The 819,049-nt window shown below is 62.3% G+C and carries 779 protein-coding genes, 15 tRNA genes, 1 rRNA gene, 1 other RNA gene and 3 pseudogenes (2 of these 799 only partly in view); 450 read left to right on the plus strand and 349 right to left on the minus strand.

Translation table 11 applies throughout. The annotated features are described in order from the left end of the window. A protein-coding gene (gene puuE, locus PSEST_RS05850; protein WP_015276083.1) for an allantoinase PuuE crosses the window boundary here: on the minus strand, window positions 1–721 show its 5' portion. The gene continues 212 nt to the left of window position 1, outside the view; the window shows 721 of its 933 coding nt (coding positions 1–721); the start codon lies at window positions 719–721; the stop codon falls past the left edge of the window. Window positions 722–1,001: 280 nt separating this feature from the next. Here puuE and uraH point away from each other — a divergent pair, with 280 nt between their 5' ends. Continuing rightward, on the plus strand, window positions 1,002–1,355 hold the full coding sequence (uraH, locus tag PSEST_RS05855; protein WP_015276084.1) for a hydroxyisourate hydrolase: 354 nt from the start codon (window positions 1,002–1,004) through the stop codon (window positions 1,353–1,355). Between the two features lie 200 nt (window positions 1,356–1,555). On the opposite strand, the gene PSEST_RS05860 is transcribed toward uraH, so the two are convergent. After that, a complete protein-coding gene (locus tag PSEST_RS05860; protein WP_015276085.1) occupies window positions 1,556–2,182 on the minus strand; it encodes a LysE family translocator in 627 nt (208 codons plus the stop codon). An 80-nt stretch (window positions 2,183–2,262) separates the two neighbouring features. After that, window positions 2,263–3,609 (minus strand): NCS2 family permease, encoded by a 1,347-nt coding sequence (locus PSEST_RS05865; protein ID WP_015276086.1) that lies wholly within the window; start codon window positions 3,607–3,609, stop codon window positions 2,263–2,265. A 347-nt stretch (window positions 3,610–3,956) separates the two neighbouring features. Here PSEST_RS05865 and PSEST_RS05870 point away from each other — a divergent pair, with 347 nt between their 5' ends. The 4 genes from PSEST_RS05870 (at window position 3,957) to PSEST_RS05885 (ending at window position 7,432) form a co-directional block, all read left to right on the plus strand. After that, window positions 3,957–4,712 (plus strand): GntR family transcriptional regulator, encoded by a 756-nt coding sequence (locus tag PSEST_RS05870; RefSeq protein WP_015276087.1) that lies wholly within the window; start codon window positions 3,957–3,959, stop codon window positions 4,710–4,712. A 306-nt stretch (window positions 4,713–5,018) separates the two neighbouring features. Next, entirely contained in the window at window positions 5,019–5,690 is a 672-nt protein-coding gene (locus PSEST_RS05875) for a metal ABC transporter ATP-binding protein (RefSeq protein WP_015276088.1), read from the plus strand. Window positions 5,691–5,731: 41 nt separating this feature from the next. Continuing rightward, the gene (locus tag PSEST_RS05880) at window positions 5,732–6,550 is read left to right on the plus strand and encodes a metal ABC transporter permease (RefSeq protein ID WP_198286406.1); all 819 of its coding nucleotides are present in this window, start codon (window positions 5,732–5,734) and stop codon (window positions 6,548–6,550) included. 9 nt (window positions 6,551–6,559) lie between these two features. After that, the gene (locus PSEST_RS05885) at window positions 6,560–7,432 is read left to right on the plus strand and encodes a metal ABC transporter substrate-binding protein (RefSeq protein WP_015276090.1); all 873 of its coding nucleotides are present in this window, start codon (window positions 6,560–6,562) and stop codon (window positions 7,430–7,432) included. 191 nt (window positions 7,433–7,623) lie between these two features. Here PSEST_RS05885 and guaD read toward each other — a convergent pair whose 3' ends face one another. From guaD to PSEST_RS05925, 8 genes and pseudogenes are all read right to left on the minus strand, one after another. Beyond that, a complete protein-coding gene (guaD, locus tag PSEST_RS05890) occupies window positions 7,624–8,931 on the minus strand; it encodes a guanine deaminase (RefSeq protein ID WP_015276091.1) in 1,308 nt (435 codons plus the stop codon). An 86-nt stretch (window positions 8,932–9,017) separates the two neighbouring features. Further along, complete coding sequence (gene xdhC / locus PSEST_RS05895; RefSeq protein WP_015276092.1) at window positions 9,018–9,866, minus strand: xanthine dehydrogenase accessory protein XdhC; 849 nt, start codon at window positions 9,864–9,866, stop codon at window positions 9,018–9,020. A gap of 101 nt (window positions 9,867–9,967) precedes the next feature. Then, complete coding sequence (gene xdhB, locus PSEST_RS05900) at window positions 9,968–12,364, minus strand: xanthine dehydrogenase molybdopterin binding subunit (protein WP_015276093.1); 2,397 nt, start codon at window positions 12,362–12,364, stop codon at window positions 9,968–9,970. Further along, window positions 12,357–13,805 (minus strand): xanthine dehydrogenase small subunit, encoded by a 1,449-nt coding sequence (gene xdhA / locus PSEST_RS05905; RefSeq protein WP_015276094.1) that lies wholly within the window; start codon window positions 13,803–13,805, stop codon window positions 12,357–12,359. The genes xdhB and xdhA overlap by 8 nt, the downstream gene beginning before the upstream one ends. A 161-nt stretch (window positions 13,806–13,966) precedes the next feature. After that, window positions 13,967–14,941, minus strand: a complete 975-nt coding sequence (locus PSEST_RS05910) for a 2-oxoglutarate and iron-dependent oxygenase domain-containing protein (protein WP_015276095.1) — start codon at window positions 14,939–14,941, stop codon at window positions 13,967–13,969. A 137-nt stretch (window positions 14,942–15,078) separates the two neighbouring features. Beyond that, a complete protein-coding gene (locus tag PSEST_RS05915; protein ID WP_015276096.1) occupies window positions 15,079–16,170 on the minus strand; it encodes a BMP family ABC transporter substrate-binding protein in 1,092 nt (363 codons plus the stop codon). Window positions 16,171–16,372: 202 nt separating this feature from the next. Further along, window positions 16,373–17,728, minus strand: coding sequence for an 8-oxoguanine deaminase (locus tag PSEST_RS05920; RefSeq protein ID WP_015276097.1), 1,356 nt, complete (start codon window positions 17,726–17,728; stop codon window positions 16,373–16,375). Between the two features lie 183 nt (window positions 17,729–17,911). After that, window positions 17,912–18,292 (minus strand): annotated as a pseudogene (locus PSEST_RS05925) (SDR family NAD(P)-dependent oxidoreductase); the annotation flags it as partial. A gap of 205 nt (window positions 18,293–18,497) precedes the next feature. Here PSEST_RS05925 and PSEST_RS05930 point away from each other — a divergent pair. Beyond that, window positions 18,498–21,212 (plus strand): cation-transporting P-type ATPase, encoded by a 2,715-nt coding sequence (locus PSEST_RS05930; RefSeq protein WP_015276099.1) that lies wholly within the window; start codon window positions 18,498–18,500, stop codon window positions 21,210–21,212. Window positions 21,213–21,233: 21 nt separating this feature from the next. Here PSEST_RS05930 and mltF read toward each other — a convergent pair whose 3' ends face one another. Continuing rightward, window positions 21,234–22,694, minus strand: a complete 1,461-nt coding sequence (mltF, locus tag PSEST_RS05935) for a membrane-bound lytic murein transglycosylase MltF (protein ID WP_015276100.1) — start codon at window positions 22,692–22,694, stop codon at window positions 21,234–21,236. Between the two features lie 170 nt (window positions 22,695–22,864). On the opposite strand from mltF, the gene PSEST_RS05940 reads away from it, so the two are divergent. Then, window positions 22,865–23,140 (plus strand): GIY-YIG nuclease family protein, encoded by a 276-nt coding sequence (locus tag PSEST_RS05940; RefSeq protein ID WP_015276101.1) that lies wholly within the window; start codon window positions 22,865–22,867, stop codon window positions 23,138–23,140. A gap of 88 nt (window positions 23,141–23,228) precedes the next feature. Beyond that, complete coding sequence (locus PSEST_RS05945) at window positions 23,229–24,167, plus strand: glutathione S-transferase family protein (protein ID WP_015276102.1); 939 nt, start codon at window positions 23,229–23,231, stop codon at window positions 24,165–24,167. Between the two features lie 3 nt (window positions 24,168–24,170). Here the strand turns inward: PSEST_RS05945 and PSEST_RS05950 are convergent, their stop codons facing one another. From PSEST_RS05950 to yejK, 3 genes are read right to left on the minus strand one after another with little or no spacing between them, the layout of a single operon-like run. After that, window positions 24,171–25,013, minus strand: a complete 843-nt coding sequence (locus PSEST_RS05950) for a DUF4344 domain-containing metallopeptidase (RefSeq protein WP_015276103.1) — start codon at window positions 25,011–25,013, stop codon at window positions 24,171–24,173. Beyond that, a complete protein-coding gene (locus PSEST_RS05955; RefSeq protein WP_015276104.1) occupies window positions 25,010–25,828 on the minus strand; it encodes a hypothetical protein in 819 nt (272 codons plus the stop codon). The genes PSEST_RS05950 and PSEST_RS05955 overlap by 4 nt, the downstream gene beginning before the upstream one ends. A 7-nt stretch (window positions 25,829–25,835) precedes the next feature. After that, complete coding sequence (yejK, locus tag PSEST_RS05960; RefSeq protein WP_015276105.1) at window positions 25,836–26,843, minus strand: nucleoid-associated protein YejK; 1,008 nt, start codon at window positions 26,841–26,843, stop codon at window positions 25,836–25,838. A 163-nt stretch (window positions 26,844–27,006) separates the two neighbouring features. On the opposite strand from yejK, the gene PSEST_RS05965 reads away from it, so the two are divergent. The 3 genes from PSEST_RS05965 (at window position 27,007) to PSEST_RS05975 (ending at window position 29,866) form a co-directional block, all read left to right on the plus strand. Next, on the plus strand, window positions 27,007–27,906 hold the full coding sequence (locus PSEST_RS05965) for a prenyltransferase (protein WP_015276106.1): 900 nt from the start codon (window positions 27,007–27,009) through the stop codon (window positions 27,904–27,906). 100 nt (window positions 27,907–28,006) lie between these two features. After that, window positions 28,007–29,218 carry an MFS transporter gene (locus tag PSEST_RS05970; protein ID WP_015276107.1) on the plus strand — a complete coding sequence of 404 codons (1,212 nt, stop codon included), beginning with the start codon at window positions 28,007–28,009 and terminating at the stop codon, window positions 29,216–29,218. A 456-nt stretch (window positions 29,219–29,674) separates the two neighbouring features. Next, window positions 29,675–29,866, plus strand: a complete 192-nt coding sequence (locus tag PSEST_RS05975; protein WP_003298204.1) for a hypothetical protein — start codon at window positions 29,675–29,677, stop codon at window positions 29,864–29,866. Window positions 29,867–29,893: 27 nt separating this feature from the next. Here the strand turns inward: PSEST_RS05975 and rlmF are convergent, their stop codons facing one another. From rlmF to PSEST_RS06020, 9 genes are all read right to left on the minus strand, one after another. Next, on the minus strand, window positions 29,894–30,886 hold the full coding sequence (rlmF, locus tag PSEST_RS05980) for a 23S rRNA (adenine(1618)-N(6))-methyltransferase RlmF (RefSeq protein WP_015276109.1): 993 nt from the start codon (window positions 30,884–30,886) through the stop codon (window positions 29,894–29,896). A gap of 69 nt (window positions 30,887–30,955) precedes the next feature. Then, entirely contained in the window at window positions 30,956–32,125 is a 1,170-nt protein-coding gene (locus tag PSEST_RS05985) for a YbfB/YjiJ family MFS transporter (RefSeq protein WP_015276110.1), read from the minus strand. Between the two features lie 109 nt (window positions 32,126–32,234). Then, window positions 32,235–34,061 (minus strand): SLC13 family permease, encoded by a 1,827-nt coding sequence (locus tag PSEST_RS05990; RefSeq protein ID WP_015276111.1) that lies wholly within the window; start codon window positions 34,059–34,061, stop codon window positions 32,235–32,237. Window positions 34,062–34,067: 6 nt separating this feature from the next. Continuing rightward, window positions 34,068–34,364 (minus strand): winged helix-turn-helix domain-containing protein, encoded by a 297-nt coding sequence (locus PSEST_RS05995; protein ID WP_015276112.1) that lies wholly within the window; start codon window positions 34,362–34,364, stop codon window positions 34,068–34,070. Window positions 34,365–34,428: 64 nt separating this feature from the next. After that, window positions 34,429–35,811, minus strand: coding sequence for a sodium:proton antiporter NhaD (nhaD, locus tag PSEST_RS06000; RefSeq protein WP_015276113.1), 1,383 nt, complete (start codon window positions 35,809–35,811; stop codon window positions 34,429–34,431). Window positions 35,812–36,178: 367 nt separating this feature from the next. Beyond that, a complete protein-coding gene (locus tag PSEST_RS06005) occupies window positions 36,179–39,013 on the minus strand; it encodes a valine--tRNA ligase (protein ID WP_015276114.1) in 2,835 nt (944 codons plus the stop codon). A 125-nt stretch (window positions 39,014–39,138) separates the two neighbouring features. Then, window positions 39,139–39,519 (minus strand): hypothetical protein, encoded by a 381-nt coding sequence (locus PSEST_RS06010; protein ID WP_015276115.1) that lies wholly within the window; start codon window positions 39,517–39,519, stop codon window positions 39,139–39,141. A 71-nt stretch (window positions 39,520–39,590) separates the two neighbouring features. Continuing rightward, window positions 39,591–40,010: a DNA polymerase III subunit chi gene (locus PSEST_RS06015; RefSeq protein WP_015276116.1), complete on the minus strand. Its 420-nt coding sequence runs from the start codon at window positions 40,008–40,010 to the stop codon at window positions 39,591–39,593. A 73-nt stretch (window positions 40,011–40,083) separates the two neighbouring features. Beyond that, on the minus strand, window positions 40,084–41,571 hold the full coding sequence (locus PSEST_RS06020; RefSeq protein ID WP_015276117.1) for a leucyl aminopeptidase: 1,488 nt from the start codon (window positions 41,569–41,571) through the stop codon (window positions 40,084–40,086). Between the two features lie 266 nt (window positions 41,572–41,837). Here PSEST_RS06020 and lptF point away from each other — a divergent pair, with 266 nt between their 5' ends. Further along, complete coding sequence (lptF, locus tag PSEST_RS06025; RefSeq protein ID WP_015276118.1) at window positions 41,838–42,959, plus strand: LPS export ABC transporter permease LptF; 1,122 nt, start codon at window positions 41,838–41,840, stop codon at window positions 42,957–42,959. Beyond that, window positions 42,952–44,013 (plus strand): LPS export ABC transporter permease LptG, encoded by a 1,062-nt coding sequence (gene lptG, locus PSEST_RS06030; protein WP_015276119.1) that lies wholly within the window; start codon window positions 42,952–42,954, stop codon window positions 44,011–44,013. The genes lptF and lptG overlap by 8 nt, the downstream gene beginning before the upstream one ends. A 68-nt stretch (window positions 44,014–44,081) precedes the next feature. Here the strand turns inward: lptG and PSEST_RS06035 are convergent, their stop codons facing one another. The 3 genes from PSEST_RS06035 to PSEST_RS06045 form a co-directional block, all read right to left on the minus strand. Further along, window positions 44,082–44,579 carry an RDD family protein gene (locus PSEST_RS06035; RefSeq protein ID WP_015276120.1) on the minus strand — a complete coding sequence of 166 codons (498 nt, stop codon included), beginning with the start codon at window positions 44,577–44,579 and terminating at the stop codon, window positions 44,082–44,084. Window positions 44,580–44,676: 97 nt separating this feature from the next. Then, window positions 44,677–44,889 (minus strand): cold-shock protein, encoded by a 213-nt coding sequence (locus PSEST_RS06040; RefSeq protein ID WP_003298189.1) that lies wholly within the window; start codon window positions 44,887–44,889, stop codon window positions 44,677–44,679. A gap of 496 nt (window positions 44,890–45,385) precedes the next feature. After that, window positions 45,386–45,472: transfer RNA gene (locus tag PSEST_RS06045), tRNA-Leu, on the minus strand. 113 nt (window positions 45,473–45,585) lie between these two features. On the opposite strand from PSEST_RS06045, the gene queA reads away from it, so the two are divergent. The 6 genes from queA (at window position 45,586) to PSEST_RS06075 (ending at window position 51,605) form a co-directional block, all read left to right on the plus strand. After that, entirely contained in the window at window positions 45,586–46,635 is a 1,050-nt protein-coding gene (gene queA / locus PSEST_RS06050; RefSeq protein WP_015276121.1) for a tRNA preQ1(34) S-adenosylmethionine ribosyltransferase-isomerase QueA, read from the plus strand. Between the two features lie 14 nt (window positions 46,636–46,649). Beyond that, complete coding sequence (gene tgt, locus PSEST_RS06055) at window positions 46,650–47,765, plus strand: tRNA guanosine(34) transglycosylase Tgt (protein ID WP_085990607.1); 1,116 nt, start codon at window positions 46,650–46,652, stop codon at window positions 47,763–47,765. A gap of 42 nt (window positions 47,766–47,807) precedes the next feature. Beyond that, window positions 47,808–48,137: a preprotein translocase subunit YajC gene (gene yajC, locus PSEST_RS06060; RefSeq protein WP_003296020.1), complete on the plus strand. Its 330-nt coding sequence runs from the start codon at window positions 47,808–47,810 to the stop codon at window positions 48,135–48,137. 64 nt (window positions 48,138–48,201) lie between these two features. Continuing rightward, the gene (gene secD / locus PSEST_RS06065; protein ID WP_015276123.1) at window positions 48,202–50,070 is read left to right on the plus strand and encodes a protein translocase subunit SecD; all 1,869 of its coding nucleotides are present in this window, start codon (window positions 48,202–48,204) and stop codon (window positions 50,068–50,070) included. A gap of 12 nt (window positions 50,071–50,082) precedes the next feature. Then, window positions 50,083–50,994 carry a protein translocase subunit SecF gene (gene secF / locus PSEST_RS06070; protein WP_015276124.1) on the plus strand — a complete coding sequence of 304 codons (912 nt, stop codon included), beginning with the start codon at window positions 50,083–50,085 and terminating at the stop codon, window positions 50,992–50,994. Window positions 50,995–51,071: 77 nt separating this feature from the next. Beyond that, entirely contained in the window at window positions 51,072–51,605 is a 534-nt protein-coding gene (locus PSEST_RS06075) for a glycine zipper 2TM domain-containing protein (RefSeq protein ID WP_015276125.1), read from the plus strand. A gap of 59 nt (window positions 51,606–51,664) precedes the next feature. On the opposite strand, the gene suhB is transcribed toward PSEST_RS06075, so the two are convergent. Then, the gene (suhB, locus tag PSEST_RS06080) at window positions 51,665–52,480 is read right to left on the minus strand and encodes an inositol-phosphate phosphatase (RefSeq protein ID WP_015276126.1); all 816 of its coding nucleotides are present in this window, start codon (window positions 52,478–52,480) and stop codon (window positions 51,665–51,667) included. 94 nt (window positions 52,481–52,574) lie between these two features. On the opposite strand from suhB, the gene trmJ reads away from it, so the two are divergent. The 19 genes from trmJ (at window position 52,575) to der (ending at window position 69,224) form a co-directional block, all read left to right on the plus strand. Next, entirely contained in the window at window positions 52,575–53,411 is an 837-nt protein-coding gene (trmJ, locus tag PSEST_RS06085; RefSeq protein ID WP_232422570.1) for a tRNA (cytosine(32)/uridine(32)-2'-O)-methyltransferase TrmJ, read from the plus strand. Then, window positions 53,411–54,187, plus strand: a complete 777-nt coding sequence (cysE, locus tag PSEST_RS06090; RefSeq protein ID WP_015276128.1) for a serine O-acetyltransferase — start codon at window positions 53,411–53,413, stop codon at window positions 54,185–54,187. The genes trmJ and cysE (PSEST_RS06090) overlap by 1 nt, the downstream gene beginning before the upstream one ends. A 159-nt stretch (window positions 54,188–54,346) precedes the next feature. Beyond that, window positions 54,347–54,838: a Fe-S cluster assembly transcriptional regulator IscR gene (iscR, locus tag PSEST_RS06095; protein ID WP_015276129.1), complete on the plus strand. Its 492-nt coding sequence runs from the start codon at window positions 54,347–54,349 to the stop codon at window positions 54,836–54,838. 31 nt (window positions 54,839–54,869) lie between these two features. Beyond that, window positions 54,870–56,084 carry an IscS subfamily cysteine desulfurase gene (locus tag PSEST_RS06100; RefSeq protein ID WP_015276130.1) on the plus strand — a complete coding sequence of 405 codons (1,215 nt, stop codon included), beginning with the start codon at window positions 54,870–54,872 and terminating at the stop codon, window positions 56,082–56,084. 43 nt (window positions 56,085–56,127) lie between these two features. Beyond that, window positions 56,128–56,514: a Fe-S cluster assembly scaffold IscU gene (gene iscU, locus PSEST_RS06105; RefSeq protein ID WP_003284664.1), complete on the plus strand. Its 387-nt coding sequence runs from the start codon at window positions 56,128–56,130 to the stop codon at window positions 56,512–56,514. An 11-nt stretch (window positions 56,515–56,525) separates the two neighbouring features. Beyond that, window positions 56,526–56,849, plus strand: coding sequence for an iron-sulfur cluster assembly protein IscA (iscA, locus tag PSEST_RS06110; protein ID WP_003298170.1), 324 nt, complete (start codon window positions 56,526–56,528; stop codon window positions 56,847–56,849). Window positions 56,850–56,856: 7 nt separating this feature from the next. After that, window positions 56,857–57,378, plus strand: a complete 522-nt coding sequence (gene hscB, locus PSEST_RS06115; protein WP_015276131.1) for a co-chaperone HscB — start codon at window positions 56,857–56,859, stop codon at window positions 57,376–57,378. A gap of 41 nt (window positions 57,379–57,419) precedes the next feature. Next, the gene (gene hscA, locus PSEST_RS06120; RefSeq protein WP_015276132.1) at window positions 57,420–59,282 is read left to right on the plus strand and encodes a Fe-S protein assembly chaperone HscA; all 1,863 of its coding nucleotides are present in this window, start codon (window positions 57,420–57,422) and stop codon (window positions 59,280–59,282) included. A gap of 5 nt (window positions 59,283–59,287) precedes the next feature. Beyond that, window positions 59,288–59,626: an ISC system 2Fe-2S type ferredoxin gene (gene fdx / locus PSEST_RS06125; protein ID WP_015276133.1), complete on the plus strand. Its 339-nt coding sequence runs from the start codon at window positions 59,288–59,290 to the stop codon at window positions 59,624–59,626. A 12-nt stretch (window positions 59,627–59,638) separates the two neighbouring features. Continuing rightward, window positions 59,639–59,839, plus strand: a complete 201-nt coding sequence (gene iscX, locus PSEST_RS06130; protein ID WP_015276134.1) for a Fe-S cluster assembly protein IscX — start codon at window positions 59,639–59,641, stop codon at window positions 59,837–59,839. Window positions 59,840–60,004: 165 nt separating this feature from the next. Beyond that, on the plus strand, window positions 60,005–60,436 hold the full coding sequence (gene ndk / locus PSEST_RS06135) for a nucleoside-diphosphate kinase (RefSeq protein ID WP_003284654.1): 432 nt from the start codon (window positions 60,005–60,007) through the stop codon (window positions 60,434–60,436). A gap of 19 nt (window positions 60,437–60,455) precedes the next feature. After that, window positions 60,456–61,604, plus strand: a complete 1,149-nt coding sequence (gene rlmN, locus PSEST_RS06140) for a 23S rRNA (adenine(2503)-C(2))-methyltransferase RlmN (protein WP_015276135.1) — start codon at window positions 60,456–60,458, stop codon at window positions 61,602–61,604. 11 nt (window positions 61,605–61,615) lie between these two features. After that, window positions 61,616–62,374, plus strand: coding sequence for a type IV pilus biogenesis/stability protein PilW (gene pilW, locus PSEST_RS06145; RefSeq protein WP_015276136.1), 759 nt, complete (start codon window positions 61,616–61,618; stop codon window positions 62,372–62,374). After that, window positions 62,371–63,381: a RodZ domain-containing protein gene (locus PSEST_RS06150; RefSeq protein ID WP_015276137.1), complete on the plus strand. Its 1,011-nt coding sequence runs from the start codon at window positions 62,371–62,373 to the stop codon at window positions 63,379–63,381. The genes pilW and PSEST_RS06150 overlap by 4 nt, the downstream gene beginning before the upstream one ends. 7 nt (window positions 63,382–63,388) lie before the next feature. Continuing rightward, entirely contained in the window at window positions 63,389–64,501 is a 1,113-nt protein-coding gene (ispG, locus tag PSEST_RS06155) for a flavodoxin-dependent (E)-4-hydroxy-3-methylbut-2-enyl-diphosphate synthase (RefSeq protein ID WP_015276138.1), read from the plus strand. Window positions 64,502–64,517: 16 nt separating this feature from the next. After that, window positions 64,518–65,807: a histidine--tRNA ligase gene (gene hisS / locus PSEST_RS06160; protein ID WP_015276139.1), complete on the plus strand. Its 1,290-nt coding sequence runs from the start codon at window positions 64,518–64,520 to the stop codon at window positions 65,805–65,807. 27 nt (window positions 65,808–65,834) lie between these two features. Continuing rightward, a complete protein-coding gene (locus PSEST_RS06165) occupies window positions 65,835–66,476 on the plus strand; it encodes a YfgM family protein (protein WP_015276140.1) in 642 nt (213 codons plus the stop codon). 3 nt (window positions 66,477–66,479) lie between these two features. Further along, window positions 66,480–67,628: an outer membrane protein assembly factor BamB gene (gene bamB / locus PSEST_RS06170; RefSeq protein WP_041756925.1), complete on the plus strand. Its 1,149-nt coding sequence runs from the start codon at window positions 66,480–66,482 to the stop codon at window positions 67,626–67,628. Between the two features lie 102 nt (window positions 67,629–67,730). Continuing rightward, a complete protein-coding gene (gene der, locus PSEST_RS06175; RefSeq protein WP_015276142.1) occupies window positions 67,731–69,224 on the plus strand; it encodes a ribosome biogenesis GTPase Der in 1,494 nt (497 codons plus the stop codon). 4 nt (window positions 69,225–69,228) lie between these two features. On the opposite strand, the gene cysE (PSEST_RS06180) is transcribed toward der, so the two are convergent. Then, complete coding sequence (gene cysE, locus PSEST_RS06180; RefSeq protein WP_015276143.1) at window positions 69,229–70,023, minus strand: serine O-acetyltransferase; 795 nt, start codon at window positions 70,021–70,023, stop codon at window positions 69,229–69,231. Window positions 70,024–70,181: 158 nt separating this feature from the next. On the opposite strand from cysE (PSEST_RS06180), the gene PSEST_RS06185 reads away from it, so the two are divergent. Next, complete coding sequence (locus PSEST_RS06185) at window positions 70,182–71,330, plus strand: pyridoxal phosphate-dependent aminotransferase (protein WP_015276144.1); 1,149 nt, start codon at window positions 70,182–70,184, stop codon at window positions 71,328–71,330. After that, a complete protein-coding gene (locus PSEST_RS06190) occupies window positions 71,318–72,112 on the plus strand; it encodes an amidohydrolase (RefSeq protein WP_015276145.1) in 795 nt (264 codons plus the stop codon). The genes PSEST_RS06185 and PSEST_RS06190 overlap by 13 nt, the downstream gene beginning before the upstream one ends. An 11-nt stretch (window positions 72,113–72,123) precedes the next feature. On the opposite strand, the gene PSEST_RS06195 is transcribed toward PSEST_RS06190, so the two are convergent. Next, a complete protein-coding gene (locus tag PSEST_RS06195) occupies window positions 72,124–72,315 on the minus strand; it encodes a hypothetical protein (RefSeq protein WP_015276146.1) in 192 nt (63 codons plus the stop codon). 55 nt (window positions 72,316–72,370) lie between these two features. On the opposite strand from PSEST_RS06195, the gene PSEST_RS06200 reads away from it, so the two are divergent. Further along, window positions 72,371–72,904 carry a flavin reductase family protein gene (locus PSEST_RS06200; RefSeq protein WP_015276147.1) on the plus strand — a complete coding sequence of 178 codons (534 nt, stop codon included), beginning with the start codon at window positions 72,371–72,373 and terminating at the stop codon, window positions 72,902–72,904. Here PSEST_RS06200 and PSEST_RS06205 read toward each other — a convergent pair. The 7 genes from PSEST_RS06205 to PSEST_RS22085 all read right to left on the minus strand — a co-directional run bounded on the left by PSEST_RS06205 (window position 72,890) and on the right by PSEST_RS22085 (window position 78,987). After that, window positions 72,890–73,261 carry a DUF2784 domain-containing protein gene (locus tag PSEST_RS06205; RefSeq protein WP_015276148.1) on the minus strand — a complete coding sequence of 124 codons (372 nt, stop codon included), beginning with the start codon at window positions 73,259–73,261 and terminating at the stop codon, window positions 72,890–72,892. The genes PSEST_RS06200 and PSEST_RS06205 overlap by 15 nt on opposite strands. Next, window positions 73,258–73,893, minus strand: a complete 636-nt coding sequence (locus PSEST_RS06210; protein WP_015276149.1) for a DUF2238 domain-containing protein — start codon at window positions 73,891–73,893, stop codon at window positions 73,258–73,260. The genes PSEST_RS06205 and PSEST_RS06210 overlap by 4 nt, the downstream gene beginning before the upstream one ends. A gap of 74 nt (window positions 73,894–73,967) precedes the next feature. Then, window positions 73,968–74,681 (minus strand): endonuclease, encoded by a 714-nt coding sequence (locus PSEST_RS06215; protein ID WP_015276150.1) that lies wholly within the window; start codon window positions 74,679–74,681, stop codon window positions 73,968–73,970. Between the two features lie 100 nt (window positions 74,682–74,781). Beyond that, the gene (locus PSEST_RS06220) at window positions 74,782–75,639 is read right to left on the minus strand and encodes a carboxylate/amino acid/amine transporter (protein ID WP_015276151.1); all 858 of its coding nucleotides are present in this window, start codon (window positions 75,637–75,639) and stop codon (window positions 74,782–74,784) included. 89 nt (window positions 75,640–75,728) lie between these two features. Continuing rightward, window positions 75,729–76,784, minus strand: a complete 1,056-nt coding sequence (locus tag PSEST_RS06225; RefSeq protein ID WP_015276152.1) for an NAD(P)-dependent alcohol dehydrogenase — start codon at window positions 76,782–76,784, stop codon at window positions 75,729–75,731. Between the two features lie 287 nt (window positions 76,785–77,071). Then, window positions 77,072–78,742, minus strand: a complete 1,671-nt coding sequence (gene leuA, locus PSEST_RS06230; protein ID WP_015276153.1) for a 2-isopropylmalate synthase — start codon at window positions 78,740–78,742, stop codon at window positions 77,072–77,074. A 71-nt stretch (window positions 78,743–78,813) separates the two neighbouring features. After that, entirely contained in the window at window positions 78,814–78,987 is a 174-nt protein-coding gene (locus PSEST_RS22085) for a hypothetical protein (protein WP_015276154.1), read from the minus strand. 73 nt (window positions 78,988–79,060) lie between these two features. Here PSEST_RS22085 and PSEST_RS21700 point away from each other — a divergent pair, with 73 nt between their 5' ends. Further along, a complete protein-coding gene (locus PSEST_RS21700; protein WP_080602166.1) occupies window positions 79,061–79,420 on the plus strand; it encodes a DUF2946 domain-containing protein in 360 nt (119 codons plus the stop codon). A gap of 51 nt (window positions 79,421–79,471) precedes the next feature. Next, on the plus strand, window positions 79,472–81,679 hold the full coding sequence (locus PSEST_RS06240) for a TonB-dependent copper receptor (RefSeq protein WP_015276156.1): 2,208 nt from the start codon (window positions 79,472–79,474) through the stop codon (window positions 81,677–81,679). 219 nt (window positions 81,680–81,898) lie between these two features. On the opposite strand, the gene PSEST_RS06245 is transcribed toward PSEST_RS06240, so the two are convergent. The 4 genes from PSEST_RS06245 to xseA form a co-directional block, all read right to left on the minus strand. Beyond that, window positions 81,899–83,218: a mechanosensitive ion channel family protein gene (locus PSEST_RS06245; protein ID WP_015276157.1), complete on the minus strand. Its 1,320-nt coding sequence runs from the start codon at window positions 83,216–83,218 to the stop codon at window positions 81,899–81,901. An 83-nt stretch (window positions 83,219–83,301) separates the two neighbouring features. Then, window positions 83,302–83,844 carry a hydrolase gene (locus PSEST_RS06250; RefSeq protein ID WP_015276158.1) on the minus strand — a complete coding sequence of 181 codons (543 nt, stop codon included), beginning with the start codon at window positions 83,842–83,844 and terminating at the stop codon, window positions 83,302–83,304. 23 nt (window positions 83,845–83,867) lie between these two features. After that, a complete protein-coding gene (locus PSEST_RS06255) occupies window positions 83,868–84,692 on the minus strand; it encodes a M23 family metallopeptidase (RefSeq protein ID WP_015276159.1) in 825 nt (274 codons plus the stop codon). A gap of 103 nt (window positions 84,693–84,795) precedes the next feature. Beyond that, window positions 84,796–86,172: an exodeoxyribonuclease VII large subunit gene (gene xseA / locus PSEST_RS06260; RefSeq protein ID WP_015276160.1), complete on the minus strand. Its 1,377-nt coding sequence runs from the start codon at window positions 86,170–86,172 to the stop codon at window positions 84,796–84,798. Window positions 86,173–86,300: 128 nt separating this feature from the next. Here xseA and PSEST_RS06265 point away from each other — a divergent pair, with 128 nt between their 5' ends. From PSEST_RS06265 to tadA, 5 genes are all read left to right on the plus strand, one after another. Continuing rightward, window positions 86,301–86,852, plus strand: a complete 552-nt coding sequence (locus tag PSEST_RS06265) for a hypothetical protein (RefSeq protein ID WP_015276161.1) — start codon at window positions 86,301–86,303, stop codon at window positions 86,850–86,852. Between the two features lie 126 nt (window positions 86,853–86,978). Beyond that, complete coding sequence (gene guaB / locus PSEST_RS06270; RefSeq protein ID WP_015276162.1) at window positions 86,979–88,448, plus strand: IMP dehydrogenase; 1,470 nt, start codon at window positions 86,979–86,981, stop codon at window positions 88,446–88,448. Between the two features lie 143 nt (window positions 88,449–88,591). Next, window positions 88,592–90,172: a glutamine-hydrolyzing GMP synthase gene (gene guaA, locus PSEST_RS06275; RefSeq protein ID WP_015276163.1), complete on the plus strand. Its 1,581-nt coding sequence runs from the start codon at window positions 88,592–88,594 to the stop codon at window positions 90,170–90,172. Between the two features lie 109 nt (window positions 90,173–90,281). Then, window positions 90,282–91,652, plus strand: coding sequence for a multicopper oxidase family protein (locus PSEST_RS06280; RefSeq protein WP_015276164.1), 1,371 nt, complete (start codon window positions 90,282–90,284; stop codon window positions 91,650–91,652). A gap of 19 nt (window positions 91,653–91,671) precedes the next feature. Further along, complete coding sequence (tadA, locus tag PSEST_RS06285; RefSeq protein WP_015276165.1) at window positions 91,672–92,154, plus strand: tRNA adenosine(34) deaminase TadA; 483 nt, start codon at window positions 91,672–91,674, stop codon at window positions 92,152–92,154. On the opposite strand, the gene PSEST_RS06290 is transcribed toward tadA, so the two are convergent. After that, a complete protein-coding gene (locus tag PSEST_RS06290) occupies window positions 92,151–93,248 on the minus strand; it encodes an ABC transporter ATP-binding protein (protein ID WP_015276166.1) in 1,098 nt (365 codons plus the stop codon). The genes tadA and PSEST_RS06290 overlap by 4 nt on opposite strands. Beyond that, window positions 93,245–94,165 (minus strand): ornithine carbamoyltransferase, encoded by a 921-nt coding sequence (gene argF / locus PSEST_RS06295; RefSeq protein ID WP_015276167.1) that lies wholly within the window; start codon window positions 94,163–94,165, stop codon window positions 93,245–93,247. Before argF ends, PSEST_RS06290 begins: the two co-directional genes overlap by 4 nt. Before the next feature lie 272 nt (window positions 94,166–94,437). On the opposite strand from argF, the gene grxD reads away from it, so the two are divergent. After that, complete coding sequence (gene grxD, locus PSEST_RS06300; RefSeq protein WP_015276168.1) at window positions 94,438–94,764, plus strand: Grx4 family monothiol glutaredoxin; 327 nt, start codon at window positions 94,438–94,440, stop codon at window positions 94,762–94,764. Window positions 94,765–94,953: 189 nt separating this feature from the next. Then, window positions 94,954–95,316: a VanZ family protein gene (locus PSEST_RS06305; protein ID WP_015276169.1), complete on the plus strand. Its 363-nt coding sequence runs from the start codon at window positions 94,954–94,956 to the stop codon at window positions 95,314–95,316. A 130-nt stretch (window positions 95,317–95,446) separates the two neighbouring features. Here PSEST_RS06305 and PSEST_RS06310 read toward each other — a convergent pair. Both PSEST_RS06310 and PSEST_RS06315 read right to left on the minus strand, forming a co-directional pair. After that, window positions 95,447–95,522, minus strand: a tRNA-Asn gene (locus PSEST_RS06310). Between the two features lie 101 nt (window positions 95,523–95,623). Continuing rightward, window positions 95,624–96,820, minus strand: a complete 1,197-nt coding sequence (locus PSEST_RS06315; RefSeq protein WP_015276170.1) for an amino acid aminotransferase — start codon at window positions 96,818–96,820, stop codon at window positions 95,624–95,626. A gap of 297 nt (window positions 96,821–97,117) precedes the next feature. Here PSEST_RS06315 and uvrB point away from each other — a divergent pair, with 297 nt between their 5' ends. From uvrB to PSEST_RS06350, 7 genes are all read left to right on the plus strand, one after another. Further along, window positions 97,118–99,133: an excinuclease ABC subunit UvrB gene (uvrB, locus tag PSEST_RS06320; protein ID WP_015276171.1), complete on the plus strand. Its 2,016-nt coding sequence runs from the start codon at window positions 97,118–97,120 to the stop codon at window positions 99,131–99,133. 177 nt (window positions 99,134–99,310) lie between these two features. Then, window positions 99,311–100,792: a glutamate--tRNA ligase gene (gltX, locus tag PSEST_RS06325; RefSeq protein ID WP_015276172.1), complete on the plus strand. Its 1,482-nt coding sequence runs from the start codon at window positions 99,311–99,313 to the stop codon at window positions 100,790–100,792. 147 nt (window positions 100,793–100,939) lie between these two features. Beyond that, a tRNA-Ala gene (locus PSEST_RS06330) sits at window positions 100,940–101,015 on the plus strand. A gap of 75 nt (window positions 101,016–101,090) precedes the next feature. Beyond that, a tRNA-Glu gene (locus tag PSEST_RS06335) sits at window positions 101,091–101,166 on the plus strand. 44 nt (window positions 101,167–101,210) lie between these two features. Then, window positions 101,211–101,286 (plus strand) — tRNA-Ala (locus PSEST_RS06340). Window positions 101,287–101,334: 48 nt separating this feature from the next. Next, window positions 101,335–101,410 (plus strand) — tRNA-Glu (locus tag PSEST_RS06345). Between the two features lie 192 nt (window positions 101,411–101,602). Beyond that, window positions 101,603–102,052, plus strand: coding sequence for an acyl-CoA thioesterase (locus tag PSEST_RS06350; protein ID WP_015276173.1), 450 nt, complete (start codon window positions 101,603–101,605; stop codon window positions 102,050–102,052). A gap of 15 nt (window positions 102,053–102,067) precedes the next feature. Here PSEST_RS06350 and PSEST_RS06355 read toward each other — a convergent pair whose 3' ends face one another. After that, the gene (locus PSEST_RS06355; RefSeq protein WP_015276174.1) at window positions 102,068–102,319 is read right to left on the minus strand and encodes a hypothetical protein; all 252 of its coding nucleotides are present in this window, start codon (window positions 102,317–102,319) and stop codon (window positions 102,068–102,070) included. A 99-nt stretch (window positions 102,320–102,418) separates the two neighbouring features. Between PSEST_RS06355 and dinB the strand changes: the two genes are divergently transcribed. Next, entirely contained in the window at window positions 102,419–103,483 is a 1,065-nt protein-coding gene (dinB, locus tag PSEST_RS06360) for a DNA polymerase IV (RefSeq protein WP_015276175.1), read from the plus strand. A gap of 320 nt (window positions 103,484–103,803) precedes the next feature. On the opposite strand, the gene PSEST_RS06365 is transcribed toward dinB, so the two are convergent. From PSEST_RS06365 to PSEST_RS06400, 8 genes are all read right to left on the minus strand, one after another. Further along, window positions 103,804–104,205 (minus strand): META domain-containing protein, encoded by a 402-nt coding sequence (locus tag PSEST_RS06365; RefSeq protein ID WP_015276176.1) that lies wholly within the window; start codon window positions 104,203–104,205, stop codon window positions 103,804–103,806. Further along, on the minus strand, window positions 104,202–104,642 hold the full coding sequence (locus PSEST_RS06370; protein ID WP_015276177.1) for a hypothetical protein: 441 nt from the start codon (window positions 104,640–104,642) through the stop codon (window positions 104,202–104,204). The genes PSEST_RS06365 and PSEST_RS06370 overlap by 4 nt, the downstream gene beginning before the upstream one ends. A 95-nt stretch (window positions 104,643–104,737) precedes the next feature. Further along, window positions 104,738–105,544, minus strand: a complete 807-nt coding sequence (locus PSEST_RS06375; RefSeq protein ID WP_015276178.1) for a dienelactone hydrolase family protein — start codon at window positions 105,542–105,544, stop codon at window positions 104,738–104,740. 164 nt (window positions 105,545–105,708) lie between these two features. Then, window positions 105,709–106,410, minus strand: coding sequence for an ABC transporter ATP-binding protein (locus tag PSEST_RS06380; RefSeq protein ID WP_015276179.1), 702 nt, complete (start codon window positions 106,408–106,410; stop codon window positions 105,709–105,711). Window positions 106,411–106,412: 2 nt separating this feature from the next. Beyond that, window positions 106,413–107,180: a high-affinity branched-chain amino acid ABC transporter ATP-binding protein LivG gene (livG, locus tag PSEST_RS06385; RefSeq protein ID WP_014821209.1), complete on the minus strand. Its 768-nt coding sequence runs from the start codon at window positions 107,178–107,180 to the stop codon at window positions 106,413–106,415. Continuing rightward, window positions 107,177–108,433 carry a high-affinity branched-chain amino acid ABC transporter permease LivM gene (locus PSEST_RS06390; RefSeq protein WP_015276180.1) on the minus strand — a complete coding sequence of 419 codons (1,257 nt, stop codon included), beginning with the start codon at window positions 108,431–108,433 and terminating at the stop codon, window positions 107,177–107,179. The genes livG and PSEST_RS06390 overlap by 4 nt, the downstream gene beginning before the upstream one ends. After that, complete coding sequence (gene livH, locus PSEST_RS06395; RefSeq protein ID WP_015276181.1) at window positions 108,430–109,353, minus strand: high-affinity branched-chain amino acid ABC transporter permease LivH; 924 nt, start codon at window positions 109,351–109,353, stop codon at window positions 108,430–108,432. Before livH ends, PSEST_RS06390 begins: the two co-directional genes overlap by 4 nt. A 256-nt stretch (window positions 109,354–109,609) precedes the next feature. After that, the gene (locus PSEST_RS06400; protein ID WP_015276182.1) at window positions 109,610–110,728 is read right to left on the minus strand and encodes a branched-chain amino acid ABC transporter substrate-binding protein; all 1,119 of its coding nucleotides are present in this window, start codon (window positions 110,726–110,728) and stop codon (window positions 109,610–109,612) included. Between the two features lie 199 nt (window positions 110,729–110,927). Between PSEST_RS06400 and PSEST_RS06405 the strand changes: the two genes are divergently transcribed. Then, on the plus strand, window positions 110,928–111,245 hold the full coding sequence (locus PSEST_RS06405; protein ID WP_015276183.1) for a DUF2288 domain-containing protein: 318 nt from the start codon (window positions 110,928–110,930) through the stop codon (window positions 111,243–111,245). Between the two features lie 59 nt (window positions 111,246–111,304). Here PSEST_RS06405 and PSEST_RS06410 read toward each other — a convergent pair whose 3' ends face one another. The 8 genes from PSEST_RS06410 to PSEST_RS06450 all read right to left on the minus strand — a co-directional run bounded on the left by PSEST_RS06410 (window position 111,305) and on the right by PSEST_RS06450 (window position 119,246). Further along, a complete protein-coding gene (locus PSEST_RS06410) occupies window positions 111,305–112,888 on the minus strand; it encodes a M48 family metallopeptidase (protein ID WP_015276184.1) in 1,584 nt (527 codons plus the stop codon). Continuing rightward, on the minus strand, window positions 112,875–113,240 hold the full coding sequence (locus PSEST_RS06415; protein ID WP_041756511.1) for a hypothetical protein: 366 nt from the start codon (window positions 113,238–113,240) through the stop codon (window positions 112,875–112,877). Before PSEST_RS06415 ends, PSEST_RS06410 begins: the two co-directional genes overlap by 14 nt. Then, window positions 113,174–114,532: a CHASE2 domain-containing protein gene (locus tag PSEST_RS06420; RefSeq protein ID WP_015276186.1), complete on the minus strand. Its 1,359-nt coding sequence runs from the start codon at window positions 114,530–114,532 to the stop codon at window positions 113,174–113,176. Before PSEST_RS06420 ends, PSEST_RS06415 begins: the two co-directional genes overlap by 67 nt. An 84-nt stretch (window positions 114,533–114,616) precedes the next feature. Next, window positions 114,617–115,384, minus strand: coding sequence for a phosphonate ABC transporter, permease protein PhnE (gene phnE, locus PSEST_RS06425; RefSeq protein WP_015276187.1), 768 nt, complete (start codon window positions 115,382–115,384; stop codon window positions 114,617–114,619). Beyond that, window positions 115,381–116,214: a PhnE/PtxC family ABC transporter permease gene (locus PSEST_RS06430; RefSeq protein ID WP_015276188.1), complete on the minus strand. Its 834-nt coding sequence runs from the start codon at window positions 116,212–116,214 to the stop codon at window positions 115,381–115,383. Before PSEST_RS06430 ends, phnE begins: the two co-directional genes overlap by 4 nt. Then, window positions 116,208–117,038, minus strand: coding sequence for a phosphonate ABC transporter ATP-binding protein (locus PSEST_RS06435; RefSeq protein ID WP_015276189.1), 831 nt, complete (start codon window positions 117,036–117,038; stop codon window positions 116,208–116,210). Before PSEST_RS06435 ends, PSEST_RS06430 begins: the two co-directional genes overlap by 7 nt. Before the next feature lie 43 nt (window positions 117,039–117,081). Beyond that, window positions 117,082–117,933 carry a putative selenate ABC transporter substrate-binding protein gene (locus PSEST_RS06440; protein ID WP_015276190.1) on the minus strand — a complete coding sequence of 284 codons (852 nt, stop codon included), beginning with the start codon at window positions 117,931–117,933 and terminating at the stop codon, window positions 117,082–117,084. A 500-nt stretch (window positions 117,934–118,433) separates the two neighbouring features. Continuing rightward, a complete protein-coding gene (locus PSEST_RS06450) occupies window positions 118,434–119,246 on the minus strand; it encodes an undecaprenyl-diphosphate phosphatase (protein ID WP_015276191.1) in 813 nt (270 codons plus the stop codon). A 278-nt stretch (window positions 119,247–119,524) separates the two neighbouring features. Here PSEST_RS06450 and PSEST_RS06455 point away from each other — a divergent pair, with 278 nt between their 5' ends. From PSEST_RS06455 to PSEST_RS06475, 5 genes are all read left to right on the plus strand, one after another. Further along, window positions 119,525–120,412: an NAD(P)-dependent oxidoreductase gene (locus tag PSEST_RS06455; protein WP_015276192.1), complete on the plus strand. Its 888-nt coding sequence runs from the start codon at window positions 119,525–119,527 to the stop codon at window positions 120,410–120,412. Beyond that, the gene (locus PSEST_RS06460; RefSeq protein WP_015276193.1) at window positions 120,409–121,191 is read left to right on the plus strand and encodes a hydroxypyruvate isomerase family protein; all 783 of its coding nucleotides are present in this window, start codon (window positions 120,409–120,411) and stop codon (window positions 121,189–121,191) included. The genes PSEST_RS06455 and PSEST_RS06460 overlap by 4 nt, the downstream gene beginning before the upstream one ends. A 121-nt stretch (window positions 121,192–121,312) precedes the next feature. Continuing rightward, window positions 121,313–122,659, plus strand: a complete 1,347-nt coding sequence (locus tag PSEST_RS06465; protein WP_015276194.1) for a spinster family MFS transporter — start codon at window positions 121,313–121,315, stop codon at window positions 122,657–122,659. Between the two features lie 149 nt (window positions 122,660–122,808). Continuing rightward, window positions 122,809–124,074, plus strand: a complete 1,266-nt coding sequence (locus PSEST_RS06470; protein ID WP_015276195.1) for an Hsp70 family protein — start codon at window positions 122,809–122,811, stop codon at window positions 124,072–124,074. A 118-nt stretch (window positions 124,075–124,192) separates the two neighbouring features. After that, window positions 124,193–125,101 (plus strand): CHAD domain-containing protein, encoded by a 909-nt coding sequence (locus PSEST_RS06475; RefSeq protein ID WP_015276196.1) that lies wholly within the window; start codon window positions 124,193–124,195, stop codon window positions 125,099–125,101. A gap of 146 nt (window positions 125,102–125,247) precedes the next feature. Here PSEST_RS06475 and rapA read toward each other — a convergent pair whose 3' ends face one another. Then, window positions 125,248–128,097: an RNA polymerase-associated protein RapA gene (gene rapA, locus PSEST_RS06480; protein WP_015276197.1), complete on the minus strand. Its 2,850-nt coding sequence runs from the start codon at window positions 128,095–128,097 to the stop codon at window positions 125,248–125,250. Between the two features lie 151 nt (window positions 128,098–128,248). On the opposite strand from rapA, the gene PSEST_RS06485 reads away from it, so the two are divergent. The 4 genes from PSEST_RS06485 to ccoM all read left to right on the plus strand — a co-directional run bounded on the left by PSEST_RS06485 (window position 128,249) and on the right by ccoM (window position 129,674). Continuing rightward, window positions 128,249–128,545: a hypothetical protein gene (locus PSEST_RS06485; RefSeq protein WP_015276198.1), complete on the plus strand. Its 297-nt coding sequence runs from the start codon at window positions 128,249–128,251 to the stop codon at window positions 128,543–128,545. Continuing rightward, entirely contained in the window at window positions 128,532–129,164 is a 633-nt protein-coding gene (locus PSEST_RS06490; RefSeq protein ID WP_051035497.1) for an alpha-ketoglutarate-dependent dioxygenase AlkB family protein, read from the plus strand. Before PSEST_RS06485 ends, PSEST_RS06490 begins: the two co-directional genes overlap by 14 nt. Beyond that, window positions 129,161–129,322 carry a hypothetical protein gene (locus PSEST_RS22270; protein ID WP_015276200.1) on the plus strand — a complete coding sequence of 54 codons (162 nt, stop codon included), beginning with the start codon at window positions 129,161–129,163 and terminating at the stop codon, window positions 129,320–129,322. The genes PSEST_RS06490 and PSEST_RS22270 overlap by 4 nt, the downstream gene beginning before the upstream one ends. Before the next feature lie 241 nt (window positions 129,323–129,563). After that, complete coding sequence (gene ccoM / locus PSEST_RS22510) at window positions 129,564–129,674, plus strand: cytochrome c oxidase subunit CcoM (RefSeq protein WP_003281374.1); 111 nt, start codon at window positions 129,564–129,566, stop codon at window positions 129,672–129,674. A 69-nt stretch (window positions 129,675–129,743) separates the two neighbouring features. Here ccoM and pulA read toward each other — a convergent pair whose 3' ends face one another. Continuing rightward, entirely contained in the window at window positions 129,744–132,863 is a 3,120-nt protein-coding gene (pulA, locus tag PSEST_RS06500; protein ID WP_015276201.1) for a pullulanase-type alpha-1,6-glucosidase, read from the minus strand. Between the two features lie 220 nt (window positions 132,864–133,083). Beyond that, entirely contained in the window at window positions 133,084–133,554 is a 471-nt protein-coding gene (locus PSEST_RS06505) for a MaoC family dehydratase (protein ID WP_015276202.1), read from the minus strand. 275 nt (window positions 133,555–133,829) lie between these two features. On the opposite strand from PSEST_RS06505, the gene fadD2 reads away from it, so the two are divergent. From fadD2 to rarD, 7 genes are all read left to right on the plus strand, one after another. Next, entirely contained in the window at window positions 133,830–135,518 is a 1,689-nt protein-coding gene (gene fadD2 / locus PSEST_RS06510) for a long-chain-fatty-acid--CoA ligase FadD2 (RefSeq protein WP_015276203.1), read from the plus strand. A 224-nt stretch (window positions 135,519–135,742) separates the two neighbouring features. Next, window positions 135,743–137,434, plus strand: a complete 1,692-nt coding sequence (gene fadD1 / locus PSEST_RS06515; protein WP_015276204.1) for a long-chain-fatty-acid--CoA ligase FadD1 — start codon at window positions 135,743–135,745, stop codon at window positions 137,432–137,434. Window positions 137,435–137,606: 172 nt separating this feature from the next. Beyond that, complete coding sequence (locus PSEST_RS06520; RefSeq protein ID WP_015276205.1) at window positions 137,607–139,292, plus strand: methyl-accepting chemotaxis protein; 1,686 nt, start codon at window positions 137,607–137,609, stop codon at window positions 139,290–139,292. A gap of 175 nt (window positions 139,293–139,467) precedes the next feature. Next, complete coding sequence (locus PSEST_RS06525) at window positions 139,468–141,153, plus strand: methyl-accepting chemotaxis protein (RefSeq protein ID WP_041756515.1); 1,686 nt, start codon at window positions 139,468–139,470, stop codon at window positions 141,151–141,153. A gap of 243 nt (window positions 141,154–141,396) precedes the next feature. Further along, entirely contained in the window at window positions 141,397–143,001 is a 1,605-nt protein-coding gene (locus tag PSEST_RS06530) for a M28 family metallopeptidase (protein WP_015276207.1), read from the plus strand. Window positions 143,002–143,118: 117 nt separating this feature from the next. Beyond that, window positions 143,119–147,201, plus strand: coding sequence for an ATP-dependent RNA helicase HrpA (gene hrpA / locus PSEST_RS06535; protein ID WP_015276208.1), 4,083 nt, complete (start codon window positions 143,119–143,121; stop codon window positions 147,199–147,201). A gap of 38 nt (window positions 147,202–147,239) precedes the next feature. Continuing rightward, on the plus strand, window positions 147,240–148,169 hold the full coding sequence (gene rarD, locus PSEST_RS06540; protein ID WP_015276209.1) for an EamA family transporter RarD: 930 nt from the start codon (window positions 147,240–147,242) through the stop codon (window positions 148,167–148,169). A gap of 37 nt (window positions 148,170–148,206) precedes the next feature. Here the strand turns inward: rarD and PSEST_RS06545 are convergent, their stop codons facing one another. The 5 genes from PSEST_RS06545 to PSEST_RS06565 all read right to left on the minus strand — a co-directional run bounded on the left by PSEST_RS06545 (window position 148,207) and on the right by PSEST_RS06565 (window position 154,079). Next, the gene (locus tag PSEST_RS06545; protein WP_015276210.1) at window positions 148,207–149,061 is read right to left on the minus strand and encodes an FHA domain-containing protein; all 855 of its coding nucleotides are present in this window, start codon (window positions 149,059–149,061) and stop codon (window positions 148,207–148,209) included. 60 nt (window positions 149,062–149,121) lie between these two features. Continuing rightward, window positions 149,122–150,675, minus strand: coding sequence for a serine/threonine-protein kinase (locus tag PSEST_RS06550; RefSeq protein WP_015276211.1), 1,554 nt, complete (start codon window positions 150,673–150,675; stop codon window positions 149,122–149,124). A gap of 16 nt (window positions 150,676–150,691) precedes the next feature. Continuing rightward, window positions 150,692–151,468 (minus strand): PP2C family protein-serine/threonine phosphatase, encoded by a 777-nt coding sequence (locus PSEST_RS06555; protein ID WP_015276212.1) that lies wholly within the window; start codon window positions 151,466–151,468, stop codon window positions 150,692–150,694. A 230-nt stretch (window positions 151,469–151,698) separates the two neighbouring features. Next, window positions 151,699–152,430 (minus strand): TrmH family RNA methyltransferase, encoded by a 732-nt coding sequence (locus tag PSEST_RS06560; protein ID WP_015276213.1) that lies wholly within the window; start codon window positions 152,428–152,430, stop codon window positions 151,699–151,701. An 11-nt stretch (window positions 152,431–152,441) separates the two neighbouring features. Continuing rightward, window positions 152,442–154,079 (minus strand): NAD(P)/FAD-dependent oxidoreductase, encoded by a 1,638-nt coding sequence (locus tag PSEST_RS06565; RefSeq protein WP_015276214.1) that lies wholly within the window; start codon window positions 154,077–154,079, stop codon window positions 152,442–152,444. Between the two features lie 246 nt (window positions 154,080–154,325). Here PSEST_RS06565 and rlmE point away from each other — a divergent pair, with 246 nt between their 5' ends. Continuing rightward, window positions 154,326–154,946, plus strand: a complete 621-nt coding sequence (rlmE, locus tag PSEST_RS06570) for a 23S rRNA (uridine(2552)-2'-O)-methyltransferase RlmE (RefSeq protein ID WP_015276215.1) — start codon at window positions 154,326–154,328, stop codon at window positions 154,944–154,946. A 454-nt stretch (window positions 154,947–155,400) separates the two neighbouring features. After that, window positions 155,401–156,240: a bifunctional allantoicase/(S)-ureidoglycine aminohydrolase gene (locus PSEST_RS06575; protein WP_015276216.1), complete on the plus strand. Its 840-nt coding sequence runs from the start codon at window positions 155,401–155,403 to the stop codon at window positions 156,238–156,240. Between the two features lie 86 nt (window positions 156,241–156,326). On the opposite strand, the gene PSEST_RS06580 is transcribed toward PSEST_RS06575, so the two are convergent. From PSEST_RS06580 to PSEST_RS06625, 10 genes are all read right to left on the minus strand, one after another. Then, the gene (locus PSEST_RS06580; protein ID WP_015276217.1) at window positions 156,327–157,142 is read right to left on the minus strand and encodes an alpha/beta fold hydrolase; all 816 of its coding nucleotides are present in this window, start codon (window positions 157,140–157,142) and stop codon (window positions 156,327–156,329) included. A 186-nt stretch (window positions 157,143–157,328) separates the two neighbouring features. After that, window positions 157,329–158,321 carry a ribonuclease Z gene (locus PSEST_RS06585; protein ID WP_015276218.1) on the minus strand — a complete coding sequence of 331 codons (993 nt, stop codon included), beginning with the start codon at window positions 158,319–158,321 and terminating at the stop codon, window positions 157,329–157,331. 131 nt (window positions 158,322–158,452) lie between these two features. Continuing rightward, entirely contained in the window at window positions 158,453–160,054 is a 1,602-nt protein-coding gene (locus PSEST_RS06590) for a FimV family protein (RefSeq protein ID WP_015276219.1), read from the minus strand. Window positions 160,055–160,307: 253 nt separating this feature from the next. Next, on the minus strand, window positions 160,308–161,471 hold the full coding sequence (locus PSEST_RS06595) for a DUF1624 domain-containing protein (RefSeq protein ID WP_015276220.1): 1,164 nt from the start codon (window positions 161,469–161,471) through the stop codon (window positions 160,308–160,310). A 144-nt stretch (window positions 161,472–161,615) separates the two neighbouring features. Continuing rightward, window positions 161,616–162,035 (minus strand): VOC family protein, encoded by a 420-nt coding sequence (locus PSEST_RS06600; RefSeq protein WP_015276221.1) that lies wholly within the window; start codon window positions 162,033–162,035, stop codon window positions 161,616–161,618. A gap of 16 nt (window positions 162,036–162,051) precedes the next feature. Then, entirely contained in the window at window positions 162,052–162,471 is a 420-nt protein-coding gene (locus PSEST_RS06605) for a YciI family protein (RefSeq protein ID WP_015276222.1), read from the minus strand. A 119-nt stretch (window positions 162,472–162,590) separates the two neighbouring features. Further along, complete coding sequence (locus PSEST_RS06610) at window positions 162,591–163,340, minus strand: CPBP family intramembrane glutamic endopeptidase (RefSeq protein ID WP_015276223.1); 750 nt, start codon at window positions 163,338–163,340, stop codon at window positions 162,591–162,593. Window position 163,341: 1 nt separating this feature from the next. Then, on the minus strand, window positions 163,342–163,896 hold the full coding sequence (locus PSEST_RS06615) for a hypothetical protein (RefSeq protein WP_015276224.1): 555 nt from the start codon (window positions 163,894–163,896) through the stop codon (window positions 163,342–163,344). 114 nt (window positions 163,897–164,010) lie between these two features. Beyond that, window positions 164,011–164,703, minus strand: a complete 693-nt coding sequence (locus tag PSEST_RS06620) for an MOSC domain-containing protein (protein WP_015276225.1) — start codon at window positions 164,701–164,703, stop codon at window positions 164,011–164,013. A gap of 87 nt (window positions 164,704–164,790) precedes the next feature. Then, the gene (locus PSEST_RS06625; RefSeq protein WP_015276226.1) at window positions 164,791–166,038 is read right to left on the minus strand and encodes a M20/M25/M40 family metallo-hydrolase; all 1,248 of its coding nucleotides are present in this window, start codon (window positions 166,036–166,038) and stop codon (window positions 164,791–164,793) included. Between the two features lie 134 nt (window positions 166,039–166,172). Between PSEST_RS06625 and PSEST_RS06630 the strand changes: the two genes are divergently transcribed. From PSEST_RS06630 to PSEST_RS06645, 4 genes are all read left to right on the plus strand, one after another. Next, window positions 166,173–166,616, plus strand: coding sequence for an HIT family protein (locus PSEST_RS06630; protein ID WP_015276227.1), 444 nt, complete (start codon window positions 166,173–166,175; stop codon window positions 166,614–166,616). Window positions 166,617–166,724: 108 nt separating this feature from the next. Then, window positions 166,725–167,702: an ABC transporter substrate-binding protein gene (locus PSEST_RS06635; RefSeq protein ID WP_015276228.1), complete on the plus strand. Its 978-nt coding sequence runs from the start codon at window positions 166,725–166,727 to the stop codon at window positions 167,700–167,702. After that, entirely contained in the window at window positions 167,699–168,460 is a 762-nt protein-coding gene (locus PSEST_RS06640; protein ID WP_015276229.1) for an ABC transporter permease, read from the plus strand. The genes PSEST_RS06635 and PSEST_RS06640 overlap by 4 nt, the downstream gene beginning before the upstream one ends. Continuing rightward, complete coding sequence (locus PSEST_RS06645) at window positions 168,453–169,097, plus strand: ABC transporter ATP-binding protein (RefSeq protein ID WP_015276230.1); 645 nt, start codon at window positions 168,453–168,455, stop codon at window positions 169,095–169,097. The genes PSEST_RS06640 and PSEST_RS06645 overlap by 8 nt, the downstream gene beginning before the upstream one ends. Window positions 169,098–169,104: 7 nt before the next feature. Here PSEST_RS06645 and PSEST_RS06650 read toward each other — a convergent pair whose 3' ends face one another. From PSEST_RS06650 to PSEST_RS06660, 3 genes are all read right to left on the minus strand, one after another. Continuing rightward, on the minus strand, window positions 169,105–170,370 hold the full coding sequence (locus tag PSEST_RS06650) for a DUF445 domain-containing protein (protein WP_015276231.1): 1,266 nt from the start codon (window positions 170,368–170,370) through the stop codon (window positions 169,105–169,107). A 281-nt stretch (window positions 170,371–170,651) separates the two neighbouring features. Further along, the gene (locus PSEST_RS06655; protein ID WP_015276232.1) at window positions 170,652–171,053 is read right to left on the minus strand and encodes a hypothetical protein; all 402 of its coding nucleotides are present in this window, start codon (window positions 171,051–171,053) and stop codon (window positions 170,652–170,654) included. A gap of 144 nt (window positions 171,054–171,197) precedes the next feature. Continuing rightward, window positions 171,198–173,177 (minus strand): methyl-accepting chemotaxis protein, encoded by a 1,980-nt coding sequence (locus PSEST_RS06660; RefSeq protein WP_015276233.1) that lies wholly within the window; start codon window positions 173,175–173,177, stop codon window positions 171,198–171,200. 221 nt (window positions 173,178–173,398) lie between these two features. Here PSEST_RS06660 and PSEST_RS06665 point away from each other — a divergent pair, with 221 nt between their 5' ends. The 3 genes from PSEST_RS06665 (at window position 173,399) to PSEST_RS06675 (ending at window position 174,540) form a co-directional block, all read left to right on the plus strand. Further along, entirely contained in the window at window positions 173,399–173,608 is a 210-nt protein-coding gene (locus tag PSEST_RS06665) for a hypothetical protein (RefSeq protein ID WP_015276234.1), read from the plus strand. 55 nt (window positions 173,609–173,663) lie between these two features. Beyond that, complete coding sequence (locus PSEST_RS06670) at window positions 173,664–173,873, plus strand: hypothetical protein (RefSeq protein ID WP_015276235.1); 210 nt, start codon at window positions 173,664–173,666, stop codon at window positions 173,871–173,873. Between the two features lie 79 nt (window positions 173,874–173,952). Continuing rightward, window positions 173,953–174,540: a LysE family translocator gene (locus tag PSEST_RS06675; RefSeq protein WP_015276236.1), complete on the plus strand. Its 588-nt coding sequence runs from the start codon at window positions 173,953–173,955 to the stop codon at window positions 174,538–174,540. On the opposite strand, the gene PSEST_RS06680 is transcribed toward PSEST_RS06675, so the two are convergent. Beyond that, window positions 174,537–175,376, minus strand: a complete 840-nt coding sequence (locus tag PSEST_RS06680) for an AraC family transcriptional regulator (RefSeq protein WP_015276237.1) — start codon at window positions 175,374–175,376, stop codon at window positions 174,537–174,539. The two genes, PSEST_RS06675 and PSEST_RS06680, sit on opposite strands and share 4 nt — an antisense overlap. 109 nt (window positions 175,377–175,485) lie before the next feature. On the opposite strand from PSEST_RS06680, the gene PSEST_RS06685 reads away from it, so the two are divergent. After that, a complete protein-coding gene (locus PSEST_RS06685) occupies window positions 175,486–175,911 on the plus strand; it encodes a hypothetical protein (RefSeq protein ID WP_015276238.1) in 426 nt (141 codons plus the stop codon). Between the two features lie 12 nt (window positions 175,912–175,923). On the opposite strand, the gene PSEST_RS06690 is transcribed toward PSEST_RS06685, so the two are convergent. Continuing rightward, window positions 175,924–176,274 (minus strand): DUF6746 family protein, encoded by a 351-nt coding sequence (locus PSEST_RS06690; RefSeq protein ID WP_015276239.1) that lies wholly within the window; start codon window positions 176,272–176,274, stop codon window positions 175,924–175,926. Window positions 176,275–176,747: 473 nt separating this feature from the next. Here PSEST_RS06690 and PSEST_RS06695 point away from each other — a divergent pair, with 473 nt between their 5' ends. Beyond that, the gene (locus PSEST_RS06695; RefSeq protein WP_015276240.1) at window positions 176,748–178,367 is read left to right on the plus strand and encodes a methyl-accepting chemotaxis protein; all 1,620 of its coding nucleotides are present in this window, start codon (window positions 176,748–176,750) and stop codon (window positions 178,365–178,367) included. Between the two features lie 109 nt (window positions 178,368–178,476). Here PSEST_RS06695 and PSEST_RS06700 read toward each other — a convergent pair whose 3' ends face one another. Next, window positions 178,477–179,424, minus strand: coding sequence for an alpha/beta hydrolase (locus PSEST_RS06700; protein ID WP_015276241.1), 948 nt, complete (start codon window positions 179,422–179,424; stop codon window positions 178,477–178,479). A 130-nt stretch (window positions 179,425–179,554) separates the two neighbouring features. Next, a complete protein-coding gene (locus PSEST_RS06705) occupies window positions 179,555–180,781 on the minus strand; it encodes an MFS transporter (RefSeq protein ID WP_015276242.1) in 1,227 nt (408 codons plus the stop codon). A gap of 352 nt (window positions 180,782–181,133) precedes the next feature. On the opposite strand from PSEST_RS06705, the gene PSEST_RS06710 reads away from it, so the two are divergent. Further along, on the plus strand, window positions 181,134–183,155 hold the full coding sequence (locus PSEST_RS06710; RefSeq protein ID WP_015276243.1) for a methyl-accepting chemotaxis protein: 2,022 nt from the start codon (window positions 181,134–181,136) through the stop codon (window positions 183,153–183,155). A gap of 51 nt (window positions 183,156–183,206) precedes the next feature. Here the strand turns inward: PSEST_RS06710 and PSEST_RS06715 are convergent, their stop codons facing one another. The 5 genes from PSEST_RS06715 to PSEST_RS06735 form a co-directional block, all read right to left on the minus strand. Further along, window positions 183,207–183,557, minus strand: coding sequence for a DUF3147 family protein (locus PSEST_RS06715; RefSeq protein ID WP_015276244.1), 351 nt, complete (start codon window positions 183,555–183,557; stop codon window positions 183,207–183,209). 68 nt (window positions 183,558–183,625) lie between these two features. Beyond that, window positions 183,626–184,306: a hypothetical protein gene (locus PSEST_RS06720; RefSeq protein ID WP_015276245.1), complete on the minus strand. Its 681-nt coding sequence runs from the start codon at window positions 184,304–184,306 to the stop codon at window positions 183,626–183,628. A gap of 12 nt (window positions 184,307–184,318) precedes the next feature. Further along, the gene (locus PSEST_RS06725; RefSeq protein WP_015276246.1) at window positions 184,319–185,050 is read right to left on the minus strand and encodes a HupE/UreJ family protein; all 732 of its coding nucleotides are present in this window, start codon (window positions 185,048–185,050) and stop codon (window positions 184,319–184,321) included. A 58-nt stretch (window positions 185,051–185,108) separates the two neighbouring features. Further along, window positions 185,109–185,465: a hypothetical protein gene (locus PSEST_RS06730; RefSeq protein ID WP_015276247.1), complete on the minus strand. Its 357-nt coding sequence runs from the start codon at window positions 185,463–185,465 to the stop codon at window positions 185,109–185,111. Window positions 185,466–185,679: 214 nt separating this feature from the next. Then, on the minus strand, window positions 185,680–187,527 hold the full coding sequence (locus PSEST_RS06735) for an SLC13 family permease (protein WP_015276248.1): 1,848 nt from the start codon (window positions 187,525–187,527) through the stop codon (window positions 185,680–185,682). A gap of 228 nt (window positions 187,528–187,755) precedes the next feature. On the opposite strand from PSEST_RS06735, the gene PSEST_RS06740 reads away from it, so the two are divergent. Together PSEST_RS06740 and PSEST_RS06745 are read left to right on the plus strand one after the other, a co-directional pair. After that, window positions 187,756–188,712, plus strand: a complete 957-nt coding sequence (locus tag PSEST_RS06740; protein ID WP_015276249.1) for an alpha/beta fold hydrolase — start codon at window positions 187,756–187,758, stop codon at window positions 188,710–188,712. Continuing rightward, window positions 188,709–189,185 carry a GreA/GreB family elongation factor gene (locus tag PSEST_RS06745; protein WP_015276250.1) on the plus strand — a complete coding sequence of 159 codons (477 nt, stop codon included), beginning with the start codon at window positions 188,709–188,711 and terminating at the stop codon, window positions 189,183–189,185. The genes PSEST_RS06740 and PSEST_RS06745 overlap by 4 nt, the downstream gene beginning before the upstream one ends. A 104-nt stretch (window positions 189,186–189,289) precedes the next feature. Here PSEST_RS06745 and PSEST_RS06750 read toward each other — a convergent pair whose 3' ends face one another. Beyond that, window positions 189,290–191,230 (minus strand): DNA topoisomerase III, encoded by a 1,941-nt coding sequence (locus tag PSEST_RS06750; protein WP_015276251.1) that lies wholly within the window; start codon window positions 191,228–191,230, stop codon window positions 189,290–189,292. A gap of 188 nt (window positions 191,231–191,418) precedes the next feature. Here PSEST_RS06750 and PSEST_RS06755 point away from each other — a divergent pair, with 188 nt between their 5' ends. Continuing rightward, the gene (locus PSEST_RS06755; protein ID WP_003283903.1) at window positions 191,419–191,631 is read left to right on the plus strand and encodes a DUF3079 domain-containing protein; all 213 of its coding nucleotides are present in this window, start codon (window positions 191,419–191,421) and stop codon (window positions 191,629–191,631) included. A gap of 164 nt (window positions 191,632–191,795) precedes the next feature. On the opposite strand, the gene PSEST_RS06760 is transcribed toward PSEST_RS06755, so the two are convergent. Then, the gene (locus tag PSEST_RS06760) at window positions 191,796–193,025 is read right to left on the minus strand and encodes a dicarboxylate/amino acid:cation symporter (protein ID WP_015276252.1); all 1,230 of its coding nucleotides are present in this window, start codon (window positions 193,023–193,025) and stop codon (window positions 191,796–191,798) included. A gap of 194 nt (window positions 193,026–193,219) precedes the next feature. Between PSEST_RS06760 and PSEST_RS06765 the strand changes: the two genes are divergently transcribed. Then, window positions 193,220–193,543 carry a hypothetical protein gene (locus tag PSEST_RS06765; RefSeq protein WP_015276253.1) on the plus strand — a complete coding sequence of 108 codons (324 nt, stop codon included), beginning with the start codon at window positions 193,220–193,222 and terminating at the stop codon, window positions 193,541–193,543. A 70-nt stretch (window positions 193,544–193,613) separates the two neighbouring features. Beyond that, the gene (locus PSEST_RS06770) at window positions 193,614–194,339 is read left to right on the plus strand and encodes an SIMPL domain-containing protein (RefSeq protein WP_015276254.1); all 726 of its coding nucleotides are present in this window, start codon (window positions 193,614–193,616) and stop codon (window positions 194,337–194,339) included. Between the two features lie 733 nt (window positions 194,340–195,072). On the opposite strand, the gene PSEST_RS06775 is transcribed toward PSEST_RS06770, so the two are convergent. The 3 genes from PSEST_RS06775 to PSEST_RS06785 all read right to left on the minus strand — a co-directional run bounded on the left by PSEST_RS06775 (window position 195,073) and on the right by PSEST_RS06785 (window position 198,740). Then, a complete protein-coding gene (locus PSEST_RS06775) occupies window positions 195,073–195,999 on the minus strand; it encodes an ABC transporter permease (RefSeq protein WP_015276256.1) in 927 nt (308 codons plus the stop codon). A 65-nt stretch (window positions 196,000–196,064) separates the two neighbouring features. Continuing rightward, a complete protein-coding gene (locus PSEST_RS06780) occupies window positions 196,065–197,171 on the minus strand; it encodes an ABC transporter permease (RefSeq protein ID WP_015276257.1) in 1,107 nt (368 codons plus the stop codon). A gap of 12 nt (window positions 197,172–197,183) precedes the next feature. Next, the gene (locus tag PSEST_RS06785) at window positions 197,184–198,740 is read right to left on the minus strand and encodes an ABC transporter ATP-binding protein (protein ID WP_015276258.1); all 1,557 of its coding nucleotides are present in this window, start codon (window positions 198,738–198,740) and stop codon (window positions 197,184–197,186) included. A gap of 250 nt (window positions 198,741–198,990) precedes the next feature. Between PSEST_RS06785 and PSEST_RS06790 the strand changes: the two genes are divergently transcribed. After that, window positions 198,991–199,911, plus strand: coding sequence for an AraC family transcriptional regulator (locus tag PSEST_RS06790; protein ID WP_015276259.1), 921 nt, complete (start codon window positions 198,991–198,993; stop codon window positions 199,909–199,911). 1 nt (window position 199,912) lies between these two features. On the opposite strand, the gene PSEST_RS06795 is transcribed toward PSEST_RS06790, so the two are convergent. The 9 genes from PSEST_RS06795 to PSEST_RS06835 form a co-directional block, all read right to left on the minus strand. Further along, window positions 199,913–200,353 carry a carboxymuconolactone decarboxylase family protein gene (locus tag PSEST_RS06795; RefSeq protein ID WP_015276260.1) on the minus strand — a complete coding sequence of 147 codons (441 nt, stop codon included), beginning with the start codon at window positions 200,351–200,353 and terminating at the stop codon, window positions 199,913–199,915. Window positions 200,354–200,363: 10 nt separating this feature from the next. Continuing rightward, entirely contained in the window at window positions 200,364–201,101 is a 738-nt protein-coding gene (locus tag PSEST_RS06800) for an SDR family oxidoreductase (RefSeq protein WP_015276261.1), read from the minus strand. 122 nt (window positions 201,102–201,223) lie between these two features. Then, entirely contained in the window at window positions 201,224–201,694 is a 471-nt protein-coding gene (locus PSEST_RS06805) for a nucleoside deaminase (RefSeq protein WP_015276262.1), read from the minus strand. A 36-nt stretch (window positions 201,695–201,730) separates the two neighbouring features. Then, window positions 201,731–202,525, minus strand: coding sequence for an ABC transporter permease (locus PSEST_RS06810; RefSeq protein WP_041756522.1), 795 nt, complete (start codon window positions 202,523–202,525; stop codon window positions 201,731–201,733). Next, window positions 202,512–203,315, minus strand: coding sequence for an ABC transporter ATP-binding protein (locus tag PSEST_RS06815; protein WP_015276264.1), 804 nt, complete (start codon window positions 203,313–203,315; stop codon window positions 202,512–202,514). The genes PSEST_RS06810 and PSEST_RS06815 overlap by 14 nt, the downstream gene beginning before the upstream one ends. A gap of 4 nt (window positions 203,316–203,319) precedes the next feature. After that, window positions 203,320–204,297, minus strand: coding sequence for an ABC transporter substrate-binding protein (locus tag PSEST_RS06820; RefSeq protein WP_015276265.1), 978 nt, complete (start codon window positions 204,295–204,297; stop codon window positions 203,320–203,322). A 50-nt stretch (window positions 204,298–204,347) separates the two neighbouring features. Further along, complete coding sequence (locus PSEST_RS06825) at window positions 204,348–205,097, minus strand: alpha/beta fold hydrolase (RefSeq protein WP_015276266.1); 750 nt, start codon at window positions 205,095–205,097, stop codon at window positions 204,348–204,350. Further along, entirely contained in the window at window positions 205,090–206,070 is a 981-nt protein-coding gene (locus tag PSEST_RS06830) for an isopenicillin N synthase family dioxygenase (protein WP_015276267.1), read from the minus strand. Before PSEST_RS06830 ends, PSEST_RS06825 begins: the two co-directional genes overlap by 8 nt. A 302-nt stretch (window positions 206,071–206,372) precedes the next feature. After that, window positions 206,373–206,981, minus strand: a complete 609-nt coding sequence (locus PSEST_RS06835; protein ID WP_015276268.1) for a LysE family translocator — start codon at window positions 206,979–206,981, stop codon at window positions 206,373–206,375. 100 nt (window positions 206,982–207,081) lie between these two features. On the opposite strand from PSEST_RS06835, the gene PSEST_RS06840 reads away from it, so the two are divergent. Then, on the plus strand, window positions 207,082–207,534 hold the full coding sequence (locus PSEST_RS06840) for an Lrp/AsnC family transcriptional regulator (RefSeq protein WP_015276269.1): 453 nt from the start codon (window positions 207,082–207,084) through the stop codon (window positions 207,532–207,534). 206 nt (window positions 207,535–207,740) lie between these two features. On the opposite strand, the gene PSEST_RS06845 is transcribed toward PSEST_RS06840, so the two are convergent. Continuing rightward, window positions 207,741–208,361, minus strand: a complete 621-nt coding sequence (locus tag PSEST_RS06845) for a class I SAM-dependent methyltransferase (RefSeq protein ID WP_015276270.1) — start codon at window positions 208,359–208,361, stop codon at window positions 207,741–207,743. 66 nt (window positions 208,362–208,427) lie between these two features. Between PSEST_RS06845 and PSEST_RS06850 the strand changes: the two genes are divergently transcribed. After that, window positions 208,428–208,979 carry a hypothetical protein gene (locus PSEST_RS06850; protein WP_198286395.1) on the plus strand — a complete coding sequence of 184 codons (552 nt, stop codon included), beginning with the start codon at window positions 208,428–208,430 and terminating at the stop codon, window positions 208,977–208,979. Between the two features lie 9 nt (window positions 208,980–208,988). Here PSEST_RS06850 and PSEST_RS06855 read toward each other — a convergent pair whose 3' ends face one another. Together PSEST_RS06855 and PSEST_RS06860 are read right to left on the minus strand one after the other, a co-directional pair. After that, the gene (locus tag PSEST_RS06855; protein ID WP_015276272.1) at window positions 208,989–210,692 is read right to left on the minus strand and encodes a response regulator; all 1,704 of its coding nucleotides are present in this window, start codon (window positions 210,690–210,692) and stop codon (window positions 208,989–208,991) included. Then, window positions 210,676–212,202 carry an ATPase domain-containing protein gene (locus tag PSEST_RS06860; protein ID WP_015276273.1) on the minus strand — a complete coding sequence of 509 codons (1,527 nt, stop codon included), beginning with the start codon at window positions 212,200–212,202 and terminating at the stop codon, window positions 210,676–210,678. The genes PSEST_RS06855 and PSEST_RS06860 overlap by 17 nt, the downstream gene beginning before the upstream one ends. A 434-nt stretch (window positions 212,203–212,636) precedes the next feature. Between PSEST_RS06860 and PSEST_RS06865 the strand changes: the two genes are divergently transcribed. Together PSEST_RS06865 and PSEST_RS06870 are read left to right on the plus strand one after the other, a co-directional pair. Beyond that, entirely contained in the window at window positions 212,637–213,944 is a 1,308-nt protein-coding gene (locus tag PSEST_RS06865; RefSeq protein WP_015276274.1) for an ABC1 kinase family protein, read from the plus strand. A 14-nt stretch (window positions 213,945–213,958) separates the two neighbouring features. After that, window positions 213,959–214,660 (plus strand): SDR family NAD(P)-dependent oxidoreductase, encoded by a 702-nt coding sequence (locus PSEST_RS06870; protein ID WP_015276275.1) that lies wholly within the window; start codon window positions 213,959–213,961, stop codon window positions 214,658–214,660. Window positions 214,661–214,666: 6 nt separating this feature from the next. Here the strand turns inward: PSEST_RS06870 and PSEST_RS22275 are convergent, their stop codons facing one another. Then, window positions 214,667–214,804 (minus strand): hypothetical protein, encoded by a 138-nt coding sequence (locus PSEST_RS22275; protein ID WP_226930432.1) that lies wholly within the window; start codon window positions 214,802–214,804, stop codon window positions 214,667–214,669. Window positions 214,805–214,852: 48 nt separating this feature from the next. After that, window positions 214,853–215,596, minus strand: coding sequence for a helix-turn-helix domain-containing protein (locus tag PSEST_RS06875; protein ID WP_015276276.1), 744 nt, complete (start codon window positions 215,594–215,596; stop codon window positions 214,853–214,855). A gap of 127 nt (window positions 215,597–215,723) precedes the next feature. Here PSEST_RS06875 and PSEST_RS06880 point away from each other — a divergent pair, with 127 nt between their 5' ends. Both PSEST_RS06880 and ggt read left to right on the plus strand, forming a co-directional pair. Further along, window positions 215,724–216,881, plus strand: a complete 1,158-nt coding sequence (locus PSEST_RS06880) for a DUF3047 domain-containing protein (protein ID WP_015276277.1) — start codon at window positions 215,724–215,726, stop codon at window positions 216,879–216,881. A gap of 305 nt (window positions 216,882–217,186) precedes the next feature. Then, window positions 217,187–218,860 carry a gamma-glutamyltransferase gene (gene ggt / locus PSEST_RS06885; RefSeq protein ID WP_015276278.1) on the plus strand — a complete coding sequence of 558 codons (1,674 nt, stop codon included), beginning with the start codon at window positions 217,187–217,189 and terminating at the stop codon, window positions 218,858–218,860. Window positions 218,861–218,991: 131 nt separating this feature from the next. On the opposite strand, the gene PSEST_RS06890 is transcribed toward ggt, so the two are convergent. Beyond that, window positions 218,992–219,384: a VOC family protein gene (locus tag PSEST_RS06890; protein ID WP_015276279.1), complete on the minus strand. Its 393-nt coding sequence runs from the start codon at window positions 219,382–219,384 to the stop codon at window positions 218,992–218,994. Window positions 219,385–219,841: 457 nt separating this feature from the next. On the opposite strand from PSEST_RS06890, the gene PSEST_RS06895 reads away from it, so the two are divergent. Further along, window positions 219,842–221,596: a restriction endonuclease gene (locus PSEST_RS06895; protein WP_015276280.1), complete on the plus strand. Its 1,755-nt coding sequence runs from the start codon at window positions 219,842–219,844 to the stop codon at window positions 221,594–221,596. A 42-nt stretch (window positions 221,597–221,638) separates the two neighbouring features. Here PSEST_RS06895 and PSEST_RS06900 read toward each other — a convergent pair. Beyond that, window positions 221,639–221,815: pseudogene (locus PSEST_RS06900) on the minus strand (tyrosine-type recombinase/integrase); the annotation flags it as partial. 420 nt (window positions 221,816–222,235) lie between these two features. Here PSEST_RS06900 and PSEST_RS06905 point away from each other — a divergent pair. Then, complete coding sequence (locus PSEST_RS06905) at window positions 222,236–222,898, plus strand: hypothetical protein (protein WP_041756526.1); 663 nt, start codon at window positions 222,236–222,238, stop codon at window positions 222,896–222,898. Window positions 222,899–223,162: 264 nt separating this feature from the next. On the opposite strand, the gene PSEST_RS06910 is transcribed toward PSEST_RS06905, so the two are convergent. Further along, window positions 223,163–224,533 (minus strand): IS1182 family transposase, encoded by a 1,371-nt coding sequence (locus PSEST_RS06910; protein ID WP_015276282.1) that lies wholly within the window; start codon window positions 224,531–224,533, stop codon window positions 223,163–223,165. 96 nt (window positions 224,534–224,629) lie between these two features. Next, window positions 224,630–225,526, minus strand: a complete 897-nt coding sequence (locus tag PSEST_RS06915) for a LysR family transcriptional regulator (RefSeq protein ID WP_015276283.1) — start codon at window positions 225,524–225,526, stop codon at window positions 224,630–224,632. A gap of 113 nt (window positions 225,527–225,639) precedes the next feature. On the opposite strand from PSEST_RS06915, the gene PSEST_RS06920 reads away from it, so the two are divergent. Together PSEST_RS06920 and PSEST_RS06925 are read left to right on the plus strand one after the other, a co-directional pair. Next, complete coding sequence (locus tag PSEST_RS06920) at window positions 225,640–226,068, plus strand: VOC family protein (RefSeq protein WP_015276284.1); 429 nt, start codon at window positions 225,640–225,642, stop codon at window positions 226,066–226,068. Next, the gene (locus PSEST_RS06925; protein WP_015276285.1) at window positions 226,065–226,652 is read left to right on the plus strand and encodes a glutathione S-transferase family protein; all 588 of its coding nucleotides are present in this window, start codon (window positions 226,065–226,067) and stop codon (window positions 226,650–226,652) included. The genes PSEST_RS06920 and PSEST_RS06925 overlap by 4 nt, the downstream gene beginning before the upstream one ends. 60 nt (window positions 226,653–226,712) lie before the next feature. Here PSEST_RS06925 and PSEST_RS06930 read toward each other — a convergent pair whose 3' ends face one another. The 10 genes from PSEST_RS06930 to PSEST_RS06975 form a co-directional block, all read right to left on the minus strand. Next, window positions 226,713–227,981, minus strand: coding sequence for a carbohydrate porin (locus PSEST_RS06930; RefSeq protein WP_015276286.1), 1,269 nt, complete (start codon window positions 227,979–227,981; stop codon window positions 226,713–226,715). A gap of 163 nt (window positions 227,982–228,144) precedes the next feature. Beyond that, window positions 228,145–230,277, minus strand: coding sequence for a PQQ-dependent dehydrogenase, methanol/ethanol family (locus tag PSEST_RS06935; protein WP_015276287.1), 2,133 nt, complete (start codon window positions 230,275–230,277; stop codon window positions 228,145–228,147). 381 nt (window positions 230,278–230,658) lie between these two features. Beyond that, on the minus strand, window positions 230,659–231,426 hold the full coding sequence (locus tag PSEST_RS06940; RefSeq protein WP_015276288.1) for a lipoate--protein ligase family protein: 768 nt from the start codon (window positions 231,424–231,426) through the stop codon (window positions 230,659–230,661). Continuing rightward, window positions 231,423–232,124 (minus strand): 2-oxo acid dehydrogenase subunit E2, encoded by a 702-nt coding sequence (locus PSEST_RS06945; RefSeq protein ID WP_015276289.1) that lies wholly within the window; start codon window positions 232,122–232,124, stop codon window positions 231,423–231,425. The genes PSEST_RS06940 and PSEST_RS06945 overlap by 4 nt, the downstream gene beginning before the upstream one ends. Window positions 232,125–232,126: 2 nt before the next feature. Beyond that, window positions 232,127–232,360: a lipoyl domain-containing protein gene (locus PSEST_RS06950; RefSeq protein WP_015276290.1), complete on the minus strand. Its 234-nt coding sequence runs from the start codon at window positions 232,358–232,360 to the stop codon at window positions 232,127–232,129. A 5-nt stretch (window positions 232,361–232,365) separates the two neighbouring features. Beyond that, on the minus strand, window positions 232,366–233,388 hold the full coding sequence (locus PSEST_RS06955; protein ID WP_015276291.1) for an alpha-ketoacid dehydrogenase subunit beta: 1,023 nt from the start codon (window positions 233,386–233,388) through the stop codon (window positions 232,366–232,368). Window positions 233,389–233,401: 13 nt separating this feature from the next. Continuing rightward, on the minus strand, window positions 233,402–234,472 hold the full coding sequence (locus PSEST_RS06960) for a 2,3-butanediol dehydrogenase (RefSeq protein WP_041756930.1): 1,071 nt from the start codon (window positions 234,470–234,472) through the stop codon (window positions 233,402–233,404). A 98-nt stretch (window positions 234,473–234,570) separates the two neighbouring features. Further along, on the minus strand, window positions 234,571–235,560 hold the full coding sequence (locus PSEST_RS06965; protein ID WP_015276293.1) for a thiamine pyrophosphate-dependent dehydrogenase E1 component subunit alpha: 990 nt from the start codon (window positions 235,558–235,560) through the stop codon (window positions 234,571–234,573). A gap of 25 nt (window positions 235,561–235,585) precedes the next feature. Further along, window positions 235,586–237,163 (minus strand): GMC family oxidoreductase, encoded by a 1,578-nt coding sequence (locus PSEST_RS06970; RefSeq protein ID WP_015276294.1) that lies wholly within the window; start codon window positions 237,161–237,163, stop codon window positions 235,586–235,588. A 49-nt stretch (window positions 237,164–237,212) separates the two neighbouring features. Then, a complete protein-coding gene (locus tag PSEST_RS06975) occupies window positions 237,213–237,716 on the minus strand; it encodes a gluconate 2-dehydrogenase subunit 3 family protein (RefSeq protein ID WP_015276295.1) in 504 nt (167 codons plus the stop codon). A 395-nt stretch (window positions 237,717–238,111) separates the two neighbouring features. Here PSEST_RS06975 and PSEST_RS06980 point away from each other — a divergent pair, with 395 nt between their 5' ends. Beyond that, entirely contained in the window at window positions 238,112–240,043 is a 1,932-nt protein-coding gene (locus PSEST_RS06980) for a sigma-54-dependent Fis family transcriptional regulator (RefSeq protein ID WP_015276296.1), read from the plus strand. Window positions 240,044–240,057: 14 nt separating this feature from the next. Here the strand turns inward: PSEST_RS06980 and PSEST_RS06985 are convergent, their stop codons facing one another. Next, window positions 240,058–241,578 (minus strand): hypothetical protein, encoded by a 1,521-nt coding sequence (locus tag PSEST_RS06985; protein ID WP_015276297.1) that lies wholly within the window; start codon window positions 241,576–241,578, stop codon window positions 240,058–240,060. A gap of 248 nt (window positions 241,579–241,826) precedes the next feature. On the opposite strand from PSEST_RS06985, the gene PSEST_RS06990 reads away from it, so the two are divergent. Together PSEST_RS06990 and PSEST_RS06995 are read left to right on the plus strand one after the other, a co-directional pair. Then, window positions 241,827–242,837, plus strand: a complete 1,011-nt coding sequence (locus PSEST_RS06990; RefSeq protein ID WP_015276298.1) for a zinc-dependent alcohol dehydrogenase family protein — start codon at window positions 241,827–241,829, stop codon at window positions 242,835–242,837. A gap of 62 nt (window positions 242,838–242,899) precedes the next feature. Next, window positions 242,900–243,838 (plus strand): class I SAM-dependent methyltransferase, encoded by a 939-nt coding sequence (locus PSEST_RS06995; protein ID WP_015276299.1) that lies wholly within the window; start codon window positions 242,900–242,902, stop codon window positions 243,836–243,838. Window positions 243,839–243,841: 3 nt separating this feature from the next. On the opposite strand, the gene PSEST_RS07000 is transcribed toward PSEST_RS06995, so the two are convergent. From PSEST_RS07000 to PSEST_RS07050, 11 genes are all read right to left on the minus strand, one after another. Next, the gene (locus tag PSEST_RS07000) at window positions 243,842–244,294 is read right to left on the minus strand and encodes a DUF305 domain-containing protein (protein ID WP_015276300.1); all 453 of its coding nucleotides are present in this window, start codon (window positions 244,292–244,294) and stop codon (window positions 243,842–243,844) included. 135 nt (window positions 244,295–244,429) lie between these two features. Then, window positions 244,430–244,948 carry an ATP-dependent zinc protease gene (locus PSEST_RS07005; RefSeq protein ID WP_015276301.1) on the minus strand — a complete coding sequence of 173 codons (519 nt, stop codon included), beginning with the start codon at window positions 244,946–244,948 and terminating at the stop codon, window positions 244,430–244,432. A 56-nt stretch (window positions 244,949–245,004) separates the two neighbouring features. Beyond that, window positions 245,005–245,964: a LysR family transcriptional regulator gene (locus PSEST_RS07010; protein WP_015276302.1), complete on the minus strand. Its 960-nt coding sequence runs from the start codon at window positions 245,962–245,964 to the stop codon at window positions 245,005–245,007. 4 nt (window positions 245,965–245,968) lie between these two features. Next, entirely contained in the window at window positions 245,969–246,640 is a 672-nt protein-coding gene (locus tag PSEST_RS07015; RefSeq protein WP_015276303.1) for a TetR/AcrR family transcriptional regulator, read from the minus strand. Window positions 246,641–246,901: 261 nt separating this feature from the next. Continuing rightward, a complete protein-coding gene (locus PSEST_RS07020; protein WP_015276304.1) occupies window positions 246,902–247,717 on the minus strand; it encodes an outer membrane protein OmpK in 816 nt (271 codons plus the stop codon). Window positions 247,718–248,084: 367 nt separating this feature from the next. Continuing rightward, window positions 248,085–249,371 (minus strand): curlin associated repeat-containing protein, encoded by a 1,287-nt coding sequence (locus tag PSEST_RS07025; RefSeq protein WP_015276305.1) that lies wholly within the window; start codon window positions 249,369–249,371, stop codon window positions 248,085–248,087. A 47-nt stretch (window positions 249,372–249,418) separates the two neighbouring features. Beyond that, window positions 249,419–249,916, minus strand: a complete 498-nt coding sequence (locus PSEST_RS07030; protein ID WP_015276306.1) for a curlin associated repeat-containing protein — start codon at window positions 249,914–249,916, stop codon at window positions 249,419–249,421. A 230-nt stretch (window positions 249,917–250,146) separates the two neighbouring features. Then, entirely contained in the window at window positions 250,147–250,977 is an 831-nt protein-coding gene (locus PSEST_RS07035) for a CsgG/HfaB family protein (RefSeq protein ID WP_015276307.1), read from the minus strand. A gap of 21 nt (window positions 250,978–250,998) precedes the next feature. After that, the gene (locus PSEST_RS07040; protein WP_015276308.1) at window positions 250,999–251,412 is read right to left on the minus strand and encodes a curli assembly protein CsgF; all 414 of its coding nucleotides are present in this window, start codon (window positions 251,410–251,412) and stop codon (window positions 250,999–251,001) included. Next, complete coding sequence (csgE, locus tag PSEST_RS07045) at window positions 251,409–251,792, minus strand: curli production assembly/transport protein CsgE (protein WP_015276309.1); 384 nt, start codon at window positions 251,790–251,792, stop codon at window positions 251,409–251,411. The genes PSEST_RS07040 and csgE overlap by 4 nt, the downstream gene beginning before the upstream one ends. Continuing rightward, window positions 251,789–252,439: a helix-turn-helix transcriptional regulator gene (locus PSEST_RS07050; RefSeq protein WP_015276310.1), complete on the minus strand. Its 651-nt coding sequence runs from the start codon at window positions 252,437–252,439 to the stop codon at window positions 251,789–251,791. Before PSEST_RS07050 ends, csgE begins: the two co-directional genes overlap by 4 nt. Window positions 252,440–252,685: 246 nt before the next feature. Between PSEST_RS07050 and PSEST_RS07055 the strand changes: the two genes are divergently transcribed. From PSEST_RS07055 to PSEST_RS07065, 3 genes are all read left to right on the plus strand, one after another. After that, window positions 252,686–253,321, plus strand: a complete 636-nt coding sequence (locus PSEST_RS07055) for a LysE family translocator (protein ID WP_015276311.1) — start codon at window positions 252,686–252,688, stop codon at window positions 253,319–253,321. A gap of 75 nt (window positions 253,322–253,396) precedes the next feature. Then, window positions 253,397–253,852: a VOC family protein gene (locus PSEST_RS07060; RefSeq protein WP_015276312.1), complete on the plus strand. Its 456-nt coding sequence runs from the start codon at window positions 253,397–253,399 to the stop codon at window positions 253,850–253,852. 80 nt (window positions 253,853–253,932) lie between these two features. Further along, entirely contained in the window at window positions 253,933–254,907 is a 975-nt protein-coding gene (locus PSEST_RS07065) for an SDR family oxidoreductase (RefSeq protein ID WP_015276313.1), read from the plus strand. An 8-nt stretch (window positions 254,908–254,915) separates the two neighbouring features. On the opposite strand, the gene metR is transcribed toward PSEST_RS07065, so the two are convergent. Further along, window positions 254,916–255,842, minus strand: coding sequence for a transcriptional regulator MetR (gene metR / locus PSEST_RS07070; RefSeq protein WP_015276314.1), 927 nt, complete (start codon window positions 255,840–255,842; stop codon window positions 254,916–254,918). A 157-nt stretch (window positions 255,843–255,999) separates the two neighbouring features. Next, window positions 256,000–256,590 (minus strand): exopolysaccharide biosynthesis protein, encoded by a 591-nt coding sequence (locus PSEST_RS07075; protein ID WP_015276315.1) that lies wholly within the window; start codon window positions 256,588–256,590, stop codon window positions 256,000–256,002. 160 nt (window positions 256,591–256,750) lie between these two features. Here PSEST_RS07075 and metE point away from each other — a divergent pair, with 160 nt between their 5' ends. Beyond that, entirely contained in the window at window positions 256,751–259,060 is a 2,310-nt protein-coding gene (gene metE, locus PSEST_RS07080; RefSeq protein ID WP_015276316.1) for a 5-methyltetrahydropteroyltriglutamate--homocysteine S-methyltransferase, read from the plus strand. Window positions 259,061–259,108: 48 nt separating this feature from the next. Here the strand turns inward: metE and glpD are convergent, their stop codons facing one another. Then, a complete protein-coding gene (glpD, locus tag PSEST_RS07085) occupies window positions 259,109–260,653 on the minus strand; it encodes a glycerol-3-phosphate dehydrogenase (protein WP_015276317.1) in 1,545 nt (514 codons plus the stop codon). A gap of 72 nt (window positions 260,654–260,725) precedes the next feature. On the opposite strand from glpD, the gene ybaK reads away from it, so the two are divergent. Both ybaK and PSEST_RS07095 read left to right on the plus strand, forming a co-directional pair. After that, on the plus strand, window positions 260,726–261,196 hold the full coding sequence (gene ybaK, locus PSEST_RS07090) for a Cys-tRNA(Pro) deacylase (RefSeq protein ID WP_015276318.1): 471 nt from the start codon (window positions 260,726–260,728) through the stop codon (window positions 261,194–261,196). A gap of 126 nt (window positions 261,197–261,322) precedes the next feature. Beyond that, on the plus strand, window positions 261,323–262,411 hold the full coding sequence (locus PSEST_RS07095; protein ID WP_015276319.1) for a diguanylate cyclase: 1,089 nt from the start codon (window positions 261,323–261,325) through the stop codon (window positions 262,409–262,411). A gap of 39 nt (window positions 262,412–262,450) precedes the next feature. On the opposite strand, the gene PSEST_RS07100 is transcribed toward PSEST_RS07095, so the two are convergent. Both PSEST_RS07100 and PSEST_RS07105 read right to left on the minus strand, forming a co-directional pair. After that, window positions 262,451–262,843 (minus strand): YgaP family membrane protein, encoded by a 393-nt coding sequence (locus PSEST_RS07100; protein ID WP_015276320.1) that lies wholly within the window; start codon window positions 262,841–262,843, stop codon window positions 262,451–262,453. Between the two features lie 81 nt (window positions 262,844–262,924). After that, window positions 262,925–263,449, minus strand: coding sequence for an ankyrin repeat domain-containing protein (locus PSEST_RS07105; protein WP_015276321.1), 525 nt, complete (start codon window positions 263,447–263,449; stop codon window positions 262,925–262,927). A 303-nt stretch (window positions 263,450–263,752) separates the two neighbouring features. Between PSEST_RS07105 and PSEST_RS07110 the strand changes: the two genes are divergently transcribed. Further along, entirely contained in the window at window positions 263,753–263,971 is a 219-nt protein-coding gene (locus PSEST_RS07110) for a DUF3820 family protein (RefSeq protein ID WP_015276322.1), read from the plus strand. A 25-nt stretch (window positions 263,972–263,996) separates the two neighbouring features. Here PSEST_RS07110 and PSEST_RS07115 read toward each other — a convergent pair whose 3' ends face one another. Beyond that, window positions 263,997–264,527: a hypothetical protein gene (locus tag PSEST_RS07115; RefSeq protein WP_015276323.1), complete on the minus strand. Its 531-nt coding sequence runs from the start codon at window positions 264,525–264,527 to the stop codon at window positions 263,997–263,999. Between the two features lie 247 nt (window positions 264,528–264,774). Here PSEST_RS07115 and PSEST_RS07120 point away from each other — a divergent pair, with 247 nt between their 5' ends. From PSEST_RS07120 to PSEST_RS07130, 3 genes are all read left to right on the plus strand, one after another. After that, entirely contained in the window at window positions 264,775–265,425 is a 651-nt protein-coding gene (locus PSEST_RS07120) for a c-type cytochrome (protein WP_015276324.1), read from the plus strand. Next, window positions 265,422–266,345, plus strand: a complete 924-nt coding sequence (locus tag PSEST_RS07125) for a c-type cytochrome (protein ID WP_015276325.1) — start codon at window positions 265,422–265,424, stop codon at window positions 266,343–266,345. The genes PSEST_RS07120 and PSEST_RS07125 overlap by 4 nt, the downstream gene beginning before the upstream one ends. A gap of 254 nt (window positions 266,346–266,599) precedes the next feature. Next, window positions 266,600–267,721 carry a beta-ketoacyl-ACP synthase III gene (locus tag PSEST_RS07130; RefSeq protein ID WP_015276326.1) on the plus strand — a complete coding sequence of 374 codons (1,122 nt, stop codon included), beginning with the start codon at window positions 266,600–266,602 and terminating at the stop codon, window positions 267,719–267,721. A 3-nt stretch (window positions 267,722–267,724) separates the two neighbouring features. On the opposite strand, the gene PSEST_RS07135 is transcribed toward PSEST_RS07130, so the two are convergent. From PSEST_RS07135 to PSEST_RS07155, 5 genes are all read right to left on the minus strand, one after another. Beyond that, a complete protein-coding gene (locus PSEST_RS07135) occupies window positions 267,725–268,147 on the minus strand; it encodes a SufE family protein (protein WP_015276327.1) in 423 nt (140 codons plus the stop codon). Further along, window positions 268,144–269,349 carry an aminotransferase class V-fold PLP-dependent enzyme gene (locus PSEST_RS07140; protein ID WP_015276328.1) on the minus strand — a complete coding sequence of 402 codons (1,206 nt, stop codon included), beginning with the start codon at window positions 269,347–269,349 and terminating at the stop codon, window positions 268,144–268,146. The genes PSEST_RS07135 and PSEST_RS07140 overlap by 4 nt, the downstream gene beginning before the upstream one ends. A 75-nt stretch (window positions 269,350–269,424) precedes the next feature. Continuing rightward, window positions 269,425–270,459, minus strand: a complete 1,035-nt coding sequence (gene dapD, locus PSEST_RS07145) for a 2,3,4,5-tetrahydropyridine-2,6-dicarboxylate N-succinyltransferase (RefSeq protein WP_015276329.1) — start codon at window positions 270,457–270,459, stop codon at window positions 269,425–269,427. Between the two features lie 43 nt (window positions 270,460–270,502). Then, window positions 270,503–270,874 carry an ArsC family reductase gene (locus PSEST_RS07150; protein ID WP_015276330.1) on the minus strand — a complete coding sequence of 124 codons (372 nt, stop codon included), beginning with the start codon at window positions 270,872–270,874 and terminating at the stop codon, window positions 270,503–270,505. A gap of 130 nt (window positions 270,875–271,004) precedes the next feature. After that, window positions 271,005–271,334, minus strand: a complete 330-nt coding sequence (locus tag PSEST_RS07155; protein WP_041756937.1) for a thioredoxin family protein — start codon at window positions 271,332–271,334, stop codon at window positions 271,005–271,007. Between the two features lie 128 nt (window positions 271,335–271,462). Here PSEST_RS07155 and PSEST_RS07160 point away from each other — a divergent pair, with 128 nt between their 5' ends. Together PSEST_RS07160 and PSEST_RS22280 are read left to right on the plus strand one after the other, a co-directional pair. After that, window positions 271,463–271,708, plus strand: coding sequence for a hypothetical protein (locus PSEST_RS07160; protein ID WP_015276332.1), 246 nt, complete (start codon window positions 271,463–271,465; stop codon window positions 271,706–271,708). 14 nt (window positions 271,709–271,722) lie between these two features. After that, complete coding sequence (locus PSEST_RS22280; protein ID WP_015276333.1) at window positions 271,723–271,884, plus strand: hypothetical protein; 162 nt, start codon at window positions 271,723–271,725, stop codon at window positions 271,882–271,884. Window positions 271,885–271,922: 38 nt separating this feature from the next. Here the strand turns inward: PSEST_RS22280 and dapC are convergent, their stop codons facing one another. From dapC to purM, 5 genes are read right to left on the minus strand one after another with little or no spacing between them, the layout of a single operon-like run. Continuing rightward, entirely contained in the window at window positions 271,923–273,119 is a 1,197-nt protein-coding gene (gene dapC, locus PSEST_RS07165) for a succinyldiaminopimelate transaminase (protein ID WP_015276334.1), read from the minus strand. 50 nt (window positions 273,120–273,169) lie between these two features. Further along, entirely contained in the window at window positions 273,170–273,835 is a 666-nt protein-coding gene (locus PSEST_RS07170; protein ID WP_015276335.1) for a COG3650 family protein, read from the minus strand. A 58-nt stretch (window positions 273,836–273,893) separates the two neighbouring features. Further along, window positions 273,894–274,604: a DUF3108 domain-containing protein gene (locus PSEST_RS07175; RefSeq protein ID WP_015276336.1), complete on the minus strand. Its 711-nt coding sequence runs from the start codon at window positions 274,602–274,604 to the stop codon at window positions 273,894–273,896. An 8-nt stretch (window positions 274,605–274,612) separates the two neighbouring features. Further along, a complete protein-coding gene (gene purN, locus PSEST_RS07180; protein WP_015276337.1) occupies window positions 274,613–275,260 on the minus strand; it encodes a phosphoribosylglycinamide formyltransferase in 648 nt (215 codons plus the stop codon). Continuing rightward, entirely contained in the window at window positions 275,260–276,318 is a 1,059-nt protein-coding gene (gene purM, locus PSEST_RS07185; RefSeq protein WP_015276338.1) for a phosphoribosylformylglycinamidine cyclo-ligase, read from the minus strand. Before purM ends, purN begins: the two co-directional genes overlap by 1 nt. Before the next feature lie 371 nt (window positions 276,319–276,689). On the opposite strand from purM, the gene PSEST_RS07190 reads away from it, so the two are divergent. From PSEST_RS07190 to hda, 3 genes are read left to right on the plus strand one after another with little or no spacing between them, the layout of a single operon-like run. Then, window positions 276,690–277,739, plus strand: coding sequence for a DUF2066 domain-containing protein (locus PSEST_RS07190; RefSeq protein ID WP_015276339.1), 1,050 nt, complete (start codon window positions 276,690–276,692; stop codon window positions 277,737–277,739). A gap of 53 nt (window positions 277,740–277,792) precedes the next feature. After that, window positions 277,793–278,890 carry an AI-2E family transporter gene (locus tag PSEST_RS07195; RefSeq protein WP_015276340.1) on the plus strand — a complete coding sequence of 366 codons (1,098 nt, stop codon included), beginning with the start codon at window positions 277,793–277,795 and terminating at the stop codon, window positions 278,888–278,890. Next, window positions 278,887–279,591 carry a DnaA regulatory inactivator Hda gene (gene hda, locus PSEST_RS07200; RefSeq protein WP_015276341.1) on the plus strand — a complete coding sequence of 235 codons (705 nt, stop codon included), beginning with the start codon at window positions 278,887–278,889 and terminating at the stop codon, window positions 279,589–279,591. Before PSEST_RS07195 ends, hda begins: the two co-directional genes overlap by 4 nt. Window positions 279,592–279,641: 50 nt before the next feature. On the opposite strand, the gene PSEST_RS07205 is transcribed toward hda, so the two are convergent. From PSEST_RS07205 to arsC, 3 genes are read right to left on the minus strand one after another with little or no spacing between them, the layout of a single operon-like run. Next, complete coding sequence (locus tag PSEST_RS07205) at window positions 279,642–280,052, minus strand: DUF2069 domain-containing protein (RefSeq protein ID WP_015276342.1); 411 nt, start codon at window positions 280,050–280,052, stop codon at window positions 279,642–279,644. After that, entirely contained in the window at window positions 280,045–280,650 is a 606-nt protein-coding gene (gene wrbA, locus PSEST_RS07210) for an NAD(P)H:quinone oxidoreductase (protein ID WP_015276343.1), read from the minus strand. The genes PSEST_RS07205 and wrbA (PSEST_RS07210) overlap by 8 nt, the downstream gene beginning before the upstream one ends. Then, window positions 280,647–281,000, minus strand: coding sequence for an arsenate reductase (glutaredoxin) (arsC, locus tag PSEST_RS07215; protein ID WP_041756940.1), 354 nt, complete (start codon window positions 280,998–281,000; stop codon window positions 280,647–280,649). Before arsC ends, wrbA (PSEST_RS07210) begins: the two co-directional genes overlap by 4 nt. Window positions 281,001–281,159: 159 nt before the next feature. Between arsC and PSEST_RS07220 the strand changes: the two genes are divergently transcribed. Both PSEST_RS07220 and PSEST_RS07225 read left to right on the plus strand, forming a co-directional pair. Continuing rightward, window positions 281,160–282,392: a virulence factor BrkB family protein gene (locus tag PSEST_RS07220; protein WP_015276345.1), complete on the plus strand. Its 1,233-nt coding sequence runs from the start codon at window positions 281,160–281,162 to the stop codon at window positions 282,390–282,392. 139 nt (window positions 282,393–282,531) lie between these two features. After that, a complete protein-coding gene (locus tag PSEST_RS07225; protein WP_015276346.1) occupies window positions 282,532–282,729 on the plus strand; it encodes a hypothetical protein in 198 nt (65 codons plus the stop codon). A gap of 2 nt (window positions 282,730–282,731) precedes the next feature. Here the strand turns inward: PSEST_RS07225 and PSEST_RS07230 are convergent, their stop codons facing one another. After that, window positions 282,732–283,124: a hypothetical protein gene (locus PSEST_RS07230; RefSeq protein ID WP_015276347.1), complete on the minus strand. Its 393-nt coding sequence runs from the start codon at window positions 283,122–283,124 to the stop codon at window positions 282,732–282,734. A gap of 223 nt (window positions 283,125–283,347) precedes the next feature. Between PSEST_RS07230 and PSEST_RS07235 the strand changes: the two genes are divergently transcribed. Continuing rightward, entirely contained in the window at window positions 283,348–283,806 is a 459-nt protein-coding gene (locus tag PSEST_RS07235) for a TlpA family protein disulfide reductase (RefSeq protein ID WP_015276348.1), read from the plus strand. 10 nt (window positions 283,807–283,816) lie between these two features. Here the strand turns inward: PSEST_RS07235 and PSEST_RS07240 are convergent, their stop codons facing one another. The 4 genes from PSEST_RS07240 to PSEST_RS07255 all read right to left on the minus strand — a co-directional run bounded on the left by PSEST_RS07240 (window position 283,817) and on the right by PSEST_RS07255 (window position 288,469). Continuing rightward, complete coding sequence (locus PSEST_RS07240) at window positions 283,817–284,389, minus strand: lytic transglycosylase domain-containing protein (protein ID WP_015276349.1); 573 nt, start codon at window positions 284,387–284,389, stop codon at window positions 283,817–283,819. A 5-nt stretch (window positions 284,390–284,394) separates the two neighbouring features. Then, window positions 284,395–285,327, minus strand: coding sequence for a hypothetical protein (locus tag PSEST_RS07245; protein ID WP_015276350.1), 933 nt, complete (start codon window positions 285,325–285,327; stop codon window positions 284,395–284,397). A gap of 9 nt (window positions 285,328–285,336) precedes the next feature. Continuing rightward, window positions 285,337–287,052 carry a proline--tRNA ligase gene (locus PSEST_RS07250; RefSeq protein ID WP_015276351.1) on the minus strand — a complete coding sequence of 572 codons (1,716 nt, stop codon included), beginning with the start codon at window positions 287,050–287,052 and terminating at the stop codon, window positions 285,337–285,339. Window positions 287,053–287,212: 160 nt separating this feature from the next. Beyond that, the gene (locus PSEST_RS07255) at window positions 287,213–288,469 is read right to left on the minus strand and encodes an OprD family porin (protein WP_015276352.1); all 1,257 of its coding nucleotides are present in this window, start codon (window positions 288,467–288,469) and stop codon (window positions 287,213–287,215) included. 431 nt (window positions 288,470–288,900) lie between these two features. Here PSEST_RS07255 and PSEST_RS07260 point away from each other — a divergent pair, with 431 nt between their 5' ends. Together PSEST_RS07260 and PSEST_RS07265 are read left to right on the plus strand one after the other, a co-directional pair. Continuing rightward, entirely contained in the window at window positions 288,901–289,326 is a 426-nt protein-coding gene (locus tag PSEST_RS07260; RefSeq protein WP_015276353.1) for an HIT family protein, read from the plus strand. Further along, entirely contained in the window at window positions 289,326–289,532 is a 207-nt protein-coding gene (locus PSEST_RS07265) for a SlyX family protein (RefSeq protein ID WP_015276354.1), read from the plus strand. Before PSEST_RS07260 ends, PSEST_RS07265 begins: the two co-directional genes overlap by 1 nt. Before the next feature lie 48 nt (window positions 289,533–289,580). Here PSEST_RS07265 and PSEST_RS22515 read toward each other — a convergent pair whose 3' ends face one another. Both PSEST_RS22515 and PSEST_RS07275 read right to left on the minus strand, forming a co-directional pair. After that, window positions 289,581–290,195 carry a cold-shock protein gene (locus PSEST_RS22515; RefSeq protein ID WP_015276355.1) on the minus strand — a complete coding sequence of 205 codons (615 nt, stop codon included), beginning with the start codon at window positions 290,193–290,195 and terminating at the stop codon, window positions 289,581–289,583. Between the two features lie 265 nt (window positions 290,196–290,460). Beyond that, window positions 290,461–290,931, minus strand: coding sequence for a Dps family protein (locus PSEST_RS07275; protein WP_015276356.1), 471 nt, complete (start codon window positions 290,929–290,931; stop codon window positions 290,461–290,463). A gap of 345 nt (window positions 290,932–291,276) precedes the next feature. Here PSEST_RS07275 and aspS point away from each other — a divergent pair, with 345 nt between their 5' ends. The 17 genes from aspS (at window position 291,277) to nadA (ending at window position 306,344) form a co-directional block, all read left to right on the plus strand. Beyond that, complete coding sequence (gene aspS, locus PSEST_RS07280) at window positions 291,277–293,052, plus strand: aspartate--tRNA ligase (protein WP_015276357.1); 1,776 nt, start codon at window positions 291,277–291,279, stop codon at window positions 293,050–293,052. 150 nt (window positions 293,053–293,202) lie between these two features. Next, on the plus strand, window positions 293,203–293,952 hold the full coding sequence (locus PSEST_RS07285; protein ID WP_015276358.1) for a YebC/PmpR family DNA-binding transcriptional regulator: 750 nt from the start codon (window positions 293,203–293,205) through the stop codon (window positions 293,950–293,952). A 155-nt stretch (window positions 293,953–294,107) separates the two neighbouring features. Next, on the plus strand, window positions 294,108–294,632 hold the full coding sequence (ruvC, locus tag PSEST_RS07290) for a crossover junction endodeoxyribonuclease RuvC (protein WP_015276359.1): 525 nt from the start codon (window positions 294,108–294,110) through the stop codon (window positions 294,630–294,632). Between the two features lie 73 nt (window positions 294,633–294,705). Beyond that, window positions 294,706–295,311, plus strand: coding sequence for a Holliday junction branch migration protein RuvA (gene ruvA, locus PSEST_RS07295; RefSeq protein ID WP_015276360.1), 606 nt, complete (start codon window positions 294,706–294,708; stop codon window positions 295,309–295,311). Between the two features lie 3 nt (window positions 295,312–295,314). Further along, window positions 295,315–296,367: a Holliday junction branch migration DNA helicase RuvB gene (gene ruvB / locus PSEST_RS07300; RefSeq protein ID WP_015276361.1), complete on the plus strand. Its 1,053-nt coding sequence runs from the start codon at window positions 295,315–295,317 to the stop codon at window positions 296,365–296,367. A gap of 51 nt (window positions 296,368–296,418) precedes the next feature. Further along, a complete protein-coding gene (ybgC, locus tag PSEST_RS07305; protein ID WP_015276362.1) occupies window positions 296,419–296,862 on the plus strand; it encodes a tol-pal system-associated acyl-CoA thioesterase in 444 nt (147 codons plus the stop codon). Window positions 296,863–296,864: 2 nt separating this feature from the next. Continuing rightward, on the plus strand, window positions 296,865–297,557 hold the full coding sequence (gene tolQ, locus PSEST_RS07310; protein ID WP_015276363.1) for a protein TolQ: 693 nt from the start codon (window positions 296,865–296,867) through the stop codon (window positions 297,555–297,557). Window positions 297,558–297,568: 11 nt separating this feature from the next. Then, window positions 297,569–298,009: a protein TolR gene (gene tolR, locus PSEST_RS07315; RefSeq protein ID WP_015276364.1), complete on the plus strand. Its 441-nt coding sequence runs from the start codon at window positions 297,569–297,571 to the stop codon at window positions 298,007–298,009. Continuing rightward, on the plus strand, window positions 298,009–299,010 hold the full coding sequence (tolA, locus tag PSEST_RS07320; RefSeq protein ID WP_015276365.1) for a cell envelope integrity protein TolA: 1,002 nt from the start codon (window positions 298,009–298,011) through the stop codon (window positions 299,008–299,010). The genes tolR and tolA overlap by 1 nt, the downstream gene beginning before the upstream one ends. Beyond that, window positions 299,007–300,308 carry a Tol-Pal system beta propeller repeat protein TolB gene (gene tolB, locus PSEST_RS07325; protein WP_015276366.1) on the plus strand — a complete coding sequence of 434 codons (1,302 nt, stop codon included), beginning with the start codon at window positions 299,007–299,009 and terminating at the stop codon, window positions 300,306–300,308. The genes tolA and tolB overlap by 4 nt, the downstream gene beginning before the upstream one ends. A gap of 48 nt (window positions 300,309–300,356) precedes the next feature. Then, entirely contained in the window at window positions 300,357–300,860 is a 504-nt protein-coding gene (pal, locus tag PSEST_RS07330) for a peptidoglycan-associated lipoprotein Pal (RefSeq protein WP_011913905.1), read from the plus strand. A gap of 6 nt (window positions 300,861–300,866) precedes the next feature. Beyond that, a complete protein-coding gene (gene ybgF, locus PSEST_RS07335; protein WP_015276367.1) occupies window positions 300,867–301,682 on the plus strand; it encodes a tol-pal system protein YbgF in 816 nt (271 codons plus the stop codon). Between the two features lie 122 nt (window positions 301,683–301,804). Next, a complete protein-coding gene (gene queE / locus PSEST_RS07340; protein ID WP_041756942.1) occupies window positions 301,805–302,446 on the plus strand; it encodes a 7-carboxy-7-deazaguanine synthase QueE in 642 nt (213 codons plus the stop codon). A 51-nt stretch (window positions 302,447–302,497) separates the two neighbouring features. Continuing rightward, window positions 302,498–303,172 (plus strand): 7-cyano-7-deazaguanine synthase QueC, encoded by a 675-nt coding sequence (gene queC / locus PSEST_RS07345; RefSeq protein WP_015276369.1) that lies wholly within the window; start codon window positions 302,498–302,500, stop codon window positions 303,170–303,172. A 96-nt stretch (window positions 303,173–303,268) separates the two neighbouring features. Beyond that, a tRNA-Lys gene (locus tag PSEST_RS07350) sits at window positions 303,269–303,344 on the plus strand. A 200-nt stretch (window positions 303,345–303,544) separates the two neighbouring features. Beyond that, entirely contained in the window at window positions 303,545–305,041 is a 1,497-nt protein-coding gene (locus PSEST_RS07355; RefSeq protein ID WP_015276370.1) for an acetyl-CoA hydrolase/transferase family protein, read from the plus strand. A gap of 244 nt (window positions 305,042–305,285) precedes the next feature. After that, on the plus strand, window positions 305,286–306,344 hold the full coding sequence (gene nadA / locus PSEST_RS07360; RefSeq protein ID WP_015276371.1) for a quinolinate synthase NadA: 1,059 nt from the start codon (window positions 305,286–305,288) through the stop codon (window positions 306,342–306,344). A gap of 41 nt (window positions 306,345–306,385) precedes the next feature. Here nadA and PSEST_RS07365 read toward each other — a convergent pair whose 3' ends face one another. After that, on the minus strand, window positions 306,386–307,816 hold the full coding sequence (locus tag PSEST_RS07365; protein WP_015276372.1) for a M48 family metalloprotease: 1,431 nt from the start codon (window positions 307,814–307,816) through the stop codon (window positions 306,386–306,388). A gap of 110 nt (window positions 307,817–307,926) precedes the next feature. Here PSEST_RS07365 and PSEST_RS07370 point away from each other — a divergent pair, with 110 nt between their 5' ends. After that, window positions 307,927–308,178: a sulfurtransferase TusA family protein gene (locus PSEST_RS07370; protein WP_015276373.1), complete on the plus strand. Its 252-nt coding sequence runs from the start codon at window positions 307,927–307,929 to the stop codon at window positions 308,176–308,178. Window positions 308,179–308,199: 21 nt separating this feature from the next. Beyond that, a complete protein-coding gene (locus PSEST_RS07375) occupies window positions 308,200–309,276 on the plus strand; it encodes an AI-2E family transporter (protein WP_015276374.1) in 1,077 nt (358 codons plus the stop codon). 33 nt (window positions 309,277–309,309) lie between these two features. Here PSEST_RS07375 and PSEST_RS07380 read toward each other — a convergent pair whose 3' ends face one another. Both PSEST_RS07380 and PSEST_RS07385 read right to left on the minus strand, forming a co-directional pair. Next, window positions 309,310–309,783, minus strand: a complete 474-nt coding sequence (locus PSEST_RS07380) for a peroxiredoxin (protein WP_015276375.1) — start codon at window positions 309,781–309,783, stop codon at window positions 309,310–309,312. Between the two features lie 21 nt (window positions 309,784–309,804). Then, the gene (locus tag PSEST_RS07385) at window positions 309,805–310,365 is read right to left on the minus strand and encodes a glycine cleavage system protein R (RefSeq protein ID WP_015276376.1); all 561 of its coding nucleotides are present in this window, start codon (window positions 310,363–310,365) and stop codon (window positions 309,805–309,807) included. Window positions 310,366–310,592: 227 nt separating this feature from the next. On the opposite strand from PSEST_RS07385, the gene dapA reads away from it, so the two are divergent. The 6 genes from dapA to PSEST_RS07415 all read left to right on the plus strand — a co-directional run bounded on the left by dapA (window position 310,593) and on the right by PSEST_RS07415 (window position 316,693). Beyond that, on the plus strand, window positions 310,593–311,471 hold the full coding sequence (dapA, locus tag PSEST_RS07390) for a 4-hydroxy-tetrahydrodipicolinate synthase (RefSeq protein WP_015276377.1): 879 nt from the start codon (window positions 310,593–310,595) through the stop codon (window positions 311,469–311,471). Between the two features lie 16 nt (window positions 311,472–311,487). After that, on the plus strand, window positions 311,488–312,585 hold the full coding sequence (bamC, locus tag PSEST_RS07395; RefSeq protein WP_015276378.1) for an outer membrane protein assembly factor BamC: 1,098 nt from the start codon (window positions 311,488–311,490) through the stop codon (window positions 312,583–312,585). Between the two features lie 95 nt (window positions 312,586–312,680). Next, the gene (locus PSEST_RS07400; RefSeq protein WP_015276379.1) at window positions 312,681–313,550 is read left to right on the plus strand and encodes a phosphoribosylaminoimidazolesuccinocarboxamide synthase; all 870 of its coding nucleotides are present in this window, start codon (window positions 312,681–312,683) and stop codon (window positions 313,548–313,550) included. A 132-nt stretch (window positions 313,551–313,682) separates the two neighbouring features. Beyond that, window positions 313,683–313,772, plus strand: a tRNA-Ser gene (locus PSEST_RS07405). A gap of 178 nt (window positions 313,773–313,950) precedes the next feature. After that, on the plus strand, window positions 313,951–316,314 hold the full coding sequence (locus tag PSEST_RS07410) for a DNA polymerase II (protein ID WP_041756533.1): 2,364 nt from the start codon (window positions 313,951–313,953) through the stop codon (window positions 316,312–316,314). 70 nt (window positions 316,315–316,384) lie between these two features. Beyond that, window positions 316,385–316,693 (plus strand): hypothetical protein, encoded by a 309-nt coding sequence (locus tag PSEST_RS07415; protein WP_015276381.1) that lies wholly within the window; start codon window positions 316,385–316,387, stop codon window positions 316,691–316,693. A gap of 56 nt (window positions 316,694–316,749) precedes the next feature. On the opposite strand, the gene PSEST_RS07420 is transcribed toward PSEST_RS07415, so the two are convergent. The 3 genes from PSEST_RS07420 to PSEST_RS07430 are packed head-to-tail and all read right to left on the minus strand — an operon-like array spanning window position 316,750 to window position 319,893. Next, the gene (locus PSEST_RS07420) at window positions 316,750–317,094 is read right to left on the minus strand and encodes a YdbL family protein (RefSeq protein ID WP_015276382.1); all 345 of its coding nucleotides are present in this window, start codon (window positions 317,092–317,094) and stop codon (window positions 316,750–316,752) included. Window positions 317,095–317,102: 8 nt separating this feature from the next. Then, on the minus strand, window positions 317,103–317,294 hold the full coding sequence (locus PSEST_RS07425; protein WP_003282484.1) for a YnbE family lipoprotein: 192 nt from the start codon (window positions 317,292–317,294) through the stop codon (window positions 317,103–317,105). A gap of 37 nt (window positions 317,295–317,331) precedes the next feature. Continuing rightward, window positions 317,332–319,893 carry a YdbH domain-containing protein gene (locus PSEST_RS07430; RefSeq protein WP_015276383.1) on the minus strand — a complete coding sequence of 854 codons (2,562 nt, stop codon included), beginning with the start codon at window positions 319,891–319,893 and terminating at the stop codon, window positions 317,332–317,334. Between the two features lie 547 nt (window positions 319,894–320,440). Between PSEST_RS07430 and PSEST_RS07435 the strand changes: the two genes are divergently transcribed. Both PSEST_RS07435 and rmuC read left to right on the plus strand, forming a co-directional pair. After that, window positions 320,441–320,788, plus strand: coding sequence for a tetratricopeptide repeat protein (locus PSEST_RS07435; protein ID WP_041756536.1), 348 nt, complete (start codon window positions 320,441–320,443; stop codon window positions 320,786–320,788). Window positions 320,789–320,850: 62 nt separating this feature from the next. After that, window positions 320,851–322,323, plus strand: coding sequence for a DNA recombination protein RmuC (gene rmuC / locus PSEST_RS07440; protein ID WP_015276385.1), 1,473 nt, complete (start codon window positions 320,851–320,853; stop codon window positions 322,321–322,323). A 9-nt stretch (window positions 322,324–322,332) separates the two neighbouring features. Here the strand turns inward: rmuC and PSEST_RS07445 are convergent, their stop codons facing one another. Next, a complete protein-coding gene (locus PSEST_RS07445) occupies window positions 322,333–323,580 on the minus strand; it encodes an MgtC/SapB family protein (protein WP_015276386.1) in 1,248 nt (415 codons plus the stop codon). Between the two features lie 106 nt (window positions 323,581–323,686). Next, window positions 323,687–327,154 carry a PAS domain-containing hybrid sensor histidine kinase/response regulator gene (locus PSEST_RS07450; protein ID WP_015276387.1) on the minus strand — a complete coding sequence of 1,156 codons (3,468 nt, stop codon included), beginning with the start codon at window positions 327,152–327,154 and terminating at the stop codon, window positions 323,687–323,689. Between the two features lie 270 nt (window positions 327,155–327,424). Here PSEST_RS07450 and PSEST_RS07455 point away from each other — a divergent pair, with 270 nt between their 5' ends. The 4 genes from PSEST_RS07455 to PSEST_RS07470 all read left to right on the plus strand — a co-directional run bounded on the left by PSEST_RS07455 (window position 327,425) and on the right by PSEST_RS07470 (window position 330,591). Further along, window positions 327,425–327,985: a GNAT family N-acetyltransferase gene (locus PSEST_RS07455; protein WP_015276388.1), complete on the plus strand. Its 561-nt coding sequence runs from the start codon at window positions 327,425–327,427 to the stop codon at window positions 327,983–327,985. Window positions 327,986–328,142: 157 nt separating this feature from the next. Further along, complete coding sequence (locus PSEST_RS07460) at window positions 328,143–328,859, plus strand: AzlC family ABC transporter permease (RefSeq protein ID WP_015276389.1); 717 nt, start codon at window positions 328,143–328,145, stop codon at window positions 328,857–328,859. Next, window positions 328,856–329,182: an AzlD domain-containing protein gene (locus PSEST_RS07465; RefSeq protein WP_015276390.1), complete on the plus strand. Its 327-nt coding sequence runs from the start codon at window positions 328,856–328,858 to the stop codon at window positions 329,180–329,182. The genes PSEST_RS07460 and PSEST_RS07465 overlap by 4 nt, the downstream gene beginning before the upstream one ends. Next, window positions 329,179–330,591, plus strand: a complete 1,413-nt coding sequence (locus PSEST_RS07470) for an MFS transporter (protein ID WP_015276391.1) — start codon at window positions 329,179–329,181, stop codon at window positions 330,589–330,591. Before PSEST_RS07465 ends, PSEST_RS07470 begins: the two co-directional genes overlap by 4 nt. A gap of 43 nt (window positions 330,592–330,634) precedes the next feature. Here PSEST_RS07470 and rdgC read toward each other — a convergent pair whose 3' ends face one another. Next, on the minus strand, window positions 330,635–331,555 hold the full coding sequence (gene rdgC / locus PSEST_RS07475; protein ID WP_015276392.1) for a recombination-associated protein RdgC: 921 nt from the start codon (window positions 331,553–331,555) through the stop codon (window positions 330,635–330,637). 214 nt (window positions 331,556–331,769) lie between these two features. Between rdgC and PSEST_RS07480 the strand changes: the two genes are divergently transcribed. From PSEST_RS07480 to PSEST_RS07490, 3 genes are all read left to right on the plus strand, one after another. Further along, window positions 331,770–331,845: transfer RNA gene (locus PSEST_RS07480), tRNA-Val, on the plus strand. A 13-nt stretch (window positions 331,846–331,858) separates the two neighbouring features. Further along, a tRNA-Asp gene (locus tag PSEST_RS07485) sits at window positions 331,859–331,935 on the plus strand. Between the two features lie 257 nt (window positions 331,936–332,192). Continuing rightward, window positions 332,193–332,936, plus strand: coding sequence for an FKBP-type peptidyl-prolyl cis-trans isomerase (locus PSEST_RS07490; RefSeq protein WP_015276393.1), 744 nt, complete (start codon window positions 332,193–332,195; stop codon window positions 332,934–332,936). Between the two features lie 71 nt (window positions 332,937–333,007). Here PSEST_RS07490 and bfr read toward each other — a convergent pair whose 3' ends face one another. Next, window positions 333,008–333,478, minus strand: coding sequence for a bacterioferritin (gene bfr, locus PSEST_RS07495; RefSeq protein ID WP_015276394.1), 471 nt, complete (start codon window positions 333,476–333,478; stop codon window positions 333,008–333,010). A 191-nt stretch (window positions 333,479–333,669) separates the two neighbouring features. After that, window positions 333,670–333,888, minus strand: coding sequence for a bacterioferritin-associated ferredoxin (locus tag PSEST_RS07500; RefSeq protein ID WP_015276395.1), 219 nt, complete (start codon window positions 333,886–333,888; stop codon window positions 333,670–333,672). A 204-nt stretch (window positions 333,889–334,092) separates the two neighbouring features. On the opposite strand from PSEST_RS07500, the gene PSEST_RS07505 reads away from it, so the two are divergent. Next, complete coding sequence (locus tag PSEST_RS07505) at window positions 334,093–334,635, plus strand: YaeQ family protein (protein ID WP_015276396.1); 543 nt, start codon at window positions 334,093–334,095, stop codon at window positions 334,633–334,635. Window positions 334,636–334,677: 42 nt separating this feature from the next. Here the strand turns inward: PSEST_RS07505 and PSEST_RS07510 are convergent, their stop codons facing one another. From PSEST_RS07510 to PSEST_RS07525, 4 genes are all read right to left on the minus strand, one after another. Further along, window positions 334,678–335,898, minus strand: coding sequence for an NRAMP family divalent metal transporter (locus tag PSEST_RS07510; protein WP_015276397.1), 1,221 nt, complete (start codon window positions 335,896–335,898; stop codon window positions 334,678–334,680). Between the two features lie 120 nt (window positions 335,899–336,018). Next, a complete protein-coding gene (locus PSEST_RS07515; RefSeq protein ID WP_015276398.1) occupies window positions 336,019–336,930 on the minus strand; it encodes a biotin-dependent carboxyltransferase family protein in 912 nt (303 codons plus the stop codon). Further along, window positions 336,927–337,634 carry a 5-oxoprolinase subunit PxpB gene (pxpB, locus tag PSEST_RS07520; RefSeq protein ID WP_015276399.1) on the minus strand — a complete coding sequence of 236 codons (708 nt, stop codon included), beginning with the start codon at window positions 337,632–337,634 and terminating at the stop codon, window positions 336,927–336,929. Before pxpB ends, PSEST_RS07515 begins: the two co-directional genes overlap by 4 nt. Beyond that, entirely contained in the window at window positions 337,631–338,380 is a 750-nt protein-coding gene (locus PSEST_RS07525; protein WP_015276400.1) for a 5-oxoprolinase subunit PxpA, read from the minus strand. Before PSEST_RS07525 ends, pxpB begins: the two co-directional genes overlap by 4 nt. Before the next feature lie 179 nt (window positions 338,381–338,559). On the opposite strand from PSEST_RS07525, the gene PSEST_RS07530 reads away from it, so the two are divergent. The 11 genes from PSEST_RS07530 (at window position 338,560) to PSEST_RS07580 (ending at window position 351,075) form a co-directional block, all read left to right on the plus strand. Continuing rightward, entirely contained in the window at window positions 338,560–339,087 is a 528-nt protein-coding gene (locus tag PSEST_RS07530; protein ID WP_015276401.1) for a winged helix DNA-binding protein, read from the plus strand. A gap of 26 nt (window positions 339,088–339,113) precedes the next feature. Continuing rightward, complete coding sequence (recJ, locus tag PSEST_RS07535; protein WP_015276402.1) at window positions 339,114–340,829, plus strand: single-stranded-DNA-specific exonuclease RecJ; 1,716 nt, start codon at window positions 339,114–339,116, stop codon at window positions 340,827–340,829. A gap of 128 nt (window positions 340,830–340,957) precedes the next feature. Next, a complete protein-coding gene (locus tag PSEST_RS07540) occupies window positions 340,958–343,051 on the plus strand; it encodes a molybdopterin oxidoreductase family protein (RefSeq protein WP_015276403.1) in 2,094 nt (697 codons plus the stop codon). A 95-nt stretch (window positions 343,052–343,146) separates the two neighbouring features. After that, window positions 343,147–344,256 (plus strand): NADH:flavin oxidoreductase/NADH oxidase, encoded by a 1,110-nt coding sequence (locus tag PSEST_RS07545; protein ID WP_015276404.1) that lies wholly within the window; start codon window positions 343,147–343,149, stop codon window positions 344,254–344,256. Between the two features lie 32 nt (window positions 344,257–344,288). Then, complete coding sequence (locus tag PSEST_RS07550; RefSeq protein ID WP_015276405.1) at window positions 344,289–345,005, plus strand: tellurite resistance TerB family protein; 717 nt, start codon at window positions 344,289–344,291, stop codon at window positions 345,003–345,005. 125 nt (window positions 345,006–345,130) lie between these two features. Further along, window positions 345,131–346,226, plus strand: a protein-coding gene (prfB, locus tag PSEST_RS21985) for a peptide chain release factor 2 (RefSeq protein ID WP_015276406.1) whose coding sequence is annotated in 2 segments (ribosomal slippage) — window positions 345,131–345,202 and window positions 345,204–346,226 — 1,095 coding nt in all. Because the reading frame shifts where the segments join, the coding sequence is not laid out codon by codon here. A gap of 64 nt (window positions 346,227–346,290) precedes the next feature. Next, the gene (lysS, locus tag PSEST_RS07560; RefSeq protein ID WP_015276407.1) at window positions 346,291–347,793 is read left to right on the plus strand and encodes a lysine--tRNA ligase; all 1,503 of its coding nucleotides are present in this window, start codon (window positions 346,291–346,293) and stop codon (window positions 347,791–347,793) included. A 95-nt stretch (window positions 347,794–347,888) separates the two neighbouring features. Then, on the plus strand, window positions 347,889–349,184 hold the full coding sequence (locus PSEST_RS07565; RefSeq protein WP_015276408.1) for a flavohemoglobin expression-modulating QEGLA motif protein: 1,296 nt from the start codon (window positions 347,889–347,891) through the stop codon (window positions 349,182–349,184). A 42-nt stretch (window positions 349,185–349,226) separates the two neighbouring features. Then, window positions 349,227–349,886: a Bax inhibitor-1 family protein gene (locus PSEST_RS07570; protein WP_015276409.1), complete on the plus strand. Its 660-nt coding sequence runs from the start codon at window positions 349,227–349,229 to the stop codon at window positions 349,884–349,886. Window positions 349,887–349,942: 56 nt separating this feature from the next. Next, entirely contained in the window at window positions 349,943–350,689 is a 747-nt protein-coding gene (locus tag PSEST_RS07575; protein ID WP_015276410.1) for a TIGR00266 family protein, read from the plus strand. Between the two features lie 59 nt (window positions 350,690–350,748). After that, window positions 350,749–351,075: a hypothetical protein gene (locus PSEST_RS07580; protein ID WP_015276411.1), complete on the plus strand. Its 327-nt coding sequence runs from the start codon at window positions 350,749–350,751 to the stop codon at window positions 351,073–351,075. A gap of 88 nt (window positions 351,076–351,163) precedes the next feature. Here the strand turns inward: PSEST_RS07580 and PSEST_RS07585 are convergent, their stop codons facing one another. The 3 genes from PSEST_RS07585 to PSEST_RS07595 form a co-directional block, all read right to left on the minus strand. After that, window positions 351,164–351,946 (minus strand): OmpA family protein, encoded by a 783-nt coding sequence (locus PSEST_RS07585; protein ID WP_015276412.1) that lies wholly within the window; start codon window positions 351,944–351,946, stop codon window positions 351,164–351,166. Window positions 351,947–351,992: 46 nt separating this feature from the next. Further along, window positions 351,993–352,385: a DUF4398 domain-containing protein gene (locus PSEST_RS07590; protein ID WP_015276413.1), complete on the minus strand. Its 393-nt coding sequence runs from the start codon at window positions 352,383–352,385 to the stop codon at window positions 351,993–351,995. Window positions 352,386–352,660: 275 nt separating this feature from the next. Further along, entirely contained in the window at window positions 352,661–353,011 is a 351-nt protein-coding gene (locus tag PSEST_RS07595) for a hypothetical protein (RefSeq protein ID WP_015276414.1), read from the minus strand. Between the two features lie 250 nt (window positions 353,012–353,261). Between PSEST_RS07595 and ppc the strand changes: the two genes are divergently transcribed. The 7 genes from ppc (at window position 353,262) to PSEST_RS07630 (ending at window position 360,502) form a co-directional block, all read left to right on the plus strand. Beyond that, window positions 353,262–355,901 carry a phosphoenolpyruvate carboxylase gene (gene ppc / locus PSEST_RS07600; protein WP_015276415.1) on the plus strand — a complete coding sequence of 880 codons (2,640 nt, stop codon included), beginning with the start codon at window positions 353,262–353,264 and terminating at the stop codon, window positions 355,899–355,901. A gap of 244 nt (window positions 355,902–356,145) precedes the next feature. Beyond that, window positions 356,146–356,793, plus strand: a complete 648-nt coding sequence (gene adk / locus PSEST_RS07605; RefSeq protein WP_015276416.1) for an adenylate kinase — start codon at window positions 356,146–356,148, stop codon at window positions 356,791–356,793. 144 nt (window positions 356,794–356,937) lie between these two features. Further along, entirely contained in the window at window positions 356,938–357,615 is a 678-nt protein-coding gene (gene tsaB / locus PSEST_RS07610; RefSeq protein WP_015276417.1) for a tRNA (adenosine(37)-N6)-threonylcarbamoyltransferase complex dimerization subunit type 1 TsaB, read from the plus strand. 64 nt (window positions 357,616–357,679) lie between these two features. Beyond that, on the plus strand, window positions 357,680–358,024 hold the full coding sequence (locus tag PSEST_RS07615) for a hypothetical protein (protein ID WP_015276418.1): 345 nt from the start codon (window positions 357,680–357,682) through the stop codon (window positions 358,022–358,024). 65 nt (window positions 358,025–358,089) lie between these two features. After that, complete coding sequence (locus PSEST_RS07620) at window positions 358,090–358,896, plus strand: DUF72 domain-containing protein (RefSeq protein WP_232422572.1); 807 nt, start codon at window positions 358,090–358,092, stop codon at window positions 358,894–358,896. A 73-nt stretch (window positions 358,897–358,969) separates the two neighbouring features. Beyond that, a complete protein-coding gene (locus tag PSEST_RS07625) occupies window positions 358,970–359,662 on the plus strand; it encodes an extensin family protein (protein WP_015276420.1) in 693 nt (230 codons plus the stop codon). A gap of 63 nt (window positions 359,663–359,725) precedes the next feature. After that, window positions 359,726–360,502, plus strand: coding sequence for a class I SAM-dependent methyltransferase (locus PSEST_RS07630; RefSeq protein ID WP_015276421.1), 777 nt, complete (start codon window positions 359,726–359,728; stop codon window positions 360,500–360,502). A 33-nt stretch (window positions 360,503–360,535) separates the two neighbouring features. On the opposite strand, the gene PSEST_RS07635 is transcribed toward PSEST_RS07630, so the two are convergent. Then, entirely contained in the window at window positions 360,536–361,171 is a 636-nt protein-coding gene (locus PSEST_RS07635) for a TetR/AcrR family transcriptional regulator (RefSeq protein WP_015276422.1), read from the minus strand. A gap of 93 nt (window positions 361,172–361,264) precedes the next feature. On the opposite strand from PSEST_RS07635, the gene PSEST_RS07640 reads away from it, so the two are divergent. Together PSEST_RS07640 and PSEST_RS07645 are read left to right on the plus strand one after the other, a co-directional pair. Then, window positions 361,265–362,365, plus strand: coding sequence for an efflux RND transporter periplasmic adaptor subunit (locus PSEST_RS07640; RefSeq protein ID WP_015276423.1), 1,101 nt, complete (start codon window positions 361,265–361,267; stop codon window positions 362,363–362,365). Window positions 362,366–362,370: 5 nt separating this feature from the next. Continuing rightward, window positions 362,371–365,451 carry an efflux RND transporter permease subunit gene (locus PSEST_RS07645; protein WP_015276424.1) on the plus strand — a complete coding sequence of 1,027 codons (3,081 nt, stop codon included), beginning with the start codon at window positions 362,371–362,373 and terminating at the stop codon, window positions 365,449–365,451. A gap of 33 nt (window positions 365,452–365,484) precedes the next feature. Here the strand turns inward: PSEST_RS07645 and PSEST_RS07650 are convergent, their stop codons facing one another. Beyond that, the gene (locus PSEST_RS07650; protein ID WP_015276425.1) at window positions 365,485–366,045 is read right to left on the minus strand and encodes a TetR/AcrR family transcriptional regulator; all 561 of its coding nucleotides are present in this window, start codon (window positions 366,043–366,045) and stop codon (window positions 365,485–365,487) included. 237 nt (window positions 366,046–366,282) lie between these two features. Here PSEST_RS07650 and PSEST_RS07655 point away from each other — a divergent pair, with 237 nt between their 5' ends. Further along, entirely contained in the window at window positions 366,283–367,092 is an 810-nt protein-coding gene (locus PSEST_RS07655; protein WP_051035518.1) for a Zn-dependent hydrolase, read from the plus strand. Window positions 367,093–367,238: 146 nt separating this feature from the next. Then, on the plus strand, window positions 367,239–368,579 hold the full coding sequence (locus tag PSEST_RS07660; protein WP_015276427.1) for a bifunctional diguanylate cyclase/phosphodiesterase: 1,341 nt from the start codon (window positions 367,239–367,241) through the stop codon (window positions 368,577–368,579). A gap of 13 nt (window positions 368,580–368,592) precedes the next feature. Here the strand turns inward: PSEST_RS07660 and mapR are convergent, their stop codons facing one another. Together mapR and ccoG are read right to left on the minus strand one after the other, a co-directional pair. Further along, window positions 368,593–370,002, minus strand: a complete 1,410-nt coding sequence (gene mapR / locus PSEST_RS07665) for a GntR family transcriptional regulator MpaR (protein WP_041756950.1) — start codon at window positions 370,000–370,002, stop codon at window positions 368,593–368,595. Window positions 370,003–370,036: 34 nt separating this feature from the next. Further along, window positions 370,037–371,455 (minus strand): cytochrome c oxidase accessory protein CcoG, encoded by a 1,419-nt coding sequence (gene ccoG / locus PSEST_RS07670; RefSeq protein ID WP_015276429.1) that lies wholly within the window; start codon window positions 371,453–371,455, stop codon window positions 370,037–370,039. 301 nt (window positions 371,456–371,756) lie between these two features. Between ccoG and PSEST_RS07675 the strand changes: the two genes are divergently transcribed. From PSEST_RS07675 to mdoH, 6 genes are all read left to right on the plus strand, one after another. After that, the gene (locus PSEST_RS07675) at window positions 371,757–372,122 is read left to right on the plus strand and encodes a CidA/LrgA family protein (protein ID WP_015276430.1); all 366 of its coding nucleotides are present in this window, start codon (window positions 371,757–371,759) and stop codon (window positions 372,120–372,122) included. Continuing rightward, a complete protein-coding gene (locus PSEST_RS07680) occupies window positions 372,119–372,829 on the plus strand; it encodes an LrgB family protein (protein ID WP_015276431.1) in 711 nt (236 codons plus the stop codon). The genes PSEST_RS07675 and PSEST_RS07680 overlap by 4 nt, the downstream gene beginning before the upstream one ends. Before the next feature lie 144 nt (window positions 372,830–372,973). Further along, window positions 372,974–373,753 (plus strand): PhzF family phenazine biosynthesis protein, encoded by a 780-nt coding sequence (locus PSEST_RS07685; protein WP_080602169.1) that lies wholly within the window; start codon window positions 372,974–372,976, stop codon window positions 373,751–373,753. A 100-nt stretch (window positions 373,754–373,853) separates the two neighbouring features. Continuing rightward, window positions 373,854–376,145, plus strand: coding sequence for a beta-glucosidase BglX (gene bglX / locus PSEST_RS07690; RefSeq protein WP_015276433.1), 2,292 nt, complete (start codon window positions 373,854–373,856; stop codon window positions 376,143–376,145). 174 nt (window positions 376,146–376,319) lie between these two features. Continuing rightward, the gene (locus tag PSEST_RS07695; RefSeq protein WP_041756540.1) at window positions 376,320–377,846 is read left to right on the plus strand and encodes a glucan biosynthesis protein G; all 1,527 of its coding nucleotides are present in this window, start codon (window positions 376,320–376,322) and stop codon (window positions 377,844–377,846) included. A 10-nt stretch (window positions 377,847–377,856) separates the two neighbouring features. Further along, complete coding sequence (gene mdoH / locus PSEST_RS07700; RefSeq protein ID WP_015276435.1) at window positions 377,857–380,415, plus strand: glucans biosynthesis glucosyltransferase MdoH; 2,559 nt, start codon at window positions 377,857–377,859, stop codon at window positions 380,413–380,415. Window positions 380,416–380,460: 45 nt separating this feature from the next. Here mdoH and PSEST_RS07705 read toward each other — a convergent pair whose 3' ends face one another. Beyond that, window positions 380,461–380,802, minus strand: a complete 342-nt coding sequence (locus tag PSEST_RS07705; protein ID WP_015276436.1) for an FKBP-type peptidyl-prolyl cis-trans isomerase — start codon at window positions 380,800–380,802, stop codon at window positions 380,461–380,463. A 241-nt stretch (window positions 380,803–381,043) separates the two neighbouring features. Between PSEST_RS07705 and PSEST_RS07710 the strand changes: the two genes are divergently transcribed. Both PSEST_RS07710 and wrbA (PSEST_RS07715) read left to right on the plus strand, forming a co-directional pair. Beyond that, entirely contained in the window at window positions 381,044–381,742 is a 699-nt protein-coding gene (locus PSEST_RS07710) for a pirin family protein (RefSeq protein ID WP_015276437.1), read from the plus strand. Between the two features lie 82 nt (window positions 381,743–381,824). Further along, complete coding sequence (gene wrbA, locus PSEST_RS07715) at window positions 381,825–382,424, plus strand: NAD(P)H:quinone oxidoreductase (RefSeq protein ID WP_015276438.1); 600 nt, start codon at window positions 381,825–381,827, stop codon at window positions 382,422–382,424. Between the two features lie 15 nt (window positions 382,425–382,439). Here the strand turns inward: wrbA (PSEST_RS07715) and PSEST_RS07720 are convergent, their stop codons facing one another. Continuing rightward, on the minus strand, window positions 382,440–382,940 hold the full coding sequence (locus PSEST_RS07720) for a GNAT family N-acetyltransferase (protein ID WP_015276439.1): 501 nt from the start codon (window positions 382,938–382,940) through the stop codon (window positions 382,440–382,442). A 131-nt stretch (window positions 382,941–383,071) separates the two neighbouring features. On the opposite strand from PSEST_RS07720, the gene PSEST_RS07725 reads away from it, so the two are divergent. Beyond that, window positions 383,072–383,611, plus strand: a complete 540-nt coding sequence (locus tag PSEST_RS07725) for a DUF3087 domain-containing protein (RefSeq protein ID WP_015276440.1) — start codon at window positions 383,072–383,074, stop codon at window positions 383,609–383,611. Window positions 383,612–383,708: 97 nt separating this feature from the next. On the opposite strand, the gene PSEST_RS07730 is transcribed toward PSEST_RS07725, so the two are convergent. The 3 genes from PSEST_RS07730 to PSEST_RS07740 all read right to left on the minus strand — a co-directional run bounded on the left by PSEST_RS07730 (window position 383,709) and on the right by PSEST_RS07740 (window position 387,695). Next, window positions 383,709–384,959 (minus strand): OprD family porin, encoded by a 1,251-nt coding sequence (locus PSEST_RS07730; protein WP_015276441.1) that lies wholly within the window; start codon window positions 384,957–384,959, stop codon window positions 383,709–383,711. Between the two features lie 163 nt (window positions 384,960–385,122). Next, a complete protein-coding gene (locus tag PSEST_RS07735; RefSeq protein WP_015276442.1) occupies window positions 385,123–386,481 on the minus strand; it encodes an MFS transporter in 1,359 nt (452 codons plus the stop codon). Between the two features lie 44 nt (window positions 386,482–386,525). Continuing rightward, a complete protein-coding gene (locus tag PSEST_RS07740) occupies window positions 386,526–387,695 on the minus strand; it encodes a M20 aminoacylase family protein (RefSeq protein WP_157372381.1) in 1,170 nt (389 codons plus the stop codon). Window positions 387,696–387,814: 119 nt separating this feature from the next. On the opposite strand from PSEST_RS07740, the gene PSEST_RS07745 reads away from it, so the two are divergent. Continuing rightward, window positions 387,815–388,705, plus strand: a complete 891-nt coding sequence (locus PSEST_RS07745) for a LysR substrate-binding domain-containing protein (RefSeq protein ID WP_015276444.1) — start codon at window positions 387,815–387,817, stop codon at window positions 388,703–388,705. Between the two features lie 30 nt (window positions 388,706–388,735). Here the strand turns inward: PSEST_RS07745 and PSEST_RS07750 are convergent, their stop codons facing one another. The 4 genes from PSEST_RS07750 to PSEST_RS07765 are packed head-to-tail and all read right to left on the minus strand — an operon-like array spanning window position 388,736 to window position 392,524. Then, window positions 388,736–389,434: a c-type cytochrome gene (locus PSEST_RS07750; protein WP_015276445.1), complete on the minus strand. Its 699-nt coding sequence runs from the start codon at window positions 389,432–389,434 to the stop codon at window positions 388,736–388,738. A 12-nt stretch (window positions 389,435–389,446) separates the two neighbouring features. Continuing rightward, window positions 389,447–390,427, minus strand: coding sequence for a copper resistance protein B (locus tag PSEST_RS07755; RefSeq protein WP_015276446.1), 981 nt, complete (start codon window positions 390,425–390,427; stop codon window positions 389,447–389,449). Further along, entirely contained in the window at window positions 390,417–390,734 is a 318-nt protein-coding gene (locus PSEST_RS07760; RefSeq protein WP_015276447.1) for a hypothetical protein, read from the minus strand. Before PSEST_RS07760 ends, PSEST_RS07755 begins: the two co-directional genes overlap by 11 nt. Window positions 390,735–390,745: 11 nt before the next feature. After that, on the minus strand, window positions 390,746–392,524 hold the full coding sequence (locus tag PSEST_RS07765) for a copper resistance system multicopper oxidase (protein WP_015276448.1): 1,779 nt from the start codon (window positions 392,522–392,524) through the stop codon (window positions 390,746–390,748). 196 nt (window positions 392,525–392,720) lie between these two features. On the opposite strand from PSEST_RS07765, the gene PSEST_RS07770 reads away from it, so the two are divergent. Both PSEST_RS07770 and PSEST_RS07775 read left to right on the plus strand, forming a co-directional pair. Next, window positions 392,721–393,377: a hypothetical protein gene (locus PSEST_RS07770; protein WP_015276449.1), complete on the plus strand. Its 657-nt coding sequence runs from the start codon at window positions 392,721–392,723 to the stop codon at window positions 393,375–393,377. Window positions 393,378–393,406: 29 nt separating this feature from the next. Further along, entirely contained in the window at window positions 393,407–393,928 is a 522-nt protein-coding gene (locus PSEST_RS07775; protein ID WP_041756544.1) for a hypothetical protein, read from the plus strand. Between the two features lie 10 nt (window positions 393,929–393,938). Here the strand turns inward: PSEST_RS07775 and PSEST_RS07780 are convergent, their stop codons facing one another. The 3 genes from PSEST_RS07780 to PSEST_RS07790 are packed head-to-tail and all read right to left on the minus strand — an operon-like array spanning window position 393,939 to window position 395,045. Then, the gene (locus tag PSEST_RS07780; RefSeq protein ID WP_015276451.1) at window positions 393,939–394,289 is read right to left on the minus strand and encodes a DUF3147 family protein; all 351 of its coding nucleotides are present in this window, start codon (window positions 394,287–394,289) and stop codon (window positions 393,939–393,941) included. Between the two features lie 31 nt (window positions 394,290–394,320). After that, window positions 394,321–394,767, minus strand: a complete 447-nt coding sequence (locus tag PSEST_RS07785; protein ID WP_015276452.1) for a DUF411 domain-containing protein — start codon at window positions 394,765–394,767, stop codon at window positions 394,321–394,323. A gap of 20 nt (window positions 394,768–394,787) precedes the next feature. Next, window positions 394,788–395,045: a heavy-metal-associated domain-containing protein gene (locus PSEST_RS07790; protein WP_015276453.1), complete on the minus strand. Its 258-nt coding sequence runs from the start codon at window positions 395,043–395,045 to the stop codon at window positions 394,788–394,790. 484 nt (window positions 395,046–395,529) lie between these two features. On the opposite strand from PSEST_RS07790, the gene PSEST_RS07795 reads away from it, so the two are divergent. Next, window positions 395,530–398,049 carry a heavy metal translocating P-type ATPase gene (locus PSEST_RS07795; protein ID WP_015276454.1) on the plus strand — a complete coding sequence of 840 codons (2,520 nt, stop codon included), beginning with the start codon at window positions 395,530–395,532 and terminating at the stop codon, window positions 398,047–398,049. 29 nt (window positions 398,050–398,078) lie between these two features. Here the strand turns inward: PSEST_RS07795 and PSEST_RS07800 are convergent, their stop codons facing one another. Continuing rightward, window positions 398,079–398,309, minus strand: a complete 231-nt coding sequence (locus PSEST_RS07800) for a DUF2933 domain-containing protein (RefSeq protein WP_015276455.1) — start codon at window positions 398,307–398,309, stop codon at window positions 398,079–398,081. A gap of 155 nt (window positions 398,310–398,464) precedes the next feature. Between PSEST_RS07800 and PSEST_RS07805 the strand changes: the two genes are divergently transcribed. Beyond that, complete coding sequence (locus PSEST_RS07805; protein WP_015276456.1) at window positions 398,465–399,148, plus strand: heavy metal response regulator transcription factor; 684 nt, start codon at window positions 398,465–398,467, stop codon at window positions 399,146–399,148. Beyond that, on the plus strand, window positions 399,145–400,509 hold the full coding sequence (locus PSEST_RS07810; RefSeq protein WP_015276457.1) for a heavy metal sensor histidine kinase: 1,365 nt from the start codon (window positions 399,145–399,147) through the stop codon (window positions 400,507–400,509). Before PSEST_RS07805 ends, PSEST_RS07810 begins: the two co-directional genes overlap by 4 nt. 8 nt (window positions 400,510–400,517) lie before the next feature. Here PSEST_RS07810 and PSEST_RS07815 read toward each other — a convergent pair whose 3' ends face one another. From PSEST_RS07815 to PSEST_RS07825, 3 genes are all read right to left on the minus strand, one after another. Further along, entirely contained in the window at window positions 400,518–400,970 is a 453-nt protein-coding gene (locus PSEST_RS07815) for a hypothetical protein (protein WP_015276458.1), read from the minus strand. Between the two features lie 81 nt (window positions 400,971–401,051). Beyond that, the gene (locus PSEST_RS07820) at window positions 401,052–402,374 is read right to left on the minus strand and encodes an ATP-binding protein (RefSeq protein ID WP_015276459.1); all 1,323 of its coding nucleotides are present in this window, start codon (window positions 402,372–402,374) and stop codon (window positions 401,052–401,054) included. Continuing rightward, on the minus strand, window positions 402,371–403,048 hold the full coding sequence (locus PSEST_RS07825) for a response regulator (RefSeq protein ID WP_015276460.1): 678 nt from the start codon (window positions 403,046–403,048) through the stop codon (window positions 402,371–402,373). Before PSEST_RS07825 ends, PSEST_RS07820 begins: the two co-directional genes overlap by 4 nt. Before the next feature lie 139 nt (window positions 403,049–403,187). Between PSEST_RS07825 and dsbD the strand changes: the two genes are divergently transcribed. The 3 genes from dsbD to dsbG are packed head-to-tail and all read left to right on the plus strand — an operon-like array spanning window position 403,188 to window position 406,503. Further along, window positions 403,188–404,924, plus strand: a complete 1,737-nt coding sequence (gene dsbD, locus PSEST_RS07830; RefSeq protein WP_015276461.1) for a protein-disulfide reductase DsbD — start codon at window positions 403,188–403,190, stop codon at window positions 404,922–404,924. Next, window positions 404,924–405,739 (plus strand): TlpA family protein disulfide reductase, encoded by an 816-nt coding sequence (locus tag PSEST_RS07835; protein ID WP_015276462.1) that lies wholly within the window; start codon window positions 404,924–404,926, stop codon window positions 405,737–405,739. The genes dsbD and PSEST_RS07835 overlap by 1 nt, the downstream gene beginning before the upstream one ends. Further along, the gene (dsbG, locus tag PSEST_RS07840; protein ID WP_015276463.1) at window positions 405,736–406,503 is read left to right on the plus strand and encodes a thiol:disulfide interchange protein DsbG; all 768 of its coding nucleotides are present in this window, start codon (window positions 405,736–405,738) and stop codon (window positions 406,501–406,503) included. Before PSEST_RS07835 ends, dsbG begins: the two co-directional genes overlap by 4 nt. An 81-nt stretch (window positions 406,504–406,584) precedes the next feature. Here dsbG and PSEST_RS07845 read toward each other — a convergent pair whose 3' ends face one another. Continuing rightward, window positions 406,585–407,256 (minus strand): DUF4197 domain-containing protein, encoded by a 672-nt coding sequence (locus PSEST_RS07845; RefSeq protein WP_015276464.1) that lies wholly within the window; start codon window positions 407,254–407,256, stop codon window positions 406,585–406,587. A gap of 147 nt (window positions 407,257–407,403) precedes the next feature. Here PSEST_RS07845 and PSEST_RS07850 point away from each other — a divergent pair, with 147 nt between their 5' ends. Then, a complete protein-coding gene (locus PSEST_RS07850) occupies window positions 407,404–407,871 on the plus strand; it encodes an N-acetyltransferase (protein ID WP_015276465.1) in 468 nt (155 codons plus the stop codon). On the opposite strand, the gene plsB is transcribed toward PSEST_RS07850, so the two are convergent. The 4 genes from plsB to blaOXA form a co-directional block, all read right to left on the minus strand. After that, a complete protein-coding gene (gene plsB / locus PSEST_RS07855) occupies window positions 407,826–410,327 on the minus strand; it encodes a glycerol-3-phosphate 1-O-acyltransferase PlsB (RefSeq protein ID WP_015276466.1) in 2,502 nt (833 codons plus the stop codon). The genes PSEST_RS07850 and plsB overlap by 46 nt on opposite strands. Window positions 410,328–410,507: 180 nt before the next feature. Next, on the minus strand, window positions 410,508–410,873 hold the full coding sequence (locus PSEST_RS21555) for a hypothetical protein (RefSeq protein ID WP_015276467.1): 366 nt from the start codon (window positions 410,871–410,873) through the stop codon (window positions 410,508–410,510). A 136-nt stretch (window positions 410,874–411,009) separates the two neighbouring features. Beyond that, complete coding sequence (locus tag PSEST_RS07865; RefSeq protein WP_015276468.1) at window positions 411,010–411,558, minus strand: hypothetical protein; 549 nt, start codon at window positions 411,556–411,558, stop codon at window positions 411,010–411,012. 137 nt (window positions 411,559–411,695) lie between these two features. Continuing rightward, window positions 411,696–412,466: a class D beta-lactamase gene (gene blaOXA / locus PSEST_RS07870; protein ID WP_375708243.1), complete on the minus strand. Its 771-nt coding sequence runs from the start codon at window positions 412,464–412,466 to the stop codon at window positions 411,696–411,698. A 295-nt stretch (window positions 412,467–412,761) separates the two neighbouring features. Between blaOXA and PSEST_RS07875 the strand changes: the two genes are divergently transcribed. From PSEST_RS07875 to PSEST_RS07890, 4 genes are all read left to right on the plus strand, one after another. Beyond that, window positions 412,762–413,685, plus strand: coding sequence for an ABC transporter ATP-binding protein (locus PSEST_RS07875; protein WP_015276470.1), 924 nt, complete (start codon window positions 412,762–412,764; stop codon window positions 413,683–413,685). Further along, window positions 413,682–414,413, plus strand: coding sequence for an ABC transporter permease subunit (locus PSEST_RS07880; RefSeq protein WP_015276471.1), 732 nt, complete (start codon window positions 413,682–413,684; stop codon window positions 414,411–414,413). The genes PSEST_RS07875 and PSEST_RS07880 overlap by 4 nt, the downstream gene beginning before the upstream one ends. A gap of 10 nt (window positions 414,414–414,423) precedes the next feature. Beyond that, on the plus strand, window positions 414,424–416,259 hold the full coding sequence (locus tag PSEST_RS07885) for a GldG family protein (protein WP_015276472.1): 1,836 nt from the start codon (window positions 414,424–414,426) through the stop codon (window positions 416,257–416,259). A 203-nt stretch (window positions 416,260–416,462) separates the two neighbouring features. Further along, a complete protein-coding gene (locus tag PSEST_RS07890; protein WP_003283763.1) occupies window positions 416,463–416,672 on the plus strand; it encodes a cold-shock protein in 210 nt (69 codons plus the stop codon). Window positions 416,673–416,773: 101 nt separating this feature from the next. On the opposite strand, the gene PSEST_RS07895 is transcribed toward PSEST_RS07890, so the two are convergent. Genes PSEST_RS07895 through dapE form a run of 3 tightly spaced genes read right to left on the minus strand, consistent with a single transcriptional unit; the run spans window position 416,774 to window position 419,152 of the window. Continuing rightward, window positions 416,774–417,145, minus strand: a complete 372-nt coding sequence (locus PSEST_RS07895; protein WP_015276473.1) for a hypothetical protein — start codon at window positions 417,143–417,145, stop codon at window positions 416,774–416,776. A gap of 58 nt (window positions 417,146–417,203) precedes the next feature. Continuing rightward, window positions 417,204–418,010, minus strand: a complete 807-nt coding sequence (locus PSEST_RS07900; protein ID WP_015276474.1) for a putative RNA methyltransferase — start codon at window positions 418,008–418,010, stop codon at window positions 417,204–417,206. Further along, window positions 418,004–419,152: a succinyl-diaminopimelate desuccinylase gene (dapE, locus tag PSEST_RS07905; protein ID WP_015276475.1), complete on the minus strand. Its 1,149-nt coding sequence runs from the start codon at window positions 419,150–419,152 to the stop codon at window positions 418,004–418,006. The genes PSEST_RS07900 and dapE overlap by 7 nt, the downstream gene beginning before the upstream one ends. Window positions 419,153–419,279: 127 nt before the next feature. Between dapE and tcdA the strand changes: the two genes are divergently transcribed. The 3 genes from tcdA to PSEST_RS07920 all read left to right on the plus strand — a co-directional run bounded on the left by tcdA (window position 419,280) and on the right by PSEST_RS07920 (window position 422,763). Beyond that, entirely contained in the window at window positions 419,280–420,089 is an 810-nt protein-coding gene (gene tcdA, locus PSEST_RS07910; protein WP_015276476.1) for a tRNA cyclic N6-threonylcarbamoyladenosine(37) synthase TcdA, read from the plus strand. Between the two features lie 168 nt (window positions 420,090–420,257). Beyond that, window positions 420,258–421,547 (plus strand): OprO/OprP family phosphate-selective porin, encoded by a 1,290-nt coding sequence (locus PSEST_RS07915; RefSeq protein WP_015276477.1) that lies wholly within the window; start codon window positions 420,258–420,260, stop codon window positions 421,545–421,547. Between the two features lie 85 nt (window positions 421,548–421,632). Beyond that, the gene (locus PSEST_RS07920) at window positions 421,633–422,763 is read left to right on the plus strand and encodes a GNAT family N-acetyltransferase (RefSeq protein ID WP_015276478.1); all 1,131 of its coding nucleotides are present in this window, start codon (window positions 421,633–421,635) and stop codon (window positions 422,761–422,763) included. A 9-nt stretch (window positions 422,764–422,772) separates the two neighbouring features. Here the strand turns inward: PSEST_RS07920 and PSEST_RS07925 are convergent, their stop codons facing one another. The 3 genes from PSEST_RS07925 to PSEST_RS07935 form a co-directional block, all read right to left on the minus strand. Then, window positions 422,773–423,195 (minus strand): DUF6306 domain-containing protein, encoded by a 423-nt coding sequence (locus PSEST_RS07925; RefSeq protein ID WP_015276479.1) that lies wholly within the window; start codon window positions 423,193–423,195, stop codon window positions 422,773–422,775. A gap of 94 nt (window positions 423,196–423,289) precedes the next feature. Next, window positions 423,290–423,844 carry a peptidylprolyl isomerase A gene (locus tag PSEST_RS07930; RefSeq protein WP_015276480.1) on the minus strand — a complete coding sequence of 185 codons (555 nt, stop codon included), beginning with the start codon at window positions 423,842–423,844 and terminating at the stop codon, window positions 423,290–423,292. A 28-nt stretch (window positions 423,845–423,872) separates the two neighbouring features. Further along, on the minus strand, window positions 423,873–424,781 hold the full coding sequence (locus tag PSEST_RS07935; protein ID WP_015276481.1) for a LysR family transcriptional regulator: 909 nt from the start codon (window positions 424,779–424,781) through the stop codon (window positions 423,873–423,875). 57 nt (window positions 424,782–424,838) lie between these two features. Between PSEST_RS07935 and PSEST_RS07940 the strand changes: the two genes are divergently transcribed. Next, the gene (locus PSEST_RS07940; protein WP_015276482.1) at window positions 424,839–425,159 is read left to right on the plus strand and encodes a hypothetical protein; all 321 of its coding nucleotides are present in this window, start codon (window positions 424,839–424,841) and stop codon (window positions 425,157–425,159) included. 45 nt (window positions 425,160–425,204) lie between these two features. Here the strand turns inward: PSEST_RS07940 and PSEST_RS07945 are convergent, their stop codons facing one another. Beyond that, window positions 425,205–425,642 (minus strand): anti-virulence regulator CigR family protein, encoded by a 438-nt coding sequence (locus PSEST_RS07945; RefSeq protein ID WP_015276483.1) that lies wholly within the window; start codon window positions 425,640–425,642, stop codon window positions 425,205–425,207. Window positions 425,643–425,792: 150 nt separating this feature from the next. Between PSEST_RS07945 and PSEST_RS07950 the strand changes: the two genes are divergently transcribed. Further along, entirely contained in the window at window positions 425,793–427,124 is a 1,332-nt protein-coding gene (locus tag PSEST_RS07950; protein WP_015276484.1) for a DEAD/DEAH box helicase, read from the plus strand. Window positions 427,125–427,140: 16 nt separating this feature from the next. On the opposite strand, the gene PSEST_RS07955 is transcribed toward PSEST_RS07950, so the two are convergent. After that, window positions 427,141–427,437, minus strand: coding sequence for a hypothetical protein (locus PSEST_RS07955; RefSeq protein ID WP_015276485.1), 297 nt, complete (start codon window positions 427,435–427,437; stop codon window positions 427,141–427,143). 141 nt (window positions 427,438–427,578) lie between these two features. On the opposite strand from PSEST_RS07955, the gene PSEST_RS07960 reads away from it, so the two are divergent. Continuing rightward, a complete protein-coding gene (locus tag PSEST_RS07960) occupies window positions 427,579–427,959 on the plus strand; it encodes a hypothetical protein (RefSeq protein ID WP_015276486.1) in 381 nt (126 codons plus the stop codon). A 6-nt stretch (window positions 427,960–427,965) separates the two neighbouring features. Here PSEST_RS07960 and PSEST_RS07965 read toward each other — a convergent pair whose 3' ends face one another. Next, a complete protein-coding gene (locus PSEST_RS07965; RefSeq protein ID WP_015276487.1) occupies window positions 427,966–428,820 on the minus strand; it encodes a LysR substrate-binding domain-containing protein in 855 nt (284 codons plus the stop codon). Between the two features lie 96 nt (window positions 428,821–428,916). On the opposite strand from PSEST_RS07965, the gene PSEST_RS07970 reads away from it, so the two are divergent. Beyond that, window positions 428,917–429,153 (plus strand): DUF1127 domain-containing protein, encoded by a 237-nt coding sequence (locus PSEST_RS07970; protein WP_015276488.1) that lies wholly within the window; start codon window positions 428,917–428,919, stop codon window positions 429,151–429,153. Here the strand turns inward: PSEST_RS07970 and PSEST_RS07975 are convergent, their stop codons facing one another. From PSEST_RS07975 to PSEST_RS07995, 5 genes are all read right to left on the minus strand, one after another. Next, window positions 429,154–429,909 (minus strand): sulfite exporter TauE/SafE family protein, encoded by a 756-nt coding sequence (locus PSEST_RS07975; protein WP_015276489.1) that lies wholly within the window; start codon window positions 429,907–429,909, stop codon window positions 429,154–429,156. A 179-nt stretch (window positions 429,910–430,088) separates the two neighbouring features. Further along, entirely contained in the window at window positions 430,089–430,646 is a 558-nt protein-coding gene (locus tag PSEST_RS07980; RefSeq protein ID WP_015276490.1) for a Tll0287-like domain-containing protein, read from the minus strand. A gap of 103 nt (window positions 430,647–430,749) precedes the next feature. Next, entirely contained in the window at window positions 430,750–432,732 is a 1,983-nt protein-coding gene (mnmC, locus tag PSEST_RS07985; RefSeq protein ID WP_015276491.1) for a bifunctional tRNA (5-methylaminomethyl-2-thiouridine)(34)-methyltransferase MnmD/FAD-dependent 5-carboxymethylaminomethyl-2-thiouridine(34) oxidoreductase MnmC, read from the minus strand. A gap of 68 nt (window positions 432,733–432,800) precedes the next feature. Then, entirely contained in the window at window positions 432,801–435,554 is a 2,754-nt protein-coding gene (locus PSEST_RS07990; protein WP_015276492.1) for a response regulator, read from the minus strand. A gap of 93 nt (window positions 435,555–435,647) precedes the next feature. Continuing rightward, window positions 435,648–436,274 carry a trimeric intracellular cation channel family protein gene (locus PSEST_RS07995; RefSeq protein WP_003283735.1) on the minus strand — a complete coding sequence of 209 codons (627 nt, stop codon included), beginning with the start codon at window positions 436,272–436,274 and terminating at the stop codon, window positions 435,648–435,650. Between the two features lie 140 nt (window positions 436,275–436,414). Here PSEST_RS07995 and PSEST_RS08000 point away from each other — a divergent pair, with 140 nt between their 5' ends. From PSEST_RS08000 to PSEST_RS22290, 7 genes are all read left to right on the plus strand, one after another. After that, on the plus strand, window positions 436,415–437,308 hold the full coding sequence (locus PSEST_RS08000; protein WP_015276493.1) for an HTH-type transcriptional regulator ArgP: 894 nt from the start codon (window positions 436,415–436,417) through the stop codon (window positions 437,306–437,308). A gap of 111 nt (window positions 437,309–437,419) precedes the next feature. Further along, a complete protein-coding gene (gene cysM, locus PSEST_RS08005; RefSeq protein ID WP_015276494.1) occupies window positions 437,420–438,322 on the plus strand; it encodes a cysteine synthase CysM in 903 nt (300 codons plus the stop codon). Window positions 438,323–438,405: 83 nt separating this feature from the next. Then, window positions 438,406–439,758: a 23S rRNA (uracil(1939)-C(5))-methyltransferase RlmD gene (rlmD, locus tag PSEST_RS08010; RefSeq protein ID WP_015276495.1), complete on the plus strand. Its 1,353-nt coding sequence runs from the start codon at window positions 438,406–438,408 to the stop codon at window positions 439,756–439,758. A gap of 105 nt (window positions 439,759–439,863) precedes the next feature. Then, window positions 439,864–442,107 (plus strand): GTP diphosphokinase, encoded by a 2,244-nt coding sequence (gene relA, locus PSEST_RS08015; protein ID WP_015276496.1) that lies wholly within the window; start codon window positions 439,864–439,866, stop codon window positions 442,105–442,107. Between the two features lie 160 nt (window positions 442,108–442,267). Then, entirely contained in the window at window positions 442,268–443,098 is an 831-nt protein-coding gene (gene mazG / locus PSEST_RS08020; protein ID WP_015276497.1) for a nucleoside triphosphate pyrophosphohydrolase, read from the plus strand. 114 nt (window positions 443,099–443,212) lie between these two features. Beyond that, complete coding sequence (locus PSEST_RS08025) at window positions 443,213–443,752, plus strand: DUF2058 domain-containing protein (RefSeq protein ID WP_015276498.1); 540 nt, start codon at window positions 443,213–443,215, stop codon at window positions 443,750–443,752. 108 nt (window positions 443,753–443,860) lie between these two features. Further along, window positions 443,861–444,022, plus strand: a complete 162-nt coding sequence (locus PSEST_RS22290) for a hypothetical protein (protein WP_015276499.1) — start codon at window positions 443,861–443,863, stop codon at window positions 444,020–444,022. Window positions 444,023–444,109: 87 nt separating this feature from the next. Here the strand turns inward: PSEST_RS22290 and PSEST_RS08030 are convergent, their stop codons facing one another. Then, the gene (locus PSEST_RS08030; protein ID WP_015276500.1) at window positions 444,110–445,444 is read right to left on the minus strand and encodes an erythromycin esterase family protein; all 1,335 of its coding nucleotides are present in this window, start codon (window positions 445,442–445,444) and stop codon (window positions 444,110–444,112) included. Window positions 445,445–445,638: 194 nt separating this feature from the next. Here PSEST_RS08030 and PSEST_RS08035 point away from each other — a divergent pair, with 194 nt between their 5' ends. Then, a complete protein-coding gene (locus PSEST_RS08035) occupies window positions 445,639–445,872 on the plus strand; it encodes a hypothetical protein (protein WP_015276501.1) in 234 nt (77 codons plus the stop codon). Here PSEST_RS08035 and pdeM read toward each other — a convergent pair. The 8 genes from pdeM to mfd form a co-directional block, all read right to left on the minus strand. Further along, window positions 445,850–446,539 (minus strand): ligase-associated DNA damage response endonuclease PdeM, encoded by a 690-nt coding sequence (gene pdeM, locus PSEST_RS08040; RefSeq protein ID WP_015276502.1) that lies wholly within the window; start codon window positions 446,537–446,539, stop codon window positions 445,850–445,852. The two genes, PSEST_RS08035 and pdeM, sit on opposite strands and share 23 nt — an antisense overlap. Window positions 446,540–446,716: 177 nt before the next feature. Then, a complete protein-coding gene (locus PSEST_RS08045; protein WP_015276503.1) occupies window positions 446,717–449,308 on the minus strand; it encodes a ligase-associated DNA damage response DEXH box helicase in 2,592 nt (863 codons plus the stop codon). Between the two features lie 99 nt (window positions 449,309–449,407). Continuing rightward, window positions 449,408–451,117 (minus strand): ATP-dependent DNA ligase, encoded by a 1,710-nt coding sequence (locus PSEST_RS08050; RefSeq protein WP_015276504.1) that lies wholly within the window; start codon window positions 451,115–451,117, stop codon window positions 449,408–449,410. 79 nt (window positions 451,118–451,196) lie between these two features. Beyond that, window positions 451,197–452,210 (minus strand): ligase-associated DNA damage response exonuclease, encoded by a 1,014-nt coding sequence (locus PSEST_RS08055; RefSeq protein ID WP_015276505.1) that lies wholly within the window; start codon window positions 452,208–452,210, stop codon window positions 451,197–451,199. Between the two features lie 186 nt (window positions 452,211–452,396). Then, window positions 452,397–452,966, minus strand: a complete 570-nt coding sequence (locus tag PSEST_RS08060) for a hypothetical protein (protein WP_015276506.1) — start codon at window positions 452,964–452,966, stop codon at window positions 452,397–452,399. A gap of 142 nt (window positions 452,967–453,108) precedes the next feature. Continuing rightward, on the minus strand, window positions 453,109–455,439 hold the full coding sequence (locus PSEST_RS08065) for a DEAD/DEAH box helicase (protein ID WP_015276507.1): 2,331 nt from the start codon (window positions 455,437–455,439) through the stop codon (window positions 453,109–453,111). Window positions 455,440–455,510: 71 nt separating this feature from the next. Next, complete coding sequence (locus PSEST_RS08070) at window positions 455,511–456,029, minus strand: CsiV family protein (RefSeq protein WP_015276508.1); 519 nt, start codon at window positions 456,027–456,029, stop codon at window positions 455,511–455,513. Beyond that, on the minus strand, window positions 456,030–459,476 hold the full coding sequence (mfd, locus tag PSEST_RS08075; RefSeq protein WP_015276509.1) for a transcription-repair coupling factor: 3,447 nt from the start codon (window positions 459,474–459,476) through the stop codon (window positions 456,030–456,032). It lies immediately after the preceding gene. Between the two features lie 158 nt (window positions 459,477–459,634). Here mfd and PSEST_RS08080 point away from each other — a divergent pair, with 158 nt between their 5' ends. The 10 genes from PSEST_RS08080 (at window position 459,635) to sthA (ending at window position 470,097) form a co-directional block, all read left to right on the plus strand. Continuing rightward, window positions 459,635–461,086, plus strand: coding sequence for a glyceraldehyde-3-phosphate dehydrogenase (locus PSEST_RS08080; RefSeq protein ID WP_015276510.1), 1,452 nt, complete (start codon window positions 459,635–459,637; stop codon window positions 461,084–461,086). Window positions 461,087–461,420: 334 nt separating this feature from the next. Continuing rightward, window positions 461,421–462,758 carry a Na(+)-translocating NADH-quinone reductase subunit A gene (locus PSEST_RS08085; protein ID WP_015276511.1) on the plus strand — a complete coding sequence of 446 codons (1,338 nt, stop codon included), beginning with the start codon at window positions 461,421–461,423 and terminating at the stop codon, window positions 462,756–462,758. Window positions 462,759–462,761: 3 nt separating this feature from the next. After that, window positions 462,762–463,973 (plus strand): NADH:ubiquinone reductase (Na(+)-transporting) subunit B, encoded by a 1,212-nt coding sequence (locus PSEST_RS08090; protein WP_015276512.1) that lies wholly within the window; start codon window positions 462,762–462,764, stop codon window positions 463,971–463,973. Beyond that, on the plus strand, window positions 463,966–464,760 hold the full coding sequence (locus tag PSEST_RS08095; protein WP_015276513.1) for a Na(+)-translocating NADH-quinone reductase subunit C: 795 nt from the start codon (window positions 463,966–463,968) through the stop codon (window positions 464,758–464,760). The genes PSEST_RS08090 and PSEST_RS08095 overlap by 8 nt, the downstream gene beginning before the upstream one ends. Next, window positions 464,757–465,431, plus strand: coding sequence for an NADH:ubiquinone reductase (Na(+)-transporting) subunit D (locus PSEST_RS08100; protein WP_177412648.1), 675 nt, complete (start codon window positions 464,757–464,759; stop codon window positions 465,429–465,431). The genes PSEST_RS08095 and PSEST_RS08100 overlap by 4 nt, the downstream gene beginning before the upstream one ends. Continuing rightward, a complete protein-coding gene (nqrE, locus tag PSEST_RS08105) occupies window positions 465,431–466,039 on the plus strand; it encodes an NADH:ubiquinone reductase (Na(+)-transporting) subunit E (protein ID WP_015276515.1) in 609 nt (202 codons plus the stop codon). The genes PSEST_RS08100 and nqrE overlap by 1 nt, the downstream gene beginning before the upstream one ends. Before the next feature lie 12 nt (window positions 466,040–466,051). Then, window positions 466,052–467,278 (plus strand): NADH:ubiquinone reductase (Na(+)-transporting) subunit F, encoded by a 1,227-nt coding sequence (gene nqrF, locus PSEST_RS08110; protein WP_177412656.1) that lies wholly within the window; start codon window positions 466,052–466,054, stop codon window positions 467,276–467,278. Between the two features lie 130 nt (window positions 467,279–467,408). Next, window positions 467,409–468,332: an FAD:protein FMN transferase gene (locus tag PSEST_RS08115; RefSeq protein ID WP_041756954.1), complete on the plus strand. Its 924-nt coding sequence runs from the start codon at window positions 467,409–467,411 to the stop codon at window positions 468,330–468,332. Then, the gene (nqrM, locus tag PSEST_RS08120) at window positions 468,329–468,556 is read left to right on the plus strand and encodes a (Na+)-NQR maturation NqrM (protein WP_015276518.1); all 228 of its coding nucleotides are present in this window, start codon (window positions 468,329–468,331) and stop codon (window positions 468,554–468,556) included. The genes PSEST_RS08115 and nqrM overlap by 4 nt, the downstream gene beginning before the upstream one ends. 146 nt (window positions 468,557–468,702) lie before the next feature. Next, window positions 468,703–470,097: a Si-specific NAD(P)(+) transhydrogenase gene (sthA, locus tag PSEST_RS08125; protein WP_015276519.1), complete on the plus strand. Its 1,395-nt coding sequence runs from the start codon at window positions 468,703–468,705 to the stop codon at window positions 470,095–470,097. Window positions 470,098–470,243: 146 nt separating this feature from the next. Here sthA and PSEST_RS08130 read toward each other — a convergent pair whose 3' ends face one another. The 3 genes from PSEST_RS08130 to PSEST_RS08140 are packed head-to-tail and all read right to left on the minus strand — an operon-like array spanning window position 470,244 to window position 471,910. Beyond that, entirely contained in the window at window positions 470,244–470,966 is a 723-nt protein-coding gene (locus tag PSEST_RS08130; RefSeq protein ID WP_015276520.1) for a glycerophosphodiester phosphodiesterase, read from the minus strand. Next, window positions 470,963–471,271, minus strand: coding sequence for a hypothetical protein (locus PSEST_RS08135; protein WP_015276521.1), 309 nt, complete (start codon window positions 471,269–471,271; stop codon window positions 470,963–470,965). Before PSEST_RS08135 ends, PSEST_RS08130 begins: the two co-directional genes overlap by 4 nt. Window positions 471,272–471,274: 3 nt before the next feature. Next, complete coding sequence (locus PSEST_RS08140) at window positions 471,275–471,910, minus strand: PilZ domain-containing protein (RefSeq protein ID WP_015276522.1); 636 nt, start codon at window positions 471,908–471,910, stop codon at window positions 471,275–471,277. Window positions 471,911–471,942: 32 nt separating this feature from the next. On the opposite strand from PSEST_RS08140, the gene PSEST_RS08145 reads away from it, so the two are divergent. The 3 genes from PSEST_RS08145 to PSEST_RS08155 are packed head-to-tail and all read left to right on the plus strand — an operon-like array spanning window position 471,943 to window position 475,137. After that, window positions 471,943–473,190 carry a lipoprotein-releasing ABC transporter permease subunit gene (locus PSEST_RS08145; protein WP_015276523.1) on the plus strand — a complete coding sequence of 416 codons (1,248 nt, stop codon included), beginning with the start codon at window positions 471,943–471,945 and terminating at the stop codon, window positions 473,188–473,190. A 7-nt stretch (window positions 473,191–473,197) separates the two neighbouring features. Further along, the gene (gene lolD / locus PSEST_RS08150; protein WP_041756548.1) at window positions 473,198–473,893 is read left to right on the plus strand and encodes a lipoprotein-releasing ABC transporter ATP-binding protein LolD; all 696 of its coding nucleotides are present in this window, start codon (window positions 473,198–473,200) and stop codon (window positions 473,891–473,893) included. Then, complete coding sequence (locus tag PSEST_RS08155; protein WP_041756550.1) at window positions 473,893–475,137, plus strand: lipoprotein-releasing ABC transporter permease subunit; 1,245 nt, start codon at window positions 473,893–473,895, stop codon at window positions 475,135–475,137. Before lolD ends, PSEST_RS08155 begins: the two co-directional genes overlap by 1 nt. 5 nt (window positions 475,138–475,142) lie before the next feature. On the opposite strand, the gene PSEST_RS08160 is transcribed toward PSEST_RS08155, so the two are convergent. Further along, window positions 475,143–475,658 (minus strand): DUF2062 domain-containing protein, encoded by a 516-nt coding sequence (locus PSEST_RS08160; RefSeq protein ID WP_015276526.1) that lies wholly within the window; start codon window positions 475,656–475,658, stop codon window positions 475,143–475,145. Window positions 475,659–475,806: 148 nt separating this feature from the next. Between PSEST_RS08160 and PSEST_RS08165 the strand changes: the two genes are divergently transcribed. The 8 genes from PSEST_RS08165 to murB all read left to right on the plus strand — a co-directional run bounded on the left by PSEST_RS08165 (window position 475,807) and on the right by murB (window position 482,642). After that, window positions 475,807–478,032, plus strand: a complete 2,226-nt coding sequence (locus PSEST_RS08165; protein WP_015276527.1) for a DNA internalization-related competence protein ComEC/Rec2 — start codon at window positions 475,807–475,809, stop codon at window positions 478,030–478,032. A gap of 71 nt (window positions 478,033–478,103) precedes the next feature. After that, the gene (locus tag PSEST_RS08170) at window positions 478,104–478,736 is read left to right on the plus strand and encodes a MotA/TolQ/ExbB proton channel family protein (protein WP_015276528.1); all 633 of its coding nucleotides are present in this window, start codon (window positions 478,104–478,106) and stop codon (window positions 478,734–478,736) included. Further along, entirely contained in the window at window positions 478,733–479,161 is a 429-nt protein-coding gene (locus tag PSEST_RS08175) for an ExbD/TolR family protein (RefSeq protein ID WP_015276529.1), read from the plus strand. The genes PSEST_RS08170 and PSEST_RS08175 overlap by 4 nt, the downstream gene beginning before the upstream one ends. Then, a complete protein-coding gene (lpxK, locus tag PSEST_RS08180) occupies window positions 479,161–480,165 on the plus strand; it encodes a tetraacyldisaccharide 4'-kinase (RefSeq protein WP_015276530.1) in 1,005 nt (334 codons plus the stop codon). Before PSEST_RS08175 ends, lpxK begins: the two co-directional genes overlap by 1 nt. Window positions 480,166–480,210: 45 nt before the next feature. Then, on the plus strand, window positions 480,211–480,396 hold the full coding sequence (locus PSEST_RS08185) for a Trm112 family protein (RefSeq protein ID WP_003299639.1): 186 nt from the start codon (window positions 480,211–480,213) through the stop codon (window positions 480,394–480,396). Next, window positions 480,393–481,157, plus strand: coding sequence for a 3-deoxy-manno-octulosonate cytidylyltransferase (kdsB, locus tag PSEST_RS08190; RefSeq protein WP_015276531.1), 765 nt, complete (start codon window positions 480,393–480,395; stop codon window positions 481,155–481,157). The genes PSEST_RS08185 and kdsB overlap by 4 nt, the downstream gene beginning before the upstream one ends. A 1-nt stretch (window position 481,158) precedes the next feature. Further along, window positions 481,159–481,626, plus strand: coding sequence for a low molecular weight protein-tyrosine-phosphatase (locus tag PSEST_RS08195; RefSeq protein WP_015276532.1), 468 nt, complete (start codon window positions 481,159–481,161; stop codon window positions 481,624–481,626). Then, window positions 481,623–482,642, plus strand: a complete 1,020-nt coding sequence (gene murB / locus PSEST_RS08200; RefSeq protein ID WP_015276533.1) for a UDP-N-acetylmuramate dehydrogenase — start codon at window positions 481,623–481,625, stop codon at window positions 482,640–482,642. The genes PSEST_RS08195 and murB overlap by 4 nt, the downstream gene beginning before the upstream one ends. A 390-nt stretch (window positions 482,643–483,032) precedes the next feature. On the opposite strand, the gene rne is transcribed toward murB, so the two are convergent. Beyond that, complete coding sequence (rne, locus tag PSEST_RS08205; RefSeq protein ID WP_015276534.1) at window positions 483,033–486,215, minus strand: ribonuclease E; 3,183 nt, start codon at window positions 486,213–486,215, stop codon at window positions 483,033–483,035. 559 nt (window positions 486,216–486,774) lie between these two features. Here rne and rluC point away from each other — a divergent pair. The 3 genes from rluC to PSEST_RS08220 are packed head-to-tail and all read left to right on the plus strand — an operon-like array spanning window position 486,775 to window position 489,380. Continuing rightward, a complete protein-coding gene (rluC, locus tag PSEST_RS08210; protein WP_015276535.1) occupies window positions 486,775–487,728 on the plus strand; it encodes a 23S rRNA pseudouridine(955/2504/2580) synthase RluC in 954 nt (317 codons plus the stop codon). Beyond that, window positions 487,721–488,407, plus strand: a complete 687-nt coding sequence (locus PSEST_RS08215) for an HAD-IA family hydrolase (protein WP_015276536.1) — start codon at window positions 487,721–487,723, stop codon at window positions 488,405–488,407. The genes rluC and PSEST_RS08215 overlap by 8 nt, the downstream gene beginning before the upstream one ends. Then, complete coding sequence (locus PSEST_RS08220) at window positions 488,397–489,380, plus strand: S49 family peptidase (RefSeq protein ID WP_015276537.1); 984 nt, start codon at window positions 488,397–488,399, stop codon at window positions 489,378–489,380. Before PSEST_RS08215 ends, PSEST_RS08220 begins: the two co-directional genes overlap by 11 nt. A 10-nt stretch (window positions 489,381–489,390) precedes the next feature. Here the strand turns inward: PSEST_RS08220 and PSEST_RS08225 are convergent, their stop codons facing one another. Continuing rightward, entirely contained in the window at window positions 489,391–489,969 is a 579-nt protein-coding gene (locus PSEST_RS08225; protein WP_015276538.1) for a Maf family protein, read from the minus strand. 103 nt (window positions 489,970–490,072) lie between these two features. Here PSEST_RS08225 and PSEST_RS21710 point away from each other — a divergent pair, with 103 nt between their 5' ends. From PSEST_RS21710 to PSEST_RS08295, 14 genes are all read left to right on the plus strand, one after another. Beyond that, the gene (locus PSEST_RS21710) at window positions 490,073–490,600 is read left to right on the plus strand and encodes a YceD family protein (RefSeq protein ID WP_015276539.1); all 528 of its coding nucleotides are present in this window, start codon (window positions 490,073–490,075) and stop codon (window positions 490,598–490,600) included. A 12-nt stretch (window positions 490,601–490,612) separates the two neighbouring features. After that, entirely contained in the window at window positions 490,613–490,795 is a 183-nt protein-coding gene (rpmF, locus tag PSEST_RS08235) for a 50S ribosomal protein L32 (RefSeq protein WP_003283674.1), read from the plus strand. Between the two features lie 3 nt (window positions 490,796–490,798). Beyond that, window positions 490,799–491,869 carry a phosphate acyltransferase PlsX gene (gene plsX, locus PSEST_RS08240; RefSeq protein ID WP_041756556.1) on the plus strand — a complete coding sequence of 357 codons (1,071 nt, stop codon included), beginning with the start codon at window positions 490,799–490,801 and terminating at the stop codon, window positions 491,867–491,869. A gap of 63 nt (window positions 491,870–491,932) precedes the next feature. Next, window positions 491,933–492,871 carry an ACP S-malonyltransferase gene (fabD, locus tag PSEST_RS08245; protein WP_015276541.1) on the plus strand — a complete coding sequence of 313 codons (939 nt, stop codon included), beginning with the start codon at window positions 491,933–491,935 and terminating at the stop codon, window positions 492,869–492,871. A gap of 14 nt (window positions 492,872–492,885) precedes the next feature. Beyond that, window positions 492,886–493,629 (plus strand): 3-oxoacyl-ACP reductase FabG, encoded by a 744-nt coding sequence (fabG, locus tag PSEST_RS08250; protein WP_015276542.1) that lies wholly within the window; start codon window positions 492,886–492,888, stop codon window positions 493,627–493,629. Between the two features lie 192 nt (window positions 493,630–493,821). Then, on the plus strand, window positions 493,822–494,058 hold the full coding sequence (gene acpP / locus PSEST_RS08255; protein WP_003283670.1) for an acyl carrier protein: 237 nt from the start codon (window positions 493,822–493,824) through the stop codon (window positions 494,056–494,058). Window positions 494,059–494,230: 172 nt separating this feature from the next. Beyond that, window positions 494,231–495,475 carry a beta-ketoacyl-ACP synthase II gene (gene fabF / locus PSEST_RS08260; RefSeq protein ID WP_015276543.1) on the plus strand — a complete coding sequence of 415 codons (1,245 nt, stop codon included), beginning with the start codon at window positions 494,231–494,233 and terminating at the stop codon, window positions 495,473–495,475. Further along, window positions 495,472–496,293 (plus strand): aminodeoxychorismate lyase, encoded by an 822-nt coding sequence (gene pabC / locus PSEST_RS08265; RefSeq protein ID WP_015276544.1) that lies wholly within the window; start codon window positions 495,472–495,474, stop codon window positions 496,291–496,293. Before fabF ends, pabC begins: the two co-directional genes overlap by 4 nt. After that, complete coding sequence (gene mltG, locus PSEST_RS08270; RefSeq protein ID WP_015276545.1) at window positions 496,290–497,360, plus strand: endolytic transglycosylase MltG; 1,071 nt, start codon at window positions 496,290–496,292, stop codon at window positions 497,358–497,360. The genes pabC and mltG overlap by 4 nt, the downstream gene beginning before the upstream one ends. Beyond that, the gene (gene tmk / locus PSEST_RS08275; protein ID WP_015276546.1) at window positions 497,357–497,989 is read left to right on the plus strand and encodes a dTMP kinase; all 633 of its coding nucleotides are present in this window, start codon (window positions 497,357–497,359) and stop codon (window positions 497,987–497,989) included. The genes mltG and tmk overlap by 4 nt, the downstream gene beginning before the upstream one ends. Next, a complete protein-coding gene (locus tag PSEST_RS08280; RefSeq protein WP_015276547.1) occupies window positions 497,982–498,968 on the plus strand; it encodes a DNA polymerase III subunit delta' in 987 nt (328 codons plus the stop codon). The genes tmk and PSEST_RS08280 overlap by 8 nt, the downstream gene beginning before the upstream one ends. A 31-nt stretch (window positions 498,969–498,999) precedes the next feature. Then, entirely contained in the window at window positions 499,000–499,356 is a 357-nt protein-coding gene (locus tag PSEST_RS08285) for a PilZ domain-containing protein (protein ID WP_003283656.1), read from the plus strand. 103 nt (window positions 499,357–499,459) lie between these two features. Then, window positions 499,460–500,245 (plus strand): TatD family hydrolase, encoded by a 786-nt coding sequence (locus PSEST_RS08290; RefSeq protein WP_015276548.1) that lies wholly within the window; start codon window positions 499,460–499,462, stop codon window positions 500,243–500,245. Window positions 500,246–500,355: 110 nt separating this feature from the next. After that, window positions 500,356–501,750, plus strand: coding sequence for an amino acid permease (locus tag PSEST_RS08295; protein WP_015276549.1), 1,395 nt, complete (start codon window positions 500,356–500,358; stop codon window positions 501,748–501,750). Window positions 501,751–501,970: 220 nt separating this feature from the next. On the opposite strand, the gene PSEST_RS08300 is transcribed toward PSEST_RS08295, so the two are convergent. Next, complete coding sequence (locus tag PSEST_RS08300; RefSeq protein ID WP_015276550.1) at window positions 501,971–503,104, minus strand: aminotransferase class V-fold PLP-dependent enzyme; 1,134 nt, start codon at window positions 503,102–503,104, stop codon at window positions 501,971–501,973. A gap of 75 nt (window positions 503,105–503,179) precedes the next feature. Here PSEST_RS08300 and PSEST_RS08305 point away from each other — a divergent pair, with 75 nt between their 5' ends. The 4 genes from PSEST_RS08305 to PSEST_RS08320 all read left to right on the plus strand — a co-directional run bounded on the left by PSEST_RS08305 (window position 503,180) and on the right by PSEST_RS08320 (window position 506,080). Beyond that, entirely contained in the window at window positions 503,180–503,800 is a 621-nt protein-coding gene (locus PSEST_RS08305) for a TetR/AcrR family transcriptional regulator (RefSeq protein ID WP_015276551.1), read from the plus strand. A gap of 31 nt (window positions 503,801–503,831) precedes the next feature. Then, the gene (locus PSEST_RS08310; protein WP_015276552.1) at window positions 503,832–504,728 is read left to right on the plus strand and encodes a radical SAM protein; all 897 of its coding nucleotides are present in this window, start codon (window positions 503,832–503,834) and stop codon (window positions 504,726–504,728) included. Window positions 504,729–504,848: 120 nt separating this feature from the next. Beyond that, entirely contained in the window at window positions 504,849–505,460 is a 612-nt protein-coding gene (locus tag PSEST_RS08315) for a DUF4823 domain-containing protein (protein ID WP_015276553.1), read from the plus strand. Between the two features lie 53 nt (window positions 505,461–505,513). Continuing rightward, window positions 505,514–506,080, plus strand: coding sequence for a DUF1285 domain-containing protein (locus PSEST_RS08320; protein WP_015276554.1), 567 nt, complete (start codon window positions 505,514–505,516; stop codon window positions 506,078–506,080). Window positions 506,081–506,143: 63 nt separating this feature from the next. Here the strand turns inward: PSEST_RS08320 and PSEST_RS08325 are convergent, their stop codons facing one another. Next, on the minus strand, window positions 506,144–507,799 hold the full coding sequence (locus PSEST_RS08325; protein WP_015276555.1) for an electron transfer flavoprotein-ubiquinone oxidoreductase: 1,656 nt from the start codon (window positions 507,797–507,799) through the stop codon (window positions 506,144–506,146). A 330-nt stretch (window positions 507,800–508,129) separates the two neighbouring features. Between PSEST_RS08325 and PSEST_RS08330 the strand changes: the two genes are divergently transcribed. The 7 genes from PSEST_RS08330 (at window position 508,130) to PSEST_RS08360 (ending at window position 513,999) form a co-directional block, all read left to right on the plus strand. Beyond that, the gene (locus tag PSEST_RS08330; RefSeq protein ID WP_015276556.1) at window positions 508,130–508,879 is read left to right on the plus strand and encodes an electron transfer flavoprotein subunit beta/FixA family protein; all 750 of its coding nucleotides are present in this window, start codon (window positions 508,130–508,132) and stop codon (window positions 508,877–508,879) included. Then, complete coding sequence (locus PSEST_RS08335) at window positions 508,880–509,809, plus strand: electron transfer flavoprotein subunit alpha/FixB family protein (protein ID WP_015276557.1); 930 nt, start codon at window positions 508,880–508,882, stop codon at window positions 509,807–509,809. A 125-nt stretch (window positions 509,810–509,934) separates the two neighbouring features. After that, a complete protein-coding gene (locus PSEST_RS08340) occupies window positions 509,935–510,756 on the plus strand; it encodes a substrate-binding periplasmic protein (protein ID WP_015276558.1) in 822 nt (273 codons plus the stop codon). 8 nt (window positions 510,757–510,764) lie between these two features. Further along, complete coding sequence (locus tag PSEST_RS08345; protein WP_015276559.1) at window positions 510,765–511,121, plus strand: DUF4398 domain-containing protein; 357 nt, start codon at window positions 510,765–510,767, stop codon at window positions 511,119–511,121. Between the two features lie 14 nt (window positions 511,122–511,135). Then, window positions 511,136–511,915, plus strand: coding sequence for an OmpA family protein (locus tag PSEST_RS08350; protein ID WP_041756559.1), 780 nt, complete (start codon window positions 511,136–511,138; stop codon window positions 511,913–511,915). Between the two features lie 103 nt (window positions 511,916–512,018). Next, window positions 512,019–513,449, plus strand: coding sequence for a PLP-dependent aminotransferase family protein (locus PSEST_RS08355; protein WP_015276561.1), 1,431 nt, complete (start codon window positions 512,019–512,021; stop codon window positions 513,447–513,449). Between the two features lie 34 nt (window positions 513,450–513,483). Beyond that, entirely contained in the window at window positions 513,484–513,999 is a 516-nt protein-coding gene (locus tag PSEST_RS08360) for a hypothetical protein (RefSeq protein WP_015276562.1), read from the plus strand. 42 nt (window positions 514,000–514,041) lie between these two features. Here the strand turns inward: PSEST_RS08360 and PSEST_RS08365 are convergent, their stop codons facing one another. Then, entirely contained in the window at window positions 514,042–516,600 is a 2,559-nt protein-coding gene (locus tag PSEST_RS08365; protein WP_015276563.1) for an EAL domain-containing protein, read from the minus strand. A 95-nt stretch (window positions 516,601–516,695) separates the two neighbouring features. Beyond that, complete coding sequence (locus PSEST_RS21715) at window positions 516,696–516,863, minus strand: DUF2897 family protein (RefSeq protein WP_015276564.1); 168 nt, start codon at window positions 516,861–516,863, stop codon at window positions 516,696–516,698. Between the two features lie 187 nt (window positions 516,864–517,050). On the opposite strand from PSEST_RS21715, the gene pyrF reads away from it, so the two are divergent. Then, window positions 517,051–517,746, plus strand: coding sequence for an orotidine-5'-phosphate decarboxylase (gene pyrF, locus PSEST_RS08370; RefSeq protein ID WP_015276565.1), 696 nt, complete (start codon window positions 517,051–517,053; stop codon window positions 517,744–517,746). A 53-nt stretch (window positions 517,747–517,799) separates the two neighbouring features. Here pyrF and PSEST_RS08375 read toward each other — a convergent pair whose 3' ends face one another. After that, entirely contained in the window at window positions 517,800–518,804 is a 1,005-nt protein-coding gene (locus PSEST_RS08375; RefSeq protein WP_015276566.1) for an NADP-dependent oxidoreductase, read from the minus strand. Window positions 518,805–519,021: 217 nt separating this feature from the next. Between PSEST_RS08375 and PSEST_RS08380 the strand changes: the two genes are divergently transcribed. Further along, window positions 519,022–519,783, plus strand: a complete 762-nt coding sequence (locus PSEST_RS08380; protein ID WP_015276567.1) for an SDR family oxidoreductase — start codon at window positions 519,022–519,024, stop codon at window positions 519,781–519,783. 48 nt (window positions 519,784–519,831) lie between these two features. Here PSEST_RS08380 and PSEST_RS08385 read toward each other — a convergent pair whose 3' ends face one another. After that, window positions 519,832–521,019: a benzoate/H(+) symporter BenE family transporter gene (locus tag PSEST_RS08385; protein ID WP_015276568.1), complete on the minus strand. Its 1,188-nt coding sequence runs from the start codon at window positions 521,017–521,019 to the stop codon at window positions 519,832–519,834. 239 nt (window positions 521,020–521,258) lie between these two features. On the opposite strand from PSEST_RS08385, the gene fliE reads away from it, so the two are divergent. The 18 genes from fliE to flhB all read left to right on the plus strand — a co-directional run bounded on the left by fliE (window position 521,259) and on the right by flhB (window position 536,717). Further along, window positions 521,259–521,588 (plus strand): flagellar hook-basal body complex protein FliE, encoded by a 330-nt coding sequence (gene fliE, locus PSEST_RS08390; protein WP_015276569.1) that lies wholly within the window; start codon window positions 521,259–521,261, stop codon window positions 521,586–521,588. A gap of 13 nt (window positions 521,589–521,601) precedes the next feature. Next, window positions 521,602–523,386 carry a flagellar basal-body MS-ring/collar protein FliF gene (gene fliF / locus PSEST_RS08395; protein WP_015276570.1) on the plus strand — a complete coding sequence of 595 codons (1,785 nt, stop codon included), beginning with the start codon at window positions 521,602–521,604 and terminating at the stop codon, window positions 523,384–523,386. Then, window positions 523,379–524,395, plus strand: a complete 1,017-nt coding sequence (gene fliG, locus PSEST_RS08400) for a flagellar motor switch protein FliG (protein ID WP_015276571.1) — start codon at window positions 523,379–523,381, stop codon at window positions 524,393–524,395. Before fliF ends, fliG begins: the two co-directional genes overlap by 8 nt. A 19-nt stretch (window positions 524,396–524,414) precedes the next feature. Then, a complete protein-coding gene (fliH, locus tag PSEST_RS08405; RefSeq protein WP_015276572.1) occupies window positions 524,415–525,191 on the plus strand; it encodes a flagellar assembly protein FliH in 777 nt (258 codons plus the stop codon). Further along, window positions 525,181–526,539 (plus strand): flagellar protein export ATPase FliI, encoded by a 1,359-nt coding sequence (fliI, locus tag PSEST_RS08410; RefSeq protein ID WP_015276573.1) that lies wholly within the window; start codon window positions 525,181–525,183, stop codon window positions 526,537–526,539. The genes fliH and fliI overlap by 11 nt, the downstream gene beginning before the upstream one ends. 3 nt (window positions 526,540–526,542) lie before the next feature. Further along, window positions 526,543–526,995: a flagellar export protein FliJ gene (gene fliJ / locus PSEST_RS08415; RefSeq protein ID WP_015276574.1), complete on the plus strand. Its 453-nt coding sequence runs from the start codon at window positions 526,543–526,545 to the stop codon at window positions 526,993–526,995. Window positions 526,996–527,225: 230 nt separating this feature from the next. Beyond that, window positions 527,226–527,531: an STAS domain-containing protein gene (locus PSEST_RS08420; RefSeq protein WP_015276575.1), complete on the plus strand. Its 306-nt coding sequence runs from the start codon at window positions 527,226–527,228 to the stop codon at window positions 527,529–527,531. A 1-nt stretch (window position 527,532) separates the two neighbouring features. Beyond that, complete coding sequence (locus tag PSEST_RS08425) at window positions 527,533–529,224, plus strand: fused response regulator/phosphatase (RefSeq protein WP_015276576.1); 1,692 nt, start codon at window positions 527,533–527,535, stop codon at window positions 529,222–529,224. A 28-nt stretch (window positions 529,225–529,252) separates the two neighbouring features. Beyond that, window positions 529,253–529,603 (plus strand): Hpt domain-containing protein, encoded by a 351-nt coding sequence (locus tag PSEST_RS08430; RefSeq protein ID WP_015276577.1) that lies wholly within the window; start codon window positions 529,253–529,255, stop codon window positions 529,601–529,603. Window positions 529,604–529,769: 166 nt separating this feature from the next. Further along, window positions 529,770–531,011 (plus strand): flagellar hook-length control protein FliK, encoded by a 1,242-nt coding sequence (locus PSEST_RS08435; RefSeq protein WP_015276578.1) that lies wholly within the window; start codon window positions 529,770–529,772, stop codon window positions 531,009–531,011. A 242-nt stretch (window positions 531,012–531,253) separates the two neighbouring features. Further along, the gene (gene fliL, locus PSEST_RS08440; protein ID WP_015276579.1) at window positions 531,254–531,787 is read left to right on the plus strand and encodes a flagellar basal body-associated protein FliL; all 534 of its coding nucleotides are present in this window, start codon (window positions 531,254–531,256) and stop codon (window positions 531,785–531,787) included. A 12-nt stretch (window positions 531,788–531,799) separates the two neighbouring features. Then, on the plus strand, window positions 531,800–532,771 hold the full coding sequence (fliM, locus tag PSEST_RS08445) for a flagellar motor switch protein FliM (protein WP_013983226.1): 972 nt from the start codon (window positions 531,800–531,802) through the stop codon (window positions 532,769–532,771). 40 nt (window positions 532,772–532,811) lie between these two features. Next, entirely contained in the window at window positions 532,812–533,285 is a 474-nt protein-coding gene (fliN, locus tag PSEST_RS08450; RefSeq protein ID WP_015276580.1) for a flagellar motor switch protein FliN, read from the plus strand. A 1-nt stretch (window position 533,286) separates the two neighbouring features. Next, the gene (gene fliO / locus PSEST_RS08455; RefSeq protein ID WP_015276581.1) at window positions 533,287–533,706 is read left to right on the plus strand and encodes a flagellar biosynthetic protein FliO; all 420 of its coding nucleotides are present in this window, start codon (window positions 533,287–533,289) and stop codon (window positions 533,704–533,706) included. Continuing rightward, window positions 533,706–534,482 (plus strand): flagellar type III secretion system pore protein FliP, encoded by a 777-nt coding sequence (gene fliP / locus PSEST_RS08460; protein ID WP_015276582.1) that lies wholly within the window; start codon window positions 533,706–533,708, stop codon window positions 534,480–534,482. Before fliO ends, fliP begins: the two co-directional genes overlap by 1 nt. 12 nt (window positions 534,483–534,494) lie before the next feature. After that, window positions 534,495–534,764 (plus strand): flagellar biosynthesis protein FliQ, encoded by a 270-nt coding sequence (gene fliQ / locus PSEST_RS08465; RefSeq protein WP_003296594.1) that lies wholly within the window; start codon window positions 534,495–534,497, stop codon window positions 534,762–534,764. A 6-nt stretch (window positions 534,765–534,770) separates the two neighbouring features. Beyond that, window positions 534,771–535,547: a flagellar biosynthetic protein FliR gene (gene fliR / locus PSEST_RS08470; protein WP_015276583.1), complete on the plus strand. Its 777-nt coding sequence runs from the start codon at window positions 534,771–534,773 to the stop codon at window positions 535,545–535,547. 33 nt (window positions 535,548–535,580) lie between these two features. After that, a complete protein-coding gene (gene flhB, locus PSEST_RS08475; protein WP_015276584.1) occupies window positions 535,581–536,717 on the plus strand; it encodes a flagellar biosynthesis protein FlhB in 1,137 nt (378 codons plus the stop codon). Window positions 536,718–536,764: 47 nt separating this feature from the next. On the opposite strand, the gene sodC is transcribed toward flhB, so the two are convergent. Further along, the gene (sodC, locus tag PSEST_RS08480) at window positions 536,765–537,286 is read right to left on the minus strand and encodes a superoxide dismutase family protein (RefSeq protein ID WP_015276585.1); all 522 of its coding nucleotides are present in this window, start codon (window positions 537,284–537,286) and stop codon (window positions 536,765–536,767) included. 219 nt (window positions 537,287–537,505) lie between these two features. Here sodC and flhA point away from each other — a divergent pair, with 219 nt between their 5' ends. The 15 genes from flhA (at window position 537,506) to PSEST_RS08555 (ending at window position 552,128) form a co-directional block, all read left to right on the plus strand. Further along, the gene (gene flhA / locus PSEST_RS08485; RefSeq protein ID WP_015276586.1) at window positions 537,506–539,626 is read left to right on the plus strand and encodes a flagellar biosynthesis protein FlhA; all 2,121 of its coding nucleotides are present in this window, start codon (window positions 537,506–537,508) and stop codon (window positions 539,624–539,626) included. A gap of 15 nt (window positions 539,627–539,641) precedes the next feature. Further along, the gene (gene flhF, locus PSEST_RS08490; protein ID WP_015276587.1) at window positions 539,642–540,931 is read left to right on the plus strand and encodes a flagellar biosynthesis protein FlhF; all 1,290 of its coding nucleotides are present in this window, start codon (window positions 539,642–539,644) and stop codon (window positions 540,929–540,931) included. A 91-nt stretch (window positions 540,932–541,022) separates the two neighbouring features. After that, complete coding sequence (gene fleN, locus PSEST_RS08495) at window positions 541,023–541,850, plus strand: flagellar synthesis regulator FleN (RefSeq protein WP_015276588.1); 828 nt, start codon at window positions 541,023–541,025, stop codon at window positions 541,848–541,850. A gap of 17 nt (window positions 541,851–541,867) precedes the next feature. After that, the gene (gene fliA / locus PSEST_RS08500; protein WP_015276589.1) at window positions 541,868–542,593 is read left to right on the plus strand and encodes an RNA polymerase sigma factor FliA; all 726 of its coding nucleotides are present in this window, start codon (window positions 541,868–541,870) and stop codon (window positions 542,591–542,593) included. A 74-nt stretch (window positions 542,594–542,667) separates the two neighbouring features. After that, window positions 542,668–543,042 carry a chemotaxis response regulator CheY gene (locus tag PSEST_RS08505; protein WP_011913679.1) on the plus strand — a complete coding sequence of 125 codons (375 nt, stop codon included), beginning with the start codon at window positions 542,668–542,670 and terminating at the stop codon, window positions 543,040–543,042. A 23-nt stretch (window positions 543,043–543,065) separates the two neighbouring features. Next, complete coding sequence (locus PSEST_RS08510) at window positions 543,066–543,860, plus strand: protein phosphatase CheZ (protein ID WP_015276590.1); 795 nt, start codon at window positions 543,066–543,068, stop codon at window positions 543,858–543,860. A gap of 11 nt (window positions 543,861–543,871) precedes the next feature. Beyond that, entirely contained in the window at window positions 543,872–546,043 is a 2,172-nt protein-coding gene (locus tag PSEST_RS08515; protein ID WP_015276591.1) for a chemotaxis protein CheA, read from the plus strand. Window positions 546,044–546,096: 53 nt separating this feature from the next. After that, complete coding sequence (locus PSEST_RS08520; RefSeq protein WP_015276592.1) at window positions 546,097–547,206, plus strand: protein-glutamate methylesterase/protein-glutamine glutaminase; 1,110 nt, start codon at window positions 546,097–546,099, stop codon at window positions 547,204–547,206. Then, window positions 547,206–547,946, plus strand: coding sequence for a flagellar motor protein (locus tag PSEST_RS08525; protein WP_015276593.1), 741 nt, complete (start codon window positions 547,206–547,208; stop codon window positions 547,944–547,946). The genes PSEST_RS08520 and PSEST_RS08525 overlap by 1 nt, the downstream gene beginning before the upstream one ends. A gap of 5 nt (window positions 547,947–547,951) precedes the next feature. Further along, a complete protein-coding gene (gene motD / locus PSEST_RS08530; RefSeq protein WP_015276594.1) occupies window positions 547,952–548,794 on the plus strand; it encodes a flagellar motor protein MotD in 843 nt (280 codons plus the stop codon). Window positions 548,795–548,885: 91 nt separating this feature from the next. Further along, on the plus strand, window positions 548,886–549,674 hold the full coding sequence (locus PSEST_RS08535) for a ParA family protein (protein WP_015276595.1): 789 nt from the start codon (window positions 548,886–548,888) through the stop codon (window positions 549,672–549,674). Window positions 549,675–549,761: 87 nt separating this feature from the next. Further along, window positions 549,762–550,571, plus strand: coding sequence for a CheW domain-containing protein (locus tag PSEST_RS08540; RefSeq protein WP_015276596.1), 810 nt, complete (start codon window positions 549,762–549,764; stop codon window positions 550,569–550,571). Window positions 550,572–550,653: 82 nt separating this feature from the next. Next, on the plus strand, window positions 550,654–551,133 hold the full coding sequence (locus PSEST_RS08545; protein ID WP_015276597.1) for a chemotaxis protein CheW: 480 nt from the start codon (window positions 550,654–550,656) through the stop codon (window positions 551,131–551,133). Between the two features lie 3 nt (window positions 551,134–551,136). Then, window positions 551,137–551,550 carry a DUF2802 domain-containing protein gene (locus PSEST_RS08550; RefSeq protein WP_015276598.1) on the plus strand — a complete coding sequence of 138 codons (414 nt, stop codon included), beginning with the start codon at window positions 551,137–551,139 and terminating at the stop codon, window positions 551,548–551,550. 134 nt (window positions 551,551–551,684) lie between these two features. Continuing rightward, on the plus strand, window positions 551,685–552,128 hold the full coding sequence (locus PSEST_RS08555; RefSeq protein ID WP_015276599.1) for a rhodanese-like domain-containing protein: 444 nt from the start codon (window positions 551,685–551,687) through the stop codon (window positions 552,126–552,128). On the opposite strand, the gene PSEST_RS08560 is transcribed toward PSEST_RS08555, so the two are convergent. Both PSEST_RS08560 and PSEST_RS08565 read right to left on the minus strand, forming a co-directional pair. Next, window positions 552,109–552,441 (minus strand): EscU/YscU/HrcU family type III secretion system export apparatus switch protein, encoded by a 333-nt coding sequence (locus PSEST_RS08560; RefSeq protein WP_015276600.1) that lies wholly within the window; start codon window positions 552,439–552,441, stop codon window positions 552,109–552,111. The two genes, PSEST_RS08555 and PSEST_RS08560, sit on opposite strands and share 20 nt — an antisense overlap. Next, entirely contained in the window at window positions 552,438–553,967 is a 1,530-nt protein-coding gene (locus PSEST_RS08565) for a flagellar hook-length control protein FliK (RefSeq protein ID WP_015276601.1), read from the minus strand. The genes PSEST_RS08560 and PSEST_RS08565 overlap by 4 nt, the downstream gene beginning before the upstream one ends. Window positions 553,968–554,102: 135 nt before the next feature. On the opposite strand from PSEST_RS08565, the gene ccmA reads away from it, so the two are divergent. From ccmA to PSEST_RS08635, 15 genes are all read left to right on the plus strand, one after another. Next, window positions 554,103–554,738 (plus strand): cytochrome c biogenesis heme-transporting ATPase CcmA, encoded by a 636-nt coding sequence (gene ccmA, locus PSEST_RS08570; protein WP_015276602.1) that lies wholly within the window; start codon window positions 554,103–554,105, stop codon window positions 554,736–554,738. Further along, entirely contained in the window at window positions 554,735–555,406 is a 672-nt protein-coding gene (ccmB, locus tag PSEST_RS08575; protein WP_015276603.1) for a heme exporter protein CcmB, read from the plus strand. Before ccmA ends, ccmB begins: the two co-directional genes overlap by 4 nt. A 92-nt stretch (window positions 555,407–555,498) precedes the next feature. Further along, on the plus strand, window positions 555,499–556,254 hold the full coding sequence (locus PSEST_RS08580; protein WP_015276604.1) for a heme ABC transporter permease: 756 nt from the start codon (window positions 555,499–555,501) through the stop codon (window positions 556,252–556,254). Then, the gene (gene ccmD, locus PSEST_RS08585) at window positions 556,251–556,427 is read left to right on the plus strand and encodes a heme exporter protein CcmD (protein ID WP_015276605.1); all 177 of its coding nucleotides are present in this window, start codon (window positions 556,251–556,253) and stop codon (window positions 556,425–556,427) included. The genes PSEST_RS08580 and ccmD overlap by 4 nt, the downstream gene beginning before the upstream one ends. Further along, on the plus strand, window positions 556,424–556,891 hold the full coding sequence (gene ccmE, locus PSEST_RS08590) for a cytochrome c maturation protein CcmE (RefSeq protein ID WP_015276606.1): 468 nt from the start codon (window positions 556,424–556,426) through the stop codon (window positions 556,889–556,891). The genes ccmD and ccmE overlap by 4 nt, the downstream gene beginning before the upstream one ends. After that, window positions 556,888–558,861, plus strand: a complete 1,974-nt coding sequence (locus tag PSEST_RS08595) for a heme lyase CcmF/NrfE family subunit (RefSeq protein ID WP_015276607.1) — start codon at window positions 556,888–556,890, stop codon at window positions 558,859–558,861. Before ccmE ends, PSEST_RS08595 begins: the two co-directional genes overlap by 4 nt. Before the next feature lies 1 nt (window position 558,862). Further along, entirely contained in the window at window positions 558,863–559,393 is a 531-nt protein-coding gene (locus PSEST_RS08600; protein WP_015276608.1) for a DsbE family thiol:disulfide interchange protein, read from the plus strand. Then, on the plus strand, window positions 559,390–559,863 hold the full coding sequence (locus PSEST_RS08605) for a cytochrome c-type biogenesis protein (RefSeq protein WP_015276609.1): 474 nt from the start codon (window positions 559,390–559,392) through the stop codon (window positions 559,861–559,863). Before PSEST_RS08600 ends, PSEST_RS08605 begins: the two co-directional genes overlap by 4 nt. Beyond that, entirely contained in the window at window positions 559,860–561,068 is a 1,209-nt protein-coding gene (gene ccmI / locus PSEST_RS08610; protein WP_015276610.1) for a c-type cytochrome biogenesis protein CcmI, read from the plus strand. Before PSEST_RS08605 ends, ccmI begins: the two co-directional genes overlap by 4 nt. A gap of 18 nt (window positions 561,069–561,086) precedes the next feature. After that, a complete protein-coding gene (locus PSEST_RS22370; protein ID WP_015276611.1) occupies window positions 561,087–561,527 on the plus strand; it encodes a hypothetical protein in 441 nt (146 codons plus the stop codon). 143 nt (window positions 561,528–561,670) lie between these two features. After that, window positions 561,671–561,967, plus strand: a complete 297-nt coding sequence (locus PSEST_RS08615; RefSeq protein WP_015276612.1) for a hypothetical protein — start codon at window positions 561,671–561,673, stop codon at window positions 561,965–561,967. Window positions 561,968–562,371: 404 nt separating this feature from the next. Then, the gene (locus tag PSEST_RS08620; RefSeq protein ID WP_015276613.1) at window positions 562,372–563,841 is read left to right on the plus strand and encodes a sigma-54 dependent transcriptional regulator; all 1,470 of its coding nucleotides are present in this window, start codon (window positions 562,372–562,374) and stop codon (window positions 563,839–563,841) included. 154 nt (window positions 563,842–563,995) lie between these two features. Continuing rightward, a complete protein-coding gene (locus PSEST_RS08625) occupies window positions 563,996–565,189 on the plus strand; it encodes a sensor histidine kinase (RefSeq protein ID WP_015276614.1) in 1,194 nt (397 codons plus the stop codon). After that, window positions 565,189–566,586, plus strand: a complete 1,398-nt coding sequence (locus PSEST_RS08630; protein WP_015276615.1) for a sigma-54-dependent transcriptional regulator — start codon at window positions 565,189–565,191, stop codon at window positions 566,584–566,586. The genes PSEST_RS08625 and PSEST_RS08630 overlap by 1 nt, the downstream gene beginning before the upstream one ends. Before the next feature lie 57 nt (window positions 566,587–566,643). Continuing rightward, window positions 566,644–567,303 carry a thiopurine S-methyltransferase gene (locus PSEST_RS08635; protein ID WP_015276616.1) on the plus strand — a complete coding sequence of 220 codons (660 nt, stop codon included), beginning with the start codon at window positions 566,644–566,646 and terminating at the stop codon, window positions 567,301–567,303. 16 nt (window positions 567,304–567,319) lie between these two features. On the opposite strand, the gene PSEST_RS08640 is transcribed toward PSEST_RS08635, so the two are convergent. From PSEST_RS08640 to PSEST_RS08655, 4 genes are all read right to left on the minus strand, one after another. After that, on the minus strand, window positions 567,320–567,970 hold the full coding sequence (locus PSEST_RS08640) for a DUF2959 domain-containing protein (protein ID WP_015276617.1): 651 nt from the start codon (window positions 567,968–567,970) through the stop codon (window positions 567,320–567,322). Window positions 567,971–568,052: 82 nt separating this feature from the next. Next, window positions 568,053–568,925: a protease HtpX gene (gene htpX / locus PSEST_RS08645; protein ID WP_015276618.1), complete on the minus strand. Its 873-nt coding sequence runs from the start codon at window positions 568,923–568,925 to the stop codon at window positions 568,053–568,055. A gap of 88 nt (window positions 568,926–569,013) precedes the next feature. Further along, on the minus strand, window positions 569,014–569,484 hold the full coding sequence (locus tag PSEST_RS08650; RefSeq protein ID WP_015276619.1) for a hypothetical protein: 471 nt from the start codon (window positions 569,482–569,484) through the stop codon (window positions 569,014–569,016). Window positions 569,485–569,488: 4 nt separating this feature from the next. Continuing rightward, window positions 569,489–570,700, minus strand: a complete 1,212-nt coding sequence (locus PSEST_RS08655; protein ID WP_015276620.1) for a pyridoxal phosphate-dependent aminotransferase — start codon at window positions 570,698–570,700, stop codon at window positions 569,489–569,491. Between the two features lie 190 nt (window positions 570,701–570,890). Here PSEST_RS08655 and msrB point away from each other — a divergent pair, with 190 nt between their 5' ends. The 3 genes from msrB (at window position 570,891) to PSEST_RS08670 (ending at window position 572,776) form a co-directional block, all read left to right on the plus strand. Then, window positions 570,891–571,289 carry a peptide-methionine (R)-S-oxide reductase MsrB gene (gene msrB / locus PSEST_RS08660; protein WP_015276621.1) on the plus strand — a complete coding sequence of 133 codons (399 nt, stop codon included), beginning with the start codon at window positions 570,891–570,893 and terminating at the stop codon, window positions 571,287–571,289. A 28-nt stretch (window positions 571,290–571,317) separates the two neighbouring features. After that, a complete protein-coding gene (locus PSEST_RS08665; protein WP_015276622.1) occupies window positions 571,318–571,800 on the plus strand; it encodes a glutathione peroxidase in 483 nt (160 codons plus the stop codon). Between the two features lie 85 nt (window positions 571,801–571,885). Next, a complete protein-coding gene (locus tag PSEST_RS08670) occupies window positions 571,886–572,776 on the plus strand; it encodes an ATP-binding protein (protein ID WP_015276623.1) in 891 nt (296 codons plus the stop codon). A 52-nt stretch (window positions 572,777–572,828) separates the two neighbouring features. Here PSEST_RS08670 and PSEST_RS08675 read toward each other — a convergent pair whose 3' ends face one another. Both PSEST_RS08675 and PSEST_RS08680 read right to left on the minus strand, forming a co-directional pair. Continuing rightward, window positions 572,829–573,506, minus strand: coding sequence for a glutathione S-transferase family protein (locus tag PSEST_RS08675; protein WP_015276624.1), 678 nt, complete (start codon window positions 573,504–573,506; stop codon window positions 572,829–572,831). A 57-nt stretch (window positions 573,507–573,563) separates the two neighbouring features. After that, entirely contained in the window at window positions 573,564–574,319 is a 756-nt protein-coding gene (locus tag PSEST_RS08680; protein WP_041756567.1) for a hypothetical protein, read from the minus strand. A 225-nt stretch (window positions 574,320–574,544) separates the two neighbouring features. Between PSEST_RS08680 and PSEST_RS08685 the strand changes: the two genes are divergently transcribed. The 3 genes from PSEST_RS08685 to PSEST_RS08695 all read left to right on the plus strand — a co-directional run bounded on the left by PSEST_RS08685 (window position 574,545) and on the right by PSEST_RS08695 (window position 574,920). Continuing rightward, window positions 574,545–574,620 (plus strand) — tRNA-Glu (locus PSEST_RS08685). A 17-nt stretch (window positions 574,621–574,637) separates the two neighbouring features. Continuing rightward, window positions 574,638–574,713, plus strand: a tRNA-Gly gene (locus PSEST_RS08690). A 27-nt stretch (window positions 574,714–574,740) separates the two neighbouring features. Further along, complete coding sequence (locus tag PSEST_RS08695; RefSeq protein ID WP_015276626.1) at window positions 574,741–574,920, plus strand: hypothetical protein; 180 nt, start codon at window positions 574,741–574,743, stop codon at window positions 574,918–574,920. Between the two features lie 2 nt (window positions 574,921–574,922). On the opposite strand, the gene PSEST_RS08700 is transcribed toward PSEST_RS08695, so the two are convergent. After that, the gene (locus PSEST_RS08700) at window positions 574,923–575,213 is read right to left on the minus strand and encodes a metal-sensing transcriptional repressor (protein WP_015276627.1); all 291 of its coding nucleotides are present in this window, start codon (window positions 575,211–575,213) and stop codon (window positions 574,923–574,925) included. Window positions 575,214–575,395: 182 nt separating this feature from the next. On the opposite strand from PSEST_RS08700, the gene PSEST_RS08705 reads away from it, so the two are divergent. The 4 genes from PSEST_RS08705 to PSEST_RS08720 are packed head-to-tail and all read left to right on the plus strand — an operon-like array spanning window position 575,396 to window position 576,777. Beyond that, complete coding sequence (locus PSEST_RS08705; protein ID WP_015276628.1) at window positions 575,396–575,713, plus strand: ArsR/SmtB family transcription factor; 318 nt, start codon at window positions 575,396–575,398, stop codon at window positions 575,711–575,713. Beyond that, a complete protein-coding gene (locus tag PSEST_RS08710; RefSeq protein ID WP_015276629.1) occupies window positions 575,710–576,144 on the plus strand; it encodes a YeeE/YedE family protein in 435 nt (144 codons plus the stop codon). The genes PSEST_RS08705 and PSEST_RS08710 overlap by 4 nt, the downstream gene beginning before the upstream one ends. Before the next feature lie 2 nt (window positions 576,145–576,146). Next, window positions 576,147–576,566 (plus strand): YeeE/YedE family protein, encoded by a 420-nt coding sequence (locus PSEST_RS08715; RefSeq protein ID WP_015276630.1) that lies wholly within the window; start codon window positions 576,147–576,149, stop codon window positions 576,564–576,566. A 13-nt stretch (window positions 576,567–576,579) separates the two neighbouring features. Continuing rightward, window positions 576,580–576,777 (plus strand): YgaP family membrane protein, encoded by a 198-nt coding sequence (locus tag PSEST_RS08720; RefSeq protein WP_015276631.1) that lies wholly within the window; start codon window positions 576,580–576,582, stop codon window positions 576,775–576,777. A gap of 82 nt (window positions 576,778–576,859) precedes the next feature. On the opposite strand, the gene PSEST_RS08725 is transcribed toward PSEST_RS08720, so the two are convergent. The 7 genes from PSEST_RS08725 to PSEST_RS08755 form a co-directional block, all read right to left on the minus strand. Further along, window positions 576,860–577,240, minus strand: coding sequence for a rhodanese-like domain-containing protein (locus PSEST_RS08725; protein ID WP_015276632.1), 381 nt, complete (start codon window positions 577,238–577,240; stop codon window positions 576,860–576,862). Beyond that, the gene (locus PSEST_RS08730; protein WP_015276633.1) at window positions 577,237–579,015 is read right to left on the minus strand and encodes a SulP family inorganic anion transporter; all 1,779 of its coding nucleotides are present in this window, start codon (window positions 579,013–579,015) and stop codon (window positions 577,237–577,239) included. The genes PSEST_RS08725 and PSEST_RS08730 overlap by 4 nt, the downstream gene beginning before the upstream one ends. Continuing rightward, complete coding sequence (locus PSEST_RS08735; protein WP_015276634.1) at window positions 579,012–580,760, minus strand: bifunctional protein tyrosine phosphatase family protein/NAD(P)/FAD-dependent oxidoreductase; 1,749 nt, start codon at window positions 580,758–580,760, stop codon at window positions 579,012–579,014. The genes PSEST_RS08730 and PSEST_RS08735 overlap by 4 nt, the downstream gene beginning before the upstream one ends. Window positions 580,761–580,781: 21 nt before the next feature. Continuing rightward, a complete protein-coding gene (locus PSEST_RS08740; RefSeq protein WP_015276635.1) occupies window positions 580,782–581,645 on the minus strand; it encodes an MBL fold metallo-hydrolase in 864 nt (287 codons plus the stop codon). Between the two features lie 174 nt (window positions 581,646–581,819). Then, window positions 581,820–582,551 (minus strand): ABC transporter ATP-binding protein, encoded by a 732-nt coding sequence (locus tag PSEST_RS08745; RefSeq protein ID WP_015276636.1) that lies wholly within the window; start codon window positions 582,549–582,551, stop codon window positions 581,820–581,822. Next, window positions 582,544–583,764, minus strand: coding sequence for an ABC transporter permease (locus PSEST_RS08750; RefSeq protein ID WP_015276637.1), 1,221 nt, complete (start codon window positions 583,762–583,764; stop codon window positions 582,544–582,546). The genes PSEST_RS08745 and PSEST_RS08750 overlap by 8 nt, the downstream gene beginning before the upstream one ends. A 4-nt stretch (window positions 583,765–583,768) precedes the next feature. Next, entirely contained in the window at window positions 583,769–584,953 is a 1,185-nt protein-coding gene (locus PSEST_RS08755) for an efflux RND transporter periplasmic adaptor subunit (RefSeq protein WP_041756963.1), read from the minus strand. Window positions 584,954–585,123: 170 nt separating this feature from the next. Between PSEST_RS08755 and PSEST_RS08760 the strand changes: the two genes are divergently transcribed. Continuing rightward, the gene (locus tag PSEST_RS08760) at window positions 585,124–586,056 is read left to right on the plus strand and encodes a ZIP family metal transporter (protein WP_015276639.1); all 933 of its coding nucleotides are present in this window, start codon (window positions 585,124–585,126) and stop codon (window positions 586,054–586,056) included. 14 nt (window positions 586,057–586,070) lie between these two features. Here the strand turns inward: PSEST_RS08760 and PSEST_RS08765 are convergent, their stop codons facing one another. The 3 genes from PSEST_RS08765 to PSEST_RS08775 all read right to left on the minus strand — a co-directional run bounded on the left by PSEST_RS08765 (window position 586,071) and on the right by PSEST_RS08775 (window position 588,722). Continuing rightward, window positions 586,071–586,811: an OmpA/MotB family protein gene (locus PSEST_RS08765; RefSeq protein ID WP_015276640.1), complete on the minus strand. Its 741-nt coding sequence runs from the start codon at window positions 586,809–586,811 to the stop codon at window positions 586,071–586,073. A gap of 2 nt (window positions 586,812–586,813) precedes the next feature. Beyond that, complete coding sequence (locus PSEST_RS08770) at window positions 586,814–587,623, minus strand: motility protein A (protein WP_015276641.1); 810 nt, start codon at window positions 587,621–587,623, stop codon at window positions 586,814–586,816. A gap of 112 nt (window positions 587,624–587,735) precedes the next feature. Then, entirely contained in the window at window positions 587,736–588,722 is a 987-nt protein-coding gene (locus PSEST_RS08775) for an NAD(P)/FAD-dependent oxidoreductase (protein WP_015276642.1), read from the minus strand. A gap of 307 nt (window positions 588,723–589,029) precedes the next feature. On the opposite strand from PSEST_RS08775, the gene ffs reads away from it, so the two are divergent. From ffs to efp, 3 genes are all read left to right on the plus strand, one after another. Beyond that, window positions 589,030–589,126: signal recognition particle sRNA small type (ffs, locus tag PSEST_RS21575), an RNA gene on the plus strand. Window positions 589,127–589,349: 223 nt separating this feature from the next. Next, complete coding sequence (gene earP, locus PSEST_RS08780; protein WP_015276643.1) at window positions 589,350–590,504, plus strand: elongation factor P maturation arginine rhamnosyltransferase EarP; 1,155 nt, start codon at window positions 589,350–589,352, stop codon at window positions 590,502–590,504. Window positions 590,505–590,653: 149 nt separating this feature from the next. Continuing rightward, complete coding sequence (gene efp / locus PSEST_RS08785) at window positions 590,654–591,220, plus strand: elongation factor P (protein WP_015276644.1); 567 nt, start codon at window positions 590,654–590,656, stop codon at window positions 591,218–591,220. 104 nt (window positions 591,221–591,324) lie between these two features. On the opposite strand, the gene PSEST_RS08790 is transcribed toward efp, so the two are convergent. Together PSEST_RS08790 and PSEST_RS08795 are read right to left on the minus strand one after the other, a co-directional pair. Next, window positions 591,325–592,773, minus strand: coding sequence for an SLC13 family permease (locus PSEST_RS08790; RefSeq protein ID WP_015276645.1), 1,449 nt, complete (start codon window positions 592,771–592,773; stop codon window positions 591,325–591,327). Window positions 592,774–592,972: 199 nt separating this feature from the next. Next, the gene (locus PSEST_RS08795) at window positions 592,973–594,322 is read right to left on the minus strand and encodes a class II 3-deoxy-7-phosphoheptulonate synthase (RefSeq protein WP_015276646.1); all 1,350 of its coding nucleotides are present in this window, start codon (window positions 594,320–594,322) and stop codon (window positions 592,973–592,975) included. Window positions 594,323–594,454: 132 nt separating this feature from the next. Here PSEST_RS08795 and PSEST_RS08800 point away from each other — a divergent pair, with 132 nt between their 5' ends. The 24 genes from PSEST_RS08800 to PSEST_RS08910 all read left to right on the plus strand — a co-directional run bounded on the left by PSEST_RS08800 (window position 594,455) and on the right by PSEST_RS08910 (window position 622,322). After that, window positions 594,455–595,204 carry a spermidine synthase gene (locus tag PSEST_RS08800; protein ID WP_015276647.1) on the plus strand — a complete coding sequence of 250 codons (750 nt, stop codon included), beginning with the start codon at window positions 594,455–594,457 and terminating at the stop codon, window positions 595,202–595,204. A gap of 248 nt (window positions 595,205–595,452) precedes the next feature. Continuing rightward, window positions 595,453–597,615 carry a methyl-accepting chemotaxis protein gene (locus PSEST_RS08805; protein ID WP_015276648.1) on the plus strand — a complete coding sequence of 721 codons (2,163 nt, stop codon included), beginning with the start codon at window positions 595,453–595,455 and terminating at the stop codon, window positions 597,613–597,615. Window positions 597,616–597,999: 384 nt separating this feature from the next. Next, on the plus strand, window positions 598,000–599,670 hold the full coding sequence (locus tag PSEST_RS08810; RefSeq protein ID WP_015276649.1) for a DEAD/DEAH box helicase: 1,671 nt from the start codon (window positions 598,000–598,002) through the stop codon (window positions 599,668–599,670). 259 nt (window positions 599,671–599,929) lie between these two features. After that, complete coding sequence (gene ihfB / locus PSEST_RS08815) at window positions 599,930–600,214, plus strand: integration host factor subunit beta (protein ID WP_015276650.1); 285 nt, start codon at window positions 599,930–599,932, stop codon at window positions 600,212–600,214. 152 nt (window positions 600,215–600,366) lie between these two features. After that, entirely contained in the window at window positions 600,367–601,647 is a 1,281-nt protein-coding gene (locus PSEST_RS08820) for a Wzz/FepE/Etk N-terminal domain-containing protein (RefSeq protein ID WP_015276651.1), read from the plus strand. A 259-nt stretch (window positions 601,648–601,906) separates the two neighbouring features. Then, window positions 601,907–603,187, plus strand: a complete 1,281-nt coding sequence (locus tag PSEST_RS08825) for a Wzz/FepE/Etk N-terminal domain-containing protein (RefSeq protein WP_015276652.1) — start codon at window positions 601,907–601,909, stop codon at window positions 603,185–603,187. Between the two features lie 131 nt (window positions 603,188–603,318). Continuing rightward, window positions 603,319–604,872 carry an MBL fold metallo-hydrolase gene (locus PSEST_RS08830; RefSeq protein ID WP_015276653.1) on the plus strand — a complete coding sequence of 518 codons (1,554 nt, stop codon included), beginning with the start codon at window positions 603,319–603,321 and terminating at the stop codon, window positions 604,870–604,872. A gap of 102 nt (window positions 604,873–604,974) precedes the next feature. After that, window positions 604,975–606,252: a lipopolysaccharide biosynthesis protein gene (locus PSEST_RS08835; RefSeq protein ID WP_015276654.1), complete on the plus strand. Its 1,278-nt coding sequence runs from the start codon at window positions 604,975–604,977 to the stop codon at window positions 606,250–606,252. 18 nt (window positions 606,253–606,270) lie between these two features. Beyond that, window positions 606,271–607,269, plus strand: coding sequence for a UDP-N-acetylglucosamine 4,6-dehydratase (inverting) (gene pseB / locus PSEST_RS08840; protein ID WP_015276655.1), 999 nt, complete (start codon window positions 606,271–606,273; stop codon window positions 607,267–607,269). Between the two features lie 2 nt (window positions 607,270–607,271). After that, a complete protein-coding gene (pseC, locus tag PSEST_RS08845; RefSeq protein WP_015276656.1) occupies window positions 607,272–608,432 on the plus strand; it encodes a UDP-4-amino-4,6-dideoxy-N-acetyl-beta-L-altrosamine transaminase in 1,161 nt (386 codons plus the stop codon). Next, window positions 608,429–609,121: a pseudaminic acid cytidylyltransferase gene (gene pseF / locus PSEST_RS08850; protein ID WP_015276657.1), complete on the plus strand. Its 693-nt coding sequence runs from the start codon at window positions 608,429–608,431 to the stop codon at window positions 609,119–609,121. Before pseC ends, pseF begins: the two co-directional genes overlap by 4 nt. 10 nt (window positions 609,122–609,131) lie before the next feature. Next, window positions 609,132–610,253 carry a UDP-2,4-diacetamido-2,4,6-trideoxy-beta-L-altropyranose hydrolase gene (gene pseG / locus PSEST_RS08855; RefSeq protein WP_015276658.1) on the plus strand — a complete coding sequence of 374 codons (1,122 nt, stop codon included), beginning with the start codon at window positions 609,132–609,134 and terminating at the stop codon, window positions 610,251–610,253. Between the two features lie 2 nt (window positions 610,254–610,255). Further along, the gene (gene pseH, locus PSEST_RS08860) at window positions 610,256–610,765 is read left to right on the plus strand and encodes a UDP-4-amino-4,6-dideoxy-N-acetyl-beta-L-altrosamine N-acetyltransferase (protein WP_015276659.1); all 510 of its coding nucleotides are present in this window, start codon (window positions 610,256–610,258) and stop codon (window positions 610,763–610,765) included. Between the two features lie 11 nt (window positions 610,766–610,776). Continuing rightward, the gene (gene pseI / locus PSEST_RS08865) at window positions 610,777–611,832 is read left to right on the plus strand and encodes a pseudaminic acid synthase (protein WP_015276660.1); all 1,056 of its coding nucleotides are present in this window, start codon (window positions 610,777–610,779) and stop codon (window positions 611,830–611,832) included. A gap of 33 nt (window positions 611,833–611,865) precedes the next feature. Next, window positions 611,866–612,741: a hypothetical protein gene (locus PSEST_RS22090; RefSeq protein WP_157372384.1), complete on the plus strand. Its 876-nt coding sequence runs from the start codon at window positions 611,866–611,868 to the stop codon at window positions 612,739–612,741. Continuing rightward, window positions 612,734–613,876 carry a hypothetical protein gene (locus PSEST_RS08870; protein WP_015276662.1) on the plus strand — a complete coding sequence of 381 codons (1,143 nt, stop codon included), beginning with the start codon at window positions 612,734–612,736 and terminating at the stop codon, window positions 613,874–613,876. Before PSEST_RS22090 ends, PSEST_RS08870 begins: the two co-directional genes overlap by 8 nt. After that, a complete protein-coding gene (gene gmd, locus PSEST_RS08875; protein WP_015276663.1) occupies window positions 613,873–614,991 on the plus strand; it encodes a GDP-mannose 4,6-dehydratase in 1,119 nt (372 codons plus the stop codon). Before PSEST_RS08870 ends, gmd begins: the two co-directional genes overlap by 4 nt. A gap of 2 nt (window positions 614,992–614,993) precedes the next feature. After that, entirely contained in the window at window positions 614,994–615,971 is a 978-nt protein-coding gene (fcl, locus tag PSEST_RS08880) for a GDP-L-fucose synthase (protein WP_015276664.1), read from the plus strand. 16 nt (window positions 615,972–615,987) lie between these two features. After that, window positions 615,988–616,479, plus strand: coding sequence for a GDP-mannose mannosyl hydrolase (locus PSEST_RS21725; RefSeq protein WP_015276665.1), 492 nt, complete (start codon window positions 615,988–615,990; stop codon window positions 616,477–616,479). 1 nt (window position 616,480) lies between these two features. Beyond that, window positions 616,481–617,890 carry a mannose-1-phosphate guanylyltransferase/mannose-6-phosphate isomerase gene (locus tag PSEST_RS08890; RefSeq protein ID WP_015276666.1) on the plus strand — a complete coding sequence of 470 codons (1,410 nt, stop codon included), beginning with the start codon at window positions 616,481–616,483 and terminating at the stop codon, window positions 617,888–617,890. Between the two features lie 9 nt (window positions 617,891–617,899). Next, window positions 617,900–618,652 (plus strand): glycosyltransferase family 2 protein, encoded by a 753-nt coding sequence (locus PSEST_RS08895; RefSeq protein WP_015276667.1) that lies wholly within the window; start codon window positions 617,900–617,902, stop codon window positions 618,650–618,652. Further along, window positions 618,649–619,590 carry a UDP-glucose 4-epimerase family protein gene (locus tag PSEST_RS08900; protein ID WP_015276668.1) on the plus strand — a complete coding sequence of 314 codons (942 nt, stop codon included), beginning with the start codon at window positions 618,649–618,651 and terminating at the stop codon, window positions 619,588–619,590. Before PSEST_RS08895 ends, PSEST_RS08900 begins: the two co-directional genes overlap by 4 nt. Before the next feature lie 19 nt (window positions 619,591–619,609). Then, window positions 619,610–620,161, plus strand: coding sequence for a sugar transferase (locus PSEST_RS08905; RefSeq protein ID WP_015276669.1), 552 nt, complete (start codon window positions 619,610–619,612; stop codon window positions 620,159–620,161). A 160-nt stretch (window positions 620,162–620,321) separates the two neighbouring features. Beyond that, complete coding sequence (locus tag PSEST_RS08910; RefSeq protein ID WP_085990611.1) at window positions 620,322–622,322, plus strand: polysaccharide biosynthesis protein; 2,001 nt, start codon at window positions 620,322–620,324, stop codon at window positions 622,320–622,322. A gap of 213 nt (window positions 622,323–622,535) precedes the next feature. Here PSEST_RS08910 and PSEST_RS08915 read toward each other — a convergent pair whose 3' ends face one another. Continuing rightward, window positions 622,536–622,943 carry a PA2817 family protein gene (locus PSEST_RS08915; protein ID WP_015276671.1) on the minus strand — a complete coding sequence of 136 codons (408 nt, stop codon included), beginning with the start codon at window positions 622,941–622,943 and terminating at the stop codon, window positions 622,536–622,538. Here PSEST_RS08915 and PSEST_RS22095 point away from each other — a divergent pair. Further along, window positions 622,931–623,197 (plus strand): hypothetical protein, encoded by a 267-nt coding sequence (locus tag PSEST_RS22095; protein WP_157372387.1) that lies wholly within the window; start codon window positions 622,931–622,933, stop codon window positions 623,195–623,197. The genes PSEST_RS08915 and PSEST_RS22095 overlap by 13 nt on opposite strands. A gap of 29 nt (window positions 623,198–623,226) precedes the next feature. Here the strand turns inward: PSEST_RS22095 and PSEST_RS08920 are convergent, their stop codons facing one another. After that, on the minus strand, window positions 623,227–623,964 hold the full coding sequence (locus tag PSEST_RS08920) for a 4'-phosphopantetheinyl transferase family protein (RefSeq protein WP_015276672.1): 738 nt from the start codon (window positions 623,962–623,964) through the stop codon (window positions 623,227–623,229). Between the two features lie 285 nt (window positions 623,965–624,249). Between PSEST_RS08920 and pap the strand changes: the two genes are divergently transcribed. Both pap and PSEST_RS08930 read left to right on the plus strand, forming a co-directional pair. Next, entirely contained in the window at window positions 624,250–625,749 is a 1,500-nt protein-coding gene (gene pap / locus PSEST_RS08925; RefSeq protein WP_015276673.1) for a polyphosphate:AMP phosphotransferase, read from the plus strand. 465 nt (window positions 625,750–626,214) lie between these two features. Then, the gene (locus PSEST_RS08930) at window positions 626,215–627,399 is read left to right on the plus strand and encodes a thiolase family protein (protein ID WP_015276674.1); all 1,185 of its coding nucleotides are present in this window, start codon (window positions 626,215–626,217) and stop codon (window positions 627,397–627,399) included. Window positions 627,400–627,670: 271 nt separating this feature from the next. On the opposite strand, the gene PSEST_RS08935 is transcribed toward PSEST_RS08930, so the two are convergent. From PSEST_RS08935 to PSEST_RS08985, 11 genes are all read right to left on the minus strand, one after another. Further along, on the minus strand, window positions 627,671–628,771 hold the full coding sequence (locus PSEST_RS08935) for a polysaccharide biosynthesis/export family protein (RefSeq protein ID WP_015276675.1): 1,101 nt from the start codon (window positions 628,769–628,771) through the stop codon (window positions 627,671–627,673). A 446-nt stretch (window positions 628,772–629,217) separates the two neighbouring features. Next, on the minus strand, window positions 629,218–629,985 hold the full coding sequence (locus PSEST_RS08940) for a WecB/TagA/CpsF family glycosyltransferase (RefSeq protein ID WP_015276676.1): 768 nt from the start codon (window positions 629,983–629,985) through the stop codon (window positions 629,218–629,220). Then, complete coding sequence (locus PSEST_RS08945) at window positions 629,978–630,853, minus strand: glycosyltransferase family 2 protein (RefSeq protein ID WP_015276677.1); 876 nt, start codon at window positions 630,851–630,853, stop codon at window positions 629,978–629,980. The genes PSEST_RS08940 and PSEST_RS08945 overlap by 8 nt, the downstream gene beginning before the upstream one ends. Then, the gene (locus PSEST_RS08950; RefSeq protein ID WP_015276678.1) at window positions 630,813–632,066 is read right to left on the minus strand and encodes a hypothetical protein; all 1,254 of its coding nucleotides are present in this window, start codon (window positions 632,064–632,066) and stop codon (window positions 630,813–630,815) included. Before PSEST_RS08950 ends, PSEST_RS08945 begins: the two co-directional genes overlap by 41 nt. 44 nt (window positions 632,067–632,110) lie before the next feature. Beyond that, window positions 632,111–633,361 (minus strand): Coenzyme F420 hydrogenase/dehydrogenase, beta subunit C-terminal domain, encoded by a 1,251-nt coding sequence (locus tag PSEST_RS08955; RefSeq protein WP_015276679.1) that lies wholly within the window; start codon window positions 633,359–633,361, stop codon window positions 632,111–632,113. 64 nt (window positions 633,362–633,425) lie between these two features. Then, window positions 633,426–634,658 carry an oligosaccharide flippase family protein gene (locus tag PSEST_RS08960; RefSeq protein ID WP_015276680.1) on the minus strand — a complete coding sequence of 411 codons (1,233 nt, stop codon included), beginning with the start codon at window positions 634,656–634,658 and terminating at the stop codon, window positions 633,426–633,428. 2 nt (window positions 634,659–634,660) lie between these two features. Further along, window positions 634,661–635,848, minus strand: a complete 1,188-nt coding sequence (locus PSEST_RS08965) for a polysaccharide pyruvyl transferase family protein (RefSeq protein WP_015276681.1) — start codon at window positions 635,846–635,848, stop codon at window positions 634,661–634,663. Window positions 635,849–635,867: 19 nt separating this feature from the next. Then, on the minus strand, window positions 635,868–636,947 hold the full coding sequence (locus PSEST_RS08970) for a glycoside hydrolase family 5 protein (protein ID WP_015276682.1): 1,080 nt from the start codon (window positions 636,945–636,947) through the stop codon (window positions 635,868–635,870). 131 nt (window positions 636,948–637,078) lie between these two features. Further along, window positions 637,079–639,295 (minus strand): polysaccharide biosynthesis tyrosine autokinase, encoded by a 2,217-nt coding sequence (locus PSEST_RS08975; RefSeq protein ID WP_015276683.1) that lies wholly within the window; start codon window positions 639,293–639,295, stop codon window positions 637,079–637,081. A 13-nt stretch (window positions 639,296–639,308) separates the two neighbouring features. Continuing rightward, window positions 639,309–639,746 carry a low molecular weight protein-tyrosine-phosphatase gene (locus PSEST_RS08980; RefSeq protein WP_014820788.1) on the minus strand — a complete coding sequence of 146 codons (438 nt, stop codon included), beginning with the start codon at window positions 639,744–639,746 and terminating at the stop codon, window positions 639,309–639,311. Window positions 639,747–639,903: 157 nt separating this feature from the next. Then, on the minus strand, window positions 639,904–641,331 hold the full coding sequence (locus PSEST_RS08985; protein ID WP_015276684.1) for an undecaprenyl-phosphate glucose phosphotransferase: 1,428 nt from the start codon (window positions 641,329–641,331) through the stop codon (window positions 639,904–639,906). Window positions 641,332–641,706: 375 nt separating this feature from the next. Here PSEST_RS08985 and yegS point away from each other — a divergent pair, with 375 nt between their 5' ends. The 3 genes from yegS to PSEST_RS09000 all read left to right on the plus strand — a co-directional run bounded on the left by yegS (window position 641,707) and on the right by PSEST_RS09000 (window position 644,542). Then, entirely contained in the window at window positions 641,707–642,618 is a 912-nt protein-coding gene (yegS, locus tag PSEST_RS08990) for a lipid kinase YegS (RefSeq protein WP_015276685.1), read from the plus strand. A 110-nt stretch (window positions 642,619–642,728) separates the two neighbouring features. Further along, entirely contained in the window at window positions 642,729–643,661 is a 933-nt protein-coding gene (locus PSEST_RS08995; RefSeq protein ID WP_015276686.1) for a chemotaxis protein CheV, read from the plus strand. An 80-nt stretch (window positions 643,662–643,741) separates the two neighbouring features. Further along, window positions 643,742–644,542: an MOSC domain-containing protein gene (locus tag PSEST_RS09000; protein WP_015276687.1), complete on the plus strand. Its 801-nt coding sequence runs from the start codon at window positions 643,742–643,744 to the stop codon at window positions 644,540–644,542. 52 nt (window positions 644,543–644,594) lie between these two features. Here the strand turns inward: PSEST_RS09000 and PSEST_RS09005 are convergent, their stop codons facing one another. After that, the gene (locus tag PSEST_RS09005) at window positions 644,595–646,517 is read right to left on the minus strand and encodes a transglycosylase SLT domain-containing protein (RefSeq protein WP_015276688.1); all 1,923 of its coding nucleotides are present in this window, start codon (window positions 646,515–646,517) and stop codon (window positions 644,595–644,597) included. A 292-nt stretch (window positions 646,518–646,809) separates the two neighbouring features. Here PSEST_RS09005 and PSEST_RS09010 point away from each other — a divergent pair, with 292 nt between their 5' ends. Both PSEST_RS09010 and PSEST_RS09015 read left to right on the plus strand, forming a co-directional pair. After that, entirely contained in the window at window positions 646,810–648,711 is a 1,902-nt protein-coding gene (locus PSEST_RS09010) for an ATP-binding cassette domain-containing protein (RefSeq protein WP_015276689.1), read from the plus strand. 161 nt (window positions 648,712–648,872) lie between these two features. Further along, on the plus strand, window positions 648,873–649,565 hold the full coding sequence (locus PSEST_RS09015; protein ID WP_015276690.1) for a DUF6901 family protein: 693 nt from the start codon (window positions 648,873–648,875) through the stop codon (window positions 649,563–649,565). Window positions 649,566–649,614: 49 nt separating this feature from the next. Here the strand turns inward: PSEST_RS09015 and PSEST_RS09020 are convergent, their stop codons facing one another. Next, complete coding sequence (locus PSEST_RS09020; protein WP_015276691.1) at window positions 649,615–650,055, minus strand: universal stress protein; 441 nt, start codon at window positions 650,053–650,055, stop codon at window positions 649,615–649,617. A 199-nt stretch (window positions 650,056–650,254) separates the two neighbouring features. On the opposite strand from PSEST_RS09020, the gene PSEST_RS09025 reads away from it, so the two are divergent. From PSEST_RS09025 to PSEST_RS09035, 3 genes are read left to right on the plus strand one after another with little or no spacing between them, the layout of a single operon-like run. Further along, on the plus strand, window positions 650,255–650,731 hold the full coding sequence (locus PSEST_RS09025) for a hypothetical protein (RefSeq protein WP_015276692.1): 477 nt from the start codon (window positions 650,255–650,257) through the stop codon (window positions 650,729–650,731). A gap of 39 nt (window positions 650,732–650,770) precedes the next feature. Next, on the plus strand, window positions 650,771–651,553 hold the full coding sequence (locus PSEST_RS09030; RefSeq protein WP_015276693.1) for a class II glutamine amidotransferase: 783 nt from the start codon (window positions 650,771–650,773) through the stop codon (window positions 651,551–651,553). Beyond that, on the plus strand, window positions 651,547–652,062 hold the full coding sequence (locus tag PSEST_RS09035; protein ID WP_015276694.1) for a DUF2937 family protein: 516 nt from the start codon (window positions 651,547–651,549) through the stop codon (window positions 652,060–652,062). Before PSEST_RS09030 ends, PSEST_RS09035 begins: the two co-directional genes overlap by 7 nt. 60 nt (window positions 652,063–652,122) lie before the next feature. Here PSEST_RS09035 and PSEST_RS09040 read toward each other — a convergent pair whose 3' ends face one another. The 4 genes from PSEST_RS09040 to PSEST_RS09055 all read right to left on the minus strand — a co-directional run bounded on the left by PSEST_RS09040 (window position 652,123) and on the right by PSEST_RS09055 (window position 655,869). Beyond that, entirely contained in the window at window positions 652,123–653,301 is a 1,179-nt protein-coding gene (locus tag PSEST_RS09040; protein ID WP_015276695.1) for a vWA domain-containing protein, read from the minus strand. A 48-nt stretch (window positions 653,302–653,349) separates the two neighbouring features. Then, window positions 653,350–653,754, minus strand: a complete 405-nt coding sequence (locus PSEST_RS09045) for a GFA family protein (RefSeq protein WP_015276696.1) — start codon at window positions 653,752–653,754, stop codon at window positions 653,350–653,352. Between the two features lie 50 nt (window positions 653,755–653,804). After that, complete coding sequence (locus PSEST_RS09050; RefSeq protein WP_015276697.1) at window positions 653,805–654,653, minus strand: AAA family ATPase; 849 nt, start codon at window positions 654,651–654,653, stop codon at window positions 653,805–653,807. 145 nt (window positions 654,654–654,798) lie between these two features. Then, complete coding sequence (locus PSEST_RS09055; protein ID WP_015276698.1) at window positions 654,799–655,869, minus strand: DUF748 domain-containing protein; 1,071 nt, start codon at window positions 655,867–655,869, stop codon at window positions 654,799–654,801. 124 nt (window positions 655,870–655,993) lie between these two features. On the opposite strand from PSEST_RS09055, the gene cysK reads away from it, so the two are divergent. Next, a complete protein-coding gene (cysK, locus tag PSEST_RS09060; RefSeq protein ID WP_015276699.1) occupies window positions 655,994–656,968 on the plus strand; it encodes a cysteine synthase A in 975 nt (324 codons plus the stop codon). Between the two features lie 24 nt (window positions 656,969–656,992). Here the strand turns inward: cysK and PSEST_RS09065 are convergent, their stop codons facing one another. Further along, window positions 656,993–657,907 (minus strand): DMT family transporter, encoded by a 915-nt coding sequence (locus PSEST_RS09065; RefSeq protein ID WP_041756972.1) that lies wholly within the window; start codon window positions 657,905–657,907, stop codon window positions 656,993–656,995. Between the two features lie 128 nt (window positions 657,908–658,035). Here PSEST_RS09065 and aceK point away from each other — a divergent pair, with 128 nt between their 5' ends. Both aceK and PSEST_RS22460 read left to right on the plus strand, forming a co-directional pair. Beyond that, window positions 658,036–659,757: a bifunctional isocitrate dehydrogenase kinase/phosphatase gene (gene aceK, locus PSEST_RS09070; RefSeq protein WP_015276701.1), complete on the plus strand. Its 1,722-nt coding sequence runs from the start codon at window positions 658,036–658,038 to the stop codon at window positions 659,755–659,757. A gap of 216 nt (window positions 659,758–659,973) precedes the next feature. Next, window positions 659,974–660,099 (plus strand): PA1414 family protein, encoded by a 126-nt coding sequence (locus tag PSEST_RS22460; RefSeq protein WP_015276702.1) that lies wholly within the window; start codon window positions 659,974–659,976, stop codon window positions 660,097–660,099. A 13-nt stretch (window positions 660,100–660,112) separates the two neighbouring features. On the opposite strand, the gene PSEST_RS09075 is transcribed toward PSEST_RS22460, so the two are convergent. Beyond that, complete coding sequence (locus tag PSEST_RS09075; RefSeq protein WP_015276703.1) at window positions 660,113–660,784, minus strand: glutathione S-transferase; 672 nt, start codon at window positions 660,782–660,784, stop codon at window positions 660,113–660,115. An 87-nt stretch (window positions 660,785–660,871) separates the two neighbouring features. Between PSEST_RS09075 and PSEST_RS09080 the strand changes: the two genes are divergently transcribed. Beyond that, window positions 660,872–661,459, plus strand: coding sequence for a tRNA-uridine aminocarboxypropyltransferase (locus PSEST_RS09080; protein ID WP_015276704.1), 588 nt, complete (start codon window positions 660,872–660,874; stop codon window positions 661,457–661,459). A gap of 34 nt (window positions 661,460–661,493) precedes the next feature. Here PSEST_RS09080 and PSEST_RS09085 read toward each other — a convergent pair whose 3' ends face one another. Together PSEST_RS09085 and PSEST_RS09090 are read right to left on the minus strand one after the other, a co-directional pair. Further along, entirely contained in the window at window positions 661,494–662,846 is a 1,353-nt protein-coding gene (locus tag PSEST_RS09085; RefSeq protein WP_015276705.1) for an HlyD family type I secretion periplasmic adaptor subunit, read from the minus strand. 64 nt (window positions 662,847–662,910) lie between these two features. Further along, window positions 662,911–663,576: pseudogene (locus PSEST_RS09090) on the minus strand (ATP-binding cassette domain-containing protein); the annotation flags it as partial. Here PSEST_RS09090 and PSEST_RS09095 point away from each other — a divergent pair. Both PSEST_RS09095 and PSEST_RS09100 read left to right on the plus strand, forming a co-directional pair. Then, complete coding sequence (locus PSEST_RS09095) at window positions 663,481–670,107, plus strand: VCBS domain-containing protein (protein WP_419184896.1); 6,627 nt, start codon at window positions 663,481–663,483, stop codon at window positions 670,105–670,107. The pseudogene PSEST_RS09090 and the gene PSEST_RS09095 sit on opposite strands and share 96 nt — an antisense overlap. Before the next feature lie 60 nt (window positions 670,108–670,167). Beyond that, complete coding sequence (locus PSEST_RS09100; RefSeq protein WP_015276707.1) at window positions 670,168–670,509, plus strand: hypothetical protein; 342 nt, start codon at window positions 670,168–670,170, stop codon at window positions 670,507–670,509. A gap of 158 nt (window positions 670,510–670,667) precedes the next feature. Here the strand turns inward: PSEST_RS09100 and lapD are convergent, their stop codons facing one another. From lapD to PSEST_RS09120, 4 genes are all read right to left on the minus strand, one after another. After that, the gene (lapD, locus tag PSEST_RS09105; RefSeq protein WP_015276708.1) at window positions 670,668–672,641 is read right to left on the minus strand and encodes a cyclic di-GMP receptor LapD; all 1,974 of its coding nucleotides are present in this window, start codon (window positions 672,639–672,641) and stop codon (window positions 670,668–670,670) included. 57 nt (window positions 672,642–672,698) lie between these two features. Next, window positions 672,699–673,415 (minus strand): cysteine protease LapG, encoded by a 717-nt coding sequence (gene lapG, locus PSEST_RS09110; RefSeq protein WP_015276709.1) that lies wholly within the window; start codon window positions 673,413–673,415, stop codon window positions 672,699–672,701. 49 nt (window positions 673,416–673,464) lie between these two features. Beyond that, window positions 673,465–673,884 carry a YbaN family protein gene (locus tag PSEST_RS09115; RefSeq protein WP_015276710.1) on the minus strand — a complete coding sequence of 140 codons (420 nt, stop codon included), beginning with the start codon at window positions 673,882–673,884 and terminating at the stop codon, window positions 673,465–673,467. Between the two features lie 185 nt (window positions 673,885–674,069). Beyond that, window positions 674,070–674,657: a YecA family protein gene (locus PSEST_RS09120; RefSeq protein WP_015276712.1), complete on the minus strand. Its 588-nt coding sequence runs from the start codon at window positions 674,655–674,657 to the stop codon at window positions 674,070–674,072. Between the two features lie 173 nt (window positions 674,658–674,830). On the opposite strand from PSEST_RS09120, the gene recQ reads away from it, so the two are divergent. Both recQ and PSEST_RS09130 read left to right on the plus strand, forming a co-directional pair. Continuing rightward, window positions 674,831–676,954 carry a DNA helicase RecQ gene (gene recQ, locus PSEST_RS09125; RefSeq protein WP_015276713.1) on the plus strand — a complete coding sequence of 708 codons (2,124 nt, stop codon included), beginning with the start codon at window positions 674,831–674,833 and terminating at the stop codon, window positions 676,952–676,954. Between the two features lie 183 nt (window positions 676,955–677,137). Beyond that, window positions 677,138–677,569 carry a MarR family transcriptional regulator gene (locus PSEST_RS09130; RefSeq protein ID WP_015276714.1) on the plus strand — a complete coding sequence of 144 codons (432 nt, stop codon included), beginning with the start codon at window positions 677,138–677,140 and terminating at the stop codon, window positions 677,567–677,569. A gap of 162 nt (window positions 677,570–677,731) precedes the next feature. On the opposite strand, the gene PSEST_RS09135 is transcribed toward PSEST_RS09130, so the two are convergent. Continuing rightward, the gene (locus PSEST_RS09135) at window positions 677,732–679,918 is read right to left on the minus strand and encodes a patatin-like phospholipase family protein (RefSeq protein ID WP_041756976.1); all 2,187 of its coding nucleotides are present in this window, start codon (window positions 679,916–679,918) and stop codon (window positions 677,732–677,734) included. 67 nt (window positions 679,919–679,985) lie between these two features. On the opposite strand from PSEST_RS09135, the gene PSEST_RS09140 reads away from it, so the two are divergent. Then, the gene (locus tag PSEST_RS09140; protein ID WP_015276716.1) at window positions 679,986–680,267 is read left to right on the plus strand and encodes a SelT/SelW/SelH family protein; all 282 of its coding nucleotides are present in this window, start codon (window positions 679,986–679,988) and stop codon (window positions 680,265–680,267) included. Window positions 680,268–680,270: 3 nt separating this feature from the next. Here the strand turns inward: PSEST_RS09140 and PSEST_RS09145 are convergent, their stop codons facing one another. From PSEST_RS09145 to PSEST_RS09160, 4 genes are all read right to left on the minus strand, one after another. Continuing rightward, window positions 680,271–681,149, minus strand: a complete 879-nt coding sequence (locus PSEST_RS09145; protein ID WP_015276717.1) for a DMT family transporter — start codon at window positions 681,147–681,149, stop codon at window positions 680,271–680,273. Between the two features lie 131 nt (window positions 681,150–681,280). Next, window positions 681,281–682,039 carry an AraC family transcriptional regulator gene (locus tag PSEST_RS09150; RefSeq protein ID WP_015276718.1) on the minus strand — a complete coding sequence of 253 codons (759 nt, stop codon included), beginning with the start codon at window positions 682,037–682,039 and terminating at the stop codon, window positions 681,281–681,283. 74 nt (window positions 682,040–682,113) lie between these two features. Beyond that, window positions 682,114–683,502 (minus strand): adenylate/guanylate cyclase domain-containing protein, encoded by a 1,389-nt coding sequence (locus PSEST_RS09155; RefSeq protein WP_041756583.1) that lies wholly within the window; start codon window positions 683,500–683,502, stop codon window positions 682,114–682,116. A gap of 249 nt (window positions 683,503–683,751) precedes the next feature. Then, entirely contained in the window at window positions 683,752–684,069 is a 318-nt protein-coding gene (locus PSEST_RS09160; RefSeq protein WP_015276720.1) for an Mpo1-like protein, read from the minus strand. 123 nt (window positions 684,070–684,192) lie between these two features. Between PSEST_RS09160 and PSEST_RS09165 the strand changes: the two genes are divergently transcribed. Both PSEST_RS09165 and PSEST_RS09170 read left to right on the plus strand, forming a co-directional pair. Next, window positions 684,193–685,206 carry an AraC family transcriptional regulator gene (locus PSEST_RS09165; protein WP_041756978.1) on the plus strand — a complete coding sequence of 338 codons (1,014 nt, stop codon included), beginning with the start codon at window positions 684,193–684,195 and terminating at the stop codon, window positions 685,204–685,206. An 81-nt stretch (window positions 685,207–685,287) separates the two neighbouring features. Next, the gene (locus tag PSEST_RS09170) at window positions 685,288–686,220 is read left to right on the plus strand and encodes a DUF808 domain-containing protein (protein ID WP_015276722.1); all 933 of its coding nucleotides are present in this window, start codon (window positions 685,288–685,290) and stop codon (window positions 686,218–686,220) included. On the opposite strand, the gene PSEST_RS09175 is transcribed toward PSEST_RS09170, so the two are convergent. After that, entirely contained in the window at window positions 686,221–687,672 is a 1,452-nt protein-coding gene (locus PSEST_RS09175) for a TrkH family potassium uptake protein (RefSeq protein WP_015276723.1), read from the minus strand. Window positions 687,673–687,859: 187 nt separating this feature from the next. Between PSEST_RS09175 and PSEST_RS09180 the strand changes: the two genes are divergently transcribed. Both PSEST_RS09180 and PSEST_RS09185 read left to right on the plus strand, forming a co-directional pair. Next, the gene (locus PSEST_RS09180; RefSeq protein WP_015276724.1) at window positions 687,860–688,231 is read left to right on the plus strand and encodes a YkgJ family cysteine cluster protein; all 372 of its coding nucleotides are present in this window, start codon (window positions 687,860–687,862) and stop codon (window positions 688,229–688,231) included. Window positions 688,232–688,317: 86 nt separating this feature from the next. Next, a complete protein-coding gene (locus PSEST_RS09185) occupies window positions 688,318–688,890 on the plus strand; it encodes an NAD(P)H nitroreductase (RefSeq protein ID WP_015276725.1) in 573 nt (190 codons plus the stop codon). Here PSEST_RS09185 and PSEST_RS09190 read toward each other — a convergent pair. From PSEST_RS09190 to PSEST_RS09210, 5 genes are all read right to left on the minus strand, one after another. After that, a complete protein-coding gene (locus PSEST_RS09190) occupies window positions 688,887–690,233 on the minus strand; it encodes a sensor histidine kinase (RefSeq protein WP_015276726.1) in 1,347 nt (448 codons plus the stop codon). The genes PSEST_RS09185 and PSEST_RS09190 overlap by 4 nt on opposite strands. A gap of 91 nt (window positions 690,234–690,324) precedes the next feature. After that, on the minus strand, window positions 690,325–690,738 hold the full coding sequence (locus PSEST_RS09195) for a Spy/CpxP family protein refolding chaperone (RefSeq protein ID WP_015276727.1): 414 nt from the start codon (window positions 690,736–690,738) through the stop codon (window positions 690,325–690,327). A 142-nt stretch (window positions 690,739–690,880) separates the two neighbouring features. Next, window positions 690,881–691,558, minus strand: coding sequence for a response regulator transcription factor (locus tag PSEST_RS09200; protein WP_015276728.1), 678 nt, complete (start codon window positions 691,556–691,558; stop codon window positions 690,881–690,883). 14 nt (window positions 691,559–691,572) lie between these two features. Next, a complete protein-coding gene (locus PSEST_RS09205) occupies window positions 691,573–691,950 on the minus strand; it encodes a hypothetical protein (protein WP_015276729.1) in 378 nt (125 codons plus the stop codon). A gap of 75 nt (window positions 691,951–692,025) precedes the next feature. After that, a complete protein-coding gene (locus tag PSEST_RS09210) occupies window positions 692,026–692,325 on the minus strand; it encodes a YciI family protein (RefSeq protein WP_015276730.1) in 300 nt (99 codons plus the stop codon). A gap of 404 nt (window positions 692,326–692,729) precedes the next feature. On the opposite strand from PSEST_RS09210, the gene PSEST_RS09215 reads away from it, so the two are divergent. The 14 genes from PSEST_RS09215 (at window position 692,730) to PSEST_RS09280 (ending at window position 708,107) form a co-directional block, all read left to right on the plus strand. Continuing rightward, the gene (locus tag PSEST_RS09215; RefSeq protein ID WP_015276731.1) at window positions 692,730–693,596 is read left to right on the plus strand and encodes a PHP domain-containing protein; all 867 of its coding nucleotides are present in this window, start codon (window positions 692,730–692,732) and stop codon (window positions 693,594–693,596) included. 13 nt (window positions 693,597–693,609) lie between these two features. After that, window positions 693,610–694,233 (plus strand): L-threonylcarbamoyladenylate synthase, encoded by a 624-nt coding sequence (locus tag PSEST_RS09220; protein ID WP_015276732.1) that lies wholly within the window; start codon window positions 693,610–693,612, stop codon window positions 694,231–694,233. A gap of 55 nt (window positions 694,234–694,288) precedes the next feature. Continuing rightward, window positions 694,289–695,494, plus strand: coding sequence for a tryptophan--tRNA ligase (locus PSEST_RS09225; RefSeq protein ID WP_198286410.1), 1,206 nt, complete (start codon window positions 694,289–694,291; stop codon window positions 695,492–695,494). A 28-nt stretch (window positions 695,495–695,522) separates the two neighbouring features. Next, window positions 695,523–696,344: a segregation and condensation protein A gene (locus PSEST_RS09230; protein WP_015276734.1), complete on the plus strand. Its 822-nt coding sequence runs from the start codon at window positions 695,523–695,525 to the stop codon at window positions 696,342–696,344. 19 nt (window positions 696,345–696,363) lie between these two features. After that, window positions 696,364–697,134, plus strand: coding sequence for an SMC-Scp complex subunit ScpB (gene scpB, locus PSEST_RS09235; RefSeq protein WP_015276735.1), 771 nt, complete (start codon window positions 696,364–696,366; stop codon window positions 697,132–697,134). Window positions 697,135–697,308: 174 nt separating this feature from the next. Next, entirely contained in the window at window positions 697,309–699,138 is a 1,830-nt protein-coding gene (gene edd, locus PSEST_RS09240; RefSeq protein ID WP_015276736.1) for a phosphogluconate dehydratase, read from the plus strand. Next, window positions 699,135–700,097 (plus strand): glucokinase, encoded by a 963-nt coding sequence (locus PSEST_RS09245; protein ID WP_015276737.1) that lies wholly within the window; start codon window positions 699,135–699,137, stop codon window positions 700,095–700,097. Before edd ends, PSEST_RS09245 begins: the two co-directional genes overlap by 4 nt. A gap of 56 nt (window positions 700,098–700,153) precedes the next feature. Further along, window positions 700,154–700,888 (plus strand): response regulator, encoded by a 735-nt coding sequence (locus PSEST_RS09250; protein ID WP_015276738.1) that lies wholly within the window; start codon window positions 700,154–700,156, stop codon window positions 700,886–700,888. Then, window positions 700,872–702,323, plus strand: a complete 1,452-nt coding sequence (locus tag PSEST_RS09255) for an ATP-binding protein (RefSeq protein WP_015276739.1) — start codon at window positions 700,872–700,874, stop codon at window positions 702,321–702,323. Before PSEST_RS09250 ends, PSEST_RS09255 begins: the two co-directional genes overlap by 17 nt. Window positions 702,324–702,481: 158 nt before the next feature. Beyond that, window positions 702,482–703,729: an ABC transporter substrate-binding protein gene (locus tag PSEST_RS09260; RefSeq protein WP_015276740.1), complete on the plus strand. Its 1,248-nt coding sequence runs from the start codon at window positions 702,482–702,484 to the stop codon at window positions 703,727–703,729. 109 nt (window positions 703,730–703,838) lie between these two features. After that, a complete protein-coding gene (locus PSEST_RS09265; protein ID WP_015276741.1) occupies window positions 703,839–704,756 on the plus strand; it encodes a carbohydrate ABC transporter permease in 918 nt (305 codons plus the stop codon). Then, complete coding sequence (locus PSEST_RS09270) at window positions 704,749–705,591, plus strand: carbohydrate ABC transporter permease (RefSeq protein ID WP_015276742.1); 843 nt, start codon at window positions 704,749–704,751, stop codon at window positions 705,589–705,591. The genes PSEST_RS09265 and PSEST_RS09270 overlap by 8 nt, the downstream gene beginning before the upstream one ends. Before the next feature lie 11 nt (window positions 705,592–705,602). Then, entirely contained in the window at window positions 705,603–706,775 is a 1,173-nt protein-coding gene (locus PSEST_RS09275; RefSeq protein WP_015276743.1) for an ABC transporter ATP-binding protein, read from the plus strand. Window positions 706,776–706,883: 108 nt separating this feature from the next. Then, window positions 706,884–708,107 (plus strand): maltoporin, encoded by a 1,224-nt coding sequence (locus PSEST_RS09280; protein ID WP_015276744.1) that lies wholly within the window; start codon window positions 706,884–706,886, stop codon window positions 708,105–708,107. Window positions 708,108–708,117: 10 nt separating this feature from the next. Here PSEST_RS09280 and PSEST_RS09285 read toward each other — a convergent pair whose 3' ends face one another. Beyond that, complete coding sequence (locus tag PSEST_RS09285) at window positions 708,118–708,897, minus strand: hypothetical protein (protein ID WP_015276745.1); 780 nt, start codon at window positions 708,895–708,897, stop codon at window positions 708,118–708,120. An 80-nt stretch (window positions 708,898–708,977) separates the two neighbouring features. After that, window positions 708,978–709,937, minus strand: a complete 960-nt coding sequence (locus tag PSEST_RS09290) for an alpha/beta hydrolase (protein ID WP_015276746.1) — start codon at window positions 709,935–709,937, stop codon at window positions 708,978–708,980. Between the two features lie 145 nt (window positions 709,938–710,082). Here PSEST_RS09290 and aroC point away from each other — a divergent pair, with 145 nt between their 5' ends. From aroC to PSEST_RS09320, 6 genes are all read left to right on the plus strand, one after another. Then, window positions 710,083–711,174 (plus strand): chorismate synthase, encoded by a 1,092-nt coding sequence (gene aroC / locus PSEST_RS09295; RefSeq protein ID WP_015276747.1) that lies wholly within the window; start codon window positions 710,083–710,085, stop codon window positions 711,172–711,174. 74 nt (window positions 711,175–711,248) lie between these two features. After that, the gene (locus tag PSEST_RS09300; protein ID WP_015276748.1) at window positions 711,249–712,400 is read left to right on the plus strand and encodes an MFS transporter; all 1,152 of its coding nucleotides are present in this window, start codon (window positions 711,249–711,251) and stop codon (window positions 712,398–712,400) included. Between the two features lie 116 nt (window positions 712,401–712,516). After that, window positions 712,517–713,062, plus strand: coding sequence for a 1,2-dihydroxy-3-keto-5-methylthiopentene dioxygenase (locus PSEST_RS09305; RefSeq protein ID WP_015276749.1), 546 nt, complete (start codon window positions 712,517–712,519; stop codon window positions 713,060–713,062). 284 nt (window positions 713,063–713,346) lie between these two features. Then, window positions 713,347–713,556 carry a PLDc N-terminal domain-containing protein gene (locus tag PSEST_RS09310; RefSeq protein WP_015276750.1) on the plus strand — a complete coding sequence of 70 codons (210 nt, stop codon included), beginning with the start codon at window positions 713,347–713,349 and terminating at the stop codon, window positions 713,554–713,556. A gap of 6 nt (window positions 713,557–713,562) precedes the next feature. After that, a complete protein-coding gene (locus PSEST_RS09315; RefSeq protein ID WP_041756586.1) occupies window positions 713,563–713,754 on the plus strand; it encodes a PLDc N-terminal domain-containing protein in 192 nt (63 codons plus the stop codon). Window positions 713,755–713,757: 3 nt separating this feature from the next. Then, window positions 713,758–714,315 carry a histidine phosphatase family protein gene (locus PSEST_RS09320; protein WP_015276752.1) on the plus strand — a complete coding sequence of 186 codons (558 nt, stop codon included), beginning with the start codon at window positions 713,758–713,760 and terminating at the stop codon, window positions 714,313–714,315. On the opposite strand, the gene PSEST_RS09325 is transcribed toward PSEST_RS09320, so the two are convergent. Further along, window positions 714,312–715,196: a DNA-3-methyladenine glycosylase family protein gene (locus PSEST_RS09325; protein WP_015276753.1), complete on the minus strand. Its 885-nt coding sequence runs from the start codon at window positions 715,194–715,196 to the stop codon at window positions 714,312–714,314. The genes PSEST_RS09320 and PSEST_RS09325 overlap by 4 nt on opposite strands. A gap of 187 nt (window positions 715,197–715,383) precedes the next feature. On the opposite strand from PSEST_RS09325, the gene speE reads away from it, so the two are divergent. Together speE and PSEST_RS09335 are read left to right on the plus strand one after the other, a co-directional pair. Next, window positions 715,384–716,244, plus strand: coding sequence for a polyamine aminopropyltransferase (gene speE / locus PSEST_RS09330; RefSeq protein ID WP_015276754.1), 861 nt, complete (start codon window positions 715,384–715,386; stop codon window positions 716,242–716,244). Between the two features lie 327 nt (window positions 716,245–716,571). After that, a complete protein-coding gene (locus PSEST_RS09335; protein WP_015276755.1) occupies window positions 716,572–716,913 on the plus strand; it encodes a ribonuclease E inhibitor RraB in 342 nt (113 codons plus the stop codon). A gap of 6 nt (window positions 716,914–716,919) precedes the next feature. Here PSEST_RS09335 and PSEST_RS09340 read toward each other — a convergent pair whose 3' ends face one another. Next, on the minus strand, window positions 716,920–717,876 hold the full coding sequence (locus tag PSEST_RS09340; RefSeq protein WP_015276756.1) for a LysR family transcriptional regulator: 957 nt from the start codon (window positions 717,874–717,876) through the stop codon (window positions 716,920–716,922). A gap of 108 nt (window positions 717,877–717,984) precedes the next feature. Here PSEST_RS09340 and PSEST_RS09345 point away from each other — a divergent pair, with 108 nt between their 5' ends. After that, a complete protein-coding gene (locus PSEST_RS09345) occupies window positions 717,985–718,737 on the plus strand; it encodes a sulfite exporter TauE/SafE family protein (protein ID WP_015276757.1) in 753 nt (250 codons plus the stop codon). Between the two features lie 4 nt (window positions 718,738–718,741). On the opposite strand, the gene chrA is transcribed toward PSEST_RS09345, so the two are convergent. Further along, window positions 718,742–719,962, minus strand: coding sequence for a chromate efflux transporter (gene chrA, locus PSEST_RS09350; protein ID WP_015276758.1), 1,221 nt, complete (start codon window positions 719,960–719,962; stop codon window positions 718,742–718,744). A gap of 39 nt (window positions 719,963–720,001) precedes the next feature. Next, a complete protein-coding gene (locus PSEST_RS09355; RefSeq protein WP_015276759.1) occupies window positions 720,002–720,982 on the minus strand; it encodes a DUF1853 family protein in 981 nt (326 codons plus the stop codon). 215 nt (window positions 720,983–721,197) lie between these two features. Here PSEST_RS09355 and PSEST_RS09360 point away from each other — a divergent pair, with 215 nt between their 5' ends. From PSEST_RS09360 to PSEST_RS09395, 8 genes are all read left to right on the plus strand, one after another. Further along, the gene (locus PSEST_RS09360; RefSeq protein ID WP_003280695.1) at window positions 721,198–722,085 is read left to right on the plus strand and encodes an NAD(+) kinase; all 888 of its coding nucleotides are present in this window, start codon (window positions 721,198–721,200) and stop codon (window positions 722,083–722,085) included. Beyond that, window positions 722,085–723,056 carry a metallophosphoesterase gene (locus PSEST_RS09365; RefSeq protein WP_015276760.1) on the plus strand — a complete coding sequence of 324 codons (972 nt, stop codon included), beginning with the start codon at window positions 722,085–722,087 and terminating at the stop codon, window positions 723,054–723,056. The genes PSEST_RS09360 and PSEST_RS09365 overlap by 1 nt, the downstream gene beginning before the upstream one ends. Further along, a complete protein-coding gene (locus PSEST_RS09370; RefSeq protein ID WP_015276761.1) occupies window positions 723,053–723,913 on the plus strand; it encodes a rhomboid family intramembrane serine protease in 861 nt (286 codons plus the stop codon). The genes PSEST_RS09365 and PSEST_RS09370 overlap by 4 nt, the downstream gene beginning before the upstream one ends. A 68-nt stretch (window positions 723,914–723,981) precedes the next feature. Then, entirely contained in the window at window positions 723,982–724,260 is a 279-nt protein-coding gene (locus tag PSEST_RS09375) for a YeaC family protein (protein WP_003280698.1), read from the plus strand. After that, window positions 724,260–725,093, plus strand: a complete 834-nt coding sequence (locus tag PSEST_RS09380) for a DUF2797 domain-containing protein (RefSeq protein ID WP_015276762.1) — start codon at window positions 724,260–724,262, stop codon at window positions 725,091–725,093. The genes PSEST_RS09375 and PSEST_RS09380 overlap by 1 nt, the downstream gene beginning before the upstream one ends. Window positions 725,094–725,369: 276 nt before the next feature. Continuing rightward, window positions 725,370–728,030: an aminopeptidase N gene (pepN, locus tag PSEST_RS09385; protein ID WP_015276763.1), complete on the plus strand. Its 2,661-nt coding sequence runs from the start codon at window positions 725,370–725,372 to the stop codon at window positions 728,028–728,030. 408 nt (window positions 728,031–728,438) lie between these two features. After that, the gene (locus PSEST_RS09390; RefSeq protein WP_041756588.1) at window positions 728,439–729,437 is read left to right on the plus strand and encodes a WD40/YVTN/BNR-like repeat-containing protein; all 999 of its coding nucleotides are present in this window, start codon (window positions 728,439–728,441) and stop codon (window positions 729,435–729,437) included. A 16-nt stretch (window positions 729,438–729,453) separates the two neighbouring features. Then, the gene (locus PSEST_RS09395; protein WP_015276765.1) at window positions 729,454–731,808 is read left to right on the plus strand and encodes an efflux RND transporter permease subunit; all 2,355 of its coding nucleotides are present in this window, start codon (window positions 729,454–729,456) and stop codon (window positions 731,806–731,808) included. A 73-nt stretch (window positions 731,809–731,881) separates the two neighbouring features. On the opposite strand, the gene cobA is transcribed toward PSEST_RS09395, so the two are convergent. Genes cobA through nirB form a run of 4 tightly spaced genes read right to left on the minus strand, consistent with a single transcriptional unit; the run spans window position 731,882 to window position 738,197 of the window. Next, window positions 731,882–732,619: a uroporphyrinogen-III C-methyltransferase gene (cobA, locus tag PSEST_RS09400; RefSeq protein ID WP_015276766.1), complete on the minus strand. Its 738-nt coding sequence runs from the start codon at window positions 732,617–732,619 to the stop codon at window positions 731,882–731,884. Between the two features lie 25 nt (window positions 732,620–732,644). Then, entirely contained in the window at window positions 732,645–735,350 is a 2,706-nt protein-coding gene (locus tag PSEST_RS09405) for a nitrate reductase (protein ID WP_015276767.1), read from the minus strand. Window positions 735,351–735,392: 42 nt separating this feature from the next. Beyond that, a complete protein-coding gene (nirD, locus tag PSEST_RS09410; protein ID WP_015276768.1) occupies window positions 735,393–735,722 on the minus strand; it encodes a nitrite reductase small subunit NirD in 330 nt (109 codons plus the stop codon). 24 nt (window positions 735,723–735,746) lie between these two features. Further along, entirely contained in the window at window positions 735,747–738,197 is a 2,451-nt protein-coding gene (gene nirB / locus PSEST_RS09415; RefSeq protein ID WP_015276769.1) for a nitrite reductase large subunit NirB, read from the minus strand. A gap of 492 nt (window positions 738,198–738,689) precedes the next feature. On the opposite strand from nirB, the gene PSEST_RS09420 reads away from it, so the two are divergent. After that, complete coding sequence (locus tag PSEST_RS09420) at window positions 738,690–738,998, plus strand: hypothetical protein (RefSeq protein ID WP_015276770.1); 309 nt, start codon at window positions 738,690–738,692, stop codon at window positions 738,996–738,998. A gap of 3 nt (window positions 738,999–739,001) precedes the next feature. Here PSEST_RS09420 and PSEST_RS09425 read toward each other — a convergent pair whose 3' ends face one another. Together PSEST_RS09425 and PSEST_RS09430 are read right to left on the minus strand one after the other, a co-directional pair. Then, complete coding sequence (locus tag PSEST_RS09425; RefSeq protein WP_015276771.1) at window positions 739,002–740,675, minus strand: bifunctional protein-serine/threonine kinase/phosphatase; 1,674 nt, start codon at window positions 740,673–740,675, stop codon at window positions 739,002–739,004. 67 nt (window positions 740,676–740,742) lie between these two features. Continuing rightward, a complete protein-coding gene (locus PSEST_RS09430) occupies window positions 740,743–741,954 on the minus strand; it encodes a nitrate/nitrite transporter (RefSeq protein WP_015276772.1) in 1,212 nt (403 codons plus the stop codon). Between the two features lie 363 nt (window positions 741,955–742,317). Between PSEST_RS09430 and PSEST_RS09435 the strand changes: the two genes are divergently transcribed. Beyond that, window positions 742,318–743,256: a 1-phosphofructokinase family hexose kinase gene (locus PSEST_RS09435; protein WP_015276773.1), complete on the plus strand. Its 939-nt coding sequence runs from the start codon at window positions 742,318–742,320 to the stop codon at window positions 743,254–743,256. On the opposite strand, the gene PSEST_RS09440 is transcribed toward PSEST_RS09435, so the two are convergent. The 10 genes from PSEST_RS09440 to PSEST_RS09485 all read right to left on the minus strand — a co-directional run bounded on the left by PSEST_RS09440 (window position 743,253) and on the right by PSEST_RS09485 (window position 753,636). Continuing rightward, on the minus strand, window positions 743,253–743,696 hold the full coding sequence (locus tag PSEST_RS09440; protein ID WP_015276774.1) for a thioesterase family protein: 444 nt from the start codon (window positions 743,694–743,696) through the stop codon (window positions 743,253–743,255). The two genes, PSEST_RS09435 and PSEST_RS09440, sit on opposite strands and share 4 nt — an antisense overlap. A 163-nt stretch (window positions 743,697–743,859) precedes the next feature. Continuing rightward, window positions 743,860–744,579 (minus strand): hypothetical protein, encoded by a 720-nt coding sequence (locus PSEST_RS09445; protein WP_015276775.1) that lies wholly within the window; start codon window positions 744,577–744,579, stop codon window positions 743,860–743,862. A 303-nt stretch (window positions 744,580–744,882) separates the two neighbouring features. Beyond that, complete coding sequence (locus tag PSEST_RS09450) at window positions 744,883–745,461, minus strand: ANTAR domain-containing response regulator (RefSeq protein ID WP_015276776.1); 579 nt, start codon at window positions 745,459–745,461, stop codon at window positions 744,883–744,885. A 14-nt stretch (window positions 745,462–745,475) separates the two neighbouring features. Then, window positions 745,476–746,696: a CmpA/NrtA family ABC transporter substrate-binding protein gene (locus PSEST_RS09455; protein ID WP_015276777.1), complete on the minus strand. Its 1,221-nt coding sequence runs from the start codon at window positions 746,694–746,696 to the stop codon at window positions 745,476–745,478. A 172-nt stretch (window positions 746,697–746,868) separates the two neighbouring features. After that, window positions 746,869–748,497, minus strand: coding sequence for a BatD family protein (locus tag PSEST_RS09460; RefSeq protein ID WP_015276778.1), 1,629 nt, complete (start codon window positions 748,495–748,497; stop codon window positions 746,869–746,871). Continuing rightward, window positions 748,494–750,215, minus strand: a complete 1,722-nt coding sequence (locus PSEST_RS09465) for a VWA domain-containing protein (RefSeq protein WP_015276779.1) — start codon at window positions 750,213–750,215, stop codon at window positions 748,494–748,496. The genes PSEST_RS09460 and PSEST_RS09465 overlap by 4 nt, the downstream gene beginning before the upstream one ends. Then, entirely contained in the window at window positions 750,212–751,231 is a 1,020-nt protein-coding gene (locus PSEST_RS09470) for a vWA domain-containing protein (RefSeq protein WP_015276780.1), read from the minus strand. Before PSEST_RS09470 ends, PSEST_RS09465 begins: the two co-directional genes overlap by 4 nt. Further along, complete coding sequence (locus PSEST_RS09475; RefSeq protein WP_015276781.1) at window positions 751,224–751,718, minus strand: DUF4381 domain-containing protein; 495 nt, start codon at window positions 751,716–751,718, stop codon at window positions 751,224–751,226. The genes PSEST_RS09470 and PSEST_RS09475 overlap by 8 nt, the downstream gene beginning before the upstream one ends. After that, window positions 751,715–752,677, minus strand: a complete 963-nt coding sequence (locus PSEST_RS09480; RefSeq protein WP_015276782.1) for a DUF58 domain-containing protein — start codon at window positions 752,675–752,677, stop codon at window positions 751,715–751,717. The genes PSEST_RS09475 and PSEST_RS09480 overlap by 4 nt, the downstream gene beginning before the upstream one ends. Next, the gene (locus PSEST_RS09485) at window positions 752,677–753,636 is read right to left on the minus strand and encodes an AAA family ATPase (RefSeq protein WP_003298329.1); all 960 of its coding nucleotides are present in this window, start codon (window positions 753,634–753,636) and stop codon (window positions 752,677–752,679) included. Before PSEST_RS09485 ends, PSEST_RS09480 begins: the two co-directional genes overlap by 1 nt. A 211-nt stretch (window positions 753,637–753,847) precedes the next feature. On the opposite strand from PSEST_RS09485, the gene PSEST_RS09490 reads away from it, so the two are divergent. Then, window positions 753,848–758,698: an NAD-glutamate dehydrogenase gene (locus tag PSEST_RS09490; RefSeq protein WP_015276783.1), complete on the plus strand. Its 4,851-nt coding sequence runs from the start codon at window positions 753,848–753,850 to the stop codon at window positions 758,696–758,698. 138 nt (window positions 758,699–758,836) lie between these two features. Here PSEST_RS09490 and PSEST_RS09495 read toward each other — a convergent pair whose 3' ends face one another. Beyond that, entirely contained in the window at window positions 758,837–759,751 is a 915-nt protein-coding gene (locus PSEST_RS09495) for a DUF6685 family protein (RefSeq protein WP_015276784.1), read from the minus strand. Between the two features lie 158 nt (window positions 759,752–759,909). Between PSEST_RS09495 and PSEST_RS09500 the strand changes: the two genes are divergently transcribed. Together PSEST_RS09500 and PSEST_RS09505 are read left to right on the plus strand one after the other, a co-directional pair. Continuing rightward, window positions 759,910–760,131 (plus strand): DUF2835 domain-containing protein, encoded by a 222-nt coding sequence (locus tag PSEST_RS09500; RefSeq protein ID WP_015276785.1) that lies wholly within the window; start codon window positions 759,910–759,912, stop codon window positions 760,129–760,131. A 111-nt stretch (window positions 760,132–760,242) separates the two neighbouring features. Then, window positions 760,243–761,274, plus strand: a complete 1,032-nt coding sequence (locus PSEST_RS09505; RefSeq protein ID WP_015276786.1) for a quinone-dependent dihydroorotate dehydrogenase — start codon at window positions 760,243–760,245, stop codon at window positions 761,272–761,274. 92 nt (window positions 761,275–761,366) lie between these two features. Here PSEST_RS09505 and rmf read toward each other — a convergent pair whose 3' ends face one another. Beyond that, on the minus strand, window positions 761,367–761,582 hold the full coding sequence (rmf, locus tag PSEST_RS21730; RefSeq protein WP_003280740.1) for a ribosome modulation factor: 216 nt from the start codon (window positions 761,580–761,582) through the stop codon (window positions 761,367–761,369). A 356-nt stretch (window positions 761,583–761,938) separates the two neighbouring features. Between rmf and rlmKL the strand changes: the two genes are divergently transcribed. After that, window positions 761,939–764,119: a bifunctional 23S rRNA (guanine(2069)-N(7))-methyltransferase RlmK/23S rRNA (guanine(2445)-N(2))-methyltransferase RlmL gene (gene rlmKL, locus PSEST_RS09510; RefSeq protein ID WP_015276787.1), complete on the plus strand. Its 2,181-nt coding sequence runs from the start codon at window positions 761,939–761,941 to the stop codon at window positions 764,117–764,119. A gap of 39 nt (window positions 764,120–764,158) precedes the next feature. Here rlmKL and dacB read toward each other — a convergent pair whose 3' ends face one another. Continuing rightward, window positions 764,159–765,616 carry a D-alanyl-D-alanine carboxypeptidase/D-alanyl-D-alanine-endopeptidase gene (gene dacB / locus PSEST_RS09515; RefSeq protein WP_015276788.1) on the minus strand — a complete coding sequence of 486 codons (1,458 nt, stop codon included), beginning with the start codon at window positions 765,614–765,616 and terminating at the stop codon, window positions 764,159–764,161. 272 nt (window positions 765,617–765,888) lie between these two features. Here dacB and PSEST_RS09520 point away from each other — a divergent pair, with 272 nt between their 5' ends. Beyond that, on the plus strand, window positions 765,889–766,233 hold the full coding sequence (locus PSEST_RS09520) for a YggL family protein (RefSeq protein ID WP_015276789.1): 345 nt from the start codon (window positions 765,889–765,891) through the stop codon (window positions 766,231–766,233). On the opposite strand, the gene PSEST_RS09525 is transcribed toward PSEST_RS09520, so the two are convergent. From PSEST_RS09525 to PSEST_RS09550, 6 genes are all read right to left on the minus strand, one after another. Further along, entirely contained in the window at window positions 766,217–767,308 is a 1,092-nt protein-coding gene (locus tag PSEST_RS09525; protein ID WP_015276790.1) for an FUSC family protein, read from the minus strand. The genes PSEST_RS09520 and PSEST_RS09525 overlap by 17 nt on opposite strands. A gap of 5 nt (window positions 767,309–767,313) precedes the next feature. After that, the gene (locus PSEST_RS09530; protein ID WP_015276791.1) at window positions 767,314–768,645 is read right to left on the minus strand and encodes a deoxyguanosinetriphosphate triphosphohydrolase; all 1,332 of its coding nucleotides are present in this window, start codon (window positions 768,643–768,645) and stop codon (window positions 767,314–767,316) included. 163 nt (window positions 768,646–768,808) lie between these two features. Further along, window positions 768,809–769,129 carry a hypothetical protein gene (locus PSEST_RS09535; RefSeq protein WP_015276792.1) on the minus strand — a complete coding sequence of 107 codons (321 nt, stop codon included), beginning with the start codon at window positions 769,127–769,129 and terminating at the stop codon, window positions 768,809–768,811. Continuing rightward, window positions 769,126–769,506: a phage holin family protein gene (locus PSEST_RS09540; RefSeq protein WP_015276793.1), complete on the minus strand. Its 381-nt coding sequence runs from the start codon at window positions 769,504–769,506 to the stop codon at window positions 769,126–769,128. The genes PSEST_RS09535 and PSEST_RS09540 overlap by 4 nt, the downstream gene beginning before the upstream one ends. 14 nt (window positions 769,507–769,520) lie before the next feature. After that, window positions 769,521–769,922: a DUF883 family protein gene (locus PSEST_RS09545; protein WP_015276794.1), complete on the minus strand. Its 402-nt coding sequence runs from the start codon at window positions 769,920–769,922 to the stop codon at window positions 769,521–769,523. A gap of 226 nt (window positions 769,923–770,148) precedes the next feature. Beyond that, on the minus strand, window positions 770,149–771,426 hold the full coding sequence (locus PSEST_RS09550; RefSeq protein ID WP_015276795.1) for an OprD family porin: 1,278 nt from the start codon (window positions 771,424–771,426) through the stop codon (window positions 770,149–770,151). Window positions 771,427–771,836: 410 nt separating this feature from the next. On the opposite strand from PSEST_RS09550, the gene PSEST_RS09555 reads away from it, so the two are divergent. Further along, window positions 771,837–772,085 carry a glutaredoxin family protein gene (locus tag PSEST_RS09555; protein WP_015276796.1) on the plus strand — a complete coding sequence of 83 codons (249 nt, stop codon included), beginning with the start codon at window positions 771,837–771,839 and terminating at the stop codon, window positions 772,083–772,085. A 75-nt stretch (window positions 772,086–772,160) separates the two neighbouring features. Here the strand turns inward: PSEST_RS09555 and PSEST_RS09560 are convergent. The 3 genes from PSEST_RS09560 to mobA form a co-directional block, all read right to left on the minus strand. After that, window positions 772,161–772,237, minus strand: a tRNA-Pro gene (locus tag PSEST_RS09560). A gap of 150 nt (window positions 772,238–772,387) precedes the next feature. After that, window positions 772,388–772,609 (minus strand): YgdI/YgdR family lipoprotein, encoded by a 222-nt coding sequence (locus tag PSEST_RS09565; protein ID WP_015276797.1) that lies wholly within the window; start codon window positions 772,607–772,609, stop codon window positions 772,388–772,390. Window positions 772,610–772,655: 46 nt separating this feature from the next. Then, a complete protein-coding gene (gene mobA / locus PSEST_RS09570; RefSeq protein ID WP_015276798.1) occupies window positions 772,656–773,264 on the minus strand; it encodes a molybdenum cofactor guanylyltransferase MobA in 609 nt (202 codons plus the stop codon). Between the two features lie 211 nt (window positions 773,265–773,475). Here mobA and PSEST_RS09575 point away from each other — a divergent pair, with 211 nt between their 5' ends. Continuing rightward, a complete protein-coding gene (locus PSEST_RS09575) occupies window positions 773,476–774,504 on the plus strand; it encodes an acyltransferase family protein (RefSeq protein ID WP_015276799.1) in 1,029 nt (342 codons plus the stop codon). 73 nt (window positions 774,505–774,577) lie between these two features. Here PSEST_RS09575 and PSEST_RS21735 read toward each other — a convergent pair whose 3' ends face one another. Further along, complete coding sequence (locus tag PSEST_RS21735) at window positions 774,578–774,886, minus strand: I78 family peptidase inhibitor (protein ID WP_015276800.1); 309 nt, start codon at window positions 774,884–774,886, stop codon at window positions 774,578–774,580. Between the two features lie 206 nt (window positions 774,887–775,092). Between PSEST_RS21735 and PSEST_RS09580 the strand changes: the two genes are divergently transcribed. Next, a complete protein-coding gene (locus PSEST_RS09580) occupies window positions 775,093–775,494 on the plus strand; it encodes a PA2779 family protein (RefSeq protein WP_015276801.1) in 402 nt (133 codons plus the stop codon). Next, complete coding sequence (locus tag PSEST_RS09585; protein ID WP_015276802.1) at window positions 775,491–776,444, plus strand: PA2778 family cysteine peptidase; 954 nt, start codon at window positions 775,491–775,493, stop codon at window positions 776,442–776,444. Before PSEST_RS09580 ends, PSEST_RS09585 begins: the two co-directional genes overlap by 4 nt. Window positions 776,445–776,447: 3 nt before the next feature. Here the strand turns inward: PSEST_RS09585 and PSEST_RS09590 are convergent, their stop codons facing one another. Beyond that, complete coding sequence (locus PSEST_RS09590) at window positions 776,448–777,731, minus strand: NAD(P)/FAD-dependent oxidoreductase (protein ID WP_015276803.1); 1,284 nt, start codon at window positions 777,729–777,731, stop codon at window positions 776,448–776,450. Window positions 777,732–777,899: 168 nt separating this feature from the next. Here PSEST_RS09590 and PSEST_RS09595 point away from each other — a divergent pair. The 10 genes from PSEST_RS09595 (at window position 777,900) to PSEST_RS09640 (ending at window position 785,723) form a co-directional block, all read left to right on the plus strand. After that, window positions 777,900–777,976 (plus strand) — tRNA-Val (locus PSEST_RS09595). A 230-nt stretch (window positions 777,977–778,206) separates the two neighbouring features. Continuing rightward, on the plus strand, window positions 778,207–780,129 hold the full coding sequence (thrS, locus tag PSEST_RS09600; RefSeq protein WP_015276804.1) for a threonine--tRNA ligase: 1,923 nt from the start codon (window positions 778,207–778,209) through the stop codon (window positions 780,127–780,129). Then, window positions 780,129–780,680: a translation initiation factor IF-3 gene (gene infC / locus PSEST_RS09605; RefSeq protein WP_015276805.1), complete on the plus strand. Its 552-nt coding sequence runs from the start codon at window positions 780,129–780,131 to the stop codon at window positions 780,678–780,680. Before thrS ends, infC begins: the two co-directional genes overlap by 1 nt. A 62-nt stretch (window positions 780,681–780,742) precedes the next feature. Beyond that, window positions 780,743–780,937 carry a 50S ribosomal protein L35 gene (gene rpmI, locus PSEST_RS09610; RefSeq protein WP_003298367.1) on the plus strand — a complete coding sequence of 65 codons (195 nt, stop codon included), beginning with the start codon at window positions 780,743–780,745 and terminating at the stop codon, window positions 780,935–780,937. 27 nt (window positions 780,938–780,964) lie between these two features. Continuing rightward, window positions 780,965–781,321, plus strand: a complete 357-nt coding sequence (gene rplT / locus PSEST_RS09615; RefSeq protein WP_003282569.1) for a 50S ribosomal protein L20 — start codon at window positions 780,965–780,967, stop codon at window positions 781,319–781,321. Window positions 781,322–781,486: 165 nt separating this feature from the next. Next, window positions 781,487–782,503, plus strand: coding sequence for a phenylalanine--tRNA ligase subunit alpha (gene pheS / locus PSEST_RS09620; RefSeq protein WP_015276806.1), 1,017 nt, complete (start codon window positions 781,487–781,489; stop codon window positions 782,501–782,503). Window positions 782,504–782,539: 36 nt separating this feature from the next. After that, window positions 782,540–784,918 (plus strand): phenylalanine--tRNA ligase subunit beta, encoded by a 2,379-nt coding sequence (gene pheT, locus PSEST_RS09625; protein ID WP_015276807.1) that lies wholly within the window; start codon window positions 782,540–782,542, stop codon window positions 784,916–784,918. A 3-nt stretch (window positions 784,919–784,921) separates the two neighbouring features. Beyond that, window positions 784,922–785,224: an integration host factor subunit alpha gene (ihfA, locus tag PSEST_RS09630; protein WP_003282572.1), complete on the plus strand. Its 303-nt coding sequence runs from the start codon at window positions 784,922–784,924 to the stop codon at window positions 785,222–785,224. Beyond that, window positions 785,205–785,561, plus strand: a complete 357-nt coding sequence (locus PSEST_RS09635) for a MerR family transcriptional regulator (RefSeq protein WP_015276808.1) — start codon at window positions 785,205–785,207, stop codon at window positions 785,559–785,561. Before ihfA ends, PSEST_RS09635 begins: the two co-directional genes overlap by 20 nt. Window positions 785,562–785,646: 85 nt before the next feature. After that, window positions 785,647–785,723 (plus strand) — tRNA-Pro (locus PSEST_RS09640). A 442-nt stretch (window positions 785,724–786,165) separates the two neighbouring features. Here the strand turns inward: PSEST_RS09640 and PSEST_RS09645 are convergent. From PSEST_RS09645 to imuA, 3 genes are read right to left on the minus strand one after another with little or no spacing between them, the layout of a single operon-like run. Then, the gene (locus tag PSEST_RS09645) at window positions 786,166–789,246 is read right to left on the minus strand and encodes an error-prone DNA polymerase (RefSeq protein ID WP_015276809.1); all 3,081 of its coding nucleotides are present in this window, start codon (window positions 789,244–789,246) and stop codon (window positions 786,166–786,168) included. Further along, window positions 789,243–790,655: a Y-family DNA polymerase gene (locus PSEST_RS09650; protein WP_015276810.1), complete on the minus strand. Its 1,413-nt coding sequence runs from the start codon at window positions 790,653–790,655 to the stop codon at window positions 789,243–789,245. The genes PSEST_RS09645 and PSEST_RS09650 overlap by 4 nt, the downstream gene beginning before the upstream one ends. An 8-nt stretch (window positions 790,656–790,663) precedes the next feature. After that, window positions 790,664–791,281, minus strand: a complete 618-nt coding sequence (imuA, locus tag PSEST_RS09655) for a translesion DNA synthesis-associated protein ImuA (protein WP_015276811.1) — start codon at window positions 791,279–791,281, stop codon at window positions 790,664–790,666. A gap of 339 nt (window positions 791,282–791,620) precedes the next feature. On the opposite strand from imuA, the gene mtnA reads away from it, so the two are divergent. The 8 genes from mtnA to rpsA all read left to right on the plus strand — a co-directional run bounded on the left by mtnA (window position 791,621) and on the right by rpsA (window position 803,920). Next, window positions 791,621–792,697, plus strand: a complete 1,077-nt coding sequence (mtnA, locus tag PSEST_RS09660) for an S-methyl-5-thioribose-1-phosphate isomerase (protein ID WP_015276812.1) — start codon at window positions 791,621–791,623, stop codon at window positions 792,695–792,697. Between the two features lie 134 nt (window positions 792,698–792,831). Further along, complete coding sequence (gene gyrA, locus PSEST_RS09665; protein WP_015276813.1) at window positions 792,832–795,642, plus strand: DNA gyrase subunit A; 2,811 nt, start codon at window positions 792,832–792,834, stop codon at window positions 795,640–795,642. A gap of 102 nt (window positions 795,643–795,744) precedes the next feature. Next, window positions 795,745–796,830: a 3-phosphoserine/phosphohydroxythreonine transaminase gene (serC, locus tag PSEST_RS09670; protein WP_015276814.1), complete on the plus strand. Its 1,086-nt coding sequence runs from the start codon at window positions 795,745–795,747 to the stop codon at window positions 796,828–796,830. Beyond that, window positions 796,830–797,927, plus strand: coding sequence for a prephenate dehydratase (pheA, locus tag PSEST_RS09675; RefSeq protein ID WP_015276815.1), 1,098 nt, complete (start codon window positions 796,830–796,832; stop codon window positions 797,925–797,927). Before serC ends, pheA begins: the two co-directional genes overlap by 1 nt. 83 nt (window positions 797,928–798,010) lie before the next feature. Continuing rightward, window positions 798,011–799,120 carry a histidinol-phosphate transaminase gene (hisC, locus tag PSEST_RS09680; protein ID WP_015276816.1) on the plus strand — a complete coding sequence of 370 codons (1,110 nt, stop codon included), beginning with the start codon at window positions 798,011–798,013 and terminating at the stop codon, window positions 799,118–799,120. After that, the gene (locus tag PSEST_RS09685; protein WP_015276817.1) at window positions 799,117–801,360 is read left to right on the plus strand and encodes a bifunctional prephenate dehydrogenase/3-phosphoshikimate 1-carboxyvinyltransferase; all 2,244 of its coding nucleotides are present in this window, start codon (window positions 799,117–799,119) and stop codon (window positions 801,358–801,360) included. The genes hisC and PSEST_RS09685 overlap by 4 nt, the downstream gene beginning before the upstream one ends. Next, on the plus strand, window positions 801,357–802,046 hold the full coding sequence (gene cmk / locus PSEST_RS09690) for a (d)CMP kinase (RefSeq protein WP_015276818.1): 690 nt from the start codon (window positions 801,357–801,359) through the stop codon (window positions 802,044–802,046). Before PSEST_RS09685 ends, cmk begins: the two co-directional genes overlap by 4 nt. 191 nt (window positions 802,047–802,237) lie before the next feature. Next, the gene (gene rpsA, locus PSEST_RS09695) at window positions 802,238–803,920 is read left to right on the plus strand and encodes a 30S ribosomal protein S1 (protein ID WP_003302488.1); all 1,683 of its coding nucleotides are present in this window, start codon (window positions 802,238–802,240) and stop codon (window positions 803,918–803,920) included. Between the two features lie 93 nt (window positions 803,921–804,013). On the opposite strand, the gene PSEST_RS09700 is transcribed toward rpsA, so the two are convergent. Next, the gene (locus PSEST_RS09700; protein ID WP_015276819.1) at window positions 804,014–804,457 is read right to left on the minus strand and encodes a MarR family winged helix-turn-helix transcriptional regulator; all 444 of its coding nucleotides are present in this window, start codon (window positions 804,455–804,457) and stop codon (window positions 804,014–804,016) included. Window positions 804,458–804,537: 80 nt separating this feature from the next. Here PSEST_RS09700 and PSEST_RS09705 point away from each other — a divergent pair, with 80 nt between their 5' ends. After that, window positions 804,538–805,704: a PLP-dependent aminotransferase family protein gene (locus tag PSEST_RS09705; RefSeq protein ID WP_041756981.1), complete on the plus strand. Its 1,167-nt coding sequence runs from the start codon at window positions 804,538–804,540 to the stop codon at window positions 805,702–805,704. A 46-nt stretch (window positions 805,705–805,750) separates the two neighbouring features. Continuing rightward, window positions 805,751–806,353 (plus strand): glutathione S-transferase family protein, encoded by a 603-nt coding sequence (locus tag PSEST_RS09710; RefSeq protein WP_015276821.1) that lies wholly within the window; start codon window positions 805,751–805,753, stop codon window positions 806,351–806,353. Between the two features lie 46 nt (window positions 806,354–806,399). Here PSEST_RS09710 and folE read toward each other — a convergent pair whose 3' ends face one another. From folE to PSEST_RS09725, 3 genes are all read right to left on the minus strand, one after another. Further along, window positions 806,400–806,945 (minus strand): GTP cyclohydrolase I FolE, encoded by a 546-nt coding sequence (gene folE / locus PSEST_RS09715; RefSeq protein WP_015276822.1) that lies wholly within the window; start codon window positions 806,943–806,945, stop codon window positions 806,400–806,402. A 94-nt stretch (window positions 806,946–807,039) separates the two neighbouring features. Then, entirely contained in the window at window positions 807,040–807,597 is a 558-nt protein-coding gene (locus tag PSEST_RS09720) for a Smr/MutS family protein (RefSeq protein WP_015276823.1), read from the minus strand. A 140-nt stretch (window positions 807,598–807,737) separates the two neighbouring features. Further along, window positions 807,738–808,334: a cysteine hydrolase family protein gene (locus PSEST_RS09725; protein WP_015276824.1), complete on the minus strand. Its 597-nt coding sequence runs from the start codon at window positions 808,332–808,334 to the stop codon at window positions 807,738–807,740. Window positions 808,335–808,634: 300 nt separating this feature from the next. On the opposite strand from PSEST_RS09725, the gene prmB reads away from it, so the two are divergent. From prmB to rluB, 5 genes are all read left to right on the plus strand, one after another. Next, entirely contained in the window at window positions 808,635–809,558 is a 924-nt protein-coding gene (gene prmB / locus PSEST_RS09730) for a 50S ribosomal protein L3 N(5)-glutamine methyltransferase (RefSeq protein ID WP_015276825.1), read from the plus strand. A gap of 214 nt (window positions 809,559–809,772) precedes the next feature. After that, window positions 809,773–811,242 carry a glucose-6-phosphate dehydrogenase gene (zwf, locus tag PSEST_RS09735; protein ID WP_015276826.1) on the plus strand — a complete coding sequence of 490 codons (1,470 nt, stop codon included), beginning with the start codon at window positions 809,773–809,775 and terminating at the stop codon, window positions 811,240–811,242. Further along, window positions 811,229–811,942 (plus strand): 6-phosphogluconolactonase, encoded by a 714-nt coding sequence (gene pgl, locus PSEST_RS09740; RefSeq protein WP_015276827.1) that lies wholly within the window; start codon window positions 811,229–811,231, stop codon window positions 811,940–811,942. The genes zwf and pgl overlap by 14 nt, the downstream gene beginning before the upstream one ends. A 17-nt stretch (window positions 811,943–811,959) precedes the next feature. Continuing rightward, window positions 811,960–812,604 (plus strand): bifunctional 4-hydroxy-2-oxoglutarate aldolase/2-dehydro-3-deoxy-phosphogluconate aldolase, encoded by a 645-nt coding sequence (locus PSEST_RS09745; protein WP_015276828.1) that lies wholly within the window; start codon window positions 811,960–811,962, stop codon window positions 812,602–812,604. 113 nt (window positions 812,605–812,717) lie between these two features. After that, the gene (gene rluB, locus PSEST_RS09750; RefSeq protein ID WP_015276829.1) at window positions 812,718–813,851 is read left to right on the plus strand and encodes a 23S rRNA pseudouridine(2605) synthase RluB; all 1,134 of its coding nucleotides are present in this window, start codon (window positions 812,718–812,720) and stop codon (window positions 813,849–813,851) included. Between the two features lie 68 nt (window positions 813,852–813,919). Here rluB and PSEST_RS09755 read toward each other — a convergent pair whose 3' ends face one another. The 5 genes from PSEST_RS09755 to PSEST_RS09775 all read right to left on the minus strand — a co-directional run bounded on the left by PSEST_RS09755 (window position 813,920) and on the right by PSEST_RS09775 (window position 818,232). After that, window positions 813,920–814,660, minus strand: a complete 741-nt coding sequence (locus PSEST_RS09755; protein ID WP_015276830.1) for a YciK family oxidoreductase — start codon at window positions 814,658–814,660, stop codon at window positions 813,920–813,922. Window positions 814,661–814,740: 80 nt separating this feature from the next. After that, the gene (mupP, locus tag PSEST_RS09760; RefSeq protein WP_015276831.1) at window positions 814,741–815,412 is read right to left on the minus strand and encodes an N-acetylmuramic acid 6-phosphate phosphatase MupP; all 672 of its coding nucleotides are present in this window, start codon (window positions 815,410–815,412) and stop codon (window positions 814,741–814,743) included. Further along, window positions 815,412–816,110 carry a bifunctional 2-polyprenyl-6-hydroxyphenol methylase/3-demethylubiquinol 3-O-methyltransferase UbiG gene (gene ubiG / locus PSEST_RS09765; RefSeq protein ID WP_015276832.1) on the minus strand — a complete coding sequence of 233 codons (699 nt, stop codon included), beginning with the start codon at window positions 816,108–816,110 and terminating at the stop codon, window positions 815,412–815,414. Before ubiG ends, mupP begins: the two co-directional genes overlap by 1 nt. A 143-nt stretch (window positions 816,111–816,253) precedes the next feature. After that, window positions 816,254–817,597 carry a TRZ/ATZ family hydrolase gene (locus PSEST_RS09770; protein WP_015276833.1) on the minus strand — a complete coding sequence of 448 codons (1,344 nt, stop codon included), beginning with the start codon at window positions 817,595–817,597 and terminating at the stop codon, window positions 816,254–816,256. Between the two features lie 194 nt (window positions 817,598–817,791). Beyond that, window positions 817,792–818,232: a hypothetical protein gene (locus PSEST_RS09775; protein ID WP_015275940.1), complete on the minus strand. Its 441-nt coding sequence runs from the start codon at window positions 818,230–818,232 to the stop codon at window positions 817,792–817,794. Between the two features lie 101 nt (window positions 818,233–818,333). Between PSEST_RS09775 and PSEST_RS09780 the strand changes: the two genes are divergently transcribed. Beyond that, window positions 818,334–819,049: ribosomal RNA gene (locus tag PSEST_RS09780) — 16S ribosomal RNA — on the plus strand; it runs 821 nt beyond the window's last position.

Consider the following 819,049-nt stretch of genomic DNA (forward strand, 5'->3'; position numbering starts at 1 on the left):
CGAAGGCGTCCTTGAGGTAGGTGAAGAAATCGTCGCCGGTGTTGAAGCCCTGGACCTGGGTAAAGCGCATGTCGTTGGTGTCCAGCGTGTAAGGAATCACCAGATGCGGTTTTTCCGGGGTTGATTCCGGGTCCCAGTAGGGCAGGTCATCGTCGTAGGTGTCGGAGTCGTAGAGAAAGCCGCCCTCTTCGCGCACCAGACGCCGGGTGTTCGGGCCGGTGCGACCGGTATACCAGCCCAGCGGCCGTTCGCCGGTGAGCTCGGTGAGGATGCGGATGGCCTCCTGCATGTGCTCGCGTTCTTCGCTTTCATCCATGTGTTGGTAGTCGATCCAGCGATAGCCATGGCTGCAGATTTCGTGACCGGCACTGGCCATCGCCTGGATCAGCTCCGGATGGCGCTGGGCGGCCATGGCCACGGCGAAGATGGTCAGCGGAATGGCGTGCTGGTCGAACAGCTTGAGCAGGCGCCAGACACCGGCGCGGCTGCCGTACTCATAGAGCGATTCCATGCTCATGTGACGCACGCCCTGCAACGGTTGCGCTGCCACCATTTCGGAAAGGAAGGCTTCGGACTCCTTGTCACCGTGCAGCACACAACGCTCGCCGCCTTCCTCGTAATTGAGTACGAAAGACAATGCGATACGGGCATCGCCTGGCCAGTGCGGGTGCGGTGGGTTGCTGGCGTAACCGATCAGGTCGCGTGGGTAGTCGGCGGTCACTGAGGTGCTTCCTGTATGGCGGGTCGTCTTGGCTCGACCGGATGAATCGATTGTATACAAATTGATGTGTCGTTTGTAAATAGCAAATTACTTCAAGTATCAGCTGAACCGCCCGGAGGCATCGCTACGCGCGCAGCGTGGGTGCGAGTAGAGACCTGCAGAGTTCGGGCCAACTGCCATCAGATAAATTGTGTACAAAATAATCATCAAATTGTCTTGAGTGGCTTGGTCGGCATGGTTATGCTCGGGTCAGTTTCCTTTCAACGAAGCGGAGGTGCCCGTGGGCCGATTGACCACACACGTACTCGATGCCGCCCATGGTTGCCCGGGCAGCGGAATCAAGGTGTCGCTGTATCGCGTCGATGACCAGGCGTTAACCCTGGTTGCCAGCCGAGAAACCAATTCCGATGGCCGCTGCGACAGCCCGTTGCTGGAGGGCGATGACTATCTGTCCGGTGTCTATCAGCTGCATTTTCACGCTGGCGACTACTACCGTAGTCGCGGCGTAAAGCTGGGCGCGCCGGCGTTCCTCGACGAGGTGGTGCTGCGCTTCGGGATCGATGCCGGGCAGGATCACTACCACGTGCCGCTGCTGATTTCGCCGTACAGCTATTCGACCTATCGGGGTAGCTGAGGCGGTTCTTGTTCGTGCTGACTCTATGGAGTCCCTTTTGCCCGCCGTAATGGCGGGTTTTTTATGGGGTGAGTTTGCTAGCCCTGTGGTGTTCGGCGCAGGCTACAGGGGACGACGCGTTGCGCGGTGGCTCACATTCGCCAGTGCCGGCGAAACGCCCCACATCACGCCGCGAGCCGGTGCTACCAGCGCCGACCAAGTCAGCGGCTCAGCAAAGACGCCGCTCCCGCGCCCCCAAACAGCGCCGCACTGGTCCGGTTGAACCATACATGCCCCTTGCCGGTGCGCAGATAGCGCGCCGCTCCCTGCGCGCCAAGCCCATAGGCCAGCTTGCAGCACAGATCCAGCACTGCCCAGGTGACGACCATTACCAGCAGCTGCGGCAGCAACGGCTGCCCCGCGCTGAGAAACTGCGGCAGGAAGGCGGCGAAGAAGAGAATGTCCTTGGGATTGCTACCACCTAGAATGAACGCTCTGCCGAACAGCCGGCTGAAGCGCGGGGCGAGGGCAGGGCTTTCGATCTCGCGGGCAGCGGGCGCCTGGCGCGCCTCCTGCCAGCTCTGCCAGGCCAGATAGAACAGGTACAGCGCGCCGACCAGCTTGAGCGCACTGAACAGTCGCTCCGAGGCCATCAACAACGCGCCAAGGCCAAGAGCGGATGCGCTGAGCAGGGCGATGGAGGCGGTCACGCCGCCGACAAAGGCTGGCCAGGAACGGCGTAGTCCGTAGTTCAGGCTGTTGCTGATCATCAACAGCGACAGCGGTCCGGGGATCAGGATCACCACCAGCGCCGCTCCGGCGAACAACAGCCATATCTCAAGGGTCATGTGGGCCTCCTTGGCCTATGCAAAAGCCCCACTGCCAGGCAGTGGGGCTATCGGTGGAGTCGGACGCTATCCGGCGCGGTTCAGAGAAACGCGAACTTGGCGATGAAGATCACGCACAACACATACAGGCTGAGCGAAACCTTGTCACGCTGGCCGGTCAGCAGTTTGAGCGTCGCATAGGTCAGAAAGCCGAGCGCGATGCCGTTGGCGATGGAAAAGGTCAGCGGCATCATCACCACGGTGACGATGGCCGGGATGGTGTCGGTGTGGTCCTTCCAGTCGATGTTGGCCAGGCCGCTCATCATCAGCATCGCCACATAGATCAGCGCGCCGGCGGTGGCATACGCCGGAATCATGCCAGCCAGCGGGGCGAAGAACATGGCGATCAGGAACAGCACGCCGACGGTCACTGCGGTCAGCCCGGTGCGGCCGCCGGCGGCGACGCCCGAGGCGCTTTCCACGTAGCTGGTCACCGGCGGGCAGCCGACGAAGGCGCCAACCACGCTGGAACTGCTGTCGGCCTTCAGCGCGCGGGAGAGGTTCTCGATCTTGCCATCCTCGTTCACCAGGTTGGCGCGATGGGCGACGCCCATCAGGGTGCCGGCAGTGTCGAACATGTTCACGAAGAGGAAGGCGAGGATCACGCTGACCATCGCCAGGTTAAGCGCGCCGGCGATGTCCATGGCCAGCCAGGTCGGCGCCAGACTCGGTGGCATCGACACCAGTCCCTTGTACTCGACCAGGCCGAACGCCCAGCCAATGGCGGTGACCGCCAGCATGCTGACCAGGATCGCGCCGAATACGTTGCGGTGGCTGAGCACCGCGATCATCAGAAAGCACACCGCGGCAAGCAGGGCGGTCGGCTCGCCGAACGAACCCATGGTCAGCAGAGTGGCCGGGCTATCGACGACGATGCCGGCGGTCTTCAGGCCGATCAGCCCGAGGAACAGGCCGACCCCGGCGCCCATGGCGAAGCGCAGGCTCATGGGGATGCTGTTGAGCAACCATTCGCGGATGCGCGACAGGCTCATGATCATGAACAGCACGCCGGAGATGAACACGGCGCCGAGGGCTATCTGCCAGCTGTAGCCCATCTCGCCGACCACCGTATAAGTGAAGAAGGCGTTAAGGCCCATGCCGGGCGCCAGGCCCACCGGCCAGTTGGCGTACAGGCCCATCAACAGGCAGCCGAGCGCCGCGCCGATGCAGGTGGCGACGAACGCGGCGCCGTGATCGATGCCGGCGTCGGCCATGATGTTCGGGTTGACGAAGATGATGTAGGCCATGGTGACGAAGGTCGTCAGGCCGGCGAGCAGTTCGGTACGGATGCTGGTGCGGTGTTCGCTGAGCTTGAACAGGCGGTCCAGCCAAACGGGGGCGGTGCGCTGCAAGGGTGCAGCCTGGGGCTTGCGCTTGATGCTTTCCACTGGGCGTTCCTCATCGTTCTTGTTGTCGATCACCCGGAGCGCTAGAACTCCCGAGGGGCGGGTGATGGTGGGCCGTCTGTCTCGGTAGTTGACCGAAAGGTCAGAAAGGCTGTCTGGATTATGCTTTTGTATACAAGAATTGCAAACACTAAATCGAGCGGTGACCTGGGTGGATTGGCCTGGCGAATAGTTAACAGACGTAATCTGCCTATGGCAGTGACTTGGTGGCGTCATTTTTGTGCACAAGCGAAACGGACTTTTCGCGATTTATTTGCCCGACGAGCTGCCCGTCACGCCGTGAACCCAGTAAAGTTCGGCCTTGCCGACACCTCATTTGCGAGCCATCGATGAACGAACAATTGCAGCCCCTGAAGAAGCCGAACAAAACCGGCAAGATTCGCACCGGGACGCAGGACGATATCGTTTATGCCCACATCTTCGATGCCATTCTCGAGCAGCGCCTCGCTCCGGGAACCAAGCTCAGCGAAGAGGCGCTGGGGGAGATATTCGGCGTCAGCCGCACGATCATCCGTCGCGCGCTTTCGCGACTGGCCCATGAGGGCGTGGTATTGCTGCGACCCAATCGCGGCGCGGTGGTGGCCAGCCCGAGTGTCGAGGAGGCGCGGCAGATCTTCTTCGCCCGCCGCCTGGTGGAGCGCGCCATTACCGAACTGGCCGTGCAGCATGCCAGCGAAGCGCAACTGGCCGAGTTGCGCCAGATGGTGATCGACGAGCGCGACTGCTTCGCTCGCGGTGATCGCGGCGCCGGCATCCGCCTTTCCGGCGAGTTCCACCTCAAGCTTGCTGAAGCGGCGAAGAACGCGCCGCTGGTGAGCTTCCAGCGCAGCCTGGTTTCACAGACTTCGCTGATCATCGCGCAGTACGAAAGCGGCAGCCGTTCGCACTGTTCCTACGACGAGCACAACGAGCTGATCGACGCCATCGCCGCCCGCGACAGCGACAAGGCGGTGCGCCTGATGATGCACCACATGGACCACATCGACAGCAAGCTCAATCTCGAAGAAGACAGCGCCTCGGGCGACCTGCACGCAGTCTTCTCGCATCTGACGCTGGCAAAGAAGAAGCCTCGCACGGCTCGCTAGCGCTACCCCGCGCGCTGGCTCGTCCTGAGTCGGCGCCGTCAGTTATCACCTGCTGCGGTGACTGAGCCATTACCGGCTCGCCATCGCCGAGAAGCAGTCACTACCGTCCTCAACAACCAGGCATAGCCCTGATCGCGTGCGCTCCCGATCCGATCGGTACGTCATGCTGCTCAGAGCAATACCTCGAGTTGTTTCTGTAATTGTTATGTTATAACTATTACATGCTGCGTGCGGATATCGCCTTTTTGCTGTTTAGCGGAGGCGTGATCGGCGCGCTTGGTCTGGAAGGCTGAACACGAGGTAACCATGATCGAATGCCACAGCCTGCAATGGGGCGCGGGTAGGCACCCGCTTACGCCGCCATTGGATTTGCGGTTGGCTGCTGGCAGCCTGACAGCTGTCATTGGCAGCAACGGATCGGGCAAAAGCAGTCTGCTCAAGGTAATCGCCGGATTGAGTCGCCCCTTAGCGGGACGTATAGAGCTGGGCGTACCGCTGCTGGGCGGTGTTTCCTATCTGCCGCAGCAGCAACATGTGGACAGGCAGTTTCCAATCCGAGTCGCCGAACTGGTGAGCGCCGGTTTCTGGCGTAGCCGGCTCGGGCGCGACGAGCGTCGGGCAAGACTGCGCCAAGCGTTGGCGGACTGGGGCCTGCTCGATCTGCAAACCCAGGGGCTGCATGCGTTGTCCGGCGGAGAGCTGCAGCGCGCCCTGTTGGCGCGCTTGAGCTTGACCGATGCCCAGGTGTTGTTGCTCGACGAGCCCGAGGCGGCGCTGGACGATGTCGGCCTGCGTCTGCTCTGGCAACACATCGAGCGCTGGCGGCACGAGGGCAGGACACTGGTACTGGTCAGCCATAACCTTGCCGGGCTGAGTCATCACCACTGTGATGGGTTGTTGATCGCCCGCAGCGGTTGCGTCAAGGCACCGATCCGCCAGTTCATGGCCGAGCGGCAACGGCTTGGGCAGGTCGCGTGACACCGGATCTGCTCTGGGCGCCGTTCGGTGAGTTCGCCTTCATGCGCCGGGCACTGTTTGGTGGCGTTGCGCTGGCCTGCAGCGCGGGGCCGCTGGGCGTGTTTCTGATCCTGCGGCGGATGAGCCTGATCGGCGATGCGATCGCCCATGGCATCCTGCCCGGTGCCGCGCTGGCGTTCTGGCTGTTTGGCTTGAGCCTGCCGGCGTTGACCGCCGGCGGGCTGGTAGCTGGCCTTGGCATGGCCGGCGCCGCCGCCTGGGTCACACGGCGCACCGGGCTGCGCGAGGATGCCAGCCTGGCCGCGCTCTATCCGATTTCGCTGGCCAGCGGCGTACTGCTCCTTGGCCTGGCCGGGCGCAAGCTGGATCTGCTGCATCTTCTGTTCGGCTCGGCGTTGGCAGTCGATACCCCGACCCTGTACGGCATGCTTGGCACCGCCCTGTTCAGCCTGGTGGTGCTTGCGCTGAGCTATCGCGCCCTGACGCTGGACAGCCTCGATCCGCTGTTTCTGCGCAGCATCAGCCGCTTCGGCCCATTGGCACACGCGGCGTTTCTGACGTTGGTGGTGCTCAATCTGGTGATCGGCTTCCAGGCCATCGGCGCGTTGATGGTGGTGGGGCTGATGATGCTGCCCGCGGCGGCCGCGCGTTTCTGGAGCCGGCGGCTGTTGATCCTGTTACCGCTTGCCGCGCTGATCGGCGCGCTCTGCGTGTGGCTCGGGCTCGTTCTTTCCTTCTACGCCAGCTTGCCCAGCGGGCCGTGCATCGTGCTCCTGGCCGGCGTTTTCTATCTGTTCTCGCTGGTAGCAGGCCCGGTAAATGGCCTGTTGCGCTCGACTACTTTCCCCATCACTGTTTGAGGTATTCACATGCGTTACCTGCTTTTAGCGCTGGCCCTGTGGCTCCCGCTCTCACTTCAAGCCGCTGAAAAACTGCAGGTGGTGACGAGCTTCAGCATCCTCGCCGACCTGACCCGCGAAGTGGGCGGCGACCATATCGAACTCACCAACCTGGTCGGCGCCGATGCCGATGCGCATGTCTACGAGCCCAGCCCGGACGATGCCAAGGCGCTGCTGCGTGCCGCCCTGATCGTCGCCAATGGGCTGGGCTTTGAACCCTGGCTGGAGCGCGTGCTGGCCAGCAGCCAACCCGAGGGAAAACGCATCAATGCCAGCGCGGGCGTCGTTCCGCTGATGTTGGATGAAGATGGCGAGCGGGTGCCCGATCCGCATGCCTGGCAGAGCCTGACCAATGCCGAGATCTACGTGCGCAACATCGCCAAGGCCCTCGGCGAACTGGACCCCGTCAACCGGGATGTCTACAACGAGCGCCGCGACGCTTACCTGACCCGCCTGCACGCATTGCTGAAGAAGGCCGACGCGCAGATCGCCGGTTTGCCGGCCAGCCAGCGCAAGGTGGTGACCAGTCATGATGCATTCGGCTATCTGGGGCAGGCCTGGCAGCTCGAATTCATCGCGCCGCAAGGATTGTCCACCCACGACGAGCCTTCGGCGGCCGAAGTCGCGGCTCTGATCCGGCAGATTCGCAGCGAAGGGGGACGGGCGGTTTTCGTCGAGAACATTCGCGATCCGCGACTGATCCGGCAGATCGCCGACGAGGCCGGCGCAACGGTCGGCGGTACGCTGTATTCGGATGCGCTGGCCAGCGAAGGCCCGGCCAGCACCTACATCGGCATGTTCGAGCACAACCTCGACACCTTGATGGCCGCATTGAAGCCGTAGGGTGGATCACGCTTCATCGATCCACGCGTTCAGTGAGCTCCGTGCGAACCGGTGGTGGATGTGAAAAGCGACATCCACCCTACGGGCCGCGGTTTTGGCTCCGAGCCGTGGGGTGGATCACGCTTCCCCGATCCACGCGTTCAACAGGCATGCATCAACTACTGTTGATGATTACGTTCGCGATCGGCTGTTCAGCAAACCTTGCGATGCACTGAGGCCCCGGCGGCGTAGGTTTCCTTCACCGCGCGATCGTCGCCGAGGATCATCAGGGCGAAGAGCTTTTCCTGCAGGGTCGTCGCCTGGCTCAGGCGATAGTCGATCAGCGGCGTCGCCTTGTAGTCGAGTACGACGAAGTCGGCGTCCTTGCCCGGTTGCAGGTTGCCGATCCTGTCGTCCAGATAGAGCGCCCGTGCGCCGCCGAGGGTGGCGAGATAGAGTGCCTTGAACGCATCGAGCTTCTGGCCCTGCAGCTGCAGCACCTTGTACGCCTCGTTGAGGCTGGCGAGCTGCGAGAAGCTGGTGCCGCCGCCGACATCCGTGCCCAGGCCGACACGCACGCCAAAGCCTTCCACTTTGGCCAGATCGAACAGGCCGCTGCCGAGGAACAGGTTGGAGGTGGGGCAGAACGATACCGCCGAGCCGGTCTCGCCGAGGCGTTTGCACTCGTCGTCGCACAGGTGCACACCGTGGGCGAAGACCGAGCGCGGGCCGATCAGGCCGTGGTGGTCGTAAACGTCCAGGTACCCCGTGCGTTCGGGGAACAGCTCCTTCACCCACTCGACCTCCTGTTTGTTCTCGGAGATGTGGGTGTGCATGTACAGGTCGGGGAATTCGGCGAACAGCTTGCCCGCCAGGGTCAGCTGCTCCGGGGTGCTGGTCGGGGCGAAACGCGGGGTGACGGCGTAATGCAGGCGGCCCTTGCCGTGCCAGCGCTCGATCAGCTCGCGGCTGTCGGCGTAGCCGGACTCGGCGGTGTCGGTGAGGAACTCCGGGGCGTTGCGGTCCATCAGCACCTTGCCGGCGATCATCCGCAGATTGCGCTTCTCGCAGGCCTCGAAGAAGGCGTCCACCGACTGCTTGTGCACCGTGCCGAACACCAGCGCGGTGGTGGTGCCATTGCGCAGCAGCTCGCCGAGAAACAGCTCGGCCTGCTCGCGGGCATGAGCCATGTCGCTGAAACGGCTCTCGTTGGGGAAGGTGTAGGTTTCCAGCCAGTCGAGCAGCTGCGCGCCGTAGGAGCCGATGACGCCGACCTGCGGGTAGTGGATATGGGTATCGACGAAGCCAGGGGTAATCAGCGCATCCGGGTATTCGACCACTTCGGTGCCGGCCGCCAGGGTCGGCAGCAGCTCGGTGGCGTGGCCGATGCGCGCGACCTTGCCGTCCTCGACGACCAGCAGGCCGTCCTCGAAGTACTCATGGGATTGCTCGATGCCCACTTCGCGCGGGTCGGCGAGGCAGTGGAGCAGGGCGGCACGGTAGGCTTTGGTGCTGGGCATGGTGACTCTCGAAAATCGTTGTGTGAGGTGATGCGTTGACATGGGCAGGCCGCCGCCGAAGGCGTGCCTGCCACAAGGTCGGGTGGTCAGTTTGTCCGGGCGCGGCGCGAAGCGGGGACCAGCATCGGCAGCGGTTTTTCACCGTCGGCTGCTTTGTCACCGAAGCTCGCGTTGTAGGTGGCGATCACTTCGCCGGCGATGGACACGGCGATTTCCACCGGCAGCTTGCCCTTCACCTCGGCGATGCCCATCGGGCAGCGCATGCGTTGCACCGTTTCGGCCTGGAAGCCACGCTCCCGCAGGCGGTGTTCGAACCTGGCGCGCTTGCTCTTCGAGCCGATCAGCCCGTAGTAGGTGAAATCGTTGCGCGAAAGGATCGCGGCGGTCAGCTCCAGATCCAGCTGATGATTGTGGGTCATGACGATGAAGTAGCTGCCGGCGGGCATGTCAGCCACTTCCTCGACCACATCGTCGTTGACCACCTTTTCCACGCCGCGCGGAATCTCGGCGGGAAATTCGTTATCGCGCGAATCGATCCAGCGCACCTTGCACGGCAGGCTGGCCAGCAGCGGCACCAGCGCGCGCCCGACATGCCCGGCGCCGAACACGGCGATATGCGCCTGCGGCTGGCCCATGGGCTCGAACAGCAGCACCGTGGCGCCACCGCAGCACTGTCCGAGGCTGGCGCCGAGGGAGAAGCGCTCGAGGCGGGTGTCACGGCTGCGCTTTTCCAGCATTTCGCGGGCGATCTCTTGCGCCTTGTATTCCAGATGGCCACCGCCGATGGTGTCGTACAGGCGTTCGCGGCTGACCACCATCTTCGAGCCGGCATTGCGCGGCGTGGAGCCGCGCTCCTCGATGATGGTCACCAGCACGCAGGGTTCGCCTTGTTGTTGCAGGTCGGCGAGTGCGTCGATCCAGACCGTGTTGCTCATGGTTCTGTCCTTGGTATCGCCCGGTGGCGCGTGCAAAGCGCCGCCACCGGGACATTCGTGTTGCGCTAACGGTGGACAAGCAAAGCGTTGTCCACCCTACGTCAGGCCGGAGTCGTCTGCGTTGCCGCAGACTTGCTCGCTGCCTGCTTCAACTTGCGCATCTGCTCCACGCCCCAGAGCACGCGCTCGGGCGTCGCCGGTGCGTCGATCTGCGGTTGCGCCCGGTAGTCGGCCAGGCTCGCCACCGCATCCTTGATCGCGCACCAGACCGAGATGCCGAGCATGAACGGCGGCTCGCCAACGGCCTTGGAGTGGAACACGGTGTCCTCGGGGTTCTTGCGGTTCTCCACCAGCTTGACCCGCAGATCCAGCGGCATGTCCGCCACCGCCGGGATCTTGTAGCTGGCCGGGCCGTTGGTCATCAGCTTGCCCTTGTCGTTCCACACCAGCTCTTCCATGGTCAGCCAGCCCAGACCCTGGACGAAGCCACCCTCGACCTGGCCGATGTCGATGGCCGGGTTCAGCGAGGCGCCGACGTCATGCAGGATGTCGCTGCGCAGCATCTTGTATTCGCCGGTCAGGGTATCGACGATCACTTCCGAACAGGCCGCGCCATAGGCGAAGTAGTAGAACGGCCGCCCGCGCGCCTGGCTGCGGTCGTAGTAGATCTTCGGCGTGCGGTAGAAGCCGGTGGAGGACAGCGAGACCTGGCCGAAGTAGGCCTGCTGGATCAGCTCATCGAAGCTGATGTACTGGTCGCGCAGGCGCACCTGGCCGTTCTTGAACTCGATGTCTTCCTCGAAGATCTGCCACTTGCGCGCGGCGAACTCCACCAGCCGTTGCTTGATGGTCTGCGCCGCGTTTTGCGCCGCCTTGCCGTTGAGGTCGGCACCGCTGGAGGCTGCCGTCGGCGAGGTGTTGGGCACCTTGTCGGTGTTGGTGGCGGTGATCTGGATGCGCTCGATATCCACTTGGAACACCTCGGCCACCACCTGCGCGACCTTGGTATTGAGGCCTTGGCCCATCTCGGTGCCACCGTGGTTCAGGTGGATGCTGCCGTCGGTGTAGACGTGCACCAGTGCGCCGGCCTGGTTGAGGAAGCTCGCGGTGAAGCTGATACCGAACTTCACCGGCGTGAGCGCCAAGCCCTTCTTCAGGATCGGGTTCGCGGCATTGAACGCGCGGATTTCCTCGCGGCGGCGTGCGTACTCGCTACTAGCCTCAAGCTCGGCGGTCATCTCCTCGAGCATGTTGTGCTCGACGGTCTGGTAGTAGTGGGTGACGTTGCGCTCGGTCTTGCCGTAGTAGTTGCGCTTGCGCACGTCGAGCGGGTCCTTGCCCAGCTCGCGCGCCACGGCGTCCATGATCTCCTCGATGGCGACCATGCCCTGCGGGCCGCCGAAGCCGCGGTAGGCGGTGTTCGACGCCAGGTTGGTCTTGCAGCGATGGCCGTTGATGGTGGCGTCGCCCAAGTAGTAGGCGTTGTCGGAGTGGAACATGGCGCGGTCGACGATGGAGCCGGAGAGGTCCGGCGAGTAGCCGCAGTTACCGGCGAGATCGATCTCGATACCGTGCAGCAGGCCGTCATCGTCGAAGCCTACGTCGTATTCGACGTAGAACGGGTGGCGCTTGCCGGTCATGGTCATGTCTTCCATGCGCGGCAGGCGCATCTTGGTCGGCCGACCGGTGAGGTGCGCGATCACCGCGCACAGGCACGCAGGTCCCGCGGCCTGGGTTTCCTTGCCGCCGAAGCCGCCGCCCATGCGACGCATGTCGATGACGATCTTGTTCATCGGCACGCCGAGCACTTCGGCGACCAGCTTCTGCACCTCGGTGGGGTTCTGCGTCGAGGTGTAGACGATCATGCCGCCGTCTTCGGTGGGCATGACCGAGGACACCTGGGTTTCCAGATAGAAATGCTCCTGCCCACCGATGTGCAGCGAGCCCTGCAGCCGACGCGGCGCGCTGGCCAAGGCCGTCGCCGAGTCGCCGCGCTGGTGGGTGTGGCTGTCGAGCACGAAGTGTTTCTTGTGCAGCGCATCGACCACATCGAGCACCGGCTCCAGGTCTTCGTATTCGATGATCGCGGCCATTGCCGCCTTGCGCGCGGTTTCCAGACTGTCGGCAGCGACGGCGATAACCGGCTGGCCGATGTACTCGACCTTGCCGTCGGCCAGCAGTGGATCTCCGGGCAATACGGCGCCGATATCCAACTGGCCCGGCACGTCCTTCGACGTGATGGCGATGGCCACGCCCGGAATCTGGTAGCAGGGTGCGGTGTCGATGCGCACGATGCGGGCATGGGCACGCTCGCTCATGCGCGCATAGATATGCAGCTGGTTGGGGAATTCCAGGCGGTCGTCGACGTATACCGCCTCGCCGGAGACGTGCTTGGGCGCGCTGTCGTGCTTGACGCTGCGACCTACGCCGGTGACCAGGTCCTGGGTAAACAGCGCCGCGATTTCTTCCTGAGTGCGGGTGGTTACGTGGTTAGACATAAGCGGTCACCCTCGTCTCGGTCTTCGGAGCATGTTGTTCGAGGAAGCATTTGCGCAGCAGGTTCTGTGCGACCAGCAAGCGGTATTCGCGGCTGGCGCGGAAGTCGGTCAGCGGCGTGAAGTCCTCGGCCAGTGCCTCACAGGCCGCCTCCACGGTTTGCTGGTTCCACGGCGCGCCATTCAGGGTCGCCTCGCAGGCCGCTGCACGTTTGGGGATCGCCGCCATGCCGCCAAAGGCAACGCGGGCATCGGCAACCACACCGTCGGTGATCTGCAGGTCGAAGGCGGCGCAGACGGCGGAGATATCGTCGTCCAGGCGCTTGGAAACCTTGTAGGCGCGGAACAGGCGATCCGATGTGGCGCGCGGCACGATGATCTTCTCGATGAACTCGCCAGGCTGACGTGCGGTGACCTTGTAGTCGATGAAGTAATCCTCGAGCGGCAGGGCGCGGCTGCTGGCGCCGTGGCGCAGGACGACTTCGGCGCCCAGGGCGATCAGCAGCGGCGGCGAGTCGCCGATCGGCGAGGCGTTGCCGATGTTGCCGCCCAGCGTGCCCTGGTTGCGGATCTGCAGCGAGGCGAAGCGCTGCAGCAGCTCGCCGAAATCCGGGTACTCGGCGGCCAGCGCGGCATAGCAGTCGGTCAGCGGCGCGGCCGCGCCGATCTCGATGCTGCTGTCCGTTATCTCGACCTTTTTCATCTCGGCGATATGGCCGACGTAGATCATTACCGGCAGTTCGCGGTGGAACTGGGTGACGTCCAGGGCCAGGTCAGTGCCGCCGGCCAGCAGGCGGGCGTCCGGGTTGGCGCTGTAGATGTCGGCCAGATCGTCCACCGTCAGCGGGGAGAGGCAGCGCTTGTCGCCGCTGTTCAGCTCGGCGGTCTCACGCGGCTCGATGGCTTTCAGCTGGGCAATGGTTTCCGCTTCGCGGGCGTCGAACTGGTCCGGCTGCTTACCGCAGCAGGCCTGTTCGGCGGCTTCAAGAATGGGGCGGTAGCCGGTGCAGCGGCAGAGGTTCCCGGCCAGCGCTTCGTGAGTCTGGTGCGGATCGTATTCGTTCACCGCGCCGGCGTTCTTCTGTAGGGCAAACAGGCTCATGACGAAGCCGGGGGTGCAGAAGCCGCATTGCGAGCCGTGGCAGTCGACCATGGCCTGCTGGACGCTGTGCAGCCGGCCCTGGTCCTTGAGGTCTTCGACGCTGATCAGCTGCTTGCCATGCAGCGCGGAAACGAAGGTCAGGCAGGAGTTGAGGGTGCGATAGCGCAGGCGGTCATCCACCAGCTCGCCGACCACCACGGTGCAGGCACCACAATCACCGGAGGCGCAGCCCTCCTTGGTTCCGGTCTTGCCACGATGCTCGCGCAGGTACTGCAGCACCGTGGTGTTGGGATCGAGCGCGCGCTCGCTGCGCAATTCTCGATTGAGGAGAAACTGGATCAAGGCGATGCCTCCGCTGTTGTTGTTCTGACGCGCAAACTATCGCTATCTGACTTTTCGGTCAACTAATTCCTGACTCAAAAGTCAATGCGGCAGGTGCGCGCAGTTCGGGCGAGATGTATCGATGCGCTCGCCCAGGTTTTCATACTGCAATTAAAGCCCGCTCAGACGGGTTCGGCCTCACCCTGCCGTCGGTAGGCGTAGGTCTCGGCGAAGCGCGAGAGCATGTAGCGGCTGCACGTCGTGCTCGGGTATTTCGGTGGGTTTTCGTCGCTGTAGCAGCCAGGCAGGCAGCTGATTTCGGTGTCCGGGTGCGGCTCGGCGAAGAACGGCATCGAGTAACGATCCACGCCCAGCGGGCTGATCACGCGATGCGGCGTCGACTTGTAACGGTCGTTGCTCCAGCGCGCCATCATGTCGCCGATGTTGACCACATAGGTGCCTTCGATGGGTGGCGCATCGATCCATTCGCCCGTGACGTTCTGCACCTGCAGGCCGCCGGCCTGATCTTGATAGAGCAGGGTGACGCAGCCGTAGTCGGTGTGCGCGCCGGCACCCTGTTGTTCGGCGCTGGTGGCCGTCTGCCGGGGCGGGTAGTGGATCATGCGAAACACACTGATGGGCTCGACGAAACGCTTGTCGAAGAAGTCGCGCTCGATGCCAAGGGCGAGCGCGATGGCACGCAGCAGTGTGCAGGCGAGATCCTGCATGTCGCGGTAGTGGCCTTCCATCAGCTCGGTCCAGCCTTCGAGCTGTAGCGGATGACGGTTGGGCCCGCGCAGCGGTTTGCCGGCCAGTACCTCGGGATGATCGGCAGGCATATGGAAACCCATGTCGAAGGTTTCCTTGAGGTCGCACGGCTGGCTCGGGTCGAGCTGCTCGGTGGCGACGGCACCATAGCCGCGGTGGTGCTGGCTCCTGGTGATGTCGATCTCGAGCTTCTGCTCGGCCGGCAGCGCGAAGAAGCGGCGGGCATGCTCGCTCAGCGTGGCGATGCGCTCGGCGCTGATCGGATAACCCTTGATGTAGAAGAAGCCCCACTCGCGGCAGGCGCGGTCGATTGCCTCGGCGACGGCCAGATGGCCGGCCTCGTCGGCGTTATAGAGCGGGGAAATATCGATGATGGGCAGTGAATTCATGGCTGACTCCGGTACGGCGCCGCCGGTCTTCTCGTACCGGCGGCTTTCGAGGGCAATGCCCCCTGCGTGCGGTTCGCCAAGTGGCGGGACGGCACGCAGATTCCGCAGTGCGCCGGCCGGACCGGCGCGGGTAACGCTTACTTCGGCATTTCAGCCTTGACGCCTTCGACGTAGTAATTCATCGAAGCGAGGTCCTTGATGCTGGCGGTCTCGCCCTCGGCGATGCGCACTTCGCCAGCCTGGTCCTTGATCGGGCCGGTGAACGGGTGGAAATCACCGCTCTTGATGCTGGCGATGATCGCTTCGGCTTCGGTCTTCACATCGGCCGGCACCAGATCGCTGATCGGCAGGCTGATGCTGTCCTGGGCCAGACCACCCCAGAAGTCTTCGGATTTCCAGGTGCCGGCCATGACCGCTTCGGCGGACTTGGTGTAGTGCGGGCCCCAGTCGTTGACGATGGAGGTCAGCACGGCCTTGGGCCCGAAGTGCTGCATGTCCGAGGCGTAACCGACGGAGTAGACGCCACGACGCTCGGCGGCCTGGATCGGCGCCGGGCTGTCGGTGTGCTGGAAGATCACGTCGACGCCCTGGTCGATCAGCGCGTTGGCGGCATCGGCTTCCTTGCCCGGATCGAACCAGGTGTTGACCCACACCACCTTGATCTCGGTGCCGGGGTTGTACTTGTCCAGAGCCAGCTGGATCGAGTTGATGTCGCGGATCACTTCCGGAATCGGGAAGGAGGCGATGTAGCCGATCTTCTTGGTTTTGGTCATCTTCGCCGCGAGGAAACCACCGACGTAGCGGCCTTCATAGGAACGGGTCAGGTAGGTGCCGACGTTCTTCGCCTGCTTGTAACCGGTGGCGTGCTCGAAGGTGACCTTGGGAAACTGCTTGGCGACTTTCAGCGTGGGGTTCATGTAGCCGAAGGAGGTGGTGAAGATCAGGTCGTAGTCGCTCTTGGCCATGTTGCGGATGACCCGCTCGGCATCGGCGCCTTCCGGCACGTTCTCGACGAAGCTGGTCTTCACCTTGTCGCCCAGTTTTTCTTCCATGTACTTGCGGCCCTGCTCATGCTGGTAGGTCCAGCCGTGGTCGCCGATCGGGCCGATGTAGACGAAGCCGACCTTCAACGGATCGGCGGCCGACGCCGCGGCGGTCGTCAGTGCGGCGCTGAAGCCGATCGCTGCGGCAAGTGCACGCAGCAGGGTTTTCCGAGTGTTGTTCTGCATGGCGGGTGACGCTCCTGTTTGTCTAGCTACAGAGCCTGTGTTGGCTGATAGCTGGTTAGCAAAAAGCTGACCAACTGGACAGATACCTTGGTTGTACCGGATTGCGGCCGCTTCGACTCGACTGGGGGGCCAGTCGAGGCTTGCGCTGGTGCGCCAGTAATCCACGGCGCCCAGCTTTGGTGCAAGCTTGGATCATTACCAGTCAGCCGTTTACCAGCTGCCGGGCTGCCTGCTGGTGATCGGCGATCAGTCCCTGCACGTCGAGGCCTTCGACCTGGCCGTCGATGACGCGCCACTTGCCGCCGACCATCACCCGGTCGGCACGGTCGGCGGCGCACAGCAGCAGCGCGGCGACAGGGTCGTGGCTGCCGGAGAAGCGCAGTTCGTCGAGCTTGAACAGGGCGAGGTCGGCCTGCTTGCCGACCGCCAGTTCGCCGATGTCGCTGCGCCCGAGCAGGCGTGCGGAGCCGCGGGTGGCCCAGCCGAGCACCTTCTGCGGGGTGATCTTCTCGGCGCCGTAGCGCAGGCGCTGGATGAACAGCGCCTGGCGCGCCTCGAGCATCATGTTGGAAGCATCGTTGGAGGCCGAACCGTCGACGCCCAGGCCGATGATGGCGCCCTTCTCCTCGAGTTCCAGGGTATGACAGATGCCCGAGGCCAGGCGCATGTTGGAACTCGGGCAATGGCAGATGCCGACGCCAGCCGCGCCCAGGCGATGAATCTCCACCTGGTTGAAGTGAATGCCATGAGCCAGCCAGGTCCGCGGGCCGAGCCAGCCGACACTCTGCAGGTAGTCCACGGTGCGCATGCCGAAGCGCTGCGCGCAGAACTCCTGTTCGTCCAGTGTCTCGGCCAGATGCGTATGCAGGCGTACGTCGCGCGCTTCGGCCAGCTCTGCGCAGGTACGCATGATGTCGGTGGTGACCGAGAACGGCGAGCAGGGCGCCAGGGCGATCTGGATCTGCGCGCCGTCGCCGCGCTGGTGGTAGCGATCGATCAGCCGCTCGCTGTCGGCAAGAATCGTCTCGGCGTCCTGCACCACGCTCTTGCAGGGCAGACCGCCGTTCTCCTTGGACAGGTTCATCGACCCGCGGGTGAGCATGGCGCGCATGCCCAGTTCGCGGACGGCCTCGACCTGAATGTCGATGGCATCCTCGAGCCCGCCCGGAAACAGGTAGTGGTGATCCGCTGCCGTGGTGCAGCCGGACAGCAGCAATTCGGCCAGCGCCACCTTGCTCGCCAGCTGCAATGCCTCTGGCGTGAGTCGCGCCCAGACCGGGTAGAGGGTCAGCAGCCAGTTGAACAGTGGCTCGTTGACCACCGGCCCCCAGGCGCGGGTGAGGGTCTGGTAGAAGTGGTGATGGGTGTTGACCAGCCCCGGCAGCACCACGTGCTCGCGGGCGTCGAAGGTCTCGTCCACCGGCAGCGCGGGCGAGGCCCCGGTGGCGAGCATTTCGACAATGACGCCGTTCTCGACCACCAGTCCGCCGGGGGCCTGATGGTCGTTTGCGGTGAACAGAGCGAGGGGATTCTTGATCCAGATACGGTCAGCGGGCATGGCCGGCTTTCTCCTGAAGGGTTGAGTTCAGAGTAGCCAGCTCAGTTATGCCCTGTCTGCTGATCCAGGGGGGCGGAGGGGCTGCCTCTGCCGCGGGCCAAAAGATAAGGGATGTCACAGGGGCTGCCAAGGCCTGGCTAGTGGCAACAGTCTTGAATCCGGCACCGAATTCAGCCTGTCGCAGACAAAGCCCTGGTCAGTCTCCACCAGTGGCAGCAGTTGCTCGGCCAGGCGCAGCGGTGCGACCGCGTTGGTGTAGAACAGCTGGCCGACTTCCGCTTGCGTGGCTTGTGTGGCCGGTTTGTTCTGCGGGCCTGCGACGCCTGCGTTGACGAACAGCACATCCAGCCTCGTACCCGCCAGGCGTCCGGCGAGCTGATCGACACTGGCCGCATCGTCCATATCCAGCGTTTCGACGCGCAGCTGCGGTATCTGGCGCAGCGTGTCGGCGTGCTGCGGATCGCGTACCGTGGCGATCACCTGCCAGCCTGCGCTGGAAAACTGCTTCGCCAGGCCAAGGCCCAGGCCGCGGGAAGCGCCGACGATGAGTACGGTTTTTTGCATGGTGCGTCCTCGGTAGTCATGACTGGCCGGCAAGAATAGCGCGACAGTGACGTCTGCGGGATGCTCGCGCGGCCTGCGGCATTCGACCGCTGCCTGAGTGTTGCAAGCCGTTTCCCGGCGATGGCATCGAAGGCTCTATTTCGGCTCTTATGAACTAACTTTGGCGGTGCGCTCGACCGCGTCGAATCAATGAGCAGGGGGATCCATGCCCGAACAGCAAACCCGATCGAACCGTTGGCATGCATGCCAGACCGATGAGGCGTTGCGAGCGCTGGATTCTTCGAGTGCCGGCCTCACTCATGAGCAGGCCCAGCAGCGGCTGCTCCAGTACGGCGCCAATCGGCTCGACGAAGCCAAGCCGGCGAGCATCTGGCAGCGTCTGCTGCGCCATGTAAACAACGTGCTGCTTTACGTGCTGATCGCCGCTGCGCTGGTCACCGCGCTGATGGGCCACTGGGTCGATACCTTCGTGATCCTGGTGGTGGTAGTGCTCAATGTGGTCATCGGCTTCGTCCAGGAAGGCAAGGCAGAAAAGGCATTGCAGGCCATCCGCCATCTGCTGGCGCCCCACGCGGTGGTGCTGCGCGATGGTCGCCAGCAGGATATCGATGCGGCCGATCTGGTGCCTGGCGATGTCGTGCTGCTGGCTTCGGGCGACAGCCTGCCGGCCGATGTGCGTTTGCTGCAGGCGCGCAATCTGCGGGTCGACGAGGCGGCGCTGACCGGTGAGTCGGTCCCCGTCGACAAGCAGGTCGATGCCGTGGCCGCTGATGCTTCGATTGGTGATCGCCTCTGCATGGGCTATGCCGGCACGCTGGTGACCCAGGGCCAGGCTCGCGCCGTAGTGGTCGCCACCGGGGCGGCCACCGAGATCGGCCGGATCGGTCGCATGCTGGAATCGGTAGAGCAGGGCACCACGCCGCTGCTGCGCAAGATGGAAGAGTTCGGTCGCATTCTGACCATGGTCATTCTGGCTACCGGTGCGCTGCTGTTTCTCTTTGGCACGTTGGTGCGCGGCATGGGCGCCGGCGAAATGTTCATGGCCGCGGTGGGACTGTCGGTGGCGGCTATTCCGGAGGGGCTGCCGGCGATCATGACCATCACCCTGGCTATCGGCGTACAGCGCATGGCCACCCGCAACGCGGTGATTCGCCGTCTGCCGGCGGTGGAGACCCTCGGTTCGGTGACGGTGATCTGCTCGGACAAGACCGGCACGCTGACCCGCAATGAGATGACCGTGCAGCAGGTGATTTGCGCCGGCCAGTCAGTGGAAGTCGAAGGTGCCGGTTACGCGCCGCAGGGTGCATTGCTGTTCGAAGGCTCAACAGTCGAGCCGGCCTTGCTGCAGAAGCGCTCGCCGGCCGCCCGCGCTCTGGTCGAAGCCGCCGCGCTGTGCAACGACGCCAGCCTGCACGAGAAGGACCAGGCCTGGATGCTGGCCGGCGACCCCACCGAAGGCGCGTTGCTGACCCTGGCGATGAAGGCCGGGTTGTCGCCGACGGTGCTGCAGGTCGATCGGCCGCGGCTGGATGTGATCCCTTTCGAGTCCGAGCATCGCTTCATGGCAACGTTGCATGACTGCGAAGGCGCGCGCGAAGTGCTGCTCAAGGGCGCGCCGGAGCGAGTGCTGGCGATGTGTTCCTACCAGCTCGAAGCCGATGGCGATGAGCGCCCACTGAACGAAGCGCATTGGCACGAGCAGATCGAGGCGCAGGCGCGTGCCGGGCGGCGCGTGCTGGCGCTGGCCCGGCGCAGGCTGGCCGCCGACAAGGAGGATCTCGACCATGCCGATGTCGCCAGTGGCCTTACGCTGCTCGGCCTGGTGGGCATCATCGACCCGCCGCGTGACGAGGCGATAACCGCAGTCGCGCAGTGCCGCGCGGCCGGCATTCGCGTGGTGATGATCACTGGCGACCACGGCGTCACTGCCAGTGCCATTGCCAGACAGCTGGGCATGGGCGATGACATCAAGGCGATCACCGGGCCGGAGCTGGAGCTGATGGATGAAGCGGCCATGCGCCAGGCCGTTGCCGAGGCCCGCGTGTTCGCCCGCGCCAGCCCGGAACACAAGCTGCGTCTGGTGCGCGCGCTGCAGGCCAACGGCGAGGTGGTCGCCATGACCGGTGACGGCGTCAACGATGCGCCGGCGCTGAAGCAGGCGGACGTCGGCGTGGCCATGGGCATGAAAGGCACCGAGGCAGCCAAACAGGCTGGCGCGATCGTGCTGGCGGACGACAATTTCGCCTCCATCGCCCATGCGGTGGAAGAAGGGCGGACGGTCTACGACAACCTGCGCAAGACCGTGACCTTCCTGCTGCCGATCAACGGGGGTGAATCGCTGTCGCTGTTGCTTGCCGTGCTGCTCGGCATCGCCTTGCCGATCACCCCGGTGCAGGTGCTCTGGGTCAACATGGTCAGCTCGGTGGCACTGGCGCTGGTGCTGGCCTTCGAGCCGACCGAGGCGGATGTGATGCAGCGTCCGCCGCGGCGGCCGGACGAACCGATGCTCTCGCGCTTCGTCATCTGGCGGATCTTCTTCGTCTCGGCGCTGTTTCTTGCCGGCATCTTCGGTATGTATCAGTGGATGCTGTCCCAGGGCGCGACGGTCGAGGCGGCGCGCACGGTAGCGGTGAATACACTGGTGTGCATGGAGGTGTTCTATCTGTTCAGCGTGCGCTATCTGAAGGCACCGTCCTTCACCGTGCAAGGCGTGAAGGGCACGCCACGGGTGCTGGTGGCGGTGTTCGGCGTGTTCGCGCTGCAGCTGCTGTTCACCTACGCGCCATTCATGCAGTCGCTGTTCGCCTCCGAGGCGCTGTCACTGACTACCGGCGTACTGGTGGTGCTCGCCGGGGTGGCGGTGCTGCTGATTCTGGAAATTGAGAAGGCGTTGCTGCGTCGCGTCGGGGCTGGGCCGTGAGGCGGTCGGGCCGCCTGGCAGTCAGAGCGGCGGCAGTTCTTCCATCAGGTCGGTGGCATAGATGCCAGGGATGTGCAGGTCGCTCTTGGCGAGCTGCTGGCCTTCCATCTGCGGCTGGGTCACCCAGGTAAGGATGTCGTAATAGCGGCGGATGTTGGCCACGAAGTGCACGGGCTCGCCGCCGCGGGCGTAACCATAACGGGTTTTGCTGTACCACTGCTTCTGCGACAGACGCGGCAGCATCTGTTTCACGTCCAGCCACTTGTTGGGGTCGAGCCCTTCGGCTTCGGCCAGCTTGCGCGCATCTTCCAGATGACCACCACCGACGTTGTAGGCGGCGAGGGCGAACCAGGTGCGATCCGGCTCCTCGATGCTCTCCGGCAGGCCCGTATGAATCTTGACCAGGTACTTGCCGCCGCCCTGGATGCTCTGCACCGGGTCGAGGCGGTTGGTCACGCCCATGGCGTTAGCGGTGCGCAGGGTCAGCATCATCAGGCCGCGCACGCCGGTCTTGGAGGTGGCCTCCGGTTGCCAGTGGGATTCCTGATAGCCGATCGCGGCGAGCAGACGCCAGTCGATGCCGTGTTGCTTGGCCGTTTCGCGGAAGGCCTTTTCGTAGCGCGGCAGTCGTTGCTGCAGGTGTTTGGCGAAGGCGTAGGCGCCGACGTAACCGAGCACGTCGACATGGCCGTAGTAGCGCTCGCGCAGGCGCTGCAGTGTGCCGTTCTGCTGCGCCTGTTCGAGGAAGGCGTCGGCCGCCTTGAGCAGGCTGTCGTCCTCGCCCTTGGCGACGATCCAGGCCAGGCTGTTCTGCTCGCCCACATCGAAACCGGCGCGGATGTTGGTGAAGTACACCTGGTTCATGGACATCTCGTTCGATTCGACCAGGGTCAGGTCGATCTGCCCCTCATCGACCATGCGCAACAGGTCGACCACTTCCACCGCATCGGATTCCTCGTAGCGCAGCTCCGGGTACTCGGCCTGCAGCGAGGCGAGTTTTTCCGCCTGGCTGCTGCCCTTGAGCACCAGGATGCGCTTGCCGATCAGGTCCTGCGGATTAGTCGGCCGGCGCTGGCCGCTGCGGTAGACCACCTGAGTGGTGACGTCGAGATAGGAACGGGTAAAACGGGCGAGCTCCATCCGCCCTTCGCTGGCGACCAGACCCGCAGCAGCGAGAGCCGGACCGCCGGGGCGGTTCAGGCGGCTGAAGATTTCTTCGATGTTGTCGGCAGTTTCAATCTGCAGTTCGACGCCGAGATTGCTGGCGAAACGCTTGACCAGCTCGTACTCGAAGCCGGCCTCGCCGTTGCGATCCTGGAAATAGGTAGAAGGGCTGTTGCGGGTGATCACGCGCAGTACGCCTTCCTCCTGTATACGCTCCAGCTCGCTGGGCTTCTCGGCGCAGCTGCTGAGCATCAGGAAGAGTCCGGTCGCCAACAGCCAGATGGCGCAGCGCTTGCGGAACACGGTTTGGGCAAACATCGGCGCAGTATACGCAAAGGCGAACCGCCACCATATCTGGACAGCAAACCGGCTCTCTGCTAAGCGAGCAGCGTTGGCGATGTACGGTAGAGCTGTTGGCGACTGGCTGTGGCGCGGGAGTTGGGCATAATGCCGACCCGATCTGCCGCTGTATCGAGGCTTTCCTTTCCATGACCGAGGTGATGCCCAAACCCTGGTTCGTCTATCTGGTCCGCGCCGCCAATGGTGCGCTGTACTGCGGCATCAGCGACGACGCGCAACGGCGCTTTGCCGAGCATCAGCGAGGGCGCGGCGCGCGCTTCTTCCATTCCAGTCCGGCACAGGCGCTGGTCTACGTCGAGGCTTGCGCCAGCAAGGGCGATGCGCTGCGGCGGGAGATCGCCATCAAGCGATTGGACAAGCGTGCCAAGGAGCGCCTGGTGGCCCTCGCCGCTCCGCTTGCGTGAATGATGCGTTAATCAGCCGGTAGGCTCGCTTGGGCAGAGCGTCTAAGCTGACGGTCCCGTTCTCACCTAACACCCGGCGGAGCCTGCCATGCACGAGCTGATCCTGCACCACTATCCCACCTCGCCCTTTGCCGAAAAGGCGCGTCTGATGCTGGGTTTCAAGCAGTTGTCCTGGCGCTCGGTGATGATCCCTCCGGTCATGCCCAAGCCCGATCTCACCGCGCTGACCGGGGGCTATCGGCGCACACCGGTACTGCAGGTCGGTGCCGATATCTATTGCGATACCGCGTTGATTGCCCGTCGCCTCGAAGCCGAGAAGGCTACGCCGGCGCTGTTTCCCGAAGGGCAGGAATTTGCCGCCGCGACGCTGGCCAAGTGGGCCGACTCGGTGTTGTTCCTGAATGCGGTGAGCCTGGTGTTCCAGCCGGAATCCATGGCGGTGCGCTTTGCCCAGGTGCCGAAGGAGTTCGTTCAGACCTTCAGCAAGGACCGCGCGCAGCTGTTCGCCAATGGCTCGGTCAGTCGCGTTCCGCTGGAGCAGGCGAAGAACGACTGGCCGACCTTTATGGGGCGCCTGCAGCAGCAGCTGGCGCGCGAGGAGGGCGAGTTCCTGCTCGGTGCGGCGCCATCGATCGCCGACTTCGCCGTCGCGCATTGCCTCTGGTTCCTGCGTGCCACGCCCGTTACGGCGCCGCTGGTGGATGCCTATCCGGAGGTCAGTGCCTGGCTCGCCAAGGTCCTCGGCGTCGGGCATGGCTCGAGCAGTGAGCTGTCCGCTGAAGACGCCCTGCGCATGGCTCTGGAGGCTGAGCCGGCCGCGCTGCCGGATGATGCTTTTGCCGAGCCAAACGGTTTCCACGAAGGCCAGCAGGTCGCGATCGCCGCAGTGGATTACGGCGCCGATCCGGTCGAGGGCGAGCTGGTATTTGCCGGTCTCGAGGAGCTGATCCTGCGCCGTAGCGATGATCGAGTTGGGGTCGCGCATGTGCACTTCCCGCGCGTGGGCTACCGGATCGATGCGCGCTGAAAGCTAGTGCGGCGGGGCTGACCCGCGGCGTAGCCGCGGCAGTTCCGCAGCGAGGTCGCGGAAGTAGGCGATGCGCTCGTAGCACAGGGTGAGCTCGCCGCTGATGCGGTTGAACCAGGCATCCGGAGCGCCGCAGGTGCTCATGCGCAAGGTCAGGTCGCGGGGTAGCTCGAAGGCCTCGCTGGCCTTGGCCGCGACCGCCTCCAGTTCGCCGCTGGCGCGAATCTTTTCCAGCAATTCGGTACCGCCCGGCAGATGCCCGGGTGGCGTGTCGTAGATCACCCGAATGCGGTGCCGTGCCGGTCGCTCGTTGCTGCGGCCGAAATGCTCACGAAACCACTGCACCGCGTGGGCCGCCTGTGCGTATTCCTCGGGGCAGTACAGCGCGCGCTCCACCGGCAACCCGCTGACCTCCAGTACCCAGTCGAGCCGATCCGGATCGCTGCCATAGGCTAGGCAGGCGATGTTGTAGAAGCGCTGGGCATCCAGTGCGTGACTGTCCCAGACTGGAATTTCGGTGCCGCTGCGTTCGGCGCTCTGCCATTCCAGACGCCAGTAATCGGCGACGTCCATCAGCTTGGCGTAGAAGTCGTCGCGGTGCTGTTCCTGCTGCAACAGGAACAGGCCCATGAAACCCAGCTGGTCGGCAGCGTCTTCCTCACGGCCAAGCACCGGCAGCTGCAGTTCGCTGATCAGCAGGTGCCCCATCTCGTGCATCAGGGTGAATTCGGAATTGGCGACCGTGAAGCGGACCTCGTCCACCGACAGCTCCGCTGCCGGGTCGCCTTGCTGCGCCTGCGCCAGCAACGGCAGAAGTAGCAGCGGCAGCAGCGCGAGGCACTTCATGGCGTGCTGTCCAGATCGGCATGGGTGAATGGCGCCGGGCGTGTCGGCCAGGTGAGCGCCATGCGCTCGAATTCGCGGGCGAGCAGGCTGGCCACGAGCAGGTCGCGCAGCCAGCGGTGATCGGCCGGTATGACGTACCAGGGTGTTTCGAGGCTGTGGCTGTTGCTCAGCACCTCGGCCCATTGCGCCTGTTGCTGGGCGAAGTTGCGGTGGTCTCGAAGATCGCCGAGGGTCAGCTTCCAGCGTTTTTCCGGCTGCTCCAGGCGGCGATGCAAACGCTGCTTCTGCTCGCTGGCCGAAAGTTGCAGGTAACACTTGAGCGGCTGGATGCCTGTGGCCGGCAGCTCGTGCTCGAAAGCCTGGATTGCGGACTGACGCTGCGGGATGTCGGCGGGCGTGCACAGGCCATCACGCAGATCGCTGACCAGCGCTTCGTAGTAGCTGCGATTGAATACGCCGAGCATGCCGGGCGCCGGCAGTCGCTCCCGGTAGCGCCTGAGGAAGTCCTGGCGACGTTCTTCTGCGCTCGGCGCCTGGAAGCTGTGTGGCGACAGCCCGATTGGGTCGAGGCCACCGAGCACGCGGCGGATCACGCCGTTCTTGCCGGAGCAGTCCGGCCCTTGCAGTACCAGCAGCAACGCATCCCTGCGGTTGGCCCAGAGCATGGTCTGCTGCACCCGCAGCCAGTCCTTCAGGCTCGCCAGCTGTGCCTGAGCCTGTGCTTTGTCGAGGCTGTAACAGTGGGCCGGATCACGCGCCAGCGGTGCCGCCGGGTCGCACAGGCAGTCATCGAGAATGGCGTCCGCCAGGCGCATGGCGTGGTCAGTCCTTGCGCCGCTTGAGCTGGTCCTTCAGTTGGGTCGGCAGCTGGCGGATGATCAGCATGTCGCGCGCCTCGTCGTACTCGACCTTCGAGCCCAGCAGATGCGACTCGAAGCTGATCGACAGCCCTTCGGCGCGCCCGGTAAAGCGTTGAAACTGGTTGAGCGTGCGCTTGTCGGCCGGAATCTCTGGCGACAGGCCGTAGTCCTTGTTGCGGATGTGCTCGTAGAACGCGCGTGGGTTTTCCTCGTCGATCACCCCGGACAGCTCCTCCAGCGACATCGGCTCGCCGATCTTCGCCTGGCTGCTGGCATAGCCGACCAGCGCGCTGGTCTTCTCCCGCGCTTTTTCCTCGGGCAGGTCCTCGCTTTCGACGTAGTCGCTGAAGGCCTTGAGCAGCGTGCGCGTCTCGCCCGGGCCATCGACGCCTTCCTGGCAGCCGATGAAGTCGCGGAAGTACTCGGACACCTTCTTGCCGTTCTTGCCCTTGATGAAGGAGATGTACTGCTTGGACTGCTTGTTGTTCTGCCACTCGGAGATGTTGATCCGCGTCGCCAGGTGCAGCTGGCCGAGGTCGAGGTGCCGGGCTTCGGTCACGTCCAGCGAGTCGGTAACGGTGACGCCGTTGCTGTGGTGCAGCAGGGCGATGGCCAGGTAATCGGTCATGCCCTGCTGGTAGTGGGCGAACAGCACGTGGCCGCCGGTGGACAGGTTGGATTCCTCCATCAGCTTCTGCAGGTGCTCGACTGCCTGGCGGCTGAATGCGGTGAAGTCCTGATTGCCTTCCATGTACTGCGCGAGCCAGCCGCTGAACGGATAGGCGCCGGACTCCTCGTGAAAGAAGCCCCAGGCCTTGCCCTGCTTGGCGTTGTAGCTCTCGTTGAGATCGGCCAGCAGGTTCTCGATAGCCTGGGAGTTGCCCAGCTCCGAGTCACGGGCGTGGAGCACGGCGGGGGTGCCGTCCGGCTTTTTCTCGATCAGATGGACGATGCAGTGGCGGATGGGCATGGTGGTCTCACGGCTGGAATGCAACAGGTTGGGCAGTTTACCCGAGAGCGGGTGGTGCGTGCCTGCAGCCGAAGCTGCGGTCTGGCGGAGTCGATCTGTGTCAAGGACGCCTGGCGGCGTTGGGGTTAGCCTGCCGTACACCAGACGATAGCGGGAGGCGTAGATGAGCGGAACCTTGGACTGGCTGGGTGTGGCGCGCGGTCGTTTCCTGCTGCTGACGCTGAGCTGCGTGGCGCTCGGGCTGGCCTTGGCAGCGCGCGGGAGCGCGGAAGCGATGTCCTACAGTGATGCACTGCTGGTGATGCTCGGCGCCCTGGCGGCCCATGTGGCTGTCAATGCGCTCAACGAATGGGGTGATTACCGCAGTGGGCTAGACTTGCAGACCCGCCGCACGGCATTCAGCGGTGGCAGCGGTACCTTGGTGACCCATCCGCATCTACTGGGTCGCACATTGCTGCTCGGTCTCGGCAGCCTGCTGACCTGCGCGCTGATCGGCCTGTTCTTCCTGCTGCGCCAGCCGCCGCTGTTGCTCAGTCTGGCGCCGATCGGTCTGGCGGGACTGTTGCTGGTGCTGCTTTACACGCCTTGGCTGACCCGCCACCCCTGGCTGTGCCTGTTCGCGCCGGGCTTGGGCTTCGCGCTGATGGTGCTGGGTACGCGCATCGTTCTCGGCGGCGCGCCGGATCTCGGCGATCTGTGGTTGATCCTTCCCCCTCTGCTGCTCTGCAACAACCTGCTTTTGCTCGGCCAGTTTCCGGACATTGATGCCGACCGCGCTGTCGGCCGGCGAACCCTGCCGATGCATATCGGCTGCGCCAACGCCGTGTGCGTGGCGCTTGCGCAATGGCTGCTGGCCTACGGCGTACTCCTGGCTGTGCTGGCGCAGCCAGGCCTGGCCGGTGGCGCACTCGGCTTGTTGACCTTGCCGTTGGCCCTGCGAGCGGCATGGTTGCTGCGTCGCGAACCGCTGCAGGCGCAACGCCTGCTGCCGGCATTGGGGCTGAACGCTGCGGTCAGCGTAGCGACGCCGTTGTTGATGGCCGTAGGGTTGCTGGCGCTATAGCGTTCCGCGAGAGCGGAGGGCTCCCGCTCGGACAAATGGGGTGACGAAAGAAAGGCTTAACTGAGTAAACTGGTCGCCTTTTCTTCGAGGAATGACACCCATGACCGCTGCATGGCGCAACTCAGCCTGGATTCTCGCTGGTGGCTCGCTGATCCTTGCGATATCCCTTGGCGTGCGCCACGGCTTCGGTCTGTTCCTGCCGCCTATGAGTGCCGAGTTCGGCTGGGGCCGTGAGGTGTTCGCTTTCGCCATTGCGATACAGAACCTGATCTGGGGGCTGGTGCAACCGGTGACCGGCGCGTTGGCGGATCGCTTCGGCGTGGCCCGTGCGGTGCTGATCGGCGGCATTCTCTACGCCGTGGGCCTGGCGTTGATGGCGCTTTCCGATTCACCGGCGACCCTGACACTCAGTGCTGGCCTGCTGATCGGGCTGGGGCTTTCGGGCACTTCGTTCTCGGTGATCCTCGGTGCAGTGGGGCGGGCGGTGCCGCCGGAGAAGCGCAGCATGGCGATGGGCATCGCCAGTGCCGCCGGCTCCTTCGGCCAGTTCATCATGCTGCCGGGCAGCCTCGGCCTGATTGAATGGCTGGGCTGGTCGTCGGCACTGCTGGCGCTTGGCTTGCTGGTCGCGCTGATCGTGCCGCTTGCCGGGATGATGCGCAGCCCGGCGCAGGCGCCCGCGGCACCCGGCACGCAGCAGTCACTGGGCGAGGCGCTACGCGAAGCGGCCGGGCATTCCGGATTCCGTCTGCTGGCCCTGGGCTTCTTCGTCTGCGGCTTCCAGGTGGTCTTCATCGGTCTGCACCTGCCGGCCTATCTGGTCGATAAGCACCTGCCGGCGCAGGTCGGCACCACTGTGCTGGCACTGGTCGGGCTGTTCAATGTGGTCGGCACCTATACCGCCGGTTGGCTGGGCAGCTGCTATTCGAAACCGAAGCTGCTGGCCGGGTTGTACCTGATTCGCGGTGTGGTGATCAGTATCTTCCTGCTGGCACCATTGAGTGTCTGGAGCGCCTATGCCTTCGGTATCGCCATGGGCTTGCTCTGGCTGTCTACGGTGCCGCTGACCAACGGCACCGTGGCGACCATGTTCGGCGTGCGCAACCTGTCGATGCTCGGCGGCATCGCCTTTCTCTTCCATCAGCTGGGATCGTTCTTCGGCGGCTGGCTTGGCGGCTGGCTGTACGACCGCACTGGTAGCTACGACCTGGTCTGGCAGATCGCAATCGCGCTGAGCCTGATGGCAGCGGTGCTCAACTGGCCGATCCGTGAGCAGCCAGTCGAGCGACTGCGCGAGGCGCAGGTCAACTGATGAAGCCGCTCTGGCTTGGTATTGCCGGCGCGGCGCTGCTGGGTCTGCTGGCACTTGCCTGGTGGGGCTGGCAGCGTGGCGGCCTGGCGCTTTTGCAGATGGGCCTTGGCACCTGCTGAAGCCGATTCTTCCGCGACCTCCAGATTCCTTCTTTTTAGCGTGACCGGCTTGTCTGGTCGCGCCGCCGGCGGTTACCGCTGCGATGCCCACCTCTGTAGCCGGCGAACTGCGACGAACGTGACGGAATCAATTCGAAATTCGTTGCTCCAAAGCGAAGCGGCGTAGAAGAAGTTAAGAACAAATCGCTGGTTCTTAGCAGCACGCTATCGGCTTTTGTGCGTGTACGCCCGTGAACAAGCGGCAGCCTGGGAGTCCTGTTCTACGACTCAGCTGTCGCATAACCGTCATCAACAGTTGGTAAATACCTGCGGCACGCAGTCAATGGAGCAACAAGCAATGTCCACCCTTACCGAACTCGCCCAACAAATCGCCAAGCTCTATCCGTTGAAGGACAAGCGTGTAGGCAAGCGTTATCGCGTGGTAGGCGAGCTGGCCGGGATGACGGAACTGGAAGAGATCAACGGCGAACCGCGCTATATCCAGACCATGGCGCTGAAGAACAAGCAGCTCTGGGACGTGGCGGTCTAACGCCCTCCGTTGGCGCCTGCCTGAATCTCACCCTTTCGGCCAGCGCTCGGCGCGCCAGGTCGCCTGCTCAGCTTCGGTCAGAAACGTCCAGGCAACGAAGCGGCTCTTCTTCTGCCCCTGCGCCATGTCCAAGGTATGCACCTGGCGGGCACCGAGGCGTTTCAGCCGTGCCTCCAGCGGCGCCACGTTGGCGCCCTTCGATACCAATGTGCTGAACCAGTAGACCTGTCCGGCGAACAGGGCGCTTTCCTCCGCCATGCGCGCGACAAAGGCCGCTTCGCCACCCTCGCACCAGAGCTCTGCCGCCTGACCGCCGAAGTTGAGCGCGGGCAGCTTGCGGCTGGGGTCGAGCTTGCCCAGGTTGCGCCACTTGCGCTGGCTGCCACTGCTGGCTTCGGCTTGCGAAGCATGGAAGGGCGGATTGCACAGCGTCAGGTCGAACCGATCCTCCGGCAACACCATGCCCTTGAAGATGTGCTTCGGCGCTGCCTGCTGCCTCAATTCGATGGCCTTGGCGAGGCCGTTGGCCGAGACGATGGTGTGCGCCGAGGCCAGAGCCGTAGCGTCGATATCACTGCCGGTGAAGCGCCAGCCGTATTCCCGGTGGCCGATCAGCGGGTAGATGCAGTTGGCGCCGGTGCCGATGTCCAGCGCGTGAATGGCGGTGCCGCGGGGAATGGCGCTGGCATCGTTCTGCGCGAGCAGATCGGCCAGTCCGTGCAGGTAATCAGCGCGCCCTGGCACCGGCGGGCACAGGTAGCCAGGCGGAATGTCCCAGTGCTGGATTCCGTAGAACTGCCTGAGCAGCGCGCGATTGAACACCCGCACCGCATCCGGATTGGCGAAGTCGATGCTCTGCTTGCCGTAGGGGTTGATGATCACATGCTCGGCGAGCTCAGGGCAGCCGGCGATCAGCGCGGGGAAGTCGTAGCGGCCGGTGTGGCGGTTGCGTGGATGCAGCACCGCCTTGGCTTCGGCGCGGGCAGGCTGCGGGGTTGGGCTCGGGGATTTGCGCGGCATTTGATCGGCGGAGGTTGGCGGCTGGGGCGGGCATTGTCCCACAACCGCTGCTGACGGATAGGCTTGATGCTAGCGCCGACGCGGCACCATCAGCATCCAGAACAGCCCCCAGAGCAGCGCCCCCGCGCCGAGCCAGAAGGCACTGTGCAGGCTGCCGCCCATCCCCATCCAGATACTGGTCAGCCAGGGTGCGGCGAGTTGGGTCAGGCCGTAGAGTGCGATCAGCGCCGCCGACAGCCGCGGTCCTTGATGTGGATGCAGTGTCCGCGCCAGACGCTGGGTCAGCAGCACGGTGCCGAGAAAGGTGCCGCCGACCAGTACCGCACAGAGCAGGATGCCGACCGCGCCCGGCAGCAGCAGCGCGGCCAGCACGCCGAGCAGCTGGGTGAGATAGCTCAGGCGCAAGGCGATGTCGTCACCCATGCGCACGCCGAGACGATTCCACAGCCAGGGCGATGGCAGGGTCGCCAGCGCTACCACCAGCCAGCTACCACCGATCAGGAAGTCACCGGGCTCCACCTGCAGGCGCGCGACCATCGGCAGAAACGTCATCGGCAGGATGTAGCCCATCCCGGCACCGGCGTAAGAAAGAAACAGTGGTGTGCTGGAGCGATCGAGCAGCTTGCCGCTGGGTGGCTCCGCGGAAGGATGAGCCTTTTCCTCGTCAGGCACGTCCAGCCGCGACAGCTGGCGCCAGCCCCACCAGGCCAGCGGTATCGACAGCAGCGCCGCCGGCCACCAGCGCTCGGCACCGAGCAGATACCCATCGCTCAGGCTGACCAGCAGGCTGGAGAGAATCAGGCCGACGCAGACGCCGAGATAGACCAGGCCGCTGGAGGACACGCGCTGCTGGCGTGCCAGCCATTCGAGGATCAGCGAGGGCGCCTGGACGAACACCAGGCCGTTGCTGATGCCGTTGGCCAGGCGCAAGGCAGCCAGCGCATCGGCGGATTCGGCCTGGGTCTGCAGCAGGCTGCTCAACACGTGCAGCCCTAGCGCCCAGGGCAGGGTGCGGCGGATCTGCGCGACGCGATGCCAGCGCACCGCGAGCAGCGCGCCGATCAGATAGCCGAGGTAGTTCCAGCTGGCGATGCTGGCGCCTTCCTGCACGCTGAGCAAGCCGTCCTCCACCAGCCAGGGCAGCAGCGGGGTATAGACGAAGCGGCCAAGGCCGTGGACGACCAACAATAGGACGGCACCGGCCAGCAGGACCGGAAACAGGGCGACACGCTGAGGCATGGAATCTGTTCTTTTTAGAATGAGAGCTGGAGCTTAACGGCTGGACCTTACCGCCGCCATGCCACTTTTCGACAGCGGCAGACGAGCCGGCGATCCGCTGCCAGCTAGATCAAAGCGGGAACAGCAGCGGAACCAGCGCCACGGAAACCGCCATCACCAACAGTGTGAAGGGCACACCGATGCGTACGAAATCAGCGAAACGGTATTGTCCTGGGCCGAGTACCAGGGTGTTCACCGGCAAGGAAATCGGTGTCATGAACGCGGCCGAGGCGGCCAGGGCGACGATCATGGCGAACGGGTAGGGCGAGGCGCCCAGCTGTTCGGCGGTGGAAAGCGCGACGGGCGCCATCAGCACGGCCGTCGCCGTATTGGAGATGAACAGGCCGATCAGCGCGGTGAGCAGGAACAGGCAGGCAAGCAGGGCATGCGGGCCGGCGTCGCCGAGCAGGCCGACCAGCCCGGAGGTAGCCAGGGCGATGCCGCCGGTCTTCTGCAGCGCCAGCGCGAACGGCAGCATGCCGACGATCAGTATCAGGCTTTGCCAGTGGATCGCCTTGTAGGCGCTGTCCATGTCGATACAGCGGAACAGGCCCATGACCAGGCAACCGATCAGCGCGGCAAGCACATTGGGCACCACGCCGCTGACCATCAGCACGATCATCACCGCCAACCCGAGCAGTGCGAAGGGGGCCTGGTTGGCGGCCGGAGCGACGTCGTCCACTTCCGCCGGCAGGCTCAACACCAGGAAATCGCGGCTCAGCCCCTGCAGCCGGTGGATGTGCTTCCAGCTGCCGGCGACCAGCAGGGTGTCGGCCGGCTTGAGCTTCTCATCCACCAGCAGCCCTTGCAGCGCCTCGCGGTTGCGCCTCAGGCCGACAACGTTGAGCTTGTGGCGGCTGCGAAACCCGAGCTGCTGGATGGTCTTGCCCGGCAGGCGCGAATCCGGCGGCAGTGCGACCTCCGCCAGGCCCAGCTCGCGTGCATGGTCGGCGTAGTAGGACGTGCTGAGCTGCAACGGTTCCAGGCCGAGTTCCTGGTAGGCGCCGAGCAGGCCGATGGCCGGGCTGGCGAGATCGACCAGCAGCACATCACCGACAAACAGTTCGGTGTTGCCGGTGGCCATCAGTAGCAGGTTGCGCAGGCGCTCGTGGCGCTCCACGGCGATCACGTTGATGCCGTATTGGCTGCGTAGTTGCAGCGCATCGAGTGCCTGGTTGGCCAGGACCGACCCCGGCAAGATCCGCAGGCGCCGCTCGCGTTCGTCGAGCCGGTAGCTCTGCGCAAGGTCGGCCAGGGTATGCCGTGGCTCCAGCGTTTCGCTGTGCTTGTCGGTGCCTAACCATCGACGTGCAACGAGCATGTATCCGATGCCCAGCAGCAGAATGGCCAGGCCGATCGGGGTGAAATCAAAGAAGGCAAAGCCCTCAAGGCCGGCGCGACGCAGCTCGCTGTTGACCACAAGGTTTGGCGGCGTCGCCACCAGGGTCAGCATGCCGCTGATCAGCCCGGCAAATGCCAGCGGCATCATCAACCGCCGCGGCGATACCTTCATGCGATTGGCGATGCCGAGCACTACGGGGATGAATATCGCCACCACGCCGGTGGAACTCATAACCGAGCCGAGCCCGGCGACCGCCAGCATCAGCAGGATCAGCAGGCGGGTTTCACTGCTGCCAGCGGCGCGCATCAGCCAGTCGCCCAGGCGATAGGCGATGCCGGTACGCACCAGGCCGTCGCCGATGACGAACAGTGTGGCGATCAGCACCACGCTCGGATCACTGAAGCCGGCGAGAGACTCCTGCACGCTGAGCACGCCGGTGAGGGGCAGGGCGACCATTGCCAGCACGGCTACCACATCCATGCGTGGCTTGTTCAGCGCGAACAGACCAATGCAGCCCGCCAGCAGCGCGAGAACCAGCAGCAGGTCGGTGTTCATGGACGATCAGGGATAATCAAGGACGGATTTGATGTGCTTCAGGTTTCGCTCGATCCAGCCTTTGTCGATCGCGCCCCAGTTGCGGATGGCATAGTGGCCGGCGTTATGCCGCTCACCATCGTCCTGCTCGAACGTGCAATCGATGTCCAGGTCCGCGAGCGCGGCAAGGGTGTCCTGGGCGGTGCGGCGCGGCATGCCGGTGGCTTCCATCAGCGTCGGAACGCTGGTGGCGCTGCCGCTGTCGATCAGCCAGGCGACGTAGAGTCGACGGTAGAAACTGGTTTTGGTCTTGCTGACGGTCATGCGTGGTCCCTGGCCAGGTCGTTGATGGCGCCTTTCGGCGGCAACGACCTGGCAGGGCGATGGCTCAGCGCAGGGCGAGCATGCCGATGTAGGTCGCGGCGCCCGCAGTGTAACCGAGGAAGGCCAGCAGGCTGACGCGCTTGATGTACCAGGTGAAGCTGATCTTCTCCATGCCCATGGCGGCGACGCCTGCGGCAGAACCAATGATCAGCGTGCTACCGCCGGTACCGGCGCATAAGGCGAGCATTTCCCAAAAGTTGCCGTCGACGACGAACTGCGACAACCAGCTGGTCTCCTCGGGGCTGGATGCAGCCAGTACGGCAGGGCTAACCAACGGATACATCTTCATCGCACCTGCCACCAGCGGCACGTTGTCGACCACCGCCGAGAGCAGACCAATGGCGTAGGTGATCGGGTAGATGTGGCCGAGCGATTCGCGCAGGGCGGTCGCGACCTGAGTCAGATGGCCGGCGGTAGCGAGGCTGGAAACGGCCAGCAGGATGCCAAGGAAGAACAGCACGCTGGGGGTGTCCACCTTGCGCAGAACGCCTACCACCGAAAGCGGGTGCTTGTCTTCGGCATTCTTGTTGCGGTGGATGAACTCGGTGGTCACCCAGAGCACACCGAGGCCGAAGAGGATGCCCATGTACGGCGGCAGGTGGGTCACGGTCTTGAATACCGGCACGAACAGCAGGGCAGCGAGGCCAAGACCGAGTACCAGATTGCGTTCGAATACCGTGGTGGTCGGCGGGTGTTTCTCGGCCAGGTGAGCACGGGCGCGCGGGCGTGGTGCCTCGCCGCGCAGACGAAAGCTGAGGATGATCAGCGGTACTAACAGGCACACCAGGCTTGGCAGGAACAGGCCGGTAATCACTCCGGAAGCGCTGATCTGGCTACCGATCCAGAGCATGGTGGTGGTCACGTCACCGATCGGCGACCAGGCACCTCCGGCGTTAGCGGCGATCACCACGACACCGACGAACAACCAGCGCTCGGGACGGCCGCGGATCAGCTTGCGCAGCAGGGAGACCATGACGATGGTGGTGGTCAGGTTATCCAGCGCTGCAGAGAGGAAGAAGGTCAGGAAACCGATGATCCACAGCAGGTGCACGCGCTTGCGTGTCTGGATGCGGTCGGTGATTACTTTGAACCCTTCATGGGAGTCGATCAGCTCGACGATAGTCATCGCCCCGAGCAGGAAGAAGAGGATCTCCGAGACTTCTCCCAAATGATGACGCAGCGATTCAACCACCACCGCCGAGGAGTCCGCCGGGTCATGGCTGCCAGGTTGCAGCAGCGGAAGAATCTGGTCGGCGCCCAGCACCAGAATGGTCCAGGTCAACACCGCGGTGAGGATCGCCGCGGCAGCCTTGTCTATTTTCAGTGGATGTTCAAAGGCTATGCATAGATAGCCTATGACGAACACGACAGCCATTAGCGCATACATCGGAGGGACTCCATCTTGAGGAACCTTGCCGGGCATGCGGGCGTGGCGACGCAGCCTCAGCGGCTGGCAGGGGAACGATACGCTAGCGAGGTGAAACAATTCGGGGCGGTGGACTGCCCTGGGAGACGGTTGCGCGTTCGGCGAAATACATGGGGCATTGCGCTTCGCAGCAGGGGACTCATTTCACATCGTCGAGCTGTTCGTCTTGGCTTTAACGGCCTGCCAGTTTGTAAAGGGGTGTTTCATGTGCGGCATAGTGTATCAGCGTTACCGGTAATAACTTGTCATCAATCAAGATGACCTTCTTAAGCAAAAAGGCCAGCACCTTTCGGGCTGGCCTTCTCGTTTAACGCTTTCGAGTGGTTGATCAGAGCGTTGCGATACGGTCGCGCTGCTCCTGCAACCGGGCTTTGGCCTGTTCGGCCTCGGCCAGTTTGGCGCGTTCCTTGTCGATCACCTCGGCCGGTGCCTTGTCGACGAAGCCGGCGTTGGACAGCTTGCCGCCGACGCGCTTGACCTCGCCGTCCAGACGCGCGATCTCCTTGTCCAGGCGTGCCAGTTCGGCGTCCTTGTCGATCAGGCCGGCCATCGGCACCAGCACCTGCATGTCGCCGACCAGAGCGATCGCCGACAGCGGCGCTTCCTCGCCGGCGCCGAGCAGGCGCACGCTTTCCAGCTTGGCCAGCTTCTTCAGCAGCGGCTCGTTGTCGGCCAGACGGCGCTGGTCCTCGGCCGAGGCATTGCCCAGCACCACGTCGATGCGCTTGGCCATGGAGATGTTCATCTCGCCGCGGATCTGGCGGATGCCCAGCATGAAGGCCTTGACCCACTCGATATCGCCTTCGGCCGCTTCATCGATGCGCTCGGGGTTGAACTCCGGCCAGGGCTGCAGCATCAGCGTCGGACCGGATTTGCCGGCCAGCGGCGCGACGCGCTGCCAGATTTCCTCGGTGATGAACGGCATGAACGGATGTGCCAGGCGCAGCGCGGTTTCCAGCACGCGCACCAGGGCGCGGCGGGTGCCGCGCTGGCGTTCGGCGCTGGCGGTTTCGTCCCACAACAGCGGTTTGACCAACTCCAGATACCAGGCGCAGTACTCGTCCCAGATGAATTCGTAGAGCGCCTGAGCAGCCAGATCGAAGCGGAAGGCTTCCAGCTGGCGGGTCACTTCGGCTTCGGTACGCTGCAGTGCGGAAATGATCCAGCGGTCCACCGAGGACAGCTCCACCGGCTCATCATTGGCGCCGGTGTCCTTGCCTTCGGTGTTCTCGAAGACGAAGTTGGCGGCGTTCCAGATCTTGTTGCAGAAGTTGCGGTAACCCTCGACGCGGCCCATGTCGAACTTGATGTCGCGGCCGGTGGAGGCCAGCGAGCAGAAGGTGAAACGCAGGGCGTCGGTGCCGTAGCTGGCGATGCCTTCGGGAAATTCGGCGCGGGTCTGCTTGGCGATCTTCTCGGCCAGCTTGGGCTGCATCATGCCGCTGGTGCGCTTGGTCAGCAGTTCATCAAGGGTGATGCCGTCGACGATGTCCAGCGGGTCGAGCACGTTGCCCTTGGACTTGGACATCTTCTGCCCCTGGCCATCGCGCACCAGACCGTGCACATAGACGGTCTTGAACGGGATCTGCCCGGTCAGGTGGGTGGACAGCATGATCATCCGGGCGACCCAGAAGAAAATGATGTCGAAGCCGGTGACCAGCACGTCGGTTGGGTGGAAGGTCTTGAGGAAATCGGTCTGCTGCGGCCAGCCGAGGGTGGAGAAGGTCCACAGGCCGGAGCTGAACCAGGTGTCCAGCACGTCCTCGTCCTGACGCAGCTCGACGTTGTTGCAGAGGTTGTACTTGCTGCGCACTTCCACTTCATCGCGGCCAACGTAGACGTTGCCGGCTTCGTCGTACCAGGCTGGAATGCGGTGGCCCCACCAGAGCTGACGGCTGATGCACCAGTCCTGGATATCGCGCATCCAGCTGAAGTACATGTTCTCGTACTGCTTGGGTACGAATTCGATCTCACCGCTCTCCACCGCAGCGATGGCTTTTTCGGCCAGCGGCTTGGTTGAGACGTACCACTGGTCGGTCAGCCAGGGCTCGATGATGGTGCCTGAGCGATCACCGCGCGGCACTTTCAGCGCATGGTCGTCGATCTTTTCCAAGAGGCTCATGGCTTCGAACTCGGCGACGATGGCCTTGCGCGCATCGAAACGGTCCATGTGCGCGTAGCCGTCTGGCAGGCTGCCGTCGAGCTTGTCGTTCACCGAACCATCGATGTTGAATACCTGGGCGCGGGCCAGGACGCAGGCGTTCTGGTCGAAGATGTTGATCAGCGGCAGATGATGGCGCTTGCCGACTTCGTAGTCGTTGAAGTCATGCGCCGGGGTGATCTTCACGCAGCCGGTACCGAATTCGAGGTCGACATAGTCATCGGCGACGATGGGGATCAGGCGGTTGACCAGCGGCAGCATGACGTGGCGGCCGATCAGACTCTTGTAGCGCTCGTCTTCAGGGTGCACTGCAATGGCGGCGTCACCGAGCATGGTTTCCGGGCGGGTAGTGGCGACCACCAGATAATCCAGGCCGTCAGCGGTCTTGCAGCCGTCCGCCAGCGGGTAGCGCAGGTGCCAGAGGTAACCCTTCTCGTCGTGGTTCTCCACTTCCAGGTCGGAAATGGCGGTGTGCAGCTTGGTATCCCAGTTGACCAGACGCTTGCCGCGGTAGATCAGGCCGTCCTCGTGCAGACGGACGAAGGCTTCCTTGACCGCTTCGGAGAGGCCATCGTCCATGGTGAAGCGCTCGCGCGACCAGTCCACCGAGGAGCCCAGGCGACGGATCTGCCGGGTGATGGTGCCGCCGGATTCTTCCTTCCACTGCCAGACCTTCTCGAGAAACTTCTCGCGTCCAAGGTCATGACGCGAAACGCCCTGCGCGCCGAGCTGGCGCTCGACGACCATCTGCGTGGCGATACCCGCGTGGTCGGTGCCAGGCTGCCACAGGGTGTTGCGGCCCTGCATGCGGCGCCAGCGGATCAGTGCATCCATGATCGCGTTGTTGAAGCCGTGGCCCATGTGCAGGCTGCCGGTTACGTTCGGCGGCGGGATCATGATGGTGTAGGGCTCGCCGGAACCTTTCGGGGCGAAATAGTTGTTCGATTCCCAGGTCTGGTACCAGGAAGTCTCGATGGCGTGCGGCTGGTAGGTCTTGTCCATGCGGCGGGACCCTTAAAACGGCTGGTCGGAAAAACGCGCAAGTATAAAGGCAAACGGCCGCGAGGTTTTGCGGCCGTGCGGGATTAACTGCGGATTAGCGCGGAGAACGCGCGGTTGGCGACGCTTCAGGGGCGCGGTGTACGAACCAGGCGCTCGAGGCGTGTTTCCAGGCGGCGTTTGAGCTCGGCTTCGATCTGCGGCACGAAGTCGTCGATGACTTCCTGCAGGATCAGGTTAGCGGCTGTGCGTAGCTCGTGATCGACATGTCTCTCGGCCAAGGAGCGGAACGCACTGCGGACACTGGTTTCCCTTGGCTCATCGTCGCTGGCGCCGCCGGCGGCTACGGCCGGTGCGGGCTCGACGATGTCGGACAGCAGCGGGATGCTGTCCGGATCAAGCGTGGCGCTGTTCGGCGGTTCGTCAGGAAAATCGTCACCGAGCAGGGCACGAATGGACTCTAGATCGCTCAGCAGCTCGGCGGGTTTGTTCGGGGCTTTCGGTGTCATCTCAGAGGTTCCGGAGGCTGCAGCATCCCGGCTGCTGCCAGGGGTTGTCCCTTGCTGTCGTATGGAGGGTTCTAAAGCTCGACCCGTTGCGGATCATAGCCCTGACGGCGATACAGGCGGAAATTCTCCCGGCAGGCGGTCAGCAGCTGCGGCTCCTGATTGACGATCTCGATGATCCGGCTGAACTGGTCAAGGTGCGATGAAAGCGTCGACGCCAGGTTGATCAGCAGCCCCTGGGCGAACGGCGGCGCCTGGTCGATACCGATGACCACAGGGGTCTGAGGCTCATCGGCATCCTGCTCGTGGGGAATGAAGCGCTCGGCGCGGAAGCTCCAGAGCAGCTCGTCCAGCTGGTTGGACTGCGCTTCGTCTACGCAACGGATGAAGACCTGCATACCATGCTGCCAGCCCTTGGCGGCCAGCTGACAGGCCGCCCGCAGGCGGCCGAGTGGGCTGTCGTCCGGCAGTACGTAGAACTCGACCCGGGTCATGAACGTGCTCCGCTCGAGCCGGCCGGCGTGAGGCGGCTCCGGCCCGAGGGTGCGTGCGCGGCGGCCGGCATCGTCAGCTGGCCCGATCCAGCAGGTATTGGGTCAGCAGCGGCACCGGACGGCCAGTGGCGCCTTTTTCCTTGCCGCCGCTGGTCCAGGCCGTGCCGGCAATGTCCAGATGCGCCCAGGCGTATTTCTTGGTGAAGCGTGAGAGGAAACAGGCCGCGGTGATGGTGCCAGCCTTGGGTCCACCGATGTTGGCGATGTCGGCGAAGGGGCTGTCCAGCTGCTCCTGATACTCATCGAACAGCGGCAGCTGCCAGGCGCGATCAGCGGCGCTTTCGCCTGCCAGCAGCAGCTGCTGCACCAGTTCGTCATTATTGCCCAGCAGCCCCGAGGTGTTGCTGCCCAGTGCGACGATACAGGCGCCGGTCAGGGTGGCCACGTCGATCACGGCGCGCGGCTCGAAGCGCTCGGCATAGGTGAGGGTGTCGCACAGCACCAGACGGCCTTCGGCGTCGGTGTTGAGAATCTCCACGGTCTGGCCGCTCATAGTGGTGACGATGTCACCTGGGCGGGTGGCGCCGCCGCTGGGCATGTTCTCGGCGCAGGCCAGCAAGCAGACCAGGTTGATCGGCAGCTGCAGCTCCAGCACCGCCTTGAGCGTGCCAAGTACGCTGGCGGCGCCGCCCATGTCGTACTTCATTTCGTCCATGCCCTGGCCCGGCTTGAGGCTGATGCCGCCGGTGTCGAAGGTGATGCCTTTGCCCACCAGCGCGTAGGGCTTGTCGCCTTTCTTGCCGCCGTTGTACTGCATGACGATGATGCAGCCGGGCTGATCGCTACCCTGAGACACGGCAAGGAATGCACCGGCGCCCAGGTCCCGCAGCTTCTTCTCATCCAGCACGTCGACCTTCAGGCCCTTGTAAGCCTTGCTCAGCTGCTTGGCCTGCTCGGCGATGTAGATCGGGTGGCAGACATTCGGCGGTAGATTGCCAAGGTCGCGGGTGAAGGCCATGCCGCTGGCGATCGCCGCTGCCTCGCGCGCGGCGCGCTCCAGCGCCGGCTGTTCGGCCTTGTCGCAGAGCAGGATGATCTTCTGCAGCGCACGCGGTTCGGCTTTCTTGCTCTTGAAGCTGTCGAACACGTACTGGCCGTCGGCGACGATCTCCACCAGCAGGCGAGTGCGCGCGTAGCTGTCGCGGCCCTTGACCTGCACGTCCTGCATGGCGAAAGCCGCGTCGCCGCCGCCGAGGTTCTTGATCACCGCCAATGCCGCGTTGACCACCTTGCGCCATTGACGACTGTCGAGGTCGTCCGCCTTGCCGATGCCGACCAGCAATACGCGTTCGGCCTTGAGTCCTGGCAGGCTGTGCAGCAGCAGTGTCTGCCCCGACTTGCCCTGAATGTCACCACGCTTGAGCGCGGCACTGAGCGCGCCGCCGCTGGCGCTGTCCACGCTCTGCGCGACGCTGCCGAGGACGCAATCCTCGCCCAGCGGCAGAATCAGGGTGGCGGTCTTCTGGGTGGAGGCTTTGGCGCTTTTGACAACAAATTCCATGACGTGGTGTCCCCAAGACAAAGAGTCGGGTTTGCAGGATAATGCCGGGCTTATTTTTCCGGTGGTTCGCCTGTACGGTCGTTGCTAACGACTGCGCTAGGCTAGAAACGTTGCAATCGACCGTGCTTCGGCGATTGCCTCGGCGCGGCGATCCGCGTCCGGTCGGTGTGCCATTACCTATTTCCATCGGTCTGCTGCGGCGGGCCGGCAACTGGCGGCTAGTTTGAGCGTTGCCGCCAGAGCCTGACAACCCTGGAGTGTCTGGTTTGATCGTCTTTCGTTACCTGTCCCGAGAGCTGCTGGTCACCATGAGCGCGGTCAGCGCCGTGCTGCTGGTGATCATCATGAGCGGCCGCTTCATCAAGTATCTGGCGCAGGCTGCGCAGGGGGTGCTCGATCCCGGCGTGCTGTTGCTGATCATGGGCTTTCGTCTGCCCGGCTTCCTTCAACTGATCCTTCCTCTTGGGCTGTTTCTCGGCATTCTGCTGGCCTACGGCCGCCTCTACCTTGAAAGCGAGATGACCGTGCTGTCGGCAACCGGTATGAGCCAGCGCCGCTTGCTGGCCTACAGCATGGCGCCGGCCGCGCTGGTTGCGGCAATGGTGGGTTGGCTGAGCCTGGGTCTGGCGCCGCAAGGTATCGCCGAGGTGGATCGCATCCTCAATCAGCAGGATTCGCTGACCGAGTTCGACACGCTGGTCCCGGGGCGCTTTCAGACGCTGCGTGGGGGCTCGCGCGTGACCTACACCCGTGAGCTCTCGGCTGACCGCAGTGAGCTGGGCGGGGTGTTCATTTCCGAAACCAACGTATCGCGCCAGACCGGCAAGGAAAGCGGGCTGTCGGTGTTGGTTGCCGAAAGCGGCCGGCAGGAGATCCAGCCTGACGGCAGTCGCTACCTGATTCTGGAAAACGGTTATCGCTACGACGGCAATCCGGGGCAGGCCGACTATCGTGCGATCCAGTACGACACCTACGGTGTGCTGCTTCCCAAGCCTGAGGTGAGCATGGAGCTGAGCGAGCGCGAGGCCATGCCGACCCGCGAGCTGGTGGGCAGCGATAACGTGCGCCATCAGACCGAGTTGCAGTGGCGGCTATCTCTGCCGCTGCTGGTGTTCGTGGTCACGGTGCTGGCTGTGCCGTTGGCGAAGGTCAACCCTCGGCAGGGACGCTTCCTCAAGCTGCTGCCGGCCATCCTGCTTTACATGACCTATCTCGCACTGTTGATCGCCGTACGTGGCGCGCTGGACAAGGGGCGTCTGCCAATGGCGTTGGGGCTGTGGTGGGTGCATGGACTGTTCCTGGCGATCGGTCTGCTGATGCTGTTCTGGGAGCCGATCCGGCTGCGGATGAGCAAGCGCCGGATGCAGCGGGAGGTGGCCCATGGTTAAGCTCGATCGCTACATCGGTATTCATGTCTTTCTCGCGATTCTGACCGTCCTCGGCATCATCGTCGGGTTGGCATTGCTGTTCGCTTTCATCGATGAGCTGGGTGATGTCCAGGGCGGCTATGGCCTGGGCGACGCCCTGCAGTACGTGCTGCTTACCTCGCCGCGTCGGCTGTATGAAATGCTGCCGATGGCTGCCCTGATCGGATGCCTTATCGGTCTCGGTACCCTGGCCAGCAGCAGTGAGCTGACCATCATGCGCGCCGCCGGCGTCTCGTTGGGTCGTATCGTGATGGCGGTGATGAAGCCGATGCTGGTGCTGCTCGTCGCAGGCATCCTGATTGGCGAGTATGTCGCACCCGCCACCGAGGATATCGCCCAGGCACGACGTTCCCTGGCGCAAGGTGCGGGCGAGGCGCAGAGCAGCAAGCGCGGGTTGTGGCATCGGCAGGAAAACGAATTCGTGCACGTCAACGCCGTGCAGCCCGGTGGCGTTCTGGTCGGCGTGACGCGCTATCGCTTCGACGATGAACGCCGCCTGCAGGCCTCCAGCTTTGCCCGGCGTGCCACTTATCAGGGGGATCACTGGAAGCTCGAAAATATCTCGACGACGCATTTTCGCGGCGACCACACCGAAGTGCTGCGCGCGCCGGAAGAGCGTTGGGATGTTCAGCTGACCCCTCAGCTGCTTGGCACCGTGGTGATGGAACCGGAAGCGCTGTCGATCACTGGGTTGTGGCGTTATATCCACTATCTCGGCGAGCAGGGTTTGAACAATGGGCGTTACTGGCTGGCCTTCTGGACAAAGGTCCTACAGCCGGCAGTGACCGTTGCGCTGGTTCTGCTGGCGATCTCGTTCATCTTCGGGCCACTGCGTTCGGTCACGCTCGGTCAGCGCATCTTCACTGGGGTGGTGGTCGGCTTCGTGTTCCGCATCATCCAGGATCTGCTCGGCCCGGCAAGCCAGGTGTTCGGCTTTTCGCCATTGCTGGCGGTGGTGTTGCCGGCGAGTGTCTGTGCGCTGATCGGTGCCTGGCTGCTGCGTCGGGCGGGCTAGTGGCTGGCCTTCGCTGTATGCTGCTGAAGGCCATGTTTGTGGGCGAAGGATCGCTCGGTTAGCGACGCCTATTTCTTGTGGATGTTCTTCGGCAGCTGAACGGCCTGGCTGTCGGAGTAGATGTCGTGCCAGGTGCGCTTTTGCTTGTCGATCAGCATCCACCAGTAGCCCATGCCCAGGCACAGCAAGGAAACCAGCGCGATCAGGAAGCGCAGCAACGCTTGCCATAGATCGATGGCGCGTCCGTCCGCGTTCTGGATTCGAATGCCCCACACCTGCATGCCCAGTGTCTGGCCGTTGTGGGTCCAGAATTTGGCAAAGAAGCCGAACAGACTGAACAGCAGCAGGGTCGAGAGCAGTGGGTCGATATCCAGACGACCGGCATCGGCGAGCGTCTGCAGCTGTTCACTGCCATAGATCAGTCGCAGTAGCACCTGCTGGTAGAGCAGGGTGACCACCATCATCAGTGCGATGCACAGCAGGCTGTCATAGAACATCGCTGCAAGTCGGCGCAGCAGGCCGGCGGCGGGGAATTGGCCCTGCGGGCTGAGCAGGTGTCTGCGCATTGCATGTCTCGATCTAAGGAACGGTGGCGCATTCTACGGAATTGCACGCATAAAAAAGCCCCTGATGTTGCCATCAGGGGCTTTTCGGAGAGAAGGCTTAGCCCAGGATCTGAACCTGGTCTGCCTGCATGCCCTTTTGACCTTGCACGGCGACGAAGCTGACTTTCTGGCCTTCTTTCAGGCTCTTGAAGCCGTTGCCTTCGATCGCGCGGAAGTGCACGAACAGATCCGGACCGCTCTCAGGAGTGATGAAACCAAAACCTTTCTCGTCGTTAAACCACTTGACGGTACCGTTCTGACGATTCGACATGTCTTTGTATCCTTGAAACTCAAAAGTAGAATTGCCCCCGCATAGCAGGAAGCTGGAACTGGTTGCAAGGAGTAAGAGAGTCGAGCGGAGTAGCGGATCTGAAGATCTACTGCACCAGGTCACGATTCAACAGCGACCCATGCAAACACAGTGGGCACACTCTACGATAACTCGCCAGGGAATGCCAACCCCTCGGAGCCATAGAATTTGCCTGTCCAGGCGGCGCCGTTCGGCGCTTTTGAGGTGGGCCTGACCCGCCGTATCCACTAGCGTGGGGAGTCATGCCGCGTGCCGACCGACTCGCTAAGGATGTCAGTCTGCGGGAGAATCGATGTTGCCGTTTTGCTTGCTGTACTGCAGATCCATGCTGAGTGCGAGATGGTTGCGTACTGCCTGATGCTCTTTGAAGCTTCGCTACCGCGAGTAGCCCTCTGTGGCATTCCGCTTTGTCGGCGCCGAGTGGCTTGCAGCGTAGCTGCGTGTAGCGATTCACTGATGGTGCCTCGAGAGAGACTCGAACTCTCACGTTGTTACCAACGGCGGATTTTGAATCCGCTGCGTCTACCGATTCCGCCATCGAGGCACAGTGGGCGCGCAGTATAGGGATGTGAAGTGCGGTGGTCAATCGTTTGGCATGGTCAGATAGGCGCCTTTCGGATAAGATTTGCGCCCTTTTCCGCGTCCTGAATCCTGTCCATGCAAGTCGCTGATTTTTTCTTCCAGCTGCCCGACGCCCTCATCGCGCGACATCCCCTGGCGGAGCGGCGTGCAAGTCGTCTGCTGGTGCTTGATGGTGAAACCGGCAAGCTTTCGCACCGTCATTTCGCGGATCTGCTGGAGTACGTGCGCCCCGGCGACCTGATGGTATTCAACAATACTCGAGTCATCCCGGCGCGCCTGTTTGGACAGAAGGCTACTGGCGGCAAGCTGGAAATCCTCGTCGAGAGGGTGCTTGGCAGTCGCAGCGTTCTGGCGCACATCCGTTCGAGCAAGTCGCCCAAGGCCGGTTCGCGGATTTTGCTGGATGGCGGCGGAGAGGCAGAAATGGTCGCTCGGCATGATGCCTTGTTCGAGCTGCAATTCGACGAGGATGTCCTGTCGCTGCTCGAGCGTATCGGGCACATGCCTTTGCCTTCTTATATAGATAGGCCCGATGACGCCGAAGATCGCGAGCGTTATCAGACCGTTTACGCTCAGCGTGCGGGGGCTGTGGCAGCACCTACAGCAGGGTTGCACTTCGATGAGGCTTTGCTCGACTCGCTGCGGGAGGCCGGCGTGGAAACCGCCTATGTCACCCTTCACGTTGGCGCCGGAACCTTCCAGCCTGTACGTGTCGAGCGTATCGAAGAGCACCACATGCACCGTGAATGGCTCGAGGTGACGCAAGAGGTGGTCGATGCTGTGGCAGCCTGTCGCGCCCGCGGCGGTAGGGTGATTGCTGTCGGAACCACTAGCGTCCGTTCGCTGGAGACCGCCGCTCGCGGTGGCGAACTCAAACCATTCAGTGGCGATACCGATATCTTTATTTATCCGGGCAAAACCTTTCATGTGGTCGATGCTCTGGTGACCAATTTTCACTTGCCCGAATCCACGCTGCTGATGCTGGTTTCCGCTTTTGCCGGCTACCCGGAAACCATGGCTGCCTACGCCGAGGCCGTAGCGCAGCGCTATCGCTTCTTTAGTTACGGTGATGCCATGTTCATTACCCGCAATCCCGTGCCGCGCGGTCCCGAGGAAAGCCAATGACCCGTTCCTGCCATATGTCCTTCGAGCTGCTTGCTACCGACGGCAAGGCGCGTCGCGGGCGTCTGACCTTTCCCCGAGGCACCGTCGAGACGCCGGCGTTCATGCCGGTGGGCACCTACGGCACCGTCAAGGGCATGTTGCCTCGCGACATCGAGGCGATCGGTGCGCAGATCATCCTCGGCAATACCTTCCACCTGTGGCTGCGTCCGGGAACGGAAGTGATCAAGCGTCACGGCGACCTGCACGACTTCATGCAGTGGCAAGGACCGATCCTGACTGATTCCGGTGGCTTTCAGGTGTTCAGTCTCGGGGCGATGCGCAAGATCAAGGAAGAGGGCGTTTACTTTGCCTCCCCGGTCGACGGTGCGAAGGTGTTCATGGGGCCGGAGGAGTCAATGCAGGTCCAGCGTGACCTCGGTTCGGATATCGTGATGATCTTTGACGAATGCACGCCCTATCCGGCTGACGAAGATGTCGCACGGCGCTCGATGGAGCTGTCGTTGCGCTGGGCTAAGCGCTCGAAAGTTGCCCATGGTGATAGTCCGGCTGCGCTATTCGGCATCGTCCAGGGTGGTATGCACGAGTCGTTGCGTATGCGTTCGCTGGAAGGGTTGTGCGAGATCGGTTTCGATGGCCTGGCTATCGGTGGGCTTTCAGTAGGCGAGCCGAAGGAAGAGATGATTCGCGTGCTGGATTTCCTGCCGCCGCAAATGCCGGCCGAGAAGCCCCGCTATTTGATGGGCGTGGGCAAGCCGGAGGATCTGGTCGAAGGTGTGCGGCGTGGAGTCGACATGTTCGATTGCGTGATGCCGACCCGCAATGCGCGCAATGGTCATCTGTTTACCGATACCGGCGTGATCAAAATTCGTAACGCGGTGCACAAACACGACGATTCGCCACTGGATCCGAGCTGTGACTGTTACACCTGCAAACATTTCTCCCGTGCGTATCTGCATCATCTGGATAAATGCGGCGAAATGCTGGGTAGCATGTTGAATACCATACATAACCTGCGACATTACCAGCGGGTTATGGCTGGTTTACGCGACGCCATTCAACAGGGTACATTGGCGGCCTTTGTCGACGCCTTTTATGCCAAGCGCGGTCTGCCAACGCCGCCGCTTGCGTGACGTGCCAGAGCAAAACAATCCTTTCTGCAACAGGAGTGCTACATGAGCTTTCTGATTCCCGCCGCCTATGCCCAGGAGGCTGCCGCTGGTCCTGCTGGTACTGGTTTCGAGTGGGTATTTCTGGTCGGTTTTCTGGTCATCTTCTACCTGATGATCTGGCGCCCCCAGTCCAAGCGTGCCAAGGAACACAAGAACCTGATCGCCGGCCTGCAGAAGGGCGACGAAGTGGTTACCTCTGGCGGAATCGCTGGCAAGGTCACCAAGGTCGCCGATGACTTCGTGGTCATCGAAGTGTCCGACAACGTTGAGCTGAAGTTCCAGAAAGTGGCAATCGCCGCAACGTTGCCCAAGGGCACACTGAAAGCCATCTGAGCTGACTTCATTCAACACCGACGGGGCGCGCAAGGCGCCCCGCGTTCATTAAACGGGCTGCGTCATGCTCAATAGATTCCCTCTCTGGAAATACCTGCTGATTCTGGCAGTGCTCGCGATCGCCTTTGTTTATTCGGCGCCCAATCTCTATCCGGACGATCCGGCGATTCAGGTCACCGGTGCCAGCACGGCGCAGGAAATCGGAACCGAAGATCTCGAGCGCATCAGCAAGGCGCTCGTGGATGGCGGTATCGCTGTCAAGTCTGCATCGCTCGACGAGCAGGGGCGCGGCGGCCTGGTGCGCCTGGAACGGCAAGATGACCAGTTGCCGGCGAAAGACATCGTTCGGCGCACGCTCGGCGACGCCTACGTCGTTGCCCTCAATCTGGCACCTACGACGCCCGACTGGTTGCGCAGTCTTGGTGCGAGTCCGATGAAACTGGGGCTCGACCTTTCCGGCGGTGTGCACTTCCTGTTGGAAGTCGACATGGAAAAGGCCATCGAGACGCGGCTCAACGTTTCCGAGGGCGAGGTCAAGAGCCTGCTGCGCAAGGAGCGTGTGCGCTATCGCAGCCTGCCGAATCTGAAAGATGCCGTGCAGCTGGGCTTCGCCGATGAGGCCACGCTTGGCAATGCGCAGTCGCTGATCCGCAAGAACTTCACGGACTTCGAGCTGACCTCCTCCGAGCGCAACGGTCAATTCGTGCTGCGCCTGACGCTAACTGAGGCCAAGCTGGCAGAGATTCGTGAGTACTCGATCAAGCAGAACCTGACCACGGTGCGTAATCGCGTCAACGAGCTCGGTGTGGCCGAGCCGCTGGTGCAGCGTCAGGGGGCCAATCGGATCGTGGTCGAGCTGCCGGGCGTTCAGGACACCGCCGAAGCCAAGCGTATTCTCGGCAAGACGGCGAACCTGGAGTTCCGTCTGGCGGCTGACGCTGACGCATCGCGCGCTTCCACCGAGGCGTTCGAGTTCCGTCAGGAAGGCCGTCCTCCGGTCCAGTTGGAGCGTACCTTGATCATCACCGGTGATCAGGTGACCGATGCCCAGGCCAGCTACGACGAGAACGGTCGCCCGCAGGTCAACATCCGTCTCGATGGTCACGGCGGCGATCTGATGAATCGCGCGACGCGTAACAATGTCGGTCGCAGCATGGCGGTGATCTTCATCGAGCAGCGGCCGATGACCCGCTATGTGCGGCAGATGGTTGACGGCGTGGAGCAGGAAGTACGGGTCGAAACCTTCCAGGAAGAGAAGAAGATCATCAGCCTGGCGACCATCCAGTCGCCGCTCGGCAGCCAGTTCCGCATCACCGGTCTCGACGGTCAGGGTGAGTCGTCCGAGCTGGCGCTGCTGCTACGCGCCGGCGGCCTGGCTGCGCCGATGTATTTCGCCGAAGAACGCACCATTGGGCCAAGCCTGGGAGCCGAGAACATCAAGCTGGGTGTTCAGGCCGCCATGTGGGGCTTCCTTTTCGTCGCCATCTTCATGGTGCTGATCTACAAGTTCTTCGGCGTGCTGGCGACCATCGCGTTGCTCTTCAATATGGTGGTACTGACCGCCATGATGTCGATGCTCAACGCCACGCTCACCCTGCCGGGTATTGCCGGTATCGTGCTTACCATGGGTATGGCGGTCGACGCCAACGTGCTGATCTTCTCGCGAATTCGTGAGGAAATTGCCAATGGCATGTCGATTCAGCGCGCCATTCATGAAGGTTTCGATCGGGCGTTCTCGGCGATCGTCGACGGCAACCTGACCACCTTGCTGGTGGGCGGCATTCTGTTCGCCATGGGTACCGGCCCGATCAAGGGCTTTGCGGTGACTCTGTCGATCGGCATCCTGACGTCGATGTTTACCGCAATCATCGTGACGCGCGGCATGGTCAACCTGATCTACGGTGGCCGCGATCTCAAGAAGCTGTGGATTTAAGGGGCTAGCACGATGAAACGCGTAATCAATTTCATGGGCGTCCGTCATGTGGCCTTCGCACTCACCGTGCTGCTTACGGTTGCTTCGCTGGCCAGCCTGGTAGTCAAGGGGCTCAATTTCGGCCTGGACTTCACCGGCGGCACATTGATCGAGCTGGGCTACGAGCGTCCGGTCGAGCTCGAGCAGGTTCGTGGGCAGTTGGTCCAGGCCGGTTTCGCCGATGCAGTGGTTCAGAGCTTCGGGGCGACCACCGATGTGCTGGTGCGCATGCCAGGTGATGACCCGCAGCTTGGGGAGCGTGTCGCCAGTGCGCTGCGTAACGCTGACAGCGGCAATTCGGTGAGCGTAAAGCGCGTCGAGTTCGTCGGGCCGGCGGTGGGCGAGGAGCTGCGCGATCAAGGTGGGCTGGGCATGCTGCTCGCGTTGGGCGGCATCCTGGTTTATGTGGCTTTCCGCTTTCAGTGGAAGTTTGGCCTGGGCGCTGTGCTGTCGTTGTTCCACGATGTGATCCTGGTGCTCGGGGTGTTCTCGTTTTTCCAGATATCGTTCGACCTTACGGTGCTGGCCGCGGTGCTGGCGGTGATCGGCTATTCGCTGAACGACACCATCGTGATCTTTGACCGGATTCGCGAGAACTTCCGCATGCTGCGCAAGGCGGAGCTGCTGGAAAACATCAATATCTCCACCACGCAGACCCTGCTGCGAACCGTGGCGACTTCCGTATCCACCTTGCTTGCCGTAGGCGCGCTGATGGTGTTCGGTGGCGAGAACCTTTGGGGCTTCTCGCTGGCGCTGTTGATCGGCGTCGGCGCTGGCACCTACTCGTCGGTCTACGTGGCAGGCATGTTGCTGGTCTGGCTCAAGCTCACCCGCGATGACCTGATTCCGCCAGTGGTAGAAGAGGAAGTCGACGAGCGCCCCTGATCCTCTCTTGAACTTCCGCAGCCTGGCGAGGTCCAAGGCTGCGGAACGGGCGCAGCCCGAAGGAAGAGGATGTCACTGTGAACAAGTCCATGTTGGTCGGTACGGCACTCGGTGTGGTGGTCGCCACCGCTGGCGGCGCTTTCGCTACTTATACCCTGGTCGATAGAGGGCCGAAGTTCGCCGAGGTGTTGGCGGTCGAGCCAATCAAAGAGACCATCCGAACGCCCCGTGAGGTGTGCAAGGATGTCACGGTGACGAGGCAGAAGCCTGTGCAGGACGAGCATCGCATCGCGGGTACGGCGGTAGGTGCCGTGGTCGGCGGTCTGCTCGGCAATCAGGTCGGTGGCGGCAACGGCAAGAAAATCGCGACCGTCGCCGGTGCGGTCGGCGGGGGCTACGCTGGTAACCAGGTGCAGGGGCGGATGCAGGCCAACAGTACCTATACCACCACTGAAACGCGTTGCAGCACGGTTACCGATACGCACGACAAGGTCGTCGGCTACGACGTCAAGTACGACCTTGATGGAAAGGTTGGTCGTGTACGCATGGATCGTGATCCGGGAAGTCAGATTCCGGTGCAGGACGGTCAACTATTGCTGTCGCAGCAATGATCTGAGCGAAGCTGCAGATGAAAAAAACGCCCCGACGGGGCGTTTTTTTTGCGTCAAACTCAGCGCTTGAGTGACGGCGTCAGGTGCGGCTGGATGGCGGTCAGTACGGCCTTGAAGCATTTGGTATTGCCGGCGACGATCTGTCCTTTCTCGAGGAAGTCGTGTCCACCGCTGAAGTCGCTGACCAGGCCGCCTGCTTCCTGAATCAGCAGGGCGCCTGCCGCCATGTCCCATTCGGAGAGGCCAAACTCCCAGAACGCATCGAAGCGGCCAGCGGCGACATAAGCAAGGTCCAGGCTCGCGGCGCCGGCACGGCGCAGGCCGGACGTCTGGCCGACCAGGCTGCGGAACATGTTCAGGTAGGCGTCCAGGTTGTCCATGTCGCCGTCCTTGAACGGAAAGCCGGTGCCGAGCAGGGCGCCGTCCAGGCTTTTGCGTGCGCTGACTCGCAGGCGGCGACCGTTTACTGCTGCGCCGCGACCGCGGCTTGCGGTGAACTCTTCCTGGCGGACAGGATCCAGAACGACGGCGTGTTCCAGGCGACCGCGGTATTTGCACGCAATGCTGACAGCATAGTGTGGAATGCCGCGGACGAAGTTGGTGGTGCCGTCCAGTGGGTCGATGATCCACAGGTAATCGGTGCCGTCACCGGATCCTTCGAGCAGCCCGCCTTCCTCGCCGAGGATGCCGTGATTCGGGTAAGCCTTGCGCAGAGCGGCAACGATGCTTTGCTCGGCGGCCTTGTCGATCTCGGTGACGTAGTCCTTTGCTTCTTTCTCGTTGACCGAGATTGCATCCAGGCGATCGGTGGAGCGGACAATCAGTTCGCCGGCGCTGCGGGCGGCGCGCAGCGCGATATTCAGCATGGGCTGCATGGATCAATTACCTGGTCGTTAAAGAAAGCGCGAAATTCTATCAGGAAAGCGTCAGCGCATGTAGCGTCACCGGTGCTGTCACTGGGTCTCGCCGATGGCGGATCAAGAGGCGCTTCCTGTAAGCTTTCCGCTCGCTTTCACGCAGAGAATCATCGTGTCGCTGCAGAACATTCGTGTCGTGCTGGTCAACACCAGTCACGCTGGCAACATCGGTGGCGCAGCCCGCGCCATGAAGAACATGGGTCTTTCCCGGCTGGTTCTGGTGGATCCGGAAGACTTTCCAAGCCCCAATGCGGTGGCCAGGGCGTCCGGCGCGACCGATATTCTCGATGCTGCGCAGGTGGTCGGTACGCTGGAAGAGGCTTTGGTCGGTTGTAGTCTGGTGCTCGGGACCAGTGCGCGTGATCGGCGCATTCCTTGGCCGTTGCTGGATCCGCGAGAGTGCGCGGCGGTCTCCGTGGAGCAAGCGAGTGGTGGCGGTGAGGTGGCGTTAGTGTTCGGTCGGGAGTACGCCGGGCTGACCAACGAGGAGCTGCAGCGCTGCCAGTATCACGTCCATATTCCGTCTGATCCGCAGTTCAGTTCGTTGAATCTCGCGGCGGCGGTGCAGGTGCTGACCTATGAGGTGCGCATGGCCTGGCTAGCGGCCGAGGGGCGGCCGACGAAGGTTGAGAAACTGGAAACCACGGCAATGCTGGATGCCCAGCCGGTGACGGTGGATGAGCTGGAGAACTACTTCGGTCATCTCGAGCAGACGCTGGTTGATATTGGTTTTCTTGATCCGGCCAAGCCCAGGCATCTGATGCCGCGGTTGCGCCGCCTCTACGGGCGTAGCGGCATCAGCAAGCTGGAAATGAACATCCTGCGCGGTATTCTCACCGAGACACAGAAGGCTGCGCGCGGCGAGCCTCACAAGCGGAGAAGTGATTGATGTTCGAACGCATGCGCGAAGACATTCAGAGCGTTTTCCATCGTGATCCGGCAGCACGCAATGCGTTTGAAGTCCTGACCTGCTATCCGGGCCTGCACGCCATCTGGATCCACCGTCTTTCCCATTGGTTGTGGATGCATGAGTGGAAATGGCTGGCACGCATGTCATCGAACCTGGGGCGCTGGCTGACTGGTGTCGAGATCCATCCGGGGGCCAGGATCGGGCGTCGTTTCTTTATCGATCATGGCATGGGTATCGTCATTGGCGAGACCGCGGAAATCGGTGATGACGTGACGCTATATCACGGCGTGACACTCGGTGGCACCAGCTGGAACAAGGGCAAGCGCCATCCGACGCTCGAGGATGGTGTAATCGTTGGGGCGGGCGCGAAGATTCTCGGTCCGTTCACCGTCGGCGCGGGCGCGAAGATCGGCTCCAATGCGGTGGTCACGCGGGAAGTGCCGCCGGGTGCGACCGCGGTTGGAATTCCGGGTCGGGTGATCGTCAAGTCCAGCGATGAGCAGGAAGCCAAGCGCAAAGCCATTGCCGAAAAGATCGGTTTCGATGCTTACGGCGTCAGCGAGGATATGCCTGATCCTGTCGCGCGAGCCATCGGGCAGCTGCTGGATCATGTTCAGGCGGTAGAAGAGCGCCTGGAGGGTATGTGTGGCGCTTTGAAGGCGCTGGGTAGCGATTATTGCGCCAAGGACCTGCCGGAGCTGCGAGAAGAGGACTTCGTCGAAGTGAAGTCCGACGCTGGCGATGCCCGCACCTGAAGTGCGCAGGCTGGCAGCAGCTGATATCATGGAGGCCCGCTGCATCTGGCCAGATATGGCTTCCTGACTAAAGACCTACTGAATTGATAGGTCTTATAGTTGACTCAAATACTCGGGAATAGCATAATTGCGCCAAACCGTAATGCTTGGTGCAGACCGATGCGATTAACCACCAAAGGCCGTTATGCCGTTACCGCCATGCTTGACTTGGCGCTACATGCGCAGCATGGGCCGGTCTCCCTGGCCGATATTTCCGAGCGGCAGGGTATTTCCCTTTCCTATCTCGAGCAGCTCTTTGCCAAGCTGCGCCGCAGTAGTCTGGTGACCAGCGTGCGCGGCCCTGGCGGAGGCTATCAGTTGTCGCGTGACATGGCTGGTATCCAGGTGGCTCAGGTTATCGATGCTGTCAACGAGTCGGTCGATGCCACGCGCTGCCAAGGCCTCGGTGGTTGTCATTCCGGCGATACCTGCCTGACCCACCACCTGTGGTGCGACTTGAGCCAGCAGATTCATGAATTCCTCAGCGGTATCAGCCTGGCTGACCTGGTGAAGCGCCAGGATGTGCAGCAGGTCGCGCTGCGCCAGGATATGCGTAAAGCTGGCGGCACTTCACCGCAGATGGACAAGATAGAAACGTCCGCCATCGAATGAGCAGGGCGACCGCCTGATAGGAGATACCTGAATGAAATTGCCGATTTACCTGGACTACTCTGCGACCACTCCCGTGGATCCGCGTGTTGCCGCCAAGATGATCGAGTGCCTGACGAACGAAGGCAACTTCGGCAATCCGGCGTCGCGCTCTCACGCTTTTGGCTGGAAGGCTGAGGAAGCTGTAGAGAATGCTCGTCGCCAGGTCGCCGAACTGGTCAATGCTGACCCGCGCGAAATTGTCTGGACCTCGGGTGCTACCGAATCCGACAACCTGGCGATCAAGGGTGTTGCGCATTTCTACGCATCCAAGGGCAAGCACATCGTCACCACGAAGATCGAACACAAGGCGGTGCTGGATACCACTCGCCAGCTAGAGCGCGAAGGCTTCGAAGTCACCTATATCGAACCCGGTGAGGATGGCATCGTCACTCCTGCCATGGTCGAGGCTGCGTTGCGTGACGACACCATTCTGGTGTCTGTGATGCACGTGAACAACGAGATCGGCACCATCAATGACATCACTGCCATCGGTGAGCTGACCCGTTCTCGCGGCATTCTTTTCCATGTCGATGCGGCGCAATCCACCGGTAAGGTCGAGATCGATCTGGAGAAGATGAAGGTCGACCTGATGTCCTTCTCTGCGCACAAGACCTATGGTCCGAAAGGCGTTGGTGCGCTGTACGTCCGCCGCAAGCCGCGCGTACGCCTCGAGGCGCAGATGCATGGCGGTGGTCACGAGCGTGGCATGCGCTCCGGCACCCTGGCTACCCATCAGCTGGTGGGGATGGGTGAGGCCTTCCGTATCGCCAAGCAAGAGATGGTCCAGGAAAACGAGCATATCCGCGCGCTGCGTGATCGCTTCTACAAGCAGGTCGAGCATCTCGAGGAGCTCTACGTCAACGGCAGCATGACTGCTCGTGTGCCGCACAACCTGAACCTCAGTTTCAACTATGTTGAGGGTGAGTCGCTGATCATGGCGCTCAAGGACCTGGCGGTATCTTCCGGTTCCGCCTGTACGTCCGCTTCGCTGGAGCCTTCCTACGTGCTGCGTGCCCTGGGTCGTAACGATGAGCTGGCGCACAGCTCCATCCGTTTCACCTTCGGTCGCTTCACTACCGAAGAGGAAATCGACTACGCAGCTCAGAAGGTATGTGAGGCCGTGACCAAGCTGCGTGAACTCTCGCCCCTGTGGGACATGTTCAAAGACGGCGTCGACATCTCCAAGGTCGAGTGGCAAGCCCACTGACCGGTGTCAAACGCCGCACAGCCTGATCTAAGAGGATTGCACCATGGCATACAGCGATAAGGTCATCGACCACTACGAAAATCCGCGCAACGTCGGCAAGTTCGACGCTGAAGACCCGAGCATCGGTACCGGCATGGTTGGCGCGCCGGCCTGCGGCGACGTGATGCGCCTGCAAATCAAGGTCAACGAACAGGGCGTCATCGAAGATGCCAAGTTCAAGACTTACGGTTGCGGTTCAGCCATTGCCTCCAGCTCCCTCGCAACTGAGTGGATGAAGGGCAAGACGCTGGAAGAGGCGGAAACTATCAAGAACACCCAGCTGGCAGAAGAGCTGGCGCTGCCGCCGGTGAAGATCCACTGCTCCGTGCTCGCCGAAGATGCGATCAAGGCGGCGGTACGCGATTACCGCGAGAAGAAAGGTCTGCTCTAAGGGAGGTTGCAATGGCTATCACCATGACGCCCGCGGCCGCCCAGCATGTTCGCCGCTCGCTGGACGGGCGGGGCAAGGGTGTAGGTGTGAGGCTTGGGGTTCGTACGACCGGCTGTTCCGGGTTGGCCTACGTCCTCGAGTTCGTCGACGAGACGGCAGCCGAGGACTCGGTGTTCGAAAGCCATGGGGTCAAGGTGATCATTGATCCCAAGAGCCTGGTTTACCTTGATGGCACCGAGCTCGACTTCGTTCGCGAAGGGCTCAACGAGGGCTTCAAGTTCAACAATCCGAACGTTCGTGGCGAATGCGGCTGCGGCGAGAGCTTCAATATCTGAGGACGCCGTGGGTACTCCCTGTCATTTTGCACTGTTCGAGTTGAAGCCCGAGTTCGAGCTGGATCTCGCGCATCTCGCCGACCGTTATCGAGAGCTGGCTCGCCAGGTTCATCCGGATCGCTTCGCCGATGCTGGTGAAAGCGAGCAGCGCCAAGCGCTGGAGCGGTCCGCCAACCTCAATGAGGCTTACCAGACACTCAAGAGCCCCAGCCGACGCGCGCGCTATCTGCTGGCGATCGAAGGGCATGAAGTGCCGCTGGAAGCTACTGTGCAGGACCCTGCTTTCCTGATGCAGCAGATGCATTGGCGCGAGGAGCTCGAGGAGCTTCACGAGCAGGCCGACCTCGCCGGCGTGGCGGCATTCAAGTCACGGTTGAAGCAGGCGCAGCAAGGTCTTAATGATGACTTTGCTCAGATCTGGCGAGACCCGGCGCGGCGCGCCGACGCAGAACGCTTGGTTCGACGCATGCAGTTTCTCGACAAGCTGACCCAGGAAGTGCGCCAACTCGAAGAGCGCCTCGACGATTAACCCCGCGCAGCGCCGAGCGTTGCGCCCGATATCAGACAGACATGGCCTTACTTCAGATTGCTGAGCCCGGACAAAGCCCACAGCCTCATCAGCGGCGCCTGGCTGTCGGAATAGACCTGGGTACCACAAATTCTCTTGTGGCTGCCCTGCGCAGTGGCGTTACTGCGCCCCTGGCGGATGCCGATGGGCAGGTGATCCTGCCATCGGTGGTGCGTTACCACGCGGATCACGTTGAGGTTGGTGCACAAGCCAAGCTTGCTGCGGCGACCGATCCGTTCAATACCATCAGTTCCGTTAAGCGGTTGATGGGGCGCGGGCTCGCCGATGTGAAGCAGATGGGCGAGCAGTTGCCGTACCGCTTCCGTCAGGCTGAATCGCAGATGCCTTTCATCGAGACGGTTCAGGGTGCCAAGAGCCCGGTGGAAGTCTCTGCTGAAATTCTTCGCGCACTACGTCTGCGTGCCGAGGAGAGCCTGGGTGGCGAGCTGGTCGGGGCGGTGATCACCGTTCCTGCCTATTTTGACGATGCGCAGCGTCAGGCAACCAAGGATGCCGCACGGCTTGCGGGGCTCAACGTCCTTCGTCTGCTCAACGAACCCACCGCGGCGGCCGTTGCTTATGGCCTGGATCGTCAGGCCGAAGGCGTCGTTGCTATTTACGATCTGGGTGGCGGAACCTTCGATATTTCAATTCTTCGCCTGACCAAAGGCGTGTTCGAAGTGCTGGCCACTGGCGGCGATACTGCGTTGGGCGGCGACGACTTCGACCATACCGTGGCTGACTGGATTCTCGAGTGTGCCGGCGTGTCCGGCGACCTCGAGCCGGGTGCGCAGCGGGAATTGCTGAAGATTGCCTGTGATGCCAAAGAGCGTCTCACTGACGTCGACGTAGTGACTGTTGCCTATGCCGGCTGGTCCGGTGAACTGCATCGAGAGACCTTCGACGCGCTGATCGAACCGATGATTGCGCGCAGTCTGAAATCCTGCCGGCGTGCCGTGCGCGACTCCGGCGTGGAGCTGGAGGAGATCACCGCGGTGGTGATGGTCGGTGGCTCGACTCGCGTGCCGAAAGTGCGTTCTGCAGTCGGACAGTTATTTGGTCGTGAGCCGCTGACTGATATCGATCCTGACGAGGTCGTGGCGATCGGTGCAGCGATTCAGGCCGAAACGCTGGCCGGAAACAATCGCGACGGAGAAGAGCTGCTGTTGCTCGATGTGATTCCGTTGTCGCTCGGTCTGGAGACCATGGGTGGGCTGATGGAGAAGATCATCCCGCGCAATACGACGATTCCGGTCGCCCGGGCGCAGGACTTCACCACCTATAAAGATGGCCAGTCGGCCATGATGATTCATGTCCTCCAAGGCGAGCGTGAACTGATTTCCGATTGCCGCTCTCTGGCGCGCTTCGAGCTGCGCGGCATTCCGCCGATGGTCGCGGGGGCGGCGAAGATTCGCGTTACCTTCCAGGTCGATGCAGACGGTTTGCTCAGCGTATCGGCGCGCGAACTGGCATCCGGCGTCGAGGCCAGTATCCAGGTCAAGCCGTCTTACGGCCTCACTGATGGCGAGATCGCGCGCATGCTCGAGGACTCCTTCCGCAAGGCGGACGAGGATCGCGATGCGCGCGCGCTGCGTGAGCAGCTGGTCGATGCGCAGCGTTTGCTGGAAGCGGTCGAGGCAGCGTTGGCGGCTGATGGCGAGCGCCTGCTGTCTGCCGAAGAGCGGCTTGCTATTGACTCCCAGATGGCCGGATTGCGCGGGCTGCTGGACAGCCAGGATGCGGTCGCCATCGAGCGGCAGACCAAACGCCTTAGCCAGATTACCGACGCCTTTGCCGCGCGTCGCCTGGACTCCACCGTCAAGGCCGCGCTGGCCGGGCGGCGGCTCAACGATATCGAGGATTGACCCAGATGCCGCAGATCATTTTCCTGCCTAACGCCGATCATTGCCCGGAAGGTGCCGTTATCGAGGCGCAGACGGGTGAGACGGTACTGGATGCCGCGCTGCGTAACGGCATCGACATCGAGCATGCTTGCGAAAAGTCCTGTGCGTGCACAACCTGTCACGTGGTGGTGCGCGAAGGCTTCCAGTCGCTTGAGGTCTCTGACGAGCTGGAGGACGACATGCTCGACAAGGCTTGGGGGCTGGAGCCTAATTCGCGCTTGTCCTGCCAAGCGGTGGTGGCTGATGCCGATCTCGTCGTCGAAATACCGAAGTACACCATCAATCAGGTTTCCGAAGGGCATTAAGGGGCGAGCGTGATGCAGCTTAAATGGAGTGATGTGCTGGAGATCGCCATCGAGCTGGCCGAGCGCAAGCCCGGTGTCGATCCGCGCTATGTGAATTTCGTCGATCTGCACCGTTGGGTGATCGAATTGCCTGACTTTTCTGACGAACCCAATCGCGGCGGAGAAAAGGTCCTCGAGGCCATTCAGGCCGCCTGGATCGAAGAGGCGGAATGATAGCGGGGCGGCTTGCGTCTCTGCCCTGAGAGCATTGAAGCAACCGTTTGGCAGTTGATCGCCTCTTCGACAGTCCACCCCTCTACCCTTATGTTTTCACGCTGAACCCGCGTATAATCCGCGGGTTTACTCGTTCGCTTTAACCCATCAGTTTTGGAGTCCTACATGGCCCTGCAACGCACCTTCTCCATCATCAAGCCTGACGCTGTCGCCAAGAACGTCATCGGCGAAATCACCACCCGTTTCGAGAAGGCCGGCCTGCGCGTCGTCGCTTCCAAGATGGTTCAGCTGTCCGAGCGCGAAGCTGCTGGTTTCTATGCCGAGCACAGCGAGCGCGGTTTCTTCAAGGACCTGGTTGCCTTCATGACTTCCGGCCCGGTTATCGTTCAGGTGCTGGAAGGCGAGGACGCCATTGCCAAGAACCGTGAGCTGATGGGTGCTACCAACCCGAAAGAAGCTGCTGCTGGCACCATTCGCGCCGACTTCGCCGTTTCCATCGACGAGAACGCCGTACACGGTTCCGATTCGGAAGCTTCCGCTGCTCGTGAAATCGCTTACTTCTTCGCTGCCACCGAAGTGTGTGCACGCATTCGCTGATTGAGCGAAGGTGAATCCAATGATTGCCACCACCGGTAAAGTGAATCTGCTCGGGCTTACCCAGTCGCAACTGGAGAGCTTCTTCGAGTCCATCGGGGAAAAGCGTTTTCGCGCCGGTCAGGTGATGAAGTGGATTCACCACTTTGGCGTCGATGACTTCGATGCCATGAGCAATCTCGGCAAGGCCTTGCGCGAAAAGCTCAAGGCCTGCGCCGAGATTCGCGGTCCGGAGATCGTCAGCGAAGACATCTCCAGCGACGGCACCCGCAAGTGGGTTGTACGTGTCGCTTCGGGCAGTTGCGTGGAAACGGTGTATATCCCGCAGGGCGGGCGCGGAACACTATGCGTGTCCTCGCAGGCTGGCTGCGCGCTGGACTGCAGCTTCTGCTCCACCGGCAAACAAGGTTTCAATAGCAATCTCACCGCTGCCGAAGTTATCGGGCAGGTGTGGATTGCCAACAAGTCATTCGGCTCCATCCCGGCGAAAATCGATCGCGCTATCACCAACGTGGTGATGATGGGGATGGGCGAGCCGCTGCTGAACTTCGATAACGTAGTCGCCGCCATGCATATCATGATGGATGACCTCGGCTACGGTATTTCCAAGCGCAAGGTGACGTTGTCGACCTCGGGCGTCGTGCCGATGATTGACGAGCTGGCCAAGGTCATCGACGTGTCCCTGGCGCTGTCGCTGCACGCGCCTAATAATGCGCTGCGTGATCAGCTGGTGCCGATCAACAAGAAGTATCCGCTGGATATGTTGCTGTCGGCCTGCAAGCGCTATATCTCGCAGCTTGGCGAGAAGCGCGTGCTGACCATCGAGTACACGCTGCTCAAGGGCATCAATGACCAGCCCGAGCATGCCGAGCAGATGATCACGCTGTTGGCGGATATTCCCTGCAAGATCAATCTGATTCCGTTCAATCCGTTCCCTCATTCCGGATATGAGCGGCCGAGCAACAATGCCATCCGGCGTTTTCAGGACATCCTGCACAAAGGCGGGCACAATGTGACGGTGCGTACCACCCGCGGCGAAGACATCGACGCGGCTTGCGGTCAGCTCGTCGGCCAGGTTCTGGACCGGACGCGTCGAAGCGAGAGATACATCGCTGTGCGTGAGCTACAGAGCGAGCCAGGTACGGCGCAAATTGCTTCGAACCGATCCTGAGGGGGATGCTGATGACTCTGCGCGCTGCGCTGCTGCTTCTACTGACCGGCCTGTTGGCCGGTTGTGTGTCTTCTGGAACCGTCGATCCGCTGAGAACCGACGAAGGTCGCCAGCAGGCGCGCGACGCCTATATTCAACTGGGCATCGGTTATCTGCAGCAGGGCGCGGCAGCTCGCGCGAAGACACCTTTGCGCAAGGCGCTGGAGATGGATCCGCGCAGTGCCGATGCACATGCTGCGTTGGCCTTGGTATTCCAGACCGAGATGGAAAACGATCTCGCCGACAAGCACTACCGCGAGGCGCTGTCCAGCCGCAAGGATGCCCGCATCCTCAACAACTACGGCAGTTTTCTATTCGAGCAGAAGCGCTATCCGGAAGCCATGGAGCGCTTTCGTCAGGCGGCTGAAGACAACATGTACCCGGAGCGCGCACGGGTGTTTCAGAACCTCGGCATGACCGCGCTGCAGCTGGGGCAGCGCGAAGAGGCCGAGCTTCACTTTACTCGCTCGCTGCGCCTCGACGGTCGCCAGCCTCGCGCGCTGCTCGAGCTTGCCCTCATGGCCTTCGAGGACAAGCAGTACGTTCCAGCCAAGCGTTACTACGATAGCTTCAGCCAGGTAGCTGAGCAGAACGCACGCAGTTTGCTGCTCGGTATTCGTCTGGCCAACATCCATCAGGACCGCGACACGGCTGCCAGCCTCGGGCTGCAGCTGAGGCGGTTGTATCCCGGTACGGATGAGTACAAGCAATATCTTTCGGAGCAACGATGACCGCGCCGCACCAAGAATCCGCTGCACCGACGGGCAACAATCCAGGCGAGACGCTGCGTAAAGCCCGCGAAGACAAGGGCTGGACGCTGTCTGCAGTTGCGCAACAGCTCAATCTCACCGAGCGTTCGCTAGGCCGTATCGAAGCGGGTGACTTCAGTCAGTTGCCGGGACATACCTTTGCCCGTGGTTATGTTCGCGCCTATGCCAAGTTGCTGGGTCTGGACCAGACCCGCCTGGTCCAGGAGTTCGATCAGCACACCGGAACCAACGCATCCGGTAGCAACGTCAACAGCCTCGGACGCATCGAGGAACCGGGCCGTCTGTCGCGAACCTTCATGCGTTTCTTCGGCTTCGCTTTATTGCTGCTGCTGGCCGCCGTTGCCTGGTACTGGTGGCAGGAGCGCGCAGAGCGAGAGGCCACGCGATCTCCTGTCTCGGTGTTGGAGCGGATTGAAGTGGAAGGTGCTGACGGCACCACTGAGATCCATCTGCTCGATCGTACTGACGAAGTTGCCGAACCAGCGATTGAGGCGCAGCCCGAACAGGGCGCGCCGATTGCCGAATCGGATGCAAGCGAGACTGACGAGACACTGGAAGGCAACGCTGAGCCTTCTGATTCGAGCTCACCTGCTGCCGAGTCTCAGCAATCGCAGCCGTTGGCACTTCCCGAAACCGCCAGCGAAAGCGCGGTAGTTTCCGCTCAGGCGCCTGCGTTGGCGACCCCAGCCCCAGCGAGTGATTCCGTGGCGCCGGCACCAGTACCCGGCGAGGCCCAGCTGGAGCTGCGTTTTACCGCCGATTGTTGGACCCGTGTGTCGGATGCCGACGGCCGTGTGCTGTTCAGTGCACTGGCCAAGGCCGGGACCAGCAGGACGGTCAGTGGCAAGGCGCCGCTGGACGTACATCTGGGGTTCGCTCGCGGTGCCCAGCTCAGTTACAACGGCGAAGCTGTAAACCTCGCCTCTCACATGCGCGGCGAGACAGCGCGCCTCAAGCTTGGACAGTAAATTGACCATGCATTCCGAATCTCCTATCAAGCGCCGTCAGTCCCGTAAGATCTGGGTAGGCAGCGTTCCGGTCGGTGGCGATGCGCCGATTTCCGTACAGAGCATGACCAATACCGAAACCTGCGACGTCGAGGCGACGGTTGCGCAGATCCAGCGCCTGGCCAATGCCGGTGCGGACATCGTCAGGGTTTCGGTGCCTTCCATGGAGGCTGCCGAGGCGTTCGGGCGCATCAAGCGGCTCGTCCAGTTGCCCCTGGTGGCCGACATTCATTTCGATTACCAGATCGCGTTGCGCGTGGCGGAGCTTGGCGTTGATTGCCTGCGCATCAATCCAGGCAACATCGGCCGCGAGGACCGCGTGCGCGCCGTGGTCGACGCCGCGCGCGACAAGGGCATCCCGATTCGCATCGGCGTCAATGCCGGTTCGCTGGAAAAGGACCTGCAGAAAAAATACGGTGAGCCGACGCCGCAGGCGTTGGTGGAGTCGGCGCTGCGCCACGTCGATCATCTGGATCGACTGGATTTCCAGGATTTCAAGGTCAGCGTCAAAGCGTCCGACGTGTTCATGGCGGTGGAGGCCTATCGGCTGCTTGCCGGTCAGATCGAGCAGCCGCTGCACCTGGGCATCACCGAGGCGGGCGGTCTGCGTTCCGGTACGGTGAAATCCGCTGTGGGGCTGGGCATGCTGCTCGCGGACGGCATCGGCGACACCATCCGTGTGTCACTGGCAGCTGACCCGGTCGAGGAAATCAAGGTCGGCTTCGACATCCTCAAGTCCCTGCGTTTGCGCTCGCGTGGCATCAACTTCATCGCCTGCCCGAGCTGCTCGCGACAGAACTTCGATGTGGTCAAGACCATGAACGAGCTGGAAGCCCGCGTTGAAGACCTGCTGGTACCGATGGACGTTGCGGTGATCGGTTGCGTGGTCAATGGTCCGGGAGAAGCCAAGGAAGCCCATGTCGGCTTGACCGGTGGCAGCCCGAACAACCTCGTCTACATCGATGGCAAGCCGGCACAGAAACTGAACAACGAAAACCTCGTCGATGAGCTGGAGCAGCTCATCCGGCGCAAGGCCGCCGAAAAGCTCGCGTCCGACGCGGCGGTCATCGCGCGCAGCTGATCTTTAAGGAAATCCATTGAGCAAGTCCCTGCAAGCCATTCGTGGCATGAACGACATCCTGCCTGCGCAGACCCCGATCTGGCGTTACCTGGAAAGCACCTTCGCGCAATTGCTCGATAGCTATGGCTACAGCGAGATTCGCTTGCCGATCTTGGAGTTCACCGACCTGTTCGCCCGTGGTATCGGTGAAGGCACCGACGTGGTCGACAAGGAGATGTACACCTTCCTCGACCGTAACGAGGAGTCGCTGACCCTGCGTCCGGAAGGGACTGCCGGGTGCGTGCGTGCCGTGCTCGAGCACGGGCTGACTGGTGGTGGTCAAGTGCAGAAGCTCTGGTACACCGGGCCGATGTTCCGCTACGAGAAACCGCAGAAGGGCCGCTATCGCCAGTTTCACCAGATCGGCGTGGAAGTCTTCAACCAGCCCGGGCCGGACATCGATGCCGAGTTGATCGTGCTGACCGCGCGTCTGTGGAAGCAGCTAGGTCTCGCCAGCGCCGTGACGCTGCAGCTCAACAGCCTGGGTTCCAGCGAAGCCCGTGCCCGCTATCGCGATGCACTGGTGGCTTACATGCAGCAGCGTTTCGATCAGCTCGACGAGGACAGCCAGCGCCGTCTGACGACCAATCCCCTGCGTATCCTCGACAGCAAGAACGCCCAGACACAGTCGCTGCTGGCCGATGCGCCGACGTTGCATGACTACCTCGACGACGAGTCGAGAGCGCACTTCGACGGGTTGAAAGCCCGTCTCGATGCGGTAGGCATCGCCTACGAAATCAATCCAAAGCTGGTGCGTGGTCTGGATTACTACGGCCGCACCGTGTTCGAGTGGGTGACCGACAAGCTGGGCGCCCAGGGGACCGTTTGTGCAGGTGGTCGCTACGACGGCCTGATCAGCCAGTTCGGCGGCAAGCCTACACCTGGTGTCGGTTTCGCTATGGGCGTCGAGCGTCTGGTATTGCTGCTGGAGACCCTCGAGCTGGTTCCGGATGCATTGAGTCCGGCGCCGCACGCCTATATTTGCGCATTCGGCGAGGCTGCAGAGCTGGCGGCGCTGGCCCTGGCCGAGCGCCTGCGCGATACGCTTCCTGGCCTGCGCCTGCTGGTCAACGCCGGTGGCGGCAGTTTCAAGAGCCAGTTCAAGAAGGCTGACAAGAGCGGCGCTCGCTTTGCACTGATTCTGGGTGAGGACGAACTGGCAGGGCGCGTGGTAGGTTGCAAGCCGCTTCGCGACGACAGCGAACAACAAAGCATTGCCTGGGATGCTCTGCCCGAGCGTCTGGCTGCCTGCCTCGAGCAGGTCTGAGACTAAGCGAATGAAAGGAGTGACAGCGTGACCTCGGGTACCGAAGAAGAACAACTGGCGCAGATCAAAGACTGGTGGCAGCGCAACGGCAAGCCGCTGGTGCTGGGTGCAGTGCTCGCACTGGTATTGGTGTTTGGCTGGCAGTTCTGGCAGAAGCATCAGATCACCCAGGCGCAGAACGCCTCGATCGTTTATCAGCAATTGCTGGGTGCGGCGCTGGAAGCTGGCGAAGCCGATGCCGCTGAAGTATCGCGGCTGGGTAATCTGTTGAAGAAGGACTTTGCCGGCACGCATTACGCCCAGTACGGCAGCCTCTTCGTGGCGAAGGTTGCGGTGGAGTCCGGTCGTCTGGACGAGGCAGCCAGCGAGCTGCGCTCGGTTGTCGACAAGCCGGCCGACAAGACCCTGGACGAGCTGGCACGTCAGCGTCTGGCGCGCGTTCTGGCGGCGCAGGACAAGGCAGAGGAAGCGATCAAGCTGCTGGACGGCAAGGTAGATCAGGCCTTTGCTGCCAGTCGCGAAGAACTCAAGGGCGATCTCCTGGTGCAGCTTGGCCGTAATGACGAGGCGCATGCCGCCTACACCAAGGCCAAGGAGTCGTTGTCCCAGGACGCGGCCATCGGCGGTCTGCAAATGAAGCTGGATGATCTGGCCCGAGGGGAGGCGTAAATGATGCGCTGGAAGACCGCAGCATTGCTGACCTTGGCCGTACTGGCCGCAGGTTGCAGCAGCAAGGACACCAAAGAGGCAGAGCCGGCAGAACTGGTGAAGTTCAAGGCCGAGGTTTCGCTGAAGAAAGAGTGGAGCCGCTCGATCGGCGATGGTCAGGGCAAGACCTACAATCTGTTGACGCCGGTGGTTTATGGCGACCAGATCTATGCCGCCGATGTCGAAGGGCTGGTGGTTTCCATGGACCGCCTGACCGGTAAGGTCAACTGGAAGAAGAAGCTCGACAAGCCGGTTTCCGGTGCAGTTGGCGCCGGCTACGGCCTCGTACTGGTTGGCACCTTGCGTGGCGAGGTGTTGGCGCTGGACGTCAGCACCGGTGAGGAGCGTTGGCGCAGCCAGGTCAGCAGTGAAGTGCTGGCCGCTCCGGCAGTGAACGGCGATATCGTGCTGGTCCAGACCCAGGATGACCGACTGATCGCTCTGGAAATCGACACCGGCGCGCAGCGCTGGAGCTATGAAAGTTCGCCTGCCGTGCTGACGCTGCGCGGCACCGGTGCGCCGCTGCTGACCAATCAGCTGGCTGTTGCCGGGCTGTCGAGCGGTAAGGTCGTTGCGCTGGATACCCGTCGCGGCCTTCCGGTATGGGAGCAGCGCGTTGCCATTCCGCAAGGTCGTTCGGAGCTCGAGCGTGTCGTCGATATCGACGGTGGCCTGTTGCTGTCCGGCGGTACGCTCTATGTCGCAAGCTACCAGGGCCGCGCCGCAGCGCTGGAACTGGAGAGTGGCCGTATCCTCTGGCAGCGCGATGCGTCCAGTTATTCGGGCGCCGCGCTGGGTTATGGCAGTGTTTATCTGAGCCTTGCCGACGGTACGGTCGAAGGCATAGACGAGCGCTCCACCACTGCCTTGTGGCGTAACGATTCCCTGGCTCGTCGCCAGCTTTCGGCTCCCGCGGTGTTTTCCAGCTATGTTGTGGTGGGCGACATCGAAGGCTATCTGCACCTGCTGAGCCAGGTCGACGGCCGTTTCGTCGCCCGCGAGCGTATCGACAGCTCCGGCGTACGTGCACGGCCAGTAGTCGAAGGTGACTGGCTGTACGCATTCGGCAACGACGGCAAGCTGGTGGCGCTGACGATTCGTCAGGCCGACTGACCGCAGGTTGTGCCTACGGCTCCGCCTGGCGGAGCCATGAATATTCGGCCGCTGCCTTGCAGCGGCCTTCGTGTTTTCTGAAATATCGCAGTGGAGAGCCGCATGGTTCCCGTAATCGCCCTGGTGGGCCGCCCGAACGTCGGCAAGTCCACCCTGTTCAACCGCCTGACCAAGAGCCGCGACGCCATCGTTGCCGAATACGCCGGGCTGACCCGTGATCGCCAGTACGGCGAGGCCAAGTGGCAGGGACGGACCTACATCGTGATCGACACTGGTGGCATTTCCGGTGACGAAGAGGGCATCGACGCCAAGATGGCGGAGCAGTCGCTGCAGGCCATCGAAGAGGCTGACGCCGTACTGTTCATGGTTGATGCCCGTGCCGGAATGACGGCGGCGGACCAGATGATCGGCGAGCATCTGCGCAAGCGGAACAAGCGCTGCTTCCTGGTGGCGAACAAGGTCGACAGCGTCGACCCCGATATCGCCCGCGCCGAATTCAGTCCGCTGGGGCTGGGTGATGCACTGCCGATCGCAGCCGCCCACGGCCGCGGCATCAGTCACATGCTCGAAGAAGCGCTGGGCATCTTCCCCAAGGACAATGCCGAGGACGCAGAAGGCGATGACGCTGCCGAGCTGATTGACGGTGAGGAAGTCGTCGCCGAGGGCCAGGAGCCCAAGCGCATCCCCGGTCCGAGCGAAAAGGACGGAATCAAGATCGCCATCATCGGTCGCCCCAACGTCGGCAAGTCGACGCTGGTCAACCGTATGCTCGGCGAAGAGCGGGTCATCGTCTACGACCAGGCCGGCACCACCCGGGACAGCATCTACATTCCCTTCGAGCGTGACGACGAGAAATACACCCTGATCGACACCGCAGGCGTACGTCGTCGCGGCAAGATCTTCGAGGCGGTGGAAAAGTTCTCGGTAGTCAAGACGCTGCAGGCGATCCAGGATGCCAACGTGGTCATCTTCGTCATGGATGCCCGCGAAGGTGTCGTCGAGCACGACCTGAACCTGCTGGGCTTCGTGCTGGAAACTGGCCGTGCGCTGGTCATCGCACTGAACAAGTGGGACGGCATGGAACCGGGTGAGCGCGACTATGTGAAGACCGAGTTGGAGCGCCGGCTGTTCTTTGTCGATTTCGCCGATATCCACTTCATCTCAGCCAAGCACGGCACCGGCGTGGGCCATCTGTACAAGTCGGTACAGGCCGCATTCAAGTCGGCCATTACCCGCTGGCCGACCAGCCGTCTGACGCAGATCCTTGAAGATGCGGTGCGCGAGCATGCGCCGCCGATGGTTGCCAGCCGCCGGATCAAACTTCGTTACGCGCACTTGGGCGGCGCCAACCCGCCGCTGATCGTTATCCATGGCAATCAGGTCGACTCGATTCCAAAGTCCTACACCCGTTATCTGGAAAACACCTATCGGCGCGTTTTGAAGCTGGTCGGTACGCCCATCCGGATCGAGTACAAGGGCGGAGAAAACCCTTACGAGGGCAAGAAAAACACGCTTACCGACCGCCAGGTCAACAAGAAGCGCCGTCTCATGTCGCACCACAAGAAGGCCGAGAAGAAGCGCCGCGACAAGCGCTGACTGGTCAGCGATCTCCGTCGAACGACTGGTCCATATCCAGGGCCGGTCGTGCGTGGCGCGGCGTGCCGACCTGGCGTGCCGGATTGCCGACCACCGTGGTGTGTGGCGCTACGGGGTGCAGCACGATGCTGCCGGCACCCACCTTGGCCCCCTCGCCAATCTCGATGTTGCCGAGAATCTTCGCGCCCGCGCCGATCATCACCCCGCTGCGAACCTTCGGATGACGGTCGCCGCCTTCCTTGCCGGTGCCGCCCAGGGTAACGCCCTGCAAAATCGACACGTCATCACCTACCACCGCGGTCTCGCCAATGACGATACCGGTGCCGTGGTCGAGCATGATGCCATTACCGATCCGGCTGGCCGGGTTGATATCGATGCCGAGGCGTTCGTTGCAGCGCGCTTGGATGAACATCGCCAGCAGACGCTCGCCCCGGGCTTGCAGGTCGTGCCCGACGCGATAGGCCTGCAGGGCGAGAAAGCCCTTGGAGAATAGAAAGACTTCCAGTGCCGTATCGAACGCCGGGTCGCGGCTGACGATTGCCTGCAAGTCGCTGCACGCCGCCTCGGCGAGCCGTGGGGCGTGATGGTGTATGCCGGCGAAGCGATCGGCCAACGTGTGGCTCTGGTCGGCGTTTTCGGCCAGCGCATGGCCGATGCGGTACGCCAGCGCACAGCCGAAGTCGGGACGATCGAGGATGGCCTGGCGAAACACCGTGGCCAGGGTCGGCTCCGTATCCAGTGCATGTTGCGCCTGATTGCGCAGGTCGTTCCACAAGGCGCTGACGGAATGGCTCGGCATGGGAAATTCCTTATGTTCGATACGAGTGATGCCCGTTGCCTGCAACTGTAGCAGTCCGACAGCGGCTGCTGTGGCGGCCTCGTATCGGGCAGTCGTCATCGGCTATTCTGTTCGCCTTCCTGCCGTCCCACATGCGGCAGGCTTGTCGGAAGGCCGTCATGCTCATCAGTAAACTGCCCAACGTTGGCACCACCATTTTCACTACCATGTCGCAACTGGCTGCGGACACGGGTGCGTTGAACCTGTCCCAGGGCTTTCCCGATTTCGACGGCCCCGAAGCGTTACGCGAAGCCGTCGCAGGTCACGTCATGGCGGGGCACAACCAGTACGCCCCGATGACCGGCTTGCCGGCGTTGCGTGAGCAGGTCGCGGCGAAGGTCGCCGGCTTGTATGGGCGCGATGTGGATGCCGCCGCCGAGGTCACGATCACCCCAGGCGCTACCCAGGCCATTTTCTGCGCGATCCAGGCGGTGATCCGGCCCGGCGACGAGGTCATCGTATTCGACCCCTGCTACGACAGTTACGAGCCGTCGGTACAGCTAGCCGGTGGCGTCTGCATCCACCAGCAGCTGAGCCTGCCGGATTTCCGCATCGACTGGCAGCGCCTGGCTGACGCCATCACACCGCGCACGCGGATGATCGTGCTGAACACGCCACACAATCCCAGCGGCGCGCTGATCGATGCCGATGATCTCGATCGGCTGGCTGCGCTGATTCGCGAGCGCGATATCTATCTGCTCAGCGACGAGGTCTATGAACACCTGGTGTTCGACGGCCGCGAGCATGCCAGCGTGCTGCGCCACGATGAGCTCTACCAGCGTGCGTTCGTCATCAGTTCCTTTGGCAAGACGTACCACGTCACCGGCTGGAAAACCGGATACGTCGTTGCGCCGCCGATGCTCAGCGTCGAGCTGCGCAAGGTGCATCAGTACGTCAGTTTCACCGGCGTGACGCCGCTGCAGTGGGCCTTGGCCGATTTCATGGCCGCTCATCCCGAACACCTGGCCGAATTGCCGGCGTTCTACCAGGCCAAGCGCGATCTGTTCTGCGATCTGTTGGCTGGTTCCCGCTTCAGCTTTACCCGTGCTGCCGGCACCTACTTCCAGCTCGCCGATTATTCGGCGATCCGCCCCGACCTCGACGACGTCGCCATGGCCGAGTGGCTGACCCGCGAGCACGGCGTTGCATGCATTCCGATATCGGTTTTCTATCAGCACCCGCCGGCCAATCTCAGGCTGGTGCGCTTCTGCTTTGCCAAACGAGAGGAGACGCTGCGACAAGCGGCGGAACGACTATGCGCGATTTGAACAATCTGCCCGACCTCGAACTGGCGCTGGTGCAGACCAGCCTGATCTGGCAGGACGCTGCCGCCAATCACGAACGCTTCGCCACGCTGCTGGATCAGGCCAGCGGCGCGGATCTGATCGTGCTGCCGGAAATGTTCACCACCGGCTTCTCCATGGAATCTTCCGCTCTCGCCGAGCCGGAGGAGGGCGCGACCTATGCCTGGTTGCGCACCCAGGCCGCGCGGCTGGAAGCAGTAATCACCGGCAGCGTGATCATCGAGGCGGCCGACGGCAGCCATCGCAACCGCCTGCTCTGGGCGCGCCCGGATGGTGAGGTGCTGCACTATGACAAGCGCCACCTGTTCCGCATGGCTGGAGAGCACAAGCACTACACCCCCGGGCAGCAGCAGGCGTTGTTCGAGCTGAACGGCTGGCGCGTGCGCCCACTGATCTGCTACGACCTGCGCTTCCCGGTGTGGAGTCGCGACCCGCACGGCACCGACCTGCTGCTCTACACGGCAAACTGGCCCGCCGCGCGTCGCGATGCCTGGAATCGCCTGCTGCCGGCGCGTGCCATCGAAAATCTGTGCTACGTGGCCGCGGTCAACCGGGTCGGCGAGGACGGCAAGGGCTACCCGTACAGTGGCGACAGCCAGGTGCTCGACTTCAAGGGCGACACGCTGCTGAACGGCGAAGATCGCGATGCGGTATTGCGTTGCACATTGCGCGCGCGCGACCTGGCGGCGTTCCGCGAGCGTTTCCCGGCCTATCACGATGGCGACGAGTTCGAGCTGAAATTCTGACGGTATGCCGATCAGCGCGCGGGCTGTTCAGCGGTCCGCGTGACCAGATAGGTCTGCTTGTGTCCGCGTCGCTGGTAGGCCTCCATCCACCGCTCGGCGCTGGCGCGATCATGGAAACGCTGCATTTCCACTTCGTTGCCGTTATCGTCGATCCGGTAAAGCACCCAGCTGGGTCGCTCGGCCGCTGATCGCTGCGTATTCATTGGCTTCCCCTGAGCAGCAAGCCATTCGGAAGTCCAGCCACTTGGGAGGTGTCCGGTGAAGAGCCTTCTTCAGCTCAGCGAAGTCTATGCCATTCTCGAGCCGGGCCCCGTGGTGTTGCTTGGCACCTCACTGGGCGGGCGGGCCAATCTCATGCCGCTGTCATGGCATTGCATGATGGAGTTCGAGCCACCGCTGGTCGGCTGTGTGGTCAGCGCTGGAAACCATTCGTTCAGCGCCTTGCAGGCCACCGGCGAATGCGTGATCAACGTCCCGACCGAGTCACTCGCTCGACAACTGGTTGGTTGCGGCAATTGCCATGGCGATCAGTGCGACAAGTTCGCCTGTTTCGGACTTACCCCGCTGCCCTCGGCAGAGGTGGCGGTGCCGCGAGTGGAGGAGTGTTTTGCGAATCTGGAATGCCGCGTGGTGGATCGGCAGCTGGTGGATCGCTACAACTTCTTCATCCTGCAGGTGGTGCAGGCGTGGATCGATCCTTCCGTCACTGCGCCACGTACGCTGCATCATCGAGGCTACGGCAAGTTCATGCTTGCCGGAAAGGAAATCCAGCTCGCTTCAAAGATGCGTTGAGCGACGGCGTAGCCATACCCAGCCATAGATACCCACATTGACCAGCAGCACCACCGCGGCCAGCACGTATTGCGCCGGCAGGGTCAGCCAGTCCGGGTAGATCAGCGGCATCAGATAGTGCTCGACGAAGCCTTCGCTGTAGCCAGCGTCGCCCGCACGCAGACGCAGCAGCTGCTCCCAACGTGTCAGTGGGCATCCACGGTCGGCTATTTCGACGAATATCGCCCAGGCCGCCGCCGGCAAATGCCATAGCATCATGCTTGGGCGCCACAGGCAGAGGAGGCCGCCCAGCAGAGCGAACAGCACGAAGGCAAGGTGCAGAAGCAGCAACCCGTCCGCTGCAACGCGGTAGATCATGGCGATGACCTGGCGGGACGGGCACCGGGCAGCTCGGTAAGCTGGCGGTCCTGCAGCTTTGCGAACAGCAGCAGGCCGCCCAGCGCGCCGATCAATGCCAGGAGCATGTCCGACTGGGTATCCCACGGGTCTCCCTGGGTACCGAGGAAATCTACTGCGCCTTGACCAGCCAGGAGTGCGACCCACCATTCGATCAGCTCATAAAAAGCACTGATGGCGAGAGCCACGCAAACCGCCAGCAAATTGAGCATTCTGCTTCTAACCAGATAGCCACCGCGGAGCAGGATTTCCCTGGCGATCAGCGCTGGCACCAGCCCCTGCATGAAATGCCCCAGCTTGTCATATGGATTACGACTGAGTTCGAAGAAGTCTTGCACCCAGAAGCCCAATGGCACGCGCGCGTAGGTATAGGCGCCGCCGAGAATGAGTACCAGCGCATGGGCGGCGATCAGTACGTACAGCAGCTGTGTAAGCGGCGTCCGCTGGTAGGTACAGAGCAGTATCGGCGCCGCGATCAGCACTGGTGCGACCTCCAGTAGCCAGGTCGGCCTATCGTAGGGAGCTATCCCGGAAACGATCAGCGCCAGCAGGACGGCGCTCGCCAGCGCAACATTGACGGAGGTTCGCTGCATAGGGTCTGCCTTGGGCGAATACTGGCGCTAGCATGGCGCTGCGTTGCAACTACGGCAAGCGGTCGCTTGGAGCGTCAGCGCGCAGCGACCGACGGGGCCTTGCTGCAACTTCGCCGGTCAACGCTGCCGACATGGTCGTTGGCGTTGCCCTGTACGCAGGCGATGCGCTGGTTGCGCCAGCGCTCCCATTCGCTGACCGGGTACTGGCGGTTCCAGATGTCGTACAGACGCCGGTCCTGCTTCGACAGGCGCAGCTTGTAGCGCTCGCTCATGTACAGATAGGTGCGGGCAATGGCGCCGCGGCTGTATTCGGGCGGCATCGCCGTGCGCTGCTTGAAGTTGACCACGAAGGGACAAGCACCGTACTGGCTGGGCTTTTCGCTGAGCATGCCGAAGCCGAAGTTGCTGCGGTCGCCGTTCACCTCGCCGACCACCGGGACCAGGTTGTGCAGGTCGGCTTCCGCCCGGCTGAACACCGGATCGTTGGCCGTGCAGTGCTTGCGTCCGCCTTGTTGCCAGCATTGGCGCTGATGGCCGATCACCCAGGCCGGCACGATATGCTCCCATTCGACCCGCTCGGCACGTTTGGGCTGCTTGCGCGGAATGTAACCACAACTGGCGAGATCGATGCGGTTGCCCTTGAACTCGCAGCCGCAATAGAAATCCACCGGGCGGTCGGCATAGATGGTCCAGGCTACCTTCTTGGCCTCGCGGAAGGTGCGAGGCGCGTCGGCGTAGCTGCTGGAGGACACCAGCAGGGCGAGCAGGAAAAAGCTGAAGCGGCGCATGGAAATCTCGACGACTGAACGAGTTCCGCATCCATGCGAAGGGCCGGCATTCTACCGTCCTTGCTATTAAAAGCCATATAAAACAATAACTTGTATGATGTCACCTGGCCTTCATCTGCCCCAGGCGATTGATCCACAGCGAGGCGAGGATGATCGTCCCGCCCACCGCGAGCAGTAGCAGATTGGTCGTGGTGCCCCAGAACAACAGGTTGAGCATCAGGCCCACCGGCACCGCCATGTTGTTCATTACCGCCAGGGTACCGGCATCCACCAGTGTCGCGCCCTTGTTCCAGCAGAACTGGCCGACAGCGGTGGCCAGCACGCCCATCCAGATCAGCACCGCCCATTGCGTCGTGGTGGTCGGCAGTTTTTCCGCATTACCGAACAGCAGCCACGCCGGCAGCACGATCACCAGTGCGCCGAGAAAGAAGTAGCCGAAGCGGCGATGCAATGGCACGTCGGAGGGGTAACGCTGCGCCAGATGCTTGTAGAACACCTGACCGGCGGCGAAGGTGAAGTTCGCCAGCTGCATGAGCAGGAAGCCGCCGAGAAAATCGCCGGAAACCCCGTCGTAACGGATAAGTCCGGCGCCGAACACCGCGACGGCTGCCGCGACCAGTGCCCAGGGGTTGAAGCGGCGGTTGAGCGCATCGTCGATCAGCGTCACGTGCAGCGGCGTGAGCACGGTGAACAGCAGCACCTCGGCGACCGTCAGCACGTTGAAACTCATGTACAGGCACAGGTAGGTGACGCCGAATTGCAACGCGCCGACCAGGGTCACGCCAGCAATAAAGCCGGGGGCGACGCCGCGCCAACGGGTCAGCGGCAGAAACACCAACCCGGCGAGGATCACTCGCGTGAGCACGGCGAAATAGCTGTCCACCTGGCCGGCCAGGTAAACGCCGATCAGGTTGAAGGAAAAGGCCCAGAGTAGGGTGACGAAGATCAGATAGCGCATGCCGGCTCCTCGACTAAGGCCGGCGACGTTAGCGGTTGCGCATGAAAGAGGGAAGGGCTGGCGAGCCTGCAGGCCCGCCAGCCGAACGATCAGGCCGACTTCAGGGTGGCCATGTCGATGACGAAGCGATACTTCACGTCGCTCTTGAGCATGCGCTCGTAGGCGTCGTTGATGTCCTGCATGCGGATCATCTCGATGTCCGAGACGATGCCGTGCTCGGCGCAGAAGTCGAGCATCTCCTGGGTTTCGGCGATACCGCCGATCAGCGAGCCGGCAATGCGGCGGCGCTTGAAGATCAGGCCGAACACGCTCGGCGACGGGTGCGGCGAAGCCGGTGCGCCAACCAGGGTCATGGTGGCGTCGCGCTTGAGCAGATTGACGAAGGCGTCGAGGTTGTGCGGCGCGGCAACGGTGTTGAGGATGAAGTCGAAGCTGTTGGCGTGCGCCGCCATCTCGTCCTTGTTCTTCGACACCACCACTTCGGCAGCGCCGAGGCGCAGGGCATCTTCACGCTTGTCTGGCGAGGTGGTGAACAGCACGACCTTCGCGCCCATGGCATTGGCGATCTTCACGGCCATGTGGCCAAGACCGCCGAGGCCGACCACACCGACCTTCTGCCCCGGGCCGACCTTCCACTGGCGCAGCGGCGAGTAGGTGGTGATGCCCGCGCAAAGCAGCGGCGCGACGGCGGCGAGGTTGTCGGTGTGGTTGATGCGCAACACGTACTTTTCATCCACCACGATGTTGTCGGAATAGCCGCCGAGGGTGTTCTCGCCACCGCCGAAGGCCGGACCGTTGTAGGTGCCGACGAAACCGTTCTCGCAATACTGCTCCAGCCCTTCGCCACAGGACGAGCAGGTGCGGCAGCTATCGACCAGGCAGCCAACGCCGGCGATATCGCCCGCCTTGAACTTGCTGACGTTCGCGCCGACCGCGCTTACACGGCCGACGATCTCGTGGCCGGGCACCGAGGGATACAGGGTGTTGTTCCACTCGTTGCGCGCGGTATGCAGGTCCGAATGACAGACGCCGCAGAACAAAATCTCGATCCGCACGTCGTTCGGTCCTACTTCGCGGCGCGAGAAGGAGTAGGGGGCGAGCGGGGTGCTTGGATCGAGGGCGGCGTAACCGATGCTGTTGCTCATGACGGCTCCTTTGTGTGTTCGGAATTTGCAGAGGCCAAGCCTAATGGCGGCGAAGTCGGCTGCGTTTGCACAATCCTGCCGAAGGCTGGTGCGTTTCTGCCGCAATGGTCGCCAGGGCTGATAGCGCAGACTGAGTTGGGAGGCGTTCAGTGACGAACAGTTCAGTCGCTCATCGCTGTTTGGAGGTTTGCCGTCACTGCTGGCGGATAGCGGGAGGGGAAGGCGGGCCGTGCGGTAGGTCGCAGGACTAACGAAGGCGGGCCCGGATGCGGGCCCGCCGTTCAGGCTCAGGCTGCCTTGTCCTGGGCCTCGCGCAGGGCGCGGTTCATGGCGCTGAACAGGGCGCGGATGCTGGCAGTGGTGATGTTCTCGTCGATGCCGATACCGTGCAGCGGCCGCTCACCGTCCAGACGCACCTCGATATAGGCTGCGGCCTTGGCGTTGCTGCCGGCACCGATGGAGTGCTCGTGGTAATCCATGATCTCCAGCTTGACCGGCAGCGCAGCGACCAAGGCCTCCAGCGGGCCTTTGCCGATGCCGCGCCAGTGGACGACTTCGCCATCAGCGGCCACTTCCACGTCCACCGCGCTGGTGCCGTTCTCTTCCTGCAGGCGATGACCTTTGAGCGTATAGGGCGCGGTTGCCTGCAGGTACTCGGCTTCCAGCAGCGCGTAGATCTGCTTGGCACTCATCTCCAGGCCGAGGCGGTCGGTTTCCTTCTGCACCACCTGGCTGAACTCGATCTGCATGCGGCGCGGCAGGCTGATGCCATATTCCTGCTCGAGCAGGAAGGTGATGCCGCCCTTGCCGGACTGGCTGTTGACGCGAATCACCGCCTCGTAGCTGCGGCCGATGTCGGCCGGGTCGATCGGCAGATAAGGCACTTCCCAGATGCTGTCCGGGTCCTGCTGGCTGAAACCCTTGCGAATCGCATCCTGGTGCGAGCCGGAGAATGCGGTGTGCACCAGGTCGCCCACGTAAGGGTGGCGCGGATGCACCGGCAGCTGATTGCATTCCTCGACCACCTTGCGCACCGCGTCGATGTCGGAGAAGTCCAGTTGCGGGTCGATGCCCTGGGTGTACATGTTCAGTGCCACGGTCACCAGGTCGACGTTGCCGGTGCGCTCGCCATTGCCGAACAGGCAGCCTTCGACGCGATCGGCGCCGGCCATCAGGCCCAGTTCGGTGGCGGCCACGCCGGTGCCGCGGTCGTTATGGGTGTGCAGGCTGACCAGTACGCTGTCGCGCCGGTCGACGTGACGGCAGAACCACTCGATCTGGTCGGCGTAGATATTGGGTGTGGCGGCTTCGACCGTGGCTGGCAGGTTGAGGATCAGCTTCTGTTCCGGCGTTGGCTGGAACACCTCGATCACGGCATTGCACACCTCGACAGCGAATTCCGGCTCGGTGGAGCTGAAGATCTCCGGCGAGTACTCGAAACGCCAGGCGGTTTCCGGGTTCTGTGCGGCCAGGCGCTTGATGATCTGCGCTGCATTGACCGCGATGTTCACCACGCCGGCCTTGTCCTGATTGAAAACGATGCGGCGGAAGCTTGGCGCGGTGGCGTTGTAGTAGTGGACGATGGCCTGCTTGGCGCCCTTCAGCGATTCGAAGGTGCGGGTGATCAGATCCTCGCGCGCCTGGGTCAGCACCTGGATGGTGACGTCGTCGGGGATGTGGCCGCCTTCGATCAGCTCCCGGACGAAGTCGAAATCGGTCTGCGAAGCAGAGGGGAAGCCGACCTCGATTTCCTTGATGCCGACCTGAACCAGCGTCTTGAAGAAACGCATCTTCTTCGCTGCATCCATCGGCTCGATCAGCGACTGGTTGCCATCGCGCAGATCCGAACTCAGCCAGATCGGTGCCTGGGTGATCGTCTTCGACGGCCAGGTGCGATCCGGAATGTCGATGGCCGGGAAGGCGCGATATTTTTTCGACGGGTTCTTGAGCATGGTCATGGCGTTTCCCCAGGTGAAGCTTGAGCAAGCAACTTGTTTGCCTGTTACAGGCGGTGGTTTATGGTGCAAAGCTATTGCTTGATGGTCGGTGCGTGCAAGCTTCTGACAAAAATTGATGTTTTGTTCCAATAAATGATCAGTTGTGGTTTTTTCTGCTGATTCCTGAAGAAAAGCTCGAGCTTGATTGCTCCCGCTTCTTGCGGCCTCATGTCGCAGCAGCATCCATGCGGGCTGCGTGCGATCATCGGGCTACCTCCCGCTGGGTTACGTCACGGTCAACTGAAGGACATGCCGGTGACACGCAAACGGCTTACGACATTGAGTATCTGGCTTGGCCTGTTCGCCATGCTGATGATTCATGTCGGCCCGTTGTACTCTGCGGTTCAAGCCGCTCAGGCCGCCCAGCTCAGCGAGCACCATCACCATGCCGAACATGAGCCCTCCGCTCACGGCCACCATGGCCAGGCACGCGCGGGGGAGCCGGCCTGGCTCGCGGCGCTGGACCTCTGCGGTTACTGCGAGCTGCTGACGGTCAATCCACCGCTCAGTCTTTCCGTCCAACTGGTTCTGCCTCACCACGAACCGGGTTATTTCCAGCCCCTTCCCGAACAGCCGCTGCCGCCTGCGCTGCGTCGCAGCAGTGGCCATCCCCGTGCCCCTCCGCTTCTGCCCTGCTGACGTTCATCGACCGCTAATGGCGGTTCAATCACATGCAGAAGTGGAAATTCTATGTCCAGCATTACTCATGGCTGTACGGCGCGCGTGCGCCTGTCTGAGCGTTTTTCGATTCAACCGTCCCGCCTGCGTTGGCAGTTCGCCCATGCCGCGTTGCTGGGGATGCTCGCCAGCGGTGTGCTGGCGGCCGACGCCGATCACTCCGGTCACGCCGAGCATGCTGACGCGGTCGAGCTGGCGCCGATGGTTATTACCGGCGTCGGCCAGCAATCCCCGCTGACGGTCGTCACCGACCCGAAGATCCCACGCCAGCCGATGCCGGCCAGCGATGGCGCCGACTACCTGAAGACCATTCCCGGTTTTTCGGCGGTACGTAACGGCGGGGTGAACGGCGATCCGGTGTTCCGCGGCATGTTCGGCTCGCGGCTGAAGCTGCTCTCCAATGGCGGTGAAATGCTCGGCGCGTGCCCCAACCGCATGGATTCGCCCAGCTCGTACATCAGCCCGGACACCTTCGACAAGCTGACCGTCATCAAGGGCCCGCAAACAGTGCTCTGGGGGCCAGGAGCGTCGGCCGCCACGGTGCTCTTCGAACGCGAGCCGGAGCAGTTCAGCGAGCCGGATTACCGCATCAACGGCAGTCTGCTGACCGCCTCCAACGGTCGCTTCGACCGCAACCTGGATGCCGCCGCGGGCAACAGCCAGGGCTATGCCCGGCTGATGGCCAACAGCTCCCAGGCCGATGATTACGCCGATGGCAACGGTGATACCGTGCCGTCGCGTTACGACAAGTGGAATACCGATGTGGCACTGGGCTGGACGCCGGATGAAGACACGCTGATCGAGCTGACCGCCGGGCGCGGCGATGGCTACGCACGCTATGCCGGGCGCGGCATGGATGGCAGCCAGTTCCAGCGCGAAAGCCTGGGGCTGCGCTTCGAGAAGAGCAATATCGGCGAGACGTTCTATGGGTTGGAGGCGCAGGTCTACTACAACTACGCCGACCACATCATGGACAACTACAGTCTGCGTGACTTCGTGCCGACCTCGATGATGAAGGTGCCGACACTGTCGCGGGTCGATCGCCGTACCCTCGGCGGCCGGCTGGTCGGTACCTGGCAATGGACCGACGTCGAACTCAAGGCCGGTGTCGATGCACAGCGCAGCGAACACCGCAAGGTGATGAACCCGAATCTGCACGTGAACCAGATGGTCGCCGCGGCTGGCAGCGATGCATTGCCCTGGGTGCCGGACGCGATGCTGCACAGCTACGGCGTCTTCGGCGAGCTGACCTGGCAGCTCAGCGAACGCGAGAAGCTGATCAGCGGTCTGCGTCTGGATCTGCATGAGGCGACCGATGAGCGCGACTACTTCAACAGCCACCATCCGACGCTCAAGAACGGGATGGGTATGCCCGTCAGTCAGGATTGGGACAACCCCACCGCCGGCGAAACCCGCCGCGATACGCTCTACAGCGGCTTCGTGCGCTACGAGGAAGAGCTGACCAGTGTGCCTGCCACCTGGTACGCCGGCCTCGGTCATGCGCAGCGCTTCCCTGACTACTGGGAGCTATTCGTCTCCAACCCCGGTCCGGTCGGCACGGTGCAGTCGTTCGATTCGGTACGGCCGGAGAAGACCACCCAGCTGGACGTCGGCTTGCAGTACGCGAAAGGACCGCTGGAAGCCTGGGTTTCAGCTTATGCCGGCGTGGTCGAGGACTACATCCTGTTCAGCTACGTGCCAGGCGTGATGCCCGGCATGCTGCGCGCCGAAGTCAGCAATATCGACGCGACCATTGCCGGCGCTGAAATGGGTGCGAGCTATCGTTTCACCAGTAACTGGAAGGGTGACGCGAGCCTGGCTTACGCCTGGGGCAAAAACCGCAGCGATGACCGCGCCATGCCGCAGATTCCGCCATTGGAAGGGCGTCTTGGGTTGACCTATGAGCGCGACAACTGGAGCACCAGTGGCTTATGGCGGGTCGTCGCTGCGCAGAGCCGCGTTGCCGAGAACCAGGGCACCGTGGTCGGCAAGGACTTCGACGAGAGCGCCGGCTTCGGCGTGCTGGCGGTCAATGGCGCCTACCGGCTGAACAAGAACTTCAAGCTCAGTGCGGGCGTCGACAACCTGCTGGACAAGGCCTACAGCGAGCACCTCAATCTCGCCGGCAGTGCGGGCTTCGCCGATTACGGACTGGAACCCACCAGTCGGGTCAACGAGCCGGGCCGCACCTATTGGGCGCGAGTCGACATGAGCTTCTGAAGGAAATAACGGTGGTAAAGGAGCGAGGCGTTCCCTCGCTCCGGACGTAGGTTGGCGCTGAGGCGCGGGGTTTGAAGGTGTGGCCCGCGGCGCTGGCGTCAGGGAGGACGCAATGGGCAGTGCTCAAGGCTGCGCTATCTGCTTCGTGCCTCAGCGCCAACCTACGATTAATCGATGCCGCATGCCTGGCTGCTCGGTCAGCATCGTCACCGTTCTTGTCTATCTTTGCTGGGATGCGCCCGGCAAGTCCTCGCCATCATCTTCGGTCGAATGTTCCTCACGCGCCGCCAGTACTGCTGCGCCGCGGGGCATCAGCGACTCGCCCCAGTTGCGGATGTCTGCACCGCTAGGATGCTGGAACACGCGCAAGCCGAATTCCGGCAGGATCGCCAGCAAGTGATCGAAGATGTCCGACTGGATCGCCTCGTACTGCGTCCACGCCACCGTATTGGTGAAACAGTAGATCTCCAGCGGCAGGCCGTCGGCGGTGGGGCTCAGCTGGCGCACGATCAACGTCATGTTCTGATGAATGCCGCCGTGGCTGCGCAGGTAGCGCTCCACATACGCACGAAAGCTGCCGATATTGGTGATGCGTCGGGTATTCACCGGCTCCTTGCCACGCTCTTCGAGCTTGGCATTCCATGCCTCTATTTCCCTGGTTTTCTCGGTCAGGTACTCGTCCAGCAGATTGAAGCGATGCAGACGCTCGCATTCTTCACGGCTGAGAAAATGCACGCTCTGCTGATCCAGATACAGGCTGCGCTTGATGCGCCGGCCGCCGCTTTCCTGCATGCCGCGCCAGTTCTTGAACGAGTCGGAAATGAAGCGCTTGGTCGGGATGCTGGTGATCGTCTTGTCCCAGTTCTGAATCTTGACGGTATGCAGGGCGATATCGATCACGTCGCCGTCGGCATTGAGCTGCGGCATTTCCACCCAGTCGCCGACGCGGATCAGGTCATTGGAGGTGATCTGCACGCTGGCCACCAGCGAGAGCAGGGTGTCCTGAAAAATCAGCATCAGCACCGCCGCCATGGCACCAAGGCCGGACAGCAGGATCAACGGCGAACGATCGATCAGCGTGGCGATGATCAGAATCGTCGCGATGGCGTAGACGACGATCTTCACCACCTGCAGATAACCCTTGATCGGGTGCAGGCGGGAATCCGGACGGCGCTGGTAGATGAGGTTGACGATGTCCAGCACGGCGCCCAGGGCCAGCGCGATGGTCAGCACGATGAAGCCGCCGCAGACGTTCTGTACCACCGTGACCGCGGCTTCCGGCAGGCCCGGCACGGTCGTCACGCCGATGGACAGCACCAGTGCCGGGACGATGTTCGACAGCCGCTTGATGACGCCGAAATCCTGCAGCTTGTTCTCTCGGGTGTGTTGCAGCAGGCGGTAAAGGCCGCGCACCAGAATGCGTTTGACGACCCAGTTGGACAGCCAGGCGGCGAAGATCAGCGTGGCGCTGGCGAGCAGCGTTTGCAGTTCGGCGTGGGCTCTGAGCCAGTCCAGCCAGCCGGCCAGATCGTCAGACATGGTCTACTCCATCCAGTGTGTTCAGGCGCGACCTGGACAAAGCGCATCGGTCGCGGCGCGATTTGTTCGTACGGCGGCTTTGCTCAGCGGATGAATTCGCGGCCGATGCTCTTGAACAGCTCGGTGCCGGCGCGTTCCATCCATTCGAAGGCAACCATCTCCCGCGAGACGATCACCGCACCGGCTTGGCGCATGCGCGCCAGCGCGAGCGCCTTGTCGCTGGCCCGCCGCGAGCCGACGCCTTCTTCGACAACGAAGACCTCGTTACCGCGGGCGAGCAGGTCGAGCACCGTCTGCAGCACGCACACGTGAGTTTCGCAGCCGCAGACGACGAACTGCCGGCGTTCGCCACCCGGGCGCTGGAACAGCTCGCCGTCGCTTGCCGCGGAAAAGTGCAGCTTCTCCAGAATGGCGGCTTCGTCGACGCCGTCACGCAGGGCGGCGATCGTCCTGCCCAGCCCCTTGCTGTACTGCTCGGTCAGCAGCACCGGCACGCCTACGCGCTGTGCTACCTGCTGCAGCCAGGCAGTGTGCTCGGCCATGGCTTCACTTTCGAGGATTACCGGGAACAGGCGTTCCTGGATGTCGATGATCAGCAGGGTGGAGTCCGTCGCTTTGATGCGCATTGCTGTCGTTCCTTTTGCTGTGTTCAAGGCTTGTAGGCGCCGATGAAGATGGCTGGGTCGACACGGGCATCGTTCAGGCTCACGTTCCAGTGCAGGTGCGGGCCCGTGGCACGCCCGGTCGCGCCGACCTTGCCCAGCACCTGACCCCGCGCCAGTTGCTCGCCGACCTTCACGCCGATCTCGGAAAGATGGCAGAACATGCTGATCAGCCCCTGGCCGTGATCGACGAATACCGTCTTGCCATTGAAGAAGTAGTCACCGGTGAGTATCACCTTGCCGACTGCCGGTGCCTTGATTGGCGTGCCGGTCTTCGCCGCGAAATCCAGGCCGGAATGCGGGTTGCGTTCCTCGCCATTGAAGAAACGGCGCAGGCCGAAGGGCGAGGACAGCGGGCCAGCCACCGGGCGGTCGAACAGCAGATTGCTTGGCTGGTTGGCGCTGAACTGGCGATAGGCACGGTTCTGCTCGTCCAGTTCGCGCTCGATGCGCTTGAGGTCGGCCGGGTTCGGATTGACCTGGCGCTGGTTGTTCAGGGTGATGTGTTGCGCGCGATAGTCGCGACTCTCGACCTGGAAGGTCTGGGTGCGGCCATCGATCTCCAACTGCTGCGCGCCCGGCTTCACAGAAAGCGGGATACCGACGATGGCGATCCAGCGCTGGCCGTCCTCGCGCACCACCAGCGTCGGTTTGCCCTGGTAGCGGGCCTGCGGCGCACTCGGGCCGTTGCCGAGTTCGATCACGGCAACGCCGCCGGGTACGGGTTTATTCAGCAGGCGGGTGATGAATCCCTCGGCATGGGCCGGCAGGGCAATGGCGAGGGCGAACAGCAGGGCGAAGACACGAGGCATGGGTGGGTCCGGTGCAGGAAACGGCCCATCCTCGCGTAAACGCTGGAATAGAGAAAGACCCAGGGATGTCAGAACGTTTCCGGCCAAGCGGCTGCCGCAGGGTCTACAGCAACGGCAGCGTTACTGGCTCCAGATGATTGTCTTCCACGCGCACCTCGAGCTCGCCCTCGCCGAGCCGGGCCTTCAGCCGCTGCCCGGGCTGGGTCTGGCTGGCGCTGCGGATCGCCTGGCCGCGCTCGTCGAGCAGGATGCTGTAGCCGCGACTGAGCGTGGCCAGCGGGCTGACCACGTTGAGCGTCTGGGCGAGGCTTTGTAGCTGCTGGCGCCGGCCTTTCAGGTTGGCCTGCATCGCCCGCGGCAGTCGTGAGGAGAGGTGTTCGAGGCGCTGGCGCAACAGATTCAGAGAACGCCCCGGATGTTGCGCGGCCAGGCGCGTTTCCAGCCGGGCCAGGCGCTCCTGGCCGCTGCACAGGCGGCGGTCGACGGCGCGCAGCAGGCGCTGCTCGAGGTCGTCGATGCGCTGGGCCTGCTGCTGCAGACGTTCGCCCGGATGGCGCAGGCGGCGGGTCAGGCCTTCCAGACGCATGGCGTCACGGTGCAGACGGTCGCGCATGCGCAGCACCAGGCGCTGTTGCAGCCCGCTCAGCCGGTGTTGCAGGTCGGCGCTGCTGGGGGCCAGCAGCTCGGCGGCCGCGGATGGCGTCGGCGCGCGAACATCGGCGACGAAATCGGCGATCGAGACATCGGTTTCGTGGCCCACCGCGCTGACGATCGGCGTGACGCAGGCGTCCACCGCGCGTGCCACGGCTTCTTCGTTGAAGCACCAGAGGTCTTCGAGCGAACCGCCGCCGCGGGCCAGGATCAGCGCATCGAAGCCCTGAGCGTCGGCTAGCTGCAGCGCGCGGACGATCTGTCCGGTGGCTTCGCGGCCCTGCACTGCGGTCGGGATCAGCGTCAGCTCGACCTGCGGCGCGCGGCGTTTGAACACCGAGATGATGTCGCGGATCACCGCGCCGGTCGGCGAGCTGACGATGCCAATGCGCCGCGGGTGGGCGGGCAAAGCAGCCTTGCGTTCGGCAGCGAACAGGCCTTCGGCGCTGAGCTTTTCCTTCAGTGCCTCGAAGGCCAGGCGCAACGCGCCGTCGCCGGCTGGCTCCAGCGTATCGAGAATCAGCTGGTAATCACCGCGCCCCTCGAACAGCGAGACCTTGCCGCGCACCCGCACCGCCAGGCCGTCGCGTAGCGCCTGGCGTACCCGCGCCGCGTTCTGCCGGAACAACGCGCAACGCACCTGGGCGTTCTTGTCCTTGAGGGTGAAATAGATGTGGCCGGACGCCGGGCGGGCGAGGTTGGAAATCTCGCCTTCGACCCAGACCTGAGCGAACACGTCCTCGAGCAGCAGGCGGGCGCGGCCGTTGAGCTGGCTGACGGTGAGGACTTCGCGATCGAGATTCAGACGCTGGAAGGGATCTTTGAGCATGGCGGCGATGATATGCCGGGCGCGGCCATGCGCAAACCGAAACTGCACGCACTGGTCTGCCCGCTCTTGACCGGATCGGGCGTGGCGCTAAGCTGCGCGGCCTTTCTTCATCTCCGTTTCGAGCCGTTATGAGCCATAGCCAAGCGATCATCGTGCCGCGCGTTTCCACGTTCCCGGGGCACGAAGCCAAGGCGCGGATGATCCTGCGCTGGCTGGCCGAGCGGCGCATCGTCGAGGCGCTGCCGACCACCTGCGGTCGCGGTGTTGGCGGCATGGGCTACGCGATTGCTCCAGGCGCGCGAAACGTCGTGATGCATCCGGAGCGCTTGCCCTATGGCGAGGCGATCAATGGCCTTGAGGTGGTGACCAGACGCTGCATCTATACACCGACGCAGGATTTCGCCGAAGAAGCAGGCTGCCCCGAGTGCCGCCGCGAGATCGGCGAGGCGCTGTTCGAAAGCCTGGATGAATGGACGCCTCGACAGACCGACAATTTCACCTGCCCGGAGTGCGGCTTCGAGGACGACATCAACGGTTTCCTCTTCATCCCGCCCTGCGCCTTTTCCAATCTGGGTTTCATCTTCAATGGCTGGGGTGAGGCTGGCTTTCGCCAGGCGTTTCTCGACGAGTTCGCCGAGCGCCTGGGTTTCAAGGTGGCGCTGATTATTGATCGGGCGTGACCGGCTGGTCATTTCGGAAATGCCGTGCATTTAGCTGTGCGCGACGTACCTCACATCCGCATTGAGCGTGACGGGGTGCGTGGGTATAATGCCGCGCTTCCTTTTTCCCGCCTGGGAGCCCCCGCCATGCTGCGTATCAGCCAAGAAGCCCTGACTTTCGATGATGTTCTCCTGATCCCGGGATATTCCGAGGTTTTGCCGAAGGATGTCAGCCTGAAGACCCGTCTGACCCGCGAAATCGAGCTGAACATTCCGCTGGTTTCCGCGGCCATGGACACCGTCACCGAAGCGCGCCTGGCCATTGCCATGGCTCAGGAAGGCGGCATCGGCATCATCCACAAGAACATGAGCATCGAGCAGCAGGCTGCCGAGGTGCGCAAGGTCAAGCGTCACGAGACCGCCATCGTTCACGATCCGGTCACCGTCACGCCGGAAACCAAGATCAGCGAGCTGCTGCGCAAGGCGCATGAACTGGGCTTCTCCGGCTTCCCGGTGGTTTCCGGCAAGGAGCTGGTCGGCATCGTCACCGGGCGTGACCTGCGCTTCACGCCCAATGCCGGCGACTCCGTCGCGGCGATCATGACGCCCAAGGACAAGCTGGTCACCGTGCTCGAAGGCACTGGCCTGGAAGAGATCAAGACCGAACTCTACAAGCACCGCATCGAGAAGATGCTGGTGGTGGACGGCAACTTCCACCTGCGCGGTCTGGTGACCTTCCGCGACATCGAGAAAGCCAAGACCTACCCGCTGGCCTCCAAGGACAGCCAGGGCCGTCTGCGCGTCGGCGCCGCGGTCGGTACCGGCGCCGATACCGGTGAGCGCGTCGAAGCGCTGGCCGCTGCGGGTGTCGACGTGGTGGTGGTCGACACCGCTCACGGTCATTCCCGCGGCGTGATCGACCGCGTGCGCTGGGTCAAGGAGAACTTCCCGCAGGTGCAGGTGATCGGCGGCAACATAGCCACCGCCGAAGCCGCGCTGGACCTGGTCAAGGCCGGCGCTGACGCGGTCAAGGTCGGCATCGGCCCAGGCTCGATCTGCACCACGCGCATCGTCGCCGGTGTCGGCGTACCGCAGATCTCCGCCATCGCCAACGTCGCTACCGCCCTCGAAGGCACCGGCGTGCCGATGATCGCCGACGGTGGCATCCGCTTCTCTGGAGACCTGTCCAAAGCCATCGTCGCTGGCGCCAACGCGGTGATGATGGGTTCGATGTTCGCCGGTACCGAAGAGGCGCCGGGCGAGATCGAGCTGTTCCAGGGCCGCTCCTATAAGGCCTACCGCGGCATGGGTTCGCTGGGTGCCATGTCCCAGGCACAGGGCTCCTCGGATCGCTATTTCCAGGATTCCGCCGCTGGCGCCGAGAAGCTGGTGCCGGAAGGCATCGAGGGCCGTGTGCCGTACAAGGGCTCGCTGGCAGCGATCATCCATCAGCTGATGGGCGGCCTGCGTGCTTCCATGGGCTACACCGGCAGCGCCACTGTCGACGAAATGCGCAGCAAGCCGCAGTTCGTGCGCATCACCGGCGCCGGCATGGCTGAGTCACACGTGCATGACGTGCAGATCACCAAGGAAGCGCCGAACTACCGGGTCGGCTGAAAAATCGATCTGACGCTGCTGCGCTAGGTCATGCTGCGTTGCCTGCCGTCGCTCGCGACGCGGCAAATCGATTTTAAAAGTATGAAGAAGGGGGCTGTTCGATCAGCCCCGTTTCATTTGTGACTACCACGAGAGATGCCCATATGGCTCATCCTGACATTCACGCTCACCGCATCCTGATTCTGGACTTCGGTTCCCAGTACACCCAGCTCATCGCCCGCCGCGTGCGTGAGATCGGCGTCTACTGCGAGCTGCATCCGTGGGACATGAGCGAGGACGACATCCGTGCCTTCGCGCCGCGCGGCATCATTCTCGCCGGTGGCCCGGAGTCGGTTCACGAGGAAGGCAGCCCGCGCGCGCCGCAGGCCGTGTTCGATCTCGGTGTGCCGCTGTTCGGCATCTGCTACGGCATGCAGACCATGTCCGAGCAGCTGGGTGGCAAGGTGCAGGGCTCGGACGTTCGCGAGTTCGGTTATGCCCGCGTCGATCTGGTCGGCAAATCGAAGCTGTTCGACGGCATCGAAGACCACATGGACGACGACGGCGTCTTTGGCCTCGATGTCTGGATGAGTCACGGCGACAAGGTCACCGAGATTCCGGCCGGCTTCCATATCCTGGCCAGCACCCCCAGCTGCCCGATCGCTGCCATGGGCGACGATGTCCGTGGTTACTACGGCGTGCAGTTCCACCCGGAAGTGACTCATACCCGTCAGGGCGGGCGCATCCTTTCCCGTTTCATCCTCGACATCTGCGGCTGCGAAGCGCTGTGGACGCCGTCCAACATCGTCGAAGATGCCATCGCCCAGGTGCGTGCCCAGGTCGGTGATGCCAACGTGCTGCTCGGCCTCTCCGGTGGCGTCGATTCGTCGGTGGTTGCGGCGCTGCTGCACAGGGCGATCGGCGACCAGCTGACCTGTGTCTTCGTCGACAATGGCCTGCTGCGCCTGCACGAGGGCGACCAGGTAATGGCCATGTTCGCCGAGAACATGGGCGTCAAGGTGATCCGTGCCGACGCCGAAGCGCAGTTCCTTGGCAACCTCGAAGGCGAGGCGGACCCGGAGAAGAAGCGCAAGATCATCGGCCGTACTTTTATCGACGTGTTCGATGCCGAAGCCAGCAAGCTGGACAACATCCAGTTCCTTGCCCAGGGCACCATCTACCCCGACGTGATCGAGTCGGCCGGCGCCAAGAGCGGCAAGGCCCATGTGATCAAGTCGCACCACAACGTCGGCGGCCTGCCGGAGGAAATGAACCTCAAGCTGGTCGAGCCGCTGCGTGAGCTGTTCAAGGACGAGGTACGCAAGATCGGCCTGGAGCTCGGCCTGCCCTACGACATGGTCTACCGTCACCCGTTCCCGGGCCCGGGTCTGGGTGTGCGCATCCTTGGCGAAGTGAAGAAGGAGTATGCCGACCTGCTGCGTCGCGCGGATCACATCTTCATCGAAGAGCTGCGCAACTTCGACTGGTACCACAAGACCAGTCAGGCGTTCGTGGTGTTCCAGCCGGTCAAGTCGGTCGGTGTGGTCGGCGACGGCCGTCGCTACGCCTGGGTCGTTGCGCTGCGCGCGGTGGAAACCATCGACTTCATGACTGCACGTTGGGCGCACCTGCCTTACGAGCTGCTGGAGAAGGTATCCAACCGCATCATCAACGAAATCGAAGGCATCTCCCGCGTCACCTACGATGTGTCGAGCAAGCCGCCCGCCACCATCGAGTGGGAGTGATCTGAAGCAATGAGGGCAGCCCAGGCTGCCCTCATGCTATGCGCAGCCTCCGCAGAGAGGCGCGTCGAGCCTGATGGGCCCATCAATTCGGACTGGCTGGAGCCCATGCATGTCCTTTACTCGCAGACAGATTCTCACCGGCCTGGCCGGTCTTGGTGTCGTCGGCCTCGCCGGCAGTGGTGCGCGCTACTGGCTCGGCCGCCCGGCCGACATCACCACCCATGACTATGAGCTGATCGCCGCCCCGCTGGACGTGGAGTTGGTGCCCGGTCACGTCACGCCCGCCTGGGCCTATGGCGGGCAGGCGCCTGGCCTGGAGCTGCGTGGCCGTCAGGGCGACTGGCTGCGGGTGCGCTTCATCAACAATCTGCCTGAGCCCACCACCATCCACTGGCATGGCATTCGTCTGCCGCTGGAGATGGATGGCGTTCCCTACGTATCGCAGTTGCCGGTATTGCCCGGCGAGTTCTTCGACTACCGCTTCCAGCTGCATGATGCTGGCAGCTTCTGGTATCACCCGCACACCAGCAGTGCCGCCCAGCTGGGTCGTGGACTGGTCGGCCCGCTGATCGTCGAGGAGCGCGAACCGAGCGGTTTCCGCCACGAGCGCACGCTCAGCCTGAAGAGCTGGCATATCGACAAACAGGGTGCGTTCACCGAGTTCAGTGTGCCGCGCGAGGCTGCTCGAGGTGGCACGCCGGGCGTGCTGTCGACGGTGAATGGCACACATGCGCCCACGCTTGATCTGCCGGCCGGGCAGGTCGTGCGGCTACGCGTACTCAACCTCGACAATACGCTGACCTACCGACTGAACCTGCCGGACGGCGAGGCGCGCATCTATGCGCTCGAAGGCCATCCAATCGCGCCGATGCCGCTGGGCAAGGAGTACTGGCTCGGTCCGGGCATGCGTATCGACCTGGCGCTGAAGGTGCCGGAGGTCGGCACGGAGCTGTCCTTGCGCAACGGTCCGTTGCGGCTGGCGACGCTGCGTTCGGTGGCCCATGACGAAACCGCCGGCGACTGGCCGCCGGCGCTGCCGACCAATCCGGTGGCGGAGCCGGATCTGCAGCGCGCGGAAACCCTGCGCTTCAACTTCGAATGGGCCGGTACCCTGTCGACCGACGCCGAGCAGGGCGGAGCCTATACCTTCTGGCAGATCAACGGCCAGGCCTGGGATATCAATGACAAGAGTTGTGCGGAACGGCCGATTGCAACGCTGAAGAGGGATGGCCATTACATCTTCGAGCTGCGTAACCTCAGCCAGTACCAGCATCCGATCCATCTGCATGGCATGACTTTCAAGGTGATTTCCTCCAACCGCCGCAAGATCGATCCCTGGTTTACCGATACCTACCTGCTGGGCAAGAACGAAACGGCGCGTATCGCATTGGTCGCCGATAATCCCGGCGTGTGGATGTTCCATTGCCACGTCATCGACCATATGGAAACCGGTCTGATGGCGGCGATCGAGGTGGTATGAGCAAGGGCAGGGCGCAGCAGTGAGAAAACCGTTGATCATCGACCGCAGCCAGGACGAGCGCTTCATGCGTGAAGCCCTGGCACTGGCGGCGCTGGGCGCGGCGCTGGGCGAGGTGCCGGTGGGTGCGGTGCTGGTGCAGGATGGGCAGATCATCGGACGCGGCTTCAACTGCCCGATTTCTCGGCACGACCCCAGTGCCCATGCGGAAATGGTCGCCGTGCGTGACGCGGCGCAGGCAGTGGAAAATTATAGGCTACCCGGTAGCACGCTCTACGTGACGCTGGAGCCCTGCAGCATGTGCGCCGGGTTGATCGTGCACTCGCGCGTCCAGCGAGTCGTCTATGGCGCCACCGAGCCGAAGGCCGGCGTGGTTGTCAGTCGCGGCCAGTTCTTCGAGCAGGGCTTTCTCAACCACCGGGTGCTGGTCGAGGGTGGCGTGCTGGCCGAGGAGTGCGGGACGGTGCTCAGCGAGTTCTTCCGCCAGCGCCGGCAGAAGGGTTAGCGCGCCGCTGTTGTCGGCTGCAGCGTTTCATGGGCGGCGACGCTGCCCTGGGCCGGGAAGACCACCAGATGATCGGCAGCAATGGCGATGCCCACCTCCTGCCCAGTCGGGTAGTCGGCGTGGCTGGTGAAGATCGCAACCAGTTGGTTGCCGGTAGGCAGTTGCAGCCGGTACAGCGTCGACGCACCGAGAAATGTCTTGCCAACGATCAGCGCGCGCAGCGGACTGTCCGGCCTGTAGACGATGTCGTCCGGGCGCAGCAGCACATCCACCGAACTGCCTGCTGGCCAGGTGTAGGCGCGGTTGCCGCGGATCATGCCGAGCTCGGTCTGCACGGTCTCCGGATCGAGCAATTGCCCGCGGATGAAGTAGCCCTGGCCAATGAAGCTGGCGACGAAGGGCGTCAGCGGTTCGTGATAGAGATTGAACGGGGTGTCCCATTGCTCAAGCCGACCATCCTTGAACACGCCCACCTGATCGCTCACGGCGAAGGCTTCTTCCTGATCATGGGTGACCAGAATTGCGCTGGTGTTGCGCGCCTTGAGGATTTCGCGCACCTCATGGCTGAGGCGCCGACGCAACTCCACGTCCAGGTTGGAGAATGGCTCGTCGAGCAGCAGCAGCGCGGGTTCCGGCGCCAATGCTCGGGCCAGTGCCACGCGTTGCTGCTGACCGCCGGAGAGCTCATGGGGGTAGCGTTTGCCGAGTGCTGACAGGTGCACCAGTTCGAGCATCTCGGAGACGATGCGCGAGCAGTCCGGCTGCCTGCGGATGCCGAAGGCGATGTTCTCCGCCACGGTCAGATGGGGAAACAGCGCGTAGTCCTGAAAGACCATGCCGATGCGGCGCTTCTCCGGCGCCAGGGTAAGACCGGCACGGGAAATGACCGCATCTGCCAGTTGGATTTCACCCTGGTGTACCGGTTCGAACCCGGCGATAGCCCGCAAGGTAGTGGTCTTGCCGCAGCCGGAGGGGCCCAGCAGGCAGCCAATGTCGCCGCGGTTCAGATGCAGGTTGAGGTGCTGGACGATGCTCTGCTCGCCGTAGCCGCAGGCCAGATCACGCAGTTGCAGCAGTGGCGGCTCGGTCTTCATGCGTGGTGATAGGCCGGCTCGACGAGGAACTCAAGCAGCGCCTTCTGTACATGCAGGCGGTTCTCGGCCTGGTCCCAGGCTACCGAGCGCGGGTCGTCGAGCAGATCGTGGCTGATTTCCTCACCGCGGTGGGCAGGCAGGCAGTGCATGAACAGCACGTCCGCGGCGGCGCAGTCGAGCAGGGCGCGGTCCACCTGATAAGGGCGGAACGTCGCCAGGCGCGCGGCGGCTTCGTCTTCCTGGCCCATGGAGGCCCAGACGTCGGTGCTGATCAGGTGTGCGCCTGCGGCCGCTTCGCGCGGGTCGCGCAGTATCTGCACGCGATCACCGGCGCGGCCCATCAGCTCGGCGTTGGGCTCGTAGCCCTCGGGGCAGGCGACCTTGAGTTGGAAGTCGAACTGGATGGCCGCTTCTATATAGGTATTGCACATGTTGTTGCCGTCGCCGATCCAGGCCACCGTTTTGCCGGCGATGCTGCCGCGGTGCTCATGGAAGGTCTGCATATCGGCCATCAGCTGGCAGGGGTGCAGATCGTCGGACAGGCCGTTGATGACCGGTACGCTGGAGTTGGCGGCGAAGTCGGTCAGTGTCGAATGCGCGAAGGTGCGGATCATCACCGCGTCGAGCATGCGCGACATGACGATGGCTGAGTCGCTGATGGGTTCACCGCGACCTAGCTGGGTATCCCGCGGAGAGAGGAAGATAGCCTGGCCGCCAAGCTGGATCATGCCGGCCTCGAAGGACAGTCGGGTGCGGGTCGAGGCCTTCTCGAAGATCATGCCCAGCACGCGGTTCTTCAATGGCTCGAACAGGACGCCGCGCTTGCGCAGATCCTTCAACTCGATGCCGCGGCGAACCAGGCTGTTCAGCTCCTGGGGCGTGCAGTCCATCAGTGAGAGAAAGTGCCTTGCGCTCATATCAACTACCTTTATTGCCGCAGCGCGATCCATTGCTTTTCGACAGAAAAAGGGGACCGACGACTGGGGGTCGCACGGGGAGCGACGAAACGGGAAAGGCGCGATCTTATCCAGAAAGCAAGCGCAGGCGCAAATCCGGCCTATGCCAGCCATATCGGGCTGAATCGCAGTATTGGCGGCCCCTGCGCCATGATAAAGCCGAGTCCTCCGCTCGGCTTTCGCTAACGTTTTCCGTTACAATGCGCGGCAACCGTGTCTAGCCGAGGTACTCCATGGATATCATCGAAACCATCAAAGAACAGATCGCCAACAACCCGGTACTGCTATACATGAAGGGCTCGCCCAATGCTCCGCAGTGCGGCTTTTCCGCTCGTGCGACTCAGGCTGTAATGGGTTGTGGTGAGAAGTTCGCTTACGTCGACATCCTGCAGAACCCCGAGATTCGCGCCAACCTGCCGACCTACGCCAACTGGCCGACCTTCCCGCAGCTGTGGGTGAACGGTGAGCTGGTCGGTGGTAGCGACATCATCCTCGAGATGTTCGAGAAGGGTGAGCTGCAGACGCTGATCAAGTCCGCTGTGGGCAAGACCGAGGCCTGAGTCTCAACCGCCACAACAGCGTTTTTGCGAATGCCCGCATCGAACGATGCGGGCATTTTTGTTGGTGGTTGAGATATCCAGTAAAGGATGGCGTTCGAGCTCACCGATCTTTATCGCAATTTGCCGGTCAGAGCACGCGTCGAGACCGAGTCTGCCTCGACCAATCATCGAACGAGAGTCCCCTGCCGTATGCCTTATTTGCGAATGTTGCCCTTTCTGATCGTGCTGGCGGTCGTTCTCTTTGCCGGTCTCAAGCCAGACCCGGTGCCGCAGCTTTTCAGTCAGCAGGACAAGCTTCATCACATGATGGGGTTTGCGGCGCTTGTCTTTACGCTGCGACTTGCGTTTCCACGTCTGCCGATATTCTGGGGCGTTGGCCTGACGCTCGCGGCGGCGTTCGGGATCGAAATGGCACAGGGCATGCTGCCGCATCGAACGGCATCGCGTTGGGACATGGTCGCGAACGTGTTGGGCGTCCTGTCCGGTTGGTGTGGCTGGATGTTGGCACAAGCCTGGTGGCGCCAGCGGACAGGCGAGCCGGTGCCTGAGTAAGCGCTAGCCAGTTGGGCGCGTTTTCAGCGTGGCCCGAAGGGGTGGGCGAAGCGAATAACCTGGGACGCAGTCCCTGGTGAGAGTCCAGAGGCAATAAAAAAGCCCCGGTATCAACCGAGGCTTTCAGATTTGGCTCCGCGACCTGGACTCGAACCAGGGACCCAATGATTAACAGTCATTTGCTCTACCGACTGAGCTATCGCGGAACAACGGTGCGTATCCTACTGTTTGCAAAAGAGAAGTCAACCCTCTGCGCGATAGGAGCGGCGCCACTTCGGGGCCTGAAAAGGCCCCGAAGTGGGATCAATCAGAGCACCTGAACGATGGCGTCAGTGACGTGCCCGATGTTGCTGCGGTTCAGTGCGGCGGCGCAGATGCGGCCGGTGCTGATGGCGTAAACACCAAACTCGACGCGCAGTCGCTCGACCTGTTCAGCCGTGAGGCCTGAGTAGGAGAACATGCCGCGTTGGGCTGCAACGAAACTGAAATCCGTCTTCGCACCTTTGGCCGTCAATTGCTCCACCATGCTCAGCCGCAGTTCGCGGATGCGGCTGCGCATCTCGCCCAGCTCGGCTTCCCACATGGCGCGCAGTTCCGGGCTGTTGAGTACCGAAGCGACAATGGTGGCGCCATGGGTCGGCGGGTTCGAGTAGTTGGTGCGAATGACGCGCTTGACCTGCGAGAGCACCCGCGCGGACTCCTCGCGGCTCTGGGTGACCATCGAAAGCGCGCCAACGCGCTCGCCGTACAGCGAGAACGACTTGGAAAACGAGCTGGAAACGAAGAAGGTCATGCCCGACTCGGCGAACAGGCGCACGGCGGCGGCGTCTTCCTCGATGCTGTCGCCGAAGCCCTGGTAGGCGATGTCGATGAACGGGACGTGATCCTGAGCGCGTAGCACTTCGAGGATCTGTTTCCAGTCTTCCAGGTTCAGATCGACACCGGTCGGGTTGTGGCAGCACGCGTGCAGTACGACGATGGAGCGGGGCGGCAGGTTTTTCAGATCCTGCAGCAGACCGGCGCGATCGATGCCATGGTTGCTTGCGTCGTAATAGCTGTAGTTCTGTACCGGGAAACCGGCCGACTCGAACAGTGCGCGATGGTTTTCCCAGCTTGGGTTGCTGATGGCAACCACGGCATCGGGCAGCAGTCGCTTGAGGAAGTCCGCGCCGACCTTGAGTGCCCCGGTGCCGCCAAGCGCCTGGGTAGTCACGACCCGGCCTTCGGCGATCAGCGAAGAATCGTTGCCGAACAGCAGCTTTTGTACGGCAGCATCGTAAGCGGCGATGCCTTCGATCGGCAGGTAGCCGCGCGGCGCATTGGCAGCGATGCGGGCATGCTCCGCCTCGACTACGGCGCGCAACAGCGGAATGCGACCTTCTTCGTTGTAATAGACACCGACACCGAGGTTGACCTTGTTCGGCCGCGTGTCGGCGTTAAAGGCTTCATTGAGGCCGAGAATAGGATCACGCGGCGCCATTTCGACAGCAGAGAACAAACTCATGGTGAGGGGGCTCGAAAGAGAAGAGTGACTAGATTTACCACCCTCGCGTCGGCGCGCAGGGTGATGCGCAAACGGGGCGGTAGTATAGCGGTCATGCCTGTTGCCTGCGATATGCTACCGAGGTTTTCTGATCACTTTCGGTGCGTTTTGCGTACTGGAAAGATGGACGGTTTTCCGGCTTTGCGCGCTCATGCCAGGCGGTTGATTCGAAGTCGGCTCGCCGTCGCGCTAAACCTCGCTGGACGGCTGCGCAAGGTCCGGTTTTTGAAATTCGCACACGTTACCTAGAGAGGCGAAATGTCCAAGTTCGAACTGGTCACCCGTTTCAAGCCGGCCGGCGATCAGCCGGAGGCCATTCGGCAGATGATCGAAGGCATCGAGGCGGGCCTGTCGCACCAGACGCTGCTGGGCGTCACCGGCTCGGGCAAGACTTTCAGCATCGCCAATGTCATTGCCCACGTGCAGCGGCCCACGCTGGTGCTGGCGCCGAACAAGACGTTGGCCGCGCAGCTCTATGGCGAGTTCAAGGCGTTCTTCCCGAACAACGCGGTGGAGTATTTCGTTTCCTACTACGACTACTACCAGCCGGAAGCCTACGTGCCGTCGTCGGATACCTTCATCGAGAAGGACGCCTCGATCAACGACCACATCGAGCAGATGCGTCTGTCGGCGACCAAGGCGCTGCTGGAGCGCCCGGACGCGATCATCGTGACCACGGTGTCCTGCATCTACGGCCTGGGTGATCCGCAGTCGTATCTGAAGATGGTCCTGCATGTGGACCGCGGCGACCGCCTCGATCAGCGCGAGCTGCTACGCAGGCTGACTGGCCTGCAGTACACGCGCAACGACATGGATTTCGCTCGCGCGACGTTCCGCGTACGTGGCGATGTGATCGACATCTTTCCGGCGGAGTCGGATCTGGAAGCGGTGCGCATCGAGCTGTTCGACGACGAGGTGGAAAGCCTGTCCGCCTTCGATCCGCTGACCGGCGAGGTGATTCGCAAGCTGCCGCGCTTCACCTTCTACCCCAAGAGCCACTACGTGACGCCGCGCGAGACGCTGCTCGATGCCATCGAGAAGATCAAGGACGAGCTGCGCGAGCGGCTCGATTACCTGCGTAGTCAGAACAAGCTGGTGGAGGCGCAGCGGCTCGAGCAGCGTACCCGCTTCGATCTGGAAATGATCATGGAGCTGGGCTACTGCAACGGCATCGAGAACTACTCGCGCTATCTGTCCGGGCGCGATGCCGGTGAACCGCCGCCCACCCTGTTCGACTACCTGCCTGCCGACGCGCTACTAGTGATCGACGAGTCCCACGTTTCGGTGCCGCAGGTCGGCGCGATGTACAAGGGCGATCGTTCGCGCAAGGAAACCCTGGTGGAGTACGGCTTTCGTCTGCCATCGGCGCTGGACAACCGGCCGATGCGCTTCGATGAATGGGAGGCGATCTGCCCGCAGACCATCTTCGTCTCCGCGACGCCCGGCCCTTACGAGGCCGAGCATGCTGGCCGCGTGGTCGAGCAGGTCGTGCGTCCGACCGGCCTGGTCGATCCGCAGATCGAGGTGCGTCCGGCGCTGACGCAGGTCGACGACCTGCTGTCGGAGATCCGCAAGTGCGTGGTCAAGGAGGAGCGGGTGCTGGTTACCACGCTGACCAAACGCATGGCCGAAGACCTGACCGACTACCTCAGCGATCACGATGTGCGGGTGCGCTACCTGCATTCGGACATCGATACCGTGGAGCGGGTCGAGATCATCCGCGACCTGCGGCTGGGCACTTTCGACGTGCTGGTGGGCATCAACCTGCTGCGCGAAGGCCTGGACATGCCCGAGGTGTCGCTGGTGGCGATCCTCGATGCGGACAAGGAAGGCTTCCTGCGCTCGGAGCGTTCGCTGATCCAGACCATCGGCCGCGCGGCGCGCAACCTCAATGGCCGCGCCATCCTCTACGCCGACAACGTAACCGGCTCGATGCAGCGCGCCATGGATGAAACCGAACGGCGGCGCAACAAGCAGATTGCCTTCAACGAGGCCAACGGCATCGTGCCGAAGGGTGTCACCAAAGATGTGCGGGATATCCTCGAAGGCGCCACGGTGCCCGGTTCGCGCAGCAAGAAGCGGCGTGGTGAGGCGAAAGCGGCTGAGGAGAGTGCGCGTTACGAGAACGAACTGCGCTCGCCGAGCGAGATCACCAAGCGCATCCGCCAGCTGGAAGAGAAGATGCTCAGCCTGGCGCGCGACCTGGAGTTCGAGGCGGCTGCCGAGGCGCGCGACGAGATCCACAAGCTGCGCGAGCGCCTGCTGCAGGTCTGAGGCTCCTCTGCCTGTTTAGCCTCAGGGCCATCGTTTACGGTGGCGCCGAAGCCGCTCTCTGTTCCGCTGTGCGTAGCAAAGTGCTCCAGTCGGTGTCCGGCTGGAGCCGGCTGCACCTCGCCTGTTAACATTCGGCCCTTCTGTTTTTCTGTTCGTCCTATTCGTTCGAGATCATTCATGACCACCGTCCGCACCCGTATCGCGCCGTCTCCCACCGGTGATCCTCACGTTGGAACTGCCTATATCGCGCTGTTCAATCTGTGCTTCGCCCGTCAGCACGGCGGTCAGTTCATTCTGCGCATCGAGGACACCGATCAGCTGCGCTCGACTCGTGAGTCCGAGCAGCAGATCTATGATGCGCTGCGTTGGCTGGGCATCGAATGGGACGAGGGTCCGGATGTGGGCGGTCCTCACGGCCCGTACCGGCAGAGCGAGCGCGGCGAGATCTACAAGAAGTACTCGGACGAGCTGGTTGCCAAGGGGCATGCCTTCCCCTGCTTCTGCAGCAGCGAGCGCCTGGATCAGGTGCGTGCCGAGCAGATGGCGAACAAGGAAACACCGCGTTACGACGGCCATTGCATGCACCTCGAGCCGGCCGAAGCACAGCGTCGCATCGCTGCTGGCGAATCCCATGTGATCCGGATGAAGGTGCCGAGCGAAGGCGTGTGTCAGGTGCAGGACATGCTGCGCGGCACCGTCGAGATCGGCTGGGACCGCATGGACATGCAGGTGCTGATGAAGGCCGACGGCCTGCCGACCTATTTCCTTGCCAACGTGGTCGATGATCACCTGATGGGTATCACCCATGTGCTGCGTGGCGAGGAGTGGCTGCCATCGGCACCCAAGCTGATCAAACTCTACGAATACTTCGGCTGGGAGCAACCGCAGCTGTGCTACATGCCTCTGCTGCGCAATCCGGACAAGAGCAAGCTGTCCAAGCGCAAGAACCCGACCTCGGTGACCTTCTACGAGCGCATGGGTTTTCTGCCGCAGGCGATGCTCAACTATCTCGGGCGCATGGGCTGGTCGATGCCTGACGAGCGTGAGAAGTTCACCCTGGACGAGATGATCGAGCATTTCGATATCCAGCGCGTGTCGCTCGGCGGGCCGATCTTCGATCTGGAGAAGCTGTCCTGGCTCAACGGCCAGTGGCTGCGCGAGCTGTCGGTCGAACAGTTCGCTACCGAAGTGCAGAAGTGGGCGTTTAATCTCCAGTACATGATGCAGATCGCTCCGCACGTGCAGCAGCGCGTGGAAACCTTCAGCCAGATCGCGCCGCTGGCGGGCTTCTTCTTCTCAGGTGCATTGCCGCTCGATCCAGCGCTGTTTGCGCACAAGAAGCTGGATGCCGCTCAGGTGCGCCAGGTGATGCAGCTGATCCTGTGGAAGCTCGAGGCGCTGCGCCAGTGGGAAAAGGAGCGCATCACCGCTTGCATCACGCAGGTAGCCGAACACCTCGGCTTCAAGCTGCGCGATGTGATGCCGCTGATGTTCGCTGCCATAACCGGGCAGGCCAGTTCGGTGTCGGTGCTGGATGCGATGGAAATCCTTGGTCCGGATCTGACGCGTTTCCGTCTGCGCAATGCGCTCGAGCTGCTCGGTGGGGCCTCGAAGAAGGAAGCCAAGGAGTGGGAAAAGCTGCTGGTGTCTATCGTCTGACCGCTTCGAGCAGGGGCGACCCTGCTGGTCAGTCCCGCCGATGGACGGTAAGTAGTTGTTCCTAATGCCAAAAAATCTGCGGGTCGGTCGAAATTTGTTGTTGACACTGCCTGGGGGCGCCCCTAATATGCGCCCCGTCCTCGAGATGGGGCTATAGCTCAGCTGGGAGAGCGCTTGCATGGCATGCAAGAGGTCGACGGTTCGATCCCGTCTAGCTCCACCAATCTCGAAGAGCAGAATTTGCCACCAACCTGTATTCACCAGATATGGAAATACGGGTTGCGCTTGAAGGGTTTGCGTCCCCTTCGTCTAGTGGCCTAGGACACCGCCCTTTCACGGCGGTAACAGGGGTTCGAGTCCCCTAGGGGACGCCATTATTCAGCGATGCTTGCATCGCGCGTCGAGAGACGATAAATCCGGGGCTATAGCTCAGCTGGGAGAGCGCTTGCATGGCATGCAAGAGGTCGACGGTTCGATCCCGTCTAGCTCCACCAATCACGGCTTGTCGATAAGCGGTTCATCGGCAGGTTTGCGAAGGTTTCGTCCCCTTCGTCTAGTGGCCTAGGACACCGCCCTTTCACGGCGGTAACAGGGGTTCGAGTCCCCTAGGGGACGCCATTTTTATTGCCCGTTTTGGGCTTCAAGGGGTCATCTTTCATGAGATGGCCCTTTTTGTTTTGTGCGGTGAAAAACAGGGCAGGGCGGCTGGCTTCTGAATGTCGCGTCATCGCGTACGACAACCTGCGTGACTCGCCGGCGTTGCTGCGCTTTCATAGGCCCATCGCAATCAGCTATCGAGGCATCTGACGAATGAGCTGGGACCAGCCACAAGCATTCATCATCGATCTGCAGGTGCAGCCCGAGCACATCGACGAACTTGGGCATGCCAATAATGCGGTCTACGTGACCTGGCTTGAGCGCTGTGCCTGGCAGCACTCGCAAAGTCTCGGGCTTGGCATCGAAGACTACCATCGTCTTGATCGCGCCATGGCGGTGCTACGGCATGAGATCGATTATCTGGCTGCTGCCTATGAGCGTGACGTTTTGCAGCTCGGAACCTGGATATCCGAGTCGGATCAGCGATTGAAGATGAAACGTAATTTTCAGCTGATCAGACCTGCCGACGGCGCCACCCTGTTGCGAGCGCAGACCACCTTCGTCTGTATCGAGCTCTCCAGCGGGAAACCCAAGCGCATGCCGCCGGAGTTCGTCGACGGCTACGGCAAGGCGCTGTTGCAGCCGTACCCGCTGGAGCTGTAACTGGCTGGTAGTTGGCTAGCCGCGCTGCTCGGGCTTCATCACGTCGCTATCGCGACGTTTTTCAGCATCCTCGCGCCAATCGTCCTGTACTTCTTTTTTCATTTTCGGATCGACGTCATCCTTGTTGTCGCGAACCTGATCATCGCCGTGTTTTTCTTGCTGAATATTGGTGCCTTGCGGCAGGGTGTTCATCATGTCCTGGTCAGCCATCGCGGTTGCGGAAAAAAGACCGCTTAGGACGATCGCGCCTGCATACAAGATTTTCATCTGAACCTCCGACTATCGGGGCGGTAAAAGGACTTACCATCTGAATAACCGACCCGTCGCGCTGAAGATTCGTTCACTCCTGCCCGGTGCACTGTTTTCGTGAGTCAGCCCAACCTGCGCAAGATCATCCACATCGATTGCGACTGCTTCTATGCCGCCATCGAGATGCGCGACGACCCCAGCCTGGCTCGGCGGCCCATTGCAGTGGGTGGCGCTGCGGATCGGCGCGGGGTCATTGCTACCTGCAATTACGAAGCGCGCGCGTACGGAGTGCGCTCGGCCATGGCCTCGGGGCACGCGTTGAAGCTATGCCCAGATCTGCTGATTCTGCGTCCGCGAATGGAGGCTTACCGCGAAGCGTCGCGCGAGATTCAGAACATCTTTCGCACCTATACCGAGCTGATCGAGCCGCTGTCGCTGGATGAGGCCTACCTGGATGTGACCGCCTGCGAGCACTTCTCCGGCAGCGCCACGCGTATCGCTGAGGACATCCGTCGACGAGTCTGGCAACAGCTGCGGATCACGGTCTCGGCCGGTGTCGCGCCGAACAAGTTTCTCGCCAAAATCGCCAGTGAATGGAACAAGCCTGATGGCCTGTTCGTTATCACGCCGGCTCAGGTCGACGAGTTCGTGCAGGAGCTTGAGGTCAAGCGTCTGCACGGTGTGGGACGCGTCACGGCGGAGAAGCTCGCGCGGCTGGGTATCCACACCTGCAACGACCTGCGCGAGTGGGGCAGGCTGGCGTTGGTTCGCGAGTTTGGTGCATTCGGCGAGCGGCTATGGGGGCTCGCGCGGGGAATTGACGAGCGCCCGGTGCAGGTCGAGAACCGCCGCCAGTCGGTCAGTGTCGAGCAGACCTATGATCGTGATCTGCCCGACCTGGCCGCTTGCCTGGAGCGACTACCGGAGCTGCTTCAACAGCTTGCAACACGCATGGCCCGGCTCGACGGTAGTTACCGACCCGGCAAGCCGTTCGTGAAGCTGAAATTCCATGACTTCACCCAGACGACCCTGGAGCAGGCTGGTGCCGGGCTTGAGCTGGATGACTATTCGGACCTGCTCGCCATCGCTTTCTCCCGGGGCGCCAGACCGGTTCGGTTGATCGGGGTCGGGGTGCGGTTGATCGATCTGCGTGGCGGTTTCGAGCAGTTGCGGCTGTTCTGACGACTACGTCGCCGCTGCTGTTCGCAGAGGGCACGCAGCCGCTCTGCGGGAGCGGCTGCGTGGGGTTGCGGATAAAAGAGGGGAATCCCTGGCCTGCCTGTACCAGGGTCCCCGAAACTGGGTTAATCCAGTCTATGCACTGGATATGCCAGTTTCGTTAAAAGCGGATGCGCTGCGACGCTGCAAACGGTGGTGCCCCGGAAAAACAAGGGGTTTGTTTGTAGCCTGACAGCCTGGCGCTTGAACGTAGGAATTGCGGGGGCGCAGCGGCCGCCTGATAGCAGTGCGCAATGTCTGTTGCTTGCGCACATTTGGCGCAACTATTCCTGTTCGGGCCAGAGTCGTAGGGCGCTGCCCTCGGCAGGCCATAGGCGCAGCTGGTCGATATTGGAAACGTCCCAGCGCTCGACCCGGTTGAGCAGGTCAAGGAACGCATGCTCCTGTTCCATGATCTCTTCCGGGCAGAGCTTGCGTGTGCTGCCCAGGTTGCTGAAGCGGATCTGCTGACCGCTCTGCTCGTAGCTGGCAAACCAGTGATTGCAGCCGGCATTGCCGTAGGCGCGTCCCTCACTGAGCGTGAGCGATACTGCAGTGCGGCCGATCACCGGCTCGTCACCGATCCACTCGGCGATGTAGGTGACGTCTCGCTGAAGCTCCAATGGCTCTGTCGCACAACCGGCCAGGCCGACGGCTACGACCAAGGGCAACAAACGCAAAGTCATGCCTGTTTCTCCTTCTGACAGCTAGGGCAGCGGTGTTGGCCATCAGCGCCAGACCAGCCCAATTCGGCGATACGGGCCTGCGCGGCAGGCTTGCGGGCGGCTTCGCCCAGCTTGGCGTCGACCGCAAATTCGAAGTCCAGCTGCTTGCCGCAGCTATCGCAAGCGACCTGCCAGTTGAGGATTTCAAGTTCGCGGAATACCGGTCCGCTTGCCACGGCCATCCACTGTCCCGGTGGATTGATGAGGTGGCGTACCTTTTCGACGGTGAGACGTTGCGATAGATCGCGGCTGCCCTTGAGCGTGACGATCAGCACGTCGCCGCTGCGAATCGATCCGCCATTGCCGGTGACCTGATAGCGACCTGGCGCCAAAGCGCGGCATTCGGTAAGGGTGTGGGCGGGGTTGAGCAGGGTGTAGCGGAAATCGTGTTCGGCCATGACTCGTGATCGACGATGAATATGCGCGCAATGCTAGCACGCGTCCCGGCGGCAGGCGCGCCGCCGGGCGAATCACGGACGAGAAGGCGAGGCCTTCACTGTGCCCGAGCGGTTGCTGGTGCGCCGAACGTCTCTTCGAAGAAGCGTCGCATATCGCCCCAGGAGCGCTCGTCCGCCGTTTTCTGATAGGCCACGTCGAGACCGTTTTTCTGGTGGGCGTCGGCGCCCGGATTGGTGAAGCCATGCTTGGCACCGGGCAGGCTGACGAACTGGTAATCGGCGCCGGCCTTGACCATCTCGACGTTCAGCGCGGCGATATCGTCGCTGCTGATCATGCTGTCTTCGCTGCCATGCTCGACCAGCACGCGTGCCTTGACGCTGCCCGGGGCGGCGCGTGTCTCGGTGGCCAGTGCGCCATGAAAGCTGACCACACCATCCAGCGGGACGCCCTGGCGGGCCATATCCAGCACGACCTTACCGCCGAAACAGTAGCCTACCGCGCCGAGTTTGGCGGTATCGGTCTGCGCCTGTTCCTTGAGCAGATCGAGGCCAGCGTTGAAGCGACCCTTGGCAGCATCGGCGTCCTTCAGGGCCGCCTGCATGAAGCTCATGGCATCTTTTGGATGCTCGGTGTTCTTGCCTTCGCCGTACATGTCGATGGCCAGGGCGCTGTAGCCCAGCTCGGCGAGGTCGCGGGCGCGCTGCTTGGCGTAGTCGTTCAGCCCCCACCATTCGTGGACCACGACGATGCCGGGGCGTTTGCCTTCGATGGCGTCGTCGTAGGCGTAGTAGCCGATCATCTCGGTGCCGTCGGCAGCGGTGTAGGGGATTTCCTGCGTCTGAATCGCGGCATTCGCAGTGACGCTGGCAGCCATGAGCAGGCCGAACAGGCAGTGGCGCATCGTGAGGTCTCCTTGACGGGCATTAGGGGATAGAGGCATCGAGCAAGCATAGCGGCTGTTCGACCGTACGCGCAGCGTGCGGGTTCGTCTGGCGGCATGTCGGGATCGGAGAACGAAAAAGCCCCGCCAGGACGGCAGGGCTTTCGTCGACCATGGTTGCGGTGTCAGCCGCCCAGGTAAGCGTCACGGACCTTCGGATCAGTCAGCAGGTCCTCGCCGCTGCCCTGCATGACGATGTGACCGTTCTCCAGTACATAGCCACGGTCGGCCAGCTTGAGCGCCTGGTTGGCGTTCTGCTCGACCAGGAACACCGTCACGCCATCCTCGCGCAGCTGTTCGATGATCTCGAAGATCTGCTGGATGATGATCGGCGCCAGACCTAGCGACGGCTCGTCGAGCAACAGCAGCTTGGGCTTGCTCATCAGTGCGCGGGCGATGGCGAGCATCTGCTGCTCGCCACCGGACATCGTGCCGCCGCGCTGCTGATAGCGTTCCTTGAGCCGCGGGAACAGGCCGAGCACCTTGTCCAGCTGCTCCTGGAAGTCCGTCTTGCCAGTGAAGAAGCCACCCATGGACAGGTTCTCTTCAACTGTCAGGCGAGCGAAGATCCGCCGCCCTTCAGGCACCACGGCGATGGCCTTGCGCATGATGTCGCAGGTCTGCCGGCCGACCAGCTCCTCGCCCTGGAAGCGAATGCTGCCGCTGGCCGCCTGCGGCGAGCCGCAAAGGGTCATCAGCAACGTCGACTTGCCGGCACCGTTGGCGCCGATCAGGGTGACGATCTCGCCTTGCTCCACCTGCACATTGATGTCGTGCAGCGCTTGGATCTTGCCGTAAAAGGTCGAGACGTTTTCGAAAGTCAGCATGCTTACGCCTCCCCCAGGTAGGCTTTGATCACGTCCGGATTGTTGCGCACCTGTTCGGGCGAACCATCGGCCAGCGGCGTGCCCTGGTTGATCACGTAGATGTGGTCGGAAATGCTCATGACCAGCTTCATGTCGTGTTCGATCAGCAGCACGGTGACCCCATGTTCGTCACGCAGCATGGCGATCAACGCCTTGAGATCCTCGGTTTCCTTCGGGTTGAGGCCCGCCGCCGGCTCGTCGAGCATGAGGATGCGCGGACGCGTCATCATGCAGCGGGCAATCTCCAGGCGGCGCTGTTGGCCGTAGGCGAGGGTCCCAGCCGGGCGGTTGGCTACGTCGGTCAGATTCACCTGCTCCAGCCAGTGCGCAGCAAAGTCCATCGCCGCGCGCTCGCTCTTGCGAAAACCCGGAGTCTTCAGAAGGCCGGCGAGGAAGTTGGTATTCAGATGACGATGCTGCGCCACCAGCAGGTTTTCCACCGCCGTCATGTCCTTGAACAAACGGACATTCTGGAAGGTGCGTACCACCCCCTGACGAGCGATCTTGTGGCCGGGCAGACCGTGGATCGGCGTGCCGTCGAGCAGGATTTCCCCGGCGGTCGGCTGGTAGAAGCCGGTCAGGCAGTTGAACACGGTGGTCTTGCCGGCACCGTTGGGGCCGATCATCGAGACCACTTGCTTGTCATGTACCGTCAGCCCCACCTCGTTGACGGCCAGCAGGCCGCCAAAACGCATCATCAGGCCGCGTACTTCTAGAATCGGGCGGCTCATTGCTTCAGCTCCAGGTGTGGGCGCTGCATCGGCAGCAGACCTTGCGGGCGCCAGATCATCATCAGCACCATCAGGGCGCCAAACATCAACATGCGGTACTCACTGAATTCGCGCATCAGCTCGGGCAGCAGGATCATCACGATCGCCGCGAGGATCACCCCGAGCTGCGAGCCCATACCGCCCAGCACCACGATGGCGAGGATGATCGCCGACTCGATGAAGGTGAAGGATTCCGGTGATACCAGCCCCTGACGGGCGGCGAAGAAGCTGCCGGCGAAACCGGCGAAGGTCGCGCCCAGGGTGAACGCCGAAAGCTTGATCACGGTGGGGTTCATGCCCAATGCGCGGCAGGCGATCTCGTCTTCGCGCAAGGCTTCCCAGGCGCGACCGATCGGCATGCGCAGTAGACGATTGATCACGAACAGGGTCAGCAGTACCAGCAGCAGGGCGATCAGGTAGAGGAAGATCACCTTGTTCACCGAGTTGTAGGCCACCCCGAAATATTCATGGAACGTCTGCATGCCTTCGGCGGCACGGCGGTCGAAGGACAGGCCGAACAGCGTCGGTTTGTCGATGCCGCTGATGCCATTCGGGCCGCCGGTCACGCTGGTCATGTTGCGCAGCAGGATGCGAATGATCTCGCCAAAGCCGAGCGTCACGATCGCCAGGTAATCACCGCGCAAACGCAACACCGGGAAGCCCAGCAGGAAGCCGAACAGCGCCGCCATCGCGCCGGCGATGGGCAAGGCGGTCCAGAACCCGACCCCGTAGTAATGCGAGAGCAGCGCATAGGTGTAGGCACCGACGGCGTAGAAGCCGACGTAACCCAGATCGAGCAGGCCGGCCAGACCCACAACGATGTTCAGGCCGAGGCCGAGCATCACGTAGATCAGGATCAGCGTGGCGATGTCCACCGCGCCACGCGAGCCATAGAACGGCCAGACCAGCGCAACCAGTACCAGCGCCAGGATGATCCAGCGTTGCGTCGAGGGCAGCGTGAGGAAGTTGCCGGCGCCAGCAGGCACGGTTGGCAAGCTGGGGCTCGCGGCCCAGCCAGCGGCCAAGTGCGTGCGGAACAGCTGCCAGACGAACATGGCAACGGCGCAGGCGGCGATGATCCAGAAGGTACCGATTTCGGCGCCATGCACTTCGACGCGGATACCGACGGTGGTGAGCTTCAGGCCGAACACCGGCACCGCCACGGCGATGACCAGCAGGGCACTGAAGAAGGCTGTACGGAGATTGCCGCTCATACCTTTTCCACCTCCGGACGACCGAGGATGCCGGTGGGGCGGAACAGCAGCACGAGGATCAGTAGGCTGAACGCCACCACGTCCTTGTACTGGTCACCGAAGATGTCCGCACCGAAGGCTTCCGCGACGCCAAGTACCAGCCCGCCGAGCATGGCTCCTGGGATACTGCCGATACCGCCGAGCACAGCCGCGGTGAAGGCCTTGATACCGGCAAGGAAGCCGATGTGCGGGTTGATCACCCCGTACTGCATGCTGATCAGCACCGCCGCGACGGCAGCCAGTGCAGCACCGATGACGAAGGTCAAGGCGATGATGCTGTTGGTGTTGATGCCCAGCAGGTTGGCCATCTTCAGGTCTTCGGCGCAGGCGCGGCAGGCGCGGCCCAGACGTGACCGCGAGATGAACAGCGTCAGGCCGTACATCGCGACGAAGGTCACCACGAAGATCAGGATCTGCATGTAGGAAATCACCACGCCGTTCATGGCGCTCTCGCCGATGACCAGGTTGCCTGGCATCAGGTTGGGGATCGCCTTGTCCTTGGAGTCCTGGGCCAGCAGCACGACGTTCTGCAGGAAGATCGACATGCCGATCGCGGAGATCAGCGGGATCAGCCGGTTACTGCCGCGAAGCGGGCGATAGGCGACCCGTTCGATGCTGTAACCGTAGGCGCTGGTGACGATCATGGCGGCCACGAATGCGCCGATCATCAGGATCGGCAGTGCGTCCAGGCCCATCATGGACAGGCCGACGATCGCGATGAAGGTGACATACGAACCGATCATGTACACCTCGCCGTGGGCGAAGTTGATCATGCCGATGATGCCGTAGACCATCGTGTAACCGATGGCGATCAGCGCGTAGGTGCTGCCAACGGTAAGCCCGTTGATCAGCTGTTGTAGGTAGTGGTAAAGCTCAGGCATCACTGCTCTCCCGAAGTCCCTGCAATTCCATTCCGCTCCGGCTGCGCTGCCCACTTCGAACACACCGCCCCTCCTGGCGCGGTGCCACTGCGGTACGGTGCCTTGCGGATCACACACGGCGCCGGTTCGAGGCGGGCCTGCTGTTCAGGCCGCTCGTCGGATTACAGGTACGGCAAGGCGGCCCGATGCTTGTGGCGGGGCCGCCCGCTAAAACAAAGCCCACAAGCGAGTGTGGGCTTCGTCAGGCTGATGGAAATTACTTGGCTTCGGTCTTGGTGCCGTCCTGGTGCCATTCGTAGACGACGAAATTGAAGTCCTTCAGGTCGCCTTTCTCGTCGAACGAGAGCATGCCTGTCGGGGTGTCGAAGGTATTGCTGCGCAGCGCTTCGGCGACCTTGTCGGTGTCGGTGCTGCCGGCCTTTTCGATGCCTTCGGCGATGACCTGAACCGCCGCGTAGGCCGGGAACACGAACGGGCCGCTCGGGTCCTGTTTCTTGGCCTTGAAGCCGTCTACCAGTTCCTTGTTGCGCGGGTCCTGGTCGAAGGATTTCGGCAGCGTCACGTACATGCCTTCGGAGGCCGGGCCGGCGATGGCGGAGATTTCCGAGTTGCCGACGCCTTCCGGGCCCATGAAGCGCACGTTCAGGCCTTTTTCCTTGGACTGACGCAGCAGCAGACCCAGTTCCGGGTGGTAGCCGCCGTAATAGACGAAGTCCACGCCTTCACGCTTGAGCTTGGCGATCAGCGAGGAGAAGTCCTTGTCGCCGGCATTGATGCCTTCGAACAGGCCGACCTTGATGTTCTTGCCTTCCAGGGTCTGCTTGACCGCGGTGGCGATGCCTTCGCCGTACTGCTGCTTGTCGTGGATGACGGCAACGTTCTTCGGTTTGACGTGGTCGGCGATGAAGTTGCCGGCGGTCGGGCCCTGCAAGCTGTCGAGGCCGATGGTGCGGAAGATCAGTTCATAACCGCGGGAGGTGATGTCCGGGCTGGTGGAAGCCGCGGTGATCATCAGGATGCCTTCGTCCTCGTAGATGTCGGACGCGGGTTGCGTGGAGCTGGAGCAGAGATGGCCGACCACGAACTTGACGTTGTCGTTGACGATCTTGTTGGCAACCGCCACGGCCTGTTTCGGATCGCAGGCGTCGTCGTAGCGAACACCCTTCAGTTGCGCGCCGTTCACCCCGCCGGCCTTGTTGATCTGCTCGATGGCCATTTCGGCCCCGATGAACTGCATGTCCCCGTACTGCGCCACCGGCCCGGTTACCGGCCCTGCCAATCCGATGCGGATGGTATCGGCGGCCAGGGTATAGCTGGCTGCGCCGGTCAGTGCCATTGCCAGGAAAATTTTCGAAAGACGCTGCTTGGTCTTCATAAGTGCTCCACTTGCATCGTTATTGTTTGAATCCTGCGGGCCGGAGCGCCGTTAAGAGGCGAACATCCCGAAACGCTCCGGCAACTGTACCGGCACAGTGTAGAAGTGTCTCCTGCGTTTGCACAGCCGGCAGATTCAACCGTTTGATGGGAATCGGGGCGCGGGTATCATTGCGCCTTTTTCGTATCTGGTGAGTCCCATGGCCGACGACGCAAGCACTCTTTATGCCAAGCTGCTGGGCGAAACTGCAGCGATAACCTGGCAGGAACTGCAGCCGTTCTTCGCTCGCGGAGCGCTGTTACAGGTGGCGGGGGATGCCGATCTGGTCGCAGTGGCGCAGGCCGTCGCCGAGGACGATCAGGCCAGGGTGGCCGCATGGCTGAATGCTGGACAGCTGGCGAAAATGCAGGCCGAGCAGGCGCAGGACTGGCAGCAGCGCGACCCCACCTTGTGGGCCGTGGTGGTGGCCCCCTGGGTGTTGGTGCAGGAGCGTGAACAGCAGCCCGTGGTGCACTGAAACTGGGCGAGGCGCGCAGCCGGGTAATCGACTGCGCAACCAGCGTCGCCCTCTCAAGGTCAGCCGATCTTCTTGCAGACATCCTTTCGATTTGGCATCTGCTTGCATTTTTCGCCGAGCATGCGCAGTTCGCTCTCATCTTTCTTGAGCTTATGAGCGAGCATCTTTTCGACAATGAACTGTTCCTGTGAACCCAGGTGGCGTTCAGCCCGTTCAATGGTTGCAAGGGCCGCAACTGCATCGCCATTGTTCAGATGATAGTGAACCAGTTGTTCGTAGACCTCCGGTCCCGCTAGCGACCAGTCCTTGATTGCGTTGAGCTGCGCCAGTGCACGACGTTTGTCACCAGTTGCCATGTGGACGTTGAAGAGGCTACGACGAATGCCTGGCTGGTTAGCCACCGGAGACTTCAGGGCTCGCTCGGCCAAGGTTCGGGCATCCTTCAGATTCTTCTGAGCCAGGGCCTCGTTGGCTCCGTAGGCGTTCTTGTAAGCGTCCAGTGAGGCTTTCACGCTTGGGGTGTTGCGGACTGTAAGCCAGTTCCGTTTATTCACCCGGTGATAACGCTCGGCATCGTACTCGCGCTGCAGATATTGGCGCAGGTCGTCATCGCGACGCTGGGCTGACATGTGTGAGCGGGTGAGGTGCTGGCCGACTGCGCTGACGGTCGTCATCAGGCCTTGATTGACGAACGTGTTGATCTCCTGGGTAAAGCCGTTCAGGTCGAGGCGCTGCAGCGAATCTTGCATCGCGCCCCGTCGCGCCTGGATAAAACCGGCCAGGAGGGGTTCCTGCTTTCCCTGGAAATCGCTAAGCCGCTGCAGACTGTGGCTGGCACCGCGCGGCGCGTAACGCGCTTTGATCAGTAGATCGGTACCCAGCAGATCTGCCTGGTCTTCCTGAGCACGACCCCAGGCGGTGTTCCATACGTTGTCTGAAAAGGTGTTGGCGAGTGAGGTGTAGAGCACCGTCTCACCGACGGCCTTCTGCGTGGCTTGCGGATTTTTGCTGACCACCTTCCATTTCGACGCTCCACGATCCAGGCGAGAGTCGGCGACCATCGTCGCGATTACCGCAGTGGTGGCAATGTTGGTCAGCAGTTCCCGCTGCTCGTTGAAGGCTTGGCGGCGATCATGGTGGCGCAGCAGCACATGGCTCATTTCATGGGCCAGCATCGCCGCGATTTCGTCCTCGCTTTCTACGCTTTCCAGCATGCCGAGCGGCACGTAGAGATTGCCGTACGGGTCGGCTGATGGCCCGAACGAATAACTGTCGGTGACCGTTACCCGCAATTGCGGCTGCTCGCCAGGCCAACCCTTGGCGAGACGTTCGACGATGCCTTGCAGATAGTTCTGCAGCGCAGGTATCAGCACCACGTTCTGTTGGCGGATTTCATTGGCTGGCAGGCTACGGCCGTCATAGCTCAGCCGCAGGTTGTGGTTGTGCTGCGGATCGAGGCGGAAGTAACTGCGAACCTCCTCCTGCTCCAGGTACTTGCCCTGAAACCCGCTTTGCGTGCTTTGTCCTGCAAGATTGATCAGCGCGTCAGGTGCTCCTTTGAGCGTGCTGCACCCGCCCAGACAAGTCAGCAGTAAAGCCGCCGCCAATGCGGCACGCTTACGCAGTAGGTCAGTTCTTCGCACAGCCAGCCCCGTAACCAATGGTGGAGAGATTGGTCGCGCTATCTGCGCGGGCCTTGGGCAGTGCTGCGCACGGCATGGGAACGGTCTTGCCTTGACTCAGGCGGACATCGACACCATCCAGCCAGACCAGCTGTCCGGCTACCTCGACCTGCACCAGTTCGAGATCGTCATTCCACTGCTGTGCGGCCAGTGGTGTGGCGGGTAACTCGGAGCGTGCAATCTTCTTCAGCAAACGACCCTCTGCATCAAGCAGGGCGATCGGATCGTTGGTGTATTGCTCTACGGTCAATCCGGCTGCGTAGCTGGTACTGCTGAGCAACAGGGCGCAGAGCAGTGTGAGGGGTTTGCGCATGATGACTCCTTTCGTGTGCTGGTCGAGGGGAGGGAGGGGGATTCCGGTTCTTCTGGCAGTAACACGCCAATCAGCAGCAACAAGCCGAGGATGTTCACTGGAGTGACGCGCAACTGATAAAGCAGCACGCTGATTAGCAGCAGGCAGAGCGTTGCGCCGATCGCGAACGCCAGGCGATGCCCAGGCAAAAGGCCTGAACGGGCCGAGTGAAACCAGAGAATGACCAAAGCGAAGATGAACTCGAGCAGGTCCAGGACATCGATTTCGGTGTTGAACAGTTGCGGTGGTGCGGCGATGTAGTCCTGGCCATATTCGATCAAGTTATCCAGCGCCATGGCGTGGGCGTAGACGCCCGGCAACTTGCCGTGAACCGGCGAGCTGGTGAGATCCTCGGCGGAACTGATGGAGGCGCCGACCATTACCAGGCGATCGCCAAGCAGCTCACGTAACACGGCGCGCTCCTCCGGTACGGTCGTAGCCAGGGCACTCGCGGTGATTGTCAGGTGAAATGGGCAGCGTGTTTCGGTAGGAGCACTGAGACGCCAGAAGACCGACTGGGCGAGCTGGCTGAAAATCCGGCTCCAAAGTCCAGATGATGAAGCGCACTGGTTGACGTCGCTGACCAGACGCTGCTCACGCGCCGGGTCACCGCCCCATTGCAGAGCGATCGGCGGTTGCTCTCCGGCGAGCTGTGCCGTTGCTGGTAGCGGCTGGCAGGCATGGCGCGTGCAGTAGCTTCTGTATAAGGCGAAGGCTGCGCTGTCCATCCAGCCGTATGCGGTCTCGGCTGCCAGCGGGTACTGATCTTCATAACCGCTCCAGCTCACCAGTGCCGGCTCGCTAACTTCGGTAAAGATCGGCAAGGCATTGGATTCAGTGCTGCCGGAGTTGGCGAGATACAGCGGCACGCCGGCAGCTCGATAGCGTTCGAACACGTTGGACAGGAATCGACTACTGTCGCCGTTGCGTCCGCGGGAGTGGTCGTAGCTGTACATCAGGTCAACCATGACCGCGGCTGGTCGATAGGCCAGTAGCTGGCGGAACAGTTTGCTCTGTTCGTTGTAGGGCAGTGGCCAATGGCTTTCGCGCTGGCGCAGAAAAGCGTCATCGATGATCACAACTGCGATCTGCTGTCTGGCGCCGGCATCGCCGTAGGCGTTGGCTTGCAGCTGATTGAGCAGGCGGGACGATGCACCATCGGTGGCCGTAGTCAGGCCGAAGGGATCCAGCAGGATTGCCAGCAATGCCAGTACGGTTCGTAGCGTAGACAACTGGCGCGGTAGGGCCGGCACTTCATCATCCTTGATGATCTCAAAACGACATCACGGATATTCGGTGAATTAGTTCACAAAAGTCAACGGAGTCGGCCGCGGCGATTAGCCTCGCACCCAGCGCTGCCGCGCCCACGCGCTGAGACTGTCAACCGCTAGCACCATCGCCAGCATGGCCAGGATCACCGTCGAGGCCTGGGCTTCCTGGAACAGGCTGAGGCTCATGTAAAGCATCTGACCCAGCCCTCCGGCGCCGACGAAACCGAGCACGCTGGCCATGCGGATATTGTTTTCCCAGCGATACAGGGTGTAGGCCACCAGTTGCGGCCAGAGCGAGGGCAGGGTGCCGTAACAGAATGCCGCGATGCGGCCGCTACCGGTTAGGCGCAACGCATCGCCGGGCTGTGGCGGGGTGTTCTCCAGCGCCTCGGCGAAAAGCCGGCCCAGCACGCCCGCGGTGTGCAGCGCCAGCGCCAGCGTCCCGGCATTCGGCCCGAGCCCGGCGGCCAGCACCATCAGCGCCGCCCACACCAGTTCCGGTATCGCCCGCAGCGCATTGAGCAGCAGGCGCGACGATGCCTGCGCGAGCAGCCCGAAGCGCCCCGCCGCCGGCAGTGCCAACAGCAAGCCGAGCATGGCCGCGAGCAAGGTGCCGATGGCGGACATCGCCAGGGTTTCCAGGGTGCCGTGGACGATCGCCTGCAGATGATCGGCCGACAGGTCCGGAGCCATGAAGCCCGACGCATAGGCGGCCATCTGCGCGAGGCCATCGCGACTCAGCAGTGCCGCGCTCTCCAGCTGCAGGTAGGCGAACGCCGCTACGACGGCGGCGACCAGCCCGGCCGGGATCAGCAGGCGCGACAGCAGTCTCATGCGAACCTCCAGCGCAGCAGGCGGCTGAGCAGATCGGCCAGCAGCACCAGCATGAGAAACGTCAGCAGCATGCTGGCGACTTCACCGCCGGCAAACATGCGCATCGACAGATCCATTTGCTGGCCCAGCCCGCCGGCGCCGACGAAGCCCATCACCACCGAGGCGCGGATCGCGCACTCCCAGCGGTAAACGCTGTACGAGAGCATCTCGCCCGTGGCTTGCGGCAGTACTCCATAGAGGAACGCCTGCAGTCGCGAAGCACCGGCGCCCAGCAGGGCACGGGCGGGCAGCGGGTCGACCGACTCGAAGATTTCCGCGTAGACCTTGCCGAGCATGCCGGCGTAGGTGATGGCGATGGCCAGCACGCCGGCGGTCGGGCCCAGCCCCACGGCGCGAACGAACAGCAAGGCCCAGACGATTTCCGGGACGCTGCGCAAAACGATCAGCAATCCGCGCACCGGCCAGCGCAAGGCCTGTGCCCACCAGGCCGGACGGCCGCCGCGGCTGAGCGCGGACAGGGACATTGCGCGGGTCGCAAGCAGAGCGCAGGGGAGGGCGACACCCAACGCCAGGGCCATGCCGGCGGTGGCGATGGCCAGGGTCTCCAGCGTGGCCTGCCAGAGTAGCTCGAGAAACTCGCCGCTGTGCTCAGGCGGCCAGAACGCCGAGACGAAGGTGCCCATGGTGTCGGCATTGCTGCCGTCGAACAGCACGCCAAGGTCCAGCTCGCTCAGTTTCAGCCCGGGCCACAGCAACGCCACCACCAGCAATGTCAGCATCAGGCGTGAAGCGGTAGCGGGGTCTTGGCGGACCAGCGCGGGGTTCAGCATCGCGGAATGTTCAGCAGCGGGGGCGGCGCAGCGGGTGGCGACGGGGCATGCTCGAGCTGCTCGTTGGCGTACAACGCGGTCAGCTCGTCATGACCGATTGCAGTGGCGGGTTTGTCGAACAGGATGCAACCGTCACGCACGCCGACGATGCGCGGGAAGTGCTCCAGCGCCAACTCCACTGCGTGCAGGCTGGCCAGCAGTGTGGCGTTGCGGCGCTGCGCTTCGCGGCTGAGCACGTCCAGCGTGTGGCTGGCGAGCACCGGATCCATGGCCGACACCGGTTCATCGGCGAGAATTAGATCCGGGGCCTGATAAAGCACGCGGGCGATTCCGACCCGCTGCAGCTGACCGCCCGATAGCTGGTCACAGCGCATGTACAGCTTGTCGGCAAGATCGAGACGCCCGAGCGCATCGGCGGCGCCCTGACGGTCCAGTGGAAAGATCAGGCTGAACAGGCTCTTGAACAGAGACCACTGACCAAGCCGGCCGGCCAGCACCGCAGTGACCACGCGCTGCCTTGGAGGTAGCGGCGGCGCCTGGTGAATCAGGCCGATCCGTGTACGCAGTCGTTGCCGGGCGGTGGCGGCAAGCGTCCAGGGCTGCTTGCCGAGCAAATCGAGCTCGCCTTGGTCGGGCTTGAGCGAGGTGGCCAGAAGACGCAGCAGCGTGGTCTTGCCAGCCCCGGATGGCCCGATGATCGCGACGCGTTCACCTTGGGCGATCTGCAGATCGATTCCGCGCAAGGCAACCTGGCCGCCCGCGTGGGTATGCCCCACGCTGGCCAGCTTCACCATTGGTTCGGGTTCGGCCGCGCAGTCTGGCATTGGCGGCGCCTGCAAGGTGCTCATGTGCGTGAAACGCGCAACGTCACTTCAGCAGTCCGGCCGCCCGCGCGGCTTCTTCGATGCCGGCGTAGTTTTCCGGCTTGGTCTCGATGAAGCGGCTGGCGGCCTGCAGGTCAAGGATCGCCTTGTGCTCGGGGTTGGCCGGGTCGAGGGCGAGGAACGCTGCCTTGATCTTCTCGACCAGAGCCGGGTCGAGATTGCCACGCACTGTCCAGTTGTAGTCGTAGTAGGGCGGCGTGGTGGAGATCACGCGGACCTTGGCGGTGTCGACCTTGCCGGCCGCGACCAGCTTGTCCCATACCGAGGCATTGAGCACCCCGGCGTCGGCCTTGCCGGCTTCGACCCAGGCGGCGGTGGCGTCGTGGGCGCCGGAGTAGGCGATGCGCTTGAAGTATTTCTCGGGCTCGATGCCGTCCTTGAGCATGAAGTAGCGCGGCATCAGGCTGCCGGAGGTCGACGATACCGAGCCGAAGGCGAAGGTCTTGCCCTGGAGGTCGGCCAGTGATTTCACCGCAGGATCGGCGGTGATGAACTTGCTGGTGAACTGCTCGTCCTGCTCACGCTGTACCAGCGGGATCGCATTGCCAGTCTTCAGACGGGTCTGGACGAAGGTGAAGCCGCCCAGCCAGGCGAGATCAAGGCGGTCGGAGGCCAGGGATTCGACGACAGCGGCATAGTCCGATACCGGGGTGAACTTCACCGGCATGCCCAGTTGCTGTTCCAGGTATTCGCCCAGCGGCTTGAACTTGCGGATCAGCTCGGTCGGTGCTTCGTCGGGGATGGCAGAAACCCGCAGGGCTTCAGCGGCGTGGGTGGTGGCAATAGACAGGGACAGGGCAAAGCCGGCAACGGCTGCCAGGGAGCGCTTCAGCATTGAGGGTTCTCCGGTTCAATAGCGGAAAAAGCGCGCGGATTATAGAGCGCGGGAGGCGTGCGACGCCAAGCGAAAGCTGAGCAGGGACGCTCGGAGCATTCGTCGTGCAGTTCAGTGCAGAAATATCGTGTAACACGACGAACTTTTTTCAGACCCCAAACCTAAGTGATCTGTAGTGGCCGAATAAATGCAATGTGCCACCCCGCAGGCAAAGGAAGCGAATGTGAAGTGCGATAAGAAGGGTCGGTCCACCATGGTCTGGGCAGATGGTCACTCATTCAGAGAGGTAGCGAGAATTCAGGCGCAACCTGTTGGCAGCGCCGAAGTACGTAGCGTGCCTCTGACCGAGAAAATGTTCACCGAAGCACGTATCGCAGCTGTCCTGCTTGGCCCATTGCTGATCGATCTGCCCCAGGGTTGATAGCGCATGGAGCTCCGGCCGGCGCCGCGGAAGCGAGGGATCGCGAAGCGCGGCAAGGTGTTCACCGTATCAGTCGTGCTCAGGCGCCGCTGAATAGAACCAGCAGCACCACGCCAAGGATCAAACGGTAGATCACGAACGGCAGCATGCCGACGCGCTCCAACAGCTTCAGGAAGAAGTGGATGCACAGGTAGGCGCTCACCGCCGACAACACCACGCCAAGGCCCATCGCCGTCCAGTCCACGGCTACGCCGCCTTCCGCCAGATCGAGCATGCTCAAGGCGCTGGCCAGCACGATGATCGGGATCGACAGCAGGAAGGAGAAGCGCGCGGCGCCTGAGCGCGACAGCCCCAGTAGCAAGCCGGCGGTCATGGTCACGCCCGAGCGCGAGGTCCCGGGGATCAGCGCCAGGGCCTGAGCGCAGCCGATCAACAAGATGTCTTTCCAGCTGAGGCTGTGTTCATCACGTGGCTGCGGTGTTTTCCGGCTGACCACATCCGACCACCACAGCAACAGGCCGAAGCCGATGGTCGCCCAGGCGATTACCAGTGGCGAGCGCATCTGCTCTTCGATGAAGCCCTTGAACAGCAGCCCGGCGATGCCAGCCGGAATCGTTCCGAGGATCACGGCCCACGCCAGTCGGCTGTCGCCCACGCGTTCACGCTTCGCCAGCGAAGCGAACCAGTCGCGGGTCATGCCGAACACTTCCTGGCGGAAGTACCAGACCACGGCGAACAGCGTGCCGAGATGTACGGCGACATCGAATGCCAATCCCTGGTCTTCCCAGCCCGCCAGATGCGGGAAGAGGATCAGATGAGCCGAGCTCGATACCGGCAAGAACTCGGTAAGCCCCTGCACAATGGCCAGGACGATGATCTGAAGTAAATCCATTGCGTTTTCCTGCGATGTCTTCTGATGCACGCGCATTGTCGAGACGGGCGTGCGTTGAGCGGATGGTCTGCGCGAGGTGATGCCTCGAGGCCTCCTTCAGAGGCGCTCAAAGGCGGATCGTTCCGGTTGGTCGGGCAATTTGCTGGATATGGCGTTGTGACATTGTGGCATCAAGTTGCAGGCGGACGTCAGCTTCGGCTTGCCAGCAGGCACGGCGCATGGCTGCCGAGGTCGCTGCGGCGCTAGAATCAGCGCCTCGTTCGCCAAGGAGTCGCCCCATGTCCGACCTGCCAACTCTCGCCTTTGCCGGTATCGGCCTGATGGGCCTGCCAATGTGCCGGCGCCTGCTCGCCGCGGGGTATCGTCTGGTCGTGTGGAATCGATCGCCCGAGAAGTGCGAGCCGCTGGTCGCGCTGGGCGCTAGGGCAGTAGCCACGCCTGCCGAACTCTGCGCGGAGGCGGACATCGTCCTGCTTTGCCTGGCTGACACCGCGGCTGTGCGCGAGGTGCTGTTCGGCAAGGGCGGCATTGCCGAAGGTGGCAAGGCCGGCAAGCTGCTGGTCGATCACTCCAGTCTCGAACCGGCCGCTACCCGTGACATGGCCGCTGAGCTGGAGTTTCGCAGTGGCATGCGCTGGGTGGACGCGCCGGTGTCCGGTGGTACTCCGGGGGCGGAAGCCGGCAGCCTGGTGATCATGGCGGGCGGGCGCGTCGAGGATGTCGAGCGGGTGCGGCCGGTGCTGATGAATCTCGGTCAGCGCCTGACCCATATGGGCGAGGTCGGGGCCGGCCAGGTGACGAAAGTCTGCAATCAGATGATTGTCGCCTGCAATGCGCTGGTGATCGCCGAGGTGGTGGCCTTGGCCGAACGAGCCGGGGTCGACGCCAGCCTGCTGGCACCGGCACTGGCTGGAGGCTTCGCCGATTCCAGGCCGCTGCAGATCCTCGCTCCACAGATGGCCGCGAGTGAATTCGAACCGGTGAAATGGCATGTGCGCACCTTGCTCAAGGACCTCGACACCGCAGTGAAACTGTCCCGCGAGCAGGGTTCGGCGACGCCATTGAGCGGACTGGCGGCACAGCTGATGCGTCTGCACGGCAGCCAGGGCAATCTGGAGCGCGATCCCGCCACGCTGGTGCAGATGTACTGGGAGGACGAGCAATGAAGATCGCCGCCAATCTGTCGCTGCTGTTCACCGAACTGCCGCTAACCGAACGCATCCTGGCCGCCCGCGTCGCCGGTTTCGATGGGGTGGAGATCCAGTTTCCCTATGAAGTGCCGGCCATGCGCCTGAAAGAACAGCTCGAGCGCGCCGGCATGCCGCTGGTGCTGATCAATCTGCCCGCTGGCGATTTGCTGCAGGGCGGGCCAGGTCTGGCGGCGGTGCCGGATCGGCAGGAGGCCTTCGACGCGGCGCTACAGGAGGCACTGACCTATGCGTTGATGGTTCGCCCGGCCAGCGTCAACGTGCTGCCGGGTCGCCTCGCCGAGGGCGTCGACCGAGAGCTGGCGCTGGAGACCCTGGAGCACAATCTGTGGAAAACCGCCGACGCCTTCGACATGCTCGGCATCCGCGTGCTCTGCGAAGCGATCAATCCACTCGACATGCGGGGCTTTCTGATCAACAGCGCGGCGGATCTCGAGGCGCTGCTGGAGCGGGTCGATCACCCCAACTGCATGGCGCAGCTGGATTTCTACCATATGGCCCGCCAACAGCTGGACCTGCCCAACTGCATCGCCCAGTTGGGTGAGCGCATCGGTCATGTGCAATTCGCCGATTGCCCGGGCCGCGGCGCGCCCGGTAGCGGTGAGCTGGACTTCAGCGCAGCGCTGCAAGCCTTGCAGGCCGCCGGCTACCAGGGCTGGCTGAGCGCCGAGTACAAACCGGGCGAGCAGGGCACCGATGCCAGCCTGGGCTGGCTGGCCGATTGGCGCGAGCGGTGAGCCATCGCGCGGCATAAGCGAAGGTGATGTTCGGAGACAGGAGCAGGCACAGACTCTAGAGTCATCGTCGAGTCCCGGCTGGTCTGCGGCCGGAAATATAAGAACAATCGAGACCGACGTCATGCAGCCTTCCACCCAAGCATCCAACGCCTGGCGCGTGCTGTTTCTGCTGTTTCTGGCGAACCTGTTCAACTTCTTCGATCGCACCATTCCGGCGATCATCGCCGAGCCGATCCGCCTGGAGTGGAGCCTCAACGACTTCCAGCTCGGCCTGATCGGCACCGCTTTCACCATCGTCTATGCCATTGCCGGTCTGCCCCTGGGGCGCATGGCCGATCTCGGTTCGCGGCGCAAGATCATGGGCTGGGGGCTGACTGCCTGGAGCGGCCTGACGGCGGTCAACGGGCTGGCCTGGAACTTCTGGAGCTTCCTCCTGGTGCGCATGGGCATCGGCATCGGCGAAGCCAGTTACGCGCCGGCCGCCAACTCGCTGATCGGCGACCTGTTTCCGGCGCACAAACGCGCGCGGGCGATGGGCATCTTCATGCTCGGCCTGCCGCTGGGGCTGCTGCTGGCTTTTTTCACCATCGGCTCGATGGTCGAGGCGTTCGGCAGCTGGCGTGCGCCGTTCTTTATCGCTGCCGTGCCAGGCCTGGTGCTGGCGCTGTTCATCTTCTTCATCAAGGAGCCCAAGCGTGGCGCCGCCGAGACCGTCAAGGTATCCCAGGAACCGGTGAAGCAGCCGATGCGCAAGGTGCTGTCTATCCGCACTTTCTGGTGGCTGGTGCTGGCCGGGCTGGCGTTCAACTTCGCGACCTATGCCTGTAATGCCTTCATGGTGCCGCTGCTGATGCGCTATCACGGGGTCTCGCTGGTCCAAGCCTCGGTGGCCACCGGCGTGATCGTCGGCTTGACCGGTCTGTTCGGGCTGACGCTGGGTGGCTGGGTTGCCGATCGCATTCACCAGCGCTTCGCCCGCGGTCGCCTGATCTTCGCGGCGGTGAGCATGTTGATCGCGACCATCGCGACCGGCTATGCGCTGCTGGCCGGGCGTATCGAGGTCGGCATGTTCGTCGCGGTGTTCAGCATCGGCTGGCTGTTCTCCTACAACTTCTATACCTGCGTCTACACGGCAATTCAGGACGTGGTCGAGCCGCGTCTGCGGGCCACGGCCATGGCGCTGTTCTTCGCCGGGCTGTATCTGCTCGGTGGCGGTATGGGGACGGTAGTGGTCGGCCTGCTCTCGGACCATTTCGCCGAAGCAGCAATGCTGGCGGCGGGCGCCAGCGAGATGGCCGAGGCCTTCCGCGCCGAGGGGCTGCACGGGGCGATGTACCTGATACCCGCCTCGTTGCTGCTGACCATGGTGTTCCTCTTCCAGGCGTCGCGGACGTTCTGTGCCGATGCCAAGCGCATGACTGCCGGGATGACGGCGGATGCGCCTGGCGCGGAGGCAGTGCCTGCCTGATACGGCGTAGCGTTATGGGGTTTGTGCCCGGACCAGCGATGGCCGGGCATTTTTTTGGCCTCAAGTAACGCGGCTGACGATAGGCCTGCAACCGAGGGCGGCCTCCTTTACACTGCGCGGCCGTTTTTCAGTACCCGCGGAAAAAGACCATGCCCAACGTCCTACCTGCCCGCGCCTGCGGCATCGACTTCGGTACTTCCAACTCCACGGTTGGTTGGTGGCGCCCGGACATGGACCCGCTGATCGTGCTCGAGGGCGAGCAGCCGACATTGCCATCGGTGGTGTTCTTCAACCTCGAGGAGCGCCGGCCGGTCTATGGTCGCCAGGCGTTGAGCGAATACCTCGAAGGCTACGAGGGACGCCTGATGCGCTCGCTCAAGAGCCTGCTCGGCTCCAAGTTGCTGAAAAGCGAAACCACGGTGCTGGGCAGCGCGATGCCGTTCAAGGAAATCCTCGGCCTGTTTCTCGGCACCCTCAAGCAGCGCGCCGAAACGGCTGCGGGTCGGCCATTCGAGCAGGTCGTGCTGGGGCGACCGGTGTTTTTCGTCGATGACGACCCGCAAGCCGACCGCGAGGCGGCGGACACCCTCGCCGCTGCCGCCCGCAAGATCGGCTTCAAGGACGTGTCCTTCCAGTACGAGCCGATCGCCGCGGCGTTCGACTACGAGTCGCGTATCGAACGCGAAGAGCGCGTGCTGATCGTCGATATCGGCGGTGGTACCTCCGACTTCTCGCTGGTGCGGCTATCGCCCGAGCGCCGGGCTGTCGATGATCGTCAGGCGGACATTCTCGCTACCGGCGGCGTGCATATCGGCGGTACCGACTTCGACAAGCAGCTCAGCCTGAGCGGGGTGATGCCGCTGTTCGGCTATGGCAGCCGGATGAAGAGCGATGCGCCGATGCCGACCAGTACGCACCTCAACCTGGCCACCTGGCACACCATCAACGCCGTTTACGCGCCGGCCTCGCTACGAGCGCTGCAGAGCATGCGCTACGACATCGTCGATCCTACCGGCATTGATCGGTTGTACCGCCTGATCGAACAGCGTGCCGGGCACTGGCTGGCCATGCAGGTGGAGCAGGGCAAGATCGAGCTGACCGAGGCGGAGCGTTTCGCCATCGACTTCCAGCGCATTGAACCGCACTTGCAGGCCGAGTTGACGCGTCAGGGTTTCGAAAGCGCCATCGCCGCACTGCTTGACCGTATCGGTGGCAGCATCAATCAGCTGCTGGCGGATGCCGGCGTGCGCCATGATGAGGTCGATACGGTGTTCTTCACCGGTGGCTCGAGCGCTATTCCTGCACTGCGCGACAGCGTTGCCGGGCTGCTCCCCCGTGCACGGCATGTCGAAGGCAATCGCTTCGGCAGCATCGGCAGCGGATTGGCCATCGAGGCGCGCAAGCGCTACGGTTGAGTCGGGAACGACGTCACGCGCTGACACATAAACTTCACACTCGCGTGTCAACGCCGGGCTTGGCGTACGGGTCCCAGTACTGGTGCTCAAACGGAGCGTCCTTATCGAGGAGAACCTGATGGCCTATCGCATACGCCCTGCACGCAACGCCGCCAAGGAGGTGCGCAAGGTCGCCCTGCAGCGCATCGAAAAGGCGATCCAGGCGCTTTGCGTCGAGCCGGCCGAGCGTGCGGAAGGGGTGCACCAGGCGCGCAAGCGCTTCAAGGAGCTGCGTGCGCTGTTGCGCTTGGTGCGCGAGCCTCTCGGTGCGCGATTCAAGCTCGACAATCGCCGGCTGCGCGACATGGGACGCTCCCTGGCGGAATCGCGTGATGCAGCGGCCATGCTGGAAAGCTGGGATGCCCTGGCGCGCACCGACCAGTCGCTGTTCGTTGGCGATGCGTTTCGGCAGATCCGCCTGCACTTGCAGCAGCGCGCCGCGCCGGAGGGCGACGTGCATAGCGGTTTCGAGGCGGACGTGGCGCAAGTGCTGGGCGAGCTGCGCGCACTGATCCAGGATGTGCAGCATTGGAAGCTCCCGGGCAAGGGCTTCGGCCTGCTGGCCGACGGCATCCGTCGGACCTACACCGACGGCGTGCGGGATCTGGCGCGTGCGGAGAAGGATGGCTCTGACGAGCTGCTGCATGAGTGGCGCAAGCGGGTGAAAGACCACTGGTATCACTGCCAGCTGCTGTCGCCGTGCTGGCCGGATGCGCTGGAAAGCCGTGCCGAGCAGCTCAAGCAGGTGGCCGATGCACTGGGGGACGATCACGACCTGGCGGTGATGACGCAGCTGATGCAGGACGAGCCGGAGCTGTTCGGTCCGCCGGAAACCCGCGACGTGTTGCAGCGCTGCATCGAGCAGCGGCGCGCGCAGTTGCAGCAGCGTGCATTGCGCCTCGGTCGCAGGCTGTATGCCGAGCCGCCGAAGGCCCTGGTTGGGCGAATTGGCGCCTACTGGGGTATCGCGCGGAAAGAGCAGGGGTAGGCACCCTTTGCTCCATCATAAGTGCTGCGGCTGAGGGGCGGTTGGATTCGCTCCGGTCGCGAGCGCTGCGGTCTGACCGCTAGCGCTCAACCAAACGCAGCAGGATGGGCTTCAGCCCATCCGCAGCACACTGGCAAGCTGCCAATTCAACCAGCCACCAGCACTCGAATCGCCTCCAGGCGCAGTGCAGCCTTGTCCAGTGCCGCCAGGCCTTCTTCGCGCTGCTGACGCAGTGCCTCGATTTCGCTGTCGCGCACGCTCGGGTTGACCGCCTGCAGCGCCACCAGACGCGCCAATTCCTCGTCCAGTCCGGCCTTGAGCTTGCGCTTGGCTTCGGCAACACGTTCGGTGTGGCGTGGGGCGATCTTGGCTTCGGCAGCGGCGATCTGCATGGCCAGCACGTCGCGTTGGGCCTGGACGAACTTGTTGGCGCTGGCGCGCGGCACGCTTTCCAGCTGATCGTTGAGCGTATCGAAGGCCACCTTCGAGGCCAGGTCGTTGCCATTGCCGTCGAGCAGACAGCGCAGCGCCAGCGGCGGCAGGAAGCGACTCAGCTGCAGCGCGCGCGGCGCCACCACTTCGCTGACGAACAGCAGTTCGAGCAGCACGGTACCCGGCTTGAGCGCCTTGTTCTTGATCAGCGCGACCGCGGTGTTGCCCATGGAGCCCGACAGCACCAGGTCCATGCCGCCCTGCACCATGGGATGTTCCCAGGTGAGGAACTGCATGTCTTCGCGGGCCAGGGCCTGTTCGCGGTCGTAGGTGATGGTCACGGCCTCGTCGTCGCCCAGCGGGAAGCTGGCATCCAGCATCTTTTCGCTGGGGCGCAGTACCAGGGCGTTTTCCGAGTGGTCTTCGCTGTCGATGCCGAACGCGTCGAACAACTGCTCCATATAGATCGGCAGGGCGAACTGGTCGTCCTGCTCCTCGATGGCTTCGACCAGTGCCTTGCCCTGTTCGCCGCCGCCGGAATTGAGCTCCAGCAGGCGGTCGCGGCCGCTGTGCAGTTCGGCTTCCAGGCGTTCGCGCTCGGCGCGGGCCTCGTCGATCAGCAGCTGATAGGCGTCATCGTCGCCTTCTTCCAGCTGCGCCAGCAGCTGCGGACCGAAGCGGTGCTGCAGTGCGTTACCGGTCGGGCAGGTATTGAGGAAGGCATTCAGCGCCTGGTGATACCAGGTGAACAGGCGCTCCTGCGGACTGGTTTCCAGATAGGGCACGTGCAGCTGGATGGTGTGCTGCTGGCCGATGCGGTCGAGACGGCCGATGCGCTGCTCGAGCAGGTCCGGATGCGCCGGCAGATCGAACAGTACCAGATGGTGACTGAACTGGAAGTTGCGGCCCTCACTGCCGATCTCCGAGCAGATCAGTACCTGCGCGCCGAAGTCCTCGTCGGCGAAGTAGGCCGCGGCGCGGTCGCGCTCAAGGATGCTCATGCCTTCGTGGAACACTGTGGCCGGGATGCCGGAGCGCACGCGCAGTGCGTCTTCCAAGTCGAGGGCGGTCTCGGCATGGGCGCAGATGACCAGTACCTTGAACTTCTTCAGCATTTTCAGCGTGTCGATCAGCCACTCGACACGCGGATCGAACTGCCACCAGCGGTTGCTCGCTTCGCCATCATCCTGCTGGCTCTGGAAGGCCACTTCCGGATACAGCTCGGCGTGCTCGCCCAGCGGCAGTTCGAGGTATTCGGCCGGGCAGGGCAGCGGATACGGATGCAGCTGGCGCTCCGGAAAACCCTGCACGGCGGCGCGGGTGTTGCGGAACAGCAGGCGGCCAGTGCCGTGACGGTCGAGCAGTTCGCGGATCAGGCGGCTGCTGGCCTCGATGTCGCCATCGGTGGCGGCGGCGAGCAGGGCTTCGCCTTCGGCGCCGAGGAAGTCATGGATGGTCTGGTGCGCCTGCTGCGAAAGGCGGCCCTCGTCGAGCAGTTCCTGCACGGCTTCGGCCACCGGCTGATAGCTGGAGCTTTCGGCGCGGAAGGCTTCGAGATCATGGAAGCGATTCGGGTCGAGCAGGCGCAGACGGGCGAAGTGGCTGTCCAGACCGAGCTGCTCCGGGGTCGCGGTGAGCAGCAGCACGCCGGGAATCACTTCGGCCAGCTGTTCGACCAGCTTGTATTCGGCGCTGGCACCTTCCGGGTGCCAGACCAGATGGTGCGCTTCGTCCACCACCAGCACGTCCCAGCCGGCGGCAAAGGCAGCATCCTGGGCGCGTTCGTCTTCCTTAAGCCATTCCAGCGATACCAGTGCCAGCTGGGTGTCTTCGAACGGGTTGCTGGCATCGCTCTCGATGAAACGCTCGGCATCGAACAGGGCGACTTCCAGGTTGAAGCGGCGGCGCATTTCCACCAGCCACTGGTGCTGGAGGTTTTCCGGAACCAGGATCAACACCCGGCTGGCGCGGCCGGAGAGCAGCTGACGATGGATGATCAGGCCGGCTTCGATGGTCTTGCCCAGGCCCACTTCGTCGGCCAGCAGTACGCGCGGAGCGATGCGGTCGGCGACTTCCTTGGCGATATGCAGCTGGTGCGCGATGGGTTGCGCACGCACGCCGCCGAGGCCCCACAGCGAAGACTGCAACTGGGCGCTCTGGTGTTGCAGGGTGTGGTAGCGCAGGCTGAACCAGGCCAGCGGGTCGATCTGCCCGGCGAACAGGCGGTCGCTGGCCAGGCGGAACTGGATGAAGTTCGACAGTTGGGTTTCCGGCAGGGTGCGAGCTTCGTTCTGCGCCGTCAGGCCGTGGTAGACCAGCAGGCCGTCGACGTCGTCGACCTCGCGCACGGTCATCTTCCAGCCTTCGAAATGGGTGATCTCGTCACCGGGAACGAAGCGCACCCGCGTCAGTGGGGCGCTGCGTGTCGCGTACTGGCGCGTTTCGCCGGTCGCCGGGTAGAGCACGGTGAGCATCCGTCCATCCTGGGTCAGGATGGTTCCGAGGCCGAGTTCTGCCTCGCTGTCGCTGATCCAGCGTTGCCCCGGTAGATACTGCTGCGCCATGCTGCCTCCCGCTGTGAAAAAGCCGGCTATGGTAACGGAACGTCGCCATCAGAGCGACGGCCGATGGCGACTGCGTGACGCATGAAGTGTAGCGGTCCTGTTAAAGTTGGCTGGTGCCACGCCGATTCATCGGTATAGAGGGGTAACGAGCATGCTGCCACCCATCCCATCAGGCGTATTTCCGGTCAACGCCCAGCAGGACGTGGTCAAGCCGCGCCCGGAGATCGCACCGGTTACGCCCGTGCAGCCGAGCTCCAGCGAAAGCGCAGTCAGCCTCGACCGCCGGCACCCTCAAGAGAGTGAGCAGATGTTGCGCGACGAGCAGCGGCGGCGTCAGCGCCGGGGTTACACCCCGGAGGAGCTGGCGACCGGCGAGACCGATGAGCAGGACCAGGCCGAGCTTGAGGAGCTGCCGCGACAGGGGCTCTGGGTTGATGTCGAGGTCTGAGGTGTTCACGACCGACCCGAGCCACGCTTCATCGATCGAGTTGCCGGATGCCGCACTGGACTACCAACCGGGGTGGGCCGACAGCGAAACCGCCGATGCCTGGCTGGAGGAACTCATCAGCGCCACGCCCTGGTCGCAACCCGAAATTCGCATCTATGGCCGCCAGGTTGCAGTACCACGCATGGTCGCCTGGTACGGCGACGCGGACGCCGGGTATCGCTATTCCGGCCAGCGCCATGATCCGCTGGCCTGGACGCCGCTGTTGCAGGAAATCCGTGAGCGTCTGCAGAAGGACACCGGCCAGCGCTTCAACGGCGTGTTGCTGAACCTGTATCGCGATGGACGCGACGCCATGGGTTGGCACAGTGACGATGAGCCCGAGCTGGGCGATTGCCCCACCGTCGCTTCGCTGAGCCTGGGCGCCGAGCGGCGCTTCGACCTGCGACGCAAGGGCAGCGGGCGGATCCAGCATTCACTTGTACTGGGCCATGGCTCGCTGCTGGTCATGGGGGGCGTAACGCAGCATCATTGGCAGCACCAGATCGCGCGGACCAGCAAAGTGCTGGAACCGCGTCTCAACCTGACTTTCCGCCTGATCCAGCCGAGACCGACGCGATGAGTACCGACGAGAAACTGATCGACTTCAGCGCCGAGCGCGCCAAGCGTGTGCATGACCTCAATGACAAACGCCTCGAAGAGATGCGCAAGGTCTTCGAGCAGGTGCTGCCGCTGGGCAAGGCAAAGAAGAAAGGCAAACGCACTTCGAAGAAGCGTTAGTTGCGGTCCCTCTTCATATCGCACATATCGATTCGCTATTAGCTGCCTGTACTTCCCCGCGCATTTGCGCTTTCCCTGCTGTTTTTCGACTCCTATACCCCTGTTTTCTTGACTTGGATCAGTCGTTGCGCGCGCCTGTGCCCGCCATTTTGCGGCCATTGATCCGGGTCAATTTTTCTCTGCGGCAGCGGGTTTAACTTGAACCCATCGAACAGCGAATCAAGTGTCGGAGGTAGGTCTCATGTTTGTCGATAATGTGGTGCTCGCAGGGGTGGTCACGGTCGGCCTGATGGTCGCCTTCCTCGCAGGTTTCGGATATTTCATCTGGCGGGACGCTCACAAGAAGAGCTGATCCCGACAGATTCAAAGAGCACGCAAGGCATTTAGGCGACCCATGGTCGCCTTTTTTTTTGCGCGCGATTTATCGACGGGTCTGGGGTTGGACGAACACGCTCGTCGTGAACGCCGGCACCTGGAACTCCCCATCGACGACCTTGGCCTGGCGACTGATCGGATCGATCGAACTCTTCAACGCCGGATGCAGCTGGTAGCCGTCGGCGCCCGGCAGCCGAGCCCGTTGGGCCGATGCATTGATCACCACCTTCAATGAGCTGTACCGGCGGTCCAGATCGCGACCGTCGTGCGGTGCATCCGCCAGGCTGAAGGCGATCACCCCAGGCTGCTGTTCGGGCCCGGTGTTGTGAAACTGCAGGCGTCGCTGCACTTCGTGGGCGCTGTCGAGCTGGAACAGCTGGCTGTCGCTACGGATTTTCAGCAGCTCAAGAAAACGCCGCTTCGCCGTGACGATCTCGGTAGGGCCGGGTTTGGCCTGTGGGTCGACGATGATTCTGCGAATCAGCGGCCAGTTGTCGCCGTCCTTGTCCGCACGCGGCAAGCCTTTGTTCCAGTTGTTGTCCTGGTAGCTGAAATCCACCGCATTGAACCAGTCTCCCGAGTCGTAGCTGTCACGCTGCATGGACTTGGAGCGCAGAATGTCGGAGCCGAGATGGATGAAGGGCACGCCTTGGCTGAACAGCGGCACCGACAGCGCCACCAGGTGCAGGCGGACCCGGTCGGCAACCGACAGGCTGCTGGCGAACTTGTACTGGTTGTTGTCCCATAGCGTCTGGTTGTCGTGCTTTGAGACGTAATTGACGGTCTCCTGCGGGTCCAGCGTATAGCCGGCGGGCTGGCCGTTGTAGTCGATCTCGCTGCCCTTGCGCATGCTGCCGTCGGCGGTGACGAACTGGAAATCGCGCAGGCCACCGGCGATGCCAACGCGGATCAGATCGGCGGCGTGCAGCAGTTGCGCCTTCTCCTGCGCCCCGGCGGCGCTCAGCTCGTTGGGCCGCAGATAGAGGCCGTTGGCGAAGCCCTGGTTGCGACGAATGCTGTCGCCGCTGTCGAAGGGGCTGCCGCCACGGACCGCATCACGTTGCCGGTCGTTGAAAGTGCCGACACCGGTACCGGCCATGTTCGCCTGGTTGGCATTGATGCCGCGTGCGTTGCCGGCGACCTCGCCGAATTCCCAGCCTTCGCCGTAGAAATAGGTGTCGCGGTCGATACGGCGAACGGCGCGATACGCATCGATGATCTGCTCGCGCATATGGTGACCCATCAGATCGAAGCGAAAGCCGGCGATCTTGTAGTCGCGTGCCCAGACCTTCAGCGAGTCGGTCATCAGCTTGGCCATCATGCGGTGCTCGCTGGCGGTGTTCTCGCAGCAGGTCGAGGTTTCCACCGCGCCGGTGGTGGGGTTGCGGCGGTGGTAGTAACCGGGCACGACCTTGTCCAGGACGGATTTTTCGGCCAGGCCGGAGGCGTTGGTGTGGTTGTAGACCACGTCCATCACCGTGGCCAGGTCGTTGCCGGCCAAGGCCTGCACCATCTGGCGGAACTCGATGATCCGCTGCACGCCTTCGGCGTCGCTGGCGTAGCTGCCCTCGGGCGCAGTGAAGTGGAAGGGGTCGTAGCCCCAGTTGAAGTCGTCCAGCCCGCGCAAGTCGTTGTACAGCGATTGCGCCTGACCGCTGGCCGGGTCGAAGCCCGCTAGCACCTGACGGATGCTCGCTGCGCCACAGTACTGCGCCCAGCGCTCCCGGGCGGCATCCGACAGGTCGCAGAGCTTGGCGAAAGGGTCGTCCAGATTGATCCGCCGGGCAGGGTCTTCGTCGATGGTGGCGATGTCGAACACCGGCAGCAGCTGCACATGGGTGAGCCCGGCTTTCTGCAGATCGCGCAGGTGCCGCATGCTGTCGCTGTGCTGATGGGTAAACGCTGCGTAGGTGCCGCGCAGCGCCGCTGGCAGGCTGGTGTCGCTGGCGCTGAAGTCGCGCAGATGGGTTTCGTAGATCACGTTCGCCTCGGGACGCTGCGGGCGTGGCGGACGCACGGCATCCCAGCCGGCGGGCTTGAGATCATCGGCGTTCAGATCGACCACCTGGGCGTACTGGCTGTTGCGTGACAGGCTCAGGGCGTAGGGATCGCTGACCAGTGTTGTCTCGATCGTGCCGGTGCTTGGCCGGTAAGCGGTGACTTCGTACTGGTAATACTGCCGATCCAGTGAGCGCGGGCCTTCCAGGCTCCAGACGCCGAGCCGCTCCTGCATAAGTTTGGGATAACCGGGTAGCAGCCGTTTGGCGGCATCGAACACGTGCAGGCGAACCCGCTGCGCGGTCGGCGCCCAGAGCTTGAAGGAGACGCCTTTGGCAGCGAGCGTCGCACCCAGCTCGCCGTTGTATGCAAACAGCATGTCGAGGATGCCGGCAGTCTGCACCTCGGTGGCATCGATGACCCGGTCATCGGCGTCATAGGCGACCACCACCAGTTGGCTCATCACGGCGCGGCGAATGTCTCTTGCACCTGCGGTGATCCGATAAGCAGGGGCGTTCGCCAAATGCGGGTGTTGGCGCTTGAGGCCATTGCGCAGGGCAGACGGCTGCAACACCAGGCTTTGCCCGCCGCTGACGGTACGTGCCTCGCCGTCGATGCGGATGCTGGCGTCGCTGGCATAGCGCAGTTCCAGCCGGCTGGCGCCCGGCGCGCCGTTCACCAGTGCGAGTGTGAACGGATCGAGCCAATGCGCCCGCGCGCCCTTGATCGCCACTGCGCTGCCGCTCAGCGGCGTGCTGGACAGCTGTGGGTTGCCGCTGACCGTGAAGACGCGACGGCCCAGCTCGTCGAAGCGCCAGGTCAGGTCGCCACCGCCGAGATCCTTCTCGTCGCCCTTGTGCATGATCAGGTTCAGGCAGCTGGCGTCGACGCTCAGTGGGATGCGGTAGAACGCGCCGTACTCCGGATCGGTCCCGGCTGCTGTGAGCGGTTGCGCCCAGCTGGTTTCAGTCGCACTGCCATTGCAGTCGGGGGTATTCCACAGGTGTGGGCCCCAGCCGTTGTAGTCGCCGTCGGCGCGCTGGTAGTAGAGCAGGGCTTCGTCGGAGCCATGGTCGAGCGGGGCAGCCGAAGCGGGTTGCATGGCCAGCGACAAGCCGCCGAGGACGAGCGCCGCCAGGCGCCGGTAAGCGATCGAGCGAATGAGCATGGAAAGGTCCCATTGTTGTTCTTGTTGTACTGCTCGCTCGATGGTCAGCCCGAGGTATCCGACACGCATCCTCCGCTAGGGCTCTGCCCGGGGCGTAGGCCCAGGCCGTAATGGCGTTCTGCTTGTCCCCCGGTCGGGCATTGCTGGAAATGCTGAGGGCGCCAACCAGGCGCCCTCAGATTGCCCCCGTCACGCGACGGGGTAGTGAACCTGGTAATGCTCAGCCGATGGTGATCGGCGGCAGTTCCTTCAGCTCGACGGTTTCCTGCTTGCGCGGCGCGAGCACTTCGGCTTCGCCGTCGACCACCTGTTCCTCGTTCTGGTTGAACACGCGGGTGGCGATGCGCACGCGGTTCTTCGGCAGCTTTTCGAGGATTTCCAGGCGCACGGTCAGGGTGTCGCCGATCTTCACCGGGCGGGTGAATTTCATGGTCTGGCCGAGATAGATGGTGCCAGGGCCAGGCATGGTGCAGGCGACGGCAGCGCTGATCAGCGCGCCGCTGAACATGCCATGGGCGATGCGCTCCTTGAACAGCGTACCGGCGGCGAAATCCGCGTCCAGGTGGACCGGGTTGCGGTCGCCGGACATGGCAGCGAACAGCTGGATGTCCCTTTCCTCAACGTGTTTTTCGAAGCTCGCTTGCTGGCCAACTTCCAGTTCGGCGTAGGGCGTATTGCTGATAGTGCTCATGGAGTGTCCTCAGGCTGGTCGGCGCGCCAGATGCTGCGCCCGATGGATCGAAGCGTGTCGCGCGATCCGCTACAGCCGGTGTCCGCGCGCTGGGGCAGCATTCTAGAGGCATGTGCCCCGGTTGTCCCGGGCCCGGACGCGTTCGGCAGCGTGACGGAAGATTCACATCAGTGATTTGTGCGGCTTGAGCTGTTGCGTCGCGACGTCGACCTGCTAAGTTCGCCAGAGCCCACCATGCGTGGGCCAGACACTCTCAGGTAAAGAGGCCAATAACAATGCAGCCTGAATTCTGGAATGACAAACGCCCTGCCGGCGTGCCCAACGACATCGATATGGGGGTTTATCGCTCGGTCGTCGAAGTGTTCGAGCGCGCCTGCAAGACCCATGCGGACCGCCCTGCATTCAGCAATATGGGTGTCACCCTCAGCTACTCCGATCTGGAGCGCCACTCCGCCGCTTTTACCGCCTGGTTGCAGCACCATACCGATCTGCAGCCTGGCGACCGCATCGCCATTCAGATGCCCAACCTTTTGCAGTATCCCATCGCGGTATTCGGTGCTCTGCGCGCCGGTCTTATCGTGGTCAATACCAACCCGCTTTACACCTCGCGGGAGATGCGCCACCAGTTCCAGGATTCCGGTGCGCGGGCGCTGGTGTACCTCAATACCTTCGGCCATAACGTGCAGGAGGTGCTGCCCGATACGGCCATCGAACACCTGATTGAAGTGCGCATCGGCGACATGCTGCCGCCGCTCAAGGGCGTGCTGGTCAACGCGGCGGTCAAGCACCTGAAGAAGATGGTGCCGGATTACAGCCTGCCGCAAGCCATTTCCTTCAAGGACGTGCTGCGTGACGGGGCCCGCCACAACCACAAACCGGCGCCGCTGGAGCTCGATCACGTCGCCGTGCTGCAGTACACCGGCGGCACGACCGGCGTGGCCAAGGGCGCCATGCTGACCCATGGCAACCTGGTGGCGAACATGCAGCAGGTGCGAGCCAACATGCAGCAGCTGGACGAGCACGGCCACCCGATTATCCGTGAAGGCCAGGAAGTGATGATCGCGCCGCTGCCGCTCTACCATATCTATGCATTCACGGTGAATTGCATGTGCATGGTGGTCACTGGCAACCACAACGTGCTGATCACCAATCCGCGGGATATCAACGGCTTCGTCAAGGAGCTGCAGCGCTGGCAGTTTTCCGCTTTCCTCGGGCTCAACACGCTGTTCGTCGCGCTGATGGCTCACCCGCAGTTCAAAAAGATCGACTTCTCCCGTCTCAAAGGCACCAATTCGGGTGGTACCGCTTTGGTGTCGGCAGTCGCCGAGCGCTGGAAGAGCATGACCGGCTGCACGGTTGTCGAGGGCTACGGCCTGACCGAGACGTCGCCGGTGGTCTGCGCGAACCCGCACGGCGAGCACTCGCGCCTCGGCACCGTCGGGCTGCCGGTGCCCGGCACCACGGTCAAGGTCATCGATGACGAAGGCAACGCCTTGCCGCTCGGCGAGCGCGGCGAGCTGTGCGTCAAGGGCCCGCAGGTGATGAAGGGCTACTGGCAGCGCCCCGACGCCACGGCCGAAGTGCTGGACGAGGAGGGCTGGCTGAAGACTGGCGACATCGCGGTGATCGACGAGGACGGTTTCGTCAGCATCGTCGATCGCAAGAAGGATCTGATCATCGTTTCTGGCTTCAACGTCTACCCCAACGAGATCGAGGACGTGGTGATGGCCCATCCGAAGGTAGCGGCATGCGCTGCCATTGGCGTGGCGGACGAGAAGTCCGGCGAGGCGGTCAAACTGTTCGTCGTACCGAGCGATCCGACGCTTGATCAGGACGAGCTTCATGCCTACTGCCGGGAGAATTTCACCGGCTACAAGATGCCGCGGCACTACGTATTCCGCGATGCACTGCCGATGACGCCAGTAGGCAAGATATTGCGGCGTGAACTGCGCGATATCGCCTGACGACTCTGCCTGAAGGTGGTTTCAGGGAAACCCACGAAAGTGACCGGGATATTTGTTTCGGTCACTTTATGTCGAATAGACCCGTCTCGGGCTCTATTCGCTCCAATGCAAAGCTGCTAACCTCGGGAACGCTTTTTGCCCGATACGCGGTACAAAAGTTAACAAATCACAACAAAACAGCTGCCATCGCGCAGTGATAAAGCTGTTGCTTAGGAGTGGGGTTCATGACCGATAACTTCTGGAAGGATAAATATCCTGTTGGGGTCTCCAGCGAGATCAACCCTGACGAATACCAGAACATCCAGGCTGTGCTTAAACAGTCATGCGAGCGCTTCGCGGACAAGCCGGCGTTCAGCAATCTCGGCAAGACCCTGACCTACGGTGAGCTGTACAAGCTCTCTGGTGACTTCGCCGCCTACCTGCAGCAGAACACCGATCTTCAGCCCGGCGACCGCATCGCCGTGCAGCTGCCCAACCTGATTCAGTACCCCATCGTCGTGTTCGGCGCCATGCGTGCCGGCCTCATCGTGGTCAACACCAACCCGCTGTACACCGCGCGGGAGATGGAACACCAGTTCAACGACGCTGGCGCCAAGGCGCTGGTATGCCTGGCCAACATGGCGCATCTGGCCGAGGAAGTATTGCCCAAGACCGGCATCAAGCACGTGGTCATCACCGAAGTCGCCGACATGCTGCCGCCGCTCAAGCGCATGCTGGTCAACGCGGTGGTCAAGCACGTGAAGAAGATGGTGCCGGCCTACAGCCTGCCGAAAGCCGTCAAGCTCAACGATGCGCTGGCGCTGGGCCGTGGCAAGCCTGTGCGCGAGGCGTTGCCGAAGAGCGATGACGTGGCCGTGCTGCAATACACCGGCGGCACCACCGGCGTGGCCAAGGGCGCCATGCTGACCCACCGCAACATCGTCGCCAACATGCTGCAGTGCAAGGCGCTGATGGGCTCGAACCTCAATGACGGCAGCGAAGTATTGATCGCGCCATTGCCGCTCTATCACATCTACGCCTTCACCTTTCACTGCATGGCGATGATGCTCAGCGGCAACCACAACATCCTGATCTCAAACCCGCGCGACCTGCCGGCGATGATCAAGGATCTCGGCAAGTACCGCTTCAGCGGCTTCGTTGGCCTCAATACCCTGTTCGTTGCACTGTGCAACAGCGAAGACTTCCGCAAGCTCGATTTCTCCGCGCTCAAGGTCACCCTGTCTGGCGGCATGGCGCTGCAGCTGGCCACGGCCGAACGCTGGAAGCAGGTCACTGGTTGCCCGATCTGCGAAGGCTACGGCCTGACCGAAACCAGCCCGGTGGCCTCGGTCAATCCCATCGAGCACATTCAGCTCGGCTCCATCGGCATCCCGGTTCCCTCTACACAGTTCAAGGTCATCAACGATGACGGCCAGGACCTGGCGCAGGGCGAGATCGGCGAGCTGTGCATCAAGGGTCCCCAGGTGATGAAGGGCTACTGGCAGCGGCCGGAGGCCACCGACGAAGTAATCGATGCGCAGGGCTGGTTCAAGACGGGCGACATCGGCGTCATCCAGGAAGATGGCTACATCCGCATCGTTGACCGCAAGAAGGACATGATTCTGGTGTCCGGCTTCAACGTGTATCCCAACGAGCTGGAAGACGTGCTCGCCAGCCTGCCGGGCGTGCTGCAGAGCGCTGCCATCGGCGTGCCGGACGAGAAGTCGGGCGAGGCGATCAAGCTGTTCGTGGTGGTCAAGCCGGGCGAGAGCCTGACCAAGGAGCAGGTCATGCAGCACATGCATGACAACCTGACCGGTTACAAGCGGCCGAAAGCCGTGGAATTCCGCGACAGCCTGCCGACCACCAATGTCGGCAAGATCCTGCGTCGCGAGCTGCGCGACGAGGAACTGCGCAAGCTGGGGCATAAGAAGTAAGCACCGCAACGCAAAAAATAACCCCGCCTCGGCGGGGTTTTTTATTTATGCGAACGGCGTTCATCGGCAGCGTCGGCAATTCCCTTAATTGGCATTTGGTCGCGTTCTCCTGGTTCTGTAGTCGGTGGCACAATGGCACTACTTAACCATGTTTTTTTTGGGGATTTACCAGATGTTGTCGTCCTTACGCCTGCGGGCGAAGCTGCTTTTGCTTGCGCTTGGCCCGATTCTGCTGCTTGCGGTAGTGCTCAGTGGAGTTTCGGTAGTACAGCTAAAGGATCTGGCTGACCAGCAGGAGGCACAGACCCGGGCGAGCCTGATCCGTGATCGCCGTGCCGAACTCAAGCACTACGTCGAACTGGCAAAGAACGCCATCGGGCCGATCTATGAACGCTCCGCCGAAGGTGACATGCAGGCACGAAGCCAGGCGGTGGCCATCTTCGAGCGCCTGAGCTATGGCAGTGAAGGCTATTTCTGGGGCTATGACGGCCAGTCGCGGCGGGTGTTTCAGGGTGCCACGCGTGAGCGCATTGGCGAGAGCTTTGCTGATTACCGCGACCCGAATGGCGTCTTTGCCATTCGCGAGCTGGTCAAGGCGGGACAGGATTCGAGCCACTATGTCGACTACAGCTTTGCCGTTCCCGGCAGCAATGCGCTGGTGCCCAAGGTCGGCTACGCGGAATACCTGCCGAAGTGGAACCTGGTATTCGGCACTTCGCTGAATCTGGATGACGTGGAGCGCGACGTTGTCGAAGCTCGCGCTGTCTTCCAGGCGCGCATCGACAGCCTCACGCTGATCATGCTTGGCTCGGCATTGCTGCTGCTGATTCTGATGGCTGGCCTCGCGGTCCTGATGAGCAACGCCATCCTGCGCCCACTGCTGCAGATCAAGCAGAACCTTGACGACATGGCCCAGGGTGACGGTGACCTGACTCATCGGCTACCGATCACCAGCCGCGATGAGCTAGGCGAACTGTCGACCTCCTTCAATCGCTTCGTCGAGAAGATTCACGCTCTCGTGCGTCAGGTCGCCGGCACCACCACCCAGCTCAGCGGTCTGGTCGGCGCGGTAGCCAGTCAGGCGCAGCGCTCCGAGCAGGCGATGGCCGATCAGCGCAGCGAGACCGATCAGGTCGCCACGGCCATCAACGAGATGTCCGCCGCGGCGCATGAAGTGGCAATGAGCGCGCAGCGTGCCGCCGAGGCGGCACGGGAGACCGATCAGCAGGGCGTTGCCGCCAAGCAGGTGGTTGATCAGAGCATCCGTCAGATCCATGAACTGGTTGGCGAGCTGCGCGGCAGTGGCGAGTCGCTGGAAGGCTTGCAGCAGGACGTGAAGGGCATCGTCGGCGTGCTCGATGTGATCCGCGCGATTGCCGAGCAGACCAATTTGCTTGCACTCAACGCGGCCATCGAGGCGGCGCGTGCCGGTGAGGCCGGCCGTGGTTTCGCCGTGGTTGCCGATGAAGTCCGTGCGCTGGCCAGTCGTACGCAGCAGAGCACCGGGGAGATCCAGGGCATGATCGATCGGCTGCAGAATGCGACTTCACACACCGTCGGTACCATGCTGCGCGCCGGAGAGAAGGGCGAAAGCACGCGGAATCACGCCAACCAGGCTGGCGAATCGCTGGATGCCATCTCCGCATTGATTGGCACGATCAACTCGATGAACGCGCAAATCGCCGCCGCCGCCGAGGAACAGACCGCAGTGGCTGAGGAGATCAACCGCAGCGTGCATCACATCGCCGATGCGGTGGATGGGGTGGCCAGCGATGCCGCGCAGGGTGCGCAGACGGCCCGGGAGCTCAATGGCCTGGCCGAGCAGCTGCAGCGTCTGGTTGGCCAGTTCCGAATCTGATAACCGCTCTAGCCAGCGGCTTAGCGAAACCCTGCCTGGCAGGGTTTCGCTGCTTTCGAGGTAAAGAAAAGATCACCGAGGTCGACAACGAAAGAGTACTGCGGTCATGGCGTTTAAGTGGCGCCTGTTTTCTGTCGCATTTATTCCGCTCAACGTACCTACGGGATCGAACCATATGCTTTCCAATCTTCGTCTACGAATGAAGTTGCTGCTGCTCGCGCTGGGCCCGATTCTGCTGCTTGCGATCCTGCTCAGCGGGATTGCGGTGTATGAGTTGCAGAGCCTTGCCGAACAGCAGGAAGCGCACACCCGTGACAGCCTCATCCAGGACCGCCGCGCCGAACTCAAGCATTACGTCGAGCTGGCGCGCAATGCCATCGGCCCGATCTACGAGCGCTCCGCCGAGGGCGACATGCAGGCCCGTGATCAGGCCGTGGCCATTCTCGAACGGCTTTCTTACGGCAAGGACGGCTATTTCTGGGGTTACGACACCCAGGCCGTACGCATTCTGCAAGGCAATACCAAGGACAAGATCGGCCAAAGCTTCTATGACTACCGCGATCCCAACGGCGTCTACGCCATCCGTGAGCTGGTGCGGGCGGGGCAGGACGGTAGCCGCTATGTCGATTACAGCTTCGTGCTGGGCAACAGCAGCGAGCTGGTGCCGAAGGTGGGGTATGCCGAGTTCCTGCCGAAGTGGAAGATGGTCTTCGGTACCTCGTTGAACCTCGACGGTGTCGAGCGCGACGTGCAGGCCGCGCGGGCAGAATTTCAGAAGCGCATCGACGGCCTGGTGACCATCATGCTCGTGTCGGCATTCGCGCTGCTGGTGCTGATGGCACTGTTGGCCATTTTCATGAGCAACGCACTTTTGAGCCCGCTGCTGCTGATCAAGCGCAACCTGGACGATATGGCTCAGGGCGACGGCGACCTGACCCAGCGCCTGCCGATCACCAGCCAGGACGAGCTGGGTGAGCTGGCGATGTCGTTCAATCGTTTCGTCGAGAAGATCCATTCGCTGGTACAGCAGGTCGCCGGCACCACCACCCAGCTCAGCGGTCTGGTCGGCGCGGTAGCCAGTCAGGCACAGCGCTCCGAGCAGGCGATGGCCGATCAGCGCAGCGAGACCGATCAGGTCGCCACGGCCATCAACGAGATGTCCGCCGCGGCGCATGAAGTGGCAATGAGCGCCCAGCGTGCCGCCGAAGCGGCGCGGGAGACCGATCAGCAGGGCGTTGCAGCCAAGCAGGTGGTGGATCAGAGCATCCGTCAGATCCATGAACTGGTTGGCGAGCTGCGTGGCAGTGGCGAGTCGCTGGAAGGCTTGCAGCAGGACGTGAAGGGCATCGTCGGCGTGCTCGATGTGATCCGCGCGATTGCCGAGCAGACCAATCTGCTCGCACTCAACGCGGCCATCGAGGCGGCACGTGCCGGTGAGGCCGGCCGTGGTTTCGCCGTGGTTGCCGATGAGGTCCGTGCCCTGGCCAGTCGCACGCAGCAGAGCACCGGGGAGATCCAGGGCATGATCGACCGCCTGCAGAGCGCGACCTCGAACACTGTCTCCACCATGTTGCGCGCCGGCGAGAAAGGCGAGAGCACCCGTGATCAGGCCAACCAGGCGGGTGAGTCGCTGGATGCGATCTCTGCATTGATCGGCACGATCAACTCGATGAACGCGCAGATCGCTGCCGCCGCCGAGGAGCAGACCGCGGTGGCCGAGGAGATCAACCGCAGCGTGCATCACATCGCCGATGCGGTGGATGGGGTGGCCAGCGATGCCGCGCAGGGTGCGCAGACATCGCGCGAGCTCAATGGGCTAGCCGAGCGCTTGCAGAAGCTGGTGGGTCAGTTCCGCATCTGATGCAGCTGGGCGGCAGGTGCAATGCCTGCCGCCAAGGCACGGAATTCCTTTCCGAACGCCGGTGATCTCCAGCGAAGTTCCCTCATCCCGATAAACGGTGCTACCGGCGGGCGGCTGTCTCAGAACCGAGACGGCAACCGTTCGGTCTAGCTCCCTATGGCCGCGTCCGCTTAATGCTGTAGGGGACGATGGCGCAAGCCACAGGCGGCCTGCCCATCAATCCGTTGCAAGGATGAGTTACCCATGCACAAGAAAAACAATGCTGTTCGGGTAGTTGCTTCTCTCGCATTACTTACCGGCAGTGCCGCTTTCGCGGCGCCGCAGGTAGACACCGCTCAATTCAATGACTTCTGGTCGCCGGACAAGCCGAACGCCGCGCTTTGCCGTTCGCCACTGCTGGTCGGCACGCCGGTCGGTCTGCCGCGCTGCATGCAGGCGAGCAACGTCATGAAGCATCTGGAGGCGCTGCAGGATATCGCCACGATGAATGACGGCAATCGTGCGTCCGGTCAGCCTGGCTATCAGGCCTCGATCGACTATGTCCGCAGCCGCCTGCAGCGGGCAGGCTATCGGGTCGAGGTACAGGCCTTTCCCTTCCTCGCCTTCTATCCGGTCAGCCCTGGCACGCTGAGCGCCGTGGCGCCACAGCCGGTGCAGTACGTTTGGGAAGAGGATTTCTCCTATGCCGATCAGACCGACCCTGGCAACGTCACCGCACCGGTGGTGCCGGTTGACCTGGCGCTCGGTGCCGGCAACACGTCTACCAGCGGTTGCGAACCGGAGGACTTCGCCGGGTTCCCGGCCGGTGCCATCGCGCTGATGCAGCGCGGCACCTGCCCGTTCGGGCAGAAGGCGACCAATGCCGCGGCGGCCGGTGCGGCGGGGGCAATCATCTTCAATCAGGGCGACACCGAGGACCGCAAGGGGCTGCTGGTCGCGACCTTGGGCGAGGACTATAGCGGCGGCATCCCGGTGATGTTCTCCACCTACGACAACGGCGTGGCCTGGTCGCAGACCGCGGGCCTGCAGCTGAGCATGAACGTCGATGTGGTGCGCGAGCAGACCGAGACCTACAACCTGCTGGCCGAAACCCGCCGCGGCGATCCGAGCAACGTGATCATGGTCGGCGCGCACCTGGATTCGGTATTCGAGGGTGCCGGCATCAACGACAACGGTTCCGGCAGCGCCGCGCTGCTGGAAATGGCACTGCTGATGAGCAAGGCCCGGCCGGAGAACAAGGTGCGTTTCGCCTGGTGGGGCGCCGAGGAGTCCGGGCTGGTCGGCTCGACTTACTACGTCACGCAATTGCCGGATGAGCAGAAGCGGCGCATCAAGGCCTACCTGAACGTCGATATGATCGGTTCGCCGAACTACGCCAACTTCATCTATGACGGCGACGGCTCCGACTTCGGCCTGCAGGGTCCACCCGGCTCGGCCGCCATCGAACGCCTGTTGCGCACCTACTTCCAGCTGCGCAATGCGCCGTCTGAAGGCACCGAGATCGACTTCCGCTCCGACTACGCGCAGTTCTTCGAAGACGGCATCGCCTTCGGCGGACTGTTCACCGGGGCCGAGGACATCAAGACCGAGGAGCAGGCGCAGCGTTATGGCGGCATCGCCGGGGAGTCGTTCGATCAGTGCTATCACACGCCGTGCGACAACCTGGGCAACATCTCCACCGAAGCCCTGGAGCTGCATGGCGATGCGCTGGCCTTCGCCACCAGCTGGCTCTCGCTGTCGACCAAGATGATCGATGACGAGATCGCCGCAGCGGCCGAGCAGAGCATCGGCACCATGCGCATCCAGCAAGTGCAGGAGAAGTCGCGCTGGGGTCACTGGATCCGTTGATCGCCTGAATACCGCGCCGGCCAGCCGGCGCGGTTCCCTCCAAACACCCCTTTCCCTTCGGCCGGCCGTTCAAATCTGCGACAATCGCGCCCTTCTCGAATTGCCCCACGGCTGTCCATGACCGACGCAACGCCCGCTATCGATACCCTGCTGAAGAATCTCGACCAGGCCCTGTTCGCTGATCGCCATCGCCTGCGCCGGCAGCTGCATGAGCTGAGAAAGCAACCGGACGAGGCCAAGCTCGCCCAATGGCTGGAACGTTTTCAGGCCTCCGTAGCCAAGGTCGAGGCGCGCCGTCGGAGTGTTCCGAGCATTCGCTACGACGACAGCCTGCCGATCGCGGCCAAGCGCGACGAGATCAAGGCCGCGCTGGAAAAGCATCAGGTGCTGGTGATCGCCGGTGAGACCGGCTCGGGCAAGACCACCCAGCTGCCGAAGATCTGTCTGGAGATCGGCCGTGGTGTACACGGGCTGATCGGCCATACCCAGCCGCGCCGGCTCGCGGCACGCAGCGTCGCCACGCGGGTGGCCGAGGAAATCGGCACGCCACTCGGCGAGCTGGTGGGTTATCAGGTGCGCTTCGAGGATCAGAGCAAGGACAGCTCGCTGATCAAGCTGATGACCGACGGCATCCTGCTGGCCGAGACGCAGCACGATCGCTTCCTCGAGCGTTACGACACCATCATCGTCGACGAGGCGCACGAGCGTTCGCTGAACATCGATTTCCTGCTCGGCTTCCTCAAGACCCTGCTGCCGCGGCGGCCGGACCTGAAGGTCATCATCACTTCGGCGACTATCGACCTGCAGCGCTTTTCCGAGCACTTCGACGGTGCACCCATCGTCGAGGTATCCGGGCGTACCTACCCGGTGGAGACCTGGTATCGGCCACTGGCGGCCGAGATCGACGAGGATGGCAACCGGGTCGAGGATGATCTGACCGTCGACCAGGGTATCCTCGCCGCGCTGGACGAAATTACGGCCCACGAGCAGAGCGTGGGCAAGCGCCCCGGCGACGTGCTGGTGTTCCTGCCCGGCGAGCGCGAGATTCGCGACGCCGCCGAGGTGCTGCGCAAGGCCAATCTGAAGTTCACCGAGGTGCTGCCGCTGTATGCGCGGCTGACGCCGGCCGAGCAACAGAAAATCTTCCAGCCGCGACCGGGGCGCAAGATCGTGCTGGCCACCAACGTCGCCGAGACGTCGCTGACCGTGCCCGGTATTCGCTACGTGATCGATTCCGGCACCGCGCGCATCAGCCGCTACAGCTACCGCGCCAAGGTTCAGCGCCTGCCGATCGAGGCGGTGTCACAGGCCAGCGCCAACCAGCGCAAGGGTCGCTGCGGACGGGTCGAACCGGGTATCTGCATTCGGCTGTACAGCGAGGAAGACTTCCTCGGCCGGCCGGAATTCACCGATCCGGAGATCCTGCGCACCAACCTCGCCGCGGTGATCCTGCAGATGCTGCATCTGCGCCTGGGGGATATCCAGGATTTCCCCTTTATCGAGCCGCCGGATGGCAAGGCCATCAGCGACGGCTTCAACCTGTTGCAGGAACTCTCGGCGGTCAATCGCGAAAACCAGCTGACCCCAATGGGTCGCCAGCTGGCGCGCCTGCCGATCGACCCGCGGCTTGGTCGCATGCTCCTCGAAGCTGCACAGCAGGGCAGCCTCGCCGAAGTCCTGATCGTTGCCAGCGCACTCTCGGTGCAGGACGTGCGCGAGCGTCCGGCCGACCGTCAGCAGGCAGCCGACCAGGCCCATGCGCAGTGGAAGGACCCGGACTCGGACTTTGCCGCGCTGATCAATCTCTGGCGCGGTTTCGAGGAAAAGCGCCAGGAGCTGGGCTCCAACCCTCTGCGCACCTGGTGCCGGAAGAACTTCCTCAACTACCTGCGTCTGCGTGAGTGGCGCGACGCCCATCGCCAGCTGACGCTCATCGCCCGGGAGCTCAAGCTTGGTTCGGGCAGGTCGGCGGATGGCTCCGGGCAAGCAGCGCACGCCGATAAGGCACGTAGGGTGGAAGACGGCGAAGCCTCTTCCGCGCTTTCGGCGGGGGTCAGCACTCAACCCGCACCGACCAAGGACACCAAGGTCAACGTCATCCTCCGCCAGCAGGCCGAAGCCAGCGAGGCCGCGCAGAAGGCCAAGAGCTACGCCTCGGTGCACAAGGCCATCCTCGCCGGCCTGCTCAGCCAGATCGGCAACAAGACCGAGGAGGGCGACTTCCTCGGCGCCCGCCAGCGGCGCTTCTGGGTGCATCCCTCCAGCGTGATCGGCCGCAAGAAGCCCAACTGGCTGATGGCCGCGGAACTGGTGGAAACCACCAAGCTGTTCGCGCGCATGGTCGCCAAGATCGAGCCGGACTGGATCGAGCCGCTGGCCGGGCATCTGATCAAGAAGAATCACTTCGAGCCGCACTGGGAGAAGAAGCGCGGCCAAGTGGTGGCCTACGAGCAGGTAACGCTTTACGGCATGATCGTCGTCGGCCGTCGACCGGTGCATTACGGCCCCATCGACCCGCCCGCTGCCCGCGAGCTGTTCATCCGCGAAGGGCTGGTGCGCGGCGAGATCAACAGCCGCGCCCGCGCGCTCAGCGCCAATCGCGAGCTGCTCGAACGTCTCGACGAGCTGGAAGCCAAGGCGCGGCGCCGCGACATCCTCGCCGACGAGGAAACCCTGTTCGACTACTACGATGCGCGCCTGCCGGCGGACATCTACCAGACCGCCAGCTTCGAGAACTGGTACAAGCGCGAAAGTGCGAAGAACCCGCAGCTGCTGATCATGCGTGAGGAAGACGTGCTCGCCCGCGAGGCCAGCGAGGTCACCGCCGCGCAGTACCCGGATTACCTGCGCATCGGCGAGCTGCAGTTGCCGCTGGAATACCATTTCGAGCCCAACCACCCGCGCGACGGCGTGACCCTGCGCGTACCGGCGCCGCTGCTGCCGCAATTGCGCAGCGAGCGGCTCGACTGGCTGGTGCCCGGCTTGCTGGAAACCAAGGCGGTGGCCCTGGTGCGCAACCTGCCCAAGGCCCTGCGCAAGAACTTCGTGCCGGTGCCGGATTTCGTTGGCGCTGCGCTGGCCAGGATCGCTTTTGGTGAAGGCTCGCTGCCCGAGGCGCTGGGTCGCGAGCTGCTGCGCATGACCGGCGCGCGCGTATCGGATGATGCGTGGGCCGAAGCGGCAGCCGGGCTGGAGAGCCACCTGAAGATGAACATCGAGGTGGTCGACGCCCGTGGCAAGTTTCTTGGTGAAGGCCGCGACCTGGCCGAGCTGACCGCACGCTTCGCCGAGGCCAGCCAGGCCGCCCTGGCGCCGCCGCAGCAGAAGGCCGAACAGAAGCCGGTCGAAGCCAAGGGTTTTGCCCAGGTCGCAGAAAAGGCCCAGGCGAAGATGGCCGGGCTGTCGATGACGGTCTACCCGGCGCTGGTGGAAGAGGCAGGGGTGGTCAAGGAAGGGCGCTTTCCAACCCAGGCCGAGGCCGAGTGGCAACACCGCCGCGCGCTGCAGCGCCTGTTGCTGCAGCAGCTGGCGGAGCCGGCCAAGTACCTGCGCAACAAGCTGCCGGGCCTTACCGAGCTGGGCCTGCTCTACCGCGACATGGGCAAGGTCGATGCGCTGGTCGAGGACATCCTGCTGGCCAGCCTCGACAGCTGCATCCTTGACGGCGAAGCCCAGCTGCCGCGTGATGGCGCCGCGCTGGCGTCGCTCGCCGAGCGCAAACGCGGCGACTGGACTGCACATGCCGAGCGCCTGGCACGTCTGACACTGGAAATCCTCAAGCACTGGCACGGCCTGCAGAAGCGCTTCAAGGGCAAGATCGACCTGGCCCAGGCGGTGGCGCTCAACGACATCAAGGCGCAGCTGGGCAATCTGGTCTATCCGGGCTTTGTTCGCGAGACACCTGCCGAGTGGCTGAAGGAGTATCCCCGCTACCTCAAGGCCATCGAGCAACGCTTCGAGAAGATCGGCGCGCAGCTGCAGCGTGATCGGGTCTGGTCCGGCGAGCTGGCCGGCTACTGGGAGCAGTACCAGACGCGCCTGAACAAGCACCTGCAGGAAGGCAAGCGCGATGCCGAGCTGGCACTGTATCGCTGGATGCTCGAGGAGTATCGCGTCTCGCTCTGGGCGCAGCAGCTCGGCACCAGGATGGCGGTTTCGGACAAGCGTCTAAACAAGCAGTGGAGCCAGGTCGAGCCCTGAGGTCGGGGCTGGCACGAATCGTCAATCGCAGGAAGCCCATGGAAACTCGCAACAGGCTGGCGGGCGTCGCCGGCTCGCTCGCCGCATCGACGCTCTTCGCCACGCTGTACTACTACACCTCGCTGCTCGAACCGTTGAGCGGTCAGCAGATCTACGGCTGGCGCATTCTGCTGACTGCGCCTTGCCTGGCGTTGCTGCTGCTCGCCATCGGCCGCTGGGGTGAGGTCCGCGAGATCCTCCTGCGTGTACCGGTCGAACCGCGACTGTGGCTCGCGCTGCCGCTGTCCTCGGCGCTGGTCGGTCTGCAGCTCTGGCTATTCATGTGGGCGCCGATCAACGGCCACGGCCTGGACGTCTCGCTCGGCTACTTCCTGCTGCCGCTGACGCTGGTACTCACCGGCCGCCTGGTCTTCGGTGAGGCGATCAGTCGATTGCAGCGCCTGGCCTGTTTGCTGGCGGCTGTGGGTGTCGGCAACCAGCTGCTGCTGGCTTCGTCACTGTCATGGCCGGTACTCGCCGTTGCCCTCGGTTATCCCTGCTACTTCGTCCTGCGCCGCTGGATTGGCACCGCCAGTCTCGGCGGGCTCTGGGTCGACCTGATCATCAGCCTGCCGGTCGCCGCGCTGTTTGCCTTCTCCGACCGAGAGACCCTGCAACAGCTCGCAGCGAGCCCGGCGCTGCTGCTTCTGATCATCGGCCTGGGTGCGCTCAGTGCCCTGGCCCTGGCGCTGATGATCGTCGCCAGCAAACATCTGGATCTCGCACTGTTCGGCCTGCTCAGCTATGTCGAACCGGTGCTGCTGGTCGCCGTGGCGCTGCTGCTTGGCGAAAGCATCGCTTCGGATCAATGGCTGACCTATGTGGCGATCTGGACGGCGATAGCGCTGCTGATTGTGGAAGGAGCGAAAGCCTTGCGGGCTGCCCGAGCGGGAGTGCCGCAAAAACGCTCCCGTCGAGTCCTGAAATGAGGCGAAAACCCCTCCCGTGAAAACAGGCTGGCAGCCGCTAGACCAACCGCTGCGCGACAATTCCGGCGACAACTGCCAGCGCCAGCGCGCCGAGCAGCCAGCCCAGGCGCGAGCCGGATCTGCCGGGATTCTCCGTGCGCGCTGCCGCTTCTGCCGGAGTCATTGCCGCGGCGTGCAGCGGATTGGGCGTCGCCGGACGTGGTCGTGCCGGCTTGGGCTGGGAGGGGACGGGCAGGTCCGCCGCGCGGACGAACACGGTGGCGTCTTCATCGACGATTTCCGGCGCACTCACCTTGGGGCCGATCACCAAAAGCGTGGTGTTGCCCAGCTGTATCTGATCGCCCGGCTGCAGGACGGCCGTGGTGACCTTTTCACGGTTGACCAGCAAACCGTTGGCTGAGGCCAGGTCCTTCACTTCCAGCACGTCGCCCTTGAGATAGAACTCCGCATGGCGGCGGGACAGCTCGGCATCGCTGAAGCAGAGCTCGCATTTGACCGAGCGGCCAAAGGTCATCGAACCGGTGATGTGGTACTTGTGTCCCTGGTTTTCGCCCTTGACCACCTGCAGCAGCCAGCGAGGCGCCGCCGCCACCTTGGCGCCGACCTTGGCCGGATCGACGATCTCCAGCTCCAGCGCTCCGAGTCGTACGCGGTCGCCAGAGCGGATCTGATAGCGCTCGCCGATCTTTTCGTCATTGACGTAGGTGCCGCCTGGCGTGCCGAGGTCGGTCAGGTAGTAGAAGCGGTTTTCCAGTATCAGCTCGGCGTGAAAGGGCGCTACGCCGGCATCGCTTATCACCAGCCTGTTGGCGCGGTCCGAACCGAGGGTGAAGCGTTCATCGGCAAGCCAGACAGGGCTCTGACGATTGTCTGCGAAGTGGATTCTGAGCATGTCTGCGTTACCTTGAGCGGGAGCGATCGCAGGCATGAGCCAGGCGATCGGGCGTGATCATCAGTTGAATATCCGATTCCACAGGCGCTTGACCGGATTGGCCGGCGCCTGCGAGGTCTGCGTGGTGGCGGGTGGGGTGCGCGAGCTACTGGCAGCGGTACGCGGCACCGGTCGCGGTGCTCTTGCCTTGGCGACACGCTGGGCATGCGCGTCGTGCAGCGCCAGCAGCGGTGCGTACGCCGGTGAGGCTTCCAGTCCCTGCTCAATGTATTCCAGAGCCAATGCGTATTCGCGTCTGCCATATGCCGCTTCGGCGAGCTCGACATAGCGTTCGCTGACCCGGGCCAATCCGTCGCGCGCCACCTGATGCTCCGGCAGCCAGCCAAGCACCTGCTGGTAGTAATGCACGGCGCTGTCCTCGGCCGGTTCCAGCAGTTGATCATCTGCCAGTCGCTGCGCCGCCAGTTTCAGGGCCTGGGCGATGCGGGCATCGAGGACACGGCGCAAGCCGTCGAGGGCCTCTGCATTGTCCGCGTCCAGGCGCAGGGCCTGGCGGAAGTAGTAGTCGGCATTGTCGTACGCCGGTGCGGTCAGCTGTCCTTCGCCCAGGCGCGACTCGGCGCGGGTGAGGAACTCACTGATCTGGCTGTACTGAAACCATTGATAGCCGCCCACGCCCAGTGCGCCTATTGCCAACGCAAGCACCGCAGCCACCGTCGCCCAGCGGCCAATAGCACGACGCTGTCGCCGGCGTCGGGGCTGTGCTTGGGGTTCCATGAGCAGTGCCGGCGCGATGCGCGTCTGGTCCATGTCCGGCTCGGTGAGGGTGTCGATGGCGGCCAGCAGTTCGCGACAGCTGGCGAAGCGCTCGGCCGGCTGCTTGGCCAGCATGCGGTCGAGCAGCGGCTGATAGGGTGCCAGCGCTGGCGGCAGCAACGGGATGGGCATCTGCAGGTGGTTGAGCACGGTTTGCGGATAGCTGCTGGCGCGGAACGGATTGGTCCCGGTGAGCATCTCGGCGAGGATCACCCCGAGGCTGTAGATGTCGCTGCGTGCGTCCAACGGTTGGCACTGGGCCTGTTCCGGGCTGCTGTAAGCCGGGCTGCCGACGGCAATGCCGAAATGCGTGAGTTCGTTGTCCAGTTCGACCGACTTGGCCACGCCGAAATCGGTGAGCACGACGCTGCCATCGTCGCGGAAGAGGATATTGGCCGGCTTCACGTCGCGATGAACCAGTCCGCCGTCGTGCACCACTGCCAGGCCACCGGCCAGCTGGCGGATGATGTCCAACGCCCGGGACGGTGAGAAAACGATGCCGCGGTGCTGCGCCAGATCGCCACCACCGATGTACTCCATGGCCAGGTAATGCCGGCCATCGGCGATCTGGCCGATATCGTGAATGGTGATGATGGCCGGATGGCGCAGCGAGGCGACGATATGGCCTTCCTGGATAAAGCGTTCGGTGAACGCTGCGTCCTCGGTGCGCAGCAGTACCTTGACGGCTACCTCGCGATCCAGCGATAGCTGGGTGGCCAGGTAGACTTCGGCCATCCCGCCTTTCCCGAGTCGCTTGTGCAGGCGATAGCCCGGTATTTCCAGCATCCGATGCGTCATAGAAACTCGTGCCTGGTTACGACTTGAGGGGTTTGAGCAGCATGTTGATGAAGCGGCGCCCGCGGGACTCGGCTGCAGGTGGCGGGCTGGTTCGGCCGATCACGATGCAGCTGATGTTGTCGCGACCGCCATGAGCGTTCGCCTGGTCGATCAGCTGTTCGACCAGATTTTCCAGCGTGTCGGCAAAGGTGCAGGTGGCGTGGATCTGCGCGTCGGTCAGCTCGTTGGTCAGGCCATCGCTGCACAGCAGAAGCAGTTCGTCGGGCTTCAAGGTGCCGCTGCCGGTGCCGATCTCCAGCGGTGCTTCCCGTCCCAGGCAACGCAGGATGATGTTGCGCCAGGCGTGGCCCTCGGCTTCGGCGGGTTTCAGCTCGCCCGCATCGATCATCATCTGCACCCAGCTGTGGTCCCGGGTCAGCTGTTCGATGCCGTTGGCGCTGACCAGATAGGCCCGGCTGTCACCGACCCAGGTGAGCTCGAAATCCGCGCCATTGAACTGCGCAGCCACCAGCGTGGTACCCATGCCATCGTCTACGGCTTCTTCCAGTACCGCCTGGTTGGCCTGCTGGACCGCAGTCTGCAGCGACTCGCCATCTTCAATCGCTTTGTGCAATGCAGACAGTGCCAGGCTGCTTGCGATCTCTCCGCACTGGTGCCCGCCCATGCCGTCGGCGATTGCCCAAAGCCCGAGCTGCGGCGCGCAGAGCAGCGCATCTTCATTATGGTTGCGCCTGCGCCCGGGCGAGCTTTGCCCGGCGTAGTCCAGCAATGAGTCAGAAAGGGTCGGTTGCATGCGTGGGCCCTGCGGCACGGCGTCGAGCGGGCATGATGCGTTGGGCGTGTGCGACTGTCATCGATTGGCGCCGGAGCAAGCGCAAAACTGTTAACTCGTGCAAACGGGTGGAATTATTCCGAGTCTCGTACTCCAAGCGCGATGACTCGCGGGCTCGCAATCGCACTGCCAGATCGCTGCGGGATGCCATGAAGGCGTTTCCGGGAGCAGGCATTCAACGCCTGGGAGGGCTATCTGCTGAGTTCGTACGCACACATGTTGACCGTGGCGGCCAGATTCAGCGACTCGATGGCGCCGCAACCGGGGATGGTGAATGGCTGAGCGTCGAGTGCGTTCAGCTGATCACGGGGCACGCCGCGGGCTTCATTGCCGAACAGGTAGCAATCGAAAGCCCTGAAACCCGCCGATCGCACGGGCTCGCCGTGCATATCCAGGCAGGCGATGCGCTCGAAGCGCGTGCGCAAGGAGTCCAACTCCACATCTAGCTCCATCGGCGCATGAAAGATCGCGCCCATGCTCGAACGCACGACTTTCGGGTTGTACGGGTCGACGCTGCCGGGGCTGAGCAGGCAGCGAAAATTGCCGAACCAGGCCAGGGTGCGCAGGATGGTACCGAGGTTGCCCGGGTCCTGTATTTCATGCAGGTAGATGGCGCGCTCGCCTGCGACGGGCGCAGCAAGCGACGCGCCTGTCGCCGGCATCGGTACCAGCGCAACGATGCCCTGCGGGGTCTTGGTGTCGGCGATCTGCGCCATCTGGCGATCGCTGATCAGGTGGGTCTTGAACGGGCTTTGCCAGTGTTCGTAGGCATTGGTCACATACAGTTCGCTGCGTGCAAGCTGCGGGTTGTGCAGGGCGGCTTTCTGCAGCTCCAGCGCCAGATGTTCGCCCTCCACCAGAAAATGTCCGAACTCGGCCCGGTACTTTTTCTGGTGCAGCTTTTTGATGTCGTCGAATTTCATCAAGGCGGCGCTCAGTTGCTCTGCACTTCGGACTGGCCCGCGTCAGCCATCATCGCCTTGGCCAGGGCTTCGGCGACCTTGATGCCATCCACGCCCGCCGAGAGAATGCCGCCGGCGTAACCCGCACCTTCACCGGCCGGATACAGCCCGCGCAGGTTGAGGCTTTGCAGCGTCTCGTTATCGCGGGTGATGCGCACCGGCGAGGAGGTGCGGGTTTCGATGCCGGTGAGCACTGCGTCAGCGCGATCGAAACCGCGGATCTGCTTGCCGAATGCCGGCAGCGCCTCGCGGATGGCCTCGATCGCATACTCCGGCAGCGACGGCGCCAGATCGCCCAGGCATACGCCCGGCTTGTAGGAGGGCTCGACCTCGCCGAACGCGGTCGACGGCACGCCGCGGATGAAGTCGCCGACCAGTTGCGCCGGTGCGCAGTAATCGCTGCCGCCCAGCGCATAAGCGCGTGATTCCAGACGCTCCTGCAGCTCCACGCCGGCCAGTGCGTCGCCGGGGAAGTCCTGCTCGGGGTTGATGCCAACCACGATGCCGGCGTTGGCATTGCGCTCGTTACGCGAGTACTGGCTCATGCCGTTGGTCACCACGCGCCCCGGCTCGGATGTTGCGGCCACCACGGTGCCGCCGGGGCACATGCAGAAGCTGTAGACCGCACGGCCGTTCTTGGCGTGGTAGACCAGTTTGTAGTCTGCAGCGCCGAGCTCCGGATGGCCGGCGTACTTGCCCAGACGGGCCTGGTCGATCATGCCCTGCGGGTGCTCGATACGGAAACCGATGGCAAATGGCTTGGCCTCGATATACACGCCCTGGCGGTGCAGCATACGGAAGGTGTCGCGCGAGCTGTGGCCCAGCGCCAGCACTACGTGGCGGCTGCGCAGTGTCTCGCCACTGGCCAGCACCACGCCTTCGAGCTGACCATCGTCGATCACGAGATCCGTGACCTTGCTTTCGAAGCGCACCTCGCCACCGAGGGCGATGATTTCCTCGCGCATCGCCGCAACCACGCCGGTAAGGCGGAAGGTACCGATGTGCGGCTTGCTGACATACATGATCTCTTCCGGCGCGCCGGCGCGGACGAACTCGTGCATCACTTTGCGGGCGTAGAACTTGGGGTCCTTGATCTGGCTGTAGAGCTTGCCGTCCGAGAACAGCCCGGCGCCGCCTTCGCCGAACTGCACGTTGGATTCCGGCGTGAGGGTCTTCTTGCGCCACAGGGCCCAGGTGTCCTTGGTGCGGCTGCGCACATCCTTGCCGCGCTCGAGCACGATGGGCTTGAAGCCCATCTGTGCGAGCAGCAGCGCGGCGAACAGCCCACAGGGGCCGAAGCCCACCACCAGCGGCCGCTCGGTCAGATTGGCCGGGGCCTGACCGACCGGGTAGTAGCGTGTGTCGGGCGCCGGACGCACGTGGTTGTCGTCGGCGAAGCGCGCCAGGACCGCCGCCTCGTCACGAACCTCAACGTCGACGATGTAGATGAACAGGATGACGCTGTTCTTCTTGCGCGCATCGTAGCTGCGCTTGAACACGGTGAAGTCCAGCAGGTCGGCGTCGCTGATGTTCAGACGCTTGACGATGGCCTCGCGCAGCGCATCGGCGGGATGCTCGAGGGGCAGGGACAGTTCGGTGATGCGAATCATGGCGGTAATCCTGGCCGGTGACTCCGGCAGAGGAAGCAACTTGAGAGGGGAGAATGAGGCGCGGATTGTACCGGCGACGCGCACGCCTGTCAGGCGGCGCTGGCTGCCCTTCAGGGGCAGGTGCTGCGCCCGGCGCCCGCGGGCCGGCATTATCGGCTTATAATCGCCGCCAATTTGCCCGACAGTTGCGCAGGGTCCTGCCTGTTGGCGCACGTCTTACCTTGATTCTCCGTGGTTGGCTCTAACATGAAACGATCCAAAAGCAGCCGTCGTTGGCTGGATGAACACGTCAACGATCCCTTCGTCAAACGCGCGCAGAAGGATGGCTTGCGCTCGCGCTCCAGCTACAAGCTGATCGAGCTGAACGAGAAGGACAAACTGATACGCCCCGGCATGCTGGTCATGGACCTGGGTTCCGCCCCCGGTGGCTGGTCGCAGGTGGCCGGCGGCATCGTCGGTGAAAAGGGCAAGGTGCTGGCCACCGACATCCTGCCGATGGGCGGGTTGGACAACGTCGATTTCGTGCAGGGCGATTTCACCGAGGATGCCGTGTTCCAGCAGATCCTCGACATGCTCGACGGCCGGCAGCCCGACCTGATCGTCTCCGACATCGCGCCGAACATCAGCGGCGTCGCCGCCGCCGACCAGGCTGCCTCGATGTATCTGGTGGAACTCACCCTCGACATGGTTCGCCAGGTGCTCAAACCCGGTGGTAACTATGTGGTCAAGGTGTTCCAGGGCGAAGGCTCGGACGAGTTCCTCAAGGACGTGCGCAGCTCGTTCGAGAAGGTGGTGATCCGCAAGCCGGAAGCCTCGCGCCCGCGTTCGCGTGAGGTCTATCTGGTGGCGAAGGGCTTCAAGGGCTAGCGATTCGGTGCGGCAGGAAGGCTGGCCCGAAGGCCAGCCCGTACATGTTCAGAGTTCTAGCGATGCACCGTCTTCAGGCATGCGGACGCGCTCGCTGATTCCCTTCTCATCGACATACTTCTTCAGCTCCTCGCGTGTCAGCGCCACAGGGCCGATGGCGTCGAATCGCGCCCGGCATGCGGCGCAGCTTTATTACCTCCTGACACGTCTTCCTCGACCATGATGCCAGCAACTTCGAAGCCGCTCAGTTGGCTTTCCCATCCAGCCAGATGACTTCCCTACCAGCGCCGCGGTGAGCTCTGCGCGCCCGTCCGCCATGCCGCGCTGCTCGCGGGCATAGTGTGGAAAAGATTGTATACAATCTTTGACGATTCACATCTCCATTGTATACAGTTGCCTCTCCATCCACCTGGCTTGCGGCTGTTCGGCAAGCCCTCCATGCACCTGGAGAACCATGGCAAGCACAACGTACTACGTCCCCAAGGGCGGACATCCCGAGCAGACTCAACTGCTGACCGACCGTGCAATGTTCACCGAAGCCTACGCAGTCATTCCCAAGGGGGTGCTGCGCGACATCGTCACCAGCCATTTGCCCTTCTGGGACAACATGCGCATGTGGGTGCTGTCCCGTCCGCTCTCGGGCTTTGCCGAAACCTTTTCCCAGTACATCGTGGAGCTTGGTGCCGGCGGCGGCAGTGAACGGCCCGAGCAGGACCCGAACGCCGAGGGCGTACTGTTCGTCGTCGATGGCGAGTTCTCGCTGACGATCGAGGGAACCCTCTATGCCATGCGTCCCGGCAGCTATGCGTTCATACCGCCAGCGGCGAAATGGAGCGTGCGCAACACCGGGGCGACGCCGGTACGTTTCCACTGGATCCGCAAGGGCTATCAGGCCGTCGAGGGCTTGCCCTACCCGGAGGCCTTCGTGACCAACGAGAACGATATCGAGCCGATCCCCATGCCGGGTACCGATGGCAAATGGGTGACCACGCGCTTCGTCGACATGAGCGACATGCGCCACGACATGCACGTCAACATCGTCACCTTCGAGCCAGGTGCGGTCATTCCCTTTGCCGAAACCCACGTGATGGAACACGGCCTCTACGTCCTGGAAGGCAAGGCGGTGTATCGCCTGAATCAGGATTGGGTCGAGGTCGAGGCGGGCGACTACATGTGGCTGCGCGCGTTCTGTCCGCAGGCCTGCTATTCCGGCGGCCCGGGCAAGTTCCGCTACCTGCTGTACAAGGACGTGAACCGTCACATGGACCTGGGCCGGTTCAACCAGCGGGCCTGACTTTCAAGAAGTGCCTTCGCTAGCTGCGAAGGCACTGCGTCCAGAGCAGGCATGAGCTGCTCTGCAGCGTCTGTCCGCGCAGCGAGTTAGTCGATCCGCTGCAGGAACCGGCCGATCCGCTCCAGCACCTGTTCCGGTTCCTCGCGATGCGGTACATGCCCCACACCGGGGAGCAGCGCCTGTTCGACCTTGCCGCTGGCGTGTTCGGCGATCAGCTGGGGGTGGCGTTCGGAGCCGAACTCATCGTCACCGCCATGGATGGCAAGACTCGGGCAGCCGACTGCGGGCAGGGCATGGGCAAGCGTCCATGCGGCGAAATCCGGCGCCAGCCAGGTATCGATCCACGCGCTCAGCACCCAGTCACTGCGATCGCCGTGATAGCGGCGCAGGCGCTCGCGTTGCGCCGGGTCGGCGAACCAGGCTTTGGCCTCGCGGATTCCCGCGAGGGTACGCGCCTCGACGAAGGTGACGGCCGACATCGTGATCATCGCCTGACAGGCCTCGGGATATTGCGCAGCACAATGCACGGCCATGCTGCCGCCGACGCTGTGTCCAAGTACCACGAAGCGCTCGATCCCCAGGTGTGCCAGCACTCGGGCGAAGCCTTGCGCAGCTTCGTCTTCGACGAAGGTCGGTGCCGGCGGAGTGGTCAACCGGTCGGAGCGGCCGAAACCCAGCCGGTCATAGGCGACCACCGTTCGGCCGGTGGCATTGGCGAGGGCGGCGGGAAAATCTTTCCATTGCTCGACGCAACCGAGCGACTCATGCAACAGCAGTATTGGTGCCCGGTCCGGCCGAAGCGCATCGGCGTCGGGGATCCAGCTGCGGACGAAGGTCCGACCATGGGCGTCCTCTATCCAGAGATCGGCCAGGCGGTCATCGAGCGTTGCACTGAGGGTCATGGACGGAGATTCCTGAACGTTGCGAACGGCATAGCAGTACTGTTCTTTTACGTAAACGTCAACATGCAGTGGCGGATGTATCGCCGGGCGGCGCCTTGATCGAGAAGTGCCGGTCGTTGAGCGGGCTGTGAGGCGCTGGCGAACAGGAGTCAGCAGGGCCGGAAAAGCTGGGGTTGCCGACGAGCGCTATCGCGGTGAGCGCGAGGACCGTGGGTCGGATGCCTCGACAGTTATCAGCTGGCCGTCCTTGCCCAGGTGCAAACGCATGAAGTCTTCGGCCAGCAGCAGTTGGCCGGAGTAGAGCACGTTGGCTTCGGCGCGCAGGTCTTCGATTGAGTGACCCCGCCCGGGGTGCTTCTGATAGCGCGCGCTGAAGTGGGTCAACACCAGATTCGGCAGGCCGACCGCTTGCGCAAAGCGCGCCACCGAGGCCGCGGTGCTGTGGCCGAAATCGTTGCGCGCATCGTTGGCGACCGCCTCGGTGTAGGTCGCTTCGTGCACCAGCAACTGAGCACCGCGACAGGCATCGGCGAGCAGGTCGGGGCGGTCATTGTCGCCGCCGATGACGATGCGTTGCGGCGCGCGGCTGAAACTCAGGTAGTCATCGCTGCGCAGCACGCGGCCCTCGTGCTCGATGTCGAAGCCGCGCGCCAGTTGGCCCCAGAGCGGGCCGCGGGGCACGCCGTCGCGTTCGAGGCGCTCGATGTCCAGGCGCGGATCGGGCCGGGCCTCGGTGAAGCTGTAGCCATAGCAGGGTACGCGGTGGGACAGGGCGGTTGCTTCGATACGCATGTTTGGGCTGCGCCACTCATCCAGCGACTCGACAGCGCGGAAGTCGAGCTCGTAACCCAGCCAGCTCTGGCTCATGTCCAGCGTCGTGCGTACCCAGGTTTCGATGCCCTGCGGCGCGATGATCGTCAGTGTGGCCTTGCGCCCCATCATCCCGGCGCTGGCCAGCAGGCCGGGCAGGCCATAGCAGTGGTCGCCATGTACATGGGTGATGCAGATGGCGCGCAGGTCATGCAGCGACAGTGGCGTGCGCAGCAGTCGGTGCTGGGTGCCTTCGCCGCAATCGATCAGGTACCAGCTCTTGCCAGTGTCCTCCAGCAGCGCGAGAGCTGTGACATTGCGGGCCCGGGTGGGCGTGCCGGATGAGGTGCCGAGAAAGAGAAGATCCACGGGGCATGCTCTCCTGGTTGGGCTGGCTAGTATGCCGTACCCCGCCGGTGACGGCCGCCGGCCCGTCGTCGGAAGCGAATCCGCTCAGCCATCCACCGGGGGCCTGGAGGGGCGAAAAACAAGCCAGTGCATCAGGCGATGCGTGCCAGTTGCTCGCCAATGAAGCGACGGTCATCGCTGTCGCTCTGGTCGAGCAGGCGGATCAGCAGGCGAGTTGCCTGCTCGACCTCGCCGCGGTCGATGCTGGCGAGTGCTTCGTTGAGCCGCTCGCGCAGATCAGCCTCGACAGCCGCGACGGGGGGCGTGATGGTCAGTGCATCGAGATCATCCGGCAGGCTGGCGAGCATGTCATCCAGCAACTGCGCTGGCTGTGGCTGTGGCTGTGGTGCGGCTTGCGGCTGCGCTGCGACCAGCGCCACGCTAGCAGGCGCAGAAGGGGCGCGGTCGAGGTACTCGTCGAGCGACATCTCCGTTACAACCGGCACGTCTCGCTGGAAGGGGTTGATATCCGGGAAGGATGCTTCAGCCCGCTTCGCCTGAGCCTGGCGGGGCTCGCTGATGCTGGTTACAGCGACTGCGCGACGGCGATACCACAGCAAGGCGACCAGCAGGCTCAGTAACCCCAGCAGTGGAATCAGCCAGGAGCTGCCGGCGCTTGGCTCATGCATTGGCGGTGACATTACTACTGGCTGTACAGGCACCGTCTGCGGCTTCGGCTGCGCAGGCTGTTCGGCATGACCGGTTACGGCTGTAGCTTCCTCTACGGTGGCCTCTACGACGGCCGCAGCTGCCTGCCGTTGGGCGAGGGTGCTCTGCGCTTCGGCGAGCAGGCGATTCTGTTCGTCCATCTGCGCCTGCAGGCTCAGCACCTGGGCTTCGAGTTGCCTGAGCACATCGACCAGGCTCTGGTCCTGTCCAGCAGGCGTTTCGGCGAGCGCCGCGGGTAATTCGGCTTGAGACCGGGCTTGCGGCTGCTCCACGCGATCCTGCGCCGGCGCAGCGGGCTTCGCTGCGGTCGATACCACCGATGCGCCGGACTCTGCGCTATCGGGCAGAAGCAGCTCGGCACCGACACGCAGACGATTGCGGTCCCCATTGATGAACGCTGCAGGATTGAGTCGATACAGGTCGGCCATCAGTGCTTCACGGGAGGTCGACGGGGAAACCTCCACCCGTCCCGAGATGCTCCACAGGCTGTCGCCCGGCATGATCCGATAGCGTTTGCCTTGCGCGGCCGCCGGCAGTGGCTCGATGGTTTCCGCTCGGGTGGGCTGGCTACGGGTGACTCGCGGCGCTTCTGGTTGGGCTTGTGGTTGCGCCGAAAGCGCCGGCTGATACAGCGGCGGATCGAGCAGCAGCGTGTACTCGCGCAATAGCTGGCCGCCCGGTAGCGTCAGTTCGATGATGAAATTCAGGTACGGCTCTTTCACCGGGGCAGTGGAGGTTACACGGATACGGTGCCGGCCCTGCTCGAGCACCGGCAGGAAACTCAAACCTGCCAGAAAGGCTGGGCGCTCGACGCCAGCGCGAGCGAAGACATCACTCGGGGCGAGGCGTACCTTGATTTCATCACTGTTCAGGTTGCGTGCATCGAGCAGCTCGATGTCGGCCTTCAGCGGCTCGGCCAGCGCTGAATGCAGGCTGATTTCTCCCAGCCCGAGTGCGCAGGCGAATGGCGTGAAAACGGCAGCGATCAGCGCGAATGGCCAAACAGCGAGACGAAAGGGCGACATAGTGTTCTCGTGCCATCAGGTAGCTGGGGGGCGGGCCGGCCGTGCTGAACCGGGCCGGGCAGGCGGCGATGGCGTGCGGCCGACTCCCCCGAGGCGAGCGTGAGGTGGCTATGATCATGCAATGATGGCACTTTGCCAAGTCGTTCACATTTTCCCGGATCGACGGCTACCCGGCGGGGGCGCTTCTACCAGGGAAAGCTACTGGTGCCCTGCGCTGGGTCTCAATTTTGCGGGACCGGGGGCCAGGCCGGTTTCAGAGGTATTTCAGCCAGGTGATATCCCGGCGGCGAGCCTTGAGTTCGGCGAACCAGCGCACCGCCGGGAACAGCACCACCGCCAGCGCCACGGTGCACAGCCATAGCGGCCATACGGCGTCGAAGCCGAAGTGATTGCCATGGTTCAAACCCCAGATCGCCACGGCGGCGACGTAGAGCAGCTTCAGCACGTACAGATGCAGCAGGTAGAAGAACATCGGTGCGGCACCGAATACGCTGAGCGGTCGCAGCCAGGCGCGGCCCTGCTTGCGTTCGAAGTAACGCAGTAGAAGCAGGCCGCAACCCAGCGTCAGGCAGAGGAACAGCAGCGACGGCGGGTATTTGGTGACGTTGAACAGGCTCATCAGCGTACGCAGGCCGTCCTCGCCGACGACCCAGGGCTGCTCACCGTAGCTGTTGATCAGCCGCAGCAGAACGAAGGTCAGCAGGGCGCCTTGAGCCCAGCCGCCGAGGTAGCGCTGACGTCGCTCGGGGTCGGCAGTTCGGCCGAACCAGGGGCCCGCGGCATAGCCGAGCGCGATCACACCGATCCACGGCAGTAGCGGGTAGGACGTGCGCAGCCGCAGGTTTTCCGCAACCTCGATCCAGCCGCGATCGTGCAGGATCGCCCATGGCACATGCAGCGCAGAGTCTGCGGCGAACTGCAGCGAATCGAGCAGGTTATGCCCGCCGATGATCACCAGCCCCAGCATGATCAGCGCAGGACGCGGCAGCCAGAGCAGCGCCGAGAGCGCCAGCATGCTCAGACCGATCGCCCAGATCACCTGCAGATAGATCACCTGAGGCGGGAACTGGAACGTCCAGGCGAAGTTGACCAGGGTGAATTCGAGCGCCACCAGGAACAGCCCGCGCTTGAGCAGAAAGCTCGATACGGCACGGCGGTCCTGGTGCTTTTCGCCATAAAGGAATGCCGAGAGCCCGGTCAGGAAGATGAACACCGGCGCGCAGAGATGCGCCAGGGTGCGGCTGAAGAATAACGCCGGCTCGGTGACCGCCACGTCCATCGGGTCGGGCACCTGCATATGCAGCAGGAAGGTTTCGCGAACATGATCCAGCAGCATGAACAGGATCACCAGGCCGCGCAGCGCGTCGATGGATTGCAGACGCGCCGTGGCTGGCGAAGTGAGATCGGGGGAGGGCATTAACGGCTCACAGCAGGATGATCGCAATGCGGGCGCAGACTCGCTGCGCCCGCCGAAAGGTGCGATACGTTATAACAAAAGTCGCTGCCTCTCCAAATGTGAATCAACCACGATGGTCACCCTGTGTGAAAAAGGCCGATCGCTTCAGCCCTGCTCGCAGTTGACCATCCACGACACGCCGAAACGGTCGGTCAGCATGCCGAAACGCTCGGCCCAGAAGGTCTTCTCCAGCGGCATGACCACCGTGCCGCCCTCGGCCAGTGCGGCGAACAGCTTTTCGCTTTCGTCAACGCTGGTCGGATGCAGGGAAACCGAGCACCCCTTGATGCCTTCGTACGGTCCGCCGCTGCAGGTGCCGGGCAAGGTATCGGAAGCCATCAGCACGCCGTCGCCGAGATTCAGGCAGGCGTGCATGATTCGTTCGCGATACTCGGCGGGAAACTGCTCGGCATCGGGTGCCTGGGCAAAGGTCATCATTTCCAGCGTGCCGCCCAGCACGTCCTTATAAAAGGTAAACGCCTCGCCGGTGGTGCCGTCGAGGGTCAGGTAGGTGGTGATCTTCATGGCTTGCTCCTTGCGGTCAGTGGTTGAGTTGTGCGCGCAGGCGCTCTTCCTGCTCGCGCAGTTCGGGAGTGAACTCGGCGCCGAAGTCTTCGGCTTCGAATATCTGGCGAATCTCGATTTCCGCGTCGCCGATGGCTGATTGCGGGCAGCGCTTGATCCAGTCGATGGTCTCCTGCAGCGAGGCGGTCTGGAACAGCCAGTAGCCGGCAATCAGCTCGCGGGTTTCGGCGAACGGGCCGTCGACCACGCTGCACTGGCCGTCGCTGAAACGGACCCGTGCGCCTTTGCGACTGGGTTGCAGACCCTCGCCGCCGAGCAGTACGCCAGCACTGGCCAGTTCTTCGTTGTAGCGGCCCATCGCCGTGAGAACGTCCTCGCTGGGCATCTCGCCGGCTTCGGTTTGCGGGGTGGCCTTGATCATCACCATGAAACGCATCGGTGGACTCCTTCAGTGGAATGGAAAGAGCCTAGACGGGCATACGGCAATTTCCGCCGGCTCCGATCACTGGTCGAACGGGCGCGGGGGAAATCGACAGGGCGATGAAATTTTGTGTATCAGCGCAGCGGATAGGTCAGCAGAAGGATATGCAGGCTGTTGACCGCACCATGCAGCAGCACCGCCACCCACAGCCGATCACCGGCGTAGTGGAAGGCCAGGCCATAGCCGAGCCCCGCCAGTGTGGCGAGTCCGGCGAAACCCGCGCCGGCCGGCAGGTGCGCGGCGCCGAACAGCACGGACGCCAGGCCGATGCCGATGGCCGCACCGAAGCGGCGGACCAGTTCACGCTGCAGAAGGCCGCGGAAGATCAGCTCTTCGGCCAGGCAGGTGATGCCCAGGTTGATCAGCAGCCAAGGCAGGAACAGCGCCGGCCATTTCGGTTGCCAGCCCAGCACGCCGGAGACCAGCGCCAGCAGCGGGATGAGAATCAGGCAGGCGCCTGACGCAAGCAGGGTGAGTCTGATCGAGCGCCAAGCCGTTCGTGGCTGGCCCAGCCACCAGGCCAGCAGCAGCGCGGCGACCATCGCCTTGTCCGGGCTGATGCGCAATTGCCAGGGCGCTGCGCCGCCGAGGTCCTGCGGCGGCCCGATCGGCAATGGTGTGAAGCCGGGCAGCAGATGCGCAGCGAGCAACAGGGAGCCGAGCAGTGCGCCGATCAACCACAACGGTCCAGGCAAGCGCGGCTGCACTGTCAGCCACCCGGCAAATGCCAGAGTCGCCAGCGCAGCGGAGGCATCGATCAATCCTGCTGCCAGTCCCGCCAGCAGCGCGAGGAGGGGAGTGCCGTAGTGCAGTGCATGACGCACGTCAGCGCAGCCGATAGCGCGCCAGTTCTCGCTGCGTGAGCACGCGCATGCGCCACGGTTCGATCAGCTGCATGTCGTCCGCCAGCCGAGTGTTGACGCCCATGTCCCGAAAATAGATGCGCGGCGCGCGGTGTGGTCGCTGTCCGATGGACAGCGCCGACTCGCCGTTGGCGATGTAGGGTCGGTGCAGGCCGACATGGCCGCGCACCGTGCGCTGGCGGCCCGCCGCCAGTAAGTAGATGCAGCTGCCCTGGCAGACAGCCACCTCTGGTAGCAGCACGTCGAAGCCCGTCTCGCGCAGCAGATAGCCCATGCGCATGGCTTCCGCTGCGCTGCCGCCGATGTTGTCGAGGATCAGCAGCTTGCGCGCGTGTTTGCCAGGGTGGGCCATGATGCCCTTGAGCAGCGCCTCGTAGTCACCGGGCGCGATCTGTTCGGTAACCCGTGCGACCAGCACCTGCCCCTGGCCTTCATGCTCCAGCAGCAATACCTCGACCTTGGCGTGGGCGGTGCAGGCGAACAGCGCCAGTGCGCAGAGCGTGAGAAGGCGAAGCATCGAGCGGGTGGTCCTGTGATGAGAGGTGGCGAAGATACCCGCAGCACGGCGTTTCGCCTACTGCATTGCAGCCGGACGGTCGGCGATTCGGGTTGCTGATGACGTCGCTATTGCTCAGGCATCGGTCGCGCCGTACAGGCGCTTGTTCCAGTCCTCGACGGTGTTCGCTTGCAGCCGACGCTCCACCAGCGTGCGCCAGTTCGGCACCAGCGGCAGCTCGGCCAGTTCCAGCAGCGCGTCCCGCTCGAGTGTGCGCCGGTAAAGCACATCCATTACCCGCGTCAGCGGCCAGCGCGGAAACGGCCGCTGCTCCAGCACCAGCGCCTGGCCGACCTGCAACTGGCCGGGCTGCAGCACCTGGTAGTACCAGCCGGTCATGCCGCTCTGCTGCACGCGCAGGGACATGTCCGCGACGCCGAACCGATCGTTGAGCTTCCAGCACGGCTGCCGGCTCTGGGCGACTTGCAGCAACGCATCGCCGCAGCGCAGCACATCACCCAGGCACAGATCCGCCTCGACGAGTCCACGGGTGCTGATGTTTTCGCCGAAGGCGCCGGGTTGCTGCAGCAGCGGCGAGTCGCCGAGTTGTTCGCGCCAATTGCGATAGTGCTCGAACGGGTAATGGTGGACCGCCTTGTACGGGCCGCCGTGAACGCGGCGATCGCCCTGTTCGTCGCCGGCCAGCCCCTCGACGCCAACCGCGACGGCGCCTTCAACCGGCTGTTTGGCGATGGCGCTGCGGCTGCCGGGGCGGGTATAGGCTACGGCGTTGCCGACGAGCAATTGTTCGATCCTGGCCAGCTGCATGATGCTCCCTCCGGATGGCGGCTCGCGAAGGCGCGATTGTGACGCATCGGAGGGGAGGCCGTGCGTTCCGTGCATAGCACTGGTTGGTCAGGGCGCCTGCTCGGCGGACAGCGCGCGAATCATCGCCGTGGTGAGATACAACCGCGGCGCGATGCTCGACAGCTCGATGTATTCCTCTTCCGAATGCAGCCCTGCACCGACCACGCCCATGGTTTCCAGCACGGCCGGCTTGTCGCTGTCCGGCACGTAGGCGTAACCGGCATCGGTGCCGAAGCGCATGGCGATCGGCTCGATACGCTGGTCGATTTCGCTATACAGGCGCTGCGCGGTCTCGGCCAGGCGCTCCGATGCCGGGTTTTTCGCCAGCGGTGGACGGCCCTTGTCGACGCGCAGCTCGACGCGGGTGTCGTCGATCAGCTTGTTCCCGATGATCTTCTGCGCATCGGTGAGCACGCGGTCGGTTTCGCTGATATCGGAGTAGCGCATGTCCGCCTCGGCGGTCGCCTTGTTCGGGATGATGTTGCGCTTCTCGCCGCCGGCGATCATGGTCCAGTTCACCGTGGTGCCCTTGTCCGGGTCGCCCAGATCCTTGAGCTGCACCAGTTGATGCGCCAGCTCCATCACGGCGTTGCGACCGTCCTCTGGCGCGGAGCCGGCGTGGGAGGATTTGCCCTTCACCTCCAGCATCACCGCATTGATGCCATTGGTGGCGGTAGTCACCGCATCGCTGTCCGGCGGCTCGTAGGAAAAGACGTAGTCGTGCTTGCGGGCCAGCTCGGCGATGATTTTCTTCGAGCCGGCCGAACCCATTTCCTCATCCGGATTGAACAGCACGGTGATCGTGCCGTAGGCGTCGAACTGTTGCGCCTTGAGCAGCTCCAGCGCATGCAGGATCATCGCCACGCCACCCTTGGCATCGGCCACGCCGGGGCCGTAGGCGCGCTTGTCGTCCATGCGGAACGGACGCTCCGCGGCGGTGCCTTCGGCGAAGACCGTGTCGTAATGCACCATCAGCAGGAAGTCCTTGCTGCCACTGCCCTTCAGGGTGCCGACGATGTTGTCACCCGCCGATGGCGTCGCCGGACTGGTACTGACCTCGGCACCCAGCGCCTGCAGGCGTTCGACCAGCATCTGGCTGACCGTGGCCAAGCCCGCCGCCTGACCGGTGCCGGTATCCACCGCGACCAGTTGCTTGACGGTCTCGATATAGGCGCTCTGTTCGGCCTTGGCCTGCTCAAGCAACTCGGCGGGTTTGATTTCGGCAGCGATGGCAGACAGTGAAGACAGGCAAAGCGCGACTGCAGCTGCAATCGGGGCGATGGCGCGGATGGGCATCGGAACAACCTCGGCTCGGGGGTGATGAGCTTGAGAGCGCCGTCAGGCCCGCAACGTTCCGAAGCATCGCTGCACCGGTCGCAGCCGCGCGGAGAATGCTAAGGTTGCCTTTTCCACTTGCCGGAGAACTCCAGGTGTCCCTGACCACGTCCTATGACCCGCAGAACATCTTCGCCCAGATCATTCGTGGCGATGCGCCCTGCTACAAGCTCTACGAGGATGACGATGTACTGGCCTTCCTCGATCTGTTCCCGCAGTCCTTCGGCCACACGCTGGTAATCCCCAAGCGCTCGGCCGCCTGCAACATTCTCGATGTGGATACCGAGGCGCTGGCCAAGGTCATGGCCGTGGTGCAGAAGCTCACCCGCGTGATTGTTGACGAGCTGCAGCCGGATGGCGTGCAGGTCGCCCAGTTCAATGGCGCGCCGGCAGGGCAGACGGTGTTCCACATCCATGTGCATATCGTGCCGCGCTACTCGGGAGAAGGGCTCGGTATCCACGCTGCCGGCAAGGCCGATCCGGCCGATCTGGAACAGCTCCAGGCGCGCTTGCAGCAGCGGATCGCCACGCAGGGCTGAACCAGGCTGCGATGTCGTGGCGGGGTCAAGCCCGCTGCGACCATCGCAGCAACCAACAGACACCAAAGTACAATTCGTGCCCGCCTGGGGGCTTCGTACCCTGCGGGCATGATGCTTTCATTGCCCTTCCTCACCACATTCATTCTGCGCACTCGCCGTGCGCTGTTGGCGCTTGTGCTGCTGCCCCTGTGGGCGCAGGGGCAGGAGCTGCCAGTGCTGACCCTCAGCGTCCTGCAGTTCGGCACGCCGCACTGGGAGTTGGAGCATCTAAAGCGTCAAGGGCTGGACCGCGCCAACGGCTTCGAGCTGAAGGTGCGGCTGGTGGCCGATGTGCCGGCCTCGCGGCTGGCATTGACCAGTGGCAGCGTTGACGGCGCGGTGAGCGATCTGCTCTGGGCGCAGGCGCGTTACCAGGCCGGCACTGCCTACCGCTACCTGCCGTTTTCCTCGCAGATCGGCGAAGTGCTGGTGCCCGAAGGCAGCGCCATCCGCACCCTCGACGACCTGCGCGGCAAGCGCATCGGCGTCGCCGGCGGGCCGGACGGGCTGGGTTGGCTGCTGCTGCAGCATGCCGCGGCCAAGAGCGGAATCGATCTGGCCAGACAGGCGACTGTTCAATACGCCGCGCCGCCTCTGCTCAGCCAGGCCCTGCGCCGCGATCAGGTGGATGCGCTGCTGACCTTCTGGCATTTCTCCGCGCGTATGCGTGGCGAGGGTGGCGTGCAGGTGGCGTTCGGTCTCGATGATCTGCTCCGATCATTGGAGCTTGATCCGCACCTGCCGGTGCTCGGCTATCTGTTCCCCGAAACCTGGGCCGTCGAGCATGAAGAGCTGCTGCAGCGCTTCGCCACGGCGCTGGGCCAGACCAAGCACCAGCTCGCCACTGAGCCGGCGCACTGGCAGGCGCTGCGGCCGTTGATGCGTGCCGACGATGGCGTGTTCGCCGCGCTGCGTGACAGTTTCCTCGCCGGCATCCCGCAGCCGCTGGATGAGCCGCGTATCGCCGACCTGCATCGACTGCTGACCCTCACCGGTGCCGATCCGGCGAAGCTGATGCCGGCCGCGTCGTTCCAGAGCACGCCATGAACGGCTCGCGCTGGGCCTGCTGGATCGCCCTGCCATGCGCGGTGGCGCTCTGGACGCTGATTGCGCTGGTGGTGCAGACGCCGCTGCTGCCGAGCCCGGCCACCGTGCTCGACACCTTCTGGCAGGCCACGCGGAGCGGCGAGCTGCCGGAACATCTGCTGGTTACCCTGCGCCGAGTGCTGTTCGCCTTCGTGCTGGCGATGGCGCTGGGCACGTTGCTGGGCGTGTGGATGGGCCGCTCGCGGCTGGCCAATGCGGTGCTCGATCCGCTGCTGGTGCTGTTTCTCAACCTGCCGGCGCTGGTCACCATCATCCTGCTCTATGTCTGGTTCGGCCTGGTGGAAGCCGCGGCGGTGCTGGCGGTGGTGATCAACAAGGTGCCGAACGTGGCCGTCACCGTGCGCGAGGGCGCCCGCAGTATCGATCCCAAGCTGGAACAGATGGCCCTGGTGTACCGCTTCACCCGCTGGCAGCGGATCAGGCATGTCTGGCTGCCGCAGCTGTTTCCCTATTTGATGGCCGCCACCCGCGGCGGGCTGGCGCTGATCTGGAAGATCGTGCTGGTGGTCGAGCTGCTTGGGCGTTCGGATGGCATCGGCTTTCAGCTGCATATGGCCTTTCAGGTGTTCGATGTGGCGAGCATCCTCGCCTACAGCCTGGCGTTCATCGCCGTAGTCCAGCTGATCGAACTGGCGCTGTTGCAGCCGCTGGAGCGGCGCGCATCGTCCTGGCGCGAAGCGGGTGTGCGCCATGCTTGAGCTGCGCCTGGATGGCCGTCATCCCGTGCTGGGCGTGATCGATGCGCAGGTGCGCGAAGGCGATCGCATCTGTCTGCTCGGGCCGTCCGGTGTCGGCAAGACCACGCTGCTCAACGGCATCGCCGGACTCGATCCGCAGCTGCAGCCGATGATCGAGCAGCGCGCCGGCTTGCGCGTCGGCTACCTGTTTCAGGAGCATCGTCTGCTGCCGTGGCGCACGGTGTGGCAGAACCTGGCGCTGGTCGGCGCGGACGCAGCGGAGATCGAGCGGCTGCTGGCCGAGGTCGGGCTGAGTGGTGCGGCTGACAGCCTGCCGGATCAGCTCTCGCTGGGCATGGCGCGCAGAGCGGCATTGGCGCGCTGCCTGGCGATCAAGCCGGATCTGTTGCTGCTCGACGAACCCTTCGCCTCGCTGGATGCCGAGCGCGCCGCCGAGCTGCGCGGCCTGATCGCCCGCCTGCTGGATCGGCACCCGGACATGGCGATGATCTGCGTGACCCACGATCCGCGCGATGCCGACGATCTGGCCAATCGCCTGTGGTACCTGAGCGGCGCCCCGGCGACCTTGCGCGGCGATGAGCCGCTCGGCAGCGCCGTCAGTCTCAGTCAGCTGAGCGAGCGCCAGCGCAGCGCCTGAGCGGTATTCAGCCGGCCAGCAGCTGCGTCAGCGCATGCAGCGCCAAACCGACCAGCCCGCCAACCAGGGTGCCGTTGATGCGGATGTACTGCAGGTCCTTGCCGACGCTCTGTTCCAGCTGCTCGACCAGCTCGCGGCTTTCCCAGTTCTCCACGCGCTGCGCGATATAGGCGCCGATCTGCCCGCGATAGCGCTCCAGCAGGCCGGGCGCGGCGGCCAGCAATTGCTCGTTGATCCAGTTGCGCATGGATTCGTCCGCCGCCAGGCCGTCACCGAGGCCGCGGCAGAGGCTGACGATGCGTCGGCCGATGCGTGAATCGTCACTGGCCAGGTCGCTCTCCAGCCAGGCGGTGAGTTCCTGCCAGAGGTTGCCAAAATAGGCGCTGGTAGCCGGGTGCTCCAAGAGCTGCGCGAGGATGCGCTCGACCTCCAGGGCGTACTGCGGGTCCTGCTCCAGGCGCTCGATGTATTCGCTGACGTGTTCGTCGAAACGCTGGCGGATCAGATGCTCGGGGTCGGCGGCGATCTCGGCGATTAATGCGGACAGGCCATCGACGAACTTGTTCGCCGACCAGCCGCTCACCGGCCGGCTCAGGCCGAGGTAGCGCAGCGTGCGGATTTCCCGGCTGATGGCGTCGGCGACCAGCGCGCGGGTTTCCTCGTCCTGCATGATCGAATCGAGGCGGATCAGCAACTCATCGAGCATCGCCTGATGCCGGCCCTGGCTGGTCAGTACGCGCAAGGCCTGGGCCAGCGGTGCGGAGAGGTCGAACTTGCGCAGCCGCGTGGTCACCTTGGCCTCGACGAAGGCGCGCACGCGCTCGTCATGCAGCGCGGCGATGCCGAAATGCGCGACGCCGGTGAGCCGGCGGCCGACCGCCTCGGCATTGCTCGGATGGCGCAGCCAGCCGGCCAGGCGCGAGGCGATGTCGAGTTCCTGCAGCTTGGCCAGCACCAGCGGCGTGGCGAGGAAATGCGTGGTGATGAAGCTGGACAGGTTCTGCCCGATGCGCGCCTTGCTGCGCGGGATGATCGCCGTGTGTGGGATCGGCAGGCCCAGCGGGTGGCGGAACAGGGCGGTGACGGCGAACCAGTCGGCGATCGCGCCGATCATGGCGGCTTCGGCGAACGAGGCGACGTAGCTCCAGGCCGGATGGCTGGCTTCGTAGCGCGTCGCGACGATGTAGAGCAGGGCGGCCAACAGCAACAGAAGACCGGCGACCAGCTTCATGCGCGAAACCGGTGACTGCCAGGCGCTGATCATGGAACGCATGCGGGGCCTCGTCGTTGAAGGTGGGCGAGTGTTGCGTCTTTGAGGTAGACAGCGAAGCAAGGTAAAGAAGTCGATACCTGCGCGAAAGCGCGGTGCGGCGGAGAGAAGCAATCGAGCCAGCGGGGCAGGTCTGCCGAAAGGCATCGCTCGGCGACCTGGCGGCGCTGGCGGTGCAGCCCGCGTGGAAAGGACTGTGCCGTCGTCCGCCCTTGCATGTCAGATCCGACAGGGGGATTGCCACATCCACCGGACCGCCCGGTGGATGTGACAGTCGAGGCGTGTCAGACCTCGTCGTCCTCTTCCTCGCGGATCAGCACGTACTGGCCTTCGGCATCGTTCAGGCAGTCCCAGACGTAGAACATCGATACTTGGCCCGGGCTCTCCGTGACGGCGGCGTAGTCGCCGGGCACGGCAGTGAAGTAAACGCCGGAATCAGGTGCTGCCTGGCAGGCGATGCGGGCGACGACGAAGGCTTCCGGCGCGGTGCCGTCGAAGTAGTCGTCACGGTCCTTGGCGTCCCATTCGGCGGGCGCCTCGAAGGGGCCGCTGATGATGATGCGCGCGTCGCCCAGGTCCTGCTCTTCCGCTTCCTCGTCATATTCGTCGGGGCGGTACAGGGTGCATTCCAGGGCTTCCGGGTTTTCGAGAATGGCCGCGCGGGATTGTGGGGTGAGTGTCTGCATGGAATCTCCGACTGCGGTTGGGTGTGAGTGGGCAGTGTGGTGGAGCCGCCCGGGCAGTGCAATCGGAAGCGTAGTCGCAGGTCTGCGCGTCAGCTGTGGCGCCGCTCAGGGCTGGCGCCACAGGCTGAGTTGCCTGGTTCTACGTCAGGCGCGGAAGCGATCGACCTGCGTGCGCAGTTCCGCTGCCAACCTGTCCAGCTCGCTGGCGGTTCCAGCCAGGTTGGCGACCACTTCGCGCTGTTCCTGATTCGCCAGCGCGATGCTCTGCAGGTTGCTGCTCAGCAGGGTCGCGGTGCTGCTCTGCTCCTGGGTGGCGGTACTGATGGCACTGAATTGCTCGTCCGCGCTGCGACTCTGCTCGTCGATAAGTGCCAGGGCTGCGGCCACCTTGGCATTGCGCTCGAGACCGTCATCCATCAGGCGTTGGCCGAGTTCCATGGTGCTCATGGCGTTACCGGTTTCTGCCTGGATCTGGCTGATCATTCCGGTAATACGATCGGTGGCTTCGCGAGTGCGCGAAGCGAGGCTGCGAACCTCGTCGGCGACCACGGCAAAGCCACGGCCCTGCTCACCGGCGCGGGCCGCCTCGATCGCAGCATTGAGTGCGAGCAGATTGGTTTGCTCGGCAATGGCAGTGATCACGCCAACGATGCTGCCGATTTCCTGCGAGCGCTGATCGAGGCTTCCTACTACGCGGGCCGTGCCGCTCAACGCCGTAGCGATCTGTGCCAGAGCGTCGGATGCCTCGTCCATGGCGGTGCGGCCAACGCTGGTCTGCTCGGCATTGGCGCGGGCCACGCGCTGGGTGTCGCGCATGTTGTCGGCGATGTTCAGTGAAGTGGCACTGAACTCTTCGACCGCACCGGCCATGCTGGTGATTTCACCGGACTGCTGCTCCATGCCTTCGTTGGCACCGCCGGAGAGCCCGGCCAGCAGTTGCGCACGCTGGCTGACTTCGCCTGATGCATTGCGGATGCGCGCGACCATCTCCGACAGCGCTTCACCCATCCGGTTGAAGCTGGCCGCCAGCTGACCGATCTCGTCGTTGCTGCGTACCTGCGAACGCACGCTGAGATCACCGGCACCGAGCGCCTGCGCCTGCTGTACGACTGCCGCCAGGGGCTTGAGCTTATGGCGCAGCAGCCAGATGGTGGCGGCGACCGCAAGGATCATTGCCAGCAGATTGCCGATGGCCAGACGCGAACCAATGCTCCAGGTTACCTCCTGGATTTCTGCGGCAGGCATGCTGGCCAACACCGTCCACGGGCCGCCCTCGAACAGCGTCGCGACGCTGTAGATATCGGAGCTGCCATCCGTCCAGTAAGCGCCCTTGCCGCTCTGGCTGCCCAGCTCGGCGACCTGGTTGGCCGCCTGGTCCGGCTGGCTCAGGTTCGGCGGTGCCACCAGCCACTGCTTTTTCTCGTCGAGCAGGGCGAGCGAGCCGCTTTCGCCGATGCGAAAGCGTGCCAGGCCATCGAACTGCGCGCGCTGTGCCTCGGTGTAGTCGAAACCGACGAAAAGTACTGCCGTCACCCGGCCACTGGCGTCTTTGACCGGGGTGTACTGGGTCATGTAATGGCGATCGAACAGAAACGCGCGGCCGATGTATTGCTTGCCGCTCAGCAGTAGCGGATAGGCGGGGTGCTGGCGGTCCAGCAGGGTGCCGATGGCACGGCTGCCGTCCTGTTTGGTGACTGAGGTGCTGACCCGCACGAAGTCATCGTTGTCGCGTGCGAAGACGGTGGCGACACCGGCGGTCATCTCGCGAAAGTCGTCGACCACGCTGAAATCGTTGTTCAGCGGCGCGCCCTCATGCATGAGCGCTGGTGTCATGACGCCGCCGACCTCGATGCGCTGCTCGGGGTCGAGCTGCAATCCATCGGTAAAGCGCTTCTCGAAAAGCCCGCTGAGACGCTGGGTATTTTCGCGCAGCGTGCCATGGAAGGTGGCCAGCTGATCGGCCAGCAGCCGAGCTTCGCTGGCTAGATGTTGTTCGCGGGTATTGAGGTTGGCCGCGTTTAGTGAGCGAAGGGCGAAGAGCGTGCTGCCGGTGATAACCACGGCGAGGATGAGCGCAAGTGCCACGCCAAGCTGCGTGGCGATCTGAGCACGGGGCTGTTGCAAGATGATCTCCTGACCGAGCTGATAAGGACGGGACGACACTTCTCGATACATTAGGGGGTATCGGCGAACTGCCCAGGAGCTTTAGCGGCCGGCGCCAGCGTGAAGCGTCGCCGAATGACCGTTTGCAACCTTCGGACCGCCGGTGCCGCGCGATTCGAACGCTGCGTGGTTTGTCGCCTCCAATCGGTATCAGTCACCCATCCGCGACAGCCGAGGCGACCATGAAGCCAGATGATCAGCAAGCAGGCGATGAGCCTGATGTAACCATGACCGATGGCGGCGAAAAGAATGCCGGTGAAGATCCGGATTTCGACGACCAGGCCGCCGGTGACGACGATCAGTCATCGTCGCTGGATGACCCCGACGAGCCAGAAGTGCTGCCGGACGACCCGGATATCCAGGGGCGCGACGGCTCCAGCCAGCCGGGCTAGCCATCCCCATTCGGACCCGCGTCGCCAGCGGGCTACTCGCGCCATAGGAATCGCCATGAACATCTATCAAGTCAGGCCCACCGACATGGGCTGGGAGCTGGAAGACCAGCAATCGCAGGAAACCGTGCTGCGCACGCTCACCAAGGACGAGATGTACAGCGCCCTCGACGCCTTCATGGAGGGGCGTACGGCATCGGTCGAAGTCATCGGCCGCGACGGTGAGCTGGAGGAAGAGCGGCCGTACCCCGGCAGTCATCATCTGTAGCCAGGGCAATTTCCTTCAATAAGGCGACTGCCACGCGCCGCTAGTCTGCTGCCTCCTTCGACTGGCGAGCAGAGCACTTATGGAACTCTATCTGTCGATGGCCGCGTTCGCGCTGGCCTCTTCGATCACTCCGGGGCCGGTCAACCTGGTGGCGCTGAACTGCGGAGCACGCTTCGGCTTTCGTGCCAGCGGGCGGCACATAGCCGGCGCAACCATCGGTTTCACCCTGTTGCTGTTGCTCATCGGCCTCGGCTTGTACGAGCTGCTGGAGCGCGCACCGGTATTGCTGCGCGGTATCCAGTGGGGCGGGGTGGCGTTCCTGCTGTATATGGCCTGGCGGCTGGCGACCGATGACGGACGACTGCAGCCTGAAGGCGCCGCGAGTGGGCCTTCGCTGTTGCAGGGTGCGTTGATGCAATGGCTCAACCCCAAGGCGTGGCTGGCTTCCGTTGCCGGCATGGGGCTGTTCGCGGCGAACGGTGAGGTGCAGCGGGTCTGGCTGTTCGCAGCCCTGTACTTCCTGATCTGTTATGCCTCGATCGCTTGCTGGGCCGGTGCCGGCGCTTTTCTGAGTCGCTACCTGCAGGAGCCTGCGCGGGTGCGCTGGTTGAACCGGACGATGGCGTTGTTGCTGGCCGGCAGCGCGCTTTATCTCGTGCTGGGCTAGTTGCGGGCAGTCCGGTCGCGGTACTGGCCGGGCGTTGCGGCCAGCTGGCGCTTGAAGGTGCGCTGGAAGTGCGCCTGGTCGGCAAAGCCTGCAGCCAGCGCGATCTCGGCGAGGTCCAGGCCCTGGCGCAGCCAGTGCTGGCTGCGCTGGATGCGGCGGTTGAGCAGATAGGCATGCGGGGTCATGCCGTAGTGCTGCTTGAACGTGCGGATGAGGTAGGACGGCGAAAGCTCCGCAGCCTGGCAGATGTCTTCCAGGCGCAGCGCCTCGGTGCAATGTTCGGCGATGTAGTCGGCAGCGCGGCTCAGCTGCTGCAACGGTTCGGCATGTGGCTGAGTCGGGGCGGGCGCCAGCGTCTGCTGCAGTAGCGTGAAATATTCCACCGCGGCGCTCTGTTTGCGCAGCGTGTCCGCCTGCGGATCGCGCAGCGTGGCGTATAGCTGGGTCAGCCCGTTGAACAGCGCCTGGTCGAGGCTCTGGATCGGCGCGTAGGGAATGAAGTGACCGTCGCTGCTGACGCCCAGCTCATGCTGCAACGCGCCCAGCCAGCGTGCGTCGACGTAGAACATCAGGTATGACCAGGGCCGACCATCGATGGGGTTACAGGCGTGCACGGTCTGTGGGTTGATCAGCACCAGCGTGCCGCGGGCGATTCGTTCCTGAGCGTCGCCGTTGAAGTAGGTGCTGGCGCCTGCGGTGATCGCGCCGATAGAAAAGGTCTCATGGCAATGCGGCGCATAGCAGACCTTGCGTCCGTCCGCGACGGCACGTGCCTCGAGGAAGGGCAGCGCGGCATCGCGCCAGAAGCGGGGTTGGCTATCGTCCGAACCGTTCACGTTGAGAGCGCCGTGGTCAAAAACTGGAAACTGACTCTAGCAATCATCTGTCGCTCTGGCATGCTCGATCGTCCGGCTCGCCGTTTCGTCTTCCGAACAGGAGTTCCCCATGCGCCCAATCGTTGCCTTTGCCGCACTGCTTTCGCTGGCCGGCTGCTCGTCCTGGCAGCCCGATGCCGAGAATATCGTTCCGGTGCCGGCCGAGCGGGTGCTGGCCTATCAGCAGGCGCTGGAGAATGCGGGTGAGGTGGTGGTGACACGCGATTACGGCTTGCGTGGCGGCGGCTGCTATATCGCCGTGCTGATCGACCGCCAGCTGGCGGCGCGCATTCATGTCGGCGAGGTGGTGCGTTTTCAGGTGCCGGCCGGCGCGCGCATCGTCAGCATCGGCACCGATCCGCTGGATGACACGCTGTGCGGCAAGCTCAGCCTGCGCCGCGAGAAGCTGGCGCAGGTGCAGGCGGGGCAGACGCTGGAGTTTCGCGTGATCAGCGACAATCGCATCGGCTTCGACATCCTGCCAGTCGAGCCCTGATGGTCCGGCGAATTACTTGATCACTGTCCGCGCGGTCTTCAGGTATTCGCTGGTGTAGCTTTTCACTTCGTCCGCGTCCTTGGCTTCCGAGGCGATGTGAATTTCCTCGAGGGTGTCGGTCAGGCCATCCATCTCTTCGTTGATCTTCTCCAGGGCGTCCTTGAGCGTGTAGGTCAGCTCGTGGATCTGCGCCATGCTTTCGGGCGTCAGACCCTGCGCCATGGCCTGTTCGAGGCGGTTGTTGTAGTCGGAAAAGTTCTTCACCGCCTCGGCCAGGTTGCGTGATGGCTGGGCGTCGGCCAGGGCATGGCCGGCAACGATGGTGGTCAGCGCCAGAATGGCGCTCTGAATAAGCGTTTTCACGACAGGTCCCTAGCTGGAAATTGTGGGGCGCGAAGGTACCACCAGTTCGTCGGGACGCTGTGCAGCAGCGCACAGTCTGCGCTGCGCCATTAGTCGCATAGCGGCCGGGTGAACTGGTCATCGCCGAGGGTTTTCCAGCCCGTAGATCGTCTTCCAATGCGACCGCCAGACCGCTGCTACGGTCGTCCCTGTTCTGAAATAACCGCTCTGGGATAGGTGTTTCAGCACGGTTTAGTTAAAGAGACCGCTGTCACAGCCGATAGCTGAGGGGCGCTGGCATCTGGCCTTCACTGGATGACCAGGCGTTCGGGGGATTCAACAACAAAGCACCTCGTTATCTCATTGCATGCAGGTTCCGCAAAGGAACTACAGACCGGCGAGCCAACGTCGGCATGAACTGAACCATTCGAGATTGATGCCTTACTTGCCAATTTGCCGGCCCCGGGGTCGGCACGCCATATGGAAAAGAACGAATGATGCAGCAACTGACTATCCGAGCCCGGCTGTTGATTCTGGTCGGGGCGATGCTGACCGCCTGCTTGGTGATCGGCCTGACCGGGCTGAATGCACAGCAGCGCAGCGTCGCGGGCCTCAACACTGTCTATCTCGACCGTGTCGTACCGCTGCGCGACCTCAAGCTGATCGCCGATCTGTATGCGGTGAAGATCGTCGATACCACGCACAAGACGCGAAGCGGCATGCTCACCTACGGACAGGCTCGTGATGATGTGCGTAATGCGCGCGGCGAGATTCGTCGTCTCTGGGGTGACTTCATGAGCACCAAGCTGATCGAAGCCGAACGCCGGGTGGTGACGCGCCTGGAGGGTTTGATGAAAGCTGCCGACGCTCCGCTCGACGATCTTGAGCGCATTCTCGACCGTCACAGCGAGAAGCGCCTGGCCGCGTTCGTCGTCAATGATCTGTACCCGCTGATCGACCCCATCTCCGAAGGCTTCAGCGAGCTGATTCATCTGCAGCTTGGCGAAGCCAAGGCCGAATACGACGAGGCGTTGGCACTGTACGAGCGCAACCGGGTGCTGAATATCGGCCTGTTGCTGGCGCTGCTGATTGGCGGGGGGCTGTTCGCCATGGTCCTGCTGCGCAGCATCAGCCGGCCGCTGGAAGAGCTGAAGCAGGCCGCCGCATCGGTGGCCGCCGGCGATCTGAGCCGCACCATCGCGTGTCGCGGCAAGGACGAGATCACCGAAGTGCAGCAATCGATCCGCCAGATGCAGCAAACCCTGCGCGATACGCTGCAGGATATCCAGGGCTCGGCCACCCAGCTGGCGTCCGCCGCCGAAGAGCTGCACGCGGTTACCCAGCACACTGCGCAGGGCATCCATCAGCAGAACGAGGAAGTGCAGATGGCCGCTACTGCGGTCACCGAGATGTCGGCTGCGGTGGATGAAGTGGCGGGCAACGCCAACCGCACCTCGGATGCCTCGCGCGATGCCGAGACAGTCGCCGACGACGGCCGTCGGCAGGTGACCGCCACGCGGCAGACCATCGACCAGCTGAGCGAAAAGCTGCAGCAGACTGCCGGGACAGTGACCCGGCTGGCTGAGGAGGCGGCGAGCATCGGCCAGGTGGTGGATGTGATTCGTGCGATCGCCGACCAGACCAATCTGCTCGCGCTCAACGCCGCCATCGAAGCGGCGCGGGCCGGTGAGGCCGGACGTGGCTTCGCGGTGGTCGCCGACGAGGTGCGTAACCTCGCGCAGCGCACGCAGAGCTCGACCCAGGAGATCGAACGCATGATCGGCGCGATCCAGAGCGCTACCGAGCAATCGGTGCGCGACATGCAGCAGAGCAGTGAATTCGCTACGCGCAGCCAGACCATGGCCGGCGAAGCGGATCAGGCACTGGGGCTGATCGCCGAGCGCGTCGGGCAGATCAACGAGATGAACCTGGTAATCGCCAGCGCCGCCGAGGAGCAGGCGCAGGTCGCCCGGGAGGTGGATCGCAACCTGGTGGCCATCCGCGACATCTCCGAGCAGAGCGCCACCGGTGCGCAGCAGACCTCGGTGGCCAGCGACGAACTGGCGCGCCTGGCCACGCACCTCAACCAGCTGGTCGGGCGCTTCCGTCTGTAAGCGAAGAGAGGTTGGCCTTCCCCCGACCTGGGCCACTCACCCAGGTGGGGCGGCTAACGAGTTTTACGGGGCGCTGTTCGTGGGCCTGGAAGCGCAGCGCTGACGTCCGTTAACCGCGCTCGGCAATGTCCTCTCGGGCCGGTTGTGCGGCGCCCAGCTGCTGCTCGCCGGCTTCCAGCAGGGCCTGCAACGCACGGCCATAGGCGCCGAGTGCCACGCGCAGGCTGTTGTTGTGGGTGGCGCCCTCGACCAGCAGTAGCTGCTTGGGCTGGCGCGCGGCCTCATACAGCTGCTCGCTGAAACGCGGCGGCACATAGCGGTCATCGGTGCCGTGCACCACTAGCAGCGGCATGCCGATGCGGTCGATCTTCTCCAGCGAATCGAATTTCTGCGACAGCAGCCAGCGCACCGGCAGCGTGGTATCGGACAGCACCGTCGCTACGTCGGCCAGCGAGGTGAAGGTCGACTCGATGATCAGCGCGCGCGCCTCGGCCGGTGCATCGTCGCGTTCGGCCTGCTGGCCCAGCTCCGCTGCCAGGTCGACGGCCACCGCGCCACCGAGGGAATGGCCGTAGATGAAGCGCTTGCTGGCGTCCGGCTGCAATTCCTTCAGGCGTTCCCAGCCGATGCGCGCGTCGGCATACACGCTGCGTTCTGACGGCAGGTCGCCAAGGCTCTGGCCAAAGCCGCGGTAGTCGATGGCCAGCACTGAAAAGTCCAGTGCGCGCAGCTGCTCCAGGCGGAACAGATGGCCGGTGAGGTTCCAGCGCACGCCGTGCAGGTAGAGCAGGGCGGGCGCATCGGCTTCGGCGGCCGGCCACCACCAGGCGTGGATGTTCTGCTGGTCGCCGAACGCCGAGTCAGTCAGCTGCAACTCTTCGATGCCGCGCGGCAGGCCGCTGAACCAGGACGCGGTGCCCGGTTCGATGCGGAACACCAGCTCGCGTTCTTTCTGTTCGAGCACCGAGCAACCCACCGGCAGGCCAACGGCGAACAGGGCGATGAGCAACAGGCAGAGCCGGCGGGCTTTGCTGCGAAACAGGAAGAAGCGCTGCAAGGTCAGGGTCTCGAATCAGGGGCTATGAATAGGACCCGCTTGCCGAATGATCTGCAAGGCGACTCCTCGCCTCTCTGATTACCGTATGTTGCGCGCCATTGTCGCCGCCAGCGGTGGATCGGCTACGGCCTCAGGAGCAGCAGGTCGCCGGCCGGGCGTCGGCGTCCTGTACCGCGCGCTCGATCTTCCACGCCCAGGCGAACACCAGCAGGCCGCCCACGGCAGTGGCGGCACCGATATAGCCGGTGGACGTCCAGCCGAAACCGGCAGTGATCGCCAGCCCGCCGAGCCAGGGCCCAAGCGCATTGGCGACATTGAAGGCGGCGTGATTGGAGGCGGCTGCCAGGGTCTGGGCATCCGCGGCGACGTCCATCAGATGGGTCTGTAGCGCGGGCGACAACGAGACCATGGTGCCGACCGCGAACACTGCCGGAAAGATCGTCCACACCGAGTGCGCGGCCAGCGGGAATACCAATAGCACCAGCGCGCTCCACAGCAGCAGCCAGGCGACCGCCTTGAAGCGCAGCCGATCGAACAGCCAGCCGCCAACCAGGTTGCCGACGATGCCGCCAAGGCCGAACGCGGCGAGGGCAAACGGAATCCAGCCGGCGCTGACACCGGTGACGTTCAGCAACGTCGGCGCCATGTAGCTGAACACGCAGAACATCCCGGCGAAACCGATCGAGCTGATTGCCAGCGCCAGCCAGACCTGCGGCCGGTTGAAGGCGCGGATTTCGAGCAATGGGCTGTTGCGTGGCTCGTCGCGGTTCAGCGGCAGGAACAGCGCCACCAGCAGCACCGTAAGCAGGGCGATGGCGCCGACCAGGGCGAACGCATAGCGCCAGCTCGCCCATTGACCGAGCCAGGTGGCCAGCGGGTTGCCGATCAGGATTGCCACGGTCAGGCCCATCAGCACGCGGGCCACGGCCTGGGCACGCTTGTCCGGCGGCACCATGGACGCGGCCACCAGCATCGCCACGCCGAAATAGGCACCGTGGGGCAGGCCGGTGATGAAGCGGAAGATCATCAGCGTCGAGTAGTCCGGCGCCAGTGCGCTGGCGAAATTGCCCAGGGCGAAGAAGCCCATCAGCAGCAACAGCAGGTGCCGGCGAAACAGCCGTGAACCGAGGATCGCCAGCAACGGTGCGCCCACCACTACGCCCAGCGCATAGGTGCTGATGACGTTGCCGACCTGGGGCTCGCTGATGCCCAGCCCTTCGGCCACGTCGGGCATCAGGCCCATGATGGCGAACTCGCCGGTGCCGATGGCGAAGCCGCCCATGGCCAGTGCCAGTTCGAGCAACAGCACGGCGCGAGCGGAAAGGGGCGGAGTCGCTGCAGTGGCTGGCGCCGTCATGGTTACCTCATCTCGTCAAAAGGGGCGGCATTATTCACGCTTGCGGGCATTGGTAAAGCCCTACCGCAGAAGAAGGACAAACACAGGGAGGTGGGATTGCGTCGAAGCAGCGGAGTTCGTCTGCCATGAAGAAAAGCGTCGAGCGCTTCGGCAGTTGAATCGATAGGCGGCTGGGTGGCGTCGATTTATTGGCCTCCGATCTTGATTATGGTCAGGGTGACCGTCGGGTCGGATCCGTATTTTGCGCGGCACATCTCATATCGATTTGATCGCGCGCGAGCCGCCGTCCCGCATCTGGGCGCCATGAAGTCGATCGGCCTCTGCAGCACCTCGCATCATTCAGGAATGTCCGATGAAACTCCTGTTTTCCCCAGCTGAACTGCTGATGAACCGTCTCAACTATCCGAGCAAGTTCGCTTTAATCGGCTTGTTGGTGTTTCTCGCCTTCGCCAGCCTGATGTGGACCATCGCCAGTCAGCTCAACCGCACCATCGAGCGTGCCGAGAACGAGCTGGTGGCGTCCGCCCTGGCGCGGCCGCTGTCCAAGCTCGTCGAGTTGACCCAGCAGCATCGCGGCGTATCGGCGATATTGTTGGGCGGCAATGTGGCCATGGCCGATCGCCGAACCGCACTGCAAGCCAGCGTCGATGCGGCCGTCGCGGAAATGAACCGCACCTTGGCCGATGACAAGCGCGCCATGCGCGAATGGCAGGACATCAGCCGCGGCTGGGACGAGATCAAGCGCAGCGTGCAGGGTTGGTCGCAGCCGCAGAGCTATCAGGCGCATACCGCACTGATCGGCGAGCTGCTGAATTTCCAGACGCTGCTCTCCGATGCTTACGGCCTGACTTTCGATCCGGAGCCGCAGACCTATTACCTCATGACCACCGCGGTCAACCGCCTGCCATTTCTCATCGAACGCTTGGGCCGTCTGCGCGGCAGTGCGTCGGCCATGCTGGCCCGGGGCGAAATCAGCGATGAGCAGCGCACGGCGTTGATCGTCGTGACCGAGGAGATCCGTTCGGCCACGGTGGAGATGGAACGCAGCATGGAAAAGGTCATCGCCCAGCGACCGGAGCTGCAGACGCAGCTCAACCGCGCGGTGGCGACCCTGCGTGAGCGCGGCGAAGCGGTCGACCGGGTGGTGCAGGGCATGGTGGTGCGTGGCGATTTCAGCAGCACCTCGTCGGCGCAGTTCTTCGACATGACCACCGAAGCGATCGGCATCGGCTACACGCAGATGTACGACGTGCTGCTGCCGAGCCTGGACCAATTGCTGCAGCAGCGCATCGACGACGCGCGGCAGATGCTGCTCGGCAACCTCGCCATGCTGCTGGTGGTACTGGCAGTGATCGGCTATCTCTCGGTGGGCGCCTACCTGTCGGTGATGACCAGCATTCGCAGCCTGCGCGACGGCAGCGAGCGGCTCGCCGCTGGCGATCTCACTGCACACATCCAGCTGGCCGCACGGGACGAGCTGCGTTACGTGGCTGGAAGCTTCAATGACATGGCCGAGGCCATGCGCCAGTTGATCGGCAGCATCAAGAGCAACTCCGACCACGTCGCCGACTCGGCGCGCAGCCTGGCGACCGCTTCGGGGCAGATTCATGTCGCCTCGCAGTGCCAGAGCGATGCGGCATCGAGCATGGCGGCTGCAGTGGAACAGATGACCGTTGGCATCGAGAGCATCGCGCGCAACGCCGGTGAGGCCGATGCACTGGCCAATCGCTCCGGTGAACTGTCACGCCAGGGCGGCGAAATCGTTGCGGCCGTAGTCGAGGAAATCAGCCAGATCGCCATATCGGTAGGCGACTCGGCGCGCACCGTCGCCGAGCTGGGCGAGCGTTCCGGGCAGATCTCCGCCATCGTCGGGGTGATCGGCGATATCGCCGCACAGACCAACCTGCTGGCGCTGAACGCGGCGATCGAGGCCGCGCGGGCGGGCGATCAGGGGCGTGGTTTTGCCGTGGTGGCTGACGAGGTGCGCAAGCTGGCCGAGCGTACCGCCAATTCCACCAAGGAAATCGCGCAGATGGTTTCGGCCATTCAGCAGGGCACCGAGGGCGCGGTGCAGGGTATGGAGCAGGGCGTTGCCAAGGTCAACGAGGGCGTCGCCCGCGCTCAGCGCGCCGGCGAGGCCATGGGTGGCATTCGTGAGGCGGCCAACCAGGTACTGTCCACTGTCGCGGAGATTTCCAATGCGCTGCGTGAGCAGAGCGCGGCATCCGCCGAAATCGCTCAGCAGGTGACGACCATCGCGCGCATGGCCGAGGAGAATGGCGAGGCGGTGGGCACCAACCACCACACCGCCAGCCGTCTCAGTGATCTGGCCGGCACCCTGCTGGACAATGTCAGCCGCTTCAAGGCAGGTTGAGCACCAGCCTGTTCGACGGCGCCGCCTGGTGCCGTCGAGGTCACTGGGCTGTCACAGCAGCTCCACCCCAAACGGGCGCATGAGCAGCGTGAACAGACCAAAGCAGACGACGGTGATGACAGCGCTTGTCAGCAACGCCAGCCAGAAGCCCAGCCGCGGAAGCAGCAGCGGAAAAGCCAGGAACATCGGCAAGGTCGGCAGGACATACCAGAAGGTATACCGGGCGTGGTTGGCGATTTTCTCCGGCGACTGATTTTCCAGGTACAGCCAGATCAGCGTAAGAATGGTAATGAGCGGCAGGGCGGCGATGAAACCGCCGAACTTGTCGCTGCGCTTGGCCGCTTCCGAAACCAGTACCACCATGGCGGCGGTCAGCGCGTACTTGGTGATGATCCAGGACATGAGTTTCTCCCGTACAAAGCCGCAGCACCGGCCGTGTTTGGCCGGCGCTGCGCTGTTTTGCGCTGAGCTCAGAACACCTGTTCGATGGTGATGTACTCACCGTCGGTGCGCAGGGTGAGTTTCACCGTCTCATTGGTGCGGTTTCGCCAGAACCAGCCGTGCTTGCCGTCGAACGCGGCGACCAGTTCACCCTTCTGTTCCGGTGTGTTCTTGCCCTTGCCATAGCCGTGGTAGAAGCCCTTCGGCGCCTTGTAGGGATCGCCGTGGGTGTCGTAGTTGAGGCGTCCACCGTTGGCCGTCCAGTGGAAGTTCGCCTTGGCGCCTTCCTTCATCTCCAGCTTGATTTCGGTAGCCTGGTTGGGCTTCAGGGTCAGATTCACCTCATGCTGCTGGGTGGCCACTTTTGGCTGTTCCGGTTTGGCAGGTACCGGTGCTGCAGCTGGAGCCGGCTCGGCCTGTGCCACTGCGGGCGTTTCTTCGGCAGGTGTAGCCTCGGCAGATCCGGCCGGTGCCGCGACGGCCGGTGGTTGCGCTTCAGCGGCAGCCTCCTCGGCCAGGGTGTGTTTCAGCTCACCCATCTGGGTAAGGCCCAGAAGGCGGCCGGCACCGGTCGGGTCGATGGCGTACTCGGCGGGCATCACCACGGTTACCAGCAGCACGCCGGCGGCAATCAGGGCAATGATGGTGGAGCGCAACAGCTGACCGCTGCTGGGCAGTTCGGTCAGGTCGGGTCGATGGTTGTTGTACATACGAAAAATTCCTTACTGGGACACGATCAGGCCGGTGAGCTGGTAACCCATCAAGAGGAAACCGGCGCTCATCATGGCGACGTTGGCGGTATAGGCATGGCGCCAGAAGCCGGCGGTGCGCCGCCAGTAACCCATGGCAATGAGAATGGCGCTCAGCGCCAGTAGCTGGCCGACCTCGACGCCGACGTTGAAGGCGATCAGGTTCGGGATCAGGCCATCGGCGGCAATCTCGTACTCGAGAATCTTGGTCGCCAGGCCGAAGCCATGGATCAGGCCGAACACCAGCGTGGCCGCGCGTGTATCAGGCTGATAGCCGAACCAGCGCTCGAAGGCGCCAAGGTTGTCCAGGGCCTTGTAGACGACCGAAAAGCCGATGATGGCGTCGATCAGGTAGGCACTGACGCTGATCTCGGTCAGTACGCCCAACAGCAGCGTGACCGAGTGGCCGACCGCGAACAGGGTGACGTAGAGCGCGACATCCTTGAGCCGGTAGAGAAAGAAGATCACCCCGAAGAGAAACAGCAGGTGATCGTAGCCGGTGATCATGTGCTTGGCGCCCATGTAAATGAACGGCAGCAGCATCACGCCCGAGCTTTCCTGGATGAAGCCCTTGTCGCCTTCGGCCACGCCATGGGCGAGTGCGTCGGACGCGAGGAAGAACAGCGGCATGCCGAAAACCGGCAGCAGCGAGTGGCGCAGGCGTGCGTAGAACGCAGCGAGCCCGCGCAAGGATTGCGAATGCATGAAATTGTCCTGAGCTGGTGAGAACAGGTCACCGCAGGTGACCGCCATCAGAGCGAGGCTAGGCCCGAGGAGGGCGCTCGATGCGCGACACCGGGCTTTCCGGTAGCGCAGGGCGCGGCCAGGCCGGCACGTCTGCACGCTCGGGTTGCGCGGACAGGCTCAGCAACAGCATGGGATGAGGGGTTTCGTGGATGTGATCGCCCAGTACGTGCACATGCTGCAGTTGGCACAGCGTGCAGTTGCCGGGCTGCCGCTCATGGCCGGCAGTGTGATGCTGGTGATCGTCATGCCAGTGGGCCTCGGAACCATGCTGAGCCACGCTGTTGAGCCAGGACAGTGCGTGGCTGCCCCAGCCCATCAGGATGGCGATGAGCAGAGCGGATACCAGTGGGGTCTTGGGGCGTGGGCGGATCATCAGCGATCTCGTGTTGCAGACGTCGCTCGCAGAGCAGGGCATGCCGTTTCGCCTGACATCGCGCGCCGCGCATGGTCAGGACGACGCGATTCTGGCAGCCATCGTCGGGCCTGTCTGCATCTGCCGCCATTGCTCAATGGGCGAATTTCCCCTCCGCCTTGGTAGTAGTCTGAGAACCCGCCAGACGCTCGACGACCGGGATTCCCGCGGTTGCTCATAGCGGCCAGATCCAGAGGATCGTCGGCACGGCGCAGAGCACCACCAGAATCGACAGCGGCAGCCCAAGCCGCCAATAGTCACCGAAGCGATAGCCGCCCGGCGCCATCACCAGCGTGTTGGACTGATGGCCGATGGGCGTGAGAAAGGCACAGGACGCGCCGATCGCCACGGCCATCAGAAAGGGATCGACCGACACGTCCATGCCGCGCGCCAGGCTGATCGCCACGGGGGCAGCGAGCACCGCCGCTGCGGCGTTGTTGACCACATTGGAGATCAGCATTACCGCCACCATCAGCAGCGCCAGCGTCCCGGCTGGCGGCAGCGACTGGCCCAGTCCCAGCAGGGCTTCGGCGATCAGCTGCGAGCCCCCGCTGGTTTCCAGCGCCTGGCCGACCGGCAGCATGGCCGCGACCAGTACGATGACGGGCATGTCGATACTTTCGTAGATGCCGCCCAGAGGAATCAGCCCGACCAGGATCATCACCAACGCCCCGGTAACTAGCGCGGTGGCGGCGGGAACCAGGCCGAAGGCGATGGTCGCCAGGGTGATGGCGAAGATGGCGCTGGCCAGCAGTACATTGCGCGGGGTGGTGATGCTCAGTCCGCGGGAGGCCAGCGGCAGGCAGCCCAGGCTGTTCAGGCTTGATTGCAGCGCGTTTTCGCGGGCCTGCAGCAGCAGGATGTCGCCGGCGGCGAAGCGGATCTGGCCGAGCCGCTGGCGCAGCCGCTGCCCCTGGCGGGCGACGGCCAGCACGTTGACGCCGTGGCGCTCACGCAGGTCGAGGCCGCTGGCGGTCGTGCCGACCAGCATGGAGCGTGGCGAGACGATGGCTTCGGCCAGGGTCAGCTCGCCATGGCGGCTCTTGTGGCTCTTTCGGGCTCGTTCCTCCTCGACGGCCTGCTCGGTCTCCAATTGCTCGGCCTGAGTCGCCTCGTCGTGCTCGTCGACATTGGCTGCCAGCTCGACACCGGTGACGTCGAGCAGCGCCTTGAGGCTGTCCGAGTCGGCTTCCACCAGCAGGATGTCACCCTCGCGCAGCACCTCGTAGGTGGACGGCATGCGCTGGCGCTCGTCGCCGCGTACCAGAGCGATCACCTGCACATCGGCCTCGTCCTTCACCGCATTGATCAGCGCGTGCAGGGTGCGCCCGGCGTATTTGCAGCTTTCCGGCACGCGCACTTCGGTGAGGTAGGCGCTGATCTCGAACAGATCGCCGTTGCCTTCCTGTTCCTGCCGCCGCGGCACCAGCCGCCAGCCGAGCACCGCGATGAACAGCACGCCGGCGACCGTCACCGCGGCGCCCACCGGAAGAAAGGCAAACATGCCGAACGGGGCCTCGCCTGCTTCGGCGCGGTAACCGGCGATGATCAGGTTCGGCGGGGTGCCGATCAGCGTCAGAGTGCCGCCCAGCAGCGAACCGAACGCCAGCGGCATCAGCAGATACGAGGGTGAGCGGCCGCTCTGGCGCGACATCCAGATTGCCACTGGCATGAACAGCGCCAGCGCGCCGACGTTGTTCATGAAGCCCGAGCTGAGCGCGACGATTCCAGTCAGCGCGGCGACCTGCGCCCATGGCCGATCGCCGACCTGCATCAGGCGCCGCGCCACCGAGTCCACCACGCCGGCATTGAGCAGTCCGCGGCTGAGTACCAGCACCGCGGCCACCGAGATCACCGCGGGATGGCCGATCCCGGAGAACACCTCGTCAGCCGGCACCACGCCGGTCAGCGCACAGGCAAGCAGCGCGCCGAGGGCGACCAGGTCGTAGCGCCAGCGATTCCAGACGAACAGCACCAGCGTTGCTGCCAGTACGCCAAAGACGATCAGCTGTTCGCCGGTCATGCATTTTCTCCGCGCCGCCAGCGATCCTCAGCGCGTCGGCGCAGTCGTTCGGGGCGGTAATGTCAGTGGAAACCACGATGAGGTGTTGCGCTGCAGCCCACCTGGCTGCAGTGGTAATGCGGCTGTCATAAACAGACTGCGGCCGCTGCGCAAAGGTGCCGGCAGGTTATGGCAAAAAAGCGCGTTGCACGGCAAGGTGGCGGCACAACAATTCGAAAGGTCCTTGCCATGCCCGAATCCGTTTCCCTGCGTTGCCGCGACGGTTATACGCTGTCTGCGCAGCTGTGGAGTCCGCACGGTGCGGCGCGCGGCGCGGTGATCATCAGCTGCGCGACCGGCGTGCTGTCGCGCTATTACGCGCGCTACGCGAGCTTTCTCACTGAGCACGGTTTTACTGCACTGACCTACGATTTTCGCGGCATCGGTGGCTCGCGGCCGCAGCGCCTGCGCGACATGCGGATGCGTTGGCGCGACTGGGGCGAGTTCGACTTCGATGCCGCGGTGCGCTACATGCGTGAACGCGATTCGCACGGGCTGCTGGTCGCAGTGGGGCATAGCGCCGGCGGCTTCATGCCGGGCTTTGCCGAAGCCGCCAGCGAGGTGGATCGATATCTGAACGTTGCCGGGCAGTACGCCTATTGGCGCGACTACGCCGCCCAGCAGCGCCTGCGCATGTACGCCAAGTGGCATCTGTTCATGCCCGCGGTGACCCGCCTGGTTGGCTATTTTCCCGGACGCCGCTTCGGCTGGCTGGAAGACCTGCCGGCGGGTGTCGCGCTGGAATGGTCGCGGCGCGGCGCGCGGCTGGAAGACAGTTATCCATCCACCGAGCACAAGCTGCTGTTCAGCCGTTTCGCCGCGATCCGCGCGCCGATCCTCGCAGTGAGCACCAGCGATGACGAGTTCGCCACGCCAGCGGCCATGCGTCGGGGCTTGGGTTACTTTCGCAACAGCCCGCGTCAGCTGGTGCAGCTCAATCCACGCGCGATGGGCTTCGAGCGCATCGGCCATTTCGGCCTGTTCCATGACCGGCACCGCAACGGTTTCTGGCGCGACACGCTGGAGTGGATCGCCGAGGGCCGCAATCCCTGGCTCGCCGATGAGGTCATCGAGGCAGGAGCAGCGCTGAACAGCGACGCCGCCATTCCCTTCGGCGCGCCATCCGGCTATAAGCCTGGCCCATGAACAAGACCGCCCTTCAGCAGCAGATCATCGCCACCCTCGAAGCCGACCGCGAGGTCGCCAAGGCTGTGCTGGCCGCGACCCACGAGGCCGCGACCCATGCCGAGAGCAAGGCCGAGAACAAGTACGACACCCGCGGCCTGGAAGCCGCCTACCTCGCTGACGGGCAAAGACGGCGCCTGCACGAGATCGAGACGGCGCTTGCCGCCTACCGCAACCTGCAGCCGACCATGGGCTCGGACGAGTGCGTGCGGGTCGGTGCGCTGCTTTGTCTTGAGCATGATGGTGTCGAACGCTGGTTCTTCCTTGGCCCGGATGCCGCGGGGCTGAAGCTGCAGCATGAAGGCCGGGAGATTCTGGTGATCTCGCCGCGTTCGCCATTGGGTCACGGGCTGTTGGGGCGTCAGGTGGGCGATGAGGTGGAACTGCAGGTCAATGGCCAACGACAGAGCTATGAGGTGCTGGAGGTTCACTAGCGCTGCTGCTCGTATCGGTCTGGCTCGGTGAAGGCATTCGCGGTCTAAACCGCTCCCACGCCACCCCCAGCTGAGCCAGGACTGAATGACGGGCTAGCCGCTGCTCAGTCCGCAGCGGCCGGCTTGCGTCGCCGAGCCGGTTTGCGCGGCGCGGCGCTGCGTTTCTTTTTCCACGGTTTTCCCCCTCGGCCCGCGGCCACCGGCGGGCCGCTGATGGTCATGCGCAGCCCGGCGCAGCGTTCGACCAGCTTGCTCATCCACGCCGACTGTTTGGCGACGAATTCTTCCAGCGGCATCTCGCCGCTCTGCACCATGTCCAGCGCCTGTTCCCAGATCGCCGTGGTCCCGGGGTCGGCGATCGGCCGCGGCACGGCATCGATCAGGCTGAACGCCGCCGGTGTCGCCGCCAGCGCCTTGCCCTGGCGAAGCAGATAGCCGCGGTCGAGCAGGCCCTGGATGATCCCGGCGCGGGTCGCTTCGGTGCCGATGCCGGTGGTGTCCTTGAGCTTCTGCTTCAGCCGCGGGTCGTCCACCAGCTTGGCGACGTTCTTCATCGCCTTGATCAGGTCGCCTTCGGTGAAGGGTTTCGGCGGATGGGTCTGCTGGTCCTTGAGGTTGATCTCGCCCACCGCGTAATCCTGACCCTGTTGCAGGGTCGGCAGGCTTTGCGGCGCGGGCGCCTCGCGATTGCCCCGTGCCGGCGCCAGCGCTTCGGGCATGGCGCGTTTCCAGCCCGGTTCGACGATGCGCTTGCCCACCGCCCGTAGCGCCTGGCCGGCGCAGTCGAAGTCGGCCTGGGTGCGGTCGTACTCGTGGTTGGGCAGAAACTGCGCCAGATAGCGCGCGCGGATCAACTCGTACACCGCACGCGGTCGCCCGGACAGACGTTCCAGACCCCGCACTGCTGCGGTGGGAATGATGCCGTGGTGAGCGCCGACCTTGGCGTCGTTCCAGGCCCGTGAGCGGCGCGACAGGTCCAGATGCGGCTCAAGCGCGGCGAGCGTTGGATCGGATTGAGCCAGCGCTGCGACGATTGCCCGCGCTTCGCCGTGCTGGCTCAGCGGCAGGTAGCCGCAGTCGCTGCGCGGGTAGGTGATCAGCTTGTGGGTTTCGTACAACGCCTGGGCGATGTCGAGGGTTTCCTGAGCGCCGAGGCCGAGCTTCTTCGAGCAGACCTCCTGCAGCGTGCCGAGATCGAAAGGCAATGGCGCCGCCTCGCGCTGGCGTTCGGTCTTGAGCTTCAGCAGACGTGCGCAGGCGGCGTTGCGCATGGCTTCGGCAGCCTGCTGTGCACGGGCCTGATCGAGGCAGCGGCCCTGATCATCGCAATAGTCATCCGGCGCCTGCCACTGCGCGGTGAAGGCGGTGCCATCGGCGAGCAACTGCACATCGATGGCCCAGAACGGCACCGGGATGAAGTCGGCGATGCTGCGGTCGCGGTCGACTACCAGGCGCAGCGTCGGCGTCTGTACCCGGCCGACCGGCAACACACCCTGATAACCGGACTGGCGGCCGAGCAGGGTGAAGAGCCGGCTCATGTTCATGCCGATCAGCCAGTCGGCACGCGAGCGGCCAAGGGCGGCGTGGTAGAGGTTGAAGGTCTCGGCGCCGGGCTTGAGCGCGGCCAGCGCCTTGCGGATCGAGGCATCGTCCAGCGCCGACAGCCATAACCGGCGGATCGGTCCGCGATAGCGGCAATGCTCGACCAGCTCGCGGGCGATCATCTCGCCTTCGCGGTCGGCGTCGGTGGCGATCACCAGTTCGCTGCATTCGCCGAGCAGGCGCTTGACCGCCTTGAACTGGCTGGCGGTTTTCGGCTTGACCAGCATCTTCCAGCGTTCCGGCACGATCGGCAGGTCGGCCAGCACCCAGCGCTTGTAGCGCGGGTCGTAGGCGTCCGGCGGGGCGGTTTCCAGCAGATGGCCAATGCACCAGGTCACCGTCACCCCCGCGCCCTGCAGGCACCCGTCGCCACGCCGGTTGGCGCCGAGCACCTTGGCGATGTCGCGGGCCTGGGAAGGTTTTTCGCAGAGATAGAGTTGCATGGAGGCTGTGACGGCAGCGGTCGATGGCGCGAAGCATGTGCACAAAAGGCGCTTCAGGCAATCATTATCTGTATGTGCATACAGTTGTTGTGCGCCGATACCGGTCGTTCTTGAGTGTGATCAAGTCTGGCGACGGCGAGGAGGCTTAGCCTGTGGCCACTGCAACAACGCCAGAAAAGGCACCCGCAATGGCCAAGAAATTTCCCCTCGAACCTTCCCACCCCGAACGTGTGTGCTGGGGCTGCGACCGCTATTGCCCGGCAACTTCGATGGCCTGTGGCAACGGCGCGGGCCGCACCCAGCATCCGGCAGAAATGTTCGGCGAGGACTGGTACCTGGACGAATGCTGGGGCATCGACCCGGAACTGATCGCCAAGACCCGCAAGGAGTCGTCGACCTGATGCTGCGCGGGGTTCTTCTTAGGCAGGTTCTTGAAAAAACGTAGGCGAGGCAGCCACCGCAAGGCAAAAACAGGCGAAAAAGCGCAGTTTACGAGTTGTAAATGAGCATTTTTTGCCTGTTTTTAACGCCGCGATGGCAACGCAGGTAGTTTTTCAACAGCCTGCTAGGCGCGATCAGCGAAACGCTGCACTACCACACTGCCGATAATGTCGCCCTCGACGTTGACCGCCGTGCGCACTGTGTCCAGCAGGCGGTCAATGGGCAGCAGGATCGCCACCGCTTCGGCCGGTAGGCCGACCGCCTGCAACACCATCACCATGGTCACCATGCCGGCGCTGGGAATCCCCGGCGCGCCGGTGGAGGCGATCATCGCGGTGAAGAACACCACCGCCTGCTGCGCCAGGCTCAACTCGATACCCATCAGATTGGCGACGAACAGCGCAGCGGCGGCTTCGTAGAGCGCCGTGCCGTCCATGTTCATGGTCGCACCAAGCGGCAGCACGAAGCCGGCAATGCCCGGGCGCACCTTGAGGTTGTCCTCCGCGCAACGCAGGGAGATCGGCAATGTCGCCGCACTGGAGCTGGTGGCAAACGCCGTGATCAGCGCCTCGCGGGTTCCACGGAAGAACCACAGTGGCGATTTGCCCGTGGCCAGGAAGAGAATGCCCGGCAGCACCACGGTGCCGTGGAACAGCGTGGTGGCGAACACCAGCGCGATAAAGCCGCCGACGGCGCTCAGTAGCGCTACATCCTGCTCGGCCACAAGCTTGATCAGCAGGGCAAGAATGCCGAGCGGCGCCAGGCGCATGATCCAGCTGATGATGCGCATCATCAGCTCGAGAAATTCCTGCAGCACCACGAGGATATTCCGGTAGCGGTCGCCGCCGGCCACCAGGGCGATGCCGATGAACATGGCGAATACCACGACGGCCAGGATGCTGCCGTTGGCCAGCGCGGCGAAGGGGTTCTGGAACAGGTTGGCGAAGAAGTGCAGGAAGAACTCCGGCAGCGTCAGCTGACGCGCCTCGAAGTCGTTCATCGCCTCGGCGAACAGATCCAGCGACAGTCCAGCGCCCGGCTTGAACAGGTTCGCCGCGACCAGCGCCACCAGCATCGCCGCACTGGTGGTGAGGGTGAAGTAGACCAGCGCGCCGCCCCAGACCCGATGCACTTGGTGATGCGCCTGCAGGTTGGCCACGCCGACCACGATGGAGGTGAAGATCAGCGGGATCAGCACCATCTTCAGCAGACCGATGAAGATGCTCCCGGCCAGGGTGCTGGCATAGAGCACGCCCTCGCGTACCGGCGCGTCGGTCGGCAGTGTGCCGGTCAGCCAGCCGATGGCGACACCCAGGCAGGCCGCGATAAGAATCTGCAGGTTGAGACTGGGCAAAGGGGTGGCTCCTCGGATCGGTAGCGGTGGCGCTAAGCAAAAGAATGAACGCTGCGGCAAAAGTTCGCATCGCGCGGGGTGCAATCATACAGACGCGACGCAACCGACGTGCCAATGACCTGGCGTCTGCCGGCCGCTGACAAAGCCTCGCAGCTGGGTTTTCATGACGGGGCAGGTAGAAGAGGGCGCGAGTCATGAGCGATCAGGACATCGAACAACGCATAGCCCGCGATATCGCCAGATGGCAGCGCGGCGTGCAGGAAAAAGGCGAACCGCTGGTGATGGACGAAGGCTGGCTGCAGACGCCGCCGGGCTTGCGCTTGCCGTTCTCGGTGCTGAAGAGCGCCGGGGTGCCGCCACGGGAGGTGGAGTTGCTGGCGCAACGTGCCGCGTTGCGCGAACGGCTGGATGCCTGCGCCGATACCCAGCAGCGCGCGCGGCTGGCGCGCGAGCTGAGCGAACTGGAGCAGCACATCGCCTTCCGGCTGGAGGCGTTGCAGCGCCTGGGCCGCGGTTGAGCGCCTCACTGGCGTTCGCCCATGGCAGGAGTAGCATGCGCATTCGGTCTATTCCTATAGGGAGAAGCAGGTGGCTACAGCACGAATCGGATTTCTGCCGGCGGCGTTGATCGCCGCGGCAGTGGCCTTCGCCGGCTGGTCGGTGGGGCAGGGCGTTGAGCGTTTCCGCATGGCCGACCGCACGGTGACGGTCAAGGGGCTGGCGGAGATGGACGTGAAGAGCGACTTCGCGGTGTGGACGCTGGGTTTTCGCCGTGGTGGCGATCAGTTCGCCGAGGTGCAGAAGGGGCTGAGCGAGGATCGCCAGCGGGTGCTGGATTTCCTCCGCGAGCAGGGCTTCAGCGATGAGGAACTCGAGGTGCGGCCGTTGCAGGTACAGGACCTGCTGGCGCGTGAATGGGCGTCGCGCGATGTGGCGCTGCGCTTCAACGGTCAGGGCCAGGTGCTGGTCAAGTCCGAGCGCGTCGACGCGGTGGGCAAGGCGGCCAATGCCATCGATCCGCTGATCTTGGCAGGTGTTCAGCTGGATACCGAGGTGAACGGCTTCGCCGGGCCGCGTTATCAGCTGCGCGGCTTCAACGAACTGAAGCCGCAGTTGCTGGAAGCCGCCACCAGCAATGCCCGTGAGCAGGCGACGCGTTTCGCCGATGATGCTGGCGCCACGCTGGGGCGGTTGAAGAACGCCAACCAGGGGGTGATTCGGGTGATCGATGACGATGGCAGCGATATGGACAGCGGGCGGACCGTGGGAAAACGGCTGCGGGTGGTGAGTACGTTTGAGTACACCTTGGATTGAGAAGCTGCTGAGCGCTGGGTGTCGTTGCTGGCATGTCGAGCGTGGCTGCCAGTGGTTCACAGCGGATACGGGCGCTTTGACGGTTCGATTCAGGACAATTACCGAGTGTGCTGACACTTTTGGTTTCGGCCCCTCGGCCGAGTCACTTTCTCTTTGCTCGCGCGAAAGAGAAAGTAACCAAAGAGAAAGCGCGCCCGACATCCGGCCCCGGCTGCGCCGGGGTTCCCTCCTTCCGGCGTTGCTCCGCGGGCCGTCACGAAGGGGCGTCCCTGCCCCTTCGTTCCTCGCTCGGCGTCCTGCCTCGCGTCTCCCTGCGCAACGCCTCCACTCGGCCTCCTGACGGGAACGTAGACCGAGTTGCCTGGAAGATCTCGCGGTTTGTTTTGGTTCTATTTTTTTGCACAAACCATCAGGCGATACCAAACGCCCCTTTCAGGAGGCCGAATGGAATCGCTGCGCAGAGGGGCGAGCGGCATGGATGCCGCGAGAGAACTAGGCGTCCCCCCGTAAAGGGCCATAGATGGCCCTTGCGCGGCGACCCTCGGAGCGGTGATGGCATGAGGGAAGTCTCGCGTAGCGAGACCCGGATGGCTGGGGCAAGACTTTTTGGTTCCTTTTGGCGGGGCCGGCCATCCGGGCGACTGCCAAAAGGAACTCTCCCAGCAGGGCGAAACCACGCTCTCAAGCAACTCGCCAACTGGCCTGGTTCCGCGTAGTCAACCGGCCCGACAAATCAATGCCCCGGCTGCCAAGGCTGCCCCAGCGACACCGGCGCGTACAGCCGTGTACGGATCGCATCCCTCGACAGCAGCACCAGCACCAGAATGGTCGCCACATACGGCAGCATCGCCAGCAGGTTGCCGGGAATCGCCAGGCCCAGGCCCTGCGCAACCAGGTGGAGGATGCTGGCCAGGCCGAACAGGTAGGCGCCGAGCAGTACGCGGCTGACCCGCCAGCTGGCGAACACCACCAGCGCCAGGGCGATCCAGCCGCGGCCGGCAGTCATGTTTTCCGCCCACATCGGCGTGTACGCCAGCGACATGTAGCCGCCGGCGAGTCCGGCCATTGCGCCGCCGAACATCACCGCCAGGGTGCGCACGCGCAGCACCGGCAGGCCCATGGCGCTGGCGGCGTTGGGGTTTTCGCCGACGGCCTGGATGATCAGGCCGATGCGGCTTTTCAGCAGCACCCAGGCCACCAACGCAAACAGCCCGAAGGACAGGTACACCAGCAGGTCCTGGGCAAACAGCATGCGACCGATCACGGGGATTTCACTGAGCAGCGGAATGGCGATCGGCTCGAAGCCGGCCAATGGCTTGCCGACCCAGCTGGCACCGACGAACGACGACAGGCCGACGCCGAAGATGGTCAGCGCCAGGCCCGTGGCCACCTGATTGGCGTTGAAGCCCAGCGCCACCATGGCAAACAGCAGCGAGAGCAGCACGCCGGCCAGGCAGGCGAACAGCACGCCCAGCCAGAGGTTGCCGCTGGCGAAGGCGACGATGAAGCCGATCACCGCGCCGAACAGCATCATGCCTTCCTGGCCGAGGTTGAGTACGCCGCTCTTTTCGCATACCAGCTCGCCGAGGGCGACCAGCAGCAGCGGCGTGCCGGTGCGGATCATGGCGTAGAAGATATTGGTCAGCAGATCCATGTCCATCGGTCAGGCCTCGAACTTCAAGCGGCAGGCAGCGGGTGAAAGGGGTAGTAGCGCAGCGCGGGCGATCATGTGGCTGGCTCCTCTTTGGCGCTGACGAGCTGGGGCTTGCGTGCCCACAGCTTCAGGCGCGGGCGATAGAGAATCAGCACGTCGCAGGCGAGCAGGAAGAACAGCACCATGCCCTGGAACAGCTGGGTGATGGACTGCGGCAGGTTGGCCGCCATCTGCGCGTTCTCGCCGCCGAGGTAGAGCAACGCCATCAGCAGACTGGCGAAGACGATGCCGATGGGGTTGAGGCGGCCGAGGAAAGCCACGGTGATCGCCGCGTAGCCGTAACCCGGCGACACCTGTGGCACGAGCTGGCCGATCGGCCCGGTGACTTCGGCGACACCGGCTAGCCCGGCCAGGCCGCCGCTGATCAGCAGGGCGATCCACACCAGCTTCTTGTCGCGGAAACCGACGAAGCCGGCGGCGCGCTTGTCCAGGCCGAGCACCTTGATCTGGAAGCCGAGAAAGCTCTTCTGCAGCAGCACCCAGACCACCACCAGCGCCAGCAGGGCGAAGTAGAAACCGCCATGCACCCGCAGCCCTTCGATCAGCTCGGGCAGCCGGGTGGCGTCGCCGAACATCGCGGACTCGGGAAAGTTGAAGCCTTCCGGGTCCTTCAGCGGGCCGTGCACGGCGAACAGCAGCAGGTTCAGCGCGATGTAGTTGAGCATGATGCTGGTGAGAATTTCGTTGGCGTTGAACGCCGTCTTCAGCCAGGCGCAGAGCCCGGCCCAGGCGGCGCCGCCGAGTGTGCCGAGCAGCAGCGTCAGCACCAGCGCCCAGCGCGAGTCCCAGTCGATGATGTTGACTGCCAGTGCGCTGCCGGCCAGGGCGCCGATAAGCAGCTGGCCTTCGGCGCCGATGTTCCAGATGCGCGCGTTGTAGACCACCGCCAGGCCGAGGGCGCAAAGCAGGATCGGCAGCGCCTTGACCAGCAGTTCGGAGACGCCGTAGAGATCGCCGAGCGGGTCGATCAGCAGCACCTTGAGGGTTTCCAGCGGAGGGTGGCCGAGCAGGGCGAACAGCAGCGCGCCGCTCAGCAGCGTTAGCAGTGCCGCCAGCAATGGCGAGAACCAGAGCATGGCCCGTGAAGCCTCGCCGCGGGGTTGCAGGGATAACAGCATGATGAATTCTCGTCAGGCGGCAGAGGTGGAAACGGGGGTGTCGCTGGTATCGAACTGGCCGGCCATCCAGCGGCCGACTTCGACCGGACAGGTGCTGGCGGTGGCGCGCTGTGGCGACAGCCGGCCGTCGCTCAGGGCGGCGATGCGGTCACTGATCTGGAACAACTCTTCGAGGTCTTCGGAGATCACCAGAATCGCCGCGCCGGCATCGCGCAGTTCGATCAGCGCGCGATGAATCGCCGCCGCCGCGCCGACATCCACGCCCCAGGTCGGGTGTGCGGCGATCAGCAGCTTCGGCTGCTGCAGGATCTCCCGCCCGAGGATGAATTTCTGCAGGTTGCCGCCGGACAGGCTTGCTGCCGGGGTCTGTGCGTCCGGCGTCTTCACGGCGAAGCGCTGGATGACCTGTTCGGCGAAGGCGCGCACCCTGCCGCGGCGGATCAGGCCCTGCTCGACCATGCCGGTCTGCTGATAGGCGGTGAGCAGGCCGTTGTCGGCCAGGCTCATGCTCGGCACGGCGCCGTGACCGAGGCGTTCGGCCGGCACGAAGGCCATGCCGTGGCGACGGCGGGCGCCGGGGCGCAGATGGGCGACGTCGTCACCGAGAAAACGAATGCGCATGGCCTGTGCGGCCTGCAGGCGCTGTTCGCCACTGAGCAGGGCGAGCAGCTCGTCCTGGCCGTTGCCGGCGACTCCGGCGATGCCGACGATCTCGCCGGCGCGTACCTCCAGGTCCACCTCTTTCAGGGACACGCCGAACGGATCGGCGTTGTGCCAGGACAGCCGCTCTACCCGCAGGAACGGCGCGCGGCCCTCGCTCTTCGGGTATTCGGCTTCCAGCCCCTCGGCATCGCCGACCATCAGCCGCGCCAGTTCCAGGTCCGAGCACTCGGCCGGTATGCATTCACCTGACACGCGACCGGCGCGCAGTACCGTGGCGCTCTGACACAGCGCGCGCACTTCGTTGAGCTTGTGGCTGATGAACAGGATGCTGCAGCCCTCGGCCGCCAGCCGGCGCAGGGTGACGAACAGCTCGTCGGCCTCCTGCGGGGTGAGTACCGAGGTCGGTTCGTCGAGGATCAGCAGGCGGATGTCCTGCATCAGGCAACGGATGATCTCCACCCGCTGGCGCTCGCCGATGGACAGGCTGTGCACCAGCCGTTGTGGCTCCAGCGGCATGCCGTAGCGCTGTGAGACCTCGCGGATCTTCGGCTCCAGCTGCTTCGGCGTACCGGCCTTGGCGCCCAGTGCCAGGGCGATGTTCTCCGCCACCGAGAGCGTCTCGAACAGCGAGAAATGCTGGAACACCATGCCGATGCCGCGTTCGCGGGCCTGGGCCGGGTCGCGCATCGTCACCCGTTCGCCTTGCCAGTGGATTTCGCCGGCGTCGGGCTGGGTCACGCCATAGATGATCTTCATCAGGGTGCTCTTGCCGGCGCCGTTCTCGCCGAGCAGGGCGTGGATCTCGCCCGGCTGGATCGACAGGTCGATACGGTCGTTGGCCAGGCAGCCTGGGTACTGTTTGGTGATGCCGCAGAGCTGGAGGCGCGCGGTCTGGGAATCGGGCATGGAGGCGTCCGCTGGGTTTTTCATGACCAGGGTGTAGCAAAAAGCTGGCCAGGCAGTCAGGAATTGAGATGCGACGTGGCCACGGCAGCTGCGCCACCGGTTGGCCATGCGACGATGTTAGCCGGTGCATCGCTTTGGTGCTTCACTCGGTAACGCTGTCGTGCCGATGCACCGCGGTGGGGCGGGACGACCATATGCCGGGCTGGGCTGCTAAGCTGACCGTCCTTTCCGCTCCTGCCGGTTGCCTGCAATGAACCAGATGGACCTTCATTCCGCCGAGGAAACGCTTGCCCAGCGTGCCGCCCTGGCGCGGCTGATCGATGGCCTCGTGCGCGACGACGGCATGCATCCCACCGCCATCGACGATCTCTTTCTGATCCGTTGCAGTGCGCCGAGCGAGCTGGTGCACGGGCTGCACAAGCCGGCGCTGTGCATCATCGTGCAGGGCAGCAAGGAGGTGCGCCTGGGCGACGAGCTGTACACCTATGATGCGCTGCACTATCTGGTGGTCTCGGTCACCGTGCCGGTGGCTGGCCGTGTGCTGGAGGCTTCGTCCGGCGAGCCGTACCTGTGCATCCGCCTGGATATCGATCCGGCAATGGTCGCCACCCTGGTCGCCGAAAGCGCGCCGTTGAGCCAGCCCGTGGAAGGGCCGGCGCGCGGGGTCTATCTGGATCGCATCGATGCGCCTTTGCTCGACGCCACGCTACGTCTGGTGCGACTGCTCGCCAGCCCGCAGGACATTCCGGTGCTGGCGCCGCTGGCCATGCGCGAGATTTTCTACCGCCTGCTTTGCGGTCGCCAGGGCCGCCACCTGCACGAGATCGCAGTGCGCGACAGCCAGGGCCATCGCGTCACCCGCGCCATCGAATGGCTGAACCGCAACTACGTCGAGCCGCTGCGCATCGAGGAACTGGCGCAGCGGGTCAACCTCAGCAGCTCGACGCTGCACCACCGCTTCAAGGCGCTGACGGCCATGAGCCCGCTGCAATACCAGAAGCAGCTGCGCCTGCAGGAGGCGCGGCGGCTGCTGATCGCCGAGGGACTCGATGTGTCCAGCGCCGGCTACCGGGTCGGCTACGAAAGCCCCTCGCAGTTCAGCCGCGAGTACAGCCGGCTGTTCGGCGCCTCGCCGGTGAAGGATCTTGCGCGGCTGCGCAGCACGGCGTAACTCAGCGTGGCGCCGGGTCCGGCACCTCGCGCAATGCCTGAGCGGCATCGATGGCGCGGGGAAAGCCGGCGGTCACGGTGGTCAGGTAGACCACCTCCTTCAGCTCCTCACGGGTGACGCCCAGGCGCAACGCGTAGCCGGCGTGTACCTTCATGTACTGCAGATTGCCCTGGGCGGCGAAGGCGGCGATCACGGCCAGCTGACGGGTGCGATCATCCAGCTCGCTGCGCCCCCAGACATCGCCCAAGGCGTACTGGGTGATGCCCTCGGCGAGAAAGAGATAGTCCTCGCGCAACGCTTCGAGCACCGGTTGCCCGGCGCCGCCGGACAAGTGATCCATCACCTCGACGCCACGTTCGTGGCGCTCGTTGCCGGCTGCTTCCAGCGAGGCGAAGGTCAGCGAGCCGAACACGGCCAGAGTGTTGCCTGTACGAAGGGTCATGGCGGCGTCCTCAGTAGAGGCTGGCGGTGGGGCGCACCACCAACTCGCTGACGTCGACATCGGCCGGCTGGTCGATGGCATAGGCGATGGCGCGGGCGATGGCTTCGGCCGGAATGGCGATGCGGCGGAAGTCGTCCATCGCCGAGCGGGCGCTGTCATCGGAAATGCTCTCGGCCAGTTCCGATTCGGTGACGCCCGGGGATACCAGGGTCACGCGGATATCGCCGCCGACCTCCTGGCGCAGGCCTTCGGAGATGGCGCGCACCGCGTACTTGGTGGCGCAGTACACCGCTGCGGTCGGGCTCACCGCGTAGGCGCCGATGGACGCGATGTTGACGAACTGGCCGGCGCGCTGGCGCTGCATCAGCGGCAGGCCGGCGGCGATGCCGTGCAGCACGCCGCGGATGTTCACGTCGATCATGCGGTTCCACTCGTCGACCTTCAGCGCGTCCAGCGGGGACAGCGGCATCACCCCGGCATTGTTGACGATCACATCGACGCGGCCGAAGCGCTGTTCGGCGAAGTCGACGAAGGCCTGGGTGTCTTCGCGGCTGGTCACGTCCAGCGCACGGCAGGCGGCGATACCACCGCTTTCGTCGATCTCGGCGACGAGCTTTTCCAGCCGATCCAGGCGTCGCGCGCCCAGCACTACTGTTGCGCCCTGGGCCGCCAGCAGGCGCGCCGTGGCTTCGCCGATGCCGCTGCTGGCGCCGGTGATGAGTACGACTTTGCCGTTGATGTTCGACATGGGTTTGTCCTCCGCAGGTGGATTCGGGCGACGTCGGTGACGCCGTGGTTCGAATGTTGCGACGGAGGGCGGTGCCGGCGTTATGGCGATCCTGCCGGGCGCTTGCCTGATTCTGGCGTTGCCTACCAGATGCCTTCGTGCAGGGCGGCAGCCTCGTCTTCCAGCAGCGGGCCGAGCACCTCGACCTTGCGCTGGCCGGCGTCGAAGACGATGCGGCACGGCAGGTCCAGCGTCGGGTTCTCCGGATGGTTGCCGGTGATGTCCTTCAGGCTGCGCTCGGAAAGCCCATAGACCACGCGACCCAGGCCGACCCAGTAAGCGGCCCCGGCGCACATGGCGCAGGGTTCGGCGGAGGTGTACATGGTGCAGCGCGAGAGGAATTCCGGTGTGTAGCGGGTCGAGGCGCGTGTCATCAGCACGCGCTCGGCGTGGCCGGTCATGTCATGGTCGGGCATGTAGGCGTTGCCCTGTTCCAGCAGCACCTCACCGTCCGGCCCGACCAGAATGGCGCCGAACGGGTGGGTGCCGTTTTCCAGTGCGCGGCGGGCGACGTCGAAGCTTTTGCGCAGCAGCGCGAGATCGTCGAGAGGCATGGCGTTATCCAGACTGAGATTAAGAGGTGGTGGGTTTCAATGCCCACCCTTGGGCAGGCTCCAGGGAAAGCAGACCTTCTGCAGCAACCCGATCAGGTGGAACAGCACCAGGCTGATTACCACCAGCATCATCAACGCAGCGAACGCCTGGGGCACCTGGAACATCGAGGTGGAGAAGTTGATGAAATAGCCCAGCCCTTTTTCCGCCGCGACGAACTCGGCGACCACCGCACCGATCACCGCCAGGGTGATGGAGATGCGCAGCGCTGAAAACAGGTGCGGAATCGCATAGGGCAGACGGATGTTGCGGTACTCACGGGCTTTGGAAGCGCCGAGCGAGCGCGACAGCTCCACCAGCTCCTCTGGCGTCGCCAGTAGGCCGGTGACGCAGGACACCACGATGGGGAAGAAAGCGATGAGGAAGGTGATGAACACCCGCGGCAGATCACCAGCGCCCATCACCACCACGATGATCGGTGCCACCGCGACGATGGGCGTGGACTGCACGATCACCAGCAGCGGATACAGGGTGCGCGACATCACCCGTGAAGAGGCCAGAGCGATGGCCAGCGGGATGCCGATCAGGATCGACAGGCCGTAGCCCATCAGCGTCACCCGCAGGGTGGCGAAAATATGCTCGGCCCAGGTGCCGAGACCGACCTTCTGCGTCGCCGCGAATATGGCACTGGGCGAGGGCAACACGAAGCTCGGCAGTTTGAGCAGGCGGCAGGCCGCTTCCCAGACCAGCAGCAGAACGAGCAGGGCGAGCCAGGGCGCGAAGCGGTCGGCCTGCGCCTTCAGGTGCAGTGCCTTGGGCTTAATGGTCGGCATGGCGCGAGAAGACTTTGCGGCGGATATGGTTGGCGAGCTCATTGAAACGCGGCTCCGTGAGGGTTTCCATGGACCGCGGGCGCGGCAGGTCGACATCGATGATTTCCTGCACGCGGCCGGGGCGCGCCGACATCACCAGGATGCGGTCGGCCAGCAGCAGCGCTTCGGGAATCGAGTGGGTGATGAACAGCACCGTCTTCGGGCGCTGTGTCCAGATATTCAGCAGCTCCAGGCTCAGCTCGTCGCGGGTCAGGGCATCGAGGGCCGAGAACGGCTCGTCCATCAGCAGGATTTCCGGGTCGTGCAGCAACGCCCGGGCAATCGCCGCGCGCTGCTGCATGCCGCCGGAGAGTTCGTCCGGGCGCTTGTTACCGAACTCCTTGAGCCCCACCAGTTCCAGCAACTCCTCGCCGCGGGTGATTTCCTGTGCGGTGACGCGACCGTACTTGTGGCGCATTGGGAAGGTCAGGTTGTCGCGGATGTTCAACCAGGGCAGCAGGGTCGGTCGCTGGAAGACGATGCCGATCTCGTCACGCGGGCCGTCCACCGGACTGCCGTAGATGCTGACCTGGCCGTGAGTTGGCCGTACCAGCCCGGCGAGGATGCGCAGCAGCGTGGATTTGCCGCAGCCCGAGGGGCCGAGCACCGCGATGAACTCGTGGCGGCCGATATCGAAACTGGCGTTGTCCAGCGCCACCACCTCGCTGCCATCGGAGGAGGTGAAGACCTGGCTGACCCGGTCGAAGCTGATGTTGGGGCGCGGTGTGGCGGGCAGGGCGGCGGCGTTCATGGCATCACTCGCTCAGGCTGGTGTCGATGGCGCTGGCCGGGTCGAGGCTGTCGATCTGCATGCCCTGGGCCTTGGCGACCCATTCCCAGGTAGTGGCCAGGCGCTTGGCGTCGAAACCGGTGCCTTCGGCGGCGCTGATCTCGTTCTGCATCAGGGGTACCGAGGCGGCGAATTGCTCCTCGGCCTGCTGCTCGTCGACTTCGGCGACCATTTTCTTCAGCGCGGCGGCCGCTGCAGCCGGGTCGGCGATGGCGTTCTTCTGCGCCTGCTGGTAGGCCTTGACGAACTTCTTCGCGACCTCGGGATGGCGCTGCACGAAGCGCTGCGAGGCTACCAGCGACAGGCCGTAGCCCTCGAAGCCGTATTCCGACCAAGGGATAGTCTTCAGCGTCTTGTCCGCTTCACCGAGGGCACGGACGAAGCCGGGCGCGACGGTCAGCCAGTTGATGGTGGCATCCACCTTGCCGGTGGCGAGCATCGGCGCCAGTGCGCCGGGGTCGAGCTTGAGCAGCTTGACGCTGGCCGGGTCGATGCCGTTGCGCTCCAGCAGCAGCGGCCAGACCACGTTGGAGGCAGAGAAGGTCGGCGTGGCCACCGTCTTGCCGACGATGTCCTTGAAGCTCTCGATGCCCGAGCCCTCGGTGGTGAAGAAGGCGTCCGGCTGCTTGTTGTAGATCGGCGCGACGGCGACCACCGGCACCTCGCCCTGGGCCTTGGCCTGCAGCAGCGAGGCCAGGCCGGCCGAGCCGAAGTCCGCGCTGTTGGTGGCCAGCTTGGTCACCACGTCGCTACCGCCGCGGGCACTGGCGATTTCCACGTCGATGCCTTCTGCGGCGAACAGGCCCTGTTCGACACCTAGGTAGATCGCGGCCTTGTCGCCGGCTGGCAACCAGTCGTTGAGCCAGCGCACCTTGTCGGCGGCCAGGGCGGATTGGCTGAACAGCGCGAGCAGGGCGCTGGCGAGCAGGGTTTTCTTGAACATGGTGAAGCTCCTTGAAGGTTCGGCGTGATAAGCGCGATGCAATAAACGGGTCAGTGCACGGGATGAGGATGGCGAGCGAAGAAATCCAGCAGGGCAGCGAGCAGCGCGCCGGGCATGGCCAATTGCGGCGCATGGCCGCAATCGAGCACCACCCGCTCGGCGCCAGGCACCAGCTGCTGCATGCGCTGTTGCACCCGTGGCAGTACGGAGCGGTCCTGCGCGGCTTCGATGTACAAGCGCGGCAGACGACCGAAACGCGCGGTCGTCCAATGCGCGGCGATATCGCGGCCACCATCGGGCTGCACCGTCAGGCGGCGTGCGGCAGCGATGGCGGCCTGTGCCGGTGCATCGTGAAAGAACACCGCGCAGGCGGCATCGGCCGGTACGCGGCTGCCGCCGGGCGCGGCTTCGAGATAAGGGCCGATGCCGCTGACCTCGGGGAAGTCGCGGGCGAGTTCGGCGCAGAGTTCGCCGAAGCCCATGCCGCTGGGCAGCATCATGCCGGCGACATAGGCGACCCCGGCGATGCGCTCGGCATAAGCCTCGGCCACGGCAGTGGCAGTGACGCCGCCGCCGGAATGCGCCACCAGCTGAATCGGACCAGGCAGCGTCTCGATCAATGCGCCGACGTGTTCGACATAGCGCTGCAGCGAGGCTTCTGCGAGCGGCGCGGCGTCGTGGCCATTGCCCGGCAGATCGACCGCGTGGGGCCTATGCCCGGCATCGCGCAGGCCTTCGAGGAGCGAGTCCCAGACCCAGCTACCGGCCCAGGCGCCGTGGATGAGGACGATGTCAGCCATAGGTCCTCCGGTACATCTCGCGGTGGTGTTCTTCCACCGTCACCGCGGGATAGCGAGGGGCTTCACCCGGCGCGAGGCAGGTCGGCAGGCACTCGACCAGATGGTCCGGGTTGCCGCTGAAGAAGAACGGCACGCTATAGCGCTCGCGCCCGGAAATGTTGACCACCCGGTGTAGCGTCGAACGGTACTGGTCGTTGGTCCAGCGGGCGATCATGTCGCCGAGGTTGACCACATAGGTGCCGGGCACGGGCGCTGCGTGAATCCAGCTCTTGCTGTGACGATCCCAGACCTGCAGGCCGGGGTTCTCGTCCTGCAGAAGCAGCGTCAGCCCGCCGAAATCGGTATGCGCGCCACAGCCCTTCTCGCCGGGCGCGGCGTTGGTCGGCTGCGGCGGGTAATGCAGCAGGCGCAGGGTGCTCATGGAGTCGCGGCAGAAGCCGGCGAAATGTTCCTCCGGCAGTTGCAGCGAGAGCGCGATGGCGCCCATCAGCCGTGCCGCGAGGGCGTTCATCGCATCGCGATAGCGCTCCATGGTCGGGCGAAAGTCCGCAAGCTCGGTTGGCCACTGGTTGGCACCGTGGTTGAAGCGACCGGCCAGTACCCGCGGGTCGTCCTCGGCCAACTCCTCGCCGATATAGAAGCCTTCCTTGAGATCGGCCGGCGCACCGGCTTCCAGCACCTGACCGCGCAACGGCTCATAGCCGCGATTGGCCTTCGAGAACACCTTGTCCAGCGCACGCTTGCCTGCTTCCGGCTGGGAAAAGAAGGCCCGCGCCTGCTCGAACACCGCCTGTTGTAGCGCCGGGTCGACGCCGTGGTTGGCGACGCAGAAGAAGCCGACCTCGCGACAGGCCGCGCCGATGCGTTCGGCCACGGCAGTGCGCTCGGCAAGGTCGGGAGAAAACAGCCCGGCGATATCGATCAGCGGCAGCGCGGCGGCTTCGAGATGGCGGGCACAAAGGGACTGGTTCATGGCTCGATCCTGCTCTGCCGACGCGAAATGGCGGTCGGCGAGCGCAGTATCTGGCGGGTCATGCTGTGCGCAGAAGCAGAGAATATCGAGCAAGCCGATGCCGTTTCGGCATCACCGTGTAAAGCGAGAAAACGGTGCTCGCAGTGATCGTGAATGGTGCATCAGCGAACGCCCGGCATTCCTTTCTCGGGACCATATCGGCGGCGGCCAGATAGGCATGCATGCACATTGTTGGGGCATTGTTGGAGAGGTGGCGAGATGTGCAATTTTCCGCAGGCGGTCCACGCCTGCGCCCATGTTCGCTAGATCGAGAGGTTCAGAACTGCCGGCATCGTTGCAACCACCAGGATTACAGCCATGGAAACATTGAATGCCGAGGCAATCCGCGGCCTTCCCAGCCAGCGCCTGAACGTCAAGCCACCCAGCGCCCATACCCCCACACAAGGCACCGATATCGCCGCCAAGATGACAGCGGCGATGCATAAGTTGAGAAAGTGATTTTCAGGCGGGATGTAGGTTGCGGCCACGCTTATCGATAGTGCCCATGCCTTGGGATTGATCCATTGGAACGCCGCCCCACTTATGAGGCCCATTGGCGGCTTGGGATCTACCTGCATCTGCAAGGGGCCGCTGTTAGCGATTGCCCACGCGAGCCAAAGAATATAGGCCGCTCCGACAACACTCAGCGCGTTATGGAAGCCCGGGATTCTCTCGAACGCCGAGCCCAAGCCTGAGCCAACTATCGCGAGCTGCAAACCAATGCCAAGCGCGATGCCGCAAACAAGCGGCATGGTTCTCAAGACGCCGACTCGCGCACCTGACATGAGCACCATGAGGTTATTGGGGCCGGGTGTTCCAGTCATGACGATGGCAAACATCAGAAACGGCAGGAGGACTCCGAGATCGCTCATCAATACAACTCTTCGCTTTGAAATTGGTGCTGCAATTTTATTGTTTGGCTCGAGAATTGTTGTTGCATAATTTCGGCGCTGCTAGATATGGAAGCAACAAATGCTCGAAATTGATCGAATTGATAGAAAGATATTGCGTGAGCTTTCCGATGACGCTCGCCAGACCAACCTGAAACTGGCGGAACGTGTCGGTTTATCGCCTTCGGCGTGCCTCAGACGCGTGCAGGAGTTGGAGCGCAGCGGAGTTATCAAGGGCTACCGGGCGGTGATCGACAAGGCGCTGCTGGGCGCTGGCTTTGTCGTCTATGTGGCCGTTGGGCTTTCCAGCCATACCAAAGAAAGTTTGGGAGCCTTTGAGCGTGCTATCGCCGCCTCTCCCGACGTGGTCGAATTCCACACAGTCACTGGTGCGCTCGAGTATCTGTTGCGCGTAGAAGTTGCAGATATCAAAGCGTACAAGTTGTTCCACACCGAAGTGCTGGGCACCTTGCCCCACGTGTCGTCGATCACAAGCTACATCGTGATGGACACACCCAAGAGTGAGCGGGGCTAGGTCCTGCTGGTGCACAAAACTCCTGGCTACGATCACTTAGATCGGGTCCAGGACAAGTGCAGCAAAAGGCTTGGAATAGCGGACCTCTTCGCCAGTAATGGCTTCTTGAGGCTTAAGGTTTCGCCAGAAGGTACGCCTTCGGCTATGGCTAGTTGCTGCTGTGCGATTTCAGCGGAGCCGCTGCGGTCAGCTGTCAGCGCTGCCTGCTACTGGACCAGTTTGCGGCAGAAGCAGTAGACGAACTTCTGTTCGATCCCGCCGGGGGTGTGGTGCGATTCCTTTTCATGGCCGAGCAGCAGAAAGGGTTCGCCGAACTCGGCGTGCAGCTCGCTGGCGCCATAGCGCATGACCGGCAGGCCGCTGCATTTCTCCGGGCCATCCTCGGCGAAGGTGGCCACTATCACCAGCCCGCCGGGCTTGACCGCGTGGAGCACCTGGCGCACATAGGCATGCCTGTCTTCTTCGCTGGTCAGAAAGTGAAAGACTGCTCTGTCGTGCCATACATCGAAGCTGCGCTCGGGTAGCGCGGCTTCGATGACATTCGCCTCCAGCCAACGGACGCTCGCCGCGTTGGAACCGAGTCTGGTCTTGGCCGTGGCCAGCGCCGCGGCAGAAAGGTCGAGCACTGTCAGGTTTCGATAACCGTTGGCCAGAAGATCATCGACCAGTGTCGAGGCGCCGCCGCCCACGTCGATGATCGATGCCGTCGAAGGCACGTCCGCGTCGCGGATCAGTTTCAGCGACAGCTCGGCGTGTTCCTGAAACCAGCTGACCTCGTCAGCGGCCTTGGTGGAATAGACCTTTTCCCAGTGATCTTTCGGTTGCATGGCGGCATCCCTCGACACGTTTATTGTGATGCTGAGTGCGATGGACGGTAGCATGCAGGCCTAGGCGTGTGCAGCCTTGAAGCCCAAGTCGGGATTCCTGTAACGGAACGCCCATCAGGTGCGCTTGGAGCGCAGGTTTTCATCACCGAACGCCCCCATCATCAATACAAGGAAGCAAGGATGTACCTAAAAGGATCTCTATGCGTGTTGGCGCTGGTTTGGCTGGCGACACCACCCGCACAGGCGGCGACCGGACTCAATGGCGTCGTTGGCAGGGAGCTGATCGGACAGGATGTAATACCTACCGAGTACCACGGGCTCTGGGGAAGGGAAGGAAACTGCGCAGAGCTTCAGCAGCCGTTCTTCATGAATGCCGTATTCGTTACGAAAAAGAGCCTGGCGCTCGATAAACGAACCTGTCCAATAAACACCGCGCTCGCCGAGGGCGATGAGTTTGAGGCCGCGTTCAATTGCATTACGGTTGGTGAGGATACGCTTCAGACGCTGCCCATACGGCTCACGCTGCGCGAGGCCAAGCTTTACGTGAAAGTCGGTGAAGAGCGTGAAGATGGCCCCTACCTCAACTGCAATGCGCCTGGTTTTGGCTCTAAGCGCTGAGTAAACCGGCTATCCCTGCCTGACGGGGTCGGCAAATACTGCACTCTCGATCGCCTCTCGCAACGAGGTTGCCAGCTCTTCGAGGCGGTAGGGCTTGGCGAGGACGTGCACGCCTTCTGCGGCGGCAGATTGCTGCGCGGCTTCGGCGTAGCCGCTGGTGAGCAGCACGGGAACACCGAGGGCGCGGGTGCGGATCTCCCGGGCCAGTTCAACACCGTTCATGCCGCCCGGCATCATCACGTCGGAGAACACGATGTCCACCTGACAGCCGTCCTGCAGCGCGCCCAGCGCGTCTGTGGCACTGGCGGCATGGGTGACGCGATAGCCGAGATGTTCGAGCATCTCGCCGACCAGGGCCGCGACTTCTTCATCATCGTCCACCAGCAGTACGGTACCGGCCGAGGCGTCGGAGCTGTCGTCTTCGGCAGGCCGTTCGCCGTCGGGTTGCTCGGGCACACGTGCTGAGCGCGGCAGCAGCATGATCACGCTGGTGCCGCGATCGCATTCGCTTTCGATCCACACGCTGCCGCCGGACTGTCGCGCGAAGCCGTAGACCTGCGCCAGCCCGAGCCCTGAGCCTTTGCCGATCTCCTTGGTGGTGAAGAAGGGGTCGAATACGCGGGTGCGAACCTCCTCGGGAATGCCGGTGCCCGAGTCGGTCACCGTGAGGCGGACAAAATCGCCGGTGATGCCCAGCACCGCTTCGCCGGGTGCATTGCTGGCTTCGATCAGGATCGAGCCGCCGTCGGGCATGGCGTCGCGGGCATTCACGGCCAGGTTGAGGACGACCAGTTCCAGCTCACCAGGGTCCACTTCGACCGGCCAGAGATCCGGCTCGAACTGCACTTCCACGTGCACGTCGCCGCTCAGGCTGCGGTCGAGCAGCTCGCGCATGCGGCCGATGCGCAGCACCAGGTCGACCGACTCGGGTTCCAGTGACTGGCGGCGGGAGAAGGCGAGCAGTTGCCGGGTGAGGGCGGTTCCGCGCTGCGCGGCCTGGCGCATGCCGTCCATCAACCGCTCGCGGCGTGCAGGATCGGCGCGGCGGTCGAGCATGTCGAGGCCGCCGGAGATCACCATCAGCAGGTTGTTGAAGTCGTGGGCGATGCCGCCGGTGAGCTGGCCGATGGCTTCGATCTTCTGCGCCTGGCGCAGGGTTTCTTCGATCTGCGCGCGCTCGGCCATCTGTGTGCGCAATTCCTGGTTGGCCTTTTCCAGTTCGCTGGTGCGCTCGACGACCAGCGCTTCGAGCTGATTCGAGGCGCGCTCACGGGCTTCGAGCAAGGCCCTGACTTCGTACTGGCGATGCCGCCCGCGCAGGGCGGCTTTCACCGCGCTGGTCAGGGTGATGCTCTGTACCGGGCGTTCCAGCAGGGAAACGTTGCGCAGCGCCGCCACCATGCGCTGACGCCATGCGGCGACTGCCGGCTGTTGATGCTTGCTGGTGAGGACCACGAATGGAAAGTCGGACCACGCCGGTTGCTGATCGACCCAGGTGGCCAGCGCTTGGAGGTCCTGACCGAAGAGGCCTTCTTCGGCGATGAAAACGGCGTCGGCATCGGTTTCGGCGCGACGTAGCACCTCATCGACACTGTGGCAGACAACGGCGTCCATGCCGCTGCGGCTGAGCAGTTCGGCCGAGGCGGGACCGTCCCGGCCGATGGGGGCATAGACGACTACGATGGGGCCTTCTCGTTTAGTGGGCGTCGTCATGCTCGTCTGTCAGTAGCTGAGTCGCATCACCGGTGTATTCCGGTGTGCCCGATAGGATGCCGCTGAAGTGGCTGAGCGGCGGCCCGACCTCGAGGCCGGCGCTACTGAGGCGGTACTCACGGACGGTGTTTTCATGCCGTCCGCTGCGCTTTTTCACCACTGACAACGCCCGGCGAACGACGCCGGCATGCTCGAAGTAGCGCTGCATGATAACCGCATCGCTGAGATAGCTGATATCCACAGGCGTATCCATTGGGCCGACCAGGCCATGCTGGGCGAGTACCATGATGCTGATCACGCCTTTCTGGCCCAGATAACTCAACAGCTCGTGCATCTGCAGAATCAGGAATCGGCCATCAGGCATCGCGTGCAGATAGCCGTTGAGGCTGTCCAGAATCACCAGGCCGGCCCCCCGTACCTCTACGCTCTGGCGGACCGCGGCGGTGAACTCGCCGGGCGACAGCTCGGCCGGGTCGACCTGTTGCAGATGCAGCAGCCCCTGTTCGATCCACGGTTCCATGGGCAGCCCCAGCGCCCGCCCGCGCGCCAGCAGCGTGGCGATGTTTTCGTCAAAGACGAAGAAGGCGACCTGCTCGCCGCGTTTGCACGCCGCGACCGCATAGCTCAAGGCCAGCGAGGATTTGCCCACGCCGGCAGCGCCGACCAGCAGCGCGTTGGTGCCGCGTTCCAGGCCGCCACCCAGCATCTTGTCCAGTGCCGGATTACCGGACGAGGCCAGCTCACCGGAGAAGGACGAGTGGTGCTCGGCGGCGATGAGCCGGGGATAGATGCGCAGGCCGCCCTTGCGGATGGCGAAGTCGTGGTAACCGCCGCGAAACTGGATGCCACGCATCTTGATCACCCGCAGACGCCTGCGCTCGGCACCGTAGTCGATTGCCACCTGCTCCAACATGACCACGCCGTGGGAGATGGAATGCAGTTGCAGGTCGCCCACTTCGGAAGTCTGGTCGTCGAGCAGGATCACCGTGCAGTTGCGGGTGGTGAAGAAATGCTTGAGCGCCAACACCTGCCGGCGGTAGCGCAGAGGGCTTTGCGCCAGCAGGCGCATTTCCGAGAGGCTGTCGAAGATCACGCGACTCGGATTGGTTTCGGTGACCCGATCGAACACCTGCTGCGTGGTTTCACTCAGCTCCATCTCCACGGGGTGCAGCACCGTCAGTTCCAGGTCCGGGTCCAGGCTGGTTTCCGGCGTGACCAGCTCGAATACATCGATACCGTCGAGGGACCAGCCGTGCCGCTTGGCGACCAGCTCCAGTTCGTCCTTGGTTTCCGAGAGGGTCACGTAGAGAACGCGCTCGCCCTGGCGGACCCCTTCGAGCAGGAACTGCAGCGCAATGGTGGTCTTGCCCGAGCCCGGGCTACCTTCGTACAGGTACATGCGGTTGGGGTCGAGGCCGCCGCCGAGAATGTCATCCAGCCCCTCGCTGCCAGTGGAAATGCGAGGGGGTTCATCGTCTGGTTGGAAGGAAAGATTAGTGAAATCGGTCATTCCGTTCTCCTTAACGCAGGCGCCGCTGCGTGCTTCGTTCCCACTCCTGCATGTCCATATCAGGACGGAGGCGGAGGGGAACAGGCCCGTTTCTCGCCTGGTGGGCAGGTCGGGCTGAATGCCGCTCGAATCGTCGCCTGATGCGCTTCTGATGTGCCGAAAATTGCGCGTTTGGCGGTCGACGTTCGAGGGGCGCAGTCATTTAATCCGACTCGCCAGCCGCCTGCCCGTTCCGCATGAGTGTGCTCGGCACCTCCGCTGCAGCGCGCTCTTCAGGCGGCGCGACCATCTGCTGCGCGGTCCCCCCCGGCCGCTTCGCTCGTTGCCCTTGAGCTACTTCGAGCCCTCCGCTGCGCAACAGACTGCAACCATTGAACCTTGGATCATGGGCCGGGCTGCCCCATGATCAGCCTTTGCCTTCGCGGGTCGCCTGCATGTCTCGATTCTCTCGTCCGTCGGCTTCGGCACTGGGCCGCTTTCTGCAACTGGGCGGCACTGGCGCGCGCATTGCCGGCAACCTGCTGGTGCAGCGCCTCACGCCAGGCAAGGCGCGTATCGACTGGGCTCCGGTCGGCGAACTGCTCGGTGATGCGCTTGGGCAGATGAAGGGCCCGGTGCTGAAGCTCGGTCAGCAGGCCTCGCAATGGCAGGACCTGCTGCCCGAACCGATCAGCGCGGCGCTGGCGCGCTTGCAGAACCAGGTGCCCTCGCTGCCATTCGATGCGCTGCAAGCCAATCTGCAGCGCGTCTACGACGGCAAGCTGTACGAACTGTTCGAGTCCATCGAGCCGGAGCCCGCGGCGGCGGCCTCGCTGGGCCAGGTCCACCGCGCTCGGGATCGGCAGGGCAGGGCGCTGATCATGAAGGTCCAGTACCCCGGCATCCGCGCCATCTGCGATGCCGATCTGCGCCAGCTGCGCCGCTTGATGCCGCTCGGGCGACTGTTCGGCACGCCGCCCGCGCGTCTCGATGCGGTGTATGTCGAGCTGCAACGGGCCATTGCCGAGGAACTCGACTACGAGGCCGAGCGCGCCAACCTCGAAGCCTTCCGCGAGCACTTCAGCAACTGGCCGGGCATCCGCATTCCCTTTGCCGTGGGCGAACTCTGCCGGCCCGGTGTGCTGGTGCTGGAGGACCTGCCGGGCCGCTCCATGGCCGAGGTCGAACAGGCCCCGGCGGAGGTGCGCCAGCGCCTGGCCGAAACCCTCTGCGAATGGCTGGCCGAGCAGGCATTCGGTCTGCAACGGCTGCATACCGATCCGCATCCCGGCAACCTCGCCTGGACCGAGACCGGCGAGCTGGTGGTCTACGATTTCGGCAGTGTGCTGCGCCTGGAACCGCGCTTGCTGGCCGGCTACGTGCAGATATTCGAAGCACTGCGTGGCATCTCCAGCGAAGCGCTGGAACCGGGTTTTCAAGCCCTGGGCGGCCGCCAACCGGGGAGCACGCCGCCGCACGGCCTGTATCGACGCATCCACCTGATGCTGCACCCGCTGCTGCAACCCGGCGCGCAGTGGGACTTCCGCGAGGCGGCGCTGCATCAACGGCTGTCCGAGCTGTTCCCCCTGATGATGTCCGCACTCGGCAGCCTGCAACCGGCTTCCGGCACCTTGCTGATCAACCGCACGCTGGAAGGCCATTACTGGAACCTCTACCGGCTCGGCGCTTGCCTGCCCATCGCCGACCTGCTCGCTGAACATATCAAACGCTGGCGCAGCGAAGCCGACGCCCGTCGACCGTAAATCTGGAGATCGTCATGCCGTTGGATTCATTCCCCGAAGGATTTCGTGCGCTGGTCATTGGCGCATCCGGTGGCATCGGCGCCGCATTGGTCGATGCCTTGCGCAGCGATCCGCGCTGCGCGTCGGTCATTGCCCTGAGTCGCTCGTCCGAACCAGCGCTCGACCTGACCGATCCCGCCAGCATCGAACAGGCCGCGGCCAGCGTGGCGGGGCAGGGGCCGTTTCACCTGATCGTCAACGCCGCCGGCGTGCTGCACGGTGCCGACTTCATGCCGGAGAAGCGCCTGGCTGATCTCAACCAGGCGCAGCTGCTCGCCACCTTCCAGATCAACACCTTCGGCCCGGCCATGCTGCTGCGCCACTTCAGCGGCCTACTCGACCGCCAGCGCGGCGTGTTCGCCATGCTCTCGGCCAAAGTCGGCAGCATCGGCGATAACCGCCTCGGCGGCTGGTACAGCTACCGCGCCTCCAAGGCCGCGCTGAACATGCTGATCAAGACTGCTTCCATCGAGGTGCGCCGTAGCCAACCGAATGCAGTGCTGCTGGCGCTGCACCCGGGCACGGTGAACTCACGGCTGTCGCAGCCCTTTCGGGGCGAAGAGATCGGTCGTCCCGCCAGCGATGCAGCGCGGGATCTGTTGCGTGTGATCGATGGTCTGGGGCCGGAGGCGAGCGGTGGGTTCTATGCCTACAGTGGCGAAGAGTTACCCTGGTAGCGGCCCTCAGCCAGCCGGCGTGGCAAGGGCGCGGGAGACGGTCTCGGCCAGCTGCTCGAGGGTGAAGGATTTGGTCATCAGGTGCATGCCCGGGGCCAGGCGATCGACACGGGTCGCCGCCTGCTCGGCGTAGCCGGTGATCATGTTCCTAAGGGTCCTTCGACGCCAGGGCGCAGGCGTTGCAAACGGGCTTCAGCGTTCAAACCGCTGCAGGCTGCGAAAGACCTGCGCGGGGCTGGCGCCGATATAGCGCTTGTAGCAATTGCTGAAATGGCTGGCATCGGCGAAACCCGCATCCACGGCGGCCCGCGTCAGGCAGTCCGTACGCTGCATATACTCGGCCGCGAGCAGCAGGCGCTTCCAGATGCGGAAGCCGCGGTAGCTCATGCCGGTTTCGGCGCGGAACAGGTGCGCCATGCGCGAGGGAGAGAGGTGTACCAGCGAGGCTGCTTGCGCCAGCGCGTGGTTGACGTCGCCCTCCTGGCGCAACAGCTCGAATACCGGCGTCAGGCGGCCCGCGTCGGTTGCATTGTCCGCGGCGGGCATCAGCGCCAGCAGGGTCTGCCTCGTCTGCTCCTTGCTCGGCGCCTCTTCGTAGAGCGCGGTCAGCGTATCGATCAGCACGGGATCGTGCAGGGGTAGCGCACACTGCCCGGGGCGCCAGGTAAAGCGTTGCACGAAGCGCCCGTACAGCTCGCTGTCGCGCTCGACGAACAGCTTGGCCAGCACGCCACCCTGTGCATCCACGGCATGCGCCACACCGGCGGGTACCACCACGGCCCGGCAGGGCAGGGCGGTGCCCGCCAGTTGCAGCACAAGCGGGCGATAGAGGCCGACCATGAGCACCGCGGCGCCGTTGACGCGTCTGTCCAGATGCCGCAGCGGGCCGAAGTACAGCAGCATGTCCGGCCACATCAGCAGGTGCGAAGGCAGCATGCCCGGGGCTCCTCAAGTCAGCTCGTTTTTACAAGCCTCACGCTAGCAGCCGGCCCTAGCATCCAGACATCGTACTTTGGCGCCGAAAGCCCGGCTCAGGCGTCCGCACCCGCACGGAGGAAAAACAATGACAAACACCATCCCGCTCGAGCCCCTCGCCAGGACCGGCTCTGTGTCGACGCCGGCGCAATTCGAGGCCCAACTCACCGACATCGCGGCGCCGCTGGCGGGCGAGGCGGTGCTCGGGCTGCGCGCGCTGTACTTGCCCTGGCGCGTCGGGTCCTGGCTGGACACCGGCCTGCTGGTGAAGGCCGGCGATCAGCTGACCTTCGTGCTCGAGGGCGGCGTTGAGGTCTCCCGGGCGCTGGGCATCCGTTATTCGGCGGAGCTGGCGACCTGGGCGCGCATCGGCGAGCGGGGGCCGATCTTCCGCGCGTTGCACGACACTCAGAGCTTCACGGCGGAGCAGGACGGCCCCCTGCAGCTCAAGCTCTACCCGCGCGATCGCTGGCTCGATGCCAGCGGCCGCTACAGTGGCGAGCCGCCAGCGTTCAACCCCGACGAGGGCGGCGGCGTCAATGTCGGCATCATCCACTGGCGGCCCGGCACCGATATCGCCGAGGTGCTGGGCCAGGCTGCGGCCGGTCGCGACGCCGCGCACTGGGCCAGCCGCGAGCTGGCGCGCCTGCGTACACCGCGTGCGCCCTTGCCCGGTGGCTGGCAGGAACTCTGGGAACTGGGGCCGTCCACGGTGTTCTCAGCTGTCACGCCGGCCCAGGCGGGCCGGGCGCCGGCACGGGCCATCCGCCTGCATACCCGTGACGATGTCTCCATCCTGCAGAAAGAGGCCGACCTGTCGCTGAGCGCGCGCACCACGCTGAGCTGGAAGTGGAAGGTTGATCGGTTGCCCTCGTCGGTCGCCGAAGACCAGATCCACACCCATGACTACCTGAGCATCGCGGTGGAGTTCGACAACGGCCGCGACCTTACCTTCTATTGGAGCCGGGATCTCCCCGAAGGCACGCACTTCCACTGCCCGCTGCCCGGCTGGCACGACCGCGAGACGCATGTCGTGGTGCGTTCGGGCACCGCCGATCTCGGCCAATGGCTGAGCGAGGAGCAGAACATACTGGACCACTACCGCTCCGCCATCGGCGGCGAGCCCCCAGCACGCATCCGTCGAGTCTGGCTGATCGGGGTCAGCCTGTTCCAGCATGGTGAAGGGGAGGCGACCTTCGGCGATATCCTGCTCCGGGATGTCGGTATCGAAAAACGTATCTACTGAGAACCTCTCGGGCTGCGACGACGCTGAGCGAGTCCGCCCGCTCAGCGCGATCCGACGCAGCGCAGCAGCTCGTTGGGTTCCGCGCCCGGTGGTGTGCTGGTCGCGTTCGGAGTGAGGTTGGCGACTTCCACCGCCCCGTAGCGCGGCCTGAAACCGCTCGCAGCCCCACGCCGAACGCAGCTCTCGAGCCGTTCGGCAGCGCACGATCCGCTGCGCACCTACGCCTCGTCCCCATTGTCTATGTTGGTGATAACCGCCCCAGCCATCGCGGGGCGGCGGTGACCACAAGAATAAGGATGAGCACGATGCGTTTGCTTCAGATCAGCAGGTTGACCCTTGGCGTGGCGATCGTCGCCACCGGCCACATCGCCCACGGCGCGCTTCTGGAGGGCGGGGCGGTCGCAGCCCCCGATGAGTACAGCGCCAAGGTGGCCGCTCAGGTGCTCAAGGCCGGCGGCAATGCGGTGGATGCCGCGGTGGCGACCGCCTTCACCTTGGCCGTTACCTACCCCGAGGCCGGCAATATCGGCGGCGGTGGCTTCATGACGCTGTACATCGAGGGCAAGCCGTACTTTCTGGATTACCGGGAAGTCGCGCCCAAGGCCGCCAGCAAGACCATGTACCTCGACGACAAGGGCGAAGTGATCGAGAACCTGAGCCTGGTCGGCGCCAGGGCCTCCGGTGTGCCCGGCACCGTGTTGGGCATGTGGGAGGCCCATCAGCGCTTCGGCAAGCTGCCCTGGAGCGAGCTCATCACCCCGGCGGTCGGCTATGCCCGCGAAGGCTTCACCGTTGCCGACCAGCAGTTCCAGTACCGCGAGGACGCCATCGGGCTGTTCAACGGTACGACCAACTTCGAGGATTACTTCGGCGCCATGAAGGCGGGTTCCACCTTCCGCCAGCCGGAACTGGCCGAGACCCTGGAGCGCATCGCCGACAAGGGGCCTGACGACTTCTACAAAGGTAAGACCGCCGACTTGCTGGTTGCGCAGATGCAGCGTGACGACGGGCTCATCACCAAGGAGGACCTGGCCGACTACCGCGTCAAATGGCGCGAACCGATGCGTGTCGACTGGCAGGGCAACAGCCTCTACACCGCGCCACTGCCCAGCTCCGGCGGCATCGCCCTGGCGCAGCTGATCGGCATGAAGGAGCAGCGCGCCGCCGACTTCAAGGGCGTCGAGCTGAACTCGGCACGCTACATCCACCTGCTCGCGGAGATCGAGAAGCGCGTCTTTGCCGACCGTGCCGACTACCTCGGCGACCCGGACTATTCCGACGTGCCGGTCGCGAAGCTGACCTCGCCCGAGTACCTGAAGCAGCGCGCGTCCGAGATCAATCCAACGGCCATCTCGGAGACCGAGAAGGTGCGCCCGGGCCTCGAACCGCGGCAGACGACGCACTTCTCCATCGTCGATGCCGACGGCAACGCGGTCAGCAACACCTACACCCTCAACCTGGACTACGGCAGCGGCGTGGTGGTCAAGGGGGCCGGATTTTTGCTCAACGACGAGATGGACGACTTCAGTGCCAAGCCGGGCGTTGCCAATGCCTTCGGTGTGGTCGGCAGCGACGCCAACGCCATCGAGCCGGGCAAGCGCATGCTGTCCTCCATGAGTCCGAGCATCGTCACGCGCGACGGCAAGGTCAGCCTAGTGCTCGGCACGCCGGGCGGCTCGCGCATCTTCACCTCGATCTTTCAGGTGCTGAACAACGTCTACGACTTCGACATGCCGCTGGAAAAAGCCGTGGCTGCGCAACGGGTGCACCATCAGCTCTTGCCGAAGGACACCATCTATTACGACGCCCATGCACCGCTGACCGGCGAGGTTGCCGACGAGCTGAAAGCCATGGGTTACACGCTGGAGGATCAGGGCTGGCTTATGGGTGATATCCAGGCGATACGCGTCGACGGCACGCGCCTGCAGACTGGATCAGACCCGCGCGGGCGTGGCGTTGGGATGGTCGTTAAACCCTGATGGGCGAAGGGGGAGAGCAAGCGGAGGGAATCGTTGCGGTCTTGTGAAGCCTCATGCGCCGCAGCGGGCTGCGGCGCATAAGGTTCAGCTTTCAACGCCGCACATGGGCTGTGCGGCGTTGAGCGGGACGCTTACTGCGGGCGGTAGATGGCGCACAGCTTGTTGCCGTCAGGGTCGCGCACATAGCTGAGGTGCAACGCGCCGAGGCTGGTTTCGCGCAGTCCCGGCGGCTCCTCACAGGTGGTGCCGCCATGGGCGACGCCGACATCGTGAAACGCCTTGACCTGCTCGGCCGAGCTGCACTTGAAGCCAATCGTGCCGCCGTTGCCGACGGTCGCTTCCTCACCGTTGATGGGCTCGGTGACACCGAACAGGCTGCCGTCGTGGCGGTAGAACAGGCGGGTATGCCCGGATGGCCCCACGTTGCGCAACGGCTCGCCAGCGCCGAGTACGCCGAGCACGGCATCGTAGAACCGCTTTGACCGTTCAATATCATTCGAACCGACCATTACATGGTTGAGCATGGGGGCCTCGCTATGTGGTTTGGATTTGTGCGGGTATGGAGCGAGCACTCTAGCATCGGGAGGAAGAGGGTGGACAAGCGGTGGGGTGGGCAGTGAGCCCAGATGTTCGAGCCGAAGATCAGAGGCTACTTTCGGCCAATACCGAACTCAAAAAAGTGTCCGACCTAACGGGGTAGAACCCTCAGTGTGTGAAGGGTGAGGTTTCTGAAACGCTGTTTGAGCTGGTTGTTTGAATCTTTGGATTCAGATCCCCAGCCCACCACACAAGCCCATGATTTTCCTAGAGAAAGTCAGGGACTCTTTTGGTGTCTAAAAAACGTATAGCGACCGCAGCCCGCCAATCTAAAACAGCACGCTGGAAAAGATCGCAAAACACGGTATGTTTCCAATACCTTCCAGCTGGCTCAATGCCATCAGTGCGTCAGCTGTCAGTCGTCAAGCAGGGAGAGACAAGAAGATGATGACCCGATTCGGCCGAATCGAAACCGAATACAGCGTTCGTGGCATCCCCAGCTACAGCCTAGAAATCTGGCATGACGGCCTGAAAAAGCATCGTGTTATCAAGGGTGACTGCGAGTTCATCATCGACTCTAAAGCTAGGATGCAAGCTGAAGAATGGGATCAACGATGGGAGGTTGTCTCAGAACGAGAGCGGCATAAGGCAGATCGTGCTGCTTGCAAAAGAATGACAGAAGAAAGTAAAGCGCTGGCATTGAAACAAACGCAGGCAGCTCAAGCTGAGCTCAATGCATTAAGCACCATCCTCAAAGGAACGCTTGAAGTCAATGATGCGATTGACTGGGAAAGCCTTAAGAACAAGGCCCCCTTCCCCGAGAAAGGCCCAGCCCCACTAAAGCTTCCACTAGAGCCAAAAATGGCCGTTCTTCCAAGAGAACCCCAAATAGAGGACCAAAGATATAATCCTAAGCTGGGTCTTCTAGAGTGGCTTATACCTTCCCGCAAAGTCCGCCTTCTAGCGGCAGCCGAAGCTGTTTTTGCTGCCGACAAGCTAGCGTGGGAGGAACATTGCGTAGTGGCGGAGAAAGCGCACCAAGCAGCCCTAGAGAATCACGCAAAAACAGTGGATAAAGCAAAAAAAATTCATGCTGGAGAAGTTGCCGCCTGGGAAATAAGGCGAGACGAATACAGAAGGGAAAGGGCGGCAGAACATACTCAAGTAGATGCAAAACGAATGGCATATGAGGCATTAGAGCCCGAGGCAATAGTCGAGTATTGCGACCTCGTTTTATCCTCATCAAAATATCCTGAGTACTTTCCTCAAGAATTTGATCTGGATTACGACCCTGCTTCTAAGACACTGATCTTGGACTACCAACTTCCAGCACCAGAAGCTTTACCTCGTTTGAAGGCAGTCAAATATGTAGTTAGCCGGGATGAGTTCGAAGAAAACACTATCACCGAAGCCCAAGCATCAAAACTGTACGACGACGTGCTTTACCAAGTATCCCTTCGAACCTTGCACGAGTTGTTTGAAGCAGATGTGATTGATGCACTTGAAGCAGTGAATTTCAACGGAATTGTAACTGCTGTAGACAGATCAACAGGCAAGGCAGTGACTTCCTGTGTCCTATCGATCAGAGCTAGCAAAGCCGAATTCACTCAAATCAATCTTGATCAAGTGGACCCCAAGGCTTGCTTCAAATCTCTGAAAGGCGTGGGAAGTTCTAAACTGCACGGGCTGGCACCCGTAGCGCCAATTATGCAGCTCCGTAAAGAGGATGCTCGCTTTGTATCCTCATACGACGTAGCAAGCACGCTCGACGAGAGCTTCAACCTCGCGGCAATGGGGTGGGAAGACTTCGAGCACCTGATTCGAGAGCTATTCGAACAAGAATTTTCGGTGAACGGTGGCGAGGTAAAGGTCACTCAAGCAAGCCGCGATGGCGGTGTTGATGCAGTAGCTTTTGATCCAGACCCTATTCGTGGTGGAAAAATCGTGATTCAAGCTAAGCGGTATACCAACACCGTCGGGGTAAGTGCTGTACGCGACCTTTACGGTACAGTGCTTAACGAAGGCGCAACGAAAGGAATCTTGGTTACCACATCCGATTACGGCCCGGATTCATATGCCTTCGCAGCTGGAAAGCCACTTGTCCTTCTGAGTGGAGCAAACCTTTTGCATATGCTGCAGAAGCATGGACATAAGGCAAGAATCGACCTCAGAGAGGCAAAACAAATGGCATCGACCTAATGAGAGGGACGCTAGCCCCCGCGCACGAATCGATAGAGGCCCTTACCTGACGGCATCCTGTAGATGACCCAGCGCCAAGTGCGCATAGCGCACGGTCATGGCCAGGCTGGAATGGCCCAGGATCCGCTGCAGGGTGAGGATGTTCCGGCCGTTCTGGATAAAGTGGCTTGCGAAGGTGTTGCGAAGCGCATGGCCGGCCTGCCCCTTCGGTAGCTGTATCGTCGCCCTGGCCAAGGTTCAGCGAAACAAGGTGATGGCTGAGTTTGGCTGGCCATGCTCTCTCCAGTGCCGAACGATTTTGGCTTCCAGCTCGGCCGAGATCGCCCCTTCTTTTCTAAATGCCCTTACGCTTCAATGACGGCTTCAAGCTGATGCAGAATAGTTCGCTTTTGGCCGTTAGCGGCTTGCCACCAGCGCCCGCTTCCGGCAAATTTCGGGCTGTGTTTCCAACAAATAAATATTTCACCTTTTTATTCTGTTGCAGTAGTACGAAAACAAGAGACGAAAAGAGCAAGAACGAGCCATGATGCGGTATAAAAAGGCCGCAGCCAGCCTCTGATTTATTAGCCGAAGACTGCGTTGTAGAAAGCTACTAAGAAGTAGCACTAAAAACGAGGAATAATTATCACGGGTAATTTCATGAGGAAAACTTTAGTATTTATAATTTTTGTTTTTTTGGTTTTAGGTGTCTCTTATTGGAGGGGGAAAGTATTTTTGGTTGAGGCTGAGCGCGAGACTCGCTGGATCAGAGAAGAAATGTGGCCTGGAGTTTACTTCAATCCGATCAATTTAAACTTGAATGAAGATCAAAAGGTTTTCATTCGAAACGCAGGCCCTGACTTTACGACACGGTTTGGTACTGGCTATCTCAAGGACCACGTGTGCGACAAGGAAACCTATTCCTGTACCGAGAGAAGGCTAGCTCTTAGCAACATCCTCATCAACGAGGGAAATCTAGAACAGGCAAAGAATTTTGAGAACTTGGCAGCCAAATACTATGTCGAGTCTGAAACGTGTCCAATTATGTTAGAGACCACGCTGGTCAGGCATATTATAAAAGTAGGGAAAAATATGAGTTTTGACTCTGCAAAGCGAAGGGCAGCCTCTGCCTTGCAACAGATCAAAATCTCTGGCGGCATACATTCTGATCTTAAAACTGAAGCGTGCAACAGTATGATCAAAGATCACCCCATGATTTTTCACAATTATGTGATTATCATCGCCGAACTGATGGACCATGCTGGTGGCAGTTCAGCAGAGCTATCGGCCTACTTGAGAAAAGTCAATAAAGTAAACATGTAAAGGGGGGCGGACCAAGAGGCCACCTCGAGTTGCCGCCCGAGACGCGCAGCCAGAAGTCGAAAAGGGAGCAGATTTATTTACTGGGCAGCTGTCTGCTTTTGGCCGATTCTGTTGAAAAAGTAGGTTTAGCGGCAGCAAGGCGGTCGGATGTACCTGCTGTCGAAGTGGCTGCAAGCCACTTCAAGTTACCTTTCGGCGTTTCACTGAGCGTCCTTGCTCAGGTTTGAGGGTTAATTCGAGGGTTTCTGCTCGCCACAGGCGTACCTATCCCGTGAGCGGTGGCCCTTGAGGCAAAAGCTTGGCCATGCGGCGCAGGTTCTGCACCATCGCAGCCATGGTGAATTCGTCAGTGGCGCCTGTCAGGCCACGCAGTCGTAAACGGTCGAGTTTCATGATCCGTTTAAGATGGGCGAAAAGCATCTCCACCTTCTTCCGTTCGCAACGTGAGACGAGGTATTCCGGTGTCTTGGCGATGCGTCGAGCCACATCGCGGGCAGCCTCATGGATGCTGCGAACGATCTTCCGATTCGGTGTGTTGGGGCAGCATTTCGCTTTCAACGGACAGGTGACGCAGTCGGTTTGGCTGGAGCGGTAGATGATGGTGTTGGCCTTGGTTACCCGCGATCTTTTCTGGGTGAAGGCGCGCCATTCACTGCGTAGCGGTTTGCCGGTTGGGCAGCGATATTCATCGGCTTCCTGATTCCAGTGGAAGTCGTTACTGGAGAGACTGTCGTCCTTGCGCTCAGTCTTGTCCCACACCGGCACATGCGGCTCGATGTCCTTCTCTTCGACCATCCAGGCCAGCATCGGGGCAGTGCCATAGGCGGTGTCGCCGATGAGGCGTTCCGGTGTGAGGTCGAACTGCGCTTCGACACGCTCGACCATCGTCCTGGTCGAGTCGACTTCGGTGGTACGGTGCGCCGGGGTCGCTTCCACATCCATGATCACACCGTGCTCAGTGTCGATCAGGTAATTTGTGGAGTAGGCAAAGAAGGCCGGGCCGCCTGGTGCTGCTGTCCAACGGGACTGAGGATCGGTGAGCGAAATCTTCTTGGGAAGAGCCTCAGCCAACGCATCTTCATCAAGTGCTTCGAGGTACTCGCGCACGGCGCGGCTGCTGAGCTTTGGATCGCTCCAATCGACTTCATCTCCCACCACCCCACGTTGCCGGCTGGCATCCGCCTTGATGATGCTGGCGTCGACGGCGAAACCTTCGCCCTTGACTAGGCCGGCTGCCATGCAGCGCCGCAGCACTTCATTGAACAACCAGCGGAACAGATCGCTGTCACGGAAACGGCCATGGCGATTCTTCGAGAAGGTCGAGTGATTAGGTACTTCGTCTTCCAGACCCAGCCGGCAGAACCAGCGATAGGCCAGGTTCAGGTGCACCTCTTCGCACAATCGCCGCTCGGAACGAATGCCATAGCAGTAGCCGACGACCAGCATGCGCACCATCAATTCCGGGTCAATCGAGGGACGCCCGATGGGGCTATAGAAATCCGCCAGATAGGCGCGCAGATCACTGAGATCCAGGCACTGGTCGATGCTGCGCAGGAGATGTTGGGCCGGGACGTGATCTTCGAGATTGAACGAGTAGAACAGGCGCTGCTGTCCTCCCGGTAACTGTCCCATCATGCTGTTCGCCTCCACGCCCGCTGACAAAGCAATTTTGCCAACGGCATGGGGAGGTCGCTACTTTTTCAACAGAATCGGCCGTAAGCAGTCACCACCCTAACCCAACCCCGGCAAACCCCTCTCCAACCTCGGACAAACCCAATCCACAAACGCCCGCACCCTTGGCGATAGCTGCAAGGCGTGTGGGTAGACCAATTGGATCGGCAGGTCCCTCGGTTCGTAATCCCTGAGCACTCTTACCAGACGACCATCAGCCAGTTCTTCTGCCACCTGATAGTGCATCAGCCGCGTGATGCCGAGACCTTGCACGCAGGCGAGACTGGCGGCGCGGATCTGGTTGCAGGTCAGGCGTGGGGTGATTTCTTCGGCCTGTTCCTTTTCGCCGTGGCGGTAGTACCAGTGGCGGCCCTGGGCGGCGAAGGCGATGCAGGCGTGGTCCTTGAGCGCCGCCGGGGTGTCGATGGCGGGGGCGGTGCTCAGGTAGTCGGGGCTGGCGCAGGTGACCAGCCGGGTGCTGCCGATCTGCCGGGCGACCATGGCCGAGTCGGGGAGGTGGCCGATGCGCAGGGCGAGGTCGAGGCGTTCGTCGAGCAGCGGAACGATCTGGTCGCTCAGGCTCAGCTCGACCCGGATCTCTGCATGTTCCTTGAGAAATTCGTTCACCAGCGGCGCGACGTAACGTTGGCCGAACTCCATCGGTGCGGTGATACGCAGCAGGCCGCGGACGGCGCCGTCGCTGGCTTCCAGGCGCTGCTCCATGTCGGCGAAGTCCGCCAGCATGCGCCGGCTCCAGGCCAGGTATTCCGCGCCCTCGTCGGTCAGTGCCATGCGTCGGGTGCTGCGGTTCAGCAGGCGTACGCCGAGGTGCCGTTCCAGCGCCGCCAGTGAGCGCACCACCGATGCCACGGATTGCCCGGTGGCATCGGCGGCCGAGCTCAGGCTGCCGTTGTCGACGATGCGAACGAAGTTGGCCATTGCCTTGAGCTTGTCCATTGCCACCCTTGGATTTGTGCGATTGCTGCATAGATGTTGTCAGGCCCGCGGCATAGGTGAAACCCGCAGGGCGGCTGACACTACCGGGACTGAGGTCTTTTGGAGTTTCGCACATGAATCAATCAGCCAGTCCCGCCCGCATTCTCGCCTACGACCACATCGGTATTCGTGTCAGCGACCGGCCGCGGGCGATGGCCTTCTACCAGGCGCTGGGCTTCGTCGAGAGCGCGAGCTTTCCGCTGTTCGAAGCGAACGAAATGCTCAGCCCGGACGGCGTGCGCATCAACCTGATCTTCAACGGTGCGCGTGCGCCTGATGCGCACAACGTGCTGCTGGATGAGCCGGTCAAGCGGCCCGGCATGACCCATCCGGCGTTTATCGTCGATGACCTCGCGGCGCTCCAGCATTGGCTAGAGGCGCAGGGCATCGTCATCACCGAGGGGCCGCATCCCATCGGCCCGCGGCGGATCGCGCTGTTCATCCGCGACCCGGACGGCAACGTTCTGGAATTCAATCAGCTCATCAGAGGAGGTGCGCAATGAAACTGTACGACCTGGGTCCATCCGGCAACTGCTACAAGGTGCGGCTGTTCGCTGCGCTGGCAAATATCGACCTTGAACTGGTAGCCGTGGATTTCGCCAATGGCGCACACAAGAAGCCGCCGCTGTCCGAGCTGAACCCGCTGGAGCAGTTGCCGATTCTGGATGATGGCGGGCATATCGTCCGCGACTCGCAGGCCATTCTGGTCTACCTCGCCGGCGCATACGGCGGCCTGGCGTGGTGGCCGGACAACCCGCGCGGGCAGGCGGAGATCGTGCAGTGGCTGTCCTTCACCGCGAACGAGATCCAGCAGAGCCTGAATGCGGCGCGGCTGGTTCAGAAGTTCGGCTATCCGCTGGACAAGGCCGCGGCGCTGGCGAAGGCACCGGCGGTGCTCAAGCTGCTGGACGATCATCTGCAGCGCCACGACTGGCTGGCGATCGACCGGCCGACCATCGCCGATTGCGCGGTCTACCCCTACGTGGTGCTGGCGCCAGAGGGCGATGTGGATCTCACCCCGTACCGCCACGTCGCCCGCTGGATGGAGCGGCTGGAAGCGTTGCCGGGTTATCTGCCCAAGCCCTGACCTGCAGGCGCTCGCTGCCGACAGGCGACCCGGTAAGCCGGGCCGCCCCTTGTCGCGTTATCAGAAGCTGACCACCGTCTTCAGCCCTACGACCACCACGTCCTCCGCATCGTCGAAGCCGCCGGGCCGGTGGAAGTACTGGATGTTCGGCGTCAGCGAGATGGCCGGCGTCAGGGCGACGCGGTAGTAGAGTTCCGCGGGGTATTCAACGTCCGGCACCTGCCCGCCCTGTTCGCGCAGGTGCTTGCGGGCGTCGTCGTTGATTTCCAGGCGGCCAAGGCCCAGGCCGAGCTCGTCATGCGGGCGCGAGGCGAAGGGGGCGGAGAGGATGCCGCCAACCTGCCAGATGCGCTCGATATAGGTCACGTCCGGGTCGGACTGGATGAAGTTGGCGAACAGCTTCAAGCGTCGCTCGGCCACCGTGCTGCTCTGCCAGAGCTGCTGTTCGGCCATCAGGTATCCGCCAGTGGCCTTGTCGTGCTCGGCGGCTGGCGCCCCGGAAAGCGCCATCGGCCGGCCGGCGGCGTCACGGTAGATGTCCTCGAAGTCGCCGGTATTGCGCCAGAGGCCCAGGCGATAGGCGCCGGGTTGACCGGAGAAGGTTGGCGTCCAGCCCAGTTCGGCGACCGCGTGGTAGCCGGTGGTGCCGGACGGGCTACCGAAATTCAGGCCCTGCTCGCGCTCGGTGAAACGCGGGTTGACCTGATAAAGCGCAGTCTGCAGCGACCACTCTGCGTCCAGCTGGTAGCGCGCGGTGGCGCCCCACTGGCTGATCGGCCAGGTGAACCAGTTCGGTGTGATATAGCCGGGCACCGTGCCGCAGAAGCCGAGATTCTGGAACGGGCAGGCGAAGGGGAAGATCTCGCCGCTCATGGGCAAACGGCCGAGCTTGACCAGCAGGCGGTCGTCCAGCAGTGCTTGCTGGTAATAGAACTGCACCAGTCGGGTGACGCTGCCGTAGCCGTGAATTTCCTGGGGTTGCAGCAGGACGCCGAGATCGGCCTCGGCGTTGAGGTTCTCGCCGTTGCGGTTGACCACGCTGAAGCGGAATCCGGCGCCGGACCAGCCGAGCAGTTTGTCCAGGTCCAGCGCGGCATCGAACATCAGCTGATCGGAGTAGGTGCCGGTGTGGTCATCGCCGCCCTGGGTATTCCAGGCCAGCTCGTTGACGTAGGTGATCTGCAGGTCTACGCCGGCCTCATGCAGACGGGTACGGCTGCCGTTCCAGTCGCCGAAGAGGAACTGATCGGGTGAATAATCGGCCGCGTGGGCAGAAGTGAACAGGCAGGCGGCGAGAACGCCGCTGCCGAAGCGCAGGCTTGTTGTCATTGTTCTGATCCTTCGGATGTAACGATGCGGGTGCAGCGAATACCGTTAGCCGCACTGCCTGCGGGCATTCACGGTATTCGCGTGCGTTTCTGCTCAGTGGTAACGCCTGGCTATGTAGGCGTTATTGGTTCAAGTGTTTAGTTGGCGATTGAACGTGGCCGGCTTAATGTCCGCCGCCAGCCTTCACACCATCGCGCGCTTGCCGACGAACAAAATGGCGAATGCTTTCCAGCTCTGCATCTGTCAAATCTGAAAACTTGGGCATGCCGTTGGCAAGTAACGCGCCACCGCGCACAACACTCTCGAACGCTTTCTCACCGCCTTTGAGCAATATCGGCGACTCCCGCAGATCGGGTGCTTTCATACCCGCAACAGCGCCGGCGCCATGACAGCCAACACAGAGGTTCTCCGCAAAGACACCCGCGCCTGCCTCTGCCTTTTTGGCATCGACCTCGAACTTCTCATCGATGATTGGCTTGGCAAGTTGCGGTGCAGGCTGCTCTGGAATAACCGCTTTTCCGTCAAGCGAAAACGTCATGATGCGGCGCTCATGCACGCCATATTTCCAGCCATGGCTTTCAAAGCCCAGTTCACCGGAGCCGCCGAAGTTGGAGGCCAATGCACCACCAGGACCCACCAGCAGGGAAACCATCTGCTTGCCATCCAGCTTGTAAGTTATCGGTGGCGCAGAGATGCCGAGACCCACGTCATAGGACCAAAGCTCGTCACCAGTGCGGGCATCGTAGGCTTTCAACATGCCATCAGGCTGGCCCTGGAAAACCAGGTTGCCGGCTGTGGTCAAGGTTCCGCCACCCCATGGGCTCTTCTGGTTTACCTGCCACACGCGCTTGTTCTTGACCGGGTCCCAGGCCTGTAGGGAGCCGCGTGACTCGTGTGGGTCCTTGGTCAATTCCCAACCGGTCAACCCCAGGTAAAGCTTGTGGCTCGCCATCTTGTGGCCAGGCTTCGTATCCTTGCCATCGTCCTTGAAGGTGTTGCCCAGATGGTTGGTGGGGATAAAGGCAAGATTCAACTCGGGGTTATAAGACATTGCATGCCATGAGTGAGCACCGAATGCCGAAGGATAGATATTCTTCTCGCCATCAGGATACCGGGCGTCCTCAGCAACAATATGGCGCTGTTCTTTCAGGTCGTATTTGGTTGACCAGTTGGCGTCAGTGAATTTTTCAGCAGACAGGACCTTGCCGTTCGAGCGGTCGATCGTATAGAAGAAGCCGTTCTTCGGCGCATGCAATACCGCATCAACATCCTTGCCATCGATCTTGAGATCAGCCAGCACGATGTCCATGTTCGAGTTGTAGTCCCAGGTGTCGCCTGGTGCAGTCTGGACGTGCCATTTGTATTCGCCGGTATCCGCATCTACAGCCACGACAGAACACAGGAACAGGTTGTCGCCGCCGTCCGGGCTACGCACCTTGATATTCCATGGCCCACCGTTACCGGTACCGAAGATGAGCTGGTTGTATTTCTCGTCGTAAGTCCAGCCATGCCAGGCATTGCCGCCGCCGCCGTTTTCCCACCACCGGCCAGTCCAGGTCTTGGCCGCCATTTCCTGAGCGGCATCCTCGAAGCCATCGGCAGGGTTGCCAGGGACGATATAAAAGCGCCAGACCTGTTTGCCCGTCTCAGTATCGTAAGCGGTTACATAACCGCGCATCGGACCAAGTTCCGTTCCGCCATTACCTACAAATACTTTCCCATCGAAGGCCTTGGGATGGCCGGTAATGTTCAACGGCTGGTCGTGATCGAAGGTCCTGGTCTGCCAGACTTCCTTGCCGTCTTTTCGGGTGATCGCAATCAGCCGGCCGTCCCAAGTGGCAATGAATAGTTTGTCGCCATAGGTTGAAAGCCCGCGGTTATGCTTCCAGAAGACCTTCTTCATGTTGTTGTCGATGATCTCTTTGGAAACTTGTGGATCGTATTCCCAAAGCATCTTGCCCGTGCGTGCATCGAACGCACGTGTTCTGTTCATTTCACCAACGTAATACATCACGCCATCGACAACCAAAGGTGTTCCGACGATATCGGAGCGATCCGGCAGCGGCGCGTACCATTCAGGCTTTAGCCCGCTGACGTTCTCTACGTTGATGTCTTTGAGTGGGCTGAATCGCTGTTCGGAGTGTGTTCGTCCGTAAGCCAGCCAATCAGTAGTGTTCGACTCGTCAGACAATTCCTTGTCCGTAATGACTCTGTCTGATGCGTGCAGTGGCGTGATCGCAAGAAGCGAGGCTGCCATGATCATTTGAACCCTTAGATTTGACTGTTTGAAGTTCATTTTTATTATTTCCTTGTTTAGGGTTTTTTCTCGCTTCAGGCACGCCTCAAACGAGCATCCGCTGTTAAAGCTTTTCTGATATTTGTTTTATTGGCAAAGCGGCTTCCACTGCTGCGCGCTGTAATGGCGAGCAACATGGGTGTGCATATGTCACTGTTTTTTGGATTAGTTATTTAAACGTCTATAACTAGAAATCCGGTTTTTTTGCGTTTGGGTTGCCTGCGCTAATGACGGTAGCGTCGCTGCGGTAACGCTCCGCAGAGAGTCGCAGTACATCGTCCTAACAGGGTGCTGCTGCCTTGGGGCGGGGAAGGGCTGGGATGCCTCATGGTGTTTCCTCCGATGCATGGCGGGCCGGATGGCCTGCCGTGTTGTTGTTATTCAAAGCAAGGGGGAGTGCCGTCCGGCGGCGAGGCCTTCGGGCGGATAAGTGCTGGCGCGGGCGCCGAGTTCCAGGCCCTGCCAGGCGAGGACGCGCTGGTAGCACTCGGGCAGGGATGTGGCGGTGGCCCAGGCATCGGCCAGCCGCTCGGCGAGCGCCAGATGGCTTTCGGCCTGGCAGCGCAGGTCGCTGGCGCAGGCGTGATAGAAGCGGTTCACCACGTCGGCCATCGGCTCGCGCCAGTCCTCGATCAGCAGCGCGGCATGCGCCAGCACCACCGGGCGACCGTCACGGCTGCGCCGCCAGCGCTGGGCGGTGCCGGCCAGCTTGCGGCCCTCCAGGGTGAGGTTGAAGCGGCCGTCGCAAAATGCACCCGGCACCGCGCCTACACCGGCCTTGAGGCCGTTCTCCGCCAGCCACAGCGCCAGGGGTTCGAGCAGCCGTTCATAGGCGATGTCGATGCGCTTGCCGACCTCGTCGCCGCTAGGCAGCGCGCAGGCCAGGGCGATATTGAGCACGGCAGAGGATTGCGGCACCGGCTCGCCGCCAGTGTCGCGCAGCAGGATCGGCCAGCCCTGCGCCGCGCAGCGTTGGCTGGCCAGGGCGAAACCGGGCCGGCGCTCAAAGCTGCCGGGCATCACCAGCGCCTGACCGGTGGGGCGCCAGAGCAGCAGCTGGCAGTCGAACAGGCCGTCGCAGACGCGCTGCAACAAGGCCCGCTCGGCATTCAGGCCAGCGCCCACACTGAACCGGGCGATGCCGTTCATGCCGCGTACTCCTCGATACGCCGGCAGAGATCATCGAGAAACTCTGCCGCCGGCGAGCCGTTGACGGCGCGGTGATCGAAGGTCAGCGACAGGCCCATCCACTCGACTTCCACCAGTTCGCCGCTCGGCCCGAGTTCCAGCCGCCGCTGAATGCCGCCGACACCCAGGATCGCCACCTGTGGCGGATTGAGGATCGGCGTGAAGTGGTGCACCCGCGACAGCCCCAGGTTGGAGACGGTAAAGGTGGCGCCGGTCAGTTCCTTGACCGACAGCTTGCCGGCCAGGGCCTTGTCCACCAGCGCCTTGCGCGCCTGGCACAGACTTTCGCCGTCCAGCTGCTCGGCGTCGAACAGCGCCGGGGCGACCAGCAGATCGCCCGGCAGCGGAATGGCGAGACCCAGGTGCACCGCCACGTGCTGGTGAATCACCTCGTCCTCCAGCGTGGCATTGAGCCCGGGATGGGCCTTGAGCGTCTCGATCACCTTGAGAAGCAACAGGTCCTGCACGGACACCGCGCTGCCCTCGGCCTTCAGTTCGGCGCGACGGGTTTTCAGCGCATCCAGCCGGCATTCGGCGTGGTGAGTCAGCTGCGCGGTGGTCTGCAGGCTTTCGTGCATCTTCGCCGCGATCATCTTGCGCATGCCCTTGAGCGGCACCCGTTCGGGCGCGCGCTCGGGCAGGATTTCCAGTCGAGTCATGGCTATTCCACCTGGCCGATGACCGCACCCTTGGCGATCACCGCGTCTTCTTCCTCGATGATCTTCAGCACCCCGGCGACCGGCGCTTCGATCTCGAACTGGGCCTTTTCCGACATGACCTCGGCGACCAGGTCACCGGCGGCCACTTCGGCGCCGTCGCTGACCAGCCAAGAGGTGATCACCGCTTCGGCGTCACCTTCCCAGAGGTCGTCTGCAATCACGATGGGGGTACTCATAAACGTCATTCCTTATGCATGGCGTGGTAGGCGGCCACGATCTTGTCCGCGTTGGGCAAGGCCCATTGCTCCATGACCGGGGTGAAGGGGATCGGGATGTCGGGAAAGGCCACCCGCTGCGGGCGGGCCTTGAGCATGCCGATGTCGTGCTCGACGACGCTGGCGATGATTTCGCCGCTGACGCCGAAGCTGTGATAGTCCTCGTCGATCACAATCAGCCGGCCGGTCTTCCGGACCGAGGCGATGACGTGCTCGCGGTCCAGCGGCACCAGGCTGCGCAGGTCGATGACCTCGGCGCTGACGCCGTCCTTTTCCAGCTGCGCGGCGGCGCGCAGGGCGTGGTGCACGCCGGCGCCGAGGCTGACCAGGCTGACGTCGCGGCCCTCGCGCACGGTCTTCGCCTTGCCAATCTCGACGATGTAGGGCTCCTCCGGCACCGGCACCGTGGCGCCTTTCTCGGTGCCCAGCCAGCCCATGCCCTGTAGCGCCTTGTGGAAGAGGTAGACCACCGGGTTGTCGTCGCGAATCGCCGCGGTCATCAGCCCTTTGGCGTCATAGGCGTTGCTCGGCACCACCACCTTCATGCCCGGCAGGTGGGCGAAGGTGCCGTAGAGGCACTGCGAGTGCTGCCCGGCGTCCGAATAGCCGGCGCCGGTCGAGGCCATCAGCACCATCGGCACCGGCACCTTGCCGCCGGAGAAGTAGGTGTTCTTGGCCATCAGGTTGTAGATGGCATCCATGCAGACGCCGAAGAAGTCGACGAACATCAGCTCGACGATCGGCCGCATGCCGTCCGAGGCGGCGCCCACGGCGGCGCCGATGAAGGCGGTTTCGGAGATCGGCGTGTCGCGGATGCGCGTCTTGCCGAACTCCTCATACAGCCCGCGGGTGTTGCCGAACACGCCGCCGAGCTGGCCGATGTCCTCGCCCATCACGAACACCTTCGGGTCCAGGCGCATCTCCTGCGCCACGGCTTCGGCCATGGCGCGGGCGACGGTGAGCTTTCTTTCTTTTACTGCTGTGGTCATGGGGTTCTCCTGCTCAGCCGGCCAGCGCGCCGGGACTGACGATGATCTTGACGTTGCGGTCCTTGTGGTTGGCCAGCTCCTCGAAGCCCTGTTCGAGGATGTTGTCCAGGCCGATGCGGCCGGTGATCAGCGGGGTGACGTCGATGCGCCCGTCGTCGATCAGGGCGATGACATCGGCGAATTCGCCGGCATAGGCGAGCGAGCCGATCACCTGTTTTTCAGTGGCGACGATCTCGAAGAAGTTGAATTCCGAGGGTTCCTCGAAGATGCCCACCATCACGCAGCGACCAGCCTTGCGGATCACGTCGATGGCGAGCTTGGCGGTGGCCTTGTGGCCGATGCACTCGAAGGAGACGCCGGCACCGTAGCCGCCGGTGAGCGCCTTGATTTCGGCGATGGCGTCGCACTCGCTGGGGTCGATGACCCAGTTGGCACCGACTTCCAGCGCCTTGGCCTTGCGTGCGGCGGACATCTCCAGGGCGATCACCTGGCCGGCGCCAGCGGCCTTGGCGCACATGATGGTGCACAGGCCAATGGTGCCGGCGCCGACCACTACCACGGTTTCGCCGAGCAGGCTGCCGGCCTTCTTCACCGCGTGCATGCCGACTGCCAGCGGCTCGATCAGCGCGCCGGCTTCCAGCGGAAATCCTTCAGGCAAGCGGTAGAGCAACTCGGCCGGCACGTTGACGAACTCGGCGAAGGCGCCGTTGTTCATTAGGCCGGTGAAGGCGAGCTGCTCGCAAAGGTTGTACTGGCCGGTCTTGCAGAAACGGCACTGCCCGCAATGCTGGCAGGCATCGGCGGCGACCTTGTCGCCAGGCGCGTAGCCCTCGACGCCTTCACCGATGGCGACGATCTCGCCGCAGAACTCGTGGCCGAGGATGCACTGGCCTTTGATGCCGGTGAGCGGGTGCGGCGCGTCCACCGGAATGAACACCGGGCCGGCGAGGTATTCGTGCAGGTCGGAGCCACAGATGCCGCACCAGTGCACGCGAATCTGTACCCAACCCGGTTGCGGCGCGCCGGGCAGCGGCACCTGTTCCAGGCGGATGTCCTTGCGACCGTGCCAGACGGCGGCGGTCATGGTGGCTTGGCTGTTCATGGTGGTGTTCCTCTTGTTGTTCTGCTGTGTCCGCGTTTCGCGAGCAGGCTCGCTTCTGCGGTCTTCGGGACTGACCTGCGCTACACGAAGACCTTCTCCAGCGCCTCTTCCGGGCGCGGGTAGGGGCTTTCGCGGGCGAACTGCACCGCTTCGTCGATGCGCCCGCGGGCGCGCGCCGCGATGTCTTCGGCCTGCGCTTCGCTCAGCACGCCTTCGTCGATCAGGCGTTGGCGGTAGCCGGGGATCGGGTCCTTTTTTATCAGGCCGTCCTTTTCGCCTTCGGGGCGGTAGGTTTCGCCGTCACCCATGAAGTGGCCGGCCAGGCGATAGGTCTCGATCTCGATCAGGGTCGGGCCGCCACCGGCACGGGCGCGCTCGATGGCTTCACCGGCGGCGCGGAACACGCCGTCCGGGTCGTTGTTCTCGACGAACACACCGGGCATGCCGTAGGCCGCGGCGCGCACGTGGTGCTGCGCGATGCAAGTGGCGCTGGCCTTGGCCACCGAGATGCCCCAGGCGTTGTCCTCGATGACGAACACCACCGGCAGCTTCCACAGCGCCGCGAGGTTCAGCGTTTCGTGGAACGCGCCCTGGTTGGCCGCGCCCTCGCCGATGAAGGACACGGCCACGCCGGGCTTGCCCTGCATCTGCCGCGATAGCGCCGCGCCGACCGCTGGGCCCATGCCCTCGGCGATGATCCCCGAGCAGGAGAAATTCACCCGGCCATCGAACAGGTGCATATGCCCGCCGCGCCCGCCGGAAAGACCAGTGGCCTTGCCGAAGATCTCGGCCATCATCTCGTTGAGGTCGACGCCCTTGGCCACGGCGATGTGGTGCGGGCGATGGGTGGCGGTGACGATGTCCTCTGCCTCGAGGTGGGCACAAACGCCCACCGCGCAGGGCTCCTGGCCGTTGGAAAGGTGCATCTCGCCGGGGATCGGCCCCTTGGCCATGTTGAACACCGGCGTCTTGCCTTCCATGTAGATGCGCTCGATGGACTCCTCCATGTAGCGGCTGGTCAGCATCTGCTCGTACATCCACAGGCGCTGCGAGTTGTTGGGCTGGGTCATGGGTGGACTCCCTTGTAGTGGCGGGTCAGATCGCGCGTTCGTTGAGCAGCCGGCCGATCTGCTCGGCCTGGCGCAGGGCCAGCGCGACGATGGTGAGGGTGGGGTTCTGGCCGCCGCTGGTGGTGAACTGGCTGCCATCGGAGACGAACAGGTTGGGGATGTCATGGCTTTGGCCCCACTTGTTCACCACGCCGTCACGCGCCATGGCGCTCATGCGGTTGGTGCCCATGTTGTGGCTGGCCGGGTAGGGCGGCAGCTCGATGATGTCGGTGGCGCCGGCGGCCTCGTAGCACCTGGCGGTGGCGGCAACGCCGTGCTTGCGCATGGCGGCATCCATCGGGTGGTCGCTCTTGGTCACTACCGGAATCGGCAGGCCGTACTGGTCCTTCTCGCTGTCATGCAGGGTGATGCGGTTGCTCTCCAGCGGCAGGTCCTCACCACACAACCAGACGCCGGACATGTGGTTGTACTTCTCCATCCGCGAGGTGAACTGCTTGCCCCAGCCCTTGGGTGTGGGGTCAAGGAAGGCGGAGAGGAAGGGCAGGCCGAGGGCGAGGATTTCCAGCCGGTAACCGCCGACGAAACCGCGCGACGGATCGTTGTAGGACTCGTCCGAGATCACCCCGGCGCAGGTGGTGCCGCGGTGCATGTTCACCGGCTTGGGCATTACCGCGAAGATGCCGGCGGTGGTGTGGGTCATGTAGTTGCGCCCGACCTGGCCGGAGGAGTTGGCCAGCCCGTCGGGGAACATTGCCGAGGCGGAGTTGAGCAACAGGCGCGGCGACTCGATGGAGTTGCCCGCCACGCAGACCACCCGGGCCTTCTGCCGCTGGATGGTGCCGCTGGCATCGGCGTAGACCACGGCATTGGCGCGGCCCTTGGCGTCATGCTCGATGCGCAGCACCATCGACTGCGGCCGCACCTCGCAGTAGCCGCTGGCTTCGGCGCGGGGAATGTCGGTGTAGAGCGTCGACCACTTCGCGCCCATCTTGCAGCCCTGCATGCAGAATCCGAGCTGCTGGCAGGCGGCGCGATCGTCGTAGGGCTCGGTGTTGATCGCCATCGGCCCGGAGAGGATCTCCTTGTAGCCGACCCGCTTGGCGCCTGTGGCCAGCACCTTGAAGGAGTTGTGCCAGGGGTGATAGTCCATGCCGGTGCTCGGCCCGGTCACGCCCATGTGCTTCTCGGCCTTCTCGTACCAGGGCGCCATCTCCTCCAGCGTCACCGGCCAGTCGAGCAGGTTGGCGCCGGCGATGTCGCCATTGATGCTCTGCATCTTGAATTCGAAGTCGCGAAAGCGCAGGGCGATGCCGGCCCAGTGCACCGTGCTGCCGCCGACGCCCTTGACGATCCAGGCGGGCAGGGTCGGGTTGTTCTCGGTCAGGTGCCAGCCACCGGCGGCCTGGCGTTTGTCGAGCCAGGAGATCTTCTTGAACATCGCCCACTCGTCGTTCTCGATGTCCTCCAGCGTGTGGCGCTTGCCGGCTTCGAGCACCACGCTGCGAATCTTCTGTTTGGCCAGCGCGTTGGCGAGCGTCCCGCCGCCGGCACCGGAGCCGATGATCACCACGACGCCATCGTCATCCTGGGCAAAAGTTGCCATGGGGTATTCCTCGTCTTGTTCTTGTTGTTATCCCGTGTGCACGGAGTGGTCAGAGCCAGTTCAGATCGTCGAAGCCGCGGTTGACGTAGCCGCCGTATTCCCAGGACGAACCCTCGTAGCCGAACAGCGGGAACAGCGCCTTGTTGTCGTACAGGCCGAACATCAGGCTGCTGCGCACGGCCTTGAAGAAGGGGGTGTTTTCGATCTCGGTCAGCAGGGCTACCCGCTCGGCCTCGTCGAGCTGTTCGAATGGCGAGCCATGGAACTGGCGCGCCTGCTGTTGCAGGTCGTCCAGGCCGCTAGCCACCAGCGCTGGCTGTTCATCCACCAAGCCGAGCAGGGGCTGCACGTAGTGGTGGTCGCTGATGAACTCGTGGGGAAATACATCGCGGCCCATGCGCAGCAGGCCATCGGGCAGGTCTGGCAGGCGTTCCTCGGCGAGCAGGTTCACCGGGATCAGTTGCGACAGGCTGAATGCCAGCAAGGACTGGCCGGAAATGGAAAGAAAACGTCGCCGGTTTAGCGTGCCGTGCGGGCGAGCTGAATCGTGCATGACATAGCTCCTGATTATTACCGGCAGTTCCGTGGTGATCGGAATGCTGGCGATCTTGTTATGCGAAGAGTTTGTTCCGCAAAACAGTAGGAGCAGTTGTCATGCCAACTTTTAGTAAGGACTTTACCTTTGGATAAGTGATTGATACATATGGTTTTTAGGTAACTTGATGGTGTTGTTGTGTTTGATGTGTAAAGCGCTTTGAACGTTACACCTGTAAAGCGCTGTAAAGCGCTTTACAGTACGGCGACAAACAATATGAACAGAAAAAGTGCTTCTAAAGTTCAGGCTGGTCTGTGCGGTTCTATGGTTTATCCTCTGTTTATTGCAAAACAATAAAGCGTTTCGCTGGAGTGGCCCGCGTCAGTCTGGCGCGAGCGCTTCGAGGAGGAGGCATGAATCTGCTATCCGGTCCGGTCAGCCATATCGACGCGGTGCTTTCGCTGGCCAATGCGCCGCACCTGCCTGGTGATCGTGATCCGATCATCGCGCGCTCCTGGCACCGCTGCGTGCACGACTACGGCCTGGACCCGGCGCGACCTGCCGAGGCCCGATTCGTCCCGCGGCAGGTGCTGCGCGAGCATCAGGATCAGGCCGACGAGCTGATCAATGTCGCCCGCGCCGGGGTCGAGCAGCTGTACCGGCAGATCGCCGAGCTGGGTTACGTGATCCTGCTGACCGACAACCGCGGCATCGCCGTGCAATTTCTCGGTGATCCGGCCGATGAAAAGGCGCATCGCAAGACCGGGCTGTTCCTTGGTTCGGACTGGGGCGAAGACCATGCTGGCACCTGCGCAGTCGGCACCTGCATCAAGGAGCAGCAGGCGCTCACTTGTCACCAGCACGATCACTTCAGCGTCTGGCACACCAACCTCACCTGTACCGCGGTGCCCATGTTCAACCCGCACGGCCAGCTGCTGGCGGTACTGGATATTTCGGCGCTGCATTCGCCACCGACCAAGGATTCCCAGACCTTCGCCCTGCAGCTGGTCAAGCAGTACGCGCGGATGATTGAGGATGCCTACTTCATGCGCGTCTATCGCGAGCGGCCAATCCTCTGTTTTGATGGCTCGCGCGAGTTCGTCGTGATCAACCGTCGCTACCTGCTGGCGCTGGGTGACGATGGCGAGCTGCTCGCCGGCAACACCGCCGCCCGCGGTCTGCTGGCCGAGCACGGGCTATTGATGCCGGGGCCCTTTGGCACCCTGGCACAGGCGCGGATCGACCAGCTGTTCGACTGCGAGCTGAGCGATGTGCTGAGCATTCCCTACGCCAGCCATGACCAGGTTCGCGCCTTTCGCACCCATCGCCACCAGCTGTTCTTCGCCGCCTTGATGGAGCCGCGGCGCCGGGTGCCGGAACCGGTCGAACGCAGCGCGCCCGGCGGGCATTCCGCGCTCGATGCACTGGCTGACGACGACCCGGTGATGCGCAAGATGCTGGCGCGCGCCAGACGCCTGTGCAGCGAGCCGCTGAACGTGCTGCTCAATGGCGAGACCGGGACCGGCAAGGAACGGCTGGCCAAGGCGCTGCATGAGAGCGGCTGCCGGCGCAGCAAACCCTTCGTGGCGATCAACTGCGGCGCGATGCCCGAGTCGCTGATCGAAAGCGAGCTGTTCGGCTACGCCCCCGGCACCTTTACCGGGGCGCGCAGCAAGGGCATGCGCGGGCTGATCCAGCAGGCCGACGGCGGCACACTGTTCCTCGACGAAATCGGCGACATGCCGCTGCATTTGCAGACCCGGCTGTTGCGGGTGCTGGCCGAACAGGAAGTGATGCCGCTGGGTGCCGATAAACCGGTGAAGGTGGATATCCGCGTGGTGGCCGCGAGTCACCGTGACCTGCGGCAGATGGTCGAGAGTGGGGCGTTTCGCGAGGACCTGTTCTACCGCCTGAACGGCGCGTCGCTGAAGCTGCCACCGCTGCGCGAGCGCGCCGACAAGGGCTTTCTCATCGAGCGGGTGTTCGCCGAGCTCGCCGAAGGGCGGCCGGGCAATCCGCACCTGCGTGGCGATGCCATGAGTGCGCTGCTGGCCTACCCCTGGCCGGGCAACATCCGCGAGCTGCGCAATGTGCTGCAGTACGCGCTGGCGACCTGTGAGGGGGACGAGATCACCGTGCAGGATCTGCCTGACGAGTGCCTGCCACCGATTCTGGCGCGCTGTCGTCAATCGGCGACCGCGGCCGAACCCGAGTCGGCAGCAGCGCTGCGCGAGACGCTGCGTCGTCATCGCTGGAACGTCAGCGCCGCCGCGCGCGAACTTGGCGTGTCGCGCCCGACGATGTATCGCCGCATGCGCGTGCTGGGTATCGAAGCGCCGGTATGACCGGCGCCGGGGCTCTACTCGCTGACCGGCTGTTTTGCCGGCGTGCCTTTTTCAGCGGCGATATCGAACGCGATGCTCCAGTTGTGCAGCGGGTAGGGCTGGTGCACCAGCGCTTTGATGTTCGCCTCGGCGGGCATCAGGTCGGGCAGGTATTCGTAGGTGGCGTCGGCGCGCATCGGGTCGCTGTCGCGTAACTGGCCAGCGCCGCCGACCTGATGGCTGGCGTAGCTGATGCGCGGTTGACCGCTGAGGTCGCGACCAGCGCGCAGGCGCACGATGGTATCGGCGGCGATTTCGACGGCCTCGATGGGCACTTCACCCTGGTCGTCACGCAGCACGAAGCCCTTGTCCTTCACATCACTGGCCTGGTGGCCGAGGTAGGGCTGGTCGAACGCCAGCGGTGGGTGCGGTACATGGAAATCGACCAGCACATCGCGGCCGTCGACTGTGGCCTGGCGCGGCGACAGCGGCACCCAGTCTTTGCGCTCGATGACGACATGGTGGTAGACCTTGCCGAGCATCTGGCCGAACCAGCGGTAACCGTTCGCCGACAGGTGTACGCCCTTGTCGGTGTACGGGTAGACCGGGCCGACCAGATACCAGCCGGGTTCTTCCTGGGCCAGTTCCCATTGCGCCATGCCGATGGCGAGCGAGCCGTCCTTGACTGAGGATTTGGCGTCGGTCTGGTAGCTGAAGAAGGCGGGTATTTTTTCCTGCCCGGCGATGGCCTTGGCGGTGTCGGCGTAGAGGTCGTCGCGCAGTTGGCGCATTTTGGCCTTGTAGTAGTCCTTGTCGTTCTTGCCGCCGTTGGTGTGGGAATAGTCGAACTCGCCCTGCAACCAGAAGAACGCGCTGATGCTGTAACTGGCCTGCTGCGCGTCGGCCAGTGCCTTGGCTTGATCGACGGCCTGGGTCACACGGCGATACTCGTTGGTGCCGCCGCTTTTCGACAGCTGTGCGACGGAGCGGCCGGAGGTCGACGCGTTGCTGGCGACGAGCAGGTGATCGGGGTCGGTGTCACGGCCCAGGTGATGCAGATACAGCCGCCGTGCCATGTTCAGCGCGCCGACTTCCACCGACTCGCCTTCTTCCTGGGCCTTCGGGTCGAGTTTGGCGACCTTTTCTGCGTCAAGAAGCACCGCCGCATTGCTCTTTTGTTGCACCACGGCGCGCAGTGGGGTGAAAGCGGCATCGCCGACCGGCTTGAACGTTGCACCGCTGAAGGCGGCCGAACGCGGCGAATCGCCGAGCATCAGGTTGTCGTAACGCGGCGCGACGGACAGCGCCGGCCAGCCTTCAGCCGCGGAGGCGAGCGACTGGCCGTAGGTGATGACGTGGTTGTACTTGCTCTCCAGCGGCTGCGTCAGCGCGTTCGGCTTGGCCATGAGCTCAGCGGTCAGGCGCTTGTTCTCGGCGTCGCGGGCAGCCAACTGCGTCTCTGTTTCGGCTGCCAGGCTGGGCGTGGCCAGGGCGAGCAGAATTGCGGCGGCGAGGGTGCTGTGCAGGATCGTGGGTTGATCAGGGCGATGGGGCATGAGGTTGTTCCGGATGCGCGGGGCAGTTTGATGCGGCTGCCTTTGGCGAGCCGTTGACTATTGGCGAACGCGCTTTCGACGATGCTAAAGGAGGTAAGTTCGCGACCTCCATGTCGATGGCGGATTGGCTATGCTGTGGCGCATTCGAGCGGCGCGCGAGCAGCGATGCACAGGAGCCGTTGGCAGGTCGAACGATGCCGCTACCGTCCGTTCCGATACAGGTCATCCTATTCGCAGAGGAGAAGTCCATGAGCCACAAAGCCATATTCGTGCAGCCCGGCGGCGGCTACGACCGGGTCGTCGTCGGCACCAGCGAGGCCGCCAGGCCAGAGGCCGGCGAGATCACCGTGCGCCTGCGCGCCAACTCGCTCAACTACCACGACTTCGCGGTAGTGAGCGGCATGTGGGGCCCGAGCGAACCACGCATTCCCATGGCCGATGGTGCCGGTGAAGTGGTGGCGGTGGGTGCAGGCGTGACTGAATTCGCCGTTGGCGATGCGGTGGTCAGCACCTTCTTCCCCGACTGGCTGGCCGGTGAGCCGCTGATCGAAGGTTTCGCCACGGTCCCAGGCGATGGCGTCGATGGTTACGCACGGGAAATGGTCACCGCCCGCGCCACCTCGTTCACCCATGCGCCCAAGGGCTACAGCCATGCCGAGGCGTCGACCCTGACCACCGCCGGCCTCACTGCCTGGCGTGCGCTGATGGCCGACGGCAAGCTCAAACCCGGCGACAGCGTGCTGATCCAGGGCACCGGCGGTGTTTCCATCTTTGCCCTGCAGTTCGCCAAGATGGCCGGCGCCACGGTCATCGCCACCTCGTCCAGCGACGCCAAGCTCGAGCGCCTGCGCGAAATGGGCGCCGATCACCTGATCAACTACCGCAGCACGCCAGCCTGGGGCGAGACGGTGCGCCAGCTCACCGATGGCCGCGGCGTCGATCACGTGATCGAAGTCGGTGGGCCGGCAACGCTGGAGCAGTCGATGGTGGCGGCACGTATCGGCGGGCATATCTCGGTGATCGGCATCCTCACTGGCGTGGCGGGCGAACTGCCGCTGGTGCCGGCATTGGTGCGCCAGTTGCGTCTGCAGGGTGTGCTGGTCGGCAGTCGCGCGCAGCAGCAGGAGATGATCCGCGCCATCGACGCGAACGGCATCCGCCCGGTGATCGACAAGCACTTCGCCGTGGACGATATCGTCGAGGCGTTCCGCTATCAGGAAACCAACCAGCACTTCGGCAAGATCTGTCTGGATATCTGAGGCCTGGCGTCGGCGGCGGCTGCGTTTAGAATGCGCGGCCACGCTGCCGACGATGCCTGCCCATGACACCCGAACACCTCTCCACCCTGCAAAATCACCTGCTCGACGCGCTGGCCAACGTGCCCGACGAGACGCGGCGGTTGTTTCACGGTCGTGGCCGCTGCTATCCGGGGCTCGAACAACTGACCGTCGACTGGCTGCAGGGCGTGGTGCTGGTGGCGCTGTTCCGTGATCCGGGCGAGGCGGAACGGGCGGCGCTCCGGCAGATGCTCATGGCGCTGACCGAATCCCCGGCCTGGCAGCAGAGCCAGGCACAGCGTTTGCTGCTGCAGCATCGCTATCTGCCGGATGCACCGACCGAGGCGTTGCTGGGAGATGTGCCCGCCGAGTGGCAGATCAGCGAGAACGGCCTGCACTACAAGCTCGATCTCGGGCGCAAGCAGAACAACGGCCTGTTTCTCGACATGCGCTACGGCCGACGCTGGGTGCAGAAACATGCGCAGGGCAAGCGGGTGCTCAACCTGTTCGCCTACACCTGCGGCTTCTCCGTCGCGGCGATCGCTGGTGGCGCCGAGCATGTGGTGAATCTGGATATGGCCAGCGCGGCGCTGACCCGTGGGCGGGAGAACCATCGCTTGAATGGTCACGATCTCGGCAGGGTGAGCTTTCTCGGCCACGAACTGTTCAAGTCATGGGGCAAGGTGCGCAAGCTCGGGCCTTATGACCTGATCATCATCGACCCGCCGTCCTTCCAGAAGGGTAGCTTCGCCCTGACCCGCGATTACCAGAAGATCCTGCGCAAGCTGCCGGAACTGCTGAATGCCGGCGGGCAGGTGCTGGCCTGCGTGAATGACCCGGATATCGGCGCCAACTTCCTGATTCAGGGCATGGCCGCCGAGGCGCCGCAGCTGCGTTTCGAGCAGCGCCTGGACAACCCGCCGGAGTTTCCCGACATCAGCCCCGAGAGCGGGCTCAAGGCATTGCTGTTCGTGATGGGTTGACCGTTATCGGCTGGCTTCCAACTCGTTGATCAGCGCTTTCATCTCGTCGATTTCCCTGCGTTGCGCCTCAATGATGCTGTCCGCTAGCTCGCGTACCCTTGGGTCTTGGATATCGGCCCGCTCGCTGGTGAGGATGGCGATGGAGTGGTGAGGAATCATCGCCTTCATCCACGACACCTGGTCGACCGTCGCCTGGCTGCGCACCAGCCACAACGACACTACGAACATCAGCGCGCTGCCGGCGAAAATGGCGATGTTCACGCCACGTCGCGGATACATCTTCAGCATGAATACGAGCATGACGATGGCCATGCTCGCGCCCATCACCAGCGCCATGTAGGCGCGGGTTTCGCTGAACAGGATGTGGTCGATCTGGAACACGTTCAGGTACATCAGACCGAACATGACCAGCGTCGAGGTGGCAATCATTGCGCCGAATTTGGCGTAGGGCTGCATAGGCGTGCTCCTGCGGTGACATTGGGGCGACAACGGCCAACCCCTTGGTCATCTCGACCGTAGCCAGTCTTCGCGGTTTCCCAAGGACCAGGCCACCCGCAAGGCGGTTACGTCTGCCCGCCTAACCAGTGTCTTTCAGCGACTGGCCAGCTCGGAGCAGTTGGGCTCGATGGTAAAGGTGCGCGCCGAATCCACCGGGCCGAGCTTTTCCAGGGTGCGGCGGCCGAGCAGGACGGGGTAGTTCATCTCGTCGCGGTCGCGAAGCGAAAACTCCTCTTCGAGCAGGCGATCACCGACGCAGACCTTCATCAGCACCACCGGCCGGTCTTCCTTGCCGCCGGCGCCACGCACGGTCAACTCACGCTGCAGTTTGCGCTCGATGCGCGACTTGACCAGCTTGTCGTGCTCAACGTCCTTGAGGTCGAGGTCGAAGCGCACCCACTTGTCGCCATCCTTCTCGAAGTAGTCGACGTCCTCGGCGTGCATGGACGACGTCAGGGCGCCGGTGTCGAGCTTGAACTTCACCGTGACCTGTTCAGGAAGAATCAGGCCGCGCTCCACCCAGCCCAGCGGGGTGCCTTCTGCCGCAAGCGATGGGAGGGTGGTCAGTGAAAGTAGCAAGGCGGCCGGTAAGGCGAGCAGACGTGATGCCATCAATGACGCTCCTGAGCGTTGGGTTCGCTCAATAGAGCGATATCCGCGGCGGACGTTCAGCGTCGCTTCGGCATCGTGGCGGGCAGGTCGGCATCCTGCGCTGCTTCGCGGGTGGCGATTTCTTCGGCAAGCGCGCGAACGAAGGCATCCACCGCGACCGGCAGATAGCGTGAGCTGCGCACGTAGACGCCGAGGTCACTGAATACCGAGCCGCTGTCATTCAATGGCACATGCACGAGCGTACCGCTGGCCAGTTCGGCCTCGATGCCGATGCGTGTCTGGAAGGCAACGCCGGCGCCACGCTTGGCCATCTGCAGGGCCAGCTCTACCGAACTGGTTTCCAGCGGTGCCTTGTGCCGTGGACGGGTACGCGCGAGCAGCGGTGCCAGCAGGTGATGGATGGACAGGTCGCTCTTGGCGAGGATCAGCGGGTATTCGGCGCAGGTGGCGAAGCTCACCTCGCTTCGTTCGGCCAGCGGGTGTGCGGGATGCACGATGGCGCCGAGGCGGAAATGCCCGACGCCCAACTGCTGCAGATCTGCGGTGCGCGGCAGGGCAAAGGCGAGGCCGATATCCGCCTGGCCGCTGATGACAGCCTCGGGGATCGCCTGCGAGCCAAGGCTGGTGACGCCTACGGTGACCCGCGGATAGCGCTCGCGCAGCTGCTCCAGCACGCCGGGCAGCAGGTCGGTGGTGACGCCGGATACCGTGGCGATTTCCACATGGCCGGTGCGCAGGCCCTGTAGTGCGTCCAGTTCGGAGCGCACGCGCTCGGCGTCCTGCAGTACGACGATGACGTGGCGGGCGAAGATCTCGCCAGCGGCGGTCAGCCGCAGCCCGCCGGGCAGACGTTCGAACAGCGGCGTGCCGATTTCGTCCTCGAGCTTGAGGATCTGTCGGTTCACCGCCGACGAGGCGACGTTCAGCCGCCGCGAAGCCTCACGGATCGACTGGCAGCGGCGCACCATGTCGAAGTAATGGATGGCCGGCGAGTGGATGCGCAGTTTGCTGGCCAAGCGTTCAGCGCTCCACGGCAGGTGGCTTGAGCCCGCAGCCCTTGAGGATGATGGCGATCAGGTTGTCGCTGGCATGGGCGAAGTCCGCGCGGGTCATGCGCTTACCGTTGATACGGCGGATCTGGTCGGAGAAGTCGGCGTAATGCTGGGTGCCGCTCCAGATCAGAAAGATCAGATGCATCGGGTCGACCGGGTCCATCTTGCCAGCGGCGATCCAGGCGTCGAACACCGCGGCGCGGCCGCGGAACCAGTTGCGATAGTCCTGGTTGAAGTGTTCGGACAGGCATTCGCAGCCGCTGATGACCTCCATGGCGAAGATCTTCGAGGCTTGCGGATGGCGGCGCGAGAATTCCATCTTGATGCGGATGTAGCCGGCCAGGGCGATGGCCGGGTCGTCGTCGACGGTCATGTCATCGAAAGCGGTGTCCCAGAGTTCGAGGATGTGTCGCATCACCTCCACGTACAGCCCCAGCTTGCTGTTGAAGTAGTAATGCACGTTGGCCTTGGGCAGGCCGGCGCGGTTGGCGATGGCGTTCATGCTGGTGCCCTTGAAGCCGTAACGGGCGAACTCCTCGGCAGCCGCGGCGAGGATGGTTTCCTCGTTCTTCTGGCGAATGCGGCCAGCGGGTTTGCCGTGGGCGGTGTAGAGCGGCTGCGGTGCGTTGTTCTTGTCCATGGTCCCTGTCCGTTGGCGCGCTGGCGGTTGGCCTGCTCCCTGGGTGGGACAAGCCGATGCTGGGTTGATGATGGCGTCTTCGGGGTGGTCGTGCGGTGGACGCAGAGCCGGTGGCTGGGCCGTCGAGTCGCCGCAGGGTGATTGCCGAAGCAGGCTGATTCTGCACGAGATTCACTGATCGTTGCAGTCGTTGTGCTTGCATGGATGCGGTTGGTGGGCAGGTCGCGGGAAGCGCCGCCCGGCGTGCGGGCGGCGAGGGCATCAGAAATGCGCTTTGACGATGGCGCTGAAGGTGTTCTGGTCGGTCGGGCCGACGAAGTTCTTGCTAACGAAGCCACCGTCCTCGATGCCGTACTTGTTGGACCAGTAGTCGTATTCGATACCGACATAGAGCTTGCCGGGGGTGTAGTCCAGCGCCTTGCCGAGGTCGTACTTGATCTGCGGGTTGAAGTGGAAGTTCTTCTTCAGCTCGGTGTTGCTGTTCTTCTTGTCGTTGACGACCCAGTCGATATAGCCGTCGAAGAGAATATCCGACTTGCCCACCGGGAAGGTCATGGCCCAGGTCGGGGTGATCTGCCACTGGCCGCCTGGTTTGCCGGTTGTGCCATCGGGCTTGCGGTAGTAGGTGTTCAGCGCGAAGCGATCGAAGCCGGGGATGGCGAGATCCACCGCCGGGCCGAGCAGGTAGTTCTGGTTGGGCGTGCCGTCGGCCTGGCTTTCACCGCGCTCGTAGGTGGCGGAGATGAGCACGTCCTTGATCGGGCCGAAGGAGAGATCTGTGCCAGTAATCTTGCCCAGCGACAGGCGCGGGCTGAATTCACCGTAGTAGGTGTGGCCATCGCTGCCGGAAATGCCGTTGTACCACTTGTTGTCGACGAACAGGAACATGTCGCCCCAGGTCCAGCCGCTGGCATGCTCGAAGGTGATGGTCTGCTGGATTTCCCCCGCATCCACCTTGTAGTCCTTGCCATAAAGGTAGGTCAGGCTGTTGTTCTGCCAGAGCATGGGGCTGGCCATGGCTTGGCTGCTGAGGATGAACCCGGCCGCGAGGGCTGCGGTGGTCAGGCTGCGCTTCATTGAATGTGTCTCCGTATTGGCATTTGAATGAGCTTGTAAGTTGTCCAAGCGGTCAGGCTTTGGTCCCATAGCAAGCGCCGCGCCAATACGCGGGTGCGTCTGTAGCGTTAACTTAACTGATTGATTTAAGTCGAGTTATTTATCGGCTTTAGTGCTGGGGAACTGCGTTTAACGACGACGAACGCCGAAGCACAGATCTAGGGGATCTGACCGATGCGTCAGCTTGCTTCAGTTTGGGGCGCGTTGGATGGCTGATTGCCAGGCTCGCCACCGAAACGGTGCGCGGGCCGGCAACGGCCGGTAAGCAGATGGCAATGCAAAAACGCAACTGCCGGCACGTGGCCGGCAGTTGGTGGAGCGAAGAAACTTAGTGCTGGGTGACCAGGGCGCTGTTGTTCACGCCGTTCTGGGTGATGTAGGCGGCGTTGCCATAGCCTGCCTGGCTGGCGATCGCCTCGTTGCCGACGCCGTGTTGTGTCACTTTTATCAGGTGATCGGCGCCGCTCTGGCTCAGCATCACGTCGTTCAGCGAACCTTCCTGGCGGACAGTCGCCAGGTTGTCACGGCCGTTCTGTTCGATATCGCTGCTGTTGGCCCAGCCATAGCTGACCCCGATGATTTCGTTATCGGTGCCGTTCTGCACAGCGTTCAGCTCGTTGCCAGTGCCGTCCTGATGGAAGTGCAGGTGATTGCCGCGGCCCTGCTGGTCGACGGACGCAACGTTGTAGTGGCCTTCCTGAATGGTCTTGGCGGTCTGGTTGCGGCCGTTCTGGTAAACGTCGGCTTCGTTGCCAGTACCGAATTGCTCGGTGGTGGCGGTATTGTTGCCGCCGAACCAGCCATTGGTCTGCACGATGCTGGAGTCGTTACCGGTGCCGTTCTGCAGGACGAATGCGTTCTGCGCGTTGCCGGTCTGGTTCACCTCGACAGTGTTGTAGCTGCCGTCGGACATGACGTAAGCCTCGTGCTTCAGGCCGGTCTGCGAAACCATGGCGTCGTTGCGCCAGCCGAACTGTTCAACTTCGGCAATGGAACCGCTGCTGGCGAGTTGCGTGATGTGCGCGTCGTTGTCGGTGCCCTGCTGATCGATGGTTGCGCGGTCGGTCATGCTGGCGGCTTGGGTGATGCTGCCATTGTTCAGGTCGCCGTTCTGGGTCAACGTGGCCTGGCTGCCGTAGCTGGCAGTTTGGGTGATCAGGCCGTAGTTGTCCTTACCGGTCTGGTTGGTGGTGGCGTTGGTCATCGTCGTGACGGTCTGGAAGGTTTCGGCGACGTTCCGGATGCCATTCTGGGTCTGCGAGGCGCCGGTCTTGTAGGTGTTGTCCTGTTCTACCAGCGCATCGTTGCCCCAGCCGCGCTGGTTCTGCGTCGAGCCGGTCATCACGGTGGTGCTCTGGTGCGAGTTGGCGACGTTGAAGTTGCCTGCCTGAGACTGCGCTGCGGTGGTGTCCCGCGCGCCGTGCTGCTCAATCAGCGCATTGTTGGCGAAGCCGCTCTGGCCCTGCTGGGCCAGGTTGCCCGAACCGCCACTTTGCAGCACTTCTGCGACGTTGTTGATGCCCAGCTGGTTCTGCTCCGAGGTGTTGTTGGCCGCGAAAGCCTGGGCAGTGGCGACAGTCAGAATGGCTGCTACAAGAGGTTTGAACTTAAACATTTTTGTCACTCCATGGATGTTTTAAGTACAGCGGTATTTCCCTGGGATTAGCGGTACTGGCGAACCACTACCGTCAGACCTCGGCCGCTCTGGCTGACATTGCTGCTGTGCCCGCTGCCGGTCTGTTCGATGAGGGCGCGATTGCTCGAGCCCTGCTGTGCGATGGCGGCGCGGTTGTCCGCGCCGAATTGTTCGATGTGGGCGTCGTTGTCGAAGCCGTACTGGCTGATCAGCGCGGCATTGCCTAGGCCGATCTGCTCGATGGATGCGCTATTGGCGTAGCCGCTCTGGATGATGTATGCCTCCAGCTCCGCACCTCTTTGCACGATGCGGCCGGCCATGTCCTGGCCGGACTGCTGAACGACTGCCATCGCGCCCTGAGCGCTGACCGCGTTCTGGCCGAGCACGGAAAGGTCCCTGCTTATGCCGGACAATTCGGTGGGGGCGAGGTCGGAAAGGGGGGCGCTTTCGGCGTAACTGCAGGAAGCCAGTAGCAGAATTACGGGTAGCAGCAGCTCATACGCAATCCGTTGCGAGCGGGTCATGGGTCCGTTCCTGATTAAGCTCATGTGTCGACATACTTGCCCCGAATCGAGACGGCGAACATCCATCCAATGATTGAAAGTGCTGCGATCCGGTGCGATGCAGGCAAGTTCGCGACGACAGCGGTCGTGCCGGTCAGCCGCCGGCGGAATCGCCGACGGCCGTTGGACGGACCTTTGGTTGGATGGTTGTGCGGTATGAAGTCTCGTCGGCGTTGCACCGACGAGTTGGGTCAGTTCAACTTGCTCAGGTACTTGCTCAGCTCCGGGTGCTCGCTGCCGTGGCCTTCGGCTGTTTGCCAAAGGCGCCGATCGACGCCCTGAGCGATCAGGTGCGCGACGGCGGCCTCGATCGCCGAAAGCACGCAGAGCTGCGCCGGCTCGTTGGTCGTGTAACCGGCTTCGGCTTCGAGCAGCTCCTTGAACTCGATGAACTTGTAGACGTTGGCGCTACGGCCGATAGAGAAAATCGTCTTGGTGGTCATCACGTTCGACAGCACCCGGCCACTGCGCACATCGATGGCCCGCAGGTTCACCGTGACCTGATCGACGCGGTATTCCTGGGACAGGCCGATACCAAGGTAGCGCGCCCCCTGGCCGCCACTGCGCACGTTGGTCTCGTAGGCGACGATGGCGCCTTCCATGATGATGTTCGCCGCCAGCAGCGAGGGCAGCTCGGACTGGATGTTAGGCGCGACATCCGGCTTGGCCTGGGAGGCGCGGATGATCTTGCGTTCGGTCAGCACGTTCTGCAGGCCTTCGCGTTCGAGCACCACGAACCAGCCGCTGGCCTGCATGGCATCGACCAGCATGCTGGCTGCGCCCTGGGTCACGGCGGTGGAGAATGAGCTGGCCGGTGTCGGCTTGTACTGGCCGGTCTGGTCGCGAAAACCGTACACCGCGGCCACCAGCGGACCTTTCGGGCGTGGCAGCGCGAGCAGATCCTGATAGGTCGAGGTGCGCGGGGTGAGAGTTGGTGGATGCTGATCGGCAGACATGGGTTCGCGTACGGCGCAACCCTGCAGTACAGCCATCATCCCTATGGCTACGAATAGGCTTCTCATGGCCTTTGTTTCTCCTTGGGGTCATTTGCCGATGATGATTTCGGACATTTCGCCGGTGAGCCGGTCGGTGATTTCGACGATCAGCATGCCGGCGTCGCCGTTGTAGACGCGTACGAAGAAGTCGTCGGTGGTTATCGCGCCGGTCTTGCCGTCTCTTGCGTCGTTGAGCAGATCATTCAACAGGCGTGATTCGAGCTGGCTGGTGAAGCGATCCAGTGTCGACTGGTTGCCCAGCAGCGAGGAGCGATCCAGCGCGTCCGGGTCCTTCTTGCTGTTCTGCGCCTGCGCGTTGCCCAGCAGCCAGGCACCGTTGAGCGGGCTGCCGCCGAAGGATGGATTGATCGGGGTGTAGACCAGTTCGGTGGCGCTGGCGCCGGCACTGAGCAGCAGGCTGCCGAGCAGCGCGCCGAGAGTCTTGCGGGTGTGCTGTTTCATAACTCGTCCTTGGCCATGTCTATGTTGTCTTCGAACAGCGCTTCGATCTTGCGCCGATTGATCTCCTCCACCACGAAGTCGGCCGCCTCGTAGGCCGGCTCCTTCATGTCCGCCACGTTGGGCTGCAGGAAGCGCCGATACAGCGTCTGGTTCTCGTGCTCGACCCAGACCAGAACGCCCCAGCGCGCCGAGGGCCTTTCCTTGACCGCAAGGTTGAAGTCCAGGCCGCTGATGTCGTTCAGGCGTTCGCAGAAGCGCACGTAGAATTCGTGTCCGGAGCGGGAGATGGTGTTGTCGGTGATGAACCCCTGCAGCTCGGCTTCGTCGCCGTGGGCGCTCAGACCCAACAGCAGCAGAAGCAGTCCGGCGGTGCGTTTCACGACACCGCCTCGCCGACGTGGGCCAGCACCAGTGATGCCCCCTGCGCGCGATTACTGGCGCCGAGCTTGCGCAGCGCGTTGTGCACGTGGCTCTTGATGGTGTGGATGCTCAGGTGCAACTTTTCACCGATGGCTGCGTTGGACAGGCCTTGCCCGGCGAGGGCGAGGATCTGCTTTTCCCGCAGCGTCAGTTCGTCGATCACCTGATGCGAGTTGCTGAGCTGACGGTAGCGGCACAGCAGCGTTTCCATCAGCTGCCTGGGCAGCCAGTCACCCCCCGCAAGCATGGCCTGGACGCCGCGCACGAAGATGTTGCGTGGGGTTGCGCGGTAGAACACGCCACGGATCCATGGGTGCGTTTCGACCAGTCGCCGCGCCTGATCCGGCTGGGCGTTGATCAGCGCTACCGGAGCGTCGCCGACCTGCCGCAGCAGGTGGATGCATTCGTCGCGGTCGAAGCTGGCGACGTCGAGCAGGATCAACGCAGCATCCGCCTGTTCCGGTCGTGGAGCGGTCATGTGGACGAGGGTGCAGTCGGGGCCGTCGTGGAGGTGCTGACGCAGTGTGCTGTGGAGAAGCCTGCTGGCGGAAAGCAGCATTACGCGAGGTTGGGCGGGCTGGAAAGCCGACACAGCGTGATCGTTCATTCGCATGTCCTTTGCTGAATGTGGGTGGGAATCCGTGATTTGTCGTACTCGACAGTGGTGCGTTACGGAGCGCACTTGAAAGTAGTTCAGCTGTGCGACAAAAAAAAGTCAAAAGATGAATTTGGTGTCAGATTGCCGACGAAGCGTGATTGGGAAGTTCTGCTGGCCGCGCTTCAGCGTTGCTCCTACAGTCTGTGTTCTGAACGGAAGCCGCTCATGCGGCCTCATGGACAAGGAGATTCGCAAATGGGTGATCCGCTTTTCTGGCTGGTGTTCTTTTCGGCTGCGCTGGCACTGAATCTTTCGCCCGGGCCGGATCTGCTCTACGTGATTTCGCGAACGCTGAGCGGCGGCCGCCGCATCGGCATCATCTCCGCATGCGGTGTATGCAGCGGGGCGCTGGTGCACGTGGCGTTCGCCGCGCTGGGCATCTCGGCCATTCTTGCCACCTCGGCGCTCGCCTTTACGGCGGTCAAGTACGTGGGGGCCGCCTATCTGCTGTATCTCGGCTATCAGGCGCTGCGCTCGGCCGGTAGCGGGACGGCGCCGGCCCTCAAGGCAGCGCCGCGAGTGTCCGCTTGGAAGGCCTATCGCCAGGGTGTGCTGGTCGATCTGCTCAATCCCAAGGCGGCGATCTTCTTTATGGCGTTCCTCCCGCAGTTCGTTCGTCCCGAGCATGGTGCGGTGCCGCTGCAGTTGCTGGTGCTCGGTATGCTGGTGGTCGTGGTGGCGATCATTGTCGAAAGCGCGTTGGTTTTGCTGGCGGCGCGTGCCACGCAGACGCTGCGCAACAATCCGGCCGTCAGCCAGTGGCTTGACCGGGCGCTGGGCTCGGTGCTCATCGCGCTTGGCATCCGTCTGGGGTTGAGTGAGCGCATCTGAAGGGAATTTGATCCGCTCTGCGCGGCTCTCAACAGGGGAGGGCCGGCAACCGGCCGTCCATGATGGGAGCTGCGTATGTCACAGCAGAGCAAGAACACCTCGGCCAGCCTGATCCCCTGCCTGCGCTATCGCGACGTGGCCAAGGCCATCGACTGGCTTCGTCACGCCTTTGGTTTCGAGTGCCAGCGCCAGTACCGCGACGAGCAGGTCGGCATCACCCACGCGCAACTTGCCTTTGGCAACGGCATGCTGATGGTCGGGCCGGTAGCGGATTCCGAATATGGTCGTCAGCTACGCCAGCCCGATGAAATCGGTGGCGCGTCGACCCAGGGTATCTATGTGATCGTCAACAGCGCCGATGCGCTCTACGCCCAGGCCAAGGCCGCCGGGGCGCAGATCGTCGTCGAGCTCAAGGACGAAGATTACGGCGGTCGCGGTTTCACCTGCCGTGATATCGAAGGGCATCTGTGGAGCTTCGGTACCTACGATCCCTGGGCTGACGAGGCCGCCGGGACGGTCGCCCAGGCCTGAGCGCGCCGACCATCGGGGGGAATGATCTCGCCGTTGTCGCTGTCACCTTAACTACGACAGCAGACTGCGGAGGAACGACGATGGCCCACGGAAATCTCTACGGCGCCCTGGTGGTACTCACCGGCGCTTCCAGCGGCATTGGCCGCGCGGCGGCGCAGGCGTTTGCCCGTCAGGGCGCGCGGCTGGTGCTTGCCGCTCGCGACGCCGAGGCGTTGGCGGAAACCGCCGATGAATGCCGCGCGCTTGGCGGCGAGGTTCTGGTGGTGCCCACCGACGTTACCCACAGCGACGAGGTCGAAGCGCTGGCCAGCGCCGCGGCGGAGTTCGGGCAGGGGCGCATCGATGTGTGGATCAACAATGCCGGCATCGGTGCGGTCGGCGCGTTCGACGAGACGCCCCTGGACGCTCACGAGCAGGTGGTGCAGACCGATCTGCTCGGCTACCTGCGCGGCGCCCATGTCGTGCTGCCGTATTTCAAGCAGCAGCAGAGCGGTGTGTTGATCAATACGCTGTCGGTCGGCAGCTGGGTGGCGCAACCGTTCGCGGCGGCCTATTCGGCTAGCAAGTTTGGCCTGCGCGGCCTTTCCCAGGCGCTGCGTGGCGAGCTGGGTGCCTGGCCGGGCATTCATATCTGCGATGTGTACCCCGGTATTGTCGATACCCCCGGTTTTCGTGACGGTGGCAACTATGCTGGGCGCTCGCTGCAGCCACCGCCACCGTTGCTCGATCCCCGTGACGTGGCCAACGCGATGGTCAGCCTGGCGCTGCACCCGCGGCATACCACCTCGGTCGGGGCGACCGCGACATTGCTGCGGCTGGCGCATTTCCTCACGCCTGGCTTCGATCGCCTCAATGGCCTGCTGACCGGTTTTGCCCTCGGGCGTGCGCAGCGGGTGGCGCCTTCGTCAGGCAATCTCTTTCATCCGCCGCTGGGCCAGCGACGGATCGACGGTGGCTGGCGCTCTTCACCGGACGATGACAAGCGCTGGCTATTGATTGGCGGCATCGCTGTGGGACTGATCGGCCTTGGCGTGCGCCTGGCGCGGCGCCGCTGAGCGCGCTGTCAGCGCACCTTCGGCGCGGCACTGACACCTTCGAGCGTGGCGAAGGAGGTGTCCTTGGCCGTCAGCAGGAAGTCGCGCATGAAAGGTGAATCGAGCATGTCGGAGCGGATGCCGGCGTACAGTGTGGCGAACAGCCCCTTGTCGCCCAGCCGTTTGGCGGTGACGTAGCCGCGCGAGCTGTACTCGTGCAGTGCCCAGTTCGGCAGTGAGCAGACGCCGCGCCCGGATGCCACCAGCTGCATCATCATCACCGTGAGTTCCGAGGTGCGCACCTGCGCCGGCTCGATGTCGGCGGGTTCGAGGAAGCGGGTGAAGATATCCAGGCGGTCGCGTTCGATGGGATAGGTGATCAACGTTTCACTGGCCAGATCTTCCGGGCGGATATACGGCCGCGCGGCGAGTGCATGCTGGTTCGCCACCGCCAGCAGCGCCTCGTAGGTGAACAGCGGCACGTAGGTGATGCCGGGCAGCTCCAGTGGATCGGAGGTAACCACCAGATCGAGATCACCGCGCGCCAAGGCCGGCAGCGGGGCGAAGGAGAAGCCCGAGGCCAGATCCAGCTCGACCTCGGGCCAGGCATCGCGGAACTGGTCGATGGTCGGCATCAGCCACTGAAAGCAGCTGTGGCACTCGATCGCCATGTGCAGCCGCCCGGCTGTGCCGCCGGCCAGCCGTGCAAGATCACGCTCCGCGCTGCGTAGCTGCGGCAGCATCAGATCCGCCAGTTGCAGCAGACGCAGGCCCGCGCTGGTGAAGCGTACCGGGCGCGTCTTGCGCACGAACAGCTGCAAGCCCAGGCGTTCTTCCAGTTCCTTGAATTGATGCGACAGCGCCGATTGCGTCAGGTGCAGGCGTTCGGCGGCTTCGACGAGACTGTCGGTTTCCCGAAGTGCATGAAGCGTCTTCAGGTGACGAATTTCCAGCATGCCGAACTACCTTGCGAAGCGGGAGCGTTGCGCAGCTGAATGACAGACGCGGCGTCCCGGAAATGGATATGCAAATGAGCAACGCTCATCCGCCGCAAGTGTGTCCTAGCATCCCGATGCTGTCGAGTCGCCGCTATGCGTTGGCGCCGGGTACTTTTTAGAACCAGAGCCGGGTAACCATATAGGCCAGGCCAAAGAAGAACAGCAGCGCAGCGACGATCATCGCGCCGTCGCGGGCCATCATGCCCAGCCCGAGCACGCTCAATGCCGCACCGGCAGTGGAGTTGCCGAACGGGATCAGCTCCAGCGGCGGCATGGTGGCCGCGATTGCCAGGCACAGCACGGCATTCAATCGATTCGCCAGGCCGTTGGTAAGGAAGGTCAGCCGCCGCTTGAGCAGGCGGTCGACGAAGCCGGCAATGTGATGCAGAAAGGCTATGGCCTTGTCGTACTTGCTGCGCGAGGTGCTACGCCGCAGCAGCCATTTGGGTAGCCAGAAGTGCTTGCGCCCGATCAGCAGCTGAATCGCAATCAGTGAAACCATCACCGCGAACACGCTGGGCAATCCGGGAATTCCCGACAGCGGCGAGAACACCAGCAACCCTGGCACCAGCAACAGGGCACCGAAGCTGCGCTCATCGGTGGCTTGCAGCATGCACTCGATGGTCACCGGCTGGTCGGCTTCGCCGGCCTGTTCGAGACGCTGCAGCAGGCTTTCGAGATTTTGCGGTGGCTGATCCGGGTTCATGAATGGGCCTGATAAAGAAGGTCTTCGTTAGAGGCCTGCCTGACCGAAATGCTCCTGCATGAATATTTCTATATTTCAAATGTAATTACGTGAGTTTGTTTCACGTGATCATGGCGCGGACAATCAGCGCATTCATGCAGAACGACATTCGGAGTGAGAAATGGCTGTAGCGCATAACCTCGGTTTTCCACGCATTGGTGCGGACCGCGAGCTGAAGAAGGCCCTAGAGGCATACTGGAAGGGTGAGCTGGACGAGCTGGGGTTGCGCCAGGTTGGTCGCCAGCTACGTGCGCAGCATTGGCAGGCCCAGGCCGATGCCGGCATCCAGTTGCTGCCGGTGGGCGACTTCGCCTGGTATGACCAGGTTCTTACGCATTCGCTGATGTTCGGCGTGGTGCCGCAGCGCTTCCGCCCGGCCGATGGCCAACCGACGCTGGACACAGTGTTTGCCATGGCCCGGGGCGTGACCAGTAGCTGCTGCGGTGGCGGCCAGGCCCAGGAAATGACCAAGTGGTTCGATACCAACTATCACTACCTGGTGCCGGAGTTCACCGTCGATCAGCAGTTCCAGCTGTCCTGGTCGCAACTGTTCGAGGAAGTCGAGGAGGCGCAGGCGCTGGGTCACGCGATCAAGCCGGTGCTGGTCGGACCGCTGACCTATCTCTGGTTGGGTAAGCTCAAGGGCGAAGATACCGAGGGCTTCGACAAGCTGGAACTGCTCGAGCGACTGCTGCCGGTCTATGGTGAGGTGCTCGACCGGCTGGCGGCGCAGGGCATCGAGTGGGTGCAGATCGACGAGCCGATCCTCGCCCTCGACCTGCCGCAGGACTGGAAGAACGCCTTCGAGCGTGCCTACAACCTGCTGCAGCGCGCCCCGCTGAAGAAGCTGGTCGCCACCTATTTTGGCGGACTGGAGGACAACCTCAGCCTGGCCGCTGCGCTGCCGGTGGACGGCCTGCACATCGATCTGGTGCGTGCGCCGGAGCAGTACCCGCTGATTCTCGACTGGTTGCCGACCTACAAGGTGCTGTCACTGGGGTTGGTCAATGGGCGCAACGTCTGGCGCTGCGATCTGGACAAGGCCCTGGAAGTCGCGCGGCATGCCGCCGAGCGGCTGGGTGACCGCCTCTGGCTGGCGCCTTCCTGCTCGCTGCTGCACAGCCCGGTGGACCTGGAGCGCGAAGACCGGCTCGATCATGAACTGAAAGGCTGGCTGGCCTTTGCCGTGCAGAAGTGCGCCGAAGTGGCGACGCTGGCCCGTGCCATCAATGAGCCGACGAATGAGGATGTGGTGGTCGAGCTGGCGCGCAGCCGTGCGGTGCAGGCGGCACGTCAGCACTCGCCGCGCATCCACAAGCCACAGGTCCAGACACGCCTGAGTGCAATCCAGCCGCAGGACAGCCAGCGCACGTCGGTGTTCGCTGCGCGAATCGAACAGCAGCGCGCGCGGCTCGACCTGCCGGCGTTCCCAACCACGACCATTGGCTCGTTCCCGCAGACGCCGGCGATCCGCCTGGCGCGGCAGGCCTATAAGCAGGGCAGGTTGTCGCTCGGCGATTACACCGAGGCGATGCAGGCCGAGATCCGCCATGCGGTGGCGGTGCAGGAGCAGATCGGCCTCGATGTACTGGTGCATGGCGAAGCGGAGCGCAACGACATGGTCGAATACTTCGCCGAGCAGCTCGATGGCTATGCCTTCACCCGTTTCGGCTGGGTGCAGAGCTATGGCTCGCGTTGCGTGAAACCGGCGGTGATCTACGGCGACCTCAGCCGCCCGCAGCCGATGACCGTCGACTGGATTCGCTACGCCCAGCAGCAGACCGACCGCGTCATGAAGGGCATGCTCACCGGACCGGTAACCATGCTGATGTGGTCGTTCGCTCGTGAGGACGTTTCGCGTGAGGTGCAGGCACGGCAGCTGGCGCTGGCGATCCGCGACGAGGTCTGCGATCTGGAAGCCGCCGGCATCCGCATCATCCAGATCGACGAGGCGGCGTTTCGCGAGGGCTTGCCGTTGCGTCGCGCGCAGTGGCAGCACTATCTGGACTGGGCGGTCGAGGCGTTCCGTCTGTGCGCCAGTGGCGTGCGTGACGAGACGCAGATCCATACGCACATGTGCTACAGCGAGTTCAACGACGTCATCGAGTCCATCGCGGCGATGGATGCCGATGTCATCACCATCGAGACCTCGCGTTCGCAGATGGAGCTGCTCGAAGCCTTCCGCGCCTTCGACTATCCCAATGACATCGGCCCGGGGGTCTACGACATCCACTCGCCACGCGTGCCGGACACCGCAGAAATGGTGCAGCTGCTGGAGAAGGCCGCCGAGCGCATCCCCGCCGAGCGGCTCTGGGTCAATCCGGATTGCGGGTTGAAGACCCGCGCCTGGCCGGAGACCGAGGCGGCGCTGGTGAACATGGTGGCCGCGGCCCGTCAGCTGCGTGCGTTGCGCAACGCCAAGGTCGCCTGAGGTCGACGCGGGCGCAGCGCTCCAGTGCGGGCGCTGCGCCGTGGTGCGTCAGCCCTGGGCGACGTGGTCGAAGTGGGTCAGTCGCTCGGCTGTCCGGCTATCCAGATAACGCTGCACAAGTGCGACCTCCGCGGGTTGCATGAACAGGCCGAGCTTGGTGCGGCGCCAAAGGATGTCTTCTGCCGTCTGCGCCCATTCCTCGACCATCAGGTAGTCCACCTCGCGCGCATGCAGGCCGGCGCCAAAACACTCGCCAAGGTCCTGCAGTGAATCGGTGCCCTTGAGCAGCAGCCAGCTGCGGCTGCCGTAGGTGCGTGCCCAGCGCCGGGCAATCGGACCGGGCAGCCACGGATAACTGGCGCAGAGTGCGTGGGCCAGCGCCGATGGTTCGTCCAGATGCTCACCGCCAGGCAGCGCCGCGTCGTGCGTCCAGGGTCTTTTCATTTCGGGAAACAGCGGCGCCAGCTGCGCCAGTGCCGCTTCGGCGAGCTTGCGATAGGTGGTCAGCTTGCCGCCGAATACCGAGAGCAGCGGCCCCTCGCCGGCGCTGTCGCTGAGCGTCAGCGTGTAATCGCGGGTGATCGCCGAGGGCTGGTCGGACTCGTCATCGCACAGCGGTCTGACCCCGGCATAGCTGTAGCGGATGTCGGCGCGGCTCAGCTGATGCTTGAAGTGCGCGTTGACGATGGCCAGCAGGTAATCGATCTCCGCGTCGGTGATCCGCACCTGTGTCGGATCGCCGTGGTACTCGTGGTCGGTGGTGCCGATCAGACTGAACTGGCCGAGGTACGGCGTAATGAACACGATGCGCCGGTCTTCGTTCTGCAGGATGTAGGCGTGGTCACCCTCATAGAGTTTCGGCACGACGATATGGCTGCCCTGGATCAGGCGCATGCCGTGAGGCGAAGTCTGCCGCAGTTGCTCTTCGATGAACGAGGCTACCCAAGGACCCGTGGCGTTGACCAGCGCGCGGGCGCGGATCGAAAAGCGGCTGCCATCCTGGCGCTCCAGATGCAGGTGCCAGAGCGCCTTGCTGCTGCGTGCACTGACGCAGCGAGTGCGGGGGTGGATATGGGCACCCAGCTCGCGTGCGGCCATCGCGTTGAGTACAACGAGGCGCGCATCGTCGACCCAGCAATCGGCATATTCGAAGCCGTGGGTGATCTCATCCTTCAGTGGGCTATCGGCGCCGAAACGCAGGCTGCGCGAACCACCGAGCTTCTCGCGTTTGCCGAGGTGATCGTAAAGAAACAGGCCGGTGCGGATCATCCATGACGGGCGTAGATGCGGACGGTAGGGCAGCACGAAGCGTAGCGGGGTGACGATGTGCGGCGCCTTGGCCAGCAGCACTTCGCGCTCGGCCAGCGCCTCGCGGACCAGGCGCAGCTCGTAATGTTCGAGATAGCGCAGGCCCCCGTGCACCAGCTTACTGCTGGCGGAGGAGGTGTGTTCGGCCAGGTCGCCCTGTTCGCAGAGGAACACCGACAGGCCGCGCCCGGCGGCATCCGCGGCAATCCCTGCGCCATTGATGCCGCCGCCCACCACGGCCAGGTCGTAGACTTCCGCGAGCGGTGCAAGAAGAGGATGATTCATGGGCGCTTATAACTACCGATTCTTTGTTGCGTTACGTTACCGCCATTCATTAACCAATAGCACTACCAAGCCATGACACCAGCCATCGACCTGTTGAAAAAAGCCCGAGCCGAGCACGCCGTACACAGCTACGAGCACGATCCGAAATCCGCCTCCTATGGTCTGGAAGCAGCCGAAAAGCTCGGGTTGGAGCCGGCACGGGTATTCAAGACGCTGCTCGCTTGCAGCGAGAAGAACGAGCTGCTGGTCGCCGTGGTGCCTGTCGCCGGCACCCTGGATCTCAAGGCGCTGGCTCAGGCGGCCGGCGTGAAAAAGGTCGAGATGGCAGACCCTATGGCGGCCCAGCGTGCCACCGGTTACCTGGTTGGTGGTATCAGTCCGCTGGGGCAGAAGAAGCGCCTGCGCACCTTTCTCGACAGCTCTGCGCAGGCGCACGCCACCATCTATGTCAGCGCCGGTCGTCGCGGACTGGAAGTGGAGCTGGCGCCGGCTGTGCTCGCCGAGCATACGAAGGCCATGTTCGCTGCAATCGGGCGTGCCTAGAGATCCGTCACGCTGCCTTTTTTGATGTCGGTTTTTTTCTACTGAAAAAGGCAAGCGCTTTCTTTCCATAGCGTGATGGCGTCGAGCTATATTGAGTGCTCCGCTGGCTGCCAGAACGAGATCCTTTTGAATTTATCCGCCGTGGCTACGAGGCCAGGACCTTCCTTCGCGGTGCGCGCCTTCTTTCCCCGGGCCATAGGACTGGCGGTCGGTTTCATCTGTGTGGCCGTCGTCTTGCTGGACAGACAAACGCCCGGGTGGGTATGGGGGTTGCTGGTCGGCTTCTGCTTCATCTGGCCATCCTTGGCGCTGAGCCTGTCCCAGCGGGCCCGTTCGGCAACCATCAGCGAACGCCGATTCGTGCTGTTCGACTCGCTGATGGGCGGTTTCTGGGTCGCCACGATGGGATTCAACGTGCTGCCTTCGGCCATGCTGGTGTCGATGATGGCGATGAACAACACCGCCACCGGCGGTGCGCGATTCGTCTTGCAGGGTCTGTTGGCGCAGCTGATCGGCGCGGGACTTTCGGTGCTGGTACTGGGCTTTGAATTTTCCCCGTATACCAGTCAGCTGCAGATGTATGCGTGTCTGCCCATGCTGGTAGTGCATCCGCTGACCATCGGCATGGTGCTCTATCGCCTGGCATCTCAGCTCGGTGAAAACAAGCGGGCGCTGCGCAGTCTGAGCCGTACAGACAGCCTCACCGGCCTGTTCAATCGTGGCTACTGGAACGAGTTGCTGCAGCTGGAGTTTGCCCACTGCAGGGCGACCCGCGGCGTCGCCAGCCTGGCACTGATCGATCTGGACAATTTCAAGCTGGTCAATGACCGGCATGGCCATGTCATTGGGGACGAGCTGCTGCGTCAGGTCGGCCAGTGCATCCGGCGCAACCTGCGTGCCGAGGACATGCCCGGGCGTTACGGCGGGGATGAATTCTGCGTCGTGCTGCCGGGTGCGCGTGCGCAGGACGCCTGGGAAGTGCTCGAGCGGCTGCGCACCGAAATTGCTGCGCTGGACTTCCCGTTGGCGCCCATGCTGAGCGCCAGCCTGAGCATCGGCATTGCCGAGTGCGACCCGCGCATGAGTGATGTGCTCGCTTGGGTACATGCCGCCGATTCGGCGTTGTACGACGCCAAACGCCTCGGGCGAAATCGCATTTCCTTGGCGCAGCCGCTGCAGCGTGAGGATGCTGCGGTGGCACTCGCTGCCGACTGACTGATTCAGCAGAACGGCCGGCCAAGGTGGCCTCCCCGGTCAGGAGTGGCTGCGGATGGCCTCGAGCGCCGAGCGCTCGTCCTGGATTTCCGCGGCGGTTCGCAGCCCCAGGCGGCGAAATACCGGTAGCGGTGGACACCAGCCCTGCAGCGCGTGCTGCAGCAGAAAGCCGCCCACCACCAGCGGAATGCCGAGGAATTTGCGGTCGACGGTCAGGCCCAGCACAGCGCCGGCTACGACCAGTGTTGCCGCATTCGCTTCAAGAGTGCGCTCGATGTCCCATTCCCGATCCAGCTCACGCAACCGACGGCCGATCTGTTGCGGGTGTTGTCGGTAGTACTCCACTGAGCGCTCGGTGCGCCGTCGAATCTGCTGGTTGACGTGTTCTGCGGTGTGCGCCGGAACCCTGTTCACGGTTGAGGGAAGTGCCATGGGAGTCGCCTCCTGTCTGCAGTTGTCTGGGATGACTTCACTGCATTAGGTAGGCGATAGTCCCGGCAGGTTCAGTGCGAATCATGCGCCAAGGCGCTGCAGCAAAGCCTCGGTGTCGGCTGCACCCATCATGCGTGCAGCGGCCAGCACCGTTGCGCCGTTGCTATCGCTGGCCCGCGGATCGGCGCCCTGCGTCGCCAGGTACTCGACAATTGCCACACGGTTGAACATTGCCGCCATCATCAGCGCGGTCTTGCCATCCTCACAGCGGCTTTCGACGTCGGCGCCGTGCTCGAGCAACAGTTTGACCATCGCCAGGTCACCCTTGAACGCAGCGCCGGCAAGCGGTGTGTGTCCGCGACGGTTACGCAGCTGCGGATCGGCGCCGTGTTGCAGCAGTAACCGGCTGGCGTCGAGGTGGCCGTGGTAGCTGGCGAGCATCAGCAGGCTGTCGCCAGCGTGGTTGCACAGGTTGGCAGGCATGCCCTGGACGAGCAGTTCACCGAGGCGGGCGCTGTCGCCGCCGCGGGCGCTATCGAACACCTGCTCGGCAAAGGCCAGGGTGGCGTCATCCAGCTCCGGTAGCGGCTTGGGTGCTTGCGACATGACTGTTCTCCGTTCGACTGTAGGGCGGTTGCGTTTGCTGAGTTGTAGCCGATTGTCCAGCCGCCGGCCGGGCTGCGCCAGGCAAGGCTTTCTATGCGGCGGATAGGGGTGCTGTATGTCATGCAGCAACGATGCGGAGACAAGTCGGTGCGCTATCAGAACCCGGCATTCTGCGGTTCTGGTCTGATGTTCCGAGTGGGGTGGATCGGCAGCCCATCAGTCAGGTTCGCCGCCACACCCCCAGCACCAAGACGGTCCGGTTATGGCAGTATCAGGCGCCTGTGACCTCCGACTGCCTCCATCATGAAGCCTGAAGATCTCGAACGTCTGGTAACGCAGACGATGCCCTACGGTAAATACAAAGGCCGGTTGATCGCCGACCTGCCCGGCCATTATCTCAATTGGTTCGCGCGCGTTGGCTTCCCGCCCGGCAGCCTCGGCCAGCTGCTCGCGCTGATGCACGAGATCGATCACAACGGGCTCTCGGCCCTGCTCGAACCGCTACGCCGGCGCAACGCATAGTGGGTAGTCCCGGCGCGGCTGGCAGCTATTGCTCGAGTTCCTGGCGCAGCGCTTCCAATGCAGGTGCGGCATAGATGCCCACTTCCACCGCCAGCTCCATCAGCCGCGGCACGTCGCAGGTATAGACCAGCACTGCCTGCAGCTCGTCATCCAGTGGTTCGCTGAAGTCCACCAGCACGTAGCCGCCTTTCTCGGGATAGAGGCTGCTCAGCTGCACCTGAATGCGATTCAATGCCGTCAGCGGCTCGGTCTTGGCGAGCTGCTTGGGCTTGAGAATGAAGGTCACGCTGTCGCCGAAGGAGGCGACGATCTCGCTGAAGAGCGTCTGGTAATCATCGGCCTGGAACAGCACCGTTTCCGGAAGGCTACCCACTACCACCCATTCACCCAGCGGGATAGGGAAGCTGTCGTCGTAATTGATGTCGGGGTTGGCCTTCAGAAAGGCTTGCGGATCGGCGTAGGCCTGAGCGGCCTCATCGGCGACGTGGGCGATTTCCTCGTCAGTCATGCAGCCGGAGCTGATGAGGGTGATCAGTTCGGCAAGTTGTTCTTTCATGGGCAGTCCTGAGGTAGTGAGCGCGCAAGGATAACCAAGCTCATCGGTTCGTGCGCGTCCTGCCAGGCGGGAGCACCGTTGCGTTAGGCATATGCAAAGCAGTTCTAAGCTTATTCTGTTTCTGGAGGATTGCCGCTGCGCTGTGATAGCGTCCCGTCTGCGACAAGCTGCCGCACACATAAGAGAGCGTCGGGATCACGATGCCGGTGGCGCGACAGCATAACTACAACAGCTGATGAGGCCTTTCATGAAACTAACTCGCTGGCCCTTGGCCGGTGTGACTGCGTTGTTGCTGACAATGCAGGCACAGGCTGCCGACGGGCAAAAGATCTATGCGCAAGGGGGCGCCAATCCTGCCGCGATGGCATGTGGCACCTGCCACGGCGCCGATGGCATGGGAATGGCGGCTGCAGGCTTTCCGCGCCTTGCGGGAATTGATGCTGCCTACACGCGCAAGCAGCTTGCTGATTTCCGCTCGGGTAGCCGCGCCAATCCGATCATGCAGCCAATCGCTGCTGCGCTGAGCGATGACGAGATCCAGGCCATCGCTGCGACCCTGGAGGCAATGCCAGCACCGTCGTACGCCGCCATCGGCCGTGCGGAGAAAGCCGAAGGTGCCGGCGCCACGCTGGCATTGCGAGGCGCCTGGGGGCGCAATATTCCCGAGTGCGTGGCATGCCATGGGCCGGGCGGCGTGGGCGTCGGCGAGAGCTTTCCGCCGCTGGCTGGGCAGTCGGCGCAGTATCTCAGTGCGCAGCTCAACTCCTGGCGTCAGGGTACGCGCAAGAATGATCCGAATGACCTGATGGGGCATATCGCCCGCTCCATGACCGATGCCGAGGTCCAGGCGGTATCGGAATACTTCGCCAGCGTGGGACTCAAGGAGGTCAGCCAATGAGAGCGCACCTGATGCTCGGCCTGCTGGCCATGGCTGTCGGCAGCCCGCTACATGCTGCCGAAATCAAGATGGACGACCAGTCGCAGCTGACTCAGCAGACGTCGAAGGAATCCGGCGAGCAGTATTTTCAGCCTCCCAAGGAGAGCGAGCTGCCCGCCAATGCCTACGGCGAGCTTGTTCAGCAGGGACGGGCGATTTTCGTCGACACTCAGAAATATGCAGCCGAATACGTCGGCAATGGCATGAACTGCACCAATTGCCACATCGAACAAGGTCGCAAGGCCAACTCCGCTCCCCTGTGGGGCGCCTATCCGATGTATCCGGCCTACCGGAAGAAGAATGACAAGGTCAACAGCTACGCCGAGCGGGTGCAGGGCTGCTTCCAGTTCAGCATGAACGGCAAGCCGCCGGCCGCCGATAGTCACGTGATCAATGCATTGACGGCCTATTCCTACTGGCTGTCGACCGGAGCGCCGACCGGCCAGGAACTGCCGGGGCGTGCCTACCCAGAGGTTCCGCAGCCCAAGGCGGGATTCGACGTTGCCAAGGGCAAGCAGGTCTATGCCGAACAGTGTGCGATCTGCCACGGTGACAATGGCCAGGGCCAGAAGGCTGGCGACGGTTATGTCTTCCCACCGCTATGGGGCAAGGACTCGTTCAACTGGGGCGCCGGCATGCATCGGATCAATACCGCGGCGGCGTTCATCAAGGAGAGCATGCCGCTGGGCAAGGGTGGTTCGCTCAGTGACGACGACGCCTGGCATGTCGCCGCCTACATGAACAGCCATGAGCGGCCGCAGGATCCGCGCCTGGTCGAAGGCTCGGTGGAGAAGACGCGCGTGCGCTATCACGCCAACGACGGCGTCAATCTATACGGCCAGGAGGTCGGCGGAGTCGTGCTTGGGCAGGGCATAAAGTAGAACTGGCAAGTGCGTTGTGGAACCAAAGAGGGCGCCATCTGGCGCCCTCTTCATATCCGGACTACACGGTCACGCGATGATGCGTCAAATGGCTTAATTCCTGCCCCTGGAATCTGCGCAATGTTACGGATTCTTTCAGCTTTTCATGCACAATAGCCGCCATAAGAGGCGCTGGAATGATCGTGGTTGGCCAAGGCTAGCCGCCGTACCGTCCCACCGTCAGTACGATCAAGCCCTATTCGAGAGGAACGACTGTGTACAACGTCGTCATCAGCGGTACCGGCCTTTACACCCCTGCCAGCAGTATCTCCAACGACGAACTGGTGGAGTCCTTCAACATCTACGTGCAGCGCTTCAACAGCGAGAATGCCGCTGCCATCGAGGCCGGCGAGATCCAGCCGCTGCCGGAGTCCAGTTCCGCCTTTATCGAGAAAGCCTCCGGGATCAAAAGCCGCTATGTCACCGACAAGGCCGGCATCCTCGATCCTGAGCGCATGGTTCCGCGCATTCCCGAGCGCAGCAATGAGCAGTGGTCGATTCTCTGCGAGATGTCGGTCAAAGCGGCCGAAGAAGCCTTGGCCCGCGCCGGCAAGACGGCGGCCGACATCGATGGCGTGATCGTCGCCTGTTCGAATCTGCAACGCGCCTATCCAGCCATCGCCATCGAAGTGCAGGCCGCGCTCGGTATCAAGGGTTTCGGCTTCGACATGAACGTCGCCTGCTCGTCCGCGACCTTCGGTATTCAGAACGCGGTGAACAGCATCAAGCTGGGGCAGGCGCGCGCGATTCTCATGGTCAACCCGGAAATCTGCACCGGACACATGAACTTCCGCGACCGCGATAGCCACTTCATCTTTGGCGATGCCTGTACTGCGGTGATCATCGAGCGCGAAGATCTGGCTACTTCCGAGCATCAGTGGGAAGTGCTGAGCACCAAGCTGGTAACCGAATTCTCGAACAACATCCGCAACAACTTCGGCTTCCTCAACCGTGCTGCCGAAGAGCACATGAACGATCCGGACAAGCTGTTCATCCAGGAAGGTCGCAAGGTGTTCAAGGAAGTCTGCCCGATGGTGGCGGAGCTGATCGGCGAGCACCTGGGCGAGAACGGCATTGCGGTGGAATCGGTGAAGCGCTTCTGGCTGCACCAGGCCAACCTGAACATGAACCATCTGATCGTGCGCAAGCTGCTCGGCCGTGACGCTACCGAGCAAGAGGCGCCGGTGATCCTCGACACTTACGCCAACACCAGTTCGGCCGGCTCGGTGATCGCCTTCCACAAGCATCAGGACGACCTGCCCAGCGGCAGCCTTGGCGTGCTCAGCTCGTTCGGCGCCGGCTATTCGATCGGCAGCGTGATCCTGCGCAAGCGCTGATCGTCAGCGCTGGCCGCAGCAGCCGGTCAGCTCCCGCATACGACGCAGCACGGCGGTCATGCCGTTGCTGCGTGACGGCGACAGTTGCCGCGAAAGGCCGAGGCTGTTGAACCATTCAGCCATGTCCACCGCCGCCAGCTCGCCCGCATCCAGACCGTTCACCCTGGCCAGCAGTACGGCCAACAGCCCTCGGATGAGTCGGGCATCACTGGACGCGCGAAAATGCCATCGGCCCGCATGTGGCGTACCGATCAGCCACACGTGACTTTCGCAGCCTGATACCAGATTGGCTTCGCTACGCTCACTGTCGTCCAGCGGTTCCAGCCGTTCGCCCCACTGCATCAGCAGGCGTGCGCGCTGCTCCCAGCCGGCTGCCTGGGTGAAGGCGTTCAGTGCCTCGGCGGCGGTTTGCGGCAGACCAGTCATTGCAACAGCTCCAAGGACTGATCCAGCGCGCTGAAGAAGCGTTCCAGGTCGGCTTCATCGTTGTATAGCCCTAGCGAGACGCGCGTGGCGCCATCCAGGCCGAGATGCTTCATCAGCGGCATGGCGCAGTGATTGCCGCTGCGCACGGCGATGCCCTGTTCGGTGAGCAGGTGACCCAGATCGGCGTGATGCACGCCTTCGACGACGAAGCTGGCGAGGGCGAGCTGCGGCGAGCCGAGCAGGTGGATGCCGTCGCGTGCGGAAAGCCCGGCGAGCAGCTGAGCGTGCAGCGCCTGTTCATGACGGTCGACGGCGGTGAGGTCGAGCCCGGCCAGATAGTCCAGCGTGGCACCGAGGCCAATGACGCCAGAGATCGGTGGTGTTCCCGCCTCGAAACCCAGTGGCGCGGCGTGGAATTCAGCACTCTGGTAGTCGGCGATCCGCACCATCTCGCCGCCAAACTGCCAGTGACGCAGCTGCAGTAGTGATTCGCCGCGGCCATAGAGCGCACCGACGCCGTCCGGCCCGTAAAGCTTGTGGCTGGACAGCACATAGAAGTCGCAGCCCAGCGTGGTCATGTCATGGCGACCATGAACCACGCCTTGCGCACCGTCGACGACAGTCAGCGCGCCCTGTGCCTTGGCCAGGCGCATTAGCTGGTCGAGCGGCTGCCAGCAGCCGAGCACGTTGGACAGTTGACTCACCGCCAGCAAGCGCGTGCGCGGCCCGATCAGCGCAGCCGCCGCGGCGAGGTCGATACGCCCTGAGGCATCGATTGGCAGCACCTGCAACCTGGCATTGCGACGTTTGGCCAGCTGTTGCCAGGGCAGCAGATTGGCGTGATGTTCGAGGGCGCTGATGACGATTTCATCGTCGGCCTCGATCAGATGTTCCAGTCCGTAGGCGAGCAGATTCAGTGCTTCGGTCGCGCCACGGGTAAAGACGATTTCGGTCGGGCAGGCAGCATTCAGCCACTTCGCCACCTTGATGCGGGCGTCTTCGTAGGCGCGGGTGGCACGTTCGGCCGGCTGATGCTGGGCTCGATGCACATTGGCAGCGCCGCAGGTGTAATAGCCGCTGAGGGCATCGATCAGCGCCTGCGGCTTCTGAGCCGTGGCGGCGCTGTCGAGGTAGGTCTGGCCTTGTCCTTCGAGCACCGCCAGAGCGGGGAAGTCGGCACGCCAGGGAGAGAACAGGGCCATAAGCGGCAAACCTCCAGCTGCAGGGAATGCGGCAAGGCAGGCGCTTATGGCTCGCAGCTTGCCGCTGCTCCTGCGTCAGTTATGCGCGTGCAGCGCCTCGTTCAACTCGATGGCCGACTTGTGGGTCTTGCACTCCACTGCACCGGTCTGTGAGTTGCGACGGAACAGCAGGTCGCTCTGGCCGGCCAGTTCGCGGGCCTTGACCACCTTCACCAGCTGATCGTTCTCATCGAGCAGGCTGACCTTGGTTCCGGCGGTGATATACAGACCGGATTCCACGGTGTTGCGGTCGCCCAGCGGAATGCCGATACCCGCATTCGCGCCGATCAGGCAGCCCTCGCCGACGGAAATGACGATGTTGCCGCCACCGGAAAGCGTGCCCATGGTGGAGCAGCCGCCACCGAGGTCCGAGCCCTTGCCGACGAACACGCCGGCCGAGACGCGGCCTTCGATCATGCCTGGACCCTGGGTACCGGCATTGAAGTTGATGAAGCCTTCGTGCATCACGGTGGTGCCTTCACCCACATAGGCGCCGAGGCGCACACGGGCGGTGTCGGCGATACGCACGCCGGCCGGCACCACGTAGTCGGTCATCTTCGGGAACTTGTCTACCGAGAAGACTTCCAGCAGGTCGCCCTTCAGGCGCGCTTCCAATTGGCGCTCGGCAAGCTCGCCAAGGTCCACGGCGCCCTGGTTGGTCCAGGCGACGTTCGGCAGCAGCGGGAAGATGCCGGTCAGGTTCAGACCATGCGGCTTGGCCAGACGGTGGGAGAGCAGGTGCAGCTTGAGGTACGCCTCGGGCGTCGAGCTCAGCGGCGCGTCTTCGGCCAGCAGCGTCGCGACCAGCGGACGCTGGCTTTCGGCCAGGCGGGTCAGCAAGGCGTACTGCGTCGCATCGAGCGGCTTGAGTGCATCGGCCAGTTGGGCGGCCTGGCTGGTCGTGATGGTGATCGCCTGATTACCACCGGCGTAGCCGAGCAGCGGGGCAACGGCGGCTACCAGCTCGCCGGCCGGCTTCAGCAGCGGCTGCGCGTAGAAGACTTCCAGCCAGTCGCCCTGGCGGTTCTGGGTGCCGACGCCAAAGGCGAGGCTGAATAGGGTTGCGGACATAGGATTTCCTTTTTTGTCGGCCGCGCCGTCTGGTGGGCGGCTATCAGTTCGGCGCTGCCACTGCGGCAGCGTAAAGATCGGGCTTGAAGCCGATCAGGGTTCTACCGCCCAGGTCGAGTACAGGGCGTTTTATCATCGACGGTTGGGCCAACATCAGCTCGATGGCCCGGGCCTGGTCAAGATCGGCCTTTGCAGCGTCGTCCAGCTTGCGGAAGGTGGTGCCTGCACGGTTGAGAACGGTTTGCCAGCCGTGTTCGTTGCACCAGGCTTCCAGATGGGCGCGGTCTATGCCGGCGCTCTTGTAGTCATGGAAGTCGTAGCTCAGTCCGTGTTCGTCGAGCCAGGTACGGGCCTTTTTCATGGTGTCGCAGGCTTTGATTCCGTATAGGCACAAGCGCTGATCTGATCCGGACATAAACGACTCTCCAAAGGCTCCTGCAAAACTGGACGGCGGATTATGCCATGCCTGGCGGAGCGATGGATGGCGGAGCGTCAGCACACATGCCGTGCGTTCGGATCGAAGTCATGCTCGATTGTTGCGAGCCTCAGTCCTTGCCCATCTCGCCCAGCGCCTGATCGATTGCCTGGGCATTCTGCGGCCGTACCACGCGCCCCAGCTCCTGACCGTTCTCCAGCAGGATCAGGGTCGGCCAGAGTTTGACGCGAAAAGAACGCCCCAACGGTCGGCCCGGACCGTCCTCGATCTTCAGGTGATTGATGCCCTCCCGGTCGGCCAGCGCCTTGGCAATCCCCGGCTGCGCGGCACGGCAATGTCCGCACCATGCCGTGCCGAATTCCAACAGCACCGGCCCGTGCATGGCATCGACTTCGGTGCGGCTGGGTTCGGTCTGCGCATAGTGTTCAGTTATGTTCATGGCGAGGTCCTCCACATATCCATTCAGGTTCGAGCCTGCCACCAAACGGTCGTTCAGCCACCGCTCTCGACCTTTTACAGCGATGGTGTTGTCCATTGATGACAATCGCAACGGTGAGGTGACAAGTAATGGCGCGCAAGCATTTCGAGAATTTCGAAGCGATTTCTTCGGCGGTGCCTGCCGAGGATGCTTTCGAGGCGGTGATTGCCATCAAACGACGCGACAGCGACGAGCATGTGCAGGTATTCAAGATCGCCGATGGTCGTCGCTACGACTTGGCATCCGAAGCCGATGCGATTGCCGAGGCAGCGTTGACTAAAGTGATAGAGGTCAGCGACGACGGCGAGCTGATCTGGGAAGAGCACGCAATCTGAACCGGAGGCGTTGTATGAGTGATCACGACGAGCGTACCGAGCATGCGCATGAGCCGGCGGATGCCGATCGGCATGAGGAGCATCCGAAGGCGGATATTCCTGAGCACATGAAGCCGGAAAACCTGGAAAAGCTGCGCGACTACGGCAAGGACATGATCCCGCCTGGCGTGGCTTGAAGGTCGATGACCGGGCGGCTGGACCGCCCGGTGCGCTGTCAGAGCGTTTCGATGAAGTGGCGAATTCGCTGGGCTGCTTCGATGCATTCGGCTAGCGGTGCGACCAGTGCCATGCGAACGCGCCCAGCCCCTGGCGAAGCACCATCCACCTCGCGTGACAGGTACGAGCCGGGCACTACGGTGACGTGCTCGCGGGCGAAGAGCTCACAGGTGAATTGCTGGTCATCCATCGGCGTTTTCGGCCAGAGATAGAAGCCACCGTCCGGGCGTTGCACGTCCATGACCGGCGCGAGGATCTCAAGCACCGCATCGAACTTGGCGCGATACAGCTCGCGGTTTGCCCGTACGTGGATTTCGTCATTCCAGGCGGCAATGCTCGCCAGCTGGGTTTGCACCGGCATCGCGCAGCCGTGGTAGGTGCGATAGAGCAGGAAGGCCTTGAGGATTTCGGCGTCACCGGCGACGAAGCCTGAGCGCAGCCCAGGGAGGTTCGAACGCTTGGACAGGCTGTGGAAAACCACGCAGCGCTTGTAGTCGTTACGCCCGAGCGCGGCGCAGGCGGTCAGCAGGCCTGCTGGGGGATTGGCTTCGTCGAAATACAGTTCGCTGTAGCACTCATCCGCCGCGATGACGAAGTCGTACTGGTCGGCCAAGGCGATCAGCTTCTTCAGCGTTTCGAGCGGTACGAGGGCGCCGGTCGGGTTGCCCGGCGAGCAGAGAAAGAGGATCTGGCAGCGTTGCCAGACTTCTGCCGGTACTGCAGCGAAGTCCGGGTTGAAGCCGTTCTGCTCCAGGCACGGCAGATAGTGCGGCGTGGCGCCTGCCAGCAACGCTGCGCCTTCGTAGATCTGATAGAACGGGTTGGGGCTGACCACCAGGCCGTCCGTTTCGCGGTCGACCACGGCCTGCGTGAATGCAAACAAGGCTTCCCGCGTACCGTTCACCGGCAGCACATGCCGTGCAGGATCCAGGGCATCGGCTGCCAGACCGAAGCGCCGCTCGCACCACCGGGCAATGGTTTCACGTAGCGCAGGAATGCCAAGCGTGGTCGGGTATACCGCCAGCTGATCGAGATTGTCCGCCAGCGCCTGGGCAACGAAGTCCGGCGAGCGATGCTTGGGTTCACCGATCGATAGGGCGATGTGGCGCTTGTCAGTCGGGGCTTCGGCACCGGCGAGCAGGCCGCGCAGCTTTTCGAACGGGTAGGGATGCAGCAGATTCAGGGCGTTGTTCATGGGTGCAGTTCTTTCAGAGTGAGCGCGGCGAACGCCCCGCATTCGTGATGTCAGTCGTTGCGCCCGCCACCGTAGTAGGCGCAGCCACGCAAGGTCTGCCCGTCCAGGCGAAGTTCGACGCTCAGATGGCTGACGGTGCCGCTGGCACTGTCGACGCAGCGCTGCGGCGCAACCCAGAGGTCGAGCCGATGCTCGTTGGCCTCACTGGTAAAACTGAGCTGGCCGCCAGGCAACTGCTCCTCAAGATAGGGCAGAGCAATGGGCGACTCCCCTTGGCGCACCAGCAACATACCGCGCGTGGTCACTGTGACCGTCCAGCCGGGTTCATGTCCGCTGGCGCGAAGGATCAGCTGCTTGAAGTTATCCTCGTCGCAGCCGTGACCTTCTCGCTGCAGCCGGTAGATACGAGTGATAGAGAGCTGGCCTTCGACGCCCGGCTTCGCCTGGCTGAGCGTCCCACGCAGGTCGGCGAACAGTCGGTCCTGCGCATGGGTCATCAGCGCCTGCGCTTCTTCCTCAAATCCCGTATTTGCGTCCAGCAGCGTCAGCAGCCGTTGCCCCTGGCAGCTCTGCAGTTGCAGCTGACCATCGATCTGCCGAACCTCGCCTTGCAGGCGTTCGGTTGCCGGTTGTGCCGGGCTGCGATCAGCGAAAAAGGACTGGCAACCCGCCAGGGGCAGGAGCAGTACAGCCAGTAGCAGGCGGGAAGCGATCATTCAGGAGGCCCGGCATGTTTCGAAGGGACGGCAGCCCTGCGGCTGCCGCGGAGATGATTCAGTTGCCTTTGACGGCCTTACCGCCGACGCGGCCTTCTTCGAGCATGATCTGGTATTCCTTGCCATCGGTTTCGACCTGATGCAGGCGAACCAGCAGATAGTCCCAATCCTTGGCGAACCAGAGGATGGTTTCGCGCTTGCTCTGGGTCGGATCCCGCACGCGCTCGACCTTGATCGCATCGACCTGACCGGCCTTGGTGCTGACCTTCTCTTCGCCAAGTACACGGAAATCGTAGGTTTCGATCTCATCGCCATCGACGACCTGATAGCTCATGCTTTTCTTGCCGGCCGCCACTTCGTGCTGCAGAGCCAATTGATAGGTGGACTTGTCCAACAATCCGCGATGCAGCGGCAGCTTCACCGGATCGCCGCGATCACTGCCCTCGACCTGCTTGTTGTCCCAGTCGAATCGATGCTCGACGCGCTTGCCTTTACCCAGGCCGCTGCGCTTGAGGCGATAGCTCAGCGGCAGGAAGGTGTCGCCCTCGATACGGAAGGTGCTGCGTTCGTTGAGGCTGGCGACCAGCATGGATGCGTCGAAATCCAGTCGCCAGCTTTCATCATCCAGTTGCTCGAGGCTGCGCTGGGCAGTGCCGCTGACCGGCACCTGTTTCCAGTCGGCGGTATAGGTTGCGGAGAAGGGCTTGAGCTCCAGAGCTTGGACCGGTAGGGCCAGCACGGCGAGAGCAAGCAGCAAGGCGCGACGCATGTTATCTCCTAGATTCTGATCTGATAGCCGGAGGCCGGCAGGGTGACGCCATCCAGCATCGCGCCTTGTTCGGCAAGGCGCAAGCGCCCCTCGGCGAACCAGCGCATCGCCAGCGGGTAGATCTGATGCTCTGCCGTATGCACCCGCTGAGTCAGCTCGTCGACGTTTTCGCCCGCTGCGACCGACAACGCTGCCTGGATCGCTACGGGCCCGCCGTCCAGTTCCTCGGTGACGAAGTGCACGCTGCAGCCGTGTTCGCTATCGCCCGCTTCGAGTGCCCTTCGATGGGTATCCAGGCCCTTGTATTTGGGCAGCAGCGACGGGTGGATGTTCAGCAGGCGGCCCTGGTAGTGGCGGACGAAACCGGGCGTGAGGATGCGCATGAATCCGGCCAGAATCACCAGATCCGGCGCATAGCCGTCGATCATCTCCATCAGCGCGGCGTCGAACGCCTCGCGGCCACCGAACGCCTTGTGATCCAGTACGGCGGTTGGGATGCCCGCGCCCTGCGCACGGATCAGACCGAACGCATCGGCGCGGTTGGCAATCACGGCACGAATGCACGCGGGATTGCCATCGGCCTGACTGTCGATCAGGGCCTGCAGGTTGCTGCCAGACCCTGAAATCAGTACCACTACATTGCAGGTCGCGGTCATCAGTGCTGTTTCAGATTGTTCAGCACGACGCGTTCCGCGCCTTCCGCGGCGTTGGCGATCTGGCCGATGATCCATGGCGATTCGCCAGACGCGCGCAGGTTGGCCAGCGCGGATTCGACCTGGTCCTGAGCGATGCAGATAACCATGCCAACGCCACAGTTAAGCACGCGGTGCATCTCGTGCTCGTCGACGTTGCCCTTCTCCTGCAGCCAGTCGAATACCGCCGGGCGGGTCCAGCTAGCCACGTCGATGATCGCCTGGGCACCGTCCGGCAGAACGCGTGGAATGTTGTCCAGCAGACCACCGCCAGTGATATGCGCCATGGCCTTGACCGCGCCGGTGTCCTTGATCAGCTTGAGCAGCGGCTTGACATAGATACGCGTCGGGGCCATCAGCAAGTCAGCCAGCGGCTTGCCGTCGACCTGGGTGCTGTCGATGTCGGTGCCGGACACTTCGATGATCTTGCGGATCAGCGAATAGCCGTTGGAGTGCGGGCCGGAAGAGGGCAGTGCGATCAGCGCGTCGCCAGCGGCAACCTTGGAGCCGTCGATGATCTCGGCCTTCTCCACCACGCCAACGCAGAAACCGGCCAGGTCGTAGTCCTCGCCTTCGTACATCCCCGGCATTTCAGCGGTTTCGCCGCCCACCAGCGAGCAGCCAGCCAGTTCGCAACCGGCGCCGATGCCTGTGACCACGGTGGCGGCCACGTCCACGTTCAGCTTACCGGTGGCGTAGTAGTCGAGGAAGAACAGCGGCTCGGCACCACAGACCACCAGGTCGTTGACGCACATGGCGACCAGATCCTGGCCGATGCTGTCGTGCTTGTTCAGGTTCAGCGCCAGGCGCAGCTTGGTACCGACGCCGTCGGTGCCGGAAACCAGCACGGGCTGCTTGTAGCCAGCCGGAATTTCGCACAGGGCGCCGAAGCCGCCCAGGCCGCCCATAACCTCAGGTCGAGCGGTGCGCTTGGCCACGCCTTTGATGCGTTCGACCAGCGCTTCGCCTGCATCGATGTCGACGCCTGCGTCCTTGTAGCTGAGGGAGGGTTGCTTGCTCATAGAGTCCGGACCTGTAAAAGGAGTGCGGGTGTCGACCGGTCGGTTCTGCATCCAGGCCTTGCAAACGATTTCGGGCATCTGGTGTTGCCACCAGTGCGGCCGAGTGAACGCAGGGCTTGCCCCCTGCGCCGCGTTTGCCACTGGCGCTGGATACCGGGCTCGAGGAGCGCCGGAACCGGTCTGCGGAAAGCGCGCGATTTTATCAGGCTTGCCGCACAGCGGCCATCCCGATAGCGGTGACCCAATGGGGTTTGGCTGTTGTTTGCTTACGCAACTGTGCGGTCGGCGGTTGCCGCCTCTGGGACGGCTGTTTAAGGTGTAGCGTCCCGTCCCTCCTTACTTCCTGCCCTGGTGGCCTGCGAGAAACAATCATGCGCCTTATCTATCGCCTAATCGTCCTGTGCCTTGCGCTGGGCGCGGCCTTGCCCAGCCAAGCCGAACAGCTCAGAGGCCTCTATCAGGTGCGCGAGGCTGTTTCCGGCCAACAGGCCGAGGAGCGTGCCGCAGCATTGCAACGTGCCTTCGATACCCTGTTACTCAGGCTCACCGGCGATGCGCAAGTGGCCAAGCGCCAGGAAGTTGCTGCGTTACGGGAGGATCCGCAACAACTGATCCGTAAATATGGCTACGAGGGTGAGCATATCGTTGTCGACTTCGATCCGGGCACGACCGAGCGAAGCCTGCGGCGTGCCGGCGTCTCCCTCTGGGGCTCCAATCGGCCGACGCTTCTGGTTTGGTGGTTGAACGAGCGGGTCGAGGGCACCCAGCTTCTGGGCGATGGACAAGACGGTGCAGCGCCTTTGCGCGCTGCAGCGCAGCATCGTGGTCTGCCGGTGCGTCTGCCGCTGGCCGACCTGTCCGAGCAGCTGCTGGCCACGCCGGACGCGTTTGGTGCGAATAGCCGCCAGGTGTTGGGCGATGCCTCGGAGCGTTATGACGCCGATGTGCTGCTGGCCGTCCATGCTCGCGAGGCCGACCCCGCCTGGCAGGGTGACTGGAAAGTCTGGCTCGATGACGAGGCGCACGACGGCAAGGCCAAGGCCGATTCCCTCGAGGGGTTGGCTGATGCGGTGCTGCTGGCGGTCAGTCAATATCTGGCGCCGCGCTATGTGGTTGCCCCGGGCGCCGCGTCGGATATCACCCTGGAAATCATCGGAGCCGACGTTGCGCGCTTCGCCGAACTGGATCGGTTGCTGGAGCCTTTCGGTGGCAGCCTGTTGAGGGTGGAGAGCGATCGCCTGGTTTATCGGGTCAACGCCAGCCCGGAGCAGCTGCGCGCGCAGTTGTCGCTGGCACGCCTGCAAGAAGTTCCAGAGGATGAGCCGCCGCTGGATGCCAGTCAGCCCGTGGTTGAGCCCGGCGATGGGGCAGGTGCGTCTGCGGCGCCTCAGGGCGGTACAGTGCTGCGTTTTCGCTGGTAGTACAGCACTCGGTACTTCAGTGTTTTTGTGATCGTCCTGCAGGGAAGGCATTAATGACCATGAATGATTCGAACCGTTGGCTGGGGCTGGCGGGCCTGCTGCTATGCGCCTGGCTGGTCTACCTGCTTACGCCAATCCTTACGCCGTTTCTGATCGGCATTCTGCTCGCCTATCTGGGCGACCCGCTGGTCGATCGTCTGGAGCGCTGGGGGCTGTCCCGGACCTGGGGGGTGATTGCCGTATTCGCTCTGTTCAGTCTGCTGATGTTGCTGATGCTGCTGGTCCTGCTGCCCATGCTGGGCAAGCAGCTGGTGAGGCTCTATCAACTGGCGCCGCTGACCCTGGACTGGTTGCAGCACCAAGCCTTGCCGTGGGTGCAGCTGCAGTTTGGTCTGGAGGAAAACTTCTGGCGCCTCGACCAGCTCAAGGCCGCTTTCTCCGCCCATCTGGGCAGTACTACCGATGTGCTCGGCATAATCCTGAGTCGAGCTACAGCGTCCAGCCTGGCACTGCTCGCCTGGATCGGTAATCTGTTGCTCATTCCAGTGGTCAGTTTCTATCTGCTGCGCGACTGGGATCTGATCATGCTCAAGCTGCGTAGCCTGCTGCCGCGCAAGCGTGAGGGCATGGTGGTGCGGCTGATGAGTGAATGCCACGAGGTGATCGGCGCATTTCTGCGTGGTCAGCTGCTGGTGATGCTGGCGCTGGCCATCATCTATGCCTCCGGTCTTATGCTGGTAGGGCTTGAACTGGGACTGCTGATCGGCGTGCTCGCCGGGCTTGCCAGCATCGTGCCTTACATGGGCTTCGTCGTCGGGATCGGCGCGGCCGTAGTGGCTGTGCTGTTCCAGTTCGGTCTGGCGCCTTATCCACTGCTGGGCGTGGCGGCAGTATTTACCGTCGGGCAGATGCTCGAAGGCATGCTGCTGACACCGCTGCTGGTGGGCGATCGAATCGGACTGCACCCGGTCGCGGTGATTTTTGCGGTGCTCGCCGGTGGGCAGCTTTTCGGCTTTACCGGCGTTCTGCTGGCGCTCCCGGTGGCGGCCGTGATCATGGTTCTGCTGCGCCATGTTCACGATCTCTATAAACTCTCGGACCTTTACGCCGAGCCCGCCGGTGCACCGGCCGAACCACCCAGCCAGCCATGAAACCCATCCAGCTTCCCCTTGGCGTCCGCCTGCGCGACGACGCCACCTTCGCCAACTTCTATCCGGGCGCCAATGCCGCGGCGCTCGGCTATGTGGAACGGCTATGCTCGCCGGCCGCCGGCTGGTCCGATGAGCTGATCTATCTCTGGGGGCAGGCGGGTGTTGGCCGCAGCCACTTGCTGCAGGCGGCCTGCCTGCGGGTGGAGGAGCGCGGCGAGCAGGCCGTTTATCTGCCTTTGGCCGAAGTGGTCGAGTACGGTCCGGCCCTGCTGGACAATCTCGAGCAATGCGAACTGGTCTGCCTGGACGATCTCGATGCGGTAGCGGGGGATGCGGTTTGGGAGGAGGCGCTGTTCCATCTGTTCAACCGGCTGCGTGACGCCGGTAGGCGGTTGCTGCTGGCTGCGAACGGTTCGCCGAGGGAGCTGCCAGTGAAGTTGCCTGACCTCAAGTCGCGCCTGAGTCTGGCTCTGGTGTTCCAGCTGCAGCAGCTGTCCGACGAGGACAAATTGCGAGCTCTGCAACTGCGTGCTTCACGTCGGGGGCTGAACCTGCCGGATGACGTAGGCCGCTTCATCCTGACCCGCGGCTCGCGCAGCATGAATGCTCTGTTTGAGCTGCTCGACCAGTTGGATCAGGCGTCGCTGCAGGCACAGCGCAAGCTGACCATTCCCTTTCTCAAGGAAACGCTCGGCTGGTAGTCGGCCGGTTGCGATGGAAGCGCCGCTGCGCGCTCCCATCGAGTGCGTTCTCAGGCTTCGCCCATCGCCTTGCGCTCGTATTGGTAACTCCAGCGGGTATACAACAGCGCCGCAACGAACAGCGTCATGCTGATCGCTGCTTCCAGCAAGCCGTAGATCATCCGTGCCGGGTCGATAGCTGCCAGCACGCCCTGGATGAAGTACAGGTTGACGATAAAGCAGAGCCAGGCGTGCGCGCGCGGACTGCCGGTGATCATGCCGGGCGCGACCAGCAGCAGTGGGATGAGCTGGATGCTGACCACAACCCAGGTACGCGCGCCGTGCAGATCGGCGAATACGAGGTTCCACACGGTCAACAGCGCCGCAAGGCCGAAGAAACTGGCCAGGCTGATCGCACGGCTGGCTTTTACCCGGGGGGTGAGCCAGTCCAGGGATGGCAGCGGTTTACGTTTCTTAGCCACGAGATGTCTCCAGCTGCTGTGCGGTACGCGCCAGGCGCTGCCCAAGGGCGCGACACAGAGCAATTTCATGTTCGTCCAGCAAGCGCTTGCCGTCGGCGCCGGCATGATGGCTGGGGCCGTACGGCGTACCGCCGCCATGGGTTTCCAGCAGTGCGTTCTCGCTATAGGGCAGGCCGAGTACCAGCATGCCGTGATGCAATAGCGGCAGCAGCATCGACAGCAGGGTGCTTTCTTGGCCGCCGTGCAGGCTGGAGGTCGAAGTGAACACGCCGGCTGGCTTGCCGACCAACTCGCCGGTCAGCCACAGGCTGCTGGTGCCGTCGAGAAAGTACTTCATTGGCGCCGCCATGTTGCCGAAGCGAGTCGGGCTGCCAAGTGCGAGGCCGGCGCAATTCTTCAGGTCTTCGAGGGTCGCATACAGAGCACCGGAGTCCGGAATGGACGGCGCAACCGCTTCGCATTCGGCGGAAACGGTGGGGACCGTGCGCAGACGCGCTTCCAGCCCTGCCATCTCCACGCCGCGGGCGATCTGCCGGGCCATTTCCGCTGTGGCGCCGTGGCGGCTGTAATACAGCACAAGGATATAGGGCGTGCTCACGGTAGGATCTCCAGCACTTTCTCCGGTGGTCGGCCGATGATCGCCTTGTTCCCGGCGATCAGGATCGGGCGTTCGATCAAGCGTGGGTGTTCGATCATGGCGTCGATAAGCTCGGCTTCGCTGAGCTCGGGGTTGGCCAGGTTGAGGCTCTTGTACTCTTCTTCACCGGTGCGCAGCAGCTGCCTGGCGGTGAGCCCCAGCTTATCCAGCAGGGCGCAGAGTTCAGCGGCGCTTGGCGGCGTTTCCAGATAGCGCACGATTTCAGGCGACAGGCCGCGGGCTTCGAGCAATTCCAGCGCCCCGCGTGATTTCGAGCAGCGGGGATTGTGGTAAAGGGTAAGTTCGGTCATTTGTAGTTGCGTCTCGCCGGATGAGGTGGCCATTCTAACCCTCATCGGGGCACTGGCCGAAATGAGCTGCTCCGGTGATTCGTGCCTGCGCCGGTCCGGGTTCTTAGATCGTTAGAGCTGTCGAGCCAGTGGCCAAAGGCAGTGCTGAAAGGAGAGGGGATGCATCAGCGCATCGACAACATGCTTGAGTTCGGCCGCTTTCTCGTCAGGCGTTTCCTGGCGGACCAAGGGCCTCACAGCGCAGCGGCCTTGACCTACACCACGCTGTTCGCCGTGGTGCCAATGATGACCGTCACCTTCGCCATGCTGTCGGCGATTCCCGCGTTCAAGGGGGTCGGCGAGCAGATCCAGTTCTATATCTTCAACAATTTCATTCCGTCTACCGGTGCGACGATTCAGGAATATCTGCTGGCCTTTACCAGCCAGGCGCGGCAGCTCACCTGGTTCGGTGTCGGCTTTCTCATGGCCACCGCGTTGATGATGCTGCTGACCATCGAGAAGGCATTCAACACTATCTGGCGCGTTCGTCAGCCGCGCAGGGGGGTGTCGAGCTTTCTGCTGTACTGGGCAATTCTCAGTCTGGGGCCGTTGCTGCTGGGCGCGGGGTTTGCTACCAGCACCTACATCGCTTCGCTCTCGTTGATTTCAGGGCCTTACGCACTGATCGGTGTCGGCACGCTGATAAAAGTTATGCCTTTGCTGCTCAGTGTGGCAGCTTTCACGCTGATCTATGCTGCTGTGCCCAATACCCGCGTTCCTCTGCGGCATGCCATTGTCGGCGGGGTTTTCACTGCCGTGCTGTTCGAGGCCGCGAAGCAGCTGTTCGGTGTGTATGTCAGTTATTTCCCCAGTTATCAGCTGATCTACGGGGCCTTCGCTGCCGTTCCGTTGTTCCTGCTGTGGGTCTACCTGTCCTGGATGATCGTGCTCTTCGGTGCGGAACTGGTATGCGGCCTATCCTCATCTCAGCAATGGCGTAGGCGGCCGCTGCCACGTTTGTTGGTAATGCTGATGCTCCTGCGCAATCTGCATCAGCGCCAGCAGGACGGACGTGAGATGCATCTGCGCGATTTGCACAAAGCTGGCCTACGCCTGCCGGAAGATGAGTGGGACGAAATACTTGGGTTCTTCGAACAGGAGCAGCTGGTCTGTCGCACCGGATCGGGAGGCTGGGTGCTCTGCCGTGACTTGAGCCATTACAGCCTGGACCAGCTGCTGCGGTGCAATCCCTGGCCTTTGTCGGCGCGGGTCGAGTTACCCGGGCAACTCGACGAGCCCTGGTACCCAACGCTACGCCGATCGCTCGAACTGCTGCAGCAGGAACAGGGCAATCTGTTCGGTGGCAGTCTCGCGGACTGGCTGCAAGCCGGTGGTGACAAAAAACGTCAGTAAGGGAGTGATTGCGCGAGAGTCGTTCTCAACCGCTGCTTCCACTGGGGGCTCGCAAAGGCACGGATATCAGGCGCGCCGACGTCCGTTAGCGTGGTGGCACGGTTTTGGCTATTACTTCGGTGGCTGAGAGGAGCGCGTGATGAACGGCAAGCGCAGCACAATTCTATATATGCATCAGCGAGCGCCAGACGCAGCGCTCGAAGCATTGAACCGCCTGACCGGTCTGCGCTTTACGCAGTGGCCCGAGTCGCTCGTGGATCGGTCTCGCACGCAGCTGAGCCCTGCACGCGATGTGTCAGGAGCTCCACTTATCGAGGCCCAAAAGGTCAACGGTTGATGTCAGGCCTGTACGGCTTTCATTTCAGCGGCGACAGGCTCGACGGGATGGACGAACAGCTCTTCGACCGTAACCGCTGCCACTGCTGTCGCCGGTCGCAGATGTACCTGCAGGTCCTCGATCTTGTGGCGAACCGGCAGTCGCGCAACACCTGATAGCAGTATCTTTCCCGCGCCATCGGTTCGCCCGTGATCAACGGCCGCTTCTCGCTGTTGCTGGCCGTCGCGATACTTGGCGACAAGCGACACCGCCAGCCCTGCGTGCCCTTGCAGCTGCAACCAGCTCGCAACGTTGAATTCGGCGACGCGGCCGTCGTACGTGGTTAGGGCGATGGCGGCTTTTTCGACGATCCGCGAGGGAACTGTTCCGATCAGTTTGTCGTGAAGTTGGGACATGGTTTCGCTACTGGCAGACGGTGAAGGTGCGGAATTATAGGCAGTGCCAGTCGGGCAAAACTGTGCACTTGAGCGTCGGGGTGCGTGACCGGAATCGCAGAACGGCAAAAACGCGACGGTTACTTGGCGCCACCAGCTTTGGTGTCAGGTAACGGTCCTCCTGGCCTGCGCGCTGGCGGCATGGACGCTGTATCCTCCGGGTGCCTACGCAAGAGAGCCTCTTATGACCAAGCCTTTTGTCACATCCTTGCTCCTGCTTGCCTGTCTGTTGCTCTCCGCCTGCGAAAAGGATTGGGGCGTCGATCAGCACGGGCAGGAGATCACCGCTGCGCATTTGCAGGGTAAGTGGTTGTTGATCAATTACTGGGCCGAATGGTGCGGGCCCTGTCGTACCGAGATACCAGAACTTAATACCCTGGCTATGTCTGAGCACAATCTGGAGGTGCTCGGGGTCAACTTCGATGAGCTGCGTGGTGAGGAGCTTGCAGAAGCTGCCGAGGCGCTGGGGATTCGCTTTCGCGTGCTCAGCGACGATCCCGCCGAACGGCTGAAATTGTCACGCAGCGAAGTGCTGCCGGTGACCTACCTTGTTGACGATAAAGGCGCTGTTCGAGAGCGTCTGATCGGCGAGCAAAGCGCTGCCGGGATACTCGCGCATCTGGAGAGATTGAGAGGCGAGTAGCGCGGGCGCGTCATGGTTTGACGTACCAGAAGTCCTGCCAGAACCCGATCACCTTGGCGGGGTAGCGGTTCTTGCCCAAGCTTCCGTTATAGCGCGCCAGCGCTCGATTGATGTCGCCGTTTTCCTTCTTCAGGTAATAACTGAGGATGGTGCAGCCATAGCGAAGATTGGTGGCGTTGTCGGTAAGGTTATCCTGAGGTCGTCCTAGTTCGGCTTTCCAGAAAGGCATGACCTGCATCATGCCTTGGGCTCCGACACTGGAAATGGCGAAGCGGTCGAAGAGGCTTTCGGCATGGATCAACGCCAGCACCAGTTCGGGCTTCAGGCCCGCCTTGCTTGCCTCGCGATGCACCAGCCGGAGAATCGACAGCCTTTCTTCGGCATCCGGCACGTAGCGCTTGAGTCGGCCGGACATGTCTACCAGCCAGACTTCCGCATCGAAGCGATCCTGAAAGCTGTCCGCCTCGGCCACGGTCCGTTGCATGAGATCGCGCAGCTCCGGCTCTGGAGCCTGGCGGATGTTGGCGGTTGCCGGCAGGGCGCACGCAAGCAGCAGGGCGAGCAGAAGAGCGGACGTCTTCATTGGTCTCAGTTCCCGCTGCTGCCTTCGATCAGGCTCTGCAGAAACTCTTGCTGCAGCTCGGGGTCGTTGCGTGTCAGCTCGATCAGGCTCTGCTCAAGCTCGCTCGCTTCCTCTTCCAGACCCAATTCAGACAGGCGTCGAACGCGGTGCACCCATTGCGCTACATCGTCGCCCTCGAGATCGTTGAAAATCAGGTCGTGCGCTTCCTGCAACTTGCCGCGCAGCTTGTGGCTGACCAGCAGGGTCGCATCTGCTCGCGTGCCGTCCTGGCTATCTTCGACCGACAACTGCAGCTTGCCGATCTGCGCAACATCCTGATCGGCGAAAGGGCCATCCAGCAGATTGAGGCGCAGAACGCCGTGGCGATCGGTGGACAGTTCATGGGTGTCCCGTCCGGCAATGACTGTCACTGGCCGCTCGGCCCAAGGCAGGCTGGTGTATTCGAGTCGCGCATCCCGGCGCTGCTCATTGAGGCTGGCCAGGTTCTGTTGCGAGCGCCCATTCGACTCGACGTTCATGAACGGGTTGATGCCGGCGAACCCGTAGCTGATCCAGCCGCGGGTGGCGCGTTCTGGAACGTTGCCGAGCATCACCACGTTAAGCACGTTGGCACCTACGCCGGCGACTACTGCGACGATACCCATAGGGATTTCGTACAGCTCGCGCCAGGGTTGGTAGGGAGTGTATCGATCGTAACGACGCGTGACCTCGAAGTCAGTGACTTCGAAGGTCTTCTGCTCCTGCACACGGATGCGCCGTTGCGGCAGCTCCAGTACCTGAGGCTCACCAAGCTCGATGCGCAGGCTATGGTCGAGCAGCTTGCGCTCGGTGCGCGCCTCATGCTCGCTGCGTTGCGGCAAGTGGTTAGCGCAGCCACCAAGGAGCAGCGCCGCACCAATGGCGACGCTGGTTGAAACGACAACACGTCGGTTAAACATGGTTTCCGATCAGCGATTAGCACGCGAGTTGATGAAAGACAGGATTTCAGCTGCCGCGACCGGCTGAGGTTGGGCGTCACGGCGGTGTTTGTATTCCAAGGTGCCGTCAGCCAACCCGCGATCGCTGATTACGATCCGATGCGGAATGCCGATCAGCTCCATGTCGGCGAATTTGACGCCGGGACTGGTCTTTTTGTCACGGTCGTCGAGCAGCACTTCGTAGCCGGCCGCGATGAGTTCGGCGTAAAGCTTGTCAGTCGCCTCTTTCACCACCTCGTTTTCGTACTTCATCGGCACCAGGGCGATCTGGAAGGGAGCGAGTGCGTCCGGCCAGAGGATGCCGCGATCATCGTAGTTCTGCTCGATCGCAGCGGCTACCACACGGGATACGCCGATGCCGTAGCAGCCCATGATCAGCGTGGCCGGCTTGCCGTTCTCGCCCATCACCTGGCAGTTCATGGCTTCGCTGTATTTCGTGCCGAGCTGGAAGATGTGTCCGACTTCGATGCCGCGCTTGATGACCAGTTTGCCCTGACCATCCGGGCTCGGATCGCCAGCGACGACGTTGCGCAGGTCGGCGATCTGCGGCAGCGGCAGGTCGCGCTCCCAATTCAGGCCGAAGTAGTGCTTGTCGTCGATATTGGCGCCGGCGCCGAAATCGCTCATCAGTGCGGCAGAGCGATCAATCACGCAGGGGATCGGCAGATTCAGTGGGCCGAGCGAGCCGGGGCCGGCACCAATGGTCGCGCGGATTTCTGCTTCGGTGGCGAATACAAGTGGGCTGGCAACCTGCTCGAGGTTCGCGGCCTTGATTTCATTGAGCTCATGGTCGCCGCGCACGATCAGGGCGATAAGTTGGCCTTTTTCGATGCCGTGGACGACCAGCGTCTTAACGGTCTTCTCGATTGCCAGGTCAAACTGTTCAACCAGTTCGATGATTGTCTTGGCGTTAGGTGTGTCGACCAGACGCAGCTCTTCGCTGGCCGCTCCACGTTCGGTTTCGCGCGGAATGGCTTCGGCCTTCTCGATATTGGCGGCGTAGTCGGAGGTGTCGCTGAAGGCGATGTCATCCTCGCCGGACTCTGCCAATACGTGAAACTCATGGGAGCCGGTTCCGCCAATGGAGCCGGTGTCCGCCTGCACGGGACGGAAGTCGAGGCCGAGGCGAGTGAACACGTTGCAGTACGCCTGATGCATGCGGTCGTAGGTGTCCTGCAGCGACTCCTGAGTCAGATGGAAGGAGTAGGCGTCCTTCATCAGGAATTCGCGGCCACGCATCAGACCGAAACGCGGGCGTATCTCGTCACGGAATTTGGTCTGGATCTGGTAGAAGTTGATCGGCAGCTGCTTGTAGCTGTGGAGCTCATTGCGTGCCAGGTCAGTAATGACCTCTTCATGGGTTGGGCCGACGCAGAACTCGCGGTTATGGCGATCCTTCAGTCGCAGCAGCTCCGGGCCGTACTGTTCCCAGCGACCGGATTCCTGCCAAAGCTCAGCCGGCTGGATAGCGGGCATCAGCACTTCCAAGGCACCAGCTTTGTTCATTTCCTCGCGAACGATGGCCTCGGCCTTGCGCAGTGCACGCAGTCCCATCGGCATCCAGGTATACAGTCCCGAGGCCAGCTTGCGGATCATTCCGGCGCGCAGCATCAGTTGATGGCTGATAACCACTGCATCGGATGGGGTTTCTTTGAGGGTCGAGAGCAGGAACTGACTGGTGCGCATGTGGCCGTTATGTCCTTGCAGAGGCTGAAATTTAGCTCGGCATTGTACGGCGCGCGTGGTGCTGCGTATAGGATCGACATGGCCGCTGGGCTCGGCGTAGAAACGAAGAGCCCGGCTTTCGCCGGGCTCAGTTTTGCATCGAATCAACTGTGCAGCTGGGTTACAGGATGCTCAGCGGGTATTCGACGAACGCGCGGATCTCGTTCAGATCCGGGCTGTAGTACTCGCGCATATCGCTGTTGGAGCGATAGATCGAGTTACGCAGTTTCAGCGACAGGTCTTTTGCCGGGCCGCTCTGTACGACGTACTGGACCTGGTTGAAGAACTCGCGCTCCTTACCTTCGCCGGTGCCGGTGTCTACGTTGTCGCCGTAGACGTAGGCAGTTTTCCAGAACAGGCCGGGAACGCCGTAACCGCTGAAGTCCAGCTCATAGCTGGCCTGCCAGGAGCGTTCGTCCTTGGAGTTGAAGTCGGAGTAGTAGGAGTTGGCTACCCAGATGGAGCCGCCGCCGTCGCCGATGTCGTATTCGTAGTTGCCGTCGCCAGTCACGCGCTGATGGGCGAGGATGAAAGCGTGTGAGCCGACAGAATACTTGGCTGCAAGGCTCCAGATCGTGGTGTCTTGAGTCTCGCCGAAGGCTTGCTTGTCGTATTTATTGTCGTAAATGTTGAAGTCGAAAGCCAAAGACTGAGCGTCAGCGAAAGGCATGACGTAGTTGATATTGGCGTACTTCTTCTTGGCGACATCTTCGTTGTCTGCGTAATACAGGGAGGCGCTCAGGTTGTCATTGAATGCATAGGTGCCACCTATGACGTCAATGCTCTTGAGAGTCCGGTCTAGGTAGTTAAGCGAGTCGCGGCTAGAGGTTTGCATCGCGCTGTCCGCAGTGAAGCGGCCAGCATTCAGCTCCAAGCCTTCAATCTCGTTACTGGTGATCAGTGTGCCGGTGAATGACTCAGGCAGCAGGCGCGAATCGTCATATGCCAGAACTGGCATGGACGGGAACTGGTTGCCGTACTTGATCACGGTGTTGGAGAACTGTGCCTTGATGGCTGCGCCGGCCTGCGAGAGGTCGCGCTCCGGATCGCCATTGGAGTCGCGCTCGAACATTGCGCCATAGGTGTAGCCGCGGCCGCCATCAAGCCGAACGCCCAACAACCCATAGGCATCCACACCTACTCCGATTGTGCCTTGTGTGAAGCCGGACTCGAAGGTAGTGATGAAGCCTTGGCCCCAGCTGCGAACGTCGCCGGCGCCGTCCTTGTAGTCACGATTGAAATAGGTGTTGCGCAGCAACAGATCAAGGCTCGCGTCCTCGACGAAACCCTTGGATTCCGATTGCTGGCTGGCCAGCGCCATCTGGGAGGTGCCCGCCGCTACGGCCAGGGCGATTACGCTCCACTTCATCACTTTCATTGTGATTGCTCCTTTGGTTTAAAAACGGTGCTTACCTTCCGCGGTTGCGCGGAAAGGGTGCAACTTCTTAGTCCTGCATCGGGCTTTGCCAGTCATGGCCGCTGTCGCGAAATAAAGCCATCCAGAGACTTTACTGTTTAGCTCTAGTGGTGCGCTAGAGCAAGCAATGTGTGTTTCTTTGCGGTGCTTCAAGCCTCTTTCAGGTCCCCGTGCACTCTGCTAGCAAAAAGCGTACTCAAATTCGCTCTGCGCTCATTCGTTGCCTTCGCCGCCGCTTTTCCTTCGAATATGCACCAGGAGCGCGCGGTGTCACTGCAGCCAGGCACCGTTGCTGTGCGCTGTAGAGCTTGTTGTGCGGTGTGCATGGAGTATCCTTTTTCGATCGCAGTGCAGCAGTACGCACTTTCATTTTCGGTTCGCAGGGGAGTTATATGTTCGTACTCGATTCGCGTCTGGAGCAGGATACGTTGCTGCTTGGTGACTTCCCGCTCTGCCGGTTGTTGTTGATGAACGATGCGCAATATCCGTGGTTCATCCTGGTGCCGCGTCGTGAAGAGGTTAGTGAGTTGTTCCAGCTTGACACTGCGGATCAACAAGCACTGTGGCAAGAGGCCACGTCGCTGGCCGAGACGGTGAAAGACACTTTTGGGGCGGACAAGATGAACGTTGCCACTCTTGGTAATGTGGTCAGCCAGCTGCACGTTCACGTCATTGCAAGGCGTCGCGATGATCCCGCTTGGCCGGGACCGGTCTGGGGTAAGCATCCGGCACAGCCATACAGCGCCGAACAGGTTGCTGCGATCAGGAGCAAGCTCAAGCTGGTGCTAACCGATCACTTCCGATTTGGAGAAGGATGATGGATCTGGAGTCGCGTGTTACGGATCTGGAGACGCGTCTGGCATTTCAGGACGATACGATCCAGGCGCTGAATGATGTGCTCGTCGAGCAGCAGCGGGCCATGCAACGGATGCAGCTGCAGCTGCGCGCGTTGGCGAAGCGTCAGGAGGAGATGCAGGTGCCGCTGGACACTGGCGAGGATGAGGCCCCGCCACCGCACTATTGAAGATTGGTGTGGTGGGGAGGTGGGCTGACGCTCCCCGCCATTGAGCGCTTATCGATCCGATTCAACCGGGACGACGTCCTCTGCCTGAAGGCCTTTGTCGCGCATCATGATGCTGAACTCCACCCGCTGCCCTTCGACCAGGACGCGGTGCCCCTCTCCGCGAATCGCACGGAAATGCACAAACACGTCATCTCCGCTGTCTCGCGAGATAAAACCGAAACCCTTGGAAGTGTTGAACCACTTGACGGTGCCAGCCTCGCGACCTGCCGCTGACGGTGCGCTCGTGCCAGCGGGCTTGCGGGCCGGTTTGGGCTGCGCGCGCTGTGCTTGAGGCGTGGCCAGGTGCAGCAGTACTGCAATGAAGGCAAGCAGCAGGCTGGCCAGCGTAGCGGGCTGTCCTGCGATCTCGGGGAGCGATACGAGGACGATAAAGGATTGCAGTGCGATGGAGATCAGCAGCAGTACGGACGCTGCGATCAGTGTGGGGCGGGTCCGGGCGTCTATCAGTTGAGCGGATGGCGCAAATTGCACGTTCAGCAGGCCAAGCATCAGTAAGCAGAGGGCTTCAGGCTGCAGAAGCAGAGGCATGGCGCCGCGCAGGCTGGGAACAAAGGACAGTAACAGGGCAATGACACCCGCCAAAACATGGACGATCTTAAGCATTCTTGTATGACTCACGGTTGATAACACGACAGAAGAAGCCGCAAGGCCGGGAGCTCGTGAAAACGTTAGTCGGGCAGGGCTGAACACTGTTCGAAAAACCGCGCGGGTCCGGGCTGCAGCGCGGCGTATTTAACAGTAAAGAAGGAGGGTGCTCAAATGTGTGTTCCGCTGCTCTGGCTGAGTTCTATGGAATAGAGCGTGGCGGTGCTTTATTGGTCGCAAGGCTGGGCGGGGCGCGTAACGGCGCCCCGTCCAGGGGGGCAGCTTAGGCGGACAGCAGGCTGCGCAGCATCCAGGCGGTCTTTTCATGGCTTTGCATGCGCTGGGTCAGGAGGTCTGCGGTTGGTTCGTCATTGACCTTGTCCAGCAGCGGGAAGATGCCGCGAGCGGTGCGTACGACCGCCTCCTGGCCTTCAACCAGCAGTTTGATCATCTCTTCAGCCGAAGGGACGCCTTCTTCTTCCTTGATTGAGCTCAGGCGCGCATAGGCGGCGTAAGTGCCCGGTGCCGGGAAGCCCAGGGTCCGGATGCGTTCGGCAATATCGTCCACCGCGAGGGCGAGTTCGGTGTACTGGGTTTCGAACATGGTATGCAGCGTGTTGAACATCGGCCCGGTAACGTTCCAGTGGAAGTTGTGGGTCTTCAAGTACAAGGTATAGGTGTCGGCGAGCAGGCGAGACAGGCCCTCGGCGATGGCTGCCCGGTCCTGTTCAGCGATGCCAATGTTGATTTCCATGTTTTTCTCCTGATGGATGGTTCAGTTATTAGTTATGCCAGAAAACTGCATGGCTTTGTGAAGCGATGCGCCTCTGGCTCAACACTCGTGGTTTTGGAAGGCCTGGATGGATGAGGGGTTCCGTCCGCAAGAATTCGAATCCCCGGGGCAACGGCTGCGCCGAGGTAATTATGCAGATATAATCTCGCGCTTATGCCCGGCGGCCTCTGCGCAAGCCGCAGCGCCTGGTGTCATCTGCGGTAACGCTTGCGGCAAGCGCCGCTTGCTCAGAGCAGCAACGGGGCTGTCAGCCTGTCGCGGCTCTAGCGCCCCATCGAATTCAAGATACGAGAAGCGAACTCCACCATGATGCGCAGCCACTATTGCGGCCAACTGAACGAAAGCCTGGACGGCCAGGAAATCACTCTTTGCGGCTGGGTACATCGCCGTCGTGACCATGGCGGGGTGATCTTCCTCGACGTGCGTGATCGTGAGGGCCTGGCTCAGGTGGTCTTCGATCCCGATCGCGCGGAAACCTTCGCCACTGCGGACAAGGTGCGTAGCGAGTATGTGGTGAAGATCACCGGCAAGGTGCGCCTGCGCCCGGCTGGTGCGGTGAACCCGAACATCGCTTCTGGTGCCATCGAAGTCCTCGGTTACGAGCTGGACGTGCTCAACGATGCGGAGACGCCGCCGTTCCCGCTCAACGAGTACAGCGATGTTGGCGAAGAGACGCGGCTGCGCTATCGCTTCATCGACCTGCGTCGTCCGGAAATGGCCGAGAAGCTCAAGCTGCGTTCGCGTATCACCGCCAGCATTCGCCGCTACCTGGATGAAAATGGTTTCCTGGATGTGGAAACCCCGATCCTGGGCCGCCCGACGCCCGAAGGCGCCCGTGACTATCTGGTACCCAGCCGTACCCATGCTGGTAACTTCTTCGCTCTGCCGCAGTCGCCGCAGCTGTTCAAGCAGCTGCTGATGGTTGCCGGTTTCGACCGCTACTACCAGATCGCCAAGTGCTTCCGCGACGAAGACCTGCGCGCTGATCGCCAGCCCGAGTTCACCCAGATCGACATCGAGACCAGCTTCCTCGACGAAGCGGACATCATCGATATCACCGAAGGCATGATCCGTAAGCTGTTCAAGGAAGTGCTGGATCTGGAGTTTGGTGAGTTCCCGCACATGCCGTTCGAAGAGGCCATGCGTCGTTACGGCTCGGACAAGCCCGACCTGCGCATTCCGCTTGAATTGGTGGATGTGGCCGATCAGCTCAACGCCGTCGAGTTCAAGGTGTTTTCGGGTCCGGCCAATGATCCGAAGGGGCGCGTCGCTGCCCTGCGCGTTCCGGGTGCGGCGAGCATGCCGCGCAGCCAGATCGACGACTACACCAAGTTCGTCGGCATCTACGGCGCCAAGGGCCTGGCCTACATCAAGGTCAACGAGCGCGCCAAGGGTGTCGAAGGTCTGCAGTCGCCGATCGTCAAGTTCATCCCGGAAGACAACCTCAACGTGATCCTCGATCGCGTGGGTGCGGTCGATGGCGACATCGTCTTCTTCGGTGCCGACAAGGCGAAGATCGTCTCCGAGGCGCTGGGCGCGCTGCGTATCAAGATCGGTCACGACCTCAAGCTGCTGACCTGTGACTGGGCGCCGCTGTGGGTGGTCGACTTCCCGATGTTCGAGGAGAACGATGACGGCTCGCTGAGCGCGCTGCACCACCCGTTTACCGCGCCGAAGTGCACGCCGCAGGAGCTGGAGGCCAACCCGGCTGCCGCTCTGTCGCGTGCCTACGACATGGTCCTCAATGGTACCGAACTGGGTGGCGGTTCGATCCGTATTCATCGCAAGGAAATGCAGCAGACCGTGTTCCGCATTCTTGGCATCGATGAAGCCGAGCAGGAAGAGAAGTTCGGCTTCCTCCTCGATGCGCTGAAATTTGGCGCGCCGCCTCACGGTGGTCTGGCCTTCGGTCTCGATCGCCTGGTGATGCTGATGACCGGTGCGCAGTCCATTCGTGAAGTGATCGCCTTCCCGAAAACCCAGAGTGCTGCGGACGTGATGACCCAGGCACCGGGTGCGGTGGACAACAAGGCGCTACGCGATCTGCATATCCGTCTGCGCGAGCAGCCGAAGGCGGAATAAGCGCTACCCGAAGCCTGGCTCTGCCAGGCTTCTTCGTCTTGCGGCCTCGAGCCGTACAGGCGTTACGGTGATGGCCGCTTCGCCCTGATGGCTAGCAGCAGGCGGGGCGGTTATCGAGATATCCGATTCAGTCGAAGAATGGAGTGAGTTATGGCTGGTCATTCCAAATGGGCCAATATCAAGCACCGCAAAGAGCGCCAGGACGCTAAGCGAGGCAAGATTTTCACTAAGTTGATCCGTGAGCTGACCGTGGCGGCCAAGCATGGCGGCGGCGTGCCGGCGGATAACCCGCGTCTGCGTCTGGCTGTCGACAAGGCGCTGACGGCCAACATGTCGCGTGACGTCATCGATCGCGCCATCGCACGGGGCGCAGGCTCCAGCGAGGCGGACAACATGACCGAGCTGAGCTACGAGGGTTACGCGCCAAGCGGCGTGGCCATCATCATCGAGGCCATGACCGACAATCGCAACCGTACTGCGGCCGAAGTGCGCCATGCCTTCAGCAAGAACGGCGGCAACCTCGGTACTGATGGCTCAGTCGCCTATATGTTTGATCGCAAGGGTCAGATCAGCTATGCGCCTGGTGTCGATGAAGATGCATTGATGGAGGCGGCGCTGGAGGCGGGTGCGGACGATGTCGTCAGTCAGGAGGATGGCTCGGTCGAAATCTATACCAGCTTTGCCGATTTCCTCTCGGTCAACGAGGCGCTGACGCAGGCTGGCTTCAAGGGTGACGAGGCCGAAGTGGCGATGATCCCCTCCATCATGGCGCCCATCACCGATGTTGAGACGGCGCAAAAGGTTCTGCGTCTGATCGATGCGCTGGAAGATCTGGATGACGTGCAGAACGTCTACCACAACGCGGAGATCTCCGACGAGATCATGCAGCAGTTGGGGTGAGCGACAACGCCATTCGTAGCCGGGAGTCGCATAAATGTGCTCCCGGCTTTTTTACGGCTGGCGCATTTAGCGGGGTGCCGGCCTAGTGCTCGGTGGCGGATCAGGCAGCGGCTCCGTATACTCGCCACTGGATAAATAGACAGCACGGCCAAGGCATGACGCTGATTTTGGGTATCGATCCCGGCTCTCGGATTACCGGTTACGGCGTTGTGCGCGACACTGGCCGCGGGTGTGAATATGTCGCGTCCGGTTGCATTCGTACCGGCACTGGCGAATTGCCCGAGCGGCTTCGTGCCGTATTTAGTGGAGTCAGCGAGGTCATCCGAACCTACGGTCCGGTGACCATGGGCATCGAGCAGGTGTTCATGGCGCGCAATGCCGACTCAGCGCTGAAACTCGGCCAGGCCCGTGGGGCGGCGATCGTCGCCGGTGCCGAAGCGGGGCTGCAGATCGCCGAATACACCGCGACGCAGGTCAAGCAGGCGATCGCTGGAACCGGTGGCGCGGACAAGCAGCAGGTGCAGATGATGGTCATGCACCTGCTCAAGCTTCTGGAAAAACCACAGATCGATGCGTCTGATGCGCTGGCGATTGCGCTGTGTCACGCCCATCACCGGCAGAGCCTGATTCCACACGGTCTGGTCGGCGCCAAACGGCGAGGCGGGCGGTTGCGTCTGTAGTCGGCGCAAGTATTTTTGGTTGGACGAATAATCGACTGGTCGCCAGAAATGGGATGGCCATGGAGGACACAGATTGATCGGACGTTTGCGCGGCACGCTGGCGGAAAAGCAACCGCCGCATCTGATTCTCGACGTAAACGGCATTGGCTATGAGGTCGAGGTGCCGATGACGACGTTGTACCGCCTGCCAGCGGTTGGTGAGCCGTTGACGCTGCATACGCACCTCGTCGTGCGCGAAGATGCACAACTACTTTATGGCTTCGCCGAAAAGCGCGAGCGCGAACTTTTCCGCGAGCTGATCCGTTTGAACGGCGTTGGTCCCAAGCTGGCGCTGGCATTGATGTCCGGGTTGGAGGTTGATGAGCTGGTGCGTTGCGTGCAGGCGCAGGACACTTCGGTCCTGGTACGCATACCAGGCGTCGGCAAGAAAACCGCCGAGCGGCTCCTGGTCGAGCTGAAGGATCGCTTCAAAGCGTGGGAAGCCATGCCTGCGATAGCGACCTTCGTGGTTGAACCCGGGAGCAAAACGGCAGTCACAAGCGCCGAGAATGATGCGGTCAGCGCGTTGATCTCCCTGGGCTTCAAGCCGCAGGAAGCCAGCCGTGCAGTGTCCGCCATACAGGAAGATGATTTGAGCAGTGAAGAAATGATCCGTCGCGCCCTAAAGGGTATGGTGTAAACCATGATCGAAGCGGATCGTATCGTCACTGCAGGCAGTCGCGATCGCGACGAACAACTGGATCGCGCGATTCGGCCACTCAAACTGGCCGAGTACATCGGGCAGCCGGTCGTTCGCGAGCAGATGGACCTCTTCATTCGTGCCGCCAAGGGCCGCCAGGAAGCGCTCGATCACACGCTCATCTTTGGTCCGCCGGGGCTGGGCAAGACCACATTGGCGAACATCATCGCCGAAGAGATGGGAGTTTCGATCAAGAGCACATCCGGACCAGTGCTCGAGCGGCCGGGTGACCTGGCCGCATTGCTGACCAACCTGGAGGCCGGCGACGTGCTGTTCGTCGACGAAATCCACCGGCTCTCGCCCATCGTTGAGGAAGTGCTGTATCCGGCGATGGAAGATTTTCAGCTGGACATCATGATCGGCGAGGGGCCGGCGGCGCGTTCGATCAAACTGGATTTGCCGCCATTCACCCTCGTGGGTGCCACCACCCGTGCCGGCATGCTGACCAATCCGTTGCGCGATCGCTTCGGTATCGTCCAGCGGCTGGAGTTCTACTCCACCGAGGACCTGGCGACCATCGTCAGCCGCTCGGCCAGCATTCTGGGTCTGCCAACCGAGCCCGAAGGTGCGTTCGAGATCGCTCGAAGAGCGCGTGGGACTCCGCGAATCGCCAACCGACTGTTACGCCGCGTGCGCGATTTCGCCGAGGTGCGCGGTCGCGGCGAGATCACCCGGCAGATCGCCGACCTCGCGCTGAACATGCTCGATGTCGACGAGCGAGGCTTCGATCATCAGGACCGCCGGTTGCTGCTGACGCTGATCGAGAAGTTCGATGGCGGCCCGGTGGGAATCGACAGTTTGGCCGCCGCGATCAGCGAAGAACGGCATACCATCGAGGACGTCCTCGAGCCCTACCTCATCCAGCAGGGCTACATCATGCGCACGCCGCGCGGCCGGGTCGTCACTCGTCACGCCTATCTCCATTTCGGCCTCAACCTGCCTAAACGCATGGGCGACGCGCCGACCCCGGATCTGTTCGATGGCGACATAGTTTGACGAAAATATTGTTGTCTTACCCGATTGGCATTTACAGGGCCGAGCACTAGTATGCGCGCGCAAGCCGGAGCTGAAATCTTCACCCACCGCTGTCGAGTCTATTACGAGGACACCGATGCGGGCGGCATTGTCTATTACGTCAATTACCTCAAATTCATGGAGCGAGCTCGTACCGAGCGGTTGCGCAGTCTGGGATTCGCCCAGTCGCAGCTGGCCGGTGAAGACTTGCTATTCGTCGTGCATTCGGTCGAGGCGCGGTACCGCGCTCCGGCACGGCTGGACGATGAATTGCTGGTTACGGCCGAGGTGATTGAGTTGAATCGAGCCAGCCTGCGTTTTCGCCAGCAGGTCCGGCGTGCGGTAGATGATGTTCTGCTTTGTGAGGGGCAGGTGCTGGTGGCCTGCGTGCGTGCCGAAAGTTTGAAACCCCGAGCCATTCCCGAAGCGCTGCGTGCCGCCTTCGCCGGTTCGGGTCTATCCCCTGCAGGAGAGTAAGCGTGGAAGCCAACGTCGACCATATGTCCATGTGGAGCCTGATCAGCAACGCCAGCTTCGTGGTGCAGCTGGTTATGCTGATACTTGTAGGCGCTTCGGTGACCTCATGGATTCTGATTTTTCAGCGCGGCAATATGCTGCGCGCAGCGAAACGAGCGCTCGATACTTTCGAAGAGCGCTTCTGGTCGGGTATCGATCTGTCCAAGCTGTATCGTCAGGCGGGCAGCAATCCTGACCCGGACTCGGGCGTCGAGCAGATCTTTCGCGCCGGCTTCAAGGAATTTTCCCGTCTGCGCCAGCAGCAGGGCGTCGATCCTGATGCAGTGATGGACGGCGTCAACCGCGCCATGCGCGTGGCGATTTCCCGTGAAGAGGAAAAGCTCGAACAAAGCTTGCCGTTCCTGGCGACAGTTGGTTCCACCAGCCCTTACATCGGCCTGTTCGGCACCGTTTGGGGCATCATGAACTCGTTTCGTGGCCTGGCCCAGGTTCAGCAGGCCACGCTGGCAACCGTCGCGCCGGGTATCGCCGAGGCGCTGATTGCTACCGCGATCGGTCTGTTCGCAGCGATTCCTGCGGTCATCGCCTACAACCGTTTCGCTGCCCGCGGCGAGATGCTCATTGGTCGTTATTACACGTTCGCCGATGAGTTCCAGGCCATCCTCCACCGCAAAGTTCACACCACCGAAGACTGAGGCCCACGGCCATGGCCAGAATCCGCAACAGACGCAAGCCCGTCGCCGAGATGAACGTGGTGCCTTACATCGACGTGATGCTGGTACTGCTGGTCATCTTCATGGTGACGGCGCCGATGCTCAATCAGGGCGTCAAGGTCGATCTGCCCAAGGTCAGCAGTGAAGCCCTGCCGCAGGACAACGACAAGCAAGTGCTGACGATCTCCATCAAGGCAGACAAGACCTACTACTGGAACGTTGGCAGCGAGGTCGATACCGAAAGCAAGGGCAACGAGGCTGTCGCATTGGCCGACATGACGCAGGCCGTGGTCGCGATCATGCGTCAGCGCCCGGATACCCAGGTGTTCATCCGTGGCGATCGGGCCGTGGATTACGGCTCGGTCATGGCTGCCATGGGTGGTTTGCAGGAAGCCGGCGTCGGTAATGTCGGCCTGATCACCGAGGCACCTTGATGCAGCAGCGTGACTCGTCGCCTTCGCAGAGTTATTTCTGGCCGACCGTGCTGGCGGTCGGCCTGCACATCATTATCTTCGGCATGTTGTTCGTCAGCTTCTCGATGACACCCGAGCTGCCCCCTTCCAAGCCGATCGTGCAGGCAACCCTGTACCAGTTGAAGTCCCAGAGTCAGGCAACTACTCAGACCAACCAGAAGATCGCGGGCGAAGCGAAGAAGACCGCCGCCAAACAGTTCGAAAGCGAGCAGATGGAGCAGCGCAAGGTCGAGCAGGAGAAGCAGGCCGCTGCCGCTCGTGCTGCGGAACAAAAGAAGGCCGAAGAGGCTCGAAAGGCCGATGCGGCGAAAGCTGCAGCCGAGAAGGCCGCGGCGGCGAAGAAGGCGGAGGAGGCCAAGAAGGTCGAGCAACAGAAGCAGGCCGAGATCGCCAAGAAGAAGGCCGCCGAAGATCTCGCCAAGCAGAAGGCTGCAGAGGAAGCGAAGAAGAAAGCTGCCGAAGAAGCCAAGCGTAAGGCGGCGGAAGAGGCCAAGAAAAAAGCTGCAGCTGAAGCGGCAAAGAAAAAGGCGGCAGAAGACGCGAAGAAGAAAGCCGCGGCGGATGCAGCGCGCAAGGCGGCGGAAGACAAGAAGGCCCAGGCGCTTGCCGAGCTGCTGTCTGATACCACTGAGCGTCAGCAGGCGTTGGCCGACACCCACGGCGACCAGGTCGCCGGTAACTTTGACGATCTGATTCGGTTGCGTGCGGCAGAAGGTTGGACCCGTCCGCCGTCGGCGCGTAACAACATGACCGTGCAGCTTCAGGTAAACATGCTTCCAGATGGCACCATTACCAACGTCAGTGTCTCGCGCTCCAGCGGTGACGTGCCATTCGATAACTCTGCGGTTGCCGCAGTTAAGAACATCGGTCGGCTGACTGAAATGCAGGGCCTGAGCCCGCAGGACTTCCAGCCTTACCGGTCATTCAAAATGACATTTACGCCTGAGGATCTTGCGTTGTGATCAATTCCATTCGAGGTCTACTTGTCCTGCTTTGCTGCCTTGCGGGAATAGCGGTGGCGCAGGAAAAAAATATCGTAGTGACCAGTGGTGCCGATCGGGCGATCCCGATCGCCGTCGTGCCATTCGGCTGGCAGGGCGGTACCGTGTTGCCAGAAGACATGGCGGAAATCGTAGGCAACGACTTGCGCAATTCCGGCATCTTTCAGCCGATTCCGCGCCAGAACATGATCAGCATGCCGACACGCGGCAGCGAGATCATCTATCGCGACTGGAAAGCCCTTGGCGCCCAGTACGTGATGGTGGGCAGCATCGAGCCGGCCGGCGGCCGACTGCAGGTTCGTTACGAAGTATTCAACGTGACCACTGAACAGCAGGTCATGACCGGAACGGTCGGTGGCTCGCCGGACCAGCTGCGCGACATGGCCCACCATGCGGCCGACCAGTCTTTCGAGAAGCTGACCGGCATCAAGGGGGCGTTTTCCACCCGCCTGCTTTATGTCACCGTCGAGCGGCTGGGCGGTGCGAACACCCGCTACACGCTGCAGCGCTCCGACTATGACGGTGCGCGCGCCGTAACCTTGCTGCAATCGCGCGAGCCGATTCTCTCGCCGCGCTATTCGCCGGACGGTCGTCGTATTGCCTACGTTTCGTTCGAGCAAAAGCGCCCGCGGATCTTCGTTCAGCATATCGACACTGGCCGCCGCGAGCAGATCACCAACTTCGAGGGGCTGAACGGTGCTCCGGCATTCTCGCCTGATGGCAATCGCCTCGCATTCGTGCTGTCCAAAGACGGCAACCCCGAGATCTACGTCATGGACCTCGGCTCGCGTCAGTTGCAGCGCCTGACCAATCACTACGCAATCGACACCGAACCCTTCTGGGGCGCGGATGGTCAAACGATCTACTTCACCTCCGATCGCGCTGGCAAGCCGCAGGTGTACAAGCAGCGGCTGGGCAGCAACTCGGCTGAGCGAGTGACGTTCGTTGGTAACTACAACGCTAACCCGAAGCTGTCAGCTGACGAGAAAACGCTGGTGATGATTCACCGTCAGGACGGCTATACCAACTTCAAGGTCGCTGCGCAGGATCTACAGCGCGGCAACCTGCGGATACTTTCGGATACCAGTCTGGATGAGTCTCCCACTGTTGCGCCTAATGGCACCATGCTAATCTACGCCACCCGCCAGCAGGGCCGGGGAGTCTTGATGCTCGTGTCCATCAACGGACGCGTTAGGCTCCCGCTTCCAACAGCTCAAGGCGAAGTCCGAGAGCCGTCCTGGTCCCCTTACCTGAACTGATGCGGTATCAACGCTTTTTAACCAAAAACACACCTGGGGTTGTTACACATGGAAATGCTGAAATTCGGTAAGTTCACCGCTCTGGCTCTGGCCATGGCTGTTGCTGTCGGTTGTTCCTCCAAGGGCGGCGACGATTCTGGCGAAGGCTCGGGCGCGATCGATCCGAATGCCGGTTACGGTGCTGATTCGGGCGCCATCGACGGCAGCATGAGCGAAGAAGCTGCTCTGCGCGCCATCACTACCTTCTACTTCGAGTACGACAGTTCCGACCTGAAGCCGGAAGCCATGCGCGCTCTGGACGTTCATGCCAAGGACCTGAAAGGCAACGGCGCTCGCGTCGTTCTGGAAGGCCACACCGACGAGCGTGGTACTCGCGAGTACAACATGGCTCTGGGTGAGCGTCGTTCCAAGGCCGTACAGCGTTACCTGGTACTGCAGGGCGTTTCCCCGGCTCAGCTGGAGCTGGTTTCCTACGGCGAAGAGCGTCCGGTTGCCATGGGCAACGACGAGCAGTCCTGGGCTCAGAACCGTCGCGTCGAACTGCGTAAGTAATTCGATATGCGCAAGTACCGCCACGCTCTGACTTTTACAGTGCTCGGCCTGCCGCTCTATGGGGTGGCCCAAGTGCCGGTTGTGGATTATGAGCAGGGTGCCGCTAGCGGCAACTCTGGTTACTCCACGGCCGCGCCGAGCGGTGACGGTGCCTATGCCGGAGGTGGGGCTGCTGCTCCATCTTCGGCGCAGGGCATGCTCTTCATGCAGTTACAGCAGATGCAGGAAGAGATCGCGCAATTGCGCGGCATGCTTGAGGAACAACAGAATCAGATCCAGCGCCTGCAACAAGAGGGGCTGGAACGTTATCAGGATCTGGATCGACGCTTGTCGAGCGGGTCCGCGGCTGGGAGTAATCAGTCTGCGCCTTCACGGGATGAGCCATCCATAGCTGGAAACACCGGCGCGCCCGCAGCTAGCCCAGGCCGGACACAGGGCGGGTCCAGCGATCCTGCTCAAGAGAAGCTCTACTACGATGCCGCTTTCGACCTTATCAAAGCGAAAGACTTCGATAAGGCGAGCCAGGCTTTCGCGGCGTTCCTGCGAAAGTACCCTGACAGTCAGTACGCGGGTAACGCGCAGTATTGGCTTGGTGAGGTGAATTTGGCCAAAGGCGATCTGCAAGGTGCCGGTCAGGCCTTTGCTCGGGTCAGTCAGGCTTATCCGCAGCACAACAAGGTGCCGGATTCGCTCTATAAGCTGGCCGATGTCGAGATCCGCCTGGGTAACCGGGACAAGGCTCAGGGTATTTTGCGGCAGGTTATCGCCCAATACCCGAACACCTCGGCAGCACAATTGGCCCAGCGGCAGCTCAATCGCTGAGCCTCAGCTTGGCATTCACGAACTAAACCCGCCCATTGGGCGGGTTTTTTCGTTAGAATCGCCGCCCCTATTTCCCGCAACGGAGGCGGATGGCCTGTTTAGCCGTCACGCCCGTGGCTGATATGACCCTGCGAATTACTGAGATTTTCTACTCGCTGCAGGGGGAGACGCGAACCAGTGGCCTGCCTACTGTGTTCGTTCGCCTGACCGGCTGTCCCCTGCGCTGTCAATATTGCGATACCGCCTATGCCTTCAGCGGCGGCGAGCTGATGAGCATCGACGCAATCGTCGAGCGTGTTGCCGCCTACAATCCCCGTTACGTCTGCGTGACGGGTGGTGAGCCACTGGCCCAGCCCAATTGTGTGCCCTTGCTGCAGCGTTTGTGCGATGCGGGATATGAGGTGTCGCTCGAAACCAGCGGTGCGCTCGACATTTCTGTAGTGGATGAGCGAGTCAGCCGCGTGGTTGATCTGAAAACACCGGGTTCCGCCGAGGTTGCGCGCAATCGCTATGAGAATATCGCCTCTCTCACGCAAAACGATCAGGTGAAGTTCGTCATCTGCTCGCGCGAAGACTATGACTGGGCGGTCAGTAAGCTGATCGAATATGGTCTGGATCGACGCGCCGGCGAGGTTCTGTTTTCCCCAAGTCACGGTCAGGTTGATGTCCGTGCACTGGCTGACTGGATCGTCGCCGACAACCTGCCGGTACGCTTGCAGCTGCAGCTGCACAAGATCATCTGGAACGACGCACCTGGCCACTGAGCATGTTGCGTCGGAGGCGGGTTCGCCTATTCAGCTCGAGGGTATCGTGAAATGAGTGAGCAGAAAGCAGTCATCCTATTGTCGGGCGGGCTTGATTCGGCGACGGTCGTGGCGATGGCCCGTGATCAGGGTTATGCCTGCTATACGATGAGCTTCGACTACGGACAGCGTCATCGTGCCGAACTGCAGGCTGCCGAGCGAGTTGCCGCGCAGTTAGGTGTGGTCGAGCACAAGGTTATCGGGCTCAACCTCAATGGCATCGGTGGTTCAGCGCTGACCGACGATAGCATCGACGTGCCTGAGGTTCCCGGTGAGGGAATTCCTGTCACCTATGTCCCTGCACGCAATACCGTTTTCCTTTCGCTCGCGCTTGGGTGGGCGGAGGTCCTTGGCGCTCGTGATATCTTCATCGGCGTCAACGCAGTGGACTATTCCGGTTATCCGGACTGTCGGCCGGAGTTCGTGGCCGCGTTCGAGCATATGGCGAATCTGGCCACCAAGGCCGGCGTTGAAGGGCAGGGGTTTCGCATCCAGGCTCCGCTGCAGCAGCTCAGCAAAGCGAAGATCGTCCAGGAGGGGTTTCGCCTGGGTGTCGATTATGCGATGACGGTGTCGTGCTATCAGGCGGACGCTGACGGGCGCGCTTGCGGTAAGTGCGACAGCTGTCGGCTGCGTGCCGCCGGTTTTGCGGAGGCCGGAGTGGCTGATCCCACGCGCTATTTCTAACGCGACAGACTGATGGATGCGCGCAAGAACGGGCGAATTTTTTTTAAAAAAAAAGTTTGTTTTCATCAATCAAATCAGTATCATGCGCCCCGCATTGGGTCGTTAGCTCAGTTGGTAGAGCAGTTGGCTTTTAACCAATTGGTCGTAGGTTCGAATCCTACACGACCCACCAAATTGCTCCCGAGAGAGCACAAGAAGCCGGATACCCGCAAGGGCATCCGGCTTTTTTAATGGCCGCAGTTTCGCGTTGCCGCGCGCTGCTACGTTCGGTCATAAGAAGCGTTTTTCTCTACGACCTTAGTAGGTGGCTCAAGCGTTTTTAAACGTAATAGACTGCGGCCCCTTCCGATTTTCCGTTGGTTCGAGGCTCAAATGTATTCTGATCGTATCCGCTTGTCCTCTCTGCAGAACAAGGTCATGAGCGCCCACGAGGCCGCTGCCCTTATTCGCGACGGCATGACCGTTGGCATGAGTGGTTTTACCCGTGCTGGCGAAGCCAAAGCCGTGCCCCTGGCGCTTATTGATCGCGCCAAGGACGAGAAGCTACAGATCAGCCTGGTGACGGGTGCCAGCCTGGGCAACGATCTCGACGGCAAAATGGCTTCGGCCGGCTTGCTGGCGCGCCGCATGCCGTTCCAGGCAGATCCGGTACTGCGCAAGGCGATCAACGCGGGCGAGGTCATGTTCATCGACCAGCACCTGTCGCATACCGTCGAGCAGATGCGCAACCATCAGATCAAGCGTCCGGATGTCACCATCATCGAGGCGCTGTGCATTACCGAGCAGGGCCACATCGTTCCGACCACTTCCGTGGGCAACTCGGCCAACCTGGCCATGTTCGCCGACCAAGTGATTATCGAGCTGAACCTGGCACACAACCTCAACCTCGAAGGCTTGCACGACATCTACTTCCCGGGCGAGCGTCCGAATCGCGGTCCGATTCCGCTGACCCAGGTCGACGACCGTATCGGCACTGCCGCAATTCCGGTCGATCCGGCCAAGATCGCAGCGATCGTCATCACCAACCAGCCGGATTCCTACTCCACCGTCACGCCGCCGGACGAAGAAACCCAGGCCATCGCCAATCACCTGGTCGAGTTCTTCAAGAGTGAAGTGGCTGCTGGCCGCATGGCGAAGAACCTCGGTCCGATGCAGGTCGGCATCGGCAATATCGCCAACGCCGTAATGTGCGGTCTGATCGACTCGCCGTTCGAAGACCTGGTCATGTACTCCGAAGTGCTGCAGGACTGCACCTTCGAGCTGATCGACGCCGGCAAGATGAGCTTTGCTTCCGGCTGCTCGATCACTCTTTCCGAGCGTTGCAATGATCGCGTATTCGGCAACCTGGAGAAGTACAAGGACAAGCTGGTGCTGCGTCCGCAGGAGATCTCCAACCATCCGGAGCTGGTGCGTCGTCTTGGCATCATCGGCATCAACACTGCGCTCGAGTTCGACATCTACGGCAACGTCAACTCCACCCACGTGGGCGGCACCAAGATGATGAACGGTATCGGCGGTTCGGGCGATTTCGCGCGTAACGCTCACATGGCCGTCTTCGTGACCAAGTCGATCGCCAAGGGTGGCAACATCTCCAGCGTCGTGCCGATGGTTGCTCACGTTGACCACACCGAGCATGACGTCGAGATTCTGGTTACCGAGCAAGGCCTGGCTGACCTGCGTGGCCTGGCTCCGCGTGAGCGTGCGCGCGTCATCATCGACAATTGCGTGCATCCGTCCTACCGCGACGTGCTCAACAAGTACTTCGAGGACGCCTGCAAGAAGGGTGGTCAGACACCGCACCTGCTGGGTGAAGCCATGCAGTGGCACATCAATCTGGAAGAACGTGGACACATGCTCAAGGGCGAGTGATCCAACAGAACCGCCGGCTTTTCAGCCGGCGGTTTCATTTATGGGGTGCAATGCCCTGCTTCGCTCGAATCCCGCCACGCTTTCCCTTTTCCAAAGGCTTCGGCTAGTATTCCTGCCCCGTTGAACGGCAGGAGTCGTGTCTGAATCCTGCACCTTCCGTCCTTAACGACAAGTCGAGCAGGCTTGCTCAGGCCGCCATACCTTCGGCGCTTCGTGCAATCCCGTGCTGGCAGGACCCGCGACCATGACGCAGATACCCGAACGCATCCTCGTGCAGGCTCATCTGGCGGCCAAGCAACCCAAGCCGCTCACTCCTGAGCAAGAAGCGCAGTTGCGCAGTGAAATCGCTGTGGAATTGAAGCGTCAGAACGCAGTTCTGGTCGCGCATTACTACACCGATCCGGTAATCCAGGCGCTGGCGGAAGAAACCGGCGGCTGCGTATCCGATTCCCTGGAAATGGCACGCTTCGGCAATGAGCATCCGGCGCAGACGGTGCTGGTCGCCGGCGTGAAGTTCATGGGGGAGACGGCGAAGATCCTCAACCCCGAGAAGCGCGTGCTGATGCCGACGCTCGAAGCCACCTGCTCGCTCGATCTGGGCTGCCCGGTCGATGAGTTCTCGGCCTTCTGCGATCAGCATCCCGAGCGCACAGTGGTGGTCTACGCCAACACCTCGGCGGCGGTGAAGGCGCGTGCTGATTGGGTGGTGACATCCAGCTGCGCACTGGAGATCGTCGAGAGCCTGATGGATAACGGCGAGAAGATCATCTGGGCGCCGGACAAGCATCTTGGCAATTACGTGCAGCGCGAGACCGGTGCCGACATCCTGCTCTGGGATGGCGCCTGCATTGTCCACGAGGAGTTCAAGGCCAAGCAGCTGGCCGATATGAAGGCGCTGTATCCGGATGCGGCGATACTCGTGCATCCCGAGTCACCGCAAGCTGTAGTCGAGCTTGCCGACGCAGTGGGCTCGACAAGTCAGCTCATCAAGGCGGCGCAAACATTGCCGCAGCAAACGCTCATCGTCGCGACCGATCGTGGCATCTTCTACAAGATGCAGCAGCTTTGCCCGGAGAAAACGTTCATCGAGGCGCCCACCGCCGGGCAGGGTGCGAGCTGCCGTAGCTGCGCGCATTGCCCGTGGATGGCGATGAACACCCTCGAGCGAACCCTGGAGTGTCTGCGCGCGGGAAGCAACGAGATTTTCGTCGACCCGGCGCTCATACCCCGGGCCGTCAAGCCGCTCAAGCGGATGCTCGATTTCACTCAGGCTGCTCGACTCAAGCAGGCTGGCAACGCCTGAGGTTGGCACGGCGCTGATCGACCTTCAGCGCCTCCGTCGATTCAGCGCAGCATTTCCTCGACCATGCGCTTCTCGTCCATCAGCTGCTTCTGCCGTGCGTCTATTCGTGCGGAAATCTGGAAGTTGCTGGCGCGGCGTTTGGCCAGGTTGAGCTGCTCGATGCCCTGATCGTAATCGCCGACCAGTGCGAAGTACTCGGCTCGGGCCTGGTGCAGGCCGACGATATTGCCACTCAGCCCGCGCACTTCGGCGACCTGATACCAGATGTCGGGGTCTCGGCGACGCTGTTCCGCAAGCTTGTCCAGTTCGCGTTCGGCCTGCTGCGTCTCCCCTTGTTCCATCAGTAGATCGATATGCATCTGGCGCACCGGGTAATTCCCCGGATACAGCTGCAGTAGCCGCTGCAAGCGGGTCTGTGCCTGCTGCAGGCGATTGGAGGTGATGTCCAGCTCGACCTGGGCGAGGTTGTAGGTGAGGTCGTCCGGCGCCTTGGTCAGCAGCGGCGCGAGGCTGCTGCTGGCCTCAGTCAGCTGGCCTGCCTTGATCTGCGCCAGCGCCAGACCATAACGGGCTGCGTCCATTTCCGGGTTTTCGTTGAGCATTGCGCGGAAGCGTTTTGCTTCGACACCGGGGGTGCTTTCGAACTTCAGTTGCGTGCGAGCACGCATCAGCTGGTAGCGCAGGCTGTCCTGCGCGCCGCCCTGCGGGTATTGCTCCGCGCGGTTGGTGGTGTCGGCAATGCGCGACTCGCTGACGGGGTGGGTCAGCAGGAACTCTGGCGGCTTCTGATCGTAGCGATACTGGCGCATGAGTCGGCCGAACATGGATGGCATCGCGCGTGGGTCGTAACCGGCCCGCTCCAGGTTGACGATGCCGATGCGGTCTGCTTCCTGTTCATTCTGTCGGGAGAAACGGCGCTGTGCCTGAATCGCAGCGGCCTGGGTCGATACGATGGCCGCAATGCCGGCATCGCCTGCACCAGCTGCCGCGGCGACGACGCCCGCCAGCATGGCGGCCATCAGCGGCAGCTGCATGCGCTGCTGCGCTTCCAGGCCTCGGGCGAAGTGACGTTGCGAAAGGTGAGCCAGTTCGTGTGCCATGACCGAGGCGTACTCGGCCTCGGTCTGGGCGTGGATGAACAGGCCGCCGTTGACTCCGATAATGCCCCCTGGCGCGGCAAAGGCGTTCAATTGAGGGCTGTCCAGCAGAACGAATTCCAGGCGGCGGTCCTGTAGCTGGCTGGTCTCGGCCAGGCGATAAACGCTGTTCTCGACGTAATCCTTGAGCTGCGGATCGGAAAGCTGCCTGACCTGGCCGCGGAGCAGACTGAGCCAGGCGCGCCCGAGTAAATGCTCCTGTTCCGGTGAAACGATGCCCGAACTGGCATCGCCGAGCGATGGCAGATCATTGGTCAATGCCGGCTGGACAAACAGGCAGGTGAGCGTGAGCAGGGCAGGGCGCAGCAGTTTCATCCAGACAGGCTCGTTGAAGTTAGAACGGCTACTGTAGCCTTGACCTTGGCCGGCTGGCCAGAGCCCTGGTGTGCTAGGTATGCTGCGAGGCTTTTCTGTGGAGGCGAACCATGACTGACGAACAATCGCAGTCGCTCGTACACGATGCTGAAGTAGATGCCGTGGGCCTCGACTGTCCGATGCCATTGCTCAAGGCCAAGCTGGAGCTCAACCGCTTGGCCAGTGGTGCGGTGCTCAAGGTCATTGCCAGTGATCCTGGCTCGCAGCGGGACTTTCGCAGTTTTGCCAAGTTGGCCGGTCATGCGCTGCTGCGTGAGGAGACCGAGGATGGTGTTTATCGCTACTGGCTGCGCAAGGCCTGACGATTCGCTTCGAGGAAATACATGATCAAGGTACTTCGCGGTTGGATGCAGCGTTACTTCTCCGATGAGGAGGCGGTTGTTCTCGCGGTCCTGCTGTTCCTTGCCTTTGCAGCCGTACTGACCCTGGGCAAGATGCTTGCGCCGGTGTTGGCCGGGCTGGTGCTGGCGTTCCTGATGCAAGGGTTGGTCGGCACGCTGGAGCGGCTGCGCGTGCCGCATCTGGTGGCGGTCTGGCTGGTGTTCCTGATGTTCATCGGGGTCATGGTCGTGTGCACGCTGTTTATCGTGCCTTTGCTGTGGCAGCAGCTGTTGACCTTGTTCAACGAGTTGCCGCGTATGCTGGTCGAGTGGCAGTCCTTGTTGCTGCTACTGCCAGAGCGCTATCCGCAGCTGGTCACCGAAGAGCAGGTATTGCGCGGCATCGATTTCATGCGCGGCGAGATCGGACGCTATGGCCAGGTGGTACTGACATCCTCACTGTCCAGCCTGCCGTTGCTGATCGGGTTGATGATCTATCTGGTGCTGGTGCCGATCCTGGTTTTCTTCTTCCTCAAGGATCGGCAGCAGATCAGTGACTGGATCAAGGGCTACCTGCCGCGCGAGCGTGGCCTGATCACCCAGGTTTCCCAGGAAATGAATCTGCAGATCGCCAACTACATCCGTGGCAAGGTGATCGAGATCCTGATCGTGGCCGTCGTGTCCTACGCGGTCTTCGCCGCGTTGGGGCTCAACTATGCGGCGCTGATGGCGATGTTGGTGGGGATTTCCGTCGTGGTGCCGTATATCGGCGCTACCGTTGTCACCATCCCTATCGCGCTGATCGGAATATTCCAATGGGGGTTGGGCGACCAGTTCTTCTATCTGATGGTGGCCTACGCGATCATCCAGACCCTGGATGGCAACGTGCTCGTGCCGCTGCTGTTCTCCGAGGCGGTGAACCTGCATCCGGTCGCGATCATATGCGCGGTGCTGTTGTTCGGCGGTCTCTGGGGTTTCTGGGGGGTGTTCTTCGCGATCCCGTTGGCAACGCTGTTCAAAGCTGTTCTGTATGCCTGGCCGCGAGAGCCCGCCGCGGTAGTGGTTGCCCCAAGCGAATGAGCTGGGAAAGGGCTGGCATTGCCAGCCCTTCTTTCATGCGTCGTTCAATGCTTGTGCCGCTTGAAGAACAGCTTCCACGTGGCCCGGCACCTTCACCCCACGCCATTCCTGGCGCAGTACGCCGCTGCGGTCGATGAGAAAGGTGCTGCGGTCCACGCCGAGATACTCCTTGCCATACAGCTTCTTCAGCTTGATCACGTCGAACAGCTGGCACAGCTGCTCGTCCTTGTCGCTGATCAGCTCGAATGGGAAGCCTTGCTTGGTGCGGAAGTTCTCGTGGGTTTTCAGGCTGTCGCGCGAGACGCCAAAAACCAGCGTGTTGGCGGCGAGAAAGGCAGGGTGCTGATCGCGAAAACCCTGCCCCTGGGTCGTACAGCCGGGCGTGTTGTCCTTCGGGTAGAAGTACAGCACCACCTGCCTGCCGGCCAGCGACTCCAGATCGACCAGCTGGCTGCTCGTGGCCTGGGCCTGGAAGGGAGGAACGGGACGGTCGATTTCAACGGCCATGTTGATTCCTGATATCGGGTCTTAAGGATTCTGCGGGCGCCAAGGCTCGATCAGTGCGTCGAGATTGAGCGCATCGGCGAAGTCGAGGAACTGGTCGCGCAACCAGCTGATCTGCGTGCCAGCCGGCAGCGTGACGGTCAGCGTGGCGTTGAGCATGGTCCCGCCAGTCTGAGGGGCCTGATAGGTGTCGCAGGTCAGGCTCTCCAGCTCGACGCGGTGGTCGATGAAGAACTGGCACAGTTCATTGAGAATGTCCGGGCGAAAGGCCGCGCTCACATACGCCACGTAAGGCAGTGCTTGCGGACGGGTTTCCAGCGCTTCGCTGCGTACCACGTTGGACGTGAAGGCGTGCTTCTTTGCCAGGCCGGGAAGGGTGGTTTCCATCCGGGCCAATGCGTCCCAGCTGCCAGTGACTTCCAGAACCAGCGCACTGCATTCGCCGTGACGGGTCAGTCGTGTGCTGACGACTGCGCAGCGGTTCTCGTTCGCGGCCCGGCAGAGCACATTGGTCAGCTCCATCGGGTTGGCGCCGAGAGCGCTGATGACGAGAAATTGTTCGCGGGGTACAGGGGGGGTGGACATGCAGCATTCCTGGCGGTGGTGAATCGGTCGGCCAGCCAAGCCGAAAACGGCTAAGGGTAGCGAAAAGCGAGGGCGGAGGGAATGCGCGCTGCCCGATGGAGGTCGTTGTCGTGTGCGTTTCGGGCAGCGTCGGCATGCTTCGTGCGGCGTGCTTCACGCTACTCGCAAAGCGCTGGGGAGCCTTGTACCATTACGCCTCTTTTTATTTATCCGGCAGGAGTGGTTGCATGATTGCGGGCAGTATGGTGGCGCTGGTCACGCCCATGGATGCGCAGGGCGGTCTGGACTGGGACAGCCTGAGCAAGCTGGTGGATTTCCATTTGCAGGAAGGCACCAATGCAATCGTTGCTGTCGGAACCACGGGTGAGTCGGCCACGCTGAGCGTTGCCGAACACATCGAGGTGATCCGGCGCGTCGTCGATCAGGTCAACGGTCGTATCCCGGTCATCGCCGGCACGGGCGCCAACTCCACCAGCGAAGCCGTCGAACTGACCGAAAATGCCAAGACTGCTGGCGCAGATGCCTGCCTACTGGTTACCCCGTACTACAACAAGCCAACCCAGGAAGGCCTGTACCTGCACTTCAAGCATATCGCCGAGGCCGTGGCGATCCCGCAGATTCTCTACAACGTACCCGGTCGGACCGTATGCGACATGCTGCCGGATACGGTCGAGCGGCTGTCGAAGATCTCCAACATCATCGGTATCAAAGAGGCCACCGGTGACCTCAAGCGCGGCCAGGAAGTGCTGGACCGCGTCAGCGGGGATTTCCTCGTCTATTCGGGCGACGATCCCACCGCTGTCGAGCTGATGCTGATGGGTGGCAAGGGCAACATTTCCGTCACGGCGAACGTGGCGCCGCGCGCCATGAGCGACCTCTGCGCTGCGGCGATGGCCGGTGATGCTGCCACTGCCCGTGCGATCAACGAGCGTTTGATGCCGCTGCATCGCGCTCTGTTCCTGGAAGCCAACCCGATCCCGGTCAAGTGGGCATTGCACGAGATGGGCCTGATGGGCAATGGCATCCGTCTGCCGCTGACCTGGCTGAGTCAGAGCTACCAGGAACCGCTGCGCCAGGCGATGCGCCAAACCGGCGTGCTGGCTTAACAACAAAGGAATACGCATGAAGCGACTGGCCGGATTCTCGACCCTTGCCCTGATGATCTCTGCAACCAGTGGCTGCGGCTGGCTGTGGGGCGACGATGGATATTTCCGCGACCGCGGCAGTGATTACCTTTCCGCCCGCCAGACTGCACCGATGCAGGTTGCCGTCGATGGTGAGATCCGTCCGCTCGACCCGCTGCTGCCGGTCCCACGTCAGGTTGCCGACAGCAGCCACTCCGGCAAGTACGAGGTGCCACGCCCGCAGCGCCTGCAGGTGGCGGCGGATATCAGTGATTTCAGCGTGCAGTCCTCTGGCGATTCCCGCTGGCTGGTAGCGCAATACGCTCCCGCTCAGGTGTGGATCGCGGCGCGGCAGTTCTTCACCGACAAGGGCTTCAGCATCGCCGACGAGCGTCGCCAGACCGGCGAGTTCGCCACCGCATGGCAGACCGCAGCTCAGCTGGACGAAGCGCTGGTGCGCAATCTGGGTATCCAGGATGGCGAAACCCGCGTGCGGGTTCGTGTCGAGCCTGGCGTGCAGCGCAACACCAGCGAGATCTACGTCGTCAGCGTCAAGCGCCCGGCCGGCAGCAACGCCGAGGTGGCCTGGCCAGAAACCTCCAGCAACAAGGAGCTCGATCGGGTACTGCTCGACGAGCTGCAGGCCAGTCTGAACCGTAGCGCCCGTCAAGGCGGCTCCGTATCGCTGCTGGCCGAGCGCGACTTCGACGCGCCAAGCCGCGTGAATCTGACCCAGGACGGCAGTGGCAATCCGCTGTTGCAGCTCGATAGCGATTTCGACCGCGCCTGGTCGAGCGTAGGCCGGGCGCTGCAGGCCGCAGACGTCCGGGTCGACGATCTGGATCGCAGCCTGGGTGTTTACTACGTGAACCTCAGCGAGCGCGCCAACGATCCGGCTGACAAGCCCGGCTTCTTCAGTCGTCTGTTCGGCGGTGATGACAAGGATGAGATCGAGGCGCGGGCCGAGCGTTATCAGGTGCGCCTGACACGTGCCGGTAATGGCGTCCAGGTAACGCTGGACAAGAGCATCGACACTGTCGCGCCAGCGGACGTCGCCCGTCGTGTGCTCAGTCTGATCAAAGACAACCTGGGCTGACTGCGAGCTGCCCCGTTACACGAACACGGATAGGCGAAACCCATGGTTTCGCCTGTTTCGTTTCTGCCGACCTGCCAATTGCGGAAGTTTTGCGTATGACCACTCCCACTGCCCTCAGCCTGAAGAAGATCTACTCGGGCAAGGTTCGCGACCTCTACGAGATCGACGACAAACGCATGCTCATGGTCGCCACTGATCGCCTGTCGGCCTTCGATGTGATCCTTGCCGAGCCGATCCCGGAGAAGGGCAAGATCCTTACCGCCATTTCCAACTTCTGGTTCGACAAGCTCAAGGGCCTGATTCCCAATCACTTCACCGGCGACAAGGTCGAGGACGTGGTACCGGCTGACGAGCTGGCGCTGGTGGAAGGGCGTGCCGTCGTCGCCAAGCGCCTCAAGCCGGTCGCGGTAGAGGCCATCGTGCGCGGCTATATCGTCGGTTCCGGTTGGAAGGAGTACCAGAAGAGCGGCACCGTCTGTGGCATCCAGCTGCCAGCTGGCCTTAAGGAAGCTGCCAAGCTGCCGCAGCCGATCTTCACGCCCTCGACCAAGGCTGCTGTAGGCGATCACGACGAGAACATCTCATTCGAGCAATGCCAAGCCATCATCGGTAGCGAGCTGGCCGCCCAGGTGCGCGACGTTTCCATTGCGCTCTACAGCGCAGCGGTCGAATACGCAGCCACACGCGGCATCATCATCGCCGACACCAAGTTCGAATTCGGTCTGGATGAAGATGGCACGCTGACGCTGATGGACGAAGTCTTGACCCCCGACTCCAGCCGCTTCTGGCCCGCCGATAGCTACGAGGAAGGCAAGAATCCGCCGAGCTTCGACAAGCAGTTCGTTCGTGACTGGCTGGAATCCACCGGCTGGAACAAGCAGCCGCCGGCGCCAGCCGTTCCGGCAGACGTCGCGCAGAAGACCGCGGACAAGTACCGCGAGGCACTTACCCGTCTAACGGCCTGAGCGACAAGCGGCCCGGCTAGGCTGGGCTGGGCAGAGTCTGCTCAGGTTCAGCCGCAAGAGGCTGAAAACGGTAAAAAATCTGTGCAGTTGGGGTTCGACAAACCCGATCCAGCTGCTATGATGCGCGCCGCTGGAGAGATGCCGGAGTGGCCGAACGGGACGGATTCGAAATCCGTTGTACCCTCGCGGGTACCTAGGGTTCAAATCCCTATCTCTCCGCCACTACATGTAGCCTGAACCCTCGAACTCGCCAGAGTTCGGGGGTTTTTGCTTTCAGGCGTTGTCAATTGCCAGGCAATGCCCTGGCTTGCCTCAGCGCTGTGCTCGAAGAGTGCGCAAGGTGCCGGGGCTGCTGCCAGCGCTGGCGACTACGGCAGGGTGCGAAGCGATGGGGAGGGTGATGTCGCAGCAACAGCGAGGCTTCATACTGACCCGACACTGGCGCGATACGCCAGCTGGCACCGAGATCAGTTTCTGGCTTGCCACTGATGACGGGCCACGGCAGGTGTGTGTTCCGCATCAGCATTCGGTTGCGTTCGTTCCCGAGGAGCAGCACGCGCTTGCCGAGCCTTTGTTGCGTCGTGAACGTGATGCCGAGTTGAGGCCGCTGGCTCTGTGCGACTTCCGGCATCGGCCGGTGATGGGGCTTTACTGCCGTTCGTATCGTCGCTTGCTGGATTGTGCACGGCTGTTGCGAGATGCCGGGGTGGATGTCTACGAGGCAGACATTCGGCCGCCCGAGCGCTATCTGATGGAGCGCTTCATTACTGCGCCGGTGTCTTTCACTGACGCGCCTGCGGGTCGCAATCTGGTCAATACCCAGCTCAAGCCGGCGTCGGACTACCGGCCTCAGCTCAGATTGGTTTCTCTGGATATCGAAACCACTGCCCGCGGCGATCTCTATTCCATTGCTCTTGAGGGGTGTGGCCAGCGCCAGGTCTATATGCTTGGGCCGGAAAACGCGCAGGGCACGGCCGTCGATTTTGCTCTGGAGTATTGTGAAAGCCGACGCGAGCTGCTCGAGCGCCTGAACGCCTGGTTCGCCGCGCACGATCCTGACGCAATCATTGGCTGGAATCTGGTGCAGTTCGATTTGCGCGTGTTGCACGAGCATTCGCAGCGGCTGCAGGTGCCGCTGCGCCTCGGGCGCGGTGGTGAGGAGATGGAGTGGCGGGAGCACGGCGGTCGCGGCAACCATTTCTTCGCGGCGACCGCTGGGCGCTTGATCATTGATGGCATCGAGGCGCTGCGCTCGGCGACCTGGAGTTTCCCCTCGTTCAGTCTGGAGAACGTCGCCCAGACTCTGTTGGGCGAAGGCAAGGCGATCGACAATCCGTACCAGCGCATGGCGGAAATCGACCGCATGTTCGCCCAGGACAAGCCGGCCCTGGCGCGCTACAACCTCAAGGACTGCGAGCTGGTCACGCGGATCTTTGCCCATACCGAACTGCTGACCTTCCTGCTGGAGCGCGCCACGGTGACGGGACTCGCGGCTGATCGAAGCGGCGGATCGGTCGCTGCGTTCGAGCATCTGTACATGCCGTTGATGCATCGCCAAGGCTTCGTTGCGCCGAACCTCGGCGAGCGTCAGGCCGAGGCCAGCCCGGGTGGCTTCGTGATGAATTCGCAGCCGGGGTTGTACGAGTCGGTGCTGGTGCTCGATTACAAGAGCCTTTATCCGTCGATCATCCGCACCTTTCTCATCGACCCTGTGGGGCTGATCGAGGGGCTGCGTCACCCCAACGATGAGTCGTCGATTCCCGGCTTTCGCGGCGCGCGTTTCTCGCGCACCCGGCACTGCCTGCCGGCGATCGTGGAGCGTGTCTGGGAAGGGCGCGAGACAGCGAAGCGCGAGCACAACAAGCCGCTGTCACAAGCGCTGAAAATCATCATGAATGCCTTTTACGGCGTGCTGGGCTCCAGCGGTTGTCGATTCTTCGATACGCGGTTGGCCTCGTCTATCACCTTGCGTGGCCACGAAATCATGCGGCGTACGCGGGAGCTGATCGAGGCGCAAGGCCACGCCGTGATCTATGGCGATACCGACTCTACCTTCGTCTGGCTGCGCAAGGCGCACTCCGATGGCGAGGCTGCATGCATCGGTCGCGAGCTGGTGCAGCACATCAACGATTGGTGGTGTGAGCATCTGCAGGTCGAGTACGGCCTTGCCAGTGCGCTGGAGCTGCAGTACGAAACGCATTTCCGGCGTTTTCTGATGCCGACCATTCGCGGTGCTGAGGAGGGCAGCAAGAAACGTTATGCAGGCCTGGTTACCCGTCCGGACGGCAGTGACGGCATGGTCTTCAAGGGCCTGGAAACAGTGCGCACGGATTGGTCACCGTTGGCCCAGCGCTTTCAGCAGGAGCTCTACCAGCGCATTTTCCACCGCCAGCCGCACCGCGATTACGTCCGCGAGTACGTGCGGCGCACGCTGGCTGGCGAGCTGGATGACTTGCTGATCTATCGTAAACGCCTGCGTCGCAGGCTGGACGACTACCAGCGCAACGTGCCGCCGCATGTGCGTGCGGCGCGCCTGGCTGATGAGTTCAACGAGCGTCAGGGGCGGCCGAGGCAGTACCAGAACGGCGGTTGGATCAGTTACCTGATCACGGTCGCGGGGCCGGAGCCGCTGGAGACGCGGTCATCGGTTATCGATTACGACCACTACGTGACGCGGCAGCTGCAACCTGTGGCGGATGCGATCTTGCCGTTCGTGGGCGACGATTTCGCTTCGCTGGTCGACGGACAGCTCGGGTTGTTCTGACTGCCAGCCTGGCGTCATCTCTTGCGGCGAGGGGTCGAATGCTTGTTCCCTTTCGTCGCCGAGGCCTCGTATGTTCCTTGTTCAGTTGCTGTTGCCGATTTACGACAACGACCAGCGAGCGCTGCCGAAATCGCTGTTTCGTAGGGTGAGCGAGGAGCTCATCGAGCAGTTCGGAGGCCTGACCACCTATTCGCGCGCGCCGGCGAGCGGGTATTGGCTGGAGGAGGGCGACAATCCCGTCCACGATGAATCGGTGGTCTATGAGGTCATGACCGATGAGCTGGACAGGGAGTGGTGGGCAGAATATCGCGCCGAGCTAGCGTGCAGGTTTCGGCAGAAGGCGCTGGTGGTCAGGGCGCACGCCCTGACGCTGCTGTAGGTGCCTGCAGGCAGCTGTGGAAACGACGGCCGGCTGACCCGGCCATCGTGGCTCGGTCACTTGCGGACCCAGTTCCCGTTGAGCTGGATGATCTGGCCGGACGGTGTTTTCTCGATGGCTTTCTTGCCGGCGATGGCTTCGACGTCGCTGACGCTGATGCCGTTCTGCTTGGCAACACGGTGGTATTCCGCGCGGCGCGCCTGATTGATCTGGCTGGCGATCTCCTCGGCATTATTGCTGGAGCGAACCACGCCCAGGTAGCCGTCGGGCCTCTCGCCAAGCAGGCCGCTGGCCTTGGCATCTCCCAGCGCCGACATGGCTTCGTTGAGGGTCATGGCTGCTGCGGGCAGGGCGAGCATCAGGGCAAACAGCAGGCTCGTCAATTTCAGATAGGTTTTCATCGTCGTCCTCAGAACAGTCCGCTGTCTTGGTTGATGATCGAGTCGAGCTGCTTGTCTACCCGGATGTAAATCTCGTGTTCGATCTTCACGTTCAGGTTGATGTTGATCGGCTCGTTCGGCACGGCCAGTTCCACCCGCGGCGTACAGGCGCTGGCGAACAGGGCCAGCAGCAGAATGGTCAGCGATTGGCGCAACCGCATGGCGGTCTCTCCTGTGTCGGCTTGCGGTTGCATGGCCTCAGCGAAGCCGTTCCTGCACCCGCCGTTGAATGGTTTCGCTTACCCGGTCGCTTAGCTGCAAGCTGGTCAGTAGCGCCGGAATGTCCTCTTCAAGGTTGATCGAAAAATTGATTGGTCTGCCACCTTCCAGAGCCGGGTTGCGGCCATTCAGACGTAGCCCGAGGTTCAGCTTGCCGCTCTCATCATAGCGGACGTCGCTGCTTAGCAAATCATAATGAAAATCGTGCAGGGCCTCGCTGACGATTCTCATGGCCGGGTTTGCCTGGCCGAGGGCTTCGATCTTTGGTGAGCGAAAGCGCAGTACGCCGCCGGGTGCGCGTGCGGCAAGCTGCCCCTGATCCACGCTCAGGCCCGTGGCGCTGCGGTGAACCTCGAAGCTGCCGTCGATCAGTCCGCTGCCGCTGAGCCCTTCGGTTGGATAGGCCGCCAGCACCTCTCCCAGTTGCACACCTTGCACCCGGGCGTTGAGCTGCTGATGCGCAACGGCAAGGTCGAGGGTTGCGGGCTCCAGCCAGAACCGGCCGCCGAGGATGTGCGTTTCGGCAGTCAGCCAGCTCAGGCGCCCTTGTGCTGGCTGATCGAGGCTGGCGCTGTACGCACCACGCAGCAGCAGCGGGCCGAAAGTGAAGCCGGGGTTGAGCTGCGCCAGGCGCAATTCGGTGATATCCATCTGCAAACGATTGCGCTGCAGGTTTCCGGCAAGGCGCGCATCGAGGCCGGATATCTCTGTGCGGTCGTAGATGCCCGCCAGACCCCGGGCTTCCAGGGTGAGGCTGGCTGACGGCGCACTGCCATCCGCCGGCAATGAAAGCTTGCCGTCGCCCAGCAGTCGCCCACTGTTCAGCTCGAGTGCCGCCGGCCAGGCGGTGAAGCTGCGGGCCAGTGGGTTGCCAGCCCGCAGGAACACCTCTTGCAACTTGCCATTTACTTGTAGAGGACCGTTCCAGACCTTGTTCAGATTGGCTGCCAGTGCCAGGCCGGCGTCATTGCTCAGCGGTCCGGTTGCGCTCAGCCGCGTTGTGTCGATGTCCAGCTGGCTGCTCCAACGCCAGCCTTGTGCGATCAGCTGCGGATGCTCCAGTGCGCCCAGGCGCAGCTCCACGGGGCCGCGGAAGCGCCACGCGCTCGCTTTGGCCCCGCTGCGCTCGATCTGCAGACTGAGCGGCTGCGGCAGCTCGGCGCGCAGCTGACTGGCCGCAAGTTCAGCGCTGGTCAGTCGAGCGAGGGTTACACGCGAAGCCTTGTGCAGTTGCAGGTCGATCCGCTCGAGATCGGCTCGGCCGGAGAGGTTCAGCGTGGTATCCAGGCCTTGTAGCGCAAGCGAATCAAGTTGCAGCTTGCTGCTGCGTACGTGCAGGCGTGCCTGTTCGATATCCAATGCGTAAGGCGCGGTTGTCGCCAGCTGCGCGCGAGCCTGCAGCGTTGCGGGGGAATTGCCCTGGACTTCGAGCCTAAGCTGTAGTGGCAGGCGCCCTTGAACCGTTGCCCCTTCCGCAGGGCTGATGTCGATGTTCAGAAGGGTGGGGCGCAGGCTTTTTGGCAGTTCGGCGATCAGCGCTGGCTCGGGGCGCAGTTGGAGGTTGGCTTTCAGCTCGGTGGGCAGCCACAGGCCGTCCTTTCCATTTGCCGCGAGATCGATCTCACCCTGCAACTCGCCAAGGCCGATGACCGGCCAGAAGGCCGGCAGGTGGGCGGAGAGACGCAGGTCACCGGCAGCATCGCGCCAGTCGAGCGCGCCGCCCGGCCTTTGTGGCAGGGCTAATGACCAGCCAGCGCCGAGGCGCATGTCCGTAGGCATGTCCGGCAGCGCGGTGGGTTGATAGCTTGCCCAGTCCCCGAGCCATTCCAGCAGCCAGGGCGCTTCCGGCAGGTTGCCCATCAATAGGGTGCCGCTCCACAGCATCCGTTCATCGGCACGCGTCAGCTGCTGGCGGGTTTCCAGGCGCGGCTGCTCGTCGATCAGCAGCTTTGCCTCAATCAGGCTGTGCAGTTCATCGGAACGCTGAGCGTCGATCATGAGCGATAGCTGCCGCTCATTGCGTTGCAGATCAAGGCGGGCCTGAAGCGGCAGCAACGATTCGCCGGAATGTTGCAGCTGCAACGACCCCCGTTCGTCGCAACGCCCCTTGGCGCACGGCAGCTCCATCTGCAGATCGACTATGGTCAATCGCTGCGGCAGCCAGGCAGCCCATTGTTCGTATCGTTCGAGGTCTGGCGGCGAGGGTTCGTCAGAGGCTTCTGGCAGCGCAGACAATGTGACTCGGGCGCGCTCAATGGCCAAGGACTGTGGCGGCAAAGGGCGGAAAAAACTGGCTATCTGCAGATTAACTGCGCCTATCTGCGCAGCTACGTTCAGGCCGTCGGCTGTCTTTTGAACATAGTCCAGCCGGTCGATAAACACGCCTTGGCTAGAAAGACGCAAGCCCTGCCACTCGAGTCGCTCGATACCTTGCGCACGCTTGAACAGGTTCCACTGATACCAGGCGAAACCGCCAGCGAGCAGTGCCGATACCAGTAAGGCTGATAACAGCCAGAGCAGGATTCTCGACGGTTTTGTCATCGGCACTTCCAATAGGCGAGGGATACAGCATAGCTGCATAACAGGCGCAGCGGCCTGTGCGCTGGCGAGGTGCAAGACGCGACAATCGGATGTGCACGAAGTTCAGTCGGAGGCCGCGGCAGCCCTTGTGCCAAGGGCGTTTGAACGCCGTGCGCCGAACTTGTGCACATTTGCTCGCCGGCCGTGTCAAGGGCTTATGACAAACTGTCGCAAATCGGCGGAATCCATAGAACGTTAATAACCAATTGAAAAATAAGCGTTTTTTTCGTTGGCGAAAAAAACGCCAGTTTAAGCGCAGCCCCCATGACACGTGGCGTTCGACGATTTGTCTGCTGTTTGTCCACTGAGTTATCCACAGCTTCTGTGGATTAAAAACAGCTGTGATCCGGATCTAATTTTTTCGCTTTTGACAAGACTTTAACTCTCGGAAAAAAGGAGTAGAGTGCGCGACCTTATCCATCCAGCCCCCCTGATGTGCATGAGAACGCGTACCTCCGCTTCCGCTTCCTTCACTACTTCCACTCCATCGGCACGTCTGCCGCTGCGTATGGCGCTGTGGTTGCTCGACAGCCAGCACCTGGGCCGCAACCAGGGCGTCAAGCGAATCGCCGGCCGTCTGCTCAAGCAGCCCGCGCGTGAGGGCGTGGTAGAGGCGCAGAGCCGCCTCGGGCGCCTGCTCTGCTGCGAGTGCGAAAGTCAGCGTGACCGCCGCATTGGTTTCGAACTGCTGCGTCAGGCCGCACGCGCCGGTGACTGCCAGGCACAGCTGGAGCTAGGCCGTCTGTATGGCGAGCCGGACCACCCCGAGCCGGCCAAGGCGCGCCTCTGGCTCGAGCAGGCTGCAGCGCAAGGCTCGCAGGAAGCGGTGCGCTTCCTGCAACGGGTCAAGGCCTAAGCGGGTCAGCCCCGTCTCCCTGCGGGTCGCTATACTGCCCGGCAATTTCGCCGGAGCCTTTCATGTCCTTTGATCCTCTTCATCTATTGATCGGTCTGGCGCTCGGCGTGGTCGCTCTGGCCGCGTTGAGCGTTTATCTGCAGCGCCGTCTGTCGTCCAGCGAAGCCGAGCAGGCGATGCTCGACGAAAGGCTCAGGCAAGCCGCGCTGGCCCAGGAAGGGCTGGCCGCGCAGCTGGATGGCTGCCGGATCGAACTCGCCGAAGTGAATGGCATAAAGTCCGCGCAGCAGGCCGAGCTAGCCGCGTTGCGCCGGGAGACCGAGCTGCTGTGCACACAGCGTGACGGCAACATCGAAACCATCGCCGACCTGCAGGCCGAGCGTGACGCTCAGATGGGAGAGTTGCGCCGGCTGAGCGCAGCGCATGCAGCGCTCGAAGCCGAATTGCGCGAACAGCACAATGCTCATCAGCAGCGTCTGGCTGACCTGCAGGCTGCACGTGACGAGCTGCGCGCGCAGTTCGCCGAGCTGGCCGGGAAGATCTTCGATGAGCGCGAGCAGCGCTTCAGCGAATCCAGTCACGAGCGTCTCGGCCAGCTGCTCGAGCCGCTGAAAGAGCGTATCCAGTCGTTCGAGAAGCGTGTCGAGGAAAGCTACCAGAACGAGGCGCGTGAGCGATTTTCCCTGGCCCGTGAGCTGGAGCGGCTGCAGCAGCTGAATCAACGCCTGGGCGATGAGGCCACCAACCTGACCCGCGCGCTGCAAGGCCAGAAGACGCAGGGCAACTGGGGCGAGCTGGTGCTGGAGAAGGTGCTGGAACACGCCGGGCTGGAAAAGGGCCGTGAGTACCATACGCAGGTCAGCCTGAAGAGTCCGGATGGCGAGCGTTTCCAGCCGGATGTGCTCATTCATCTACCGGGTGACAAGCAGGTGGTGGTTGATGCCAAGGTCAGCCTGACCGCTTATCAGGCGCTGACCTGCGCCGAGGACGATAGCAGCAGGGCGCTGGCACTCAAGCAGCACGTTCAATCGCTGCGCAGCCATCTCAAGGGCCTCTCCCTCAAGGACTATCAGCGCCTGGACGGGTTGCAAAGCCTCGACTTCGTATTGCTCTTCGTCCCGATCGAAGCGGCCTTCGCGGCTGCGCTGCAGGCGGACCCGGATCTGTTTCAAGAGGCCTATGGGCGACACATCGTGATTGTCAGTCCGACCACGTTGCTGGCCACGCTGCGGGTAATTGACAGCCTGTGGCGCCAGGAGCGACAAAGCCAGAACGCCCGCGAGATCGCCGAGAAGGCCGGTGGGCTGTACGACAAGTTCGTCGCCTTCATTCAGGATCTCGACGAGATCGGCAGCAGGCTGCAGCAAGTGGATCGCGCCTACCTTGCTGCACGCAACAAGCTCAGCGATGGGCGCGGCAACCTCGTTGGTCGTGCCGAGCAATTGAAGTCGCTCGGTGCGCGTGCCAGCAAGCGCTTGCCGGGAGACTGGCTGGAACGCGCCGGTGCTGAAGAGCTCAGCGAGGTTGGTGACTAGGCGAGGGTCTCAGCGCAACAACAGCACCGCAAGGCCGGTCAGCAGACCGGCGAACATGATCGGCAGGGTGCGTAACGCCAGCTCGCGGCCGCCGATCAGGACGATCAGCATGGCCTTGACCAGGCTGTTGCTCAGTGCGGCGAACACAATGCCGCGTATCGCGACCTCATGGCTCAACCCGTCGTGCGCCTTGCTGGCGAGCGAGAGGGTGATTGCGTCGACATCGGTCAAACCTGCCACCAGCGACACCAGATAGATGCCGGCGTCACCCAGCCAGTGGCGGGCGCCTTCCACCAGCAAAAGAATCAGTACCAGCAGGGCGGCAAAGCGTAATGCCGGGCCCAGTTCGAACGGGTTCTTCAGCAGCGGTTCGGGATTGTCATCGGGCGTCTCGCCGGCACGCAGATAGTAGAACAGCGCGCCAGCCGCATAGATGGCGCCGGCACAGGCCAGCGGCAAGGCGAGGCCGGGCAGCAGGGCCGGATTGACCAGGCCGACTTCCAGCAACACGCGGGGAAACATCAGCGCGGAAGTCGCCAGCAGACCGGCTGCCAGCGCCGCGCGCAGTTGCGGTGCATTGAGCCGAGCCAGCGTGATGGTCATTGCGGTGGACGAGACGATGCCGCCAAGTAGCGCGGTCAACAGCAGGCCGTGCCGCGCCCCAAAGAATCGGATGGCTACGTAGGCGGCGAAGCCGATGCCGGCAATCAGCACCACCATCATCCAGGTGGTGTAGGGGTTGAGCGCCTGCCAGGGGCCATAGCCCTGGTTCGGCAGCGCGGGCAGCAGCACCACGGAGATGAACAGCATCTTCAGCGCGCCTGCCAGTTCGGCCTCGCTGAGCCGCTTCAGCGCCTGATGCAGGCGTGCCTTGAGGCTCAGCAACAGCGCCACCACGATGGCGCAGGCGGCAGCCAGCTCGCGGCTTTCAGCGACTGCCAGGCTGCCGAGAACGAAGGTCAGCAGCAGGGCGACTTCGGTGGTCATGCCGTAATCGCCACTGCGGTGCGCGTCGATGACGTAGCCGGCAATTACCAGCAGAGCGAGCATGCCGAACATCGCTACCCAGGCAAGCGCGCCCAGATGGTTGATGCTGACGGCTGCCAGCCCGCCGAACAGGCCCGCCAGGCCGAACGTGCGAATGCCGGCGACGAGCTCCTGGCCCGCATTGTCCCGACCGCTCCAGGTGCGTTCGGTCCCGATCAGCAGGCCAACGGCAAGCGCCGTAGCGAGGTTAAGAAACAACTCGAGCGTCATCGTTCGCCTCGCTGCCGGCAGTGCAGATAGCCATCAGTGTAACCGCCCGCGAATCGGGGCATCGTCACGGTTCGGCAGGAGCGGGGCGCCCGCAGGCTGCGCTCCCTTATCGCAAGGTCAGATGCCGGCTCATCAGGGCGCGCAGTGCGGCTGGCTTGACCGGCTTGGCAAGAAAATCCAGCCCGCTGGCATGAATCGCCGCGATCAGCTCCGGGCGGCCGTCGGCACTGATCACCACACCCGGCACCGGCTCGCCGAGGCGAGTGCGCAGCCAGGCCATCAGCTCGGTGCCGGTCTGGCCCTCGTCCAGGTGATAGTCGACCAACACCAGTTGCGGGCGAATATCCTCGGCCAGCAGGGCTTCGCATTCGTCGCGGTTGCTGGCGGTCCATACCTGGCAGCCCCAGCGTGTGAGCAGGCTGCTCATGCCGACCAGAATGCTGTCTTCATTGTCGATGCACAGCACCTGGGTACCGGTCAGCGCGCTGTGCTGCGGTTCCCCGCGTTTTACCACCGGCCGTGGCTGGCTGAGCGCGCGGGCAATCGGTACGGTGACACTGAACACGCTGCCCTTGCCTGGCCAGGAGCGCACCTCGAGGGGATGCTCAAGTACATGGCAGAGGCCGTCAGCGATGGCCAGTCCCAGGCCAAGCCCCTTTTCTGCGCGTGTCTGGTGGCTGTCCAGGCGTTTGAACTCTTCGAAGATCACCTTCAGCTTGTCCTGCGGAATGCCCGGTCCGCGGTCCCAAACCTCGAGCCGCAGGGAGGCGCCTTGCCGCCGCACGCCGAGCACCACCCGGCCCTTCGCGTAGCGGAACGCGTTGGTGAGGAAGTTCTGCAGCACCCGGCGAAGCAGGCGAATGTCACTGTCGACGCGCAGCTTGCTGCCGTGTACGCGGAAATTCACGCCCTGTTCACGGGCCAGTACGGTGAACTCGGTGCCGAGCGTGTCGAACAGCGTGGCCAACGGGAAGGGGTTGCGATCCGGCGTGACCCGGCCGCTTTCCAGGCGTGAGATATCCAGCAGGTCGGTGATCAGGTCCTCGGCCGAGCGGAGCGAGCTGTCCAGATGCTGTACCAGTTCCTGGGCTTCCCTGGGCAAAGCGCTTTGCTGGTGCGACAGCGCCGCGGAGAACAGGCGCGCTGCGTTGAGCGGCTGCATCAGGTCGTGGCTGACAGCGGCGAGGAAGCGCGTTTTCGACTGATTGGCGGCTTCGGCCGTGCTCTTGGCTTCGATCAACGCCTGGTTGAGCTGCGACAGTTCCTGGGTGCGCTCGCTGACCCGCTGCTCGAGACCTTCGTTGGCGTCTTTCAGCGCGCGTTCGGCCTCGCGGTAGGCGGTAATGTCACTGAAGCTCATGACGAAGCCGCCGCCCGGCATCGGGTTGCCGATCAGCTCGACCACTCGGCCATTGGGGAACAGTCGCTCGGAGGTATGCGCGCGGCCCTGGCGCATCCAGTACAGGCGCTTGGCCACATGGGTGTCGGGATCGCCCGGGCCGCACAGGCCGCGTTCGGCGTTGTAGCGAATGATGTCGGCGATCGGCCGGCCGATGTAGACCAGCCCGTCCGGGTACTCGAAGAGTTCGAGATAGCGATGGTTCCATGCCACCAGGCGCAGCGACTGGTCGACCACGCTGATGCCCTGGGTGATGTTCTCGATCGCACCTTGCAGCAGCGCGCGGTTGAACTGCAGTACTTCGGAGGCTTCGCCGACGATGCGCACCACGTCGTCGACCTGCATGTCGCGGCCTTCCAGCGCCGCTTTGACCACCGCGCGCGTGGAGGACGCGCCGAGCACGCCAGCGAGCAGGCGCTCGGTATGTGCGATCCACTGGCCGTCGGCCTGCAGTTTGGGCGTGAAGTCCTGGCCGTGGCGGCGGGCGAAGCGCTGGAAGCTCTGTTCGGCGCGTTCGGCACCGACGAAGCGCGATGCCAGGGTCAGCAGGTCCTCGACGCGCACGGCGAGCAGGCGCCGCGCGCCGGTCGGCGAGGTGATTTCCTGGCCGATGAAGCGGCTGGCCTGCCAGTGCTCGGCTACGTGAGTCTGAGTCAGGATCGATACCCAGAAGAACAGCGTGGCATTGCCGATCAGCGACAGGGTGACGCCCAGGGTCAAGCCGCTGAGGCCGAATCCGAGGCCGCCGTTGTACATCCAGCTCAGGCCCGGGAACATGTCCAGCGGCCAGCCCAGCAAGGGCAGGATCAGCGTGTAGAACCAGATCGCCGCACCGGCGGTGAGGCCGGCGAACACGCCGCGGCGGTTGGCCTGCTTCCAGTACAGCGCGCCGACCATGGCCGGCGCCAGCTGGGTAATGGCGGCGAAGGCGATCTGGCCGATGGTGGCCAGCGAGGCGGTGGAGCCGAGCAGACGGTAGCTGACATAGGCCAGCAGCAGAATCGCCACAATGGTGATGCGGCGTACCGAGAGCATCCAGTGGCGGAAGGCCTCGAAGGGGCGCTCGGCCTCCTGGCGGCGCAGCAGCCAGGGCAGCAGCATGTCGTTGGAAACCATGGTGGAAAGCGCCACGCTGGCGACGATCACCATGCCGGTGGCCGCCGAAGCGCCACCGATAAAGGCCAGCAGCGCGAGCCACGGATGCAGCTCGGCCAGCGGCAGGCTGATGACGAAGGAGTCCGGGGTGACACCGGCCGGCAGCAGCATCTGTCCGGCGAGGGCGATCGGCACGACGAACACGGCAGCCAGCACGAGGTAGAGCGGGAACACCCAGCGGGCCAGGCGGAAGTCCCGTGGTTCGATGTTTTCCACCACCGAAACGTGAAACTGCCGCGGCAGGCAGACAATCGCCATCATCGCCACGGTGGTCTGTACCAGCATCGCTGCCCAGTTGACGTTCTCGCTCCAGAAGTCGGCGAGCTCCGGTGCGTCGTGGGCCCGGTTGAACAGGTCGCCGAAGCCGTTGTACAGGCCGAAGGTGACGAACGCCCCGACCGCGAGAAAGGCCAGCAGCTTGACCAGCGACTCGAAGGCAATCGCCAGGACCATGCCACGGTGATGCTCGGTGACGTCGAGGTTGCGGGTACCGAAGAGGATGGTGAACAGAGCCAGGACGATGGAGACGATCAATGCGGTGTCGCGGGTGCCGGTGCCGGCCGCCTCGACATTGATGCCACTCAGCACATTCACGCCGAGCACGATGCCTTTGAGCTGCAGGGCGATATAGGGCAGCACGCCGACCAGGCAGATCAGGGTGACCACCACCGCGAGTACCTGTGACTTGCCGTAGCGTGCGGCGATGAAGTCGGCAATCGAGGTGATGTTCTCCTGCTTGCTGATCATGATCATCTTCTGGATCACGTGCGGTGCGAACAGCATCAGCAGGATCGGACCCAGATAGATCGGCAGGAATGCCCACAGTTGCTCGGTGGACTGTCCGACTGCTCCGAAGAACGTCCAGCTGGTGCAGTACACCGCCAGCGACAGGCTGTAAACCCAGGGCCGCAAACGCGGCGACATGGAATCGCGGTTGCGGTCACCGTAGAAGGCGATGGCAAACAGGATGGCCATATAGACGAGGGCGACCGCGGCGATCAGCCCGCCTGACAGCTTCATGCAAACTCCAGAAAGCGAGGGGTAGGCGTCAGATCGGTTTCGGCGGGCCCAGAGGTACGCCGCATTCATTCAGCCCTGACGGCCCATTTATAGGCTCAATCCGCGAAGTTTCGCAGCATTGCTGCGCCCCGTGTGCTGGGTTGCGACCAAGGTCGCATGTGTCTAGCACGGGGCTGCAGCAGCGACGCCGGTCGTCTGTGCAATGGTCTGTCGCCTTCGCCATGGGTTACTGTCTCGGCATTCACCCGTCTTTCCTAACAGGAGAATGTCATGTTCAGCCCGCATCCGGTAACCCTGCAGCGCGGAGCGCTGCGCCTGGCGCCGCTGATGGAGGCGGACATTCCGGAGCTGGTGGCCCTGGCGGAACGAAACCGTGCCGAGCTGACCTTCATGAACGGGCCGCTGCGTCCGGACTGGTATCGCCATGCACTGGCGGAGCAGCGAGACGGTCACGCGGTAGTGTTCAGCATTCGAATGGCAGAGCGGTTGATCGGTACTACCCGCTTCGCCGATTTCGTCAGTAGCCTGCCTGCCGCCGAACTCGGCTGGACCTGGCTGGATCAGGCAGAACATGGCACCGGCCTCAATGCCTCGATCAAGTTCCTGTTGCTGCGCCACGCGTTCGAGGAATGGCAGCTGGTGCGGCTGCAACTTAAAACTGCCGCCAGCAACCTGCGCTCGCAGCGGGCGATCGAGAAGCTCGGTGCGCAGCGCGAGGGTGTATTGCGCAACCACCGGAGGCTGGCGGACGGTCGACTCGACGATACCGTGCTGTACAGCATCACCGACCGGGACTGGCCGCAAGTCAGACAATGCCTCGCTGCCGAGTGACTGTCGCCGAAGCTGCGCTACGCATCGCCTGATACAACCACTTCGGTTATCGTGCGGTGCTTTGTCGCGCAGCCCGCTCGATTCATCACCGATGCTGCCAGGCCGTATGTTGGTGAGGCTGGTCCGGTCGTCGCGATGACGCTTACAAGGAGTTTCGATGTCCCGCTCGCAAGAGTTTGCCCACGGTTGCCGTGACATTCTGCCGTTGATCCTCGGTGCGATCCCCTTCGGGGTGATCTTCGGCACGCTGGCGGTCGCGGCCGGGTTGTCCGGGTGGCAGACCATGGGCATGTCATCGCTGGTGTTCGCCGGCTCCGCGCAGTTCATCGCCGTCACGCTGATCACGGGCGGGGTAGGGGCCGCGGTGGTGTTGCTGACGACCTTTGTCGTGAACCTGCGTCATGCCTTGTATAGCGCTGCGCTGCAGCCGTTCGTTCGTCATTTGCCCGGGCGCTGGCGAGTACCGTTGGCCTTCTGGCTGACCGACGAGGCTTTCGCCGTGGTACAGAACCGCTACGCCCGTGATGATGGTTCGCCCTACAAGCACTGGTTCTTCCTCGGTGCCGCGCTGACCATGTACATCAGTTGGCAGCTGGCAACCCTGGCTGGAGTCGCCTTTGGTCGGGCCGTTCCGGATCTTGCCAGCTGGGGGCTGGACTTTGCCATGATCGCCACTTTTATCGGCATTGCCGTGCCGATGATGCGCACTCGCCCGCAGGTCGCCTCCGCACTGGTGGCAGGCGCCGTCGCATTGCTGACCTGGGACTTGCCATACAAGCTCGGGCTGCTTGCCGCCGCGATGGCCGGTATCGTCGTCGGCGTCTGGCTGGAGCGCCGTGCCGAAGCCGCCGCTCGCCTGGAGGGAGCGCTATGAGTACCTGGTTGCTTATCTTTGGCATGCTGGCGATCACCTTCGTGACTCGCTACAGCTTCTTCGCCTGGCCCGACCTGCGTTTCCCCCGGGCCATCGAACAGGGGCTGCATTACGTGCCGGTGGCAGTACTCACGGCCATCGTGGTGCCGGGCATGCTGATGCCGGAGGGGGCTTGGGCGCTGCACTGGGACAACGCCTATCTGCTGGCCGGCCTGCTGGCTATCGCCATCGCCGCGCTCACCCGCAACCTGCTGGCGACGATCGCCGGCGGGCTGCTCAGTTTCTTCCTGCTGCGCTGGGCGCTCGGGCAGTTGCCGATATGAGCCGGATCTCTCGCGGTACCGGTTCGCCGCGATCGTCATCGACTGACGGGCCGGTCGCCAGGCATTCGCAATTCCGCCTGCTGGGCAAGCGGCGTTTCTTGCCGTTTTTCTGCACGCAGCTGCTCGGCGCATTCAATGACAACGTGTTCAAGCAGGCATTGATCCTGGCGATTCTGTTCAAGCTCGGCACGGCCGCGGATACGAGTTTGCTGATCAACCTCTGCGCGTTGTTGTTCATTCTGCCGTTCTTCCTGTTCTCCGCATTGGGAGGGCAATTCGGCGAGCGTTTCGAGAAGGCCTGGCTGATTCGTCGGATCAAGTTCGCCGAGATCCTGATAATGCTGGCCGGTGCGCTCGGCATGTTGCTCGGCAACCTGCCGTTGCTGCTGGTGGTGCTGTTCTGCATGGGCACGCAATCGGCACTGTTTGGGCCGGTCAAGTATTCGATCCTGCCGCAGCAGCTTGCCGAAGATGAGCTGGTCGGTGGCAACGCGCTAGTGGAAATGGGCACCTTTCTGGCGATTCTCGGCGGCACCATCGGCGCCGGCGTGCTGATGGCGAACGAAGCCTACGCCGAACTGGTGGCGGTCAGCGTGGTGCTGATCGCGCTGGCCGGGTATCTGGCAAGCCTCGCTATTCCTGGCGGAACGGCCGCCCTGCCGACCCTACATATGGATTGGCACGTGCTGCGTCAGTCATGGCGAATCCTGCGGCTCGGGTTCGGTCAGCAGCGGGCCGTGTCGCGGGCAATGCTCGGCAACTCCTGGTTCTGGTTTCTCGGTGCGACCTATCTGACGCAGATTCCGGCCTTTGCCAAGGACCACCTGGGGGGCGATGAAAGTGTGGTGACGCTGATCCTTACGCTGTTCTCGGTGGGCATCGCGCTGGGTTCACTGTTGTGCGAACGGCTGTCGCGGCACCATGTGGAGATAGGGCTGGTGCCCTTCGGGGCGATCGGCCTTAGCCTCTGTGGAGTCCTGTTGTGGTGGCATGCGGGGGACCATATGACTACCGCGGCAACCATCAGCTGGCTGGCATTGCTCGGCGAACCCTCGAACTGGTGGGTACTGGCGGACATTCTGGGGTTGGGCATTTTCGGGGGGCTGTATATCGTGCCGCTGTATGCGCTGATCCAGTCGCGCAGCGTGGTTCATGAGCGCTCGCGGGTGGTCGCGGCGAACAACATCCTCAATGCCCTGTTCATGGTCATGTCAGCCATCATCGCGATCGTGCTGCTGGTGTTGCTGAACCTGACGATTCCGCAGCTTTTCCTCGTGGTCTCGCTACTCAGTGTGCTGGTATGTGGCGCGCTGTTCATCGATGTGCCGGAGTTCATCGAGCGGTTTCTGCTTTGGTCGCTGGGGGAGCGGCTGGGCGGGGTGCTGCTGGCGCAGCTGAGGTTGCGTTGATGAGGGGGAGAGGTCGGGGCGCTGAATAGCGCCCCGAATGGCATCAGACGCCTTGCGGGGTCTCCTCGCCGCCGAACGCTTCGAACAGCGCCGGCAGAAACTCGCGGAAGGTCATCATCATCAGCAGGAAGCTGGCGTCCTGCTGAGCGAGAGCATCGTCACCGCCATCCTGTTCGGCCTGGTCCTGCAGCAGTTCCTCGAAGCGCAGGCGCTTGATGATCAGCTTGTCGTCCAGTACGAACGAGAGCTTGTCCTGCCAGGCCAGGGACAGCTGGGTGACCTGCTTGCCGGCTTCCATATGCTGCTGGATCTCATCGCTGGTCAGATCCTGGCGCTTGCAGCGCACCACGCCGCCATCTTCGTGGGTGTCACGCAGCTCGCATTCGTCGAGCACGAAGAAGTCGGCCGCAGACTTCTGCGTCTTCACCCAGTCGGTGAGGGTGGCGCTTGGGGCGATTTTCACCGTCAGCGGGCGCACCGGCAGAGAGCCGATGGCTTCGCGCAGGGTGGAGAGCAGGTCTTCGGCTTTCTTCGCACTGGCCGAATTCACCAGAATCAGCCCGCGCTCGGCGTCGATCGCGGCGAAGGTACCGGACTTGCGAATAAAGGCGCGCGGCAGGAAGGCCTGGATGATCTCGTCCTTGATCTGATCGCGTTCCTTCTTGTAGACCTTGCGCATCTGCTCCGCTTCGATCTCGTCGATCTTCTCCTTTACTGCGTCCTTGACCACGCTGCCAGGAAGGATGCGTTCTTCCTTGCGCGTGGCGATCAGCAGGAAACCCTGGCTGACATGTACCAACGGTGCGTCTTCACCCTTGCCGAAAGGTGCGACGAAGCCATAGGTGCTCAGTTCCTGGCTGGCGCAGGGACGGGCGGATTTTGCGGCCAGTGCGGCTTCGAGTGTCTCGGCATCCAGAGCGACATTTTGGGTGAGACGGTAAACGAGCAGGTTACGAAACCACATGGCGAGGTAAATCTCCGGAAAGCAAAGGGGGGCATTATTCCCGCCTGGCTACTTAAGGCCAACCCTTGATGAAGTGAACGGGCTGCGGGCAGGAAAAAACGCCGCTTTAAAGAGGGATTTCCTAAGTCTTTGGAACTTCTGCAATTTTTTTTTCGAAAGGGGGTTGCCAAGGTCAGGAACCCTCTCTAGAATGCGCCCCACTTCGAGAGCAAACGGGTGATTAGCTCAGCTGGGAGAGCATCTGCCTTACAAGCAGAGGGTCGGCGGTTCGATCCCGTCATCACCCACCACTCGAGGTTTAGCGCAGCGGTAGTTCAGTCGGTTAGAATACCGGCCTGTCACGCCGGGGGTCGCGGGTTCGAGTCCCGTCCGCTGCGCCATATTCGCTTCATGGGTCCACTGAACGCCCTGGAGCAACAGAAAAAACGGCCATTAAAGGCCGTTTTTTTTTGCCCATTTTTTTATAGGCCGATGTAACCGGTCCGCTCCGGCTTCCCTTCAGCAGAAATGCTACGCGCTTCCTTTCTTTGCCATCTCTTTACCGTGCTTGCCCGGAGGCGCGGTAGCCAGTGCCTGGATGCGCTGCTAAGCTCGGGCACTGATTTTTTGAAATGCTCACAGCGCTTAAGGAAACAGCATGAAACTGAGACACCACCGTTTGGCACCTGCGGTTGCGCTGGTTGGCCTGGTATTGGCCGGCTGCGACTCGCAGACCAGTGTCAAACTCGACACTCCGGCGCAGAAGGCGTCCTACGGCATCGGCCTGAACATGGGCAAGAGCCTCGCGCAGGAGGGTATGGACGATCTCGATTCCCAGGCTGTGGCGCAGGGCATCGAAGACGCCATCGGCAATAAAGAGCAGAAGCTCACTGATGAGCAGCTGATGGAAGCGTTCACCTTCCTGCAGACGCGAGCCGAAGAGCGCATGACCGAGATGAATGCCAAGGCGGTCGAGGCTGGCAAGAAGTTCCTTGAAGACAACGCCAAGCGTGACGGCGTGAAGACCACCGAGTCGGGCCTGCAGTACGAGGTCGTCAAGTCCGCCGAAGGTCGTCAGCCGACCGAGAACGACGTGGTGACCGTGCATTACGAGGGCAGCCTGACCGACGGCACCGTCTTCGACAGTTCCATCAAGCGCGGCAGCCCGATCGACCTGCCGGTTGGCGGCGTTATTCCGGGTTGGGTCGAGGGCCTGCAGCTGATGCACGTCGGCGAGAAGTTCAAGCTCTACATCCCGAGCGAGCTGGCTTATGGCGAGCAGAGCCCGAGCCCGCTGATCCCGGCCAATTCGGTGCTGGTGTTCGATCTCGAGCTGCTGGATATCAAGGGTGACGAGCAGTCGTCAGCCGAGCAGCCTGCCGAAGCGGCAGAACAGCAATAAGCGAGCGCTGCATTGCCCGAAACAAAAACGCCCCGATTTGATCGGGGCGTTTTTGTTAGTGCTCGAGCGGATTAGTCGTCCATCTGCGACTGCAGGTAGTTTTCCATTCCAACCTTGTCGATCAGGCTCAGCTGGGTTTCCAGCCAGTCGATGTGCTCTTCTTCGGCCTCGAGGATGTCTTCCAGCAGTTCCCGGCTGCCGTAGTCGCCGACGCTCTCGCAATAGGCAATGGCAACCTTCAGGTCCTGGACGCCACCTTGCTCCAGGCGGAGGTCGCATTCGAGCATCTCGCGCGTGTTCTCTCCGATCTGCAGCTTGCCAAGATCCTGCAGGTTCGGCAGGCCTTCGAGGAAGAGGATGCGCTTGATCAGCTTGTCCGCATGCTTCATCTCGTCGATGGATTCTTCGTACTCATGCTTGCCGAGCTTGCCGAGACCCCAGTCCTCATACATGCGCGCGTGCAGGAAGTACTGGTTGATGGCTACCAGCTCGTTGCCGAGGATCTTGTTGAGGTGCTGAATGACCAGCTTGTCGCCTTTCATGTAGTTAGCCTGCCTGGAGCGGTGGAAGTAGAACCAGTCTGGCCACGGTAAGGTGACCTGTCAAACCTAAGTCCTTGAATGCAAAAGCTAAAACCTAGCGAGAATGGTTGCGTTCCGCATCCAGGCCGGCAAGCGGCTGATTTGCAGGCAAAAAAAAGCCGGGCATGGCCCGGCTGTACGGCTTCAGTCTGTCAAGCCTGAACGAAACTCGCAGGGTAGGCGAGGGCTGTCTGGGCATTCTGTACATTGCTCAGCGTCTCGCGAACGACCTGTTTGGCCACGCAGGCACACTTGCCGCACTGGGTTGCGACGCCGGTCGCTTCGCGCACCGCACGATAGCTGCAGCAGCCTTCATAGATAGCATCGCGAATCTGGCCGTCGGTGACACCCTGGCAAAGACAGACGTACATAAAGCACTACCCGTTCATTTCGTTGATGGCTGGGATGCTAATCAGAATGAGAATAATTGTCAAAGCCCGGCTGTCGGCGATCTACAAAAGATTGCGTTTTTTCAGGGTTTAGTTGATGGGCCGCTAATTGAGCATCAGCGCAGCCCGGCCGGGTGCACTGTCGTTGCGGTAAACTGCGCCCCTTTCAGAAACTGGAGCCTACTCATGGCGCTGCAAGCCACGCCTTACAAAGTTGAAATAAATCTTACCGATCTCGATCGTCATGTTTATCAGGATCTGCGTTTCACCGTGGCTCGTCATCCGTCGGAAACCGAAGAGCGGATGGTGGCGAGGCTGATCGCTTATATCCTTTGGTACGGCGAGCAGTTGGCATTTGGCCGCGGGCTTTCGGATGTTGATGAGCCAGCGTTGTGGGAAAAGAGTCTGGACGACCGCGTGCTGCACTGGATCGAAGTGGGCCAGCCGGACGCTGAGCGGATCACCTGGTGCTCGCGCCGTGCCGAGCGCTTCAGTCTCGTGGCCTATGGCAACCTGCGCGTTTGGCAGACCAAGGTGCTCGATAGTGTCCGCAGCCTGAAGAAGATCAACGTCGTAGCGGTGGGGCAGGAGGCGCTGGAGTCAGTCTCGCGTGATCTGCCGCGGTCGATCAGCTGGAGCGTAATGATCAGCGAAGGGTCGATGTTCATCACCGATGAGCGCGGCCAGCATGAGATACCCCTGGAATGGTTGATCGGCGAACGCGGCTGAGGCGCTCGCCGATCAGCCCCGCAGGGCGCTACGATTTCTCGATCAAGACTGCCAGAACTGCACGAACGCATTGAACGACATTACCACCCCAACCGCCGTGGCCAGCATGGCCAATATGCCGAACACCAGCATCCAGGTGGGGTGACGGTAGGCGTCGCCGACGATGCTCGCTTTGCGCGAGGCGAGCAGTATGCAACCCAGCGCCAGCGGCAGTACCAGGGCATTCAGCGTGCCGGCCACCACCAGAACCTTCACGGGCTGGCCGACCAGGCTGTAGATCAGCGTCGAGCAGGCGATAAAGGCGATGACCATCCGCTGGTTGTGGCGCTGGATGCTGTCATGCAGCGAGTACATGAAGGTCACACTGGTGTAAGCGGCGCCGATCACCGATGACACCGAGGCAGCCAGCAGCACTACGCCAAAAATCTTGTAGCCGATGGTGCCCATCGAGTGGGAAAACACCGATGCAGCGGGATTGCTCGGATCGAGACTCAGCCCTTGGCTGACGACACCGAGCGCCGCGAGGAACAGGCAGATGCGCACGACTCCGGTGGTGGCGATGCCGATCACTGCGGCGCGAGACACCAGCTTGACGTTCTCGATGCCCGTAATACCAGCCTCGACCAGGCGATGGCCTCCGGAGAACGAGATGTATCCGCCGACCGTTCCGCCGACCAGTGTCACGATCGGCAACAGCAGGATCAGCGGGTCGTCGGGGTTGAAGCTGCGGCTCATGGCCTCCAGCAGTGGCGGGTTCGACTGCAGCATGGCGTAGCCGATCATGCACAGCATCACCAGCCCAAGCACCTGCATCACCGAATCCATCACGCCCTTGGCGTTGCGTAGCAGGAAGATGCCGATGATCAGCACGGCGGCGATCAGCGAACCGATCAGCGGCGGGATGCCGAAGATCACGTTCATCGCCAACCCGGCACCGCCGATGTTGCCGATATTGAAGGCAATACCGCCGAGCACGATGAGGGCCGAAATCAGGTGGCCGACGCCGGGTATTACTCGATTGGCGACGTCCTGCCCGCGCAGATTGGCGACGGTGATCACGCGCCAGATATTGAGCTGGGCACCGATGTCGATGAGCAATGAGATCAGGATCGCGAAGGCGAAACTCGCCAGATACTTCTCGGTAAACAGCGACGTCTGGGTCAGAAATGCCGGACCGATGGACGATGTCGCCATGATGAAGATGGCGCCGCGAAGGACGTTACGCTGTGCGGGTGTGCCGCGTTCGGCTTGTGTGGATTGCATTGAGTACCTTCTTTTTCTTGGCGTTAGGGCAGGTAGGAATGCGTCCGGGCGTGCCCGGCTGAGCTGTTCTTGTTGTGCGGCTGCGGAGCTTGCAGTCGTGTCCGTCGGCTCCTTCGCTAGCTATTGCCACTGACCGAGCAGCGCTTTGTGTTGACGCTGTGCAGCTTCCAGCGCAATGGGCTTGAGCCTGAGCGTAGTGCCGGGCAGGCACTGCGCCAGCTGGGCGACTGCCTGTGGCGTAAGGGCGCCAAGGCGCGGGTAACCGCCGATGGTCTGTCGGTCATTGAGCAGGACGATCGGCTGACCGTCCGCCGGAACCTGGATCGCGCCCAGCGGCACGCCTTCGGAGATCATGCTCGAGCGTGCGCAGCGCAGGGGCGGGCCCAGCAGGCGAACACCCATCCGGTCGGCGCGCTGGTCGACCGTCCAGTCGCTGTTGAACGCATCGAACAGGCTCTGCCCGGTGAAGTCGCCGATCTGCGCCCCCAGTACGACCGATAGCCCGATGCCGGGTGGCGGCACCAGCGGCAGCTCGGGCAGGGTACGCATCGTCGTGGCGTGGCCGCGCCAGTGCAGAAGGTCGCCCTTGGCCAGCGGCTGGCCGTCTCCGTTCAGCCCGCCGAGCTGCTCCCGGCGTACGGTGGCAGAGCTGCCCAGCACCTCTGGTGCGCTGAAACCGCCGGGTGCGGCGAGATAGGCGCGAACACCCTGGCGCGGTTGACTGAAGATCAGTGTCTGACCCTGCCGGATGCTGAAGGCGCGTCCGGGCATGAGGGGCTCGCCATCGAGCGTCGCGCCGAGATCGGCACCGCAGAGTGCGAGGCAGGTGTCGGCCTGAGCGCGCAGGCTGAAATTGCCCAGGGTGATCTCCACCGTGGAGGCCTGCTGCGGATTGCCCAGCAGCCAGTTGGCCCAGCCGTGGGATAGCCAGTCCACGGCACCGCCCTGGGTCACGCCGAGTTGGCGGACGCCGCTGCGGCCGGCGTCCTGCAGAGTGGCCAGGGCCCCGGCCTGTTCGATCAGCAGGCTCATGCGGCGGTCTCCTGGAATGGGCTGTCGTCGCCGCCGAGACGGATGAACTCGGCCCGCTCGATGGGCACGAAGCGCACGCGGTCGCCGGGTTGCCAGAGGCTGAAGCCGTCCAGTTCGCGGTCGAACAGGCGAACCGGGCTGCGACCTATCAGGTTCCAGCCACCTGGTGATACCAGCGGATAGATGGCGGTCTGCCGATCGGCGATGCCCAGGCTGCCGGCCGGCACCTGCTTGCGCGGCGTCGCCAGACGTGGGCTGGCGAGGCGCTCGTCGACCAGCCCGAGAAAGGCGAAGCCGGGGGCGAAGCCGAGGGCGAAGACCTGATAGATGTGCGCACTGTGTCGCTCGATGACCCCCGCGACACCGAGGCCGCTGCGCTCGCCCAGCGCTTGCAGTTCCGGGCCGATGCTCGGGTCGTACCACACCGGAATGTCGTGCTGACGGGCGCTCGCCGCCGCGGCCGGTTCCAGCCCATCGAGGGCCTGCCGCAAGTACTGGCGGGCCTGATGATCGTCCAGTTGCCTCAGGTCGTAATGCACCAGCAGGGTGGTGTAGGAGGGCACCAGATCTATTAGTGCACCGCCCAACGCATCGCGCACACGCTGGGTGGCGGCCAGCATCCACGGCATATTGTCTTCGTCGATCTGGTCGAACAGGCGCAGCAGCAGGCTATCGATACCGACCACTTCGATCCGCGGCGTCATACGGGAAGCGCCTGCAGTGCCTGACGAATGCGCTGCACGGCGGCGATGGAGCCGGCGTTGTCGCCGTGCACGCAGAGGGTATCGGCCTGCAGGATCAGCGCACTGCCATCGCTGGCCGTCAACGCTTCACCCTTGGCCAGGCGCAGGGCCTGATCGGCCACCGTTTCGGCGTCGTGATGCACGGCACCCGGCAGGTTGCGTGAGACCAGCATGCCAGCGGCGTCGTAGGCGCGGTCGGCAAATACTTCGAACCACAGGGTGATGCCGATTTCCGCCGCCAGCGCCTGGCTCGCGTTGTTGTCGCGGGTGGACATCAGCATCAGCGGCAGGCTGGGGGCGTAGGCCTTGATGGCGCTCATCACGGCTCGCAGCAGTTCCGGCTGGCGCATCATGTCGTTGTACAGCGCACCGTGAGGTTTGACGTAGCGGACCTGCGTGCCTTCGGCGCGGCAGAGGCCGTCGAGTGCGCCAATCTGGTAGAGCAGCATGTTCTCCACTTCGGCCGGGCTGCAGGCCATGGAACGGCGGCCGAAGCCGACCAGATCCGGATAGGCCGGGTGCGCACCGATAAGCACATCATGCTGCCGTGCCAGTGCGACGGTGCGACGCATGATCTGCGGGTCGGAGGCGTGGAAGCCACAGGCAATGTTGGCGCAGTCGATGAAGGGCATCACCTCGGCATCCAGGCCCATGGTCCAGGCGCCGAAGCTTTCGCCGATGTCGCAGTTGAGTAGTAAGCGACCCATTTTCTTGTCCTCGAGGGGTGGTTGGTCGATCCCGGCGGTTAGACAATGATAAAACGATGATAAATTATCAATATGTTTTTGGTGTTCTTTGTCGAAAGTATTAGCCTCGCTGGCATTGCTGTATCCTTTCCGGCCACCTCGATACGATCGACCGCCGCTTCTTCAATCAGGAATTCAGAATGGTTGACGCCAAAAGCTCCCGCCCGTTGCGATCCTCGATCGTCGCTTCGGCGCATCTCGCCGAGCAGTCCCAGGAGCTGTCCGAGCTCGAGTACGGCATCATCGTCGCCAGCGCCGCGCTGATGCGCTGGATGGAGCGCTGCATGCAGGCCTGCGGTACGGTGGAAATGAACGCGCTGGATGTCATGGTGCTGCACAACCTCACCAGCCGCGGCCGCGCCAAGCGACAGGCGGACATCTGCCTGCTGCTCAATGTGGAAGACACGCACACCGTGACCTATGCGCTGAAGAAGCTGAGCAAGCTGGGCCTGGTGGAAGGTGCCAAGCAGGGCAAGGAAATGTTCTATCGCACCACCGAAAAGGGCCGCGCGCTCTGTCAGGAATACGCCGATATCCGCCGTGAATGCCTGATCGCCTCGTTCGAGAACCTCAACATCGATCCCGATGAAATCCACCGCCTGGCCGGCATGCTGCGCGCCATGTCGGGCCTGTACGACCAGGCGGCACGCGCCGCCACCTCCCTGTAAACGACCTGCACCGAGCCCAAAATTCCATGCGTATCGAACCCCGCCCCCTGCCCGAGCAGCTGCCCGACCTTGGCGAACTGCCGCCGCTGCTGCAGCGCCTCTACGCGGCCCGTGGCGTGACCTGCGCAGAGGAGCTGGACAAGGGGCTGGCGCGGTTGATTCCTTATAAGCAGCTCAAGGGCATCGATGCGGCGGTGGAGCTGCTGGTCGAGGCGCTGGAAAAGCGCCAGCGCATCCTGTTCGTCGGCGATTTCGATGCCGATGGCGCCACGGCCAGCACCGTAGGTGTACTTGGTCTGCGTCAGCTGGGGGCGGCGCATGTCGATTACCTGGTGCCCAATCGCTTCGAATATGGCTATGGCCTGACCCCGGAAATCGTTGCGGTCGCCTTGCAGCGCGAGCCCGATCTGCTGGTGACGGTGGACAACGGCATCTCCAGTGTCGACGGCGTGGCGGCCGCCAAGGCCGCAGGGCTCAAGGTGCTGGTCACGGACCATCACCTGCCGGGTCACGAACTGCCGGCGGCGGATGCCATCGTCAATCCCAACCAGCCTGAGTGTGCCTTTCCGAGCAAGTGCATCGCCGGGGTCGGGGTCATCTTCTATGTGCTGCTGGCGTTGCGCGCGCGTCTGCGTGAGCTGGACTGGTTCGTCCGGCAGGGCTGGGCCGAGCCGAACCTCGCCGAGCTGCTCGACCTGGTAGCGCTGGGCAGCGTCGCCGACGTGGTGCCGCTGGATGCCAACAACCGCATCCTGGTCCATCAGGGTTTGGCGCGGATTCGCGCCGGGCGGGCGAGGGCAGGGCTGCGGGCGATTCTCGAGGTGGCCGGGCGCGATCATCGACGCATCACCTCCACCGATCTGGGCTTCATTCTCGGACCGCGACTCAACGCGGCCGGGCGGCTGGACGACATGTCGCTGGGCATCGAATGCCTGCTCTGCGAGGACGAGGCGCTGGCGCGCGATATGGCGGTCCAGCTCGATGAGCTGAACAAGGACCGCAAGAGCATCGAGCAGGGCATGCAGCGCGAGGCACTGGCGCAGCTGAAGGATCTGCCGCTGGAGGACCTGCCGTTCGGCCTGTGCCTGTTCGAGGCGGACTGGCACCAGGGCGTGATCGGCATCCTCGCCTCGCGCCTCAAGGAGCGCTACCACCGCCCGACCATCGCCTTCGCCGATGCTGGCGATGGGCTGCTCAAGGGCTCGGCGCGCTCGGTGCCGGGCTTTCACATCCGCGATGCGCTGGATGCGGTTGCCGCCAAGCATCCCGGCCTGATCAGCAAGTTCGGCGGGCACGCCATGGCGGCCGGGCTGTCGCTGCCACAAGCGAACTTCGGTGCCTTCGCCGCGGCCTTCGATGCCGAAGTGCGTCGCCAGCTGTGCGAGGAAGATCTCACCGGCCGGTTGCTCACCGACGGCCAGCTCAGCGTCGAGGAGTTTCACCTGGAGCTGGCCCGCGCACTACGCAACGCCGGGCCCTGGGGTCAGCATTTTCCCGAGCCGATGTTCCATGGGGTATTCCAGCTGGTGCAGCAGCGTATCGTCGGCGAGCGCCATTTGAAGCTGGTGCTGAAGAGTGAATGCGGCTCGCTGACCCTCGATGGCATCGCCTTCAACGTCGACCGCGAAATCTGGCCGAATCCGACGGTGCGCTGGGCGGAGCTGGCCTACAAGCTGGACGTCAACGAGTATCGCGGCCAGGAAAGCGTGCAACTGATGGTGGCGCATATCGCCCCGCGCTGACCGCAGCATGCCGGCCGATGATAGGCCGGCTGAATCCATCGGCATTCCCCGTCAAGACGTCTGATTGTTGCCCATGGCCGTGGCGCCTAGAGTGGCTGGACAACAACAGCGCCATGCGGGAATCCGAAATGAGCGACATCAGCGTCCATCACCGTGCCTGCCACCTGTGCGAAGCCATCTGCGGCCTGACCATCCAGACCGAAGGCGAGCGCATCCTTTCGATCAAGGGCGACCCCCTCGACAGCTTCAGCCGCGGCCATATCTGTCCCAAGGCTGTCGCCCTGCAGGACATCCAGAACGACCCCGATCGCCTGCGCCACCCGATGCGCCGCTGCGGCGATGAGTGGCAGGCGATTAGCTGGGACGAGGCTTACGAACTGGTTGCCGAGCGCCTGGCCGACATCCGCGAGCGCCACGGCGGCAATGCGGTGGCGATCTACCAGGGCAACCCGAGCGTGCACAACTACGGGCTGATGACCCACAGCAACTACTTCCTCGGCCTGCTGAAGACGCGCAACCGCTTTTCCGCGACTTCGGTCGACCAGTTGCCCCATCACCTGACCAGCCATCTGATGTACGGCCACGGCCTGCTATTGCCGGTGCCGGACATCGATCACACCGATTTCATGCTGATCCTCGGCGGCAATCCGTTGGCGTCCAACGGCAGCATCATGACCGTGCCTGACGTGGAAAAGCGGCTGAAAGCGATCCGCGCCCGCGGCGGCAAGCTGGTGGTGGTCGACCCGCGCCGCAGCGAGACCGCGGCGATCGCCGATCAGCACCTGTTCGTGCGGCCGGGACAAGACGCGGCGCTGCTGTTTGGCCTGCTCAATACCCTGTTCGAGGAAGGGCTGACGCGCGCCAGCGAGCTCCCGCTGGACGGCATCGAGGAGGTGCGCACGGCAATCGCCGCCTTCAACGCCGAGGCGATGAGCGCCCGTTGCGGGGTTCCGGCCGAGCAGATCCGCCAGCTGGCGCGGGATTTCGCAGCGGCGGACAAGGCGGTCTGCTACGGGCGCATGGGCGTCTCGACCCAGGCCTTCGGCACGCTCTGCCAGTGGCTGGTGCAGCTGATCAACCTGGTCACCGGCAACCTCGATCGAGCCGGCGGCGCGCTGTGTACCGAGCCTGCGGTGGATCTGGTGGAAACCACCTCCGGCGGCCATTTCGCCGCCTGGCGCAGCCGGGTCTCGCAGTTGCCGGAGTACGGCGGCGAACTGCCGGTCGCGGCACTGGCCGAAGAGATGCTCGAGCCCGGGGAAGGGCAGGTGCGTGCGCTGATCACCGTGGCTGGAAACCCGGTGCTCTCCACACCCAACGGGCGCAAGTTGGAGCAGGCGCTGGATGGCCTGGAGTTCATGCTCAGCGTGGACTTCTACATCAACGAAACCACTCGCTATGCCGACGTGATCCTGCCGCCGACCGCGCCGCTGGAGCACGACCATTACGATGCCACCTTCAACCTGCTCGCCGTGCGTAACGTCACCCGCTTCAACCAGCCGGTGCTGCCCAAGCCCGAGGGTGCGCTGCACGACTGGGAAATCTTCATCGGGCTGGCCAGGGCCTACGCAGCGCGGGTGGGCGTCGAGCTGAAGCCCACCATGCCGCCGCAGCAGATGATGGACCTGGCGCTGCGCCATGGGCCGTACGGTGACAAGTCCGAGCGCAAGCTGAGCCTCGCAGCGCTGGAGGATTATCCCCACGGCCTGGATCTAGGGCCGCTGAAGCCGAATCTGGCGCGGCGCCTGAAAACGCCGAACCAGCGCATCCAGGCCGCGCCGGCACTGATGCTGGACGATCTGCAGCGCTTCGCCGCCGAGCCGCAGACCAAGAGCGACGAGCTGCTGCTGATCGGCCGCCGGCATGTACGCAGCAACAATTCCTGGATGCACAACTACCAGCGCCTGGTGAAGGGCAAACCGCGTCATCAGCTGCTGATGCACCCTGCGGACATGGCTGCTCGGACTTTGCAGGATGGCCAGCGTGTGCGTGTGCATTCCCGTGTCGGCGTGGTCGAGGTAGAGGCGCTGGCCAGCGAGGAGATGATGCCCGGCGTGGTCAGCCTGCCGCATGGCTGGGGCCACGCCCGTCCTGGCGTGCAAATGGATATCGCCCGGCAGCAACCGGGCGCCAGCAGTAACGACCTGACTGACGAGCGCCAGTTGGATGTATCCGGCAATGCCGCGCTCAACGGTGTGCCGGTGCAGGTCAGCGCTGCCTGAGGCGGACAGTTCCACCGATGTCGGGCTGGGCATGAGCGGCGAAACGGTCTCTACTGACGGGTGTCAAATCCGCATTCCCGACAGTAGAGGCCGACATGTCCCAGCTTTTCCAGCCGCTTACCCTGCGCCAGCTCAAACTGCCCAACCGGATTGCCGTATCGCCCATGTGCCAGTACTCGGCGAAAGCCGGGATGGCCAACGACTGGCATCTGGTGCATCTGGGCAGTCGAGCCGTCGGTGGCGCCGGGCTGGTGATCATCGAGGCGACGGCGGTCAGCCCTGAGGGACGTATTTCGCCGGACGACCTGGGTATCTGGTCCGACGAGCATGTCGAGCCATTGCGGCGGATCACCCGCTTCATCGAGGCGCAGGGCGCATTCGCCGGCGTGCAGCTGGCCCATGCCGGGCGTAAGGCGAGCACCTGGCGGCCCTGGCTCGGTAAGCACGGCAGCGTGCCGATCGCCGCTGGCGGCTGGACCCCGGTCGGTCCTTCGACCATTGCTTTCTCGCCTGAACATGCCGTGCCGACGGCGCTGGACGACGCCGGCATCGCGGGCGTCGTGCAGGCCTTCGTCGAGGCGGCCGAGCGCTCATTGGCGGCCGGCTTCAAGGTGGCTGAGGTACATGCGGCCCACGGCTACCTGCTGCATCAGTTCCTTTCGCCGCTATCCAACCAGCGGCAGGATCGCTACGGCGGCTCGTTCGACAACCGTATCCGCTTGCTGCTGGAGGTTACGGCAGCTGTTCGTCAGGTCTGGCCCGAGGAATTGCCGCTGTTCGTCCGCCTTTCGGCTACCGACTGGGTCGATGACGGCTGGAACGCCGACGAAACGGTCGAGCTTGCACGGCGGCTCAGGGAAATTGGCGTCGACCTGATCGATGTGTCGTCGGGTGGCACCGCGGCCAACGCCGATATTCCAGTCGGGCCGGGCTACCAGACCCAGTTCGCCGAGCGCGTGCGCAAGGAGGCGGGCATCGCCACCGGCACGGTCGGCATGATTACCGAGGCGGTGCAGGCCGAGCACATCCTGCGCACCGGCCAGGCCGACCTGATTCTGCTCGCCCGCGAACTGCTGCGCGATCCGTACTGGCCACTGCATGCCGCCGAGGACCTGCGCGACAGTTCCGTGGCCTGGCCGGCGCAATACGTGCGCGCCGCCCATCGCGACACGCCGATTCGGCAGGTGCCCGAATCGTTCGACTAGCAATCCTTTACGTCATTCACGCGGAGAATCCGATGAAAACCAGTGGCCTTCTCGATCAACTGCTCAAGTCCGGGCAGGACCTGTTGCAGAAACAGCAATCCGGCATGGGCGGCAAACCCGGCGGTGGTGGTTTGAGCGACCTGCTCTCCGGTGTCGGTGGCGGTTCGCTCGGCAAGGTGCTTTCCGGCAGTGGCAACAGCGCGCTGGCCGCCGGTGCCATGGGCCTGCTGCTGGGCAACCGCAAGGTGCGCAAGATGGGCGGCAAGGCGGTGACCTATGGCGGTTTGGCGGCGCTCGGCGTGCTGGCCTACAAGGCCTACAGCAACTGGCAGGCGCAGCAGGGCGGGACGCAGCAGCAGACGCCACAGACAATCGATCGCCTGCCGCCGGCAGAGGTCGAGGTGCACAGTCAGGGCATTCTCAAGGCACTGGTGGCAGCGGCCAAGGCCGACGGCCATGTCGATGCCCGTGAGCGCCAGCTGATCGAGGCAGAGCTGGGCAAATTGGCCGATGCTGATCTGCAGCACTGGCTGGAGGCTGAGCTGAACAAGCCGCTGGACCCGGCCGATGTGGCCAGTAGCGCCAGTACGCCGGAGCTGGCTGCGGAGATGTACTTGGCCAGCGTGCTGATGGTCGACGAGGAGCATTTCATGGAGCGCGCCTACCTCGACGAACTGGCGCGCTGCCTGCAACTCGACCCAGACCTCAAAGCCGAACTGGAAAGCCAGGTACGCGGCGTGAGCGCCTGATCAAGCATTACGAGTGCAAATCCGTTTTTCTGACCGTCCGCCGGCGCGCCTGGCGGGCTGTCAGCGCGGGTTGGCTGAGTTATAATCGCCGGCTTTTGCACCGTCCGATTGAGAGCTGCCTACCTATGGAAATCAACCCGATCCTTAACAGCATCAAGGACCTGTCCGAGCGCACCCTGTCAATTCGGGGGTATCTTTGACTACGATCAGAAGCATGATCGTCTCGTCGAAGTAAACCGCGAACTCGAAGACCCCAACGTCTGGAACAAGCCCGAATACGCCCAGAGCCTGGGCCGTGAACGCGCCACCCTGGCGCAGATTGTCGAAACCATCGACGATCTGACCGGTAGCCTGGCCGATTCGCGCGACCTGCTCGACATGGCCGCCGAAGAAAACGACGAAGGCGCGGTGAACGATATCGTGGCCGAAGTCGAGCGCCTGCGCGAAATTCTCGAGAAGCTCGAGTTCCGCCGCATGTTCAGCCACGAGATGGACCCCAACAACTGCTACCTCGATATCCAGGCTGGCTCCGGCGGTACCGAGGCCCAGGACTGGGCCAACATCCTGCTGCGTATGTACCTGCGCTGGGCCGACAAGCGCGGCTTCAGCGCCGAGATCGTCGAGCTGTCCGAGGGCGAAGTTGCCGGCATCAAGGGTGCGACGGTGCACATCAAGGGCGAATACGCCTTCGGCTGGCTGCGCACCGAGATCGGCGTGCACCGCCTGGTGCGCAAGAGCCCGTTCGACTCCGGCGCCCGTCGCCACACCTCGTTCTCAGCGGTGTTCGTATCGCCCGAGATCGACGATAAGGTGGAGATCGAGATCAACCCGGCCGACCTGCGCATCGACACCTACCGCTCCTCCGGTGCCGGTGGTCAGCACGTAAACACTACCGATTCGGCCGTGCGTATCACCCACGTGCCGACCAATACCGTGGTGGCCTGTCAGAACGAGCGTTCCCAGCACGCCAACAAGGACACCGCCATGAAGATGCTACGGGCCCGGTTGTACGAGCAGGAAATGCAGAAGCGCAATGCGGCGTCCCAGGCGCTGGAAGACACCAAGTCCGATATCGGCTGGGGCCATCAGATCCGCTCGTATGTGCTTGATGACTCGCGCATCAAGGATCTGCGTACCGGTGTGGAGCGCAGCGATTGCCAGAAGGTGCTCGACGGCGACCTCGACGGGTACCTCGAAGCCAGCCTGAAACAGGGGCTCTGAGAGCAGCTGCAAGCCTCAAGCCGCAAGCACCCCCATTGAAACGATTTGACCGGGACGACCCGCAATGAGCGAACAACCGCTGAACCAGCACGCCATCCAAGAGGAAGAAAACAAGCTGATCGCCCAGCGCAAGGAAAAGCTTGCTGCCGTGCGCGAGCAGGGCAATGCCTTCCCCAATGACTTCCGTCGCGACAGCTATGCAGGCGACCTGCAGAAACAGTACGCCGAGAAGACCAAGGAGGAGCTGGAGGCGGCGGCCATTCCGGTCAAGGTCGCCGGGCGCATCATGCTCAACCGCGGGCCGTTCATGGTGCTGCAGGATATGAGCGGGCGCATCCAGGTCTATGTCGATCGCAAGACGCTGCCGGCCGAGCAGGTCGAGGCGGTCAAGCACTTCGACCTGGGCGACATCATTGCCGCCGAGGGCACACTGGCGCGCTCCGGCAAGGGCGACCTGTACGTCTACATGAACAGCGTGCGTCTGCTGACCAAGTCGCTGCGTCCGCTGCCGGACAAGTTTCACGGCCTGACCGACACCGAGCAGCGCTATCGCCAGCGCTACGTCGATCTGATGGTCAATGAGGAAGTCCGCGAAACATTCCGCGTGCGCTCCCAGGTCATCTCGCATATCCGCAAATTCCTCGCCGAGCGTCACTTCCTCGAAGTGGAAACGCCGATGCTGCAGACCATCCCCGGCGGCGCTGCGGCCAAACCGTTCGAGACCCATCATAACGCGCTGGACATGCCGATGTTCCTGCGTATCGCGCCGGAGCTGTACTTGAAGCGTCTGGTAGTGGGTGGCTTCGAACGCGTGTTCGAGATCAACCGCAACTTCCGTAACGAAGGCGTCTCGACCCGGCACAACCCCGAGTTCACCATGCTCGAGTTCTACCAGGCCTACGCCGACTACGAGGACAACATGGACCTCACCGAGGAGCTGTTCCGCGAGCTGGCCCAGGCTGTGCTCGGCAGCACCGACGTGCCCTATGGCGACAAGGTGTTCCACTTCGGCGAGCCGTTCGCGCGGCTGTCGGTGTTCGACTCGATCCTCAAGTACAACCCGGAAATCTCCGCGGATGACCTGAACGACGTCGAGAAGGCTCGTGCCATCGCCAAGAAGGCCGGCGCCAAGCTGCTCGGTCACGAAGGGCTGGGCAAGCTGCAGGTGATGATTTTCGAGGAGCTGGTCGAGCACAAGCTGGAGCAGCCGCATTTCATCACCGAGTACCCGTTCGAGGTTTCGCCGCTGGCGCGTCGTAACGACCGCAATCCCAATGTTACCGATCGCTTCGAACTGTTCATCGGTGGTCGTGAAATCGCCAACGCCTATTCCGAGCTCAACGACGCCGAGGATCAGGCCGAGCGCTTCCATGCCCAGGTGGCCGACAAGGATGCCGGCGATGACGAAGCCATGCACTTCGACGCCGACTTCGTTCGTGCACTGGAATACGGCATGCCGCCGACTGCCGGCGAGGGCATCGGTATCGACCGTCTGGTGATGCTGCTGACCAACTCGCCGTCGATCCGCGACGTGATCCTCTTCCCGCACATGCGACCGGAAGTCTGATCCACTGACTGCGAAGGTCACCGACCCGCAGTGTGCTGGCGCAGGCATCTGCGGGTATAACCTCAACGGTACGGATCATCCGTGAAGAGGTAGTGATGAACACCCGTAACAACCTGGACGAATACCAGAGCATCGTGCGTGCGCTGTCCGACCGTATCGTCGAGGCGCAAACCCCGGTGCGCGTGCTGGACGCGGTGAAGTGGGACGAGAGTACCCGCCAGGGCTTTTTCGCCACCAAGGGCCGTGAGCTGCCGAAGATCGATCGCGGCTACTACGAGGGTCGGCCACTGGCCTTCGATTCCAGCGCGAAGAAGCAGGAATTCCAGGACATCGAGCGCGACATTACCCGTCAGCTCGGCCAGTTCAACCCGGTCGGGCAGATCATGCGGCGCATGTGCAAGGAATACCGCATGGTCATCCGCATGCTCGAAGCGCGGGGCACGCCGGACTTCGGCATGATCTCCCAGGAGCTCTACGGCGCGGCATCCGATGCCTTCCACGCGGGCGATCCAACCCTGGCCGACCTCGGCCTGATGCTCTCCGACTACCTGAACAACATCGCTGATCGCGGCGACCTGCGTGACGAGCCGAAGAATCTAACCGCGCCGCAGGCCGTCGAGCTGCTGCAGAAGCGGTTGGATGTGGTGTTCGGCGAAGGCGAGGGCGTGATCCGTGTCTTCGAATCCGACGGCATCCTCGCCGATGCCGCGGCTGGCGCCGATTACATCAAGATCCGCAGCGATGCGCTGTTCAACGAGCGTGATGTGCGCGCACTGGAAGTGCACGAAGGGCTGGTGCATGTCGGCACTACACTCAACGGGCAGAACCAGCCAATCTGCACCTTCCTCGCCAAGGGGCCGCCGTCTTCCACGGTGACTCAGGAAGGTCTGGCAATCCTGATGGAGGTGATCGCCTTCGCCTCCTACCCGACGCGCCTGCGCAAGCTGACCAACCGCACCCGCGCCATTCACATGGCCGAGGAGGGTGCCGACTTTCTCGACGTGTTCGCCTTCTTCCGCGAGCAGGGCTATGGCGACGACGAGAGCTACAGCAACGCCAGCCGCGTGTTCCGTGGCTCGACGCCGGATGGCTTGCCCTTCACCAAGGACCTGTCCTACCTGAAGGGCTTCATCATGATCTACAACTACATCCAGCTCGCCGTGCGCAAGGGCCAGCTCGAGCAGATCCCGTTGCTGTTCTGCGGCAAGACCACGCTGGAGGACATGCGCACGCTGCGCCAGCTGGTGGACGAAGGCATGGTGGTGCCGCCCAAGTATCTGCCGCAGCAGTTTCAGGATCTCAACGCACTATCGGCCTGGATGTGTTTCTCCAACTTCCTCAATCACCTGAGTCTGGATCGTATCGAAGCCGACTACGCCAACATTCTCTGATCCCGAACACCGGATACACCTCACGCAAGGAAGCGTAACGACATGGAAAACCCCGTCTTTGCCCGTCGGTCCAGCCCGCTGGACCGCACCCTCTCGGCTGGCGCCTACAACCTCGTCATTGGCCTGACCCTTTGCTGGGGCTTCTGGGTCAACTGGTGGATGGTGGGCAACATCCCCGTCGAGTCCATTCGCAGCACCCATCCCTGGTTGTTCGTTGGCGGCTACTTCGCCAGCTGCCTGACCGGTGCCTGGCTGTTCCATCGTTCGAACAAGCCCTGGGTGAGCTTCCTTGGTTACAACCTGGTGGTGGTGCCGTTCGGGTTGGTCGTCAACCTGGTAGTCAGCCGCTACGACAGCGCGCTGGTGCATGAGGCGATCCGCATCACGGCACTGGTAACCCTGGGCATGATGCTGCTGGGCACGCTGTTTCCGAGGTTCTTTGCCAGCATCGCCCGTGCGCTGACAGTGGCGCTGCTGCTGGTGATCGTCGTCGAGCTGGTCGAGCTGTTCATCCTCGGTATCCACCATGGTGTGATCGACTGGATCGTCGTGCTGATCTTCTGCGGATATGTCGGCGTTGACTGGGGGCGGGCAAACCAGATTCCCAAAACCCTGGACAACGCCATCGACAGCGCTGCGGCGCTCTATATGGACATCATCAACCTGTTCCTGCGTATCCTGCGCATTCTCGGGCGCAAGTAGACAGGGGCAGCCAAGCCGCTCGCGCCGCGCTGCAATCACAGGATCAGGAGCTCGCCGTGGCCAGTCACGAACTCGAATACGAAATCCTCGGACAGTCCGCGCAGAGCGTGGAAATCATCCTCGATCCCGGCGAGACGGTGATCGCCGAGGCCGGCGCGATGAACTACATGACCGATGGCGTGCGCTTCGAGGCACGCATGGGCGACGGCTCGGCGAGCGGTGTGCTCGGCAAGCTGTGGGGCATGGGCAAGCGGATGATCACCGGCGAGTCGCTGTTCCTCACCCATTTCACCAACCAGGGCAAGGGACAGGCACGGGTTGCCTTCGCAGCGCCGTATCCGGGTACGGTGGTGCCGGTAGACCTCGCGGCGCTCGGTGGTCAATTGATCTGCCAGAAGGACGCTTTTCTCTGTGCGGCCTATGGCACGCGGATCGGCATCAGCTTCAGCAAGCGTATCGGTGCCGGCTTCTTCGGCGGCGAGGGCTTCATTCTGCAGCGCCTGGATGGCGACGGGCTGGCCTTCGTTCACGCCGGCGGTACGGTGATCCGCAAGGAGCTGAACAACGAAACCCTGCGCCTGGATACGGGTTGTCTGGTGGCTTTCACGCCGGGCATCGACTACGACATCCAGCTGGCTGGTGGGCTGCGCAGCATGCTGTTCGGTGGTGAAGGGCTGCTGCTGACTACGCTCAAGGGCACCGGCAGCGTCTGGATCCAGAGCTTGCCGTTCTCGCGGTTGGCCGAGCGGGTCTATGAGGCCACCTATCAGGCGCGTGGCGAAACCCGTGCCGGCGGCAAATGAGCTGACGCCGGAGCACTCGAATTTGCCACAATGCGCGCTTTGGCCCGCTGAGATCGTCCATGTCCGAACGCAATCCCATTCCGCTGATCCTCACCGCCATCGGCAGCGTGGTCGGCACCGTCGCCGTGCTGACCTACTACGGCTATGTGCATATCGCCAAGCCTGAAGACGCACTGCTGTTGGCGGACTACACCATGCTCAAGACCGTTCCTGGCGAAGACTACCGGGTATCGCTGAAGCCGGCCTCGCAGGTGGCGCAGTGCATCGATGGCGTGCTGGTGCTGTTCGATACCGAGCAGAAGGGCCTGACCGGTGTGCTGGTGGACAACAAAAAGCGCGCCGTGCGTTGCATGGAAGAACAGGTTCCGGCAGGCCTGCTGCGCTGAGGGTCGGCTGCCCCGCGACCTGAAACGAAAACGCTCCCGACGCGAGTGATGGCGTCGGGAGCGTTCGTTCAGCCGGTACTGTGCTGGATCAGCGCATCGACGAGCGAGGTGCCACCGGCTTGTTGTCGTCGGAGATCGTCACTTCCACGCGACGATTCATGGCACGGCCGGCCGAGTCGCTGTTGCTTGCTACCGGGTATTCCTTGCCATAACCCTGCGACACGATGCGCTGTGGGTCGACGCCCATCTTCACCAGCGCGGCGCGCACCGAGTTGGCCCGGCGTTCTGAGAGGCGCTGATTGTATTCGGCGGAACCGGTGCTGTCGGTGTAGCCCTCGACGATCACCTTGCGCTCGGCGTTGTCGTTGAGGAAATCAGCCAGTTTCTGCACGCTGCGCATGCCACCCGGCTTAAGCTCGGCGCGGTCCAGATCGAACAGCACGTCACCGAAGGTCACCAGCGTACCGCGCTCGGTCTGCTTGGCCTGCATGTCTTCCTGGAGCTTGCGGATCTGAGCATCGCGGGCTTCCAGACGCGCTTCGGCACGCTGGGCCGAGGCCTTGCCCAGATTATCTTCGGCAGCACGCAGAGCGATCGTCTGCTCGGCGAGTTCGATGCGACGCTTGGTCAGGTAGGCCAGCTGATCGACCGTTTCCCTGTCGGCATCGTTGAGATAGGCCTTGTTCGCCTTGTCCAGCATGTTGCTGGCGTCCTGGGTTTCCAGCGCGGCGACTTTGCTGGCTCGCGAGTCGCTTTGCAGTGCAGAGAAGCTGCTGCGGGCTTCTTCCAGGTTCTCGTTGGGCTGGTTGGCGCAGGCTACCAGGCCGATGCTCAGGGCCAACATGGTAGGTAGAGTTACGAGCTTGTGCATGACGAGTTCATCCTATGGCTATAAATGGAATGGCGGCTTGGCGAAATCAGCGAACGTTGCGCATACCTTCTTCGCGTAGTTCCTGGATTCCCTGCTGCGCGTCGTCGACGGCTTTCTGAGCCTTGGCCGCTTCAGCCTTGCGCTCAGCGACACGGGCATCCCATTCGGCCTGTTCGGCCAGCTTGCGGGCTTCTTCGTAGTTTTCCTTCTGCATGGCCATTTCAGCCTGCTTCCACTTCTCCTGCGCGGCACGCATTTCGACCGCTGCGTACTCGGGGCCGCCGGCACTCACGGCGCTGCGCACCGCTGATTCAGTCACGGCGAACTGCTCGGTCGGCGGGTTGCCTGCACACGCCGTCAGCAGCAGGCCGCCAAGGGCAATGGCTGCCAGCTTGGGTAGCTGAAATCTCGAAGCGTGGGTTGCGACAGCTTTGTTCATGGTCAGTCTCCAGTTCGAATGGCATACGGATAGCTACCGTCCCTGGCTGGGCAGTGCTGATTAGGTCACTACCGATGTCGGGACATATTTTTGTGAGGCCTGGCGGCGCCAATCGTTCAGTTGAAATTGCCGAGCTAGAGCGGCTGTCACGAAGACTGTCGGGACGGATGAACAGCCGGGGACCTGCCGTACGGGCGGCTGGGAATGGTTACGCAGCGGTGGGGAGGCGAGGCGCCCAGGCAGGGCGCCGGCGCGGCAAGGGCTGTGCTTACCGCTCAGCTAGACGATGTGGGCGAGGCCTCTTCGTCGAGCATGCGCTTGAGGTGCCTGCGCGAAAGCTCGAGGAAACGAGGGGTGGGGCCGACGTCCTCGTAGACCGGATCACCCTGTTCGTCAGTGGCGATCACCTGCGTGCCGCGCACGTAGGGCAGGCTGGTTTCAACGGCTTCAAGTGCCGCGCCGACCAGTTCGCCGAGCAGCGCCTCGGTACTGCGCTTGGGGTACATCTCGGCAAGCGCCGCAAGCCGCGCCGCGCTTTCGACGTCCAGCGGAATGCTGTAAGTGGTCTGACTCATGTGGCCTTTGGCGTCCCGTTCCCAATGGCTGACAAGCTCGGAAATTCTCATGATTACTCCTTTGCCCGCGCTTACGAGCGGTAATGAAACGTAGCTTTCATGCCGCTGCCCAACGTTGCCAACACTGACGTCTTGTCATGGCCCGGCGTGGTGGGCACTCTGGTTGGAGATATTTTCAGCGTAGCCGTTCAGGATCGTTTTCCCAGCGGAGCGTCTGATGCAATGCGGCGCACCGGTCGCATAGTTCGGACGAGGCTCGCGAAACTCATTTGGCCGTATTGGCGGGAGGAGCAAGAAGGTCATGGCGAAAATCATCGATGCACGCCTGCGCGACAACGTACACCTGCTCGGCGAATTGCTCGGCAACACCATCCGTGCGCAGCATGGCGACCAGTTTTTCGACAAGATCGAACGCATCCGCAAGGGTGCCAAGGCGGCACGCAAAGGGTCGGCCGATGGGGCCAAGCTGCTGGCCGAGACGCTGGACAGCCTGGACGAGAACGAACTGCTGCCGATGACTCGGGCGTTCAACCAGTTCCTCAATCTGGCCAATATCGCCGAGCAGTACCATCAGGTACGCCGCCGCAAGGCAGGTGAGCCTGCACCCTTCGAGACAGGCGTTTTTGCCGATCTTATCGAGCGCCTCAAAGCGGCTGGGCACGGCGACGAGTTCATTGCGCGACAGGTCAGTCGTCTGGAGATCGAGCTGGTGCTGACCGCACATCCCACCGAGGTGTCGCGCCGCACGCTGATTCAGAAGTATGACGCGATCGCCGAACAGCTGGCGGCGCGCGACCATACCGACCTTTCCGAAGACGAGCAGGCGAAGATCGCCTTGCAGTTGCAGCGCCTGATCGCCGAGGTCTGGCACACCGAGGAAATTCGTCGTAACCGGCCGACCCCGGTGGAAGAAGCCCGCTGGGGCTTCGCTGCGATCGAAAATTCGCTGTGGAAGGCCATACCCAATGTGCTGCGCCAGGCCGATGCGACCCTCAGGCGTTCGACGGGGCTGCATCTACCGTTGGAGGCTGCGCCAATCCGCTTCGCTTCCTGGATGGGCGGTGACCGCGATGGCAACCCGAACGTGACCGCAATGGTGTCTCGCGAGGTGCTACTGACGGCACGCTGGATGGCTGCCGACCTTTACCTGCGCGAGATCGAAGGGCTGATCACCGCGTTGTCCATGCGCGAGGCCAGCGATGAACTGCTGCGGCAGAGCGGCGATTCGGCCGAGCCATATCGGGTACTGCTCAAACCGTTGCGGCAACGCTTGCGTGCGACTCGCGAATGGGCGCGCGCAGCTATCGAACATGGTCAGCCGGCACCGATCGAGGTGCTGCAGGATTGCGCCGAGCTGCGCCGGCCGCTGGAGCTCTGCTACCGCTCGCTGCATGCCTGTGGCATGGGCATGATCGCCGATGGCGCACTGCTCGACTGTCTGCGGCGCCTGGCAGTGTTCGGGCTGTTCCTGGTGCGTCTCGATATCCGTCAGGACGCCGCGCGCCATGCCGCCGCGCTCTCCGAGATTACCGATTACCTCGGCCTCGGCGATTATCAGCAGTGGGATGAACAGAAGCGCCTGGACTGGCTTCAGCATGAGCTGAGCAATCGCCGTCCGCTGTTACCGGCGCACTATCACCCATCCGCCGATACCGCGGAGGTGCTGGCCACCTGTGCAGTGATCGCCGAAGCACCCGCGGCCTCGCTGGGCTCCTACGTCATCTCCATGGCGCATGCGGCCTCCGACGTACTCGCTGTGCAGCTGTTGCTCAAGGAAGCCGGCCTGCAGCGGCCAATGCGCGTGGTGCCGCTGTTCGAAACCCTGGATGACCTGAACCATGCCGCGCCGATCATCGATCGTCTGCTTGCCTTGCCAGGGTACCGCCAGCGTCTGCACGGGCCGCAGGAGGTGATGATCGGTTACTCGGACTCAGCGAAGGACGCCGGTACCACGGCCGCCGCCTGGGCCCAGTACCGTGCCCAGGAGCAGCTGGTGGAGGTTTGTCGGGAGCACGATGTCGAACTGCTGCTGTTCCATGGCCGTGGCGGCACCGTAGGGCGCGGTGGCGGTCCGGCGCATGCGGCAATCCTCTCGCAGCCGCCGGGTTCGGTGGCCGGGCGTTTCCGCACCACCGAACAGGGCGAGATGATCCGCTTCAAGTTCGGCTTGCCGGATATCGCCGAGCAGAACCTCAACCTCTATCTCGCGGCAGTGCTCGAAGCGACGCTGCTGCCACCGCCGATGCCCGAACCTGGCTGGCGCGAAACCATGGATCGCCTAGCCGCCGAGGGTGTGGCGGCCTATCGCGGGGTGGTGCGCGAGCATCCGCTGTTCGTCGACTACTTCCGCCAGGCGACACCGGAGCTCGAGCTCGGACGCCTGCCGTTGGGCAGCCGGCCGTCAAAACGCCGGGAGGGCGGGGTGGAAAGCTTGCGGGCCATACCTTGGATTTTCGCCTGGACCCAGACGCGACTGATGCTGCCCGCCTGGCTCGGCTGGGAACAGGCATTGCACAACGCGCTGCAGCGCGGGGAGGGCGATTGTCTGGCGGAGATGCGCGCGCGCTGGCCGTTCTTCACCACGCGCATCGACATGTTGGAAATGGTGCTGGCCAAGGCCGATGCCGATATCGCGCGGCGTTACGATGAGCGCCTGGTACAGCCGGAATTGCTTTCGCTCGGTAGCGATCTGCGTGACCGATTGTCGCAGGTGGTCGGTGCCGTACTCCGCGTGACCGGCCAGGTCGATCTGCTCGACCATAGCCCGAAGACCCAGGAGGCGTTCAGCCTGCGCAATACCTATCTCGACCCGTTGCACCTGCTGCAGATCGAACTGCTGGCCCGTTCCAGGCAGCAGCAGAACCCGGCGGAAAGCCCGCTCGAGCAGGCCTTGTTGGTCAGCGTGGCGGGCATCGCGGCAGGTTTGCGTAATACCGGTTGAGGCTGCGAGACGCACTGCCCGGCGGCGTCAGTTGGCGCCGCCGTTGGCTGCCAGTTGCGTCGAATCGTGACATTTATCAGGTTCGAGAGACGTTTTCGGGACGGCTTGTGCGGTCCCGGTGCGCTGTGTATCGTGTTCAACCTTTTGTCGCATGGCGGCAAACCAGAATTTTTGATTCGTCAGCGACGAGCCGTACCGGACCGCTGGCCGGGTCACCCCCTTCTAAGAAACTCGAGGACTCATCATGCGTGTGATTCTGCTGGGAGCGCCCGGTGCCGGAAAAGGTACTCAGGCTGGCTTCATTACCAAAAAATTCGGTATTCCGCAGATCTCCACGGGCGACATGCTGCGTGCGGCAGTCAAGGCAGGCACCGAGCTGGGTCTGAAAGCCAAGAGCGTGATGGATGCCGGTGGCCTGGTTTCCGATGATCTGATCATCAATCTGGTCAAGGAGCGCATCGCTCAACCCGATTGCGCCAACGGTTTCCTGTTCGACGGCTTCCCACGCACCATTCCTCAGGCCGAAGCGCTGAAGGAAGCCGGCGTGCGTATCGACAACGTGATCGAGATCGCCGTGGACGACGAGGAAATCGTCGGTCGCATCGCTGGTCGCCGCGTGCACCCGGCCTCGGGTCGCGTCTACCACACCGAGCACAACCCGCCGAAGGTTGCCGGTCAGGACGATGAAACCGGCGAGGAGCTGATCCAGCGCGACGACGACAAGGAAGAGACCGTGCGCCATCGCCTGTCGGTCTACCATGCGCAGACCAAGCCGCTGGTGGATTTCTACCAGAGCCTGGCCGCTGCCGAAGGCACGCCGAAGTACGCCCGTATCGAGGGTGTCGGTTCGGTAGACGAGATCACCGCCAAGGTGTTCGCCGCGCTGAGCTGATCGCACCCGCGCTGCACGGTTCGATGAAGATGCCCGTATCCAACGATACGGGCATTTTTTTGCCCGAGGCTCTGGGCAACAACGAAAGAACCGGCACTGCGAATACGCTAGAATCGGCGCCTTTTCACCGACCGGACCAACCCGATGACTACCTTGCTGGCCCTGGATACCGCCACCGAAGCCTGTTCAGTCGCCCTGCTGCATGACGGCAAGGTGCTGAGCCACTACGAGGTGATTCCGCGTCTGCATGCGCAGCGACTGCTGCCGATGGTGCAGACGCTGCTTGGCGAGGCCGGCGTTGCACTGTCCGCGGTGGATGCCATCGCCTTCGGGCGGGGCCCGGGGGCGTTCACCGGCGTGCGGATCGCCATTGGTGTGGTGCAAGGGCTGGCGTTCGCGCTGCAGCGGCCGGTGCTGCCGGTTTCGACTCTCGCGACCATTGCCCAACGCGCCTGGCGCGAGCACGGCGCTGCACAAGTCGCGGCTGCCATCGACGCGCGCATGGACGAGGTTTACTGGGGCTGTTACCGCGAGCAGGGCGGGGAGATGCAGCTACTCGGTAGCGAGGCCGTGTTGCCGCCCGAGCAGGCCGTTCTGCCACGCGCTGCTGACGGCGAATGGTTCGGCGCCGGCACCGGCTGGGGCTATGCCGAGCGGATTCCGTCAGCCGTGCGAGCAAGCGACGCGGGCATGTTGCCGCACGCCGAGGATCTCCTGCATCTGGCGACCTTCGCCTGGCAGCGCGGCGAGGCGCTGGAGGCCGACCAGGCTCAGCCGGTGTATCTGCGCGACAACGTCGCAACACCGAAAGGGATCAAATGACGAGGGGCGTTGCCAAAGTCCTGACTGCCCGTTAGAGTCGCCGGGCCTCTGATCGAGTCGAATGATGCGCGTCGAAAGCTCCTTTCCTGTTCCCTATTCAACGGATCGTTCTGCCCGTACCGGCAGGGCGGCGGATAGCTATGGGGAAACGCAGCGAGCCGCGCAGGCGCAGCGCGGGGTCGACAGCCGCTCCGGGCAGGACTACCAGCCTCAGGCTGATCGTCCGCAACAGCGGGTCAACTCCAGCGCGCTGGTCGAGCGCTACTCAGCCTTCCGCTATGACGAGCCGCAGCCGGAGCGCCCATTGTCCAGCCGGGTCGCCCAGGCGTTGGCCAGCTATACCAGCACGGCGAGTTTCCGAGTCGATTTCGACGGCACCGAAGTGCTCGGACTCGACCTGTACGCCTGAGGCGGTTCGATCTGCCAGAGCTTCCCTATTACCTCGGTTGTCCCTCCTGGAACGAGAGTGCCTGGTTGGGTGCCCTGTATCCGACGGGCACGTCCGCTTCCGATTTCCTCGCCACTTACTGTTCGGTCTTCAACTCGGTCGAGGGCAACACCACACTCTATGCCTGGCCCTCTGAGGAGAAGGTCAGGCGCTGGGCCGGCCAGATGCCAGCAGGCTTTCGCTTCTGCGCCAAGTTTCCCCGCGAAATCAGTCAAGCCAGCGATCTGCACTCGGCGCTGGAGCAGGCACGCGCGTTCCGGCAGCTGTTGCTGCCGTTGGGGCGAAGGGTAACGCCGTTCTGGCTGCAGTTGCCGGCCAGCGTGGGGCCATCCAGACTGGGCGAGCTTGCTGCATTTATCGACGGTTTCGTCGAGCCGCTGGCAATCGAGGTGCGACACCCGGCGTTCTTCGACAAGGGCGAGGGCGAACGTGCGTTGAATCGACTGCTGCGTGATCGCGGTGTCGAGCGCATCTGCCTCGATACCCGTGCGTTGTTCAGTTGCCAATCCGCTGATCCGGCGCTGTTGCATGCGCAGAGCAAGAAGCCGCGCCTGCCGGTGCGCCCGGTAGCATTCAGCGACTCGCCGCAGCTGCGCTTCGTCGGCCACCCCGAACCGGCAATGAATGATGTGTTCATGACGCCCTGGCTGGACAAGGTGGCTGGCTGGATCGAGGCGGGCAAGGCGCCGCACGTCTATCTGCATACCCCGGACAATCACCGCGCACCCGAACTGGCGATGCGTTTTCATCGGTTGCTGAGCGAGCGCTTGCCCGGCCTGCCGGCCCTGCCTTCGCTGCAGGTCGCGCCGCAACTGTCCTTGCTCGCCGATTGAGTCAACTCTGCGGCCCGACCACTTTTGTAAAACACTGCCCCCAACTTCGCGCGCCTGGCGTTGCCCATAAGGAATGACCTTTGGCCGCTTATTTGTGCTCCTCTTGCTACTGCTGGCGGGCTTCGTCCTGGCGGTCCGGCAGCAACTGATCGACATCCCGCCGCGCTGGAATCCCTGGGCGCCGCTGGACATCCGTGAGCCGCCGAATCTGTTGACTCCCCTCAAACTCAGGCGCCTGCAGCAGGATCGTTCGCTGTGCGAACAGGCGCTCGCTACGGCGCCGCTGCGCTATGTCGTCGTGCCGGACAGCACGCCGGAGCCCGGCTGTCCGGTGGAGAACAGCGTGCGGGTCCAGGGTTCGGACGTGCGCTTCAACGGACCTTTTCTCGCCACCTGCCCGCTGGCGGCGGCTTATGCGATGTTCGAGCTGCACGGTCTGCAACCGGCCGCGCAGGCGGTGTTCGGCCAGCCCGTGGTGCGCATCGATCATTTCGGCAGCTTCGCCTGCCGCAACATTGCCCGCAGCAATAGGCGCAGCCAGCACGCCAGCGCCAACGCACTGGATCTGGCCGGCTTTCACTTGAAAAACGGCACCCGTATCACCGTGGCGCGTGACTGGCAGGGCGACGGCGACAAGGCGCGCTTTCTGCGTCTGGTCCGCGACGCAGCCTGCGATGCGTTCAACGTCACGCTCGGGCCGGAGTACAACGCGGCCCATCACGACCACTTTCATGTTGACATGGGCGGTTTCGGCATGTGCCGCTGACCATTCGGGCGCTGCCGGGAATGCTCTGGCACAATGCGCCGTTTTCATCGTTGCTGGTGTCCCATGTCTGCAAGCAATCCTCTGGTTCGGGTCGAGCCGCTCGCTGCGCAATTTGCTGCCGCAGCCCATGATTGGGCGCTGCGCCTGGGGTTACCGCAGGAGCTGGAAGGGGCCGAATTTGCGCTGCAGGTAGGTGAGGCCGGTCTGCAGTTGCAGCTGCTTGAGGCACAGGCTCCGGGGCCGGTGCGTGTGGACTTCGTCGAGGGTGCTGCCGCGCATCGACGTCAGTTCGGCGGTGGCAGCGGTCAGATGATCGCCAAGGCCGTGGGTATCCAGCCCGGCGTCCGGCCACGGGTGCTGGATGCGACCGCAGGGCTGGGGCGCGATGCGTTCGTGCTGGCGACGCTGGGCTGCGAGGTTAGCCTGATCGAACGCCAGCCGCTGATCGCCGCGCTGCTGGAGGATGGCCTGAGTCGCGCGGCAGCGGACTCCGAGGTCGGCGCGATCGCCGCGCGGATGACGCTGCTCAAAGGCAATGCCATCGAGTTGATGAGCCAGTGGCAGGTCGAGCCGCCGCAGGTCATCTACCTCGACCCGATGTTCCCACACCGTGACAAGAGCGCGCTGGTGAAGAAGGAGATGCGCCTGTTTCGGCCCTTCGTGGGCGACGATATGGATGCCCCCGCGCTGCTCGCCGCCGCGCTGGAACTGGCCAGCCATCGCGTGGTGGTCAAGCGCCCGCGCAAGGCGCCGGCAATCGAAGGCGGCAAGCCCGGCTACAGCCTGGAAGGCAAATCCAGCCGCTACGACATCTATCCGAAAAAGAAGCTGCAGGGCTGAATTCACCAGCCTGCAACCTCCCGTTTGGTCAGGTCAGCGGCGATAGGCGCGCAGAAATACGCTCACCGCATCCCGTACGTGCAAGCTGCCTTCCTCATCGGTTGGCGCCTCGGCATAACCGACCAGCAGGCGGAAGTGCTGGGCACCCTTGATCAGCGAGCAGAAATGCTCAGCGGCCCGCAGCGGATCGTCGACTTCCAGCAGGCCAAGCGTGTTGGCCGTGGTGAACAGCTGTTGCAGATCGCACAGCAGCTGCTGCGGGCCGGCATCGAAGAACATCTTCACCAGTCCCGGATTGTGCGTCGCCATCGCCACCATCACCCGATGCAAGCCGATGGACTCGGGACTGTTGACCAGCTCATTGAAGGCGCCGCCGATCGCCAGCAGCACCGTCTCGATGTCGCAATCCGCTTCCACCTGAAAGAGCCGCCTCGGCAGGCGCGTTTCGCAGGTGGTCTTCACGGCTGCGCTGAATAACGCTTCCTTGTCCTTGAAGTGGCTGTACAGCGTGAGCTTGGAAACGCCGGCTTCAGCGGCGATGGCCTCCATGCTGCTGCCTTCGTAGCCGTTGCCAAGAAACAGCACCTGCGCGGCAGCGAGGATTGCCTCGCGCTTGGCTGGGTCCTTCGGGCGACCTGGGCCGGGTGATACGGAGTGGTTTTCTGTCATGAACGTTTTAATAGTGGACTGGCTGGTACGGTATTTTTACTATACCGCGCAGTATAAGTATTCCAATCCGCTTCGCGACAGAGAGACTTCATCGTGTTCCGACATGCCTTGTCCCTTGCCTCCATGTTCGGTTGTGCCCTTGCCCTGGTCGCCTGCGGCAACGGCGAACCGCCGCAGCAGCTGCCTCGTCCGGTCATGGTGGTGCAGCCGCAGCCTGCCAGCGAAGCGCGCGAAAGCTATCCCGGTGAGGTGCACGCGCGCTACGAGCCTGAACTGGCGTTTCGTATAGGCGGCAAGGTCGTCGAGCGCTTGGTGGAAGCCGGTGATCGCGTGCGCAAGGATCAGCCTCTGGCGCGGCTCGATCCGCAGGACGTGCGGCTGCAGCTGGACGGCATGCGCGCCCAAGTGGCGGCAGCGGAAGCCAATTTGCGGGTGGCCAAGGCGGAACACGACCGCTACAAGGCGTTGCTTGGTCGCCAGCTGGTCAGCCAGTCGCAGTTCGACAATGCCGACAACGCCTATCGCGCCGCGGCTGCCCGTTTGCAGCAGGCACGGGCCGAGTTCGATGTGGCCAGCAACCAGGTCGACTACGCCGTGCTGCGCGCCACCAGTGATGGTCTGATCGCGCAGCGCCGCATCGAGGTCGGTCAGGTGGTAGCCGCTGGACAGACCGCCTTCGTGCTCGCTGCCGATGGCGAGCGCGAAGTTGCCATCGATCTGCCGGAGCAGTCGCTGGAGCGCTACCGGGTTGGCCAGGATGTCGAGGTCGAACTCTGGTCGCAGCCGGGGCGCCACTATCTCGGCAAAATTCGCGAGCTCTCTCCGGCGGCCGATGCGCAGTCGCGGACCTATTCCGCCCGCGTCGCCTTCAGCGAGCAGGAGGTGCCAGCGGAGCTTGGGCAGAGCGCGCTGGTGAGCATTCGCCGTGCTGGCGAGGTTGCGCTGGCGGTGCCGCTCTCGGCGCTGAGCGCCGAGCAGGGCAGGGCGCATGTCTGGCGGCTGAAGGCCGATTCTACTGTGGAGCGGGTGGAAGTGCGGACCGGGCCGTTCGGTGAGCAACTGGTGCCGGTACTCGAGGGGCTGGAGGCCGACGACTGGATCGTCCTGGCCGGGGTGCAGATGCTCAGCGATCACCAGTCGGTTCGCCCGGTGGATCGCCACAATCGCCCCGTCGAGCTGGCCGCCCAGGAGTAATCGCGATGCGCTTCAATCTTTCCGCCTGGGCGCTGCAGAACCGGCAGATCGTCGTTTACCTGATGCTGCTGCTGGCGATCGTCGGCGCGCTGTCCTACAGCAAGCTCGGCCAGAGCGAGGACCCGCCATTCACCTTCAAGGCGATGGTCATCCAGACACAGTGGCCGGGCGCTACCGCCGAGGAAATGTCGCGCCAGGTCACCGAGCGCATCGAGAAGAAACTGATGGAAACCGGCGAGTACGAGCGCATCGTCTCGTTCTCCCGGCCGGGCGAATCCAACGTGACGTTCATGGCGCGCGACTCGATGCGCTCGAAGGACATCCCTGACCTCTGGTACCAGATTCGCAAGAAGATCGGCGACATCCAGCACACCTTTCCGCCGGGAGTGCGTGGACCGTTCTTCAACGACGAGTTCGGCACCACCTTCGGCAACATCTACGCCCTGACCGGCAGCGGTTTCGACTACGCGATCCTCAAGGACTACGCCGATCGCATCCAGTTGCAGCTGCAGCGAGTGAAAAGCGTTGGCAAGGTCGAGCTGATCGGCCTGCAGGACGAGAAGATCTGGATCGAGCTGTCCAACGTCAAACTGGCCACGCTCGGCGTTCCGCTGGAGGCTGTGCGTCAGGCGCTGGAGGCGCAGAACGCGGTGACTGCCGCCGGTTTCGTCGAGACCATCAGCGATCGGGTGCAGTTGCGCGTCACCGGCAGCTTCGAGACGGTCAAGCAGATTCGCGATTTCCCCATCCGCGTGGCCGGCCGCACCTTCCGTATCGGCGATGTTGCCGAGGTACATCGCGGCTTCAACGACCCACCCGCGCCGCGCATGCGCTTCATGGGCGAGCCGGCGCTGGGGCTGGCGGTATCGATGAAAAGCGGTGGCGACATCCTGGTACTGGGCCAGGCACTGGAGCAGGAATTCGCTCGCCTGCAGCAGGAGTTGCCGGCGGGGATGCAGCTGCGCAAGGTGTCGGATCAGCCGGCTGCGGTGAAGACCGGCGTCGGTGAGTTCGTCAAGGTGCTGATCGAAGCGCTGGTGATCGTGCTGCTGGTGAGCTTCTTCTCGCTCGGCGTGCGCACCGGTCTGGTGGTGGCGCTATCGATTCCGCTGGTGCTGGCGATGACCTTTGCCGCCATGAGCTATCTGGACATCGGCCTGCACAAGATCTCCCTCGGTGCCCTTGTACTGGCCCTCGGGCTGATGGTGGACGACGCGATCATTGCGGTGGAGATGATGGCGATCAAGATGGAACAGGGCTACGACCGCCTCAAGGCCGCCAGCTTCGCCTGGACCAGTACGGCGTTCCCGATGCTGACCGGCACACTGATTACCGCCGCCGGCTTTCTGCCCATCGCCACCGCGAACTCCAGTACCGGTGAATACACCCGTTCGATCTTCCAGGTGGTGGCCATCTCGCTGATCGCGTCCTGGATCGCCGCGGTGATGTTCGTGCCGTTGATCGGCGAGAAGCTGCTGCCCGACCTGGCCAAGAAAACCGCACACAAGCACGGCACGAGCAGCGAAGGTCACGATCCCTATGCCACGCCGTTCTACCAGCGCGTGCGTCGCCTGGTGACCTTCTGCGTGCGCCGGCGCAAGACTGTCATCCTGCTCACCCTGGCGATTTTCGCCGCCGCGGTAGTGCTGTTCCGTCTGGTGCCGCAACAGTTCTTCCCGGCGTCCGGCCGTTTGGAGCTGATGGTCGATCTCAAACTGGCTGAAGGCGCTTCGCTCAAGGCCACCGAAGCCGAGGTTCGGCGCCTGGAGGAGCTGCTCAAGGAGCGGGCCGGTATCGACAACTACGTGGCCTACGTCGGCACCGGCTCGCCGCGTTTCTACCTGCCGCTGGACCAGCAGCTGCCGGCGACCAGCTTCGCCCAGTTCGTCGTGCTGGCGGACAGCATCGAATCCCGTGAAGCCCTACGCAGCTGGCTGATCGAGCGCATGCGCGAGGATTTCCCCAGCCTGCGCGGCCGCGTGACACGACTGGAGAACGGCCCGCCGGTGGGCTATCCGGTGCAGTTCCGCGTTACCGGCGAGCACATCGACGTGGTTCGTGGGCTGGCTCGCCAGGTCGCTGCCAAGGTCAATGAGAACCCGCACGTGGCCAACGTCCATCTGGACTGGCAGGAGCCGAGCAAGATGGTTCGGCTCAACGTCGATCAGGATCGCGCCCGCGCGCTGGGCGTGACCACTGCCGAGCTGTCCGGCTTCCTGCGACGCACCTTCACCGGTAGCAGCGTCAGCCAGTTCCGCGAAGACAACGAACTGATTGAGATCCTCCTGCGCGGCACCGAGCGCGAGCGGCTTGAGCTGTCGATGCTGCCGAGCCTGGCCATTCCCACCGAGAGCGGGCGCAGCGTGCCGCTGTCGCAGGTGGCGACGCTCGAATACGGCTTCGAGGAGGGCGTGATCTGGCATCGCAACCGTCTGCCGACGGTTACCGTGCGCGCCGACGTTTACGGAGAGCAGCAGCCAGCCGCGCTGGTGCGGGAGATCGAGCCGACGCTGGCGGAAATCCGTGATCAGCTGCCCGGCGGCTATCTGCTCGAGGTGGGCGGCACTGTCGAGGATTCCGAGCGCGGTCAGCGTTCGGTTAATGCCGGCATGCCGCTGTTCGTCATCGTCGTGCTGACCTTGCTGATGGCGCAGCTCAAGAGCTTCTCGCGCTCGGCCATGGTGTTTCTCACGGCACCGCTGGGGATCATCGGTGTGGCGCTGTTCCTGCTGTTGTTCGGCCAGCCGTTCGGCTTCGTCGCCATGCTTGGCACCATCGCCTTGTCGGGGATGATCATGCGCAACTCGGTGATTCTGGTAGACCAGATCGAGCAGGACATCGGTGCAGGTCAGGCGCGTTTCAGCGCCATCGTCGAGGCCACCGTGCGGCGCTTCCGGCCCATCGTGCTCACCGCGCTGGCGTCGGTACTGGCGATGATTCCGCTGTCGCGCAGTATCTTCTTCGGGCCGATGGCGGTGGCGATCATGGGCGGGCTGATCGTCGCCACCGCGCTGACGCTGCTGTTCCTGCCGGCGCTATACGCGGCCTGGTTCCGGGTTCGCGAAGACGAGGCGAGCGCCCGCTGACGGTGCTTATAGGGGCGCGTCTGAGTGGCGCGCTCAGATGCCTGCGGCGTTCAGCAGGCATTCGGCGGCGGCCTTGGCGTCCAGCGCCTGCTCGCCTGGCCCTTCGATATGCGCCATGCTCAGCGCGCCTTCGAGCAGGTACTGCAGCTGCCGCGCCAGCTGCGTCGCGTTAGGTGCACTCATGCGCTCCAGCAGTTCGCGCAAGTAGGCCTGCAGCTCGCCTTTGTAGGCCGCCGAGCGCTGATGGATGGGGTGCTCACGGTCCTGGTACTCGGCCGCTGCATTGATGAACAGGCAGCCGCAGAACTGCTCGCCACCATGGATCATCCCGTGCAGGCCATCGAACACGCGCAGTAGCGCTTCGCGTGGCGGCATCTTGCTGGCCCGCTCGCGCAGGCGCGTCAGCATCAGCTCGTGACGCGCCTCGAGCACGGCGAGGATCAGCTCGTCCTTGGACTTGAAGTGCTTGTACAGGGTCATCTTGGCCACGCCGGATTCGGCCAGGATGCGGTCGATACCCGTGGCGTGATAACCCTCGCGATAGAACAGATCCTCTGCGGTGTTGAGCAACTGGTCGCGCTTGTTCGATGCCATGGATACCTCCTGTGGTTCGACATTATGCGGGAGCGCTCGCCGTTCGCTCCAGCTGACCATTTTCTCATTGGTGCTTGAAGTATACAGACAGGTCTGTCTATTATCCAGTCACACCCACCAGTGAGGGCAGATACCATGAAGCGCCATGAGCGGGCGTCCTATCCCGGCGCTGCACTACCGATCCAGGCTCATTCGCGCGTTGCTGGGCTGTACCGGCATTTCGGGGCTGTAGCCGTGATGACCGCACAGAACAGAGCGCTGGCCAATGGTCGCTGGTTGCCGGGCAAGCGGAGCGGAGTGTGGCTGTTGTTGGCTGTCGCTCTGTTGCTGCCGCTGTCCGGCTCTGCCGATGACACGCAGGCAGCAGAGGGGCTGCGTTTCAGCCTGGTGAAGACAGCGCAGAGCGAAAGTGGCGATTTCCTGCTCCGCAGGGGCGGTTGGCAAGAGTTGCCCCCAACTCAGCACATCGCGGTGCTTATCGAGCATCGCGGCCATCGGTTGCTGTTCGGTACCGCCCTGGGACGGCAGATCGAGACACAGTGGAATGCCGAGCTGCCGTGGCGGACCAAGCGTTACGGGACTGTACAACCGGTGCGCGATCAGCTGGAAAAGGATCGGCTGACGGTCGATCGCATCGTGCTGGGTTGCGTGCGCTGGGAGCACGCCTCGGGCCTGGCCGATTATCCCGAGGTGCCAGTACTGGCCAGTTCGGAGACGCTTGACTACCTGGAAGCGGCGACAGCGCCGGCTGTGCTTGCCAGCCAGTTTCGCCATCCGGTGCGCTGGCAGTCGCTGGACTTCCGCTCCCGGCCGTATCTGGGGCATGCACGAAGCCTGGACCTCTATGGGGATGGGAAGCTGGTCCTGGTTCCGCTCTCCGGCCATGGGGCCGTCGGCCTTTATCTGACTCTCGACGATGGGCGTCGCTTCTTCTTCCGCGGCGACCGCCCGGAGCACAGCGCGGATGGCGTGCCGGAAGGCGTCGCAACGTTGCAGGATGCCGCCACACAGACCGCGCTCGGCTATTACCCACGCTGGGTGCAGTGAGCCGACAAAGGAGGATAAAAAAATACCGCGCGGCAGGATCGGATATAGGCGATGCTAGGACGCAAGGGCTGGACAGATCGCACCGCGCGCAAGCGCCGGCCTCGATTGTCCGGCCCGTGCCCTATGGCCGAAGTAGGTCTGCCGCTGTGAAGACGGATAGCTGCGCGCCCCTGGCGAGTGTCATCGATCTGTTGCTGGATGCCATTTGCGTTGTCGATGCGCAGGGCAACATCGTCTACGTAAATGCCGCCTGTGAGCGCATCTTCGGTTATACGCCGGAGGAAATGGTGGGCAGGCGGATGCTCGAAATGGTCTATCCCGAAGACCGTGCCCGCACCGTGGCCGCCGCTCACGAAGTCATGGCCAGCCAGCCGCTGCTGCACTTCGAAAATCGTTATGTGCGCAAGGACGGCAGCGTGGCGCACATCATGTGGTCTGCCTGCTGGTCAACAGACAACAAGCTGCGTATCGGCGTGGCGCGCGACATTACCCAGCGCAAGCAGTCCGAAGCCATGCAGGCGGCGCTCTATTCGATTTCCGAAGCTGCGCACGGAGCCAAGGATCTCGCCGCTCTCTATCAGCAGATTCATCTGACCATTGCTCGTCTGCTGCCGGTGGACGATTTCATCGTCGCCATCCGCAATGCTGCCAGCGGCGAGCTGACTTATCCCTACCAGGCGCTGGCGCTCGATTCGACCGGTCTGCCAGCGGAGCCCGCGGCGTCTCTGTGCTTTTCCGTTCTGCATGGCGCACAGCCGTTGCGCTTCAATGCTGACTCGATGCGTGCTCTGGCGCTCCCGCTCGGTGACGGGGATATCCGTGCCTGGTGGCTGGGTGTGCCGCTCAACTCGAGCGAGGGCGTGATCGGCGTGCTGTTGCTCAAGAGCACAGCGGTGCCCTACACCGAAAAGGATCAGGAGCTGTTGCAGTTCGTCTCGACCCAGGTGGTCACGGCCATTGAACGCCAGCAGCTGTATGCGAGGCTGCATCGTATGGCGCAGTACGACGAACTCACCGGGCTGCCAAATCGCGCGTGCTTCCGTGACCGCCTGAGCACGGCACTTGCGCGCGTGCGGCGCAACGGCGGGCGTATCGCCTTGCTCTATGTTGACCTGGACCGTTTCAAGCAGATCAACGATACCTACGGCCACGGCGGTGGTGATCAGCTGCTGCGTGCCGTTGCCGATCGCCTGACCGCCTGCGTGCGCGACACCGATACCGTAGCGCGTCTGGGTGGCGATGAGTTCGTCGTACTGCTGGAAAGCATCGCCGAACCGGAGGATGCCCAGCGCGTGGTCGAGAAGGTGCGTAGCGCCTTTGAACAGCCACTGAGCATCACCGGGCACAGCCTGGAGATCGGCATGAGCATCGGCATCGCGTTGTACCCGGAGGACGGCGAGACTGAGACGCAGCTGCTCAAGCAGGCCGACGATCGCATGTACCTGATGAAGGCCCGTGGGGGCCAGCAATCGGTGGACTGCGACTGATATCGGGCTTTCGTCAGAACGACTTCAGCATCCTGCCCAGCAACTCCATCGCCTGCTCGCTGCGCACATCCCATGGGTGGCCGTGATTCAGCCGCGCGCAGTTGCTAAAGCGCTGAGTCGCCGAGAAGATCGGCCCTGGTGCCAGGCTGATGCCCTGGGCCAGCGCCAGTTGCAGCAGCTGCAGCGAATCCACCTGCTCGGGAAATTCGAACCAGAGAAAGTACCCACCGCTGGGCCGCGTGACCCGTGTGCTGGCCGGGAAATGGCGGGCGGCGGAGGCGAGCATTGCGCCCTGTTGCATCTCCAATGCGTGACGTAGCTTGCGCAGGTGACGGTCGTAGCCGCCATGCTGCAGATAGTCAGCGATGGCGGCCTGGGCCGGCACGGATGGCGAGATGGTGGTCATCAGCTTGAGCCGGGCGATCTGTTCGGCATAGCGACCGCCGGCGACCCAGCCGACCCGGTAACCGGGCGCCAGGCTCTTGGAGAATGAGCCGCAGTGCATCACCAGACCTTCGCGATCATGGCTTTTCACCGGCTTGGGCGGCTCGCGGGTGAAGTACAGCTCGGCGTAGACATCATCCTCGATCAGCGGCACCTGATGGCGCTGCAACAGCTCATAGAGCTGCTGCTTCTTCGCCTCGCCCATGCTCGCACCCAGCGGGTTCTGCAGGCTGCTCATGAACCAGCAGGCCTTGATCGGCAGGTGCGCGAGGCGATCGGCGAGGATGTCCAGGTCGATGCCTTCGCGCGGGTGCACCGGGATCTCCACCGCCTTGAGCTTGAGCCGTTCCAGCACCTGCAGCGTGGCATAGAACGCTGGCGCCTCGATCGCTACCAGATCGCCCGGTTCGGTCACCACCTGCAGGCACAGATTGAGTGCCTCCATCGCACCGGTGGTGATCACCAGTTCGTCCATCGGCAGCATCACGCCGCTGACCATGTAGCGCAGGGCGATCTGTCGGCGCAAATCAGGGTTCCCCGCGGTCATCTCGGCGATCACTTCGCGTGCCGGCATGTCGCGCACGCTCTGCGCCATCGAGCGCGCTAGGCGCTGCAGGGGAAACAGCTCGGGGCTGGGGAAGGCCGAACCGAAGGGCACAGTGGCTGGGTCGCGCAGCGAGGCGAGCACCGAGAACACCAGCTCGCTGACGCCGACGTCGGTGGTCTCTGCCGGGCGGCTGCTGATGTCCGGTTCGTGCAACGGGCGCTTGGCATGTTCGCGGACGAAATAGCCCGAACGCGCCCGCGCCTGGATCAGCCCGCGGTCTTCCAATAGGTAGTACGCCTGGAACACGGTGGACGGGCTGACGCCGTAGGTGCGGCTGGCGTGGCGCACCGAGGGCACCTTTTCTCCCGGCGCGAGCACGCCACTGCGGATCAGTTCGGCAATCTCATCGGCGAATTTCTCGTAGCGCTTCATCGTGTCCGGGCCGTGGCGGTTGGGCATGGCCAGTCTACTGGCGCAGCGCCGCGATGGGGGCGACGAAGGTGCTCGGTGTGCTCACCCGACTGCTCGGCTCGGCGATGTCGCTGACCTCGAAGCGCAGCTCGCGGCTGAAGTCCCGGGCGTTGTCGAGCAGCGCGACGCTGACCGGCAGATCGGCGATCTCGCCCGGGGCCAGGACGATCTCGCGCGGTCCCTGCAGCGCGAACGGCCCACCCTCAAGCCCGAGCGCATAGCGGCGCGGCTGCTGCGTCTTATTGATCAGCTTGAGGCGATACATGTTCTCGATCTGGCCCTGCATGTTCTCGCGGTACAGCGTGCGATCGCGGGTGACGTCCAGCTGCAGCTGCGGCCGCGCGTCCAGTGCCCAGACGAAGGCCGCGATCATGGCGATCAGCGCCACGGCATAGCCGACCAGCCGTGGACGGAAGAAGCGGGTGATGCCGCCCTTGAGCGCGCGTTCGGAACTGTAGCGCAGCAGGCCGCGGGCGTAACCCATCCGGTCCATGACGCTGTCGCAGACATCGATGCAGGCGCCGCAGCTGATGCAGTCCAGCTGCAGGCCGTCGCGGATGTCGATGCCGGTGGGGCAGACCTGCACGCACAGCGTGCAGTCGACGCAATCGCCAAGGCCCTGTGCCCGCGGATCGGCGCCCTTGCGCCGCGCACCGCGGTTCTCGCCACGGGCGGCATCGTAGGAAACCAGCAGGGTGTCGGCATCGAACATCACGCTCTGGAAGCGCGAGTAGGGACACATATGCAGGCACACCTGCTCGCGCAGCCAGCCGGCATTGATGTAGGTCGCGGCGGTGAAGAACAGCAGCCAGAAGGCAGTGGTGGCACCGGCGTCGAAACGGCCGAGGTCGGCCACCAGCTCGCGCACCGGCGTGAAGTAGCCGACGAAAGCCAGGGCCGTGGCCAGGCTGATCGCCAGCCACAGCGTGTGCTTGGCGGCACGGCGCAGCAGCTTGGCAGGCGACCAGGGCGCGGCGTCGAGCTTGATGCGCTGCAGGCGATCACCCTCGGTGAGCTTTTCCACCCACATGAACATCCAGGTCCAAGTGCTCTGCGGGCAGGCGTAGCCGCACCAGATGCGCCCGGCCAGCACGGTGATGAAGAACAGGCCGAACGCAGCGATGATCAGAATCGCCGAAAGCAGGATGAAATCCTGCGGCCAGAAGGTGGCGCCGAAGATATGGAACTGTTGCCGGTCCAGATCCCAGAGCACCGCCTGGCGGCCGTTCCAGTTCAGCCAGACGGTGCCGAAGTAGAGCAGCATCAGCAGGGCGCCGCCCAACAGGCGCAGGTTGCGGAAGCGGCCGCTGAAACTGCGTGTATGAATGGGCCCGCCGCTTTGCGCGGGCGTCAGGCGGATCGGTTGGCTCGGATCAACGGTTTCGATGATCTGCGCGGGTATGCGGTCGGTCATTTGGCTTCGCCCCATAGGCTTTTCAGGCGAGGCGATGATCCCTGCGAAGGGGAGCGCATAACAGACTCAGATGGACCGAGGAAATACGGATCAGATGAATGCCCTGTGTGCGCCTTCAGGCCTTGTGCTGCCACGGCTTGACCTGTGTCAGTGGACTGTGTCGCAATCAGCTGATCCGCTTTTTTTTGGGCCTATCTGCACCTGTTCTGTCGCGGCTCGGGCGGTCATAGTCGAGACCTTTTGCCAAGCAACGAGGAGCTAGCGTCATGATGTCTGACCTGCCGCCGATGGAGCACCGTCGATGATTCTCAAGGGCCTGACCTGGCTGGTACTGCTGCAACTGCTCGGAAATCTGATCAATCTGGTGCTGCTGCCGGCATTGCCGGGGCCGATCATCGGCATGCTGTTGCTGTTCGGCTTGTTGCTGCTGCGCCGCAGCATTCCCGAGTCGCTGGAGAAAACCGCGGCGCTGCTGCTGCAGTATCTGCCGCTGCTGCTGATCGTGCCCGCAGCCGGAATCATGACCAGTGGCTCCGCACTATTGGATGATCTGCCGGCGATTGCCGCCGGGCTGGTGCTGTCGTTGCTGATCACTGTGCCGTTCTGCGGCTGGCTGATGCAGCGGCTGATTCGCCGGCTCGACCTCAAGCGGGAGGATCAGGCATGACGGTTCTCGACTGGCAAACGGCCTGGGCGGCCGTCGTGGTGCACCCGCTGTTCTCCGTGGCGCTGACCCTGATCGCGTTCCAGCTGGCGCTGATGCTCTATCGGCGCAGCGGCTGGCTGGTGCTGCAGCCGGTGATGGTCGGCATGCTGCTGGTGGTCGGCACACTGACCCTGGTGGACCTCGACTATGCGCGCTACCGCGAGGGCGCTTCGCTGGTCGCCATGCTCCTCGGCCCGGCGACCGTGGCGCTGGCGGTACCGCTGCATCGTCACCTCAAGCGGATTCAGCAATTGTTCTGGCCGATTGTCATCACCCTGGCCGTCGGCGGCGTGCTCAGCGTGGTGCTGACGTTGGCGATCGCCTGGGCGCTGGGCGCACAGATGCCGGTGCTGATGAGCCTGGCGCCGAAGTCGGCGACCATGCCGATTGCCATGCTGGTGGCCGAGCAGCTCGGCGGCCTGGCGTCGCTGGCGGCGGTATTCGTCATGCTTACTGGCGTTATCGGCACGGCGCTGGGGCCGCTGTTGCTGCGCTGGGCCGGTGTCGATCATCCCGCTGCTCGGGGTCTGAGTTATGGCATCAATGCGCACGCCATCGGTACGGCACGGGCGTTGGAGGAGGGCGACGAATGCGGCGCTTTCGCGGCACTGGGGATGAGCCTGCTGGGCATTCTGATCGCATTGCTGCTGCCTTTCGCCCTGGGTTGAGTCGCTGCCATCGGTGTTGCTGACCAAGCGCGCGAAATACGGGCGCTTCAGCCCTCACGTGGCACTGGCTAGCGCCCGGTCCGACCCGTTAAAGTAGGCGGCGGTCGCTTGACCGTGCACAGGGTGCAAACCATGAAATTGCGGATGTTCCAGGTCGATGCTTTCACCGCTGAACGTTTCCGGGGCAATCCCGCGGCGGTGATCCCCCTGCAAGCCTGGCTGTCGGACGAGTTGATGCAAGCCATCGCCGCCGAAAACAACCTTTCCGAAACCGCCTTCTTCGTCCGTGAAGCGGACGGGGCGTTTCACATCCGCTGGTTTTCGCCGCTTACCGAGATCGATTTCTGCGGGCATGCCACCCTGGCCAGCGCCTTCGTGCTGCTGGAGCAAGACCTGGCACAGGCGCCGCTGGTTTTCCGCGCTGCGGCCGTGGGCGATCTGAGCGTGCAGCGGCGGGCTGACGGTCTGCTGGAAATGAGCTTCCCCAACCGCGCGCCAGATCTTGTTGCCGAACCGCCAGCGGCATTGTTGCAGGGGCTTGGATGCGAGCCAGACGCAGTGCTGCGCAACCAGCAGGCCTGGTTCGCCGTCTACCGCGACGAACAGCAGGTGCGCATGTTGACGCCTGACCTCGACGCGCTGCGCACGCTGGCGCCGCTGGATGTAGTGGTGACCGCACCAGGGCGCGAACAGGATTTCGTCTCGCGCTACTTCTGGCCAGCCAATGGTGGCGCCGAAGATCCGGTGACCGGTTCCATTCACGCCGGACTCGCGCCGTACTGGGCAGGGCAGCTGGGGCGCAATGAACTGGTGGCACTGCAGGCCTCGGCGCGTACCGGCATCCTGCACTGTCGGGTCGAGGCGGATCGTGTGATGGTGGCCGGGCAGGCCGTGCTCTTTCTCGACGGCACCATCGAACTTTAAACAACTATTTTTCATGCATTGCGGGCGGCCCGAGGCCGGCGTGATGGGTGTGCCTGTGTGTGGCTGATCGGTCCAACCTATGAGATTGCGAAACGTGATGATGAAAAGGCTGCTGCCGTTTGTCCTGCTTGCCGGTGCGATGAGTCCGTTCGCCTTTGCGGCGCCGCCGGCATTGCCGCTGGACGACCGCCAGGCGCTGATCGAAACCCTGCTCGAACGTATGACCCTGGCGGAGAAGATCGGCCAGCTGCGCCTGATCAGCATCGGTGGCGACATGCCGCGCGAACGAATCGCCGAGGAAATCGCCGCCGGACGTATCGGCGCCACCTTCAACTCCGTCACCCGCGCCGATAACCGCCCGATGCAGGATGCAGCGCTGCGCAGTCGTCTGGGCATCCCGATCTTTTTCGCCTATGACGTCATTCACGGCCACCGCACCATCTTCCCGATCAGTCTGGCCCTGGCGTCCAGCTGGGACCTCGAGGCGATTGCCCTGAGCGGTCGCGTATCGGCCATCGAAGCCAGCGCCGATGGCCTGGACCTGACTTTTGCGCCGATGGTCGACATCACCCGTGATCCACGCTGGGGGCGGACCTCGGAAGGCTTCGGCGAAGACCCCTACCTGGTCTCGCAGATCGCCGGCACGCTGGTGCGCGCCTATCAGGGCGAGCGCCTCTCCGCTGCAGACAGCGTGATGGCCAGCGTCAAGCACTTCGCCCTGTATGGCGCCGTCGAAGGCGGGCGCGACTACAACGTGGTCGATATGAGCCCGCAGCGCATGCATCAGGATTACCTGCCGCCATACCGCGCGGCGGTCGACGCTGGCGCTGGCGGCGTGATGGTGGCGCTGAATACGGTCAACGGCATGCCGGCCAGTGCCAACCGCTGGCTGTTGCGTGATCTGCTGCGGGATGACTGGGGCTTCCGCGGGCTGAACATCAGCGATCACGGCGCCATCGACGAACTGCTGCGCCACGGTGTGGCCCGCGATGGCCGCGAGGCCGCGCGCCTGGCGATCGAGGCGGGCATCGACCTGAGCATGCACGACTCGCTCTACCTGCAGGAACTGCCGGGGCTGGTCGAGCGCGGCGAGGTGCCGATCGAGCTGATCGACCAGGCCGTGGGCCGGGTGCTCGGCGCCAAGTACGACCTCGGGCTGTTCCATGATCCCTATCGCCGCATCGGCCAGGCAGCGGACGACCCGGTCGAGGTCAATGCCGAAAGCCGCCTGCATCGCCAGGCGGCGAGGCGAGTGGCGCGCGATTCGCTGGTCCTGCTGGAGAACCCCGAGCAGACGCTGCCATTGCGCAAGGACGCGACGATTGCGCTGGTCGGGCCGCTGGCCGATTCCCACGTCGACATGCTCGGCAGCTGGTCGGCCGCCGGGGTCGCGGCGCAGACGGTGACCCTGCGCCAGGGGCTGGAAGCCGCTGTCGGCAAGGGCGGCCAGATCATCCATGCCCGCGGCGCCAGCGTCACCGACGATGCCGGCATGATCAAGTACCTGAACTTCCTCAACTGGGACCGCCCGGAAGTCTCGCTGGACCCGCGTACGCCGCAGGCGATGATCGACGAGGCGGTACGCGCCGCGCGCGAGGCCGATGTCATCGTTGCCGCAGTGGGCGAGGCGCGCGGCATGTCCCACGAATCGTCCAGCCGCACCAGCCTTGCGCTGCCAGCCAGCCAGCAGGCGTTGCTCGAAGCACTGGTCGCCACCGGCAAACCCTTGGTGGTGGTGCTGATGAACGGGCGGCCGTTGCAGCTTGGCTGGGTCAAGGAGCACGCCGATGCGGTGCTGGAAACCTGGTTCGCCGGCACCGAGGGCGGCCACGCGATAGCCGATGTGCTGTTCGGCGCGCACAACCCGTCCGGCAAGCTGCCGATCTCCTTCCCGCGCTCGGTCGGCCAGATCCCGACCTATTACAACCACCCGCGGTTGGGCCGTCCCTATGTCGAAGGGCGCCCAGGCAACTACACCTCGCAGTATTTCGAGGAGCCCAACGGTGCGCTTTACCCCTTCGGTTATGGCCTGAGCTACACCGATTTCGAGCTGTCAAAACCGCAGCTTTCACGCCGCACGCTGAACCGGGGGCAGAAGCTGGAGGTCAGCGTAACGGTGAAGAACACGGGCGCGCGAGCCGGCGCAACGGTCGTGCAGCTCTATCTGCAGGATCTCGTCGGCTCCAGCGTTCGCCCGGTCAAGGAACTCAAGGGCTTCACGAAGCTCATGCTGGAGCCTGGCGAGACGCAGCTGGTGCGCTTCGTGCTCGGCGAGGAGGATCTGAAGTTCTATGACGCGCGACTCGACCATGTGGCAGAGCCAGGCGAGTTCGAAGTCCAGCTGGGGCTCGATTCACAGTCGGTGCTCAGCGAGCGTTTTGAATTGTTGTAAGAAATATCCTGTATGCAGCGAGCCTGCCGTTGCGTTTGTTGGCGCAGCGGTTTGACCGGCTAGGCTGTATGCAGCCAAACCACAGCGAAGCAGAGCGGACTCTGCACAAACCTGTAATTCGGAGGCGGTGTGTTACGCATTTTTCAGTGGAAGACGGGATCGCAGTCGGCACGCATGCTGGCGGGGCTGGCCGGCGGATTGTGCATGCTGCTGGCCGGCAACGCGCTGGCTTTCGGGCTCGATGATGTAGCCGAACGGGCACAGGCGCTGGCTGCCAGCGGTTACGAAGAGCCGGTCAGCAACCTGCCCGCTGAGCTGCGCAAGATGGCATTCGCCGATTATCAGCGGCTGCGCTTCAACCCCGAGCATGCCTACTGGAAGGATGCCGAGACGCCATTCCACCTGCAGTTCTATCACCAGGGCATGCATTTCGACACGCCGGTGCGGATCAACGAAATCACCGCCACGGACGTTCGCGAGATCCGCTACGACCCGGCAATGTTCCAGTTCGATGGCGTCGAGATCGATCCTGCCGCCCTGGAAGGGCTCGGTTTCGCCGGCTTCAAGGTGCTCTATCCGCTGAACAAGAAGGACAAGCAGGACGAGGTGATGACCCTGCTCGGCGCCAGCTACTTCCGCATCATCGGCAAGGGCCAGTGGTACGGGCTGTCCGCGCGTGGGCTGGCGATCGATACGGCACTGCCGGTGGGCGAGGAGTTCCCGCGCTTTCGTGAGTTCTGGGTCGAACGGCCGCAGGCTGATCGGCGCAATCTGGTGATCTACGCGCTGCTCGACTCGCCGCGCGCCACCGGTGCCTATCGCATGGTGCTGACGCCGGGCAAGGACAGCACGCTGGATGTGCAGGCCAAGGTGTATCTCCGCGAGCCGGTCGGCAAGCTCGGTATTGCGCCGCTGACCAGCATGTTTCTGTTCGGCGCCAATCAGCCCAGCGATTCGCTGAACTTCCGGCCACAACTGCATGATTCCGAGGGTCTGGCGATCCATGCCGGCAATGGCGAATGGCTCTGGCGTCCGCTGAACAATCCGAAGCGTCTGGCGGTGAGTGCCTTCAGCGTGGAAAACCCGCGTGGTTTTGGGCTGATGCAGCGCACTCGCGATTTCAACCGCTACGAAGATCTGGACGACCGCTATGAGCTGCGCCCGAGCGGCTGGGTCGAGACCCGTGGCGACTGGGGCAAGGGCCACGTAGAGCTGGTGGAAATCCCGACGCCTGACGAAACCAATGACAATATCGTCGCCTTCTGGTCCCCCGAGAAGCAGCCGGAGCCCGGCCAATCGCTGGATCTGGAGTATCGCCTGCACTTCTCCATGGACGAACCCAGCCTGCACGACCCGAAGCTGGCCTGGGTGCAGCAGACCCGCGTTTCGGCAGGCGACGTCAAGCAGGCCAACCTGATCCGCCAGCCGGACGGCAGTACCGCACTGATCGTGGACTTCGTCGGTCCGGTGCTTGAGCAGCTGGCCGAGGATGCGCCGGTGACCACCCGCGTCAGCATCGACGACAACGCCGAACTGGTGGAAAACAATCTGCGCTACAACACCGTCACCAAGGGCTGGCGCCTGACGTTGCGACTGAAGGTGCGCGACCCTGCGCGACCGGTGGAAATGCGCGCAGCACTGGTCGATGGTGAAAAGACCCTTTCCGAAACCTGGACCTACCAGATTCCTCCCCATGAATGAGCAGGCTGCAATGAACGGCGTGGCTGAAGGCTATTGCGATGGCCTGGCGTTGCAGGACGTCGAAGACCCCGCCAGATATCGGCGGACGGCGGAGCAGGGCGGCCTGCTTGCGCTACACGATGAGCTGTCCGAGGACGTGCGTGAGGGGCGCGGCTCTTCGCGCCGCCTGCTCGATTCGGTGGTGGCGCGGCTACGGCTGGGCTGGGGCGACCTGTTCGACCGCGCCGGGGTGATCGCCGAAGATCATCAGGGGCGCGCCTACGTGCAGTCGACCCCGCCAATCGTGCGTACGCGCATGGTGCCGGAGCCCTGGCACACCAACATCCTGCGCCGTGGCTGGCGTCGAATGCTGGGTCGCACGCCGCCTCGCCGGCAGTTCGAGCCCAGCCCGCAGCCGCTCGATGAAGCGCGCTGGCGGCGCGTGGCGGCCCTGCGTCGCTCGGCTCTGCTGTTGCTGATGCTGGGCCAGACTGCCTTCGCTACCTGGCAGATGAAGGCGGTGCTGCCTTACCAGGGCTGGTTCCTGGTGGACCTGCAGGACGTCTATGTGCAGCCGCTGGCCGAGTCGGCACGGCAGATCCTGCCGTATGTGGTGCAGACCAGCATCCTGCTGCTCTTCGCGCTGCTGTTCTGCTGGGTATCGGTAGGCTTCTGGACGGCGCTGATGGGCTTCTTCCAGCTGTTGCGCGGCAAGGATCGTTACAGCATCTCCGCCAGCAGCACCGGCACCGAAACGATTCCGGCCGAGGCGCGCACGGCGCTGGTGATGCCGATCGCCAACGAGGACGTGCCGCGGGTGTTCGCCGGCCTGCGGGCGACCTACGAGTCGCTCAAGGCGACCGGTGAGCTGGAGCACTTCGACATCTTCGTGCTCAGCGACAGCAACGACCCGGACACCTGCGTCGCCGAACAGAAAGCCTGGGTCGAGCTGTGCCGGGCGGTGGATGGCTTCGGCCACATCTTCTACCGACGCCGTCGGCGCCGGGTGAAGCGCAAGAGCGGCAATATCGACGACTTCTGCCGTCGCTGGGGCAGCAGCTACCGCTACATGGTGGTGCTGGACGCCGACAGCGTGATGAGCGGTGAATGCCTGACCAGCCTGGTGCGGCTGATGGAAGCCAACCCCAACGCCGGCATCATTCAGAGTGCGCCCAAGGCTTCCGGCATGGACACCCTCTATGCGCGGATGCAGCAGTTTGCCACGCGCGTCTACGGCCCGCTGTTCACGGCCGGGCTCAACTTCTGGCAGCTGGGCGAATCGCATTATTGGGGCCATAACGCGATCATCCGGGTCAAACCCTTCATCGAGCATTGCGCGCTGGCGCCGCTGCCGGGAACCGGCTCCTTTGCCGGTGCGATCCTTTCCCATGACTTCGTCGAAGCGGCGCTGATGCGCCGGGCCGGGTGGGGCGTGTGGATCGCCTATGACCTGCCGGGAAGCTATGAGGCGCTGCCGCCCAACCTGCTCGACGAGCTCAAGCGGGACCGGCGCTGGTGTCATGGCAACCTGATGAACTTCCGCCTGTTCATGGTTCGCGGCGTGCATACGGTGCATCGCCTGGTGTTCCTCACCGGCGTGATGTCCTACTTGTCCGCGCCGTTGTGGTTCCTCTTCCTGCTGCTATCCACCGGCCTGCTGGCGATCCATACGCTGATGGAGCCGGAGTATTTCCTGCAGCCCAACCAGCTCTATCCGTTGTGGCCACGCTGGCATCCGGAAGAAGCCATCGCGCTGTTCTCGGCGACCATGACCCTGCTGTTCCTGCCCAAACTGCTCAGCGTGCTGCTGATCTGCATCCAGGGCGCGCAAGCCTACGGTGGACGGCTGCGGCTGCTGTTGTCGATGCTGATCGAGACGCTGTTCTCGGTGCTGCTGGCGCCGGTGCGCATGCTATTCCATAGCGTGTTCGTCACCGCGGCGTTCCTCGGCTGGTCGGTGCAATGGAATTCGCCGCAGCGCGGCGATGACGCGACGCCCTGGGGCGAGGCATTGCGCCGGCACGGCTCGCAGATCGTCATCGGGGTGCTGTGGACGGCGCTGGTGGCCTGGCTGGATGCGGCCTTCCTCTGGTGGCTGGCGCCCATTGTGGTGTCGCTGATGCTCTCGGCACCGGTTTCAGTGATTACCAGCCGCACCGGTCTCGGCCTGGCGGCGCGGCGGCGCCAGCTGTTCCTGATCCCGGAGGAATACGCGCCGCCCACCGAGCTCGCCAACACCGACCTCTATCAGCAGCAGAACCAGGCCAATGCCTTGCGTGAAGGTTTCCTCGTCGCGGTAGTCGACCCGCTGTACAACGCCCTGGTTTGCGCCATGGCGCGGGCACGGCATGCCAAGGTGGTGCCGGCTGCAGATCACCTACGTGAGCAGCGTCTTGCAGAAGTGCTCGCGGCCGGACCTTCAGGCGAAAAAGCCGAAGCGGCGCGCTGGCGGCTGCTCAACGACCCGGACGGAATGGCGCTGTTGCACCAATACGCCTGGGATGATCCGGCCGGTGGGACCTGGCTTGCCCGTTACCGCAAGCAGTACCCGCACGGGGTGTCGCGTGGGGAACTGACCGAGCCTCGCTAAGCTGTCTGTCCATGCGGCTCGCTTGGGGCCGCATGGACGTTCTGCTCAATCGTCGCGGGTGAGCACTTCGAGCAGCTCGATTTCGAAATGCAGGTCGGAATTCGGTGGAATGTGTGCACCAACCTGGCGCTCGCCGTAGCCCAAGTGCGCCGGCACGAATAGCCTGCGTTTGCCGCCGACCTTCATGCCCATCAAACCGATATCCCAGCCCTTGATCACCCGGCCGGTGCCTATCACGCACTGGAAGGGCTTGCCGCGCGGATAGGAACTGTCGAACTCGGAACCATCGCTGAGTGTGCCGCGGTACTGGGTCGTGATCAGCGCACCCTTGACGATCTCTTTGCCCTCGCCGAGCTGGATATCCTCGATTTGCAGTTCTTCGCTCATTCGCACTTTCCTGTACAGGTTGCCAAGGCGCCGTTTTTGGCAGGTTCGTGCAGCGTAGGCAAGTGCTGGTGGGGCGCTGTCGGCGCGGAGCGGATATCGCGATACTCGTGGGAGCCTAAATATCGAATAGCTCGATAATTATTGGCGGAAAATTGCGCACATCATCGATCTGGGTGGATGGATCATCCGCATCACAGATTTTGGCCAGCCACTGGCGGCCACTTCCACTTCGGAGGCTCAGATGATCGAACGACGTTCCTATGCAGAGCTTGGCGCTGCTCAGCATGGCTGGCTGAACGCCCGCCACCATTTTTCCTTCGCGGGTTATCACGACGCCGAGCGTATGCGCTGGGGCCGTCTGCGCGTATGGAACGACGACAGCATCGCGCCGCAGTCGGGCTTCGAGCCGCATTCGCACCGGGACATGGAAATCATCACCTATGTCCGCCAGGGCGCCATCACCCATGAAGACAGCCTCGGCAACCGCGGCCGTACCGTCGCCGGCGATGTGCAGGTGATGAGCGCCGGCACCGGCATCGTGCATAGCGAGTACAACCTGGAGGATGTGGAAACCCGCATTTTCCAGATCTGGATTCATCCGCAGCAGACCGGCCTGCCGCCGGCCTGGGGCACTCGCCAGTTCCCCACCGGCGAGCGCGCCGGCGCCTTCGTCACGCTCGCTAGTGGCCTGCCCGGCGATGACGAGGCGCTGCCGATTCGTGCCGAGGCCAGGCTGGCAGCGGCTACGCTTGCTGCAGGGCAGAGCACCGACTACGAGATCGCTGACGGGCGCCGCGTGTATCTGGTGCCTGCCAGTGGCCGTATCGAGGTCAACGGGCTCGAAGTTGCCGCAGGCGATGGCGTTGCCGTGCGCGACGAGGCGCGGCTGACCATCAGAGCAGTGGAAAAAAGCGAAATCGTCCTGGTCGAGTCGCGCTGACGCATCGCGTCGGAACGACCCGCCTGCGGCGTTATCACAGTCAGAACCTTATTCAGACCACCCACCGAAAGAGGAAATAAAGATGGCGAAGATTCTCGTGCTCTATCACTCAATGTACGGCCACATCGAAACCATGGCCAATGCCGTAGCCGAAGGCGCCCGCCGTGTCCCAGGTGCCGAGGTGACCATCAAGCGCGTGCCGGAAACCATGCCCGAAGATGCCTTCCGCAATGCCGGCGGCAAGGTCGATCAGGCGGCTGACATCGCCGATCCGAACGAGCTGCCGAACTACGATGCGATCATCTTCGGTACCCCGACCCGCTTCGGCAACATGTCCGGGCAGATGCGCAACTTCCTCGACCGCACCGGCGGCCTGTGGGCCAAGGGCGCGCTGCACGGCAAGGTCGCCAGTGTGTTCGCCTCGACCGGCACCGGCGGCGGTCAGGAGATGACCATCACCTCGACCTGGACCACCCTGGCGCACCACGGCATGGTCATCGTGCCGACCGGTTATGGCATCAGCGAGTTCTTCGACATCTCCGCAACCAACGGCGGCACGCCCTATGGCGCCACGACCATCGCCGGCGGCGACGGCTCGCGTCAGCCTTCGGAGAAGGAACTGACCATCGCGCGCTACCAGGGCGAGCACGTGGCGAAGATCACCAGCAAACTGGTGGGCTGACCGCTTTAGCTGTGCCTACGCTGGGCCCCGTCCGGGTCCCAGCAGCAGGCCGTACATCAGTTCGTCGACGAAGCGGTTGTCGCTGCTGCGCTTGTAAGCGGCGCGCTGCGTGCCTTCGTAGACGAAACCGAAGCGCTCGTAGAAGGCAATCGCCCGCGGGTTGTCCGCTTCCACCGTCAATTCCACACGACGAATGCCGCTGGCGGCCAGCTTGCCGAGGGCTTCCTGCATCATCCGCCGCGCCAGGCCGCTGCCCCTGACCTCGGGCGCGACGGCCAGGGTGCCGAGGTATGCCACATGGGCGGCACGGCCCAGATGGCGCTGCACCTTGTAGAAACCCTGCACCACGCCGTGGTCTTCGAAGACATAGAAGCTGGCGCTTTCGAACAACGGCTCGAAAACCTTGCCGAAGTGCTCACGCGGCATGGGATCGAAGCCCAGGTAGGGCACCACGTCCGGGTGCATGTAGATGTCGTAGACCCGCTGCTGATCGGCGGGCGTGGCAAGGCGGCGCATGGGATTCTCCGGTATGGGGCGGGCCCAGCATAGCCGGGTTGCGGAAGAAACTGCCCTGCATCAGTCACCGCGCGGCGATTGAGGTGATAATGGCCGCCGTTCATCTTTTGACTCAGCCAAGGACATCGCCCGTGGTGCTATTCGAGATCGTTCCGCTCAGCCCCGAAACCTATCGCCAGCAGACCCGGCGCAGCACGCTGATCGTCGCGGCGACCTTCGCCGCTCTCGCCATGGGCCTGGCTACCCTGGCCGTGGCGCTGTTCGGTGAGCCCGGTGGCGACAACCTGCGGCTGAACATCATTGGCGTCGTGGCCGGATTGGCGCTGACGATCGGAATCGTTCGGTGGCTGTACTGGCGGCAGCCGTGGATGGCCGCGGCCGTGTACGGCTGGCAGCTCAAGCGCAGCCTGATGCGGGTGACCAACATGATGCATCAGGTCAAGGCAGGTGTGAGTGCGGACGATCCGGACGCGATGAAGCTGCTGCGCTTCTATCACATGGGACTGACGCAGATGCATCGGCTCGATGGCAACTCCCATGGCCTCAGCGAATCGGTGGCCGAGATCGATCGTCACCGCGAAACGATGGAGGCGCTGCACATGGACATCGACCAGCCACGCCTGGAGTCCGCGTGGCTGGAGCGGGTCGGGCAGATCCAGGCGAAGCGCTGAGACGCAAGGGGCGGTTGGGTGAGAGTGTGAGCGGCAGCGCTTCCCTGCGCTGCCGTCGATCGGGTAACCGTGTCGCTGCGCGATTGAGCGGGCGGCGTTACCAGAGTGCCAGGGTGTAGTTGAGGATCACCCGGTTCTCGTCGATAGCGGTCTTGAGGCCGTTCCCCGATCTGAAGCTCAGATTGCGCCACTGCACGCTCAGGCCCTTCAAGGCACCGCTCTGCACGACATAGGTGATGTCGCTGTCGCGCTCCCATTCCTCGCCGCTGCGGCTGAAGTTCGTCCTGGCGTTGCGTCCATCGACGTAGCGGGTCATGAAGGACAACCCGGGCAGGCCCAGCGCGGCAAAGTTGTAGTCATAGCGCAGCTGCCAGGAGTCCTGGTCGGCATGGGTGAAGTCATGCAGGGTGACCAGGTTGACGACATAGGCGGCGCCGCCATTGAGCGATGGGAAGCGGCTGTCGCCGGACTGGATCTGCCAGCCGGCACTGACCCTGTGCCCGCCATGGCTGAGACCAACGATGCCGTTGAAGTTGCGGTTGTCGATTTCGCCGGCACGCTCTTCGCCATCGCCGCGGCTGTCGAAGTAGCGCAGGTCGGTGCGCAGGCTGAAGCCGTTGCCCAGCGACGTATTATGGACCAGCCCGACGAACTGCTGGCGGTAGATATTTTCCAGATTGCCGTAGTAATAGCTGACTGCCAGTTGTGGGTTGATCGCGTAGCTGCCGCCGGCAAAGTCGAAGGCGTCACTGGTGGCGCTGCCGAAACCGATCTTTTCTCGCGCCGAGGAATCCCGTGGATTGGCCTGAGTGAGCCGTCCGCCATCGAACGTCAGGCCGTCCAGCGCCTGTGAGGTCAGCATGCCGCCCTGGAATGTCGAAGGCAGCAGGCGGGTGTCGTTGAAGATCACCACGGGAAGCCAGGGCTGCAGGGTGCCCAGGCGCAGCACATTCTGGTCGACGCGCAGCTTCGCCGTCAGGCCCAGTTCGCTGTAGTCATCGACCGGCTCCTTGCTGGTCGGACCGAACGGCAACAGGCCGGTACCGCGGCGATCGCTGCTGGAATCCAGCTTCACGCCCAGCTCGCCGATGGCGTCCAGCCCAAGGCCAATCGGCCCCTCGGTGAAACCGGATTCGAAGCGGGTAACGAAACCCTGCGCCCATTCGGCGGCCTTGGCCTGTTTGGCGCCATCCTGGCGAAAATCACGGTTCAGGTAGTAGTTGCGCAGCTGCAGGCTGGCCTTGCTGTCGTCGATGAAATCGGCCATCACGGCAGGTGCGGTGAGCAGGCAGGGCGCGCCCAGCAGGCAGGCGAGGGCGCGCGAGCCAACGGATTGGATGCGGTTCATTGTTGTTATTCCCGGTTGAGGTTGAAGCTGCTTGTGTGCGGGCTTGCTGGCAGCGTTGCCCGTCTGGCGACGCCGGCAGTTTCAGCGACCTGCCGGCTGTTCCCTTTGTTGCGGGCGGCTGCGACGGACGCCTCGGAATCCGCCGCGGTCTCTCTTGCTTCGATCAGGCGCCTTGAGCAACCACTCGGTTGAGCGTGCCGGTCGGTTGTGCGGCCGCTTTGAGCGGGCTGCTCTCGTCGACCACGGCGAGGTGCGCCTCGTGGGTGCGGTCGATGAGGAAGAACGAGCCGATCAGGCCCAGCGTCACCGCGAAGAGCACGTAGAACACCGGCGCGATGGCCATGCCGGTGTTCTGGATCAGCCAGGTCACGATGAACTGGGCAAAGCCGCCGAAGATCATCACTGCAAGGTTGTAGGCCAGTGCCAGGCCGGTCGAGCGCACGCCAGCAGGGAACTGTTCGGCCACGGCGGCAGAGAAGGGGCCGAAGAACACGGCGAGCAGCGAGCATAGGATCAGCTGCATGGTCAGCAGACGGCCGAACGAGGGCGCTGCATGAATCCAGCTGAACAGCGGATAGAGCGCGACCAGCAGGCCCAGCGTGGCGACGATCATCAGCAGCTTGCGGCCGACCCGGTCGGATAGCGCACCGAATACCGGCATCAGCAGCGTCAGTACCGCGACGGCGACGACCTGAGCGGTGAAGGCGTCCTTCAGTTGCATGCCCAGCTGGCGGTTGGCGAAGGTCGGCATGTAGACCAGGATCACGTAGAAGGCCACGGTGCCGCAGACCGTCAACGCCATCACGGTGACCACCTGACGCAGGTGCGAGCGCAGCATGCGGGCCAGTGACTGCTTCTCCTTCGGTGCCTGGCGGGCCTCAAGGAAGGCCTCGGTTTCCGACAGATTGCGTCGCATCCATAGACCGACCGGGCCGATGATCAGACCGATGATGAACGGAATCCGCCAGCCCCAGCTGTCCAGGTCTTCGGGCGACAGGTTGCTGGTCACCAGCGCGGTTACGCCGGCGCCGCAAAATACTGCCAGGCCCTGGCCGAACATCTGCCACGAGCCATACAGGCCACGGCGGTTGGCCGGTGCGCTCTCGATCAGGAACGACGTCGCGCTGGCGAACTCACCGCCGGTGGCGAAGCCTTGCATCAGGCGCGCCAGGACGATGAGCAACGGCGCGGCAATGCCGATCGCGGCGAACGGAGGAGCGAAGGCGATCATCGCGATGGAGAGCGTCATCAGGCTGATGATCAGCTGCAGCGCGGCCTTGCGGCCCTTGCGGTCGGCATAGATGCCGAGCAGCACGCCGCCGATCGGGCGCATGAAAAAGCCCACACCGAAGGTGGCGGTTGCCATCAGCAGGGCGCTGTATTCGCTTTCGGCGGGAAAGAACAGGCGTGAAATCACCACGGCGAGGAAGCCGAAGACGATGAAGTCGTACCATTCCAGTGCGTTGCCGATGACGGCTGCAAGAACCTGATTCTTGCGGGGTGCTGCGGTTGAATTGCTCATGCTGTCGTGTCCTGCTTGTTGTTATGCCACGTCGCGGAACGATCTCAGCAGCCGAAGAACCGGCTGCCGAGCGTCAGCCAGAAGGCTGCGCCCGGCGCCAGGCAGGCATCATTGAAATCGTAGTGAGGGTTGTGCACGCTGCAAGGCCCAAGGTGTTCTCCACCACCGAAGCCGTTGTCGCCGTTGCCGATCAGCAGGTAACAACCCGGTACCTGCTGCAAGATGAAAGCGAAGTCTTCGCTGCCGCTGATGGGCGCACCATCGACCTCCACCCGCTCATCGCCCACCAGCGCGCGCGCCGCTTCGACCGCCAGGCACGTCTCGCGCGCACTGTTGATCAGCACCGGGTAGCCGCGCTCGTAAAGCACTTCGCAGGTGACGCCAAAAGCCGCGGCCTGTCCTTCGACGAGCGCGCGGATGCGCATTTCGAGCAGGTCGCGAACGTCCGGGCGCAGGGCGCGCACGCTGAGCTCCATCTCGGCGGTTTCGGGAATCACGTTGTAGGTGTTGCCAGCAGCGATGCGTCCGACGCTGATCACTGCCGCGTCGACCGGATCGACGTTGCGCCCGACGATGCTTTGCAAGGCGAGCACGGTGGCCGCTGCGGGCAGCATCGGGTCGATTGCCATATGCGGCAGCGCACCATGCCCGCCCTTGCCGTTGAAGCGAATCACTACCCGGTCGGAGGAAGCCATGAACGGCCCTTCGCGAAAGCGGAAGTGGCCGGTCGGGATGCCCGGATAGTTGTGCATGGCGAAGACCGCATCGCAGGGGAAGCGCTCGAGCAGGCCTTCGTCGAGCATGCGTCGTGCGCCGCCGCTGCCCCCCAGTTCCTCGGCTGGCTGGAAGATCAGCGTGAGTGTGCCGCTGGCACCCAGAAGCCCTTCGCGCTGCATGAGCGCGAAGCTTTGCGCCGCGCCCAGCAGGATCGAGGTGTGTCCGTCATGGCCGCAGGCGTGCATCTGGTCGGGTGTGCGGCTTGCCCAGGGCAGGCCGGTGAGTTCCTGCACCGGCAGTGCATCCATGTCGGCGCGCAGGCCCAGTCGCGGTTGCCCGTCGCCCCAGCGCAGGATGCCGACCACCCCCGTGGTGGCGATGCCGGTATGCACCTCATAGCCCCACGTTTCGAGGCAGTCGGCGACCAGCCGGCTGGTGGCGAATTCGGCGAAACCGAGCTCGGGGTTCTGATGAATGGCGTGCCTCCACGTTTTCATGGCGGCTTCGTCGGGCTGGAAAAGGTCTGAAGTATTCATGTGCCGATCATAGGATTTGTGGTGATCGGCGGAAGGCAGTATTTTCGCCTCAGTGACAACCATGAGGAATCACCTGCCCGATGAAAGACCACCAGCTCAAAGCGCTCATACAGGTCGCCGAATCCGGTTCGATCCGTGCCGCGGCACGGGCGATGAACCTCAGTCAGAGCGCGCTGACCAAGGCGTTGCGTGAGCTGGAAGAGGATGTCGGCGCGGAGCTGCTCAGGCGCAGCTACAAGGGCATCGGCTTCACCCCGGCCGGGGATGCGCTGCTGGTGCGCGCGCGCCTGGCACAGGCGACACTGGACAAGGCCCGTGAGGAGATTCGCCAGCTGCGCGGCGGCGCTGGTGCGCGTATCGCCATCGCGCTGACGCCGCTCGTGGCCGCGACCATCCTGCCGCCGATTCTCACGGAGTTTCGCCGCGTCCAGCCCGATGCGGCGCTGAGCCTGGAAGAAGGGCTGCTGACCTATGTACTGCCGGGCCTTCTGGAAGGCCGCCTGGATTTCGCGGTTGCGCTGGCCAGCCCGAGCGATCTGCCCCACGAGATCGTTTTCGAGCCCTTGGTGCAAGCGCATGCCGTGCCGACCGGCCGTCTCGGTCATCCGCTGGCCCATGCGCGTAGCTGGGACGAACTCAAGGACGCCAGCTGGGTGCTCAATCTCACCGATGGCAGCCTGGGCAACCATCTGCTGCGCTGGCTGGCCAGCCAGGGCATCGAGGCACCGAAGAACATCGTCCGCTGTTCATCGCTGACCCTGATGCTAGAGCTGATGAGACGTACCGACTACATCGGCTTCGGGCCGACGGCACTGCTCAGCGACTCGCTGTTTGCGGTGGGTCTGCAGCAGTTCGAAGTAGCCCCGGTTCCCGGCCCGATGACGCTGGGGATTCTCAGCCTGCGAGGCGTTCCGCTGGGCAGCTCGGCGCAGGTGCTGGCCCGCCTTTTTGCGCGGCGGCTGCGCAAGTAGGGGCATTGCCGTTCGCCCGGCGGGCCCTGGTCAATGCACGTGGCGGCTGCCATCCGGGTGATGGTGCACATTGTCCTGCGCTTCCGGCTGCTTCGGGGCATGGTCGTCGTGCGCACCGTGGTGATCGTCTCCGGCTGAGGCTGATCCCTGGGGCATGCCAGGAGCGGAATGCTGGCCGCTGTGATCATGCATGTCCGACTCGCCGCCGCCGTGTTGGTGACCATCGCTGGATGCGACCAGTGACCGATACTGCGCCGCATCTAGCTGTGGCAGGCGTTCGATGAAGGCGACCATACCCCAGATGTAATCGTCGCTCATGCTCTTGCCCCAGGCCGGCATGCCGCTGGCTTTGATGCCGTGCTTGATGACCCAGAAGGTCGCGGCCGGATCACCGCCGGTGCCGCGCTCCGCCAGGTTGGGTGGGGCAGGGTAGAGGCTTTGACTGAGCTCGGTGGAGCCCATTTCCGGTGCCAGATGGCAGCCGATGCACATTGCGTGATAGTTGCCCGCACCGGAGCGGATCAGCGCGTCATCCTCAAGGCTGGGTACCTCGATGTCGCGCGCGCGTACGGCAATCGAGCGGTCCCGGGTGATCTCCAGCAGAGACTCGACCACCTGAGAGTGCGGCTCGTCGGCGGCGACGTTGATGATGCCCGAGTACAGCACCCCGGCACCGGCGACAGCCAGAACGGCGCCGGTCAGCGCCAGGGTCTTGATTGTTGTTGTCATGGGTCAGGGTACTCAGAACCAGAAGCGGATGCCGGCTACCAGGCGGGTGTCGCTGACATCCTCGTCATCGGCACGCAGCATGTCGGCGGTATTGCCGTAGGCACGGCTCCAGGTCACGCCGATGTAGGGTGCGAACTGCCGGCTGATCTCATAGCGCAGGCGCAGGCCGACGCCGGCATCGCTGAAGCCGGAACCGACACCGCGGGCCTCGTCGTTGCGCCCGTGCAGATTGATTTCCGCAGTTGGTTGCAGCACCCAGCGCTGGGTCAGCAGGATGTCATACTCGGCCTCCAGACGCAGGGCGCTCTGGCCGCCCTCGCCGAGAAAGGCCGTGGCTTCGGTTTCCAGGCCGAACAGCGGCATGCCCTGCACGCCGAAGGCGGCCCAGGTCTGCGGCGAACCGGGCTTGAAGTCCTGGCGCACACCGGCGACGGTTTCCCACCAGGGGCCGATGGCATGGCTCCAGAGCAGCTGCAGCTCGGCTTCCTCGGTGTGGCCATTGGTCCGTTCGCCCTCGGAGCGGAACGCCAGACGGTCGATGTCGCCACCGACCCAGCCGGAGATATCCCAGGCCAACGCGCTGCCTTCATCGGCGTCCTGCCATTCCACTTGGTCGGCAAGGAAGAGGAAATTGGTCCCACCCTGGTGCATGTGATGTGGCGGCAGGTTGGGAAAGGCGGCGGCGCGATCGGCGTCGCTGATCGTTGGCACCGGCGAGCGCGATTCTTCGCCTGGCGCAATGCCGCTAGCAGGCGGATGCGCCATGGAGCCATGGTCCATGCTGCCATGGTCCATGCTGCCGTGGTCCATGGCCCCGTGGTCCATCTGGCCATGGTCCATGCTCCGGTGGTCCATCTGCCCGTGGTTCATCTGGCCATGGTCTGCGGGTGCGGCGTGGCCGGCATGAGCGGAGTGGTCCATGCCCTGCTGCGCCTGGCTTGTGGTGGCGATCAGGCTCAGCGCGATGGCAATGGGCAGTGGCTTAATGATCATGCGGGTTGCCCTGCCCGGCATCCTTGTTCATCTGGCCGTTGCCCATGCTGCCGTGGTCCATCATTTTGCCGTCGCCCATGTGCTCCTTGTGCATCTGCATCATCTTGTCGTGATCCATGCCCTGCATCATGCCGCCCTGGGCTCCACCTTGCGGTGCGGGCTGCGTGGCTGGCGGTGCGGCCTGTTCGGCCGGAGCATTTTCGGGATGATGGCCGTCGTGTTCGCTTTGCTGCGCGTAGGCAGCGTTGAGGCCGAACATTGCGGCCAGGCCGAAGGTGAGCAGGGCGCTGCGCTGGATGGTTTTCATGGGTTTCTCCGTCATTCTTCTACGCGGACTTCACGGAACATTCCGAGGTCCATGTGCATCAGCATGTGGCAATGGTAGGCCCAGCGACCGAGGGCGTCGGCGCTGACCCGGTAGCTGCGTTTCGAGCCCGGCGGCATGTCGATGGTGTGCTTGCGCACTTTGAAATTGCCGTTCTCGTCCTCCAGATCGCTCCACAGCCCGTGCAGGTGGATGGGGTGGTGCATCATGGTGTCGTTGACCAGCACGAAGCGCACCCGCTCGCCGTACTTGAGACGGATCGGCTCGGCGTCGGCGAAGGGAATGCCGTCGAACGACCAGGAAAAGCGCTCCATGTGGCCGGTCAGGTGCAGCTCGATGGTGCGCGACGGCTCGCGGCCGTCCGGATCGGGGAAGGTACTGCGCAGATCGGCGTAGGTCAGTACGCGCCGGCCGTTGTCGCGCAGGCCAATACCCGGGTCGTCCAGCTTGGGTATCGGCATCATGGTCTGCATGTCCACCAGCGGATTGTTGGTCTCGCTGGCCGGATGTGCCTGCATCCCGGAGTCGGCAGCGCTGCCGTGCCCCATGGCGGTGTGATCCATCTGCCCGTGGTCCATTGCGCCATGCCCGGCATGGGCATCGTGACCCTGCGTGGGTGCCGCTGCGGCCTGGCCATGGGCAGAGTGATCGCCATGGCCCATGTCGTCCATGGTCAGTTCGGGGCGTGGATCGGGCTGGGGCACCGCGGCAGACAATCCTTCGCGCACGGCCAGAGTGCCGCGTGCGTAGCCGCTGCGGTCCATGGCCTGGGCGAACAGCGTGTAGGCGTCCTGGCTGCCATCCGGCTCGACGATCACGTCGAGGGTTTCCGCTACCGCCAGGCGCACCTCGTCGACCTGCACCGGCTCGACGTTCTGGCCGTCGGCGGCGACCACGGTGAGCTTGAGGCCGGGGATGCGGAAGTCGAAGTAGCTCATCGCCGAGCCGTTGATCAGGCGCAGGCGGATACGCTCGCCCGACTGGAACACTCCGGTCCAGTTGCCGTCAGGCGCCTGGCCGTTGAGCAGGTAGGTGTAGGTGGCGCCGCTGATGTCGGCCAGATCGGTCGGCGACATGTTCATCTTCGCCCAGGCCCAGCGGTCACTGAAGGTTTCACGCCAACCCTTGTCGGCGACATCGTTGATGAAGTCGCCAAGGGTACGGCGGCCCTGGTTGTAGTAGTCGGCCTGCTTCTTCAGCTTGGCCAGCACGCGTGCGGGGCTCTCGTCGGTCCAGTCGGAGAGGAATACCACGTAATCGCGCTCGTAACTGAACGGCTCCGGCTCCTTCGGATCGATGATCAGCGGGCCGTAGACGCCGAGCTGCTCCTGGAAGCCGGAATGGCTGTGGTACCAGTAGGTACCGCTCTGGATCACCTTGAAGCGGTACTCGTACATGCCGTCCGGGGCGATGCCGGCGAAACTGAAGCCGGGCACGCCATCCATGTTGGCGGGCAGCAGGATGCCGTGCCAGTGGATCGAGGTGTCCTGCGGCAGGCGGTTGCGCACGCGCAAGGTCACGGTGTCGCCTTCGCGCCAGCGCAGCAGCGGGCCGGGAATGCTGCCGTTGATGGCCATGGCAGTGCGGCGTTTGCCGGTGAAATCCACGCTCATGGAGTCGATGGTCAGGTCGAATTCGCTGCCGCTGAGCACCGTCGGTTGGCCAGGGCTGGTGAGCGCCCAGACGGGCTGGCGCCAGAGCCCGAGGCCGGCGAAGGCACCGCCGGCAGCCAGGCTTTTGACGAAGGTGCGCCTAGAGCTGATCAATTGCATGCTGGTCCTGTTGGTTGATGGCCATTCGGAGCGGGCGCACCGGTACGCTGAAAGGGTGCGTCACAATGTCATCTTAGTGAGACCGTGCTGACTCCAGGCTGAGCGGAAGATTACGATTTTGTAAGCTGCGTCGGCGGGCGCGGATACTGGCCAAGGGCTATGCTGGGGGTGGTCCACGTCCTCGGAGCGGTGATCAATGAGTATTTCATCGCCTGCGGGGCGAACCCTGTCCGTACTGGTTGCGCTGTCGCTGGGTGGCTGTTTCAGCACTTCCTACAATCCCGAGTTCCCGCAGCAGTGGCCGCAGCGTTCTGCCGAGCGGGTCGGCGATTGCCCACTGGTAGCGGGTCGCTACCAAAATCTCGGAACGCCGTCGTTATTGGCCGGAATCGATTGTTCGCTAGCCGAGGGTCCGGTTCCGCCGGGTGACGCCAGCCTCTGCACGCCCTGGCTGGCACAGAACTTCGGTGTCTGGCGCCAGGCGCGCGTCGTGACGCTCAGTCAGCCGGATGGCGATACCTTGCAAGTCAGCCTGGACGACTCCGGCCCCGCGGCGCCAGGCACGCGGATATATCGTCGCGGTAGCGATTTTCGCTGTGATGCCGAAGGGCTGCATTTTCACAAGGCGCAGTCCGCACTGGATCCGGGGGCGCCGACCATTGTCGGCGCGATGCTTCTGACCGGAGGGCGTGTCGCCACCCGGCGGACCTTTGTCCGTGATCGCGAGGGCGGACTGACGATGACCATGCGCCGACATGTTGCCGTGATCATGCTCTTGGTGATCGGCGGCAACAGGACAGCCACCAGCCATGTGCGCTGGCAGCCGGAGCGACCGGAAGTATCTCAGCCATGAACGGGCATAGCCTGCGATGGCCCGCTGGTATGCTGCTCGCCGGGCTGCTGGCGGGTTGCGTGCCGCCGATCTATGTCGACAAACAGGACTATCCCGCCGATTGGTCTGCGCAGTTGACAGCAGTTGCGGGCTGCCCCGAGTTGACCGGTCGATATCAGAATCAGGGTGAGGGTCGCTTTGCCGTCGGCCTGGCCAAACAGCTGATGCCGGATACCGCCGACCCGCTGAAACAGGTGCAACGTGTCGACTTCGATGGCCCCGATGGCGGCGCGGTGGTCGTACGGTTGCTCGATGCGCAAGACGTGATTCTGTTGGAGCAGCGTTGGAACGAGGGGCCTGACTTCCGTTGTGAGGATGGCTGGTTGATCAGGCAGCGTGGCTACTTCTGGGCCACGCCGGTTCTCACCGGTACCGACAGCGAGCGCTTCGCCCGCAACGCACATGGCGATCTGCTGGTGCAGAGACGGACCGAGGCGGGTGGGGTATTCCTGTTCCTGCCGGTGTATCGCGGCGAACGTTTCTGGTTTCGCTATCCGCGCATCGCGCAGTAGTCGCCAGTGCCTAGAGCAGGTCGATGCCGAAGCGGCGCAGCGCTACCGTAAGCAGGGCGAAACAGGTGACGGTCAGCAGCGCACCGCCTAGCAGGGTCAGCCAGAAGCCGAGGCGCGGCAGCAGATGGGGAAAGACCAGAAACATCGGTAGCGTTGGAAGCACGTACCAGAAGGTGTACCTGGCGTGGTTGGCGATCTTGTCCATTGGCTGCCGCTCGACATAGAGCCAGATCAGCGTCAACAGAGTGATCAGTGGCAGCGCGGCAAGGAAACCGCCCAGCTTGTCGCTGCGTTTGGCGGCTTCCGATACCAGCACCACGACGGCGGCAGTCAGCAGGTACTTGGCAACGATCCAGCTCATGCACTCACCTGCGCTCGCCGCCGCCTGTGGTTCAGCGAACCGGTTGGCTGCCGAGGTAGTCACCGAGCGCCAGATCGCGTCCCTTGTTGGTCAGGCCGATGACCTGGTAGCGCTGGTGCGGTTGCCCATAGTCCATGCCCGGCGAGCCGGCTGGCATGCCCGGTACGGCGACACCAGCGAGGTCGTCGCGCTGCTGCAGCTCGCGGATCGCTGCCACCGGCACGTGGCCTTCAACGAACTTGCCGTCGATCACGCCGGTGTGACAGGAACCCAGACGTGGCGGCACACCGAGCCCTTCCTTGACGGGCAGCATGTTGACTTCGACGTGGTCGCGTACCTCGAAACCGTTTGCTTCCAGATACTTGATCCAGTCCTTGCAGCAGCCGCAGTTGGCATCGCGATGCACGTCGATGACATCCGCCGCATGGGCCATGCCGGACACAAGCAGGGCGGCGAGTGCGGTGAGATAGAGTTTCATGGAGATCTCCAGATCGATGTTCAGTTACAGCCGCAGCCGCATCCTGTTTTGCGTACTGCAGGGGCAGGTGAGCCGGTGGCAATTTGGGCAGGGTAACCGGCTTCGTCGAGGGTTGCGATGAGCGTGGCGCTGTCGGTCGTGCCGTCTATCCGAACAAGCCCGGTGGCCAGGTCGACGTCGACCCGCTCGACGCCCGCCAGCGGCTGCAGCGCTGAGTTGACATGGCGGACGCACGCCCCGCAGGTCATGCCGGATACCTTGAGTTCGATGCTGGTCATTGGGTGATCCTCGGTTAGCCAGTTCAATGAGCTGGCCTGATGCTCAACCTTGACGCGATGGTAAGGTCAAGCCTCTTTTGCTAGGGCACACGCTATCGCTGCGAGCCTGTCAGCAGGCTGATTGGAAGATTACTTTTCTGTCAGCAATTGCAGGCGTATTTGTACGGAGCGGTTCTTCGCGAAACTTCTGCTGCGTATATAAACCCCCGTAATCCTTATCAGGCGCTGCTGCGAGCGAAACGCTGCGTCTAATCGTCGCGTGAAACAATAACCGCATGTTCGGCTAGCTGACAGAAAAGTAATTTTGAACTGCTGTTAAAACTATCTGTGGAGCGCTACTAATTATCATCAGGTGCGTTTTTCAAATTCGGTAACGCTATGGTGTTTTGCGACAAAGGCCAGGGCTGGCGTGGAGTTCATCGCTAGCAGGCTCGCTTGCTGCGATCCCTGGGGGTGTTAAACCGACATATCAAGGAGTGTATTCATGCAGCCGGACCAGATTGTGGCGTTTGATGTCGCTGAGCTGCATGTCCCAGGAATGGGCAGTGACCATTGCGCCGGAATAATTGCAACTTCATTGCGGCGCGTGCCGGGTGTATCGGATGTTCACGCCAATATCGCTTCGCACAAAGTGCGGGTTGAATACGATCCCCGTTTGACGGAAGTTCACATCGTGCGTGCCGCAGTGGAAGCGGCCGGTTATACGGTCGCCGGTTCGAATGCAGGGCTGGGTCGCACCATAAACCTGTCGGTTCCTGGCATGGGATCGGAGCATTGCGCTGCGATCATTCGCAGCACCCTGGAAAAGCTGGAGGGTGTTGCTGAGGTCAAGGCCAGCGTGCCAGCGCACCGCGTCTCGGTCAGCGTCGGCGCTGACGGCCCCTCGGCCGCCGACCTCAAGGCGGCAGTGGAGGGCGCCGGATACGAGGTTGCGCGTGTCGACACGGCACAGCAGAGCGATGACGCGGCTGATGCGGTCGTCGAAGAGGCCTACCTCAGCCAGGCCAGGCGACGGCTATGGATTGCCGGCGTGCCAACGACCTTGATCATGCTGATGATGGCGCCCCACATGTTCTGGCAGCCCATACCGGGCTATCTGGCGTTGGTGGCCCTGATGGCCTTCCCAGTGGTGTTTCTCTACGGCGGTGCGGCGACCCACAAGGCCGCCTGGCGCGCACTGTGCAACCGCACGGCGAACATGGATGTGCTGATTTCCATGGGCAGTCTGCCGCCGTACCTGATCGGCCTGCTGGGTTTCCTACATCCGATGACATCCTTCGTCGAGATGTCCGCGACCATCATGACCTTCCATCTGTTGGGCCGTTACCTGGAGGCCCGAGCGAAGGGACGGGCATCACAGGCGATCCGCAAGCTGGTAACCCTTGGCGCGAAGACGGCTCGCATCGAGCGCGATGGGGCAGAGATCGAGGTGTCGGTGAAGGCGCTGCAGCCCGGTGACATCATGATCGTCCGCCCTGGTGACAAGATCCCCACCGATGGTGAAGTGGTAGGTGGGGACAGCCATGTCGATGAATCCATCGCGACCGGGGAGTCGCTACCGGTCTACAAGGAGCCAGGGTCGACGGTACTCGGCGCGACCATCAACAAGGAGGGGCGACTGCGCGTGCGCGCAACCCGGGTCGGCGGAGACACCTTTCTGTCGCAGGTCATTCGACTGGTGGATCAGGCGCAGGGCTCGCGTGTACCGATCCAGGAGTTCGCCGACCGCATGACGGGGCGCTTCGTGCCTTTGGTGCTGCTGGTGTCGGTTGCCAGTCTGCTGGCCTGGCTGCTGCTGCCTGAACTGCTCCGACCGATTCTGCTGTGGGGCGCAGGGTTTCTCCCATGGGTCGATCCGACTGCCAGCGTGCCGGTGCTGGCGATGCTCTCGGCCGTCGCCGTGCTGGTCATCGCCTGCCCGTGCGCCTTGGGGCTGGCGACGCCGACCGCGCTGATGGTCGGTTCCGGCCTCGGGGCTGAGCGCGGCATCCTGATCCGCTCGGGTGAAGCCATTCAGACGTTCAAGGACGTGACGGTGATGGTGCTGGACAAGACCGGCACCATCACCCGCGGTGAACCGCGCCTGACCGAAGTGATAACCGCAGCGGGGACGGACGAAGATCAACTGCTGAAATGGGCCGCCAGTGTCGAGAGCGCATCTGAACACCCCATTGCCCGCGCGATCGTCGAGGGGGCGAGCGCGCGGGGTGTCGAGCCTGACGAGGTTCACGAATTCCGCTCCGCGGGTGCGCGTGGCGTGCATGGCGAGGTCGCCGGCGTGCCAATTATCATCGGAAACCGGTTGCTGCTCGAAGAGGAGGGCGTGACGGGGCTCGATGCACTGGACAGTGCTCTGGACCAGCTGGAGTCACGTGGGCGCACCGCCGTTATCGTCGGGGCAGCAGGCGTGGCCTGCGGCATCGTCGCGGTAGCCGACACCATCAAGGAAGAGTCGCGCCAGGCCATTCGCGCCATGCATGCGCTGGGCCTGAGAGTCGTGATGGTCACAGGGGACAACGAGCGCGCTGCCCGCGCGGTGGCCGATGAAGTCGGCATCGACGAGGTGCGCGCGGGCGTGCTGCCGGCCGGCAAGGTGGACGCTGTGCGTGATTTGCAGGCGCGCCACGGGGAGCACGTCGCCATGGTTGGCGATGGCATCAACGATGCCCCGGCGCTGAAGCAGGCGAACGTCGGCATCGCCATCGGAGCGGGTGCGGAGGTCGCCATCGAGGCGGCCGACGTGACGCTGGTGCGCGGCGAGCTGACCGGCGTGGTCGAAGCCATGTATCTGTCGCGGCTCACGTTTCGCAAGATCGTGCAGAACCTGATCTGGGCCAGCGCCTACAACGGTGCCGCGATTCCCATTGCCGCGTTCGGTTTGCTGCATCCGATGATCGGGGTGGTGGCGATGACCGCCAGTTCGCTCTCGGTCATCGGCAATTCGCTGCTGCTCAAGCGCAGATTCCAGGTCGCGTTGCACGGCATGCGCGGCGCGGGCGTGTAGCCAGCCGTACCGAAGGGCCGGCGACGCGCTCAGCTCTCCTTATCGTGTTCGCCGTGGCGGTGCTTCCCGTGGCCGTGGCCGAACAGGTGCATCAGCGGGCACAGCAGCAGGATCAGGTAGGGCAAGGCCTGGATGGCGTGGTCGACATGTTCCCGGACCACGTAGAACAGACCGATCACCAGCAGCATCAGCAGGACGACGCCATTTCTGCTGCGCCAGAACGGCTCATGTGAATCACGCGGGGCTGGGTGGCTTGGCATGGCGCGTCTCCGGCTGGCTCGAGCGTGGTTGCTTGTACTCACCCTAGCTCCGCCAGCCTTACGCTCGACTGATGCGAACATTACGTTTCTGTCAGCTGCTGGTCGCTGCTAACGTGCCGCTGCAAACTGGCGAGTCCCCGATGAGGATGTTCCCGATGAAATTGCTGGTCGCCGAAGACGAACCCAAAACCGGCATCTATCTGCAGCAGGGCCTTAGCGAGGCCGGCTTCACCGTCGACCGCGTCACCAGCGGCACCGACGCGCTGCAGCATGTGCTGAGCGCGCCTTATGACCTGCTGATTCTCGACGTGATGATGCCGGGTCTGGATGGTTGGGAAGTGCTGCGGCTGGTGCGGGCTTCCGGCAACGAAGTGCCGGTGCTGTTTCTCACCGCGCGCGACCGCGTCGAGGATCGGGTAAAAGGGCTGGAGCTCGGCGCCGACGACTATCTGGTCAAGCCGTTCGCCTTTTCCGAGCTGCTGGCACGGGTGCGTACCTTGCTCCGGCGCGGCAACGCGGCGGCCCTGCAGACGCAGCTGAAAGTCGCCGATCTGGAAGTCGACCTGCTCAAGCGCCGCGCGGTGCGCGCCGGTCAGCGTATCGACCTGACCGCCAAGGAATTCGCCCTGCTGGAACTGCTGCTGCGCCGGCGCGGCGAGGTGCTGCCGAAATCGCTGATCGCCTCGCAGGTGTGGGACATGAACTTCGACAGCGACACCAACGTCATCGAGGTGGCGATCCGGCGTTTGCGGGCAAAGATCGACGATGGCTTCGAGCCCAAGCTGATCCATACCGCACGGGGCATGGGCTACATGCTCGACGAGCCGGACACGCCATGAAGCGACTGTCGCTGACTGCAAGGCTGAGTCTGATGTTCATGCTGGCGGTAACCGGTGTGCTGGCGGCGGCCGGATACTTCTTCAGCCAGCTCAGCGAGCATCATTTCGACGAACTGGACCGCCATACGCTGCACGAAAAGCTCGAGGCAAGCCGACGCTTGCTGGGGGAGCTGGATGATCTGCAGGATTTCGAGCGTGTGCGCCCACAGCTGCAGGCGTTGCTCGGCGGCCACAGCGAGATGCGCGGCTTCGTCTTCGACGGGCGCGGTGCTCAGTTGTTTCCTCAGCTGGGCGTTGATGAAGCGGAGCCGGCGTTGCTTGCGCTGATCGGCCGGGAGGGCGGGGAGCTGACACTCGACGGGCACGTCTGGCGCGGTGAGGCCGGGCATGTCGCGATCGGCGCGCAGCGGCTGACCTTGCTGATCCTGCTCGATGTCACCGCGCACAAGGCCTTCTTTCACACCTTCAGCGGCTGGCTGTGGGCGGCACTGGTGCTTTGCGCCTTGCTCAGCGGGTTGCTCGGCTGGCTGCTGGTGCGTAGCGGCTTGCGACCGTTGCGCGAGGTGACGCAGGTGGCGGCTTCGGTATCGGCCAAGTCGCTGCGTGAGCGCATCCCCGACGAGTCGACACCGGCGGAACTGCAGCAGCTGGTACAGGCCTTCAACGCCATGCTGGCGCGACTGGAAGACGCCTTCGTGCGGTTGTCGAACTTCTCCGCCGACATCGCCCACGAACTGCGCACACCGCTGAGCAACCTGATGACCCACACCGAGGTGGCGCTGACCCGCGCGCGCACCCTGGACCAGTATCAGGACAATCTGCATTCGAATCTGGAGGAGCTGCAGCGCATGTCGCGGATGATCGACGACATGCTGTTTCTGGCCAAGGCGGACAACGGCCTGATCGTGCCGGATGCCAAACCCGTCGCGCTGGAGGCGTTGTGCGCGCAGCTACTGGACTACTATCAGCTCTCGGCTGACGAACGCGGGGTGCGCTTCGAACTGTCTGGTGCTGGCACGATCCAGGGCGATCTGCTGATGCTGCGCCGGGCATTGTCCAACCTGTTGTCCAATGCGCTGCGCTACACACCTGATGGCGGGGTGATTGGCGTGCGCATCGAGCAGGGCGCCACTGGCGTGGCGCTTGAGGTGAGCAATCCCGGGACGACCATTGCGCCGGAACATCTGGACCGGCTGTTCGATCGCTTCTATCGGGGTGACCCGGCGCGCCGCGAAGGCAATCCGAGTAATGCCGGCCTCGGCCTGGCGATTACCCGTTCTATCGTCCAGGCCCATCAGGGTTCTATCGGCTGTGCCTCCGAGCAAGGCTGGACGACCTTCCGGTTGCAGTTCCCGGCCTGAGTGCGCGTTCAGGAAGCAGGGTCTGCCAGCTGAACGCGCATGCTGATCGCTCCGCTGACGCTGAGTCGGGCGACGAGATAGGCAGCGCTCTGCTCACCGATGCCCAGCGCGGCGGCCAACCCGGCCGCATCCAGCTCGCCTTTCTCGCGCAGGTGCTGCAGGGCATCGCCCTGCAACTGCTCAAGCCAGTCGCTGAACAGCTGCTGCAGTTCCGGTGTGGCGAATGCAGCCATGTCAGTGGTGTGCTGAATGGCGGTCAGCATCTGCGAACACATGCCCATGCACATCTGCATCATCGGTGGGGCCGAGTTGCCGGCATCCCCGAGCATCTTCTTCATCATGCTCAGCGGGTCGGGGCCGGAGCCCCCCTTTCCCATCTGCGCCATCATCTTACGGGCCATGGCGCGGCCCATTTCCATCGGGCAGCCGCTGTGCTCTTGCTCGTGCTCGTTAGCGTTCATGGCGATTTCCTCTTCGGGACGGGTAAGTGCCCGAGATTCCGGCATTGGACGCCGAGGCGTGGTTCGCAGCCTTGATCTCGATCAGCGCTGCAGCGGCACGGTCAGCGATACGCGCAGGCCGTCGGGCTGGCTGTCGAAGGCGAGGGTGCAGTCGCAGCGTTGCGCGATCGCCTGGACGATGGCCAGACCGAGGCCACTGCCGCTGCTGCTGGTATGACGCCAGAATCGACGGGTCAGATGCTGAAGATGCTCGGCCGCAATCCCTGGCCCCTGATCGTGCACTTCGAAGCGCACCCGTGAGTCATCGCCGTGCAGCACAAGCAACACCGACGTTCCGGCAGCCGTGTGACGCTGGGCGTTTTCCAGCAGGTTGCGCAGCGCGGCGATTGCCAGCACCGGCGGCATCGCCAGTGGCGCAGCGGGCAGGTTCGCCGGCACCTGCAGCTGGATGGGTGCGCCATCGCCGCCATTGGCGTCCTGTATCGCCAGCCGTGCGACCTCGGCGGCCGAGCACTGCAGGCCGTCGTCGAAATCCAGACTGCCTTCCACCCGTGCCAGCAGCAACAGCTGCTCAAGCGTGCGTTGCAGCCGATCGGCACCGGCCTCGGCGTTGGCCAGTGCCTGCGCGGCCGCAGCGCCCTCGGTCATCCGCGCCACCTGAAGGTGGGTCTTGATCGCTGTCAGCGGGCTGCGCAGTTCATGGGCGGCATCCCCGGTCAGCCGGCGCTCGCGTTCGATGGCATCGCTGATGCGTTGGAACAGCTGATTCTGCGTTTGCACCAGCGGCAGCAACTCCGCTGGCAAACCGTCGAGCGGCAGCGGTTCCAGGGAGTCCGCGCCGCGCCGGGTCAACGCCTGGCGAATCCGTTGTAACGGCGCCAGCCCGCGGCCAAGGCCGAGCCATAGCAGGCCCAGGCTGCCGAGCAGGGCGACCGCCACTGGCAGCGCAGCGGCCAGCAACACCGAACGTTTCAGCGCGGCGCGCTCGTCAAGGCGATCGGCCGTGGTGATGCGCAGCTCGCCCTGCACCAGAGTGAAGCTGCGCCAGGGGACGCCATCGATCAGCTGGTCACGAAAGCCGTTCCCCTCCGCATCCAGCTGCTGATCGGGTGCACTGTGGCTGCGCGCGAGTACCTCGCCGCGCAGCGAGCTGACCTGGCAGGCCAGGCCGTTGGGAATGCCCAGCTGCTCGGCGCTCAGGCGTTTCGCCGAGCTGTCACCGGGCAGTGGCTGCGGCAGCTGCACCAGCAGGCCGGCAACCATGCGCGCCGAGGCCGCCAGGCGCTGGTCGAGTGAGAGCATCATCTGGCTGCGCAGGTCGACCAGCATCCAGGTCGCGGCCAGCGCCCAGAGCAGCACGAAGGCCGAGCCGAGCATCAGTGTCAGGCGCAGGCGCAGACTCATGGCGCGTCCTCGTCGCCGGCGGGGCCGAGACGATAGCCAAGCCCGCGCACGGTTTCGACGATACCGTTGCCGAGCTTGCGGCGCAGGTGGTGGATATGCACGTTCAGCGCGTTGCTCTCGACGTCATCGGCGAAGCCGTAAACGGCATCCTTGAGTTGCTCGCTGCTGAGTACCCGGCCCTGATTGTTGAGCAGCGCCTGTAAGAGCGCCTGTTCGCGGCGGGACAGATCCACCGGTTGGCCGTCCAGGCGCACCTCACATCGGTCTGGGTCGTAGCTGAGCCGGCCGTGCTCGATGATGTTGACGCTGCGCCCGGCCATGCGCCGCATCAGCGTGTGCAGGCGTGCGGCCAGCTCGCGCAGGTCGAAGGGTTTGAGCAGGTAGTCATCCGCACCTGCCTGCAGGCCGGTGACCCGATCACTGACCGCATCGCGCGCGGTGAGTACCAGCACCGGCAGCGCCATGCCCTGTTGACGCAGGCGTCGCAGCAGGCTGATGCCGTCTTCGTCGGGCAGGCCGAGGTCGAGGATGAGCACATCGAAATTGGCGGCGCGCAGCATCGCTTCGGCATTGGCGGCCGTAGTGGCATGGTCGACGGTCAGGCCCTGGGCATTGAGTCCGGCGACGATACCGCTGGCGATCAGCGCGTCGTCCTCGGCAAGCAGCACGTGCATGAAAGGGGTCCGGTGGCAAAGCTCAATAGTCGACCTTAACGATTAAGGCAGCGTTATGCAGCCCGTGCCGTTGCGTTAATGGCGCGTTAATCCCGCACCGGCATGCTGCGCGGCAGTCGTTTTACATAGAAGGTGTCCGATGCGTGCGTTGCTGCTGATGCTTCTGCTGCTCCTGCCGGGGCTGGCCCTGCCGGCCGGTGGACTGTTCGGCGGTTCTGCGCAGCAGGATTTCCTGCCGGTGGAAGAGGCGTTCGCGCTGACGGTCAGCCCGCAGGACAATGGCGCGACGCTGCTGCACTGGCGGATCGCGCCGGGCTATTACCTCTATCAGCAGCGCCTGCAATTCGACGGGCTGCCGCCGGAGCGCCAGCCACAGCTGCCGGAAGGTCAGCCCTACAGCGACGAATTCTTCGGCGACTCGCAGATCTACCGCGACAGCCTCGAACTGATCATCCCGGCGGGCGCCGAGAACAACGTGCGTCTGGGCTGGCAGGGCTGCGCCGATGCGGGACTGTGCTATCCGCCGCAGACGCGTGAAGTGTCGCTGAGCGGTGACGGCAGCGCCTCGGCAGCCTCCGGGCAGGCCAGAGATCAGGCGCTGGCCAGTGGTCTGGCGGGCCAGGCGCTGGGCTGGAGTCTGCTGGTGTTCTTCGGCCTCGGCTTGTTGCTCGCCTTCACCCCCTGTTCGTTGCCGATGCTGCCGATCCTGGCAGGCATCGTGGTGGGCAGCGGCGCCACGTCGCGTCGCGGTTTCGCCCTGGCTTCGACCTATGTGGTCAGCATGGCGCTGGTCTACGCCGGGCTCGGTGTGCTGGCGGCGCTGCTCGGCGCCAACCTGCAGGCGGCACTGCAGCAACCCTGGTTGCTGACCAGTTTCGCCGTGCTGTTCGTGCTGCTGGCGCTGCCAATGTTCGGTTTGTTCGAGCTGCAATTGCCGGTGGCGCTGCGTGATCGTCTGCAGCGTGTCGGTGATCGCCAGCGCGGCGGTAACCTCGCCGGGGCTGGCGCGCTGGGCGTGCTCTCCGGCCTGCTGGTCGGCCCCTGCATGACCGCGCCACTGGCCGCCGCGCTGCTGTTCATCGCACAGAGCGGCAGTGCGCTGCAGGGTGGCCTGGTGCTGTTCGCGTTGGGCCTGGGCATCGGCACGCCGTTGCTGTTGCTGGTGACGGTTGGCCAGCGCTTTCTGCCCAAGCCGGGCGCCTGGATGGATCGGGTCAAGGTGGTGTTCGGCTTTCTCTTCCTGGCGGCGGCGCTGTTCGTTGCCCGTCCGTTGCTGGCCGACTGGCTGTGGCTGGGCCTGTGGGGCGCACTGCTGGTGGTGCTCGCGACCGCCTTGCTGAATGTGGCGCAGGCAGTGCAACGCCAACGCGTGCTCTGTCAGGCCAGCGGCGTTCTGCTGGGGCTGTGGGGTGCGGCGATGCTGCTGGGTGCCGCCGGCGGAGCGGATGATCCGCGTCGGCCGCTGGCGATCTATGCCGGCGGTGGGGCGGATGCCATCTCCGCCGAAGTTCACGCGCTCGGTTTCAGCGATCCGGCCGTACTCGATCGTGAGCTGGCAGCGGCCAAGGCGCAGGGCCAGTGGGTGCTGATCGATTACTACGCCGACTGGTGCGTCTCCTGTAAGGTCATGGAGAAGGAGGTCTTCGGCAACGCCGAGGTACAGGCAAGCCTGGATGGCGTGCGGGTGCTGCGTCCCGACGTGACGCGCAGTGGCGCCGCCAGCCGCGAGTTGCTGGACCGTTACCAGGTACTCGGCCCGCCAACGCTGGTGTGGATCGGCCCGGACGGCGTGGAGCGCCGCGAGCGCCGTATCACTGGCGAGGTCGGTGCCGAGGGCTTTCTGCAGAACTGGAACCAGACCCGGGAGCGAGGTTGATGCTGACTGTGAATATCGGGCCGCTGGCACTGGCGGTGCCTCATGTGATCTTGCTGGGCAGCCTGCTGCTGGCGACCCTGACCGGCTGGTGGGTCGGCCGCCGGAGCGAACGCAATCCTGAGCGGCAGCTGTTTCGCCTGCTGCTGGTGGCATTGCTGGTAGCACGCCTGGCATTCGTCGCGCTGTACTGGGCGTACTACCGAGACGACTGGCTGAGCGTCATCGATATCCGCGATGGTGGCTTCATTGCCTGGCCGGGGCTGGTCGCTGCACTGGCGTTGGGTATCTGGTGGGGCTGGCGTGACCGGGAGATGCGCAAGCCATTGGGCATCGCGCTGACGGTGGGAATCCTCAGCTGGGGCTTCGGCAATCTGGCCTGGCATTCCTTCGAACAGGGCACGCGTCTGCCGGAAATGGCCCTGCGCGACAACCAGGGGCGTCCGGTGGCGCTCGAGGAGTACGCCGGTCAGCCCTTGGTGATCAATCTCTGGGCGACCTGGTGTCCACCGTGCCGGCGCGAGATGCCGGTGCTGGCCGATGCCCAGGCGCGGGAAAGCGACACGCTGTTCCTGTTCGTCAACCAGGGCGAGGGGGAAGGGGAGATCAATCGCTTTCTGGAAAAGGCCGGGCTGACGCTGGAAAACGTCCTGCTCGACAGTGGCGGGCGGCTCGGCCAGCACGTCGGCTCCACGGCGCTGCCGACCACGCTGTTCTACAACGCCGATGGCCGCCAGGTCAGCAGCCATCTCGGCGAACTCTCGCACGCCAGCCTGGCGCGCGCGCTGGAAAAACTGAAAGAGGAAGCTGCGCAGTGATTCGATTCAAGCCGTTACCCTACCTGCTGGCTGGGGTCAGCCTGCTGGTCCTGCCCACGGTCCAGGCCGAGGAACTGCCGGAGGCGATCAAGGCTGTCGAGGCGCGGGGCGCCGAGGTGGTCGGCCGCTTCGAAGCTCCCGGTGGGCTCAAGGGCTATGCCGCGCGCTACAACGGTCAGGGCATGGCGTTGTATCTCACGCCGGACGGCGAGCATGTGCTGATCGGTAGCCTGCTCGATGCGAACGGCGAGGACCTGACCCGCGGGCAGCTGGAAAAACTGGTCTATGAACCGCTGGGCAAGGAAATGTGGACGCGCATGCAAGACAGCAGCTGGATCGCTGACGGCAAGGCCGACGCACCGCGCATCGTCTACATGTTCAGTGACCCGAACTGCCCGTACTGCAACATGTTCTGGAAGCAGGCCCGGCCCTGGGTCGATTCCGGCAAGGTGCAGCTGCGGCACATCATGGTCGGCATGCTGCGCGCCGATAGCGCCGGCAAGTCTGCCGCATTGCTCAGCGCCAAGGATCCGCAGGCCGCACTCAACGAGCACGAGGCGGCGGGCAAGGCGAGCAAGCTCAAGGCGCTGGAGAAGATCCCTGCAGAACTGGAAGAACAGCTCACCGCCAACCTGATGCTGATGGGCGAACTTGGCGCCCAGGCGACCCCGGCGATCTTCTACCTCGACGACAACGGCCGCTTGCAACAACATCAGGGTGCGCCGCGGCCCGAGGCCCTGGAAGAGATCATGGGGCCACGCTGAGTCGCGTCGGCCCCAACCGGCTGGCAAAAAGCCTTGCACCCTCCGCTAGCCGGCTCGCTCGTGCGATCTGCGGAGTATTCGTCAGAGCGCGCCGAAAACTTTCTTCGCCAGGCTGGTGGCGGCAGCAGCGGGATTCTTGCGAATGCCCGCTTCCTGCTCGGCGATGACCGTGAACAGTCCGTCGAGCGCCTGTTCGGTCACGTAGCTTTCGATATTAGCGTAGCTGCCGTTCAGCCCGGCCGGAACCTTCGCTGCCACGGCGTTGTACTGCTGCGCCAGGCCGACCTGGTCGGTGGCCTGCTTGACGATGGGCAGGAACTTCGCGCGAATCTGCTCGCGGCTGGACTTGTTCAGGTACTGGGTAGCCGAATCGTCGCCGCCGGCGAGAATCGCCTTGGCGTCCTGCACGGTCATCTTGCGCACCGCATCCAGCAGCAATTGCTGGGCTTGCGGCACGGCCTTTTCGGCGGCGAGGTTCATGCTGTTTTCCAGCTGTTCAACCTGCGCGCCCATGCCGAGCATCTTCAGCATCCGCGAAGCCTTGCCGATGTTGCCCGGCAGCTCAATGCGCACGTTCGGGTCGCTGCTGAAACCACCGGGCCGGCCGAGTTGCTGCACGGCAACCTTGGTGCCTTGGCTCAAGGCATCCTTGAGGCCCGCGCTGGCGTCGCTCTGGGTCAGGTCGGCGAGGGACAGGGCGAAGGCGCTGGCGGACAGGAGCAGACCGGCGACGAGAGTGGTGATGCGATACATGGCGTTTACCTTGCTGTGCGGATGGGCGTGAGCCTGGCGACGAGCGCCGGTTGGCTTCGTTCTTTGATGCTAGTGGATTACGGGCAGCGCGACATCCTGACGATCATGGGTTACGGTCCCGCGCTTCATTGTCTGGAGATTCTTCGCATGATTCGCCCGTGTCGCCCCGCTGATCTGGAAACCGTTCTGAACATCTGGCTCGAAGCATCCAGCGGTGCCCATGATTTCGTCGCGCGCAGCTTTTGGGAGGCGCGGCTGGATGATATGCGCAACCTGTATCTGCCCGCTGCGCAGACCTGGGTTCACGAGCAGGACGGAACGGTCGTCGGTTTCGTTTCGCTAGTCGACGACACCCTGGCCGCGATCTTCGTGGCGCCAACGGAGCAGGGCTGTGGCATCGGCTCGGCGCTGCTCGAGCACGCCAAGCGTCAGCGCGAACGGCTGAGCCTGACGGTCTACGCTGCCAACGAGGCCAGCATCGCCTTCTACCTTCGCCACGGTTTCCAGGTTGCCGGCGAACAACTGGACGAGCACACCGGCCATACGGAGCTGGCGATGATCTGGCAGCCTCAGGCCCCGGTTGCCGGTGGCGCCGGCTCGCTTTCGTCCTCGTGACGTTCCAGCGCCACCTGGCGGATCGACAGGCGAATCTCGGCCGGCAGCACACGCTTGGCTGCGCCCTCGGCGAGTTCGGCGAGCTTTTCGTGATAGCCGAGCCGGCCGTTCTCGTCCGGGCTGACCACGCCCTGTTCCTGCATGCTCTGGATAAAATGACGGAACAGCGTCTTGTCGAAGAACTCCGGTGCGTTGAGCCCGTGCAGGATCGACAGGCGCTGGGCCATGACGGTGCAAAGGGTTTCCAGTTCCTCGGCGGTTAGGCTGTTCTGCCCGCTGTTGAGCAGCAGCGAGGTGGCCATGTAGAAGCGCTGCAGGGTCTGCATGACCACCCGCGCGAGCAGCGTCAGCAGCACGAACTGGCGGGAGCTTGGGGCGGGACGCACGTAGTGTTGGCCGTCCACCTTGAGCAGGCCCTGTTCGACGAACGCAGCCAGCCACTGGTCGACCACCGCTTCCAGCTCTTCGACTTCCCAGCGGATGAACAGCTCGGCACGCAGATACGGATACAGCGCCTCGGTGAAACGCTGAATCTGCTCGCGGCTGATGCGCGAACTGCTCTGGAAGAAGCTCGCCAGCAGCGCCGGCAGGGCGAAGATGTGCATCACGTTGTTGCGGTAGTAGGTCATCAGGACAGCGTTCTGCTCGTCCAGATAGAGGATGTTGCCCAGGGCATCCTTCTGTTCGGCGAGCAGGTCGAGGCTCTTCACATAGGCGATCAGCGCGTTGCCGTCGCCTTCCGGCAACGTGGTGTGCGGCGAGTAGGGCACCGCACGCAGCAGGGTCTGGTAAAGATCGAGAATGCGCGCCAGGGATTGCTGATCCAGCGCCTGGCGGCTGGTTGAGAGCATCGCCAGCGCCACCAGATTGACCGGATTGACCGCCGCCGCCTCGTTCAGGCGTTGAGCGATGCGCTCGGCCAGGCGATTGGTCGTGTCGTTCAGCCATTCGGGACGGAAGTCCGGCGTGTGGCTCTGCTGGCGCCAGCCGGGTTGCTCCTGTTCGAGGAATTCATTGAGCTTGAGCGGTTCGCCGAAGTTGACCCAGACCTGACCGAAGCGCTGCTTGAGTGCGCCGATGACCTTGAAGATGTCGAAAATTGACTCCTTTTTCTTCGCCGCGCCGCGCAGTTCGCCAAGGTAGGTGCGGCCTTCCAGCACCCTTTCGTAGCCGATGTACACCGGCACGAAGAGGATCGGCAGGCGCGACGAGCGCAGGTAGCTGCGCAGGGTCAGTGCCAGCATGCCGGTCTTGGGCTGCAGCATGCGGCCGGTACGCGAGCGGCCACCCTCGACGAAGTACTCGACCGGAAAGCCGCGGCTGAACAGGGTATGCAGGTATTCGTTGAACACCGAGGTGTACAGCGGGTTGCCCTTGAACGAGCGGCGCATGAAGAAAGCGCCGCCGCGGCGCAGCAGGCTGCCGATGACCGGCATGTTGAGATTGATACCCGCGGCGATGTGTGGCGGTGTCAGGCCGTTGCGGAACAGCAGGTAGGACAGCAGCAGGTAGTCGATATGACTGCGGTGGCAGGGCACATAGATCACCTCATAGCCACGTACGGCCTCCTGCAGAGGCTCGATATGGTTGACGCGGATACCGTCGTAGATCTTGTTCCAGAACCAGGACAGCACCACTTCCAGGAAGCGCACGGCCGTATAGGCGTAGTCGGAGGCGATCTCGTTACCGTAGCGCAGCGCCCTGGCTTCGGCCCGCTCGATGGATATGTTCTCGCGTTCGGCCTCATCGCGGATCGCCTGCCGGACCTGTGGTGCATGCACCAGACCTTTGACCAGATTGCGCCGGTGCGAAAGGTCGGGCCCGATCACCGCGGTCTTCTGGTTGCGGAAATGCACGCGCAGCATGCGGTGCACCATGCGCAGGGTACGCTCGTGACCCTTGTTCAGGGCGATCAGCTCGTTGAGCTGGATTGGTGCGGAGAACTGCACGCGGGTCTTGCGCCCCAGCACCAGAATGCTGAGCAGTTTGCGCAGGCGCCCGGTGACCGCCCAGCTGTCGGCGAACAGCAGCTTCCAGGCGCTGGTTTCACGATTTGGCGACTGCCCCCAGAACACGCTGACCGGGATGATCTGCGCGTTCTCTACCGCGTTGTGTTCCAGCGCACCGACCAGGCGCACCAGCGCCGGCGGGGCCACCAGCCGCGTACGCCGGCCGAACCAGCTCGCGGCCGGGTTGAGAAAGAAGAAAGCGGCCGGCTCCACGTGCTCGCCCACCGCAACATCAGCCACGGGGCGCGGCAGCCCGGCCTTGGTGCATTCGACGTCAAGCACGGCGAGGTCGCTCAGTGAGGACTGTTGCAGTACGTAGAACACCGGCTTGCTGCGATCGAGCTTGAGGGTGAAGGCGGACTGGTTGATGGTTTCCGAGCGCACCCAGAAATACAGAACGCGGCGCAGCACGGAGAAAATCAGACGGCGAATGGGGGAGCGGGTCATACGACAGATTCGGCTTGGGAAGGGGGCGGTGCCCTCGAAGGCGGCAAGTGTGCCGCAAGCAGAACCACACCGCAAAAGCAGCAACGGGCGTGCCGCCGGGTTTGTTTGGTCTCAACAAACCCTTCGGCGGTATTCAGCTCAGCTGGCGGCGCTCGGGTAGCGATGCCGCCGGTACATCGATTATTCGTTGCCCCAGAATCGCCACCATTTGCGTCGTTCTTCGCGTGATTCCTGTCCCTGTTCCGAACCGCGCTCCAGTTCCTTCTGGACCTGGCCCTGTTTCTTGTCCTGCTGTTTCTCCAGGCCTTTGCCGTCTGTTTGATGCTCACGCGCGCGATCGCGTTGCTGAACAGTCTCCCGCTCCTTTTGCTGGAGCGTTTCACGTCGTTCGTTTGCCTTGGATTTCTCCGCCTGTCCCTTGCCAGCTGGCTGGCTCTGCTCGTAACGATTCTTGCCTTTGCCTTCCTGCCCAGGGCCTTGCGCATGGCTTGCCGTGGCAACTGCAATCGTGGCGGCGGCCAGGGTGATAAGAACTGTTCTGTTCATGAGATAGGGCTCGTTGGTGACATGAAACGCGGATCACAGGTCACGATCCGCACCGTCCTGTGAGTATAGAGGCTGCCATTCGAGTAGTTCAGGGCGGCCTGCTGACGCAGGCGTGCTGCGGCCCAATTGTGGCAGCTCATTCGTCAGGCGTTGCGGTGGGCTTCAGCCAGGTGTGATTCCAGCCCGTCTGCTCGATCCAGCCTTGTTCCACCATCCATTCGCAATACAGCACGCGCATCCATAGGCCTGGATCTGGCGGAACCCAGGCGCACTGCCTGGTCGGTGCATCGTGCTTCTGAACGATGCGAGTCACCCGGTTGGCTGTTGCGCGGTTGCCACTCGACGGCGGGGTGCCGGCGCGTACTTCGACGATATCGAGAGGCTCGATGACAAGCGAGGCGGGTACGAAAGCGTACTGGCGCGTTGGGTATTCTGCACTGCCGCCACAGCAATAGACGCGCCCGATGATGATGTGACCGTCGCGGATATCGCTGCGAGGTATGCCGGTTCGCTCGAGCTCGGCAAGGAATATCTTGTCTTGTGCCAACGCGGCGCTGCTTGCAACGTCGACGACCTGAACCAACCGTAGCGAGCTGGGCGGTACATCATTGGGGTAGAGATGGGTCGAGCCACAACCGCTGAGCAACGATCCCAGCGCCAGCACAGCCAGAAGCGATCTGTTCATGACGGTACTCCAACTCGGTGGTTTGGATGACACGGTTGTCACAGCGTGGTTGCGGGATGACGGCCTTTTGCCAGTGTAGTGCCTTTGCGGTAGGGAGATGTGGCGATGCACGCTGCAAGCGAGCTGCCGTGCCGCCCTCAGCGTGGCGGAAGAAGCCCTTTGGCGCGCAGTGCCTGCAGAACGATCTGCTGGCGCAGCGGCAGATCCGTGGCGCCGCGGGTATCGATGTTCAAGGCGAACAGCCAGGTATTCTCGTCCAGCTCGACATAGCCGACATACCAGCCGATACCCGGCGTGCTGCGGGTAGCCCAGCCGGTCTTGGCATACAGGCGGTAAGCCGGCGTGCTGTCGACGAGCATGATGGTCTTGAGGGTGTCGTAACTGCTCGAACGGTACGGGAGGCTGCGCTCGACGATGCGCTGGAGAAATGCGACCTGCTGTTCGGCGCTGATGCTCAGCGAGCCATCCAGCCAGAACTCGGTGCCATTGAAGGGCTCGCGCAGCTGTCCGTAGTGTGCCTGGCGGATGTGGCGCGGATAGACTGCCGCGCCCACCCGCTGGGCCAGCCACTGGTAGCACCAGACGCAACTGACCCTGAATGCGCTTTTCAAGGTCTGGTCGCGGTTCCAGTCTTCGATCTCGTAGTGGGTGCCGTCCCACGCGATGACCTCGTCCGCCCTGGTAATGGCACCTTCCTCCAGCGCGATCAGGGTGTTCAGCACCTTGAAGGTGGATGCGGCGGTGAACGGCTGCTTTGCGCGGGCCTCGTTGTGCACGTAGCGCTGGCCGGTGGTGGCCGACTCGATCACCAGTGTCCCCTCGACGCCCGCACGTTCGAACAGACGGGCAATCGTCCCATCGTCCGCATAGGCGAAGCCGGGGGAAGCGAGCAGTAGCAGAGACAGCAGCAGGACAGGCACGACGGACACCGGAGTATGGAAGGCGGATGCTGCGGGCTAGCGTAGGTCGATGCAGCTGACACCGCGCAACATTGAGTCAGACAGAAGCACTTGCCGGCGGATAGTAACCTGATGGGAAGGGCGTCTAGGCTGCCAATCCTGCAACTTTCGGCAAGCTATCCATGCTGCTGGCCCGGTTGCATTCGTCCGGTAGCTGTTCTTATAGTTCCGCCGGCATTTTTGCAGGGTCTGGGCCGTGTCGCACGGGCGGCGCGCCAGGCCTTCAGCGCACTGGTGAGAGTCCATGATCGAAATAAGCAACCTGACCAAGCGTTTCGCCCAGCACACGGCGGTAGACGACCTGTCGTTCCAGGTCCAGCGTGGCGAGGTGCTGGGTTTCCTCGGCCCGAATGGCGCGGGAAAATCCACCACGATGAAGATGCTGACCGGCTTTCTCGCGCCGACCTCCGGCACTGCCAGCATTCTCGGCCACGACATCCAGACTCAGAGATTGCAGGCCCAGCGACAGATCGGCTATCTGCCCGAGGGCGCCCCCTGTTATGGCGACATGACCGTTCGCAGCTTTCTCGAGTTCATCGCCGAGGTTCGTGGCTTTCGCGGTGCGGACAAGCGCCAGCGGGTCGAAGCCGCAGTGGCGCAGGTAGAGCTGGAGAATGTGCTGGGACAGTCCATCGAGACGCTGTCCAAAGGCTTCAAGCGCCGCGTCGGCCTAGCGCAGGCAATTCTGCATGACCCCAAGGTGCTGATTCTCGACGAGCCTACCGATGGCCTCGATCCGAACCAGAAGCATCAGGTGCGGCAGCTGATCCAGGGCCTGGCGCAGGACAAGATCGTCATCATTTCCACGCACATTCTCGAAGAGGTCAGCGCGGTGTGCACCCGCGCGGTGGTGATCGCCCACGGCAGGCTGGTGGCCGACGGCACGCCGCTGGAGCTGGAAAGCCGTTCGAAGTATCACCAGGCGGTCACGCTGGTCAGCGACGGCCCCTTGGATGATGTCGCCCTGGCCGCGCTGCCGGGTGTCGCCGGGGTCGAGCGCAACGAGCGCGAGCACAGCCTGACGGTGCTGGCGCAGCCGGGGCAGGTGATCTTTCCGCAGGTCAACGCGCTGATCACTCAGCAGGGTTGGGTGGTGAGGGAGCTGGACGTCGAGCGCGGCCGGTTGGATGAGGTGTTCCGTAACCTGACCCGTGGGGAGTCGCTATGACCCAGTTGCCGGTTATCTTCAAGCGTGAGTTGGGCAGCTACTTCGCCACCCCGCTCGCCTATGTATTCATCGTCATCTTTCTGGTGCTGTCCGGGGTCTTCACCTTCTACCTGGGCGGCTTCTACGAGCGCGGCCAGGCTGATCTGACGCCATTCTTCAGCTTCCATACCTGGCTCTATCTGTTCCTGGTGCCGGCGATCGCCATGCGCCTGTGGGCAGAGGAGCGCAAGTCGGGCTCCATCGAATTGCTGATGACCTTGCCGATCACCCGTTTCGAAGCGGTTGGCGGCAAGTTCCTCGCTGCCTGGGTGTTCGCCGGGATCGCCTTGCTGCTGACGTTTCCGATGGTCATCACCGTCAACTACCTGGGCGAGCCGGACAACGGCGTGATCGTCGCCGGCTACCTCGGCAGCTGGCTGCTGGCCGGTGCCTTTCTGGCGATCGGTTCCTGCATGTCGGCGCTGGCGAAGAATCAGGTGATCGCCTTCATCCTCTCGGTAGCGGTGTGCTTCCTGTTTATCGTCAGCGGCCTGCCGATGGTGCTCGATGCGCTTGCCTGGGCCCCGCAGTGGCTGATCGATGCGGTGGCTTCGCTGAGCTTCCTGATCCGTTTCGATTCCATCAGCAAGGGTGTGATCGACCTGCGTGACCTGCTGTATTTCGTCACGCTGATCGTCGCCTGGCTGGCGGCCACTGCGGTGGTCGTCGATCTGAAGAAAGCCGCCTGAGGGAACAGATATGAAACGACTCATCTATTCCGGTGCCGGGCTGCTGCTGATCGCGCTGGCCTTCCTGGCGTTCAACGGTCTTTCCGGCACGCTTCTGACCAATGCCCGGCTCGATCTGACCGAGCAGAAGCTCTACACCATCTCCGAGGGGACCGAGCGCATTCTCGATGGCTTGCAGACGCCTATCGAACTGCACTTCTTCTATTCGGACGAGACCGCCAAGGACCTGGTAGCGCTGCGTAACTACGCGCGTCGTGTCGAGGAGATGCTCAAGGCCTATCAGCGTGCTTCCGGCGGCAAGCTCAAGCTGCACGTGATCGACCCGCAACCGTTTTCCGAGGAGGAGGACCGCGCGGCCGAGTTTGGTCTGCAGGCGGTACCGCTCAACCAGGGCGGCGACAAGGTCTACTTCGGTCTGGCTGGAACCAACGCCGAGGGCGGCACGCAGATCATCCCGTTCTTCCCGCTGGATCAGGAGGAGTTCCTCGAATACGAAATCAGCCGCTTGGTGCAGAGCCTGGCAGCCGGTGAACTGCCGGTGGTCGGTGTGCTGTCCGGATTGCAGCTGACCGGTGGCTTCGACATGCGCACACAACAGGCGACGCCGCCGTGGATGGTGCTGGAGGAGGTCCGCCAGCTGTTCCATATCGAGAGCCTGCGTCGTGATGTGGACCTGATCCCGACCAACGTATCGGTGCTGCTGCTGATTCATCCGAAGGATCTCCCGGAGCAGACGCTATACGCCATCGACCAGTTCGTCCTGCGTGGCGGCAAGCTGCTGGTGTTCCTCGATCCGCATAGCGAAGCGGACCCGGGCATGGGCATCGGCCCGGGCGAGTTCGGCGAGGAGCGTGCCTCGGACCTCGAGCCGCTGTTCAAGGCCTGGGGCGTGCGCATGGTGCCGCAGCGCGCATTGGCCGACGGGGCCTATGCCATGTCGGTGGGCATGGGCGCGGAACGCCATCCGGTGCGCCATGCGGGCTGGTTGAGCCTGCCGCGCAGCGCGCTGGACCAGGATGACGTGACCACCGCGGCGTTGGAGAACATCACCGTGGCCAGCGCCGGCATTCTCGAGCCACTGGAAGATGCGACGACGCGTTTCACGCCGCTGTTCAGCAGTTCCGAGTACAGCATGCCGGTCGAGGCCGAGCGCTTTGCCACGCTGGACAACCCGGAAACCCTGCTGCTCGGTCTGGAGCCGACCGGCGAGCGCTATACCCTGGCGGCACGCATCCAGGGCCCGGCGAAGACAGCGTTCCCTGACGGCATTGAGGGTCGGGAGAAGGGCATTCAGGAGAGCCAGAACATCAATGTCATCGCGGTGGCCGACACCGATATGTTGAGTGATCGGATGTGGGTGCAGGTGCAGGACTTCTTCGGTCAGCGCATCCCGCAGCCCTGGGCCGACAACGGGGCCTTCGTGATCAACGCGCTGGACAATCTGTCCGGCACCGATGCGCTGATCAGCGTGCGCTCTCGCGGTCGCTTCACCCGCCCGTTCGTGGTGGTGGAGGCCTTGCAGCGTCAGGCCGAGAACCGCTTCCGCGAGAAGGAAGAGGTCCTGCAGCAACGCCTGGCCGATACCGAGCAGAAGCTTGCCGAGCTGCAGAGCCCGGACCCGGAGCAGGCGCTGGAACTGACCGCTGAGCAGGAGCAGGCGTTACGCCAGTTCATGCAGGAAAAGGTGCGTATCCGCAAGGAACTGCGCGAGGTGCGCTACCAGCTCAACGCCGACATCGAGGCGCTCGGGCGTACGCTCAAGTTCGCCAATATCGCTCTGGTGCCGTTGGTGCTGACGCTGGGCGTGCTGGCGTTGTGGCTGTGGCGCCGCCGGCGCAGCGCCTGATCCAAGCGCCTGCCCCGGCGCTGATCGGGGCTGGCGCAGAGACAAGAAAGGGCCTTGGAAAAAAGAGGCTGACAGCCAAAATCGTTGTTTTATACTCCGGCAACGGCTGCGTTCGAGTCGCATTTGCGCTGAAGCAACTGCACGAGACGCGGTCGTAGACCCCTCTTCCGAGGAATAACAAAAAGCGAGTTGGAGAAGTGGTAATGGCTGAGCGCGAGACAGGAACCGTCAAATGGTTCAACGATGCAAAAGGCTACGGATTCATTCAGCGGGGTAATGGCGCCGACGTGTTCGTGCATTACCGCGCCATCCGTGGCGACGGCCACCGCTCGCTGGCCGAAGGGCAGCAGGTGGAGTTTTCGGTGACTCAGGGCCAGAAGGGCCTGCAGGCCGAAGACGTCGCCGGCGTCTGACTTCGGTTGCACAATGACAAAGCCCGTCCATGTGACGGGCTTTGTTTTCTACGCGCCGGGTAGTTCAGCCCGGCACCGATAAGCGATGAAGAAGGCCGCGGTCAGCCCGTGTGCCAGACGATCTCCTCTTCGCCGTCATCGCTGATGCGGATCCAGCGGTCGGCCACTTCGACGGCTTCCTCTTCCTGCCAGCCGCCCGGCGCGCAACGGATCTCCACGCCCAAGGCGGCGTGAGCGGCGCGGGCGCAAGCGAGGTCGTCCGCCCAAGGCGTGGCGTCGCTTTCCAGCAGCAGGCAATGCCATTTGCCCACCGCCTTCGGCAGCCAGGTCACTGGAATCCCGGCGGCGCTGCACTTGAAGGTCTGGCCTTTCTGCTGCCAGTCCGTGCACGGACCGATGGCCTGGGCCAGCCATTCACCAACCGCTTGTTGGCTGGCATCCCTGAGGTAGATCTCGATATCGGGTTGACGCATGGGCGACTGCCTTATGTGGTGAAGCAAGGTTCTTCAGTGGTCGAGCAAAAGACGAATGCTAGGACGTGCGTTCGATCCAGTCGTAGCGTATCGCAACCCGCACGCTGAGGTGACTTTCGATCACCGCCGCACGGCGTTCGGCGCTGGCGCGCCAGCCATGCGGGGTCATCGCCAGCAGGTCGGCACGGGCTTGGGCATCGTCCAGTTGCAGCTCGTAGCTGAGGGTTTCGCTATGGGCCAGGCGCATGCCTTCGGGAATCAGCGACAGGTGCTTCTCGTCATCGTAGTCGCGCACCTCGTCGTAGAGCCGCGCGCGCAGCTCCCACAGATGCTCGCGGGTCGGCCCCATGCGCAGCAGTCCGCCGCCGGGCGTGAGCAGGCGTCGCGCTTCCTGCCAGTCCAGCGGGCTGAACACGCTGGCCAGCAGATCGCAACTGGCATCGGCCAACGGCACCCGGGCCATGCTCGCGACCAGCCATTCCAGCTGTGGCGCCCGCTTGCAGGCGCGCTTGATCGCCTCGCGAGAGATGTCCAGGGCATAGCCGTCCGCGTGCGGCAATGCGTCGGCGATTTGCGCGGTGTAGTAGCCCTCGCCACAGCCGATATCCAGCCAGCGTTGCGGTGCTCGCTCGGCGGCCAGTCCGGCCAAGCGCCGGGCCAGCGGCGCGTAGTGGCCGCCGTCGAGAAAGCGTCGCCGTGCTTCGACCATGGCCTGGTTGTCGCCGGGGTCGCGGCTGTTCTTGTGCTGCACTGGGAGCAGGTTCAGGTAACCCTGGCGCGCGCGGTCGAAACGGTGGTTGGCCGGGCAGGCTACACCGTTGTCGAGCGCACTCAACGGCGCCTGGCAGATCGGGCAGATCAGCATGCGAGCAGGTTCACCAGGGTCAGATAGTAGATGTCGGTGAGCAGATCGAGATCGCTGGCGAGGATGTGCTCGTCGACCTGGTGGATGGTCGCATTCACCGGGCCGAGTTCGACCACCTGCGTACCGAGGGTGGCGATAAAGCGGCCATCCGAGGTGCCGCCGCTGGTGGATGGTGTGGTCTCACGGCCGGTAACGCTGCGGATCGCCTTGGCCACGCCGTCGAGCAGCGCGCCCGGCTCGGTGAGGAAGGGCAGGCCGGACAGGGCCCACTCGACGTTCCAGTCCAGGCCGTGCTTGTCGAGAATCGCCGCGGTGCGTTGCTTGAGCTGCTCGACGGTGGATTCGGTGGAGAAGCGGAAGTTGAATACTGCTTCCAGCGTGCCGGGAATCACGTTGGTCGTGCCGGTGCCGGCGTTCAGGTTGGAGATCTGGAAGCTGGTCGGCGGGAAGAAGGCATTACCATCGTCCCAATGCTCCGCGGCCAGTTCTGCCAGCGCCGGCGCAGCCAGGTGGATCGGATTCTTCGCCAGATGCGGATAGGCGACATGGCCCTGCTGGCCGCGCACGGTGAGTGTGCCGCCCAGCGAGCCGCGGCGACCGTTCTTCACCACGTCGCCTACCAGCGTCGTGCTTGACGGTTCGCCGACGATGCACCAGTCCAGGCGCTGGCCACGTTCGCGCAGGCGCTCGACCACGGCCTTGGTGCCGTGGTGCGCCGGACCTTCTTCGTCGCTGGTGATGAGAAAGGCGATCTGCCCCTTGTGATCCGGATGAGCAGCGGTGAAGCGCTCCACCGCGACTACCATGGCTGCCAGGCTGCCTTTCATGTCTGCCGCGCCGCGCCCGTGCAGCATCCCCTGCTCGTCGATGCGCGCACTGAACGGCGGGTTCTGCCAGGCCTGCAGCGGGCCGGTCGGGACCACGTCGGTATGGCCGGCGAAACACAGTACCGGGCCTTCGCTGCCGCGAATCGCCCAGAAATTCTCCACGTCCTCGATGTGCATCGGCTCGATGGCGAAGCCGCAGGCCGCCAGGCGCTGGGTCATCAGCTGCTGGCAGCCTTCGTCCAGCGGTGTGACCGAGGGGCGGTTGATCAGCTCGCAGGCGAGTTCGAGGGTCGGGGAAAGGGCAGGGGCGGTCATCAGGGCTCCGATGCGGCGGGGAAAGGGCGCCATATTAAAGCAAAGCCATGTCCTCGGTGACGGCCGGATGCAGTGGTCGTGGCGTCGTGAGGTCTTATAATCGCCAGGTTTTTTCCGGGGAGTCGGCATGTCTATCGATGATCAGCGTTTCGGCGGTATTGCCCGCCTGTATGGCCGCGTCGGCCTCGAGCGGCTGACGGCTGCGCATGTGGCGGTGGTCGGCATCGGTGGCGTCGGCTCGTGGGCGGCCGAGGCGCTGGCGCGCAGCGGGGTAGGCGAGATCAGCCTGTTCGACCTGGACGATGTGTGCATCACCAATACCAACCGGCAGATTCACGCCCTCGATGGCGCAGTGGGCAAAGCCAAGGTCGACGAGATGGCCGCACGTATTCGCGCCATCAACCCGGCCTGCCAGGTTCATGCAGTGGCGGATTTCGTCACCCGCGAAACCATGGCCGAGTACATCACCGAAGACATGGACTGCGTCATCGACTGCATCGACAGCGTGTCGGCCAAGGCGGCGCTGATCGCCTGGTGCAAGCGCCGCAAGATCCAGATCATCACCACCGGCGGAGCCGGCGGGCAGGTCGATCCGACACAGATCCAGGTCACTGATCTGAACAAGACCTTCAACGATCCGCTGGCGGCAAAGGTGCGCTCGCTGCTGCGTCGCGAATACAACTTCTCGCGCACGCCGGGGCGCACCTACAGCGTGCCCTGTGTGTTCTCCACGGAGCAGTTGCGCTACCCGAAGCCGGACGGCGGCGTGTGCCAGAGCAAGAGCTTCGTTGGCGAGGGGGTCAAGCTCGACTGCGCCGGAGGCTTCGGCGCGGTGACCATGGTGACCGCCAGTTTCGGCATGGTTGCAGCCGCCAGGGCCGTCGACAAGCTGGTCGCCGGAGCCCGACGCCCCAGCGAGCGCAACGTTCGCAGCTGACGAAAAAGTGCCTCAGCCGCTCTGTGATGCGGCTCCACGGAAAGTTCCGCTGTCACAAAAGCTTTACATATCAGCCATTTGGCTGACATACGCCGTCGCCAAGATTCCCCCCAACACAAAGAGCCCATCTCGTGTGTTTCCGACGCTAAACATAAAGGGGAATTTTGGATGATCCGTAAGCACTTCGCCGGTTTCGCTGCCAGCGCTCTGGCTCTGGCCGTTTCCGCCCAGGCTTTCGCCGGTACCGTCACCACCGACGGCGCCGATCTCGTTATCAAGACCAAGGGCGGCCTGGAGGTCGGAACCACCGACAAGGAGTTCTCGTTCAAGATCAATGGCCGCCTGCAGGCTGATGCCGACAGCTTCGATGGTTTCTACACCCAGAACGGCGAGCGCGCAGACGAGACCTATTTCCGTCGTGCGCGTCTGGAGATTTCCGGTGTTGCCTTCACCGATTGGGGCTACACCTTCCACCGCAACTTTGGCAACGATTCCAGCGATTGGCAAGAGCTGGCCATCCACTACAACGGCTGGGAGCCGGTCCAGGTTTCGATTGGCCGTATCATTCCGACATTCGGCCTGGAGGAGGCGGTCAGCTCGAAGTGGATCACCGCCATCGAGCGCTCTGCGATCTATGACCTGGCGCCCTGGCTGAACGACCACGAAGACGGCGAAGGCATCCGCGTGCGTACCACTGTCGGCATGTTCCACGGCGAGGCCGGTGCCTATCGTCAGGATGGTGGCGACGGCGTCGACATGCTCGAGGACGAAGATGGCGCCAACAACACCAGCTTCGTGCTGCGTGGCGTGGTAGCTCCGATCGTCGAGAAGGACCAGGTGCTGCACTTGGGCGCGAGCTTCGGTCAGCGTGACCTGGAAGAAGGTTACCTGGAACGCATTCGTCCGCGCCTGTCCGTGCGTGGCACCACCGAAGACAGTGCCAACGGCAACCGCGCCACCTTCGGCGGCACTCGCACCGACGGCACCGATCAGGCCTGGGGCCTGGAGGCGGCCTACATGATCGGCCCGTTCTCGGTGCAGGGCGAATACCTGACCCGTACCGTCGACGCCATGGAAGGTTTCGAAGACCTCGAAGCCACCGGCTACAACGTCCAGCTGGCGTACACCCTCACCGGTGAGTCGCGCTCCTACAAGCTCGATGGCGGCAAGTTCGACAAGATCAAGCCGGAGAACAAGCAGATCGGTGCCTGGGAAGTGTTCTACCGCTTCGACGACATCACCGTCGATGAAACCGGTGTTGCACCGAGCGGTTATGTCGGTGCCCTGGATAGCGCAGAAGCAGGTGCGAAGACTCACACCATCGGTCTCAACTGGTACGCCAACGAGTCGGTCAAGCTCTCGGCCAACTACCTGAAGACCAGTGTGGATGACGTGGTCAACGCCAACGGCGACGACGATGGCGATGCCATCAGCCTGCGTGCCCAGTACGTGTTCTAAACATCACCCTCATCCGTGATGCTCCATTTGAGCCCCGCCTTGGCGGGGCTTTTTTTCGTCTGCGCGACAGGCCAGACTGCGATCCATGCCTATCCAGACCCTGCACCGCCTCGCCGAACTCGATCCCGCCGAATGGGATGCCTTGCTGGCCGATACCCAGCCCTTCCTGCGCCATGCCTTCCTCTCATCGCTGGAAGACAGCGGCAGTGTGGGCGGGCGCAGTGGCTGGCAGCCCGCCCATGTCCTGTTGCGTAACGAGCTGGGTGAGTTGCAGGCGGCGTTGCCGTTGTATCGCAAGAGCCATTCCTACGGTGAGTACGTGTTCGACTGGGCCTGGGCGGATGCCTGCCAGCGCGCCGGTATCGGCTACTACCCCAAGCTGCTCTGCGCAGTGCCGTTTACTCCGGTCACTGGCGGCCGATTGCTGGGTGATGTGGAAAGCGCAGGGGCACTGCTCGATGTGCTGACCGATGGGCTGGAGCGGCACGAGCTCTCCGGGCTGCACGTGAATTTCACCGAGCCCGAGGCTGACCAGCTGCTGGCGGGCCGGGACGGCTGGTTGGAGCGCATCGGCTGTCAGTTTCATTGGCATAACCGCGGCTATCGCGACTTTCAGGATTTTCTTGACGCACTGACCTCGCGCAAGCGCAAGCAGCTACGCAAGGAACGCGAACAGGTCGCAGGGCAGGGCATCACGTTCGATTGGCGCGAAGGCCATCAGCTCTGCGAAGCGGAATGGGATTTCGTCTATGCCTGCTACGCCAACACTTATCAGGTCCGCGGGCAGACTCCGTACCTGACCCGCCAGTTTTTCAGCCTGCTGGCCGAACGCATGCCGCAGGCGATTCGTGTGGTGCTGGCCCTGCAGGGTTCGCGGCCGGTGGCGATGGCCTTCAGCCTGCGCAACGAACAAGGCCTGTATGGCCGCTACTGGGGTTGTCTGGCGGAGTTCGACCGGCTGCACTTCGAGACGTGCTTCTACCAGGGTATCGATCAGGCCATCGCGGGCGGCCTGGAGCGGTTCGATGCCGGGGCGCAGGGTGAGCACAAGCTCATTCGTGGCTTCGAGCCGGTGATCACGCGCTCCTGGCATTATCTACAGCACCCCGGCTTGCGCGCGGCAGTGGCGGATTTCCTGCAGCAGGAGCGTGCGGGCGTGCTGGCGTACGCCGAGGCGGCGCGCCAGGCGCTGCCGTACCGGCAGGCCGGCAGCTAGTCGTTTGTCTCAGGCGTGGGAGGCGGCGCTGTTCTCCTCGTGGATCAGCAGCATGCGTTGCAGTTCGCTACGCAGCAGCGGGTCCTGGCATCCCGGCAGGTACTCGCGCAGTTTGCGGATCACCCACTGCTGACCCCTGTCGATGAAGGGCAGACGCTCGTCCAGCGATTCGATAGCCATCGCCTTGCCGTAGAAGGCGCCGGTGTCCTTGTTGGGTTCCAGGCCCAGGTGCTGCAGGCAGTTGAGCAGCAGCTTGCAGCTCTCGATCTCCCCTTGGCGGACCTGCTCGAGCAGCTGCCGTTGTTCCGGTGTGCACGGCTGTTGTAGCGACTCACCGGCAACCTTGGCGCCCGCGCGTTCAGCGCTGAGTAGATCCTGCAGCAGCTGGGCTTGGCCTTCCGGTGTGTTCAGCGGGCTTTGCGGGGTGGTCATGTCGCGATCTCCTGTTGGTTGAGGGGTTCGCAAAGGCGACGCCTTGTAAGGGCCGCCATAAAAGAGAAGGGCCGGCGAGCCGGCCCCTGGGGGGTCAAAGCTTCTTCGCGGTGATGATTTTCACCGGGGTCAGCGGTACGTTTTGCATCGTGGCGCGGTTGCCCGTGGGTACCTGGGCGATCTGGTCGACCACGTCCATGCCGCGTACGACCTTGGCGAACACCGCGTAGCCGAAGTCACGGCTGCCGTGGTCGAGGAAATCGTTGTCACGATGGTTGATGAAGAACTGGCTGGTCGCCGAATTCACGTTCTGGGTCCGGGCCATCGCCACGGTACCACGCACGTTGTGCAGGCCATTGTCGGCCTCGTTCTTGATCGGGGCCTTGGTCGGTTTCTGGTTCAAGCCTTCGCCGAAGCCGCCGCCCTGGACCATGAAGCCCGGAATAACACGGTGGAAGACGGTGCCGTCATAGAAACCGCTGTCTACGTAACCGAGAAAGTTCTCGACGCTAATCGGTGCCTTTTCCGCTTCGAGCTCCAGTTCGATCTCACCCAGGCTGGTGTTCAACAGCACGCGGGGATTTTCAGCGGCAAGCAGGTTGCCGGCCAGCAGTAGGGAGCAGGCGGCGAGGGCGATGCGTTTCAACATGATTTCTTTCCTGATGTTGTGGGTGCGGTCAGCCGGCCAGTGTAGTGGCCTGCCCGGCATCGTACGTCTTGATCAGCTCGATGAGAATCCGGGTAGCCGGACCAAGTGGTCGATCATGGTTAGTGTAGAGATAGAACAGTGGCCGGCGAATGCTGCCTTGGACGAGCGGCAACGGCTTGAGAATGCCTTCGGCCAGCTCTCGCTCGATCAGGTGTTTCGGCAGCCAGGCGAAGCCCAGCCCGCTGCTGACGAAGGCCACCGACGTCGCCAGGCTGCCTACCGTCCAGCGCTGCTCAGCACCGAGCCAACCGGCATCACGGGGTTGGCGCAGACCGGTATCGCGCACCACGATCTGCATCTGGCTCTGCAGATCCTGCACGCTGAGCTTGCGCCCCAGCTGATGGAGGGGATGGTTGGCGTGCGCCACGGCGACGAACTCCACGGTGCTGAGCTCGCTGCCCAGGTAACCGGTGATGTCCAGGCCGCTGATCGCCAGGTCCGCGGTGCCGTCCTTCAACACTTCCTCGACGCCTGAGAGCACTTCCTCGCGCAGGCGGACACGGCAACCGCGGCTCTTCGGCATGAATTCGCTGAGTGCCTGGATCAGCTTGGCGCTGGGGTAGGCTGCGTCGACCACCAGCCGCACCTCGGCTTCCCAGCCTTGCTCCATGTGATGCGCGAGTTCTTCCAGCTGGCTGGCTTGGGTGACCAGCTGCCTGGAGCGTCGCAGAAGCACTTCGCCCGCTTCGGTCAGTACCGCCTTGCGGCCATCGATACGCAGCAGTGGTACGCCGAGCTGCTCCTGCATGCGCGCCACGGTATAGCTGACCGAGGACTGCGACCGATGCAGCGCTTCGGCCGCCTGGGCGAAGCCGCCGTGATCGATGACCGCCTGCAGGGTGCGCCACTGATCGAGCGTCACACGGGGCACTTTCATTCCTTCGCTTCCTATAGGGTCTGTTACGCTGGCCGCTCTATCGAGGAGCCCAGTCAAATGAAAACAATCGGTTACCTGCTCTTTGCCTTGTTACCGCTTACCGCCCATGCCGCGACCTATCCGATAGATGTCGATCAGCAACTCAATGGCGCAGACATCAATGTCACTCCGCAGGTGATCGACCGCGACCTGGCCGGGTTGCTGCTGCTCAACTACGGCGAAACGGCCGCGGTGTGCACCGCCGTGTTTCAGAATGGCCCGGAAGCGCCGCGTACCCGGCGCACGGAGCTGCAACCGGGGGAGCGCAAGGCGCTGACGTCGAAGTTCAAACGCGACGTGATCCGTCTTCGCGTCAAGCTGACCTGTGAGCCGCAATAGGCCTCGTTGCATTGCCGCGAGTACCGACCCACCGCGCCGGCTGCATCAATCCAGTATGTTTTCCAGGATTTCGTGAACGATGCCGGTCGCGATAGCCACCAGAATCACATCGCGGCCCAGCTGTTTCCACTCGTAGCCTTCATAGTGCGGCAGGCGTCCCAGCAGGCGACTGTCCATTTTCTTGGCGATACCCGGCGGTAGTGGTTTGCCACGTGCGAGGTTTTTCTGGATCCCGGGTGGCAGGGACGAGGCGGGCGCCAGCAGGTCGCGATGATCGCGCAGCGTTACCCGTACGGCGCCAAGATCGACGTTGGGTGCGCGATAGCGATAATCCTGCTGTGATCCGGGCGGGTAATCGTTGGGGCGATCCCCCCTGCCCTTGTTGCCGGGGTGGTCATTGCCTGGCTGGGCGGTGCCAGCCGTAGCGTAAAGCGCTAATGAAAGTACGCTGGCCAGCAGCGCACCCCGCTTCGTTGAGATCATGCGAACCTCCTGGGCATTAAGCCGCTTCGCTTTTGTCAGCTTAGCCTGTGTTCGCGTGGGAAAACATGCCGGCTGTTACAGAACGCGCCTTTGCCCGGCAGACGGGTTAACCTATGCCATCGTATTTTTTAGACCGTCGAGGTAGCTCCCTTGTTTGACCAATTCGCCCTGCACGAACGCCTGCTCAAGGCCGTCGCCGAACTCAAATTCGTCGAGCCGACCCCGGTGCAGGTAGCGGCGATTCCGCCGGCGCTGGAAGGGCGTGACCTACGCGTGACGGCACAGACCGGCAGCGGCAAGACCGCCGCGTTCGTCCTGCCGATGCTCAACCGCCTGATTGGCGATGCGGTGGTGCGTACCGACGTTCGCGCGCTGATTCTGCTGCCGACCCGGGAGCTGGCGCAGCAGACGCTCAAGGAGGTCGAGCGCTTTTCGCAGTTCACCTTCATCAAGTCGGCGATGATCACCGGCGGCGAGGATTTCAAGGTTCAGGCAGCGGTGCTGCGCAAGGTGCCGGACATCCTCATCGGCACGCCGGGACGGATGATCGAGCACCTGAATGCCGGCACGCTGATCCTCAAGGACGTCGAGATGCTGATCCTCGACGAAGCCGATCGCATGCTCGACATGGGATTCGCCGAGGACGTGCAACGTCTGGTGGGCGAGTGCGCCAAGCGCCAACAGACCCTGCTGTTCTCTGCAACCAGCGGCGGCTCGGCACTGCGCGAGATGACCGCCAGCGTGCTGCGCGATCCGCTGCACCTGCAGCTCAACCGCATCAGCGAGCTGAGCGAGGGCACCCGCCAGCAGATCATCACCGCCGAGGACACCGCGCACAAAGAGAAGCTGGTGCACTGGCTGCTGGCCAACGAAACCTACAAGAAGGCGGTCATCTTCACCAATACCCGCGTGCAGGCTGACCGCCTCTATGGGCGCCTGGTGGCAGAAGGCGTGAAGGCGTTCGTGCTGCACGGTGACAAGGACCAGAAGGACCGCAAGCTGGCTATCGACCGGGTCAAGGAAGGCGGCGTCAAGGTGCTGGTTGCGACCGATGTCGCGGCCCGCGGCCTGGACATCGAAGGCCTGGATCTGGTGATCAACTTCGATATGCCGCGCTCCGGCGACGAATACGTGCACCGCATCGGTCGTACCGGGCGCGCTGGCGCCGAGGGGCTGGCGATCTCGCTGATCTGCCACAACGACTGGAACCTGATGTCGAGCATCGAGCGCTACCTCAAGCAGCGCTTCGAGCATCGAGTGGTCAAGGGCCTGAAGGGCAGCTACATGGGGCCGAAGAACCTCAAGGCCTCCGGTAAGGCGGCCGGCCCGAAGAAGAAAAAGGACGACAAGAAGAAAGATGACAAGAAGAAGGCCAAGCCCACCGCCAAGCGTCCAAAGAACGCCAAGCGAGAAGCCCCATCACCGGTGGTGAGTCAGGACGGCATGGCGCCGCTCAAGCGCAAGAAGCCGACGGCCGAATGACCGTCGGCCGTTTGGCTCAGCGCTGCGTGTCGGCCGGCGGAATGTCGGCCTCACGCTCGGCTTCTTCTATCTGCTGCAGGCGTTTGTCATAGGCCTCGCACTCGTCGCCCAGCTGGTCGGCGGTGCGCTTGGCCTCCATCTGGCGAATCTCTTCGTTTATTTCCTTCGCGCGCTGTGGATTGCTCTCGGTGAGCTGGTTGATGCGCTGTGCCAGCTGCTCGGCCTTGGCATTCACCTCGTCGGTGGTGCAGGCCGCATGCACCGCAGGGCTGGCCAGCAGGGCGGCGGTCAGCGTGATCGTCAGCAGTTTCATGGCATGTTCCTCGCTCAATCGGTCTGAACGGTGGATCGCAGCGCAGCCGCTTTAGTTCAGCGGCGAACCCCCTGGCACCACAGACGGTCGGTATATACAGGCGCCTCGTTTCTGGGGCGCAACCGTCACGGGAGAATGGCCATGAGCTACAACTGGGATCTGATCCAGCGCCTGCTGCATGAAGTGCAGACCAGCGCCAACGACAGCTTCAAGCCGCGCCGCTATGCCGAGGAGCACGCCGCGCAGATGGAGAGCGAAGGCCAGCCGATGCCGAACCTGGACAGCCTGCGCGCCGAAGCGGCCGACTACGAGAGCCTGCTGTTCGAAGGTGGATTTATCGTCACTCGACCGGAGGAACAGGGCGGCAACGGCGAGAACTTCGTCCTCACCGAGCGTGGCACGCGCTTGTTGGCGCTCCTTGATAATCCGCAGGACGTCGGTCAGCGCCAGCGTCTGATCGACAAGGGGGACGCGGCGCTGGTACCGGAAGTCTTCGACGAGATGGCCGCCGGCCGCAGCTAACCTGCGTTACAGACGAAAACCGTCGACGATATAACCTGCAAGCGTTTCGCTGACCGGCGACTGCTGCTGCGGATTGCGCAGCAGCACGATGCTGGACTGCGGCAGCCGGGGCAGCCCTTCCGCTTCGCCGAGTATTTGCAGCTCCGCGGGAATCAGGCTTTGCAGCTGCGCGGTCAGCGCCAGTCCGGCACCCACCACGGCCATGATCGCCGATAGACTGGGACTGCTATAGGCGATCCGGTACTCCATCTCCCGCGCGTCCAGGGCATTGCATACCCAGGCCCGGCAGAAGCAATCGGTATTGAAGGTGGCCAGTGGCAACGGGCGGCGCTCATGCAGATCGAACCCCGGCGCAGCAGCCCAGACCACGTGTTCTTGCCGCAGTAGCTGGCCGATCTCGGTGCCTGGCTCGCGAGTCACGATACTCAGATCGAGATCGCGCCGCTGCAATAGCTGGCTCGACGGTTCGCAATGCACCTCCACCTGTACCAGCGGAAATGCCTGGGCAAACCGCGCGAGAATGCCCGGCAGAAAACGCATGACGTAGTCATCGGGCGTGCCGATGCGCACTGCGCCAACCATGTGCGGCTGGCGCAACGTGGTCATGACTTCACCATGCAACTTGAGAATCCGCCGTGCGTAGCCCAGCAGTATCTGACCTTCGGCCGTAAGCCTGACCTGGCGCCCGTTACGCTCGAACAAAGGGCGCTGCAACACGTCCTCTTCCAGGCGCTTCATCTGCATGCTCACGGCCGACTGGGTGCGGTTTACCGCAGCAGCGGCCCGTGTGAAACCGCCATGGTCGGCGATAGCGACAAAGCTGCGCAGCAGCTCGGTATCGATATTCGGGTAGTTGGCCATTCATCAATCCTCGAGATGCATGGCATCAGGAACATTCGTTGGATTGATCTTAAACCCGGCGAGAGACTGGTGCCAATCAAAGAGGAGGGTGCCGTGATGAATACGCAGAAACTGACCTCAGATAGTTTCCATCCAGCCAAGGCGGCAAACCGGCCTGCAGCGTCTCTGCTAGCGCAGGCCATGCAGACGCTGCGGCGCTGGAATCAGTTGGCGCGCCAGCGGCGACAACTTGCCAGCCTCAGCGACGAAATGCTCAAGGACATCGGTCGCAGCCGCGCCGATATCGAGCAGGAGGCCGGCAGGCCGTTCTGGGATGATCCGGACCGGCGCTGATCAGTGACCCAACAGCAGCTTCTGCACGCCCAATGACAGACTGACGATGACCAGCATCAAGGCGAACAGCCGTTGCAGCAGACTGCTGTTGAGATACTGCGCCAGGCGATTGCCGGCCAGCACGCCGATGGCGCCGCCAAGCGCCAGTCCGCCAAGCAGCGGCAGCGGTGGCTCGGCGTCGCTGAGGTAGAGCAGGAAACCGCCGCCGCTGACCACGGCGATCACCGCCATCGACGTGGCCATGGCGCTCAGCAGTGACAAGGACGTGAACCAGAGCAGCGCCGGCACGATGAGGAAACCACCGCCAACCCCCATCAGCCCGGACAGCAGGCCAACGCCGACGCCAATACCCAGCAGCGCCAGCTGATGATCCTCGACGTTCTCCTTCGCCGGCAGGCTGGCGCCACGCCACATGCGCCAGGCCGACCACAGCACCAGCAGGCAGAAGCCGATGATCAGCGCGCGTTCGGGAATGAACTGCCCCAGCCATTGGCCGGCGGCATTGCCCGGCAGGCCACAGATGGCCAGCAACATCACCGGGCGCCAGGCGACCTGGCCGAGACGTGCGCGGGGAATCGCGCCGATCAGCGCGGACATGGCGACCGCGCCGAGGCTGACGCCGATCGCATCGCGCAAAGGCAAGTGCAGGCTGAGCAGCAGCGGTAGCGCGACCAGCGAGCCGCCGGCACCGGTCAGCCCGAGCAGCAACCCGAGGATCAGGCCGATACCCAGTGCTTCCAGCAGCAATACGTCCATCAGGCGAGATGGCCCACCGGACGGGCGCGCGGGCTGTTTGGTGTCGCCGACTTCATTGGGATGCTCCGTCTGAAAACAGGGTCGTCGCTCATGACATTGGTACGTTCACGTCAACACGTGTTCCCAGCCACTAACGGCGAACCGAGACGGTATCACGTCATCCCGTATGGATCGGCAGTTCAGGGGGCCAGCGGACGGCTGAGGGTGAAGGCGCCACGCAGATCACCTTCACGGAAGCCACGTGCCTGGTCCTGCGGGTAATGCTGGTCGAGCAGGCTTAGTAGTTCTGGCTTGACCTTCTCGCCGTGGCAGCCCAGACAGGCTTCGGCAGTGCCGATCGCTTGCATGTAACGGTACTGACCATCGACCACCTCGGCGTGCCTGATCTCCTGGATTGGCTCGCCGGCCGCGGCGCGTTGGGCGAACTGCTCCAGCACGGAGCGTTCCCAGGCGTCCGGCGCGTTGTCCGGATTGCGCAACTTGAGCGCCGTGCGACCGACTTTCCACGGTGCCTGGCTGTGTTGTTCGGCGATGCTCGGTGCCAGCGATTGGCATGCTTCGACACCCTGAACCGGGCCGCCGTCGGTCATGGCCTGCTTCACCGTGCCGAGCAGCTGCTGCTGGAACGGCGGGATCAGGCTGGCTGCTTCGTTGCGCAGCTGCTCACTATCGACGGCAGGAGCTGCGTGCACCCCTAGGGTGAACAAGCCAAGGGCGAACAGGGACAGCGATTTCATGGGGACCTCCGTATGCTTGTTTATATAGGGGGGGGAGTATCCGTTGGGCGCGGGCAGTGATGCAAGCCGCCGCGGCGAAACGGAGGCTTGCGAATGCGTGTTCTCAGCTACCGCGGATCAGCTTGCGCAGCAGAAAGCGATTGGGATGGCAGGCTTCGGCCACTTCTCGTGGCAGCGGCAGCGGCTCGTCATTCAGCCAGGCCGCCAGCAACTCGCCGGATAGCGGTGCGCTGATCATGCCGCGCGAGCCATGGGCGGTGTTGACGTACAGGCCCTCCAGCCACGGGCAGGCGGCGTGCTGGGATTGCCGCGCATTCTTGGCCAGCGCGGCATAGGTGTCGGCGAAGGCCTGCGGCTCGGCCAGCGGGCCGATCAGTGGCAGGTAATCCGGACTGGTGCAGCGGAATGCAACGCGTCCTTGCAGTGCGGCGGTCTGCTGCGGGTCCGCCTGAAGTCGCTGATACAGATCGGATGAGATCTGCTCCAGCATTTCCAGATTTGCCTGATGCTCGGCGATGCTGGGTGCGTCGTCGGTTTGCTGGAAGTTGAAACTCGCGCCCAGGGTGTGCGTGCCATCGCGTGGCGGTGCGACGTAGCCCTTGGCACAGAGGACGGTACGCAGCTGGCCGCTTTCGGCGTTGGCCGGCAGGCAGGAGATCTGCCCGCGAATGCGCTTGAGCGGCAGCCAGGCGCTCTGGCTGAAACGGGCTGCGTCAGCAGCACCTGCGAGTACCACCACGGGTGCGTCGGCGAGAACCTTTTCGCCAGCGAGCACCTGCCAGGACTGGCCGTTGCGTTGCAACTCGAGCGCTTCATGATGCTGCAGCAGCTCAATGCCCGGTTGCTGCAGCAACCAGTGGCACAGGGCGGGCGGGTTGGCCCAGCCGGCATCGGGATAGAACAGGCCGCCGGCGGGCAACCTGACTCCTGCCAGTGCTTCGGCCGCTTCGTGCGATAGCGGATGGACCAGCGACGCAGGAAAGGCTTCCGCCAGTTCGGCCTGACGCTCGCGCTCCTTGTCGTCGTAACAGAGCTGCAGGACGCCGCATGCCTGCCAGTCCTGGCCCGCTTGCAGGTTGGCGAGCAGGCGGCGGGTGTAGCTGAAGCCGCTGACGACCAGCCGCGAAAGCGCGGTGCCGTGGGCGGATAACTTCAGATAGAGCACACCCTGAGGATTGCCGGAGCCTTCCTGTGCGGCCTCGGCGTGGCGCTCCAGCACGCTGACCTGCCAGCCCCGGGCAGCCAGCGATGCGGCGGTGGCGCAACCCGCCAGCCCGGCCCCGATCACGACGGCCCGGCGCTCGGTGATGCCATGGTTGGGACGGGCGAACCAGGGCTTGTCTGAAACCGGATTGGCGACCGCCAGCAGGCGCCCGCGCAGAATCTCGCGCTTGTGGCCGTAACCGGGCACCCGCTGCATGTCGAAGCCGGCCTCGACCAGGCCGCGTCGAACGAAGCCGGCGCTGGTGAACGTGCCGAGGGTTGCGCCCGGTGCGGACAGTCTGGCCAGTTCGGCGAACAACGCCGGCTGCCACATCTGCGGATTCTTAGCCGGTGCGAAGCCGTCGAGAAACCAGGCGTCGACCCGTGCATCCAGGCTGGGCAGGCAATCGAGTACATCGCCGATCAGCAGCGTCAGCACCACGCGCCCGCCGGCAAAGACGAAGCGCTGAAAGCCTGGATTCAGCGCGACGTACTGTTGCAGCAGCTGTGCCGCCTGCGGCTGGAGTTCCGGCCACAATGCCAGCGCGCGCTGCATGTCGTCGTGGTTCAGCGGGTGTTTCTCGACACTGACGAAATGCAGGTGCGCCTGCGCATCGGCGGTACGCTCGAACAATTGCCAGGCGCAGAGGAAGTTCAGACCCGTACCGAAGCCGGTTTCGCCGATCACCAGATGCTGGTTGCTCTGCAGCGCGGCGAAGCGCCGAGCCAGCTCGTTCTGCGCAAGAAACACGTGCTCGGTTTCGGCGAGTCCGCTGGCGCGCGAGAAATACACGTCGCCGTACTGGCGCGATTGCGGCAGGCCGTTCTCGTCCCAGTCGAGTTCGGCATGCTGGAAGGTGTCGGGGGCAGGGTGATCGTTCATGCGGGTTCCTGAATTGGCGGGACAACGCGACGGGCTCGGTCGAGCGCATCTGCGCCCGGGGAGGTCGATTAGTCGTCGACCTGGACTACCTGTTCCAGGCGGTCGATGGCTGCATCCAGTTCGTCCAGTGCGGTCTCGCTGTCCGGATGGTTTTGCTTGAGCAGGGTCTCGCTCTGCTGGCAGGCATTGCGCAACTGCGGAACGCCGCAATAACGGGTCGCGCCGTGCAGGCGGTGCACGCGCTCGATCAGCGCCTGGCGATCACCCGACTGCCTCGCCTCGCGAATGGTGCGGCGATCACCTTCCAGGGACTGCAGCAGCATGCCGAGCATGTCATCGGCGAGGTCTGCCTTGCCGGCAGCCAGGCGCAGACCTTCTTCCTTATCGAGCACCTTGAGGCTGAGCTCGGGTTGCGAGGAAGGCTCCGAATGCTGCGGCTGGCTGCGCAGGACCAGACCTGTCCACTTGAGTACCACTTGCGCCAACTGTCGGTCGCTGATCGGTTTGGTCAGGTAGTCATCCATGCCGCTTTGCAGCAACGAGCGCTTTTCGTTGGCCAGCGCATGGGCGGTAAGGGCAATGATCGGCAGTGGGGTGCTGCCGCTGGTGTGCTCCCAGTGCCGGATGGCTTCCGTGGTTTGGCGTCCGTCCATGCCGGGCATCTGCACGTCCATCAGGACCAGATCGAAGCTGTGCTGCTTGACCGCATCCAGTGCGGCGGGGCCATTGTCCACCGCAACGACCTCGGCACCCATGTCACCGAGCAGTGTCTTCACCAGCAGCAGGTTGGCGGGGTTGTCGTCGACGCAGAGAACCCGTGCGGCACGACTGGGAGCGGCGGCGACGGGGGCCGCGTAGGTCTGATTCGGGCGCACCAGCTCCACCAGAACCCGCTGCAACTTACGCGTGCAGGCCGGTTTGCCCTGCAGCTGCGTATAGCTGTGCACTTCCGGCAGCGTGTCGTGGTAATGCCCCTGCTCGGTGGTCGGGCAGAGCACCACGCATTTGCAGCCGAGTGCCTCGATTTCCATCAGCCGTCGGCTGAGGGCCTCGGGCTGGATTTCGCGAGCGGTGACGCCGAGCACGGCGAGGTCGATGAGCTGGCTGCTTTGGCGCTGTGCGCCGATCGCCGCCTGCATCTGATCGAGCGTATCGAAGGTATGCACTTCGAGACCGAGGCTTTCCAGCTGGTGCTGCAGGGCCTGGCGCGCCAGCGGATGCTGCTCGAGCAGGGCGATACGCCGGCCCTGCAGCGCCGGGTGAGGCAGGTCTTCGACATCATCGCGGGCTTTCGGCAGGCTCAGGCTGATCCAGAACTCGGAGCCTTCGTCGGGAATGCTGTCGACGCCGATCTCGCCGCCCATCTGCTCGATCAGGCGCTTGGAAATCACCAGTCCGAGCCCCGTGCCGCCTGGCTGGCGCGACATGGAATTGTCCGCCTGGCTGAAGGCCTGGAACAGCGCACGCAGGTCCTGATCGGTCAGGCCGATGCCGGTGTCCTGCACACTGATGCGCAGCTGGGCGCGATCGGCATTGTCGTCCTCGACCATCGCGCGCACGGCGATGGTGCCTTCGTTGGTGAACTTGATGGCGTTGCTGATCAGGTTGGTCAGCACCTGCTTGAGACGCAGCGGATCGCCTACCAGCGATAGTGGCGTGTCACGGTAGACCAGGCTGACCAGTTCGAGCTGTTTGGTGTGCGCTGCCGGTGCGAGGATGGTCAGGGTGTCCTCGATCAGGTCGCGCAGGTTGAACGGAATGCTGTCGAGCACCAGCTTGCCGGCCTCGATCTTGGAGAAGTCGAGAATCTCGTTGATGATCCCGAGCAGGCTGTCGGCGGATTTCTCGATGGTGCCCAGATAGTCCTGCTGGCGCGGCGTGAGGTCGCTTTTCTGCAGCAGCTGGGTGAAGCCGAGGATGCCGTTGAGCGGAGTACGGATCTCGTGGCTCATGTTGGCGAGGAACTCGGACTTGATCCGGCTGGCTTCGAGGGCCTCCTTGCGCGCCAGGTCCAGTTCGATGTTCTGGATCTCGATGGTTTCCAGGTTCTGCTGCACGTCCTCGGTGGCCTGGTCGATGCTCTGCTGCAGCTCCTCGCGGGCGCTGAGCAGCGCCTCTGCCATGCGGTTGATGCCGGACGCGAGTTCGTCCATTTCGTGACTGCCCAGCGGCGGCAGGCGGGTTTCCAGATGGCCGTCCTTGAGCTGGGCGACGGCGGCCTTGACTCGTTGCAGCGGCAGGCTGATGGCGCGGCTCATGCGCAGCGCCAGCAGGGCGGTGATGATCAGGCCTGCGCTGACCAGAAACAGGCTGGTCAGCAGGCTGCGATAGCCGCGCAGCAGGGTGTTGTGGTGGGACAGTTCCAGTTCCAGCCAGCCGATCAGCTTTTCGTCAGGCCCGCGGGCTTCGTCGGCGAGGTTGAGGTGGCGGCTGAGCACCGGCATCAGGATGCGCGTGTGATCCATGCTGCTGACGCGGGTCAGCCCTTCCGGATCGCCCGGTGGCGGCGGCGTCAGCATGCGTGGGCCGGCGTGCACGCGTTGTACCCGTTCCGGATCGAGGATGGTCACAGCCCGGACATCGGCCTGGTCCAGCACCTGGGTCAGGATGCGCTGCAGGCGCTTGTCGTAGCCGAGGTTCATCGCTGGCGCGGCTAGCGGCGCTAGCTGCTCGGCAATCAGTTGGCCACGCTCGTCGAGCTGGTGGCGCATTTCCGACAATTGCATCCAGGTGAAGTAGGCGCCGAGTACCACCGCCAGCAGGGTGCTGGGCAACAACGTCAGCATCAGTACGCGGCCACGAATTCCTAGGTCTTTCAGCACAGTCCGTCCACCGATCCTGGATTGCAGCGCGCTAGTGTAGCGGCTCGGACCGGTGGAATCTGCACGTCAGATCAAGCCCTGACGCCGCGCTGGTCAGTCCAGGCCGCGAATCTCCTTGCCGTTGAAGTCCGGCAGCTTCCAGTGGAAGGTCATCGCCAGCACGCGGAACAGGAAGCCACTGCCCAGCGCCGCCAGGGTGGCCAGGGTGGTATTGATCTCCAGCCACAGCATGCCGACGTAGAACACACCGGTGAACAGCGCCACGGTGGCGTAGAGCTCGCGCTGCAGCACCATCGGTACCTGGTTGCATAGCACGTCGCGCATCAGGCCGCCGAAGATGCCGGTGATCACGCCGGCCAGCACCACGATGGACGGGTGCGCACCCATGCCCATTGCCACGTCGCAGCCGATCACCGTGAAGGCCACCAGGCCGAGGCCGTCCACCAGCAGGAAGACCATGCGCAGGTGATGCAGGTGGCGAGCGATGAAGCCGGTGACGATCGCCGCGCCGATGGTGAAGGTCAGGTATTCCGGATGGGCGATCCAGCCGACCGGGTAGTGGCCGAGCAGTACGTCGCGCGCCGTGCCGCCACCCAGTGCCGTCACCGTGCCGAGCAGGCAGATGCCGAACAGGTCCATGCCGCGGCGCATGCCCATGATGGCGCCGGACATGGCTTCGGCCGTGATTGCGATCAGGTAGATGGTATGCAGCAGTTCCACGACGATTCTCCGGGCGGGCTAGGCTGCACGCCGGTGGGGCGCTACAGCTCGAGGTGCGCGATTATGGGGCAAGCATGGCTAAATTTGTCGTGGCTAAGTATTTTTAGGCCATGCAAATATTTTCTTAATCGGCAGGCCCCATGAATCTTGATCCGAAGCAGACTGAAGCGTTTCGCACGGTCATCCGCACCGGCAGCTTCGAACAGGCTGCGCAGCGCCTGCATCTGACGCCACCGGCCATTTCGCAGCGGGTGCGCGCACTGGAGAGTGCGCTGGGCAGCGCCCTGGTAGTGCGCAGCCGGCCCTGTCGGCCTACCGAAACCGGGCAGCGCCTGCTGCAGTACCTCAAGCGCGCGACCTTGCTCGAGGCCGATCTGCTGGCCGACCTCGCCGAGCGTAGCGATGCGCCGCTGGTAGTGGTGGCGGCACTCAACGCCGACAGCCTGGGGACCTGGTTTTTCCCGGCGCTGGCCGAGGTGCTGATCCGCGAGCGGGTGTTGCTGGACCTGACGGTGGAGGATCAGGACCACACCTACAGTCTGCTGGAAACGGGCCTGGCAATCGGTTGCATCAGTACCGAACCCAAGCCCATGCGCGGCTGCACGGCCAGCCCGTTGGGCAGCATGCGTTACCGACTGGTGGCGTCGAGCGAGTTCCGGCAGAAGCACTTCGCCCACGGCCTGACCCGCAACGCGGCGCGCAAGGCGCCGGTGGTCGCCTATACGCGCAAGGACACGCTGCAGTCGTCGTTCCTGCTGCGTCGCTTCGGCCTGCCGGAAGGGGCTTATCCCTGCCACTTCGTTCCCGGCGCCGAGCCGCATTTCAGCGCGATTCGCTACGGCCTGGGTTACGGCATGGTCCCGGAACTGTTGCTGCATGATGCATTGAGCGCCGGTGAGGTGGTCGACCTGGCGCCTGACGAACCGCTGGAAATCGCACTGTACTGGCATACCTGGAAGGTGCAGTCGCCGCGGATGGAGCATCTTTCGCGGCAGATCATCGATGCCGCACCGAAGATTCTTGCGCGGCCCTAGCGAGGCCGGGTTGGGCGCTGCGGTCGAAGTACTGCCGGTCAGCCGAGACGGTCTGCCCGTCGTCGAGCGTTGCCGGTATCATGGCCACCTTTTCCGATGCCGTGCGACGCCATGACTACACACTATCCGACCATTGCCGATTGCATCGGCAACACCCCGCTGGTTCGCCTGCAGCGGATGCCGGGTAAGACCAGCAACACCATTCTGGTCAAGCTCGAGGGCAACAATCCGGCCGGTTCGGTCAAGGATCGCCCGGCGCTTTCGATGATCAACCGTGCCGAGCTGCGCGGCGACATCCAGCCTGGCGATACCCTGATCGAGGCGACCTCCGGCAACACCGGCATCGCCCTCGCGATGGCGGCGGCAATCAAGGGCTACCGGATGATCCTGATCATGCCGGACAACTCCACCGCCGAGCGCAAGGCGGCGATGACTGCCTACGGCGCCGAGCTGATCCTGGTGAGCAAGGAAGAGGGCATGGAAGGTGCCCGCGACCTCGCTTTGAAGATGCAGGCCGAAGGTCGCGGCAAGGTGCTCGACCAGTTCGCCAATGGCGACAACCCCGAAGCGCATTACAACAGCACGGGGCCGGAGCTCTGGCGGCAGACTCACGGCAGCATCACCCATTTCATCAGTTCCATGGGTACCACCGGGACCATCATGGGCGTGTCGCGCTACCTCAAGGAGCAGAACCCGGCGGTGCAGATCGTCGGGCTGCAGCCGATGGAAGGCGCGGCCATCCCCGGCATCCGCCGCTGGCCGCAGGAATACCTGCCGAAGATCTACCAGGCCGAGCGCGTCGACCGCGTTGTCGACATGTCGCAGGCCGAAGCCGAGCAGGTGATGCGTCGTCTGGCCCGCGAAGAAGGCATCTTCTGCGGCGTGTCCTCCGGTGGTGCCGTGGCCGCCGCACTGCGCCTGTCGCAGGAAGTCGAGAATGCGGTGATCGTGGCGATCATCTGTGATCGCGGCGACCGTTACCTGTCGACTGGCGTGTATGACTCGCCCAATTGAGCTGCTCATCGGCGGCGCGCTCCAGCGCCGCATGGCGACCCTTTTGACATTTCCAACGAACAGAACAGCGCGGGTTTCAGCTGATGGCCAAACGTAGCGGCGCTCTGCGCTTTCAACCCAGCGGTGGCGAGCGCAAGCCCCAGGTGCCGATCGGCAAGAAGCAGCGCCTTAATATCGAGCGGCTGGCCAATGACGGGCGCGGCATCGCCTTCGTCGAAGGGCGCACCTGGTTCGTCGAAGGCGCATTGCCTGGCGAAGAGGTCGAGGCGCGTGTGCTGTCCGCACGTAGCCAGGTGGTCGAGGCGCGCTGCGAGCGCGTGCTCCAGGCCAGTGCGCAGCGACAGGTCGAACCTTGCCCGCATGCCCGTCTGTGTGGCGGCTGCAACCTGCAGCATGCCCCTATTGCCGATCAGCTGGCACTGAAACAGCACACGCTCGCCGAGCAGCTCGCGCGGGTTGCCGATCTGCAGCCAGAGGCTTGGGCCGAGCCGCTGGTGGGGCCGGCCTTCGGCTATCGCCGTCGCGCCCGACTGGCGGTGCGCTGGGACGTCAAGAGCAAGCATCTGGACATCGGTTTTCGCGCCAGTTCCAGTCAGGAAATCGTCTCCATCCGCGAGTGCCCGGTTCTGGTACAGCCCTTGCAAACGCTGCTGCCGGGTTTGCTAACGGCGTTGCGTGATCTGAGCAAGCCGCAAGCGATCGGCCATGTAGAACTGTTCAGCGGCACGGCCGAGGCCGTGCTGATTCGTCACACCGCAGCTCTGCCGGAATCGGACCTGGCGCGCCTGCGCAGCTTCGCGACTGCTCATCGAGCGCAGCTCTGGTGGCAAGGCGAAGGTGAGCCTCAGCCAGACGACTGCGCAGCTTCGCTGGGCTACCGACTGGATGCCTGGGATCTGGAGCTGGCCTGGCGTCCTGGAGATTTTGTCCAGGTCAACGCGCCAGTCAATGACGCGATGGTCGCCCAGGCTCTGGAATGGCTGGATGCGGGCAAGGATGAGGCGGTGCTTGACCTGTTCTGCGGGCTGGGTAATTTCAGCCTGCCGCTGGCGCGCAGTGGTGCACGGGTGGTGGGTGTGGAAGGTGTCGAGGCGATGGTGGCGCGTGCGCAGGAGAACGCGCAGCGCAACGCTCTGGAGCACGCGCACTTTTATCGGGCCGACTTGTCGAAGCCGCTTGCCGATGCCCCTTGGGCAGGTAGCGGGTTCGCTGCGGTACTGCTCGATCCGCCACGCGACGGCGCGCTGGAAATCGTTCGACAAATGTCGATGCTGAAGGCGCAGCGCGTGGTCTATGTTTCATGCAATCCGGCCACGCTGGCGCGCGATGCGCGCGAGCTGGCCAGCCAGGGATATCGTCTGAAGCGTGCGGGTGTGCTGGATATGTTTCCGCAAACCGCACACGTCGAGGCCATGGCGCTGTTCGAGCGGGGTTAGCGCTCGATGCTGCATTCTTGACAGGCGCTTTGCCTGTGGTTCAACCGACCGGCACACAGAATGCCGGCGTTCATGGCGCAGCTGCTGCGCAGAAGGGAAGGTTAGATGGTACAGGTCAGAGCGCTTCAGCCGATCAATACGGACGGCAGTATCAACCTGGATGGCTGGCTCGATCATGTGCTGGGGATGGACCCGGCACTCGACCGCGCGGCCTTGAAAGAAGCCTGCGAGTTCGCCCGCGAGGCAGAGCAGCAGGCCAACGCGGCGCAGAACCTCTGGAGTGAAGGCACCTCCAGCTACCAGATCGGCCTCGAGATCGCGGAAATTCTTGCCGACCTCAAGCTGGACCAGGATAGCCTGGTCGCAGCCGTCATCTATCGCGGCGTACGCGAAGGCAAGATTCAGCTGGCCGATGTGAACCAGCGCTTCGGCTCGGTGGTGGCCAAGCTGATCGAAGGCGTGCTGCGCATGGCGGCGATCAGCGCCAGTCTCAATCCCCGCGAATCGCTCGTGCTCGGCTCCCAGGCGCAGGTGGAAAACCTGCGCAAGATGCTGGTGGCCATGGTCGACGATGTGCGCGTTGCACTGATCAAGCTGGCCGAACGCACCTGTGCCATCCGTGCCGTCAAGCTGGCCGACGACGAGAAGCGCCAGCGCGTCGCCCGCGAAGTCTTCGACATCTACGCGCCGCTGGCCCATCGCCTGGGCATCGGCCATATCAAGTGGGAGCTGGAAGACCTGTCCTTCCGCTACCTCGAGCCCGAGCAGTACAAGCAGATCGCCCAGTTGCTGCACGAGCGACGCCTCGACCGCGAGCAGTACATCCAGAACGTCGTGCAGCAGCTCAAGGACGAACTGACCGCGACCGGTATCCAGCCCGACATCGATGGCCGCGCCAAACACATTTATTCCATCTGGCGAAAGATGCAGAAGAAAGGCCTGCAGTTCAGCCAGATCTACGACGTTCGCGCCGTGCGCGTGCTGGTGCCGGAAGTCCGTGACTGCTACACCGCGCTGGGGATCGTGCACACCCTCTGGCGGCACATTCCCAAGGAGTTCGACGACTACATCGCCAACCCCAAGGAAAATGGCTACCGCTCGCTGCACACCGCGGTGATCGGCCCGGAGGGCAAGGTGCTGGAGGTGCAGATCCGCACCCACGCCATGCACGAAGAGGCCGAGCTCGGCGTCTGCGCGCACTGGCGCTACAAGGGCACCGACGTCAATTCCGGCTCAGACCATTACGAGGAAAAGATCGCCTGGCTGCGCCAGGTACTCGAATGGCACGAAGAACTGGGCGACATCGGTGGCCTGGCCGACCAGCTGCGCGTGGATATCGAGCCGGATCGGGTCTACGTGTTCACCCCCGACGGCCATGCCATCGACTTGCCCAAGGGCGCCACGCCGCTGGACTTCGCCTACCGGGTGCACACCGAGATCGGCCATAACTGCCGCGGTGCCAAGGTCAACGGTCGCATCGTGCCGCTCAACTACAGCCTGCAAACCGGCGAGCAGGTGGAGATCATTACCAGCAAGCATGGCTCGCCGAGCCGCGACTGGCTGAACCCGAACCTGGGCTACATCACCACCTCACGCTCGCGGGCTAAGATCGTCCACTGGTTCAAGCTGCAGGCGCGCGACCAGAACGTCGCCGCCGGCAAGGCGCTGCTGGAACGCGAACTGGGACGGCTGGACCTGCCGCCGGTGGATTTCGACAAGCTGGCCGAAAAGGCCAACCTGAAGAACGCCGAGGACATGTTCGCCGCCCTTGGCGCCGGCGACCTGCGCCTGGCGCACCTGGTCAACATGGCGCAGCAGCTGGTCGAGCCGGAGCGCGGTTACGACCAGCTGGAACTGATTCCGCGGCGCTCGGCGCCGTACAAGCCAGGCAAGCGCGGCGACGTGCAGATCCAGGGCGTCGGCAATCTGCTGACGCAGATGGCCGGCTGCTGCCAGCCGCTGCCGGGCGATCCCATCGTCGGTTACATCACCCAGGGCCGCGGAGTCAGTATTCACCGCCAGGACTGCCCGTCAGTGCTGCAGCTGGCCGGGCGTGAGCCGGAGCGGATCATCCAGGTCAGCTGGGGTCCGGTGCCGGAGAAGACCTATCCGGTGGAAATCATGATCCGCGCCTACGACCGTGCCGGCCTGCTGCGTGATATCTCGCAGATGCTGCTCAACGAGCGCATCAACGTGCTGTCGATGAACACCCGTTCGAACAAGGAAGACAGCACCGCGCAGATGACGCTGACCATCGAGATTCCGGGGTTGAATGCCCTGGGTCGCTTGCTCAGCCGCATTTCGCAGCTGCCGAACATCATCGAAGCCAAACGCCAGAGAGCCACGTAAGGCGCAAGGCCGGCGGTGTTGCCGGTAGCGCCACGGTGGATGGGTGAAGCGTCAGCTACGCGCCCCGATCCACCCTGCAATCGGCCTGACATCCGTAGGGTGGATGTCGCTTTTTACATCCACCGGAACGCCGCTGCGATAGCCCGGCTTGAGGAATGCCATGTACCAACTCCCCGACCTTCTGCACCTGATGGCCCGGCTGCGCGATCCGCAGCATGGCTGTCCGTGGGACCTGCAGCAGAACTACGCGAGCATCGTGCCGCATACGCTGGAAGAGGCTTACGAGGTCGCGGATGCTATCGAGAGCGGCGACTTCGATCATCTGCCCGGTGAGTTGGGCGACCTGCTGTTTCAGGTCGTCTACTACAGCCAGCTGGCCCGTGAGGAAGGGCGCTTCGAGTTCGCCACGGTGGTCGATGCCATCACCCGCAAGCTGATCCGTCGCCATCCCCACGTGTTCCCTGATGGTGACCTGTATGGTTCGCCGGAGCTGCCGCGTCTCGACGAGGCGGCCATCAAGCAGCGCTGGGAAGAGATCAAGGCCGAGGAGCGTGCCGAGAAAGCCGCTGCTCCTGAACAGTTGTCGCTGCTCGATGACGTGCCCAGCGCACTGCCGGCACTCAGTCGTGCCGCCAAACTGCAGAAACGCGCCGCCCAGGTCGGTTTCGACTGGCCCGAGGCGCTGCCGGTGGTGGACAAGGTGCGCGAGGAACTCGGCGAAGTGCTGGAGGCGATGAGCGAGGACGATCCGCAAGCCATTGCCGAGGAGCTGGGCGATCTGCTTTTCGTCGTGGTCAACCTGGCGCGCCATCTCAAGGTCGATCCGGAGAACGCCTTGCGTGCCGCGAATGGCAAGTTCGAGCGGCGTTTTCGCTTCATCGAGCAGGCCTTGCGCGAAGCGGGGCGGCCCATCGAGCACTGCGATCTGGATGAACTGGATGCGCTCTGGGGCGAGGCGAAGAAGGCCGAGCAATCGCCGTCCTGCGGCTAACAGTACTCGCCGGGCTGGATGTGGCTTTTCACATCCACCACAATGCCGCTCGGTGGAGCGATTCAGCGTCGCCCACCGGCGCCCACTTGAATTCATGACGAGACGAGCCGAAACATGAGTCTTTCCCTCCGTGACCAGTTGCTCAAAGCCGGGCTGGTCAACGAAAAGCAGGCCAAGCAGGCCGTCAAGCAGAAGCAGAAGCAGCAGCGCCTGGAGAAGAAGGGCCAGGTCGAGAAGGATGATTCCCAGCGCGAAGCGGCACTGAAGGCCCAGGCGGAGAAGATCGCTCGCGACCAGGAGCTCAATCGCCAGCAGCAGCAAAAGGCCGAACAGAAGGCCCGTACGGCGCAGATCAAGCAATTGATCGAGACCAGCCGCCTGCCGAAGCTGACCACCGAGGATTACTACAACTTCGTCGACGACAAGAAGGTCAAGCGGCTGTCAGTCAACAAGCTGATGCGCGACAAGCTGGCCAGTGGCTCGTTGGCGATCGTTCGTCATGGCGGCGGCTACGAGGTGATTCCGCGTGAGGCGGCACTGAAGATCCAGGAGCGCGACCCGCAGCGTGTGGTGCAGCTCAACACCCGTACCGAAGAGCCGGATGCTGACGATCCGTACGCCGCTTATCAGGTACCGGACGACCTGATGTGGTGATGCGCCGGGGCGGGTGCGAACTCCGACGGAAGGTTGGATAGAAAAGGCCCGCCTGCATCTCTACTGCAGACCTGCCCGCCATCGCGGGCACATGCAGTGGAGAAGATCATGGCCGCGCAGACGATTCGCTATACCCCCAACGCCGATACCCTGTACTGGCGCGCCGCTGGCGTGCCGGGCGACCCGGAAGAGCCTGGTGTTCCGACGCAGCCTACCGAGCCGGGTGAGCCTACCGTGCCGGATCAGCCACCGCCCGCTCCGGTTGCCTGAGCGTCCTCGAGCCGTAACCTGCGCCGCCGTTGGCACGACGTGGCGCAGGGCATCTGGCGTCAGCGCAGCTGGTTTGCGCGGCAACGCTCATTCGCCGAACGGATAGGTGTCCGGCACCATCTCTGGATCGATCTGTTGCGGGCCGATCGGTGTCACCGCGCCCGTCTCCTCCAGCCATATCAGCGCATCGAACTGCTCCGCCAGGATGGCGCGGAAGTAGTGCGACTGGCGCTCCGTCAGTGGCCGGTAGATCACCCCGATGGCGCGCTCGAGCCGTGGCTGGGAGAGCGCCGGACGCAGTTCGCTCTGCTCGTTGCGCCAGTCGGTCAGTGATGCCGGCACGTTGGCTCGCAGGAACAGTTGTTCCCAGCTGTCCGCCCTGGACGGGATGACCTGCTTGACCTGCATAGGCTCGTCCCAGTTGTCCGCCGCCGCCACCTCACCGCGATCGGTCGCCATGCCGATCAGCACCGCGTCGCGACCGAAGGCGGTGCGGCACAGTTCGCCGATATTGAACTCGCCGCCCCAGCCCATCGAAGTTGCCGAGGCATTGCCGATGTGCGAGTTGTGCGCCCAGACCACCGCCTTGGCGTCCGGCCCGCGGTGTTCGAGCAGTGCTTTCAGGGTGTCGAACATGTGGCGGTCGCGCAGGTTCCAGGATTCGGTCGAGCCGCGATACATGGCGCGGTAGTAATGCTCGGCGGCAAGTACCACTCGCGCATTGCGCTCGGCATTGAAGAAGCGCTCGCCGTCCTGGCCAATGTACTCCAGGCGCTGCGTGAGCAGGTCTTGCAACTGCTCGACCACCGCCGTTTCGCAGGAAGGCTGGCCGAGCATGACGTTGCGGCCATAGACGGCGGGATCTTCCTGCCACGGGCTCAGGCAGCCATAACGTCGCCGCGCCGCGGCAGCCGCGTCCAGGTCGATGCGGTCCAGGTAGCGCAGTACCTCGCGGATCGAGCTGCCGAGGCTGTAGACATCCAGGCCGCGGAATTCGACCCGCTGCCCGGCCGGCAGTGCCGCGTTGTGCTCGCGCAACCAACGGACGAAGCCTTCCACTTCGCGGTTGCGCCACATCCAGGTTGGAAAGCGCTTGAACGCATCCTCCACCCAGGCGACTGGTTGCCGTTGCCGGCTGTAACAATCGATTCGTGCCGCGTCCGGCCAGTCGGCTTCGACCGCGATAATGGAAAACCCGTGCCGCTCGATCAGCCGCCGGGTGATCGCAGCGCGGGCCTGGTAGAACTCGGATGTGCCGTGGCTGGCCTCGCCAATGAGCACCACCCGGGCGTCGGCGTAGCGCTCGAAGGCGTCGGCAAAGTGCGGGTCGTCTAGCGCGGGCAAGGGTTCGGCATGCTGGCGCAGCAGAGCAATGAGCTGTTCCTCGGATAGCTCGGGCAGATGGGCACGCGAAGCGCTCATATGGTTCGGCCTCCTCATGCAAGGGCTTCACGGATGACTGGGCATCCGGTTGGTTGTTCCTCGTCCTCCAATTAAAGCTGCTAACTTTGAAGTGAGGGACCGAACTGCCGGCGCCGGATGGGTCTAAAAACTTACAAAAACCAAGATGAGCGTTATTACGCCCGCATGGGTTTATTCAAGGCGAGGGGCATTCCATGACGACCTGGATCATTGCGTACAACAAAGACGGCAACACTTCGACGCTGAAGATCGACTCCGAGCATCAGCCTGACATCGACGAGGCAGTCGATCTCGTCACGCGCAAGGCAGCAGAGCTGTATCCGGATCAGGAGATCGAGCATGAGCACGAGCCTGATCTGGAGGACACGCCAGCTACCCGGCTGGCTGAGCGTTACGGCATCACCATCACGGGCATATCCCAGGCCTGAGCGGCGCCGAGCGCTTCAGCGGCCAGACTTCTCCATCCCCCACCACATAAATCTGCCAGTGATCTTCGGCTGTCACCGTCATCGTGCCGGTGAAACTGCCGAAGGCCGGCAACAGGCTGAGCCGTTCACCGATGCAGAAGCACGGCAGGCGCAGGCTCTGCCGTCCGCGGCCGTTGAGGCGAAACGCCGGATGCAGATGGCCGGCGAGCACATGGTGGCTGGGATGCGGATCGGCTTCGTGCTGCAAGGCGAACGGGCCAAGCAGCAGCGGCTCGGAGACGACGTTCATTCCCAGGCTATTTGGCGGATCTCCGGCGCGGCGATCATGGTTGCCGCGAATCAGCGTGATCGTCAGTTCGGCGTGACTGGCACGCCAGTCGTGCAGCTGGTTGAGCGTGGCAGGCGTCTGCGATTCCGCTGCGTGCAGAAAGTCGCCGAGGAAGATCAGCTGCTTGCAAGGGTAACGGGCAAGCAGGGCATCGAGTCGTTGAAGATTGGCCTGGGTCGTACCGTGGGGCACGGGTTGACCTAGGCGACGGTAGGCGGCGGCCTTGCCGAAATGGATATCGGCTATCAGCAATGCCTGCTGCGCCGGCCAGTAGACGGCTTTCTCGGCAAGCAGCCAGAGTTCGGTTTGTTCCAGCTCTATGGGCAGGTGAGAAGTCATGCGGCAGAGTTTATCGCGTGCGGTGGCGGGTTCCCACGCGCCGGGCGGCGCTGGTTGTGCATGTGCGGTCCTCTGGGAGAGCAACCAACGGGCCAGGATGGCGCGATTGTGGGCGGACTCGGTTGAACAGCATTCCGGTCGCTTTAACCCGGCGCAAGGAGCGCTCACCTTGCTTGCCTATCGGGTCGTGCGGCGCGCCTTTTTTGGCCGTGGCGTGCCGTCCTTGGTCGCGCGGGGTTTGCGCTTCGGGCTGCTGTCGCGTTCGACAGCAATGCTCGCGTCCGCTTGCGGCTGATAACCACCAGGGCCGGCGGCCTTGTCGAGTTCGGCAACCATTCGCCGGATGCGGTCGGCAAGCTTTTCCGAGCTCATGCTTTCGCGGAAGCGTTCGACCATCAACGGAAACGCCAGCGGTGTGGTGCGTTTGACCTGATGAATGTCCAGCTGTCGTTGCTGCAGTCGCTGCAATGTCTGCTGCAGCCGCTCGACTTCCAGCTCCTGGCGCAGAACCTCTTCTTCAGCCTGGGTCAGCAACAGGTTGGCCGGGTCATATTGGCGGAAGACGTCGAAGAACAGCCCGCTAGAGGCCTGCAGCTGACGCGCGCTCTTCTGCGCACCGGGGTAGCCGGAAAACACCAAGCCGGCAATACGTGCGATCTCACGAAAGCGGCGACGCGCCAGTTCGCCAGCGTTAAGACTGGCGAGCACGTCGTGCAGCAGGTTGTCTTCGCTGAAAAGCTCCGGCGTCAGCCAGTGCATCCAGTCCACCTCGGTTGCCGAGAGCAGCTCGAAGCCGTAGTCGTTGACTGCGATCGAAAAGGTCAGCGGTCGATGCTGGCCCAGGCGCCAGGCCAGCAGACTGGCCAGCCCGAGGTGCACGTGACGCCCGGCGAACGGGTAGAGGAACAGGTGCCAGCCTTCGCGGGATTTCATCACCTCGGCCAGCAATGTGGTCTCGGTGGGCAGCGCCGACCAGTCCATCTGTACCCGCAGTAAGGGTTCGACCAGGCCCATCTCCGGGCTTTCGAAATGGCCGCGCGAGGCGGCACCGAGCTGCTCGACCACCGCATCGGCCAGCTCGCTGGAAAGGGGCATGCGCCCGCCGTTCCAGCGCGGCACCGCGGCTTTCCTGCCCGTCGCGCGGCTGACGTAGGCGGTCATGTTCTCGACGCGTACCAATTCCAGCAGACGACCACCAAAGAGAAAGTTGTCGCCCGGTCGCAGGCGCGCGATGAAGCCTTCCTCGATGGTGCCGAGCGAGCGCCCGCTGCCACCCTTGGCCCAGAATTTCACGGACAGGCTGGCATCGCTGACGATGGTGCCGATGCTCATGCGATGGCGCAGCGCCACACGGCGACTCGGCACCTTCCACAGCCCGGCCTCGTCCGGCTCGACCCGCTGGTAGTCGGGGTAGGCCGTCAGCGAATGCCCACCGTGGCGGACAAAGGCCAACGCCCATTGCCAATGGTCTTCGTTCAGGTCGCGGTAGGACCAGGCCTGGCGCACTTCGGCAAACAGTTCGTCTGGTCGAAAGCCGCCGCCCAAGGCCATGCTGACCAGGTGCTGCACCAGCACATCGAGCGGGCGGTGCGGTGCGCTGCGGGCTTCGATGCGGCGTTCGCCGATGGCCACCTGAGCGGCGGCGGCTTCTACCACTTCCACGCTATGAGTCGGCACCAGCGTGACCCGCGAGGTGCGTCCCGGCGCATGTCCGGAACGCCCGGCACGCTGCATCAGCCGCGCCACGCCCTTGGGCGAGCCGATCTGCAGAACGCGCTCGACCGGCAGGAAGTCCACACCCAGATCCAGGCTGGAGGTGCAGACCACGGCCTTGAGCGCGCCCTGCTTGAGGCCCTGCTCGACCCAGTCGCGTACTTCGCGGGCCAGCGAACCATGGTGCAGGGCAATCAAGCCTGCCCAGTCCGGCCGCGCATCGAGCAGCGCCTGATACCAGATTTCCGACTGCGAGCGGGTGTTGGTGAACACCAGGGTGGTCGCGGCCGAATCAATCTCCTCGACCACCTGCGGCAACATGCGCAGACCGAGATGCCCAGCCCAGGGGAAGCGCTCGATGCACGGCGGCAGCAGAGTGTCGACGCGCAGATCCTTGTCGACCTTGCCTTGCACCAGCCTGCCGCTGCCGGGATACAGCAGCACGTCCAGCGCGTGGGGCTGGTTGCCGAGGGTGGCGGAAAGGCCCCAGACAATCAGCTCCGGCATCCACTGGCGCAGCCGGGCCAGCGCCAGTTGCAGTTGCACGCCGCGCTTGTTGCCCAGCAGCTCGTGCCATTCGTCCACCACCAGCATGCGCAGCCCGGCGAAAGCCTGGCGTGCATCGGCGCGGGTCAGCAGCAGGGTCAGGCTTTCCGGCGTGGTGACCAGCGCGCTGGGCAGGCGCCGCCCCTGCCGCGCACGTTCGGCACCGCTGGTATCGCCGGTGCGCAAACCGATGCTCCAGTTGATGCCGAGGTCGTACAGCGGGGCCTGCAGAGCGCGAGCGGTATCGGCGGCCAATGCACGCATAGGGGTGATCCAGAGCACCGTCAACGGCGCCGGCTTGTCCGTCGTGTTAGGGCGCGGCGCCTTGGTTGCAAAGCGATTCAAAGCCCCGAGCCAGACGGCATAGGTCTTGCCAGAGCCAGTGGTGGCGTGCAGCAGTCCGGACTCGCCTCGGTCGATGGCTTGCCAGACTTCCCGCTGAAACGGAAAGGGTTGCCACTCTCGGCTGGCGAACCACTGCTCGCTCAACAGTCCGGCTGCATCATTCATGGGGCAACCTGTTGGAGCCCGAGCGCGAGGTTCGCCTCGTGGAAGCGGCCTTGGCCGCGCATATGGGCGACGGCCCGGGTAGGCGGCTGGCCTGGCGACTCATCCAAGCAGCTCCTTCAGCGTCTCCAGGGTATCGGCTTCCTGCACCGGCTTGTCGAGACGCCAGCGCAGCATGCGCGGGAAGCGCACGGCGATGCCGCTCTTGTGCCGGCTGCTGGCGGCGATGCCCTCGAAGCCGAGCTCGAACACCAGGGTCGGGGTGACGCTGCGGACCGGGCCGAACTTCTCCACGGTGGTCTTGCGTACGATGGCGTCGACCTTGCGCATCTCCTCGTCGGTCAATCCGGAATAGGCCTTGGCGAACGGCACCAGCTTGCGCTCCGGGTCGCCCGGCTCGCCGTCCCAGACGGCAAAGGTGTAGTCGGTGTATAGGCTGGCGCGGCGGCCATGACCGCGCTGGGCATAGATCAGCACGGCATCGACGGAGTAGGGGTCGATCTTCCATTTCCACCAGACGCCGACATCCTTGGTTCGGCCGACGCCGTACTGCGCGGCGCGGGCCTTGATCATCATGCCCTCGACGCCGCGCTCACGGGACGCTTCGCGTTGGCGCGCCAGATCGGCCCAGTCATCGCCGCTCACCAGCGGCGAAAGCATCAGCCGCGGGTTGGGGCATTGCCCGACCACCGCTTCGAGCTGTTGCCGGCGTTCACGATGCTCGCGTTGCCGCCAGTCGTCACCCTGCCATTCCAGCAGGTCATAGGCGAGCACCGCGACCGGGGCATCCTGCAAGACTTTCGCTGTGAGGTTTTTGCGGCCGATACGCTGTTGCAGCAGCGCGAAGGGTTGCACGCCGAAGCGTTCGGTTGTGTCGGCGTCATCGCTCTCTGGCTGCGCGAAGAGGTCTGTCGAAGGCCCGCCGGGCGCGTGCTTCCAGACCAGGATCTCGCCGTCGATCACCGTGCCGTCGGGCAGGCAGCCGGCCAGTTCGCAGAGCTCCGGAAAGCGCTCGCTGACCAGCTCTTCACCGCGCGACCAGACCCAGATCTGCCCGTCGCGCTTGACCAGCTGTGCGCGGATGCCATCCCACTTCCATTCGATGAACCAGTTCTCCGGCGCACCGAGCAGCATGTCGAACTCCTCGACCGGCGCCTGCAACGAGTGGGCGAGAAAGAACGGGTAGGGCTGGCCGCCACGCTGGGCGTGCTCATGCTCGGACTCCTCGGCGATCAGCGCGCGGTAGCCCTCGGCGCTCGGCCGATGGGACAGATCGGTGTAGCCCACCAGTCGTTGCGCGACGCGCTTGGGGTCGAGATCGACCAGCGAGGCCAGCGCGCGGGTCACCAGCAGCTTCGACACGCCGACGCGAAAGGCGCCGGTGATCAGCTTGATGCAGACCATCAGGCTCAGCCGGTCCAGCTGTGCCCAGAGCGCCGGCAAGCGTTCAGCCAGCTCCTCCGGCGGCTGCCCGCGCAGCGGCAGCAGCTTGTCCTGCATCCACACGGCCAGCCCGTCGTCGGAGCTGTGTTTGGCCTCGGGCATCAGCAGCGAAATGGTTTCGGCCATGTCGCCGACTGCCAGGTAGCTTTCCTCGAACAGCCATTCCGGCAAACCCGACGCCTGCATGGCGGTTTCGCGCAGCACGCGGGTCGGAACCAGCTGGCGTGGCCGTCCGCCGGCCAGAAAGTAGACCGCCCAGGCGGCGTCGGCCGGATCGGCGTCACGAAAATAGTCGCGCATCGCCGCGAGCTTGGCGTTGCTCGAGGTGGTGGCGTCGAGGCGGCTGTAAAGGGTGGCGAAGGCTTTCATGCGCTGCGTCCCGCTCGCCATGGCGCGGCCGGGTTGCGAGCCTGCACGGGTCTATGGGAAGCGATGTTGGTGCGCCGGCTCATTCGGCCTCCTGGGTGGCATCGTCCTCTTCGCCGTATTCGGTCGCGAAGGCCTGGGCATCGAGGCCGCGCATTTCGCGCAGGTAGCGCACCAACACCGCAACGGAACCGTGGGTCACCATCACCCGTTCGGCGCCGGTCTGCTCGATGGCCCAGAGCAGGCCTGGCCAGTCGGCATGGTCGGAGAGCACGAAGCCGCGGTCGACGCCGCGCCGGCGCCGGGTGCCGCGCAGCATCATCCAGCCACTGGCGAAGGCATCGGCGTAGTCGCCGAAACGGCGCATCCAGGTGCTGCCGCCAGCGGAGGGTGGGGCGAGGATGATGGCGTGCTTCAGGCGCGGGTCGCCTTTTTTCAGGTCTCCGGCATACACCGTCGGCGGCAGATAGATGCCACCCTCGCGGTAGACCTTGTTCAGCGGCTCGACCGCGCCATGCACGACGATGGTGCCGATGCTCTCGTCCAGGCCGTGCAGGATGCGCTGTGCCTTTCCGAAGGCGTAGCAGAACAGCACGCTGGCGCGCCCGGCTGCAGCATTGGCGCGCCACCAGTCGTTGATGTCGCTAAATACCTCGGCCTGAGACGGCCATTTGTAGATCGGCAGGCCGAAGGTCGATTCGGTGATGAAGGTATGGCAGCGCACCGGCTCGAAGGGTGCGCAGGTCCCGTCCGGCTCGACCTTGTAGTCGCCGGAAGCGACCCAGACTTCGCCTTTGTACTCCAGGCGCACCTGCGCCGAGCCGAGCACATGGCCGGCGGGATGGAAGCTGAGCTTTACGCCGTGATGCTCGATGGATTCACCATAGGCCAGCGTCTGCAGCGGCATATCGGCGGCGATCCGCGAGCGCAGAATGCCTTCGCTGTCGCTTGAGGCCAGGTAATGGCTCATGCCCCAGCGCGCATGATCGCCGTGGGCGTGGGTGATGACGGCGCGCTCCACCGGGCGCCAGGGATCGATGTAGAAATCACCGGGTGGGCAATACAGGCCTTCGGGGCGGGCAACGACGAGGTCCATGACTACAGGCACTTTGCGGGCTTGTAGGTTGGAGCGTGGCGCGGCGCTGTGAGTTCGCTGGATAACGCGCGGCCGGGTTCAGCCAACCCGACGGCGGTGTGCGCAGCAGCGTGCTGCGTCGAATATACAGCTGCGCGGGGGCGAGGCAGCGTTCTGCTTCAGCCCGGCGCCTTCGTAATGCGGCGATCAGTCCTGCAGTTTGATGTGCGAGATGTCCGGTACGGCGCCTGCCGTGTCGCGTGGCAGTTCGCCCATGTCGCTGCCCACCGGGGCCAGACTGAACTGGGACAGGTTCACCCGCGGTGCCTCGGGCTCGGGACGGGCATCCTGCAGGTCGACGCCCACCGGCGCGATGCCAAAATCGGGCGCCTCGACGTCGGCGAAGGCGGCCATGTATTCGTCTCGGGGCGTCACCTTCAGCGCAGCCGGGGCGGCGTTTGCGCTGGTGACGGCAGGTGGCGTGGGCGCGACGCTTGCCGCTGGGGTTGCGGGTGGTGGCGGCGCCAATTCGATTTCCTCGACATCCACCGGCATCGGTTTGACCTCTACCTGCGCACCGGCACGTTCCATTGCCTGCCGGTACTTCTCCACCGCAGCGAAGTCGAGGTTCTGCTTGATGACGATGCGTCGTCCGGAAAACAGCAGTGCGATGCGCTGCGCATCCGCCTGGAACAGTTTGGTCAGGTTGGCTTCGACCTGCTCGAGCCTGGCGCCGGGGAGCAGTTGGCCGGAAAAGGCGATTTCGTAGAGGCTCATGGGTGCTGCTCCTTGTGGCGCTACCGGTGACGGGGCGGCGGACCGCCGCAGGTTGGAACGTTAATCGAGATGGCGATGATCTGGCAAAGCGCAAAGTGCTGCCCTTGCCGCTGTCACAAGTTCGTCAGCTGGAGTGCCTGGTTCACGGCAACGGGGCAAACAGGGCGTCGATATCCTGCTCGCCAAGCTGCCAGCCGGCATCGCCGGAACCCTCCAGCACACCAGCGGCCAGTTCGGCCTTGCGCGCCTGCAGCTGGCGAATGCGCTCCTCGACGGTGCCGCGGGTAATCAAACGATAGACGAACACCGGTTTGTCCTGGCCGATGCGGTAGGCACGGTCGGTCGCCTGGTTCTCCGCCGCTGGATTCCACCAGGGGTCGTAGTGGATCACGGTATCCGCGGCCGTCAGGTTGAGTCCGGTGCCGCCGGCCTTCAGGCTGATCAGGAACAATGGCACTTCACCGGCCTGGAAACGCTCGACCGGCGTGCGGCGATCATCGGTTTCACCGGTCAGCTTGACGTAGGCAATGCCGCGCTTGTGCAGCGCCTGCTCGATCAGCGCCAGCATCGAGGTGAACTGGGAAAACAGCAGCACGCGACGGCCTTCGCTCATCAGTTCGTCGAGCATCTCCAGCAGGCTGTCCAGCTTGCCCGAGCTGCTGCCGCGTATGGCCCGTGTCGACTCGCCCTTGAGCAGGCGAAGATCGCAGCAGACCTGGCGCAGCTTGAGCAGCGCCTCGAGGATGACCATCTGGCTGCGCGCCAGGCCCTTGCGCTCGATCTCGTCACGCACCTTGCGATCCATTGCCAGACGCAGCGTTTCGTAGAGCTCGCGCTGGGCATCGTTGAGTTCGACCCAGTGGACGAACTCGTTCTTCGCCGGTAACTCGGTGGCCACCTGTTCCTTGGTGCGGCGCAGCAGAAACGGCCGGACGCGGGCGCGCAGGTGCGCCAGGCGAGGCTCGTCAGCATGCTTTTCGATGGGATTGCGGTAGTCCTGGGTGAAGCGTTTGGCGTCGCCGAGCCAGCCGGGCATGAGGAAGTGGTACAGCGACCAGAGCTCGCCAAGATGGTTTTCCAGCGGCGTGCCGGTCAGGCACAGGCGCTGACGCGTCTGCAGAGCCCGCGCGGCCTGGGCCGCTTTGCTGGAGGGATTCTTGATGTGCTGGGCCTCATCGAGAATCAACACATGTAGCGGCTGTTCGCGCAGCACGGCGATGTCGCGGGTCAGCAGCGCATAGCTGGTCAGCAACAGGTCGTGCTCGCCAAGTTCGCCAAAGTGCTTCTGGCGACTGGTGCCGGTCAGGGTCAGCACCCGCAGTTGCGGCGCGAAACGCCTGGCCTCGTCCTGCCAGTTGGGTATCAGGCTGGTCGGCATCACCACCAGCGCCGGTCGGTCGAGCCGGCCGGCCTGTTTTTCGACCAGGATGTGGGCGATGCTCTGCAGCGTCTTGCCGAGGCCCATGTCATCGCCAAGGATGCCGCCGGCGCCCAGCTCGCGCAGGGTCTGCATCCAGGCCAGCCCCTGCAGCTGGTAGGGGCGCAGCGTGGCGTTGAGCGCGTCCGGTGCCGGGCATGCCTGGGCGCTCGGGCTGTTCAGTCGCCCGGCGAACCGACGCAGCCGCTCGCCCCCTCGCCAGTCTGGCCTGAGCTCCTCCAGCCCGGCCAGCCGCGCGCCGTCGGCCTTGCTCAGCCGCAGCGAAGCGCCATCCATCGGCTCACGCAGGTACAGCTCGCCAAGGGTCGCCAGGATCGGCTTGATTCGCGCGAACGGTAGGGCGACCTGCAGGGTTTGCCCGTCACGCTGGCCAGGCCGATCGAGCTGGACGCGCAACTGCTCCTCGCCACTGCGCTGGGCGAGGGCGCGCGGCGTTAGCAATTGCGGGTTCTGGCGGATCAGGCGCAAGAGCACCGGCAATATGCCGATGCGCTGACCGTCCACGACGATGCCCAGATCAAGATCGAACCAGTCGTCATCGGCTGACTCATCGATTTCCGCGTACCAGCTGTCGATGGCCGCCAGGTCATAGGCGAAGCCCGGATGGATGTCGATCTGCCAGCCCTGGCGGCGCAGTTCGGGCAGCTGCTGCTGAACGAAACCGAGCCAGGCTTCTTCTCCGGGCAGCTGGAACATTTCCGCCGAGTCCTTTGGCAGCGCCAGGCTCTGGCGCAGTGCCGGGCGAAAGCCGAGCTGCTCCAGGTGCTTGCGTAGTGCCTGTTCGGCCTGGGCATGGCGGGCGATCAGCTGCAGCTCGTCGCCGGCCAGATGGCGGATGCGCTCGCCGTCGCGCTTGCCATGGACGCAGGCATCGCCGTAGATGAACGACAGCCCGGCGCGATGCTGATGTTCGCTGACCATGCGCTGGTTGCCTGGCTGGTAATTGGTTGCCAGGTGGCTGCCGAGGCTGAGCAGCGGGACTGGGCGCAGGTCGTCGATCAGTCGCTCCTTGCGGGGAGCCAGAGGAGGGGCCAAGGCTCAGCTCCTCCCTGCAAATGCGAGGTGCACCAGGCCAGTCTTGGGCTGGGAAAAGCGGTGGCGCTTGCTCATAGCCGCTTCAGTTCGATCAGCAGCCCGAGGCTGTCGTGATCGATATAGGTCAGCCGGCCAGGCACCAGGCGTACCCGCTGGGTCAGACGTTCGCTGGCGAGCAGCTGGCCATAGTCGCCGAAACGGTTTACCCAAAACGTCACATCCGTTCGCATATAGCGTCCGGGGCGTATTTTCAGTACGCCCTGAATCGGGTAGTGCTCGAAGTGGCGCGGTCCCTGATGCAGCGCAATTGCCTTGCCGCCATCGCTGATCTGCTGTCGCCAGGCCCGGTGCAGCAATAGCTGATAACCGGGCTCGGCGGAGAGTCTTTCGGCGATGGCCTCCAGCATTGGTTGACGCTCTGCGTTGCGTTCCAGCATCTGCGTGCCTTTCGCCCATCCAGAGGGCGCACGCTGACTGGCCAGCAACGGAGCGTCGTGGCGAAACAGAAGTACCTCGACCCGATACAGCGCCTCGGCAAACGCCGAAGGCACGCAGAGGACCAATAGCCAAAGCAGCCAACGAACCGGCATCTAGGATCCTTGCTCATTGGGCGCCAGCCGCTCAAGCAGCGCTTCCAGCGTATTGAAGCGTTCCTCCGGGCGTTCCATCGGCACCTGGAATTTGAACAGCGTGGCGCCTTCGAACTTGTAGCGCTTGGGCTGACTCTGGATCAGCTTGATCAGCACCATTGGATCGACCGAGGTATCGGCCGAGAACTCGATGCGCCCACCCTGCGGGCCGGCGTCGATCTTGGTGATGCCGAGCTTTTCCGCCTGCAGCTTGAGCAGCGTCAGGCGCACCAGATTCTTGGTTGGCTCGGGCAGCAGGCCGAAGCGGTCGATCATCTCCACCTGCAGCTCCTTCAAGCCATCCTCGTCGGCGGCATTGGCGATACGCTTGTAGAGGATCAGACGGGCGTGCACGTCCGGCAGATAGTCCTCCGGAATCAGTGCCGGCAGGCGCAGGTTGATCTCCGGCCCACCCCCCAGCGGCTGCTCCAGGTTCGGCTGCTCGCCCTTGCGGATGGCTTTGACCGCGCGCTCGAGCATTTCCATATAAAGAGTGAAGCCGACGGCCTGGATCTGTCCGCTCTGGCCCTCGCCGAGCAGCTCGCCGGCGCCGCGGATTTCCAGGTCGTGGGTGGCCAGGACGAAGCCTGCGCCGAGGTCCTGGGCATTGGCGATGGCCTCCAGGCGCTTCTGCGCGTCGTCGGTCATGGCCTTGCGAGTAGGGGTGAGCAGATAGGCATAGGCCTGGTGGTGACTGCGCCCGACCCGACCACGCAGCTGGTGCAGCTGGGCTAGGCCGAACTTGTCGGCGCGCTCGATGATGATGGTGTTGGCGCTCGGCACGTCGATGCCGGTTTCGATAATGGTCGAGGCCACCAGCACGTTGAAACGCTTGTGGTAGAAGTCGCTCATGACCTGTTCGAGGTCACGCTCGCGCATCTGCCCGTGGCCGATCGCGACGCGTGCCTCCGGCACCAGTGCCTGCAGGTCGGCGGCGCATTTCTCGATGGTCTTCACATCGTTGTGCAGGTAATAGACCTGGCCGCCACGCAACAGCTCGCGTAGCAGCGCCTCCTTGATCACGGTGTTCTGCTGTTCCATGACGAAGGTGCGCACCGACAGGCGGCGCGCCGGCGGCGTGGCGATGATCGACAAGTCGCGCATGCCGGCGATGGACATGTTCAGCGTGCGTGGAATCGGCGTGGCGGTCAGCGTGAGGATGTCTACCTCGCTGCGCAGCGCCTTGAGCTGTTCCTTCTGGCGTACGCCGAAGCGATGCTCCTCGTCGATGATGACCAGGCCCAGGTTGCTGAACTTGACGTCATCCTGCAGCAGCTTGTGAGTGCCGATGAGAATGTCGATCTTGCCCTCGGCAAGCTCGGCGATAGCGTTCTGCACTTCCTTGGCGGATTTGAAGCGGCTCATCACCTCGACCCGCACCGGCCAGTCGGCGAAGCGGTCGCGGAAGCTGTTGTAATGCTGCTGGGCGAGCAGGGTGGTCGGCACCAGTACGCCAACCTGCCGGCCGCCATGGACGGCGATGAAGGCGGCGCGCATGGCCACCTCGGTCTTGCCGAAGCCGACGTCACCACAGACCAGACGGTCCATCGGCTTGGCCGAGAGCAGGTCCTCGCGTACCGCGTCGATGGCGGCCTGCTGATCGGGTGTCTCCTCGAACGGAAAGCCTGCGGCGAACGTTTCGTAGTCGACCTGCGGGTCTTTGAAGGCATAACCCTCGCGTGCGGCGCGGCGGGCGTATATATCCAGCAGCTCGGCAGCGACGTCGCGCACCTGCTCGGCCGCCTTGCGCTTGGCCTTCTGCCAGGTTTCCGAACCGAGCCGGTGCAGTGGCGCGAGCGCGTCGTCGCTGCCTGTATAGCGGGCGATCAGGTGCAGGCTGGCGACCGGTACGTAGAGCTTCGCCTCCTCGGCGTACTGCAGCAGCAGGAATTCCTGCGCCTGGCCTTCGATCTCCAGCGTGGTCAGGCCCTGGTAGCGACCGACACCGTGATCGATGTGCACCACCGGCGAGCCTTCGCGCAGCTCGGTGAGGTTCTTGATGACGTTCTCGCCGCCGTCGCGACTCTTCTCGCGGCGGCGACGCTGCATGACGCGCTGGCCGAACAGCGGACTTTCCGCCACCAGTGCCACGTCGTCCAGTTGCAGGCCTTCGTCGAGCGGGGCGATGGTGATGGCCAGACGTTGGTCGCTGGCAAGGAAGTCTGTCCAGCCGTCGACTTCCTGAGGACGCAGTTTCAGCCGTGCCAGCAACTCCAGCAGCACCTCGCGGCGACCAGCGGATTCGGCAGTGAACAGCACGCGCCCGGGGTAGCTTTCGAGGAACTGCCGCAGCTTGCCCAACGGCTCGCTGGCCTTTGACTCGATGGCCAGTTCTGGCAGCGCCTGGGCATTGAAGCGTTCACGGCCGATACCTGACTCGACGTCCTGCTGGCTGGCGACCACGCGCGGCCAGAGTTTCAGACGAGCGAAGCAGTCCTCCACCGGCATGAACAGCTCGGCAGGCGGCAGCAGCGGGCGCTCGGGATCGACGCGACGTTCCTCGTAGCGATTGCGTACATCACTCCAGAACTGCTCGGCGGCCTGTTCGATGCCGGGCAGCGAGAACACTTGGCTGTCTTCGGGCAGGTAATCGAACAACGTCGCGGTTTCTTCATAGAACAGCGGCAGGTAGTACTCGATGCCCGCCGGGGTGATACCGGTGGAGAGATCCTGATAGATCGGGCAGCGGCGGAAATCGACGTCGAAACGTTCGCGAAAACGCGCGCGGAAGCCGGTGACCGCCTCCTTCTTCAGGGGGAACTCGCGTGCCGGCAACAGCCGGATCGATTCGACCTTGTCGATCGAGCGCTGATTTTCCGGATCGAAGGTGCGCAGCGTCTCGATCTCGTCATCGAACAGGTCGATGCGGTAGGGCAGGGGGCTGCCCATGGGGAACAGATCGATCAACGCACCGCGCACGGCGAACTCGCCATGTTCATAGACGGTATCCACGCAGCGGTAGCCGGCTGCTTCCAGGCGCAGGCGCATCTGTTCGACGTCCAGCTTCTGCCCGACGTCCAGCACCAGACTCGAACCCAGCAGGAAGCGCTTCGGCGCCAGCCTGTGTAGGGCGGTGGTGATCGGCACTACCAGCACGCCGTGGCTCAGTTCCGGCAGTTGGTAGAGCGCGGAAATGCGCTGGGAGACGATGTCCTGATGTGGCGAAAATATGTCGTAGGGCAGCGTTTCCCAATCGGGGAAATGCAGCACCGGCAGTCCCGGCGCGAAGAAGGCGAGCTCTTCCTGCAGGCGTTCGGCACTCTGGCTGTCGGCGGTGAGGAGCAACGTGAAGCGTTTGGCGTTGCTGGCTGCTTCGGCAATCGCCAGGCTCAGCGCGGCTCCTGGAAGATTGCCCCAGTGTTGCTTGCCGCTGGCGGCAGGCAGAGGGGGAAGGCGCAAGACGGACACGAGTGGGCGTGGCTCCGATGGAAAAATAGGCCGCCGGGATTGTAACTATCGAGGCGCTTGGCTGTCAGTGTTTCGTCCGCTGCAGATTGCCGGCGCTAGGGTGCGCCGTCATAATGTAGCCCCTTTTCTCAGCCCCTACATGTTGGAAGGAACTGCCCGTGACTCAGAAGCCCGACCAGTGTCTTGGTGAATGGATTGACCGCGAAGCCCTCGCCGAAGCGATGATTCCGCTGATTGGTCAGCTGTACCGCAACAACAACGTGGTGACTTCGATCTACGGCCGTGGCCTGATCAACCGCTCGGTGATTGCCATCCTCAAGGCGCACCGTTTTGCGCGCCACCGCATTGCCGACGAAGCCGAGTTGTCGGTGCACGACACCTTCCAGATCCTCAAGACCATGAGCGAAATGAACCTGGGCGCCGCTTCGGTGGACCTGGGCAAGCTGGTCGCCAAGTACAAGGAAGCGGGCAACGGCCGCAACCTTGAGCAGTTCGTTCGCGAAGAACTGGCCGAAGTAGCTGACAAGCGTCACGCCGCCTCCGGCCACAAAGGCACCGACGTTGTGCTGTACGGTTTCGGTCGTATCGGTCGCCTGCTGGCTCGTATCCTGATCGAGAAGACCGGCGGTGGCGACGGCCTGCGCCTGCGTGCAATCGTCGTACGCAAGGGTGCCGACAACGATCTGGTCAAGCGCGCCAGTTTGCTGCGTCGCGATTCGGTACATGGTCCGTTCGATGGCACCATCACCATCGATGAAGAAAACAACACCATCACCGCCAACGGCAACCTGATCCAGGTGATCTACTCCAACGATCCTTCCGCGGTGGATTACACCCAGTACGGTATCGAGAACGCCCTGCTGGTCGACAACACCGGCAAGTGGCGCGACGCTGAAGGCCTGGGTCAGCACCTCAAGTGCCCAGGTGTCGCTCGCGTAGTTCTGACCGCGCCGGGCAAGGGTGAGCTGAAGAACATCGTGCATGGCATCAACCATGGCGACATCACGGCCGATGACAAGATCATCTCCGCTGCGTCCTGCACGACCAACGCCATCGTGCCGGTGCTCAAGGCGGTCAACGATCAGTACGGCATCGTCAACGGTCACGTCGAAACCGTGCACTCCTACACCAACGACCAGAACCTGATCGACAACTTCCACAAAGGCAGTCGTCGTGGTCGCAGCGCAGCGCTGAACATGGTCATCACCGAGACTGGCGCCGCCACTGCTGCCGCCAAGGCGCTGCCAGTGCTCAAAGGCAAGCTGACCGGCAACGCGATCCGCGTTCCAACGCCGAACGTGTCGATGGCCATTCTCAACCTGAACCTGGAGAAGGCCACCAATCGCGAAGAAATCAACGAGTACCTGCGCCAGATGGCCATGCACTCGGATCTGCAGAAGCAGATCGACTTCGTCAACTCGCAGGAAGTTGTATCCAGTGATTTCGTCGGCTCGCGTCACGCTGGTGTAGTGGATGCTGAAGCGACCATTTGCAATGACAACCGCGTCGTCCTCTATGTCTGGTACGACAATGAGTTCGGCTACAGCTGCCAGGTCGTACGCGTTATGGAAGACATGGCTGGGGTCAACCCGCCGGCGTTCCCGCGCTAAGCGCGGCGGGCGGTAAGCAGAAACGGGAGCCTCGGCTCCCGTTTCGCGTTTCTGGGTAACGGCAACAGCGGAAGCAGCGGCGGTTAGGCGGTCGAATGCTCGAATCGATAGCGAGCCACGTTAATTTTGCTTCTCTTGTTTCGGGTCAAAAATCCGCAATGCTTGGGTGGTCAGTCAAGGTCAGTGACCTCTATAATCGGGCGGATTTTTTACCTGGGTCCGCGACATGGTGTCGCGTCAATAACGTATTGGCGCGCGCGGCGCAATCCTACTTTGCGCCATGCCGCTGGGCCTGCCAAAAAAAGCTTTCTAAAATCAGTGGTTAGGCAAACCGATGATCAATATAAAACGAGGGCTTGATTTGCCCATAGCCGGTGCGCCGGCGCAGCGTATCGAGGCCGGCAGGCCCGTGCGCAGCGTCGCCGTCGTTGGCTTCGACTATCCGACCATGAAGCCGACCATGGCTGTTCAGGTCGGTGATCGGGTTAAGCTGGGGCAGATCCTTTTTTCCGACAAGAAGTCCGACGGCGTGCACTACACCTCGCCCGGCGCCGGTGTCGTCAGCGCAGTGCATCGCGGTGAGAAGCGCGTGCTGCAGTCGGTGGTCATCGACCTCGACGGCGACGAGGAAATAACCTTTGCAAGCTACTCGCCTGCCCAGTTGGATGGGCTGAGCAGCGAGCAGGTCCGTGAGAACCTGCAGCAGTCCGGCCTGTGGACTGCGCTGCGCACGCGCCCGTTCAGCAAGGTTCCGGCCGTCGATGCCACGCCTGCGTCCATTTTTGTGACGGCGATCGACACACATCCGTTGGCCGCTGATCCAGCGGTCATCATCGCCGAGCAGGCGGAAGCTTTCGAAGCGGGCCTCAAGGTTCTCGCCAATCTGGCCAAGGTGTTCCTGTGCAAGGCTCCGAGTGCCTCGCTTTCTGGCGAGTCCCTGGCAAAGGTACAGGTCGAAAGCTTCAGCGGTCCGCATCCTGCAGGCCTGGCTGGCACTCACATCCATTTCCTCGATCCGGTGAGCGCCAGCAAAAGCGTCTGGACCATCGGTTATCAGGACGTGATTGCCGTCGGCAAGCTGTTCACCAGCGGTCGCCTGTCGGTGGAGCGTGTGGTGTCGCTGGCCGGTCCGGTGGTGGAGAAGCCGCGTCTGGTGCGTACCCGTCTCGGTGCCAATCTCGATGAGCTGACCGCCGGTGAGCTGCAGCCCGGTGCCAACCGTGTTGTCTCCGGTTCGTTGCTCGGCGGTCGCACCGCCCATGGCGCGTTCGCCTATCTCGGTCGCTACCACCAGCAGGTTTCCTGCCTGCGTGAGGGCAAAGAGCGCGAGATGCTCCATTACATGCGTCCAGGCGTCGAGAAGCACTCGATCCTCAACATCTATATCTCCAAGCTGATGGCCGGCAAGAAGTTCGCCTTCTCTACCTCCACCAACGGTAGTCCCCGTGCGATGGTCCCGGTAGGCAACTACGAAGAGGTCATGCCGCTGGATGTTCTGCCGACTCAGTTGCTGCGTGCGTTGATCGTGGGCGATACCGAGGTCGCGCAGAAGCTTGGCTGCCTGGAGCTGGACGAAGAAGATCTGGCGCTGTGCAGCTATGTCTGTGCCGGGAAATACGAATACGGCCCGATCCTGCGGGACAATCTGACTCGCATCGAGAAGGAGGGTTAAGGCATGGGCATTCGCGCATTCCTCGACAAGATCGAGCATCATTTCGAAAAAGGCGGCAAATACGAAAAGTGGTACGCGCTGTACGAAGCAGCCGATACCTTCCTTTACCGTCCCGGCAGCGTTACCAAGACCACCGCTCACGTGCGCGACGGCATTGACCTCAAGCGCATGATGATCACCGTCTGGATGTGTACCTTCCCGGCGATGTTCTTCGGCATGTGGAACACCGGCTACCAGGCCAACCTGATCTTCGCGCAGAGTCCTGACGTGCTGGCGGCCCAGGAGGGCTGGCGCTTCGGTCTGATCGGCGCGCTCGCCGGTTTCGATCCGAACAGCCTCTGGGACAACTTCATCCAGGGCGCAGCCTACTTCCTGCCGATCTATGCGGTGACCTTCATCGTCGGCGGTTTCTGGGAAGTGCTGTTCGCCTCGATCCGCAAGCATGAAGTCAACGAAGGTTTCTTCGTCACTTCCGTGCTGTTCGCGCTGATCCTGCCGCCGACCATCCCGCTGTGGCAGGTCGCTCTGGGCATCAGCTTCGGCGTCGTGATTGGCAAGGAGATTTTCGGCGGTACCGGCAAGAACTTCCTGAACCCGGCGCTGACTGCGCGGGCGTTCCTGTTCTTCGCCTACCCGGCGCAGATGTCTGGTGATGCGGTCTGGACCGCGGTCGATGGCTATGCCGGCGCAACCGCGCTGAGCCTGGGCTTCGCCGGTGGCATCGAGAATGTCATCGAGAGCGGTATCACCTGGATGGACGCTTTCGTCGGCACCATTCATGGCTCGATCGGTGAGACCAGCACGCTGGCGATCTTCATCGGTGGCGTCATTCTGATCGGCAGCAAGATCGCCTCCTGGCGCATCGTTACTGGCGTGATGCTGGGCATGATCGGTCTGAGCACACTGTTCAACCTGATCGGCTCCGAGACCAATCCGCTGTTCGGTATGCCCTGGTACTGGCATATGGTCGTTGGTGGTTTCGCCTTCGGCATGATCTTCATGGCGACCGACCCGGTATCGGCTTCCATGACCAATACCGGCAAGTGGGTGTTCGGCATCCTCATCGGTGTGATGGTCGTGCTGATCCGTGTGGTCAACCCCGCCTTCCCGGAAGGCATGATGCTGGCGATCCTGTTCGCCAACCTGTGTGCGCCGCTGATTGACCATTTCGTCATTCAGGCCAATATCAAGCGGAGGCTGGCACGTAATGTCTAGTCAGAAAGAATCCACCGTTCGCACGCTGACGGTAGCCCTGCTGGTCTGCCTGGTGTGCTCCATCTTCGTGGCTGGCGCCGCCGTGGCGCTTCGTCCGACTCAGCAGGAAAACCGCCTGCTGGACAAGCAGCGCAGCATTCTGGCCATCGCCGGTCTGGGTGAGGCGGGCATGTCCGGCAATCAGGTCAAGCAGCTGTTCAACGAGCGCATCGTGGCTCGCCTGGTCGATCTGGAAACCGGCAAGTTCAGCGACGAGTTCGATGCCAAGACCTTCGATCCGCTGGCGGCAGCAAAGGATCCGCAGCTGTCCAAGCGCCTTCCTGGTGAGCAGGATATCGCCTCGATCAAGCGTCGCGAGCGCTACAGCACTGTTTATATCGTCGAAGGTCAGGGTGAGGGCGAAATCGATACGCTGATCCTGCCGGTTCGTGGCTACGGTCTGTGGTCGACGCTCTACGGCTTCATGGCTGTACAGGGCGATCTGGATACCGTCGCCGGCTTCGGCTTCTACCAGCATGGCGAAACGCCGGGCCTGGGTGGTGAGGTCGATAATCCGAAGTGGCGCGGCCAGTGGCCGGGCAAGGAGCTGTTCGACGACAACGGCAAGCTGGCCGTGCAGATCGTCAAGGGCGGCGTCGATCCGCAAAGCCCGCGCGCCACTCACCAGGTCGACGGCCTGGCGGGCGCGACCCTGACCAGCAACGGCGTCAATTCGCTGCTGCAGTTCTGGCTGGGCGAGAACGGCTTCGGTCCATTTATCGCTAATCTGCGCGCTGGGGAGGCTTGATCATGTCGCAACCCACTGTCAAAGAAGTTCTGCTCAATCCGATCTTCAATAACAACCCTATCGGCTTGCAGATTCTCGGAATCTGCTCGGCGCTGGCGGTCACCTCCAACCTGAACACGGCGCTGGTGATGTCCGTCGCGCTGACCCTGGTGGTGGCGTTTTCCAACCTGTTCATCTCGATGATCCGCAGCCAGATCCCCAACTCGATCCGCATGATCGTGCAGATGGTGATCATCGCCTCGCTGGTGATCCTGGTGGATCAGGTGCTCAAGGCCTATGCGTTCTCGCTGTCCAAGCAGCTGTCGGTGTTCGTTGGGCTGATCATCACCAACTGTATCGTGATGGGGCGTGCGGAAGCCTTCGCCATGCAGAACCCGCCGCTGCTGTCGTTCTTCGACGGGATCGGTAACGGTCTGGGCTACAGCGCGATGCTGATTGCGCTGGGTTTCATTCGCGAGCTGACCGGTGCCGGCAAGCTTATGGGTTACACCATTCTGCCGTTGGTAAATGACGGTGGCTGGTATCAGCCCAACGGCATGATGCTGCTGCCGCCATCGGCATTCTTCCTCATCGGTCTGTTTATCTGGGGCATCCGCGCCTGGAAGAAGGAGCAGGTCGAGAAGCCTGCCTTCAAGATGGCGCCGCAAGTCTCGAACAAGGAGGCTTACTAATGGAGCATTACCTCAGCCTGTTCGTCCGCGCCGTGTTCATCGAGAACATGGCACTGGCGTTCTTCCTCGGCATGTGCACCTTTATCGCGATTTCCAAGAAAGTGGAGACAGCGATTGGTCTGGGTATCGCGGTTATCGTGGTGCAGGCCATCACCGTGCCGGCCAACAACCTGATCTACACCTACCTGCTCAAGAGCGGTGCGCTGGCCTGGGCCGGCCTGCCTGAAGTGGACCTGAGCTTCCTTGGTCTGCTGAGCTACATCGGCGTGATTGCGGCCATCGTGCAGATCCTCGAGATGACCCTCGATAAGTACGTGCCCAGTCTTTACAACGCCCTGGGTGTGTTCCTGCCGCTGATTACCGTGAACTGCGCCATCATGGGCGGCACCCTGTTCATGGTCGAGCGTGATTACAACCTGGGCGAGAGCGTGGTGTACGGCGTTGGCTCCGGCCTGTCCTGGGCGCTGGCGATCGCTTTGCTGGCCGGTATCCGTGAGAAGCTGAAATACAGCGACGTCCCGGATGGTTTGCAGGGTCTGGGTATCACCTTCATCACCATCGGACTGATGTCGCTGGGCTTCATGTCTTTCTCTGGCGTACAGCTGTAAGGACGGGACGAACTGATGAGTTACGAAATTTTCCTCGCCATCGGTATGTTCACCGCCATCGTGCTTGCGCTGGTGGTGATCATCCTGGCAGCGCGCGCCAAGCTGGTTTCCAGCGGCGACGTGTCTATTGAAATCAACGGCGAGCGGACTATCACCGTACCCGCCGGCGGCAAGCTGCTGCAGACGCTGGCCTCCAACAACATCTTCCTCTCGTCCGCCTGCGGCGGCGGCGGCACCTGCGCACAGTGCAAATGCATCGTCGAGAGCGGTGGCGGCGAGATGCTGCCCACCGAGGAGTCGCACTTCACCCGCCGCGAAGCGGGCGAGGGCTGGCGCCTGTCCTGCCAGACTCCGGTCAAGGCGGACATGAAGATCGAAGTGCCGGAAGAAGTCTTCGGCGTGAAGAAGTGGGAATGCACCGTCGAGTCCAATCCGAACGTCGCGACCTTCATCAAGGAACTGACGCTCAAGCTGCCGGAAGGCGAGAACGTCGATTTCCGCGCTGGCGGTTACGTGCAGCTGGAATGCCCGCCGCATGAGGTGCGTTACAAGGACTTCGACATCCAGGAAGAGTACCGCGGCGACTGGGACAAGTTCGATCAGTGGAAGTACGTATCGAAGTGCGACGAGACCGTCATTCGTGCCTATTCCATGGCCAACTACCCCGAAGAACGCGGTCTGGTGAAGTTCAACATCCGTATCGCGTCGCCGCCGCCAGGCCGTGACGATATCCCGCCGGGCAAGATGTCGTCCTACGTGTTCAGCCTCAAGCCGGGTGACAAGATCACCGTTTATGGACCGTTCGGTGAGTTCTTCGCCAAGGACACCGACAACGAGATGGTCTTCATCGGCGGTGGTGCCGGCATGGCGCCGATGCGTTCGCACATCTTCGACCAGCTCAAGCGTCTGAAATCCACGCGCAAGATGAGCTTCTGGTACGGTGCGCGCTCGATGCGCGAAGCGTTCTACGTCGAAGAGTACGATCAGCTGCAGGCCGAGAATCCCAACTTTCAGTGGCATCTGGCGCTATCGGACCCGCTGCCGGAAGACAACTGGGAAGGCCCGACCGGCTTCATTCACAATGTGCTGTACGAGAACTACCTGAAGGATCACCCCGCTCCGGAAGATTGTGAGTTCTACATGTGCGGTCCGCCCATGATGAATGCGTCGGTGATCAAGATGCTCACCGACCTGGGCGTCGAGCCAGAGAACATTCTGCTCGATGACTTCGGCGGCTAGCATGATCCGAGCGTCACTGCGGCCTGTCTTCGCTGTCGTGTACCTCCAGCCCGTCATCGCTGTCGCTCTTGCGACAGCCCTGACGGGCTGTCTGTTTCAGGACAAGGTCGAAGTCTTTACCGGCCCCACGATGGGCAGCACCTATGCCGTCAAGTATGTTCGCGGTGGTGATGGCCCCTCCAAGGAAGAGCTGCATGGCGAGGTCGAAGTCATTCTCGGTGACGTCGACAAACAGCTTTCCACTTATCGCAACGATTCCGACGTCGAGCGCTTCAATGCCCTGCCTGCCGGCAGTTGCGAGCCGATGCCGGAGATGGTGCGTGAATTGGTCGCAGCAGGCGATCAGCTATCAGCCGACAGCGAGGGCGCATTCGATCTTACACTCGAGCCTTTGTTGAACCTCTGGGGCTTTGGTCCCCAGGGGCGTGGCGAACGCGTTCCGTCGACAGAGGATATCGAGGCGGCGAAAGCATTAACGGGCCACCGTCATTTGCGCATCGAGGGAGATCGGTTGTGCAAGGCTGCTGCAGTGCAGTTGGACTTCAACAGCATTGCTGCCGGTTACGCCGTGGATCGCGTTGTTGATCGCTTGAAGGCCCTGGGCGTGCAGAGCTACCTGGTGGAAATCACCGGTGAACTCAAGGCGGAAGGCCGCAAACCCGATGGTTCGCCTTGGCGCATTGCCATCGAGGCGCCCAGGGACGACCAGCGCGTTGCGCAAAAAATCGTCGAACTCGATGGTCTGGGCGTGTCCACGTCTGGCGACTATCGCAACTATTTCGAACAGGACGGCCGGCGCTATTCGCATACTCTGGACCCGCAGAGCGGTCGACCGATTGAGCATCATCTGGCGGCAGTAACAGTGATCGACAGATCGACTTTGCGCGCAGATGGATTGTCTACCGCGCTGATGGTGCTAGGCCCCGAGCGGGGGCTGGCATTGGCCGAGCGCAACGCGATTGCCGCTTTCTTTGTCGTCCGTGAAGGGCAGGGCTTCGCAACAATGAGCACCAGGGCTTTTGATGAGCTGTTCGGTGCGGGAGTAGAGCAATGACTTGGTTACTGGTTTTTGTGGTGATGCTGCTTGTGGTCTTCGGCATGGCCATCGGTGTGATCATGGGTCGAAAGCCCATCGCGGGTTCCTGCGGTGGCATCGCCAACTTGGGCATCGAGAAGGAATGTTCCATCTGTGGCGGAAGTCGCGAGAAGTGCGAGGAAGTGAACGAGGCGAAGAACGCGGGGAATACCGATCTCGCCTATGACGCCACCAAGCGTTGATGCGCCGCTCCGCTCGGGCGCTTGCCGTCGCACTTTGCCAAGTGCGACGGCAAGCGGTGCTCGAGAAGCTGGCGATGCTGCTTCCTTGACCTTCGGCGAATTTGTTGACAGCAGCGGTGTATCCCGCTGCGTTTTCAGGAGTGTATATGGCGGTCTATAACTACGATTTGGTTGTACTGGGTTCCGGTCCGGCCGGGGAGGGCGCGGCGATGAACGCCGTGAAGGCGGGACGCAAGGTCGCCGTGGTGGACAATCGACCGCTGGTAGGAGGCAACTGCACGCACCTGGGCACCATTCCGTCGAAGGCTCTGCGCCATTCGGTACGGCAGATCATGCAGTACAACACCAATCCGCTGTTCCGCCAGATCGGTGAACCACGCTGGTTTTCCTTCCCCGACGTGCTGAAAAGCGCCGAGAAAGTCATCAGCAAGCAGGTTACCTCCCGCACCGGCTACTACGCGCGCAACCGCATCGACACGTTCTTCGGTACCGCCAGCTTCTCCGACGAGCAGAGTGTGGAAGTTGTCTGCCTCAACGGGATGGTGGAGAAGCTTGTTGCCAGCCAGTTCGTCATCGCCACGGGTTCGCGCCCTTATCGTCCGGCTGACGTCGACTTCAGCCACCCACGTATCTACGACAGCGATACCATTCTCACTTTGAGCCACACGCCACGTCGGATGATCATCTACGGAGCCGGTGTGATCGGCTGCGAATACGCGTCCATTTTCAGCGGCCTTGGCGTGTTGGTCGATCTGATCGATAACCGCGAGCAGTTGCTCAGCTTCCTGGATGACGAGATTTCCGACGCGCTCAGTTATCACCTGCGCAACAACAACGTGCTGATTCGTCACAACGAAGAGTACGAGCGGGTCGAGGGCTTGGAGAATGGCGTCATTCTTCATCTGAAATCCGGCAAGAAGATCAAGGCCGACGCCTTCCTCTGGAGCAACGGGCGTACCGGTAATACCGACAAGCTTGGCCTGGAGAATATCGGTCTCAAAGCCAACAGCCGCGGACAGATTCAGGTCGACGAGCATTACCGCACCGAGATCGGCAACATCTATGCCGCAGGCGACGTGATCGGCTGGCCGTCGCTCGCCAGCGCTGCTTATGATCAGGGCCGCTCAGCGGCGGGCAGCATCGTCGAGAATGACTCCTGGCGCTTCGTTGATGATGTGCCAACCGGCATCTACACCATCCCCGAGATCAGCTCGATCGGCAAGAACGAGCGGGAACTGACCCAGGCCAAGATCCCTTATGAGGTCGGCAAGGCCTTCTTCAAGAGCATGGCGCGGGCGCAGATTTCCTTCGAGCCGGTGGGCATGCTGAAGATACTGTTCCACCGCGAGACGCTCGAAGTGCTCGGCGTGCATTGCTTTGGCTATCAGGCGTCGGAGATCGTGCACATCGGCCAGGCGATCATGAATCAGAAGGGGCCGGCGAACAGCATCAAGTACTTCGTCAACACCACCTTCAACTACCCAACCATGGCCGAAGCCTACCGGGTCGCAGCGTTCGACGGCCTTAACCGGCTTTTTTGAGCGGCTCCGGCCGCCGGCCTGAGGCGGCTGGAGAGGTTGGCGACTCCCGCGACTGGCATTGGCCAAACCGGGAGAGCTTCTGATCAGGTAAGAGGAATCCGGCAGCGCTCTGGCTGCCGGGTATTCTTGATGTTCGAGGCTCGCTGTCAGGAACGCGCCAGCGTGCTGACCGCCAGGCCGGGGTAATCGGTGATCAGACTGTCGACTCCGAAGTCTGCCAGGCGGCGCATCAGCGCAGGCTCGTTTACCGTCCACACCGATACATGCAGGCCCTGTTTGCGGGCTTTTTCCAGGCGCTCCGGCGTGCACAGTGTCCACTTCAACGCCAGTAGCTCACAGCCGTACTGACGGGCCACCTTGAGTGGATCGAGCCAGCTGTATTCTGCGACCAGGCCTCGCGATATTTCCGGTGCGAGCCGGTTCAGTGCGCGCAGCACTTCGCGCGAGCTGGACGTCACGGTAATGCGGTCGAGCAACCCATGACGCGCGGCCAGTTCTTTGATGGCCATCACCGTGCGAGCAGCGCGCACTCTCGACGCGCTCTTGACCTCCAGCTGCCAATGCTCGAAATCGCACTTCTCAAATAACTCGCTCAGCCTGGGTATGGGGCAGGGCACCTTCCAGCCAGGCCCTCCCAATCTGGCGTCGTAGTTCACCAGTTCCTCGGCGTCATGCTGGGCCACTTTGCCCCGGCGACCGGTGGTGCGTTTGAGGGTCGGATCGTGAATGACCAGCAGTTCGCCGTCTTGGGACAGGTGCAGATCGAGCTCGCAGCGACGTACGCCATGCTGCAAGCACTGCTGGAAGCTCACCAGCGTGTTTTCCGGCGCTTCGCCCTTGGCGCCGCGATGGCCATAGATGAGTGTCACGGTTGTAGGTTTTCCTTGGGTGGTGATGGGATACGTTGGTGATGGCGCACGCTGTTGATGACCCGGTCGCCTTCGAAGTACACCGAAAACTCCCGGTAATCCCAGCGGCTGATCGGCGGTTGGCCGACGGCGGGACGCTCCTCATCAGCCAGGCCGAAGCGATCGAGCACCAGGTTCTTCGAGTCGCCACGGGCCGGCATCGGCATGTCGGGCAGGCCCTGCTGGCCAACCGGAATGCGAATGTCTTCGGCGAAAAGGGCGGGGCTGAATGTCAGCGCGAACAGTAGGGTTGCCAGGCGGCGCATCGATCAATCTCCTTGCAGGCTTTCCAGGGCCAGACGCCGCTCCAGCGCCTGTTTCTGCAGGATATGCCGTGCAAGCAGCTGCCGCTGTGCATCAGTCAACGCTTCGAACTCGGTACCGATGTCATAGCGTCCGTCCTCCATGGTCGTGCAGTAGATGACGCGAGCCGCAAGCAGCAGGCCGAGTCCTTGTGGTAGCAGAACCAGCTTGAGCGTAAGAACCGTTCCTTCTGCCTGTGGCTGGTCGCAGGCGAAGCTGATACCGCCTTCGGAAAGCACCACCGGTTGCGGAGCGCCTTGATCTTTCAGCAGGTCCTGCGCCAGGGCCTGGCCCAGCAGTTCGATTCGTTTGTTCTGCACCTTCAGGTAATTGGCCAGCGTTCGGTTGCTTTCGGCAATCTGACGCAACAAATGCTGTGCTTCGAAATCGAGCTGGTGCAGTTCGCCGAGCAGGCTGAAAAGCGCTGGCAGAGGCTCGTTAGCCTCGGTGTGGTCCGGGTTTGCCGGCATGATTTCCAGTGCCACACGATCCTCGATACGGTAGTATTCGCGGCGTTCTTCAGTGTCTTGTGTCGGCATGGCGGTACCCGGATAGCAGTAATGGCCAGAGTGTATCAGGCCCCGTGGTTGCGTCAGCTGCATGTTGTTTTTCCCGCCAGCGAACCCGTCGATTTATGTTCAGACCGCTGTCCGTATACATCGGTGCGCGTTACACCCGCGCCAGACGTCGTAGCCTCTTCGTCTCCTTTATCTCCCTGACGTCCATGATCGGCCTCGCGCTTGGTGTGCTGGTAATGATCGTGGTGCTGTCTGTGATGAATGGCTTCGATCACGAGATGCGCACCCGTGTGCTCGGCATGGTGCCGCACGCGACCATCGAAAGCCCGACGCCGATCAACGACTGGCAGTCGCTGGGTGCGCGCCTCGAAGGCCATCCGCAGGTCTCTGCCAGTGCGCCTTTCATTCAGAGCCAGGGGCTGCTGACGCATCAGGGGCAAGTCACCAAAATCTTGATCAATGCCGTGGACCCCAAGGCCGAACGGCAGGTCTCGATCATCGATCAGTTCTTCCGCGAAGGTTCGCTGGATGACCTGGCCGCTGGTGATTTCGGCATCGTCATCGGCGACAAGGCCGCCGCCAAGCTCGGGGTTGGTGTAGGCGACAAGATCACCTTCGTCGCGCCCGAGGTCACTGTGACTCCGGCAGGCATGTTCCCGCGCATGAAGCGTTTCACTGTGACTGGCATCTTCCATGTTGGCGCAGGTGAGATTGACGGCTATGTCGCGCTGGCGAACATAGCCGACATGGCGCGCCTGCAGCGTTGGCAGCCGGACCAGGTGCAAGGCCTGCGTCTGCGTTTCGACGACCTGTTCCAGGCGCCGCGGATTGCCTGGGAGCTGGCCGGTCAGCTCGGCGATGATTTCTATTCCCGTGACTGGACCCGTACCCACGGCAACCTTTACCAGGCGATCCGCATGGAGAAGGCCATGATCGGACTGTTGCTGCTGCTGATCGTGGCGGTGGCGGCGTTCAACATCATTTCGACGCTGGTGATGGTGGTGACCGACAAGCGTGGGGACATTGCCATCCTCCGTACGCTGGGGGCGACGCCGCAGCAGATCATGGCGATCTTCATGGTGCAGGGTACGGTGATCGGCGTCGTCGGCACCTTGGTTGGGGCGCTGCTGGGTATGTTCGCAGCGGTCAATGTCAGCAGCTGGATCGCTGCCCTGGAGCGGCTGATCGGCCACAAGTTTCTCAGTGCGGATGTCTATTTCATTGACTACCTACCTTCACAACTGATGGCTGCCGATGTCATTCAGGTCTGTGTTGCCGCGCTGGTCCTTAGCTTCCTCGCGACTCTTTATCCGGCCTGGCGCGCCGCACGCACCCAGCCGGCTGAGGCGCTACGTTATGAGTGAACAGGTTATGAACGAGTCTTCGCAAAAGCACGCGGTGCTGAGCTGCCGCAATCTCGGCAAGCGCTATGAGCAAGGCCCGGAATCGGTGGAGGTGCTGTCCGGACTTCAGCTGGAGCTGTTTCCAGGGCAGCGCGTGGCTATCGTCGGCAGCTCCGGCTCGGGCAAGAGCACGCTGCTGAATCTGCTTGGCGGCCTGGACACGCCCAGCGAGGGCAGCGTCTGGCTGGCTGGCGAAGAGCTTTCGGCCCTCAACGAGAAGGACCGGGGGCTATTGCGTAATCGGGCACTGGGTTTCGTCTATCAGTTCCACCATCTGCTCGCAGAGTTCACGGCGTTGGAAAACGTCTGCATGCCGTTGTTGATCGGCCGTACGCCGATTCCTGAAGCACGTCAGAAGGCAGCCGCCTTGCTCACTCGGGTCGGCCTCGGGCATCGCCTCGAGCACAAACCGGCCGAACTGTCCGGTGGTGAGCGTCAGCGTGTGGCCATTGCCCGGGCATTGGTAAACGAGCCCGCCCTGGTATTGCTCGACGAGCCGACCGGCAACCTCGACCACCACACCGCGCAAGGTATCCAGGACCTGATGCTCGAACTCAGCAATTCCCTGCAGACCGCCTTTCTGGTGGTTACCCATGACCGCCAACTGGCCGCACAGATGGACCAGATCCTGCGTCTGGAAGACGGACGCCTGGTGGCTGAATGATGTTCAGGCCCCTGAGTGTCTTCATCGGCAGCCGCTATACGCGGGCCAAGCGACGCAACCATTTCATCTCGTTCATCTCGCTGACTTCGCTGATCGGCCTGGCGCTGGGCGTGCTGGCAATGATCATGGTGTTGTCGGTCATGAACGGGTTCCAGCGTGAAATGAGCGCGCGGATCCTCGGCATGGTGCCGCACGCCACCGTGATCGGCGATCAGCCGCTGGATGATTGGCAGGCAGTCGCGGCGCGTCTGTCGGCGCATTCACAGATCGTCGGTATGGCGCCGGTTACGCAGCTCGAGGGCATGTTGTCATTCAAGGGCAGCATGCAGCCGATCCAGATCAGCGGCATCGACCCGCAGGCGGAAGCGCAGGTATCCATCTTGGGCGAGCGACTGGTCGGTGGCAGCCTCGATCAGCTGAAGCCAGGCGAGTTCGGTGTGATCATCGGCCTGATGACAGTCCGGCGGTTCGGGCTGAAGCTGGGCGACAAACTGACGTTGATCGTGCCGGAAGTCAGTTCGACACCCGGAGGCGTGACGCCGCGTATGCAGCGTCTGAATGTCGTCGGTGTGTTCAAGGTCGGAGCCGATCTGGACGGCAGCCTGGGGATGATCCACCGCGCCGACGCCGCACAGATCCATCGATGGGCACCGGAGCAGGTCCAGGGCGTGCGGCTCAAGTTGAGCGATCTGTATCGTGCACCGGAAGTGGCTGCGCAGGTTGGCGCCACGCTGGGCGACGGTTACCGAGTGGAAGACTGGTCGTACACCCAAGGCAGCTTGTTCAGCGCGATGAAAATGGAAAAGACCATGATCGGCTTGTTGCTGATGCTGATCGTCGCGGTGGCGGCCTTCAACATCATCGCAACGCTGATCATGGTGGTAGCCGACAAGCGCGCCGATATCGCTATCCTGCGCACCCTGGGCGCAACGCCGCGGCAGATCATGGCGATCTTCATGGTGCAGGGCAGTATCATCGGGTTCAGCGGCACCGTGATTGGCGTCGTCCTCGGCGTACTGGGTGCGTTGAATGTCAGCGAACTGGTTAACTGGCTGGAAAAAGTCTCCGGCCAGCATATCTTCAGTTCGGACGTTTATTTCATCAGCACCCTGCCATCGGAGTTGCGTCTGGAGGATGTGGTGCTGGTATCGGTAGCGGCATTGAGCCTGAGCTTTCTTGCCACCCTCTATCCGGCATGGCGTGCGGCGCAGACTCAGCCAGCCGAGGCGTTGCGCTACGAGTAATTCCTCTACCGGCGGCCGTTCTGCCGCCGGCGCCAGCTGCGACCAACCCACCAACGCCAGTAGGCTTGGGTGAAGGCGTAACCGAGAATCGCGAGAATGATCCCGGTAACGAGGGACCCGAGATACAGTGGCTGCCAGTTGTGTTCCAGCATGTGCCGTACCCAGGCCAAGCTCAACTCGGCGGGCATGTTGTTGGCCGGCGTGTCGAGCAGCCAGGTCCCGACCTTGTAGTTGCAGTAGAACACCGGTGGCATGGTCAGTGGATTGGTCAGCCAGACCAACCCCACCGCGATCGGCAGGTTCGCTCTCGCAGGCAATGCACACAAGGCTGCGGCGAGCATCTGCAGCGGCATCGGAATCATTGCCCAGAACAAACCGATCGCCATGGCGCGCGCTACCGAGTGCCGATTGAGATGCCAGAGATTGGGATCGTGAATCAGCGCGCCGAGAAAGCGCAGCGACTTGTTAGTCTTGATGCGATCAGGGTGCGGCATGTAGCGTTTGAAAAAACGACGCGGCATGAAGGTTCTCTGGCAGGCAGCAGCCCGGCGATTATGCCTCGAATCGCAGTGCGACGCTGACAGTAGTTTTGTGACATTAGGTCTACGCCTGCGACAAATTGACCATCCGCAAACAGCGGTCCCGGAATGGATTCCAGGAGTCTGAATCATGCGCACATGGATGCTGGCGCTTGCCGCCGGCCTTGTTCTCCCTCGCTTTCTGCCGGCTCTGCCTGCGAGCTGGATCTGCGCAGCATTTGCCGCGGTAGGTGCGCTGATGCTTATGCGCAGGAGCTGGGTCCCGTTTGGCTTGTTCCTCCTTGGTTTGGGCTGGGCCTGTTATCAAAGCCAGAACGCCCTTGCTGACCGCCTGCCCGTAGCGATGGATGGCCGCACGTTCTGGATCGAAGGGCGGGTGGTCGACCTGCCTGCTGCGATTGGCGACGTGGTGCGCTTCGAGCTCGCCGATATCGAGTCGCGACATGTCGGGTTGCCTTCTAAAGTTCGCCTTTCCTGGTACGGCGGCCCGCAACTGCGGGCCGGTGAGCGTTGGCGGCTGGCGGTACGGTTGAAGCGTCCGCGCGGCCTGGTCAACCCGCAATCGTTCGACTACGAAGCCTGGCTGCTGGCGCGTGGTATTGGCGCCACCGGCACCGTCAAGGCTGGGGAGCGTCTCTCGGCTTCGGTTGCCACCGACGGCTGGCGTGACCGGCTGCGGGCGCGCCTGATGGCTGTTCCGGCGTTCGATCGGCAGGGCGCGATCGCCGCGCTGGTGGTGGGGGATGACTCAGGTTTGCGTCGCAGCGATTGGCAGGTGCTGCAGGACACCGGCACCGTGCACCTGATGGTCATCTCCGGACAGCATATCGGCATGCTCGCGGGGTTACTGTACGGATTGGTCGCCTTGCTGGCGAGGTTGGGCGTCTGGCCGCGGCCCTGGCCATGGCTACCTTGCGCGTGCGGGTTGGCGCTTGCTGGCGCCCTTTCTTACGGATGGCTCGCAGGCTTTGACGTTCCGGTTCGCCGTGCCTGCTTCATGGTTGCGGTGGTGTTGCTCTGGCGCTTGCGTTTCCGGCATCTGGGCGTCTGGCAGCCGCTGCTGCTTGCGCTCAATGGTGTTCTGCTGATCGATCCGCTGGTGACGCTGCAGCCAGGGTTTTGGCTATCGTTCGGAGCGGTTGCGGTGCTGGCGCTGGCCTTCGCTGGCAGACTTGGCCGGTGGATTTGGTGGAAGACGCTGCTACGGGCCCAATGGGCCGCGACTCTAGGCCTGCTTCCTTTGTTGCTGGCGCTGGGGCTACCGGTCAGCGCCAGCAGTCCGCTGGCCAACTTGATCGCGGTGCCCTGGGTAAGCCTGACGGTTCCCTTTGCGCTGCTCGGCACGATCCTGCTGCCGCTGGGGGGCGTAGGTGAAGCGATTTTGTGGCTGGTGGGCGGCTCTCTGGCTCTGCTGTTCGAACTGCTGGGCCTCATCGCGTCCTGGCGACCAGCCTGGTTTGCCGTTGGCTTACCCTGCTGGGTGTTCTTGATGATCGCACTGGGCGTTTTGCTGTTGCTGATGCCTGCCGGCATCCCACTGCGCGCGTTGGGAGTGATGCTGCTGTTGCCCTTGGCGTTCCCGCCGCGCATGGAGGTGCCGGAGGGCCGTGCGCAGGTGTGGGTGCTGGACGTGGGGCAGGGATTGTCGGTGCTGGTGCGCACGCGAGAGCACGCGCTGCTCTACGATGCCGGTCCGCGGCAGGGCGACTTCGATGCCGGCGAACGGGTCGTCTTTCCGTCTATCCGAAGCCTGGCTGTGAGTCGGTTGGATATGCTGCTCCTCAGCCATGCCGACAATGATCATTCAGGCGGTGCCCAGGCTGTTCAGCACCTGATGCCGGTTGCGCGGATCATTAGCGGAGAGCCGCAACGACATGCGGATGGTCTGAATGCAGAGCCGTGTGAGAGTGGTGCGCAGTGGCAGTGGAACGGTGTGCGCTTCACCCTTTGGCAATGGCAGGCCGCGCGTGAGAGTAATCAGCTGTCATGTGTTCTTCTGGTCGAAGCCAACGGTGAACGCCTCTTGCTGACGGGCGACATAGATCAGGCCGCGGAGCAGGCGTTGCTACGCAGTGGGACGGAAGTGCAGGCACAATGGTTGCTGCTGCCGCATCATGGCAGTCGCAGCTCCTCGTCGGAGTCGTTTCTACGTGCGGTGGAACCGACTACGGCGTTGATCTCCCGTAGCTTTCACAATGCCTTCGGACATCCTCATCCAAGCGTGACCACGCGTCTTGCGGCTCTCGGGGTCGGTACCTACGACACAGCCCTGCATGGCGCAATTCGAATCGATCTGGGCGATTTCTCGGCGGCCGAGGCGCGGCGTGCGGGACGCCGATTCTGGCGGGAAAAATGAGAACGGCGGCCGTCGGCGACCCTGCGACCCTATGCTAGAGTGGCGCCACTTTTTCGAGGGGGATTCATCTCGTGTGGGAGCTGGTCAAAGCAGGCGGCTGGATAATGCTGCCAATCATCCTGTGTTCCATCGCAGCGGCCGGCATCATCGCCGAGCGCCTGTGGACGTTGCGCCCGAGTCGCGTCACACCTCCGCACCTGCTTGGCCAGGTCTGGAAGTGGATCAAGGACAAGAAACTCAGCAACCAGAAGCTCAAGGAGCTGCGCGCCGATTCCCCGTTGGGTGAGATTCTTGCCGCCGGCCTCAGCAACTCCAAGCGTGGTCGCGAGATCATGAAGGAGTGCATCGAGGAGGCGGCCGCGCGCGTCGTTCACGACCTGGAGCGCTACCTCAACGCCCTTGGCACCATTGCCGGCATCGCGCCCTTGCTTGGTCTGCTGGGAACGGTGCTGGGCATGATCGAGATCTTTAGCGCCTTCATGGGCTCTGGCATGGCCAACGCGCCGCTGCTCGCCGGCGGTATCGCCAAGGCGCTGATCACCACAGCCGCTGGCCTGATGGTTGGTATTCCCGCGTTGTTCTTCCATCGCTTCCTGCAGCGTCGCGTTGACGAACTGGTCGTCGGAATGGAGCAGGAGGCGATCAAGCTGGTGGAAGTGGTGCAGGGCGACCGTGATGTCGATCTGGGTGAGGACAAGGCGTGAAATTCCGTCGCAAACCTCGTGAGAACGTTGAGATAGGGCTGGCGCCGCTGATCGATGTGGTGTTCATCCTGCTGTTGTTCTTCGTGGTCACCACTACCTTCACCCGTGAAACGCAGCTCAAGGTCGATCTTCCGGAAGCAGCCAGCGGCACCCCGCCGCAGGATGCCGAGGTGCGTCAGCTGGAAGTGCTGATCGATGTGGCAGGCAATTATTCGCTCAACGGCAAGGCGCTGTTGAAAAATGACCTCAACTCCCTGATGGCAGCCTTGAGCAAGGAATCCGGCGGCGACAACCGGATGCCGATGATCATCAGTGCCGATGGCAAGACGCCGCACCAGGCGGTCATAACGGCCATGGACGCCGCTGGCAAGCTGGGTTTCGGCCAGCTGCGCATCACCACTGTCGAGGCGCAGGCGTCGCCCTGATGTCATTCGCCGATCGCCTGCAACGCGCGTGGTACCAAGGGCATCCTGCCCTGCGTTTGCTCGCTCCGCTGGAGTTGCTCTACCGCCGCGTGGTCGAGGCCAAGCGGCGGCGTTTCCTCAAGGGCGAAAGCGCTACCTATCGGGCTCCGGTGCCCGTCGTCGTGGTGGGCAACATCACGGTTGGCGGAACCGGCAAGACACCTTTGATACTTTGGCTTATTGAGCACTGCCGAAGCCGTGGTCTTCGCGTCGGCGTCGTCAGTCGGGGTTACGGTGCGACGCCACCATCGTTGCCTTGGCGGGTTCGCGCCGAAGACTCGGCGCAAGAGGCTGGCGACGAACCGCTGTTGATCGTCCAGCGTACCGGCGTGCCGCTGGTGATCGACCCGGATCGATCTCGCGCCATACGTCGCTTGTTGGAAGCGGAGCCCCTCGACCTGATTCTTTCTGACGATGGGCTGCAACACTATCGCCTGGCCCGTGACCTCGAGTTGGTACTGATCGACGCCGCGCGTGGGCTGGGCAATGGTCGCTGCCTGCCGGCCGGGCCCTTGCGTGAGCCGGCCGAGCGCCTGGAGAGCGTAGACGCGGTTCTGCTCAATGGCGCCAAGGCGGACTCGACCGCAGGTTATGGGTTCAGTCTTCAGCCTGTCGCGCTGGTCGAACTGATCTCTGACGAGCGCTGGTCCCTCGATCATTTCCCTGCCGGGCAGCAACTGCATGCAGTGGCTGGGATCGGTAACCCGCAGCGTTTCTTCACCACGCTCGAAACGCTACACTGGCGACCGATTCCACATGCCTTCTCGGATCACGCAGCCTACAGTTCAGAGCAGCTGAAATTCAGCCCTGACCTGCCACTGGTGATGACCGAAAAGGATGCGGTGAAATGCCGGGCTTTCGCCCCGCCAGGCTGGTCGTATCTGCAGGTGCAGGCTGTGCCCTCAGCTGCCTTTGTCACCTGGTTCGACGGTCAGTTGACGCGTTTACTGCCCGATCACACTTAAGCCGCTCGCACTGCCATCGCAGTCGAACGCTTTCAAGGACTGCGCATGGATACCAAATTGCTCGATATTCTGGCTTGCCCGCTATGCAAGGGGCCGCTGAAGCTGACCGATGATAAGTCGGAACTGATCTGCAAGGCCGACGCTCTGGCCTTTCCGGTGCGTGACGGCATCCCGGTGATGCTCGAGAGCGAAGCCCGCACCCTGGACGTGGACGAGCGCCTGGACAAATGAGCATTGCTTACACCGTCGTGATTCCCGCGCGCTATGCATCGACTCGTCTGCCAGGCAAGCCGTTGCAGGACATCGCTGGCAAACCGATGATCCGACATGTGTGGGAGCAGGCCAGCAAGAGCGGCGCTCAGCGTGTCGTGGTCGCCACCGATGACTCGCGCATCGTCGAGGCCTGTTCGGCATTCGGTGCGCAGGTCGTACTGACCCGTGCCGATCACAACTCCGGTACTGATCGACTCGCCGAGGTTGCTGAACAGCTCGGGCTGCCAGGCGATGCCATTGTGGTCAACGTACAGGGCGATGAGCCGCTGATACCTCCGGCTGTGATCGATCAGGTGGCGGCAAACCTGGCAGCGCACCCGGAAGCTGCCATCGCGACACTGGCTGAGCCGCTCACCGATGCCCAAGCGCTGTTCAATCCCAACGTGGTGAAAGTCCTTTCGGACGTCGACGGTCTCGCGCTGACCTTCAGTCGGGCGCCGCTTCCCTGGGCGAGAGACTCGTTCGCGGCAGATCGCAGTCAGTTGCCCGAAGGTGTGCCCTACCGCCGCCACATAGGCATCTATGCCTATCGCGCCAGCTTCCTGGCCGACTTCGTTTCCTGGGGACCCTGCTGGCTGGAGGATACGGAGTGTCTTGAGCAGCTGCGTGCGCTCTGGCACGGGCGGCGCATCCATGTCGCCGATGCCATCGAGGCGCCGCCCGCCGGGGTCGATACGGCGGAAGATTTGGAGCGGGTTCGCCGTCTGCTGGGTGGCTGAGATGAAAGTGCTGTTCGTCTGCATGGGCAATATCTGCCGTTCGCCTACGGCCGAGGGCGTGTTTCGCCAGCGGATCGAGCAGGCCGGTCTTGGCCCGCGAGTCGAGATCGACTCTGCCGGAACCGGGGACTGGCACGTTGGCAAGGCGCCAGACCGGCGTGCGTGCGAAGCGGCGAAACGGCGCGGGTACGTGCTCGACGCCTTGCGCGCCCGCCAAGTTTCCACCGCGGACTTCCAGCACTTCGATCTGATCCTGGCAATGGATCACGACAACCTGGCACGGCTGCAGGCCCTGCGCCCGATGCACGGTGCCAAGGCGGAAGTCGACCTGTTGCTGCGTCGCTACGGGCTTGGCTGCGACGTAGTGCCCGATCCTTATTACGGCGACACCGACGGCTTCGACGATGTGCTGGACCTCATCGAAGAGGCCAGCGATGCGCTGCTTGCCGAGATAAAGGGTCGACTGTGAGTCTCACCATAGAAGCCAACCGTTCGTTGAAGTCGTTCAACACCTTCGCCGTTGATCAGCGCGCGCAGTATTTCGCCGCAGCGCATGGGGACGGTGATGTGCGCGATGCGCTTGCCCGTGCTCGCCAGCTTGATGTGCCACTGCTGCCCATCGGCGGGGGTAGCAACCTCTTGTTGACGCGTGACGTACCGGCGCTGGTGCTGCACATCGCCAGCCGCGGAAAGCGCATCGTCGAGGAGGCCACAGAGCAGGTACTGGTCGAGGCTGAAGCGGGGGAGCCGTGGCATCCGTTCGTGCTCTGGACGCTGGATCAGGGCTTGGTCGGGCTGGAAAATCTCAGTCTGATACCAGGGACGGTTGGCGCTTCCCCGATTCAGAACATCGGTGCATATGGTGTCGAAATAAAGGACGTTTTCGCCGGGCTCACCGCGTTGGATAGCCACACGGGCGAGCTCTGCGAATTCGCCCTTGAAGATTGCGCCTTCGGTTACCGCGACAGCCTGTTCAAGCAGCAGCCGGGTCGCTACCTGATTTTGCGCGTGCGCTTCGCGTTGCATCGCCAAGCGGCCTTGCATCTTGAATACGGCCCGATTCGCCAGCGTCTGGCGGAGCAGGGGCTCGTCGCGCCGACCGCGCAAGATGTCAGTCGAGCGGTTTGCGCCATCCGTAGTGAAAAATTGCCGGATCCGCAGCAGCTTGGCAACGCCGGTAGCTTCTTCAAGAATCCTTTGGTCACGGCTGCCGTTGCGCGAGCGCTACGCGACCGCCATCCTGACCTGGTTGCCTATCCGCAGGGCGACGATAAGGTGAAGCTGGCGGCGGGCTGGCTGATCGAGAAATCCGGTTGGAAAGGGTTTCGTGAGGGTGATGTTGGCGTACATCGACTGCAGGCGCTGGTGCTCGTCAATTACGGTCGGGCCACTGGTGAGCAGTTGCTGCAGCTGGCGCGGCGAATCCAGGCCGACGTCCTCGAGCGTTTCGGTGTTGCGCTGGAAATCGAGCCGAACGTAATTTGAACTGCGCTCTCGGCTCGCCCTCGCGCTGGTCAGCCTCCGCAGTTTCGCTGTGTACAACGCACCCAGCTCTCGCCTGGGCTGCTGACCCCATGGCAGGGTAGGACGCTGCGTCTCTAGCCGTCCCAGCCCACCTTTATCGGTCTATCTTTGTGCTTGTCATGCCTTTAGTGAGGGTCGGTTCGGGCGTCGCTGGGACGCCGTGAAGCACCCTTCGGTTTGCATAAGGCGTATCGCGAGCTCTCTATACTCGGCCCCTTTTACCTGATGACGGCGCGCTGAGCTGCGCAGTTAGGCTCGGATGGTTTGGTTGTCTTAATAAAGTGTCGGCGTGAGGCGGAACGCGCCCATAAAAAAGGGATGCCGAAGCATCCCTTTTTTTGCCATCAGTGCTTAGCCTTGTGGCTTCTCACGATTATCTGGCTCGTCGCCTTCAGCAGCTTTTTCCTCAGGGGCAGTTTGAGGTGCCTCCTCGGATACCGGTGCTTCTGGTTTTTCCTCGACTACTTCCGCTACTGGTTCCGTTACTGGCGTTTGCGCCTGCTGAGTGGGCTCGACAGTCGGACTGACCGATGGCTCTTCGCTGGCAAGTTGTTCAGCAGCAGGGGCGGACTCTACCACCTGCTCCGGCTGGGCATCGCTGGCTACTGGCTGCGCAATAGCTTCGGTCTGCGTTTCTTCAGCCGGTTCACTAGCAACGATTTCCGGGCTGGCCAGCGGCTGCGCGGCTGCGGCCTTGGCTTCGGCTTCAGCTGCTTCCTTGGCCAGGCGCTCGGCTTCGCGCTGACGGCGACGGACTTCGCGCGGATCGTTTGGTGCGCGGCCGCTAGGCGTCAATGCGGGTGCGGCAGCCGGTGCTGCTTCGGTTTTCTCGACAACTGGCTCGGAGGCTGGTTGCGGAGTTACGTCGGTCTGCACGGCAGGCACCTCGCTTGGTGCAACTTCGCCTGCTGCAACTTCGGTCGGTTGTACCGGAGCCTCGACTGCAGCTTCGACTACTGCAGGTTCCTCGGCAGCCGTGCGCTCGTCAGTAACCTCTGCAACAGCGGCCTGCTCGACGATGGTTGCGACGCCTTCGGTGCTGGTCTGGATCACGGCGTCATCGGCAAGCTTGACCTGCGGTGCGGCTTCGGTGTCGGTAGTGTTTGCGGCTAGCGCGGCTGCGGTTGCCGCAACAGCGATCTCCTCGGTCTTGACCGGTGCGTTGCTTTCGTCGACCTCGTCGATCTCGTTGCCGTTGGCATCGCGCTGGCGCTCGCGACGGTTGCTGCGGCGACGCTGGCCACGAGAGCGGCGGCGTGGACGCTCGCCATCGTTGCCTTCGGAAGCCTCGTTTGTATCTTGTGCGTCCTCGGCTTCGTTGGCGTCTTCGGTTTGCTGCAGCAGCTCGTCGGCGGCAGCGACAGCCTGCTGTTCGGCACGCGGCTTGCGCTCTTCACGTGGCGCGCGGGGCTGGCGCTCAACCTGCTCTTCTTCTGCTGCGGTTACCGGTGCTTCATCAATCGGCGCACGCAGTTCGCGTTTACGCTCCTCGCGGGGCTTGCGCTCTTCACGCGGAGCTCGCTCGCGGCGCGGTTGGGCCTCGGTGGCTTCAACTTGCTCGCGTGGTTTGCGCTCCTCGCGCGGCGGGCGTGGCTGGCGCTCTTCCCGTGGCTGGCGGTCATCACGCGGCTGACGCTCTTCGCGGGGTTGCCGTTCTTCGCGCGGCTGACGCTCCTCACGCGGCTTGCGCTCTTCGTCACGGCCACCGCGTGAATCACGGCGGCGGTTCTGCTGCCGTCCACTGCGGCGCTCGTCGTTGCGCTGCGGCCGGGGAGAGGCAGGCTTCTTCTCCACTTCGGCAGCGGCTTGCGGCTCTTTCGCCTCGCCTGCGAACAATCCGACCAGGGATTTGATCAGGCCTTTGAACAGACTTGGCTCTTGTGCCGGGGCGGCGGCGGGTGCTTCGGCTGGAGCTGCGGCGGCTGCTGGTGCTGGTGCAGTGCGCTGCGGTGCGGTCTTGACGGCCGCTTCCTGGCGAACAAGGGTGCGAGTGGAACTGACCGGCTGCGCTTCCTCGGCTTCGGTCTGGCTCATCTCGTAGCTTGCCTGGCCGGCCAGAATCTCTGGGCTGTCGTCACGCAGACGCTGTACTTCGAAGTGCGGCGTTTCCAGATGGTCATCCGGCAGGATGAAGATGCGCGCGCGAGTGCGCAGTTCGATCTTGGTGATCGCGTTGCGCTTCTCGTTGAGCAGGAAAGCGGCGACCTGGAACGGCACGCGGGCGCGAACCTCGGCGGTACGGTCTTTCAGCGCTTCTTCTTCGATCAGGCGCAGAATAGCCAGCGACAGCGATTCCACGTCGCGGATGATGCCTTGGCCATTACAGCGCGGGCAGACGATGCCGCTGGTCTCGCCAAGGGATGGACGCAGACGCTGGCGGGACATTTCCAGCAGGCCGAAGCGTGAGATGCGACCGACCTGGATGCGTGCGCGGTCGGCTTCAAGCGCTTCGCGCATCTTTTCTTCAACGGCGCGCTGGTTCTTGGCTGGCGTCATGTCGATGAAGTCGATGACGATCAGGCCGCCGATGTCGCGCAGGCGCAGCTGACGGGCGATTTCTTCCGCCGCTTCCAGGTTGGTCTGCAGCGCGGTTTCTTCGATATCGCCGCCCTTGGTGGCGCGCGCAGAGTTGATGTCGATGGACACCAGAGCTTCGGTCGGATCGATGACGATCGAGCCGCCGGAGGGCAACTTCACTTCACGCTGGAAGGCTGTCTCAATCTGGCTTTCGATCTGGAAACGGTTGAACAGCGGAACGGAGTCTTCATACAGCTTGATCTTGCTGGCGTACTGCGGCATGACCTGCTGGATGAAGCTCAGTGCTTCGTCCTGGGCCTCCACGCTGTCGATCAGTACTTCACCGATGTCCTGGCGCAGATAGTCGCGGATTGCGCGGATGATGACGTTGGATTCCTGGTAGATCAGGAACGGTGCGGCGCGATCCTTGGACGCATCCTTGACTGCGGTCCAAAGTTGCAGCAGATAGTCGAGGTCGCATTGCAGCTCTTCGCTGGAGCGGCCCAGGCCGGCGGTGCGCACGATGAGGCCCATGTCGGCAGGGATATCGAGGCCATTCAGGGCTTCGCGCAGTTCGTTGCGTTCTTCGCCTTCGATGCGGCGCGAAATGCCGCCGGCGCGCGGATTGTTCGGCATCAGCACCAGGTAACGCCCGGCGAGGCTGATGAAGGTGGTCAGTGCGGCGCCTTTGTTACCGCGCTCTTCCTTTTCGACCTGGACGATGACTTCCTGGCCTTCGCGCAGGACGTCTTTGATGTTCACGCGGCCTTCAGGCGATTTGCTGAAGTACTCGCGGGAGATTTCCTTGAGGGGGAGGAAGCCGTGGCGCTCGGCGCCGAAATCGACAAAGGCGGCTTCGAGGCTTGGCTCTACGCGGGTGATCTTGCCTTTGTAGATATTGGCTTTCTTCTGTTCGCGGGCGCCCGATTCGATGTCCAGATCGAACAAGCGTTGGCCGTCGACCAGTGCGACACGCAACTCTTCAGGCTGAGTTGCGTTAATTAGCATTCTTTTCATGTAGTACCGTCGGTTTCCGTGGCATCCGGAAACGGCGTTCGGCACACACGACTCTCGCGGTCGGTGTCAGGTGAGTCAGGAATGGTTGTAAGGCACTCCAGTGTCCAGCGATGTGCGGCCAGATGGGCCGGCGTCGCGACGACGTCTCCTGCTTACTGTCGGAACAGAAGCAATGGTTCGGGAGGAGGAATCAGGCATCGGTAGCGGACGGAATGAAGCGTCTGTGAAAGCCTTTGCTACGCAATCCGATGCTGTGCATCTCCACCCAACACGCATACTTTGAAAATCGGGTGCCGCTCGCAGAATCCGGGGAGCGGTTGTCGATTATCGCGATTCCCCAAACGGGGGCACGCATCATGTCTTCAAGGCTTGTTTCGCAACTTCACCGCTACTTGAGGGAAGCTCCGTCGGACGGCCTCACGTCCTAGAACAGATTTTTTGCCGGCTCGGGTTGGCGATATCGCTGGCATCCCGGGGCCTGTCCGCTTTTGGCGGCGTTCGCGACTATAACAGCAATGTTTAAGTGCTTCAAATCCATGAAAATTGCTATGATGCCCCGATGACCAATACCCCCTCCCAGACCTCCGGTGTGCAAATACTTGAGGTCGCGCCGGAACTCGCCGGCCAGCGAATCGACAATTTTCTCCGTAACCAGCTCAAAGGCGTGCCCAAGACGCTGATCTACCGCATCCTGCGCAAGGGTGAAGTACGGGTGAACAAGGGCCGCATCAAGCCGGAGTACAAACTGCAAGCCGGCGATCTGGTGCGTGTGCCGCCGCTGCGGCTGGCTGAGCGTGACGAGCCTGAGCCGCTGGCTCAGGGGCTGCTGGAGAGGCTCGATAAGGCCATTGTCTATGAGGACAAGGCGCTCATCGTGCTGAACAAGCCGGCCGGCATAGCAGTACACGGCGGCAGCGGGCTCAGCTACGGCGTTATCGAAGCCTTACGGCAATTGCGACCCGATGCCAAGGAACTCGAGTTGGTGCATCGATTGGATCGCGATACGTCCGGCTTGCTGATGGTCGCCAAGAAACGCAGCATGTTGCGGCACTTGCATCAGGCTCTGCGTGGTGATGGTGTCGACAAGCGCTACATGGCACTCGTCCGCGGGCGGTGGGAGACATCCAAGAAGCAGGTCAATGCACCGCTGTTGAAGAATACGCTGCGCTCCGGTGAGCGGATGGTCGAGGTGACTGAGGATGGCAAGGAGGCGCTGACGCTGTTTCACGTACTTCGTCGCTTCGGAGAGTTCGCAACGCTGGTCGAGGCCAAACCTGTAACCGGGCGCACTCACCAGATTCGGGTGCATGCGCGCCACGCAGGGCACAGCATTGCGGGAGACAGCAAGTACGGGGACGAAGAATTCACTCGCGAAATTCGCGAGCTGGGCGGCAAGCGTTTGTTCCTCCATGCATATGCCTTGAGGGTTCCGTTGCCGGATGGGGGTGAGTTGTCGCTAGAGGCGCCGGTCGACGAAATGTGGGCGCGAACGCTGGAGCGTCTCGGTGAGTAAGTATCAGGTCCTGATATTCGATTGGGATGGCACGCTGGTCGATTCAATTGGCCGTATCGTCGAGTCCATACATGTTGCTGCTCGCAGTTGTGGGCTACCGCAAGTCGACGACGACCTGGTCAAAGGCATCATCGGGTTGGCTCTTCCCGAGGCTATTACGGAGCTGTACCCGGAACGGGGCGATATCGGGCTAATCGACGATTTTCGCCATTTCTACAGCGAACACTATCTTGCCCTGGAAGCTCAGCCTTCGGCGCTGTATCCGGGCGTTGCCAGGGCGCTGTCGGAATTTCGAGATTCAGGGTATTTGCTTGCGGTTGCGACCGGCAAAGGGCGGCGGGGTCTGGATCGCGTTTTGGCCGGGCAGGGCTGGGAGGAGTTCTTCGATATCACCCGCTGCGCGGACGAGACGGCGAGCAAGCCCGATCCCTTGATGATTCAAGAGATTCTCGCTCATTGCGGTGCTCGTCCGGAGCAGGCCCTGATGGTCGGTGATTCGATATTCGATCTACAGATGGCGCGGCGAGCCGGAGTGGACAGTGTGGCGGTCGCCTATGGTGCGCAACCGCTGCATATCCTGCGGCGGCATGAGCCTCGCGCTGTGATCAATCACTTTTCGGAGCTCGGCAGTTGGCTGCGCTCCGCGGCTGGTACTGAGGTGCATGTAAATGTCGGATGAGTGGAAGGCTCCGGTGGACGAATCCAAGGAAGATCGCAATAGCTGGAAGCTGCTGGAAAAGACGCTGCTTGCGGGGGTTCAGGAGCAGCGGCGCGCCAGGCGCTGGGGCATATTCTTCAAGCTGCTGACATTTGTATATCTGTTCGGCGCACTGGCCTTGTTTTCGCCGGCCTTGCAGTTCGGTAAAAGCAAGGGGGCGCAGGAAAGCCATACGGCTGTAATCAACGTGCGCGGAATGATCGCGGATGAAGAGTCTGCCAGTGCCGACAATATAGTCGGCGCCTTGCGGGCCGCTTTCGAAAATGCCAACACCAAGGGTGTGGTGCTGCGCATCAACAGTCCTGGCGGCAGTCCCGTCCAGTCAGGCTATATCTATGACGAGATCCGGCGTTTGCGCGGTGAGTATCCGGCGATCAAGGTTTATGCGGTGATCACCGACCTGGGTGCGTCGGGTGCTTATTATATTGCCAGCGCGGCGGATGAGATCTATGCGGACAAATCCAGTCTGGTGGGATCGATCGGCGTGACTGCTGCCACTTTCGGCTTCGTCGATACGATGGCCAAATTGGGAGTCGAGCGCCGGGTTTATACAGCTGGAGAACACAAGGCGTTCCTTGATCCTTTCCAGCCAGAAAAGCCCGAGGAGAGCCAGTTCTGGCGTGGCGTGCTCGCCACCACTCATCAGCAGTTCATTGAGGCCGTCAAGCGTGGGCGTGGTGATCGTCTCCAGGATGCTCAGCATCCCGAGCTTTTCTCCGGGCTCGTCTGGTCCGGAGAGCAGGCCTTGGAGCTGGGGCTTATCGATGGTCTGGGTAGCACTGCTCATGTGGCTCGCGAAGTGATTGGCGAGCCGGAGATGGTCGATTTCACGATCAAGGAGTCGCCGCTCGATCGCTTCACCAAGAAGCTGGGCGCTGGTGTTGCTGAGCGGCTGGCAATCCTGGTTGGATTGCAGGGGCCGGCTCTGCGGTAGTGCGCCCGCTTCACGGGACTTCGACGCCTGCGTTCAGAAGCATGTCCACCAGCTGAATCAGTGGCAGACCCACCAGGCTGGTGACGTCTTCGCCTTCGGTGGTGCGGAACAGGCTGATGCCCAGTCCCTCGGCCTTGAAGCTTCCGGCACAATCGTAGGGTTGTTCTGTTTGCAGGTAGCGCTCGATTCGCGCTTCATCCAATGACCGAAAATGCACGGTGAACGGCACGCATGCCACCTGCAATCTACCGTTCATGCTGTCCAGCAGTGCCAGGCCGGTAAGAAATCTGACGCTGCCCCCACTGGCGGCTAGCAGCTGCTGCTTGGCTCGTTCGAACGTATGTGGTTTTCCGATTATCTCTTGATTCAGTACCGCCACCTGATCTGAGCCGATGATCAGGCTATCTGGGTAGCGATCGGATAGGGCGTGGGCCTTGCACTCGGCGAGTCGGCGCACGAGGTGTTCTGCGGTCTCGCCGGGGAAGGCGGTTTCGTCGATTTCCGGCGCACAACTGTCGAAAGGCAGTCGTAGGCGGGATAGTAGCTCCTGACGATACCGTGAGCTGGATGCGAGCAGTAGGTGGCGCATGATTCCCTCCTATATATAGGTAGAAAGATTCTATGCGCTGTGTCGTGAACGCGCGCGGAATTCCTTTGACAGGTCGCAGGTGCGTCCCTAGAATGCCGCGCTTATGTTGAAAGGACCGATACCTCCGCACGTTGATCCGCGTAAGCTCGCTGACCGAGCGGCCACCCTTGCCGGTGAGCTGCCATTGTCACGGCTCAAGCGGCTCACTGATCCTCTTGAAGGTGATCAGGGTGCGGTGCGCGCCAGTTTTACTTTCGGGCGTGATGAACAGCGTACTGCGGTTATCCACAGTGAGCTCGATGTTGAAGTCAAGATGATTTGCCAGCGCTGTCTGGAGCCGGTTGTTCTGCCGATTCACAGTGAATGCGATTATGCCGTTGTGAATGAAGGGGCGAGCAGCCAGCACCTGCCTAAAGGGTATGACGTGCTGGAAGTGGGAGAGGATCCTCTGGATCTGCTGGCGCTGGTCGAAGACGAGCTGTTGCTCGCTCTGCCGATTGTTCCACTCCATGCCCCTGAAATTTGCCAGCCGCCGGTTGGGCCAGATGAGCCTGAGCCGAGTGAGGACGAGGTAACGCGGTCCAACCCGTTCAGCGTACTGGCGCAGTTAAAGCGTGACCCAAACGTTTAGGAGTTGATCCAAATGGCTGTTCAGCAGAACAAAAAATCCCGTTCCGCCCGTGACATGCGTCGTTCGCATGACGCTCTCGTGCCGAACGCTCTGTCCGTGGAAAAGAGCACCGGTGAAGTTCACCTGCGTCACCACGTTTCCCCGGATGGTTTCTACCGTGGTCGCAAGGTGATCGACAAGGGCGCTGACGAGTAATCCTTGTCCGCTCCGATCATCGCGATTGATGCAATGGGTGGGGACTTCGGTCCCCACTGCATTGTTCCGGCCAGTCTTTCCTGCCTGGTTGAAAACTCCTCGCTGCATCTGGTCCTCGTCGGCCAAGTCTCTCTACTCGAACAGCTCGTTGCCCAGCATCCAGGGATCGATCGGTCGCGCCTGAAAATCGTCGATGCGCCCGAAACGATCGGCATGGACGAGCGCCCTGCTCAGGCATTGCGCGGCAAGCCTCGTTCATCAATGCGAGTTGCCCTAGAGCAGGTACGCGACGGTAAGGCGAAGGCCTGTGTGAGTGCTGGCAATACCGGGGCGCTTATGGCGCTGGCGCGTCAGATACTGAAGACTCTCCCGGGTATCGACCGGCCGGCGATGGTGACAGCGTTACCCACGCAGGGTAGCCCCTGTCTGTTGCTGGATCTCGGCGCGAACGTCGACTGCCCGGCCGACCAGCTATACCAATTCGCGGTGATGGGGGTGGTCGCAGCCGAGTCGCTGGGGCTGGATCAGCCAAGAGTTGCGCTGCTGAATGTCGGCACCGAAGAAATCAAAGGTACCCAGCAAGTCAAGCAGGCAGCTGTCCTTTTACAGCAGGCGCCGGATATCAACTACCGGGGCTTCATCGAGGGGGATGGGCTTTATCGCGGTGAGGCGGATGTCGTCGTTTGCGACGGCTTCGTCGGCAACGTATTGCTCAAGTCCAGCGAGGGGCTGGCGGGCATGCTGGTCGCCAAGGTTGAGGCGCTTTTTAGGCGGTCACTTGGGGCGCGTATCGTCGGTGCTATGGCGTTGCCGCTTTTACGCCGGCTCCGCGCAGAGCTGAATCCTGCGCAATACAACGGTGCCAGTTTTCTCGGCTTGCAGGGCATCGTCGTCAAGAGTCATGGCGGTGCTGGTGCGGACGGCTTCAAAGCAGCCGTTCGGCGTGCGGCGGAGGACGTCGAGCATGATCTTCCCGGGCAGCTGGCGCGTCGACTGGGGCATTATCTTGGTGGCTCTCGTCCTTCCGTTGCGGGCGATGATGTGACTGCAGCTGATGGCGAGCCATCCAACTGAAATTCGCTGCGCCTGTCACTGGCGTATTCTTCAGACGAACAGAACCACAAGAGAGTCGTTTTCATGTCCGCATCACTTGCTTTCGTCTTTCCCGGTCAAGGGTCTCAGTCCCTTGGCATGCTGGCCGAACTGGGTGCTCAGCAGAGCGTGATCGTCGATACGTTTGCCGAAGCTTCCTCGGCGCTGGGCTATGATCTCTGTGCATTGACCCAGAACGGCCCGGAAGAGCAGCTGAATCAGACCGACAAGACCCAGCCAGCGATTCTGGCGGCTTCGGTTGCAATCTGGCGTCTGTGGCTGGCTGAAGGTGGTGCGCAGCCTGCCTTCGTTGCGGGGCACAGCCTCGGAGAGTATTCAGCGTTGGTGGCCGCCGGCAGTCTTCCGTTCGCCGATGCAGTCAAACTGGTTGAGCTGCGTGGTCAGTTGATGCAGCAGGCCGTACCGGCAGGGCAGGGTGGTATGGCCGCCATTCTCGGGCTGGACGATGCAGATGTGCTGGCGGCGTGTGCCGAGGCGTCGCAGGGTGACGTGGTCAGCGCTGTCAATTTCAACGCTCCCGGCCAAGTCGTGATTGCAGGAAGTGCTGCCGCCGTAGAGCGTGCAATCGAAGCATGTAAGGCGAAAGGCGCCAAGCGTGCAATGGCGCTGCCGGTGAGTGTTCCGTCCCATTGTGATCTGATGCGTCCAGCCGCAGAGCGTTTTGCCGCCTCGGTGGAGGCGATTGCCTGGCAGGCGCCGCAGATTCCGCTGGTGCAGAACGTCAGCGCGGCCGTGGTGGCGGATCTGGATGCGCTCAAGCGCGATCTGCTGGCGCAGCTGTACAGTCCGGTGCGCTGGGTCGAATCGATGGTGGCCCTGGGCGAGCGTGGCGTGACTTCCTTGGTCGAATGTGGTCCCGGCAAGGTCCTTTCGGGCCTTAACAAGCGCTGCGTCAAGGGCATCAATACTTACAATCTCGATACCCCCGAGGCCTTTGCGGCCGCTCGTGCGGCACTGGCTTGAACAAGGAGAATGCTATGAATCTGCAAGGTAAGGTGGCGCTGGTTACAGGTGCGAGTCGCGGTATCGGCCAGGCCATTGCCCTTGAGCTCGGGCGCCAGGGCGCAATCGTGATCGGCACTGCTACCACTTCTTCTGGCGCCGAGCGTATCGCCGAGACTCTTAAGGAAAACGGTATCGAAGGTGCCGGCCTGGTGCTGGACGTCGGCAATGACGAGTCGGTCAGCAGTACTCTGGAACACATTCAGCAGCATCTCGGGCAGCCCGCAATTCTGGTCAACAATGCTGGTATCACCCGCGACAATCTGATGCTGCGCATGAAGGATGACGAGTGGCACGACGTCATTAATACCAATCTGAGTAGCCTGTATCGTCTGTCCAAGGCCGTGCTGCGCGGCATGACCAAGGCCCGCTGGGGGCGAATCATCAATATCGGTTCGGTGGTTGGTGCCATGGGCAACGCCGGACAGGTAAACTACGCGGCAGCCAAGGCCGGTCTGGAGGGTTTCAGTCGTGCATTGGCTCGTGAGGTCGGTTCGCGCGGTATCACGGTGAATTCCGTGGCGCCTGGTTTCATCGATACCGATATGACTCGCGAGTTGCCGGAAGCCCAACGTGATGCGCTCCTGGGGCAGATTCCCCTGGGACGTCTCGGTCAGGCCGAAGAAATTGCCAAGGTCGTTGCGTTTCTCGCTTCGGACGGCGCTGCCTATGTCACCGGGGCTACTGTTCCGGTGAACGGCGGCATGTACATGAGTTGATGTGACACCCGGCGAAGGAGGACAGTCTTAGGGCTGTCTTTAAATTAGCTATAAAACATCAGCTGGTTTATAGACAGATGGTTGAAGGCGGTATCATGCTTGCCTGCTTCCAGCTTGAAATGCGGAAAACGCTTTCTATACACTACCGCGCAAACCAGCTGCCTGATTTTTCCATAGGAGTGAAAACAAGGTATGAGCACCATCGAAGAACGCGTCAAGAAAATCGTTGCCGAGCAACTTGGCGTTAAAGAAGAGGAAGTAACCAACAGCGCTTCCTTCGTCGAAGACCTGGGTGCCGACTCTCTTGACACCGTTGAGCTGGTGATGGCTCTGGAAGAGGAATTCGAGACCGAGATCCCGGACGAGCAGGCTGAGAAGATCACCACCGTTCAGGAAGCCATCGATTACATCAATGCGCACGCGCAGTAAGTTGTAATCCGCTTCGGAAACAGGAAAGCCGCACTGCCTTGATCGAGGTAGTGCGGCTTTTCTTTGAGAGAGATTCATCTGGGTCACGGGGTGCTATCCGGCACTCGATCCAAGGATCGTTCCTGTTACGACGGGAGCCGAGCCGAGCACGTTAGGTATAGGAGTAATCGCTGTGTCGCGTAGACGCGTCGTAGTCACCGGGATGGGCATGCTTTCGCCACTGGGTAACGATGTGCCGAGCAGCTGGCAGGGTATTCTCGCCGGCCGTAGTGGTATCGGCCTGATCGAGCACATGGACCTTTCTGCCTATTCCACTCGTTTTGGCGGGTCGATCAAGGGCTTCGATGTCGAGCAGTATCTGCCGGCTAAGGAAGCACGCAAGCTCGACTTGTTCATTCAGTACGGCCTCGCTGCGAGCTTTCAGGCCGTGCGGGATTCCGGTCTTGAAGTCACTGACGCCAATCGGGAGCGCATCGGCGTCGCGATGGGGTCTGGTATCGGTGGTCTGACCAACATCGAAAACAGCTGCAAGGCGCTGATTGAACAGGGCCCGCGGCGTATTTCGCCCTTCTTCGTGCCGGGTTCCATCATCAACATGGTGTCTGGCTTCCTGTCGATCCACTTGGGATTGCAGGGTCCGAACTATGCGATCGCCACTGCCTGTACCACGGGCACCCACTGCATCGGCATGGCCGCGCGCAATATCGCCTATGGCGAGGCGGATGTGATGGTCGCAGGTGGATCCGAAATGGCTGCCAGCGGGCTCGGTATTGGTGGCTTTGCGGCGGCGCGGGCGTTGTCCACGCGCAACGACGATCCCGCTGCGGCCAGTCGTCCGTGGGATAAGGAGCGTGATGGCTTCGTTCTGTCCGACGGTGCCGGTGCCCTGGTGCTCGAGGAGCTGGAGCATGCCAAGGCCCGTGGCGCGCATATCTATGCGGAGCTGATTGGTTTTGGCATGAGTGCCGACGCCTTCCACATGACGTCGCCACCCGACGATGGCGCCGGTGCGGCGCGCTGCATCCGTAACGCGCTGAAGGACGCTCAGCTTAATGTCGAGCAGGTGCAGTACATCAACGCGCATGGGACCTCCACGCCGGCAGGCGACAAGGCCGAGGCTGCTGCGATCCGCAGTGTGTTTGGCGATCATGCCTATGAGCTGTCAGTGAGTTCGACCAAGTCCATGGTCGGCCACCTGCTCGGTGCCGCCGGTGCTGTCGAGGCGATCTTCAGCGTTCTGGCCATTCGTGATCAAGTCGCACCGCCGACCATCAATCTGCATGAGCCTGACGAAGGCTGCGATCTCGACTTCGTACCGCACCAGGCCAAGCCGAGGCCGATCGACGTCGCGGTGTCCAACTCCTTCGGCTTCGGTGGAACCAACGGTTCGCTGGTATTCCGCCGGTTTGCCGAGTGACATCGAGCTGGCTGAACGGGCAACCCTGTATAGGGCTGCCCGTTCATGATCGCGGCCTGGCCTATGGAGATGGGCTATTCGAGACGATACGGGTCGCAGATAGTCAGGCTCCGCTGCTCGATCGCCATCTGCAGCGATTGCGCGATGGCTGTCAGCGCCTTGCTATCCCAATTGATACCGATGAGCTGCGCAACGAGTTGGCGCGGTTCTTCCCAGTCCTGGGGCGGGGTGTTGCCAAGCTCATCGTCACACGCGGCACCGGGCAGCGCGGTTATGCCCCGCCCGAGCCCTGTCAGCCGCAACGGCTGCTTTTAGGCTCGCCTCTTCCCGCCTACCCGCCACAGAACGCCCTCGCCGGGATCCGGCTTTTTCCTTGTGAGACACGTCTGGCCGAGCAGCCACGGCTCGCCGGCATCAAGCATTTGAATCGGCTGGAGCAGGTGTTGGCGCGTGCCGAATGGCACGATCCCGCCTACGCCGAGGGGTTGATGCGCGATATGTCTGGCAGGGTGGTGGAGGGCGTCTTCAGCAATTTGTTCATGGTTGTCGACGGTGAACTGCGCACCGCGTCGCTGGTACGGTGCGGAGTTGCGGGTGTCATGCGAGCGGAGATCATGGCCCGTGCATCGCAGCATGGGCGCACCGTGGTCGAGAGCGACATCAGCTATGCCGAACTGCTACAGGCTGACGAAGTGTTCCTTTGCAACAGCCTCTACGGTATCTGGCCTGTCACAGCTTTGGCCGAACGTGTCTGGCCGGTCGGTCCGCTGACCCGTAAACTGCAGGCCGTTGTTGCCGACCTGTTGAGTGATCCGTGATCCGTAAAATTCTCATTCTGCTGCTGGCCGTAGTGCTGTTAGCGGCAATCTCGCTCGGATTGTTCGCCTGGAAGCAGCATGCTGCGCTCGAGCAATCGCTGGTCGTGACAGACGAGGCCCTGCTGCTCGATGTGCGTCCGGGCGATACGCCCAGCGGCGTTTTTCAGCGCCTGGAAGCGGAAGGTGTGTTGGATGACGCGTTCTGGTTGCGGCTGTACTGGCGGCTGAACCTGTCCGGGCAGAGCCTGCACAGCGGTGAGTACCGTCTGACTCCGGGCATGACCGCGCGCGACATGATCGGATTATGGAAGCGTGGCGAAGTCGTGCAATACAGCCTGACGCTCGTCGAAGGCTGGAATTTCCGCCAGCTCCGCAGCGCCCTCCTGAATCAGCCCAAGCTGCAGCAGACCCTGGACGGGCTTTCTGATGCCGAGATCATGGCGCGCATCGGCGCACCGGATGTGCATCCGGAAGGGCGGTTCTTCCCCGACACCTATCGATTCACCCGCGGCACGTCCGATGTAGATCTGCTGCGGCGTGCCTATGCGCGTCTGGAGCAGGTGCTCGAAGAAGAGTGGCAGCAGCGCGCCGAAGGCTTGCCGTATCAGGACGCATATCAGGCGCTGATCATGGCTTCGATCATCGAGAAGGAAACCGGTGTACCGGAAGAGCGGGGCGAGATCGCAGGTGTCTTCGTGCGCAGGTTGGCACGGGGCATGTTGCTGCAGACTGATCCGACCGTGATCTATGGTATGGGCGATGGCTACAAGGGACGGATCACTCGCACCGATCTGCGCACGCCGACGCCCTACAATACCTACACCAATGCCGGCCTGCCGCCGACCCCGATCGCCATGGTTGGGCGCGAGGCGATTCATGCCGCGCTGCATCCGGCAGACGGTACCAGTCTCTATTTCGTTGCTCGCGGTGATGGCAGCCATGTCTTCAGCGATACGCTCGATCAGCACAACCGGGCGGTGCGCGAGTACCAGCTCAAGCGGCGTGCAGACTATCGTTCCAGTCCGCCGCCGCGGCAGGCGCCGGTCAACAGCGAGAGCGCGCAATGAACGGACTCTTTGTCACACTCGAAGGCCCCGAAGGGGCCGGTAAGAGCACCAATCGTGAATACCTCGCCGAGCACCTGCGAGCGCTCGGCGTGGATGTCGTGCTGACCCGCGAGCCCGGTGGCACGCCGTTAGCCGAGCGTATTCGTGAGTTGCTGTTGACCCCTGCCGACGAACCGATGGCGGTGGATACCGAGCTGCTGCTGGTGTTTGCGGCGCGGGCTCAGCATCTGGCACAGGTCATCCGGCCAGCGCTCCAGCGGGGGGCGGTGGTGCTCTGTGATCGCTTCACCGATGCCACTTACGCGTACCAGGGCGGCGGACGCGGACTTTCGGTCGAGCGGATTGCGCAACTGGAGACCTTCGTACAAGGGGATCTGCGTCCTGACCTGACGTTGATCTTCGATCTGCCGATCGAGGTGGGGCTGGCTCGAGCGGCTGCCCGGGGGCGCCTGGATCGCTTCGAGCAGGAAGGCATGCGCTTTTTCGAGGCGGTACGACATGCCTACCTGGATCGCGCCGAGGCCACACCGGCACGCTATCGGATCATCGATGCCGGGCAATCGCTTACCGCAGTGCAGCGTGATGTCGAGGCGCTGATTCCAGAGCTGATGGAGCGCCTTGATGGCTGACGTTCTTCCCTGGCAGGCCGAGCTCTGGCGACAGCTGGCAGGGCGCTCGCAGCATGCCCATGCCTACCTGCTGCATGGTCCTGGCGGCATCGGCAAAAGGCTGCTGGCCGAGCAGCTGATGGCGCTGCTGCTTTGCCAACGCCCGGTGAATGGCATGGCTTGTGGCGTGTGCAAGGCTTGCCAGTTGTTGGCGGCACAGACTCATCCAGATCACTACATTCTCGAGCCGGAGGAGGTCGACAAGGCCATTCGCGTCGATCAGGTGCGTGATCTGGTCGGCTTCGTCACTCAGACGGCGCAGCTGGGCGGGCGCAAGGTGATATTGCTGGAGCCGGCCGAGGCGATGAACCTCAACGCGGCCAACGCATTGCTCAAGAGCCTTGAGGAGCCGTCTGGCGATACGGTGCTGCTACTCATCAGCCATCAGCCAAGCCGCTTGCTACCGACCATCAAGAGTCGCTGTGTGCAGCAGGCCTGCCCGCTGCCTGGGCGGCAGCAGAGCCTCGATTGGCTGGCAGGGCAACTGCCTGAACTGGCTCCGGAGCTGCGTGAACAGTTGCTGACGCTGGCGGCGGGGTCGCCTCTGGCAGCGCTGAAGCTGCATGAGCAGAAAGTGCTGGACCTGCGCGCCCAGGTCGTCGAAGGGGTGAAGAAGCTGCTCAAGCAGCAACAGTCGCCCAGTCAGCTCGCCGAGGGCTGGAACGCGTTGCCGCTAATTCTGCTCTTTGACTGGTTTTGTGAGTGGGCGCATCTGATTCTGCGTTACCAGATGGCCGGTGATGAAGCGGAGCTCGGTGCTGCCGATATGCAAAAGGTATTGCAGTACCTGGCGCAGAAGTCGCCGCAGCATAAAGTCATGGCGTTGCAGGACTGGCTGCTCGAACATCGGCAGAAAGTGCTAGGCAAAGCCAACCTCAACCGTGTGTTGCTTCTCGAAGCGCTGCTGGTGCAGTGGGCAACGCTGCCCGGCGCGGGCTAGAATCGACCGGAATTTTCGTTAGGAACACCGCATGAGCCTGCCAGCAAATCTTGGTCCGCGTAATGGCATCCTGTCCCTGACCATCAAGGACAAATCGGTGCTCTATGCCGCGTTCATGCCTTTCATCAAGCATGGCGGTCTGTTCATTCCGACCAACAAGAGCTACAAGCTTGGCGACGAAGTGTTCATGCTGCTCAACCTGATGGACGAGCCGGAAAAGATTCCCGTAGCCGGAAAGGTGGTCTGGATCACCCCCAAGGGTGCCCAGGGCAGTCGCGCCGCGGGAATTGGCGTGCAGTTCAACGAGGGCGACAGTACCGCCCGCAACAAGATCGAAACCTATCTGGCCGGTGCCCTCAAGTCGGATCGCCCGACCCACACCATGTAACGCAAGCGTCCTGTGCGGCCAGGCAGGCCCACTGTCCTTCCCTGAATACCGGTCATTTGCTCTACAATCGCTCCTTTTTTCGCGATAGCAAGTAGTGCTTTTCATGCTGGTAGATTCCCACTGTCACCTCGACCGCCTTGACCTCACTGCCCACGGCGGCTCACTGGACGCCGCGCTGGACGCTGCACGATCGCGTGGTGTCGGGCATTTCCTCTGCATAGGTGTCAGCGCCGATAACGCAGCGGCGGTCAAAGCGTTGGCCGAGCGCTATGCGGATGTGGACTGCTCGATCGGCGTGCATCCTCTGGATCTCGAGCCGACGAGCCAGCCGGTGCTGGACTGGTTGCTTGGCGAGCTGCAGCACCCGCATGTGGTTGCGATCGGCGAGACAGGGCTGGATTACCACTACGAGCCGGAAGCTGCGCAGATGCAGCAGCAGTCGTTTCGCCTGCACCTTGAAGCCGCCAGGCTGACAGGTAAGCCGGTGATCGTGCACACCCGGGCGGCCCGCGCCGATACGCTGGATCTGCTACGTGAAGCGGCGCTGCCGCAAGCTGGTGTGCTGCATTGTTTCACCGAGGACTGGGACATGGCCAAGGCGGCACTTGATCTCGGTTTCTATATCTCCCTGTCCGGGATCGTTACGTTCCGCAACGCCGATGCGCTGCGCGATGTAGCCCGCAAGGTCCCGGCAGATCGCTTGCTGGTCGAAACCGATGCGCCTTATCTGGCGCCGATTCCCCACCGTGGCAAAGCCAACCTGCCGCAGTACGTGCGTGAGGTTGCCGAGTTCCTCGCGCAGCTGCGTGGTGTCCCGTTCGAAGTGCTGGCTGAGCAGACCACTGCCAACTTCAAGACGTTGTTCCCGCTGGCCAGAGTGACTGGCTGACGTTGCCCCGCGGAAAGTTGATGCTTGCCGAGCAAGCCTGATGCGCTGCCTTGTTTCTTGCCTGCATGGGCGGCGGCGCTTTTCTTGCCTGAATATCCACAAGGTGGTGTATGACCGCTGAAACGCTGCACACCGGATCGCTCCAGCGCGGTCTGAAGAATCGCCACATCCAATTGATCGCTCTGGGCGGTGCGATTGGCACTGGGCTATTCCTAGGCTCGGCCGGGGTTCTGAGAAGTGCCGGCCCGTCAATGATCCTAGGCTACGCGATTGGTGGCTTCATTGCTTTTCTGATCATGCGTCAGCTCGGCGAAATGATCGTCGAGGAGCCTGTTGCAGGCTCCTTCAGCCATTTCGCACACAAGTATGGCGGTGGCTATGCAGGGTTTCTTTCCGGCTGGAACTATTGGGTGCTCTATGTCCTGGTAGGTATGGCCGAGCTCACGGCGGTCGGCAAGTACGTACAGTTCTGGTGGCCCGAGGTTCCGACCTGGGCTACAGCCGCAGCGTTCTTCGTGCTGATCAACTTGATCAACCTCAGTAACGTCAAGGCCTTCGGCGAAACCGAGTTCTGGTTTGCCATCGTCAAGGTCGCCGCGATCGTCGGCATGATCCTGCTCGGGCTTTTCCTGCTGGTCAGCGGTAAGGGCGGCGAGCAGGCGAGCATCAGCAATCTGTGGAGCCACGGTGGGTTTTTTCCTAACGGCTTCAGCGGGATGCTGCTGGCTTTGGCGATCATCATGTTTTCCTTTGGTGGGCTGGAGCTGGTGGGTATCACCGCGGCGGAAGCGGCTGAGCCGAAAACCGTGATTCCCAAGGCAATCAATCAGGTCGTCTATCGCATCCTGATTTTCTATATAGGTGCGCTGACCGTTCTGCTGGCACTTTATCCCTGGGATGCGTTGCTGCTGACGCTGGGTGCCGCGGGCGACCCCTACAGCGGCAGCCCCTTCGTGCAGATCTTTTCGCTGATCGGCAGCGACACTGCTGCGCACCTGCTGAATTTCGTCGTGCTCACTGCGGCGCTATCGGTCTACAACAGCGGTGTGTATTGCAACAGCCGGATGCTGTACGGCCTGGCTGAACAAGGCGATGCGCCGCGCAGCCTCATGAAAATAAACTCTCGCGGCGTGCCGGTCCTCGCGGTAGGGGTATCCGCATTGGTGACGCTGCTTTGCGTGGCAGTGAACTACCTGTTTCCGCAGGGCGCGCTTGAGTTGCTCATGTCTCTTGCGGTGGCTGCGTTGGTGATCAACTGGGCGATGATCAGTCTTGCGCATCTCAAGTTTCGACGTGCCATGCAGCAGCAAGGGGTCGAGCCAAGCTTCAAGGCGTTCTGGTTTCCACTGAGCAACTACCTGTGCCTGGCCTTCGTTGCCGGCATATTGATCATCATGCTGTGGTTGCCAGGGATTCGCATGTCGGTATTCGCCATTCCCGTCTGGGTTGGCTTTCTCTGGCTGTGCTATCGGCTGCGGGCTCGTTTGCTGGCGAGGGCGGTATAGCGTTCACGGTAAGCCAGGGCAAAAAAAACCCGGATTCCAGAGAAGCCGGGTCAAGACCATTAGGAGTATGAAATCGCAATCCTAGCGACCTCATCTGGCTGGGCAGTGGGGGGATTGCCCGGCCAGTTACTCAAGTATTAGCGCTGCATCTGCGCTCTGCAGGCGGATTTGTGCGGTTTTTAAACGCATTTGGAATACATGTCTTGCCGGTTGATCGCGGTCAGTGCGCAGCCAGCTTTCGTAACAGGGCGAGCGTTTCGTCGATTACCCGCGCTGGTGTGTAGAAATGTGGAGAGAGGCGGATGCCGCCGCCGCGTAACGCACACACGACTTGCTCCGCCTTGAGGTGTTCGAACAGTTCAGCATTCGTCCAGTCAGCGAGTCGGAACGTGATAATGCCTGAGCGGCGTTCCGTCTGGCGCGGTGACAGGATGTCGATTCCGTTCAGGCCGTGGAGTCCCTGGGCGAGCCATTCGATTCGCTCGTCCAGCAACTTGGCGACTTGCTCCATGCCCACTTCCTCGAGCAGCGAAAGACTGGCTTCGAGTGCCATTGCCCCCAACAGGTTGGGGCTGCCGCACTCGAAGCGTCTGGCGCTGCGTGCGGGCTCCCAGTCGGTGCGGTCGTAGTCGCCGGCGTGTTCCAGCATGTGCCAGCCGTATTCGTGCAGCTTCAGCCGTTCGCGTAGGTCGCTGCGGCAATAGAAAACGCCGAGCCCTTCCGGGCCGAGCATCCATTTATGGCCGTCAGCCATGGCAAAGGCGCAGCGGTTCTGCTGCACATCGAAGGGCAGGGCGCCCAGCTGCTGGATCGCATCGATACACAAGAGCACGCCGCGGTGCTCGCAGCCTTCACCCAGACGGACCAGATCCAGACGCATGCCGCTGGCGTATTGAACGGCGCTGATCGCCATCAGGCGTACCCGTGGGCCGCAGGCCGCCAGCAGATCGCCTTCAGGGTCGGTGCCCTTGAGGTTGACCTGAACCACCTCGACACCGTAACGCTGCAGCGCTTCCCAGACGACGCGGTTGGACGGAAATTCCTCATCGCTGATGACGATCTGGTCACCGCTTTTCCAATCCAGCCCGAATGCAACGAACGACAGTGCTTCGGAGGTGTTTTTCACCAGCGCCACGTCGGCGCTGCTTGGGGCATTCAGCAATCGTGTCAGGCGCTGACGCAGGCTTCGTTCTACTGTCAGCCAAGTTGGATAGTCGCGCGCACCGAGGGTCGCGTTCTGTTCGGCAAAAGCGCTGACGGCGCGCGCTGCTCGCAGCGGCCAGGGTGCGACGGCGGCATGGTTCAGATATCGCAAACCGACTATTTGCGGAAATTCGTCATTTATTTGAATCATTTTTGGATGCCCCGTGCATTTCATGACCGGTTAGGCATAATGGCTGCCTCGACTCAACCTTCAAGCAGCCTTCCTATGCAGAATGAACCTCGTAAGGTCCGCGAATTTCGCCGCCGCGAACAGGAAATCCTCGATACAGCGTTGCAGCTTTTTCTCGAGCAAGGAGAGGATAGCGTTACCGTCGAGATGATTGCCGATGCGGTCGGTATCGGCAAAGGCACCATCTACAAGCACTTCAAGTCCAAGGCCGAGATCTACCTGCGGCTGATGCTCGACTACGAGCGCGACCTGAACCAGATCCTTCACTCGCCTGATCTGGACCACGACAAGGAAGCGCTTTCGCGCGCGTACTTCGAATTCCGCATGCGCGATCCGCAGCGCTATCGCCTGTTCGACCGCCTCGAAGAAAAAGTGGTCAAGGGCAATCAGGTGCCGGAGATGGTCGAGCAGCTGCACAGCATTCGTGCCTCCAACTTCGAGCACCTGACCCAGCTGATCAAAGGCCGCATCGCTGAAGGCAAGCTCGAAGACGTGCCACCGTACTTTCACTATTGCGCCGCCTGGGCGCTGGTGCACGGCGCCGTCGCGCTGTACCACTCGCCGTTCTGGAGCAACGTGCTGGAAGATCAGGACGGCTTCTTCCAGTTCCTGATGGACATCGGCGTGCGCATGGGCAACAAGCGCAAGCGTGACTGAAACGCAGGCCGATCGAACGGACGTGGTAACCATGAACGCGAGCGAGTTTCCCATCCGCTACATAGAGCCGGTATTTCGGCCGCCCAGCGAAGCGCATTCGCTGATCCTGCCGGTGACCAATGGTTGCTCCTGGAACAGCTGCACCTTCTGCGAGATGTACACCGCGCCGCAGAAGAAATTCCGCGCTCGCGATGAAGCCGAAGTGCTCGACGAAATCCGTCGCTGTGGTGAGCAGCTGATTGCGCAGCGCGTGTTTCTCGCCGATGGCGATGCTTTGGTGCTGCCGACCCGCCGACTTTTGAAGATCCTCGAGCAGATTCGCGAGTGCCTGCCGGAGGTGCAACGCGTCTCCAGTTATTGCCTGCCACGCAACCTGCGCAAGAAGTCGGTGGAGGAGTTGCGCGAGCTGGCGGATGCCGGTCTCGGCATGGCCTATGTTGGCGCCGAGTCTGGCGACGATGAGGTGTTGGCGCTCGTCAACAAGGGTGAGACCTACGATTCGACTCTCAGCGCGCTGGATAAGCTCGGGCAGGCTGGCATCGCGCGCTCGGTGATGATTCTCAACGGGCTCGGCGGTCGGCGTCTGAGTCGCCAGCATGCACGTAACTCGGCGCGCCTGATGAATGCCGCGCAGCCGGAGTTTCTGTCGACGTTGGTGGTCAGCTTTCCGCAAGGTGAAGATCGCTTCCGGCAGACTTTTGAGGATTTTGAATCGCTGCCGCCGGATGAGCTGCTTCGTGAGCTGGAATGGTTCTTGGACGATCTCGAACTGAGCGATACGGTTTTTCGCAGCGACCATGCATCCAACTATCTGGTGCTCAAGGGTGTGCTGGGGGCTGACAAGCCGGGTTTGCTGCGCCGCGTGCGTGAGGCTATCGAGGATCCACGTAACGCTCCGCTGCGCCAAGAATGGCAGCGCGGGCTCTGACCGAATGCGCGTCGCCTCCTTTCGAGAGCCGGAGTTCGGGCGGAAGCGTTACCTGGCGTGGATGCTGCATTGCCAGTCGAATCGCCGGTTTTTCGTCGCCGGCACCTGGAGGTGAGATCCATGCGTTTTCTGTTTGGAATGTCAGGCCTGCTGGCGGCACTCGCACTCGCGGGCTGCATGAAGGTCAGCGACATGGCCGAGGGCACCCGCTATCACCTGCGCGACGCCGGCATTCTCGATCATAGCGAGACACGTCGTTCCAGCTCCTGGCGGCTGCAACCTGATTCTTTCATCTATATCGCCCAGGGCCATTTCGTGCCGCCAGGGGACGTCTATCCAAGGCCGAACGTCGTGGCGGAAGAAGCTTTCAACGGCTTCGTCGAGTACTTCCCGATGGTCCGGCGGGCGCGTGAGCCCGCGGGTCTGGAGGAGGCTATGGCGCAGGCTGCGGCGGCTGGCGCCCATTACTTGCTGTACCTGCGTTTTGCTGCGGCCGATGACCGTATCGGTAGCTTTGATGAGCTGAACGATCAACGCGCACTGGACCGGCTTGGCGTCGACAGTGGGGTGATACAGCTGATGCTGGTGGAAACCGGTACGCGTTACCTGGTCGATACGGCCCGTATCCGCAACCGCGGCGGGGTCTTGGGTATTTACGATGCCAGGCCCGAGCATCTGCTGCGTCCGCCCTTGCAGGACTATGCTCGTCGCCTGTTGGGCCTGTCGCGCTGAATGATGTGGCAGTATCGGGCAGACGAGTTCAAGTACCCTCCGAGGAGAACCGAATGACCGATACAGGCAAGGCCGGCGATCTACTGGCGCAGCTTTCGGCTGGCGAGAAGAAGGGGCTGCCCCCGGTACATCTATGGAACCCGCCGTTCTGCGGCGATCTGGACATGCGTATCGCGCGCGACGGCACCTGGTACTACCAGGGCACCCCGATCGGGCGGCCAGCGATGGTGCGTCTGTTTTCCACCGTTATACGGCGCGACGGTGAAGACTACTTCCTCGTGACTCCGGTGGAGAAGGTTGGCATTCAGGTCGAGGACGCCCCGTTCATTGCGGTCCGCCTGGAAGTGAGCGGGCAGGGCCGCGAACAGCGCCTGCGCTTCATTACCAACGTCGACGATGAGGTCGAGGCAGGCGAAGAGCATCCGTTGCGTGTGGTCACTGATCCGCAGACCCAGGAGCCAGCGCCTTACGTCCATGTGCGCGCCAATCTCGAGGCATTGATTCACCGCAATGTGTTCTATGAGCTTGTGGAGCTGGCGGTGCCTGGCGAGGTTGATGGCCAGAGTTGGCTCGGTGTCTGGAGTGGTGGCGTGTTCTTTCCCATCGGCCGTGCCGAATAGCGATCAATGCAGGTCGGTTTCAGCGGCGATAAAAAAGGCTCCCGAGGGAGCCTTTTTTGTTGCTTACATGTTGGGGTAATTTGGCCCGCCAGTACCTTCTGGCGCCACCCAGGTGATGTTCTGCGCCGGGTCCTTGATGTCGCAGGTCTTGCAGTGCACACAGTTCTGCGCGTTGATCTGGAAGCGCTTGCTGCCGTCGTCGTTGCTGACCACCTCGTAGACGCCAGCCGGGCAGTACCGCTGTGCCGGCTCGTCGTACATCGGCAGGTTCTTCTCGATCGGAATGCTCGGATCGGTCAGCTTCAGGTGAACCGGCTGCTCTTCCTCATGGTTGGTGTTGGAGAGGAATACCGAGGAGAGCTTGTCGAAACTCAGCTTGCCGTCCGGCTTGGGGTAATCGATCTTCTTCGACTCTGCTGCCGTTTTGAGGCAGGCATAGTCCGGCTTGGTGTCGTGCAGCGTGAAGGGAATCTTGCCGCCGAAGATGTTCTGATCGATGAAGTTGAACGCGCCACCCTTGATTGCGCCCCACTTGTGGATCGCGGCGCCGAAGTTGCGGCTCTTGTACAGTTCGTCGTACAGCCAGCTGTTCTTGAACCCTTCTTCGTACGCGGTCAGCTCGTCACCACCTTCGCGTCCGGCCAGCAATGCATCGGCAGCGGCTTCGGCAGCCAGCATGCCGGACTTCATCGCCGTATGGCTGCCCTTGATCTTGGCGAAGTTCAGAGTGCCGGCATCGCAGCCGATCAGCGCACCGCCGTTGAAGACCATCTTCGGCAGGCAGTTGATGCCGCCCTTGGCGATCGCGCGTGCGCCATAAGAAACGCGCTTGCCGCCTTCCAAGTACTGCTTGATCACCGGATGGTGCTTGTAACGCTGGAACTCGTCGAACGGTGACAGATACGGGTTGCTGTACGACAGGTCGACGATCAGGCCGACGACCACCTGGTTGTTTTCCAGGTGATAAAGGAATGAGCCGCCAGTGTTATCGTCGTTCAGCGGCCAGCCCGCGGTGTGTACCACTAGGCCCTGCTCGTGCTTGGCGGGGTCAATGTCCCACAGTTCCTTGATACCGATGGCGTAGTGCTGCGGGTCGACGTTGGCGTTGAGCTGGAAGCGGTTGATCAACTGCTTGCCGATGTGGCCACGGCAGCCTTCGGCGAACAGCGTGTACTTGGCGCGTAGCTCCATGCCTGGGGTGTACATGCCTTCCTTCGGATTGCCTTCGCGATCGACACCAAGGTCCCCGGTGACGATGCCACGAACGATACCGTTTTCGTCGATCAGCGCTTCCTGAGCAGCGAAGCCTGGGTAGATCTCGACACCCAGGTTCTCCGCCTGCTGGGCCAGCCAGCGGCACAGGTTGCCGAGGGAAATGATGTAGTTGCCTTCGTTGTGCATGGTCTTAGGGACCAATGCGTTGGGCAATTTGCTGGCGGCTTCGGCGGTCTTGAGCAGGTAGATGTCGTCACGCTTGACCGGCGTGTTGAGCGGGGCGCCAAGTTCCTTCCAGTCGGGGAACAGTTCATTCAGCGCGCGCGGCTCGAAGACTGCGCCGGATAGAATGTGGGCGCCTACTTCGGAGCCTTTCTCAACGACGCATACACTGATTTCCTGACCAGCGTCGGCGGCTCGCTGCTTCAATCGGCAGGCTGCGGATAGGCCTGCAGGGCCGGCGCCGACGATGACAACGTCGAATTCCATGTATTCGCGTTCCATTGGGCTTTCTCCTACTCAGGGCTTGGTTGTTATATAAGTGGTGGAGGGCTGTGATCGGTCCCTGACCGAGCCGGGCCGGCGCATTATATATAGACGCTCGAATCGGTCCAATACAAACGTTTGTTTGAATTTTCTGGAAGCCTGTTAGAATCGCCCGAACCGCGACGTTATGACGGGTCATATGCGTTGTTGACCCCGTCCGCAGCCAGCGGTCAAGATACGGACGGTTTGCACTCGCCGAACAGGGCAGCGGCTTTCAAAACCCAAGCCACGAGCAAGGCTCGGTTCGCCTCGGCGGAATTCTATTCACCGGAGAGTAACGAGGAATCCATGAAGGTTCTTGTAGCTGTCAAACGAGTGGTCGATTACAACGTCAAGGTTCGCGTCAAGGCGGACAATTCCGGCGTTGACCTCGCCAACGTCAAGATGTCGATGAACCCCTTCTGCGAAATTGCCGTGGAAGAAGCCGTACGCCTGAAAGAGAAGGGCGTTGCGAGCGAAATCGTTGTCGTCTCCATCGGTCCGACCGCTGCCCAGGAGCAGCTGCGCACCGCGCTGGCGCTGGGCGCCGACCGCGCCGTGCTGGTCGAGTCCAACGATGAACTGAACTCCCTGGCAGTCGCCAAGCTGCTCAAGGCCGTGGTCGACAAGGAGCAGCCGCAGCTGGTCATCCTCGGCAAGCAGGCGATCGACAGCGACAACAACCAGACCGGGCAGATGCTCGGTGCACTGACCGGCTACGCCCAGGGCACCTTCGCCTCCAAGGTGGAAGTGGCTGGCGACAAGGTCAACGTGACCCGCGAAATCGACGGCGGTCTGCAAACCGTCGCGCTGAGCCTGCCGGCGATCGTCACCACCGACCTGCGTCTGAACGAGCCGCGCTACGCGTCGCTGCCGAACATCATGAAGGCCAAGAAGAAGCCGCTGGAAGTGCTGACTCCCGATGCACTGGGCGTAGCCACCAACTCCACCGTGAAGACCCTGAAAGTCGAAGCGCCGGCTTCCCGCAGCGCCGGTATCAAGGTCAAGTCCGTGGCTGAACTGGTCGAGAAACTGAAGAACGAGGCGAAGGTAATCTAAATGACTATCCTGGTTATCGCTGAACACAACAATGCCGTCCTCGCGGCCGCTACCCTGAACACCGTTGCCGCCGCCAAGGCCATCGGTGGCGACATCCACGTACTGGTAGCCGGCAGCGGTTGCGGTGCCATCGGCGAAGCAGCCGCACAGATCGAAGGCGTAGCCAAGGTGCTGGTCGCCGACGATGCGGCTTACGCCAATCAGCTGCCGGAGAACGTCGCGCCGCTGATCGCCGACCTGGCGAAGAACTACAGCCACGTGCTGGCTGCAGCGACCACCAACGGCAAGAATTTCCTGCCGCGCGTTGCTGCTCAACTGGATGTCGATCAGATCTCCGAGATCATCGCGGTTGAAAGCGCCGATACCTTCAAGCGCCCGATCTACGCCGGTAACGCCATCGCTACCGTGCAGTCCAGCGCTGCTGTGAAGGTCATCACCGTGCGCGCCACCGGCTTCGATGCCGTGAATGGCACGGGCGGCTCGGCTGCGGTCGAGCAGATCTCCGGGACTGGCGATGCGGGCAAGTCCGCCTTCGTCGGCGAGGAGCTGGCCAAATCCGATCGTCCTGAGCTGACTGCTGCCAAGATTGTCGTGTCCGGCGGCCGTGGCATGCAGAACGGTGACAACTTCAAGCACCTGTACTCGCTGGCCGACAAGCTTGGCGCTGCGGTCGGTGCCTCTCGTGCCGCAGTCGATGCCGGCTTCGTGCCGAACGACATGCAGGTCGGTCAGACCGGCAAGATTGTCGCGCCGCAGCTGTATATCGCGGTCGGTATCTCCGGTGCCATCCAGCACCTGGCGGGCATGAAAGACTCCAAGGTGATCGTTGCGATCAACAAGGACGAGGAAGCGCCGATCTTCCAGGTTGCCGATTACGGCCTGGTGGGCGATCTGTTCGAGATCGTGCCGGAGCTGGAAAAGCTCGTCTGAAGTCGATCGCTGCAAGGAAAGAACCCGCTCATGTAGCGGGTTTTTTCATGGGCGATGGATGGGGGCGGCGGTGTAACATCGGCGAACCCGATCGGTACCGGTTCACTCACAGCAAGGGGATCTTCATGCGTTTCGCTTTTCCGAAATTGGCTCTGGCCGCGCTGGTGCTGGCAACGCCGCTCATGGCAACGGCAGCGGGAAAGTGTGATCGTCTGGTCGCTACCGGGGCGGCCGACAACCCACCGTTCTTATGGCGAGATCCGCAGAACCCCAAGCGCCTGGTTGGGGCCAACGCCGATCTGCTCGGGCAGATCGCCAAGTCTCTCGACCTGAAGCTGGATCTGCTTTACACAGGCGATCGCGCCAAAGCGCTCGAGGAGGTACGCAGCGGCCGGGTCGACGTACTCGCGGACGCGACCCTGACCGTGCAGCGGCTCGAAGAGCTGGATTTCGTTCACCCGCCCATCCTGCAGCTACAGACCGTGGCCTGGGTGCGCAATGAGCCGGGTTTCTTCTACGCGAGTCGCGAGGATCTGCGAGGCCATACCGGCATGACCGTCGGCGCCAGCCGACTGGGGAGTGAATTCGATGCCTTTGCAAAGAGCGATCTGAAATTGCAGCAGGTTCCCGGTCTGCCTCAAGGGCTGCAGAAGCTGGTGTCCGGCGGTGCCGACTATCTGTTGCATGAGCGCTACAGCGCCGTCGTTGCAGCCGATGCGGCGGGCGTTCTGGACAAGGTTCAGCGTCTCGAGCCGCCGGTCGTCGCGCGGGACATGCACCTGGCTATTTCCCACGACTCTGCCTGCAATGATCCTTGGTTGCGAGGACAGCTGGCGCGGAAGATGACAGAATTGCGTGCGGCCGGCGTGCCCGAGCAGCTGGTGGCGCATAATTTGACAGTCTGGAAGAACCAGCAGTTGGAGCGGGTAAACGCTCCGAAGAACTAGGATCCGCCGTGTTGAAACAGCTTTTCCCCAGCGTATTGTTGGCTGTCCTCCTGATGAGCGGGTGCGCGAGTGACCCCGCCCCGATCGAACAGCTGCGTCTGAGCGAACAGGCCATCGAGCAGGCGCGCTCCGTAGATGCCTCCGAGGCCTACGAGGAACTGATCCTTGCCGAGAGCAAGCTGAGCGCGGCTCGCGCCGCCCTGGAAGCAGGTGACAACCGCGAAGCGCGCGTGCTCGCTGAACAGGCAGAACTGGATGCCCGTCTGGCCGAAGCCAGGGTGCTCAAGGACAAGCGCCAGGCGCAAGTGGACGATCTTACCCGACGTATCCAGCGCTTACGCCAGCAACTGGGAGAGGTCCGGTGAGAAGCCCATTAGTCATGGTGGTTGCCGCGCTGCTGTTGGTAGGTTGCGTCAGTCAGGAAGCCGAGCGCGAGATCAGTCAGGCCTCCACTACGTTGGAGCGCGTGCAGGCCGACAGCATGGCTCAGCGTGCTGCACCGAAGGATCTACAGCGCGCACTGGAAACGCTGCAGCGCGCGGAACGCTTCAACGATTACTGGGGCGGCACCGCGGACGCGCGCCATTACGCTTATCTGAGCCAGCGCTACAGCGAGATCGCCGATCAGCAGGGCGCGTTGTTGCAGCATCAGGAGCAGGTTGCCCGGCTGGAAATGGAGCGTGACCGGCTGCGCCGCATGTTGCAGGACGCCCAGTTGATGACGGTCGAGCAGCAGGGACGGTGGCTGGAAGATCAGATGATGAGCCTGGCGGCGAGCGAGACTGATCGCGGGATGGTGATGACGCTGGGCGACCTGCTGTTCCATGCCGGCAGTGCCAGTTTGAACAGCTCCGCCAACCGGACCTTGCTCAAGCTCGTGCACTTCCTCCAACTCAATCCGCAGCGCAAGGTACGCATCGAAGGCTACAGCGACAGTCGCGGCGACCCGCAAGCGAATCTCGAACTGTCCCAGGCCCGGGCGCAGACCGTGGCCGACTTGTTGGTGAGTCTGGGTATCGCGGGCGAGCGTATCGAGGTGCGCGGTTACGGCGAGCGATTCCCGCTGGCCGAGAACGCGTCGGCCCGGGGCCGCGCGCAGAATCGTCGAGTCGAAATCCTGTTCTCCGACGCCGAAGGCAATCTCGGCCCTGATCGCTAGCGACACTACGTCGACTGTTTCGCCCACACTCAGTGCAACTGTATCGGTTCCATTCTGGGCTACTGAGCTACTGTTACGGTTCAGTTGGCAGGAGACCGACGAAATGACCAATCTGTTGCTCTATCAGCGCATTGCCCAGCAGCTTGCCGAAGACATCCGGCGGGGCGTCTATCGACCCGGCGAGCGTGTGCCTTCTGTGCGCAAGATGAGCCGACAGCTCAGCGTCAGCCACGCGACGGTTTTGCAGGCATATGCCAACCTCGAGGATCAGGGCATGATCCGCGCGCGTCCGCAATCCGGCTTCTATGTTCACCAGACACCGGTTCTTACTGCGCCGACGCCGGATATCGCGCAGGTCGAGAGGCCGACGCTGGTCACTCGCAGCAGCATCATCAATCAGGTACTCAGCGAGTCACGCCGCGAGGGCCTGATCCCTCTGGGCGCAGCCGTGCCCCACGTCGATTACCTGCCGGTGCGGGCGCTCCATCAGCAGCTCGCCAAAGTCACGCGCTTCCAGAGCCCGCGGGCGTTCAGCTACATGTTCAGCCCAGGTTACGAGCCGTTGCGCCGCCAGGTCGCGATCCGCATGCGCGACGCGGGGGTGGTGGTCGATTCGAGTGAGATCGTCATTACCCATGGATGTGTCGACGCGTTGCAGATGTCTCTGCGCGTACTGACCAAGCCCGGCGATCTGATTGCGGCCGAGTCACCGACTTACTATGGGCTGTTGCAGTTGGCCGATCTGCTCGGACTCAAGGTCATCGAAATCCCCAGTGATCCCGATACCGGAATGAGTCTGGAGGCGTTGCAGTTGGCGGCGGGGCAGTGGCCGATCAAGGCGTTGGTGTTGACCGCGCGGCTGAGCAACCCGTTAGGCGTGAGCATGCCTGACCATCGGCAGAAGCAGCTGCTGAGTTTGGCGGCGCGCTTCGACATTCAGATTGTCGAAGACGATATCTATGGCGAGCTGATGTTCGAGCAGGATCAGTACAAGGCGCTCAAGTCCAACGACCGTGAGGGGCGGGTTATCTACTGCTCGAGCTTTTCCAAGACGCTTTCGCCGGGCGTGCGGATCGGCTGGGTCATTGCCGGTCGGTACCAGCCGGAGATCGAGCGGTTGCAGACGTTCAGTACCCACTCCGCCTGTAGCGTGACGCAAATGGGGGTGGCTGCCTATCTCGAGAACGGTGGCTACGACCGGCATCTGCGAGCGATTCGCCAGGAGTACCGCAAGAACCTCAGCGCCTTTCAATTGGCGGTACAACGCTATTTTCCGGAAGGCACCCAGATGACGCGGCCCAAGGGCAACTTCATTCTCTGGGTGAGCCTGCCGGTGCGGGTCAATACGCAGGACCTCCACGTGAGGGCGCTGGAGCAGGGCATCAGCATCGCGCCGGGGCTGATCTTCAGTAACACTGAACAATTCAACCACTGCATTCGTCTCAATTGTGGGCTCCCCTGGAATAACGAGACCGAGCGGGCGCTGCGTACACTCGGACAGCTGGCTTTGGAGCTGTGCCGGGACGCACAATAGTATTTCTACCCCCGCAGTTGTGAGGTACGTCCCCATGCAAAGGCCGCTGGTGCTGTTGTTATTGTTGGCCTTGCTGGGCGGATGTGGTGATGATGATTCGAGGTCCGAGCCTGAGGATGTGCCTGCGCCAAGCGAGCCATCGGCGCAGGCTCCGGTTGTCTCCGAGCCTGCCGAGGCGCCGCCGGATCTGCAGATTGAACTGGCGGCACCCGAGGAATCTGCCGATCCGGCTTTGCCAGACGTGCAGATCAAAATTCCTGAACCTGAACCTGAATCGGCACCGCGGCCTGTTCCAGCCAAGCGCCCTGCGCCTCCGAAAGAGGAGGAGGTTCAGCTTGCCGAGCCTGAACTGGATCTGCACTTGCCGGAGGAACTCGTCGAGGAGCTGATGCCCGTTCCTAGTGCAGAGGCTGCGCGGCTGCTGCCGCCGCTTTTCGAGAACGGCAAGGCGTCTCAGTCGATGCAGATCGGCGGCCGCCTCATATCGGGCGAGAACGATGACGAGGCGTTGATCGACGGAGCTGAAATCCGTTTCGAGTTCAAGCGCTGAACTCAGGCACCTCGGTGACGAGGCGCGGTGTATCAATGGACATCAGCCGGCACCTGCAAGCAGCCGCCTCAATTCCTCGGCGGGCATGGGCAGGCTCATGTGAAAACCCTGCACCTCGGTACATCCGTCATCGGTCAGCAAGCGCAGTTGTTCTTCGGTTTCCACACCTTCGGCAGTCACGCGCATCTGCAGCCCTCGGCCCAGCTCGATCAGGGCGCGCACGATGGAATGATCTTCCATCGACTGTTCGATGCCGGCCACGAAGCTGTTGTCGATCTTTATCACATCGAACGGGTAGTGGCGCAGGCTGGTCAGCGACGAGTAGCCGGTGCCGAAGTCGTCCACGGCCAGGTGTACGCCGAGCGCCTTGATGCGCTTGAGCAGGTCCAGTGTGCTTTGGGTTTCCTGTAGCAACGCGCTCTCGGTGATCTCAAGTTCCAGACGCTCGCCCGCCAGGCCGTTCTCGTGCAGTGCCTGGCTTATCTCATCCAGCAGGCGGTCGTCATGCAGCTGCAGCGGTGAGAGGTTGACCGATACGACCATATCGACCGGCCAGGTGGCGGCCTGCTGACAGGCTTGCTGCAAGACCCAGCGGCCGAGCGGGATGATCAAGCCGGTTTCTTCGGCCAGCGGGATGAACTGCTCGGGCAGCAGCAGGCCGTGGGTGGGATGATGCCAGCGAACCAACGCCTCGGCGCCGATGATCCGCATGCCCTGGCTCAGGTAGCGCGGCTGATAATGGACTTCCAGGTGCTGTTCGGCGATCGCAACGCGCAGTTGCTCCTCGCGCCTGAGTCGTTCATGCAGACGCTGGTCCATGTCCCGCCCATAGGCGCGCCAGGTGCCACGGCCGGCATCCTTGGCCTGATACAGGGCGATGTCGGCGCAGCGCAGTAGTTCGTTGGCCTGGGTCGCATCCATAGGCGCCAGAGCCACACCGATGCTGGCGCCGATACTGATCTGATGGTTCTCATAGGCGAACGGCGAGCTGAGCGCCTCGATGATGCGGTTGCACAGCCGGTCGATGTCTTCGTCTTCGCTCATGCGATGCAGCGCGACGACGAACTCGTCACCACCCAGGCGCGCCACCAGATCGCCGTCGCGTGTGCGTTCGCGTAGCCGCGAGGCTACGCCCATCAGTACCTCATCACCCGCCGCATGGCCGAGGGTATCGTTCACCGGCTTGAAACGATCCAGATCGATGTAAAGCAGCGTCATCGTCGAGCCGCTGCGCAGTGATGCCAGGTTCTGCTCCAGGTAGTCACGCAGCCGGCTGCGGTTGGGCAGGCCGGTCAGCGGGTCGTGCTGCGAAAGGTACTGCACTCGCGCCTGCGCCTTGGTTTCCTCGGTGACGTCGCTGGCCGTGCCGCGGTAGCCGACCAGCTTGCCGTCATGCTGAATGCTGCGGGCCGCCAGCCGGCAAAAGCGCTCACAACCGTCTGCTGCCCGATAGCTGCTGCGCAGCGGCGTAATCTCCGGTGCTTCGAGCCAGCTGTGCAGCGCTGCGCTGTCGGAAATCAGCAGCTCCAGCAAGGGGCGGCCTAGCCACTCTCTGGGTTCATGGCCGGTGATTTGCCGAAAGCGGTTGGAGAGAAACGTCAGTCGCGCCTGGTCATCGGTCTCCCAGATCCAGTCGGAAGCCGCCTCGGCGACATCGCGAAAGCGTTCTTCACTTTCGGCTAACGCGCTTCGGCTGGCTGCGAGCCGTGCGTAGCTGACATCAAGCAGATGCATGGAGCGCAGGGCGTGGCGCATCAGCAGCCAGGCCAGCAATCCCAGACCGAGCGCGACCGCTGCCAGAATTGGCAGGGTGACCCAGAGCAATAGGCGACCAGGTTGGGGGGCGGTCCAAGTGAAGTGGATGGCTGAGCCGTTCTCCATCGTCTGCGCGATGCTGGGACCATCCAGTGGCGCCAGACCGCCGGCCAAACGCAGATGCTCGATTGCATACTGCGCGCCGATTTCCTCCAGCCGCGCTGCATCCAGCAGGTCGACGAAGAGCAGAATCGATGAGGGGCCGTCGATCTCCTCGACGTTGGCGCCGCCTGTGCTCAGCACCGCCGCGGCGACCAGTGCTGGCTGGCCTTCTGACCACAGTAGCGAGGACACGCCGGCATCCTCTTCCACCGCGGTGCGGGCGCGCGCCAACAGCTCCGGCAAGCCGCCCTGCAGGTACTCGCGGCTGTCTACCGGCTGCAATTTGCCACGGACTACCGAGTAGGCCGTTTCGCCATCCGGATTTATCACCAGTACCGCTTCGTAATCGAAATCCTTGTAAAGCGAGGGGCCGAGGTTGGCCTGGGTGTATGCCCAATCCGTATCGGGCTGCCCGTTGAGATGCCTGTAGGCGTCACCCCAGAAGGCATAATCGACGATGGAGCGATTCATCCAGTCGTGCTGGGCCTGCAGCGCCTTGCTGGCGAGGAACTGACTCTGTGCCAATGCATCCCGGTCGATATGCCGAGCGATGTTGATAAGCGCAAGCGCTGCTGCAACCAGTGCGGCGACTAGGAGCGCAACCATGCTGGGCAGGATACGTCGGGCGAACAGTGTTCTGGCCTTCGGCTTCATCGGGCCGTTGCCATTGGAAGGAGCGTGCATGCGGGGGTCCTTACTAGAACTGCAATGATCGCGGTTATGAAGGCCTTAAGCCACTACTGGCTAGCGAAAACTCGTGTCAGGTGCACGGGGCCGGGTTATCGATCACGCGATTCTTGCGCATCCGCTTCGGCATTGCGCTGGGCAATGCGTTTCTTTTGTTCTTCGGTTAACGGGATCTTGCGTGCGGTCGAGCGCAGCATCAGCAGACTGCCGACAATCGATCCGAGTGCGACGAGCAGAATCAGCCAGAAATACCAGGGCATGCTGTTTCTCCAGGCGAGTGGTTGATGGGGCGCTCGAGCTGCGACCTGTTGTGCACTTTACGGCGGCGCGCACGTGGGGTCACCAGTCCGGGACAAGCTCCTGCATGGATTTTGACCTTGTGTGAGGGCTTTCGTCGCGCTCGGTGTTTTCTGCGACAATGCGCGCCGACTTTTCCGAGGACGTGTCATGACCTGCCAGACTCCGATTATCGTAGCGCTCGATTTCCCCTCTCGCGATGCCGCGTTGGCATTGGCGCGGCAGCTCGATCCCAAGCTGTGCCGGGTCAAGGTCGGCAAGGAGCTGTTCACGCGTTGTGGTCCGGCGGTGGTCGAGGCATTGCAGGGAATGGGCTTCGAGGTGTTCCTCGATCTCAAGTTTCACGACATTCCCAACACCACCGCGATGGCGGTGAAGGCCGCTGCCGAGCTGGGTGTGTGGATGGTCAATGTGCACTGCTCCGGCGGGCTGCGGATGATGGCGGCGTGCCGTGAAACGCTTTCCGGTATGGCCGGACCCGCGCCGCTACTGATTGGCGTGACAGTGCTGACCAGCATGGAGCAGGACGATCTCGCCGGCATCGGTCTGGACGTTGCGCCGCAGGAGCAGGTATTGCGGCTCGCTGGGCTGGCAGCGCAAGCGGGACTCGACGGGTTGGTTTGTTCGGCGCAGGAGGCAGTGCCGCTCAAGGCGCAGTACCCGGCACTGCAGCTGGTCACCCCCGGCATCCGCCCGGCCGGTAGTGCGCAGGACGATCAGCGCCGCATCCTCACGCCAGCCCAGGCCATGGCAGCAGGCTCTGATTATCTGGTGATCGGCCGGCCGATCGCGCAGGCGGCTGATCCGGCGCAAGCGCTGGCAGCCGTGGTGGCCGAGCTGGCTTGAAGAAAAAAGGCTGGGCCTCACGGCTCAGCCTTTTTGACGCAGCGGACAGGTGCTCAGCTGACCTTGAGCACCAGCTTGCCGAAGTTGCCGCCGGTAAACAGCTTCATCAGCGTATCCGGGAAGGTCTGTAGCCCCTCGATGATGTCTTCCTTGCTCTTCAGTTGGCCGCTCGCGAGCCATTCGGCCATGTCGCGCATTGCCTCGGGATAGCGTGAGACGTAGTCGGTTACCACCATACCTTCCATCCGCGCGCGGTTGACCAGCAGCGACAGGTAGTTGGACGGCCCCTTCACCGCTTCCTTGTTGTTGTACTGGCTGATGGCGCCGCAGATCACTACCCGCGCGCCGACGCTGATGCGTTGCAGCACGGTATCCAGGATGTCGCCGCCGACGTTGTCGAAGTACACGTCCACGCCTTTCGGGCATTCGCGCTTCAAGCCAGCCGCCAGATCCTCGTTCTTGTAGTCGATGGCACCGTCGAAGCCGAGCTTCTCGGTAAGAAAGCGGCATTTGTCCGCGCCGCCGGCGATGCCCACCACGCGGCAGCCTTTGAGCTTGGCGATCTGCCCGGCGATGCTGCCGACTGCGCCGGCGGCGCCGGATATCACCACGGTTTCGCCGGCCTTGGGCTGGCCTACTGAAAGCAGCGCGAAGTAGGCGGTCATACCGGTCATGCCCAGCGCCGACAGGTAGCGCGGTAAGGGCGCCTGCTGTGGGTCGACTTTATAGAAGCCTTTCGGCTCGCCCAGGTAGTACGCCTGCACACCTAGGGCACCGTTTACGTAGTCGCCTTCCTTGTAGTCCGGGTGCTGCGAGGCGATCACCTTGCCGACGCCCAGCGCGCGCATCACTTCGCCGATGCCAACCGGCGGAATATAGGACTTGGCATCGTTCATCCAGCCGCGCATGGCCGGATCGATGGACAGGTACTCGACCTTGACCAGGATCTGATTCGGGACAGGCTCGCTCACCGGCTTCTCGACGTAGTCGAAGGTTTCCCGGGTCGGCGCACCGATCGGCCGCTGGGCTAGCAGGAATTGCTGGTTGAGCAGGGTCATGAAATAAGCCTCGTGTTTGCGAAAGGTTTGGTTTAGCCCGGCCAGCGTCGCGCCGCAAGGTACGTCAGCAGGCTGGAATGAATGGGCATCCAGTTCGGTGATATGACCGTGGCGGCAGTTAAATGCGCGAGCGCATAACGGTATAAGTTCGACCGGGAAGTCTTATGTGGTCATTTCGCGGCCACAAGGCGAGTCGAATTCTTCGGGAAGAACAATCATGAGCATGACATTCTCCGGGCAGGTCGCCCTGGTAACCGGCGCAGCGGCAGGTATCGGTCGCGCTACCGCGCAGGCGTTCGCCGAGCAGGGTCTCAAGGTGGTGCTGGCGGACATCGATGAGGCCGGCATCCGTGACGGTGCAGAAAGCATTCGTGCCGCTGGCGGTGAAGCGATCGCCGTACGCTGCGACGTGACGCGCGATGCCGAGGTCAAGGCGCTCATCGAGCAAGTGCTGGCGCAATTCGGTCGGCTCGATTACGCATTCAACAACGCCGGGATCGAGATCGAGCAGGGTCGGTTGGCCGAAGGCAGCGAGGCGGAGTTCGATGCGATCATGGGTGTCAACGTCAAGGGCGTGTGGCTGTGCATGAAGCATCAGTTGCCGGTGATGCTCGCGCAGGGCGGAGGTGCCATCGTCAATACCGCGTCAGTCGCGGGGCTGGGCGCCGCGCCGAAGATGAGTATCTACGCGGCGTCCAAGCATGCGGTGATCGGCCTGACCAAGTCGGCGGCGATCGAGTACGCCAAGAAAAAGATTCGTGTGAATGCCGTATGCCCGGCGGTGATCGATACCGACATGTTCCGCCGCGCCTACGAGGCCGATCCGCGCAAGGCTGAGTTTGCCGCCGCGATGCACCCGGTCGGGCGCATCGGTAAGGTCGAGGAGATCGCCGCCGCAGTGTTGTACCTGTGCTGCGATGGTGCCGCGTTCACTACCGGCCAAGCGTTGGCGGTGGATGGTGGGGCGACGGCGATCTAGCGAGCCTTGCCCGGCCTTCTCTGGGCCGGGCAACGCTTTTGACGCGGCCTAGCTGCGGCGGCTCAGAATCACCAACGTCAACACCCCCGCAATCAGCCCCCAGAGCGCCGCGCCGATTCCGAACAGGGTCAGCCCCGACGCCGTCACCATGAAGGTGATCAGCGCCGCTTCGCGCTCGCTGGGTTGCTGCATGGCCTGGGTCAGGCCTGAGCCGATGGAGCCGAGCAGCGCCAGTGCGGCGACCGACAACACCAGCGCCGCCGGAAAGGCGGCGAACAACGCCGCCAGGGTTGCTCCGAAGATCCCGGCGATTCCGTAGAAAACGCCGCACCAGGCAGCCGCCGTATAGCGTTTGTTCGGATCGGGGTGGGCTTCGGGACCCGCGCAGATCGCCATCGTGATCGCCGCCAGATGGATGCCGTGGGAACCGAAGGGTGCCAGCAACACCGAAGCGATACCTGTCGTCGAGATCAGCGGCGACGCGGGTACCTGATAGCCCTCGGCTCGTAGCACAGCCAGCCCAGGCATATTCTGCGAGGCCATGGCAATGACGAACAGCGGAATGCCGATGCTGAAAATGGCGGCAAAGGACAGTGCTGGCGTGGTCCATACCGGAATCGCCACCTGCAGACTGAAACGCTGAAAGTCCAGCAAACCGGAGACGCCAGCGATCAGGCAGCCGACCAGTAGCGCGGCGAGCACGGCGTAGCGTGGCTGCAGCCGTTTGGCCAGCAGGTAGCTGAAGAACATACCGAGCACCAGCACCGGCTGGACCTCCACAGCTTTGAATATCTCGATGCCGATATTGAACAGCACGCCCGCCAACAGCGCGGCGGCCAGCGACGCCGGCACACGCCGCATCAGGCGCTCGAAGCTGCCGGTCAGGCCGCACAGGGCAATCAGTGCCGAAGCGAAGATGAACGCGCCGATCGCTTCGCCGTATGGCACGCCGGGCAGGCTGGTAATCAGCAGCGCAGCACCAGGAGTCGACCAGGCGACCACCACCGGGGTGCGAAAGCGCAGTGACAGGCCAACGCTGCAGATGGCCATGCCGATCGACAACGCCCAGATCCACGATGAAATCTGCGCCGCACTCAGACCTGCTGCCTGGCCAGCCTGGAACATCAGTACCAGTGAGCTGGTATAGCCGGTGAGCATGGCAATGAAGCCAGCCACGATGGTCGAGGGCGAGCTATCGCTCAGGGGGCGCAAGGCGGTGCGGCTGATCTCAGTCATTTTGCTTTCTACTTATTAAAGATGCGGCGGTGCGCAACGGCGAACCTGGCGTACAAGCCTATTGGCCTCTGCCGGGCTGCGTCGCGGTACAGCCGCGAGTGCATCGGACGTAACAGTCGCCAGCCAGGGTGCAGGTCATCGCCGTACCAGGGCGATGCGCTACAATCTGGCACCCTTGTTGCTATCTAGAGTTTGCCTGCTGCGAAGCGTCAAAAAAACCGCAGCTGTTGGAGGGTTAGATGAGTCAGGGTGTTCAATTCAATCGCTTGATGCTGGAAATGCGGGCCATGCAAACCGATGCAATGGCGCGCGCCAAGCCGGAGGTCAAGACCCAGGAGGTCGGCGCTCCGAGCTTTTCCGACATGCTTGGCCAGGCGGTGAACAAGGTTCACGAAACCCAGCAGGTTTCGAGCCAGATATCCTCTGCCTTCGAAATGGGGCAGGGCGGTGTCGACCTGACCGAAGTGATGATCGCCTCGCAGAAGGCCAGCGTTTCCTTTCAGGCCATGACCCAGGTACGTAACAAACTGGTTCAGGCTTACCAAGACATCATGCAGATGCCGGTGTGAGGCGGGTTGAATCATGGCTGAAGCGTTGAGCAACGTTCCGGTGCCGGCTACTACCGAGAATGCCAAGAAGCCCTTGCTGGGTCTGTCGTTCCTGGAAAACCTGTCGGATATGTCGATGCTGCGGCAGGTTGGCCTGTTGGTCGGCCTGGCAGCCAGTGTCGCGATCGGTTTTGCCGTGGTGCTCTGGTCGCAGCAGCCTGACTACCGCCCATTGCTCGGCAGCCTGGCGGGGATGGACGCCAACCAGGTGATGGAAACCCTCGCCGCCGCGGATATTGCCTATACCGTCGAACCCAATTCCGGTGCCCTGCTGGTCAAGGCCAACGATCTTGCGCGCGCCCGTCTCAAGCTGGCCAGTGCAGGCATCGCTCCGGCCGACAGCAATATCGGTTTCGAGATTCTCGACAAGGATCAGGGCCTCGGCACCAGCCAGTTCATGGAAGCGACCCGTTATCGTCGCGGCCTTGAAGGCGAGCTGGGCCGGACCATCTCCAGCCTGAACAACGTCAAGGGTGCCCGCGTGCACCTGGCCATTCCGAAAAGCTCGGTGTTCGTTCGTGACGAGCGCAAGCCAAGCGCTTCGGTTCTGGTCGAGCTGTATCCGGGCCGCGCCCTGGAGCCGAGCCAGGTGATGGCAATCATCAATCTGGTGGCGACCAGCGTGCCGGAACTGAACAAGTCGCAGATCACCGTGGTGGATCAGAAGGGCAACCTGCTGTCCGACCAGCAGGAACTGACCGAGCTGAGCATGGCCGGCAAGCAGTTCGACTACAGCCGTCGCATGGAGAGCCTCTACACCCAGCGCGTGCACAACATCCTGCAGCCGGTGCTCGGCAGCGGCCGCTACAAGGCTGAAGTCTCGGCAGATGTGGACTTCAGCGCGGTCGAATCCACCTCGGAGACTTTCAACCCCGATCAGCCGGCGCTGCGCAGCGAGCAGAGCGTCAACGAGCAACGTCAGAGCAGCCTGCCGCCGCAGGGCGTGCCGGGCGCGCTGAGCAATCAGCCACCTGGACCGGCCGCTGCGCCTGAACAGGCCAATCAGGCCGCCGCTGCTGCTGGTGCTGTGGCCCCTGGTCAACCGCTGCTGGATGCCAATGGTCAGCAGATCATGGACCCGGCAACGGGCCAGCCGATGCTCGCACCCTTCCCGGCGGACAAGCGCGAGCAGGCCACGCGAAATTACGAGCTCGACCGTTCCATCAGCTATACCAAGCAACAGCATGGACGCCTGCGTCGCTTGTCGGTCGCCGTAGTGGTGGACGATCAGATGACGCTGAATGCAGCCGGCGAGATGGTTCGTGTGCCCTGGACTGCCGATGACCTGGCACGCTTTACCCGCCTCGTGCAGGACTCGGTAGGCTTCGATGCAAGCCGCGGCGACAGCGTCAGCGTGATCAACACGGCCTTCGTGGCGGACAGTTTTGGCGAAACCTTCGAAGAGATTCCGTTCTACTCGCAACCCTGGTTCTGGGATGTCGTCAAGCAGGTGCTCGGCGTGCTGTTCATCCTCGTGCTGGTGTTCGGTGTGCTGCGTCCGGTGCTCAAGAGCCTGACCAATCCCTCCAGTGGCAAGGAGCTGCAAGTCGCCAATGGTCCGGGTGATCTGGGTGACGAGGAAGGCCTGGAGTCGGGCCTGTCGAATGACCGGGTCAGTCTGAGTGGCCCGCAGAACATCCTGTTGCCAAGCCCCAGCGAGGGATATGAAGCCCAGCTGAATGCGATCAAGAACCTGGTGGCCGATGACCCGGGACGGGTAGCCCAGGTGGTGAAAGAGTGGATCAACGCTGATGAATGACAATCGACTTCCCGCCAAGCTCAACAAGGTCGACAAGGCAGCCATCCTGCTGCTCTCGCTGGGTGAAACCGATGCCGCGCAGGTTCTGCGCCATCTCGGTCCGAAGGAGGTGCAGCGGGTCGGCACCGCCATGGCGCAGATGCGCAATGTGCAGAAGACGCAGATCGAACAGGTGATGAGCGAGTTCGTCGAGATCGTCGGCGATCAGACCAGCCTGGGGGTCGGCTCCGATGGCTATATCCGCAAGATGCTCACCCAAGCCCTCGGTGAGGACAAGGCGGGCGGCCTGATCGATCGTATCCTGCTGGGCGGCAATACCAGTGGGCTGGACAGCCTCAAATGGATGGAGCCACGGGCGGTGGCCGATGTGATCCGCTACGAGCACCCACAGATCCAGGCCATCGTGGTTGCCTACCTCGACCCGGATCAGGCCGGCGAGGTGTTGTCGCATTTCGACCACAAGGTGCGGCTGGATATCGTGCTGCGCGTTTCCTCGCTCAATACCGTGCAGCCCGCTGCCCTGAAGGAGCTGAACCTGATTCTGGAGAAACAGTTCTCCGGTAGCACCAACACCAGCCGGGCCAGCCTAGGTGGCGTGAAGCGTGCCGCCGACATCATGAACTACCTGGACAGCTCCATCGAAGGCCAGCTGATGGACGCGATTCGCGACGTGGACGAGGATCTGTCCAGCCAGATCGAAGACCTTATGTTCGTCTTCGACAACCTTGCCGAAGTCGACGACCGTGGCATTCAGGTGCTGCTGCGTGAGGTATCCTCCGACGTGCTGGTGATGGCGCTCAAGGGCGCCGACGACGGCATCAAGGAGAAGGTCTTCAAGAACATGTCCAAGCGCGCCGGCGAGCTGCTGCGCGACGATCTGGAAGCCAAGGGGCCGGTGCGCGTCAGCGATGTCGAAAACGCGCAGAAGGAAATCCTCACCATTGCTCGCCGCATGGCCGAAGCCGGGGAAATCGTCCTAGGCTCCAAGGGCGGCGAAGAGATGATCTAAGCAGGTACGAACCCTACACATGGCCAAGGACAACCCCAGCGATCTCATTCGCGCGAAGGACGTCAGTTTGTTCGATCGCTGGTCTTTGCCCAGTTTCGATCCGCAAGGTGAAGAACAGCTGGTGCCTGCGGCTGCGGTCGTCGAGCAACCGGTCGAGGAGTTGGCGCGCAGCGAGGACGTTCCGGTCGAGGAAGTCAAACCGCTGACGCTCGACGAACTCGAGGCGATCCGCCAGCAGGCTTACAACGAGGGCTTCGCCACCGGCGAGAAGGACGGTTTTCACGCTGGGCAGCTAAAGGCCCGTCAGGAAGCCGACGCGGCGCTGGCGCCTCGCGTGGAAAGCCTGGAGCGGCTGATGGGTCAATTGCTCGACCCGATCGCCGATCAGGATCGCAACCTCGAACATGCGATGGCCACGTTGGTCAGCCACATGGCGCGCGAAGTGATCCAGCGCGATCTGCTGATCGATTCCAGCCAGATTCGCCAGGTGTTGCGCGAAGCGCTGAAGCTGTTGCCGATGGGGGCCAGCAACGTGCGCATTCACGTCAATCCGCAGGATTTCGAGCTGATCAAGGCGCTGCGTGAGCGTCACGAGGAAAGCTGGCGAATCCTCGAGGACAGCAGCCTGCTGCCCGGTGGCTGCCATATCGAAACCGAACACAGCCGGATCGATGCCAGCATCGAAACGCGCCTCACCCAGGCCATCAAGCAACTGTTCGAGCAGCAGCGCGAAAATGCCACTCATCCCCCGGCAGCGGATCTGACAATCGATCTGGAAGGTTCCGATGCGCCTTGAGCGGGTCAGTTTCGCCAAACGTTTCGAAGCCTATGAAGCGGCGATCAAGCTGCCCAGCCAGCCGCTGCTGGAAGGGCGCTTGCTGCGCATGGTCGGCCTCACGCTCGAGGCGGAAGGCCTGCGCGCGGCGGTCGGCAGCCGCTGCCTGGTGATCAACGACGACAGCTATCACCCCACCGAGGTCGAGGCCGAGGTGATGGGCTTTTCCAGCGGCAAGCTGTATCTGATGCCGGTCGGCAGCCTGGCGGGCATCGCCCCCGGTGCGCGTGTCGTGCCGCTGGTCAATACCGGGCGGCTGCCCATGGGCACGTCCATGCTCGGTCGCGTGCTCGACGGGGCGGGGCGTGCGCTGGATGGCAAGGGCGGCATGAAGGCCGAGGACTGGGTGCCGATGGATGGGCCGGTGATCAACCCGCTCAAGCGCCATCCGATCAGCGAGCCGCTGGATGTCGGCATCCGCAGCATCAATGGCCTGTTGACGGTCGGGCGCGGTCAGCGTCTCGGACTGTTCGCTGGTACCGGTGTCGGCAAGTCGGTGCTGCTGGGCATGATGACCCGTTTCACCGAGGCCGACATCATCGTGGTCGGGCTGATCGGCGAACGTGGCCGCGAGGTCAAGGAGTTCATCGAGAACATCCTCGGCGAGGAGAGCATCAAGCGTTCGGTGGTGGTCGCGTCGCCGGCCGACGAGGCGCCGCTGATGCGGCTGCGTGCCGCGCAATATTGCACACGAATCGCCGAGTATTTTCGCGACAAGGGCAAGAACGTGTTGCTGCTGATGGATTCGCTGACGCGTTACGCCCAGGCCCAGCGTGAGATCGCCCTGGCCATCGGTGAACCCCCGGCGACCAAAGGATACCCGCCGTCGGTGTTCGCCAAGCTGCCCAGTCTGGTCGAGCGCGCCGGTAATGCCGAGCAGGGCGGTGGTTCCATCACGGCGTTCTATACCGTATTGTCGGAAGGCGATGACCAGCAGGACCCGATCGCCGACGCCGCTCGTGGGGTGCTTGACGGGCACATCGTGCTGTCGCGCCGGCTGGCCGAGGAAGGCCACTACCCGGCGATCGACATCGAGGCCTCCATCAGTCGGGTCATGCCGCAGGTGGTAAGCGCCGATCACGTTCGCGCTTCGCAGCGCTTCAAGCAGTTGTGGTCGCGCTACCAGCAGAGCCGCGACCTGATCAGCGTCGGTGCCTACGTGCCGGGTGGCGATCCGGAAACCGACATGGCGATTGCACGGCAGGCTGAAATGGTCCGCTATCTGCGCCAGGGGCTCGGTGAAAGCGAAAACCTGGACCAGAGTGCCGCGCAACTGGCTGCGGTCTTCAGTCCACGGCAGGCGGGCTAACCGATGGCGGCCAGTCGAGCGGCGCGCCTGGCGCCGGTCATCGAAATGGCCGAGCGCGCGGAACGTGATGCCGCGCGCCTGCTGGGGCAGGCGCAGACGCAGCTCGCGCAGGCTGAAACCAAGCTCGCCGAGCTCGATCAGTACTTTCGCGATTATCAGCAACAGTGGATGCAGCAGGGTAGCCAAGGCGTTTCCGGTCAGTGGCTGATGAACTACCAGCGTTTTCTGTCGCAGCTGGAGTCGGCTATCGGCCAGCAGCAGCGCAGCGTCAACTGGTATCGCGACAATCTGCTCAAGGTCCGTCAGCAGTGGCATCAAAAGCATGCGCGCTTGGAGGGCCTGAGCAAGCTGATCGAAAGCTATCAGCGCGAGGCGCGCATCGCGGCAGACAAACGTGAACAAAAGTTGCTCGACGAATTCGCTCAGCGGCTTGCCGGGCGTGCTCGCGACCTATGACCACACCCGCCATGCTTCGGCGCGATCCGGCCGGATTCGTGCTTGCCGTGTTGTAGCTTGAATGATAAATCTTCACCCGTTTTCCACGCAGCGACCATCGACCCTGGATAGACGTTCGATCCGGCCCGGTACGGTCGCTGCACATCCAGCCCGAATACGGCTGTCACTACGCTTAAGCGACGGCTGCCAATGCGCGCGGCCTCAAGACGTTCCGGATCAGGGAGTGCCACATGACCATTAACTCGCAGCCTTCGGTGGATGGGCAGGAGCTGACCATTTCCATTAGCGGACGCTTCGACTTCAATGCGCATCAGGCCTTCCGCGATGCTTATCAGCGTCAGGACGTGAACCCTCAGCGTTACGTGGTGAATCTGCAGGGCACCACCTACATGGACAGCTCCGCGCTGGGCATGCTGCTGTTGCTGCGTGACCACGCCGGCGGCGATGAAGCCGACATTCGTCTGCTCAATTGCAGCCCTGATGTTCGCAAGATTCTTTCGGTATCCAACTTCGAACAACTGTTCGTGATTGCCTGACATGCCCATGCGGCTGTCGATTCTGATCGCCGAGGACAGCCCGGTCGATCGAATGCTGCTTTCAACGATCGTTACCAGGCAGGGACATCGGGTACTTACCGCGGCGGATGGTCAGGAGGCGGTCGAGCTGTTCCAGCAGGAGCGGCCACAGCTGGTGCTGATGGATGCCCTGATGCCGGTGATGGACGGTTTCGAGGCGGCACGACGGATCAAGCAGCTCGCCGGTGATGAGCTGGTGCCGATCATCTTTCTGACTTCGCTGACAGAAAACGAAGCGCTGGTGCAGTGCCTGGAAGCAGGTGGCGACGACTTCATTGCCAAGCCTTACAACCCGATCATTCTCGAAGCCAAGATCCAGGCCATGCACCGCCTGCGCCGACTCCAGGCGACGGTGCTCGAGCAGCGCGACCTGATTGCCAGGCGCAACCAGCAACTGCTCGCCGAGCACCGGGCGGCCAAGGCGATCTTCGACAAGGTTGCCCATGCCGGTTGCCTGAGCGCGCCGAATATCCGTTATCGCCAATCGCCGCAAGCCCTGTTCAATGGTGACCTGCTACTGGCGGCCCAGGCGCCGGCAGGGCAGATGTTCGTCCTGCTCGGCGATTTCACCGGGCATGGTCTGCCCGCGGCCATCGGTGCCATGCCGCTGGCAGAGACTTTCTACGGGATGGCCGCCAAGGGCTACTCCGGCGCCGATATCCTTCGTGAGATGAACGCCAAGCTCAAGCAGATCCTCCCGGTGGAAATGTTCTGCTGCGCGATGTTGCTCGACATCAATCCCAAGCAGGGCAGCCTGCGTGTGTGGAACGGTGGGTTGCCGGATGGTTACCTGATAGGTGCCAATGGCCAGCGCACCGCTCTGGTGTCGCGGCATCTGCCGTTGGGGGTGGTCTCTGCTGCGGCGCTCGACGACAAGTTCGAGCATTACCCGCTGGCACCCGGCGACCGACTGCTATTGCTGTCCGATGGCGTGGTGGAGAGTCGCAACGCCGACGATGAGCTGTTTGGCGAACAGCGCTTGCTGGCTGCGCTGACTGCCAATCGCGATCCGGCGCAGCTCTTTGATGAGATCGAGCAGGCGCTGCTGGATTTCCATGGCCAGCAACACGACGACCTTAGCCTGGTCGAGGTCGTGGTCACTGATGAGGCGATGGCAATGCCGCTGGTTGCGCCGGCTACTGCGCATCGCTCGCGGCCCATGGATTGGTCGGTGCGGCTCGAGCTGCGCGCCGAAAGCCTGCGTAGCGGTAATCCATTGCCGATGCTGTTGCAGCTGCTTCTGCAGGTCAACCAGCTGCGCCCGCGTGCTGGTGCGATCTACGCGGTGCTGGGCGAGCTGTATTCCAACGCGTTGGAGCACGGGGTGCTTGGTTTGGATTCGGCACTGAAGCGTGACGCCGAGGGCTTCCAGCGTTACTACGATCTGCGCCAGCAGCGGCTGCAGGCCCTGGCGGAGGGGTATGTGCATCTGGAGCTGGCCATCAGAACCGACAGCCAGGGCGGACGCTTGCGCATTTCCATCGGTGACAGTGGCGCCGGGTTCGACGTGACGCGCGCGCTGCAGGTTCAGCTGGGCAGTGGTCGTTTCAGTGGTCGCGGGCTGCATCTGGTGCGCCAGTTGAGCGACGGATTCGACTGGCAGTCGGACGGCCGCGGCCTGAGCGTGGAGTTCGTCTGGCGGCCTGATGCATAATCCGCCGCTTTCAAGCAGGAGTGTGCCGGTGTCCAACACTCATCTCGACAGCGCTGTGCTGGCCACGCTGCAGGACGTCATGGAGAGTGAATATCCGGCACTGCTGGATACCTTCCTTGCCGACTCCGAAGAGCGCGTGCGCCTGCTGCGGCAGGCCTGTCAGGCCGAGCAGGCCGAAGCGCTGCGGCGCGCCGCGCACAGCTTCAAGGGCAGTTGCAGCAATATGGGCGCGGTGCTCCTGGCGGAGCTTTGCCAGGAGCTGGAAACCGCGGCGCGAAACGAGCAGCTCGCCCTCGCGCCCGCGCTGATTGCGTCCATCGAGCGAGAATTCGCCATCATTGGCATCCTGTTCCGGGCCGAGCGTCAGCGCTACGGTTGAGCGGCAAAACTCTGGCGCGTGCATAGTCTGGGTCCGCCTGATAACGATCGCCTCAGCGCCGGCCGCACGCATATCTGCACGAGCCAAACCACTAGTCAGGCTGCTTTCGCTCTGGCCCAAAACTTGCTCTGTTACTGCCACGATCCATCCGTAGCGGAATGACCTCATGGCTGTTTCCCCCGACCTGTTACTCAAAACCCCTTCAGTCGATTCGCGTGCGAAGACTTCGACCAAGGCTCCCGACGCGCCACGCGAGGGGCGGGATAGCGGCAGCTCCAGCTTTTCCGACGTTTACGCGAAGGAGCGCCAGACCAAACCGGTCGAGCGTCAGGCGCGCAACGACACCAGTCGTGACAAGCCGGTGGATGACAAAAGCAGGCAAGCGGTCGCCGACGCCGCCGGTGACGGAAAGCCGGCGGTTGCCGAAAGCGGCAATCCGTTGCCATCGGACGCCCCATCCGAAGAGCTGCCGGATACCGAGCTTGATCCTCTTCTGCTGCTGGGGCTGGGAGGGCAGTTCGTACCGCAGGCCGAGGCTCAGCCTGTCACGCAAGTGCCGGGTGAAACCCTGTTGACCGGCCTGCCGCTTACCCCGGGGCTCATTTCAGGGGAAGCCGAGCAGGTGGCGGACGAGCCATCGATCACAGGCTTGCAGGCCGCGGATGAAATGCCGGTCGGGGTGCAGAAGCCAGTTCAGCAGTTACCGAATCCGCTCGTCGATGCGCAGGCCAAGGCCGAGGCGGATGATGGCTTCTCTAGCGTTTTGCTGGCGGGCAAGGAGTCGGCTGATGGCGAGGAGCCTGAGCTTGAGCTGGCAGGGAAAGATCTTCTGGATGCAGTTGACGGTCCCAAGGAAAGCCGCGCTTCCAGCGCCAGTGAGCTGGCCTCGTCGCGCCTTAACCCGTTGAGCCAGGCGATCACCCAGCAGGTCCAGCAGGCGCAGCGGCCCGGGCTGGTGCCGGGCCAGCCGGTACAGATGCAGCAGCCTGGCTGGAGCGAGGCCGTGGTCGACCGGGTGATGTGGCTATCCAGTCAGAATCTCAAATCGGCGGAAATCCAGCTCGATCCCGCAGAGCTTGGCCGCATGGAAGTGCGCATCGACCTGACCAAGGACCAGGCCCAGGTCACCTTCCTCAGCCCACATGCCGGTGTTCGTGATGCGCTGGAAGGGCAGATGCAGCGTTTGCGTGAGATGTTTACCCAGCAGGGCATGAATCTCATGGACGTCAACGTCTCCGACCAGTCGCTCGCCCGCGGATGGCAGGGCGGTACCGATGGTGGTGGATCTTCCCGTGGCGGCTCCTCGGCGGAAGGCGAGGCGGACGACGGCGAGGTCCAGCTGGGTGTCAGCGAGATTGCCGGCAATCGCAGCGCCGGGAATCGCGGGCTGGTCGACTTTTACGCTTGACCGATGGATCGGCGCTTGCCGATCCGCACCGACGTAGCCGCAGCGGGCTGCGTCGGTTTTCTGCCGCCTGTCGCTGCGAGGCGTCGGGCATCGTCAGTCCCCGCAATGTGAATCCGTTATTCCTGATACGGTGTCGGCTCGGCAACACAGCCTTGCAGGGCGGCCTTGTCGATGCGTTGGCACAGCTGTTGCTCTTAACTCATAAAACCAGAACTAAACGCTGTTGATGACGGATATTTGGCATGGCTAAGAAACAGGCTCCAGCGGCAGTGCCGCCAACCGGGCCGGAAGCGGCTTCGGCAGGCAAGGGGCGGTTGAAACTCATCATCGTGATCGTGGTCGCCATGTTAGTGGCCGTGGGGCTTTCCATCGGCGGCACGCTGTACTTCATGGGTAAGGGCGATGACCTCGATGCCGACAAGGCACAGGAATCGGCGGCAGCCGTGTCCGGCAAGCAGCCTGCTATCTACGAAGTGCTGATGCCGGCCTTCGTGGTCAACTTCAGCCACAACGGGCGGCAGCGCTACATGCAGGTCAGCATCGCGTTGATGTCACGCGATCAGGCGGCGCTGGACGCCCTCAAGGTGCATATGCCGTTGTTGCGCAATCGCCTGGTCATGCTGTTCTCCAGCCAGGATTTCGAGGCCTTGAAAACGCCGGTCGGCAAGGAGATGCTGCGTCAGCAGGCCACGGCCAGCGTGCAGGAGCTGGCACAGAAGGAAATTGGCAAGCTTGCCGTCGAGCAAGTGCTGTTCACCAACTTCGTATTGCAATAGAAGGCTGCCCAGATGGCTGTTCAAGACCTGCTCTCGCAAGACGAGATCGATGCGCTCCTGCACGGGGTCGACGACGGTCTGGTGGATACCGAGAGCGATTCCGAGCCGGGGTCCATCAAGAGCTACGACCTGACCAGTCAGGACCGCATTGTGCGTGGGCGCATGCCTACGCTGGAAATGATCAACGAGCGTTTCGCCCGGTACACCCGCATCAGCATGTTCAACCTGCTGCGCCGTTCGGCCGATGTGTCGGTCGGTGGCGTGCAGGTGATGAAGTTCGGCGAGTACGTGCATTCGCTCTATGTGCCGACCAGCCTCAACCTGGTGAAGATGAAGCCGCTGCGTGGCACGGCGCTGTTCATTCTCGACGCCAAGCTGGTGTTCAAGCTGGTGGACAACTTCTTCGGTGGCGATGGTCGCCACGCCAAGATCGAGGGTCGCGAATTCACCCCGACCGAGCTGCGCGTGGTGCGCATGGTGCTGGATCAGGCATTTGCCGACCTCAAGGAAGCCTGGCATGCGGTATTGGACGTCAACTTCGAATACGTCAATTCGGAAGTGAACCCGGCGCTGGCCAACATCGTCAGCCCCAGCGAAGTGGTGGTGGTGTCCACCTTCCACATCGAACTGGACAGCGGTGGCGGTGATCTGCACGTGACCATGCCGTATTCGATGATCGAGCCGATACGCGAGATGCTCGATGCCGGCTTCCAGTCGGACGTCAGCGATCAGGACGAGCGGTGGGTCAAGGCCCTGCGCGAAGACATTCTCGACGTCAACGTGCCGCTCGGCGCCACCGTCGTCAGGCGGCAACTCAAGCTGCGCGACATTCTGAACATGCAACCCGGCGACGTGATTCCGGTAGAGATGCCAGAAGACATGATCATGCGTGCCAATGGCATGCCGGCATTCAAGGTCAAGCTGGGCGCCCACAAGGGCAACCTGGCGTTGCAGGTGCTGGAACCCGTGGTTCGCCCACGTTGAACCGGCCCTTTACTCAATTCGAGCCTATCGAGGATTAACGATGGCAGACGAACGCGACAACACTTCTCCCGAAGAGCAGGCGCTGGCTGATGAGTGGGCAGCAGCGCTGGCCGAAGCTGGTGATGCCAGCCAGGACGATATCGATGCGCTGCTGAACCAGGCGCCCGCAGCTGCGGCCCCGGCTGCGCCGCGTGCACCGCTGGAAGATTTCGCCAGTGCGCCGAAATCCACCGCGGTGCCGCTGGGACTGGAAGGGCCGAATCTGGATGTGATTCTGGATATCCCTGTTTCGATTTCCATGGAGGTCGGCAGCACCGAGATCAGCATTCGCAACCTGCTGCAGCTCAACCAGGGTTCGGTGGTCGAGCTGGACCGTCTGGCCGGTGAGCCGCTCGATGTGCTGGTCAACGGGACGCTCATCGCCCATGGCGAAGTGGTGGTGGTCAACGAGAAGTTCGGCATCCGGCTGACTGACGTGATCAGCCCCACTGAACGCATCAAGAAGCTGCGTTGACATGCGTGCGCTTGCATTTCTGAGCGCCCTGGTCGCGCTCCCGGTGCTGGCTGCGGAGCCTGCCACCAGCATGAGCAGTACCGATATGGGCGCGCAGCTGACCAAGCTGATGCTCGGCCTGTTGCTGGTGGTCGGGCTGATCTTTCTGCTCGCCTGGCTGTTGCGTCGCGTGCAGCAGATGAACCCACGCGGCACCCAGGTGATCAAGCTGGTTTCCAGTCAGGCGCTAGGGCCGCGCGAGCGCCTGGTGCTGGTGCAGGTTGGCAGCGAGCAGGTACTCATCGGCCTGAGTGGCGGCCGTATCACGCCGCTGCATGTGATGCAGCAACCAGTGCATCTTCCTGACGCCGAGCCGGCCAATCCCGAATTTGCCCAGCGTCTGATGGAGCTGCTCGGCAAGGATCACAAGGACAAGCCTTGATGTTGCGCATTCTGCTAGTGGCGGTGCTGATGCTGTGCGGCCCGCTTGCCATGGCGCAGGAGCCGTCCGGCATCCTGGCGCAGGGCAACAACCCCTTGTCGATTCCTGCGATAACGCTAACTACCGACGCCGAAGGGCAGCAGGAATACTCGGTCAGCCTGCAGATTCTGCTGATCATGACGGCGCTGAGCTTCATTCCGGCGTTCGTCATGCTGATGACCAGTTTCACCCGGATCATCATCGTCTTTTCCATTCTGCGTCAGGCCCTGGGGCTGCAGCAGACGCCGTCGAACCAGATTCTCATTGGCCTGACGCTGTTCCTCACGTTGTTCATCATGGCGCCGGTATTCGACCGGATTAACCAGGACGCGCTGCAGCCTTATCTCAGCGAGCAGATACCGGCACAGGAGGCGATCTCCCGCGCCGAGGTGCCATTGAAGAACTTCATGCTGGCGCAGACCCGCGAGAGCGATCTGGAGCTTTTCGTCAGGCTTTCGCGACGTACCGACATCGCTTCGCCGGAAGCCGCACCAATGACTATCCTGGTGCCGGCCTTCGTCACTTCGGAGCTGAAGACGGCCTTCCAGATCGGCTTCATGATCTTCATTCCGTTTCTGATCATCGACATGGTGGTGGCCAGCGTGCTGATGGCAATGGGCATGATGATGCTCTCGCCGCTGATCATTTCGTTGCCGTTCAAGATCATGTTGTTCGTCCTGGTGGATGGCTGGGGGCTGATCATCGGTACTCTCGCCGGCAGCTTCGGCACCCTTTAGGGAAGCAAGCAGATGACTCCTGAAGTAGCGGTGGACCTGTTTCGTGAAGGGCTGTGGATGACCGCGATGATCGTCGGCGTGCTGGTCGTACCGAGTCTGCTGGTGGGCCTGGTGGTGGCCATGTTCCAGGCGGCCACCCAGATCAACGAGCAGACGCTGAGCTTCCTGCCGCGCCTGCTGGTGATGCTGTTGACGCTGATCTGGGCCGGTCCCTGGCTGGTCCGTGAGCTTATGGAGTACACGCAGAATCTGGTCCAAAACATCCCGCTGCTGATCGGGTAGCCGAACGTGCTAGAGCTGAGCAATGCGCAGATCGGCGGCTGGGTGGGGCAGTTTCTGCTCCCGCTGTTTCGCATCGCTGCGCTGTTGATGAGCATGCCGATCATCGGCACCCAGCTGGTTCCGGTTCGAGTGCGGCTCTATCTCGCTCTGGCCATTGCGCTGGTGCTGGTGCCGACCTTGCCGCCAATGCCGGTGGTCGAATCGCTGAGCCTGGCCTCGCTGCTGCTGATCGCCGAACAGCTGCTGATCGGCGTCATGCTTGGTTTTGTCCTGCAGCTGTTCTTCCACGTCTTCATCGTGTCCGGGCAGATGCTGGCGATGCAGATGGGCCTCGGTTTCGCTTCGATGGTCGATCCGGCCAACGGCATCTCTGTGCCGGTGCTCGGTCAGTTCTTCAATATGCTGGTGATCCTGCTGTTTCTCTCGGTCAACGGCCATCTGGTAGTGCTTGAAATCCTCGCCGAGAGCTTTGTCACCCTGCCGGTAGGCGGGGGGCTATCGACCAATCATTTCTGGGAGGTGGCGGGCAAACTTGGCTGGGTGCTGGGCGCGGGCCTGCTATTGGTCCTGCCGGCGATCACCGCGCTGCTGGTGGTCAATCTCGCGTTCGGCCTGATGACGCGGGCCGCTCCACAGCTGAATATCTTCTCCATCGGCTTTCCGCTGACCCTCGTGCTGGGTCTGATCATTGTCTGGATCGGTATGGCCGACATCTTCGCGCAGTACCAGATCTTCGTCAGCGAGGCGCTTTTGATGCTGCGCGAGCTGGCGGGGGCCCGCTGATGCCTTGCTTCCCGTATCTGCCGGAGGTCGCTCATGGCTGAGAGCGAAAGCGGTGCCGACAAAAGCGAGGAACCCACAGAGAAACGCCTGCGCGAATCTCGCGAGAAGGGGCAGCTTGCGCGCTCCCGTGAGCTCAGTACGGTCGCGGTGACGCTCGGTGGCATCGGCGGGCTGCTGGCTTCCGGCGGGAGTCTGGCGCAGACCCTGATGGCAATGATGCAAGGCACCTTCGAACTGAGCCGGGAAACGCTGCTCGACGAAGGGTCGATGGTTCGTTTGTTGATGGGCAGCGGCCTGATGGCGCTGGAGGCAATCATGCCGCTGCTCATCGCGTTGCTGATCGCCTCGATTGTCGGGCCCGTCTCGCTGGGTGGCTGGCTGTTTTCCGCCAAGGCCATGGCGCCGAAGGTCAGCAGGATGAACCCGGCTGCCGGGCTGAAACGCATGTTCTCCACCAAGGCGCTGGTTGAGCTGCTCAAGGCCCTGGGCAAATTCCTCGTGGTGCTCGGCGTCGCGCTGCTGGTGCTCTCGGCTTATCAGGACGACCTGCTGTCAATCGCCAAGCAGCCGTTGGACCTGGCGATCATGCACAGCGCGGAGATCGTCGGCTGGTGTGCCTTGTGGATGGCCTGCGGGCTGATAGTCATCGCCGCGGTGGATGTGCCGTTTCAGCTCTGGGACAACAAGCAGAAGCTGATGATGACCAAGCAGGAGGTCAAGGACGAATACAAGGACTCGGAAGGCAAGCCGGAGGTCAAATCGCGGATTCGTCAGCTGCAGCGCGAGGCTGCGCAGCGGCGCATGATGCAGGCCGTGCCCGAGGCTGACGTGGTGATCACCAACCCGACGCACTTTGCTGTCGCGCTGAAATACGACGGCGACAAGGGCGGGGCGCCCCGGCTGGTGGCCAAGGGCGGCGACTTCGTGGCGCTGAAGATTCGCGAGATTGCCCAGGAGCACAAGGTCACGGTGCTGGAGTCGCCGGCGCTGGCGCGGGCGGTGTATTACTCCACCGAGCTGGATCAGGAAATTCCCGCCGGCCTTTACCTGGCCGTGGCGCAGGTCCTGGCCTATGTCTATCAGTTGCGTCAGTACCGGGCCGGCAAGGGGCGTCGGCCGGACCCGTTGAACGACGTGCCCATCCCGCCGGATCTGCGTCGCGACGAATGAACCGTCACGCGGCGGCTCATCGTGAAGCGCGCCGCGTATCGCTGCGGTTACTCGATCACGCCACAGGCAACCCGTGCGCCGCCACCGCCGAGTGGTTGCGGATGGTCAGCGTGGTTGTCGCCGCCCTGGTGGACCATCAGCGCCAGCCCTTTGATGTCGCCAAGGCTCTTCAGGCGCGGAGCCAGCACCGGTTGGCTGGCCTTGCCTTCGCTGTCGACATAGAGCGCGGGCAGATCGCCCATATGTCCGTCACCCCATGGCTCGCCGTGCTTGCCGCTGTTCTTCGGGTCCCAGTGACCGCCCGCGGCACCCGCCGGGGTCAGTTTGCCGTCAACCTCTGCAGGCTCGCAGCTGCCTTTGGCATGGACGTGAAAGCCGTGAATGCCAGGTTCCAGACTGCTTAGTTCGGGTTGGAACACCAGCCCGTACTCGCTGCTTTCGATCTTCACGCTGCCGACGGATTCGCCGATGCCCTGGGCGCTTACGGTGTTGACCTTGACGCTCAGTGTTTCGGCTTGAGCGGCGAGGGCGGTGCAGCCGGCCAGCGCGGCGATGATCCACTGTTTCATCTGAAAGCTCCTTTGCACAAACGGCGACGGGCTGTCGCCGGTGCTAGTGTGACTGTCAGTTGCCGGTCGCGTTCGCGAGTTTTGCCGTATCGCCTGTAGGGCGGGCCAAAACCGTACGGCGGGCTCTGGGACGCGCCGAGGAAGTTGGACCCCTTCTTGCTATAACCCGGGCGAGGCGCATTTTGCGTCAAGAATTCGTTCTGCACGCCGGGGGCTACGTTGGATCGCACGCAACTCATCAATATTCGCAATGGCCTGACGGGCGCGGGGCGCGGCAACCTCGGCGTGCCGCTGCTGCTGCTCGTGATGATGGGCATGATGATGTTGTCGGTGCCGCCGTTCCTGCTGGATCTGCTATTCACCTTCAACATCGCGCTGTCGATCGTCGTGCTGCTGGTCAGTGTCTATGCGCTGCGGCCGCTGGATTTCGCCGTGTTCCCGACCATTCTGCTGGTCGCCACCCTGATGCGTCTGGCGCTGAACGTGGCGTCGACCCGTGTGGTGTTGATCAACGGCCATGAAGGTGGCTCCGCCGCCGGTCACGTGATCGAGGCCTTCGGCAACGTGGTGATCGGCGGCAACTACGTGGTTGGTATCGTGGTTTTCGCGATCCTGATGATCATCAACTTCGTCGTGGTGACCAAAGGCGCCGGACGAATTTCCGAGGTCAGTGCGCGCTTTACCCTGGATGCCATGCCCGGCAAGCAGATGGCCATCGACGCCGACCTCAACGCCGGCCTGATCGATCAGGAGGAAGCCAAGAAGCGCCGTGTCGAGGTTTCGTCCGAGGCGGACTTCTACGGCTCGATGGATGGTGCGAGCAAGTTCGTGCGCGGTGACGCCATTGCCGGCCTGCTGATCCTCTTCATCAACCTGATCGGCGGTGTCGGTATCGGCATGGCCCAGCACGGCATGAGTTTCAGCGAAGCGGGCCAGGTGTACGCCCTGTTGACTATCGGTGACGGTCTGGTTGCGCAGATCCCGTCTCTGCTGCTGTCCACCGCGGCAGCGATCATGGTGACCCGCGTCACCAGTTCCGAGGACATGGGCCAGCAGGTGCAGCGGCAGATGTTCGCCTCGCCCAAGGCACTCGCGGTGGCCGCGGCGATCATGATTGCGATGGGACTGGTTCCCGGCATGCCGCACCTGTCCTTCCTCGGCCTCGGCGCTGCCGCTGCGGCGGGTGCGTACTGGATCTGGCATCGCAAGAAGCAGGTCGAGAAGAAAGCCGAGCAGGAAGTGCAGAAGCAGCAGGAAATGCTGCCGGCCCAGCGCTCGGCGGAAACCAAGGAGCTGGGTTGGGATGACGTGACTCCGGTGGATATGGTCGGCCTGGAGGTCGGCTATCGGCTGATTCCGCTGGTTGACCGCAATCAGGGTGGTCAGTTGCTGGCGCGTATCAAGGGCGTACGCAAGAAGCTGTCGCAGGATCTTGGCTTTCTCATGCCCTCGGTGCATATCCGTGACAACCTCGACCTGTTGCCCAACGCCTACCGGTTGACCCTGATGGGTGTCAGCCTGGCCGAAGCCGAGGTGTATCCGGACCGTGAGTTGGCGATCAACCCGGGGCAGGTATTCGGCCCACTGAACGGCATTAGCGCCAGGGACCCGGCGTTCGGCCTGGAAGCGGTGTGGATCGAGGCCAGCCAGCGTGACCAGGCGCAGTCGCTGGGCTATACCGTGGTGGATGCCAGCACCGTGGTCGCCACACATCTGAATCAGGTGCTGCACAAGCATGCCCATGAGCTGCTCGGCCACGAAGAGGTTCAACAGCTGCTGCAGCTGCTGGCGAAAAGCTCGCCCAAGCTGGCCGAAGAACTGGTCCCGGGGATGGTTTCGCTGTCCACCCTGCTCAAGGTGCTGCAGGCGCTGCTGCAGGAGCAGGTGCCGGTGCGTGATATCCGCACCATTGCCGAAGCCATCGCCAACGTCGCTGCCAAGAGTCAAGATCCCGCCGCAATGGTCGCGGCAGTGCGGGTGGCGTTGTCCCGTGCAATCGTGCAGAACGTTGTGGGACTAGAGCCGGAGCTGCCTGTGATCACACTGGAGCCACGGTTGGAACAGATCTTGCTCAACAGCTTGCAGAAGGCCGGGCAAGGCTCCGAAGACGGAATTCTGCTGGAGCCAGGAATGGCCGAAAAGTTGCAAAGGTCTCTGGTAGAAGCGGCACAGCGTCAAGAAATGCTCGGCAAGCCGGCAGTTCTGCTGGTAGCCGGCCCGGTACGGGCGATGCTGTCGAGATTCGCGCGTCTGGCAGTGCCGAACATTCATGTTCTGGCCTACCAGGAAATACCGGACAACAAGCAGGTCACCATCGTCTCGACGGTGGGTCAGAATTAACCGAGGGTACAGGCCATGCAGGTCAAACGTTTCTTCGCCGCCGATATGCGCATCGCCATGAAAATGGTGCGTGACGAGCTGGGCGCCGATGCCGTGATCATCGGCAATCGCCGGGTGGCCGGCGGCGTCGAGCTGACTGCCGTGCTCGATTACCCGATGCAGTCCGCTCCGGCCGCGAACAAGCCCAACCCGGCGTTGGAAGCCGAGCTGCGCAAGACCCAGGCGCGTCTGGCCAATGCCCACGCCGAGCTGAGCGCCGCCCCGCGGGCGAAGATGCAGGATCGTCAACTGGTTGACGAGAAGCCCGCAGCCGTGAGCATCCCGCAGCCTTCAGCCGTGGCTGAAGCTGCCGCTGCGGTCGATTCCCGCGCGATCGAGGCGATGCAGTCGGAGCTGCATGGTCTGCGCGAACTGATCGAAGTCCAGCTTGGCTCGATTGCCTGGGGCCAGGAACAAAGCCGTCGTCCGCAGCAGGCTGGCCTCTGGCGCCGCCTGCAGCGCCTGGGCCTGCCGGCCGAGCTGTCGCGCAGCCTGCTGGAAAAGGTTGCGGGTATCACCGAGCCGCGCCAGGCATGGCGCATGGTGCTGGCGTACCTGGCGCAGGCGATCAAGGTCAGCAAGACCGAACCGCTGGAAGAGGGTGGTGTCATCGCCTTGGTTGGTCCGGCAGGTGTCGGCAAGACCACCACTCTGGCCAAGCTCGCAGCACGCTACGTATTGAAGTATGGCGCGCAGAACATTGCGCTGGTCAGCATGGACAATTATCGGATCGGCGCGCAGGAGCAGCTCAAGACGCTTGGCCGCATCCTGGATGTGCCAGTGCTGCAGATCGATCCGAGCCAGTCGTTGAGCAAGACGCTCGCTCCGCTGGCGCGCAAGCGCGTGATCCTGATCGACACCGCTGGCCTGCCCGCCAGCGATCCGACACTGCGCATGCAGCTCGAAGCGTTGTCGGACCGCGGTGTGAAATCGAAGAATTATCTGGTGCTGGCCGCGACCAGTCAGAGCCAGGTGCTCAAGGCGGCGTGGCACAACTATCGTCGCTGCGGCCTGGCTGGTTGTATCCTGACCAAACTGGATGAAGCCGGCAGTCTCGGTGATGTACTCGGCCTCACGATCAGCCAGCATTTGCCGATAGCGTACCTCGCGGATGGCCCCCGGATTCCGGACGACCTGCACCTGCCGCGCAGCCATCAGCTGGTCAGTCGCGCGGTGAGTTTGCAGTCCGGCGAGGAACCGAGCGAGGAAACCATGGCCGATATGTTCGCCGGGCTGTACAACAGCTCGTCACGGCGGGCCGGATGATGCTGCGAGAGCAGTACCTGAATGAATCAGATGCGTGCCATGCGGGCGCATCGCCGGCCGCAAGGCCCCAGCAAGATATAGGCATGTGAACATGGGAATGCATCCCGTACAGGTGATTGCGGTGACCGGCGGCAAGGGTGGCGTCGGCAAGACCAATGTGTCGGTCAATCTGGCACTGGCGCTGGCCGATCTCGGCCGGCGTGTGGTGTTGCTTGACGCCGACCTTGGCCTGGCCAACGTCGACGTGTTGCTGGGGCTTACCACCAAGCGCACCCTGGCCGACGTTATCGCCGGTGAATGTGATCTGCGCGACGTGCTGATCCAAGGGCCGGGTGGCATCCGCGTAGTGCCGGCCGCATCCGGCACGCAGAGCATGGTGCAGCTGTCTTCGCTGCAGCACGCCGGATTGATCCAGGCGTTCAGTGAGCTGGGCGACGAGCTCGACGTGCTGATCATCGACACCGCCGCAGGTATCGGCGACTCAGTAGTGAGCTTCGTTCGCGCCGCGCAGGAGGTACTGCTGGTCGTGACCGATGAACCGACCTCGATTACCGACGCTTACGCGCTGATCAAACTGCTCAATCGTGACTATGGCATCAGTCGCTTCCGTGTGCTGGCCAATATGGCTCATGCCCCGCAGGAAGGTCGCAACCTGTTTGCCAAGTTGACCAAGGTCACCGAGCGCTTTCTCGACGTGGCGCTGCAGTATGTCGGCGCTGTGCCTTACGATGAGGCCGTACGCAAGGCAGTACAGAAGCAGCGTGCGGTCTACGAAGCCTACCCGCGGTCCAAGTGCGCGCTGGCATTCAAGGCCATCGCGCAGAAGGTCGATACCTGGCCGTTGCCCGCTACGCCGCGCGGTCATCTCGAATTCTTCGTAGAGCGCCTCATCAGCCCCGCTTCACAAAGCCACGAATGACAGGTGCCGGATCCGCTATGTATTACAGCAAGGCTCAGGCAAAGGATGCGCAGTACCGCCTGATTGATCAGTACGCCCCGTTGGTCAAGCGAATCGCTTACCACCTGTTGGCGCGTCTGCCTGCCAGTGTGCAGGTCGACGATCTGATTCAGGCTGGAATGATCGGACTGCTGGAAGCAGCTAAGAAATACGACGCCGGCAAGGGCGCCAGTTTTGAAACCTACGCCGGTATCCGCATTCGCGGCACGATGCTGGACGAAGTGCGAAAGGGCGACTGGGCCCCGCGCTCCGTGCACCGCAATTCGCGCATGGTCAGCGAGGCGATTCGGACGATCGAGGCGAAAACCGGGCGCGACGCTAAAGATCACGAGGTTGCGGCCGAACTTAAGCTAAGTCTCGATGAGTATTACGGCATTCTCGGCGATACGCTGGGCAGTCGTCTGTTCAGCTTCGATGATCTGCTGCAGGAAGGGGAGCACGGCGAGCTGCAGGAAGACGCCGCGAGTCTCCATCCTGAGCCGTTTCGCGATCTCGAAGACGAACGCTTTCAGCAGGCCCTGGTTGATGCCATTGCCAACCTGCCCGAGCGCGAGAAGCTGGTGCTGTCGCTGTATTACGACGAAGAATTGAACTTGAAGGAAATTGGGCAGGTGCTGGGAGTCAGCGAGTCGCGTGTGAGCCAGTTGCATAGCCAGTGTGCTGCGCGCTTGCGTGCACGCCTCGGCGAATGGCGCGCCAATTGACGATTGTTTGCGGTATGACGTGCTCGGTTTGCTGAGGCATTTTGGGACTTACGGAGGTCGACTTGGACAAGAACATGAAAATCCTCATTGTCGATGACTTCTCGACGATGAGACGAATCATCAAGAACCTCCTGCGTGATCTGGGGTTCACCAACACCGCCGAAGCGGATGACGGCACCACTGCGCTGCCGATGCTCAAAAGCGGCAGCTTCGACTTCCTCGTGACCGACTGGAACATGCCGGGCATGAGCGGTATCGATCTGCTGCGCACCGTGCGTGCCGACGAGCGCCTCAAGCACCTGCCGGTGCTGATGGTGACCGCTGAAGCCAAGCGCGACCAGATCATCGAAGCGGCACAGGCCGGGGTTAACGGCTATGTGGTCAAGCCTTTCACTGCCCAGGTGCTCAAGGAGAAGATCGAGAAGATCTTCGAGCGCGTCAACGGCTGAAGCAGCAACGCCGCGAGGGCACTATGACGCAAGCAGACCAAAGCCTGGCAGAGTTCGAAGCGACTCTGAAGGCGCACGCACCCAAGTTGATCGAAAGTCTGCAGCAGGGCCGCTTCGATGAAGCGACGCAGATGTTCAATGAGCTCAATCAGGTGCGCAATCACGGGCTCTATCAGGAAGTTGGCAAGCTCACCCGCGAGCTGCACAACGCCATCGTCAAGCTGGAGATGGACACCTGCGCGACCGGCGGTGATCCGTCACCCATCACCGACGCGACTGATCGATTGTCGTACGTGGTCGAAATGACCGAGAAAGCCGCCAATCGCACCATGGATCTCGTCGAGGAATCCGCGCCGCTGGTCAACTACGTGAGCTACGAGGCGCAGAGCCTGACGGCCGACTGGCAGCGCTTCATGCGTCGCGACATGAATGCCGAGCAGTTCCGCGAGCTGGTCAAGCGTATCGACCAGTACCTGCAGCGCAGCATGAATGACGGTAGCCAGCTGTCGCAGAACCTCAGCGAAATCATGTTGGCTCAGGATTTCCAGGATCTCACCGGCCAGGTGATCAAGCGCGTTACGCGCCTGGTGACCGAGCTCGAAAGCAATCTGCTCAATCTCGTGCTGATGGCTGGACAGGTCGACCGTGTGGCCGGCATTCAGCATGACCGGGACGCGATGCGCGCCGAGCAGGAACAGAAAAAACAAGAAAAAGAGCCTTCCAAGGGTGAAGGTCCGCAGATGCATGCCGATATGCGTGAAGACGTCGTTTCCGGCCAGGACGATGTCGATGATCTGCTTTCAAGCCTGGGCTTTTAGGGGAAGTGAATATGAGCTTCGACGCCGATGAAGAAATCCTCCAGGACTTCCTGGTAGAGGCCGGCGAGATTCTCGAACTATTGTCCGAGCAACTCGTGGAGCTGGAAAGCAGCCCCGATGACATGGCGTTGCTCAATGCGATTTTTCGCGGGTTCCACACGGTAAAGGGCGGTGCAGGATTTCTTCAGCTCCACGAGCTGGTGGAGTGCTGCCACATCGCTGAAAACGTCTTCGACATCCTGCGCAAGGGTGAGCGTCGCGTCGACTCCGAATTGATGGATGTCGTTCTGCAGGCGCTCGATTCCGTGAATGAGATGTTTGGACAGGTTCGCGAGCGCGTCGAACCGACTCCCGCTTCACGTGAGCTGCTGGCCGCATTGGCGCGCCTGGCAGAGCCTGCTTCTGCCGACGAGCCGGCCGTGCCGATGGAACCCGCGCCTGTTGCCGAGCCTCAGGTCGAAGCCGTCGATGCCGAGTTCGAGCAGATGCTCGCCGCCGTTCAGTCGTCAGACAGCGAACCGGCAGCCGCGCAGGTCAGCGGTGGTGGCGACGAAATCACCGACGATGAATTCGAGTCGTTGCTCGATCAACTGCATGGCAAGGGCCAGTTCTCGGTCAGTGCCGCCAGCGCCGCACCGGAGCCCGAGGTCGTCGTCGCGCCGGCCAGTGACGAGATTACCGACGACGAATTCGAAGCACTGCTCGATCAGCTGCACGGCAAGGGCAAGTTCGAGCCGGTGGGTAGCACCAGTACCGAGCCGGCGACGCCAGCGGCTGCTGCGCCTGCGAGTAACACCAGTGCCAGCGATGAAATCACCGACGACGAGTTCGAAGCATTGCTGGATCAGTTGCATGGCAAGGGCAAGTTCGAGCCCGCGGTTGCCGAGGTAGCACCGGCTGTGCCGAGCAAGCCGGAGCCCAAGCCGGAGGCCGCCCGTGCTGCCCCAGCCAAGGCTGCACCGGCTGCTGCTGTCAGCAAACCGGCGGCTGTGGTGGCTGAAAAAGCCCCAGCCGAAGCCGAGACGACGGTACGTGTGGATACCGCACGCCTCGATGAAATCATGAACATGGTTGGCGAACTGGTACTGGTGCGTAACCGCCTGGTTCGCCTGGGTTCCAATAGCGGCGACGAGGCCATGGCGAAGGCTGTGTCCAACCTCGACGTAGTGACCGCCGACCTGCAGAGCGCGGTGATGAAGACCCGCATGCAGCCGATCAAGAAGGTGTTCGGCCGCTTCCCGCGGCTGGTACGCGATCTGGCGCGCAGCCTGAAGAAAGAGATCAACCTCGAGCTGGTCGGTGAAGAAACCGACCTCGACAAGAACCTGGTCGAGGCCCTTGCCGATCCGCTGGTGCACCTGGTGCGCAACGCGGTCGACCACGGTATCGAGATGCCCGAGGAACGCGAGGCTGCCGGCAAGCCGCGTACCGGTCGAGTGGTGTTGTCCGCCGAACAGGAAGGTGACCACATCCTGCTGATCATCAGTGATGACGGCAAAGGTATGGATGCCAACGTCCTGCGCGCCAAGGCCGTGGAAAAGGGCATGCTGGAAAAGGATGCCGCTGACCGCCTGAGCGATCTGGAATGCTACAACCTGATCTTCGCCCCTGGCTTCTCGACCAAGACCGAGATTTCCGATGTGTCCGGCCGTGGCGTCGGCATGGATGTGGTCAAGACCAAGATTTCCCAGCTCAACGGTACCGTCAACGTGTTCTCTACCAAGGGCCAGGGCTCTCGGGTGGTGATCAAGGTGCCGCTGACGTTGGCGATCATGCCGACCCTGATGGTGATGCTCGGCAATCAGGCGTTCGCTTTCCCGCTGGTCAACGTCAACGAGATCTTCCATCTCGACCTGTCGCGTACCAACGTCGTCGACGGCCAGGAGGTGGTGATCGTGCGCGACAAGGCACTGCCACTGTTCTATCTCAAGCGCTGGCTGATCCAGAGCGCTGCCGAGGAAGAGCAGCGCGAAGGTCACGTGGTGATTCTCAGCGTCGGCAACCAGAGCATCGGCTTCGTCGTGGATCAACTGGTCGGGCAGGAGGAGGTGGTCATCAAGCCACTGGGCAAGATGCTGCAAGGCACGCCTGGCATGTCCGGCGCAACGATCACCGGCGATGGCCGCATCGCTCTGATTCTCGATGTTCCGAGCATGCTCAAGCGTTACGCACGCCGGATTTGATTCAGTCAGGCGGCGCGGCCCACCGTGGGGCGCGCTGCCGCTAGGAGTGATGTATGGCAGTCAAGGTCCTGGTGGTCGACGATTCGGGCTTCTTTCGTCGGCGCGTCTCGGAAATCCTTTCCTCTGATTCCAATATCCAGGTCGTCGGCACTGCCACCAACGGTCGTGAGGCGATTGACCAGGTGCTGGCGCTTAAGCCGGACGTCATCACCATGGACTACGAGATGCCGATGATGGATGGCATCACGGCGGTGCGGCAGATCATGCAGCGGTGTCCGACGCCCGTGCTGATGTTCTCTTCGCTGACTCACGAAGGCGCGCGAGTCACCCTCGATGCGCTGGACGCCGGCGCGGTGGATTATCTACCGAAGAATTTCGAAGACATTTCGCGCAACCCGGAAAAGGTCAAACAGATGCTTTGCGAAAAGGTGCATACCATTTCGCGGAGTAACCGGCGCTACAGCACCTTTTGTACCTCAAGCGTCAATCCGCCTCCGGCTCCGTCGCGAGGTGCCGTGCCGAGCGCGTCAACCAATACTCTGCGCTCCACCGGAGCGGCTCCCACTGCGCCGGCTGCTCGTTCGCCTGCACCCAAGCGCAAGGCATACAAACTGGTAGCCATCGGAACCTCCACCGGCGGCCCGGTAGCGCTGCAGCGCGTACTGACGCAACTGCCGGCCAATTTTCCGGCGCCTATCGTGCTTATCCAGCACATGCCGGCGGCATTCACCAAGGCGTTCGCCGATCGCCTGGACAAGCTTTGCCGTATTCGGGTCAAGGAAGCGGAGGATGGTGACGTTCTACGTCCCGGGCTCGCGCTGCTGGCGCCGGGCGGCAAGCAGATGATGATCGACTCCCGTGGTGCGGTGCGCATCCTGCCGGGCGATGACCGCCTGAACTACAAGCCTTGCGTCGACGTGACTTTCGGCTCGGCGGCCAAATCCTTCCATGACAAGGTACTCGCCGTGGTGTTGACCGGCATGGGTGCCGATGGCCGCGAAGGCGCGCGCTTGCTCAAGCAGAGCGGCAGCCAGGTGTGGGCGCAGGATGAAGCTAGCTGCGTGATCTATGGCATGCCGATGGCGGTGGTCAAGGCCAACCTAAGTGACGCCGTCTACGGCCTCGACGAGATCGGGCGCAACCTTGCCGAGGCCTGCATCTGATGGATGTACTCAGCCTTATCGGGCTGTTGCTGGCGTTCGTTGCCATTGTCGGGGGCAACTTTCTCGAGGGCGGCCATATCTCCGCGTTGCTCAACGGACCGGCGGCATTGATCGTGCTTGGCGGCACCCTGGGCGCGGTGCTGTTGCAGACCCCTATCGCCGTTTTCATGCGCGCGATGAGCATCGGTCGCTGGATCTTCTTTCCGCCGCGCATCGACCTGGCTCGCGGCATCCTGATGGTGACCACCTGGAGCAATACGGCGCGTAAGGAGGGACTGCTCGGCCTTGAGCCTGTCGCCGAGACGGAGCCTGATCCCTATGCGCGCAAGGGCTTGCAGTTGCTGGTGGATGGTGCCGAGCCGGAAGTGATCCGCAGCATCCTCGAAGTCGATCTGTACACGCAGGAAAGCCGCGACCTGCGTGCCGCCAAGGTCTACGAGAGCATGGGTGGCTACTCGCCGACCATCGGCATCATCGGTGCGGTGATGGGCTTGATCCATGTGATGGGCAACCTTGCAGATCCCAGCCAGCTGGGCAGCGGGATCGCTGTGGCATTCGTCGCAACCATCTATGGCGTTGCGTTCGCCAACCTGCTGGTGCTGCCGATTGGTAACAAGCTCAAGAGCGTGGTCCAGCGACAGACTGCCTATCGCGAGATGCTGCTGGAAGGTGTTCTTTCCATTGCTGAGGGCGAGAATCCCCGTTCCATCGAGATGAAGCTGCAAGGCTTCATGGACTGACCGCCATGGGCAGACGCAGAGCGCCGGAAGAGCACGAGAATCATGAGCGGTGGCTGGTCTCCTACGCCGACTTCATCACACTGCTGTTCGCTTTCTTCGTGGTGATGTACTCGATTTCCTCCATCAACGAGGGCAAGTACAAGATCCTTTCGGATTCCCTCGTTGGCGTGTTCAATCAGGTCGATCGTTCGGTCAAGCCCATCCCGATCGGTGAGGAGCGACCGCGTACCACCGAGCCCGATGTCTCTCAGGTCGACGATCCAGCCGCCCAATCGGTACTGAGCGGGGAGCCGGTGTTCGATCCGCTGGAGCGTATCGCGCAGAGCATGCGCGAGACTTTCGGTGAGCTGATCGCCAACGAGCAGCTGACAGTGCGCGGCAATGAGCTATGGATCGAAATCGAGCTGAACTCCAGCCTGCTGTTTCCCAGCGGCGATGCGCTGCCCAACGACCACGCATTCGCCCTCATCGAGAAGGTAGCCGGGATTCTGGCGCCCTTTGACAACCCGATTCATGTCGAGGGCTTTACCGATAACCTGCCCATCAGCACCGACAAGTTTCCGACCAACTGGGAGCTTTCTGCCGCGCGGGCTGGCAGTGTGGTACGAATGCTCGCGGCGCAGGGCGTAGACCCGTCAAGGCTGGCGGCGGTGGGCTACGGCGAGTTTCAGCCAGTGGCCGATAACGCGACCGCTGCCGGACGGGCGCGCAATCGTCGGGTGATTCTGGTGGTGTCGCGCAATCTGGATGTGCGCCGCAGCGTCAGCGGCATGGGCAGCAGCAATGCACGACCCGACGATGCGCTGCGTAGGGCTGGCACACAACCTGCACCGGCTCGGGCCATGTAGGCGTCCGTAGGCGCAATCGTCAAAAAAACACCGTCGCGTTACCTTTAGCAGGTAGTGCAATGCCGGTCAGCAGCGAGCCGGGTGGAAAAGCATGAGAGTCTGGGCTGTAGCCAATCAAAAGGGTGGGGTGGGCAAGACCACCACGTCGATCGCGCTGGCAGGTTTGCTGGCCGATTCCGGCAAGCGCGTCGTGGTGCTTGATCTGGACCCGCATGGTTCGATGACCAGCTATTTCGGTCACGATCCGGACAACCTGGAACATAGTGTCTTCGACCTGTTCCAGCATCAGGGCACCGTGCCCGAGGGTTTGCCCTGGCAACTGCTGCTGGCGACCAGTCACGAGCGTATTTCGCTGATGCCTTCCAGCACCGTGCTGGCAACGCTGGAGCGCCAGTCGCCCGGCCAGAACGGTCTTGGCCTGGTGATTGCCAAGAGCCTGTCGCAGCTGTGGCAGGACTTCGATTACGCGATCATCGACAGCCCGCCGCTGCTCGGTGTGCTGATGGTCAACGCGTTGGCTGCCAGTCAGCAGCTGGTGATTCCGGTACAGACCGAGTTCCTGGCGATGAAAGGGCTGGAGCGGATGGTCAGCACGCTGGCGATGATCAACCGTTCGCGTAAGCAGGCGCTGCCTTATACCATCGTGCCGACGCTGTTCGACCGCCGCACCCAGGCCTCGATGAATACGCTCAAGGTTTTGCGTGCCGGTTATGCCGATCACCTCTGGCCCGCGTTCATCCCGATCGACACGCGCCTGAGAGACGCCAGCCGTGCCGGCCTCACGCCTTCGCAGTTCGATCCGGCAAGTCGCGCAGTTCTCGCTTACCGGGCATTGCTAAAGCACCTGCTGGCGTCGCAAGCCGCGCCACAGGTGGCGTGAAATGCCGTGCCGTTCGGCGCCTGACAGCTCAAGTTTGTCGCGCAGTTGGCCGATAGCCTGTTCAGATTCTCTTCTCGAGTTCGTTCCATGAGCCGCACCGTCCTCACAGAAACCCGTTCCCAGCTGGCGCTGCAGTCCTATCTCGATGGGTTGCTGCAGGACGCTGCCATCGAACTGGCGGATTCGGTCAGTCAGGACGAGTTTCAGGCTGCAGTGCTCGAGGAGCAGCTGCGCGACACCCGCCAGAGCCAGCCGCCGCGCCTGGAGATTGTTCAGCCGGCAGCGCCGGTGCCGCCCGCGGTCGTCGTGCCGGAAGTGATGCTGCCATCGACGCCGAGCGTTGAGCCGGTGGTGAGGGTAGAGGTAGTGCCACAAACTCCGGCTGCGCCCGTCGAGGTCGTCGCTGACGGCCAGCCGGCCTGGGCCGAGGAGCCATTTGAATGCCTGCTGTTCGATGTTGCCGGTTTGACGCTCGCAGTGCCGCTGGTATGTCTGGGGTCGATCTACCCGCTGGCCGACCAGGAGCTCACACCGCTGTTCGGTCAGCCTGACTGGTTTCTTGGCATACTGCCCAGCCAGGCGGGCAATCTGAAGGTGCTCGATACGGCGCGCTGGGTAATGCCGGATCGTTACCGCGAAGACTTCCGAGAAGGTTTGCAGTATGTGATTTCGGTGCAGGGCTACGAATGGGGGCTGGCGGTGCATCAGGTCAGCCGCTCGATTCGCCTTGACCCCAGTGAAGTCAAATGGCGCACGCAGCGCAGCCAGCGTCCGTGGCTGGCCGGTACGGTGATCGAGCACATGTGCGCCCTGGTCGACGTGACCGCACTTGCCGAACTGATCGCCAGCGGAGCAGTCAAGCAGCTGCCAGGTGCTGCAAAGCCTCGAGCGCACTGAATACATTCAAATATGGTCGCGCCCTGCGCGCGGCCCAGCGATAGAATCGACCGCCATAGCGGTAACTGAAGAAGGTGGGACTATGAAGATGACGTCTGCGCAGGGTTCCGAAGATCCTGTTCTGCAATGGGTGACCTTCCGTCTGGACAACGAGACGTACGGCATCAACGTAATGCAGGTGCAGGAAGTGCTGCGCTACACCGAGATCGCTCCGGTGCCGGGCGCGCCTAGCTATGTGCTCGGTATCATCAACCTGCGCGGCAATGTGGTGACGGTGATCGATACGCGTCAGCGCTTCGGTCTGGACACTGCGCCCGTTTCCGACAACACCCGTATCGTCATCATCGAGGCGGACCGCCAGGTTATCGGCATCATGGTCGATAGCGTTGCCGAAGTGGTCTATCTCCGGCAGTCCGAGATCGAAACCGCGCCAAACGTCGGCAACGACGAATCGGCCAAGTTTATCCAGGGTGTCTGCAACAAGAACGGCGAGCTGCTGATTCTGGTCGAACTCGACAAGATGATGAGCGAAGAAGAATGGGCCGAGCTTGAGAGCATCTGATACATGCTGATCGCGTCGCTGGTCGCATCGCTGGTTGCGCTAGCATTCTGCTGTCTGGGACTGTTGGGCTTCTGCCTATGGCTGCTCAGACGGCAGCGCCTGCTGGCAGAACAACAGCAGCAGCGCGATGCGAGCAGGGACAAGCGAATCAAGGAGCTGAGCAGCCGTCTGGATGCCTATCTGGAAGGCAGCTTGCGTATGGGCGACGAACTCCGCGAGCTGAGTCGTATGGTTGCGCCCTTGCCAGAGAAACTCTCTCAGCTCGAGCAGCGAGACCCGAATAATTTTGCCCTGTCCCAAGCGGCCAAACTGGTCGGCATGGGCGCTAGCATTGATGATCTGACGCAAACCTGTGGCCTTTCGCAGTCCGAGGCCGAGCTGATGAGCAAGTTGCACAAGGCTCGCCAGAAGCCCTGAACCCAATCAACTTTGCTTTCGACCGCCGTCCCGTCGGTCATTCGGAACCTCCAGCACCCCGCCCATTCCAAACCTCATCGGCTCAGCGTTATTGAGCGCGTCCATGTCTCGGACTCGGGACGAGGAGGGCAATGATGCGGTGCGTACTGATTCTGCTGTTTTGCGTGGTTTCTTCTGCCTCCGTACAGGCCGCCGAAGCGCCCGATAACGTCGACGGGGCGATGACCATCAACGTTTTTCAGGCCAAGCGATTGCATGAGCTGGGTGCTGTGTTCATCGATGTGCGTTCTGACCGCGAATGGCTATGGGGCCATGTCGAAGGCGCGGTGCATTTCGATCTCGCCAGTGGTTTCGCCAATCTGGCTGCTCGGGAGTGGCCCCGCGAGCTGCCGCTGGTTATCTACTGCGACAGCGAGATATGTCCGCGAAGCGCGGAGGCCACACGCTTGGCTGTTGCCTGGGGCTACCAGCAGGTTTTCTATTTCCGCTCGGGTTATTTCGCCTGGCAGCTACACGACTTTCCGCAGATCACCGGCGAAGATCGGGCTGGCGCAACGCTCAATGCCCAGGCCCATTGAGTAACGGCAGCGATGACGCAGACTGCTCGTGCTTCGCTGCCTGAAACCCTGGCGGACACTTGCCCTTCAGATACCAGGCGAAGGCGATGATCTCGGCAATGGTCCGATACAGCGCTTCAGGGATTTCGTCGCCTAGCTCCAGCCTTGCGAGCAGCCTCACCAGATCGGCGTTTTCGTAGATCGGCACCTCGTGTTCCCGGGCGATCGCCAGGATTGCCTCTGCCAGCTCATCGTCTCCTTTGGCGCTCAGGCTCGGTGCATTGACGCCGTCGTAGCTGAGGGCGATGGCCTGGCGCGGCGGTTTGTCGGTCATGCTTTCTCGTCCACGAAGCGTTGCTCGAGCGTGGTGCTGGGGCCCTGCGGTGGCGTGCCCTGTCGACAGGACAGTTCGCCGACGTTCAATCCCGCAGCCTGCAGTCGACCGCGAAGATGGGTGAGTTCGGCGGCGACCAGTTGGGCCGTCGCGCCGCGTTCGGCCCAGAGCTGGCTGGACAGGGTGCCGCGTGTCAGCTGCGCCTGGACCTGCAGCGGGCCGAGGGGGGCGACATCGAACGCGAGTTCGATCTTCCAGAGCGGCTCGCCACGTTCCTTGTCATTCCTTTTGGGCTGATCCTCGCGCTGCATTTTTATCTGCAGCGGCACGATGTCGCGCTGATCGCGCATCGGCAGCTCCAGCTGCCAGGTAGTGAGCAGTGCCCCATCCGGGCCGATCTGAGTCTGGGCGAGGCTGGACAGCTGATGAGTCTGCAGTCTCGATACCGCAGCGGCTGCGAGCTTGAGCAGCATCTCGAGGTCTGCCTCGTCTTCCAGGCCGGGTGGCAGCCGGGTCGGTAGCGGGAAGCCGGTTGCAAGCTGGCGAGCGCTGCTCTGTGCCAGAGAGCCCAGGGCTTGGCGGGCGAACGCTGGCAGTGCCTGGCCGAGCGTTGCTCCCGCCTGGGCGCCGGCCAGCGGCGTGCTGCCAGGAAGGTTGGGCATCTGCGCGAGCAGGCGCAGCAGTCCGGCCTTTAGGTCACCCTGCAGCCCGTCGGTCTGCCCGGCCAGCAGGCGCGCCTCGAGGAATACGCCACTTCTTCCAAGCGCGGCCGCGAGGGCCTTTGCGTCGCCAAGCTGCTGCATCTCCGGTATCGATCCAAGCAGTTTTTCGGCTGCTCCGCGCAGCCCATCCGGTAAACCGGAGGCTGTGCCCTGCAGCGCCTTGAACAGCCCTTCCAGTGAGGCCTGGCGGTTCTGTTGAGCCCCAAGCTGTTCGCCAAGATGCAGTTGATCAAGGCGTCCGCTCAGGGGGAGAAAGGCCAGTGATTGCCCGCCCTTGACCTGCGCGGTCAGGAGGCTGCCGAGTGCGAGTGGGCTGGTCGACTCGAGGTTCAGCTTCTGTCCGGCTACGGACGAATTGAGCAGGCTGATGACTGCCTTGAAAACCTTCTGGCCGTCATCTGACTGCTGTTGGCTGGTTGCGACCACCCGGCCTTGAATGACGCTGCCAACGGGCAACTGTTGAAGATCAATCATCGACGCAGGCTGACGTCCCGCCGGTTGCGCTGAGGCGAGCAGACGGGTGTCCGACAGTGCGGTGATGATGTACGCGGTGCCAGGAGGCGGGGCCTTGTTGCTGCTGACCTCAACGGTTGCCTGGCGCCCGCTGCCCATGGTCAGGCGCAGCACCAGGCGGAATGCCTGCGCCGCCTCTCTGATGCTGATGACCTCCGCCTCGGCATTTTCACCCGCCGCGAGCAGGCCCTGCATTGGCTGAAGCAGCTTCAAGGCGAGGTCGCTGGCCGCTATCGCCGGGCGTTGCGCGCTGGCTGGTGGCAGAGCGGTGGTACTCTTGATCTCGGTCATCTTTCCTCAAATGCTCTTACAACCTTTCGCGTTTGCGGCCCTCGGCTCCAAGGGTTGCCATGTATAATTCCGCCCGCCAGGCCCTGCTCCCGAAGTATAGCGGCCAGGCCCATTTCATCTTGAGGTGTCGCTAGCGTGTCAACTCCCTTCCTCGAAGCTGTAGCGCTCGCTTGTGAGCGGGATTGGCGGCTGCTTTTCGACAAACTCGACCTGCGGCTCGAGAGCGGAGAGATGCTGCAGATTTCAGGGCCCAACGGCAGTGGCAAGACCAGTTTGCTGCGTTTGCTTTGCGGACTGATGCAGCCGACTGCTGGCGAAGTATTGCTCAATGGCCAGTCACTCAATGCCCAGCGTGGCGAGCTGGCGCGCAACCTGTTGTGGATCGGCCACGCCGCCGGAATCAAGGGCTTGCTGACGGCCGAAGAGAATCTCACCTGGCTTTGCGCATTGCACCAGCCGACCAACCGTGAAGCCATCTGGCACGCTCTTGCCGAAGTAGGACTGCGTGGTTTCGAGGACGTGCCCTGCCACACCCTTTCTGCTGGCCAGCAACGTCGCGTAGGCCTGGCGCGTCTTTATCTCTCACCGCCCCCGCTGTGGATTCTCGACGAACCTTTTACAGCCCTCGACAAACACGGTGTAGCGCAGCTTGAGAGGCACCTGGCTGCGCATTGCGAACAGGGTGGGTTGGTCGTGCTCACCACGCACCACAGCCTGACGGAAAAGCCTGCCGGTTATCGTGAACTGGACCTGGGGCAGCGTGCCGCATGAGTAGCGTATTCACATTGCTGCTGGCGCGGGAAACGCGCCTGTTGTTCCGCCGTCCGGCTGAGCTGGCCAACCCGCTGGTGTTCTTCGCCATCGTCATCGCTTTGTTTCCATTGGCGGTAGGGCCGGAAACGCAGCTGCTGCAAACCATTTCGCCTGGCCTGGTATGGGTCGCTGCGTTGCTGGCAGTGCTGCTCTCGCTCGATGGACTGTTTCGCAGCGATTTCGAGGATGGGTCGCTCGAGCAGTGGGTCGTTTCGCCGCACCCCCTCGCGCTCCTGGTGCTCGCCAAGGTGCTGGCACACTGGGCTTTTTCCGGTTTGGCGCTGGTTCTGCTGGCGCCGCTTTTGGGCTTGATGTTGGGGCTGCCGCTTGGGACCATTCCGGTGCTGCTGATCTCGCTGCTGCTTGGTACGCCGATTCTGAGCCTGCTCGGTGCGGTTGGCGCAGCACTGACAGTAGGGCTCAAGCGCGGTGGGCTTCTGCTGGCATTGCTCATCCTGCCTCTCTACATACCGGTATTGATCCTCGGCAGCGGTGCGCTTCAAGCGGCGCTGCAGGGGCTACCGGCAGTCGGGCACTTGCTCTGGTTGGCCAGCCTGACCGCGCTGGCCGTTACTCTTACACCCTTTGCGATAGCTGCCGGGCTGAAGATCAGCGTCGGCGAATAGCGACACACCAGATGGCCGGCGCTTGCGCCTGGTCGATGTAACGAATCTCGAGGCCCTGTCAGTCAGGGGCTCGCTGGACGATGAGTCATCCGATGAACTGGACATGGTTTCACAAGCTGGGCTCACCCAAATGGTTCTATGAAATCAGCGGTCGCTGGCTGCCCTGGCTGGCCTGGGCAGCCGTTCTGCTGGTCAGTGTCGGCGTGATCTGGGGGCTGGCGTTTGCGCCCGAGGATTACCAGCAGGGCAACAGTTTCCGGATCATCTATATCCATGTGCCGGCTGCCTTCCTGGCTCAGTCCATCTACGTCATGCTCGCCGTGGCGGGTGTGGTGGGGCTGGTCTGGAAAATGAAGCTCGCCGACGTCGCCTTGCAGCAGGCTGCGCCGATCGGCGCCTGGATGACCTTCATCGCACTGCTTACCGGCGCGGTTTGGGGCAAGCCGACCTGGGGTGCCTGGTGGGTCTGGGATGCGCGCCTGACCTCGATGCTCATTCTGCTGTTCCTGTACTTCGGCATCATTGCGCTCGGCCAGGCCATCAGTAATCGTGACAGCGCGGCCAAGGCTTGCGCGGTGTTGGCCATCGTTGGGGTGGTGAACATCCCGATCATCAAATATTCGGTGGAGTGGTGGAACACCTTGCACCAGCCAGCCACCTTCAAGGTCACCGAGAAACCAGCCATGCCCGTGGAAATGTGGCTGCCACTGCTGGTGATGGTGATCGGTTTCTACTGCTTCTTTACCGTGGTGCTGCTGATGCGCATGCGTCTGGAAGTGCTGCGCCGTGAATCGCGTGCCAGCTGGGTGAAGAATGAGGTCAAGGCTCTGGTAGGAAACAACTCGTGAACTTTTCGTCCTTCGCCGATTTCATCGCCATGGGCAATCATGGCGTGTACGTCTGGACCTCTTACGGCATCAGCCTGGCTGTCCTGATTCTCAACGTCGTACTGCCTGTACTGGCCCGTCGGCGTTACCTGCAAGATGAGGCGCGTCGTTTGCGCCGGGAGGAGTCGAAGTGAATCCGGTGCGCAAGAAGCGTCTTTTCATCGTCCTGGCGATTGTCGCTGGTGTCGGTATCGCCGTGGCGCTGGCGTTGTCCGCCCTGCAGCAGAACATCAACCTGTTCTACACGCCGACCCAGATCGCAGCGGGTGAAGCGCCAGAGGGCACCCGAATCCGTGCGGGGGGGCTGGTCGAGGAAGGATCGGTCAAGCGCACCAACGATTCGCTGAGCGTCGCCTTCCGTGTCACCGACGGCGCCCAGGCGATCACCATCACCTACCAGGGGATCCTCCCGGACCTGTTCCGTGAAGGGCAGGGCATCGTCGCGCTGGGTCGGGTCAATGCCGACGGCGTGCTGGTGGCCGACGAGGTACTAGCCAAGCATGACGAAAACTACATGCCGCCCGAAGTGACTCAGGCGCTGGAGAAGAGCGGCATGATGAAACACTACGAGGGTGGCAAGCAGGAGTATGCGAAATGATTCCTGAGCTCGGCCATCTGGCGATGATTCTGGCGTTGTGCCTGGCGGTGGTGCAGGCCACGCTCCCCCTGATCGGTGCCTGGCGCGGCGACCGACAGTGGATGGGCCTGGCGCAACCGGCTGCCTGGGGCCAGTTCGCCTTTCTCGGCTTCTCCTTTGCCTGCCTGACCTATGCATTCATGGTCGACGACTTCTCCGTCGCCTATGTCGCGCACAATTCCAACAGTGCCTTGCCCTGGTACTACAAATTCAGCGCCGTCTGGGGTGCGCACGAAGGCTCGCTGTTGCTGTGGGCTTTCATCCTGGCTGGCTGGACCTTCGCTGTGGCGGTGTTCTCCCGTCAGCTTCCGGAGGACATGCTGGCGCGCGTGCTGGGCGTCATGGGGCTTATCAGCATCGGCTTCCTGCTGTTCCTGATCGTCACGTCCAACCCCTTCGAGCGCCTGCTGCCTCAGGTTCCGGTGGACGGTCGCGACCTCAACCCGCTGCTGCAGGATTTCGGCCTTATCGTCCACCCGCCGATGCTCTACATGGGCTATGTGGGCTTCTCTGTCGCCTTCGCGTTTGCAATCGCCGCGCTGCTCGGCGGTCGCCTGGATGCCGCCTGGGCCCGCTGGTCCCGTCCGTGGACGCTCGTTGCGTGGGCGTTCCTGGGGTTGGGTATCGCACTGGGTTCCTGGTGGGCGTATTACGAGCTCGGCTGGGGCGGCTGGTGGTTCTGGGATCCAGTGGAAAACGCGTCCTTCATGCCATGGCTGGTCGGAACCGCGTTGATTCACTCGCTTGCGGTTACCGAGAAGCGTGGCGTGTTCAAGAGCTGGACAGTTTTGCTGGCGATCGCTGCCTTCTCCCTGAGCTTGCTCGGTACCTTCCTGGTTCGTTCGGGCGTACTGACGTCGGTCCATGCATTCGCTACTGACCCCGAGCGCGGCGTCTTCATTCTGGTCTTCCTGCTGATGGTGGTCGGCGGTTCGCTGACGTTGTTTGCGCTGCGCGCGCCGGTGGTCAAGAGTCAGGTCGGCTTCGGCCTCTGGTCTCGTGAAACGCTGTTGCTGGTCAATAACTTGCTGCTCGTCGTGGCCACCGCGATGATTCTGCTCGGCACGCTCTATCCCTTGCTACTGGATGCGTTGTCCGGCGCCAAGCTCTCCGTTGGGCCTCCGTACTTCAACGCCATGTTCGTGCCGCTGATTGGCGCGCTGATGGTCACGCTCGGCGTAGGCATCCTGGTGCGCTGGAAGGACACGCCGCTGAAGTGGTTGCTCGGCATGCTCACGCCGGTGCTGATCACCAGCGTGGTGCTCGGCGGGCTGGGCTCGTTGCTCTTCGGTGACTTCAACTGGGCGGTGCTTGCAGTGTCACTGCTGGCGGCCTGGGTGGTCATCGCCAGCATTCGTGATCTGCTGGACAAGACTCGTCACAAGGGCCTGCTCAAGGGTGTGCGCAGCCTGGCACCGAGCTACTGGGGGATGCACCTGGCGCACCTCGGGTTGGCTGTCTGTGCCATTGGCGTGGTGCTCACCAGCCATCAGAGTGCCGAGCGCGACCTGCGCTTGGCTCCCGGTGAGTCGCTGTCGCTTGGCGGCTACGAGTTCGTCTTCGAAGGCGCCGTGCACCATGAGGGGCCGAACTTCACCTCGGACAAGGCGACCGTTCGCGTGCTCGATGGCGACAAGCAGATCGCGACGCTGCATCCGGAGAAGCGCCTGTACACCGTGCAGCAGATGCCAATGACCGAGGCCGGCATCGATGCGGGATTTACCCGCGATCTCTATGTCGCGCTGGGTGAACCACTGGGCGACGGCGCCTGGGCTGTGCGCGTGCACATCAAGCCCTTCGTGCGCTGGATCTGGCTTGGCGCATTGATGATGGGGCTAGGTGGTGTGCTGGCGGCGAGCGATCGTCGCTATCGAGTCAAGGTGAAGACCCGTGTGCGCGAGGCGCTGGGTATGGCGGCGCAAGGAGCCTGATGTGAAACGATTGCTGATGTTGCTGCCGCTGGTGATTTTTCTGGTGGTAGCCGTGTTCCTTTATCGCGGCCTGTTTCTCGATCCGTCAGAACTGCCTTCGGCGTTGATCGGCAAGCCGCTACCGGCCTTTTCGCTTCCGTCGGTGGAAGACGAGCAGCGCGTGATCACCGCTGCTGATCTCAAAGGCAAGCCGGCATTGGTCAACGTCTGGGCAACCTGGTGTGTCGCCTGCAAGGTCGAGCACCCGGTGCTGAACCGCCTCGCGGCCCAGGGCGTGGTGATTCACGGGGTCAATTACAAGGACGACAACGCTGCGGCACTCAAATGGTTGAACGAATTCCATGACCCCTATCAGCTGAACATCCGTGACGAGCGCGGCAGTCTCGGCCTGGATCTGGGCGTTTACGGTGCACCCGAAACGTTCCTGATCGACAAGCAGGGCATCATTCGTCACAAGTTCGTAGGTGTGATCGATGATCGCGTCTGGCGCGAACAGCTGGCAGCGCTTTATCAGGAACTGGTGGACGAATGAAGCGACTTATCCACGGTATGTTGCTTGGCCTTTTTCTGGCCACGACTGCCCAGGCAGCAATCGATACCTATGAGTTCAGGGATGAGGCTGAGCGCGAGCGTTATCGGACATTGACCGAAGAGCTGCGCTGCCCCAAGTGCCAGAATCAGAATATCGCTGATTCCAATGCGCCAATCGCCATGGACTTGCGTCAGGAAATCTTCCGCATGCTGGAAGAGGGTCAGAACAATGACCAGATCATCAATTATCTGGTGGACCGTTATGGCGACTTCGTGCGCTACAACCCGCCTGTGAATGCCAAGACGCTCCTGCTTTGGTACGGGCCGGCTGGCTTGCTGGTGCTGGGCTTCGGTGTGCTGACCATGATCTTGGTGCGCCGTCGTCGGGTCGAGAAGGCCCCAGCGTCGAATACCCTTTCCGAGACCGAGCGCGAGCGTCTCGCCCAGCTTCTGGATAAAAAAGACTCATGACCGATTTCTGGATCGCCGCCGGCGCCTTGCTGCTGGTGGCATTGGCTTTCCTGCTTATTCCGATTCTCCATGGCCGTCGAGCCCAGTCCGAGGAGGACCGTACAGCGCTGAACGTAGCGCTGTACGAGGAACGTCTGGCTGAGCTCGTTGCTCAGCACGGCGCCGGCACTTTGAGTGACGCGCAGCTGGAGGCCGGGCGGGCCGATGCTGCTCGCGAGCTCCTTGAGGATACCGAGGGCAGCGAAACACCCCGGATCGCCAAGCTGGGCCGCAGCGTACCCCTGATCGCCGCGGTGCTGGTGCCCCTGGTGGGCTACGGGCTCTACATGCACTGGGGCGCCAATGACAAGGTGCAGATGGCTCGCCAGTTTTCGGAGCAACCGCGCACAGTCGAAGAAATGACGGCTCACCTGGAGCAGGCGGTTCAGGAACAGCCAGACTCGGCCGAGGCCTGGTATTTCCTCGGGCGGACCTATATGAATCAGGAGCGTCCGGGCGATGCGGCCAAGGCTTTTTCACGTGTCGTGGAAATCGCCGGGCGCCAGCCTGAGCTGCTTGGCCAATGGGCGCAGGCCCTGTACTTCGCTCGTGACCGTCAGTGGTCCGAAGAACTGCAAGCGCTCACTGACGAAGCGCTACAGAGTGATCCGCAAGAATTGACGAGCCTTGGCCTGCTCGGCATCGCTGCGTACGAGGAGTCGCGTTATCAGGATGCGGTACGTTTCTGGGAGCAGCTGGTAGCGGCACTGCCTGAAGAGGACCCTTCGCGGGAAGCTATCCGCGGCGGCATCGAGCGTGCACGGCAGCAGATCGATGGCGATTCCCCGGTCGAGCAAGCACAGTCAGCTGCCAATGCAGGCACCACGCTGGAAATTCAGGTGGCATTGGACCCCAAGGTTGTGGAGTCTGTGTCGCCGCAAGACACCGTGTTCGTCTTCGCGCGGGCGGTTTCGGGGCCTCCGGTTCCGCTGGCAGCCAAGCGGCTTACGGTTGCGGATCTACCAGCAACCATCACCTTGGGTGACGCCGATGCCATGGTCCCTTCGATGAAGATCTCCAGTGTCGAGCAGGTCATGGTGATGGCGCGGATATCACGTTCCGGCGATGCAACAAAAGGGGAGTGGATGGGTCAAAGCGAAGCCGTCGCGACCGGCGGCGACCAGAGCGCCGTGCGTCTGGTGATCGATCGCGCCGAGGCTCGCTGATTCACTCGTGAGGTAAAGATGGCAACGTTAACGTCAGTACGCCCGTTAGTACCTGTGCGGCTAGGTCTGCGTGCCACGCTGCTTGGACTGACGTTGTTGCTCGGTGCCTGCGCGGGGAGCCCCTATGATTCCACGCCGCAGGCGCCAATGCCTGCCCCTGTCCCCCGCGCGCCAGAGCCGAGCGGTCCGGTAATCGCACCCCCGCCCATCAAGGCACCGTCGGTACCGCGAGCGCCTAGTACCCAGAAGAGCCATCCGCGTTACGCACCTCCGCCGCATGTACCAGCGCACTGGGACAAAAGCTTGGGGGTCTACGTCGTGGAGGGTCGCGATCTCTTCTATCGCGAGCGACTGTACTACCGCTGGGACGGAGACTGGTTCTGTGCAGGGCGCCCGGACGGTCCCTGGGAACCGGTCGCGCCACCCAGCGTTCCGCCAGGCCTGCGTAACCGTTTCTGAGCGGGCAGCGTCGGTCGAGACTTTTACGCTCCTTGCTAAAGGCGAATCGTTGTTTGCCGATAAAGGGTCAGCAGCGTTGCTTTGCAACGTCCCAGCTGATTCGGCAGACGCCGTCGCATCGGGTCTAGGCCCAGGAGTCGATCATGATTGCTTCCCTCAAGCGCCTCGAAGAAACCGGCACTGCGCTGCGCGATGCGCTGGCTCAGCAGAACTGGGCAGCGATCGGCTTGCTTGATCGCGAATGTCGGCATGCTGTGGATGAGGCAATGCAAGAGCAAGAGCGTGACAACGATCAGGTGCGCCAGCGCCTGCAGGAACTGTTGGACCTCTACGGCGAACTGGTAATGACTTGTCAGCTCGAGCGGGTCCGCGTCGCTGGCGAGCTGCGCCAGTTGAATCAGCCAAAGCAGATCGCCAGGGTTTACAAATTATTTGGCTAACACATACCTTGCGCTTGCATATCTTCCCGACCCCGCACTTCTACAACTCCCTCTCCGTGTTCGCCGCTCGGCCTGCGTTGAGCGCTGCTTCGTCGTTTTAATCATTACGAAATATGTGGCATTATGTCGCCATTATTTCGACATCGATGTGATGGATCAACGGCTACTGCGCTGCAAATCCGGTTAATTGACGCCATCGTGCGTTGAACTTGCCTAACGAAACCTGAGTCCTCTCACAAGGCGCTGATTTTTCGCTCGTTCTTTGGTCGCTAATTCACGCCATAAATTTGACTCAGTTCATTTTTTCATTAATCTACCTGTCTTCTGCCATGAGCGTGGTCGCCTTCTCTTCTTGGATGCGAGCGCAGGCCTCCTTTAAGCCTCTATAGGGCCCTATAAACAAGATGTGGCGTGAAACCAAGATTTTGTTGATAGATGATGATCGTGACCGTCGGCGGGATCTGACGGTCATCCTGAATTTTCTCAGTGAAGATCATCTGGCCTGCTCTAGTGATGAGTGGCAAGACGCAGTCGCCGGCCTGGAGTCCAGTCGTGTGGTGAACGGCGTCATGCTGGGCAATGTCTCGTCGAGGGGGGGCGCGGCTGAATTGATCAAGCAAATGGGCAAGTGGGACGAGAATGTTCCGCTGCTGTTGATCGGTGAACCTGCGCCAGCCGACTGGCCGGACGATGTCCGGCGCCGCGTGCTTACCAGCCTGGAGATGCCGCCGAGCTACAACAAGCTTCTCGACTCGCTGCACCGCGCACAGATCTATCGCGAGATGTACGACCAGGCCAAGTCCCGCGGTCGGCAACGCGAGCCCAATCTGTTCCGTAGTCTGGTTGGAACCAGCAGGGCTGTTCAGCATGTTCGGCAGATGATGGAGCAGGTTGCTGATACGGAAGCCAGTGTGCTGATTCTTGGGGAGTCTGGTACCGGTAAAGAAGTGGTTGCGCGAAACCTGCACTACCACTCCAAGCGCCGTCAGGGTCCGTTCGTTCCCGTAAACTGCGGAGCGATTCCCGCTGAGTTGCTGGAAAGCGAGTTGTTCGGCCACGAAAAGGGCGCTTTTACCGGCGCCATCACGGCTCGTTCCGGTCGCTTCGAGCTGGCCGAAGGCGGCACGCTGTTCCTCGACGAAATCGGTGACATGCCGCTGCCCATGCAGGTCAAGCTGCTCCGGGTTCTGCAGGAGCGTACCTTCGAGCGCGTCGGCAGCAACCGTACGCAGAATGCCGACGTCCGCATCATTGCTGCGACGCACAAGGATCTGGAGAAGATGATCGAGGAGGGGACCTTTCGCGAGGACCTCTACTACCGCCTGAACGTCTTCCCCATCGAAATGGCGCCGCTGCGCGAGCGCGTCGAAGACATCCCGTTGCTGATGAACGAGTTGATTTCGCGTATGGAGCATGAAAAGCGCGGCTCCATCCGTTTCAATTCTGCTGCGATCATGTCTCTTTGCCGGCACGACTGGCCGGGCAACGTCCGTGAGCTGGCCAACCTGGTCGAGCGTATGGCGATCATGCACCCGTACGGTGTCATTGGTGTCATGGAGCTACCGAAGAAGTTTCGTCATGTTGATGACGATGACGAGCAGTACGCGACCAGCTTGCATGACGAGATGGAGGAGCGCGCCGCCATCAGCGCACCGATGGTGGTGCCCGAGGCGCAGGCCATGCTGCCGGTCGAAGGCCTTGATCTTAAAGAGTACCTTGGCAACCTTGAGCAAGGACTCATTCACCAGGCGTTGGAAGATGCGGGCGGCGTGGTTGCTCGTGCTGCCGAGCGTCTGCGTATCCGTCGCACGACACTTGTGGAGAAGATGCGCAAGTACGGCATGAACCGCCGCGACGACGATATGGGCGAATAAGCGGCATTGCCGGACGAAGGCCACCTGAGCGGTGGCCTTTTTCGTTTCCAACCCTAAACATTGGTCCTAGCTGCCTCCGCAGGGGCCGCTGCGTGGGCATGAAGATTGCTCGGTGCATGCAACCGACCATCTTTTGACAGGCACAAGTGGACCCGTGAAATTCCTCGCAAGGCCTCTGGCAGACCCGTTACGTCCGGTAGATACGTGCGCGTTGACCGGTTCACTTGAGCTTTTTCGCCAATTATCCGGGCAGCTCGGGGCGTCGGAGGACTTCTTACGCGCGCATGTCGGTGAACTACAAGAACGCCTGGCCGAGGCGGGAGCGCTGCGCCGGCAGGAGCTGGAGGAAAAGGAGCGGCTTGCCCACAGGCTGCAGAACGTGCTCGACCTGCTGCCTGGCGGCGTAATCGTGATCGATGGGCACGGCGTCGTGCGCGACGCTAACCCGGTCGGCCTCGAGCTTCTTGGCGAACCTCTTGTAGGTGCGCCCTGGCGCGACGTCATCGGTCGCTGCTTCGCGCCGCGCAAGGACGACGGGCATGAGGTTTCGCTACGCAACGGCCGTCGGCTATCTATCGCTACTCGCTCGCTCAGCGGGGAGCCTGGTCAGCTGGTTCTGCTCACCGACCTTACCGAAACGCGGCGCCTGCAGGACCAGTTGGCGCGCCACGAGCGATTGTCATCACTGGGGCGCATGGTTGCTTCGCTTGCCCATCAGATTCGTACGCCCTTATCTACTGCCTTGCTATATGCCAGCCATCTCGAGCAGGGTGGTTTGAGCGAGGAACAACAGCGCCGTTTCGCCGGCAACCTGAAGGCCCGCCTGCACGAGCTGGAGCATCAGGTTCGCGACATGCTGGTCTTTGCTCGAGGTGACCTGCCGTTGAATGACCGGCTGAGTCCAGGGGAGTTGCTGTGTTCCCTGAGGTCGGCGGCTGAGTCGCAGCTGCAGGGTGTCGCGGTGCGCTGGCAATGCGACGTGCGCGGCGGGGAGATTCTTTGCAATCGCGATACCTTGATCGGTGCCTTGCTCAACCTGGTCGAGAACGCCCTGCAGGCCTGTGAAGGGGAGCGACGCCTTAAGATCCATCTGTATCGCCGTGAGGAAACCTTGCGTATTTGCATAAGCGACAACGGCAAAGGTGTCGACGCCGATATCCTGGCCCGCTTGGGCGAGCCGTTTTTCACTACCCGCGCTGCGGGGACCGGGCTAGGGCTTGCGGTGGCAAAGGCCGTTGCCAGAGCGCATCACGGAGAGTTGCAGCTGCGCTCGCGCTGTGGTCGCGGGACCTGTGCTTCGGTGGCCCTGCCGCTGATCCCTGTCTCTTCCTTCCCCGGGAGGTCCTGATGGCTGCCAAGATACTTCTCGTGGAAGACGACCGCGCCCTGCGCGAAGCCTTGGGTATAACGCTGGAGCTCGGTGGCTACGCTTACCGTGCCGTTGACAGTGCCGAAGCGGCGTTGAGCGCTCTGCAGCAGGACATGTTCAGTCTGGTTGTCAGTGACGTGAACATGCCAGGGATGGATGGACACGAGCTGCTTGCCTTGATCCGCAAGCGCTACCCGCAGATCCCGGTTCTGCTGATGACTGCCTTTGGTGCCGTGGCGCGCGCGGTGGATGCAATGCGCGAAGGGGCCATCGACTATCTCGTCAAGCCGTTCGAGCCGAACACGCTGCTGGAGCTATTGCGTAGGCACATCAATGGCGCCCTCGACGCTGCCGACGCAGAAGGCCCGGTGGCCTGTGACGCATCTAGCCAGCAGCTGCTGGGCCTTGCCCGGCGCGTAGCGCAAAGCGATTCGACGGTGCTGATTTTTGGCGAGTCAGGCACGGGCAAGGAAGTACTGGCTCGCTACATCCATCAGCAATCTCCGCGAAGTAAAAGGCCATTTATCGCCATCAACTGCGCGGCGATCCCGGACAACATGCTCGAGGCGACGCTGTTCGGGCACGAGAAGGGCGCGTTTACCGGAGCGATTGCCAGTCAACCGGGCAAATTCGAGCAGGCCGATGGCGGCACCTTGCTGCTCGATGAAATCTCCGAAATGCCGCTAGGGTTGCAGGCGAAGTTGTTGCGTGTGCTGCAGGAGCGTGAAGTCGAACGCGTGGGCGGACGCCGACCTATTACGCTGGATATTCGCGTACTCGCCACCACCAACCGTGACCTCGTCGGCGAGGTAGCAGCAGGCCGCTTCCGTGAGGACTTGTACTATCGCCTATCGGTGTTCCCCTTGTCGTGGTCTCCGCTACGCCAGCGCCCCGCTGACATTCTGCCGCTGGCCGAACGCTTGCTGGCCAGCCGCGCCAGAAAGATGCGGCAGGGTTCAGCGCAGCTTTCCGCGGCGGCACAGCGCTGCCTGCTCGGGCATCCCTGGCCGGGAAATGTGCGTGAGCTGGACAATGCCATTCAGCGCGCGCTCATTTTGCAGCAGGGCGGGCTGATCCAGCCCGAGGATCTGTGCCTCTCGGGTGTGAGTAACGTTGCCAGCCTGCCGACTCCTGTTGCCGTCGCGCAGACGCCCTCCGATCTGATCACCGAAGGGCCGCGCGAGTCCTGCTCCGCGCTGGGCGATGACCTGCGGCGGCGCGAGTTTCAGTTGATCATCGATACCCTGCGTGCGGAACGCGGGCGACGCAAGGAAACAGCTGATCGTCTGGGCATCAGCGCGCGCACACTGCGCTACAAGCTTGCACAGATGCGCGACGCCGGGATGGACGTCGAGGCAGCGCTCTATACCAGCTGACGTGCGCTGTGGCATAGCTCTGATAAGCTGCCGACATCACAGGATGGAGGTTCACAGGTGCACGAAGGCTTCTGGCAGGAGCGTTGGGCTCGCAACGAGATCGGTTTTCATCTTGACGATGTACACCCCGGTCTTCGTCGTCACTGGCCGCGAATGGCGGTTCCGGCAGGTGCCACGGTGCTGGTGCCGCTATGTGGCAAGAGTCTGGATCTGGCCTGGCTCGCCGGGCAGGGATATCGGGTGCTGGGCGTCGAGCTGAGTCAGAAGGCTGTCGAAGCATTTTTCTCCGAACAGCAGCTTGAAGCCGAGGTTTCTCAGGAAGGGGCGTACCGAGTCTATCGCGCTGGCGCGCTGGAAATCCGTTGTGGCGATTTCTTCGCGCTCAGTGCAGAGGATGTGGCTGCATGCCAAGGGGTCTACGACCGTGCAGCGCTGATAGCCCTGCCACCCGCAATGCGTGAGCGCTACGCGACCCTGCTGACGGCCATCCTGCCGGCTGGCTGTCAGCAATTGCTGGTCACGCTGGACTACGAACAGACGGAAATGGACGGCCCGCCGTTTGCTGTCAGCCCGAGCGAAGTGCGCGAGCTGTATGCCGCGGGATGGGATGTCGAGTTGTTGGAGGCAAAGGAGGTGCTGGAGCGCAATCCACGTATGCGTGAGCGCGGCCTGCAGCGGCTTGAAGAGCAGTTCCACAGATTGCAACGGCGGGGCTAGCCGCCGTTGCCCAGGATCAAGATCGGTTGTCCGCCTGTAGACGGCGAATGAAGGTATCGGCTTCGTCGATGGCGCGCTGCATTTCCGCCATCAGCTGGTCGACGTTGCCTTGCAGCGTCCGGTATTCGCCGTGCAAGGCGCTGATAGCGCGGGCGTTGAGGTTGTGCTTGAGGAACAGCACCTGGTCCCTGAGCACGCTGAGCACCGGCTCGATGCGCTTTTCCGCGGCCTTCATGCGCTGAAGCAAGGTGCGGTACTCGGCGCGGGTGCCGCTGAGTTCTTTAGCGCTGGCGGCCTTGAGGCTGGCATTGCTGTATTGCTTGAGCTCGTTTTCCCATTCCTTGAATAGCGCGTCGGCTACGTCCTCCACCGCCTCGATGCGAGTTCGAACATCGCGGGCGCTCGCTACGCTGGCTTCGTACTCGCGATTGAGCGCTTCGTAGCGTTTCTCCAGATCACCGCCCTTGACCTCGACAACGCTGCGATAGCGCTCAAGGGCGTCCTTGAATTGCTGCTTGGCTTCCTGTTGCGAGTCGCGGGCATCCTCCACTCGGGTCACGAGAATGTCGCGCTTGTGAATGCCAGCCTTCTCCATGGCGGAGTAGTAGGCGCTCTGGCAGCCTGATAATGCGAGCAGAGCGCAGCAGGCAATTATGAAACGGCGCATGGCGATTCCTTGTATGCGGGTTGAGTCAGCATAGACAAACGAAAAGGGCGACTTACGTCGCCCTTTTTCTATTCGTAGAAACTCAGCCGCGCTGGCGCAGGGCTTCGATGCGGTCTTCCAGCGAAGGATGGGTCATGAACAGGCCGGCCATGCCATGCTTCAGCGAGCCGTTGATGCCGAACGCCTTGAGCGTATCGGGCATGTGCACTGGCAGGCCTTGTTCGGCGCGCAGGCGCTGCAGGGCACCGATCATGGCGCTGGTGCCGGCCAACTGGGCGCCGGCCTCGTCGGCGCGGTACTCACGTTTGCGCGAGAACCACATGACGATGATGCTGGCGAGGATGCCCAGGACCAGTTCGGCGAAGATCGTCGCGACGAAGTAGCCGATACCATGGCCGTCCTCGTTCTTGAGAATGGCCTTGTCGACGAAGTTGCCGAAGATTCGCGCGAAGAACATGACGAAGGTGTTCACCACGCCCTGGATCAGCGCCAGGGTAACCATATCGCCATTGGCCACGTGGCCGATCTCGTGGGCCAGCACCGCACGCACTTCATCCGGGGAGAAGCGCTCGAGTAGGCCCTGGCTGACGGCTACCAGTGCGTCGTTGCGGTTCCAGCCAGTTGCGAAGGCGTTGGCCTCGTAGGCGGGGAAGATGCCGACCTCGGGCATCTTGATGCCGGCTTCACGCGACAGTTGCTCCACGGTCTGCAGCAGCCACTGCTCATGCCGGGTGCGCGGCTGACTGATGATCTCCGTGCGGGTGCTCATCTTTGCCATCCATTTGGAGATGAACAGCGAAATCAACGAACCCGCGAAGCCGAACACTGCGCAGAACACCAGCAAGCTGCCATAGTTCTGGCCGGTGTAGCGATCGACCCCGAGTAGCTTCAGGGTGATGCTGGCTATGACCAGTACCGCAAAGTTGGTGGCCAGGAACAAGAAAATGCGCATCATGTTGCGGCAGACTCCAGGGTAGGAATTGAAGAACGATAGGCTATATAAGGTGCGCCCCTGAGCTATTCAACCGAGCGACTATTTCAAGCTATGTCGCCTGAGCGGCGAGACTGGAGTGCGGAGGTGAGTCTGGCTTGTTTTCGAACAGTAGCCGGGCCAGCTGGGCAATGCGCTCGCCATGTCCGCCCTTCAGCGCATCGCGCAGCTGATGGGCAAGGCTGGCCTGGGTGCGCAGCACGCTAGGTGGCAGGTTGTGGTCACCTGCGATGTGTCCCGGCACGGCGCGCGTCAGGCGAACGAAGCCTTTTTCGGTGAGCACTGCCTGATCCAAGGCCTGAAACTGAATGGTACTGTCGAAGCGTATATAACCTTCATCGGCCAGCCAGAGCAGCGCGCCGAGACAGCTCTGGTGGCGCTTGGTGGGAAGGCCGAACTCGTCGGGCTCTTCCCGGCCAATCAGATCCTCGACATACAGCGCAATCTTGCGCGGGAAGGCCTGGTAGAGCATTAGCAGGCCGGCTGCTGCATCCTTGTAGAAATCGTCGATCTGCAGGTCCATCGGGTTACTGCTGATAGGTCTTGAGGAAGTTGCCGATGCGGCCGATGGCCTGTTCCAGATCGTCCACGCGGGGCAAGGTGACCACGCGGAAATGATCCGGCCACGGCCAGTTGAACGCGGTGCCCTGAACGATCAGCAGCTTCTCGGAAAGCAGCAGGTCGAGGACGAACTTCTCATCGTTGTGGATCGGGCAGATCTTCGGGTCGATCCGAGGAAATGCGTAAAGCGCGCCCATTGGTTTGACGCAGCTGATGCCCGGAATGTCGTTGAGCAGTTCCCAGGTGCGATTACGCTGCTCGAGCAGGCGACCCGGTGGCAGTACCAGATCGTTGATGCTCTGATATCCACCCAGTGCGGTCTGGATCGCGTGCTGCGCCGGTACGTTGGCGCACAGGCGCATGTTGGCGAGGATATCCAGGCCTTCGATGTAGCTCTGCGCTTTGTGCTTCGGCCCGGAAATCGCTACCCAGCCCGAACGGAAGCCTGCGACGCGATAGGACTTCGACAGCCCGTTGAAGGTCAGGCAGAGCACGTCCGGGGCGAGAGAGGCGGTGGAAATGTGCACCGCGTCGTCGTAGAGGATCTTGTCGTAGATCTCGTCAGAAAACAGCACCAGCTTGTGCTGGCGCGCCAGCTCCACCATGCCTTCGAGCACTTCTTTCGGGTAAACCGCACCGGTCGGGTTGTTCGGATTGATCAGCACCAGGGCTTTGGTGTTCGGCGTGATCTTGGCCTTGATGTCGGCCAGGTCAGGCCACCAGTTGGCCTGCTCGTCGCAGAGGTAATGCACCGGCTTGCCGCCGGCCAGACTGACCGCAGCGGTCCACAATGGGTAGTCCGGCGCAGGAATCAGCACCTCGTCGCCGTTGTTCAGCAGGGCCTGCATGGACATCACGATCAGCTCGGACACGCCGTTGCCAAGATAGATGTCTTCGATGCTGACGCCTTCCACCTGCTTCTGCTGGTAGTACTGCATGATTGCCTTGCGGGCGCTGAACAGACCTTTCGAGTCGCTGTAGCCCTGGGCGGTCGGCAGATTGCGGATCACGTCCTGGAGGATTTCCTCCGGTGCTTCGAAACCGAACGGCGCCGGGTTGCCGATGTTCAGCTTGAGGATGCGATGGCCTTCCTCTTCCAGGCGTTTGGCGTGCTTGAGCACGGGCCCACGGATGTCGTAACAGACATTGGCGAGCTTGTTCGATTTGCTGACCTGCATGATCCTGAGTGTCCCGAAGTGAAAACGTGCCAGTTCCGGAAATGGCTGGTCACGTTTGGCATGAACCCGGGCGCCTTGGCAGTCGGAAACCCCGCTGCCAGACTAGGCGTCGAAGAGGGACGCATGATACGTGCGCCCTGACCACCGGAAAAGGTACAGATCGGCCTTTTTTGAGCTGAGGAGTGTATCGATGGAAAAGTTGGAAAAACCGCTCGACGTCTGGCGCGAGGAGCTCTCCGACGAACAGTTCCAGATCTGTCGGCTGGGCGCCACCGAGCGCCCCTTCACCGGCAAGTACAACGACGCCAAGACGCCAGGAATCTACCATTGCGCGTGCTGCGACGAGCCGCTGTTCGATGCGGATGCAAAGTTCGATTCCGGCTGTGGCTGGCCCAGCTATTTTCAGCCGGTCAGCGCTACGGCAATTGCCAGTCTGGATGATTTCAGCCACGGCATGCACCGGATCGAGGTGAGATGCGCGCGCTGCGATGCTCATCTTGGTCATGTGTTTCCGGATGGCCCCAAGCCAACCGGATTGCGCTACTGCATCAATTCTGCCTCCCTCAATCTGAAGCCGCGCGAGGCCTGAGTGCCTTGTCGGTCGCCTGGAGCCGCGCATGCACGATCCATTGCTGGACATTCCCTGCGTCACTATCGAGGGAGAAACGAAGACGCTGGCTGACTTCGGTGCCAAGGCGCTGCTGATAGTGAACACCGCCAGTCAGTGCGGCTTTACTCCGCAGTACAAGGGGCTTGAGGAACTGTGGCAGCGTTACGGTGAGCGCGGGCTGGTGGTGCTCGGCTTCCCTTGCAATCAGTTCGGGCGGCAGGAACCGGACGGTGAGCAAGAGATTGCGGCGTTCTGCGAGCGACGCTTCGGGGTCTCCTTTCCGCTGTTCGGCAAGGTTGAAGTCAACGGTAGCGATGCCCATCCCCTGTTCATCGAACTGAAGAAACGTGCGCCTGGCTTGCTGGGAAGCAAGGCGATCAAGTGGAATTTCACCAAGTTTCTCGTCACCGATCAGGGAAAGACGGTCAGGCGCTATGCCTCGAGGACCACTCCGCAGGCGCTCGCGGAGGAGATCGAAGCGTTGCTCTGATGCCGCGATGAAAGCGAGTCGTTCTGCCTGTTCGGCATACTGTTCGGCCCGGTCATGCCGGGCCTTTTCGTTTCTGGAGTAAGCAATGGATGTCGAGTTGAAAGCCTTCCTGCTGCGCGCCGAAGATCTGTTGGCGCGCATAGAGCCGCTGCTGCCGTCCCGGCCGCCCAGCATTGATTGGGAGCGCACGCTGGCCGCACGTTGGCAGCGCGACGCACGCAGCGGCTACCTGGCGCCACTGCAGGTCAGTCTGGACATGCAGCTGGAAGACCTGATCGGTATTGATCGGCAACGCGATCTGCTCGCGGCGAACACCCGTCAGTTCGTCGACGGGCTGCCCGCCAACCATGTGCTGCTCTGGGGGGCGCGTGGCACCGGAAAGTCCTCACTGATTCGCGCCCTGTTGGCCGAGTATGCCGCGAGCGGACTGCGCCTGATCGAAATCGAGCGTGATCATCTGGCGGATCTGCCGCGAGTGGTGGAACAGCTAGCTGGGCTGCAACAGGCATTCGTGCTGTTCTGTGACGATTTGTCGTTTGAGGCGGGCGAGGGTGACTATCGAGTGCTCAAGAGCGTGCTCGACGGATCGCTGGAGCGCGCGCCAGAAAACGTTCTGCTGTATGCCACTTCCAATCGGCGGCACCTGGTTCCCGAGCGCCAGAGCGACAACGAGAACTGGCAGATGGTCGATGGTGAGCTGCACCCGAACGAGGCGGTGGAAGACAAGATTGCCTTGTCCGATCGCTTCGGGCTTTGGCTTTCGTTCTATCCGTTCACGCAGCAGCACTATCTCAGCGTGGTGCGCCACTGGATCGATTCGCTGGCAGGTAACGCAAAGTTGCAGTGGAGCTGGGATGAAGCGCTGGAGAAGGATGCGATCCGCTGGGCCAGCGGGCGGGGCAATCGTAACGGCCGTTGTGCCTACCAGTACGCGCGTCAATGGGTAGGCAAACGTTTGCTGCAAGGGCAGGGTTGATGTCTCCGGCCCGCTACCCTGAAGCAGCGGGCCGAGTTGTGCTGCTGGACTGTCAGGCTGTGACGGGCTTGCCCATTTCCTTCAGCTTGGCATTCATGCGCTGCTCGTCCGGCAGCAGGCTGGCGACCGAAGGTAGCTCCAGCATGCGTGCGTGGTGGGCGGCCAGGTTGGGCCAGCGTTGCGCGTCGAGCTGTTCACCACCATGGGCCATGTTGATCAGCTGGCAGGTGATCGCGATGTCAGCCATTGAAAGACTGTCGCCAACGAAGAACTGCTGCTGGTTGAGTTGCTTCTCCAAATAGTCGAAGTGTGGCGGGAGCTTTTCCTGCATGGCGGCCTTAACGGCTTCTTCGTTACACGGATGGCCGGAGGTCGGCTTGAGAATGCGATTACGAAAAACGGTAAAAGTGGTCAGTGGGGCCAGTTCGTAGTCTGCGTATTTTTCCAGCCAGCGTACGCGCCCGCGCTCTTGTGCATTCTTACCGTAAAGGGCTGCCGTTTCGGGATAGGTTTCCTCCAGGTACTGACAGATGACGCTCGAGTCAGCGAGGGTGCAGTCACCATCTTTTAGCGCAGGGATACGGCCGAGGGGATTGATTTCCAGATACCACTGCGGTGGTGTAAACGGCATAACCGTTTCGAGCCGGTATTCGAGCCCTTTTTCGAGCAGGCAAAGGCGCACTTTACGCACGAATGGCGAGAGGGGGACGCCAAACACGGTCATTGACATATTGTTCTCCGTGGCGGGTTGTTGCTGGTTCAATCTCGTCGACAGGTCTTCGACCCATCAGTACACGTTTTTCTTCTTCCAGAGATCTTCGTCATCGAAAGCTTTCATGCCTTCCGCCAGCTCGCTTGGCTCTTCCGCTTTCGGCCGCTCATGATTCAGTACCAACGCGTTGGAATGTTCCAATAGCGCTTCCAGCTGCTTGAGCTGCGCCTGGTAAGCAGCAGGTGCGGGTTGCCGGCGGATATGCTGGATGCCTCGCTCGAAGGCAAGGCGCGCGCGCTGGGGTTGGTTTTGTTGCAGCGCGAGTCGGCCCAATCCGGTGAAGTATTCGATATGCAGTATCGCCAGCATGCGCTGGATGTCCTGCACCCAATGCTTGGCCTCGGTCTGCTTTAGCAGCCCGTCCTTGGCGGCACGAACGATCTGCGCATGGAGATCTTCGAGCATGAAGCGGCTTTCCTTGGCCTGAGCCTCGGTCAGTATCTGGCGTGGTGGATTGCTTACCTGGATGGCTTCGCCTTTTGCCGCCTCGCTGCGGAGCGTCTGGATGCGCGCGCTCAGTTTGTCATTGCTTTTGTCCAGCGGCTGGAGGCGCTCGCTGCACGCCAGCTCGAGACGTGTGAGCAGCAGTTTGAGCGCGGGCGTCATCATCTGGCCCGGTAGGCCGTCGGAGAGGTCGGCGCAGCGTTGGCAGCGATCAGTGAGATCTGCACGCTTGCGCGCTTTTTCCAGATTGCTCTTTTCGACGATCTGAATGGTGTAGACGATGCTGACCAGGAGAAACACACCGGCCAGTATCAATCCTGTGATCATAAGTGGAGACACTAACCGCACCTCTCGAGCCGCTGGTTTTTGGCCTGAGTGTAGTGGCTCGGCGGTGTGGCTGATAGGTCTGCTTGCTGTTTGGTTGGCGCGCAAAAAAAATTTCAAACTATGCTTGACGACGTTCAGGGCGCTCCATAGAATGCGCGCCACTTGCAGCGTGAAGCACTAAGCAGAGCGCTGGAAGCCGGAATGAAGCTGAAGTTTCCGGGCAGCGTCCCCTTCGTCTAGTGGCCTAGGACACCGCCCTTTCACGGCGGTAACAGGGGTTCGAGTCCCCTAGGGGACGCCATTTTTGTTGTAAATGACGCGGGAATAGCTCAGTTGGTAGAGCACGACCTTGCCAAGGTCGGGGTCGCGAGTTCGAGTCTCGTTTCCCGCTCCAAATTCTCTTCAAGCCTTCTAGGAGGCAATGAAGATCGAGAAAGCGACCTTAGGGTCGCTTTTTTCGTTTCTGCTGATGCGTATCAGAAGTGCCACCGGTGAGCGTTGGCGGAATTCCGTTGCGCCGGCCATCGGCAGGGCCTTGGCCAAAGCCGCCCAGCGCATGATTCTTTCAGGGTCTGCTGTATCGTTCGGCCTGAGCCACTGACTTCAGGTGTATTTGGTGAAAATGCTGCGCACTCTGTCCAGCGTCTCACCGGTATCCTGCGCCTGGTCATGCAAAGCCTCCTCGATCAGGCAGGTCAGCATCAATCGATATGCCTTGTCCAGTGCGCTACGAGCAGCCGAGAACTGCTGGGCGATCGCTTCGCAGTCTTCCCCGCGCTTGATCATTGCCTGGATACCGCGCACCTGCCCCTCGACCCTTGCGAGCCGTTTCAGCATGGCCTGCTGTTGATGCTGCAGGTCTGCAGGTTCGCTGGGCGTGGTCTGGTCATTCATGCGGCTACCTCTACATCGCAGGAGGGGAGGTGACGATGCTCCAGGATCGGAGTGTCGGCCTCGTATACGGGTAGGGGCATGCTATCGATGCCGAAGTCCGTGGCCAACTTCTTTCGACGGGCTCTTGCCTAACAATATATAAATAAATATATTGTAATTGTCTTAATCATTTTTCTGCGGCCATGACTCCCGAACTGGATATCGAGCAGCTGCGAGCCAACGCGGCTTCGGCTGGTGCGTTGCTGAAAGCACTGGCAAACCCTGACCGTCTGCTGCTGCTTTGTCAGCTGTCGCAGGGCGAACGGAACGTCACCGAACTGGAGCAGCTCCTCGGCATCCAGCAGCCGACCCTTTCGCAGCAACTTGCAGTGTTGCGGCGTGAGGGGCTTGTCGCTACCCGGCGTGAGGGCAAGCAGATCTACTACCGGATCAGCAGTTCGGAGGCACTCGCAGTGATCACCACCCTGTATCAGCTGTTTTGCGAGAGAGGGCAGCAATGAATATCGATTGGGGCAACTTCACACCCTGGACCGCACTTGCCGGCGGCGTACTGATCGGCGCGGCGGCGAGCCTTTTCGTCCTGCTCAATGGCCGTATCGCTGGCATCAGCGGCCTGCTGGCCAGCCTTCTGGATCGGGGCGCCGAGGGGCGTGGCGAAAAGCTGATATTCCTTCTCGGCGTGCTGCTCGCTCCGTTGCTATGGATGCTGTTTGGTGCCTTGCCGGTCATGGAGTTTCAGTCCGGTTGGATCGGATTGGTGGTTGCAGGGTTGCTGGTTGGTATCGGCACGCGCTATGGCGCCGGCTGCACCAGTGGTCACGGCGTATGTGGGATCTCGCGGCTATCGCCTCGCTCGATCGTCGCGACCTTGATGTTCATGGCGGCGGGCTTCGTGACCGTCTTTGTCCTGCGTCATCTGTTGGGGGGATGAACATGCGCAAACTGGCTTCGTTCGCCGCCGGACTGTTGTTTGGTCTGGGGCTGTTGCTTTCTGGGATGGCCAATCCTGCCAAGGTGATCGGTTTTCTCGATCTCGCAGGTGCGTGGGATCCCTCGCTCGCGCTGGTCATGGCTGGTGCCATCGGCACGGCGCTGGTGCCGTTCACCTGGGCCAGGAAGCGTGATCGCTCATTGCTGGATGCTCCGATGCAGCTGCCCAGCAAGCGTGAGCTCGATGGACGGCTCATCGGCGGCAGCCTGCTGTTCGGGGTGGGCTGGGGAATTGCCGGCATCTGTCCGGGGCCGGCAGTTGCCGTGCTACTGAGCGGTCACTGGCAAGTGATGCTGTTCGTCGCCGCCATGCTTGGCGGGATGCTGTTGTTCTCTGCGCTGGAACGCCGGCGCATTTGCTGACCGGGAGGTCATTATGAAAGCCAACGTTGGAACCATTGATCGGACACTACGTATCGTCGTCGGTCTGGCACTCATCGGCCTGAGTCTGGCGGGGGTAATCGGTGTGTGGGGCTGGATTGGCCTGTTGCCCCTGGCCACCGGCATCTTCCGCTTCTGCCCGGCTTATACGCTGCTTGGCATCAAGACGTGCAAGGCGTGCTCCAAGCCTTGAGTGGCAGAGTATTGAATCAGTAGCGCGCAAACACGAAAGGCCGACAGCGATGTCGGCCTTTTCGCGTGGCCTGGCGAATGTCTCAGTCGAAGCTCGGCAGGTTGGGTTTGATGACCGGTCTGCCCGCTGCGACCCAGGCATCAAAGCCTCCGGCAATGGATTTAACGTTCAGGTAGCCCATTGCCTGTAAGGACGCCGCGGCAAGAGCGGCGCGGCCGCTGGTCTTGCAGTAGAGCACGACGTGCAGGTCGCGGGCGTTCAGTTCCGGCGCGCCGCTGAGCTTGAACTCCAGCACGCCACGCGGGATGTTCAGCGCACCCTCGATATGTCCCTCGCGAAACTCGTCTGGTTCGCGTACATCGATAAGTACGTCGGCTGCCTGGATCGCGGCTTCGGCTTGGCTCGTCGGTATCTCCTGGATACCAGTGCGGGCCTGTTCGACTAGATCATGGGCGCTTTTCATCCTGCGTTCTCCTGCATGCTGGAAAGATGATCACGCTGTCGTTCGACGGCGCGATGGGTGGTCTGCGGGTCCAAAGAGAGCAACGCTTCGTACTGGCTGAGGAACACCTGGCCGCCGAAGTGCTCAAGGAAGTCGCTGCGGCGCAGCCGATCCATCACCGGTCCTTTGACTTCGGAAAGGTGCAGCTGGACGCCGGCAGCGTGAAGACGGGCGGTGATGGCTTCGAGACTTTCCAATGCGCTGGCATCGATCAGGTTTACGCCTGGACACATCAGCACCAGATGCTCGGCTTGCGGGTAGCGACCGACGAGTTCGGCGATGCGATCTTCCAGAAAACGCGCATTGGGAAAATACAGGCTTTCATCCACGCGCACCGAGAGCACCGTCGGGCTCTGCACCACGGCGAAACGTTCGATATTGCGGAAGTGCTCGCTGCCGGGCAGCTGGCCAACCACGGCGACATGAGGCTGGCTGGTGCGCCAGAGAAACAGCAGCAGCGACAGCCCCACGCCGAGGATGATGCCGCTCTCCACCCCGACCAGCAGCACACCGAGCATCGTTGCAGCCATCGCCGCGGCGTCCTGACGGGAATAGCGCCACGTTCGCCGCAGCGCGGCGAGGTCCACCAGGCTGAGCACTGCGACGATGATGGTTGCGGCCAGGACGGCATGGGGCAGGTTATGAAACAGCGGCGTGAAGAACAGTACGGTAAGGCCAATACCTGCGGCGGTCAGGGCGCCGGCCAGAGGTGTCTGGGCGCCAGCGTCGAAGTTGACCACCGAGCGGGCGAAACCGCCGGTTACCGGAAAGCCACCGCTGAGCGCCGCGGCGACATTGGCGCCACCGAGCGCAACCAGCTCCTGATTGGGTTCGATGCGCTCACGGCGTTTGGCTGCCAGGGTCTGGGCTACCGATACCGACTCGACAAAGCCGACCAGGCTGATCAGCACGGCCGCCGGCAGGAGCTGCATGGCCAGCGCCAGATCCAGCGATGGCAGGCCGAGGGATGGCAGGCCGCGGGGCACCTCTCCGACCACTCGTACACCCAGCTCGGCAAGCTGGAACACGCTGACTGCAGCGATGGCTAGAAACAGTGCGGCGACCGGGCCTATTTTGCTCAGGGTGGCGGCCATGCGCGGGGACATCCCCAGGCCGTGCAGCCACTTGGCGAGGTGGCCGCGGACCAGATAGAGAAAAACCAGACTGGTTAGACCAATGGCAAGGGTCGGCAGATGCGTCTGTGGCAAGCCGGCGATCAAACCTGCAGCGAGCTCAAGCGCATTTTCGCCGGCAACGGAAATACCGAGGATGTGCTTCAGCTGTCCGAGGGCGATGAGAATCCCCGACGCGCTGATGAACCCGGAAATCACCGGATGGCTGAGAAAATTCGCCAGAAAGCCCAGCCGCAACACTGCCATGACCACCAGCACGACCCCGGACAGCATCGCCAAGAGCATGGCCGCGCCGACATATTCCGCGCTGCCCGCGGCAAACAATGGGCCCAGTGCCGCGGCGGTCATCAGCGAGACCACTGCCACCGGGCCAACGGCCAAGGTACGGCTGGTGCCGAAGAGGGTATAGGCGATCAGCGGCAACATGCTGGCGTACAGGCCAGTCACTGGAGGCAGGCCCGCGAGCATGGCGTAGGCCAGGCTTTGCGGGATCAGCATCAAGGTCACGATCAGCGCGGCCAGGCTGTCCTTGGCTGCGGCCGCACGATCGTATTGCTTCGCCCATTCCAGGCATGGCAGCAAGCGGGCCAGCCGTTTCATCATGCCTTCTTCTCTTGGGTGAAGTTGCAGGCGTCAGGCGCATCAGCCGGGCGTGGCTCGAAATCAAGGTGCTTCGGCTCTGCCAGCCATTCATGCCCCTTCAGCATCATGTCGAAGTAGATTGATGGCATCCATTGCGTCTTCAGCCGCCAGGCGAGCCGTCTGGGTACCCGCGGATCGAGCGGGAAGGTCGGCAGCAGCTTCCCGCCGTAGCCGAACTCGGCCAGGATCACCTTGCCGCGCTCCACGGTCAGCGGGCAGGAACCATAGCCGTCATAGATTGCTCGCGGGCCCTTGCCGCCAAGCACGCTGAGGACATTTTCCGCCACAACCGGCGCCTGCTTGCGGACCGCGGCGGCAGTCTTGGCGTTAGGCGCAGAGCAGACATCGCCCAGGCTGAAGATGTTGCCGAAGCGCGGATGGCGAAGCGTTTCATGCTCGGCTTCGAACCAGCCATCGGCGTTGCTGAGTGCGCTATGGCGAATGAAGTCCGGCGCGTGCTGTGGCGGGACCACGTGCAACAGATCGAACTCGCGCTCCTCGGTACGGCTGTTGCCATGACTGTCGACGACGTTGAAGCTGGCCTTGCGCGCCGGGCCGTCGATCGCCGTCAGGCGATTGTTGAACTGGAGCTGTGCGCCGTAGCGTTCAACGTAGCTCATCAGCCCGGGCACGAAATCCGCTACGCCAAACAGCACGGCACCCGCGGAACAGAAGTCCACCTGGATGTCTTTCAGCACGCCTTGCCGCAGCCAGTGGTCGCATGACAGATACATGGCTTTCTGCGGCGCTCCGGCACATTTGATTGGCATCGGAGGCTGGGTGAACAGTGCCTTGCCGTGCCGCAGGCTCTGTACCAGTTGCCAGGTGTAGGGTGCCAGCTCGAAGGCGTAATTGGAGGTCACGCCGAATTTACCGAGGCTCTCGCGGGCGCCTTCGATGGCATCCCAGTCGAGGCTGAGGCCCGGGCAGACCACCAGCGCTCGATAACCGATGCGGCTGCCGTCCTCGAGCACGATCTGTTGATGTTCCGGCTCAAAGGCTTCGGCTGCTGCACGGATCCACTGCGCTTTGGCCGGAATGCAGCGGCTCATTGCGCGTTCGGTGTTGGCACGGTCGAACACACCGGCGCCCACCATCGTCCAGCCGGGCTGATAGTAATGTTGATCGCGCGGCTCGATGATCGCGATGCGCAAATCGGGATCACGCTTGAACAGGCTGGCGGTCACGGCGCAGCCGGCGGCGCCACCGCCAATCACCAGTACGTCGTACCGCGGTGTGACCGCTAATTTTCCAGCGGCCTGTAGCGGTTGGTCAGTCGCCGATTGCCAATACTGTTCCAGCCGAGGCAGCAGGCCGCTGAGGTCGTAGTTCGCCTGCTGAGCGGTCTGCAGCAGCACATGCGGATCGAGGTGGTGCGCTTCGGCCAGCGCCCACAGCGAGGCCGAGCGAGTGCCGGTCCGGCAGAACGCCAGGGCAGGGCCTTTGACCCGCTCCAGCAGCGAGCGAAATGCGGCGACATCGGCATCGCTGATCTGCCCGGATACGACAGGCAGGTGGTGGTACTCCAGTCCTGAGGCCTCGGCCGCGACACGCATGATCGCGCTGGCAGGTTGCCCTTCATCCTCGCTGTCAGGACGGTTGTAGATGACACAGCGAAAACCGCTGGCTGCCAGCAGCGCCATATCCGCCGGTTGCAGTTGCGCGGCGACAGAGATGAAAGGGGTCAGTCGTTTTATTGTTTGCATGTCGACGTCCTCCAGTCCTGGCTACAGCACATCCAATGGGATTTTCAGGTAACGGGTGCCGTTGCTCTCAGGCTCTGGCAGCTCGCCGCCGCGCATGTTGATCTGCACAGAGGGCAGAATCAGCGTGGGCATGCCCAACGTGGCATCGCGTGCGGTGCGCATGGCGACGAACTCTTCTTCAGTGATGCCAGCGTGAACGTGGACGTTGAGCTCGCGTTCGGCGGCGATGGTGGTTTCGTAGAGAAACTCCTCGCGGCCGGGTGCCTTGTAGTCATGGCACATGAAGACCCGCGTCGAATCTGGCAGGGTGAACAGCTTCTGAATGGACTGATACAGCGTGCGCGCGTCGCCGCCGGGAAAGTCGCATCGGGCGGTGCCGTAGTCGGGCATGAACAGCGTATCGCCGACGAACGCGGCGTCGCCGATCACATAAGTCATGCAGGCTGGAGTGTGCCCCGGGGTATGGATGGCGTGCGCCTGTATGTTGCCGACCTGAAAGGTGTCACCGTCGTGGAACAGATGGTCGAACTGACGACCGTCCGTGGCGAACTCGCTACCGGCATTGAACAGCTTGCCGAAGGTGTCCTGCACCACTGTGATCCGGTCGCCGATCGCCAGCCGACCGCCTAGTTGCTGCTTCAGGTAAGGGGCCGCACTCAGATGGTCGGCATGCACGTGGGTTTCCAGCAGCCATTGCACCGTCAGCCCCTGGGCGCGCACATAGTCAACGAGACGCTCGGCCGTGGCGTGGGAAGTGCGACCTGAGGCCGGGTCGTAATCCAGCACCGAATCGATTACTGCGCACTGCTGGGTTACCGGGTCGCTGACTACATAGCTGTAGGTGAAGGTTGCCGGATCGAAAAAGGCTTCAACATGGGCGTTCATTGCGTATTCCTTATCCATTCTGCATACCGGTAGGGGTATCTGTGTGGAGGTGATCTTAGTCCTGAATAAGGTTATATGCTTAGAATTAATAGTTATTAGTCGTTGGGCAGCGATGCGCGTCTGTTGGAGAGACCGATTGCCCAGCGCTAGAAGGGCGCCGACACAGCCTGCACTTCAGCGACTCGACGGGTTGGCTTCGTCGCTGACGATATGGCCGTCGACCAGTTGAATGGTCCTGGCACAATCCGCTGCGAGGCGCGGGTCGTGAGTCACCACCAGCACCGCACAGCCGAACTGCGCGTTGATCCGGTGGAACAGCTCGAACACGCTTTGCGCAGTGCGAGTGTCGAGGTTGCCGGTCGGCTCGTCGGCCAAGAGCAGCGGAGGGCGAGTCACCAGTGCCCGGGCGATGGCCACCCGCTGTTGCTGGCCGCCGGAGATCTGCGTGGGTTTCTTGTCGGCGAAGGCGCCAAGGCCGACCTCGTCAAGCAGGCCTCGCGCCAGTTCGATATCGGCAGGCGAAGGTTTGCCGTGGCGGATCATCAGCGGCATCAGGACGTTTTCCAGGACGCTGAAGGCCGAAATCAGGTGGTGAAACTGGAACACGAAGCCGATCGCCTGATTGCGCAGGTGGGTGCGGGTTTCATCGTCACTGTCGCGAGTGGCCTGCCCGAGCAGATACAACTCGCCCGAGCTCGGTGCATCGAGCAGGCCGATCAGATTAAGTAGCGTACTTTTGCCGGAACCGGATGGGCCGATCAGTGCGGCCAGTTCGCCGCGATACAGCGACAGGTCGATACCATGCAACACCTCGGTTTCCAACGGTGTGCCAACGTTGAATGCCTTGCGTACCTGGTCCAGGCGCAGGACTTCGGCCGAGTTGTGCTTGATCATGGGTTCAGACATAGCGGATCGCCACCGCCGGATCGTAACGCGCCGCGCGCCGCGCCGGCATCGCCGCCGCGAGTACGCCGGTGATTGTCGCGACCAGCATCGCCAGCGGTACCAGCGTCGGATCGACGGGGATTTCGAACAGGCGCGGCCCGAACAGATTGAATACCTGCACCAGGCCCCAGCCGACCCCACCACCGCAAGCCGAGCCGAGCAGGCCGAGCAGCCCGCCTTGGAGCAGGAAGACGCGCAGGATCTGCCCGCGCGGACTGCCCATCGCGCGCAGAATGCCGATTTCGCGGGTGCGCTGGACGACGCTCACGGCGAGCACGCTGGCGATGCCGAAGGCGACCGAGATGCCGACGAACACGCGAATCATCTCGGTGGTCATGCTTTGCGAGCTGAGCGCATTGAGTAGCTGGCCATTGGTTTCCATCCAGCTTTCCGCGCGTAACCCGGTGAGCCGAGCCAGGCGCCGGGCAATGCGGTCTGCTTCGAAAATCTCGGCGACCGTGGTATCGATCACCGTGATGCCGCCCGGCAGGTCGAGCAATGTTTGCGCCTGCTTCAGATCCAGATAGACATAGCGCGCATCCAGCTCACGCACGCCCAGCTCGAAGATGCCGGCGACGTCCACCACCGCTTCCCGGCCTTCTCCAGCGTCCAGTCGCAGCTTGTCGCCGATGCCCAGGCCGAGATCGCGTGCCAGCTCCTTGCCGATAACCGCGTTGCCGGCGCCGACCACGAAGCGTCCGGCAATCAGATCATTGGCCAGCGGGATGATGCGCTGGTAGCGCGGCGGATCGATGCCGAGCAGCGCAACCGACGCCCGCGCCACGCCGCGACGGGCGATTGCCGGGCCGCTGATCACTGGCGAAACGGCCAGGATCTGTGCGTCCTGATCGAGCACGTCGCGAATGTCCTGCCAGTTGATGATCGAGCGCAGGCGCTGTGCCCGCGGGCTCTCCAGCACGAGCGACCAGCTGTCGTCATCGCTCGGTAGAATGCGGTTGACTTCGTCCGGCGGCAGAATGCGGATATGCGCCTGGGTGCCGAGGGTGCGCTCGACCACGTTGGCCTGCAGCCCGGTGATCAGGGCAGTAATGAACACGATAACGGCTGAGCCTACCGCGATGCCGAAAGTGATCAGCAGGGTCTGCATGCGATTGTCCAGCAGAAAGCGCAGGGCAATCTTCCATTCGGTCCACAGCGAGTTGGCCAGGCGCATTCCGTCAGTCCTGAATGCCGTGAGGAATCGGTTGTTCCTGCACGCGCACGCGCTGACCTTCCTCGGCATCGCCGATCAACACCAGATCGCCCGTAGCCAGGCCCTCGACAACTTCGCTCAGCGCCGTGCCGAGCAAGCCCAGGCGCACGTTTACCCGTTCGACGACTCCCGCGCGGACCCGTAATACCTGCGCGCGCATACCGTCGCGCGCCCGCAGCGCATCGTTGGGCAGCACCAGGGCTTGCTTGCGGCGGCCGGTCTCGATGTTCACCGACACGGTCATGCCCTGACGCAGGAAGTCGGCGGGCTGCTCAAGGTCAAGATGAACATCGATGGTGCCGCGGGAGGTATCGACGCTTGGCGCGATGAAGCTGACCCGCGCCGGCATCACGCGCTCCGGGTAGGCATCGGCAATGATCTTCGCAGCCTGTCCCAGTTCGATCGGCGCCAGGTTCTTCTCGTCCAGGGGCAAGAGGATTTCGTTGCTACCCGAGCGGGCGATTGCCAGCAGGGTTCGGCCCGGTTGTACCAGGTCGCCGGGCTCGGCATCGCGCGTCTGCACGATGCCGTCTACCTGCGCATGAATACGGGTTTTCGCCAGCGTGGCGCGAGCGGCTTCCAGTCGCTGCCGCAATACCTGCTCCTCGCTGCCGCCCTCGGCCAGGGCTGCGGCGGCAAAGCGTGCGCGGTCACGGATCACGCGGGCGGTGAGCTCCGCTCGGCGCGCCTGCTCCAGTGGCTCGGACGCCAACAGTTTGCGTTCGAAGAGCGTCTCGCGACGCTTCAGTTCGCGGCTTGCCTGTTCGAGGTTGTGCTGCGCTTCGCGCAGGGTTGCCTGCGCCTGTGGTCGGGTGGAGTCGATCAGCTGCTGCAGGGCCGCTTCGGCCTCGCGCAGACGGGCGCGCTGCTCATCGTCGCGCAGCTCGAGCAGCAGGTCGCCAGCCGCTACTGCGTCGCCCTCACGCACGTGGCGCGCCGAGATGACGCCGGTGATCTCGCTGCCGACCTGGGCCAGCGACTGGCTGTCCACCTCGCCACTGGCGACCACGCGCTGTACCAGCGGGCGTGTCTCCAGGCGGTAACCGGGCAGTTCCGGCCCTTGCAATTGACGCCAGATGAACCAGGCAGCAAGAAGAACAAGCGCGAGAAGCAGCGGGAGTGTGCGGCGGATGGATTTTGCGGCGGGCACGACGGACCACTCCTGGATGCGGCCCTTGAGGGCCATCGAACGCGTCAAGCTTACGGTCATACCCGCGGGGGTACAACGCCGCCATGATGGCCTGCGCCTATCACGACCATAGGCTCTGGGAGGCGGCTCTGCGGAGTACACTGGGCTCCCGCATCAAGGATTCTGAAATCATGGCGACCACCGTCCAAAGCCCGGCGGCCACTCTGCGTGCTGCCTGGATCGCGCAGGCGCAAGCCAACCCTTGGATCACCTTCGGTCTTGCTGCTACTGCAGTAGCGGTGCTGTTACTGCTAGTGGCGGGTACCGCTAACGCGTTGCAGAGCAGCGAATCGGCCAATGTTCGCTATGCACTGCTGGGTGGTACGGCAGGGTTCGCGGCGACCGCCGTCGGCGCTTTTCTGGCTATCGGCCTGCGGGATATCTCCACGCGTACCCAGGACAGCATGCTCGGTTTCGCGGCAGGAATGATGCTTGCGGCCAGCGCGTTCTCGCTGATTTTGCCGGGGCTGGAGGCGGGGCGTGAGCTGTTCGGCAGCGGTCCGGCCGCGGCGCTGACGGTGGTGGTAGGGCTTGGCCTGGGCGTGTTGCTGATGCTCGGTCTGGATTACTTCACCCCGCACGAGCATGAAAGCACCGGGCCGTGCGGGCCCGAGTGCGAGCGGCTCAACCGCGTGTGGCTGTTCGTGCTCGCCATTGCGCTGCACAACATTCCCGAAGGCATGGCCATCGGCGTGAGCTTCGCCAATGGTGATCTGAGCGTCGGTCTGCCATTGACCACTGCAATCTCGATTCAGGACATTCCGGAGGGCTTGGCCGTGGCGCTGGCCTTGCGCACCACCGGTCTGTCGGCGCTCGGCTCGGTGCTGGTCGCCGCGGCGTCCGGGCTGATGGAGCCGATTGGCGCGCTGGTGGGTATCGGCATGTCCAGCGGTTTCGCGATTGCCTATCCGATCAGCCTCGGCCTGGCTGCGGGTGCCATGATCTTCGTTGTCTCCCACGAGGTTATCCCGGAAACGCATCGCAACGGTCACCAGACGCCAGCCACGTTGGGCCTGATGGTGGGTTTTGCCGTGATGATGTTCCTCGATACGGCGCTGGGCTGATCGGATGGCTGCAGTCAGGGTTGGTCTGGCGCGGTCTGCATGATCAATTCGACGCGCCTATTGCTGGCGCGCCCGCGATCGTCGCCGTTATCAGCGATAGGACGTGTATCGGCGTAGCCGGTTGCACTCAAGCGCCTTGCCTCGATGCCGGCCAGCTGCAGGTAGCGCACCACGCTGCTGGCGCGGCTGGCCGAAAGCTCCCAGTTGGACGGAAAGCGTTCGGTCTGGATCGGCAGGTTGTCGGTGTGGCCTTCGACGACGATGCGATAACGATTGGCGGCGAGCGTCGGGACCAGCTGGTCGATCACGTCCAGCCCTGCATCCTCCAGCTCTGCGCGACCGGAGCCGAACAGGAGTTCGCTGCTGATACGAAAACTGATACTGCCTTCGTTGACGATGACCTCGATATCGTCGCCCAGCGCCATGTCCGACACGACATCGCTGTCGTCAGTCTCGTCTGGCGCCGTCTCGACTGGTGGCGCCGGCACCGGTGCGATCGAGGGAATCGGTGACGCCGACATATCCAGCGCGAGGTTCGGTCCGCTTGCCGCCTGCAGCGCTGTCGAATCAAGGATCGCCTGTTCGCTCTGCCTGCCATCGCCTTTGCCGGCCATCGTCAGCATGATGACCAGCATCACCAGCAACAGCGTGAGCATGTCGAGGTAGGTGATCAGCCAGGCTTCCTGCTCCTCTTCGCGCTGCGGTTCGATATGCCATTTGGAGAAGCGGCTGCCCTGGGGCGTCTGGCCATTCACGGTCATTCCTCCTGCGGCTTGCCAGGCGGCGCGGCGGGGATGCCATCGCGAATCTCGTCGTCGTGATGGGCAATAAAGGATTTGAGCGTTTCGCGCATGTAGGCCGGGCTGCGGCGGTTACACATCATCGAGATGCCCTGCATTACCAGGTTCATCAATGCCACGCGCTGTTCGGTGCGCCGCTCGAGCTTCACGGCGACCGGCTTGAGGATCAGGTTGGCCAGCAGCACGCCGTAGAAGGTCGTCATCAGCGCGATGGCCAGGCTGCGACCGATCAGGTCCATGTCGCCGCTGCCAAGCATGAACATCAGGTTGATCAGCCCAACCAGCGTGCCGATCATGCCGAACGCCGGGGCATAGCTGGCCATGGCGCGGAACAGCTGTGCCTCGGCATTTTCCCTGGCGCGCAGACGCGCGATGCGCCATTGCAGGACTTCCAGAATGTCCTCTTCCGGCGTGTTGTCGATCACCAGCTGCACGCCGGTGCGCAGAAACGGGTTGCTGACTTTTTCCTCGGCCTTCTCGACTGCCACCAGATCGCCGCTGATCCACAGTCGAGAGATATGCACCAGTTCGTCGAGATCCTGGCGGGTATACAGGCGTTCGTTACGCAGCACGGTCCAGAGCAGGCCGAATACCCGCGTGACTTCGCGCAGCGGATAGCTGATGAAGGTCGCCGCCAGGGTGCCGACCAGCACGATGCCGAGGCTCGGCAGGTCGATGAACAGCGCCGGCTCCTTGGCTGCGAAAAGCATGACGACTGCCAGCAGGCCGATGCTCGCAAGGATGCCAATCAGGGTCGAGGGATTCATCGAGGCTCCGCTGCAAGGAGGGTCGTACGGAAAGCGCGCGATGATAACAGCTGACCGGAAGCGCGCGGCTGACCTGGGTCAGGGCAGGGCCAGCCGCTCAAGCGTGTGTCGGTTAGAGATTCTCCAACAGTCGGCGCGCCGCTTCCTGCCCGCTTAGCCAGGCGCCTTCCACGCGGCCAGACAAACACCAGTCGCCGCAGGCATAAATGCCCAGCTTGGCGTCGGCCAAAGCGTTCCATTCATGGGCCTGCGCTGGTCTGGCATACAGCCAGCGATGCGCCAAGGTGAATTCCGGAGCGGGTACCACGCAATCGATCAGTTCGGCGAACGCTCCGTGCAGCCGCTCGATGACCGCCTCCTTGGACAGGTCCAGGTGCTGGCGGCTCCAGCTGCTGGTGCCGTGCAGCACCCAGGTATCAAACTCGCCATTGCGGCCTGGCTTGCTACGGTTGCGGGCGATCCAGTCCAGCGCATCGTCCTGGACGAAGCATCCTTCCAGGGTGGTATTCAGGGGCGTCGCAAAGCCGAGCGCGACGGCCCAGGTTGGCTCCATGGCAACGCTCGCCGCAACTGCTGCCAGCTTTGGCGCAGTTGCCAGCAGCGCGGCTGCCTGTGGCGCCGGAGCGGCGATGATGACCTGGCTGAACGGACCATGACTGGCACCGGTGGCATCCACCAGCGTCCAGAACCGTTCGCCACGAAACACCTCGGTGATACGGCAACTGAACGTCACCGGCAATGCGCCTAACAGGCCGCGGGTGATCGAGCTCATGGTCGGGGTGCCGACCCAGCGCAGCTGCTCGTCGGCGGATGGTGTCAGTTGTCCATTGCGAAACTGGTACATGCCTGGCGACCACTGGTCGACCCAGCCTTCGGTCTGCCACTGGCGCACGGCTTCGCCGAAGCGGCGATCCCTGGCGGTGAAATACTGAGCGCCCAGGTCGAGCGAGCCCGCGTCGCTGCGCTTGCTCGCCATGCGACCGCCGCTGCCCCGGCTCTTGTCGAACAAATGTACTGCCTGCCCGGCATCGTGAAGCGTACGCGCGGCGGAGAGCCCCGCGATGCCTGTCCCGATGATGGCGATTGGAGCCTTGCTCATGTTTACCTCGTGTGCTGTTGCCATCGGCTGCAAAGCGATTGTCGTGCAGCATGGTTTCATGACAAGCGTTCGATAGCGCTTGAGCCTGCTCATCCTCGAACAGACGCCGGCCTTTGGCTAGAGGCTTTCGACGCAATGCGCTACGTCATTTGAAGGTTTTGCCAGTTGCTGACCGGCGGTAGGGATTGGCCGGCCATGCAGCAATTGGCCGCTGCAACGCGCAGCTTGTAGTCGGTGGTTGTAAGTTGCTGATAAGCCGGTACAATGGCGCCGCTCGCCGCCAGGCGGGTTTTGTTATGGTGGGCCCTGCCGGTCCCCTCGCAACGATCAGCCGTGAACCCGGTCAGGCCCGGAAGGGAGCAGCCGCAGCGGTGACATTGTGTGCCGGGGTGTGGCTGGTAGGGTTCACCTCCATAACGACAGTCTTGTTTTCCTCTTTCTCTGTTTCTGACTTCGCTGACCTTCGCAGGCTCGGGCGTATTCGCACGTCTGGCTTATGGCGAGCAGGCCGCAGTGCTCCTTTAAGCCTTGTTGTGTAGCGGGCAAGCCCGCCATCTGCCGCAACCTTGTATCCTGCGCGGCCTATCCATTGCATCAAGTGCCGGTATTTTTTCGAGGAACATTGGTTTGTCTGTCAAAGCGAAGTGGGACATCTTCTGCGCCGTCGTGGATAACTTCGGAGACATCGGCGTTACCTGGCGGCTGGCTCGTCAGCTGGTCGCCGAGCATGGTCAGCCGGTGCGGTTATGGGTGGATGACCTGGAGACCTTTGCGCGACTCTGTCCGGCTGCCAGTGCCCATGATGAGCAGCAGACCCTTGATGGGGTGGAGGTCAGGTACTGGCCTAAAAAGTGGCCAGGCGCGGAGCCCGCCGACGTAGTGATCGAGGCGTTCGCCTGCAACCTGCCACAGGCCTATATCAATGCGATGGCAGCCAGTAGCCGGCGCGTGCTCTGGTTGAACCTCGAGTACCTGAGTGCAGAGGACTGGATCATCGGCTGCCACGCGTTACCGTCGCTGCAGGCCAACGGGCTGCAGAAGTATTTCTTCTTTCCCGGTTTCGAGGCCGATACCGGTGGCCTTATCCGCGAATCCGATCTCATGCAGCGCCGCGCCAGATTCCAGGCTGATCCCCTGCAGCAGGCCGAGTTTCTCGCCAGCCTTGGTGTCGAGAGACAGCCGGAAGCGCGGCTGCTGTCCTTGTTCGCCTATGAAAATCCTGCCGTAGCGGGCTGGCTGGATGCGCTTGCCGGCGATACGCGCGTGAACCAATTGCTGGTGCCGGAGGGGCGTGTGCTGGGCGATGTCGCGGCCTGGCTCGGCGTGCCGAACGTACAGGCGGGGGACCATCATCAGCGTGGCAGTCTGCAGATATCCATCGTGCCGTTCATGACCCAGGATGAATACGACCTGTTGCTCTGGAGCTGCGATTTCAACGCAGTGCGTGGCGAAGAGTCGTTCATTCGCGCCCAATGGGCCGGACGTCCTTTGGTGTGGCACATCTATCCGCAGGAAGACGATGCGCACTGGGACAAGCTCAATGCGTTCCTCGACCTGTACGCCCATGGTTCGCCGCCTGCGGTTGAGGAAGCGCTGCGCGGCTTCTGGCGTGCCTGGAACGCTGGAGAGGGCGCAGGCGAAGCCTGGACTGCACTGCTACGCCAGTACCCCGCGTTGCTCGAGCGCGCCGAAGGCTGGACCCATGAGCAGGTGGTCAATGGTGATCTGGCGGGCAAGCTGGTGTTCTTCTACGCGGATTGGTTCGGCTCCGTTCACGGTTAGTTCGTCGCTCGGGCGATCATCGCGCCGCCTTTGCGAAACGCCGCTGACCCTGCGTCACCTCGCGCAGCAACGCGGCTTGCGACAAAACGGGAACAGCCCCTATGATACGCGGCCTGTTTTTTGTCTCTAATTCCCTTCGGATATTTCGTATGAAAACCGCACAAGAGTTCCGTGCCGGCCAGGTGGCCATCATCAACGGCGCACCCTGGGTCATCCAGAAAGCCGAGTTCAACAAGTCCGGCCGTAACAGTGCCGTGGTCAAGATGAAGCTGAAGAACCTGCTCAACGGCTCGGCTACCGAGACCGTCTACAAGGCCGACGACAAGCTGGAGCCGGTCATCCTCGAGCGTAAGGAAGTGACCTATTCCTACTTCGCCGACCCGCTGTACGTGTTCATGGACGACGAGTTCAACCAGTACGAAATCGAGAAGGAAGACCTCGAAGGCGTGATGACCTTCATCGAAGACGGCATGACCGACGTCTGTGAAGCGGTGTTCTACAACGACAAGGTGATCTCGGTTGAACTGCCGACCACCATCGTTCGTGAGATCGTCTACACCGAGCCGTCCGTACGTGGCGATACTTCGGGCAAGGTGATGAAGACTGCCCGTCTGAAGAACGGTGCCGAGCTGCAGGTTTCCGCCTTCTGCGAAATCGGCGACTCGATCGAAATCGACACCCGTACCGGCGAGTACAAGTCCCGCGTCAAGGCCTGATAGGTCTCGCAGACTTCTCGTAGAAAAGCCCGGCCTAGTGCCGGGCTTTTTGCGTTCTGGCCCCGCGCCGCTGGCGCCGGGCCCTCGATTCCTCGCGGTATCAGTCAACTCGCCCAGATCAGTCCGACCAGGCCATAGCAAAGCAGGGTCACCAGTGCGACACCGAACAGGTTGATCGCAAAGCCTGCCTTGATCATCGATTGGATGTGCATCTGGCCGGTGCCGAAGACAATGGCGTTGGGCGGTGTTGCCACCGGCATCATGAAGGCGCAGCTGGCGGCGATGGCGGCGGGGATCGCGAGCATCTCCGGCGACAGGCCCTGGGCCACGGCCAGCGCGCCCAGCAGCGGCAGGAAGGCGGCGGCCGTAGCGGTATTGGAGGTGATCTCGGTGAGGAAGGTGATCACCAGCGCCACCAGGCCGATCATCAGAATCAGCGGCAGCGCGCCAAAACCGCCGAGGCTCTGCGCGATCCACTGCGCCAGGCCGGATGCGCCGATCACGCCGGCCAGCGACAGGCCGCCGCCGAACAGCAGCAACACACCCCAGGGTGCCTTGTTGGCCTGCTCCCAGTCCATCAGGAATACGCGTTGGCGCAGATCTACCGGAATGAGGAACAGCGACAGAGCGGCGGCCATAGCAATGCTGGTATCGTTCACGCCATTGACGTGCTTGGCCAGCAGCGGTTGAAAAATCCACGCCAGGGCGGCCAGGCTGAACACCACCGCAACCATCTTCTCGGCCTTACTCATCGGGCCAAGCGCAGCCATTTCCTTTTCCAGCATGGCACGGCTGTCGCCGCCCGATAGCGTGAAGCCGCCGCGGGTCAGCCACCACCAGATGAATAGCAACATGCCGAGGCTTACCGGCAGGCCCAGCAGCATCCACTGGCCGAAGCCGATGTGCACGTCGTAGTTCTCGCGCAGGAAAGCCGCCAGCAGTGCGTTCGGTGGGGTGCCGATCAGTGTGGCGATGCCGCCGACGCTTGCGGCATAGGCGATGCCGAGCAATAGCGCGATAGCGAAGCGCTCGCCGTCGCGCTTGTCGCTACCGGCCACCAGCAGACTGATCACCGATAAGCCGATCGGCAGCATCATGATGCTGGTCGCCGTATTACTGACCCACATGCTGATGAACGCGGTGGCGATCATGAAGCCGGCGATCTGCCGGCTGGGCGCACTGCCCACCGCCAGCAGCGTCGCCAGGGCGATGCGCTTGTGCAGATTCCAACGCTGCATCGCCAGCCCGAGCAAGAAGCCCCCGAGAAACAGAAAGATGGTCGGGTTGGCGTAGGGCGCGGTGGCTTTGGCCAGTGTGTCGATGCCGAGTACGGGGATGAGGAGGATCGGCAGCAGCGACGTGGCCGGGATCGGTATCGCCTCGGTCGACCACCAGACCGCCATCAGTGCGGCCATGCCAACGGTCAGCCAGGCAGTGCGCGAAAGGTCTGCCGGCGGCTCGGTGAGAATGCACAGCAGCAGAAGCAGTGGGCCGAGAAACAGGCCGATGGAGGCGGCGATGGCGGCCCCCTTGTTCTGGGGCGAATCGGACATGCAGCGTTTCCTCTAAGTAAGCGACTCGGCTGCGAGAGGGCGTAGGGAACCCGAGTCAAAACGTCGCAGATTCTAACAGCGATTAGTTAGCTCGCGAATTAATCGTTTTTCAGACTATTAGTCAGCTATGCAGCTCCGCCACATCGGGCAGGCATCGCCATGCCCTATGTGGCGGAGCTGTGCGCTGTAGATGGGCGGATCAGTTTGGCCGCAACTGCTTCAGCGTCTCGGCAATCATGAACGCCATTTCCAGCGACTGATCGGCGTTTAACCGCGGGTCGCACTGGGTGTGATAGCGATCGCTGAGGCCGGCTTCGGTGATTGGCCGCGAACCGCCGATGCATTCGGTGACGTTCTGGCCGGTCATCTCGATATGAATCCCGCCGGGGTAGCTGCCCTCGGCACGATGCACATCGAAGAACTGACGCACTTCGGCGAGCACCTTCTCGAAGTCCCGCGTCTTGTAACCGCTGGACGCCTTGATGGTGTTGCCATGCATCGGGTCGGAACTCCAGAGCACATGGCGACCTTCGTTCTGCACCGCACGCACCAGTCGCGGCAGGCCGGCTTCGACCTTGTCGGCGCCCATGCGCACGATCAGATTCAGGCGACCGGGGTCGTTCTGCGGGTTGAGGATGTCGATCAGGCGGATCAGCTCCTCGCTGTCCATGCTCGGGCCGACCTTCACGCCGATGGGATTGCCCACTCCGCGCAGGAATTCGACATGCGCGCCGTCGAGCTGACGGGTGCGGTCACCGATCCACAGCATGTGCGCGGAGCAGTCGTACCAGCCGCCGCTGAGGCTGTCCTGGCGGACGAAAGCCTGCTCGTAGTTCAGCAACAGTGCCTCGTGAGCCGTGAAAAAGCTGGTCTCGCGCAACTGTGGCGCGCCATCCAGGCCGCATGCGCGCATGAATTTAAGCGTTTCGTCGATGCGTGCGCCGAGCTGGTGGTACTTCTCGGCCAGCAGGGAGTTGGCGATGAAGTCCAGGTTCCACTGATGCACCTGGTGCAGGTCGGCGAAACCGCCCTGGGCGAATGCGCGTAGCAGGTTCAGGCTGGAGGTGGACTGATGGTAGGCCTGCAGCAGACGCTCCGGGTCCGGCACGCGACTTTGCGCGTTGAAGTCGATGCCATTGACGATATCGCCCCGGTAAGCCGGCAGCGTCACGCCATCGACGGTTTCGTCACCGGCCGAGCGGGGCTTGGCGAACTGGCCGGCCATGCGCCCTACCTTGACCACCGGACAGCCGGCCGCGAAGGTCATGACGATCGCCATCTGCAGCAGCACCTTGAAGGTGTCGCGAATCTTGGTGGCCGAGAATTCGGCGAAACTCTCGGCGCAATCGCCGCCCTGCAACAGGAACGCGCGGCCCTGGGTCACCTCGGCGAACTGCCGTCTCAGCTCCCGTGCTTCGCCGGCGAAGACCAGCGGTGGCAAGCCGGCCAGGGTGCGTTCAACGCGCGAGAGGTGTTCGGCATCCGGGTATTCGGGCTGCTGCTGGATCGGCTTGCTTCTCCAGCTATCGGGGCTCCAGGCGTCGTTCATGATCGTTCCAACTGATAAAAGTGCGGCGATTTTACCTGAAGCGCCCGGACCCCGGAGATAGCGATGGCCTATGGGGCTGCGTAAGATGCGTTCGCCGACACGCTGGTGATCGGATAGCTGCGGAGCACATTGATGGACAAAGAGGAACGTCTGCTCGCCGAAGTGCATGACGCTTTCGGGCTGATTCGCGTACTCGAGGTGGGCGACTACCGTTTTCTCGAGTTTGGCGCGGCGGTCGAACAGAGCTGCGTATTCACCGCCGATCCTGCCTGGCTCGAATACGATTACACCCGCGCGATGCTGCTCGGTGGGCTGTGTCATGCAGAGCCGGAAACCGCACTGTTTCTAGGGCTTGGTGCCGGCAACCTGACCCAGGCCTGTCTGCAGTTCCTGCCGCTGGAAGACGTCGAGGTCATTGAGCTGCGGCCAGCGGTGCCGGAGCTTGCGATGCAGTACCTCGGCTTGCAGAACGACTCGCGGCTGTATATCCGCATCGGCGATGCCACCGAGTTGCTGGATACCGCCGAGAGTTCCGATCTGATCTTCGTCGATCTGTACAACGATGCCGGACCGGATGCCGCGCATCTGGCCTGGTCGTTCCTCAAGCGCTGCCAGGAAAAACTCAATCCGGGTGGCTGGCTGATCATCAATCAGTGGGGCACCGACGACGACCGCCCGCTGGGGGCTGCGCTGCTGCGTGGTCTGTATCACCGGCACTACTGGGAATGCCCGGTGAAGGAGGGCAACGTGGTCCTGCTGGTGCCGGCCGACCTCGACCAGCAGCTGGACGTGAATGGATTGCGTCTGCGAGCCGAAGCCCTGGCGTCGCGTCTCGGGTACACCTTGGACTCGCTGATCGCGGCGTTGCGCCCGGCCAGCTAAGCGGTGCCCCGTTGCGGTGCGCGGGTGCGCCTGCGGTATTCAGGATGAGCTCTATCGGTGCGTCTGCTGCAACCGCAGCCGCCAGGTCTTGGTTGCAGCGGCACGCCAGCGCGTTCCGGCGTTGGCGCTGGTGATCAGCGATAACGCTGACTCGGGTCGGCTCGTGAGCCTTTCTGGTGCGTAGAGCTGCAGGCTGGTCTGCTAATTGCTATTGGCCAGCATGCTCTCACCGCAGTAAGGAACGCTCAGTGCTGAAACTCCAAAGCCATCAGATGCATCTTTCCGTAAGCGAACGTCACTGGCTGCCTTGGCTGGGGCCTACCGGCAAGCTACGAATGCGCTGGTCCTGTTGGCTCAACCGCGGTGCCTATTCCGCCGTGGAGCAGGTTTTCGAGGGTATCGCGCAGTCCCGTGTGCGCATACTGCAGAACTGGGTTAGTGCACACTGGGAGCATCTGGCGGACCTCGCCTCGAACCTGGGTGAAGGGCTGGCCCATGCGGATGCCGACCTGCTGGAAAAGAAGCACGCCCAGTTGCCCGATCTGTCCGAGCTGTTCGTTATCGATCCGCAAGGCCGTGTGCTGGCCTCCACCTGTGCGGCTCACGTCGGGCAGCAAGATCTCGATGGCGGGGCAGTGGCCCGCGGCCTGGGCGAGCCATTTCTGCATGGCCCCTATCGCGACCCGCTGACCCTGCGTCTGGGTGCCAGCACATCGCGCTTTCATGATGCAGTGACCCTGATGTTCTATCAGCCGGTGCAGGTCGGCGGAAAGCGTTTGGGCTGCATCTGCGCGCGAGTTCCCAACGATGTCATCGGCGACCTGATCCAGCGCGAAGCCGGTCATATTTATCCGGAGTCCGGCGACAACTATCTGTTCATGGTCGATTCACGTTTCGACCGCACCGTTCAGGCCGGCACGGCGCTGTCGCGCTCGCGTTTCGAAGATGCCACTTTCAGCCACGGCGAGAACCTCAAGAGCGGCGTGCATACCCGTTGGGGCGCGGTGCGTGTGCAGCAGCACACCGAACTTGAACTGCGTTTCACTGATCCCGCCACCGGGCAACTGCATCCGGGAGTACGGGAAACCATCGCCAACGGCTCGAATCTGTTCGTCACCTATCCCGGCTACTCGGATTACCGCCATATTCCGGTGATCGGCAAGGGCGTGACCTTTCAGTTGCCGGGTTCGCCGGATCGCTGGGGCATGATGTGCGAGGCCGACCTGGAGGAGGTCTATCGACGCCGCTCATTGAGCGTCGGGTTGATGAAAACGTACCTGTGCACCGTGACCACGCTGTTCATCATCGGTGGTCTGTTGCAGGAGTACAGTGGGCTGTCGCATACAGCGCTTAATCTGCTCAACGGCCTGCTACTCATACTGGGCGCCTGGTCCTTCGCGTCTTTCGGGCCCAAACGCCTGGCGGCGCGTATGCAGGAAATGACCGAAGTGATCCGCACGCTTGCCGAAGGCGAGGGCAGCCTGCGTCAGCGAGTCGACAGCAGTACCATGCGACACGACGAGAGTGGCGACATGGGGCGCTGGATCAACAGCTTTATCGACAGCCTGGATGGTGTAGTGGGGCAGGTGATCCAGGTCTCCAGGCATGTGCGGCATGATAACGAGCTGATGCTCGCCCGCAGCAGCGAGGCAGGGCAGACCACCGGTGAAGTAGCCGAGTCCATCCATCAACTGCTGTTGCTGGTAGAGGAGCAGCTTGGAGAGATCCAGCAGGCCTCGATGACCGCCGAAGAAATGAAGGCGGCGATGGACGAGGTGATGCAGTGCGCCCGCGAGCGTTTCGACACCGTGCGCAACGGTACTGAATCGATCCGTGATGTGGTGCAGCGCTCGGCGCAGAGCGTGCAACTGCTCGACAGCCGCATGGGCGAGATCGATGAGATCGTCGGGCTGATCAGCGACATCACTACGCAGACCAATCTGCTGGCGCTGAATGCGGCAATCGAAGCTGCTCGTGCGGGGGATCATGGCCGCGGTTTCGCGGTGGTGGCGGGCGAGGTGCGCTCGCTGGCGCAGCGCACGGCCAAGGCCGCGGAGGACATTCGCACCAAGGTCGAGAGTCTGCAGGGCGAGACGCGCCAGGCGGTGTCGTTCATGGAAGGTGGCGTGCAGAACGTCGACCGCAGCCTACGCCTGACCGAGGAGGCGTCGTCGGAAAACGTGCATCTGCACCAGACAGTCGAGCGCATGTTCGAGATCATCAAGGGTTTGAACGAGCGCAGCCTGCATTACGGCCAGACCATCCGAGGTGTCGAGCAGGCCTCCAGCGAAATGGGGCAGACCTTGGGCGTGCTGCAGGGCAGTGCCGAACGGGTGCGCCATACGGCCGGCAAGCTACATCAATTGGTTGGTCGCTTTCGCGTCAGCGCCGTTAACAGCGACGCAGCTTGAAGCGATCTTGCCGCGATAGTCGCGGGTCCGCGCAAAGCCATACATCCTTGCGCGGCGAGCCGAGGGCGCCTTCGCGGCGCCTATGGCTCGCAGGCTCGCCATAAAAAGCATGATGGGATCTCGGCCTGCCACGCAAAATACCCGCACAGCTTCACGTTAATCCGGTATAGTACGCGCCGGCTGAAACCCAGCCTGCGTTCAGGTACTGCAACACACGAAGCACTGCTTCGGCTGCTGTCCGCTTCGAGCGGGCTATCCTTGACGATTCATCATTCATACGTTTTCGCAACCCCGCCGACCAGGCTGCCAGGGTGACCTTCGGGTTTTGCACGGCATGCGCAGCTTCGGAACAATGGGTCTTGCGGAGCATCAGAGACAAGACCCATGACCCAGGAAATCGGCGGCTTTGCCGCACTCGGTATTCACTCCGCTGTTCTGGCTGCCATCAGCGCAGTCGGCTACGAAGAACCATCCCCTATTCAATCTCAGGCGATCCCGGTGATCCTTGGCGGTCACGACATGATCGGCCAGGCGCAGACCGGTACCGGCAAGACCGCGGCCTTTGCGCTGCCGATCCTGTCCAAGATCGATCCCGCTCGTAAGGAAGTGCAGGCACTGATCCTCGCGCCGACTCGCGAACTGGCCCTGCAGGTCGCCACTGCATTCGAAACCTATTCCAAGCAGATGCCTGGCCTGACCGTCGTCGCGGTCTACGGTGGCGCACCCATGGGCCCGCAGCTCAAGGCCATTCGCCAGGGCGCGCAGGTCATCGTTGCGACCCCGGGCCGTCTGGTTGACCACCTGAGCCGCAACAGTGGCCTGCTGTCGACCATCCGCTTCCTGGTACTCGACGAGGCGGACGAGATGCTCAAGCTGGGCTTCATGGACGACCTCGAAGTGATCTTCGAAGCGATGCCAGAGAGCCGTCAGACTGTTCTGTTCTCCGCTACGCTGCCGCACTCCATTCGCGCGATTGCCGAAAAGCACCTGCGTGAGCCGCAGCACATCAAGATCGCTGCCAAGACCCAGACCGTCGCTCGTATCGAGCAGGCACACCTGATGGTCCATGCCGATCAGAAGATCCAGGCTGTGCTGCGTCTGCTGGAAGTCGAGGATTTCGACGCCCTGATTGCCTTCGTGCGCACCAAGCAAGCCACGCTGGATCTGGCCGCCGCGCTGGAAGCCAAGGGCTACAAGGCCGCTGCGCTGAACGGCGATATCGCCCAGAACCAGCGTGAGCGCGTTATCGAATCGCTCAAGGATGGCCGCCTGGACATCGTCGTCGCCACCGACGTCGCCGCCCGTGGTCTCGACGTGGCGCGCATCACCCACGTATTCAACGTGGACATGCCCTACGATCCGGAGTCCTACGTACACCGCATCGGCCGTACCGGCCGTGCCGGTCGTGAAGGCCGTGCGCTGCTGCTGGTCACCCCGCGTGAGCGTCGCATGCTGCAGGTTATCGAGCGCGTGACCAACCAGAAGGTCGCTGAAGCCCGTCTGCCGAATGCGCAGCAGGTGCTGGACGCCCGCATCAAGAAACTCACTAACAGCCTCGCGCCGCTGGTTGCCGATGCCGAAGCCACCCATGGCGAGTTGCTCGACAAGCTGGTTGCCGACATCGGTTGCAGCCCTCGTGCTCTGGCCGCTGCACTGTTGCGCAAGGCCACCAATGGTCAGGCTCTGACCCTGGCCGAGGTGGAAAGAGAGCAGCCGTTGGTTCCGACCAGCAGCCCGCGTGAGCGCACCGAACGTTCGGATCGTCCAGAGCGTAGTGGTGATCGCGAGCGTCGCGCTCCGGTCCCGCTGGCCGAAGGCCGCGCCCGCTGCCGTACGCCGCTTGGAGCGCGTGACGGCATCGCTGCCCGCAATCTGCTCGGCGCCATCCTCAACGAAGGCGGCCTAGCCCGCGAAGCCATCGGCCGCATCCAGGTGCGCGACAGCTTCAGCCTGGTCGAGCTTCCGGAAGACGGTCTCGAGCGCTTGCTTGGTAAACTCAAGGACACCCGCGTCGGTGGCAAGCAGCTCAAGCTGCGTCGCTATCGCGAGGATTGATCGGTAGGTAGATAAATGAAAGGCGGGCTTATTAGCCCGCCTTTTTTATTGCCAAAAGAAAGATTCACCTCGGCTCTCGCTTTCCATCGATCACGCCAAGGGCTGGTTACTCATCCGTCCCTTTGCATTCCGTGTCGTGCTCCGATAAACGAAGCACTCGTTGCTCGTCAATCCCGCTCGGGCTGTTCAAACTCTGAACAACATGCTACAAACGACCGCAACCCGAATGATCTAGCCGCTTGAAAACGAAGGGAAAACCATGACCAAGTCGGAGTTGATCGAGCGAATCGTCACCCAGCAGGGGCTGCTTTCGTCGAAGGATGTCGAGCTGGCCATCAAGACCATGCTTGAGCAAATGGCTCAGGCTCTGGCCACTGGCGACCGGATCGAGATCCGCGGCTTTGGTAGCTTTTCCCTGCACTACCGCGCCCCCCGGGTAGGCCGCAATCCCAAAACCGGCCAATCCGTCAGCCTTGACGGAAAATTCGTCCCGCATTTCAAGCCAGGGAAGGAGTTGCGGGATCGGGTGAATGAGGAGGACTGACGAGCGGCTAGGCTTGCGCCTCCGTGTAGCAACGAGGCGTCAGCCTAAATAGTTGTTAAAAGCCATCATTCGGCTGAACTTTTTGCGGTTCGTACGTACAAAATCCGGTTCACTTGCTCCGCAGTGAAGAGCACACATAACAAGGACTTCGGATGATCGTGCAGCAACCCACTTCACCTAACGATGAAATTGATTTGGTCGAACTGTCCCGTGCGCTTTGGCGGCAGAAGATTCTGGTCGTTAGCATCACGCTTCTCGTTACGCTGCTAGCGGCCCTGTACGCCTTCTTGGCGACGCCATACTTTCAAGCTCGAACCTACCTCCGTCCAGTGCCGCAGAGCAATCTGGACCAGCTCAATGAAACGGGCATCTACAAGCTCACTCCGGAAGAGGCCATAAATCGCGTGGCTGGCGGATTGTCGTCTTATGACAACCGCCTGGAATTCTTCATGAACAATCAGGAGCTGTTTCCGAATCTCACCGAGCGGGGCGAGCAATCAGAGCAGGCATTCGCTGAGTTCAACGAAGAGGCGTTTGAGATGCTGTTCCCTGACCCGAAGCGTACGGAGAACCGCAGCGCCTTCGTGGGTCTGAGGCTGACTTACCCCGAGGGTGTCGCCGGTGCTTCGGTAGTCAATGGCTTTGTCGCTTATGTGTTGGAGCTGGAGCGCCGCGAAATCGCTGAGGATGTGGAAAGCCTGGTCAACAATCGTCTGGCCAGCCTTGAGATGAACATCGAGGCGCAGCGTGCAAACTACGAAGCGTCCAAGGAGGCGAAGATTGCGTCCCTGCTCGAAGAGGACGCGCTGAAGCGGGCCCAGCTTCAGGACGAACTGGCTGCTCTGCGTGAGGAACTCAAAACTCGACGGAACAACCGAATTCAGGAGTTGACTGAGGCGATATCCATAGCCGAGTCGTTGAGTATTCGTAAGCCAACAAGTCCGTCTGCAATGTCCGACTCGGCCAGAGGCGGCGCGCAAGTTATTCGGACGGAGGTAAACAGTCGGGAAACCCCGCTGTATTTCATGGGAACAGAAGCACTATCCGCGGAGCGTGACGCCCTCGCGAGTCGCAAGTCGGATGACTTCATGGAGCCTCGAATCGCCGAGATCCAATCCGAGCTCGCAATGCTAGAAAACAATCGCGAAGTGGAAATTCTCAGAGAGCGAGAGGGTGAAGACCTATACCTGACCAATCTCGCTGAGTTGCGCGAAGAGGCCGCCCGCTTGAAGGGAATCAAGCTCGATACTGATCGGTTGCGGCTTGTTCGTCTGGATCAACCAGCGCTGGATTCGTCCAAGCCAATCAAACCCAGGAAGGCGCTGATTCTGGCGTTGGGCTTTGTGCTTGGCGGCATGCTTGGCGTATTCGCCGCTTTGGTACGCAGCCTTGCGAATCGCGGCCGCGAGCTGCAAGCCTCATCGGGGTCGTAGATTGCCGTAATCCTTTCTTCTGCGAAGAGCCAGGCAGGGTATTAAATGCCTTGCCTGGCTGCGTAACTGAAGGTCGGCGAGCATCTGGCACGATGCTATGGGCGCTCTCAACGTGAATTAAAGTTGATGCGCGTCACTTGTTTTTTGTGAACTGGCTGGCAGAATAGCGGCCCGCAGCGCGCCGGAACTTTTTCGTGCGTTAGCGGTATAGCCTTCGGCGCACGCTCTGCGTCGCCGCATTCAGCGAGACGGACCTCAAGTGAACGCAGTAACTCCTCCGCAAGTCCTTGCTTCGGCAACGCCTGATGAAATCGACCTCATCCAACTCTTCCGCTCTTTATGGAAGCAAAAGCTCCTGATTAGCGGCATAGCTGGGGTGTGCACGCTTGTCGGGTTGCTCTACGCCTTGCTTGCACCTCGTTATTACACCGTTCAAAGCGTGCTACGACCGGCCGCTATCAAAGATCTCGACGAGTTGAATCATCTTGGTATCTACAAGCTGTCGCCGAAACAAGCATTGGCGCAGGTTGGCGCAACGCTTGAGTCGTACGAAAATCGGTTGGCCTTCTTCCGTCAGCACCCGCAGCTATTCGCTGATTTAGTGCAGTCTGGGCGAACACTTGAGCAAACTTTTGAAGCCTTCAATGATGAGGCCTTCCAGTTGCTGCAACCAGATCCAAAGAAGCCCGAGGGCACGACTCCGTATGTCGGCCTCCAGCTCACCTATCCTGAAGCGCTGGATGGGGTTGAGATCGTCAACAGCTTTGTGAATTTCTCCCTGACTAACGTCCAAAAGGAGATAGCGGCTGATCTGGATACTCTTATCGGCAACCGGCTTAGTCAGCTTGACAAGAAGATTGCTGCTGCTCGTGCCAGCTATGAGGCCAGCAAGGAAATCAAGATCTCCAAACTGACCGAGGCTGATGTGCTTAAGCGTGCAGAGTTGAATGATGAGTTGGCTGCTCTGCGCCAGCAGCTCCGGACGCGTCGCGATAACCGCATCAATCAGCTCAACGAAGCGATTCGAATCGCGACTTCGCTGGGCATAAGCAAGCCCACCACGCCTTCGTCCCTTGGTGCGTCTGAGATCACGAGCCAAGGCAGCGTAATTCGTACCGAGGTCAACAACCAGCAGATCCCTTTGTATTTCATGGGTAGCGAGGCGTTGGAAGCCGAGCGTAAGGCGCTTTTGGCCCGTCGCTCTGACGACTTCACCGAGCCGCGCATTGCACAGATTGCCCGGGAGCTGAAGTTGCTTGAACACAACCGCCAGATCCAGGTCTTACAAAGTCGAGAGAACGAAGACCTGTTCCTAAAAGACCTGGCCGGTTGGCGCGAGGAGGCAGCCAGGCTGCGCTCCCTGCAGTTCGATGCTGGTTCGCTCAAGCTGGTTGCCATTGATCAACGTGCGGTTGAGCCTCGTCAGCCGATCAAGCCCAAGAAGGCACTAATCGTGGCCCTCGCGCTGGTGTTGGGTGGCATGCTCGGAGTGTTCGTCGCGCTGGTACGCAACCTTCGGCGTCCGGTCGCCGCAATCTGACCATCCATCCGTCGGCGTGCCGTTGAGACCTCAACGGCCCCGAAAGACGGTAGTATTCCCGCTTATTTTTTTAAGTGGCTCGTGACTGGCATGTCGCGAGTGCGTTGGTTGACATCGTTAAAGGAATAACCGTGCGCTATCCAGATATCGAACACCACGGCGCTAAGGATGGCGTAACAGGTTCCTGTCATCAGCTACACATGGACGCGAGCCATAGCTTGCTGGTCGATTGCGGCCTGTTCCAGGGTAACGAGACTTCGAGCGATGGGCGTGCTGCTACAGGACGGCTGGATATCGAGTTTTCGCTCAGGACCGTCCAGGCGCTTGTCGTCACCCATGTGCATATCGACCACGTGGGGCGAATTCCCTATCTGCTTGCCGCCGGATACAAAGGCCCGATTTACTGCAGCGAGCCTTCGGCCAAACTACTGCCTATCGTTCTTGAAGATGCCTTCAAGCTAGGCTTCAGCCGTGATCAAAAAGCCGTCGAGCGCTACCTCAAGCTGGTCGAGCAGCGGTTGCGGCCGTTGCCCTACCAGCGATGGTCAACGCTGCTGGAAACCGAAGAGCTCATCGCCCGTGTACGGCTACAGCGAGCTGGTCATATTCTCGGCTCCGCCTATGTGGAAATTGACCTGACGTACCCCACCAGTGGCGAAAGCCAGCGCATCGTCTTCTCCGGAGACCTCGGGGCAGCACATGCGCCACTACTGATGCCGCCCGAATCACCCGAGCGAGCCGATATCCTCGTCCTTGAAAGCACGTACGGCGACCGCCTGCATGAAGACCGCACCAGCCGCCGTCAGCGACTCGAAGCCGTCATCGAACATGCCCTGCAGGATCAGGGCACCGTACTGATTCCAGCCTTCAGCATTGGTCGTACTCAGGAGTTGCTGTACGAACTGGAAGAGATCATTCACAGCAAACAGCAAGTCTCTACAGACCAGTCCTCTTTGCCCGCCGATGAGCGCGCGAGGGGGGGCATAGAAAGCGCTGGCGCCCCGCACAGTCACTCCCCCCTTTCATCTGAGGAGAGGGCTAGGGTGGAGCGCAATAGCGACAACGCTCATGGCCAGTTAGAAACAGACTGGCCCAGGCTCCCGATCATTCTCGATTCGCCCTTGGCCACACGCTTCACCGAAGCCTATCGAAGCCTGCAGCCTTACTGGAATCAGGAAGCCCGCGAGCGCGTCGAAGGCGGCCGCAATCCGCTTGCCTTCGATAACCTGATCATGATCGATAGCCACGCTGACCATATTGCCGTAGTCAACCACCTCACCCAGACCGCGCGCCCGGCGATTGTCATCGCGGGTAATGGCATGTGTTCCGGAGGGCGCATCGTCAATTACCTCAAAGCCATGCTGCACGATCCCCGGCACGACGTTCTATTCGTTGGCTACCAAGCCCAGGGCACACCAGGCCAAGCGATTCAGCAGTACGGGCCGAAGGGTGGTTACGTTGATCTCGACGGTGAGCGTTTCGATATTCGGGCGAGGGTGACCAGCATTGGCGGTTACTCGGCCCATGCGGATCAGAAGGGGTTGGTAGAGTTTGTGACGGGGATGCGGGAGTGGCCGACTAAGATAGGAGTGGTGCATGGGGAGCACGGGGCCAGGCAGGCGTTGATAAAGGTTCTACAGCAACGCTATTACGCTGCTGGTAATGCGCTCGTGGTGAAGTCATGACAATGATGTTGCCGCACGCAATACAGAACGCGCATCAGTGTCTGTACATCGCTTCAGAGCTTTCCGTATGCAAGAGCGCTTTTGTATGACGCCCGGATCTAAATGCTGATGCCTACGCACAATTTTCAGCGTTTGTTGAATGTAGCGCTGCGTGGCATCACCCTGGCCAGCAAGTTTCTGCTGATTTTCTTCCTGGCGCGTTTTCTCGAGCCGGCGGAGCTGGGGCTTTATGGGCTAATCGCTGCGACCATCGGATACGCCCTCTACCTGCTGGGGTTCGATTTTTACGCTTTCACAACCCGCGAGCTGATCAAGCGCGAGCGCAGCCAATGGGGGGGGCTGTTGAAGGGGCAGGGTGCGCTTACCGCGGTGCTTTATTGTGTCTTTCTACCGTTGTTTTGCCTGATCTTTGTTCGGCAACTACTGCCTTGGAGCCTGGCTGGCTGGTTCTTCGCCCTGTTGATACTCGAGCACCTAACCCAAGAATTGAGCCGCCTGCTTATTGCTATTTCCGAACAACTAATGGCGAGCTTGGTGCTATTTCTGCGTTCAGGCGTCTGGGCGGTTGCTGTGGCAGGTCTGATGTTCATCGAGCCGGAGTCACGGACACTTGATTTTGTTCTAGGGGCTTGGACGCTTGGCGGGTTGTCGGCACTGCTGCTTGGCATCTACAAGGTTACCCAGTTGAAAATGGGGGGGTGGCACACAAGCGTGGACTGGCGATGGATTCGCAAAGGACTGAAGATCGCGATTCCTCTGCTCATCGCTACCTTGGCGATACGTGGGGTATTCACGCTTGATCGTTATTGGTTCGAAGCGTTGGTAGGGTTGGAAACTTTGGGCGCTTATGTGTTGTTCATGGGTGTTAGTAACGCGCTGATGTCTTTTCTGGATGCCGGTGTATTTGCCTTCAGTTACCCGGGGCTCATCGCCGCGCACAGCAAGCAGGATGCTTCTGCATTCCGCCAAGGTTTGCGGAGGCTGTTAGGGCAAACCTTGCTGCTCACTGCTGCTTTTGCCGTGATCGCACTCCTGTTGATCGGGCCCTTGCTGCAATGGCTAGACAGGCCGCTTTATATGGCCCAAGAAAATCTGTTCCCATGGATACTTCTAACTACTGTTCTTTATGCCATTAGCATGGTTCCGCATTATGCGTTGTACGCTCAGGGTCATGACCGCCCGATCATTCAAAGTCACGTTGCAAGCTTTCTGGCCTTCATTCCGGCGACCTGGCTGTTTTCATTCTATTCACCGCTGCTAGCCGTACCGCTCGGCCTGTCTGCAGCGTTTACTCTGGTACTGCTCTGGAAGTCCTGGTTCTTTTTCCAGCTGACGCCGGCGTACTATCGTTCCACTCGCGTCAATCAGACACCGGTCTGAAGAAAAAGGAATGCATTAATGTTTAGCGACAAAACCATCCTCGTTACGGGCGGTACCGGCTCCTTCGGCAATACGTTCGTGCCGATGACACTGGCCAGATACAACCCGAAGAAGATCATCATCTTCTCCCGCGACGAAATGAAACAGTGGGACATGGCCAAGAAGTTCGAGGGCGATAAGCGCGTTCGCTTCTTCATCGGTGATGTGCGCGATAAGGATCGCCTGTACCGCGCGCTGGATGGCGTCGATTACGTGGTGCATGCCGCTGCCACCAAGATCGTCCCGACCGCTGAATACAACCCCTTCGAATGCGTAAAGACGAACGTCGACGGCGCCATGAACCTGATCGATGCCTGCATCGACAAGGGCGTGAAGGGTGTGGTTGCCCTGTCCACCGACAAGGCAAGCAGCCCGATCAACCTGTATGGCGCCACCAAGCTGGCTTCCGACAAGCTGTTCGTTGCCGGCAACTCATACTCCGGTGAGCACGGCACCCGTTTCTCCGTGGTGCGCTACGGCAACGTGATGGGCTCGCGCGGCTCGGTGATCCCGTTTTTCATGTCCATCAAGGACAAAGGCGTGCTGCCGATTACTGACGAGCGCATGTCGCGCTTCATGATCTCGTTGGAAGAAGGCGTCGAGCTGGTCTGGCATGCCTTTGAGGACATGGAAGGCGGTGAGATCTACGTGAAAAAGATTCCGTCGATGAAGGTTACCGATCTGGCTCGCGTCGTCGCTCCCGAAGCTCGCCAGGAAATCATCGGCATTCGCCCTGGTGAAAAGCTGCACGAGCAGATGATTAGTGCCGAGGACGCTTACTACACCTACGAATATCCTGAGCATTTCAAGATCCTGCCGACCATTCACAGCTGGTCCACTTGCCCGAAACGCATCAAGGACGGCAAAAAAGTCCCAGAAGGCTTTGTGTACGCTAGTGATAACAACAGCGAGTGGATGAGCGATAGCCAACTCCAGGCATGGATTGACGCGAACCGCGAAAAGATCGGGAGCATCTGACGATGATTCCCTACGGTCGCCAGGACATTACCCAGGCTGATATCGACGCTGTCGTGAGTGTGTTGCAATCCGACTTCCTGACGCAGGGGCCGATGGTGCCGCGCTTCGAGCAGTCCGTGGCGCAGCATGTCGGCGCCAGCCACGCTCTGGCAATGAACAGTGCTACCTCGGCGCTGCATGTTGCCTGTCTGGCGCTGGGCCTTGGTAATGGCGACTGGCTATGGACAACGCCTATCACGTTCGTTGCTTCGGCAAACTGCGGTTTGTATTGCGGCGCGCAGGTCGATTTCGTCGACATTGACCCCCGAACCTACAACCTCTGCCCGCAGGCGCTGGCGCGCAAGTTGGAACAGGCCGAGCGCGAAGGAAAGCTGCCTAAGGTCGTGGTGGCAGTGCACCTGTGCGGCCAGCCCTGCGACATGCTGGCTATCCATGCCCTCGCTCAGCGCTACGGCTTCAAAGTCATCGAAGATGCCTCCCACGCCATCGGCGGCAAGTATCAAGGTGAGTTCATCGGCAACTGCCGATACAGCGATATCACCGTGTTCAGCTTCCATCCAGTGAAGATCATCACCACCGCCGAAGGCGGCATGGCGCTGACCAACGATGCCGAGCTGGCCGCCAGGATGGAACTGCTGCGTAGTCATGGCATCACCCGCGATCCCGCGCAGATGACCCACGAGGCCGATGGTCCTTGGTATTACCAGCAGATCGACCTTGGTTTCAACTACCGGATGACCGAGCTGCAGGCGGCTCTTGGCGTAACCCAGCTGGATCGCCTCGACCAATTCGTGGCGCGTCGTCACCAACTGGCGCAGCGCTACGATGATCTGCTGAGCGAACTGCCGGTCACTACACCCTGGCAGCACCCAGATAGCTACTCTGGCCTGCATCTGTATGTGATCCGCCTGCAATTGGGCAAGATCACCAAAACCCACAGTCAAGTGTTCGAAGCCCTGCGCGAGCGGGGCATCGGCGTCAACCTACACTACATCCCGGTGCATACCCAGCCGTATTACCAGCGTATGGGCTTCGGCGTTGGTGACTTCCCCGAGGCGGAGCGCTACTACGCCGAGGCGATCAGCCTGCCAATGTTCCAGACTATGACCGAAGCCCAGCAGGATGAAGTCGTGGCAGCGGTGCGCGAGGCGCTCGAAGCATGAAGTTGGCGATTATCCCCGCCCGTGGCGGCAGCAAGCGTATTCCGCGCAAGAACATCAAGCCGTTCTGCGGTAAGCCTATGATTGCCTGGTCCATCGAGGCGGCGCTGCAGAGCGGATGCTTCGATCGGGTTGTCGTCTCCACTGACGATGCCGAGATTGCGGACGTGGCCCTTCAGCATGGTGCTGATGTGCCGTTCACGCGCCCGGCCGAGCTGTCCGATGACCGTACCGGTACCGTTCCGGTGATCCGCCATGCCATTGAGTGGTTTTCCCAGGCGGGACTGGCTGTTGAGCAGGTCTGTTGTCTGTATGCCACCGCACCTTTTGTTACGGCAGAAGATTTGGATCGAGGCATGCAAGTGCTGCAAGGCAACGACTGCGACTATGCCTTCTCAGTGACTAGCTACGCTTTTCCTATCCAGCGTGCCATTCGGATCAATGCCCAAGGCCGTGTGGAAATGTTCAATCCCGAATACTTCAACACCCGTTCACAGGATCTGGAAGAAGCCTTTCATGATGCCGGGCAGTTCTATTGGGGGCGCGCCGATGCTTGGCTACAGGGAAAGCAGATCTTCAGTCCCGACGCATTGCCTGTATTGCTGCCCCGTCATCGCGTGCAGGATATTGATACACCCGAAGACTGGGTGCGAGCTGAATGGCTGTTCAAAGCCATGACTCAGGAAGGCTGATGCGTTGCTCATGAACGTCGTCTTCCGCGCCGATGCTTCCCTGCAGATGGGTACTGGTCACGTGATGCGCTGTCTGACCCTGGCTGATGCGCTCACAGCGGCTGGGGCCAGATGTGAGTTCATCTGCCGGACGCATCCCGGCAACCTGCTGGATTTGATCCGCAGCAAGGGTTATATCGCCCATGAGCTGTCTGTTCGTCAGGGTATGTCAGGAGCAGGCGTGTCCGGCTGCAAGACGGAGAGCGGTGAGCACGCATCTGCGCATAGTCATTGGCTCGGAGCCAGCCAGGCCGAAGATGCTGCAGCTTGCGTACCGATTCTCGCGGAACTGCAACCCGATTGGCTGATTGTTGATCACTACGCTCTGGACGTTCGCTGGGAGCAAGCCCTCAAGTCGCACTACCGCAGGCTAATGGTGATCGACGACCTGGCCGACCGACCGCATGCGTGCGACCTTCTTCTGGACCAAACCTACGGCCGTCAGGACGAAGACTACCGTGCATGGGTGCCCGACGACTGCCAAATCCTGTGCGGCTCGCAGTACGCCTTGCTTCGCCCGGAATTCGCCGCACGGCGTCCCTATAGCTTGCAGCGCCGAGTGAGGCCGCAGTTGCGTCAGCTGTTGATCAGCATGGGCGGTGTCGACAAAGACAATGCTACCGGTCGGGTGCTGGATGCGCTTCGCGACTGTCCGCTCCCGGGCGATTGTCGAATTACCGTGGTCATGGGCTCGACAGCCCCTTGGCTGAAGGAAGTAAAGCAACAAACACTTAGCTTGCCTTGGCCTAGCCAGGTTCTGGTTGGAGTCAGCGATATGGCACGCGTAATGGCTGATAGCGACCTGGCGATCGGCGCGGCAGGCGCGACTTCCTGGGAGCGCTGCTGCCTCGGGCTGCCAACAATCATGCTAGTGCTAGCGGACAATCAGCGAAAGGTCGCGCAAGGATTGGAGCAGGGGCAAGCGGCTCGGATTATCGAGAGGTTACAAGATATCGGCTCGTGCCTTCCCAAATTACTACGGCACCTTACCGAGCACCCGACGGCCCTGCAGCTGATGAGCCAATCGGCTACACGAATTGTCGACGGAAAGGGCGTGAGCACTGTTGTCCACCTATTGGAAACACTGACGTGACAATGAATTCGCAACAACGGGTTCGCCCGATGGCTCATGGCGATCTTATGAGCGTCCTTGCCTGGCGCAACCACCCGGACGTCCGTCGCTATATGTATACCCAGCATGAGATTTCGTTTGACGAACATAGTCGCTGGTTCGAGCGCGCTTCGCAGGACCCGAGCCGACACCTGCTCATGTATGAGAGCGAGGCCACCCCAATGGGCTTTATCAATATTCACCAAATAGCTGCAGGTGGAATAGCGGATTGGGGTTTCTACGCGGCACCGGATGCCCCAAAGGGTACCGGGAAACAGCTGGGACAGGCGGCTCTGCAGTACGCGTTCTCGGTGGTAGGTGTACACAAGCTTTGCGCCCAAGCCCTCCGCTATAACGAACGCTCCATTCGTTTTCACGGGAGTCTGGGATTCCAGCAGGAAGGTATCCTGCGGCAACAGCATTTCGATGGTCAGCATTACCACGATGTGGTGTGTTTTGGCCTGCTTGCCAATGAATGGCACATGAACCTTTGAGAGAACAATACATGCCTAACATACCGAGCATTAGCATCGCCGGTCGCCGTATCGCGGCTGACGAACCGCCTTACATCATTGCCGAACTCTCCGCTAACCATAACGGTAGGCTGGAAACTGCGCTGAGGATCATCGAAGAAGCTAAAAAAGCCGGCGCCGATGCGATCAAGCTGCAGACCTACACCGCCGATACCATCACCTTGAATTGTGACTCAGAAGAGTTCCAGATCCATGGCGGCTTGTGGGGCGGTAAGACCCTCTATCAGCTCTATCAAGAAGCCCATATGCCTTGGGACTGGCATAAGCCGTTGTTCGAGCATGCCCGCTCGCACGACATCACCATCTTCAGCTCTCCGTTCGACAACACGGCCGTCGACCTGCTCGAGGATCTAAACGCTCCGGCCTACAAGATCGCCTCTTTCGAAGCTGTAGACCTGCCGCTGATCAAGTACGTAGCCAGCACCGGCAAGCCGATGATCATCTCAACCGGCATGGCTGATGCCGAAGAAATACAAGAAGCGATCGACGCTGCCCGCGAAGGCGGCTGCAAGGAACTGGCGATCCTCCACTGTGTTAGCGGCTACCCCGCCCCGGCAGAGGATTACAACTTGCGCACCATCCCCGACATGATGCAGCGATTCGGCCTGGTTACCGGCCTGTCCGATCACACCTTGGACAACACCACAGCTATCGCCAGTGTGGTGCTCGGTGCCTCCATTATCGAGAAGCACTTTACCCTCGACCGCAATGGTGGTGGCCCAGACGATAGCTTCTCGCTGGAGCCGGTGGAGCTGGCGGCGCTGTGCCGCGACAGCAAGACAGTCTGGTCAGCGCTGGGCAAGGTGGACTATGGGCGCAAGTCCAGTGAGCAGGGGAACGCGAAGTTTCGGCGTTCACTTTACTTCGTGAAGGATTTGAAAGCCGGGGATGTAATTACGCCTAACGCGATCCGAAGCGTGAGGCCAGGATTCGGCGTTGCACCTAAATATATAGAGAAGGTCCTAGGTAAAAAGGTTAGAGAAGGTGTGGCGAGCGGTATGCCAGTGGCTTTCGATCTTATCTATTAATGGTTATAGTTATCGCTGGAACATAAAAAATTTATGAAAACCCTAGTTCGTTCATTTGTTGGGCGTGCGCCTCTCATGCTTCAGATGCAAATGGCAAAGGTTATACTTTGGCTAGAGGGTGTGTTGCAAGTCTTTCGTTGCTCGTATTTGCGGCGTTCTGGGATGACAGAATTTCTGTTGAATGCCCATTCGCCTCATGGTGATGTGTGCCATATATTGGCGTCGGGGTGGAGTCTGAATGATTCATTTTCTCGTATTGATAGGTCTAATGCTTTTGTAATTGGATTCAACTTCTCATTTCTAAAGTGCCCTGATCCCGATGTGCATTTTATTGAGAATGCATCTTCGGCAGATAAAAGGTTTTTTATTAACACGTTCCATCATTATGCGGCTTTAAATATTTTCAAGATCTCCGATAAAACACGTCTGGTATTCAAAAATATTTCCGAATTTAAGAACTCTACAAAGCTTATATGTTGGTTGTATGGCCGTGAGGCTGAGTTTGTTAGAGATCGGCATTACCGAATATTTTCTGGTAAAGGGGTGGGGCCGACATTGGCGTTGATGCTCGAAGATAAGCGGGGCCTGCCACAAGCTGTGTCTAGCGTAGTTGGGTTGGTTATCTGGGCTAAAAATATGGGATTTAAAAATATTGTCGTGCATGGTTTGGATTTTTATGGGCCCCACTTTTATGGGTCGGATTTACATAAAGCGATATTTGAAGGTTATATACCCGCTTGTTTCGATCCAGCCATTGGGAGTCATAAAACAGTTATCGGTGAAAATGGTGTGGGGGTTAAAGATCTGTTTATTGAGCTAAAGAAAAGTTTAGAGCGGCATGGGGTTAAGCTTTCGGCTGGTTCAGCGTTATCACCGTCTGCGGTATTCTTAGGAAGCGCCTATGACTAGCTATAAGTCGATGCGCTCTGTTTGTGCAACTTTGATTTTTGCATATGTGGCTCTTTCATGTGCGGCCTTTTACCTTGGCGATTTGCTTTTTAGATCGCTAGCTGTGATTGTGGGGTGTGTTGTATTTGTTTTAATGATCTGGTGGGCTCCCAAAAAAAACATTATTGTTCTCTCCTCATGTTGGGCGGTGATCTGTCTCGTCGCAGCTATTAACATGGTTTGGTCCGATCATAGATCGCTTTTTCTTGTGTTGATTTTTTTTTCCTGCCTGGGGGTTTCATGGGCAGCATTCGAATTTCAGTTGACGAAATATCTATATGAATATGTCTTTATCATGTTCTTGGCTTTAACATTCTTTCTTGTTTTTTTATTTGGATACGGATATAAGGAGTTTAATGTTTTTCTCGAAGGGTCTAGTCGTAACGTCTATTCGGCTCTTATGCTTGCTTCGGCGGTTGGGTACGTCCTTTCTGTTATTTATCGTGGAGAAAAGCCGGCCCTTTTCTTAATTGTGTTATTTGTTATGCTGAGCTACCCTCTTTACGGGAGGTCGGCTATTTTCTTTTCTGTTGTCTTGCTGTTCTCGGTTTTGTTTTTCTATTATAGAAAAACGTTATTTTTTTGCTTGTTTTGTTTTGTTTTGTTTTTGGTTTTTTCTTATATTTATTTTGATGGTCAAATTGATGGTTATGCGCGCGGTACGAATTTCGAAGCGGGGTTGGAAAGCGAGAGATTTGATATGTTAGCTGACTATTTCAAAGGGCTAGATGTAAACGGCGTCTTTTTTGGAGGCGACTTCACTGTCTACCCAAGTATTGAAGCTAAAGGGGGGAATCCTCATAATGCTTTTCTGCGCTTGCATGGCTATTGGGGGGTTGGTATCTCGATTCTGCTGTTCTTGTTCTTTGTTTCGCAAATTTTGGCCGTTCAAGATAAGCGTGCAATGATTGCGTTTACAGCTTTTCTTATTTTGGTTAGGTCGTTTTTTGATATCGTTTATTTGTTCAACTTATTCGATTATTTATTTTTTCCGGCAATTTTGTATTTTTTTTATAGGCCTTATTATGTTGGCAATGCTGATGTCTCGCGCATCGGTGTTGGTAGGGACTCGAATTTTTCGTGGGGTAAGCAATGAGAAAAGCACTTATAACCGGTATTACTGGTCAAGACGGTTCCTATCTAGCCGAACTTCTGTTAGAGAAGGGCTATGAGGTTCATGGCATCAAGCGTCGCGCTTCGCTGTTCAATACGCAGCGAGTCGATCATCTTTATCAAGATCCGCATGTCAATAACCGAAACTTTGTGCTCCACTATGGCGATCTCAGTGATTCGTCCAACCTGACGCGAATCATCCAGGAGGTGCAGCCCGATGAGGTGTACAACCTGGGTGCCCAGTCCCATGTTGCCGTGAGCTTCGAATCCCCCGAGTACACGGCCGATGTCGATGCTATGGGCACGCTCCGCTTGCTGGAGGCCATTCGGCTGCTGGGCCTGGAGAAGAAGACGCGTTTCTACCAGGCATCTACGTCGGAGCTGTATGGCCTTGTGCAGGAAATCCCGCAGAAGGAAACCACCCCGTTCTACCCGCGTTCGCCCTATGCAGTGGCTAAGCTGTACGCCTACTGGATCACCGTGAACTACCGCGAGGCCTACGGCATGTATGCCTGCAACGGCATTCTGTTCAACCACGAGTCGCCGCGCCGCGGCGAAACCTTCGTGACCCGCAAGATCACCCGCGGCCTGGCCAATATCGCCCAGGGCCTGGAGCAGTGCCTGTACATGGGCAACCTGGACGCACTGCGCGACTGGGGCCACGCCAAGGACTACGTGCGCATGCAGTGGATGATGCTGCAGCAGGAGCAGCCGGAGGACTTCGTGATCGCCACCGGCGTGCAGTACTCGGTACGCGAGTTCATCCGCTGGTCGGCGGCCGAGCTGGGCATCACCCTGAAGTTCGAAGGCCAGGGCGTGGAGGAGCTCGCCATCATCGAGGCTATCGAGGGCGAAAAAGCTCCGGCGCTTAAGGTTGGCGATGTGGTCGTGCGCGTCGATCCGCGTTATTTCCGCCCTGCGGAAGTGGAAACACTGCTTGGCGATCCGACTAAGGCGAAAGATAAGCTTGGCTGGGTGCCGGAAATTACAGTCCAGGAGATGTGTGCCGAGATGGTTCGCGAGGATCTCACCGCGGCGCGCCGCCATGCCTTGCTCAAGCAGCATGGTCATGACATACCGGTACCAATGGAGAACTGACCGTGGCCCGTGATCTGAACCAGACCATATTTGTGGCCGGCCATCGCGGCATGGTTGGCTCGGCGATTGTCCGCCGTCTTCGGGCATTGGGGTACGACAATATCCTGACTACCGGGCGGGACGAGCTCAATCTGCTCGATCAGCAGGCAGTGCACGCCTGGTTTCAGTCCCATGCGATCAATCAGGTTTATCTAGCCGCGGCCAAGGTCGGTGGCATACACGCCAACAATACCTTCCCGGCTGATTTCATCTACGAAAATCTGATGATCGAAGCCAACATCATCCATGCGGCGCACATCCATGGCGTGCAGAAGCTGTTGTTCCTCGGCTCTTCATGCATTTACCCCAAGCACGCCGAGCAACCGATGAGAGAGGAGTCGTTACTGACCGCTACTCTCGAACCGACCAACGAGCCGTATGCTATCGCCAAGATTGCCGGTATCAAGCTCTGCGAAAGCTACAACCGACAACATGTGCGCGACTACCGCAGCGTCATGCCGACCAACCTATATGGCCCGCATGACAACTTCCATCCCGATAACAGTCATGTGATTCCCGCATTGCTACGGCGTTTCCACGAAGCTGTTCAGCGCGGCGACAAAGAAGTGGTGATTTGGGGAAGTGGTAAGGCGATGCGTGAGTTCTTGCATGTCGATGATATGGCTGCAGCCAGCGTCCACGTCATGGAGCTTGATCAGGCCGCTTACCAGGCTGCAACGCAACCAATGCTTTCGCACATTAATGTTGGTACCGGCGTGGATTGCACTATTCGGACGCTGGCGGAAACCATCGCCAGCGTCACCGGCTTCAAGGGACAGCTGATATTCGACAGCAACAAGCCGGACGGTGCGCCTCGCAAGCTCATGGATGCCTCTCGCCTCAAGAGCCTCGGTTGGGAGGCCAGCATCACGCTGGAAGACGGTTTGCGTAGCGCCTATGGATGGTATGTCTCGAATGTCGAACAGGCACGGTCGCAGTGACTTCGGGAGTGCTTGCATGTGGCTAGACGAGGATGCTTTTCGGGGCGTAGTGGCTTCTACTCCGTTGGTTTCCATTGATCTTGTTGTTCAGAACGAGCATGGCGAGCTGCTTCTCGGCCATCGCCTGAATCGTCCGGCTCAGGGCTTCTGGTTCGTGCCAGGTGGTCGTATCCAGAAGAACGAGACTCTCGATGAAGCGTTCCGACGTCTCACTTCTGGCGAGCTGGGAAGTGCTTTCGACCGTGCTTCTGCGGGACTGCTTGGCATATATGAGCATTTCTATGCAGATAGCGTTTTTGGTACGGCCGAGGATGGCATTGATACCCACTATATAGTGCTTGCCTATCACTTGCTGCTGCCTATTGGTCACGTCCTCACGCTGCCAATTGAGCAGCACAGCGCTTATCGCTGGTGGTCAATCACTGAAGTTGAGGCCAGCGCCAAGGTGCACGGCAATTCACGTGCATATCTAGACGCGCTGCGTATGCATATGCGTGAAGGAAAATGAAATGCTTCTACCGGTAATCATAGCCGGCGGTTCGGGCTCGCGTCTGTGGCCGTTATCGCGGCAGCTTAATCCCAAGCAGTTTCTGGCGTTGACCGATGCGCAGTTATCCATGTTGCAGTCGACCATCCGCCGGCTGGATGGTCTCGAAGCGGGTTTGCCTCTGCTGATCTGCAACGAGCAGCATCGGTTCCTCGCTGCAGAGCAGCTCCGCCAGTTGAGTATGGAGCAGGCCAGTATTCTGCTCGAGCCTGTTGGACGGAATACAGCACCGGCAATCGCCTTGGCTGCGTTGCAGGCAACACAGGAGGGCGATGACCCGATTCTGCTCGTGTTGGCCGCGGATCACCTGATTCAGGATGTGGACGCCTTTCACTCCAGTATCCAAGCGGCGATGCCGTTCGCTACCAATGGCAAGCTCGTTACGTTCGGCATCGTTCCGACGAATCCGGAAACCGGGTACGGCTATATAGAGAAAGGCAAGGAGCTGGGCGAGGGCGGCTTTGCGGTGAACCGCTTCGTGGAAAAGCCGAGTCTGGATATCGCAGAGGAATACTTGGCGAGTGGTGAGTACTTTTGGAACAGCGGTATGTTCATGTTCCGAGCTAGCCGGTATCTGGACGAGTTGGAGCGTCACCAGCCGTCAATACTTGCGGCTTGTCGTCAGGCGCTCGCGGCCGGAACGCAGGATATGCATTTCGTTCGGGTAGATGCAGCCACATTTGCTGCCTGTCCGGAGGACTCCGTTGACTATGCCGTGATGGAGAAGACAAACGATGCAGTCATGGTGCCGCTAGATGCTGGTTGGAGCGACGTTGGGTCTTGGACGGCGCTCTGGGAGGCCAGTAACAAGGATGCTGAAGGAAATGTGTTCAAGGGCGACGTCCTCGGCCACGCCACTCGCAATTCCTTTGTTCACGCTGACAGCCGCCTGGTGGCAACGCTGGGGGTTGAAGATTTGGTAATCGTAGAGACCAAAGACGCTGTGCTGGTCGCCCATAAAAACCAGGTGCAAGACGTCAAGAAGCTCGTCGAGCGCATCAAAGCTGATAATCGCCACGAGCACCTCAATCACAGGGAGGTCTATCGTCCTTGGGGGGTGTATGACGCCATCGACAGCGGGCACCGTTATCAAGTCAAGCGCATTACCGTCCAACCGGGCGCCAAGCTGTCTGTGCAGATGCATCATCATCGGGCTGAGCATTGGGTCGTGGTCAGCGGGACTGCCAAGGTGACTAACGGCGATAAGACTTACTTGGTCACCGAAAACCAATCGACCTACATACCGGTAGGCCAAGTCCATGCACTGGAAAACCCCGGAGTAATCCCATTGGAGCTGATTGAAGTTCAGTCGGGTTCTTATCTGGGCGAAGACGATATTGTGCGGTTCGAAGATCAGTATGGGCGCGCGTAAGGGGACGGTTTGAAGATTTCAATAATTACGGTGGCCTACAATAGTTCCGCTACCATCGAAACGACGCTCGACTCGGTACAGGCACAAGGCTATCCGGACTTGGAATATATCGTGGTCGATGGCGGTTCTACCGATGCGACATTGGATGTCGTACGTAACTATCCCGGTCTGGTTACTCAGCTTATTTCCGAGCCTGACCGCGGGATCTACGACGCGATGAATAAAGGTGTCCAGCGAGCTACCGGGGAGGTTGTTGGTATCCTCAACTCAGATGATTTCTATCGCCATTCACGGGTGCTGCAAGAGGTCGCTGAAGCCTTCGCGGCTGATCCAGAGTTGGAGGTATTGATGGGGGATGTGGATTTCGTGTCGGACGAGGATCTGCAAGAGCCAGTGAGAACTTATCGCGCGACGGGTTTCCGACCCTGGATGTTTCGTTTGGGTTTCATGCCGCCACACCCAGCAATCTTTATTCGAAAATCTGCGTACGAGCGTGTTGGGCTATATAAGCTAGGCTACAGGATAGCTGCCGATTTCGACTTTCTTGTGAGACTGTTGCTGATCGACCGAGCAAAGTATCGAATCGCAGGTACCCAATGGGTCAGAATGCGCACCGGCGGAGCCAGCACTGCTGGCTGGAAAAGCAATTTGATATCCACTCGCGAGATGCTGCGTTCATTGCGTGAGAACGGCGTTTTTTCTTCTATGCCGATGCTGTTGCTTCGATTGCCTGTCAAATACATCAGACAGGTATTTCTATGAATGTCCTGTTGACGGGAGCGAACGGTTTCTTAGGGCGCGCCATTGTGGCTCATCTATGCCGGCAGGATCGGATCACCCTTTCCTGCGCGGTGCGTTCACCTCTCGCTCAGGTGCGCTTTGCGACTTTTGCTGTAGGCGATCTTTGCGGTGCTAATGACTGGTCGCAACCTCTGCTTGGCCAGCAAGTAGTCATTCATGCTGCAGCGCGCGCCCATATCATGAAAGACGAGCTCGCCGACCCCCTCAGCGAATACCGTCTCGTCAACGTGGAAGGCACGCTTAATCTGGCTCGTCAGGCCGCTGCTGCTGGAGTCGAGCGTTTTATCTATATCAGTTCCATCAAGGTCAATGGTGAGTCGACGCCTTTGGGCAAGCCGTTCGTATCCAGCGACGCGCCTGCACCTGAAGACCCCTACGGGCTTTCCAAGCTGGAAGCTGAGCAAGGCCTGATGCAACTGGCTGCCGAGACTGGGATGGAGGTCGTGATAATCCGCCCTCCGCTCGTTTACGGGCCAGGTGTAAAGGGAAACTTTGCCAGCATGATCAAGTTGATCGACAGAGGTATTCCGCTGCCCTTTGGTGCTATCCATAACAAGCGCTCTCTGGTCGGTGTCGATAATCTGGTGGACCTTATCATTCGTTGCGTCGACCATCCTGCTGCCGCAAACCAGATATTTCTCGCAGGCGACGGCAAGGACCTGTCTACTACGGAGCTATTACTTGGCGTAGGCAAGGCGATGGATAAGCCAGCCAAGTTAATTCCAGCTCCTGCTGGATTTCTCCAGCTGGGTGCTACGTTGCTTGGCAAGAAGGCGATGGCTCAGCGGTTGCTAGGCTCTCTGCAAGTGGACATCAGCAAGACATGCGAGCTGTTGGACTGGAAGCCGCCGTACACGGTCGAAGAGGGCCTGCGTCGCTGCTTCGAGCCCGTCAAATGACTATCCGCAGGTAACCTTCGTGATCCGTATTTTCGATTTTGTCTTCTCTCTGCTGGGGTTGGTTTTCGGCTTTCCTGTGCTCGTATTACTTACGATCGTCGGACTTTTCGATACAGGTTCCCCGATTTTTCGGCAAGTGCGTGTCGGTCGCCATAAGCAGCCGTTCACGCTGGTTAAGTTCCGCACCATGCGGGTGGACACGGCGTCGGTTGCCACGCATCTGGCCAGTAGTGCGTCGATTACGCGATTCGGTCATTTTTTGCGCAAGACGAAGCTCGACGAGCTACCGCAGCTCTGGAATGTGCTCAAGGGTGAGATGAGCTTGGTGGGACCACGTCCTGGGCTGTTCAACCAAGAGGAGTTGACGGTCGAACGGGCCAAACGTGGTGTTTACGATGTGCGCCCTGGCATAACGGGCCTGGCCCAGGTTAGCGAGATCGATATGTCGACGCCGGTTTTGTTGGCCGAAACCGACCTGCAAATGATTAAGAGCCTGACTCTGGCTAACTACTTCAAGTACATCTTTATGACTGTGGCTGGAAAAGGCGCCGGAGATCGCGTCGTTCGATAGCTCGTTGGCTCGAGCTCTTGGAGATCTACCGCAGGTCTGAATTGTCGTTTAGGTGCTTCATATCGTGAAGGCTTGTGCTTTGCTGTTAAGCCACTCGCTAATTGCATTTCGCGTGATCATAGCAGTGGTTGGCTAAGGAAGGGGCGTGTTTGTGTTGAGTTTGGCGGAAAAATTGCGGGCCCGATTGGTTTCTTTGCCTCGGCGCTACAAGCGCTTGATCCAGCTAGCGGCGGATATCGTGCTGGTATGGGTGGCGCTCTGGTTGGCCTTTGTGGTGCGGCTGGGCGACTCTAAAAATATCGAGCCGTTGGATGGCCATGCCTGGCTGTTCGGTATCGCGCCCGTCATCGCTATTCCATTCTTTATCCGCTTCGGCATGTACCGCGCGGTGATGCGCTATTTCGGCAACGATGCGCTGATGGCCATTGCCAAGGCTGTCACGTTGTCTGCTTTGCTACTTTCCCTCGCTGTGTATTGGAACTCCGACGCGCCCAAGCTGATCCCGCGCTCGATGGTGTTCAACTACTGGTGGCTGAGCTTGGTACTGATTGGCGGCTTGCGGTTGGTGATGCGCCAATACTTCATGGGGGATTGGTTCTCTCCGACCACACTTACCAAGTTCAAAGGCAAGGAAGCGGGTTTGCCGAAGGTTGCCGTATATGGCGCGGGCGCCGCGGGTAATCAGTTGGTTGCAGCGTTGCGCATGGGGCGTGCCATGCGGCCGGTGGCGTTCATCGACGACGACCCGAACCTGCATAACCGAGTCATTGCCGGGCTGCGGGTGTATTCGGCGAAGCATATCGGGCAACTGGTGGAGGATACGGGGGCGGGTGAGATCCTGCTGGCCATTCCTTCCGCTTCACGCGGCCGTCGGCGCGAGATTCTGGAAATGCTCGAGCGTTTCCCGCTGCATGTACGCAGTGTGCCGGGCTTTATGGATTTGGCGAGCGGAAAAGTGCAGGTCGAAGATATTCAGGAGGTGGATATTGCCGACCTGTTAGGGCGCGATGCCGTACCGCCGCAGCAGGCACTGTTCGAGAAGTGTATTCGTGGCAAGGTGGTGATGGTGACCGGTGCAGGCGGGTCTATCGGCTCGGAGCTGTGCCGTCAGATCCTTTCTAACAAGCCACAGGCGCTGCTGTTGTTCGAACACAGTGAGTTCAACCTTTACAGCATTCATATGGAATTGGAGCGTCTGATCGAGCGTACGTCATTGCCGATCAGGCTGGTGCCGATCCTGGGTTCCATTCGCAATGCTGATCGATTGCTGGATGTGATGCGCACCTGGGGAGTGGAGACGATTTACCACGCGGCTGCTTACAAGCATGTGCCTATGGTCGAGCACAATGTGGCAGAGGGCGTACTGAACAATGTGATTGGCACCCTGAACACTGCGCAGGCAGCCGTTCAGGCGGGTGTGAGCAACTTCGTGTTGATCTCCACTGACAAGGCCGTTCGGCCGACGAACGTGATGGGCAGTACCAAGCGTGTTGCTGAGCTGGTTCTGCAGGCGCTCAGCCGTGAGCCGGCGCCGGGCTTGTTTGGCACCGCGGGCAGCGTGCATCACGTCAACAAGACCCGTTTCACCATGGTGCGTTTCGGCAATGTGCTCGGCTCGTCGGGCTCGGTCATCCCTCGTTTCTATGCGCAGATCCGCGCGGGCGGGCCGGTGACGGTGACGCATCCGAAGATCACCCGTTACTTCATGACCATTCCCGAAGCAGCTCAGCTGGTTATTCAGGCGGGTTCGATGGGGCAGGGTGGCGATGTGTTTGTGCTCGACATGGGGCAGCCGGTTAAGATCGCTGAGCTGGCCGAGAAACTCATTCATCTGTCTGGCCTGAGCGTGCGCTCGGAAAAGTGCCCGCACGGAGATATCGCTATCGAGTACACCGGTCTGCGCCCCGGCGAGAAGCTGTACGAGGAGCTATTGATCGGCGACAACGTGAGCCCCACCGAGCATCCGATGATCATGCGCGCCGATGAGGAATATCTCGACTGGGATGTACTCAAGGACCGGTTGGCGAAACTGCTCAAGGCGGTGGAAAGCGATGATTACCCGCAGGTACGGCAGCTGCTTCGCGAGGTGGTGAGCGGGTATGTACCGGAGGGAGAAATCGTCGACTGGATCTACCAGCAGCGGCGGGTAGAGCCCGAGTAGTAAGTAGAGTTACGTCAGGGTGGCCTGGTCTTCTGGCAGCTTCTGAACAGCCCAGCTGGTTGGGAAGGCGCGATTTTAAATCTGCTCTGCAACAGCCTCCACCGTGAGAGTACCTCCCTTCCCAAGGGGGCTTCAGCCCCCACCATTAGCGGCTGTTGATTGCCTCTCTGTTGGTCAAATACTCCTCGCCATTCGGCTGGCTGGTGTCGGATATCAGTGCCGTGCACCCTCATCCGACATGCTCAGCAGCTGCTTTTCACGGTTCCAGTCGAACGGTTCGTCGTTCTGCTCGGCTTCGTAGCGGCGCTCTTCGAGTTGCTGGAATACGGCGATCTCGTCATCGGGCATAAAGTGCAGGCAGTCGCCGCCGAAGAACCACAGTAGGTCACGCGGAACCAGGTGGGCGATCTGCGGATAGCGGTGGAAAACCTGGCAGATCAGGTCCTGGCCCATGTGGCGCTCTTCCGGGACGTTCTGCAGGTTCATGATCAGTTCGTCGAAGCGTTCGAGGAACAGTGCGTGGCTTTCTTCCGAGACTTGTTCGGCCTCGCCCATGGCAAGCAGGATGCCGCGCAGATGGGCCAGCAGGGCCAGGTTGTGATCGTGGTATGGATTGGCCATGGTTCACCTGTGTCGGTTTTTTGAAAGGCGCGATTATAGGCGTGCGCGCCGGTGGATTGGGTGTCTGGTTGACTCGCTGCGGCGCCGAGGGTTCGGTTTTAAAGGCGCTGACCGGATCGGGCGGTATGGCGGGCAACTGTCCCAAGCGTGACTGCTCTACTGCTGTGCGCATCGCGTTACACGAGTTTGCCTTGCGCGCTTCTGTTGGCGGCTGGCTTGTATTGCTGGACCGGTACCCGCTGCTGAAGAGCTAAACCGTGTAAACCGTTGCAGGCGTGGAGCGCTAGATCGAGGCGACCAACGAATGTTGGGCCGGAATACTTACCAGGCTGAGCAAGTAACCGTCGAAGGTAGCGAACTGGCCATCGAGCTCTGCGCCTGTGCGCCAGCCTCCTGGAAGGTCGATTAGCAAACGGAGGCGAGCGGTGCCGTGCTGCGTGACCTCCGCGACGGCGGCATCCTGGAAATAAAACCGCTGTTTGACCAACGGGTAAAGTGCCTTGAACAGGCTTTCCTTCAGGGAGAAGGAGCGGGTGACGAGTTCGGCTCGTTCGCCGAGGCTCAGGAGCGTGTAGCCCTCCAGCTCGCTGGGCGTGAGGATCTCGTTGGCGAGACGATCGGCGCGTTCGGACGTCATCACGCGTTCGATATCCAGCCCCAGACCAGCCCAATGTTCCCGATGACCCGCGACCACGCCGGCCCAACCTGCGCTGTGCGTGATCGAGCCAACTACCCCCTGTGGCCACTGTGGCGCCCGGTCTTCACCTACCGGCGGCACGAACGGCTTGCCGGTTAGCCCGCGCAGTGCTTCCAGGGCGCAGAGGCGGCCGGCAAGAAACTCGGCTTGCCGTTTGCTGACGCCTTTTTGTACGGGAATTCCCCAGCGATCAAAATCTTCAGGATCGAGCTGTGCTGGATCGAAGGACGTGCTCAGCAGACGAGCGCCGGTGAGCGCTTCAGGTAGCGGCCAGTGGTCGAGCGGAGTCGAACAGCAGCGCGGGTAGGGAGGTTGGTCGTTCATGCCCGCTATTCTGCCTCAAGCATTGGCAGGATGCGTTTGTCATCGTTGTATTGGACTTCCTCTTGCGACTTCGCCGCTTACTGAACAACCGGCGTGGCACCGATATTTGCGCCGCCGCGTGGTCGGAGCTGGACTTGCCGGCTCTATTCCTCTCGATCGGTTTGTTCGTTCCGCGGCGCGCTGCACCGACGCAAATCAACCTCGCGCGATCTAGATCGGCGTTTCCCTCGCTATGCGCTTGGCGTGCCTGCTAGGGTTGAGGCATCCATCAGGGCGGAGAAAACGATGTTCGAATCAGCCGAAATTGGTCACTCCATCGACAAGGCAACCTACGATGCGGCCGTACCCGAGTTGCGTGAAGCGCTGCTGCAGGCGCAGTACCGGCTCAAGGCACAGGCGGGGTTCCCGGTCCTGATACTGATCAATGGGATCGAGGGTGCCGGCAAAGGGGAAACCATCAAGCTGCTCAATGAATGGATGGACCCGCGGCTGATTCGCGTCGACAGCTTCGACGTGCCCAGTGATGAAGAGCTCGCGCATCCACCGGCCTGGCGCTTCTGGCGACGACTGCCGCCGAAGGGGCATACCGGCATCTTCTTCGGTAACTGGTACAGCAAGATGCTCGAAGATCGCGTGCATGGTCGCATCAACGGCGCCGAGCTGAAGCTGGCCACCGCCCGAGCTCAGCGTCTGGAGCGGATGCTCTGCGACGAGGGCGCACTGATCTTCAAGTTCTGGTTCCATCTTTCCAAGGAGCGGATGAATGCCAGGCTCGATTCGCTGAAAAACGATCCATTGCATAGTTGGCGCATCAGCCCGCTGGATTGGCAGCAGTCCAAGACTTACGACAAGTTCGTGCATCACGGCGAGAAGATCCTGCGGCTCAGCAGTCGGGATTTCGCGCCCTGGTATGTAATCGAAGGCGCCGATGAGCGTTATCGCAGCCTGACCGTCGGGCGTATTCTGCTGGAGGGGCTGCAAGCCGCGCTCGCCGCCGCGGAACAGCCTGAACGGGCATCATCCCAGCCGCATTCGGCACCGCTGCAGATCGATCTGGACCATCTGAGCCTGCTTGATAGCCTCGATCTGAGCCAGAAGCTCAGCAAGGATGACTATCAGCAGCAGCTCGCCGAGGAACAGGCGCGCTTGTCACAGTTATTGCGGGATCGTCGTCTGCGCAAGCGAGGGGTGCTGGCGTTGTTCGAAGGGCACGACGCTGCGGGCAAGGGCAGTGCGATTCGACGCGTCACCGGCGCGCTGGACCCGCGGATGTACCGGACCATACAGATTGCTGCGCCATCCGAAGAAGAGCGTGCGCAGCCTTGGCTATGGCGCTTTTGGCGCAATGTACCGGAGCGTGGAAAATTCACCATCTTTGATCGCTCCTGGTACGGCCGCGTGCTGGTCGAGCGGGTGGAAGGGTTCTGCACTCCGGATGAGTGGTTGCGCGCGTACTCGGAGATCAACGACTTCGAGGAGCAGCTGGTCGACGCCGATATCGTGCTGGTCAAGTTCTGGCTGACCATCGACAAGAATACCCAGCTCAAGCGGTTCAAGGAGCGCGAGGAAACTGTCTTCAAGCGCTTCAAGATCACCGATGAAGACTGGCGCAATCGTGAGCGCTGGGATGATTACGGGCATGCCGTGGCCGATATGGTCGATCGCACCAGTACCGAGATCGCGCCCTGGACATTGGTAGAGGCCAACGACAAGCGCTTTGCCAGGGTCAAGGTGCTGCGCACATTGAGCGAGGCGCTGGAGGCGGCGATCGAGAAGGCGCGTTGATGGGCAGGTTTCCAGGCAGTTGCCTGCGTGGTTGTTGGTGACCGCGTCGCTGCCGGGGACGCAGCGCGATCAAAACCGCTCTCACTCTTGTGATGTTTCTGCCTGTTCATGCCGTAAGTGCGGTCTCGGTGGCCGCAGGTACCAGTATCTGCTGGCAGGAAGCAGGAGCTTTGTGGTCGTGGCCGCTCCCACATCCCAGCGCGCCACGAGATTGGGGAGTGATCTTATCCGCGAATTGATCTGTAGCTAGGTTGGCGGCGCTTGTACTCCGACCTACCACCTCCCCATGCGCGCTGTCCGGCCGGCGAGGCGATGGCCGTGCATATCCAAGCTGAATGGTCGTCGCCAGTCTGGCGAGGCGGCCACTATGCTCCGGTTACCGTCCACCCGGCGGTCGTGGAACAATCCGTGCGCGCCGCGCCGTCACAACATCCCCGCGACCGCCCCTAGTTTCCGAGGTATGTCATGCGTGAAGTAGTGATCGTCGATAGCGTGCGGACCGGCCTGGCCAAGTCTTTCCGCGGCAAGTTCAACATGACCCGTCCCGACGACATGGCTGCGCATTGCGTCGATGCGCTGTTGTCGCGTAACGATCTCGACCCCGCGCTGGTCGAGGATTGCATCGTCGGTGCCGGCTCCAACGAAGGCGCGCAGGGTTACAACATCGGCCGTAACGTCGCCGTGCTGTCGCGGCTGGGCATCGGTTGCGCCGGCATGACGCTCAATCGCTATTGCTCGTCGGGTCTGCAGGCCATCGCAGTGGCCGCCAACCAGATCGCCTCTGGCTGTAGCGACATCATCGTCGCCGGCGGGGTGGAATCGATCACTCTGACCCTGAAAAGTCGCAACACCGACCACCTGTTCAACCCGATCATTCAGGAACGTGTGCCAGGCATCTACCACACCATGGGGCAGACGGCCGAACTGGTGGCGCGTCGCTACAACGTGACCCGCGAGCAGCAGGACCTCTACTCGCTGCAGAGCCAGCAGCGCACTGCACGGGCGCAGGCCGAAGGGCTGTTCAGGGACGAGATCGTACCGATGAACGTCCAGTACTTCACCGAAGACAAGAACACTGGCGAGCGTACCGTGCATGAGGGCGTGGTCGACGCTGACGATTGCAACCGCCCGGATACCACGCTGGAAAGCTTGGCGGGGCTCAAGCCGGTTTTCGCCGAAGATGGGTCTGTCACTGCCGGCAATGCCTCGCAGCTATCCGATGGCGCATCCATGACGCTGGTGATGAGCCTGGACAAGGCTATCGAGCTAGGCCTCAAGCCGCGTGCGTTCTTCCGTGGTTTCACCGTGGCGGGCTGCGAGCCGGAGGAGATGGGCATCGGGCCGGTATATGCCGTGCCGCGCTTGCTCAAGGCGAAAGGGTTGCAGGTTGCCGATATCGATCTCTGGGAGCTCAATGAAGCGTTCGCCTCCCAGTGTCTGTACTGCCGCGACACGCTTGGAATCGACAATGAAAAGTACAACGTCAATGGCGGCTCGATCTCGATCGGGCATCCGTTCGGCATGACCGGTTCGCGCACCGCCGGGCATCTCATTCGTGAGCTGCAGCGGCGCGAACTGCGTTACGGCGTGGTGACCATGTGTGTGGGTGGTGGAATGGGTGCCGCCGGGTTGTTCGAAGCGGTGCGCTAACGCTTACGGAACAACCGTCAAAGGGAAGCGGGCCTGCTACCAAGCTGTAGCAGGCCCGTTTTTCGTTTGGCCGCGTGGTCGGGGGGGGCTTGGCAAGCCGTTCCTGTTTGGCGCCGAGGAGTGGCGCCGATGGCAGGTGTGCATCCGGCTCCGACGTACGCACTGCACGCATATCGCAATGGCATATGCCCATATACGAAAAAGCCGCAGAGCATCTTGCGATGGCTCTGCGGCTTTTCTTCACCCAACGATTGGTTGGGCTAGGTGGCGCTTAGCGGCCCAGGTTGTAGTCCGCTGCGGCACCGATGCCGATGACGTTAGCCGACGGCAGCAGCTGGCTGATGAAGCGGTTCCAGCGGGTGATGTTGGCCGGACCAACGAACACCACGTCCTGCGGCTGCAGCGGGAAGTGCTTGGCCAGTGCAAAGGCGGTCGGCGACTTGGCGTTCAACTGGAACACCTTGGCCGGCTCGGTGGCCATGTTTTCCGCGCCGCGGATCACGTACAGCGCTTCACCATCGGCAGTCTCCTGGCGAATGCCGCCGGCAGTGCCGACTGCGTCCATCAGGTTCATGCTGGTGGCTTTGAAGGACAGCGCTTGTGGCAGGTTGACCTCGCCCAGCACGTAGATCTTGCGCTGGTCGTTATACGGCAGATGCAGCTGGTCACCGTCTTTCAGGTAAACCTGATGCAGCCACGAGTCCGGGCGGTTCAGCGAATCCATGTCGAGCATGTACTCGCGGCCGTCACGCTTAAGGGTCAGACCGGTAAGATCGGCGGTCTCGGTGTCGACGCCTGCTTGGCCGATGGCCTGGGTAATGGTCATCGGTGCAGTCGTAACCGGCACTTCGCCGGCCGTGTTGAATGCACCGGAAACGACTACGCGCTGGCTACCGAAGCGCAGGATGGACACGTCCACCTGTGGGCTGTCGATGTAGTTGGTCAGGCGGCGGGCGATGGTGGCGCGCAGCTCTTCGATGGTCTTGCCGGCGGCATCGACGTTGCCGATGTACGGGTAGAAGAGGGTGCCATCAGGGCGTACCAGACGTCCGTTGGCATCCAGCTGCTGCTGCGGGCCGGACGGTGCGGTCAGTTCCGGATGGTCCCAGACAGTGATGTAGAGCAGATCGTTGGCGCCGATGCGGTAGGCGCTGGGCTTGTAGTTCAGCAGTTCCTGCTTGCTCGATGTGCCTTTGTCGGAGGCCAGTTCGCCCTTGAGCATCTCGGGGGTGATGCGGATCAGCTGGACCGTGCCGTGTTCGGCTTCGGCGCCATCCTTGAACTCATCGGGATCGAGATACTGGCCAGGGGCGAAAGCGCAACCCTGCAGCGCGAGGGCGGAAGTAAAAGCAAGAGCGATAAATGGTTTCATAGGTTGTTCATCCTTGACGGAGTGGTTGTTGTTCAAAGAGTGAGACGGCTTGATTCACTTTTTTGCCTGAGGCATTCGAGTTGTTTTTTCGCCTTTCCAAGAGGACCGGAGTCATCACTCCACACTCCTCAGCGACCAAGTTCGATCGGTAGCCAAAGTATTTCTCCTTCCTGAATGTTCATCTCCAGCAGCTTTTATATTCAGCCACGCGGAAAGCTTTTTCTTTCCCTCCAGGTTGTAAGACTGCAGCTGTTGCTTGGCAGGTTTAATCCTTTACTTGTTTATGCGCGCGCTGCAGCAGTACGAACGAGGCGAGACGGCGCCGGTGTTTAGTTAGATGTTGAATTGCCATCCTGACACGCTCACACAGAAGGGATAGACCGTCCCGATCTGGCTGGGTTCACCGCGGTTCATGGCAATTTCAGCCAATTTTTCGATAAGTTGCCTCAGCTATCCTGTTTTGCCGGCCTTGCTTTCTGCGCGCGGTAGTTTTTCTCTCGCATAAAGGCTGGAACTATGAATAACGCGTCATGGGCATAGCGCTTAACCAGTCGTTTAGGCTCGGAGCACATACGATGCAGCCATTCGAGTTTGCAGTTCTGCATCCAGACCGGTGCACGTTTGATACTGCCGGTGGCGAACGAAATGGATGCACCGATGCAGAAGCCCATGCCGGTTCGTTCATGACTTTCGATAGAACTGGCGAGTATTTCCTGGCGGGGCGCGCCAACTGCATAGAGCACTAGTTCGGAAGGGTTATCCCTGATGAACTGCAATGCCTGCTGAACTTCGTCCGGGCGATTGATAAAGCCCATCGGTGGGTTGTGGTGATAAAGCGTAATACCGGGATAGAGCGCTCGGAGCTTGATGCATTCCTGTTCGGTAGCACCGATCAGGACCACCCGCAGACGATCCCGGTCGGCCCACTCCAGCAGGTCCATCGTCAAATCGCTGCCCGGGATCACCTCTTCTACATGCACACCCAAGCGTTGCAGCAGCGGCTGCAGAATTCGGCTGTCGCACAGGCGCAGGCGTGCCTTGGCATAGGCTTCACGCAGCGCAGGGTTTTCCTGCAGCTGCGCGAGGTGGTCGACATTGGGTGTCACCACGAACGAGTAGGGCTGCTTGACCCCCTCGCGAATGCAGTTCAGCAACGTCGCTTTGCTGCCGGTGTAGAAATTCACACCGAACGCGTGGTTAGTCTCGTTAGACACTCATCGTTACTCCCTTGAAAGCGCCTTTTACGCCGGACCAGGCGAGGCTGGGATGGTTGAACTCCTTGATGACGGTGATCGCCGACAGGAAGCAGGCCGACGCGAACGCGAAGCCCTGGCCGTAGAAGCGCTTGTTGAAACGGGTTGCCGCGCGGTTGCGGTAGTAGTGGTAGAAGGCCGAACGACCACCCGAGCTGAGCGAGCCGTAGTGGAAGAGCCTGCTGCTGGGTACGACGCGGATCGAGATGCCCTTCTTCTTCGCCTGGAACTGCCAGTCGACTTCCTCGGAGTACATGAAGTACGCCTCGTCCATCAGGCCGATGCGCTCGACCAGCTTGGCCGAGAAGGCCAGGCTGCAACCCATCAGGTAATCGGGTTGCTCGCTGTTCTGCGCCATGGCCTCTAGGGTCTGGTCCTTGCCCAGCAGCTTGGCTTTGCCCAGCAGCGGGTAGAGCTTGCCGCCGCCGTAGCATTCCAGGCGCCCGGTGTCGGCGCTGAGGATGACCGAGCCGACGAACTGGCGGTCGTTCTCTTTCAGCGCATCGAGCAGCGGCGTAAAGGCATCGCTATCGACATAGGTGTCGTTGTTGACGATCCAGAAATTGGTCACTGGCAGGTTGTCCAACGCCCAACGCAGGCCGTAGTTGTTGCCGCCGGCGTAACCGTTGTTCTCCGGGTTGGCGAGCAGCGTCACGTTGTGGCGAGGCTTGGCCTCCAGCCATTGGTTGAATGCCACGACGGAGCCGTCCTGGGAGTCGTTGTCGATGACCACCACATGGTTGAGAGCCGGGCAATGAGCGAGCAGGCTCTCAACGCAACTGATGGTTTCAGTAGCTGCCTTGTAGTTGAGGATAAGCGCGACGTTCATGGATGGTTTCCTGGCTGCGAAGGTGACGGGCCCTGAGGGCGTGAATGACGAACAGCATTGCGATGACCGGTTGGCCGTACTCGAATAGCCCGTTGAGTGGCCAGATGACGAAGAAAGCGAGCATCGTGGCGTAGATGAAGGTCATGTCGGTGGCGATGTTTTTGGCGATTCGGTGGTAGACGAACAGCGTCATCGGGATGATGAGGAACGTGAGGAAGCCGAAGCGGAACAACGTGCCGATGATTCCGACATCGGACAGGAAGAAATGCTCACCGAAGTAGGGGATGAAGCCGTCCTGCCACATCAGCGACAGCGATCCGCTGGGCAGCCAGTTGACCTGATCCAGATGGGCGAAGATCAGGGAAATGGTGACCGAGCGGGCGCCGTCTTCCACGCCTTCGAGCGTGCTGTCGTAGAACTCGGTATTGAAGCCTAGAACTTCCAGCAGGCTCGGGTAGAAATAGAACGGCGACAGCAGAATCGACAGCGATGCCGCCCAGATAATCGCCTTGGCGCGCAGGCAGAACAGGGTGAAGGCCAGGCACAGTACGATCAGCTGACGGGTCTGGGTAGCGAACACCAGGGTCAGCAGTAGCACTGCGGCGATCACCAGATAGAGCGTCTTGCTGCGTGCCGCACCGCTGATCGGCGATGCGCCCTTCGACCAGATCTGGATGCAGTAGAAGTAAGCCAGGCAGATCAGATACGGGCCGATGGAGGAGCGATCCGGACGGTCATCGGAACGGACTTCCGGCCGCATATCGGGGATGACGCCAAACTTGAAGCACCAGGAGAAGAATGCCGCGATCAAGGCTGCATATAGCAGCGCGCGTTCGAACTGCAGGGTCCCGACCCGCTTGCCGAGAAACAGCAGCGGCGCGAAACCGAGGCAGGCCAGTACGCGACGCTCCTCGATGAGACCGAATACGATCGGTTGCCCATAGGTGAAATACGCGAATATCGCCGGCATCACCAGGAACACCACGCTGGTGTACGCGCAGTAGTACATCAGGATGCGAAATTCACGCGGTGCGTCTTCCGCGGATGCGAGCAGCAGCAGAATGGTGAAGATGATGCAGACCGCGAGGTACACCTCGTTCAGTCCTTTGATGCCGTAGGGGTTGTGCGGACTGTCACCGAACACGGAGAAGTGCAGCACCATCGCCAGGATCAGCAGCGGAAAAAAGAAGAAGCGTGAACTGAAATTCGTCATCAACCTGAGTCCTTAGGTATTGGTTCCTTGAGCGCTACGGCTGTTCAAGCCGTCTCCAGCGCCCGCTTCTTGATCTTCTTGCGTCGTACCAGCAAGCCGGTGAACGCCTTGAAGCTCTGATAGAACCCGATCTCCTTGATCCCTTTGCCAAGCTCGAAGCCTTTGTACGAAGGGGTTTTGAGCAGTAGCAGCTTCATCGCCCACAACCGCGGCAGGATCGTAGTGCGGCGGTAGTACTGGAACGGCTGGATGGCGAAGATGCTGTTCGTATCGAAAGCTTCCGCTTTGACAACGCCATCGGCCTCCGCGTTGCGAAAAAGTTCGCGGCCTTTTGCGGTGCGTACCAGAATCAGCGAGTTGCCTTCGCGCTCCTCGAAGGAGGGATAGCCTTTTTCATCGCCTTCCCAGCCATCGGCGCAGACGATATCGGCGAACTCACCGATGCCGTCCGGGCAGATCTTGCAGCGGGTCTGCAGATGGCGGTTGAGCACCTTTCCCCACGAGTCGTTGTAGGTCATGGTGCGTTCATCGCCGTTCTTCAGCGTCGCCTTGGTCAGCCCCGGCCAGCCGTCGCCGCGGTAGCGGAAGGCGGTGACGTCACTGCGCTCGACCTCGAGTTTGTCCAGTACCTGTTCGGTGCCCTGCAGGCTCGGCGTGCCGGCGCACATGAAGGAGACGATGAAGGGGATGTTCTCCTTCAGCCGCGGGTTGTGCTGTTGCATCTGGCGTACCGCGGCGACGTCGCACGGCTTGCCGATGAACAGGTACTTCTCGGTGGACATGGCTACCCACTTCAATGCTTCGCCGGGGCTGGCCGGTGCATAGCGCGAGCCGGAGGAGGCGATGATGTTCTGCCGCGAACGGCTGATGGTCGCGACGTTCTCCAGCGGATCGGTCTGCGAGGCCTGAATCTGGATCACGCCATCGACCAGCCGGTTTTCCAGGCAGTACTGCGCCAGCGCCGAGATCACGCCGCCGGATGAGCCAGCCTGGCGGATTTCATTGTCAGTCGCGTAGCCCTTCATGGTGTCGAGGATCTCGCCCCAGATCGGGTGGTAGTTGGCCGATTTGTAAGGGCGGATATCCAGGTTCAGCGCCGGGCATGACTTGGCGAATGCTGCGCTGGTCTGCTCGTTGGCGACCGGCTTGTTCTGGTACTGATCGTTCAGTACCGGGCGGTGATAACCGTCGCCGGTCAGCCGAATCTTGATGGCGTCGTCATCGGCTACCGAGCTGCACATGCCGCAGCCGCTGCAGAGGTCGTTGTTCAGCACGCGATTCAATAAAGCTTTCATACCTGCCTTCCCTTGAGCGGCCAGCCGTGCGCAAGGCGCGACTGGCAGTATTTAACGAGCGCGGTCATGCGGGCTGGCGCTGCTTGCGATAGATGTTGAGCACCGCATAACCGTAAATAAACGTCAGGACGACCATGCCCAGAGTGGACACCCAGGGCGCCGCCTGTATCCCGTGCGACGGGATGAAAATCCAGTAACAGGCCACCGTGATCACGCCCGAGGCGATGATGCCGAAGGTGCGCAGAAAGCCCGTGCCCATGGCCAGCAACTGCACGCCCAGGCCGGCGGCAATGAAGCGCGCCGCGGTAAAGCAGGCGAAGGCCAGCCACAGGGTGTTCAGCTCCGCGTACTCGGCGCCGAGGAAGTAGTCGGTGAACAGTGGGCCGATGAAGAAGAACGCCAGCGCGAAGATCAGGCCCATGCCGGTGTATTCGCCGAGGATGCGCGCGCCGTAGCGGATCAGGCCGGCCGTCTTGTTGTGCAGCTGGTAGGCGAAACGCGGAATATGCACGCTGGCCAGCAGCACGCTGAACGGCACCGCACCCTGAATCAGGCGTGAGCCGGCGAAGTAGATGCCCGCCGCTTCGCGGCCGGCGAGGTGGTTGACCAGAATGACGTCGAGCTGGGCGAAGATATTGGTCGCACCGCTGTCGATGGCGAAACTGGTGGAGGATTTGAAGCGCTCCCCCAATACCTGCCAGGAGCTGCGCAGAATGCCGCCCAGTGCGAGGATCTTCGACAGCGCACGAAGGGCGAATGTCGCGTAGATCAGTCGCGACAGCAGAAACGCCACGCCAATGGCCAGCACGTCGTTGCGCAGCAGGATCGCCGCGCCGATGAGCACGAAATGCACCAGCGCAGTTGCCGCCACGATCTTCGTTTCGCGGTGGAACTGGCCGATGCTGCGGAACACCGTCAGCCCCAGATCGCCGTAAGACGAAGCCAGGGTGCCGAGCAGGAACAGCACCGCAGCGAAGCGCTCGGTGGTGTGCAGATCGAGGACAAACAGGATGATCGGCAGCAGCACGATGCAGGCCGGCAGCACCAGTACCGACTTCGCCGCCAGGCTGGCCGACATGATCTCGCCGGCCCGATGGCGCTCGGCACCGATGTCGCGCAGCGCACGCATGCCGAAGCCGTAGTCGGTCACCAGGGCGACGATGGTCGACCAAGTGATCACGATCGAAATGAAGCCGAAATCGCTCGGCCCCAGCGTGCGGGCGAGGATCAGCAGGGTGCCGAGCTGCACGGCGGTACGAGCCGCCGTGGTAACCCCCATCAGGGCGTGATCGCGCATGATTATCTCTGATACGCGGCCTGGGGCTGGTGCAGTGTGGCGAGGATCTGCTCCAGCCCAGCACTGTAGGCGTCCAGCTTGCGACGGATGATCGCGCCACTGGCGGCGACCTCGGCTTTTAGCTGTTCACGGTTGTCCAGGTGCGCCAGAACCAGCTCCAGTGCGCTCTCGGTATCCTCGGTCTTGAGGTCGACCACGCGGTGATAGTCGAGCGACTGATAGAGACCGGCGAACTTGCGGCTGTAGGCCAGCGGCACGACCGGTACGCCGGCGGAGAAGGCGCCGATGGTGGCGTGCATGCGCGCACCGACGAAGAAATCCATGCCACTGATATACGACTTTGCTTCGATCGGGCCCTTGAAACGCGGCGCCAGCTTGAGCTCCGGATACTGCTGCTGCAGCTGCTGGGACACGGTGTAGTCATCTTCGGCAGGGAAACCGATCGGGATCACGTGCGGCACCAGGTGCACTTCGTGGCCGCGCTCGAGCAGGGTGCGGATCAGGCGATCGGTGAGTGCCTTGTAGTCGGCACGCAAACCGAACTGGTTGGCGGTGCCTTCGTAACCGCCGTGGTGCAGCAGTGCCGATACGCTGAGGCCAACGGCCAGCTTGTTCGGGTCGCGATGTTCGCTCTGACGGTCGAAGGGCAGGGCGAAGGCGACGTCGATGACCTCGTCGCGGTTGACGATGCCGAGTTGCTTGAGCACGTCGAACGACTGGTGGTCACGGGCGAAGACCATGGTGCTCTTTTTCATCGCCCATGCCGATGTCTTGGTAGCCCAGTCGGCCTTGAACGGGCCGATGGTCTGCGGCGAGAGAATCAGTGGTACGCGGCCGCCGAGGGCCATGCCCTTGCTGACCAGCAGCTTGATCAGGCGTTTCGCACCGTAGATGTCGGAGAAACTATCGCCTTCGCCGATATCGAATACTGCGTCGCAGGAGCTGATCGCCTGGTAAAGGCCGTGGGGGTTCTTCAGCAGCGCCTTCTCGTTGAATTCGATGAATTCGTACTTGAAACGCTCGGTGGACGGCGGGTAATCGCACGGGCCGGATGAGCCGATGATGAGGAACTCCGGCGTGATGCCGCACTTGCGAGCCGCCTCGTCGATCAACAGCATGTTGGAAATACTCAATGCGCCAACCCCGAGGTTGCCGGATGAGAACGAATGCCACAGCAATCCGAATTTCATGTTCGATTTCACTCCAGAATTAGTCAGCGTTCTGCGCAGGGGTAGGGCCGATGGCGGTGCAGTCGTTCGCCAGATGTTTGCGCATGAGCTCCATCTGCGGACGGTCCTTGCCGTTACGCGGCTCTATCGCAAGCTTGTAGGTGCCCCAGCCCGGGCCGCCGGCCCAATAGGCACTGGGTACGCAGTTGTCGTTGAGGTAGGCGAGCAGGTTGTCCATGGCGACTGCTGCCTCGGGTAGGTCGTCCGGGATGCCGTACTCGCCGAGAAAACCCTTCTGTCCGTGTTTCTTCAGCCATTCAATGAAGGGACGAGCCCGTTCTACCCCAAGCATCGGGTCAATATCGTTACTGGTCTTCGCCATGTACTTGCCGGAAAAGTCCTTGTCGAAGTACAGGTGCGCCTCGTAGACGATCCGGTCGGCGGGGTCGTTGATCAGGAAGTTGGCGTTCACCTGCGGCCAGTGATAGGCACTCGACCAGCGCTCGCCCTCGATGAAGATCAGTGTCTGATCGTCGACTTCGCGGATGGCGTCGACGGCCGCCTGGGCGGCGCCCGGCCAGAGGCCGACCGTACCGTGCGGCTCATTCATGATGTCGTAGCCGAGCAGGCCGCGATGGCCCTTGAAGTGTTGCGCCAGCTGACGCCACACCGATGCATAGGCCTCGTAAGGCACTTTGCTCGAACCGATGAGTTCGCCGTGGTAACGACCATAGTTGTGCATGTCCAGAATGACCTTCTGGCCGTTCTGCGCGGCCAAATCCAGGGTCTTCTTCAACAACCGTATCTGGTCGAAGTTCAATCCGGCGTCGAGCGAATGCTGAACACGCTCCCAGATGAACGGGAAGCGAATCAGGCGAATGCCTTGATCGGCGTAGTACTTGAAGTGTTTCTTTTCTGGGTAGAAGTAGTGAGTCCCGTTCTTCCCAGGCGTGATGTGCGGAGCGAAGCCGGCGCCAGAGAGATTGACCCCGTGCAGGGCGAGGCCTTTATCGTCGCTTGGCCATTCGGTCGCGCCCAAGCCGGCTGTGGCCAGCGCTGCAACCAGTGCCACGGCCAGGCGAGTCGAGCGCAGGGCTGTCCGGTCAGGGTGTCTGGTCATCGCTAACACCTATCTTCAGGCAAAAAAATATTCACTGGCTCGCGCAGAGTCAGTTACTAGGCAGCTATAGAAAAAAAGATGAATGCAGTGCCCGGCATGGCGACGGTTTCCCGTCGCCATGCGGATCACCTTTATTTGGAATTGCTGGCGTATTCGTACTGGTAGTAGCCGTACTCGCCGTAGGTGGAGGCTTTGCGCACGACTGCGTTGAAGATCACGCCCTTGACCAGCAGGCCGTTCTGCTCGAGGCGACGCTTGGCCGCTTCGATTTCCTTCAAGCCGTTCAGACCGTAGCGGGTGACCATCAGCGTGGTACCTGCCTGGCTGCCGACCAGCGCCGCATCGGTAACCGCCAGGATCGGCGGGGTATCGAAGATCACCAGGTCGTACATATGGCTGATTTCTTTGACGAAGCGCGAGAAGTTCTCGTGCATCAGCAGTTCCGACGGGTTCGGCGGCAGCTGCCCGTGGGTGATCACGTGCAGGTTGTTCAGCTGAGTCTTCTGGATGGCATCGAACAGCGTGATGCGGCCGGAGAGGATGTCGGACAGCCCCTTGTCGCCATCACAACGCATGACCTTGTGCAGGTAGCCCTTGCGCATGTCAGCGTCGATCAGCAGTACACGCTTGCCGGATTGTGCGACCACAGCAGCCAGGTTGGTGGTGACGAACGACTTGCCCACCGCCGGGCTTGGGCCGGTAATCATCAACACGTTGTTCTTGGCTTCGATCATCGCGAAGTGCAGGCTGGTACGCAGGCTGCGCATGGCTTCGGTGGCGAGGTCGGCCGGGTCGTTGATGGTCAGCAGGTAGGAAGCGGTGCTCTTGTCACGCTTGAAGTTGGCCAGGCGCTTCTCCAGCGCAGACTGCTTCTCGGTGAACGGAATCGAGGCGTAAACCGGGGTGCCGGTGCGCTCGATGTCTTCCGGGTTCTCGACGCCGCGCTTGAGTGCTTCACGCACATAGACGAAGGCCGTGGCGAGCAGGGCGCCCAGCAGGGTGGCGACGATCACTACCAGCGGCTTGTTCGGCTTGACCGGGTTTTCCAGATCCGCTGCGGCATGGTCGATGATGCGAACGTTACCGACGGTGCCGGCACGGATGATGTCCAGTTCCTGCGTCTTGTTCAGCAGCATGGAGTAGGTTTCCGAGGAAACTTCCACGTCACGGGTCAGACGCAGCAGTTCCTGCTGGGTCGACGGCAGGGTACCGATCTGCTTCTCCAGCTCTTCCTTCTGCATCTGCAGTTGGTTGATCTGATTCATCAGCGCCTGGAAGTTCGGGTGCTGACGGGTGAAGCGGCGTTCCATCTCGGTGCGCTTGAGGTTCTGCTCGGAGATCTGACGTTCCATGTCAACGATGCGATCGAGCACCGACTGCGTTTCCGCGGTGATGTCGACCGAGCGCGAGCCGGTCTGATACTTGTTCAGTGCCGTCTGTGCCGCTTCGAGATTGCGGCGTACGGTCGGGATCTGCTCGTTGAGGAACTCCAGGCTCTGGGTCGCTTCAGCGGCGTTGCGGGCGATGTTCTGCTCGACATACAGATTGGCCACTTCTTCCAGCACGCGGATCGCATGGGCCGGATCGGTGTCTTCGAGCGTCACGTTGACGATGCCCGACTGCTTGCCGCGCTCGGCCGCCGACAGGCGCTGCTGGAAGCTTTCGGTGGTGTTGTAGGTGCGGTTCTTCACCACGGTGAACGTAGTGCCGGGGCGTGCATTCAGTTCACCCACGGTGACGCGATAGCCTTCGTTCTCAACCGGCTCGCCGACTACGCCCTGCACAACGACTTCGCCGTCCTGATCGCGCAGGATGAAGCCGTTGTTTTCAGCAGCCTCGAGAGTCAGCTCCTTGCCGTGCACCTTGTCCGGTACTTCCAGCTGGGTGACCTTCAGAGTCTCGCCACCCCAGGCGTAGCCGCCCAGGCCGGCCGGGTGCCAGCCCAGCTCGCCTTCTTCGCTCGGCTCGAACCGGCGTGCCATGAAGCCGCCGATGATCGGGAAGTGGTGGGGAGTGATGTTGATGTCGAGGTTCAGTTTACTGACCGCGCCGCCAACGACCGAGCGCGACTTCAGCAGCGCGATCTCGGTTTGTGCCGGGGATACCGGTGGGTTGGTGTTGACCACATCGGTCAGGCTCGGCAGGCCGCTCTTGGGCTCGATCTGAATCATCGCGCTGGCAAGGTAGACCGGTGTTGCAAGCAGGGCATAAGCGATCCCCAGGGCCGCGAAGAACCCGGTGATGCTCATGATCAGCACGCGATTGTTTATGAAGGTGTCAAAGAGGTGGGCCAGGTCGATGTCCTTGTCCTCTTTGGTTTCATAGATTGGGCGGGGCATGGTTGTCATCGAAGTTCCTTCTTCATTTCAGGTAAGGAAGCCAGCTCTCGACGGATTTCGTCAGGAGATTGTGGACATGTTCAAAAGCGGGTTTGGACTGGCGGTACGGATCCGGAATTTCCAGTTCGTCCTGCCATTTGCCGATAAGAAACGTTTTGCCATGCACCTCGGGTGCGATCTGGCGAATGTGCTGAATGTGGCTATGCTCCATCGCCAGGATCAGGTCGGCCTGGTGCAACATGTGGCTGTCGACCTGGCGCGCGCAGTGGGCCGGAAGCTCCAGCCCGTTGTCCTGCAATACTTCGTGGGCGGTCTTGTCCATCGGGTTACCTACTAATGCACCAATCCCTGCCGAGCTGATCGTCAGGTCCTGGCCGCTTAGCCTGTGTGCGAACAACGCTTCGGCCGTGGGGCTTCGACAGATGTTTCCGACACAGACGATCAAGATGTTCTTGAACATGAATTCAACCTCGTGGCCGCTGGTTCGCAGCCGCCGGGGTGCGGCCCGGGGTGAACGAATGTGAGATTTTTGGGAGAGTCATTAGTTCCTTCCTGCCACGCCTTAATGCGGCGTGGCTTTTTCGAGTCTTTTCGGCGGCACGCGAAGCGTGCGTCGATCAGTACACGTCCTTGTTGAAGATCAGTGCTGGCGGGGTACGGACAAGGATGTAGAGGTCGAACCAGACCGACCAACGCTCGATGTAGTCGAGGTCGAACTCGACGCGTTTCTCGATCTTTTCCAAGGTGTCGGTCTCACCCCGATAGCCGTTGATCTGCGCCCAGCCGGTAATGCCTGGCTTGACCCGATGGCGGGAGGAGTATTCCGCCACGGCATCTTCGAACAGCACGCCAGCTGCTTTCGTGGCGGTGGCATGAGGACGAGGACCGACCATGGACATGCTGCCGAGGAAGACGTTCAACAGCTGCGGCAGTTCATCGAGACTGGTCTTGCGGATGAAGCGGCCGACACGGGTGATGCGATCGTCGCCACGGGTGGTCTGCCGATCGGCGTTGGCGTCGGACTTCTCGTGGTACATCGAGCGGAACTTGAAGACCTCGATCAGGCGGTTGTTATAGCCGTAGCGCTTCTGCTTGAAGAGCACCGGGCCGGGCGAGTCGAGCTTGATCGCGAGGGCGATCGCCAGCATGACCGGGGCCGCGGCGAGCAGGGCGATGCTGGAGATGACGATGTCTTCCAGGCGCTTGAACATCGGCGACCAGCCGCGCAGCGGCAGATCCGAAGCGATGAGGGTAGGCAGACCGCCGATTTCGGTGATGCGCTTGTCGGCGTGGCGGAAGGCAACCATGTCCGGCACCAGCAGAACGTTCACCGGCAGCTTGCGCAGTTCGGCGATTACCTGGCCGATCCGGCTGTCGGCGAACCAGGGCAGGGCGACCAGAACCTGGGTGACCTTTTCGTCGCGGATCATCCGCTCCAGGTCGCGGGTGTTGCCGAGCAGAGGCAGGTTGGCCAGTTCTTTCGGCAGACGCTCGAGGCGGTCATCGATGAAGCCGAGCACGCCGGTACGGATGTCGCGATGGTTCTGCAGGTATTCGGCAACGCGTATACCGTTGTCGGTGCCGCCGAGGATGACCGCGTTCTGCAGAAACATGCCGCGCGCCATGAGCCGGCGGAACAGGGCCAGCATCGCCAGGCGCTCTGCGCCGAACAGCGCGGCACTGGTGAAGAACCAGAACGCCAGGTGCTTGGCCTCCAGATAGCCGAAAAGGCCCATGCCCTGATGCATGAAGATCAGGAAGCTGAAGGCTGCAGCCCAGGCGATGAGCATCACGCGGAAACGCAGCAGGGTGCTGAACACCTCCTCGCTGTAGATGCCGGCGGTCTGGAAAATGATGATGCTGAGGACCGCGAAGAAGCCTAGGAAAGCACTGAATGTGCCGCTGGTGGGCAGGTCCATGAAGGCCAACAGCAGCAGTCCCGGCAGGATGGCCGTAAGGCCGTGTATCAGGCGAATGCTGGCGAGGAAGTAATCGACGAAACTCGGGTGAGCATATTCAAGGGTTCCAACTGACTGTACGCGCATACAAGGCTCCATCCTCAGCTCAAAGCTGGCTCAAATCTCGAATTAATCGCCGCGGTACGCGGGGGATTGATAGCAGGCCGCCATCGCAACCGTGATCGGGACTCCTGCTCCGACCGTGCCTCTCGGGATGAGTTCAGTGGTAGTCAGCGGGCTGCCAAAAAAATGAGCTAATCCTCGAAAAGCGCGCAAATAGCTGTTTTCAAACGTCTTTGAGCAAGACCTTGCTCGATCTCGGTGGGCTAATCAGCGACGCCGTAGTGACCAGCGGCAGCATTGATCGAAGATTTGGATTAATCCCGCTGCGCCTGTCTGCCACAACTTCCGCCCTCGGGCTGGGTCGTATGCAGCGACGTGAATCGAGAGAAGGGAACGGCCATGAGCGATGCCAAGGCGCTGCTGATATTGCACGGGAAACAGGCCCTGAACGATGAGGTGCGTGAGGCGGTGCGACAGCAGCGTGACTATGGGTGGGACCTGGCGGTACGAGTCACGTGGGAGCCAGGCGATGCGCAACGCCTGGTCGCCGAAGCGCTGGATGCCGGTTATTCCAAGCTGGTCGCTGGCGGCGGAGATGGCACCTTGCGTGAAGTGGCCGAAGCGATGCTCCAGGCGCAAGCGCAGGCGAGCCTCGCCTTGATGCCGCTGGGCAGTGCTAACGATTTCGCCAAGGCTGCTGGGATACCGCTGGACCCGTTCGAGGCGCTTGGTCTGTTAGATGAGCCTGCCCGCTGGGTCGATGTTGGCGAAATGAATGGCCAGCCGTTCGTCAATATGGCGACCGGTGGTTTCGGCTCCAAAGTCACGGCCAGCACGTCGGAAGACCTCAAGCGAGTCCTGGGTGGCGGTGCCTATCTGCTGACCGGTCTGACTCGCTTCGCCGAGATCCATTCGGCTCGCGGCCGGTTCACTGGGCCGGGGTTCGACTGGGAGGGTGAGTTTCTTGCGCTGGGCATCGGTAACGGTAGACAGGCTGGCGGCGGACAGCTGCTTTGCCCGCAGGCGAAGATTGATGACGGGCTGCTGGATGTATGTATCGTGCCGGCGCCTGCCGATGCGGTCGGCACACTGGGCACACTGCTAAGTGGCGGTCTGCTGGGCGTCGACGCGGTGTCGGTCAGTGCCCGGGTACCCTGGCTGGAGGTCGAGGCACCTAGCGCCATCGACATCAATCTGGATGGCGAACCCTCCACGGCCGCACATCTGCGCTTCGATGTGCGTGCCGGGGCGTTGCGCCTGCACTTGCCAGCCGACTGCCCGTTGCTGGGTCCGGCTTCCTCGGCGCCTTAGGAAAGGCTCCGACCGGGCGTCTGATTGTGAAAAAAAGCCCCGGCGATGCATAAAGCGATGGGCGATGCGGCCGATACTCCTATCACCACGTTTTCCCAAGGAGCCTGGAAATGGCCGGCATTCTCGATTCAGTCGATCAACGCACCCGTCTCGTGGGGCAGAATCGCCTGGAGATTCTCATGTTCCGGCTCGGCGGACGGCAGAAGTTCGCCATCAACGTCTTCAAGGTTCAGGAAGTCGTCCAGCTGCCGAAAATGACGCTCATGCCCCACCGCCATAGCTCGGTCTGCGGCGTGGTCAATCTGCGTGGCCAGACCCTGCCGGTGGTCGATCTTTCCAGAGCCATCGGCTTGCGGCCGCTGGTGCCCGATGAGCGCAGCACCATCATCGTTACCGAGTACAACCGCACCGTGCAGGCGTTCCTGGTCGGCGGTGTGGATCGCATCGTCAACCTCAACTGGGAAGCGGTCATGCCGCCACCCACCACGGCAGGACGCCAGCATTACCTGACGTCGATCACCAAGGTGGACGACGAACTGGTCGAGGTGATCGACGTGGAGAAGGTGCTCGCGGAAATCGTGCCTTACGACACCAGCATTTCTGCCGAGCGCCTGGCCGATCCGATCCTCGAGCGCGCCCGTGGACGAGAAGTGCTCTGCGTGGATGACTCCAGCGTTGCGCTGTCGCAGCTGCGCGAGACCCTCAGCCAGCTCGGTCTGAAGATCCACACCGCGAGCGATGGACTGAAGGGGCTGAACATGCTCAAGGCCTGGGCTGATGCCGGCGAGGTGCTGACCGACAAGCTGCTGATGGTTTTCACCGATGCGGAAATGCCGGAGATGGATGGTTATCGACTGACTACCGAGATTCGTCACGACCCGCGGTTGCGGGATCTCTATGTGGTACTGCACACCTCGCTGTCGGGCAGCTTCAATCTGGCAATGGTGCAGAAGGTCGGCTGCGACAACTTCCTCTCCAAGTTCCAGCCGGAGAAGCTCGTCGATGTGATTCAGGATCGCCTGAAACTCGACGAACAGGACTGATCCATCCCTCTGCGCCGGCTGCTGAATAGAGCGGCCGGCGCCTGCTATGCTGCTGCGCTTTCCCTTCGAGGAGGCGCGGCATGCATCTCTCATCGCTCTATCGTTTTCCGCTCAAGTCCGGCGCTGGTGAATCGCTGCAGCATTGCGCCAGTGATGCGCTTGGCCTGGTTGGCGATCGACGCTGGATGGTGGTCGCTGCCGGCACCGGACGCTTCCTCACCCAACGTGTGGCGCCGCGGATGGCACTGTTGCAGGCACGCTGGAAGGGCCAGAACGCCTTGCGCCTGACTGCGCCAGGCATGCAGGAATTGCTGGTGCCGGTGCCCGATACCCGCGAGATGCGCTGCGTGCAGATCTGGAGTTCGAATGCCGTTGTGCCGGATGCCGGAGAAGCTGCGGCCGCTTGGCTGACCAGCTTTCTTGACCAGGCCTGTCGGCTGGTACACCTGCCGCTGGACGATGGAATTCAGGTCGATATCGACTACGCGCGGCTCGGCGAGCGCACGGCCTTCAGCGACGGATTCCCGTTTCTGCTGATTGGCCAGGCATCGCTGGATGACCTGATCCATCGAGTCGGGCGTCCACTGGATATGCTGCGCTTTCGCCCGAATCTGGTCGTCAGCGGCGCGGAGCCTTACGCGGAGGATAGCTGGAAGCGTATCCGTATCGGCCAGCTGGCCTTTCGTGTGGTCAAGCCCTGTTCCCGCTGCGTCATCCCCACACTCGACCCATTCACAGCAGAGCGCGAGCCGGATCGCGAGCCGCTGAACACACTGCTGTCGTATCGCAAAGGGCAGGGTGGGGTTTTCTTCGGGCAGAACCTGATTGCCGAGGGCATCGGCGAACTGGCTGTGGGGGCGCCGGTGGAAGTGCTCGACTGATCAAGGCAGGCATGACGATGGCAGGCGCGGGCCGGCCATCGTCATGTGCCCTCTATTGCGATTCGAAGTAGCGCTCGTGCCATTCCACCAGCGGTTGCGGTGAGTTCAGCTTCTGCCCGTAGATGACCGAATAGGTCAGCACGTTCTGCACGTACTGGCGGGTCTCGTCGAACGGAATGTTTTCCACCCACACATCGAACGACAGATGCTCGGCATTGCGCAGCCATTGACGGACGCGACCGGGGCCGGCGTTGTAAGCGGCCGAGGCAAGCACGCGGTTGCCATTGAACTGTCCGTAGATCTGGCTGAGATAAGCGGTACCCAGCTGGATATTGGTGGTCGGGTTGAGCACCTGCTGCGGTGAGGCCAGCGGGATGTTGAAGCGCTTGGCGGTTTCCTTGGCGGTGGCAGGCATCAGCTGCATCAGGCCGGTGGCGCCGACGTGCGAGCGGGCGTCGGCCATGAACGCACTTTCCTGGCGGGTCACTGCGAACGCCCAGCTGGGATGGATCTCGCGCGCCCGTGAGGCCTGGACCAGCGCATTGCGATGCGCCATGGGGAAGCGGATATCGAGGTCGTCCCAATATTGCGCCTGGCTTATGGTGCGGATGGCCGGGAAGTACCATTCCTTCTCATAGGCGATGCGCGCCTGCGCGACCATTTCGTCGCGGCTGAACAGCCGGCTGACGTGATACCACTCGCGGCGGCCATCGACGATCTGCCCGCGGTCGTGGAACTCCAGCGCGCGGCGAATACCGGCGGTATTGCGCACCTTCTGCACGACCTTCGGATCGAGCGCCAGCGGTTGATGGTTCAGCTTGTATGGTGCCTGGATGCGGTCGGCCGACAGAAAGCCGTAGAAATCCCGCTCCTCGGCCACCGGCTGATAGAGCAGGGCGGCCTGCTTGCTCTCCGGCTTGGCCAGTTGCAGGCTGCGCGCTTGCCAGTAGCGCCAGCGGTTGGTATTGGCCAGCTCATCCGGAAAGCGCTGCGTCAGCTGGTAGGCTTCATTCCACTGGCCCTGGCGCAGCAGCAGACGGGTGCGCCATTCGGTGACGGTGTTGTCGCGTAGCTCGGGATCGTATTCGGCCATTACCTTGAGCGCACGTGCATCGAAGCGCTTGGCCAGGGTCAGCCCGATCTGCCGGGCAATGGCGACCTTTTCCTCGGGCGAAAAGGCGAAACGGCGTGCGTAACCATCGAGCAGACTCAATGCCTGCTCGGGGTCCTGGCGCGCGAGGCGCCGCAGGCCGATCGAAACGACGTCGGCCATCGCCGGGCTGGTCGGCGAGAAGCGCTCAGCCTGGCGAAGCATCTGAGGTTTCTGGGCGACATCGATCATCAGCTGACCCTGGCTCTGCAGCGTTGGCAGGCGCTTCACCAGGAAGCTGGCGACCCCGTAGTTGCCGCTCTCCACGGCCAGCTTGGTGCGCTTCCAGCGCCGGTCTTCGGTCAAGAGGCCCTTGGACTCCCAGAGTTCGAACAGCGGGTCGCAGGAATTGTGCTGCGACTTGCCGACCAGCCACAGTCGCTCGGTCGCGGCGTCGGCGCCCGGAAGGCCGTTGCGCAACTGATACTGAGCGAACAGGCAGTCCAGCTCGGTGAAGTTCATCTTCGGGTCGTAATAACGGGTAAAGGTCTGCCAATCGCCGCGCGCGGCCAGCAGGCGCAGCCAGCGCAGCTTCATCCAGCTGATCTGTGGCAGATCGCCGTGCTCGGCGAGGAATTTCTCGACTTCCTGGTTGCTCGCGGACTTCAGCCGATGAGTCAGTTCGTCGTAGGCAAGGTATGGCTCCAGTGGATAGTCACGCAGCGCGCTCTGATAGCGGCGGTACGGCCCGCTGTCGCCCTTGGCGAGGGCCTGTTTGGCCTCGTCGTAGTACTGGCGTTGTTGACTGAGGCTGGCGGCGGACGCATCCAGGCCGATGGCTGAAACAAACAGGCAGAAACACAAACTGGAGAGTCGGCCGCGCATGGTACATCCGTAAAACGGGGGGCGTTGAGGTGACAGGCTGCGTGTGTGCCGGGGCGACGCACGAAACGGCCTGCTGCAGGGGCTAGCTTAGCCTGCCGCATCGGCCAGTTAAACGCGCATTAAGCTCCGGTAACAAACAAAGGCGCACTTCCGACGAGCGTACGTCGCCATTCGCTACCCGGTATCCGTCCGAAACGGCGCGGGCGCGCCCGTACGGCTGATAAAACGCCGCCCGCAGCGGGCGGCCGGCAGCTATCTGCTAGAATGCGCGCCCTGTTTTCCGGAGGTAGTCATGACCCTGCTCAAGTTCACCGATGTATCTCTCGCCTACGGCACCACGCCGTTGCTGGACGGCGTGTCCTGGCAGATCGCGCGGGGCGAGCGGGTCTGCATCATCGGCCGCAATGGCACTGGCAAGTCCAGCATGCTGCGCCTGGTCAAGGGCGACCGCAGCGCCGATGACGGTGAAATCTGGCGTGCTCCCGGCCTGAAGATAGGCGAGCTACCGCAGGAACTGCCCCGTGCGGATGACCGCACCGTCTTCGACGTGGTTGCCGAAGGCCTGGCCGGAGTCGGCGAGTTGCTCGCCGAGTACCACCACCTGAGCCAGAACATCCAGGACGAGGCCGACCTCGAGAAGCTGATGCACGTGCAGCAGGCACTCGAAGCGAAGGATGGCTGGCGTTTGCAGCAGTTGGTCGACAGCACCCTGAGCCGCCTGCAGCTGCCCGCCGACCGTACGCTTGCCGAGTTGTCCGGCGGCTGGCGCCGGCGCGTATTGCTGGCCCAGGCCCTGGTGTCCGAGCCCGATCTGCTACTGCTCGACGAGCCGACCAACCACCTGGATATCGGTGCGATTGCCTGGCTGGAAGAGGCACTGACCGGCTTCAACGGTGCCGTGCTGTTCATCACGCACGACCGGGCATTCCTGCAGAACCTGGCGACGCGCATCCTCGAGCTGGATCGTGGTCACCTGATCGACTGGAACGGGGACTACGCCAGCTTTCTGGTGCACAAGGAGCAGCAGCTTGCGGCAGAGGAGACGGCCAACGCGCTGTTCGACAAGAAGCTGGCTCAGGAAGAAGTGTGGATTCGCCAGGGCATCAAGGCGCGACGCACCCGCAACGAGGGTCGTGTGCGTGCGCTCAAGGCATTGCGCGCGGAGCGCAGTGAGCGGCGTAACGTGCAGGGCAAAGCCACTTTCCAGGTGGAGACGGCGGAAAAGTCCGGCAAGCAGGTCATCGTCGCTGAGCAGGTGACGTTCGCTCACGTAGGTGGCGAGCCGCTGATCCGGGACTTTTCCATGGTTATCCAGCGCGGCGACCGCATCGGTTTGCTCGGCGCCAACGGTACTGGCAAGACCACCCTGCTCAAGCTGCTGCTCGGAGAATTGCACCCTAGCAGCGGTTCCATCGAGTTCGGCACCAAGCTTGAAGTGGCGTATTTCGACCAATTGCGTCACCAGCTGGAGCTGGAAAAGACCGTGGTCGACAACCTCGCCGAAGGTCGTGAGTTCATCACCATCGATGGGCAGAACCGCCACGTGCTGAGCTATCTCGGCGACTTCCTGTTCAGTCCGCAACGGGCTCGAACACCAGTCAAGGCGCTGTCCGGAGGTGAGCGGGCACGGCTCTTGCTCGCCAAGCTGTTCAGCAAGCCGGCGAACCTGTTGGTGCTCGACGAGCCGACCAACGACCTCGATGTGGAAACGCTGGAATTGCTCGAAGAAGTGCTGCTTGGCTTCCAGGGCACGGTGCTGATGGTAAGCCACGACCGGGCCTTCCTCGACAACGTGGTCACCAGCACGCTGGTGTTCCAGGGCGGCGGTGAAGTGCGCGAGTACGTTGGCGGTTATCAGGACTGGCTGCGTCAGGGCGGTTCGCCCCGCTTGCTGGGTGTTGCCGAGTCCGGCGGCGAAGCGAAGAAGGCGCAACAAGCGCCGGTCGCTGCAGTGGTGGCCGAGGTCGCGCCAGCCAAGAAGAAGCTCAGCTACAAGCTGCAGCGCGAACTGGAGGCCTTGCCCGGTCAGATCGACGAAGCGGAAAAGGCGATCGAGGCATTGCAGGCGGAGATTTCCGATCCGGCTTTTTATCAGCAGGCGGCGGATAAAACGGCTGCGGTGTTGAGCCGTCTCGAGGCGTTGCAGGCGGAGCTCGATGGCTTGCTTGAGCGCTGGGCAGAGCTCGAGGAGTAACCGCCCGTGCTGAAGCGGTGCAGTTTTCATGGCTGCGCCACTCAGCAACAGAGGGCGGTGAATCAGGGGCTCGATCACGGCTAATGAGATGGATCAATGCCCAGCTTGCTGGCGCGTAGTTAAGTATCCGCATTGGATCATGCAGTCATGATGGAGCGTTAATGGCAATCGAATACCGCATCACCCTGGATGATGAACACGACTTCAGTTACCGGATCGAACTGGATCGTGAATATGACAAGGAGGTCGCCGCGCAGGCGCCGAAATGGACTCGGCTCGATCATCAGCGCTGTTCGAACTGCCCGCTGAGCAGGGACGATTTCAGTCATTGCCCTGCCGCGGTTGATCTGCATCGGGTAATCGAGGACTTCCAGGGCCTACCGGCCGTACAAAAGGCCTTGGTATGGGTGCGCACGCCCGAGCGTGAATACACCAAACAGGTTGGCCTGGATGAGGGCTTGCGCGCGCTGCTCGGCGTAATCATGGCTACCAGCGCCTGCCCGGTGCTCGGACGGCTGAAGCCAATGGCCAAGCAGCATCTGCCGTTCGCCAGCAATCATGAGTTCGTTCTGCGCGCGGTATCGCTGTATCTGGCCCGGCAGTATTTCAATCTGCGCGAAGGCCGGCATGCCGACTGGGAACTGCGCGGACTGGTGCGTTCCTTTCAGCAGCTGCAACTGGTCAATCAGGCGTTCTGGCAGCGCATCCACGACACCTGTCACGCCGACTCCAATCTCAAGGCCTTTCTGACCTTCTTCTCGATGGCGTCCAGTCTGACCTATTCACTCGAGACCCAGCTGCAGAAGATCCGTCCGCTGGTCATGAGCGCGGGCGACGGCGTCGAAGCGATCTGATCGGCTCGGTGTGCGCAGGGTGGCGGCCATCCTGCGCAGCGACGAACAGCTATTCGGCTTTCTTCAAGCGTACCGCCAGCACATCGCAAGGCGCGCCGTGCAGGATGTCGTTGGCAGTCGAGCCCAGCAGCAGGGCAAGCCCGTGGCGACCGTGACTGCCGACCACGATCAGGTCGCAGCCCTGTTCCTTTGCCAGGCGGTGCACTTCCTGGCGGGGTTGTCCGTAGGCGAGGTGACGGTTTTCCGGAGCCAGACCCGGGTAGCTGTCGGCAAAGCCGTTCATGCGGCCACGGGCCTGGTCGAACTGCTGTTGCTGCAGCATCGACAGGTCCATTGGCACATCGCCGCCGAAGGCCATGGCCATTGGCTCGATGATATGCACCAGGCTCAGTTTGGCGCCTGAGGTACTGGCAAGCACCTGCGCGCGGGCGACGACAGGGTGGCATTCCTCGGTCAGGTCGATGGCGACCAGTATGTGTTTGTAGGGCATGGCGTGCTTTCTCCTTGGTGCCGGTTGCCAGAGTCCGTGGCCGGTCCGGCGATATGGGGATTACCCTTTCGTTTAAGAGGTTTATACGATCTTGCTCGTGGGTCCGCCAGTGGCTTGTTGTCACCATCAATGACGGTGAGGGGGCACTGACTGCTATCATCGCCGCCTTTGTTGCCGCGCGCTGTATCGAGAAAACGCCATGCCGATGTTCGACTCCGACTATTCGCTCGCCTGGACCCTGTACGGGATAGCGGCGCTTGGATGCCTGTTGTTCTGGTTCCGGGTAACGCGCTGGATGTGGCGCTGGGTGCGCGAGCCGCTGCGGTTGCTCGCTGCCGTATTGCTCTTCACGCCGACCATTGTCGATCCGGCGAAGGAACTGTTCGCGCCTGCTGTGGCCATTACTGCCATGGACCTGGCGTTCGAGGTCGGCAACAACGCGTGGCGTGCCGTGGCTGATCTGGCGATGTATGGACTGATTGCCTTCGGCTTGTATCTGCTGCTGGTGGCCATTCGTTGGCCCATCGAGCGCAAGTACGGCCGGCGCGGCGAGAACCAGACTGCGGATGAAGATAGCCGCACGTTGCGCGAACGCATGGAAGATCAAGGTGCCGACGACTATGAGCGCGATTACGCGCCGTCACGTGGGCGTATGCGCACCGAGCCGCGGCTCTAAGTCGGCCAGAACGAGGCAGAAACTCTCGGGAGATGACGCATGTGCGAGCTGCTTGGCATGAGCGCCAACGTTCCCACCGATATCGTTTTCAGCTTTACCGGCCTGATGCAGCGAGGCGGAAAGACCGGGCCACACAAGGACGGCTGGGGCATCGCCTTCTATGAGGGTCGCGGCCTGCGGCTATTCCAGGACCCGGTCGCCAGCTGCGAATCCGAAGTGGCGAAGATGGTGCAGCGCTACCTGATCAAGAGCGAGGTGGTGATCGGTCATATCCGTCATGCCAACGTCGGCAAGGTTTCCTTGGTCAATACGCATCCTTTCGTTCGTGAGCTATGGGGACAGCACTGGTGCTTTGCTCACAATGGCCAACTCTCGGATTTCGAGCCACCGAAAGGCATCTACCGTCCAGTTGGCGACACCGACAGCGAGCGCGCTTTCTGCGACCTGCTGAACCGGATCCGTCTGGATTTTCCTGACCGCTGCGCGCCGGAAAGCGTTTTGCCCGTATTGCTGGGCGCTTGCGTCGAGTACCGTCGCAAGGGTGTGTTCAATTGCCTGCTGAGCAATGGAGAGTGGCTGTTCAGCTTTTGCAGTACCAAGCTGGCGGAGATCACCCGACGTGCTCCATTCGGTCCGGCGCAACTTCGAGACGCCGAACTGACAGTGAATTTCCACGCCGAAACCACACCCGATGATGTTGTCACGGTGCTGGCTACCGAGCCGCTAACCAATAATGAACAATGGACATTGCATGAGCCCGGCCAATGGAGTTTGTGGCGGCTCGGCGAATGCATCGCCCAGGGGAAAGTGACCGAATGCTGAGAAGCTACCTGCGCCTGACCCTGTTCACCTTTGGCCTGTTGGTGGGTGTTCAGGTGCCTGGCTTTATCGAGGCATACGCCCAACATGTAGAGGCCCGGCGGTTGGAGGCTCAGCAGGGCTTGCAGGGCTTTCAGGAGACGGCGCAGCGCTTTTTCAATGGCGATATGCAGGCGTTGGTCCAGCACTACCGCAACAGTGACGACCCGGTTTTTCAGAGTGACGCGCAAAGCGTCGAGCAGCTGGTGAGCCGCGCGCGAATGCTGGAGCGTGAGTGGCAGGCAATGCAGCGGCCCTGGTATGCGCGCGCCGTACATGTACTTCTCGGCGCCGAGCGCAGCCTGCGTGAACAGGTATGGAACAGCTACCGCTTCCAAGTGCTGCTCGCCCCGGAAGCCATCGCCTGGGGGCTGAGCTGTGCGCTGCTACTGGCCTGGCTGGTGGAAAGCCTACTGGTTGCGGCAAGCCTCCCATTCAGATCACGAGCGCGCCGCTACAAGGGCTATCGCTGACTTACTGCTATCCAGGCAGGCGTGGCGCGGACGGCCCAGCTTGCAGTCATCTCCACGCGCTTACTTGGCCAGAAACTTCATCCCTTCCTCGAGTCCGCTCAGCGTCAACGGATACATTCGGTCCTCTACCAGTTCGCGGATGATGCCGGTGGAGGAGGTGTAGCCCCAGGTGTCCTTGGGGTAGGGATTGATCCAGATGAGCTTCTTGTACTTCTCCATGAAGCGCTGCATCCAGACGTAGCCGGCTTCCTCGTTCCAGTGCTCGACGCTTCCGCCCGGCTGGGTGACTTCGTACGGCGCCATCGCTGCGTCGCCGACGAACACCACCTTGTAGTCCGCGCCGTACTTGTGCAGCACATCCAGCGTCGAGGTGCGCTCCGAGGTGCGGCGGAAGTTGTTCTTCCATACCGATTCGTAGATGAAATTGTGGAAGTAGAAATATTCGAGGTGCTTGAACTCGGTCTTGCACGCTGAAAACAGCTCTTCGCAGACCTTCACGTGGGCGTCCATCGAGCCGCCGATGTCGAACAGGATGAGCAGCTTCACCGCATTGCGCCGCTCCGGTCGCATCTGGATGTTGAGCAGGCCCGCATCGCGGGCGGTGTGGTCGATGGTGCCGTCGATATCCAGTTCGTCCGCCGCGCCCTGGCGGGCGAATTTGCGCAGGCGGCGCAGGGCGATCTTGATGTTGCGCGTGCCGAGCTCGACCTGGTCGTCGAGGTTCTTGTATTCACGCTGATCCCAGACCTTGACCGCCTTGCCCTGGCGTTTGCCAGCATCGCCGATGCGGATGCCTTCTGGGTTGTAACCGCCCGAGCCGAACGGGCTGGTGCCGCCGGTGCCGATCCACTTGTTGCCGCCGGCGTGGCGCTCCTTCTGCTCTTCGAGACGCTTCTTGAATTCTTCGATCAGCTTGTCCAGGCCGCCGAGAGACTGGATTTGCGCGCGCTCCTCGTCCGTCAGGCTGCGCTCGAATTCCTTGCGCAACCAGTCTTCCGGAATCAGCGCTTCTAGATGCTGATCGAGATTCTCAAGGCCCTTGAAGTACGCGCCGAAGGCCCGGTCGAACTTGTCGAAGTGGCGTTCGTCCTTGACCATCACGGTGCGCGCAAGGAAATAGAATTCATCCATGTCGGCGAACACGACACGGTGCTTGAGTGCATCGATCAGATCCAGCAGTTCGCGTACCGATACCGGCACCTTGGCGGCGCGCATCTCATTGAACAGGCCAAGCAGCATGGCAGAAAACCTCTGGCGCACCACGTTTGGCGCGCATGTTCGGGGCGCTCAGCGGGGGCTGTCGCCGTTGTGTTGGGGCAAGCCGTCGCGAATCTCGTACCAGTCGGCCTTGGAGTCGACGTAGATATGCGATTGCGGCGGCTCTGGCAGCGGTGAGTCGAGGGTGCCGGCGGCGACCCCGAGCTCATGTTCGCGGTTGTCGACGAACTGCAGATTCGAGCCGCAGCGGATGCAGAAGGTGCGCGTCACGTGATCGGAGGAGTGGTAGACGCCCAGCTGGTCCTTGCCCGACATGATGTGGAAGGCTTCCAGCGGCACGCTCGCGTAAGTGGCGAACGCTGCGCCATGGGCCTTGCGACACATCTTGCAGTGGCAGTGAGTCAGCTCGTTGATGGGGGCGTCGATGCGATAGCGCACGACGCCACACAGGCAGCTACCGGTATGCGTTTGCATGGTGTCTTCCTCCAGTGAGTTCGCAGCCGGCTCACGGAAGCCGGCTTCGATCAGCGGCTGTTGGCGCGCCGACTCATGAAGGCTAGACGCTCGAGCAGCATCACGTCCTGCTCGTTCTTCACCAGCGCGCCGGCCAGTGGCGGGATTGCCCGGGTCGGGTCGCGCTCGCGCAACACGGCCTCGCCGATGTTGTCGGCCATCAGCAGCTTCAACCAGTCGACCAGTTCGGACGTGGAGGGTTTCTTCTTCAGGCCGGGCACCTTGCGCACATCGAAGAACACGTCCAGCGCTTCGCTGACCAGATCTTTCTTGATATCCGGGTAATGCACATCGACGATGCGCTGCAGCGTCTCGCGATCAGGAAAAGCGATGTAGTGGAAGAAGCAGCGACGCAGGAAGGCGTCGGGCAGCTCCTTCTCGTTGTTCGAGGTGATGATGATGATCGGCCGTTGGGTCGCCTTGATCGTCTCGTTGGTCTCGTAGACGTAGAACTCCATCTTGTCGAGTTCTTGCAGCAGGTCGTTGGGAAACTCGATATCGGCCTTGTCGATCTCGTCGATCAGCAGGATGACCCGCTCCTCGCTCTCGAAGGCCTCCCACAGCTTGCCTTTCTTGATGTAGTTCTTCACGTCGTGGACCTTGTCCACGCCCAGCTGCGAATCACGCAGGCGGCTGACCGCATCGTATTCGTAGAGGCCCTGATGCGCCTTGGTGGTGGACTTGATGTGCCAGGTGATGAGCTTGGCGTCGAACGACTCGGCCAGCTGCTCGGCCAGCATGGTCTTGCCGGTGCCTGGCTCGCCCTTGACCAGAAGGGGACGCTGCAGGGTGATGGCGGCATTCACTGCGAGTTTCAGGTCATCGGTGGCGACGTAAGACTGGGTGCCTTCGAATTTCATTGCGGATTCCTTCGGCGGGGCCTGGCACGCAGGCACTCGTTGTAGTCAGGCCGACGACTATAAGGGAAGGTCGTGCGACTGTGAACGCAAGCGCATCATTCAGTCACTGAATGTCCGGCTGTGCGTTTCTGGTGACGCATGCCAGTTATTCTTCTTCATCGAGCGCACGTTCGAAGCGCGCAGTGAAGGCCTCGACGAATGCGTTGCGCAGTATCGCGACGAAGGCCTGGAATGGACTGACATCGGTTTCCTTGGTGGTGCCCGACAGCTCCACGCGGGTGGCGAACTGGTCCTTGCGCTGGTTCTTAAGGACTTCCTGTCCGCCGCCGACCACCGCTTCCCACAGCCCGCGCAAGAAGCCCTTGTCCTCGTTCTTGACGTCCTGGTCGTAGTCGAAGATGTCGACGTTGCGCAGCAGGGGCTTGATGTAACCATCGAGCTGGCTGTCGTTGGCCTCGACTTCGATAACCAGATCACCCGTCCCGCCGGCGAAATCGAAATTGGCGTAGGCGCGACTGAGGTCGTTCAGCTGTTTCAGCGGTACGCCGGTGACCCGCAGATTGACTTCGAAATCTTCCCAGTCCGTGAACGGATCGAAGCTGGCGGTCGCTTCGATGGGGGCCTGATTGAACAGCTTGCCCTTGCCTTCGAAGAAAGCGGTCCGGGTGCCGTCGGCATCATCGGTGTTGGTCAGGTTGTACAGGCTGGCCTGGATATCGCTGGCGTAAACGTGGACTTGCGGGTCGGAGGAGAAGTTGCGAAACGACAACTGGCCATCGACGACGCGAATCTCGTTGAGCGTGATCGGTACCAATGCGTCGAGCTGATCGCGCCAGTCGACGCCTTCCCCATTCTGCGAGTCGCCGCTGTCACCACCATCGACGAAATTCAAATGAGGCTGCTCGAAAACGACTTCGCCGACGATCTCTCGGTGGCGCAGGATGCCATTCCAGCTGATGGCGATGTCGATCGCCGGTGCCTTGAGCAGGGGCGCCTGTACGCGCTTGTCCTTCTTCTCGATCAGCAGGCCTTCGACACGGTAAGCGCCACGCCACCAGGCGAGATCGACGTCTTCGACGTGCCCCGTATAGTCGCCCATGTCCGCCATTTTCTCGTTCAGGTAGTTGCGCACCAGATGCGGCAGAGCGAGATGCAGGAGGATCAGCAGCAGGCCGATCGAGAGCAGGATCCACAGGGGAAGCAGGCGACGGGTCATGGCGGTCCGGAGATGAGCGGGATGTTGACGATGGACCCCCGGTCGCGGCTGTGAGTTCGGCTGGACTGCTGCATGGACTGCGCATAGGCTGATTGGTCTGATACTCCTCGGACAGGGCATTCCCATGAGTCGCATATTCGCAGACAACGCACGTTCCATCGGCAACACCCCGCTGGTAATGATCAATCGCCTGGGGCCCAAGGGCGTCACCATCATGGCCAAGATCGAAGGCCGTAACCCCGCTTATTCGGTGAAATGCCGTATCGGCGCCGGGATGATCTGGGACGCCGAGGACAGCGGTCGGATCAAGCCGGGCATGACGTTGGTCGAGCCTACTTCGGGCAACACCGGCATCGGTCTGGCCTTTGTTGCCGCGGCGCGTGGCTACAAGCTCATGCTCACCATGCCAGCGTCCATGAGCCTGGAGCGGCGCAAGGTACTCAAAGCGCTGGGTGCCGAGCTGGTGCTCACCGAGCCGGCCAAAGGCATGAAGGGCGCGATCGAGAAAGCCGCCGAGATTGCCGCCTCGAATCCCGAGCAGTACTACATGCCGCAACAGTTCGAGAATCCGTCCAACCCGGCAATCCATGAGAAGACCACCGGCCCGGAAATCTGGAACGACACCGATGGAAGCATTGATGTGCTGGTGGCAGGCGTCGGCACTGGCGGCACCATCACCGGCGTCTCGCGCTATATCAAGAACACCAAGGGCAAGCAGATCATCAGCGTGGCGGTGGAACCGACCAGCTCGCCGGTAATCAGTCAGACCCTTGCCGGTGACGAGGTCAAACCCAGTCCGCACAAGATCCAGGGCATCGGCGCCGGCTTCGTGCCGAAGAACCTCGACCTGTCCATGGTCGATCGGGTCGAGCTGGTCGATGACGAAGAGGCCAAGCAGATGGCCCTGCGGCTGATGCGCGAAGAGGGCATTCTCTGTGGCATTTCCTGCGGTGCGGCGATGGCGGCTGCGGTTCGTCTGGCCGAACGGCCGGAAATGCAGGGCAAGAACATCGTCGTGATCCTGCCGGACTCGGGCGAGCGTTACCTCTCCAGCATGCTGTTCAGCGACATGTTCAGCGAGCAGGAACTGGTGCAGTAATGCCTTGCGACGCAGTTGAGCCAATCAACTGCGTCGCGGATCGGCCTGCGGCTGGGCGGCTGGCGCCTGGCGCAGGATCAGCCACAACGCCAGCCCGATCAGCGCACCGCCCTGAACGTAGGCCCAGGACAGCGGCTCATCGAGAAACAGTACGCCCCATAGCACACCGAACGGTGGGATCAGAAACGTCACCGTCAGCGTCTTCACCGGTCCGATATCCGCCAGCAGGCGGAAGTAGAGAATGTAGGCAAACGCCGTACAGACCAGGCCCAACCCAAGCAGACTGAGCCAGACGCTGGTGTCGCCCCAGCTCGGCGGCGGGGCATCCAGCAGCGACAACCCGAACAGTGGCAGCAGGCAGAGTGCGGCGCCGGCCTGGCTGCCAAAGGCAACCAGTTCACTATCCAGCCCGCCGTCCCGGTTGATCCAGCGCCGCGTGAGAAAACCGCCCAATCCGTAGCAGGCAGTGGCACCCAGGCAGGCCAGCGCTCCGAGCAGCAACCCCATCTCCAATGGCACCGGGCCGATGCGCATCAGCAGCGCCACACCGCCCAGCCCGCTGAACACCCCCAGCACCTTCGCCAGTGTCAGCTCCTCAGCGAAGAACAGCGCGCCTATCAGCACACCCATCATTGGCGTGGTGGCATTGAAGATGGCCGAATAACCCGCCGGCACCAGTTGCGCGGCCACCGCATACAGGGCGAAGGGTACGCCCGAGTTGATCACGCCAAGCACCAGGCACAGGCCGAGCTTGCCGCGAAAGTCCCAGCGCCTGCGCAGCACGACGAGGATTGCCAGCAGCCCGGCGGTCGCCAGCAGCACGCGAAAGAATGCTGTTGGGAAAGTGCCAAGGACCGGCGCGATAACACGCATGAAGAGAAAACTCGCGCCCCAGATGGCGGCGAGGGCAAGCAGGCGAAACATGTCGAGCGGGCGCATGAAGCGGGCTTCCAGCACAAGGGAGCTGCAAGTGTTGTCGCCCATCTGCCAACAGGCAAACCGAAACCGACTTTCAAACTGCGTGCTGCTAAGCTCGGCGAACGTTCATGTCCTGCAGTGGGTGCATCATGGTGGAGCAGAAACTGGCCGTTGAAATGGCTCGGCAGATCCTTCTCGGTTTTGATGACTATCGCGAGCATTTCCGCGTGATCACCGAGGGTGCCCGTTCTCGCTTCGAGCAGGCGCAGTGGCAGGAAGCACAGCGCGCCTCCGCGGCGCGCATCAATCTCTACGAAGAGAAGGTCGCTGAAACCCGGCGTGGCTTGCTGGCCGGCTTCGATCATGCCGATCTGCTTCAGGTCGAAGCCTGGCCGCAGATCAAGAGCGCCTATATCGAGCTGATCAACCCACGCTTCGACGACGAGCTGTCGGAGACCTGGTACAACTCGATCTTCTGCGGGCTGTTCAGCCATGACTGCATCAGTGACGGCACCATGTTTATCCATACCACCCGGCCGGCTGTGCGCGTGCAGGAGCGCCAGGCACAGACGCGCACCTACCAGCCCAACGGCGATCTGGCGGGAATGTTGGAACAGATCCTCAGCGATTACGCCTTCGCCGTACCCTATTGTGATCTGGCGGGAGACCTCCAGCGGCTACAGACGCAGCTGTGTGAAACGCTGCCCGATTGGGTCTGCAAGGATCCGGAGCTGACCGTCGAACTCTTCGTCTCGGTGCTGTACCGCAACAAGGGCGCCTACCTGCTCGGGCGCATCTTCACTTGCGATGAGCAGTGGCCGCTGGTGATCCCCTTGTTGCACCGCGAGGGCGAAGGCATCGTCGCCGATGCGTTGATTACCGACGAGGCGGAGGTGTCGATCATCTTTTCCTTCACGCGCTCGTACTTCATGGTCGAGGTGCCGATCCCGGCGGAATTCGTCGGCTTTCTCAAGCGCATCCTGCCTGGCAAGCACATAGCCGAACTGTATACCTCTATAGGCTTCTACAAGCACGGCAAGTCGGAGTTCTACCGCGCGCTGATCGATCATCTAGCCAACACCGACGATCGCTTCGTCATGGCGCCCGGTGTGCGCGGCATGGTGATGACGGTGTTCACGTTGCCCGGCTTCAATACGGTGTTCAAGCTGATCAAGGATCGCTTCTCGCCGATCAAGAGCGTCAACCGAGCCACCGTGATCGAAAAGTATCGCTTGGTGAAAAGCGTCGACCGGGTAGGGCGCATGGCCGATACCCAGGAGTTTGCCGACTTCCGCTTCCCAAAGGCTAAGTTCGATCCGGAATGCCTGGCCGAGCTGCTGGAGGTCGCGCCGTCGACGGTAGAGGTGCAGGGCGATACCGTACTGGTGCGCCACTGCTGGACCGAGCGGCGCATGACGCCGCTGAATCTCTATCTGGAAAACGCCAGCGAACAGCAGGTGCGCGAGGTGCTGGAAGACTATGGGCTTGCCATCAAGCAGCTGGCGGCGGCCAATATCTTTCCTGGCGACATGCTGTTGAAGAATTTCGGCGTTACCCGCCATGGAAGGGTGGTCTTCTACGATTACGACGAGATCAGCTATCTCACCGAGGTGAATTTCCGCCACATTCCTGCGCCGCGTTACCCGGAAGACGAGATGGCATCGGAGCCATGGTATTCGGTGGGGCCAAATGACGTGTTTCCCGAAGAATTCCCACGCTTTCTGTTCGCTGACCATGGGCAGCGTCGGCTATTTGCCAGCCTGCATGGCGAGCTGTATGACGCGGATTACTGGAAGGGACTGCAGGACGCAATCCGTGGCGGCAAGGTGATCGACGTCTTCCCTTATCGGCGCAAGGCTGACCGTAACTGAGCGGCAGCCGGCGCTGCGTTACCGCCGGCAAACAGATTTTGGTTGAACGCCTTTGCGCGACCCCGGTCGCAGTTGTAAAGCGCCGTAACAAAGCGGCGCTACTTGCGGAGCCCTCGGCAGCAAAGCGCACGAGCGTCAGTTGGAAAGTTGGATTATGCTGTCCATGAAGCCTGCATGGCTCCGACGTAACCCGTTATCTGGCAGGAGGGTGTGACCATGAAAGCAAGGCTCAATGAAATGTTCTGGAAGCTGGCGGTCGCTCTTGGCTTGATCGAGCCACCTCGTCTGCAGCCCATTCCAGTGCGCGCCCGCCGTCAGCAGGATCGCCGCGCTTCCCGGTAACGTGGGCTAGTCGCTACGCGGCGGGCAAGGCGGGTCCTCCGCGTTCCACGGCTCGTTTATAGGCGGGCCGCTGTTGTATACGCTGCAGGAAATTCATCAGCCGCGGGCGGCTCTCGTCCAGTCCGGCTCTGGCGCGCGCCGCTTCGATCGGAAAACTCATTTGTATGTCCGCCGCGCTGAAGTTATCTCCAGCGAACCAGTCGGATTTCCCCAGTTCCGCTTCCATGTAATCGAGATGAGTCTTTAGCTGCGGCCCGATGAAGGCCCGATTGGCGCCCTTAGCGATCGCTCGTGCCACCGGGCGGATAAAGAAGGGCATCGGCCCGGTGGCGACCCGGTCGAATACCAGCTTGAGCAACATCGGCGGCATCGCCGACCCTTCGGCGTAGTGCATCCAGTAGCGGAACCTGCGGTACTCCGCGCTGCTGCTTTGCGGCGCGAGCCGGCCATTTCCGTATCGCTCCAGCAGATATTCCAGAATGGCTGCCGATTCGGCCAACGTCAGTTCGCCATCGGTGATCACCGGCGATTTTCCCAGTGGATGAACGGCTTTGAGTTCGGCCGGGGCGAGCATCGTCTTCGGGTCGCGGGGATAGCGCTTGAGCTCATAAAGCAGCTCCAGTTCCTCCATCAGCCAGAGGACGCGATGGGATCTGGAGTGATTCAGGTGATGGACTGTGATCATGCCGGTTCCTTGTTATTGGGTCGGTGCAAGCATAGTCGGTCTGCACACTGATGCCCGATATGGCAGACTCCGCCGCCGAGGTGAACCATGTCCCGTCCACGATGTTCGCGCTGCCAGCGCCCCTTGTCGCTCTGCCTGTGTGCGCTGATACCAGCCCTGGATAGCCGCACCCGGGTGCTTGTCCTGCAGCATTCCAGCGAGGCGAGTCACGCGCTGAATACGGCGCGCTTGGCGGTGTTGGGGCTGCGTAACGCGCAGCTGCTGGTCGGCGAGGATTTCATCGATGAATCCAGCGGCGACGTGCCGAGCTACCTGTTGTTTCCCGGTGAGGATGCGGTGCCGCTGAGCACACTTGCAGGCGCCGACCGGCCCATCCGCCTGATCGTGCCGGACGGGACCTGGCGCAAGGCGCGCAAGATTCTGCATGTTAATCCTTGGTTGGCAGCGCTGCCGCGGGTAGCGCTGCCAGAAGGGCTGACCTCTCGCTATCGCTTGCGCAAGGCACCGATGCCGGGGGCGCTGTCGACCATCGAGGCAATCGTCACGGCACTGAATATCCTGGAAAGCCCTGCGGGATTCGATGAGTTGCTTCGACCGTTCGACGCGCTGATCGAGGGGCAGATCGACGCGATGGGCGCGCTCACGTATCAGCGCAACCACGCCGGCGGAGCGTGATTGCGGTGCCAGTCGGTTATCTGGCTGATCCGACCTAACGTTCGCGCAGCGCTTCGTGTCGCGCCTTGAGAATGGGCTTGAGCATGTAGTCCAGCACGCTTTTCTCGCCGGTGATGATGTCCACGGTAGCGACCATGCCGGGGATGATCACCAGTTGGTGCCCAGGCGAGCCGAGGTAGTTTTTCTCCGTGCGGACCTGGATCAGATAGAAACTACGCCCATCCTTGTCGGTGATGGTGTCTGCACTGATCAGTTCCAGGTTGGCTTTCAAGCCGCCGTAAATGGTGTAGTCGTAGGCGGAGAACTTGACCATTGCCTTCTGCCCCGGGTGCAGGAAGGCAATGTCCTGCGGTCGTACCTTGGCTTCGATCAGTAGGCTGTCTTCCAGTGGCACGATCTCCAGCAGGTCGCTGCCGGGCTGTACCACACCGCCGATCGTGTTGATCCTCAATTGCTTGATGATGCCATGTACCGGTGAAACCACTGTCGTGCGGCTGACTCGGTCATCGATGGCCACACTGGTGGCAGTGATCTTCTGCAGCAGTGTACGAGCGGCATTCAGATCCTTGAAGGCTTCGGCACGGAATGCAAGTTCGGATTGTTCGATTCTGCTCTGGATTTCGCTGGCAGCCGCCTCGGCGCGCGGCAGGGCGAGTGTGGTGGCATCGAGTGCGCCACGCACGTCGACTATGCTGCGGCGCAGGCGCAGAATTTCGACCTGCGAGATCGCGCCCGTTTCTACAAGCGGAGTCGACATGTTCAGCTCCTGCTGAATAAGCGACAGGCTGGAACGGTACTGTTGCTGTTTGGAGCGGAATTCGGCTACCTCCTGCTGTTTCTGCGTCAGCTGTTCCTTGAGGATTCGCTGCTCGCTGCGCAAGCGCTGCTGGCGCGATTCATAGAGCGCGCGCTCATCTTCGGCCAGCTGTGGCGCATCGCGGGTGATCTCTTCCGGCAGGGCCAGCGGTCGACCTTCCGCCTCGGCGGCCAGCCTTTCGACGCGAGCGAGCAGCGACAAGCGCTCCGCTTCGGTTTCCTCCTGGTTGGAGAGAAACCGAGTGTTATCCAGGCGCAACAGTGTGTCGCCCTTGTTCACGACCTGTCCCTCGCGGACGTAAATCTGCGCCACGATGCCGCCCTCGAGGTTCTGCACCGTCTGGATCTTGCTGGATGGAATCGCCTTGCCTTCGCCCGTGGTCACTTCCTCGAGCACGGCGTAGTTGGCCCAGATCAGCACCGCAGCGAGTAGCAGAGCCGTCAACCAGACGGTCAGGCGAGCCAGCCAGGGAGAGTCCTCGAGAATCGCGCCCTGGATTTCGGGCATGTACTCGGTGTCCTGCTTGCGGCGGCCAAACTTGCCGAAAAACACCATCGGCCCATGCATCATTGCGAAACTCCGTTGCGGATGGCTGTCGCTGCAGCCGGTGCGCGATACGTCATGCCGGCATGTTTCATACCGACGCCGGCCCCACATGCCCTTTGCGCAATGCCTCGATGACCGCAGCTTTCGGGCCGTCCGCGACAACGCGCCCGCAGTCCAGCACGACCAGGCGTTCGACCAGGCTGAGCATGGACATGCGATGGGTAATCAGCAGCATTGTCTTGCCTTGGGACCAGCCCAGCAGGTGATGCCGCAGTGCGTCCTCACTGCTGTTGTCCATGGCACTGGTAGGCTCGTCGAGCAGCAGAATCGGTGGGTCGAGCAGCAGGGCGCGCGCCATCAGCACCAGCTGCCGTTGGCCGCCAGACAACAGCTGGCCGCGTTCGCCAACAGGTCGGTCGAAGCCGAGCGGGTGCTGTCTTGCCAATTCATAGGCGCCGGTGAGCTTGGCCACTTCAAGCATGCGCTCATCGCTGACGTAGCGTGCACCCATGGTCATGTTGTCGCGCAGGCTGCCGGCCAGCAGAGGCATGTCATGCGAGACATAGCCGATCTGGCTGCGCAGGTCCGCGACGTCGATACTGGTAACGTTCTGGTCAACGATCTGCCAGGGACCGACGGCGGCATTTCGGTCGTTACGATTGGCACGCAGCAAGGTCTCTACGGTCAGCTGATCCTGGGCGCTGACGGTACCTATACCTACGTGCTCAATACCGGCCTTGCGGTTGTTCAGGGCCTGGACAGCGGTGAAACACTGACCGAGACCTTCGCCTACACCATGCAGGACGCCGACGGAGACCCGTCGAGCGCGCAGATCACCATCACCATCACCGGCAGCAACGATGCGCCGACGCTGAGCGTGATCGGTGCCCAGGTGTTCGAGGCTGGCCTTGCGACCGGTTCCGATGCCGGCGCCAACAGCGAGTTTGCCTACGGCACCTTCACCCTCGGTGATGTGGATGGTCTGGACGATATCCAGAGCGTCAGCATCAACGGCACGGCTGTGGCCATCGGCAGCCTGGTCGGCAGCAGCTTCGCCGGTGCTCACGGCACCCTGACGGTCACCGGCTATGACGTGCTGACCGGCATCGCCACCTATCAGTATCAGCTGACCAGTCCGACCACCGACGTGGCCGACGTCGCTGAAACCGATACCTTTGCGGTGAGCGTTTCGGACGGCACGGCATCGGCTTCGGCGAACCTGGTGATCGACATCGTCGACGACGTACCAACTGCGGCCAACGATGCCTTCAGCCTCAGTGAAGACACGGCCAGCGTGATCGGCAACGTGCTGAGCAACGACACCATCGGTGCCGACGTCAGCGGCACGGTCACCACTACCGGCAACCAGACTGGCAGCTATGGCCAGCTGACGCTCAATGCCGACGGTAGCTTCAGCTACGTGCTCAATACCGGCCTGGCCGTGGTGCAGGGCCTGGACAGCGGTGAAATACTGACCGAGACCTTCAACTACACCATGCAGGATGCCGACGGCGACCCGTCGAGCGCGCAGATCACCATCACCATCACCGGCAGCAACGACGCGCCGAGCCTGAGCGTGATCGGGGCCCAGGTGTTCGAGTCCGGCCTGGCCGCTGGCTCCGATGCCAGCGCCAACAGCGAGTTCGCCTACGGCACCTTCACCTTTGGTGATGTGGATGGTCTGGACGATATCCAGAGCGTCAGCATCAACGGCACGGCTGTGGCCATCGGCAGCTTGGTCGGCAGCAGTTTCGCCGGTGCTCACGGCACCCTGACGGTCACCGGCTATGACGTGCTGACCGGCATCGCCACCTATCAGTATCAACTGACCAGCCCGACCACCGACGTGGCCGACGTCGCTGAAACCGATACCTTTGCGGTGAGCGTTTCGGACGGCACGGCATCGGCTTCGGCGAACCTGGTGATCGACATCGTCGACGACGTACCAACTGCGGCCAACGATGCCTTCAGCCTCAGTGAAGACACGGCCAGCGTGATCGGCAACGTGCTGAGCAACGACGTCAGCGGCGCAGATGTCAGCGCTACTGTCAGCAGTACCGGCAACCAGACTGGCAGCTATGGCCAGCTGACGCTCAATGCCGACGGTAGCTTCAGCTACGTGCTCAATACCGGCCTGGCGGTAGTACAGGGTCTGGACGATGGCGAGCAACTTAGTGAGACCTTCAGCTACACCATGCAGGACGCCGACGGTGACCCGTCCACGGCGCAGTTGACCATCATCATCACCGGCAGCAACGATGAGCCAAGCCTGAGCGTGATCGGTGCCCAGGTGTTCGAGTCTGGCCTGGCCACTGGCTCCGATGCCTCTGCCAACAGTGAGTTTGCCTACGGCACCTTCACCATTGGTGATGCGGATGGCCTGGACGATATCCAGAGTGTGACCATCAATGGCACTACGGTTGCCATAGGCTTGTTGGTCGGCAGCAGCTTCGCTGGCGCTCATGGCACCCTGACGATTACCGGCTACGACGTATTAAGTGGCATCGCCACCTATCAGTATCAGCTGACCAGTCCGACCACCGATGTAGCCGGTGTGGACGAAAGCGATACCTTCAGCCTTAGCGTGTCCGATGGCACGGCCTCGGCCTCCGGCAACCTGGTGATCGACATCGTCGACGATGTACCGAGTGCGGCCAACGATGCCTTCAGCCTCAGCGAAGACACGGCCAGCGTGATCGGCAACGTGCTGAGCAACGACGTCAGCGGCGCAGATGTCAGCGCTACTGTCAGCAGTACCGGCAACCAGACTGGCAGCTATGGCCAGCTGACGCTCAATGCCGACGGTAGCTTCAGCTACGTGCTCAATACCGGCCTGGCGGTAGTACAGGGTCTGGACGATGGCGAGCAACTTAGTGAGACCTTCAGCTACACCATGCAGGACGCCGACGGTGACCCGTCCACGGCGCAGTTGACCATCATCATCACCGGCAGCAACGATGAGCCAAGCCTGAGCGTGATCGGTGCCCAGGTGTTCGAGTCTGGCCTGGCCACTGGCTCCGATGCCTCTGCCAACAGTGAGTTTGCCTACGGCACCTTCACCATTGGTGATGCGGATGGCCTGGACGATATCCAGAGTGTGACCATCAATGGCACTACGGTTGCCATAGGCTTGTTGGTCGGCAGCAGCTTCGCTGGCGCTCATGGCACCCTGACGATTACCGGCTACGACGTATTAAGTGGCATCGCCACCTATCAGTATCAGCTGACCAGTCCGACCACCGATGTAGCCGGTGTGGACGAAAGCGATACCTTCAGCCTTAGCGTGTCCGATGGCACGGCCTCGGCCTCCGGCAACCTGGTGATCGACATCGTCGACGATGTACCGAGTGCGGCCAACGATGCCTTCAGCCTCAGCGAAGACACGGCCAGCGTGATCGGCAACGTGCTGAGCAACGACGTCAGCGGCGCAGATGTCAGCGCTACTGTCAGCAGTACCGGCAACCAGACTGGCAGCTATGGCCAGCTGACGCTCAATGCCGACGGTAGCTTCAGCTACGTGCTCAATACCGGCCTGGCGGTAGTACAGGGTCTGGACGATGGCGAGCAACTTAGTGAGACCTTCAGCTACACCATGCAGGACGCCGACGGTGACCCGTCCACGGCGCAGTTGACCATCATCATCACCGGCAGCAACGATGAGCCAAGCCTGAGCGTGATCGGTGCCCAGGTGTTCGAGTCTGGCCTGGCCACTGGCTCCGATGCCTCTGCCAACAGTGAGTTTGCCTACGGCACCTTCACCATTGGTGATGCGGATGGCCTGGACGATATCCAGAGTGTGACCATCAATGGCACTACGGTTGCCATAGGCTTGTTGGTCGGCAGCAGCTTCGCTGGCGCTCATGGCACCCTGACGATTACCGGCTACGACGTATTAAGTGGCATCGCCACCTATCAGTATCAGCTGACCAGTCCGACCACCGATGTAGCCGGTGTGGACGAAAGCGATACCTTCAGCCTTAGCGTGTCCGATGGCACGGCCTCGGCCTCCGGCAACCTGGTGATCGACATCGTCGACGATGTACCGAGTGCGGCCAACGATGCCTTCAGCCTCAGCGAAGACACGGCCAGCGTGATCGGCAACGTGCTGAGCAACGACGTCAGCGGCGCAGATGTCAGCGCTACTGTCAGCAGTACCGGCAACCAGACTGGCAGCTATGGCCAGCTGACGCTCAATGCCGACGGTAGCTTCAGCTACGTGCTCAATACCGGCCTGGCGGTAGTACAGGGTCTGGACGATGGCGAGCAACTTAGTGAGACCTTCAGCTACACCATGCAGGACGCCGACGGTGACCCGTCCACGGCGCAGTTGACCATCATCATCACCGGCAGCAACGATGAGCCAAGCCTGAGCGTGATCGGTGCCCAGGTGTTCGAGTCTGGCCTGGCCACTGGCTCCGATGCCTCTGCCAACAGTGAGTTTGCCTACGGCACCTTCACCATTGGTGATGCGGATGGCCTGGACGATATCCAGAGTGTGACCATCAATGGCACTACGGTTGCCATAGGCTTGTTGGTCGGCAGCAGCTTCGCTGGCGCTCATGGCACCCTGACGATTACCGGCTACGACGTATTAAGTGGCATCGCCACCTATCAGTATCAGCTGACCAGTCCGACCACCGATGTGGCCGGTGTGGACGAAAGCGATACCTTCAGCCTTAGCGTGTCCGATGGCACGGCCTCGGCCTCCGGCAACCTGGTGATCGACATCGTCGACGATGTACCGAGTGCGGCCAACGATGCCTTCAGCCTCAGCGAAGACACGGCCAGCGTGATCGGCAACGTGCTGAGCAACGACGTCAGCGGCGCAGATGTCAGCGCTACTGTCAGCAGTACCGGCAACCAGACTGGCAGCTATGGCCAGCTGACGCTCAATGCCGACGGTAGCTTCAGCTACGTGCTCAATACCGGCCTGGCGGTAGTACAGGGTCTGGACGATGGCGAGCAACTTAGTGAGACCTTCAGCTACACCATGCAGGACGCCGACGGTGACCCGTCCACGGCGCAGTTGACCATCATCATCACCGGCAGCAACGATGAGCCAAGCCTGAGCGTGATCGGTGCCCAGGTGTTCGAGTCTGGCCTGGCCACTGGCTCCGATGCCTCTGCCAACAGTGAGTTTGCCTACGGCACCTTCACCATTGGTGATGCGGATGGCCTGGACGATATCCAGAGTGTGACCATCAATGGCACTACGGTTGCCATAGGCTTGTTGGTCGGCAGCAGCTTCGCTGGCGCTCATGGCACCCTGACGATTACCGGCTACGACGTATTAAGTGGCATCGCCACCTATCAGTATCAGCTGACCAGTCCGACCACCGATGTGGCCGGTGTGGACGAAAGCGATACCTTCAGCCTTAGCGTGTCCGATGGCACCGCCTCGGCCTTCAGCAACCTGGTGATTGGCGTTGTCGACGATATGCCTTCGCTCGGTGCCTTCACCACGGCGATCATTCCCAACGAAATAGGCACGGTTAACGGTACTTTTTCGGTGGTCTCGGGTGCCGATGGTCTGGATGGTTTCCAGATCGCCGGGCCGGCCATTGCCGGGCTGAATTACACGACTGTCCATAGTTACGATGGGGCGGGTAACTTCCTGAGTACAACTCTGACTGGCCTCACCTCGAGCAACCAGACGGTATTCAGCCTGACGGTAAGCGCGAACGGCACCTACGTGTTCAACCTGGTTCAGCCTGAAGCCGCCAGTGAGCTGACCTACTCGCTGAGCAACCTCGCGCCAGGGCATGTGCCAGGTTTTGCCGAAACTCCCGATGGCCTGATCGAGTTCAGCAGTCCGGGGGCGGTCAACTCGTCCACCCAGGGCTTCGGCATCAACAATCAGTTCTTCGATCGTGGCGAACAGTTCACCATGGAGTTTCATGCCGCTGGGGTACCGGGGGTCGACAACGACCCGGCGACCGATGTGCGGCTGGTCAACAAGGTGGTATTGGTCAACGACCAGGTCAATGGCGAGTTGACCATTCGCTGGACAGCGACCAATAGCCAGACGGGTGAAAGCCGTAGCGGAACCATGACCATCACCGGAGCGATGGCGGAGACGGTGATAGATCCCGATATCAGCTTCAACCAGCTGCAGATCGAGGGTATTGCCGGCAACGGCAGGGTGCGTTTCGCCACCACTACCATCAGTACTTTGGTGCTGCCAGAGGATCAGAGCCTGGCGTTCGATGTAGTGGCCCAGGATGGCGACGGCGATCTCAGTGGCTCCTCGACGTTGAACGTGCAGGTGGTCGCGGAGGACTCGCCGACCAGCTTCGTGCTTGAAGGTACTGCTGGCGATGATGTGATCGCGGCGAGCAACCTGACCGACATCATCGACGGCAAGGCCGGCTTTGACATAGTCGATTATGGCGATGACACGGCCGGTATCGCCGCCAGTCTGGCGTTGGCCGCCGGGCTTTCGGGAACCGCGCTGGGCGATAGCTACAGCTCAATCGAAGGGCTGATGGGGGGCTCGGGCAACGATCAGCTAAGCGGAGATAGCCAAGCCAACTACCTGGCCGGCGGTGCCGGCGACGACATACTGCAAGGCGGAGCGGGGGACGATGTGCTGGTGGGCGGTCTCGGCGACGATGTGTTGTCGGGCGGCGAGGGCGACGATGTTCTAGTGGGCGACCCGGGCTCGGATCAATTATTGGGCGGTGAAGGGTTCGATACTGTCGACTACAGCGCCGATACGGCCGGCGTCACTGTCAATCTCGAAACCGGCATTGGTGAAGGCGGGCTGGCAGAAGGCGATACCTACAATTCCATCGAGGGCATTCTCGGTGGTGCGGGCAATGACACGCTGACCGGGGATGGCGGTGATAACTACCTCGACGGTGGCGCCGGCAACGACACGCTGCTGGGTGGTGCCGGGGATGACATCTTGGTGGGAGGTGTGGGTGACGACACCCTGACGGGAGGCGCAGGTCGCGACAGTTTCGTCTGGCGTGTGGGTGACGAGGGTGGGACTGACACTATCACCGACTTCCAGATTGACCCTGCTGGCACCAACACGGATGTCATCGATCTATCGCAGCTACTCGTTGGCGTTACAGAAGACGCGGCTACCCTCGGTGATTATCTGGACTTCGCTTTCGGTGGCGGTTCGACGACTATCTCGGTCAGCCTGACACCGGGCGGTGCGCCAGTTCAGGACATCACCCTTAGCGGTATCGACCTGAGCACGATCTATGGCACCGATGTAGCCGACGTTATTTCGGGAATGATCGATGACGGGGCGCTGAAAGTCGATAACGGCTAAAGCTGGCGGAGAATCGGCCCGCTACGCGGCAGCGTAGCGGGCTTTTTTACGGAGAACGATATGCTCTACATAGAGCGGGACGAGCTGGGTCTTTTGTGTCGTGTCGAGCCGAGTCCTTTCGACGGGATGACTGGCACGCTGCGTGCCGATAGTGACGAAGCGCAGAGTTGGCTGGCGACTCACGGGGATGAGCAGGTACAGCTGGCTGGCCTGCAGGCATCTGACCAGGATATGGCGCGTGTCGTGGAGGATCTGGTCGGCGTGCTGATTGCCCGCGGCGTCATTCGCTTTACCGATTTGCCTGAAGCTGCGCAGCGCAAGCTGCACGCCCGTGCCCAGACACGTGCACGCCTGGGCGGGCTGAGTACGTTGCTGGACGACGATGAGCAATCACTGATCTAGCCGTCGGTATTTATTCGGCAGCGCTCACCTCGGCAGTCGACGTTTGGCGTCGTGCATCGCCGCACTCGCATCGCTGCGTCGTTTCCTCATGCCGCGCCTAAAGTGTCCAAGACGTTCGCTATCTGTCAGTCCGGTCATGGCATTTGCCTCGGCTACGCTCAGGAGTCCGAAGCAGATCCTTCCTTGATGCTGGTTTGCCATGGGCGCGGTGCACCTAGTAGGTGGCCCATTGCGCCTCGCACGCCCAGTTCCGTCAGTACCTTCAATTCGCCCTGAGTCTCCACCATCTCTGCAATAAGCGGCAGATCGATGCTGTTGGTGGTGCGATAGATCGCTTCGATGAAGAGGCGCTTGTCTTCATCCTTGTCGATCCCCCGAATGTAGGCTCCATCGACCTTCACATGCGCCAATCCGAGATGGGCCAGATGGCCGATCTTGCTGAAATCGCCGCCAAAATGCTGCAGGCCTAGGCGTGTTCCAGTTGTCCGAACTTTCTGGCTCCAGTGCTGCAGGTGGACGTCCACGGGCAGGTGTAGGGCGTCCAGTTCGAGAATCAGATGGCTGGCCTCGGCGGGGTTGCTGTGCAGCAGTGCGAAAACCTGCTGCAGGTGCCGGGCATCTCGTAGAGTGGCCGCCGAAAGGCTGAGTGCGAGTGGCTGTGGCGCCAGCTTCAGACGGGCAATCACCAGCTCGAGCATGATGTAGTCGAAGCGTGCGGCCCAGCCAAGGCGTTCGAGCCAGGGCAGGAAACGCCCCGCGGTCAGTGGTTCGCCAGAAGCAATCGGCAACCTGGCGAGCACCTTGTGGTGAAGGATCTGTGCTGGCTCGGCAGCCAAGCCCACCGGTTGCACGTAAAGCGCCAGAGCGCTATCGGCCAGCGCCTGCTGCAACGTCTCGTGCCAGCTGTGCTGATCACGCAGAGGTTGCGCCCAATAACCTTCGAGCAATTGCCAGGCGGTGTTGCCGGCCTGTGCCTGGGCCAAGGCCTGATCGGCTCGCTCGAGCACGTCCTGTGGGGTTTCGCCGAGGCGAAAGGCGGTCACGCCGATGTGTGCGACCGGAATGCTGTCCGTCGAGCCCGTTGGACGAAGCGTTTCCAATTCATCACTGAGCGCGTTTAGCAGTGGCGTGACCTCGTCCTGATGCAGGCCTGGAGCCAACAGCACGAACTCGCTGCCGCGGTTGCGTGCAGCCAGCCAATCGGCTCGGCCACGGCGGCTTTTCAAACGCATCAGCTGCTCGCCAATGGCGACTATGAGGCGGTCGCTGAATTGTCCACCGTAGCGCTGGTTCAGGCCGTTGAGGTCGTGAATCTGCAGCAGTAGCAGATAACCCTCTGCGTGATGTTCATCCGGGGCAAGCTGAGTGCTCAGGCGCAGGTCAAGCAGGCGGCGGCTAGCGAGTCCAGTCAGGTCATCCTGATAGGCTTGCTGACGAAGCTTTTCGCTACGTTCGGCTTCTTCAGCGAACAGTGTCTTCAGCTTGTCGACCATCTGGTTCATCGCTTGCACAACGCGACGCAACTCCGGCGTGCGAGGCAGGTGTGGGAGGGTGATGAATTCTCGTTGAGTGATCGCGTGGGCCTGTTCAACCATGCGGTCTAGCGGGCGCAGCTGGCTGCGCAGCAACCAGCCACCCAACAGCGCACTCACCGCACCGCAGGCGAGCAGCCAGAGGAGGGTGGCCAGAGTGCTATCCCACAATTTTGCCAAGGCGAACTGGGGATGGCTGAATACCTCGACGCGCGCGGCCTGTTCCCAGCCACGCATGATCAGTGCATCACCGCCCTGTGGAGGCAGGTCCACGATTGTGGCGAACCACCCCGGCACCTGCTGAAGCTGGATGTTTGCGTTGCGCTCGACAATCGGGCTGTCGTCTGGAATGCGAAGGACACGGATGCTGCTGAAGTAACCGCTGTCGAAGATTGAATTCGCCAGTAGCTCCAGCATGACGGGGTCGTCTGCGTGTGGAGTCATCGAGAGCGCCAGAGCAGTCGCAGCATCCTGGGCATGCGAGCGCAACTGATTGATGGATTGCTCTCGGGAGTTCTCCACGCTGGCTATGAAGCCGCCGGTGAAGGCCACGACCAGAAACAGGCAGATTGCGAGAAACAGCTGCTTGAGTAACGACATACTTCCCCCTCCGGTCTGCTGCAATCAGTCGCTGTTCGCGATGAAAAGGCAGCAAACTCAGCCCTCACCAACCAGAAAACCTTCGGCGCGCATCTTCAGCAGAACGTCCTGCCAGCGTGACAGCCTTTTGCTATCTCCGCTACGTTTCCCACCGCCGGCGCCGGGTAAAAACAGTCCTTCGGCGTTGAATGCATAAACCGGCAGCAGGTCGTTGCGTTGCGACGCGGGGCGAATTACGCCATCGATGTTGTCCAGCACCAGCGGGTCGGCCGCGGGCGTCGGGTAATAGGTGAGCACCATATGCGCCTGGTTCAGGCGTAACGCCTTTACATAGGTGATGCGCATGCGGTCGCTGGACACACCGAGGCGGCGCAGGGTGAAGTACTTGGCCAATGCGTAATCTTCGCAATCGCCAGCGCCCTTGATCAGCGCTTCGACTGGCGTGGCCCAGTAGTCTTCCTGCTGCCAGACATGGGTGTCGTCGCTGAAGGCGATATTGCGGTTGAAGAAGCGATTCACTTCGTCGAGCTTTTCGTGCTCACCAAGCGACGCGGCTTCGCTTAGCAGCGCGCGCCAGGCTTCGATTCGACCGCGTGAGTCATGCAGCGGCCCGTAGCGCTGTTCAGCGGTGCGGAAGATGCGGCTGAAATCCCATTCCTGCCAATCCGCCAGCACGTTCGGTGACCAGCCCAGCGGGCTCAGCAGCAGCGCAAGCGCGAGCGAAACTGCCGTCAGACGGGAGGGTCGGCCAGGGCGGTGCTGGGAAGCCTGCATTGATGGAACTCCAGCGAGCGATCCGGGAGTGGCGGCTACCGACTTGCCTTCAGCGGCGTTGATCTAGCTTGGCGACCGGCAAGGTTTTCTGCCGGAGGATGTAAAGGCTGACCAGTGATGCGCTGAGCAGCATGCCGATGCGAGCCCAGAATAACGGAACCAGCCAGCAAGAAATGCCAATGCTCACCCACATCGTGGCAATTGCATATGCTTTGCCTTTGAGCGGAATACCGTTGCCTTCGAGATAATCGCGGAACCATGGGCCGAGGTGCGGGTGGTCCACCAGCCAGCGGTAGAAGCGCTGCGAGCTACGAACGAAGCAGGCGGCGGCAAGCAGCAGGAACGGCGTGGTCGGCAGAACCGGAAGGAATATGCCGATGACGCCCAGCGCAACGGCAAGCCAGCCAGCGGTCAGCAATGCCGAGCGAACCAGCGGATTGCGGTGCTGCTGAATGTCCCGGTGGGCCATGATGCTACCCGCCGTCGCTTCTGGATTCACTGCCGGTAGCGTGGCGGTGCACACCAGCACCGATGCCGCGTTTCCAGTTCAGAAAGAGTGAACGCAAATGCATGAGGCTCTCTCCTTCTCGCAGGGGTATCGCGCGTCCGGTTGGCAGCGGACGCCTGCCGCTATCGCCTGTGCTGAGTGGCCACTCAGTGGCGGCGTGGCTTGAGCAGAGCCGGCTTCTCTTCCGGTGCATGACAGATCAGATACAGCGCGGTCAGCAGCTCCGGAATCTGCGCGACCATTTCATCGACCAGCTCTGGGTTGTCAGCGATATCAGCGAACTCCGGCTGCTCGTCGAACAGGCCCGAGCCGACCATGATCGGCAGCAGCAGCTCGCTGACTTCCTCTTCCGAGTCCTCGAACCAGACTGCCTCGCGCATGAACACGCCTTCCATGAAGCCAATGCACCAACCGCGCAGGTCGGATTCGTCTGGCTCCTCGCCCAGGTCCAGCTCGCAGGGCAGCTCCATGTCCTCGTCACTGGCCAGCTGACGGGCAATGTGCGCCTTTAGTTGAATCAGCGTGGCCTCGATGGCCTCGCGCTCGGTGTCGTCCTTGTATTTGGGCGGCTCGGAAAACAGTGCGTCGATCCACTCACGCTCGGGTACCTGTTCGGAGCAGATGCACAGCGCGGTCAGGTAGCCATGGGCGGCGATGTAATTCAGTGCTTCCTCGTGCAGGTCATCTGCATCAAGAAAGACTTGCAGGCGGGCGAGTTGCTCGGCGAATGACATCGGGAACTACCTTGGATTGGAAGACAACCCGGATTCTAGACGAGGCGTGGGGCGCAGGCTACTCGCGCCTTCGCTATGTCGCTTCGCCGGCGACGTCTCGTCCGCAATCGCGGAGCGATCCTGAACTCGGTGGTTCGCTCGCGTATACTGCGCGCCTTGTTTCGGAGACCGGCATGCTCGACCAGGCACAGCGCATCCTCAAAGACGTTTTCGGCTACGACGCGTTTCGTGGCAACCAGGGCGCGATCATCGAGCGGGTCGGCAGCGGCGGCGACGCTTTGGTGCTGATGCCGACCGGCGGCGGCAAGTCGCTGTGCTATCAGGTTCCAGCGCTGTTGCGCGACGGGCTGGCGGTAGTGGTGTCGCCGCTGATCGCGCTGATGGACGATCAGGTGGCAACCCTCGACGAGCTCGGGGTTTCCGCGGTGGCGCTCAACTCCACGCTCAGCCCCGACGAGCAGCGCGACATTGCCGAACGCATCCGGCGCAACGAGATCAAGATGCTCTACCTCGCGCCGGAGCGGCTGGTCCAGCCACGCATGCTGGCGTTTCTACAGCGTCTGGAAATTGCCCTGTTCGCCATCGACGAGGCGCATTGTGTTTCCCAGTGGGGCCACGATTTCCGTCCCGAGTACATGCAGTTGGGACAGCTTTCCGAACTGTTTCCCGGCGTACCGCGCATCGCGCTGACCGCCACGGCGGACATGCGAACCAGGGAGGAGATCGTCCAGCGATTGCATCTGGAAAATGCCGAACGCTTTCTCTCCAGTTTCGATCGGCCGAACATCTTCTATCGCATCGTGCCCAAGGAGCAGCCACGCAAGCAGTTGCTGGGCTTTCTCGCCGAACGCCGTGGCGATGCCGGCATCGTCTACTGCATGTCGCGCAAGAAGGTCGATGACTTTGCCGCCTTCCTCACCGAGCAGGGCTTTCCGGCACTGCCGTATCACGCTGGCTTGCCCAATGAGCTGCGCGCCTATCATCAGAAGCGCTTCCTTAACGAGGAAGGTCTGATCATGGTCGCGACCATCGCGTTCGGTATGGGTATCGACAAACCCAACGTGCGCTTCGTTGCCCACCTCGATCTGCCCAAGTCCCTGGAAGCCTATTACCAGGAAACCGGGCGGGCAGGGCGCGACGGCCTGCCTGCGGATGCCTGGATGGCCTACGGCCTGCAGGACGTCATCTTTCTCAAGCAGATGCTCAACAATTCCGAGGGCGATGAGCGGCACAAGCGGGTCGAGCAACACAAGCTCGACGCCATGCTGGCCCTGTGTGAGGAAACCCGCTGTCGGCGCCAGGCACTGTTGGCGTATTTCGACGAGGAATTACCCAGCCCATGCGGTCATTGCGATAACTGCGTCGATGGTGTGCAGACGTGGGACGCAACCGAACCTGCGCGCCAGGCGCTATCGGCCATCTATCGCAGCGGTCAACGTTACGGCGTCGGCCATTTGGTAGATGTCTTGCTGGGGCGCGATAACGATAAGGTACGTGGGCTCGGCCATCAGCACCTGTCCGTGTTCGGCGTAGGCAAGGCGCTGGCGGAAACTGAATGGCGGTCACTGTTTCGTCAGCTGGTGGCGCGAGGCCTGGCGGACGTCGATCTCGACGGTTTCGGCGGGTTGCGCCTGAGCGACAGCTGTCGCCCGCTCCTGCGTGGGGAAGTCAGCCTCGAGCTGCGCCGTGATTTGTCCAGCAAGGCTCCAAAGCCTGCAGCCAGCGCGGCGAGCCAACTGGTACGCAGCGAGGAGCGCGAAACCTGGGAGGCGCTGCGCACACTACGGCGCAAGCTGGCCGAAGAGCACAGCGTGCCGCCATACGTGATCTTCCCCGACGCCACCCTGCTGGAAATGTTGCGTAGCCAGCCCGCATCGCTTTCCGACATGGCGATGATCAGCGGCGTCGGCGCGCGCAAACTGGAGCGTTACGGACAGGCGTTCCTCGAGGTGCTGCAGGGTAATAGCGATGTTGCCAAGCCGCCTGCCGATCTTCGTCACGAGTTGATCACGCTGGCCCGTGCAGGCATGACTCCGGCGCAGATCGCTCGCCAGCTCGACTGCAGCGAGAAGAATGTCTACGCGATGCTCGCCGAGGCCATCGGCCTGCAGCAGTTGAGTCTGGAGCAGGCGCTCGACTTGCCGGAGGATTTACTGGGCGAGATTCAGGAAGCCTTCCTTGACGGCGAAGGCGAGCTGCCGCCCGTCAGCGCTGTAGCCGAACAGTTCGCCGGACGCGTGCCGGAGCAAGTGCTTTATTGCGTGCGAGCTGCGCTGCAGGTCGAGTTCGAATTGTAACCAGGTGCATCTCTCCGTCCGCAGGTGCGACCGCAGATCCTGCGCCACGTAAGGCTTTTGCACTGTCTGCGTGCCATCATTGCGACTTCTGTAGCCCCATCACGAAGCGAAGGTCGTCTTGTCTGCGTATGGGAGCTGTGGTTAGCTGACTAATAATTAGTTTTTGCAGGGAATGTCCGTTTCATGTATGCCGAGCAACATCGCTTTGCCATGCAATTGGCGCAACTCTCCCGCGGCTGGCGCGCGGAGCTGGATCGACGTCTGGCTGATCTCGGGCTCTCCCAAGCCCGCTGGCTGGTCCTTCTGCATCTCGCGCGCTTCGATCACGAACCGACCCAGCGCGAACTGGCGCAGAGCGTGGCAGTGGAAGGTCCGACGTTGGCTCGGCTGCTGGACAGCCTGGAGGCCCAGGGGCTGGTACATCGCAAGGCATCGGCCGAGGACCGTCGCGCCAAGCGGATTTCTCTCGGCGCGCCAGCTCTGCCGCTGATCGAGAAGATCGAGGCGATTTCCACCCAGGTACGCCATGAGGCCTTCGCCGGTATCGATGAAGAGGATTTGCGCAAGTGCCAGCAGGTGCATGCGCGCATTCTCGCCAACCTCGACAAGCGCTGAACCTGCAGTGATGCTCTTTGGCGTTGCGTCGAAGAGCGGGCCTGGCCTGCGTCACCGGCCGGTCGATCGGCTTCGGCTAGCCGTACCTTCCTGGATCTGTCGCGCAGGCTTGTCTGTTCGTCCCTTGCCCGCGACCTGCCTGAGCCCTGGGCGTGGGGCCGCTTAGAAGCTGCGGCCCAGATTCATATACAGCGCTCGCTCATCCTCGTCGTTGAAGCCGAAGCCGAAGTTAAGCGGGCCCAGCGGGGTGTCGTAGCCAAGGAAGATGCTTGCAGCATTGATGTAGCCGCTGTCGAAGGCATTGTCGTTGTTCCACACCCGGCCACGTTCCAGCGATCCACCCAGGTAAAGCGGGAAATCCAGCGGCTGAAATGCCCGCGGCGTCACGCGGCGGTAGTACACCATGCGCGCCAGGCTGATGTTCTGCCCAGCCAGCGCATCCTGGCGAAAGCCCGACAGCTGGCGGGCGCCACCGAGCAGAAAGCTCGAAGTCACCACTTCCGCGTCATCCAGCGTGCGGCCGTAACGGCCGCCGAGCACCCAGGTGTTGGCGTCGTGACTAAGCGCCTTGTCCAGCTTGATGTTCCATTGGCGATAGCGCTGATCGGAGCTGAGGCTCGGGTCGTACTGGCGCATGGTCAGGCGGATGTCTTCGCCCTCGCGCGGGAAGTCGATGTTGTCGAGGGTGTCGAACGAGTACTGCAGTTCGTAATAGCCCTCGGTGAAACTGAAATCGGGCAGATCACGTTCGCCAATCCGCACATCGGCTTCGCCCCAGGCCTGGCCGATGCCGAAGCGTATCTCACCATTGTTGGCGATCTGCCGTCCGAGGTTGAGGCCATAGCCGTAGCGTTGCAGGCGATACTCGGCGATCGGATCGTTGTCGAGGATGGCCTCGACGTTCTGCGCCTCGACGAACAGATTCGGTGCGACGAACCAGCGGGAGCCGGCATCGAGCGGCTGGTAAAACTCGCTGTAGAGCTCTTGCCGATCCCCCAGTTGCAGGCGAGTCAGCCACTCGGCACCGAGCTCATTGATGCCATTCTTGCGATAGCTCGCCCCGAGATTGAACACGCTGTCGCCGCGGAAATCATCAGACAGACTCAGGCCCAGGCGCAGGTAGTCCGTGCCGGTGCGCTTCTCGCGAGCATTGATGACCAGCGTGTTACCGAGCTTGCCACGCTGGACGCGGTACTCGACGCGTTCGAAGTAATCGAGGCCGTAGAGCGTGCCCATGTCTTTCTGCAGGTCCTCCAGATCCAGCGGCTCGCCGAGCTGCTGACGAATGTGGCGACGGATCACCGCGTCACTGACCTTGGAATCATTCTCCACGCGTATCGCAGTGATGATCGGCGTGCGCGGATCACTGGAGCGCGCAAGGCTGAGGGCGGGGTTGCCGCCTGACGTCGCGCGCATCTCGGCCAGACGCCCCTCCAATGCCAGGGTGGCGCGGTAGCCGGCATCGACCAGCTGCTCTGCGCGGGCGAAATCGGTGGAACCGTATGCGGCCAGCGGCGGCTGGATCAGCAGGTCCTGCGGCTGCAGGGTGGCCAGCTGCGCCTCGGAGTTGCGACGGGTCATCATCGTAGTGGTCTGGTTAAGCACATCGACCACCGTGAGCAGTTCTTTGCGCGGCTTGAGCGGTGTGCCGATGTCCACGACGATCAGGCGGTCGACGCCCATTTCGCGAGCGACATCCATGGGAATGTTATCAACCATGCCTCCGTCCACCAGCAGGCGATCGTCGATCTCCACGGGGGCGAACACCGCGGGGATCGACATGCTTGCCCGGATCACCTGCGGCAGATGCCCGCGGCGGAAGACCACCTTCTCATCGTTGGCGATATCGGTAGCAACCGCGCGGAAGGGGATTGGCAGCTGATCGAAGTCGCGGGTGTCGCTGGCGTGCACCAGCAGGCGCTCGAGCAGCAGCGCGAGATTCTGGCCCTGGATCACGCCCAGTGGCAGGCCGAGGCTGCCGTCGTCACGAAAGCTGAGTTTCTGCTTGATGAGGAAGTCGCGATCGTCCTGCTTGCGCCGGTAGGGAATATCCTGGCGCGGTGGATCGTCCGATAGCACCTGTTGCCAATCGAGTGTCAGCGCCAGGCGTTCGAGTTCGGCGACGCTGTAGCCTGCGGCGTAGAGCCCGCCGACCACCGCGCCCATACTCGTTCCGGCGATGGCGTCGATGCGCACGCCTTGCTCTTCCAGTGCCTTGAGCACGCCGACATGAGCGAGCCCGCGGGCTGCACCGCCAGACAAGACCAGGCCGGTCTTCGGCTGTGATGGTTCAGCGAACGAGGCAGGCAAGACAAGCAGAAACAGCAGGCAAACGAACAGGCGGAGCATGGCGGAACCGGGGAGCGTGGAAAGGCGGCTATTATAGGCCGCCATGAACCAGTGGGAGTCGTCGCCAATGAGCTCAAGCAAGCCGGAAATCGTCATCACTTATTGCACCCAGTGCCAGTGGCTGCTGCGCGCCGCCTGGCTCGCTCAGGAGTTGCTGTCGACCTTCGCCGATGATCTTGGGCGCGTAAGCCTGGTGCCCGCCACTGGCGGTACTTTCCATATCAGCTGCGATGGCGAGCAGATCTGGGAGCGCAAGCATGACGGCGGCTTCCCCGAGGCGAAGGAGCTCAAGCAGCGCGTGCGTGACCGCATCGATCCACAGCGCTCGCTGGGTCACAACGATCGCTGAGCGTCAGCTTGCGGGTTTCACAGTCATGCTTGGCGGGCTTTTCAGGCGGCTGGTGACGACGCTGGCGATGATGATCAAGGCGCCGCCCAGCAGCATTCGAAGTGTCGGTTGCTCGTTGAACAGCCACCAGGCGAAGGCGATGCCGTAGACCGGCTCGAGGGCAAATATCACCGAAGTGGTGCGCGCCTTCAGCACCCGCAGGCTGGCGACGAACAGGCTGTGCGCCAGCCCTGTGCAGAGCACGCCGAGCAGGGCCAGCCACAGCCAGTCCTGCGCGGGGATGGCCGGAATCGCCGACCAGCTGAATGGCAGCAGAGCGGCAAGGATCGCCAGGTTCTGCCAGAGCGCGGAGCGAACCGGATCGAGCCCTCGGGTAACGGCGCGATTGAGTAGCGACAGCAAGGCGAACAGCAGTCCGGAGAGCACCCCGTAGAGCAATCCGGCGGTCGGCCCGCTGTTGAGGTCGAATGCTGGCGCGACCAGCAGCAGGCCGGCGCAAACCAGCCCGACCATGGCGAACTCGACCGGGCGGGTACGTTCGCGGAACAGCAGGCCTTCGAGCAGCACGGTGAAGGCCGGGAAGCTGGCGAAACCCAAGGTGGCGATGCCTACGCCGGCGATCTTCACGGCGATGAAAAAGGTCAGCCAATGGGCACCGAGCAGCAGGCCACCCAGTGCCAGGCCGCCGCGTTGTCGCCAGTTCGGGCTCGCCCCGCTGGGCCGTAGCAGCTGCGCGACGATCAGCAATGCCAGCACGGCGAACAGCGCGCGACCAAAGGTGATGATCAGCGCCGAGCTTTCGGCCAGTTTTCCTAGCACGCCGGAAAGGCCAAACATCAACGCGCCGAGGTGGATCGCCAGCAGAGCGTTACGCGGGGTCATTTGGTGGTCGACCTGACGGAGGTGCAGGAGCGGGGCAGGCGAGACGGGAGTGCTGCGGGGGAGTTCATGGCTGCTCAGATTTAGTGATTTGCAGCCATGCTAGGACGACAGCCAAGGCTGTGTCTTTCGCGTCAGTCATCGGTTTTGTCGCGCAACTCGCGGCGCAACATACGGGGTGAGCGACCGTGCACGCGCACCAGTGCTGCGGTGAAGGCACTTTGCGATGCATAACCCACACGTGCGGCAATCTCTCCGACTGGCAACCGCGTGTCATGCAGCAAGGCTTCGGCGTGTTGCAAGCGGCGCTCTCGCACGTACTCCATGGGCGTTTTGCCGGTTTCGTGGAGGAAACGTGCATGCAGCCGCGCCACCGAACAGCCTGCAATACGGGCCAGGTCGGCGACCTGAAGTGGATGGGGCAGATGCTGGTCGATGAATGCATCAACAGCCGCTAGTGGCAGGCCATGCCTGTCTCGCGGTGGTTGGTCCGTGTTGGCCAGACTGGCCAGCAACAGCGCGGTACCTTGCGCAGCGATCACCGAATCGTTGATCGGACTGCGCGCCAGCCAGGCGACCAGGCTCTGCTGTGCCGGAGCGAGACGCGGCGTATCCGGTCGGTCCAATAGCCGCAGGCTGCGCTCGGCGTGATGGCCAAGGTTTTCACGAACCCAGTTTTCGGAGGGGAGGTCCAGCACCAGGCAGTGGCTGCCGGAAGTGCTGGCACATGCGTGATGGGTGGCGGAGGGGATGACAGCCAGGCTCTGTTCGCCGACGCAACTGACGCGCCCGCCTATCTCGAATTCCAGCAGTCCCTTGAGCCCGAACACCAGCTGTGGGTGGTCGTGGCTGTGGGCGATGACGTCGTGGTGATAATTGCGCAGCGATAACATCTGGCGGCGGTCTCGAAGGCGGGCACGTCGCTGGCGAGTGCTGTCAGTCGGCAGGCGGCCGGCGGGTCAGAAGATCAGAGGATAACCTTGTCGCGAAGTTTATCCGCGGCCTGCTGCAAAGCCTGGATGACGCGCTCCTTGTCGAAGTTCTGCACGCCGTTGGTGTCCAGGTACATGGAGAAACCCGGCAGTTCGTGCTCGACGAAACTGCAGGTGGCACCCAGATCGCGGCGGAAGTCGACTACCTGATAGATCTGCACCGGGCGGGAGAAGCCCTTGACCGGAATCTGCCCCTTGTCACGGCACATGATCACGTCCTTGATCAGCGAGTAGGTTTCATGGGAAACCAGAATCTCGCTGGCTTCGGCTGAACTCTCCAGGCGACTGGCGAGGTTCACTTCGCGACCGATGATGGTGTAGTCCATGCGGGTGTCAGCACCGAAGTTGCCGACCGTGCAGTAACCGGTGTTGATGCCCATGCGAATTTCCATGGGTTTGGTGATGCCTTGGGCACGCCACTGCTGGCGCAGAACCTTCATGTGCTTGCGCATGGCAATCGCCATGGAGACTGCCGCTACGGCATCCTTTTTGGAGCCTTGGGTGCTCGGGTCGCCAAAGAACACCATCACGCAATCGCCGACGAACTTGTCGATGGTGCCGCCGTACTTGAGGGCGATCTTCGACATTTCGTTGAGGTAGTTGTTGAGCAGATCGGTGAGCGCTTCGGCTTCCAGCTCCTCGGCGAGTTCGGTGAAGCCCTTGATATCGGAAAAGAACACAGTCAGACGCTTGCGCTGGGTTTCCAGGCGAACGCTGCGCTTGCCCGTGAAGATCGATTCCCACACCTGCGGCGAAAGGTATTTGGCCAGGTTGCGCGCCAATCGGGCGGCCTTGGCCTGTTCCGTTTCGATTTCCTTGCGGGCAATCGCCAAGCGCAGACCTTGTTGGTGAACGAAGTAGGCGGTCGCGCAGACGTACAGAGTGGTGAAGAGGATGCTGACCAGCGAGACCAGCGGCGGTGTGGTGCCCCGGTATTCCATCGGTATGGCAAGGAGTATCAGGCCTGTTCCCGCGGCGGCGCAGATCAGCGCCATCAGCAGGTTGCGCAGGCTGCCGATCACCAGAGCACTGAAGCTGAGCGTCAGTAGAAACATCAGGCTGGGCACGATCGAGAAACCGAGCAGCGCTACGCCGGCACCTGCATTCAATGCGTCCAGGCAAAGCAGAACCTGCGAGGTACGCTCGGGATGGTCGCGTTTGAATCGATAGCTCAGGTGATAGGCAAGGTGCGGATAGAGCAGGGCATACGGCACCATCCACAACAGGTCCATCGAGAAATACTGGGTGTAGGTACCAGCGGCAAGCGTCGCGGCGCAGATCAGATAGGCGAGCACACGCGAGTAGTACTCGCGCAATGGGCGAGTAGCGAGGCCGTTGCGGCGCTCAACCGTGGTGGAAGTCATGTATGCGTACGATCCCTGGTAATTTGTCGACGCCTTCTCTAGGCGCCTTGCAGACTCACGCGAGCGCAACCCGTCCGCGGCAAAGGCAGTGGCGGAGAACAGCGCATTCGGCATGCAGTCTCGCCGTCACGCGGTGGCTTGGAACTGCCGGCTCGCATGACAGCCGACAGATCATAACCAAGCCGCGCCCCATCGCCAAACCAGAGGTGGAAAACAGGCGTAACGCCCGTCGGATATGCTGCTGCCTTCTCAGAAGCGGATACGGTCGGTCAGCATGTCCTTGAACATGACCCAGTCGCCGAGAAAGCTGTACAGCGGATATTGAAATGTCGCTGGGCGATTCTTCTCGAAGATGAAGTGCCCGATCCAGGCGAAGCCATACCCGGCCACCGGCATGGCGAGCAGCCAGAGCCACTGCTGGGTGAACACTGCATAACCCAGAATGGCCAGTACCAGGAGGCTGCCGATAAAGTGCAGGCGTCTGCAGGTAGGGTTGCGGTGCTCGGCCAGGTAGAACGGGTAGAAGTCGGCAAAGCGGGTAAAGCGTTCGGCGGTTTGCGTACTCATGGCTTACCTCCTGTTATTGTCGGGGCCAGATTAAGCACCTCAGACCTTGCGCGTCAGTGACAATCACGGCCAGTTTAGTAGCCTTGAATGCAGTTGACCGACCTCCAGAAGAACAACAACCACATGATCGTACGCACCACTTCCTCGAGCTGGGCGCAGGGCATCGTGCAGAGCCTGGAATCGGCAGGGGTCGATTGCCGCCAGCTGTTCGGCGAACTTGGCCTTGATTATTCGGCCCTGAACGATCCCGATGCGCGTTTTGCGCAAGACGACATGACCCGCCTGTGGCAGCGTGCGGTGGCGGTTTCCGGCAATCCCGCGATCGGACTGGACATGGCGCGCCAGGTGCGTCCCGCTGCGCTGAACGTCGTTGGCTATGCGTTGATGTCCAGCTGCAATCTGAAGGAAGGTTTCGCCCGGCTGGTGCGCTATCAGCGGATCATCGCCGAAGGGGCCGACCTGGATTTCCAGCCCTGTGCAGAAGGGTATCGGCTGAGCCTGACGATCCTCGGCGACCGGTTGCCCCCGGCTCGACAAAGCGCTGAAGGCTCGCTGGCGGGGTGTCTGACGTTCTGCCGTTGGCTGAGCGGCACGATGCTGCGGCCGTTGGAGGTGAGTTTTCAGGGACCGCCACCGGACGATCTCGAGCCCTACCGGCAACTGTTCCAGGCGCCGCTGCGCTTCGAAGCGCAGCGCTATGCGCTGCTGTTCCGTCAGGCCGACGTCGAAATGCCCTTGCCAACTGCCAACGAGGCGCTGGCGCAGCTGCACGATCGTTTCGCTGGTGAGTACCTTTCACGATTCGCCGACACTCGGGTGCTGCATCGCACACGGCAGATTCTGTGTCGGCTGCTACCCCAGGGCGAACCCCGACGCGAGATCGTTGCGCAGGCATTGTGTCTGTCCGAGCGCACCCTGCAGCGGCGCCTGCAGGAGGAGGGGAGCACGTTTCAGCAACTGCTCGACGATACCCGTCGCGACCTGGCCGTCCAGCATCTGGCTCAGCCGGATCTTGCGCCGCTGGAAATTGCCTATCTGCTGGGCTTTGCCGACCCGAGCAATTTCTACCGAGCGTTCAAGCGCTGGTTCGGCATGACGCCTGGCGAGTACCGTCTGGCTGCGCGATCCCGACTCTAGGAACCAGCGTGCATGGGCGTAGCCTTAGCTACAGCAGATCGGGTATTGATATGCGCCTTTTCAAGTAGCGGAGACACCCAATTGGCTAGCAGCCTCCTCGCGTTGATTGACGATATTGCCACCGTGCTTGACGACGTGTCGGTCATGACCAAGGTCGCGGCGAAGAAGACCGCCGGTGTGCTGGGCGATGATCTTGCCCTCAATGCCCAGCAGGTAACCGGCGTAAAGGCCGACCGCGAACTGCCGGTGGTCTGGGCGGTGGCCAAGGGGTCGTTTCGCAACAAGGCGATTCTGGTACCGGCTGCATTGTTGATCAGTGCCTTCCTGCCGTGGGCGATCACGCCCTTGCTGATGCTCGGGGGCGCCTTTCTCTGTTACGAGGGCTTCGAAAAACTGGCGCACCGCTTTCTGCACAAGGATCACGGCGAGCATGACGAGACGGTGAAGGCGCTTGCCGACCCTTCGGTAGACATGGTCGCGTTCGAGAAGAAAAAGATCAGCGGCGCGGTGCGCACCGACTTCATCCTGTCTGCCGAAATCATCGCCATCACCCTCGGCACGGTCGCCGCGGCGTCATTCAGCCAGCAGGTGCTGGTGCTGGTCGGCATCGCCATTCTCATGACGGTGGGCGTCTATGGCTTGGTCGCCGCCATCGTCAAACTCGACGATCTTGGCCTGGCGCTGAGCAAACGGGCCAGTGGCGTGGCCAGTGCCGTCGGGCGCGGCATTCTGAGCGTCGCGCCGTGGCTGATGAAGTCGCTGTCGGTCATCGGCACCGCGGCAATGTTCATGGTCGGTGGCGGCATCCTCACCCACGGCATCCGCGCCGTGCATCATTTCATCGAGAGCAGCGCGCATGACGCCCTCGGGCTGCCTTACGTCGGGGCGGTGCTCGGCGGGCTGCTGCCAACGCTGCTCGATGCCGCGTTCGGCATCGTCGCAGGCGGTGTGGTGCTGGCTCTGGTGACGCTTGGCGGCCGGCTGTTCAAACGCGGCTCAGGAGCTGCAGCCTGATCAGTGACGCCAGAATGCCGGGGTCAGCAAGACCAGGACGGTGATGATCTCCAATCGACCCAGCAGCATGCCGATCGACAGTAACCATTTGGCGGTGTCGGGCAGCGTGGAGAAGTTGCCCGCCGGGCCAATGATCTCGCCCAGTCCCGGGCCGACGTTGCAGACGGCAGTCGCCGCGCCGGTGAGCGCGGTGATCGGATCCAGCCCGAGCAGCGCCAGGCACAGCGCCAGTACGCCGATGGTCATGGTGATGAAGAAAGAGAAGGTGAGAATCGAGCGGACGATCTCTTCGTCGAGATTGTGCCCGTTGTACTGCTGACGGATTACGGCGCGGGGGTGAATCAGCTGCTTGAAGTTGGCCCGCAGCAGCGAATAGGCAACCTGAAAGCGGAACATCTTCAGCCCGCCGGACGTCGAGCCCGAGCAGCCGCCGACGAAGGTGAGATAGAAGAACGCCATGACGGCGAAGCCGCCCCACTGGGTGTAGTCGTCCACCGCAAAGCCGGTGGTGGTGACCACCGATACCACGCTGAACGTGACGATGCGCAGGGCATCCAGCGCGGGAATATCGTTGTTCAACCAGTACCAGCCGCTGAACAGCAGGCTGGTGATGGCAAGCATCATCACGAAGCCTCGTACCTGCTGGTCCCTGAACAACGCCGTGTGATGGCCTCGCAGCGTCATCACATACAAGGTGAACGGCAGGCTGCCAAGCAGCATGAAGAAGATCGCGACCCAGTGCGCGGATGGACCGAACTTGCCCATCGATGCATCGGAGGTGGAGAAGCCGCCCGTGGCGACCGTCGACATCGCATGGTTGATGGCATCGAAGATGCTCATGCCCGTCAGGAGGAATGCCACGAATGCCGCGATGGTGAAGGTCACATAGATGACCAGCAGGTACTGACCGGCAACGTGCGAGCGTGGCATCACCTTCTCGGACCAGTCCGATGACTCGGTCTGGAACAGCCGCATGCCGCCGACGCGCAGCAGCGGCAGGATCGCGATCGCCATGCCGATGAAGCCGATACCGCCCAGCCAGTGCAGCAGCGAACGCCACATGAGCAGCCCCGGGGACGCGCTGTCGAGTCCCGAGAGTACGGTGGCGCCGGTGGTGGTGATGCCCGACATGGTTTCGAAGAAGGCATCCGAATAGCTGATGTGCTGTATCAGCATCAATGGCAAGGCGGCGAAACAGCAGACCACTACCCAGCTGATCGTGGTCAGGAAGTACATGTCACGCGGTCGCAGGTTGGTGTTGGCCGGTCGACCCGGCGCGACCAGGGCGAAGCCGCAGGAGAAGGTGATCAGGCTGCCCCAGATGAATGCCTGCAGGTCATCGGTGCGTTCGAACGCCAGTAGGGTCAGCATCGGAATGATCATGCTGACGGCCAGGGTAATCAGGAAAATGCCGAGGATGAAACCGATTATGCGTAAGGTCGGCAAGGCCATGTAGAGGGTGCTCGGCACGGTGAAAGAGGGCGAACATTTTACTCGCGTCGCTCCGCCAGTAAACCGCCCGACGGCTGGTTGAAAAATGTTTTCTCGGCAGCCGCGGCGCCTCTTCCCAAGCGCAGCGGCATGAATAGAATAGCCGCCCGGGCGCCGGCCCATTCCGGTCTCTGGGTGTTCACCTGCCATGTCCATCGAAAATCCCTGCCTCACGTGCGGCGCTTGCTGCGCGTACTTTCGTGTGTCCTTCTATTTTGGTGAATGCGTATCGGCTGGCGGCGCGGTTCCGGATCATCTGACGGTCCAGGTTTCGCCATTTCATGTGGCCATGCTCGGCACCGACAGCAAGCCCGCCCGCTGTGTTGGCTTGCTGGGCGACGTAGGTTGCGGGGTTCGTTGCAGCATGTACGAACAGCGATCCAGTACCTGTCGCGAGTTCGAGGCCTCCTGGGAGAATGGCGAGCACAAACCGCACTGCGATGCGGCGCGGGCGGCACATGGGTTGCCGCCACTGGTGCCACCGTTGCAACCGCAGCTGTCTCCGGATCGCGTGGCCTGAGCATCAGACCGAATCAAGTGCCGGCCATCACTCGCGATACGGCGGCAACACCCTCTAGAATGTCCGACCGCCTTAGGAGGTAATGGATGGACGCTCTGGACCTGTTGCTCAATCGCGTATCGGTCACTCGCCTGTGCGAGCCGGCCCCCGATGCCGCTCAACTCGATCTGCTCTTCCGCTCGGCGTTACGCGCGCCGGATCACGGCCAACTGCATCCCTGGCGCTTTCTGACCATCGAGGGCGACGCGCGACACAAGCTCGGTGAGCTGTTTGCCGCCGCCTTGCAATTGCGTAACCCGGAAGCCTCCGAAGAGGCCTTGCAGAAAGCGCGCAACATGCCGCTGCGTGCGCCGATGCTGATCGTGGTGATTGCGAGCCTCAAGGCGCACCCGAAAGTGCCGGACGGCGAGCAGTTGCTCGCTGCAGGATGTGCGGCCCATGGCCTGCTGCTGGCTGCGCACGCCCAGGGGATCGGTGCGGTGTGGCGCACCGGTGAGTTTGCCTACGACCCTCATGTACTCGAGGGGCTGGGTTTGCGCGAGCAGGAGCACGTGCTCGGCTTCCTGTATCTCGGGACACCAGAAGGACGGGTGCGCACGGCGCCGGTGCTCGACCCGCAGGCCTTCGTTGCTGGCTGGGATGGTCAACCCGGTATCTAAAGGCTTTGGCCTTGGGCCGAATCGTCTGCCAGCGGCAGACGCAGACTGGCAACAAAGCCGCCGTCGGGATGGTTGCTCAGCTCCAGTTGTCCACCATGCCGCTCGGCTGCGCGGCGGGCGATGGCCAGTCCGAGGCCATGCCCGGCAGCCGTCTGCCCAGGCGCGCGGAAGAAGGGCTCGCTGAGTTGCGGTAGATGCTCGTCGGCGACTCCGGGGCCGTGGTCGCGCACGCTGAGTACCACCTCGTTTCCTTCGCGCTGCGCATGCAGCTCCACGGGTACACCCTCTGGGTTGAATCGCAGGGCATTGCGCAACAGGTTGTCCAGCGCCCGTTCCAGCATGTCCGTCCAGCCAATCAGGCGAAGCCCGGGTTGTACCCGGCTGTCGATGCGCTGATTCGGGGCGATGATGCGGGCGTTGTCTTCCAGTTGTTCAAACATTGCGGGCAGATCGACGCCCGTTGCGGTGCCTGGCTCGGCATCCAGGCGCGAGAGTTCGAGAATCTCGCTGATCAGGGCTTCCAGTCGGTCGCACTCCTTGGCCAGGCGCGGCCAGATCACTTCGCGCTCGCTCGGACTGGCGCGCTCGGCGAGTGCCTGGGCTATGCGCAGGCGCGCCAGGGGGGAGCGCAGCTCGTGGGACACATCGCGCAACAGCTGACGCTGGCTGCTGATCAGCGCCTGCAAGCGCGCGCCCATGCGGTTGAAGTCGCTGGCCAGCAGGCCAAGCTCGTCGCGGCGGGTCGCCAGGCGGGCCAGAGATTGCTGTTGATAGCTGGTCTGCCCCAGGTCATGCACCGCCCGGCGCAGTCGATCCAGCGGGCGGGTTATCGATAGCGTCAGTAGCAGGCTGAAGCCGGTGAGCACCACCAGCGCGATGCCCAATGCGCTCAGCGGCCACGCCAGGCTGCCTCGGTGCCAGGCTTGCAGCTCGGGATGCGGAATGCGGTAAATGAACAGATAGGTTTCACCGCTGGTGGGGCTGGTGTAATCGGCGGTCAGGCGCCGCCAGGGTAGCTGGCGCTCACGATTCTGATGGCGTGCCTCGAAGGCGGCGGCGCGCGCGGGAAAGGTGCCGCGAATGATCGGCTGGCCGTTTTCGGCAAGTACCTGCACATCAACGCGCGAGCGATGCCGGTGCTGTTCGAGCAGACGCTGCGCGGCCACGGGGCCCTGGCGCTCGTAGACTTCCGTCCAGGTTTCGGCAAGACCTTGCAGGGCCGGGTGACGACCGAGAATCCAGGCGTCCTGGTTCAACGCATGGCCAAGCAGCATCGCCAGGCCGGCAACCAGCGCGATGGCCAGCCAGAATGTCGCGAGAATGCGCCAGAACAGTGATCGCACAGGTCTCTCCACGGCAAAGCCCGGCCAGCTTCCGTCCAGCGTTGCGTACGCTGGCGGAAGCTGGCCGGGCAGGTTTCAGGAAAGCTCGAGATCAGTTCTTCTGATCGCGTTCGGCCTTCCACTCAAGGAACTCGGCACGCTCGGCGCGCTTTTCTTCCATTTTCTTCATGCCTTCGTCGAAGGCTTGTTGCTGCTCGGGCTTGAGCAGGGCTCGCATGCTCTGGTGGGTCGTTTCCCGACTGGCGTCCAGATCCTTCTGCATGGCCTTGCGCTCGGCTTCAGGCAGCTTGTCGAGATAGCGCTGGGTGATTTCCTGGCGCTGCTTCATCTGCTCGCCCATCAGCTTGCGCATTTCGCGCTGTTGCTCTTTGGTCAGGTCCAGGCCGTGAAACATGTGTGGGGCGCGCTTGCCCGTGTGCTGGCCGTCCTGCATGCCACCAGGCATGGCTACGGCGAGGGCTGGCAGGGCGGCGGCGAACAGTAGGGCTACGAGTGATTTGCGCATCTGAATACTCTCCTGGATGTGGGACACCGGCCGTGCCGCAGCATGATCTGATTGCTGGCGGCGGGCTGTGACCGGATGAGCTCAGTCTATGCAGGGCAAGGTCAAGCGCGGTCAGCCCAGGGTAAAGCCTCGGTAAAGACGGTCAGACAGCGTAAAGGTAGCCACGGCTGCGCAGCGCCACGATGCGCGGGTTGCCGTCGGCGTGGGGGCCGAGCTTGCGGCGCAGGTTGCTGACGTGCATGTCCAGGCTGCGGTCGTAGAGGGTGAGCTTGCGCCCCAGTGCATGCTGGGCCAGGGCCTGTTTGTCCATCGGCTCGCCGGGTTGCGCCAGCAGCGCCTCGAGAATGCGGCCCTCCGACAACGTCAGGCTGACCTCGGCACCGCCGACACTGGCTATGCCGCGCGCTGGGCTGTAGCAGAGATCGCCGAGTTCGACCTGACTCGGCGTCGCCGTAGGCTGGCTACGGCGCAGAACGGCACGCAGGCGCGCGGTAAGTTCGCGCGGGTCACAGGGCTTGGCAAGGTAATCGTCGGCACCGAGTTCCAGACCCAGAATGCGATCCAGCGGTTCGCCACGGCCGGAAAGCATCAACACCGGCAGCTGCGGATGCTCGCTGCGCAGCTGTTTGAGCAGCTCCAGGCCGCTGCCATCGGGGAGCATCACGTCCAGGACCACCGCTGCCGGTTGGTGCTCTGCAAGTGCCTGGCGCGCACTTTTGCCATCGTGGCAGGCGTGGGCGACGAAGCCTTCCTGAGCCAGCCAGCTGATCAGCAGCTCGCAGAGCTCCTGGTCGTCGTCGATAAGCAGTAGTTCACTCATGTCGGCTCGAATGATCAGTTGAGCCATTGGCGCCGGCGGCGACCGCGCGAGACCAGCAGGCCCAGGGTAAAACTGACGACACCGACTGCACCGCCCACGGCAAACCATTGCTGCTGATCGTTCAGCAGTACCGGTATCGCTTTCGCCTGCTCGGTTTGCAACTGCAGGCGCAGGCGCCGGTTTTCTTCGCGCAGGCGCAGTAGCAATGCTTGGGTAGTGTCGGCACCCGGCGTCGCGGCCTGCGGTTCAGGGGCGCCTTCCATCTCTTCGAAGTCGATGGGCTCGCTGGATTCGACCGCTGGAACGTAGGGTTCCGGCGCCGCTTCCTCGGCGTGTAGCACGGGGGCGAGCAGTGTCAGGGCAAACAGCAGGGAGAGCGGTCGTTGACGCATCGGAACTCCTATTTCCTTACGAGGCCGTGGAGCGCCAGCGGCCGGGGCAGAATCGCTATTCCCTGCTGTGTCGGCTCAGGGCAGCACTTTCTTGAACGGCTTGACCACTACGTTCGCGTAAACACCCGCGGCTATATAGGGATCGGCATCGGCCCACTGCTGTGCCGCTTCCAGAGAGTCGAACTCGGCGACAACCAGGCTGCCGCTGAAGCCTGCTTCGCCCGGGTCGTTGCTGTCGATGGCCGGGTGCGGACCGGCGAGCACCAGGCGACCTTCATTCTTCAGCTGTTCCAGGCGTGCCAGGTGGGCCGGGCGGGTAGCGAGACGGTTTTGCAGGGAGTTCGGGGCGTCAGTGGCGATAACGGCGTACAGCATGGTCGGTCCTCGTTCGCGTGGATTGCGGGTGTAGCGGTAGAAAAGCTAGGCGCATGCATGTCGGCGGCAGCAGCGTTGCCGGCGGCGCTAGTCCGGACGCGTTGCGTTGCCTGCCGTGCAGCGCGGCATCATAGCAAACGGCGCTTGTGGCGGAAGTGTCACGCTTGTTCGGGACGCAGGTAGACCGCACGGTGAACGGGATCAGCGGTCGAAGCAGGAGCGAGTTTGCAGGCACCGGCGCTGTGCCGAAGGCGCGTATGCAAGCCAAAGCCTCGGCGCGGCGTTAGACTAGCCGGCCGTTTGCACGTGAGCGCCTGTTTGTTCGGGCCGGTAAAACGCCAAACGCCACGGCTCACGGTTGTTTTTTCTCGAGGTCTCAGCACCTCACTGGAGTGCGTTACTAGATGATTGTCGATCTGCATTGCCACAGCACCGCCTCGGATGGCGCGCTGGCGCCTGCCGTTGTGGTAGAACGCGCTCATGCGCGGGGCATCCAGTTGCTGGCACTCACCGACCACGACACGGTGGACGGTCTTGCCGAGGCGCGGAGCACAGCACAGAGGCTGGGCATGCAGCTGGTCAACGGCATCGAGCTGTCGTGTCTATGGAACGGGGCTACCATTCATGTATTGGGCTATGCGTTCGACGCCGAGGCACCGGCGTTGCAGCAGTCGATCGCGCAGTTGCACGAGGGGCGCTGGCGCCGCGCCGAGCTGATTGCTCAGCGGCTAGAGGCGAAGGGGATGCCCGGTGCGCTTGAAGGTGCCCGAGCGATCCAGCAGGAACTCGGCGATAGCGGCAACGCACCGGCGCGGCCGCACTTCGCCGATTTCCTGGTACGCGCCGGTCATGTGCGTGACCGCGCCGAGGCGTTCCGCAAGTGGCTGGGCTCGGGCAAGCTCGGTGATGTCAAGCAGCACTGGCCGAGCCTTGAGCAGACGGTGCAGACCTTGCGCGACTCCGGCGCCTGGATCAGCCTGGCACACCCCTGGCAATATGATTTCACGCGCAGCAAGCGGCGCCGACTGGTCGTCGATTTCGCCCAGGCTGGCGGTCATGCGCTGGAAGTGGTTAATGGCATGCAGCCGCTGGAACAGGTCGGCGGTCTGTCCACGCTGGTACGAGAGCTGGGCCTGATGGCCACGGTTGGCAGTGATTTCCATGCGCCCGGCGACTGGTCGGAGCTTGGGCTGTACCGCAGCTTGCCGGAAGACCTGTCGCCGCTTTGGAGACATTTCGATCATGAGCGCCGCACATCTGCTGCCAGCTGAACAGGGAGTTTCCATGAGCCAGTTTTTTCAGATCCACCCGGATAACCCCCAGCCACGCCTGATCAAACAGGCCGTGGAAATCATCCGCAAGGGCGGCGTGGTGGTGTACCCGACCGATTCCAGTTATGCCGTCGGTTGCTCGATGGGCAACAAGGCGGGCATCGAGCGCATCCGTCGCCTGCGCCAGCTGGACGACAAGCACAACTTCACCCTGGCCTGTCGCGATCTGTCGCAGCTGGGGCTATTCGCCAAGGTCGATACCGCCGCTTTCCGCCTGCTCAAGGCTCATCTGCCGGGGCCGTACACCATCATCCTGTCGGCCACCCGCGAAGTGCCACGCATGTTGCTGCACCCCAAGCGGCGCACCATCGGCCTGCGTGTGCCGGCGCAGCCAATCGCCCAGGCACTGCTGGAGGAACTCGGTGAGCCGCTGATGAGCGTCAGCCTGATCCTGCCCGGGCAGGAACTGCCGATGAGCGATCCGTACGAGATGCGCGATGCGCTGGAGCATCAGGTAGACCTGATCATCGATGGCGGTTACGGTGGCGTCGAGGCATCGACGGTGGTCAGCCTGGTCGACGATCAACCCGAGGTAGTGCGGGTCGGTTGTGGCGATCCGGCACCCTTTATGGCCTGAGGCTGAAAGGCAGCGTGCCCGTACACTATCAACTAAGGACACCCTTTTGAGCTCCATGGATTCGCAGCGGCGCGTGGTTTCCGGTATGCGCCCGAGTGGCCGGCTTCACCTCGGCCACTACAACGGCGTGCTGAAGAACTGGGTCAAACTGCAGCACGAGTACGAGTGTTTCTTCTGCATCGTCGACTGGCACGCGCTGACCACCGACTACGAAAACTCCGGCGAAATCTCGCAGAACATCATGGATATGGCGGTGGACTGGCTGGCCGCAGGCGTCAGTCCGAGTTCCGCAACGCTATTCATCCAGTCACAGGTGCCGGAGCACGCCGAGCTGCACCTGCTGCTGTCGATGATCAGCCCACTGGGCTGGCTCGAGCGGGTGCCGTCCTACAAGGAGTTGCAGCAGAATCTGCAGCACAAGGATCTGGATACCTACGGCTTCCTCGGCTATCCGCTGCTGCAGGCGGCGGACATCCTGATCTATCGTGCCGGCCTGGTTCCGGTTGGTGCCGACCAGCTGCCACATATCGAATTCGCCCGCGACGTCGCGCGGCGCTTCAACCATCTGTATGGGCGCGAAGCGGATTTCGAGGACAAGGCCGAAGCGGCGATCCGCAAGCTCGGCAAGAAGACCTCGCGGCTCTATGTCAGCCTGCGCAAGAGCTATCAGGAGCAGGGTGACGTCGACGCGCTGAACACCGCGCGCGCCATCATCAAGGAACAGCAGACCATCACCATCGGCGATCAGGAGCGCCTTTACGGCTATCTGGAAGGCTGCGGCAAGCTGCTGTTGCCTGAGCCACAGGCGCTACTCGGCGAGTCGCCGAAGATCTCCGGGCTCGACGGCGGCAAGATGGCCAAGTCGAACAGCAACGCCATTTACCTGCGCGACACGCCGAACGAGATCGAGGAGAAGATCCGTCGCATGCCCACCGATCCGGCACGCGTACATCGCAGCGACCCGGGTGAACCCACGCGCTGCCCGGTCTGGCAGATGCATCTGGTGCACTCCGCTCAGGATGTCTGCCAATGGGCCGAACAGGGCTGTCGCAGCGCCGGTATCGGCTGCCTGGAGTGCAAGGCGCCGCTGATCGACTCGATCAAGTCGGACCTGGCGCCGTTGCAGGAACGCGCGCTGGACTACGAGCAGAACCCCGATCTGGTTCGCAGCATCCTCGCCGAAGGCGCTGAACACGCGCGTGACGAAGCCCGTGAGACGCTGATCGAAGTTCGTCAGGCGATGGGCCTGAATTACCGCTGACGCGCGCCCGCAGCCTCTGAGGATGTCCATGCAGCAAACCGAGTCCCCCAGTCCCGAAGCGCTCCAGCCCGGCGAGCAGCTACGCCTGGCGCTGGTCTATGGCGAGGCGGTGACCGAGTTGCCGCTGGACCTCTACATCCCGCCGGATGCGCTGGAAGTCTTTCTCGAAGCGTTCGAAGGCCCGCTGGATCTGCTGCTCTATCTGATCCGCAAGCAGAACATCGACATCCTCGATATTCCGGTCGCCGAGATCACCCGTCAGTACATGGGCTACGTCGAGCTGATGAAATCGGTGCGCCTGGAGCTGGCCGCCGAGTATCTGGTGATGGCCGCGATGCTCGCCGAGATCAAGTCACGCATGCTGCTGCCGCGCTCGGCGGAGGTCGCCGAGGAAGAAGACGATCCGCGCGCGGAGCTGATCCGCCGGCTGCAGGAGTACGAGCGTTTCAAGGCCGCCGCCGAAGACATCGACGAGCTGCCGCGGGTCGGCCGCGACCTGCAGGTGCCGCGTCTCGATGCACCCGAGGCCCGGGCGCGCAAGCTGCTTCCGGAAGTCAGTCTGGAAGAGCTGCTGGTGTCGATGGCCGAAGTGCTGCGCCGCGCCGATATGTTCGAGAGTCACCAGGTCACCCGCGAAGCGCTGTCGACCCGCGAACGCATGAGCGAAGTGCTCGAACGCTTGAAGAATGGTGGCTTCGTTCCCTTCGTAGCGCTGTTCCGCATCGAGGAAGGGCGCCTCGGCGTGGTGGTGACCTTCATGGCCGTGCTCGAACTGATCAAGGAGTCGCTGGTCGAGCTGGTGCAGAACGAGCCCTTTGCGCCGATCCATGTGCGCAGCCGTACCGAATAGGCATTTGCAGGAGTCAATCGTGGACTTGTCCGATCCCAAGGATCTCGCTTCGCTGCTCGAAGCCTTTCTGCTCGCATCCGGCAAACCGCTATCCCTGGAGCGCCTCGGCGAGCTGTTCGAGGAAAACGAACGGCCGTCATCGGCGCAGCTGAAAAAAGCGCTCGAGGTGCTGGAAAAATCCTGCAAGGGCCGCGCCTTCGAACTCAAGGAGGTCGCCAGTGGTTACCGCCTGCAGGTGCGTCAGCGCTTTTCGCCGTGGGTCGGTCGGCTCTGGGAAGAGCGTCCGCAGCGTTACTCCCGCGCGATGCTGGAAACCCTGGCGCTGATCGCCTATCGACAGCCGATCACCCGTGGTGAGATCGAGGACATCCGCGGCGTCGCGGTTAACAGTCAGATCGTCAAGACACTGCTGGAACGCGAGTGGGTTCGTGTGGTGGGCCATCGTGACGTGCCGGGTCGGCCGGCGATGTTCGCCACGACCCGGCAGTTCCTCGACCATTTCAACCTGAAGAACCTCGATGAGCTGCCGCCGCTCGCCGTGCTGCGCGAAATGGAGCCCGAGTTGCAGCCGATACTCGACGATGAGGACGCTCCGGTGCCTGTCGCCTTGCAGGCGCGGGCCGACGAGGTGGTCGACGAGGAGGCGGCGCCGCTGCGTGAGCAGACCAGCTTCCGCAGCCTGCTGGCCGAACTCGACGGCATGGAGCAGGGGCTGAAGACCGACTTCGACGATCTGCTCGAAGCGCAAGCCGCGGACATCGACCCCGACGAGGAACAGTCGAGCCCCTGAGTGCGGCTATCGCGGGATGCCGAGCGCGTCTCGCTGCGAACGCTCGCCCGAGGCGCCCGCACTGTCTGGCTGCACGTCGCGCGCAACCATTGGCCTTGCGTCCTGTCCGAACGCCAACCGACTCCGGATGGTTTATGGTTGTCGAAGAACAAAATTCCGCAGCAGGAGAGACGCATGCACCCGCGAGTTCTGGAAGTCACCGAGCGCCTGGTCGAGCGCAGCCGCAAGACCCGCGAGCGCTATCTGGCGATGATGGCCGCCGCCGCTAGTGAAGGCCCGCAGCGAGGTGGATTGCAATGCGCCAACTTCGCCCATGGCGTCGCCGGCTGCAATTCTCCCCAGGACAAGCAGAGCCTGCGCCTGATGAACGCGGTGAATGTCGCAATCGTTTCCGCATACAACGACATGCTGTCGGCGCATCAGCCCTACGAGCATTTTCCGGAAATGATTCGCCAGGCGCTGCGCGAGATCGGTTCGGTCGGCCAGTTCGCTGGCGGCGTGCCGGCCATGTGCGATGGCGTGACCCAGGGCGAGGCGGGCATGGAGATGAGCCTGGCCAGCCGCGAAGTGATCGCCATGAGCACCGCCGTTGCGCTGTCGCACAACATGTTCGATGCCGCGCTGATGCTCGGCATCTGCGACAAGATCGTACCGGGCTTGATGATCGGCGCGCTGCGCTTCGGCCATCTGCCGACCATCTTCGTGCCGGGTGGGCCGATGCCCTCGGGGATTCCCAACAAGGCGAAGGCCGAGGTGCGCCAGCGCTATGCCGAGGGCAAGGCCAGCCGCGAGGAACTGCTGGAATCGGAGATGAAGTCCTATCACAGCCCCGGCACCTGCACCTTCTACGGCACCGCCAACACCAACCAGGTGGTGATGGAGATCATGGGCTTGCATCTGCCGGGCTCATCGTTCGTCAACCCCTACACGCCGCTGCGCGATGCGCTGACTCGCGAAGCGGCGCAGCAGGTCACGCGCCTGACCCATCAGGCCGGCAACTACACGCCGCTGTGTCAGGTGGTCGACGAGAAATCCATCGTCAACTCGGTGGTCGCGCTCAACGCCACCGGTGGTTCGACCAACCACACCCTGCATATCCCGGCGTTCGCCCGCGCCGCTGGTATCCAGCTGACCTGGAAGGACATGGCCGATCTTTCCGAGGTGGTGCCGACGCTGGCCAAGGTCTACCCCAACGGTCAGGCCGACGTGAACCATTTCCACGCCTGTGGCGGCGTGCCGTTCATGGTGCGCACGCTGCTCGACGCCGGGTTGTTGCACGAGGACGTGCACACCGTGGTCGGCAAAGGCCTGCGCCGCTACATCCAGGAACCGTTCCTCGACGGTGACAGGCTGGTCTGGCGCGACGGCCCGACGCAGAGTCTCGATGAGAGCATCCTGCGTCCGGCGGAGCGGCCGTTTTCGCCGGAAGGCGGATTGCGCGTGCTGGAGGGCAACCTCGGCCGCGGCGTGACCAAGATTTCCGCAGTGGCACCCGAGCACCGTGTAGTCGAGGCGCCGGCGCGGGTATTCATCGATCAGAGCGAGCTGGCGGCGGCGTTCAAGGCCGGCGAGCTGGAGCGCGATTTCATTGCCGTGGTGCGTTTCCAGGGGCCGAAAGCCAATGGCATGCCCGAACTGCACAAGCTCACGCCATTCCTCGGTGTGCTGCAGGACCGAGGCTACAAGGTGGCGCTGGTCACCGACGGGCGCATGTCCGGTGCGTCGGGCAAGGTGCCGGCGGCCATTCATGTCTGCCCCGAGGCGCTGGACGGGGGGCCGCTGGCGCGCGTGCGCGATGGCGACATCCTTCGCGTCGACGGCGAAAGCGGAGAGTTGCTGGCGCTGGTCGACCCCGTCGAGTGGGGCGCGCGGGAACCGGCGATTCGCCCAGAAGACGTGGGCATCGGTTGCGGCCGTGAGCTGTTCGCCTTCATGCGCGCCTCGTTCAGTACGGCAGAACAGGGCGCCAGTGCCTTCACCGAGAGCCTGGAGGCGCTCAGATGAGCACAGCGCTGGTTGGAGATATCGGTGGTACCAATGCACGTTTTGCCCTCTGGCGTGATCAGCGCATCGAGCAGATTCGAGTGCTCCCCACCGCGGACTACGCGAGCCCGGAGCTGGCGATTCGCGCCTATCTGCGTGAAGTCGACCAGCCGCTGGACGCGCTCGAAGCGGTCTGCCTGGCCTGTGCCGGGCCGGTGGGCGGCGATCTGTTTCGCTTCACCAACAACCATTGGCAGCTGAGCCGCGAAGCCTTCTGCCGCGAGCTGGGCGTGAAAGAGCTGTTGCTGATCAACGACTTCACCGCCATGGCCCTTGGTATGACGCGGTTGCACGACGGTGAGCGCATCACGGTTTGCCAGGGCGAGCCTGAACCAGGACGCCCGAGGCTGGTCATAGGGCCCGGCACCGGGCTTGGCGTTGCGGGATTGTTGCCGTTGTCGGGCGGCGGATGGCGCGCGTTGCCCGGAGAGGGCGGGCATATCTGCCTGCCGATCGGCAGCGAGCGAGAAGCGGCGATCTGGGCGCATCTGCATCGTTCCCAGGGCCATGTGAATGCCGAGGCAGTACTCAGTGGCCCGGGCCTGTTGACGCTCTACCGCGCCTGCTGTGCGCTGGACGGGCAGCAGGTGGAGTTCGATTCGCCCGCCGCTATCACCAAGGCCGCGCTGGCCGGCGATGCCTATGCAACGGCGGTGCTGGAGCAGTTCTGCCGCTGGCTGGGGCGTATCGTCGGCGATAACGTGCTGACCCTCGGCGCCCGTGGCGGCGTTTACATCGTCGGTGGCGTGGTGCCGCGTTTCGCCGAGATGTTCCTGCGCAGCGGTTTCAGCGAGGCGCTGCGCGAGAAGGGGCAGATGAGCCGCTATTTCGATCGCCTGCCAGTATGGCTGGTGACCGCGCCGTATCCGGGCCTGGAAGGCGCGGGCGTGGCATTGCAACCGTTGTTGGAGGGAGCCTAGGCTGCGACATGGCGGGTCGGCGGGTGACCCAATAACAACAAGAAAAGGGACGTGACGTGAGCCAAGCAGGTAAGAACATCCTTCTGGTCGATGACGATCAGGAAATCCGCGAACTGTTGCAGACCTATCTCAGCCGCTCGGGCTTTCAGGTGCGCGGCGTGCCGGACGGCGGTGAGTTTCGCGCTGCCCTGTGTGCCGAGCCGGCCGATCTGGTGATTCTCGACGTGATGCTGCCCGACGAAGACGGTTTCAGCCTCTGTCGCTGGATTCGTCAGCATGAACGGTTGGCTTCAATGCCGATCATCATGCTCACCGCGAGCTCCGACGAGGCCGATCGGGTGATCGGCCTGGAGCTGGGTGCCGACGATTACCTGGGCAAACCCTTCAGCCCGCGCGAGTTGCTGGCGCGGATCAAGGCATTGCTGCGGCGGGTCAGCTTCGCCCAGGAACGCGGCAGCGATGTGCTGGCCTTCGATGAGTGGCGGCTGGACATGATCAGCCACCGCCTGTTTCACGCTGACGGCGAAGAAGTCTTTCTCTCTGGCGCCGATTTCGCCCTGCTCAAGCTGTTTCTCGACCATCCGCAGCAGATCCTCGACCGCGACACCATCGCCAACGCCACGCGCGGCCGCGAGGTGATGCCGCTGGAGCGCATCGTCGACATGGCGGTCAGCCGTCTGCGCCAGCGCCTGCGCGACACCGGCAAGTCGCCGCGGCTGATCCGCACCGTGCGTGGCAGCGGCTATCTGTTGGCTACTCAGGTAACGCCGCATCATGAATCTGCGCACTGAGCGGCGGCGCCTGCGGCTGGTGCCGCGCTCGCTGCTCGGACGGATGCTGCTCCTGACCCTGCTGGCGGTGTTGCTGGCTCAGGGCCTGTCGAGCCTGATCTGGCTGTCACAGCTGCGCGCCAGCCAGATGGAGGGCCTGCTGACCAGCGCCCGCAGCCTGGCGCAGTCGATGGCGGCCAGTGTCAGCTACTTCCGTTCGTTGCCACTGGGCTATCGTCCGCTGGTACTCGATCAGTTGCGCAGCATGGGCGGCACGCGCTTCTTCGTCTCGCTCAACGACAATCCGCTGGACATGAAAATCCTTCCCGAGACGCCGCGCAAGCGGGCCGTCCTACATGAGGTGGAACAGGTGTTGCGCCAACGGCTCGGTGGCGAGGTGGACCTGACCATCGAGTTCGTCAGCCCGGACGACCTGCGCATCTTCAACAGCGGCATCAAGCTCGACGAGCTGCCGCGCTCCTGGGCGCACTACGCGCTGGGGCTGGAGCCGCTGTCGCCACCGGTACTGGTGACGCAGATCCAGATCGCCCCGCAGGAATGGCTCTACCTCGCATCGCTAATGCCGGCACCCTACGTCAGCCTGGAAGACGAGGGCCTGCCGATTCAGCAGCTCTGGTTCATCGTGCTCACCAGCGCCTTCCTGCTGTTGTTCATCGGCTTACTGGTGCGCTGGCAGAGCCGACCGCTGAAGCGCCTGGCCAAGGCGGCGCGGGAAATGTCGGTGGGCGGCGAGGTGCGGCCGCTGACCGAGGCTGGGGCCAGTGAGATCGTCGAGGTGAGTCGCGCCTTCAACAACATGCGCGAGCGCATCAGCCGCTACCTCACCGAACGCGGCCAGTTGTTCAGTGCGATTTCCCACGACCTGCGCACGCCCATCACGCGGCTGCGTCTGCGGGTCGAGCTGCTGGAGGATGAAGCCCAGCAGATCAAGTTCACCCGTGACCTCGACGAGCTGGAATTGCTGGTCAAGGGCGCTTTGCAGTGCGTGAAGGACACCGATATCCACGAGAACGTCGAGGCGGTGGATCTCAATCTGCTCCTCGAGCACATCGTCGAGCCGTATCAGGCCTGTGACCGCACCCGCGTGACCCTCGACGGGCACGCTTCAGCGCCTTATCCCGGCAAGCCACTGGCGCTTAAGCGCTGCATCGGCAACTTGCTGGATAACGCCTTGAAGTACGGTGAGCGCGCCCACCTGCATGTCGAGGATGGCAAGGAGGCGCTGGTGCTGCACGTCGATGATGAGGGCCCCGGTGTGCCGGAGCAGCGTCTGGAACAGGTCTTCGAGCCTCACGTGCGGCTTTCCGGTCAACAGCAGGGCTATGGGCTGGGCCTCGGCATTGCGCGCAACATCGCTCACGCCCACGGCGGTGAGCTGAGCATGCGCAACCTGCAGCAGGGCGGGCTGAGGGTGACGCTTACCCTGCCGCGCTGACCCGAGCGTCCGCCCCACGTTACCTGCCGCGTACCTTTGTAACGGCCTTGTGACCATCGGCCATCCCTTCGTTACCCAGTGTCCATTTTTCTGCGCATAGACTCGATCCATCGCAAGCGACCATGACTTGCAGGATAAAAACAAGAAGGTGCCCCTCCATGAATGCGTTCCATCGTCTCGCTCTATCCGTTTCCCTTGCCCTGCCTGTACTCGCCCACGCTGGTGAAGTCGAAGTTCTGCACTGGTGGACCTCCGGCGGTGAAAAGCGCGCGGCCGATACCCTGCAGAAGCTGGTCGAGCAGAAAGGCCACAGCTGGAAGGACTTCGCCGTCGCCGGCGGTGGTGGCGAGGCTGCCATGACCGTACTGAAAACCCGCGCCGTTTCCGGCAACCCGCCGTCCGCCGCACAGATCAAGGGTCCGGACATCCAGGAGTGGGGCGAACTCGGCCTGCTCGCCAACCTCGATGACACCGCCAAGGCCGAGCGCTGGGACGCACTGCTGCCCGAGCAGGTGCGCAAGATCATGCAGTACGACGGCTCCTACGTGGCTGTGCCGGTCAACGTGCATCGGGTCAACTGGCTATGGATCAACCCGGAGGTGTTCGAGAAGGCCGGCGCCAAGCCGCCGAAGACCCTCGATGAATTCTTCGCCGCGGCGGACAAGCTCAAGGCCGCCGGCTTCATTCCGGTCGCCCATGGCGGCCAGCCTTGGCAGGATGGCACCGTGTTCGAGGGCTTCGTACTGAGCATTCTCGGCCCGGACGACTATCACAAGGCCTTCGTCGAGCTGGATAACGACACCCTGACCGGCGACAAGATGGTCCAGGCCTTCACCGCCCTGAAAAAGCTGCGCGACTACATCGATGCCGATGCGGCCGGGCGCGAGTGGAACCGTGCTACCGGCATGGTCATCGACGGCAAGGCTGGCATGCAGATCATGGGCGACTGGGCCAAGAGCGAGTTCACCGCCGCCAACAAGGTCGCCGGCAAGAATTACCAGTGCCTGCCATTCCCCGGCACCCAGGGCAGCTTCGCCTTCAATATCGACTCCCTGGCGATGTTCAAGCTCAGCAGCGACGACAACCGCAAGGCTCAGGAAGACCTGGCGCGCACCGTGCTGGAGCCGGAGTTCCAGACCTTCTTCAACCAGAACAAGGGCTCGATTCCGGTTCGCCAGGACCAGGACATGAGCGAGTTCGATGCCTGTGCCCAGCAGTCGATGACCGACTTCAAGGAAGCCGCCAAGGGCAGCGGTCTGCAGCCCAGTCTGACTCATGGCATGGCTGCTTCTAGCTACGTGCAGGGCGCGGTGTTCGACGTCGTCACCAACTTCTTCAACGACCCCAAGGCCGACCCGCAAAAGGCGGCCAAGCAGCTGGCGGCGGCGATCAAGGCCGTGCAGTAACGCCAAGGGCGGACCGCGTTCGCCCGGTTCCCGAAACGTGCGTCCCGGTACAGGCTTTGGCCTGTGCCGCGGGCGACGACATCCCGGATTTCCATGAGGGATCAAATCCATGAGCTCCATCGCGCTTCAAGCCAGGCCCGCCAAGGCCTCGCCGCTCGACGCCCTGCAGCGCTGGCTGCCCAAGCTGGTTCTGGCGCCGAGCATGCTGATCGTGCTGGTCGGCTTCTACGCCTACATCGGCTGGACCTTCCTGCTCTCGTTCACCAATTCGCGCTTCATGCCCAGCTACAAGTGGGTCGGTCTGCAGCAGTACGAGCGCCTCTGGGACAACGACCGCTGGTGGGTCGCCAGCCAGAACCTGCTGGTCTTCGGCGGCCTGTTCATCGCCGTCAGCCTGATCATCGGCGTCGTGCTTGCCGTACTGCTGGACCAGCGCATCCGTCGCGAAGGGCTGATCCGCACCATCTACCTGTACCCCATGGCGCTGTCGATGATCGTCACCGGCACCGCCTGGCAGTGGCTGCTCAATCCCGGCCTGGGCTTGGACAAGCTGCTGCGCGACTGGGGCTGGGAAGGCTTTCGCTTCGACTGGCTGGTCGATCCGGATCGGGTCATCTATTGCCTGGTGATCGCCGCGGTGTGGCAGGCCTCGGGCTTCGTCATGGCGCTGTTCCTCGCCGGTCTGCGCAGCGTCGATCAATCGATCATCCGCGCCGCCCAGGTGGATGGTGCGAGCCTGCCGACCATCTACCTGCGCATCGTGCTGCCGAGCCTGCGCCCGGTGTTCTTCAGTGCCTTGATGATTCTGGCCCATATCGCGATCAAGAGCTTCGACCTGGTCGCGGCGATGACTGCCGGTGGTCCGGGGTATTCCAGCGATCTGCCGGCGATGTTCATGTACGCCCATACCTTCACCCGTGGCCAGATGGGCCTGGGTGCGGCGAGCGCCATGCTGATGCTCGGCGCGGTGATGGCGATCATCGTGCCTTATCTGTACTCCGAGCTGAGGAACAAGCGCCATGTCTGACTTCGCGCAACCGCGCCTGACCCTCGGGCGCCTGACCATCTACGCCACCTTGTTGTTGGCCTGTGCCGTCTACCTGGTGCCGCTGATCGTGATGCTGCTGACCAGCTTCAAGACCCCGGAAGACATCCGCACCGGCAACCTGCTGAGCTGGCCTGAAGCGTTCAGCGCCATGGGCTGGCTGACGGCCTGGGACAGTATCGGCGGCTATTTCTGGAACTCGGTGAAGATCGTCATTCCGGCGGTGCTGATTTCCACCGCGTTGGGTGCGCTCAATGGCTATGTACTGTCGATGTGGCGCTTCCGTGGCTCGCAGCTGTTCTTCGGTCTGCTGCTGTTCGGCTGCTTCCTGCCGTTCCAGGTGATCCTGCTGCCGGCGTCCTTCACCCTCGGCAAGCTGGGCCTGGCCAATACCACCACCGGTCTGGTGTTGGTCCATGTCGTCTACGGCCTGGCCTTCACCACACTGTTCTTCCGCAACTTCTACGTCAGCGTGCCGGATGCGCTGGTGCGCGCGGCGCGGTTGGATGGTGCCGGCTTCTTTACCATCTTCGGCCGCATCCTGCTGCCGATGTCGGTGCCGATCATCATGGTCTGCCTGATCTGGCAGTTCACCCAGATCTGGAACGACTTCCTCTTCGGCGTGGTGTTCGCCAGTGGCGACACCCAGCCGGTCACCGTGGCGCTGAACAACCTGGTGAACACCAGCACCGGTGCCAAGCAATACAACGTCGATATGGCCGCCGCGATGATCGCTGGCCTGCCCACACTGGTGGTCTACGTGGTCGCCGGCAAATATTTCCTGCGCGGGCTGACTGCCGGCGCCGTCAAGGGTTGAGGAGAACAACGATGGCTTCCCTGGAACTGCGCAACGTTCAAAAGAGTTATGGCAACAGCCAGATCGCGACGCTTAAGGACATCGCGCTGAAGATCGACGCCGGTGAGTTCCTGATCCTCGTCGGGCCTTCGGGCTGCGGAAAATCCACCCTGATGAACTGCATCGCCGGGCTGGAGAACATCACCGGCGGCGAGATTCTCGTCGACGGCGAGGACATCAGCCAGGCCAGCCCGAAGGATCGCGACATCGCCATGGTGTTCCAGTCCTACGCGCTGTATCCGACCATGAGCGTACGCGACAACATTGCCTTCGGCCTGAAGATGCGCAAGGTGCCGGCGGCGAAGATCGAGGAGGAGGTGGCGCGGGTCGCCAAGCTGCTGCAGATCGAACCGTTGCTCGAGCGCAAGCCGTCGCAGCTCTCCGGTGGCCAGCAGCAGCGCGTGGCCATGGGCCGGGCGCTGGCGCGGCGGCCGAAGATCTACCTGTTCGACGAGCCGCTGTCGAACCTCGATGCCAAGCTGCGGGTGGAGATGCGCACCGAGATCAAGCTGATGCACCAGCGGCTGAAGACCACCACTGTGTACGTCACCCATGACCAGATCGAGGCGATGACCCTCGGCGACAAGGTCGCGGTGATGAAAGATGGCGTGATCCAGCAGTTCGGCACGCCCCACGAGATCTACAACAACCCGGCCAACCTGTTCGTCGCCAGCTTCATCGGCTCGCCGCCGATGAACTTCGTACCGCTGCGCATCCGTCAGCGTGACGGGCGCTGGGTGGGTGTGCTCAACAGCGAGCAGGGCAGCTGTGAATTGCCGTTACCGATTACCAGCGACGACGGGTTGCGTGATCGCGAACTCATTCTCGGCATCCGACCGGAACAAATCGGCCTGGCTCCAGCAGGATCAGCGGATTTTTCTCTGGCGGTCGACATCGAAGTGGTGGAACCCACCGGGCCAGACACCTTGGTGGTGTTCACGCTGAATCAGGTCAAGGCCTGCTGCCGCTTGGCGCCGGATCAGGCGCCGCGGGTGGGGGAAACGCTCAATCTGCAATTCGATCCGCGCCGGGCGCTGCTGTTCGATGCCCAGACCGGCGAGCGGCTGGGCGTGGTGCAGCCTGAGCCCGTGCGTGAGAGCAAGGTCACCCGACTGGTTTCCAACGGAGCGGGTACCGCGCAGTGAAACGCCGCCTGCCTTGCCAGCAGGCGGTGCGAAAAGTGGACGGTTAAGGAATGAACAGAGTCGTCTTGGCTCGATCCAGCGATCAATAACAACAAAAGCGGAGTGGATATGAAAAAAAACCTGACAGCCCTGGGCGTAGCGACTGCCGTTGCCGCGATGGCCCTGCCATTGAGCGGCCATGCCCTGGAATTCACCGGCTACATGCGTAGCGGCGTCGGTGAATCGGTCAACAGCGACTCGCAATCGTGCTTCCAGCTGCCCGGCGCACCGACCAAGTATCGCCTCGGTAACGAATGTGAGCAGTACGGCGAGCTGGACCTTCGTCACGACCTCTACACCTTTGCCGATGGTTCGGTGCTGAGCGTGGAGGGCATGGCGGCGCTGTACAACCAGTACAACCATACCCCGAAGTTCACCGGTGATCATGGCTGGGCGCGGATGGTGCAGGCCTATGCCGAGTGGAGCAAGGTGCCGGCGCTGAACAACGGTTCTTTCTGGGCTGGTCGCCGCTTCTACAAGCGTAATGACATTCATATCTCCGATTTCTACTACTGGAACCAGAGCGCCACCGGCGCCGGTGTCGAGGACATGGAGATTGGCGGGCTGAAGTACAGCTACGCCTTCTCGCGCAAGGACAGCGTGTTTCAGAAGGACTACGTCAATCGCCACGACTTCAACGTCGGCGGCTTCGACAGCAACCCGGGCGGGGAGCTGGAATTTGGCCTCAGCTACATCGACAAGCCCAGTCGAGACGACGCCAATAGTGGTTGGGCGGTGACGGTGCAGCACGTGCAGTCCGACTTTCTCGGTGGCAAGAACACCCTGGCGTTGCAGTATGGCGAAGGGCCCGGCACCGGCCTCGGCTATACCGGCGACGTGACCCTGGACGACAGCGCCAAGAGCTGGCGCGTGGTGGAGTATTTCGACTGGCAGTTGACGCCGCGCTTCGGCGGCCAGTTCCAGGTGGTCTACCAGAAGGACAAGCGTGCTGACGGCGGCGATCAGGACTGGTGGTCGGTGGGTGCGCGCCCGGTCTATGCATTCAGCGAGCAGTTCAAACTCGTCGCCGAAGTGGGGCATGATCAGATCGATGCCACCGACGGTACGCGCAAGCTGAGCAAGTTCACCGTCGCGCCGACCTGGTCACCCGCGGGTCCAGGCTTCTGGGCGCGGCCCGAGTTCCGTCTGTATTACACCTACGCCAGCTGGAACGATGCCGCGCAGCGTGCCGCCAACCTGATGGCCGAGGGCTCTGCGTTGTCCGACACTGGCGCGTTCGGCAATGCGCAGCACGGTTCGAACTTCGGTGTACAGGTAGAACACTGGTGGTAACAGTCGCGCCTTAGCGCGTCGCCATCCAGATCAGCAGTCCGGCCTGGAACAGCGCCAGCGCAATCAGGCAAACGATGGTGAATCGCAGCGCACCGTCTTCACGACGGAAGCGGGCGATTCGCTCCTGCAGGTCGCGGATCTGGTTTTCCTGCGCCTGCAGGTTGCGGTCGGCCTGCTCCAGCATCGCTGCGGCATCCTGCAGTTCAACGACCTGCACCTTCTCGCCGTTCCAGTCGGGGCGCAGCGCGCTGACCCGCGGCGCGCCGTAAGTCGCCTTGGTCGCCTGATCCTTGGGGTAGTCGATATCGAAGCCCTGGGTGCGCAGGCAGTGGTCACGGCGCAGGCGCTGGTCGTCGCTCGTCACATCCTTGGGCAGCGATCCGCCCTCGACCAGATAATGGCCCCAGCGTCGCTGTGCCCACGTCGCGCCTTGCGCCAGCAAAAAACGGCCGAGTCCGCGATTGGCCGGTTCCAGCCGCAAACCCGAGTCCGGCCCGAAGCGCAGCTCCTTGCTGCGATGATCGGCCCAGACCTCCAGTACGTTGTTCTTGCGCGAGCGCACCTGGCCGGGGATGTTGATGAACATCCGCAGCAGACTCTGCTCAGGGGTATGGCGTTCCAGTTGTGCCAGTTCGACGAAGCGCAGTGGGCGCGCGCCGCCGTCGCGCTCGGTTGGCAGCGGGGCCAGGCGCAGCAAGCGGAAACGGTCAGGCTTGAGCTCCGCCCACGGATGCTTGGGCGGTGCCGGCTGTTCTTTGTCGGTGCTCTGGGCGGTCTCGGTGTCGGTCATCTGCGCGTTCCTGGCCTGCGCGGCGGCTCGTTCCGGAGTGATATCGGGCCATCGTCAGGGGGCTATCGGCTGCGCAGCGTTTAACTGGAGGCTGGCAGGATGCCATTAGTCCGCAGGAAGTGCTTGATGTGCTCGAGCACGCCGCGTGCGAGCGGCAGATTCGTGTCGTCGTAAGAAGCCAGCTGTGCGGCGCTCGCCGGCACGATGCGCAGCACGTGGTTCATGCCGTCGATCAGGGCCAGCTGGGCGTCCGGCTTCGCTCGCTGCAGCGCTTCGGCGTCTTCGACACCCACCTGGATGTCGTGTCGGCCCTGGAGAATCAACGCCGGAACATCCACCGCCGCGAAGGCCGCGGCCGGGTCGTAGGCGAACAGCGAGATCAGATAAGGCTGCACGCTGGGTCGGAACAGCACCTGCAGTGGTTCGGGCACTTCGGCGTGGGTGCGTCCGGCCTTGAGTTCGTCAATCAGGAATTGGCTGGTGGCGAGCAGCGCGGGCGGCAGGCGACCCTGCAACTGCGCACGCAGTACTTCGTCGATTGGCCTGCCGCTGCCAGCGATGCTGATCAGCGCGGCGGCGCCCGACTTCGGCGCGGCGAGACTGGCGATCAGTGCGCCCTCGCTGTGGCCGACGAGGATCAGCTCGCTGAAGCGGGGGTCGCCCTTGAGCCTCGCGCTCCACGCCAACGCGTCGCTGACGTAGGCGTCGACGCTGAGGTCGCGCTCGTTCGGTGCGGCTGCCAGGCTGGCGCCAACCCCGCGCTTGTCATAGCGCAGACTGGCCACGCCTTGCCGCGCCAGGCCTTGGGCGAGGCGTTTGAGGCTGTCGTTGTGCCCGGCCGGGTTGTTGCCATTACGATCGGTCGGCCCGGAGCCTGCGATCAGCAGTGCCACCGGCACCGGTTGCTCACTCTTGGGCAACAGCAGGCTGCCCTGCAGTACGCCGTTGCCGGTGTCCAGATTCAGGGTCTGATTGAGCAGGGTCTGAGCCTGCGAGAGAGAGGGCATGGTCAGTAGCAGCAGTATCAGCAGGGCACGCATGGATGGACTTCGTTGGTCACGGAGCAGGTTGGACGCAGCAATCGGCGCAAAGGTCAGTATGCGCCGGCAACAGGGGCGATGACACCGCAGCGCCCTCAGGTATACTTCCGGCCCCTGTTTTTCGGTCGATCGCGGAGCGTCCTGCATGTCCGGCAATACCTACGGCAAGCTGTTCACCGTCACCACTGCCGGCGAAAGCCATGGTCCTGCGCTGGTGGCCATCGTCGACGGTTGCCCGCCCGGGCTGGAGCTGTCGCTGGAAGATCTGCAGCGCGACCTCGACCGTCGCAAGCCGGGCACCAGCCGGCACACCACCCAGCGCCAGGAAGCCGACGAGGTGGAAATCCTCTCCGGCGTATTCGAGGGCAAGACCACCGGTTGCCCGATCGGCCTGCTGATCCGCAACACCGATCAGAAGTCCAAGGACTACTCGGCGATCAAGGACCAGTTCCGCCCGGCCCACGCCGACTACACCTATCACCACAAGTACGGCGTGCGCGACTATCGTGGTGGTGGCCGCAGCTCCGCGCGCGAGACTGCCATGCGCGTGGCGGCCGGCGCCATCGCCAAGAAGTACCTGGCGACGCTGGGCATTCAGGTGCGCGGCTACATGAGCCAGCTCGGCCCGATCGAAATTCCGTTCAAGACCTGGGACAGCGTCGAGCAGAACGCCTTCTTCAGCCCCGATCCGGACAAGGTGGCGGAGCTGGAGGCTTACATGGACCAGCTGCGTCGCGATCAGGATTCGGTGGGTGCGAAGATCACCGTGGTCGCCGAGGGCGTGCCGCCGGGACTTGGCGAGCCGATCTTTGACCGCCTCGACGCCGAGCTGGCCCACGCGCTGATGAGCATCAACGCGGTGAAGGGCGTGGAGATCGGCGCCGGTTTCGCTTCGGTCGCCCAGCGTGGCACCGAGCACCGCGACGAGCTGACGCCGCAGGGATTTCTCTCCAACAATGCCGGCGGCATTCTCGGCGGCATATCTTCGGGACAACCGATCATTGCCCATCTGGCGCTCAAGCCAACTTCCAGCATCACCACGCCGGGCCACTCGATCGATGTGAGTGGCGCGCCGGTCGATGTCATCACCAAGGGCCGCCATGACCCGTGCGTCGGCATTCGTGCCACGCCGATCGCCGAGGCGATGATGGCCATCGTGCTGCTCGATCACCTGCTGCGTAATCGCGGCCAGAACGCCGACGTGCAGGTGACGACACCGGTGCTAGGCCAGCTTTGACCAGCAATCGAGACGCTGCGAGCCGCACACGGTTGGCCTCTATGCCTCCGTTTGCGGCCTGAAGCCCGCTGCGTATGAATGCTCCGCTGCCGTACTGGCGCCTGTCCGGCTTCTATTTTTTCTACTTCGCCTTGCTCGGCTCCACGGCGCCGTTTCTCGGCCTGTACTTCGATCATCTGGGCTTTTCGCCGGAGCGGATCGGTGAGCTGATCGCCATTCCCATGCTGATGCGTTGTCTGGCGCCGAATTTATGGGGCTGGTTGGGCGATGCCACCGGGCGTCGGCTGGAGATCGTTCGCCTCGGTGCGCTGTGCACCTTGTTGTCCTTCGGGCTGATCTTTTTCGACAAGAGCTTTGCCTGGCTGGCGATGGTGATGGCGTTGCATGCCTTTTTCTGGCACGCGGTGCTGCCGCAGTTCGAAGTCATCACCCTGGCCCATCTGCATGAACAGGCGGAGCGCTACAGCCAGGTCCGGTTGTGGGGCAGCATCGGTTTCATCCTCGCGGTGGTCGGGCTCGGGCTGCTGTTCCAGCGGCTGAGTCTTGATCTCTACCCGACAGCGGTGGCCGTGGTCATGGTCGGTATCGTGCTGAGCAGCTTCTGGGTGCCCAATGCCCACCCGCGCCAGCGCGCCGACGTGGCCGGGCAGGGCGGTTTTCTCGCTCAGCTGCGGCGTCCTGGTGTGCTGGCTTTCTACGCCTGCGTGGCGCTGATGCAGCTGGCACACGGCCCGTATTACACCTTCTTCAGCATTCACCTCGAAGCGCTCGGCTACAGCCGCAGTTTCATCGGGCTGATGTGGGCGCTGGGCGTGGTCGCGGAAATCCTGCTGTTTCTGGGCATGGCGCGCCTGCTCGAGCGTTTCTCCCTGCGCCAGGTGCTGCTGGCCAGTTTCCTGATTGCCGCGCTGCGCTGGGTCCTACTGGGACAGTTCGCCGATCATCTTGCGGTGCTGCTGATTGCACAGCTGATGCACGCCGCTACGTTTGGCAGCTTCCATGCCGCGGCCATTCACTTCGTTCAGCGCAGTTTCGGCCACCGCCAGCAGGGCCAGGGCCAGGCGCTGTACGCCAGTCTGTCCGGTATCGGTGGGGCCTTGGGCGCACTTTACGCCGGCTATGCCTGGTCCGGTCTTGGGCCGAGCTGGTCCTTCGCCATCGCCAGCCTGGCGGCATTGGCCGCAGCCGTTATCATTGCCTTCCGCTTGCAGGAGAACCGAGCCTGACGATCACGCGCCGCCAATTTCTTTCGGGCGCGAACTGAGAATGCGCGCCCTGCAGCCCAGCTAAATTTCTGCCTGGCCGGTAGCGACCGACCAGACGACTTTTCGGAGAGCCGAACATGAGTGTCCTCAGCGTCTACCACGAGACCCGCCCCGATCAGCCGCTCAAGGTGCTGACCCACCTCGAAGACATCGCCCCGACGCTGGCCAAGGTCGGTGTGCAGGTGGAGCGCTGGGAAGCCAACGCGCCAATTGCCGCCGGGGCCAGCCAGGAAGAGGTGATTGCCGCCTACCGGCCGCAGATCGACAAGCTCATGACCGAGCGCGGCTACGTCACGGTCGATGTGATCAGCGTGACCCGCGACCATCCACAGAAGGACGAGCTGCGCGCGAAGTTCCTCGACGAGCATCGGCACGCTGAAGACGAGGTGCGCTTCTTCGTCGCCGGGCGCGCGCTGTTCAGTCTGCACATCGAGGACATGGTCTACGCCGTACTGTGCGAAAAGAATGACCTGATCTCAGTGCCCGCCGGCACACGCCACTGGTTCGACATGGGCGAGGAGCCGCACTTCGTCGCCATCCGCCTGTTTAAAAACCCCGAAGGCTGGGTCGCCGAGTACACCGGCGAAAGCATTGCCGATCAGTTCCCGCGATTGGACGACTGAGACGCCGGTCAACGCGTCCTCGCCGATATCGCAGGCACCGCAAGCGCGCTTAGCTTCATCATCGACGCGCATCGCAGGCGTACATCCGCCTTCGCACCGGCGCTGCGCAGCGAAGCAGCGCGTCGCGAAGGCGGCGAGGCCGATGTCGGTATCAAGCGCGTCATCCAGATACTGCTCGGCTGGATTCGTCAGCGCCGGCTATCGAGCCGCTCTGGACTGGGAACTGAACCCTGCCGCCGCGCTGGCATCCTAGATTAGGTACTCACCCAAACAGGAGCGAACCCATGGGAGATGCCTTCGGCGGTATTTTCGGCCTGCTCATCCTGATACTGGATATCTGGGCAATCATCAGCATCGTTCGCAGCGACAGCACCAGCGGCAAGAAGGTGCTTTGGGTTCTGTTGATCGTCCTCCTGCCGGTGCTCGGCCTGATCATCTGGGGAATCATGGGGCCGCGTGGCAATCGTCCCGATGCGCGCGGGCCATACCGGTAATCCGTGGTGGAAAGCCTGAGCGGTCCGTTCGCCATTCTGGTGCTGGTGCTGGATATCCTGGCGCTCGTGCAGGTCTGGCGCAGCTCCATCGAGGTCGGCCGCAAGGTGATCTGGTCACTGGTAATCGTCCTGCTGCCGGTGGTCGGCCTGATCATGTGGGCGGTCGCTGCCGGGCCGTTCGGCAAGGCACGACTGTAGACCGTGGGTCGCGCTGGCCTGTTGATCTGCCTGCTGTTCAGCCTTGAAGTGGCGCAGGCAGATGACCGCGGCGGGTGGCAGGCACTGCGTGAGGGACGTGCTGTTCTAATCATGCGCCATGCAGCGGCGCCCGGCCTCGGTGACCCTGACGGCTTTCGCCTCGACGACTGCACCACCCAGCGCAACCTCGACGAGCGTGGCCGTGCCGAGGCTCGACAATGGGGTGTGCGGCTGCGCGACGCCGGCATCACCAACGCTCGTATCTTGAGCAGCCGCTGGTGCCGGGCGCGGGACACGGCGGAGGGCATGGCCCTTGGTGAAGTTGAAGCGCTCCCGGCGCTGGACTCCTTCTTTGCATTGCCCGCAACCGAGCGACGGCACACTGCCGCGCTACGTCAGGCGGTCGGGGCGCTGGAGCCGGGCTCGGTCGCGGTACTGGTGACCCATCAGGTCAACATCACTGCGCTAACCGGCATCTTCCCGCAATCGGGTGAGGGGCTGATTGTGGCGCTGCCGCTCGCAGAGCCGCCGGTGATATTGGCGCGCATCGCTCCGTCTTAGCCACCCTTGCTTCCTTTGGCGTAGTTATCCCAGATGTGGATGGCGGCGTAGGCCCGCCAGGGCCGCCAGCTTTCGGCGCGTGCCGTCAGCGCCTTTGCGGTGATACCGCCGTCTCCCCACAACGGGGCCTTGAGCAGCCCCAGATCGGCCGCTGGAAAGGCATCCGCAACGCCGAATCCGCGCAAGGCAATGTACTCGGCCGTCCACGGGCCGATCCCCGGCAGTTCGCAGAGTTTGCGGACCAGTGCGTCGGCACCATCCTCCACATGCAGCTGCAGTGCTCCGTCAGCCACCGCCGCCGCCAGGCGTCGTAGAGCCTGTGCGCGTCTGGCTGGCATGCCGATGTTCTCCAATGGATCATCGGCGATCGCCCCGGCGGTAGGGAAAAGCAGTTCCAGCCCGGAGGGTGCGCCCTGCAGTGGCTCGCCCAGCCGCTCCACGAGACGACGGGTGATGGTCACCGCCGCTTTGACCGTGACCTGCTGGCCGACCACCGCCCGCACGGCCTGTTCGAACGGGTCGTAGGCGGCGGGCAGACGCAGGCCGGGTTGTACCGCAATCAGCGGCCCCAATGTCGGATCGCTGGTGAAATGCGCCGCGATGGCTTGTGGGTCGGCGTCCAGGTCGAACATCTTGCGTACTTGGCTGACCAGCGGTTTGGCGGCGTGCTGCAGGGAATCGCTGAGGGTCATTTCGAGGGCCGGGCGATCGGTCAGCGCTCGCACGCTGAGCCAGCCGCGGGCGTCGCCGAGGCGCAACGTGCGGGCGTAGCCGTCGGCGTCCAGGCGCTCCACGCCCGGCAGCAGACGCAGGGCGAAATGCCGATGGAACTGTTGCCAGTCCCAGGGTTGCAGGTAGGGCAAATGCAAGGTTTCGGTCATAACCAGACACTAGCGTCCGTCATTCACTTTGTCGCCCCGAAGTGTGCTTTCCAGTCCCACGCCTCCCGCTGTCATGTTGGCCAACGTAGAATGCCTCTCTTTTCGGTGGGCGATTCGGATCGTCCGTCACCTCAGCCAGCTTCAGACACCGGAGCGCTGTGCCGGTGTCTGCCAACGGAGATACCCCATGAGTGACTTTCAGGAAACTCTCTTCGAGGGATACGGCCAGCGGTTCCAGATCGACAAGCTGCTGCACGAAGTGCGTACCGAGCATCAGCATCTGGTGATCTTCGAGAACGCGCGCATGGGCCGGGTCATGGCCCTCGATGGCGTGATCCAGACCACCGAAGCCGACGAGTTCATCTATCACGAGATGCTTGCCCACGTGCCGATCCTGGCCCATGGATTGGCGCGCCGCGTGCTGATCATCGGTGGCGGTGACGGTGGTGTGCTGCGCGAAGTGGCGCGCCACCGCGATATCGAAAGCATCACCATGGTCGAGATCGATGGCGCCGTGGTGGAAACATGCAGGGAATTCCTGCCGAACCATTCCGCTGGAACCTTCGATGATCCGCGGCTGAAACTGGTGATCGCTGACGGCATGCACTTCGTGACGAACACCGAGGAGAAGTTCGACGTCATCATTTCTGATTCCACCGATCCCATCGGTCCTGCCGAGGTGCTGTTCTCAGAGCACTTTTATCAGGCCTGCCGGCGTTGCCTGAACGACGGTGGCATCCTGGTCACTCAGAACGGCACGCCCTTCATGCAGCTGGGCGAGGTGCAGACGACTGCCAAGCGCCTGCATGGCCTGTTTGCCGATTGGCACTTCTACCAGGCAGCAGTGCCTACTTATCTGGGTGGCGCAATGGCTTTCGCCTGGGGCGCTTGCAACGCCGAGAGTCGCAAGCTGCCGCTGGAAACCTTGCTGCAGCGTTTCGTCGGCAGCGGCATCGTTACACGCTATTACAACCCGCACGTGCACATCGCTGCGTTCGCACTGCCTCAGTACGTTCTGCACGCGATCGCCAAGCCCAGCAACGACTGAGCTCAGCTGCGGATAGGTCGGCAATCGCAGCTCGGCGGCCCGCCCCGGCAACGGGGCGGGCCGCTTTGCGTCCGCCGGCATGTTGAACTGCCGGTACGTCACGGGGTTCTACTGACATGAGGTCGTGATCGCTGAAGCTGGCGTGGCGGTTTGCCACATAGCCCGTGCAGTCAGCTTCGCGGCCTGCTAGCTTGTCAGCGTGGACAGTGTCCACCGCGTCTCTTCGACTAGCTGTTGCGACTTCCGTTTGCCCGATGTCTTGACGACGGAGCCGATCTCCCGCTGAGCTCGTGGCAACTTCATCCAGGTATGAGAGGAGGTTGATTTATGAGCACCACCTTCCACGAGGATGTCAGCAGCACCGTTCTGCGCCGGATGAAGGAGGGCGGTTTCGATTTTGCCCGAGTCCATCCCATCGAGTTCTACGCGGTATTCCCGGAACAGGACCGCGCCCAGATAGCCGCACAGAACTTTCGCGGCGAAACCATCAATACCCAGGTGTTTCCGCGTGAGGACGGAAGTTGGAATCTGCAGATAAGCAAAGTGATGTATGCGACGTTCGATGGCATCGGCGATTTCGAGCAGGACCTCGAACACCTCGTCGAACCTCTCGGGGGAGTGCTCGATGGCTGGGGTGTCACCCAGGAAATCGAAGGTCTGAGCGTCTGATCCTTTTCATCCTCTCTTGAAACCGCTCTGAAGTGCCTGGTCCCAGGGAGGGACCGGGCCGAAGCGGTTCTTCAGAAACTCCAGCAGCAAGCGACTGCGCGAGTCAGCCTCTCGGGTCAGACGCAGCGCGTAGATGCCGCTGGCTTCCGGTTGCGGTAACCCCCCTTCGCAGAACAACGGCAGCAGCTCGCCGCGCAACAGCTGATCGCTGATCAGCCAGGTTGGCAGGTGCGCGATGCCGAGCCCGGCCAGCGTGCCGGTCAGCAGTGCCTCGGCGTTGTTCGCCACCATGCGCATTCGGCCCGGCCGCAGCAGCTGTGGCCGACCGCCACGCTCGAACCGCCAGGCGTGGGGCGGCGCCAGCGCATCCCAGTCCAGCCCGTCATGCTCGGGGAGTTCTTCCGGTTGCAGCGGCACCCCGCGACGTTCCAGATAGGCCGGGCTGGCACAGACGATGCGCACCATCGGCGCCAGCGGCGTGGCGACCAGCCGCGTGTCGGCGAGCGGGCCGATACGCAGAACCAGATCTACCTCACCCAGGTGCTCGCCGTGCAGATCGACGAAGCTGTCGATCAGCCGCAGCTGGATGTCCACCCCGGGATAGGCCTGGAGAAACTCGGCCAGTGCCGGGGCCAGGTGGCGACGCCCGAACGGCGCTGGCGCGTCGATTCGAATGCGACCCTCCGGCGCGCTGTCCAGCGAGGCAGCCTCCGCGCGCGCCAGGTGCAGTTCCTGGACGATCCGCCGTGCACGCTCGGCAAATGCCAGCGCGGCCGGCATTGGGCGAACGGCATGGGTAGTGCGGCTGAACAGCTGGCAGCCAAGGGCTTGTTCCAGCGCATCGATACGTCGAGCGACTGCCGATGGCGTCAGACCATGGCGGCGCGCCGCGGCCGAAAAGCTGCCGGTATCGAGTACGTCGATGAACAGGTTCAGCTGGGCGGAGAGGGCATCGGGCAGCATTCGATTCTCGCTTTTGCGGTTTTCGCAAAGCCATTGTGCTTGGCTATGCGTACCGGTGCCAGCCATGGCGGCGTAGCATAAGCGCCTCATTGACGTTGGAGCGGACGAATGTTGCTGGATATCGGACTGAACGTGCTGCTGGGACTGGCATTAGGCACCCTCGGCGGGTTGTTCGGTATCGGTGGTGGATTGATCGCGATTCCCGTGCTGGGTGTGCTGTTTGGCCTGGACCAGCAACTGGCGCAGGGCACCGCACTGGTGATGGTCGTGCCCAACGTCCTGCTCGCCATCTGGCGCTACCACCAGCGTAATCGCATCGACTGGCGCAATGCCGTTGCGCTGGGCAGCACCAGTTTTCTCTTTGCGATCCTCGGCGCGGCCGTTGCGGTGTCGTTGGATGCCGGACGCATGCGCATGGCGTTCGTCGGCTTCCTGCTGGCATTGGCCGCATACACCTTGCTGCGCGTGTTTCTGCGTCCGACGCCGGGTAACGGTCAGCTGCGCCATTCCTGGCCCTGGCTCAGTCTGCTCGGTGCAGGTGCCGGCGCAGCTGGCGGCCTGTTCGGCGTGGGGGGGGCGGTCATCGCCACGCCGATTCTGACCAGCGTATTCGGCGCCTCGCAGGTGGTCGCCCAGGGGCTCTCGCTAGCATTGGCAGCGCCAAGTACCGGCGTCACGCTGGTCACCTATGCGCTGCACGGCCAGGTCAACTGGCTGCTGGGGATTCCGCTGGCGGCCGGTGGGCTGCTCAGCATCAGCCTTGGCGTCAGGCTTGCGCATGCTTTGCCTGAGCGGTTGTTGCGGTTGCTGTTCAGCCTGTTTCTGGTGGCCAGCGCCGTGCTGCTGGCCCTGGAAAGCTGATCGGTCAAGCCAGCAGCGCGAGCGCCCAGCCGCCGAAGGCCCCGCCAACCACCACCAGCCAAGGCGGCAGCTTCCAGTACATGAGCCCGGCAAGCGCGAGGAGAGCCAGAAGGAAGTGTTCCGGTGCCTTGATCGCGCTGGTCCAGACCGGGTCGTACAGCGCGGCCAGCAGCAGGCCGACCACAGCGGCATTCACCCCAGCCAGAGCAGCCTGAGTGCGTCGATTACTGCGCAGCCTTTCCCAGAACGGCAACACCCCGATCACCAGCAGGAACGAAGGCACGAAGACTGCCGCCAGGCACAGCGCCGCGCCCAGCCAGCCACTGGGGCCGACATTCATCGAGGCACCGAGAAACGCCGCGAAGGTGAACAGCGGCCCTGGTACCGCCTGTGCAGCGCCGTAACCGGCCAGGAATGAATCGTTGTCCACCCAGCCCGCCGGCACCACCTCCGCCTGCAGCAATGGCAGTACTACGTGACCGCCGCCGAACACCAGCGCGCCGGTGCGATAGAACGCATCGACCTGGGCCAGAGCCTGGTTACCCGTGCTGCTGGCGAGCAGCGGGAGCAGGGCAAGCAGCGCGAAAAACAAAGCCAAGGCCATCAATGCCATCCGCGTTGTCACGCTTACGGGCACCGCTACATGCGCTGCGCTGGGGACTGGACGAAAGATCAACAATCCAAGCAGACCGGCGACAAGAATGACGCCAACCTGACTCCAGATGAAGGGAAGCAGCAACACGGCGCTAGCGGCGGCCAGGGTGATGGCTACTCGCGGCCCGTCGGTGCACAGCGTGCGCGCCATGCCCCGCACGGCTTGAGCAACCACTGCCACGGCGACGATTTTCAGGCCTTGGAGAAAGCCATTCGGCAGTGCATCACCCCAGCGCGCGATGCCCAGCGCAAATAGCGTCAAGGCGACCGCTGAGGGCAGGGTAAATCCGGCCCAGGCGGCAAGCGAGCCCCGATAGCCCCCGCGCAGCAGGCCGATCGCCAGGCCGACCTGGCTGCTGGCTGGGCCGGGGAGAAACTGGCACAGGGCGACCAGGTCGGCGTAGCTGCGCTCGTCGAGCCAGCGGCGCTGCTGGACGAACTCGGTGCGAAAATAGCCGAGATGAGCCACCGGCCCACCAAAGGAAGTCAGGCCGAGGCGAAGAAACACCAGAAAGATGGTCCAGGCGCCGAGTCGGCTGTTTGCCGTATCGCGGTGAGATTCGTTAGGCATGCGGGTTCTGAAATGTGCAGGGATGAGTCGGGCGGCATTCTATCCGCTGAACATGTCAGGCTGGTGACGTTCAAGCGTCGCTGCGCCGTTGTGCGGCCAATCGTCCGCAACCAGAAAAAGCCGCTCCTGCTCGTGCCAGACGCCGTCCGTATCCGGTTCCAGCCGTGCCAGCAGTTGCGCCCGGGCCTGCGCCGGATTGCCCGCGAGCCAATCGGCATAGCGGCTTGCTTCCCACACGTCAGCAGGTGCAATGCGCGCCGGTGCCAGCCAGGCCGCACGGGCAATGGGCTGCCAGACCGAATCCGGTGTTCCTGCTGTGAAACCCGGCCAATCGGCCTGGCGCAACCACTGCCCACGCAGATGGAGTGGATTCGCGCCGCGTGGTGGCCTGCAGCCCTGGGGCCACGGCTGGAACAGATAGCCGCCTAGCCAGAAGCTGCTCTGCACGGCACGCCCGGTCAGCTCCGCCAGTACGGCCAATGTTGCCGGCTGGCTGCACAGCGGCAGCTGGTGCTCGCACAGATGGGCCAGCTTGAGATCGAGGCGGTCGTGGCTGCCCGGGCCAAGCCATTGCGCGTGCAGGCTGCCATCGCCTTGTCCGGTTCCGAGATAGAACTTCACCGCCAGCTCGAGGTGGTGCACGCCCTCGTCATCGCAGAACAGCAGGTCCAGCTCACCCAGGGTGGTGCCGTTCTGGCGAACTGGCAGATTGGCTGCAAGCAATTGAATGTCCGGCGCCTGGGACAGTGCGTACTGCCATAGGCGTTCGTAATAGAGGCCGAGCCGTCGGATGCTGTGCAGCGACAGCCAGGCTTCGAGGATGGACTGATCGGCATCCTGCTGCAGCAGCCAACCTGCCAACAACTCCGGCTCGCTGCTCCAGCGGCTTGCGTGCAATGGATGGCGCTGGCGCTGCGGCGCTTCGCTCAACAAGGGTGGCGATAGAATCGTCCAGGCAAGATCGCGCACCTGCGGATGCTGGAGACGGCGGGGGAGGTCGGCAAGACTGCGAAGGCTCATGGGTGCAGCATAGCCGTCGGTTTGCTGATGGTCTGGCGTTTCGCCGATAATCCGCTGCCGCTGAACACCGCCGTCGCTCAGGCGCTCTAACGCCTGTTGGTGGAATGCAGACTGGCGCAGATCGCTGATCGGTCACGTTGCCGGCGCGCTGCATGGTACTTTTCGAGCGTTGCGACTGCCCGCAACCATCCGCCCAGCCACACCAGGGAACGTCAATGGAGCAATTCCGCAATATCGGCATCATCGGCCGCCTGGGTAGCTCCCAGGTGCTGGATACCATCCGCCGGCTGAAGCGATTTCTCGTCGAACGCCATCTGCATGTGATTCTCGAAGAAAACATCGCCGAGGTGTTGCCGGGCCATGGCATGCAGACATCATCCAGGCAGCGCCTCGGCGAATCCTGCGATCTGGTGATCGTGGTTGGCGGTGACGGCAGCCTGCTCGGCGCCGCTCGCGCGATGGCCAAGCACCGGGTGCCGGTATTGGGCATCAACCGCGGCAGCCTCGGCTTTCTCACCGATATCCGTCCGGATGAGCTGGAAGAGAAGGTTGCCGAGGTGCTCAACGGCCAGTACACGCTGGAGAATCGCTTCCTGCTCGAAGCCCAGGCGCGACGCTTCGATGAGCCGATCGGCGAGGGCGATGCGCTCAACGATGTGGTGCTGCACCCCGGCAAATCCACGCGGATGATCGAATTCGAGCTGTACATCGACGGCCAGTTCGTCTGCAGCCAGAAGGCCGACGGCCTGATCGTGGCGACGCCCACCGGCTCTACTGCCTACTCACTGTCGGCGGGTGGCCCGATCATGCATCCGCGTCTGGACGCCATCGTCGTCGTGCCCATGTACCCGCATACCTTGTCGAGCCGCCCGATCGTGGTCGATGGCAACAGCGAGCTGAAGATCGTGGTGTCGCCGAACATGCAGATCTACCCCCAGGTGTCCTGCGATGGACAGAACCATTTCACCTGCGCGCCGGGCGACACCGTGACGGTGCGCAAGAAGCCGCAGAAGCTGCACCTGATTCACCCGCTGGATCACAACTACTACGAAGTGTGCCGGACCAAGCTGGGCTGGGGCAGTCGCCTCGGCGGGGGCGATTGATGCAGCTTGATCCCGAACGCGGCTACGACCTGATCGGTGATGTGCATGGCTGCGGTCGTGCGCTGGCGCGTCTGCTGGATCAGCTGGGCTACCGCCTGCAGGGCGGGGTCTGGCGCCATTCGCGCCGACAGGTGATCTTCCTCGGCGACATCATCGACCGCGGCCCGCATATCCGCGAGGCGCTGCATCTGGTCTACGACATGGTCGATCGTGGGCAAGCCTACTGCATCATGGGTAACCACGAGTTCAATGCGCTGGGCTGGTACATGCCGGCACCGCCGGGCAGCGGCCGCGACTTCGTGCGCGAGCATTCGCCGCGCTTCGCCCGCCTGCTGCAGGAGACGTTCGAGCAGTTCGAGCGGTATCCGGACGAGTGGCGAGCGTTCCGCGAATGGTTCTACGAGTTGCCACTGTTCCTAGAATCCGAGCGCTTTCGCGTGGTGCATGCCTGCTGGGACAGCTGGGTGATCGCACGCCTGCGTCCGTTTCTCAACGACGCCTGCCTCAATCCGGCAATCCTGCGCGAAGCCGGCCTGCCGGGCACCTTCATCTGCCAAGCGCTGGATCGGCTGCTGCGCGGCACCGATATGCCGCTGCCCGAGGGCATGACGCTGACCAGTGAGGAAGGTTTTGTGCGCACCTTCTTCCGCACCAAGTTCTGGGAAGAGAACCCACAGACCTATGGTGACGTGGTGTTCCAGCCCGATGGCCTGCCGGACCATGCGGCGCGCATGCCGCTGTCTGCGCAACAGAAGAATCGCCTGTTCCTCTACGGTCCGGACGAGCCGCTGTTGTTCGTCGGCCACTATTGGCGGCGTGGCCAGCCGGGGCCGCTGCGCGACAATCTGGCCTGCCTGGACTACAGCGCGGTGAAGAACGGCAAACTGGTGGCCTATCGGCTGGATCAGGAAGTCCGGCTAGACCCGGCGAAGTTCGTCTGGGTCGATGTTTGCGCGGTGTTCCGAACATGAGTGTCGAGGTGAGCGAAGCGCTGCGCCTGCCGCTGTCGGAAGACCTCAGCGGCTTCATCGCCCTGCTGCGCCGTCTGCGGGTGCCGTGCCGGGTTTCGGAAGAGGGCGATCAACAGGTACTGCGCGTGCCGGTTGAGGTTGTCGAGCAGGTTCGTGACCTGTACGCGCGGCATCCCCATGGCGATGACAGCGTCGTCATCGAACAGCCGCGTCGCCGCGGCGGTTTCGTCGCCGCCCTGCGCGCCAGCCCGCTGACCGCGGCGGTGTTGGTCATCACCCTGGTTGTCGCGGCTATCACCATGCTTGGTGAGAACTTCGCGACGATCCGCTGGCTGAACTTCGTCGACTTCCGTATCGACGGTGAATACGCCTACTTCGCCTCGCTGGAGCAGACACTCGCTGCCGGACAATGGTGGCGGCTGATCACGCCGATCTTCGTGCACTTCGGCATTCTGCATCTGGCGATGAACAGCATGTGGTTCTGGGAGCTGGGGCGGCGCATCGAGGCCCTTCAGCGTGCCTGGATGCTGCTGGCGCTGACGCTGCTGTTCGGCCTGGTATCCAACTTCGCCCAGTACCTGTTCGGTGGGCCGGGCATCTTCGGTGGTCTTTCCGGCGTGCTGTACGGGTTGCTCGGGCACTGCTGGCTATATCAGAAGCTCGCCCCCAACGAGGCCTACCGGCTGCCGCCCGGCGTGGTGGTGCTGATGCTGGTTTGGCTGGTGATCTGCCTCACTGGCGTCATCGAGGTGCTCAGTTTCGGTGCGCTGGCCATCGCCAACGCGGCGCATGTCGGTGGCCTCGTCGCAGGCTGCGTGACCGGTGTGATAGGCGGCACCCTGGCGCGGCGCCGCTAGCAGGCTGCGCTTTTCCCTAAAGCGCCACAGCCCGGTAGAATGGCCGCTCGTTTCCCTCGGAGCTGGCCATGTCGACCTTTATCCAAACCGCCGAAAACATCACCCCGGAAATCTACCAAAGCCTCAAGCAGGCCCTCGAACTCGGCAAATGGGCTGACGGCCGCAAGCTGACCCCCGAGCAGAAGGAAACCTGCATGCAGGCGGTGATCGCCTGGGAGCTGAAGAACCTCCCTGAAGAGCAGCGCACCGGTTTCATGGGCGGTCAGGAATGTGCTTCCAAGAGCAAGAAGGCCGAGCCGGCCATCGACACCAGCCTGTTCGCTCCCGCTTCGGGAACCCGCCACTGATGCTTGAATTGGGACGCGGTGCGCTGAGCAAGATGTCGATCCAGCTGGGCGCACCGGCGCAGTATTCCTTCCGCCTGGATGACGAACTGGTGCCGGTCAACCCGCTGATCGGCAAGACCCTGCGGCTGGAATACCTCGGCGCCATCAACTGCACCCATTGCGGTCGCAAGACCAACAAGAGCTTCAGCCAGGGGTATTGCTACCCGTGCTTCAAGAAGTTGCCGCAGTGCGATGTCTGCATCATGAGCCCGGAAAAGTGCCATCACGATTTCGGCACCTGCCGCGATCCGCAGTGGGGCATGGACTTCTGCATGACCGACCACGTGGTCTATCTGGCCAACTCGTCGGGCATCAAGGTCGGGATCACCCGCGCCACGCAGCTGCCGACGCGCTGGCTCGATCAGGGTGCCAGCCAGGCGCTGCCAATCATGCGCGTCGCCACGCGCCAGCAGTCGGGCATGGTCGAAGACCTGCTGCGCAGCCAGGTAGCGGATCGCACCAACTGGCGGGCACTGCTTAAAAGTGACGCCGAGCCGATCGACCTGATCGAAATGCGCGAGCAGATCTTCGATGCCTGCGCCGATGGCCTGCGCGACTTGCAGCAGCGCTACGGGCTGCAGGCGATCCAGCCGGTGGCCGATGCCGAGGTGCTGGAGATTCGCTATCCAGTGGAGGCCTATCCAACCAAGGTGGTCAGCCTCGATCTGGAGAAGACACCGGTGGTCGAGGGGACACTCAAGGGCATCAAGGGTCAGTATCTGATTCTCGACACTGGCGTGATCAATATTCGCAAGTTCACCGCTTATCAGGTCGCCGCCAGCACTGCTGCGTAGGGTGGGCTTCGGCGCAGCCTTGTCCATCGCTGGGCAGGACACAGTGAGTGCATACGGTGGATGTCAGAAGCGACATCCACCCTACGGCGCCAAGGGCTGCCGGCTCAAGGATGAGCTGTCTGGCGATCGCGTGAAAAGGCTGCGCCGTTTCCACCCTACAAGTCCGCTGCGACAGACGCTAAGCTCGAACTCATCCGCAGCCCTGCGTCAGGGCTGCAATCCATCGCACATTTTCGCTTGAAGCTAGTTGCTTGAAGCTCAGCCGACGAGGTTTCCATGCGCACCGAACAACCGAAAGTCATTCATCTGAAGGATTACCAGGCTCCCGAGTACCTGATCGATGAAACCCACCTGACCTTCGAGCTGTACGAGGATCGCACCCTGGTGCACGCCCAGCTGGTGATGCGCCGCAACCCCGGGCGTCCCGCCGGCAAGCTGCCACCGCTGGACCTGCACGGGCAGGAACTCGAATTGCTGTCCATCGCGCTGAACGACCGCGAACTGGCTGCAGGCGACTACCAGCTCAGCGAAGACTGCCTGACCCTGCAGCCGGACAGTGACAGCTTCGTCATCGACAGCTCGGTGGTGATCCACCCGGAAAGCAACACCGCGCTGGAAGGGCTGTACAAATCCGGCAGCATGTTCTGCACCCAGTGCGAGGCCGAGGGCTTCCGCAAGATCACCTATTACCTCGATCGCCCGGACGTGATGAGCAAGTTCACCACCACCGTGAGCGCCGAGCAGAAGGCCTACCCGGTGCTGCTTTCCAACGGCAACCCGATCGCCAGCGGCAGCGAGGACAACGGTCGTCACTGGGCAACCTGGGAAGATCCGTTCAAGAAGCCGGCCTACCTGTTCGCCCTGGTTGCAGGTGACCTCTGGGCGATCGAAGACAGCTTCACCACCATGAGCGGGCGCGACGTGGCGCTGCGCATTTATGTCGAGCCGGAGAACGTCGACAAGTGCCAGCACGCCATGGACAGCCTGAAGAAGTCGATGAAGTGGGATGAAGAGGCCTACGGTCGCGAGTACGACCTGGACATCTTCATGATCGTCGCAGTCAACGACTTCAACATGGGCGCCATGGAGAACAAGGGCCTCAATATCTTCAACTCCAGTGCCGTACTGGCCCGTGCCGAAACCGCCACCGATGCCGCGCACCAACGGGTCGAGGCCATCGTCGCCCACGAGTATTTCCACAACTGGTCGGGCAACCGCGTGACCTGCCGCGACTGGTTCCAGCTGTCGCTCAAGGAAGGCTTCACCGTCTTCCGCGATTCGCAGTTCAGCGCCGACATGAACTCGGCGACGGTCAAGCGCGTCGAGGACGTCGCCTACCTGCGCACCCACCAGTTTGCCGAGGATGCCGGTCCCATGGCGCACTCGGTGCGCCCGGAATCCTTTATCGAGATTTCCAACTTCTACACCCTGACCGTCTACGAGAAGGGCGCTGAAGTGGTGCGCATGATCCAGACACTGCTGGGCGAAGAGGGCTTCCGCAAGGGCAGCGATCTCTACTTCGAACGGCATGACGGCCAGGCCGTGACCGTCGACGATTTCGTCAAGGCCATGGAGGACGCCAACGGCGCCGATCTGACCCAGTTCAAGCGCTGGTACAGCCAGTCCGGCACGCCGCGCCTGGCTGTCAGCGAGCAATACGACGAGGCGGCGAAGACCTACAGTCTGACCTTCCGCCAGAGCTGTCCGCCAACGCCGGGCCAGCCGACCAAAGAGCCCTTCGTGATTCCGGTGAAGCTGGGGCTGCTGGCTGCCGATGGTTCGGACATGCCGCTGCGTCTGGACGGTGAAGCCACTGCCGTCGGGACCAGCCGCGTGCTGGCGGTGACCGAGGCCGAGCAGACTTTCACTTTCGTCGACGTCGCCGAGCGCCCGCAGCCATCGCTGCTGCGTGGCTTCTCTGCGCCGGTGAAGCTGGATTACCCGTACAGCCGCGACCAGCTGATGTTCCTCATGCAGCATGATTCCGATGGCTTTAATCGCTGGGAAGCGGGGCAGCAGTTGTCGGTGCAGGTGCTGCAGGAGCTGATCGTTCAGCATCAGCGTGGTGAAGCGCTGGCGATGGATGAGCGCCTGGTCGAGGCGCTACGCAGCCTGTTGCAAAACGAGACGCTCGATGCAGCCATGGTTGCCGAAATGCTTTCGTTGCCGGGCGAGGCCTATCTGACCGAAATCAGCGAAGTGGCGGACGTCGATGCCATCCACGCTGCACGCGAGTTCGCCCGCAAGCGCATCGCCGATGCGCTGTTCGAGCCGCTCTGGCAGCGCTACCAGGCCAATCGCGAAACCTCACGCAACACCGCGTATTTCGCTTCGGCCGAACATTTCGCCCGTCGCGCGCTGCAGAACATCGCCCTGTCGTACCTGATGCTGAGCGAGAAAGCAGAGGTCGTCGCAGCCTGTCTGGAGCAGTTCGAGCAGGCCGACAACATGACCGAGCGCCTGACCGCGCTCGCCGTGCTGGTCAACTCGCCATTCGAAGCGGAGCGCGACAAGGCGCTGCAGACGTTCGCCGAGCACTTCAAGGACAACCCGCTGGTGATGGATCAGTGGTTCAGCGTACAGGCCGGCAGCCCGTTGCCCGGCGGCCTGGAGCGCGTGCAGACGCTGATGCAGCACTCGGCGTTCACGCTGAAGAATCCGAACAAGGTGCGCGCGCTGATCGGTGCCTTTGCCAACCAGAACCTGGTCAACTTCCACCGCGCCGATGGTGCGGGCTACCGCTTCCTTGCCGATCAGGTGATCACCCTCAACGCCCTGAACCCGCAGATCGCCTCGCGCCTGCTGGCGCCGCTGACCCGCTGGCGCAAGTACGACAGCGCGCGCCAGGCGCTGATGAAGGGCGAGCTGGAGCGCATCCTTGCTTCCGGCGAGCTTTCCAGCGACGTCTACGAAGTGGTGAGCAAGAGCCTCGCCTGATTCACCTGGGCCGATCGTGCAATGCGATCGGCCTTTCTCTGACTCGAGCCTGTTGCCGGGCTGCTGTCCCCGAAAACCACCTTCTGCATATCGTGACCATGCGCCGGCACTCCGCGTCCGATCGTCACTTCGACGTCGACTCAGCCAGCCGCCATACTGGCCACTGGCCCAATCAGCCTGGGTGATCACGCGTCAATCATTGCGTGAGAGTTAACAATTCATAACGTCCGGCCAATTGTGCCTGTCTGGGTAAGCTGGCTAGGATGGCTGAGCCTGCACTACAGGCCTTACCTAATAAGAATAAAGGGGGTATGTATGAGTGAGCCCGTTCTGCGGCGCACACTATCCGGCCGCGCCAAGGTTGCAAACCAGGCGAGGGCGTCGCGTTTTCACTCATCGGTTGCCGGCATGCTTTCGCTATGCGGCACGTTTTCGCTCCTGCTGCTCGCGGCATCGGCGCCCGCTCAGGCCGCTACCGATGGCCAGACTCGCTATTCGATCGAGTCGGCCAAGGCCGCATCCAATCTTCTGCTCGATATCACGCAGGCCGGTGACCGTATCGTTGCGGCGGGTGATCGAGGCCACATTCTCTACTCCGACGACGAAGGCACCAGCTGGACCCAGGCCAAGGTGCCGACCCGTCAGCTGCTGACTGCCATCGACTTCATCGATGCCAAGCATGGCTGGGCGGTTGGACACGACGCGCTGGTACTGGCTACTGCCGATGGCGGTGAAAGCTGGGCGGTGCAGTACGAGGAACGCGAGCGCGAGGCGCCGCTGCTGGACGTCTGGTTCGAAGATACCCAACACGGCATCGCCGTCGGCGCCTATGGTGCGCTGATCGAAACCATCGATGGCGGCCAGAGCTGGGATGACATCAGCGAGCGGCTCGACAACGAAGACGGCTTCCACCTCAACGCCATCACCCATATCGAAGGCTCCGGCCTGTTCGTGGTCGGCGAAATGGGCGGCATGTTCCGCTCCGCCGATATGGGCGAGACCTGGGAACGAGTCGATTCGCCCTATAAGGGTTCGTTCTTCGGCGTAGTGGGCGGCTCGGAGCCAGGCGTGGTGATCGCCTTCGGCCTGCGCGGCCACCTGTTCCGTTCCACTGATTTCGGCGATAGCTGGCAGGCCATCGAGCTCAGCAACGGCAACGGCCAGGCGCTGGAGTCAGGTCTGGCCGATGGCAGCCTGCTGCGCGATGGTCGCATCGCGGTGGTCGGCCACGGCGGTGCCGTGCTCACCAGCGATGATCAGGGCCGCAGCTTCAAACTCGTCAACCGTCCCGACCGCCGTTCGCTGTCGGGCGTTACCTCCGATTCCCAAGGCAACCTGATCCTGGTAGGGCAGGGCGGTGTTCGCATCGCCTCGCCATCGGGCGCGGATCTGGCCCCAAAACAATAAAGCCGGGAGAGTCTGCATGACCAAGCACCAACAGAAGCCGGCGTCGTTCCTTGAGCGCCTGATCTTCAACAACCGGCCGGCAGTCGTCGTGCTCTGCCTGCTGATCAGCGCGTTTCTCTTCTATCAGGCGGCGCAGGTCCGACCGCAGACCAGCTTCGAGAAGATGATTCCGCTGGCGCATCCGTACATCCAGAAGATGCTCGAGCACCAGAACGACCTGGCCAACCTCGGCAACACCGTACGGATTTCCGTGGAAGCGGTGGAGGGCGACATCTTCTCCAAGGAGTACATGGAGACGCTGCGGCAGATCCATGACGAAGTCTTCTACATCCATGGTGTCGACCGCTCCAACATGAAGTCGCTGTGGAGCCCGAGCGTGCGCTGGACCGAGGTCACCGAGGAAGGCTTCGCCGGCGGCGAAGTGATCCCGCAGACCTATGATGGCTCGCCCGAAAGCCTGGATGACCTGCGCGACAACATTCTCAAATCCGGGCAGATCGGCCGTCTGGTGGCGAACAACTTCAAGTCGAGCATCATCGACGTGCCGCTGCTCGAGTCCTACCCGGACCCGGAAGACCAGAGCCGGCAGATCAAGCTGGACTACCAGAAATTCTCCCACGAGCTGGAAGAAAAGATCCGCGAGAAGTACCAGGCGCAGAACCCGAATGTGAAGGTGCATATCATCGGCTTCGCCAAGAAGGTCGGTGATCTGATCGACGGGCTGGTCGGTGTGGCGCTGTTCTTCATCGTCGCCATCGGCATCACCTTCGTCCTGCTGCTGTGGTTCACCCGTTGCCTGAAGAGCACCATCGCGGTGTTGATCACCACGCTGATCGCCGTGACCTGGCAGCTCGGCCTGTTGCACACGCTGGGCTTCGGGCTCGATCCGTACTCGATGCTGGTACCGTTCCTGGTCTTCGCCATCGGTATTTCCCACGGCGTGCAGAAGATCAACGGCATCGCCATGGCCTCCGGCTACACCGAAGACCCGGTGACGGCGGCGCGCATGGCATTCCGTCAGCTGTTCATCCCCGGCATGGTGGCGTTGCTGTCGGATGCGGTGGGTTTCGTAACCCTGCTGCTGATCGATATCGGCGTGATCCGCGAGCTGGCCATCGGCGCTTCGCTGGGCGTGGCGGTCATCATCCTGACCAACCTGATCCTGCTGCCGGTGGCGATTTCCTATATGGGCATCAGCCAGCGGGCGATCAAGCAGGCCCGCGAAGAAGCCTCGCGTGATCATCCGTTCTGGCGCGCGCTGTCGAACTTCGCCAGTCCGAAGGTGGCGCCGATCTCCATCACCATCGCGGTGGTCGCGCTGGCCGGTGGCCTCTGGTACGGCCAGAACCTGAAGATCGGCGACCTCGATCAGGGTGCACCGGAACTGCATCCGGATTCGCGCTACAACCTGGACAACGACTTCGTCATCCGCAATTACTCGACCAGCTCCGACGTACTGGTGGTGATGGTCAAGACGGCGCCGGAAGGCTGTTCGCACTACGACACGCTCGCCGCCATGGACGAGCTGATGTGGAAGATGCAGAACACTGAGGGCGTACAGTCGGCGGTGTCGATGGTCTCGGTGGCGCGCCAAGGCATCAAGGGCATGAACGAGGGCAGCCTGAAATGGGAAACGCTGTCGCGTAACCCGCATGTGTTGAACAACTCCATCGCCCGCGCCGAAGGCATGTACAACAGTGACTGCTCGCTGGCGCCGGTACTGGTGTTCCTCAACGACCACAAGGCGGAGACGCTGGAGCACGTGGTCGCCGCGGCGAAGGATTTCGCCGAGGAAAACAACCGCGAAGGTCTGGAGTTCGTCCTGGCCGCGGGTAACGCCGGTATCGAGGCGGCCACCAACGAGGTCATCGCCGCGTCGGAAACCACCATGCTGATCGCGGTCTACCTGGCCGTGAGCATCATGTGCCTGCTGACCTTCCGCTCGCTGGCGGCCACGCTCTGCGTGATCCTGCCGCTGGTGCTGACCTCGATCCTCGGCAACGCACTGATGGCCTTCATGGGCGTCGGCGTCAAGGTGGCCACGCTGCCGGTGATCGCGCTGGGCGTGGGTATCGGTGTGGACTACGGCATCTACATCTACAGCCGTCTGGAATCCTTCCTGCGCCAGGGCATGACCCTGCAGGAAGCCTACTACCAGACCCTGAAATCCACCGGCAAGGCGGTGATCTTCACCGGCGTGTGCCTGGCGATCGGCGTAGTGACCTGGGTGTTCTCGGCGATCAAGTTCCAGGCCGACATGGGCATGATGCTGACCTTCATGTTCCTCTGGAACATGGTCGGCGCGATCTGGCTGCTGCCGGCCCTGGCGCGCTTCCTGATCAAGCCGGAGAAGCTGCGTCAGAAGGCGTGATGTTCATGCAGTAACGAAAACGCGGCCCTAGAGCCGCGTTTTTTTATGGCGGATCGTGATGGGTCGGCTGAGATCAGGCGCTCTGGCTTATGGCTTCCATCGCCGTCTGTGCGGCAACTTCGCCGATCACCAGAATGGCCGGACTCTTCAGCTTGAAGGTCGATGCATCGCGGCACATGGCGGCCAGGCTCGAACGGCATTCGCGTTGCTGCGGCAGTGAAGCGTTCTCGATCATCGCCACTGGTGTACCGGCGGAAAGTCCGCCCTCCAACAGCCCGGCCTGCACCTGTTCCAGCTTGCTCACACCCATGTACACCACCAGCGTGGTGCCGCTTTTGGCCAGCGCCTGCCATTCCGGACTGCTGTCGTCGAGCGTGTGCGCTGTTACCAGGGTGACGCCGCGGGCGACGCCGCGCTGGGTCAGCGAGATGCCGCATTGCGTGGCGCCGGCCAGGCCGGCGGTGATGCCGTTCACCAGCTCGACCTCGATCCCGCGTGCCGACAACCATTCGGCTTCTTCGCCACCGCGGCCGAAGATGCACGGATCGCCACCCTTGAGGCGCACCACGCACTTGCCCTGGCGGGCGTAACGCAGCATCAGACGGTGGATGAAGGCTTGCGGTGTGGAGCGGCAGCCGCCGCGCTTGCCCACCGGGATGATGCGAGCGTTCGGGCAGTGTTCGAGCACGGCGGGGTTGACCAGATCATCAATCATCACCACCTGTGCCTCGCCCAACGCGCGCACGGCCTTGAGGGTCAGCAGTTCCGGGTCGCCAGGGCCGGCGCCTACCAGCCAGACTTTTGCGCTCATGGGGTAATCCTCGTCTTGGTCGGTATCAGGAAATTGCGCGTTCCGGCTGGCTGGCCAGCAGGCGCTTGATTTCGGGGACGCAGGAGCCGCAGCTGGTGCCGCAACCCAGCTCCTGCTTCAGTCCTGCGAGGTCGAGCCCGCGCTCGATGCCTGCGCGGACCTTGCTCTGGCTGACGTTCATGCAGTTACACAGAGTGCGGTTGGTGCTGATGGTCGCGCCGCCAGGTGGCGCGCTGAGTGGAGCCAGCAGCCAGCGACGCAGTTCGGCGTCAGCGCTGCCGCTTTCCCAGAGTCCGCGCAGCCACTGCCGGGCGGCGGTTTCGCCGGCCAGACGCAACGCGACGATACGGCCTTCCTCGATGCGTACGCGCTTGCCGACTGCACGACGCGGGTCGTCATAGGCCAGCACCGGGCCTTCGTCGAGGCCGAGCAGGCTGTCGATGGCGTCCAGCTCGGCGGTGGTTGGCGCGGCGTCCCGGGCGGCGCGGATCAGCAAGGCCGAGCGCTCGCGCCCGCCGAGGCTGAAACTGGCGTAGTCGAAGGTTTCGAACAATGGCCGCAGCGCCTCGAAGCGTCGCTGCACATCGCCTTCAACCAGCGCAAAGAACTGCCAGGGCAATTCGACCTGTTCGACTTCGATGCCGGCGTGCTTGAGTTCCGGCTGCTTCGACAGCGGATCGACGCTGGCCAGAGTCAGTACGTTGCTGCCCAGCCCCTTGAGAAAGCGATCGCCCCAGTGCATCGGCAGGAAGGCCTGGCCGGCACGCAGGCTGTCGTCCTTCTGCACCGGCAGGATCAGGCTGCCGCGACGGCTTTTCACCGTCACCAACTGGCCGTCCAGCAGACGCCGGCGGCGCATGTCCTCAGCGTTCATGCCGAGCAGTGCTTCCTCGACATGACCGAACAGCCGCGCCGCGGTGCCTGTGCGGCTCATGCCGTGCCATTGGTCGCGCAGCCGGCCGGTATTTAGCGTCAGCGGATAGCGCGCCTCGCGCTTTTCCTTCGGCGCCTGATAATGCTCGGCGATAAAACGCGCGCGGCCATTGGCAGTGGGGAACACACCGTCGCCATACAGCTGCGCTGTGCCCTGTTCGCTGCCCGGCGGGAATGGCCACTGCTGCGGACCTAGGGTATCGATCAGTGCATAGCTCAGGCCGCTGTAGTCCAGATCGCGACCGGCAGTGAGCGGCTTGTACTCTTCGAACAGCGCTTCGGCATTCTCGAAGGCAAACAGGCTCGGCGCACCGGGGCGCAGGTGGCGTTCCAGGCGCCGGGCGAAATCACAGGTGATCGCCCAGTCCGCACGGGCTTCGCCGGGCGCCGGTACGGCGCGGCGTACATGGCTGATGCGGCGTTCGGAGTTGGTCACCGTGCCTTCCTTCTCGCCCCAGCTCGCGGCCGGCAGCAGAAGGTCGGCGTGGCGGCAGGTTTCGGTGGTAAAGAAGGCTTCCTGCACCACGACGAAGGGGCAGTTGGCCAGGGCCTCATGGACTTTCTGCTGGTCCGGCAGCGACTGGGCCGGGTTGGTGCAGGCGATCCATAGCGCCTTGATCTTGCCTGCGCGCACGGCCTCGAACAGCTCGATGGCGGACAGTCCAGGCTGCTTGGGTAGCTGCTCGATACCCCAATAGTGCGCCACTTCGGCGCGGTGTTCGGCATTGGTTGCGTCGCGGTGGCCGGGCAGCAGATTGGACAGGCTGCCGGTTTCGCGGCCGCCCATGGCGTTCGGTTGACCGGTCAGCGAGAAGGGCCCTGCGCCCGGCTTGCCGATCTGTCCGGTGGCCAGGTGCAGGTTGATCAGCGCACTGTTCTTCGCGCTGCCGGCGGTGGATTGATTCAGCCCCATGCACCACAGGGAGAGAAAAGCTGGAGCGCTTCCAATCAGCCGTGCACAGGTCTGCAGATCATCTACAGAGATGCCACAGAGTTCGGCGACCATCGCTGGGGTGTAATCGCGCACCAGACTTTTCAGCGCATCGAAGCCTTCGGTATGGCCATCGATGAAGCGGCGGTCGATCCAGCCTTCCCACATGAGGATATGCAGCAGCCCGTGGAACAGCGCGACATCGGTGCCGGGCAGGATCGGCAGGTGCAGGTCGGCCAGCTCGCTGGTGTCGGTGCGCCGCGGGTCGACGACGATGATGGTCATCTCCGGTCGCTTCGCCTTGGCTTCTTCCAGGCGGCGGAACAGCACCGGATGCGCGTAGGCCATGTTGCTGCCGGCGATCAGCAGGCAGTCGGCCAGCTCGATGTCCTCGTAGGAGCAGGGCGGGGCGTCGGCGCCCAGGCTGCGCTTGTAGCCGACCACCGCCGAGGACATGCATAGCCGCGAATTGGAATCCAGGTTGTTGGTGCCGACCAGTGCGCGGGCCATTTTGTTGAAGGCGTAGTAGTCCTCGGTCAGCAGCTGGCCGGAGACGTAGAAGGCGACGCTATCCGGGCCGTGCTCGCGGATGGTCTCGGCGAATACGCTGGCCGCATGCTCCAGGGCACTGTCCCAGTCGGTACGGCTGCGCGCCAGGCCCTTGCCCAGACGCAGCTCGGGGTAGAGCGCGCGAGCGTCCAGATCGCCGGTCAGGTGCAACGTCGAGCCCTTGCTGCACAGCTTGCCGAAGTTGGCCGGATGGCTGGGGTCGCCGGCCACATCGAGGATGCGCTCGCCGTCGTGCTCGATCAGCACGCCACATCCGACACCGCAGTAGCAGCAGGTCGAGGCGGTTGTCATACGCATGCGTCGTCTCCTGGGAAAAGGTGCTGGTCAACTGCGGTGTGTTCAGGCCGCGCATTCCTTGCGCTGGTTAAGCGAAAGCTGCACGCGCCCGTTCTCGACGCGCGCCTCGTGGCGATGGGCGCAGCCGACGTCCGGGGCCAAGGCCTCGCCGCTGGCCAGGTCGATCTGCCAGTTGTGCAGCGGACAGGCGACCTGCTTGCCGTAGACGATCCCCTGCGACAGCGGGCCGCCCTTGTGTGGGCAGCGGTCGTCGAGCGCAAAGACCTGATCGTCCGAAGTGCGGAAGATCGCGATGTCGCCCTTGGGGCCGGCGATGATGCGCGAGCCGAGCGGGTTGATTTCATCCAGTGCGCAGATATCGAGCCAGTTCATGCGGTGTCTCTCCAGATCAGGTTCTCAGGCGTTTTCCAGCTGCTTGACGGCGATGCGGTCGAATTCCTTCTTCAGCTGCGGCTTGGAGAGCTGCTCCTGCCACGGGTCCTGCTCGAAGGAAAGCGAGAACAGCAGTCGCTGGTGCAGGGCCTTGCGTCGCTCGGCGTCGTTCAACACGGCCTTCTTGATGTGATCCATGCCGACGCGCTGCATGTAGTGCACGGTGCGCTCGAGGTAGAAGGCTTCCTCGCGGTAGAGCTGGAGGAACGCCAGGCTGTATTCCATGACCTCCTCGGCTGTCTTCACCTTGACGAAGAACTCGCCGGCCTCGGTCTTGATGCCGCCGTTGCCGCCGATGTACAGCTCCCAGCCGGAGTCCACGCCGATGATGCCGACGTCCTTGATGCCGGATTCGGCGCAGTTGCGCGGGCAGCCGGAAACGGCCAGCTTGACCTTGTGCGGCGACCACATGTTGAACAGCGCGTGTTCCAGATCGATGCCCATCTGCGTCGAGTTCTGCGTGCCGAAACGGCAGAATTCGCTGCCGACACAGGTCTTCACGGTACGGATGGATTTGCCGTAGGCGTGGCCGGAAGGCATATCCAGGTCTTTCCAGACACCCGGCAGGTCTTCCTTCCTGATGCCCAGCAGGTCGATGCGCTGGCCGCCGGTAACCTTGACCATCGGCACCTGATACTTGTCCGCCACGTCGGCGATGCGCCGCAGCTCGGCGGCATTGGTGACGCCGCCCCACATGCGGGGAATGACCGAGTAGGTGCCGTCCTTCTGGATGTTGGCGTGGGCGCGCTCGTTGATGAAGCGCGACTGCGGGTCGTCCTTGGCTTCGCCCGGCCAGGTGGAGATCAGGTAGTAGTTCAGCGCCGGGCGGCAGGTGGCGCAGCCGTTCGGCGTGCGCCATTCCATGAAGGCCATGGCCGCCGGAATGCTGGTCAGGTGGTGCTCGCGAATGGCCTTGCGCACCTGGCCGTGGTTGAGGTCGCTGCAGCCGCAGATGGCCTTCTCGCTCTTCGGCTTGACGTCGGCGGCGCCGCCGACGGTATTGATCAGAATCTGTTCGACCAGCCCGGCACAGGAGCCGCAGGAACTGGCGGCCTTGGTGTGCTTTTTCACCTCGTCCACCGAGAACAGCCCGTGTTCCTGGATCGCCTTGACGATGGTGCCTTTGCACACACCGTTACAGCCGCAGACTTCCATGTCGTCCGGCATCGACATGGCCTTGCTCTGGCCCTGGTGGCCTGCGTCGCCTATGGCGCCTTCGCCAAACATCAAATGGTCGCGGATCTGGCCCACGTTCTGGCCCTCGCGCACCTGGCGGAAGTACCAGCCGCCGTCGGCGGTGTCGCCGTACAGGCAGGCGCCGACCAGCACGTCGTCCTTGATCACCAGTTTCTTGTAGACGCCGCCGATGGGGTCGGAGAGGGTGATGGTCTCGGTGCCGTCGCCGCCGATGAAATCGCCGGCCGAGAACAGATCGATGCCGGTGACCTTTAGCTTGGTCGAAGTCACCGAGCCGAGATAGCGGGAGAAGCCGAGCATGGCCAGGTGATTGGCGCAGACCTTGGCCTGTTCGAACAGCGGCGCGACCAGGCCATAGGCCGTGCCGCGATGGTTGGCGCATTCGCCGACGGCATAGATGCGCGGGTCGTAGGTCTGCAGGGTGTCGTTGACCAGAATGCCGCGATTGCACGGGATGCCGGCCTGTTCGGCCAGTTCGCTGTTGGGGCGGATGCCGGCGGCCATCACCACCAGGTCGGCGGGGACCACCTCACCGTCCTTGAACTTGACCGCGCAGACCCGGCCTTCGCCGTTGTCGAGCAGTTCGGCGGTGTGCTTGGGCAGGAGAAACTTCAGGCCACGGCTTTCCAGCGCGCTCTGCAGCAGGGTGCCGGCGGTCTTGTCCAGCTGGCGTTCCATCAGCCAGTCACCGATGTGCACCACGGTGACGTCCATGCCGCGCAGCTTGAGGCCATTGGCCGCCTCCAGGCCAAGCAGGCCGCCGCCGATGACCACCGCGTGTTTGTGGGTCTTGGCGGTTTCCATCATCACCTGGGTGTCGGCAATGTCGCGGTAGCCGATCACACCCTGCAGGTCCTTGCCAGGAATGGGCAGAATGAACGGGTTGGAGCCGGTGGCGATGAGTAGGCGGTCGTATTCCGCCTCGCTGCCGTCGTCGGCGATCACCCGGCGTTTGACCCGGTCAATCTTCACCACCTTGCAGTTGAGCTTGAGGTGGATGTCGTTCTCGGCGTACCAGTTGAGGTCGTTGAGCACGATCTCTTCGAACTGTTGTTCGCCGGCCAGCACGGGGGAGAGCAGGATGCGGTTGTAGTTGGGATGCGGCTCGGCGCCGAACACCGTGATGTCATAGAGCTCGTTGGTGAGCTTGAGCAGTTCCTCAAGGGTCCGCACGCCGGCCATGCCGTTGCCGATCATTACCAGTTTGAGTTTCTTCATGCCCGTTCTCCGTGCCAGTCGACAGCTGCCGTCCGGCCTGCTCTAAATTTTTCAACAACAAAAAAGGCGTCCCACCGGTTACCCAGTGAGGACGCCTTTGTCCGTGTCCCGCTCTGTCGGGAAACCTGGCCGCTCCACGTTGAGGGTCAGGTCGTAATGATTCTTCGATATTTCACATTGCAGAGGCTGTGCCAACTTTCCAATACGTCATTTTTCAATGGGTTGGAGCTTCCCTGCGCGTGGCTCAGAGGTTGATCGTTGCACTGATATGCAGCGGCTTGCGCCGTGGTGGTGCGAGTTGCGCCTGTTGTTGGTCCTTAAAAGGCCGTTGACATGCTGCGACCAGCTTTCTAAAGTTTCGCCCATGCGCCGATTTAGTCAGCTACTTGCGGGGCGCCTGGAGCCGATGGCTTCGAAATACCGCTAAAGCGCTGGTTCCGGTGTCGCCTCCCACCGCTGCCCAGCGGAATCCTCGAGGCGGAAGTTGAATCAATGAACGCAAAGCACGCCCAGTTGCGCCTGGCCCCGATCACCAGCGGCCTGCACCCCAGCAATCCGAAAATCCTCCTTGGCGGCACTCACCAGCCGTCCCTGTTGCGCTACCTCGAAGGTTGGCCGCGACGCCATCGCAAATCCCGCGCCCTGCTTATCCAGTTCGCCACGGCCGACGAGTCGCTGGCGCGTTTCGCCACTGACAGCTTTGACCTTGCGGTGATTCAGGCGCCAACCGCCGAGCGCCTGGAAGAATGCGTGCGCGAGCTGACCCGAGTGGCGCGCCAGGGGCTGATTACCCGGCGCTGACCATCACGCGTTTTTTATCAGCAACACGACCAGCAGCAGGTTGAGCAGCAGCGACAGTAATGCCATGCCGCGCCAGACCTTCAGCGGCTCACGTTCGAGCAGCGGGCGTGGCCGCAGGCTGGCGCTTCGCTGTTCGCCCTGTTCCAGTTCCAGCAGCCATTGTTCGGCGGTCTCGAAGCGCTGCCGTGGCTCTGCCGCCACCGCGCGGCCAAGGCTTTCCTCCAGCCAGGTAGGCACGTCCGGGCGATAGCGGCTGGCCGGTGTCGGGTTGCCGAAGCGCGGGCGCTGGAAGGCTTCGATCTCGCCGTAGGGGTAGTGCCCGGTCAGCAGGTAATAGAGCGTCACGCCGGTCGCGTAGAGATCCTGCGCAGCACTGGGTTCTGCGCCCGTGAACGCCTCCGGGGCAATGAAACTCGGGGTGCCGGGCAGGTGATTGGGCAGGTCGCGGGACAGCCCAGGACAGAACGCCAGGCCGAAATCCAGGATGCGCAGCTCGCCGTCCTCGCCCAGCAGCAGGTTCTCCGGCTTGATGTCGCGGTGCAGAATGTTGCGCCGATGCAGCATGCCTACCGCGCGGATCAGCCTTGATGCGATCTGCAGCAGATCGGTCAGGGGCAGCGGGCCGTCCCGTTCAAGGTGCTGGGCCAGTGTCCTTCCGGCATATTCGCGCTGCACGTAGTACAGGTGCTGGCGCTGCGGAAGGGGATGCAGTTCGGCGAAATTGCGCCCGGCTACCCGACGCATGAACCACTCCTCCTGCAGCAATGCCGGCCCGGCGTCCGACTCGTCCTGTCGGCTGGGTGGCAGCGTCTTCAGCAGCCACGGTTGGCCCTGGCCATCGAGCACGCGGTAGATCAGTGATTGTCGCGACTCGTGCAGCAGCTCAATTACCTGCCAGCCTTCGAACAGTTGACCGGGTCGCAGCTTTGGCGGCAGCGGCCAGTGATCGAGCTGGGCGAGGGCGTCGGCCAGCACCGCTTCGGGCAGCGTTTCTACGCGCAGCAGCAATGCACTGGCGTTGTCCTGGCTGCCGCTCTGGTGCGCCAGATTGACCAGCGCCCGTGCTGCGGCGCCGAGGTCAGGCTGATCGTGCAGGATATGCGCGATGTCGCGCTCGGGGACGCACGACCAGACGCCGTCGCTCAGCAGCAGGTAGCTGTCGCCTTCCTGCAGCTCGCCGTCGAGGTAGTCCACCACCAGATGCTGATCCAGGCCCATGGCACGCTTGAGCACATGCTGCATGCCCGACTGTTCCCAGACATGGTCTTCGCTGAGCCGCTCGAGCTGGGAGCCGTTCCAGCGGTAGGCTCGGCAATCGCCGACGTGGGCCAGGGTGAAGCGTCGCCCGCGCAGGACCAGCGCGGTCAGCGTGGTCAATAGCGGCTGACTTCCGCCGTTGGCCTGTAGCCAGCGGTTATGTGCGACCAGCACGCGGTCCAGCGATTGCGCGACGGCCCAGGTTTCGGGCGTTGCGTAGTAGTCGAAGGCCAGCGCCTGCAAGGTCGCCCGTGCAGCCAGGCCGCCATCGGCGCACTGGCTGACGCCATCGGCCAGCGCGAACAGATAGCCCTTGCCGGTGGCCAGCCCGGGTGCCGGGGTGACGATGCGTATTGCGTCCTGGTTTTCCGGGCGCGGGCCGGCGGCGCTGGCCTCGCCATAGCTCAATCGCAGGGGCATGGTCGTTCTCGAATGACGGCGTACTGCAGCAGAGCAATATTCGCGCCCTGCAGGATCTGCGTGGGCATCACACCCGCGCCGCGGTTACCGCAGCCGAGCCCCAGGTAGTGCGCCAGCGACGCTTGACCCCATGCAGGCCGAACCAGGCGAGCACGCCGAGGCTGGCGAACAACCAGAGGCCGATTTGGTAGTCACCGGTCGATTGTTTGACTGCGCCAAGCCCGGCGGTGAGCAGAAAGCCACCGATACCGCCGGCCATGCCGACCAGTCCGGTCATCACGCCGATTTCCTTGTTGAAACGCTGCGGCACCAGCTGGAACACCGCTCCATTGCCGGCACCGAGGCTGAGCATGGCGACCACGAACAGTGCCAGGGCTGCTGTGGAACTCGGCAGGTTGAAGCCCACCGCAGCGATGCAGAATGCCGCGACGGTGTACATCACCAGCAGCGCGCGGATGCCGCCGATGCGGTCGGCCAGTGCGCCGCCGAGCGGGCGCAGCAGGCTGCCGGCGAAGACGCAGGCAGCGGTGTAGTAGCCGGCCTTGACCGGGTCGAAGGCGTACTGGTCGTGGAAATAGCCGGGCAGGGTGCTGGCCAGGCCGAGAAAGCCGCCAAAGGTCACGCTGTAGAAGAACATGAACCACCAGCTGTCGCGGTCGCCCAGTGCCTTCATGTAATCGGCCAGCGACTTCGGCGCCGGGCGGTTGGGCGCATTCTTCGCCACGCTGGCGAAGATGATCAGGGTGAGCACCAGCGGAATCAGCGCCAGGCCGAAGACGTTATTCCATCCGAAGATGGCCGCCAACACCGGCGCGAACAAGGCCGCCAGCACGGTGCCGGAATTGCCGGCCCCGGCGATGCCCATCGCCTTGCCCTGGTGCTCTGCCGGATACCACTGCGAGGCCAGCGGCAGCGCCACGGCAAAGGATGCGCCGGCCATGCCGAGGAACAGGCCGAGCAGCAAAGCCTGCTCGTAGCTGTGGATGCCATGTAGCCAGGCGACGAACAGCGCGACGATGACGACGCTCTGGCCAAACAGCCCGGCGGTTTTCGGCGACGTGCGATCCGCCAGGATGCCCAGCGCGAGACGTAGTACGGCACCGGCGAGGATCGGCGTGGCGACCATGAAGGCGCGTTGCTGGGTGGTCAGGCCGAGATCGGCGGCGATCTGCACGCCCAGCGGGCCGAGGACGTACCAGACCATGAAACTCAGGTCGAAGTAGAGGAAGGAGGCAAACAGGGTCGGCGCGTGGCCGGCTTTCCAGAAACTCGTACTCATTGGATCGGCTCCAGGGCGTTCATAGTGCGGCGTTGGCCGCCAGGGCTGCTCGTACCGCCCCGTCGTCGAGGCGGAAAACAAAAAGGCGTCGCAGCACGCCTGCCGGAGCAGGAGTGGTGCGACGCCTTTGTCGTGTTGCGCAGACCGCCGTTGGCCTGCCTGAAGGGGATCTAGCATCTAGCGTGCCAGCCGGTGGAGGCCCCGCGTTATGCGGGCTACGCCTTGCTTGCAGCGAGTCACTGCCGGGAAACGCACAAAGACCGAGCAAGTGCGGGCCAAATCAGGGCAAGCTCCGCCGCATTGCAAGAAACCCTGCCGCTGCGGTTGCTGTTAGGCTTGGCTGCAATTGCCATGGAGTAAGCGATGCCCCTGATTGCGACCCTGACCCTCAACCCCGCGATGGACCTCTCCGTCAGCACTGCTCGGGTGATCAGCACCGAGAAGTTGCGTTGCTCGCTGCCGCGTCACGATCCGGGTGGCGGCGGAATCAACGTGGCGCGCGTGGTGAAAACGCTGGGCGGCAAGGCGGTGGCCGTCTACCCGGCGGGCGGTCCTTTCGGCGATCTGCTGCAACGTTCGCTGGATGAGTTGGGCCTGGTGCATCGGCCGGTGCCGATTGCTGGCGACACCCGCGAGAGCTTCACTGTCGATGAGCTGGCCTCAGGCCTGCAGTACCGCTTCGTGCTACCCGGCCCGACGCTGTCCGCGCAGGAGTTGCAACAGTGCCTCGACAGCCTGGCGGCGCTGCGCCCGGCGCCGGCCTATGTGGTGCTGAGCGGCAGCTTTCCACCCGGCGCCGACCTTGGTTTTTTCGATGAGCTACTGGCGTTGGCACGACGTATCGGCGCTCGCCTGGTTGTTGATCTGTCCGGCGAGCCCCTGCGTCATGCGGCCCGGCAAGGCGGCGTGTATCTGATGAAGCCGAGCCTTGACGAGCTCGGAACCCTGATGGGCCGCACCGTCAGCGCTGAAGCCGAGCAGGAACAAGCACTGCGCAGCCTGATCAGGCAGGGCTGTGCGGAGGTCATCGTGCTGTCGCTTGGTGCCGATGGGGCGCTGTATGCCTATGGCGACCAGGTAGGCCGCCTGCGCACGCCGGAAGTGCCGGTCGCCAGCGCGGTGGGTGCGGGTGACAGCATGCTCGGAGCCATTGTGCTAGCGATGGCCGACGGACGTTCGATTCCTGAGGCGGTGTGCCAGGGGATTGCCGCTGGCGCAGCGACGGTGATGCGCCCAGGCACCGAGCTATGCCACCGCGAGGATGTCCAGCGCCTGCTGCAGCTGATGGAAAGCGCGCACTAATCGAGCCGGTTAACCCGCGGAAACTTCGCCGCAAAGGCTTCGGGCATGGCGACCACACGGCTTTGGGAGTAGTCGTAGAAGACGAAGCCGGACTTGGCCATGGCGATCAGCGTGCCGTCGGCAGGGCGAGTGATGCGGAAGATGATATCGCCGCCGTACTTGTTGAAGTCCATCACGCCAACCTCGAACAGCAGCGCGTCACGGGCATGGGCCTCGGCTTTATAAGTCGTGGCCAGGTCGGTGACGATGATCCCGGCACCGTCCTGGCGGGTTTCGGCCACGCCGTAGGCAAATAGAAAGCGCGCCCGCGCCTCGGAAATCATAGAGATCATCGAATCGTTGGCCAGATGGTTGCCGGCGTTGATGTCGGTGATGCGTACGGTGAGCTGGGTGGAAAAACAGTACTGGTCTTCCGGGAACTGCAGGTTCAGGCGCGCCATGGGTCGCTCGGTTATTGATCGAAGGCGCGCATTCTAGCGTTGTGTCACTCCACTGGGCAGATCGGCCCTGGTGGGCGCTGGCTTGACCGCGAACGGACTGGCACTCGCGTGAGTTTGCCGAGCGCTTCCCCTGGGAACTTCAAACATGACTGCTCGGACTTGGTCACGCTCCTCTGGGCAAGCCGGGCTGCGCCTGTGCAACGCTGTGCTGCAGGCGCTGCTGGATCCGTTGCAGTCGTGCATCGATCAAGGGTGTGACCAGTGCGAAGCATTCGGGTGGGCTCAGCCGCGGTTGGGCTGAGTGGACAACGCTGCGCTCCAGCTTGCCCACCAGACGCTTGAGCTCCATGTCCACACCGCTGCCGACACGGCGACAGAGCCCTTCCAGGCGCCCTTGCAAGGCCGGCGTGCAGCCGCCCTGCAGCGATGCGATCACGCATAGGCCGCGCAGGCGCGCCACCTCTTCCAGCTCGCGGCATGCTTGAGCGATCCGTGCGCCCTCGTGGTTCAGCGATGCTCGCTGCGCAAGGCTATCTATAACGGTTTCGATCAGAACACCGTGGCTTTCGAAGTCCGTTGGCGTCTCACGCAGGGCCAGCCAGGCCTCGCTTATCGAGTAGGCGTCGGGCAAAGCGGCGCGTTGTTGCAATCGCTGCGTCAGGTTGGCCGCGAGGGCAGAGCGCAGAGTGACCGCGGCCACATCGGAGAGCGCGCCCAGCCCCCGATGCTGCTGCAGCAGACGCAGGATCTCCAGATCCTCTTGAATGGCCAGCAGGCGCAGGCTTGCAACGCGCCGGGAATGTTGGGCGCTGGCGATGCCGTTCAGGTAGTGACCCAGCAACAGCAGGGCACAGGCGATCGCCAAGGTCGCGGTAATGGTCATTCTGCAAGTCCCTTGTCTACGGGTACGGCACGGCGGCGCGTGCAACAAAAAAGGCGTCCAAACCGGCATGCGGCTGCATGCGGTCAAGGGACGCCTTCGTCTTAGCCAGACACCTTCGTTGGGTCGGCCAATGGCATCTAGCAAGTCGCTTGCCAGCCGGCCAATGCCAGCACCTTTTCCGCTGGACTCCACATCGTTACGGTTGCTGGCGCTGCGGCCGTCCTGCGATCCAAATCCTGAGGGCTGCGGATGTGCGCGCCGACGGTGCGCTGGACCTCGCTACCGCACCGCTGGCGGGCAGGGTTACTGCCCGAGGAGTTCATTCATGGCGATGATCTGTTCGGCGACCTGGATCAGTTTCTGTTGCCGGCTCATCGCCTGGCGGCGCATCAGCGTATAGGCCTCTTCCTCCTTGCAATCGCGCATCTTCATCAGCATGCCCTTGGCCAGTTCGATGCGTTTGCGTTCCGCCAATTGCTGCTCGCGGGCCTGGAGTTGTGCCCGCATCGCCTGGTCGGTCTCGAAGCGGGCCATGGCCACATCGAGGATTGGTTTCAGCCGCTGGGCCTGGATACCTTCGACGATATAGGCGCTGACACCGGCGCGGATTGCCTGGCGCATGGCGCCCGGATCGCTATCGTCGGTGAACATGACGATCGGCCGTGGCTGGTCGCGACTTACCAGTACCACCTGTTCGAGTACGTCGCGGCCGGGTGAGTCGGTGTCGATCAGCACCACGTCCGGGCGGATCGCCTCGACTCGTTCGGGCAGGTCTATGCTCAGGCCGGACTCAGCGATGACTTCGAAGCCAGCCTCGATCAGCGCGCTCTTCAGACGGCCGATCTTTCGCGGGGTATCGTCGATCAGCAGGATGCGCAACATACCGGTCTCCCTCCTCAAAGCGCGGCCGCCACGGTCTGATCGGCCATGGCGTGCAGGGCGAAGCTGCGTGCGTAGGCCGCCGGGTCGCTGCCGTCCCAAGTCGTGCCGTCCATGAGCGTGGCGCTTCGTAGCGGCGACTGCGGCACCGGCATACCGAGCGCTTCGGCAGCCTGGCGATACAGGTCGGCCTGCTGAACCTGCTGTGCAATCTCCAGGTAGTTCGGGTCCTGACGCAGCAGGCCCCAGCGCCGCAGCTGGGTCATGAACCACAGGCCGTCTGACAGATAAGGCATGTTTGCCGCACCGTCGGCGAAGAAACGCAGTGGATGCATGTCGGTCCAGGCGTTGCCCAGCCCGTCGTCATACGCGCCGAGAAAGCGCGACTCGATGGCCGCGAGCGGAGCGTCGACGTACTCGCGCCCGGCGATCAGCTGTGCCGTGCTGCGGCGGTTTTCCAAGCTCTGGTCGATGAAACGGCTCGCCTCCAGTATTGCCATCACCAGCGCGCGGGCCGTGTTGGGGTACTGCTCGACGAAAGTCCGGGTGCAACCGAGCACCTTCTCCGGGTGGTCGGGCCAGATCGATTGGCTGGTCGCCAGGGTGAAACCGACACCTTCGGCGATCGCCTGGGCGCCCCATGGCTCGCCGGCGCAGAAACCATCGATGCGTCCCGCCCGCAGGTTCGCCACCATTTGCGAGGGTGGCAGCACAAGCGTTCGCACATCTTGCAGGGGGTGGATGCCATTGGCGGCTAGCCAGTAGTACAGCCAGAGCGCATGGGTGCCGGTGGGAAAGGTATGCGCGAGCGTCAGGCGCGCACCGCTTTGGCGCACGCCGTTGCGCAACGCCTCGGGATTGGTCACGCCGGCTGCCTTCAGCGAGGCAGACAGGCTGATGCTTTGTCCGTTCTGCGCCAGCCCCATGAGCACCGCCATGTCCACCGCGGGGCTGCCGCCGATTCCCAGGTGTACGGCGTAGATCAGTCCGTACAACCCGTGCGCAGCATCCAGTTCGCCACCGACCAGCTTGTCGCGCAGGGCCGACCAGGAACTCTGGCGCTGCAGGTTCAGCGTCAGGCCGAACGGCTGGGCGAAGCCCTGAGTGGCCGCGACGATCAGCGATGCAGCATCGGTGAGCGGCAGAAAGCCCAGATTGACCGAGCTCTTTTCCGGTGCGTCGCTGCCGGCAACCCAGGCCAGTGCGTCGTGGCGGTGCGGCGAGAAGGGGTCCGTCATGCTGTGTTGGCCTTTTCGATTGCGAAGCGCGCGGTAAATGTCGACGTTTGCCGCGACGGCTCAGGTATGGTCTGTGCCAAGCCTGAAGCAAGCGATATGCCAGCGTGGAAATGGTGCACGGCGCGGTGCATGCGCACCGCGTCGGTGAGGGGCGGTTAGCTCAGGCTGCTGGTCAGCGCGGGTAGAGTGGCGGCAGGGCGCTTTGGTCCTGCTCGATGCTGGGAGTGATCGCCGGAGGCAGGGCCTGGATTGCCTGCCACAGGGCGTCGCCCTGCCAGCGCTGGCCGGCTTCGCTGTACAGCGCACCATTGAGCCCATCCAGCGCATCGGACAGCGGTACGAAGCGCGCAGCCATGTCCGCCAAAGTCTCCGGTTGTTGTCGCGCCCAGGCGTCCAGCGCCTGGCGAGTGGCATGGGAGTCGTTGGCCTGGCAGGCGCGACGCAGGTCGTCGAGCAGGCTGCGCGGGGTGGGTCCAGGCTGGAGCGCACGTAGCACTGCCGGCTGTCGGCGCGCACGCGTCCACAGCCCGAAGCCGACGAGCGTGCTGAGTGCAAAGAACGCTGTGCTCAATTGCCACGGCCAGAGCAGCTGCTGTTCGACAGGCGCCGGGATTGCGACTGGCTGTTCGGCAGCTGGCTGCACAAGATTCGGATTGTCCGCGACGCTCAGGGTGCGCTTGTCCAGCGTGGTGCGTTCGAGGCGATCTTCAACGGTATTCCACCAGACCACTTCCAGTGCAGGCAGCTGCAGCGTGCCACTGCGCGTGGGAATCAGCGCCTCGCGTTGTTCGCGGCTGCCGATCAGCCCGGTAGCACCGACTTCGTTCGCCAGGCTCGGTTGATCCGGATAGCGGCGCAACTCCGCGCTCTGCGCCGAGCCGATCGCGGGCAGCTGCGTGCTGGTCAGGCCTTCGGCCTTGAGCAGCAGGCTGCGGGTAAGTGATTCGCCGGCCTGCGCCTGATCCGGTTCTGGGCTCCAGGCCTCCACCAGCGTCAGACTGCGTGCCGGCAGCCAGGGCGCATCGGCGGGATAATCTGCCGGCTTGGCTTTGACTGTCAGTGGGATGCTCGGTGAGCGCACCTGAGTCGAGCGTCCCGAGCGCGAGCCGAACAGTGGGTTGCTGCCGCCGGTCACGGTAGTCGCGCTGAACAGCTGGGCGGGGATGGTCAGCTCGCCGGATTTCTGCGGAAACAGCGCATAGCGCACCTCGATGACGCCATGTCGGATGCCGTTGATGGTTTTCTCGTAGGTACGCGGCTCGCCGAGTCGCTCGACCAGGGCTTCGGGCATTTGCAGCGGCGACAGGGTGCTGTCGTCGTAAAGCGAAACCGAATGGTAGATGCGCAGCGTGAGGATCACCTGGGCCTGCACATAGACGCTTTCCTGGTCGACGCTGGCGTCGATGAAGATGGGTGCCAGCTGGTCGCCGTCGCTGCTTTTCAACGATTCCTGGACCAGCAGGGTGATCGGCTCGCTGCGCCAGTCGCCCAGCTGCAGTGGCGGAATGATCACGTAGCCGGTCTGCTTCGGACGCAGGGTGATCAACCAGCGGGTGATTGCGCGCGCCTCGCCATTGCTGCTGGAGAGCTGATTGACCTGGCGGGTGTCGAAAACCTCGAACAGGTCATCCAGCGGCTGCAGGTCGGGCTTGCCGAACACCGCGCCGCCTTGGCTTTCCAGGCTTAGCTCGAGGGTTTCGTCGATGCTCAACTGGGTGCGGTCCACTCGGGCGAAAAGACCGGCCGCAGCAGCCTGGCCGGCAAGAATGCTGAGCAGAAGAAAGGCCATCAGGCGCGTCATCGACTGGTTTCCTGGTGCTTGCGTTGTTCGTAAAGGAATTTCCGCCGCAGCAGCTCGCCGGGGTTATCCGGGATCTGTCGCAGCCATTGTTCCATTGCCTGTTGCCGCTCCTGATCGGGGAGCGCCTCATGCTGCGCCAGCGCCGTGGCTGCATCCTGTTCCGACGCCTCTGTTGTCGTTTCGCTCGTGGAAGGCTCCACGGCGCCGCTGGCCGCACGCTCCGGCTCGCCCTCGGCGTGCCCAGGGCTGGGCGCACTGGCCGACCCGGACTCCGGCGGTTGCGGCTGGGGCTGCGGTTCGTCCGGCTCCGTCTGTTCTTGCTGCTGTTCCGGCTCGGGTTCGGGCTCGGGCTGCTCCTGTCGACGGCGCAGCAGTTCCTCCACCAGTGCCTTGTTGCGCTGTGCCTGTTGCAGGTCAGGCTGCAGCTCCAGCGCCTGTTCGTAGGCTTCGATAGCGGCTTCCAAGGCTTCGCCGCGCGCCAGGGCATTGCCGCGATTGTAGTGGTCGGCGGCTGTATTGCCCTCGGCGAACAGCTCTGCGGCGCCGGCGTAGTCGCCGGCCTGGTAGCGTGCGGTCGCCTGCCAGCGGCGATCGACGAAGCGCTCTGCCGCCTCGGCGGGCTGCTGGGCCTCGAGCAGACGTTGCCCCTGCTGATCGCGCCGTAGCCAGAGGTCATCCATCTCGAATGCGCTGGCCGCTTGCGGCTGCAGCAGCAATAGCGGCAGGCAGAACAGCCAGCCGCGCCGGCCGGCCAAAGCGGCAAGCAGGAGCAGCGGAACCAGGAGCCAGTGGCCCTGGTCCAGCCAGGCTTCCAGACGGGTGAGTTCGTCGTCGTGCTGCAGTGTTCCCGTTTGATCGAGCAGGCCGAGCGCCGCGAGATCGTCGTCGCCCAGACGCGCCTGTTGGTAGTGGCCGCCCAGCTCTGTGGCCAGGCGCTGCAGCCTGGCGTTGTCCAGGCGTGGGATCAGAATGGCGCCGTGATCGTCCTTGAGAAAGCTGCCGTTCTCTCCGGCAATCGGCGCGCCCTGTTCTGTGCCGACACCGAGGGCCAGCAGGCGCTCATCGCGTCCCTGCATCAGCGCTTTGATGGCGCCACGCTCGTGTTCGTCCAGGCTACTGCCAATCAGCAGCAATCGTCCCCGACCCAGCCCTGCCTGTTCGAGCAGAGCGAGCCCCTTGGCCACGGCGAGATCGGCACGCTGGCCTGGTTCGGGCATCAGCGCCGGATGCAGGGCATCCAGCAGGTTGCGGGTAGTCGCCAGATCATCGGACAGCGGCACCACGGTATGGGCGCTCCCGGCATATACCACCACGGCGGTCTGCACGTCCTGCCGCCGTTCCAGCAGGTCGAGCAGTTTGCGCTTGGCCTGCTCGAGGCGCGTGGGCGGCACGTCACCGGCGAGCATCGATGGGGTCAGTTCCAACAGGACTACCAACGGGTCACTGCGCTTCACGCTGGGTTGCTCGAAGCGCTGCCAGCTTGGGCCGAGCAATGCGATGACGGCCAGCAGCCAGGCGAGGCCGAGCACCAGCCAGGGCAGGCGACTGTGGCGCAGCCGGCCGCGGGTCAGCAGGGCAGCATGAAAGGCTTCGGGGAGCAGACGCTGCCAGCGGCCGATCTGCAACTGGCGATGCCACAACCGCCACAGCAGCCAGATCAACAGTGGCAGGATGATCAGCCAGTAGGGCCGCAGCAGATGGGGCAAGAGTTCGCTCATCGGCGCTGCTCCCGCCGCCAGGCCAGGCGCTGCAGCTGGGCGCTCCACAGGCTGGCGGCTACCATCAGCAGGCTGATCAGCAGTGCCGCTGCCAGTGGCCAGAAATACAGCGCTTCGGCCACGCGCGCCTGGATTGGTTGCTGCGCGGCGGGCTCGAGCCGATCCAGGGTAGCGCCGATGGCCTTGAGCTCAGCGCTGGAGGCGGCGCGAAAGTACTCCCCGCCGGTCTGTTCGGCGATGGCGCGCAGGGTTGGCTCGTCCAGGTCCAGGCCGGGATTGAAGCCGAAGCGGCTGAGCACACCCCCTTCTTCCGGAACGGCGCCGATGCCGATGGTATGGATTCGTACGCCTTCCTCGGCCGCCAGAGAAGCAGCCAGCAACGGTTCGATTTCACCACCATTGCTGGCGCCATCGGTGATCAGCACCAGCACGCGGCTGCTCGCCGGTCGATCTCGCAGGCGTTTCACCGCCAGGCCGATGGCATCGCCGATGGCGGTGTTGCTGCCGGCAATGCCAACTCGCGCCTCGTCCAGCCAGACACGCACGGTGCGGCGGTCGAAGGTCAGGGGCGCCTGCAGGTAGGCCTTGCTACCGAACAGGATCAGACCGACGCGATCGCCGTGGCGCTGCTCGATGAAATCGCCGAGCAGCACCTTGACCAGCTCCAGGCGCGTCAGCTCCTCGCCCTGCCATTGCATGTCGGGGTAGTCCATCGAGCCGGATACATCCACGGCCAGCAGCAGGTCGCGGCCACTGGTGGGCAGTGGTAGCGGTTCACCGAGCCACTGCGGGCGCGCTGCGGCGAACAGCAGCAGCAACCAGATGGTGAGGTAGGGCAGTTGCTGGCGCCAGGCCGGCAGCGCGACCCGGGCACGGCGCCCGGCAAGCTGTTGCAGCTCATCGAGGAAGCTGACCTTCAACGCGGCTTCGCCGCTGTCGGCTGGCGGTAGCAGTGCACGCAGCAGCCAGGGCAGGGGCAGCAGCACGAAGATCCAGGGCCAGGCCAGTTCAAACATGCTTGCGAATCCAAATGTCGACGGATTGTTCAAGGCCGTCGATGGCCTTGTCGTCGAGACGGCACTCGGCTCGATAGGCACCTTCGACCAGGATCATCCAGCGTGTCAGCCCGGCGGCCGGACAGCGGCTGTCGAGAAAGGCCAGCCAGGCGCGCCCGCTGAGCGTGTGCGGATGATCGTTTGGATAGCGGATGCGGCACAGGCGCTTGAGCAGTCCGTTGAGCTGCTGCAGCCACTGGCTGGCCGGCTGGCCGCCGTAGGGTTTGTTCAGGCGGGACAGCTCGATCAACGCCTCTTGGCGCTGCGGGTCCAACGGCGCTTCGGGCTGAACGCGTGGTTTGCGCGGGGCCAGACGATGGCGAAGCCGCCAGAGCGCCGCGACCCCGCCGAGCAGCACCAGCCCGAGCAGCCACCAGCCCGGTGCAGGCGGCCACCAGTGAACGGGCTCCGGACTGATCAGTGGTGCCAGTTGGTCGAGCGGGTTCATGGTCGTGCGCTCGGATGCCGGACGCTCAGGTGCTCGCGCAGCTGTTCGACCAGATCATCCTGGGTATCGAGCGGCATCAGCGGCACCCGCAGCCGATTGGCCAGGCGCTGCCAACGTGCACTGCGCGCTTCGCCCAGCTCGCGATAGCGCTGACGCAGTGCCGCGTCGTGGGTATCCAGTTCCAGCCGCGCATTTCCTTCGCTGAAGCGCAGCAGGCCGGCGGCGGGCAGTGCGCGATCCAGTGGATCGAACAACGGCAGCAACAGCAGATCGACATGACGCGCCAGCAGGCTGAGCTGCTGTTCGGCGGCATCGGTCAGGGTGCGCTCGTCGCAGAGAATCACCGACAGGCTGCCGGGGCGCAGCACTTCTCGCGTCCTGCGCAATGCCATGCTGAACGCCTCCGGATCGAGCGGGCTCTCGGGATGCAGCCGGTTGTTGGCCTGCGTGACGCGATCAAGCAGCTGCAGCAGGCTCTGCTTGCTGCGCCGTGGCTTGATTTCCTGCTGCTCGCTACCGAATACCAGACCGCCGACCCGGTCGTTGTGGCTCAGCGCTGCCCAGCCGATGAGGGCCGCGGCCTGGGCAGCCAGCACCGACTTGAACAGGCGTCCGCTGCCGAAGAACAGGCGCGGACTCTGCTCGACGACGATATAGATCGGACGCTCGCGTTCTTCGTGGAAAAGTTTGGTATGCGGCTCCTGGGTGCGCGCGGTGACCCGCCAGTCGATGGTGCGCACGTCATCTCCGGCCTGGTAGACACGTACCTGGTCGAAATCCACGCCACGCCCGCGCAGTTTGGAATGATGCAGCCCGACCAGTGGGCTGCGACGATGGGGCGTGGAGAAGATCGGTACTTCACGGACGCGATGGCGCATGTCGATCAGCTCGGCCAGGCTCACCTGGATGCCGGTGTGCTGCTCGCTCGGCTGTCCGCTGCCGGAAGCCTGCGCTTGCATCAGGCCACCGCGACCACGTCGAGAATGCGCTGGATCACACGGTCCTGGTCGATGCCGGCCGCTTCCGCCTCGAAGGAAAGGATCAGGCGATGACGCAGCACGTCGAAGAGCATCGCCTGGATGTCTTCGGGACTGACGAAATCACGTCCAGCCAGCCAGGCGTGGGCGCGGGCGCAGCGGTCCAGCGAGATGGAGCCGCGCGGGCTTGCGCCATAGGCGATCCATTCGGCCAGCTCGGCGTCGAACTTGGCGGGGGTGCGCGTGGCCATGACCAGCTGTACCAGGTATTCCTCCACCGCATCGGCCATGTACAACCCGAGGATGTCCTTGCGCGCGGCGAAGATGGCCTGCTGGCTGACCCGGTGTTCCGGTGCCGCCTCGCCGTTGATGGCTTCGCCTCTGGCCTGTTGCAGGATGCGCCGTTCCACCGAGGCATCCGGGAAGCCGATCTTCACGTGCAGCAGGAAACGGTCCAGCTGGGCTTCGGGCAGTGGGTAGGTGCCTTCCTGTTCGATCGGGTTCTGCGTGGCCATCACCAGGAACAGCGGCGGCAGATCGTAGGTACTGCGACCAACGCTGACCTGCCGCTCGGCCATTGCTTCGAGCAGTGCCGACTGCACCTTGGCCGGCGCGCGGTTGATTTCGTCGGCAAGCACCAGGTTGTGGAAGATCGGCCCCTGCTGGAAGACGAAGCTGCCGGTCTCCGGGCGATAGATCTCGGTACCGGTGATGTCGGCCGGCAGCAGGTCGGGTGTGAACTGGATGCGATGGAACTCGGCCTCCAGGCCTTCGGCGAGCTCCTTGATGGCGCGGGTCTTGGCCAGGCCCGGTGCACCTTCGACGAGCATATGGCCGTCGGCGAGCAGGGCGATCAGCAGGCGTTCGATCAGCCGTTCCTGGCCCAGGATCTGGGTGGACAGGAACTGTCGCAGCGCGATTATCGATTCACGGTGATCCATCGTTTCGCTTCTTCCAGGGTGGGCGGCAAATCGGCTGACGTGGCTGGCGGACGCGCCGGCCGCTACTGACTGCTACAGACAGTCGCAGGGGACTGTTGGAGAGCCGCCACTTTACTGCATTAACCCTCGACTAGACTAACCTTGAACCTTCGTCCTGTGCCGTCAGTCACTACCGACGAGCCTTTCCCCAGCAAGCCAAGCGGAGCCATACATGGCGTTCTTTTCAGCGGCCAGCAAGGCCGACTTTCAGCAGCAATTGCAGACAGCATTAGCGCAACACGTAGACAGCAAAATCCTGCCGCAACTGAATCTGTTTGCCGAACAGTTCTTCGGTATCGTCGCGTTGCCGGAACTCACCGAGCGGCGAATGAGCGACCTGGTCGGTTCGACGCTGGCCAGCTGGCGCCTGCTGGAGCGCTTCGAGCCTTCGACGCCCGAGGTGCAGGTCTTCAACCCCGATTTTGAAAAGCACGGCTGGCAGTCGACGCACAGCGTGGTTGAGGTGCTGCATCCGGACATGCCGTTCCTGGTCGATTCGGTGCGCATGGAGCTGACGCGCCGCGGCTACAGCATCCACACCCTGCAGACCAGCGTGCTGCAGGTGCGCCGCGCCGCCGACGGCAGCTTGCTGGAACTGCTGCCCAAGGATGAGCGTGCCGCCGATAGCCATGCCGAATCGCTGATCTTCGTCGAAATCGACCGCTGCGCCAGCCCGTCTGCGTTGCGCGAACTGGAGCAATCATTGCTGGGCGTACTCGCTGATGTGCGCCAGGTGGTGGGCGATTTCGCTGCGATGAAGGGTAAGGCCGTCGAGCTGCAGGGCCGTCTGGAGCAGGTCAACCTGAGTATCGACGGCGACGAGCTGGACGAGATTCGCGACTTCATGCGCTGGCTGGCTGATGACCACTTCACCTTCCTCGGTTACGAAGAGTTCTCCGTGCAGGAGCAGGCCGACGGTGGACGAATCTTCTACGACGAAAGCTCGCTGCTGGGGCTGTCGCGCACCATGCGCACTGGGCTTTCTGAGGAGGAGCAATCACTCACCGCACAATCGATGAGTTATCTGCGTGAGCCGCTGCTGCTGTCATTTGCCAAAGCGGCGATGCCCAGCCGGGTGCATCGTCCGGCCTATCCGGACTTCGTCTCCGTACGTGAATTCGATGAAGCAGGGCGTGTAGTGCGCGAGTGCCGCTTTCTCGGGCTGTTCACCTCGTCGGTCTACACCCAGAGCGTTCGACGCATTCCGTTCATTCGCCGCAAGGTCGAGACGGTGGTGCAGCGCGCCAACTTCGGCAGCTCCGCGCACCTGGCCAAGGAGCTGGTGCAGGTTCTTGAAGTGCTGCCGCGTGATGAGCTGTTCCAGGCGCCGATCGACGAGCTGTTCGAGAATGCCATCGCCATCGTGCAGATCCAGGAGCGCAATCGACTGCGCCTGTTCCTGCGTTTCGATCCCTACCGGCGTTTCTGCTACTGCCTGGTATATGTGCCGCGTGACAGCTATTCCACCGAGACACGACTGAAAATCCAACAGGTTCTGCAGGAGCGGCTCGAGGCGAGTGACTGCGAGTTTTCGACCTACTTCTCCGAATCCGTGCTGACGCGGGTGCAGTTCATCCTGCGCCTGGACCCCAGTAGAGCGGTACAGGTTGATCCGGTACGTCTGGAACAGGAGGTGCTGCAGGCCTGTCGCACCTGGCAGGACGACTATCAGAGTCTGGTGGTCGAGCGCTTCGGCGAAGCCAAGGGCACCCATCTGCTCAGCGAATTTCCCAAGGGTTTTCCGGCTGGCTACCGCGAACGTTTTTCGCCGCAATCGGCCACCGTCGACATGCAGCATGTCCTCGACCTGAGTGAAGAGCGCCCGCTGGTGATGAGCTTCTATCAGCCGATCACCGCGGAAGAAAATCGCCTGCACTGCAAGCTTTACCACCTGAACACGCCGCTGCCGCTGTCGGACATTCTGCCGATCATGGAGAACCTCGGGCTGCGCGTGCTCGGCGAGTTTCCCTTCCGGCTGCGTAACCGCAGCGGCCGCGAATACTGGATCCACGATTTCGCCTTCACCTATGCAGAAGGGCTGGAAATCGATCTGCTGGAGATCAACGAGGCACTGCAGGATGCCTTCATCCATATCTATGGCGGCGCCGCCGAGAATGATGCCTTCAACCGGCTGGTGCTGACCGCCGGCCTGGCTTGGCGGGAAGTCGCGCTGCTGCGTGCCTATGCGCGCTACCTCAAGCAGATCCGCATGGGCTTCGACCTCGGCTACATCGCCAGCGCGTTGCTGAACCACACGGATATCGCCCGTGAATTGGTGCGGCTGTTCAAAATGCGCTTTTACCTTGCGCGCAAGCTGGGTGACGAGGATCTTGCGGACAAGCAGCAGCGGCTGGAGCAGGCGATTCTCAGCGCGCTGGATGACGTCGCAGTGCTCAATGAGGACCGGATTCTGCGGCGCTACCTGGCCTTGATCCAGGCGACCCTACGGACCAACTTCTATCAGCCGGACGCCAATGGCCGGCCCAAGCCGTATTTCAGCTTCAAGCTCGATCCGCGCGCCATCCCCGAGATGCCGCGGCCAGCGCCGATGTACGAGATCTTCGTCTATTCGCCGCGGGTCGAGGGCGTGCATCTGCGCGGTGGCAAGGTGGCCCGCGGCGGGCTGCGCTGGTCCGATCGCGAAGAGGACTACCGCACCGAAGTGCTTGGTCTGGTCAAGGCGCAGCAGGTGAAGAACGCAGTGATCGTTCCAGGCGGTGCCAAAGGCGGCTTCGTACCGCGGCGGCTGCCCACCACCGGCACCCGGGATGATATTCAGGCCGAGGCGATTGCCTGCTATCGGATATTCATCAGTGGCCTGTTGGATATCACCGACAACCTGCGCGAAGGCCAGGTCGCTCCGCCGGCCAACGTGCTGCGCTATGACGGTGACGACCCTTACCTGGTAGTAGCTGCGGACAAAGGCACCGCGAGCTTCTCGGATATCGCCAATGGCATCGCTGCCGAGTACGACTTCTGGCTCGGCGATGCCTTCGCCTCAGGCGGCTCGGCAGGTTATGACCACAAGAAGATGGGCATCACTGCGCGTGGCGCCTGGGTTTCCGTGCAGCGCCATTTCCGCGAACGCGGGATCAATGTGCAGAGCGATGTCATCAGCGTGATCGGCATCGGCGACATGGCCGGTGACGTCTTCGGCAACGGCCTGCTGATGTCGGAGACCCTGCAGCTGGTGGCCGCGTTCAACCACCTGCACATCTTCATCGACCCCAATCCGGACCCTGCGCGCAGCTTCCTTGAGCGCAAGCGCCTGTTCGATCTGCCGCGCTCGTCCTGGACCGATTACGACGCCTCGCTGATCTCGGAGGGCGGTGGTATCTTCCCGCGCTCGGCAAAACGGGTGCAGATCTCGCCGCAAATGAAAGAGCGTTTTGCCATCGAGGCAGACCAGCTGACGCCAGCCGAGCTGATCAACGCGCTACTCAAGGCGCCAGTGGATCTGCTTTGGAACGGCGGTATCGGGACCTATGTGAAGAGCAGCAGCGAAAGCCATGCTGAGGTGGGTGACAAGGCCAATGATGCTGTACGGGTCAACGGCGCCGAACTGCGGGCAAAGGTCGTGGGCGAGGGCGGCAACCTCGGCATGACGCAGCTGGGGCGCGTCGAGTATGCGTTGCACGGCGGTTCGAGCAATACCGACTTCATCGACAACGCCGGCGGCGTCGATTGCTCGGATCATGAAGTGAACATCAAGATCCTGCTCAACGAGGTAGTCAGCGCGGGTGACATGACCGCCAAGCAGCGTAACCAGCTGCTGTTCGAGATGACCGATGCAGTGGCCGAGCTGGTGCTGCAAAACAACTACAAGCAGACCCAGGCGCTTTCACAGGCGCAACACCGCTCACGCGAGCGGGCCGCCGAATATGTTCGGTTGATCAACGCGCTGGAGGCGGCGGGGCAGCTCGATCGTGCACTCGAGTTTCTGCCCTCCGACGAGGCGCTCGCCGAGCGTGCCAGCATCGGCAAAGGGCTGACCCGTCCCGAGCTATCCGTACTGATCTCCTATAGCAAGATCGAGCTCAAGAAAGCGCTGCTCGATTCCCGTGTGCCGGACGATGATTACCTCGCTCGCGAGATGGACAGTGCCTTCCCGCAACAGCTCGCCGAGCATTTCCGCGCCGCGATGCTGCAGCACCGCCTCAAACGCGAGATCGTCGCCACGCAGATCGCCAACGATCTGGTCAACAACATGGGCATCACCTTTGTTCAGCGGCTGAACGAGGCGACCGGTATGAGCGCCGCGAACGTTGCCGGCGCCTACGTGATCGTGCGCGATATCTTCCATCTGCCGCACTGGTTCCGGCAGATCGAGGCGCTTGATCACAAGGTGCCTGCCGAGTTGCAACTGAGCCTGATGGACGAGTTGATGCGCCTGGGGCGGCGCGCCACACGTTGGTTCCTGCGCAACCGTCGCAGCGAGCTGGATGCGGCTCGGGATGTCGCGCACTTCGGTCCGCGTGTCGCCGCCCTTGGGTTGAAACTCGACGAGCTGTTGCAGGGCTCGACCCGTGACCATTGGCAGGAACGCTATCGGCGTTACACCGAAGCCGGCGTGCCCGAGCTGCTCGCACGCATGGTGGCCGGGACGAACCATCTGTACACGCTGCTGCCCATCCTCGAGGCGGCTGATGAGACCGGTCAGGTTCCTGCGCAGGTTGCCGCGGCGTACTTTGCCGTCGGCGGGGCACTGGAGCTACCGTGGTATCTGCATCAGTTGACCAATATGCCGGTAGGCAACAACTGGCAGGCGCTGGCCCGGGAAGGCTTCCGTGATGATTTGGACTCGCAGCAGCGCAGCATCACGGTTTCGGTGTTGCAGATGGAGAACGGCGCGGAGTCGATCAGCGAGCGAGTCGATGCCTGGCTCGCGCAACGGCCGGTACCACTGGCACGCTGGCGTTCGATGTTGGCGGAGCTGCGTAATGCGAGCGGCAATGACTATGCCATATACGCCGTCGCCAGCCGAGAGTTGCAAGGCTTGGCGCAATCGGCAAGGCACGGCTGAGGCTGCGCTGGCCGTCTGGGAATTCCTGGCCGGCTAGCCCATGACCCGAAGCAAAACAGCGCACCGCCCTTAGGGCCGTGCGCTGTTTTCATTTTTATGGTTCGAGTTTTACGAGCGGAGATTGCGGTCGGTGATGCTTCAGTCTTGCGCGGGCAGACCCACCTTGAAGCGCGTGATCTGCGGCAGGTCTCGCAGGTAGCGAATGAGGTCCGGTGCGCCGGCTGCTTTCAGCCCCTCACCAATCGCATTGGCGGTCGGGTCGCGCTTTTCGAGCAACAGGAGTTCCGAATTGCTGCTATCACGTAGCAGCGTCAAGCGGGCGTAGGGCACCTGGCTGTCGAGGAGCAAGGCCATGAACTCACGGTCGCTCCAGGCCTGGGCTGGCATAGTCACGGCGTGATAATCGGCGTCCAGCGCATGAACGCCGGAGCGATCAAGGCGGTAATCGGTTACGTCCGCGGTCAGCATCACTTCCAGCCCGCGCAAGCGGGCATAGGCCACGGCGCAGGCGAATGCTTCGAGGTGGTGTTCACCAGCCCAGTACAGCCGCTCGCCGAGCCAGCTAGCCTGGCGCACTTCTATCGGGGCTCCTTCGTCGAACCCGGGCAGGGCGCTACCGAGCGCGCGAAGAAAATCCTTGTAGCTGATGATCCGCACCTGCCTGCAGGCGGCGGTGGCGGCGAAGGCCTCGAAGGTCGGGTAGCTCGGGTCGCCTTTGCGTTGCCCCCCGAAGCCGTCGATCTGTCGCAGGTCGAGCCGAGACCGGGCGCACTCCTTGCTGATCAGCCGAGTAAGCGCAGCGTGGGCGCGCGCCTTGTCCTCCTGGACCGGGCCGGAAAGTGCGCCCCGCGGAAGCTCAAGCAGACGCTGCAGGCAGGGGCCGTCATGCCAGAAGATGCTGGGCTCGGGTTCGGGTAAACGGGAGAAGGGCAGCTGCAAGCTGCTGGCGCGCGCCTGAATGGGCAGCGAAGCCTTCGAGCGCAGTCCGAGGCGTTGCGCGAGTCTGGCGATTTGAGATGTCAGTAAAGGCATGGGCTCGGGCAGGCTCATCATGATGCTTGAGCTCTCAGGGCTACGGCCGAAGTGTGGCAGACCTGTGACGATTGCGCACGGGCTTTGCGCCGTTGATGCCTGCAGTCAGGCAACCAGGCCTGGCCAGTTTTCGGCTGCTGATGTGGCAATATCGCGGAATAGATCATTGAGGAGCCTCCATGCCATATCTGGTGCTGGATATCGCGCTATCCGCCGAACGAATGAAAGCGGTATATCAGGGCCATGCGAATCGAGTCCTGATCCGAAGCCGTGACGGCACGCGCGTCAGCCTGCCTGCGCATCATCTGCGCCCGTTTCTGACCCACGAAGGTGTGTATGGTTCCTTTGAGCTGGAATTCGCTGAACAGGGTCATCTGCTGTGCTTGCGGCGCTTGAAGTAAAACCGCTGGCACAGCTGCTCAAGTGCTGTTCTTTCGTAGCTGGCGCCAGCGCTGAGCGCGCCTCGGGCTGCTATACTCCGCGTCCACATTTACCGAGACTTTAGGCTGCGTATGTATAACCTGGCCCGCCAGCTGTTGTTCAAGTTATCTCCGGAAACTTCCCATGAACTTTCCCTCGAGCTGATTGGCGCCGGTGGCCGTCTCGGGCTCAATGCGATGTTGAGCAAATCTCCCGCCAGTCTGCCAGTGCGGGTAATGGGGCTGGACTTTCCAAACCCTGTAGGTTTGGCAGCCGGGCTCGACAAGAATGGCGAGGCCATTCGCGGAATGTCGCAGTTGGGCTTCGGTTTCATCGAGGTGGGAACCGTGACGCCGCGCCCGCAACCGGGCAACCCGAAACCCAGGATCTTCCGCCTGCCCGAGGCAGAGGCGATCATCAATCGCATGGGTTTCAATAACCATGGTGTAGATGCGTTGCTGGCACGCGTTGAAGCCGCCAGGTTCAAGGGCGTACTCGGTATCAACATCGGCAAGAATTTCGATACCCCCGTCGAACGGGCCGACGAGGACTATCTGCTTTGTCTGGATAAGGTCTATCACCACGCCAGCTATGTCACCGTGAATGTCAGTTCGCCGAATACGCCGGGCTTGCGCAGCCTGCAGTTCGGCGATTCGCTCAAGAAGCTGCTCGACGCGCTGCGCTTGCGCCGCGAGGATCTGGAAATCATGCATGGCAAGCGTGTGCCGCTGGCCATCAAGATCGCTCCGGACATGACCGATGAGGAAACTGCATTGGTAGGCGAAGCGGTTTTTCAGGCGGGAATGGATGCGATCATCGCGACCAACACCACCCTCGGTCGTGAAGGGGTTGCCGGCCTGGCTTATGCCGATGAAGCCGGCGGCTTGTCGGGTGCACCCGTACGGGAAAAAAGCACTCACACGGTCAGGGTGCTGGCGCAGACTCTTGGTGGGCGACTGCCGATCATCGCCGTTGGCGGGATTACCGAGGGTCGCCATGCGGCGGAGAAAATCGAGGCGGGTGCCAGTCTGGTCCAGCTGTATTCGGGCTTTATCTACAAGGGACCGGCATTGATCCGCGAGGCGGTGGATGCCATCGCGGCGTTGCGCTCACAAGCGCGCTGATGATTGTCGGAAGGGGCTCCTGTTGGAGCCCCTGGGCTGCTAGCCCGCCGCCCGGATAGGGCGTGCCGTACCAAGTCGGATGGATCGGTGAATCAGCCGACCGCGTGAAGTTCGTTGAGTCTATGCAGACCGGCCGTGCCGGTCAGACCATCCCAGTTGTCGCCGCGACCCTCCCGCCAGCCGTTTATCCAGGCTTGGCGAACATTGGGATGCGAAAAAGGACAGAGGTCGCGAGATTTGCCATGTATGCCATGTTGATAACCGCGCAGAAATGCTCGTTCCATCGGATCACGCTTGAGTCTTCTCATTGGGTATTGCCCTCAGTGGTTGACTGGTGTTCCTGTGGCCTCATGGCGAGACCTGGCAGATAGACTGCCTATGAAGCGCGCTGCCGGCGTGGCGCACTTCGCCGACACCATTGCGATGCCGGCCTGAGTTGAGTTCTAACCCAATGCTGAAGGCGCTGGAATGATCGTTTTGTCATAAGTAGGTAACGAATCTATGGTTCTGCCCATAAGCCAGAATTACGCGGTAATCGGAGCGTGGAATTGAGCTCCTTCGCGGCGCTCTTGGCATCATTTTCGTTACAGATTTTTCTTTTCTCTGCTGGGCCTGTTCCGACGAAAGGGTCGAAACGGTCTGAAGCACCTTTTGTGGAAACACCATGACCGACCGCCATGAACTGATCCTGACCTGCCCCAAAGGGCTCGAAGGTCTGCTGCTCGAGGAAGCCACCGCACTCGGACTGGAAGAAGCCCGCGAGCAGACATCTGCTATTCGTGGATTCGGTGCGCTGGAGATCGCTTATCGGCTCTGCCTGTGGTCGCGACTGGCCAACCGCGTGTTGTTGGTGATCAGCCGTTTTCCTACGGTTGATGCCGAGACGCTCTACCAGGGTGTTCACGCCGTCGACTGGGCGGACCATCTGCAGCCTGCCGGCAGCCTGGCGGTGGAGTTCAGTGGTCGCGGATCCGGCATCGACAACACCCATTTCGGCGCGCTCAAGGTCAAGGATGCCATCGTTGATCGCCTGCGCACCGCATCGGGCGAACGGCCTAGCATCGACAAGCTTGACCCTGACTTGCGCGTGCATCTACGCCTCGACAAGGGGCAGGCGGTCCTTTCCCTGGACCTCTCCGGGCACAGCCTGCATCAGCGCGGCTATCGCCTGCAGCAGGGCGCCGCGCCGTTGAAGGAAAACCTTGCTGCCGCGATTCTGATCCGCGCGGGCTGGCCGCGTATCGCTGCTGCTGGCGGTGCGTTGACTGACCCCATGTGCGGCGTCGGTACCTTCCTCGTAGAAGGAGCAATGATGGCGGCGGACATCGCACCGAATCTCAAGCGCGAACGCTGGGGATTCAGCGCCTGGCTCGGTCACGTACCAGCGATCTGGACCCGCCTGCACGCTGAAGCAGTGGCGCGCGCGGAGACCGGATTGGCCAAGCCCCCGCTGTGGATCCGCGGCTATGAGGCCGACCCGCGATTGATCCAGCCAGGGCGCAACAACATCGAGCGTGCCGGTCTGGCCAGCTGGATCAAGGTTTATCAGGGCGATGTCGGCGATTTCGAACCGCGCCCGGACCAGAATCAGAAGGGCCTGGTCATTTGCAACCCACCATACGGCGAACGCCTGGGTGACGAGGCGAGCCTGCTTTATCTCTACCAGAATCTTGGCGAGCGTTTGCGCCAGGCGTGCCTTGGCTGGGAAGCTGCTGTATTCACCGCTGCGCCGGACCTCGGCAAGCGCATGGGCATTCGCAGCCACAAACAGTACGCATTCTGGAACGGCGCACTGCCGTGCAAGCTGCTGCTCATAAAGGTCGAACTGGACCAGTTCGTTACCGGTCAGCGCGGCGCCGCAAGCGAGGAAAGTACGCAGCAACAGGCACCGGTCGAGCAGGCGCGCCTCAGCGAAGGCGGGCAGATGTTTGCCAATCGCTTGCAGAAGAACCTGCGTCAGCTTGGCAAATGGGCGCGTCGGGAGGGCATCGAGTGTTATCGGCTGTATGACGCCGATATGCCGGAGTACGCGCTGGCAATCGACCTCTACCGTGACTGGGTGCATGTGCAGGAGTATGCGCCACCCCGTTCAATCGACCCGGATAAGGCCCAGGCTCGGCTACTCGATGCGTTGGCGGCCATTCCACAGGCCTTGGGGATTGCGCGGGAAAAGGTGGTGGTCAAGCGCCGGGAACGGCAGTCCGGCACGCGCCAGTACGAGCGTCAGGCCACTCAGGGCGAGTTTCTTGAGGTAGCCGAAGGCGGCGTCAAGCTACTGGTCAATCTCACCGACTATCTCGATACCGGGTTGTTTCTCGACCATCGCCCGCTGCGCCTGCGTATTCAGCGCGAGGCGGCCGGAAAACGCTTTCTCAACCTGTTCTGCTATACCGCTACCGCAACGGTGCACGCCGCGAAGGGTGGGGCGCGGAGCACCACCAGCGTCGATCTGTCGAAAACCTATCTTGACTGGGCGCGACGTAACCTTGCGCTGAATGGGCTTTCGGATCGGCAGCGACTGGAGCAGGGGGATGTAATGGCATGGCTGGAGGAGGATCGTGGCGAATACGATCTGATCTTCATCGACCCGCCGACCTTCTCCAATTCAAAACGGATGGAAGGGGTGTTCGACGTTCAGCGCGATCATCTTGCGTTGCTCGATCTGGCCATGGCGCGGCTGGCGGCGGGCGGTACCCTGTACTTCTCCAACAACTTCCGCAAGTTCGTGCTCGACGCAGGTCTGAGTGATCGTTATGCGGTGGAGGAAATCACCGCCTCGACGCTGGATGAAGACTTCCGTCGCAATCCGCGAATCCACCGCGCCTGGAAGCTGCAGGCACGGTGATCGCGTAAAGGGCAGGCCGCTGGGCCTGCCTTACGGTACTCAGCGTTGCGCCGTGCTTTCGCTGCGCTGGTTGTACAGGCTGACCAGCACCTGGTCGAGAATCGACGAGGCACCCCAGGGACGCGGATGGTTGAGGATGGCCACGACCGCCCAGACGTTGCCATCACCGTCGCGACTGTATCCGGCAATGGCGCGGACATTGTTCAGCGTTCCGGTCTTCACATGTGCCTTGCCTGCGACGGGCGTATTACGTAGCCGCTTGCGCATGGTGCCGTCCACGGCAGCCAGCGGCATCGACGAGATAAATTCGGCAGCGTACGGGCTGCGCCAGGCGGCCTGCAGCAGGTTGCCAAACTCCCTGGCGCTGACGCGCTCGGCGCGGGAAAGTCCCGAGCCATTCTCGATCACCAGATGCGGGGAGATCAGTCCTTTCTTGGCTAGCCACTGGCGAATGACCCGCTGCGCCGCCTTGGCGTCGTCGGCGTCCGCTTCGTTGCGGAACGTCGCGCCCAGACTCAAGAACAGCTGCTTGGCCATGGTGTTGTTGCTGTACTTGTTGATGTCACGAATGATCTCGGTTAGATCGGGCGAATAGGCCCTTGCCAGCAGTCGTGCACTGCTGGGCACTTGAGCCACGCGGTCGCGGCCGAGAATGCTGCCGCCGAGTTCAGCCCAAATCGCGCGAACCGCACCTGCGGCATAACGCTCGTGATCCAGCAGGGAAAGGTAGGTCTGGGCGCTGCAGCCAGCGGCGAGCTTGCCGGTGACCACTACGGTCACGCCGTCGCCGTCCGCTACCGGGTTGTAGAGTACCTCCGGCCAGCCTGGACATTTGGCTGCAGGCAGCGCCTGTACGCGGTTGTCGATGCGCACGCTGGCAATGGGCGGCTCGACCGCGATGTTCACCTTGCCGCCATCGTTGCGCACGATGAAGCGCAGCGCCTTCAGATTGACCAGTAACGAATCCGGTCCGACCAGAAAGGGCTTGTTCTGGTCCCCGCCGTCGTCATCGAATACCGGCAGCTCGGGTTGAACGAAGTGGCTGCGATCAAGCACCAGGTCGCCGGTCACTTTGTTCACGCCGTTAGCGCGAAGATCCCGCAGCAGCAGCCAGAGCTTCTCCATGTTCAGCTTGGGATCGCCACCGCCCTTGAGGTAGAGGTTGCCGTTGAGGGTGCCGTCCACCAGAGGACCGTCTGCATAGAACTCGGTCTTCCATTGGTGGTTCGGACCTAGCAGTTCGAGCGCGGCATAGGTGGTAACCAGCTTCATGGTCGAGGCCGGATTAACCGAAACATCGGCGTTGATGAAGGTTGGCGCTGCCTTGCCGGTCAGCGGCAGCATGACTACCGATAGCGCGTCGTTGTTGATCTTGTTCGCTTTGAGCGCCTGCTCGACCCGGGTAGGGAGAGTCTGATTTACCCCTGCAGCAACGGCGGGCAAGGTCACCGGCAAGGCAAGAATGGCGAAGGTAATGCCGCGGAGGATTCGGTTCATGTACGAGCACCTCTGGGCAAACACAGGGAGCTGCTGGCAATTCGGTTTGACATGGGTTTCCCACTGCTCTTAGGGAAGAAGTGCGGCCATTATGCCCGCGCTGTAGCGGCGCAGTGCCTCTATCCGATAAGCGTAGCTGCGGTATATGGGTTACTGCAAAGAGATATACGTGGCTCGGGTCCTCTAGCGCCACGGTCCATCACCGGTCATCGCCTTGGCACGGGTTTCTGTTAGAGTGCGCGCCGTCATCAAGTAGAAAAAGGATCGCTCCAATGGCTACCAATCGTTCGCGTCGCCTGCGCAAGAAACTCTGTGTCGATGAGTTCCAGGAACTGGGCTTCGAGGTCAATCTCACCTATCGCGAAGGGATCGAAAGCAAGGCCGTGGATGACTTCCTCGAAGCGTTCATCGATGAAGCGATGGAAGCTAACGAACTCGGCTACATCGGCGGTGAAGATTACGGTTTCGTGTGCCTCGGCCGCCGCGGTTCGGTCAGCGAAGAGCAGCGGGCGACGGTGGATGCCTGGCTCAAGGGCCGCAACGAGCTGGCTGAGTACAGCGTCAGCCCACTGATGGATGTGTGGTACCCGGAAAACCCGATCAGGGCTGAGAAGTAGTCTGCTCGTCTGATCGCTGTGCTGCCAGCTGGGCCTTCCTGCGTGAACGCCTGGCCAGCAGCATCTGCAGCAGATGCATCAACGTGGCGATGAGCAGCGCGACGCCTACGCCGATAGCGGCGTTTATGAGACGAATCTGCGGGAGATTCCAATCCTGAGCCAGCGTTTCTGCCAGCAGCAGGAACAGCAGGGTGGTCTGCAATACGAACAATCCGTAGTGATTAGCCTGGAATGCCCTGCCCAGCACCACCAGTGGCAGCAGAATCATCACCATCAGCGGTGGATCGGCCAGGCCGTGACCGATGTAGATCAGAATCGCCGCTGCCGCCAAAATCCCCAGACTTGCTTGAAGCGCCCGCACCAGGCTGCGCTCCAGATCCATCTGCAGCGTGGTGAACACGGCCAGCGTCAACCAATAGCCTCTCGGCAGCGATGCCATATTGACGATCACCCCACCGATTGCGCCGGCCAGCGTGTAGGTCAATGCATGCACTCGCCATTGCCGGATGGGCGTGCGCCGCGCATGCCGGCGTAGCACGCGCAGAATGCTCATCAATCGCGGCATGTATGGCCACATCCGCAGCCCGTGCATCCCGCGCATGCCGAATGCGAGCAAAGTGACCCAGAGGCCACCGAGAGCAAAGAGCACAGCAATCGCGTAGGGATTATTGAACTCACCGATGCCATATTGGCCCTGGCCTAGACAAAGGCAGATCGCCAAGCCGATTCCGAGCTTTCCTGCTTCGCTGCCGTAGCGCTGCAGCCAGGCCAGCAGCAAACCGTAGAACGCGAACAGTCCGAGACTGATCAATGGGTGGGTCGCGGACCAAAAACCGAGTCCGGCACTACCGGCGCCCAATGCGATGAGCAACAGCATACGCAACATGCCGAATCGGTGAAGCGGGTTGGCTTTGGCTGCCTGAAATGCGCCCACGGTCGCCCAGAGGAAGCCCGGATGACCACTGAAGAGCCCGAGCAGCAAGGGCAGGGCACAACCGAAGCCGGCGACCATGGCGGCACCCCAGGCGGGACGCCCAGGATGCCAATGGATGCTTTGTCGCAACAGGCGCTTCATGATGATCAGACCGGGCTGGAGCGGCCGGTCATTTCACCTGCCATCTCCGTAGCGTAGCTGTCGGTCATGCCTGCAATGAAGTCGATCATGCGCAGGAATGACTGATAGAGCGGCAGCTCCGGGGAGGGCGCGCTTCTGCCCAGCAGGTCAAGGATTCGCTGGTTCTTGAACGAAGGGGTTCCGCCACGATGTTGTTCCAGCGCTGCTCCACAAAACGCGTTGAGCAATATTTCCAAAGTTGTGTAGGCGCCGATCTCGTGCAGGGTTTTGCGCTTGTCCTGAAAAATCTTTTGCCGGGCCATCGCCTTTGCCTGCAATACGCACTCCTTGGCTGGGCCGTGCATGTGCTCGACCAGATCGCCATGCAGCTCACCGCGGAGCAGAGCGCTTTGCTGCTCCACGAACGCACCGGCTGCTGCATTGGTCAGGTGTTCGATTGCCTTGCCACGTAGGATCGCCAACTTGCGCCGCCTGGAATCCCGAGGGCCGAGCTGGCGATAAGTCTCTGGAATGTCATCACCTACCAGTGCCAGCAGCAGTGCCTCTACCTCGGAGTATTCCAGCAACTCCATCTCCAGGCCGTCTTCGAGATCGATCAGGCCGTAGCAGATGTCATCTGCCGCTTCCATAAGATAGACGAGGGGGTGGCGCGCCCAGCGCTGTTCGGCAACTTGCGGCAGATCCAGCTTCTGTGCGATCTGTTCCAGCAATGGCCGCTCGTTCTGGTAACAGCCGAACTTGTGTTTCTTGTACCCCAGCGCCTCAGCGTGGCGGGACGTCCATGGGTACTTTAAGTAGGTGCCGAGGGTGGCATAGGTCAGCCGCGTGCCTCCGTCGAACTGGTGATATTCCAGTTGTGTCAGTACGCGAAAACCTTGGGCGTTACCTTCGAAATTGAGGAAGTCAGCACGCTGCGCGTCGCTCATGTCATCAAGCCATCCACGGCCTGCGGCCTGTTGAAACCAACAGCGGATGGCATCTTCGCCGGAATGCCCGAAGGGAGGGTTGCCAATGTCGTGGGCCAGGCAAGCCGACTGCACGATCATGCCGAGGTCCGCAGGGCTGCACCATTCAGGCAGATCGTCGCGCAGTACTTCACCGACGCGCATGCCCAGCGACCGTCCTACGCAGCTGACTTCCAGGGAGTGGGTCAGGCGAGTATGAATATGGTCGTTGCTGGAAACCGGGTGAACCTGGGTTTTGCGCCCGAGCCGGCGAAAGGCCCCGGAAAAAATGATGCGATCATGGTCCTTATGGAACGGACTGCGGCCAAGTTCGTCACCACTATGAGCGGACTTGCCGAGTCGTTCGCGAGTAAGCAGCGTGTGCCAGTCCAAAGACCATCTCCCTATTGCCATTAGCGGGCTGGTGCAAAACTACCATAACTGCTCAGCGCTGATCGGTATTAACGTATCGGCGCCGAGCGGACGCCACCGCGCGTCCCGCTTCCGCCTGCGGGCGGAGAAGGAATCGCGCTGGTTTTGTGGGGGATTCAGTGTGCTAGTGCAGCTTTTCCCGTAGCTTTTGCTGGCCCTTGATCAGCGGATACAGCGTTAACGCTACACGAGCCAACTTGCCTACCTTACCCATCCGGCGGCCAAACAAGGCGAGTACCACCGTGGCGGCCACCATCAATGGGCCTTTACTCGAGGACGGCTCAGAGGGTGAGCGCCGCGAAGTTACGAAGTTCTTAATCTGATGCAATGGATGAGAAAGCGGCTGCGCATGATAGAGCATCTGTTGGCGGTGCATCTCCATTCGCAGGCGCACAAGATCCTTGCGCATGCTCAGCTCATTCGCTGTGCTTAATGGACGGCTCATGGCAATAAACGCTCCCGGTTGCGCTCCAATTCTTCGAGGGTCGCCTGAAACGGTGCTGCACATTGCTTTGCAAGCGCGATGGCGCGGCTGATGCAGACACCCATTACAACCGCATAGATAGCACACAGGGTCAGGATTGCCGCGATCCTGTGGGTATCCCAGAACGCGATAACGATCGCAGCTGAAAGACCAACCAGAATCAACAGACCAAGAATGAGACTGACGCCCGCCAGCAGAAACAGCCGGAACGTCCGCGCTTTCTCTTCCTGTACCTCGATGCCGACAAGCTCTAGGTGCCCTTGCAGCAGACCGACAAACGCGCCGCCCAGCTTCTTCAGCGATGGCTTAGGCGCCTCAGCGCCGGGCTTTGCTTCCATTGGTAGCTCTCCCATCAACGACGTGTAATCAGACCCAGCAGAAAACCAACACCGGCAGCGATGCCGATCGACTGCCACGGATGCGTATGCACGTACTCTTCCGTGCACTGGATGGCGGCCTGCCCTTGATCGCGCATAGAGCCCTCACGCTCTTTGAGCATCTCCCGGGCCTTCGCGATGTTCGCGTTGATCTTGCTGCGCAGTTCTTCGGTCTGGCCGCCAGCGGTTTCCTGGGTATGCTTAAGTAGTCGCTCGGTGTCGCCGATCAAAGTGTGGAACTCCTCGATCAGGGCGTTTTGCGCTGCCTGTAGATTGCGTCGGTGGGCCGATGTATCGATCAGGGGGCGGGTGCTCCCAGCAGGCCCCTCGGGGATAGGGGTATTGTCGCTGGTGCCGAAGGTGGATTCGGTAGACATTCGCAGCTCCTTCTTGAAACTCGCAGGGACAGAAGGTCCCGTTGCCTCAGGTTTCGAGCGCGGAGTCGTTGTAAAGGTTCCCCGTTTCGTTACTGCAGCGGAAAGGGCTTGCGTCGCAGTTAGAAACGTACTGCAGCAGACAATGCAGCAGACAAGCCACCAAACTGCCGGCAAAAGAAAACCCGCCGAAGCGGGTTTTCTTATTACTACACCATACCTACCGCTATTACATCAGCGGAATGGTGTAGCTGACGATCAGACGGTTTTCGTCGATGTCGTTGCCGTAGTTATTACGGGCAGTTGCGTTACGCCATTTAACGTTCAGGTTCTTCAGCGCACCTTCTTGGAAGGTGTAACCGATGTCCATGTCGCGTTCCCATTCTTTGCCTTCGGTGCCATTGGCGCGCTCGAAGTTATCACCGGTAATATAGCGAGTCATGAAAGTCAGGCCCGGGATACCGATGGAAGCAAAGTTGAAGTCGTAGCGAGCTTGCCAGGATTTCTCATCAGCGTTGGCAAAATCGTTGATCTGGACGTAATTCACCAGGAACGGATCGGTCGCGCCGCCGACATAGGCGAAGCCAGTATCGCCGCTCATTTTCTGATAGCCGAGACCGAAGCTGTGGCCGCTCAGAGAATAGGTGACCATAGCGCCAAGTGCTTTGTTGTCGACATTGGAGCTGCCGTCGTCCTTGGAGCGCGAGTAACGCAGATCAGTTTTCAGCGACTGGCCGTCAGCAATGGGCAGTACGTGCACAAGGTTGTACGTGTGCTGCTTATAAAGATCTTCAAGATTGCTGTAGTAATAAGTAGCAGTCAGGTCTTTGGTGACTTGGTAGCTACCGCCCAAGAAACGGAAGTCATCAGATTGGTTATTCGGTGCGCCGCCATCAATGGTAATACCACGGCGACCACCGGTATTCAGAGACATCACTTGGTTGTTGGTGGAGTCACGATGGTTGATGCGATTTGCATAACCAGCATCAAGCGTCAGGCCTTTGATTTCTTTAGAAACGATCTGCGCACCCTGCATGGTCTGTGGCAGCAGGCGGCTGTCGCTAGTACCGATGGCAGGATTCTTGAACTGCAAGGTACCTACTTTCAGAACGGTTTCGGATACTTTTGCCTTACCGGTCAGGCCGAACGACGACCAGTCACCAGGTGCTTCGTTGCCGTACGAGCTGGGCATGAGGCCGCTACCGGCAGTATCTTCACTGGAGTAAAGCTTGACGCCCTGCAGAGCTAAAGCGTCAACCCCGAACCCAACGGTACCCTCGGTATATCCAGACTCTACGCGAAGCAGGAAGCCTTGGCCCCACTCTTCGGCTTTGGACTGGCCGCTAGCACCGCCTTCTTGACGGAAATCGCGATTGAAATAGAAGTTACGCAGTTCCAGACCGGCCTTGGTGTCTTCGATGAAGGCGGCTTGGGCCATGGTTGGGATAGCCAGTGTTGCTCCCAGTGTGGCGAGGGCCACGCCCCGGGCGATGGGGGTCTTGAGCATTTCTTATTTCTCCTCGTTGGATGATGCTCTGAAGTCGCTCTTTACGGCGCCATGCAATAAAACATTACAGAGGTTTTTCAACCTTTAGACTTTAGTCGCCAAGCCTCCCAAGTCAACGTGCTAGACGGTCGCAGGCCAAGGTGCCCAATTCTGGCAGTCGGCTATAAATCGGGACGTCACTTGGGATTGGCGGTTAAAGACTAAAGGGTGCACCGGACAATCTGTGCTGCCGCGGGTCGCAGCATCCTAGCGTTTTGCTCGGGCAGAGTCGAATCAAGCTCGAATAATTGCCTGATGACTGGGGTGGAATTCACACTTTCCAGGCGTCTCGGGGCAACGATTAGTCAGTAATGCCGGCGTTGCAATTGAGCCTTGCTAGAATCATCGAGCCGACATAGCGAGAATTTCAGATGTTGCCAGAATGCCAACTTTTCGGGACCTTGGGCTGCCATCTCTGTGAGCAGGCGGAGGAAGTGCTCATGCCTTTGGTTGAGCACGGCCTGCTTGTCGAGCTAATGGATATTGCTGAGCGCCCCGAGTGGGTCGAGCATTACGGTCTGCGCATACCGGTACTCCGGCGCATCGACACTGGCGCAGAGCTGGATTGGCCATTTGAGCCAGAGCAGGTGGTGGGCTTTCTGCAGATTCCTAGCGGCTAGGCGAAAACTGCGGGCATAAAAAAACCGGCTGATTTAGCCGGTTTTTTCGTTCCACTCAAACTGAGTGGCGGGATTTGGTCGGAGCGACTGGATTCGAACCAGCGACCTTCTCGTCCCGAACGAGACGCGCTACCAAGCTGCGCTACGCTCCGAAGATGGCGCGCATTCTACAGAAAAAGTTTTGTCGCACAAGGTGTTAGGCGGGATTTTTTTGGGGCGGGGCGTTGAAGAAGGAAGGTTCAGCAAAGTGATCCGCCACGCTGCAAAACCCATTGCTTCGGCTAAGCGCGGCGGCTCTGTGATCAGAGTTCGCGAACGGTGCGTACCTGGTCCTTGTTCACCTTGCCTGGCTTGCCATCGATCTGCTCGTACTCGTAAAAACCTGACTCATCATCATAGTCCGGGCGGTCCAGTGTCTGGATTTCCCGGCCGTCGTTGAGGGTAATCACGCTTGGATTGGAGCAGCCGGCCAGGACACCGAAGCTCAGCGCGAGGACAAGAGCGGGAAGTTTGAGTGACTGCATGACGCTGTTCCTTCTGCGGTTTTCGATACTCATCCGACGAGGCGTACTAGGATGAAGTTCCCGTACTTGCTCTGGCCATCTCAAGCAGTTCCGGCGTGTTGAGATTGGCCAAGCGTGGGTCGCCTGGCTGAATTAGGAGTTCAGCTGCCCCCAGCTGAAGCAGAACGCGTTGCGGGCTGCGCTCACCGCGATGCCAGCAAGCTTCGATCTGTCCGCGCAGGCTGATTGGGATAATGCTGAACAGTGGCTCCCACTGGTCCCCGCTGCGGAGCATGAGAGGCCTGTCCGGTGTTTCGATTGCAGTGGAGTACAACGACTGCAGCAAAGGTCGATCAATTAGTGGCGTGTCGCAGGGGAGCAGAAGCACCCAGCGGTTGCGCGCAGCTGCAAGGCCCGCGCGGATTCCAGCGAGTGGTCCAGGGAATCCTTCAGCTTCGTCGGCGACCAAGCGGTCGGCATACATGGCGTAGCGTGACTGATTGCGGTTGCACGATATCAATAGCTCGTCGGTCAACGGCCGAACAACATCGTGCATCCATTCGATTAGCGGGCGGCCGTGCCAGTTGATCAGCCCCTTATCCTGCCCGCCCATGCGTTGTCCGCGACCGCCGGCCAGAAGCAGAATGGAGCAGGACGAAAAGGCGGGGGCAATCATTGGAGCGCTCCGAAAAAAGGTCCGTATAGCACTGCGTCCGATTGGCGGCAATCGCTGTGGTTGCCGGATTTGCAGCTGGTGCATGGGAGGTTTTGTGCCAGGCCGAGGCCGTCGGTAAACAAACCCGAAAACCTGTTGTCTATCTCCTCCATCCGCTTTTTTTCATGAGGCGGATGCCGCCTGCTTATTGGCCGACAAAGGAGAACAGCACATGCAGGAGAGAAACGTTTGGGTTGATTATGCCAAGGCGATCGGGATTATCCTCGTTGTCTACGGGCATGTCGCACGAGGTGTCTTCAATGCGGGGCTACCAATGGATGAGGCCGAGTTCGTATTGGTAGACAGCATCATCTACAGCTTTCACATGCCGCTGTTCTTCTTCCTTTCAGGGTTGTTCTTCTTCGATTCGCTGCAGAAGCGTGGGCGCGGCGGTCTGATTGTTAACAAAGTCGACACGATCGTTTATCCATTTATTGTCTGGTCGCTACTGCAGGGGTTGTTCGAGGTTGGAATGTCCAACTATACGAATGGGCAGGTTACCCTGGTCGAGGTCTTCTCGCTGCTGTGGATGCCAAGAGCTCAGTTCTGGTTCCTTTACGCGCTATTTCTGGTTTTCGTCGTCTGTACCTTCCTTTATGCGCGCGCCGACCGTCGGTATTTTCTGCCGTTCGTAGTGCTTTTTGGTGTGCTGTTCGTATTCCAGCAGGAGCTGACGGTCAACCAGATGACCCGTTTCATTCTAGGGAACACGGTGTTCTTTGCGTTGGGGGTCTGGTTCAACGAGGTTAAAGCCTTCTTCTTAGCGCGCCACACCCAGCTGACTTTGTTTTTCGGTGTTTTGTTCGTGGTCGGGCAGTATCTATTCCACGTTACGTTTGGCATGAATTACGTCGATGGTGGCCTGCCAGTGCTGGCGCTCGCCACGGTATCCATTTTCTTCATGATTGCGTTGTCGATGTGGCTTGGTCAGTTCCGAGTCGACTGGTTCCTGTTCATCGGCGCTTCATCGATGACGATTTATCTGATGCACATTCTGGCGGGCAGCGGCGTCCGCGTGATACTCAGCAAGTTCCTCGGTATCGACTCGATTGCTGCGCATCTCATAATCGGAACGTTGATAGGTATCGCCGCCCCGCTATTGGCGCAGGTCATTATCGACCGCTTCAAGCTGCATTTTCTGCTCACGCCGCCCAAGCGAATCTCCGCATCCCATCTGCGCATGCGAAGGGCGATGGCATAGCGGGGTTCTCCGGTTGCCGCTCAGCACTGGAAAGTGTGGGCGGTAACCGGGGTTGGTGTCCTGCCTGAAAGCGCTAACCGCAGCTGATTCGCTCTATTGTCATGCCTGCGTCGGTATTGATGTTCAGGCGTCTAGAGTCATATTCGAGCGTGACGATATCGTTGGGCCCGAGTATGCGCGCGGTATCCGCTCCTGACCGACTCTTGGCTTCTTCCAATAATGCGGGCGTCGCTGTTTTGCCTATGAGATTGCGCACCGCTTCGGCGTTGCAAGCGTTCGGTGCCTCGCTAAACCCTGTTGGCGCTGAGGCCGTGGATTGGCAGCCGGCCGAAAGTACTGTCGCCGCCAGCAGCGTAGGGATGGACAGTTTGGGTAGGTGCACGTGTTCTCCTTATTCGGTCGTTTCGTTCAATCGCAACTATTATCAAAGTTGCGAGCAGGTCGATAGGGCAGGGGCTGGCCGTCGGCGTGACGGGGTGCGTTTAGAAAAAGCAGCCAGTACGTCGGGAACCGAAACGGCACGGGCTCGTCTTATTGCCTGATGGCGCTTTGCAATCCTCAGTTGACGAAAACAAGGAGTTTCCCGCTATGTTCACTTCCCCACTACTCAAGCGAGTTGCGACGGTGCTGGCTGCGCTGCATATTCTTCTGGTAGCACAGATCCCCCTTGCTCAGGCAGCGATGATCGGTACGCCGGAGGTCATCTCTGAGCATCAGCAGCAGGTGGATCGGCAACAATTGCTGACTATGCTCGACGATCAGGATGTGCAAAAGAAGCTCGTGTCCATGGGTGTTGATCGCGACCAGGTCGAGAAGCGTATCAATGGTCTGACGGCCGCCGAACTGGCCCAGTTCAATCAGCAACTCGACCAGGCGCCGGCTGGTGCCGGAGTGGTGGGCGTGATCGTATTGTTCCTGGTGATCTTCATCATCACCGACATGCTCTGCGCCACCAACATCTTCAACTTCGTCAACTGCATCAACCGTTGAGTCAGCGGCTACTCATACTGCTGCTTGTCGGTCTGCTCGGCGGCTGCGCTCGGACGACGGTTACTCTAGTCGACGATGCGCAGCTTCCGGCCAGAGCAGAGCTGACGGAAGTACCGTTCTACCCCCAGGATGATTACCAATGCGGGCCTGCAGCCTTGGCGACAATGCTTTCGCAGCGGGGTATCGCTACGACGCCGGATGCGCTGGTGGATCAGGTTTACATTCCACAACGCAAAGGCAGCCTGCAGGTAGAAATGGTCGCCGCGGCTCGTTCGAGCGGTCTCCTGGTGTACCCGTTGCAACCTCGTCTAGAGGATCTGCTTGCCGAAGTGGCGGCGGGTAATCCGGTGCTGGTACTGCAAAACCTGGCCTTTGACCGCTGGCCGCAATGGCACTTCGCTGTGGTTGTGGGGTATGACCTTTCCACGCAGCAAGTTGTGTTGCGCTCCGGCACTACGAAGCGCTGGGTCGGTAGCTTCCGGGAATTCGAGCGTTCCTGGGTCAAGGCCGAGCGTTGGGCCGTGGTTACGCTGAGCGCCGATCAGATGCCGCATACGGCCCAGGAGACGGTCTGGCTGCGCAGTGCGAGCGATCTGGAAGAGGTGGGGCAGGTCCGTGCTGCTCGCGCCGCGTACGAGGCGGCCGTAACGCGCTGGGATTCAGCTCTTTCAAGGTTCGCGCTAGCGAACAGTCAGTACACGATGGGTGAGAAATCAGCGGCCGAAGAGTCGTTGCGCGTCAGCGTTCGACTGGATCCCGGCTTTGCCATCGGTTGGTTCAACCTTTCACAGCTGCTAGCTGAGCAGGGTTGCGGCTCCAGTGCTCAAGAAGCGCGAAATTGCGCGATACGACTTGCTCCAAATGACAAGCGCTTCAGGGTCGCGCTGCCAGCGCAAGAAGAAAGACGGGCGGCTCAATGTGTGCCGATCCCGCCTTGTTCTGCGCCTTGACTGTCAGAAGCCGAGCCTGTCGCGCAGGTTGTAGTACATCGCGCCGAGTGCGCTGAGTGGAACTTGAAGGCGCTGCCCACCGGGGAATGGATAATGGGGCAGGCTGGCGAAGGCGTCGAATCTCTCTGCTTGGCCGCTGAGGGCTTCGGCAATCACTTTCCCCGCGACGTGCGTATAGGTCACGCCATGACCGCTACAGCCCTGGGAGTAATAGATATTGCCGCCCAGTCGTCCGACCTGGGGTAGTCGCGAGAGCGTCAGCAGGAAATTGCCCGTCCAGGCATAGTCGATCTTCACCTTTTCCAATTGTGGGAAGGTCTTAAGCATTTTGGGTCGGATGATCGATTCGATATCGGCGGGGTCCCGTGCGCCATAGACGACGCCACCGCCATAGATCAGGCGCTTGTCGGCGGCGAGTCGATAGTAGTCAAGCAGGTAATTGCAATCCTCAACGCAGTAGTCCTGCGGCAGAAGGCTGTGCGCAAGTTCTTCGCTCAGCGGTTCGGTTGCTATCACTTGCGTGCCGCAGGGCATTGACTTGGCTGCGAGCTCGGGAACCAGATTTCCCAGGTAGGCGTTACCTGCAATCACTACGAATTTCGCGCGAACGGTTCCCTTGGGTGTATGCACCAGCGGTGTTTCGCCTCGTTCGATACGAATGGCGGGGGAATGCTCGTGGATGGTTCCGCCTAGCGACTCGACGGCCGCGGCTTCGCCGAGCGCAAGATTGAGTGGGTGGATGTGGCCGCCATGCTTGTCGAGCATGCCGCCGACGTAGCGGTCGCATGCGACCACCTGCCGTATGCCTCTATCATCCAGTAACTCCAGATGTTGGTAGCCGTATCGTTCCCAGAGGGCTTTCTGTGTTTCGAGGTGGAGCATCTGCTTCTGATTGAAAGCAGCGAATACGCCCCCGTCTTTCAGATCACATTGAATATCATAGCGTGCGACTCGTTCGCGGATAATGCGGCCGCCTTCGAACGCCATTTCGCCGATCAGTTTCGCCGCTGCAGCGCTAGCGGTGCGCTCGATGCTATCCAGGTCGCGGCTATAACTATTGACGATCTGGCCGCCGTTTCGTCCGGATGCGCCGAAGCCGACTTTCGCAGCTTCCAGTACGGCCACGCTGTAACCCTTTTCGAGCAGGAACAGAGCGGTGGACAAGCCGGTATAGCCTGCGCCGATCACGCACACGTCCACCTGCTTGTTGTCCTGAAGTTCGGATCGAGCAGTCGCTGAATTAGCCGTGGCTGCATAGTAGGAAGCTGGATATCCCTTGTTCGGCATACTGGATACTCCGTTCTGAATATTTTACGCATGCTAGCGTTTAACGTTGCGGGTCGCCAGGCTGCCAACCTGAGGCGTATGTATTTTCAAATTTTCCAGATATCAGTGAGTTAGAAGAAAAAAGCGCTTGACTCTTTTTTTTGTCGCTTTATAATGCGCCCCCATCGAAGGCACATAGCTCAGTTGGTTAGAGCACCACCTTGACATGGTGGGGGTCGTTGGTTCGAATCCAATTGTGCCTACCAATTCGATTAAAGGGTCGCGCAAGCGACCCTTTTTTTTGGCTTGCTTGTCAGTGCTTCGGCTTTCTGAAAGCATCGCCAGTCTTTGTTTTCTCCAGTGACTTCGGTTCGGTCGAGAATGAGCTCAACAGGCGCCTGCCATTGTGCGGCAGGCTGGCTCGCCGAATCGCTTTACTGGCTCATCCCAACCCATGTGGCCTTTGGTACGGGTCACCACTAGGAGAGGAGGCGCCATGCCCACCATTACTCTTCCCGATGGCAGTCAGCGTTCGTTTGATCATCCCGTTACCGTTGCTGAAGTGGCTCAGTCCATTGGCGCCGGTCTTGCCAAGGCGACCGTGGCAGGCAAGGTCGATGGCAGGTTGGTCGATGCCTGTGACCTGATCGATAGCGATGTTGCGTTGCAGATCGTCACCCCGAAGGATGAGGAAGGGCTGGAGATCATTCGTCACTCCTGTGCGCATCTGATTGGGCACGCCGTGAAGCAGCTTTATCCAACGGCGCGAATGGTTATTGGGCCGGTGATTGATGAGGGCTTCTATTACGATATCGCCTACGAGCGACCCTTCACTCCTGATGATGTGGCTGCAATCGAGCAGCGTATGCGGGAGCTGATCGATCGCGATTACGATGTCATCAAAAAGATGACGCCGCGTGCTGAAGTTATCGAAGTGTTCAAGTCTCGTGGTGAGGACTACAAGCTGCGTCTGGTAGACGACATGCCCGACGAACAGGCGATGGGTTTGTACTACCACGAAGAGTACGTCGACATGTGCCGTGGCCCGCACGTGCCCAATACGCGCTTCCTGAAGTCGTTCAAGCTAACCAAGCTGTCTGGTGCATATTGGCGCGGCGACGCAAAAAACGAGCAGCTGCAGCGCATATACGGCACTGCATGGGCGGACAAGAAGCAGCTGGCAGCCTACATCCAGCGCATCGAGGAGGCTGAAAAGCGAGACCATCGCAAGATCGGCAAGCGGCTGGATCTGTTCCATACGCAGGAAGAGGCGCCGGGGATGGTGTTCTGGCACCCGAATGGCTGGACTCTTTATCAAGTACTCGAGCAGTACATGCGTCAGGTTCAGCGTGAAAACGGCTACCTGGAGATCAGAACTCCACAGGTTGTCGATCGCGTGCTCTGGGAGAAGTCCGGGCACTGGGCGAACTATGCCGAGAACATGTTCACCACTGAGTCGGAAAGTCGTGATTACGCTATCAAGCCTATGAACTGCCCGTGCCACGTGCAGGTTTACAACCAGGGCTTGAAGAGCTATCGCGAGCTGCCACTTCGACTGGCCGAGTTCGGCGCTTGCCACCGTAACGAGCCATCTGGTGCGCTGCACGGCATCATGAGGGTGCGCGGCTTTACCCAGGACGATGCGCACATCTTCTGTACCGAAGAGCAGATGCAGGCCGAGTCCGCGGCGTTCATCAAGCTGACGCAGGCGGTATATGCTGATTTCGGCTTCTCAGATATCGAGCTGAAATTGTCGACTCGTCCCGAGAAGCGTGTTGGTTCCGATGATCTTTGGGATCGTGCCGAGGCGGCCTTGGCATCGGCACTGGAAAGTGCCGGCTTGCCTTACGATCTGCAGCCAGGCGAGGGCGCGTTCTATGGTCCCAAGATCGAGTTTTCTTTGCGTGATTGTCTCGGGCGGGTGTGGCAGTGCGGCACACTGCAGCTGGACTTCAATCTGCCGGTGCGCCTGGGTGCTGAGTACGTCAGCGAGAATAATGACCGACAGCATCCAGTCATGCTGCACCGGGCGATACTGGGCTCCTTCGAGCGTTTCATCGGTATTTTGATCGAGCACTATGAAGGGGCTTTCCCAGCATGGCTTGCGCCGACGCAGGCAGTGATCATGAATATCACTGACAAGCAGGCCGCTTTTGCCGCTGAAGTTGAAAAAACGCTCACCCAAAGCGGGTTTCGTGCCAAGTGTGACTTGAGAAACGAAAAGATCGGCTTTAAAATCCGCGAGCATACTTTGCTCAAGACTCCTTATCTCTTGGTTATCGGGGATCGGGAGGTTGAGACACGATCCGTTGCTGTGCGCACCCGTGAAGGCGTCGATCTGGGCTCCATGCCCGTCGAGCAGTTCGCGCAGATGTTGGCACAGGCGGTTTCCCGGCGTGGTCGCCAAGAATTGGAGTAATGACTATTAAGCGTGAAATGAGACAGGATAAACGAGCTGCACCCAAGGCCCCGATCAACGAGAATATCTCGGCTCGTGAGGTCCGTTTGATTGGTGCTGACGGCGAGCAGATTGGCATCGTCTCGATTGATGAAGCGCTGCAAGTAGCAGAAGAAGCCAAGCTGGATCTGGTTGAGATTTCTGCCGATGCGATTCCGCCGGTATGCCGGATCATGGATTACGGCAAGCACCTGTTCGAAAAGAAGAAGCAGGTTGCTGCGGCGAAGAAGAACCAGAAACAGATTCAGGTCAAAGAAGTAAAGTTTCGTCCAGGGACGGAAGAAGGGGACTACCAGGTCAAGCTACGCAATCTGGTGCGTTTCCTGAGTGACGGGGACAGGGCCAAGGTGTCGTTGCGATTCCGCGGTCGTGAGATGGCCCATCAGGAGCTGGGGATGGAGTTGTTGAAGCGGGTCGAAACCGATCTCGCTGAATATGGCTCGGTCGAACAGCATCCTAAGATGGAAGGACGCCAGCTGATCATGGTCATCGCTCCCAAGAAGAAAAAGTAACCTCCAGGGCACTGGCAGGCCTTGCGGTTATTTGTAATCACCCACAATGTGGAGTACCGAACATGCCAAAGATGAAGACTAAAAGTGGTGCTGCGAAGCGCTTCAAGAAGACTGCTAACGGCTTCAAGCACAAGCACGCTTTCAAGAGCCACATCCTGACCAAGATGACCACCAAGCGTAAGCGTCAGCTGCGCGGTTGCTCGCAAGTGCATCCGTCCGACGTTGCAAAGGTGGAGCGCATGCTGCGCGTTCGTTGATCCGGTCAAGACTCAGAGGAATAACTCATGGCTCGTGTTAAGCGTGGCGTCGTTGCCCGTCGCCGTCACAAGAAAATTCTGAAACTCGCCAAAGGCTACTACGGAGCGCGTTCGCGCGTATTCCGCGTTGCCAAGCAGGCGGTAATCAAGGCTGGCCAGTATGCCTACCGTGACCGCCGTCAGCGCAAGCGTCAGTTCCGCGCTCTGTGGATCGCCCGTATCAATGCTGGTGCTCGTGTCAACGGTCTGTCCTACAGCCGTCTGATCGCCGGTCTGAAGAAGGCGGCCATCGAGATCGACCGTAAGGTTCTGGCCGATCTGGCAGTGAACGAAAAAGCGGCGTTCGCTGCGATTGTCGAGAAAGCCAAAGCTTCTCTGGCTTAAGCCCCGGCAATCACGAATCTTCGGGTTCGTTGCAACGTCATCAATAGGGGAAGAGCCTTGTGCTCTTCCCCTATTTCGTATCTGAGACGGGGCTTTTGCAAAAATGCGCTTGGCGTTAGGTCGTTTGCCAGCGCGGTTCTGCAAGAACCTCTGGAGGTTATGTACATGGAAAATTTGGATGCGCTGGTCTCGCAAGCGCTTGAGGCCGTGCAACGAAGCGAGGATATCGCTGCCCTTGAACAGGTGCGTGTTCAGTACCTGGGGAAGAAGGGCGAGCTTACCCAGTTGATGCAAGCGCTGGGCAGGCTCTCTGCTGAGGAACGTCCGCAGGCCGGCGCTCTGATCAACGCAGCCAAGAACAGCGTTCAAGATGTGTTGAACGCTCGCAAGGCTGACTTGGAACTGGCGGCCCTAAATGCCAAGCTCGCGGCAGAGCAAATCGATGTGACATTGCCCGGGCGTGGCGAGCTGTCAGGTGGTCTGCATCCGGTAACTCGTACCTTGGAGCGCGTCGAGCAGTTCTTCAGCCACATCGGCTATAGCGTGGCAGAAGGCCCCGAAGTCGAAGACGATTATCACAACTTCGAAGCGTTGAATATTCCCGGGCATCACCCCGCGCGTGCGATGCACGATACCTTCTATTTCAATGCCAACATGCTATTGCGCACGCATACCTCACCGGTCCAGGTGCGCACCATGGAATCACGGCAGCCGCCAATTCGTATTGTCTGTCCTGGGCGTGTCTATCGTTGCGATTCGGATATCACTCATTCACCGATGTTTCATCAGGTCGAAGGTCTGTTGATCGATGAGGGCATCAGTTTTGCCGATCTAAAAGGCACCATTGAAGAGTTCCTGCGGGTGTTCTTCGAGAAGCCGCTGGGGGTTCGCTTCCGTCCGTCCTTCTTTCCTTTCACTGAGCCCTCTGCAGAAGTCGATATGCAATGCGTGATGTGCAGTGGCAAGGGCTGCCGTGTGTGCAAGCAGACCGGCTGGCTTGAGGTGATGGGCTGCGGCATGGTGCATCCGAACGTACTGCGGATGTCTGGGATCGATCCGGAGCGGTACTCCGGATTTGCTTTCGGTATGGGTGTCGAGCGTCTTGCCATGCTGCGTTACGGTGTCAATGACTTGCGCCTGTTCTTCGACAACGACCTGCGGTTTCTCGCGCAATTTCGCTAGTACCGCCGCCAGTCAACGATCTATTAGGAGAGCAGGATGAAATTCAGTGAACAATGGCTGCGGAGCTGGGTCAATCCGCAGGTTTCTCGCGAGGAGCTGGTGGCTCGTCTGTCTATGGTCGGGCTCGAGGTTGATGCGGTGACACCCGTTGCTGGCAGCTTCAGCGGAGTGGTTGTCGGTGAGGTGCTGGAGACGGCGCAGCACCCCGATGCCGATAAGCTTCGGGTCTGTCAGGTCAGCAATGGGAGTGAAACCTTTCAGGTCGTGTGCGGCGCGCCTAACGTGCGGCCAGGCCTGAAGATCCCGTTTGCCATGATTGGCGCCCAATTGCCGGGCGATTTCAAGATCAAGAAAGCTAAGCTCCGCGGTATTGAATCCAACGGCATGCTTTGCTCGGAAACCGAGTTGCAGGTAGGTAGTGACGATAGCGGTCTGATGGAGCTAGCTTGCGACGCACCAGTTGGTACTGATTTCCGCGAGTTTCTTGGTCTCGATGATGTAAGCATCGAAATCGGCCTGACGCCTAACCGCGGAGACTGTCTATCCATTGCTGGCTTGGCACGGGAGGTCGGCGCGATCTATGGCGTAGCAGTCAGTCCGGTGGATGTTGCAGCGGTGCCAGTTGGTCATGACGACTCGCGTCCAGTCGAGGTTTTTGCGCCTGCTGCATGTCCGCGTTACCTCGGGCGTATCATTCGAGACGTCGATCTGTCACGTCCGACGCCTATGTGGATGGTCGAGCGCCTGCGCCGTTCAGACATCCGCAGCATTGATGCGGTCGTCGATGTAACCAACTACGTAATGCTCGAACTGGGCCAGCCCCTGCATGCCTTTGATCTTGCCGAGATCAACGGTGGTATTCGGGTTCGAATGGCTGAAGAGGGCGAAAAGCTCGTCCTGCTCGACGGCCAGGAAATCACCCTGCGGGCGGACACTCTGGTTATCGCAGATCAGCAACGAGCGCTTGCGATCGCGGGTGTCATGGGTGGGGAGCATAGTGGCGTAACTGCATCTACGCAGAGCATTTTCCTGGAGAGCGCGTTCTTCGACACCATTGCGCTGGCTGGCAAAGCGCGTTCCTACGGTTTGCACACCGATGCGTCCCACCGCTACGAGCGCGGGGTCGATTCGCAGCTGGCGCGTCAGGCTATGGAGCGCGCAACAGGGTTGTTGCTGGCGATCGTCGGTGGTGAGGCTGGACCCATTGTCGAAGTAGTCAGCGAAAGTAATTTGCCTAAGGTAACGCCGGTCACGCTACGTACTGAGCGCATCACGCAGATGTTGGGCCTGGAAATGGACGGCACCGAGGTGGTACGCCTACTCACATCGTTGGGGTTGGCGGTGACCGAAGAGGCTGAAGGTCGTTGGCAGGTCAGTGTTCCAAGTCATCGTTTTGACATCGGCCTTGAAGTCGACCTGATCGAAGAGTTGGGGCGCCTGTATGGCTACGATCGCCTGCCGGTGCGCTATCCGCAAGCCCGCCTTGCGCCGGAAGCCAAGCCGGAAGCCCGCGCCGAGTTGCCACTGCTTCGTCGTCTGCTCGTGGCTCGTGGTTATCAGGAGGCGATCACCTACAGTTTCATTGATCCCAAGCTTTTCGAGCTGTTCAGTCCGGGCGTGAAGCCATTGGAGCTGGCCAACCCGATTTCTGCAGATATGGCCGCGATGCGCGCCTCGCTCTGGCCGGGCCTGGTCAAGGCATTGCAATACAACCTCAATCGACAGCAGTCGCGTGTGCGCCTGTTCGAGGCGGGGCTGCGTTTTGTCGGTCAGCTGCCAGAGCTTGAACAGGAGGCCATGCTGGCCGGTGTGGTGACGGGTAGCCGTGAGCCCGAGGGCTGGACGAATGTTCGCGAAGCGGTGGATTTCTTTGACGTCAAGGCAGATGTTGAAGCTCTACTGGCTAATGCCGGCAACGCCGGCGCTTATCGATTCGTCGCTGGAGAGCATCCGGCTTTGCACCCTGGGCAGACCGCACGTGTCGAGCGCGAAGGAACGCTGGTTGGGTTCGTAGGTAGTCTGCATCCTGAGTTGGCGGGCAAATTAGGGATCGATCAGCCTGTGTTCATGTTCGAACTCAAGCTCAGTGAGATCGCCGAGGGGCGGATGCCGTCCTTTGCAGAGCTGTCGCGTTTCCCCGAGGTGCGCCGCGATCTAGCTGTGTTGGTCGCGCGGGAAGTACCTGCTGAGGAAATCCTCACCTGCATTCGTCACGCTGCGGGCGACTATCTGACGGACCTCAAGCTATTTGATGTCTATCAGGGCAAAGGTATTGATCCTCTTAGCAAAAGTGTGGCAGTCGGCTTGACCTGGCAACACCCATCGCGCACTCTAAACGACGATGAGGTGAACGGTTCAATGCAGAAAATCCTCACCTCCCTGGAAGAAAGGTTCAATGCCACGTTAAGGAAATAGCGTATGGGGGCTCTGACGAAAGCTGAAATGGCAGAACGTCTGTATGAAGAGCTGGGCTTGAATAAGCGCGAGGCCAAGGAGTTGGTGGAGCTGTTTTTCGAGGAGATCCGCCAGGCGCTCGAGCATAACGAGCAGGTCAAGTTGTCCGGATTCGGCAACTTTGACCTGCGCGACAAGCGTCAGCGGCCCGGGCGAAATCCTAAAACAGGCGAGGAAATTCCTATCACGGCGCGTCGGGTAGTGACGTTCCGTCCCGGGCAGAAACTCAAAGCGAGAGTCGAGGCCTATGCTGGAACCAAGTCATAACGACGAGCTTCCGTCGATCCCCGGCAAGCGCTATTTCACCATTGGTGAAGTCAGCGAGCTTTGTGCTGTCAAGCCACATGTGCTGCGCTACTGGGAGCAGGAGTTTCCTCAGCTCAACCCGGTGAAGCGACGCGGCAACAGGCGGTACTACCAGCGTCAGGATGTCCTGATGATTCGTCAGATTCGAGCGCTTCTCTACGATCAGGGTTTCACCATTGGTGGTGCGAGGCAGCGTATGTCCGGCGAGGAGGCGCGCGACGATACCACTCAGTACAAGCAACTTATACGGCAGATGATTTCGGAGCTGGAAGAGGTCCTTCAGGTGCTGAGGAAATAGTTGATCTGGCATCTAAAAAACTTTCACATTTTCAGATGCTTAATGTATAGTTCGATCCGCTTTCAGCAGTGCTGATGGCGACAGTCGGGGCGTAGCGCAGCCTGGTAGCGCACTTGCATGGGGTGCAAGGGGTCGAGTGTTCGAATCACTCCGTCCCGACCAAATAGATCACCGAAAAAGGCCGGTTGCGAAAGCATCGGCCTTTTTCGTTGTGGGGCATTTTTCATCCTGCCGTCCTCCTCAGTTTCGTCAGCAGCGCCAGCCCTCTCGAATTCGCCGCCAATATTATTTTTGTTGGCTTATCGAGCAGCTTGCCCGGCTTGGCTATCGAGTAGTGGCTGGTAATGCTCTCGTTCTGAGGTCAAACAGGATCTTTCGGCGTTCCTCCGCCATGCTTGCGGCGCGAAGCCTGCGACCGAACGTGTGTTTCAGATCCTGCACGCGGCGATGCAAAAAAAACGGCGGGGCCGGTTACTTGAAGCGCTGCTCATGCATCGCGCCCGTCCTTTATTTGCCTTGCACTAGGCCGAGTCGTTCATTCGGACCATCAGCGTTATTCTCGCCATGCCTCTACTCTTTGACACTTGCTAACGAGGCAGTCTGATTACTGGAAGTCGCGGCTACGCACATCGAGCCCGGTAAGCAGAGGCGTGAGGTCGCTCAGGCGGCCGGCGATGAGATGTCGTACGCCGCTGGCCGACTCCAGATGGCCATCCACACGAAGCAGTTGCGACTGGATCAGCGGTCGCCTCTGGCGCTCGGCCAGGTCGCGCCATACCACCACGTTGACCATGCCGAACTCGTCTTCCAGGGTGACGAAGATGACACCGCTGGCGGTCTGTGGGCGTTGTCGGCCGATCACCAGGCCGGCAATGCTGACCGGGCGGCCATGCTCGATCATGGCCAGTTCCCGTGAGCTGCGGCAGCGCCGGGCCTTGAGCTCATCTCGTAGCAAGGCCAGGGGGTGTGGTCCCAGCGTCGTGCCAAGGGTCGCGTAGTCGTTGAGCAGGTCTTCGCTCACCGAAGGCAGCGGCAGATTGATGGGCGTTTCCTCCGTTGCGGGCAGGCTGGCGAACAGCGGCAGCTGTGGTTCGACTCCGGCGACGGCCCAGCGTGCTCGATGTCGATGGCCGGCCAGGCCGCGGAGGACGCCTGCATCGGCGAGCTGCTCACGCGCACGCGGTTCGAGCTCGGCGCGAAGGCACAGGTCATGGATATTCGTGAATGGCTGGCGTTGGCGTGCGGCTTCGATGCGCCGGGCATCGGCTTCCCGAAAGCTGCGCACCATGCGTAGCCCCAGGCGGATTGCCGGTTGCTCCTGGCTGCATGGCTCAAGACTGCAATCCCAGCCGCTGTGGCGAACGTCCACCGGGCGGATTTCCAGCCCGTGGCGGCGGGCGTCCTGGAGAATCTGGTCAGGGTTGTAAAAGCCCATCGGCCAGCTGTTGATCAGTGCGCAGGCAAACGCCGCCGGTTCGTGGCGTTTCAGCCAGCAGCTGGCATAGGTGAGCAGGGCAAAACTCGCAGCGTGCGATTCGGGAAAACCGTAGCTGCCGAACCCTTTGATCTGCTCGAAGATCCGCGCGATGAAGTCGGGCTGATAGCCTTTAGCGAGCATGCGCTCGGTCAGCCGCACGCGGTGGGGCTCCAGGCTGCCATGGCGCTTCCAGGCGGCCATGGCACGGCGCAGCTTGTCGGCCTCGTCTGGAGTGTATTCGGCCGCCACGATCGCCAGTTCCATCACCTGTTCCTGAAAAAGGGGCACGCCAAGGGTGCGCTCGAACACCGGTTTCAGTTCTTCGGACGGGTAATCCACATCTTCTTCCTTATTACGTCGGCGCAGGTACGGATGCACCATGTCGCCCTGGATCGGCCCGGGGCGGACGATGGCGACCTGAATGACCAGGTCGTAGAAGGTCTTCGGGCGCAGGCGCGGCAGCATGGCCATCTGTGCTCGTGATTCGATCTGGAAGACGCCGATCGTGTCGGCCCGGCTGATCATCTCGTAGGTGGGCTTGTCCTCCGCGGGCAGCGTGGCGATGGTCCAGCGCGTGCCGCGATAATGTTCGATCAGGTCGAAACAGCGGCGTATCGCGCTGAGCATGCCCAGTGCCAGCACGTCGACCTTGAGCAGGCCTACCGCATCGAGGTCGTCCTTGTCCCACTGAATCACCGTGCGGTCGGCCATGCTGGCATTCTCGATCGGCACCAGGGTGTCGAGCGGCTGCTCGGAGATCACGAAGCCGCCAGGGTGCTGGGACAGGTGGCGGGGGAAGCCGATAAGCGCATCGGTCAGTACCAGAACTCGGCGCAGAACCGGATTATCGGGGTCGAAGCCGGCTTCGCGCAGCTGCGAGTCGTCGGGTATGTGCTCACTCCAGCGCCCACAGCAGCCGGCCAGGGCGTTGATCTGGTCGGGTGGCAGGCCCAGGGCCTTGGCGACATCCCGCAGGGCGCCAGTGGCGCGGTAGCTGCTGGCGACGGCGGTGAGGGCGGCACGATTGCGCCCGTAGCGCTGAAAGACGTACTGGATGACTTCCTCGCGCCGGTCGTGCTCGAAATCCACGTCGATATCGGGCGGCTCGTTGCGTTCGCGGGAGAGGAAACGCTCGAACAACAGTTTGCTGCGCACCGGGTCGAGCTCGGTGATACCCAGCACGAAGCAGACGCTCGAGTTGGCCGCCGAGCCCCGACCCTGGCAGAGAATGCCCTGTTCTCGGGCGAAGCGGACGATGTCGTGCACGGTCAGGAAATAGCTTTCGTAATGCAGATCGGCGATCAGCTCCAGTTCATGTTCGAGCTGCGCGCGGGCCTTTTCCGGAATGCCGTCCGGCCAGCGCCAGCGTGCGCCATCCTCGACCAGCTTGCGCAACCATGAGGTGGTGTCATGTCCAGGCGGGACCAGTTCGTGGGGGTAGTGATATTTCAGCTGGTCGAGCTGGAAATGGCAGCGCTGGCTGATGCGAAGGGTTTCGGCGAGCAGTTCGGCTGGATAGAGCTGGGCCAGCTCCTCGCGCGACCGCAGGTGGCGTTCGCCATTGGGAAAGAGATGGCGTCCGGCCTCTGCCACCGGCAGATGGTGGCGGATGGCGGTCATGCAGTCTTGTAAGGCCCGACGACCGCGGGCATGCATGTGTACGTCGCCACAGGCCACGGCGGATATGCCCAGGCGTGAAGCCTGGGTCAGGGATTGCCGCAGCTGCAGCGCGTCGTCCGGCCCCCGATGCAGTTCGATGCCAAGCCACAGCCGCTCGCGAAAACGATCGAGCAGCCAGCGGCCTTCGGCATCGGCGCCGTCGTGGTCGGGCAGCCAGATCGCCAGCAGCCCCTCCAGCGGCCAGTCGCGCAGGTCTTCGCGCAGCGCCTGGTACCGACCTTTTTCGGCCCTTCGGCGGGCGCGGGTGATCAGCTGGCACAGGGCCTGGTAGCCGGTCAGGTTTTCCACCAGCAAGACCAGTTTGGGCCCGCCCTCGATCTGCAGCTCGCTGCCAATGATCAGCGGCAGGCCGGTGTCCTTCGAGGCCTGCCAGGCGCGCACGATACCGGCCAGGCTGCATTCGTCGGTGATTGCCAGAGCGTCATAGCCCTGGCGTTTGGCGCGTTCGAAGAGTTCGCGCGCGCTGGATGCACCCCGCTGGAAGCTGAAGTTGGACAGGCAGTGCAGCTCGGCATATTCGGTGTTCATGCGAACCAGCCATGCAGCAGCAGGGGCCCTCCGGTGAGGGCGCGAAACGCCCAGCCCTGTTGGCCGGTAGCGGTTTGCACCCGGTAGTAGTCGCGTCGCGCGTCGCCACCATCCCACCAGCCGGACTCGATGCGCTCGGGGCCAGCCAGGGTGAGCAGACCCTCTTCGCGCAAGGGCTGCGGGGTACTCAGCAGCCAGCCGGGGCGCAAACCTACTTGAGGCAAGGGTTCGGTGTGGGCGAGGCTGCTTTCCCGCCAGGCGCATTCCGGGCGGTGGTCCGCTCGTGCGCTCAGCGAGACCACGGCCTCGTCGCCCAGTCGAGCGCGGAGGCGTTCGCGCAGTTGCTCCCAGGACACATTTTCCTGCGGGCGCTCGTCGAACAGGGCCTGATGGGCCGGCGTGAAGGCTGGCAGATCACGAGCCAGCAGACGCACGGCCAGGACGGGGGCCGGCAGTTGCAGGTGCTCGAGGCGGCCGCGGGTCAGTTCGAACAGCATGGCGGGCTCGCGTTCGGTACTGAGCAGGCCGACCGCTACCTCGCTGTCGGGCAGGGTGCGATGTTCCAGGTACAGGCTGAAACGCTGGACTCCGCTGTCCCGTCCGGCGAGAAAGGTGGCCAGGTCGGCGGTCAGTCTGCGCAATGGAAACAGCAGAGCCTGATGGGACTCGACCTCGAAATTCAGTTCGATGCGGGTGTCGAAGACATCCGGCGGGCGGTAGAACTCCAGAGGCAGCGGCCGATGCCCGAGCAGGGTGTCGAGCTGGGCCAGCACTTCGGCCGGGAAGCGTCTGGCCAGGCTGTCGCGCGGCAGGGCGAGCAGTTGATGAAGATGGCGCAGGCCCATGCGTAGCAGCGATGTGCTCACTTCGCGTGGCAGGCCGAGGCGCTCGACCGGCAATCCCCCTAGCGCCTGATGCAGCGTGGCTGTATCGGTCACAGCCAGCCCGTCATGGACATTGGCGAGGATGCGCGCGGCCGCCGGGTTGGGCGCCAGGGTGATGCGGTGGCGGAAGCCCAGGGCCGTGAGTTCCTCGCGCAGACGCGTCTCGAATCGTGGCCAGGGGCCGAACAGGCCGAGGCTGGAATGCACCTCCAACAGCAGGCAGCGCGGGTAGTACAGGCTGACCTGGGCGCTGTAGCTGTAACCCCAGGCCGCCAGAAACCGCTGCCAGCGTTCGATCATCAGTGGGTCGTAGTCGGTGGTGGCGAAGTCATGGGTCAATGCCTGGGCTGCGATCAGCGATTGCCCTGGCTTGAGGCCGAGCTTGCGGGCGGCTGCGTTGACGGCCTGCAGCACGCGGCGCTGTGGCGGGCCGGCGAGCAGAGCCAGCGGTGCGTCGGCGTCGTCGCGGTGGCGCAAAACGCCGTCCATGGCCAGTTGCGGCAGCAGAATGCAGGCCCAGAGCATCGTCACACCTATTGCCAAGCGCTGGCTGGTAGCGGCCGGGCCGGAGCCAGGCCACCGCGGCACTTGATGACCCGCAGCTGCACCGGCTGTGCTTCCAGTGTCAGGCGCAATGCTGCGGGCGACGGATTTTCCGCTTCGCGCAGCGGGCGATAGGCAAAGGCCAGGGTCTGGCCGGTTTCGGCGGCTATCTGCAATCGCCGCAGGGCGCGGTCGTCGGCCTGCCGTGGCCAGCACAGTACGGCGGCGCAACTGCCGGAGCGCAGGCACTGTTCGGCGCTCCACAAGGCATCGCGGTCCTTGGCCTGGACGATGACCAGATGGCGCAGATCCACGCCAGCCGCCAGCCAGGCCTGGGGGCAGGGACGATGGGGCGGGGCGACCAGCACGACACGTTCGCCTGCGCTGGTCAGCCTGGCGAGCGTCGGCCACAGCAGGCGTAGCTCGCCGATCCCTGGGGCTGCGAAAAGGATTTCGCTGAGTGCCGAATCCGGCCAGCCGCCAGCGGGCAAGAGCGCATCCAGCATGGCATGTCCGGTCGGTTGGGCCGCCGTAGGAGATGCAACGGGCTGGCCACGCCAGATGCGGCGAGCATCCAGCAGGCGGTCAAGGGCGACCACGGAAGACATGAGAGAAATATCCGAATAACTGTATATAGATACAGTATTAGGGTGACCAGGTCTGGTCAAGTTGGCTCGGATGGACGAGCGTATCCGGTGGGGCTGCTGACGGGTCGAGCGGCGCTGCCTGGGGAAAACAGCGAGAGCCAGGCATCAATAACCGTCGCTTGTACTTGGAAAATCAGTGCATTAGCATTCGCGCCCGGGATTAAGGCCGCAGTGCCTCTATTTGCTATTCCCCGGCCATATCGAAATAGAAAGCCCGGTTCGCCCGCGATCCGGGCTTTTTCTTTGCTGTGCGGGGCGCATGATGGTCCTGTATCGACGAAGCTGAACGAGGGAAATGCCATGCGCGAGCGTTTGTTGGCTACGGAAAAGGTTAAGTCGATCGAATGGCTGGACGGGCGCCTGAATCTGCTCGATCAGCGCAAGCTTCCCGTCGAAGAAGTTTGGTGCAGTTATGATTCCGCCGCGTCGATCGCTGCGGCGATCCGGGATATGGTCGTGCGCGGCGCGCCGGCAATCGGAATCAGCGCTGCCTATGCCCTGGTCCTTGCCGTGCGTGTCCGTATCGCCGATGGCGGTGATTGGCGGCAGGCGCTGGAGGAGGACTTCAAGGTGCTGGCCGACTCCCGTCCCACCGCGGTCAATCTGTTCTGGGCGCTGAATCAGATGCGCGAACGGCTGGAGCGCCTCAAGCCGGGTGAAGACCCGTATGCAGCGCTGGAAGCCCAGGCCATTTCGATCCATGACAGCGATCGCGAGGCAAATCTGGCGATGGCGCAATTTGGCGTCGACCTCATTCGCCGGCATCAGGGCAGTCCGCAGAACCTGCTCACCCATTGCAATACCGGGGCACTGGCGACCGGCGGTTTTGGTACGGCGCTCGGAGTCATCCGTGCGGCGCATCTCGAGGGGCTGGTGGAGCGGGTATACGTCGATGAAACTCGGCCGTGGTTGCAGGGCTCTCGGCTGACGGCCTGGGAGCTGCTCGGTGATGGTGTTCCGGCTATGGTGAATGCTGACTCGGCGGCTGCTCATCTGATGAAATCCAGAGGCATTTCCTGGGTGATCGTCGGTGCGGATCGCATCACCGCCAATGGCGATGTGGCGAACAAGATTGGCACCTACCAGCTTGCGGTCCTGGCGATGCACCACGGCGTGCGTTTCATGGTGGTGGCGGCAAGTTCGACCATCGACATGGCGTTGGAGAGTGGCGAAGAGATCCAGATCGAGGAACGCGCCGGCAGCGAGCTGCTTGAGGTCAATGGTCAGCGCTTCGCGGCTGATGTTGAGGCATTCAATCCGGTGTTCGACGTGACGCCGGCCGACCTCATCGACGCCATCGTCACCGAGAAAGGTGTGGTCGAGCGCCCGAACGCCGCGAAGCTGGCTGAGCTGATGAGCCGCAAACGGCTGCACTGAGCAACGGTCGATCGCGCTCGGGCGTGGTGTGCAAGCCGGTTTTGCTCCGTGCAAGGCTCAGTTTATAGCAGTCGTCTGTGTTACCATCCCGCGCTTATTACAGGACCCTGCTGACTATAAGGAACCAGGCTTCCATGGGCGAACTGGCCAAAGAAATCCTCCCGGTCAATATCGAAGACGAGCTCAAGCAGTCCTACCTTGATTACGCCATGAGCGTGATCATTGGCCGTGCGCTGCCGGACGCGCGCGATGGCCTGAAACCGGTACACCGCCGCGTGCTGTTCGCCATGAGCGAGCTTGGCAATGACTGGAACAAGCCGTACAAGAAATCCGCCCGTGTGGTCGGTGACGTGATCGGTAAGTACCACCCGCACGGTGACTCGGCGGTATACGACACCATCGTGCGTATGGCGCAGCCGTTTTCGCTGCGCTACATGCTGGTCGACGGCCAGGGCAACTTCGGTTCGGTCGACGGCGACAGCGCTGCAGCGATGCGTTACACCGAAGTGCGCATGGCCAAGCTGGCCCATGAGCTGCTGGCCGACCTGGAGAAGGAAACCGTCGACTGGGTGCCCAACTACGACGGCACCGAGCAGATCCCGGCGGTCATGCCGACCAAGGTTCCCAACCTGCTGGTAAACGGCTCCAGCGGTATTGCGGTAGGCATGGCAACCAACATCCCGCCGCATAACCTGGGCGAAGTCATCGATGGTTGCCTGGCGCTGATCGACAACGCCGATATCACCATCGACGAACTCATGCAGTTCATCCCTGGCCCCGATTTCCCCACAGCCGGCATCATCAACGGTCGTGCTGGCATCATCGAGGCCTACCGCACCGGCCGCGGGCGCATCTATATCCGTGCGCGTGCCGATATCGAAGATATCGACAAGGTCGGCGGCCGCCAGCAGATCGTCATCACCGAGCTGCCTTACCAGCTGAACAAGGCACGGCTGATCGAGAAGATCGCCGAGCTGGTGAAAGAGAAGAAGATCGAAGGCATCACCGAGTTGCGTGACGAGTCCGACAAGGACGGCATGCGCGTGGTCATCGAGCTGCGCCGCGGCGAAGTGCCCGAGGTGATCCTCAACAACCTCTATGCGCAGACCCAGCTGCAGAGCGTCTTCGGTATCAACGTGGTCGCGCTCATCGATGGCCAGCCGCGCACGCTGAACCTCAAAGAGCTGCTGGAAGCCTTCGTTCGCCACCGTCGCGAAGTCGTCACCCGCCGTACCGTCTATGAGCTGCGCAAGGCGCGCGAGCGTGGCCACATTCTTGAGGGGCAGGCGGTCGCGCTGTCCAACATCGATCCGGTCATCGCGGTGATCAAGGCTTCGCCAACTCCAGCCGAGGCCAAGGATGCGCTGATTTCCACTGCCTGGGAATCGAGCGCCGTCGAGGCGATGGTAGAGCGCGCAGGGGCTGATGCCTGTCGTCCGGAAGGTCTCGATCCGCAGTTCGGGTTGCGTGATGGCAAGTACTTCCTTTCGCCAGAGCAGGCCCAGGCGATTCTCGATCTTCGTCTGCACCGCCTGACCGGTCTCGAGCACGAGAAGCTGCTCAGCGAGTACCAGGAAATTCTCACCCAGATCGGCGAGCTGATCCGCATCCTGACCAATCCGGTTCGCCTGATGGAAGTCATCCGCGAAGAACTGGAAGGCGTGAAGCGCGATTTCGGCGATGCACGGCGCACCGAGATTCTCGAGTCGCGTCTGGACCTGACGCTGGCGGACCTGATCACCGAAGAAGAGCGCGTCGTCACCATCTCGCATGGTGGTTATGCCAAGTCGCAACCGCTGGCCGCCTACCAGGCGCAGCGCCGTGGTGGTCGCGGCAAGGCTGCGACTGGGGTGAAGGAAGAGGATTACGTCGAGCATCTACTGGTTGCCAACAGCCATACCACGCTGCTGCTGTTCTCCAGCAAGGGCAAGGTGTACTGGCTGAAGACCTACGAGATTCCCGAAGCATCGCGTACTTCGCGTGGCCGCCCGCTGGTCAACCTGCTGCCGCTCGACGAGGGCGAGCGCATTACCGCGATGCTTCAGGTCGATCTGGAAGCGCTGCGCAAACAGGCCGCCGAAGGTGAGGACGATCTGGACGACGCGGAAGGCCTGGTCATCGAGCACGATGATGCGGACGAGGTCGAAAGCGATGACGCCGACAGCGACGAGAAAGACGAGCCGACCGGCTCCTACATTTTCATGGCTACTGCCAATGGCACGGTCAAGAAGACACCGCTGGTGCAGTTCAGCCGGCCGCGTACGTCCGGCCTGATCGCGCTCAAGCTGGAAGAGGGCGATACCCTGATCGCCGCAGCCGTGACCGATGGCGCCCAGGAAGTGATGATGTTCTCCGATGGCGGCAAGGTCATCCGCTTCAAGGAAAGCAAGGTGCGCATCATGGGGCGTAATGCTCGCGGTGTGCGCGGTATGCGTCTGCCCGAAGGGCAGCGCATCATTTCCATGCTGATCCCGGAGACGGGCGCGCAGATTCTCACCGCGTCCGTGCGTGGCTACGGCAAGCGCACCGCGATGGAAGAGTTCCCGCGTCGCGGCCGTGGCGGCCAGGGCGTCATCGCCATGGTCACCAACGAGCGCAACGGTCCGTTGGTAGGCGCTGTGCAGGTGCTCGAGGGCGAGGAGATCATGCTGATTTCCGATCAGGGCACGCTCGTGCGGACCCGCGTCGACGAGGTGTCATCGCTGGGCCGCAATACTCAGGGTGTCACCCTGATCAAGCTGAGCAAGGGCGAGCATCTGGTAGGCCTGGAGCGCGTGCAGGAGCCATCCGAGGAAGACGTGCTGGAAGACATCGAAGCGCTGCTCGATGACGACGCTCTCGAGAAGGAAATGCCTGTGCTCAGCACCGAGCCGAGCGAGGATGAACTGCTCGGCGGGGCTGGCGACGTATCTCCGGATGTGGTGCCGACAGACGACGAAGACTGATCGGCGAAAGCAATCCGCAAACAGGTGGTAGCGCGGTGGTCGGTAGAGGTACCGGTCGCCGCGCCGCGGGAATCAACATCGAGCAAGAGCGAGAGAACAGCAGTGAGCAAACGCGCCTTTAACTTCTGTGCCGGTCCGGCTGCGCTTCCCGAAGCCGTCCTTCAGCGCGCCCAGGCGGAGCTTCTCGACTGGCATGGCAAGGGCCTGTCGGTCATGGAGATGAGTCACCGTAGCGACGAATACACCGCCATCGCCGAAAAGGCCGAGCAGGATCTGCGCGACCTGCTGGCGATTCCGTCGAACTACAAGGTGCTGTTCCTCCAGGGGGGCGCCAGCCAGCAGTTTGCAGAGATTCCGCTGAATCTGCTGCCGGAAGATGGAGTTGCGGACTATATCGATACGGGTATCTGGTCACGCAAGGCGATCGAAGAAGCCCGTCGTTTCGGCAACGTCAACGTCGCGGCCAGCGCCAAACCCCTCGATTACTTCGCGATCCCGGGGCAGAACGACTGGCAGCTCAGCGAGCGCGCTGCGTACCTGCACTACGCGAGCAACGAAACCATTGGCGGCCTGCAGTTCGACTGGGTCCCTGAGGTTGGCGATACACCGCTGGTCGTCGACATGTCCTCGGACATTCTGTCGCGGACCATCGACGTGTCGAAGTTCGGCCTGATCTACGCCGGTGCGCAGAAGAACATCGGGCCGTCGGGCCTAGTGGTCGTCATCGTTCGTGAAGACCTGCTTGGTCGCGCGCGTTCCGCCTGCCCGACCATGCTCGACTACAAGATCGCCGCGGATAACGGCTCTATGTACAACACACCGGCAACCTTTTCCTGGTACCTCTCGGGGCTGGTCTTCGAGTGGCTGAAGGAGCAGGGCGGCGTCGAGGCGATGGAACAGCGCAACCGCGCGAAGAAGGACATGCTCTACGGCGCCATCGATGCCAGCGATTTCTACACCAATCCCATCGCCGTCAACGCGCGTTCGTGGATGAACGTGCCGTTCCGTCTGGCCGACGAGCGTTTGGACAAGTCGTTCCTGGCCGGTGCCGACGCGCGCGGCCTGTTGAACCTCAAAGGTCATCGCTCCGTGGGCGGCATGCGCGCATCGATCTACAACGCTGTCGGTCTGGACGCGGTCGAAGCGCTGGTGGCCTACATGGCCGAGTTCGAGAAGGAGCACGGCTGATGAGCGACGCCGATCAGCTGAAGGCCCTGCGGGTTCGAATCGACAGTCTCGACGAGCGCATTCTTGACCTGATCAGCGAGCGCGCCCGCTGCGCCCAGGAGGTTGCCCGGGTCAAGACGGCGGCGCTGGCCGAAGGCGAGTCGGCGGTGTTCTATCGTCCGGAGCGCGAAGCCTGGGTGCTCAAGCACATCATGGAGCTCAACCGCGGGCCGCTCGACAACGAGGAGATGGCGCGTCTGTTCCGCGAGATCATGTCGTCCTGCCTGGCCCTGGAGCAGCCGCTCCGGGTCGCCTATCTCGGTCCGGAAGGTACGTTCTCTCAGGCCGCGGCGCTCAAGCACTTCGGCCATGCGGTGATCAGCACGCCGATGGCGGCCATCGACGAAGTATTCCGTGAGGTTGTGGCGGGGGCCGTGAATTTCGGCGTAGTGCCGGTGGAGAACTCCACCGAAGGCGCGGTCAATCACACGCTGGATAGCTTCCTCGAACACGACATCGTGATCTGCGGCGAGGTGGAGTTGCGTATCCATCATCATCTGCTGGTGGGTGAGACGACCAAGACTGATCGGATCACGCGCATCTACTCCCATGCGCAATCGCTGGCGCAGTGTCGTAAGTGGCTTGATGCCCACTACCCGAATGTCGAACGCGTAGCGGTTTCCAGCAATGCGGATGCGGCCAAGCGGGTCAAGAGCGAGTGGAATTCGGCGGCTATCGCCGGAGACATGGCTGCCCAGCTCTACGGTCTGACCAAGCTGGCCGAGAAGATCGAGGATCGCCCGGACAACTCCACGCGCTTCCTGATCATTGGCAGCCAGGAAGTGCCGCCGACCGGCGATGACAAGACTTCGATCATCGTCTCGATGCGCAACAAGCCAGGGGCCTTGCATGAGCTACTGGTGCCATTCCATGCCAACGGCATCGACTTGACCCGCATCGAAACACGGCCATCGCGCAGCGGCAAATGGACCTACGTGTTCTTCATCGACTTCCTCGGCCATCATCAGGATCCGCTGATCAAGGATGTGCTGGAGAAGATCGGTCAGGAAGCCGTAGCGCTGAAAGTGTTGGGCTCCTATCCCAAAGCAGTCCTTTGATATTGCGGCTTCAGGCTGCGGTGGCGGGGGACAGGCGGGCGGCTTGTACCAGCTGCCAGAGGCCTGCAGCCTGAGGCTTATTTATGAGTTGTGATTACCTTGCTTTGGCTCAGCCGGGCGTGCAGAAGCTGTCTCCCTATGTACCGGGTAAGCCGGTTGACGAGCTGGCACGCGAGCTGAATTTGGACCCTGCTGGAATCGTCAAGCTTGCCAGCAACGAAAACCCGCTGGGACCAAGCCCGAAAGTACTTGATGCGATCAGGGCTGAGCTTTCGGAGCTGACCCGCTACCCGGACGGTAACGGTTTCGCGCTAAAGCAGCGGCTCGCCGAACGCTATTCGGTTGGCATCAATCAGGTCACCCTGGGCAACGGCTCCAATGACATTCTTGAGCTGATTGCGCGCGCCTATCTGGCGCCCGGGCTCAACGCCGTGTTCAGCGAGCATGCCTTCGCTGTCTATCCGATTGCCACGCAAGCGGTCGGTGCCGAGGGGCGTGCCGTGCCGGCAAAGAACTGGGGCCACGATCTCGACGCAATGGCGGCGGCCATCGACGAAAACACCCGAGTGGTTTTTGTCGCCAACCCCAACAATCCGACCGGAACCTGGTTCGATGCTGCTGCGCTGGGCGGATTTCTCGCTCGCGTACCGGAGCATGTCCTGGTGGTGCTGGATGAGGCCTATATCGAATATGCCGAAGGTCAGGAGCTGCCTGATGGGCTGGCGTTCCTCGCCGACTATCCCAATCTGCTGGTTTCGCGCACCTTCTCCAAGGCCTATGGCCTGGCGGCCCTGCGCGTCGGCTACGCCATCAGCTCGCCAGTGATCGCCGACGTACTGAACCGTGTCAGGCAGCCATTCAACGTGAATAGTCTGGCGCTGGCGGCGGCTTGCGCAGCGCTGGATGACGTCGATTATCTGCTTGCCAGCCGCAAGGCGAATGATGCCGGAATGCTTCAGCTGGAAACGGGTTTCCGTCAGCTGGGGCTGGAGTGGATTCCTTCTCGGGGCAATTTCATCGCGGTGGATTTCGCCCGCGATGCTACTCCGATCAACCAGGCGTTATTGCGAGAAGGGGTGATTGTGCGTCCTGTGGCCGGATACGGTATGCCAACCTTCCTGCGTGTCTCAATTGGCACCGAGCAGGAAAATGCACGCTTTCTCGATGTGCTGCGCCAGGTACTCGCTCAGTGAATCACGCTCGTCACGCGCAACAGCCTTCGCCGATTTTGAATCGCCTGGTGGTGATCGGCCTTGGCCTGATTGGCGGCTCGTTCGCCAAGGGCTTGCGTGAGGCTGGCCTTTGTCGCGAGGTGGTCGGCTTCGATCTGGATGCGCGCTCGCGGGAGCTGGCTGTCGAACTGGGTGTGGTTGATCGTTGCGCCGACACGCTCGCCGAGGCTTGTCATGGGGCTGACGTAATCCAGCTTGCGACGCCTATCCTTGCGCTGGAGCGGTTGCTCGGTGAGCTGGCGAAGCTCGAACTGGGCGGGGCCGTGATCACCGACGTCGGTAGCGCCAAGGGTAATGTGGTGCGCTGTGCGCGCAATGTTTTCGGCGAAATGCCGTCCCGTTTCGTTCCTGGTCATCCCATTGCGGGCTCTGAACTTAGTGGCGTGACGGCGGCAAACAGCACGCTGTTTCGGCGGCACAAGGTCATCCTCACGCCGTTGGAGAATACCGATCCACAAGCGCTCGCGCTGGTGACTAAGCTTTGGTCGGCACTCGGTGCTGACGTCGAGCACATGGGCGTCGCGCATCACGACGAAGTGCTGGCTGCCACCAGTCATCTGCCTCACCTGCTGGCCTTCGGTCTGGTTGATTCGCTCGCCAAGCGCCATGAGAATCTAGAAATCTTCCGTTACGCGGCAGGTGGCTTTCGCGATTTCACCCGTATCGCTGGTAGCGATCCGGTGATGTGGCACGACATCTTTCTCGCCAATCGCGAGGCCGTGCTGCACACCCTGGACGATTTTCGTGCCGACCTCGACGCGCTGCGCGCCGCGGTCGATGAAGGAGACGGGCACCGGTTGTTGGGCGTGTTTACACGTGCCAAGGCGGCCCGGGAACATTTCAGTAAAATACTGGCTCGCCGAGCCTATGTGGACGTTATGCATTCCAATGACCTCGTTTTCCTCGCCAATCCCGGCGGCAGCCTGACTGGCCATCTTCGCGTTCCGGGCGACAAATCCATTTCTCACCGTTCGATCATGCTTGGCTCCCTGGCCGAAGGCACGACTGAAGTAGAAGGTTTCCTCGAGGGCGAGGACGCCCTGGCTACCATTCAGGCGTTCCGGGACATGGGCGTCGTCATCGAGGGGCCGCATCAGGGTCGCGTGACCGTCCATGGTGTCGGTCTGCACGGTCTCAAGGCTCCGCCCGGGCCGATCTATCTGGGCAATTCCGGAACCTCCATGCGGTTGCTGTCCGGTCTGCTCGCTGCGCAACCGTTCGATACGACGCTGACGGGTGATGCGTCTCTGTCCAAGCGGCCGATGAATCGCGTCGCCAAGCCGTTGCGCGAGATGGGTGCGGTCATCGAGACGGCTCCCGACGGACGGCCTCCGCTGACCATTCGTGGTGGTCAGCGTCTGTCTGGCATGCATTACGAGATGCCGATGGCCAGCGCCCAGGTCAAGTCCTGCCTGTTGCTGGCTGGTCTGTATGCCGCCGGCCAGACTTCGGTCACCGAGCCGGCCCCGACGCGCGACCATACCGAGCGCATGCTGCGCGGCTTCGGCTATCCGGTGACCGTCAAGGGCAGCACTGCGCTCGTCGAACCCGGACATAAGCTGCAGGCGACCCATATCGAGGTGCCGGCAGATATCTCTTCGGCGGCGTTCTTCATGGTTGCGGCGAGCATCGCTCAAGGCTCGGAAATTGTGCTCGAGCACGTTGGTGTAAATCCTACCCGTACCGGTGTGATCGACATCCTTAAACTGATGGGTGGCGACATCTCTCTGGAGAATCCACGCGAGGTGGGCGGCGAGCCAGTGGCGGACATCCGTGTGCGTGGTGCGCAGCTCAAGGGTATCGATATTCCTGAAGATCTGGTTCCGCTGGCGATCGACGAGTTCCCGGTGCTCTTCGTGGCTGCGGCTTGTGCGGAAGGTCGTACCACCTTGCGCGGTGCCGAGGAGTTGCGGGTCAAGGAATCTGACCGCATCCAGGTCATGGCGGACGGGCTGCAGACACTGGGCGTCAAGGCTGAACCGACTCCGGACGGAATTGTCATCGAAGGTGGCGCGATTGGTTCCGGTGAGGTCTGGGCGCATGGCGATCACCGTATCGCCATGTCCTTCAGCGTGGCTGCGCTCCGCGCCAGCGGTCCGGTCCGTATCCACGACTGTGCCAACGTGGCGACGTCGTTCCCCAACTTCCTCGCCTTGGCGCAGCGCGCCGGCATGCAGGTTCATTCGGAGGGCGATTCATGATCAGGCCTGTTCCGGTCATCACCATCGACGGTCCGAGTGGCTCGGGTAAGGGGACGGTTGCAGCGTTGCTCGCTGGCAAGCTGGGCTGGAATTTCCTCGACTCCGGTGCCTTGTATCGTCTGCTGGCCTTTGCGGCGCGTAACCATGGTGTTGATCTGACCAACGAAGAGGCGCTGAAAGTGCTCGCCGAGCACCTTGATGTCCAGTTCGGCGCCGCTCGTGACGGTCACGGCATGATCATTACGCTCGAAGGAGAGGAGGTTACCGAAGCCATTCGCAATGAAAGCGTTGGCGCCGGTGCATCTCAGGTGGCGGCGTTGCCGGTGGTTCGCACGGCTTTGTTGCAGCGGCAGAAAGCCTTCCGCGAAGCGCCTGGGCTGGTCGCCGACGGGCGTGACATGGGCACCGTGGTTTTCCCCGATGCACCATTGAAGATATTTCTCACCGCCAGCGCCGAGGAGCGTGCTCGTCGGCGGTACTTGCAGTTGAAGGCGCGGGGCGATGATGTTAATCTCGCGAGTCTTCTTGAGGAGATCCGGGAGCGCGACGAGCGCGACACCCAACGTGCGGTGGCACCGCTGAAGCCGGCAGACGATGCCATTCAACTGGATTCCACTACACTCTCCATCGAAGAAGTGCTGCAAAAGATTCTGAGCGAAGTCGCCGACCGCGATTTGGCTGGATGATCGGAACGCCGAAAGGCGGCCAAACGGACTCGAGACACACTCAGCCCAGGCTGCGAGTGTCGGAGCCGTTAACAAGGAGGCATGTGGGAGACCAGATCCAGTCCCACAGGCCTTTTTTTATATGAATGAACCCACATTGTCTGGAATGTGGAGATTGGGCGGATCCTCGCCTGAAAACAGCAGGAATCAACATGAGCGAAAGCTTCGCAGAACTTTTTGAAGAAAGCCTTAAATCCCTCGACATGCAGCCGGGTGCCATCATCACCGGCATCGTGGTCGACATCGATGGTGACTGGGTCACCGTGCATGCCGGCCTCAAGTCCGAGGGCGTCATCCCGGTCGAGCAGTTCTACAACGAGCAGGGCGAGCTGACCATCAAGGTGGGTGACGAGGTCCACGTTGCTCTGGACGCGGTTGAAGATGGCTTTGGCGAAACCAAGCTGTCCCGTGAAAAAGCCAAGCGCGCGGAATCCTGGATTGTTCTGGAAGCGGCTTTCGCTGCAGAAGAAGTGGTCAAGGGCGTCATCAACGGCAAAGTCAAAGGTGGCTTCACCGTCGACGTCAACGGTATTCGTGCGTTCCTGCCGGGTTCGCTGGTCGATGTCCGCCCTGTGCGCGACACCACCCACCTGGAAGGCAAAGAGCTCGAGTTCAAGGTCATCAAGCTGGACCAGAAGCGCAACAACGTTGTCGTTTCCCGCCGCAGCGTGCTGGAAGCCGAGAACAGCGCCGAGCGCGAAGCTCTGCTCGAGTCCCTGCAGGAAGGTCAGCAGGTCAAGGGTATCGTCAAGAACCTCACCGACTACGGTGCGTTCGTTGACCTGGGCGGCGTCGATGGTCTGCTGCACATCACCGACATGGCCTGGAAGCGTATCAAGCATCCGTCCGAGATCGTCAACGTTGGCGACGAGATCGATGTCAAGGTGCTGAAGTTCGACCGCGAGCGCAACCGCGTATCGCTGGGTCTGAAGCAGCTGGGCGAAGACCCATGGGTTGCCATCAAGGCTCGCTACCCAGAAGGTACCCGCGTTCAGGCTCGCGTCACCAATCTCACCGACTACGGCTGCTTCGCCGAGCTGGAAGAGGGCGTCGAAGGTCTGGTGCACGTTTCCGAAATGGATTGGACCAACAAGAACATCCACCCGTCGAAGGTCGTTCAGGTCGGCGACGAAGTGGAAGTCATGGTTCTGGACATCGACGAAGAGCGTCGTCGCATCTCCCTGGGCATCAAGCAGTGCAAGTCCAACCCATGGGAAGACTTCTCTGGCCAGTTCAACAAGGGCGACCGCATCTCCGGCACCATCAAGTCGATCACTGATTTCGGTATCTTCATTGGTCTGGACGGCGGCATCGACGGTCTGGTTCACCTGTCCGACATCTCCTGGAACGAGCCGGGTGAAGAAGCCGTTCGCCGCTTCAAGAAGGGCGACGAGCTGGATACCGTCATCCTGTCGGTCGACCCGGAGCGTGAGCGCATCTCCCTGGGCATCAAGCAGCTGGAAGACGATCCGTTCTCCAACTACGCCGCTGTCAATGACAAGGGCAGCATCGTTCGCGGTACCGTGAAAGAAGTTGACGCCAAGGGCGCCATCATCGATCTGGGTAACGATATCGAAGCTACTCTGAAAGCTTCCGAAATCAGCCGTGACCGCGTTGAAGATGCGCGCAACGTGCTGAAGGAAGGCGACGAAGTCGAAGCCAAGATCATCAGCATCGACCGCAAGTCCCGCGTGATCAGCCTGTCCATCAAGTCCAAAGACGTCGAAGACGAAAAGGATGCGATGAAAGAGCTGCGCACCAAGCAGGACGTAGAAAGCACTGGTCCGACCACCATTGGTGATCTGATCCGTGCTCAGATGGAAAACCAGAACTAAGTTCGGGTTCTTCATGAAAAAGGGCGCCTCCGGGCGCCCTTTTTTGTGCCCGCGATTCAGGCGTGGTGAAGCGGCCGGGCTCCGTGAAGACTGCTAGCCTCTGGCTTTTTCCACGGCGAGCGCCTGGTTGACCGCGAGCCAGCCGTCTACTGCTTGTTCACCCGCATCATCGAAGGCGCGCTGTAGCAGTCTGACCTGTTCCCGACGCAGCGCTTGCTCCAACTTCGCCCCCTCTGCGGTAAAGCGCAGCATACGCTTACGCTTGTCATCCTCTGCTGTAAGGCTCTCCACCAGATGCATTTCGATCAGCTGGCGTAGCGGTGTGTTCAGCGCCTGCTTGGAGACGCCCAGGTAGCTAAGCAACTCCTTGACGCTCAGGTCGGGATAGCTGGCGATGAAAAAAAGGATGCGGTGATGCACGCGTGACAGCCCTCGACGGGCCAGCATCTCGTCAGGCTTGGCCGTGAAGGCCTGATAGCCGAGAAAGAAGCTTTCCATTATCTGGCGCTGCACTGCGCTTTTTTTTAGGTCAGGCATATTGACGTATTTATTGTGAGAGGCGTAATTTCGGTCAAGAAGTTTGACTTATTTTGCAGCGCCTCGCATCTGGTATGGAAATGGCCTTCTCCGAACGCATTACTCGCCTTAAAAGTTCTCTCATTCGTGAAATCCTCGCCGCAGCCCAGCGCCCGGAAGTGATGTCCTTTGCCGGTGGGCTGCCGGCGGAGGCGATGCTGCCGACGGTCGATTGGGCTGAATTGCCGGCGAGCATGGGGCAGTACGGCATGAGCGAGGGCGAGCCCGCTCTGCGCGAGGCCATCGCGGCCCAGGCGCGAGCGCTGGGCGTGCCTTGCGAGGCCAGTCAGGTGCTGATCGTCAGTGGTTCGCAGCAAACGCTGGACCTTGCCTCGAAGTTGTTTATCGATGTGGGCACAGAGGTGCTGGTCGAAGCGCCGACCTATCTTGCGGCACTTCAATCCTTCCAGCTGTTCGGCGCGCATTGTCTGGCGGTGCCGCAACAGGCTGATGGGCCGGATTTGGCCGCTTTGCGCACCACGCTGGAGCAGCACACGCCAGCTTTCGCCTATCTGATCCCGACCTTCCAGAATCCCTCAGCCGTGCGCTATAGCGAAGACAAGCGTGATGCCGTCGCTGCATTGCTGGACGAGTTTGGCGTGACGCTGCTGGAAGACGAGCCGTACCGTGAGCTGGTATTTGATCAGGGCAGCGCCAGGCCCATCGTGTCGCGTCTCAAGCGGGCCAGCTGGATCTACACGGGCACGGTATCCAAGACGCTGCTGCCCGGTTTGCGAGTGGGCTACCTGATTGCGTCTCCGGACCTGTTTCCTTATCTGCTGCGGCTGAAGCAATCCGCCGATCTGCATACCAATCGGATCGGACAATGGCAGGCGCTGCAATGGTTGGGCAGCGATCATTACCAGGCGCACCTCGAACAGTTGCGTGAGTTCTACCGAGTCCGGCGTGATGCAATGCAGGCGGCTTTGGACGAGCACTTTAGCGACCTGGCGACCTGGGAGTTGCCGCAGGGCGGACTGTTCTTCTGGTTGACGCTGAAGCAGCCGCTGGACACACGGACCCTGCTCAATCAGGCGCTGGCTGAAGACGTCGTGTTCATGCCCGGTGAGCCGTTCTTTGTCGATCCGGACGCGAACCCCGGTTACCTGCGGCTGAATTTCAGCCATGTTGCGGGCGAGCGAATGGCGGAAGGATTGTGCCGGTTGGCGAAGGTCATTCGCGAAGCCAGTGTGCGGGAAGCTGCCTGAGAGGTTATTGCTGACCCGCAACGCGGGTCGATCGGGAGGGGAGACCATGTTGAAAGTCTATGGCGATTACAGGTCGGGTAATTGCTACAAGATCAAGCTGATGCTTCATCTGCTGGACCAGCCTTATGAGTGGATTCCGATCAATGTCCTGCGGGGCGAATCCCGTTCCGAGGAGTTTCTCAAGAAGAATCCGAACGGCAAGATTCCGGTTCTGGAACTGGAAGATGGCACCTGTCTTTGGGAGTCGAATGCCATCCTGAACTATCTGGCCGAGGGCAGTGAGTTTCTGCCGACTGACCCGCGCTTGCGCACCCAGGTGCTGCAGTGGCAGTTCTTTGAGCAGTACAGCCACGAGCCCTTCCTGGCAGTGGCCCGTTACATCAAGGTCTACCTCGGTATGCCGGAGGACCGACGCGAAGAGTACGAGGCCAAGCAGCTGGACGGCTATCACGCACTGAACGTGATGGAGCAGCAACTGCTGCGCACGCCTTACCTGGTCGGGGAGCATTATTCGATCGCCGACGTTGCGCTATATGCCTATACGCATGTCGCCGAGGAAGGCGGGTTTAAATTGGACGGCTATCCTGCGATTCGCCAGTGGCTGCAACGCGTCGCCAGCCATCCGCGGCATGTCGGTATGTACGATTGAACGAAAAACAGGGCCGCAAGGGCCCTGTTTTACTGTGCAGGCGGCTTTACTTGACCAGGCCGAGAAACTCACTGCGAGTTGCTGCATTCTCGCGGAACTGGCCGAGCATCACCGATGTGACCATCGATGAATTTTGCTTCTCGACGCCGCGCATCATCATGCACATATGTTGTGCTTCGATGACCACCGCGACACCTGATGCACCGGTAACCTGCTGCATCGCCTCGGCGATTTCACGGGTCAGGTTCTCCTGAATCTGCAGGCGGCGCGCATACATGTCTACGATCCGGGCCACCTTAGACAGACCGAGCACCTTGCCGTTGGGCAAATAAGCGACATGAGCCTTGCCGATGAAGGGCAGCATGTGATGCTCGCACAGCGAATACAGCTCGATATTCTTGACCAACACCATTTCGCTGTTGTCCGAGCTGAACAGCGCACCGTTGGTGACTTCTTCAAGGGTCTGCTGATAGCCCTTGCACAGGTACTGCATGGCTTTGGCCGCGCGCTTGGGCGTGTCGAGCAGGCCTTCGCGGCTAACGTCCTCGCCAAGTTGGCCAAGGATCGCGGTGTAGTGTTGTTCCAGGGACATTGAACTACCTGTCAGGCTTCATGAGGTCGCGAACGCGAAGGGTAGGGGGCAGCCGCTTGGCTGGCAAGTATTCCGAGTGATCTGCTGGGTCTGTTCACTCGTCCCTGCCTTCGAGCATGGTGCGCTTGAGCATCACGTAAATGGCACCGGTGCCGCCATGGCGTGGCAGGCAGGACGTGAAGCCAAGCACCTGAGGGTGTTGCCGCAGCCAGGTGTTGACGTGGCTTTTGATCAGCGGCCGCTTGCCATCCAGGCGCGCGGCCTTGCCATGGGTGACCCGGACGCAGCGTACTTCGAGCCGTGTTGCTTCTGCGATGAAGTCCCATAACAGTTCGCGCGCCTTCTCGACACTCATGCCATGCAGGTCGAGGCTGCCTTCGAATGGAATCTGACCGGCCTTGAGTTTGCGGACCTGGCTGTCTTGCACGCCGTCGCGAGCCCAGTACAGCTCGTCCTCGGCACCTACGTCGATGACGAACTGATCCGACAGGCCATCGACGCGAGTCGTGTCATTGCTTACGGTGGCATTGCTGCGGCGGGTGGCGATCTGTTCGCGATTGCTACGTGCCTTGCCCGTCTCGGCACGGTCGTGCTTGATCGGTTTGACGCCGCGCACGGCAGATTGGAAAAGGGAAAAGTCGTCGTCTTGCATGGAGCCTCCAAACAGGCAGGCAGTTTACCCCAGCCACTGCGCCTGGCGGATAGGCGTTCCGTCCAGGCACTTATTTGTCGAGACAGCTGTTGTCGGCAAAAGGCGATTAAGTGGCGTAGATAGCACGGCGAGGTAAGCGCCTAGCGAGCAAGCGCCGCTACGTCCTGGACGCAAACGGCGAAATTGTCCGCCAGGATAGTCATCTCGATACGGTGGACCTGCTCGGCATCGATACTGCCGTCGCCCATTGGCAGATTGCGCGTGGCGCACGCGCTATCGACCAATGTGCAGCGATAGCCATAGTCCTTGGCAGCGCGAACGGTGGTACTGATGCTCGAGTGGGTCATGAATCCGCAAACGATCAGATCAAGACGCCCCAGTTTCTGCAGCAGTTCATGCAGTTCTGTACCGGAGAAGGCATTCGGAAGACGCTTGGCAACCACGGCCTCGCCAGGCAGCGGAGCGGCTTCAGGCATGATCTGTCCGCGAAAGCCCTGTGGGTCGAAAAGGCCACCGCTGATGCCAAGGTGATGCACATGTACGATCGGTGCGCCGGCTTCGCGCGCTGCTGCCAGCAGACGGGTGATTTCCGGAAGTGCCCGATCCAGGGCAGGCAAGGCCAGAACACCGCTGCGGTATTCCTCCTGCACGTCGATGACCAGCAGGGTGGCATTCGTCAGCGTCGCCGGGTTATAGCTACGGCCACTGAGCTGAAGCATGGTCTGTGGCTTGGTCATTGTCGGCTCCTTGTGCTGTGAGGGGGCTGATTGTGGCGCCTGAACGCGCCGATGTGAACCGTCCAGCCGATTGTTTCGCTTGGCCGGCAAATGACTGCGCGGTCGCGCTCTTATGCTCGGACTGCCACAAAAATTACGTGCCGAAGGGTACTGCCAGTGGCCAGCGAACGCTCGCAACGAATTGGGCATTTACAAAGCTGTCTCAAAAATTGCTGGCGAGCCACGGTCTGGCAACCACCGCCGTAGCTCGGATTTTCCGATGCCTGTTAAACTCGCGCACTTTTTTCAGGAGACGCCCTTGTGACCGCTTCGCTCTCTCGCTTGCGTACCCTGCGTGACTATATTCGCTGGGCTGTCAGCCGCTTTCAGGCGGAGCAGCTTTTCTTTGGCCATGGCACCGACAACGCCTGGGACGATGCCCGGCAATTGGTGCTGGGCGCGTTGCATTTGCCGTGGGAAATGTCCGATAGCTACCTGGACTGTCGCCTGGAGCAGGATGAATGCGAACACCTGCAGAACCTGTTACATCGGCGCATCGACGAGCGCGTGCCGACCGCTTATCTATTAGGGCAGGCCTGGTTCTGTGGCTTGCCGTTCATTGTCGATGAGCGCGTTTTGATTCCTCGATCGCCGATTGGTGAGCTTATCGAGCATCGCTTCGAGCCGTGGCTGCCTGGCACACCGAAACGGATACTCGATCTGTGCACTGGCTCGGGTTGCATCGGCATTGCCTGCGCTTACGAGTTTCTCGAAGCAGAGGTGGTGTTGGCGGACCTATCGTTCGATGCGATCGAGGTGGCCAACCGCAACGTCGAGCAACATGGCCTTGAGGACCGCGTTTACACAGTGCAAAGCGATGGTTTCGATGGCTTGCCCAATCAGCGTTTCGATCTGATCGTCTCTAACCCTCCTTATGTCGATGCAGAAGATTTCGGCGATATGCCTGATGAGTTTCACCATGAGCCCGCCTTGGGGCTGGCGTGTGGTGAAGACGGTCTCGATCTGGTGCGTCGAATGCTTGCCGAAGCAGCGGACCATCTGACTGATGACGGCACTCTGATCGTCGAAGTCGGTAACAGTCAGATTCATGTGCAGGCGCTGTATCCGGAAGTGGATTTCACCTGGCTGGAATTTTCACGCGGCGGGCATGGGGTGTTCCTGTTGGCCGCGCAGCAGTGCCGTAAGCACCAGGCGCTGTTTCGCTCTCGCCTCGAGAAGCATTGAGCTGCGGACCACAACCTGTAGCTGCGCGACGAACAGGTATCTGGCTGAAAAAGCGGGCTAGCGAGCTGGTCTAATCTCGTCGTTTCTTCTGAGCATTTGTCTCGTGAAGCAGGTCTGTTGCATGTAGCGATGATCTGAAGTGCCGGTTTGTTTGATCGGATGATCATCGTCATGCGCGCTGCATGCACTGACTCAGCACTCAAGCGGACGGACCATGCCAGGCATCACGGTAGAATCCATCACCTTTTCGTTGTTTGGCGCCCTGGGCGACCTGGCGCTGCGCAAGCTGTTTCCAGCCTTGTATCAGCTGGACCGAGCCGGTCTTCTGCATCCCGACACACGGATTCTGGCGCTGTCGCGCGAGGGTGGCGAGCCTGCGGTGCATGAGGCGCGGATCGTCCAGGCTCTGCGTATGCGAGTTCCTGCCGCCGAACTTGATGAAAGTGCGCTGGAGCGTTTCAGTGCGCGCCTGAATTACATTTCGATGGATTTTCGCCGGCCAGAGGATTACGTAGCACTGCGCGAATCAGTCCCGGCCGAGCGCCCTTTGATCGCCTATTTCGCGACACCTGCGGGTGTATATGGAGAAATCTGCACGTCCCTCGCCTCGGTAGGGTTGGCCGAGCAGGCACGAGTCGTGCTGGAGAAGCCTATCGGGCACGACCTGCATTCCTCACGGGGCATCAACGATGCGGTTGCGGAGCATTTTCCGGAGAGCCGCATCTATCGCATCGACCATTATCTAGGTAAGGAAACCGTTCAGAATCTGATTGCGCTGCGGTTCGCCAATAGTCTGTTCGAAACGCAGTGGGACCAGCACCACATCTCCCATGTCGAAATCACCGTAGCGGAGACGGTGGGGATCGAAGGGCGCTGGGGCTATTTCGATCAAGCCGGCCAGCTACGCGACATGGTCCAGAACCATCTGCTGCAGTTGCTTTGCCTGATTGCAATGGATCCACCAAGCAACCTCACTGCCGATAGCATTCGTGACGAGAAAGTGAACGTACTCAAAGCGTTGGCGCCGATAACGGCGGAGTCGATCCATCAGCGAGTGGTTCGGGGTCAGTATGCAGCTGGAAACGTTGCCGGTGTTTCGGTCCCGGGCTACCTCGACGAGGAAAACTCCAATGCCCAGAGCAGCACGGAAACCTTCGTGGCCTTGCGTGCCGATATCTGTAACTGGCGTTGGTCGGGAGTGCCGTTCTATCTGCGGACCGGCAAACGCATGGCGCAGAAGCTGTCGCAGATTGTCATCCATTTCAAAGAGCCGCCTTTCTACATCTTCGCGCCCGAACAGCGCGCGCTGATCAGCAACCGCCTGATCATCCGGTTGCAGCCTGACGAGGGTATCTCGCTGCAAGTCATGACCAAGGAGCAGGGGCTGGACAAGGGTATGCATCTGCGCAGTGGGCCGCTGCAGCTGAATTTTTCCGAAACCTACAAGAGCACCCGTATTCCCGACGCATACGAGCGGCTGCTACTTGAGGTCATGCAAGGCAACCAGAACCTTTTCGTCCGTAGGGATGAAATCGAATATGCGTGGCAATGGTGCGATCAGCTTATCGAGGGCTGGAATCGTCTCGGCGCGGAGCTCAAGCTGTATCCGGCGGGCTCTTGGGGGCCGGTCGCTTCGATTGCATTGATTACACGTGACGGGAGGGCGTGGTATGGCGATCTCTGAGCTGGATCTACCAATCGGCGTTATCGCGCACAGTTCGGCAGATCCTCAGCGCCAGGCCGAGTTGATGGCTGATTGTGTCGCAGGTGCGCTCGCCTATGCGGTGCAAACCCACGGAGTCGCCAGCCTGGTTGTGTCTGGTGGGCGCAGCCCCATCACGTTCTTCGAAGCGCTTTCCAAACGAGAGCTGAACTGGGCGAAGGTTCAGATCAGCCTTGCCGACGAGCGCTGGATACCAACTGGTGAACCGGCAAGCAACGAGGGATTGGTGCGTCGGCACTTGCTACAGAACGCTGCCCGCGAAGCTCGACTGATCGGGCTTTATCAGCCTGCCGATTCCCTTGCTCAGGCAGCATCGCTGGCCGAGCTCGCCTTGGAGCAGCTGCAGCAGCCCATCGATGTGCTCGTTCTCGGCATGGGCGACGATGGCCACACGGCCTCACTGTTCCCAGGAAATCCGAACCTGGCACATGCGTTGCGGCCGGACTGTCCGGAGCGTTGTCTGCCAATGCAGGCCCCGGCGGAGCCTGCAGCTCGCCTGACAATGACTTATCCGCTTTTATCCTGTGCACGGATGCAGTGCCTGGCTATCCAGGGAGCCGACAAGCTCGAAACCTTGCGCGCGGCATTGCATGCCGATCCGCTGCAAATGCCGATTCGTGCGTTCCTTTATTCTCCGCTCGAGATTTACTGGTGCCCGTGAGGCCCGAGGACTCTTGCATGACCATGGACCAGAAAAACGCTCTGATTGAAAGAATCTGCGTGGATGCGCGGATCCTGCCGGTGATCACGATAGGCAGCGAAGAGCAAATCCTGCCGCTTGCCGATGCGCTTGCCGCTGGCGGTCTGCGCACGCTGGAAATCACCCTGCGGTCCAGTCATGGCCTGACGGCGATTCGGCGGTTGCGCGAAGAGCGGCCCGATCTCTGCGTTGGTGCAGGTACCGTGCTCGACCGACGGATGATGGATGAGGTGGAAGCCACTGGGGCGCAATTCATCGTCACTCCTGGCTCGACCCGGGAGATTCTGGAGGCCGGAGTGAGCTGCTCAGTGCCTCTGCTGCCGGGCATCAGTAGTGCGTCCGATCTGATGGAGGGTTATGCACTCGGCTATCGCCGGTTCAAGCTTTTTCCGGCTGAGGTGTGCGGTGGTGTCGCCGCATTGAAAGCTTTGGGCGGTCCTTTTGCTGACGTTCGCTTTTGCCCGACAGGCGGTGTGACGGCGGCGAATGCTGCTAGTTATCTGGCCCTGCCGAACGTGATGTGTGTGGGTGGAACCTGGATGATCGATAGCACAAGCCTCGGCGAGGGCGACTGGCCAAGCATTCAGCAGCGCACTGCCGAGGCCCTTGCCGCGTTGGCATAGTGCAGTGATGCCTCGCCCCGGATCGCTGCTACGCTGTCGTTGGTGCGTAGCTGCCGCTATGCGCGTATGATTCGCGCCCTTTCAATCGGATTGCCACACCGGGAGGTGCCCAGATGACCGAGCACGAAGAAACAAGCACACACGTAACTCATGGCGAAAAGCTGCAGAAGGTTCTGGCCCGCCTGGGCATGGCTTCGCGTCGTGATGTTGAAAAATGGATCGTTGAAGGTCGGGTAAAGGTCAACGGTGCAGTTGCGAGCCTTGGCCAACGGGTCGACTCGCATGACGCCATTGCTGTCGATGGCCGCCTGCTCAAGCGGGAAGAGGCTAATGAAGTCGTACGACGCGTACTGATCTACAACAAGCCCGACGGCGAGATCTGCACCCGCAATGATCCCGAAGGCCGTCCAACGGTTTTTGATCGTTTGCCTCGACCAAAGGAAGGCCGCTGGATCAACATCGGCCGTCTGGACATCAACACAACCGGTCTTTTGCTCTTCACCACCGATGGAGAGCTGGCCAACCGCCTGATGCACCCATCGTATGAAATGGACCGCGAGTATGCGGTACGCGTGCGTGGGGAGGTCGACGACGAAATGATCGAGCGGCTGAAGACCGGCGTCATGCTTGAAGATGGTCCGGCACGCTTTACCGACATCCAGGAAGCGCCTGGCGGTGAAGGGTTCAACCATTGGTATCACTGTGTAGTGATGGAAGGTCGCAATCGTGAGGTTCGTCGGCTTTGGGAATCCCAGGGGTTGGTCGTGAGCCGCCTGAAGCGGGTCCGTTTCGGTCCAGTATTCATGACGTCCGATCTGCCGATGGGACGCTGGCGCGAGATGTCGCAAAGCGAAGTGGACATCCTCAGCCAGGAGGTTGGCCTCAAGCCGGTTGCTCTGCCGAGCATGAAAGCGAAGGCCAAGGAAAAGATCGACCGCATGCAGCGCAAGGTGGCAAAGCCGCTTGGTCGAGGCGAGCGTCGGCCCCGTGTACTTCGCTCGTCAACTGAAGCTGATGTCGCCGGCTCGGACAAGCCGCGGGTGCAGCGGGACGATCAGGCCGGGCGTAAGCCTCGTGTCAACGAAGGGCGTAGCGATAAGACTCGCGGGACACCTGTCGCCGAGCGTCCGGGCGACGCGCGTAAAGGCGGCAAGCGCAACGACGGGGCGGGGCGTCCGTCAGGGCCAGGCAAAAGGCCGGCTGGCGATGGTCAGCGTCCGGGCTTCGGGCGTAGCAAGCGCACCTGATAGCTGTATCCAGCGCTGCGCAATGGTGTGATGCCATTGCGCAGCGTTTTTGTCTCCGTAGAGCTTGGCTATTGCGCGTTCAGCGCCTGACCATTCACTCCGATGCTGTCCGGCCCCATCAGATACAGATAGACAGGCATGATCTCTTCGGGCAGCGGATTGACCTGCGGGTTCTCGCCGGGATACGCCTTGGCACGCATATCGGTGCGGGTTGCGCCGGGGTTGATGCTGTTGGCGCGCACCGGCGCGGTTTCATCCACTTCGTCCGCTAGTACCTGCATCAGACCTTCGGTGGCAAATTTGGATACCGCATAGGCGCCCCAGTACGCGCGTCCTTTGCGACCGACGCTGCTTGATGTGAATATCACCGAAGCGTCTTTGGCGAGCTTGAGCAGCGGTAGCAGGGTGCTGGTCAGCATGAACATCGCGTTCACATTCACCTGCATCACACGCATGAAGTTGTCGCCGGACAGTTGTTCCAGTGGCGTACGCGGGCCGACGATCGCTGCGTTGTGCAGCAGCCCGTCAAGATGGCCGAATTCGCGCTCGATCATCGCCGCCAGCTCGTCGTACTGGTGCGGCAGGGCGGTTTCCAGATTGAACGGGATGATGGCAGGGTGCGGATGGCCGGCCGCTTCGATGTCGTCATAAACACGGTTCAGGTTGTCTTCGTTCTTGCCAAGCAGTAGTACGGTCGCGCCGTGAGCGGCGTAGGCTTTTGCCGCTGCTTCGCCGATGCCGCGACCAGCTCCGGTTACCAGAATGATGCGCCCTTTGAGCAGGTCGGGGCGGGCGGAGTATTCGAACATCGGATGCCTCATAAATCGTCAGGTAATAGGCGCTCAACAGCATTCGTTGAGCAACAGGGCAGATGCTTGCTGTTGGTACTTCAACAGCTGCAGATGGCTCGATCCAGAACTTTCCGAAGCTCCAGCGGATGGTCCACGACCACGTCTGCACCCCAGTTGCTTGGGTTGTCTTCCGGGTGGATATAGCCATAGCGCACCGCGGCGGTTCTACTGCCTGCCGCGCGACCGGACTCGATATCTCGAAGATCGTCGCCGACGAACAGGACCGCAGATGGATCGAGATCGAGCTGTTTGCAGGCAAGCAGCATCGGCTCCGGATCGGGCTTACTCCTGGCAACGTGGTCAGGACAGACCAGTACCGCGGAACGCGAGGCGAGGCCCAGCTGATGCATGATCGGCTCCGCGAAACGCAGTGGCTTGTTGGTCACAACGCCCCAAAGCAGATTGGACCGTTCGATCTCGTCCAGCAGCTCAGCCATACCATCGTAGAGATGGCTGTGTACGGCGCAGTGTTCCTGATACCGCTCCAGGAATTCGAGTCGGAGCTCTTCAAACTCGTCTGACAGCGGGTCGACGTCAAACGCGCTGAGCACCATCGCTCTCGCTCCTCCCGACACCACATCACGGACCTGTTGGGCAGGGACGGGAGCAAGGCCACGAGCAACCCTCATCGCTTGTGCGACGGCAATGAAATCCGGAGCGGTATCGAGCAGGGTACCGTCCATGTCGAACAGAACAGCGCGCAGGCGCATCATCCCTCCTTAATTGTCTGGACCATGTAGTTGACGTCGACGTCGGCAGACAGCTTGTAATGCTTGGTAAGCGGATTGTAGGTGAGGCCGATTATGTCTTTGACGGCAAGCCCGGCGTCGCGGCTCCAGGCGCCGAGCTCCGAAGGGCGGATGAACTTCTTGAAATCGTGGGTGCCGCGTGGGAGTAGCTGAAGCACATACTCAGCGCCAATGATGGCGAGCGCATATGCTTTCGGATTGCGATTGATCGTTGAAAAGAACACTTGGCCGCCGGGCTTTACCAGTGCACAGCAGGCGCGGATGACAGATGCCGGATCCGGTACGTGCTCGAGCATTTCAAGGCAGGTGACGATATCGAACTGTTCCGGTGCTTCCTCTGCCATGGCTTCGGCAGTGATCTGCCGGTAATCAATCTCCAGGCCCGACTCAAGAAGATGTAGTCGCGCTACGGAAAGCGGTGCCTCACCCATGTCGATACCGGTGACTTCAGCGCCCCGCTGTGCCATGGCCTCGCTGAGAATCCCGCCGCCACAGCCAATGTCGATGACCTTTTTACCTGCCAGCGAAACATGCTCGTCTATCCAGTTCACGCGAAGTGGATTGATTTCGTGCAGTGGCTTGAATTCGCTTTCGCGATCCCACCAACGATGGGCAAGGGCTTCGAATTTAGCGATTTCAGCGTGGTCGACGTTGCTCATGGTCCGGTCCGTTTTGAATGCTTGAGAGAGAAGCTTGAGTCGCAAACGCGAATGTTGCCAGCTCAGGATGCAGTAGGGGCACCTATACGGCCCCTCGTTCATATGTCATATCGTCGCGCAAGTGCAGCCGAATTTCGATTTCGTCACCTTTGGCCTCGGTCCTTGCTCGATATTCTGTCGCCCCATTGGCAGGCGTTTGCGATAACGCGCTGCTCGTCGATCCGAGTCAATCGGCCGTTGTCGAGCAACTGTTTGCCGCCGACCCAGACATGACGAGCGGACTCTTTGCTGGTGGAATAGATCAACTGGGACACCGGGTCGTATATCGGTTGCTGGGCTAGGCCGGAGAGGTCGAAAGCGACGAGGTCCGCGAACTTGCCTACCTCCAGCGAACCGGTGTGGTCCTCGATGCCCAGGGCCCGGGCGCCGTTGAGCGTAGCCATTCGCAAGGCTCGATGCGCGTCGAGCGCGGTTGCCGAACCGGCGACCGCCTTGGCCAACAAAGCAGCGGTGCGTGTCTCGCCCAAAAGGTCCAGGTCGTTATTGCTCGCGGCCCCGTCCGTCCCGATAGCCACATTAACCCCTGCCTCCCAAATTCGTTCAACCGGGCAGAAACCACTGGCTAGTTTAAGGTTGGACTCAGGGCAGTGGATGACGCTGCAGTTATGCTCGGTTAGCAGCGCGAGATCGTCGTCGCTTACCTGCGTCATATGAACGGCCTGGAATCGCGGGCCGAGCAGCTGCAATCGCGCCAGGCGCGCCAGCGGTCGCTCTCCATGCTTTTGCAAGGCGTCTTGAACTTCCTGGGCGGTCTCGTGGACGTGCATGTGAATGCCTGCGTCCATCTCCGCCACCAGAATACGGATGCTCTCGAGCTTGTCATCCGCCACTGAATAGGGCGCATGCGGGCCGAAGGCAACCGTGATGCGCGGATGGTGCTTGAGGTCATCGAACAGCTCGACGCCCTTGCGTAGCGCTTCATCGGCATCCCGAGCGCCGGGAATAGGGAAGTCGAAAACCGGGATGGTGATCTGCGCTCTTACCCCGTGCTTATGGACCAGTTCGCTCGCCACGTTGGGATGAAAGTACATATCTGAAAAGCAGGTGATCCCGCTTTTCAATTGCTCGGCAATCGCCAGTTCGGTGCCGCAGCGAACGAAGTCTTCATCCACCCAGCGCGATTCGGCCGGCCAGATGTGCTCTTTGAGCCAGCGCTGTAGCGGCAAGTCATCGGCCAGTCCACGGAACAACGTCATGGCGGCGTGCCCGTGAGCATTGACCAACCCCGGCGCGAGTAGCATTCCTTTTAGTTCTTGAGTTTCGATGGCGCCTTGCTTGAGCGCCTCAGCACGTGGTGCTATCAGCGCGATACGTCCGTCCCGAATGCCAAGCCCGTGCCCTTTGAGCACTACCCCGGCCGGTTCCACCGGAACAAGCCAGGTAGGAAACAGCAGTAGGTCTAGCGGTGCATCGCATTGTGGGAGCATCGGGGAACCTTGGCTGAGTGGGAGGGCCGTCAGTGTAATGGTTGAAGCGGCTAGAATGAAGGAAGTGCTGGTGGGCCTAAACTCGCAGATCGGCCGTTGCCACATATATAGACAGGCAAGGCGATCACCAAGCAAAAGCACAGCCCCGCAATGGCTGCCCGAACAAAACTGAAATAAACGGTTGACGTTAGTTTTCAGGCTCCTATAATGCGCACCACTTCCGGCGCAGTTCTTAAGCAAAACTTCTTGTAAATCAAAAGGTTAGCGAAATAAAAGGGTTGCACGGATGGCGGATTCGAGTAGAATGCGCCGGGCTGGCAGGGTGGCGGTTGAGTCCTGTTGGTGGCTTCGGTCAGGTTGATCGGAGGCGGTTGAAAGAGGTGGTTGACAGCGGTTTTGAACGCTGTATGATTCGCCTCCCGCTGACGAGAGATGAGAGTTGATCGAAAGCGCAAGCGGTTGAGAAGAAACGAAAAATTCTTCAAAAACAGCTTGACAGGTAACAAGGCTGCTGTAGAATGCGCGGCCTCGGTTGAGACGAAAGACTTGATCGAAACGCTCTTTAACAACTGAATCAAGCAATTCGTGTGGGTGCTTGTGAATGTAAGACTGATGGTCAGATAGATTATCAGCATCACAAAGCAACACTCGTTTATTCGAGAGTTACTCTTTACTTGTAAAGAGATTTGCGATTGCTGAGCCAAGTTTAGGGTTTTCTCAAAACCCAAGCAGTATTGAACTGAAGAGTTTGATCATGGCTCAGATTGAACGCTGGCGGCAGGCCTAACACATGCAAGTCGAGCGGATGAAGAGAGCTTGCTCTCTGATTCAGCGGCGGACGGGTGAGTAATGCCTAGGAATCTGCCTGGTAGTGGGGGACAACGTTTCGAAAGGAACGCTAATACCGCATACGTCCTACGGGAGAAAGCAGGGGACCTTCGGGCCTTGCGCTATCAGATGAGCCTAGGTCGGATTAGCTAGTTGGTGAGGTAAAGGCTCACCAAGGCGACGATCCGTAACTGGTCTGAGAGGATGATCAGTCACACTGGAACTGAGACACGGTCCAGACTCCTACGGGAGGCAGCAGTGGGGAATATTGGACAATGGGCGAAAGCCTGATCCAGCCATGCCGCGTGTGTGAAGAAGGTCTTCGGATTGTAAAGCACTTTAAGTTGGGAGGAAGGGCAGTAAGTTAATACCTTGCTGTTTTGACGTTACCGACAGAATAAGCACCGGCTAACTTCGTGCCAGCAGCCGCGGTAATACGAAGGGTGCAAGCGTTAATCGGAATTACTGGGCGTAAAGCGCGCGTAGGTGGTTCGTTAAGTTGGATGTGAAAGCCCCGGGCTCAACCTGGGAACTGCATCCAAAACTGGCGAGCTAGAGTATGGCAGAGGGTGGTGGAATTTCCTGTGTAGCGGTGAAATGCGTAGATATAGGAAGGAACACCAG

It is taken from the genome of Stutzerimonas stutzeri RCH2 (genome assembly GCF_000327065.1).
Classification (GTDB): domain Bacteria; phylum Pseudomonadota; class Gammaproteobacteria; order Pseudomonadales; family Pseudomonadaceae; genus Stutzerimonas; species Stutzerimonas stutzeri_AE.

Bases quoted from the DNA above. Each gene is read 5' to 3' on its own strand.
- PSEST_RS05860 (WP_015276085.1), bottom strand. From the start codon at position 2,182: ATGACCCTTGAGATATGGCTGTTGTTCGCCGGAGCGGCGCTGGTGGTG.
- PSEST_RS05870 (WP_015276087.1), top strand. From the start codon at position 3,957: ATGAACGAACAATTGCAGCCCCTGAAGAAGCCGAACAAAACCGGCAAG.
- PSEST_RS05875 (WP_015276088.1), top strand. From the start codon at position 5,019: ATGATCGAATGCCACAGCCTGCAATGGGGCGCGGGTAGGCACCCGCTT.
- PSEST_RS05880 (WP_198286406.1), top strand. From the start codon at position 5,732: ATGCGCCGGGCACTGTTTGGTGGCGTTGCGCTGGCCTGCAGCGCGGGG.
- PSEST_RS05885 (WP_015276090.1), top strand. From the start codon at position 6,560: ATGCGTTACCTGCTTTTAGCGCTGGCCCTGTGGCTCCCGCTCTCACTT.
- guaD (WP_015276091.1), bottom strand. From the start codon at position 8,931: ATGCCCAGCACCAAAGCCTACCGTGCCGCCCTGCTCCACTGCCTCGCC.
- xdhC (WP_015276092.1), bottom strand. From the start codon at position 9,866: ATGAGCAACACGGTCTGGATCGACGCACTCGCCGACCTGCAACAACAA.
- xdhB (WP_015276093.1), bottom strand. From the start codon at position 12,364: ATGTCTAACCACGTAACCACCCGCACTCAGGAAGAAATCGCGGCGCTG.
- PSEST_RS05910 (WP_015276095.1), bottom strand. From the start codon at position 14,941: ATGAATTCACTGCCCATCATCGATATTTCCCCGCTCTATAACGCCGAC.
- PSEST_RS05915 (WP_015276096.1), bottom strand. From the start codon at position 16,170: ATGCAGAACAACACTCGGAAAACCCTGCTGCGTGCACTTGCCGCAGCG.
- PSEST_RS05920 (WP_015276097.1), bottom strand. From the start codon at position 17,728: ATGCCCGCTGACCGTATCTGGATCAAGAATCCCCTCGCTCTGTTCACC.
- PSEST_RS05930 (WP_015276099.1), top strand. From the start codon at position 18,498: ATGCCCGAACAGCAAACCCGATCGAACCGTTGGCATGCATGCCAGACC.
- mltF (WP_015276100.1), bottom strand. From the start codon at position 22,694: ATGTTTGCCCAAACCGTGTTCCGCAAGCGCTGCGCCATCTGGCTGTTG.
- PSEST_RS05940 (WP_015276101.1), top strand. From the start codon at position 22,865: ATGACCGAGGTGATGCCCAAACCCTGGTTCGTCTATCTGGTCCGCGCC.
- PSEST_RS05945 (WP_015276102.1), top strand. From the start codon at position 23,229: ATGCACGAGCTGATCCTGCACCACTATCCCACCTCGCCCTTTGCCGAA.
- PSEST_RS05950 (WP_015276103.1), bottom strand. From the start codon at position 25,013: ATGAAGTGCCTCGCGCTGCTGCCGCTGCTACTTCTGCCGTTGCTGGCG.
- PSEST_RS05955 (WP_015276104.1), bottom strand. From the start codon at position 25,828: ATGCGCCTGGCGGACGCCATTCTCGATGACTGCCTGTGCGACCCGGCG.
- yejK (WP_015276105.1), bottom strand. From the start codon at position 26,843: ATGCCCATCCGCCACTGCATCGTCCATCTGATCGAGAAAAAGCCGGAC.
- PSEST_RS05965 (WP_015276106.1), top strand. From the start codon at position 27,007: ATGAGCGGAACCTTGGACTGGCTGGGTGTGGCGCGCGGTCGTTTCCTG.
- PSEST_RS05970 (WP_015276107.1), top strand. From the start codon at position 28,007: ATGACCGCTGCATGGCGCAACTCAGCCTGGATTCTCGCTGGTGGCTCG.
- PSEST_RS05975 (WP_003298204.1), top strand. From the start codon at position 29,675: ATGTCCACCCTTACCGAACTCGCCCAACAAATCGCCAAGCTCTATCCG.
- rlmF (WP_015276109.1), bottom strand. From the start codon at position 30,886: ATGCCGCGCAAATCCCCGAGCCCAACCCCGCAGCCTGCCCGCGCCGAA.
- PSEST_RS05985 (WP_015276110.1), bottom strand. From the start codon at position 32,125: ATGCCTCAGCGTGTCGCCCTGTTTCCGGTCCTGCTGGCCGGTGCCGTC.
- PSEST_RS05990 (WP_015276111.1), bottom strand. From the start codon at position 34,061: ATGAACACCGACCTGCTGCTGGTTCTCGCGCTGCTGGCGGGCTGCATT.
- PSEST_RS05995 (WP_015276112.1), bottom strand. From the start codon at position 34,364: ATGACCGTCAGCAAGACCAAAACCAGTTTCTACCGTCGACTCTACGTC.
- nhaD (WP_015276113.1), bottom strand. From the start codon at position 35,811: ATGTATGCGCTAATGGCTGTCGTGTTCGTCATAGGCTATCTATGCATA.
- PSEST_RS06005 (WP_015276114.1), bottom strand. From the start codon at position 39,013: ATGGACAAGACCTACCAGCCGCACGCCATCGAGACTTCCTGGTACCAG.
- PSEST_RS06010 (WP_015276115.1), bottom strand. From the start codon at position 39,519: ATGACACCGAAAGCCCCGAACAAACCCGCCGAGCTGCTGAGCGATCTA.
- PSEST_RS06015 (WP_015276116.1), bottom strand. From the start codon at position 40,010: ATGACCCGGGTCGAGTTCTACGTACTGCCGGACGACAGCCCACTCGGC.
- PSEST_RS06020 (WP_015276117.1), bottom strand. From the start codon at position 41,571: ATGGAATTTGTTGTCAAAAGCGCCAAAGCCTCCACCCAGAAGACCGCC.
- lptG (WP_015276119.1), top strand. From the start codon at position 42,952: ATGGTTAAGCTCGATCGCTACATCGGTATTCATGTCTTTCTCGCGATT.
- PSEST_RS06035 (WP_015276120.1), bottom strand. From the start codon at position 44,579: ATGCGCAGACACCTGCTCAGCCCGCAGGGCCAATTCCCCGCCGCCGGC.
- PSEST_RS06040 (WP_003298189.1), bottom strand. From the start codon at position 44,889: ATGTCGAATCGTCAGAACGGTACCGTCAAGTGGTTTAACGACGAGAAA.
- queA (WP_015276121.1), top strand. From the start codon at position 45,586: ATGCAAGTCGCTGATTTTTTCTTCCAGCTGCCCGACGCCCTCATCGCG.
- tgt (WP_085990607.1), top strand. From the start codon at position 46,650: ATGTCCTTCGAGCTGCTTGCTACCGACGGCAAGGCGCGTCGCGGGCGT.
- yajC (WP_003296020.1), top strand. From the start codon at position 47,808: ATGAGCTTTCTGATTCCCGCCGCCTATGCCCAGGAGGCTGCCGCTGGT.
- secD (WP_015276123.1), top strand. From the start codon at position 48,202: ATGCTCAATAGATTCCCTCTCTGGAAATACCTGCTGATTCTGGCAGTG.
- secF (WP_015276124.1), top strand. From the start codon at position 50,083: ATGAAACGCGTAATCAATTTCATGGGCGTCCGTCATGTGGCCTTCGCA.
- suhB (WP_015276126.1), bottom strand. From the start codon at position 52,480: ATGCAGCCCATGCTGAATATCGCGCTGCGCGCCGCCCGCAGCGCCGGC.
- trmJ (WP_232422570.1), top strand. From the start codon at position 52,575: ATGGCGGATCAAGAGGCGCTTCCTGTAAGCTTTCCGCTCGCTTTCACG.
- cysE (WP_015276128.1), top strand. From the start codon at position 53,411: ATGTTCGAACGCATGCGCGAAGACATTCAGAGCGTTTTCCATCGTGAT.
- iscR (WP_015276129.1), top strand. From the start codon at position 54,347: ATGCGATTAACCACCAAAGGCCGTTATGCCGTTACCGCCATGCTTGAC.
- PSEST_RS06100 (WP_015276130.1), top strand. From the start codon at position 54,870: ATGAAATTGCCGATTTACCTGGACTACTCTGCGACCACTCCCGTGGAT.
- iscU (WP_003284664.1), top strand. From the start codon at position 56,128: ATGGCATACAGCGATAAGGTCATCGACCACTACGAAAATCCGCGCAAC.
- iscA (WP_003298170.1), top strand. From the start codon at position 56,526: ATGGCTATCACCATGACGCCCGCGGCCGCCCAGCATGTTCGCCGCTCG.
- hscA (WP_015276132.1), top strand. From the start codon at position 57,420: ATGGCCTTACTTCAGATTGCTGAGCCCGGACAAAGCCCACAGCCTCAT.
- fdx (WP_015276133.1), top strand. From the start codon at position 59,288: ATGCCGCAGATCATTTTCCTGCCTAACGCCGATCATTGCCCGGAAGGT.
- iscX (WP_015276134.1), top strand. From the start codon at position 59,639: ATGCAGCTTAAATGGAGTGATGTGCTGGAGATCGCCATCGAGCTGGCC.
- ndk (WP_003284654.1), top strand. From the start codon at position 60,005: ATGGCCCTGCAACGCACCTTCTCCATCATCAAGCCTGACGCTGTCGCC.
- rlmN (WP_015276135.1), top strand. From the start codon at position 60,456: ATGATTGCCACCACCGGTAAAGTGAATCTGCTCGGGCTTACCCAGTCG.
- pilW (WP_015276136.1), top strand. From the start codon at position 61,616: ATGACTCTGCGCGCTGCGCTGCTGCTTCTACTGACCGGCCTGTTGGCC.
- PSEST_RS06150 (WP_015276137.1), top strand. From the start codon at position 62,371: ATGACCGCGCCGCACCAAGAATCCGCTGCACCGACGGGCAACAATCCA.
- ispG (WP_015276138.1), top strand. From the start codon at position 63,389: ATGCATTCCGAATCTCCTATCAAGCGCCGTCAGTCCCGTAAGATCTGG.
- bamB (WP_041756925.1), top strand. From the start codon at position 66,480: ATGCGCTGGAAGACCGCAGCATTGCTGACCTTGGCCGTACTGGCCGCA.
- der (WP_015276142.1), top strand. From the start codon at position 67,731: ATGGTTCCCGTAATCGCCCTGGTGGGCCGCCCGAACGTCGGCAAGTCC.
- cysE (WP_015276143.1), bottom strand. From the start codon at position 70,023: ATGCCGAGCCATTCCGTCAGCGCCTTGTGGAACGACCTGCGCAATCAG.
- PSEST_RS06185 (WP_015276144.1), top strand. From the start codon at position 70,182: ATGCTCATCAGTAAACTGCCCAACGTTGGCACCACCATTTTCACTACC.
- PSEST_RS06190 (WP_015276145.1), top strand. From the start codon at position 71,318: ATGCGCGATTTGAACAATCTGCCCGACCTCGAACTGGCGCTGGTGCAG.
- PSEST_RS06195 (WP_015276146.1), bottom strand. From the start codon at position 72,315: ATGAATACGCAGCGATCAGCGGCCGAGCGACCCAGCTGGGTGCTTTAC.
- PSEST_RS06205 (WP_015276148.1), bottom strand. From the start codon at position 73,261: ATGATCTACCGCGTTGCAGCGGACGGGTTGCTGCTTCTGCACCTTGCC.
- PSEST_RS06210 (WP_015276149.1), bottom strand. From the start codon at position 73,893: ATGCAGCGAACCTCCGTCAATGTTGCGCTGGCGAGCGCCGTCCTGCTG.
- PSEST_RS06215 (WP_015276150.1), bottom strand. From the start codon at position 74,681: ATGCGCCGCTTCAGCTTTTTCCTGCTCGCCCTGCTGGTGTCCTCCAGC.
- PSEST_RS06220 (WP_015276151.1), bottom strand. From the start codon at position 75,639: ATGCGCTATCTGATCTTCGTCACCCTACTCTGGGCCTTTTCCTTCAAC.
- PSEST_RS06225 (WP_015276152.1), bottom strand. From the start codon at position 76,784: ATGAGCAACAGCATCGGTTACGCCGCCCTCGATCCAAGCACCCCGCTC.
- leuA (WP_015276153.1), bottom strand. From the start codon at position 78,742: ATGACCATGCTCAAGAACCCGTCGAAAAAATATCGCGCCTTCCCGGCC.
- PSEST_RS22085 (WP_015276154.1), bottom strand. From the start codon at position 78,987: ATGATCGCACGCAGCCCGCATGGATGCTGCTGCGACATGAGGCCGCAA.
- PSEST_RS06240 (WP_015276156.1), top strand. From the start codon at position 79,472: ATGTCCAGCATTACTCATGGCTGTACGGCGCGCGTGCGCCTGTCTGAG.
- PSEST_RS06245 (WP_015276157.1), bottom strand. From the start codon at position 83,218: ATGTCTGACGATCTGGCCGGCTGGCTGGACTGGCTCAGAGCCCACGCC.
- PSEST_RS06250 (WP_015276158.1), bottom strand. From the start codon at position 83,844: ATGCGCATCAAAGCGACGGACTCCACCCTGCTGATCATCGACATCCAG.
- PSEST_RS06255 (WP_015276159.1), bottom strand. From the start codon at position 84,692: ATGCCTCGTGTCTTCGCCCTGCTGTTCGCCCTCGCCATTGCCCTGCCG.
- xseA (WP_015276160.1), bottom strand. From the start codon at position 86,172: ATGCTCAAAGATCCCTTCCAGCGTCTGAATCTCGATCGCGAAGTCCTC.
- PSEST_RS06265 (WP_015276161.1), top strand. From the start codon at position 86,301: ATGAGCCATAGCCAAGCGATCATCGTGCCGCGCGTTTCCACGTTCCCG.
- guaB (WP_015276162.1), top strand. From the start codon at position 86,979: ATGCTGCGTATCAGCCAAGAAGCCCTGACTTTCGATGATGTTCTCCTG.
- guaA (WP_015276163.1), top strand. From the start codon at position 88,592: ATGGCTCATCCTGACATTCACGCTCACCGCATCCTGATTCTGGACTTC.
- PSEST_RS06280 (WP_015276164.1), top strand. From the start codon at position 90,282: ATGTCCTTTACTCGCAGACAGATTCTCACCGGCCTGGCCGGTCTTGGT.
- PSEST_RS06290 (WP_015276166.1), bottom strand. From the start codon at position 93,248: ATGAAGACCGAGCCGCCACTGCTGCAACTGCGTGATCTGGCCTGCGGC.
- argF (WP_015276167.1), bottom strand. From the start codon at position 94,165: ATGAGCGCAAGGCACTTTCTCTCACTGATGGACTGCACGCCCCAGGAG.
- grxD (WP_015276168.1), top strand. From the start codon at position 94,438: ATGGATATCATCGAAACCATCAAAGAACAGATCGCCAACAACCCGGTA.
- PSEST_RS06305 (WP_015276169.1), top strand. From the start codon at position 94,954: ATGCCTTATTTGCGAATGTTGCCCTTTCTGATCGTGCTGGCGGTCGTT.
- PSEST_RS06315 (WP_015276170.1), bottom strand. From the start codon at position 96,820: ATGAGTTTGTTCTCTGCTGTCGAAATGGCGCCGCGTGATCCTATTCTC.
- uvrB (WP_015276171.1), top strand. From the start codon at position 97,118: ATGTCCAAGTTCGAACTGGTCACCCGTTTCAAGCCGGCCGGCGATCAG.
- gltX (WP_015276172.1), top strand. From the start codon at position 99,311: ATGACCACCGTCCGCACCCGTATCGCGCCGTCTCCCACCGGTGATCCT.
- PSEST_RS06350 (WP_015276173.1), top strand. From the start codon at position 101,603: ATGAGCTGGGACCAGCCACAAGCATTCATCATCGATCTGCAGGTGCAG.
- PSEST_RS06355 (WP_015276174.1), bottom strand. From the start codon at position 102,319: ATGAAAATCTTGTATGCAGGCGCGATCGTCCTAAGCGGTCTTTTTTCC.
- PSEST_RS06365 (WP_015276176.1), bottom strand. From the start codon at position 104,205: ATGACTTTGCGTTTGTTGCCCTTGGTCGTAGCCGTCGGCCTGGCCGGT.
- PSEST_RS06370 (WP_015276177.1), bottom strand. From the start codon at position 104,642: ATGGCCGAACACGATTTCCGCTACACCCTGCTCAACCCCGCCCACACC.
- PSEST_RS06375 (WP_015276178.1), bottom strand. From the start codon at position 105,544: ATGCGCCACTGCCTGTTCGGCCTGCTCATGGCTGCCAGCGTCACTGCG.
- PSEST_RS06380 (WP_015276179.1), bottom strand. From the start codon at position 106,410: ATGCTGACTTTCGAAAACGTCTCGACCTTTTACGGCAAGATCCAAGCG.
- livG (WP_014821209.1), bottom strand. From the start codon at position 107,180: ATGAGCCGCCCGATTCTAGAAGTACGCGGCCTGATGATGCGTTTTGGC.
- PSEST_RS06390 (WP_015276180.1), bottom strand. From the start codon at position 108,433: ATGAGCGGCAATCTCCGTACAGCCTTCTTCAGTGCCCTGCTGGTCATC.
- livH (WP_015276181.1), bottom strand. From the start codon at position 109,353: ATGCCTGAGCTTTACCACTACCTACAACAGCTGATCAACGGGCTTACC.
- PSEST_RS06400 (WP_015276182.1), bottom strand. From the start codon at position 110,728: ATGAAGACCAAGCAGCGTCTTTCGAAAATTTTCCTGGCAATGGCACTG.
- PSEST_RS06405 (WP_015276183.1), top strand. From the start codon at position 110,928: ATGGCCGACGACGCAAGCACTCTTTATGCCAAGCTGCTGGGCGAAACT.
- PSEST_RS06415 (WP_041756511.1), bottom strand. From the start codon at position 113,240: ATGCGCAAACCCCTCACACTGCTCTGCGCCCTGTTGCTCAGCAGTACC.
- phnE (WP_015276187.1), bottom strand. From the start codon at position 115,384: ATGAGACTGCTGTCGCGCCTGCTGATCCCGGCCGGGCTGGTCGCCGCC.
- PSEST_RS06430 (WP_015276188.1), bottom strand. From the start codon at position 116,214: ATGCTGAACCCCGCGCTGGTCCGCCAAGACCCCGCTACCGCTTCACGC.
- PSEST_RS06435 (WP_015276189.1), bottom strand. From the start codon at position 117,038: ATGCCAGACTGCGCGGCCGAACCCGAACCAATGGTGAAGCTGGCCAGC.
- PSEST_RS06440 (WP_015276190.1), bottom strand. From the start codon at position 117,933: ATGCTGAAGCGCTCCCTGGCAGCCGTTGCCGGCTTTGCCCTGTCCCTG.
- PSEST_RS06450 (WP_015276191.1), bottom strand. From the start codon at position 119,246: ATGGATTTACTTCAGATCATCGTCCTGGCCATTGTGCAGGGGCTTACC.
- PSEST_RS06455 (WP_015276192.1), top strand. From the start codon at position 119,525: ATGTCCGACCTGCCAACTCTCGCCTTTGCCGGTATCGGCCTGATGGGC.
- PSEST_RS06460 (WP_015276193.1), top strand. From the start codon at position 120,409: ATGAAGATCGCCGCCAATCTGTCGCTGCTGTTCACCGAACTGCCGCTA.
- PSEST_RS06465 (WP_015276194.1), top strand. From the start codon at position 121,313: ATGCAGCCTTCCACCCAAGCATCCAACGCCTGGCGCGTGCTGTTTCTG.
- PSEST_RS06470 (WP_015276195.1), top strand. From the start codon at position 122,809: ATGCCCAACGTCCTACCTGCCCGCGCCTGCGGCATCGACTTCGGTACT.
- PSEST_RS06475 (WP_015276196.1), top strand. From the start codon at position 124,193: ATGGCCTATCGCATACGCCCTGCACGCAACGCCGCCAAGGAGGTGCGC.
- rapA (WP_015276197.1), bottom strand. From the start codon at position 128,097: ATGGCGCAGCAGTATCTACCGGGGCAACGCTGGATCAGCGACAGCGAG.
- PSEST_RS06485 (WP_015276198.1), top strand. From the start codon at position 128,249: ATGCTGCCACCCATCCCATCAGGCGTATTTCCGGTCAACGCCCAGCAG.
- PSEST_RS06490 (WP_051035497.1), top strand. From the start codon at position 128,532: ATGTCGAGGTCTGAGGTGTTCACGACCGACCCGAGCCACGCTTCATCG.
- PSEST_RS22270 (WP_015276200.1), top strand. From the start codon at position 129,161: ATGAGTACCGACGAGAAACTGATCGACTTCAGCGCCGAGCGCGCCAAG.
- ccoM (WP_003281374.1), top strand. From the start codon at position 129,564: ATGTTTGTCGATAATGTGGTGCTCGCAGGGGTGGTCACGGTCGGCCTG.
- pulA (WP_015276201.1), bottom strand. From the start codon at position 132,863: ATGCTCATTCGCTCGATCGCTTACCGGCGCCTGGCGGCGCTCGTCCTC.
- PSEST_RS06505 (WP_015276202.1), bottom strand. From the start codon at position 133,554: ATGAGCACTATCAGCAATACGCCCTACGCCGAACTGGAAGTTGGCCAG.
- fadD2 (WP_015276203.1), top strand. From the start codon at position 133,830: ATGCAGCCTGAATTCTGGAATGACAAACGCCCTGCCGGCGTGCCCAAC.
- fadD1 (WP_015276204.1), top strand. From the start codon at position 135,743: ATGACCGATAACTTCTGGAAGGATAAATATCCTGTTGGGGTCTCCAGC.
- PSEST_RS06520 (WP_015276205.1), top strand. From the start codon at position 137,607: ATGTTGTCGTCCTTACGCCTGCGGGCGAAGCTGCTTTTGCTTGCGCTT.
- PSEST_RS06525 (WP_041756515.1), top strand. From the start codon at position 139,468: ATGCTTTCCAATCTTCGTCTACGAATGAAGTTGCTGCTGCTCGCGCTG.
- PSEST_RS06530 (WP_015276207.1), top strand. From the start codon at position 141,397: ATGCACAAGAAAAACAATGCTGTTCGGGTAGTTGCTTCTCTCGCATTA.
- hrpA (WP_015276208.1), top strand. From the start codon at position 143,119: ATGACCGACGCAACGCCCGCTATCGATACCCTGCTGAAGAATCTCGAC.
- rarD (WP_015276209.1), top strand. From the start codon at position 147,240: ATGGAAACTCGCAACAGGCTGGCGGGCGTCGCCGGCTCGCTCGCCGCA.
- PSEST_RS06545 (WP_015276210.1), bottom strand. From the start codon at position 149,061: ATGCTCAGAATCCACTTCGCAGACAATCGTCAGAGCCCTGTCTGGCTT.
- PSEST_RS06550 (WP_015276211.1), bottom strand. From the start codon at position 150,675: ATGACGCATCGGATGCTGGAAATACCGGGCTATCGCCTGCACAAGCGA.
- PSEST_RS06555 (WP_015276212.1), bottom strand. From the start codon at position 151,468: ATGCAACCGACCCTTTCTGACTCATTGCTGGACTACGCCGGGCAAAGC.
- PSEST_RS06560 (WP_015276213.1), bottom strand. From the start codon at position 152,430: ATGAAATTCGACGACATCAAAAAGCTGCACCAGAAAAAGTACCGGGCC.
- PSEST_RS06565 (WP_015276214.1), bottom strand. From the start codon at position 154,079: ATGATTCGCATCACCGAACTGTCCCTGCCCCTCGAGCATCCCGCCGAT.
- rlmE (WP_015276215.1), top strand. From the start codon at position 154,326: ATGAAACGATCCAAAAGCAGCCGTCGTTGGCTGGATGAACACGTCAAC.
- PSEST_RS06575 (WP_015276216.1), top strand. From the start codon at position 155,401: ATGGCAAGCACAACGTACTACGTCCCCAAGGGCGGACATCCCGAGCAG.
- PSEST_RS06580 (WP_015276217.1), bottom strand. From the start codon at position 157,142: ATGACCCTCAGTGCAACGCTCGATGACCGCCTGGCCGATCTCTGGATA.
- PSEST_RS06590 (WP_015276219.1), bottom strand. From the start codon at position 160,054: ATGTCGCCCTTTCGTCTCGCTGTTTGGCCATTCGCGCTGATCGCTGCC.
- PSEST_RS06595 (WP_015276220.1), bottom strand. From the start codon at position 161,471: ATGCCCTCCCCCGATCTCACTTCGCCAGCCACGGCGCGTCTGCAATCC.
- PSEST_RS06600 (WP_015276221.1), bottom strand. From the start codon at position 162,035: ATGAAGATCACCACCTACCTGACCCTCGACGGCACCACCGGCGAGGCG.
- PSEST_RS06605 (WP_015276222.1), bottom strand. From the start codon at position 162,471: ATGCGTTTCATGGTGATGATCAAGGCCACCCCGCAAACCGAAGCCGGC.
- PSEST_RS06615 (WP_015276224.1), bottom strand. From the start codon at position 163,896: ATGCTTCGCCTTCTCACGCTCTGCGCACTGGCGCTGTTCGCCTGCACC.
- PSEST_RS06620 (WP_015276225.1), bottom strand. From the start codon at position 164,703: ATGCAGCTGGCCAGGATCGAACAATTGCTCGTCGGCAACGCCGTAGCC.
- PSEST_RS06625 (WP_015276226.1), bottom strand. From the start codon at position 166,038: ATGCCCATCCGCGCCATCGCCCCGATTGCAGCTGCAGTCGCGCTTTGC.
- PSEST_RS06635 (WP_015276228.1), top strand. From the start codon at position 166,725: ATGATGCTTTCATTGCCCTTCCTCACCACATTCATTCTGCGCACTCGC.
- PSEST_RS06640 (WP_015276229.1), top strand. From the start codon at position 167,699: ATGAACGGCTCGCGCTGGGCCTGCTGGATCGCCCTGCCATGCGCGGTG.
- PSEST_RS06645 (WP_015276230.1), top strand. From the start codon at position 168,453: ATGCTTGAGCTGCGCCTGGATGGCCGTCATCCCGTGCTGGGCGTGATC.
- PSEST_RS06650 (WP_015276231.1), bottom strand. From the start codon at position 170,370: ATGCGTTCCATGATCAGCGCCTGGCAGTCACCGGTTTCGCGCATGAAG.
- PSEST_RS06655 (WP_015276232.1), bottom strand. From the start codon at position 171,053: ATGCAGACACTCACCCCACAATCCCGCGCGGCCATTCTCGAAAACCCG.
- PSEST_RS06665 (WP_015276234.1), top strand. From the start codon at position 173,399: ATGAAGCCAGATGATCAGCAAGCAGGCGATGAGCCTGATGTAACCATG.
- PSEST_RS06670 (WP_015276235.1), top strand. From the start codon at position 173,664: ATGAACATCTATCAAGTCAGGCCCACCGACATGGGCTGGGAGCTGGAA.
- PSEST_RS06675 (WP_015276236.1), top strand. From the start codon at position 173,953: ATGGAACTCTATCTGTCGATGGCCGCGTTCGCGCTGGCCTCTTCGATC.
- PSEST_RS06685 (WP_015276238.1), top strand. From the start codon at position 175,486: ATGCGCCCAATCGTTGCCTTTGCCGCACTGCTTTCGCTGGCCGGCTGC.
- PSEST_RS06695 (WP_015276240.1), top strand. From the start codon at position 176,748: ATGATGCAGCAACTGACTATCCGAGCCCGGCTGTTGATTCTGGTCGGG.
- PSEST_RS06705 (WP_015276242.1), bottom strand. From the start codon at position 180,781: ATGACGGCGCCAGCCACTGCAGCGACTCCGCCCCTTTCCGCTCGCGCC.
- PSEST_RS06710 (WP_015276243.1), top strand. From the start codon at position 181,134: ATGAAACTCCTGTTTTCCCCAGCTGAACTGCTGATGAACCGTCTCAAC.
- PSEST_RS06715 (WP_015276244.1), bottom strand. From the start codon at position 183,557: ATGTCCTGGATCATCACCAAGTACGCGCTGACCGCCGCCATGGTGGTA.
- PSEST_RS06720 (WP_015276245.1), bottom strand. From the start codon at position 184,306: ATGTACAACAACCATCGACCCGACCTGACCGAACTGCCCAGCAGCGGT.
- PSEST_RS06725 (WP_015276246.1), bottom strand. From the start codon at position 185,050: ATGCATTCGCAATCCTTGCGCGGGCTCGCTGCGTTCTACGCACGCCTG.
- PSEST_RS06730 (WP_015276247.1), bottom strand. From the start codon at position 185,465: ATGATCCGCCCACGCCCCAAGACCCCACTGGTATCCGCTCTGCTCATC.
- PSEST_RS06735 (WP_015276248.1), bottom strand. From the start codon at position 187,527: ATGACCGGCGAACAGCTGATCGTCTTTGGCGTACTGGCAGCAACGCTG.
- PSEST_RS06740 (WP_015276249.1), top strand. From the start codon at position 187,756: ATGCCCGAATCCGTTTCCCTGCGTTGCCGCGACGGTTATACGCTGTCT.
- PSEST_RS06745 (WP_015276250.1), top strand. From the start codon at position 188,709: ATGAACAAGACCGCCCTTCAGCAGCAGATCATCGCCACCCTCGAAGCC.
- PSEST_RS06750 (WP_015276251.1), bottom strand. From the start codon at position 191,230: ATGCAACTCTATCTCTGCGAAAAACCTTCCCAGGCCCGCGACATCGCC.
- PSEST_RS06755 (WP_003283903.1), top strand. From the start codon at position 191,419: ATGGCCAAGAAATTTCCCCTCGAACCTTCCCACCCCGAACGTGTGTGC.
- PSEST_RS06765 (WP_015276253.1), top strand. From the start codon at position 193,220: ATGAGCGATCAGGACATCGAACAACGCATAGCCCGCGATATCGCCAGA.
- PSEST_RS06775 (WP_015276256.1), bottom strand. From the start codon at position 195,999: ATGGACATGGATCTGCTGACCAATATCTTCTACGCCATGATCCGCACC.
- PSEST_RS06780 (WP_015276257.1), bottom strand. From the start codon at position 197,171: ATGCTGTTATCCCTGCAACCCCGCGGCGAGGCTTCACGGGCCATGCTC.
- PSEST_RS06785 (WP_015276258.1), bottom strand. From the start codon at position 198,740: ATGCCCGATTCCCAGACCGCGCGCCTCCAGCTCTGCGGCATCACCAAA.
- PSEST_RS06790 (WP_015276259.1), top strand. From the start codon at position 198,991: ATGAACCAGATGGACCTTCATTCCGCCGAGGAAACGCTTGCCCAGCGT.
- PSEST_RS06795 (WP_015276260.1), bottom strand. From the start codon at position 200,353: ATGACCCTTCGTACAGGCAACACTCTGGCCGTGTTCGGCTCGCTGACC.
- PSEST_RS06800 (WP_015276261.1), bottom strand. From the start codon at position 201,101: ATGTCGAACATCAACGGCAAAGTCGTACTCATCACCGGCGCCAGCAGC.
- PSEST_RS06805 (WP_015276262.1), bottom strand. From the start codon at position 201,694: ATGCCTCTCGACGATCTCGCGCTGCTGCGCAAAAGCTTCGACGTCGCC.
- PSEST_RS06810 (WP_041756522.1), bottom strand. From the start codon at position 202,525: ATGCCGACCATTAAGCCCAAGGCACTGCACCTGAAGGCGCAGGCCGAC.
- PSEST_RS06815 (WP_015276264.1), bottom strand. From the start codon at position 203,315: ATGAACGCCGCCGCCCTGCCCGCCACACCGCGCCCCAACATCAGCTTC.
- PSEST_RS06820 (WP_015276265.1), bottom strand. From the start codon at position 204,297: ATGTTCAAGAAAACCCTGCTCGCCAGCGCCCTGCTCGCGCTGTTCAGC.
- PSEST_RS06825 (WP_015276266.1), bottom strand. From the start codon at position 205,097: ATGGCTGACATCGTCCTCATCCACGGCGCCTGGGCCGGTAGCTGGGTC.
- PSEST_RS06830 (WP_015276267.1), bottom strand. From the start codon at position 206,070: ATGAACCAGTCCCTTTGTGCCCGCCATCTCGAAGCCGCCGCGCTGCCG.
- PSEST_RS06835 (WP_015276268.1), bottom strand. From the start codon at position 206,981: ATGAGCGATCTCGGAGTCCTCCTGCCGTTTCTGATGTTTGCCATCGTC.
- PSEST_RS06840 (WP_015276269.1), top strand. From the start codon at position 207,082: ATGCTCGAAATTGATCGAATTGATAGAAAGATATTGCGTGAGCTTTCC.
- PSEST_RS06845 (WP_015276270.1), bottom strand. From the start codon at position 208,361: ATGCAACCGAAAGATCACTGGGAAAAGGTCTATTCCACCAAGGCCGCT.
- PSEST_RS06855 (WP_015276272.1), bottom strand. From the start codon at position 210,692: ATGACGACGCCCACTAAACGAGAAGGCCCCATCGTAGTCGTCTATGCC.
- PSEST_RS06860 (WP_015276273.1), bottom strand. From the start codon at position 212,202: ATGACCGATTTCACTAATCTTTCCTTCCAACCAGACGATGAACCCCCT.
- PSEST_RS06865 (WP_015276274.1), top strand. From the start codon at position 212,637: ATGTCTCGATTCTCTCGTCCGTCGGCTTCGGCACTGGGCCGCTTTCTG.
- PSEST_RS06870 (WP_015276275.1), top strand. From the start codon at position 213,959: ATGCCGTTGGATTCATTCCCCGAAGGATTTCGTGCGCTGGTCATTGGC.
- PSEST_RS22275 (WP_226930432.1), bottom strand. From the start codon at position 214,804: ATGATCACCGGCTACGCCGAGCAGGCGGCGACCCGTGTCGATCGCCTG.
- PSEST_RS06875 (WP_015276276.1), bottom strand. From the start codon at position 215,596: ATGCTGCCTTCGCACCTGCTGATGTGGCCGGACATGCTGCTGTACTTC.
- PSEST_RS06880 (WP_015276277.1), top strand. From the start codon at position 215,724: ATGACAAACACCATCCCGCTCGAGCCCCTCGCCAGGACCGGCTCTGTG.
- ggt (WP_015276278.1), top strand. From the start codon at position 217,187: ATGCGTTTGCTTCAGATCAGCAGGTTGACCCTTGGCGTGGCGATCGTC.
- PSEST_RS06890 (WP_015276279.1), bottom strand. From the start codon at position 219,384: ATGCTCAACCATGTAATGGTCGGTTCGAATGATATTGAACGGTCAAAG.
- PSEST_RS06895 (WP_015276280.1), top strand. From the start codon at position 219,842: ATGATGACCCGATTCGGCCGAATCGAAACCGAATACAGCGTTCGTGGC.
- PSEST_RS06905 (WP_041756526.1), top strand. From the start codon at position 222,236: ATGAGGAAAACTTTAGTATTTATAATTTTTGTTTTTTTGGTTTTAGGT.
- PSEST_RS06910 (WP_015276282.1), bottom strand. From the start codon at position 224,533: ATGATGGGACAGTTACCGGGAGGACAGCAGCGCCTGTTCTACTCGTTC.
- PSEST_RS06915 (WP_015276283.1), bottom strand. From the start codon at position 225,526: ATGGACAAGCTCAAGGCAATGGCCAACTTCGTTCGCATCGTCGACAAC.
- PSEST_RS06920 (WP_015276284.1), top strand. From the start codon at position 225,640: ATGAATCAATCAGCCAGTCCCGCCCGCATTCTCGCCTACGACCACATC.
- PSEST_RS06925 (WP_015276285.1), top strand. From the start codon at position 226,065: ATGAAACTGTACGACCTGGGTCCATCCGGCAACTGCTACAAGGTGCGG.
- PSEST_RS06930 (WP_015276286.1), bottom strand. From the start codon at position 227,981: ATGACAACAAGCCTGCGCTTCGGCAGCGGCGTTCTCGCCGCCTGCCTG.
- PSEST_RS06935 (WP_015276287.1), bottom strand. From the start codon at position 230,277: ATGAACTTCAAACAGTCAAATCTAAGGGTTCAAATGATCATGGCAGCC.
- PSEST_RS06940 (WP_015276288.1), bottom strand. From the start codon at position 231,426: ATGAACGGCATCGCCCGGTTCAGTGTGGGCGCTGGCCTGAATGCCGAG.
- PSEST_RS06945 (WP_015276289.1), bottom strand. From the start codon at position 232,124: ATGACTCGACTGGAAATCCTGCCCGAGCGCGCGCCCGAACGGGTGCCG.
- PSEST_RS06950 (WP_015276290.1), bottom strand. From the start codon at position 232,360: ATGAGTACCCCCATCGTGATTGCAGACGACCTCTGGGAAGGTGACGCC.
- PSEST_RS06955 (WP_015276291.1), bottom strand. From the start codon at position 233,388: ATGACCACAGCAGTAAAAGAAAGAAAGCTCACCGTCGCCCGCGCCATG.
- PSEST_RS06960 (WP_041756930.1), bottom strand. From the start codon at position 234,472: ATGACCGCCGCCGTCTGGCACGGTCGCAAGGACATCCGCCTGGAACAG.
- PSEST_RS06965 (WP_015276293.1), bottom strand. From the start codon at position 235,560: ATGACCCAGCCCAACAACTCGCAGCGCCTGTGGATGTACGAGCAGATG.
- PSEST_RS06970 (WP_015276294.1), bottom strand. From the start codon at position 237,163: ATGGCAACTTTTGCCCAGGATGACGATGGCGTCGTGGTGATCATCGGC.
- PSEST_RS06975 (WP_015276295.1), bottom strand. From the start codon at position 237,716: ATGCACGATTCAGCTCGCCCGCACGGCACGCTAAACCGGCGACGTTTT.
- PSEST_RS06980 (WP_015276296.1), top strand. From the start codon at position 238,112: ATGAATCTGCTATCCGGTCCGGTCAGCCATATCGACGCGGTGCTTTCG.
- PSEST_RS06985 (WP_015276297.1), bottom strand. From the start codon at position 241,578: ATGCCCCATCGCCCTGATCAACCCACGATCCTGCACAGCACCCTCGCC.
- PSEST_RS06990 (WP_015276298.1), top strand. From the start codon at position 241,827: ATGAGCCACAAAGCCATATTCGTGCAGCCCGGCGGCGGCTACGACCGG.
- PSEST_RS06995 (WP_015276299.1), top strand. From the start codon at position 242,900: ATGACACCCGAACACCTCTCCACCCTGCAAAATCACCTGCTCGACGCG.
- PSEST_RS07000 (WP_015276300.1), bottom strand. From the start codon at position 244,294: ATGCAGCCCTACGCCAAATTCGGCGCAATGATTGCCACCTCGACGCTG.
- PSEST_RS07005 (WP_015276301.1), bottom strand. From the start codon at position 244,948: ATGGCATCACGTCTGCTCGCCTTACCGGCCGCCTTGCTACTTTCACTG.
- PSEST_RS07015 (WP_015276303.1), bottom strand. From the start codon at position 246,640: ATGGACAAGAACAACGCACCGCAGCCGCTCTACACCGCCCACGGCAAA.
- PSEST_RS07020 (WP_015276304.1), bottom strand. From the start codon at position 247,717: ATGAAGCGCAGCCTGACCACCGCAGCCCTCGCGGCCGGGTTCATCCTC.
- PSEST_RS07025 (WP_015276305.1), bottom strand. From the start codon at position 249,371: ATGTTTAAGTTCAAACCTCTTGTAGCAGCCATTCTGACTGTCGCCACT.
- PSEST_RS07030 (WP_015276306.1), bottom strand. From the start codon at position 249,916: ATGACCCGCTCGCAACGGATTGCGTATGAGCTGCTGCTACCCGTAATT.
- PSEST_RS07035 (WP_015276307.1), bottom strand. From the start codon at position 250,977: ATGAGAAGCCTATTCGTAGCCATAGGGATGATGGCTGTACTGCAGGGT.
- PSEST_RS07040 (WP_015276308.1), bottom strand. From the start codon at position 251,412: ATGAAACAGCACACCCGCAAGACTCTCGGCGCGCTGCTCGGCAGCCTG.
- PSEST_RS07050 (WP_015276310.1), bottom strand. From the start codon at position 252,439: ATGAACGATCACGCTGTGTCGGCTTTCCAGCCCGCCCAACCTCGCGTA.
- PSEST_RS07055 (WP_015276311.1), top strand. From the start codon at position 252,686: ATGGGTGATCCGCTTTTCTGGCTGGTGTTCTTTTCGGCTGCGCTGGCA.
- PSEST_RS07060 (WP_015276312.1), top strand. From the start codon at position 253,397: ATGTCACAGCAGAGCAAGAACACCTCGGCCAGCCTGATCCCCTGCCTG.
- PSEST_RS07065 (WP_015276313.1), top strand. From the start codon at position 253,933: ATGGCCCACGGAAATCTCTACGGCGCCCTGGTGGTACTCACCGGCGCT.
- metR (WP_015276314.1), bottom strand. From the start codon at position 255,842: ATGCTGGAAATTCGTCACCTGAAGACGCTTCATGCACTTCGGGAAACC.
- PSEST_RS07075 (WP_015276315.1), bottom strand. From the start codon at position 256,590: ATGAACCCGGATCAGCCACCGCAAAATCTCGAAAGCCTGCTGCAGCGT.
- metE (WP_015276316.1), top strand. From the start codon at position 256,751: ATGGCTGTAGCGCATAACCTCGGTTTTCCACGCATTGGTGCGGACCGC.
- glpD (WP_015276317.1), bottom strand. From the start codon at position 260,653: ATGAATCATCCTCTTCTTGCACCGCTCGCGGAAGTCTACGACCTGGCC.
- ybaK (WP_015276318.1), top strand. From the start codon at position 260,726: ATGACACCAGCCATCGACCTGTTGAAAAAAGCCCGAGCCGAGCACGCC.
- PSEST_RS07100 (WP_015276320.1), bottom strand. From the start codon at position 262,843: ATGGCACTTCCCTCAACCGTGAACAGGGTTCCGGCGCACACCGCAGAA.
- PSEST_RS07105 (WP_015276321.1), bottom strand. From the start codon at position 263,449: ATGTCGCAAGCACCCAAGCCGCTACCGGAGCTGGATGACGCCACCCTG.
- PSEST_RS07110 (WP_015276322.1), top strand. From the start codon at position 263,753: ATGAAGCCTGAAGATCTCGAACGTCTGGTAACGCAGACGATGCCCTAC.
- PSEST_RS07115 (WP_015276323.1), bottom strand. From the start codon at position 264,527: ATGAAAGAACAACTTGCCGAACTGATCACCCTCATCAGCTCCGGCTGC.
- PSEST_RS07120 (WP_015276324.1), top strand. From the start codon at position 264,775: ATGAAACTAACTCGCTGGCCCTTGGCCGGTGTGACTGCGTTGTTGCTG.
- PSEST_RS07125 (WP_015276325.1), top strand. From the start codon at position 265,422: ATGAGAGCGCACCTGATGCTCGGCCTGCTGGCCATGGCTGTCGGCAGC.
- PSEST_RS07135 (WP_015276327.1), bottom strand. From the start codon at position 268,147: ATGACTGGTCTGCCGCAAACCGCCGCCGAGGCACTGAACGCCTTCACC.
- PSEST_RS07140 (WP_015276328.1), bottom strand. From the start codon at position 269,349: ATGGCCCTGTTCTCTCCCTGGCGTGCCGACTTCCCCGCTCTGGCGGTG.
- dapD (WP_015276329.1), bottom strand. From the start codon at position 270,459: ATGTCCGCAACCCTATTCAGCCTCGCCTTTGGCGTCGGCACCCAGAAC.
- PSEST_RS07150 (WP_015276330.1), bottom strand. From the start codon at position 270,874: ATGTCCGGATCAGATCAGCGCTTGTGCCTATACGGAATCAAAGCCTGC.
- PSEST_RS07155 (WP_041756937.1), bottom strand. From the start codon at position 271,334: ATGAACATAACTGAACACTATGCGCAGACCGAACCCAGCCGCACCGAA.
- PSEST_RS07160 (WP_015276332.1), top strand. From the start codon at position 271,463: ATGGCGCGCAAGCATTTCGAGAATTTCGAAGCGATTTCTTCGGCGGTG.
- PSEST_RS22280 (WP_015276333.1), top strand. From the start codon at position 271,723: ATGAGTGATCACGACGAGCGTACCGAGCATGCGCATGAGCCGGCGGAT.
- dapC (WP_015276334.1), bottom strand. From the start codon at position 273,119: ATGAACAACGCCCTGAATCTGCTGCATCCCTACCCGTTCGAAAAGCTG.
- PSEST_RS07170 (WP_015276335.1), bottom strand. From the start codon at position 273,835: ATGATCGCTTCCCGCCTGCTACTGGCTGTACTGCTCCTGCCCCTGGCG.
- PSEST_RS07175 (WP_015276336.1), bottom strand. From the start codon at position 274,604: ATGCGTCGCGCCTTGCTGCTTGCTCTCGCCGTGCTGGCCCTACCGGTC.
- purN (WP_015276337.1), bottom strand. From the start codon at position 275,260: ATGACCGCGACCTGCAATGTAGTGGTACTGATTTCAGGGTCTGGCAGC.
- purM (WP_015276338.1), bottom strand. From the start codon at position 276,318: ATGAGCAAGCAACCCTCCCTCAGCTACAAGGACGCAGGCGTCGACATC.
- PSEST_RS07190 (WP_015276339.1), top strand. From the start codon at position 276,690: ATGCGCCTTATCTATCGCCTAATCGTCCTGTGCCTTGCGCTGGGCGCG.
- PSEST_RS07195 (WP_015276340.1), top strand. From the start codon at position 277,793: ATGACCATGAATGATTCGAACCGTTGGCTGGGGCTGGCGGGCCTGCTG.
- hda (WP_015276341.1), top strand. From the start codon at position 278,887: ATGAAACCCATCCAGCTTCCCCTTGGCGTCCGCCTGCGCGACGACGCC.
- arsC (WP_041756940.1), bottom strand. From the start codon at position 281,000: ATGACCGAACTTACCCTTTACCACAATCCCCGCTGCTCGAAATCACGC.
- PSEST_RS07220 (WP_015276345.1), top strand. From the start codon at position 281,160: ATGCATCAGCGCATCGACAACATGCTTGAGTTCGGCCGCTTTCTCGTC.
- PSEST_RS07225 (WP_015276346.1), top strand. From the start codon at position 282,532: ATGAACGGCAAGCGCAGCACAATTCTATATATGCATCAGCGAGCGCCA.
- PSEST_RS07230 (WP_015276347.1), bottom strand. From the start codon at position 283,124: ATGTCCCAACTTCACGACAAACTGATCGGAACAGTTCCCTCGCGGATC.
- PSEST_RS07235 (WP_015276348.1), top strand. From the start codon at position 283,348: ATGACCAAGCCTTTTGTCACATCCTTGCTCCTGCTTGCCTGTCTGTTG.
- PSEST_RS07240 (WP_015276349.1), bottom strand. From the start codon at position 284,389: ATGAAGACGTCCGCTCTTCTGCTCGCCCTGCTGCTTGCGTGCGCCCTG.
- PSEST_RS07245 (WP_015276350.1), bottom strand. From the start codon at position 285,327: ATGTTTAACCGACGTGTTGTCGTTTCAACCAGCGTCGCCATTGGTGCG.
- PSEST_RS07250 (WP_015276351.1), bottom strand. From the start codon at position 287,052: ATGCGCACCAGTCAGTTCCTGCTCTCGACCCTCAAAGAAACCCCATCC.
- PSEST_RS07255 (WP_015276352.1), bottom strand. From the start codon at position 288,469: ATGAAAGTGATGAAGTGGAGCGTAATCGCCCTGGCCGTAGCGGCGGGC.
- PSEST_RS07260 (WP_015276353.1), top strand. From the start codon at position 288,901: ATGTTCGTACTCGATTCGCGTCTGGAGCAGGATACGTTGCTGCTTGGT.
- PSEST_RS07265 (WP_015276354.1), top strand. From the start codon at position 289,326: ATGGATCTGGAGTCGCGTGTTACGGATCTGGAGACGCGTCTGGCATTT.
- PSEST_RS22515 (WP_015276355.1), bottom strand. From the start codon at position 290,195: ATGCTTAAGATCGTCCATGTTTTGGCGGGTGTCATTGCCCTGTTACTG.
- PSEST_RS07275 (WP_015276356.1), bottom strand. From the start codon at position 290,931: ATGGAAATCAACATTGGCATCGCTGAACAGGACCGGGCAGCCATCGCC.
- aspS (WP_015276357.1), top strand. From the start codon at position 291,277: ATGATGCGCAGCCACTATTGCGGCCAACTGAACGAAAGCCTGGACGGC.
- PSEST_RS07285 (WP_015276358.1), top strand. From the start codon at position 293,203: ATGGCTGGTCATTCCAAATGGGCCAATATCAAGCACCGCAAAGAGCGC.
- ruvC (WP_015276359.1), top strand. From the start codon at position 294,108: ATGACGCTGATTTTGGGTATCGATCCCGGCTCTCGGATTACCGGTTAC.
- ruvB (WP_015276361.1), top strand. From the start codon at position 295,315: ATGATCGAAGCGGATCGTATCGTCACTGCAGGCAGTCGCGATCGCGAC.
- ybgC (WP_015276362.1), top strand. From the start codon at position 296,419: ATGCGCGCGCAAGCCGGAGCTGAAATCTTCACCCACCGCTGTCGAGTC.
- tolR (WP_015276364.1), top strand. From the start codon at position 297,569: ATGGCCAGAATCCGCAACAGACGCAAGCCCGTCGCCGAGATGAACGTG.
- tolA (WP_015276365.1), top strand. From the start codon at position 298,009: ATGCAGCAGCGTGACTCGTCGCCTTCGCAGAGTTATTTCTGGCCGACC.
- pal (WP_011913905.1), top strand. From the start codon at position 300,357: ATGGAAATGCTGAAATTCGGTAAGTTCACCGCTCTGGCTCTGGCCATG.
- ybgF (WP_015276367.1), top strand. From the start codon at position 300,867: ATGCGCAAGTACCGCCACGCTCTGACTTTTACAGTGCTCGGCCTGCCG.
- queE (WP_041756942.1), top strand. From the start codon at position 301,805: ATGACCCTGCGAATTACTGAGATTTTCTACTCGCTGCAGGGGGAGACG.
- queC (WP_015276369.1), top strand. From the start codon at position 302,498: ATGAGTGAGCAGAAAGCAGTCATCCTATTGTCGGGCGGGCTTGATTCG.
- PSEST_RS07355 (WP_015276370.1), top strand. From the start codon at position 303,545: ATGTATTCTGATCGTATCCGCTTGTCCTCTCTGCAGAACAAGGTCATG.
- nadA (WP_015276371.1), top strand. From the start codon at position 305,286: ATGACGCAGATACCCGAACGCATCCTCGTGCAGGCTCATCTGGCGGCC.
- PSEST_RS07365 (WP_015276372.1), bottom strand. From the start codon at position 307,816: ATGAAACTGCTGCGCCCTGCCCTGCTCACGCTCACCTGCCTGTTTGTC.
- PSEST_RS07370 (WP_015276373.1), top strand. From the start codon at position 307,927: ATGACTGACGAACAATCGCAGTCGCTCGTACACGATGCTGAAGTAGAT.
- PSEST_RS07375 (WP_015276374.1), top strand. From the start codon at position 308,200: ATGATCAAGGTACTTCGCGGTTGGATGCAGCGTTACTTCTCCGATGAG.
- PSEST_RS07380 (WP_015276375.1), bottom strand. From the start codon at position 309,783: ATGGCCGTTGAAATCGACCGTCCCGTTCCTCCCTTCCAGGCCCAGGCC.
- PSEST_RS07385 (WP_015276376.1), bottom strand. From the start codon at position 310,365: ATGTCCACCCCCCCTGTACCCCGCGAACAATTTCTCGTCATCAGCGCT.
- dapA (WP_015276377.1), top strand. From the start codon at position 310,593: ATGATTGCGGGCAGTATGGTGGCGCTGGTCACGCCCATGGATGCGCAG.
- bamC (WP_015276378.1), top strand. From the start codon at position 311,488: ATGAAGCGACTGGCCGGATTCTCGACCCTTGCCCTGATGATCTCTGCA.
- PSEST_RS07400 (WP_015276379.1), top strand. From the start codon at position 312,681: ATGACCACTCCCACTGCCCTCAGCCTGAAGAAGATCTACTCGGGCAAG.
- PSEST_RS07410 (WP_041756533.1), top strand. From the start codon at position 313,951: ATGTCGCAGCAACAGCGAGGCTTCATACTGACCCGACACTGGCGCGAT.
- PSEST_RS07415 (WP_015276381.1), top strand. From the start codon at position 316,385: ATGTTCCTTGTTCAGTTGCTGTTGCCGATTTACGACAACGACCAGCGA.
- PSEST_RS07420 (WP_015276382.1), bottom strand. From the start codon at position 317,094: ATGAAAACCTATCTGAAATTGACGAGCCTGCTGTTTGCCCTGATGCTC.
- PSEST_RS07425 (WP_003282484.1), bottom strand. From the start codon at position 317,294: ATGCGGTTGCGCCAATCGCTGACCATTCTGCTGCTGGCCCTGTTCGCC.
- PSEST_RS07430 (WP_015276383.1), bottom strand. From the start codon at position 319,893: ATGACAAAACCGTCGAGAATCCTGCTCTGGCTGTTATCAGCCTTACTG.
- PSEST_RS07435 (WP_041756536.1), top strand. From the start codon at position 320,441: ATGGCGCTGTGGTTGCTCGACAGCCAGCACCTGGGCCGCAACCAGGGC.
- rmuC (WP_015276385.1), top strand. From the start codon at position 320,851: ATGTCCTTTGATCCTCTTCATCTATTGATCGGTCTGGCGCTCGGCGTG.
- PSEST_RS07445 (WP_015276386.1), bottom strand. From the start codon at position 323,580: ATGACGCTCGAGTTGTTTCTTAACCTCGCTACGGCGCTTGCCGTTGGC.
- PSEST_RS07450 (WP_015276387.1), bottom strand. From the start codon at position 327,154: ATGAAGCTGTCAGGCGGGCTGATCGCCGCGGTCGCCCTCGTCTATATG.
- PSEST_RS07455 (WP_015276388.1), top strand. From the start codon at position 327,425: ATGTTCAGCCCGCATCCGGTAACCCTGCAGCGCGGAGCGCTGCGCCTG.
- PSEST_RS07460 (WP_015276389.1), top strand. From the start codon at position 328,143: ATGTCCCGCTCGCAAGAGTTTGCCCACGGTTGCCGTGACATTCTGCCG.
- PSEST_RS07465 (WP_015276390.1), top strand. From the start codon at position 328,856: ATGAGTACCTGGTTGCTTATCTTTGGCATGCTGGCGATCACCTTCGTG.
- PSEST_RS07470 (WP_015276391.1), top strand. From the start codon at position 329,179: ATGAGCCGGATCTCTCGCGGTACCGGTTCGCCGCGATCGTCATCGACT.
- rdgC (WP_015276392.1), bottom strand. From the start codon at position 331,555: ATGTGGTTTCGTAACCTGCTCGTTTACCGTCTCACCCAAAATGTCGCT.
- PSEST_RS07490 (WP_015276393.1), top strand. From the start codon at position 332,193: ATGAAACTGAGACACCACCGTTTGGCACCTGCGGTTGCGCTGGTTGGC.
- bfr (WP_015276394.1), bottom strand. From the start codon at position 333,478: ATGAAAGGCGACAAGCTGGTCATTCAGCACCTCAACAAGATCCTCGGC.
- PSEST_RS07500 (WP_015276395.1), bottom strand. From the start codon at position 333,888: ATGTACGTCTGTCTTTGCCAGGGTGTCACCGACGGCCAGATTCGCGAT.
- PSEST_RS07505 (WP_015276396.1), top strand. From the start codon at position 334,093: ATGGCGCTGCAAGCCACGCCTTACAAAGTTGAAATAAATCTTACCGAT.
- PSEST_RS07510 (WP_015276397.1), bottom strand. From the start codon at position 335,898: ATGCAATCCACACAAGCCGAACGCGGCACACCCGCACAGCGTAACGTC.
- PSEST_RS07515 (WP_015276398.1), bottom strand. From the start codon at position 336,930: ATGAGCCTGCTGATCGAACAGGCCGGGGCCCTGGCCACTCTGCAGGAC.
- pxpB (WP_015276399.1), bottom strand. From the start codon at position 337,634: ATGACGCCGCGGATCGAAGTGGTCGGTATCGATAGCCTGCTGCTGCGC.
- PSEST_RS07525 (WP_015276400.1), bottom strand. From the start codon at position 338,380: ATGGGTCGCTTACTACTCAACTGCGACATCGGCGAAAGCTTCGGCGCC.
- PSEST_RS07530 (WP_015276401.1), top strand. From the start codon at position 338,560: ATGGTTGACGCCAAAAGCTCCCGCCCGTTGCGATCCTCGATCGTCGCT.
- recJ (WP_015276402.1), top strand. From the start codon at position 339,114: ATGCGTATCGAACCCCGCCCCCTGCCCGAGCAGCTGCCCGACCTTGGC.
- PSEST_RS07540 (WP_015276403.1), top strand. From the start codon at position 340,958: ATGAGCGACATCAGCGTCCATCACCGTGCCTGCCACCTGTGCGAAGCC.
- PSEST_RS07545 (WP_015276404.1), top strand. From the start codon at position 343,147: ATGTCCCAGCTTTTCCAGCCGCTTACCCTGCGCCAGCTCAAACTGCCC.
- PSEST_RS07550 (WP_015276405.1), top strand. From the start codon at position 344,289: ATGAAAACCAGTGGCCTTCTCGATCAACTGCTCAAGTCCGGGCAGGAC.
- lysS (WP_015276407.1), top strand. From the start codon at position 346,291: ATGAGCGAACAACCGCTGAACCAGCACGCCATCCAAGAGGAAGAAAAC.
- PSEST_RS07565 (WP_015276408.1), top strand. From the start codon at position 347,889: ATGAACACCCGTAACAACCTGGACGAATACCAGAGCATCGTGCGTGCG.
- PSEST_RS07570 (WP_015276409.1), top strand. From the start codon at position 349,227: ATGGAAAACCCCGTCTTTGCCCGTCGGTCCAGCCCGCTGGACCGCACC.
- PSEST_RS07580 (WP_015276411.1), top strand. From the start codon at position 350,749: ATGTCCGAACGCAATCCCATTCCGCTGATCCTCACCGCCATCGGCAGC.
- PSEST_RS07585 (WP_015276412.1), bottom strand. From the start codon at position 351,946: ATGCACAAGCTCGTAACTCTACCTACCATGTTGGCCCTGAGCATCGGC.
- PSEST_RS07590 (WP_015276413.1), bottom strand. From the start codon at position 352,385: ATGAACAAAGCTGTCGCAACCCACGCTTCGAGATTTCAGCTACCCAAG.
- PSEST_RS07595 (WP_015276414.1), bottom strand. From the start codon at position 353,011: ATGAGAATTTCCGAGCTTGTCAGCCATTGGGAACGGGACGCCAAAGGC.
- ppc (WP_015276415.1), top strand. From the start codon at position 353,262: ATGGCGAAAATCATCGATGCACGCCTGCGCGACAACGTACACCTGCTC.
- adk (WP_015276416.1), top strand. From the start codon at position 356,146: ATGCGTGTGATTCTGCTGGGAGCGCCCGGTGCCGGAAAAGGTACTCAG.
- tsaB (WP_015276417.1), top strand. From the start codon at position 356,938: ATGACTACCTTGCTGGCCCTGGATACCGCCACCGAAGCCTGTTCAGTC.
- PSEST_RS07615 (WP_015276418.1), top strand. From the start codon at position 357,680: ATGCGCGTCGAAAGCTCCTTTCCTGTTCCCTATTCAACGGATCGTTCT.
- PSEST_RS07625 (WP_015276420.1), top strand. From the start codon at position 358,970: ATGACCTTTGGCCGCTTATTTGTGCTCCTCTTGCTACTGCTGGCGGGC.
- PSEST_RS07630 (WP_015276421.1), top strand. From the start codon at position 359,726: ATGTCTGCAAGCAATCCTCTGGTTCGGGTCGAGCCGCTCGCTGCGCAA.
- PSEST_RS07635 (WP_015276422.1), bottom strand. From the start codon at position 361,171: ATGACAGAAAACCACTCCGTATCACCCGGCCCAGGTCGCCCGAAGGAC.
- PSEST_RS07645 (WP_015276424.1), top strand. From the start codon at position 362,371: ATGCGCTTCAATCTTTCCGCCTGGGCGCTGCAGAACCGGCAGATCGTC.
- PSEST_RS07650 (WP_015276425.1), bottom strand. From the start codon at position 366,045: ATGGCATCGAACAAGCGCGACCAGTTGCTCAACACCGCAGAGGATCTG.
- PSEST_RS07655 (WP_051035518.1), top strand. From the start codon at position 366,283: ATGACCGCACAGAACAGAGCGCTGGCCAATGGTCGCTGGTTGCCGGGC.
- mapR (WP_041756950.1), bottom strand. From the start codon at position 370,002: ATGAAGCGCTACGAGAAATTCGCCGATGAGATTGCCGAACTGATCCGC.
- ccoG (WP_015276429.1), bottom strand. From the start codon at position 371,455: ATGACCGACCGCATACCCGCGCAGATCATCGAAACCGTTGATCCGAGC.
- PSEST_RS07675 (WP_015276430.1), top strand. From the start codon at position 371,757: ATGATTCTCAAGGGCCTGACCTGGCTGGTACTGCTGCAACTGCTCGGA.
- PSEST_RS07680 (WP_015276431.1), top strand. From the start codon at position 372,119: ATGACGGTTCTCGACTGGCAAACGGCCTGGGCGGCCGTCGTGGTGCAC.
- PSEST_RS07685 (WP_080602169.1), top strand. From the start codon at position 372,974: ATGTTCCAGGTCGATGCTTTCACCGCTGAACGTTTCCGGGGCAATCCC.
- bglX (WP_015276433.1), top strand. From the start codon at position 373,854: ATGAAAAGGCTGCTGCCGTTTGTCCTGCTTGCCGGTGCGATGAGTCCG.
- PSEST_RS07695 (WP_041756540.1), top strand. From the start codon at position 376,320: ATGCTGGCGGGGCTGGCCGGCGGATTGTGCATGCTGCTGGCCGGCAAC.
- mdoH (WP_015276435.1), top strand. From the start codon at position 377,857: ATGAACGGCGTGGCTGAAGGCTATTGCGATGGCCTGGCGTTGCAGGAC.
- PSEST_RS07705 (WP_015276436.1), bottom strand. From the start codon at position 380,802: ATGAGCGAAGAACTGCAAATCGAGGATATCCAGCTCGGCGAGGGCAAA.
- PSEST_RS07710 (WP_015276437.1), top strand. From the start codon at position 381,044: ATGATCGAACGACGTTCCTATGCAGAGCTTGGCGCTGCTCAGCATGGC.
- wrbA (WP_015276438.1), top strand. From the start codon at position 381,825: ATGGCGAAGATTCTCGTGCTCTATCACTCAATGTACGGCCACATCGAA.
- PSEST_RS07720 (WP_015276439.1), bottom strand. From the start codon at position 382,940: ATGCGCCGCCTTGCCACGCCCGCCGATCAGCAGCGGGTCTACGACATC.
- PSEST_RS07730 (WP_015276441.1), bottom strand. From the start codon at position 384,959: ATGAACCGCATCCAATCCGTTGGCTCGCGCGCCCTCGCCTGCCTGCTG.
- PSEST_RS07735 (WP_015276442.1), bottom strand. From the start codon at position 386,481: ATGAGCAATTCAACCGCAGCACCCCGCAAGAATCAGGTTCTTGCAGCC.
- PSEST_RS07740 (WP_157372381.1), bottom strand. From the start codon at position 387,695: ATGAAAACGTGGAGGCACGCCATTCATCAGAACCCCGAGCTCGGTTTC.
- PSEST_RS07745 (WP_015276444.1), top strand. From the start codon at position 387,815: ATGAAAGACCACCAGCTCAAAGCGCTCATACAGGTCGCCGAATCCGGT.
- PSEST_RS07750 (WP_015276445.1), bottom strand. From the start codon at position 389,434: ATGACAACAACAATCAAGACCCTGGCGCTGACCGGCGCCGTTCTGGCT.
- PSEST_RS07755 (WP_015276446.1), bottom strand. From the start codon at position 390,427: ATGATCATTAAGCCACTGCCCATTGCCATCGCGCTGAGCCTGATCGCC.
- PSEST_RS07760 (WP_015276447.1), bottom strand. From the start codon at position 390,734: ATGAAAACCATCCAGCGCAGCGCCCTGCTCACCTTCGGCCTGGCCGCA.
- PSEST_RS07765 (WP_015276448.1), bottom strand. From the start codon at position 392,524: ATGCAATTGATCAGCTCTAGGCGCACCTTCGTCAAAAGCCTGGCTGCC.
- PSEST_RS07770 (WP_015276449.1), top strand. From the start codon at position 392,721: ATGAGTATTTCATCGCCTGCGGGGCGAACCCTGTCCGTACTGGTTGCG.
- PSEST_RS07775 (WP_041756544.1), top strand. From the start codon at position 393,407: ATGCTGCTCGCCGGGCTGCTGGCGGGTTGCGTGCCGCCGATCTATGTC.
- PSEST_RS07780 (WP_015276451.1), bottom strand. From the start codon at position 394,289: ATGAGCTGGATCGTTGCCAAGTACCTGCTGACTGCCGCCGTCGTGGTG.
- PSEST_RS07785 (WP_015276452.1), bottom strand. From the start codon at position 394,767: ATGAAACTCTATCTCACCGCACTCGCCGCCCTGCTTGTGTCCGGCATG.
- PSEST_RS07790 (WP_015276453.1), bottom strand. From the start codon at position 395,045: ATGACCAGCATCGAACTCAAGGTATCCGGCATGACCTGCGGGGCGTGC.
- PSEST_RS07795 (WP_015276454.1), top strand. From the start codon at position 395,530: ATGCAGCCGGACCAGATTGTGGCGTTTGATGTCGCTGAGCTGCATGTC.
- PSEST_RS07800 (WP_015276455.1), bottom strand. From the start codon at position 398,309: ATGCCAAGCCACCCAGCCCCGCGTGATTCACATGAGCCGTTCTGGCGC.
- PSEST_RS07805 (WP_015276456.1), top strand. From the start codon at position 398,465: ATGAAATTGCTGGTCGCCGAAGACGAACCCAAAACCGGCATCTATCTG.
- PSEST_RS07810 (WP_015276457.1), top strand. From the start codon at position 399,145: ATGAAGCGACTGTCGCTGACTGCAAGGCTGAGTCTGATGTTCATGCTG.
- PSEST_RS07815 (WP_015276458.1), bottom strand. From the start codon at position 400,970: ATGAACGCTAACGAGCACGAGCAAGAGCACAGCGGCTGCCCGATGGAA.
- PSEST_RS07820 (WP_015276459.1), bottom strand. From the start codon at position 402,374: ATGAGTCTGCGCCTGCGCCTGACACTGATGCTCGGCTCGGCCTTCGTG.
- PSEST_RS07825 (WP_015276460.1), bottom strand. From the start codon at position 403,048: ATGCACGTGCTGCTTGCCGAGGACGACGCGCTGATCGCCAGCGGTATC.
- dsbD (WP_015276461.1), top strand. From the start codon at position 403,188: ATGCGTGCGTTGCTGCTGATGCTTCTGCTGCTCCTGCCGGGGCTGGCC.
- PSEST_RS07835 (WP_015276462.1), top strand. From the start codon at position 404,924: ATGCTGACTGTGAATATCGGGCCGCTGGCACTGGCGGTGCCTCATGTG.
- PSEST_RS07845 (WP_015276464.1), bottom strand. From the start codon at position 407,256: ATGTATCGCATCACCACTCTCGTCGCCGGTCTGCTCCTGTCCGCCAGC.
- PSEST_RS07850 (WP_015276465.1), top strand. From the start codon at position 407,404: ATGATTCGCCCGTGTCGCCCCGCTGATCTGGAAACCGTTCTGAACATC.
- plsB (WP_015276466.1), bottom strand. From the start codon at position 410,327: ATGACCCGCTCCCCCATTCGCCGTCTGATTTTCTCCGTGCTGCGCCGC.
- PSEST_RS21555 (WP_015276467.1), bottom strand. From the start codon at position 410,873: ATGAACAGAACAGTTCTTATCACCCTGGCCGCCGCCACGATTGCAGTT.
- PSEST_RS07865 (WP_015276468.1), bottom strand. From the start codon at position 411,558: ATGAACAGATCGCTTCTGGCTGTGCTGGCGCTGGGATCGTTGCTCAGC.
- PSEST_RS07875 (WP_015276470.1), top strand. From the start codon at position 412,762: ATGATCGAAATAAGCAACCTGACCAAGCGTTTCGCCCAGCACACGGCG.
- PSEST_RS07880 (WP_015276471.1), top strand. From the start codon at position 413,682: ATGACCCAGTTGCCGGTTATCTTCAAGCGTGAGTTGGGCAGCTACTTC.
- PSEST_RS07885 (WP_015276472.1), top strand. From the start codon at position 414,424: ATGAAACGACTCATCTATTCCGGTGCCGGGCTGCTGCTGATCGCGCTG.
- PSEST_RS07890 (WP_003283763.1), top strand. From the start codon at position 416,463: ATGGCTGAGCGCGAGACAGGAACCGTCAAATGGTTCAACGATGCAAAA.
- PSEST_RS07895 (WP_015276473.1), bottom strand. From the start codon at position 417,145: ATGCGTCAACCCGATATCGAGATCTACCTCAGGGATGCCAGCCAACAA.
- PSEST_RS07900 (WP_015276474.1), bottom strand. From the start codon at position 418,010: ATGCTGATCTGCCCGATCTGCCAGGCGCCGTTGAGTGCGCTCGACAAC.
- dapE (WP_015276475.1), bottom strand. From the start codon at position 419,152: ATGACCGCCCCTGCCCTTTCCCCGACCCTCGAACTCGCCTGCGAGCTG.
- tcdA (WP_015276476.1), top strand. From the start codon at position 419,280: ATGTCTATCGATGATCAGCGTTTCGGCGGTATTGCCCGCCTGTATGGC.
- PSEST_RS07915 (WP_015276477.1), top strand. From the start codon at position 420,258: ATGATCCGTAAGCACTTCGCCGGTTTCGCTGCCAGCGCTCTGGCTCTG.
- PSEST_RS07920 (WP_015276478.1), top strand. From the start codon at position 421,633: ATGCCTATCCAGACCCTGCACCGCCTCGCCGAACTCGATCCCGCCGAA.
- PSEST_RS07925 (WP_015276479.1), bottom strand. From the start codon at position 423,195: ATGACCACCCCGCAAAGCCCGCTGAACACACCGGAAGGCCAAGCCCAG.
- PSEST_RS07930 (WP_015276480.1), bottom strand. From the start codon at position 423,844: ATGTTGAAACGCATCGCCCTCGCCGCCTGCTCCCTACTGCTGGCCGGC.
- PSEST_RS07935 (WP_015276481.1), bottom strand. From the start codon at position 424,781: ATGAAAGTGCCCCGTGTGACGCTCGATCAGTGGCGCACCCTGCAGGCG.
- PSEST_RS07940 (WP_015276482.1), top strand. From the start codon at position 424,839: ATGAAAACAATCGGTTACCTGCTCTTTGCCTTGTTACCGCTTACCGCC.
- PSEST_RS07945 (WP_015276483.1), bottom strand. From the start codon at position 425,642: ATGATCTCAACGAAGCGGGGTGCGCTGCTGGCCAGCGTACTTTCATTA.
- PSEST_RS07955 (WP_015276485.1), bottom strand. From the start codon at position 427,437: ATGAAACTGCTGACGATCACGCTGACCGCCGCCCTGCTGGCCAGCCCT.
- PSEST_RS07960 (WP_015276486.1), top strand. From the start codon at position 427,579: ATGAGCTACAACTGGGATCTGATCCAGCGCCTGCTGCATGAAGTGCAG.
- PSEST_RS07965 (WP_015276487.1), bottom strand. From the start codon at position 428,820: ATGGCCAACTACCCGAATATCGATACCGAGCTGCTGCGCAGCTTTGTC.
- PSEST_RS07970 (WP_015276488.1), top strand. From the start codon at position 428,917: ATGAATACGCAGAAACTGACCTCAGATAGTTTCCATCCAGCCAAGGCG.
- PSEST_RS07975 (WP_015276489.1), bottom strand. From the start codon at position 429,909: ATGGACGTATTGCTGCTGGAAGCACTGGGTATCGGCCTGATCCTCGGG.
- PSEST_RS07980 (WP_015276490.1), bottom strand. From the start codon at position 430,646: ATGAAATCGCTGTCCCTGTTCGCCCTTGGCTTGTTCACCCTAGGGGTG.
- mnmC (WP_015276491.1), bottom strand. From the start codon at position 432,732: ATGAACGATCACCCTGCCCCCGACACCTTCCAGCATGCCGAACTCGAC.
- PSEST_RS08000 (WP_015276493.1), top strand. From the start codon at position 436,415: ATGAATCTTGATCCGAAGCAGACTGAAGCGTTTCGCACGGTCATCCGC.
- cysM (WP_015276494.1), top strand. From the start codon at position 437,420: ATGACTACACACTATCCGACCATTGCCGATTGCATCGGCAACACCCCG.
- rlmD (WP_015276495.1), top strand. From the start codon at position 438,406: ATGGCCAAACGTAGCGGCGCTCTGCGCTTTCAACCCAGCGGTGGCGAG.
- relA (WP_015276496.1), top strand. From the start codon at position 439,864: ATGGTACAGGTCAGAGCGCTTCAGCCGATCAATACGGACGGCAGTATC.
- mazG (WP_015276497.1), top strand. From the start codon at position 442,268: ATGTACCAACTCCCCGACCTTCTGCACCTGATGGCCCGGCTGCGCGAT.
- PSEST_RS08025 (WP_015276498.1), top strand. From the start codon at position 443,213: ATGAGTCTTTCCCTCCGTGACCAGTTGCTCAAAGCCGGGCTGGTCAAC.
- PSEST_RS22290 (WP_015276499.1), top strand. From the start codon at position 443,861: ATGGCCGCGCAGACGATTCGCTATACCCCCAACGCCGATACCCTGTAC.
- PSEST_RS08030 (WP_015276500.1), bottom strand. From the start codon at position 445,444: ATGAGCGCTTCGCGTGCCCATCTGCCCGAGCTATCCGAGGAACAGCTC.
- PSEST_RS08035 (WP_015276501.1), top strand. From the start codon at position 445,639: ATGACGACCTGGATCATTGCGTACAACAAAGACGGCAACACTTCGACG.
- pdeM (WP_015276502.1), bottom strand. From the start codon at position 446,539: ATGACTTCTCACCTGCCCATAGAGCTGGAACAAACCGAACTCTGGCTG.
- PSEST_RS08045 (WP_015276503.1), bottom strand. From the start codon at position 449,308: ATGAATGATGCAGCCGGACTGTTGAGCGAGCAGTGGTTCGCCAGCCGA.
- PSEST_RS08050 (WP_015276504.1), bottom strand. From the start codon at position 451,117: ATGAAAGCCTTCGCCACCCTTTACAGCCGCCTCGACGCCACCACCTCG.
- PSEST_RS08055 (WP_015276505.1), bottom strand. From the start codon at position 452,210: ATGGACCTCGTCGTTGCCCGCCCCGAAGGCCTGTATTGCCCACCCGGT.
- PSEST_RS08060 (WP_015276506.1), bottom strand. From the start codon at position 452,966: ATGAGCCTCTACGAAATCGCCTTTTCCGGCCAACTGCTCCCCGGCGCC.
- PSEST_RS08070 (WP_015276508.1), bottom strand. From the start codon at position 456,029: ATGCCGGTTCGTTGGCTGCTTTGGCTATTGGTCCTCTGCGTGCCTTCG.
- PSEST_RS08085 (WP_015276511.1), top strand. From the start codon at position 461,421: ATGATCAATATAAAACGAGGGCTTGATTTGCCCATAGCCGGTGCGCCG.
- PSEST_RS08090 (WP_015276512.1), top strand. From the start codon at position 462,762: ATGGGCATTCGCGCATTCCTCGACAAGATCGAGCATCATTTCGAAAAA.
- PSEST_RS08095 (WP_015276513.1), top strand. From the start codon at position 463,966: ATGTCTAGTCAGAAAGAATCCACCGTTCGCACGCTGACGGTAGCCCTG.
- nqrE (WP_015276515.1), top strand. From the start codon at position 465,431: ATGGAGCATTACCTCAGCCTGTTCGTCCGCGCCGTGTTCATCGAGAAC.
- PSEST_RS08115 (WP_041756954.1), top strand. From the start codon at position 467,409: ATGGGCAGCACCTATGCCGTCAAGTATGTTCGCGGTGGTGATGGCCCC.
- nqrM (WP_015276518.1), top strand. From the start codon at position 468,329: ATGACTTGGTTACTGGTTTTTGTGGTGATGCTGCTTGTGGTCTTCGGC.
- sthA (WP_015276519.1), top strand. From the start codon at position 468,703: ATGGCGGTCTATAACTACGATTTGGTTGTACTGGGTTCCGGTCCGGCC.
- PSEST_RS08135 (WP_015276521.1), bottom strand. From the start codon at position 471,271: ATGCGCCGCCTGGCAACCCTACTGTTCGCGCTGACATTCAGCCCCGCC.
- PSEST_RS08140 (WP_015276522.1), bottom strand. From the start codon at position 471,910: ATGCAGCTGACGCAACCACGGGGCCTGATACACTCTGGCCATTACTGC.
- PSEST_RS08145 (WP_015276523.1), top strand. From the start codon at position 471,943: ATGTTCAGACCGCTGTCCGTATACATCGGTGCGCGTTACACCCGCGCC.
- lolD (WP_041756548.1), top strand. From the start codon at position 473,198: ATGAACGAGTCTTCGCAAAAGCACGCGGTGCTGAGCTGCCGCAATCTC.
- PSEST_RS08155 (WP_041756550.1), top strand. From the start codon at position 473,893: ATGTTCAGGCCCCTGAGTGTCTTCATCGGCAGCCGCTATACGCGGGCC.
- PSEST_RS08160 (WP_015276526.1), bottom strand. From the start codon at position 475,658: ATGCCGCGTCGTTTTTTCAAACGCTACATGCCGCACCCTGATCGCATC.
- PSEST_RS08165 (WP_015276527.1), top strand. From the start codon at position 475,807: ATGCGCACATGGATGCTGGCGCTTGCCGCCGGCCTTGTTCTCCCTCGC.
- lpxK (WP_015276530.1), top strand. From the start codon at position 479,161: ATGTCATTCGCCGATCGCCTGCAACGCGCGTGGTACCAAGGGCATCCT.
- PSEST_RS08185 (WP_003299639.1), top strand. From the start codon at position 480,211: ATGGATACCAAATTGCTCGATATTCTGGCTTGCCCGCTATGCAAGGGG.
- kdsB (WP_015276531.1), top strand. From the start codon at position 480,393: ATGAGCATTGCTTACACCGTCGTGATTCCCGCGCGCTATGCATCGACT.
- PSEST_RS08195 (WP_015276532.1), top strand. From the start codon at position 481,159: ATGAAAGTGCTGTTCGTCTGCATGGGCAATATCTGCCGTTCGCCTACG.
- rne (WP_015276534.1), bottom strand. From the start codon at position 486,215: ATGAAAAGAATGCTAATTAACGCAACTCAGCCTGAAGAGTTGCGTGTC.
- rluC (WP_015276535.1), top strand. From the start codon at position 486,775: ATGACCAATACCCCCTCCCAGACCTCCGGTGTGCAAATACTTGAGGTC.
- PSEST_RS08220 (WP_015276537.1), top strand. From the start codon at position 488,397: ATGTCGGATGAGTGGAAGGCTCCGGTGGACGAATCCAAGGAAGATCGC.
- PSEST_RS08225 (WP_015276538.1), bottom strand. From the start codon at position 489,969: ATGCGCCACCTACTGCTCGCATCCAGCTCACGGTATCGTCAGGAGCTA.
- PSEST_RS21710 (WP_015276539.1), top strand. From the start codon at position 490,073: ATGTTGAAAGGACCGATACCTCCGCACGTTGATCCGCGTAAGCTCGCT.
- rpmF (WP_003283674.1), top strand. From the start codon at position 490,613: ATGGCTGTTCAGCAGAACAAAAAATCCCGTTCCGCCCGTGACATGCGT.
- fabD (WP_015276541.1), top strand. From the start codon at position 491,933: ATGTCCGCATCACTTGCTTTCGTCTTTCCCGGTCAAGGGTCTCAGTCC.
- fabG (WP_015276542.1), top strand. From the start codon at position 492,886: ATGAATCTGCAAGGTAAGGTGGCGCTGGTTACAGGTGCGAGTCGCGGT.
- acpP (WP_003283670.1), top strand. From the start codon at position 493,822: ATGAGCACCATCGAAGAACGCGTCAAGAAAATCGTTGCCGAGCAACTT.
- tmk (WP_015276546.1), top strand. From the start codon at position 497,357: ATGAACGGACTCTTTGTCACACTCGAAGGCCCCGAAGGGGCCGGTAAG.
- PSEST_RS08280 (WP_015276547.1), top strand. From the start codon at position 497,982: ATGGCTGACGTTCTTCCCTGGCAGGCCGAGCTCTGGCGACAGCTGGCA.
- PSEST_RS08285 (WP_003283656.1), top strand. From the start codon at position 499,000: ATGAGCCTGCCAGCAAATCTTGGTCCGCGTAATGGCATCCTGTCCCTG.
- PSEST_RS08290 (WP_015276548.1), top strand. From the start codon at position 499,460: ATGCTGGTAGATTCCCACTGTCACCTCGACCGCCTTGACCTCACTGCC.
- PSEST_RS08295 (WP_015276549.1), top strand. From the start codon at position 500,356: ATGACCGCTGAAACGCTGCACACCGGATCGCTCCAGCGCGGTCTGAAG.
- PSEST_RS08300 (WP_015276550.1), bottom strand. From the start codon at position 503,104: ATGATTCAAATAAATGACGAATTTCCGCAAATAGTCGGTTTGCGATAT.
- PSEST_RS08305 (WP_015276551.1), top strand. From the start codon at position 503,180: ATGCAGAATGAACCTCGTAAGGTCCGCGAATTTCGCCGCCGCGAACAG.
- PSEST_RS08310 (WP_015276552.1), top strand. From the start codon at position 503,832: ATGAACGCGAGCGAGTTTCCCATCCGCTACATAGAGCCGGTATTTCGG.
- PSEST_RS08315 (WP_015276553.1), top strand. From the start codon at position 504,849: ATGCGTTTTCTGTTTGGAATGTCAGGCCTGCTGGCGGCACTCGCACTC.
- PSEST_RS08320 (WP_015276554.1), top strand. From the start codon at position 505,514: ATGACCGATACAGGCAAGGCCGGCGATCTACTGGCGCAGCTTTCGGCT.
- PSEST_RS08325 (WP_015276555.1), bottom strand. From the start codon at position 507,799: ATGGAACGCGAATACATGGAATTCGACGTTGTCATCGTCGGCGCCGGC.
- PSEST_RS08330 (WP_015276556.1), top strand. From the start codon at position 508,130: ATGAAGGTTCTTGTAGCTGTCAAACGAGTGGTCGATTACAACGTCAAG.
- PSEST_RS08335 (WP_015276557.1), top strand. From the start codon at position 508,880: ATGACTATCCTGGTTATCGCTGAACACAACAATGCCGTCCTCGCGGCC.
- PSEST_RS08340 (WP_015276558.1), top strand. From the start codon at position 509,935: ATGCGTTTCGCTTTTCCGAAATTGGCTCTGGCCGCGCTGGTGCTGGCA.
- PSEST_RS08350 (WP_041756559.1), top strand. From the start codon at position 511,136: ATGGTGGTTGCCGCGCTGCTGTTGGTAGGTTGCGTCAGTCAGGAAGCC.
- PSEST_RS08355 (WP_015276561.1), top strand. From the start codon at position 512,019: ATGACCAATCTGTTGCTCTATCAGCGCATTGCCCAGCAGCTTGCCGAA.
- PSEST_RS08360 (WP_015276562.1), top strand. From the start codon at position 513,484: ATGCAAAGGCCGCTGGTGCTGTTGTTATTGTTGGCCTTGCTGGGCGGA.
- PSEST_RS08365 (WP_015276563.1), bottom strand. From the start codon at position 516,600: ATGCACGCTCCTTCCAATGGCAACGGCCCGATGAAGCCGAAGGCCAGA.
- PSEST_RS21715 (WP_015276564.1), bottom strand. From the start codon at position 516,863: ATGCCCTGGTATTTCTGGCTGATTCTGCTCGTCGCACTCGGATCGATT.
- pyrF (WP_015276565.1), top strand. From the start codon at position 517,051: ATGACCTGCCAGACTCCGATTATCGTAGCGCTCGATTTCCCCTCTCGC.
- PSEST_RS08375 (WP_015276566.1), bottom strand. From the start codon at position 518,804: ATGACCCTGCTCAACCAGCAATTCCTGCTAGCCCAGCGGCCGATCGGT.
- PSEST_RS08380 (WP_015276567.1), top strand. From the start codon at position 519,022: ATGAGCATGACATTCTCCGGGCAGGTCGCCCTGGTAACCGGCGCAGCG.
- PSEST_RS08385 (WP_015276568.1), bottom strand. From the start codon at position 521,019: ATGACTGAGATCAGCCGCACCGCCTTGCGCCCCCTGAGCGATAGCTCG.
- fliE (WP_015276569.1), top strand. From the start codon at position 521,259: ATGAGTCAGGGTGTTCAATTCAATCGCTTGATGCTGGAAATGCGGGCC.
- fliF (WP_015276570.1), top strand. From the start codon at position 521,602: ATGGCTGAAGCGTTGAGCAACGTTCCGGTGCCGGCTACTACCGAGAAT.
- fliG (WP_015276571.1), top strand. From the start codon at position 523,379: ATGAATGACAATCGACTTCCCGCCAAGCTCAACAAGGTCGACAAGGCA.
- fliH (WP_015276572.1), top strand. From the start codon at position 524,415: ATGGCCAAGGACAACCCCAGCGATCTCATTCGCGCGAAGGACGTCAGT.
- fliI (WP_015276573.1), top strand. From the start codon at position 525,181: ATGCGCCTTGAGCGGGTCAGTTTCGCCAAACGTTTCGAAGCCTATGAA.
- fliJ (WP_015276574.1), top strand. From the start codon at position 526,543: ATGGCGGCCAGTCGAGCGGCGCGCCTGGCGCCGGTCATCGAAATGGCC.
- PSEST_RS08420 (WP_015276575.1), top strand. From the start codon at position 527,226: ATGACCATTAACTCGCAGCCTTCGGTGGATGGGCAGGAGCTGACCATT.
- PSEST_RS08425 (WP_015276576.1), top strand. From the start codon at position 527,533: ATGCCCATGCGGCTGTCGATTCTGATCGCCGAGGACAGCCCGGTCGAT.
- PSEST_RS08435 (WP_015276578.1), top strand. From the start codon at position 529,770: ATGGCTGTTTCCCCCGACCTGTTACTCAAAACCCCTTCAGTCGATTCG.
- fliL (WP_015276579.1), top strand. From the start codon at position 531,254: ATGGCTAAGAAACAGGCTCCAGCGGCAGTGCCGCCAACCGGGCCGGAA.
- fliM (WP_013983226.1), top strand. From the start codon at position 531,800: ATGGCTGTTCAAGACCTGCTCTCGCAAGACGAGATCGATGCGCTCCTG.
- fliN (WP_015276580.1), top strand. From the start codon at position 532,812: ATGGCAGACGAACGCGACAACACTTCTCCCGAAGAGCAGGCGCTGGCT.
- fliO (WP_015276581.1), top strand. From the start codon at position 533,287: ATGCGTGCGCTTGCATTTCTGAGCGCCCTGGTCGCGCTCCCGGTGCTG.
- fliP (WP_015276582.1), top strand. From the start codon at position 533,706: ATGTTGCGCATTCTGCTAGTGGCGGTGCTGATGCTGTGCGGCCCGCTT.
- fliQ (WP_003296594.1), top strand. From the start codon at position 534,495: ATGACTCCTGAAGTAGCGGTGGACCTGTTTCGTGAAGGGCTGTGGATG.
- flhB (WP_015276584.1), top strand. From the start codon at position 535,581: ATGGCTGAGAGCGAAAGCGGTGCCGACAAAAGCGAGGAACCCACAGAG.
- sodC (WP_015276585.1), bottom strand. From the start codon at position 537,286: ATGAAACAGTGGATCATCGCCGCGCTGGCCGGCTGCACCGCCCTCGCC.
- flhF (WP_015276587.1), top strand. From the start codon at position 539,642: ATGCAGGTCAAACGTTTCTTCGCCGCCGATATGCGCATCGCCATGAAA.
- fleN (WP_015276588.1), top strand. From the start codon at position 541,023: ATGGGAATGCATCCCGTACAGGTGATTGCGGTGACCGGCGGCAAGGGT.
- fliA (WP_015276589.1), top strand. From the start codon at position 541,868: ATGTATTACAGCAAGGCTCAGGCAAAGGATGCGCAGTACCGCCTGATT.
- PSEST_RS08505 (WP_011913679.1), top strand. From the start codon at position 542,668: ATGAAAATCCTCATTGTCGATGACTTCTCGACGATGAGACGAATCATC.
- PSEST_RS08510 (WP_015276590.1), top strand. From the start codon at position 543,066: ATGACGCAAGCAGACCAAAGCCTGGCAGAGTTCGAAGCGACTCTGAAG.
- PSEST_RS08515 (WP_015276591.1), top strand. From the start codon at position 543,872: ATGAGCTTCGACGCCGATGAAGAAATCCTCCAGGACTTCCTGGTAGAG.
- PSEST_RS08520 (WP_015276592.1), top strand. From the start codon at position 546,097: ATGGCAGTCAAGGTCCTGGTGGTCGACGATTCGGGCTTCTTTCGTCGG.
- PSEST_RS08525 (WP_015276593.1), top strand. From the start codon at position 547,206: ATGGATGTACTCAGCCTTATCGGGCTGTTGCTGGCGTTCGTTGCCATT.
- motD (WP_015276594.1), top strand. From the start codon at position 547,952: ATGGGCAGACGCAGAGCGCCGGAAGAGCACGAGAATCATGAGCGGTGG.
- PSEST_RS08535 (WP_015276595.1), top strand. From the start codon at position 548,886: ATGAGAGTCTGGGCTGTAGCCAATCAAAAGGGTGGGGTGGGCAAGACC.
- PSEST_RS08540 (WP_015276596.1), top strand. From the start codon at position 549,762: ATGAGCCGCACCGTCCTCACAGAAACCCGTTCCCAGCTGGCGCTGCAG.
- PSEST_RS08545 (WP_015276597.1), top strand. From the start codon at position 550,654: ATGAAGATGACGTCTGCGCAGGGTTCCGAAGATCCTGTTCTGCAATGG.
- PSEST_RS08550 (WP_015276598.1), top strand. From the start codon at position 551,137: ATGCTGATCGCGTCGCTGGTCGCATCGCTGGTTGCGCTAGCATTCTGC.
- PSEST_RS08555 (WP_015276599.1), top strand. From the start codon at position 551,685: ATGCGGTGCGTACTGATTCTGCTGTTTTGCGTGGTTTCTTCTGCCTCC.
- PSEST_RS08560 (WP_015276600.1), bottom strand. From the start codon at position 552,441: ATGACCGACAAACCGCCGCGCCAGGCCATCGCCCTCAGCTACGACGGC.
- PSEST_RS08565 (WP_015276601.1), bottom strand. From the start codon at position 553,967: ATGACCGAGATCAAGAGTACCACCGCTCTGCCACCAGCCAGCGCGCAA.
- ccmB (WP_015276603.1), top strand. From the start codon at position 554,735: ATGAGTAGCGTATTCACATTGCTGCTGGCGCGGGAAACGCGCCTGTTG.
- PSEST_RS08580 (WP_015276604.1), top strand. From the start codon at position 555,499: ATGAACTGGACATGGTTTCACAAGCTGGGCTCACCCAAATGGTTCTAT.
- PSEST_RS08595 (WP_015276607.1), top strand. From the start codon at position 556,888: ATGATTCCTGAGCTCGGCCATCTGGCGATGATTCTGGCGTTGTGCCTG.
- PSEST_RS08605 (WP_015276609.1), top strand. From the start codon at position 559,390: ATGAAGCGACTTATCCACGGTATGTTGCTTGGCCTTTTTCTGGCCACG.
- ccmI (WP_015276610.1), top strand. From the start codon at position 559,860: ATGACCGATTTCTGGATCGCCGCCGGCGCCTTGCTGCTGGTGGCATTG.
- PSEST_RS22370 (WP_015276611.1), top strand. From the start codon at position 561,087: ATGGCAACGTTAACGTCAGTACGCCCGTTAGTACCTGTGCGGCTAGGT.
- PSEST_RS08615 (WP_015276612.1), top strand. From the start codon at position 561,671: ATGATTGCTTCCCTCAAGCGCCTCGAAGAAACCGGCACTGCGCTGCGC.
- PSEST_RS08620 (WP_015276613.1), top strand. From the start codon at position 562,372: ATGTGGCGTGAAACCAAGATTTTGTTGATAGATGATGATCGTGACCGT.
- PSEST_RS08630 (WP_015276615.1), top strand. From the start codon at position 565,189: ATGGCTGCCAAGATACTTCTCGTGGAAGACGACCGCGCCCTGCGCGAA.
- PSEST_RS08640 (WP_015276617.1), bottom strand. From the start codon at position 567,970: ATGCGCCGTTTCATAATTGCCTGCTGCGCTCTGCTCGCATTATCAGGC.
- htpX (WP_015276618.1), bottom strand. From the start codon at position 568,925: ATGATGCGCATTTTCTTGTTCCTGGCCACCAACTTTGCGGTACTGGTC.
- PSEST_RS08650 (WP_015276619.1), bottom strand. From the start codon at position 569,484: ATGGACCTGCAGATCGACGATTTCTACAAGGATGCAGCAGCCGGCCTG.
- PSEST_RS08655 (WP_015276620.1), bottom strand. From the start codon at position 570,700: ATGCAGGTCAGCAAATCGAACAAGCTCGCCAATGTCTGTTACGACATC.
- msrB (WP_015276621.1), top strand. From the start codon at position 570,891: ATGGAAAAGTTGGAAAAACCGCTCGACGTCTGGCGCGAGGAGCTCTCC.
- PSEST_RS08665 (WP_015276622.1), top strand. From the start codon at position 571,318: ATGCACGATCCATTGCTGGACATTCCCTGCGTCACTATCGAGGGAGAA.
- PSEST_RS08670 (WP_015276623.1), top strand. From the start codon at position 571,886: ATGGATGTCGAGTTGAAAGCCTTCCTGCTGCGCGCCGAAGATCTGTTG.
- PSEST_RS08675 (WP_015276624.1), bottom strand. From the start codon at position 573,506: ATGTCAATGACCGTGTTTGGCGTCCCCCTCTCGCCATTCGTGCGTAAA.
- PSEST_RS08680 (WP_041756567.1), bottom strand. From the start codon at position 574,319: ATGATCACAGGATTGATACTGGCCGGTGTGTTTCTCCTGGTCAGCATC.
- PSEST_RS08695 (WP_015276626.1), top strand. From the start codon at position 574,741: ATGAAGATCGAGAAAGCGACCTTAGGGTCGCTTTTTTCGTTTCTGCTG.
- PSEST_RS08700 (WP_015276627.1), bottom strand. From the start codon at position 575,213: ATGAATGACCAGACCACGCCCAGCGAACCTGCAGACCTGCAGCATCAA.
- PSEST_RS08705 (WP_015276628.1), top strand. From the start codon at position 575,396: ATGACTCCCGAACTGGATATCGAGCAGCTGCGAGCCAACGCGGCTTCG.
- PSEST_RS08710 (WP_015276629.1), top strand. From the start codon at position 575,710: ATGAATATCGATTGGGGCAACTTCACACCCTGGACCGCACTTGCCGGC.
- PSEST_RS08715 (WP_015276630.1), top strand. From the start codon at position 576,147: ATGCGCAAACTGGCTTCGTTCGCCGCCGGACTGTTGTTTGGTCTGGGG.
- PSEST_RS08720 (WP_015276631.1), top strand. From the start codon at position 576,580: ATGAAAGCCAACGTTGGAACCATTGATCGGACACTACGTATCGTCGTC.
- PSEST_RS08725 (WP_015276632.1), bottom strand. From the start codon at position 577,240: ATGAAAAGCGCCCATGATCTAGTCGAACAGGCCCGCACTGGTATCCAG.
- PSEST_RS08730 (WP_015276633.1), bottom strand. From the start codon at position 579,015: ATGATGAAACGGCTGGCCCGCTTGCTGCCATGCCTGGAATGGGCGAAG.
- PSEST_RS08735 (WP_015276634.1), bottom strand. From the start codon at position 580,760: ATGCAAACAATAAAACGACTGACCCCTTTCATCTCTGTCGCCGCGCAA.
- PSEST_RS08740 (WP_015276635.1), bottom strand. From the start codon at position 581,645: ATGAACGCCCATGTTGAAGCCTTTTTCGATCCGGCAACCTTCACCTAC.
- PSEST_RS08745 (WP_015276636.1), bottom strand. From the start codon at position 582,551: ATGTCTGAACCCATGATCAAGCACAACTCGGCCGAAGTCCTGCGCCTG.
- PSEST_RS08750 (WP_015276637.1), bottom strand. From the start codon at position 583,764: ATGCGCCTGGCCAACTCGCTGTGGACCGAATGGAAGATTGCCCTGCGC.
- PSEST_RS08760 (WP_015276639.1), top strand. From the start codon at position 585,124: ATGGCGACCACCGTCCAAAGCCCGGCGGCCACTCTGCGTGCTGCCTGG.
- PSEST_RS08770 (WP_015276641.1), bottom strand. From the start codon at position 587,623: ATGAATCCCTCGACCCTGATTGGCATCCTTGCGAGCATCGGCCTGCTG.
- PSEST_RS08775 (WP_015276642.1), bottom strand. From the start codon at position 588,722: ATGAGCAAGGCTCCAATCGCCATCATCGGGACAGGCATCGCGGGGCTC.
- efp (WP_015276644.1), top strand. From the start codon at position 590,654: ATGAAAACCGCACAAGAGTTCCGTGCCGGCCAGGTGGCCATCATCAAC.
- PSEST_RS08790 (WP_015276645.1), bottom strand. From the start codon at position 592,773: ATGTCCGATTCGCCCCAGAACAAGGGGGCCGCCATCGCCGCCTCCATC.
- PSEST_RS08795 (WP_015276646.1), bottom strand. From the start codon at position 594,322: ATGAACGACGCCTGGAGCCCCGATAGCTGGAGAAGCAAGCCGATCCAG.
- PSEST_RS08800 (WP_015276647.1), top strand. From the start codon at position 594,455: ATGGACAAAGAGGAACGTCTGCTCGCCGAAGTGCATGACGCTTTCGGG.
- PSEST_RS08810 (WP_015276649.1), top strand. From the start codon at position 598,000: ATGACCCAGGAAATCGGCGGCTTTGCCGCACTCGGTATTCACTCCGCT.
- ihfB (WP_015276650.1), top strand. From the start codon at position 599,930: ATGACCAAGTCGGAGTTGATCGAGCGAATCGTCACCCAGCAGGGGCTG.
- PSEST_RS08820 (WP_015276651.1), top strand. From the start codon at position 600,367: ATGATCGTGCAGCAACCCACTTCACCTAACGATGAAATTGATTTGGTC.
- PSEST_RS08835 (WP_015276654.1), top strand. From the start codon at position 604,975: ATGCTGATGCCTACGCACAATTTTCAGCGTTTGTTGAATGTAGCGCTG.
- pseB (WP_015276655.1), top strand. From the start codon at position 606,271: ATGTTTAGCGACAAAACCATCCTCGTTACGGGCGGTACCGGCTCCTTC.
- pseC (WP_015276656.1), top strand. From the start codon at position 607,272: ATGATTCCCTACGGTCGCCAGGACATTACCCAGGCTGATATCGACGCT.
- pseF (WP_015276657.1), top strand. From the start codon at position 608,429: ATGAAGTTGGCGATTATCCCCGCCCGTGGCGGCAGCAAGCGTATTCCG.
- pseG (WP_015276658.1), top strand. From the start codon at position 609,132: ATGAACGTCGTCTTCCGCGCCGATGCTTCCCTGCAGATGGGTACTGGT.
- pseH (WP_015276659.1), top strand. From the start codon at position 610,256: ATGAATTCGCAACAACGGGTTCGCCCGATGGCTCATGGCGATCTTATG.
- pseI (WP_015276660.1), top strand. From the start codon at position 610,777: ATGCCTAACATACCGAGCATTAGCATCGCCGGTCGCCGTATCGCGGCT.
- PSEST_RS22090 (WP_157372384.1), top strand. From the start codon at position 611,866: ATGAAAACCCTAGTTCGTTCATTTGTTGGGCGTGCGCCTCTCATGCTT.
- PSEST_RS08870 (WP_015276662.1), top strand. From the start codon at position 612,734: ATGACTAGCTATAAGTCGATGCGCTCTGTTTGTGCAACTTTGATTTTT.
- gmd (WP_015276663.1), top strand. From the start codon at position 613,873: ATGAGAAAAGCACTTATAACCGGTATTACTGGTCAAGACGGTTCCTAT.
- PSEST_RS21725 (WP_015276665.1), top strand. From the start codon at position 615,988: ATGTGGCTAGACGAGGATGCTTTTCGGGGCGTAGTGGCTTCTACTCCG.
- PSEST_RS08890 (WP_015276666.1), top strand. From the start codon at position 616,481: ATGCTTCTACCGGTAATCATAGCCGGCGGTTCGGGCTCGCGTCTGTGG.
- PSEST_RS08900 (WP_015276668.1), top strand. From the start codon at position 618,649: ATGAATGTCCTGTTGACGGGAGCGAACGGTTTCTTAGGGCGCGCCATT.
- PSEST_RS22095 (WP_157372387.1), top strand. From the start codon at position 622,931: ATGGATTGGCCATGGTTCACCTGTGTCGGTTTTTTGAAAGGCGCGATT.
- PSEST_RS08915 (WP_015276671.1), bottom strand. From the start codon at position 622,943: ATGGCCAATCCATACCACGATCACAACCTGGCCCTGCTGGCCCATCTG.
- PSEST_RS08920 (WP_015276672.1), bottom strand. From the start codon at position 623,964: ATGAACGACCAACCTCCCTACCCGCGCTGCTGTTCGACTCCGCTCGAC.
- pap (WP_015276673.1), top strand. From the start codon at position 624,250: ATGTTCGAATCAGCCGAAATTGGTCACTCCATCGACAAGGCAACCTAC.
- PSEST_RS08930 (WP_015276674.1), top strand. From the start codon at position 626,215: ATGCGTGAAGTAGTGATCGTCGATAGCGTGCGGACCGGCCTGGCCAAG.
- PSEST_RS08935 (WP_015276675.1), bottom strand. From the start codon at position 628,771: ATGAAACCATTTATCGCTCTTGCTTTTACTTCCGCCCTCGCGCTGCAG.
- PSEST_RS08945 (WP_015276677.1), bottom strand. From the start codon at position 630,853: ATGAACGTCGCGCTTATCCTCAACTACAAGGCAGCTACTGAAACCATC.
- PSEST_RS08950 (WP_015276678.1), bottom strand. From the start codon at position 632,066: ATGACGAATTTCAGTTCACGCTTCTTCTTTTTTCCGCTGCTGATCCTG.
- PSEST_RS08955 (WP_015276679.1), bottom strand. From the start codon at position 633,361: ATGAAAGCTTTATTGAATCGCGTGCTGAACAACGACCTCTGCAGCGGC.
- PSEST_RS08960 (WP_015276680.1), bottom strand. From the start codon at position 634,658: ATGCGCGATCACGCCCTGATGGGGGTTACCACGGCGGCTCGTACCGCC.
- PSEST_RS08965 (WP_015276681.1), bottom strand. From the start codon at position 635,848: ATGAAATTCGGATTGCTGTGGCATTCGTTCTCATCCGGCAACCTCGGG.
- PSEST_RS08970 (WP_015276682.1), bottom strand. From the start codon at position 636,947: ATGACCAGACACCCTGACCGGACAGCCCTGCGCTCGACTCGCCTGGCC.
- PSEST_RS08975 (WP_015276683.1), bottom strand. From the start codon at position 639,295: ATGACAACCATGCCCCGCCCAATCTATGAAACCAAAGAGGACAAGGAC.
- PSEST_RS08980 (WP_014820788.1), bottom strand. From the start codon at position 639,746: ATGTTCAAGAACATCTTGATCGTCTGTGTCGGAAACATCTGTCGAAGC.
- PSEST_RS08985 (WP_015276684.1), bottom strand. From the start codon at position 641,331: ATGCGCGTACAGTCAGTTGGAACCCTTGAATATGCTCACCCGAGTTTC.
- yegS (WP_015276685.1), top strand. From the start codon at position 641,707: ATGAGCGATGCCAAGGCGCTGCTGATATTGCACGGGAAACAGGCCCTG.
- PSEST_RS08995 (WP_015276686.1), top strand. From the start codon at position 642,729: ATGGCCGGCATTCTCGATTCAGTCGATCAACGCACCCGTCTCGTGGGG.
- PSEST_RS09000 (WP_015276687.1), top strand. From the start codon at position 643,742: ATGCATCTCTCATCGCTCTATCGTTTTCCGCTCAAGTCCGGCGCTGGT.
- PSEST_RS09005 (WP_015276688.1), bottom strand. From the start codon at position 646,517: ATGCGCGGCCGACTCTCCAGTTTGTGTTTCTGCCTGTTTGTTTCAGCC.
- PSEST_RS09010 (WP_015276689.1), top strand. From the start codon at position 646,810: ATGACCCTGCTCAAGTTCACCGATGTATCTCTCGCCTACGGCACCACG.
- PSEST_RS09015 (WP_015276690.1), top strand. From the start codon at position 648,873: ATGGCAATCGAATACCGCATCACCCTGGATGATGAACACGACTTCAGT.
- PSEST_RS09020 (WP_015276691.1), bottom strand. From the start codon at position 650,055: ATGCCCTACAAACACATACTGGTCGCCATCGACCTGACCGAGGAATGC.
- PSEST_RS09025 (WP_015276692.1), top strand. From the start codon at position 650,255: ATGCCGATGTTCGACTCCGACTATTCGCTCGCCTGGACCCTGTACGGG.
- PSEST_RS09030 (WP_015276693.1), top strand. From the start codon at position 650,771: ATGTGCGAGCTGCTTGGCATGAGCGCCAACGTTCCCACCGATATCGTT.
- PSEST_RS09035 (WP_015276694.1), top strand. From the start codon at position 651,547: ATGCTGAGAAGCTACCTGCGCCTGACCCTGTTCACCTTTGGCCTGTTG.
- PSEST_RS09040 (WP_015276695.1), bottom strand. From the start codon at position 653,301: ATGCTGCTTGGCCTGTTCAATGAGATGCGCGCCGCCAAGGTGCCGGTA.
- PSEST_RS09045 (WP_015276696.1), bottom strand. From the start codon at position 653,754: ATGCAAACGCATACCGGTAGCTGCCTGTGTGGCGTCGTGCGCTATCGC.
- PSEST_RS09050 (WP_015276697.1), bottom strand. From the start codon at position 654,653: ATGAAATTCGAAGGCACCCAGTCTTACGTCGCCACCGATGACCTGAAA.
- PSEST_RS09055 (WP_015276698.1), bottom strand. From the start codon at position 655,869: ATGACCCGTCGCCTGCTTCCCCTGTGGATCCTGCTCTCGATCGGCCTG.
- cysK (WP_015276699.1), top strand. From the start codon at position 655,994: ATGAGTCGCATATTCGCAGACAACGCACGTTCCATCGGCAACACCCCG.
- PSEST_RS09065 (WP_041756972.1), bottom strand. From the start codon at position 657,907: ATGCGCCCGCTCGACATGTTTCGCCTGCTTGCCCTCGCCGCCATCTGG.
- aceK (WP_015276701.1), top strand. From the start codon at position 658,036: ATGGTGGAGCAGAAACTGGCCGTTGAAATGGCTCGGCAGATCCTTCTC.
- PSEST_RS22460 (WP_015276702.1), top strand. From the start codon at position 659,974: ATGAAAGCAAGGCTCAATGAAATGTTCTGGAAGCTGGCGGTCGCTCTT.
- PSEST_RS09075 (WP_015276703.1), bottom strand. From the start codon at position 660,784: ATGATCACAGTCCATCACCTGAATCACTCCAGATCCCATCGCGTCCTC.
- PSEST_RS09080 (WP_015276704.1), top strand. From the start codon at position 660,872: ATGTCCCGTCCACGATGTTCGCGCTGCCAGCGCCCCTTGTCGCTCTGC.
- PSEST_RS09085 (WP_015276705.1), bottom strand. From the start codon at position 662,846: ATGATGCATGGGCCGATGGTGTTTTTCGGCAAGTTTGGCCGCCGCAAG.
- PSEST_RS09100 (WP_015276707.1), top strand. From the start codon at position 670,168: ATGCTCTACATAGAGCGGGACGAGCTGGGTCTTTTGTGTCGTGTCGAG.
- lapD (WP_015276708.1), bottom strand. From the start codon at position 672,641: ATGTCGTTACTCAAGCAGCTGTTTCTCGCAATCTGCCTGTTTCTGGTC.
- lapG (WP_015276709.1), bottom strand. From the start codon at position 673,415: ATGCAGGCTTCCCAGCACCGCCCTGGCCGACCCTCCCGTCTGACGGCA.
- PSEST_RS09115 (WP_015276710.1), bottom strand. From the start codon at position 673,884: ATGGCCCACCGGGACATTCAGCAGCACCGCAATCCGCTGGTTCGCTCG.
- PSEST_RS09120 (WP_015276712.1), bottom strand. From the start codon at position 674,657: ATGTCATTCGCCGAGCAACTCGCCCGCCTGCAAGTCTTTCTTGATGCA.
- recQ (WP_015276713.1), top strand. From the start codon at position 674,831: ATGCTCGACCAGGCACAGCGCATCCTCAAAGACGTTTTCGGCTACGAC.
- PSEST_RS09130 (WP_015276714.1), top strand. From the start codon at position 677,138: ATGTATGCCGAGCAACATCGCTTTGCCATGCAATTGGCGCAACTCTCC.
- PSEST_RS09135 (WP_041756976.1), bottom strand. From the start codon at position 679,918: ATGCTCCGCCTGTTCGTTTGCCTGCTGTTTCTGCTTGTCTTGCCTGCC.
- PSEST_RS09140 (WP_015276716.1), top strand. From the start codon at position 679,986: ATGAGCTCAAGCAAGCCGGAAATCGTCATCACTTATTGCACCCAGTGC.
- PSEST_RS09145 (WP_015276717.1), bottom strand. From the start codon at position 681,149: ATGACCCCGCGTAACGCTCTGCTGGCGATCCACCTCGGCGCGTTGATG.
- PSEST_RS09150 (WP_015276718.1), bottom strand. From the start codon at position 682,039: ATGTTATCGCTGCGCAATTATCACCACGACGTCATCGCCCACAGCCAC.
- PSEST_RS09155 (WP_041756583.1), bottom strand. From the start codon at position 683,502: ATGACTTCCACCACGGTTGAGCGCCGCAACGGCCTCGCTACTCGCCCA.
- PSEST_RS09160 (WP_015276720.1), bottom strand. From the start codon at position 684,069: ATGAGTACGCAAACCGCCGAACGCTTTACCCGCTTTGCCGACTTCTAC.
- PSEST_RS09165 (WP_041756978.1), top strand. From the start codon at position 684,193: ATGATCGTACGCACCACTTCCTCGAGCTGGGCGCAGGGCATCGTGCAG.
- PSEST_RS09175 (WP_015276723.1), bottom strand. From the start codon at position 687,672: ATGGCCTTGCCGACCTTACGCATAATCGGTTTCATCCTCGGCATTTTC.
- PSEST_RS09180 (WP_015276724.1), top strand. From the start codon at position 687,860: ATGTCCATCGAAAATCCCTGCCTCACGTGCGGCGCTTGCTGCGCGTAC.
- PSEST_RS09185 (WP_015276725.1), top strand. From the start codon at position 688,318: ATGGACGCTCTGGACCTGTTGCTCAATCGCGTATCGGTCACTCGCCTG.
- PSEST_RS09195 (WP_015276727.1), bottom strand. From the start codon at position 690,738: ATGCGCAAATCACTCGTAGCCCTACTGTTCGCCGCCGCCCTGCCAGCC.
- PSEST_RS09200 (WP_015276728.1), bottom strand. From the start codon at position 691,558: ATGAGTGAACTACTGCTTATCGACGACGACCAGGAGCTCTGCGAGCTG.
- PSEST_RS09205 (WP_015276729.1), bottom strand. From the start codon at position 691,950: ATGCGTCAACGACCGCTCTCCCTGCTGTTTGCCCTGACACTGCTCGCC.
- PSEST_RS09210 (WP_015276730.1), bottom strand. From the start codon at position 692,325: ATGCTGTACGCCGTTATCGCCACTGACGCCCCGAACTCCCTGCAAAAC.
- PSEST_RS09215 (WP_015276731.1), top strand. From the start codon at position 692,730: ATGATTGTCGATCTGCATTGCCACAGCACCGCCTCGGATGGCGCGCTG.
- PSEST_RS09220 (WP_015276732.1), top strand. From the start codon at position 693,610: ATGAGCCAGTTTTTTCAGATCCACCCGGATAACCCCCAGCCACGCCTG.
- PSEST_RS09225 (WP_198286410.1), top strand. From the start codon at position 694,289: ATGGATTCGCAGCGGCGCGTGGTTTCCGGTATGCGCCCGAGTGGCCGG.
- PSEST_RS09230 (WP_015276734.1), top strand. From the start codon at position 695,523: ATGCAGCAAACCGAGTCCCCCAGTCCCGAAGCGCTCCAGCCCGGCGAG.
- edd (WP_015276736.1), top strand. From the start codon at position 697,309: ATGCACCCGCGAGTTCTGGAAGTCACCGAGCGCCTGGTCGAGCGCAGC.
- PSEST_RS09245 (WP_015276737.1), top strand. From the start codon at position 699,135: ATGAGCACAGCGCTGGTTGGAGATATCGGTGGTACCAATGCACGTTTT.
- PSEST_RS09255 (WP_015276739.1), top strand. From the start codon at position 700,872: ATGAATCTGCGCACTGAGCGGCGGCGCCTGCGGCTGGTGCCGCGCTCG.
- PSEST_RS09260 (WP_015276740.1), top strand. From the start codon at position 702,482: ATGAATGCGTTCCATCGTCTCGCTCTATCCGTTTCCCTTGCCCTGCCT.
- PSEST_RS09265 (WP_015276741.1), top strand. From the start codon at position 703,839: ATGAGCTCCATCGCGCTTCAAGCCAGGCCCGCCAAGGCCTCGCCGCTC.
- PSEST_RS09270 (WP_015276742.1), top strand. From the start codon at position 704,749: ATGTCTGACTTCGCGCAACCGCGCCTGACCCTCGGGCGCCTGACCATC.
- PSEST_RS09275 (WP_015276743.1), top strand. From the start codon at position 705,603: ATGGCTTCCCTGGAACTGCGCAACGTTCAAAAGAGTTATGGCAACAGC.
- PSEST_RS09280 (WP_015276744.1), top strand. From the start codon at position 706,884: ATGAAAAAAAACCTGACAGCCCTGGGCGTAGCGACTGCCGTTGCCGCG.
- PSEST_RS09285 (WP_015276745.1), bottom strand. From the start codon at position 708,897: ATGACCGACACCGAGACCGCCCAGAGCACCGACAAAGAACAGCCGGCA.
- PSEST_RS09290 (WP_015276746.1), bottom strand. From the start codon at position 709,937: ATGCGTGCCCTGCTGATACTGCTGCTACTGACCATGCCCTCTCTCTCG.
- aroC (WP_015276747.1), top strand. From the start codon at position 710,083: ATGTCCGGCAATACCTACGGCAAGCTGTTCACCGTCACCACTGCCGGC.
- PSEST_RS09300 (WP_015276748.1), top strand. From the start codon at position 711,249: ATGAATGCTCCGCTGCCGTACTGGCGCCTGTCCGGCTTCTATTTTTTC.
- PSEST_RS09305 (WP_015276749.1), top strand. From the start codon at position 712,517: ATGAGTGTCCTCAGCGTCTACCACGAGACCCGCCCCGATCAGCCGCTC.
- PSEST_RS09310 (WP_015276750.1), top strand. From the start codon at position 713,347: ATGGGAGATGCCTTCGGCGGTATTTTCGGCCTGCTCATCCTGATACTG.
- PSEST_RS09325 (WP_015276753.1), bottom strand. From the start codon at position 715,196: ATGACCGAAACCTTGCATTTGCCCTACCTGCAACCCTGGGACTGGCAA.
- speE (WP_015276754.1), top strand. From the start codon at position 715,384: ATGAGTGACTTTCAGGAAACTCTCTTCGAGGGATACGGCCAGCGGTTC.
- PSEST_RS09335 (WP_015276755.1), top strand. From the start codon at position 716,572: ATGAGCACCACCTTCCACGAGGATGTCAGCAGCACCGTTCTGCGCCGG.
- PSEST_RS09340 (WP_015276756.1), bottom strand. From the start codon at position 717,876: ATGCTGCCCGATGCCCTCTCCGCCCAGCTGAACCTGTTCATCGACGTA.
- PSEST_RS09345 (WP_015276757.1), top strand. From the start codon at position 717,985: ATGTTGCTGGATATCGGACTGAACGTGCTGCTGGGACTGGCATTAGGC.
- chrA (WP_015276758.1), bottom strand. From the start codon at position 719,962: ATGCCTAACGAATCTCACCGCGATACGGCAAACAGCCGACTCGGCGCC.
- PSEST_RS09355 (WP_015276759.1), bottom strand. From the start codon at position 720,982: ATGAGCCTTCGCAGTCTTGCCGACCTCCCCCGCCGTCTCCAGCATCCG.
- PSEST_RS09360 (WP_003280695.1), top strand. From the start codon at position 721,198: ATGGAGCAATTCCGCAATATCGGCATCATCGGCCGCCTGGGTAGCTCC.
- PSEST_RS09365 (WP_015276760.1), top strand. From the start codon at position 722,085: ATGCAGCTTGATCCCGAACGCGGCTACGACCTGATCGGTGATGTGCAT.
- PSEST_RS09370 (WP_015276761.1), top strand. From the start codon at position 723,053: ATGAGTGTCGAGGTGAGCGAAGCGCTGCGCCTGCCGCTGTCGGAAGAC.
- PSEST_RS09375 (WP_003280698.1), top strand. From the start codon at position 723,982: ATGTCGACCTTTATCCAAACCGCCGAAAACATCACCCCGGAAATCTAC.
- PSEST_RS09380 (WP_015276762.1), top strand. From the start codon at position 724,260: ATGCTTGAATTGGGACGCGGTGCGCTGAGCAAGATGTCGATCCAGCTG.
- pepN (WP_015276763.1), top strand. From the start codon at position 725,370: ATGCGCACCGAACAACCGAAAGTCATTCATCTGAAGGATTACCAGGCT.
- PSEST_RS09390 (WP_041756588.1), top strand. From the start codon at position 728,439: ATGCTTTCGCTATGCGGCACGTTTTCGCTCCTGCTGCTCGCGGCATCG.
- PSEST_RS09395 (WP_015276765.1), top strand. From the start codon at position 729,454: ATGACCAAGCACCAACAGAAGCCGGCGTCGTTCCTTGAGCGCCTGATC.
- cobA (WP_015276766.1), bottom strand. From the start codon at position 732,619: ATGAGCGCAAAAGTCTGGCTGGTAGGCGCCGGCCCTGGCGACCCGGAA.
- PSEST_RS09405 (WP_015276767.1), bottom strand. From the start codon at position 735,350: ATGCGTATGACAACCGCCTCGACCTGCTGCTACTGCGGTGTCGGATGT.
- nirD (WP_015276768.1), bottom strand. From the start codon at position 735,722: ATGAACTGGCTCGATATCTGCGCACTGGATGAAATCAACCCGCTCGGC.
- nirB (WP_015276769.1), bottom strand. From the start codon at position 738,197: ATGAAGAAACTCAAACTGGTAATGATCGGCAACGGCATGGCCGGCGTG.
- PSEST_RS09420 (WP_015276770.1), top strand. From the start codon at position 738,690: ATGAACGCAAAGCACGCCCAGTTGCGCCTGGCCCCGATCACCAGCGGC.
- PSEST_RS09425 (WP_015276771.1), bottom strand. From the start codon at position 740,675: ATGCCCCTGCGATTGAGCTATGGCGAGGCCAGCGCCGCCGGCCCGCGC.
- PSEST_RS09430 (WP_015276772.1), bottom strand. From the start codon at position 741,954: ATGAGTACGAGTTTCTGGAAAGCCGGCCACGCGCCGACCCTGTTTGCC.
- PSEST_RS09435 (WP_015276773.1), top strand. From the start codon at position 742,318: ATGCCCCTGATTGCGACCCTGACCCTCAACCCCGCGATGGACCTCTCC.
- PSEST_RS09440 (WP_015276774.1), bottom strand. From the start codon at position 743,696: ATGGCGCGCCTGAACCTGCAGTTCCCGGAAGACCAGTACTGTTTTTCC.
- PSEST_RS09445 (WP_015276775.1), bottom strand. From the start codon at position 744,579: ATGACCATTACCGCGACCTTGGCGATCGCCTGTGCCCTGCTGTTGCTG.
- PSEST_RS09450 (WP_015276776.1), bottom strand. From the start codon at position 745,461: ATGTTGCGCATCCTGCTGATCGACGATACCCCGCGAAAGATCGGCCGT.
- PSEST_RS09455 (WP_015276777.1), bottom strand. From the start codon at position 746,696: ATGACGGACCCCTTCTCGCCGCACCGCCACGACGCACTGGCCTGGGTT.
- PSEST_RS09460 (WP_015276778.1), bottom strand. From the start codon at position 748,497: ATGACGCGCCTGATGGCCTTTCTTCTGCTCAGCATTCTTGCCGGCCAG.
- PSEST_RS09465 (WP_015276779.1), bottom strand. From the start codon at position 750,215: ATGAGCGAACTCTTGCCCCATCTGCTGCGGCCCTACTGGCTGATCATC.
- PSEST_RS09470 (WP_015276780.1), bottom strand. From the start codon at position 751,231: ATGTTTGAACTGGCCTGGCCCTGGATCTTCGTGCTGCTGCCCCTGCCC.
- PSEST_RS09475 (WP_015276781.1), bottom strand. From the start codon at position 751,718: ATGAACCCGCTCGACCAACTGGCACCACTGATCAGTCCGGAGCCCGTT.
- PSEST_RS09480 (WP_015276782.1), bottom strand. From the start codon at position 752,677: ATGCAAGCGCAGGCTTCCGGCAGCGGACAGCCGAGCGAGCAGCACACC.
- PSEST_RS09485 (WP_003298329.1), bottom strand. From the start codon at position 753,636: ATGGATCACCGTGAATCGATAATCGCGCTGCGACAGTTCCTGTCCACC.
- PSEST_RS09490 (WP_015276783.1), top strand. From the start codon at position 753,848: ATGGCGTTCTTTTCAGCGGCCAGCAAGGCCGACTTTCAGCAGCAATTG.
- PSEST_RS09495 (WP_015276784.1), bottom strand. From the start codon at position 759,751: ATGATGAGCCTGCCCGAGCCCATGCCTTTACTGACATCTCAAATCGCC.
- PSEST_RS09500 (WP_015276785.1), top strand. From the start codon at position 759,910: ATGCCATATCTGGTGCTGGATATCGCGCTATCCGCCGAACGAATGAAA.
- PSEST_RS09505 (WP_015276786.1), top strand. From the start codon at position 760,243: ATGTATAACCTGGCCCGCCAGCTGTTGTTCAAGTTATCTCCGGAAACT.
- rmf (WP_003280740.1), bottom strand. From the start codon at position 761,582: ATGAGAAGACTCAAGCGTGATCCGATGGAACGAGCATTTCTGCGCGGT.
- rlmKL (WP_015276787.1), top strand. From the start codon at position 761,939: ATGACCGACCGCCATGAACTGATCCTGACCTGCCCCAAAGGGCTCGAA.
- dacB (WP_015276788.1), bottom strand. From the start codon at position 765,616: ATGAACCGAATCCTCCGCGGCATTACCTTCGCCATTCTTGCCTTGCCG.
- PSEST_RS09520 (WP_015276789.1), top strand. From the start codon at position 765,889: ATGGCTACCAATCGTTCGCGTCGCCTGCGCAAGAAACTCTGTGTCGAT.
- PSEST_RS09525 (WP_015276790.1), bottom strand. From the start codon at position 767,308: ATGAAGCGCCTGTTGCGACAAAGCATCCATTGGCATCCTGGGCGTCCC.
- PSEST_RS09535 (WP_015276792.1), bottom strand. From the start codon at position 769,129: ATGAGCCGTCCATTAAGCACAGCGAATGAGCTGAGCATGCGCAAGGAT.
- PSEST_RS09540 (WP_015276793.1), bottom strand. From the start codon at position 769,506: ATGGAAGCAAAGCCCGGCGCTGAGGCGCCTAAGCCATCGCTGAAGAAG.
- PSEST_RS09545 (WP_015276794.1), bottom strand. From the start codon at position 769,922: ATGTCTACCGAATCCACCTTCGGCACCAGCGACAATACCCCTATCCCC.
- PSEST_RS09550 (WP_015276795.1), bottom strand. From the start codon at position 771,426: ATGCTCAAGACCCCCATCGCCCGGGGCGTGGCCCTCGCCACACTGGGA.
- PSEST_RS09555 (WP_015276796.1), top strand. From the start codon at position 771,837: ATGTTGCCAGAATGCCAACTTTTCGGGACCTTGGGCTGCCATCTCTGT.
- PSEST_RS09565 (WP_015276797.1), bottom strand. From the start codon at position 772,609: ATGCAGTCACTCAAACTTCCCGCTCTTGTCCTCGCGCTGAGCTTCGGT.
- mobA (WP_015276798.1), bottom strand. From the start codon at position 773,264: ATGATTGCCCCCGCCTTTTCGTCCTGCTCCATTCTGCTTCTGGCCGGC.
- PSEST_RS09575 (WP_015276799.1), top strand. From the start codon at position 773,476: ATGCAGGAGAGAAACGTTTGGGTTGATTATGCCAAGGCGATCGGGATT.
- PSEST_RS09580 (WP_015276801.1), top strand. From the start codon at position 775,093: ATGTTCACTTCCCCACTACTCAAGCGAGTTGCGACGGTGCTGGCTGCG.
- PSEST_RS09590 (WP_015276803.1), bottom strand. From the start codon at position 777,731: ATGCCGAACAAGGGATATCCAGCTTCCTACTATGCAGCCACGGCTAAT.
- thrS (WP_015276804.1), top strand. From the start codon at position 778,207: ATGCCCACCATTACTCTTCCCGATGGCAGTCAGCGTTCGTTTGATCAT.
- infC (WP_015276805.1), top strand. From the start codon at position 780,129: ATGACTATTAAGCGTGAAATGAGACAGGATAAACGAGCTGCACCCAAG.
- rpmI (WP_003298367.1), top strand. From the start codon at position 780,743: ATGCCAAAGATGAAGACTAAAAGTGGTGCTGCGAAGCGCTTCAAGAAG.
- rplT (WP_003282569.1), top strand. From the start codon at position 780,965: ATGGCTCGTGTTAAGCGTGGCGTCGTTGCCCGTCGCCGTCACAAGAAA.
- pheS (WP_015276806.1), top strand. From the start codon at position 781,487: ATGGAAAATTTGGATGCGCTGGTCTCGCAAGCGCTTGAGGCCGTGCAA.
- pheT (WP_015276807.1), top strand. From the start codon at position 782,540: ATGAAATTCAGTGAACAATGGCTGCGGAGCTGGGTCAATCCGCAGGTT.
- ihfA (WP_003282572.1), top strand. From the start codon at position 784,922: ATGGGGGCTCTGACGAAAGCTGAAATGGCAGAACGTCTGTATGAAGAG.
- PSEST_RS09635 (WP_015276808.1), top strand. From the start codon at position 785,205: ATGCTGGAACCAAGTCATAACGACGAGCTTCCGTCGATCCCCGGCAAG.
- PSEST_RS09645 (WP_015276809.1), bottom strand. From the start codon at position 789,246: ATGAACACCGAATATGCCGAGCTGCACTGCCTGTCCAACTTCAGCTTC.
- PSEST_RS09650 (WP_015276810.1), bottom strand. From the start codon at position 790,655: ATGCTCTGGGCCTGCATTCTGCTGCCGCAACTGGCCATGGACGGCGTT.
- imuA (WP_015276811.1), bottom strand. From the start codon at position 791,281: ATGTCTTCCGTGGTCGCCCTTGACCGCCTGCTGGATGCTCGCCGCATC.
- mtnA (WP_015276812.1), top strand. From the start codon at position 791,621: ATGCGCGAGCGTTTGTTGGCTACGGAAAAGGTTAAGTCGATCGAATGG.
- gyrA (WP_015276813.1), top strand. From the start codon at position 792,832: ATGGGCGAACTGGCCAAAGAAATCCTCCCGGTCAATATCGAAGACGAG.
- pheA (WP_015276815.1), top strand. From the start codon at position 796,830: ATGAGCGACGCCGATCAGCTGAAGGCCCTGCGGGTTCGAATCGACAGT.
- hisC (WP_015276816.1), top strand. From the start codon at position 798,011: ATGAGTTGTGATTACCTTGCTTTGGCTCAGCCGGGCGTGCAGAAGCTG.
- cmk (WP_015276818.1), top strand. From the start codon at position 801,357: ATGATCAGGCCTGTTCCGGTCATCACCATCGACGGTCCGAGTGGCTCG.
- rpsA (WP_003302488.1), top strand. From the start codon at position 802,238: ATGAGCGAAAGCTTCGCAGAACTTTTTGAAGAAAGCCTTAAATCCCTC.
- PSEST_RS09700 (WP_015276819.1), bottom strand. From the start codon at position 804,457: ATGCCTGACCTAAAAAAAAGCGCAGTGCAGCGCCAGATAATGGAAAGC.
- PSEST_RS09705 (WP_041756981.1), top strand. From the start codon at position 804,538: ATGGCCTTCTCCGAACGCATTACTCGCCTTAAAAGTTCTCTCATTCGT.
- PSEST_RS09710 (WP_015276821.1), top strand. From the start codon at position 805,751: ATGTTGAAAGTCTATGGCGATTACAGGTCGGGTAATTGCTACAAGATC.
- folE (WP_015276822.1), bottom strand. From the start codon at position 806,945: ATGTCCCTGGAACAACACTACACCGCGATCCTTGGCCAACTTGGCGAG.
- PSEST_RS09720 (WP_015276823.1), bottom strand. From the start codon at position 807,597: ATGCAAGACGACGACTTTTCCCTTTTCCAATCTGCCGTGCGCGGCGTC.
- PSEST_RS09725 (WP_015276824.1), bottom strand. From the start codon at position 808,334: ATGACCAAGCCACAGACCATGCTTCAGCTCAGTGGCCGTAGCTATAAC.
- zwf (WP_015276826.1), top strand. From the start codon at position 809,773: ATGCCAGGCATCACGGTAGAATCCATCACCTTTTCGTTGTTTGGCGCC.
- pgl (WP_015276827.1), top strand. From the start codon at position 811,229: ATGGCGATCTCTGAGCTGGATCTACCAATCGGCGTTATCGCGCACAGT.
- PSEST_RS09745 (WP_015276828.1), top strand. From the start codon at position 811,960: ATGACCATGGACCAGAAAAACGCTCTGATTGAAAGAATCTGCGTGGAT.
- rluB (WP_015276829.1), top strand. From the start codon at position 812,718: ATGACCGAGCACGAAGAAACAAGCACACACGTAACTCATGGCGAAAAG.
- PSEST_RS09755 (WP_015276830.1), bottom strand. From the start codon at position 814,660: ATGTTCGAATACTCCGCCCGCCCCGACCTGCTCAAAGGGCGCATCATT.
- mupP (WP_015276831.1), bottom strand. From the start codon at position 815,412: ATGCGCCTGCGCGCTGTTCTGTTCGACATGGACGGTACCCTGCTCGAT.
- ubiG (WP_015276832.1), bottom strand. From the start codon at position 816,110: ATGAGCAACGTCGACCACGCTGAAATCGCTAAATTCGAAGCCCTTGCC.
- PSEST_RS09770 (WP_015276833.1), bottom strand. From the start codon at position 817,597: ATGCTCCCACAATGCGATGCACCGCTAGACCTACTGCTGTTTCCTACC.
- PSEST_RS09775 (WP_015275940.1), bottom strand. From the start codon at position 818,232: ATGCTGATAATCTATCTGACCATCAGTCTTACATTCACAAGCACCCAC.